This is a genomic window from Candidatus Didemnitutus sp. (assembly GCA_019634575.1).
In the GTDB taxonomy this organism is placed as follows: domain Bacteria; phylum Verrucomicrobiota; class Verrucomicrobiia; order Opitutales; family Opitutaceae; genus Didemnitutus.
In genome coordinates this window covers 1,892,451-2,815,196 of the sequence record JAHCAY010000001.1, presented here as the reverse complement: position 1 = coordinate 2,815,196, position 922,746 = coordinate 1,892,451, and the positions used below count along the sequence as shown (strand labels likewise).

Annotated in this window: 756 protein-coding genes, 2 tRNA genes, 2 other RNA genes and 2 pseudogenes (2 of these 762 running past the window's edge); 405 read left to right on the top strand and 357 right to left on the bottom strand. The window is 66.7% G+C overall.

What is annotated here, in order from left to right; genetic code table 11:
* Nucleotides 1-1,053, bottom strand: the 5' portion of a protein-coding gene (locus KF715_11735; protein ID MBX3737356.1) for a glycosyl hydrolase family 2. It extends 246 nt beyond the left edge of the window; the window shows 1,053 of its 1,299 coding nt (coding positions 1-1,053); its start codon is at nucleotides 1,051-1,053; its stop codon lies off the left edge, out of view.
* Between the two features lie 160 nt (nucleotides 1,054-1,213).
* A complete protein-coding gene (locus KF715_11730; protein ID MBX3737355.1) occupies nucleotides 1,214-1,642 on the bottom strand; it encodes a PAAR domain-containing protein in 429 nt (142 codons plus the stop codon).
* Between KF715_11730 and KF715_11725 the strand changes: the two genes are divergently transcribed.
* Nucleotides 1,641-2,732: a galactose mutarotase gene (locus KF715_11725; protein MBX3737354.1), complete on the top strand. Its 1,092-nt coding sequence runs from the start codon at nucleotides 1,641-1,643 to the stop codon at nucleotides 2,730-2,732. The genes KF715_11730 and KF715_11725 overlap by 2 nt on opposite strands.
* A 20-nt stretch (nucleotides 2,733-2,752) precedes the next feature.
* Here KF715_11725 and KF715_11720 read toward each other — a convergent pair whose 3' ends face one another.
* From KF715_11720 to KF715_11690, 7 genes are all read right to left on the bottom strand, one after another.
* Nucleotides 2,753-3,142 carry a response regulator gene (locus tag KF715_11720; GenBank protein ID MBX3737353.1) on the bottom strand — a complete coding sequence of 130 codons (390 nt, stop codon included), beginning with the start codon at nucleotides 3,140-3,142 and terminating at the stop codon, nucleotides 2,753-2,755.
* A 143-nt stretch (nucleotides 3,143-3,285) separates the two neighbouring features.
* Complete coding sequence (locus KF715_11715) at nucleotides 3,286-4,638, bottom strand: sensor histidine kinase (protein ID MBX3737352.1); 1,353 nt, start codon at nucleotides 4,636-4,638, stop codon at nucleotides 3,286-3,288.
* Nucleotides 4,639-4,697: 59 nt separating this feature from the next.
* Nucleotides 4,698-6,350 (bottom strand): hypothetical protein, encoded by a 1,653-nt coding sequence (locus tag KF715_11710; GenBank protein ID MBX3737351.1) that lies wholly within the window; start codon nucleotides 6,348-6,350, stop codon nucleotides 4,698-4,700.
* Nucleotides 6,351-6,515: 165 nt separating this feature from the next.
* Nucleotides 6,516-7,928: a sigma-54-dependent Fis family transcriptional regulator gene (locus KF715_11705; GenBank protein ID MBX3737350.1), complete on the bottom strand. Its 1,413-nt coding sequence runs from the start codon at nucleotides 7,926-7,928 to the stop codon at nucleotides 6,516-6,518.
* Between the two features lie 33 nt (nucleotides 7,929-7,961).
* Nucleotides 7,962-10,280, bottom strand: coding sequence for a DEAD/DEAH box helicase (locus KF715_11700; protein MBX3737349.1), 2,319 nt, complete (start codon nucleotides 10,278-10,280; stop codon nucleotides 7,962-7,964).
* Nucleotides 10,281-10,283: 3 nt separating this feature from the next.
* Entirely contained in the window at nucleotides 10,284-11,627 is a 1,344-nt protein-coding gene (locus tag KF715_11695; protein MBX3737348.1) for an ATP-binding protein, read from the bottom strand.
* Nucleotides 11,596-13,719, bottom strand: coding sequence for a TerB N-terminal domain-containing protein (locus KF715_11690; protein MBX3737347.1), 2,124 nt, complete (start codon nucleotides 13,717-13,719; stop codon nucleotides 11,596-11,598). The genes KF715_11695 and KF715_11690 overlap by 32 nt, the downstream gene beginning before the upstream one ends.
* A 349-nt stretch (nucleotides 13,720-14,068) precedes the next feature.
* On the opposite strand from KF715_11690, the gene KF715_11685 reads away from it, so the two are divergent.
* The 5 genes from KF715_11685 (at nucleotide 14,069) to KF715_11665 (ending at nucleotide 19,258) form a co-directional block, all read left to right on the top strand.
* Nucleotides 14,069-14,314, top strand: a complete 246-nt coding sequence (locus tag KF715_11685; GenBank protein ID MBX3737346.1) for a hypothetical protein — start codon at nucleotides 14,069-14,071, stop codon at nucleotides 14,312-14,314.
* A 149-nt stretch (nucleotides 14,315-14,463) separates the two neighbouring features.
* Nucleotides 14,464-16,818 (top strand): hypothetical protein, encoded by a 2,355-nt coding sequence (locus KF715_11680; GenBank protein MBX3737345.1) that lies wholly within the window; start codon nucleotides 14,464-14,466, stop codon nucleotides 16,816-16,818.
* A complete protein-coding gene (locus tag KF715_11675; GenBank protein ID MBX3737344.1) occupies nucleotides 16,815-18,644 on the top strand; it encodes a carbamoyltransferase in 1,830 nt (609 codons plus the stop codon). Before KF715_11680 ends, KF715_11675 begins: the two co-directional genes overlap by 4 nt.
* Nucleotides 18,645-18,649: 5 nt before the next feature.
* A complete protein-coding gene (locus tag KF715_11670; protein ID MBX3737343.1) occupies nucleotides 18,650-19,063 on the top strand; it encodes a hypothetical protein in 414 nt (137 codons plus the stop codon).
* Between the two features lie 3 nt (nucleotides 19,064-19,066).
* The gene (locus KF715_11665) at nucleotides 19,067-19,258 is read left to right on the top strand and encodes a hypothetical protein (GenBank protein MBX3737342.1); all 192 of its coding nucleotides are present in this window, start codon (nucleotides 19,067-19,069) and stop codon (nucleotides 19,256-19,258) included.
* Between the two features lie 80 nt (nucleotides 19,259-19,338).
* Here KF715_11665 and KF715_11660 read toward each other — a convergent pair whose 3' ends face one another.
* Complete coding sequence (locus KF715_11660) at nucleotides 19,339-22,707, bottom strand: hypothetical protein (GenBank protein ID MBX3737341.1); 3,369 nt, start codon at nucleotides 22,705-22,707, stop codon at nucleotides 19,339-19,341.
* A gap of 379 nt (nucleotides 22,708-23,086) precedes the next feature.
* On the opposite strand from KF715_11660, the gene KF715_11655 reads away from it, so the two are divergent.
* The 5 genes from KF715_11655 (at nucleotide 23,087) to KF715_11635 (ending at nucleotide 32,876) form a co-directional block, all read left to right on the top strand.
* Nucleotides 23,087-25,861 (top strand): TonB-dependent receptor, encoded by a 2,775-nt coding sequence (locus tag KF715_11655; GenBank protein ID MBX3737340.1) that lies wholly within the window; start codon nucleotides 23,087-23,089, stop codon nucleotides 25,859-25,861.
* A 98-nt stretch (nucleotides 25,862-25,959) separates the two neighbouring features.
* The gene (locus tag KF715_11650; protein MBX3737339.1) at nucleotides 25,960-28,455 is read left to right on the top strand and encodes a glycoside hydrolase family 31 protein; all 2,496 of its coding nucleotides are present in this window, start codon (nucleotides 25,960-25,962) and stop codon (nucleotides 28,453-28,455) included.
* Nucleotides 28,456-28,458: 3 nt separating this feature from the next.
* Nucleotides 28,459-30,030, top strand: coding sequence for a 4-alpha-glucanotransferase (gene malQ / locus KF715_11645; protein ID MBX3737338.1), 1,572 nt, complete (start codon nucleotides 28,459-28,461; stop codon nucleotides 30,028-30,030).
* A gap of 55 nt (nucleotides 30,031-30,085) precedes the next feature.
* A complete protein-coding gene (locus tag KF715_11640; GenBank protein ID MBX3737337.1) occupies nucleotides 30,086-31,462 on the top strand; it encodes an MFS transporter in 1,377 nt (458 codons plus the stop codon).
* Between the two features lie 133 nt (nucleotides 31,463-31,595).
* Nucleotides 31,596-32,876 (top strand): alpha-amylase, encoded by a 1,281-nt coding sequence (locus KF715_11635; GenBank protein MBX3737336.1) that lies wholly within the window; start codon nucleotides 31,596-31,598, stop codon nucleotides 32,874-32,876.
* Nucleotides 32,877-32,978: 102 nt separating this feature from the next.
* Here KF715_11635 and KF715_11630 read toward each other — a convergent pair whose 3' ends face one another.
* A complete protein-coding gene (locus KF715_11630; protein MBX3737335.1) occupies nucleotides 32,979-34,043 on the bottom strand; it encodes an AraC family transcriptional regulator in 1,065 nt (354 codons plus the stop codon).
* Nucleotides 34,044-34,190: 147 nt separating this feature from the next.
* Here KF715_11630 and nadA point away from each other — a divergent pair, with 147 nt between their 5' ends.
* The 3 genes from nadA to KF715_11615 are packed head-to-tail and all read left to right on the top strand — an operon-like array spanning nucleotide 34,191 to nucleotide 37,652.
* Complete coding sequence (gene nadA / locus KF715_11625; GenBank protein ID MBX3737334.1) at nucleotides 34,191-35,231, top strand: quinolinate synthase NadA; 1,041 nt, start codon at nucleotides 34,191-34,193, stop codon at nucleotides 35,229-35,231.
* 4 nt (nucleotides 35,232-35,235) lie between these two features.
* Nucleotides 35,236-36,084 (top strand): carboxylating nicotinate-nucleotide diphosphorylase, encoded by an 849-nt coding sequence (gene nadC / locus KF715_11620; protein MBX3737333.1) that lies wholly within the window; start codon nucleotides 35,236-35,238, stop codon nucleotides 36,082-36,084.
* Complete coding sequence (locus KF715_11615; protein MBX3737332.1) at nucleotides 36,081-37,652, top strand: FAD-binding protein; 1,572 nt, start codon at nucleotides 36,081-36,083, stop codon at nucleotides 37,650-37,652. Before nadC ends, KF715_11615 begins: the two co-directional genes overlap by 4 nt.
* A gap of 190 nt (nucleotides 37,653-37,842) precedes the next feature.
* Here KF715_11615 and KF715_11610 read toward each other — a convergent pair whose 3' ends face one another.
* From KF715_11610 to KF715_11590, 5 genes are all read right to left on the bottom strand, one after another.
* A complete protein-coding gene (locus tag KF715_11610) occupies nucleotides 37,843-38,046 on the bottom strand; it encodes a hypothetical protein (GenBank protein MBX3737331.1) in 204 nt (67 codons plus the stop codon).
* Nucleotides 38,047-38,065: 19 nt separating this feature from the next.
* Nucleotides 38,066-39,847 carry a sodium:solute symporter family protein gene (locus KF715_11605; protein ID MBX3737330.1) on the bottom strand — a complete coding sequence of 594 codons (1,782 nt, stop codon included), beginning with the start codon at nucleotides 39,845-39,847 and terminating at the stop codon, nucleotides 38,066-38,068.
* Nucleotides 39,848-40,075: 228 nt separating this feature from the next.
* A complete protein-coding gene (locus tag KF715_11600; GenBank protein MBX3737329.1) occupies nucleotides 40,076-41,500 on the bottom strand; it encodes a glycoside hydrolase family 30 protein in 1,425 nt (474 codons plus the stop codon).
* Between the two features lie 19 nt (nucleotides 41,501-41,519).
* A complete protein-coding gene (locus tag KF715_11595) occupies nucleotides 41,520-42,956 on the bottom strand; it encodes a glycoside-pentoside-hexuronide (GPH):cation symporter (GenBank protein MBX3737328.1) in 1,437 nt (478 codons plus the stop codon).
* A gap of 197 nt (nucleotides 42,957-43,153) precedes the next feature.
* Nucleotides 43,154-46,117: a TonB-dependent receptor plug domain-containing protein gene (locus KF715_11590; GenBank protein MBX3737327.1), complete on the bottom strand. Its 2,964-nt coding sequence runs from the start codon at nucleotides 46,115-46,117 to the stop codon at nucleotides 43,154-43,156.
* A gap of 406 nt (nucleotides 46,118-46,523) precedes the next feature.
* Between KF715_11590 and KF715_11585 the strand changes: the two genes are divergently transcribed.
* The 8 genes from KF715_11585 (at nucleotide 46,524) to KF715_11550 (ending at nucleotide 60,550) form a co-directional block, all read left to right on the top strand.
* Nucleotides 46,524-47,579: a LacI family DNA-binding transcriptional regulator gene (locus tag KF715_11585; GenBank protein MBX3737326.1), complete on the top strand. Its 1,056-nt coding sequence runs from the start codon at nucleotides 46,524-46,526 to the stop codon at nucleotides 47,577-47,579.
* 60 nt (nucleotides 47,580-47,639) lie between these two features.
* Entirely contained in the window at nucleotides 47,640-51,110 is a 3,471-nt protein-coding gene (locus KF715_11580; protein ID MBX3737325.1) for a hypothetical protein, read from the top strand.
* Nucleotides 51,111-51,120: 10 nt separating this feature from the next.
* Nucleotides 51,121-52,155, top strand: coding sequence for a hypothetical protein (locus KF715_11575; GenBank protein ID MBX3737324.1), 1,035 nt, complete (start codon nucleotides 51,121-51,123; stop codon nucleotides 52,153-52,155).
* On the top strand, nucleotides 52,152-54,407 hold the full coding sequence (locus KF715_11570) for an alpha-N-acetylglucosaminidase (protein ID MBX3737323.1): 2,256 nt from the start codon (nucleotides 52,152-52,154) through the stop codon (nucleotides 54,405-54,407). The genes KF715_11575 and KF715_11570 overlap by 4 nt, the downstream gene beginning before the upstream one ends.
* Nucleotides 54,408-54,414: 7 nt before the next feature.
* Nucleotides 54,415-55,818 carry a sugar porter family MFS transporter gene (locus tag KF715_11565; GenBank protein MBX3737322.1) on the top strand — a complete coding sequence of 468 codons (1,404 nt, stop codon included), beginning with the start codon at nucleotides 54,415-54,417 and terminating at the stop codon, nucleotides 55,816-55,818.
* The gene (locus KF715_11560; protein ID MBX3737321.1) at nucleotides 55,815-57,836 is read left to right on the top strand and encodes a family 20 glycosylhydrolase; all 2,022 of its coding nucleotides are present in this window, start codon (nucleotides 55,815-55,817) and stop codon (nucleotides 57,834-57,836) included. The genes KF715_11565 and KF715_11560 overlap by 4 nt, the downstream gene beginning before the upstream one ends.
* On the top strand, nucleotides 57,833-58,945 hold the full coding sequence (locus KF715_11555) for a DUF5009 domain-containing protein (GenBank protein ID MBX3737320.1): 1,113 nt from the start codon (nucleotides 57,833-57,835) through the stop codon (nucleotides 58,943-58,945). Before KF715_11560 ends, KF715_11555 begins: the two co-directional genes overlap by 4 nt.
* Nucleotides 58,946-59,014: 69 nt before the next feature.
* A complete protein-coding gene (locus tag KF715_11550; protein MBX3737319.1) occupies nucleotides 59,015-60,550 on the top strand; it encodes a hypothetical protein in 1,536 nt (511 codons plus the stop codon).
* Here the strand turns inward: KF715_11550 and KF715_11545 are convergent.
* From KF715_11545 to KF715_11535, 3 genes are all read right to left on the bottom strand, one after another.
* Nucleotides 60,536-61,420: an RNA polymerase sigma-70 factor gene (locus KF715_11545; GenBank protein ID MBX3737318.1), complete on the bottom strand. Its 885-nt coding sequence runs from the start codon at nucleotides 61,418-61,420 to the stop codon at nucleotides 60,536-60,538. The genes KF715_11550 and KF715_11545 overlap by 15 nt on opposite strands.
* Nucleotides 61,421-61,435: 15 nt before the next feature.
* Nucleotides 61,436-61,918, bottom strand: coding sequence for a carboxymuconolactone decarboxylase family protein (locus tag KF715_11540; GenBank protein MBX3737317.1), 483 nt, complete (start codon nucleotides 61,916-61,918; stop codon nucleotides 61,436-61,438).
* A gap of 116 nt (nucleotides 61,919-62,034) precedes the next feature.
* Nucleotides 62,035-62,370, bottom strand: a complete 336-nt coding sequence (locus KF715_11535; protein MBX3737316.1) for a glutaredoxin — start codon at nucleotides 62,368-62,370, stop codon at nucleotides 62,035-62,037.
* Nucleotides 62,371-62,473: 103 nt separating this feature from the next.
* On the opposite strand from KF715_11535, the gene KF715_11530 reads away from it, so the two are divergent.
* The 20 genes from KF715_11530 to KF715_11435 all read left to right on the top strand — a co-directional run bounded on the left by KF715_11530 (nucleotide 62,474) and on the right by KF715_11435 (nucleotide 82,263).
* Nucleotides 62,474-63,487: a DUF2891 domain-containing protein gene (locus tag KF715_11530; GenBank protein ID MBX3737315.1), complete on the top strand. Its 1,014-nt coding sequence runs from the start codon at nucleotides 62,474-62,476 to the stop codon at nucleotides 63,485-63,487.
* A gap of 248 nt (nucleotides 63,488-63,735) precedes the next feature.
* Nucleotides 63,736-64,089, top strand: coding sequence for a DMT family protein (locus tag KF715_11525; protein MBX3737314.1), 354 nt, complete (start codon nucleotides 63,736-63,738; stop codon nucleotides 64,087-64,089).
* A 148-nt stretch (nucleotides 64,090-64,237) separates the two neighbouring features.
* Nucleotides 64,238-65,317 carry a recombinase RecA gene (recA, locus tag KF715_11520; GenBank protein MBX3737313.1) on the top strand — a complete coding sequence of 360 codons (1,080 nt, stop codon included), beginning with the start codon at nucleotides 64,238-64,240 and terminating at the stop codon, nucleotides 65,315-65,317.
* A 49-nt stretch (nucleotides 65,318-65,366) separates the two neighbouring features.
* Entirely contained in the window at nucleotides 65,367-65,858 is a 492-nt protein-coding gene (locus KF715_11515; protein MBX3737312.1) for a hypothetical protein, read from the top strand.
* A 37-nt stretch (nucleotides 65,859-65,895) separates the two neighbouring features.
* Nucleotides 65,896-66,663 carry a sel1 repeat family protein gene (locus tag KF715_11510; protein MBX3737311.1) on the top strand — a complete coding sequence of 256 codons (768 nt, stop codon included), beginning with the start codon at nucleotides 65,896-65,898 and terminating at the stop codon, nucleotides 66,661-66,663.
* Nucleotides 66,664-66,742: 79 nt separating this feature from the next.
* Entirely contained in the window at nucleotides 66,743-67,207 is a 465-nt protein-coding gene (locus KF715_11505) for an SRPBCC family protein (GenBank protein MBX3737310.1), read from the top strand.
* Between the two features lie 63 nt (nucleotides 67,208-67,270).
* Entirely contained in the window at nucleotides 67,271-68,635 is a 1,365-nt protein-coding gene (gene mnmE / locus KF715_11500) for a tRNA uridine-5-carboxymethylaminomethyl(34) synthesis GTPase MnmE (protein MBX3737309.1), read from the top strand.
* A gap of 17 nt (nucleotides 68,636-68,652) precedes the next feature.
* A complete protein-coding gene (mnmG, locus tag KF715_11495) occupies nucleotides 68,653-70,524 on the top strand; it encodes a tRNA uridine-5-carboxymethylaminomethyl(34) synthesis enzyme MnmG (GenBank protein ID MBX3737308.1) in 1,872 nt (623 codons plus the stop codon).
* 371 nt (nucleotides 70,525-70,895) lie between these two features.
* Nucleotides 70,896-71,594: a response regulator transcription factor gene (locus KF715_11490; protein ID MBX3737307.1), complete on the top strand. Its 699-nt coding sequence runs from the start codon at nucleotides 70,896-70,898 to the stop codon at nucleotides 71,592-71,594.
* Nucleotides 71,591-72,871, top strand: coding sequence for a GHKL domain-containing protein (locus tag KF715_11485; GenBank protein MBX3737306.1), 1,281 nt, complete (start codon nucleotides 71,591-71,593; stop codon nucleotides 72,869-72,871). The genes KF715_11490 and KF715_11485 overlap by 4 nt, the downstream gene beginning before the upstream one ends.
* Before the next feature lie 270 nt (nucleotides 72,872-73,141).
* The gene (locus KF715_11480) at nucleotides 73,142-73,801 is read left to right on the top strand and encodes an SAM-dependent methyltransferase (protein ID MBX3737305.1); all 660 of its coding nucleotides are present in this window, start codon (nucleotides 73,142-73,144) and stop codon (nucleotides 73,799-73,801) included.
* Between the two features lie 287 nt (nucleotides 73,802-74,088).
* Nucleotides 74,089-74,961 carry a F0F1 ATP synthase subunit A gene (locus KF715_11475; protein ID MBX3737304.1) on the top strand — a complete coding sequence of 291 codons (873 nt, stop codon included), beginning with the start codon at nucleotides 74,089-74,091 and terminating at the stop codon, nucleotides 74,959-74,961.
* Between the two features lie 71 nt (nucleotides 74,962-75,032).
* The gene (locus tag KF715_11470; GenBank protein MBX3737303.1) at nucleotides 75,033-75,242 is read left to right on the top strand and encodes an ATP synthase F0 subunit C; all 210 of its coding nucleotides are present in this window, start codon (nucleotides 75,033-75,035) and stop codon (nucleotides 75,240-75,242) included.
* Nucleotides 75,243-75,320: 78 nt separating this feature from the next.
* Nucleotides 75,321-75,875, top strand: a complete 555-nt coding sequence (atpF, locus tag KF715_11465) for a F0F1 ATP synthase subunit B (GenBank protein MBX3737302.1) — start codon at nucleotides 75,321-75,323, stop codon at nucleotides 75,873-75,875.
* Nucleotides 75,876-75,899: 24 nt separating this feature from the next.
* The gene (locus KF715_11460) at nucleotides 75,900-76,292 is read left to right on the top strand and encodes a F0F1 ATP synthase subunit delta (GenBank protein ID MBX3737301.1); all 393 of its coding nucleotides are present in this window, start codon (nucleotides 75,900-75,902) and stop codon (nucleotides 76,290-76,292) included.
* A 45-nt stretch (nucleotides 76,293-76,337) separates the two neighbouring features.
* The gene (atpA, locus tag KF715_11455) at nucleotides 76,338-77,867 is read left to right on the top strand and encodes a F0F1 ATP synthase subunit alpha (protein MBX3737300.1); all 1,530 of its coding nucleotides are present in this window, start codon (nucleotides 76,338-76,340) and stop codon (nucleotides 77,865-77,867) included.
* Nucleotides 77,868-77,893: 26 nt separating this feature from the next.
* Entirely contained in the window at nucleotides 77,894-78,769 is an 876-nt protein-coding gene (atpG, locus tag KF715_11450; protein ID MBX3737299.1) for an ATP synthase F1 subunit gamma, read from the top strand.
* A 35-nt stretch (nucleotides 78,770-78,804) separates the two neighbouring features.
* Entirely contained in the window at nucleotides 78,805-80,226 is a 1,422-nt protein-coding gene (atpD, locus tag KF715_11445) for a F0F1 ATP synthase subunit beta (GenBank protein ID MBX3737298.1), read from the top strand.
* A 97-nt stretch (nucleotides 80,227-80,323) separates the two neighbouring features.
* Entirely contained in the window at nucleotides 80,324-80,731 is a 408-nt protein-coding gene (gene atpC, locus KF715_11440; protein ID MBX3737297.1) for an ATP synthase F1 subunit epsilon, read from the top strand.
* A gap of 215 nt (nucleotides 80,732-80,946) precedes the next feature.
* Nucleotides 80,947-82,263, top strand: coding sequence for a hypothetical protein (locus KF715_11435; protein ID MBX3737296.1), 1,317 nt, complete (start codon nucleotides 80,947-80,949; stop codon nucleotides 82,261-82,263).
* Here KF715_11435 and KF715_11430 read toward each other — a convergent pair whose 3' ends face one another.
* A complete protein-coding gene (locus tag KF715_11430; protein ID MBX3737295.1) occupies nucleotides 82,264-83,847 on the bottom strand; it encodes a D-aminoacylase in 1,584 nt (527 codons plus the stop codon).
* 38 nt (nucleotides 83,848-83,885) lie between these two features.
* Entirely contained in the window at nucleotides 83,886-84,977 is a 1,092-nt protein-coding gene (locus KF715_11425) for a hypothetical protein (protein MBX3737294.1), read from the bottom strand.
* 118 nt (nucleotides 84,978-85,095) lie between these two features.
* Between KF715_11425 and dacB the strand changes: the two genes are divergently transcribed.
* The 3 genes from dacB to KF715_11410 all read left to right on the top strand — a co-directional run bounded on the left by dacB (nucleotide 85,096) and on the right by KF715_11410 (nucleotide 88,912).
* Nucleotides 85,096-86,580: a D-alanyl-D-alanine carboxypeptidase/D-alanyl-D-alanine-endopeptidase gene (dacB, locus tag KF715_11420; GenBank protein MBX3737293.1), complete on the top strand. Its 1,485-nt coding sequence runs from the start codon at nucleotides 85,096-85,098 to the stop codon at nucleotides 86,578-86,580.
* 64 nt (nucleotides 86,581-86,644) lie between these two features.
* The gene (locus KF715_11415) at nucleotides 86,645-87,607 is read left to right on the top strand and encodes a phosphodiester glycosidase family protein (protein MBX3737292.1); all 963 of its coding nucleotides are present in this window, start codon (nucleotides 86,645-86,647) and stop codon (nucleotides 87,605-87,607) included.
* Between the two features lie 159 nt (nucleotides 87,608-87,766).
* Complete coding sequence (locus KF715_11410; GenBank protein ID MBX3737291.1) at nucleotides 87,767-88,912, top strand: hypothetical protein; 1,146 nt, start codon at nucleotides 87,767-87,769, stop codon at nucleotides 88,910-88,912.
* Between the two features lie 238 nt (nucleotides 88,913-89,150).
* Here KF715_11410 and nagB read toward each other — a convergent pair whose 3' ends face one another.
* The gene (gene nagB / locus KF715_11405) at nucleotides 89,151-91,118 is read right to left on the bottom strand and encodes a glucosamine-6-phosphate deaminase (protein MBX3737290.1); all 1,968 of its coding nucleotides are present in this window, start codon (nucleotides 91,116-91,118) and stop codon (nucleotides 89,151-89,153) included.
* A gap of 69 nt (nucleotides 91,119-91,187) precedes the next feature.
* Here nagB and KF715_11400 point away from each other — a divergent pair, with 69 nt between their 5' ends.
* From KF715_11400 to KF715_11365, 8 genes are all read left to right on the top strand, one after another.
* Complete coding sequence (locus KF715_11400) at nucleotides 91,188-92,078, top strand: helix-turn-helix transcriptional regulator (GenBank protein MBX3737289.1); 891 nt, start codon at nucleotides 91,188-91,190, stop codon at nucleotides 92,076-92,078.
* A 209-nt stretch (nucleotides 92,079-92,287) separates the two neighbouring features.
* The gene (locus KF715_11395; protein ID MBX3737288.1) at nucleotides 92,288-95,302 is read left to right on the top strand and encodes a TonB-dependent receptor; all 3,015 of its coding nucleotides are present in this window, start codon (nucleotides 92,288-92,290) and stop codon (nucleotides 95,300-95,302) included.
* Between the two features lie 244 nt (nucleotides 95,303-95,546).
* The gene (locus tag KF715_11390; protein MBX3737287.1) at nucleotides 95,547-98,465 is read left to right on the top strand and encodes a TonB-dependent receptor; all 2,919 of its coding nucleotides are present in this window, start codon (nucleotides 95,547-95,549) and stop codon (nucleotides 98,463-98,465) included.
* An 88-nt stretch (nucleotides 98,466-98,553) separates the two neighbouring features.
* Nucleotides 98,554-99,666 carry a DUF1460 domain-containing protein gene (locus KF715_11385; GenBank protein ID MBX3737286.1) on the top strand — a complete coding sequence of 371 codons (1,113 nt, stop codon included), beginning with the start codon at nucleotides 98,554-98,556 and terminating at the stop codon, nucleotides 99,664-99,666.
* A gap of 22 nt (nucleotides 99,667-99,688) precedes the next feature.
* Entirely contained in the window at nucleotides 99,689-100,486 is a 798-nt protein-coding gene (locus tag KF715_11380; GenBank protein MBX3737285.1) for a hypothetical protein, read from the top strand.
* A gap of 62 nt (nucleotides 100,487-100,548) precedes the next feature.
* Complete coding sequence (locus tag KF715_11375) at nucleotides 100,549-101,751, top strand: hydrolase (GenBank protein MBX3737284.1); 1,203 nt, start codon at nucleotides 100,549-100,551, stop codon at nucleotides 101,749-101,751.
* 147 nt (nucleotides 101,752-101,898) lie between these two features.
* On the top strand, nucleotides 101,899-103,533 hold the full coding sequence (locus tag KF715_11370) for a sigma-70 family RNA polymerase sigma factor (GenBank protein MBX3737283.1): 1,635 nt from the start codon (nucleotides 101,899-101,901) through the stop codon (nucleotides 103,531-103,533).
* Nucleotides 103,534-103,609: 76 nt separating this feature from the next.
* The gene (locus KF715_11365; GenBank protein MBX3737282.1) at nucleotides 103,610-104,812 is read left to right on the top strand and encodes an acyltransferase; all 1,203 of its coding nucleotides are present in this window, start codon (nucleotides 103,610-103,612) and stop codon (nucleotides 104,810-104,812) included.
* A gap of 39 nt (nucleotides 104,813-104,851) precedes the next feature.
* On the opposite strand, the gene KF715_11360 is transcribed toward KF715_11365, so the two are convergent.
* Entirely contained in the window at nucleotides 104,852-105,970 is a 1,119-nt protein-coding gene (locus KF715_11360) for an anhydro-N-acetylmuramic acid kinase (protein ID MBX3737281.1), read from the bottom strand.
* 129 nt (nucleotides 105,971-106,099) lie between these two features.
* On the opposite strand from KF715_11360, the gene murQ reads away from it, so the two are divergent.
* From murQ to KF715_11340, 4 genes are all read left to right on the top strand, one after another.
* Entirely contained in the window at nucleotides 106,100-106,981 is an 882-nt protein-coding gene (gene murQ, locus KF715_11355; GenBank protein ID MBX3737280.1) for an N-acetylmuramic acid 6-phosphate etherase, read from the top strand.
* On the top strand, nucleotides 106,978-108,585 hold the full coding sequence (locus KF715_11350; protein MBX3737279.1) for a family 10 glycosylhydrolase: 1,608 nt from the start codon (nucleotides 106,978-106,980) through the stop codon (nucleotides 108,583-108,585). Before murQ ends, KF715_11350 begins: the two co-directional genes overlap by 4 nt.
* A gap of 117 nt (nucleotides 108,586-108,702) precedes the next feature.
* A complete protein-coding gene (locus KF715_11345) occupies nucleotides 108,703-109,992 on the top strand; it encodes an MFS transporter (protein ID MBX3737278.1) in 1,290 nt (429 codons plus the stop codon).
* 10 nt (nucleotides 109,993-110,002) lie between these two features.
* On the top strand, nucleotides 110,003-110,338 hold the full coding sequence (locus KF715_11340; protein MBX3737277.1) for a hypothetical protein: 336 nt from the start codon (nucleotides 110,003-110,005) through the stop codon (nucleotides 110,336-110,338).
* Between the two features lie 6 nt (nucleotides 110,339-110,344).
* Here the strand turns inward: KF715_11340 and KF715_11335 are convergent, their stop codons facing one another.
* The 4 genes from KF715_11335 to KF715_11320 form a co-directional block, all read right to left on the bottom strand.
* A complete protein-coding gene (locus tag KF715_11335) occupies nucleotides 110,345-111,340 on the bottom strand; it encodes an N-acetylmuramoyl-L-alanine amidase (protein ID MBX3737276.1) in 996 nt (331 codons plus the stop codon).
* Nucleotides 111,341-111,442: 102 nt separating this feature from the next.
* Nucleotides 111,443-112,519 (bottom strand): glycoside hydrolase family 3 protein, encoded by a 1,077-nt coding sequence (locus KF715_11330; protein MBX3737275.1) that lies wholly within the window; start codon nucleotides 112,517-112,519, stop codon nucleotides 111,443-111,445.
* A 57-nt stretch (nucleotides 112,520-112,576) separates the two neighbouring features.
* Nucleotides 112,577-114,247, bottom strand: coding sequence for a hypothetical protein (locus KF715_11325; protein MBX3737274.1), 1,671 nt, complete (start codon nucleotides 114,245-114,247; stop codon nucleotides 112,577-112,579).
* Between the two features lie 86 nt (nucleotides 114,248-114,333).
* Nucleotides 114,334-115,359, bottom strand: a complete 1,026-nt coding sequence (locus KF715_11320; GenBank protein MBX3737273.1) for a dipeptide epimerase — start codon at nucleotides 115,357-115,359, stop codon at nucleotides 114,334-114,336.
* Between the two features lie 519 nt (nucleotides 115,360-115,878).
* On the opposite strand from KF715_11320, the gene KF715_11315 reads away from it, so the two are divergent.
* The 4 genes from KF715_11315 to KF715_11300 all read left to right on the top strand — a co-directional run bounded on the left by KF715_11315 (nucleotide 115,879) and on the right by KF715_11300 (nucleotide 119,607).
* On the top strand, nucleotides 115,879-116,133 hold the full coding sequence (locus tag KF715_11315; GenBank protein MBX3737272.1) for a ferrous iron transport protein A: 255 nt from the start codon (nucleotides 115,879-115,881) through the stop codon (nucleotides 116,131-116,133).
* Between the two features lie 58 nt (nucleotides 116,134-116,191).
* A complete protein-coding gene (gene feoB, locus KF715_11310; GenBank protein ID MBX3737271.1) occupies nucleotides 116,192-118,333 on the top strand; it encodes a ferrous iron transport protein B in 2,142 nt (713 codons plus the stop codon).
* A gap of 92 nt (nucleotides 118,334-118,425) precedes the next feature.
* Nucleotides 118,426-118,596 carry a hypothetical protein gene (locus tag KF715_11305; protein ID MBX3737270.1) on the top strand — a complete coding sequence of 57 codons (171 nt, stop codon included), beginning with the start codon at nucleotides 118,426-118,428 and terminating at the stop codon, nucleotides 118,594-118,596.
* A gap of 114 nt (nucleotides 118,597-118,710) precedes the next feature.
* Nucleotides 118,711-119,607 (top strand): carbohydrate kinase, encoded by an 897-nt coding sequence (locus KF715_11300; protein MBX3737269.1) that lies wholly within the window; start codon nucleotides 118,711-118,713, stop codon nucleotides 119,605-119,607.
* A gap of 1 nt (nucleotide 119,608) precedes the next feature.
* On the opposite strand, the gene KF715_11295 is transcribed toward KF715_11300, so the two are convergent.
* Nucleotides 119,609-120,892, bottom strand: a complete 1,284-nt coding sequence (locus KF715_11295) for an MFS transporter (GenBank protein ID MBX3737268.1) — start codon at nucleotides 120,890-120,892, stop codon at nucleotides 119,609-119,611.
* Between the two features lie 98 nt (nucleotides 120,893-120,990).
* The gene (locus tag KF715_11290) at nucleotides 120,991-121,230 is read right to left on the bottom strand and encodes a hypothetical protein (GenBank protein ID MBX3737267.1); all 240 of its coding nucleotides are present in this window, start codon (nucleotides 121,228-121,230) and stop codon (nucleotides 120,991-120,993) included.
* A gap of 124 nt (nucleotides 121,231-121,354) precedes the next feature.
* On the opposite strand from KF715_11290, the gene KF715_11285 reads away from it, so the two are divergent.
* From KF715_11285 to KF715_11275, 3 genes are all read left to right on the top strand, one after another.
* Nucleotides 121,355-123,349 carry a DUF2075 domain-containing protein gene (locus KF715_11285; protein MBX3737266.1) on the top strand — a complete coding sequence of 665 codons (1,995 nt, stop codon included), beginning with the start codon at nucleotides 121,355-121,357 and terminating at the stop codon, nucleotides 123,347-123,349.
* 111 nt (nucleotides 123,350-123,460) lie between these two features.
* The gene (locus tag KF715_11280; GenBank protein MBX3737265.1) at nucleotides 123,461-124,813 is read left to right on the top strand and encodes an amidohydrolase family protein; all 1,353 of its coding nucleotides are present in this window, start codon (nucleotides 123,461-123,463) and stop codon (nucleotides 124,811-124,813) included.
* Nucleotides 124,810-126,096, top strand: a complete 1,287-nt coding sequence (locus KF715_11275) for an amidohydrolase family protein (protein ID MBX3737264.1) — start codon at nucleotides 124,810-124,812, stop codon at nucleotides 126,094-126,096. Before KF715_11280 ends, KF715_11275 begins: the two co-directional genes overlap by 4 nt.
* Before the next feature lie 121 nt (nucleotides 126,097-126,217).
* Here the strand turns inward: KF715_11275 and KF715_11270 are convergent, their stop codons facing one another.
* Nucleotides 126,218-127,129, bottom strand: a complete 912-nt coding sequence (locus tag KF715_11270) for a serine hydrolase (GenBank protein ID MBX3737263.1) — start codon at nucleotides 127,127-127,129, stop codon at nucleotides 126,218-126,220.
* Entirely contained in the window at nucleotides 127,129-127,713 is a 585-nt protein-coding gene (locus tag KF715_11265) for a MarC family protein (GenBank protein MBX3737262.1), read from the bottom strand. Before KF715_11265 ends, KF715_11270 begins: the two co-directional genes overlap by 1 nt.
* Nucleotides 127,714-127,836: 123 nt before the next feature.
* Here KF715_11265 and KF715_11260 point away from each other — a divergent pair, with 123 nt between their 5' ends.
* Complete coding sequence (locus tag KF715_11260) at nucleotides 127,837-128,109, top strand: hypothetical protein (protein ID MBX3737261.1); 273 nt, start codon at nucleotides 127,837-127,839, stop codon at nucleotides 128,107-128,109.
* A gap of 157 nt (nucleotides 128,110-128,266) precedes the next feature.
* Here the strand turns inward: KF715_11260 and KF715_11255 are convergent, their stop codons facing one another.
* Entirely contained in the window at nucleotides 128,267-129,181 is a 915-nt protein-coding gene (locus tag KF715_11255) for a TIGR01777 family oxidoreductase (GenBank protein ID MBX3737260.1), read from the bottom strand.
* Nucleotides 129,182-129,318: 137 nt separating this feature from the next.
* On the opposite strand from KF715_11255, the gene rlmN reads away from it, so the two are divergent.
* On the top strand, nucleotides 129,319-130,413 hold the full coding sequence (gene rlmN / locus KF715_11250; GenBank protein ID MBX3737259.1) for a 23S rRNA (adenine(2503)-C(2))-methyltransferase RlmN: 1,095 nt from the start codon (nucleotides 129,319-129,321) through the stop codon (nucleotides 130,411-130,413).
* Between the two features lie 254 nt (nucleotides 130,414-130,667).
* Here the strand turns inward: rlmN and KF715_11245 are convergent, their stop codons facing one another.
* A complete protein-coding gene (locus tag KF715_11245; GenBank protein ID MBX3737258.1) occupies nucleotides 130,668-132,041 on the bottom strand; it encodes a hypothetical protein in 1,374 nt (457 codons plus the stop codon).
* A 360-nt stretch (nucleotides 132,042-132,401) separates the two neighbouring features.
* On the opposite strand from KF715_11245, the gene KF715_11240 reads away from it, so the two are divergent.
* Nucleotides 132,402-133,046: a response regulator transcription factor gene (locus KF715_11240; GenBank protein ID MBX3737257.1), complete on the top strand. Its 645-nt coding sequence runs from the start codon at nucleotides 132,402-132,404 to the stop codon at nucleotides 133,044-133,046.
* A 61-nt stretch (nucleotides 133,047-133,107) separates the two neighbouring features.
* Here the strand turns inward: KF715_11240 and KF715_11235 are convergent, their stop codons facing one another.
* Both KF715_11235 and KF715_11230 read right to left on the bottom strand, forming a co-directional pair.
* Nucleotides 133,108-134,454 carry a metallophosphoesterase gene (locus tag KF715_11235; GenBank protein ID MBX3737256.1) on the bottom strand — a complete coding sequence of 449 codons (1,347 nt, stop codon included), beginning with the start codon at nucleotides 134,452-134,454 and terminating at the stop codon, nucleotides 133,108-133,110.
* Between the two features lie 131 nt (nucleotides 134,455-134,585).
* Nucleotides 134,586-135,572 (bottom strand): transglycosylase SLT domain-containing protein, encoded by a 987-nt coding sequence (locus KF715_11230; protein MBX3737255.1) that lies wholly within the window; start codon nucleotides 135,570-135,572, stop codon nucleotides 134,586-134,588.
* 145 nt (nucleotides 135,573-135,717) lie between these two features.
* Between KF715_11230 and miaB the strand changes: the two genes are divergently transcribed.
* From miaB to KF715_11190, 8 genes are all read left to right on the top strand, one after another.
* Nucleotides 135,718-137,073, top strand: a complete 1,356-nt coding sequence (miaB, locus tag KF715_11225) for a tRNA (N6-isopentenyl adenosine(37)-C2)-methylthiotransferase MiaB (protein MBX3737254.1) — start codon at nucleotides 135,718-135,720, stop codon at nucleotides 137,071-137,073.
* Between the two features lie 103 nt (nucleotides 137,074-137,176).
* Entirely contained in the window at nucleotides 137,177-137,722 is a 546-nt protein-coding gene (locus KF715_11220; protein MBX3737253.1) for a hypothetical protein, read from the top strand.
* A 3-nt stretch (nucleotides 137,723-137,725) separates the two neighbouring features.
* Complete coding sequence (locus tag KF715_11215; GenBank protein ID MBX3737252.1) at nucleotides 137,726-138,334, top strand: guanylate kinase; 609 nt, start codon at nucleotides 137,726-137,728, stop codon at nucleotides 138,332-138,334.
* 2 nt (nucleotides 138,335-138,336) lie between these two features.
* Nucleotides 138,337-139,326 (top strand): MBL fold metallo-hydrolase, encoded by a 990-nt coding sequence (locus tag KF715_11210; protein ID MBX3737251.1) that lies wholly within the window; start codon nucleotides 138,337-138,339, stop codon nucleotides 139,324-139,326.
* A 43-nt stretch (nucleotides 139,327-139,369) separates the two neighbouring features.
* Entirely contained in the window at nucleotides 139,370-140,581 is a 1,212-nt protein-coding gene (locus tag KF715_11205; GenBank protein ID MBX3737250.1) for a hypothetical protein, read from the top strand.
* 89 nt (nucleotides 140,582-140,670) lie between these two features.
* Entirely contained in the window at nucleotides 140,671-141,939 is a 1,269-nt protein-coding gene (locus KF715_11200) for a hypothetical protein (GenBank protein ID MBX3737249.1), read from the top strand.
* A 12-nt stretch (nucleotides 141,940-141,951) separates the two neighbouring features.
* Nucleotides 141,952-143,184 carry a hypothetical protein gene (locus KF715_11195; protein ID MBX3737248.1) on the top strand — a complete coding sequence of 411 codons (1,233 nt, stop codon included), beginning with the start codon at nucleotides 141,952-141,954 and terminating at the stop codon, nucleotides 143,182-143,184.
* Nucleotides 143,185-143,195: 11 nt separating this feature from the next.
* Nucleotides 143,196-144,440, top strand: coding sequence for a hypothetical protein (locus KF715_11190; protein ID MBX3737247.1), 1,245 nt, complete (start codon nucleotides 143,196-143,198; stop codon nucleotides 144,438-144,440).
* Here KF715_11190 and KF715_11185 read toward each other — a convergent pair whose 3' ends face one another.
* The 5 genes and pseudogenes from KF715_11185 to KF715_11165 all read right to left on the bottom strand — a co-directional run bounded on the left by KF715_11185 (nucleotide 144,441) and on the right by KF715_11165 (nucleotide 149,078).
* Complete coding sequence (locus KF715_11185; protein ID MBX3737246.1) at nucleotides 144,441-145,265, bottom strand: hypothetical protein; 825 nt, start codon at nucleotides 145,263-145,265, stop codon at nucleotides 144,441-144,443. It abuts the gene before it with no gap.
* Between the two features lie 250 nt (nucleotides 145,266-145,515).
* Nucleotides 145,516-146,751 carry a phosphoglycerate dehydrogenase gene (gene serA / locus KF715_11180; GenBank protein MBX3737245.1) on the bottom strand — a complete coding sequence of 412 codons (1,236 nt, stop codon included), beginning with the start codon at nucleotides 146,749-146,751 and terminating at the stop codon, nucleotides 145,516-145,518.
* A gap of 95 nt (nucleotides 146,752-146,846) precedes the next feature.
* Nucleotides 146,847-147,491 carry a DEAD/DEAH box helicase family protein gene (locus tag KF715_11175; protein ID MBX3737244.1) on the bottom strand — a complete coding sequence of 215 codons (645 nt, stop codon included), beginning with the start codon at nucleotides 147,489-147,491 and terminating at the stop codon, nucleotides 146,847-146,849.
* A gap of 49 nt (nucleotides 147,492-147,540) precedes the next feature.
* Nucleotides 147,541-147,921, bottom strand: a pseudogene (locus KF715_11170) (helicase).
* Nucleotides 147,922-147,998: 77 nt separating this feature from the next.
* Nucleotides 147,999-149,078 (bottom strand): hypothetical protein, encoded by a 1,080-nt coding sequence (locus KF715_11165; protein MBX3737243.1) that lies wholly within the window; start codon nucleotides 149,076-149,078, stop codon nucleotides 147,999-148,001.
* A 149-nt stretch (nucleotides 149,079-149,227) separates the two neighbouring features.
* On the opposite strand from KF715_11165, the gene KF715_11160 reads away from it, so the two are divergent.
* The 3 genes from KF715_11160 (at nucleotide 149,228) to KF715_11150 (ending at nucleotide 155,542) form a co-directional block, all read left to right on the top strand.
* The gene (locus KF715_11160; GenBank protein MBX3737242.1) at nucleotides 149,228-150,601 is read left to right on the top strand and encodes an acetylxylan esterase; all 1,374 of its coding nucleotides are present in this window, start codon (nucleotides 149,228-149,230) and stop codon (nucleotides 150,599-150,601) included.
* Between the two features lie 166 nt (nucleotides 150,602-150,767).
* Complete coding sequence (locus tag KF715_11155; protein ID MBX3737241.1) at nucleotides 150,768-151,886, top strand: DNA-binding transcriptional regulator; 1,119 nt, start codon at nucleotides 150,768-150,770, stop codon at nucleotides 151,884-151,886.
* 152 nt (nucleotides 151,887-152,038) lie between these two features.
* Nucleotides 152,039-155,542 carry a TonB-dependent receptor plug domain-containing protein gene (locus KF715_11150; protein MBX3737240.1) on the top strand — a complete coding sequence of 1,168 codons (3,504 nt, stop codon included), beginning with the start codon at nucleotides 152,039-152,041 and terminating at the stop codon, nucleotides 155,540-155,542.
* A gap of 301 nt (nucleotides 155,543-155,843) precedes the next feature.
* On the opposite strand, the gene KF715_11145 is transcribed toward KF715_11150, so the two are convergent.
* Both KF715_11145 and KF715_11140 read right to left on the bottom strand, forming a co-directional pair.
* Nucleotides 155,844-156,731, bottom strand: coding sequence for a 3-methyladenine DNA glycosylase (locus tag KF715_11145; GenBank protein ID MBX3737239.1), 888 nt, complete (start codon nucleotides 156,729-156,731; stop codon nucleotides 155,844-155,846).
* Nucleotides 156,728-157,147, bottom strand: coding sequence for an EamA family transporter (locus tag KF715_11140; GenBank protein ID MBX3737238.1), 420 nt, complete (start codon nucleotides 157,145-157,147; stop codon nucleotides 156,728-156,730). The genes KF715_11145 and KF715_11140 overlap by 4 nt, the downstream gene beginning before the upstream one ends.
* Before the next feature lie 175 nt (nucleotides 157,148-157,322).
* Here KF715_11140 and KF715_11135 point away from each other — a divergent pair, with 175 nt between their 5' ends.
* The 3 genes from KF715_11135 to KF715_11125 all read left to right on the top strand — a co-directional run bounded on the left by KF715_11135 (nucleotide 157,323) and on the right by KF715_11125 (nucleotide 164,401).
* Nucleotides 157,323-163,016 carry a hypothetical protein gene (locus tag KF715_11135; protein MBX3737237.1) on the top strand — a complete coding sequence of 1,898 codons (5,694 nt, stop codon included), beginning with the start codon at nucleotides 157,323-157,325 and terminating at the stop codon, nucleotides 163,014-163,016.
* A 75-nt stretch (nucleotides 163,017-163,091) separates the two neighbouring features.
* On the top strand, nucleotides 163,092-163,943 hold the full coding sequence (locus tag KF715_11130) for a hypothetical protein (protein MBX3737236.1): 852 nt from the start codon (nucleotides 163,092-163,094) through the stop codon (nucleotides 163,941-163,943).
* The gene (locus tag KF715_11125; GenBank protein MBX3737235.1) at nucleotides 163,913-164,401 is read left to right on the top strand and encodes a type II secretion system protein; all 489 of its coding nucleotides are present in this window, start codon (nucleotides 163,913-163,915) and stop codon (nucleotides 164,399-164,401) included. Before KF715_11130 ends, KF715_11125 begins: the two co-directional genes overlap by 31 nt.
* A gap of 9 nt (nucleotides 164,402-164,410) precedes the next feature.
* Here KF715_11125 and KF715_11120 read toward each other — a convergent pair whose 3' ends face one another.
* From KF715_11120 to KF715_11100, 5 genes are all read right to left on the bottom strand, one after another.
* Entirely contained in the window at nucleotides 164,411-166,987 is a 2,577-nt protein-coding gene (locus tag KF715_11120; GenBank protein MBX3737234.1) for a serine/threonine protein kinase, read from the bottom strand.
* 49 nt (nucleotides 166,988-167,036) lie between these two features.
* Nucleotides 167,037-167,795, bottom strand: a complete 759-nt coding sequence (locus KF715_11115; protein ID MBX3737233.1) for a sigma-70 family RNA polymerase sigma factor — start codon at nucleotides 167,793-167,795, stop codon at nucleotides 167,037-167,039.
* 126 nt (nucleotides 167,796-167,921) lie between these two features.
* The gene (locus KF715_11110) at nucleotides 167,922-168,833 is read right to left on the bottom strand and encodes an ATPase (GenBank protein ID MBX3737232.1); all 912 of its coding nucleotides are present in this window, start codon (nucleotides 168,831-168,833) and stop codon (nucleotides 167,922-167,924) included.
* A 253-nt stretch (nucleotides 168,834-169,086) separates the two neighbouring features.
* Nucleotides 169,087-170,118 (bottom strand): lipid A deacylase LpxR family protein, encoded by a 1,032-nt coding sequence (locus tag KF715_11105; GenBank protein MBX3737231.1) that lies wholly within the window; start codon nucleotides 170,116-170,118, stop codon nucleotides 169,087-169,089.
* Nucleotides 170,115-170,492 (bottom strand): Rid family detoxifying hydrolase, encoded by a 378-nt coding sequence (locus KF715_11100; GenBank protein ID MBX3737230.1) that lies wholly within the window; start codon nucleotides 170,490-170,492, stop codon nucleotides 170,115-170,117. The genes KF715_11105 and KF715_11100 overlap by 4 nt, the downstream gene beginning before the upstream one ends.
* A gap of 128 nt (nucleotides 170,493-170,620) precedes the next feature.
* Here KF715_11100 and KF715_11095 point away from each other — a divergent pair, with 128 nt between their 5' ends.
* The 3 genes from KF715_11095 (at nucleotide 170,621) to KF715_11085 (ending at nucleotide 176,856) form a co-directional block, all read left to right on the top strand.
* Complete coding sequence (locus tag KF715_11095) at nucleotides 170,621-172,606, top strand: S9 family peptidase (protein ID MBX3737229.1); 1,986 nt, start codon at nucleotides 170,621-170,623, stop codon at nucleotides 172,604-172,606.
* A gap of 211 nt (nucleotides 172,607-172,817) precedes the next feature.
* Nucleotides 172,818-174,740 (top strand): S9 family peptidase, encoded by a 1,923-nt coding sequence (locus KF715_11090; GenBank protein ID MBX3737228.1) that lies wholly within the window; start codon nucleotides 172,818-172,820, stop codon nucleotides 174,738-174,740.
* Between the two features lie 100 nt (nucleotides 174,741-174,840).
* A complete protein-coding gene (locus KF715_11085) occupies nucleotides 174,841-176,856 on the top strand; it encodes a S9 family peptidase (GenBank protein ID MBX3737227.1) in 2,016 nt (671 codons plus the stop codon).
* A 49-nt stretch (nucleotides 176,857-176,905) separates the two neighbouring features.
* Here the strand turns inward: KF715_11085 and KF715_11080 are convergent, their stop codons facing one another.
* Nucleotides 176,906-177,796, bottom strand: a complete 891-nt coding sequence (locus KF715_11080) for a class I SAM-dependent methyltransferase (GenBank protein MBX3737226.1) — start codon at nucleotides 177,794-177,796, stop codon at nucleotides 176,906-176,908.
* A 134-nt stretch (nucleotides 177,797-177,930) separates the two neighbouring features.
* Between KF715_11080 and KF715_11075 the strand changes: the two genes are divergently transcribed.
* Nucleotides 177,931-178,629 (top strand): DUF1223 domain-containing protein, encoded by a 699-nt coding sequence (locus KF715_11075; protein MBX3737225.1) that lies wholly within the window; start codon nucleotides 177,931-177,933, stop codon nucleotides 178,627-178,629.
* Here KF715_11075 and KF715_11070 read toward each other — a convergent pair.
* The 8 genes from KF715_11070 to KF715_11035 all read right to left on the bottom strand — a co-directional run bounded on the left by KF715_11070 (nucleotide 178,623) and on the right by KF715_11035 (nucleotide 185,113).
* Entirely contained in the window at nucleotides 178,623-178,958 is a 336-nt protein-coding gene (locus KF715_11070; protein MBX3737224.1) for a hypothetical protein, read from the bottom strand. The genes KF715_11075 and KF715_11070 overlap by 7 nt on opposite strands.
* Nucleotides 178,959-179,273: 315 nt before the next feature.
* The gene (locus tag KF715_11065) at nucleotides 179,274-179,759 is read right to left on the bottom strand and encodes a hypothetical protein (GenBank protein ID MBX3737223.1); all 486 of its coding nucleotides are present in this window, start codon (nucleotides 179,757-179,759) and stop codon (nucleotides 179,274-179,276) included.
* On the bottom strand, nucleotides 179,756-180,160 hold the full coding sequence (locus tag KF715_11060; GenBank protein MBX3737222.1) for a hypothetical protein: 405 nt from the start codon (nucleotides 180,158-180,160) through the stop codon (nucleotides 179,756-179,758). The genes KF715_11065 and KF715_11060 overlap by 4 nt, the downstream gene beginning before the upstream one ends.
* Nucleotides 180,157-180,774 (bottom strand): uracil phosphoribosyltransferase, encoded by a 618-nt coding sequence (gene upp, locus KF715_11055; protein ID MBX3737221.1) that lies wholly within the window; start codon nucleotides 180,772-180,774, stop codon nucleotides 180,157-180,159. The genes KF715_11060 and upp overlap by 4 nt, the downstream gene beginning before the upstream one ends.
* A 131-nt stretch (nucleotides 180,775-180,905) precedes the next feature.
* Nucleotides 180,906-181,364 carry a transposase gene (locus tag KF715_11050; GenBank protein MBX3737220.1) on the bottom strand — a complete coding sequence of 153 codons (459 nt, stop codon included), beginning with the start codon at nucleotides 181,362-181,364 and terminating at the stop codon, nucleotides 180,906-180,908.
* A 58-nt stretch (nucleotides 181,365-181,422) separates the two neighbouring features.
* A complete protein-coding gene (locus KF715_11045) occupies nucleotides 181,423-183,840 on the bottom strand; it encodes a penicillin acylase family protein (GenBank protein MBX3737219.1) in 2,418 nt (805 codons plus the stop codon).
* A 101-nt stretch (nucleotides 183,841-183,941) separates the two neighbouring features.
* Nucleotides 183,942-184,226 carry a hypothetical protein gene (locus tag KF715_11040; GenBank protein MBX3737218.1) on the bottom strand — a complete coding sequence of 95 codons (285 nt, stop codon included), beginning with the start codon at nucleotides 184,224-184,226 and terminating at the stop codon, nucleotides 183,942-183,944.
* A gap of 47 nt (nucleotides 184,227-184,273) precedes the next feature.
* Complete coding sequence (locus KF715_11035) at nucleotides 184,274-185,113, bottom strand: GNAT family N-acetyltransferase (GenBank protein ID MBX3737217.1); 840 nt, start codon at nucleotides 185,111-185,113, stop codon at nucleotides 184,274-184,276.
* A gap of 102 nt (nucleotides 185,114-185,215) precedes the next feature.
* Here KF715_11035 and KF715_11030 point away from each other — a divergent pair, with 102 nt between their 5' ends.
* Nucleotides 185,216-186,493 carry a M20/M25/M40 family metallo-hydrolase gene (locus KF715_11030; protein ID MBX3737216.1) on the top strand — a complete coding sequence of 426 codons (1,278 nt, stop codon included), beginning with the start codon at nucleotides 185,216-185,218 and terminating at the stop codon, nucleotides 186,491-186,493.
* A gap of 61 nt (nucleotides 186,494-186,554) precedes the next feature.
* Here the strand turns inward: KF715_11030 and KF715_11025 are convergent, their stop codons facing one another.
* Nucleotides 186,555-187,124 carry a DNA-3-methyladenine glycosylase I gene (locus KF715_11025; GenBank protein ID MBX3737215.1) on the bottom strand — a complete coding sequence of 190 codons (570 nt, stop codon included), beginning with the start codon at nucleotides 187,122-187,124 and terminating at the stop codon, nucleotides 186,555-186,557.
* A gap of 653 nt (nucleotides 187,125-187,777) precedes the next feature.
* Here KF715_11025 and KF715_11020 point away from each other — a divergent pair.
* Nucleotides 187,778-189,778 carry an OPT/YSL family transporter gene (locus KF715_11020; GenBank protein ID MBX3737214.1) on the top strand — a complete coding sequence of 667 codons (2,001 nt, stop codon included), beginning with the start codon at nucleotides 187,778-187,780 and terminating at the stop codon, nucleotides 189,776-189,778.
* 261 nt (nucleotides 189,779-190,039) lie between these two features.
* On the opposite strand, the gene KF715_11015 is transcribed toward KF715_11020, so the two are convergent.
* A complete protein-coding gene (locus KF715_11015) occupies nucleotides 190,040-190,468 on the bottom strand; it encodes a hypothetical protein (protein ID MBX3737213.1) in 429 nt (142 codons plus the stop codon).
* Between the two features lie 96 nt (nucleotides 190,469-190,564).
* On the opposite strand from KF715_11015, the gene KF715_11010 reads away from it, so the two are divergent.
* Entirely contained in the window at nucleotides 190,565-191,296 is a 732-nt protein-coding gene (locus KF715_11010; protein ID MBX3737212.1) for a YebC/PmpR family DNA-binding transcriptional regulator, read from the top strand.
* Between the two features lie 118 nt (nucleotides 191,297-191,414).
* A complete protein-coding gene (locus tag KF715_11005; GenBank protein ID MBX3737211.1) occupies nucleotides 191,415-192,323 on the top strand; it encodes an MBL fold metallo-hydrolase in 909 nt (302 codons plus the stop codon).
* A gap of 414 nt (nucleotides 192,324-192,737) precedes the next feature.
* Here KF715_11005 and malQ (KF715_11000) read toward each other — a convergent pair whose 3' ends face one another.
* From malQ (KF715_11000) to KF715_10985, 4 genes are all read right to left on the bottom strand, one after another.
* The gene (gene malQ, locus KF715_11000; GenBank protein ID MBX3737210.1) at nucleotides 192,738-194,330 is read right to left on the bottom strand and encodes a 4-alpha-glucanotransferase; all 1,593 of its coding nucleotides are present in this window, start codon (nucleotides 194,328-194,330) and stop codon (nucleotides 192,738-192,740) included.
* A gap of 150 nt (nucleotides 194,331-194,480) precedes the next feature.
* Nucleotides 194,481-195,515, bottom strand: coding sequence for a zinc-binding dehydrogenase (locus tag KF715_10995; GenBank protein ID MBX3737209.1), 1,035 nt, complete (start codon nucleotides 195,513-195,515; stop codon nucleotides 194,481-194,483).
* A 115-nt stretch (nucleotides 195,516-195,630) separates the two neighbouring features.
* Entirely contained in the window at nucleotides 195,631-196,758 is a 1,128-nt protein-coding gene (locus KF715_10990; protein MBX3737208.1) for a DUF3667 domain-containing protein, read from the bottom strand.
* Nucleotides 196,759-196,817: 59 nt separating this feature from the next.
* On the bottom strand, nucleotides 196,818-198,002 hold the full coding sequence (locus tag KF715_10985) for a response regulator transcription factor (GenBank protein ID MBX3737207.1): 1,185 nt from the start codon (nucleotides 198,000-198,002) through the stop codon (nucleotides 196,818-196,820).
* A gap of 141 nt (nucleotides 198,003-198,143) precedes the next feature.
* Here KF715_10985 and KF715_10980 point away from each other — a divergent pair, with 141 nt between their 5' ends.
* The 4 genes from KF715_10980 to KF715_10965 all read left to right on the top strand — a co-directional run bounded on the left by KF715_10980 (nucleotide 198,144) and on the right by KF715_10965 (nucleotide 202,884).
* Nucleotides 198,144-200,963, top strand: a complete 2,820-nt coding sequence (locus KF715_10980) for a TonB-dependent receptor plug domain-containing protein (protein ID MBX3737206.1) — start codon at nucleotides 198,144-198,146, stop codon at nucleotides 200,961-200,963.
* A 680-nt stretch (nucleotides 200,964-201,643) separates the two neighbouring features.
* Complete coding sequence (locus tag KF715_10975; protein MBX3737205.1) at nucleotides 201,644-202,267, top strand: TlpA family protein disulfide reductase; 624 nt, start codon at nucleotides 201,644-201,646, stop codon at nucleotides 202,265-202,267.
* 150 nt (nucleotides 202,268-202,417) lie between these two features.
* Nucleotides 202,418-202,669 (top strand): response regulator transcription factor, encoded by a 252-nt coding sequence (locus tag KF715_10970; GenBank protein MBX3737204.1) that lies wholly within the window; start codon nucleotides 202,418-202,420, stop codon nucleotides 202,667-202,669.
* 2 nt (nucleotides 202,670-202,671) lie between these two features.
* The gene (locus tag KF715_10965; GenBank protein ID MBX3737203.1) at nucleotides 202,672-202,884 is read left to right on the top strand and encodes a helix-turn-helix transcriptional regulator; all 213 of its coding nucleotides are present in this window, start codon (nucleotides 202,672-202,674) and stop codon (nucleotides 202,882-202,884) included.
* Between the two features lie 18 nt (nucleotides 202,885-202,902).
* Here KF715_10965 and KF715_10960 read toward each other — a convergent pair whose 3' ends face one another.
* The 6 genes from KF715_10960 to KF715_10935 all read right to left on the bottom strand — a co-directional run bounded on the left by KF715_10960 (nucleotide 202,903) and on the right by KF715_10935 (nucleotide 210,310).
* Nucleotides 202,903-203,271 carry a response regulator gene (locus KF715_10960; GenBank protein ID MBX3737202.1) on the bottom strand — a complete coding sequence of 123 codons (369 nt, stop codon included), beginning with the start codon at nucleotides 203,269-203,271 and terminating at the stop codon, nucleotides 202,903-202,905.
* 66 nt (nucleotides 203,272-203,337) lie between these two features.
* Nucleotides 203,338-205,242 carry a response regulator gene (locus tag KF715_10955; protein ID MBX3737201.1) on the bottom strand — a complete coding sequence of 635 codons (1,905 nt, stop codon included), beginning with the start codon at nucleotides 205,240-205,242 and terminating at the stop codon, nucleotides 203,338-203,340.
* Nucleotides 205,239-207,392 (bottom strand): PAS domain S-box protein, encoded by a 2,154-nt coding sequence (locus tag KF715_10950; GenBank protein MBX3737200.1) that lies wholly within the window; start codon nucleotides 207,390-207,392, stop codon nucleotides 205,239-205,241. The genes KF715_10955 and KF715_10950 overlap by 4 nt, the downstream gene beginning before the upstream one ends.
* Nucleotides 207,393-207,555: 163 nt before the next feature.
* Nucleotides 207,556-208,677 carry a DUF4097 family beta strand repeat protein gene (locus KF715_10945; GenBank protein MBX3737199.1) on the bottom strand — a complete coding sequence of 374 codons (1,122 nt, stop codon included), beginning with the start codon at nucleotides 208,675-208,677 and terminating at the stop codon, nucleotides 207,556-207,558.
* A gap of 28 nt (nucleotides 208,678-208,705) precedes the next feature.
* A complete protein-coding gene (locus tag KF715_10940; protein ID MBX3737198.1) occupies nucleotides 208,706-209,614 on the bottom strand; it encodes a zf-HC2 domain-containing protein in 909 nt (302 codons plus the stop codon).
* Between the two features lie 60 nt (nucleotides 209,615-209,674).
* Complete coding sequence (locus tag KF715_10935; protein ID MBX3737197.1) at nucleotides 209,675-210,310, bottom strand: RNA polymerase sigma factor; 636 nt, start codon at nucleotides 210,308-210,310, stop codon at nucleotides 209,675-209,677.
* A 379-nt stretch (nucleotides 210,311-210,689) separates the two neighbouring features.
* Between KF715_10935 and KF715_10930 the strand changes: the two genes are divergently transcribed.
* Together KF715_10930 and KF715_10925 are read left to right on the top strand one after the other, a co-directional pair.
* A complete protein-coding gene (locus KF715_10930) occupies nucleotides 210,690-211,646 on the top strand; it encodes an MBL fold metallo-hydrolase (protein MBX3737196.1) in 957 nt (318 codons plus the stop codon).
* A gap of 472 nt (nucleotides 211,647-212,118) precedes the next feature.
* Nucleotides 212,119-214,077 (top strand): VCBS repeat-containing protein, encoded by a 1,959-nt coding sequence (locus KF715_10925; protein ID MBX3737195.1) that lies wholly within the window; start codon nucleotides 212,119-212,121, stop codon nucleotides 214,075-214,077.
* Nucleotides 214,078-214,159: 82 nt separating this feature from the next.
* On the opposite strand, the gene KF715_10920 is transcribed toward KF715_10925, so the two are convergent.
* The 3 genes from KF715_10920 to KF715_10910 all read right to left on the bottom strand — a co-directional run bounded on the left by KF715_10920 (nucleotide 214,160) and on the right by KF715_10910 (nucleotide 218,333).
* A complete protein-coding gene (locus KF715_10920) occupies nucleotides 214,160-215,200 on the bottom strand; it encodes a LacI family DNA-binding transcriptional regulator (GenBank protein MBX3737194.1) in 1,041 nt (346 codons plus the stop codon).
* A 125-nt stretch (nucleotides 215,201-215,325) separates the two neighbouring features.
* A complete protein-coding gene (locus KF715_10915; protein MBX3737193.1) occupies nucleotides 215,326-216,921 on the bottom strand; it encodes a glycoside hydrolase 43 family protein in 1,596 nt (531 codons plus the stop codon).
* A 35-nt stretch (nucleotides 216,922-216,956) separates the two neighbouring features.
* On the bottom strand, nucleotides 216,957-218,333 hold the full coding sequence (locus tag KF715_10910) for an MFS transporter (protein MBX3737192.1): 1,377 nt from the start codon (nucleotides 218,331-218,333) through the stop codon (nucleotides 216,957-216,959).
* A 513-nt stretch (nucleotides 218,334-218,846) separates the two neighbouring features.
* Between KF715_10910 and KF715_10905 the strand changes: the two genes are divergently transcribed.
* Together KF715_10905 and KF715_10900 are read left to right on the top strand one after the other, a co-directional pair.
* The gene (locus tag KF715_10905; protein MBX3737191.1) at nucleotides 218,847-220,157 is read left to right on the top strand and encodes a glycoside hydrolase family 28 protein; all 1,311 of its coding nucleotides are present in this window, start codon (nucleotides 218,847-218,849) and stop codon (nucleotides 220,155-220,157) included.
* A gap of 41 nt (nucleotides 220,158-220,198) precedes the next feature.
* The gene (locus KF715_10900) at nucleotides 220,199-223,708 is read left to right on the top strand and encodes a TonB-dependent receptor plug domain-containing protein (protein MBX3737190.1); all 3,510 of its coding nucleotides are present in this window, start codon (nucleotides 220,199-220,201) and stop codon (nucleotides 223,706-223,708) included.
* Nucleotides 223,709-223,876: 168 nt separating this feature from the next.
* Here KF715_10900 and KF715_10895 read toward each other — a convergent pair whose 3' ends face one another.
* A complete protein-coding gene (locus KF715_10895; GenBank protein MBX3737189.1) occupies nucleotides 223,877-225,349 on the bottom strand; it encodes a tetratricopeptide repeat protein in 1,473 nt (490 codons plus the stop codon).
* A 108-nt stretch (nucleotides 225,350-225,457) separates the two neighbouring features.
* Between KF715_10895 and KF715_10890 the strand changes: the two genes are divergently transcribed.
* The 3 genes from KF715_10890 (at nucleotide 225,458) to KF715_10880 (ending at nucleotide 229,023) form a co-directional block, all read left to right on the top strand.
* Nucleotides 225,458-227,326 (top strand): tetratricopeptide repeat protein, encoded by a 1,869-nt coding sequence (locus tag KF715_10890; protein MBX3737188.1) that lies wholly within the window; start codon nucleotides 225,458-225,460, stop codon nucleotides 227,324-227,326.
* 10 nt (nucleotides 227,327-227,336) lie between these two features.
* Entirely contained in the window at nucleotides 227,337-228,203 is an 867-nt protein-coding gene (locus KF715_10885; GenBank protein ID MBX3737187.1) for an alpha/beta hydrolase, read from the top strand.
* A gap of 124 nt (nucleotides 228,204-228,327) precedes the next feature.
* Nucleotides 228,328-229,023, top strand: coding sequence for an EF-hand domain-containing protein (locus tag KF715_10880; GenBank protein ID MBX3737186.1), 696 nt, complete (start codon nucleotides 228,328-228,330; stop codon nucleotides 229,021-229,023).
* 12 nt (nucleotides 229,024-229,035) lie between these two features.
* On the opposite strand, the gene KF715_10875 is transcribed toward KF715_10880, so the two are convergent.
* Nucleotides 229,036-230,346 carry a histidine kinase gene (locus KF715_10875; GenBank protein ID MBX3737185.1) on the bottom strand — a complete coding sequence of 437 codons (1,311 nt, stop codon included), beginning with the start codon at nucleotides 230,344-230,346 and terminating at the stop codon, nucleotides 229,036-229,038.
* Complete coding sequence (locus tag KF715_10870; GenBank protein ID MBX3737184.1) at nucleotides 230,343-231,095, bottom strand: response regulator transcription factor; 753 nt, start codon at nucleotides 231,093-231,095, stop codon at nucleotides 230,343-230,345. The genes KF715_10875 and KF715_10870 overlap by 4 nt, the downstream gene beginning before the upstream one ends.
* A gap of 185 nt (nucleotides 231,096-231,280) precedes the next feature.
* Here KF715_10870 and KF715_10865 point away from each other — a divergent pair, with 185 nt between their 5' ends.
* Both KF715_10865 and KF715_10860 read left to right on the top strand, forming a co-directional pair.
* Nucleotides 231,281-232,507: a hypothetical protein gene (locus KF715_10865; GenBank protein MBX3737183.1), complete on the top strand. Its 1,227-nt coding sequence runs from the start codon at nucleotides 231,281-231,283 to the stop codon at nucleotides 232,505-232,507.
* A 4-nt stretch (nucleotides 232,508-232,511) separates the two neighbouring features.
* Complete coding sequence (locus KF715_10860) at nucleotides 232,512-238,550, top strand: delta-60 repeat domain-containing protein (GenBank protein ID MBX3737182.1); 6,039 nt, start codon at nucleotides 232,512-232,514, stop codon at nucleotides 238,548-238,550.
* On the opposite strand, the gene yjfF is transcribed toward KF715_10860, so the two are convergent.
* The 14 genes from yjfF to KF715_10790 form a co-directional block, all read right to left on the bottom strand.
* Complete coding sequence (gene yjfF, locus KF715_10855) at nucleotides 238,530-239,483, bottom strand: sugar ABC transporter permease YjfF (protein MBX3737181.1); 954 nt, start codon at nucleotides 239,481-239,483, stop codon at nucleotides 238,530-238,532. The genes KF715_10860 and yjfF overlap by 21 nt on opposite strands.
* Nucleotides 239,480-240,577, bottom strand: a complete 1,098-nt coding sequence (locus KF715_10850; GenBank protein MBX3737180.1) for an ABC transporter permease — start codon at nucleotides 240,575-240,577, stop codon at nucleotides 239,480-239,482. The genes yjfF and KF715_10850 overlap by 4 nt, the downstream gene beginning before the upstream one ends.
* Nucleotides 240,570-242,078 carry a sugar ABC transporter ATP-binding protein gene (locus KF715_10845; GenBank protein MBX3737179.1) on the bottom strand — a complete coding sequence of 503 codons (1,509 nt, stop codon included), beginning with the start codon at nucleotides 242,076-242,078 and terminating at the stop codon, nucleotides 240,570-240,572. Before KF715_10845 ends, KF715_10850 begins: the two co-directional genes overlap by 8 nt.
* 9 nt (nucleotides 242,079-242,087) lie before the next feature.
* Nucleotides 242,088-243,020, bottom strand: coding sequence for an ABC transporter substrate-binding protein (locus KF715_10840; GenBank protein MBX3737178.1), 933 nt, complete (start codon nucleotides 243,018-243,020; stop codon nucleotides 242,088-242,090).
* Between the two features lie 97 nt (nucleotides 243,021-243,117).
* On the bottom strand, nucleotides 243,118-244,485 hold the full coding sequence (locus KF715_10835; protein MBX3737177.1) for a HAMP domain-containing protein: 1,368 nt from the start codon (nucleotides 244,483-244,485) through the stop codon (nucleotides 243,118-243,120).
* On the bottom strand, nucleotides 244,482-245,150 hold the full coding sequence (locus KF715_10830; protein MBX3737176.1) for a response regulator transcription factor: 669 nt from the start codon (nucleotides 245,148-245,150) through the stop codon (nucleotides 244,482-244,484). Before KF715_10830 ends, KF715_10835 begins: the two co-directional genes overlap by 4 nt.
* A 1-nt stretch (nucleotide 245,151) precedes the next feature.
* A complete protein-coding gene (locus tag KF715_10825; protein ID MBX3737175.1) occupies nucleotides 245,152-245,949 on the bottom strand; it encodes a cytochrome c in 798 nt (265 codons plus the stop codon).
* Nucleotides 245,946-247,196 carry a hypothetical protein gene (locus KF715_10820; protein ID MBX3737174.1) on the bottom strand — a complete coding sequence of 417 codons (1,251 nt, stop codon included), beginning with the start codon at nucleotides 247,194-247,196 and terminating at the stop codon, nucleotides 245,946-245,948. The genes KF715_10825 and KF715_10820 overlap by 4 nt, the downstream gene beginning before the upstream one ends.
* A 20-nt stretch (nucleotides 247,197-247,216) precedes the next feature.
* A complete protein-coding gene (locus tag KF715_10815; protein ID MBX3737173.1) occupies nucleotides 247,217-248,149 on the bottom strand; it encodes a polyprenyl synthetase family protein in 933 nt (310 codons plus the stop codon).
* Entirely contained in the window at nucleotides 248,146-248,697 is a 552-nt protein-coding gene (locus KF715_10810) for a YceI family protein (GenBank protein ID MBX3737172.1), read from the bottom strand. Before KF715_10810 ends, KF715_10815 begins: the two co-directional genes overlap by 4 nt.
* 62 nt (nucleotides 248,698-248,759) lie before the next feature.
* A complete protein-coding gene (locus KF715_10805; protein MBX3737171.1) occupies nucleotides 248,760-250,838 on the bottom strand; it encodes a response regulator in 2,079 nt (692 codons plus the stop codon).
* A complete protein-coding gene (locus tag KF715_10800) occupies nucleotides 250,835-251,212 on the bottom strand; it encodes a response regulator (protein MBX3737170.1) in 378 nt (125 codons plus the stop codon). Before KF715_10800 ends, KF715_10805 begins: the two co-directional genes overlap by 4 nt.
* The gene (locus tag KF715_10795) at nucleotides 251,209-254,721 is read right to left on the bottom strand and encodes a GAF domain-containing protein (protein MBX3737169.1); all 3,513 of its coding nucleotides are present in this window, start codon (nucleotides 254,719-254,721) and stop codon (nucleotides 251,209-251,211) included. The genes KF715_10800 and KF715_10795 overlap by 4 nt, the downstream gene beginning before the upstream one ends.
* A gap of 612 nt (nucleotides 254,722-255,333) precedes the next feature.
* Entirely contained in the window at nucleotides 255,334-256,371 is a 1,038-nt protein-coding gene (locus KF715_10790) for a glycosyltransferase family 2 protein (GenBank protein ID MBX3737168.1), read from the bottom strand.
* A 1,024-nt stretch (nucleotides 256,372-257,395) separates the two neighbouring features.
* Between KF715_10790 and KF715_10785 the strand changes: the two genes are divergently transcribed.
* The 3 genes from KF715_10785 to KF715_10775 are packed head-to-tail and all read left to right on the top strand — an operon-like array spanning nucleotide 257,396 to nucleotide 274,466.
* Nucleotides 257,396-258,643, top strand: a complete 1,248-nt coding sequence (locus KF715_10785; protein MBX3737167.1) for a hypothetical protein — start codon at nucleotides 257,396-257,398, stop codon at nucleotides 258,641-258,643.
* A gap of 11 nt (nucleotides 258,644-258,654) precedes the next feature.
* A complete protein-coding gene (locus tag KF715_10780) occupies nucleotides 258,655-268,236 on the top strand; it encodes a fibronectin type III domain-containing protein (protein MBX3737166.1) in 9,582 nt (3,193 codons plus the stop codon).
* On the top strand, nucleotides 268,233-274,466 hold the full coding sequence (locus KF715_10775; protein MBX3737165.1) for an RHS repeat-associated core domain-containing protein: 6,234 nt from the start codon (nucleotides 268,233-268,235) through the stop codon (nucleotides 274,464-274,466). Before KF715_10780 ends, KF715_10775 begins: the two co-directional genes overlap by 4 nt.
* A gap of 1,040 nt (nucleotides 274,467-275,506) precedes the next feature.
* Here KF715_10775 and KF715_10770 read toward each other — a convergent pair.
* The gene (locus tag KF715_10770; GenBank protein MBX3737164.1) at nucleotides 275,507-275,812 is read right to left on the bottom strand and encodes a hypothetical protein; all 306 of its coding nucleotides are present in this window, start codon (nucleotides 275,810-275,812) and stop codon (nucleotides 275,507-275,509) included.
* Between the two features lie 228 nt (nucleotides 275,813-276,040).
* Here KF715_10770 and KF715_10765 point away from each other — a divergent pair, with 228 nt between their 5' ends.
* The 8 genes from KF715_10765 to KF715_10730 all read left to right on the top strand — a co-directional run bounded on the left by KF715_10765 (nucleotide 276,041) and on the right by KF715_10730 (nucleotide 283,198).
* Nucleotides 276,041-276,241 carry a hypothetical protein gene (locus KF715_10765; GenBank protein MBX3737163.1) on the top strand — a complete coding sequence of 67 codons (201 nt, stop codon included), beginning with the start codon at nucleotides 276,041-276,043 and terminating at the stop codon, nucleotides 276,239-276,241.
* Between the two features lie 3 nt (nucleotides 276,242-276,244).
* A complete protein-coding gene (locus KF715_10760) occupies nucleotides 276,245-276,661 on the top strand; it encodes a PIN domain-containing protein (protein ID MBX3737162.1) in 417 nt (138 codons plus the stop codon).
* A gap of 26 nt (nucleotides 276,662-276,687) precedes the next feature.
* Nucleotides 276,688-277,674 (top strand): DUF2235 domain-containing protein, encoded by a 987-nt coding sequence (locus KF715_10755; GenBank protein MBX3737161.1) that lies wholly within the window; start codon nucleotides 276,688-276,690, stop codon nucleotides 277,672-277,674.
* 6 nt (nucleotides 277,675-277,680) lie between these two features.
* On the top strand, nucleotides 277,681-278,094 hold the full coding sequence (locus KF715_10750) for a hypothetical protein (protein ID MBX3737160.1): 414 nt from the start codon (nucleotides 277,681-277,683) through the stop codon (nucleotides 278,092-278,094).
* A gap of 405 nt (nucleotides 278,095-278,499) precedes the next feature.
* Entirely contained in the window at nucleotides 278,500-278,682 is a 183-nt protein-coding gene (locus tag KF715_10745) for a hypothetical protein (GenBank protein ID MBX3737159.1), read from the top strand.
* Nucleotides 278,683-280,216: 1,534 nt separating this feature from the next.
* Complete coding sequence (locus tag KF715_10740) at nucleotides 280,217-280,561, top strand: hypothetical protein (GenBank protein MBX3737158.1); 345 nt, start codon at nucleotides 280,217-280,219, stop codon at nucleotides 280,559-280,561.
* Between the two features lie 1,251 nt (nucleotides 280,562-281,812).
* Entirely contained in the window at nucleotides 281,813-281,956 is a 144-nt protein-coding gene (locus KF715_10735; GenBank protein ID MBX3737157.1) for a hypothetical protein, read from the top strand.
* 1,047 nt (nucleotides 281,957-283,003) lie between these two features.
* Nucleotides 283,004-283,198, top strand: coding sequence for a hypothetical protein (locus tag KF715_10730; GenBank protein MBX3737156.1), 195 nt, complete (start codon nucleotides 283,004-283,006; stop codon nucleotides 283,196-283,198).
* Nucleotides 283,199-283,213: 15 nt separating this feature from the next.
* Here the strand turns inward: KF715_10730 and KF715_10725 are convergent, their stop codons facing one another.
* The 5 genes from KF715_10725 to KF715_10705 form a co-directional block, all read right to left on the bottom strand.
* Nucleotides 283,214-283,390: a hypothetical protein gene (locus KF715_10725; GenBank protein MBX3737155.1), complete on the bottom strand. Its 177-nt coding sequence runs from the start codon at nucleotides 283,388-283,390 to the stop codon at nucleotides 283,214-283,216.
* A gap of 250 nt (nucleotides 283,391-283,640) precedes the next feature.
* The gene (locus KF715_10720; protein ID MBX3737154.1) at nucleotides 283,641-283,934 is read right to left on the bottom strand and encodes a hypothetical protein; all 294 of its coding nucleotides are present in this window, start codon (nucleotides 283,932-283,934) and stop codon (nucleotides 283,641-283,643) included.
* A gap of 129 nt (nucleotides 283,935-284,063) precedes the next feature.
* Complete coding sequence (locus KF715_10715; GenBank protein MBX3737153.1) at nucleotides 284,064-284,477, bottom strand: hypothetical protein; 414 nt, start codon at nucleotides 284,475-284,477, stop codon at nucleotides 284,064-284,066.
* A complete protein-coding gene (locus KF715_10710) occupies nucleotides 284,474-284,887 on the bottom strand; it encodes a rhodanese-like domain-containing protein (GenBank protein MBX3737152.1) in 414 nt (137 codons plus the stop codon). Before KF715_10710 ends, KF715_10715 begins: the two co-directional genes overlap by 4 nt.
* A gap of 2 nt (nucleotides 284,888-284,889) precedes the next feature.
* The gene (locus KF715_10705; protein ID MBX3737151.1) at nucleotides 284,890-285,624 is read right to left on the bottom strand and encodes a DUF1573 domain-containing protein; all 735 of its coding nucleotides are present in this window, start codon (nucleotides 285,622-285,624) and stop codon (nucleotides 284,890-284,892) included.
* A 244-nt stretch (nucleotides 285,625-285,868) separates the two neighbouring features.
* Here KF715_10705 and KF715_10700 point away from each other — a divergent pair, with 244 nt between their 5' ends.
* Nucleotides 285,869-286,162 (top strand): hypothetical protein, encoded by a 294-nt coding sequence (locus KF715_10700; protein MBX3737150.1) that lies wholly within the window; start codon nucleotides 285,869-285,871, stop codon nucleotides 286,160-286,162.
* 284 nt (nucleotides 286,163-286,446) lie between these two features.
* Here KF715_10700 and KF715_10695 read toward each other — a convergent pair whose 3' ends face one another.
* Nucleotides 286,447-287,772 carry a hypothetical protein gene (locus tag KF715_10695; protein MBX3737149.1) on the bottom strand — a complete coding sequence of 442 codons (1,326 nt, stop codon included), beginning with the start codon at nucleotides 287,770-287,772 and terminating at the stop codon, nucleotides 286,447-286,449.
* A 77-nt stretch (nucleotides 287,773-287,849) separates the two neighbouring features.
* Nucleotides 287,850-288,204, bottom strand: a transfer-messenger RNA (tmRNA) gene (ssrA, locus tag KF715_10690).
* Nucleotides 288,205-288,475: 271 nt separating this feature from the next.
* On the opposite strand from ssrA, the gene KF715_10685 reads away from it, so the two are divergent.
* Entirely contained in the window at nucleotides 288,476-289,087 is a 612-nt protein-coding gene (locus KF715_10685; GenBank protein MBX3737148.1) for a hypothetical protein, read from the top strand.
* Here the strand turns inward: KF715_10685 and KF715_10680 are convergent.
* The gene (locus KF715_10680; GenBank protein MBX3737147.1) at nucleotides 289,084-292,071 is read right to left on the bottom strand and encodes a hypothetical protein; all 2,988 of its coding nucleotides are present in this window, start codon (nucleotides 292,069-292,071) and stop codon (nucleotides 289,084-289,086) included. The genes KF715_10685 and KF715_10680 overlap by 4 nt on opposite strands.
* A 71-nt stretch (nucleotides 292,072-292,142) precedes the next feature.
* A complete protein-coding gene (locus KF715_10675; GenBank protein ID MBX3737146.1) occupies nucleotides 292,143-292,775 on the bottom strand; it encodes a sigma-70 family RNA polymerase sigma factor in 633 nt (210 codons plus the stop codon).
* Nucleotides 292,776-292,884: 109 nt separating this feature from the next.
* Here KF715_10675 and KF715_10670 point away from each other — a divergent pair, with 109 nt between their 5' ends.
* A complete protein-coding gene (locus KF715_10670; protein ID MBX3737145.1) occupies nucleotides 292,885-293,676 on the top strand; it encodes a caspase family protein in 792 nt (263 codons plus the stop codon).
* A 109-nt stretch (nucleotides 293,677-293,785) separates the two neighbouring features.
* Nucleotides 293,786-294,559, top strand: a complete 774-nt coding sequence (locus tag KF715_10665; GenBank protein ID MBX3737144.1) for a hypothetical protein — start codon at nucleotides 293,786-293,788, stop codon at nucleotides 294,557-294,559.
* A gap of 49 nt (nucleotides 294,560-294,608) precedes the next feature.
* Here the strand turns inward: KF715_10665 and sixA are convergent, their stop codons facing one another.
* From sixA to KF715_10600, 13 genes are all read right to left on the bottom strand, one after another.
* Nucleotides 294,609-295,070, bottom strand: a complete 462-nt coding sequence (gene sixA, locus KF715_10660; protein MBX3737143.1) for a phosphohistidine phosphatase SixA — start codon at nucleotides 295,068-295,070, stop codon at nucleotides 294,609-294,611.
* A gap of 4 nt (nucleotides 295,071-295,074) precedes the next feature.
* A complete protein-coding gene (locus KF715_10655) occupies nucleotides 295,075-296,682 on the bottom strand; it encodes a GH3 auxin-responsive promoter family protein (protein ID MBX3737142.1) in 1,608 nt (535 codons plus the stop codon).
* Between the two features lie 2 nt (nucleotides 296,683-296,684).
* Nucleotides 296,685-297,779, bottom strand: coding sequence for a hypothetical protein (locus tag KF715_10650; protein ID MBX3737141.1), 1,095 nt, complete (start codon nucleotides 297,777-297,779; stop codon nucleotides 296,685-296,687).
* Nucleotides 297,780-297,906: 127 nt separating this feature from the next.
* Nucleotides 297,907-298,704 carry a tetratricopeptide repeat protein gene (locus KF715_10645; protein MBX3737140.1) on the bottom strand — a complete coding sequence of 266 codons (798 nt, stop codon included), beginning with the start codon at nucleotides 298,702-298,704 and terminating at the stop codon, nucleotides 297,907-297,909.
* A gap of 79 nt (nucleotides 298,705-298,783) precedes the next feature.
* Nucleotides 298,784-300,265, bottom strand: a complete 1,482-nt coding sequence (pap, locus tag KF715_10640) for a polyphosphate:AMP phosphotransferase (protein MBX3737139.1) — start codon at nucleotides 300,263-300,265, stop codon at nucleotides 298,784-298,786.
* A gap of 6 nt (nucleotides 300,266-300,271) precedes the next feature.
* Nucleotides 300,272-300,637 carry a hypothetical protein gene (locus KF715_10635; protein MBX3737138.1) on the bottom strand — a complete coding sequence of 122 codons (366 nt, stop codon included), beginning with the start codon at nucleotides 300,635-300,637 and terminating at the stop codon, nucleotides 300,272-300,274.
* An 85-nt stretch (nucleotides 300,638-300,722) separates the two neighbouring features.
* Nucleotides 300,723-301,862 carry an N-acetyl-alpha-D-glucosaminyl L-malate synthase BshA gene (bshA, locus tag KF715_10630; GenBank protein MBX3737137.1) on the bottom strand — a complete coding sequence of 380 codons (1,140 nt, stop codon included), beginning with the start codon at nucleotides 301,860-301,862 and terminating at the stop codon, nucleotides 300,723-300,725.
* A gap of 100 nt (nucleotides 301,863-301,962) precedes the next feature.
* A complete protein-coding gene (locus KF715_10625) occupies nucleotides 301,963-302,682 on the bottom strand; it encodes a PIG-L family deacetylase (protein ID MBX3737136.1) in 720 nt (239 codons plus the stop codon).
* Between the two features lie 45 nt (nucleotides 302,683-302,727).
* Nucleotides 302,728-303,501, bottom strand: a complete 774-nt coding sequence (locus tag KF715_10620; protein MBX3737135.1) for a hypothetical protein — start codon at nucleotides 303,499-303,501, stop codon at nucleotides 302,728-302,730.
* A 238-nt stretch (nucleotides 303,502-303,739) separates the two neighbouring features.
* Nucleotides 303,740-305,440, bottom strand: a complete 1,701-nt coding sequence (locus KF715_10615; GenBank protein ID MBX3737134.1) for a sodium:solute symporter — start codon at nucleotides 305,438-305,440, stop codon at nucleotides 303,740-303,742.
* 103 nt (nucleotides 305,441-305,543) lie between these two features.
* Nucleotides 305,544-305,705: a hypothetical protein gene (locus KF715_10610; protein ID MBX3737133.1), complete on the bottom strand. Its 162-nt coding sequence runs from the start codon at nucleotides 305,703-305,705 to the stop codon at nucleotides 305,544-305,546.
* Nucleotides 305,706-305,953: 248 nt separating this feature from the next.
* The gene (locus tag KF715_10605; GenBank protein MBX3737132.1) at nucleotides 305,954-308,521 is read right to left on the bottom strand and encodes a PIG-L family deacetylase; all 2,568 of its coding nucleotides are present in this window, start codon (nucleotides 308,519-308,521) and stop codon (nucleotides 305,954-305,956) included.
* 153 nt (nucleotides 308,522-308,674) lie between these two features.
* Entirely contained in the window at nucleotides 308,675-309,553 is an 879-nt protein-coding gene (locus KF715_10600) for a DUF2911 domain-containing protein (GenBank protein ID MBX3737131.1), read from the bottom strand.
* Nucleotides 309,554-309,788: 235 nt separating this feature from the next.
* Between KF715_10600 and KF715_10595 the strand changes: the two genes are divergently transcribed.
* A complete protein-coding gene (locus KF715_10595) occupies nucleotides 309,789-311,690 on the top strand; it encodes an acyl-CoA dehydrogenase family protein (GenBank protein ID MBX3737130.1) in 1,902 nt (633 codons plus the stop codon).
* 230 nt (nucleotides 311,691-311,920) lie between these two features.
* On the opposite strand, the gene KF715_10590 is transcribed toward KF715_10595, so the two are convergent.
* The 3 genes from KF715_10590 to KF715_10580 all read right to left on the bottom strand — a co-directional run bounded on the left by KF715_10590 (nucleotide 311,921) and on the right by KF715_10580 (nucleotide 313,615).
* A complete protein-coding gene (locus KF715_10590; protein MBX3737129.1) occupies nucleotides 311,921-312,277 on the bottom strand; it encodes a hypothetical protein in 357 nt (118 codons plus the stop codon).
* A gap of 106 nt (nucleotides 312,278-312,383) precedes the next feature.
* Entirely contained in the window at nucleotides 312,384-312,728 is a 345-nt protein-coding gene (locus KF715_10585; GenBank protein ID MBX3737128.1) for a hypothetical protein, read from the bottom strand.
* Nucleotides 312,729-312,748: 20 nt separating this feature from the next.
* The gene (locus KF715_10580; GenBank protein ID MBX3737127.1) at nucleotides 312,749-313,615 is read right to left on the bottom strand and encodes an EamA family transporter; all 867 of its coding nucleotides are present in this window, start codon (nucleotides 313,613-313,615) and stop codon (nucleotides 312,749-312,751) included.
* Nucleotides 313,616-313,873: 258 nt separating this feature from the next.
* On the opposite strand from KF715_10580, the gene KF715_10575 reads away from it, so the two are divergent.
* Nucleotides 313,874-315,205 carry an MATE family efflux transporter gene (locus tag KF715_10575; protein ID MBX3737126.1) on the top strand — a complete coding sequence of 444 codons (1,332 nt, stop codon included), beginning with the start codon at nucleotides 313,874-313,876 and terminating at the stop codon, nucleotides 315,203-315,205.
* Between the two features lie 142 nt (nucleotides 315,206-315,347).
* A complete protein-coding gene (locus KF715_10570) occupies nucleotides 315,348-316,421 on the top strand; it encodes an alkene reductase (GenBank protein MBX3737125.1) in 1,074 nt (357 codons plus the stop codon).
* A 254-nt stretch (nucleotides 316,422-316,675) separates the two neighbouring features.
* On the opposite strand, the gene KF715_10565 is transcribed toward KF715_10570, so the two are convergent.
* The gene (locus tag KF715_10565; GenBank protein ID MBX3737124.1) at nucleotides 316,676-316,969 is read right to left on the bottom strand and encodes a DUF167 domain-containing protein; all 294 of its coding nucleotides are present in this window, start codon (nucleotides 316,967-316,969) and stop codon (nucleotides 316,676-316,678) included.
* Nucleotides 316,970-317,414: 445 nt separating this feature from the next.
* Here KF715_10565 and KF715_10560 point away from each other — a divergent pair, with 445 nt between their 5' ends.
* Nucleotides 317,415-317,798: a hypothetical protein gene (locus tag KF715_10560; protein ID MBX3737123.1), complete on the top strand. Its 384-nt coding sequence runs from the start codon at nucleotides 317,415-317,417 to the stop codon at nucleotides 317,796-317,798.
* Between the two features lie 147 nt (nucleotides 317,799-317,945).
* Here KF715_10560 and KF715_10555 read toward each other — a convergent pair whose 3' ends face one another.
* Nucleotides 317,946-318,824, bottom strand: coding sequence for a hypothetical protein (locus KF715_10555; protein MBX3737122.1), 879 nt, complete (start codon nucleotides 318,822-318,824; stop codon nucleotides 317,946-317,948).
* A gap of 129 nt (nucleotides 318,825-318,953) precedes the next feature.
* Between KF715_10555 and xth the strand changes: the two genes are divergently transcribed.
* Nucleotides 318,954-319,709: an exodeoxyribonuclease III gene (gene xth, locus KF715_10550; protein MBX3737121.1), complete on the top strand. Its 756-nt coding sequence runs from the start codon at nucleotides 318,954-318,956 to the stop codon at nucleotides 319,707-319,709.
* The gene (locus tag KF715_10545) at nucleotides 319,706-320,227 is read left to right on the top strand and encodes an SET domain-containing protein-lysine N-methyltransferase (GenBank protein ID MBX3737120.1); all 522 of its coding nucleotides are present in this window, start codon (nucleotides 319,706-319,708) and stop codon (nucleotides 320,225-320,227) included. The genes xth and KF715_10545 overlap by 4 nt, the downstream gene beginning before the upstream one ends.
* Nucleotides 320,228-320,242: 15 nt before the next feature.
* Here the strand turns inward: KF715_10545 and KF715_10540 are convergent, their stop codons facing one another.
* Nucleotides 320,243-320,731 carry a hypothetical protein gene (locus KF715_10540; GenBank protein ID MBX3737119.1) on the bottom strand — a complete coding sequence of 163 codons (489 nt, stop codon included), beginning with the start codon at nucleotides 320,729-320,731 and terminating at the stop codon, nucleotides 320,243-320,245.
* A gap of 79 nt (nucleotides 320,732-320,810) precedes the next feature.
* Here KF715_10540 and KF715_10535 point away from each other — a divergent pair, with 79 nt between their 5' ends.
* The 6 genes from KF715_10535 (at nucleotide 320,811) to KF715_10510 (ending at nucleotide 341,468) form a co-directional block, all read left to right on the top strand.
* Entirely contained in the window at nucleotides 320,811-321,320 is a 510-nt protein-coding gene (locus KF715_10535) for a CinA family protein (GenBank protein ID MBX3737118.1), read from the top strand.
* 344 nt (nucleotides 321,321-321,664) lie between these two features.
* Nucleotides 321,665-322,141 carry a hypothetical protein gene (locus KF715_10530; protein MBX3737117.1) on the top strand — a complete coding sequence of 159 codons (477 nt, stop codon included), beginning with the start codon at nucleotides 321,665-321,667 and terminating at the stop codon, nucleotides 322,139-322,141.
* Nucleotides 322,138-337,929 (top strand): immunoglobulin domain-containing protein, encoded by a 15,792-nt coding sequence (locus KF715_10525; GenBank protein ID MBX3737116.1) that lies wholly within the window; start codon nucleotides 322,138-322,140, stop codon nucleotides 337,927-337,929. Before KF715_10530 ends, KF715_10525 begins: the two co-directional genes overlap by 4 nt.
* Before the next feature lie 47 nt (nucleotides 337,930-337,976).
* Entirely contained in the window at nucleotides 337,977-339,722 is a 1,746-nt protein-coding gene (locus KF715_10520; GenBank protein ID MBX3737115.1) for a putative Ig domain-containing protein, read from the top strand.
* Nucleotides 339,723-339,747: 25 nt separating this feature from the next.
* Nucleotides 339,748-340,857, top strand: a complete 1,110-nt coding sequence (locus KF715_10515) for a hypothetical protein (protein MBX3737114.1) — start codon at nucleotides 339,748-339,750, stop codon at nucleotides 340,855-340,857.
* A 2-nt stretch (nucleotides 340,858-340,859) separates the two neighbouring features.
* Nucleotides 340,860-341,468 carry a PEP-CTERM sorting domain-containing protein gene (locus tag KF715_10510; GenBank protein ID MBX3737113.1) on the top strand — a complete coding sequence of 203 codons (609 nt, stop codon included), beginning with the start codon at nucleotides 340,860-340,862 and terminating at the stop codon, nucleotides 341,466-341,468.
* Nucleotides 341,469-341,765: 297 nt separating this feature from the next.
* On the opposite strand, the gene KF715_10505 is transcribed toward KF715_10510, so the two are convergent.
* Entirely contained in the window at nucleotides 341,766-342,458 is a 693-nt protein-coding gene (locus KF715_10505) for a lipid-binding SYLF domain-containing protein (protein ID MBX3737112.1), read from the bottom strand.
* A gap of 103 nt (nucleotides 342,459-342,561) precedes the next feature.
* Entirely contained in the window at nucleotides 342,562-342,936 is a 375-nt protein-coding gene (locus tag KF715_10500) for a metallopeptidase family protein (GenBank protein ID MBX3737111.1), read from the bottom strand.
* A 182-nt stretch (nucleotides 342,937-343,118) separates the two neighbouring features.
* Here KF715_10500 and KF715_10495 point away from each other — a divergent pair, with 182 nt between their 5' ends.
* The 5 genes from KF715_10495 to KF715_10475 all read left to right on the top strand — a co-directional run bounded on the left by KF715_10495 (nucleotide 343,119) and on the right by KF715_10475 (nucleotide 347,493).
* Nucleotides 343,119-343,556: a hypothetical protein gene (locus tag KF715_10495; GenBank protein MBX3737110.1), complete on the top strand. Its 438-nt coding sequence runs from the start codon at nucleotides 343,119-343,121 to the stop codon at nucleotides 343,554-343,556.
* Nucleotides 343,557-343,700: 144 nt separating this feature from the next.
* A complete protein-coding gene (locus KF715_10490) occupies nucleotides 343,701-344,930 on the top strand; it encodes an NAD(P)/FAD-dependent oxidoreductase (GenBank protein ID MBX3737109.1) in 1,230 nt (409 codons plus the stop codon).
* A gap of 191 nt (nucleotides 344,931-345,121) precedes the next feature.
* Complete coding sequence (locus KF715_10485) at nucleotides 345,122-346,069, top strand: AEC family transporter (GenBank protein MBX3737108.1); 948 nt, start codon at nucleotides 345,122-345,124, stop codon at nucleotides 346,067-346,069.
* Nucleotides 346,070-346,139: 70 nt separating this feature from the next.
* Nucleotides 346,140-346,655 carry a hypothetical protein gene (locus tag KF715_10480; GenBank protein ID MBX3737107.1) on the top strand — a complete coding sequence of 172 codons (516 nt, stop codon included), beginning with the start codon at nucleotides 346,140-346,142 and terminating at the stop codon, nucleotides 346,653-346,655.
* 100 nt (nucleotides 346,656-346,755) lie between these two features.
* Complete coding sequence (locus tag KF715_10475) at nucleotides 346,756-347,493, top strand: TerC family protein (protein ID MBX3737106.1); 738 nt, start codon at nucleotides 346,756-346,758, stop codon at nucleotides 347,491-347,493.
* Between the two features lie 174 nt (nucleotides 347,494-347,667).
* On the opposite strand, the gene raiA is transcribed toward KF715_10475, so the two are convergent.
* On the bottom strand, nucleotides 347,668-348,024 hold the full coding sequence (gene raiA / locus KF715_10470; GenBank protein MBX3737105.1) for a ribosome-associated translation inhibitor RaiA: 357 nt from the start codon (nucleotides 348,022-348,024) through the stop codon (nucleotides 347,668-347,670).
* Between the two features lie 189 nt (nucleotides 348,025-348,213).
* On the opposite strand from raiA, the gene KF715_10465 reads away from it, so the two are divergent.
* From KF715_10465 to KF715_10445, 5 genes are all read left to right on the top strand, one after another.
* On the top strand, nucleotides 348,214-348,726 hold the full coding sequence (locus KF715_10465; GenBank protein MBX3737104.1) for a thioredoxin family protein: 513 nt from the start codon (nucleotides 348,214-348,216) through the stop codon (nucleotides 348,724-348,726).
* Nucleotides 348,727-348,800: 74 nt separating this feature from the next.
* Complete coding sequence (locus KF715_10460) at nucleotides 348,801-349,805, top strand: AAA family ATPase (protein MBX3737103.1); 1,005 nt, start codon at nucleotides 348,801-348,803, stop codon at nucleotides 349,803-349,805.
* Between the two features lie 8 nt (nucleotides 349,806-349,813).
* Nucleotides 349,814-350,422 carry a hypothetical protein gene (locus KF715_10455; GenBank protein MBX3737102.1) on the top strand — a complete coding sequence of 203 codons (609 nt, stop codon included), beginning with the start codon at nucleotides 349,814-349,816 and terminating at the stop codon, nucleotides 350,420-350,422.
* Nucleotides 350,419-351,465, top strand: coding sequence for a Gfo/Idh/MocA family oxidoreductase (locus KF715_10450; GenBank protein ID MBX3737101.1), 1,047 nt, complete (start codon nucleotides 350,419-350,421; stop codon nucleotides 351,463-351,465). Before KF715_10455 ends, KF715_10450 begins: the two co-directional genes overlap by 4 nt.
* Nucleotides 351,466-351,517: 52 nt before the next feature.
* A complete protein-coding gene (locus KF715_10445; GenBank protein ID MBX3737100.1) occupies nucleotides 351,518-353,323 on the top strand; it encodes a DUF885 domain-containing protein in 1,806 nt (601 codons plus the stop codon).
* Nucleotides 353,324-353,477: 154 nt separating this feature from the next.
* On the opposite strand, the gene KF715_10440 is transcribed toward KF715_10445, so the two are convergent.
* The 6 genes from KF715_10440 to KF715_10415 form a co-directional block, all read right to left on the bottom strand.
* The gene (locus KF715_10440; GenBank protein MBX3737099.1) at nucleotides 353,478-353,912 is read right to left on the bottom strand and encodes a hypothetical protein; all 435 of its coding nucleotides are present in this window, start codon (nucleotides 353,910-353,912) and stop codon (nucleotides 353,478-353,480) included.
* On the bottom strand, nucleotides 353,909-357,061 hold the full coding sequence (locus KF715_10435) for an efflux RND transporter permease subunit (protein ID MBX3737098.1): 3,153 nt from the start codon (nucleotides 357,059-357,061) through the stop codon (nucleotides 353,909-353,911). The genes KF715_10440 and KF715_10435 overlap by 4 nt, the downstream gene beginning before the upstream one ends.
* Before the next feature lie 21 nt (nucleotides 357,062-357,082).
* On the bottom strand, nucleotides 357,083-357,856 hold the full coding sequence (locus KF715_10430) for a hypothetical protein (protein ID MBX3737097.1): 774 nt from the start codon (nucleotides 357,854-357,856) through the stop codon (nucleotides 357,083-357,085).
* Nucleotides 357,853-359,130, bottom strand: coding sequence for a TolC family protein (locus tag KF715_10425; GenBank protein MBX3737096.1), 1,278 nt, complete (start codon nucleotides 359,128-359,130; stop codon nucleotides 357,853-357,855). Before KF715_10425 ends, KF715_10430 begins: the two co-directional genes overlap by 4 nt.
* A gap of 121 nt (nucleotides 359,131-359,251) precedes the next feature.
* Complete coding sequence (locus KF715_10420) at nucleotides 359,252-359,650, bottom strand: hypothetical protein (GenBank protein MBX3737095.1); 399 nt, start codon at nucleotides 359,648-359,650, stop codon at nucleotides 359,252-359,254.
* Nucleotides 359,651-359,710: 60 nt separating this feature from the next.
* Nucleotides 359,711-360,439 (bottom strand): RNA methyltransferase, encoded by a 729-nt coding sequence (locus KF715_10415; GenBank protein ID MBX3737094.1) that lies wholly within the window; start codon nucleotides 360,437-360,439, stop codon nucleotides 359,711-359,713.
* Nucleotides 360,440-360,604: 165 nt separating this feature from the next.
* Here KF715_10415 and KF715_10410 point away from each other — a divergent pair, with 165 nt between their 5' ends.
* The 4 genes from KF715_10410 to KF715_10395 all read left to right on the top strand — a co-directional run bounded on the left by KF715_10410 (nucleotide 360,605) and on the right by KF715_10395 (nucleotide 367,731).
* On the top strand, nucleotides 360,605-363,373 hold the full coding sequence (locus KF715_10410; protein MBX3737093.1) for a TonB-dependent receptor: 2,769 nt from the start codon (nucleotides 360,605-360,607) through the stop codon (nucleotides 363,371-363,373).
* 80 nt (nucleotides 363,374-363,453) lie between these two features.
* Nucleotides 363,454-365,136 (top strand): phytase, encoded by a 1,683-nt coding sequence (locus KF715_10405; protein MBX3737092.1) that lies wholly within the window; start codon nucleotides 363,454-363,456, stop codon nucleotides 365,134-365,136.
* Between the two features lie 49 nt (nucleotides 365,137-365,185).
* Nucleotides 365,186-366,427, top strand: coding sequence for a hypothetical protein (locus KF715_10400; GenBank protein MBX3737091.1), 1,242 nt, complete (start codon nucleotides 365,186-365,188; stop codon nucleotides 366,425-366,427).
* Entirely contained in the window at nucleotides 366,424-367,731 is a 1,308-nt protein-coding gene (locus tag KF715_10395) for a BCD family MFS transporter (GenBank protein MBX3737090.1), read from the top strand. Before KF715_10400 ends, KF715_10395 begins: the two co-directional genes overlap by 4 nt.
* Here the strand turns inward: KF715_10395 and KF715_10390 are convergent.
* On the bottom strand, nucleotides 367,697-368,983 hold the full coding sequence (locus KF715_10390; protein MBX3737089.1) for an amino acid permease: 1,287 nt from the start codon (nucleotides 368,981-368,983) through the stop codon (nucleotides 367,697-367,699). The genes KF715_10395 and KF715_10390 overlap by 35 nt on opposite strands.
* A 193-nt stretch (nucleotides 368,984-369,176) precedes the next feature.
* Nucleotides 369,177-369,926, bottom strand: a complete 750-nt coding sequence (locus KF715_10385; GenBank protein ID MBX3737088.1) for a cytidylate kinase-like family protein — start codon at nucleotides 369,924-369,926, stop codon at nucleotides 369,177-369,179.
* Between the two features lie 216 nt (nucleotides 369,927-370,142).
* Between KF715_10385 and KF715_10380 the strand changes: the two genes are divergently transcribed.
* Nucleotides 370,143-371,447, top strand: a complete 1,305-nt coding sequence (locus tag KF715_10380) for a TonB family protein (GenBank protein ID MBX3737087.1) — start codon at nucleotides 370,143-370,145, stop codon at nucleotides 371,445-371,447.
* A gap of 4 nt (nucleotides 371,448-371,451) precedes the next feature.
* Nucleotides 371,452-372,243, top strand: coding sequence for a hypothetical protein (locus KF715_10375; protein ID MBX3737086.1), 792 nt, complete (start codon nucleotides 371,452-371,454; stop codon nucleotides 372,241-372,243).
* A 6-nt stretch (nucleotides 372,244-372,249) separates the two neighbouring features.
* Here KF715_10375 and KF715_10370 read toward each other — a convergent pair whose 3' ends face one another.
* The 3 genes from KF715_10370 to KF715_10360 all read right to left on the bottom strand — a co-directional run bounded on the left by KF715_10370 (nucleotide 372,250) and on the right by KF715_10360 (nucleotide 373,928).
* Nucleotides 372,250-372,945 carry a hypothetical protein gene (locus KF715_10370; GenBank protein ID MBX3737085.1) on the bottom strand — a complete coding sequence of 232 codons (696 nt, stop codon included), beginning with the start codon at nucleotides 372,943-372,945 and terminating at the stop codon, nucleotides 372,250-372,252.
* An 88-nt stretch (nucleotides 372,946-373,033) separates the two neighbouring features.
* On the bottom strand, nucleotides 373,034-373,594 hold the full coding sequence (locus tag KF715_10365) for a hypothetical protein (GenBank protein MBX3737084.1): 561 nt from the start codon (nucleotides 373,592-373,594) through the stop codon (nucleotides 373,034-373,036).
* Nucleotides 373,575-373,928: a PH domain-containing protein gene (locus KF715_10360; protein ID MBX3737083.1), complete on the bottom strand. Its 354-nt coding sequence runs from the start codon at nucleotides 373,926-373,928 to the stop codon at nucleotides 373,575-373,577. Before KF715_10360 ends, KF715_10365 begins: the two co-directional genes overlap by 20 nt.
* Before the next feature lie 214 nt (nucleotides 373,929-374,142).
* On the opposite strand from KF715_10360, the gene KF715_10355 reads away from it, so the two are divergent.
* Both KF715_10355 and KF715_10350 read left to right on the top strand, forming a co-directional pair.
* Nucleotides 374,143-375,432, top strand: a complete 1,290-nt coding sequence (locus KF715_10355) for a hypothetical protein (GenBank protein MBX3737082.1) — start codon at nucleotides 374,143-374,145, stop codon at nucleotides 375,430-375,432.
* Nucleotides 375,433-375,736: 304 nt separating this feature from the next.
* Nucleotides 375,737-378,526, top strand: a complete 2,790-nt coding sequence (locus tag KF715_10350) for a TonB-dependent receptor (protein ID MBX3737081.1) — start codon at nucleotides 375,737-375,739, stop codon at nucleotides 378,524-378,526.
* A 99-nt stretch (nucleotides 378,527-378,625) separates the two neighbouring features.
* Here KF715_10350 and KF715_10345 read toward each other — a convergent pair whose 3' ends face one another.
* The 6 genes from KF715_10345 to KF715_10320 all read right to left on the bottom strand — a co-directional run bounded on the left by KF715_10345 (nucleotide 378,626) and on the right by KF715_10320 (nucleotide 384,913).
* The gene (locus KF715_10345) at nucleotides 378,626-379,300 is read right to left on the bottom strand and encodes a MarC family NAAT transporter (protein ID MBX3737080.1); all 675 of its coding nucleotides are present in this window, start codon (nucleotides 379,298-379,300) and stop codon (nucleotides 378,626-378,628) included.
* Nucleotides 379,301-379,359: 59 nt separating this feature from the next.
* Nucleotides 379,360-380,472 carry a tRNA dihydrouridine synthase DusB gene (dusB, locus tag KF715_10340; protein ID MBX3737079.1) on the bottom strand — a complete coding sequence of 371 codons (1,113 nt, stop codon included), beginning with the start codon at nucleotides 380,470-380,472 and terminating at the stop codon, nucleotides 379,360-379,362.
* Between the two features lie 76 nt (nucleotides 380,473-380,548).
* A complete protein-coding gene (locus KF715_10335) occupies nucleotides 380,549-380,905 on the bottom strand; it encodes a hypothetical protein (protein ID MBX3737078.1) in 357 nt (118 codons plus the stop codon).
* Between the two features lie 149 nt (nucleotides 380,906-381,054).
* Nucleotides 381,055-382,212, bottom strand: a complete 1,158-nt coding sequence (locus KF715_10330; GenBank protein ID MBX3737077.1) for a PatB family C-S lyase — start codon at nucleotides 382,210-382,212, stop codon at nucleotides 381,055-381,057.
* 233 nt (nucleotides 382,213-382,445) lie between these two features.
* Nucleotides 382,446-383,360: an ABC transporter permease gene (locus KF715_10325; GenBank protein MBX3737076.1), complete on the bottom strand. Its 915-nt coding sequence runs from the start codon at nucleotides 383,358-383,360 to the stop codon at nucleotides 382,446-382,448.
* A complete protein-coding gene (locus tag KF715_10320; protein MBX3737075.1) occupies nucleotides 383,360-384,913 on the bottom strand; it encodes an ABC transporter permease in 1,554 nt (517 codons plus the stop codon). The genes KF715_10325 and KF715_10320 overlap by 1 nt, the downstream gene beginning before the upstream one ends.
* Nucleotides 384,914-385,422: 509 nt before the next feature.
* Here KF715_10320 and KF715_10315 point away from each other — a divergent pair.
* The gene (locus KF715_10315; protein MBX3737074.1) at nucleotides 385,423-385,854 is read left to right on the top strand and encodes an Hsp20/alpha crystallin family protein; all 432 of its coding nucleotides are present in this window, start codon (nucleotides 385,423-385,425) and stop codon (nucleotides 385,852-385,854) included.
* A 30-nt stretch (nucleotides 385,855-385,884) separates the two neighbouring features.
* Complete coding sequence (locus KF715_10310) at nucleotides 385,885-386,295, top strand: Hsp20/alpha crystallin family protein (protein ID MBX3737073.1); 411 nt, start codon at nucleotides 385,885-385,887, stop codon at nucleotides 386,293-386,295.
* Nucleotides 386,296-386,392: 97 nt separating this feature from the next.
* On the opposite strand, the gene KF715_10305 is transcribed toward KF715_10310, so the two are convergent.
* A complete protein-coding gene (locus KF715_10305; GenBank protein ID MBX3737072.1) occupies nucleotides 386,393-387,328 on the bottom strand; it encodes a TerC family protein in 936 nt (311 codons plus the stop codon).
* A gap of 144 nt (nucleotides 387,329-387,472) precedes the next feature.
* Between KF715_10305 and KF715_10300 the strand changes: the two genes are divergently transcribed.
* Both KF715_10300 and mgtE read left to right on the top strand, forming a co-directional pair.
* Complete coding sequence (locus KF715_10300; GenBank protein ID MBX3737071.1) at nucleotides 387,473-388,738, top strand: mechanosensitive ion channel family protein; 1,266 nt, start codon at nucleotides 387,473-387,475, stop codon at nucleotides 388,736-388,738.
* A gap of 160 nt (nucleotides 388,739-388,898) precedes the next feature.
* Complete coding sequence (mgtE, locus tag KF715_10295; GenBank protein ID MBX3737070.1) at nucleotides 388,899-390,284, top strand: magnesium transporter; 1,386 nt, start codon at nucleotides 388,899-388,901, stop codon at nucleotides 390,282-390,284.
* Nucleotides 390,285-390,291: 7 nt separating this feature from the next.
* On the opposite strand, the gene KF715_10290 is transcribed toward mgtE, so the two are convergent.
* From KF715_10290 to KF715_10255, 8 genes are all read right to left on the bottom strand, one after another.
* The gene (locus tag KF715_10290; GenBank protein MBX3737069.1) at nucleotides 390,292-391,422 is read right to left on the bottom strand and encodes an ABC transporter permease; all 1,131 of its coding nucleotides are present in this window, start codon (nucleotides 391,420-391,422) and stop codon (nucleotides 390,292-390,294) included.
* Nucleotide 391,423: 1 nt separating this feature from the next.
* Nucleotides 391,424-392,557 carry an ABC transporter permease gene (locus tag KF715_10285; protein ID MBX3737068.1) on the bottom strand — a complete coding sequence of 378 codons (1,134 nt, stop codon included), beginning with the start codon at nucleotides 392,555-392,557 and terminating at the stop codon, nucleotides 391,424-391,426.
* Nucleotides 392,554-393,537 (bottom strand): ABC transporter ATP-binding protein, encoded by a 984-nt coding sequence (locus tag KF715_10280; GenBank protein MBX3737067.1) that lies wholly within the window; start codon nucleotides 393,535-393,537, stop codon nucleotides 392,554-392,556. The genes KF715_10285 and KF715_10280 overlap by 4 nt, the downstream gene beginning before the upstream one ends.
* A 70-nt stretch (nucleotides 393,538-393,607) precedes the next feature.
* The gene (locus KF715_10275) at nucleotides 393,608-394,552 is read right to left on the bottom strand and encodes an ABC transporter ATP-binding protein (GenBank protein MBX3737066.1); all 945 of its coding nucleotides are present in this window, start codon (nucleotides 394,550-394,552) and stop codon (nucleotides 393,608-393,610) included.
* Nucleotides 394,553-394,571: 19 nt separating this feature from the next.
* Nucleotides 394,572-395,558, bottom strand: a complete 987-nt coding sequence (locus tag KF715_10270) for an HlyD family efflux transporter periplasmic adaptor subunit (GenBank protein MBX3737065.1) — start codon at nucleotides 395,556-395,558, stop codon at nucleotides 394,572-394,574.
* A complete protein-coding gene (locus tag KF715_10265) occupies nucleotides 395,536-396,183 on the bottom strand; it encodes a TetR/AcrR family transcriptional regulator (protein MBX3737064.1) in 648 nt (215 codons plus the stop codon). The genes KF715_10270 and KF715_10265 overlap by 23 nt, the downstream gene beginning before the upstream one ends.
* Before the next feature lie 181 nt (nucleotides 396,184-396,364).
* Nucleotides 396,365-396,787, bottom strand: coding sequence for an RNA-binding protein (locus KF715_10260; GenBank protein MBX3737063.1), 423 nt, complete (start codon nucleotides 396,785-396,787; stop codon nucleotides 396,365-396,367).
* A 199-nt stretch (nucleotides 396,788-396,986) separates the two neighbouring features.
* The gene (locus KF715_10255; GenBank protein MBX3737062.1) at nucleotides 396,987-397,571 is read right to left on the bottom strand and encodes a GNAT family N-acetyltransferase; all 585 of its coding nucleotides are present in this window, start codon (nucleotides 397,569-397,571) and stop codon (nucleotides 396,987-396,989) included.
* Between the two features lie 171 nt (nucleotides 397,572-397,742).
* Between KF715_10255 and KF715_10250 the strand changes: the two genes are divergently transcribed.
* The 3 genes from KF715_10250 to KF715_10240 all read left to right on the top strand — a co-directional run bounded on the left by KF715_10250 (nucleotide 397,743) and on the right by KF715_10240 (nucleotide 401,260).
* Entirely contained in the window at nucleotides 397,743-397,976 is a 234-nt protein-coding gene (locus KF715_10250) for a hypothetical protein (protein ID MBX3737061.1), read from the top strand.
* Between the two features lie 101 nt (nucleotides 397,977-398,077).
* Entirely contained in the window at nucleotides 398,078-400,234 is a 2,157-nt protein-coding gene (locus tag KF715_10245; protein ID MBX3737060.1) for a PAS domain S-box protein, read from the top strand.
* A gap of 57 nt (nucleotides 400,235-400,291) precedes the next feature.
* On the top strand, nucleotides 400,292-401,260 hold the full coding sequence (locus KF715_10240) for a hypothetical protein (protein ID MBX3737059.1): 969 nt from the start codon (nucleotides 400,292-400,294) through the stop codon (nucleotides 401,258-401,260).
* A 63-nt stretch (nucleotides 401,261-401,323) separates the two neighbouring features.
* On the opposite strand, the gene KF715_10235 is transcribed toward KF715_10240, so the two are convergent.
* Together KF715_10235 and KF715_10230 are read right to left on the bottom strand one after the other, a co-directional pair.
* The gene (locus KF715_10235) at nucleotides 401,324-402,067 is read right to left on the bottom strand and encodes an alpha/beta fold hydrolase (GenBank protein MBX3737058.1); all 744 of its coding nucleotides are present in this window, start codon (nucleotides 402,065-402,067) and stop codon (nucleotides 401,324-401,326) included.
* A gap of 6 nt (nucleotides 402,068-402,073) precedes the next feature.
* Complete coding sequence (locus KF715_10230) at nucleotides 402,074-402,904, bottom strand: DMT family transporter (protein ID MBX3737057.1); 831 nt, start codon at nucleotides 402,902-402,904, stop codon at nucleotides 402,074-402,076.
* Nucleotides 402,905-403,066: 162 nt separating this feature from the next.
* Here KF715_10230 and KF715_10225 point away from each other — a divergent pair, with 162 nt between their 5' ends.
* Both KF715_10225 and KF715_10220 read left to right on the top strand, forming a co-directional pair.
* On the top strand, nucleotides 403,067-404,944 hold the full coding sequence (locus tag KF715_10225; GenBank protein ID MBX3737056.1) for an ABC transporter ATP-binding protein: 1,878 nt from the start codon (nucleotides 403,067-403,069) through the stop codon (nucleotides 404,942-404,944).
* Nucleotides 404,941-406,791, top strand: coding sequence for an ABC transporter ATP-binding protein (locus tag KF715_10220; protein ID MBX3737055.1), 1,851 nt, complete (start codon nucleotides 404,941-404,943; stop codon nucleotides 406,789-406,791). The genes KF715_10225 and KF715_10220 overlap by 4 nt, the downstream gene beginning before the upstream one ends.
* A gap of 112 nt (nucleotides 406,792-406,903) precedes the next feature.
* On the opposite strand, the gene KF715_10215 is transcribed toward KF715_10220, so the two are convergent.
* From KF715_10215 to KF715_10205, 3 genes are all read right to left on the bottom strand, one after another.
* Nucleotides 406,904-409,117 (bottom strand): thioredoxin family protein, encoded by a 2,214-nt coding sequence (locus KF715_10215; GenBank protein MBX3737054.1) that lies wholly within the window; start codon nucleotides 409,115-409,117, stop codon nucleotides 406,904-406,906.
* 47 nt (nucleotides 409,118-409,164) lie between these two features.
* The gene (locus tag KF715_10210; GenBank protein ID MBX3737053.1) at nucleotides 409,165-410,130 is read right to left on the bottom strand and encodes a cysteine synthase family protein; all 966 of its coding nucleotides are present in this window, start codon (nucleotides 410,128-410,130) and stop codon (nucleotides 409,165-409,167) included.
* A 67-nt stretch (nucleotides 410,131-410,197) separates the two neighbouring features.
* On the bottom strand, nucleotides 410,198-410,899 hold the full coding sequence (locus KF715_10205; GenBank protein ID MBX3737052.1) for a hypothetical protein: 702 nt from the start codon (nucleotides 410,897-410,899) through the stop codon (nucleotides 410,198-410,200).
* A 246-nt stretch (nucleotides 410,900-411,145) separates the two neighbouring features.
* Here KF715_10205 and KF715_10200 point away from each other — a divergent pair, with 246 nt between their 5' ends.
* From KF715_10200 to KF715_10165, 8 genes are all read left to right on the top strand, one after another.
* On the top strand, nucleotides 411,146-411,673 hold the full coding sequence (locus KF715_10200; GenBank protein MBX3737051.1) for an RNA polymerase sigma factor: 528 nt from the start codon (nucleotides 411,146-411,148) through the stop codon (nucleotides 411,671-411,673).
* A gap of 3 nt (nucleotides 411,674-411,676) precedes the next feature.
* Nucleotides 411,677-412,711, top strand: coding sequence for a FecR domain-containing protein (locus tag KF715_10195; protein ID MBX3737050.1), 1,035 nt, complete (start codon nucleotides 411,677-411,679; stop codon nucleotides 412,709-412,711).
* A gap of 123 nt (nucleotides 412,712-412,834) precedes the next feature.
* Nucleotides 412,835-415,963 (top strand): TonB-dependent receptor, encoded by a 3,129-nt coding sequence (locus tag KF715_10190; GenBank protein ID MBX3737049.1) that lies wholly within the window; start codon nucleotides 412,835-412,837, stop codon nucleotides 415,961-415,963.
* A gap of 51 nt (nucleotides 415,964-416,014) precedes the next feature.
* The gene (locus KF715_10185) at nucleotides 416,015-419,035 is read left to right on the top strand and encodes a redoxin domain-containing protein (GenBank protein ID MBX3737048.1); all 3,021 of its coding nucleotides are present in this window, start codon (nucleotides 416,015-416,017) and stop codon (nucleotides 419,033-419,035) included.
* 506 nt (nucleotides 419,036-419,541) lie between these two features.
* On the top strand, nucleotides 419,542-420,126 hold the full coding sequence (locus tag KF715_10180) for a sigma-70 family RNA polymerase sigma factor (protein ID MBX3737047.1): 585 nt from the start codon (nucleotides 419,542-419,544) through the stop codon (nucleotides 420,124-420,126).
* Entirely contained in the window at nucleotides 420,123-421,172 is a 1,050-nt protein-coding gene (locus KF715_10175; GenBank protein ID MBX3737046.1) for a FecR domain-containing protein, read from the top strand. The genes KF715_10180 and KF715_10175 overlap by 4 nt, the downstream gene beginning before the upstream one ends.
* A gap of 79 nt (nucleotides 421,173-421,251) precedes the next feature.
* The gene (locus KF715_10170; GenBank protein MBX3737045.1) at nucleotides 421,252-424,368 is read left to right on the top strand and encodes a TonB-dependent receptor; all 3,117 of its coding nucleotides are present in this window, start codon (nucleotides 421,252-421,254) and stop codon (nucleotides 424,366-424,368) included.
* A 2-nt stretch (nucleotides 424,369-424,370) separates the two neighbouring features.
* Nucleotides 424,371-425,429, top strand: coding sequence for a TlpA family protein disulfide reductase (locus tag KF715_10165; protein ID MBX3737044.1), 1,059 nt, complete (start codon nucleotides 424,371-424,373; stop codon nucleotides 425,427-425,429).
* Nucleotides 425,430-425,450: 21 nt separating this feature from the next.
* Here the strand turns inward: KF715_10165 and KF715_10160 are convergent, their stop codons facing one another.
* Entirely contained in the window at nucleotides 425,451-426,950 is a 1,500-nt protein-coding gene (locus KF715_10160; protein ID MBX3737043.1) for a PLP-dependent transferase, read from the bottom strand.
* Nucleotides 426,951-427,104: 154 nt separating this feature from the next.
* On the opposite strand from KF715_10160, the gene KF715_10155 reads away from it, so the two are divergent.
* From KF715_10155 to KF715_10135, 5 genes are all read left to right on the top strand, one after another.
* On the top strand, nucleotides 427,105-428,136 hold the full coding sequence (locus KF715_10155) for an alpha/beta fold hydrolase (GenBank protein ID MBX3737042.1): 1,032 nt from the start codon (nucleotides 427,105-427,107) through the stop codon (nucleotides 428,134-428,136).
* A 4-nt stretch (nucleotides 428,137-428,140) separates the two neighbouring features.
* Nucleotides 428,141-430,621, top strand: a complete 2,481-nt coding sequence (locus tag KF715_10150; GenBank protein MBX3737041.1) for an aspartate kinase — start codon at nucleotides 428,141-428,143, stop codon at nucleotides 430,619-430,621.
* Nucleotides 430,622-430,768: 147 nt separating this feature from the next.
* Nucleotides 430,769-431,206: a hypothetical protein gene (locus KF715_10145; GenBank protein ID MBX3737040.1), complete on the top strand. Its 438-nt coding sequence runs from the start codon at nucleotides 430,769-430,771 to the stop codon at nucleotides 431,204-431,206.
* A 71-nt stretch (nucleotides 431,207-431,277) separates the two neighbouring features.
* The gene (locus KF715_10140; protein ID MBX3737039.1) at nucleotides 431,278-431,580 is read left to right on the top strand and encodes a hypothetical protein; all 303 of its coding nucleotides are present in this window, start codon (nucleotides 431,278-431,280) and stop codon (nucleotides 431,578-431,580) included.
* 258 nt (nucleotides 431,581-431,838) lie between these two features.
* Nucleotides 431,839-434,325 carry a recombinase gene (locus KF715_10135; GenBank protein MBX3737038.1) on the top strand — a complete coding sequence of 829 codons (2,487 nt, stop codon included), beginning with the start codon at nucleotides 431,839-431,841 and terminating at the stop codon, nucleotides 434,323-434,325.
* A gap of 131 nt (nucleotides 434,326-434,456) precedes the next feature.
* On the opposite strand, the gene KF715_10130 is transcribed toward KF715_10135, so the two are convergent.
* Nucleotides 434,457-435,176: a Crp/Fnr family transcriptional regulator gene (locus KF715_10130; GenBank protein MBX3737037.1), complete on the bottom strand. Its 720-nt coding sequence runs from the start codon at nucleotides 435,174-435,176 to the stop codon at nucleotides 434,457-434,459.
* An 85-nt stretch (nucleotides 435,177-435,261) separates the two neighbouring features.
* On the opposite strand from KF715_10130, the gene KF715_10125 reads away from it, so the two are divergent.
* The gene (locus KF715_10125; GenBank protein ID MBX3737036.1) at nucleotides 435,262-435,897 is read left to right on the top strand and encodes a histidine phosphatase family protein; all 636 of its coding nucleotides are present in this window, start codon (nucleotides 435,262-435,264) and stop codon (nucleotides 435,895-435,897) included.
* A gap of 10 nt (nucleotides 435,898-435,907) precedes the next feature.
* Here the strand turns inward: KF715_10125 and KF715_10120 are convergent, their stop codons facing one another.
* From KF715_10120 to KF715_10095, 6 genes are all read right to left on the bottom strand, one after another.
* Nucleotides 435,908-436,252 carry a cupin domain-containing protein gene (locus KF715_10120; GenBank protein MBX3737035.1) on the bottom strand — a complete coding sequence of 115 codons (345 nt, stop codon included), beginning with the start codon at nucleotides 436,250-436,252 and terminating at the stop codon, nucleotides 435,908-435,910.
* A complete protein-coding gene (locus KF715_10115; protein ID MBX3737034.1) occupies nucleotides 436,249-436,488 on the bottom strand; it encodes a DUF2249 domain-containing protein in 240 nt (79 codons plus the stop codon). Before KF715_10115 ends, KF715_10120 begins: the two co-directional genes overlap by 4 nt.
* Nucleotides 436,489-436,617: 129 nt before the next feature.
* The gene (locus KF715_10110; GenBank protein ID MBX3737033.1) at nucleotides 436,618-438,870 is read right to left on the bottom strand and encodes an MMPL family transporter; all 2,253 of its coding nucleotides are present in this window, start codon (nucleotides 438,868-438,870) and stop codon (nucleotides 436,618-436,620) included.
* A 122-nt stretch (nucleotides 438,871-438,992) separates the two neighbouring features.
* Nucleotides 438,993-440,459, bottom strand: a complete 1,467-nt coding sequence (locus KF715_10105; protein ID MBX3737032.1) for an ammonia-forming cytochrome c nitrite reductase subunit c552 — start codon at nucleotides 440,457-440,459, stop codon at nucleotides 438,993-438,995.
* A gap of 58 nt (nucleotides 440,460-440,517) precedes the next feature.
* Nucleotides 440,518-440,994 carry a cytochrome c nitrite reductase small subunit gene (gene nrfH / locus KF715_10100; GenBank protein MBX3737031.1) on the bottom strand — a complete coding sequence of 159 codons (477 nt, stop codon included), beginning with the start codon at nucleotides 440,992-440,994 and terminating at the stop codon, nucleotides 440,518-440,520.
* A 58-nt stretch (nucleotides 440,995-441,052) separates the two neighbouring features.
* Nucleotides 441,053-442,255 carry an alginate export family protein gene (locus KF715_10095; protein ID MBX3737030.1) on the bottom strand — a complete coding sequence of 401 codons (1,203 nt, stop codon included), beginning with the start codon at nucleotides 442,253-442,255 and terminating at the stop codon, nucleotides 441,053-441,055.
* A gap of 282 nt (nucleotides 442,256-442,537) precedes the next feature.
* On the opposite strand from KF715_10095, the gene KF715_10090 reads away from it, so the two are divergent.
* Complete coding sequence (locus KF715_10090) at nucleotides 442,538-444,601, top strand: M13 family metallopeptidase (protein ID MBX3737029.1); 2,064 nt, start codon at nucleotides 442,538-442,540, stop codon at nucleotides 444,599-444,601.
* A gap of 24 nt (nucleotides 444,602-444,625) precedes the next feature.
* Here the strand turns inward: KF715_10090 and KF715_10085 are convergent, their stop codons facing one another.
* The 4 genes from KF715_10085 to KF715_10070 all read right to left on the bottom strand — a co-directional run bounded on the left by KF715_10085 (nucleotide 444,626) and on the right by KF715_10070 (nucleotide 449,137).
* Complete coding sequence (locus KF715_10085) at nucleotides 444,626-445,414, bottom strand: SCO family protein (GenBank protein ID MBX3737028.1); 789 nt, start codon at nucleotides 445,412-445,414, stop codon at nucleotides 444,626-444,628.
* 48 nt (nucleotides 445,415-445,462) lie between these two features.
* Nucleotides 445,463-446,401 carry a formylglycine-generating enzyme family protein gene (locus tag KF715_10080; protein MBX3737027.1) on the bottom strand — a complete coding sequence of 313 codons (939 nt, stop codon included), beginning with the start codon at nucleotides 446,399-446,401 and terminating at the stop codon, nucleotides 445,463-445,465.
* A gap of 212 nt (nucleotides 446,402-446,613) precedes the next feature.
* Entirely contained in the window at nucleotides 446,614-448,197 is a 1,584-nt protein-coding gene (nirK, locus tag KF715_10075; GenBank protein MBX3737026.1) for a nitrite reductase, copper-containing, read from the bottom strand.
* 109 nt (nucleotides 448,198-448,306) lie between these two features.
* Nucleotides 448,307-449,137, bottom strand: coding sequence for a YwiC-like family protein (locus tag KF715_10070; GenBank protein ID MBX3737025.1), 831 nt, complete (start codon nucleotides 449,135-449,137; stop codon nucleotides 448,307-448,309).
* Between the two features lie 248 nt (nucleotides 449,138-449,385).
* Between KF715_10070 and KF715_10065 the strand changes: the two genes are divergently transcribed.
* From KF715_10065 to KF715_10045, 5 genes are all read left to right on the top strand, one after another.
* A complete protein-coding gene (locus tag KF715_10065) occupies nucleotides 449,386-450,393 on the top strand; it encodes a helix-turn-helix domain-containing protein (protein MBX3737024.1) in 1,008 nt (335 codons plus the stop codon).
* Nucleotides 450,394-450,564: 171 nt separating this feature from the next.
* A complete protein-coding gene (locus KF715_10060; GenBank protein ID MBX3737023.1) occupies nucleotides 450,565-453,174 on the top strand; it encodes a TonB-dependent receptor in 2,610 nt (869 codons plus the stop codon).
* A gap of 147 nt (nucleotides 453,175-453,321) precedes the next feature.
* Entirely contained in the window at nucleotides 453,322-455,277 is a 1,956-nt protein-coding gene (locus KF715_10055; protein MBX3737022.1) for a hypothetical protein, read from the top strand.
* A complete protein-coding gene (locus tag KF715_10050) occupies nucleotides 455,274-456,500 on the top strand; it encodes an MFS transporter (GenBank protein MBX3737021.1) in 1,227 nt (408 codons plus the stop codon). Before KF715_10055 ends, KF715_10050 begins: the two co-directional genes overlap by 4 nt.
* A 4-nt stretch (nucleotides 456,501-456,504) precedes the next feature.
* Nucleotides 456,505-457,995, top strand: coding sequence for a hypothetical protein (locus KF715_10045; GenBank protein MBX3737020.1), 1,491 nt, complete (start codon nucleotides 456,505-456,507; stop codon nucleotides 457,993-457,995).
* A gap of 70 nt (nucleotides 457,996-458,065) precedes the next feature.
* Here KF715_10045 and KF715_10040 read toward each other — a convergent pair whose 3' ends face one another.
* From KF715_10040 to KF715_10030, 3 genes are all read right to left on the bottom strand, one after another.
* On the bottom strand, nucleotides 458,066-458,878 hold the full coding sequence (locus tag KF715_10040) for a phenylalanine 4-monooxygenase (protein MBX3737019.1): 813 nt from the start codon (nucleotides 458,876-458,878) through the stop codon (nucleotides 458,066-458,068).
* Between the two features lie 106 nt (nucleotides 458,879-458,984).
* Nucleotides 458,985-459,920 (bottom strand): hypothetical protein, encoded by a 936-nt coding sequence (locus KF715_10035; protein MBX3737018.1) that lies wholly within the window; start codon nucleotides 459,918-459,920, stop codon nucleotides 458,985-458,987.
* 121 nt (nucleotides 459,921-460,041) lie between these two features.
* Nucleotides 460,042-460,632, bottom strand: a complete 591-nt coding sequence (locus KF715_10030) for a helix-turn-helix transcriptional regulator (GenBank protein MBX3737017.1) — start codon at nucleotides 460,630-460,632, stop codon at nucleotides 460,042-460,044.
* Between the two features lie 240 nt (nucleotides 460,633-460,872).
* Between KF715_10030 and hppD the strand changes: the two genes are divergently transcribed.
* The 6 genes from hppD (at nucleotide 460,873) to KF715_10000 (ending at nucleotide 467,913) form a co-directional block, all read left to right on the top strand.
* Entirely contained in the window at nucleotides 460,873-461,988 is a 1,116-nt protein-coding gene (hppD, locus tag KF715_10025; GenBank protein MBX3737016.1) for a 4-hydroxyphenylpyruvate dioxygenase, read from the top strand.
* 241 nt (nucleotides 461,989-462,229) lie between these two features.
* Nucleotides 462,230-463,417, top strand: coding sequence for a homogentisate 1,2-dioxygenase (locus KF715_10020; GenBank protein MBX3737015.1), 1,188 nt, complete (start codon nucleotides 462,230-462,232; stop codon nucleotides 463,415-463,417).
* A gap of 150 nt (nucleotides 463,418-463,567) precedes the next feature.
* Complete coding sequence (locus tag KF715_10015) at nucleotides 463,568-464,197, top strand: flavin reductase family protein (GenBank protein MBX3737014.1); 630 nt, start codon at nucleotides 463,568-463,570, stop codon at nucleotides 464,195-464,197.
* A 243-nt stretch (nucleotides 464,198-464,440) separates the two neighbouring features.
* Complete coding sequence (locus KF715_10010) at nucleotides 464,441-465,619, top strand: thiolase family protein (protein ID MBX3737013.1); 1,179 nt, start codon at nucleotides 464,441-464,443, stop codon at nucleotides 465,617-465,619.
* 402 nt (nucleotides 465,620-466,021) lie between these two features.
* Complete coding sequence (locus tag KF715_10005) at nucleotides 466,022-466,486, top strand: GNAT family N-acetyltransferase (protein ID MBX3737012.1); 465 nt, start codon at nucleotides 466,022-466,024, stop codon at nucleotides 466,484-466,486.
* Nucleotides 466,487-466,560: 74 nt separating this feature from the next.
* Nucleotides 466,561-467,913 carry a 3-oxoacid CoA-transferase subunit B gene (locus KF715_10000; protein MBX3737011.1) on the top strand — a complete coding sequence of 451 codons (1,353 nt, stop codon included), beginning with the start codon at nucleotides 466,561-466,563 and terminating at the stop codon, nucleotides 467,911-467,913.
* Nucleotides 467,914-468,073: 160 nt separating this feature from the next.
* On the opposite strand, the gene KF715_09995 is transcribed toward KF715_10000, so the two are convergent.
* The 4 genes from KF715_09995 to ggt all read right to left on the bottom strand — a co-directional run bounded on the left by KF715_09995 (nucleotide 468,074) and on the right by ggt (nucleotide 472,149).
* Nucleotides 468,074-469,210 (bottom strand): aminotransferase class I/II-fold pyridoxal phosphate-dependent enzyme, encoded by a 1,137-nt coding sequence (locus tag KF715_09995; protein ID MBX3737010.1) that lies wholly within the window; start codon nucleotides 469,208-469,210, stop codon nucleotides 468,074-468,076.
* Nucleotides 469,204-469,692 (bottom strand): MarR family transcriptional regulator, encoded by a 489-nt coding sequence (locus KF715_09990; GenBank protein MBX3737009.1) that lies wholly within the window; start codon nucleotides 469,690-469,692, stop codon nucleotides 469,204-469,206. The genes KF715_09995 and KF715_09990 overlap by 7 nt, the downstream gene beginning before the upstream one ends.
* A gap of 59 nt (nucleotides 469,693-469,751) precedes the next feature.
* Nucleotides 469,752-470,282: a hypothetical protein gene (locus KF715_09985; GenBank protein ID MBX3737008.1), complete on the bottom strand. Its 531-nt coding sequence runs from the start codon at nucleotides 470,280-470,282 to the stop codon at nucleotides 469,752-469,754.
* A gap of 91 nt (nucleotides 470,283-470,373) precedes the next feature.
* The gene (ggt, locus tag KF715_09980) at nucleotides 470,374-472,149 is read right to left on the bottom strand and encodes a gamma-glutamyltransferase (GenBank protein MBX3737007.1); all 1,776 of its coding nucleotides are present in this window, start codon (nucleotides 472,147-472,149) and stop codon (nucleotides 470,374-470,376) included.
* 215 nt (nucleotides 472,150-472,364) lie between these two features.
* Here ggt and KF715_09975 point away from each other — a divergent pair, with 215 nt between their 5' ends.
* Nucleotides 472,365-475,052 carry a TonB-dependent receptor gene (locus KF715_09975; GenBank protein MBX3737006.1) on the top strand — a complete coding sequence of 896 codons (2,688 nt, stop codon included), beginning with the start codon at nucleotides 472,365-472,367 and terminating at the stop codon, nucleotides 475,050-475,052.
* Nucleotides 475,053-475,159: 107 nt separating this feature from the next.
* On the opposite strand, the gene KF715_09970 is transcribed toward KF715_09975, so the two are convergent.
* Nucleotides 475,160-475,762 carry a hypothetical protein gene (locus KF715_09970; protein ID MBX3737005.1) on the bottom strand — a complete coding sequence of 201 codons (603 nt, stop codon included), beginning with the start codon at nucleotides 475,760-475,762 and terminating at the stop codon, nucleotides 475,160-475,162.
* 153 nt (nucleotides 475,763-475,915) lie between these two features.
* Between KF715_09970 and KF715_09965 the strand changes: the two genes are divergently transcribed.
* Nucleotides 475,916-476,053 carry a hypothetical protein gene (locus KF715_09965; GenBank protein ID MBX3737004.1) on the top strand — a complete coding sequence of 46 codons (138 nt, stop codon included), beginning with the start codon at nucleotides 475,916-475,918 and terminating at the stop codon, nucleotides 476,051-476,053.
* A gap of 231 nt (nucleotides 476,054-476,284) precedes the next feature.
* Here KF715_09965 and KF715_09960 read toward each other — a convergent pair whose 3' ends face one another.
* Both KF715_09960 and KF715_09955 read right to left on the bottom strand, forming a co-directional pair.
* Nucleotides 476,285-477,106, bottom strand: coding sequence for an arylamine N-acetyltransferase (locus KF715_09960; protein MBX3737003.1), 822 nt, complete (start codon nucleotides 477,104-477,106; stop codon nucleotides 476,285-476,287).
* A gap of 210 nt (nucleotides 477,107-477,316) precedes the next feature.
* Nucleotides 477,317-479,509, bottom strand: coding sequence for an AMP-binding protein (locus KF715_09955; protein ID MBX3737002.1), 2,193 nt, complete (start codon nucleotides 479,507-479,509; stop codon nucleotides 477,317-477,319).
* Nucleotides 479,510-479,705: 196 nt separating this feature from the next.
* On the opposite strand from KF715_09955, the gene KF715_09950 reads away from it, so the two are divergent.
* Nucleotides 479,706-480,590 carry an NAD(P)-dependent oxidoreductase gene (locus tag KF715_09950; protein ID MBX3737001.1) on the top strand — a complete coding sequence of 295 codons (885 nt, stop codon included), beginning with the start codon at nucleotides 479,706-479,708 and terminating at the stop codon, nucleotides 480,588-480,590.
* Nucleotides 480,591-480,599: 9 nt separating this feature from the next.
* Here the strand turns inward: KF715_09950 and KF715_09945 are convergent, their stop codons facing one another.
* The gene (locus KF715_09945; protein ID MBX3737000.1) at nucleotides 480,600-481,016 is read right to left on the bottom strand and encodes a hypothetical protein; all 417 of its coding nucleotides are present in this window, start codon (nucleotides 481,014-481,016) and stop codon (nucleotides 480,600-480,602) included.
* Nucleotides 481,013-482,782 (bottom strand): DUF885 domain-containing protein, encoded by a 1,770-nt coding sequence (locus KF715_09940; protein ID MBX3736999.1) that lies wholly within the window; start codon nucleotides 482,780-482,782, stop codon nucleotides 481,013-481,015. The genes KF715_09945 and KF715_09940 overlap by 4 nt, the downstream gene beginning before the upstream one ends.
* Before the next feature lie 163 nt (nucleotides 482,783-482,945).
* Here KF715_09940 and KF715_09935 point away from each other — a divergent pair, with 163 nt between their 5' ends.
* Entirely contained in the window at nucleotides 482,946-484,130 is a 1,185-nt protein-coding gene (locus tag KF715_09935; GenBank protein ID MBX3736998.1) for a hypothetical protein, read from the top strand.
* A gap of 291 nt (nucleotides 484,131-484,421) precedes the next feature.
* On the opposite strand, the gene KF715_09930 is transcribed toward KF715_09935, so the two are convergent.
* Together KF715_09930 and KF715_09925 are read right to left on the bottom strand one after the other, a co-directional pair.
* Nucleotides 484,422-486,476 carry a hypothetical protein gene (locus tag KF715_09930; GenBank protein ID MBX3736997.1) on the bottom strand — a complete coding sequence of 685 codons (2,055 nt, stop codon included), beginning with the start codon at nucleotides 486,474-486,476 and terminating at the stop codon, nucleotides 484,422-484,424.
* A gap of 65 nt (nucleotides 486,477-486,541) precedes the next feature.
* Nucleotides 486,542-487,681: an SGNH/GDSL hydrolase family protein gene (locus KF715_09925; protein ID MBX3736996.1), complete on the bottom strand. Its 1,140-nt coding sequence runs from the start codon at nucleotides 487,679-487,681 to the stop codon at nucleotides 486,542-486,544.
* Nucleotides 487,682-487,689: 8 nt separating this feature from the next.
* Between KF715_09925 and KF715_09920 the strand changes: the two genes are divergently transcribed.
* Nucleotides 487,690-487,833, top strand: coding sequence for a hypothetical protein (locus KF715_09920; GenBank protein MBX3736995.1), 144 nt, complete (start codon nucleotides 487,690-487,692; stop codon nucleotides 487,831-487,833).
* A gap of 40 nt (nucleotides 487,834-487,873) precedes the next feature.
* Here the strand turns inward: KF715_09920 and KF715_09915 are convergent, their stop codons facing one another.
* From KF715_09915 to KF715_09885, 7 genes are all read right to left on the bottom strand, one after another.
* Nucleotides 487,874-490,621: a TonB-dependent receptor gene (locus KF715_09915; GenBank protein MBX3736994.1), complete on the bottom strand. Its 2,748-nt coding sequence runs from the start codon at nucleotides 490,619-490,621 to the stop codon at nucleotides 487,874-487,876.
* A 207-nt stretch (nucleotides 490,622-490,828) separates the two neighbouring features.
* Entirely contained in the window at nucleotides 490,829-491,890 is a 1,062-nt protein-coding gene (locus KF715_09910; GenBank protein MBX3736993.1) for a FecR domain-containing protein, read from the bottom strand.
* On the bottom strand, nucleotides 491,887-492,423 hold the full coding sequence (locus tag KF715_09905; protein ID MBX3736992.1) for a sigma-70 family RNA polymerase sigma factor: 537 nt from the start codon (nucleotides 492,421-492,423) through the stop codon (nucleotides 491,887-491,889). The genes KF715_09910 and KF715_09905 overlap by 4 nt, the downstream gene beginning before the upstream one ends.
* Before the next feature lie 99 nt (nucleotides 492,424-492,522).
* Nucleotides 492,523-493,173, bottom strand: coding sequence for a hypothetical protein (locus KF715_09900; GenBank protein ID MBX3736991.1), 651 nt, complete (start codon nucleotides 493,171-493,173; stop codon nucleotides 492,523-492,525).
* A gap of 60 nt (nucleotides 493,174-493,233) precedes the next feature.
* The gene (locus KF715_09895; GenBank protein ID MBX3736990.1) at nucleotides 493,234-494,001 is read right to left on the bottom strand and encodes a hypothetical protein; all 768 of its coding nucleotides are present in this window, start codon (nucleotides 493,999-494,001) and stop codon (nucleotides 493,234-493,236) included.
* A gap of 30 nt (nucleotides 494,002-494,031) precedes the next feature.
* Nucleotides 494,032-495,261 (bottom strand): site-specific DNA-methyltransferase, encoded by a 1,230-nt coding sequence (locus KF715_09890; protein MBX3736989.1) that lies wholly within the window; start codon nucleotides 495,259-495,261, stop codon nucleotides 494,032-494,034.
* A gap of 138 nt (nucleotides 495,262-495,399) precedes the next feature.
* The gene (locus KF715_09885) at nucleotides 495,400-497,838 is read right to left on the bottom strand and encodes a sodium-translocating pyrophosphatase (protein ID MBX3736988.1); all 2,439 of its coding nucleotides are present in this window, start codon (nucleotides 497,836-497,838) and stop codon (nucleotides 495,400-495,402) included.
* 137 nt (nucleotides 497,839-497,975) lie between these two features.
* Here KF715_09885 and KF715_09880 point away from each other — a divergent pair, with 137 nt between their 5' ends.
* The 6 genes from KF715_09880 (at nucleotide 497,976) to KF715_09855 (ending at nucleotide 502,502) form a co-directional block, all read left to right on the top strand.
* A complete protein-coding gene (locus tag KF715_09880) occupies nucleotides 497,976-498,671 on the top strand; it encodes an ABC transporter ATP-binding protein (GenBank protein ID MBX3736987.1) in 696 nt (231 codons plus the stop codon).
* A gap of 148 nt (nucleotides 498,672-498,819) precedes the next feature.
* Nucleotides 498,820-500,031, top strand: a complete 1,212-nt coding sequence (locus tag KF715_09875) for an ABC transporter permease (GenBank protein ID MBX3736986.1) — start codon at nucleotides 498,820-498,822, stop codon at nucleotides 500,029-500,031.
* 23 nt (nucleotides 500,032-500,054) lie between these two features.
* Nucleotides 500,055-500,504 carry a hypothetical protein gene (locus KF715_09870; protein ID MBX3736985.1) on the top strand — a complete coding sequence of 150 codons (450 nt, stop codon included), beginning with the start codon at nucleotides 500,055-500,057 and terminating at the stop codon, nucleotides 500,502-500,504.
* A gap of 199 nt (nucleotides 500,505-500,703) precedes the next feature.
* Nucleotides 500,704-501,234, top strand: coding sequence for a DUF3299 domain-containing protein (locus tag KF715_09865; GenBank protein ID MBX3736984.1), 531 nt, complete (start codon nucleotides 500,704-500,706; stop codon nucleotides 501,232-501,234).
* 22 nt (nucleotides 501,235-501,256) lie between these two features.
* On the top strand, nucleotides 501,257-502,015 hold the full coding sequence (locus tag KF715_09860; GenBank protein MBX3736983.1) for a helix-turn-helix domain-containing protein: 759 nt from the start codon (nucleotides 501,257-501,259) through the stop codon (nucleotides 502,013-502,015).
* Between the two features lie 61 nt (nucleotides 502,016-502,076).
* Nucleotides 502,077-502,502: a hypothetical protein gene (locus KF715_09855; protein MBX3736982.1), complete on the top strand. Its 426-nt coding sequence runs from the start codon at nucleotides 502,077-502,079 to the stop codon at nucleotides 502,500-502,502.
* 109 nt (nucleotides 502,503-502,611) lie between these two features.
* Here the strand turns inward: KF715_09855 and KF715_09850 are convergent, their stop codons facing one another.
* Entirely contained in the window at nucleotides 502,612-503,067 is a 456-nt protein-coding gene (locus KF715_09850; protein MBX3736981.1) for an acetolactate synthase, read from the bottom strand.
* A 253-nt stretch (nucleotides 503,068-503,320) separates the two neighbouring features.
* Between KF715_09850 and KF715_09845 the strand changes: the two genes are divergently transcribed.
* Entirely contained in the window at nucleotides 503,321-504,160 is an 840-nt protein-coding gene (locus KF715_09845) for a cation transporter (GenBank protein ID MBX3736980.1), read from the top strand.
* A 70-nt stretch (nucleotides 504,161-504,230) separates the two neighbouring features.
* On the opposite strand, the gene KF715_09840 is transcribed toward KF715_09845, so the two are convergent.
* Nucleotides 504,231-504,674, bottom strand: coding sequence for a hypothetical protein (locus tag KF715_09840; GenBank protein ID MBX3736979.1), 444 nt, complete (start codon nucleotides 504,672-504,674; stop codon nucleotides 504,231-504,233).
* Between the two features lie 387 nt (nucleotides 504,675-505,061).
* Between KF715_09840 and KF715_09835 the strand changes: the two genes are divergently transcribed.
* Both KF715_09835 and KF715_09830 read left to right on the top strand, forming a co-directional pair.
* The gene (locus KF715_09835; protein MBX3736978.1) at nucleotides 505,062-506,885 is read left to right on the top strand and encodes a phosphoenolpyruvate carboxykinase (GTP); all 1,824 of its coding nucleotides are present in this window, start codon (nucleotides 505,062-505,064) and stop codon (nucleotides 506,883-506,885) included.
* A gap of 225 nt (nucleotides 506,886-507,110) precedes the next feature.
* On the top strand, nucleotides 507,111-507,896 hold the full coding sequence (locus tag KF715_09830) for a hypothetical protein (GenBank protein MBX3736977.1): 786 nt from the start codon (nucleotides 507,111-507,113) through the stop codon (nucleotides 507,894-507,896).
* Between the two features lie 11 nt (nucleotides 507,897-507,907).
* Here KF715_09830 and KF715_09825 read toward each other — a convergent pair whose 3' ends face one another.
* Nucleotides 507,908-508,483 (bottom strand): DUF456 domain-containing protein, encoded by a 576-nt coding sequence (locus KF715_09825; GenBank protein MBX3736976.1) that lies wholly within the window; start codon nucleotides 508,481-508,483, stop codon nucleotides 507,908-507,910.
* Nucleotides 508,484-508,645: 162 nt separating this feature from the next.
* Here KF715_09825 and KF715_09820 point away from each other — a divergent pair, with 162 nt between their 5' ends.
* Genes KF715_09820 through KF715_09810 form a run of 3 tightly spaced genes read left to right on the top strand, consistent with a single transcriptional unit; the run spans nucleotide 508,646 to nucleotide 512,322 of the window.
* A complete protein-coding gene (locus KF715_09820; protein MBX3736975.1) occupies nucleotides 508,646-508,960 on the top strand; it encodes a DUF485 domain-containing protein in 315 nt (104 codons plus the stop codon).
* A complete protein-coding gene (locus tag KF715_09815; GenBank protein ID MBX3736974.1) occupies nucleotides 508,957-510,768 on the top strand; it encodes a cation acetate symporter in 1,812 nt (603 codons plus the stop codon). The genes KF715_09820 and KF715_09815 overlap by 4 nt, the downstream gene beginning before the upstream one ends.
* A gap of 48 nt (nucleotides 510,769-510,816) precedes the next feature.
* Nucleotides 510,817-512,322, top strand: coding sequence for a hypothetical protein (locus KF715_09810; protein ID MBX3736973.1), 1,506 nt, complete (start codon nucleotides 510,817-510,819; stop codon nucleotides 512,320-512,322).
* A 49-nt stretch (nucleotides 512,323-512,371) separates the two neighbouring features.
* On the opposite strand, the gene KF715_09805 is transcribed toward KF715_09810, so the two are convergent.
* Nucleotides 512,372-514,252, bottom strand: coding sequence for a hypothetical protein (locus KF715_09805; protein ID MBX3736972.1), 1,881 nt, complete (start codon nucleotides 514,250-514,252; stop codon nucleotides 512,372-512,374).
* Between the two features lie 298 nt (nucleotides 514,253-514,550).
* On the opposite strand from KF715_09805, the gene KF715_09800 reads away from it, so the two are divergent.
* From KF715_09800 to KF715_09785, 4 genes are all read left to right on the top strand, one after another.
* Nucleotides 514,551-518,567 (top strand): autotransporter-associated beta strand repeat-containing protein, encoded by a 4,017-nt coding sequence (locus tag KF715_09800; GenBank protein ID MBX3736971.1) that lies wholly within the window; start codon nucleotides 514,551-514,553, stop codon nucleotides 518,565-518,567.
* A 132-nt stretch (nucleotides 518,568-518,699) separates the two neighbouring features.
* Nucleotides 518,700-520,721 (top strand): heparinase II/III family protein, encoded by a 2,022-nt coding sequence (locus KF715_09795; protein ID MBX3736970.1) that lies wholly within the window; start codon nucleotides 518,700-518,702, stop codon nucleotides 520,719-520,721.
* Nucleotides 520,722-520,822: 101 nt separating this feature from the next.
* Nucleotides 520,823-522,250 (top strand): nitronate monooxygenase, encoded by a 1,428-nt coding sequence (locus KF715_09790; protein ID MBX3736969.1) that lies wholly within the window; start codon nucleotides 520,823-520,825, stop codon nucleotides 522,248-522,250.
* Nucleotides 522,251-522,423: 173 nt separating this feature from the next.
* Complete coding sequence (locus KF715_09785) at nucleotides 522,424-525,537, top strand: tetratricopeptide repeat protein (protein ID MBX3736968.1); 3,114 nt, start codon at nucleotides 522,424-522,426, stop codon at nucleotides 525,535-525,537.
* A gap of 142 nt (nucleotides 525,538-525,679) precedes the next feature.
* On the opposite strand, the gene KF715_09780 is transcribed toward KF715_09785, so the two are convergent.
* Entirely contained in the window at nucleotides 525,680-528,685 is a 3,006-nt protein-coding gene (locus KF715_09780) for a proline dehydrogenase family protein (protein MBX3736967.1), read from the bottom strand.
* A gap of 185 nt (nucleotides 528,686-528,870) precedes the next feature.
* On the opposite strand from KF715_09780, the gene KF715_09775 reads away from it, so the two are divergent.
* The 7 genes from KF715_09775 to KF715_09745 all read left to right on the top strand — a co-directional run bounded on the left by KF715_09775 (nucleotide 528,871) and on the right by KF715_09745 (nucleotide 534,990).
* Nucleotides 528,871-529,638 (top strand): amino acid racemase, encoded by a 768-nt coding sequence (locus KF715_09775; protein MBX3736966.1) that lies wholly within the window; start codon nucleotides 528,871-528,873, stop codon nucleotides 529,636-529,638.
* Nucleotides 529,639-529,815: 177 nt separating this feature from the next.
* Nucleotides 529,816-530,370, top strand: a complete 555-nt coding sequence (locus KF715_09770) for a sigma-70 family RNA polymerase sigma factor (GenBank protein ID MBX3736965.1) — start codon at nucleotides 529,816-529,818, stop codon at nucleotides 530,368-530,370.
* A 9-nt stretch (nucleotides 530,371-530,379) separates the two neighbouring features.
* Entirely contained in the window at nucleotides 530,380-530,997 is a 618-nt protein-coding gene (locus tag KF715_09765) for a hypothetical protein (GenBank protein MBX3736964.1), read from the top strand.
* Nucleotides 530,994-532,970 carry an RDD family protein gene (locus tag KF715_09760; GenBank protein MBX3736963.1) on the top strand — a complete coding sequence of 659 codons (1,977 nt, stop codon included), beginning with the start codon at nucleotides 530,994-530,996 and terminating at the stop codon, nucleotides 532,968-532,970. Before KF715_09765 ends, KF715_09760 begins: the two co-directional genes overlap by 4 nt.
* Before the next feature lie 21 nt (nucleotides 532,971-532,991).
* Nucleotides 532,992-533,198 carry a hypothetical protein gene (locus KF715_09755; protein MBX3736962.1) on the top strand — a complete coding sequence of 69 codons (207 nt, stop codon included), beginning with the start codon at nucleotides 532,992-532,994 and terminating at the stop codon, nucleotides 533,196-533,198.
* 52 nt (nucleotides 533,199-533,250) lie between these two features.
* On the top strand, nucleotides 533,251-533,736 hold the full coding sequence (gene purE / locus KF715_09750) for a 5-(carboxyamino)imidazole ribonucleotide mutase (GenBank protein ID MBX3736961.1): 486 nt from the start codon (nucleotides 533,251-533,253) through the stop codon (nucleotides 533,734-533,736).
* A gap of 93 nt (nucleotides 533,737-533,829) precedes the next feature.
* Nucleotides 533,830-534,990 (top strand): 5-(carboxyamino)imidazole ribonucleotide synthase, encoded by a 1,161-nt coding sequence (locus tag KF715_09745; GenBank protein MBX3736960.1) that lies wholly within the window; start codon nucleotides 533,830-533,832, stop codon nucleotides 534,988-534,990.
* Nucleotides 534,991-535,109: 119 nt separating this feature from the next.
* On the opposite strand, the gene KF715_09740 is transcribed toward KF715_09745, so the two are convergent.
* The 3 genes from KF715_09740 to KF715_09730 form a co-directional block, all read right to left on the bottom strand.
* The gene (locus KF715_09740; protein MBX3736959.1) at nucleotides 535,110-535,586 is read right to left on the bottom strand and encodes a nuclear transport factor 2 family protein; all 477 of its coding nucleotides are present in this window, start codon (nucleotides 535,584-535,586) and stop codon (nucleotides 535,110-535,112) included.
* Nucleotides 535,587-535,693: 107 nt separating this feature from the next.
* Nucleotides 535,694-537,004 carry a fumarylacetoacetase gene (gene fahA, locus KF715_09735; GenBank protein ID MBX3736958.1) on the bottom strand — a complete coding sequence of 437 codons (1,311 nt, stop codon included), beginning with the start codon at nucleotides 537,002-537,004 and terminating at the stop codon, nucleotides 535,694-535,696.
* Nucleotides 537,001-537,879, bottom strand: a complete 879-nt coding sequence (locus KF715_09730; GenBank protein MBX3736957.1) for a hypothetical protein — start codon at nucleotides 537,877-537,879, stop codon at nucleotides 537,001-537,003. Before KF715_09730 ends, fahA begins: the two co-directional genes overlap by 4 nt.
* A gap of 407 nt (nucleotides 537,880-538,286) precedes the next feature.
* Between KF715_09730 and KF715_09725 the strand changes: the two genes are divergently transcribed.
* Both KF715_09725 and KF715_09720 read left to right on the top strand, forming a co-directional pair.
* Nucleotides 538,287-540,911: a TonB-dependent receptor gene (locus KF715_09725; GenBank protein MBX3736956.1), complete on the top strand. Its 2,625-nt coding sequence runs from the start codon at nucleotides 538,287-538,289 to the stop codon at nucleotides 540,909-540,911.
* Between the two features lie 120 nt (nucleotides 540,912-541,031).
* Nucleotides 541,032-541,649, top strand: a complete 618-nt coding sequence (locus KF715_09720; GenBank protein MBX3736955.1) for a hypothetical protein — start codon at nucleotides 541,032-541,034, stop codon at nucleotides 541,647-541,649.
* A 132-nt stretch (nucleotides 541,650-541,781) separates the two neighbouring features.
* Here the strand turns inward: KF715_09720 and KF715_09715 are convergent, their stop codons facing one another.
* Nucleotides 541,782-543,626, bottom strand: a complete 1,845-nt coding sequence (locus tag KF715_09715; protein ID MBX3736954.1) for a S9 family peptidase — start codon at nucleotides 543,624-543,626, stop codon at nucleotides 541,782-541,784.
* Here KF715_09715 and KF715_09710 point away from each other — a divergent pair.
* The gene (locus KF715_09710; protein ID MBX3736953.1) at nucleotides 543,625-543,876 is read left to right on the top strand and encodes a hypothetical protein; all 252 of its coding nucleotides are present in this window, start codon (nucleotides 543,625-543,627) and stop codon (nucleotides 543,874-543,876) included. The two genes, KF715_09715 and KF715_09710, sit on opposite strands and share 2 nt — an antisense overlap.
* A gap of 280 nt (nucleotides 543,877-544,156) precedes the next feature.
* On the opposite strand, the gene tal is transcribed toward KF715_09710, so the two are convergent.
* From tal to KF715_09695, 3 genes are all read right to left on the bottom strand, one after another.
* On the bottom strand, nucleotides 544,157-545,107 hold the full coding sequence (gene tal / locus KF715_09705) for a transaldolase (protein ID MBX3736952.1): 951 nt from the start codon (nucleotides 545,105-545,107) through the stop codon (nucleotides 544,157-544,159).
* Nucleotides 545,108-545,114: 7 nt separating this feature from the next.
* Nucleotides 545,115-546,521, bottom strand: coding sequence for an HD domain-containing protein (locus KF715_09700; protein ID MBX3736951.1), 1,407 nt, complete (start codon nucleotides 546,519-546,521; stop codon nucleotides 545,115-545,117).
* Between the two features lie 63 nt (nucleotides 546,522-546,584).
* Entirely contained in the window at nucleotides 546,585-546,971 is a 387-nt protein-coding gene (locus KF715_09695) for a DUF423 domain-containing protein (protein ID MBX3736950.1), read from the bottom strand.
* A 49-nt stretch (nucleotides 546,972-547,020) separates the two neighbouring features.
* On the opposite strand from KF715_09695, the gene KF715_09690 reads away from it, so the two are divergent.
* The 10 genes from KF715_09690 (at nucleotide 547,021) to argF (ending at nucleotide 557,118) form a co-directional block, all read left to right on the top strand.
* Nucleotides 547,021-547,755, top strand: a complete 735-nt coding sequence (locus tag KF715_09690) for a hypothetical protein (GenBank protein ID MBX3736949.1) — start codon at nucleotides 547,021-547,023, stop codon at nucleotides 547,753-547,755.
* A gap of 105 nt (nucleotides 547,756-547,860) precedes the next feature.
* Nucleotides 547,861-548,283 carry a 50S ribosomal protein L13 gene (gene rplM, locus KF715_09685; GenBank protein ID MBX3736948.1) on the top strand — a complete coding sequence of 141 codons (423 nt, stop codon included), beginning with the start codon at nucleotides 547,861-547,863 and terminating at the stop codon, nucleotides 548,281-548,283.
* Between the two features lie 8 nt (nucleotides 548,284-548,291).
* Nucleotides 548,292-548,690, top strand: coding sequence for a 30S ribosomal protein S9 (gene rpsI, locus KF715_09680; protein ID MBX3736947.1), 399 nt, complete (start codon nucleotides 548,292-548,294; stop codon nucleotides 548,688-548,690).
* A 102-nt stretch (nucleotides 548,691-548,792) separates the two neighbouring features.
* Nucleotides 548,793-549,824, top strand: coding sequence for an N-acetyl-gamma-glutamyl-phosphate reductase (gene argC, locus KF715_09675; GenBank protein ID MBX3736946.1), 1,032 nt, complete (start codon nucleotides 548,793-548,795; stop codon nucleotides 549,822-549,824).
* A gap of 15 nt (nucleotides 549,825-549,839) precedes the next feature.
* Nucleotides 549,840-551,072 carry a bifunctional glutamate N-acetyltransferase/amino-acid acetyltransferase ArgJ gene (gene argJ, locus KF715_09670; GenBank protein MBX3736945.1) on the top strand — a complete coding sequence of 411 codons (1,233 nt, stop codon included), beginning with the start codon at nucleotides 549,840-549,842 and terminating at the stop codon, nucleotides 551,070-551,072.
* A 214-nt stretch (nucleotides 551,073-551,286) separates the two neighbouring features.
* The gene (locus KF715_09665) at nucleotides 551,287-552,738 is read left to right on the top strand and encodes a homospermidine synthase (protein ID MBX3736944.1); all 1,452 of its coding nucleotides are present in this window, start codon (nucleotides 551,287-551,289) and stop codon (nucleotides 552,736-552,738) included.
* 19 nt (nucleotides 552,739-552,757) lie between these two features.
* Entirely contained in the window at nucleotides 552,758-553,897 is a 1,140-nt protein-coding gene (locus tag KF715_09660; protein MBX3736943.1) for a type III PLP-dependent enzyme, read from the top strand.
* 29 nt (nucleotides 553,898-553,926) lie between these two features.
* Nucleotides 553,927-554,808 carry an acetylglutamate kinase gene (gene argB, locus KF715_09655; GenBank protein ID MBX3736942.1) on the top strand — a complete coding sequence of 294 codons (882 nt, stop codon included), beginning with the start codon at nucleotides 553,927-553,929 and terminating at the stop codon, nucleotides 554,806-554,808.
* Nucleotides 554,809-554,869: 61 nt separating this feature from the next.
* Nucleotides 554,870-556,090: an aspartate aminotransferase family protein gene (locus KF715_09650; GenBank protein ID MBX3736941.1), complete on the top strand. Its 1,221-nt coding sequence runs from the start codon at nucleotides 554,870-554,872 to the stop codon at nucleotides 556,088-556,090.
* A 92-nt stretch (nucleotides 556,091-556,182) separates the two neighbouring features.
* Nucleotides 556,183-557,118 carry an ornithine carbamoyltransferase gene (gene argF / locus KF715_09645; protein ID MBX3736940.1) on the top strand — a complete coding sequence of 312 codons (936 nt, stop codon included), beginning with the start codon at nucleotides 556,183-556,185 and terminating at the stop codon, nucleotides 557,116-557,118.
* Nucleotides 557,119-557,179: 61 nt separating this feature from the next.
* Here the strand turns inward: argF and KF715_09640 are convergent, their stop codons facing one another.
* Nucleotides 557,180-557,671, bottom strand: a complete 492-nt coding sequence (locus KF715_09640) for a prepilin-type N-terminal cleavage/methylation domain-containing protein (GenBank protein MBX3736939.1) — start codon at nucleotides 557,669-557,671, stop codon at nucleotides 557,180-557,182.
* A 149-nt stretch (nucleotides 557,672-557,820) separates the two neighbouring features.
* Here KF715_09640 and KF715_09635 point away from each other — a divergent pair, with 149 nt between their 5' ends.
* The 10 genes from KF715_09635 to KF715_09590 all read left to right on the top strand — a co-directional run bounded on the left by KF715_09635 (nucleotide 557,821) and on the right by KF715_09590 (nucleotide 574,659).
* Nucleotides 557,821-559,047, top strand: coding sequence for an argininosuccinate synthase (locus KF715_09635; protein ID MBX3736938.1), 1,227 nt, complete (start codon nucleotides 557,821-557,823; stop codon nucleotides 559,045-559,047).
* A 159-nt stretch (nucleotides 559,048-559,206) separates the two neighbouring features.
* Entirely contained in the window at nucleotides 559,207-560,304 is a 1,098-nt protein-coding gene (locus KF715_09630; GenBank protein ID MBX3736937.1) for a histidine kinase, read from the top strand.
* Nucleotides 560,301-561,080, top strand: coding sequence for a response regulator transcription factor (locus KF715_09625; protein ID MBX3736936.1), 780 nt, complete (start codon nucleotides 560,301-560,303; stop codon nucleotides 561,078-561,080). Before KF715_09630 ends, KF715_09625 begins: the two co-directional genes overlap by 4 nt.
* Nucleotides 561,081-561,224: 144 nt before the next feature.
* Nucleotides 561,225-564,167, top strand: coding sequence for a TonB-dependent receptor (locus tag KF715_09620; GenBank protein ID MBX3736935.1), 2,943 nt, complete (start codon nucleotides 561,225-561,227; stop codon nucleotides 564,165-564,167).
* A gap of 370 nt (nucleotides 564,168-564,537) precedes the next feature.
* Nucleotides 564,538-566,109 (top strand): hypothetical protein, encoded by a 1,572-nt coding sequence (locus KF715_09615; protein MBX3736934.1) that lies wholly within the window; start codon nucleotides 564,538-564,540, stop codon nucleotides 566,107-566,109.
* The gene (locus KF715_09610) at nucleotides 566,106-567,236 is read left to right on the top strand and encodes a histidine kinase (GenBank protein ID MBX3736933.1); all 1,131 of its coding nucleotides are present in this window, start codon (nucleotides 566,106-566,108) and stop codon (nucleotides 567,234-567,236) included. Before KF715_09615 ends, KF715_09610 begins: the two co-directional genes overlap by 4 nt.
* Entirely contained in the window at nucleotides 567,233-568,063 is an 831-nt protein-coding gene (locus tag KF715_09605) for a response regulator transcription factor (protein MBX3736932.1), read from the top strand. The genes KF715_09610 and KF715_09605 overlap by 4 nt, the downstream gene beginning before the upstream one ends.
* 179 nt (nucleotides 568,064-568,242) lie before the next feature.
* On the top strand, nucleotides 568,243-570,996 hold the full coding sequence (locus KF715_09600) for a TonB-dependent receptor (GenBank protein ID MBX3736931.1): 2,754 nt from the start codon (nucleotides 568,243-568,245) through the stop codon (nucleotides 570,994-570,996).
* A gap of 191 nt (nucleotides 570,997-571,187) precedes the next feature.
* A complete protein-coding gene (locus KF715_09595) occupies nucleotides 571,188-571,712 on the top strand; it encodes a hypothetical protein (protein ID MBX3736930.1) in 525 nt (174 codons plus the stop codon).
* A gap of 205 nt (nucleotides 571,713-571,917) precedes the next feature.
* On the top strand, nucleotides 571,918-574,659 hold the full coding sequence (locus KF715_09590; protein MBX3736929.1) for a TonB-dependent receptor: 2,742 nt from the start codon (nucleotides 571,918-571,920) through the stop codon (nucleotides 574,657-574,659).
* Nucleotides 574,660-574,900: 241 nt separating this feature from the next.
* On the opposite strand, the gene KF715_09585 is transcribed toward KF715_09590, so the two are convergent.
* Together KF715_09585 and KF715_09580 are read right to left on the bottom strand one after the other, a co-directional pair.
* Nucleotides 574,901-575,542 carry a response regulator transcription factor gene (locus KF715_09585; GenBank protein ID MBX3736928.1) on the bottom strand — a complete coding sequence of 214 codons (642 nt, stop codon included), beginning with the start codon at nucleotides 575,540-575,542 and terminating at the stop codon, nucleotides 574,901-574,903.
* Entirely contained in the window at nucleotides 575,539-577,068 is a 1,530-nt protein-coding gene (locus tag KF715_09580) for a response regulator (GenBank protein MBX3736927.1), read from the bottom strand. Before KF715_09580 ends, KF715_09585 begins: the two co-directional genes overlap by 4 nt.
* 250 nt (nucleotides 577,069-577,318) lie before the next feature.
* Here KF715_09580 and KF715_09575 point away from each other — a divergent pair, with 250 nt between their 5' ends.
* On the top strand, nucleotides 577,319-577,849 hold the full coding sequence (locus KF715_09575) for a hypothetical protein (GenBank protein ID MBX3736926.1): 531 nt from the start codon (nucleotides 577,319-577,321) through the stop codon (nucleotides 577,847-577,849).
* A gap of 324 nt (nucleotides 577,850-578,173) precedes the next feature.
* On the opposite strand, the gene KF715_09570 is transcribed toward KF715_09575, so the two are convergent.
* The 5 genes from KF715_09570 to KF715_09550 form a co-directional block, all read right to left on the bottom strand.
* Nucleotides 578,174-579,850, bottom strand: a complete 1,677-nt coding sequence (locus KF715_09570) for an acyl-CoA carboxylase subunit beta (protein ID MBX3736925.1) — start codon at nucleotides 579,848-579,850, stop codon at nucleotides 578,174-578,176.
* On the bottom strand, nucleotides 579,847-580,335 hold the full coding sequence (locus KF715_09565) for a hypothetical protein (GenBank protein MBX3736924.1): 489 nt from the start codon (nucleotides 580,333-580,335) through the stop codon (nucleotides 579,847-579,849). The genes KF715_09570 and KF715_09565 overlap by 4 nt, the downstream gene beginning before the upstream one ends.
* An 18-nt stretch (nucleotides 580,336-580,353) precedes the next feature.
* Complete coding sequence (locus KF715_09560; protein MBX3736923.1) at nucleotides 580,354-582,099, bottom strand: hypothetical protein; 1,746 nt, start codon at nucleotides 582,097-582,099, stop codon at nucleotides 580,354-580,356.
* A 16-nt stretch (nucleotides 582,100-582,115) separates the two neighbouring features.
* Nucleotides 582,116-583,345 carry a cobalamin-dependent protein gene (locus tag KF715_09555; protein ID MBX3736922.1) on the bottom strand — a complete coding sequence of 410 codons (1,230 nt, stop codon included), beginning with the start codon at nucleotides 583,343-583,345 and terminating at the stop codon, nucleotides 582,116-582,118.
* Nucleotides 583,346-583,560: 215 nt separating this feature from the next.
* Complete coding sequence (locus tag KF715_09550; GenBank protein MBX3736921.1) at nucleotides 583,561-587,043, bottom strand: autotransporter-associated beta strand repeat-containing protein; 3,483 nt, start codon at nucleotides 587,041-587,043, stop codon at nucleotides 583,561-583,563.
* A 251-nt stretch (nucleotides 587,044-587,294) separates the two neighbouring features.
* Here KF715_09550 and KF715_09545 point away from each other — a divergent pair, with 251 nt between their 5' ends.
* Nucleotides 587,295-588,476: a M23 family metallopeptidase gene (locus KF715_09545; GenBank protein MBX3736920.1), complete on the top strand. Its 1,182-nt coding sequence runs from the start codon at nucleotides 587,295-587,297 to the stop codon at nucleotides 588,474-588,476.
* Nucleotides 588,477-588,588: 112 nt separating this feature from the next.
* Complete coding sequence (locus KF715_09540) at nucleotides 588,589-590,988, top strand: ABC transporter permease (GenBank protein MBX3736919.1); 2,400 nt, start codon at nucleotides 588,589-588,591, stop codon at nucleotides 590,986-590,988.
* An 18-nt stretch (nucleotides 590,989-591,006) separates the two neighbouring features.
* Here KF715_09540 and asnS read toward each other — a convergent pair whose 3' ends face one another.
* A complete protein-coding gene (gene asnS / locus KF715_09535) occupies nucleotides 591,007-592,407 on the bottom strand; it encodes an asparagine--tRNA ligase (GenBank protein ID MBX3736918.1) in 1,401 nt (466 codons plus the stop codon).
* A 154-nt stretch (nucleotides 592,408-592,561) separates the two neighbouring features.
* On the opposite strand from asnS, the gene KF715_09530 reads away from it, so the two are divergent.
* Nucleotides 592,562-592,963 (top strand): hypothetical protein, encoded by a 402-nt coding sequence (locus tag KF715_09530; protein ID MBX3736917.1) that lies wholly within the window; start codon nucleotides 592,562-592,564, stop codon nucleotides 592,961-592,963.
* Nucleotides 592,964-593,105: 142 nt separating this feature from the next.
* Here KF715_09530 and KF715_09525 read toward each other — a convergent pair whose 3' ends face one another.
* The 4 genes from KF715_09525 to KF715_09510 form a co-directional block, all read right to left on the bottom strand.
* Complete coding sequence (locus KF715_09525; protein ID MBX3736916.1) at nucleotides 593,106-594,941, bottom strand: M14 family metallopeptidase; 1,836 nt, start codon at nucleotides 594,939-594,941, stop codon at nucleotides 593,106-593,108.
* A gap of 268 nt (nucleotides 594,942-595,209) precedes the next feature.
* Nucleotides 595,210-595,953 carry an SDR family oxidoreductase gene (locus KF715_09520; GenBank protein MBX3736915.1) on the bottom strand — a complete coding sequence of 248 codons (744 nt, stop codon included), beginning with the start codon at nucleotides 595,951-595,953 and terminating at the stop codon, nucleotides 595,210-595,212.
* Nucleotides 595,950-596,837, bottom strand: coding sequence for an alpha/beta hydrolase (locus KF715_09515; protein ID MBX3736914.1), 888 nt, complete (start codon nucleotides 596,835-596,837; stop codon nucleotides 595,950-595,952). Before KF715_09515 ends, KF715_09520 begins: the two co-directional genes overlap by 4 nt.
* Nucleotides 596,838-596,891: 54 nt before the next feature.
* Nucleotides 596,892-597,473 (bottom strand): TetR/AcrR family transcriptional regulator, encoded by a 582-nt coding sequence (locus KF715_09510; GenBank protein MBX3736913.1) that lies wholly within the window; start codon nucleotides 597,471-597,473, stop codon nucleotides 596,892-596,894.
* A 259-nt stretch (nucleotides 597,474-597,732) separates the two neighbouring features.
* Between KF715_09510 and KF715_09505 the strand changes: the two genes are divergently transcribed.
* The 3 genes from KF715_09505 (at nucleotide 597,733) to KF715_09495 (ending at nucleotide 601,065) form a co-directional block, all read left to right on the top strand.
* A complete protein-coding gene (locus tag KF715_09505) occupies nucleotides 597,733-598,209 on the top strand; it encodes a methylglyoxal synthase (protein MBX3736912.1) in 477 nt (158 codons plus the stop codon).
* Nucleotides 598,209-600,140, top strand: a complete 1,932-nt coding sequence (locus tag KF715_09500; protein MBX3736911.1) for a tetratricopeptide repeat protein — start codon at nucleotides 598,209-598,211, stop codon at nucleotides 600,138-600,140. Before KF715_09505 ends, KF715_09500 begins: the two co-directional genes overlap by 1 nt.
* 100 nt (nucleotides 600,141-600,240) lie before the next feature.
* Nucleotides 600,241-601,065 (top strand): alpha/beta hydrolase, encoded by an 825-nt coding sequence (locus KF715_09495; protein ID MBX3736910.1) that lies wholly within the window; start codon nucleotides 600,241-600,243, stop codon nucleotides 601,063-601,065.
* Nucleotides 601,066-601,577: 512 nt separating this feature from the next.
* On the opposite strand, the gene KF715_09490 is transcribed toward KF715_09495, so the two are convergent.
* Nucleotides 601,578-602,348 carry a helix-turn-helix transcriptional regulator gene (locus KF715_09490; protein MBX3736909.1) on the bottom strand — a complete coding sequence of 257 codons (771 nt, stop codon included), beginning with the start codon at nucleotides 602,346-602,348 and terminating at the stop codon, nucleotides 601,578-601,580.
* Nucleotides 602,349-602,491: 143 nt separating this feature from the next.
* Between KF715_09490 and KF715_09485 the strand changes: the two genes are divergently transcribed.
* Nucleotides 602,492-602,713 (top strand): 4-oxalocrotonate tautomerase family protein, encoded by a 222-nt coding sequence (locus tag KF715_09485; GenBank protein ID MBX3736908.1) that lies wholly within the window; start codon nucleotides 602,492-602,494, stop codon nucleotides 602,711-602,713.
* Between the two features lie 412 nt (nucleotides 602,714-603,125).
* On the opposite strand, the gene KF715_09480 is transcribed toward KF715_09485, so the two are convergent.
* The 6 genes from KF715_09480 to prpB all read right to left on the bottom strand — a co-directional run bounded on the left by KF715_09480 (nucleotide 603,126) and on the right by prpB (nucleotide 609,717).
* Nucleotides 603,126-603,950 carry an IS3 family transposase gene (locus KF715_09480; GenBank protein MBX3736907.1) on the bottom strand — a complete coding sequence of 275 codons (825 nt, stop codon included), beginning with the start codon at nucleotides 603,948-603,950 and terminating at the stop codon, nucleotides 603,126-603,128.
* Nucleotides 603,947-604,306 carry a transposase gene (locus KF715_09475; protein MBX3736906.1) on the bottom strand — a complete coding sequence of 120 codons (360 nt, stop codon included), beginning with the start codon at nucleotides 604,304-604,306 and terminating at the stop codon, nucleotides 603,947-603,949. The genes KF715_09480 and KF715_09475 overlap by 4 nt, the downstream gene beginning before the upstream one ends.
* Before the next feature lie 143 nt (nucleotides 604,307-604,449).
* A complete protein-coding gene (locus KF715_09470; protein ID MBX3736905.1) occupies nucleotides 604,450-605,904 on the bottom strand; it encodes a hypothetical protein in 1,455 nt (484 codons plus the stop codon).
* Between the two features lie 105 nt (nucleotides 605,905-606,009).
* The gene (locus KF715_09465; GenBank protein MBX3736904.1) at nucleotides 606,010-607,494 is read right to left on the bottom strand and encodes a bifunctional 2-methylcitrate dehydratase/aconitate hydratase; all 1,485 of its coding nucleotides are present in this window, start codon (nucleotides 607,492-607,494) and stop codon (nucleotides 606,010-606,012) included.
* A gap of 117 nt (nucleotides 607,495-607,611) precedes the next feature.
* On the bottom strand, nucleotides 607,612-608,796 hold the full coding sequence (gene prpC / locus KF715_09460) for a 2-methylcitrate synthase (protein MBX3736903.1): 1,185 nt from the start codon (nucleotides 608,794-608,796) through the stop codon (nucleotides 607,612-607,614).
* 78 nt (nucleotides 608,797-608,874) lie between these two features.
* Complete coding sequence (gene prpB, locus KF715_09455; GenBank protein ID MBX3736902.1) at nucleotides 608,875-609,717, bottom strand: methylisocitrate lyase; 843 nt, start codon at nucleotides 609,715-609,717, stop codon at nucleotides 608,875-608,877.
* Nucleotides 609,718-609,934: 217 nt separating this feature from the next.
* Here prpB and KF715_09450 point away from each other — a divergent pair, with 217 nt between their 5' ends.
* From KF715_09450 to KF715_09390, 13 genes are all read left to right on the top strand, one after another.
* Nucleotides 609,935-610,804 (top strand): AraC family transcriptional regulator, encoded by an 870-nt coding sequence (locus KF715_09450; GenBank protein ID MBX3736901.1) that lies wholly within the window; start codon nucleotides 609,935-609,937, stop codon nucleotides 610,802-610,804.
* Between the two features lie 105 nt (nucleotides 610,805-610,909).
* Nucleotides 610,910-611,956, top strand: a complete 1,047-nt coding sequence (locus KF715_09445; protein MBX3736900.1) for an aldo/keto reductase — start codon at nucleotides 610,910-610,912, stop codon at nucleotides 611,954-611,956.
* A gap of 6 nt (nucleotides 611,957-611,962) precedes the next feature.
* Nucleotides 611,963-612,982, top strand: a complete 1,020-nt coding sequence (locus tag KF715_09440; GenBank protein ID MBX3736899.1) for a zinc-binding alcohol dehydrogenase family protein — start codon at nucleotides 611,963-611,965, stop codon at nucleotides 612,980-612,982.
* A 44-nt stretch (nucleotides 612,983-613,026) separates the two neighbouring features.
* Complete coding sequence (rbsD, locus tag KF715_09435; protein MBX3736898.1) at nucleotides 613,027-613,416, top strand: D-ribose pyranase; 390 nt, start codon at nucleotides 613,027-613,029, stop codon at nucleotides 613,414-613,416.
* A 19-nt stretch (nucleotides 613,417-613,435) separates the two neighbouring features.
* A complete protein-coding gene (locus tag KF715_09430) occupies nucleotides 613,436-614,776 on the top strand; it encodes a sugar MFS transporter (protein MBX3736897.1) in 1,341 nt (446 codons plus the stop codon).
* 64 nt (nucleotides 614,777-614,840) lie between these two features.
* Nucleotides 614,841-614,923: transfer RNA gene (locus KF715_09425), tRNA-Leu, on the top strand.
* Nucleotides 614,924-614,988: 65 nt separating this feature from the next.
* Nucleotides 614,989-615,567 carry a nicotinate-nucleotide adenylyltransferase gene (gene nadD / locus KF715_09420; GenBank protein MBX3736896.1) on the top strand — a complete coding sequence of 193 codons (579 nt, stop codon included), beginning with the start codon at nucleotides 614,989-614,991 and terminating at the stop codon, nucleotides 615,565-615,567.
* Nucleotides 615,568-615,574: 7 nt separating this feature from the next.
* Nucleotides 615,575-616,042 (top strand): ribosome silencing factor, encoded by a 468-nt coding sequence (gene rsfS / locus KF715_09415; protein ID MBX3736895.1) that lies wholly within the window; start codon nucleotides 615,575-615,577, stop codon nucleotides 616,040-616,042.
* A 109-nt stretch (nucleotides 616,043-616,151) separates the two neighbouring features.
* Entirely contained in the window at nucleotides 616,152-616,511 is a 360-nt protein-coding gene (locus tag KF715_09410; GenBank protein ID MBX3736894.1) for a prepilin-type N-terminal cleavage/methylation domain-containing protein, read from the top strand.
* Nucleotides 616,512-616,575: 64 nt separating this feature from the next.
* Nucleotides 616,576-618,450, top strand: a complete 1,875-nt coding sequence (locus tag KF715_09405) for a hypothetical protein (GenBank protein MBX3736893.1) — start codon at nucleotides 616,576-616,578, stop codon at nucleotides 618,448-618,450.
* Entirely contained in the window at nucleotides 618,429-620,276 is a 1,848-nt protein-coding gene (locus KF715_09400) for a glycosyltransferase family 39 protein (protein MBX3736892.1), read from the top strand. Before KF715_09405 ends, KF715_09400 begins: the two co-directional genes overlap by 22 nt.
* Before the next feature lie 79 nt (nucleotides 620,277-620,355).
* A complete protein-coding gene (locus KF715_09395) occupies nucleotides 620,356-621,597 on the top strand; it encodes a hypothetical protein (protein MBX3736891.1) in 1,242 nt (413 codons plus the stop codon).
* On the top strand, nucleotides 621,590-623,878 hold the full coding sequence (locus KF715_09390) for a glycosyltransferase family 39 protein (protein ID MBX3736890.1): 2,289 nt from the start codon (nucleotides 621,590-621,592) through the stop codon (nucleotides 623,876-623,878). Before KF715_09395 ends, KF715_09390 begins: the two co-directional genes overlap by 8 nt.
* Here KF715_09390 and KF715_09385 read toward each other — a convergent pair whose 3' ends face one another.
* The 5 genes from KF715_09385 to KF715_09365 form a co-directional block, all read right to left on the bottom strand.
* A complete protein-coding gene (locus KF715_09385) occupies nucleotides 623,879-625,936 on the bottom strand; it encodes a hypothetical protein (GenBank protein ID MBX3736889.1) in 2,058 nt (685 codons plus the stop codon).
* A gap of 3 nt (nucleotides 625,937-625,939) precedes the next feature.
* Nucleotides 625,940-626,872 (bottom strand): glycosyltransferase, encoded by a 933-nt coding sequence (locus KF715_09380; protein ID MBX3736888.1) that lies wholly within the window; start codon nucleotides 626,870-626,872, stop codon nucleotides 625,940-625,942.
* Between the two features lie 7 nt (nucleotides 626,873-626,879).
* The gene (locus KF715_09375; GenBank protein MBX3736887.1) at nucleotides 626,880-628,547 is read right to left on the bottom strand and encodes a hypothetical protein; all 1,668 of its coding nucleotides are present in this window, start codon (nucleotides 628,545-628,547) and stop codon (nucleotides 626,880-626,882) included.
* Nucleotides 628,548-628,636: 89 nt separating this feature from the next.
* Nucleotides 628,637-630,676: a glycosyltransferase family 39 protein gene (locus KF715_09370; protein ID MBX3736886.1), complete on the bottom strand. Its 2,040-nt coding sequence runs from the start codon at nucleotides 630,674-630,676 to the stop codon at nucleotides 628,637-628,639.
* Entirely contained in the window at nucleotides 630,677-631,369 is a 693-nt protein-coding gene (locus KF715_09365; GenBank protein MBX3736885.1) for a glycosyltransferase family 2 protein, read from the bottom strand.
* Nucleotides 631,370-631,466: 97 nt separating this feature from the next.
* Here KF715_09365 and KF715_09360 point away from each other — a divergent pair, with 97 nt between their 5' ends.
* From KF715_09360 to msrB, 3 genes are all read left to right on the top strand, one after another.
* Nucleotides 631,467-632,150, top strand: a complete 684-nt coding sequence (locus KF715_09360) for a TVP38/TMEM64 family protein (protein ID MBX3736884.1) — start codon at nucleotides 631,467-631,469, stop codon at nucleotides 632,148-632,150.
* Nucleotides 632,147-633,430 carry an exodeoxyribonuclease VII large subunit gene (xseA, locus tag KF715_09355; GenBank protein ID MBX3736883.1) on the top strand — a complete coding sequence of 428 codons (1,284 nt, stop codon included), beginning with the start codon at nucleotides 632,147-632,149 and terminating at the stop codon, nucleotides 633,428-633,430. Before KF715_09360 ends, xseA begins: the two co-directional genes overlap by 4 nt.
* Nucleotides 633,431-633,510: 80 nt before the next feature.
* Nucleotides 633,511-634,146, top strand: a complete 636-nt coding sequence (gene msrB / locus KF715_09350) for a peptide-methionine (R)-S-oxide reductase MsrB (GenBank protein ID MBX3736882.1) — start codon at nucleotides 633,511-633,513, stop codon at nucleotides 634,144-634,146.
* 199 nt (nucleotides 634,147-634,345) lie between these two features.
* Here msrB and KF715_09345 read toward each other — a convergent pair whose 3' ends face one another.
* The 5 genes from KF715_09345 to KF715_09325 all read right to left on the bottom strand — a co-directional run bounded on the left by KF715_09345 (nucleotide 634,346) and on the right by KF715_09325 (nucleotide 639,951).
* Nucleotides 634,346-635,629, bottom strand: coding sequence for a M48 family metallopeptidase (locus KF715_09345; protein ID MBX3736881.1), 1,284 nt, complete (start codon nucleotides 635,627-635,629; stop codon nucleotides 634,346-634,348).
* A 48-nt stretch (nucleotides 635,630-635,677) separates the two neighbouring features.
* Nucleotides 635,678-636,631: a PEP-CTERM sorting domain-containing protein gene (locus tag KF715_09340; GenBank protein MBX3736880.1), complete on the bottom strand. Its 954-nt coding sequence runs from the start codon at nucleotides 636,629-636,631 to the stop codon at nucleotides 635,678-635,680.
* Nucleotides 636,632-636,708: 77 nt separating this feature from the next.
* Nucleotides 636,709-637,902: a DUF1343 domain-containing protein gene (locus KF715_09335; GenBank protein MBX3736879.1), complete on the bottom strand. Its 1,194-nt coding sequence runs from the start codon at nucleotides 637,900-637,902 to the stop codon at nucleotides 636,709-636,711.
* Nucleotides 637,903-638,149: 247 nt separating this feature from the next.
* The gene (locus KF715_09330; protein MBX3736878.1) at nucleotides 638,150-638,836 is read right to left on the bottom strand and encodes a DUF2062 domain-containing protein; all 687 of its coding nucleotides are present in this window, start codon (nucleotides 638,834-638,836) and stop codon (nucleotides 638,150-638,152) included.
* Between the two features lie 50 nt (nucleotides 638,837-638,886).
* Complete coding sequence (locus KF715_09325) at nucleotides 638,887-639,951, bottom strand: 3-deoxy-7-phosphoheptulonate synthase (protein MBX3736877.1); 1,065 nt, start codon at nucleotides 639,949-639,951, stop codon at nucleotides 638,887-638,889.
* A gap of 81 nt (nucleotides 639,952-640,032) precedes the next feature.
* Between KF715_09325 and KF715_09320 the strand changes: the two genes are divergently transcribed.
* Complete coding sequence (locus KF715_09320; protein MBX3736876.1) at nucleotides 640,033-641,058, top strand: rRNA methyltransferase; 1,026 nt, start codon at nucleotides 640,033-640,035, stop codon at nucleotides 641,056-641,058.
* A gap of 184 nt (nucleotides 641,059-641,242) precedes the next feature.
* A complete protein-coding gene (locus tag KF715_09315; protein ID MBX3736875.1) occupies nucleotides 641,243-642,208 on the top strand; it encodes a hypothetical protein in 966 nt (321 codons plus the stop codon).
* Between the two features lie 280 nt (nucleotides 642,209-642,488).
* Here the strand turns inward: KF715_09315 and KF715_09310 are convergent, their stop codons facing one another.
* The 10 genes from KF715_09310 to KF715_09265 all read right to left on the bottom strand — a co-directional run bounded on the left by KF715_09310 (nucleotide 642,489) and on the right by KF715_09265 (nucleotide 654,260).
* A complete protein-coding gene (locus KF715_09310; protein MBX3736874.1) occupies nucleotides 642,489-643,937 on the bottom strand; it encodes a hypothetical protein in 1,449 nt (482 codons plus the stop codon).
* A 31-nt stretch (nucleotides 643,938-643,968) separates the two neighbouring features.
* Nucleotides 643,969-645,837: a hypothetical protein gene (locus KF715_09305; GenBank protein ID MBX3736873.1), complete on the bottom strand. Its 1,869-nt coding sequence runs from the start codon at nucleotides 645,835-645,837 to the stop codon at nucleotides 643,969-643,971.
* A gap of 205 nt (nucleotides 645,838-646,042) precedes the next feature.
* Nucleotides 646,043-646,324, bottom strand: coding sequence for an immunity protein 31 (locus tag KF715_09300; protein MBX3736872.1), 282 nt, complete (start codon nucleotides 646,322-646,324; stop codon nucleotides 646,043-646,045).
* Entirely contained in the window at nucleotides 646,321-647,058 is a 738-nt protein-coding gene (locus KF715_09295) for a hypothetical protein (GenBank protein ID MBX3736871.1), read from the bottom strand. The genes KF715_09300 and KF715_09295 overlap by 4 nt, the downstream gene beginning before the upstream one ends.
* Before the next feature lie 8 nt (nucleotides 647,059-647,066).
* Entirely contained in the window at nucleotides 647,067-648,470 is a 1,404-nt protein-coding gene (locus tag KF715_09290) for a hypothetical protein (protein MBX3736870.1), read from the bottom strand.
* 35 nt (nucleotides 648,471-648,505) lie between these two features.
* Nucleotides 648,506-651,421: a hypothetical protein gene (locus tag KF715_09285; protein MBX3736869.1), complete on the bottom strand. Its 2,916-nt coding sequence runs from the start codon at nucleotides 651,419-651,421 to the stop codon at nucleotides 648,506-648,508.
* Nucleotides 651,418-652,044, bottom strand: a complete 627-nt coding sequence (locus KF715_09280; protein ID MBX3736868.1) for a hypothetical protein — start codon at nucleotides 652,042-652,044, stop codon at nucleotides 651,418-651,420. Before KF715_09280 ends, KF715_09285 begins: the two co-directional genes overlap by 4 nt.
* 28 nt (nucleotides 652,045-652,072) lie before the next feature.
* Nucleotides 652,073-652,423: a hypothetical protein gene (locus tag KF715_09275; protein ID MBX3736867.1), complete on the bottom strand. Its 351-nt coding sequence runs from the start codon at nucleotides 652,421-652,423 to the stop codon at nucleotides 652,073-652,075.
* A gap of 13 nt (nucleotides 652,424-652,436) precedes the next feature.
* Nucleotides 652,437-652,994 carry a hypothetical protein gene (locus KF715_09270; protein ID MBX3736866.1) on the bottom strand — a complete coding sequence of 186 codons (558 nt, stop codon included), beginning with the start codon at nucleotides 652,992-652,994 and terminating at the stop codon, nucleotides 652,437-652,439.
* Nucleotides 652,995-653,105: 111 nt separating this feature from the next.
* Nucleotides 653,106-654,260 (bottom strand): DUF3466 family protein, encoded by a 1,155-nt coding sequence (locus KF715_09265; protein ID MBX3736865.1) that lies wholly within the window; start codon nucleotides 654,258-654,260, stop codon nucleotides 653,106-653,108.
* 127 nt (nucleotides 654,261-654,387) lie between these two features.
* On the opposite strand from KF715_09265, the gene KF715_09260 reads away from it, so the two are divergent.
* The gene (locus KF715_09260) at nucleotides 654,388-655,173 is read left to right on the top strand and encodes an RNA methyltransferase (GenBank protein ID MBX3736864.1); all 786 of its coding nucleotides are present in this window, start codon (nucleotides 654,388-654,390) and stop codon (nucleotides 655,171-655,173) included.
* A gap of 33 nt (nucleotides 655,174-655,206) precedes the next feature.
* Here the strand turns inward: KF715_09260 and KF715_09255 are convergent, their stop codons facing one another.
* Nucleotides 655,207-655,827 (bottom strand): cyclase family protein, encoded by a 621-nt coding sequence (locus KF715_09255; protein ID MBX3736863.1) that lies wholly within the window; start codon nucleotides 655,825-655,827, stop codon nucleotides 655,207-655,209.
* Nucleotides 655,824-657,107: a kynureninase gene (gene kynU / locus KF715_09250; GenBank protein ID MBX3736862.1), complete on the bottom strand. Its 1,284-nt coding sequence runs from the start codon at nucleotides 657,105-657,107 to the stop codon at nucleotides 655,824-655,826. Before kynU ends, KF715_09255 begins: the two co-directional genes overlap by 4 nt.
* Nucleotides 657,108-657,224: 117 nt before the next feature.
* Here kynU and KF715_09245 point away from each other — a divergent pair, with 117 nt between their 5' ends.
* The 5 genes from KF715_09245 to pheA all read left to right on the top strand — a co-directional run bounded on the left by KF715_09245 (nucleotide 657,225) and on the right by pheA (nucleotide 662,819).
* The gene (locus KF715_09245; protein MBX3736861.1) at nucleotides 657,225-657,605 is read left to right on the top strand and encodes a hypothetical protein; all 381 of its coding nucleotides are present in this window, start codon (nucleotides 657,225-657,227) and stop codon (nucleotides 657,603-657,605) included.
* Between the two features lie 79 nt (nucleotides 657,606-657,684).
* Nucleotides 657,685-658,818, top strand: a complete 1,134-nt coding sequence (locus tag KF715_09240; GenBank protein ID MBX3736860.1) for an FAD-binding oxidoreductase — start codon at nucleotides 657,685-657,687, stop codon at nucleotides 658,816-658,818.
* 45 nt (nucleotides 658,819-658,863) lie between these two features.
* The gene (glgA, locus tag KF715_09235; GenBank protein MBX3736859.1) at nucleotides 658,864-660,336 is read left to right on the top strand and encodes a glycogen synthase GlgA; all 1,473 of its coding nucleotides are present in this window, start codon (nucleotides 658,864-658,866) and stop codon (nucleotides 660,334-660,336) included.
* A gap of 257 nt (nucleotides 660,337-660,593) precedes the next feature.
* The gene (locus tag KF715_09230; protein ID MBX3736858.1) at nucleotides 660,594-661,643 is read left to right on the top strand and encodes a 3-deoxy-D-arabino-heptulosonate 7-phosphate synthase; all 1,050 of its coding nucleotides are present in this window, start codon (nucleotides 660,594-660,596) and stop codon (nucleotides 661,641-661,643) included.
* A 93-nt stretch (nucleotides 661,644-661,736) separates the two neighbouring features.
* The gene (gene pheA / locus KF715_09225; GenBank protein ID MBX3736857.1) at nucleotides 661,737-662,819 is read left to right on the top strand and encodes a prephenate dehydratase; all 1,083 of its coding nucleotides are present in this window, start codon (nucleotides 661,737-661,739) and stop codon (nucleotides 662,817-662,819) included.
* Nucleotides 662,820-663,026: 207 nt separating this feature from the next.
* Here the strand turns inward: pheA and KF715_09220 are convergent, their stop codons facing one another.
* Entirely contained in the window at nucleotides 663,027-663,413 is a 387-nt protein-coding gene (locus tag KF715_09220) for a hypothetical protein (GenBank protein ID MBX3736856.1), read from the bottom strand.
* A 166-nt stretch (nucleotides 663,414-663,579) separates the two neighbouring features.
* Here KF715_09220 and gltB point away from each other — a divergent pair, with 166 nt between their 5' ends.
* The 13 genes from gltB (at nucleotide 663,580) to KF715_09155 (ending at nucleotide 677,989) form a co-directional block, all read left to right on the top strand.
* Nucleotides 663,580-668,187, top strand: a complete 4,608-nt coding sequence (gltB, locus tag KF715_09215; protein MBX3736855.1) for a glutamate synthase large subunit — start codon at nucleotides 663,580-663,582, stop codon at nucleotides 668,185-668,187.
* Nucleotides 668,188-668,403: 216 nt separating this feature from the next.
* Nucleotides 668,404-669,135, top strand: coding sequence for a TorF family putative porin (locus KF715_09210; GenBank protein MBX3736854.1), 732 nt, complete (start codon nucleotides 668,404-668,406; stop codon nucleotides 669,133-669,135).
* Nucleotides 669,136-669,354: 219 nt separating this feature from the next.
* Nucleotides 669,355-670,581 (top strand): pyrophosphate--fructose-6-phosphate 1-phosphotransferase, encoded by a 1,227-nt coding sequence (locus tag KF715_09205; protein MBX3736853.1) that lies wholly within the window; start codon nucleotides 669,355-669,357, stop codon nucleotides 670,579-670,581.
* Nucleotides 670,582-670,718: 137 nt separating this feature from the next.
* Nucleotides 670,719-671,708, top strand: a complete 990-nt coding sequence (locus tag KF715_09200) for a DUF481 domain-containing protein (GenBank protein ID MBX3736852.1) — start codon at nucleotides 670,719-670,721, stop codon at nucleotides 671,706-671,708.
* 192 nt (nucleotides 671,709-671,900) lie between these two features.
* Complete coding sequence (locus KF715_09195; GenBank protein MBX3736851.1) at nucleotides 671,901-672,467, top strand: hypothetical protein; 567 nt, start codon at nucleotides 671,901-671,903, stop codon at nucleotides 672,465-672,467.
* A gap of 6 nt (nucleotides 672,468-672,473) precedes the next feature.
* Nucleotides 672,474-672,902, top strand: a complete 429-nt coding sequence (gene gspG, locus KF715_09190; GenBank protein ID MBX3736850.1) for a type II secretion system major pseudopilin GspG — start codon at nucleotides 672,474-672,476, stop codon at nucleotides 672,900-672,902.
* Between the two features lie 32 nt (nucleotides 672,903-672,934).
* Nucleotides 672,935-673,456: a prepilin-type N-terminal cleavage/methylation domain-containing protein gene (locus KF715_09185; protein MBX3736849.1), complete on the top strand. Its 522-nt coding sequence runs from the start codon at nucleotides 672,935-672,937 to the stop codon at nucleotides 673,454-673,456.
* Nucleotides 673,453-673,959: a prepilin-type N-terminal cleavage/methylation domain-containing protein gene (locus KF715_09180; GenBank protein MBX3736848.1), complete on the top strand. Its 507-nt coding sequence runs from the start codon at nucleotides 673,453-673,455 to the stop codon at nucleotides 673,957-673,959. The genes KF715_09185 and KF715_09180 overlap by 4 nt, the downstream gene beginning before the upstream one ends.
* Nucleotides 673,956-674,723: a hypothetical protein gene (locus tag KF715_09175; GenBank protein ID MBX3736847.1), complete on the top strand. Its 768-nt coding sequence runs from the start codon at nucleotides 673,956-673,958 to the stop codon at nucleotides 674,721-674,723. The genes KF715_09180 and KF715_09175 overlap by 4 nt, the downstream gene beginning before the upstream one ends.
* 2 nt (nucleotides 674,724-674,725) lie before the next feature.
* The gene (locus KF715_09170) at nucleotides 674,726-675,892 is read left to right on the top strand and encodes a general secretion pathway protein GspK (GenBank protein ID MBX3736846.1); all 1,167 of its coding nucleotides are present in this window, start codon (nucleotides 674,726-674,728) and stop codon (nucleotides 675,890-675,892) included.
* A gap of 1 nt (nucleotide 675,893) precedes the next feature.
* A complete protein-coding gene (locus KF715_09165) occupies nucleotides 675,894-677,036 on the top strand; it encodes a hypothetical protein (protein MBX3736845.1) in 1,143 nt (380 codons plus the stop codon).
* On the top strand, nucleotides 677,033-677,554 hold the full coding sequence (locus KF715_09160) for a general secretion pathway protein GspM (GenBank protein ID MBX3736844.1): 522 nt from the start codon (nucleotides 677,033-677,035) through the stop codon (nucleotides 677,552-677,554). Before KF715_09165 ends, KF715_09160 begins: the two co-directional genes overlap by 4 nt.
* 168 nt (nucleotides 677,555-677,722) lie before the next feature.
* A complete protein-coding gene (locus tag KF715_09155; GenBank protein MBX3736843.1) occupies nucleotides 677,723-677,989 on the top strand; it encodes a PLDc N-terminal domain-containing protein in 267 nt (88 codons plus the stop codon).
* Between the two features lie 45 nt (nucleotides 677,990-678,034).
* Here the strand turns inward: KF715_09155 and KF715_09150 are convergent, their stop codons facing one another.
* The 6 genes from KF715_09150 to KF715_09125 all read right to left on the bottom strand — a co-directional run bounded on the left by KF715_09150 (nucleotide 678,035) and on the right by KF715_09125 (nucleotide 685,646).
* Nucleotides 678,035-678,466, bottom strand: a complete 432-nt coding sequence (locus KF715_09150; GenBank protein MBX3736842.1) for a hypothetical protein — start codon at nucleotides 678,464-678,466, stop codon at nucleotides 678,035-678,037.
* Nucleotides 678,467-678,713: 247 nt separating this feature from the next.
* Nucleotides 678,714-679,193 carry a VOC family protein gene (locus KF715_09145; GenBank protein ID MBX3736841.1) on the bottom strand — a complete coding sequence of 160 codons (480 nt, stop codon included), beginning with the start codon at nucleotides 679,191-679,193 and terminating at the stop codon, nucleotides 678,714-678,716.
* 194 nt (nucleotides 679,194-679,387) lie between these two features.
* The gene (locus KF715_09140) at nucleotides 679,388-680,425 is read right to left on the bottom strand and encodes a hypothetical protein (GenBank protein ID MBX3736840.1); all 1,038 of its coding nucleotides are present in this window, start codon (nucleotides 680,423-680,425) and stop codon (nucleotides 679,388-679,390) included.
* Between the two features lie 21 nt (nucleotides 680,426-680,446).
* Entirely contained in the window at nucleotides 680,447-681,706 is a 1,260-nt protein-coding gene (locus KF715_09135; GenBank protein ID MBX3736839.1) for a type II secretion system F family protein, read from the bottom strand.
* Nucleotides 681,707-681,812: 106 nt separating this feature from the next.
* Nucleotides 681,813-683,519 carry a type II/IV secretion system protein gene (locus tag KF715_09130; GenBank protein ID MBX3736838.1) on the bottom strand — a complete coding sequence of 569 codons (1,707 nt, stop codon included), beginning with the start codon at nucleotides 683,517-683,519 and terminating at the stop codon, nucleotides 681,813-681,815.
* A gap of 105 nt (nucleotides 683,520-683,624) precedes the next feature.
* Nucleotides 683,625-685,646 carry a type II secretory pathway, component PulD gene (locus KF715_09125; GenBank protein MBX3736837.1) on the bottom strand — a complete coding sequence of 674 codons (2,022 nt, stop codon included), beginning with the start codon at nucleotides 685,644-685,646 and terminating at the stop codon, nucleotides 683,625-683,627.
* 311 nt (nucleotides 685,647-685,957) lie between these two features.
* Here KF715_09125 and KF715_09120 point away from each other — a divergent pair, with 311 nt between their 5' ends.
* Genes KF715_09120 through KF715_09105 form a run of 4 tightly spaced genes read left to right on the top strand, consistent with a single transcriptional unit; the run spans nucleotide 685,958 to nucleotide 689,332 of the window.
* On the top strand, nucleotides 685,958-686,581 hold the full coding sequence (locus tag KF715_09120; GenBank protein MBX3736836.1) for a hypothetical protein: 624 nt from the start codon (nucleotides 685,958-685,960) through the stop codon (nucleotides 686,579-686,581).
* The gene (locus KF715_09115) at nucleotides 686,571-688,079 is read left to right on the top strand and encodes an immunoglobulin domain-containing protein (protein ID MBX3736835.1); all 1,509 of its coding nucleotides are present in this window, start codon (nucleotides 686,571-686,573) and stop codon (nucleotides 688,077-688,079) included. Before KF715_09120 ends, KF715_09115 begins: the two co-directional genes overlap by 11 nt.
* A gap of 7 nt (nucleotides 688,080-688,086) precedes the next feature.
* Nucleotides 688,087-688,692 (top strand): rhombosortase, encoded by a 606-nt coding sequence (gene rrtA / locus KF715_09110; GenBank protein MBX3736834.1) that lies wholly within the window; start codon nucleotides 688,087-688,089, stop codon nucleotides 688,690-688,692.
* 55 nt (nucleotides 688,693-688,747) lie between these two features.
* Nucleotides 688,748-689,332 (top strand): hypothetical protein, encoded by a 585-nt coding sequence (locus KF715_09105; GenBank protein MBX3736833.1) that lies wholly within the window; start codon nucleotides 688,748-688,750, stop codon nucleotides 689,330-689,332.
* A 67-nt stretch (nucleotides 689,333-689,399) separates the two neighbouring features.
* Here the strand turns inward: KF715_09105 and KF715_09100 are convergent, their stop codons facing one another.
* Together KF715_09100 and KF715_09095 are read right to left on the bottom strand one after the other, a co-directional pair.
* The gene (locus KF715_09100) at nucleotides 689,400-690,425 is read right to left on the bottom strand and encodes an alpha/beta hydrolase (GenBank protein MBX3736832.1); all 1,026 of its coding nucleotides are present in this window, start codon (nucleotides 690,423-690,425) and stop codon (nucleotides 689,400-689,402) included.
* Nucleotides 690,426-690,552: 127 nt separating this feature from the next.
* Nucleotides 690,553-691,458, bottom strand: a complete 906-nt coding sequence (locus KF715_09095) for a helix-turn-helix transcriptional regulator (protein MBX3736831.1) — start codon at nucleotides 691,456-691,458, stop codon at nucleotides 690,553-690,555.
* Between the two features lie 246 nt (nucleotides 691,459-691,704).
* Between KF715_09095 and KF715_09090 the strand changes: the two genes are divergently transcribed.
* From KF715_09090 to KF715_09070, 5 genes are read left to right on the top strand one after another with little or no spacing between them, the layout of a single operon-like run.
* Nucleotides 691,705-692,448: an SDR family oxidoreductase gene (locus KF715_09090; GenBank protein MBX3736830.1), complete on the top strand. Its 744-nt coding sequence runs from the start codon at nucleotides 691,705-691,707 to the stop codon at nucleotides 692,446-692,448.
* Between the two features lie 49 nt (nucleotides 692,449-692,497).
* Nucleotides 692,498-693,016 (top strand): cupin domain-containing protein, encoded by a 519-nt coding sequence (locus tag KF715_09085; GenBank protein ID MBX3736829.1) that lies wholly within the window; start codon nucleotides 692,498-692,500, stop codon nucleotides 693,014-693,016.
* Nucleotides 693,017-693,053: 37 nt separating this feature from the next.
* The gene (locus KF715_09080; GenBank protein MBX3736828.1) at nucleotides 693,054-693,740 is read left to right on the top strand and encodes an NAD(P)-binding domain-containing protein; all 687 of its coding nucleotides are present in this window, start codon (nucleotides 693,054-693,056) and stop codon (nucleotides 693,738-693,740) included.
* Nucleotides 693,741-693,772: 32 nt separating this feature from the next.
* The gene (locus tag KF715_09075) at nucleotides 693,773-694,159 is read left to right on the top strand and encodes a DUF2255 family protein (protein ID MBX3736827.1); all 387 of its coding nucleotides are present in this window, start codon (nucleotides 693,773-693,775) and stop codon (nucleotides 694,157-694,159) included.
* A gap of 20 nt (nucleotides 694,160-694,179) precedes the next feature.
* On the top strand, nucleotides 694,180-694,407 hold the full coding sequence (locus KF715_09070; protein ID MBX3736826.1) for a tautomerase family protein: 228 nt from the start codon (nucleotides 694,180-694,182) through the stop codon (nucleotides 694,405-694,407).
* Between the two features lie 188 nt (nucleotides 694,408-694,595).
* Here KF715_09070 and KF715_09065 read toward each other — a convergent pair whose 3' ends face one another.
* The 7 genes from KF715_09065 to KF715_09035 all read right to left on the bottom strand — a co-directional run bounded on the left by KF715_09065 (nucleotide 694,596) and on the right by KF715_09035 (nucleotide 703,313).
* Complete coding sequence (locus KF715_09065; protein ID MBX3736825.1) at nucleotides 694,596-696,350, bottom strand: Rne/Rng family ribonuclease; 1,755 nt, start codon at nucleotides 696,348-696,350, stop codon at nucleotides 694,596-694,598.
* 112 nt (nucleotides 696,351-696,462) lie between these two features.
* Complete coding sequence (gene rodA, locus KF715_09060) at nucleotides 696,463-697,614, bottom strand: rod shape-determining protein RodA (protein ID MBX3736824.1); 1,152 nt, start codon at nucleotides 697,612-697,614, stop codon at nucleotides 696,463-696,465.
* 134 nt (nucleotides 697,615-697,748) lie between these two features.
* Nucleotides 697,749-699,239 (bottom strand): O-antigen ligase family protein, encoded by a 1,491-nt coding sequence (locus KF715_09055; protein MBX3736823.1) that lies wholly within the window; start codon nucleotides 699,237-699,239, stop codon nucleotides 697,749-697,751.
* Entirely contained in the window at nucleotides 699,236-700,252 is a 1,017-nt protein-coding gene (locus tag KF715_09050; protein ID MBX3736822.1) for a glycosyltransferase family 9 protein, read from the bottom strand. Before KF715_09050 ends, KF715_09055 begins: the two co-directional genes overlap by 4 nt.
* 11 nt (nucleotides 700,253-700,263) lie before the next feature.
* Nucleotides 700,264-700,962 carry a class I SAM-dependent methyltransferase gene (locus KF715_09045; GenBank protein ID MBX3736821.1) on the bottom strand — a complete coding sequence of 233 codons (699 nt, stop codon included), beginning with the start codon at nucleotides 700,960-700,962 and terminating at the stop codon, nucleotides 700,264-700,266.
* A gap of 4 nt (nucleotides 700,963-700,966) precedes the next feature.
* The gene (locus KF715_09040) at nucleotides 700,967-702,346 is read right to left on the bottom strand and encodes a hypothetical protein (GenBank protein MBX3736820.1); all 1,380 of its coding nucleotides are present in this window, start codon (nucleotides 702,344-702,346) and stop codon (nucleotides 700,967-700,969) included.
* Nucleotides 702,347-702,365: 19 nt separating this feature from the next.
* Nucleotides 702,366-703,313, bottom strand: coding sequence for a glycosyltransferase family 9 protein (locus KF715_09035; GenBank protein ID MBX3736819.1), 948 nt, complete (start codon nucleotides 703,311-703,313; stop codon nucleotides 702,366-702,368).
* 41 nt (nucleotides 703,314-703,354) lie between these two features.
* Here KF715_09035 and KF715_09030 point away from each other — a divergent pair, with 41 nt between their 5' ends.
* On the top strand, nucleotides 703,355-704,992 hold the full coding sequence (locus tag KF715_09030; protein ID MBX3736818.1) for an exosortase/archaeosortase family protein: 1,638 nt from the start codon (nucleotides 703,355-703,357) through the stop codon (nucleotides 704,990-704,992).
* Nucleotides 704,993-705,035: 43 nt separating this feature from the next.
* Nucleotides 705,036-705,401, top strand: coding sequence for a preQ(1) synthase (queF, locus tag KF715_09025; GenBank protein MBX3736817.1), 366 nt, complete (start codon nucleotides 705,036-705,038; stop codon nucleotides 705,399-705,401).
* Between the two features lie 82 nt (nucleotides 705,402-705,483).
* Here the strand turns inward: queF and KF715_09020 are convergent, their stop codons facing one another.
* From KF715_09020 to KF715_09010, 3 genes are all read right to left on the bottom strand, one after another.
* Entirely contained in the window at nucleotides 705,484-708,030 is a 2,547-nt protein-coding gene (locus KF715_09020; GenBank protein MBX3736816.1) for a hypothetical protein, read from the bottom strand.
* A 212-nt stretch (nucleotides 708,031-708,242) separates the two neighbouring features.
* On the bottom strand, nucleotides 708,243-708,923 hold the full coding sequence (locus KF715_09015) for a response regulator transcription factor (protein MBX3736815.1): 681 nt from the start codon (nucleotides 708,921-708,923) through the stop codon (nucleotides 708,243-708,245).
* A gap of 13 nt (nucleotides 708,924-708,936) precedes the next feature.
* On the bottom strand, nucleotides 708,937-710,310 hold the full coding sequence (locus KF715_09010) for a HAMP domain-containing histidine kinase (GenBank protein ID MBX3736814.1): 1,374 nt from the start codon (nucleotides 710,308-710,310) through the stop codon (nucleotides 708,937-708,939).
* Nucleotides 710,311-710,428: 118 nt separating this feature from the next.
* Between KF715_09010 and KF715_09005 the strand changes: the two genes are divergently transcribed.
* Both KF715_09005 and KF715_09000 read left to right on the top strand, forming a co-directional pair.
* Nucleotides 710,429-711,088 (top strand): response regulator transcription factor, encoded by a 660-nt coding sequence (locus tag KF715_09005; GenBank protein MBX3736813.1) that lies wholly within the window; start codon nucleotides 710,429-710,431, stop codon nucleotides 711,086-711,088.
* A gap of 92 nt (nucleotides 711,089-711,180) precedes the next feature.
* A complete protein-coding gene (locus KF715_09000) occupies nucleotides 711,181-711,951 on the top strand; it encodes a LamG domain-containing protein (GenBank protein ID MBX3736812.1) in 771 nt (256 codons plus the stop codon).
* A gap of 57 nt (nucleotides 711,952-712,008) precedes the next feature.
* Here the strand turns inward: KF715_09000 and hisN are convergent, their stop codons facing one another.
* Nucleotides 712,009-712,776: a histidinol-phosphatase gene (gene hisN / locus KF715_08995; protein MBX3736811.1), complete on the bottom strand. Its 768-nt coding sequence runs from the start codon at nucleotides 712,774-712,776 to the stop codon at nucleotides 712,009-712,011.
* A 219-nt stretch (nucleotides 712,777-712,995) separates the two neighbouring features.
* Here hisN and KF715_08990 point away from each other — a divergent pair, with 219 nt between their 5' ends.
* Entirely contained in the window at nucleotides 712,996-713,664 is a 669-nt protein-coding gene (locus tag KF715_08990) for a 3'-5' exonuclease (protein MBX3736810.1), read from the top strand.
* Here KF715_08990 and KF715_08985 read toward each other — a convergent pair.
* From KF715_08985 to corA, 4 genes are all read right to left on the bottom strand, one after another.
* Nucleotides 713,656-714,855, bottom strand: coding sequence for a glycosyltransferase (locus KF715_08985; protein MBX3736809.1), 1,200 nt, complete (start codon nucleotides 714,853-714,855; stop codon nucleotides 713,656-713,658). The two genes, KF715_08990 and KF715_08985, sit on opposite strands and share 9 nt — an antisense overlap.
* A gap of 79 nt (nucleotides 714,856-714,934) precedes the next feature.
* Nucleotides 714,935-716,167 carry an MFS transporter gene (locus tag KF715_08980; GenBank protein MBX3736808.1) on the bottom strand — a complete coding sequence of 411 codons (1,233 nt, stop codon included), beginning with the start codon at nucleotides 716,165-716,167 and terminating at the stop codon, nucleotides 714,935-714,937.
* A 209-nt stretch (nucleotides 716,168-716,376) separates the two neighbouring features.
* Nucleotides 716,377-717,771, bottom strand: coding sequence for a M20/M25/M40 family metallo-hydrolase (locus tag KF715_08975; protein ID MBX3736807.1), 1,395 nt, complete (start codon nucleotides 717,769-717,771; stop codon nucleotides 716,377-716,379).
* Nucleotides 717,772-717,932: 161 nt separating this feature from the next.
* Nucleotides 717,933-718,904, bottom strand: a complete 972-nt coding sequence (gene corA, locus KF715_08970; protein MBX3736806.1) for a magnesium/cobalt transporter CorA — start codon at nucleotides 718,902-718,904, stop codon at nucleotides 717,933-717,935.
* A 230-nt stretch (nucleotides 718,905-719,134) separates the two neighbouring features.
* Here corA and KF715_08965 point away from each other — a divergent pair, with 230 nt between their 5' ends.
* From KF715_08965 to KF715_08955, 3 genes are all read left to right on the top strand, one after another.
* The gene (locus tag KF715_08965) at nucleotides 719,135-721,204 is read left to right on the top strand and encodes a S46 family peptidase (protein MBX3736805.1); all 2,070 of its coding nucleotides are present in this window, start codon (nucleotides 719,135-719,137) and stop codon (nucleotides 721,202-721,204) included.
* 178 nt (nucleotides 721,205-721,382) lie between these two features.
* The gene (locus KF715_08960; protein ID MBX3736804.1) at nucleotides 721,383-721,823 is read left to right on the top strand and encodes a DUF2846 domain-containing protein; all 441 of its coding nucleotides are present in this window, start codon (nucleotides 721,383-721,385) and stop codon (nucleotides 721,821-721,823) included.
* A 197-nt stretch (nucleotides 721,824-722,020) separates the two neighbouring features.
* On the top strand, nucleotides 722,021-722,557 hold the full coding sequence (locus KF715_08955; GenBank protein ID MBX3736803.1) for a PEGA domain-containing protein: 537 nt from the start codon (nucleotides 722,021-722,023) through the stop codon (nucleotides 722,555-722,557).
* Nucleotides 722,558-722,604: 47 nt separating this feature from the next.
* Here KF715_08955 and KF715_08950 read toward each other — a convergent pair whose 3' ends face one another.
* Nucleotides 722,605-723,084 (bottom strand): PTS sugar transporter subunit IIA, encoded by a 480-nt coding sequence (locus KF715_08950; GenBank protein ID MBX3736802.1) that lies wholly within the window; start codon nucleotides 723,082-723,084, stop codon nucleotides 722,605-722,607.
* A gap of 123 nt (nucleotides 723,085-723,207) precedes the next feature.
* On the opposite strand from KF715_08950, the gene KF715_08945 reads away from it, so the two are divergent.
* Both KF715_08945 and KF715_08940 read left to right on the top strand, forming a co-directional pair.
* Nucleotides 723,208-723,417, top strand: a complete 210-nt coding sequence (locus KF715_08945; protein ID MBX3736801.1) for a hypothetical protein — start codon at nucleotides 723,208-723,210, stop codon at nucleotides 723,415-723,417.
* Nucleotides 723,418-723,472: 55 nt separating this feature from the next.
* The gene (locus KF715_08940) at nucleotides 723,473-724,012 is read left to right on the top strand and encodes a hypothetical protein (protein MBX3736800.1); all 540 of its coding nucleotides are present in this window, start codon (nucleotides 723,473-723,475) and stop codon (nucleotides 724,010-724,012) included.
* A 207-nt stretch (nucleotides 724,013-724,219) separates the two neighbouring features.
* Here the strand turns inward: KF715_08940 and gyrA are convergent, their stop codons facing one another.
* Genes gyrA through gyrB form a run of 3 tightly spaced genes read right to left on the bottom strand, consistent with a single transcriptional unit; the run spans nucleotide 724,220 to nucleotide 729,795 of the window.
* The gene (gene gyrA, locus KF715_08935) at nucleotides 724,220-726,802 is read right to left on the bottom strand and encodes a DNA gyrase subunit A (protein MBX3736799.1); all 2,583 of its coding nucleotides are present in this window, start codon (nucleotides 726,800-726,802) and stop codon (nucleotides 724,220-724,222) included.
* A gap of 57 nt (nucleotides 726,803-726,859) precedes the next feature.
* Complete coding sequence (locus KF715_08930; protein MBX3736798.1) at nucleotides 726,860-727,294, bottom strand: GxxExxY protein; 435 nt, start codon at nucleotides 727,292-727,294, stop codon at nucleotides 726,860-726,862.
* Nucleotides 727,294-729,795 (bottom strand): DNA topoisomerase (ATP-hydrolyzing) subunit B, encoded by a 2,502-nt coding sequence (gyrB, locus tag KF715_08925; protein MBX3736797.1) that lies wholly within the window; start codon nucleotides 729,793-729,795, stop codon nucleotides 727,294-727,296. Before gyrB ends, KF715_08930 begins: the two co-directional genes overlap by 1 nt.
* A 268-nt stretch (nucleotides 729,796-730,063) precedes the next feature.
* Here gyrB and KF715_08920 point away from each other — a divergent pair, with 268 nt between their 5' ends.
* The 3 genes from KF715_08920 to KF715_08910 all read left to right on the top strand — a co-directional run bounded on the left by KF715_08920 (nucleotide 730,064) and on the right by KF715_08910 (nucleotide 732,159).
* Nucleotides 730,064-730,771 carry a hypothetical protein gene (locus KF715_08920; GenBank protein ID MBX3736796.1) on the top strand — a complete coding sequence of 236 codons (708 nt, stop codon included), beginning with the start codon at nucleotides 730,064-730,066 and terminating at the stop codon, nucleotides 730,769-730,771.
* Nucleotides 730,772-731,185: RNase P RNA component class A (gene rnpB / locus KF715_08915), an RNA gene on the top strand. It begins immediately after the preceding gene.
* A 374-nt stretch (nucleotides 731,186-731,559) separates the two neighbouring features.
* The gene (locus KF715_08910) at nucleotides 731,560-732,159 is read left to right on the top strand and encodes a hypothetical protein (GenBank protein ID MBX3736795.1); all 600 of its coding nucleotides are present in this window, start codon (nucleotides 731,560-731,562) and stop codon (nucleotides 732,157-732,159) included.
* Between the two features lie 131 nt (nucleotides 732,160-732,290).
* On the opposite strand, the gene KF715_08905 is transcribed toward KF715_08910, so the two are convergent.
* The 5 genes from KF715_08905 to KF715_08885 all read right to left on the bottom strand — a co-directional run bounded on the left by KF715_08905 (nucleotide 732,291) and on the right by KF715_08885 (nucleotide 737,279).
* Nucleotides 732,291-733,763: a hypothetical protein gene (locus KF715_08905; protein ID MBX3736794.1), complete on the bottom strand. Its 1,473-nt coding sequence runs from the start codon at nucleotides 733,761-733,763 to the stop codon at nucleotides 732,291-732,293.
* Between the two features lie 13 nt (nucleotides 733,764-733,776).
* Nucleotides 733,777-734,352, bottom strand: a complete 576-nt coding sequence (locus KF715_08900) for a prepilin-type N-terminal cleavage/methylation domain-containing protein (GenBank protein MBX3736793.1) — start codon at nucleotides 734,350-734,352, stop codon at nucleotides 733,777-733,779.
* On the bottom strand, nucleotides 734,321-734,770 hold the full coding sequence (locus KF715_08895) for a hypothetical protein (GenBank protein ID MBX3736792.1): 450 nt from the start codon (nucleotides 734,768-734,770) through the stop codon (nucleotides 734,321-734,323). The genes KF715_08900 and KF715_08895 overlap by 32 nt, the downstream gene beginning before the upstream one ends.
* A 185-nt stretch (nucleotides 734,771-734,955) precedes the next feature.
* Complete coding sequence (locus KF715_08890; GenBank protein ID MBX3736791.1) at nucleotides 734,956-735,642, bottom strand: response regulator transcription factor; 687 nt, start codon at nucleotides 735,640-735,642, stop codon at nucleotides 734,956-734,958.
* The gene (locus KF715_08885; GenBank protein MBX3736790.1) at nucleotides 735,639-737,279 is read right to left on the bottom strand and encodes a hypothetical protein; all 1,641 of its coding nucleotides are present in this window, start codon (nucleotides 737,277-737,279) and stop codon (nucleotides 735,639-735,641) included. Before KF715_08885 ends, KF715_08890 begins: the two co-directional genes overlap by 4 nt.
* 146 nt (nucleotides 737,280-737,425) lie before the next feature.
* Here KF715_08885 and rpsT point away from each other — a divergent pair, with 146 nt between their 5' ends.
* Nucleotides 737,426-737,683, top strand: a complete 258-nt coding sequence (gene rpsT / locus KF715_08880; GenBank protein MBX3736789.1) for a 30S ribosomal protein S20 — start codon at nucleotides 737,426-737,428, stop codon at nucleotides 737,681-737,683.
* A 210-nt stretch (nucleotides 737,684-737,893) separates the two neighbouring features.
* On the opposite strand, the gene KF715_08875 is transcribed toward rpsT, so the two are convergent.
* The 4 genes from KF715_08875 to KF715_08860 are packed head-to-tail and all read right to left on the bottom strand — an operon-like array spanning nucleotide 737,894 to nucleotide 741,921.
* Nucleotides 737,894-739,294 (bottom strand): hypothetical protein, encoded by a 1,401-nt coding sequence (locus KF715_08875; protein MBX3736788.1) that lies wholly within the window; start codon nucleotides 739,292-739,294, stop codon nucleotides 737,894-737,896.
* Nucleotides 739,294-739,890 (bottom strand): prepilin-type N-terminal cleavage/methylation domain-containing protein, encoded by a 597-nt coding sequence (locus KF715_08870; protein MBX3736787.1) that lies wholly within the window; start codon nucleotides 739,888-739,890, stop codon nucleotides 739,294-739,296. The genes KF715_08875 and KF715_08870 overlap by 1 nt, the downstream gene beginning before the upstream one ends.
* On the bottom strand, nucleotides 739,865-740,296 hold the full coding sequence (locus KF715_08865) for a hypothetical protein (GenBank protein MBX3736786.1): 432 nt from the start codon (nucleotides 740,294-740,296) through the stop codon (nucleotides 739,865-739,867). Before KF715_08865 ends, KF715_08870 begins: the two co-directional genes overlap by 26 nt.
* Complete coding sequence (locus KF715_08860; protein MBX3736785.1) at nucleotides 740,293-741,921, bottom strand: hypothetical protein; 1,629 nt, start codon at nucleotides 741,919-741,921, stop codon at nucleotides 740,293-740,295. The genes KF715_08865 and KF715_08860 overlap by 4 nt, the downstream gene beginning before the upstream one ends.
* Before the next feature lie 272 nt (nucleotides 741,922-742,193).
* Here KF715_08860 and KF715_08855 point away from each other — a divergent pair, with 272 nt between their 5' ends.
* The 8 genes from KF715_08855 to KF715_08820 all read left to right on the top strand — a co-directional run bounded on the left by KF715_08855 (nucleotide 742,194) and on the right by KF715_08820 (nucleotide 753,142).
* The gene (locus KF715_08855) at nucleotides 742,194-744,989 is read left to right on the top strand and encodes a PD-(D/E)XK nuclease family protein (GenBank protein ID MBX3736784.1); all 2,796 of its coding nucleotides are present in this window, start codon (nucleotides 742,194-742,196) and stop codon (nucleotides 744,987-744,989) included.
* On the top strand, nucleotides 744,986-748,165 hold the full coding sequence (locus KF715_08850) for a UvrD-helicase domain-containing protein (GenBank protein ID MBX3736783.1): 3,180 nt from the start codon (nucleotides 744,986-744,988) through the stop codon (nucleotides 748,163-748,165). The genes KF715_08855 and KF715_08850 overlap by 4 nt, the downstream gene beginning before the upstream one ends.
* Nucleotides 748,166-748,228: 63 nt before the next feature.
* On the top strand, nucleotides 748,229-748,330 hold the full coding sequence (locus KF715_08845; GenBank protein MBX3736782.1) for an AURKAIP1/COX24 domain-containing protein: 102 nt from the start codon (nucleotides 748,229-748,231) through the stop codon (nucleotides 748,328-748,330).
* Nucleotides 748,331-748,593: 263 nt separating this feature from the next.
* A complete protein-coding gene (locus KF715_08840; GenBank protein ID MBX3736781.1) occupies nucleotides 748,594-749,637 on the top strand; it encodes a hypothetical protein in 1,044 nt (347 codons plus the stop codon).
* Entirely contained in the window at nucleotides 749,606-750,253 is a 648-nt protein-coding gene (locus KF715_08835) for a hypothetical protein (GenBank protein ID MBX3736780.1), read from the top strand. The genes KF715_08840 and KF715_08835 overlap by 32 nt, the downstream gene beginning before the upstream one ends.
* Nucleotides 750,250-750,840, top strand: coding sequence for a hypothetical protein (locus KF715_08830; protein ID MBX3736779.1), 591 nt, complete (start codon nucleotides 750,250-750,252; stop codon nucleotides 750,838-750,840). Before KF715_08835 ends, KF715_08830 begins: the two co-directional genes overlap by 4 nt.
* Complete coding sequence (locus KF715_08825) at nucleotides 750,837-751,352, top strand: hypothetical protein (GenBank protein ID MBX3736778.1); 516 nt, start codon at nucleotides 750,837-750,839, stop codon at nucleotides 751,350-751,352. Before KF715_08830 ends, KF715_08825 begins: the two co-directional genes overlap by 4 nt.
* 11 nt (nucleotides 751,353-751,363) lie before the next feature.
* The gene (locus tag KF715_08820; GenBank protein ID MBX3736777.1) at nucleotides 751,364-753,142 is read left to right on the top strand and encodes a secretin and TonB N-terminal domain-containing protein; all 1,779 of its coding nucleotides are present in this window, start codon (nucleotides 751,364-751,366) and stop codon (nucleotides 753,140-753,142) included.
* A gap of 181 nt (nucleotides 753,143-753,323) precedes the next feature.
* On the opposite strand, the gene KF715_08815 is transcribed toward KF715_08820, so the two are convergent.
* Nucleotides 753,324-753,938: a CPBP family intramembrane metalloprotease gene (locus KF715_08815; protein MBX3736776.1), complete on the bottom strand. Its 615-nt coding sequence runs from the start codon at nucleotides 753,936-753,938 to the stop codon at nucleotides 753,324-753,326.
* Between the two features lie 91 nt (nucleotides 753,939-754,029).
* On the opposite strand from KF715_08815, the gene KF715_08810 reads away from it, so the two are divergent.
* The 6 genes from KF715_08810 (at nucleotide 754,030) to KF715_08785 (ending at nucleotide 759,201) form a co-directional block, all read left to right on the top strand.
* A complete protein-coding gene (locus KF715_08810; GenBank protein MBX3736775.1) occupies nucleotides 754,030-755,061 on the top strand; it encodes a polyprenyl synthetase family protein in 1,032 nt (343 codons plus the stop codon).
* 46 nt (nucleotides 755,062-755,107) lie between these two features.
* Complete coding sequence (locus KF715_08805) at nucleotides 755,108-755,737, top strand: sigma-70 family RNA polymerase sigma factor (protein MBX3736774.1); 630 nt, start codon at nucleotides 755,108-755,110, stop codon at nucleotides 755,735-755,737.
* A 5-nt stretch (nucleotides 755,738-755,742) separates the two neighbouring features.
* Nucleotides 755,743-756,561 (top strand): hypothetical protein, encoded by an 819-nt coding sequence (locus tag KF715_08800; GenBank protein ID MBX3736773.1) that lies wholly within the window; start codon nucleotides 755,743-755,745, stop codon nucleotides 756,559-756,561.
* 140 nt (nucleotides 756,562-756,701) lie between these two features.
* A complete protein-coding gene (locus KF715_08795; protein MBX3736772.1) occupies nucleotides 756,702-758,108 on the top strand; it encodes a class II fumarate hydratase in 1,407 nt (468 codons plus the stop codon).
* 88 nt (nucleotides 758,109-758,196) lie between these two features.
* The gene (locus tag KF715_08790) at nucleotides 758,197-758,616 is read left to right on the top strand and encodes a secondary thiamine-phosphate synthase enzyme YjbQ (GenBank protein ID MBX3736771.1); all 420 of its coding nucleotides are present in this window, start codon (nucleotides 758,197-758,199) and stop codon (nucleotides 758,614-758,616) included.
* Nucleotides 758,617-758,838: 222 nt separating this feature from the next.
* Nucleotides 758,839-759,201 carry an RNHCP domain-containing protein gene (locus KF715_08785; protein MBX3736770.1) on the top strand — a complete coding sequence of 121 codons (363 nt, stop codon included), beginning with the start codon at nucleotides 758,839-758,841 and terminating at the stop codon, nucleotides 759,199-759,201.
* 47 nt (nucleotides 759,202-759,248) lie between these two features.
* On the opposite strand, the gene KF715_08780 is transcribed toward KF715_08785, so the two are convergent.
* A complete protein-coding gene (locus KF715_08780) occupies nucleotides 759,249-760,886 on the bottom strand; it encodes a fumarate hydratase (protein MBX3736769.1) in 1,638 nt (545 codons plus the stop codon).
* A 229-nt stretch (nucleotides 760,887-761,115) separates the two neighbouring features.
* Nucleotides 761,116-762,108: a KpsF/GutQ family sugar-phosphate isomerase gene (locus KF715_08775; GenBank protein MBX3736768.1), complete on the bottom strand. Its 993-nt coding sequence runs from the start codon at nucleotides 762,106-762,108 to the stop codon at nucleotides 761,116-761,118.
* Nucleotides 762,109-762,176: 68 nt separating this feature from the next.
* Between KF715_08775 and KF715_08770 the strand changes: the two genes are divergently transcribed.
* Both KF715_08770 and KF715_08765 read left to right on the top strand, forming a co-directional pair.
* The gene (locus tag KF715_08770) at nucleotides 762,177-763,103 is read left to right on the top strand and encodes a LysM peptidoglycan-binding domain-containing protein (GenBank protein ID MBX3736767.1); all 927 of its coding nucleotides are present in this window, start codon (nucleotides 762,177-762,179) and stop codon (nucleotides 763,101-763,103) included.
* A complete protein-coding gene (locus tag KF715_08765; protein ID MBX3736766.1) occupies nucleotides 763,100-763,855 on the top strand; it encodes an MBL fold metallo-hydrolase in 756 nt (251 codons plus the stop codon). The genes KF715_08770 and KF715_08765 overlap by 4 nt, the downstream gene beginning before the upstream one ends.
* Nucleotides 763,856-763,895: 40 nt before the next feature.
* Here the strand turns inward: KF715_08765 and KF715_08760 are convergent, their stop codons facing one another.
* Together KF715_08760 and KF715_08755 are read right to left on the bottom strand one after the other, a co-directional pair.
* Nucleotides 763,896-764,813 carry a PH domain-containing protein gene (locus KF715_08760; GenBank protein MBX3736765.1) on the bottom strand — a complete coding sequence of 306 codons (918 nt, stop codon included), beginning with the start codon at nucleotides 764,811-764,813 and terminating at the stop codon, nucleotides 763,896-763,898.
* Between the two features lie 10 nt (nucleotides 764,814-764,823).
* The gene (locus KF715_08755) at nucleotides 764,824-765,357 is read right to left on the bottom strand and encodes a PH domain-containing protein (protein ID MBX3736764.1); all 534 of its coding nucleotides are present in this window, start codon (nucleotides 765,355-765,357) and stop codon (nucleotides 764,824-764,826) included.
* 228 nt (nucleotides 765,358-765,585) lie between these two features.
* Here KF715_08755 and KF715_08750 point away from each other — a divergent pair, with 228 nt between their 5' ends.
* Nucleotides 765,586-765,750: a DUF1328 domain-containing protein gene (locus KF715_08750; protein MBX3736763.1), complete on the top strand. Its 165-nt coding sequence runs from the start codon at nucleotides 765,586-765,588 to the stop codon at nucleotides 765,748-765,750.
* A 3-nt stretch (nucleotides 765,751-765,753) separates the two neighbouring features.
* On the opposite strand, the gene KF715_08745 is transcribed toward KF715_08750, so the two are convergent.
* Both KF715_08745 and hemN read right to left on the bottom strand, forming a co-directional pair.
* The gene (locus KF715_08745; GenBank protein ID MBX3736762.1) at nucleotides 765,754-766,203 is read right to left on the bottom strand and encodes a 6-carboxytetrahydropterin synthase; all 450 of its coding nucleotides are present in this window, start codon (nucleotides 766,201-766,203) and stop codon (nucleotides 765,754-765,756) included.
* A gap of 4 nt (nucleotides 766,204-766,207) precedes the next feature.
* Nucleotides 766,208-767,608 (bottom strand): oxygen-independent coproporphyrinogen III oxidase, encoded by a 1,401-nt coding sequence (hemN, locus tag KF715_08740; protein MBX3736761.1) that lies wholly within the window; start codon nucleotides 767,606-767,608, stop codon nucleotides 766,208-766,210.
* Nucleotides 767,609-767,729: 121 nt separating this feature from the next.
* Between hemN and KF715_08735 the strand changes: the two genes are divergently transcribed.
* Nucleotides 767,730-768,701, top strand: a complete 972-nt coding sequence (locus KF715_08735) for a metallophosphoesterase (protein ID MBX3736760.1) — start codon at nucleotides 767,730-767,732, stop codon at nucleotides 768,699-768,701.
* Between the two features lie 16 nt (nucleotides 768,702-768,717).
* Here KF715_08735 and KF715_08730 read toward each other — a convergent pair whose 3' ends face one another.
* The 4 genes from KF715_08730 to KF715_08715 all read right to left on the bottom strand — a co-directional run bounded on the left by KF715_08730 (nucleotide 768,718) and on the right by KF715_08715 (nucleotide 773,378).
* Entirely contained in the window at nucleotides 768,718-770,679 is a 1,962-nt protein-coding gene (locus KF715_08730) for a hypothetical protein (GenBank protein ID MBX3736759.1), read from the bottom strand.
* Nucleotides 770,680-770,817: 138 nt separating this feature from the next.
* Nucleotides 770,818-772,056, bottom strand: a complete 1,239-nt coding sequence (locus KF715_08725; protein MBX3736758.1) for a cysteine desulfurase — start codon at nucleotides 772,054-772,056, stop codon at nucleotides 770,818-770,820.
* Nucleotides 772,057-772,062: 6 nt separating this feature from the next.
* Entirely contained in the window at nucleotides 772,063-772,515 is a 453-nt protein-coding gene (locus KF715_08720) for an SUF system NifU family Fe-S cluster assembly protein (GenBank protein MBX3736757.1), read from the bottom strand.
* Between the two features lie 227 nt (nucleotides 772,516-772,742).
* Nucleotides 772,743-773,378: a DsbA family oxidoreductase gene (locus KF715_08715; protein MBX3736756.1), complete on the bottom strand. Its 636-nt coding sequence runs from the start codon at nucleotides 773,376-773,378 to the stop codon at nucleotides 772,743-772,745.
* 190 nt (nucleotides 773,379-773,568) lie between these two features.
* On the opposite strand from KF715_08715, the gene KF715_08710 reads away from it, so the two are divergent.
* The gene (locus KF715_08710; GenBank protein ID MBX3736755.1) at nucleotides 773,569-773,829 is read left to right on the top strand and encodes a hypothetical protein; all 261 of its coding nucleotides are present in this window, start codon (nucleotides 773,569-773,571) and stop codon (nucleotides 773,827-773,829) included.
* Between the two features lie 100 nt (nucleotides 773,830-773,929).
* Here the strand turns inward: KF715_08710 and KF715_08705 are convergent, their stop codons facing one another.
* From KF715_08705 to KF715_08695, 3 genes are all read right to left on the bottom strand, one after another.
* Nucleotides 773,930-774,916, bottom strand: a complete 987-nt coding sequence (locus KF715_08705; GenBank protein ID MBX3736754.1) for a hypothetical protein — start codon at nucleotides 774,914-774,916, stop codon at nucleotides 773,930-773,932.
* Nucleotides 774,917-775,018: 102 nt separating this feature from the next.
* Entirely contained in the window at nucleotides 775,019-777,049 is a 2,031-nt protein-coding gene (locus KF715_08700; GenBank protein ID MBX3736753.1) for an FAD-dependent oxidoreductase, read from the bottom strand.
* 61 nt (nucleotides 777,050-777,110) lie between these two features.
* The gene (locus tag KF715_08695; GenBank protein MBX3736752.1) at nucleotides 777,111-778,697 is read right to left on the bottom strand and encodes a DUF2235 domain-containing protein; all 1,587 of its coding nucleotides are present in this window, start codon (nucleotides 778,695-778,697) and stop codon (nucleotides 777,111-777,113) included.
* A gap of 249 nt (nucleotides 778,698-778,946) precedes the next feature.
* Here KF715_08695 and KF715_08690 point away from each other — a divergent pair.
* A tRNA-Ser gene (locus KF715_08690) sits at nucleotides 778,947-779,034 on the top strand.
* Between the two features lie 153 nt (nucleotides 779,035-779,187).
* On the opposite strand, the gene KF715_08685 is transcribed toward KF715_08690, so the two are convergent.
* The 31 genes from KF715_08685 to KF715_08535 all read right to left on the bottom strand — a co-directional run bounded on the left by KF715_08685 (nucleotide 779,188) and on the right by KF715_08535 (nucleotide 805,090).
* Nucleotides 779,188-782,751 (bottom strand): hypothetical protein, encoded by a 3,564-nt coding sequence (locus KF715_08685; protein ID MBX3736751.1) that lies wholly within the window; start codon nucleotides 782,749-782,751, stop codon nucleotides 779,188-779,190.
* Nucleotides 782,748-783,224 carry a hypothetical protein gene (locus KF715_08680; GenBank protein ID MBX3736750.1) on the bottom strand — a complete coding sequence of 159 codons (477 nt, stop codon included), beginning with the start codon at nucleotides 783,222-783,224 and terminating at the stop codon, nucleotides 782,748-782,750. The genes KF715_08685 and KF715_08680 overlap by 4 nt, the downstream gene beginning before the upstream one ends.
* Nucleotides 783,221-785,020, bottom strand: coding sequence for a phage BR0599 family protein (locus KF715_08675; GenBank protein MBX3736749.1), 1,800 nt, complete (start codon nucleotides 785,018-785,020; stop codon nucleotides 783,221-783,223). Before KF715_08675 ends, KF715_08680 begins: the two co-directional genes overlap by 4 nt.
* Complete coding sequence (locus KF715_08670; protein MBX3736748.1) at nucleotides 785,017-787,044, bottom strand: hypothetical protein; 2,028 nt, start codon at nucleotides 787,042-787,044, stop codon at nucleotides 785,017-785,019. The genes KF715_08675 and KF715_08670 overlap by 4 nt, the downstream gene beginning before the upstream one ends.
* Nucleotides 787,037-787,201: a hypothetical protein gene (locus tag KF715_08665; GenBank protein ID MBX3736747.1), complete on the bottom strand. Its 165-nt coding sequence runs from the start codon at nucleotides 787,199-787,201 to the stop codon at nucleotides 787,037-787,039. Before KF715_08665 ends, KF715_08670 begins: the two co-directional genes overlap by 8 nt.
* 29 nt (nucleotides 787,202-787,230) lie before the next feature.
* Nucleotides 787,231-787,749 (bottom strand): hypothetical protein, encoded by a 519-nt coding sequence (locus tag KF715_08660; GenBank protein MBX3736746.1) that lies wholly within the window; start codon nucleotides 787,747-787,749, stop codon nucleotides 787,231-787,233.
* A 7-nt stretch (nucleotides 787,750-787,756) separates the two neighbouring features.
* Nucleotides 787,757-790,000, bottom strand: coding sequence for a hypothetical protein (locus KF715_08655; GenBank protein MBX3736745.1), 2,244 nt, complete (start codon nucleotides 789,998-790,000; stop codon nucleotides 787,757-787,759).
* Nucleotides 789,994-790,212, bottom strand: coding sequence for a hypothetical protein (locus KF715_08650; protein MBX3736744.1), 219 nt, complete (start codon nucleotides 790,210-790,212; stop codon nucleotides 789,994-789,996). The genes KF715_08655 and KF715_08650 overlap by 7 nt, the downstream gene beginning before the upstream one ends.
* Nucleotides 790,212-790,730, bottom strand: coding sequence for a hypothetical protein (locus KF715_08645; GenBank protein MBX3736743.1), 519 nt, complete (start codon nucleotides 790,728-790,730; stop codon nucleotides 790,212-790,214). The genes KF715_08650 and KF715_08645 overlap by 1 nt, the downstream gene beginning before the upstream one ends.
* 69 nt (nucleotides 790,731-790,799) lie before the next feature.
* Nucleotides 790,800-791,342, bottom strand: a complete 543-nt coding sequence (locus KF715_08640; GenBank protein ID MBX3736742.1) for a hypothetical protein — start codon at nucleotides 791,340-791,342, stop codon at nucleotides 790,800-790,802.
* Between the two features lie 43 nt (nucleotides 791,343-791,385).
* Nucleotides 791,386-791,940, bottom strand: a complete 555-nt coding sequence (locus KF715_08635) for a hypothetical protein (protein ID MBX3736741.1) — start codon at nucleotides 791,938-791,940, stop codon at nucleotides 791,386-791,388.
* Entirely contained in the window at nucleotides 791,937-792,602 is a 666-nt protein-coding gene (locus KF715_08630) for a hypothetical protein (GenBank protein MBX3736740.1), read from the bottom strand. Before KF715_08630 ends, KF715_08635 begins: the two co-directional genes overlap by 4 nt.
* Nucleotides 792,599-793,426 (bottom strand): hypothetical protein, encoded by an 828-nt coding sequence (locus KF715_08625; protein MBX3736739.1) that lies wholly within the window; start codon nucleotides 793,424-793,426, stop codon nucleotides 792,599-792,601. Before KF715_08625 ends, KF715_08630 begins: the two co-directional genes overlap by 4 nt.
* Complete coding sequence (locus KF715_08620; GenBank protein MBX3736738.1) at nucleotides 793,423-793,641, bottom strand: hypothetical protein; 219 nt, start codon at nucleotides 793,639-793,641, stop codon at nucleotides 793,423-793,425. The genes KF715_08625 and KF715_08620 overlap by 4 nt, the downstream gene beginning before the upstream one ends.
* Nucleotides 793,638-794,468 (bottom strand): DNA adenine methylase, encoded by an 831-nt coding sequence (locus KF715_08615; GenBank protein MBX3736737.1) that lies wholly within the window; start codon nucleotides 794,466-794,468, stop codon nucleotides 793,638-793,640. Before KF715_08615 ends, KF715_08620 begins: the two co-directional genes overlap by 4 nt.
* On the bottom strand, nucleotides 794,468-794,923 hold the full coding sequence (locus KF715_08610; GenBank protein ID MBX3736736.1) for a hypothetical protein: 456 nt from the start codon (nucleotides 794,921-794,923) through the stop codon (nucleotides 794,468-794,470). The genes KF715_08615 and KF715_08610 overlap by 1 nt, the downstream gene beginning before the upstream one ends.
* Before the next feature lie 69 nt (nucleotides 794,924-794,992).
* The gene (locus KF715_08605) at nucleotides 794,993-795,916 is read right to left on the bottom strand and encodes a hypothetical protein (protein MBX3736735.1); all 924 of its coding nucleotides are present in this window, start codon (nucleotides 795,914-795,916) and stop codon (nucleotides 794,993-794,995) included.
* A 48-nt stretch (nucleotides 795,917-795,964) separates the two neighbouring features.
* Complete coding sequence (locus tag KF715_08600; GenBank protein MBX3736734.1) at nucleotides 795,965-796,483, bottom strand: hypothetical protein; 519 nt, start codon at nucleotides 796,481-796,483, stop codon at nucleotides 795,965-795,967.
* A 48-nt stretch (nucleotides 796,484-796,531) separates the two neighbouring features.
* Complete coding sequence (locus KF715_08595; protein ID MBX3736733.1) at nucleotides 796,532-797,590, bottom strand: hypothetical protein; 1,059 nt, start codon at nucleotides 797,588-797,590, stop codon at nucleotides 796,532-796,534.
* A 47-nt stretch (nucleotides 797,591-797,637) separates the two neighbouring features.
* Nucleotides 797,638-799,245 carry a DUF935 family protein gene (locus KF715_08590; protein ID MBX3736732.1) on the bottom strand — a complete coding sequence of 536 codons (1,608 nt, stop codon included), beginning with the start codon at nucleotides 799,243-799,245 and terminating at the stop codon, nucleotides 797,638-797,640.
* Nucleotides 799,242-800,780, bottom strand: a complete 1,539-nt coding sequence (locus KF715_08585) for a hypothetical protein (GenBank protein MBX3736731.1) — start codon at nucleotides 800,778-800,780, stop codon at nucleotides 799,242-799,244. Before KF715_08585 ends, KF715_08590 begins: the two co-directional genes overlap by 4 nt.
* Nucleotides 800,781-800,782: 2 nt before the next feature.
* Complete coding sequence (locus KF715_08580; GenBank protein ID MBX3736730.1) at nucleotides 800,783-801,325, bottom strand: hypothetical protein; 543 nt, start codon at nucleotides 801,323-801,325, stop codon at nucleotides 800,783-800,785.
* A gap of 463 nt (nucleotides 801,326-801,788) precedes the next feature.
* Nucleotides 801,789-802,037, bottom strand: coding sequence for a hypothetical protein (locus KF715_08575; GenBank protein MBX3736729.1), 249 nt, complete (start codon nucleotides 802,035-802,037; stop codon nucleotides 801,789-801,791).
* Nucleotides 802,034-802,414: a hypothetical protein gene (locus KF715_08570; protein MBX3736728.1), complete on the bottom strand. Its 381-nt coding sequence runs from the start codon at nucleotides 802,412-802,414 to the stop codon at nucleotides 802,034-802,036. The genes KF715_08575 and KF715_08570 overlap by 4 nt, the downstream gene beginning before the upstream one ends.
* Complete coding sequence (locus tag KF715_08565) at nucleotides 802,411-802,602, bottom strand: hypothetical protein (GenBank protein ID MBX3736727.1); 192 nt, start codon at nucleotides 802,600-802,602, stop codon at nucleotides 802,411-802,413. Before KF715_08565 ends, KF715_08570 begins: the two co-directional genes overlap by 4 nt.
* Nucleotides 802,599-802,778 (bottom strand): hypothetical protein, encoded by a 180-nt coding sequence (locus KF715_08560; GenBank protein MBX3736726.1) that lies wholly within the window; start codon nucleotides 802,776-802,778, stop codon nucleotides 802,599-802,601. The genes KF715_08565 and KF715_08560 overlap by 4 nt, the downstream gene beginning before the upstream one ends.
* Nucleotides 802,775-802,972, bottom strand: coding sequence for a hypothetical protein (locus tag KF715_08555; protein ID MBX3736725.1), 198 nt, complete (start codon nucleotides 802,970-802,972; stop codon nucleotides 802,775-802,777). Before KF715_08555 ends, KF715_08560 begins: the two co-directional genes overlap by 4 nt.
* The gene (locus KF715_08550; GenBank protein MBX3736724.1) at nucleotides 802,972-803,400 is read right to left on the bottom strand and encodes a hypothetical protein; all 429 of its coding nucleotides are present in this window, start codon (nucleotides 803,398-803,400) and stop codon (nucleotides 802,972-802,974) included. The genes KF715_08555 and KF715_08550 overlap by 1 nt, the downstream gene beginning before the upstream one ends.
* The gene (locus KF715_08545) at nucleotides 803,397-803,894 is read right to left on the bottom strand and encodes a hypothetical protein (protein ID MBX3736723.1); all 498 of its coding nucleotides are present in this window, start codon (nucleotides 803,892-803,894) and stop codon (nucleotides 803,397-803,399) included. The genes KF715_08550 and KF715_08545 overlap by 4 nt, the downstream gene beginning before the upstream one ends.
* 83 nt (nucleotides 803,895-803,977) lie before the next feature.
* On the bottom strand, nucleotides 803,978-804,406 hold the full coding sequence (locus KF715_08540) for a lipoprotein (GenBank protein MBX3736722.1): 429 nt from the start codon (nucleotides 804,404-804,406) through the stop codon (nucleotides 803,978-803,980).
* Between the two features lie 21 nt (nucleotides 804,407-804,427).
* Entirely contained in the window at nucleotides 804,428-805,090 is a 663-nt protein-coding gene (locus tag KF715_08535) for a LexA family transcriptional regulator (GenBank protein ID MBX3736721.1), read from the bottom strand.
* Between the two features lie 254 nt (nucleotides 805,091-805,344).
* Here KF715_08535 and KF715_08530 point away from each other — a divergent pair, with 254 nt between their 5' ends.
* Nucleotides 805,345-805,569, top strand: a complete 225-nt coding sequence (locus KF715_08530; GenBank protein MBX3736720.1) for a hypothetical protein — start codon at nucleotides 805,345-805,347, stop codon at nucleotides 805,567-805,569.
* Nucleotides 805,570-805,573: 4 nt separating this feature from the next.
* On the opposite strand, the gene KF715_08525 is transcribed toward KF715_08530, so the two are convergent.
* A complete protein-coding gene (locus KF715_08525; protein MBX3736719.1) occupies nucleotides 805,574-805,954 on the bottom strand; it encodes a hypothetical protein in 381 nt (126 codons plus the stop codon).
* Between the two features lie 60 nt (nucleotides 805,955-806,014).
* Here KF715_08525 and KF715_08520 point away from each other — a divergent pair, with 60 nt between their 5' ends.
* From KF715_08520 to KF715_08390, 27 genes are all read left to right on the top strand, one after another.
* Entirely contained in the window at nucleotides 806,015-806,338 is a 324-nt protein-coding gene (locus tag KF715_08520) for a hypothetical protein (protein ID MBX3736718.1), read from the top strand.
* Nucleotides 806,335-806,733 carry a hypothetical protein gene (locus KF715_08515; protein ID MBX3736717.1) on the top strand — a complete coding sequence of 133 codons (399 nt, stop codon included), beginning with the start codon at nucleotides 806,335-806,337 and terminating at the stop codon, nucleotides 806,731-806,733. The genes KF715_08520 and KF715_08515 overlap by 4 nt, the downstream gene beginning before the upstream one ends.
* A gap of 2 nt (nucleotides 806,734-806,735) precedes the next feature.
* Nucleotides 806,736-807,449, top strand: coding sequence for a DUF3102 domain-containing protein (locus KF715_08510; protein ID MBX3736716.1), 714 nt, complete (start codon nucleotides 806,736-806,738; stop codon nucleotides 807,447-807,449).
* 12 nt (nucleotides 807,450-807,461) lie between these two features.
* A complete protein-coding gene (locus KF715_08505) occupies nucleotides 807,462-809,609 on the top strand; it encodes a hypothetical protein (protein MBX3736715.1) in 2,148 nt (715 codons plus the stop codon).
* Between the two features lie 33 nt (nucleotides 809,610-809,642).
* Nucleotides 809,643-810,776, top strand: coding sequence for an ATP-binding protein (locus KF715_08500; GenBank protein ID MBX3736714.1), 1,134 nt, complete (start codon nucleotides 809,643-809,645; stop codon nucleotides 810,774-810,776).
* Between the two features lie 3 nt (nucleotides 810,777-810,779).
* Nucleotides 810,780-811,085, top strand: a complete 306-nt coding sequence (locus tag KF715_08495) for a hypothetical protein (GenBank protein MBX3736713.1) — start codon at nucleotides 810,780-810,782, stop codon at nucleotides 811,083-811,085.
* Nucleotides 811,082-811,297 carry a hypothetical protein gene (locus KF715_08490; GenBank protein ID MBX3736712.1) on the top strand — a complete coding sequence of 72 codons (216 nt, stop codon included), beginning with the start codon at nucleotides 811,082-811,084 and terminating at the stop codon, nucleotides 811,295-811,297. Before KF715_08495 ends, KF715_08490 begins: the two co-directional genes overlap by 4 nt.
* A complete protein-coding gene (locus tag KF715_08485; protein ID MBX3736711.1) occupies nucleotides 811,294-811,494 on the top strand; it encodes a hypothetical protein in 201 nt (66 codons plus the stop codon). The genes KF715_08490 and KF715_08485 overlap by 4 nt, the downstream gene beginning before the upstream one ends.
* Entirely contained in the window at nucleotides 811,491-811,697 is a 207-nt protein-coding gene (locus KF715_08480) for a hypothetical protein (protein MBX3736710.1), read from the top strand. The genes KF715_08485 and KF715_08480 overlap by 4 nt, the downstream gene beginning before the upstream one ends.
* Nucleotides 811,698-811,871: 174 nt before the next feature.
* Nucleotides 811,872-812,321 (top strand): hypothetical protein, encoded by a 450-nt coding sequence (locus KF715_08475; GenBank protein MBX3736709.1) that lies wholly within the window; start codon nucleotides 811,872-811,874, stop codon nucleotides 812,319-812,321.
* A complete protein-coding gene (locus tag KF715_08470; GenBank protein ID MBX3736708.1) occupies nucleotides 812,318-812,455 on the top strand; it encodes a hypothetical protein in 138 nt (45 codons plus the stop codon). Before KF715_08475 ends, KF715_08470 begins: the two co-directional genes overlap by 4 nt.
* Nucleotides 812,452-812,916 carry a hypothetical protein gene (locus KF715_08465; protein ID MBX3736707.1) on the top strand — a complete coding sequence of 155 codons (465 nt, stop codon included), beginning with the start codon at nucleotides 812,452-812,454 and terminating at the stop codon, nucleotides 812,914-812,916. Before KF715_08470 ends, KF715_08465 begins: the two co-directional genes overlap by 4 nt.
* Nucleotides 812,913-813,368 (top strand): hypothetical protein, encoded by a 456-nt coding sequence (locus tag KF715_08460; protein MBX3736706.1) that lies wholly within the window; start codon nucleotides 812,913-812,915, stop codon nucleotides 813,366-813,368. The genes KF715_08465 and KF715_08460 overlap by 4 nt, the downstream gene beginning before the upstream one ends.
* Complete coding sequence (locus KF715_08455) at nucleotides 813,365-813,784, top strand: hypothetical protein (GenBank protein MBX3736705.1); 420 nt, start codon at nucleotides 813,365-813,367, stop codon at nucleotides 813,782-813,784. The genes KF715_08460 and KF715_08455 overlap by 4 nt, the downstream gene beginning before the upstream one ends.
* The gene (locus KF715_08450; protein ID MBX3736704.1) at nucleotides 813,756-814,226 is read left to right on the top strand and encodes a hypothetical protein; all 471 of its coding nucleotides are present in this window, start codon (nucleotides 813,756-813,758) and stop codon (nucleotides 814,224-814,226) included. Before KF715_08455 ends, KF715_08450 begins: the two co-directional genes overlap by 29 nt.
* Complete coding sequence (locus KF715_08445; protein MBX3736703.1) at nucleotides 814,223-814,381, top strand: hypothetical protein; 159 nt, start codon at nucleotides 814,223-814,225, stop codon at nucleotides 814,379-814,381. Before KF715_08450 ends, KF715_08445 begins: the two co-directional genes overlap by 4 nt.
* 19 nt (nucleotides 814,382-814,400) lie before the next feature.
* Nucleotides 814,401-814,766, top strand: coding sequence for an ASCH domain-containing protein (locus KF715_08440; protein MBX3736702.1), 366 nt, complete (start codon nucleotides 814,401-814,403; stop codon nucleotides 814,764-814,766).
* A 2-nt stretch (nucleotides 814,767-814,768) separates the two neighbouring features.
* Nucleotides 814,769-815,299, top strand: coding sequence for an HNH endonuclease (locus KF715_08435; protein ID MBX3736701.1), 531 nt, complete (start codon nucleotides 814,769-814,771; stop codon nucleotides 815,297-815,299).
* Complete coding sequence (locus KF715_08430) at nucleotides 815,296-816,000, top strand: DUF2786 domain-containing protein (GenBank protein ID MBX3736700.1); 705 nt, start codon at nucleotides 815,296-815,298, stop codon at nucleotides 815,998-816,000. Before KF715_08435 ends, KF715_08430 begins: the two co-directional genes overlap by 4 nt.
* A complete protein-coding gene (locus KF715_08425) occupies nucleotides 815,997-816,215 on the top strand; it encodes a hypothetical protein (GenBank protein ID MBX3736699.1) in 219 nt (72 codons plus the stop codon). The genes KF715_08430 and KF715_08425 overlap by 4 nt, the downstream gene beginning before the upstream one ends.
* 14 nt (nucleotides 816,216-816,229) lie before the next feature.
* The gene (locus KF715_08420; GenBank protein MBX3736698.1) at nucleotides 816,230-816,478 is read left to right on the top strand and encodes a hypothetical protein; all 249 of its coding nucleotides are present in this window, start codon (nucleotides 816,230-816,232) and stop codon (nucleotides 816,476-816,478) included.
* On the top strand, nucleotides 816,478-816,960 hold the full coding sequence (locus tag KF715_08415; protein ID MBX3736697.1) for a hypothetical protein: 483 nt from the start codon (nucleotides 816,478-816,480) through the stop codon (nucleotides 816,958-816,960). The genes KF715_08420 and KF715_08415 overlap by 1 nt, the downstream gene beginning before the upstream one ends.
* Nucleotides 816,961-816,962: 2 nt before the next feature.
* Nucleotides 816,963-817,307 (top strand): hypothetical protein, encoded by a 345-nt coding sequence (locus tag KF715_08410; GenBank protein MBX3736696.1) that lies wholly within the window; start codon nucleotides 816,963-816,965, stop codon nucleotides 817,305-817,307.
* 188 nt (nucleotides 817,308-817,495) lie between these two features.
* Nucleotides 817,496-817,912 carry a hypothetical protein gene (locus KF715_08405; GenBank protein MBX3736695.1) on the top strand — a complete coding sequence of 139 codons (417 nt, stop codon included), beginning with the start codon at nucleotides 817,496-817,498 and terminating at the stop codon, nucleotides 817,910-817,912.
* 44 nt (nucleotides 817,913-817,956) lie between these two features.
* Nucleotides 817,957-818,115, top strand: coding sequence for a hypothetical protein (locus tag KF715_08400; protein MBX3736694.1), 159 nt, complete (start codon nucleotides 817,957-817,959; stop codon nucleotides 818,113-818,115).
* A 3-nt stretch (nucleotides 818,116-818,118) separates the two neighbouring features.
* Nucleotides 818,119-818,334, top strand: a complete 216-nt coding sequence (locus tag KF715_08395) for a hypothetical protein (GenBank protein MBX3736693.1) — start codon at nucleotides 818,119-818,121, stop codon at nucleotides 818,332-818,334.
* A gap of 3 nt (nucleotides 818,335-818,337) precedes the next feature.
* On the top strand, nucleotides 818,338-818,592 hold the full coding sequence (locus KF715_08390; protein ID MBX3736692.1) for a hypothetical protein: 255 nt from the start codon (nucleotides 818,338-818,340) through the stop codon (nucleotides 818,590-818,592).
* On the opposite strand, the gene KF715_08385 is transcribed toward KF715_08390, so the two are convergent.
* Nucleotides 818,486-819,103: a tyrosine-type recombinase/integrase gene (locus tag KF715_08385; protein ID MBX3736691.1), complete on the bottom strand. Its 618-nt coding sequence runs from the start codon at nucleotides 819,101-819,103 to the stop codon at nucleotides 818,486-818,488. The genes KF715_08390 and KF715_08385 overlap by 107 nt on opposite strands.
* A gap of 851 nt (nucleotides 819,104-819,954) precedes the next feature.
* Between KF715_08385 and KF715_08380 the strand changes: the two genes are divergently transcribed.
* From KF715_08380 to KF715_08290, 19 genes are all read left to right on the top strand, one after another.
* A complete protein-coding gene (locus KF715_08380; GenBank protein MBX3736690.1) occupies nucleotides 819,955-820,989 on the top strand; it encodes an ABC transporter substrate-binding protein in 1,035 nt (344 codons plus the stop codon).
* A gap of 5 nt (nucleotides 820,990-820,994) precedes the next feature.
* Entirely contained in the window at nucleotides 820,995-821,741 is a 747-nt protein-coding gene (locus KF715_08375; protein MBX3736689.1) for an ATP-binding cassette domain-containing protein, read from the top strand.
* Nucleotides 821,738-823,090: an ABC transporter permease subunit gene (locus KF715_08370; GenBank protein ID MBX3736688.1), complete on the top strand. Its 1,353-nt coding sequence runs from the start codon at nucleotides 821,738-821,740 to the stop codon at nucleotides 823,088-823,090. The genes KF715_08375 and KF715_08370 overlap by 4 nt, the downstream gene beginning before the upstream one ends.
* Complete coding sequence (locus KF715_08365) at nucleotides 823,087-824,658, top strand: pentapeptide repeat-containing protein (protein MBX3736687.1); 1,572 nt, start codon at nucleotides 823,087-823,089, stop codon at nucleotides 824,656-824,658. The genes KF715_08370 and KF715_08365 overlap by 4 nt, the downstream gene beginning before the upstream one ends.
* Nucleotides 824,659-824,967: 309 nt before the next feature.
* Entirely contained in the window at nucleotides 824,968-825,477 is a 510-nt protein-coding gene (gene nuoB, locus KF715_08360; GenBank protein MBX3736686.1) for an NADH-quinone oxidoreductase subunit NuoB, read from the top strand.
* A gap of 11 nt (nucleotides 825,478-825,488) precedes the next feature.
* Nucleotides 825,489-826,118 carry an NADH-quinone oxidoreductase subunit C gene (locus tag KF715_08355; GenBank protein MBX3736685.1) on the top strand — a complete coding sequence of 210 codons (630 nt, stop codon included), beginning with the start codon at nucleotides 825,489-825,491 and terminating at the stop codon, nucleotides 826,116-826,118.
* Nucleotides 826,119-826,122: 4 nt separating this feature from the next.
* Nucleotides 826,123-827,358, top strand: a complete 1,236-nt coding sequence (gene nuoD, locus KF715_08350; protein MBX3736684.1) for an NADH dehydrogenase (quinone) subunit D — start codon at nucleotides 826,123-826,125, stop codon at nucleotides 827,356-827,358.
* A gap of 11 nt (nucleotides 827,359-827,369) precedes the next feature.
* Entirely contained in the window at nucleotides 827,370-827,858 is a 489-nt protein-coding gene (locus tag KF715_08345) for an NAD(P)H-dependent oxidoreductase subunit E (protein ID MBX3736683.1), read from the top strand.
* Nucleotides 827,855-828,163, top strand: a complete 309-nt coding sequence (locus tag KF715_08340) for a hypothetical protein (protein MBX3736682.1) — start codon at nucleotides 827,855-827,857, stop codon at nucleotides 828,161-828,163. The genes KF715_08345 and KF715_08340 overlap by 4 nt, the downstream gene beginning before the upstream one ends.
* Entirely contained in the window at nucleotides 828,160-828,570 is a 411-nt protein-coding gene (locus KF715_08335; GenBank protein ID MBX3736681.1) for a gamma-glutamylcyclotransferase, read from the top strand. The genes KF715_08340 and KF715_08335 overlap by 4 nt, the downstream gene beginning before the upstream one ends.
* 19 nt (nucleotides 828,571-828,589) lie before the next feature.
* Nucleotides 828,590-829,939 carry an NADH-quinone oxidoreductase subunit NuoF gene (gene nuoF, locus KF715_08330; protein MBX3736680.1) on the top strand — a complete coding sequence of 450 codons (1,350 nt, stop codon included), beginning with the start codon at nucleotides 828,590-828,592 and terminating at the stop codon, nucleotides 829,937-829,939.
* A gap of 106 nt (nucleotides 829,940-830,045) precedes the next feature.
* The gene (locus tag KF715_08325) at nucleotides 830,046-831,776 is read left to right on the top strand and encodes a (2Fe-2S)-binding protein (GenBank protein MBX3736679.1); all 1,731 of its coding nucleotides are present in this window, start codon (nucleotides 830,046-830,048) and stop codon (nucleotides 831,774-831,776) included.
* 6 nt (nucleotides 831,777-831,782) lie between these two features.
* Nucleotides 831,783-833,021, top strand: a complete 1,239-nt coding sequence (locus tag KF715_08320) for an NADH-quinone oxidoreductase subunit H (GenBank protein MBX3736678.1) — start codon at nucleotides 831,783-831,785, stop codon at nucleotides 833,019-833,021.
* 12 nt (nucleotides 833,022-833,033) lie between these two features.
* On the top strand, nucleotides 833,034-833,573 hold the full coding sequence (locus tag KF715_08315) for an NADH-quinone oxidoreductase subunit I (protein MBX3736677.1): 540 nt from the start codon (nucleotides 833,034-833,036) through the stop codon (nucleotides 833,571-833,573).
* Between the two features lie 3 nt (nucleotides 833,574-833,576).
* On the top strand, nucleotides 833,577-834,083 hold the full coding sequence (locus KF715_08310; protein MBX3736676.1) for an NADH-quinone oxidoreductase subunit J: 507 nt from the start codon (nucleotides 833,577-833,579) through the stop codon (nucleotides 834,081-834,083).
* Nucleotides 834,084-834,103: 20 nt separating this feature from the next.
* Complete coding sequence (gene nuoK, locus KF715_08305; protein MBX3736675.1) at nucleotides 834,104-834,430, top strand: NADH-quinone oxidoreductase subunit NuoK; 327 nt, start codon at nucleotides 834,104-834,106, stop codon at nucleotides 834,428-834,430.
* 1 nt (nucleotide 834,431) lies between these two features.
* Nucleotides 834,432-836,321, top strand: coding sequence for an NADH-quinone oxidoreductase subunit L (locus KF715_08300; GenBank protein ID MBX3736674.1), 1,890 nt, complete (start codon nucleotides 834,432-834,434; stop codon nucleotides 836,319-836,321).
* Between the two features lie 114 nt (nucleotides 836,322-836,435).
* Nucleotides 836,436-837,956 (top strand): NADH-quinone oxidoreductase subunit M, encoded by a 1,521-nt coding sequence (locus KF715_08295; protein MBX3736673.1) that lies wholly within the window; start codon nucleotides 836,436-836,438, stop codon nucleotides 837,954-837,956.
* Between the two features lie 12 nt (nucleotides 837,957-837,968).
* Nucleotides 837,969-839,480 (top strand): NADH-quinone oxidoreductase subunit N, encoded by a 1,512-nt coding sequence (locus KF715_08290; protein ID MBX3736672.1) that lies wholly within the window; start codon nucleotides 837,969-837,971, stop codon nucleotides 839,478-839,480.
* 65 nt (nucleotides 839,481-839,545) lie between these two features.
* On the opposite strand, the gene KF715_08285 is transcribed toward KF715_08290, so the two are convergent.
* Nucleotides 839,546-840,415, bottom strand: a complete 870-nt coding sequence (locus KF715_08285; protein ID MBX3736671.1) for a serine hydrolase — start codon at nucleotides 840,413-840,415, stop codon at nucleotides 839,546-839,548.
* A gap of 113 nt (nucleotides 840,416-840,528) precedes the next feature.
* On the opposite strand from KF715_08285, the gene KF715_08280 reads away from it, so the two are divergent.
* Together KF715_08280 and KF715_08275 are read left to right on the top strand one after the other, a co-directional pair.
* A complete protein-coding gene (locus KF715_08280; protein MBX3736670.1) occupies nucleotides 840,529-841,875 on the top strand; it encodes an FAD-dependent thymidylate synthase in 1,347 nt (448 codons plus the stop codon).
* Nucleotides 841,876-842,019: 144 nt separating this feature from the next.
* Nucleotides 842,020-842,796, top strand: coding sequence for an endonuclease/exonuclease/phosphatase family protein (locus KF715_08275; protein ID MBX3736669.1), 777 nt, complete (start codon nucleotides 842,020-842,022; stop codon nucleotides 842,794-842,796).
* Between the two features lie 189 nt (nucleotides 842,797-842,985).
* Here KF715_08275 and KF715_08270 read toward each other — a convergent pair whose 3' ends face one another.
* The gene (locus KF715_08270) at nucleotides 842,986-843,267 is read right to left on the bottom strand and encodes a hypothetical protein (GenBank protein ID MBX3736668.1); all 282 of its coding nucleotides are present in this window, start codon (nucleotides 843,265-843,267) and stop codon (nucleotides 842,986-842,988) included.
* Nucleotides 843,268-843,287: 20 nt separating this feature from the next.
* On the bottom strand, nucleotides 843,288-844,949 hold the full coding sequence (locus KF715_08265; protein MBX3736667.1) for a ComEC/Rec2 family competence protein: 1,662 nt from the start codon (nucleotides 844,947-844,949) through the stop codon (nucleotides 843,288-843,290).
* Nucleotides 844,950-845,000: 51 nt separating this feature from the next.
* Between KF715_08265 and KF715_08260 the strand changes: the two genes are divergently transcribed.
* Nucleotides 845,001-846,404 carry a replication-associated recombination protein A gene (locus KF715_08260; GenBank protein ID MBX3736666.1) on the top strand — a complete coding sequence of 468 codons (1,404 nt, stop codon included), beginning with the start codon at nucleotides 845,001-845,003 and terminating at the stop codon, nucleotides 846,402-846,404.
* Here KF715_08260 and KF715_08255 read toward each other — a convergent pair.
* Nucleotides 846,389-847,939, bottom strand: a complete 1,551-nt coding sequence (locus tag KF715_08255; protein ID MBX3736665.1) for an ADP-ribosylglycohydrolase family protein — start codon at nucleotides 847,937-847,939, stop codon at nucleotides 846,389-846,391. The genes KF715_08260 and KF715_08255 overlap by 16 nt on opposite strands.
* A gap of 129 nt (nucleotides 847,940-848,068) precedes the next feature.
* On the opposite strand from KF715_08255, the gene KF715_08250 reads away from it, so the two are divergent.
* From KF715_08250 to KF715_08220, 7 genes are all read left to right on the top strand, one after another.
* On the top strand, nucleotides 848,069-848,533 hold the full coding sequence (locus tag KF715_08250; protein ID MBX3736664.1) for a hypothetical protein: 465 nt from the start codon (nucleotides 848,069-848,071) through the stop codon (nucleotides 848,531-848,533).
* A 9-nt stretch (nucleotides 848,534-848,542) separates the two neighbouring features.
* Nucleotides 848,543-850,180, top strand: a complete 1,638-nt coding sequence (locus KF715_08245) for a Na/Pi cotransporter family protein (GenBank protein ID MBX3736663.1) — start codon at nucleotides 848,543-848,545, stop codon at nucleotides 850,178-850,180.
* 93 nt (nucleotides 850,181-850,273) lie between these two features.
* Nucleotides 850,274-851,362 carry a 3,4-dihydroxy-2-butanone-4-phosphate synthase gene (gene ribB / locus KF715_08240; GenBank protein MBX3736662.1) on the top strand — a complete coding sequence of 363 codons (1,089 nt, stop codon included), beginning with the start codon at nucleotides 850,274-850,276 and terminating at the stop codon, nucleotides 851,360-851,362.
* A gap of 54 nt (nucleotides 851,363-851,416) precedes the next feature.
* A complete protein-coding gene (locus tag KF715_08235) occupies nucleotides 851,417-851,902 on the top strand; it encodes a 6,7-dimethyl-8-ribityllumazine synthase (GenBank protein ID MBX3736661.1) in 486 nt (161 codons plus the stop codon).
* A complete protein-coding gene (gene nusB / locus KF715_08230) occupies nucleotides 851,899-852,345 on the top strand; it encodes a transcription antitermination factor NusB (GenBank protein MBX3736660.1) in 447 nt (148 codons plus the stop codon). Before KF715_08235 ends, nusB begins: the two co-directional genes overlap by 4 nt.
* 101 nt (nucleotides 852,346-852,446) lie before the next feature.
* A complete protein-coding gene (ftsY, locus tag KF715_08225; GenBank protein MBX3736659.1) occupies nucleotides 852,447-853,364 on the top strand; it encodes a signal recognition particle-docking protein FtsY in 918 nt (305 codons plus the stop codon).
* A 14-nt stretch (nucleotides 853,365-853,378) separates the two neighbouring features.
* Nucleotides 853,379-853,804, top strand: coding sequence for a DUF4864 domain-containing protein (locus KF715_08220; GenBank protein MBX3736658.1), 426 nt, complete (start codon nucleotides 853,379-853,381; stop codon nucleotides 853,802-853,804).
* Between the two features lie 237 nt (nucleotides 853,805-854,041).
* Here KF715_08220 and KF715_08215 read toward each other — a convergent pair whose 3' ends face one another.
* The gene (locus KF715_08215; GenBank protein MBX3736657.1) at nucleotides 854,042-855,538 is read right to left on the bottom strand and encodes a peptide MFS transporter; all 1,497 of its coding nucleotides are present in this window, start codon (nucleotides 855,536-855,538) and stop codon (nucleotides 854,042-854,044) included.
* A gap of 116 nt (nucleotides 855,539-855,654) precedes the next feature.
* On the opposite strand from KF715_08215, the gene KF715_08210 reads away from it, so the two are divergent.
* Together KF715_08210 and KF715_08205 are read left to right on the top strand one after the other, a co-directional pair.
* Nucleotides 855,655-856,101 (top strand): flavodoxin domain-containing protein, encoded by a 447-nt coding sequence (locus KF715_08210; protein MBX3736656.1) that lies wholly within the window; start codon nucleotides 855,655-855,657, stop codon nucleotides 856,099-856,101.
* On the top strand, nucleotides 856,098-856,970 hold the full coding sequence (locus KF715_08205) for a hypothetical protein (GenBank protein ID MBX3736655.1): 873 nt from the start codon (nucleotides 856,098-856,100) through the stop codon (nucleotides 856,968-856,970). The genes KF715_08210 and KF715_08205 overlap by 4 nt, the downstream gene beginning before the upstream one ends.
* Here the strand turns inward: KF715_08205 and KF715_08200 are convergent.
* The 4 genes from KF715_08200 to KF715_08185 form a co-directional block, all read right to left on the bottom strand.
* Entirely contained in the window at nucleotides 856,945-858,045 is a 1,101-nt protein-coding gene (locus tag KF715_08200; protein ID MBX3736654.1) for a PepSY domain-containing protein, read from the bottom strand. The two genes, KF715_08205 and KF715_08200, sit on opposite strands and share 26 nt — an antisense overlap.
* A gap of 91 nt (nucleotides 858,046-858,136) precedes the next feature.
* Nucleotides 858,137-860,248 carry a TonB-dependent siderophore receptor gene (locus KF715_08195; GenBank protein MBX3736653.1) on the bottom strand — a complete coding sequence of 704 codons (2,112 nt, stop codon included), beginning with the start codon at nucleotides 860,246-860,248 and terminating at the stop codon, nucleotides 858,137-858,139.
* Between the two features lie 532 nt (nucleotides 860,249-860,780).
* Nucleotides 860,781-861,962 carry a PepSY domain-containing protein gene (locus KF715_08190; GenBank protein ID MBX3736652.1) on the bottom strand — a complete coding sequence of 394 codons (1,182 nt, stop codon included), beginning with the start codon at nucleotides 861,960-861,962 and terminating at the stop codon, nucleotides 860,781-860,783.
* A gap of 80 nt (nucleotides 861,963-862,042) precedes the next feature.
* Nucleotides 862,043-864,193, bottom strand: coding sequence for a TonB-dependent siderophore receptor (locus KF715_08185; GenBank protein ID MBX3736651.1), 2,151 nt, complete (start codon nucleotides 864,191-864,193; stop codon nucleotides 862,043-862,045).
* 166 nt (nucleotides 864,194-864,359) lie between these two features.
* Here KF715_08185 and aroB point away from each other — a divergent pair, with 166 nt between their 5' ends.
* From aroB to KF715_08165, 4 genes are all read left to right on the top strand, one after another.
* Nucleotides 864,360-865,448 carry a 3-dehydroquinate synthase gene (gene aroB, locus KF715_08180; GenBank protein ID MBX3736650.1) on the top strand — a complete coding sequence of 363 codons (1,089 nt, stop codon included), beginning with the start codon at nucleotides 864,360-864,362 and terminating at the stop codon, nucleotides 865,446-865,448.
* A 45-nt stretch (nucleotides 865,449-865,493) separates the two neighbouring features.
* On the top strand, nucleotides 865,494-866,126 hold the full coding sequence (locus KF715_08175; protein ID MBX3736649.1) for a hypothetical protein: 633 nt from the start codon (nucleotides 865,494-865,496) through the stop codon (nucleotides 866,124-866,126).
* A gap of 238 nt (nucleotides 866,127-866,364) precedes the next feature.
* Entirely contained in the window at nucleotides 866,365-867,108 is a 744-nt protein-coding gene (gene lpxA / locus KF715_08170; GenBank protein MBX3736648.1) for an acyl-ACP--UDP-N-acetylglucosamine O-acyltransferase, read from the top strand.
* A 133-nt stretch (nucleotides 867,109-867,241) separates the two neighbouring features.
* Nucleotides 867,242-868,294, top strand: a complete 1,053-nt coding sequence (locus KF715_08165) for a 4-hydroxythreonine-4-phosphate dehydrogenase PdxA (protein ID MBX3736647.1) — start codon at nucleotides 867,242-867,244, stop codon at nucleotides 868,292-868,294.
* A gap of 85 nt (nucleotides 868,295-868,379) precedes the next feature.
* Here the strand turns inward: KF715_08165 and KF715_08160 are convergent, their stop codons facing one another.
* Nucleotides 868,380-871,967: an SIR2 family protein gene (locus KF715_08160; protein MBX3736646.1), complete on the bottom strand. Its 3,588-nt coding sequence runs from the start codon at nucleotides 871,965-871,967 to the stop codon at nucleotides 868,380-868,382.
* 474 nt (nucleotides 871,968-872,441) lie between these two features.
* Between KF715_08160 and KF715_08155 the strand changes: the two genes are divergently transcribed.
* The 4 genes from KF715_08155 (at nucleotide 872,442) to KF715_08140 (ending at nucleotide 876,711) form a co-directional block, all read left to right on the top strand.
* Nucleotides 872,442-872,846 (top strand): iron-sulfur cluster assembly accessory protein, encoded by a 405-nt coding sequence (locus KF715_08155; protein ID MBX3736645.1) that lies wholly within the window; start codon nucleotides 872,442-872,444, stop codon nucleotides 872,844-872,846.
* A gap of 108 nt (nucleotides 872,847-872,954) precedes the next feature.
* Nucleotides 872,955-874,808 carry a response regulator gene (locus tag KF715_08150; GenBank protein MBX3736644.1) on the top strand — a complete coding sequence of 618 codons (1,854 nt, stop codon included), beginning with the start codon at nucleotides 872,955-872,957 and terminating at the stop codon, nucleotides 874,806-874,808.
* Between the two features lie 129 nt (nucleotides 874,809-874,937).
* Entirely contained in the window at nucleotides 874,938-875,603 is a 666-nt protein-coding gene (infC, locus tag KF715_08145) for a translation initiation factor IF-3 (protein MBX3736643.1), read from the top strand.
* A 28-nt stretch (nucleotides 875,604-875,631) separates the two neighbouring features.
* Entirely contained in the window at nucleotides 875,632-876,711 is a 1,080-nt protein-coding gene (locus KF715_08140; GenBank protein MBX3736642.1) for an N-acetylmuramoyl-L-alanine amidase, read from the top strand.
* Nucleotides 876,712-876,733: 22 nt separating this feature from the next.
* On the opposite strand, the gene KF715_08135 is transcribed toward KF715_08140, so the two are convergent.
* Nucleotides 876,734-877,222, bottom strand: coding sequence for a hypothetical protein (locus KF715_08135; protein MBX3736641.1), 489 nt, complete (start codon nucleotides 877,220-877,222; stop codon nucleotides 876,734-876,736).
* Nucleotides 877,223-877,251: 29 nt separating this feature from the next.
* Between KF715_08135 and KF715_08130 the strand changes: the two genes are divergently transcribed.
* The 3 genes and pseudogenes from KF715_08130 (at nucleotide 877,252) to KF715_08120 (ending at nucleotide 880,330) form a co-directional block, all read left to right on the top strand.
* Nucleotides 877,252-878,316 carry a hypothetical protein gene (locus KF715_08130; GenBank protein ID MBX3736640.1) on the top strand — a complete coding sequence of 355 codons (1,065 nt, stop codon included), beginning with the start codon at nucleotides 877,252-877,254 and terminating at the stop codon, nucleotides 878,314-878,316.
* Nucleotides 878,313-878,701: pseudogene (gene crcB, locus KF715_08125) on the top strand (fluoride efflux transporter CrcB). The gene KF715_08130 and the pseudogene crcB overlap by 4 nt, the downstream one beginning before the upstream one ends.
* Nucleotides 878,681-880,330, top strand: a complete 1,650-nt coding sequence (locus KF715_08120) for a TIGR03790 family protein (protein ID MBX3736639.1) — start codon at nucleotides 878,681-878,683, stop codon at nucleotides 880,328-880,330. Before crcB ends, KF715_08120 begins: the two are co-directional and overlap by 21 nt.
* Nucleotides 880,331-880,498: 168 nt before the next feature.
* Here the strand turns inward: KF715_08120 and KF715_08115 are convergent, their stop codons facing one another.
* Together KF715_08115 and KF715_08110 are read right to left on the bottom strand one after the other, a co-directional pair.
* On the bottom strand, nucleotides 880,499-881,149 hold the full coding sequence (locus tag KF715_08115; GenBank protein MBX3736638.1) for an ATP-dependent Clp protease proteolytic subunit: 651 nt from the start codon (nucleotides 881,147-881,149) through the stop codon (nucleotides 880,499-880,501).
* A 66-nt stretch (nucleotides 881,150-881,215) separates the two neighbouring features.
* Nucleotides 881,216-883,624, bottom strand: a complete 2,409-nt coding sequence (locus tag KF715_08110) for an ABC transporter permease (protein ID MBX3736637.1) — start codon at nucleotides 883,622-883,624, stop codon at nucleotides 881,216-881,218.
* 123 nt (nucleotides 883,625-883,747) lie between these two features.
* Between KF715_08110 and ade the strand changes: the two genes are divergently transcribed.
* A complete protein-coding gene (gene ade, locus KF715_08105) occupies nucleotides 883,748-885,394 on the top strand; it encodes an adenine deaminase (protein MBX3736636.1) in 1,647 nt (548 codons plus the stop codon).
* A gap of 195 nt (nucleotides 885,395-885,589) precedes the next feature.
* Here ade and KF715_08100 read toward each other — a convergent pair whose 3' ends face one another.
* The 3 genes from KF715_08100 to KF715_08090 form a co-directional block, all read right to left on the bottom strand.
* Nucleotides 885,590-888,130, bottom strand: a complete 2,541-nt coding sequence (locus KF715_08100) for a serine/threonine protein kinase (protein MBX3736635.1) — start codon at nucleotides 888,128-888,130, stop codon at nucleotides 885,590-885,592.
* Between the two features lie 4 nt (nucleotides 888,131-888,134).
* On the bottom strand, nucleotides 888,135-888,890 hold the full coding sequence (locus tag KF715_08095) for a sigma-70 family RNA polymerase sigma factor (protein ID MBX3736634.1): 756 nt from the start codon (nucleotides 888,888-888,890) through the stop codon (nucleotides 888,135-888,137).
* Nucleotides 888,891-889,136: 246 nt separating this feature from the next.
* Nucleotides 889,137-892,292, bottom strand: a complete 3,156-nt coding sequence (locus KF715_08090; GenBank protein ID MBX3736633.1) for a hypothetical protein — start codon at nucleotides 892,290-892,292, stop codon at nucleotides 889,137-889,139.
* A gap of 131 nt (nucleotides 892,293-892,423) precedes the next feature.
* On the opposite strand from KF715_08090, the gene KF715_08085 reads away from it, so the two are divergent.
* Entirely contained in the window at nucleotides 892,424-893,533 is a 1,110-nt protein-coding gene (locus KF715_08085) for a PEP-CTERM sorting domain-containing protein (protein ID MBX3736632.1), read from the top strand.
* Nucleotides 893,530-894,456, top strand: a complete 927-nt coding sequence (locus tag KF715_08080; GenBank protein ID MBX3736631.1) for a PQQ-binding-like beta-propeller repeat protein — start codon at nucleotides 893,530-893,532, stop codon at nucleotides 894,454-894,456. The genes KF715_08085 and KF715_08080 overlap by 4 nt, the downstream gene beginning before the upstream one ends.
* Here the strand turns inward: KF715_08080 and KF715_08075 are convergent.
* Both KF715_08075 and KF715_08070 read right to left on the bottom strand, forming a co-directional pair.
* Nucleotides 894,449-895,039 (bottom strand): methyltransferase domain-containing protein, encoded by a 591-nt coding sequence (locus tag KF715_08075; protein MBX3736630.1) that lies wholly within the window; start codon nucleotides 895,037-895,039, stop codon nucleotides 894,449-894,451. The two genes, KF715_08080 and KF715_08075, sit on opposite strands and share 8 nt — an antisense overlap.
* Nucleotides 895,040-895,173: 134 nt before the next feature.
* Nucleotides 895,174-895,929 carry an isoprenylcysteine carboxylmethyltransferase family protein gene (locus tag KF715_08070; GenBank protein ID MBX3736629.1) on the bottom strand — a complete coding sequence of 252 codons (756 nt, stop codon included), beginning with the start codon at nucleotides 895,927-895,929 and terminating at the stop codon, nucleotides 895,174-895,176.
* Nucleotides 895,930-896,132: 203 nt separating this feature from the next.
* Between KF715_08070 and KF715_08065 the strand changes: the two genes are divergently transcribed.
* From KF715_08065 to KF715_08050, 4 genes are all read left to right on the top strand, one after another.
* On the top strand, nucleotides 896,133-896,669 hold the full coding sequence (locus KF715_08065) for a hypothetical protein (protein ID MBX3736628.1): 537 nt from the start codon (nucleotides 896,133-896,135) through the stop codon (nucleotides 896,667-896,669).
* Nucleotides 896,670-896,726: 57 nt separating this feature from the next.
* Nucleotides 896,727-897,950: a sigma-54-dependent Fis family transcriptional regulator gene (locus tag KF715_08060; GenBank protein MBX3736627.1), complete on the top strand. Its 1,224-nt coding sequence runs from the start codon at nucleotides 896,727-896,729 to the stop codon at nucleotides 897,948-897,950.
* Between the two features lie 202 nt (nucleotides 897,951-898,152).
* The gene (locus KF715_08055) at nucleotides 898,153-898,365 is read left to right on the top strand and encodes a hypothetical protein (GenBank protein ID MBX3736626.1); all 213 of its coding nucleotides are present in this window, start codon (nucleotides 898,153-898,155) and stop codon (nucleotides 898,363-898,365) included.
* Nucleotides 898,366-898,419: 54 nt separating this feature from the next.
* Nucleotides 898,420-898,809 carry a hypothetical protein gene (locus tag KF715_08050; GenBank protein ID MBX3736625.1) on the top strand — a complete coding sequence of 130 codons (390 nt, stop codon included), beginning with the start codon at nucleotides 898,420-898,422 and terminating at the stop codon, nucleotides 898,807-898,809.
* A gap of 48 nt (nucleotides 898,810-898,857) precedes the next feature.
* On the opposite strand, the gene mtnA is transcribed toward KF715_08050, so the two are convergent.
* The 6 genes from mtnA to KF715_08020 all read right to left on the bottom strand — a co-directional run bounded on the left by mtnA (nucleotide 898,858) and on the right by KF715_08020 (nucleotide 904,981).
* Nucleotides 898,858-899,949: an S-methyl-5-thioribose-1-phosphate isomerase gene (gene mtnA, locus KF715_08045; GenBank protein MBX3736624.1), complete on the bottom strand. Its 1,092-nt coding sequence runs from the start codon at nucleotides 899,947-899,949 to the stop codon at nucleotides 898,858-898,860.
* Between the two features lie 126 nt (nucleotides 899,950-900,075).
* The gene (gene sufT / locus KF715_08040) at nucleotides 900,076-900,621 is read right to left on the bottom strand and encodes a putative Fe-S cluster assembly protein SufT (GenBank protein ID MBX3736623.1); all 546 of its coding nucleotides are present in this window, start codon (nucleotides 900,619-900,621) and stop codon (nucleotides 900,076-900,078) included.
* A gap of 117 nt (nucleotides 900,622-900,738) precedes the next feature.
* Nucleotides 900,739-902,067 (bottom strand): Fe-S cluster assembly protein SufD, encoded by a 1,329-nt coding sequence (gene sufD / locus KF715_08035; GenBank protein MBX3736622.1) that lies wholly within the window; start codon nucleotides 902,065-902,067, stop codon nucleotides 900,739-900,741.
* Nucleotides 902,068-902,160: 93 nt separating this feature from the next.
* Nucleotides 902,161-903,603, bottom strand: coding sequence for a Fe-S cluster assembly protein SufB (sufB, locus tag KF715_08030; protein MBX3736621.1), 1,443 nt, complete (start codon nucleotides 903,601-903,603; stop codon nucleotides 902,161-902,163).
* A gap of 99 nt (nucleotides 903,604-903,702) precedes the next feature.
* A complete protein-coding gene (sufC, locus tag KF715_08025) occupies nucleotides 903,703-904,458 on the bottom strand; it encodes a Fe-S cluster assembly ATPase SufC (protein MBX3736620.1) in 756 nt (251 codons plus the stop codon).
* A gap of 64 nt (nucleotides 904,459-904,522) precedes the next feature.
* A complete protein-coding gene (locus KF715_08020; GenBank protein ID MBX3736619.1) occupies nucleotides 904,523-904,981 on the bottom strand; it encodes a transcriptional repressor in 459 nt (152 codons plus the stop codon).
* Between the two features lie 287 nt (nucleotides 904,982-905,268).
* Between KF715_08020 and KF715_08015 the strand changes: the two genes are divergently transcribed.
* The 3 genes from KF715_08015 (at nucleotide 905,269) to mdoH (ending at nucleotide 909,664) form a co-directional block, all read left to right on the top strand.
* Nucleotides 905,269-906,792, top strand: coding sequence for a glucan biosynthesis protein (locus tag KF715_08015; GenBank protein ID MBX3736618.1), 1,524 nt, complete (start codon nucleotides 905,269-905,271; stop codon nucleotides 906,790-906,792).
* Nucleotides 906,789-907,355 (top strand): hypothetical protein, encoded by a 567-nt coding sequence (locus KF715_08010; protein ID MBX3736617.1) that lies wholly within the window; start codon nucleotides 906,789-906,791, stop codon nucleotides 907,353-907,355. The genes KF715_08015 and KF715_08010 overlap by 4 nt, the downstream gene beginning before the upstream one ends.
* A 167-nt stretch (nucleotides 907,356-907,522) precedes the next feature.
* A complete protein-coding gene (mdoH, locus tag KF715_08005) occupies nucleotides 907,523-909,664 on the top strand; it encodes a glucans biosynthesis glucosyltransferase MdoH (protein ID MBX3736616.1) in 2,142 nt (713 codons plus the stop codon).
* A gap of 181 nt (nucleotides 909,665-909,845) precedes the next feature.
* Here the strand turns inward: mdoH and KF715_08000 are convergent, their stop codons facing one another.
* On the bottom strand, nucleotides 909,846-910,373 hold the full coding sequence (locus KF715_08000; GenBank protein MBX3736615.1) for a D-alanyl-D-alanine carboxypeptidase family protein: 528 nt from the start codon (nucleotides 910,371-910,373) through the stop codon (nucleotides 909,846-909,848).
* A complete protein-coding gene (gene trxB, locus KF715_07995; GenBank protein MBX3736614.1) occupies nucleotides 910,366-911,313 on the bottom strand; it encodes a thioredoxin-disulfide reductase in 948 nt (315 codons plus the stop codon). The genes KF715_08000 and trxB overlap by 8 nt, the downstream gene beginning before the upstream one ends.
* A 120-nt stretch (nucleotides 911,314-911,433) precedes the next feature.
* On the opposite strand from trxB, the gene KF715_07990 reads away from it, so the two are divergent.
* The gene (locus KF715_07990) at nucleotides 911,434-912,576 is read left to right on the top strand and encodes a dipeptidase (GenBank protein MBX3736613.1); all 1,143 of its coding nucleotides are present in this window, start codon (nucleotides 911,434-911,436) and stop codon (nucleotides 912,574-912,576) included.
* Nucleotides 912,577-912,723: 147 nt separating this feature from the next.
* Here KF715_07990 and KF715_07985 read toward each other — a convergent pair whose 3' ends face one another.
* Nucleotides 912,724-912,954 (bottom strand): hypothetical protein, encoded by a 231-nt coding sequence (locus KF715_07985; GenBank protein MBX3736612.1) that lies wholly within the window; start codon nucleotides 912,952-912,954, stop codon nucleotides 912,724-912,726.
* A 296-nt stretch (nucleotides 912,955-913,250) separates the two neighbouring features.
* Here KF715_07985 and KF715_07980 point away from each other — a divergent pair, with 296 nt between their 5' ends.
* Nucleotides 913,251-913,913: an oxidoreductase gene (locus KF715_07980; protein ID MBX3736611.1), complete on the top strand. Its 663-nt coding sequence runs from the start codon at nucleotides 913,251-913,253 to the stop codon at nucleotides 913,911-913,913.
* On the opposite strand, the gene KF715_07975 is transcribed toward KF715_07980, so the two are convergent.
* Nucleotides 913,870-914,610, bottom strand: a complete 741-nt coding sequence (locus KF715_07975) for a hypothetical protein (protein MBX3736610.1) — start codon at nucleotides 914,608-914,610, stop codon at nucleotides 913,870-913,872. The genes KF715_07980 and KF715_07975 overlap by 44 nt on opposite strands.
* An 89-nt stretch (nucleotides 914,611-914,699) precedes the next feature.
* Nucleotides 914,700-915,317, bottom strand: coding sequence for a hypothetical protein (locus KF715_07970; GenBank protein ID MBX3736609.1), 618 nt, complete (start codon nucleotides 915,315-915,317; stop codon nucleotides 914,700-914,702).
* 123 nt (nucleotides 915,318-915,440) lie between these two features.
* Here KF715_07970 and KF715_07965 point away from each other — a divergent pair, with 123 nt between their 5' ends.
* Nucleotides 915,441-916,499 (top strand): DUF481 domain-containing protein, encoded by a 1,059-nt coding sequence (locus KF715_07965; protein MBX3736608.1) that lies wholly within the window; start codon nucleotides 915,441-915,443, stop codon nucleotides 916,497-916,499.
* Nucleotides 916,500-916,586: 87 nt separating this feature from the next.
* Here the strand turns inward: KF715_07965 and thpR are convergent, their stop codons facing one another.
* Nucleotides 916,587-917,144 carry an RNA 2',3'-cyclic phosphodiesterase gene (gene thpR, locus KF715_07960; GenBank protein ID MBX3736607.1) on the bottom strand — a complete coding sequence of 186 codons (558 nt, stop codon included), beginning with the start codon at nucleotides 917,142-917,144 and terminating at the stop codon, nucleotides 916,587-916,589.
* A 96-nt stretch (nucleotides 917,145-917,240) separates the two neighbouring features.
* Between thpR and KF715_07955 the strand changes: the two genes are divergently transcribed.
* A complete protein-coding gene (locus tag KF715_07955) occupies nucleotides 917,241-917,465 on the top strand; it encodes a hypothetical protein (GenBank protein ID MBX3736606.1) in 225 nt (74 codons plus the stop codon).
* A gap of 251 nt (nucleotides 917,466-917,716) precedes the next feature.
* On the opposite strand, the gene KF715_07950 is transcribed toward KF715_07955, so the two are convergent.
* The 5 genes from KF715_07950 to KF715_07930 all read right to left on the bottom strand — a co-directional run.
* Nucleotides 917,717-918,838: a toll/interleukin-1 receptor domain-containing protein gene (locus KF715_07950; GenBank protein ID MBX3736605.1), complete on the bottom strand. Its 1,122-nt coding sequence runs from the start codon at nucleotides 918,836-918,838 to the stop codon at nucleotides 917,717-917,719.
* Between the two features lie 478 nt (nucleotides 918,839-919,316).
* On the bottom strand, nucleotides 919,317-919,715 hold the full coding sequence (locus tag KF715_07945) for a copper-binding protein (protein ID MBX3736604.1): 399 nt from the start codon (nucleotides 919,713-919,715) through the stop codon (nucleotides 919,317-919,319).
* Complete coding sequence (locus KF715_07940; protein ID MBX3736603.1) at nucleotides 919,712-921,136, bottom strand: exo-alpha-sialidase; 1,425 nt, start codon at nucleotides 921,134-921,136, stop codon at nucleotides 919,712-919,714. Before KF715_07940 ends, KF715_07945 begins: the two co-directional genes overlap by 4 nt.
* A complete protein-coding gene (locus KF715_07935; GenBank protein ID MBX3736602.1) occupies nucleotides 921,133-921,948 on the bottom strand; it encodes a DUF4198 domain-containing protein in 816 nt (271 codons plus the stop codon). Before KF715_07935 ends, KF715_07940 begins: the two co-directional genes overlap by 4 nt.
* A 78-nt stretch (nucleotides 921,949-922,026) precedes the next feature.
* Nucleotides 922,027-922,746, bottom strand: partial view of a TonB-dependent receptor gene (locus KF715_07930; GenBank protein MBX3736601.1) — the end only. 1,533 nt of this gene lie beyond the right edge of the window; the window shows 720 of its 2,253 coding nt (coding positions 1,534-2,253); its start codon lies off the right edge, out of view; it ends in the stop codon at nucleotides 922,027-922,029.

Here is a 922,746-nt window from a genome sequence, read left to right as displayed (position 1 = left end):
CGCGGTGACGACGGCAGGGAATTCGCGGCCGGGCGGCACGCGGTCGAGGGCGAGCGGGGTCTTGAACGAGGTGAGGCGCGGGCTGCGGTTGGCGGGCCAGCGGCCGGAGAACTCCTTCGCCATGGCGTCGACGACGGGCGTCTTTTCTCCGCTGGGCAGGAACATGCCGAACCACGTGGCCGTCGCTTCCTGTTTTTGTCCCCAGACGAACGCGAACGTGCCGAGGCAGCGGCCTTTCGGGTCGGCGAGCGCGCCGCGGTGCGAGGAGACGTAGCTGACGACCTTATCGGCGCTGCTCTGCTCGATCGGCGCGCCCCACGCGGTGTGCGGCACTTCCCAGGGGCCTTTCGGGCCGTATTCGGAAAGGATGTAGGGGCCGGTCCAATCGCAGTCGTCGAGCAACGAGTCGAGGATCGCGGCGGGGCCGTAAAGGTTGATGCCGAGGATATCGAGGCTCGGGTAGTAGCGGCGCACGGCGTCGAGTTTCACCCGGCCCGTGGCGGCAAAGACGGTCATCACGGGATGGTGCGGGTCCTCCTCCTTGATGATGCGGGCGAGCACTTCGAGTTCGCGCCAGACTTTCGGGTCGGCGAGGTCGCGCCAGTATTCCATCTCGTTGCCGAGGCCCCAGAGCAGGAGGGCGGGATGGTCGCGGTATTTGCGGACGGCGGCGCGCACCTCGGCGCGCTGGCGTTCGAGGAGTTCGGGCGAGCTGTAGTCGCCCTGATAAAACGGGTGCGCGACCCAGAGGCCGGCGACGACAGCGAGGCCGAGTTCGTGCGCGCGGTCGATGAGCGGTTTGCCGTCGACGGGTTTTTCGAGGTCCTCGATGCCCCAGGTGCGGATGGCGGTGACGCCGCTGGCGGCAGCGAGTTCGAGCCGGTCGAAGCCGCCGACGCCACGCAGCGGGAACGCTTGGCCATCGCGCCGCAATTCCCAGCGGCCGGTGGCGGTGCGCTCGACGGTGACGTGGGCGGGTTGTGCCGTGGCGTCGAGGGACGGGAGCGAAGCGAGCGAGAGGAGGAGAAGGGCGGGAAGGAGGAGGCGTCGCATGATGTCAGGGGCAACGCACGCGGTGAGCGGCGCCTTTGTCGGCGCTGAATTCGCAGGTAAGCGTGCGCGTCGCGGCATCGTAGCGGCTCTCGAGCGGACGTCCATCCAGCAACACGGGACGTGGACCGGGCTGGCCGCGGAAGCGGGCCGGCAGCGCAGCCTACTCGATGATTTCCCCGGTCGCCGTCTCGAGCAGCGGCACGTTGCCGTGCACCGTGGTGTCGCCCTGGCGGAAGGCCGGCGGGTTCGGAATATCCGGGGCGGTCATTGCTTTCACGAGCCCATCCGGCGGCCCCACGCAGATGAGCGGGGCGCCGATCTGCGCGGTGGGCAGAACGCCGATCAGGACGCCGGGCTCGCCCGGACCGATGACGGGTCCGCCGCCGGTCGGCAGCGGCACGGGCGCGGGGTCTGGCGGCGGGGCTGCTTGCAAATCGGTCAGGCGGGCGGCGGGGGGCATGAGGTGGACGTTGTGCCGTGCGTGGTCGCGGTCAATCACCCAAACCACACCGGGCGCATGCCGGAGCCAGCGTTTGACCGCGGGAACACCGCGGTGAAAGTAGTGCGGGATCGCCACCCCATTCGCCATGTCCGCCAAGTCCTCCCCTGCCCTGATCACTTCCGTTCCGTTCGGCCAACTCGCCGACGGGCGTGCCGCCACACTCTACACGCTGACGAACGCCCGCGGCGCGCGCGCCGACATCACTGATTACGGCGCGATCATCGTGCGACTCTTCATGCCGGATCGCGCAGGCCAACTCGACGACATCGTGCTCGGCTACGGCTGCGTCGAGGATTACGTCAAAGGTTCGCCCTATTTCGGCGCCGTCGTCGGTCGCGTCGGCAATCGCATCGCGAACGGCAAGTTCACGCTCGACGGCAAAACCTACGCGTTGGCGACGAACAACACGCCCCACGGCGTCCCTTGCCACTTGCACGGCGGCAACGTCGGTTTCGACAAGGTGCTCTGGACCGCCACGGCCGCCCTCGTCGCAAAGGAGTCTGCGCTCACGCTCCGCTACCTCAGCCGCGATGGCGAGGAGGGCTACCCGGGCAATCTCGACGTCACCATCGTCTACACGCTGACGAACGACAACCGCCTCCGCGTCGAATACACCGCCGCGACCGACCGCGCGACGCCGGTCAATCTCGCGCAGCACACCTACTTCAACCTCAAGGGCGAAGGCCGCGGCGACATCCTCGATCACGAGCTCACGCTCAACGCCTCGCGCTACACGCCGGTCGACGCCGGCCTGATTCCGACCGGCCAACTCGCCTCGGTCGGCGGCACGCCGCTCGACTTCACGACGCCGCACGCCATCGGCGCGCGCGTGAACGCGCCGCACGAGCAGCTGAAATTCGCCGGCGGTTACGACCACAACTTCGTCCTCGATGGACCGGCGCGACAGCTCGCGTTCGCCGCCCGCGTGGTGGAGTCCACCACGGGCCGCGTGCTTGAGGTGCACACCGAGGAGCCGGGCTTGCAGTTCTACAGTGGCAATTTTCTCGACGGCACGCGCGTCGGCAAAAGCGGTGTCGCCTACCCGCACCGCAGCGGCTTCTGCCTCGAGACGCAGCACTTCCCCGATTCGCCCAACCAGCCGGCATTTCCGAACACGATCCTGCGGCCGGGGCAGACCTATCGCACGACGACCGTCTTCGCGTTCTCGACGCAGTGAGCCGTGGGTGCGCGCCGGCGTCAGGCCGTCGCAGCCGGCTGCAGGGCGGCGAACAGCTCGACGTCCGTGAAAGGCTTCCGCAACACGGCGTGCGCGCCGGCGCCGGCGGCGATGGACAGGCAATTGTCGGAATCGACGTAACGGCCGCCGCCTGAAATCGCGACAATCCGGGAGATATTTTTCCCGGCCCGGCGCATGCGGTTGAGCAGTTCAATGCCGTCGCCGTCGGGCATGAGGATGTCGGTGATCAGCACGTCGACCGCGACCGCGTCCAGAATGGCTTCCGCCTCCCGGCCCGAACGTGCGGTGACCACCGAGTGGCCCTGCCGCCGCAGCAGCTCCGAGATGAATTCCACGATGTGCACGGAGTCGTCGACGACGAGCACGGAGAGTCGCTTGTCGGTGCTCATGGTTCAGTCGATTGTGTTGCGTTGGCGCGGATCACTTCCCGCACTTACCGCCGGAAGATACCTGTTTGGCAAGCCAGCCCGCTCCTACGCGGCAAATTAGGGAAATATCCGGTGAAGGGCAGGATATAGACCCGCGAGAAAATTCAGGGTTTGATCGCCGCGCGCACGTCATCGCTCGGCATGCCCAAGGGCACCGTGAGATCGAAACGCGTCCCGTGCGCGCCGGTCTCGACCAGGGTGAGTTCGGCGCCGATCTGGCGGGCGATGAGGTGGCTGATCGCCAGCCCGAGTCCGGTGCCGCCGGTTTTGGTCGTTTGCCCCGGAGCGAACAGCCGGGCGCGCACGGCGGCGGGCAGGCCGCGGCCGGTGTCGGCCACTTGCACGCGCCACGCGTCGTGCTCCGCGCCGATCGACACCGCGACAGTGGCGCCGCGCGGGCTGGCTTCCATGGCGTTCTCGATGAGATTGCTGGTCGCGAGCGCGAGGAGATTGGCGCGATGGCTGGGCAGGACGCCGGAATGTTCCGCGGCGGAAAATGCGAGCGCCACGCCGCGCGTCGCCGCGTTGGCGCGGTGCCGCTCCTGGAGCAGCGCCGCGAATTCCGTCGCGCTGACGTCGTAGGAAACATGCGCGTCGCGCTCGCCGAGCATCGCGACGGTTTCCTGGATCATGTGTTGCAGGCGCGCCGTGTAGTCGGCCGCGGTCTGCCAGTCGTCGCTGCTTTCGTCGCGTCCGCGCGAGGCCATGACGGCGCGCAGGCCCGCGACCGGCGCCTGCAGGCCGTGCAGGAGGTGCGAGGTGATCTGACCGAGCACCGAGGCCTTGGCGGCGAGCGAGAGCTCGAGGTTGGTGCGGAGCAGGCGCTCGTTGCGCTCGGTGATTTCGCGCTGGGCGCGCGCGAGCCGCCAGTAGGACAAACCCACCACGAGGCCCACGAGCGCGAGACCGATCGCGAGCGTCGTGCGGGTTTGGCGGGCGATGCGGCGCTCGATGGCGTCGAGGTCCTGCGCGAGCGCGCGGGCATCGAGCCAGCATTGGACCACGCCCGCCAGCTGCGTCTCGCCGGCCCGGTGCAAGGGCAACAACACCTCGAGCACCGGTGTGCTCTCCAGCGGCGTGTCGTCGGGGCCGAAGGTCGTGTGCAGCATGAATTCCGGGTGGTAGCGGCTGATCGGCTCGAGTTTGGTCAGCTCGAGGTAATCGGCGGGCGGCAGGTCGACGAACGGCAGCGACGCCGGCACGGCCTGCACGAGCGTGCCGTCGCCGTCGAACACGGCCATCGCGAGCATGCCGGGTTGCTCGGCGCTCTGGAGCACGGAGCGGAGCGCGTCGGTGGGCGAGCCCGCCGGGGCGCCGGTGTCGAAGCGTTGGAGCGTGATCGGGTGCAGCATCGCGCCGGCGCGCTCGATCAGCGTGCGCTGCATCTCCTCGCGCAGTTCGCGGCGCGCCGGCAGCAGCAGCGCGGCGAACACGGCGGCCAACGCGAGCACCGCCACGACGGCAACGATGGCCGGCCGGGCGGTGATCGAGTGGAAGAGCTGGCGGGCGACGGTTTTCAGCGTTCCGTGAGCGGCAGGTCGAGTTTCTCCAGCGCGGCGCCGAAGAGCAGGCGGCGCTGCTCGGGCGAGAGTCCGGGTTGCAGGACGGCGGTCTCGTAGTCGGCGTAGCGCAGCCAGTTTTCCTGCTGGCCGAGCGAGTGGCCGAATTCGACGAGGAGCTGGTCGATGCTCTTGACCGGCGCGCGGCTGGCAAGGGTGCTGGCGATCTGGAGGATTTCCGTGCTGACGAGTTCCTTTTCCTTCACGAGGGCGTCGTAGGATTTGCGCTGGTTGGCGTTGAAGGTGGCGAGTTCCGCCTGCGCGGTTTCACGCTTGGCCTTGAGCTCGGGCTTCGAGCGGCGGCTGGCGACGATTTGCAGTGCGGGGCGGCCGTCGGCGCGGGAGAACTCGACGCGGTCGTCGGGGAATTGGGCGCGGAGCGCGGTTTGTTTCTCGACCATGGTTTTCTGCCACGCGGCTTTTTCGCCGATGTAGGCGGCGATGCGTTTCATCAGCGCGGGCGGCACGGGGAGCGCGGCGGGGCGGGCGGGATTCGGGAAGGCGGAGAGGCCGACGCGGATTTCCTCGGCGAGCTGTTCGACGGCGATGAATTCGGGCGCCTGTTTCGCGGCGAGGGCCTTGAGGGCGTTGATGCGGGTGGATTCCCAGAACGCGCGGTCGCCGCGGTAGAGCGCGTCGCGCAGCTCGTTTTTCAGGACGGTTTTCTTCGCGCGGTATTCGTCGATCTTGGCGTCGAGTTCCGGCGGGAGATTGGCCGGGAGGCGGATGCGCGCGGCGGCGGGCGAGAAGTAGAGATACGGGCCGGGCGCGTTGAGCGCGATCTCGGCGTCGGGCGAGCGCAGGCTGTCGGACAATTCCATCGCGAGCTCGCGCAGGAGCAGGCGCTGGGGCGTGGAAAGGCCTTCCTGGAAGAAGACCGAGCCGATGACGACCTTGATCTCGTCGGCCTGGGTTTCCCAGCGCGTGTCGTCGCCGAGGCGCCAGTCGCGGAGGTTGTTCCAGTCGACGCCGGATTGAAAGAGGGAGCCGTTGACGAGGTTGTCGCGGATGCTCTCGGCGGTGTTTTCGAGGGCGGCGATGGCCGCGGCCTGCGTGGGGGCGAAGGCGGCGAGTTCGCGGGCGCGGGTGTCGGGATCGGCGCCGGCGAGCGAATCGAGCTTGGCGCGGAGCGCGGTCACGGCCGCGGTGCGCGCGGCGAGGTAGGCGTCGAGCGTCTCGCGGCGTTTGCGCGAGAGGTCTTCGGAATACATCAGCGCGCTGAGCGGCGCGTAGAAGATTTCATAGACGTAACTGTTGAGCGTGGGCGACAGCGTGTAGGTGGAGAGCGCGTGGCCGGCCTTGTCGGTGCGCAACGGCTCGCCGAGCGCGGGCAGAGCGGGCGGCAGGAAGATGCGCCGGCGCTCCACGCGGATCGTGCCCGAGTAGCCGTTCATGAGCGGCGACCCGATGTGCGAACCGTAGTAGGGGTAGTTCGAGAAGTTCGTGTCGACGCGGTATTGGACGGTCGACGAATGGTCGGTGTAGTTGCGGGTCGGTTCCCGCACGGTGTCGTTGGACGACGACGGCGCCGGAGCGCTGGTTTGGTCGGCGGCGCCGGCGGTCAGCACGAACGCGGAGAGCAGAAGGGGCAGCGGGGAGAGCGATTTCATGCGGGGGAGAATTGCCGGAAACGTGCCGGCGGCGACGAAGCGCCGCGAGGCGGTTGCGGAAGATGAGCTTAGGAATTTTTTCGCGAAAAACGAGCCGCGCGACGCGGTTCCCTCGTCGGTTGCCTGCACCCAACCGCGCGGCGTCCGAGCGCGCGGCGCTGGTGGTCAGCCCCCACTCGCCGGCGGCGTTTGCCGGCGCGCGGCGAGGCGATAGCGGAGGAACTCGCGGGTGACGCCGAGGCGGCGCGCGGCGGCGGAGACGTTGTTGTCCGTCTCGCGCAGGGCGTCGGTCACGAGCGACTCGATCACATCGTCGAGCGCGAAGCCGTTCTCCGGAATGCGCCAGGCGGGGTTGCGCCAGGTTGCCGTCGCGGTGGAGGCGTTGTCGGCTGGCTCGGCGGGGGCGCTCAGGGTCGCGAGGTCGAGTGTGGGGCCGCTGCTGAAGATGAGCGCGCGTTCGATCTCGTGCGACAGCTCGCGGAGGTTGCCGGGCCAGCCATGAGCGACGAGTGCGCGTTCGGCGGCGGGCGAGAACGCGGTGCTGCCGCGGCGGTGGCGTTGGGCGAGGCGGGCGAGCAGGTGGCGCGCGAGTGGCACGATGTCGCTGCCGCGCTCGCGCAGCGGCGGAAGCGTCACGTGCAGGAGGTGGAGCCGGTGGTAGAGGTCTTCGCGGAATTGGCCGGCGCGCACCAGCGCGTCGAGCGGCTGGTTGTTGGCGACGATGAGGTGCGCGTCGACGGCGGTCTCGCGGGTCGCGCCGAGGCGGCGGATTTTCCCGTCGTCGATGGCAGTGAGAATCTTCGCCTGCGTCGCGAGCGAGAGGGAGCCGATCTCGTCGAGAAACAGCGTGCCGCCGTCCGCGGCCTCGAAGAGACCGAGGCGGCCCTTCTTCGCGTCGGTGAACGCGCCGCGTTCGTGGCCGAAGAGTTCCGACTCGGCGAGTTGCTCGGGGAGCGCCGCGCAGTTCACGCGCACGAAGGGCTGCGTGGCGCGCGGGCCGTGGGCGTGGAGCCAGCGGGCGAGCAGGCTCTTGCCGGTGCCGGTTTCGCCCTCGATGAGCACGGGCGGCAGGCGCTGTTCGAGGCGGGCGAGCGCGGCGAGAATCGAGTCGAGCTGCGTGCGGAGGCCGGCGAGTTTCTCGCCGAAGAAGAACTCCTCCGGCGCCTCGCGATGTTCCTCGCGGCGCGCGGCGATGTGTCCGCGGCGGCCACGCAGGAGCGCGAGCGGCAGCTGGTCGAACTCGAAGGGCTTGGCCAGATAATCGCTCGCGCCGAGCCGCATCGCCTCGACCGCCTCGCGCACGCCGCCGAAGGCGGTCATCACGACGACGGCGGTGTTTTCCGAGAACGCGCCGCGCCGGAAAAGTTCGAGCACATCGCCGTCGGGCAGGTGCAGGTCGACGAGCGCGAAATCGAAGCGCAGGTCCGCGAGCAGGCGGCGCGCGCTTGCGAGATCGGCGGCTTCGGCGATCTCGCAACCGAGCGAGCGGAGGTAGGCCGCGAGGCGTTTGCGCAGCGCGGCGTCGTCCTCGAGGAGGAGCACCTCGCTGCCGGCAGGGAGCGCAGTTTCGGAGCGCATCGCGGGCGATTGCCGGACGGATTGCGCGCGACTTCAACGCCAAAGCTCCGCGGACGTGCGCACAGCGTGGTTAATCGCAGCGAAGGCGCCGGGCAGATCAATGCGATCGGAGGCGTTCATCTCGTCGACGACGTCGGGAGGCAGGAGCTCGTCGTATTTGTCGAAGGATTTCACCTCCATCCGCGCGGCGAGTTCGACCGCGGAGAAATGAGCCTGGCTCAGTCCGACAATAATCTCCCGGAACGAACTCACGCTCGGAGCGGCGATGGCGAGACAAAGTTCATCGTAGTGATAATCGTGGCCGGCGCATTCGAGGAGGAGTCGTAGGGTGCGGAAAGTTTTTGTGCCAACCCAAGGATACCAAAGGACGACTTTGCCGGTCGGAACGATACCGGAATTCGACGCGCCGCTCGCTCGGGCCGCGCGGCGGGCGGCAGCGAGGAGTTGAAGCGCAGCGGTGTCGGCGAAGCGCGGCAGTTCGTCGGAGTTCAGCAGGCTGCGCATCTCGGCGAAGATGCGGCTGTCGATCTCGCCGCCTTCGCCGACGAATAGCGGCGGCACACGTTCGGTGGTCGGTGCGACCCACACCGTTTTTTCGGCTGGGCTGACTTGATCGACGCGCCAGCGGCGGCCGTTGAGGATGAAGCACTGTGTCTCCGGCGGGACGGTGTCGGCGGGCATTTCGCCGACGGTCTCGTCGCCATGCCGAACCGTGAACACTTCGTTCGATGCGAAGGCGGCGTAGAAGTCGTGCTCAGCGGTCAGGCGCTCGCCGTGGAGAGCGAGGATGATTTCACCGGAAGGAACTTGCTCGATGACGGCGTGCGCCGCTAGTCCGCGCAGAATGCGGACGAAGAGCGGCTGGTTCACACGGCGAAACGGTCCGCGCCGGCAAAGTTGATCGAAGAGCGCGTCGGCCGGCACGCCGCCGGTCTGGCGCAGCACGCTCATTATTTGATGAACGAGCGTGCTGAGGTGGAGGCGTTCCGTAGCTGGCGCTTCGACCCAGCGAGCCAGCATCAGACGAACGACCGCGAGCGTGCGCAGCAGGCGCGGGTAGAGCAGGTCAGTTAGACTCGAATCGACGCGGGGAGTCTCGTCGCGCACGTAGAAACGCATGCGGGCGGCGTCGCCGCGCCGGCCGGAGCGGCCGAGGCGTTGCATCGCGGCGGCGACGCTCCACGGTGGATCGATCTGGCCGACGGTGCGGACATCGCCGAGATCGATACCGAGTTCGAGCGTGCTCGTGCAGAGCGCGGTGGTGGGCACCGCGGTTTCGCGCAAGGTTGCCTCGACTTCTTCGCGCACACTGCGGGCGAGCGATCCATGATGAACGTGAAACGGATCGTGCCGCCATTGTCCGGCGCGCGCTTTCGCATGGAGGAGGTCCGCCAGCTCTTCGAGCGTGCGGCGGCTGTTGCCGAAAAGGAGGTTCTTGCCGTCCTGGAAATGTGCGGCGACGTCATCCGCAATGTCATCGATGGCGTCGCGCGGCAGTGTGTCTGCCTCGCGCGGGGGCAGGCCGAGGCTCGGGCCGAGATCGGCAATCGGAGTGGCGGATTGCCAAGCCTGGCCGATCACGTTCGGCGCAACGACGCCGGCTTCGGCGGGCGTGAGGCGGCGGACAAGTTTTGCCCCTTCCTGAAGACGCGGACGTTCGAGATAGGCGCGCAGGCCGAGGCGGATGTCGCGGCTCCGGCCTGCTTCGGCGATGAGGCGCACGCGCTCGGGGGCGTCGGGGCGGAGGAATTGTTGCGCGAGCGTGGGTTCGCCCAGAGTGGCGGAAAGACCGACGAGGCGCGGCGAGCATCCGGCTGAAGCGCAAAGTCGCGCGATAAGGCTGCGGAGGTGCATGCCGCGCACGCCATCGATGAACACGTGCAGTTCGTCGATCACAATAAAGGCGGTTTGCGCGTAGATGCGCGGCAGTGCTCGGCCGTAATTGACGAAGTTGGACTCAAGCGACTCGGGGGTGATGAGCACGACGCCGGACGGGTGTTCGCGGAACGCCTTTTTCTCCGTCACGGAGACGTCGCCGTGCCAGCGGCGAATGGGAATCTCTAGGTCCGCGCACAGCGCGTCGAGCCGGCGCCATTGGTCGTTGATCAGCGCCTTCAAGGGGCTGACGTAGATCGCGACGCGGCTGCGTTGTTCGTCGAGGCGGGAGAGAATCGGCAGGAACGCGGCCTCGGTTTTGCCGCCGGCGGTGGGCGCGGTGACGATCGCGTCGTCTTCGGATTCGAGCAGCGTGTGAATCGCGGTGGTCTGGATCGGGCGCAGTGACGTCCAGCGCAGGCGGTGAATCGCCTGCTGAACGCCGGGGCTCAGCAAATGGAAGGCCGGCTCGGCCACGGCTCAGAGCTTGAAGGCCGTGAGATCGTCGCTGTCGATTTCGGCGGCGACTTCCCCGGCGGCCACGGCTTCTTCGGCGGAGAGTGGCGCAGAGGGCTTGCGAATGAAATCGGCCTTCACGAGAGCGTGCCAGTCGGTGCCGGGGTTTTGTTCGAGCAGATTGATCAGGCCGACGAATGAGCGCACGACATCGCGCGGGGTTTTGAAGAATTCGGCGCCGAGCACTTCGTTGGCGCGGTGCAGGACGGCTTCGATCGCATCGTCACCGACGAGACGTCGGGCGGGATCACCGCTCGCGTGGACGTTCACGATGTTTGAAAGGAGCACGAACAGATCCTCGGCGGTCAGGCTCGGAAGACGGATGACGGGGCCGGCGAGATCGGTGACGCCGCCGGTCGCGAATTGGTTATCCGCCAAGCGCGAGCGCAGCGCTTCGTAACTGAACAGGCCGCGGCGCCGGTCTTCGAGAAACTCGTCCGTGCCTGCGAGGAGAAATCCGATGCCCTCAGCGCCGCCTTGGAAGCAATCGTTCAGGATGGTGAGCAACGTCTCGTAGTTGGTCTGCCGGGCGCGGGAGCTGGGCAGGCGATGAGAAAGCACGACCATTTCGTCGAGGCAGACGTAGAGGCCGGCGTAACCGGCTTTGCGGACGAATGCGGCGAGGAGTTTCAGCACCGCGTAGTAATTCTCGTCGTCGACGATCTCGCGGACGCCGAGATCCTGCCGGGCTTCGGTCTTCGTGGAGTATTCACCACGGAGCCAGCGCAGCGCGGCGGTCTGGAGGGCGTCGTTGCCGGCCGCGAAGCCTTCGTAGTATTTCGCGAGCACCTCGGCGAAAGCATAGCCGCCGACGAGGTCGTTGAGGTCGCGGAGATCGGCACGAATTTTTTGCGAGACTTGTTCGTCGGTGCCGCCGGCGGATTTGACCGCATGTTGGACGTTGACGATCCAGCCTTCGCAAACGGAGCGGAGCGCGCCGCCTTCCGGTTTGGCCTTGGTGGCGATATTGCGCACGAGTTCGGAATAGAGCGCGCGTGCCTGGCCGCCCGAGGCTTGAAGCCGTCGATCCATCGTGATGTCGGCGGAAGCGACGACGAGGCGCTTTTGCAGGGCGAGGTTGCGTGTGAGTGTGAGAAAGAAGCTTTTGCCCGCACCGAAGCGCCCCACGATCACGCGGAACGCGGCGCCGCCGCTTTCGATGCGCTCGAGGTCCTTGAGCATCGCGGAGACCTCCTGCTTGCGGCCGACTTGGATGAGATGCAGGCCGATCTTCGGCACGAGGCCGGCTTGGAGCGACTGGAGAACGGCGTCGCGTTCACGCGGTTTGATTTTGAGTGCGTGCGTCATGAGAAAGGAGTTCGCGTTGGAGTTCCACCGGGTCTTCGCCAACGAGGAGGAAGTCGCCGAGCGTGTCGTCGGCCCACTCGTTGATGGCGGAGTAGGCGGCGTCGGGCATCACATTCGCGGCGCGTGCGGCTGCGTCGAATTCGGCGCGGGGCCAAGGGTCGGATTGTGCCACGAGCCGGACGAGCAGCGGTGCATACATCGGCGGGAGCGTGGCGCACCACGCTGGGATCGCGGCCGCGACGAGCGCTGCGGGAGGAACGCGAGAAGGGTAATCAGGCGCGACCCCTGTGGGTGGGTTGGAGGGCTCTGCCGTGGCTGTCGGTTCGGCTTCGGCCATCGCGACGGAAAGAATGTGGATGACTTCGCGTGTCTCGGCCGTGAGCTGCCGGAGGCGTTCGCGGTCGATGGTGAAGGTCGATGTTGCCGGCGTCGCGCCGGGAATCGGTTCGCCGGGTTCTTCGGGTTCGGCGGTGGTAACCTGCGCCTCGCCAAATCCAGCAAGATAACGTTCGAATTCGTCCTGGAGCGCCGCGGAGAGCCCGAGAGCCTTGAAGATGCGTTGGAGCGCGCGGTCTTCGGTTTTGGTGACGATGCCGTCGGCGGAAGCGATGCGGCAAAGCATCTGCGCCACCGCTTGCGCTTTCTCTGCGGGCACGGCTTTGGCGATTTTCGTCACGCTGGCGGGGGCGCTATCCTGGTTGCGATTCAGGAGGGCGGTCCAGGCGCGCAGACGGCCACGCTCGTGAACGGAAACGGAGGAGTGGTCGACGAGGAGCGAGATGACCTCATTTTCGCGGAGATCGAAGGAGCCGTCGGCGCCCGCGATGAACACCGCGAGTTGCACGGCGCCGCAATGGCCGAGAAAGTCCGGCGAGAGCGACGCGTCGGCGCCACGGAAGAGCACGATTTCCTGTTCGGCCGCGAGCGAAGCGCTGTGATGCCGCGGGTCGGGCTCGATCTGCCATCCGAGAGTGTCGAGAGCGGCGGCGAGATTTCGGGACTGAGTGAGCGTGTAGGTGTCGCGCGCAGCCTCGCCAAAAAAGGCGAAGAGCGGCGCCGCCGTGCTGAAATGAAAATCGCCGTCCTTGGCGGCGGTGGTGAGAAATTCCGCGAGTTGAGCGGCGGGGCCGGCCGCCTCCGATCGACGCAATTCGGAGGGGAGCGCGGCGAGCGTGGCCAGATCGACGGATTTGCCGACGGCGCGTGCCTTTGCGCGCATGTAGCCTAGGAGGCTGCGGCAACATTCGTTCCAGAGCGCGACCAAGCGCGTGCGTTCGGCAGCGGGGATCTCAGCGAACTGCGTGATCGCGTCGAGTTCGCCGGAATCGGCAGGATCGCGCAACGCCGAGCTCGCCGGACGATAACGGATGCGGACGGGACGCGATCCGGGTTGGAGCGCCAGCCCGTGCGGAAACTCCGCGGCGAAACGCTCGCCGAACATCCGGCGGAAATCTTCGGGTGACCGCGTCGTGACGTTCGAGCGCACGGCGTCGGGATCGTGATAAGCGATTTCGCGCGCGACTTCGGCTGGCGCGCGCTCGCCGCGGGTAGCGAGATTGCCAAGGATCAGGTGCAGCTCGTCCTCGTCGACGACACCCTGTTCGAGTCCGAGAATCCAAGGCCAGAGTTCGGCGTAGCGCGACTCGCCTTGGCGATGAGCCCAGAAATGCAGAAGCTGACAGAAGTAGCTCGGCAACGATTTCGAGCGACCGTGTGGCGCGTAGAGCGTGACGAGATTGGCGATTTCATGGCCGATTTCCGGTGCGTAGTCCTTCTCGATCAGCACACGGCGTTCGAGACCGTAGAAGAACAGAAAGAGATAACCGAAGTTGCGGGTTGCGGGATTTGCATCGCGGCGGCCGTTGGCGAGCCATTCGAGATAAGCACCGCGTTGCGCTGGCGTGATGAAGGCGTAAGCCGGCCAATAGGGCAGCTCGAGGCCGAGCGCGGATTTGGGGGAGCTGACCTCCAAATCGACGTTGATCGCGGAGGGTTCGAAGATGTCGCAAGCGCCGCCTTGGACGTAGATCAGGCCCGACGGCAGCGTATGACTGTGGAGATCGATGGATGTGTTCGCCGGCAACCAGCGCATTTGTTCGCGCGCGCGACGCCGTTTGGGTGCCGCAGGCGCAGCGGGCGCGACAGGTGCAGGTTCCAGCGAGGTTTTCCTTCGAGACGAACTCGACGTTGGCGGGGGCGTTTCCTCGGACCGGTTCGCGCGAACGAACAAAACGATAACGCCAGCAATCAGAAGGCCCCAAAATGCTCCAGCCCCGCCGCCGATGGCAGCGCCGATCACGAGGGCGATAACGAACAACCAAAGCACAAGTTTGCGTCCGTGGCCCCGAACGTTGGTCGCATCAAATCAGCGAGGCAGCCCCGAGCAAGGTTTCTTGCAAGCGCGGCATCCGTCCGCAGGGTGCGCAGCGATGCCCGAAGCCATGGCCATTCTTTTCGTCGCGGGGTTGACCGCGACGCTGTTCGTCGTGCTGCGCCTGCGCACGAAAAAGCCGCACGGCCCGGCGGAGCTCCAACGGTTGCGCGATCACATCGCCTGGCTGGAAGACCGGCAGCGCCACGCGAACGAGAAGCACTGGGACGCGACGATGAAGGCGCGGATCGCGGCGCAGCTCGGGCAGGCGCGGCGAGAGCTCGCGGCGGGCGAGTCCGGGTCGCCCGCGTCGTAAGCGCGCGGCGGCGTGGCCGAATTTACGTAATGCGTAGTGAAGATTTTTCGCAGGCTTCGCGGTTTTGTGCGGCGAAGACGGCCGCGATGGGCCGGCGGCTCGGTTGACACGGTTGCGCGAGGCTGCGCATCCTGCGCGCCCTTTCCCCCATGAGTGTGCCCCGCTCCGATGCTCCGCCGCGGCCTGTGTCCGCAACCACGCGCGCGCGGCTGTGGGTGTTTCGCGCGCTGGCGGTGGTGGCGTTGCCGGCGTTGCTCGTCGCGGGATTGGAACTCGGGTTGCGTGTCGCGGGCTACGGGCGCGCGACGGGTTTTCTGATTCCGGATCGCGAGCCGGGCCTGTTTCGCACGAATCCGGATTACGTGCGGCTGTTCATGCCGGAGAGCTTCGACCTGCGGCCGCTGAACTTCCGCGTCGCGCAGGAAAAACCGGCGAACACATTGCGCGTCGTCGTCCTCGGCGAGTCGGCGGCGCAGGGCGTGCCGGCGCCGATGTTCGGCTTCGCGCCGCAGTTGCGCGCCCAGCTGCGCGCGCTGTATCCCGGCCGCCGCATCGAAGTGCTGAACGCCGGCGTCGTGGCGATCAACTCGCACGCTGTCTACCAGATCGCGCGGGACTTCACGGCGTTTTCGCCCGACCTCTTCGTCGTCTATCTCGGCAACAACGAGGTCGTCGGCCCCTACGGTCCGGGCTGCGCGTATCTGGCGAGCTCGCCGCCGCTGTGGGTCATCCGCGCGAGCGTGGCGGTGAAATCGACGCGCACCGGGCAACTGCTCGGCGCGCTGTTCGCGAAACTCGCGGCACGCTCCAAGGCCGTCGAATGGGGCGGCATGAGCATGTTCGTGAATCAGGCGGTCGCGGGCGACGACCCGCGACTCGAGACGGTCTATCGCAACTTTGAAAAGAACCTGCGCGACATCGTGCGTGTGGCGAACGATGCCGGTGCGCCGGTGTTGTTGGCCACGGTCGTCGCGAACCTGATGGATTGCCCGCCGCTGCTCTCGCTGCATCGCGCCGACCTCGTGGGTGACGAGCTGGCGCGCTGGCAACGCGAGTTCGACGCCGGCCGCGTGGCGTGGAAGCTCGGTGACGCCGCGTCGGCGCGCGCGCATCTCGAGGCGGCGCGGCAGCTCGATCCGCATCATGCGGAGACGCTGTTCCTTCTCGGTGCGTTGGAACAGCAGGGGGGACATGAGGGCGAGGCGCGGAGGCTTTTTATCGAGGCGCTGCATTGGGATGCGCTGCGTTTCCGGCCCGATCCGCGATTGAACGGCATCGTGCGCGCCGTCGCCGCAGAGGGCGGCAAGGTGCGGCTCGTGGACACGGCGCGCCTGCTCGGTTCCGATCCGGAATCCACGGCGCCCATCGCGGGTCGCGAGCTGCTCTTCGAGCACGTGCACTTCGATTGGGAGGGCAACTATCGCATCGCGCGCGCGATGGCGGAGGGCGCCGTGGCGCTGCTGCCGTCGCCGGAGAAAAAGGAATTTCTCGACGCGAACTCATGCGCCGCCGCGCTCGGCTATACGGCGCGCGAGCGCTTCAACGTGCTGCAACGCCTCGCGCCGATCGTGCAGAGTCCGCCGTTTCCCAATCAAGTCACCTATCCCGAGGACATGGCGCGGCTCGGGCGCGAGCTGGCGGTCGCGCAGGCGGCGAGCCGCAGTCCGGCGGCGCTGCAGGAGGCAAAGCGCGTGATCACGGCCGCGGTCGCGGCCGATCCGGAGAGCGCCGACCTCGCGAAACTGGAGCAGGAAATCGCGGACGATCTCGGCGATCTGCCCGGCGCGCTCGCGGCGTCGCAACGCGCGCAAAAACTCCAGCCCTACAACTACGCGCTCGCAGCGGACGAGGCCATCAAGCTGGCGCGACTTGGGCGCTACGACGTGGCGGAGAAACTGCTCCGCGCGACGGCGGCGCATTGCACGCCGCGCGAGCGGGTGGCGCTGGCGCCGGCATTCGGCGACTTGTTTGCGCGCACGAAGCGCCCCGATGCTTACCGGCAACACCTCGATGAGCTGCTCGCGCTCGCACCGAACGACGCCAACGCGCGGCTCTTCCGCGCGCGCGAACTGCACGGTCGCGACAACGCCGGCGCCGAGCGCGAATTGCGGGCGATCCTCGAGCGCGATCCGGGGCAGCAGGCTGCGGTGGAGGAACTCGTGGCGTTGCTGCTCGAGACCGGCCAGCGCGACACGGCCGAGCAAGCGACGCTCGCGGCCGTCGATCACCAGTCGCGCAACCAAGCGAACAATCTGCGGGCTGCGCTTTTCGCGGAAGCGCGCGGCGGCGCGGAGGCGCAGGTGCGTTTCCTGCGCGCCGCCGAGCGCAGCGGGCCGGTGAACTCGGGGTTGGAATTGCGGCTGGCGCGACGGCTGTTCGATTTGAAGCGTCCGCTCGAAGGGCTCGAACATCTCGCCGACGCGCGGCGGCTCGCGGTGATCGAGGGTGACACGGAGACGATCGCGTCGATCGACGAGTTGCTGAAACAGCTGCGCGGCGCATGACGGCGATCCTCGGCATTTCCGCGTTCTACCACGACTCGGCAGCGGCGCTGGTGATCGACGGCGAGATCGTCGCGGCGGCGCAGGAGGAGCGTTTCACGCGAAAGAAGCACGACGCCCGCTTCCCGCAGCACGCGGCGGATTTCTGCCTGCGACGCGCGGGGCTTACAGCCGCGCAGATCGATCACGTCGTTTACTACGAGAAGCCGCTGCTGAAGTTCGAGCGGTTGCTCGAGACCTACCTCGCGTTCGCACCGCGCGGCTTCAAATCGTTCTTCCAGGCGGCGCCAGTGTGGTTGCATGAAAAACTGCAGCTCACGCGCGCGATGAACGACGGACTCGGCGGCGCGTATCGGCGTCCCTATGTGTTCACGGAGCATCACGAGGCGCACGCGGCGAGCGCGTTCTTTCCCTCGCCGTTCGACGAGGCGGCGATTCTCACGGTCGATGGTGTCGGCGAGTGGGCGACCGCGAGTCTCGGCGTTGGGCGCGGAAACCGGGTGGAGCTGACGCACGAACTGCGTTTCCCCCACTCGCTCGGGCTGCTGTATTCGGCGTTCACGTATTTCTGCGGCTTCAAGGTGAACAGCGGCGAATACAAGCTCATGGGCCTCGCGCCCTACGGCACGCCGCGTTACGTGGATCTCATTCTCGAAAAACTCGTCGAGCTGCGGCCGGATGGATCGTTCCGGCTCGCGCTGGAGTATTTCGACTACTGCACCGGGCTGACGATGACGTCGCGGAAGTTCGACGCGCTCTTCGGCGGGCCGCCGCGTCGACCGGAAGCGCCGTTGACGGAGCGCGAGTTCGATCTCGCGGCGTCGGTGCAGAAGGTGACCGAGGAAATTTATCTGCGCATGGCGCGGCAGCTCCACGCGCAGACCGGGTTGAAAAACCTCTGTCTCGCAGGCGGCGTGGCGTTGAATTGCGTGGGCAACGGCCGGCTGCTGCGCGAGGGGCCGTTCGAGAATATCTGGATCCAGCCCGCGGCGGGCGACGCGGGCGGCGCGCTCGGTGCGGCGCTGTTCGTCTGGCATCAGCTGCTGGAGAAGCCGCGTGTGCCGGGTGTGCGTGACAGCCAACACGGGTCGTTGCTCGGGCCGGATTTCGCGGCGGCGGAGATCGAGGCGACGTTACGCGGTGCGGGCGCGGTGTATCGGCACGCAGCGGACGAGGCGGCGCTGTGCGAGGAGACGGCGCGGTTGATCGCGGACGGCAAGGTCGTCGGCTGGGTGCAAGGCCGCATGGAATACGGCCCGCGCGCACTCGGTGGGCGCAGTATTCTCGGCGATGCGCGGCGCGCGGAGATGCAGGCGACGATGAACCTGAAGATTAAATTCCGGGAGTCGTTCCGGCCGTTCGCCCCGGTGGTGCTGGCGGAGCACGCGGCGGATCACTTCGCGCTGCCGCGCGGCGTGGAGAGTCCCTACATGCTGCTCGTCGCGCCGGTGCGCGAGGAACGGCGGCGCGCGCCCGCGGGTGCGACGGCGGGCTTGGCCCGCGTGAACGAGGTGCGCTCGGACTTGCCCGCCATCACGCACGTCGACTACAGCGCGCGCATCCAGACGGTCGACACGGAGCGGCATCCGCGTTTCCGGAGGCTGCTCGAGGCGTTTCACCGCGCGACGGGTTGTCCGGCGATGATCAACACGAGCTTCAACGTGCGCAGCGAGCCGATCGTCTGCACGCCAGCGGATGCCTATCGGTGTTTCATGGCGACGGACATGGATGCGCTCGTCGTCGGGGATTTTATTCTGCGCAAGGAAGAGCAGCCGGCGGCGAACCGCGTGGATGTGCGCGCGCATTTGAGGAACTTCGAAATCGACTGAGCTCCATGTCTCTCGTCCGTATCAATCGTCAGCCCGCGCCGCGCCAGTTGCTGGTGTTCGCGGTGGCGTGGGTGGTGTTCGTCGGCGTGGCGGGCTGGCTGCAATGGCTCGAGGAGCGGCCGGGCGTGGCGCTCGCATGCTGGATCGCGGCGGCGCTGGTGCCGGCGGTAGGCGCGGTGTGGCGCGAGGGACTGCGGCGGTTCTACGTCCTGCTGATGGTGGTGACTTTTCCGGTTGGCTGGGTCGTGTCCACTGTCGTGCTGGCGGCGCTGTTTTTCGGCGTGTTGACTCCGATCGGATTTCTCCTTCGCCTGCGCCGGCACGACGCCATGCAGCAAACCGACGCATCGCGCGCTGATTCCTACTGGCACCGCCGGGACGGAGCGCCGCGCGCCGCGAGCTACTTCCGCCAATCCTGAACCGTGAAAGCCCCGAACGAATTCGAGCAACAAGCCGCGCAGGAACAGCGCGGGTTTTTCCGGGAGTTCTGGGATTTCGCGCGGAACAACAAGAAGTGGTGGCTCACACCGATCATCATCGTGCTGCTGCTGGCCGGCGTGCTCGTGGTGCTCGGCGGCAGCGGGCTGGCGCCGTTCATCTACACGATTTTCTGAGAAAGACGGCTGGATCGCCACGCCCGACGGTATCGGGTTCGCGATGACGGGCGGAGAAAAGAACCGGCGGGAAGCCGGCGCTAGGGCGTCGCGAGGAGGAACTCGAGCGGCTGGTCGACGCGGGCGGACCAGGACTTTTCGTTGTGCTCGGCACCGGAGAATTTCTTGGTGAGCCAGTCGCGACCTTCGATGTAGCCGAGCGTGAGCAGGGCGGCGTCCATGCGTTGCTGGAAGGGCTCGTAGGCGGCGTCGAGCGTCGCGGTGCCGTAGTCGAAGTAGAGGCGGTGCGCGCCGGCGCGCGGCAGGTGTTGCGCGAAGTAGTCGACCACGCAGCCGTCGCCGGCGGGCCAATGCGTGGAGACGCACGCGGCGGCGCCGAAGACGTTCGGGTATTCGGCGAGCGCGTAGCCGGAGATGAGGCCGCCCATGCTGGAGCCGGCGATGCTGGTGTGCGCGCGGTCTGGCAGCGTGCGATAGGTGCGGTCGATGAAGGGCTTCAGTTCCTCGACGATGAACTTCAGGTAATCGTCGGAGCGGATTGCCGTGGCGGGCAGGCGTTGGTTCCCGACGCCGAAACCGAGATCGGGCGTGGTGACGGCCTTGCGCGGCATGTATTCGGGGAAGCGGGTGAGGCCGTTGTTCCAGAGGCCGACGACGATGGCACCGCGCGTTTTGCCGGCGGCGATGAGGCGGTGCATGGCTTCGTCGATGCCCCACGTCGCGCCGCCGTAGGCGAGACGCGGGTCGAAGAGATTCTGGCCGTCGTGAAAATAAATCACCGGGTAACGCTCGGCGGCGTTCGCGTCGTAGCCGGGCGGCAGCCAGACGTCGATGGTGCGCGGGTCGGCGAAGCGGGACGGAAATGCGACGCGGCGTTCGAGGCGGGCGGTGCCGACGGTGACGCGCGTTTCGGCGCTGAGCGTGGTGCCGGCGAGGTTGTGCACGGCGACGCGGTAGCTGCCGCTGTGCGCGGTGACGGCGTGCGGGACGACGTAGGTCACGGCGGTGGCGCCGGGAATGAGTTCGCCGTTGCAGAACCACTGGTATTCGAGGTCGCCGGAGCCGGTGGCGGCGGCGGTGAGCTTCAACTCGGCGCCGAAATCGACGGCGAGTTGCGCGGGCGGTTGGGCGGTGAAGGTCGGGCACTGCGCGTGGGCGATGCCGAATTGGATCGGCTGGCCCTTGGCGGGCACGACGGTGAGGTCGGAGATTTTTGCGGCGGCGACGTGGCCGCGCAGGTCGTTCACGGTGGCGGTGAATTCGAGTTTCTCGTCCGGCGCGAGGTCGGCGGGCGGCGCCCAGAAGACGCGGTAGGGCGGCGCGTCGTCGGTGCCGAGCAACTCGACTTGGCCGGGGCGTGAGGCGCGGGTCATCGTGAACGTGACTTCGGCGACGCCGTCGGTGTTGGTGACTTCGGCGCGGATTTCGCGGCGGTTGGGGAAGACGAGGTCGTCGCTCTCGCGCGACGTGAAGGTGAGCGTGGCGCCGCTGGCGGGCGTGACGAGGGCGATGGTCGGCGCGGTGGCGGGTGCGGCCAGCGGGCGATCGGCGCGCCAGAGGGCGAAGCTGAGCGGCGCGAGCGTGAGGCGCACGGAGCCGGTGGCGTCGGCGGCGAGCGGTGTCGACGGGTAGCCCGCGATCTCCGAGCGCGGGTCGGTGACGGCGGGAGAACCCGCGCCCGGAGGTCGCGGGCTGCCTGGCGTCGAGGCGGAGTCGAACAGCGGGGCGAAGGTTGCGCCGGCGGGCTGGCTCGTGGGGACGGTGACGGTGAGCGGTGTGGTGCGCGAGGCGTTGAAGGCGGCGAGGTATTCGACGCGTTCGGCGCGGTCGAGGCGCGAGAAGGCGAAGACGGACGGTTCGGCCGTGGGGCGCACGATCATCGCGCCGGTGCGGAGCGCGGCGTGGTCTTTGCGGAGTTGGCCGAGTTGGGCGAAGAGGCGGTAGAAGGGGTGCGTGGGGTCGAACTTGTCGTCGGCGCCGGTGCGCTTCGTCGCGAGGAGTTTGGCATTCACGTAGGCGGGGACGTGAGAGGGGAACATCGTCTCGCGGGCCTGCTGGTCGTCGCCGCCGGCACCGATCATGCCTTGTTCGTCGCCATAGTGGAGGACGGGCATGCCGCGGACGAAATACATCAGGCCGTGGCCGAGGCGGGCGAGGTCGGCGAGTTGGTCGAGCGAGGCGCCGGGGTTGTCCTGCGAGATGAAATAGCCCCAGCGCGCGATGTCGTAGTTGCCGAGGAGCGTGACGGACGAGTGGACGTTGCTGTCGTGGTCGGTGTAGTAGTCGTCGCGGGCGAAGAAGTCGGCGAGGCCGGCGGCGGGGGCGCCTTGGGAGATGTATTTGCGGGCGGCGCCGGCGAAGGAGAAATCGGTCGTGGCGTCGGCGGCCATGGTGTTCGTCGAGAATTCGGCGAGGTGAGAGACGTCGATGGCGGCCTGCATGACTTCGCCGAATTGGATGAAGTCGGGGCGGCCGAGGGCGCGGGCTTTGGCGCGCATTGCGGGGTTAAAGGCTTGCCAGAAGGCGGCGTTGACGTGGCGCATGGTGTCGATGCGGAAGCCGTCGACGCCTTGCTCGAGCCAGTGGCCGAAGATGTCGATGAAGCCGCGAACGACGCGCGGGTGCTCGGTGAAGAGATCGTCGAGGCCGCCGAAGTCGCCGCGCGTGGCGCTCTCGCCGGCGAAGGTGGAGTTGCCGCGGTTGTGGTAGAGCGTGACGTCGTTGAGCCACTCGGGGTTTTTGAGGTGCTCCTTGCCGGGCGGGAGCACGGGCGGGCGGGCGAAGGAGGTTTTTGCGTCGAGAGCCGGAAACGTGGCGGGGTCGTTCAGGCCGTTGTAGGCGACGGCGCGCTCGTCGAAGGGGTGACCGGAGGCGTCGCGCGTGGGGAAGGTTTTCGTGTCGATGTAGGAGAATTTGTTTTCGGCGTTGGTGATGACGTCGCCGGTGTGGTTGACGACGATGTCGAGGTAGACGCGGAGGCCGCGGGCGTGGGCTTGCGAGACGAAGGTGCGGTAGTCGGCGTTGGTGCCGAGGTGAGGATCGACGTTGAGGAAGTCGTTGATCCAGTAACCGTGGTAGCCGGCGCTGCCGGATTGGACGGGGTTGTTCTTGAAGGGAGGGGTCGTCCAGACGGTGGTGACGTTGAGGCCGGCGATGTAGTCGAGTTTGCCGATGAGGCCGGGGAAGTCGCCGCCTTGGTAGTAGCCGGTGCGCGTCGGATCGAAGCCGTGCTCTTCAGGGCCGCCGGGGATGCCGCCGGTGTCGTTGGCGGTGGAACCGTTAGCGAAGCGGTCGGGCATCAGGATGTAGATGGTCTGGCCGGCGCCGGGATGGGTGAAGCGCGGCACGACGATCGGAGCGACGGTCTGGGCCGGGGCGACGACGGCGGCCAAAAACAACCACAGCGCAGCGCAGGCGCGCCACGGACGGAACGAGGGGTGGGACGTCATGGGGAGAGCGGCAAGGTCTCGCAGGGCAGCGGGCGGGTCAAACGGCGCGGGCGCGAGAAGACTTCCAAGGCCGGGAAAAATCTTAGGAAAACCGGACCGAGCTGATCGCGTCGGTGCGGAGTGGAGCGCGCTCTCTCGCGGGATCAAAACGGCGGTTTCAGAGGGAAAATAGCCGTTTTCTCTCCGGTGGAGCGGGCCGAGGACCGGGGCGGTCGTCATCTAAGAGTTGTCCGAACCATCTCGGTTTTCTGCGACGAAACCCAGTCGCGAGCGGCGGCGAATCGGAGTTTTGTCGCACGGTCAAGAAAGGCGGTTGCTGTCCGCCGCTCGCTGTTAACCCCTCCCCACCCTCTTTGCTGTTGGCTTTTATCCCCCCACCATGCACACCCACAACCATCAGAAATCGCGCCGGTTCCTCTATCGAGGACTGGTCGCCGGCCTGCTGCTTTCGCAGACGGCCATGTCAGCCTACGCGCAAGCGACGGCCGCTCCGGCAGACGAGAAGAAGAAAGACGACGATGTCGTCATTCTCGATGCCTACAAGGTTCGCGCCGGCTTCAGCGGATCGCTCGCGGCCGCTGCGGACAAGAAGCAGAGCGCCGTCAGCATCACGGAAGTGATCGCGCCGGAAGACCTCGGCAAACTGCCGGACGTCTCCATCGCCGACGCCCTCACTCGCCTGCCCGGTCTCGCCGCGCAGCGCACGAACGGCCGCAGCCAGCAGATCAGCCTCCGCGGTCTCGCCGCCGACTTCACCGTCGGCACGCTCGGCGGTCGCGAGCAGGTCTCGACCAATCTGAACCGCGCCCTCGAGTTCGACCAATACCCGGCCGAGCTCTTCGACGGCGTCACGGTTTACAAGACCCCCGAAGCGCGCCTCACCAGCGCCGGCATCGGCGGCACGATCGACATGCAGACCTACAACCCCCTCTCCAAGGGCAAGCGTCAGGTCAACGTGAACGGCTACTATCAATGGAATCAGCTCGGCCAGCTCACGCCCGGCATCAGCTCGAAGGGCGAGCGCTTCGGCATGACCTACATTGACCAGCTGGCCGACGGCAAGGTCGGCATCGGTCTCGGCGTCACCTACTCGAAGACGCCCTGGGCCGGTCAGCAATTCCAGGCGTGGGGCTACCCGACCGACGGCAGCGGCAACTTCGCCCTCGGCGGCACGAAGTCCTATGTCCGCAACTCGATCCTCGACCGCAAGAGCCTGATGCTCGTCGTCGAGCTCAAGCCCAACGAGCACATCCACGCGAAGATCGACCTCTTCAAATCCGACTTCCAGGAAAAGCAGCTCCTCCGCGGCATGGAAATTCCGCTGGCCTTCTGGAGCTCCGCTTCCCTCCAGCCCGGCTACACGGTGACCAACGGCCTCATCACGAACGCCACCCTCACCAACGTCATGCCGATCGTCCGCAACGACGTGTTCGTGCGCGACGCCTCCCCGCTCGCCATCGGTGCCAACCTCAAGATCAACGAGAAGTCCGACTGGCCGATCGAGATCGACGGCGGTTACTCCAAGATCTCGCGCACCGACCAGAACCTCGAGACCTACGCCGGCCTCAGCCAGCGCGGCACGCCGTTCACCACGGCCGACACCGTGACGGTCAAGCTCGTCCCCGGCGGCATCCCGACCATCACTCCCACCAAGAGCTACGCCGATGGCAGCATCCTCAAGCTCTCCGACCCGCAAGGCTGGGGCCCGGATTCGCTCCCCGGCGGCGGCATGTATGGCTACCTGAAATACTTCAAGTCGAAGGACGAACTCGGCCAGATCAAGGCCTCCACGCGCCACACCCTTCCCGCCGTCTTCAAGGACGTCGAGGTCGGCGCCTTCTACTCCGACCGCTACAAGCGCGAAGGTGAAGGCCCCTCCGGCTACATCAACAGCCCGAACAGCCAGGTCACCCTGCCGCTCCCCGCCAAGATCGGCACGACCGACCTCAGCTTCCTCGGCCTCGGTCAGGTCTACGCCTTCGACCCGCTCGCCGCGCTCAACAGCAACATCTACGGCTTCACCGCCAACAACGACACCGGCATCGTCGCCAACCGCTACGACGTCGACGAGAAGATCTCCCAAGCCTACGTCCAGTTCAACCTCGAGACGAACTGGGGCGGCATCCCGGTCACCGGCAACATCGGCGTCCGTGGCATCCACACCGACCAAAAGTCGAAGGGCTTCTCCGCCAGCGGCAACGACCTGAACCCGGTCTCCGCCGGCGCGACCTACAACCAGGCCGCCCCGAACGCGGCGCTCAACTTCAAGGTCGCCGAGAGCACCCTCGTCCGCTTCAGCGTCGCCCGCCAGTATGCCCGTCCGCGCATGTATGATATGCGCGCCTCCCGCACCTGGAGCTACGACCCGACCTTCGCTGCCTCCTCGACCAACAGCCCGTGGAGCGGCGGCGGCGGTAATCCCAACCTGAAGCCTTGGGCGGCCAACTCGATCGACCTCTCGATCGAGCGCTACTTCGCCGACAACAAGGGCTACATCGCCATCGCCGGCTTCAACAAGAAGCTGACGAATTACATCTACGAGCAGATGTCTATCGCCGACTTCACCGGTTATCCGGTGAAATCCGGTCCGGAACCCGTCCTCCGCAAGGGCATCGTCTCCCAGCCGGTCAACGGCACGGGCGGCTCGCTCCGCGGCGTCGAAGCCACGGTCTCGCTCCCCAGCGAATTGTTCTTCAAGGACATCAAGGGCTTCGGCATCTGGGCCAACGGCGCCTACACCGATTCGAAGGTCAAGCCCTTCGGCCCCACCGGTCCCGACATGCCGATCTCCGGCTACTCGCGCAAGGTCGCCACGTTCACGGTCTACTACGAGCGCCACGGCTTCTCCGCCCGCCTGAGCGAGAAATATCGCTCCTCGAACCGCCAATACATCACCACGTTCGGCCCCCCGAGCCGTGGCGGCGACGTCAACCCGAACGGCGGCTTCTCCGTCGCCCAGCCGGAAAAGACCATCGACGCGCAGATCAGCTACACGTTCCAGACCGGTCCGCTCAAGAACGTCACCCTGCTCGCCCAGGCCTACAACCTGAACAACGAGCCGCTGGTCACCTACGATAACAACGACCCGCGCAAGGTGATCAACTATCAGAAATACGGCGCTTCCTACTCGGTCGGCGCGTCCTACAAGTTCTGATCCCCGGGACCCTGAGTCCCCGTTTGTTTTCGCGCGGCCACCAGTTCTAAGCTGGTGGCCGCGTCATCTCCGCCGTCCCCCTTCAACCCCGTTTCGCCGTGCGTCTTCTCGTGTGCGCCCTCGCTAGCTCGCTCCTCCTCAGCCACACCGTCATCCTGGCGGCCGACTCCACCGCGCTGCAGCCCATCGCGGCTGTCGCCTCGACTACGCGCACCGCCCAAGGCGTCACGCTCACCGCCGCCGATGGCTCCACCGTCGCCGTGAGCGTCCTCGCGCCGGACCTCGTCCGCGTCCGCACCCTTTTCGCCGGACAAAAACCCGCACTCGACCACTCCTGGGCCGTCGCCAAGACCGACTGGCCCGCCGTCCCGTTTCAATTTTCCGAAGACAGCGCGAGCGTCACGCTCGCGACCGCCGAGCTGAAGGTCGTCATCCAACGCGACCCGCTCCTCATCGAATTCCGCGACGCCGCCACCGGCCGCGTCCTCAACGCCGACGCTCGCCCGATGGCGCGCGACCCGAAGACCGGCGCCGTCGGCACCGCCAAGAAACTCGGCTACGAGGAACACTTCTACGGCCTCGGCGAAAAAGCCGCCCGCCTCGACCGCCGCCGCGGCAAGTTCGTCATGTGGACCTCCGACACCCCGGGCTACGTCGAAGGCACCGACCCGATCTACCAAAGCATCCCGTTCTACGTCGGCCTCGAAGCCGGCGTCGCCTACGGCCTCTTCTACGACAACGCCTGGCGCTCCACCTTCGAGTTCGGCCACCTCACGCAGGAATCCGCCAACTACACCGCCGACGGCGGCGAGCTGAACTACTATTTCTTCGCCGGCCCCTCGCTGAAGAAAATCGTCAGCCGCTACACCGAGCTCACCGGCCGCATGCCGCTGCCGCCGCTCTGGTCGCTTGGCCACCAGCAAAGCCGTTACAGCTACTATCCGGACAAACTCGTTGAGCACATCGCCGACCAATACCGCGCGCACGACCTGCCGCTCGACGTGCTCTACTTGGACATCCATTACATGGACGGCTACCGCGTCTTCACGTGGGACAAGTCGCGCTTCCCCGACCCCGCCGCCATGACGCGCCGCCTCGCCGAGCAAGGCATCCGCGTCGTCACCATCATCGACCCCGGCGTGAAGTATCAGCCCGAGGGCGGCTACGCGCCCTACGATGAAGGCCTGAAAAACGACTTCTTCCTCAAGCAAACCGACGGCTCCGTCTACATCGGCGAAGTCTGGCCCGGCAAAGCCGTCTTCGTCGACTACACCAAGGAAGCCGCGCGCCGCTGGTGGGGCGAGCAACACCGCGCGCTCACCGACGTCGGCATCGCCGGCATCTGGACCGACATGAACGAGCCGGCCGACTTCCTCGATCCCTCCGGCAAGCGCCACGAAAACATCCGCTTCGACGACCTCGGCCAGCATACGCCCTACAACGGCATGAGAAACACCTTCGCGCTGAACATGACTCGCGCGACCTACGAAGGCCTCCAACGCCTCAAGCCCAACGAGCGCCCCTTCGTCATCACGCGCGCCGGCTACGCCGGCATCCAGCGCTACGCCGTGAAGTGGACCGGCGACAACAACGCCACCTTCGCCTCGCTCTCGCTCAACGTCCCGATGTTCGCCTCGCTCGGCCTCAGCGGCGAGCCCTTCATCGGCGCCGACATCCCCGGCTTCATCGGCCGCGGCGACGGCGAACTCCTCGCGCGTTCCTACCAAATCGCCGCCTTCTCGCCCTTCTTCCGCAACCACACCGCGATCGACGGCTACGACAAGGAGCCGTGGCGCTTCGGCCGCTACTACGAGGACATCGCCCGGAAGTTCATCAAGCTCCGCTACGCCCTCCTGCCCTTCATCTACACCACGATGGAGGAAGCCTCCCGCACCGGCGTGCCGCTCTTCCGTCCGCTCGTGCTGAATTTCCAAGCCGACGAAAACACCGCGACCATCGACGACCAGTTCATGGTCGGCGACGCCCTCCTCGCCGCGCCCGTCACGCGCGCGGCGCAACGCGAGCGCGAGATCTATTTCCCCGCCGGCATCTGGTTCGATTACTGGACCGGCAAACAGGTGGTCTCCGAAAATGTGGGAGCGAGCTTGCTTGCGACCGGTTCGGAGAAGTCGCGAGCTAGCTCGCTCCCACAGGGCGAGACCCGCGTCGTCGCCGTGCCGCTCGATCATCTCCCGCTCTACGTGCACGGCGGCTCGATCGTCCCGTCCACGGTCGCCATGAGCCACACCGGCGAAAAGCCGTGGAACCCGCTCCGCTTCGACGTCTATCCCGACGCCCAAGGCGGCGCCACCGGCTCGCTCTACGAGGACGACGGTCTTTCCCCCGCCTACCAAAAAGGCGCGCTGCGCCGCACCACGCTCATGTTTGCCAACCGCAAGCTCACGCTCAGCGCCGAAGGCGCGTTCCAGCCCGCCGCACGCGAGTTCGAAGTGGTCGTCCACGGCGTCACGGCCGGCGCCGTGTTCGTCGACGGTCAGGCCCTGTCCGCCGACGCGTGGTCGCGCGGCACGAACGACTCCGTCTCCCTCCGCCTCCCCGACACCGGCAAAACCCGGGTCGTAGAATTCCGCTGAATCATGGAAGCGCCTCCGAATTCCTGGCTCAACATCCGCGCCGCCGGCGTGCTCGCGCACGTTTCGTCGCTCCCGGGCGACTTCGGCATCGGCAACCTCGGCGCCGGTGCCCGCGGCTTCATTGATTTCCTCGCCGACGCCGGCGTGCGTTACTGGCAGATCTGCCCCATCGGGCCGACCGGCTTCGGCGACTCGCCCTACCAGCTCTTCTCCGGCCGCGCCGGCAATCCCTACTTCATCGACCTCGGCGAACTGAAGGAGGAAGGCCTCCTCACCGACACCGAACTCGTCCCGCTGCGCGCGCTCCCGTCGAGCCAGGTGTTCTACGGCGCGCTCTACGAACGCTTCTGGGTCGCGCTCGCCAAAGCCAGTGATCGCTTCCTCGCCAGCGGCAAGGACGAGATCGACGCGATGGGCTCGTTCAAGGAATTCCGCGCCGCCAACGCCGGCTGGCTCGAACCGTTCGCGGACTTCATGGCGCTGAAGTCGCACTTCCAGGGCCGCGCGTGGACCACGTGGCCGAGCGAGCTCCGCCGCTGGACGCCGCAGCTGCGCGCGCTCTTCCCCGACACCGTGAAGAAGGAAGTCGAGCGCCACGCGTTCTACCAATACGTCTTCTTCGGCCAGTGGGACCGCCTCCGCCGCTACGCCGCCCGCCGCGGCGTCGGCATCATCGGCGACGTGCCGATCTTCGTCGCCCTCGACAGCGCAGACACCTGGGCGCACCGCGAGGTGTTCCAACTCGACGCCGACGGCCAGCCGACGGTCGTCGCCGGCGTGCCGCCGGACTATTTCTCCGAACTCGGCCAACTCTGGGGCAACCCGCTCTACGATTGGGAATACCTGCGCGGCACCGGCTACGTCTGGTGGATCGACCGCCTGCGCGCCGCGTTCGAGCTCTACGACATCATCCGCCTCGATCACTTCCGCGGCTTCGATACTTACTGGGAAATCCCCGCCGACGCGCCCGACGCGCGCACCGGCCAGTGGCGCACCGGCCCAGGCGCGGCGTTCTTCGCCGCGATCCGCGTGGCGCTCCCCGACGCGAAGATCATCGCCGAGGACCTCGGCTACATCGGTCCCGGCGTCGTCGCGCTCCGTCGCGGCGCGGGCCTGCCCGGCATGAAGATCGTGCAGTTCGCCTACGGCCACGACGCCAACAACGCCAACCTCCCGCACTACTACCCGCCCGACAGCGTCGCTTACACCGGCACGCACGACAACGTCACCACGCGCGGCTGGCTCGAGTCCCTCGCCGAGCCCTACGCGGGCAAGATAGCCGAGTATTTCCAGCTGAACGGCAGCGCTAAGTCCGCCTGGCCGATCATCCGCCACACACTCTCGACCGTCTCGCGCCTCGCGGTGATCCCGATGCAGGACCTGCTCGATCTCGGCGCCGAGGCGACCTTCAACCGCCCCGGCACGATGGACGGCAACTGGGTCTGGCGCTTCACCGCCGACGATCTCGCAAAGTTGCGCACGGAGAAAGTCGCGACGTTGAAGAACTGGATCCAACTCTACGACCGCACCGGCGACCGGCCCGTGCGCGACTACAGCGAACCGCCCGCGCATTGAGCGCTGCGCGGCCCGCGCCGCGTGCCCCGTTTAGTCCCCCAACCCTGTTGTCCGAATGAAAGACCTCAAACCCCTCACCCTGCCCGCGATCTGGAACATGAGTTTCGGATTCTTCGGCATCCAGTTCGGCTGGGGCCTGCAGATGGCCAACATGAGCCCGATCTACAAGTATCTCGGCGCCGCCGACGAACAGATCGCGCGCCTGTGGATCGCCGCGCCGCTCACCGGTCTGCTCGTGCAGCCGATCATCGGCGCGATGAGCGACCGCACGTGGTGCTGGCTCGGCCGCCGGCGCCCTTACTTTCTGATCGGCGCGATTCTCAGCTCGCTCGCGCTCCTGCTCATGCCGAATTCCGGTTCGCTCGCGGAGTGGCTCATCCCGCATCTGCCGAAGTTCTACATGGCGGCCGGCCTGCTCTGGGTGCTCGACGCCTCGATCAACATCTCGATGGAGCCGTTCCGCGCGTTCGTGGCGGACAAGCTCCCCGAGCAGCAACGCGGCAAGGGCTTCGCGATGCAGAGCTTCTTCATCGGCGCCGGCGCGGTCATCGCCGGCATGCTGCCCTACATCCTGCGCAATTGGTTTCACGTCAGCAGCGACGCCGACGGCGCGAACGCGCTCCCGACCAACGTGAAGATCTCGTTCTACGTCGGCGGCGCGGCCTTCCTCGCCGCGGTGCTCTGGACCGTGTTCTCCACGCCCGAAGATCCGCCGGAGGACATGGAGGCGTTCCAGCGCGCAAAGTCCCAGAGTTCGGGCGTGAAGCACCTCGTGAGTGAAATTTTCGACGCGCTCCTGCACATGCCGCGCACGATGCAGCGGCTCGCGCTCGTGCAGTTCTTCACCTGGCTCGGTCTGTTCTGCATGTGGCTGCATTTCTCGAACGCGGTGCCCGTGCTCTTCGGCAGCAACGATCCGTCCGCCGACCTCTTCAAGCGCGGCGCCGAGTGGGCGGGCGTCTGCTACGCGCTGAAGGACGCGGTGACGTTCCTCACCGCCTTCGCGCTGATGGCGCTCGCGCAGCGCAGCGATCGCCGCCTCATCCACGGCGTCTGCCTCGTGCTCGGCGGCTTCGGCTTGCTCGCAGTCGGCTTCATTCACGGCGAGGAGAACAAGTATTGGCTGCTCGCCGCGCTCGCGCTCGGCGGCGTGGCGTGGGCCTCGATCCTCTCCATGCCCTACGCGATCCTCTCCGGCGCCCTGCCACGCGAACGCGTCGGCGTCTACATGGGCATCTTCAACTTCTTCATCGTGCTGCCCGAGATCCTCGCGGCGCTCTTCTTCGGTTCGCTCGTGAAGAATTACCTCGGCGGCAACCTCGTCCACGCCGTCATGGCCGGCGGCGTGTGCATGGCCATCGCGGCCGCCTTGCTGTTCCTGGTGCCGAAGGAAAATCCGTCCGCCTCCGCCACCGTCTCCGGCTCGCTCTAATTTCAACCACTCATCCGTCATGATCCGCCGCCTCACGATTCGTTCCCTGCTCCCCGCGCTCTGTTTTCCGGCACTCGCCGCGCTTGCCTTCGCCGTCGCCGCGCCGGAGCGCGAAAAACCCATCCCGAGCGCCATGCACACCGCCGTCGGCGTGCCCGCCTGGGCGCGCGGCAGCACGATCTACGAGATCAACGTCCGCCAGTATTCCGAGAGCGGCAAATTCGCCGCGGTCACCGCCGACCTCCCGCGCCTCAAGGCGCTCGGCGTCGACATCCTCTGGCTCATGCCGATCCACCCGATCGGCGAAGTGAACCGCAAAGGTCCGCTCGGCTCCTACTACGCCGCGAAGGATTACATGGCCGTGAATCCTGAGTTCGGCACCGAGCAGGACCTCCGCGAGCTCGTCGCCGCCGCCCACGCGCAAGGCCAGCGCGTCATCCTCGACTGGGTGCCGAACCACGTCTCGCCCGACAACGCGCTCACGAAGACCCACCCGGAATTCTTCTGGCGCGACGAGAAGGGCAACCTCACGCCGCCGCACGGCACCGACTGGACCGACGTCGTGCAGTTCGACTTCAACGCACCCGGCCTCCTCGATTACCAAGCCGGCGTCCTCATCCACTGGGTGAAAAACTTCGGCATCGACGGCTTCCGCTGCGACGTTGCCTGGGGCTTGCCGACACCCTTCTGGAACGAGGTGACGAAGCGCGTGCGCGCCGTGAAGCCCGACGCCTTCTTCCTCGCCGAGGCCGAGCTGCCGCAGCAGCAGGTCGCCGCCTTCAACCTCTCCTATGGCTTCGATCTGCACGGCGCGATGAACAGCGTCGCGCAGGGCAAAAAGTCGGCCAGCGGCGTCGACGAAGCCTACGCGAAAATCCGCGCGACGTTCCCGCGGGGCGGCGCGCTGATGGTGTTCACGAGCAGCCACGATGAAAACAGCTGGGCCGGCACCGAGTTCGACCGCATGGGCGCGGGCTACGCGCCGTTCGCCGTGCTGACCTTCCTCCTCGACGGCGTCCCGATGATCTACAACGGCCAGGAAATCGGCCTCGACCGCCGCCTCGAATTTTTCTCCCGCGACCCGATCGTCTGGCCGAAGGAAGTTCACCCGACGACGAAGCTCTACCAGGTGATGACGAAGCTGCGTCACGAGAACCCAGCGCTGCACACCGGCGCGCCGATGCGCCGCCTCGACACGACGGACAACGCGACGTTCTACGTCGTGGAGCGCTCCGCCGGCGCGCAGAAGGTCGTGGGCATCTTCAACCTCACCGCCAAGGATGCGAAAGCCGACCTCTACGACGCTGCGCTCACCGGCAAGTGGACCGACGCCTTCACCGGCGAAACCGTCGAACTCAACGGCCTCGTGCCGCTCGACATGAAGGGCTGGCGCTACCGCGTGCTGGTCCAGTGATTTTGCGCCGCGGCGCGGCCTGGCTGGCGGGGTAGCCGGTCGGACGCGCTCCGGTTCTGTGCATGCAACGGGCGTCGGCCAAGTGCCGGCGCCCTCTTGTTTTCAGCGTTCGAACGCCGTCGCCGGATCGCCCGTCGCCTCGCGGCCCTTGGCGGCCGATGTCGGTTCTTCCTTCTTGTGCGGCACGCCGTGCGTGAAGTCGACGTGGTCGTAGTAGACCGTCTTCGGCTGCTGCTCCTGTTCCTTGCGACGGGCATCGAGCTGGGCGCGAAATTCCTGCGGCGTCACGCCTTTGTGCTGCTTGAACACGCGGGCGAAATACGCCGGGTCCGCGAAGCCGCTCGCGTAGGCGATCTCGGAGATCGTGAGCTTCGTCGTCTCGAGCGCGAGGATCGCGCCATCGATGCGGATGCGCTGGATGTAGTGCGTAAGCCGCTCCTTCGTCTCGGTGTGGAAGAGGTGTGACAGATAATCCGCCGAGCAGCCGAGCACCTCGGCGACGTGCTGCACGCTGAGGTCGGGGTTCGCGAATTGTTCGCGCACGAGGCACTTCGCCTGGAAAACCTTGCCGATGTCGCTGTTCAGCTGGCCGCTGCCGGTCTCGACGATGTTGCGCAGCAGACCGAGCAGCGCGAGGACGAGGCCCTGAAGCACGGCATCGCGCGCGGGTCCGTGCATGTTGTGGGTCGAGGCGATGCTGTTCGCCAGCGTGAGAAACACGTCGAGGTTCGGCGCGTCGAAGAATTCGATCACCTCGATGTCCGGCTTGCCGGGCTTGGCCTCGTGCGCGAGGTGGATGCTCAGGGTGTTGTTGTAGAAACCGGCGACGAGATTGCGGAACGACTCGCCCGGAGCCGCGCCGACTCGCTCGCCGTGCGGCACGCCGGCAGGGATCACGCACACTTCGTCCGGCGCGACGCGGAAGCTCTCCTTCGGAAAGTTGAAATCCGTCCAGCCGCGCACGCCGATGAATATCTCCGGCCGGTAGTGGTAGTGCATGCCGCGCTTGTTCTGCACGGGGCGCACCTCGTGCGGCACGCGCAGCATGATGCGGTTGCGTTCGGCGAGGCGGATCGCGTGGTCGAAGATCTGCCGCATTTCGGCACGGTTGTGCTGGCTCATCGAACGAGCCGCGAACAGGGCGGACGGAGCCGTGCTTTCGGACATGACCAGGGGTGCCAGGGTTAGATGCCCGTCAGCCAACGCGCTCCGTCCCGAAACACAAACGGGAAACACGGCGTCGCGCCGGGTGTATTGCCTAGGACGGACGGCAGGCTTTGACGCGCGGGGCGAGTCGCCTACGGTGCGCCTTGAATGACCGCTACCGACCACGAACTCGAGGCCGAGGCCGAGCGCCTGTTTCGCGCGCTCATGCATGTGGATTGCGAGCCGGGCCGCGTCTGGAACTACGACGCCTGCCGCCGCCTCGCACCGCTCACGCTCGAGATCAACCGGCTGAAAAAGGAAAAGGACGCCGTCATCCTCACGCACTCCTACGTGGAGCCGGAAATCATCTACGGCGTCGGCGACTTCAAGGGCGACTCCTACTTCCTCAGCCTGAAGGCGAAGGAGTCGCGCGCGAAGGTGATCGTGTTCGCCGGCGTCGTCTTCATGGGCGAAACCGCGAAGATCCTCTCGCCCGACGCCACCGTCGTCGTGCCGGACCGCGGCTCCGGCTGCTCGCTGGCCGACTCCCTCACCGGCGACCAGCTGCGGCGGCTCAAGGCCGCCTACCCGGACGCGGCCGTCGTCTGCTACATCAACTCCACCGCCGACGTGAAGGCCGAGTCCGACGTCTGCGTCACCTCCGGCAACGTCTACGACATCGTCGCGGCGCTGCCGCAGCGCCGCATCCTGTTCGTGCCCGACCGGCTCATGGGCGAGAACATCCGCGCCGAGCTGAAACGCCGTGGCGTCGACAAGGAGATCATCACCTCCGACGGCACCTGCATCGTGCACGACGAGTTCACGCCGACCGACATCGCGGACGCGCGCGCGCGCTTTCCCGGCCTGAAGGTCGTCGCCCATCCCGAGTGCGAGCCGAGCGTCGCTGCGCTCGCCGATTTCGTCGGCAGCACCGGCGCGATGATGAAATACGTCAAGCACACGCCCGCGCCGTATTTCCTCATGCTCACCGAGTGCGGGCTCGTCGGCCGCCTGCAGGTCGAGGCGTCCGAGAAGCACTTCATCGGCGGCTGCCGCCTCTGTCCCTACATGAAGCTCAACACGCTCGAGAAGGTCCGCGACGCTCTCGCCGCTCCGCGGCCGGAGCAGATCGTCACGCTCGACGAAACCCTCCGCCAGCGCGCACTGCACAGCATCGAGCGGATGTTCGAACTCGCCCCAAAGGACTAATTCCATGCTCACGCCCCGCACCGACCACCTGATCGACCTCGCGCTCGAGGAAGACGCCGGCCTAGGCGACGTCACCAGCCGCGCCCTCTTTCCGGCGGCGCACCGCAGCCGCGGTGTGATCGACGCCAAGCAGGACCTCGTCGTCTGCGGCCTCGAGGTCGCGGCGCGCGTGTTCGCCCGGGTCGATCCCGCGCTGAAAACGAAGCTCCTCGCGCGCGACGGCGATCGCGTGAAGAAGGGGGCGCTCGTGCTCCGCGTCGAGGGACCGACCGCCGCGATGCTCACCGCCGAGCGCACCGCGCTGAATTTCCTCCAGCGCCTCTCCGGCATCGCCACGCAGGCGCGCCGCTACGCCGACGCCGTGGCCGGCACGGGCGTTCGCATCGTCGACACCCGCAAGACCACGCCCGCCTGGCGCGCGCTCGAGAAATACGCTGTGCGCACCGGCGGTTGCTCCAACCACCGCAGCTCCCTCGGCGAACACGTCCTCATCAAGGACAACCACATCGCGGCCGCCGGCTCGCTCGCGCGCGCGGTCGAGCTCTGCCGCGCTGCCGCGCCGCACGGCGCCAAGATCGAGGTCGAAGCCAAGACACTCGCCGAGGTGAAGGAAGCGCTCCGCGCCCGCGCCGAGATCATCCTGCTCGACAACATGACGCCCGAACAGGTCCGCGCCGCGGTGAAGGCGATCGCCGGCCGGGCGGTGGTGGAGATTTCCGGCGGCGTGAAGTTCGACACGCTGCGCGCCTACGCACAGCCCGGCGTCGACGTCATCAGCATCGGCGCCCTCACCCACTCCGCCGTCGCCGCCGACCTGAGCCTCGATGTGCAGCCGATGCGGCGCGCAAAATGAAAACCATCGAAACCGACTGCCTCGTTCTCGGTGCCGGCCTCGCCGGTTCGGCTTACGCGTTGCACGCGGCGCGCGCGGGGCTGCGCGTCGAGCTGCTCTCGCTGGCGGAACCGCTGGTGGCGAACAGCGACTGGGCGCAGGGCGGCATCATCTATGGCGCCGCGAGCGATCCGGCGCAGCTGGCGCGCGACATCCTCGAGGCCAGCGCCGGCACGGCGAACCCGGCGGCGATCGACCAGCTCGTGCGCGAGGGCCCGGCGGCGGTGAAGAGCCTGCTGCTCGACGAGCTGCACGTGGATTTCGATCGGCAGCCGGACGGCGGGCTGGATTTCACCCGCGAGGGCGGTCACCGCGAGCGGCGCATCATCCACACCCGCGACACGACCGGACACTCGATCCTCGCCGCCGTGGCGGCAAAGGTGGACGCCACGCCCGGCATCACGCGCCGCACCGGTCATGTGGCCGTCGACCTGCTGACGCTCTCGCACAACGCGGCCGATCCGGCGCACCGCTACGAGCCGCTGACCTGCTTCGGCTGCTACGCACTCGACACGGCGAGTGGGGAGGTGGTCGCGATCACAGCGCGGAAGACGATCCTCGCCACCGGCGGGCTCGGCGGGGTTTTCCTCCACTCGACCAACCAGCCCGGCAGCGTCGGCCACGGGGTGGCGATGGCGTATCGCGTGGGCGCGCGCCTGATCGACCTCGAATACGTCCAATTCCATCCCACGGTGTTCTTCCCGCGCGATGGCGCGCCGTTCCTCATCACCGAGGCCCTGCGGGGCGAGGGCGCGGTGATCGTCGATGCACGCGGGCGGCGCTTCATGGACAAGGTGCACCCGCTCGGCTCGCTCGCGCCGCGCGACATCGTCGCGCGCTCGATCAGCCAGCATCTCGCCGCGACGGGCGACGCGTGCGCGTTCCTTGATTTGTCGGCTTTGAAGCCCGACTTCATCCGCGAGCGCTTCCCCGCGATCCACGCGCGCTGCCTGGCGGCCGGCATCGACATCACCCGCGAGCGCATCCCGGTGGTGCCGGCGGCGCATTTCTCCTGCGGCGGCGTGCACACCGATCTGCAGGGACGCACGAATGTCCGCGATCTGAACGCCATCGGCGAGACGGCGTGCACGGGCCTGCACGGTGCCAACCGCCTCGCGAGCACCTCGCTGCTCGAGTGCCTCGTGAGCGCGCGAGCGGCAGCAGCGGCGGACGTCGCCGAGCTGACTGCGGCAAAGTTACTCATTAAGAACTTCGGCCGGCCGACGGCGCGCGAGTGGCGTAGTCCGGCGAAGGTGGCGGACCCGCTGCTGCTCCAGCAGGACCTGCATCAGATCCGGCAGACGATGTGGAACTATGCCGGAATCATCCGCTCGCCGCGCCGGCTGGCGCGCGCGCGGCGCATTTTGCTCGAACTGCGCGAGGATATCCAGGCGTTCTACCGCGACTGCCGGCCGAGTCGGGAGCTGATCGAGTTGCGCAACGCGGTGCAGACGGCGCTGCTGGTCGTGCATGCCGCGGCGCTCAACCCGGTGAGCAAGGGCTGCCACTACGTCGCGGACGAGAGCTGAGCCAGCCCGGCAAAGTAACCTATTAGGTTACTTTGCCGAAGGACGGATGGGACAACGGTGCGATGCGAGAAGGACGGTTGGGGCTCGCACGGCCCAAAGAAAGAGCCGGCCTTGGGCGGGCCGGCTCGGAAGAGACGCTCGGGGATGGCTGCGGTTGGCGCGGCGATCTCCGGGATGACGACGGGGAAACTCAGCTCTTTTTCGCGCGGCTGGTGAGCCAGAGCATGAGACCGCCGAAGAGGGCGAAGATCACGCCCCAGAACAGATTCACGTTCTTGCCGAGCGAGTGCGCGGCGTAGATCGCGGGATCGGACAGGAGGCCGTAGCCGACGAGGATGAGGCCGAGGGCGAGGAAGAGCAGCCCCATGGGCAGGCGAACGTCGAGTTGTTGCATGGTCGGATGGGGTTGGGCGTTACCAGAAGATGATGTTCAGGAGGACGGTGAGACCGAGGACGATGACGCCCAGCGTGGCGGGGCGGGCATACCACGGGGTTTCGTGGTGATCGACGACCTTCTCGGTGAGCGAGTAGACGAGGCCGCGGAGTTCGGCGTCGGTGCGGTTGGGCGTCGTCGCAAGCGAGATGATGATCGTGCCGAGGAAGCAGCCGCTGAAGGCGCAGATCGCCATCCAGAAGTTCTGCGCCATCGAGCTGGCGAAGGTGTGGTGGACGCCCATCCAGCCGCCCTTGAGCAGCGAGGCGGTCTCGCCGACGGGGAGCGTGTTGCCTTGGAAAATCGCGGCGGAAATCGTGCCGAGGAGCAGGCCGAAGAAGGCGCCGTGGCCGGTCGCGCGTTTCCAGAACATGCCGAGGAGGAAGATGGCGAAGAGCGGTGCGTTCACGAAGCCGAACACCAGCTGGAGCATGTCCATGATGTTATTGAACTTTGCCGCGGCGTAGGCGCAGACGGCGCTGATGAGCAGGCCGACAATCGTGGTGATGCGGCCGACCTTGATGAGGTGCGCGTCGGAGGCGTCGGGCTTGAACCAGCGTTGGTAGAGATCGTAGGTCCAGACGGTGTTGAAGGCGGTCACGTTGCCGGCCATGCCGGACATGAACGAGGCCATGAGTGCCGTGAGGCCGATGCCGAGCATGCCGTTGGGGAAGTATTTCGCGAGCATGGCGGGGACGACCATGTTGTAGTCGGGGTTGCCGTCGGCGCCGGTGGGCAGCGCGATTTGCGCGGTGCCGCCCTTGTGGTAGAGCGCGATGGCGAGCATGCCGGGGAGAATGACGAGCGCGGGGAACATCATCTTCGGAATCGCGGCGATGAGCGGCGTGCGGCGTGCGGAGTTCATGTCCTTGGCGGCCATGGCGCGCTGGATGACGAGGAAGTCGGTGCACCAGTAACCGAAGGAGAGGACGAAGCCGAGGCCTGCGATCATGCCGAACCACTCAATGCCGATCGGATTCGCGGACGGGCTGCCCATCGGGGCCCACGAGTGGCTCCAGGCGCCCGGCATGCCTTTCGTTTCGGAGTAGGCGCCGAGTTGCTTCATGAGGCCGTCCCAGCCGCCGATGTCCTGCAGGCCGAGGATGACGAGCGGGAGGAAGCCGAGGACGATGAGGAAGAACTGGAGCACCTCGTTGTAGATCGCGGAGGTGAGACCGCCGGTGTAGATGTAGACGAGGACGATCGCGCTCGAGATGAAGATGCACGCGTCAAAGTTCCAGCCGAGGATCGCGTTGAGGAGCTTCGCCAGCGCGAACATCGAGATGCCCGAGGAGAACACCGTCATCACCGCGAAGGAGAGCGCGTTGAACGTGCGGGTCTTTTCGTCGAAGCGGAGCTTCAGGTATTCGGGGACGGAGCGGGCCTTCGAGCCGTAGTAGAACGGCATCATGAAAATGCCGACGAAGACCATCGCGGGGATCGCGCCCACCCAGTAGAAGTGCGAGGTGGCGATGCCGTATTTGGCGCCCGAGGCGGCCATGCCCATGACTTCCTGCGCGCCGAGATTGGCGCCGATGAAGCCCAGCGCGCAGATCCACGCGGGCAGCGAGCGGCCGGACTCGAAGAAGTCGGTCGACGTTTTCAGGTGCTTGCGCAGCACCCAGCCGATGCCGAGCACGAAGGCGAAGTAGATGGCCAGGATCGCGTAATCGACGCCGGCGAGTTGGAGCACGACGCCGCCCGCGGAGGCCGAGGGAGCGCTGCCTCCAGTGGAGGCGAGGAACAAGGGCAACAGGGTCATGGGGAGATAATCGCTAACGGGACCGAATCAGGAGCGCCGGGGTCGAGCGCCACGATGCGTGCAACGTGGCAGGTGCGGCAGCGTGCGCCAACCGCAATCTGGAATCGTGACACTCGGAGCGGGCGCGGGGCGGACGGATGACATTCGGGGAGCGCGGGCTGGGAAGGTAGCAGCCCGCGCGTGGGTCACGAATCCCTCGTTCGAGGGAGAACGACAGCGAGTCGCGGCTCAGTTGGCGGAGCGGACGTAGGTTTGGATCGCGCGAGCCGGGATTTGGCAGGCGACCGTTTCGCCGGCGACGGTGAGTTGGAAGCTCGCGGCTTTGTCGGTCTTGTTCATCACGATCGTGGCGACGGAGCCGTCGGGATTCTGGAACGCGATCGTGTCGAGGCCGGCGGTGCCGCCGGCGGAGGCGACGCGGTGCGCGCCGGGCTTCACGAACTTCGAGAAGTGCCCGATGTAGTAGAACGCGGCGCTGTAGCGGACTTCCTTGGTGTTCACGTCGACAATGATCGGCGCGTCGCAGAAGTTGCCGACGTGGTTCGGGCCGCCGCGCTGGTCGAGGACGATGTTCCAGTCGATGTAGCCGCCGACCCAGTTCTTGAAGTCGCCCATCATCTGGGTGGCGTAGCCTTCGCCATGTTCCCAGACGCCGAGCTTGTCGCCACCTTCCCAGCAGCCCTCGGTGAAGAGGAGGGCTTTGTCGGGATAGCGGGCGTGGGCGCGGGAGGAGGCTTCGAAGTCGTTGGAAACATACCAGTGCAGGCCGAGGCCCCAGAGGTATTTCGCGCAATCCGGGTCGCCGAGCATGGCGTCGGCACGGGCTTCCATGCGGTCGCGGTTATGGTCCCAGCCGAGGAGCTTCACCTTGCCGAGGAGGCCGGCTTTTTCGAAGGCGGGCCCGAGGTGGTTCTTCACGAAGTCGCGTTCCTGCTCGGGCGTGAAGAGGCAGGATTCCCAGCGTTGCTTGGCTTCGGGTTCGTTTTGGACGGTGAAGGCCCAGATGGGGAAGTTTTCTTCCTTCTGCATCGCTTGGACGAACTTCACGTAGAAGTTGGCCCACGGCGCGGCGAAGTCCCAGCGGAGTTCGCCGCCGTCGTCGGCGCGGACGTTGTTCTTCATCCACGCGGGCGGGGCCCACGGGGAGACGAGGAGGCGGAAGTTGGCATCGCCGCCGGCGGCTTTGCGGGCGTCCTGTAGGAGCGGCATGAGCCATTTTCGCATCGGCTCGAGCGTGAAGGCGTGCAGATCGTAGTCGTGCGGGACGTCGTCGAGCGACCAGATGTTGAGGGAGAAGTCGCACGAGTTCATGTGCGTGCGGCCGAGCGTGTAGCCGATGCCGTCCTTCGGGTCGTAGTAACGGCGGATGACTTCGAGGCGTTTGTCGGCGGGAAGTTGGGCGAGAACCCAGGCGGAGGACTCGGTGAGCGCGCCGCCGAAGCCGATCATTTCCTGGTAGCGCTGCGCGGCGTCGATTTTGAGCGCGTCGGCGGACGCAGCGGCGGCCTTCGCCGGTGCGGCGATCGGTGCGAGGCGGTGGGAGTTGTCGCGGGCGGTCTCGACGACCGTCCAAGTGGCGGCGCGGGCTGAGGTGAGCATGAGGGCGGCGAGCGCGACGGCGCTCGCAGTGCGGGTGGCGGTTGAGGAACGCATGGGAATCAGGGACGGAAAATCAGGAAGTGGCGGCGGCGGGCGCAGCGGCCTTGCGGGCGGCGAGGTCGCGCTCGATCTGTTTCACGGTCGGTTCGTCGAGCTTGTAGAAGAAGATGGCGATACCGCTGAGCAGCGCGAAGGTGCCGGGGAGCACGGCGAAGACGAGGTAGATGCCGGTGATGGCGCGGGGCGTCTGCACGGCGTTGGCGACGTAGCCGTAGTAGCTGAGGAGCCAGCCGAGCATGGCGGTGCCGAGGGCGAGGCCGACTTTTTGCGCGAGCACGGCGGCGGAGAAGACGAGTCCGGTGCTGCGGCGGCCGAACTTCCATTCGCCGAAGTCGGCGGTGTCGGCGTAGAACGACCAGACGATGGCGGGCGTCGGGCCGGCGACGAAGGAGGCGAAGATGTTCAGCGCGGCGAGGACGGCGAGGTTGTGCGGATCGACGGCGAAGAAGGCGGCCATCGCGAGCGCGTTGAGGATCGTGAGCGTGATCATCAGCGGGCGGCGGGAGAAGAAGCGCAGGAAGAGCTTCGTGCAGAGCGAGCCGATGATGAACGCGAGGCCGCCGGCGAAGTTGTAGAGGCCGAGGCCGGACGAGGAAATTTTCAGGAAGGCGAGCACGCGCGCGAACGGCCCGAAGAATTCATCGAAGCCGCGCAGCGCGTCGTCGCCGACGATGTATTTGAAATAATAAACCGTCGCGCCGGAGCGGAGACCGACGTTGGCGAGGGTGAGGAAGCCGGCGAAGAACAGGATCAGCCACGGGACGTTGCGCGAGAGATCGCGGAGGTCGGTGGCGACGGATTGCTGGGCGCTGACCGGCGCGGCGACGCGTTCGCGGGTGTTCCAGAAGGTGTAGAGGAACATCGCGACGGAGATCACGGCGAACACGGCCATCAGGTTGCGGAAGCTTTCGGCTTCGGTGGCGCCGAAGTGGTCTTTGAAGAACGGCACGTAGGTGCCGATGATGAGGCTGCCGGTAAAGGCGCAGGCGAAGCGATAGGCGGAAAGATCGGTGCGCTCTTCGGAGGACGGCGACATGACGCCCATGAGCGCGGAGTAGGGCGTGTTGATCGTCAGGTAGGCGATGAGCGTGGCGGCGTAGGTGACGTAGGCGAAGCCGACCTTGGCGCCCGGGCTGAGCGCGGGATTGGAGAACATCACGTAGCCGGCGACACCGTAGGGAATCGCGGCCCAGAGGAGATACGGGCGGAACTGGCCCCAGCGTGTGTGGGTGCGATCGGCGAGCAGGCCGATGAGCGGGATGAGCCAGGAGACGAGCGAGGGCACGAGGCCGGCAACGCTGCCGGCGGCGCCGGGCGTCAGGCCGAAGACGTCGGTGTAGTAATAGACGAGAAATCCGTTGAAGAGCGCGAAGTAGAAATTCGACGCGGTATCGCCGAGGCCGTAGGCGAGTTTTTCACGGAAGGAGAGACGTTCGGGGACGGACGACACGGGGGAGCGAGGTTAGGGGTTGACGCTAACAGCGGAGCGCGCCGCGCGCTGTGCCGTGGTTGCAAATTCCCGCGCGTGCGTGGGTGGGATTTTGCGGAGCCGTCCTGGGCTCGCGATGTTTTTGCGCGAATGGTGCATAAAAAAGCGCGCACCGAAATCGAATCGGTGCGCGCGGGGAAACGATCAGCGGACGCGGCTCACAGTTTCTGCGAATAGGTGAGCGAGAAGCGCCGCGGAGCCTGAGCAATGAAGCCGTAGTAGTCGGTGTTGTTGGTCAGGTTGTCGATGTTGAGTTGGAGCGAGGCGTCGTGGCCGCGGATCTTGAACTCGTAACGCGCCATGCCGTTCCAGACGGTCTTGGCCTTCGAGTTCAGGAAGATCACGTTGCCGTTGGCGTCCTTCGGCTGGCTGAAGTAGGTCGGGTAGATGACGCCCGAACCGGTGTGGACGACGCCGGCGCCGAGGGAGAAGCCCTTGAACGCGCTGGCCTTCGGGAACTGGTAGTTCACCCAAGCGGAGCTCTGGCTCTTCGGGGTGTCGTCGAGCGTGAGGCCGTTGCCGAAGGAGATGTGCGTCGAGGTGTCGGTGGGATCGGTGAAGCGCTTCGAAGCGGCGGTGCCGCCGTCGGCCCAATCGATCGGAGCATACCAGATCGCCCAGCGGTCCTGCGGGTAGGGATACTTCGCCCACGCGGAGGCGTTGAGGACGGTCTTGTCGACGTGCGAATACGAGAGCGCGATCTGGAGGTTGTCGGTCGGCGAGAGGAGGACTTGCGCGTCCCAACCTTCGGAGCGATCGGAGCCGAGCGGGACGGAGCGGCCGCCAGTCGGTCCAGGGGGCGAGGCACCGTTGTAGTCGACGGTCGCGTTGTTGGTCAGGTTGTCGAAGTTGTAGATCCAGCCCCACCAGCCGGTGGAATTGGTGCTGATGGCGTTGGCGAACACGGCGTCCATGAGCGCGGCGCCGGTCGGCGCCGAAGCGTTGACATACCAGTTGGTGTTGCCGGCGGAGTTGGTGGCTTGATAGGCGGCGCCGGCGGCGACGGCGGCGTTCCACTGCGCGGTGGAGGCGACGACGGCGGCGTTCCAGCCATTGTTGGTCGGATTCAGGTCGTTGGCCTGGTAGACGATATTCTTGCTCGGGTTGAAGTAAGAGGTGCCCGAAGCCGTGGGCGCCCACCAGATGGCGCCGGGGTTGCCGATGCCGACGCGGGTGCGGGTGATCTGGAACTTCGAGATCGTGCCGGAGACGCGGCCGTTCCAGAGGTCGAATTTGAGGCCGACTTCCTTATCCTCGCCGAGGGCGGCTTTGATGACGTTGCCGTAGAAGTCCTTCGCGCCGTCGTAATTCGGGAGGCTGGACTCGGCCTTCATCGCGTAGAGCGAGAGGCTGCCGCTGCGGGTGAGGCGGACGTCGATGCCGTATTGGTAGGTCGTGTCCTTGCTGGGCTCGCCGTATTGTTCAACGGGTTTCTCGTCGTAGCCTTGGTTGTGGCCGACGTTGCCGGCGCCCCATTGCGGGTTGTAGTGCCAGAATTTATTCCAGCTGCGGTCCTTGCGGACACCGGCGATGAGCGTGACCCATTCGTCGAGGAGCTTGCCTTGGTAGACGGCGTAGAGGGCGGAGTCCTTGGTCTTCTGGATCTGATGGAAGAGGTCGACCATGGCGTAGTCGGCTGAGCCGTCGGCTTGCTTGCCGGCGCGGAACGGCCCGCTGTCGGCCGGGCTCTTGAACATGTTGCGGTCATACGGGGTGCCGCGGATGACGTTCTCGTAGCTTTCGCTGGTGTAGTTCAGGCCGGCGAGGAAGGTGTTTTCCAGCTTGAACCACTTGGAGGTCTCGAAGAGGTCGAGCTTGTAGGTGAGGTCGGCGCGGATCTGCTCGTGTTTGTCGTCTTCGGTGGAGGCGTTCCACTGATAGCCGATGGTGGCGGGTTGCGATCCGGTGGGGAAGCCGCTCTGGCCGGCGACGAGGGGAACGTAGACGATGTTGGCGATGGCCCACGCGGGCGTGGAGGTGCCGGGCGTCTGGAGCGAGGCGGAGACGTCGAGCTGGTCGTAGCTGAACTTCGAGTTGTTGTAGCCGAGGTTGAAGTAGAGGTTCTCGGCGAGCTTCTGCTCAAGTTTGAAGAGGAGATTCCAGGCCTTGCTGTCGTTGAAGGTGTCGGGGCCGCTCCAGCGGAATTCCTTCGGGTTGCGACCGGCGGGGGTGAGGAAGCCGCCGTTGTAGCCGTCGGAGCTGTTCACGAAGCCGGTCGGCACGGCGCGGATGTTCTGGAAGCCGATGCCGCTGCGGTTCTGTTTGCCGAACTCGGTGTCGAAGGTGATTTTCGTGTCCTTGAACGGCTGCCAGGTGACGATGGGCGCGACGAAGTAGTGGTTCTCCTTCTTGTAGTCGGTGTAGTCGTCGGTGCGCTGGTAGGCGGCGGTGAGGCGGTAGTCGACGGTGTCGGAAACGGGTCCGGTATAGTCGATGGTGCCGCGGATGAGGCCCCAGCTGCCGACTTCGAGCGAGACGTCGCCGCCGGATTTCTTGCTGGGTTGCTTGACGAGGTAGTTCACCACGCCGCCGAAGTTGCCGACGCCGTAGAGGAGCGAGGAGGGGCCGCGGATGACTTCGACGCGGGCGAGATTGACCGAGTCGGTGGAGTTCTGGCGGCGGAAGCCGTCGCGCAGCGAGGCTTCGGTGAGGAAGCCGCGGATCTTCACGCGCGATTGGTCGGCGGTGGCGGTGCTGCCCTCGGGATTATTGATGCGACCCGGCGTGGTGGCGGCCCAGCCTTGCGTGGTGCCCCAGTCGTTTTGCGACTGCAGCTGGATGCCGGCGCTGTAGCGGAGGGTTTCGCGCAGGTCCTTCGAGCCGGTGTCGCGGATGAATTGCTCCGTGATGACCTCGATGGGCATCGGGAGGTCCTTGATCGCGGTGTTGAGGCGCGTGCCGGAGGTGGTGTTGGTGGCGCGGTAGCCCTTGTCCTTGTCCGTGGTGACGGTGAAAGGAGAGAGCTGGATGGCCTCTTCCTCGTTCTTCGTGGCGGCGGGGGCCGCGGTGTTGTCCGTCGCCGCCGCTTGGGCCTGAGCAAAGCTCGGGGTCGAAGCGATCAGCAGTGCGGCCAAACACGATTTGAATCCGGCGTCGCGGATTGGGTTCAGCTTGGGGTGCATGATGGAGCAGAGTTGAGGTCGTGCCTGCTACCGCCGGAATCCGGCGTCGCGCAGGCCGCGCTCATGCGAGGCGGCCAGACGGAGTGGGGATGACGGCGGGGACAGCATCGGCTCGGGGAGGGTGAGCCGACGGTCGAATTGCAGGCATGTTGTGCGATTTGGTCAACAGTAATGTGCACAAAGTATTGCGCAAAACTTACTGATATTACGTCGGGCGCTTTTTGATTTTTCATCACTGAAAATCAATAGGTTAATATCGATCAAGCCGACCTTAGGGCTGCCTATTCGCGCTAAAATCTTCATTTATGTGCACTAAAAAATTCGTCCTTGAAACAGCCATACGCGTGCACAATAACATCCACTCGTCGCCCGCATTCACCCCGAAAAAGAGCGTGGCGCGCCCCCAATGGAGTCTCCGAATCAAGGTTTGATCGCCAAGCGGCTGAACGTCTCGCGCACCACGGTTTCGCGCAGCTTGGCCAATCATCCCGCGATCAGCGCCGACACTCGGGCCAAGGTCCTCGAAATGGCGGATGAGCTCGGCTATCGCCAGTCGCCCGGACGGCGCGCCCGCCGCGCGCAGGCGGCGATTCGCGACGTGACGCTCGGCGTGTTGATCGGCGTGCCCGCCGAAAACGTCGCGCTGGCCACCTTTCCGTATCTGCTCAAAGGCATTCGCGAATGCGCGGAGGTCGAACGCGTGAAGGTCGACATCCATTATCAACCGCCCGGCGAGTTCGATCCCGCCGCGACGCGGCAGCCGGTTTTCCGGCACATCCGCGGCGGCGACTGGCGCGGCGTGTTGCTCATTTATCCGTTCGCGGAGCCGGCCGTCGAAGCGATCGCGAAAAAAATCTCCACCGTCTCGCTCCTCGAAAACTACGCCAACCCGCTCGTCGACACGATCGACACCGACGAGGACACCGCGATGGTCACGCTCGTGCGCCAGCTCGCGGCCGCGGGGCACCAGCGTATCGGCTATCTCACCTGGCATTATCCCGTCGGCGGACACTGGGCGCTGCAACGCTTCGGCGGCTACGTCGAGGGCCTCTTCAGCCTCGGTCTCGAATTCAACCCGTCCTGGGTGCTCAACATCCACCGCGACTCCCCTCGCCTCTCCAACCCGCAACTCTGCGACGCCGTCATGCACCACGCGCGCGAGAGCGGCGTCACCGCGTGGGTCTGCGCCGCCGATCACCAGGCCTACCAACTGATGGCCGATCTCCAGGTGCGCGGCATCCGTGTGCCCGAGGATATTTCCATCACCGGCTTCGACGGCCTCGAGCCGCCGCCGCACCTCCGCCGCGTCACCTCGATGCAAGTCCCGCACGAGGACATCGGCATCGCCGGCATCTCCCGCCTCCTCAACCGCATCGTTCATCCCAATTCCCCGCGCCGGAAAATCCTCGTGGAAGCGAAACTGGTGGAAGGCCAGTCCATCGCCCCACCCCGACGCGCCTGATTTTTCGCCCGCCCAACCGCGCCGCTCCGCGCTCGGCAAAGGTTGACCGGCCCCCTCGCCATGTCGTCCGTCCTTCGAGACACCCGTAACGTCCCCGCCGCCGCCCGCGGCACTTTTGTCGACGCCTTCGGCGGTCGCTTCTACCGCATCGACGAGGCGCAGTCGCTCCCGACGTTCTTCATCAATCTCGTCAGCGCGTCCGATCTCTGGGCCTTCGTCGCCAGCAACGGCGCGCTGACCGCCGGCCGTGCCGACGCCGACCACGCGATCTTTCCCTACACGACCGTCGACAAGATCTACGACAGCGCCGGCCTCAGCGGACCGGCCACGATGCTCCGCGTCGGCACGGGCGAAGACGCCGTGCTCTGGGAACCCTTCGCCCCGCACACCGACGAACTGCACCCCGTCTCGCGCCGCCTCTACAAGAGCGTCGAAGGCGACCGCCTCTGGTTCGAGGAGACGCACCACGCGCTCGAGCTCGTCTTCCGCTACGGCTGGTCCACCGCCGAGCCGCACGGCTTCGTGCGCCAATGCCAGTTGCTGAACCTCGCGCGCACCGCCCGCGAGATCCGCGTCGTCGACAGCCTGCGCAACCTCCTCCCGCCCGGCGTCAACAGCCGCCTCCAAAGCGGCAGCTCCTGCCTCGCCGACGCCTACAAGACCGCCGAACTTCTCCCCGGCTCCACCTTCGCCGTCTACTCCCTCGCCGCCGGCATCGTCGATCGCGCCATCCCGCTCGAGTCGCTCCTCGCCACCGCCGTCTGGTCGCACGGGCTGCCGAACGCGCGCGTGTTGCTCTCCGACCGCGCCATCGCCGCGCACGAACACGGCGAACCGGCCGCGACCGAGACCCGCGCCCGCGGCGCCCGCGGCGTCCGCGGCGCCTACGGCCTCGCCGCCACGCTCACGCTCGCACCCGACGCGCAGCAGGACTGGACGATGGTCGTCGACACCGACCTCACGCAGGCCGAAGTCGTGCGCCGCCACGCCACGCTCGTTCGCGGCGAATTGCCCGCGCAAATCGCGCCCGCCATCGCCGCCGCCACGCAGCGCCTCCGCGCCATCGTCGGCGCCGCCGACGGCGCGCAACTCAGCGGCGAGGAAACCACCGCCGCGCATCACTTCGCCAACGTCCTCTTCAACGTCATGCGCGGCGGCGTCTTCGTCGACGACATGCGCGCGCCCGCGGCGGACTTCGCCGCGTTCGTGCACACGCACAGCACTGCCGTCGCCACGCGGCACGCTGCCTGGCTCGAGCAATTGCCCGCCACCATCGCGTGCGACGAGCTCGTCACCACGGCCTCCGCGCAAAACGATCCCGACCTCGCCCGCCTCGCCCGCGAATACCTTCCGCTCACCTTCAGCCGCCGCCACGGCGATCCGAGCCGCCCGTGGAACCGCTTCAGCATCCGCGTGCGCGACGCCCGCGGCGAACGCGTCCTCGCGCACGAAGGCAACTGGCGCGACATTTTCCAGAATTGGGAGGCGCTCTGCACGAGCTACCCGGGCTTCGTCGACGGCGCCATCGCCAAGTTCCTCAACGCCTCCACTGCCGACGGCTACAACCCCTACCGCATCTCGCACACCGGCATCGATTGGGAAGTCCCCGATCACGAAGACCCGTGGTCGTCGATCGGCTATTGGGGCGACCACCAAGTCATCTATCTCCAAAAACTCCTCGAGTGGTCCGCGCGCTTCCACCCCGGCCAGCTCCACGCCGCGCTCCGCGCCCCGCAATTCACCTACGCGAACGTCCCCTACCGCATCGCGCCCTACGCCGATCTGCGCCGCAATCCCCGCGAGACGATCCGTTTCGACACCGCGCTCCACCGCGAAATCCTCGCCCGCGCCAAGACCGAAGGCTCCGACGCCCGCCTGCTCGCCGACGCGTCCGGCCGCGTGCGCCACGTCAATCTCACGGAAAAACTCCTGCTGCTCACGCTCACGCGCCTGACCAACTACGTCGCCGGCGCCGGCATCTGGATGAACACGCAGCGCCCCGAGTGGAACGACGCCAACAACGCCCTCGTCGGCTACGGCGTCTCCTTCGTCACGCTCTGCTACCTGCGCCGCATGCTCGCCCAGCTCCGCGACGAGTGGGTCCCAGCGCTCGGCACCGAGCCGGTCGCGCTCTCGAGTCACGTGCGCGCGCTCCTCCAACACGTCCACGCCGCCCTCGCGCAACACCGCGACATCCTCGACCAACCCGCCGCGAGCGACGCCCAACGTCGCAGCCTCCTCGACGCTCTCGCGCAAGCCGGCTCCGATTACCGCGAAGCCGTCTATCGCGGCGGCCCCGGCGAGCCGCTTACCCTCGCGCCGAGCGAGATCGCTGCCGTCGTCACGCTCGCGCTCCAGCATGTCGACCACACGCTGCGCGGCGGACGCCGCGCCGACGGACTCTACGAAGCCTACCTGCGCCTCGAATTTTCCGACGAGCCGCGCACCCTCCGCATCAAGGAACTCTACCCGATGCTCGAAGGCCAGGTCGCGATCCTCAGCTCCGGCCTGCTCTCGCCGGCTGAAGTCGTCGACCTCCTCCGCACCCTGCGCGCCAGCGCGCTCTACCGCGCCGATCAACACAGCTACGTGCTCTACCCGGACCGGCAGCTCCCCACCTTCCTCGATCGCGCCGTGATCCCCGCCGATGCCGTCGCCGCTTTGCCGCTGTTGCAGGCGTTGCTCGCCGCCGGCGACACGCGCCTCGTGCTGCGCGACGCCGCGGGCGTGCATCGCTTCCAAGCCGATCTCACCAACGGCGACGGCCTGCGCGCTCGCCTCCGCGAGCTCGCCGCCGATGCGCGCTGGTCCGACTTGGTGCGCCTGCACGCCACCCGCGTCGAGGAGACCTACGAACGCGTCTTCAACCACCACGCCTTCACCGGCCGCAGCGGCAGCATGTTCGGCTATGAAGGCCTCGGCTGCATCTACTGGCACATGGTCGCGAAACTCCTCCTCGCGGTGCAGGAAAACCTGCTCGCCGCGCAGGCGCAGTCCGCGCCCGAATCCGCCGCGCTCACCGAGCACTATTACGACATCCGCGCCGGTCTCGGCTTCAACAAGACGCCCGCCGTCTACGGCGCGTTCCCGACCGATCCCTACTCGCACACGCCCGGCCACAGCGGCGCGCAACAACCCGGCATGACCGGCCAGGTGAAGGAGGAAATCCTCACCCGCGCCGGCGAGCTCGGCGTCCGCATCGCCAACGGCACGGTCGCGTTCCAGCCCACCTTCCTGCGCGCCGGCGAATTCACCGCCGCGCCCGCCACGCTCACGCTTGCCCAGCCCGACGGCCGCGAACTCACCGTCTACGTCCCGGCGCAGGCGCTCGCATTCACGCTCTGCGGCGTCCCGGTGATCTATCAATTCGGTCGCGGCCAGCCGCGCGTCCGCTGGACCCGCGCCGACGGCACGATGATGGAACAGGCCGGCGGCACGCTGGATGCCGAGGCGATCGCGCAACTCTTCGCGCGCCGCGGCGCGATCGCGCGCATCGATGTCGAACTCGGCGCCGCCTTCCGCCCGCTCTGAGGATCTCCGCATGAAACGCCTCCTGTCCTTCCTCGCCGCCGCCGCGGCGCTGTTTCTCCTCGGCACCGCTGCCGTCCGCGCCGGCGAATTGCCCGGCGGTCGCCGCACGCTGAACCTCCAGCTCGACGGCCGCTGGATCGGCAACGGCGTCTCGTTCAGCGCCTATCGCGACGGTCAGGCCCCCTACGGCAAGGAGCCGACCGACGCCGAAATCCTCGCCGACCTGCAACTCGTCGCGCGCTACTGGAATTTCATCCGCATGTATGAAGCCACCGGCGTCTCCGAGCGCACCGTGCGGCTCATCCACGAGCACCAGCTCCCCATCCGCGCCATCGTCGGCGCTTGGGTCGTGACGAACGACACGCCCGCACACCAGCAGCGCAACCGCGACGAACTCGCCGCCATGGTCCGCGTCGCCAATACCTACCCGGATGTCGTCATCGCCGTCGCCGTCGGCAACGAGCCGTGCGTCGAATGGTCCGACCATCGCGTCGACCCGGCCGACATCGCGCGCTGGGCCCGCGAAGTCCGCGCCGCCGTGAAACAGCCGGTCACCTCCGCCGACGACTACAACTTCTGGAACAAGCCCGCCTCGCAGGCCGTCGCCGCCGAGTTGGATTTCATCATCCTGCACGGCTACGCGCTCTGGAACGGCCGCCCGCTCACCGAGGGCATGTCGTGGCTCTCCGCACAATACGACAACACCGTCCGCCTGCATCCCGGCATCCCCGTCATCATCGGCGAGACCGGCTGGGCCACGAGCTACGATCCGTCGCGCAACAAACCCGGCGAGGAAGGCGCGCTGATGAAGGCCGAGGTCTCCGTCGCCGCGCAGGAAAATTACCTCCGCCAGCACTACCGCTGGGTGAACGAGCGCCGCGTGCCCACGATCCTCTTCGAGGCGTTCGACGAGAATTGGAAAGGCGGCGGCGATAAAACCCCGCCGCACGTCGTCGAGAAACACTGGGGCGTGTTCGATACCCAAAGAAAACCGAAAGCTTCGTTTGCCGCGATCATCCGCGAATTCTATCCTTCGCAACCATGACATCGGGGTCTGTGTTGCGTCTTCGTGCGGCCAAGAGCGTGTGCGCGCTCTTGGCCGCCTTCCTTTTCACTGCCGCCGCTCGCGCTGACGAGCTCGCCGCCGCCCGCGCTCTCGTGGCGCGCCTCGTGCCGCAGCACGCGAGCCAGATCGTGCTCGAGCCGCTCGCGCACGCGCCCGGCGCGCCGGACGCGTTCGAGGTCGAGACGCGCGACGGCCGCCTCGTTTTGCGCGGCCACAACGGCATCACCATCGGCTCCGCGCTGAACTGGTATTTCCGCAACGTCGCGCACGCGCAGGTCTCGTGGTGCGGCGACAATCTCGCGTTGCCGGAAAAATTGCCCGCCGTCCCGGAGAAGGTCCGCATCGAGTCGCCCTACGCGCACCGCGTTTACCTGAACTACTGCACCTTCAACTACACGTCGGCGTGGTGGGACCGCGCACGCTGGGAGCGCGAGATCGACTGGATGGCGCTGAACGGCGTTACCACGCCGCTCGCGATCACCGGCCAGGAAGCGGTGTGGCAGGCGACGCTGCGGCGTTTCGGCATGAACGACGACGAGATCCGCGCCTTCTTCGTCGGTCCGGCCTTCTTCGCCTGGCAATGGATGACCAACATCGAAGCGTGGGGCGGCCCCCTCCCGCAGTCGTGGATCGATTCCCACCTCGAGCTCGGCCAGTGGATCATCCGCCGCGAGCGCGAGCTCGGCATGACGCCGATCCTGCAAGGCTTCACCGGTTGCGTGCCCGTCGCACTCGCCGAGCGTTTCCCCGGCGCGCGCATTCTCCAGAAGAAAGTCTGGTGCGAAATCCCGCCGGGCCCCGCCCAACTCGATCCCGCCGACCCGCTCTTCGAGCGCATGGGCCGCGCGTTTCTCGAGGAGCAGCAAAAGCTCTTCGGCGGCGACCACCTCTACGCCGCCGATCCGTTCCACGAAGGCGAGCCACCGCAGGAAGGCGCGCAATACCTCCACGACGTCGGCGCGAAGATTTTCCACCTCACGACCGGCTTCGATCCGCAAGCGACGATCGTCATGCAAGGCTGGTCGATCCGCGAAGGCATCGTGCGCGGCATTCCGGAAGATCGCCTGCTCGTGCTCGATCTCACCGGCCAGAAATGGCGCGAGACCGACTCGTTCTGGGGCCGCGCGTGGGTCGCAGGAATCATCCAGAATTACGGCGGCCGCCACAGCCTCGGTGGCAATCTCCCGCAACTCGCCACCAACGCGCCGTCGCTCCTCGGCACGCCCGCGGGTCGCGGATTGGTCGGCGTCGGCATCTTCGCCGAGGCGATCGAGCACAACCCGCTGCTCTTTGATCTCGCCGCCGATCTCGCCTGGCACCGCACCGCGCCGGACCTCGACGCCTGGACGCAGCGCTACGTGCACGCGCGCTACGGCGCGGACAACGCCGCGGCGCAACGCGCCTGGTCCGCGCTGCGCACCAGCGTTTATGCGCAAAAGAGCCCCGAGCCGCCGATGGAGTCGCCGTTGCAGGCGCGTCCGGCGCTGGAGCTGAAACAGGCGTCGCCGTGGGGTTCGTTTGTGCGCGATTACGATGTCGAGGCGGTCTGGCGCGCGTGGGATGACCTGCTCGCCGCCGCGCCGCAGCTCGGCCGCGTCGATCCGTTCCGCTACGATCTCGTCGACGTCGCGCGCCAGGCGCTCGCCGATCTCTCGCTGCCGCTGCACCGCGAAGTCGTCGCCGCGTGGCGCTCGGGCGACCGGGCGAAATACACCGTGGCGCGCGATCGCTTCCTCGCGCTCGGCGCCGATCTCGACCGACTGCTCGCCACGCGTCGCGAGTTCCTGCTCGGTCCGTGGCTCGCCGGTGCGCGCGCGTGGGGCAAGACGTCCGCGGAGGCCGATCTCTACGAGCGCAACGCCCGCCAGCTCATCACCGTCTGGGGCGGCACGCCGGAAAACGACCTGCTCTTCGAATACTCCTGTCGGCAGTGGTCCGGCTTGATGGAGGGTTTTTATCTCGAGCGCTGGCGGAAATATTTCACGTGGCTCGAGCAGCAACCTGCCGGTTTCGACGACCACTCGCTGCCGCGCCGCGATGGCCGCGTGCTTCCCGCCGCGAACGATTTCTACCGCGACCTCGCGCGCTGGGAGTTCGCGTGGTGCGAGCGGCACGATCCGCATCCGACGACGACGCGCGGGGATTCGGTTGCGGTCGCGCGCGCCTTGTTCGAGAAATGGTCGCCGGTCCGCCGGGCGAGTTACGCCGGCTTCGATTGGCAGAACCCCTGAACCCCGCATGACTCCGCGTCTCTACACGGCCCTGCTGCTCTTCATCGCCGGCATGGGCGGCTTCCTCTACGGCTACGACATCGGCATCATCGGCGCCGCGCTGCTCTACCTCAACAAGACCATCGCGCTCACCGCCGCGCAGGAATCCGCCGTCGTCGCCGCGGTCCTTGCGGGGGGCACGGTGTCGTCGCTCGTCGCGGGCGCGTTGGCCGACGTGCTCGGGCGCAAGCGCCTCATGCTCGCCGCGGCGGTCATCTTTCTCGCCAGTGTCGCGCTCATCGTCGCGGCGCACGGTTTCGTGGCGCTCTTCGCCGGGCGAACGCTGCAAGGGCTCAGCGCCGGCATGATCGCCGTCGTGATTCCGCTCTATCTTGCCGAGTGCCTGCCGCCGGCGATTCGCGGACGCGGCACGGCGGCGTTCCAGTTGCTGCTGACGACGGGCATCCTGATCTCGCTCGCCGTCGGTGCGCACTACACGCGGCAGGTCGAGGCGGCGCACGCGGCGGGCGCGGAGCTCGTGCACGTGCAGGATGCGGCGTGGCGTGCGATGTTCTCGTCGGCGTTTTATCCGGCGGTGCTGTTCCTCGTCGGCGCGTTGCTGCTCGCGGAATCGCCGCGCTGGCTGCTGCAAAAGGGAAAAACGGAGGCCGCGCGCGCGGCGTTGCTGCGCGGACGCACGCCCGAGGCGGCCGTGGCGGAGTTCGCGGCGATGCAGGCGGCGGCGGCGCCCGCGACACCCGAGGCGATCGCGGCGAGTGGCTCGCTCTGGCAGCGCCGCTACATCGTGCCGTTCGTGCTCACGTGCGCCGTGCTCGGGCTCACGCAGACGACGGGCATCAATTCCATTCTCCAGTTCATCGTCGTGATGTTGCAAAAGGCCGGGCTTTCCGCCGCGGACGCCGCGACGCGCGGCACGTGGGTGACAGCGGTGAACGTCGTGTTCACGGTCGTCGGGCTCGTGCTCGTCGACAAACTCGGTCGCAAGGTGCTGCTGAAAATCGGCACTGCCGGCATCGCACTTGCGCTCATCGCCGCTGGCGCGACGTTCTGGCGGATCGAGCATGGCATGACGGCGAATGCGGATTCGGCGTCCGTCGTCAGCGCGGGGTTGATGCTGTTCATCGCGTCGTTCGCCATCGGTCCGGGTGTGTGCGTGTGGCTCGCGCTCTCGGAGCTGATGCCGACGCGCATTCGCTCGCTCGGCATGGGCATCGGTTTGCTGATCAACCAGGGCATTTCGACCGCGATCGCCGCGCTCTTCCTGCCGGTGACGACGCATTACGGCTACGGCGCGATGTTCGCGTTTTGGGCGGCGTGCACCGTCGCCTACTTCGCCGTCGTGGCGCGCTGGCTGCCGGAAACGAAGGGCCGCACGCTCGAGGAAATCGAGGAGATGTTCGCCCGCCGATGAAACGCCTCCTGACGGCGCTGTTTTTATCCGGCTGTTTGGCCATGACTTCGAATGCGGCACCGGCAGCGAACCTGATGCCGTGGCCCGCGCACGTGGAGTGGCGCGACGGCACGCTCGCGATCGACGCGACTTTTCGCGTGCGTATCGCGGGCCACGACGACGCGCGGTTGCGCGCCGGCATCGGGCGCGCGCTCGATCGGCTGGAGAAGCGCGTGGGGATTAATGTGGGACCGCGCGTCGTCGCCAGTGGTGGCGCGCTCGTGGTGACGTGCGACAGCGCGGGCTCGGCGCTGCCGAAGCTGGGCGACGATGAGTCTTATACGCTCGACGTGCGGGCGAGCGGAGCGGAGTTGCGCGCGCCGAACGTCGTGGGCGTGTTGCGTGGCTTGGAGACGTTTTTGCAGCTGGTGGAGAAACGCGCGGACGGCTCGTTCGCGGCGGCGAGCGTGAAGATCGACGACGCCCCGCGTTTCCCGTGGCGCGGGTTGATGATCGACGTCGCGCGGCATTTCCAGCCGCCGGAGGTCATCTTTCGCAATCTCGACGCGATGGCGGCGGTGAAGATGAACGTGCTGCACTTGCACCTGACCGACGACCAGGGCTTCCGCATCGAGAGCAAGCGGCACCCGGAATTGCACGCGGTGAGCGCGGACAGCGGCGTGCTCACGCAGGAGCAGATTCGCGCGATCATCGCGGCGGCGGCCGAGCGCGGCATCCGCGTGGTGCCGGAGTTCGATGTGCCGGGTCACGCGACGGCGTGGCTGGCGTCGCATCCGGAGATCGCGAGCGTGCCGAGGAATTACACGGTCGCGAAGAATTGGGGCGTGCTCAATCCGGTGATGGACCCGACGAAGCTGGAGACCGATGCGTTGCTCGGCTCGTTCTTCGCGGAGATGGCGGCGCTGTTTCCCGACGAATTTTTCCACATCGGCGGCGACGAGAACAACGGCAAGGACTGGAACGCGAGCGAGCGCATCGCGGCGTTCAAGAAGGGGCACGGCTTCGCGACGAACGAGGCGCTGCACGCGTGGTTCAACCAGAAGCTCGCCGCGATGATGACGCCTCTCGGCAAGCGGCTCGTCGGCTGGGACGAGGTGCTGCACCCGGATTTCCCGCGGAGTGCGGTGGTGCACTCATGGCGCGGGCCGGAGTCGCTCGCGCAGGCAGCGCAGCAGGGTTTCGCGGGGATTTTGTCGGCGGGGTATTATCTCGATCTGCATTATCCGGCGGCCGATGCCTACGCGGCGGACCCGTTGCCCGCCGACTCGAAGCTCACGCCGGAACAAGCAGCGCGCGTGCTCGGCGGCGAAGCGCCGATGTGGAGCGAGTGGGCGGACGCGCGGATCTACGATTTTCGGATTTGGCCGCGTGCAGCGGCCGTGGCGGAGCGGTTGTGGTCGCCGCGCGAGGTGCGCGACGTCGCGGACATGTATCGGCGGCTCGCTCGCGTCGATGAGTGGTTGGTCGAAACCGGCGTGCAACACCACGCGTGGCCGCGGTTCGAGGGATTTTCGCCGGAAGAGGCGGCGGCGTTGCGCGTGCTGGCGTCGGCCGTCGAGCCGGTGAAGCGCTATCGGCGCGGCCAGATTCAAAAGGGAGGTTTGGATTATCCGCTGAATGAGCTCGCGGACTGGGCGCACTCGGAGAGCCGGCTGGCGCGGGAATTCGCGGCGAAGCTCGACGACTGGCTGGCGCGGTCCGCGGACGCGCGTGTGCCGGGGGCGGAGTCAATCACCGACCAACTCGAAGCTTGGCACGGTGCGGCGCGACGCGCGGCAGCGATGCCGGCGAGCGGAGAGATTGCGCAAGGTCGGCTGGATACGGCGCGTCTGCTGGCCGAACTGACGGAGTCTGCGCAGTTGGCGATCGTGGCGCTGGTGCATCAGAAGCATCTGACACCCGAAGACGCGGCGCGCGCGAAGGGGTTGCTGGAGCGCGCGGCGAAACCGACGAAGGCCGCGGTGGAATTTCCCTTTTTGCCGGCGCTCCGCCGGTTGTTCGCTGCCGCTGCACCATGAAGGTATCATCCGCTGTTTCGCCAAACCGCCTGCTGGCGCTCGATGCGCTGCGCGGGTTCGACATGTTTTGGATCGTCGGTGCCGATGCGATCGGCGGCGCGCTGCACCATCTGCGCGGCGGGCCGGTGCTGCATGCGGTGGCCGAGCAGCTGGATCACGTGGCGTGGGAGGGTTTTCACGCCTACGATCTGATTTTTCCGCTGTTCGTCTTCATGGTCGGCGCGGCGATCCCGCTCTCGCTGGACAAACTCGTGGCCGCGGGTGGCCGCACGGAGGCGTTGCGACGCATCGCGCGGCGGACGGTGGTGCTTTTTCTCCTCGGACTTTTCTACTACGGCGGCATCGCGTCGGAGCCGCGACTGCTCGGCGTATTGCAACGCATCGCGCTCTGCTACGGCGCGACGAGCGTGCTCTATCTGTGGCTGCGGCCGCGTGGGCTGGCGGTCGTGGGCGCGGCGCTGTTGGTGGGCTATTGGGCGTTGCTGACGTTCGTGCCGGTGCCGGGGTTCGGCGCGGGGGATTTTCGCGAGGGACACAATCTGACCAACTGGATCGACGCGCACTGGCTGCCATTGCGGAAGTGGAACGGCGATCACGATCCCGAGGGATTGCTGAGCACGTTGCCGGCGATCGCGACGTGTCTGCTGGGCTTGTTCGCGAGCAAGTGGATCACTGACGCCTCGCGCAGCGCGCGGGTGCGCGTGGGCGGACTCGCGGGCGCGGGCGTGGTGCTCGTGGCGCTCGGGTGGCTGTGGGGCATGCAGTTCCCGGTGATCAAGAATCTGTGGACGTCGTCGTTCGTGCTCGTGGCGGGCGGCTGGAGCCTGTTGTTGCTGGCGGCGTTTTATCAGGTGGTCGACGTGTGGCGCGTGCAGGGGTGGGCGCGGCCGTTCATGTGGGTCGGTGCGAACTCGCTGCTGATCTATCTCGTGAGCAACGTCGTGGATTTCGCGGCGCTGTCGGCGCGGTTCGCGGGCGGTCCGATCGCGGCGTGGCTCGACGCACAGTGGGCCGGTTTGGGCGGACTCGTGCTGGCGCTGGTCGGCGCGGGGCTCGCGATCGGGTTCTGCGGCTGGCTGTATCGGCGCGAAATTTTCCTGCGGATTTGAGCTGGGGCGGCTGACCAAGGAGAACGGGCTCGCCAGCGCGCGGCGGATGGCGCTGCATCGGCGCGCCGCATGAACCCCTTTTTCAACATCGGCGATTGGGCCGTCATCCTGCTCTATCTCGGTGGCGTCGTGGCGCTCGGACTGTGGTTCGGCCGCGACCAGCAGAACACGCGCGACTACTTCCTCGGCAGCCGCAGCATTCCGTGGTGGGGCATAGGGATGTCGATCGTGGCGGCGGAAACGAGTGCGCTGACGATCATCGGCGTGCCGGCAATCGCGTTCGGTGGGAACCTGATGTTCCTGCAGATGATCATCGGCTACGTGATCGCGCGCGTAATTCTCGCGGCGGTGATGGTGCCGCATTATCTGAGCGGGGAAATCTATTCGCCTTACCAACTGCTCGAGCAACGTCTCGGTGTCGGGCCGCGGCGCGTGGCGGGCGGGTTGTTTTTGTTTCTCGAAACGTTGGCGGCGGGCGTGCGCGTGTATGTGGCGTGCATTCCGATTCGGCTGCTGCTTGGCGAGACGGTGTGCAGTTTCGGCGGGCTCGTGGATCCGATCCTCGGGGCGATCGTGCTCTTCGTGGGGTTGTCGCTGCTCTACACCTACGTCGGCGGCGTGAAGGCCGTGATTTGGACGGACGCGGTGCAGTTCGGGCTCTTTCTCGCGGGTGGGCTGTTCGCGCTGCTCTACATCCCGACGCTCGTGGGCGGCTGGGATGCGGCTTTCGCGGTGGCGCGGGCGGGCGGGAAACTGGAGTGGTTCAACGGCGCGTTCTCGTTCGGCGCGCCGTTCAACATCTGGATGGGCGTGCTCGGCGGGACGTTGATCGTGCTGTCGTCGCACGGTGCGGAGCAGCTGATCGTGCAGCGCGTGTTGGCGTGCAAGACCGTGGCGGACGGGCGAAAGGCGCTCGCGTTGAGCGCGGTGGTGATTTTTCCGCTGTTTCTGATTTTCCTGCTCGTGGGTGCGCTGCTGTGGGTTTTCTACCAGTCGCATCCGATGCAGATCCCGCTGCCGGAGACGCGGCCGGGCATCAAGGCGAACGACTTCATCTTCCCTGTGTTCATGCTCACGGAGGTGCCGCATGTGCTGAAGGGTTTTCTCATCGTGGCGATCTTGTCGGCGGCGATGTCGTCGATCAGCTCGGCGATGACGGCGCTGGCGTCGGTCTCGACGATGGACTTCGTGAAACCGCTCGCGCCGCGGCTGAGCGAGGCGGCGTTGCTGGCGTGGAGCAAGCGCTCGACGGTGGTTTGGGCGGCGGTGCTGATCGGCGTGGCGTGGCTGACGCGCGAGGTTCAGTTCGTGCTGAACGCGGCGTTTTCACTGCGCGGGCTGACGAGCGGCGCGCTGCTGGGCGGCTTGCTGCTGGCGCTGTTCGCGCGCGGCGTCGGGGCGCGCGCGGTGGTGGTCGGGATGCTGGCGTCGGTCGCGGTGATGAACGTGCTTTATTGGCCGCCGAACATTCCGGCGGTGCGCGGGTGGTGGCTGGCGACGTTCGGCGGCGAGGTGTTCTGGCCGTGGTTCACGCTGATCGGGACGCTCGTGACGCTCGGGGTGGCGGCGACGTTGCGCCAACGCGCGAACTCAGGCGTGCGCTGATCCGACGAGGTGGCGGAGTTTGTCGGGGTTGCGCACGAGGTAGATCGTGCGGATGCGGTCGCCGTCGAGGTCGAGCGAGTAAACGTTGAGCAGGCGGCCGGCGTTGAGCATGAGCGCGCCGGGTCGGCCGTTGATGGTGCGGAAGTCGAACTCGGCGCGCGCGTAGTCGGGGAAGCGCGCGCGCAGGCCGGCGAAGAGCCGGCTGATGCGGTCGGCGCTGCGGATCGGGCGGCCGGCGGAGCGGACGCGGCCGCCGCCGTCGGAGTAGAGCACGGCGTCGGCTTGGAGCAGCGCGAGGAGTTCGCCGGTTTGGCCGGTGGAGACGGCGGTGAAAAATTGGCGGACGATCCGCGCGGCGCGTTCGTCGGGCGCGGCGGGCGGCGGCGTGGCGCCGCGCAGGCTGGCGCGGGCGCGGCTGACGATCTGGCGGCAGGCGGACTCGGTTTTTGCGACGATGCCGGCGATCTCGGCGTAGTCGCGGTCGAAGACTTCGCGGAGGAGAAATACGGCGCGTTCGTCGGGCGAGAGGCGTTCGAGGAGGACCATGAAGGCCATCGTGAGCGAGTCGGCGAGCGCGGCGGAGTCGACCGGCGAGGGGGCGGAGCTTTCGACGAGCGGCTCGGGGAGCCACACGCCGTAGTATTCCTCGCGCGTGTGGCGGGCGGAGCGCAGCCGGTCGATCGCGAGGCGCGTGGCGGTGGCGACGAGCCAGGCTTTGGGCGAGGTGACGGCGGCGAGATCCTGTTTTTGCCAGCGTAGCCAGGTGTCTTGCACGACGTCTTCCGCCTCCACGACGCGGCCGAGCATCCGATACGCGAGATCAAAGAGCAGGCGGCGGCTGGCGGTGAAGGTGGCGAGATGGTCGGGCATCGGTCGGCGGCGGGCTCAGAACTCGGCGCGTGGCGGCACCTTGAAGCCGACGCTGAAGCGGTTCCAGCCGTTGATGACGACGATGGCGAGCGTGAGCTGCACGAGCTCGGGCTCGGTGAAGTGCGCGCGGGCGGCGGCGAAGGTCGCGTCGGAGACGTGGCCGGAGGAGAGGCGCGTGAGGGCCTCGGTCCAGCGCAACGCGGCGCGTTCGCGCTCGGTGTAGCCGGGAGATTCCTCCCAGGTGCCGAGCAGGTAGAGGCGCTCGTCGGTTTCACCGGCCTTCTTCGCGTCGCGCCAGTGCAGGTCGAGGCAGTAGGCGCAGCCGTTGATTTGCGAGGCGCGGAGCTTCACGAGTTCGAGGAGGCTGTGCTCGAGGCCGGATTCGTTCACGGCGCGTTGCACGACGAGCATGGCGGCGACGGCGGCGGGCGCGACCTGGCGGTAGTTCACGCGCGGCGCGGCGGCTGGCGACGTTGTCGAGGAGTCGGTGGATTTCATGGCATCCACGAGACGAAGCAGCCGGGTGGTTTGTGACACGCGGGCGGCGGAGGGCGAAAAAGACAAACGCCGGCGCGAGGGCCGGCGTTCGGTGGGTGGCGGGAGTTTCCCGGCGTTTAGAAGAAGCGCACGGGCTTGGCCTGCATGCGGGCGTGCTCTTCGTCGGAGCAGCCGGCGTTGGTGTTCACGTCGGTCGAGGCGTTGGTGGGCTTCACGAGCTCGTTGGCGAGCATGTAGTTTTCCACTTCCTCGCCGGAGATGTCGGCGAGCATGACGCCGTCGATCTCGACGCAAGGCGAGAGCGGCTGGCCGGACTTGCGGACCATCTCCTCGTAATTGGAGCGATGGTTGATGATGTCGATGTCCTCGAACGGCAGGTTGTATTTGCGCATGATGGCGCGGACGCCGTTGGACCAACCGCAATGCGGCTTCAGGTAGGCTTTGATCTTCATTCGTGGAGGGCTGGGCGAGTGTGTGTGAGTGGGACTGGAAACGGAATGTAGGTCGGGTGTTTTCTTCTTCAACTGAAAGTTTTGGCCGGTAGCGTCGCTTCCCGTGTCGGACGTCTTCCCCACCCTCACGCTCCCCCAAGCTTCCGCGTTCGCGCGGCTCGGTCTCGCGAACGTCCGGCGCGAATATCCGCACCTGCTCCAGCACATGCTGAATGGGCCGGAGGACGTGATGGAGGTGCGCGCGCTGCACCCGGCGTTTTACGGCAGCTACGATTGGCATTCGTGCGTGCACCAGCACTGGATGCTGGTGCGGCTGGCGCTCCTGTTCCCGCAACTGCCGGAGCGGCCGGCGATCGACCGCGTGCTGCGCGAGCATCTGACGCGGGAAAATCTGGAGCGGGAACTGGAGTATTTCCGCGCGCCGGGGCGGCAATTTTTCGAGCGACCCTACGGCTGGGCGTGGTTCCTGAAGCTGGCGCAGGAGATGAACGGCTACGATGCCGCGCTGGCGGAGAATCTCGATCCGCTCGTCGACTACGTGCGCGCCGGTTTCATGCGCTACCTGCGGAATCTCACGCATCCGGTGCGCAACGGCGTCCACGGCAACACCGCCGTCGCAGTCGCCCTCGCGCTCGGCCACGCTCGCGCGCACGACGATCAGGAGATGAAACTGCTGTGCACGGCGCGCTCGGCCTATTGGTTCGGGCACGATGTCGACTACCCGGCGCACTACGAGCCGTCGGGCGAGGATTTCTTTTCTCCGTGCCTGACGGAGGCCGGGTTGATGGCGCGTATCCTGCCGCGCGAGCAGTTTCTGGTGTGGTTCGGCAAGTTCCTGCCGCGGTTGGGGCATGGCGAGCCGGCGAACCTGTTGAAACCCGCCCCGGTGAGCGATCCGCGCGACCCGAAGATCGCGCACCTCGTCGGCTTGAACCTCAACAAGGCGTGGGTCTGGCGGCGGCTGGCGGCGATCTTCTCCGCGGACGATGCGCGGCGGACCTTCGCGACCGCGGCGGCGATCGCGCACTACGACGCGGCGCTGCCGCTGCTCAGCGACGAGGATTTCCACCGCTCGCATTGGCTGTCGTCGTTCGCGGTTTACACGCTGACGGAGTGAGGCGGCGCGAGTGTGGCGCGTCGACAGGCGCAGGCGGGTTCGTGTTCTTGGGAGAGCGCGGCTACTGCCGCGCCATTGAGGTGCGAAGCCGTCGAGCAGATCGCGGCGCGGCAGTAGCCGCGCCCTCCGACTCCCGTTGACGGACAAGGCGCACCGTGGAGCCGCCCGCGCGCTCTCCGACTCGGTATTCGCGAAGCGTGCAGCGTCCGCGTCCTTGCGCGGCGCCGCGCGCCGCGCATGCTGCGCGCATGACGACCGTCGTCCTCCTCACCGTTTCGAATATTTTCATGACTTTCGCGTGGTATGGCCACCTGAAGTTCCTCCACGACAAGCCGCTGTGGATGACCATCGCGATCTCGTGGGGCATCGCGTTCTTCGAGTATTGCCTGATGGTGCCGGCGAACCGCCTGGGCTACGGCAAGTTCACCGGCTACGAGCTGAAAATCATGCAGGAGGTCATCACGCTCGTGGTGTTTGTCGTCTTCGCGTGGCTGGTGCTCGGCGAGAAGCTCCGCTGGAACTACATGGTGAGCCTCGCGCTGATATTCGCGGCAGTGTATTTCGCGTTCGGCTTCAAATCCGCGACGCCTCCGACGGGTTGAGCGGCGCAGTCAACTTTTTCGAACACCTAAATTGAGGGAGTGATTTTTCGGACTCCGCGCTTGCGGCTCGCCGCACGGGTCGGAAAGTCTCCTGACATACGGCTGTCAACGTGACCTGATAGCCTCTCTCCCCTCACCCACTCCTTCCATGTCCAAAGCCGATAAGTCCCCCAAAGCCGAAACGAAATCCGCCCCGTCCGCCGCCCTCGTCGCGCGCGACAAGAATCTCGACCTCGCCGTCTCGTCCATCACGAAGCAATTCGGCGAAGGCTCCATCATGCGCCTCGGCGACAACGCCAAGATGAAGGTCGAGACGCTTTCGACCGGCTCGCTCGCCATCGACCTCATGCTCGGCGTCGGCGGCCTGCCGAAAGGGCGCATCATCGAGATCTACGGCCCGGAATCCTCCGGCAAAACCACCTTCTGTTTGAGCGTGATCGCCGAAGCCCAGCGCCGCGGCGGGCTGGCGGCCTTCATCGACGTCGAGCACGCGCTCGATCCGAAATACGCCAAGGTCGTCGGCGTGAGCCTCGACGACTTGCTCGTCTCGCAACCGGACTCCGGTGAAGACGCGCTGAACATCATGGAGACGCTCATCCGCTCGAACTCCATCGATGTGATCATCCTCGACTCCGTCGCCGCGCTCACGACCAAGGCCGAGCTCGACGGCCAGATGGGCGACGCCACCGTCGGCGCGCAGGCTCGCCTCATGTCGCAGGCGATGCGCCGTCTCACAGCGGTCGTCTCGAAGACGAACTGCGTGTGCATCTTCACGAATCAAATCCGCGAAAAGATCGGCGTGATGTTCGGCAACCCCGAGACGACCTCCGGCGGTCGCGCGCTGAAGTTCTTCGCCTCCGTGCGCCTCGACATCCGCCGCAAGGACCAGCTCAAGACGCCCGACGGCAAAGTCATCGGCAACCGCACGAAGATCAAGGTCGTGAAGAACAAGGTCGCCCCGCCGTTCACCGAGTGCGAGTTCGACATCATGTATGACGAGGGCATCTCCGCCACCGGCTCGCTCCTCGATCTCGGCATCGAGCACAAGGTGCTCGAGAAGAAGGGTGCGTGGATCGCCTTCAACGGCGAACTCGTCGGCCAGGGCCGCGAAGCCGCCAAGGAAGCGCTGAAACAAAATCCTGCGCTCGCCGAAAAGGTGAAGGCGACGATTCTCGAGAAGGCTCAGATCAAGCCCGGCGATCCGGTCGCCGGAGCCTCCGAGGAATAAGCCTCAGCCCGCGCTTGGAATTCCGGGGCGCCGCGCCGATGATGTTCGCATGAACCTCACGGTCCGAGCGCCCCTTCTGTTGGCGGGATTGATGGCGGCGGTCGCGTGGCTCGCCGGTTGCAGCGGGCTCATGGCGGAGAAGCAGATTCGCGAGCGCATCTTCTCGATTCGCGCGTCTATCCTCGCGAAGCGGGCGGAGGGCATCGTGGAATTCGGCACGCCGGATTGGCGCTTCGACGGCCCCGACGGCAAATCCTACGATCGCGCCGCTTATCTCGCCCGGACGGCCAGGCTCTTCGCCGGGATCGAAATCGAATCCCTCGACACGCACATCGACAGCTGCCGGATGCGCGATGCGCGCGCCGAAATCATGCTGACGCAGACGATGGTCCGGATCGAAACCGACGCCGCCGGCGTGCGCGCCCGCTGGAAAGTGCGCTATCGCGAAAAGCAGGAGTGGGTCGAAACCCGCACGCGCGGCTGGCTCGTGACGAGCGTGATGGTCTTTCATCCCGAGCGCGAGAAGCTGCCCCTGCCCTGAGCGGAACCGCTTTCGCCCGATCTCGTCCACTCTTCTCATGCGCGCCATCCTGAGTTTCTCCCTTTCGCTGTGTTTCGCGCTCTCTGCGCTCGGCGCGAAGCCGCCGCAAGCGTCCAACGCGGACGGCTTCACGCCACCGCAGTTGGTTTCGAAAGGCCCGAAATGGAAAACGGTCGAGCAACTCCGGCAGTTCGCCGCGCAAGGCGATCCGCAGGCGTGTTTCGAGCTGGGCGACCGTCTTCTCAACGGCGACGGCATGACAGCCGATCCGGCCGCGGCGCGCAGCTGGCTCGACCAGGCAGCGCGCGGCGGCGTGACCGAAGCGATGTTTCGCCTCGGCAAGATGAACTTCGACGGCGTGGGCGGACCGAAGAGCATCGACCTCGCGCTCGATTACTACGCGCAGGCCGCGGTGCACGGCGTGCCCGAAGCGCAGCACAATATCGGGGCGATCCTCGTGAGTGGTCGCGGCGTGAAGCGCGATTATCCCGAGGGGCTCGCCTGGCTCATCGTCGCGGAGCGGAGTGGCGCGGCTTCGAATGCGGTCGCGCGCACACGCGAGCACCTCGCGAAACGGCCGGCCGACATCGCCGCGGCAGAAAAGCGCGCCGCCGAAATCATCGCCGCGCTCGCCGATCCGGCGCAGCGGGCGAGCGCCGCGCCGCGTTTCAGCACGGCGGGGGCGCGGCCGACGACTCCGCCGCCGATCGCCGAGCCGAAGGTGGACGCGCCCGGCAGAGTGAAGGTCGATCTCGGTCCCGGCTTCACCCCGCCGAAGCCGGAGGTGACTTTGCCGAAGAGTTGAGCCGTGGCGCGGCGGGTCGGAGATCGCGATGGTGCGTGGGGTTTTGCGCGGAGGATTTTGTTGGCTATGCTCCGGAGCGATGTGCGCCCAACTGTTGCGTGAACAATTCATCCCGGCCGAGCCGGAGCGCGTGTGGGAGTTTTTCGCGACGCCGCGCAATCTCGACGCGCTGACGCCGCCGGATTTGCGCATCCGCATCGTGAGTGCCGTGCCGGAGAAGATGCATCCTGGTCTGTTGATTGAGTATCGCATCTCGCCGCTGCCCGGCGTGTGGCTGCGGTGGTTGACCGAAATCCGGCACATCCGTGCCGGCGGCTACTTCGTCGACGAGCAGCGCGTCGGGCCGTATCGGCTTTGGTATCACGAACACTATTTCGAGGTGGCGCCGGGCGGTGTGCGCATGACGGATCGCGTGACGTATGAGGTCGGTTGGGGTCCGCTCGGCTGGCTGGCCGAGCGGTTGTGGGTGCGCGGAGAACTGGAGCGCATCTTCGATTTCCGCGCGCGGAAGGTGGTGGAGATTTTCGGTCCGGCGCGCAGCTGAGTGGCGGCGGCGGAGTGCGTGTTTCCTTTTGCCTCGCGCGGCGGGCTGTCTTTGGGTGGCGCGATGGGTTCGCTCCACGATACGATTGCCGCTCTCGCGACGCCCGCCGGCACGGCGGCGATCGCGGTGTTGCGTGCGAGCGGACCGGAGGTGCCGGCGCTGGTGCGGGCGATTTTCGGCGCGTTGCCGGAGCCGCGGGTGGTGCGGCACGCGGACTATCGCGATGTGGGGGGCGAGTTGCTCGACGATGTGCTGTTCACGTTTTTCGCCGCCCCGAATTCCTATACGGGCGAGGACACGCTGGAAGTTTCGTGTCATGGCAATCCCTTCATCGCGCAGAAGATACTCGAGGATCTCCTGGCGCGCGGTTGTCGGGCGGCGGAGGCGGGGGAGTTTACGAAGCGGGCGTTCCTGGCCGGTCGCATGGACCTGAGTCAGGCAGAGGCGGTGATGGATTTGATCCACGCGCGCAGCGAACGGGCTTTGGCGGCGGCGAATCGGCAGCTGCGCGGGTCGCTCGGGCGGCGCATGGAGGAGTTGAACACGCTGTTATTGAGCATTTTGGCCGTTATCGAGGTCTATATTGATTTTCCTGAGGAAGATTTGCCCGACGAGAACCGGGCCGCATTGGTGAGCCAGTTGAAGGACTTGCGGGCCAAGACGCAGCGCCTCGCGGCCACGAACCATTACGGCCAGATCCTGCGCGACGGCATACGCACGGTGATTATCGGCGAGCCGAATGCGGGTAAGAGCAGCTTGCTGAACCGTTTGGTGGGCCGCGAGCGGGCGCTCGTGAGCCCGGAGCCGGGGACGACGCGCGACTACATCGAGGAAACCATTGCGCTGGGCCAGCATGCGCTGCGGTTGGTCGACACGGCCGGCCTAAACATGCAGCCGGGGGCGCTGGAACGGCGCGGGATTGAAAAGACGATCGAGCAAGCGGGCGAGGCGGACCTGTTTCTCTGGGTTGTCGACGCGTCTTCCACGACGCCCCCCAGTCTGCCCGTGCACTTGCGGGACCGGGTTTCGGCCGCGAATACCATCACGGTTCTCAATAAAATCGATCTCGCCCCCTACTCTGCTGCGGACGCGGTGGCGAAAACGTCTCTGCCGAATCCCGTGGCGGTCTCCGCGCTGCGCGGAGACGGAATGGAGTGCCTGGCGATAGCGCTGGAGGGGCGCGCGGAGTCGTTTCGCACGGAAGTCGGCGAAGATTGGGTGGCGATCAACGCGCGTCACGCGGATGCGCTGGGGCGCGCGGGGCAAGCAATCGAAGCGGCCTTGGCCAGTTTGACCGTCGGAGCAGGCAGTGAATTGGTATCGAGTCACTTACGAGATTCGCTCTCGGCGTTTGGCGAGATTTCGGGGCGGATCGACAATGAGCGAATGCTGGATGTTTTATTCTCCAGTTTCTGTATCGGTAAATAAATTAGACGTCGAAATATATGCCCCAACAGGTTTACGATGTCATTGTTTGCGGCGCGGGACATGCGGGGGTTGAGGCGTGCTTGATCGCGGCGCGGCGGGGGGCCTCCACCCTTCTGTTGACGGGCAATATCGACACCATTGCCCAGATGAGCTGCAATCCGGCCATCGGAGGCCAAGCGAAGGGACAGCTGGTTCGCGAGATTGACGCTTTGGGGGGCGAGATGGCGATCAATACCGATGTGACGGGCATTCAGTTCCGCTTGCTCAATGAATCGAAGGGTCCGGCCGTGCAGTCACCCCGGGCGCAATGCGATAAGAAGGCTTACCAATTCCGGATGAAGCATACGCTGGAGCTGCAGCCGAATTTGCGGATTTTCCAGGCGACCGTCACCGGTCTGATCTTCGAGGGCGGCAAAGTGGTTGGCTGCCGCACGAATCTTGATGTCGAGTTTCGCGGCCGCACGGTGATTGTGACCACGGGCACTTTCCTGCGCGGCTTGATGCATGTCGGCCAGAACAAGAATGAGGGCGGCCGCTTGGGCGATTTTAGTGCCAAGACGCTGTCCGCTAGCTTGCTTGAGGCTGGGATCGAGTTGCAGCGCTTGAAGACGGGCACGCCGCCGCGAATTTTGGGACGGAGCATCGATTTCTCGTCGCTCCAAGAGCAACAGGGCGACGAGAAGCCAACGTTCTTCGCCTTCCACGACACGCGCGGCGATGCCGAGTTGTTCCACGTGGAACACCGGGGGGAACGGCGGCTGGGCTGGAAGCCTGGTTTGGATCAAGTTTCCTGTTGGATAACTTACACGACACCGGAGTCGGCCGAGATCGTGCGAAGTAATCTGCACAAATCCGCGATGTATTCCGGCGAGATCGTCGGCACGGGGCCGCGCTATTGCCCGAGTATCGAAGATAAGTTCGTGCGCTTTGCCGACAAGCCGCGCCACATGCTTTACTTGGAGCCCGAGGGCCGCAACACGAACGAGTATTACATCAACGGACTATCCACGAGCCTGCCGTTCGAGGTGCAGCTCCAGCTCGTGCACAGTATTCCTGGGTTGGAACGTGCGGAGCTGTTGCGACCGGCCTATGCGGTGGAATACGACTTCGCCCCGCCACAGCAGCTGCTTCCGTCGCTGGAGTCGCGGAAGGTAGAGAATCTGTTTCTGGCCGGGCAGATCAACGGCACATCTGGCTACGAAGAGGCGGCGTGCCAAGGCCTTCTCGCCGGCATCAACGCCGTGCAAAAGGTGAGGGGAGAAGCTCCGCTCATTCTCGGCCGCCACGAAGCGTATATCGGCGTGCTGATCGACGATCTCGTGACCAAGGGCACCAGTGAGCCTTATCGAATGTTCACGAGTCGTGCGGAGTATAGGTTGCTGCTCAATCACGGCAGCGCCGAGCTTCGCTTGGGTGAGCACTCGTATAATTGTAAGACATTATCAAATAATCGTTTAGGAGAAATAGCGCGCAAGCGCAAGGCAGTGAATCACTGGGTTGAATGGCTTGAGCAGAACCGCACGGAAGGCGGTCGTTGGGGTGACGTGATTCGGCGCGCCGAAACGCCTCCCACCCTGCCCCTGGAGCTTGAGGCTGCCGGTGCGGCGGTGCGCGACGAGGTGCTTTATCGCGTGCGTTATCGCGGCTACCTCGAGCGCGAATTGCGACAAATCGAAAAGCTCCGCGATGTCGACCGTATCGCTTTGCCCGCTGAGCTCGATTACCTGTCGATTCCGGGCCTGCGTCGCGAGAGTGCGCAGAAGCTTCAGCAGCTCCGGCCGGTAAATCTTGGCCAGGCCAGCCGCATCAGCGGCGTAAATCCAGCAGACATCAGCATACTCATGGTTCGGCTCTCCGCAGCGAAGCGCGGGAGCGAGCGCCAGGCCTGATTTCGTCTCTTCGGAGTATTCGCATTTTGGCCGGTGCTGCCTTCTCCGTCGCACGTTGTCAGTCTTGCACAGTGCCGCGCCTTCCCGACTGCCCTGTTTCCACTTCTCGGCGCGCGACTGGCTTCCCGGATCGGTTCGGCGAACGTCAGTGTCGCGCGTGTTGTTCCACGTGGAATGCCCCAGCGAGCGCCAGTGCGCTTACCTGTTTCTGCATCGCACATCCATCCTTGGCGTGGCGCGCGTCCGCTTTGTTCCCCAGTGGTCGCTCGGAAATCCACCGCGCCGCGCCCTCGCGCTGGTTGCTGTAACAATCACGTGACGCCGCGGAATTGCTCTGGAGCGTTTCGCATCCGTCACAATACTCTGGCCGAATGGAGAAAAAGAAGATCCTCGTGGTCGACGATGAGCCGGATGTCACCGAGCTCGTCGCTTACAACCTCCGCGCGCGCGGCTTCCTCGTTGAAACCCTCAACGACGCCACCGCCAGCCTAGCCAAAGCCCGGCATTTCCACCCGGATTTAGCTATTCTGGACATAATGATGCCACACCTGACCGGCCTGCAAATCTGCCGGCTCTTCCGTAGCGACCCGAAGCTCGCGCGTGTCCCGATCATTTTTCTCACCGCCAAGACCGAGCCGCAGGACCGCATCGAAGGCTTCGAGAGCGGGGCGGACGACTACCTCGCCAAGCCGTTCAGTCCGAAGGAACTCGTCCTGCGTGTCGAAGCCATGTTCCGCCGCCTCGCGCAACCACCGCCGAGTTCCGCGCGCCTCCAAATCGGCAACATCCTGCTCGACGGCGAGACGCATCGCGTGACCGTTGGCGGTGAACACATCGAGCTCACCGCGACGGAATTCAAGCTCCTGCGCCTCATGATGGAGCGCCAGGGCCGCGTGCAAACCCGCGAACACTTGCTCGTGAACGTCTGGAATTACTCCGCCGAAATCGAGACCCGCACCGTCGACACGCACGTCCGTCGTCTCCGCGAGAAACTAGGCACCGAAGCCGACTGGATTGAAACCATCCGCGGAGTCGGCTACCGCATCGCCGAGAAAAAACCCTCGGCATGATCTATTTCGCCGCCGTCGCACTGCTCGTCGCGTTCCTGTTTACGCTGCGCCTCCTCGTGCGGCAGAACCGGCTGCTCGAGCAATTGCGCGGTGCGATCCGCTTCGAGCAACCGCATCTCAATTCCGAGGGCCGCGTCGACCACCTGCCCGAGTGGCCCGCGCTCGCCGAGGACGTGAACCGGCTGATCGCCGAGAAAATCACGCTCCAGCAGCAACGCACCGACCAGCTCACGCAACTCGAAGCCACCCTCGGTAATCTCCGCGAAGCCGTCCTCATCGTCGACGAGGCGAACTACATCCACCTCGCCAACCGCGCGCTGCGCGAGATTTTCCCCGCATCCCGCGACTTGGTGAATCTCCGCCTCGAACTCATCGTGCGCAGCGCGGCATTCCTCGACTACGTGCGAGCCACCCGTGCCGGCCAACCGCTGCCGCGCCAGGAATTCGAAATCAATCAAGGCGCCGGCTCCACGTGGATCGAGGCTTCCGGCGCGCCTATCCCGTCGCCCGACGGCAAGTCGCAATGGGCGCTCTTCGTCATCCACGACATGACGCAGCAACGCATCCTCGAGCGCATGCGCCGCGATTTCGTCGCCAACGCCTCGCACGAACTGCGCACCCCGCTCAGCGTCATCAAGGGCTACGTCGAGACGCTCGTCGACGGTCACGCCACGATGACCGACGACGAGCGCGCGAAATTCCTCGGCACCATCCAGCGCCACAGCGACCGCCTCAACGCCATCATCGCCGACCTGCTCACGCTCTCGCGCCTCGAATCCGCCACGCCCGGCGTGAACTTCGAAGCCATCGACCTGCGCGTCCTGCTCACGACGCTCGTCGACGATACCGCGGCACGCCCCAACGCCCGCCGTCACGCGCTCGCCTCACGCCTCGACGATGCACTCGGAGACGTTTCCGGCGACGCCGAGAAACTCACGCAGCTTTTCGGCAACCTGCTAGACAACGCCGTGAAGTATTGCCCCGCCGGCGCGCAGATCGTCGTCGAAGGCCGCGCGCTGCCCTCGACCGGCGAAGTCGAAATTGTGGTGCGCGATACGGGGCCGGGCATCCCGGCGGAGGATTTGCCGCACATCTTCGAACGCTTTTATCGCGTGGAAAAAGGCCGCTCGCGCGAGAGCGGCGGCACCGGCCTCGGCCTCAGCATCGTGAAACACATCGCGCAGCTCCACGGCGGCCGCGTCTGGGCCGAAAGCGAAGCGGGGCAGGGCACCGCAATCTTCGTGCGCCTCCCGTGCGCGACGCCAAAAGCGTCATAGCGCCGGCCTCCAGCCCGCAGCACTGCGTGACGGTGGGCGCCGGCGTCCCCGACGGCGCCAAGGACCTACGCGGCCACCGCGCGTTCGCACGTCATTTCTGCGTTCGCGCGCGTGTCGCCGCCGGGACGGCGGCGACCACCCCGCAGCGCTCAGGCTCGAAGGCAGAACGGCTACTCCGCTCGTCGCCGTAAATTTTCAGAGTGGAGCGGAGCCCGCGTCCGACCGCTCTTCGCGCTTGCCGCGTGTCCGCGCCCGCGCCGGACTGCGCGCGTGACGTTCAAACCCGAATTCCTCGCCCGCGTGACCGAGCGCCGCGCCGAGCTTCAGCGCACGCTGGCCACGCTGCTGCCCGCGCCGCGGGCGATCGTGTGGGAAGTCGGCTGTGGGCACGGTCACTTCCTCGTGCGCTACGCCGCGGAAAATCCCGGCAAGTTCTGCATCGGTGTGGACATCATCCTCGACCGGCTCGTGCGCAGCGGGAAAAAGCGCGACCGCGCGCAGCTGGCCAACTGCCACTTCGTGCGCGCGGAGGCGCGGGAGTTTTTCAACGCGCTGCCGCCGGGCGCGACTTTCGAGGAGGTCTGGGTGCTGTTCCCCGACCCGTGGCCGAAGGCGCGCCACAACAAGAACCGGCTGCTGAAGGCGGATTTCTTCAACGCCGTCGCCAGCCGGGCAGGGGAGGGCGCGCGTTTCTATTTCCGCACCGACCACGAGGAGTATTTTCGCGAGGTCGAAGCGACCGTCGCCACGCTCGAGACTTGGCGCCGCGATCCGGCCGCGCCATGGCCGCTGGAGCAGGAAACCGTTTTTCAGGCGCGCGCGCCGAGCTACCACTCGCTCGTGGCGATCAGGACATCACGTCCGGCGCCAGCAGTAGAATTAACTGGGCCAGGGCAGCCCCCGCCAGCAGCACCCACGTCGCCTGCATGAACAGGTCGCGCGCGAGCTTGCGTTCGCCGTTGGGGTAACGGGGTTGCGCCGTGCGCTCGAGCAAGTCGCGATTGGAAGCGTCCACGTTTTACAACTCGCCGAGGCGGTCGCGCGGCGCAAGCCCGCGTTGCGCGTCTTAATATCCCTCATTAGCGCGGCGGGACGAAAATCTCGGCGCCGCTAATTCCGGAATTCCCGGGCCGGGAAACTTATTTCAAGGGTTGACGGGCCTTCCCGGCGGCAACTTTCTCTTCTTTCCCTCCCGAAAGCACCCCATTCGGAACCGCATGCGCATCGTCTCTAAACTCCTCGCATTGTCCCTGTCGCTCGGCGCGGCCACGGCCGCGTTTGCCGAAGGCGTGGACCCCAAGGCCTCGGTGCTGTTCGATCTCGGCGGCGGCTGGCGCATCACGAACTCGATGGTGACGGGCTGGGTCGTGTCGCTCGTGATCATCGGCCTCATCCTCTACGCGGTGGGCAAGCCGCAGGTGCTGCCCGGTAAGGCGCAGTCGGTGTTCGAGTCGCTGCTGGAGGCTCTGCGCGACCTTTTCGAGCCGATCGTCGGCAAAAAGGCGTTCCCGGCGGTGTTTCCGCTGCTCGTCACGCTGTTCATCTTCATCCTCATCCAGAACTGGTCCGGCCTGCTGCCGGGCGTCGGCACCATCGGCTGGGAAAAGGAAACCGAGCACGGCATGCATTTCACGCCATGGGTCCGCCCATTCACCGCGGACTTCAACAGCACCATCGCGCTCGCGCTCATTTCGTTCGGCGCTTACCTGATCATCATCTTCAAATACGCCGGTCCGAAGCTCATCCTCTGGGATCTCTTCGGCAACAAGGCCGACAAGAACGAGACCCCCGGCTGGCTCTATCCGATCCTCTCGCTCGTGTTCCTCGTCGTCGGCTGCATCGAGGTCTTCTCGATCCTGATTCGCCCCTTCACGCTTTCCGTGCGTCTGTTCGGCAATGTCTTCGGTGGCGAAAATCTGCTGCACGGCACGAGCTTCTTCCCGGTGTTCTACTTCATGGAGCTGCTCGTCGGCCTGATTCAGGCCACGGTCTTCACGCTCCTCTCCGCGGTCTACGTCGGCCTGATCTGCAATCACGGCGACGACCACGATCACGCGCACGACGGCGCCCACGGCGAAGCCCACCACTAGAAATTTCCCGTCGGGAGCGTGCCAACGATGTGCGCACGGCGGTCCTCCAACCAACAAAACAATACACCACCATGAACCTCCTCCTCGCTGAAATCACCGGCAACATCGCCTCCGCTTTCGGTCTGCTCGGCGCCGCCATCGGCGTCGGCCTCATCGGCACCAAGGCCGCGGAGTCCGTCGGCCGCAATCCCGGCGCTTCCGGCAAGATCCTCGTCCAGGCCATCATCGGTATGGCGCTCGCCGAAGGTCTCGGCATCCTCGCGCTGTTCCTCGCCAAGTAAGCTCGTTTCTTTAACTGGCGGCGTGCGCCGCAAGCCGCGCCGCCAGTCCCTTTTCAGCTCTCCCGCTCCGCTCCCGCCATGCTCTCACTCTTCCTCGCCACCACCGAAGCTGCGCACGCCGCCGCCGGCGACGCGTCCATCGTCGAGAAGTTCGGCATCGAGTGGCACTACGTCGTCTGGCAGATCGCCAGCTTCCTCATCCTATTCGTCGTCCTCTACAAGTTCGGCATCAAGCCGACCGTCGCGACGATGGAAGAGCGCAACAAGAAGATCGAGAGCGGCCTCAAGCACGCCGAGGAGATGCAGGCCAAGCTCGCCGCCGCCGCGCAGGAGAGCGCCCAGATCGTCAAAAACGCCCAGCTCGACGCCCAGAAGATCGTCGACGAGGCGCGCAAGTCCGCGAAGGACTTCGTCGACAAGCAGCAGGCCGAGTCCATTCAGCGTTCCGCCGAGATGATTGCGAAGGCCCAGCAGTCGATCGAACTCGAGCACAAGAAAATGCTCAACGACGCCCGCGGCGAGATCGCCCGCCTCGTCGTCACCACCACCGAGCGCGTCCTCGCCAAGAAGCTCACCGACGCCGACCGCGCCGCCTACAACGACACCGCCGCGAAGGAACTCGCGTCGCTCTAATCCGTTTTTCCCGCCGCGCACGCCATGGCCGCCGCCAAGCAAACCAAGCTCCTCGCCAAGCAGCTCTTCAAGCTGAGCGTCGTTGACGGCGAGGTTTCCGCCGACCGCGTCGCCGGCGTCCTCGGCTGGATCGAGAAACACCAGCCGCGCCACCCGCTCGCGCTGCTCCAGCTTTATCACCGCCACATCGCCAACGAGGTCGCGAAGTCCCGCGCCGTCGTCGAGCACGCCGGCTCCGTCAACGCCGCCACGCTCGCCTCGATCGAGGCCGCGATGACGAAGAAGTATTCCCGCAAGGTCACCGCCGTTGCGAAGCCGAGCCCCGCGCTCCTCGCCGGTCTCCGTGTCCGCGTCGGCTCCGACATCTACGAATCGTCCGTCGCCGGCCAACTCGCCGCCCTCTCCGCCTCCGTCTGAGTCCCCTTCACCCCTCCTTCTCATTTTCCACTCGCGCCCGCGCCCATGAGCAACGTCATCGAACAAATCGAACAACAGATCGCCAAGCTGTCCTCCAAGGCGGTCAAGAAGAACACCGGCAACATTCGCACCGTCGCCGACGGCGTGGCCAAGATCGAAGGCCTCTCCGACGTGATGTATAACGAGATGGTGCAGTTTCCCGGTGGCGCCATCGGCATCGCGCTCAACCTCGAAGAAGACGAGGTCGGCTGCGTCGTCCTCGGCGACGTCTCCTCGCTCAAGGAAGGCGACGAAGTTTCCACGACCGGCAAGCTCCTCTCCGTCCCCGTCGGCAAGGCGCTCCTCGGCCGCGTGGTCGACGCGCTCGGCCGCCCCGTCGACGGCAAGGGCCCGATCGACGCCAAGGAATTTTATCCGGTCGAGAAGATCGCCCCCGGCATCATCGTCCGTAAGTCCGTTTCGCAGCCGCTCTTCACCGGCATCATGGCGATCGACTCGATGATCCCGATCGGCCGCGGCCAGCGCGAGCTCATCATCGGCGACCGCGGCACCGGCAAGACCACCATCTGCATCGACACGATCATCAACCAGGCCCGCATCAACAAGGTCGGCCTCGCGTCGGGCAACAAGGACTTCCGCCCCGTCTACTCGATCTACGTCGCCGTCGGCCAGAAGCAGTCGAACATCGCGCGCACCATCGCCGCCCTCGAGGCCGCCGACGCGCTGCAGTTCACCGTCATCGTCACCGCGCCCGCCGCCGACAACCCCGCCAACCAATACCTCGCTCCGTTCTCGGGCGCGGCCATCGGCGAGTGGTTCATGGAAAATGGCATGGATGCGCTGATCGTTTACGACGATCTCTCCAAGCACGCCGTCGCCTACCGCCAGATCTCGCTCATTCTGAAACGCCCCTCCGGCCGCGAAGCGTATCCGGGCGACGTGTTCTATCTCCACAGCCGCCTCCTCGAGCGCGCCGCGCGCCTCAGCGGCAAGGGCTCGCTCACCGCGCTCCCGATCATCGAGACCCAGGCGGGCGACGTCTCGGCCTACATCCCGACCAACGTCATCTCGATCACCGACGGCCAGATCTTCCTCGAAACCGACCTCTTCAACCAAGGCATCCGCCCCGCGGTGTCCGTCGGTCTCTCGGTTTCCCGCGTCGGCTCGTCCGCGCAGATCAAGGTCACCAAGCAAGTCGGCGGCAAACTCAAGGGCGAGCTCGCCCAGTTCCGCGAACTCGCGGCCTTCGCGCAGTTCGGCTCCGACCTCGACGCCAAGACCAAGGCCACCCTCGACCGTGGTTCCCGCATCGTCGAACTCTTCAAGCAACCGCAGCTCAACCCGCTCGCGATCGAAGTGCAGGCCTCCGTCCTCTGGGCGCTCCAGAAGAACTACTTCGATTCCATCGAGGTGAAGAACATCGTCGCCGCCGCGAACTCGCTCAAGGAGTTCCTCGTCACGCGCAAGGACGCTCTCCTCACCACCATCCGCACCAAGGCCGCCCTCGACGCCGAAATCGAATCCGGCCTCAAGGCCGCGTGCGACGAGTGGAAGTCCACCTTCGCTGCCAAGTAATCTAGCCGCAGCGCACTCCGCTTACCGTGGCCTCAACACGCGACATCCGCCGACGCATTAAGTCGGTCAAGAACACCCGCCAGATCACGAAGGCGATGGAGCTCGTCGCCGCGTCGAAGATGAAGAAGGCGCAGCAGGCCGCGATGGCCGGGCGCCCCTACGCGCAGCTCATGGCCGACATGCTGGCCGCGCTCGCGGGTCGCGTCGACGAGTCGCTCCATCCGTTCCTTGTGAAGCGCGAGGTGAAGACCCGCGGCATCCTCGTCGTCTCGACCGACAAGGGCCTCTGCGGTCCGCTCAACGCGAACCTCTTCAAGCTCATCCTCGACGTGAAGACGCCGGCCAAGTTCGTCGCGATCGGCCGCAAGGGCGCGCAGTTCCTCAGCCGCACCAAGCGCGACATCGTCGCCGACTTCACGGTCTCTGATCGCGTAGCCTTCTCCGAGGTGAAGCCCGTCATCGAGTTCATGATGCAGATGTATCTCGAGGGGACGATCGACACCATCGAGGTCATCTATCCGCGCTTCAAGAACACGCTCGTGCAGGAGCCCACGCTCCGTCCGCTGCTCCCGCTCACGAACGTCCGCGACTTCGTCGACCACCTCCGCAGCGAGACCGGCCACACCGCGAAGCACGACGACCGCGACATGTTGTTCGAGCCGAGCGCCCAAGCCGTCCTCGAGGCGCTGCTGCCGTTCTACGTGAACCGCTACGTCTATCAGCTCGCGCTCAGCGCCAAGGCCTCCGAGCACAGCGCGCGCATGGTCGCGATGAAGACCGCCAAGGACAACGCCACCAAGCTCCTCGGCGACCTCACCCTCGAATACAACAAGGCGCGCCAGGCCGGCATCACGCAGGAAATCCTCGAGATCGCCGCCGCGCAGTTCGCCTCCGCTTCCTGATCCTTTAAACCAACCACCCCGCCCACGTTCCCGTCATGAGCAACCAAGGCAAAATCGTCCAAGTCATCGGCGCCGTCGTCGACGTGCAGTTCGCCGAGAACACCGTGCCGCCCATCTATCAGGCGCTCACGGTCGACTTCACCGCCGCCGGCAAGAAGGAGCACCTCACGCTCGAGGTGCAGCAGCACTTGGGCGAAGGCCTCGTGCGCACGATCGCGATGTCTTCCTCCGAAGGCCTCGTGCGCGGCATGCCCGTCGTCGACACTGGCGCCCCGATCTCGGTGCCCGTCGGTGAAGGCGTGCTCGGCCGCATCTTCGACGTCACCGGCAAGGCCGTCGACGAGAAGGGCCCGGTGCCGTTCAGCAAGACCTACCCGATTCACCGCCCGGCTCCGCTGCTCGTCGACCAGGACGTCAAGGCATCGATCCTCGAGACCGGCATCAAGGTCATCGACCTCATCTGCCCCTTCATCAAGGGCGGCAAGGCCGGCGCGTTCGGCGGTGCGGGCGTCGGCAAGACGGTCGTCATTCTCGAACTCATCAACAACATCGCCAAGGCGCACGGCGGTTACTCCGTCTTCGCCGGCGTCGGTGAGCGTTCCCGCGAGGGCAACGACCTCTACCACGAAATGTCCGACGCGGGCGTCATCAATCAGAAGGACATCTCCAAGTCCAAGGTCGCACTCGTCTACGGTCAGATGAATGAGCCCCCGGGCGCCCGTATGCGCGTCGCCCTCTCGGCGCTCGCGATGGCGGAATACTTCCGCGACGAGAAGAACCAGGACGTGCTGCTCTTCATCGATAACATCTTCCGCTTCTCGCAAGCCGGCTCCGAAGTGTCCGCGCTCCTCGGCCGCTCGCCGTCCGCCGTCGGTTACCAGCCGACGCTCGCGAACGAGATGGGCATTCTCCAAGAGCGCATCGCCTCGACGAAGAAGGGCTCAATCACCTCCGTGCAAGCGGTCTACGTCCCCGCGGACGACCTGACCGACCCGGCGCCCGCGAACACCTTCGCGCACTTGGACTCCACCATCGTGCTCGAGCGTTCGATCGCCGAACTCGGCATCTATCCCGCGGTCGATCCGCTCGCCTCCGTCTCGAAGGCCCTCCAGGCCGACGTCGTCGGCGACGAGCACTACAAGGTCGCCCGCGAAGTTCAGCGCGTCCTCCAACGCTACAAGGACCTCCAGGACATCATCGCGATTCTCGGTCTCGATGAGCTCTCCCCCGAGGACAAGCTCACCGTCTATCGCGCCCGCAAGATCCAGCGCTTCCTCTCGCAACCGTTCGCGGTCGCCGAAGTCTTCACCGGCACGCCGGGCAAATACGTCCCCGTCAAGGAGACCGTCCGCGGCTTCAAGATGATCCTCGACGGCCAGCTCGACGACGTCGCCGAAACCGACTTCTACATGAAGGGTGGCATCGACGAGGTCCTCGCCGCCGCGGGCAAGAAGTAACTCCGTTTCTTTCTCTTTCTCTTAATCTTTCTCTTTCGTCAGGGCTCAGTCCCCGAGGGAGAAAGAGGAAAGAGAAAGAGGGAAGAGAAAGATTCCCATGTCTCTCACACTCGAAATCGTCACCCCGGAAGCGAAGGTCTACACCGACACCATCGACTCCGTCGTCATCCCGACGGTCGAGGGCGAGATCGGCATCCTCCCCGGCCACATCCCGCTGCTCACGCAAGTCGCCTCCGGCGAACTCCGCGTGGCCAAGGGCGCGGAGACGCACTTCCTCGCCATCAGCGGCGGCTTCGCCCAAATCGAAGGTGAATCCGTCCGTGTGCTCGCCGAGAACGCGATCACCGAGGAGAAGATCGACGAGAACGCCGTCGAAGCCGCGATGAAGCGTGCCGAGCAGCAACTCGCCGAAGCCAAGACGATCGACCCGCAGGAACTCGAACACCTGCAGAACCTCGTCCGCTACTCCGGCGTGCAACTCGCCCTCAAGCGCCGCAAGCGCTGAGTAAGTAGCGCAGGCTTCCAGCCTGCATCGTTCGACTCTCGAGCGCGGCCGCAACGCCGCGCTTTTTCTTTTCCCATCCAAGGTGGTCGCCGACGTCCCCGGCGGCGACACGCTCGCGGCATATACCTCGCCCCTGCCGTCGCAGCCTACGCGCACTCTGCGCTTCACCACGCGCTGGATTGCCAACGCGCCCACCGCTGCGTGAAATCGCCCGCGTGTCCCGCGCCCTGCTCATCGCCGCCATCGTCCTCGGCGCGCTGGCGTTGCTCTACCAAGGCTGGGACATGTTCGCCCGCACGCCACCGCGACTGATGCTCCAGGGCACGGACGACAGCTTCTACTATTTCTGGGTGCGCTCTCCCGTCGTCGACCACGACCTCGATTTCCGCAACGACCTCGCGCAAGCGCCCACGATCGAGGAATCCGCGCGCGTCCGCGCTCAAGCCGAGCCGCTCACCCCCATCGGCCGCGTGCGCAACAAATACCCGATCGGCTGGGCCGTCGCGTCGCTGCCGTTTTTCCTCGTCGCGCACGTCGTCGCCCTCGCCACCGGCGGCCCCGCCGACGGCTGGCAACCGCTCTACTTCGTCGTCATCTGGCTCGGCCAACTCGCCTACGTCGTGCTCGGGCTCTTCGCCGCACGTCGCGTGCTCGTGCGCTACATGGATACCGATGCGGCCACCGTCGGCGTGTTCGTCGGCTGGCTGGCGAGTCCGCTGCTCTATTACCAATCGGCGCGCCTGAGCATGCCGCACAGTCTGGCTTTCGCGCTCGTCGCGATCCTCTACGACCGCGTGCTCGTCGCTGTGGAGAAACCTGGCGCGCGCGCACCGTGGCTCGTCGCCGGCGCCACCGCCGGATTGCTGCTGATCACGCGCCCGATTGCCGCGCCCTATCTGCTTTTCCCCTGCGTCGTGTTGTTTCGCCTGCTCGCGAGCTCCGCGACGCGCGCCGCGACGGTGCGTCAGCTGCCGTGGGCGCTTGTCCCGGCGCTCGGCTTCGTCGCCCTGCAACTCCTCGCGCAACGCTCGCTCCACGGCACGTGGCGCATCGATACCTACGACAGCGAGCCGTTCTACTTCGCGCACCCACAACTCCTCGCGACGCTCTTCTCCCCGCAACACGGTTGGCTCTACTGGCATCCGCTCATGGCCATCGGTGTGGCCGCACTCGCCGTCGCGGTCGCACGCGGCCGCCTGCCGTGGCCGTGGCTCGTGACGCTCGCCGCGATCACCTACCTGAATGCCTCGTGGTGGTGCTGGTGGTGGGGCTCGTCCTTCGGCAATCGCTCCTTCGAGGGCGCGACGCTCTTCGTCATGGCCGGCTGGGGTCTGCTCTGGGCAAAAACCCGCGAGCACACGCTCCTGCACCGGGTCACCACCGCGCTTCTCGCCGCTGGCGTCGCGGCGAACGCCGTCCTGCTTGCGCTCTACCTGAGCGGTGCGATCAGCCGCGGCGACCCCGTCTCGTATCGGGAAATGCTGGCCGCGTTCGGGCGCCAACTCGCCGCGCTATTCGGAAAAATCAGCTGATCACTCGCTGGCGCTCGGCGACAGATGCCGCAGCGCCATGCCTGGCTTCGCGCCGGTGTGCGCGCCGTCGCGGATGACGACCACGCCATTCACGAGCACGAACGGCACGCCGACCGCGTAGTGATGCGGATCCTTGTAGGTCGACGGATCGCCGATCTTCGCCGGATCGAACACCGCCACGTCCGCCCAATTTCCCTCGCGCAACACGCCGCGCCCGCGGAGCTGAAAGTGTTTCGCCGGCAAACTCGTCATCTTGCGCACCGCGTCCTCGAGCGTGAGCACGTGCAGCTCGCGCACATAGCGGCCGAGCACGCGCGCGTTGTTGCCGTAGCCGCGCGGGTGGGGGACGCCCTCGCCGAACACGCGTTCGCCGCTGTCCGAGGCGATCATCGTCTCCGGATGCGCCATGAATTTCTTCAAGTCGTCCTCGCTCATCCCGTGGAACACCCCACTCGCGCCGCCGCGACGTTCGATCTCGAGAATGACTTCGATCTGATCCTCGAGCGAATCCGAGCCGCGCAACTTCCGCGCCGCCTCGACGATGTTCATGCCGTTCAGCGTCACGTCGCCGCGGAACGACGCCACGACCGCATACGCGTAATCCATCCGCCCGCGGCCCATGATGCTCGCCTTCATCTTCGCGACGATCCGTGCCTTCTCCTCGGGATTGTTCAGGCGCTCCAGAAATTTCTCATGCCCGCCATCGAACGCCTCGTCGGGGATCAATTGGCTGATGCCCGTGCTCGACGCCGTGTAGGCATACTGGTCCTGCTTCACGCGCACGCCGGCAGCGCGTGCCTCGTCGAGATGCGCGAGAATTTTGTCCGCCTGTCCCCAGGATTTCTCGCCGGAGAGCTTGATGTGCGACAGCTCCGCGCGCACGCCGGCCTCGCGCGCGATGCGCAGCAACTCATCGATCGCCTCGAGAATCTTGCCGCTCTCCGACCGCATGTGGCTCGCGTAGATGCCGTCGTAGGGGGCGATCGACTTCGCGAGCTCCACGATCTCTTCGGTCTTTGCGAACGTGCCCGGCAGATAAATCAATCCCGTCGAAAGCCCCACCGCGCCGTCCTTCATCGCTTGGTCGACCAGCCGTTTCATCTCGGCCAGTTCCGCCGCGGTCGGCGCGCGGTCGTAGATTCCGCCCATTGCCGCCTTGCGCACGGTATTGTGACCGATGAGCGTCGCGACATTCGGCGACACGCCGTTCTTCTCCAGCCGCGCAAAGAACTCCGCGACATTCGCGTTCGAGCCGCCGCAATTGCCGACGACGATGCTCGTCACGCCCATCTTCAGGAAGTGTTCCGAGAGCGGCAGCCGCTCGACGAGATCGTCCGAGTGCGTGTGCACGTCGATGAAGCCCGGCGCGACCACCAGACCGTGCGCGTCGATGCGTGTCGCGGCCGAGCCGGTGATCTCTCCGATCTTCGCAATCTTGCCGTCCTTGATCGCCACATCCACCGCGCGCGCCGGCGCACCCGTGCCGTCGACCACGCTTCCGCCGGCGATAATCACGTCGTAGTCGGCACCGCGCGCCGCCACGAAAGTCAACGCCGCCGCGAGCCAGAGACCGAGTCGATTCATGCCGGGCAAGATTCCGGAAATCGCGCCGCGCGCGAGCCTCATTTCTTAAGCGGAACTACGCCATGGCCCGCCGCAATGTGCGCGACGGATAACAGGCCGCCGTTCGCGACGTAGCCACCCTCGAACGGGTTTGCCGAGAGGAACCAAGGCGTGTCGAGATCCGCGAACTGGAATCCGCCGTGGCCGCACGCGAAGCAGGCCGAGAAAGTCATCGCGAGGATCGATTCCACGTTGCCGCCGATCATCAGGCCGATGTCGCGCTCGCGCGCCACGCGCACGATTTCCAGCGCGGCGGCCACGCCCGCTTTCATCAACTTGATGTTCACGACGTCCGCCGCCCGGGCGTCGGCAATGCGGGCGACGTCGTCGCCGGAGCACGCGGCCTCGTCGGCCGCGACCAGCCAGCCGCTGTCTTCGCGCAAGGCGCGCATGCCGTTCAAATCGTCCTTCGGCAGCCACTGTTCGAGCAGCGCCGGCGTGATTTTCGCGGCGCGCAAGCCCTTCACGAGTTCGCGGGCGTGCTCGCGCGAGACGCCGGCATTGCCGTCGAGGATCAGTGGCGCATCCGGCGCGGCGGCGGCGATGGCACCGATGCGCTCGAGGTCGTGCATCGCGCCCTTCGCGCCGCCCACCTTCACCTTGATCTGCCGGATGCCGCGCGCGCGGATCGCCCGCGCGTCCTCGGCCGCTTGGGCCGCGGTGCCGGTCGTGACGGTCATGTCGGTCTCGAGCGTGGTGCTCGCGCCGCCGAAAAATTGGGTGAGCGACTGCCCGCGCTGGCGCGTCAGCGCATCGAGCAACGCCATCTCGAACGCGCATTGCGCGGACCCGCATTGCGCGCCGCCGGAGTCGCGCGCCCAGCTGGCAACCGCCTGCCAGTCCGTCGCGTCGCGGCCGAGCACGAGCGGACGCATCGCGGCGAGTGCGCGGAGGGCGTCGGCCTGCGTTTCGCCGTTGTAGGGCGGGAGAGGGGCCGCCTCACCGTAGCCCTTCGTGCCGTCGGCGAGTTCGACGCACGCCAGGACGTTGTTGGCGGCCGGTTGCGCGCCGCCGGAAATGCCGAACGGAACGAACAACGGAATATCGAGCGCAAAAAAGGAAAGCTCGCGAACGAGCGCTGGGGAACTCACGGCGCTCCGAGCAGAATCTCGCGCCGCAACGCAGGCAAGCCGCGCGCGCCTAGCCGAAAGCCCCAAGCCGCGCTCCGGCGTTGCCTCGCGCGCGACCGTGTGGCTGAGTGCGCGCGCGATGACGCTCTTGCCCCGGCTCCTTCTCGTGTTGGTCGCGTTCACCGGCTCCGCGCTGCTCCGCGCCGCCTCGCTGCAGGATGAAATCACCGCCTTCGTGACGCAGCCGCGTTTCGAGGGTGCGATTTGGGGCGTGAAAATCGTGTCGCTCGACAGCGGCGCCACGCTCGCGGAATTCCAGCCGCGCGTGCGTCAGAGTCCGGCGTCGAACTCGAAGCTCTACACCGGCGCGCTGGCGCTCGCGCATCTCGGCGGCAACTACCGCATCCGCACACCGCTGCTCGCGACCACGGCGGTGCAACCCGACGGCACGCTGCCCGGTGACCTCGTGATCGCGGGCCGCGGCGACCCCAGCTGGGGCGCGCGAGAGAAGCCGCAGGAATTCTGGTCGGTGTTCCAGCCGTTCGTCGACGCGCTGCGTCGCGCCGGCGTGAAACACATTCGCGGCGACGTCGTGGCCGACGGCACCTGGCTGCGCTGTGCGCCCGACGCCGAGAGCTGGACGGTCGACGACATGCGCAACGATTTCGGCGCGGAGGTTTCCGGCGTCACGCTCTGCGATAACTTTGTCGAGCTGCGCGTCGCGCCCGGAGCCAAGCCGGGCGAACCGTGCACGTTCGAGGTGCTGGAGCCGCTTTCGGGACTCACCTTTGTCAACCGCACCCAGACGCTCGAGGCTGACGCGAAATCGCCGCGCGGCGTGGACACGCGCCGCATCTTCGGCACGCAAACCGTCGAGATCGTCGGTGCGTTGCCGGTCGGTGCGAAGCCCGTGAAGACCGAGGCTCCTGTTTTTCGTCCTGCGCAATGGTTCGCCGCCGCACTCAAGGAAGCGCTCGGCCGCGCCGGCATCACCGTCGATGGCCAGGCGCGGAGTGCGATCTGGCCCGAGGCGCCGGTCCGCGCCGACGTCACGCTCGCCGTGCTCGAGTCGCCGCCGCTGCGCGAGCTCGTCGCGGGCTTCATGAAGCCGTCGCAGAATCTCGAAACCGACCTGATCTTCTCGCACCTCGGCGAACTGCGGCGCACCTCGACTACGCCCGCGACGCAACGCAGCGACGAGCTGGCGGTCGAGGCGCTCGAAGGTTTCATGCACGAGTGCGGCGTGCCGGCGAAACAGGTGATCTTCGACGAAGGCTCCGGCCTCTCGCGCAACAACCTCACCACAGCCGAAGCGACGGTCAGCCTGCTCCGCTACATGGCGCGGCACGGCGAGGCGGAGGCGTTCGCCGCTTCGCTGCCGATCGCGGGCCGCGACGGATCTTTGCGGAACCGCATGCGCGGCACCGCGGCCGAGAATAATGTCCACGCCAAGACCGGCGGCCTGCGCTGGTCCGCGACGCTTTCCGGCTATGCTACGACCGCCGCCGGCGAGCGCGTGGCGTTCAGTTTCATGCTCAACCGCCACGTCGGCACGCCGGAGCGCCCCGCGCGCGCCGAGCTCGATGAACTCGCCGTGATGCTCGCGAATTATGCTGCGCGTTAGCCCCAAGATCGACCGTTCGTTGGCTGGAGCTGTAGGGGCGCAGTCTTGCTGCGCCCTTCTGTTGATGCCGCGCTCAAGTGGAGGGCGCAGCAAGACTGCGCCCCTACGGATACGAGTCGGTTGCGCGCTCGCGTTCGCGTTCTTCTTTGCCGGTGCGCTCGCCGCGAGCGAGCCGATCGTTTATGGCACGATCGAGACGCAGACAGCCGCCGGGCCGCTGCGCGGTTTTTGGGCCAAGGTCCATCTCGACGCGCCCGGCATCCACGTCGGCGCCACCGAGCCGCTCACGCCCGCGGCCGGCGACCCGGCGGGCACCGAGGTGAAGCTCCTACCCGTGAACCAATGGGCGCAGGCTAACGGCGCGACGCTCGCGATCAACGCCAGCTTCTTTGCCATGATCAACCCGAAGCCCGGCCCCGGCGAAGACAAGGTCCGCTACACGACCGGTGCAGCGTCGGACATTCGCGGTTTGAGCAAGGGCGAGCACGGCCTCGTCTCACCTGCGCGCGTCATGGGCGGGCGCGGCGATCCGGCGTTGCTCGTGTATGCCGATCACGCGCGCGCAGCCTACGCCACCGACGCCGATCTCGCCGACGTGCGCTGTGCCGTCGCCGGCATCGGCCCGAGCGACGACGGCAAACAACCCGGCACGCTGCTCGTCGAAGCCGGCCGCAATCTCGGCGCCACGGCGCGCGTCGCGCCGAAAGTCCGGCACCCGCGCACGGCGGCTGGCGTCAGCGCGGATGGCAAGACGCTCATCCTCCTCACGGTCGAGGGCCGTCAACCCGGCTACAGCGTCGGCGCCACGCTGCCCGAGATGGCAGACCTCATTATCGAACTCGGCGCGCGCGATGCGGTGGCGTTGGACGGCGGCGGATCGACGTCGTTCTTTTTCAAGCGCGCCGACGGTTCGCTCATCACCAACAAGCCGAGCGACGGCGAGTGGCGTCCCGTCGGCAATCACCTCGGCGTGTGGGTGCGGTGGCCGGAGGCCGCGGCGACACTGACGCAGAAGAAACAACCATGAGCGGTCGCGCCGAAACAAGCTTTTCGAGGTGGGCGTCGGCGTCCCCGACGACGCCAGTTGCGGCCGGGATTCACACACTCGTCGCCGCCGAGGCTTGCGCACTCGTCGCCGCCGGGACGTCGGCGATCACCTACCCGGTGCGGACACGCACAGTTTCCCATGAAACCCTCTGAGCGTCTCGTTTCCCTCGACGCCTTTCGCGGCGCGACGATCGCGGGCATGCTGCTCGTGAACAATCCGGGCACGTGGAGCGCGATTTACCCGCCGCTCGAGCACGCGAAGTGGCACGGCTGGACGTTCACCGACACGATTTTTCCGAGCTTCCTCTGGATCGTCGGCGTGTCGCTCACGCTCTCTACGGCGCGTCGCGTCGAGAGCGGCGCGGACCGCGCGCAGTTGTTCCGCCACGTGCTGCAACGCGCCGCGATCATCTTCGGGCTCGGGCTGCTGCTGGCGGCGTTTCCGTTCGGGCTGTTGCCGACGCACCATTTCGCGCCGTTGTCGTTGCGCATTCCCGGCGTGTTGCAGCGCATTGCGGTCTGCTATCTGGTCGCGAGCGCGATTTTTCTCCGCACCGGCTGGCGCGGACAACTCGCGTGGGCGGCGGCGCTGTTGTTGGGTTATTGGGCGTTGCTCACGCTCGTGCCAGTGCCGGGCTACGGGGCGGGCCTGATCGACCAACCGAAGGGCAATCTCGCGTGGTGGATCGATTCGCACGTGCTCGCGGGACACACGTGGTCCGGCGCGCCGGCGCCGGGTTTCGACCCGGAGGGCATTCTCTCGACGTTGCCCGCGATCGCGACGGTGCTGTGCGGCACGCTCGCGGGCTACTGGCTGCGCGGCGCACGCGCGCCGGCGAAGACGTCGCTCGGTCTCGTGGCGGGCGGCGTGGTGTTGCTCGCGCTCGGCACGGCGTGGGGCACGGTCTTCCCGATCAACAAGAACCTCTGGACGAGTTCCTACGTGGTGACGATGGCCGGCTGGGCGGCGGTGTGGTTCGGCGTGTTCCACTGGACGATCGATGTGCGCGGGTGGCGGCGTTGGGCGCTGCCGTTCACGGTTTACGGCATGAACGCGCTCGCGATGTTCGTGCTCGCGGGACTGATCGGCCGGCTGATCACGCTGATCCAGTGGACAGGCGCGGGCGGCGCGCGCGTCACGCTGAAGGGTGCCATCTACGACAACTTGTTCGCATCGTGGCTGAGCCCGCTGAACGCCTCGCTGGCGTTCGCCGTGGCTTTCGTGCTGGTCTTCCTCGCGTTCGCGGCGGCGATGTGGCGACGCGGCTGGTTCATCAAGGTATGAGCCGCGCGTGACATTGGTGCGAAGGAGTGGGATACGTGAGCCGCACGCGCCGGTTGACGCGGGGCGGGGGAGATTTTAAGCGGAAGGCTCCATGAAACGCCTCCTCACGCTCTTCGCTCTCGCGCTGCTGCTCGCCGGTTGCAGCAACATGCCCGCGCCGGACGGCAAGCTCGCGGCGGCGTCCGCCAGCGCGAGTCACGGACCGCGCTGACGCGCCGCGTCGCGGCGCGCGACGGCGTCAGAACGCGTCTTGCGCAATGAAGTCCGCGGGCGCGTGCCGGCGGAACGCCTCGATGGCTTCGTATTCGGCGAGGCCGAGGGCATTGTAGGCCTGGGCGAGGCGGCGGCTGCGATCCTCGGTGCGTTGCCAGAATTCGCGGCGATCTTCGCCGAGGAAGAGCGCCTGGTCCTTCTGCGTCTCGTGGCGGAAGATCGCGCGGCGGCGGCGGAGCACTTCTTGCGGACTGAGCGGCACGGCGAGGTCGATCTCGTCGAGCGGCCACTCGGCCCACGCGCCGCGATAGAGCCAGAGTTCGCTCTGGTCGAGCCACGCGGCTTTTTCCTGCGCGGCTTGCGCGAGGGCGTCGCGGAGGACGTGCAGACAGAGGCGGTGCGTGCCGTGCGGGTCGTCGAGATCGCCGGCGGCGTAGATCAGGTGCGGTTGCACTTCGTCGAGCACGCGGCGGAGGCGGGCGACGTCCTCGGCACTGTAGCGGCGCGTGCGCGGGGCGGCGCCGTAGAAAGGCAGGTCGAGGAAATGCAGGCGCGCTTCCGGCACGCCGCAGACGCGGGCGGCGGAGATGGCTTCGTGGCGGCGGATGAGACCTTTCCAGCGCGCAAGTTCCGCGGTCGGGGCGACGGTGCCGGCGGTGAGTTCGCCGCAGATGGCTTCGAGGCGCGCGCGGTTGGTGACGTCCACCAGTCCGCTGTCGCGCATGAAGGCGAGGACGCGCCATGCGGCCTCGTCGGAGACGGCGTTGGCGCCGGAAACCTCGTAGGCGATGTGCACCTCGTGACCGTGATCGACGAGCCGGCAGAGCGTGCCGCCCATTGAGATGACGTCGTCGTCGGGATGCGGCGAGAGCACGAGCACGCGTTTCGGGAAGACGTTGGCGGATTTCGCGCGGAGTGGGCGGACGGGGGCGTCGCCGGGTTTGGCGCGGCGCGGATCGCGGCCGCCAGGCCAGCCGGTGATCGTGTGCTGCATCTCGTAGAATCCGGCAAGGTTGGCTTCGTAAGCGGAGCCTTGGGCGCGGAGCAGATCCTGGAGGCCGGCTTCGTTGTAGTCGTCGTCAGTGAGTTTGAGGATGGGCTTTCGGCGCAGTTGCGAGAGCCAGAGGATGGCGCGGCGCGTCATGCGTTCGTCCCACGCGAGGCCTTGCTCCTCCAGCGGGCCGATCTGCCATGGGGTGCGGAAGCGCGTGAGCGAGCCGGCGGCGGCGGCATCGAGCACGAAGGTCGCGTGGGCGTGCTCCTGGAGAAACGACGCGGTGACGTGCGAACTCACCTCGTCCTCGATGGCGGTGCGGACGATATCGGCCTTGTGCTGGCCCCACGCCATGAGGATGAGGCGGCGGGCATTGAGAATGGAGCGCACGCCCATCGTGATGGCGTAGCGCGGCGTGTGGGCATCGCCGCCGAAGTCGCCGGCCGCGTCGCGGCGGGTGAGGGGATCGAGCGAAACCAGGCGTGTGAGCGAATGGCGCGGGCTGCCCGGCTCGTTGAAACCGATGTGACCGGTGCGACCGATGCCGAGGATCTGGATGTCGATGCCGCCGGCGGCTTGGATCGCGGCTTCGTAGGCGGCGCAATGCGCATCGACCTCGCTCTTCGCGATCGTGCCCGACGGCACGTGCGTGCGTGCGGGGTCGATGTCGATGTGATCGAAGAGATGGTGCTGCATGAACCGCCGGTAGCTCTGGGGGTGCGTTGGCGGCAGCGCGAAATACTCGTCGAGGTTGAAGGTCGTCACCCCCTTGAAGCTCAAGCCCTCTTCGCGGTGCAGGCGCACCAACTCGGCGTAGACGCTCACTGGCGTGGAACCGGTCGCCAGGCCGAGCACGCAAGGCCGACCGGAGGCCGCCCGCGTGCGGATGAGCGCGGCGATTTCCGCGGCGACGGCGCGCGACGCCTCCCGACTGTGCGCGAAGACGGAGATGGGCGCGTGTTCGAATCGGCAGCGTTCGAGCAGAGGGAGCGAGTTCATGGGGGACGGCCAGAATAGGGCTCGCGCTCGCCACGACAACTAGCAGAAACGACGAAGTTTTTGACAAAAATGCCACAACCCGCCGCCCCCGACCTGAGGAAACTCGTCTCGAAACTGCCGCAGCCGAACTTCCAGCTGCTCGGCCGCCGACCGGCCCCGCTCCCGTTACCGGCGAACATCGTGTGCTTCCAACGCCAAAGCGCCAACGAGCTCAACAAGCCCCGCCGCGGCCGCGCGCTGCACCACCGCTTCGTGCTCATGTGCGCGCTGCGCACGGCCGTCACCGTGTGCGTCGACGACCGGAATCTCCGGCTCGATCCCGGCGAGGCGCTGTTGGTGTTTCCCTTCCAGTTCCACCACTACACGCAGGCGCAGCGCCCGGATATTTCGTGGCTTTTCGTGACTTTCGAGCTGAACGACGCCGAGCCGCTGGCGGCGCTGCGCTACCGGCCGTTCGCGCTGACGCGCATGCTCCGCGCCCTCGTGGCCGAACTCGTCGAAGCTTACGAGACCGAGCGCACGGAGGAGCTGCCGGTGCTGCTGCTGGCCCTGCTTCTCGCACGCATGCGCCGCCTGAAACACCCGACGTCGCACCCGGTCCCGCCGCCCGCGCCGGAGCCCGACCAGGGGCTGATGATCCGAATCAATCAAATCGCGCAACGCACCGGCGCGACGCCGAGCATCAAGGAGCTGGCCCGCTCGCTCGGCATCAGCTCGAGCCACCTGCGTGCCCGCTTCCGCGCCTCCTGCGGCGTGAGCATCGGGCGGCATCTGCGCCGGCTGCGCCTGGAGCAGGCCTGCGGGTTGTTGCGGCTGGGTCCGCAGCGCGTGTCCGAGATCGCGGAACAATGCGGCTTCGGCTCGATCTACAGTTTCTCGCGCGCGTTCCGCCTGGCCTACGGCATCTCGCCGCTGGCCTTCCGCCACAGCGGCAAGGCCGCACCCGGTCGCCGGACCTGATTTCGCCGGTGAATCAGCATTGTCAGAAATGATGAACTTTTTGACGAAAATGTCAGAGGGTTTTCCGGCTTCGCTCTGAGCGCGCGACACCGGTCGGAACGACGAGAGAATTCGACTTGGACGACGGCACGGTTGGGCGTAACCGAGAAGTTCTAACACCTCGGCTGCGTTTCCCCCTTCGTTTCTGACGCGGCCAAAACCTGCATACCATGAGCATCCAGATCGTGAGTCGCACTCCGTTCGTCCGGCTGTTGCGCGACGCAACCAGCCTTTTCGTCCTCCTCGCCACGGGCCTCGTCGCCCTCGCCGCCGACACCGGCCGCGTCGCCGGCACCGTCGTCAGTAAAAGCACAGGCAACGTCCTCCAGGGCGCACAAGTTACCGTGCAGGGCCGCACCGGTTACTCCGATGAGAGCGGTCATTTCGTCATTTACGATGTGCCGACGGGCAACGCGCAAGTCGTCGCGAGCTACTCGGGCTTCAAGGACCTGACCCAAGACATCATCGTCGCCTCCGGCAATCAATCCGACCTCACCCTCACGCTGGAAACCGCGGATATCGTGCAGCTCGAACCTTTCACGGTGCAAACCGTCAAGGAAGGCCAGGCGCTCTCCGTCACGCAGCAGCGCAACGCCTCGAACGTGAAAAACGTCGTCGCGCTCGACGAGTGGGGCGTTCTGCCGACGCAGAACATCGGCGAACTTTTCTCCCGCCTGCCCGGTATCTCGTTCACCATCGACGAGGATAACCTGATCAACAACGTCAGTGTGCGCGGCATGCCCTCGAGCTATACCCGCCTCAATGTCGACGGCCTGCCGACCACCGGCGTCGGCGGCGACGGCCGCAGCGCCACGCTGCACTCCTTCTCCGCGGCGAACTACGAGCAGATCGAAGTCATCGCCGGCCAGACGCCCGACAAACGCGCCGATTCGCTCGGCGGCCAGCTCAACCTCAAGACCCGTTCGCCACTCGCGATGACGGAAAAGCGTCGCGTCACCTACAGCGCCAGCGCCCGCCTCTCGGCGCCGTGGGCCGATCGCAGCGAGCAGCGCAAAAAACACCCGATCCAGCCTGTCACCAGCTTCTCTTATCAGGAGCGGTTCGATGTCTTTGGCGGCACCAACAACCTCGGCATCTCGATCAACGCTTCCTACTCCGAGATCGTGAACATGATCGTTTACGACAGCTTCTTCTACCAAGCCACGACTGACCCGACGGTCACGCCGGCGTTCAACGACTACACGACGCAAGCCGGTCAAAACACACGCTTCATTACCGGCATGAACATTCGTGCCGACTACCGCGTCTCACCGCGCACGACGTTCTCGCTGCGCTTCCTCTACAACGCCGGCTCCGAGCCCTACTACGACCGCGTGAAGATCGATCCGCTCGGCAATACGACCGTCGGCACCACTGGCACCGCTTCGGTCCTGCCCGGCTTCACGGAAAATCGCACCGAACTCCGCCAGACCGGCACCGCGGGCGCCACCCGCATGGACCTCGATATGTGGCGCTTCGGTTTCTACAGCAAGAACCCCACCGGCACCTTCGTCGGCGAGCACGATCTCGGCGCGCTGAAGGTCGACTACGCGCTGCGTTGGAGCAACACGCGCTGGCACTCCGCCGCCGGTCGCGATCGTCTCGGCGGCCAGCTCACAATGCGCGCCGACAATATCGGATTCATCCTCGATAAATCCGACCTCAACGGCCAAGTCTTCACCCAGACCGCCGGCAAGAGCGTGTTCGATCCCGCCAGCTACACCTCGAACATCGTCTTCACCAAGCGCGACACTGTCACCCGCACCAACGAGGTCACCGGTTCAGTCAACGCCTCCTACACCCTGCCGACCGCGCTGCCGATCGTGATCAAAACCGGCGCCGACAGCGTCAACCGCCGCGTCAACAACTTCCAAGTCAACCCGCGCCGCTGGAATCGCAATGTCGACCCCACCCCGGCCCCCGGCTCCCTCACTGGCGCGCAGATCCCGCTCTCGGGTTATCCCCTGATGGAACTGACGCCCTTTGAAATCAAAAACGGCAACGGCCTGCGCATCCCGGTCTTCGATCCCGTCGCAGTCAGCAAGGATCTCGGCGACACCACCAAGTGGACCGAGGACCTCGTCTACGCGGCCCAGCAACCCTACGTCAACCGCCGCATCATGGAGGAAGGCGTCGATTCCGGATATATCCAAGGCACGATGAAATGGGGCAAGCTCACCGTCCTCGGCGGCACCCGCTACGAAGCCGCGCAGGTGAACACGTTCAACTACATCAAGCGCTTTTCGACCTCCACGGCGGTCGAACCCGATCCGGTCAAGCGCGCGGCCATCGACTATCAGGGTCACTACACGAAGGGCACCTACAACAACCTCTTCCCGAGCATCCACTTCGCCTACGATATCACGCCGAACCTGAAGGCCCGCGCCAGCTGGTCCACCAGCTACGGCCGCCCGACGCTCGCGCAACTGGTGCCGTCCATCAGCTTCAGCGACGCGAACCAGACCGTCACCGCCGGCAATCCCGCCCTGAAGCCCCAATACGCGAAGAACATCGACCTGAAGCTCGAGTATTACCCGAAGACCGGCGGCGTCATCTCCTTCGGCGTCTTCCAAAAGAAGATCACCGACTACATCATCAACCGCACCCTCGCGGACAAGATCGGCTCCGGCCCGGACAACGGCTTCGAAGGCAACTTCGAGGGCTACACGCTCACCGCTCCGGTGAACGCCGGCAATGCCGACCTGCAAGGTTGGGAATTCGACTATCGCCAGCGCTTCACGTTCCTGCCCGGCCTGCTCAAGGGTCTCGGCTTCTCGGCCAACTACACCTGGCTGCGCACCACTGGCAACTTCGGCGCCGCCACCGAAATCGCACCGAACGACGTCCCCGGTTTCATTCCCGAGACCGGCAACGTGCGCCTCACCTACAACTACAAGAACCTCGGTCTGTCCGCCGGCGCGAGCTACACGGGCGAGCACATCAGCGGCGCCGGCACCGAACCGGTCTCGCCGCTCACTCCGTCTCCTGCGCGCCTCTACCGCACCAGCCTTACCACCTACAATGTGGGTGCGACCTATCGGCTGAATCCCAACATGACCTTGTTCATCGATCTCAACAACATCACGCAGGACGGCCCGGTCGCCTACCGCTCCATCCCGTCGCGCATGCGCTTGGTCTACCTGTCCGACGTCACAGTGAACTTCGGCATCAGCGGCCAGTTCTGAGCGATCCGCTCGGCATGCCTCTTTCGAGCCCTCCCTCGGGAGGGCTCTTTTTTTCGGAACCTATCCTTTTGGCCCAGCCCGCTGGCGAGGATTCTGCTTGGACCCGCAAGCACTTCTACTAGACACCTCTCAAGCTCCGCCGAACCCGGAGCGCTAACACACATCCCTGCGGGCCAGCAGCGTGCACACCCACGCGTTCGCCGGTCTCGCTGCGAGCTTAGTCCCAACCCTACACACGAACCGTATGAACGCACGTTACTCCTGGAGTCGTCGTCTCCTGTTGGCGGCCTTGGCCGCGACATCGACGGCCTCCCTCGCGGTGGCCCAATCCGCTCCCGCTCCGCTCGAAGACAAGAAAGCCGACGAAGCCGTTAAGCTCGAGAAATTCATCGTCACCGGCTCCTCCATCAAGCGCCCCGCCGACGAAGGCGCGCTGCCCATCTCCGTGTTCTCCAAGCTCGACCTCGAGCAGGAAGGCATCGCGAGCGCCGAGCAGCTGATCATGAACCTCAACATCAACGGCAACGGCCTCGACAACCTCGCGTCGAACGCCGACGTCGTCGCCGGCGCCGCCCGCGGCAACAACGGCGCCACCTCCGCCAACCTTCGCGGCCAAGGCTCGAACGCCACCCTCATCCTCCTCAACGGCCGCCGCGTCGCTTCGCACGGCCTCAACGGCGGCGTGGTCGACCTGAACTCCATCCCCTTCGCCGCCATCGAGCGCGTCGAAGTCCTCAAGGACGGTGCCTCCGCCGTCTACGGCACCGATGCCATCGGCGGCGTCATCAACTTCATCACGAAGTCCGACTTCCGTGGCCTCGTCGCCAACGCCTCCTCCGACATCACCGAGGCCGGCGGCGGCAACATCTTCCGCTACTCCCTCGTCGGCGGCTGGGGCAGCCTGAACAAGGACGGTTGGAACATCATGGCCTCCCTCTCGCTCGCCGACCACAAGATGCTCCGCGGCGACCAGCGCGACTTCGTCAACACCTTCCAGCCCGCGCGCGGCATCTCGCCCGACACCCGCGGCGCTCCGATCGCGACGATCTTCCCGATCTCCACCCTCTACACCATCATCAGCCGCGACAATCTGAACAACACCGGTCGCAGCACCGGCCCCATCGATCCCGCCGGCACCATCGCCCTCAGCGGCGGCATCAACATCCTCGACCTCCCGACGAATACCGCCGGTTACGCCGGTTACGATGGCATGGGACCCTACGAGGAACTCCTCTGGAACGTCCCCTCCGCCAAATACGCCTCCGCCTGGGACACCGGCCGCGCCGCCGCCCTCCAGCAGCCGGTCAAGAACACCAACTTCGTCAGCCGCGGCTCCTACAAGATCGGTGAGCACACCCTCACCGCCGAAGCCGTCATCGGCCGCTCCGACTCCACCAAGAGCTTCTCGCCGAACCAAATCACCTCCGGCACCTCGAGCAGCGCGACCTCCATCAGCCTGCCGTTCCTCAACCTCGCTTACCCGAGCACCGGCGCCGACTACAACCGCGTCTACCAGGCCCTCACCGCCTTCTTCCCCACCAGCGTGATCAACTACGGCCAGCCGATCGCCTTCCGCTGGCGCGCCATGCCGCTCGGCAACCGCGAGATTCGCACCATCAGCGACACCCGCCGCTTCCTCGTCGGCATGGAAGGCCCGCTGCCGTTCTTCCACGACTGGGAATACCGCACCGGTCTCGCCCAGGCCCAGAGCCAGAGCAAATCCAAGCTCATCAGCGGCTACTTCTACGCCTATCCGTTCGCGGCCCTCATCAACACCGGCGTCGTCAGCCCCTTCAGCTTGACGCAGACCCCCGAAGCCCAGGCCGCGCTCGATAAGACGCGCGCCGACGGCGTCCAGCTCTACGGCGGCAAGTTCACCAACACCACGTGGGACCTCACCACCTCCGGCCCGCTCTGGAAACTCCCCGCCGGCGAGATCCAGGCCGCTGTCGGCTTGGACTACCGCAAGGAAGAATACAAATTCAACGGCGCCAGCACCGCGTATGCGACCCCGACCGACGTCCAAAACTACGTCTTCAACGCCCCGTTCGACAACGCCCTCGCCACCGCCGGCACGCTCAGCCGCACCGTGAAGGCCGTCTTCGCCGAACTCCAAGTCCCGATCATCAAGGGCGTCGACCTCAACGTCGCCGGCCGCCGCGACGACTACACCGGCTTCGGCTCCACCACCAACCCGAAGGTCACGCTGCGCATCTCCCCGACTGACAAGATCCTCATCCGCGGCTCCTACAGCACCGGCTTCCGCGTCCCGACCTTCAAGCAGCAGTTCGACCCGTCGTTCGAGTCCGCCTACTCCGGCGCCGACCTCGTCGACCCGACGAACGGCCAGCCGATTCCCGCCAACAGCGTGAACATCATCAGCGGCGGCAAGCCCGACCTCCAACCCGAGGAAGCCGACATGGTCTCCTACGGCGTCGTGATCTCGCCGCTCAAAAACATCACGATCGGCGCCGACTGGTGGTCCGTGAATCGCGACGGCACCATCCAGACCCTCGCGAGCGCCGCGACCCTGCTGGCCAACTACCAGCTCTTCCCCGACCGCATCACCCGCGTCAACGGCACGATCACCAAGCTCGACATGCGCCCGCTCAACGCCGGCTCCACCGAGACCAGCGGCATCGAATACACTGGTCGCGGCGAGTTCGACCTCTTCGGCGGCAAGATCGTCGGCGACGTCAACGTCTCCCAGCTCCTCAAGAAACGCTCCAAGCTCATCGCCTCCGCGCCGTGGGGCAACAGCGAGGTTGGCCGCTTCACCCGCTCCTCCGACATCGGCCTGAAGTGGAAATACACCGCCGCCGTCTCCTATCGTAAAGGCAAGTGGACCGCCCGCCTCAGCCAGCTCTACCGCGCCGGCTACATGGACTACGTGCCGCCCGGCATCGCCAACGGCGCATACCTCGCCAAGGCCACGGAATACAACCCGAAGGTCGGCGAATACATCACCTACAATGCGTCGCTGACCTACCGTTGGAGCAAGGACATCACCATCATCGCCGGCATCAAGAACCTGCTGAACGAAGATCCTCCGTTCTCGATCGCCTACGACACCAACACCGGCGCCGGCAGCTCGTGGGAACCCCGCGTCGCCGATCCGCGCGGCCGCTCCTTCACGCTCTCGGTCGAATACAAGCTGTTCTAACCGGACAGAAAACGCGTGCCCCGCGCGCGCGTTCCGACACACTCAACGGGGCGATCCACACCGGGTCGCCCCTTTTTCTTCCCCTCTCATGTCTTTCTCTCCCACTCGCCGTTTCGCCTTTGCAACACTGCGCTCATTCGCCGCTGGGTGGCCCGCGACCTCCGGGCGCGGGTTGATCGATGCGCGAACTCTCCTCCCGCGCCCGGAGATCGCGGGCTACCTCGCCGGCGCCTTGCTCGCCTTTACGGCAGCCCTTATGTTCCCAGCGCCGGCGTGCGCCGCCGATTCTGCGCCCCGCCCCGCCGAGCAACTCGCCGCCGTTCCCCTCTACCAATTCACCGAGCCCGAAGTCGGCGCCTACCTCGCGCACCTGCACACCACCGAGCCCGACCTGCGCCAGCGCATCGTCCACCTCGCGCGCAAAAACCTCGGCCAGCCCTACGAGCTCTACCTCCTCGGCGAAATGCCGTTCGAGACCTACGATCCGCAGCCGCTCTACTGCATCGCCAAGAGCGACTGCCTCGTCTTCACCGAGCACACGCTCGCCATGGCGCTCACGGCCGACTGGACGAGCTTCATGCGCCTGCTCCAACGCATCCGCTACCGCGACGGCCAGATCGGCGTCGTCACCCGCAACCATTTCACCGAGACCGACTGGAATCCCTCCAACCGCTGGCTCGCCACCGACATTACCGCCGAACTCGCCGGCCCGCGCGCCGTGAAGTTCTACGAGAAGATCGACCGCTCCCGCTTCCTTAAAAACCGCTACAAGCTCGACGTCTCCATCCCGGTCGAGGACCACCGCGACACCTTCTTCCCCTACGCCGAGGCGCCCACGCTCGCCGCGCAGCTCCAGGACGGCGACATCATCGAAGTCGTCCGTGGCGTCGTGAAAAAAGGCGCGCCCGCCAACGATATCTTCGGCGGCAGCGCCTGGATCGGCCACGTCGGTCTCGCTGCGCACGGCCCCGAGGGCACGCTGCACATCATCCACTCCTCCGATCCGAAGGTCCGCGAAGAAACGCTCGCCGCCTTCATCGCCCGCGAAACCGCGCACAACGCCGAGCGCGATGCCGCCGGCAAGCCGCGCCTCCTCGGCTTCAAGTTCCTCCGCCTCGCCGCCGACCCACTCGCCAATCTCAAAAAACTCGACGGCCCCGACGCCCCGCATGTCACTCTCCCGGGTGGCGGCCGGCTCTGACGCCGCTACGCTGGCGCGCGGCATGAAACTCCTCTTCTCCGAAGCCAAGCCCGACTACGCGCACTACGTCTTTCCCTACGCCGTCTGGGCCTTTCCCGAGTCGCACGAGACGCCGGCCGACCTGTTCGCCGCCGGCTTCCTCGCCTCCACGCCGGAGATGAAACGCTTCTACCTCTGCCGCCACACCCGCGTGAACCTCGCGCAATTCGCGCCCTCCTCGGAAAACCGCCGCATCCTCCGCCGCGGCGAAAACCTCCGTGTCGCGCTCGTCCCGCGCGCCGAATTCGAACTCACGCCCGCGCGTCGCGACTTCGCCCACGCCTACTCCACCGCGAAATATCCGCCCGGCATGTCCGACGAGCGCCTCACGCGCCTCTTCAACTCGCCGCTCACCACGCACGTCCTCGTCGCCGCCGATCCCGCGCAACCCGGCGTCGAGATTGGTTTCGCTGCGCTCTACCTCGAGCCGAACCGCGCCGCCTTCTACTCCTACTCGTTCTACGACCTCGCGCACCCCAACCGCAGCCTCGGCCTCTTCATCATGACGAGCACCGTCGCCGAGCTCGCCCGCCAAGGCTACGCGCACCTCTATCTCGGCACCTGTTACGCCGAAAACGCCCTCTACAAATCGCAGTTCGCCGGTTTTGAGTTCTTCAACGGCGCCCGCTGGTCCGCCAACGTCGGCGAACTGAAAGCCATCCTCCACCGCCAAGCCGCACCCGAAACCGAAGGCCACCTCCTCGAAGACGCCGCCTTCACCGCCGCCCACGGCCTCACCGATCTCCCCGCTCTCGCTGCGGCCAGCCCGTTCCGCACCTGATCCACCTGTCTTGTCATCGCGAGGCGCGTCGCGCGCCGTGGCGATCCATCTGACTTCCTGCCATGTCCATTCCTGCTGCGATCTCCTCGCTCCCGTCGCGCCGCGCCGAACTCGTCGCGCTCCTCGAACGCTGGGCCGCCATCAACTCCGGTTCGAGCCACGCCATCGGCCTCGCTCGCATGGCCGCCGAACTCCGCGCAACCTTTGCCGCCGCGTTCCCCGCCGCGCAATTCGAGGAACTCTCCGCCGACGCCGAAGGCTACAACCCGCCGGGCGTGAAAGCGCTCCGCTTCCGCCTCCGCCCGAGCGCGCCGCTCCAAGTTTTCCTCTGCGGTCACTACGACACCGTCTACGGCGCCGACGACCCGTTCCAGACCTGCCGCTGGCTCGATGCCGACACGCTCAACGGCCCCGGCGTCACCGACATGAAAGGCGGCCTCGTCGTCCTGCTCGCCGCGCTCCAAGCCTTCGAGCAAACCCCGCACGCCGCGCAAATCGGCTGGGAAATCCTGCTCACGCCCGACGAGGAAACCGGCACGCACGGCACGCGCCACCTTTTCGAGGAAGCCGCGAAGCGCCACCACTTCGGCTTCGTCTTCGAGCCCGCGCGCCCGAGCGGTGACATCATCCACTCGCGCAAAGGCACCGGCGGCGCCATCGTCACCTGCCACGGTCGCGCGTCGCACGCCGCGAAAATTCCCAACGACGGCCGCAGCGCCATCCTCGGCCTCGCCGCCTTCGCCCTCGCCGCCTCGAAGATTCCCGCCGAGCTGCCCGGCACGCTCGTCAACGTCGGCAACATCAAGGGCGGCTCGCCCGCCACGAACGTTGTCCCCGATTTCGCCCAAGCCGAGCTCGACCTCCGCGTCACGCAGATGAGCGACGAGCCGCAACTTTTCGCCCGCCTTCGCGCCGTCGCCGCCGAAGTCGCCGCCACTTACGAGGTGAAATTCGACCTCAACCTCTGGCTCAACCGTCCGCCCAAGGAAAACCACGCGACCGAGGCGAAACTCTTCCCCGAGTTCCAACGCGCCGCGTTCGACGTCGGCCTGAAGCCCTTCAACTGGGTCCATGGCGGCGGCGCGTCCGATGGCAACTTCCTCGGCGCGGCCGGCCTCCCGTGCTTCGACGGCATCGGCCCCGAAGGCGACCACCTCCACAGCGCCCGCGAATACTGCCGCGTCGCCACGATCGCGCCGCGCGCGCAAAACGTTGCCCTCTTCCTGCACCGCCTCGCGAGCGGCGAGACCCCGTTCCCCAGGTAGCCTGCGACCTCCGGGCGCAGGTTGTTGAAACACCGGAACCGGTGGGGGCGGTTGCCCTCAACCGCCCTTTTCGCGCCCTGCGGCGAAAAAATCCGCCGAAACTTTGTCACCGCTTCGGTCTTTCCGGGCACTACTAGGTGCGACACGATGAAAGCGCCCGAAGTCATGGCCCTGCTCAACACTGCCAGCGATGCCGATCTGGTCGCCGCCTGCCTCGGCGGCAATCGCTCCGCGTTCGAACAGATCGTCGAGCGCTACCAACGCCTGCTCTGCTCGCTGGCCTACTCGTCGCTCGGCGATGTCGCCGCGAGCGAGGACGTCGCGCAGGAAACCTTCATCACCGCGTGGCTGAAACTCGGCGAATTGCGCGAACCGGAAAAACTCCGCGCGTGGCTCTGCTCCATTCTCCGTTTCAAGATCAGCCACGCGCGCCGGCGCGACGGACGCGAGCCCGCCCGCCGCGCCGCGCCGCTCGACCACGCGCTCGAACTCCCGAGTGACGAACCCTCGGCCGACATCGCCGCCGCCGACCGCGACGATCAGGCGCTCGTCTGGCAGGCCCTGCGCAACCTGCCGGAAACCTACCGTGAGCCGCTCGTGCTGTTCTACCGCGAGCATCGCTCGATCGAGCATGTCGCCGCCGAGCTCGATCTCACCGAGGATAACGTGAAACAGCGCCTCGCGCGCGGCCGCAACATGCTCAAGGAGCAGGTGCTCGCGCTCGTCGAAGGCGCGCTCGCGCGCAGCACGCCGGGCCGCGTGTTCACGGTGGGCGTGCTCGCCGCGCTCCCCGCGCTGTCGCCGCCCGCCAAGGCCGCCGTCGCCGGCACCGCCGCCGCGGCGGCGACGAAAGGCGCGGGCGGCCTCGCGAAGTTCGCCCTCTTCGCGACCATTCTCGCCTCGGTCAGCGGCTTCATCACGACGGTGATGACGCTGCGCATGAACCTCGACCAAGCCCGCACCGCGCGCGAGCGGCGCGTCGTGGTCGTGACCACCGCCGTGCTCTTCGGCAGCTTCATCGGTTTTCTGCTGTTCATCTTCGGACTGCGGATCGCCGCCATGCGCTGGCCGGGGCAATTGCCCGCGATCGCCGTGGTTCATCACGTCGCGCTCGTGCTGTTCTCCTTCGCCTGGTCGTTCGCGCTGATCCGTTCGCTGCGCATCGGCCGCGAGTTGCGTTCGGCGGAGCGGCTGCGCGAACCGGAAAAATTCTCGCACCCGTCCGACCGCGCCGACTCGCGCCTCGCCGAATATCGCAGCCGCGCGACGCTGCTGGGCCTGCCGCTGGTGCACCTCCGTTTTTCCACGCCTGATGCCGATCGGGGTCCCGCGGTTGGCTGGATCGCCGGCGGCGATCGCGCGATCGGCGTGCTGTTCGCCTTCGGCGGTTGGGCCGTCGGCCTCGTCAGCGTGGGAGGTGTCGCGCTCGGTGCGCTCACGCTCGGCGGAGTGAGCCTCGGCCTGCTGAGCCTCGGCGCGATTTGCTTCGGCGGCGTGGCGGTCGGGTCCGTGTCGGTCGGCTGGCACGCGTCCGGTTCGCTGTCAGCCACCGCGTGGGAAACCGCGCGCAGCGCCAATCTCGCGTTCTCGCAGCACATCGCCGCCGCGCCGTTCGCCCTCGCGCCGCACGCCAACGACGGCGTCGCGCAGCGCATGATGGCCGATCCCAACGCCGGCCGCGACTGGCTGATTTTCTGCGCGCTCATCGTCGTGCTGAGCCTCGTGCCGACGACGCTCTACGCGCGCGCCGTGCGCCGGCGCATCGCACGTCCGCCCGACTAACCCGGCGCTCCTTCCTCGTCCTTCCCCTGACACCGCTGCCGCGGTGCGAGGCGTGAGCTTTGCCCGCCCCTTTCCCATGATCCATCCCACTCCCGAATCATCCGTTGCGCGCACCGCGGCACTCGACCGCTTGCGCTCGCTGCTCACCTTGCTCGTGATCGCCCACCACGCGGTGCTGGCGTATTTCCTCTACGCGCCGCCGCCCGGCGCGTTCGACGGCTCCCTGATCTGGGGCGCCTTTCCCATCATCGATGCCGCGCGCGCCCAGGGCGTCGATCTATTGGTGCTGTGGAACGACTCGTTTTTCATGGCGCTGATGTTCCTGCTCGCGGGCCTGTTCACGGGGCCGAGCCTCGCGCGCAAGGGCACGGGCGGCTTCCTGCTCGATCGCTTCGCGCGCCTCGGCTTGCCGTTCATCGTCAGCGCCGGCGTGCTCGCGCCGCTGGCCTATTACCCGGCCTATCTGCAACGCGCGTCCGCGACGGCCGCGACCGGTTTCTTCGACGCTTGGGCGAAACTCCCGAACTGGCCCGCCGGCCCGGCGTGGTTCCTGTGGGTGTTGCTCGCGTTCAGTGCTCTCGCCGCGCTGTTGCACGTCACACTGCCGCGGGTGTTCGAGGCGTTGACGAGTGCGGGCGAATGGCTCCGCGCGCGACCGTCCTGTCTGGTGGGCGCGTGGATCGTCGCCGCGCTGCTGGCCTACATGCCGATCGTGATGAAGGTGGACTACATGCACTGGGCGAGCTGGGGCCCGTTCTTCGTGCAGAGTTCGCGCGTGCTCCTCTATGCGATGTATTTCTTCTACGGCGTCGCCCTCGGCGGACGCGGCGACGGCGCGCGCGAGCTCGTCGCGCCGACCGGCCCGTTGGCGCGGCGTTGGGTGCTCTGGCAAGTCGCGGCAGGCGTCGTGTTCGTGGTGTTCGTCGTCGCCGTGGTCGTGAATGGCATCAAGGCCTCGCGCGGCGAGTTCTCCCTCGCGTGGGGTGTGACCGCCGGCGTGCTGATGACCGTGAGCGGCGTGGTCACGAGCACGGGACTGCTCGCGTGGGCCGCCCGGAAAGGCGGCACCGAAAACGCGATTTGGGCGAGCCTGCGCCGCAACGCCTACGGCATGTATCTCGTGCACTACGTGATCGTCATCTGGCTCCAATACGCGCTCCTCGCCTTCGCGCTGCCCGGATTGGTGAAGGCGATCCTCGTCACCGCGGTCGGCATCGGCCTGAGCTGGGCCGCGACTGCCGCCCTGCGCCGCCTGCCCGGTCTGCGTGCAATCCTCTGAGGGAGTAGGCGAGGGCGGCGGTCTGCCACCGCCCTGGCCTCAACCCGGCAGCCACAATCCGCCCAACACCGCCGGCCGCGCCGCTCCCGTCACGGCCGGGCAGTTGCCCGGCGCGCCGTGCACGCGCTGTCGCGCCAGCCACGCGAACGCCATCGCTTCCACCCAGCCCGGCTCGATGCCGAGCGCCGCGGTGGTTTGCACTTTGCAGCGGGGCAGCCGCTCCGCGATCGCGCGCATCAGCACCGGATTGTGCGCGCCGCCGCCGCACACGAACACGCCGGCGTGCTCGAACCCAATGCGCGTGCGGATCGCATCGCTGATGCTTTGCGCCGTCAGCGCGACCAGCGTCGCCTGCACGTCCGCCGGCGCGGCGTCGCCCACGCGCGCTTCGAGCCAGGCCGGGGAAAAATACTCCGGGCCCGTGCTCTTCGGCGCCGGGCGGGCGAAAAAATCGTCGGCCAGCCACGCGCGCAGCAAATCCTCGCGCACCTTCCCGCGCGCCGCGAATGCTCCGTCGCGATCCATCGGCTCGCCGAGCTGCCTGCGGCACCACGCGTCGAGCAGCGTGTTGCCCGGGCCGGTGTCGTAGCCGAGCACGAGCGCGTTCGGATCGGCCGGCAGCAGCGTGACGTTGGCGATGCCGCCGATGTTCACCACCGCGCGCGCCTCGCGCCGGCTGCGAAACACCGCGTTGTGAAACGCCGGCACGAGCGGCGCACCCTGGCCGCCGAGCGCCATGTCTTTTCTACGAAAATCCGCCACGACCGGCACGCCCGTCTCCGTCGCGATCGTGTTCGGATCGCCCACTTGCAGCGTGAACGGCGTTTTCTCGCGCGGCCGGTGCCGCACCGTCTGCCCGTGGCTGCCGATGGCCCGGATGTCCTCGCGCTCGCGCCCCGCGAACGCGATCAGCTCGTGCACTGCGCGCGCGAAATGCCGGCCGACCGCGACGTCCGCCGCGCCGAGCCGGTCGATTTCATTCGCGCCCGGCACCGCGAGTGCGATGAGCTCCGCGCGCAATTCCGGCGGGTAGGGCAGCGTGTGCGTCGCGATCAATTCGATGCGCGCTCCGAACTTCACCAACGCCGCGTCGACGGCATCCACGCTCGTGCCCGAAAGCACACCCACGCACAGTTCGTCTTTCGGCCCAGAACTCATGCCGGAACGAAATGAACGGTTGAACCAGCCGCAGCAACGCAGGATTGTCAGCGCGAGACGTCACCTTGTCGCCGCTTGTCCTCCGCCGCCTCGGCAAAGGAGGACGGCGACCCATCTGAAAATCCCCTCATGCTGAACACCGAGCAGCCGGACCGCCGCCACCCCGAACTCGATCTTTATCCGACGGAGCAACTCGTCGCCGCCTTCACCGAGGATCAGGTCTTCGCCGCTCGTGTCGTCGACGCCGCTCGCGCCACCCTGGCCCGCGCGGTCGATGCCGCGGCACCGCGCCTCGCGCGCGGCGGCCGTCTCATCTACGTCGGCGCCGGCACCTCCGGCCGCCTCGGCCTGCTCGACGGCGTCGAACTCTGGCCGACTTTCTCCTGGCCGAACGAGCGCGCCGTCGCGCTCCTCGCCGGCGGACGCAACGCGCTCTTCGTCGCCGTCGAAGGCGCCGAGGACAACCACGCGCAAGGCGCGGCCGACGTGCGCGGCGTCGCGCCGACCGCGAACGACGTCGTCATCGGTCTCGCGGCCTCCGGCCGCACGCCCTACGTGATCGGCGGACTCGAAGCCGCGCGCGCCGCCGGCGCGCTCACGATCGGCCTCGCTAACAATCCCGACTCGCCCGTCGCCGCCGCCGCCGAGATCGGCATCACGCTCGACACCGGCAGCGAAGTCATCTCCGGCAGCACGCGTCTCAAGGCCGGCACCGCGCAGAAGATCGCGCTCAATACGCTTTCGAGCGCGATCATGGTCCGTCTGCACAAGGTCTACGGCAACCTCATGGTCGACGTCTTGCCGACCAACGAAAAACTCTACCGCCGCGCCATCGCGCTGACCGCGCGCGCCACCGGCGCGACCGACGCCGACGCGAAAGCCGCCCTCGAATCCTGCCGCTACCGCGTGAAAGTCGCCATCGTGATGCTGCGCCGCGGCCTCGATGCCGCCGCCGCCGAAGCCGCCCTCGCCGCGGTGCAAGGCAATGTCCGCGCCGCGCTGCAATCATGAGCGAACCATCCTTCCTTCGGCGGGTGGCCCGCGACCTCCGGGCGCGGGTGCTCGATTCCCGCTGCTACCTCCCGCGCTCGGAGATCGCGGGCTACCTCGCTGCCACGCTGACCGTTCTTCTCCTCGCCGGCTGCGCCACGAAGCCCACGCCTCCCGCAAAACCCACCGCGCCCATCGCCGAAGAACTCCCTCCGCCCGCTCCGCGCGAATTTCGCGGCGTGTGGGTCGCGACGGTCAACAACATCGACTGGCCGAGCAAGAAGGGCCTGACCGCCGCGCAACAGCGCGCCGAAATCGTTGCGATCCTCGATCGCGCCAAGGCGCTCCATCTCAACGCCGTCATTTTCCAAGTCCGTCCGTCCGCCGACGCGTTCTACAAGTCCGACCTCGAGCCGTGGTCCGAGTATCTCACCGGCAAACAGGGCAAGTCGCCCGGCTACGATCCGCTCGCCGTCTGGGTCGAGGAGGCGCACCGGCGCGGCCTCGAACTGCACGCTTGGTTCAACCCGTATCGCGCGCGCCATCCCGAGGCGAAATCCCCGTTGGTGAAGTCGCACATCTTCTACGGCTATCCGCGCGCCGTGAAAAAATACGGCGACTACCTCTGGATGGACCCGGGCGAGCCGTTCGCCGCCGAGCGCACGCTCGCCGTCATCCGCGATGTCGTGCGCCGCTACGACATCGATGGCGTGCACATCGACGATTATTTCTATCCGTATCCGATCGCGAAGCCGCTCCCGGCCAACGCGCCGAAGGACGCGAAGGCGGAGGAGGTCGATTTCCCCGACGAGCCGTCCTGGCAGGCCTATCGCAAGGCCGGCGGCAAACTGGCCCGCGCCGACTGGCGCCGCGAGAACGTCGACCGCCTCGTGGAAAAAATCCACGCCGCCGTCCACGCCGAGAAACCGTGGGTGCAGTTCGGCGTCAGCCCGTTCGGACTCGGCCGGCCCGACCGTCGCCCGGCCGGCATCAAGGGTTTCAGCCAATACGACAAGCTCTACGCCGACGTGGAGCTCTGGCTCGAGCGCGGCTGGCTCGATTACTTCGTGCCGCAGCTTTACTGGCCGCTCGCGAGCAAGGAACAGTCGTTCCCCGCGTTGCTCGATTACTGGATTGGCCAAAATCGCGTCGGCCGCGCGATCTACGCCGGCCTGTTCACCAGCGCCATCAGCGACGAGAAAAAATGGTCACCGAACGACATCACGCAACAGATCGCGCTCACCCGCGCGCGGCCCGGCGCGGGTGGCCAGGTGCATTTCAGCGCCATCGCGTTCATGGATGGCCGCAAGGGCATCAACGAAAAGCTCGCGCCGCTCTACGCCACGCCGGCGCTCGTGCCCGCGGCCACGTGGCTCGGCACAAAAGCGCCCGCCGCGCCGGCGCTCGCGCGTGCCGCGGACGGCAAGCTGCGGATCACCGTGACACCCGACGCCACGCTCTTCGCCATGTGGACGCGGCGCGGCGCGCAATGGAGTTTCACGGTCCAATCTGCGCGCCAAACCGAGCTCGCGCTCGCACCCGACGTCGACGCGGTCGTCGTCAGCACCGTCAACCGTCTCGGCAACGAAAGCCCGCGGGCGACGCTAGTGATAGCCCGTAAATAAGCGCTGCGTGAATCGTTCTCGTTCTCACCCTCTTTCTCGTTCTCTCGGCTCCGTTTCGCCGGATGCGAACGACGCGAGGCGAGAGAACGAGTAAGAGAACGAGAACGACCGGTCCCCATGTCCGACCCCTTCCCCTCAAACTCCGCCCGCAATCCTTGGTCGTGGATTCCCACGCTCTATTTTGCGGAGGGCGTGCCCTACGTCGTGGTGATGACGCTCTCGACGGTGCTCTACAAGAACCTGGGCATCTCGAACACCGACATCGCGCTCTACACGAGCTGGCTTTACCTGCCGTGGGTCATCAAGCCGCTGTGGTCGCCGCTGGTGGACCTTTTCCGCACGAAACGCTTTTGGATTTGGACGCTGCAGTTCGTCATCGGCGTGGCCTTCGCGCTCGTCGCGCTGACGCTGCCGGCGGCGAAGTTCTTTCAGCTGTCGCTCGCGGTGTTCTGGCTGATGGCGTTCAGCTCCGCGACACACGACATCGCGGCGGACGGATTTTATCTGCTGGCGATGCCGACCGGTGAGCAGGCGGCGTTCGTCGGCGTGCGCACGACGTTCTACCGGCTCGCGACGCTTTCGGCGCAGGGCGGGCTCGTTTACCTCGCCGGTAAACTCATCGCGTCGACGGGCAGCGTGGTCACCGCGTGGTCGCTCGTCTTCGGTCTGCTCGCGGCGGTGTTCTGCGTGCTGGGCGCGCTGCATTGCTTCGTGCTGCCGCGCCCGGAAGCCGATCGCGCGACGGCGCAGGGTTCGGACACGCTGCGGGAATTCTTCGCGGTGTTTCGCTCGTTCTTCGATCGGCCCGGCATCGGGCTGATCCTGTTCTTCCTGCTCGTTTATCGCCTCGCCGAGTCGCAGGCGTTGAAACTGCTTTCGCCGTTCCTGCTCGATAAACGCGAGACCGGCGGTCTCGCGCTCACGAACGAGCAGCTCGGCATCGCCTACGGCACGATCGGCATCATCGCGCTGACCCTCGGCGGGCTCACGGGCGGCTGGGCCATCTCGCGCGCCGGCCTGCGTCGGCTGCTGTGGCCGATGATTTTCTCGATGCACACGCCGATCGTGGCGTTCCTGCTGCTCGCGCTTTATCAGCCGTCGAGCCTGTGGGTCGTGTCGACGGCGATCGCGGTGGAGCAATTCGGCTACGGCTTCGGATTCACCGCCTACATGCTCTACATGATCAAGGTCGCCGAGGGCGCCCACAAGACGGCGCACTACGCGATCTGCACGGGTTTCATGGCGCTCGGCATGATGGTGCCCGGCATGGCGGCCGGCTGGATCGAGGATCACGTCGGCTACGTGAAGTTCTTCGTCTGGGTCCTCACGGCGACGCTGCCGTCCTTCTTCGCCGTCTCCCTCGTGGCCAAGACAATCGACCCGGCCTTCGGAAAGAAGAGCTCCTGAGCTCCCCGCGATGAACGCGCTGCCTCCGCTGCTGCCGAAGCCTCGCGGCTACCGCGTGATGCAGGCACTGTTCGTCGTGCTGGCGCTCGGGCTGCTTGTGTGGCCGGTGGCCGCGTTCGTCGCGATCTTCGTCTTCGACGCCCCGATCCGCGGCCCGCTCGACGAGATGGTGCGCTACGCGATGGCGTTCTCCGTCTGGGGCTATCCGGGATTTTGGGGCGCGGGTTGGGCGCTGTTTCGCACCGCTGCAAAGCGAGGGCGCAGCGGGATGGCACTGGCGTGGCCGCTGGTGCTGCCGCTCGCGCCCGTTTTGATCCTGACGACTGCGTTCGCGTTCGGCGGCTGACGCGGGTTACGGCACGAGCCGGCGGGCGCCGAGGATGACTTTGTCCCAGTCGAAGGCCGGCCCCGGGTCGACCTTGTTGGTCTGCACGTGGTAGTGGCCGAGGACGCCTTCGTATTTCGCGAGTTCGTCGTCGGGCAGTTTCTTCGGGAGCAACTTGCCGTCGGGGCCGCGCGGGTAGTCGAGTTTGATCTTGGGAAACACGCGGTGGAGCGCGGCGGTGAGCTTGATCAGCGCCTTGTATTGCTCGGGCGTGAGGTCGTATTGCACGAGGTCCTGGCCTTGGATGTTGCCGTGCACGGGCTCGACGCGCGCGGGGCGGGCGGCGAAATTGGGCGTGCGAATCATCGGGTCGCCGAGTTTTTCGGGAATCTTAATGCGCGTGCGGCCGTCGGGGGCGCGTTCATACCACGCGTCGAGCGTCTTGGTGTCGCCGGGACCGTAGGCGCCCATGTTGGCGATCTCGATGCCGACGCTGCGGTGGTTCGAGGTCGTGGCGTGATACGCGCGCTCCTTGAGGTCGAGCGTCTGGTAGATCGTGCCGTCGAGATCCAACATGAAGTGCACGCTGAGGCCGCGGTGGTCGTGCAGGACGTTGAAGCACTGCTTGGAAATGCCACAGACGTCGAAGTGGATGACGAACTGGTCGACGGTGCGCTGTAGCAGCGGCAGATCCCAGCCGCCGCCGCGCACGCGCTCGATTTCCTCGGGCGTGAGTTTCTGGAAGCGCAGGCCGTAGCGGTTCGGGTCCTTGAAATCCACCTTGGCCTCGACCGTCTTCGCCCAGCTGCTCTGTGCGTAGGGGACGAAGCGGCGCTCGACGCGGTAGGCGTCGTAACCACCCGGGTCCATCCACGTCACGACCTTCGTGCCGGTGTGGAAGAGCTGGCCGGCGACGACGATTTCGTCGCCCGCGCGCTTGTTGAGCGTGCCGGGACGATGCGCGCAACCGGCGAGAGCGAGCAAGGCGAGGAGCGGGAGTGCCGCGTGACGGAGGGACTTCATGAAGGGGGAACCACAGATGGACACAGATTCACACAGATGGAGGAAACGTGGAGTCGGGTGCTCGGTATCTGTGTCTATCTGCGTTCATCTGTGGTTAAAAAATCACGGAATCAGTCCCGCGCTGCGTTTCAGCGCGAGGACGCGCTCGCACGATTCGTCGATGCGCGCTTCAGGGAGGCGGCCGTCGGCCACGGCGCGCTCAATCAGAGCGATGACCTTCGGCGCGATGTCGGGGTCGTAGCTCATGTTGTTGCCGAAGCAGAGCAGATCGACGCCGGCGTTGACGGCCGAGACGACGGCGCGCTCGAGGCCGTAGTGCGCAGAGATGGCTTTCATTTCCATGTCGTCGCTCAACACGACGCCGCGGAAACCGAGTTTGTTACGCAGCAGCTCCGTAATGACCGGGCGCGAGAGCGTGGCCGGCAGGGCGGGATCGAGCCGGGCGTTGAACACGTGCGCGCTCATGAACGCGTCGCCGAGTCCGGCTTCGATGAGTCGCGCGAACGGCGTGAGCTCGCGCTCGTGCCACGTCGCGGTGACGTCGACGAGACCGAGGTGCGTGTCGCCGGCAGCGCTGCCGTGGCCCGGGAAATGTTTCGCGCAACTCAGCACGCCGTGCGCGCGATGGCCGCGCACCCACTCGGCGGCGTGACGCGCGACCTTTTCTGGATCGGCGGCGAAGCTGCGGCGCTTGCCCTTGATGATCGGGTTGTCCGGGTTGGCGTCGAGGTCGACGACGGGCGCGAGGTTGAAGTTGATGCCGGCCGCCGCGAGTGTGCACGCCGTGGCCTCGGATTGCGCGCGGGTGAAAGCGAGGTCGTCACGTTGGCCGAGCTCTTCGGCGGAAATCGTCTCGGGAAAACCGTAGGCGGGCTTCAACCGGTTGACGCGGCCGCCTTCCTGATCGATCGCGACGAGCAAGGGCAGGCGCGCGTGTGATTGCAGGTGGGCGACGAGCGCGCGCAGCTGTTCGGGCGACTTCACGTTGCGACCGCCGGGCTGGCCGGTGTCGATCGTGCCGGTCATGTCGATGTCGAAGAGGATCACGCTGCCGACGGCGTGCTCGCGCAGGTCGCGGACGATCAACGCGGTGTCGGCGGGCGTGCCGCCCTTGAAGCCGAGCAGCAGCAGCTGGCCGATTTTTTCGCGCAACGAGGAGGGGAAAGCCGGGGCGGACATGCGGGCGATTTGCCCGCACGTTGAACCCGCTGCGTGCGCGAGGCGAGCCCGCGTCGACTACTTGGCGGTGGCCGTTGGGCCCAGACGGGCGCGGGCGGCGTGAAGAGCCGCGTCGTCGGGGAAGAGTTTTGCGCCTTCGTCGATCAGTGCGAGGTGTTGCGGCGGCGGTGTTGCGGCGGTGTTTGCCCACGCGTCGGCGAAAAGCGTGTAGATTTCCGGCGTGCGCGGCGCCTGGGTGCGCGCGAGCACGAGCGGCTCGAGCACGCCGAGGAGTTGCTCGTAGCTGAGTTTGCCGTCCTTGCCCTGCGGTTTGGCGAGGCGGTCTTCGAGGCGCATCCGCGCGAGCGTGGTGTAGGCGTGGGTGCGGGTGGTCTTCGCTTTGGTGGCGGCGGTGAGATAATTGAGCGCGCGGTTGCGCTGGCCGATTTTCAGGGCGGAGACGCCGAGCTCCGCCACTAGATCGGGTGTCCGTTCGCCGCGTCGATAGGCGAGCACGAGCTCGTTGTGCGCGCGGTCGGGCATTTCCGCGAGCGAGTAGGTGATGAACTTGAGCCGCGCGACCTCGAGCGGCGTGGCGTCGCGCACCTCGATCGGGGCGGCGGCGGGCAGGCGCTCGCCCTTTTCGGCTTCGACGCCGATGACTTTGGCGCGGACAAATTCGATGTGCGTCTTCAAGGCCGACAATCCTTGGACGTAGCTCAGGTCGAAGCACTCACGGAACAGTGTCTCCGAAACGGGTTCCTTTTCGAGGCGCTGGGTGAACGCGAGGAACTGCTTCCGGTGCTTGCCGGTGTCGCCGAATAGCCCCCAGTGCACGAAGGCATGGCTTTGCCGGAACCAGCGGAGCGCCGTGAGTTTTTTGCCGATGTAAGTGTCGCGCTGCCACGAGAACATTTCGTCCAGGGGCATGAGCGCGGTGCTGGCGAGCGCAGCGTTGAAGTCGAGGTCCTCGGCCAGCGAATCGCGGGACTGCGGTTTCGGGCGAGTGAGCATTGTGTCCGTCGAGGCGTGACCGGTGGAGCGTTCGTCGGCGCCGCCGAGAACTTTGTTCGGATTGTCCACGACGCCCCACGTCACGGATCGTTCGTCGATGCGGACATTCACGAGTGACCGGGCCAGTCCCTCGGCGAGCCACGCTGGCTGATTGGGCTGCTGCTGATACAGCAGGAATTTCACGAACGCGGTTTGCAGGCGGCGCGTGTAGTTCTTGGCACGTTGCTCGGCAAGGGTGACGTCGGTGGACTCCTCGTCCGATTGGTCGTCGAGGAGGCTGAAGGTGTTGGCGGTCTGATCGAGCACGAGGACCGCGCCCTCGCGACCGCGAAACTCGTAATGCCACGTCCGCATGTCCTCGTCGGTGCTCTCGTCGTGGAATTTCTCCATGAAGGGCCGGAAGTCCGACTCGCGGCCGCAGATGACGATTTTGGCGGAGAGATCCTCCGAAGGAAGGAAGGGTGTTTCCAGCAGATGGAGCGCGTGGATGAGCCGATTGAGATCCTTGAGCATGCGCTCGGTCGGACCGCGGCCCGCGCTCGAGAGGATTTCATGGTTGCCGAGCCGGCTGTAGAGCCAGGGTTCGGGCGGCGGCAGCTCGCGCTGACCTTCGACGACGAAATCGGGCAGGTCGACCGGCGTGGTATTCACCGGTTTATCCTGCCCAGCGAGGCGCATTGCTGCGCCGACGATCAGCGCGGTGGCCCAAACCGCGCGGAGAAGAGGCTGTGGCATGGTGGGAAAAAGTGTGGACGCGCAGAGCGGACTGACAAACGGGAACTGAGCGTCCGGCGCGCGACGCGGGTGACGTTTCGTTCAGCTCAGCGTCGCACCGCGCCGATGCCGGGGCGGTCGTTGAGCGTCACGCGGCCGTCGACGATGCGTGCGCCGTCGAACGGGTCGTCCTTGATCAGCAGCGCGCCGTCGAGGTCGGCCCAGTCGACGAGCGGCGAGAGTTGCGCGGCAGCGGAGATGGCGCACGAGGTCTCAGTCATACAGCCGAGCATGACTTTCATGCCGAGCGCGCGGGCGAGGACGATCGACTTGTGCGCTTCACGCAGGCCGGTCGATTTCATGAGCTTGATGTTGATGCCGTCGAACACGCCGCGCAGGCGCGGCACGTCGTCGAGACGCTGCAGACTCTCGTCGGCGATCAGCGGCAGCGGACTGCGCTCGCGGAGCCACGCGATGTCGTCGAGCGCGGCTTTCCGCATCGGCTGCTCGATGAAAAGGACGTTCTGCGGCGCGAGCCATTCGATCATGCGCAGCGCGTCGTCGCGGTTGGTCCAGCCCTGGTTGGCGTCGACGGTGAGAGCGACGTTCGTGACCTCTCGGATCGTCGTGACGAGTTGGCGATCCGTTGCGGCATCGCGGCCGAGTTTGATTTTGAGAATCTTGTAGGGCGCGGCCTCGCGCGTCTTCTCGCGGACGACTTCGGGCGTATCGATGCCGATGGTGAACGACGTCACGGGCGCCTTGGCGGCGTCGAGGCCCCACAGGCGGTGCCACGGCGCGCCGAGTTTCTTGCCGATCCAGTCGTGCAGCGCGATGTCGATTGCGGCTTTTGCGGCGGTGTTGCCGGGCGCCAGCGCGTCGACGGCGGGAAGGATTTCTTCGAGCTGAAACGGGTCCGCCACGCGAGCGAGCAGCGGCTGGGCGAGGGTGAAGAACTTCGCCGCGCTCTCCTGCGTCTCGCCGAGATACGGCGGCATCGAGGCCTCGCCGTAGCCTGTCACGCCGTCGCGCTCGACTTCGACGAGCATGGCGGGCGTGGACGTGCGGGTGTTGGACGCGATGCCGAAGGCGTGGCGCAGGGCCAGCGTGTGCGGAACGAAGCGGAGCTGCATGCGGCGTGCATCGGACGGCGTTTCGGCGCGCGGCGCAAAGGCGAAAGCTCCGCGCACCGGTGGGCTTTCGGCGGAGGACGGAGCGAGCCGAGATGCAGGAGGGCAGGGGGCCGCAAAGAGGCGCGGAGCGACGCAAAAGAACGGGCGCTGCGGCGGTGCGCAGTAGGCAAGGAAGGGGCGCGATCACGCGTCCGCGCACGTCGCTCTGTTCGTGTGGCTGCGTGCCTTTTCGTGGCCGAATTCCTGACTCTCGTGCGCGCGCGGGTGCTCATCGCGCGCATGCATTTGTCGCCGCCGGCATGGCGGCGGCCATCTCAAGGCGCGGCCCCAAGCGAGGCATTTCGACGTGCATCGCTTGCCGAATTTATCGCGGGATTTGCGCGGATGGCGCGGCCATTTTATTCTTAAGTGCATGCCAATTAGATTTATCCGCATTCTGGTAACTTGTGGCTTCTCAAGGCGTTTCCCAAACCTTGGCTTGCAACTCAGTCTCAATCGCGTTTTCTGGCCCTCGTTCGAATGTCCACGCCATTCCAAGAACTCGCTCCGCTCTGCCAGCTGCCGGCCGGCTCGACAGGACGCGTGTGCCGGCTGACGGGCGACGAAGGTTTCTGCCAGCGCGTGCGCGAGATGGGCTTCGGCGAAGCGGCGTTGGTCACCAAGATTTCGGGCAGCGTCACCAGCCTCTGCCTCGTCAACGGAACCCGCCTGGCGCTCAACCACAGCGCGGCGATGAGCATCCTGGTCGAGCGTTTGCCGGCCGGCGCGAAGTAAGCGCCATGCGTCCCCCGCGCGCCGACTCGCGCCGCGCCTCCGTCGCCGCCTCCCGCGCGTGAAGCTCCCGTCGCACATCTCGCTCCCTGCGTCCGCCGCGAAGCGCCCGGCGACTGCGGCCGCTTACCGCACTCCCGTCTACGCGGTCGTGGGCAACCCGAATTGCGGCAAGACCACGCTCTTCAACGCCCTCACCGGCCTGCGCCAGAAGGTCGGCAACTATCCGGGCGTCACCGTCGAAAAGAAAACCGGCACCACCTACTCGCAGCACGGCCGCCCGATCCAGATCATCGACCTGCCCGGCGCCTACTCGCTCGCCGCGCGCTCGCCCGACGAGGCGGTGATGCGCGACGTGTTGCTCGGCCGGCGCGAGGACACCCCGCAGCCGGACCGCATCGTGTGCGTCGTCGACGCCTCGAACCTCGAGCGCAATCTCTACCTCGTCCACCAAGTCCTCGATCTCGGCCGCCCCGTCATCGTCGCGATGAACATGATGGACGTCGCCGCCGAGGCCGGGATCAAGGTCGACCCCGCCGCGCTCGAGCGCGAGCTCGGCGTGCCCGTCATCCCGTGCGAAGCCGTGCGCGGCAAGGGCCTCGTCGAACTCCGCCTCGCGATGAGCCGCATCGAGCTGCCGCTCGCGAAACACCGCTGGGACATCCCCGGCCCGATCGCGCCCGCCGTCGCGGAGATCCAAGCTTCGCTCGTGCAAAACGACGAGCGTCCGCCGCTCGTCGCGCGCGCGGAGGCGTTGCTGCTGCTGACGGATTTCGACTCCGTGCGCGTCGCCGGTTCGAAGCAGCATTCGCCGCGCACGCTTGAGATCCTCGCCGGCTGGCGCGCGCGCTGGACGAAGGAGGGCACCGATTGGTCCGGCGTGTTGATCCGCAGCCGCTACGACGCGATCGCGGTGCTGTGCGAGGACGTGATCCTGCGCGACCGCAATTCCGGCCCGTCGCTCTCCGACCGCATCGACGCCGTGCTCTGCCACCCGGTCTGGGGCCTGGGCGTGTTCGCGGTGCTGATGAGCCTGATGCTGTTCTCGGTTTTCTCGCTCGCGGAATATCCGATGAACTGGATCGACGAGCATGTCGCCGCCTTCGGCACGTGGGTGAAGGACGCGATGGCGCCGGGCGATCTCCGTGACTTGCTGACCGATGGCGTGGTCGCCGGCGTCGGCGCGGTGGTCGTTTTTCTGCCGCAGATTCTCATCCTGTTTTTCTTCGTCGGCCTGCTGGAGAGCACCGGCTACATGGCGCGCGCGGCGTTTCTCATGGACCGCGTCATGAGCAAGGTCGGCCTCACCGGCCGCGCGTTCGTGCCGTTGCTCAGCTCCTACGCGTGCGCGATTCCCGGCATCATGGCCACGCGCACGATCGAGAACGCGCGCGACCGTCTCGTCACGATCCTCGTCGCGCCGTTGATGAGTTGTTCGGCGCGCATCCCGGTCTACTCGCTGCTCATCGCGGCGCTGTTGCCTGCCGGCACCTCGGCGTGGACGAAAACCGGCCTCGCCGCGCTCATGTATCTGATCGGGACGGGCGGCGCCGTGGGCTACGCGTGGCTCTTCAAGCGCTTCCTCGTGAAGGGCGGCTCGCCGCACATGATCATGGAGCTGCCCGCCTACCAGCCGCCGCGCTTCGTCGACATCACGCGCCACATGGTCGAGCGCGGCTGGTTGTTCCTCAAGAACGCCGGCACGATCATCCTCGCGATCTCCATCGTGCTGTGGGTGCTCACGACTTATCCGAAGCACCCGGACCCCGCCGCCACGCCCACGCAGCAGATCGCGCACAGCTTCGCCGGCCAGGCCGGCCACCTCATCGAGCCCGTGATCAAACCGCTCGGCTTCGACTGGCGCGTGGGCATCGGCCTCATCACGTCGTTCGCGGCGCGGGAGGTCTTCGTGAATTCGATGGGCGTCATCTTCGGCGTGGAAAACACCGACGACACGACGCCGCTCCGCGACGCGCTGCGCAACGCGCATTGGCCCGACGGCGCGCCGCTCTTCACGCCGCTCGTGTGCTTGACGCTGATGGTTTACTACGTCTTCGCGATGCAGTGCATGAGCACGATCGCCGTCGTGAAGCGCGAGACGAACTCCTGGCGCTGGCCGCTCTTCCAAACCGCCTACATGACCGGCACGGCGTGGCTCGTGTGCTGTCTGATTTACCAAGTCGGCCGCGCACTGGGGTTCTGAGAATTTGCCCACGGAACACACCGAACACACGGAAACCCGCGCCATGAATTTCCTTTCCGTGTCTTCCGTGTGTTCCGTGGGCCACTTCTGAAATGTCCTCTTCGCTCCAAACCCTGATTGTCGCCGCCCTCGCGCTCCTCGCCGTGGCGTATCTGCTTTGGACGTGGTTTGGCCCGAAGAAAAAATCCGGCTGCGGCAGCACCGGTGCGTGCGGCGCCGTCTCGCCCGAGGTGAAAAAACTTCGGGCGCGCCTGAAACACTGAGGCCGGCTGCGCGCGCCGCCGCTCGCTGGGGGATTCCCCGTTTCATCGCGCCAGCGAGACTTTGCTCTGTCGCTCCGTCCGGTCGGGGCGCATGCTGACCGCGTTTTCCTCCCCATGCGATTTCGCTGCGTCGGCCTCGGTGAAGTGCTCTGGGACGTCCTGCCTGCCGGACGCCAGCTCGGCGGCGCGCCGGCCAATTTCGCCTGCCATGCCGCGGCGCTCGGCGCGGCGGCGGCGATCGTCTCCCGGATCGGCCGCGATCCCGACGGTCGCGCCCTCGACGCGCAATTGCGCGCGCTCGGCGTCTCGACGCTCGCCCTCGAACTCGATCCGCGGGCGCCGACGGGCACCGTCACCGTGGAAATCGTCGCCGGCGGCCAGCCCCGCTACGCCATCCACGAGGATGTCGCCTGGGATCATCTCGCCGGTGAGCGCGCCGGCCGCGAGGCCGTCGCCCAGGCGGACGCCGTCTGCTTCGGCACGCTGGCCCAGCGCCATCCCGTCGCGCGGGCCACGATCCGCGCGCTGCTCGTCGGCGTCGCTCCGGCCGCGCTGCGGATCTTCGACGTCAATCTCCGCCAGCATTACCACTCGCGCGAAGTGATCGAGGCGTCGCTCGCGCTCGCGAACGTGCTCAAGGTCAACGAGGACGAGCTGCCCGTGTTGCGCGACCTGTTCCGGCTCCCGGCCGAGCCCCGCGCCGCGCTCGCCGCCCTGGCCGAGCGGCACCGGCTTCGTGCCGTGGTCTACACCCGCGGCGCGCACGGTTGCCTCGTCTGGTGCGACGGACAATTCGCCGATCACCCCGGCCGGCCGGTCACGCTGGTCGACGCTGTCGGCGCGGGCGACTCGTTCACCGCTGCGTTCGCGATGGGATTGCTCCACCGCTGGCCGCTCGCGGAGGTCGTCGAGCGCGCCAGCGCGATCGCGGCCTTCGTCTGCACGCAGCGCGGCGCGACGCCCGCGTTGCCGGACGAATTGACCGCGCCGTTCCGCGCGAACCCCGCCTGACTCACGCCGCCGCTGGCGCCGGCACGAGCGGTTTCCTTTTTCCGATCGGCAACACGATCAGCGCGGCGATGACGCACAGCACTCCGGCGCCGATGAACGCCGGCGCGTAGCTGCCGAAACTCGTGCGCGTCGCACCGGCCGTGTAGGCCGCGAACGCCGCGCCGACCTGATGGCTCGCCACCACCCAGCCGAATACGATCGGCCCCTTCTCGCGTCCGAACACCTCGCTCGTGAGCCGCACCGTCGGCGGCACCGTCGCGATCCAGTCGAGCCCGTAGAACACCGCAAACACGCCCAGCCCCGCCGTCGGTCCGAGCAGCGCTTGCGGCAGGAAAATCAGCGAGAGCCCGCGCAGCCCGTAATAGGTGAAGAGCAGCGTCCGGCAGTTGAAACGATCGCTCAGCCAGCCCGACGCCGTCGTGCCGAACAGATCGAAAATCCCCATCACCGCCAGCAACCCCGCCGCGCGCACCTCGGGGATGCCGCAGTCGAACGCCGCCGGGATCAGGTGCGTGCCCACGAGCCCGTTCGTGCTCGCTCCGCACACGAAAAACGAGCCCGCCAGCAGCCAGAAATCCCGCACCCGCACCGCCTCGAGCAGCACGTCCACCGCGCGCTTGGCCGGGTTGCCCTTCGCGGACGCGTGGTCCTCGACCGGCCCTGTCTCGCCGAACGGTCGCAGCCCCACGTCACGTGGATCGTCGCGCATCAGCCACGCGATCAGCGGCACGACCGCGAGCGCCGCCGCCGCGACCACGAGCGGCGCACCGCGCCAGCCCTTGTCCGTCACGATCGTCGCCAGGCTGGGCAGGAAAATCAGCTGCCCCGTCGCCGTGCTCGCCGTGAGCAACCCCATGACGAGTCCGCGCCGCTGAGTGAACCACCGCGTCGCCACCGCCGCCCCGAGCACAGCCGCCGCCATGCCCGAGCCGATGCCGACGACGCAGCCCCACAGCACCACGAATTGCCAGTAGTGCGTCGCGAGCGTCGAGAGCCCGTAACCCGCCGCGAGCAACGTCATGGCCGTCATCATCGTCCACCGCAGCCCGAAGCGCTGATACAGCGCCGCCGCGAACGGCCCCATCAGGCCGTAGAGGAAGATGTTGATCGAGACGATCGACGACACCGTGGCGCGGCTCCATTGAAACTCGTTGCCCAGCGGCAGCAGGATGACCCCCGGCGTCGCGCGCGCCCCCGCCGCTGCCAGCAACGTGACAAACGTCACGCCGGCCGCCACCCACGCGTAGTGGAATTTCGTGAAAGGGACCTTGGCCGGAGCGCTCATGAAGGCGCGCAAGGTCGCCGATTCCCCGCGTCCGTCAAACGGCGTTCCGGTGTTACCCGCGTTTTGCCGCCGACTGTGCGAGGGCCGCGCGTGGCGAATTAACCGCGCTGCGCTTCGCGCTGATGTTCGAGGTCGCGGATGATGGCGGTGTAGAAATCCGCGATGCGTGTGGCCTCCACTTCGTCGCGACAGGCCTCGATCGCGACCGAATCGTCCGCGAGATGCCCGCAAGCGTGATATTCCGCAGTCGCCCGCCATGTCGTTTCCCGAACCCGCAAGCCGTCGAGAATCTGTCCGAGCTCATTTTCTCCGAGGCGAATCAGGTAGGTCTGGCTCATGATGCCCAGTCCACCTGGCCAGGAGCGCGAAAGGCGACAAGAGGTTTCTTGGCGGAGGCCTATCGTCTGCGGTCGTTCGCACGCTTTGCTTGATCGCTTAGGGCTGGAGCGCCAATAGTGCGGCGTGGCGCACACTCCCGAAAAATCAGTCTCCTCTCGGGCGTGGTATTCGGCGTCGATCGCAGACTTTCTCGCCGTCACGGATAACGAGATCCTCGGTGCACTCACACGCCATTCGGAGTTCAGTGTCGACGAAACTCAGGCTCAGGCGTGGCTGGAAGAGATCAGATTTCTGAAGGCCCACCTGCGCGGTCTGGCAGGCACGATCTATTTTGAGTTCCACGTGCCGCGGATGGGGAACCGCATTGATGTCGTGCTGGTGATCGGCGCGGTCGTTTTCGTGATCGAGTTTAAGGTCGGAGAAAAGATGTTCGCGCGCAGTGCCGTGGAACAGGTTTGGGACTACGCCCTCGATTTAAAGAATTTCCATGAGGGCAGTCATCAGGTTGCGATCGTGCCCATACTCATTGCCACGGCGGCGAACGATTCAGGGACCAGTGTTCCGTCGTGCGATCAGGACCGAGTCTATCGACCCATAAAAGTAAACCCGCTGGAGTTTCGGAAAACGCTGGATGCGGTTGTCGGGCAAATCTCCGGACCCGCACTTGCTGCAACTACGTGGGAGAATGCACCCTACAAGCCGACCCCGACCATCGTGGAAGCGGCTCGTGCCCTCTATGCACACCACCAAGTCGAGGCGCTCAACTGTTTTGATGCGGGTCGGCAAAACCTTGGGCGGACGGCAAAGCGCATTGAGGCAATCATCGACGAAGCGAGAACCAAGAAAAAGAAAGCCATCTGCTTCGTCACTGGCGTGCCCGGAGCAGGCAAAACGTTGGTTGGCCTTAACACCGCAACGCAACACCGACGAGAAGGGGAGCCAACGCACGCAGTGTTACTGTCTGGCAACGCCCCGCTCGTCGCCGTGCTCCGAGCCGCACTGACGCGAGATGAGAAAGCGCGGTTAAAAGCGGCGGGCAAGAAGCGTCCAAAGGGCAGCGATCCGGTGAAGCAATTTATCCAGAACGTGCACCATTTCCGTGACGAAGCGGGAAAACATGATGGGCCGCCCGCGGATCATGTGGTGGTATTCGATGAGGCGCAGCGCGCGTGGAATCAGGCCAAGACCGCAGACTTCATGAAGCGGAAGAAAGGCCGGCCTGACTTTCAGCATTCGGAATCCGAGTATCTACTTTCCTACGTTGACCGACATCAGGACTGGGCAGTTGTCGTTTGTCTCGTAGGTGGTGGACAAGAAATCCACACAGGCGAAGCCGGTATCGGAGCGTGGCTGGATGCGGTGAATCGCTCGTTTTCTCACTGGGAAATGCACATTTCATCCAAGCTCACCGACAGCGAGTATTCCGCTACTGGAATCATTGATGCGGTGCGGGAGAGCGCGAGGGTGCATTTTTCCGATGAACTCCATCTCGCGGTGTCGATGCGCTCTTTCCGGGCCGAACATGTTTCCGCATTCGTCAAAGCCTTGCTGGATTGTGAGCAGGATATCGCGCGTTTGGCGCTGGCGAGATTGAAGCGCTATCCCATTGCGGTGACTCGCAATCTCGCTTTGGCAAAAAGCTGGGTGCGTCAACGCGCGCGCGGGAGTGAGCGCTACGGGCTCATCGCGTCGTCACGTGCTCAGCGCCTCAAGCCTCACGCGATCGATGTTCGCGTGAAGACCGATCCAGTCCATTGGTTTCTCGATGGCAAAGATGACACGCGTTCCAGTTACTATTTGGAGGACGCTGCTACGGAATTCCAAGTGCAGGGACTTGAAGTGGACTGGGCGATTGTGTCGTGGGATGGAGACTTTCGTTTCAAAATACCCGATTGGAGCTATCACGACTTTCGCGGCGCTAAATGGCAGAACGTGAAAAAGCCTGACAACCGGAACTACTTGAAGAACGCGTATCGGGTGCTTCTCACACGTGCTCGTCAAGGGATGGTTATCTTTGTTCCAGAGGGCGACAGCGCCGATCCGACATGTGCGCCCGAATACTACGACGCGACATTTCAATACCTGCGTGATGTTGGTGTGCCGGTTCTGGACTCGTAGTGGACCGCGGCGGACATCCTCTGCGTTAGGTTGAATCGTCCACAACGAAGCAAGTGCCTTCGTCGATTTCCCGTTGCCGCGCCCATGCGGCTGCGCATCTTCCCGGGCTTTATGTCCCTCCGAACCGTGTTACCCTTGGCGGTCCTTCTGGGATTGGCCGCCAGCGCCTGCGCGCAGGACAAGCCGCTCGTGCTTCAAGGCGCGCAAATCATCCCCATCGTCGGCGAACCCATCATGCATGGCGTGCTCGTCGTCTCCGGCGGCAAGATCGTCGCGGTCGGCACCGCCGGCTCGATCGCCCTCCCGCCGAACGCCGAAATCCGCGACGTCACCGGCAAGATCATCATGCCCGGCCTCGTCGATTCGCACAGCCACATCGGCGGTCCGGCCGGCGCGGATGCGTCGAGCCCGATCCAGCCTGATGTCCGCGCGCTCGACTCCATCGACGCGCAAAGCCCCTCGATTCAAAAGGCCCAAGCCGGCGGCATCACCACCGCCAACATCATGCCCGGCTCCGGCCACCTCATCAGCGGCCAGACCGTCTACGCCAAGCTCCGCGACGGTCGCACCGTCGACGACCTGTTGATCAAGAACGACGACGGCACGATGGCCGGCGGACTCAAGATGGCCAACGGCACCAACTCCATGCGCGGCGTGGGCGGCTTCCCCGGCACGCGCGGCAAGTCCGCCGCGCTCGTCCGCGAGCAGTTCATCAAGGCGCAGGAATATCGCGACAAGATCGCCCGCGCCAAAGGCGACCCCGACAAGCTCCCGCCGCGCGACCTCGCCTTGGAGGAACTCGTCGAAGTCCTCGACGGCAAGCGCGTCGTCCAGCACCACACCCACCGCCACGACGACATCCTCACCGTGCTTCGGCTCGCGAAGGAATTCGGCTTCAAGGTCGTGCTCCACCACGTTTCCGAAGGCTGGAAAGTCGCCGACGAAATCGCCAAAGCCGGCGTCGCTTGCTCGGTCATCATGATCGATTCGCCCGGCGGCAAACTCGAGACCAAGGAAATGTCCTTCACCACGCCCGCCGTGCTCGAGAAAGCCGGCGTGCTCGTCGGCCTGCACACCGACGACGGCGTCACCGATTCGCGCCACTTCCTCCGCGCGGCCGGTCTGGCGGTGCGCGGCGGCATGACGCGCGACGGCGCCCTGCGCGCCGTGACGATCGCCAACGCCAGGATCCTCGGTCTCGAAAAGCACATCGGCTCGCTCGAGCCGGGCAAGGACGCCGACTTCATCATCCTCGATGGCGATCCGCTCAGCGTCTACACGCACGTCGAGCAGACGTGGGTCGAAGGCCGCAAGGTCTTCGATCTCTCCGATCCGCAGGACAAACTCTACGCCCTCGGCGGCGCGGGAGCCGGCGACCCGCGCCGCGTGCAGCTCTGCTGCTTCGGCAACGCCTGGGACATCATCGCCGCCGCCAACGACCAACTCTTCGGAGGTGCCCAATGATCTCTCATCTTTCTCGTTCTCTTAATCTTTCTCTATCTCTCGGTCTCGCGCTGGCGGCGACGGGCTTCGTCCGTGCCGAGGCCGAAGCCTCGATGCCGCTCGCGATCTTCGCCGAGACGCTGCACACCGCCGCCGGCGCCCCGATCCACGACGGCCTCGTGCTCGTCGGCCGCGACGGCAAGATCGCCTACGTCGGCCCCGCGAAGGACATCGCCTACACCGCCGATCACCGCGTCATCCGCGCCAAGGTTGCCACGCCCGGCCTGATCGACGCCCGCGCCACCGTCGGCCTCTCCGGCTTGCTGAATCAGCCGCACGACCAGGACATGCTCGAGCGCTCCGCCGCCGTGCAGCCCGAACTCCGCGCGCTCGACGCCTACAACGCCCAGGACCCGCTCGTCGCTTGGGTGCGTGGCTTCGGCGTGACGACCGTCAACACCGGTCACGCCCCCGGCACGCTCGTGTCCGGCCAGACGATGATCGTGAAGACGCTCGGCCGCGAATCCGACGAGGATGTGATCAATCCCGCCGCGATGACCGCCGTCTCGCTCGGCAACGCCGCGTTGAATCGCGCCGAAGGTCCCACCGGCGGCGCGGCGGCCGGCGGGCCCAAATCCCCCGGCACGCGCGCCAAGGCCGTCGCCATGCTCCGCGCCGAACTGATCAAGGCCCAGGAATACGCAAGGAAGCGCGACGCCAAGGACGAGACGAAGCGACCGCCGCGCGACTTGAAGGCGGAGACCTTCCTCCGCGCGCTCGACGGCTCGCAGCCGCTCCTTATCCACGCCGACAAGCAACTCGACATCCTCGCCGCGCTCCGGCTCGCGAAGGAGTTCAACCTGAAGATCGTGCTCGATGGCGCCGCCGACGCGCACCTCGTGCTCGACCAGATCAAGGCGAGCGGTTTCCCCGTGATCCTGCATCCCACGATGGCCCGCGCCAACGAGGACGCGGAAAATCTCGCCATGGACACCGCCGCAAAACTCCACGCCGCCGGCATCCCGTTCGCGATCCAGAGCGGTTACGAGAGCTACGTGCCGAAGACGCGCGTCGTCCTCTTCGAAGCCGCCGTCGCGGCCGGCAAAGGCCTCGGCTTCGATGCCGCGCTCGCCAGCGTGACGATCGATGCCGCGAAAATCCTCGGTATCGCCCAGCGCACCGGTTCGCTCGAGCGGGGCAAGGATGCCGACCTCGCGCTCTACGACGGCGACCCCTTCGAATACACCAGCCACTGCGTCGGCACGGTGATCGACGGCCAGCTCTTCGAGCACGGCGCGAACTGAGCGCACGATGGCTCAGCGCCGCGAATCTTTTCAAGCCGGGTAGCCTATTAGGTTACCCGGCTTTTTCGCACGGCACTGCAGGTGCCTTCCGCGGCCGCCGCATCGCGACCGGGTCGCCCCGTCACGGCAAATTCCCCAGCACCCGCCGCGCGACGGCGGCGATGATTTTGCGGTTGTTCGCGTGCTCGCGCCCGTCGGTGAACGTCACGATCACGACGCGGCCGCCGTCGGGCAGCTCGATCAGCGCGGCGTCGTGGCGCGCCCAGCTGACCCAGCCGGCCTTGGCCCAGAGTTTCATGCCAGGCGAGAGCGCCGGTCCGGTGAAGCCCACGTCCTGCGAGTCGAGATCATCGCTGTGCTTGAACGGATCGCGCCGCATCAGCTCGAGAATTTGCGCCGAGCGCGCGGGCGAGACGCAGCGGCCTTGGGCGAGCTCCACGAGCAGGCGCGCGGTGTCGTCGGTCGAAAGGTAGTTTCGCGCCGGCGGGTGCGCCTCCATGTCCTGTTTTTCGCGGCCGTAGGGACCTTCGCCCCAGGGCTTTCGTTGCGCGTAAACATTGGCGTAGCCGTGGTCGGCGAAATAGCGCGTCACGATGCCGCGTCGCGCATTCCACTCCGCCAACTCATCCGGCGGCAGCTCGGGACCGCTCGTCGTGCCGGTGATGGCGTCGACGACGTAGCTCGTCGCCTCGTTGTAGGAATCGACGATCATGTCGCGCATGCCGCGGCGCAGTTCGGGCGTGTCGGCGAGTTGGCCGTCCTCCATCCGGCGGTGCGCGTAGGCGGCGAAGAAGAGTTTGATCACGCTCGCCGGGTAGATGCGCGCGTCGCCGCGGTAGCTGGCGTGCACGGGCGTCGCGCCGCGGAGGTCGACGACGGTCACGGCGAGCTGGTCGGCCTTGAGCTCGGGGGCGGTGAATTCCGCGCGGGTGTCGGCGACCGCGCGATCGACGACGGCCTGCAACGCGGCGGGTTCGGTGGCCATGGCGGGGACGAGGAGCGCGGCCGCGAGGCCGAGGGCGGGGAGTTTCATCAGGTGCGCCACCCTTGCCGGATCATCGCGACGGCGATGGCGGCGAGGAGCATGGAAATGATCTTCGAGATGGCGCGCATGCCGGTGGGACCGATCTTGCGGCCGAGCCACTCGCTGTAGTGCAGCGCGAAGACGACGAGCACGAGATTCACGACCAGCGCCGCGAGCGTGGCCGCGACGCCGACTGTCGCGTTCTGCGCGAGCACGAGCAGCGTGGTGATCGACGCCGGGCCGGCGATGAGCGGCATGCCGAGCGGCACGACGCCGAAATCCTCGGGGAGTTTCTCGCCTTCGCTGGCCGACGAGAGCAGGTCCTTCGCAGCGATGACGAACAGGATGAGTCCGCCCGCGATCTGGAAATCGCTCACCGAGATGCCGAGCGCGGCGAAAATCGACGTGCCGAGAAACAGGAACCCGAGCGCCACCAACCCACCCGTCCAGATCGCCTGATCCGCGATCTTGTGGCGGCGTTCGCGCGGGAGATTTTGCCCGAGGCCGAGAAAGATCGCCGCGAGGCCGATCGGGTCGATCGCCACGAAGAGCGGGATGAAGGCCTGCAGAAACCGGTTCGCCCAATCCATCATGCCGCCAAGCTGCGACCCGCCTCGCAAAAGGCAACGCGACAGCATCAGGTTTGCGCAATCCCTGCGCAGCGGCGCTGGACCGGCGGGAGTAGACTCCGATTCCAACCCCGAAAGGAGGACGCCATGTCCGCCATCAAAATCCATCTCGAAGACGCCGAGATGCATCCCGTGCTGCGGCTCGCGAAGCTGTTGCACGTCGAGCCCGAAGACATCGCCTACGCGGCGCTCAACCGCCTCATGCTGCAAGGCCGCGACCCGGAAGTGCAGAACGAGATCTGCCACGCCAAGAAAATCCGCGACACGCAGCTGCCGCTCTGGGCCGACAGCGCCGGCTCGGTGCACGCCTACGAAGGCATGCCCGATTGCGACCCGGCGCGGAGCAAATACTCGGTTTGAAACCCCGGCGTCCGCTCGCGGCATTTGTCACCTATCAGGTGACAAAGGGCGGAGGCCGTGCGCGGGTTTCGGGGCCGATCGGTAGGCAGTGCGCTTGCGCGCGCCATGCAGGAGCGCGCGCCAACGCGCGCGGCCCGCGGTCACGGTGCCCGCCCGACTAATCCGCCAGGGCCGTCAGCGCCGACCTGAGCCGCGGCGCCTTGAACCGGAAGCCTTCTGCCTCGAGACGTGCGGGCACGGCGAATTGCCCTTCGAGCACCAGACTCGGGTCGGTCTTCATCACGAGCGGCGCGACGAGCCGGATCGCGAACGCCGGCGCCGGCAGCGCCCACGGCCGCCCGAGCACCTCGCGCAGGGTGCGCATGAAATCCGCGTTGCTCGCCGGCTCGGGTGCGCAGGCGTTGTAGGCGCCGCGCATCGCGTCGTCATTCACCGCGCGGAGAAAAATCTCCTCCAAATCGTCGAGCAGGATCCAGCTGATGCCCTGGCGTCCGCTGCCCGCCGTCCCGCCGAGGAACGCCCGCGTCACCCGCGCGAGCGGCGGATAGGCGCCGGCCTTGCGCCCGAGCGCGACGCCGACGCGCAGCACCACGCCGCGCACGGTCGCCGGACATTCGGCGGCGAAGGCCGCTTCCCATTGCGCGCAGACATCGGCCTTGAAACCCGAGCCGGCCGGCGCGTTCTCCGGGCAGCGCGCCCCGGTGTTGCCGTAGATGCCGACCGCGCTCGTCTGCACCCACACCGCTGGCGGCGTGGCGCACGCGCGCACCGCCGCGCCGAGTGCGCGCACGGAATCAAGGCGGGATTCGAGGATGCGCCGCTTGTTCTCCGGCGTGTGCACGCAGTCGATCGTGGAGCCGGCGAGATTGATCACCGCCCGCGCGCCCTCGAGTTCGCGCGCCCAGTCGCCCGTGGTTTGCCCGCTCCAGCGCACCTCGCGCACGCCGTCGCCGCGGCGACGCGGCGCGGAGCGGGTGAGCACGACGACCTCGCTGCCGCGCTCGCGGAAGCGGCGGGCGAGCGCGGCGCCGATGAAGCCGGTGCCCCCGGCCAGAACGATGCGTGGAGCCATGCGGGCAGGCTAGGCGAGTTGCCCGGCTTGGCAAACCGCCGCTGCCAGCAAATCCCAATGCTCGTATTGCGAGCTTTCAGCGCCGGGGTGAGACGGGTCTTGTCGCGGGCGCGGCGAGCGCGCAGAAGTCAGCGCGGATGCCCACGCTGCCGGCCAATTTCTACGACTTCACGCGCGACGAGCTGCTCGCGCTGGCGTCACGCGGAGGTTTTCCCTCGGTGCATGCGGCGCGGCTGTGGGCCTACGTTTACCTCGAAGGAGTGGAGAACTGGAGCGCGATGACGGAGCTGCCGGCACGCTTCCGCGCGAAGGCGGAGGGCGAGCTGGTCTTCGGCCGCCATGCCACGGCGGCGGAGACGCACAGCAGCGACGGTTTCACGCGCAAATACCTGCTCGAGCTCGGCGATGGCCGGCGCATCGAGACCGTGCTGATGCGCTACACGGGCCGCGTGACGGCGTGCATCAGCTCGCAGGTCGGCTGCGCGATGGGCTGCGTCTTTTGCGCGACCGGGCAAATGGGTTTCGTGCGCCACCTCACGGCCGGCGAGATCGTGGCGCAGGCGATGCATGTCGACGCGGTGTTGCGCGGCATCGGCCCGGACGCCGCGCTCGCGCAGGCCGGGAGCGCTTCGCCGCACGAGCGCCACGAGCGCCTGCGCAACATCGTGCTCATGGGCATGGGCGAGCCGCTGCACAATTACGACGCGGTGATGAAGGCGATCGACATCCTGCGCGATCCCAACGGTCTCGCGCTCGGCGCGAAGAAAATCACGCTCAGCACGGTCGGCGTCGTGCCCGGCATCCTGCGCCTCGCCGAGGAGAAGCGGCCGTTTCACCTCGCGGTGTCACTCCACGGTGCGACGCAGGAAGAGCGCGCGGCGCTGGTGCCGGCGGCGAAGCGCTGGCCGCTCGACGAGTTGATGGACGCGTGCCGCGCCTACATCGCGAAGCAACAGCGGCGCATCTTCTACGAGTGGACCCTGATCGAGGGTAAGAACGACACCGCGGAATCCGCGCACGCTGTCGGGCGGTTGCTGCAAGGTCAGCTCGCGCAGGTGAACCTGATCCCGCTCAACCCGACGACCGGCTACGACGGCGCGCCGACGGGGCGCGAGGCGGCGAAGCGCTTTCAGGAGATCCTCGCAAGCTACGGCCTGCCGAGCACAGTGCGCCAGCGTCGCGGCATCGACATCGCCGCCGGTTGCGGGCAGCTCGCGGTGGCGAAGAAGTAGGTCGTGGGCGGCATGTCGCAGCAGGACGTGACCCGGTCCAAATCCCGAGGTTACCCCACGGCTGGCTGTGGAGACGTCGGACGTGCGCCGACTGCGCGCGTGAGCGTGCGTCAAAAACCGGCGCAAACCCGAACCTTCGCGGACGGGAGTTCGAGGTGGTTGTCGCCGTCCCGGCGGCGATGCGAGCACGGCAGGCGCGGGGGGGAGTTCTGGTCGCCGCGAGGGATCGCGGCGACCACCGGGCTGAAGCTCCGTCAGAGGGCGATGCCACCGACTCCGGCGCGGGTGGCGGCTTCGCTCGCGAGCCAGGCGCGGGCGTGGGCGAGGGCGGCTGCGTCGGGCGAGGCGCCGCGGGCGGCGAGGCGTTGGAGCGCGGTGACGAGAGCGATTTGGGCGCGGGGGTCGGCGGGGTTGCTCTGCGCGGCTTTGAGGAAGAGTGCGGCGGGCACAGCGATTTGTTCGGCAGAGAGCATCTGCTTTTCGCCGAGGAAGAGCGTGAGCGAACCGCCGAGCGCCTGCACGTAGTCGAGCGGCGCGGCGGGCGCGGCGTAGGCGAGGCCGCCGGCCGCGGGCTGCCATTCCATGTAGGTTTGGAGCTGGGCGTGGAATTGCGCGAGGACGGCGTTGGCGTCGGCGGGCGTCCAGCGGGTGGTGAGTTTCTTGAGCTCGCGGAATTTCTTCACCTCCCAGATGCGCGCGACGAGTTCGTAGTCGGCGTTGCGGGCCTTGAGGCCAAAGGTGACGACGTAATCGAGGCCGCCGTGCGCGGATTCGTCGAGCTGGCGGATGTTGTCGGCGGTCCACTCGGCGGGGAAGAGCGCGTAGTGTTGCGGGGCGAAGAGGCCGATGCCGGCGATGGGATCGTAGCCGGCGCTGGCGGCAAAGGTCTCCGCGAGCCACAGCGGCAGGCCGCGCGTGAAGCGGCCGAGGGCGTCCTCGGGTTGTGCGGCGCGGGCCATGAGATCGGTCTCGCCGAGGAGCGCGCATTGGGCGAAGGCGACGCGGCGCGCGCGGCCTTCCTTCGTCGGGAGGAGCGTGGCGGCGTGGGCCTCGAGGCCGTAGAACCAGATGGGTTTGCTGATGCTGACGAGGCTGATCTTCGTGCCGGCTTCAACGTCGGGCGCGGGGGCGGATTCCTCGAGCGAGAGTTCGGCGAGGGCGCGGGAGAAACCGATGAGGCGCGCTTCGAGTTCGGGTTTGTTGAGCGAGAAGAGCAGGTCGAGGAGGTGCTGGGCGGCTTCGGGGGAGCGGACCGCGAGGTAGGCTTGGAGGAGATTGAGGCCGGGGCCCGGGCCGTGGCGGTCGGCGTCGTAGCGCGGGGCGACGAGCTCGATCAGCTCGCGGATGTGGCCGTGGACGCCGAGATCGGCGGAAATGGTGAGGAGCACGTCGGCGCGATCGCCGGCGGCGGCGAGGACGGCTTCGTAGATCGCCATCGCGCCCGGCAGATCGCGGTCGGCGAGGCGGGCCTTGGCGGCGGCGAGTTGCGGGAGGACGCCGCCGGCGAGCGCGGCGGGCGTGGGAGCGGCGGCGGGAGTTTCTCCGGGGGCGCGCGATGCGCTGGCGGGGCCCGGTGCGGGCGCGGATGCGGCGGGCTTTTTGGCGGCGAAGCGGTCGAAGAATCCCATGCGCGCAGCCAAGCGCACGCAGCGACGGTGCGCCAATAAAATTCCCCGGGCAACGGAGGCGCGGGGAGCTTCCGGCCCGTCCGCAGCGCGCTGGGGCGACGTGGAACAATGTCGGAGGCAAAAGCCGCTGTGGCGCGCGGATTCCGGCGCCGAGGATAAAAGCTGCTTCGCGTGGCGGACGAGTGCATGGCGTGCGATTCGCCGGAGCAAGCATCGGGAAATCCTCCTGCCTTAAGTTCCGGAAATTCCCACCGAAATCAGGCGATTCGGGCTCGGAAATCTCAGGTCGGTATTTTTTGTTTCCTGCCCTTTAATGAGACGGCGCCGTGCGGGAGAGCCGTTTCTCCTCCCATCTTGTTCATGTCAGATCATCGGATCGCTTTGGTCACCGAGCACGGAATTATCCGCCAATTGCTCGCACAAATGCTGACGACGGAATTAGGCCTGACGATCGTCGCGCAGGCCGGATCCGTCGCCCAAGCAGAGCAATTATTGACGGCGGAGGAGGCGTTGCCGGACCTCGTCATCGTCGGCTCGACGCTTTCCGACGGCCGTGGCGGCGATGTCGTCCGTCGGCTTTCGCCGCGGTTGCCGCAGGCGCGCTGGTTCATGCTTTCCGCGCGTGAGCAGGCGCCGATCGTGCGCGAGGCGGCGAATCTCGGCGTGCAGGGTTTCGTGATGACGCGATCGGATCTGGGCGTGTTCCGCGATGGCCTGCGGCGCGTGCTGGCCGGGGAGACGTATTACTGCCCGGCCGCGGCCCGGCTGCTCGCCGAGCATGTGGTGAACGAGAGCGCCGCGACGAGCCCGCTCACGCCGCGCGAGCGCGAGGTCTTGCGCGGCTACGCCCGCGGCGAGAACACGAAGGTGATCGCGCAGCGGCTCGGCATGAACGTGAAGACGGTCCAAAACCATCTCACCTCGCTGAAGGACAAGCTCGGCATGCGCGAACCCGCGGAGCTCGTCCGCTACGCGATGAAGCACGGCTACGTGGACGAGATTTGAGCAGGGCGCGGGGAGCGCGGGGCCCGACTGGAAGGTCGGGGTGTGGCGCGGACGTTGCCGCTCAACGCGCGTGCTCCGGCAGGGCCGCGATGACGAGCGGCTTCAGTTTGAGGTCCGGGATCTCCTGCCACTTCAGCGCGGCGCCGAAATACGCGACGGAGTTGCGTGCGCCCCAATCCGTCGTGGCGATGCGATAACGGCGGTCGGGGGCGATGCCATCCGGCGCGACCGCGACGAGAAAGCCGCTCTGCCGCTCCGCGAAGGGCGTGTTGATCGTCTGGTTGGCGCGCGCGACGATTTCGCGCAGCTGCACGCCGTCGATCTCGGTGGCGAAGATCGTGCCGTCGAAGCGGACGCAGGCATCGAGGGCGAGGTGCGATACCGGCCCGGCGGGCAGGCCGGCGCCGAAAGTCGTGTTGCCGATGAACGCGGCGTCCACATGCGCGGCGTCGCGCAGCGCCGTGACGACGAAGCGCGCGGCGTCGGCGGGCGGGAGCGCTTGCGGGAGTTTGCCCACGGCGGCGAGGTCGTCGGGTTCGACGTGGCGTTTGCGCGTCGCGGCGATGAACGCCGCCAGCGGCGTGTCGGCGGGCGAGTTGGCGCCGATCTCGACCTGATCGACCTTCCAGAGGAGCGCGCCGCCGAGGCCGCGGCGGAGCCACACGAGCGAGGCATGGCTGTTCCAGCAGCCGCTGTGGAAGTAGACGGAGCGACCCTGTTGGTGCACGAAGCGGAGATGGTCGTGCGCGCCGGCGAAGAGCGTGCCGTCGGGCACGATCTTGAGCAGCTCGCGGTCGGCATCGAGTCCGGCGTGGCTCATCACGATCAGCGGTCCCTGCTTGGCGAGGGCGGGGAGGTTGGCGCGGCCCCAGACGACCGGGTCGTAGGGATCGAGTTGCGGGCGAACGGCGATGCGGAAGGTGCCGAGGCGGTCCGTGGTGAGGCCGACGAGCACGGTGTCCACGCGGCCGAGTTTCAGGCGCACGGCGAAATCGGTGAAGTAGCGGCCGGTGCCGCGCTCGCGGAGATTGCTGAGCGGCACGACGCCGGTGGCGCGCACGCGTTTGACCGTCTCGGCGACGTCGTAGAACTCCGGCTCGTGGTTGCCGAGGTTGAGGAAGGTCGGCACGCGGCTCGCCAGCTCGTGCATCATCTCGAAATCGATCGCGCCGTGCGAGCGGCGGGCGATGACGTTGCCCCATTCCATCGTGTCGCCGTCGAGCAGGACGGCGACGGGGAGGTCGGGGTTTTTCAGGCGCAAGCGGTCCACGAGTCCGACGACCTGTGCTGTGCGGTCGTAGGCGGAGTGCTGATCGCCCAGGACGATGAGCAAGGCCTCGGCCTCGGCGGCGCGGGAAACGATGCCGCTGGCGAGAACGATCAGCAGCGCGATGATGCGGAGACGCATGTGAGCGGATGATTTGGGCGCGGTTCGAGCGGTGACAACCCCGAATCAGCCGGGCGGCCGGCGGCGGTCGCGTGCGCGGCGACAGGGGAAATTTTCAAACGCACCGACGCGCAACCGGCGGCCGCGCGCGCTCAACCGGCGTGTGGTGCGGCGAGTTGCGCGGGTGCGACGCCCGCGCGCACCTGGAGCGTCGCGAGGACCTTCGGCACATACATGCGCGTCTCCGACGGCAGGCTCGGGGCGATGGCGGCGAAGGAGTTCGCCTTCTTCGCCGCGAGCAGGCGGCGGACGCGGCCTTCGCCGGCGTTGTAGGCGGCGAGGGCGAGCGGCCAGTCGCCGAACTTGCCGTGCAGCGTGCGCAGGTAGCGCGCGGCGGCGCGGGCGGACTTGGCCGGATCGGTGCGCTCGTCGGGCAGCCACGTGCTCAGGCCGAGGCTCTTCGCGGTGGCGGGCACGAATTGATAAAGCCCGCGCGCGCCGGCCGGGCTGCGCGCGGAGGGGTTGAAGGTCGATTCGACCTCCGCGAGCCACGCGAGGTCGGCCGGCACGCCCTCGGCGGCGAAGGCCGCGCGCACGACGGGCAGCAACTGCGCCGCGCGTGCCGGCGCAGGGCGCGTGCGCAGGCGCGAGAGCCAGAGATTGAAATAGGGGACGTCGGGCGTCGCGAGCGGCGGGCGCTGGCCGGGTTTCAACACCGGAGGCTTGGGCGGCAGCGTGTAACCCGGTTGCCGGGCCGCGAGGCTGGCGGCCTGGATGTAGTCGAGACGCTCCTCCAGCCACTCGGCGTAGTCCGCGTAGTCGGGGAAAAGTTGCAGCGCCTTCAGCGCGGCGCGCGCCTCGGGTTCGTAGGCGGCGAGGGCGGAGAGGTCGTCTTGATCGAGCGCGGCCTGGAGGCGCGTGGCGAAGGCGTCCCATTCCTGCGGCGAAGGGAAATAGAACTCCCGCTTGATCTCGGGCGGCGCGTAGTCGTCGAAGAGCTGCTTGCCCTGCTGATAAAGCGCGTCGAGGTCGATCTCCGGGTCCGCCGGCGCGGCAGGTTTCGCCGGTGCGGGCTGGGCCGGTTGCGCGCCGGCCATGACGGCGACGAAAAGCAGCGGCAGGACGCGGAGGATTTTCATGGCGGAGCGAGCGGGCGCCATTTGAAGCGCCACCTGGTGCAGGACAACCGCGAATGCGTTTCGTTTCCCGCGTTGACCGCGCCACCGTTCCGGGTAGCTAGGCCCCTCCACGGGTCCGCCTTCGCCAAGGCTCCGGCGTGATTAAATGAACCGCGTTTTCATCAAAACCTACGGCTGCCAGATGAACGAGCGCGACAGCGAGGCTGTCGCGGCGATGCTGCGCGCGCGCGGCTATCGGATCGTGGCGGACGAGGACAGCGCGGACGTCATGCTGCTCAACACCTGCAGCGTGCGCGACATGGCCGAGCAGAAGGCCATCGGCAAAGCCGGCTACCTCGCGCAGCGCAAGAAGCGCAACCCGCGCTTCGTGATCGGCATCCTCGGCTGCATGGCGCAGAACCGCGGCGCCGCGCTGCTCGACGCATTGCCGGACGTCGACCTCATCGTCGGCACGCAGAAGTTCCACCAAGTCCCCGACCACCTCGACAACCTCCGCGCCGCGCAGGCCGCCGGCGCCGTGCTGCCCACGCGCATCGTCGACATCGCCGAAGAGGCCGGTTCGCAGAACACCATCCGCGAGCACGTCCTCGAGGACCGACAGGTCACCGCCTTCGTCTCGATCCAGCAGGGCTGCAACATGGATTGCGCGTTCTGCATCGTGCCGAAAACGCGCGGCGACGAGCGCTCGCGTCCGATGGACGAGATCGTGCGCGAGTGCGAGGAACTCGCCGATCGCGGCGTGCGCGAGATCACGCTCCTCGGCCAGATCGTCACGAGTTACGGCCGGCGCGACTACGAGCACACCGGCGGCGTGAGCCCCTTCGTGCAACTCCTCGAGCGCGTGAACGCCATTCCCGGCATCCGCCGCATCCGCTTCACCTCCCCGCACCCGCGCGGCTTCAAGGACGACCTCGTCGCCGCCTACGGCCGCCTCGAGAAACTCTGCGAATACGTCCACCTCCCGATGCAGTCCGGCAGCGATCGCATCCTGAAGCTGATGAACCGGCCCTACTCGCGCGATCGCTACCGGCAGATCGTCGACGACCTGCGCCGCGTGCGGCCGGACATGTATTTCTCGACGGACATCATCGTCGGTTTTCCCGGCGAGACGGCGGAGGACTTCGAGCAGACGCGCGCGCTCTTCGAGGCCTGCAACTACGACATGGCCTACGTCTTCAAATACTCGATCCGCACCGGCACGCCCGCCGCCGAGCTGGCCGACCAGGTGCCCGACGAGGTGAAGGAGGAGCGAAACCAAGTCCTGTTGCGCCTGCTCGAGCAGAATTCCGACCGCCGCAACGCCACGCTGCTCGGCACGACACAGGAAGTGCTGGTCGAAGGTCCGGACAAGAAGGGCGTGCAATTCATGGGCCGCACGCGCGGCAACCGCATCGTGCACTTCCCGGCGCACGAACGCCTGATCGGCGAGCTGGTCCCGGTGAAGATCAACCGCGTCTCCACCGCCGTGCTCTACGGCGAGCTGGCGCTCGCCGGGGTTTAAGTTGAAAGTTGAAGTTTAAGTCCACGCGCCTGTTTCCTGACTTTCCGCTCGTCGCCCCGGCCAACTTAAACTTCAACTTTCCCTTCAACTGCGCTTCGCGCCTATGAGTCTCTTCCTCGCCACGCTCCTGCCCGGTCTCTTTCTCGCGCTCTGCGGCGCGTTGCTGGCGTGGGGCGATCCGCGCGTCAGTTCGACGCTCAAGGCCCTGCCGCGCTCGCAGCGCGGCGCGTGGCTGTTTTTCGGCGGCGGCTCGCTCTGGTTCATCTGGCGCGTGTCGCAGCTCGGCGAGGCGGACCTGATCTTCTTTCAAAATCCCTGGCCGGTGATGATGGCGTTTGGCGTGCTCGCGGTGCTGGCCTTCATCTACGCGCCGGACTTCCTCGCCGTGCGCGGGCTTTCGATCCTGACGCTGCTCGCCGCCGAGCCGCTGCTCTATTCGGCCTACATGGAGTGGCAGCATCCGCAGCGCCTGCTGATGGTCACGGCGGTCTACGTGGCGCTCGCCGCGGCGCTTTACCTCGCGGCCGCACCGTTCCGCCTGCGCGATTTCTTCGACTGGCTCTTCAAGCGACCCGGCCGACCGCGCGTGCTCGGTGCGGTTCTGCTGGTTTACGGGCTCGCCACGGCCGCCGCCGCTTTCACTTACTGAGCCATGGCCCAAAGTGCGACCGTGTTGCTCATCCTTGCCGGACCCGCCGGTGTGGGCAAAAGCACGCTCTGTGACCGCCTCGTGGCAGAGGTGCCCAAATTCGAACGCGTCATCACCGCCACCACGCGCGCGCCGCGCCCCAACGAGGTAAATGGGCGCGACTACCATTTCCTCACCCCGGAACAGTTCGATGCGAAACTCGCCGCCGGAGAGTTCCTGGAGTGGGCCTACATTCACCAGCGCCAGCAGCGCTCCGGCACGCCGAAATCATCGGTTATCGACCGGCTTCCGCACACCAATTTGGTGCTCAACATCGATGTGCAAGGCGTGCGCAGCGTCCGCGCCGCTGCCGCGAAGGATCCGCGTCTCTCCGGTCGAATCGTCACCATCTTCGTCGCCCCGGATTCGATTGAGGTGTTGAAACAACGGATGCTGGGGCGCGGTGCCATCACCGAAGACGAACTCGCGCGCCGCCTGCAAAGCGCCGAACTGGAGATGAGCGAGCGCTTCACTTACGATTACATCATCCACAGCGGCACCAAGGAGCAGGATTTCCGTGCGCTGTTGGATTTCTGGGAACAGGCCAGGGCAAAGCTCGGCCACGGTTGCTGAACATGCCGCGCGCGCCGCGCTTCCCGGTCAGCGATCACTGCGACGGCGAGCGCTTTTTCAACCCGCCGCCGCAACCTCGTCCGCTCACGTTTACCTCGCTCCCCAAGTGGTGGTGGCAACAGCTCACGGGCGACGAGTTTCACCGCTGGCCGAAGAACGTGCCGCCGCCGCGGCACCCCGCGTTGCCCGCGCGTGTCGCGTCCGGCGAGGTGGCGGTGACGTTCATCGGCCACTCGACCTTCCTGCTCCAGTTCGACGGGCTCACGGTGCTGACCGATCCGGTCTTCGCGACCCACGCCGGACCGTTCGGCCGGCTCGGTCCGAAGCGCGCGCGTCCGCCGGCGCTGCGCCTCGAAGAGCTGCCCGCGATCGACGTCGTGCTCGTCTCGCACAACCACTACGACCACCTCGACCTCGCCACGCTGCGCTGGCTCGCGCGCGAGCGGCGGCCGCGCTTTGTCACGTCGCTCGGCAACCGCGCCTGGCTCGAGGCGCGCGGCGTCGCGCCGGCGGCCGAGTTCGACTGGTGGCAAAACGCCGAGGTCACGTCCGTCTTGCGCGTCACCGCCACGCCGGCGCAGCACTTCGCTGCGCGTGCGCCGTGGGACGCCGGCCGCTCTCTCTGGTGCAGCTTCCTGCTGCACACGCATGCGGGCGACGTGTTTTTCGGCGGCGACTCCGGCTGGTGCCCGCACTTCGCCGCGATCCGCGAAAAATTAGGCGCACCCGCGCTGGCGCTGATGCCCATCGGGGCCTACGAACCGCGCTGGTTCATGGCGTCCGTGCACATGAACCCCGACGAATCCGTCCGCGCGCACCTCGCGCTCGGCGCGCGCCGCAGCCTCGGGATGCACTTCGGCACTTTCCAGCTTACCAACGAAGCCATCGACGAACCTCTCCGCGCCCTCGCCGCCGCGCGCGCCGCGCATGGTGTGGGCGAGGAAGATTTCACCGCACTCGACTTCGGCGAGACGCGGACGCTAGCGTTGTGAGTCAGGCAATGATCGCGCTCCGGGCCTCGCGCGTCGCGCTGCGATGAAAACCAAACTGCTCGCCCTCGTTCTCGCCCTGAGCGTGATCGCTAACATCGCGCTGTTGCTCCAATGGCAGTTGAAGCGACCGCCGATCGACGCCGCGGAGACGCGCCCGTCAGCGGGCGATCAGGCGACCCTCGCGAACCGGGCGCGTCGCACCGGCGCCGGCTCTGCGAGCGACGCGGAGGCAGCCAAGCCGGGCGTCGTCTGGCGGCGACCGCGCACGAATGCTGAGTGGCGGGCGTTGGTGGAGGAATTGCGAGCCGCCGGTTTTCCGGAGCGCGGCATCCGCATGATGGTCCTTTCGTCGATTTATGAGTCGAAGCGCATCGCGAGCGACCTCGGCAAGCTGCCTTTCTGGCATCAGTTCAGCGATGGCTTGGCATCGAAGACGGCGCGCGAAAAGCTCGAGCGCGAGATCCACGAAATGGAGGCGCAGGTTTTCAAAGGGCGCGACGACGATCACGAACTCGATCCGATCTATCGCGCCGCGCGTTTCGGCCAGTTGCCCGATGAGAAAATCGTCGCGCTCGAGAAAATCGAACGCGACTACGGCGAGGTCTACTGGCAGCAGCGGCGCAACGCCGACGGCGACGACGCGCTGGAGACTTTCGAAGGCCGCGCGCGCATCCGGCTGCTCGAGGAGGAAAAGGAGCGCGACATCGCCGCGATGCTTACGCCGGAGGAGTTCGAGGATTTCGAGCGCCGCCAATCGCGCGCCGCGCGCAAGGTGATCGAGGGCCTCGGCGACATCGAGATTTCCGAGGAGGAATACAACGCGCTCTACGCGCTCCAACGCCGGACGCTCGCCGATCTCCCGCGCACCGAGGGGGCGGAGGAATTCATCGCCTATGTTCGCGACATGGCAGCGCCGGCGGAGGAAGTCCGCGCCATCCTGCACGACGACCGTTTCTACAGCTACCTGGAGAAGACGGATCCGCTGTTCGGCCAGACCGCGAAATTCGCCCGCGCCAATCCGTCCGTTTCGCCCGCACAATCCTACGAACTCTACCGGCTGCAACTCGACGCGATGACCGCGGTGGCGGCGACCGCCGCGCCGGGACGGAATTCCGACCTCGCCAATACGCCCGAGGGCCGCGCCGCGCTCGCGCCGTTCGCAGCGAAGCTCGACGCCCTGCTCGGTCCGCAACTCGCCGCGGCCTATCGCCAGACCCGGACCGGGAGGATTTTCAACTCCGCTGCCAAACCCTGACGCGCCCCGCGCTCGACAAGCAGCGCGTCACTCGCGAATCTCTCGACGACGCGGAAGCTTGGGCCGGCTCGCTGCGTTTTCACCCCGCCATGAAACGTCTCGTGCTTGTTGTCCTCCTCGGCCTGTCGCTCGCCGCGAACGCCTGGTTCCTTCGCGCCGGGCGCGCTTCCAGCCCCGGAAATTCGCCGGCCGCGCCAGCCGCCGTTGCGACGACAACCACCTCCCGCGCCGCCGCCCCGATCAAGGACGCCGAAACGGTCGCGGCCGCCGCGTCGGAGAAGGGTAAGTCCGCCGCCGCCCTGTCGAAGGGCTTCGTCTGGCGCGCGCCGAAGAGCGATGACGATTTCCGCCGACTCGCCGACGAGCTCCGCGCGGCGGGCGTGCCGTCGCGGTTGATCTACGCCGTCGTGCAGGAACTCTATTCCGCCCGCGAGCTCGCCACGAGTCCGCTGGCGTCGGCGCCGTATTGGCAGCGCCGCGTCGTAGAACAAAGCAAGGAGATGCAGGAAATCTACCGTCGCATCGAGGCGAAGGCCGCGGAGTTCGCGGGCCCCGACGGCCGACTCTCCGCGCGGCTCGACCCCGTCGCCCGCGCGCGCCGCTACGGCGATTTGCCGGACGCGAAGATCGACGCCATCGCGGCGCTCGAGCGCGATTACTCCGAGATGGTGACCGACAGCTACCGCGCCACGGGCAACGGCGCGTTCACCGCGGAGGAGTGGGCCGCCAAGCAGAAGGAGCAGAAGCTGCTCACCGACGAGAAGCGCGCGGACCTCGCGAAAATCCTCACGCCCGACGAACTCGCCGCCTACGACCTCCGCAACTCCGACACCGCGCGTCAGGTCGCCTCGTCCGTGCGCAACATCGACCTCCGCCCCGACGAGTTCGCCACGCTCTACGCCGCCCGGCAGGCCTTCGATGCCGCCAATCCGCAACTCACGGGACTCGTCACTTCCGAGATGATGCAGCAGCGCCGCGCCGCCCAAACCGCCTACAACGAAGCGGTGAAAGGCGTCCTGAACGACGACCGCTTCTACCAATACCTCGCCGCCACCGACGCCGACTACCGCACTGCCCTGAACCTCAGCGCCAAATACCCGCAGGTCACGGCCCCCGTCGCCTATCAGGTGAGCTCGCTCAAGGCGGAGCTGGAGGCGACCCGCACGACGCTGTTCCGCTCCACGCCGCCCCCCGACGCCATCACGGCAGCATATGCGGGTTGGAACAACCGGCTCGATGCCCTGCTCGGCTCCGCTGCCGCCGCGGAATTCCGGCAGACGCAGACCGGCCGCGTTTTCAACCCACCGACCATCCGCCGCACCACGTCGCCCGCCGCGGCCGTGCCGCCGCGCCCCTGAGGAACCCACGCCATGAATCGCCTCCTCCTCACCTTGCTCGCCGCGTCGGTCGGACTGAACGTCTGGTTCGCCTTCGCGCCCTCCCGCGCCGCGCTAACCGCTCCGTCGCCGCTCGACCGTCAGGCCATCTCGGCCGCGGGGAATAAAACCGTCGCGTCCGCCGGCACCGCCGAAAAACCCTTGCTCGCGCCCGGCACCGAGCGGCCCTTTGTCTGGACCAATCCGGGCAACTCGCCGGAGGCCCTGCGCGCTCTCGCCACCAACCTGCGCGCCGCCGGCGTGCCGCCCGCGATCGTCGCGCGCATGATCGGCGAAACGCTGCGCACCCAACTCTTCGCCGACATCGCCCGCTTGCCTCACTGGCAGCTGCTGGCACCGAGCAAGGAGACACGCCGCCGTCAGAGCGACGCCGCGCGCGAGCTGTTGCGCTTGCAGGAGGAAATCGTCGGCCCCGGCGGCGCGGCGGTCCAAACCCTCGACCCGACCCAGCGCCGGCTCGACTACGGCGATTTGCCCGACGACAAGGTGACCGCGTTGCTGCGCATCCAGCGCGACTACGACGACCTGCGCGGCGACCTCTTCGCGAACGGCGGCATCATCACGCGCGAGGAATCCGAGACACGGCGCAAGGAACAGGAAAACCTCGAGAAGGAGCGCCTCGCCGACATCGCCGCCGCGCTCACGCCGGAGGAATTCGCCGAATACGAGCGCCGCCAGTCGCCGACCGCGCAGCGCATTCAGCGTTCGCTGCGCGACTTGAACCTTACCGAGGATGCTTACCTCGCGCTCTTCGCCCTCGAGAAAGCGCGCGATCCCTACAACAACAACTTCGTCGGATTTATCGGCACCGTGACACCGGAGCAGCTTGCCTACGTGGACCAAGTTCGCACCACGCTCGGCGACGCGCAGGCCAACACCTACCTGAAATCGGCGGACTTCTACTACGGCATGGTGGCGCGCTTCGCGGAGAAATACCCGACCATCACGCCCGCGCAGACCTACGAACTCTACAAGCTCCAGGGCGAGGCGCAGGCGTGGCAGTCCGATCTCAGCAAGCGCGCGAGTTCCGGCGGCGGGGTGACTCTCGAGGAAGCCACCAAAGCCGGAGCCGATTTGAATGCGCGGCTTGAAGCCTTGATCGGTTCCGCCGCCGCGGACGCGTATCGAAAGCAAGGCCTGGGATTTGCCTTCGGCAACTTTCCGCGCTCACGTCCGACTCCCGCCGCCACCCCGCCGAAAGGCTGAACACCTCTCCCATGAATCGCTCCGCCCTCCTCGTCCTGCTCGCTCTCTCCGTCGTCGCCAACGCGACCCTCGGCTTCGTCGCATTGCGTCGCGCATCGGTGACGGTCAGCGCGACCGCGTCCACCTCGACGCCGGTGGTGTCCGGAGCCACGAAGGAGTCGCCCGCCGCAGCCGGCTTGGCGGCCACGGCGGCCAGGCTCGGCGAGAAAATCGCCGCGCCGCGCACGGGCGCGAATCTCCGCGAGATCGCCGCCGAGCTGCGCGCGGCGGGTTTTTCGGACCAGCTCGTGAAGACGATCATGCAGTCTCTGGTGACCGAGGAGCTGATGCGTCGCCAGCAGGCGATCTTCGATTGGTCGGCCACGCCGTATTGGAAGAACGCCCGGCCGACGCCGGAGCAACAACGCGCGATGCGCGACCTGCAGAAGGAGCGCCGCGCGCTGCTCGCGGAAGCCGGCCTGCCGCTCTCGCCGATGGAGGAGGGATTCCGTCGCCGGCAATTCGGCGGCCTGCCGGAGGCGAAGATTTCGGCGCTGGAGAAAATCCAGCAGGACTACAACGACCTGCGGCAGGAAATGTTCGAGCAGACGCAGCGCGGCGGCGCCACGGGCGCGCGCGATATGGCCGCGCAGCAGAAGCTGCTGCAGGATGAGCAGGAGCGCGACATCGCCGCGCTGCTCACGCCAGAGGAGAAACTCGAATACGAGCTCCGCAATTCCAGCGCGGCCAGCCAGGTGCGCTCCCAACTCAACGGCGTCGACGTGAGCGAGCAGGAATTTCGCGACCTGTTCGCCGCCCAGAAAGCCTACGAGGCCGCCAACCCGCGGCAGGCGGGCGGACCGCAGACGGTGGCGCAGCTGCAGGCGGGATTGGCGGCGTGGGACGACTACCAGCGGACGGCGCAGACGGTGCTCGGGGCGGACCGCTACCGGGAATACCTCGTGAGCTCGCAGCTCGGCAATTCGGCAGCGAAGTCATTTTTTGCCGAGCGTCCGGGAATCACCACGAGTCAGATTCAGGAACTCGCGCGAGTGGCGCGCACGGTTCCGATCGAGATGCAGCAGGCCAGTGCTCCGGGGTTGAGCAACGACGAACGTCGGGCGCAGATGGCTGCGGCGACTGACAAGTTGCGTGCGCGGGTCGTGCAGATCCTCGGCGCGCAATACGCCCAGGAAGCGGAAAACGCCCGCGTGCTCCAGCTGCCGCGCACCGGCGGCACCCCGACGCCGGCCCTGCGGCTGCCGGGCGGCGGCTGATTATTTCTGCGCCTCGGTCGCGGCCGCCGTCGGTTCCGGTTGAGGCTGCGGTTGCGGCGGTGCGGGCTGGATGCGCGGGCGGTTGCGGTATTCGGCGCTGTTGCGGAGGTCGCGGCGGATGTCGTCGTCGTTCCAGCCGTGCTCGATGATCTTGTTGCGGTAATTCTCGAAACCGCGCGGATCGACGTCGCGCCCGAGGATCTCGCGGTAGACGCGGTTGAGGCGCATGGTCATGTAGGGCCCGCGGTATTCGTCGCTGCGGCGGAGTTCCTCGCGGACGCGTTTCTCGTCGTAGCCGCGCTCGATGATGAGGCTGCGGTAGCGGCGCATGTCGGCCTCGGTCGGCTCGCGTTCGAGGACGTCCTGAAACGAGCGGCGCACGATCTTTTCCGGATCGAGGCCGGGCGCCGGGAGCGGGCGCGGTCCGCCGCCGGGCGGGCGCTCGGGGCCGCGGCGGAAGTCGACACGGACGGAGGAAATCTGGTCGTTGAAGCGGACGATGGCGTTGTCGCCGCGGGAGAGATCGCGGATGTCGCCGGTGACGCGCAGGGCTTCGCCGCGGAAATTCGCGTCGATGTAGACCATGGCTTCGGCGCCGCCTTCGACGCGGATGGAGGTGACGCGGTCGTTGGCGCGGCGGCCGTTGTCGAAACTCCATCGCGCGAAGTTCTCCACGCTTTGCCCGGGATAAAGGACGATGGCGCCGCCTTGGAAATTCGGGTGCTCAAACAGCACGACGCGCGGGCCGCCGCGAGTGTCGTGTGGTTGCGCAAGCATGAGAGTGGGGAGCGCGGCGAGAAGGGGCAGGGCGCGGCGGAAGTTCATGCTGCTAGGACGGCCGAACGCGGCGCGTTATTCAATCCTCGGTGCGAAGTAGCGCGGCACGTTTGTCAGAGCCGACTGGAAGCCGGTCTACATCGCTCGCGGCAGGACAGGGTGGTCGACGACGTCCCGGCGGCGACTAGGCGCGGTGCCGCGTTCGTGGCGCCGTCGGGGACGTCGACGCCCACCTCCGAGCGGCGCGTCGGCGCGCGCGAGCGCGCTGCCCACAGGTTTGCCGGGCGTGCGCTCCGGCTCAGTAGAGCAGGCGGGCGCGGATGGTGCCGGGGACGGTCGAAAGCTCGTCGATGGCGATCTCGCTGGCGCCGGCGTCGACGTCCATGACGAGGTAGCCGATGTGCTCGTTGGTCTGCAGGTATTGGGCGGAGATGTTCACGCCGCGCTTGGAAAACTTCTCGTTCACGTGCGCGAGAACGCCGGGGATGTTCTTGTGCACGTGGAGGAGGCGCGACTTGCCGGTGCCGGCGTGCTCGGGAAGCGTGACCTCGGGGAAGTTCACCGCGGTGACGCTCGAGCCGTTGTCGGAGTAGCGGACGAGTTTTTCCGCGACCTCGGTGCCGATGCCGGCCTGCGCCTCGATGGTGCTGCCGCCGATGTGCGGCGTGAGGATGACGTTGTCGAATTGGCGGAGCGGCGAGAGGAATTCCTCGTCGTTGCCCTTCGGTTCGACGGGGAAAACGTCGATGGCGGCGCCGCCGAGATGTTTCTTCTCGAGCGCTTCGGCGAGGGCGTCGATGTCGACGACGGTGCCGCGGGCGGCGTTGATGAGGTGCGCGCCTTTTTTCATCTGCGCGAGCTGGGCGCGGCCGATGAGGTTTTTCGTCGAGGCGTTTTCGGGAACGTGGAGCGAGACGACGTCGGACTCGGCGAGGAGCGAGGAGAGTTTCTGGACGGGCTTGGCGTTGCCGAGCGGGAGCTTGCCCTCGATGTCGTAGAAGAGCACGCGCATGCCGAGGTGTTCCGCGAGGATGCTGACCTGCGTGCCGATGTGGCCGTAGCCGACGACGCCGAGCGTCTTGCCGCGGACTTCGACGCTGCCTTCGGCGCTCTTGGACCAGCCGCCGCGGTGGACGAGGGCGTTTTTGTCGGGGATGCCGCGCAGGAGCATGATCGCCTCGCCGATGACGAGCTCGGCGACGCTGCGGGTGTTGGAATACGGGGCGTTGAAGACCGGGATGCCGCGCTTCGCGGCGGCGGCGAGATCGACCTGGTTGGTGCCGATGCAGAAGCAGCCGATCGCGGCAAGCTTCGGCGCGGCCTCGAGCATCTCGGCGGTCAGGTCGGTGCGGGAGCGGATGCCGAGGAAGTGCACGTCCTTGAGCGCGGCCTTCAGCGCGTCGCCCGCGAGGGATTTCGGCAGGGACTTCACCGACGAGTAGCCGCTGGCGGAGAGGACATCCACGGCGTTCGGGTGGATGCCTTCGAGGAGCAGGATCTTGATGCGGCGTTTGTCGAAGGAGTGCTTTTGCATGGGGGAGCGCAGGGTCGCTGCGAAGCACGGCGCGGGCAAGGCCGTCTTGTGTCACGCGCGGTGGCGGCGGGAAAACTCCCGGGCGGCGGGCCGCGCTAGGGCACTGACTTACCCAGCGAGGCGGCGACGGTGCGGAAGTTGGCGAGGCCGGCCTCGATGTTTTCGATGATCTCCTCCGCGAGGTCGGCGGGCTCGGGGAGGTTGTCGAGGTCGGCGAGGCTGTCGTCCTTCAGCCAGAAGAGGTCGAGGCTCGTCTTGTCGCGCGCGGCGAGTTCGGCGTGGGTGAACTTCCGCCAGCGGCCGGTCGGGTTCTTTTCGGCGTGCCACGTTTCCTTGCGCTTGTGGCGGTTGTCCGGATTGCAGCAGGCGATGAAGACCTCGGCGTCGGTGGGCAGGTGCGACGAGGCGAGACGCGTGACGGTGTAGAGCTCGGTGAATTTGCGGTTGTCGTCGCTCGGCGTGTAGGCGAGGAACTCCTGCTCGGCCTGCTCGCCGAGGTTGCGCGTATCGACGAGGAAGAGCACGCGGCGGACGCGGGCGTGTTTGAGCAGGCGATAGATCGACGTGATCGCGGTGAAGGTCTTGCCCGAGCCGGTGGCCATCTGGACGAGGATGCGCGGTTTGGCGGCTTTGAGCGAGGCGTCGAGATTCGTGATGGCGTCGATCTGGCAGGCGCGGAGGCCGGTGGGATCGAGCGCGGGAAGGTCCTGCAGGCGGTCGCGAAGGGAGCGCGCGAAGATTTTCGCGGAGCGTCTCGGGGCGGTGGAAAGAGAAGACTTCGCGCGAGCGAGGTTTGGGGTCGCGCTGGTCCGTGAAGCGAGTGACGACGCCGGTGGCTTGGTAGAGGAACGGGAGCGGAACGCCGGACGAACGGACCCATTTCAACTTCGCGGCGGCGTAGTCGGCGGTTTGTTCCTCCACGGTCGTGATCGTTTGGCCGAGCGTTTCCTTTTTCGCCTCGATCACGCCGACGGGTTTGCCGTCCACGAAGAGGACGTAATCGGCCGGGCCGGCGTCGGTGGTGTATTCGCGGACGGCCTGGCCCTCGCCGGCGTGGAAATCAATCGCGCCCTTGGCCTGCACGGCCCAGCCGGAGGCGCGGAGCTGGGCGTCGATCGCGTCGCGGGCGACCTGCTCGGGAGTCTGATTGGGCGACGAGGCGGGGGACATGGCGCGGTGCGCTGTGATTCATGCCAGCGCCGGAAGGGCGCGCGAGCCGGTTTTCGCCTCTCGCAGCCAACACGGCTTCACAGCTTCGGCAGGTGGCCGGTGGCGTCGTGTTCGATGCGGGCGCGGGTCTTGGCGAGGCTTTCGCGGACGAGCTGGCCCATCGTCGTGCAGGCGAGGAAATCCTTCGACTCGTAGTGGTCGGCGAGGCCGTCGCGGAGCTGGTGCACGTTGTCGTCGGGCGCGATCGGGTCGACGGACATGGCGTCGAGCAGGGCGTCGAGGCGCGCCTTGGCGAGCTCGGCGCGCTGGAGCATCAGCGTCTGCTCCTCGCGCTGGTATTGGTAGGCGGTCTTGGCGTGCAGGTGCTTCGTGCAGAATTGCACGAGCGGGGCGTTGTCCTTGAAGAACTGCGGCAGGTAGAAGTTTTTCCGCCCGTGGTGGCTCTGCTGGTCGAAGTCCATCGCGCGGATGCGGATTTGCGCGCTCTCGAAGTCGGGCGTGACGACGAACACGAAGTTGTAGCTGCGCATGTCGCCGAGCAGGCGGATGAAGCAGCGCTCGTTGAACTTCACCAACTCCTTCGCGATGCGGATGGGGCGCAGCGTGGGGTCGCCGAGCCAGCGTTCGATGAAGACGTCGCCGGGCACGCCGGCGATGTGTTCCTCGATGAGCGTGTTGCCGTGGGTGAGGAAATTCAGGCGGTTGGGCGAGAGCAGGTGCTCGAGCTCGAGGCCGTAGACGCGCGACGAGTCGGCCTTCTTCACGTAGAAGTAGTCCGGGTTTTCGTTGTAGGCGTTCACGATGCGGACGCGGAACGGCATCGAGTTGCCGAACGAGCAGAAGTCCACGCGGTCGATGTAGAGGTGCTGCATGACCGAGAAGTCGCCGTCGACCTTCAGCAGCGCGTAGATGCGTTTGAGGGCGTCGTTGATCGCGGGCATGTCCTCGGCGCGGTAGACGACGGTGTCCCAGAGGGTGTTCTTGCCGTCGTTGTCGACCAGCGGCATCGCCTCGTGGAAGTCGCGCAGGCGCTCGTAGGTGACGGGCAGGTCGCGCTCGCGGCGGTAGCGGCGCAGGTAGCCGCGCAACTCGTCGCGGATCGGATAGGCGGGCTTCTTCGGCGTGCGGTCCTGGATGATGTAGCCCGGGGCGGACATGCGGTGGTCAACGTAGGCGCGGGCGCGCGCGGCGCAACTCCGCAGGGCGTGTCAGGCGCGGGCGGCGCGACAGCGCATTCGCAGGGTTCTCAGCGGCGCGGACAAAGGTTCTCATGTCACGGGCGGACGGGGTGTGGCATCGTCGCGCCATGCGTGCCTCATTCGCGTCGCCTCGCCCCGGGTGGTTTTGGTTCGCTTCGCTCTGCGGCCTGCTCGCCGCGATCGGCGAAGCCCCGGCGCTCGAAATTTCCCCGGTGCCGCCGGCGGCGCAGCGCCGCCTCGCCACGGTGCGCGTGGAAGTCGTGCCCGATCACGCCGACTGGACGTATGCGTTGGGCGAGCCGGTGCGTTTCCGCGTGGCGGTGCGCGCGGACGGCCATCCGGTGCCCGGCGCCGTGGTCACCTACACCGTCGCGCCGGAGCACACGCGCGCCCCGCGCGTGCGTGCGGAGGTGCCGGCGGAGGGCTTGACGATCGACGGCGGCACGCGGAGCGAGCCGGGTTTCCTGCGCTGCATCGCGGAGACGGAGATCGGCGGTCACAAATACCGCGGGCTGGCCACCGTGGCGTTCGCACCCGAGCGCATCCAGTCGGCGCAGGTGAATCCGGCGGATTTCGACGCGTTTTGGGAAAAGAGCCGCCGCGAACTCGCGGCGGTGCCGATGCAACCCGAGGTGACGCTCCTCCCGGAGGCGTGCACGGACGAGTTGAACGTCTACCACGTCAGCTTCCGCACGGTCGGCGTCGAGTGGCTCGGGCCGTCGCGCATCTACGGCATCCTGTGCGAGCCGAAGGCGCCGGGGAAATACCCCGCGTTGCTCCGGCTGCCCGGCGCGGGCGTGCGGCCGTATGCGGGCGACAAGTCCACCGCGGCGCGCGGCTTCATCACGCTCGAGATCGGCATCCACGGCCTGCCGGTGAATTTGCCCAAGGAGATCTACGACCGCCTCTACGCGGGGGCGTTGTCCGACTACGCGACGTTCAATCTCGATAATCGCGAGACGTTCTATTTCCGCCGCGTCTATCTCGGCTGCGTGCGGGCGAACGATTTTCTCGCGACGCGCCCCGCGTGGGACGGACGCAATCTCATCGCCGCCGGTTCGAGCCAGGGCGGGCGGCTCGCCATCGTCACCGCCGCACTCGATCCGCGCGTGACCGGCGTCGTTGCCGTGCATCCCGGTTTTTGCGACGTGACGCCGGCCGCACTCCATCGGCGTGGCACGGGCCGGCTGCAACCGTTCAGCGCCGAGGAACTCGCGACCTCGGTGCACGCCACGCCCGCGAAGCTCGCGACCGCCGCCTACTACGACACCGTCAACTTCGCGCGCCGCCTGCGCGTGCCGGGTTACTACACTTGGGGCTACAACGACGAAGTCGTCACGCCCACCTCGCTGCACGCCGCCTACAACGCCATCACCGCGCCCAAGACGCTCGAGCTCACGCTGGAGCTCGGCCACGCCTACACCAGCGAGCAGTGGGAGGCGATGCAGGCGTGGATCGCGCGGCAAACCGCGCCGCGCTGAATTTTCCCGCCGCGGCGCCGCCGCCTTGACCTGCGGCGCCCGGCCCGCCACGACTGACCGCCCTTGGCGCCGCCCGCGCCGCTCCCGCCCCGGAGAATTCTCCCGCGCTCCCGTGAAACCCCAGGTCCTGCTCGTCTTTCTCACCCGCTTCGAGGAGTGCAACGCCATGCTCCAGGGCGTCGCGCACTACGAGCGCTCGCACCGGCCGTGGGCGGCGTTCCTCGACGACGAGGCGCGCGCCGAGATCGATCCGCAGTGGTTGCGCAGCAAGCGCTGGGACGGCGTCATCAGCCGCCACACGACGCCCGCGCTCGTCGAGTCGTGCCGGCAATTGCGCCTCCCGCTCGTCGATCTCAACGACGTGCCGCCGTTTCCCGGCGTGCCGAAAATCCGCCCCGACAACGTCGCCCTCGGCCACTACGGCGCCGAGCACTTCCTCGAGCGCGGCTACCGCCACTTCGCCTTCTGCGGCTTCGGCAACGACGGCTGGGCCTGCGAGCGGCGCGACGGCTTCCTCGAGGCGCTCGCGCTCGCCGGCCGCAGCTGCCACGTGTTCGACGTCGATTATCCCGGCAACCTCACGCCGTTCTGGGACGAGCGGCAGACCGACACCCTCGCCGCCTGGCTCAAGAGCATGCCGAAGCCCGTCGCCGTCATGTGTTGCAATGACCTGCGCGCGCTCCAGGTCGTCAGCGCCGCGCAGAACGCCGGCCTGCTCGTGCCCGAGGAAGTCGCCGTGCTCGGCGTGAACAACGAGATCATCCGCTGCGAGCTCGCCTACCCGCCGCTCTCGAGCGTCGCCACCAATTCCTTCCAGTCCGGCTACCTCGCGGCCGAATGTCTCGCCCAGCTCATGCGCGGCGAGACGCCTCCCGCCGCCGACGTCCGCGTCGAGCCGATCGCCGTCGTGCCGCGCTACTCGACCGACGTCCTCGCGATCGAGGATCGCATCGTCGCCGCCGCGCTCGGCTACATTCGCGAGCACGCCTGCCACGGCGTCACCGTGACGCAGCTGCAGAAATACACCGGCGCCTCGCGCAGCCTGCTGGAGCGCAAATTCCGCAGCCTCCTCGGCCGCTCGCCGCAGGCGGAGATCCGGCGCGTGCAGATTTCCAAGATCAAGCAGCTGCTCTTCGAGACGGATTTCCCCATGAAGAAAATCGCCGAGCTCACCGGCTTCGAGCACGACGAATACATGTGCGTCGTCTTCAAGCGCCTCACCGGCGTTTCGCCCGGGGCATATCGCCGCCGCGTGCAGACGCAGCGCCCGGCGCACGCGCGCTGAGGCAAAGATTCTAAGTCGCGGGGCCAACCGAACTCATTTCCGCGGAGCCCCCGGCGCGCTACCTTCGCGGCGCTCACCCCGGTTCGTTGTCACCCCGCTCCATCGCCTCCGGCCGCTTCCGGCGCCCGGCGCGACCGCAACCCCTCCCCAACATGATCACCCCTCGCACGCCCTCGCCATCCGCCTGGTGGCTCGCCGCCGTTGCCGGCCTCCTCGGACTGACGCTCAGCGCGACCGCCCAGTCGGTCGCCCCGCAAACCTCGTCGACCGAACCGGAGCCGAAAAAAATCACGCTCCCGCGCGCGAGTGAGTCCGCGCCAGCCGCGGACGAGAAGGAGAGCGACGACGAGGTCGTGCAACTCGCGCCCTTCGTCGTCGCCGCCGAGACCGACCGCGGTTACCAGGCCACGTCGACGCTCGCCGGCACGCGCCTGCGCACGGAATTGCGCGACGTCGGCGCCGCCATCTCGGTCATCAACGCCCAGTTCCTCGCCGACACCGCCTCGAACAACGCGAAGGACGTGCTCGTCTACACCACCGGCACCGAAGCCGCCGGCCTCGGCGGCAACTACTCCGGCCTCTCCACCGGCCAGGGTTTCTCCAACGCCGAGGACGGCCTCAACAGCCCCAATTCCATGACGCGCGTCCGCGGCCTCAGCGGCGCCGACCTCACGCGCGACTTCTTCTCCACCGACATCGGCCTCGACTCCTACAACACCGAGCGCATCGACATTTCCCGCGGCGCGAACGCCATCCTCTTCGGCCTCGGCAGCCCCGCCGGCATCATCAACAACCAGCTCAAGATGCCGAACCTGCGGAAAAACGGCATCACGTTCACCCAGACCGTCGGCCGCTACGAATCGCACCGCGAGGTGCTCGACGTGAACCAGATGATCGAGAAGGACCGCCTCGGCGTCCGCATCATCGGCCTGAACGACGAGGAAAAATTCCGCCAGGAGCCCGCCTTCGAGGACGACCGCCGCCTCTACGCCGCCGTCCGCTGGGAGCCGCGCCTCGTCAAGAACGGCACCACGCAGATTCAGGTCAGCTACGAGGACGGCACCATCAAGTCCAACCGCCCGCGCCTCAACCCGCCCGCCGACGGCCTCACCGTCTGGTTCGATGTGCTCAACAAGGTCGCGCTCGATCCGACCAACACCAGCACCGTCCTCAACAACCCCACGCTCGCCGCGCACCTCGGCTCCGCCGGCCGCTGGTTCGGCCAGGTCGGCGCCGTGTTCACCGATCCCACCTCCAACGCGCAAGGCGGCAACGGCGTCCCCGCCTACATGATGAGCCGCGGCGGCACGCCCACCTACACCCAGTGGTATGGCGTCTACAACTACACCTCCGCCGGCAACAACCCGAACTTCTTCCTCAACAAACTCTACGCCCCCGCCGGCCAGGCCTACGCCGGCCTCTGGCGCGCCCAGGAGATCAGCGACCCATCCATCTTCAACTTCTACGATCATCTCCTCGACGGCCCGAACAAATCCGAGCGCGCCGACTTCAACGCCCTCAACGCCGTCGTCCGTCAGACCTTCTTCCGCGACGCCGTCGGCGTCGAGCTCGCCTACGACAAGCAGGAACACTCGCGCCGCAACCGCAGCCTCATCGGCTTCGACGCCGCGATGATCCACGTCGACATGCAGTCCAAGCTCGTCGACGGCACGCCCAACCCGAACTTCGGCCGCCCCTACTTCGCCTCCGACTCCATCGGCAACTACATGGTCGACACCGACCGCGAAGCCTGGCGCGCCACCGCCTACGGCACCGCCGACTTCACCACGAAAACCTCCTGGCTGCGCCACCTCGGCCGCCACGTCTTCACCGGCGTCTACAGCAAGCAGAAGAGCGAACGCCTCTCCCGCACCTACCAAGGCTACGCCTACACGCTCGACCAAAACGTCTACGCCGACAGCGCCACCGCGCTGTCTTATCCGGGCTACGCCGCCATCCACTACCTCGGCGACTCGATCGCCAACCGCACCTCCGCCGCCGGCGCCAACATCCAGGGCCTCACCGCGCTGCACGAACCGGCCGCCACCGGCACCGCCCTGCTCTTCGACAACCGCATCGACAAGTGGGTCTACGCGCCCGTCTCCGTCATCACTCCCGAGAAGGATCTCGATAAACTCTACTCCAACGCCTCGCGCTCCTTCAACCGCACCGAGAGCTACTCCGCCATCTGGCAAAGCTACCTCCTGAATCGCAAACTCGTCGGCCTCGTCGGCTGGCGCCAGGACGACTACGAACTCTTCGACGCCGGCACGCCGCCGACCGTCAGCCCCACCGGCCAGGTCGATCCCTTCGCCTCCTCGTGGGTTTATCCGAACGACGCCACCATCCACGCCAAGGACTCGACCGTCAGCTGGAGCGTCGTCGGCCACACGCCCGACTTCATCAAGCGCCGCCTCCCGCACGGCATGGACGTCAGCCTCTCCTACAACCGCTCGGAAAACTTCCGCCCGTCCTCCACCGTCGCCGACGTCTACGGCCGCCCGTTCTCGCCGCCCCGCGGCTCCACGCGCGACTACGGCGTCACGCTCTCGTTCGCCGACAACAAACTCGTCCTCCGCGCCATCCGCTACGAGACGCTTCAGGCGAACGACGTCAGCACGTTCTACAACACCTTCTGGCCTGGCAACGACGTCGTCCGCGCCATGAACGGCCTCCGCGGCACCAACACCTCCGAAGTGCTCATCAACCGCTGGTTCGGCTTCAAGCCCGGCGACGTCGATTACCTCCCGCTCCGCGCCGGCCTCACCAGCGGCACCAGCGCCAACCCCGGCCTCACCACCGCCGAGCGCACCGCACGCGACGCCTGGTTCGCCCGTCGCACCGCCGCCGAGTGGCTGCGCCCCGTCGATCCGCTGCTCGCGCAGACCTGGGCCTTCACCCAAAACGCCAGCGGCACCTGGTCCGCCACGCGCCCGCCCAACGTCGGCAACATCGCCGACACCGAGTCGCGCGGCACCGAAATCGAACTCACCTACAACCCGCTCCCGAACTGGCGCATGACCCTCAACGCCGTCCGCCAGGAGGCCGTGCGCACGAACTACGGCAAGGACTTCGAGGAATTCATCGCGCGTAACCTCCCGCTCTGGACCGACGGCGACGGCGTCATCGCCGCCAGCATCCGCGACCAGAACGGCTTCGAGGACATCCCGTATTTCAACAGCGTCACCGGCTCCCGCCTCGGCGTGATGGCGATCAACAACATGTATGTGCCCTACCTGAACGCCCTCGCCGCCAACAACGCCGCCGTCCAGGAGCTGCGCAAATGGCGCTTCAACTTCGTCAGCAACTACGAGTTCGTCAGCGGCCCGTTCAAGGGCTTCTCCATCGGCGGCGCCACGCGCTGGCAGGACCGCGTCGCCATCGGCTACGGCGTGAAGAAGAACGAAGCCGGCCAGTGGGTCTCCGACGTCAACCAGCCCTACTACGGCAGCGACGAACTCGACGTGGACCTCTGGCTGAAATACACCCGCCGCCTCGCCCGCGACAAAGTCCGCTGGACCATCCAGCTCAACGTGCGCGACCTCTTCGGCAGCGACGACCTCATCGCCGTCACTGCGCAACCGAACGGCACCACCGCCTCGTTCCGCATTCCTCAACCGCAGCAGTGGACGATCACCAACACCTTCGCGTTCTAGCGCTACTCCGTTGATTGAGCGCGCTTGCCGGGTAGCCCGCGACCTCCGGGCGCGGGTGCCCGGGACCCGTCCTCGGAGAGGCCGGGCTACCTCGAGTTTCCCGGGTGAAACCCTGCCGCCTAACGGAGCTGCGCTGAACCGCAGTCACGCGATGCGAGCGAAAGCTCTGCACGAGACATTCAACGCCGTTCGGTGAACGGGTCAGCTGCCGGCCCGGCCCTTGCGGCCGGGCCGCATCGTCCCCGCAGTCACGCGTCGGCGTTCGCTTTGGGAATCACGCCCCGCACGCTCGACCGATATTTCAGCCGCCCAGCAGCCGCTCGCACAACGCAATCAACCGCGCCCGCAGCGGTTGGCTGCGCTCGGCGAAACCGCGTTGGAGACGCTCGTAATCGGCGCGCCCCTCCGGCGTCTCGATCGCGATCGGCGCGAGGCCGAGCACGCGGCAGTCGTAGGGGCTCGCGCGCATGTCGACCTCGCGGATCTCGCGCGCCAGCGCGAAGCAGTCGGCCATCAGCTCGCTCGGTGTGAACGGCGCGAGTTTGAACGCCCACTTGTAGAGATCCATGTTCGCGTGCAGGCAGCCGCGCTGCTCGAGCTGCGTCGTCGTCGCGCGCTCGGGCTGCAGGCGGTTGAGCGGCCGCGCGGCGGCGGTGAAGAAACGGAACGCGTCGAAATGCGAGCAGCGGATCGGGAGCGACTCGGTGATGCGCGCGATCTCCTCGGGCGGGTAGCGCAGCGGCAGTTGCGCGTGGCGGATTTCCTCCGGCGTGAGCCGGTAGACCATCGCCCACTCGTGCAGCCCGAAGCAGGCGAACGCCGGCGGGCGCTCCGCGGTCGCGCGCAGGAGTCCGAGGAGCCACGCGAGCGACTCGCGCCGCTTCGGCTCGAACGCGCCGCAGTTCACGCGCACGCCGCCGTCGACCGCGATGTATTCCGGCCAGCGCAGGTATTCGCGCGCGGCGTCGCCGAGCAGGACGACATCCGGACCTGGATGCCAGCGGCGCAGCCAGCTCGGGCGATAGGCGTAGTATTCCCAGAGAAAATCTTCGACCGGATGCTTCTCGCCGCGCGCCTGCCGCGCCTGATGCGGATCGGTCCACCCGCGCACGCGCGCCTCGTGCGCGCGACGCCGCTCGAGCCAGTCGGACTCGGCGAGTTGCAGCGGCGCGGATGCGAGGGAGTTCACTTCGGCCACACGACAAGCGCGGTGCCCGCGAGAATCAACCCGCAACCGAGCGCCGTGCGCAGCGTGAGCGTTTCGCCGAGAAACAGCGCCGCGAGCACGAGCGTCAGCGCCAGGCTGGATTTATCGACCGCGCTCACGAGCGAGGCCGGTCCGAGTTGCAGCGCCTTGAAATAGAACAGCCACGACACGCCCGTCGCCACGCCGGAGAACGCGAGGAACATCAGCGTGTGCCGCGAAAGCACGGCGACGGCTCCGAGATTGCCCTGTAGCGCAACGAGGCCCCACGCGAACACGAGCACGACGACGGTGCGCACGGCGGTGGCGACGTTGGAGTCGACGCCGCGCACGCCGACTTTGGCGAGGATCGCCGTGAGCGCGGCGAACACCGCGGAGAGGAGAGCGTAGATCCACCACATGCCGGCGATTGTGCGCGCGATGCGGGGCGACGCGAGCCTCCGGCCAAGCCCCGCGGGTCGGGCCGCAGGGAAGGGCGCCCCGGCGATGCGGCCCGGGGCCCCTTAGCCGTTCGGCCCGGACGAAAGAGGGCCGAAACGGAAATCCGCGACCGGAAATCCGCAAATTGAGAGCACCATGCCTACGAACATCCGCACCCTCTGGCTCCGGCTGTGCCTTGCGCTCACCGCCCTCGCCAGCTTCTGCGCCGCGGCGACCGCGGCCCCGGTCACCACGCACCCGCGCATCCTTTTCCGCGCGGAGGATCTGCCCGCCCTGCGCCAGCGGATGGACCCCGACAAGAATCCCGTCTGGGCCGCCTTCAACAAGGAGATCGTCGAGAAGGCCGTCATCGCCTTCAACTCCAGCAGCACCACCGTGTATCGCCTCGTTGACCACGACGGCATCCCGAACTCCGGCGACGAATACATGGACTGGGTCCGCACCTCCTTCACCGATCACAACGGCGTGCTCCACAAGGAGGGCGACGCCGACTGGATGACCGTCCCGCAAGGCGCCGCCGACGGCAACTGGGGCAACAACGACGCGCACCCCGCCGTGCCCGAAGACGACGTCGGCCAGGACAGCGGCAACGTCCGCCTCATGACCGAGCAATACGCGATGATCTACGCCCTCATGGCCCGCCTCCTCGACGACGGCAAAATCGAGCACCAAGCCGACCGCGCGATGTTCCTCAACATGGCCAAGGTCTCGCTCTTCACCGTCATCGATCCCGCCTCCCAAGGCACCGATCCGAGCAACACCCTCCCGTGGCGCCAGACCGGTTTCGCCACCAACGACCGCAGTTTCTCGCAGGAAGCCTTCCCCATCACCGTGGACCTCATCTACGAGGACCTCACACCGCTCGAAAAAGCGAAGATCCGCAAAGCCTTCCTCGAATGGACCGAGCAGGCCAACGCCCACTACTACTTCGCGCCCTACCGCGTGAACGGCCAGCACCTGCCCTTCAACTCGCCCGAGCTGCTCCGCCTCAATGAACCCGAGCAGGCCGAGCGCCACAACGAAATCCGCCTCGCCCTGAACAACCACTGGGGCAACCACCTTCGCCAGATGGGCCTCTACGGCCTCGCGCTCGACCCGCAGGACGACGTGCCCTCCGCCTTCGCTGCCGTCTCCGACACCGCGGTCCCCGGCTCCATCACGTCGCAACAGTTTAATCCCGCCGACGGCTCCTGGACGCCGCTCAATTACGGAGCGCTCCGCGACGCGACGGGCGTCTGGCTTTACCTCACCGACTACGCCTACCGCCACGACGGCGCGGGCGGCCTCTCCGTCGAAGGCATCGAATACGCCTCGAACGGCCTCGGTCCCGTCGGCGTGTTCATGAGCGCGCTGCACACCGCCGGTCAGGACGACACCGCCGTGTGGGGTCCGCAGGTCTCGTTGAAAAACCACCCGCAGTGGTCGCGCGCCGTGTCCGCCTACCTCTCGATGCTCACGCCCGCGCCGCGCACGCCCAACGGCGCCTACAACTACCTCGGCTCGATCTACCAGCCGCCGATGTATGGCGACCTGGAGACGTTCACGCTGGTCAACGACCAGTTCATCAAGTTCCTCGCGCCGCTCGCGCTCACCGACGCGCGCATCAACGGCACCGCTTCCGACACCGTGCAAGCCGTCCGCTACATCCAGCAAAACCTCGCGAAGGGCGGCCCCACCAAACTCGCCGAGCGCATCGCCGGCACCCGCTCGGAAAAACGCCTGCGCGACTCGATCTACTATTTCCTCCTCTTCGATCCGTCGCCCGACACGCCGGCCGCCGCCGATCCGCGTCCCGCGATGCAGCCGCTCGATTTCTACGCCGCGCACACCGTCGCCGGCAAAGAGATGGGCACCTACTTCGGCCGCACCGGCCAGACCGCGAGCGACACCTACTTCCACTTCCGCACGGACTGGAACCAGATCAATCACCAGCGCGGCGACTCGCTCTCTTTCGGTCTCTGGAAAAACGGCCTCTGGCTCACCAAGGTCATGACCGGCTACGGCGGTCTCCAGGGCGCCTCCGACTACCGCAACGCCCTCAGTCTCCAGAACGGCGTGCCCGACCCGAGCACGCAAAACCAGACCAACGAAGTCGTCGCCGCCGAGCACGGCAGCCAGTGGTTCTACAGCCCGCACGGCGACCCCGCCATCACCGCGCGCAGCCTCCGCAGTGAGCTCGCCTACTTCACCGCCGACGCCACCGAACTCTACAACCACTACCACTACGCGAATCTCCAGGAGATCACGCACGCCTCGCGCTCCATCGTCTGGCTCAAGCCCAACCACGTCGTCGTTTACGACCGCGCCAGCTCGAAATCCGCCGGCTACTACAAACGCTTTTTCCTGAACCTCCCGGAAAACACCGCGAAATACGGCGGCGCGCCCAGCGTCGTCGGCAATCTCGTGCACGCCACCGCCAAGGACGGCGGCGTCGCCAAGGCCGAGCTCTTCGTCTCCGCGCTCCTGCCTGTCGGCGCCACGCCGCAAATCACCGATCAGGAAAGCGGTGACCCCGGCGACGGCGAAGACAAGGAGAAGGCCCGCATGTTCACCGAGGCGCCAGGCGCTCCGCAGGACGCGCGATTCCTCCACGTGCTCCAAGGCACCGACGCCGGCGTCGCCACGCCCGAGTCCACGCAACTGCTCCAAAGCACCGCCGGCACCGCCTTCGAAGGCGCCGCCGTCGGCGCGCGCGTCGTGCTCTTCAAGAAGAACCTCGGCGACACCGTCGCCACGCTCACCTACGTCACGCCGGTCGGCGTCACCGAGCACTACATCACCGGCCTCGCGCCGCTCGCCGGCTACAGCGTCACGCAACTCGCCGTCGCCGGCGGCACGAGCGTCACGCTCACCGCCGACGCCGCTGCCACGCTCCACGCCGACAACGGCGGCGTGCTCACGCTCGGCGTCGCCGCGCTCCCGACCGTCGCGCTGAAAGCTTCCGCCGCCTCCGTCGCGGAAGCCGCCGGCACGCCGGTCACGTTCACCGTCTCGCGCTCCGGCGACGTGAGCGCGCCGCTCACCGTTTCGCTCGGTCTCGATCCGGTCATCTCGGCCGCGAGTGCCGCCGACGTCACCGGCCTGCCGTCGCAGATCACCATCCCCGCCGGCAGCGGCAGCGCCTCCTTCGACGTCACGCCGGTCAACGACGGCGTCACCGAAGGCAGCGAAGCTCTCGTCGTCAAACTCGCGCCCGGCGCCGGCTATCATGTGGACGCCGCCGCCGAGACCGCCACCGTCGCGCTCCTCGAAACCTTGCCCGCCTCCGGCCACGTCCAGTTCTCCGCGACGAATTTCAACGTCGCCGAAAACACCGCCTCCGGTCACGGCACGCTCACGGTCACGCGCACCGGCGGCTTCGAGACCGCGCTCACCGTCCACTACTCGATCACCGGCGGCACCGCCGTCGCCGGCACCGATTACACCACCGTCAGCGGCGACCTCGTCTGGACCGAGAACGAGAGCGCCGCGAAGACGATCGACATTCCGATCATCGACAACGCCGTGCCGAACGGCGCGCGCAACATCGCCGTCACGCTCACCGCGCCTTCCATCGCCGGCGCCATCGGCGCGCCCGCCCTCGCCACGCTCACCATCGGCGACGACGAGACGCCCGGCGGCACCGACTTCGGCGGCGGCAACAATAACAACAACGGCGGCGGCACTCCCGTCGTCCCGCTCACGCCGGGCGAAGGCACGCTGCAATTCGCCGCAGCCGACTACACCGTCAGCGAAGCCGCCGGCACCGCGCAGCTCCACGTCTCCCGCACTTTGAGCAGCGTCGGCGTCGTGAGCGTCAGCTACTACACGCTCGCCTACTCCGCCATCGGCGGCACCGACTACCAGGCGGGTGGCGGCACCGTGACGTTCGCCGACGGCGAGACCGACAAAATCATCTCGATCCCGGTTTACGACAACGCCACGCCGCAGGCCTCGCGCTACTTCAAGGTCGCGCTTCAAGGCGCCGGCAACGGCGGCGTGCTCGGCGCGCTCGTCGAGTCCACCGTCACCATCACCGACGACGACGGCGGCACGCCCCCGCCCGACGGTGGCGGCAATAACAACAACGGCGGCGGCGTGATCGTCGTCCCGCCCGCCAATCCCGCCAACCCCGGCTCGTTCTCCTTCGCCTCGACCGCGCTCTCCGTCAACGAAGGCGCCGGCTTCGCCACGCTCACCGTCAATCGCGTCGGCGGCACCGACGGCGCCGTCAGCGTGAACTACTACACGCTCGCCGGCTCCGCGCACTCCGGCACCGAATACGGCTACACCTTCGGCACGCTCCACTGGGCCGCCGGTGAGAGCCAGGCGCAGACCATCGACATCCCGCTCGTGGACGACGCCGAGGAGGAGCCGACCAAGAGTTTCCAGCTCACGCTCGATTCGCCCGCCGGCGGCGCGACGCTCGGCGCCGGCTCCACCGCCACCATCACGATCCTCGACGACGAGGTCGTTTACCACGTCGGCCCGAACCAGCAGTTCGCCAGCCTCGCCGAGGTGCCGTGGACGACGCTCGCGCCTGGCAACATCGTGCGCATCCACTGGCGCGCCGAAGCCTACAAGGAAAAGCTCCTTCTCTCCGCGCGCGGCACCGCCGAAAAGCCGATCAAGATCGAAGGCGTTGCCGGTCCTGCCGGCGAACTCCCCGTGATCGACGGCACCGGCGCCACCGCCGCCGCCAACATCGGCTACGCGCCGTGGTTCGGCGACGTCATGGAGCGCTCGATCATCGCCGTCGCGCGCAACGCCACGCAGCCGTCCGCCTACAAGCCCGGCTACCTGGTCATCTCGAACCTCGAACTCACGATGAGCGGCGCGCAAAACCCGATGCCGACCTACGTGAAACCCGACGGCTCCGCGGGCACTTACTACACGAGCGCCGGCGCGATCTTCCTCTACGGCGCCGAGCACGTCACCGTCCGCGATTGCGACATCCATGACACGCCCAACGGCATCGTCGCTGCCTCCGGCTCCTCCGAAGCCGCGCTCACGCGCGACCTCACCGTCGAGCACTGCTGGCTCTACCACGCCGGCAAGGGCGGCAGCTACAACGGCTCCAACCTCGTCACCGAGGCGATCCGCGTCACCGTGCAATTCTCGCGCCTCGACCGCGGCCTCAACGGCAGCAACACGCCCAACGTCCTCGACCGCTCCGCCGGCGTCGTCGTCCGCTACAACCGCATCGAAGGCGGCGCGAATCTGCTCTCGTTCATCGAGCCGGTCAGCGCGCCCGCGCTCATCGTCGCCGATCCGTCGTTCGCCACCACGCACGTTTACGGCAACATCCTCCGCAACGGCGGCGGCGACTACGGCACCGACGGCAGCACGCTCATCCGCTACGGCGGCGACTGGAGCAGCGCCGCCAACTTCCGCGCGGGCACGCTGCACTTCCACCACAACACCGTGGTCATGGATTCGCAGCGCTGGTCCACGTCGCTGTTCAACCTCACGCTCGCCGCCGCGCAAGTGGTCGCGAACAACAACGTCGTCCATCGCGTGAAGTCCGGCGCCGGTCCGTTCGATCTCATCAACTCCGGTCGCAACATCGTCCTCGGCCGCAACTGGACGACGAGCAACGTCACCGTCGGCGGCAACGCCGTGGGTGGCACCGCGCTCGTCCTCAAGGGCGCGAGTCCCGGCTTCGTGAATCTCGCCACCGGCGACCTCCACCCCGCCGCCGGCTCGCCGCTCCTCGACGCCGCGCAACCGCTCCCCGCGGGCGCACTGCCGGTCGAGTTCGAATACCTCCCCGAGGCCGACGGCCAGCCACGCACCACGCAAGGCGCCGCGCCCGATCTCGGCGCCCTCGAAGTCGCGCCTGGCTCCTGAGTTTTTTCAACGTCGCCCGCGATCCGCTCCCGGATCGCGGGCTTCTTTCTTCACCACACCACCTTTCGCATCGCCATGCTCGCCCGCCACCTCCTCGCCACCGCCACGCTCGCTCTCGCGACCGCCACCGCGCTCGCGCAACCGCTCCACTACACCAAGGCCGTCCAACTCGTGGACGAAATCACCGCCGCGCAGGACGCCGGCGTGTTCAACGACGAACTCGGCCGACCGCTCAACCGCTACGGCGGCAACTGGACCAGCGCCGAGCAATCCTACATCCGCTTCGCCGATCTCGAGCACGGCCACTGGCCCGGCAATCTCACCAAGTGCTCCCCGCTCGTCTCGCGCCTGCTGCAGGCGTGCTACAACTGGAATTGGAAAAACTACTCCTTCCTCGATCCGCTCACGCTCACGACGCAGTCCGTCGCCAGCCCCGCGCCCTACCAATACATCGCGCTCCTCAAGCAGGGCAAAGGCTTCGCCGCGCGCCTCACGCGCCTCGACCAGTGGCAGGCCGGCGACCTGCTCTTCTGGTGGAAACCCGGCTCCGATCTCAACGACCACGCGATGATCATTTCGGCCGTGAACTGGGCCAGCGCGAAGAACTACCCGACGAACCTCGCCGCCTCCGACCCCACACTCGCCAACACGACCTACTACGAAGTCGAGATCATCGACAGCACCGAGAACATCCACACCGCCGACTCGCGTCTCGTGAACGTGAACGGCACGCCGACCTTCATCGCCGGTGTCGGCACCGCCACGATCGGCGTGCTCGTGGACCGCACGACGCTCGAGATCGTCGCCACGACGTGGAGCCTCCCGACTTCGAATTACCAGACGCAACCCAACGGCTGGCTCCAGGGCCTCACGAGCCGCCTCAAGCGAGTTCCCCAATGGGAAATCGCCGTCGGCCGTATGCCGTGAGCGCGGGCCGGCCGCGGCGACGTGGGTTCACCCTCGTCGAGATCATGCTCGTGGTGGTCCTCATCGGGCTGCTCGCGGCGATCGCGTTGCCGGGATTCCAGCGAGTGAAACGCGCGGCGGTCGCGCGCCGCTACTTCAACGACGCGCGCCAGATCCGCGACGGCGCGGAGCGCTACGCGCTCGAGCACGGCGACTTTCCGCCGAACGGCATCGCCGCGCTCCACCCCGCGTTGCACGGCTACGTGCCGGAAAAACTCTTCAATGTCACGACCCCCATCGGCGGCGTCTGGGATTGGGACTACGGCGAGAACGGCTTCACTGCGTCGATCTCCGTCTTCCAATACACGGCCACCGACGCGGAGCTCCGCGCGATCGATCGCACCTTCGACGACGGCGACCTCACCACCGGCGCGCTGCGGCGCATCAGCGACAAGTTCGTCTACGTGATCCAGCCTTGAGCGCGCCGCTCATCGTGCGGGCGCGAGTTGCTTGAGCCGGCGTTCCGCGGCCTCGGCTTGGTCCGGCCGGTCGGTTGCGCGATACAGTGCAGCGAGTCGTGTGAGGGTCAGCTGTCGCACGCGCGTCTGTCGCGGCGTGAGCTGCCCGGCGAGCGATTCAAACCCTCGGTCGGCGGCGAGCAGGTTTTCCTCGGCTTCGGTTCTGCGACCGAGACCGACCAACGCGGCGCCGAGGTGGGATTGCGCGATGAAAGGCAGCGGCTGCCGTTCGTCCACCGCGCGATGTGCGGCGAGCGAGGTGCGCAGCTCGATCTCGGCCTCCGCGAATTTCTCTTCCGCCACGAGAATGCCGCCGAGCTGCGTGCGCAACGCGAGCACTTCCGGGTGCATCGCGCCGAGGCGGCGCGCCGATGGCTCGATGACTTCGCGGCACATCGCTTCGGCTTTCTCCAGATGGCCCTCCTCGGAGTAGACAGCGGCGAGTGCCCCGCCCATGCGGAGCACGTTCTGATGCCCTTCGCCGTGGACGGCCCGGGTTTGCGCGTAGACTTCCTCGAAGACGCCGGCTGCCTCGTCCCACCGCGCCTGCGCGCTCAAGACATGGCCGAGATTGCCGAGAGTGAGCAAGGTGTCCGGGTGATCCGGCCCGAGCACGCGGCGAGCGATCGGGACGACTTCGCGGAAACGTGCCTCGGCTTCGGCCAGCCGGCCGAGCGCCCAGTTCGCGCCGGCGAGATCGTTGAGCGACTCGATCGTGTCGGGCGCTTCGGGACCGAGCACGCGTTTGCGCGTCTCGGCCGTGCGCGTGAGGATTTCACGCGCTTCGATGAATTGCCCTTGGTCGAGCAGCGCCGTGGCCACCTCGTTGGCGGCGGTGAGCGTGTCGGCGTGCTCCGGTCCTTGCAGGCGGGTGCGGCGCGCCAGCAGGTCGCGACGGAGTTGGAGGGCTTGGGCGAGCTTGTCCTCGCCGATCCAGATTCGGGCGAGCGTTTGCTCCGCGGCGAGTGTGGCCCCGCTGTCCGCGCCCAGCGTGCGCCGCAGCGCGGCGATGTTGGGCGGCAGCAGGCGCTCAGCCTCGGAGAATTGCGCGGAAGCCGCGAGCGAAGCACATTGAGCAGTGACGAGCCGCCACGTGGCGGCATCGTCGAGTCCCTGCTGCCGGCGGAGCCGGACGGCGGCGGCGAATTGTTCGGCGGCTTTGGCGTATTCTCCGAGTGAGTGCAGCGCTTCGCCGAGCGTCGCGCGCAGGGCGGATTCGACGGCCGGTTCCTTGGCGAAACGTCCGCCGATGCGGGCCGCGGCGGCGTCGAGCGCGGTGCGGAGCTTCATGTCGCGGTCGGCCTGCGCGCCGGGTTTCGATGGGAGCAGGATGTCCTTCTGGAAAAACTCCACCAGCGCGCGGGCGGTGGCGGCCTCGGTGGCCGCCTGGCGCTCGGCCCGGCGGGCACGCACCGCAAGCACCGTGCTGGCGACGATGCCGATGGTCAGCGCCGCGCCGGTGCCGGCCGCGACGGCGAGCATCGTGCGATGGCGGCGGGCGAAGCGCCGGAACTGCGTGCCCGCACCGGGTGCGCGGGCGAGGATCGGTTCGCCGGCGAGAAAACGCCGCAAATCCTCCGCCAGTGCCGCCGCGTCGGCGTAGCGGCGGGCGGGATCGCGCTCGAGGCACTTCAGACAGATGACGACGAGGTCGCGCGGCGTCGCGGGTGCGAGCAGGCGCAGTGGCGGGATCTCGCTCTGATCGAGCAGCGCGGGCAACTCCGCGGCCGTGGCGCCGGCAAACGGAGTGCGGCCGGCCAGCATCTCGTAGAGGACGACGCCGAGGGCGTAGACATCGCTGGGGATGCCGAGCGCGGTGCTGCCGCGCTGCACCGCCTCGGGGGCGAGGTAGTGCGGCGTGCCGAGCACGAGAGAGGCGGCGGTCAGGTCGCCGCCGGGCTCGAGTTGCGCCGCGAGGCCGAAATCCGCGAGGAGCGGCTCCTCGCCGTCGAGGAGGATGTTCGAGGGCTTGATGTCGCGGTGCAGCACGTCCGCGCCGTGCGCATAGGTAAGGGCCGAGGCGATCTTTTGTGCGAGGGCGGCGGCGGCGCGAGGGGCGAGCGGGCCGCGGCGCAGGCGCTGGCCGAGATCGCCGCCCTCGAGGTAGTCCATCGCGAAGTAGGCGAAGCCGTCCGCGCGGCCGGAATCGTGGAGCGTGACGATGTGCGGGTGGCGGAGGCGCGCGACGGTTTGCGCCTCGCGCAGGAAACGTTGCGCGAGGTCGAGCGTGCCGGCGGTCTCGGCGAGGACCTTCAACGCGACGACCCGGTCGAGGCGCGGTTGACGCGCGGCGTAGACGCGGCCCATGCCGCCGCGTCCGATCTCGTCGATGATGTCGTAGGGTCCGATGCGTTCCGGCAGTTGCCCGCCGAACGGCGAGCGCGAGGTGGCGGTGGCGGCCGGCGACGGGAGCGGGTCGCCCTCCGCGAGATCGAGAGCGAGCGCGCGCTGTCCGGCGCACAGCAGGCAGAGCCCGCCGATCCCGAACGGCGTGGCCGTGGAGCGGTGGCAATGCGGGCAGAGTTGAATGGGCGCGGGCGAAGACATCTTCAGCAGCGGATTGCCGGATTTGGCCGCGGAAATTTCATGCCGTGAATCAGCCGCGCAGGATCGCGAGCAAGTGTCGCATTTCCTGTTCGATCTCGCCCGGATCGCGGACGCTGGCGGCGATCTCCAGGCGCACGATTTCGGCGTAGCGGCGATTCAGGCGAAAGATCCGCACCGCGACCGTGGCGCGGGCGACACCGAGTTTTTCCGCGATGATGGCGTATTCGTTTTGCGACGGGCTGGAACTGAGGAACGGGCGCAACGCGGCGAATTCGGCGGCGTGGCCCGCCTCGGTCTGCTCGGCCTCGAGGCGGCGGAGCGCCTGCGCGAAGAGCGCCAGCGCCCAGCCGCGTTCGTAGGTGGCACCGGGATCGAGCTGGGGCTGGTCGATGACGGCGAACTCGCGCTCGGCGTCGAGCGCGGTCCAGTCGAGCACGCGGGCGCCGCCGCCGCGCTTCTGGGTGTTCTCGCGTTCGTGGTGGCGGGCGACGAAGTGTTTCAGCGCGCCGATGAGGTAGCCGCGGAAGCGACCCTTCTCGGGATCGGGCCGGTCGAGGAAATCGCCTTCGATGATGTAGGCGAAGAAGCCCTGGGTGAGGTCCTCGGCATCGGCCGCGGCGTAGCCGCGCCGGCGGAGGTAGCCGTAGATCGGGAGCCAGTAGGTGCGGCAAAGCTGCTCGAGCGCTTCGCGGCGGCGCGCGGAGTCGCGACGCGAATCGAGGACGACGGTCCACTGCGTGGAGCCGAACGCGCCCTCGCCGGCGGCGGCGGAGGGCGCGGGATCGGAACGTGAGGCGGTCTCGGGCATCGGGGGTCAGGCGAAGCGGAGCAATTTAACCACAGATGAACACAGATGGACACAGATAGGAAACGGCCGACGAACCGGTTCGGTATCTGTGTCCATCTGTGGTTTTCTGCGGGGATCGAAATAGGTTCAGTCGCGGAGTAGGAGGCGGCGGACGCCTGCGCTCGGCGGGTCGGTGATGAAATGCAGCTTCACCGGCCAGGCGTTCGATGCGACGAAGGCTTGGAGCGCGGCGTGCGCGGCGGGATTGTTGAGCACGGCGCCGCTGACGCCGCAGGTGATTTCCTGGCCGCCGGGGAAAAGCTTTTCGGTGACGAGGCGGCCTTGCGCAACGAGTTCGCCGACCGAGCTGGCGAGGGCGATTTGCGCGGGGCGGCAGCCGTTTTGCGCGAGCTCGATCACGCGCGGGGCGAAGGCGGCGGTCCGGGCGTTCACCTCGGGATCGGCGTAGAGCGCGCCCTTGATCGCGGTGGCATCGGCGAGGCCGAGGTGCGTTTGGAGCGCAGCGCCGAGGCCGGTGGCGGGCGACCAGCCGGAGAGTTCCATCAGCGCGGCGGCGATGGCGCGGCGGCCGAGTTCGTAGCCGCTGCCGGGATCGCCGAAACGCCAGCCGAGCCCGCCCGCGAAGTGCACGGAGCCGTCGGGCGCGCGCGCGGCGACGAACGAGCCGGTGCCGGCGTGCAACACGAGGCCGGGCGCGCCGCCGGTGGCGAGTTCGAGCACGGGGAGCGAGTCGGGCCCGTGCGTCACGGTGCCGTAGTCGTGGAGCTGCGCGACGATCTCACGCCAGGTGACGGCACTGCCGGCGACGTAGAGGCGGGTGGCGGAAATTTTCGATTTCGGATTTTCGATCTTCGATTCGGTGAGCAGGGCTTCGAGCGCGGCGAGGAGGACCGTGCGCGCCTGGTCGGCGCCGAGGTGGCTGGGGTTGCAGCCGGGACCGACGTGCCGCGCGACGATGTTGCCCGCGGAGTCCACGAGGAGGAGTTCGGTCTTGGTGCCGCCGCCGTCGACGCCGATGCGGTAAGAGGGGTTCGCCACGCGGAAACGAAAGCCGGGAAAGGGAAGCGCGACGAACCAAAATCCGCGGCGTGACGTGGGCCGATGGGCGAGGGCGCGGCGGCCACTCGGCTGTAGGAGCCGGCTTGCAGGGGATTTCTCCGGAATCGGAAACGACTCACGCGGGCGAGTGTCTTTGGTCGCCTGCGAGCAGGCTCCTACATGAGTGGATTCGTGGCGGCAGGGAGCGAGCGGTCGTGCGGTCGGCTCGCTGGTGCTCGCCGCTACGGATTGCTCAGTAGAACCAGGTCAGCGCGATGGAGCCGAAGACGTCGTTGCGCGGCTGGCCGCGGAATTCCTTCGTGCGCATGTTCTGCGTGTAGGTGACCTGGAAGCGCGGGAGCGCGACGACGAGGCCGCCGGCGAAGTCGCCCATGAACGGGCGTTTGTCGACCGAGTGGCTGTCGCGCCAGGTGTTGCCGTCGAGGAAGATGTTGCGGGCGACGGCGCGGGCTTCGGCGCTGAGGAAGAGGTGGGTGGAGAAACCGGCCTTGGCGCGGGCGTTGGCCATGCTGCCGCCGGCGGGGCGGATGAGGTCGGCGCCGAAATCGGGCGGGAGATTCCAGCCGAGGCGCACGCGCGCGCCGGCGGCGAGGTGCGTGTAGACGTTGCCGAGGGTGATGCGGGCGCGGCTGATGAAGTCGAAGAGCCGGTGGCCGTCGGCGATGAAGGTGTAGTTCCGGTAGCGGCGTTCCCACGAGAGCATGAGCGCGGGTTCGTCGTGGAGCTGGTTGGCCCAGCCTTGGGCGTGCGGGACGTGGATGACGTCGTGCCAGCCGTTCTGCGCTTCCTGTCCGAGGGCGGAGGGGCCGACGACGCCGAGGGAGAGCTCGACGATACGGAGCATGCTGCCGTCCTTCTCCTGCGCCTGCGCGAGCATCGAGGCGTAGAGCCAGCCGGCGTAGGGGCGGTCGTCGGGGATGCGGGTGGTGGTCGCGGTGTCGGTGGGCGTGTAGATGTCCTGCCCGAGGGCGAGGCCGACCTTGTAGCGTTGCTGGGCCTCGATACCGCGCAGCGTGGGGATGAATTCCGAGACCTTCTTCAGGAGCTGTTGCGACCGGTCGAGGGTCGTCTCGCCGAGCCAAAGGAACTTGAAGCCGTTGGTGTAGTGCCGGTCGGTGCCGGCGAAGTATTTGTCGTTCTCCGTGAGGACCGTGAACGAGCCGCGCCGCACCGAGAGGTCGTGCCAGATCGGGTCGTCGTTGCCGCGGGCCGTGGCGCCGAGCGCGAGGCTCAGCGCCGCGAGAAGCGTGAGGCGAGGGCTCAACCGCGGAACGCGATGACCTCGATCTCGACGCGCGAGTCGAGCGGGAGCTTGGCGACCTGGACGGTGGAGCGTGCGGGCTTGTGCGGGGCGAAGGCGGCTTCGTAGAGCGGATTCAGTTTCGGGAAGTCCGCCATGTCCTTGAGGAATACGGTGGATTTCACGACGTGCTGTGTGGTGAGGCCGGCGGCGGCGAGGACGGCGGCGACGTTGGCGAGGACCTGCTTGGTCTGCGCCTCGAAGTCGTCGGAGCAGAGCTTGCCGGTGGCGGGGTCGATCGGAATCTGGCCGGAGCAGAAGACGTAGGCGCCGGTGTCGATCGCTTGGGAATAGGGCCCGATGGCCGCGGGGGCGTGGGGGGTGGAGACGATTTTCATGAGGATGCCGGAAGGAGAACGCGGAACGGGAAGGAGAACGAGAAAGATTTCGAACCACGGTCGCGGCGGCGGCCGCGCGGGCGCAAATGCGGTTGCGGCGTCGCGGGGCGGCCGGCAGAAGAGGCGGCATGAATCGGCACTTCGGGAGGGCCACCCTGTGCGGGCTGGCAGCGCTCGCGGCGATCGCGTGCGCCGACGAGAAGAAGCCCGCCGGCGGCAGCGTGCCGCGGCTCATACCGGTGGAGGATTTCGCGCGCGCGCCGCAGTTTTTCTCGCCTGCGCTTTCGCCGGATGGGGCCTACGTCGGCTACATCGTGCAGAAGGAAGAGAATTCGGGCGTCGGTTTCCTCGATGTCGCGACGGGGAAGGCCGAGTTTCTCTGGGCGAGGCGGGACAAGGCCTTCCAATTCAAGAACGACGTCTACGGCTTCGAGTGGGTCGGCGATCGCCGCATCGTGATGATGACCTCGATGGGCTGGGTGGCCGTGGATGCGAATCGCGAGCACCTGCGTTATCTGACGGGTTTCGGTCGCTGGGCCGATGAGCATCCGGGCCAGTATTCGCTCGGCGCGCCGGAGCTTTTTCTCCCGGACGCGATCATTCACGAGAAACTGTATGATGCCAAGCGGCTGCTGGTGAGCGTGGCACCCACCGAGGTCGGCGCGGACCGCGTGCACCCCGACGTTTTCCGGCTCAACACCGAGAATGGCGCGTTCAATTCCGTGATGAAAAACCCGGGCAACGTCAGCGCGTGGCTCGCGGACTGGAATGGCGCGGTGCGTTTCGGCCTCGTGAGCGACGGCGTGAACGCGAGCCTGATCTTCCGCCGCAAACCCGACGACGCGTGGAGCCAGCCGATCCCGTTCGGCCAGGACACGATCGGCCACGGCTTCGCGGGCATCGCCGGCGACGGCGAGACACTGTATGTCTTCAAACCCAACGCGAAGGGCCGCAAGGCGCTCTACGCGCACAACCTCGCGACCGGCGAGGTGAGCGGACCGCTCTTCCAACACGACAAATACGACGTGCAGTCGGCGATATTCTCCCCGAAACACCAGCGATTGCTCGGCGTGCGCTACGTCACGGAAGGCCCGCGCCAATTCTGGTTCGAGCCCGCGCTCGCCACGTTGCAGAAGCAGATCGATGCGGCGCATCCGGGACTCGTGAACCTGATCGTCAATATGGATCGCGAGTTGCACCGGATGCTCGTCTACTCGTTCTCGGCGCGCGAGGCGGGGTATTTCACGCTCCTCGATCTCGAAAGCGGCCAAAGCAAGCCGCTCGCCGCCGTGCGGCCCTGGATCAAGGCTTCGGAAATGGCGGACATGTTCCCCGTCGCCTGCAAGGCGCGCGATGGACTGGAGATCAATGGCTACCTCACGATCCCCGTCGGGCGCGGCCAAAAGAATCACCCCATGGTCGTCTTCGTGCACGGCGGTCCCTACGGCGTGCGCGACGAATGGGGTTTCGATCCGCTCGTGCAGTTCCTCGCCAATCGCGGCTACGCCGTGCTGCAGGTGAACTACCGCGGCTCGGGCGGCTACGGCGACGAATTCTACCTGAAGGGGCGCCACGAAATCGGCGCCAAGATCGAGGACGACATCGAGGACATGACGCGTTGGGCGGTGAAGCAGGACTTCGCCGATCCGCGCCGCGTCGCGATCATGGGCGCGAGTTACGGCGGCTACAGCACCCTGATGGCGCTCGCCCGCACGCCGGACTTGTTCCGTTGCGGTGTCGCCTGCATGGCGGTGACGAATTGGGTCAGCCTTTCCGACGATTTGATCGAGGAGCACCTGATTGAAGCCATCAACTGGTGGCGCACGCAGATCGGCGGCATCGACAATCCCGAGGAGAAGCATCGACTCGCCGACGTGTCACCGGTGAATCTCGCTGCGAAGATCACCGCTCCGCTCTTCATCATGCACGGCGAGGATGACAGTCGCGTGCCGATCCGCCAGGCCCGCGCGATGGTGTCGGCGCTGAAAAAGGCCGGCCATCCGCCGGAGACGATGTTCCTCGATCAGGTGGGTCATTGGTGGCCGTCCGACAAGAAAGGCGCCGAATTCCTGACGAAGCTCGAAGCCTTCCTCGCGAAGAACCTCGCGCCGTGAGACGCGAGCGCGGCGCGCGAAGGACCGCGCGTCGGGCGCGGCTTTTCGTTTGCGAGGGCGTCAGCGCGGCGGCAAAACATCGGGCATGAATCGGCACTTCGGGAGGGCCACCCTGTGCGGGCTGGCAGCGCTCGCGGCGGTCGCGTGCGCCGAGGAAAAAGCCGCCGGCGGCAGCGTGCCGCGGCTCATACCGGTGAAGGATTTCGCGCGCATGGACGAGGTGCTCGGCGCCAAACTGTCTCCGGACGGCGAGATGCTGGGGATGGTGACTTTTGGCGAGGATCGGCGCATGGTGACGCTGCTCGAGCTGGCATCCGGCAAGGCGCAGTCCGTGCGCCTGGGCAATGTCGCGAGCTCGAAACTGGATTATTGGTATTTCAAGCAGGTCGACGACTTCGACTGGGCAGGGGACGAGCGGGTGATCATCTATTCGGGCGTGCCGGCCACCGACAGCACCGGAGGAGTGAGCTCGGCGGACAAGCGTGCGGAAAACTGGATCGGTCTCTCCGGCGACAGCCGCAGGCGCCAGCAGTTTTCCGGATCGGCCGACAACCTGATCCAGGATGTGGTGCTGCACGTCTTCGACTCGCGGACCGCGCTGATGCAACAAGCGCCGTCCGACAAGGAGTGGCTGCATCCCAACGTGGTGGAAATGGACATTCGCACGGGCGAATACCGGCAGGTGGAAAAGAATCCCGGCGACGTGAACTTCTGGTTGGCCGACGAAAAAGGCATGCTGCGCGTCGCGTTGGTGGCGGAGAATGGTTTGCTGCAAGTGCGAGATCGCGAGCTCCAGGGCGGCGCGTGGCGCGAGCGGCCTGACGTGAAGTTGCGGCCTGGAGAGACGCAGGTGCTGGCGGTGCGGGCGCAGCAGCTTTATTTCTCGCAGCTGGGCGAGGACGGGCGTTGGGCGCTCTACGCTTACGATTTGAGCGCGCAGCCGACGCAAGCCCGCTTGGTTTTCGCCGACCCGGAATACGACGTGGCGTCCGCCGCGACGCTGAGAATCGGCGGACAGCGGCTCCCTGCGCTGTTCTTCGAGCACGGCACCGGTCGGTTGCTCGGGGTCCGCTACGTCGCCGACGGCCCGAAGCAGCACTGGTTCGATGCGGGCATGGCGGAGATTCAGCAGAAACTGGATGCCGTATTCCCCGACCAGGTGAGCATCGTGGTCGACACCGACGCGGCCGGGCGGAACCTGCTCGTTTTTTCCAGTTCGGCGAAAAGTCCCGGCGCATTCTTCCTTCTCAACCAGGAGACGTGGAAAATGAAACCGGTCGCGTCGGTGCGGCGTTGGGTGAATCCGCAGGAGGCGGCGGAAATGTTTCCCATCGCCCTGAAAGCGCGCGACGGACTGCCGCTGCACGGTTACCTGACATTGCCGCCGGGCGCGGGCCAGACGAGGCTTCCGCTGGTGGTGATGGTTCACGACGGCCCGGGTGTCCGTGATGTGTGGGGTTACGACGCCACCGTGCAATTCATCGCGAATCGCGGTTACGCCGTGTTGCAGGTGAACTACCGGGGCTCGCCCGGCTACGGGGAGCGTTTCCGGCGATCCGGGCGCGATGGAAATTTCGGCGCGATCGTCGACGACGTGGTGGACGCGACGCGCTGGGTGGTGCAGCGGCGGATCGCCGATCCGCAGCGCATCGCGATCATGGGGCTCGGTCTGGGCGGCTATGCGGCGTTGAGCGCAATGGGTCGGAGCCCGGAACTCTATCGTTGCGGGGTGGGCGTCGGTGCGTTGTGCGACTGGCAGGATCTGGCCCGGCGCAAGGATTCGCCGGAGTATGCCCGGATGTATGCTTTCTGGATGCAGGCGCTCGACCTCGCGGAAGGCTCGGCGTCGGCGCGGTCCCTCATCGACAATTCGCCCGTCGCCCGGGCGAAGGAAATCCAGGGACCGATACTGCTCATGCACAGCGAGACCGATCAGGTGGTCCCCGTGGCGCAGGCGCAGGCGATGAAAGCCGCCCTGAAGCGCGAGCGAAAGGCAGTTGAACTGAAAACCTTCGACTTGGTGGGGCACGGCTATCTTCGCGGCGATCCCGGCGAGGAGTTCCTCACGGATATCGCGCGATTCCTCGCCTCGAACCTCCGTCCGCGTCCGCCCGCCGCGGCGGCGGCGAAATGATCGGCGTGCCTCCGTGTGCTCGCTTGTGAGGGAACACGCGCGCTCGCGCGGCGCGGCTTTTCGTTTGCGAGGGCGTCAGCGCGGCGGCAGAACATCGGGCATGAATCGGCACTTCGGGAGGGCCACCCTGTGCGGGCTGGCGGGGCTCGCGTTGCTGGCGTGCGCGGAAGCGCGGACGGACGCGGAGAAATCAACCGGTGCGTCGGCGGTGCCGCCGCTCCTGCCCGTCGAGGACTTCGCGCGGCCGCCCGACATCACGGCCGCCAAACTCTCGCCTGACGGCAAGCAGCTCGGTTACCGCTTCGCGCGCGAGAAGCGGTTCGAGTTGGGCGTGATGCCGCTGGAGACGGAGCGCGCGCGGTCGTTCAGCTACGGCTACTGGCCGGTGGCCGGCTTCGATTGGCTGACCTCCGAGCGCTTGTTGATCTGGGAAGGCGGACTGGCGGCGATCAACCGCAACTTCAGCATGATGACCGGCCTCACCGGCTGGATTCGCCACGAGACCCAGCGCGGCGATGCCAATTATCTCTGGACCGACGAGGTGCTCGGCCACCGCGGGCCCGACAAGCAGCGGATTCTGCTCAACGATTTCGACCACAAGGGCTGGGGCAAGAAAGCCGAGTGGTTCCCGAACGTGCTGGAGATGGACGCGGCGAGCGCGATGTTCCGCACCTACATCCTGAATCCCGGCCGTGTCGCGCAGTGGCTGCAAGGGTGGGACGGCGAAGTGCGGTTCGGCGTCGTGAAGGGCGAGAAAGTCGAAGACCCCTACCAACTGATCCAGCGCGACGACCCCGGCCAACCGTGGCGCCAACGCGAGCTGGGCGAACGCGCGCGGCATTTCTGGCTCTCCGGCATCAGCGCCGACGGCGGCACGCTTTACCTCTCGCGCGAGGGACCGACGCGGCGCTGGGAACTGGCCGAACTCGACTTGAAAACGGGGACGGTGGCCGAGGCGCCGCTGTTCCGCGCGGGCGATTACGATCTCACGCCGCCGGAGTGGACGCCGGAGTTCGCGGGCGAGGAACTGGCCAAGCCGATTTTTTCGGAAGGTTACCAGCGCCTCCTCGGCGTGCGCTACGTCACCGATGGGCCGCACGAATACTGGTTCAATCCCGATCTGGAAAATATCCAGAAGCAGATCCAGCAGATGCACCCGGACCATGTGAACCTGATCGTCAGCATGGACGACGCGGTGAAGCGCCTGCTCGTGCTGTCCTACTCCGCACGCGAGCCCGGCTTCTACACCCTCGTGGATCTCGAGACCGGCAAGGTCCGCGTGCTCGCGCGCCGCTGTCCGTGGATCAAGCCCGAGAACATGGCCGACACCTACCCGATCGCCTGCGCCGCGCGCGACGGGCTGGCGCTGCACGGCTACCTCACTGTGCCCACCGGCCGGCCGCAGCGCGATCTGCCGATGGTGACGCTGGTGCATGGCGGCCCGTGGGTGCGCGACGTCTGGGGTTTCGATCCGATCGTGCAATTCCTCGCCAACCGCGGCTACGCCGTGTTGCAGGTCAACTATCGCGGCTCCTCCGGCTACGGCGCGGATTTCCTCGACCAAGGCGCGAAGGAAATCGGCGGCAAGATTCAGGACGACATCACCGACATGACCGAATGGGTCGTGAAGCAGGGCATCGCCGATCCGCGCCGCCTCGCGATCATGGGCGGCAGCTACGGCGGCTACAGCACGCTCTTCGCGCTCGCGCACACGCCCGCGATGTATCGTTGCGGCATTTCCTACGCCGGCGTTGCGGACTGGCCGCTCCTGTGGAGGGGCCGCGCCGACGATGCGGCCAAGGAATCCTATTATTACTGGAGCAAGCGCATCGGCGACATGGACGACCCCGCCGTCCAGCAACGACTCGCCGCCGTCTCACCGGTAAACATGGCCGACCGGATGACGGCGCCGCTCCTGCTCATCCACGGCAAGGCCGACAGCACCGTGCCGTTCGAACATTCGGAGGCGATGGCCGCGGCGCTGACCAAAGTCGGCCGGCCGCCGCAGACGCTCTACCTGAACGAAGTCGGCCACTGGATTCCCAGCCACGACAAGGGCGTGAAATTCTACCAGACCATCGAGCGCTTCCTCGCGCAGCACTTGAAGGCGCCGTGAGTGCGCGCGGCGGGTTTTGTCACCCAACAGGTGACAACCGCGCCGCCGCTCACGCGCACTCCCACCGGCCGTAGATGCCGCAGGGGAGGATTTTGCCGTCGCGCTGGATCGGCAGGCCGACTTCGCCGCCGTGGATGCGGCCGCCGGCGTCGTGCAGCAGGCCGTCGAGGAGATTGATGACGACCGAGGGCGAGAGGCGCGCGGTGTAGGCGTTGATGAGGAAGAACACGGGCCGATCGCTCAGCACCTGTTTGCACTCGCTGAGCAATTCCCAGAGGTGGTCCTCGAGCCGCCACATCTCGCCGGTGCTGCCGCGGCCGTAGGTCGGCGGGTCCATGATGATCGCGTCGTATTTGCGGCCGCGCTTGATCTCGCGGCGCACGAATTTCAGGCAGTCGTCGACGATGTAGCGCACGGGCGCGTCGGCCAGGCCGGAGAGGGCGGCGTTTTCGCGGCACCATTTCACCATGCCCTCGGCGGCGTCGACGTGGCAGACACTCGCGCCCGCCGCGGCCGCGGCGACGGAGGCGGCGCCGGTGTAGCCGAAGAGATTCAACACGCTCACCTCGCGGCCGGTGGCGCGCGCGTCGCGGATCTTTTTCGAAAACCAATCCCAGTTGACCGCCTGCTCGGGGAAGAGGCCGGTGTGCTTGAAGCTCGTCGGGTGGATGCGGAAGGTGAGCGCGCCGTAATTGATCGTCCACTGGTCGGGCAGCTTGGTGCGGAACTCCCACTTGCCGCCGCCGCTCTCGCTGCGGTGATAAAAACCGTCCCAGCCCTTCCACGCGCGGTCGCCGGTCTTCGGCCAGATGATCTGCGGGTCGGGGCGGACGAGCGTGTAGGCGCCCCAGCGCTCTTGCTTCATGCCGTCGCCACAGTCGAGGAGCTGGTAGTCCTTCCACTGGTCGGCGACGATGAGGCCCGGGCGGTCGATTTGCATCGCGGGGAGAATGGGCGGCGAACGCACCGGTTGAACACGAAAAAATCCCGCGTGCCGGCGGGGAATAAGCCGGCGGGGGCCGGCCTCCGACCAACATGCGGTCAATCTGGCTGGGTTTACTCATCGCTTCCACGGTGCACGCGGCACCGCAGACCTTCACGAGCGGTTCGCACCGCACCCACCTGCTCGAGCTGTTTTCGTCCGAGGGTTGCAGCAGCTGCCCGCCGGCGGAGGCGGCGGTCGGGGGATTGCGCGACGCGCCGGGGCTCTGGCGGGATTTCGTGCCGGTTTCCTGGCACGTCACGTATTGGGACAAGCTCGGCTGGCGCGACCGCTTCGCGAGCCGCGTCTACACCGAGCGCCAATATCGCTACGCGTCCGACTGGGGCAGCGGAAACGTCTACACGCCGTGCTTCGTGTTCGACGGGCAGGACGCCGGCGCCCGGCTGGGGGCCGAGATGTCGCGCGTCACCGCCGAATCGGCCGGAATCCTGGCCGCCACGCTGCGCGACGACGGGAAAGTGGAGGTGAGCTTCACGTCCGCCGCGGCGCGCGACTGCGTCGTGACGGTGGCGGTGCTCGGCGGCGGGATCGTCTCGCCGGTCCGCGCCGGCGAAAACGGCGGTCGCACGCTGCGGCACGAGTTCGTCGTGCTGGGAGCGACCGAGGCGCCGCTGCGCGAGGGACGCGCGACCGTGCCGCTTGCCAAGGTCGATGCCAGCGGCGTCACACGGCGGGCGCTCGCGGTGTGGGTCGCGCCGCGTGGCGCGCAGACGCCGTTGCAGGCGACGGGCGGCTGGCTGGCGGAGGCCGGGGCGAGCGCCGCTCAGTAATCCTGCTCGGACTTCGCGGCGGTGCCGCGCTCGAGCTCGTCCATCGTCCGCATGAACTCCTTTTCCAAGTCGCAACCGTAGAGCTTCGCCAGCACGAGCACGCTCCAGAGGCAGTCGCTCAACTCGTGCGCGAGCTTGGCGTCGACGTCGCCCTCGACGCGACGCGCACCCGCCTTGGCCATGACGAGCTTCATCAAATCGCCGACGTCGCCGACGAAGCCCTGCGCGATCTCCTCGCGCGACCACGTGCGGCCGACGCGGCGCTGTTCATAGCGGGCGAAACATTCGCGGATCTGCATGGCGCGGTCGGAGAGCTGGGCGAATTCCATGCACGCACTCCACGCGGGCGGCGCGCGCGACGCAACCCTCAGCCGGACTCAGGCACTTGATCCTAAATTACGCCGAACCACCCCACCACGGATTACACCGATCACCCGGATGAATGAGATTACGCGAAGCTCGTTCCGCCTGATTCGTTCACCTGCTGGGCGAACGGCAAGGCCTGGCCGACGAATGGAGTATCCGTGCCATCCGTGAAATCCGTGGCTCCAACGGCGTTTTCTAGGTTCAGTTTAGCCCTCAAAGGGAGGTGGCGACTGGCGTCGGTGTGGAAACCGACGCCCACCCAACGGCGCGACTCCGGCTCAAGCCAGCTCGACCGGCAGCTCCATCGTCCCGCCGGGCGACAGCTCCCGCCAACGGCGCGTGAGGGCGGTCAGTTGCGCGACCATTTCGCCCAAGATGGCTTCGTCGACCGTCGGCGCGGTGCCGTGCGGCCGGACGCCGCGCAGTGCCTCGGTCACGAGCCAGTTGAATTCCGCGGCGGTGGGCTCCGTGCCGTTGAAGGCGCAGTTGGTGAGCTGGCCCACGACGCATTCGATCGCGATGGCGTCGTCGGGGATTTGCCGCGCGGCGCCCCGGCGTTCGAAATCGGCGATGTCCCAGCCGCCCGCGAGCAACCCGAAGAAACCCGCGCGCGTGCGCAGCATGGTCTCGACGACGTAGTGCGTGAGGTCGTGCACCGCGCCGAAACCGGCCTGCCCGAGCTGTCCGCTGGTGCTGGTGCCGTCGTCGCGCACGAAGGTGACGATCGCCTCGCCGCTGCCGCGTTTTTTCAGGAGGAACTTCACGGTGTGCGCTGCCACGAGCGCAGCCGCGCGCCGAGGCGGCCGGCGATGAGCAGCGGGGCGGACATCACGAGCATCACCAGCACGCCGAGCGGCAGGAGCGTGCCGCCGGGATTTTTCGCGAACATCGCGAGCGCCTGGCCGACGGCGATAGCGATCCAAGTGAACCAACCCGAGCGCGGCCAAATGAAAGCGAGCACCAGCGCGGCGAGACCAAACGCCGGATAGGCGACGCTCCAATAGCTCGCCGAATCCCAGGCCTCGCGCCGACCGCTGAGGCGGCACGCGATTTCCCAGCCAACGGCGCCGATCGCGAACCCCACGAGCAACGCGACCCATGCGAACCGCGGGCGCGCCTCGGGCAGCGGCGGCGGAATTTGCGGCGGCTCGGCGGGTGAGTTCACGTCCCGTAGAGCCGGTCGCCGAAGTCGCCGAGGCCGGGCAGGATGTATTTGCGGGAGTTCAGCTGGCGGTCGAGCGCGCCGGCGTGGATCGGGATTTCCGGGTGCGCCTTCTGCACGGTTTCCACGCCCTCGGGCGCGGCGACGATGCACACGAAGCCGATGTCGGTCGCGCCCTGCGCCTTCACGAGCGAGAGCGCCTGCGCGGCGCTGCCGCCGGTGGCGAGCATCGGGTCGACCACGAGCACGCGCGCGCTGGCGAGCGGCGGGAGTTTGCAGTAATAGCTGCGCGCGATCGCGGTCTCGTGGTCGCGCTCGAGGCCGACGTAGCCGACGGACACGTCGGGGAAGATGTCATGGAACGGCTGCAGCATGCCGAGACCGGCGCGCAGGATCGGCACGACGACGAGCGGCTTGGCGAGGACCTTGGCGGTCATCTTCTCGAGCGGCGTCTCGATTTCCTTGTCGGTCGTGGCGAGATCGCGCGTGGCTTCGAGCGCAAGCAGGAGCGAAATCTGGTAGCTCAGCGTGCGGAAGAGCACGGGCTTGGTGGTCTTGTCGCGCAGGTGCGTCAGGACGTGTTGCGCGAGCGGATGGGCGAGGACGTGGAGCGGCATCGGGATTTTCGATTTTGGAGTCTCGATTTTCGATTGGCGGACGAACGAGGCGGAGAATTCGAGAAACCCGCGCGGGTGGCCAGTCGGAAGGTGGGCATCGGGGTAGCCCGTGACCTCCGGGCACGGGTCGATTAAGTTATCGGTCGCGCGGTCGGACTCGGTTCCCACTGCCACGGCCAACTGATGTTTGCCGCGGCGAGCCCGGCTCGCACCGGATTGGCGCGCACATACGCGAGTTTCTCGTCGAGCGACTCATGGCTCCGAATCCGGTGGTCGAAGAAATTCGGCTGCCATGCCGCGCCGGTTCGGCGGTGAGTGAAACGTTTCCAGTCGCCGACCACCTTTGCGAGCGATTCGCTGGAGGACAGAGCAATGAGACCGTGAACGTGGTCCGGCATCACCAACCAGAGGTGGCACCACCAGCGTTGCGGGTGGTAGGTTTGGGCAGCGTCCAGCAACACAGACGTGATCTCGGCGCGAGTTAGACGAGCGTCGATTCGGTCGGTCGCGCAGAGGGTGAGAAAGTAGGTTGCGCCGCTCGCGACCCACGGCGGGCTTCGATGATGAAGTTTGGGGCGGAGGCTGGACATGGAGTCCGGAGAACCCACGCCCGGAGGTCGCGGGCTACCTTGCGGCGGTCGTGGTCGATTACGGCGTGAGCGTGAGGGTGTGCGCGGCTTTGCCGGGCAGGAGTGGCGCGGCGCGACCTTGCGCCCAGTCGTCGTGGCCGGCGCGGAAGAACGGCGAGAGCGGATGGCCGCTCTCGCCGCCGGGCATTTCGAAGATCGCCTCGTCCTCGTGGCCGGGCGAGACGACGAGGCGCTCGGACGCGCCGAAGCTGATGCCTTGGACGCGCGGCATGTTGCTGTCGCCGGGCAGTGGCTCGGCGGGCATGCTCACGAAACGCGCGAGCCACGCGGGCATCACGCGGGCGAGCGGATGCTGCATCTTGAGCGTGTTGCGCGCGCCCCAAGTGTATTTCGCGAGCGTGCCGCCGGCTTGGTCGGCGTCGGCGAGGACGTCGTCCGCCGCGGCGAGGAGCAGCGATTCCCACGAGCGGTGCTCGGGGTTGAGCAGGCGCGCGGGTTTCTCGCTGATGAGGCGCCACACGGCATCCTCGGTCATGGTGCCCCAGCGGAAGGCCTCGTAGCTGCGCTGCGGCTTGTCGAGGAAGGGCGCGAGGGTGCGCTCGCTGACCTTGGCGCGGAAGGTGCGCAGGATGCGGTAGGCGGCGGAGTCGGTGGAGGCGCGGCCGTTCCACGCGCGCACGAGGTCGCGCATCTCGCCGCGGGCCTTTTTCTGCGCGACGGCTTCGTCGGTGACGACATCGAGGAAAAGTTTCTGCCAGCGCTCGAGGTAACGGCCGCGGTCGTCGAGTTGGATGGCGAGGAGGTCGAGCGGCGCGGCCTTCTTCTTGGCCACGAGTTCGCGCAGGTCGTCGCGAATCGCCGCGGCGCGGTGGCCGTTGTCGTAGCCGCCGTCGCCGATTTTCGCGAGGGCGCCGCCGCCGACGATGCGGTTGTTCGCAGTCCAGAGCGCGCCTTCGTGGACGACGATCTCGCCGGGCAGGCCGAGCGGCGCGGTGGAAACGACGGGCACCTCGTTCTCGGGCAGCCAGCCGTCCCAGCGGCGGTCGCCGTAGCCCCAATTCACGGGCACACGGCCGTCGAAGCCGGCGCGTTTCGGGATTTTTCCGGTGAGCGTCCAGGCGATGCGGCCGACGCGGTCGGCGAGGAGAATGTTTTGATTCGGCATGCCGACGTGGTGGGCGATCGCGATGCCTTCCTCGACGGTGGCGGCGGTCTCGAGGTGCGTGAGGTCGAGGTTCATCGCTTCGGGCGAGTGCGCCGTCCAATGCACGACGTAGTAGCGGCCTTCGTCGGCGGGGCCGATGATCGGGCCCCACTCGGTCCAGCGCACGGTGAGCGACACGTCGGGCTCGCCCTTGACCTTGATGATCTCGGTGCGGTCCTCGATGTCCTTCCAGCCGCCGGGCGCGCGGTATTGCAGGTCGGCGTAGGGGTCGATCACGACGACGTCGGTGGTGTCGATGTAGGAATTGGTGAAGCCCCACGCGATGGCGCCGTTGCTGCCCGCGGCCATCGTGGGCGTGCCGGGGAACGTGACGCCGACCACGCGGCGCGCGGTGCCGGCGGCGTCGGTCCAGTTCAGCTCGGCGCGATACCACACATGCGGGACGTTGAGGCCGAGATGCATGTCGTTCGCGAGCAGCGCGGCACCGGTGGTCGTGTGCGCGCCGTCGACGGCGAAGCTGTTGCTGCCGGGCAGAAGCGCGGGCTCGTAGAAATCCGGCGCGAGCGCCGCGGTGGGTTTTTCCTCGGGCGCCTTGAGGCGCAGGGCCGGCAAATCGGGCGCAGGAAACGTCGTGCCGTCGAGCGCGGCGTCGGCCGAGCTGCCGCGTGGATCGAAGAACGCCAGCCCGCTCGCGCCGTAGGCGGTTTGCAGCGCGCGGCGGGTCAGGTCCTCGTGGCCCGTGCTGTCCTGCAAGTCGAACCACATGACGTAGACGGCGAGGATGGAGTCCTCCGCGGTCCACGCGCGCGGCGCGACGCGGAGCACCTGGTATTCCCACGGTGTCTTGCCGAGCGCGGCGAGGCCGGCGTTGGCGCCCGCGACGTAGGCATCGAGTATCGCGCGGTCTTCCGCCGGCAAGGCGGCGACGACCTTGGCTGCGGTGGCGCGGAAGCCATGCAGGCGCGCGCGCCGGTCGATCGGCAGAGCGGCCGGCCCGAAAATCTCCGCGAGCTCTCCCGCGGCGCGGCGGCGCAGCAGATCCATTTGGAAGAAGCGATCCTGCGCGTGCAGGAAGCCGAGCGCGCGCGAGACATCGGCGCGTGTCGCTCCCGTGATTCGCGGCACGCCCTGTGCATCGCGCTCGATCTTCACTGGCGCCGCGAGGCCCGCGAGGCGTTGCGCGCCGTCGAGCTGCGGCAAGCTGCCGCGCAACTGATAGTAGCCCCAGCCGAATGCCGCGAGCGCGAGGACGACCAGCACGCTGAGCACCGACAGGAGAATCTGGAGCCGCTTGACGAGAGGGGAAGTCATGGCCGTGAAGCGGCGCGAGGATTCCGCACGCCGCTCGGCGACGCCAGCCGGAAACTCACCGGCGCGCGCTCACGCGTGAGCGCCACGACCGGCGGCCGGATTCAGCGCGTGCGCTGCAGGTAGAGCGTCGTCGCCACGGTGCCGATGAGCCACGTCGGAAAATTCACGATGAGCTGGTGGAACGGCATGTGGTAGTGGTGCACCGCCCAGATGATGGCGACGTGCTTCACGGCGATCAGCAGCCAGCAAATCAGAATGAAGCGCATGAGCCGCGGATCGCGCGCCGCGCGAGGCTCCTCGACCGCGACGCCTTGCACGAAGGCATCCGCATACGCGCCGCTCGTGGCGGGGCGGCGGGCGAGCCATTGCGCAAGGCCGGTCAACATGCGGCTCCAAGCTACTCAGCGCGCCCGGATTGCAACCGCGAAACCGTTCAGGCGAGCGGTCGCGTCATCTGCCACTGCGAGAGCGGCGTGCGCGTCAGCCCGGCGGCGGTGAAGGTTTCGCCCATTTCCTCGGGGAAAATCGCGGAGGCGCGCCACTCCTTGCCGGGGAATTTGGTCATTACTGCACGCAACAGCGCGAGCGAATGACCGCGACCACGGTGCGCGCGCTCGGTGACGATGGCGCGGAGGGCGACGGTTTCGGCGGCGGGCGACGAGAGTAACAACGCCGACGGTCCGAGGCGGAACGCGAGCGCGGGCGACGTGGCTTGCGCGATGGTCTCGGCGGAGATTTGCCAGGGCAGGTCGGGCAAACCGTGTTCGGCGACGAGCGACGCAAGGGCGCGGGGATCGATTTCCTCGAGCGCAGCCGTGGCTGCCGCGTCGGTTTGCGGCGTTTCGGGCCGGCCGGCGTGGCCGGTGAGGCGGCGGATTTTTTTGAAACTGCACGCCTCGTAGAGCTGCACGGCGGGCGCGTTCTGCTCGATGACTTCGAGGACCATCGCGCGCTCACCGCGGGCGCGAGCTTCGGCGAGCAATTGGTCCATGAGAGCGCGGCCGACGCCGGTGCGTCGCGCTTCCGGCACGATGGCCATGCCGGCGAGCCGGGACGTCCAACCGCGCCGCGCGATGAGGGCCGCGCCGACCGGTTGCCCGTCGCGCACGGCGACGCGGCTGACGGTGAGATCGACGCTGTCGCCGCGCACCATGCCGAGCAGCATCGCCGGCGTGGCGGGGATCGGGACGAAGTAGTCGGAAAAGCCGCGCGCGAGGACTTGCGCCGCGGGTTCGAGGCCGAAGTCGAAGAGGCTCGGGAAGGTGAACGCCATGGCGCGAGAGAATCTCCCGTCCCGCCTGGCCGCAACCGCGCAGCGACGAACGCGGCGTGTGCCGCGACTGGACCCGCGCGCGGGAATGTGTAGCAACGCGGCATGTCTTCGCGTTTCCGTCTGGGATCGGCCGTCGTCGTCGGGTTGGTTGCGTCGCTCGTGTTGCGGGCGGAGCTCTCGCCGGAGGAGGCGAAGATCGCCGCCTACGTCGACGGGCAACGGGAGAATTTCGTGCGCGACCTCGCGACGGCGGTGCAGATCGACAGTGCGACGGAGAATATCGCCGGCGTGCGCGCGATGAGCGATTTCTTCGGCGCGCAGCTGAGCGAGCTCGGTTTCGCCGCGCAGTTCGTGCCATTGCCCGCCGAGACGAAGCGCGCCGGGCATCTCGTCGCCGAGCGCAAGGGCTCGCAGGGCAAGCGGGTGCTGCTCATCGGCCATCTCGACAGCGTGTTGCCGGGCGGGGCATTCCGCCTCGAGGGCGACAAGGCCTACGGCGCCGGATCGAGCGACATCAAGGGCGGCGACCTCGTGATGATTTATGCGTTGAAGGCGCTGCATGCCGCCGGCGCGCTCGAGCACACGCAGCTCGTCGTGGTGATGACCGGCGACGAGGAGGCGCCCGGGCAGCCGTTGGCGCTCAGTCGCAAGGATCTGTGGGACGCCGCCGCGCGCAGCGACGTGGCGCTGGCGTTCGAGGGCGCCGTCGGCCACACGGCGACGATCGCGCGCCGCGGCATCGTCAGCTGGGAGCTCGAGGTGCAGGGCGCGACCGGGCACTCGTCGGGGATCTTCGCGGACCACGTGGGCAGCGGTGCGGTGTTCGAGATGGCGCGCATCCTGGCGGAGTTCCACACGGAGTTGCGGAAGATGGACGGCATCGCTTGCAACCCGGCGCTCGTCGTCGGCGGCACGGATGTAGCGCTCGAGCGCACTGGCGGTCGGGCGGCGGGCAAGGGCAACATCATCGCGCAGCGCGCGCTGGTGAACGGCGACCTGCGTTTCCTGAGCCGTGCGCAGAAGGAGGAGGCGCAGGCGAAGATGCGCGCGATCGTGGCGAAGCATTTGCCGCGCACCTCGGCGGAGTTGCGTTTTCTGGGCGACAGTTACCCGGCGATGGAGGCGACGCCAGCCAACCGCGCTTTGCTCGCACGGCTCGACGCCGTGAGTCGCGACCTCGGCTACGGTGAAGTGCAGGCCTACGATCCGAAGTCGCGCGGCGCGGGTGACGCGTCGTTCGTGTCGCCGCCGCTGCCGACGCTCGACGGCATGGGCGCGAGCGGCCGCGGCGCGCACGCGCCGGGCGAATACATGGACCTCGCGAGCATGCCCGAGATGGTGAAGCGCACGGCAGTGCTGATCTACCGGCTGACGCGGTGAGAAGGCGGAACGGCGAAGGCGTGGTCCGTGGCTCGTCTTCGCGGTGGCGCGCCGTGTGCGATCACGCCAACCGCGCGCACTCGCGGTGGCAGGGGCAGGTGACGAGATGGTCGTTGGTCATCCCGGTGGCCTGCATGAAGGCGTAGCAGATGGTCGAGCCGACGAACTTGAAGCCGCGTTTGAGCAGGTCGCGACTCATGGCGTCGGAGACGGGCGTGGTGGCCGGGATTTGGTCGCGGGTTTTCAGTTTCGGCTGCAGCGGCGCGCCACCGACGAAGGTCCAGATGTAGCGGTCGAAGGTGCCGAACTCCTCCTGCACGGCGAGAAAGGCGCGGGCGTTGAGCGGGGCGGATTGGACCTTGAGGCGATTGCGGACGATGCCGGGGTCGGCGAGGAGCGCGGCTTGTTTCCTGGCGTCGAAGCGCGCGACTTTCTCCGGGTCGAAGCCGGCGAAGGCGCGCCGGTAGTTTTCGCGTTTCTGGAGAATGGTCGTCCAACTCAGGCCGGCCTGCGCGCCTTCGAGGATGAGCATTTCGAACAGGTGGCGGTCGTCGTGCGCGGGCACGCCCCACTCGGTGTCGTGGTAATGGTGGTGGACCTCGGCTTCGGCCCAGGGGCAGCGGTTTTTCATCGGCGCGACGATAGCGCAGCGGCGCGACAGCGTTATGTCAGCAGCGAAGCGCGGCCTTTGGATCGTGTTCCGTGTCGCACCAAGGCAATTTGCCGTAATACGGCAAATTGGCTCGGAGCGACCGGGCGCGCTCACTGACCTTTTTCGCGACCACTCTGCTTCTCGGCGAGCCAGAGCAGGAGAAACAACGCGCGCTCGGCATCCGGCATGGCGGAATTGGCGTTAAAGAACTCGTGCATGCGGCCGGGGCTCAATCCGAGAACGCGAGCGAGTTTCGACTTCTCACCCCGCGGTCGCAGATGAGGCTGAATTGCGGCGGCCAACGCGGACCACAACGGTGTTTCGGGACCAGGCCGCAGCGTGCCGCCGCGCCGGCGCGCAGGGTGCCGAATGCGCCGGCGCAATTCTTGAACGAGCGCGGTAGCGGGCAGTTCCAACAGCTCCGCCAACCGAAGAAGGTTGTTGAGGCGAGCACCTCCGGCGTAGTTCATATTTGCCGTAATACGGCAAATTCGCGGAGGGGCAATTATCGACTGGCGTTGGGCGGGCCGTGGGGAAGCGGCTGGTGTGTCCGTCTCAGTCCGAACGTTGAGGGCAACTGTGCTCTCGCCATCGCGGCGGGGGTGTGCAGGTTTCGCCGGCGTTACCTCACTATGGCCCTCCAGCAATTGACGGACGAGCAGACGCGGACGTGGACCCGCGCGCAGAAGGATCGGTGGTGGTTCGAGAATATCTATCGCGGCGAGATGCCCCAGCTGACGCTGCGTTCCGGCATCACGGGCTTCGTGCTCGGCTTCGTGCTCGCGGCGACGGCGCTCTACATCGCAGCGAAGACCGGCATCTCGATCGGCGTGAACCTCACGTCCGTGATCGTGGCCTTCGCGATGTTCCGGATGATGGCGAAGGCGGGCATCGCGCAGGATTTCACCATCCTCGAGAACAACGCCACGCAATCGATCGCCTCGGCGGCGGGTTACATGGTGACGCCGCTGACGACGAGCCTCGCGGCCTACATGGTGATCACCGGCCACATCCTCGAGTGGTGGCAGATGATCGTGTGGATGGCGGTCGTGGCCACGCTCGGCGTGCTGGTGGCGTTTCCGATGAAGCGGCGTTTCGTGAACGAGGATCAGCTGCCGTTCCCCGAAGGGCGCGCGGCGGGCGTCGTGCTCGATGCGCTCTACACGGGGCAGGAGGCGGCGGGCTTGTTCAAGGCGAAGCTGCTCGCGGTGACGACGCTCGTGACGGGCGTCTGGCAATTTCTCATCAGCGACGGCTGGATGCGCTTCCTGCAATTCACGGTGCTGCGGATGCACCAGTGGGCGGGGATGAAGGAGCCGTGGTATTTCGAGGAGACGATCGACAACTACTACTACGCGGCGGCGGCGAAGTATTCCTGGTGGGTCCCGAAGATCCTCGGCACCGATTTCAAGCACCTTGGCCTGCGGCTGACGCTCGATGCGGCGATGCTCGGTGTCGGCGGTCTCATGGGCATCCGCGTGGCGACGAGCTGCCTGCTCGGCGCGGTCCTCAGCTACGCGGTGCTGGCGCCGATCATGATCCAGCGTGGCGAGATCAAGAGCTACCTCGCGCCGAGCGGGGTATTGGTGAACATCTCGCGCGGCGAGATCGTGAACCAGTGGGCCCTCTGGTGGGGCGTGGTGATGATGGTGGTCGGCGCGATGGTCGGCCTGTTCAGCAAGCCGGAACTGTTCACGCGCGCGTTCGCGACGCTCTTCCGCAAGAAGGCCGCGCCTGCGGCCGGCACGGCGCCGGAACAGGATGTGTTGCGCGACATCGAGCTGCCGCTGTGGCTGTCGTTCGTGGGCGTGCCGATTCTCGGTGTGCTCGGCGCGTGGGTGAATCACGCGTTCTTCGGCGTGCCGTGGCTGCTGTCGTTCCTGTCGCTGCCGCTGATCGTCGTGCTGGCGGTGATTTGCACGAACTCCATGGCGCTCACGTCGTGGATGCCGACCGGCTCGCTGGCGAAGATCACGCAGTTCACCATGGGCGCGATCGACCGCTCGAATCCCGCGAGCAACATCCTGCCCGCCGGCATGACCGCGGAAATCTCCTCCAACGCCGCGAGTCTGCTCTCCGACATCAAGCCGGGCTACATGCTCGGCGCGAAGCCGCGGCAGCAGGCGATCGGGCACATGATCGGCATTTTTTCGGGCGCGCTGGCGGTGACGCCGCTGTTCTTCCTGCTCTTTGCGCCGGCCAACAAGGAGGGCGTGCGCTCGACGACGACGATCATTTCCGAACAGTTTCCGATGCCGGCCGCGATGCAGTGGAAAGGCGTCGCGGACATCATCGCGAAAGGCGTGCACAGCCTGCCGCCCTCCGCGATCATCTCGATGATCGTCGCGGCGGTGGCGGCGGCGACGTTCGAGATTCTGCGCATCAAAACCAAGGGACGTTTCCCGATCTCGGCCGTTTCCGTCGGCCTCGGCGTGGTGCTGCCGCCGGCGTCGTGCTTCATGATGTGGATCGGCGCGATGATCTTCTGGTGGAAAGGACGCCAGAACCCGACGCCGGGCACGAAGGGCCACGATTTCTGGGTCGAGGGCTACGAATCGATCTGCGCGGGCCTGATTTCGGGCTCCGCGCTGGTCGGCATCGGCAACGCGATCATGAACGTGTTGCTGGGGTGAGCGCGCATCGCTGAGGGAGAACCCGCGCCCGGAAGTCGCGGGCTACCGGGCGGGGAGGCTAGAGCGAGGTGGGCGGCGAAATTCTCACAAATTCCGCTACATGGGAATTTCTTCAAATTGGCGTCGCGAGAGTCCCGCCGAGCGAGCCGACGAAGCAATCCAGCTGGATCGCCATGGCCCGCTCTGTGGGCCTCGCGATGACAAGGTATTTTGAAGACGCGCCCTTGAAGGATGCGCGGGCGCGCGGCAGCGCTCGACCGCTCACGCCGCGTGGCAGCGCGGGAAGAGCTTCGTCATCAGCTCGTGGATCATCTTGTCCGACGATTTCTTTGTCACGCCGGGGTGAAAGTAGCGTGCGGTGGAGAGGATGACGTTGTAGTCCTTGATCGGGCGGACCGCGACGTTCAGCTCGATGAGATAGGCGCGAAAATCCCATTCCTCGCGCGCATCGTAGGTGACGATCAGGTCGGTGGCGTCCGGCATCATCGTGAGCGGACCGACCTCGGCCGCGTAACCGAGCGCCTGCAGCTCGCCCACGATCATGCGGCCAACCCCGAGGTTGTCGTTCAGCCGTTGCTCGACCCAGATGTGGCGTCGCTTGCCGAGATCGACCCGCCCCTCGGTGGTGAGCGAGCTGCAACCGGCGGCGAGTGCCGCGAAACCGAGGAGAAGCCAGGCCAGAATCTTCATGGACGCCCGCAGACAGGCACTTCCGCCGGAGGTTCGCAACTCCCGAGGTTTCGGCACTTGCGGCGGGCGCGGCGGACCGCCTACTTTGTCCGCCTTATGGGACGTCAATGGCTGCACGCGAAACGCGCGATCGTTAACCTCAAGAAGGGACAGGTCGTCGGCAAACTGGTGAAGGAAATCACCGTCGCCGCGAAACTCGGTGGTGGCGACCTCACCGCCAACGCCCGGCTCTTCGCCGCGGTGGAAAAGGCCAAGAAGGCGAGCGTGACGCGCGACGTGATCGAGCGCGCCATCGCCAAGGGCGCCGGCACGGGCGGCGAGAAGGCCAGCCTCGACCACGTCGCCTTCGAGGGCTACGCGCCGCACAAGGTGCCGGTGATCGTCGAGTGCATGACCGACAACGTCCAGCGCACCGCGCCGGAAATCCGCGTGCTCTTCAAGAAGGGCGTGCTCGGCTTGGCCGGCTCGAACAAATTTCTCTTCGACCACACCGGCATCGTCGAGGCGCACACCGCCGCGGCGGGCGCGGACCTCGAGGCCGCCGGCATCGAGGCGGGCGCGAACGACTTCGCGCCGCTCACGCATGCGGAGAACGACGACATTCCCGAAGGCACCTCGGGCGCGCGTTTCCTCTGCGACCGCACCGCGGTGCACACCGTCGCGACTTGGTTGAAGAGCAATGGCTGGAGCGTGATCACCGCCGAAATCGGCTACGTCGCGAAACAGTTTCCCGAGTTGAACGACGCGCAGCGCGCCGAGGTCGGCGAGTTTCTCCAGGAACTCGAGGACCACGACGACGTGCAGCGCGTGTGGGCGGCGGTGAAGTGACGGCCGCGCCGCATCGGGTGGCCCGCGACTTCCGGGCGCGGGTTGGCAATGCGAGTGCGCAACACCGGCGCCCGGAGGCCGCCGGCTACCTTGCAGGCGCGAAGCCTGCGCCACTCGGATGAGCGCGATCCGTTTCATCGACGGCCTGCATCTCGGGCGGCCGAAAGTCATCGGCACCGGCGTGGTGGGCGATGAGAAGCTCGCACTCGTCGACTGCGGGCCGGAGTCGATTTTCGACAACACGGTCGCGGGCCTGCTGCACACGGGGTTGCGGCCGGAGAACGTCACGCATGTGTTCGTGACGCACATCCATTTCGACCACGCCGGCGCGGCGTGGCGCTGGGCGGAGGAATACGGCGCGACCGTCTGCGTGCACCCGAAGGGCGCACCGCATCTCGCCGATCCGGCGAAGCTGCTGGCGAGCGCCACGAAGATTTTCGGCGACCAGATGAGCTACCTCTGGGGCGACATGCGCCCCGTGCGCGGCGACAGGCTCCGCGTCGTCCAGGACAACGAGATCGTCGAAGCGGGCGGCACAGTGTTCACGGCGCTCGACACGCCAGGGCACGCGCAGCACCACCACGCGTGGTGGCTCGAGCGCGAGCGCACACTGTTCTCCGGCGACGTCATGGGCGTGGTGATCGACGGCGGCCCGTGCCTGCCGCCGTGTCCGCCGCCGGACATCAACATCGAACAATGGCTCGGCTCGTTGCAGCGCATCATGAAGCTGCAGCCGGCGCGCGTGTTCTTCACCCACTTCGGCGAGATCGACGATCCCGCGAAGCGTCTCAACGAGCTCGTCGAGCGTCTGCTCGACTGGGCGGAGTGGATCGCCGAGGAGTTGAAGATCGGGATGCCGGAGGAGAAAATCATTCCGCTGTTCGAGCAGCGCGTGCGCGCCGAGTTGAAGATGGCGGGGTTGAGCGACGAGATGCTCGACACCTACGAGCAGGCGGATCCCGCCGCGATGAGCGTCGGCGGCCTCGCCCGCTACTGGCGGAAATTCCGGCCGGAGCAGATCAAGTAAGCGTGAGCCAGCACGCCAATGGACGATGCGCTGCTGCGCGCGATTGAGCGTGTGGCCGAAAAAAATCGGGGCGGTGCGAATGCGCGACCCGCGGTGCGGACTCGGAATGAAAAACGAGATGCCGCGAATTCTCCTCTGAGAAAAACAAAACGCCGGCTCCGAAGAGCCGGCGGCTTGGGGTAGCAAGAGGCAACGACGGGCGTTACTTCTTCTTCTTGCCGGCTTTCTTGGTGGCCTTTTTGGCCGCTTTTTTCTTTGCCATGAAAAATTCCTAACGAGCGTCCGCGCAAGATGCACGGAAAATATTTCGTGTGACGCGCGATACTATGGGTGCGAAAAATTCCCGCCTGCGGAAAAATTTCCTCCGCGCGAATGCGTGCGCGGCGCGCGACGGCGCGAAGCGGAGTCCGCGCGCTACCGTCCGTAGAGTTGCGCGAGATCGCGGAGATAGTTCGCGGTGCTGCCGAAAAGTTTTTCGAGTTCGCTCGCGCGGTAGCGCCACTGCCAGTTGCCCTCGGGCTGGCCGGGCGTGTTGAAGCGCGCCGCGCTGTCGAGCGAGAGCACGTCCGGCAGCGGGATCACGGCGAGGCGCGAGGCGCTCGCGTAGGCGGCGCGGAGAAAATCCCACGCGACTTCCTGACCGGAGACGCGGAAGTAGCGGCGCACGTAGTCGCGCTCGTGTTCGGTCGCGGTGCGATACCAGCCGAGCGTGGTGTCGTTGTCGTGCGTGCCGGGGTAGATGACGCTGTTGGGCGTCGCGTTGTGCGGCAGGTAGCTGTTGGTCGCGTCGCCGCCGAAGGCGAACTGGAGCACGAGCATGCCAGGCAGGCCGGTCTGCGCGAGGAGCTCGCGCACGCTCGGCGTGAGGTCGCCGAGATCCTCGGCGATGATGCGCGCGTCGGGAAATTCCTGCTGGAACGCGCGGAAGAGTTCGAGGCCGGGGCCCTGGCGCCACTCGCCGACGCGGGCGTTCGCCGCCGGCAGCGGGATGCGCCAGTAGGTGTCGAAGCCGCGGAAGTGATCGATGCGCACGATGTCGTAGAGCTCGAACGCGGCGCGCATGCGTTCGATCCACCAGCGATAGTTCTCGGCGCGGTGCGCTTCCCAGCGGTAGAGCGGATTGCCCCAGAGTTGTCCGTCGGCGGAAAAATAATCCGGCGGCACGCCGGCGACGGCGATCGGGCGTTTGGTGGACGGATCGAGTTCAAAGAGCCCGGGATTCGACCACGCGTCGGAAGAGTCGAGCGCGACAAAAATCGGCAGGTCGCCGACGATCTCGATGCCGCGCGCGCGCGCCTCGGTGTGGATGAGATGCCATTGGCCGAAGAAGAGGTATTGGGCAAAGCAGCAGCGCTCGATCGGCTCCTCGAGCAGTGCGCGGAGATCGGATTTTTGCGCCGAGGCGTAGTCGCGCAATTCAACCGGCCACTCGGTCCACGACGCGCCGTTGAAGTGGTCCTTCAGCGCGGTGAAGTAGGCGAAGGGCATGAGCCAGGCGGCGTGGCGGTGTTTGAAGGCTTCGAATTCGCCGTAGGGTGCGGCGACCTCGCGCTCCATGAAATTCCGGTAGGCGCGCGCGAGCAGCGGGCGCTTCTTCTCGTGCAGCGCGCCGAAGTCGACGCGGTCGGTCGGCAGCGCGCGCAGCGGTGCGAGGTCGGATTCGTCGAGCAGGTCGTGCGGAATGAGCGCGGCGAGGTCGATGAGGTGCGGGTTGCCGGCGAAGGCGGAGAAGCAGGCGTAGGGCGAGTCGCCGTAGCCGGTCGGGCCGAGCGGGCAGAGCTGCCAGTATTTCACGCCGGCCTGCTGGAGAAAATCGAGAAAGCGCAGCGCGTGGGCGTCGAACACGCCGACGCCTTGGTTGCCGGGGAGCGCGGTCGGGTGCAGGAGCACACCGGCGCCGCGCGAGCGCAGCCAGTGGAAGAGGGGGAGCGGCGCGGTGGCGTTGCCGGCGGGGGTCGCGGCGGGCGGAGCGGATTTCGTGGCGGTGCGGGCGGAGGATTTTTTCACGCGGAGGAAAGTGAAGGGAGTGCGACGGTAATACGTCGCGCGCGGTGGTCAAACTGTGCGTCGGTGCAGGCAGCACGCGTCGCGGGCGCACTCCGCGACAGCGGACGCGACTCACGCCCGAGGGCCGGGCACAAACACGATGCCTACGAGTCAGGTGATCTCGATGACGGTGCGGGCGGCGCTGCCGAAGCGGTCGAGGTCGTCGAGAACGGTGTTAATGGCGGCGGCTTCGAGCGGGACGCGGCGCGTGACAATCGGGTCGAGTTGCAGGCGGCCGTCGGCGGCGAAGCGGAGCAGTTCGGGGAGCTCGCTCGCGAGGTGATCGGAGACGCCGATGATCTCGGCTTCCTGGTTGATGACTTCGTGGTAGGGATCGACCGCGAGCGGCGAGCGCGTGAGGCCGGCGAGGGCGGCGCGGCCCAGCTTGTTCAGCACGCGGACGGACTGCTGCATGGTTTGCGGCAGGCCGACGAGTTCGAGGGCGACGTCGACGCCGCGACCGGCGGTGGCGCGGCGGATTTCCGCGACGGGATCGGACGTGCGGGCGTTGACGGGGGTGGCGCCGAAGCGTTCGGCGAGGGTGAGTTTGTCGGCGTTGAGGTCGACGGCGAAGACGCGGCTGGCGCCGAGCGCGCGGGCGAGTTGCACGGCGGAGGCGCCGAGTCCGCCGATGCCGAAGACGGCCACGGTCTCGCCAGGGGCGAGCCGGGCCTTGCGCAGCGCGTGGAGCGCGGTGGCGGACGAGCACATCATCACGGCGCCGTGCGCGAAGGAGATTTCGTCGGGCAGCGGAAACACGCTCGCGGCGGGCATGACGATGAACTCGGCCATGCCGCCGTCGCGGTGGCGGCCGATCATTTGGCCGGTGCCGCAGAATTGCTCGTGTCCGCCCGCGCACCACGCGCAGGTGCCGCAGGTGGCGAGGTAGTGCACGCAGACGCGCTGGCCGCGCGCGAGTGTGCGGACGCGGGCGCCGAGTGCGGCGACCGTGCCGGCGACTTCGTGGCCGAGGGTGAGTGGGAGCAGGCCGTCGAAGTTGGCGATGCCGTTCCGGTAGTGCGCGTCGGAATGGCAGATGCCGGAGGCGTGGACGCGGATGAGCACGTCGTCGGGGCCGGGTGTCGGCGTGGGGACGTCGTGGAGTTCGACCGGGCGGTGCGGAGCGACGAGACGGAGGGCTTTCATGGCGGCGGGCGGAGCATCGCGCGCGGTCGGCGCGGGGCAAGGGAACAGGATGGTGCAGCGAGCGCCGTCGGGAACGCCGTGGTGCGCGACGCGAAGCTGACGCATGGCCGGGCGATCACAGCAACAGGAACAGCAGGATGGCGGTGGCGAAGAAGCCGGCGGCGAGCGTGAGCGAGTAAATTGCGGAGAGCACGCCGGTCTTGAAGATGGTGAGCAGCCACGAATTGCCGTAGAGACGCCGCAGCATGAAGAACGGGTAGAGAAAGAGCCAGAGGTTCGCGGCGAAGGCGATGAGGCCGCCGAGGTGGGCGAAGCGGCCGAGGAAGGTCCAGCCGTCGCGGAACATCACCCAGAGGTAGATGAAGGTGTGGAAGTGGATCGCGACGACGAGGTGCTGGAGGTAGACTTGCCCGGATTTGCGGAACAGCAGGCGCGTGTAGAGTGCGAACAGCGGCAGGCAGACGAGGAGCAGTTTCGGCAGCGCGGCGAGGAAGGCGTGGCCCAGCTCCCGGCGGAATTCCGGGTCGAGCGAGCGCTCGCCCTGGTGCTCGATGAAGCGATCGAAGTCCGACTTGTCCTTCGCGGGCTTGTCGCTCTTCGCAACGCTGACGTGCGGGCGGTTGGGTTGTCTGGCCTCCTTTTCCCTGCGAGCACGGGCGTCGCGTTCGACGCCTTGCGCGAGGTCGCGGAGCTTGTCGACGTTGCGCTTTTCGGGCGCGGGTGCGGCTTGGGCGGTGGCGACGGCGTCGAGCGCCTGCTCGATCGTCGCCGGCTGGCCGTTGACGAGGACCGCGGCGGGGTGTCCGTTGTCCGGGACGATGTTGATGCCGTCGAATTCCTTGCCCGTGGTGGCGAAGAGCAGGAGGAAAAAGACGAAGGCGGTGAACACGTAGAGCCGGAACGGCGGCATTTGCGACGCGCGCTTGCCGGCGTTGAAGTCGGCGGTGAGCTGGCCGGGGCGGAAGAGCAACGTGACGATGTTGCGGAAGAATTTCGCGTCGAAGTGGAAGAAATTCTCCAGCGCCTCGAGGAACACATGCCAGAACGAGCGGTGAAATTCGAAGTCGTGCTGGCCGCAGGCGTGGCAGAACGGGCCTTTCAGCTCGGTGCCGCAGTTCTCGCAATGCGTGTGGATCGGCCCGTGGGCGTGGCCGTGCGGCGCGGTGGCATGCGCGGCGAGTTGGTCGGCAGTCACGGCGTCGGCGAGTGGAGCGTCGTCCGGCAGGGTCGGGTCGAGGGGCACGGCCGGAGTGGAGCAAACGGTCCGTGGCGGCGCAACTCCGCAGCGGGTGCGTGTGGCGCTCAGCTGCGCAGCGCGATGATGAGCTTGGCGCGGCTGTTGACGCGCAGCTTTTGGAACACGCCGCTGAGCTGCACCTTCACGCTGCCCTCGGTCTTCCGGAGCTGCGCGGCGATCTCCTTGTTGGTCAGGCCGGCGCAGACGAGCTGGGCGAGTTCGCGTTCGCTGGGGGAAAGCTGGTGGAGCAATCGAGCGGAGGACGTCGTCGGCAGGACCGCGGTGGCGGCGACCGCTTCGCTCATCCGCAGGCGCACGACGAAAACGGGTTTGGTGAGCGTGCCGTTTTTCTCCGGGCGCAGGGCGATCAGCGCCTCGTGGCCGGGCTGATGCGAGAGGACGTGGCGGCTCGGAGCGTTGCCTTCGACGGGCAGCGATTCGCCCGGGCGCGTCTGCCATTCGCGTCGCAGCTCGTCACAGGCGGCGGAGATTTCCTCGGGGATCGCGAACACGGCTTGCGGCGTGTAGTTGCGTGCGCGCTCGTGGCCGAGATTCCAGACGGCGCAGAGGGCGAGGGCGTCCTGCGACACGTAGATCGGCTCGAGATTCCAATCGAGGAAGAGCACGGCGTCGGGCTTGGCGCGGTAGAAGCCCTCGAGCAGGCGGCGGCGCTGGCGCTCCTGCTCGAACGTCTTCATGCGATCGAACGCCACTTTGATGTGCGGGTGGATCGCTTGCAGCGTCGCCATCTCGCCCGGCGTGAAATCGCCCTGCGCGGCGCGCCGGCGCAGCGCGAACGAGGTCTCGACGCCGCGGCCGTGCCAGAAGAGCAGGTGCGCCGAGTAGCGCCAGTCGTAGTGCGACATGTAGCGCCGGTAGTAAGGCGTGCGATCGATCTTCCGCGGATCGGCGACGAGCTGGCTGTGCTGGTAGGCCGCGATGCCGTGGTTGAGATCGAGAAACGGCTGGAAGAAGGCGCGTCCCTCCGCGGCGACGAGCTGGTTGGCGTGTTCGTCGTGCGGGAAGCGCGAGCGCGCGGAGGAGAAGCGCTTGGTCGAGGTCTCCTTCTTCCAGTCGAGGTAGTTGACCGACATCACGAGCGTGTCGTGCGGGACGAGCTCCTCGAGCAGTCCCTGCAGGGCGCTCCACAACTCGTCGAATTCGAGCGCGCGGTGCAGATTCAGCAGCGCGCCCTGGCCGGCGCCGGCAGGAAGCAGCCCGAGATTCTGACTGGAGGAGGCGTGACTCAACGCGCGCAGCGGAGCACGCGGCGGGCCAGCGCGGCGAGTCTCAATCCCGCCGTATGACGAGCGGCGGGCGTTTATTAACCTAAGTTAGTTTGTGCGCGCCCGCGCGCGGCTGAAAGGTCCGCGCACCCCGCCGAACACACTATGAACCTACACACCTCTCGTATCATCCGGGCGCTGCTTTGGCTCGCGCTGCCCGTGTTTGCTTTCGCCCAAGCGGCGCCCACCACGAACGCGGATCCGAAAGACGCGAAAAAAATTCCCATCGAAGAGGCCAAGCCATCCGACGCTGCGCCCGATGCCGTGAAACTCGACCAATTTGAAGTCACCGGCACGCGCCTCCGCACGCTCGGTGATGAGGCGGCCGCAGTCCCGGTGTTTTCGATTCCGCAAGTCGAGCTCGAACGCCGCGGCGTCAGTCGTCTCGCGGATGTCCGCTGGGCCATCCCGCAGCTCGGCGGCACGGTCGGTTTCAACGACAACCTCACCAACGGCGGCACTTCGCGCGCGCAGCAGGTCGGCACGTCCTTCAACATGCGCGGGCTCGGCGGCAATTCGACGCTGGTGCTCGTGGACGGTCGCCGCATCCCGCACACCGGCCAGGAAGCCCCGGGCGGCGCGGGCGGGCGCGAGGATTTTTCCGTCGACGGCATTCCGGTCTCCGCGATCGAACGCATCGACATCCTCCCGCAGGGCGCGGGCGCGATCTACGGCTCCGAGGCGATCGCCGGCGTCGTGAACATCGTGCTGAAGAAAAACTACACGGGCACCGAACTGCGGGTGACCTACGACAACACCTTCAAAACCGACGTCGGGCAGACGACCGTCACCCTCACGAGCGGTTATCGCTCCGGCAAGCTCAGCGCTTTCCTCTCCGCCTCGTGGGAAAACCAGAACGGCCTGGCGTCTCGCGACCGCTGGTGGACGGCCACTGGTGACGCTCGCGCCTTCGGCAGCACGAGCAACAGCTTCACGTTCAACGCGACCGCCGGCGCCGGCTCATTCTCGACCGCGTTTTATCCGGCCAATGCCGCCGGGGCAAACCTGCCCGGCCTGAGCACGCACGTGGTGCTCATTCCGACCGGCTCGAACGGCACCACCGCGACCAACGCCGGCTCGGCTCCGGTGGCGATGGCGAATATCCCGCTCTACGACAGCGCCGCCTACGCGATGAGCGTCGATCCGGCGAAGCGACAGAGCTATCTCTTCCGTGCGGCCTACCAGATCGCGCCCAAGATCGAACTCTACGGCGATGCGCGTTGGAGTGAGTTCGAAAACGACTACACCGGTGCCCCCGTCTCGCTGATCACGCAGCTGCCCGCCAGCGCGCCCGGCAATCCATTCGGCGTTCCCGTCTACCTGAGCAAGGTCTTTTACGACCTGCCGCGTCCGCACTCGATCTCGACGCAGCAGAACATGGGCGCGACCCTCGGCGCGCGCGGCGACCTGCTCGCCGACTGGCGCTACGACGTCAGCGCCGCGTGGACCCGCAACATCGTCGCCGACGACGCGCTCACCGGTTCCGGTTTCAACTTCGGGTTGCTCAGCGCCGCACTCGCCGGTCCCAATGCGCCGCTCCTCGCCTACGATAGCTTGAACGGTAAAAACCCGAACGGCGCCGGCGTCCTCGAAGCGCTCATGCCCGCCGCGGATCACAAGGACACGACCGACGTCACCCAATACCTCGTGACGGCCGACGGCACGATCTGGTCCGGCTGGGCCGGCGACATCCGCACGGCGGTCGGCGCGGAGGCGGGCGAGGAGAAGGTGAAGTTCTGGCGCGAGCCTTCGCCGGCGACACCGACCTACGTGCTGACGAAGCCCTTCGCGCGCAAACACACCGCCGCGTTCGCGGAAATCGGCATCCCGCTCCTGTCCGAGCGTCAGAAAATTCCCCTCGTGTATCGCGTCGAAATCGGCGGCGCCGTCCGGGCGACCGACTATTCGGACGTCGGCTCCGTCACGACGCCGACTTATCGCGCCCTTTTCCAGCCCGTGAAGTGGCTGACCTTCCGCGCGTCGCGCGCCGAAGGCTACAAGCCCGTGCGTCTCTACGATCTGCAGGCGCCGATCACCCAGTTCACCTCGAACATCAGCGCCACGACGACCACCACCGATCCGTTGCGCGGCGGGCAGCGTGTGCCTGCGGGCGCGTATCTCTATCGTTCCGGCGGCAACCCCGCGCTCAATCCCGAGGAATCCGTCTCGCGCAACGCCGGCGTCGTCCTCGACGTCCCCGGCAAATTGCTCAAGGGTCTTTCGTTCTCGGCGGACTACTACGAGATCGACTACAACAACCGCTCCGGTTCGACCGGCCTGCAGGTGCTGCTGAATTACTTTCCCGAACGCGTGTTCCGCCTGCCCCTCACTCCCGCCGACCAGGCGCTCGGCTACACCGGCGGCGCGCTGCCGATGTCCAACACGGGCCAGCTCGCGTGGGACGCGAGCAACATCAACCTCTCCACCGTGACGACGAAGGGCTGGGACTACCGTGCCTCGTATTCGCACGCGTTCGATTTCGGCGAAATCCTCGTCACTGCCGCCTACACGCGTCCCGAACTGATCGTCACGCAATCCACGCCCGCGGCCGCGCCGGATTCGCGATTCGGCCACCAGCCCAACAAGTTCAGCGGCTCGGTTTTCTGGGCGCGGGGCCCGTGGGATGCCGGCGTTTCGGTGAACTACCAGTCACGTTATTTCATCGGCGGCGTCACCAACTTCGCCTCGTCGTATCCGTCCTACCTCGAGTGGAACCCGCAGGTTTCCTACAATTTCGGCCGCGATGCGCGCTTCGGCGCCGATGCGCCGACGTGGTGGGGCCGCTGGCTCGCCGGCAGCAAGCTCACCGTCACCGTGATCAACGCGTTGAACGAGGAGCCCACGCTCAGCGATGCCGCGAACTTCCGCTTCGCCGGCGATCCCCGCCTGCGCCGCTACATCCTGAGTTTCGCCAAAAAATTCTGACCGAGAGCCGGGCAATTTGCCGTATTACGGCAAATTGCCCGGAGACGTTTTCCCTTTTCCGCTCTGCTCCCATGAAACTGCGTTCCCTTGGCTTTGGTGTTGTTCTTGGTTGTGCCTCGCTCGCGCCGCTGGCGCGGGCGCAGGCGGCCGAGGTTGCGGCGACCGCGCCGGAAAAATCTCCCGCCGACCGCGACTACGAAGCGGCGTGGGCTTCCTATCGCGCCGAGGCGCCCGCCGGTGTCGAACATCCGTCGCAGGAGTTCTTCCGCTGGCAGGACAAAAAATTCCAGGAATTCGCCGCCGCCGTGCGTGCGTTCGGCGAGAAACACCCGGCCGACCCGCGCCGCTACGAAGGCTGGGTGCAGTCGAGCTACACGGGTCCGTCGTTCATCGTGGATTTCAAGCCGGAGTTCGCGGAGAAGCCGAATTGGTCCAACCTGATCGTCGATGAGGCCAAGGTGCTCGCGTTTCGGAGCGAGCAGGTCCGTCTGCTCCAACAGGTCGTCGAGGCCGAGGACGCCACGCCGCGACAACGCGCCGGAGCGTTCAACGCGCTCCTGACGGACGCCGGCACCGTCGCACGCCTGAAGGGCGAGAAGTTCGACGTCACCTCGTTCCGCCCGCTCGTGGAACGCTTGGTGGCGAAGTTTCCCGACGAGCGCGTCGTCCCGATCATCGAGATGTATACCGGCCGGCTCCGCTACAACTTCCCCGCCGTCGCCGCTGAATTCGAAGCGAGTCTGGCGGGCAATCCCGTGATCGCCGCCGCGCTCGCGAAGGCGGACGCCGCGCGCAAAGCCGAAGCCGCAAAGGCCGACGCCGCCTTGAAGGTCGCGGCGGCGGAGATCGGCTCCATCAAGTTCACCGCGGCCGACGGTCGCGAAGTCGACATTGCGAAACTCAAGGGCAAGGTCGTGCTGGTGGACTTCTGGGCGACGTGGTGCGGTCCGTGCATCGCCGAGCTGCCGAACGTGAAGAAGGTTTACGCGGCGTATCACGACAAGGGTTTCGAAGTCGTCGGCATCACGCTCGAAAATCCCAACGCACGTCCGAGCGACACGCCGGCGCAGACCGACGCCAAGCTCGCGGCCGCGAAGAAGAAGATGCTCGATTTCACCGCGAAGAACGAGATGCCGTGGCCGCAGTATTTCGACGGCAAGTGGTGGAAGAACGACTACGCCGAAAAGTTCGGCATTCGCGCGATCCCGGCGATGTTCCTCCTCGATAAGAACGGCAAGATCGCGGCGACCGAGGCGCGCGGCGAAAAACTCGAAGCCGAGGTCAAGCGCCTGCTCGGGCTCTGAGCGGTAACGACCGAAACAAAAGCGCGAATGGACACGAATGAACACGAATATCCGAACAAGACGCTGCGCGGTTCCGTGCGCCGGCTTTTCACTCGTGCGCATCCGTGTCCATTCGCGGTTCTGCTCAAGATGTTTTTTGCCTCCTGAACCATGGTTGCCGAACGCTATTGCCTGCTGCCGGAACCGGTGACGAACCGCCGGCACCTCTTTCCGGCGGAGCCGGCGCTGTTGCTCACGGAGGCCGAAGGTCGCGTGCTGGAGTTGCTCGGCGCCGGTTACAGCAACAAGGAGATCGCGGCCCGGCTCGGCAAGGCGGAGCCGACGGTGAAAAACCAGGTCGCGTCCATTCTGCACAAACTCGGCCAGCCGACGCGTGCGCGGCTGATCGCGGCGCTGCGGTGACCATGCGCCATCCGCATCATGACAGCGAGGGCGTGGTCAAACTCACGCCGGCCGAGGCGGCGGTGGTGTCGCACGTGGTGCGCGGGTTGACGAACAAGGAAATCGCGCGCGTGCTGCGGAAATCCGACCTGACGGTGAAGAACCAGCTGACCGCGGTCTATCGCAAGCTCGGCCTGAAGCGCCGCCTGCAACTCATCGCGATGTTCCGCGCCTGAGGCGGCGCGTTGGTGGACTCAGCGGGCGAGCGCGGTGTCGACGACCTTCTTGAGGTCGGCGAGGGCGAACGGCTTGGCGAGGACGGCGGTGGCGCCGAACTTCTCCGCCATGTGCAGGTAGAGTTTCGGATCGTGCGCGAGGCCGCCGGACATGGCGATGATGCGCGCCTTCGGGAATTCGCGGCGGAGATCGCGGATGGTGTCGAGGCCTTCCTTCTCGGGCATCACGATGTCGGTGATGACGAGTTCCGCGGGTTGCGCGTGGAATTTTTGCAGGCCTTCCACGCCGTTGGTCGCCTGACGGACGACGTGGCCCGAGTGTTCGAGCGCACTGGCGAGGACGTCGCGGAAGACGTCGTCGTCGTCGATTATCAGGATGTCGGCCATGGAATCGGAGGAAGAGTTAGGCGGCGGGTTGCGTTTAAGCAAGGCCGACGCGACGAAAGTGCACGCTCAGCGCGGCGCGCGCGTCAACAGGGCGTGCACTTCCAGCAACAACGTCTCGGGTCGAAACGGCTTGAGCAGAAACGCGTCGCCGGACTCGGCGCCGGTGGGGTCGCCGCTGGCGAGTCCGCTCATGACCAGCACGCGCACGTGGGGATGGGCGCGCCGGATGAATTCCACGAGTTCACGGCCGCCGAGGCGCGGCATCATCAGGTCGGTGACGACCAGGCGCAGGTTGGCGGGCGCGGCGTTTCCGGAGAGGAGGGCCACGGCTTCGGCGCCATCGGTCGCGACCGTGACGCGATAGCCGTATTGCGTGAGCACCGCCGCAACGACTTGCCGCACGTCGCCCTCGTCCTCGATGACGAGGATGGCTTCACCGTGGCCGCGCGGGATGCTCGCGGGATCGATCTCGCGCTCGTCGTTCGCGGGGGCGATTTCCGCGGGGATGAAGATGCGGAACGTGGTGCCGCGGCCGGGTGTGCTGTCCACGGTGCAGAAGCCCTGGTGCGTCGCGATGATGCCGCGCACGGTGGAGAGGCCGAGGCCGGTGCCGCGGCCGGGATCCTTGGTGGTGAAGAACGGTTCCCAGATGCGCGGGAGGATCGCGGGCGAGATGCCGGTGCCGGTGTCGCCGACCTCGATGACGAGGAAGGCGCCGGGGCGCGCTCCGGGCAGGGCTTGGGCGGCGTCGGCATCGAGCTGGCGGTTCGCGAGACGGAGCGAGAGCGTGCCGCCGTTGGGCATGGCGTCGCGCGCGTTGACGCACAGGTTGAGAATGATCTGGTGCATCTGCGACGGGTGGGCGCGCACCGGCCAGAGATCGCTGGGGATGGAGTGCTCGAAGCGCAGGTGGCGGGGGAAGGTCTCCTCGATCATCGCGGCGACGTCGCGTGCGACGTGTTTGAGCTGCACGACGCGCAACTCGTCGCTGCCGCCTTGGACGAAGGAGAGGATTTGCTTCACGAGTCCGGCGCCGCGGGCGGCACTTTGCTCGAGAGTGTCGAGCAGGCGCCGGTTCTGGGGCGACGATTGGACGCGGAGGAGCTGCGAGACCATCAGCATCGGGGTGAGAATGTTGTTGAGGTCGTGCGCGATGCCGGCGGCGAGCAGGCCGAGGTTTTCCATGCGCTGGGCGCGGAGGAACTGCTCCTGCAGGCGGTTTTTCTCGGTGACGTCGCGGCCGATGCCCATGAGTTCGAAGCCGCCGTCGGGCGTGGCGACGCGATTGACGGTGAACTCGACGCTGGCGATGCCTTCGGGTTTGCGCAGGCGGAGCTCGAACAGGCCGGGTTGATCGCCGGCCATCAGCTCGGAGAAGCGCAGCCGCGCGCGCTCGTTGTCGAGCGGGTCGATCAGGCGGATGAAGTGCTGGCCGATCCACTCGCGGCGCTTCCAGCCGGTGATGGTTTCGAAGGCGGGGTTGAGCGAGGTGATCACGCCGTCGGCGGAGAGGGAGAAGATGGCGTCGCGCGCGTCCTCGATGAAGCGTTGGTGTCGCTCCCGCGCCGTGTGCAGCGAGCGCTCCGTCTCGCGGAGGTGGCGTCGCTCGCGGCTGTCGAGGACGGCGCGGCGCAGCGCCGTGGGCAGGCGTTGGTAGCGGTCCTTGATCACGTAGTCGACGGCGCCGGCGCGGACGGCGGCGATGGCCTGGTCTTCGCCGATGCTGCCGGAGAAAAAGACGAAGGGCGTGTCCGGGATGTGTTCCTGGGCGAGCGCGAGCGCCTCGAGTCCGTCGAAGCCCGGCAGCGTGTAGTCGGCGAGGATGACGTCGAATTTCTCCGGCGCGAGCAGGGCGAGGAATTCGGCGCGGTTGGCCGCCGTGACGATCTCGCACTCGGGACACTCGGTTTGGAGCAGCACTTTCACGAGCTCGTGATCGAGAGGGTCGTCGTCGAGGTGCAGGATTTTCATGGGGTGGAGGCGGTCGGCAGGGTGAAGAAAAACGCGGCGCCGGCCCCGGGCGTGCCTTCGGCCCAGACGCGGCCGCCGTGGCGGGCGACGATGCGTTGGACGAGGGCGAGTCCGATGCCGGTGCCGCTGAACTCGCGGTCGCTGTGCAGGCGGCTGAAGACCTTGAAGAGCTTGTCGGCGTAGCGCGGGTCGAAGCCGACGCCGTTGTCGCGCACGGTGAACGTGACCTCGCGGCCGTCGGGTGTGAGTGCCGCGGAGACGTGGATGCGGGGCGGGCGGCGGCCGGCGGAGTATTTCGCGGCGTTGCCGAGGAGGTTGATCCACACTTGGCGCAGGAGCGCGGGATCGGCGTCGACCGCGGGGAGCGGATCGAGGTGCCAATCGGTGTCGGGGGCGGACTCGAAGTTTTTCTCGGCGAGCACTTCGCCGACGAGGGCGTGGGAGTCGACGCGCAGGCGGCGCACGGGCAGGCGGACGAGGCGGGCGAAGTCGAGCAGGGCGTCGATCAGCTCGCCCATGCGCCGGGCCGAGGCGACGATGGTTTCGAGGTAGCGGCGGCTTTCGGGGTCGAGCCGGCTGCTCTCGCGCTCCAGCAGGAGCGTGGAGAAGCCGGAGAGGTGCCGCAGTGGCGCGCGCAGGTCGTGCGAGACGGAATAGGAGAACGCTTCGAGCTCGCGATTGGCGTCCTCCACGCGGGCGCTGTGTTCCCGGAGCTCGCGGTGGAGCGCGGCGAGGCGTTGTTCGGCGGCGCGGCGGGCGTCGATGTTGTGGACGATGCTGCGGCTGGAGCGGTAGTTGCCTTCGGGGTCGTAGAGGGCGGTGGCGCTGATGGAGACATGGAAGTCGGAGCCGTCCTTGCGGCGGAGCCTGAGCTCGTTGTCCTGGGCGGTGCCGGTGGATTTGAAGCGGGGAAAATATTCCGCGAACTTCGCGACGTCGTCGGGGACGAGGAGATCGGCGAAGCGTTTCCGGCCGATGATTTCGTCGCGGGTGTAGCCAAGCCACTCGAGTTCGGTGTCGTTGATTTCGACGACGATGCCGTCGGGATCGAGCGAGTGGTAGCCGCAGGGGGCGCGGTTGTAGAGGTCGCGGATGCGCTCGGTGGAGCGGGCGAGTGCGGCGGCGGCGGCCTTGCGCTCGGTGATGTCGCGGATGGCGGCGAGGACCACGCGGCCGTCGTCGGTCTCGAGCGGGCTGAGCATGATGTCGACGGGGAACTCGGTGCCGTCCTTGCGGCGGGCAAAGAGTTCGAGGCCGGCGCCCATCGCGCGGAATTTGGGCGCGGCGTGGAAGCCTTGCACGTGCGTGTGGTGGCGCTCCTGGAAACGGTCGGGCATGAGCACCTCGAGCGGTTGGCCAATGAGCTCGGCGCGCGGGTAGCCGAAGAGGGCTTCGCTGCGGCGGTTGATGCGGCGGATGACGCCGGTGGCGCCGACGACGACGATGGCGTCCGTCGACTGTTCGAAAAACGTCTCGAACAGCGTGCGCGAGCGGCGGAGCGCATCGTCGGTGTGTTTGCGGTCGGCGAAGTCCCGCTGGATGCGCGCACCGGCGGCGGCGGCGGACACGAAGAGCAGGGCGACCGCGAGGAGCAGGGTCGTGCGGGTGTGCGCGGCGCTGTCGCGCGCCGCGAGGGCGCGGTCGGCGAGGAGCGCGTTCTCGGTTTCCTCCATCTCGCGGATGAGCGCGCGCAACTCGTCCATGACGAGCTTGCCTTCGCGCAGCGCGGCGGGGTCGAGCGCGGCGACGGGGCCTTGCGTGCGGCGCGCCTCGTCGCGTCGCGACATCACGGCGATCTCGCGATCGACGAGCGCCCGGAGACGTTCGACGCGGCCTTGTTGGGCGGGGTTGTCGCGGGTGAGCGTGCGGATGGCGGCGAGGTTTTCGCTGATTTTGGCCACCGCCTCGTCGATCGGGGCGAGGAAGGTGGGCTCGCCGCTCAGGGCGAAGCCGCGGGAGCCGGTCTGCACCTCGAGGGCTTGAGCCTGGATTTGTTCGAGCCGGTTGAGCACGACGTGCGTATGCTCCACCATGCCGAAGGCGCGTTCGAAGCGGACCAGGCTGCGCCACGTCGCGATCCCGACGGCCGACAACAATGCCAGCGCGACGACAAAGGCGGCCGCGATCTTGCGTTCGAGAGTCAGGTGCATCGGGGTATTGCTCCCGGATTCTCGTGGATGGGAGCTGGCGTCGGTGGCCCGTCTGACGCGTGGCGAGGATGCGAGGCGACGCGCGGTGCGACCAACCAAAACAAAAAACCGGGGACGCGGACGTCCCCGGTTTTTATGTAGGTAAAAGCCCTATGTCAGTCGCTCACTTGGTCTGCCGGAGCGTGATGGTGCCGTTCATGGTGGAGAGTTGGATGTCGACGCCGCCGCCGTTGAGGGTGCCGACGATGGATTTGCCGACCGGGCCGCCGGGGAGCGGGGGGAGGGGAGCGCGCGGGGCTGCCGTGAGCTTGCCGACGGATACGTTGGTGGTGTCCGGGGTGGAGGCGGTGACGGCCGTGGTGACGGTGGCGGGAGCTTCGGGGGCGGCGGCCGGCTCGGGCGGTTCGGGAGTCTGGTCGTCGTCCTTGTCGTCGTTGGCGTCCTTGTCGCCGCGGATCATGGCGGCGTGGGCGCGGGCTTGGCGGGCGGCGTCGCGGGCCATGCGTTCGGCATGGCGGGCGAGTTCGCGGGCTTGGTCGTGCGTCATGCCGTAGCCGTAGGAAAATCCTTTGCCGCTGACCTTTTCGGTTTTGGTCTGGAGAATGTTGTCGGCGAAATTCGTCCGGATGGTGCCGTTGTGCGTGCGCATCCGGAGATTGGCCTTGGTGTCGCTGGGCAGGCGGACGTCGACTTCGCCGTTCATCGAGGTGATGGAAACGGGTTTGGCGGGGGCCTTCTTAAAGGTGGCGGTGACTTCGCCGTTCATGGTGTTGACGACGGCGGAGGCGCCGATGTCGAGGAGGGCGACTTCGCCGTTCATCGAGTTGATGTCGATGTCGCCGTCGATGTTCTCGACCTTGATGTCGCCGCCGGCCTCGGTGCGGAGGACGAGGTTGGTGTTGTGCGGGACTTGGACGTTAAACTCGGCGCCTTGGGCGGCCCAAGGGTTGTCGCCGGTCATGACGATGGTCGCGACGTTGTTCTTCTCGGTGATCTCGAAGGTGACGTCTTCGTCGAGGCGGCGGAAGCCGTCCTGGTCGACCTCTTTCTTGCCCTTTTGCTCGAGCGAGGAGGTGACGACGATCTCGTTGCCGTCGGTGCCGGAGACGCGGACCTCGGCCCAGGGCAGGGCGACCTTGAGGGTGCCGGGTTTGGATGCGTCGCTGAATTTGGAGCGGACGGTGTTCTGGTCGGTGCTATCCTCGGCGGCGTGCAGTGCGGCGGCCGAGAGGGCCAGCGCGGCGCAGGCGGCGCCGAAGCGGAGGAGGTGGAGTGGGTTCTTCATTTTGTGAGGGTTGGCTGAGGCGCGCCGTTCAGACGGTTTTCTGGGCGGGCGAGGAGGTTTGAGCGTTGGGTTTATTGTCAGCGGGAGTGGCGGGCGTGCGCAGGGTGGCGAGGGCGCGCTTGGCGGCGTCGCGCACGTTCTTGTCGGTGGTTTCGTCGCGCGAGAGGCGGTCGAAGAGCGGTGCGGCCTCGGGTTCGCGGACGTTGGCGAGGAGTTCGATCATCGCGAGCTGGACGAGCGGGGCGTTCTCGCGCGGGAGGGCGGCGAGGAGGCCGGCGCGGACGACGTCTTCCTCGGCGTGCGGCGCGAGGGCCTCGACGGCGGAGAGACGGACGTTGACGGAGGGGTCGAACGCGAGCGCGCCGACGAGGTCGGTGAGGACTTTGCGGTCGGGCGATTTCAGGTCCATCGTCGCGAGGACAGTCTGGAGGCGGTCGCTGGTGGATTTTTGCTGGAGGAGCGAGGCGGCGACGAGCTTGCCCATGCCGTCGACCTGCTTGCGGAGATCGGCGATTTCGCGTTTCGCAGCTTCGTCGGTGGCGGGGGCGACGACGGCGGGTTTTTGCAGGAAGCGGGCGCCGGCGAAGATGCCGGTGGCGAGGAGTGCGAGGGCGAAGGCGAATTGGAGCGCGGGTTGCGCGGGGAGGATGGCTTCGAAGAAGCGGTCGAGGCGGCTCTTCGCGAGGGCGAACGGGCTGGGTGCGTCGGCGTCGCGCTGGTGCGTCTCGAGCATCGCGTAGAAGTTTTCGCGGAGGCGGGTGGAGGGCTCGGGTGGCGGGAGCGAGTCGAGCTTGCGGGTGATTTCCTGAAGGGCGGACCATTCGCGCTGGCAAGTCGGGCAGGAGGCGAGGTGGGCGCGCATCTGCGCCGCTTCATCGGGCGGCAGGGTGCCGTCCTGGTAATCGATGAAGAGTTCGGTGACGCGGGAGCAGTTCATGGCGGGCGGAAAGTTGAGAGCGGAGAGTCTGGAGCCGGGAGGGCGGCCGGTTGGACGAGGTCAGGCGGCTTGGTCGCGGCGAAGCTTGAAGTAGACGTCGCGCAGTTCCTTGAGCGCGCGGTGGACGCGGACCTTCACGGCGCCGACGGAGCAGTCGCAGAGGCGGGCGATTTCCTTGTGCTCGACGTTTTGGAGGCGGGAGAGGACGAGGACTTCGCGGTGTTCGAGCGGCAGGCGGGCGAGGGCGGTGCGGAGGATGGCGAGGTCGTCGCTCGTGGTGGCGGAGTGGTCGGGCGAGACGGTGGCGTCGTCGGGATGCTCGTGGAGATCGACGGGGTCGGTCGCGGTGGCGGCTTTGGCGTGTTTGCGGAAATGATCGGCGGCGACCTTGCGCGCGAGGTGGTAGATCCAGGCGGTGAATTTGCCTTCGTCGCGGTAGGTGTGGCGGTATTTCAGGATGCGGTAGAAGACGACCTGCACGAGGTCCTCGCTGACGGCCGGCTGGTTCGTCATGCGCAGGAAGAAGGCGTAGAGCCGCTGTTGGTAGCGTTCAAAGAGCTGGCCGAGCTGCGCGACGTCGCCGGCGCGAACGGCAATCATGAGTTCGTGATCGGTAGCTTCCACGTGGGCGGCGAAACTAACGACTGTCGCGGTGGAGGGAACCTGGATTTCGGCGGCTGTGGCGGGAGCGAGCATCGGGTGGCGTAGGCATGGCGGGTGTGCAGCGGGGAATACCGCGCCGGCGGCGGGAGGTTACAGGAAAGTTCTGGAGCGGGGTGCTGGGAGCGCGGCGCAAGGAACTTGGAGCGGTGAACCGCGCATCCCCGCGGAATCGGCAGTATTGCGTATTACGGAAAAATTATCGGTGGACGGTCGGCGCGGGAAGGGCTGCCGCTCCTGCGGCGAATTTTTGGGCGCAGGGGGGCTTTCCGCCGCTCGCGAACATTACGTAATACGTAACGAACTCAGCGACTGGCGGCGGGGAGAAGCGGCACCGGCGGGCGGGGAAATTCCGCGATGGGCCGGGGGGAGAACGAACTGGCGCGCGCGCAAAGGACGCCTAAGTTCCCGCCCCATGAATCGCCGCGACTTCCTCGTCACGACCTCCGCGGCCTTCTCGCTCAGCTTTCTCGCGAGAGGCTCGCTGTTTGGACAGAATGCCACCCCGGCGGCTTCGGCGCCCGCGCCGGCTCCCGCCGCCCCCACGCCGCCGCCGGTGAAGGTGGAATTCAAGGATCTGCGGCGCGGCGTCGGCCTCTTCACCGGTCGCGGCGGCACGATCGGCTGGCTCTCCAATAAAGACGCGCTCGTCGCGGTCGACACGCAGTTCGCGGACACCGCGGCCCAATTCCTCGCCGGCTTGCCCGGCCGCGACGGCCGCATGCTCGACGCCGTCATCGATACGCATCACCACTGGGATCACACCGGCGGCAACGCCACGCTGCGCCCGGCCGCGAAGAAACTCGTCGCGCACGAGGCCGTGCCGGCGCTGCAAAAAGCCGCCGCGGCGCGCAGCCCGCAGCTGGGCGAGCCGACGATTCCCGACACGCTTTTCAGCGACACCTGGCGCATGGACGTGGGCGACGAGGTCGTCAGCGCGAAGTTCTTCGGTCCGTCGCACACGGGCGGCGACATCGCGGTGCATTTCGAGAAGGCCAACGTCGTGCACACCGGCGACCTCGTCTTCAACCGCCTCTACCCCGTCACGCCGAAGGTCGACGGATGCAAGATGCAGCATTGGCGCGACGTGTTGCCGCAGCTCGCCGCGCACTATCCGGCCGACGCGATCTACATCTTCGGGCACGGCAACCCGAAGTTCGGCGTCACCGGCACGAAGGCCGACGTGCTCGCGATGGCCGGCTTCCTCGACGCGCTGATCGCGCACGTCGCCGCCGGAATCAAAGCCGGCAAATCGAAGGCCGAGATCGTCACGCAGCAAAACCTCGACGCCTTCCCCGACTACCACGCCGCGCAAAACAGCCGCCTCCCCGGCAATCTCGGCACGATCTACGACGAGCTGACCGGCGCGTGAAGCTTTCGCCAATGAGGGCGCGTGTCTGGTTGTTTATACTCCTGAGTCTCGCATACAGCGCGATGCTCGGAGCCTGCGACTACAACTACTGGGGCGCATGGATTCTAGGCGTAAAGGAAGTGCTCGAGTTGCCCTTCCTGTCTGCGGTGCGGCACATGCCTTGGGCGACAGGGAGCCCCCTCGCCGGAGCTGCTTACTACACGGCTTTTATCTCGAATGCTCTTCTGTGGGCGTGGCTGGCGACATCGCTCGCCACAAAAACGGCGCGGGCGATCCGATCGTCTTCGCCAGCTTCGAAAACTGATGTTCCCCGGCGCGGCTGATCGCAATTCATCGCAAGGCAAGTTCGCCTTCGCTGCGCACTGACCCTGAGGTCCACGGCGTAATGGCGGCATTGGTCCCGGGTAAAAACAGGGGTTTCACCTCAGTTTTTCGTCGCCCCGCGCTGGGCCAGACCACAAAGTCCGCCGCGATGATTTCCCGCGCCCCCACGTCGCGCCTGCTTCTCGCCGCGGTTTCCGCTCTTCTCGCCCCCTCCGTCGTCGTCGCCGCTGAGGCGCTCTGGCAGGCCGGGGCGCGCGTCATCGTCGACAAGGCCGGCGCCGGGCACCGCGCCGTCGTGTTGCGCGCCGAGCCGTCGCGGGCGTTCGTGGCCTACGAGGGCGCCGACGAGGCGTTCGACGAGTGGGTGGAAAACGATCGCATCCGCAGCGCCCGCCCGCGCGTCGAGCCGCCGAAAAACGAGGCGGAGAAAAACGCGCCGGAAACGGCCGAGTCCGCCGCGACGCCTGTGCCGGAGCCGTTGCCGCGCGCGCTCGAGCTGCCGCGGCCGGCGCGCGACGCCGTCGTCGCCACGGCGTGGCTCGAGCAAATGCCCCGCACCGCGCCGGACGCGCCCGTGCGTTTCAACACCGCGACGCTGCCCGTGCCGCAATTCGCCTTCGGCCCCACGGCGGGCATCGCCACCGCGCAACCGCCCGTGCACGCGGTGCTGCTGTATTCCGGCAATCGCATCCGCGGTTTCGCCGCGATCGAGAACGGCATCGTGCTCTACGGCCGCGACAACGTGAAGGGCTTCAAATCCACCGGCACGCTCGACCTCTCCAGCCTCGGCGGCTTCACGCCCGAAGTGCTCGTCGCCGGCGATCTTAATCACGATGGCGAGACCGACCTCGTCGTCGCCGCCGGCCCGCTTCTCCAGGTGTTCTTCGGTTCGGCGGACGGCGTTTTCGTGCCGACCCTCAAACCCTATCGCTCGACGGAGCCGCTGCGCGCCGCCGCGACCGGCCGCTTCTTCACCGGCGCGCTCGGCTGGGGCGTCGCCGTCGTCGAGGGCTACGATCGCTTCCGCCTCCTGCAAGTCGCGCAAAGCGGCGTCACGCCGATGGGCGATCCTTACACGGTGAAATTCGATCGCATCACGCGGCTCGCTGCGGGCGATTTCGACGGCGACGGCTTCGCCGACATCGCGGTGACGACCGAGGACAAGGGCCGCTGCACCGGTGCGTGGATGTTCTTCAACCAACACGGCGCGACCAAGCCGTTCCTCTGGCCCGTCGGCGGACGCGACGACTTCGCGCGCGACGTCGTCGTCGCCGACCTCGATCGCGACGGCCGCGATGACCTGATCCTGACCGACAACGACGTCGAGCGCGGCGAACGCATCCGCGTGGTCTTCGGCGCCTCGGGCCGCGCGGGCTGGGAAGACCCGTGGGAGCTCGTCGCGAGTGAATTCGGCCTCGGGCTCGGCACGGCGTCGGTTGTCGTGGCGGATTTCAACCACGACGGACGCCTCGACATCGGCATCGGCGGCCGCAACGGCCTGCGCGTGTATCTCGGCGCGGATTACCGCCGCTTCAGCCGCAATCCCGTCTGGCCGCGCCTCGCCACGGGCAACGATTTCCCCGAGCAACGCGTGTTCCTCGCCGGCGATTTCGACGGCGACGGCGCCGCCGATTTGCTCGGCTACACGCCGGTCTTCGCCACCGGCTACAACCTCGTCTACAACGCCACGCCGCTGCGCCCCGACGGCGTGCACGTGCCCGCGCCGCTGAAGGAGCGCGCGGTCGCGCAGGCGAGCACGACGGTGACGAAGATCGAAGGACCGCGCTCGGACCTGCCCGAGGGTGCGCCGGTGCTGCGCCACCTCGCGAGCCGCGCCGAGCCTTACGGCCAATGGCGCTATCGCATCGTCCTCGAAGTCGCCGCGCTCGCCGACAACGCCGTCATCGAATCGCTCGAGGCGATCTGCCGCTACGACTCGCCCGACGCGCCGACGCAGGAAATCGCCGCGCTGGTCCATCGCGACACCGAGCAGCAGTGGTCGATCGAGGTCACGCTGCCGCGCGGCCGCACCTACGAATTCCGCATCAACGCGAAGGACGACAAGGGCCGCGCCGCCGCCCCGCTGCGCGTCACGGTCAATCCCTGAGAATACCGGGCGCGGTCCACGCTACGCCGCGAACGCGATGCGGCGGTCAAATCGGTTCGCCGTTTCCGGATGCGGCTCGCGCTCACTTCACCGGCGCGCGCAGTGTGCCGGCGTCGAGCCAGCGGCCGGGCGCCAGCACGAAGTGGGGCTCGGCGGGCAGACCGGTTTCACCGCGGTGCAGCATGCCGACCACCATCTCGGTCGCGAGCGCGCCGAGGCTGCGCGGGTCGTTGTAGATGCCGGAAATGCCGTGCTCGGGATGGTTGTTGATCATCGTTGCGAGGCCGACGTCGCGCGGCACGGAGTAGCCGGCCTCGCGCAGCCAGTTGAACGTCGGCTGGCCGCGCGTGCTCACGATGGCGTCGGGTTTCCATTTTCTCACCCATGCGAGGAATTTCTCGCGAAATGCCGGGCCCGGATCGAAGTCGCACGGTGGAATGTGATTCGCGCGCGGCAGCCGGGATTGGGCGCGCAGGAACGCGCCGACGAGACGGTCGCCCCAGCTCGGGCTGTCGTCGACATCGACCACGGCGAAGCCGAGCCGCTGGTAACCGCGGGCGAGGCATTGCTCGACGATCTGCGTGATGCCGGAAAACGGGTCCTCGGCCACGTGGTGCAGCTCCGGCGCGCGCAGCGTGTAGCCGAGCGCCACGGCGGAGAAACGGTCCCAACACAGCTCGAGCGCCGACTGACCGGGCGGCAGGCGGCCGAGCAGCACGCCGGTGATGGCGCGGCGGCTGAGGATGTCGCTCATGCGCGCGGGCGTCATGCCGGGTTCGGCGAGCCAGAAGTGCTCGAGCTTGTAGCCGAGTTCCTCGGCGCGCTGTTGGGCGCCGGGAAAAAAATCCGGGCGATCGTGATGCTCCGGACGCCAGCCGTAGCGCGTGGGATAATTCGTCACGTAGGCGAGGCAGACGTGCTTGATCGCGTGGCCGGAGCGGCGCGAGCGCATGAGCGTCGCGACGAGCGGGTTCACGCGGTAGCCGATTTCCTTCGCGATGGCCTGGATGCGTTCGCGGACCTCGGGTCGGATGCGCGGGCTGTTGCGCAGCGCGAGCGAGACCGTCGAGCGGTGGACTCCCGCGCGTTGGGCGACGTCTTCCAAGGTGGCTTCCGGAGGCATGGGGAACGCAGGTGTTTTCCGCTGGTGCGAAAACGCGGCGAAACTTCGCGCTGCGCCCGCGTGCACTCAAGCCCGCAAATCCGGCGCCGCGGCGCGGTCGAGAGGGGGACGGAAGGGCGCCGGGCTCAGCGACGAACGACGAATGACGCGAAATGCGCGCGTCCGGCGCTCGTTGCCTCCGGGCGTGCGGCGGCGAACACGCCGAGCTTCGCGCCGACCCATTGGCTGGAGGAGGCCTGAAACTCGCCGCCGATCGGCGTGAAGTCCCGGCCGTCGGTGCTGTAGGCGAAGCGGCAGAGGCCGCCCGCGCTGACCGTGACGCGCAGATGCAGCGGCCCCGGCGGGGCGTCGAGCGCGATGAGATCGTGTTCGCGGCCGCCCTTTTGGGCACTGCGGCAGCTGCGCAGCACGAGGAGGTCGCGTCCATCGCGCTTCGTCCAGCCGAGCCAGGCGTAGTCGTAGCCGAAAACCATCAGGCCTGTGCGGTCGCCTTCCGCGCCGCCGTCGACCGTGAGCGTGGTTGTCGCGGTGAAATCGGGCGCGGGGAATTTCTGGAGCAGCAGCTGCGGTGTCGACCAATGCGAGTCGGCGGATGGCGTGGCGACGAAGCGCAGCGAGAGCGCGCCGGTTTTTTTCGTGAGCGAGAACCATTCGGCGCGCGGGTTCGCCTGCCATTGCCATTGGAGGCTGAGCGTGGGCGCGTCGAATTCGTCCGAGGTCGCGGGCACGGCGCGCGGTTGCGGTGGGAGCGCGGGTTTGGCGTGGCGGAGCACGGGTTGGCTTTTCGCACCATCGCGGTCGGCCGCTTCGCCCATCACGGGCCAGCCGTCGCTCCGCCAGCGCATCGGCTGGAGATGCACGACGCGGCCGTAGGCGGGCAGCTCCTGGAAATGGAAAAACCAGTGCTCGCCCTGTGGCGTGTCGACCCACGCGCCTTGGTGCGGGCCGTTGACGGGCGTCGCGCCCTGCTCGAGCACAATGCGGTTTTCGTAGGGACCCCAGATGTTCTTCGCGCGGAAGACGGCTTGGTATCCCTCGGTCACGCCGCCCGCGGGCGCGAAGACGTAGTAGTAGCCGTCGCGCTTGTAGAGTTTCGGGCCTTCGAGCGTGCGCCAGCCGGGGAGTTGGTTGGCGTCGATGATGACCTGGCCGTCGTCGAGCACGCGCGTGCCGTCGGGCGCGAGGCGGTGGAGCGTGAGCTGGTTGTTGATGCCGGCGCGGCTCTTCGCCCAGCCGTGGATCAGGTAGGCCTGGCCATCGTCGTCCCAGAGCGGGCACGGATCGATGAGGCCTTGGCCGGCTTTGACGAGGAGCGGTTCGGACCACGCGCCGCGCGGATCTTTGGCCGTGATGACGTAGAGGCCGAAATCCGGATCGGGATAAAAGATCCAGAATTTCCCGTCGTGATAGCGCAGCGAAGGCGCCCACACGCCGGCGCCGTGGCGCGGTGAGGCGAAGTGTTCGCGCGGCACGAGCGCGGGCAACGCGTGGTTCACGAGTGTCCAGTTGACCAGATCGCGCGAGTGCAGGATCGGCAGGCCGGGCACGTGGCCGAAGCTCGACGACGTCATCCAATAATCGTCGCCCACGCGAATGGCGTCCGGGTCCGAGTAATCCGCGTAGAGCACGGGATTCTGGTAAGTGCCGTCGCCGCGGTCGGCGGACCACGGTGCGGGTGCGGCGGCCGGAGCGGACGAGGAAGGGGCCGGAGTGAGCGTCATGAGGAGCGGGACGACGAGCGCGTAGAGCACGGCCGTCACTTTTGTCCGATGCGCGGCACGAGCAAGTGCATCACGAGCAGCGCGGACACATACATCACCGAGGCGACGGCGAAGATCGACGCGTAGCTGCCGGTGTGTTTCAGCACGACGCCGATGATCTCGGCGGTGAAGCCGCCGGTGAAATACGCGATGAACCCGCCGAGGCCGACAAGCGAGCTGACGGCCGCCTTGGGCATCGTGTCGGACGCGAAACTGAATTGGTTGGCCGACCAGCCTTGATGCGCCGAGCCGGCGAGCCCGACGATCAGCACGGTCAGCCACACGCTCGACACATACGGCGCGAGATAGATGGGCAACACAGCCACGGCACAGAGCAGCATCGCGACCTTGCGCGCGGCGTTCACGGTCCAGCCGCGGCCGAGGAAATGGCCCGCCAGCCAGCCGCCGGCGATGCCGCCGAACGAAGCCACGAAGTAGAACACGGCCGTCCAGTTGCCGACCGAGACCAGCGACAGCTGATAGCGCTTTTGCAGGAAGTCCGGCAGGAAGAACATGTAGATGGTCCACACCGGCCCGGCGAGGATGCTCATCGCGATGTAGGCCCAGGTGGCGCGATGGCCGAGCAAGGCGATCCAGCCGACCTTCGCAGGCGTGCTGGCGGCCGGGGCCGGATCGGCCGGCTGGCCTTCGCGGATGTAGGCGCGCTCCGACTCGGAGAGGCGCGGGTGCGTCTCGGGGTTTTCGTAGAGCCACCACCAAGCCAGGAGCCAGAAGAGGCCCAGCGCGCCGGTGACGTAGAACGTGATCGGCCAGCCCCACGCCGCATACATGCGCGGCACGGCGAACGGGCAGATGATCGCGCCGACGTTCGAGCCGGCGTTGAAGAGCCCCGTGGCCAGCGCCCGCTCGCGTTGCGGGAACCACTCGGCGACGGTCTTGATGGCGCCAGGGAAGTTGCCGCCCTCTGCGAGGCCGAGCACGACGCGCGCGCTCATGAAGCCCAGCACCGTGAACGGCAGCACGAGCGAGGCCGCGACGCCCGCGCTCTTCCACGGCAGGCTGAGCGTGAACGATTCACCGAGCGGCAACAGCGCGCAGAGACCGTGCGCCGCGGCCGCGACGCTCCAGACCGCCACCGCCAGCGGCAAGCCGCGGCGGATGCCGATCTTGTCCATGAGACGTCCGCCGAGCAGGTAGCCGAACGCGTAGGCGAACTGGAAGGCGGACGCGATGTGCGCGTAGTCGGTCTCGCTCCAGCCGAGCTCCTTGCTCAAGGGCCCTTTCAGGATGCCGATGATGTTGCGGTCGACGTAATTGATCGCGACCGAGCAGAAGAGCAGGCCGCAGATCGCCCAGCGAAACTGGCCGACTTGGCCGCGGGACGGCGCCGGGGAAAGGGAAGCGGTGCTCATGGCGAGACGCGCGAGATGGGGTGGGAGAGGGGCGGCGGCGCGCACGAGTCGCGTCGAGCAATCTTCCGGGAGCGAACCACGCCGCGCGCGTCGTCCGCAATCCGACACAAGTGCGCATCGTTGATTCGCGGCGGGCGCGGACGCGTGCGGTGTTCAACGATGCGAACGGGCCGCCCGTTGCTCGCGGAATTCGTGCGGCGCAAAATTTCCGCACGTCGGAAAAGCGCTGCGACAGCACGCGACCCCGACGGGCTTCGTCTACCAACCACCACCCCGCTACTTCCCCTCCCGATCGGCGTTCCGGTCGATGCTCCGCAGCGATCACGCCGAGCCGGTTGTTCGAACCGTATGCAACCCTCCGGGTTGTTCCCCGCTTTCCGCCCCATCGGACGCACTGCGCCGCGCGCCTTCCGCCGATTTTTTCTGGCGAGCGTGATCGCGTGCGCCGCCGGTGCCGCGCGGGCCGCTGACGATTCGGCGGAGCCGATCGCGCCGATCCGCGCGCCGTTTCCGATGCCGCAGCTGCAGCGGCCGATTTTCCCCGTGCGCAGCGTGAGCATCGTCGAGCACGGCGCAGTTGAGGGCGGCACGACGAAGAACACCGCCGCGATCGCGCGTGCCATCGAGGCCGTCGCGCAGGCCGGCGGCGGTCGCGTCGTGATTCCCGCCGGGCGCTGGCTGACCGGACCGATCCATCTGCGCAGCAATATCGACCTGCATCTCGCCGAGGGAGCGGTGGTGGTGTTCAGCGACGTGTTCGAGGATTACCTGCCGCCGGTCTTCGTGCGCGTCGGCGGCATCGAGTGTTTCAACTACTCGCCGCTCATCTACGCGCGCGGTTGCGAAAACATCGCGATCACCGGTCCCGGCCGCCTCGACGGCAACGGCGCCGCGTGGTGGCCGTGGAAAAAATCCGAGCAGAGCGGCCTGCCCGCGCTCGCCGCGAAAGGCGTGCCGGTCGAGCAGCGCGTCTTCGGCACGCGCGCCGCCGCGATCCGGCCGAGCTTCGTGTCGTTCGTTGAGTGCCGCAACGTGCTCCTCGAGGGCTTCACCATCGGCAGCGGCCCGAATTGGACGCTGCACCCGGTTTATTGCGAGAACGTCATCGTCCGCCGCGTGAACGTCGACACCGACGGCCCGAACAACGACGGCCTCGACCCCGATTCCTGCCGCAACGTCCTCGTCGAATACTGCACCTTTTCCACCGGCGACGACTGCGTCGTGCTGAAGTCCGGCTACAACGAGGACGGCTGGCGCGTCGCGCGCCCGACGGAGAACGTCGTCATGCGCCATTGCACCAGCCGGCGCGGCCACGGCGGCATCGTCATCGGCAGCGAGATGTCAGGCGACGTGCGCAACGTCTACGCGCACGATTGCGACTTCGTCGGCACCGATCGCGTGCTGCGCATCAAGTCCCGCCCCGACCGCGGCGGCATCGTGGAGAACGTCTGGGTCGAGAACATCACCGCGCGCGACCTGAAATACGAAGTCGCGATTCTGAACCTGGATTACTCGGCCGACCCGAGCGCCGTCGCGCAGCAGCGCCCGCCGCTGTTCCGCAACGTCACCGTGCGCAAGGTCGCCGCGAGTGGCGTGCCCGTCGCCGTGCGCATCACCGGCCTGCCCGACTCGCCGGTGCAGAACGTCCTTTTCGAGGACTGCGCGATCGTCTCCGCGCGCGGCGTCCTCGCCACCCACGCGCGCGACCTCGTGTTTCGCCGTTGCGCGCTTTCCCCCGCGACCGGCGGACCGTTCGTCCTCGACGCCGTCAGCGGCGCGACCGTCGACGGCCAGCCGATCGCCGCCGCGCCGCGCCAGCCGTGAGCGCATTTTTTCTCAACCCGAAAGCAAACCCAACCACCCCCATGAACATCCGCCATCGACTGCCCACGTCGCCCCGCCTCTGCCTGGCGTTGGTGACTCTCGCCGCCTGCGCCGGCTCGGCGCTCGCACAATCGGCCCCCACTGCCGCCGGCACGACGCCCGCGCCCGCCGATGAACCGCGCTCCAAACTCACCGCGGCGAACACCGCCGTCGCCGCCGCGCCCACCGCGGCGCCCGAGGAGGTCGTCACGCTTTCGCCGTTCGAGGTGAAGTCCGACACCAAGGGCTACTATTCCTCGAACACGATGTCCGGCACGCGCTTCAACACGAAGCTCGAGGACCTCGGCTCCTCCATCACCGTCATGACGAAGGAGCAGATGTCCGACTTCGCGATGCTCGATATCAACGACGTGTTCCTCTACACCGCCGGCGCCGAAGGCACGGGCACGTTCACCGACTTCACCGTCGACCGCAACGGCCAGCTCGCCGACAACGTCCAGCTGAACCCCACGCAAGCCAACCGCCTGCGCGGCATCAGCTCGGCCAACATCTCCTACAACAACTACGAGATGTCCGGCCGCATGCCCATCGATCCGCTCCTCATCGAAGGCATCGAGATCACCCGTGGCCCCAACGCCAGCGTCTTCGGCCTCGGCAACGCCTCCGGCACCGTCAATCAGGTCGCGACCACCGCCAACCTCACGCGTCAGATTTCGCGCGTCGAACTCCGCGCCGACGACTGGGACGGCTTCCGCACGACCCTCGACCTCAACCGCGTCCTCATCAAGGACAAGCTCGCCATCCGCGTGAACGGCGGCTTCCAGCACGACGGCTTCGTCCGCAAGCCCTCCGGCGTGAACACCCGCCGCTACGACGCATTCATCAAATACAAGCCCTTCCGGAACACGACCATCACGGCCGCGTATCTCGACTACCGCATGAACGGCAACCGCCCGAACTACACCCCGCCGCGCGACTACGTCAGCGACTGGATTGCCGGCGGCAAGGCCACCTGGGATCCCGTGCTCCAGCAGATTCACCTCAATGGCCAGACGGTCGGCACCTACACCTCCGACAACGTCATCTTCAACACCCTCGGCCTCTCCCGCGCCGGCACGATGCAGACCCGCGCCAACCTCTACGTCGACCAGAACGGCATCGCCTACTGGACCGCGCCGAACACCAACAACCTCGCGGTCGCGATCCCCACGCCCACGGCGAACAACCAGACGATCCGCCTTCTCCAGACCAGCGTGAACCTCGGCACCGCCACCGCCTCGCCCGGCCGCTACACCAACCAGCCGCTCTGGACCACCACGCCCACCGTTTCCAACAAGGACATCTACGACTGGTCCGACATCAACGTCTCCTCCGTCAACCGCCTGATGGACCGCACCCAGGTCTACAACGCCCAGCTCGACCAGATCATCCTCGACACCCCGCGCCAGATGCTCGCCGTCCAGCTCGGCGCCCTCCGCGAGGACAACGAGCGCTACGCCCGCACCCCGCTCGGCAACTCCGGCACTTCCGGCCAGAGCGGCCAGCTCTTCGTCGACATCAACGAGAAGAACCTCGACGGCACGCCGAATCCCTTCTTCGGCAAAACCTACCTCGCCGCCACCGAGCCGCTCACCAAGTGGATGCCCTCCAAGTGGGACACCTACCGCGCGCAGATGGCCTACCGCCTCGACCTCCGCAACGAGAGCGGCCTGCTCAAGTGGCTCGGCGTCCAACAATTCTCCGCCTACGACGAATACAAATACCGCGTCAGCCGCGTCTTCTCCTACCGGGAGGCCCTCACCTCCAGCCCCTCCTGGCTCGGCGCCGTCACCACCGCCAACTACGGCCGCGCCAACCAAGCCTCCGTCTCCGGCGGCCCCGCGGCCGGCCCGAACATCCTCCGCCAATACATCCGCTATTACGTCGGCGGTAACATGAACGGCGTCGTCGACCGCGCTCCGAGCGACTTCGCCTTCGGCACCTATCCGTTCACCTGGGGCGGCTACACCGTTTCGGGCAACCTTCCCACGAACAGCGGCACGTTCTTCCGCGACCCGCAGACCCTCGACCTCATCGCCACGACCGACAGCACCGGCGGCGCCAACAACCTCAAGCAGATCATCAAGACCCCCGGCGCCGTCCTCCAGAGCCAGTTCCTCGACAACAAACTCGTCACCGTCGTCGGCTACCGCGAAGACTCCGTCTACTCGAAAGCCGGCACCGCCCCCGGCTTGGTGAACAACAACACCGAGCACGACTTCACCCGCGACAACAGCTGGGTCTCCGGCGACTACCGCACCAATAAGGGCCGCACCAAGACCCTCTCCGTCGTCGCCCGCCCGCTGCGCGACCTCGCCTCGCTCAACCGCACCGCCGACACCGACACCGGCATCCTCGGCTACGTCGCCAACGTCGCCCGCAGCCTCTCGCTCACCTACAACAAGTCCGACAACTTCATCCCGCAGCCCCCCGCGATCGACCTGTTCCTCCGCCCGCTCCCGAACGTCACCGGCAAGGGCACCGACTATGGCTTCTGGCTCCCGTTGAACGACAAGTTCGTCCTCCGCTTCAACAAGTGGAAGACCAACCAATACAACGCCCGCGACGGCGACGCCAACACCATCGCCCAGCGCGTCCTCCGCAAGGACATCCTCTACGGCGGCGGCACGCTCGACGCGTGGAACCTCCCGACGCTCATCCGCGACACCTGGTATCCCGGCCTCACCGGCGCCGCCCTCGACGCGCAGACCGAGGCGATCACCAAGATCCCGACCGCCACCGCGCAGGCCCTCGCCGCCGCCTTCCAGGCCGGCACGCTCGCCGCGACGAACGACATCGAGGCCAAGGGCACCGAGATCGAGTTGAACTACAACCCGACCAAGTTCTGGACCGTCGCCGGCTCCGCCACCGAGACCGAATCGGTCAGCACGAACATCTCCAGCGCCATCCAGGAATACATCGACCTCCGCACGCCAGTGTGGACCACCATCGTCGATCCCCTCAAAACCGCCGCGGCCGGCTCCAACGTGCTCTGGTGGACCTCCACCTACGGCTCCAACACGCCGCAGGCGAACCACGCCGTCTTCGTCACTGCGCCCTACTCGGTCATCAAGCAGCAGGAAGGCAAATCCAAGCCCAGCGTCCGCAAATACGCGTTCAAGCTCAGCTCCAGCTTCCAGCTCGCCGCCCTTACCGACAATAAGATCCTCAAGAACTTCAAGGTCGGCGGCGCGATCCGCTGGGAGGACAAGGGCGCCATCGGCTACTACGGCAAGAACTACCAAGCCCTCCTCGCCGCCAATCAGCCCATCACCGAGCTCGACGCCAACAACCCCGTCTACGACAAGGCGCACGCCTACTTCGACGCCTTCGTCTCCTACCGCACCAAGCTCTGGGGCGGCAAAGTCGGCGCCACCTTCCAGCTCAACGTCCGCAACATCCAGGAAGACGGACGCCTCCAACCCATCGGCGCCTTCCCCGACGGCACACCCAATGCCTTCCGCATTGTCGATCCACGGCAATTCTTCCTCAGCGCGACGTTCGACCTCTAGCGCCTGATTTCTTCAGAGCCCCCGCTCCTCATCGCCGCCGGGCAACCGGCGGCGATTTTTTTGTTCCGGCTCAGGTGGCCGCCGACGTCCCGGCGGCGACTGGACGGAGGCCGCGAGCGTGGCGCCGCGGACAACGCCGCCGCCCACCTGAGCCGCCGCCGCTTCCCCTCACATCCCCAGCCGCGCCCGAAACCGCGCCACGTCCGGCCGCGCCGCCCATTCCTTCGATGCCAGCCCGAGCGCGCGCTGCAACTCCACCCGCGCCTCCGCCGTGTTGCCGAGCGCCGCCTCCGCCTGCGCGACCAGCAGCCACGCATCCGGATCGCGCTCGTCGTTCTCCGCCCAAGTCCGGAAATCCTGCCGCGCCTCGCTCCACCGCTGCGCGCTGGCATAGAGCAGGCCGCGGTGCTTGCACGCGCTCGTCGGTCGCTCGTCCAGTTTGATCGCGATCGTCAGCGCGATCTCCGCCTTCTGCGGATTGCCGCGCTCCATCTCCACGACGCCGCTCAACTCATAGGCCGCCGGCGACAGCCGCGGCGGCGGCTCGCGCCGCGCGCCGAGTTCGTGGTTCAACGTCATCACCGGCATCGCCGCATCGCTCATCACCTGATGCGCCGGCAACACCAGCGCCGCGCCCGCGAGGCCGACCAGCGCGCGCCTCTTGCCCGGCCACGTCACGCCGCCCCACGCTCCCGCACCCAGCCCCACGAGCGGCGCGAGCAGCATCATCGAGCGTCCGAAGTCCTGCGCCGTCAGCAAACCGACGAGCAGCACCGCCGCGCTCGCGGCACCGAGCGTCAGGGCGATGGTCGTGCCGCGCCGCTGCGCCACCGCCCACACGGCAACCGCGATTAGCACCCAGCCGCCGCGCCAGCCTTCCCACACGCCCCAGACGAACTGCGTCCACGGCGTCTTCGAAAAATCCAGCCACGCGAGGTAGCCGCTGACGGTTGCGTTCGCCACGCTCCCCGGCAACACCGCCAGCCGCACGACGGCGAACGCCGCGCACAGCGCCAGCGGCATGCCACATTCGCTTTTCCAATTTCCGCGGCGCCCATCGTCGCCATCGAGCTGCCGGCACAGCAGCGCCAGCGGCACCGCCAGCACGAAGCGCTCATCGATCCACGGCACCGCGAGGCACGCCAGCCAGCCCCACTCGCGCCGCGCCGCGAACGCCACCGCGAGCAATCCGAGCACGACCCACGAATCGTAGTAACCGAGCCAGCCTGTCGCCGCAAAAAACCACGCGCCCGCTCCAGCCAGCAGCGCGACGAACGCCGCCTCGCCCCACGTCGCGCCGCGCGCCTTCGCATGTTCGATCAAAAACCACAGCGCCAGCAGCGCTCCCACATGCGCGAACCCGAACAGCGCCCACGCCGGCAAACCCAGCCCGCGCGCCACCGCGGGGAACAGCAGCCGCCACTGAATCGCGCTGTGCAGCGGATCGACGACCGGCGCGCCCAGCGCCTTCGCCTGCTCGAGCACCGCGACCCCGCGCCGCGTCTCCGGCAGAAAACCGATTTCGGGCGCCCGCGCCCACGCCCGCCACGCGGCAAACGGCGGACTGAAAAAAACGAACAGCACCGCAAGACAGCCGAGCGCCAGCAGGCCCGAGCGAACTTTCTGGGGTAAACGTTCCACGCTGCGCCGAAAATTGCCGGGCACCGTCGCCACCGGCAACAGCAATGCTCGTCCCGGGTGTGTTTGCTATCGCGCCGCGCGCCGCGCGTCCTACGTTTTTCGCGCGCCGTGTCTCGTCCTTCACGAACAACCTTCGCGCCCGCCGCCGCGCCGCTTGGCTCGCCCACGTTCTGGTGGTGCGCTCTGATTGCGCTCGCGGTCTTCGCCGCTTATCTGCCGGCGTTGCGCGGCGCGTTTCTCTGGGACGACGACGGCCACGTCACGCGCACCGACCTCCGCTCGCTCGGCGGCTTGCTCCGCATCTGGTTCGAGATCGGTGCGACGCAGCAATACTACCCGGTGCTCCACTCGGCGTTCTGGTTCGAGCACCGGCTCTGGGGCGACGCCCCGCTCGGCTATCATCTCGTCAATATTCTCCAACACGCCGCGAACGCCTGCCTCTTCGCGCTCGTGCTGCGCCGCCTCGCCGTGCCGGGCGCGTGGTTCGCCGCGCTGCTCTTCGCGCTGCATCCGGCGTGCGTCGAGTCCGTCGCTTGGATTTCCGAACAGAAGAACACGCTCTCCGCGCTGTTCTATCTCTCCGCCGCGCTGGCGTGGCTGCGTTTCGACGACGAACGCCGTCCGCGTTCCTACGTCCTCGCGAGTGCGCTCTTCGTCCTCGCGTTGCTCACGAAAACCGTCACCGCCTCGCTCCCCGCCGCGCTGCTCGTTGTGACTTGGTGGCGTCGCGGCCGTCTCGACTGGCGGCACGATGTCCTCCCGCTGCTGCCATGGTTCGCCGCCGGCGCGGCGATGGGACTGCTGACAGCGCACTTCGAAAGCGAACTGATCGGCGCGAAAGGCAGCGCCTTTGAACTCGGTGCCGGCGCGCGCCTGTTGCTCGCCGCCCGCGTGCCGTGGCACTACCTCGCCTCGCTCGTCTGGCCGCTCGACCTGACCTTCATCTATCCGCGCTGGATCGTCGACGCTTTCGTGTGGTGGCAATGGCTCTTCCCGCTCGCGACGCTCGGCGCCCTCGGCCTCGCGACATGGCGGGCGCGCCGCGGCGAACGCGCGTGGCTCGCGGCGGCGCTGCTCTGCGGCGGCACGCTGTTCCCGGTGCTCGGGTTCGTGAACGTCTATCCGTTTCTGTTTTCGTTCGTCGCCGATCATTTCGCCTACCTCGCCAACCTCGCGCTCTTCGCTCTCGCCGGCGCGGGCGCGGCACTCGCGTTCGCTCGCTTTGGGCGCGGCGCGACGCTCGGCACCTTCCTCGCCGTGCTCGGCGGACTCTTCGCGCTGACGTGGAGTCAGGCGGGCATCTATCGCGACGAGGCCGCGCTCTGGCGCGCCACGCTGGCGCGGAATCCCGACTGCTGGCTCGCGCACAACAACCTCGCGCTCGTCCTCGCCGCCGAAGGCGAACGCGCGGACGCCGTGGCGCACCTCGAAACCGCGTTGCGCCTGCGCCCGGATTTTCCCGAAGGATTGAACAATCTCGCCGGCCAGCTCGTCGACGCGGGCCGCGCCGCCGAGGCGAAACCGCTCGCCGATCGCGCGCTGGCGCTGCTGCCGAAATTCCCCGCCGCGCTCAACACCCGCGGCCGCGCCGCCCTCGCTCTCGGCGATGTCGCCGGCGCCGAGCGCGATTTTGCGACGGCGGTGCAACTCGATCCGCGCTTCGTGAACGCGTGGTGCAATCGCGGCGTGGCCGCCATGACGCGCGGTCGTCCGGCCGAGGCGCTGACGCATTTCACCCGCGCGGCGGAGCTCGATCCGGCGGATGCGCAGGCGGCGTTCCTCGTCGGCGCAACCCTCGTCGAGCTGCGCCGGCCCGCCGAGGCCGTGCCGCACCTCTCTCGCGCGCTCGAACTCAACCCGGAGCACGCGCCCGCGCACTTGCAACTCGCGCGCGCCCTGCGGCAACTCGGCCGCGTGGCCGAGGCCGCGGAGCACGAGCGCGCCGCCGCGGAACTCGATCCGTCGCTGCGCCGTTGAGAGTTTTCCCATGAAATCGTTCTTCGCCTGCGCCGCTTTTCTCCTCGTTGCCGCCGCGTCGTCCGCGACGGAGGCGCGCGTCGTGCGCGATGTCGTCTACGGCGAGGCGGCGGGCGTCGCGCTGAAACTCGATGTCGGCGTGCCGGTGGGCGCGGGGCCGTTTCCGGTCGCGATCCTCGTGCACGGCGGCGGCTGGAGCGGCGGGAGCAAATCCGGCAGCGACAAACCCGGCAACGGCGCCGACATCACGCCGTGGTTCGACGCGTTCACCGCGGCGGGTTGCGTGTGGTTCTCGATCGATTACCGGCTCGCGCCTGCGCATCGCTGGCCGGCGGGCTACGAGGACACGCTCACGGCGATTCGCTGGGTGAAAGCGCATGCGGCGGAGTTCGGCGGCGACCCGCGGCGCATCGTGCTGGTCGGCCACTCGGCGGGCGGCCACCTCGCCTGTCTCGCGGGCGTGCTCGGCGACGCGTCGACGCGCGTGCAGGCGGTGATCGGTTTCGCGCCGGTCACGGATCTCGTCACCGACACCGTCAACCGCGGCGGCGCGAGCACGTCGTTGCAGGCGCTGTTCGACATTGCGAAGGAGCTCACGCCCGGGACCCGCGCGCGCCTCGCGGATGTTTCGCCGAGCGAGCACGTGCGCGCCGGCTTGCCGGCGTTTCTGCTCCTACACGGCGATGCGGACAAGACGGTGCCGATCGCGATGTCGCGTGCGTTTCAGGAAAAACTGCACGCGGCCGGCAACACCTGCGATCTGCTCGTGCTGCCCGGCGCAGGACACGGCTTGTTGAAATGGAAGGAGTCGTTGCCGGACTGGGACGCGCGCCTGGCCGCGTGGCTGCGCGCGCATTTGCCGGCGGGGCCGCGCTGAAAAACGCCGGCTGGGCCGGACGGCGGCGCAAACGGGATGGGCGCGCGGGATTACGCGACGAGGCGGCTCCACCGGACGGGGCGCGGTGACGATGTTCACGGGTGCGAATCAAACCACCCAACGAATGAGCATCTCCTCTGTCAGTTCCTCCTCCTCGCTCGCGGGCGCCACCCGGCCCGATCCGAGCGAGTTTCTCCAAAAAATGTTCGCACGTCTCGACGGCGATGGCGACGGCAAGGTCACGCAGGACGAGTTCGTCACCGCGATGGAAAAGCGCCTCGGCGCGAACGCCTCCGCGGCGAGCGACACCCCGGACGCTGCGTCGGTGTTCCAGAAAATGGATTCCGACGGCGACGGCGGCATCGACCTCGGCGAGTTCAAGACCGCGATGGAGACCCTGCGCACCGCGCGCCACGGTGGCGGCGGTCCCCAAGGCGCGGGCGGCCCGCCGCCTCCGCCGCCGCCGGGCGAAAGCGAGGAGTCCTCCGCGAGCGAGGACGCGCAGCAGGTGTTCGATGCGATGGACACGAACAAGGACGGCAAGGTCTCGGCCGACGAATTGCTCGCCGCCTTGAAGAAGAAGGCGGAGGAGCGCGCCGAAGCCGTCGGCTCGTCCGGTGCGACGCCGACCGAGGCGGATTTTCAAAAGGTTTTCGCGGCGATCGACGGCGATGGCGACGGCAGCATCACGCAGGCGGAGCTGACCACGCTTTTTCAACAGCTGCGCGGTCCGCGTCACGGTGAACGCACGGGCTATGGCGCCGATGGCGAGCCAAGTTACGAAGGCGCCGTGGGCGAAAATCTCTCGACCTCGGTCTGAGGCGCGCGCCGCTCAACCCTCGGGCAGCTCGCGGAAGGGCACCTCCATCCGCGCGGTGGCGCCGATGGGATTGCGGATCAGGTCCAGCGACGCATGCGTGCCATGCAGCGTGGCGAGGCGCGCGCGGATGTTCGCGAGGCCGACGCCGCTCGAGGGCTTTGGTGTGCCGCCGGGGGCCTGCGGATCGGCGACCTCGTCCGTGACCTCGACCACCAGCCGCTCGCCGCTGCGCCAGGCGTGCAGGTGGATGACGCCGGCGCGGCCGTTGAGGCCGTGGATCACGGCGTTTTCGAGCAGCGGTTGGATCGACAGCGTGGGAATGGCGGCGAGCGCGGCGGCCGGGTCGACGCGGGTCTCGACCCGCAGCGCCGCGCCGAAACGCACCTGTTGGATGCGCAGGTAGTGGCGCGCCATCTCGATCTCCTCGGTGAGCCGGACCTCGGCGTGGCCGCTTTTGTCCAGCGTCGTGTGCAGCAGCGCTCCGAGCGAGCAGATCATCTCGTCGGCGACCTCGACGTCGCTGCGCACGAGCGACGAGATGGCGTTGAGCGAGTTGAAGAGGAAGTGCGGCTGCAGTTGCAGCTGGAGCGCGGCGAGCCGGGCGGCGGAGAGTTGCGCCTGCATTTGCGCGGCGCGGCGCGCGGTGCGCTGGAAATAGAGCACGTGGGCGATCGCGACGAGGCACCAGTAGAGCGGCAGCGATTGCCGGCCGCGCAGGAACCACGGCGGCGGCGTGATGCCGAAGTGCGTGACGTCGCCGTTCTCGCGGCGGACCCAGCCCTTGCCGGTGCCGCGCTCGAAAAAGATGTCGCGCGTCCCTTCGCGTCGCTCGTGGGGCGGAGGTGCGTCGAAATGCTCGCCGGCTTCGGTGGATTTGCCGTTCGGCGCCGGCGGGCTGGGCTTGAATTCCGGAAACGGCGGCGTGCGCTCGGATTCCTCTCCCGGCCCCATGCGGTGAAAGGAGAAATGCATCGTCGTCGGCCGCCCTGGGCCGGCCATGAATCCGCTGGGGGATTCGAGGCAGATCACGGAGATCGCGGTGGCGAAGGCGTGGATCACGAGCGCGCGCGGCCAGTGCGGTCCGGCGATGGGGAAGCGCAGGCAGAGCCACACCGCCGCCGGCGCGACCAGCGCCCACGGGGCGAGCCGCATGGCGGCGAAGCGCACGTTGTCGCCGAAGGGCATGAAGCCGCTCAGCCAGGGTTGGATGGAGAACAGGAACCCGAGCGCGATCCAGCCGGTGGGGAGCCACCACCATTGGCGGAAGGGGAGGAGCGGCGGCGCCTCGGTGGCCGTTTCCGGGGCGAACGGCGACTGCGTCACGCGGCGGTCCCTTCGCGCCGCGCGTGGGCGGCGGTGCGTTTCTCGAGGCGTTCCTGGAGTTCGCGGAAATTGCGTTGCAGCCGCACGCGGGCGCCGCTGCGGAGCAGCAGCACGTGTTCGCCGGGCTCGTCGAACAGCACTTCGTTCACCCGGTCGAGATTCACCGCGGCGGAGCGGCCGGTGCGGAAAAAGAGATCCTCGCCGACCTCCGCGAGCGTGTCGGTCATCGTGCCGCGCAGCACGTGGTTGCCGCTCGAGGAGTGGAGCACGACGTAGTTCGCCGCCGCCTCGATCCACTCGATGTCGTTCACGTGCACGACGACGTAGCGATCGCGCGATTTCACCAGCAGCCGGTCGCTGCGGCCGGTGCGCGTCGCGTCGGCCGTGGCGGCGAGACGGGATCGCGCGCGGCCGAGCGCCCGGGCGAACTGCTCCTTGCTGTAGGGCTTGAGAAGATAGTCGACCGCGTTGGCCGCGAACGCGTCGACGGCGTGCTGCGGGAAAGCGGTGGTGAAGATCACCGCGCGCGCGCCTTCGTCGAGCGTGTGGGCCACCTCGAGTCCGTCGAGCGGCGGCATCTGGATGTCGAGGACCAGGATGTCGGGTTGCAGCTCCCGGGCGAGGCGGAGCGCGTCGGCGCCGTTCGTGGCCGCGCCCGCGATTTCGAGATCGTTTTCCGTGGCGAGCAGGCGCCGGAGCTTGTCGAGGGCGAGCGGTTCGTCGTCGGCAATCAGGACTTTCAATTTCATCGCGAGGTAAGTGTGCGGAGTGGGACCGCAACGGAAGGCGTTGGAGCCAAAAATGACACAACGGCGCGCGACGGCACGCCCGCTGCGGCCGCTCCGCATCGTTTCGCCGCGGTTTCGTCCCTGTCGGCGGCCGGTTGGTCCCGAAGTGGTCGCGGGAATTTTTTTCGGCTGTCTAAACCCGCCAAATGGTTTTCCGCCCAGTTCTCCTGGCGGGCGCTCTGGTGTTGTCCGCCGCGTCCGTTCTCGCCCAATCGCTGCCGCCGGCCCCGGCCAAGGAACAATCCGAGGACGAGATAATCCGCGACCTCAACGCCATCGACGAGCTCGCCGTGCCGCGCAACCAGATGACCTTCGCCCTGCGCTTCGGCGGCCAGCTCAAGGCGACCTTCCGCAACGTCGGCACCATCTCCTCCTCGCTCGATCTCAAGGACACGGCCACCGAGGCGAACCGCACCTACAACGACGGCTTCGTCAACCTGCGGAGCACGACCGACTCCGACGGCACGCCCACCGCGAGTGACGGACGCACCAATTTCTGGAGCTACGCCGCCTCCTCGCAGGTCAGCAGCGATCTCTCGGGCATCAACTTCCACCGCTACGAGACGGAGGGACAGGGCACGTCGATGAGCGCGAAGAGCAGTCCGTCTATCGGCATCGACGTCGAGGGCTCGCGCGAACTCTGGCGCTTCGGCCGCATCCTCGGGCCGGGCCGCCGCGTGTGGACCGTCGGCGCCGAGGTCGGCGCCGGCCTCAACACGCTCAACGCCAAGACCACCGGCTCCATCGCCGTCACGCTGCGCACCATCACCGACACCTACTCGCTGCTCGGCGCCGCCCCGCCCGGTGGCGACCCCGCCGACTCGAGCAGCACCGGCTACACCGCGCCGTCGACCACCACCCAGACCGTCACCAACGCCGACGGCACGACCTCCAGCCAGACGATCAACACCACCACCCACCTCGCCAGCACGCCGGAGAGCCGCGTCGAGACCGTCACGCCCGACGGCGCGACCGTGAACGGCCTTTGGCAGATCAAGGGCGCGTATTTCGGCCTGCGCGCCGGCCCGTGGCTCCGCTGGCAGCCGAACGAGCGCTTTTCCATGCGCTTCGCCCTCGGCGGCACGGTGAGCGTCGTCGGCCTCCGCCTGCGCTACGCCGAGACCCTCGATATCCCCAATCTCACCACGCCCGTCGAGGCGGGCGACGAGTCCAATTCCTCCACGCAGGCGCAGGTCGGCGTGTTCGGCGGCATCGACGCCGAGTGGTGGATGAGCGAGCGCACCGGTTTCTTCGGCAGCGCCTCCTACGAAATTTCCCATCGCGAAGGCGACCTCGCGCTCGGCGGCCGCAGCGCGCTCGTGAAGTTGTCCACGGGCCTCGGGATCCGCTCCGGTCTCAGCTTCAAATTCTAAAGGCATGAAACTCCTCCGCATTTTCGCGCTCCTCGGGAGCCTCGTGCCCGCGCTGCTCCACGCGTTCGACCCGAACGCCAACGGCAACATCTACGCCACCGCGGTCCAGGCGGACGGCAAGGTCATCCTCGGCGGCGGCTTCACCGCCGTGCAACCGCCCAGCGAAGCCGCGCCCGTGACGCGGCAGCACCTCGCGCGCTTCAACGCCGACGGCACGCTCGACGCCTCGTTCGATCCGGTGTTCGACGGCGACGTCGTCGCGGTCGTCGTGCAGTCCGACGGCGGCATTGTCGTTGCCGGCAAGTTCACCACCGCGCAAGGCGCCGGCGGCGGCGCGGCCGTCGCCCGCTCCGGTCTCGCCCGGCTCAACGCCGACGGCACGCTCGATGGCGGCTTCGACCCGCGGCCCACCGGCGGCAGCGCGTCCACCGCGCAGGTCGCCGCGCTCGCGCTCGATGCGAACGGAAACATCCTGATCGGCGGCAGCTTCACCACGCTCCAACCCGGCGGCACCGGCGCCACCGTCGCTCGCGGCCGCCTCGCGCGCCTGTCCGGCAGCGGCGCGATCGACGCCGATTTCGCCCCCAGCTTCAACAGCCTCGTCTTCGCCCTCGCGGTGCAACCCGACGGCCGGATTCTCGTCGGCGGCGGCTTCACGACCGTGCAATACGGCAGCGCTGTCGCCACGACGGCGACGCGCCTCGCCCGGCTCAACGCCGACGGCTCGCTCGACACCGGTTTCGCCGTCCTCGCCAACAACCGCGTGCTCACCCTCGCACTCGAATCCGACGGCGCGATCCTCGCCGGCGGCGATTTCACCGCGGTGCGCGGCTCAGCCGACAGCAGCGACCAGACCCGCAGCTTCCTCGCGCGTTTCAAGTCCGACGGCACGCTCGACAGCTTCGAACCGCGACCCGATGCGAGCGTCTCAGCCGTCCTCGTCCAGCGGGATGGAAAGATCCTCGTCGGCGGCGACTTCGCCTCCTTCCTGCCGGCCAACTCCGGCACCAGCACCTCACGCACCTATCTGGCGCGGCTCGCCACGGACGGCTCGGTCGACGCTTCCTTCGCGCCGACGCCGAACGCCGCCGTGCGCTCCCTCGCGCTCCAATCCGACGGCCGCATCCTCGCCGGCGGCCTGTTCACGCGCTTCTTCCCGGCCGGCGTCACCGACGGCGTCCTGCGCAACCACGCCGCGCGCCTCCTCGCCAGCGGCGACCTCGACGGCACGCTCGCGAGCGCCGAGGACGGCAGCATCTCCGCCGCCGCCGTCGAAGCCTCGGGCAGTGTCATCGTGGGCGGCACTTTCAACACGCTCGGCGGCCTCACGCGCCAGAACCTCGCCCGCATCCTCGCCGACGGCACGATCGATCCGGCCTTCAACCCCGTGCTCGATGGCAGCGTTTCCGCCGTCGTGATCCAGTCCGACGGCAAGATCGTCATCGGTGGCGCGTTCACCAAGATCGGCAGCACCAAGCGCACCTACCTCGCGCGCCTCAACGTCGACGGCTCGCTCGACACCTCCTACGCGCCCGGCCCGAACGGCGCCGTGTTCGCCCTCTATCTCAAGAGCGACGGCAGCGTCCTCGCCGGCGGCAACTTCTCCGCGTGGTATACCGAGAACGACAGCGACACGACGACCGACAACACCACCGACAACGTCAGCCGCGCCTACCTCGCCGAGATCGACGCGGCGGGCAAAGTCACGAGCTTGAACTGGAGCCTCAACAGCTCCGTCTACGCGATCGCGCGCCAGACCGACGGGAAATTCCTCCTTGGCGGCGCGTTCAGCGCCATCCGGGGCACGACCCGCACGGCCTTCGCGCGCGTGAGCGCCGACGGCACGGTCGACTCCGGCGTCAATCCCGCCCCCGACGGCAGCGTCCGCGCCATCGCCGTCCAGTCCGACGGCAAAATCCTTTTCGGCGGCACCTTCACCACCCTCCAGCTCGACGACGGCCAAGGCGACGACGACGACAAGGACGGCCTCACCAACGACGACGCCGACCGCCGCAACCTCGCGCGCCTCAACGCCGACGGCTCGCTCGACAAGACCTACAATCCCGGCGCCGACTCCACCGTCACCGCCATCGCCACGCTCGCCGACGGCCGCGTCGTGATCGGCGGCTCCTTCACCCATGTCGGACCGAGCGACGCGCTCGCCCGCAAATACCTCGCCGCCATCGGCACCACCGGCACGCCCGACAGCAGCTTCACCACCCAGACCAACGACCGCGTCTATTCCAGCGCGAAAGCCGCGGACGGCACCCTCTATTTCGTCGGCCGATTCACCACCGCAAGCAGCGGCACCAGCGACACGCTGGCCGCGAGCAACCACATCCTGCGCCTCGCGAGCGACGGCACGTTCCAGGCGTCGTGGACCGTCACCGCGTCCAATCCCACCGGTGCGCGCGTCGCCGCCATCGCGCCGCAATCCGACGGCCGCGTCCTCGTCGGCGGTTCGTTCTCCAATCTCGGCGGCCAGACCACGACCAACCTCGCCCGCTTCTCCGCCGCGGGCGTGCGCGACACGTCGTTCACCACCAGCGCCGACGGCACGGTCAACGCCCTGCTCGTCCAGTCCGTCACCGCCTCCTCCGCCACCAAGACCAACACGCTCGCGTGGTTCGAATCCAGCGGCAGCGTGCGCGCCTCGTTCGGCCGCGGCGATCTGTCCAACGTCACCGGCCGCATCAACGCCGTGCTGGTGCTCGGCGACGGCTCGCTGCTCGTCGGCGGCGCGTTCACCATCACCGGCAGCAGCATCAAGCACCTCGCGCACTTCCGCGCCGACGGCACGCTCGACTCCGCGTTCAACCTGTCGCTCGACGCCAGCGTCGCCGCGCTCGCCCTCCAATCCGACGGCAAGATCGCCGTCGGCGGCGCCTTCACCTCGATGGGCGGCTACACCCGCAACTACCTCGCGCGCCTGAACTCCGATCTCAGCGTCGACACGACCTTCGCCCCACCCGCGCTCAACAGCAGCGTCGCCGCGCTCGTCGTCCAATCGGACAACGCCATCGTGGTCGGCGGCTCGTTCACCAGCGTCGACGTCGACGACGGCCAAAACGACGACGACGACGGCGACGGCGCCACAAACGACGACACCGGCCGCGCCTACCTTGCGCGCTTCAAGTCCGACGGCACGCTCGACACCAGCTACGACCCGCACGCCAACGCCGTCGTGGCGGCGCTGCTGCTGATGCCGGACGGCAAGATCCTCGCCGGCGGCTCGTTCACGACCTTCACGCCGAACGGCTCCTCCTCCGCAACCGCGGCCGCCTATATCGCGCTGCTCAAGACCGACGGCACACCCGACACCAGCCTCGCTCCCACGCCCAACGGCCCGGTCATGGCCCTCGCGCGCCAGGCCGACGGCAAGATTATCTTCGGCGGCAACTTCACCACGCTGCAGCTCGACGACGGCGAGGGCGACGACGACGACGGCGACGGCACGAAGAACGACGACGCCGACCGCCACAATCTCGCGCGCCTCAACGCCGACTTCACCCTCGACAAGACCTTCAAGCCGGAACCCGACGCCTACGTGCAGGCGATCGCGGTGCACGCCGACGGTCGCATCTTCATCGGCGGCGCTTTCTCAAAGCTCGGCTACGTGCCCACGAACGCCGACGCCGGCGTCGGCCGCAGCTTCGTGGCCGCGCTCACCAGCAGCGGCGCGATCGACACGACCTTCAATCCCGTCGCGGACAACTACGTCTACACGATCGCTCTGCCCGCCGACGGTTCACTCATCATCGCCGGCGCGTTCGGCGACCTCCGTTCCGAGGCCTTGCTCTATCTCGGCGGCGAATTTTCCAGCGTCGGCGGGCTCGAACTCCCGCGCCTGGCCCGCCTGACCATCGACGGCAGCGCCGACAGCGGTTTCAACCCGGCACCCAACGACACCGTCTACGCGCTCGGTGCGCAGGCCGACGGCAGCGTGCTCGTCGCGGGCAAATTCACGTCGATCGCCGGCGCGACCCGCAATCGCCTCGCGCGCTTCACCGCGAGCGGCACGCTCGACGGCAGCTTCGCGCCGTCGGTGGACGGCGCCGTGCGCGCCCTGGCCGTGACGCCGTCCGGCGCCATCGTGATCGGCGGCGAGTTCGCCAACGTCGCTGGCTCGGCCCGTTCCCGTCTCGCGCGCCTGACCGCTTCCGGTGCGCTGGACGCTTCCTTTTCGCCGTCGGTCAATGGGCCGGTTCGGGCCGTCGCAGCTCTGCCCGACGGTCGGATCCTGATCGGCGGCGAATTCACTTCGGTCGCCGGCCAGTCGCGTAACAACCTCGCGCGCCTCAACGCCGACGGCTCGCTCGATGCGAGCTTCAACCCCGCGCCCGACGGCGGCGTCTACGCGCTCTCCGCCCGCGTCGACGGCACCGTCCTCGTCGGCGGCGCGTTCACCAACCTCGCGGGCCAAAGCCACGCCAAACTCGCGCTGTTGAAGGCCGACGGCTCGCTCGACACGACGTTTACCGCGACGGCCAACGCCTCGGTGCACGCGCTCACCGGCCTGCTCGACGGCCGCGCGTTCGTGGGCGGCGAGTTCACGACGCTCGGCGGCGCCGCGGACTTCCTGCTCAGTCGCGTGAGCGGCGCCACGAGCGGCGCCTACAGCTTCGCGGTCGGCTCCGATCTGCGCTCCGCCTCGTGGACGCTCTCCGGTTCGGCGGCGGATTTCGTCGCGGTGACGCTGTCGTATTCGACCAACAGCAATCTGTGGACGACTTTGGGGAGCGCCACGCCCTCGTCGGACGGCAAGACGTGGGCGTGGTCGGGTTCGACGGCGCTGCCCTCGGGCACCAACTACCTGCTCCGCGCCCGCGCCATCACGGCCGGCTCCGGCGGCGGCGCGGCCGGCGTCACCGAGGCCTATTGGCAATTCTTCAACACGACTGCGGCCGGCACGGTCACGGTCGGCGTCTACTCGGGCGGCAACTCCGGCTCGTCCGGCGGCAGCGGCTCCAACGGCGGCAACTCCGGCTCGGGCAGCGGCACGGTCTCGCTCACAGGCACGCGCTACGCCTCCACCACCAACGCCGGCGCGACCGGCTACTTCGCGGACTTCAGCGCGCTGCTGCGCCTGAAGGGCAGCGAGGTGCAGTTCGTGAATTTCGTGATCACCGGGGCGAACTCGCGCCGCGTGTTCCTCCGCGCCGCCGGGCCGAGCCTTGCGCGCATGAACATCTCCGACTTCGCGGCGCAGCCGAAATTCGAGGTCTACACCGGCACCGGCGCCTTCTGGGCCGCGGGCGCCACGCCCGTGACCGACGCCACCACGCTCGCGCTCGGCAACTCCCTCGGCGCACTGACGCTCGCCTCGGGCGACGCCGACAGCGCGCTCGTCACCACCCTCGCGCCGGGCTCCTACGTCATCGCGGTGTGGGACGCCGCCGGCACGGGCGGCGCGGTGATGACCGAGCTGTTCGAAGCCGACGGCAACGTGCCGTCGCGCTTCGTCGCGTATTCCAGCCGCGGCGGCGCCAGCACGAACACCGGCACGCAAACCGTCGAGTTCACCATCAAGGGCAGCTCGAATCAGGGCGTGCTCGTGCGCGCGCTCGGCCCCGCCCTCGCTGCCCAAAGCCTCAGCGGCGGCAACGCCGACCCGACGCTCCAGATTCAAAACAGCTCCGGCGCCACCGTCGCGACGAACGACAACTGGGAAACGCCCACGACCACCAACGGCACCTCCGGTGTCACCGCCGCGCAGCTGAGCACCATCGCGACCAACGTCGGTGCCGCGGCGCTCGCGAGCGGCAGCAAGGACGCCGCACTCTACGTCTCGCTCGCGCCGGGCAGCTACACCGCGAGCGTCTCGGGCGTGAACTCCGCCGCCGGCTTCACGGAACTCGAAATCTACGAAGTCCCCGCCACCACCGGCACCTCCGGCGACGGCACCGGCGGCACGACGACGAACAACTCCAACAGCTCGTCGAACAGCTCGGGCGGCGGTGGCGGCGCTCCCGCCCCGTGGGCCGCCGGCTTGCTCGCGCTGGCGCTGCTCGGCCGGGCGTGGTCAGCGCGCCGCGCGCGGTAAGCGCACGCGTTGCAGCAGGACGAACGTCAGCAGCAAAAGCCCGACCACAATTCGCATCCACCATGAACTCAGGCGACCGTCGAAGAGGATGGCCGCCTGGATTGTTCCGTAGATCAACACGCCGAGCACCGTGCCCGCGATGTGGCCGCGGCCGCCGCGCAGCAGCGTGCCGCCGATCACGACCACCGCGATCGCGTCGAGCTCGAGGCCGGTGCCCATGCTGGAGTTGCCGGAGCCGGTGTAGAGCGAGGCGACGATGCCGGCGAGCGCGGCGCAACCGCCGTTTACCGCGTAAACCGCCACGCGCGCCGCTCCGACCGGCAACCCCATGAGCAGCGCCGACTGCTCGCTCCCGCCGACCGCGAAGAGCGTGCGGCCGAACCGCGTGTGATGCGCCACGACGTAGCCGAGCAGCACGACGCCGAGCGCGATCAATACCGTCGTGGGCAACGCTACCGGGCCGAGCGCCAGCTCGAACGAGGCGAGTTGCTCATACCACGGGTGCGTGATGCCGACCGACTCCGTGTTGATCCAGAACGCCGCGCCGCGCATGAAAAACATCCCCGCGAGCGTCACGAGAAACGCCGGCAACCGGAATAGCTGGATCAACATTCCCATGCCGCCACCGAACACCACGCCGAGCGCGAGCGTCACGCTCCACGCCGCGAGCGGCGACCAGCCGCGACCGAGCAGCGTGGCGGTGAGAATCGACGAAAACCCCACAACCGAGCCGACGGACAAATCGATGCCGCCGGTGAGGATCACGAGCGTCATCCCGATTGCCGTGATCGTGAGAAACGCGTTGTCCGCGATCAGGTTCACCGCGAGACGCGTCGAGAAAAAACCCTCGTAGAGGCACGACGCCGTGACGAACAGGGCGATGAAGATCGCGGCCGTGAGCGCGAGCGGGGAGATTTGGCGCGGCAGCTTCACGCGACTCCTTTCGCGCCCGGCAGGAAGCGCCGCAGCCGTGCGCGCAGTTCCTCGGATTGGATGAGGCAGACCGCAACGATCACGATCGCCTTCGGCACCGGCGCGATCGCCGGCGGCACGCCGCGGTAATACATCGTCGTCGTCAGCGTCTGGATCAGGACCGCGCCGAGAAACGTGCCGAGCAGCGTGAAACGCCCGCCGGTCAGCGCCGTGCCGCCGACGACGACGGCGAAGATCGCATCGAGCTCGGCGTTCTCGCCCGCGCGATTGGCATCCGCGGCGCGGATGTTCGCGGCAGTGAGCACGCCGGTGAGCCCGGCGCACAGGCCGGAGAAGACGTAAGTCAGCGCCTTGATGCGCGCTGCGGCGATGCCGACGAAGTGGCTCGCGGTCTCGTTGTCGCCGACGGCCTCGATGAACAAGCCGGCCGCGGTTTTCCGGAGCAACATGTGCGTGCCGACGAACGCCGCCGCGACGAGCAACGGCGCGACCGGCAAACCGAGCAGGTAACCGTTGGCAAGATACTCGAAGCCGGCGTGCGAAAAGATGATGACCTGTCCGCCCGAGATCAGCTGCGCCACGCCGCGGCCGGCGACCATCAGGATGAGCGTCGCGACGATCGGCTGCAGCCCGATGCGCGCGACGAGCGCGCCGTTGATCGCGCCGCCGACCACGCCGACGCCGAGCGCGGCGGCGAGCGTGAGAAACAGTCCGGCGCCTTGATTGAGCAGCAAGGCCGACACCGCGCCGGCGATGGCGACGAGCGAACCGACGGACAGATCCACGCCGCCGGTGGCAATCACGAGCGTCATGCCGAGCGCGAGCAGCGTCGTGCGCGAACCTTGGAGGAGAATATCCACCGGCACGCCAAAGACGTGGCCGTCGCGCCAGCCCAGTTTCAGAAACGCGGGATCGGCGAAGAGGTTGACCGCGAGCAGCGCCGCGATGCCGCCGAGCAGCCACGCGTGCTGGCGCACGAAGGCGAACGAGGTGGTCGCCGACGTCCTCGGCGGCGACGAGGCATGTGACGCGTTCGTGGCGCCGCCGGGGACGTCGGCGCCCACCTGTGGGCGATTCTTCGGCGCGTCACTCATGGCCGGACATCACGCGCATCAGTTTCGCGGTGGTCAGCTCGGCGCCGGCGGGCACTTCGCCGGCGAGGCGCCGCTCGCGCATCACGAGCACGCGGGTGCACGTGCGCACGATGGACTCGATTTCCGAAGAAATGAGGAGAACGGCGAGGCCTTGCGCGCGGAGCTGCTCGATCAGCGCCTCGATCTCGGCCTTGGCGCCGACGTCGATGCCGCGCGTCGGCTCGTCGAGGATGATGAGCTGCGGCCGCGTCGCGAGCCAGCGGGCGAGGAGCACTTTCTGCTGATTGCCGCCGGAGAGATTCTTGATCGGTGTCTCGGCGTCGGCGGTCTTGATGCGCAGGGCACGGATGTAGTGCGCGCACAACTCGTCCTGCTGCGCGCGCGACAGCGTGCGCCAGATTCCCTGCTTCGCCTGGAGCGCGACGACGAGATTCTCGCGCACCGAGAGATTCGGCAAAATGCCCTCGGTCTTCCGGTCCTCGGAGCAGAACGCGAAACCGAGGCGCGCGGCATCGCGCGGATTGGCGACGCGCACGGGCACGGCGCCGGCTTTCAGCGTGCCGGCGTCGGCGCGGTCGATGCCGAAGAGCAGGCGCGCCGTCTCGGTGCGGCCGGAGCCGAGCAAGCCGGCGAGGCCGACGATCTCGCCCTGGCGCAGCGCGAAGGAGCACGCATGCACGGCGCCGCGGCGCGCGAGGCCGTCGGCGGCGAGCACGCTCGCGCCGGTCGCGGCACCCGCGACCTGTTCACCGGTGCGGCCAGACTCGTCTTTTACCGCGTGGCCGAGCATGTGGCTGACGAGTTGCAAGCGCGGCAGTTCGGCGGCGGAAAATTCGCCGACGAGCTGGCCATTGCGCAGGACGGTGATGCGGTCGCTGACGGCGTAGACCTGGTCGAGGAAGTGCGTGACGAAGACGATGCCGAGGCCTTGCGTGCGGAGCTGGCGCATGAGCTTGAACAGCTCGGCGACCTCGCGCTCGTCGAGGCTCGCGGTCGGCTCGTCGAGCACGAGCAGGCGCGCGCGCAGATCGAGCGCGCGCGCGATGGCGACCATTTGCTGCGTGGCGACGGAGAGCGTGCCGAGTTCGGCGTCGACGTCGCACTCGATCGCGAGGCGCGCGAGCGCTTCGCGCGCGTGACGGCGCAGCGCGCGCCAGTGGATGAATCCCGCGCGACCCGGCTGGCGGCCGAGCGCGATGTTTTCCGCGACGGAGAGCGACGGGATGAGATTCACCTCCTGGTAAACCGTGCTGATGCCGGCCGCTTCGGCGTCCTTCGGCGACGCGGGGCGGATCGAGGTGCCCGCGAGCGTGAGTGTGCCTTCGTCGGGCGTATGCACGCCCGTGAGGACTTTGATCAGCGTCGATTTGCCCGCACCGTTTTCGCCCATCAGCGCGTGGATTTCTCCGGCGCGCACGGTGAAGTCGACGCCCTGCAACGCCGTCACCCCGCGGAAGCGCTTGGTGATGCCGCGCAGCTGAAGCAGGGGCGCGTCGGGCACGGCCAACGATCAGTATTGCCGCGCGGGCAGGGCGGCGGCGGCGTTCTTGGCGTCGAAGAGCTCGTCCTTGTTGTAGGCCTTCTTCGGGACCGTCTCGCCCGCGAGAAGCTTCGCGACGGTGTCGTAGACTTTCGGGCCGAAGAGCGGGTTGCACTCGACGGTGCAATTCAGCCGGCCGTCGGCGACGGCTTTCACGGCTTCGCGGATGGCGTCGATGCTCACGAGCACGATGTCTTGGCCGGGCTTGAGGCCGGCTTCCTCGATGGCCTGCGCGGCACCGAGTGCCATGTCGTCGTTGTGCGCGTAGACGATCTGGATGGCTTTGCCGTGCTTCTTGAGGAAGGCCTCCATGACCTGCTTGCCGCCGCTGCGCTCGAAGTTGCCGCTCTGGGAATCGATGATCTTCAGCTCCGGGTGATTCTTGAGCGCGTCGGCGAAGGCCTTGCGGCGCTCATTGGCCGGCGCGGAGCCGGGGGTGCCTTGCAGCTCGACGATGGCGCCCTTGCCGCCGGTGTGCGTGGCGAGCCATTCGGCGGCCAGGCGGCCTTCCTCGTAGAAATCGGAGCCGATGAAGCAGGCGAACAGCGACTCATCCGCGGTCTGGATGCTGCGGTCGGTGAGGATGACGGGGATCTTCGCGCGCTTCGCCTCGCGGAGCACGGGGTCCCAGCCGGTCTCGACGATCGGCGCGATCACGATCGCGTCGACGCCCTGCGTGATGAATGAGCGGACGGCGCGGATCTGATTCTCCTGTTTGCCCTGCGCGTCGGAGAACTTCAGCTCGATGCCGCGTTTGGCGGCTTCGGCTTTCATCGACTCGGAATTGGCGGTGCGCCACGCGCTCTCGGCGCCGGTCTGCGCAAAGCCGACGCGGAGCGGCTTGGCGAGGAGGAAGGCGGGCAGCAGCAACGAGACGAGCAGGGCGAAGCGCAGGGTTTTCATCGGGGAACAGCGGGTTGGGCGGGGCGGAGAGCACTAAACTTTCGCCCGGGAGCGTTTGCACGCGCCGATTCGCTTGACCGTCAAGCTTCGCTTCCGACTACGTGCGCGGCAGCGTCACGATCACGCGTAGGCCGTGCGCGTCGCGCCGGTTTTCCGCGCGGATGCTGCCGCCGTGCAGCTCCGCGATCGCGCGGCAGATTGCGAGCCCGAGCCCGTGACCACGCGGCGCCGTCGCGGCGCTGTCGCGACTGAAACGCACGAACCGCTCGAACACACGCGCGAGCTGCTCTTCCGGCAGGCCGGGACCTTCGTCCGCGATCGCGAGAGTCCAATTCGCGCCGTCGGGCCGAGACTCGAGTGTCACGGCGCCGCCCGCGGGCGAGACCGCCACGGCATTCGCGACGAGATTCAGCAGCAGCTGCCGCAGCAGATCCGGATCGAGCGTCAGTTCGCCGGAGGCATTTTCACCGCTCCGGAATTTTGCGCCGCGATCTTCCGCCAATGCCTGCGCGTCCTCGGCGAAGCCTGTCACCCACGCCGCGATGTCGATGCGGCGCTTTTGCAGCGGCACGGCACCCGCTTCCGAGCGGGCGAGAAAAAGCAGGCGATCGATGATGTGATTGAGCGAGCCGATTTCCTCGAGGATGTCGTCGACCGCGGCGCGCAACTCCTCCTGTCCGCCGACGCGCTGCCGAATTTTCTCCGCGTTCAGGCGCACGAGCGCGAGCGGCGTCTTCAGTTCGTGCGAGGCGTCGGCGGAAAACTGCCGCACCTGCTCGAACGAAGCCTGCAGCCGGTCGAAAGTTTCGTTCAGCAAATGCGACAACGATGCGAGCTCGTCGCTCCCGGCCACCGGAATGCGCTGGCCGAGGTTGTCCGCGCTGATCTTGCGCGCCGTCGCTTCGATCGCCCGCAGCGGCCGCAGCGCCTGCCGGCTGAACGCATAGCCGAGACCGACGCTGAGCAGTGCCACGCCGCCGACGAGGCCGAGGCTGATGCGGATGTAGTCGCGCAGCATGCGCTCGCCGCTGACCAGGGAGCTGCCGACCATGATGCGCCACGGGCCGACGCGATACGACGAGAGGCGCACGCGCCCGAGGAAAGGCAGGCGCGTCGTCCAATGCGGAGTCGCGTCGCCGTTGGCGGGCAGGATGGTGTCGCCGAGATTGTCGGAGCGGAAGACGATCTTCTCGCCCGGCGCGATCACTTGGATGAGGAACAGCGCCGCGTCGCTGTCGGCGTCGTGCTGGATGCGTTGCTCGACCTCGTCCTCGGTCAGCCGCGTGTCGGTGCCGAGCAGTTTCCCAATCTCGGCCGCCTCGACGTCATGCAGGAGCTCCAGGCCGTGCTCGATCTGGTGGTTGAGCAACAGTCCGCCGGTCAACAGCACTGCGCTCGTCGTGAGCGTGACGAGGATCGCGAAGCGGGCCGTGAGGCGCGCGGTGAACGTGCCGAGGAATTTCATGCGAGCTGGTAGCCCGTGCCGCGGATCGTCTTGATGAACGGTCCGCTGCCGGGGCGCTCGAATTTCTGCCGCAGGCGCCGCACGTAGACGTCGATCAGGTTCGTCTCGAGGTCGTAGGACGCGTCCCAGACTTTTTCCGCGATGAGCGTGCGCGTGAGGACGCGGCGCGGGTTGTGCAGGAACAGTTCCAACAGCGCGAATTCGCGTGTCGTCAGCTCGACGGCGCGACCGTCGCACTCGGCGACGCGCGACAGCAGGTCGAGCCGCACGCCCTTGTGCTCCAGCACGGTGGTGCGCTGGCCGGTGCTCGGGCGGCGCAGCAGCGAGCGCACGCGGGCCACGAGCTCGTCGACGCTGAAGGGCTTCGGCAGGTAATCGTCCGCGCCGAGATTCAGGCCGCGGATGCGATCCTCGACGGCGTTGCGCGCGCTGAGGATGAGCACCGGCTGGTCGAAGCCGCGCGCGCGCCATTCGCGCAACAGATCGAGCCCGTCGCCGTCGGGCAGCCCGAGGTCGAGCACGACGGCGTCGTAGGGCGACTCCACGATCGCGTCCCATGCGGCGGCGCACGTCGCGACTTTCCGCACCGTGTAGGCCTGCTCGGTGAGCGCGTTTTCCAGAAAGCGGGCCACCTTGGGCTCGTCCTCGACGATCAGGATTTTCATCTCAGCGTCGGGTTTCCTGCCACGAACGGACGACGCGGGCGAGCCCGAGAATTTCCCCATCGCGCAGATACTCGTGTCCCGCCATCGGCGAACCGGGCAGGCCGAACTTGATGATGCGCGCCAGCTCGAGCTCCACGTCCGCTCCGGGGGCGAGATGCCGCCAGGCGCCGGCGCCCCAATCCGGCGGACGCACGCTCAGCCGCGCCGCGAGCGGCCCGTCGCCGCGTCCGGTGTCGCCGTGGCAGTGCGCGCACAGTTCCGCGAACAGCGCGGCGGCCTTCGGACGCTCGAGCGCGGTGGTGCTGGACGGGAGCCGCCACGCTGCGCGCTGTGCCAGGCGTTCGGGAATGGTGTCGGCGCCGAGAGAGGAAAGATACGCGACCAGCGCCTCGCCGTCGGAATCCTCGCCGGCGAACAGATGCGCGTAGGACGGCATGCGCGAGCCGGGCGAGATCGTGCGCGGCGCCTGCAGGTGCAGGCGGTTCCACTCGGCGGTGCGGCGATTGCCGACGTTGGCGAGATCGGGGCCCTGGCGGCGATTGCCGGGCAGAGGCGGGCGCTGTTGCAGGAGCTGCGCGAGCGGCGTGGCCGGCCCCCAGCGCTCGATGTCGAGCGGCGCGTGCGGTCGGACGTATTGCGAGTGGCAATGGATGCAGCCTTCGCGGATGTAGACCTCGCGGCCTCGCTCGGTCCACGCGTCGGCGGCGCGACCGCGGGCGGCCAGCAGCGCCGCGCCTCCCAGCGCGAACGCGAGGCGAATTCGCCAACGGCGGGAAAGGCCGGCCGTGAGCGCGCTCATGGTTTCCAGGCGTCGCGCAGCCATCGCCCGGACGCGTCGAGCATCGACAGGCCGCCGATCAGGCGCAGCCCGAGCAGCGCCTGGGTCCAATTCGCGCTGCGGAAAAGTTCGCCGCTGCGCTCCGTCTCCAGCGCGCCGAGCACGAGCGTCGCGACCACGTAGACGCCGCAACCGGCGTGCCAGCGCCAGAACGAGCCCCGGTCGACCGCCTGCCGTGTGAGCGCGGCGAGAATCATCCCGTTCACGCTGGTCACGACGCCCGCCATCGCCAGGTGCGCGTGGCCGACGAGGCCGTGGGTGAACTTCAGCGCCTCGGAGACGCCGGGCAGGAACGTCACCCAACCGCTCACGATCAGCAGCGCCCACCACGCGAGTGCCGCCGCCATCCACGCGCGCGCCGCCGGCGGCCAGTCGAAGCCGCGCCAGTAGACGCCGAGCAACGGAATCCAGAGTCCCAGCAAACCCAGCGCGACGATCTGCGCGAAAGCGTGATGCGACGTGTTGCCGTGGTCGATGGCGGCGAACGCCAATCCGCTCGCGCCGAGCATGCCGATGACCGCTCCGCGCCAAACCGCCGCGCCGCGCGGCGCGAGTCGGAGCAGATGCGGCAGCAGCAGGAAGATCGCCACGATGCCCAGCGTCGACCCGAGCAACGCCGCGCCGGTCGCGCCGCCGCTGTCGGGATTCACGGCCGGATAGACTTCGCGACCCGTCGACCAAAACAGCACCGCGGGAACCGGCAGAAGCGCTGCCAGCACGAGCGCGCGGAGCGCGCGACCGGCGGGGGAGAACCCGTTCCACGCGCCCGCCGTCAGGCGCGCCAGCACGCCCCACAGCACGAGCATCGCTGCGGGCAGCAACGGCCGGGCGCTGCCCGCCCAGTCGAGAAACAATTTCCCGCTCACGCCGCCGCCGAGCCACGTCAGCCCGCCCAGCGCGAGAACGAGCGACCAGCCCGTGAGCGCGAGGCGCGCGGGCGCGAGCGCGCGCCCGTCGGCCGGCGCGGAACACCACGCCAGCAGCGCGCCGACGATCGGCAGCGAGCACCAGCCGTAGAGCTGCCAGTCGAGATGCAGCGGCACCCAGCGCCCATACGTCAGCGGCACGAGCGCGTCGCCCGCGGCGGGCCAGACCAGTGCGATGGCCAGCCAGACGCCGACGAGATTGGCCGCGACGAGCCAGCCGTAGCTGTGCCGCGCCACGAGGCGCGCCAGAGCAGGGGACGGAGCTTCGTCCCGGGCGGGCATCGCACCGTTCGCGCCGTGAATCACGCCGCGCAGTGCTGGAGGTCCACGCCGCAGCGGTGCCGCCGCAGGAGTGCCGCGTTCAGGTTTGCCAAATAACTCCACCGCGCCGGGCCGAGCGTTTGCAGCGTGCGCAAGGCCTGTTCCGCCTGACCGCGCAGCCGCGCGAGGCGGGCGACGGCGCGTGCGCCGCCGAGGGCGAGGCCGAGATTCGGCCGCGCGAGCTGACGGTCGCGCCCGCGGGTCTTCTCGGGCGCCGCCTGCTCCACGGCGAGATCGGCGAGGTCGTCGGCGATTTGATAGGCCTGGCCCCAATACACGCACAGCGCATTCAGCGCCCGGCGTTCGCGGCGCGTGGGCCGCGCCAGCTCGGCCGGCAGCAGCACGGCGAGCGAGAACAGCGCCCCGGTTTTCCGGGCGGCGATGCGGCTCACCAGCGCGGCGGAGCGCGTCGAGCCGGCGAAGGCGAGATCGAGCGCCTGGCCGCCGACAAGTCCGTGCGGCCCGAGCGCGCGGTCGAGCAGGGCGGTCGCGCGCCGGCGCACCGCAGCGGGCGCGGCGGCCAGCGCGGCGTGCGTCAGCGCGTAGGCGCGGTTGATCAGCGCCAGTGCGGCGAGGATGGCGGTGGCTTCGCCGTGGAGGCGGTGCACGCAGGTGCGGCCGCGGCGGACCGTCGCGTCGTCCATGCAGGGGAGGTCGTCGAGCAGCAGCGAGGCGGTGTGGAAATATTCGATCGCGACGGCGAGCTGCGCGGCGCGCCGGAGCGGCCAGCCGTGATGGCGCGCGGCGACGAGCACGGCGCAGCCGCGCACGAGTTTGCCCGGATGCTCCGCCCCCTGCCGCAACGCCGCGCGCAGCCCGCGCTCATCGCCGGCCGACGTCGGCAGATGCCGGTGCAGCGCCGCCCGCAGGGCGCGCTCCGGGCTGCGGGAGGACGCGGGAGTCCGGCGCGTCATGCGAGTTTGCCTTGGAAGTGGAAGCGCACGCGCACCACCGGGTCGACTTTGAGCAGTCCCATCATGCGGATGATTGGCAGGCCGAATTCACGGGTGTCGATCGGCGCCTCGCCGTCGATCGCGTAGGTCGCGCCCGCGTGGGCGACGGTGACCGGGAAGTCCAGCTCGCGGGTCACGCCGTGGAAGGTGAGCTTGCCGCTGGCGTGCGACGATCCGTCGGCCGCCGTGGTGACGGCGGTGAGCTCGAAGCTCGCGTCGGGAAATTGGTCGGTGTGTTGCCATTCGTGCATGGCGGCGTCGCGTTTCGGTTTTCCCGTAAGGACGTCGCGGAAGTGAAACGACAGCCGCGCGGCGACAATGTGCCCGCTGTCGTCGGCGGCGCCCGTGAGCTCGTAGGCGGCGAGCTTGCCGGTGAACGAGTCGATGGTGGCCTTGACGGTGACGTCGACGGTGGATTGGGCGGGGTCGAATTGGACGGCGTGGTTGGCGGCGATCAGTCCGTTCGCACCGAGGGCGAAGGCGAGGAGGAGAAGGAGACGCGATTTCATCCCGGAAAGCCTAGCGGGGTGAAATGAACGTCGTTTGAACGCGGAATGAATTCCCGTTCATCCTACGGCGCGACCTGCAATGCGCGGGCCAGCGCGACGCTGAGCGATTGCGGCGAGCAGGGCTTCATCAGCAGTTCGAAATCCTTGTCGGGCTGCTCCTCGTCGAACTCCTCGAACGACAGGTAGCCGGTCATGAGCACGATGGGCAGGCGCGGGCGCTGCTGGCGCACTTTGCGCGCGAGCGCGATGCCGCTCATGCCGCCCATCGAGAGATCCGTCAGCAGCGCGGCGAAGCTCCCGGGAGCGGTCGAGAATTTCAGCAGCGCCTCCTCGGCCGACGAGCACACCACGGGATGATAACCGATTCTCACCAGCACGGCTTCGACCAGGTCGCGCACCTGGCGATCGTCTTCGGCGACGAGGATCGTCTGCCCCGCGCCGAGCAGCAATGCGCCGGCGGGCGCCGGCTTGAGTTCCTGCGCGTGGCAATCCGCCGCCGGCAGGTAGAGGAGAAATTCCGCGCCCGTGCCCGGCGTGCTGCGCACTTCGACGTGACCGCCGTAGCTCGTGATGATGCCGTGGACCACGGCGAGGCCGAGACCGGTGCCCTGGCCGGCGGGCTTGGTGGTGAAAAACGGCTCGAAGATCCGGCGTTGCAGGCGTGGTTCGATGCCCGGGCCGGTGTCGCCGATGGACAGGACGGCGTAGCGGCCGGGCCGGATGTCCACCACGTCGTCCTCCGTCATCGTCGCGCTCCGGGCGGTGACGCGGATCTGGCCCTGGCCCTTCATGGCGTGGTTGGCGTTCGTGATGAGGTTCATCAGCACCTGATGCATCTGCGTGGCATCCACGCGCACATCGGGGATGTCGGGCGCGAGGTCGACCGAGAGTTGGATGCCGGCGGGGAGCGTGGGGCCGGCGAGTTTCAGCGCGTCGGTGACGACGTCGCTGACCGCGAAAACCTGCCGGACGGGCTCCTGCCGGCGCGAGAAGGCGAGGATCTGGCGCACGAGATCGGTGGCGCGTTCGCTGGCCTTCAGGACGGCGGTGAGCGCCGGCTGGGCCTGCTGCGGCTGGTCGAGTTGCGAGAGGGCGAGCGAGGTCTGGCCGATGATCGCGGTCAGGATGTTGTTGAAATCGTGGGCGACACCGCCGGCGAGCACGCCGAGCGCCTCCATTTTCTGGAGTTCGAACAACTGCGATTGGAGCGCGCGCTCGTGCGCCTCGGCCCGATGCCGCTCGGTGACGTCGCGGAACGTCCAGACGCGCCCCGGGCCGGTGTCGTCGCCGGCGAGCGGGCGGCAGAGGCGTTCGAAGACGCGGCCGTCGGCGAGCCAGATCGTTTCCGGACCGACGGCATCGCCGCCGACGGCGTGCTCGCGCCAAGCCAGGGCGCACGCGCCGGGATCGGCCGCCTGCGCGCACAGGTTTGCCACCAGCGTGGAGAACGACGTGGTCGGAAGCTCCGTCGCGGGCAGGCCCCACAGTTCGGCGAAGCTCCGGTTCCACGCGATAATGCGGCCGCGCGCGTCGACGGCGAGGATGCCGTCCGCGGTGCTTTCGAGCGTGGCGAGTTGGAGCGCGGAGGCGGCGCGGGCGCTGCGCTCGGCGGCGCGGCGGCGGCCGACTTCCTCGCTGAGGGCGAGGTTGGTGCGGAGCAGCTCGGCGTTGGCGCGCTCGAGTTCATGCATCTTGCTCTCGAGCTTCTGCACGAGGCGGGCGTTGTATTGCGCGAGATAGTCGGCCGGATCGGCGGGCGGCGGCGTGGCGGCGGCGGCCGGTGCGGCGAGGTTGTTCAACGCGGCGAGGATCGCCTCGGGCTCGGCGGGCTTGAGCAGGTAGGCGGCGGCGCCGAGTTGCAGGCCGAACTCGATGTCGGCCGACCCGGTGTAGGTGGCGGTGTAGAAGAGGAACGGCACCGCGCGCAACGCGGCATCGGACTTCACCTCGCGGCAGAATTGGAAGCCGTCCATCACCGGCATGAGGATGTCGGAGACGATGACGTCGAAGCTCTCCGCGCGCAGGCGGTCCAGTCCCTCGCGGCCGTGCGCGACGGACACGCAGCGGTGTCCCGAGGCCGTGAGCAGCTGCTCGAGCATGTAGCGATTCTGGGCGAGATCGTCGGCGATGAGGATTTTCATGCGGGGGAGGGCAGGTGCGCCGCGACGCGCGACGCGAAGGTGAGCGGATCGAAGGGTTTCTCGATGTAATCGCGGAAGCCGATCGCGAGGGCCTTCTCGCGGTCGCCGGCCATGGCGTAGGCGGTCACGGCGACGAGCGGCAGGACGGCGGTCTCCGGATCGGCGAGCAGTTCGCGCGCCGTCTCGTAGCCGTCCATGATCGGCATCTGCAAATCCATGAGCACGACGGCGGGTGGCGGGCCGGCGCGCACGCGGGCGAGGCACTCGACGCCGTTGCGGGCGAGGTCGACGTGGAAGCCGTGCTGCTCGAGCAGGAACGTCGCGAGGTAGACGTTGGCCGGGTTGTCTTCGACGAGGAGCACGCGGGGTTTCATGACCACGGGGGAATGCTGTTGTCGGTGCGGCCGGCGAAGGGTGCCACCAGCGGCAGCCGCACCCAGAACGATGAGCCGCGGCCGACTTCGCTCTCCACGCCGATTTCGCCGCCGAGCAGATGCGCGAGCTTGCGGCAGAGGTAGAGGCCAAGGCCGGTGCCCTCGTGGTGGCGGCGCGCGGAGCCGTCGAGCTGGCTGAATGCGCGGAACAGCCGCGCCTGCGCCTCGGCGTCGATGCCGGGGCCGGTGTCGGTGACGCGCAACAGCGCGCCGTCGTCCGCGCGCTCGAGCGTGATGACCACGCTGCCGCGCTCGGTGAACTTCACGGCATTGTTGGCGAGGTTCATCACGATCTGGAGGAAACGCTTCCGGTCGCTGCGCAGCACGAGTCCGGGCGCGCGATCGTCGACGCGGCACTCGAGCGCCTTCAGGCGCACCATCGGGGCGAGCGATTCGACGCACTCGCGCAGCACGGCGCCGGCGGGGAACTCCTTCGCCTCGAGTTGCAGGCGGCCGGCCTCGATGCGCGAGAGGTCGAGCAGGTCGTTGATGAGCGAGAGCAGGTGGCGCGCGGAGCCGTAGACGAGCGCGAGCTGCTTGCGCTGCTCGTCGTTCACCGGACCGGCCATGCCTTCCTTCAGGATGCCGGTGAAGCCGATGATCGAGTTCAGCGGCGTGCGCAGCTCGTGGCTCATGGTGGCGAGGAACTCGGATTTGAGCCGGTCGAGTTCCTTGAGCTTGTCGTTGGCCGCGGCGAGCTCGGCGGTGCGGGCGGTGACGCGGGCCTCGAGGTTCGCGTTCAGCTGGCGGATCTGCTCCTCCGCGCGGACACGGTCGGTGACGTCCTCGACGAGCGAGGTGACGCCCATGATCTCGCCGTCGACGTCGCGCAGGAGCGTGTTGTGCCAATCGCAGATCACGGTCGCGCCGTCGGCGCGGCAGTTCTCGAAACGGGTCACGAAGTAGGCGCGGCCCGCGAGCAATTCCCGCCACGCGCCGCTGAGGCGCGCGCGGTCGTGCTCGGCCACCATCCAGAAACCGTCCAAGCCGAGGACTTCGTCGCGCGGGCGGCCGAACAGGCGTTCGGCGGCCGGGTTCCAGCCGATGATGCGCAGCTGGCGGTTCCAGTCGATGGCGGCGAGCGGCGTGCCGTCGATCAGCAGTTGGAGGCGGCGGCGGGAGCGCTCCATCTCGTCCTCGGCGAGCTGGCGCGCGGAGGCTTCGAGCGCCAGGGCGGCGAGATCGGCGATCGCGGAGGCGAAGATTTCCTCCTCGGGTTCCCAGGTGCGCGTGCCGGAGGCGTGTTCGAAGCAGACGACGCCGACCAGCTCGCCGCGCGAGAAGATGCCGGCGTCGAGCAACGCCGCCACGCCGCGCGGCTGGAGGCGGCCGGCGACGAGCTCCACGGTGCGCGGATCGTGCAGCGCGTCCGCCGCGGCGACGCGCCGCCCGGTGGCGAGCGCGGACCAGTAGCCGGCGATCTGGGCGAGTTCGATTTGCGCGCCCTGCGTGTGCCCGCCGCGGACGAGGTCGTGTTCGTTCATCAGCCAGAGGCGGTTTTCGCCCGGGCGCACCAGCCACACGCTCGCCCGCACGACATCCAGCGCCTCGGTGCTGACGAGGCACAGCTCGCGAAACGCGCCGGCGAGCTGGCCGCCGCGCAGCTCCGGACTGAAGGCGGCGCGGGAGAGCGCGCGGTGCTGGCGCGCGAGGCGTTGCGCGCGCGCGGCCTCGCTCGCCTCGAGGGCGCGCCGGCCGGAGCGCTCCAGTTCGAGCGCGACGAGATCGGCGGCGCCGAGCACGAGGATTTCATCCTCGTGGGTCCAGGACCGTCCGGGTTGCAGGTGGTGGAATGAGAACACGCCGGCGATCTCGCCTTGCACGCGGATCGCCGAATCGAACAGCGCGACGTGCGGCAGGTGGGCGAGCCACTCGCGGTGCAGCCGGGCCGTGCGCGCGTCGCACGCGGCGTCGTGGGTGGCGATCCGGCCGTCGCGCTGGAGGGCGAGCCAGTATTCCGGGTGCGCCTCGGTATCGATGACGACGTTGTCGATGAACTTCTGTGTCGCTGAATCCCACATGGCGAGCAGCCGCAGTTCCGGGCTGCCGGGCTCGCGGAACCAGATGGCGGCGCGCGAGACGTCGAGCGCCTCGGCGCAGGCGCGCACGCTCTCACGCCAGAACTCGGTGTGATCGCGGCCAGCGATCGCCTGGGCGATCTGGCGGAGGGCGCGGTTGGAGCGGCGGAGCCGCGTGGCGTTCTCCTCGGCGGTCTCGCGCGCCGCGGCCAGTTCCGCCTGCCGTGTGCGCACGCGCGCCGCGAGATCGTTGAAGGCGCGGGCGAGCCGCACGATTTCCTCGGGGCCCTGTTCGCTGGCCGGACGATCGCGCGCCAGGCTGGGCTCGAGGCTGGCGACTTCGCCGGTCAGGCGCGCGAGCGGGGAGGCGAGCGAGCGGGTGATGAGGCGCACGCCGAAGACGGCCGCCACGGCGAGCAGGCCCAGCGTGATCCACGAGAGTTTGAGCTGAAACTCGAGGTCGGCAGCCACTGCGGCGCGAGGCATCACGATCGCGACGGTCCAGGGCGGGGCACCCTCGCCGCGCAGCCGGTCGACGCCGGCGACGTAGTCTTCGTCCTTCAATTGGAAGTGGAGCAATTCGTCGAGCTGATGCGGCGTGGTGGCGGTGCGGCGCAGCCACTCGGCGACGATGGGCACGGCGGGTTCGCGTTGGAAATCCTCGGCGCGCAGGTCGCCGCGGGAAACGTAGTCGGAGTGGGCGACCGCGCGGAATGTGCCGTCGCGCCGACTCTCCATGACGAAGATGCGGCCGGGCAGGTCGCGTTGCAGCTCCTGCATGAAGACCGACAGCGAGTGCGTGTCGAAATCCACATCCGTCACGCCGACGAGGCGGCCGCTCGCGTCGCGCCACGGTGCGGCCAGGGTTGCGCCGAGCGTGGCGGGTTGGTTTTCGTTGTCGCGGAAAAGATAGCTGTCCGTCCACACCGGCCGGTTGGCGGCGAGGGCGTCGGTGTAGAACGGGCGGGTCCGCGGGTCGTAGCCGTTCCACGGCAGCGTGCGGCGGAAGTGCATGCGGCCGGCGGCGTCGGGTTCGTAGACGTGGATCTCGCGATGGCCGTCGGGGCGGACGATGTAATGCCGGAGGGTGGCGCCGGCGGTGCGGCGTTCGAGCATCGCGTATTCGCCGTTCTCCGCGCGGGCGATGCCGACGTAGGCCAAGGTGGGACGCGCGACGAAGGAGGGGGCGAGCGCGTTGAGCACTTCGGGCAAGGGCGTCTTCCCATCGTTGGCCTGGAGGGCCCGCATCAGCACCTCGTGTTGCGCGGCTGCGACGCTGGTGATGCCGGTGAGCCGCGCCGAGGCGCGCACGAGCGCCTGACGCGCGACGGTGGAGACGTGTGCCTCCTCGGCGCGGCGTCCGAAGTAGTAGGTGACGGCGCCCGCGGCCACGAAGCTCGCCATCAGCAACAGCTGCACGGCGAAGGTCATCCGGGAACGGAAACCGTGCCCAAGGAGCCGGGGAATTATCTGCATTCGACGAGGGGCCCGTCCATACCATGGAGGACAAGTTCCCCGGATGAAACATCGATTTCATCCCCACTTCCGCTCTCCGCAGTGCGGGTGTCGTTTTGACCGACTTTCCGCCGGCGGTTGAATCAAAATTCCGGATGCCAAAAAAGTCGGCGCCTGTGCGTCCGACCTCCCGAGAGAGGGGCAGGGATCAATTTTCCACACATAGCGGAAACGTGGAACCAGTTTGGCAGCCGAAGCGGACGACCTCTGTGCCGGCAGTTGGGTGGAACCATTTCCCCGAACGAAACAGAGCCGGCTAATGCGAATCACGTGCGTGATGAGCCGCTAAACGGGAGTCCCAATTCGGTGACGCTAAGGTCCATCTGCTGATTTGGGGCTTTCCCGTGCGCTTCATTAATCAGCAGCGGCAGACGCGACAGCACTGCCACGCTCATGCTGCGTGCCGCGCGGCATCGGCGCTGGCACCGAAGTGCTGACAGATCAAGGTCATGACGAGATTGGTGCTAGTGCGCCTCGAACTCGCCGCGGCATCAGCCTATGATTCTTGGCCGGCTCAATCGCGCGAACTCACCACAGCGACTCGTGCGAATCCAATCTCGTCAAAAGTTTCTTGAGCGCAGTGGGGTCAATAGTCCGGCAACTGGAATAGCTGTGATTTCGCAGTTTCATAATTTTCGCCGCCATTTCAGGGCCCACCAACGCGGCGAGGAAGCTGAACCATTTGCCGCCGAGGCATTTTATTGGTCCCCGAGGGGAGTGCCTCCATACAGACAATAGACGGTCGGCAAAGACCGGGGGGAAATCTCTTGGCAGACGGCGCCAGCTATCAAACGCGGTTTCGCCGACGGCGATCCTGGCCTCAATTGTGCTCGGTTCAATTGGACAGCGTTGAACAAATGCTTCCACCAATAGTAACGCCTCGACGGCGAGGCGTTCCCAGTTTCTGCTAAACCGAAAATCGGTGTGCGGACCTACTGCGGTGAGTGGCCGGTGAATCTTTGCGAAACGAGGGGGGGCTATGAGCATGTTATAGTAGTTCCATACATCACCCACCCAATCGAATTTTCGGAAAGGCGGAATTAGCGGTTCTTCAAGCGTCTTGAGTAGATAAGATCTCTTAAAAGAGATGCCGTGCGGCAGTGGTTGGATCTTCAGCAATAGGTCTATACCGTTCTTTGCCAACGGAAGCGTCCATCCGCCTGTGAACTCCGCCTCGTAGTTCTCCAGAAGGCGTACCTCTGAGATATCGTCGTACACAGCATCTACATCCTCCCTTGAATGGGCGGCGTAATGTGCATCCAGTTTTGCTGGATGAATAAGATCGTCGGAATCTAAAAAGAGTACGACGTCGCCTCGCGCTTCCTTCAGGCCGGCAAGTCTCGCGGAAATAGAGCCTCCGTTTTCCTTTCTCAGGATCCGAATCTGGTTATCCGATTTCTTAAGTAAATCCTCCCGAGCGAGCGGCTCCTCCGATCCATCGTCCACCAACACAACTTCGCCGCAATTCCCGAAGCTATACAGTGACCGCCGAACACTATTAAGGGTGAATTTTAGGGGTCCGATCCTGCCGCATGCTGGAATTATTACACTGAAACGCATATCCATATTTTATGGAGAAGGAATGTTGCCCGCCAGTCGAAGATTATCTAGTTTTGAAAGTTAAATTTAACGAGCACGCGCCAGCTAGAAAAGGTGAATTGCTTGGGGCGAAGTCGCGCGAAATTCTCTGATCCGAACTGTCTCAGTATCGGGATCGTTGATAAATAGATGGTAGGCCATATGTCCTCTCTTTCGCTATTCATAGAGACTCCACGGATCAATTCTCGGCCCTGAATATCTCCCGATAGATCGTTTAGTTGAATACCTTGCCCTGTCGAGTGCAATTGCGAACTCAGAGTTATTGAGTCACCGTTTCTCGTGGTGGTTGAGTTATTGGCCAAAGGCAGCGACGTGCGTAACGGAATGCCCACCGAAAGCGGATATCTCGAAAGCTTCGGCGGTCACTGCGCGATGAATGTTTCAGCGACCATCTGTCCTTTGCGATCACTGATGCGCGACCGAAGCTTAAAGTGGCGAAAAGATGATAATCTCCGGTCGCATACGATCTGGGTTCGCGGTCACCGGCAGACTGCGCCAGAGCACGCGCGAATCACCCCAAAGCCGACAATCCAAGCCGAGGAAATTGGAGCCTCCACTGTCCAGACGGCGGGATCGGCGCGCAGGGTGGATAATGTTCGCGCTTGCTCGCGCCATAGAATGGTGCGCTGGGCGCGGGCCGTGCATCTTGGACACGCAAGGGCGGTGTTGCGACTGCCGGAGAATCTGATGATGTGCACCGGAACCACAATCGTCTTCGAATGCGAAGCGACGTGGAAGCCCGCGGCTCCCCGACATGGATCTGGGAGGATAGCCTCATGCGCGGGCTGAAACTTCCTTATTTTCGCTTAAGCGTACTATAGCCAGCTTGACTGAGGCCTGTTTTAGTTGTCTTTTTTGGCGCGGCAGAGGCACAGGTTTGTTCTGTGCGCTTATCGCTGTTCTTATATACGGTCACCTCCGAAGTACGCATAGCCAATAATAAACCACAGGGCCAAACGTGGTTGGTAGCGAGCGTCGGAATTGTTTTCTCATGAAATCCAACGGATATCACGGTGATCGTATCTTCAATTTCTACCAAATCGGATCACTGATTTGGCTAATTGCGCTTTTTCTGACGAATGCGGATGCTCAGGACCTCTCGGTCAACGGGAAGCTCGATGTCGCCGGGAACGTGGATATCGCCGGCAATCGGCTTACGCTGGGGGCGCAATCTGGCTCATATGGTGCCGGGTTCTTCTACTTTGATCAGGATACGGACACATTCAGCCTCCGACTCAATCGCCCCGTGTCGTCGTGGCTTTGGGAATACGAGTTAGTGGGGTCGACGCGACCCTCCATGCGACTGGATGCCGCCCATAAGCTCATCGTGTATGACGCGAATGGCAGCGCCGCCATATCGCTCGACTCCGGCGCAAAGAAGCTCGTGCTCGGCGACGCTTTCCTTCAGCGCGACACAGCTGGCGTCCTGCGTACGCCGGGCGGTCTGGTGGTGGACGGAGCATTCAGCTCCTCCTCGCTCACCGCGACCACAGGCACTATCACGGGGGCGGCCGGCGACGGGCTGACGCTCAACGCCGGGGGCAGCGACAACTCGATTATCCTTGTGCCGACCGGGATCGGCGTGGTTCGCGTTGGCGGTAGCTTGGTGCCTAACATAGACGACGCCGCGGACTTGGGAAGTTCATTGCTGCGGTGGCGGACCGTCCACGTGAAGGGCCAGGCGCAGGTTGGGAGTCTTTTGCTCGAATCCGGATCAATCATCGGCGACACGTCTTTGATCTTGGCCGCCGGTGGCGCGGGAGAGAACGTCGACATCGCGGCGAACGGCTCCGGGCGCGTGCGTGTGCATTCGCGATTGGACATCAGTACGCCGGAGGCGACCATCGCGCGTTTCACGCGCACGGGTACAACGCCGGACGAAGCCGGCATGCAGTTCGATGCCGAAGGCGCACTGGCTTCATTGCACGCCACGAACGTCGCCGCGCTCCGGATCTCAATCAACTCGAATGAGGCGGTGAGAATCGATGAAAACGGGAACATCTTAGTCGGGCGCACGGCTCCCGCTCCAGCCGGGCGCATTCATTTGCCGGATCACACCACAGCCGCCGGGGGAATTGCGTTAGGTGATGACGTGGTCCTGCACCGCGCTGGACCGCAAGAGCTGAAGACTAACGCCCAGTTCACCGCGACCCGTGGAGCGCGATTCGACGGCCCGGTCCGAATCGCGCCTCAAGGCGACATACCGATGGGTGAATTCACGGCTGAGCCGCAACCGTAACCTCGCCAGTCATGAAACGCGCGGGGTTGGCGTCGGCTGTAGCCGCTTTATTGGGCACGTTGTTGTCGGCGAGCTCGCCGGTGTGGTGGCAACAGCGAGGGGTGACCGTACCGAACGCGAGCCCAGATGATTACGCCGTGGCGAACGTCGGTCAGTTGAAGCACATCGCTCAACAGGCCGCCGCGGAGATGGACGCGCTGCTGCCTGATGGGGCGGGGCCGGAAATCTCACAGCTCGTTCATTCATGGACAGCGCCGGCGGCGGAAAATGTAGTGCGCAACGACTACGCGGCGCTCACGCAAGGCCAGTTGAAAGCCGTCGCAAAGCTTTTCTACGACCGCCTCGCCGCGGTCGGCGCTCACGGGCCGCCCCTGGCTCACGGAGCAGCTTATCCTTGGACGGTGACCACTAGCGATGACGCCAGTTATGCTCCTGCGAACCTTGGCCAGTTGAAGTTTCTCTTCAGCTTCGATGTTTTCGACAATGATCAGGACGGCCTGCCCGATAATTGGGAGCGTCTTTACTTCGGCCATCTAAACAACACCGGCGGGGAAGATCCGGGTGGGGTGGGGCGGACGCTGCTGCAGTCGTACCAGCAAGGGCTGAGTCCGTGGCCAGCGCCGACGGTCAGCGCAGGCCTGCGAGCGTGGTATCGTGCGGACAAAGGCGTGATCAAGGACGAGAATAACCGGATCAGCCAGTGGACGGATCTGTCGGGGCAGGGCTTGCACGTGCTGCAGATGGCAGATCCAGGGCGGCAGCCGCTGTTGACGAACAACGCGCTAAACGGACAGCCGGCGGTGAGCTTCGATTCGGCGCAGTTGCTTTTGCAGACCCCGCGGGCAGTGGACGTGCAGGGCAGCGGGGACGATCGGACGCTGATCGTGGTGTTGCGCCCGGCGGCGCAGCAGACCGGGGAAATGACGATCCTTGATGAGCAATGGGGCGAGCCATCGTATAACCCGGCGCTGCGCACGGTGGGGGGCAACAACCAGGTGTCCTTACTCTGGATGGGCAACGAGATCGCCGGGGTGCGCAGTGTGCCGCAGTTCAACCTGACGGCCGGGGAGGTGCAAATCCTCAGTGCGGTGAAGAATGGCGCGACGGCGAGCAGCTACCTCAACGGAGTAGGGCTGGGGAGCAACCTGCAGGATGATGCGACGCTCAGCCATGCGCCCGGATACTGGGCGATCGGCAATCGGCCGAACGCTCCGTACTACGGCTTCCAAGGTGAGATCGCGGAAGTGCTCATCTACAACCGGGCACTCACCGAGACGGAGCGCCAGCAGGTCGAGACCGCGTTGACCACCAAGTATGTGAACCCTGATGCCGATGGAGACGGGTTACTCGATACCTGGGAAGATCAGCATCTGGGGACGCGGACGTACACCGGCGGGGAAGATCCGGGTGGGGTGGGGCGGACGCTGCTGCAGTCGTACCAGCAAGGGCTGAGTCCGTGGCCAGCGCCGACGGTCAGCGCAGGCCTGCGAGCGTGGTATCGTGCGGACAAAGGCGTGATCAAGGACGAGAATAACCGGATCAGCCAGTGGACGGATCTGTCGGGGCAGGGCTTGCACGTGCTGCAGATGGCAGATCCAGGGCGGCAGCCGCTGTTGACGAACAACGCGCTAAACGGACAGCCGGCGGTGAGCTTCGATTCGGCGCAGTTGCTTTTGCAGACCCCGCGGGCAGTGGACGTGCAGGGCAGCGGGGACGATCGGACGCTGATCGTGGTGTTGCGCCCGGCGGCGCAGCAGACCGGGGAAATGACGATCCTTGATGAGCAATGGGGCGAGCCATCGTATAACCCGGCGCTGCGCACGGTGGGGGGCAACAACCAGGTGTCCTTACTCTGGATGGGCAACGAGATCGCCGGGGTGCGCAGTGTGCCGCAGTTCAACCTGACGGCCGGGGAGGTGCAAATCCTCAGTGCGGTGAAGAATGGCGCGACGGCGAGCAGCTACCTCAACGGAGTAGGGCTGGGGAGCAACCTGCAGGATGATGCGACGCTCAGCCATGCGCCCGGATACTGGGCGATCGGCAATCGGCCGAACGCTCCGTACTACGGCTTCCAAGGTGAGATCGCGGAAGTGCTCATCTACAACCGGGCACTCACCGAGACGGAGCGCCAGCAGGTCGAGACCGCGTTGACCACCAAGTATGTGAACCCTGATGCCGATGGAGACGGGTTACTCGATACCTGGGAAGATCAGCATCTGGGGACGCGGACGTACACCGGCGGGGAAGATCCGGGTGGGGTGGGGCGGACGCTGCTGCAGTCGTACCAGCAAGGGCTGAGTCCGTGGCCAGCGCCGACGGTCAGCGCAGGCCTGCGAGCGTGGTATCGTGCGGACAAAGGCGTGATCAAGGACGAGAATAACCGGATCAGCCAGTGGACGGATCTGTCGGGGCAGGGCTTGCACGTGCTGCAGATGGCAGATCCAGGGCGGCAGCCGCTGTTGACGAACAACGCGCTAAACGGACAGCCGGCGGTGAGCTTCGATTCGGCGCAGTTGCTTTTGCAGACCCCGCGGGCAGTGGACGTGCAGGGCAGCGGGGACGATCGGACGCTGATCGTGGTGTTGCGCCCGGCGGCGCAGCAGACCGGGGAAATGACGATCCTTGATGAGCAATGGGGCGAGCCATCGTATAACCCGGCGCTGCGCACGGTGGGGGGCAACAACCAGGTGTCCTTACTCTGGATGGGCAACGAGATCGCCGGGGTGCGCAGTGTGCCGCAGTTCAACCTGACGGCCGGGGAGGTGCAAATCCTCAGTGCGGTGAAGAATGGCGCGACGGCGAGCAGCTACCTCAACGGAGTAGGGCTGGGGAGCAACCTGCAGGATGATGCGACGCTCAGCCATGCGCCCGGATACTGGGCGATCGGCAATCGGCCGAACGCTCCGTACTACGGCTTCCAAGGTGAGATCGCGGAAGTGCTCATCTACAACCGGGCACTCACCGAGACGGAGCGCCAGCAGGTCGAGACCGCGTTGACCACCAAGTATGTGAACCCTGATGCCGATGGAGACGGGTTACTCGATACCTGGGAAGATCAGCATCTGGGGACGCGGACGTACACCGGCGGGGAAGATCCGGGTGGGGTGGGGCGGACGCTGCTGCAGTCGTACCAGCAAGGGCTGAGTCCGTGGCCAGCGCCGACGGTCAGCGCAGGCCTGCGAGCGTGGTATCGTGCGGACAAAGGCGTGATCAAGGACGAGAATAACCGGATCAGCCAGTGGACGGATCTGTCGGGGCAGGCATTCCATGTTCGGCAGACGATCGACAATGCGCGCAGGCCGCTGCTGGTGGCCGATGCGATCAACCATAAAGCCGCGCTCGAATTCGACAGTACGCAGGTACTGCAGTCCTCAGGATTCGCCGACGTGTGCGCCGGCAGCGATGACGAGACGCTGTTCGTTGTCGCCGTCCCGAGCGCAGTCCAGGGCGACAGAGCCAACGTCGTATACCTGGGCCATGGCGAGCAGGGCTACTTTGCCGACGGCCTGCAGGGCGATTCCAATAACAATTACATGATGGCGTGGCCGGGCGACTACGCGCCCGCGGTCACTGCGACCCCGAACGCCGTGCAGATCTTCAGTGCGGTGAAGGAGGCGGCGCAGGCCGCGTCGTTCCTGAATGGTACGGCCGTTGCGAGCCGCGCGGTTCAACCGGAGATCGTCGCCCCACCCGCGGTCATGGCCATCGGCAACGGCACGCATCCCTACTATGGCTTCAACGGACGCATCGCCGAGGTGCTCATCTATAATCGCGCTCTCACCGCTGCGGAGCGCCAGCAGGTTGAAACCGCGCTGAAATTCCGCTACGGAATCGTCGACCCCAACGGCGATGCGGACGGGGATGGCTTATCCAACGCGGATGAGCTTGCCCGCGGGACCGATCCGTACGCCGCCGACACCGATGGCGACGGATTGGATGACGGCTTGGAGGTTGCCATCGGCACCAATCCGCTGGTGTCGGACCTCGACTCCGTCCCCTCCCGCTTCCAAGGACGGCGGCTGCATTTGCGGGCCGATGCCGGGCTGACCCTCAACGGGCAATTCGTTTCCCAGTGGAACGATCTCTCGGGCAACAATAATCACGCGGTGAACACCCAAGGCGGTCGTCAGCCGGTGAAAGATGTCGACGCAGTGAGTGGCGCGATCGCCGTGAAATTCGACGGCCTGGACGACTACCTCCAGCTGCCGAATGTCACCGCCGGCATGACCCAGGGCGAAATTTTCGCCGTGGTGCGCCGGCAGGCCAGCACGGGTGGAGGCACGATCTGGTCGTTTGGATCGGGCTCCAACGTATATCCGCAAAGCAACAATACGATCCAAGAGGCTTTCGGGACCAGCAGTGCCAGAATAGGGCCCCCGGTGTCAGCCGACTTGACTAAATGGCAATTGTACAACGTGCGCGCCAGCGCGAGCGGGTGGGAAAGCCGGATCACCGGAAAGACTTACCTCCAGGCCGCCGGCAACACCGTTAGCTTCTCTCAGACCAGCCCGATCCTGGGTTGGAGCATCAACACCGCTTACGGTTCGGCTTTGAACGGCGCGGTGGCCGAATTGATCGTCTACGACCACGTCTTGACCGAGCAGGAGCGCGCCGCGTTGGGTGTTTATTTCAATCTGCGGCACCATCTCGTGACGGTGGCCTCTGCGCCGGCCGGACTCGCGGCCGCAGGAATTTCGGCGAGCCAGATCGTGCTGAGCTGGCAGGAGGCGACGACCACGAACGGCGGCCTGACGTACGAGATCGAACGCAGAAGCTCAACCGGAGATTTCGCCGTGGTCGCGGAGGTGCGCGACGGAACCATGTATTTCGATTCCGCCGTGGTCGCCGGCGAAACTTATACCTACCGCGTGAAAGCGCGGAACTACGCGGGCGACTCGCCCTACAGTAATGAAGCCTCAGCTTCGCCCGGAGACGGGGCGGCAATGCCGCTGACCGGCATGAGGCTGTGGCTGAGGGGAGAGACTTTGACGAGCGGCGCCGTAGAGGCATGGGAAGATATGTCCGGCAGCGGCAACACCGCGACCAATACGAATGCAATCCGCCAGCCGTCCGTACAGATCGATCCCGTCACCGACAGGAAAACCGTGCGCTTCGACGGCGTGGACGACTATCTCCAATTGCCGAACGTGACGGCGGGAATGACGCAAGGTGAAGTGTTCGTGGTGGTGAAGGCGGCGACAGTGACGAACGGCAACGGGCAAGCGTTGTGGTCGTTCGGTTCTGGGACCGCGCTCTATGTGCCGGGAAACGCCATCTACGAGACGTTCGGCACCAACGTCCGTCGCGACGCGCCGGGAGCCAACGTGGATTTGACCAAGTGGACCTTGTACAACGTCAGTGCCGAATCGAACGGTAATTGGTCGAGCCGCTTGAACGGGCAGAACTATTATTCAGTCAGCGGCAACACAGTGAGCTTCTCGAACGCCACTCCGACCTTGGGCGGAGGTGTGCCGATCACCGGAGCGATCGCGGAGATTATCGTGTACGATCATGCGCTCACGGAGGGAGAACGGACGGCGGTCGGGTTTTATCTGAACCTGCGTCACGGTTTCGTCAGCCCGCCTCCCGTTCCTGGCGGCCTGACCGCGAAAGCGATCTCGGCCTCCCAGATCAGCCTGAGCTGGGCCGAAACGCCCAACGGAGCCGGCACGACGTTCGCGGTGGAACGCAAAACCGGCAGCGGGGATTTCGTGTCGGTGGCCGAAGTCAAAGACGTGTTCAGCTATATCGATTCTGCGCTGAATCCGACCGCTACTTACACCTATCGAGTAAAGGCGAGGACGTACGGCGGGAGTTCGGGCTACAGCAACGAGGCTTCCGCGACGACGTTCGACACCGGCGCCCCGATGCCCAACGCTGGCATGCGGCTGTGGTTGAAAGGCGAAACGCAGGCCGCGGGGCCGGTCCTCACTTGGCGAGACCAGTCCGGTAACAACAATCACGCATTCAACAATAACGCGAATCGGCGGCCGGTAGCGGAACTCGAACCGCAGACCGGCCGGATGGTGGTGCGCTTCGACGGCGTGGACGACTATCTCCAATTGCCGAACGTGACCGGGGGCATGACGCAAGGCGAAGTGTTCGTAGTGGTGAAGTCGGCGACGGTGACGAATGGCAACGGACAGGCGCTGTGGACGTTCGGCTCAGGCACCGCACTCTATGTGCCCGGGAACGCGATCTACGAGACGTTCGGCACCAATGTCCGTCGCGACGCACCGGGGGCCAACGTGGATTTGACCAAGTGGACCTTGTACAACGTGAGCGCTGAACCAAACGGCAACTGGTCGAGTCGCTTGAACGGTCAGGACTACTACTCGGTCAGTGGCAACACAGTGAGCTTCTCGAACGCCACCCCGACATTGGGCGGAGGCGTGCCGATCACCGGTGCGATTGCGGAGCTAATCGTCTACGACCATGTGCTCACGAATGCGGAGCGCAGCGCCGTCGGAACCTATCTCGCGCAAAGACACGCCTTCGTCGCGTCCCCCCAGGCTCCGACTCCCCTCACGGCCCAGGCAGTATCAGGGTCGCAGATCAGTCTGGGCTGGGCGGGCGCACCTAACGGATCCGGCACGACGTTCGTGGTCGAGCGCAAGACCGGCGCGGGTGATTTCGCTCCCGTGACGGAGGTGAAGGACGTGTTCAGTTATATTGATTCTGCGCTGACGGCCTCCACCGCATACACCTATCGGGTGAAGGCGAAGACGTATGCCGGAAGCTCGGGCTACAGCAACGAGGCTTCGGCGACGACGTTCGACACCGGTTCGGCCATGCCGACCACCGGCATCCGCCTGTGGCTGAAGGGTGAGACACAGCCGCCCGGCCGGGTCCTGACTTGGCTCGACCAGTCGGGGAACAACAACCACGCCTTCAACACCAACACCGCGCGGCAGCCCCAGGCGGAAGTGGACGCGCAGACCGGTCGGATCGTGGTGCGTTTCGACGGCGTGGACGACATGCTCCAGCTGCCGAATGTCACGGCGGGCATGACGCAGGGCGAAGCTTTCGTCGTGGTGAAGACCGCACCGGCCCCTGACAACAACGGGCGACGGTTGTGGTCCTTGGGCTCGGCCGACGCCTACTTCATTCCTGATAATAGACTATTCGACGGTTTCGGAACGAGCACTCGCCGGGACGGCCTGGGGTTTGGCGCCGACTTTTCCCAATGGACGTTGTACAACGTAAGCGCCGAAGCCGGTGGAAAGTGGTCGAATCGGCTGAACGGGAAAAAATATCTCACGATCACCGGCAATACCGTCAGCTTCACCTCCACCGCGCCGCAGCTGGGAGGCGGAAGGCCCTTGGATGGTCCGATCGCCGAGCTGATCGTCTATGATCATGCACTGACCGAGGCCGAGCGGACGGCGGTGGCGATCTATTTGAACCAGCGCCACGGCTTCGCCACACCGCCGGGCACGCCGACGGCTCTCACCGCCGGAGGAATCTCTCCGACGCAAATCAGCTTGAGCTGGTCGGGCTTAGTGAGGCGCGCGACCACCGCTTACGTCATCGAGCGAAAGAGCGGGGCCGCAGACTATGCTCCGTTGGCCGAAGTGCAGGATGTGTGCAGCTTCATTGACGCGACCGTCGCCGCGGGCACAAACTATACGTATCGGGTCAAGGCTCGCACCTACGCCGGCAGCAGTTCCGGCTACAGCAACGAGGCCGGCGCGACCTCGCTCGTTGAAGGCAGCGCGATGCCGCTCAGCGGCGTGCGACTCTGGTTCAAGGGTGAAAGTTTGGGTCAGGGAGCGGTTCCTCGCTGGCCGGACTTGTCCGGGAACTCGAACGATGCGGGTACGACATTTTTGAACCGTCAGCCCGTCGCCGAGGTCGACTTGCAGACAAACCGGACGGTCGTGCGCTTCGACGGTTTGGACGACGCGCTTCAATTGCCGGATGTGACCGCCGGCATGACGCAGGGTGAGGCGTTTGTCCTCGTGAAGGCAGCGCCGGTGCCAGACGGTAATGGCCGCTGGCTTTGGTCTTTGGGACGAGATGCGACAGGGTTCGGGATCGGCAACACGATAGCGGAGGGCTTCGGCACCTCGGTTCGTCGCGACGGGCCCACCGCGGGCCCCGACTTGACGCAATGGCAGCTCTACAACGTTTCTGCTTCGGCTACCGGATGGGAAAGCCGCATCAGCGGGCAGATCTACCAATCCTTCGCCACGAACACCGTCAGCTTCTCGTCGACTGCTCCTGTGATCGGCGGTTCCAGGTCCATTGATGGAGCAATCGCGGAGGTGATTGTCTACGATCACCCGCTCACCGAGCAGGAGCGGCTGGCGGTGGGCTTCTACTTCAGCCAGCGATACGGCTTCCTCGCGGCGCTCGCGGTGCCGACGAATTTGGCTGCCAGCGCCGTGTCGCCAACCGAGGTGTGCCTGACCTGGACCATGCCGGCCGCGACGCGAGGGACGACCTACCAGGTCGACCGCCGGGCCGGCAGTGGCAATTACCAGCGGATCGGCACAGCGACCGGACCGTCCTTCTTCGACCGTACCGCGCCAGCCGGGACGACGTGTGCCTACCGGGTGAGGGCCGTCAATTACGCGGGGTATTCCGCTTTCTCCGCGGACGCATCGGTCGTGACCGCGGCGACAGGCGCAGCGGCCGCATTTCCGACCACCGGCCTCAAATTGTGGCTGGATGCATCGACGCTCGGCAATGCCGACACCGTCAGCACATGGCGCGAGCTTTCCGGTGCCAGCAACCATGCCACCCAAGCTGCGGCGCCGGCTCGTCCGCTCGTGATCCAGAATCAGCTGGCCGGACTGCCGGTCGTCCGCTTCGACGGGACGGACGATGTTCTGCAATTGCCCGGTTTTCTCTCCGGTGCCACCGCCGCAGAGGTCTTCGTGGTTGTCCGAGCGGGCACTTTCACGCCGGCGCGCAACCTGGGGCTCTGGCAGTTCGGCCCGGGCGACTCGCTCTACTCCGCCTCTAACGGCACCACGCTCGAATCGTTCGGCAGCAGCGTGACCCGTTCCGGCCCCGTGCCGCTTCAGGCGCTGACGCAGTATCACACGTACAATATTTCCGCCCAGGCCGGGGAATGGATCAGCCGCGTCAACGACATTCCCTATGTGCTCGCGGCCGCCAACACCGTTCAATTCCGCGCCTCCTTCCAACTCGGCGTTGCCGACACGGGACGCTTCGGCGGCGACATCGCCGAGATCCTGGTCTTCGATCGCGTTCTTGCCCCGGAGGAGCGCGAATCGGTCAACCGATATTTAAATGTGAAGTATCGGCTGGTGCCGGAAGGGTACGCGAACGTGAACGCGTTCAATTTCGACTCGGATGGCGATGGCCTGAGCAATGCAGCCGAAGCCGCCGCCGGCTCCAATCCCTATGCGACCGACACGGACGGGGATGGCATGCCGGACGGCTGGGAAGTCGCCCACGGCCTCAATCCCTTGGTGGCCGACGCGCTGGCCGACGCCGACGGAGACGGCCGCACAAACCTCGAGGAATACCTCGCGGGCACCGATCCTACGGTCGCGGACGCTGCCGATCCGGCCGCGCCCGTCCAACTGAAGATTTATCACCCGGTCCAACGTCAACCATGAGTGCGGTCGTCCCTTTCCGAATCCCTCTTCTCATCTCGCTTGCGGCGCTCCCGGCGGCCGCAGCGTTCGGACAGAGCTGCAATCAGCGGGAACTTGAGGCCACGAAAATCGAATTCGAAGGCGACCACCTACCGATCGAGCAAAGCGGTTTCTTTCCCTATCTGATGAGCGGCGGCGGCCCCGCAGAAAAGTATACGGTCGAGTCTTGGTCGGGCAACAGCGACAAGGCGGTATACCCGGCCTGCGGTTGCGAGACGACGTTCACCAATATCATGTGGGGCGGCAGCTGGACCTTCAGCAAGAGCACGTTTGCCGATACGTCGAGTAAGGCACTCAATTACACGTCGGGTGGATGCGGGGCGTCCGGTCCGCAACAAGCGACGCAGATGAAGGTCGGGATCGCTCCGGCAAGCAGTTCCGCGCTGAGTTCCCCCGGTGCCACCACCGTTGCGGCGCTGTCGCGCCAATACCAGCACGGCGAGTTTCAGGGACCTTCCTCGTGTACTCCCGGACTGTTTTGGGGGCCGACAAATGTCACGGAAAGCCTGTCGGAACAATTCTCGTTCAAGGACGCCGTGGACCGGGCCGAAAATTTCAAAACCCCGCTCCCCGTCCCCACCAACCGGCAGTACTGGAACTACAGCTACCCGCGCACGGCGGCCGAGGCCGCGACTTTGCTGGCGAACGGCACGATCGGCCGCACGACTCCGATCGTGGCACACGCCGAGCGGATCCGCTTCCGCGCCACGTTTGCCCAGACTTGTCTGGGGCCTGGCCGCTACTTGATCACGTTCTATTATAAGCGTTGGCCGCTCGACGCCGCCGAGCCGGCGGAATTCGAAACGAAGACCGAAACGATCGATTTTCGCGACGAGCCCGTTCACACGTTTCCCGTCACCGGCGACTTTCACGAGTATCATTTTCCCATCAAACAGGGCGAACAATGCAAGCTGGTGAAAGTCACGGCCGTTCCGCTCGAACAATGTGCCAACACGACGCCGGGCGATGCCAAATCGCAGGTCGGCAGCGTCGATCAGAAGTATTTTCTCGGACGGCTGCCGGACGGAGGCGGTGCCGGCATGTTGCTGATTGCGGCCGACCGGGTGAGCCCGGCGCTCTATCAACCCTCCACCCTGCAGCTTCGTGCTCCGGCGTCGATCACCGCCGTTCACGTCGACGGTGCGCTGCGACAGGTCGCGGCGCCCGAAGTCTTCGTCGATGTGGTCACGACCTCCGTCTCGAGCTACGAACTGCGCTTCTATTACTCCTCTCAGGTCGGCGCGCTCGACACCGGCACCGGCTTGTACGCGGTGAGCGGTCAACCGTTCGTTACGCACGTGGTTGAGAACCCGGACGCCGGTTCCGCCGCCAATCGCGTTCGGTTCACGGAAACCCGGGGCGCGACCGCCAAGCAGACGGTATTCGCTTACACCGCAGCGACCGGCACGCTCAGCATGGATGCGGGCGGCGGACTGCGCAAGGAGAGCCTCGCGCGAACGGTGAACGGATCGACGATCACGGAGACGCGCACCATCACGAACGCGGCGGACCAGCCGGTATCGGTCGTGCGGGAGACCAGGCAGGCGTACCTGTTTGGCGAGCAGGTGACGCAGCAGGTGCTTGATCCCGACGGCGCGGCGCGGATCACCACCTACACGTATTACACCGATCCCGCCACTGACGGTGGCGCGTACGGCCAAGTGAAATTGATGGTGGAGCCCACGGGCCGCTGGACGCGCTACACCTACGACACTCAAAACCGCCGGTTAAGCGTCGTTACCCAGTTCCTGGACACCGTGTCGACCAGCGCCGACAATCTCAATCGCGCGACCCGCTATACCTATACGACGGTGCCCGATCAGGACGGCGACGGGATTGCAGAAAATCTGACCACGCAGGTCGAGCAACTGCTGGGGGTGGAAATCGCCCGGCAGTACCGACTGACCTTCTCGAAACTTGAGCCCGTTCTCGGAACTCAGGCGGAGATGCAATGGACCATCGTTTGCACGGCTGCGGGAGCCGCGTGGGACGCGACGGGCAATCTTGTCACGAAGACGCGGCGGCTGACTGGCGGGGACTGGAGCGGACGGACCGTGAGCGAGTTGCGGCCGGATGGCACGCTCACGACCGCCTCCTACTCCGTCAGCGGAAGCACGCGGACTGTCACAACCGAGACGGGTGCGGCCAACCCGGCGGCCGCGACCGTTGTGGCGGGGACCCGCACGGTGGTAGGGGAAAACCTGTTCGGTCGCATGCAAACGCGCGGCGTTACCGACATTGCCTCGGGCTTGACCCTCTCGTCGGAGGCCGTGTCCGCCACCGACGCGTTTGGCCGGCCCACGCGCATCGACTTTGCCGACGGCACCTTCGAACTTCGCTCCTACGCCTGCTGCGGCCTGGACATGCAGACGGATCGCCAAGGCGTCGCCACCCATTTCGAATTCGACGCGCTCGGCCGGGTGCAAAGCGAGTCGCGCGCCGGCATTACTCAGCACAACACTCTGGACCCCGTCGGACGAATCGTCGCGCGCGAGCGCATCGGCTCCGATAATTCCACGATGCCGCTGGAGTCGCACCAATACGACCTCGCGGGCCGCCTGCAGTGGTCCAAGGACGCTCTCAACCGTCAGACGTCGATGGCGTACTCCACCGACGCGAGCGGTCATCCGGTCGAGACGACGACCACTCCCGCCGGCACGATCGTCCGCACGTTGGCGAGGGACGGTTCGGTGCTCAGCGTGACAGGCACGGCTGCAGCGCAGCGGCTGGCGTACGAATACGGGGTCGACGCCGACGGTACCTTCACGAAGGAAATCCGCGTGGGCTCGGGTGGTGAAACGACCGAGTGGGTGAAGACCTATACGGATTTCGCCGGCCGTCCGTTCAAGAAAGTGTATGCCGATGGGGCCACCGAAACGTCTTACTACAACGCCGCGGGACAACTCGCGCGGCAGGTCGATGCCGATGGCGTCACGACCCTCTTCGCGTACGACGCGGAGGGAAATCTTGAGCTTACCGCGATCGATCTCAACGCCAACGGCGTCATCGACGCCGCCGTCGATCGCCTGACGCGGACGCGCCAGAGCGTGGCGACGCGCGGCGGCACCACCGTGCGCCGGGTGACGACGGAATCATGGGAGACGGCCGGCGCGGACTCGCCCGTCACGATCGCCGTGTCGGAGCAATCCTTCGACGGCTTCCACGCTTGGCAGGCGGTCCGGGGCGTGGAGACGCAGGTGTCGACGGTGTTCGACGGCGCCGGCGGCCGCACGGTGACCGAAACTCGGCCCGACGGCTCGAAGCAGATCAGCGTCTTCAGTCAGGACCGGCTGGTTTCCGCGACGGTGCAGACCTCCGGCAACGTCACCGTGAGCGCGATGACTTACGGCTACGATCCGCACGGGCGCCTCCAAACCGTCACGGACGCGCGGACGGGCACGACGACTTACACTTACTTCGGCGACGATCAGATGCAGACGATCACGACGCCGGACCCTGACCCGAATCGCAGCGGAACGGGCTACGACCCGCAGACGACGACGTTCGGCTACGACAGCGCCGGTCAGCAAAGCACCGTCACCGCGCCGGACGGCGGCGTGGTGACGACAACGTACTGGCCGACGGGGCAAGTGAAACGAACGTCAGGCAGCCGCACTTACCCGGTTGAGTACGCTTACGATAGTCAGGGACGGCTCAAGACACTGACGACTTGGCGCAACTATGCCGGCAACAGCGGGACGGCCGTGACGACGTGGAACTATTCACCGACGCGCGGGCTGCTGGCCAACAAACGGCACGCCGACAACACGGGGCCGAATTACACCTACACTCCCGCCGGGCGCCTGCAGACCCGCACCTGGGCGCGCGGCGTGAGCACGACCTACGCCTACAATGCAGCCGGCAACATGACGGGCTGGGATTATTCGGATGCCACGCCCGACGTGACTCTCACGCCCGATCGCACCGGGCGGACGGTCGCGATCACAGACGCCTCCGGCACGCGCAGCCTGACCTATGGCGGCTACGGCCTGCTCGAAGACGAAGATTACACGGGTGGGCCGCTGGTGAACCAGGGCGTGCATCGGCACTTCGATGCACTGGGAAGACTCGACCAACTCGACACATGGACCAATGGAGCGGCGTCCCAGTCGGTCGCGTACGAGTACGACGCGCTCTCGCGACTCCACACGGTGACCGCCGGCACACGCATCGCCACGTATGCTTACGTGCCCAACGCAAATCTGCTCGGCTCAGTGATGCTGGAGCAGGGCGGCGTCAATCGGCTGGTGCGGACTGCGACCTATGACCAGCTCAACCGCTTGGAATCCATGGCCAACACCCCCGCAGTCGGCGTGCCCCAATCGTTCACTTACACGTACGATCCTGCGAACAAGCGCACGCAGGCCGTGCGGCAGAACGCGCAGTACTGGGATTACGGTTACGACAACCTCGGGCAGGTGACTTCTGCGGTGAAGCGGGTGAGTGGCGGCACGGCTTTGCCGGGCTTCAGCCAGGCATTCGCCTTCGACGACATCGGCAACCGGCAGACCGCGACTCGCAACGGGCAGGCCGCGACGTACACGCCCAATAACCTGAACCAATACACGCAACGCACGGTGCCGGGCGTGGTGGAGGCGCTCGGTTCGGCCGACCCCCAGGCGAACGTCACCGTGAACGGCCAGCCCACACAGCGCCTCGACGATGCGTTCTACTATGCGGCGACCCTCGACAACGTGCCTGCCGGCATTTGGGCGGAACTGAGGGTGGCTGGCCTCAAGTCGGGCGCCGGGCCGGCCGGTGCAGATGCCACCCTTGCGACCAACCGTTACTCGTGGCTGCCGCAGACGCCGGAGGTCTTCCAGTACGATGCGGACGGCAATCTGACCGCCGATGGACGCTGGAGCTACACGTGGGATGGCGAGAATCGCCTGATCCGCATCGAAACCAAGCCAGCTCTGGTGCCGCCCTCGGGGCATTTTCCGCTCAGCCAGCGGAGGAGAATCGATTTCAGCTATGACGGCCAGGGCCGGCGGATCCAGAAGGACGTGTCGAACTGGACCGGCACCGGCTGGACGCTCACGCGCTCGACGCGTTTCCTCTACGACGGCTGGAACCTGATCGCGGAATGCAACGCCTTGGCCGCGAACAGCGTCGTCCGGACCTATGAGTGGGGATTGGACCTGAGCGGCTCAATGCAGGGCGCGGGCGGGGTCGGGGGCTTGCTGTTTGCGACCGCCACGACTGCGGGCAGTGCAGCGACCTTGGCCGCGGAGTACGACGGCAACGGCAACGTCGCCGGCTACGTGGATCTCGCCAGCGGCGTCCGCGCCGCGAGCTTCGACTACGGCCCCTTCGGCGAGATCCTGCTGAGCGACGGCTGGGCCAAGGAGCTGCTCCCGTTCGGCTTCTCGACGAAGTATTCCGATGTGGAGGCGGGGTTGGTTTATTACGGCCTAAGATATTACAGTCCGTCGCTGGGGCGGTGGATCAATCGCGATCCGCTCGAGGAGAGCGGTGGAACCGGCTTGTATTTATTAGTCGGCAATTCTCCGACCACCACATTCGATCCGCTCGGACTCGCCAGTTTCGAGGATCTGGTAAAAGATCGGCTGCTTGGAACACCGTTGGGTAAATTCCAGAAGGGACTAACCGCAGGACCATTTCCCGTTCCCTCTCCGGCTGGGCCGATACCTCTTTACGTCTCAGGAAGTGTCGAGGGGAACTTATTCTTGTGCACCTCAAAGCGAACCGGGAAAGTAGAGATTTGGTTCGAGGGCGCGATCAATCTTGAAGGATACGCACGTTGGGGCCGCGATTTTGACGATCGCCCACGCTACCCAGAGCCTAAGGGGCGCGATCGCAATCGGCGTAGCTACGATCGGGACTACACAATGGAGCAGATGAAGAACAAGAACCGAACGGGCCGCTTGAAGGATCCGTTCTTCCGCGACCAAGGACTTCAGTTTGATTTGCTGAACAATAGATGCCGAATTTGCCCGGATGGTTCTACCAAATTCGCCGTGAAGGCATTTGCGCGAACTGCGGTAGGCGCGGGATTCGGGTTTTATGCAAACTTCGAGAAAGAGCTCTATTCCACCGAGGAGTTAGCCGGATTTCAGTGGAATGCGGGACTCGGTCGTGGGATACATGGAGCCGTTGCCGAGATTGGACTGAACGCCCAGCTAGCGAACATCACATTCCAAGTCGGAGACGGAGGACCAAATGAATGAAACGACAATTCCTAACACTAACCTATGTCTCGGCATTACTCTGTGCGACTGGCGTTTTCGCCTACGCCTTGATCCGCGTTCACGGTCGGCTGCCACGACTTGCGGACCCTGTCGTAATCATTACCTGTAACGCCGCGTTTTGGGCATTTATCTGGCACGTTATTACTGTGGGTCATTTCAAGTCAGGCGGAAAAAATATTTCTTTGTCCGGTGAACCGAAGCGATTTATTGTTTATGTATTCGTTCTTCTGTTTGCGGGTGTCGTAGCATCTGTTATTGGTGCCCTAATTCTGATTTCTAAAGTGAAACCCGATTAAGGGTTCATCAATGTGGCAACCTGTTCCGGGCCAATTTCGCGTTGTAGGACGAGACGTGATTAGCGTCGTAGGATTTTCGGGCTTTTAACCACGATATCGTTCTAAAAGTGCCCCCCAAGCCAACGAAAGCACGGTCAGGAGCAGCGTGCCAAAGAATGAGGAATCGTCACTGAGCAGTTTCTCGGCACACGAACCCTCCACGATTGCAGGTGCGAAGCTCGCCTGCGCATTTACCAGTCGTTGAACTCAGCTCTCAAAATACCGTCTGATCTCTGGGCTTTGCTGCATCAGCATGTCCTGCTCGATGATTGGAACGGCTTGCGGGAGACATGGATTAAAGAACTGCCGCAGCTAGAGCACCTGGCGGGAATTTTCTGCTGCCCGATTGAGGTCACCGGGAGTACGGTGCTGCCATCGCCAGTCGCTTTTGGCGAACGAGGCATGCTGATCGCCCCGTTGCAGACACAGGCGGTGCTGATTCTGTCGAAAGAGTCTATCGTGGATGCTCTGCATGGGCGTGACCACCGCTATGCCTTCGATTACACGGTCATGTTAGACACCTGCACCGTCTCTCATCTTGAAGCATGGTTTCGGGGAGTGCGGTTGCCGCCGCTTCAAAGTGAGGTTGCTACGTCCGTCCCGATCTGGAGGACATCAAGAAGATGCACGCCAAGTTCCACCCGCGTGATCGCGGTATGGATGATGACGTGCGACTCTAGGCGATCACGGGTGCGGTGTAATCGCGATAATCGTCAGCACGGGGACGCGCTTTTTGCCGTCCAGCTCATCAGGGCCGTAATGAAAGAACACGCGGTAGGCACCGGGTGTGTTGTTCTGCGCGTATGCCTCCCACACTCGCTCGCCGTTGGCTCCACTCAACGATTGGTATTCGTGGGTGTTGAGGCCCGGATGCTTGAGATTGGTTTCAAGAAGCCCCAGTGTTTTTCGGACCTGCTTAAGCAATCCTTTCTTCGCTGGGGTTTTCTCCAGCTCGGATACCTCGAGGGTGAGTTTGGAGGCCTTCCCCAAATTACTGGCCTACCAGCTCCGCACGGCAAAAAACCTTAAGCTTCCGACCAGGATGTGCCCGCTCTACGGTAACGGGCAGCACCGCAGAAGTGATCGTCGGTCATATTCCGTTTGGTTGAATTCTCTTGTGCCACCGCAGATGGGATATACGGTGTAGATACGATGAAATCCTCCTCGACGACGCCAAAATCCCCGCGCTCCCGCTCCGTAGCGGTGAGCCGTCCGCCAATGGGCAAGGTGTTCAAGTCCGGCAATTCTGCCGCGCTGCGCTTGCCTGCGGGGTTGCAGGTGCCCGTCGGAAAGACTTTCACGCTCACGCCAACGGCCTCCGGCTTTGTCGCGAGCGACCCGGTCGATTTGGCGAAGCGCCGGAAGGCGCTGGCAGCGCTCTTCGGGTCCGCTTCGGATTTTCCCCTTCGCGAATCCTGAGCGCTGGTCCTCGTGATCTATCTTCCCGACACCAACGTTTTCTCCCGTTTTCTGCGGGGCGGAGAAGCAGATCTGGCGCTGCGAGACCGATTGCTCACAGAGCTGCCATTCTGCCGAGTCTCCGCGATTGTGCTGAGCGAACTCGAGTATGGGGCGGCCAAATCGGGAAACCCGAAGCATCGACAGCGCGTGGCCCAACTGCGCGCGATCTTTCCCGATGTCGCCTCTTTTGACGCGGACGCCGCGGCGTTCGCCGGCAACGTTCGCGCCTACTTGGCGACCCTCAAGCCCAATGCTCAGCCAATCGGTCCCTACGATGGGCTGCTTGCCGGCCAGGCGCTCGCCCTCGGCGCTTGTGTGGTTACCGGTAATCTCGGCGAGTTCGGCCGCGTGCCCGGCCTGATCGTGGAGAATTGGTAGCGGTCCGACAGCACTGACGCGCGGCGATGCAAATCGAAGCCAAGTATGCGTTGCCGGCGTTCGGGCCTGAACCCGAAAACTCGCAGTTCCCGGGTTCCCGCACTGCAATATCTGGCCTAAGATATTTCAGCCCGAACACAGGACGCTGGCTAAATAGAGACCCGATCGAGGAGGAAGGTAGTTCGAATCTTTACGGTGTTGTGGCCAACGATTCGATCAGCAATGTCGATGTGCTCGGGCTGGCAGGTTACTTTTTCGATGGCACTGGCAACAGTCGCAAGAGCGGCACCAATGTGCTCATACTGCACGATGCTTATTCTGGTTTAGCGTATTATTATCGCGGAGTCGGCAGCAGTTTTGGCACACGCGCTGTTGGTGGTTTGACCGGCGCCGGCGGGCACAACCGTTTGGAGGCGGCCTACCGCGACTTCATCCAAGCAGTCGATTCGGGAGACCGCTACGTTGACATTGTTGGCTTCAGTCGGGGCGCAGCACTGGCGCGTGAGTTCGCCAATCTGCTCAACGAGCGCGGTTATGATCCCGCTTACGGCGGCAACTTGAAGCATAAGCTGCGGGCCGGCACGAACAAGCCGCCGGGGGAATGCGAATTCGTCATCCGTTTCGTCGGGTTGTTCGACACCGTCGGTTCGTTCGGCGTGCCCGGTAACGACATCAACATCGGGATCCGCATGAATCTGCCCGGCACCGTGGGCAACGCCGCCCAAGCTACCGCCCAAAATGAGCGGCGCTTCCTTTTTCCGCTGACTCGACTTGGCGACCGGAATGGTTTTGATGAGCAGAGATTCCCCGGGGACCATTCGGATATTGGACGCGGTCACGGCAAGGATACCAATGATCTCAGCCGCGCACCGCTGGAATATATCTGGAATCAGGGCCGGGCTGCAGGAGTGCCGTTCGGGCCGCTGCCGGACTATACGCCGACCGGCAACACCACACCGCACGATCTCAGTCGTAAGTTCCCACACAACCTCTTCCCCAAGCGTCCTCGCTAACCTCCCATGAAAATCGCCACGCTTGCCACCTTGGTGCTCGGTCTGGGATTGTCCGGCTGCCAGATGATCGCTCGCGAATACTATTATCGGATACTTGTCGTAAATCTCAGTGAAGAGCGAATCACCGAGACTAAAGTTCTCGACAGCACCGATGAGTATAACTACGGCGGGGGCATTGTTATTCCGTCGAGCGCAAAGATCAACGGAGGTCCGGTGTCCTCGCGTCCGAACGACGTGTTCACAGTGCGCTGGAAGGACGCGCAAGAACAGGCGCACGAGCAGAAGTTTGATCTTCGTCAGCGGGTGAAGCGCAACTTCAAGGGTGAAATCGTCTTCGTCTATGGAGCGGACAAGGCCTTCAAAGTCGAAGTGGTGAACCCGCCCGAGCGCTACCCGATTCCGCCGCAACGGCCGCAATGACCAGGCGGCAAACGTCGCGCCAGCGCCGAGTCGCTGTCACCCGTCTGCATCCTCCCCCCACTTGCGCTCCGTCCGGTGGAGTCGGTTAAGAGCGGCAACCAATAGCGGGTGAGATGCCAGGCTATGATTAGCGCCGTAGGATTTCGGGCATTTTCCCACGCTTTGATCGGCCCGCTGGTGTCGTAGCCTGTCGACTCGCTGCGACGATTCCGGCCGTGCGTGCGCGAGGCGGCCAGATGGACCGCGGGTCCGAGGCCGCAAGATTCCCTGAGGGAAACAAGCCAGTGGAGTCCTCGACCACCAAATCGAACATCATCTGTAATGCGGCAACCAGTCGCGGGCAGCGGTAAGCGTCCGGTCGGCGTCCTCCTAGGCGTGGATGATTGAGCGCGGTAAAGTGGCGGGATGGGAACGATTGTGGCGGAGGTGATAGATGCGGAACGCGATTCGCGCGGGCGGCGTCGGATGTCGGTGGCGCAGCGCGCCGACTACGTGCGGGCGTATCGCGAGAGCGGCTTGAACCAGATGGCGTTCGCGAAGCGCGAGGGGCTGCTGCTCGACGTTTGCGCACTGGGCGGCTGTCGATGAGAGCGGCAACGCAAACGCCCAGCTGCGCAGTGGGTGCGCGCGATGTAATGGCGCAGGTGCAGCGTTGTCGGCAACAGAAACCGGCGCCGCCAGCCCTTAGCGGCGGCTTGTCCACGGCGTGGTCAGTGCGGCGACGATGCGGAAGCCCGCCGTGCTGGTGCGGGCGTTGCGGAGCCACCGCGATGCTCGCCTTCCCTGCGGCGTGACCGCGCAGGTGCTCAGGACATGCGCAAGCAGTTTAACGGTCTGCGGACGCGCAGCGTCGGGTGGGAGCAACTCGAGGAGATCCGCGGCAGCGGCGCGGTCTTCGCTTCATCAACCAGTCGCGCACTCGACTGAAGATGCTCATGGGAAGCACCGGCGCAGGCGTTGGCGAAGCGATCAGATAAAACAGGACGCCGTGGCTGACGCAGCGGAAGTGCGCTGAGGAGTCCCCTGAAGCCGCACTGAGTGCTGTTGCTGGAATGAGTGTGGAGCTTACAGGTTCGCCAGCAGCGTATGAGCGCTGAGCGAAAATAATATACCGCGCGCGGAACTTGGTGCGCCCTGCTCTTATCGCGCCGACGTGAGTGTGTCAGCGATCAACCCCGAAGAAATCCAGTTCCTGCGCGAGGAGAACCGGTGTTGAAAAGCAGATCGAGGGCCAGGCGCGCCGCTTCTGGTGCGGGCAAGACAGCAGCTCGATCTGGCGCGCTGCCGGTGCCGGTCGAGTTGAAAAGCTCACGGTCAGTGTAGCGAGGCGCCTGACCAGACGATCACCTGCGAGCGCCAGTGCGCTCGTGGAAAAGCGCCTCGTCGCGGAAACCTTCGCGAAGGTGCTGGTGAAGGAGACGATCGAGATCGTGCCGGAGCCGGTGCGCGCGGAGCCCGAGACATGATACTGAGCGCATTGGATGAGAGCGGACCTTCAGGCCGATGGGAAAGCTGCCGCAGTTTTCAAACGTGGATCAGCCGAAGGTTTAGCGCAAACGCGACGACCGCGGAGAAACTCCCGGTGATCGCGCCCGCTCCCCGGCGTCCTGCAGGGCGGCTAGCGTCGCGGGGCTAAGAGCGCCCTGATCTGCGCCCAGCAAATACGTCGATCACGCACCGCTGTATCGCTTGGAGCAGATGTCGCGCGCCAAAGCGCGTCGATTCGCGACAGACGATGGCCGATTGGACGCGATCACCGCAGTGGCTGGAGCCGAGCTCATCGGCGGATAAAACCAGTTGTCGCGGTGGTTTACGTCCAGCCGACGAGACCCCGGTGCGATGCAACGACCCGGATGAAAACGCGGAGGGACAACCTGCGTTGGCTGTGGGTGATCAGCGCCCCGGCGGTAGATGTCGTCTTCGATTGGCGGCTGTCGCGCCGGACACGGCGAACTCACGTCCCTACTCGGCGACCAACAGCGACTGCCGAAGTCCGATGCGTCAGGCATCCGTTTGCTGAATGGCAGCGCGAATATGTCGTGGCTGGGTTGTTAGAGCACGCGCAAAAACAAATCAGATGTTGCCGAATCGCCGAAGGCGGCAGAACCCTGGAGCGTTACGCTTGATCGGCGAACTTTACCTGCGTGAACGCGAATGGGACGCCGCGAATGTTGGCACGGCGCGGCCGCGCGCGCCAGCGAGCACCTTCGCTCTTCGACTCCCTGCGCGTTGGCTGCGTTGGACCGCGATCGGCCTGCGTCGCCATCTGCCGCGCTCGCTCACCGGCAAGGCCTGCACGTATCTGCTCGATAACTGGGAACTGCTCACCGCGCATCTGCGCCACAGCGAGAGTCGCTTTCCGCCAATAACCTTCAATGAAACGCCATCCGCCCTCGGCCATCGGAAAGAAGAACTGGCCTTCTCATCGGCCATCCCTGGGACGCCGGTCGCGCCTGCCATCTACTGATCGTCGGGCCCCGCAGCGCCACGGAAAGATCCGCTCGCTTGCACCCCGCGACGTGCTCACGCGCCTGTGGTCGCAGATGACCAACCAAGACGATATCGCAGCTCTCACTCCCGCTCGTTGGTCTGCCTCGTAATGGTGGCTACTACGAGAACGACTCGTAGGCAGTAGTCATCATCCTCAATGAGCCCCCAGTCGACGGCGCTACGATGAGTCGTCAATGAAGAAGCCCGCTGACTGGATGATGCGGGCAGCGTGCCGGGCGATCACCGAAAAGGCATTCCGTCGAGCTTCTCGCGGCAGAGGTGACGCATTGCACGTGCTGCTTACCGTCCGAACGCGGCAACAAGAACTCCCACCCCTAAACCTGCTGTCCTTGGCAACCTGAATTCCTCCGCATCAGCCAAGGAGCAGAGTTCACCTCGAAGCAAGTAAAGCCACGCGACTCAAACCGGCTATAGTGCGAAGTGTCACGGCCGGGGCGAATGCCACCAGGCGCGCCGGAGTGAAATGCCACCACCTTTGAGCGGGGTAGTTTACGCCGAAGGCGAAGTTGTGCTTCGCCGGAGGGGTAATGAACCGCATCAAAGTGAACCTCCAACAGTCGATAATAGTGCTGGCCGAGCGCGGCTGGTCGAAGCGTCGGATCGCCCGAGAGCTGAAGGTGGACCGTCGACCAGATCGCGGCGGGCGGCAAGCGTTGCGCCATCGAATCCCGCTTCCCAGCCTGTACCGGCGGGGCCGCTGGCTGGAGACGACGCTGGGGGGTGAGCCAATGCCGCCACGAACCCGCGGCCGGCTCCGAGTCAAACAATGCCGCCGCAACCCGGCGTCGGCTCGCAAGCCAGCCGGCGAGTTCGGTGTTGCAGGAGGCGTCCAACCGGAGGCAGGTGAGGGCGGCTGACGGCGAAGTAATTCATCAGGACCCCAGGAGCAGTTCCGCTTCGCCGCCAGCGCGCGTCTTCGGGTTGTCTGTCCGGCGGCTGCGGCCGACGGTCGAGCCGCCGCAACTGGCGGATGGAGTGCGAGCCGGGCGCGGAGAATGCAGTCGACGCCTGGCGGGCGCGGCGCGGTAAGTCCGGGCGTCGCTCGCTGACCGCATCTGTTCCGGAGCGGTGCTCTCGCACTCGCTAAAGGCTACAGCGTTGGTTCATACAGGACACCGAGACGGTGATCCGTTGGGTTTGAAAACGCCTTCCGCGCCATCGGCGGCGTCAAGGGACGATCGTGCCGGATAATGATGAAAATGGTCGCATGATCGAGTCGACCTGGTTTGATCCGGAACCCAACCGGAAGCAGTGGAGTTTTTGCGCGCATTACGGCACGGCGTTGCTGCGACGGGCGGCCGGCAGCCTGGCGCCGGGCGGGCGCGGTCGCGCCGGCGTCAAACATGTCTGAACAGCGCGCTCAAGGGTCGTGGAGTTTGAGAGTCTCGCCGCGCAGTAACGCCGCCTCACTGACTGGGAGCGGCAATGAGAATGCCTGACACGCTGGCATCCGTCAATTGATCCGCCAACAGGTCGATCGCCACCCCGGCTGAGCGCTGGCGCGGCGCTGGAAAAGCTCGGCAAGCTGGCGAGCCCGTTCCGTGTTTCTCGAGGAGGCGAAGCGCATGGCCGCATCGCGACGGCGACGTGGCGGTTCCCGCCGGAACTGCATTGCCCGCGCCGCCGGAGGCGGTTTGGCCGCGAGGCGTGGGCGCATGGGAGGCGCGTTCGAAGAGTAACGTGTGCATGGAGCTACCGATTCACCGCAGGCAGCGAGCGGCGTTTGGATCGTTATGACGGCGGCGGCGGGGTGTCCGCGCAGCTGTAAACGTCGCCGTCGAGCGGCGCTGGCATCTGTTGGAACGTTGTCGGTTGATCGGCCCGCAACACCGCGCGTGGGCCGAGGGCACCGTAATCGCGGTCCACCGGACGCATTATGCAGGGATTGCTGGCGCTGGCGCCCCGTGGCGGGTTTGAACCTACCGGTCGCGCCGCCGCATTCCCGGCGCTGGCGTTTGCGCGCGAGGTGCGTGAACTCGCACCAACCTGACGAGCACGTCGTGCAGATCGACTTCCTGCAATCCTGACCGCCATCCGCGACCTGCGGCATTACCACAGACGAACCATGAACCAGTTCCACCGGTCCAGATGACCTCCGGCCGCGCGAGACGCTGTCCGTGTGGCCGCGCGCAGAAGCCGCCGCCAATCGATTCCTAAACCGAAGAGTTTTTTGACCCTCGTGCTCGCGGACGAAGTCAACGCGCCAGCAGCGCAACCAGCGTCGGGTGAAGCTCGCCGACTTCAACCGGCTCAAGCCGCTTCCGATTAAGTTTGATTGAGGTCAACCGATTCCCGCAGCAAGCAGACACCACGAATCCCGGCAGCCGGGCACTTTATCCGCGCTGAAACCACGTTGGCTCATCGACCGCCCGGGCGTCGGCAAAAGTCACTTGGCCCAGTGATCGGCTACGAGGCGATCCGCCAGCGTTTAGGTTTCGCGCGTCGGTGTTATCGCTCGATCTTTCAAACCAGCGATCCTCGCCGACGCTCGGGCAGCGCGATCGCGTCCTGCGGCTACATCAAACCTGATCTGCTCATCATCGACGACATGGGCCTGCGCGCGAGCCAGCGTCCGGCGAGTATCTGCGCCTGAAGTCATCATGCGCCGCTATGAAACGCGCTCCACGATCATGACCAGCAACCGACCGCTCGAAGACTGGGGCAGTTGCTCCAGACGCCCACCGCCGATGCCGTCCTCGACCGCTTCCTGCATCACGCCGTCATCGCCATCACCGGCGAGAGTTACCGCTTTTCGACGGTTCGCCGCCGGCAAAGTGAAGTCCAAGTGACAACCCAACCCCTCTCACCCCGCGCTCTCCCCAAGGAGAGCGAGCCCCTCCCGCGAACCGTCCCGGTTCGCTCCGCCAGCTCGCGTGCGAGCGCTTTAACCTTGTCCCACCTCACCGATCCTTCATGAGCAATCCACTCGCTTAGGGGTGGTGGCGTTTAACCCCGGCGCGCGTGGCGGCATTTAACCCCGGCGGTGACAGCGAAGCTTCGCTTTGCACCGTTGTGGGTCAAGATGAACTGTTCGATCATGCCTGTCTGTCGCGAAAATCGTGCCACGCGGATTTGATCTTTAGATATGTCTCAAGCAGGACGGCCACGGCAACTAAGTAGGCCAAGGCCAACTTGGTGCGGTATCTTGTCCTAAAGATGTATTCGCCCAGGATAATAGAGTATCGCTTCTCCTGTCGCCGAGAAACTCGAAGTTGATACAGAGCGACGCCGAAATCGCGTTTCGCTGGCTTTTGGCGTGCATCGCCTCCAACTTGAGCGACATCATCAGCAAGCAGCAGAGGAATGCGCGGGTCATTGTTGATCTGCACGTGCTGTGCTGGTGGATTCCTTGTATGCGCATTGCCAAGAAACCGAACCAAGCGGCACGATGCGTCCTAACGGACCGTCATGCATCCTGCTCCCTCCCTTCAGTCGCGCCTTCTGGTCTGGCATCTTGCCTAGGTCAACAGCTTCAATTCTCTCCTCACGAGGGCGCCGATGAGTGCCAGGAGCACGCAGTCGCGCAGCAACGAAACGCCGAGCGAGGCAGGCGTCTCGCTCCCGAAGCAGCCGCACGAAATGTCGACCCCACGCGCGAGCGCGATAGCTAGAGCGGCCGTGAATACGAGAAGCATAGCTCCCATCAGGCAAAGCGCGCTCAATCGCGTCCGCGAGAACAGAACCGCTACGCCGCACACGAATTCTAGCGCAGGGAGGTAGAGTGCCAATACCGTGGCGAGTGGATAGGATACGATACGGTACCCGGTGATCGCCTTCGCGAATGCTGCCGGACTTCCTAGCTTGGTCGCCGCGGCAGAAACGAATAGAAGCCCCAAACTGACGCTCAGCCCCCGCCAGAGCAGATTCTTCACGAGCGCTCCTTCCAGGCTTTCCAGCCGTTGCGCAGCACGAAGACGTCTTTCAGTTGCAGCTCGCGCCGTAACCGCGCCGTAACCTCCGCACTGTTGCCACACTCCGCGGAGTCGCAATAGATTACGACTTTCGTGCCGGGCGACCACGCCGCGAGAAACGCGGGCAGGCCCCGGCTCCAGTCCGCTTCGTTGAGCGAAATGGCCCCTGGGATATGATCGGCTTGAAACGCCGTTTCAGCCCTCGCATCCACCCAAAGGACCTTCGGCCACTTCGACACCTCCGGCAAATCGACCAGCGCGTTCGCTTGCGCCGCCCAGACCAGCTCGCTGCGGTGAAAATACAGCGACCCCAAGCTGATCAATGCTGCGACGGCGGCCGCCCAGAGCCATTGCCGAAGGATCCGCTTCATGGCTAGCGAACCAGGACGAACGTGCCGAAGCGGTACTTGATCCCGTCGCTCAGCAGCACCACCCACTTCACCTGCGCGGTCATTTCCCGCTCGGTCGTTTTGGGCCGAAGGCTGAGGCGGAAGGTACCGTCCTCCTTCTTGTCCGCAGGATCGATGGCGATCTCGGGAGGTGCGGATTCGACTTCCACTCGCATAACCGCGCGTTTGCCCGCGGGAGAAATATCGAGCAGCTGCGGGGTATTCGGCGTCTCCTTCGCCCACTGGAAGAGACGCTTTGACGTTTTGACGGGTTCCTGGATTTCGACCCGCAGCGTCAGGAAAATGGGGCCTGTGTGATTAGGCTCGGGCGTGACGATCACCTGCTTTTCGTGGACTCCGAGGCGATCACCCAAGGTGAATTTGAGCCGAATCGCGCCGCTTTCGTCCGGTGCATACACGCGCTTGTCCACCGTCGCCACGGTGCAGTCGCACGTCGCGCTTACCTGCGCCAACCGGACCGTTTCCGGTCCCGTGTTTGTGAACTTGAAGAGACCCTCCGCTTCCGGAGTGCCGGCTGCCACCGAGACCTCAATGCGGCTGGCTTCCCACTTCAATTCTCCATGCGCGATGGAAAATGCGCCCCCCAGGACGCACCCCGCCGCGAGACAAATTTGCCACCTGCGCATGCCGAAGACAGTTGCGTTTTGCGGGAGGAATTCAAGCCGGCGCACCGGGCTTTCCGCCGAATGGCAGGTCAACGGTCGAGTCCGTCACCGTGAAACGCCACGTCCCAAAGTAGAGGTGGCGCATTGCACATGCTGCTTTACATTTCCCGCGCTTACTTTTTGCGCTTCTGCACGAGCCCGAGCTCTTTCTTGATGTTCTGCACGCTGGGCAGAGAAATATTCAGCGCCTGGGCGATTTCCGCGCCGGTTTTCTCCTGACCGACCATCGCCTTCACCTTGGCCTTGGTTTCCGGCGTGAGCTTACAAGCGCGGCGAAATGCCGCATTTGCCGGCTCGGCCGGCCAATGTTCCGGCCTGCCCCGAAGTTTGCTATCGAAAGCGGGGCTGGGCGGGTTGGGGAGATTTCCTGGGCACTGGAAACAAAGCGGTATTTGACCGTGAGTTTTTGCCCTTTGCTGAGGCGCGACAATTCGCGCGGGCACTAAGGCTGCCCAATCTCCTCGCTTGGCGGGCATGGGCCAGGTCGGCAGCTCGGCCCCGAAACATTCCGTCGAATCCGGAGAAAGCTTATCCGAAGCAGTGGCGTAACTGGAGGGACTGGCTCGGCTGACAGTTTCCCGGTGCTCCCATCTTGGGACGTGCCCGCTACCGCTCGCGCTCCTCCGTCACACGGTCGTCCCGGCGGACGACGGTCTCGCCGCATTGCGCTCGCTCGAGAAGCGCCACAAGGAACAACAGCAGCTGCCGGCTGCGTGACACGGATTGCCCGCAATATCCCAATCTGTGCGCCCGGCGCTTGCGACTCCGCAGTCGTTTTCCTGCGAAACCGGGGCGTTGGGGGCGGTTCCGTGGACGACCCCGGGGGGGCCGGCTCCAAGCGACCCGCAGTCGCCGCTAGGCCGGGTTTCGTTCGGCTTCAGGCGTGATAAGCCAAAAACGCTTGGCGTCTTCCTCCCGAACAAGATCCAGGTAATTAGACCACATAACCATTTCACTATTGCCGGCTTGCAAGGCTGCGTCTGCGACCGACCGTGTCTTGCCAACTAGCATTGAGGCATACGTGTGCCGAAGGACGTCGTAGCCGAGCGCATGGCGGCGGCGGAAGGCTATGATGGTCTTTCGGAAGTTGCGCGGGATGATTGGCCACTTCTCGAGTGGGTATTTCTGCAACCACGCGGTGACGTTGGGCTGCAGTTTCACCACCCGCGGCTTCTTGGTTTTCGTTTTCGGGCCGTGTAGCCGGATCTCCCCGCGCGAAACATCCACTTGCTCTGGATTGAGCCGGGTTATCTCGCTGTCGCGGTAACTCGGTCGGATTCCGCAGAAAAGCGTTAACACCAAATACGGGACCAAGCGGCCGTCCGCGAAATTCTCCGCGTCGAGCATCACCTCGCGCGCCTTTTCGGGCGTCAAAATCATCGGCGTAGCGCGGCGGTGTTCTCGCTTGGAGTATTTCCGAATGGCGACAGCCGGGTTGGTGTCGATCCATCCTTCTTGCACGCAAAAATTGAAAAACCGAGTCAGGTAACCCCGACGGTTGCTCCAGGTCTTGTTACTGTAGTTGGATGAGCCGTCCTTGGCGCGCGACGTCTCGATCAAGTATTCATGCAGCTGGGAGGTCGTGATTCGCGTGAGCCGAGTCGCGGAAGCGAAGTGACGCTCGAATTTTTGCATCGCGATGCGAACCGAGGTCGCCTGCCACTCACTAAGTGTTCCCGTTTCCCGGCGGCGCTCCACGTCCGCGGCGTAGCTATCCAGCGCGTCTCCCAAGGTGAAGCCGTTCGCATCCGGTTTGTAAGTGTCCAGAAAGCGGTCGCAGACATCGGCCAAATTCGCGTCGGCATACTTCTCCTTCAGGCGAGTGAACGTGCTCGCGAACCGACGCACGTCCTGGACCGGAAGTTCGGGTGCTGCGGCTCGGTAATAATCGACCACCTCGTGCAGGCTGACCCCCGGGAATTCGCGCTCGAGTTGCGCAAGCACGACCTCGGCCTGCCGAACAAGATCTGCGGAAAGTCGAGTGAGGACCGTTGCCTGCACAACGGCAGCGCCGCCGAACAGCTCGCTGTTTTTCTGCTCCTGAAAACTGAGCGCTTCGGTGCGGTCGGAGAACTCCTTCCTGATCTGCTTCCCTCCGACCGATCCGCGAACAATCCAGTAAGGAACACCGGACGGACGACGTTTTGCGACGACGACGAAACCTTTGCTTTTGTTGGCCATTTTAGCGGGTATCTAGCGGGTGAGAGACATCGCTAAACGGCAACTTTTATAATTACTTTAGAGCAAAGATTTAAAAATGGTGGAGGTGAGGGGAGTTGAACCCCTGTGCCCCGGGCCTTCGCGCGCCGCATCTACCGGTGTAGGCTCAGATTTGAATCTCGCCTCGGGCGCGCGTTGAGCCGCGCTCGTCCCTCAGCCAGCCGTGGGTCGAAGATACGGCGGGTCCGTCACGACGGCCAAACCCGCTATTCCTGCTGTCGACGTTCCTATCCCTTAGCAGGAGTCAGAGTAGGAACGAGGCGGCCATTAGGCCGCCAGGGGCATTTCTTCGTAGGTGCCGTTTGTTTTTTTCGAGAGGAGATTTGCGAGCGACCCTCGACGCTCGACCGGCAGCTGCGCACTCCAACCAAGGGTCGAATCCGGAACACCCCCAAAAAGGAAAGTGAAGAGTCGCAAGTGCCAGCAGCCCGGAGGGGCCTGGGACGAGTGACGGGACGACCGGCGTTTTGGTGCGCCGTCAAAGAACAGGACCGACTACCCAATCGAACGCCAGGCGAAACGCAAGCGGCAGCTCGAGCCGGCCCGCCAAAGGCGTCGCCGGTGCCTCCTTTTTCTGAAAGATGCGTGGCACTGCCTCCGTTTCGCGCCTTGGCCGGGAATGCATCGTGCAACAATTCCCCCGGCCCAACCCTCCCAACCCACCATGAAAAAGAACCCACGCCCCGCGAAAAAATCCGCCGGCCCGGCCGCCGCCGCGCCGGTCGTCGCCACTGCGACCGCCGACCCCGATTTCCCGAACGAAGCCCAGTATAAGGAATGCGGCGAACCGCCGCACGGCTACAGCCTGTGCTCCACCCACACCCTGCATGTCACCATGGCCGGCTGGGAAAACATCGTGTGGCAATGCTTCGCGCCGCAACAGAACCTCCGCCCCGTCTCGCGCCGCCATGTCTGGCAGGTCGGCACCGTCCCCAATGCCGGCAAATACGATCTGCACGACCTCGGCGCCCAGCACCGCGTGAAATTCCTCTGGTTGCGCGTCTGCTGCGCCGACGCCAACGCGCGCATCGTCGAGACGAGCGCCGCCGGTCCGGCCACGCCGAAGCAGGCCAACGGATTCTATCTCATCCGCCCGTCCAATCCGCATCCGAATCCGCGGACCGGCCTGATCGAGTTCGATCACCTCTACCAACTGGAGTTCGCCGCCGCCGAGTGCCGCCTGGAGCTGTTCTACGATCTCTACCCACCGGGCCTCAAAGCCCAGCTCGAGGACGGCGGCCCGCCGCCGAATCCGCCGGTCAGCATGGAGAACTAATCTCCGCGCGGCGCGTGCCAGAGCCGGATCGAGCCGTCCTCGAGATAACCGGCGAGATGCTGCCCGTCGCGACTGATCGCGATGCGCACGAGCGTGCCGGCCGGTTCCTGATTCGAGCCGGCCCGCAATTCCACGAGCTCCTGCGCGCGCTCCAAGTCGACCACATGGAGCGCGCCGTCGCGCCCGCCGAGCAACAGACGCAGCTCGCGCGGGTGAAACACGACGCCCTGCAACACGCCGCTGCTCGTGAGCAACGCCCGCGCCGGCGCCTGCCCGCGCACATCCTGCCACTCGGCCACGCCGGATTCCTCCACCAGAGCCAGCAGCTTCCCATCCGGTGAAAACGCGCCGTTCACCGCGGCGTTCGCCGGACGCCATTCGCGCACCAGTTCGCCGCTCTCCGCCGACCACAACCGCGTGACGCCGTCGCGTCCGCCGGTGGCGACGAGCTCGCCCGCCGGCGAAATCGCCACCCACCACGGGTAACCGTGCCGGGCGGAGAAAGTGCGCGCGGCCATCGGGTTGTCGAGCGAGCCGAGCGCGAGCCGCGCTTCCTTGTCCACCGCCGCGAAGCGCCGGCCGTCGGTGGAAATCGCCGCAGCGATCGGCACGAACGGCAACGCCACGCTCCGTCGCGGCGTGCTGCCGTCCGCGGCCACCGGTTCCAATTCCAGCGTGCCGCGCCGCGTAACCATCCAACAGAATTTCCCGTCGGCGGAGAAAGCCAGCGGCACGACCACCTCGTCGATCGCGCGATCGCCTCCGCTGCCGTCCAGGGCGATCAAGCGCGCGCGCCCGCCCGGCGCGGTCGCGGCCAGCCAGCGACCGTCGGGCGAGAGACAGAGTGCGCGACCGCCGCCGGCCGGTGCCGCGAAGCCCGCCAACACGCGGCCCGGTCGGCCGGGTTGATCCGACCACCAACGGACGTCCCCGCCGCTGCCCGTGGTGAGCAGCGTGTGGCTCGTCGGATGGAACGCCGCGCTGCGCACGTCGCTCTCGTGCCCGCGCCGGGTTGCGATGATTTCGCCCGTGCGGGCATCGATCAGGCACACGCTCGAGCGGCGCCCGCCGACCGCCAGCCGGCCCGCGCCGTCGAGTGCCAGCGCCTCCGGTTGCGCGAAGGGCATGCGAAACTCCCACTCGGGGGCGCTCCCCTCCGGCGCGTCGACCGCGAACGCGGAGACCGTCCGGCTGTTGCCCAGCGCCAGAAACAACTGTGCGCCGTCCGGCGAGAGCGCCAGGGCCAGCGGCCGATCCGCGAGCGGCCGTTTCCATCGCACGTGCAAATCCGGCAACGACAGCACCAGCACATGCCAGCGCGCCTCGCTCGCGCGACCGCTCAGCAGCGCCAAAGCGCAATGCCGGCCGTCCGCCGTCAGCGTCGCGCCGTAGAAATCCCCGCCGTTGGCTTCGTCCGTGAGCGGCACCGCGCCCTCCCACGCGACTTTGCCCGTTGCGAAGTCCCAACAGCGCAGGACGTGCGGCCGCTGTTGCGGACGCTGGACCAGCGCGAGCGCGCAGGCGCCGTCGATCCAACCGATCGGCCAATGCGTCCCCGTGCTCGGGGCGGATTCCATCCGTCCATCGCTCACGCGCCAGCGGCTCAGTCGCGAATGGTCGTCGATGCCGAGCGCCCACTGTTCGTCGGCGGAGAAGCCGCTGAACAGCTGGACTCCGGCGATCTTCTTCTGCTCCTCGCCGGTGCGGCCGTCCCACAGCAGCAGGCTCGGTTCCCGCGTGCTCACGCCCCACCACCGACCGCGGGGCGAGCTGCGCGCCGTCAGGCCCGCCGCGCCGCTGCGGCGGAGCAACCGCGCCTCGTCGCCGAGCGCGTCGTGGTCGAGCGCGTGCCATTCGAAGCCGCGCAGATCCGGTTCGGCGTTTTGCGGGCGGCTCGTGGCAAGGAAACGCCGCGCCTGGCCGTAGTAATCCTGCTCCAACGCGCGCTGGGCGCGGGCGAGCGTGGCGGCGTAGACCGTGCGACGGGCGAGCGCATCGCGCTCGGCCTCGGCCGCGGCGCGGCGCATCGTCTCCACGTTGGCGCGCCGCCGCTCGACCCACGCGCCGGTGCCGGCGAAGACCGCGATGACGGCCAGCGCGGCGGCGACGCGCAGCGCACGGGAGAGGCGACGCTCGGCGCGCCGGAGGCGGCGCACGGATTTGCCGGCCTGCAACAGGAGCAGCTCGTCGAGCAGCGCGCCCGCATCGGCGAAACGGCGGCGCACGTCGCCTTCGCAGGCGCGGAGCAGCACTTCGTTGAGTTCGAGAAATTCGCGGCGGTCCGGCCATTCGCCGAGCTCGGCCGGCAGGCGCGGAAAATCGTTCCGGTCGAGGCCGGTCGCGAGTTCGTAGAGGAGTTTGCCGAGGCTGTAGACATCGGCCGCCGGCGCGCCGGGACCCTCGGGCGGCACGAAGCCTTCCGTGCCGACGAAGGTGATCTGCTCCGTGCTCGCGGCGGTGACGAGTCCGACGTCGGCCAGTTTCGGCACGCCGCCGACGAAGATCACGTTCGACGGTTTCACGTCGCGGTGCACGAGGCCGGCGGCGTGCAGGCTCGCGAGGGCGCGGGCGAGCGCGACGCCGAGACCGACGACCTCGGCGGCGGGCAGGCGGCCGCGTTGGGCGAAGACTTCGCGCAGCGTCAGCGGACGGTAGCGGGCGGGGTCGACGGCGCGGCCCTGCTCCGTGTCGTCCGCGAGTTCCATGACGTAGTAGAACATCCCGGCGGCGTCATCGCGCCCGGCGTGGAGCAGCGCGAGTTGCGACGGCTCGCGCAGCGACACGGCGGCGAAGCGCGTGATGCCCTCGAACTCGCGCGCGAACGGCCGGAGGTCGGGAAAGCGGTCGCGCCACACGATCTTCACCGCCCGAAACGCGCCGGTGATGCCGCGCGCCAGCCAGACGTCGCCGTAGCTCCCGCCGCCGATGAGCCGGATCAGCTCGTAGTCGGGAATGCGCGGCGTGGGCGGGGCAGCGGGGGACATTGCCGGATGCGCTTCTGTCGGGTTGCGCGAGCGGAGTCCATCCCGGGCTGCGTCAGCGGAGGATGCCGCGCTCAGGCGAGGCGCGCCTTCAGGGTCTCGACCTCGCTTTTCAGCTGCTTGGTGAGGCGGTGGCTGATGAGGTAGACGGCTGCGACGTTCACGCTGAGTTCGCGCGCGACTTTCAGCACGGGCCAGTCCTGCCGCTTGTAGAGATCGAAAATCTGGAAGTGCTTCGCCGGCACGCGGCGCGCGAGCCGCGCCAGCGCGGCGTCGAAGACGTGGCGTTGCCATTCCTCGTCCCACGCGCGCTGCACGTCGGCGCCGTCGGGCACGCGCTCGATGGTGGCGGTGCGGTCGGACTCGTCGAAGAGCGCTGGGCCGGACTGACGTTCGTGCGGCTTGCGGGCGCGGAATTTGTCCGTGATGCGCCAGCGAGTGAGGTTGAGCAGCCAGCCGCGGAACGAGCCGCGCGAGGGATCGGCCTCGAATTCGTGCACGGTCTCGGCGACGCGCTTGAAGACGTCCTGCGCGACCTCCTCGGCGTCGGCGTGCGAGAGGCCGGCGCGCCGGGCGAAGCCGAAGACGAACTGGTAGTAGAGGCGGTAGAATTCGGTCCAACTCGCCTCGTCGTGCCAGTCGCGCAGGCGGAACAGCAGGGTCGGGCGCGTGCGCAGCGTGGACGGCGGATTCGATTCGGGCTCCATGGGACGGTGGCGGAAGTTAGTCATAGTAACGCTTCCGCTCACGTCTTTCTTTCGCATAAAGAATGGCACGGCACTGAAAGATCGACCCGTGCGGCGCCGTTTCCGTCCCATGAGCCGAACCACAACCTCTTCCTCTCGTCGGCCGCCGTTGCGGCGCGCCTTGTTGATCGGTGTCGCGAAGTATTCCAACGCGACAATCGGCGACCTGCCTGGCGCCGACCTCAATTACACGCTCTTGGCGCCTGAGCTGGCGCGCCGCGGATTCACCACCACGCCTTTGTTGAACGAGGCGGCCACACGCTGTGCCATCACGGCCGCCATCGCCGACCTGATCAAAAGCGCGGAGCCCGGCGACGTCTGTCTCATCGCCTACAGCGGGCACGGCAATTCGGTCGCGGATCCGGATACGGACGAGCCAGACGGCGCCAACGAATTCATCTACCCCTACGACGCCGGACCGTTTGCGGCGGCGATTCGCGACGACGAGCTCGCCGCCTGGCTCAAGGAAGCCCGTCCGGGCGTGTCGATCTACTGCCTCTTCGACGCCTGCCACTCGGGCACGATGCCCGACGGCTTCCTGCCGTTCGTGCGGCGTTGGTGGTGGCGGACGCGGCGGTTTTTCCGGCGCGTCCCGTTTTGGTTCCGCCGGCGGGTCGCGGGCGGGCGCGCGATGGTTTTCAGCGCCTGTCGGGACAACGAGGAGGCTGACTATTCGCAGCTGGATCGCGGCCGGTTCACCGACGTGCTGGTCGATGCGCTCGCCCACGGTGCGCTCGCCAGCAATCAGGCGCTCGGCCAGCACCTCGTGCAGTCCTTCGAGGCGCGCGGCTACCGGGACCAACACCCCGAGTTCCGCGGGTCGCCGCAGGCCCTGAGCGCGGGGATTTTCGAGCGCTACTGACGGAGGGCCGCGCGGTGCCGATTTTTCGCCGGCCGCGCGGGATTGCTGAAAGAAACGTCGGGGCGGGGTCGTTTCGGCCTTCGACCCGAAACGTCAATCCCACCGTCCCATGAAAAAATCATCCCTGCAATTTGCCGCCGTCGCCGCTGGCGTCGTGCTGTGCCTCGTCTCGCGTTCCGTCGCGGCCCAACCGAGTCCCGAGGAATACCGCCAATTGATCAGAAATTACTACGGAGCGAAGGAGGAAGCAGCGAAGACCGTCAAACTCTCGGTGTTGAACGAAGGCGGCAACAAGGCGACCGACCAGCAGGCCGCGGAACAGAAGGTCGCCGAGGCCGAGAAAAAACTCCCCCTGATCGACAACGAGGAGATCACCACGATGCTGCGCGCGCGCGGCTTCGGCATCACGGGCGGCTACGGCCAGCTCACCCGGTCCTCGAATCGCCTCACGACGTTCCAGCTGCGCTACAACATTTTTGGCGACGCGACTCGCAAGGCCAACAACCGTCGTTTCCCCTACGAGCTCGACAAGCAGGTCGCGCCGGCGGGTGGAGCGAAAATTCTCGAGGCGCTCAAGGGCGAACCGGAGGACGGGGCTGAGCCCGACATGTCCGATCTCCCCGTCGTGGCGCGCGGCGCCATCAGCGGCATCTACCTGTGGGCCGGCTGGACCGACAAGGAAGTAACGATTGGCACGGAGACCGCCCGCCCGGTCCTCGCCGGCGTGAGCGTCGGCTTCGGCCCGTTGGAAAAAGCGGCGTCCGCCGTGCACCTCGATGTCGGCCTCGCCTTCTACGGCAACAGCAAGATGCCCAAGGACGACATCTACGTCGGCGTCAGCGTCGATCTGGAACTCTTCAAGAAGCTCCTCAAGTCCTTCTGACGCCCGAAGGCTGCACCGCAGGGAAGGGCTCCCCGGTGCTGCGTGCCGCTCACAGCAGCTCCGGCGAGATCAGCCAGCGCGCCGTCCAGCCGCCGCTGCTGCGTTCCAGGCGCAGCACGGCGGCTTTCTTCAAGCGGAAGCGCGCCGGCTCGGCCTTGCCGACCACCAGCAACGACGCGAGCGCGCTGAGATGCGGATCGTGGCCGACGACCGCCACCGGCTTGCGCGCGTCGCCGAGCTTGCGCGCCACGAGCGTCGGGTCGTCGTCGGGTTTCAGTCCGCTGACCTCCCGGTGGGGCGCATCGTCGCCGAGTTGCTTGGCGAGCAGTGCGGCCGTGTCGCGCGCGCGGACGAGCGGGCTGTGCCACCACTCCGCCGTCTCGATCGCGCCGGCGGCGCGCAACAGGCGCGCGATCTGGCGGATCTGCTTCCGCCCCTTGGCGCTCAACGGGCGCGCGGCGTCGAGTTTGCCGTCCTCGGCGTGCGCATGGCGAATCAGGTAGACGTGCATGAATTCATTTCTCGGGGGAATTCCCGGCCAGCGCCAGCGCATCGGCGACCTGGCGGTCGGAGCGGCAGCGCGGGGTCTTGTGCTGGCCGCCCCATTTCCCGGCGTGCTTGAGCCAGCGCTCGAAGCCGCCGGCAGGGACGGCGCACACGCGCGGCGTATCGAGTCCGCCGCCTTGGCGCTTGCCGGCGTAGTCGTCGTTGCGCGCGATGAGTTCGCGATCGAGCGCGGCGGCGAAATTCTCGCGCTCCGGTGCGCTGAGCGCCGCGCCGCGGAACTCGATCCACCATTCGTGGCGGCCGATGGCGCGCGTGCCCGCGGCGGGGAAGAGCGGCGCGACGTGGAAATTTTCCACTGAAACGCCGTGCGCGCGACAGACGGCGGTCAGTGCGTCGGTGATTTCCTTCTCGATGACGTGCTCGCCGAACGCGCTGAGCTGGAGCCGCGTCCGGCCGACGTAGACGAGGCGCGGCGGCTCGAGACTGACGAAGCGCACGAGGTCGCCGATCGCGTAGCGCACGAGGCCGGCCGGCGTGGTCATGAGCAGCACGTAGTCCACGCCCGGCCGCGCGCCGGCCAGCGGGACCGCGCGCGCCGCGGTGCGCACCGGATCGCTCTCGTCGTAATCGGCGAAGGGCACGAATTCGTAGAAAATCCCGTGATCCGCCAGCAGCCGCAGGCCGCTGCTCTCCGTGTCCTGCGCGGCGATGAAGCCTTCGGACGCCGGGTAGACTTCGTGCCGGCGCACGCGGTCGCCGAAGGCCCGGCGCAACTCGTCCGCGAACGGCTCCACCGGCACGCCGCCGTGGATGAGGCATTCGAGGTTGGGCCAGAGATCCGCGAGCGAATCCACGCGGCGGCCACCGCGCCGCGCCGCAGTCTCGCGCAACGCGCCGGCGAGCACGAGCAGCCAGCTCGGGATGCCGGCGACGAGGGTGATGTCGCGATTCCAGGTGCGCTCGGCGATGGCGCGGACTTTTTCCGGCCAGTTTTCCAGGCGCGCGATCTCGCGGCCCGGTTCGTAGAGCTGGCGCTCGGCCCACCACGGGAGATTCAGCGCGGTGATGCCGCTGAGGTCGCCCGAGTAGACCGGCGGCGTGACGCCCGGCACGGGCACGAGCCCCGTGCTGCCGCCGAGGAAAAGATGCCGGCCGCGGAAGACGCTGCCGCGCCCGGTGCGCAGTGCGTAGAAGAACAGCGAATCGAGTCCGGTGTCGCGGAAGTGGGCGAGCATCGCGGCGTTCACCGGGAGCCATTTCGACGGGCCGGCGGTCGTGCCGGACGACACGGCGAAGTGCGCGCAACGGCCTGCGTGCAGGATGTCGGCTTCGCCGCGTTTCATCCGCTCGATGTAGGGCGCAAATCCTTCGTAGCCGCGCGGCTCGACGCGGGCGCGGAAATGTTCGTAGGGCAGGCCGGCTTCGAGGCCGTGGTCGCGGCCGAACGCCGTCGGCGCGAGTGCGCGCACGAGCCGGGCGAACACGGCTTCCTGCGCGGCGGTGCCGTCGCCCTGCATCGCGAGCCGGTGCGCGGTGCGGGCGGCGAGGCGGCGGCCGATGACGCCGGCGAGCTTGCCGGAAAGGGAGGCGATGGGGCGGGCGGGCGCGGTGGTCATGGTCACGCGGCGTGGGCGGGGCGTTGGCGGATGCTCCGGTAGAGTTGCGCGAGGTGCGGCTCGAAGTTGCGCGAGTGGAAGATGAGCGAAGCGTGTTGCACGGGATGATCGGCGTGGTTGGTGACCACGATGCAACGGCCCTGCGGCAGCCAGGCGGTGGTGCGCTGGCTGAGCTCGAGCCAGGTCGGGGCGTTTTCCTGGAGCACGGCGCTTTCCTTTTCCGCGTAGAGAACGAGCGCGGGGCCGGAAAACAGGACGCGCGGCGCGGCGGGCGCGGGCAGGTGATTAAGCGCGCGCACGCGCTCGAACGCGCCGGCGGCGTCGATCGCGTTGATGGTGCCGATGACCGCATCGCGCAGGCGCTGCGTCTCGTCGCGCGTGAGCAGGAAGCGCAGCGCGGAACGGTTTTGCGCGCCGGATTCGAACATGCGCAGGAAGACGGTGCGGGATTTTTCCACCAGCGCGCCGTCGGGCGCGCCGGTCCCGCGCAGGTAGGGCAACAGCACGCGGCCGAGCAGCGTCGTGGGCTTCGGCGCGCCGAGGTCGATCAGGTCGGCGGTGCAGGCGACGGGGCTCACGAGGGTGAGACCCGCGAGCGGCGCCGGCTCGCCCCGCTCGGCGGCGCGGCGCAACAGCTCGAGGACGAGGCCGGCGCCGAAGCTGACGGCGATCAGGGCCGGGCGGACGCCGCGCGTGGCGACGATTTCCCCGATCAGGTCCTCGAGTTGCGCGAGGAAGAGATCGGTCGAGAAACTGCGGCGCGGGTAGTTGAGATAGAACACGCTGCCGAATTTCAGCAGGCCGCCGCGCAACAGGTAGAACGCTTCGGTCGCATCCGGGACGAAGCCGCCGACGACGATGGTGGGCAGCGAGCCGCTCCGCTCCTCGACGCGGATTTGCGCGCAGGCCTGCGGGCCGACGACGCCCGAGGCGAGAAGGCGCGCCTGGCGCGTGGTGACGCGCGGTGTGTGCTCCACGGCGCGGGGCGGGCGGAGCCGATAGCCGGTCGTGCGCACGAGGGCTTGGAGCGGAGCGGTGGTTTGTTGCGAGAGGCGCGCGAGGGTGGGAAACGGCGGGAGAAAAAGGGAGGCGTTCATGGGCCGCGAGCAGCCTACGGCCGGCGTCGGCGCGCCGGGCAAAGCCAAAGCGTGCGCGTCACCGCGGTTTCACGCGGCTGTCACCGGATTGCCGCAATTCCCGCGAAAATGCGGCTCGCGCGCGCGATCAGCGTGTCGCGGTGACGGCGGCGGGGGCGAGCGTGGGGCGCTCGAGTTGCGCGAGGAGGGCGCGTGCCTCCGCGTGGGATTCGTCGTTCTCGGTGGGCGGGAGCTGGAGGCAGCGTTCGAGCGCCGCGCGGCCGGCTTCGCGATACTGGCCCGAGGCGACGGCGATGCGGCCGAGGAGGAAATTCGCCGCGTAGTGGGCGGGGTGCTGCGCGAGGAGCGGCTGGAGCGTCGCATGCGCGGCGGCGAAATCCTGCTGGTGAAACGCGAGCAGCGCACGGGCGTGCGCGCCGGCGACGGGATCGAGGCGGTCGATCTCCGCGGCCTGGGCGCGGGCGCGATCGATGCCGCCGCCCAGCAGCGCGGGCACGTGGCGGTAGAAATTCATCAGGCTGAAACGCGCGGGCACGCTGGTGGGATCGAGCTCGACCGCGCGGCGGTAGTGCGCGAGCGCCTTGCGCCCGTGGCTCACGCGCGCCCCCAGGCCTTCGGCGACGGAGGCGGACCACGCGTGGGCGTTGCCGAGCCAGAGCGCGATGGCGGCGTCCGTGGGCGACGCCTGCGCGGCGCGCTCCAAGAGCTCCACGGCGCACGGATAATCGCGGCGATGGACCGCGAGTTTTCCGAGATAGTAGAGCGCCGCCGGCGCGTCGGGCTCGTCGCGCGCGATCTCCGCGAACGATGCGGTCGCCTCGGCATAGCGGCCGGCGGCGTAGAGCGCGGTGGCGCGCGCGAGGGCGGCGGGTTCGGCGGCGTGCACGGCGGTGGCGAGGAGAAAGGGGAGCGCGAGTCGCTTCATCGGCGGCTCCAGCCGAATGGGCGCGCCGGCGCCGAGTCGAGCGCGGCGGGGTGACGTTTGCGTGACGTGCGGCGGAAACTCAGTCCGCCAGCGCGACCTCGAGCTGCCGGGCGGCGGTGCTGAGCACCTCGATGCGCGCGAAGCGCTTGTCGTCGGCGGGAATGAGGTGCCACGGCGCGCGGCCGCGATCGGTGAGTGCGAGCATGTCGCCGACGGCGATCTCGTAGGCGGCGCGCTGGCGGCGGTTGCGCCAGTCCTCGGCGTTCATCTTGTGGCGCTTGTGCGGCGTGGATTCGCGTTCGCGGAAGCGGCGGAGCTGCTCGGCGTGGGAGATGTGCAGCCAGAATTTGATCACGATCACGCCGTGGTCGGTCAGTTCCTTTTCGAAGGCGTTGATCTCGGCGAAGGCGCGGCGCCACTCGTCCTCGCGGCAAAAGCCCTCGATGCGTTCGACGAGCACGCGGCCATACCACGAGCGGTCGAACACGGCGCAGCGGCCGTCGCGCGGGATGTCGCGCCAGAAGCGCCAGAGGTAATGCGCGTGCTTCTCCTCGGCAGTGGGTTTCGCGACCGGGATGACGCGGTAGTCGCGCGGGTCGGCGGCGCTGGTGAGGCGGCGGATCGCGCCGCCCTTGCCGGCGGCGTCCCAGCCCTCGAAGACGAAAACGACGGCGCGGCGAGCCGCGAAGGCCGAACGGAGCGCGAGGCCGAGGCGCGCGAGCCACTTGTCGCGCAAGCCGTCGTAGCCCGATTCGGACAATTCCTGGTCGAGTTGGAGCCGGTGCAGGCGGCGGAGGCCGGCGGGACGGAGCGGGAGGAGTTTTTTCGGCGCGGTGGCGGGCGGCAGGGCCGCGATCGCGCGCTGGTGGGCGGCGACGCGTTCGAGCAACAACTGGCCGACGTCGAGGTCGCGCTGGCGCTCGTCCTCGGCGTCGATCGTCGTCCAGCGGGCGCCGGGTTGGTTGGTTTTGCGGCGGATGAGCGCGGCGGTTTTTTCCAGCCGGCGGTAGATGCGGTGATGGTGCCAGTCCTCGTCCGTCACGCGCCACGCGGTGAGGGGATCGGCGCGCAGGGTGCGGAGGCGGCGGCCCTGGGCGTCCTCGGAGAGATGGAGCCAGACCTTGACGATGAGGGTGCCGCCGTCGACGAGGAGTTTTTCGAAATCGCGGATGCGCTCGGCCTCGGCGGCGACATGGGCGAGCGCGCGCTTGTTGCGCGCCTCCTCGCGCAGCGTCTCCGTATACCAGGAGCCGGCGTAGAGTCCGATGCGGCCCATCGCAGGGAGGTCGCGCCAGAGGCGCCATTGGTGCGGATGGGCTTCCTCGTTGGCGGTCGGCGGGTGCCACGAGAACGTTTCGACGCCGCGCGGGTCGAGCCACTCGGCGAGGGTTTGCAGGAGCGTGCCGCGGCCGGCGCCTTCGGGGCCGGCGACGATGAGGAGGACCTTGAACGGGACGTGTTTGATCGTCAGCTGGAGCTGCACGAGCTGCTCACGCAGGGCGGAGGCGCGAGCCTTGTATTGGCTGCGGTTGAGTTTCTGCTTCCGGCCCGATGACGCCATGCGTCCTTAATTGGCCGGGGGGACGGAGGGGGCAATGCCGGAGTCGGGATTCGCCGGCGGCTCACCCGTCGGAGGCGGCGGCACGGTGGGCGGGATTGCGGGCGGAGCCGCGGGTTTCGGGGCGGCGGCTTTGGCGGGTTTGCGCTTGGCGGGGCGGCGGGTGCGCAGCGCCTGCAATTCGAGACGGAGGCTCTTGAGCGATTTCTTCGCGCCCTTGGCGATTTTCTTGGCCTGCTTGTATTGCTTGCGGGCGGCCTTGGCGGCGGCCTTCGCCTTGGCGGCGGCTTGCTTGGCGGCCGCGGCTTGTTTCTCGGCCGCGGCGATTTTGGCCGCGAGTTTGGCGTCGGCGGGTCGGGGAGATGGGGCGCGCATGGTGACGGAGGACGCCACGGAAAGTAGCCGGCGACGGGCGGGCTGCAACGGCGCCAATGTTACATCTGCGGGCGCGCGGGACGCGTCAGTCGGTCCGGGCCGCCACGCGGCGGTAAAGCTCTTCGTAGCGCGGCACGATGGCGGCGGCGGAGAACTTCTCCCGCGCGCGAATGCGGCCGGCGGCGCCGAGCGCGGCGCGGCGCGCGGAGTCGCGCAGCAGCGTCGCGATGCCGGCGGCGAGGGCGGCCGTGTCGCCGAACGGCGCGAGCACGCCGGTCTCGCCGTCGCGTGTCACCTCCGGGATGCCGCCGACGGCGAACGCGGCGCTGGGCACGCCGACGGTCATGAGTTCGAGGATGCTCAGGCAGAAGCTTTCCACCTCGGAGGTGAACAGGCCGAGGTCGGCGGCTTGCAGATAATCCTCGATGGCGTTGACGCGTTCGCGGATCACGACGCGGTCGCGCAGGCCGCGGCGGCGCACTTCTTCGGCGAGGCGCGAGCTGTCGGCGCCGGCGAGGATCACGAGCTTGCAGGGCAGGAGCGGGGCGAGTCGCGCGAGGGTATCGAGCAGCAGGTCGATGCGCTTGAGCGGGCGGAGATTCGAGAGGTGCAGGAGCATCGCCTCGTCGGGCGCGAGGCCGAGTTCGCGGCGGACTTCGTCGCGGCGGTGCGAGCAGGCGTGCGGCTCGAAGAAATTGTGGATGACCTCGATCGGGCGCTGCACGCCGAGGAGGCGCACGGTCTCGGTGCGCATGAACTCGGAGACGGTGGTGATCGCGTCCGAGTTTTCGAGGGCGTGCTTGATCGCGGGGCCGTAGCCGGGGTCGCGCCCGAGCAGCGTCGTGTCGGTGCCGTGGAGCGTGGTGATGATGCGCAGGCGGTGCTCCTCGTGCAGCATGGCGCGCGCGAGGAAGGCGGCGGTCGCGTGCGGCACCGCGTAGTGCACATGCAGGACGTCGAGGGCGTGGGCGCGGGCGACCTCGGCCATCTTCACCGACAGCGGGAGCGTGTAGTCCGGATATTTGAAGAGGTCGTAGCTGTTGACGACGACCGGGTGAAAAAACACCCGCGGGCCCGTCGGCAGGCGGAACGGCTGCTCGTAGCTGATGAAATGGACTTCGTGACCGCGTGCCGCGAGTTCCTCGCCGAGTTCGGAGGCGAGGATACCGCTGCCCCCGACGGACGGGTAGCAGGTGATCGCGAGTTTCAGGGGGCGATGGGACATGCGAGCAAGTTTCGGCTAAACGCAAAGACGCAAAGGCGCAAAGAAGCGATTCACCGTGCTTTGCGTCTTCGCCGCTTTGCGTTTCATGAAAAGGCTCGATTCAAAAACGCCGCGCGCCGCGCGAGATGTCGGTGAGCGAGTGGAAGACGAGCGGATCGTTCGGCCAGAGGAGCTGGGCGTGGGCGACGCCGGCATTGAGGCCGTGGACGCGGGCGCGGGCGAGCTGCAGTTCGACGTAGTTGCGCGTCTTCATCTGCGAGGCGTGCGCTTCCATGGCTTTGGTCCAGGCGGTCATGATCGGTTTATCGGAGATATCGATCACGACCGGTGAAATGTCGCGCGGTTCAGCGCTGGGGCCGAGGGCGTAGAAAAACAGCTGGCCGACGGCGTGCGGCGTCTGGCTCTTCAACTCGGTGACGCCGCCATAGCGGGCGATGCGCGTGGCGTCGCGCACGAGCTGGCCGAGACGCCAGTGGTCCGGGTGCTGGTTCGGCTCGGGCGTGGGCGCGAGCACAATGGCGGGACGGACCGCTCGGATGGTCGCGGCGAGTTTCAGCGCATGGGCGTTGCGCACGTCGAGGTGCGAGTCGCCGTCGAGATCGATGAATTCAACCTTCGCGCCGAGGAGCTTCGCGGCTTTTTCCGCTTCTTTCGTGCGCTCGGCGGGCGTGCCGTTCGTGCCCGCCTCGCCGCGCGAGCAGACGACGAAGTGCGCCGGCCGCCCGGCTTGCGTCTCACGCGCGACGATGCCGCCGGCGCCGAACTCGATGTCGTCCGGGTGCGCGCCGAAGGCGAGGAGAGGAGCGGTGGTGAGGTTCATGCGTTGCGGAGTTTGTCACTTAATAGGTGACAAGTTCGAGCCGGTTCAGGAGGGAAAATCGGGCCAGGCTTCGTCGGAGCGTTCGATGGAGTCGCGGGGGACGAAGGTGATGTCTGGGGCGTCGGCGACGTTGAGGTAGGCCTGTTCGCCGGCGCCGCAGACGTAGTGCGTGCAGTGAATGATGCTTTGCATCCAGCGGAGGCGCGAGTCGCGGGTCGGGCTGATTTGGGCCTTCGCGAAGGACTGAGCGGGGAGCGTGACGTAGCTGTTGCCGCCTTCGTGGAGTTTCAGCGCGCCGTCGAGCAGGCGGGCGCGGACGGTTTCGCCCTGATGGGGCACGTCGACAAAGCATTCCGTGATGTCGCAACCGGCTTCGCGCACGGCGCGGTCGCCGGAGCGGACGACGCGCACGCCGTCGAGCAGGCCCATGGCGCGATACATCTCGAGGCAGAAATCGGCGACGTTGTCGGCGCGCACGGCGCGGAACGCCTCGAGCGCGCGCGGCGAGACGTAGGCGCCGAGTTCGCGCGCGGTGTTGGCCTGCCAGTTTTCGGGGATGCGCTTGAGGAAGAGCGGGGAAAACTTGCGCTGGAGTTTGTTCGCGAAGGCGAAGTTCACCGTGTGCGGCGCGTCGGTCTTGAGGTGGCGCAGGGTGGTCTGAGTCTCGCGCGGGTCGTGGTCGCTGTCGTGGTAGAAAAACACGATCTCGCCGCCGATCTCCTGCTGGAGGCGGCGCGCGGTGACGAACTTTGCGTGGAGGAAGCGGCGCGGGAAAATGCCGCAGGGTTGCTGGCCGAAGCAGATGATCGGAGCGCTCATGCGGAAGCCTCGGAAGGTTTAACCACGACGGAGGCTTGGCGGAGATGGCGAAGCAATGGACACGAATGGACACGAATGAAACCAAACCCAAGCAGGCGGAGGGAAACCACAGATGGACACAGATGGGCACAGATGAGGAGGAGACGCGGCGAGGCGGCGATTCGGTATCTGTGTGAATCTGTGTCCATCTGTGGTTGGGCAGGTTTTCTATTCGTGTGAATTCGTGTCCATTCGTGGTTCAAGTCGTCTGGGGCTTGGGCAGGACGAGCTGGAGGATCACGGCGAAGGTCATACAGGCGACGCAGCCGATGACGTTATACCAGAGATAGGAGATGCTGAGCGTGGCGTAGAGCACGAAGACGAGGACCTGCGCGGCGAGCGCGCCCCAGAACACGGCGGTGCCGCGCACCCATTTGACGAAGAACGCGACGAGGAACAGCCCGAGCACGACGCCGTAGAAGATCGACGCGACGATGTTGGCGAACTGGATCAGGTTCTCCGCGAGCGTGATGCTCATCGCGAAGATGATCGCCGCTACGCCCCAGAACGCGGTGGCCCATTTGCCGGCGGCGACGTAGTGCGCGTCGGGCCGGCTCGTGCCGCGCAGCTGGTGCACGTGGCGGTAGAAATCGACGACGGTGGTCGAGCCGAGGGCGTTGAGTTCGCCGGATTTCGAGGAGAAGGTCGCGGCGAAAAACACGGCGACGAGCAGGCCGATGAGGCCGTGTGGCAGATGATCGACGATGAAGGTGATGAAGACGTAGTCGGCGTCGGTGGTCGGCGTCTTCGGGTCGGCTTCGCGCAGCGCGGCCTTCGTGGCGGTGCGGGCGGCCTCGGTGCGCTCGTGCGCGGTGAGCGCGGCGGTTTGGGCGGCATGGGCGGCGAGACTGTCGCCGGCGCGTTCGGCCGCGACCCACTCACGGAGATGCTGCTGCTTCTCGGCGTGGGCGGAGTTGAAGTCGGCTTCGAGGGCGCGGAGTTTTTCGCCCTGTGCGCCGGCGATCTGCTGGTGCCACGCGGTCTGGTTGAAGAAAACGGGTGGCTGTTCGAACTGGTAGAACACGAACACCAGCGCGCCGAGGAGCAGGATGCAGAACTGCATCGGGATCTTGAAGAGCGCGTTGAACATCAGGCCGAGCCGGCTCTCGCGCAGCGAGCTGCCGGCGAGGTAGCGCTGCACCTGCGACTGGTCGGTGCCGAAATACGACAGCGCGAGAAACATGCCGCCGAAGACGCCCGTCCAGATGGTGTAGCGCTTATCGAGATCGAGCGAGTAGTCGACCGCGTCGAGTTTGTGGAAGCCGCCGGCGACGGTCAGCGCCTCGTGCAGCGTGAGGCCGGCGGGAAGCTTCGAGAGCAGGATGAAGAACGCCGCGGCCATGCCCGCGAAGATGACGCCGATCTGGTATTTTTGGGTGAGGTTCACGGCGGGCGTGCCGCCGGTCACGGTGTAGGCGACAACGAGGATGCCGCTGCAGAGGATCGTGAGATCGAGCCGCCAGCCCATCACGGTCGAGAGCACGATGGCGGGCGCGTAGATGGTGATGCCGGCGCCGATGCCCCGCTGGACGAGGAAGAGAGCGGCGCCGAGCAGGCGCGTCTTCGCGTCGAAGCGCTGCCCGAGGTATTCGTAGGCGGTGTAGACGTTCAGCCGGCGGAAAATCGGCAGGAAGACGATCGAGATGACGATCAACGCGAGCGGTGCGCCGAAGTAGTTTTGCACGAAGCCGAGGCCGCTTTCGTAGCCTTGGCCCGGCGTGGAGAGGAACGTCACCGCGCTCGCCTGCGTCGCCATCACGGACAGGCCGATGGTGAGCCAGTGGGTTTCGCCGCCTTTGACGTAGGTCTTGAGGTCGTGTTGTCCGCGCGTGCGCCACATGCCGTAGGCCGCGATGGCGACGAGCACGCCGAACATGACGAGGTAGTCGGCGGCGTTCATGCGCGCGGGGAGAAATTGAACACAGAGGACGCAGAGCTCACAGAGGAGGCAGGGATCGAAATGCGACCGCGCGGAGACATGGAGAGGCGGCAGGTGCGGTGCTTCATGCGAAGTGGCGCGTCAGCCACGTGAGCAGCGCAACCCAGAGCGCGAACACGCCGAGCACGAACCAATACATCGCGCGCCACGTGCGCAGCGCGGGCAGGCCGGTGCGGCGATCGTCGTCGCGTGGCGGAGTGGGAGTTTCTTCAGGAGCGGGCGGCACGGGTGATCCGGAGAGGAGATTTAACCACGGATTGCACGGATGACACGGATGGGAAACGGGGAAGGATGCTCGACGCGTGATCAGTGTGATCCGTGCAATCCGTGGTTAAATGAAGCGGAGCGCGAGGGGTGGCGTTCAATCGCCGCGTGTCGGTGCGAGGTAGCCCGACCTCTCCGAGGGCGGGTGAGGCAGCGACGATCCTGAACCCGCGCCCGGAGGTCGCGGGCCACCTTGAGGCGCGGCGCGGTTTATTCATCGTGCAACGAAACGAGGTTGGCGAAGAGCCGCCACGCGCCGGGGACGCCCGCGGGGAGCTGGCGGAAGAACGCGAGGCCGGTGTAGACGTAGTAGCCCTTGCCGTGGCGCGCGACGAGCAGGCTGCTCTTCAACGGCGTTTCGCCCGGATCGCTCATCGCGAGCAGCGGCGTGAAGTGCGCCTCGTCCCACTTCGAGGGGAAATACGCGCCGCGCTCCTGCACCCAGCCGTCCCAATCGGCGGCGGTGATCAGGTTCGGGCGCGTGAGTGCCGGGTGCTCCGCGAGCGCGGTGACGGGGGCGCGCTCGTCGGTGACGCGGAGCGCCGGTGCGGGGCCTTCGATGGAGAGCGCGTAAGGCGCGAGCGTCGGTGCGGCGAGGCCGTTGGGGCGGTTGTATTGCGCGATGACGGTGCCGCCTTGCTCGACCCACGCGAAGAGGCCGACGAGGTGGTCCTTGAGGTCGGCGCGCTCGTTGAATGCGCGGACGCCGATCACGACGGCGTCGAGACCGGCGAGTTTTTCGGGCGTGAGATCGGAGCCGGCGAGGCGGCGCACGGTGCAGCCCATCTGTTCGAGGCACTCGGCGACGTAATCGCCGGCGCCCGGCAGGTAGCCGATGTTTTTCCCACGGAGCGCGAGGTCGAAGCTCGCCACGCGCACGCTCGCAGGCGGCTGGAGGAGGATGAGCGGCAGGTGCGCGTAGTGGAGCTCCACGCGCTTGTTCGAGTAAACATGTCCGCCGATCTCGGCCTCGGCCGCGAGACGCCCGGCGCCGCCGGTGGCGGGCGCGGTGAGGGTGAAGGTGAACGTCGCCTTCGCGTCGGGTTGGTCGAACGCGAACGGCTGCTCGGCGGGCGCGACGGTCCAGCCTGCGGGCGCGCGGAGGCGCAGCGTGCCGCGGCCGGCGCGCGCGGCGGTGATAGTGACGGCGACCGGCTTCGCCGCGCCGGGCGCGACGAAGAAAATCTCCGAGGCGAACGCGAGCGAGACGGGCGGGATGATTTCGACGCCGCGGCGATGTTCGCCCTGGCCATCGCGCGTGACGAACTGAGGTTCATCAGCGACCGAAATCGTTTGGTCATCGATGCGAAATTCGTGCACGAGCTCCACGACGGGAGGGTTGTCAGGCAGACTGATTAAAGACGGGTCGGAGACTTGGGCGATGCCGGCCGCGCCGGGTTCGCGTAACCAGTAAGGTTGAGAGACAGATGTCGCAGTTGGGATCGTCACAGTAGCGTCCGCATGCGTGATCGTTGAGTGGCTAACGGCGGCTGGGGACCGGACGAACGTGTCGGAGACTCCGATTCGGACGTGGGTGCCCTCAAAAAACATCACCGGCCGGGTGAGAATGGATAACTGAAACGAAATACTGCTTTCGATGGTGAGTTTCTCGCCGGCGACGAACTCGGGCTGCGTAACGGTCGAGTTCACCTGGAGTTTGACGACCGACAGGAGCACACGGTCGAGTTGGGCGCGCTTGTCTGCGACGACGGCGTCCGACGGGAGCACAGCGAGCTGTTTCCGCACGGCGAGCAAGCCCGGCAGCGAGGCCGCGGGTGCGTCGGGTTTGAAGTCGGCGATGATCTTTTCGAGCGCGGCGTCGATGGCTGCGCCGCCGGGGTAGCGTTTCCAGGTCGTGTCGACGCCGTCCATGAGGTCGCTCGTGGCGGGTTCGCCGGCGAGGAGGAGAAAGGTCTGGCCGTTCGGGCCGGTGCGCGGACGGAGCGCGAAGCCGCCGAGGCCTTGCGTCTTGTGCTGCGAGCGGGAGAGCGCGGCGATCTGGCCGAATTCCTGGCCGCTGGCGGCGTCGGTGCCGGCGATGTCTTCGGAGAACGGCGTGCCGGGGAGCGGGAGCGGGGCGTTGGCGGGGCCGCCGAAGCGGAAGACGTTCCAGAGCACGCGGCGCGGTTGCCAGGGCGTGAGGCCTTGGGCGAGTTGCTCGGGGTAGGCGGTCGGGTCACCGGCGAGTTTGAAGGCTTCCACGGCGAGTATCGCCGAGGCGGTGTGGTGGCCGTGGCCGCCGGAGCCGGGCGGCACGGGGAAGCGCGTGACGATCACGTCCGGGCGGAATTGCCGGATGATGCGGACGACATCGCCGAGGACTTCTTTTTTGTCCCAGAAGGCGAGGGTTTCCTCGGGCGTCTTGGAAAAGCCGAAGTCGATGGCGCGGGTGAAAAATTGCCGACCGGTGTCGATGCGGCGGGCGGCGAGGAGTTCCTGGGTGCGAAGGACGCCGAGTTTCTCGTCGAAGTCGCGGCCGAGCTCGTTTTGCCCGCCGTCGCCGCGCGTGAGGGAGAGATACGCGGTGCGGAAACCGCGCCCGCGCGCGAGGTAGGTGATGAGCTCGGTGTTCTCGTCGTCGGGGTGCGCGCCGATGTGCAGCACGGTGCCGACGGTGCGCAGCGAGCGGAGTTCCTGCGCGATCGCGGCGGGGGCGAGCGGCGCGGGAGCGGGATCGGCGAGGGCGAGGGGAGTCGCGAGCAAGCTCGCTCCCACCAGCAGAACGGGACGAATTCGGTTGAGGGTGTGGAGGGCGAGCGGGAGGCGACGGGAGAGCATTACGGCGGCGGAAACAGAAACGGGCGGCGGAAGGAGGGCGGCAGGGGCGCTTGCACTCAAGCGCCCTCGCGTGCGAAGGGCCGTTGAGGACGACGGCCCCGACCGGAAGCGCCGCGTTCGATGAAGGGGAACGCGGCGTGTGGGCGAGGCGGTTTACTTGACGCGAGCGATCAGCGCCTGGTTGAGGCGCGTGTATTCCTCGCGGAGCTCGCCCGGCTTTTCCTTCTCGGTGAGGGCGAGGGATTCCTCGGCGGCGGCCTTGGCGGCGGCCTTGTCGCCCATTTTTTCGAGGATGAGGCCCTTGCGGTAGATCATCCACATCTGGCCGGGGCGGGCGGCGGTGGCGGCGTTCATCCACGCGAGGGCTTGCGGCAGGTTGTGGTCGTTCTCGTAGAAGAACATCGCGGCCGAGAAGAGCAGCATGGCGTTAGGCTTTTCCTGGGCTTTGATGGCGGCTTCGAGCTGCGGGGCGAGGAGGCCGACGGTGTCGACCACGAGCGGGACGGTGACGCGGGTCTTTTCCCAGGTGAGGTTGAGTGTCGCAGAGGTGTCGCGGATGTCGTTGAGGCCGATCCAGAACGTCTCGCTCGCGGTGGGCAGCGTGGTGGCTTGCGCGGTCACGCGCACGATGTCGTTCTTCTGGTCGTAGGCGTAGGAGCCCCATTGGGACATGTTCTTGTGGACGATGACGGTCCACTCGTGTTCGCCGGGAATGGTGAAGAGCTCGTAGGTGCCGGCCGGGACGTCGGCGCCGCCGAACTTCACGGGCGTGCTGAAGGTGATCTTGGTCGCGGTGTTGGCGCCGGTGCGCCAGACCTCGCCGTAGGGGACGAGGCCGCCGAAGATTTTCCGGCCCTTCATGCCGGGGCGGCTGTAGCTGATCTCGATGTCGGTGATGCCGACCTGCTGCTTGAGCGTGGCGGGCGGGCTGGCCTGCGGGAGGACGAGCTTCGGCGCGGCGGGCGTCTGGGCGTGGAGACAGCCGACGAGCGCAAGACCGACGGCGAGGAGCGGGAGCATTTTGGATTTCATGGGGTGAAAATTCTACGGACGGGCACGCTATGCATGGTGGAAAAAAGAACAAGCGCCCGGCACGGGGTTGAGGCGCGAAGCGGCCCCGGTATTCCCGCGATTAAGAATGCTCACACCGCCCCTCGGCCAAGTGTTACCCGGTCAAGCGGACACCCGGCCGGTTGACTGGCGGGTTTTCCGGGTCGTAGTTGGACCCAAACGCAATCCCCACCGCCGCCTCGCGCGGCGCCGTCCGATGTCCACTCCCACCCCGGAAGCTGTTCCCAAAACCGAAGACCCGCGCTCCGTCATCGACATGTCGAAGATGAACGAGGGCCAGCGCGCCGCGCTCCAAGTCACCGAGGCTGCGCGCGAATCGCACGACGACCTGAGCTTCGTCGCGCACCTGTTCATGGGCCGCTGGCGGCCGGGGAAGATTTTCCCGGTCACCGAAGTGGACGCCGACGAGAAGGCGCGCGCGGACAAATTTCTCGCGGAACTCGCGGCCTTCCTCCGCGCGCACGTCGACCCCGATGCCATCGACCGCACCGGCGAGATTCCCGACGACGTCCTCGCCGGCCTCGCGCGCCTCGGCGCCTACGGCATCAAGGTCCCGCAGCGTTACGGCGGCCTCGGCTTCTCGCAGACGACCTACTGTCGCGCCTGCCAGCTGATCGCGAGCCATTGCGTGAACACCTTCGCGCACCTCTCGATTCACCAGAGCGTCGGCGTCGCGCAACCCGTGGTGCTCTTCGGCACAGAGGAACAGAAACAACGCTTTCTCCCGCGCGTCGCGCGTGGCGAGATCTCGGCCTTCGCGCTGACCGAGGGCGGCGTCGGCTCCGATCCGGCGCGCATGACGACCAAGGCCACGCCCACCGACGACGGCGAGGCCTTCCTCCTCAACGGCGAAAAACTCTGGTGCTCGAACGGCACGCGCGCCGGCCTGCTCATCGTCGCCGCGCAAACGCCGCCGAAGCTCGTCGACGGCAAGCCGCGCACGCAGATCACGACCTTCGTCGTCGAGGCGAACACCCCTGGCGTCGAGATCGTGCACCGCTGCCAGTTCATGGGCCACCGCGCGATCTACAACGGCGTGTTGCGCTTCACCGATGTCCGCGTGCCGCGCGCCAACATCGTCGGCGGCGAAGGCCGCGGTCTGAAGGTCGCGCTTTCCACGCTGAACGCCGGCCGTCTGTCCATTCCCGCAGCGAGTATCGGCACCGCGAAGCGCTGCCTGCAGATCGCACGCGAGTGGGGCAAGACGCGCATCCAATGGGGCGTGCCGATCGGGCAACACGCCGCCGTGGCGGAAAAGATCCGCCGCATCGCCGCCCACGCGTTCGCGATGGAGGCGATGCTCGTGACGACCTCGCGCATCGTCGATCGCGACAAGAAAGCCGATATCCGCCTCGAAGCCGCGATGTGCAAGATGTGGGGCACGGAAAAAGCCTGGGCCTGCGTCGACGATCTCATGCAGGTCCGCGGCGGCCGCGGCTACGAGACGGTCGAGTCGCTCCTCGCGCGCGGCGAGACGCCGTATCCGGTCGAGCGCATGATGCGCGACACGCGCGTCACGACGATCTTCGAGGGATCTTCGGAGATTCTCCGCCTCTTCATCATGCGCGAGGCGCTCGATCCGCACCTGAAGATCGCCGGCGTCGCGCTCAACTCCGAGCGTCCGTGGGGCGAGCGTCTCGCCAGCGCGGCACAGGCGGCTGGCTTCTACGCGTGGTGGTATCCGCGGCAATGGCTGCCCATCGGCGGCGGTGCGCCGGACGGCATGCATCCGCACCTCGCGGCGCATTTCGGCGAAGTCGCCGGCATCTCGCGCCGGCTGGCGCGCACGTTGTTTCACCAGATGGTGAAGTTCGGCGCGAAACTGGAAAAGCGACAGGTGTTGCTCGGGCGGCTGGCCGACATCGGCGCGGACGCGTTCGCCATCGCGGCGACGTGCACCTACGCGCAGAAGCTGCTCGGCGACGGCGAGCCGGCGGAGAAGATCCTGCCGCTCGTCGACGATTTCGTTGCCCAGGCGCGAGTCCGCATTCGGCAGAATTTCGACGGCATCGCGCACAACGCCGACCAGCACGGCTACAAGCTCACGCAACAGATCCTCGCCGGCGAACACGTCTGGGCCGAGCGCGGCATCCTGTGAGGCACGGCCGCCGGGCACGCGGGGAGCGGGAATGCAGCGAGTTCAGCGATCCCGCGCCCGTCGCGTCACCTTGGGGCGGCTCTCTCGCCAAGCGCCACGGTGGGCAGCGTGGTTGCACGCGCCTGCCGTTCTCCGCCGCGCACCCAAGGTCGCTCCCACCGTTTCCGGCCCATAGGGGTTTCGGGTCACCGCTGCTAAGACTAGCGGACGGCAAAACCGGTGGACGGCGCTCACTCCTGGTCGTCGATGAAATCCGAGTAGCGCGAGGCGTGGTCGTGATAGGCGCGGTTCCAGAACTGGCAGGCGGCGAGGTAGGTCTCGCGCCCCTGCGTGGCGCGGACGAAGTAGGCGAGGCGGTTGAGAAACATCCGCTCCTCGCGCGCGTTCGTCGGCGAGGTCACGAGTGCGCGATTCTCCCAGGCGTCCTGCAAGGCCGCGAGCGACTCGCGCCGGTCCTCCACGCTGCGCGTGCGCACGGTCGGCAACTCGATGGCGCGTCCCGCGGGGCGAAACGCGAGGGAACTGCCGACCAACGCGAGCACAAGGACGCCGCTCAAAAACACCTTGGACTTCAACGTCGCATACACGCCGGAGTTTTTTGCCGTCCGCTCGCGGATTTCCAGCGGCGCGCGGCGAACGGCGGCAATTTTACGGACAGCTTACGACTCGACGCCGCGCAGTGGGGGACCGACCTCAGGGTTTCTTGGGCGCTTCCTGCTTGGGTGGGTCGAAGGTGACGCCGCGCGTGGCGTCCTCGATGTCCTTCAGCCCCTGCTGCAAGGCGGCGCGGTCGGCCGCCGTGTCCTTCACGACCGGCTTGCCGCTGGAGAAATCGATCGTCTGCGCGTCGTGCTTCTCGAGATCGACGGGCGGATTCGCCGCCGGGGTGGCGGCGGGAGCGGCGACCGGGCCGACGAATTTCTCCGCCGCCGGTTTGTTCCGCAGCTCGGCCCGCCGCGCGCGGACGAACCACAGCACGAACGCCATCACGCCCACGAGCAGGAGGAGCAGCACGACGATTTCCTTGGAGCGACGCACGGCGGCAAGTTACGCCCGGGTCACCCGAGCGCCAGAGCAATCACGCCCGCGACCATGCCGCCGGCGGCGAGAAGGCGGCGACGGGTGTCACCTTCCTTCAGCACATGCACGCCGAGGAATGCGCCGATGACGATGCTGATTTCCCGTGCGGGCGCGACGTAGCTGACCGGCGTGAACGTCATCGCGAAAAGGACGAGGATGTAGGCGGCGGGCGCGAGGAATGCGACGGTCAGCGCCTCGCGCCGGTGTTCGCGCCAGCCCGCGGCGACCTCGGGCAATCGTCGCAACGCGAACGGCGCGAGCACCGCGCACATCACGAGCTGCGTGCCGGCGTCGTAGAGCGGCGGGGCGAGATGCAGGTGCGCGACGGCGCGCTGATCCCAGACCGTGTAGCCGGCGATGCAGCAGCCGCAGACGAAGCCGTAGAGCAACCCTTGCCGCAGGTGCGCGCGGTCGGAGTGCAGGAGCCGCGCGCCGCCGGTCAGGTAGAAAACGCTGGCGACGATCGCCGCGCCGCCGGCGAGCGCGAGCGCGCTGGGGCGTTCGCCGAAAAGAAAGATGGCGGCAACCGTGGAGAACAGCGGCCCGGTGCCGCGCGCGAGCGGATACACGAGCGAGAAATCGCCGTGCCGGTAGGCGTGTTGCAGCATCAGCGCGTAGAGCGTCTTGATCAGTCCGCTGCCGAGGATGACGAGCCACGCGCCGGCCGGCAGCGCGAGCGGTCGCCATTGCGCGTAGGCGACGATGGCGGGTGCGTAGAACGCGAACGACAGCAGGCCGGTCCCCCACACGAACGGCAGCCCGCCACCGGAGCGCTTCGCGGCCAGGTTCCACGTCGCGTGTGCGGTGGCGGCGGCGAGGATGAGGACGAGGGCGAGCGCGGACATCGGAGTGAACTCATACCGATGACGCGCCGCTTTTCGACTCTTGTCGTCGTGCAGTCCGCCGCGCGGAACGCGGAGACCGAGTCGCGCGGGACCTTGGGTCGGGCGGATGATGGACTGGCTTCGGCGCTCCCTTCCGCGGCTCGCCATGACCGCGCAACGTCTGGCAACAATGACCGCGTTTCGGTTCCGGCACAGAGCGCGGTCGATCGCGAAACGCCTTGCGACGCGGCGCGGGCGGCCAACTCTCCGCGGTTCGCCATGACGACGCCGGCCGACATTTTCCGCGAGTTGCGCGCGACGCTCGCGCTGGCGTTCCCGATCGTGGTGGGGCAGGTGAGCCAGATGCTGATCGGCGTCACGGACAATGCGTTCATCGGGCGCGTGGGCCGGGCGGAGCTGGCGGCGGCGGCGTTCACGCACGGAGTGTTCACCACCTTTTATGTCGTGGGCATCGGCCTGCTGCTCGGCGCCGGCGTATTCGCGGCGCGCGATCACGGCGCGGGGCGCGAGGCGGGTTGCGCGGCGTGGCTGCGGCACGGGCGGGCACTGGCTTTGGCGGTCGGCGGGGTTGCGTTTGTCCTGCTGCTCGGTCTTTCGACGCAGCTTCACCGTTTCGGCCAGCCGGCCGAGGTGGTCGCGATCGTGCGGCCGTATTTTCTGCTCATCGGGGCGTCGTTCCTGCCGGCGCTGTTTTTCCAGGTGCAGCGGCAATTCTGCGAGTCGCTCAATCAGCCGTGGGTGCCGATGGCGATCATGCTCGCCGATGTGGGACTGAACGCGCTGCTGAACTGGCTGCTCGTGTTCGGGCACTGCGGGTTTCCCGCGATGGGGTTGGTCGGATCGGGCGTGGCGACGTTGTTCGCGCGCACGGTGGCGGCGTTGGCGATCTACGGATGGGTGCAGCGGGCCGCGGCGTTCGCGAGCGTGCGCGCGGCGGCGGAGAGCCGCTGGGAACGGGCGCGCTTCGTGGAACTGCTGAAACTCGGCGTGCCGGCGGGCGGGATGCTGTTGTTCGAAGGCAGCGCGTTCGCGACGGCCGCGTTGATGATGGGCTGGCTCGGCACGGTGCCGCTGGCGGCGCATCAGGTGGCGCTCGGCTGCGCGTCGCTGACGTTCATGTTCCCGCTCGGACTGTCGACGGCGACCAGCCTGCGCATCAGCCAGGCGCGCGGTGAAGGGCGGCACGGCGCGGTGCGCGCGATCGGCTTCGGCTCGCTCGCGACCGGGGCGGCGGTGATGGGGGCTTTCGCGATGGTTTTCGCGCTGGCCGGGCCGTGGATCACGGTGGCCTTCACCACCGCGACCGACGTGGCGGCGCTCGCGGCGCGGTTGCTCGTGGTCGCGGCGATTTTCCAGCTGTTCGATGGCGTGCAGGTCATCGGCGCCGGCGCGTTGCGCGGACTCACGGACGTGCGCGTGCCGACGTTGCTGACGTTCGTGGCGTATTGGGTCGTGGCGCTGCCGCTCGGCTACGGGCTGGCTTTCCACGCGACGCTCGGGCCGGTCGGCGTGTGGACGGGACTGGCGTTCGGATTGGCCTGCGCGGCGGTGGCGCTCGGCGGACGCTTCCACCGGCTCACGGCGCACTGACCTTCGGCGCGAACGACTCGGCGAGCGTGGCGCACGCGGAGAATGACCGGTCGGCGCGCGCATACGGTGCGAGTGACCGGAAAAATGTCATAACGGCGCGCCGCGATTTGTTTTTTCGGCGAAGCTGAGCATTTAGTTCGCCATGCAACTATTTTCCCCTCTCCGCCTCGGTGACGTCACCGTGCCGAATCGCATTTTCATGGCGCCGCTCACGCGCGTGCGCGCCGACGAGAACCACGTCGCGTCCGACCTCATCGTCGAGCACTACCGCCAGCGCGCTGCTGGCGGTCTGCTCATTGCGGAGGCCACGATGGTCGATCCGAACGCGCGCGCGTTCGGGCTCGAGCCGGGCATCTACAGCGACGCGCATGCGGCGGGTTGGAAAAAAGTCACCGACGCAGTGCACGCGGCCGGCGGCCGCATGGCGTTGCAGCTCTGGCATCCGGGCCGTGCGACGCACCAGGACCTGAACCACGGACAGCAGCCGGTCTCGTCCTCGAACAAGCCGATCCGTGACGACGTGATCCACACGCCCAGCGGCAAGCAGGCGTATCCCGCGCCGCGCGCGCTGCGCACCGACGAGATTGCGCACTACGTGGAGCTGTTCCGCCAAGGCGCGGTGCGGGCGAAGGCGGCCGGGTTCGACTTCGTGGAAGTCCACGGCGCGCACGGCTACCTGATCGACCAATTCCTGCGCGACGGCGTGAACGACCGCACGGATCGCTACGGCGGCTCGCTGGAGAACCGCGCGCGGTTTCTCTTCGAGGTCGTCGACGCGGTCATCGGCGTGCTCGGCGCGGCGCGGGTCGGCGTGCGCATCTCGCCGCTCGTCGGCTACAACGACATGGCGGACAGCAACGCCCCGGCGCTCGTCGAATACGTCGCGCGCGGCTTGCAGCAGCGCGGCGTCGCGTTCCTGCACTTGCGCGCCGCGAAGCACGATGCGCCCGCCGAGGTCGAGCTCGCGCACATCGCGCGGAAAAATTTCTCGGGCGTGCTCATCCGCAATGGCGGCTACACGCGCGATGCCGCGGAGGCGGATTTGCAGGCCGGGCTCGCGGACGCGGTGGCGTTCGGGATGCCGTTCATCGCCAATCCGGATCTGCCGGCGCGTTTCGCGGCGAACGCGCCGCTCAACTCCGTCGACATGGCGACGCTCTACGCGCCGGGTCCGAAGGGTTACACCGATTATCCCACGCTGGCGTCCGTGCGCTGAAATCGCGCGTGCGAAATCGGCGGGTGGCGCTCCGGTGCCGCTTTCCCGATATCAAGGTAGCCCGGCCTCTCCGAGGACGGGTGTTGCGTTCGCGATTTCCCGCGCCCGGAGGTCGCGGGCTACCTCGCGGGGAAGCGGTGGTCTGAACTCGATGCGCCCGGCGGTCGCAGACCGCCACTACCGGTGGGAGGCGCGGGTCGTCGCGCGGGCGCATCGCGTTGCGCGCGGGTTGCTGCCGGAGCGTGCGCCTCGGTTCAGATCTTGAGGCGGCGCTTCGTTTCGGCGAGGTCGAGACCGTCGATGCGCACGATCTTCTGGCGCGACTTGTCGCCACGCAGGAGTGTCACGGCGCGCCGCGGCACGCCGAGGGTGTCGGCGAGGAATTCGCAGAGCTCCTCGTTGGCGCGGCCTTCGAGGGCGGGCGCGTGGACTTTCACCTTGAGCGCGTCGCCGAGCCAGCCGACGACGGCGCTGCGCGGCGCGTTGGGCACGGCTTTGATTTCGAGCGTGCAGCTCGGCGGTGCAGCGGAGGGAAGGGGAGCGGCCATCGCGCTCTGAGTCGTGGAGGGCGTGCGCACGGTCGGCAAGCCTGCCCGTGTTTTCCCGCGCGAGTCGGGTCGCCGCAAATTTACGCAATACGTAATGAATGTGGGGACGCCACGCGGTGAACCACGCGCGTAGAAACCGGAGCTAAGTGCGGGGCGCGTCGGGAGTTTCCCCGTATTGAGGCGAATAAATGTCATAGCGGGCGGGCGAAATTTCGCGACGACCTGACACCTTTTCGTCACCCGGGGTTGGCACGGCGGCTGCATTTAGGCGGGCAGTTCTTTGGCAGTCAGTCGAGGAGTCAGAGTCATGGTGTTATCACTACCCCGCGTCCCCAAAACGCGGCTTTCGCGCACGAGCGGCCGGAGCGGCCGGCGTGGCGCAAACACCCGGAGAAGCCGGGTGCAGTTGAACAGAGAAAAACCAAACAACGAAAGACACCCTACCATGAAAAACGTGATCAAACTGATCCTCGTTAGCAGCCTGCTCGCCGGTTTCGCTTGGGCGAAGTCGAACGAACAGGCTTACGTCGAGTCCTACGCGGGACGCGCCGATGTGCCCGTGCCGATCTCGGTTGTGAAACCGGTGATCGACCCGAGCTTCGAAGGCGCGGCCGTGCGTTTGAGCTTCATCATCGAAGCGGACGGCACGCCGAAGGAGATTTATGCTCCGGCGGATGCCGATCGCGATTTGGTGAAGCAGCTCGCGAGCGCCGTGGCGCAGTGGAAGTTCAAGCCGCTGACGCGTGACGGTGCCGTGGTGCGCACTCGCGTGATCCTGCCGATCCGCGTCGAAAGCGCGGACGCTGCGTCGTCGGTTGCGCAGCGCTGATACCCCTTCCCCCAGGCCGCCTCCTTCACCGGAGGCGGCCTGTTTGCTTTCGGACGTTGCGAACGTCGCGATCACGCGACCGAGCGAACGAAAAACCCGCGCCCGGAGGTCGCGGGCTACCCAAAGCACAGCGCGGCAACGCGCGCGTTATTTTTTCGGCGTCTGCGCCGTCGGTGCGGCGGGTGCGGGGACGTTTTCCTCGACGACGCGGAGTTCGCCGGGAGTGACCTTGGCGTCGCGGTCGAGGAAGTGCGCCTTGCCGGGCAGCGTCTCGCCGAAATACGGCGCGGCTTTCGCGATCATCTGCGCGGCGATGGCGGAGAACTTCGCGTGGCCGCGCTGCGGCACGGCGATGAAGGTCGTCCATGCGCGCGGGGCGCTGTTGCCTTTCGCCTTCAGGGTCGCGACTTCGAAGGCGTCGACGACGACGAGAAAATAGTCGTCCGTCGGCATCCCGCCGATGAGGCGGTCGGCCATGCCCTCGGCGTCACTGTCGGGATACAGCTCGGTGAGCGTCTGCTCGGTCTGGCGCAGGGCGCCTTCGTCGCCGCCGGCGCGGTCGTCCCACGCCGTCGCCGCGGCGAGCGAGCTGCCGCGTTTGCGCGGGACGAGGCCGTGTTTCCATTCGAGATTTTCCTCGCGCACGAACGGGTCGCGCCAGCGGCGGCCGCCGAAGCTGATGCGGAGCACGAGGTCGACTTTCGTCAGGTCGAAGGTGTTGCGGAGGTTCTTGGTCGCGAGGGCGGGGACGAGGAGCTTGCAGACTTCCTCGTAGCTGAGGTCGGCTTCGTAGATCTCGCCGCGGAGAAATTGATAGAGCTGCAACGGGCGCGCGTCGGCGGGCGGGGGCGGCGCCTCGGTGAGGTCGGCGGGGCGGCGGAACATTTTTTCCAGCACGTCGGGCGGGGTGTGCGCGTAGTTGGCGGCGGAGACGGTGATCTCGTTGGGCGGCGGTTTGGCGGCGAAAAGGGTGGGCGCGGCGAGGGCGCACGCGGCGAGGGCGGGAAGAAAGCGGCGGAGGAGCATCGGGGGTGAATCCGGAAACACGCCGGACGGCGGCACAGTTACGGGATTTCCCCTCGAGCGCAGCCGAAAAACTGTGCGGCGCGGAGGGAAACGGTTTGCGCGGCGCGCGGCGCTCGCGAGCCTACGGGCATGAAATTGCTTTCCTGGAACGTGAACGGCGTGCGCGCCGCGCTCGGCAAGGGCCTGCTCGACTGGATGGGCGCGGCGAAGGCCGACGTCATCTGCCTGCAGGAAGTGAAGGCCACCGCCGGCGACGTGCAGGGCGTCGCGTGGCCGAAGGGCTACGAGCTGGTCTGGAACGCCGCGCAGAAAAAGGGCTACAGCGGCACGGCGCTCTTCGCGAAGACGAAGCCGCTCTCCGTGACGCTCGGTCTCGGCTCCGCGGAGCACGACGCGGAAGGCCGCGCCATCACGGCGGAATTCGCCGACTGCTACGTCGTGGGCGTCTACGTGCCCAACGCGCAGCCGGAGCTCGCGCGCCTCGATTTCCGCCAGGCCTGGGACCGCGCGCTGCTGGCGCACGCGAAGAAACTGGAGAAGAAAAAGCCCGTGCTCTTCTGCGGCGACCTGAACGTCGCGCACGAGGAGATCGACCTCGCGCGGCCGAAGGAGAACGTGGGCAACCCGGGCTTTTCCGACGAGGAGCGCGCGGGCTTCCGCGACTATCTCGCGGCGGGCTTCGTCGACACGTTCCGGCAATTTGAAAAAGGCTCCGGCCACTACTCGTGGTGGACCTACCGGGCTAACGCGCGCGCGAACAACGTGGGCTGGCGCATCGACTACGTGATGGCGTCGGCCGCGCTCTCGCCGCGCCTGAAGCGCGCGTGGATCGAGGCCGACGTGCACGGCAGCGACCACTGTCCAGTGGGTGTGGAGCTGAAATGAGGCCGCGCGGCCTGCCGCGCGCGCCGCGGGCGAAATTGCCGGTCTCGCTCCGGCTGGGCCGCTCGCGGCTGCATGGCGTCGGGGTGTTTGCGCGCGATTTTCTTCCCGCGGGCGAGAGGTTGCTCGAATACGTGGGCGAGCGCATCTCAAAGGCCGAGGCGGCGCGCCGCGAGAAGCGGCGGCAGGCTCGGGCGGCGACCGGCGCCGCGGACGTGTGCGTTTATATTTTCGAACTCAACCATGCCTTCGACCTCGATGGCGACGTGCCCGGCAACCCCGCGCGCCGCATCAACCATTCGTGCGCGCCGAATTGCGAGGCGCAGTCGGATGGCCGGCGCATCTGGATCGTGGCGCGCCGCGACATCGCGCCAGGCGAGGAGCTGACTTACGACTACGGCTTCGCCCTCGCTGACGCGCGCCGGCACCCGTGCCGCTGCGGCGCGGCGGAATGCGCGGGTTTCATCGTCGCGCGAGCGCAGCGGTGGCGGCTGCGCGCCGAAGCGAAAAAATGCCGCTGACGACGGCCAGCGCGCTCACGGTGCCACGAAGAGCGCGGGGAGATCCTTCTTCGGATCGACGAAGCGGATCGCGGTGATCGCGCCGGAATCGTCGAGCGTCAGCACGGTGAGGCGGTCGTCCTGTTGCGGGTAACGGACCAGGAAGTCCTCGGCGTCGGCGAGGAGGATGCGATGCGGGTATTTGCGCATCTTCGGCAGGGCGAAGGCGCGCGCGATGCCGGGCATGCCGTGGATGTTGGCGATGAAGAGGGCGTGGTGTTGCGCGAGGAAGTCGGCCGGTTGCCGTTCGAAAAAGGCGTTGGCGGCCTTGCCCGTGCCCATCACAAAGGAGACGATGACGAGCCGCGCGCCGCCCTCGTAGTTGAAGGGCTTGTCGTGCTGGTCGCGCGTGGAGAACGCGGCCAGTTTTTCCCCGACGGCGTAGGGCGCCGGAGCCGCGCCAGCGTGGGTGAGCACCGGCGCAAGCAGGCACAGAGCGACGAGCAGACGGAACGTGGAGCGCATGGGCGGCACGATGCCCGTCCGCGCGCTGCGGACAACCGGAAAGCTTGCGGGGCGGGATGACGAGGCGCACGGTGCTCGCATGAACATCGCCCGCGCGGAACAGCTGAAGAAATTGCTCGCGAAGAAACCCCGCCTGAAGCTCGCCGCGGCGGAGAGTCTCACCGGCGGCAACGTGCAGGCGCTGATCACGAGCGTGAGCGGGGCGTCGGACTATTTCGTGGGCGGCGTCACGGCCTACACGCTCGATGAAAAAGTGCGCCAGCTCGGCGTGACGCGGCGGCACGCGAAGGCGGTGAATTGCGTCTCGCAGCAGGTCGCCGTGGAGATGGCGATGGGCGCGTGTCAGATGTTCGGCGCCGACCTCGCGGTGGCGACGACCGGCTACGCGGAGCCGTCGGCCAAGCACCGCATCAAGCACCCGATGGCGTGGTGGGCGCTGGTGCACATGCAGCGCGGCGGCAAGGTGGCGGCGGTGTCCGGCACGGTGGAACTGCTCGGTGCGTCGCGACTCGAAGCGCAGCAGAAAATTGCCGAGTCGGTCGTCGGGATGCTGGTGGCGTATCTGGAGTCGCTCGGCGCGGCGAAGTGAGCGAGGGCAGAGCAGGGAAGGGACCACGAGAAATCGGCGGCGCTGAGCGCGTGTGGCGCAGTGTGCGCTCACACTCAGGTTTTCCCTGATGCGCGCGGGGAATTCTCCGGCATTACGGGGTTTTGGACTCGATAGTCGTCAAAAATAGGTAAACATCCTGCTCTGAGTTTAGGTGGGTGCCCCGTTACCTCTTGCACACAGCCCGCCCCGTTTCGCCTTGGCCACCGCGAACACTGTTCTTCGTTCGTATCGCTACGGCGTTGCTCGTTTTGATCGGCTTGGCTCGCGCTGGTGCGACGGATGCAGCGCGCGACCCGGCGGCGGAGGCGAGGACTGCTCCGGCATTGCAGATCACGCGCACGGAAGGGCCAAGTCACATCGTCTGGGGCTTTTTCGAGCCGACCGCCGGACATCGCGTCGCGCGCCTGCAGGTGGCGACGCTCCTGAAGGAATACGGCAAGCAGGGTGTTTTCCGCGTCGCGTGGAAACCGCGCGTCGCCCTCACGGGTGTCGAGCTGCGGGTGACGGACACGTCCGCGTGGCCCGTGGTGGCGCCGCAATTGGCGGACATCCTCGAATCGCTGCGCGCGGGCCGGGAAGGGGCGCGACTCGCCGACGTCGTGGTGATATTCGAGGACACCGGCGCGCGCTTTGCGGCGGCCCGCGCGGAGATCGCGAGCGCCGGAGACCTCTATCTCCGGCAGGTGGAAATGGCGGGCGGCGGGCGCAAGGACGTGTGGCTGCACCTGCGCGGTGCCCACGCCGGCCAGATCGAATTTTTCAGCAATATTCCTGTTTCAACCCCCGTTCCTGAATCATGAACGCTCGTTTCGCGCGCTGGCTTTGCGTTTTTCTCCTTTCCGCCGTCATGGCACGGCCCGCCGTGGTCGACGACCGCATCGCCGAGGGGCGCGCGGCTCTCGCCGCCCACAACCTCAGCCTCGCGCGCTCGAAGTTCACCGAGGCACGCGCCGCGGACGCGACGAACCCGACCGCCGCCGCCCTGCTCGGCCTCACGCGGTGGTTCGCCCTCGTCGGCGATGCGCCGGCGAACAACGTGCTCACCGGCGCCGGTTTCAGCGCCAGCGGGCGCGATCTCTATAATTGGAGCGCGACGCTCGGCAAAAACGCCGCGGGCGACGCGGCGTTGCCGGCCGGCTACAACCTCGAATCGCAGCGCTCGTTCTGGCGCGACACCATCATCCCCACTTCCGCGGCGGCGCGGGCGGATTTCGCGGCGGTGACCGACGATGCCTTCGTGCTCACGTTGACGGCGGCGGAGCTGAACTCCGGCAACCCGGCCGACACCCTCACGCTCGACCGCGCGGACTTGCTCACCTTGCAGGCGGGCCTGCGCGCCTTCGAGATGCTGGCCCAGTCAGCCCTCGGCCAAAACATGAGCGCGGACTACGCGCGGCTGCTGCGCATCGCCCAGGCCGACACGCTGACGTTCCGGCAGGCGATGGATGAGAACCCCGATCTCCTCAAGGCCGGCCCGCTCGAAAACCGCCTCGCGGCCAAGGAGGCGTTACTCGACTTCGTCAACCTCTACCGCCGCGCCTCCTCCGCAGTGCGCGCGCGCCCGGTGGGACTGGATCGCCTGTTCATGCTGGATACGCCGCAGGACCTGTCCAACGAAGCGGACTTCCGCCGCTACCTCGCCCAGCTCGAAAAATCCGCCACCGACTACGTCGAGGTCGACAACGGCGCCGAGCACGTTTCCCTCGCTCCGATGGCGACCGCCGGCTGGTCGATCCGCGGTTCGCTGCCGCCGATGACCAACGGCCGCTTCGATCCGACCGCGATCGGTGACGCTTCGCTCGGCGGTGTGGTGCTCGGGTTGCGCCGCGAGTTCTTCGCGCAGCGACTCGTCGAGGCCGGCTATACGGCGGACCTCGGCTGGAATCTCGTCACGCCCACGCCGTTCAACTCCGGCCTGCAGAAATACGTCTACACCGGCACGCATCATCTCGTCACCGGCTCGAACGGCACCATCGGCCGCTCGGCCGACGGCACGAACTGGACGTTCCAGCAATTTTCCACCGCGGCGGACCTCTTCTCCATCGCCACCAACGGCGGCGGCGTGGTCGTCGCGGTTTCCAACACCCAAGTCTGGCGCTCCGCCGACCACGGCGCGACCTGGAGCCTCGTCCACCGCACTTGGCGCAAGACCGCACCCGACAACGAGGGCGGCATGTTCGGCCTCGTGTGGAACGGCAGCCGCTTCACCGCCATCACCGCCAACGGCTACATTTGGAGCTCGCCCGACGGTCTCGCCTGGACGCGCGGCAACCGCATCCAGCCGGCCACGGTCGGCCTGTCGATCAGCGGCCTCGACTACGACGCCGGCCGGTTTGTGGCCACGGGCACCGTCACCCAGAACAACCTGATTCGCGGCGCGATTTTCACCTCCACCGACGGCACGAACTGGACGCTGGTCTTCAGCGGCGCCTCCAACACCCCCTACCGCACCGCCGCCTACGGCAACGGCCGCTGGGTGGCCGCCGCCAACGCCGGCCGCATCGCCTACTCCACCAACGGCGGCACCAACTGGGCCGAAATCACCTCCGGCAACACCACCGACACCTTCGTCGGCTCCACCTTCGCCAACGGCCAATTCTACCTCGGCGGCTCCCGCTTCGGCACGTCCGCGGACGGCATCAACTGGACCTTCACCAACAACCCCGAACCGGTCACGTTCGCCGACGCCGTGGCCGGCCCCGCCGGTGCCGTCTACCTCCCCGGCAGCGGCGGCGCGCTCTACCGCTACGCGAGCGGCACCTTCACGCGCCTCGACTCCGTCACGACCGGCATCGCGCGCAACGCCGTCTACAACGAGTCCGTCGCCTTCAACGGCAAGATCTACACCACCGGCAGCAACGGCACCATCACCGAGACCTCCGGCAACACCGTCGTCAACCGCACCACGCCGGTCTCGACCGCCCTGACCTGCATCACCGTGCACAACGGCCAGCTCTTCGCCGCCGGCAACGCCGGCACCATCGTCTCCTCCGCCGACGGCGTGACCTGGCAGGTGCGCATCGCCAACGACTCCACCCTCACCACCGCGCCGATCAACGACCTCCTCAGCGCCAACGGCCAGCTCCTCGCCGCCACCTCATCCTTCGTGCTCGTCTCCAGCGACGACGGCGCCACCTGGGCCCGCCGCTCACTGGGCACCAACGCCGGCAGCACGCTCTCCGTCGCCTACGGCGCCGGCTACTACGTCTTCGGCCAGGCCGCCGCCAGCATCAGCGGCGTCAGCGAATGCGCCGTCGTCTACTCGAGCGACTTGGTGAACTTCAACCGCACCGTCCTCGTCACGGAACCCATCGGTGGTTTCGTTTCCAGCGTTCGCCAAGTGCTGTTCCGCGACGGCCAATTCCATCTCCTGCTCACCACCGGACGCGTCCTCCACTCCGCCACTTCCAATCCGAACGACGGCTTCGGCGGCGACTGGGGCACTCTCGGCACGATGATCGGCGGCGGCATCCAATCCGGCACCTTCTACGCCACCACGCAACGCACCGGCGACGAGTCGCGCTCCGGCCTCAACTATTCCTACGACGGCGAAACTTGGGTCCGCACCGAGTTGCCCACCTCGGAATTCATCGCCGGCACGCTCGCCGATCTCGGCGGCCGCCTCTACACCTCCGGCGGCACCTCGATCTATCGCGCCACCAAATCCCTCGCGCGCCCCGGCCCGACCGCCGGCTCCCAAGTGATCATCCCCGCCCGCGTCGGCCAGAGCATCACGCTCGCCGCGCCGATCACCTCCTCCGAGGACCTCACCTACCAGTGGAGCTTCAACGGCAGCGCGATCGTCGGCGCCACCGGCGCCAGCCTCAACCTCTCGCAAGTCGCCGCCGATCAGGCCGGCACCTACACCGTCACCGCCACCGGCCGCGCCACCGGCGCCACCGCGACCAACACCGTCACCGTCCTCGTCGTGGCCGGCAAGCCGACGATCACCCAGCAACCCGCCGGCGGCCTCGCCAAGGCCGGCGGCTCGTTCACCTTCACCGTTGGTGCGGCCGGCACCGCGCCGCTCAGTTACCAGTGGTTCCGCAACAACCAGCCGCTCGCCGCCGCCACTGCGGCGACGTTGACGCTCTCCAGCGTGACCACCGACGACGCCGGCGACTACCGCGTCGAAGTCGCCAACGCCTCCGGCACCGTCATCAGCTCCGACGCGCGCCTCGCCGTCTCGTCGATCGGCACCGCGCCCGCCTTCTGGGAGGACAGCGAGTCGTTCTTCGCCCCCAGCCGACTCATCTCCGACGGCCAGGGCCGCTTCTACGCGATGTGGAACGTCTATGGCCGCGCCCAGGACGTCGTTGGCGGTGTGCACGTCGGCAGCCTCGCTCGCTTCAATGAGGCCACCGGCGCCGTCGACCCGACGTTCGTGTGGGACGAGAAACTCGGCTCGCCGCTCTACCTCTGCGTGCAGCCCGATGGCAAACTCGTCATCGCCACCAACCAAGCCTCCGGCGAAGGCGCCACCGTCATCCGCCTCAACACCGACGGCTCGCTCGACAACACCTTCTCCGCCCCGCGCTTCAGCCGCTCGATCCGCTTCATGCACCTGCAGTCCGACGGCAAGCTCCTCCTCGCCGCCACCGACGGCGTCAGCGACGGCTCGGTCCCGGGCATGGTCATCGCCACCAACCTCACCGTCTACCGCATCGCTGCCAACGGCGCCCTCGACAACACCTTCGCCCCCGTCGACCTCGGCGCCACCGGCAGCGTGTTCTCCCCGCCCAAGACCGACGCGCAGGGCCGCATCTACCTCCTCGGCAGTTTCCAATCGGTGAATGGCACCGTCCGCCGCGGCGTCGCCCGCGTCAGCTCGACCGGCGTCCTCGATTCCTTCGCCGACCCTGCCACGATGCCCGCCGGCTGGAGCCCCAGCACCGTGGGCCGCGCCATCGCGTTCCAGAGCGACGGTCGCCCCGTGATCGTCGGCCGCTTCGCCTACACCATCCGCGGCAACATCAGCTCCAACCCGATCCTCGCGATCCGCTTCAACCTCGACGACACCTTCGACACCACCTTCGCCCAACCTCTCCGCGGCGAGACGCCGGTCAATACCGCCGTCGGCGTCTACGCCCGCTGGATCGAGCTGACCGCCGGCGACAAGTTCTACCTCACCGTCGACCGCGTGATGCGCTTCAACGCCAACGGCACCCTCGACAACACCTGGGCCGCGAACAACACCGGCTATTCCAAGGAGCTCTTCTGGCTCATGGTCAGCCCGACCACCGGCAACCTCTACGTCCCCGACCTAAACGACGTTGCCGGTAACATCCTCGCCCTCACTTCCACCGGCGCGCCCCTCTCCGGCTTCAACGCCGGCGGCTTCGGCACCACCCGCACGCCGGACGACGCCATCCTCCTCGCCGACGGACGCCTCCTCACCGCCGGCAACTTCGATCACTTCGGCGGCACCGTGCAGCCCGGCACCGCGCTCTTCGGCACCAACGGCGTGCTCGCCGGCGATGCCACCGCCTTCCACGACCCCGGCGTCATCTTCACCAACCCGTGGGCCACGGTCTTCCGCTGGCCCGATCGCAGCTTCGGCGTCGTTCGCGCCGAGCTCGGCGACCCCCTCACCGGCGCCGGCAGCAGCGCCCCGCAAGTCAAGCGCTTCAACCCCGACGGCACCACCCGCGCCGGCTGGGAACTCGCCGAGCCGAATCCCTCCACATGGAACTACGCGCCGGCCCCCGATGGCGGCCTCCTGCTCTGGCGCGCCGGCCCCACCGTCACCGACATCATCAACCAGGGCAACAGCGCCTGGATCCGCCGCTACAACCCCGACGGCTCCGCCACCCCGACCAGCTTCGGCGACTTCAGCGCCTTCACGCTCATCACGCGCAACGGCAGCAACGCCATCACCAACATCGAATACGGCCAGATCAACGATCTCCAGGTCGCCGGTGACGGCTCGTTCTTCACCCTCGTCGCCGGCCGCGACGGCAACGTCTCGCTCCGCCGCTACCTGCCCAACGGCAATCCGGACACCAACTACACCCCCGTCGCCCTCGGCACCGCGACCGTCAGCGCCGGCTTCACCTCGTTCCTCTACGATCCGGTGACGAACACGTCCGCCCAATACCCCGTCACCAACTACTCCGCCACCGGCTACCGCCTCCGCGTGCTCCCCGACGGCTCCGCCTACGTCGCCGGCCGCCTCACCGTCGGCGGCGTCTCCCGCTCGCTCGTCAAGTTGACCGCGACCGGTGCCGTCGACGCCACCGTCGCCGACCTCACCCTCGGCTACACCAACTCCACCGGCCTGCCGGCGCGCATCTCCGGCCTCGGCCTCGACGACAGCGCCCGCCTCTACCTCGCCGGCCGCTTCGACTCCGTCAACGGCACCGCCGCCGCCGGCCTCGCCCGCCTCGATGCCACCGGCGCCTTCGACGCCGCCTGGGCGCCCGGCGTGCAAATCGTCGATCCGCTCGGCACCGGCGTCCTCTTCGCCTCGGGCAACGGCTGGCTCCACATCCTCGGCCCCGTCATGGGCGCCGGCGATCTCCGCCCCACCGGCTACAAGCGCGTGCCGCTCACCGCCACCGCTCCCGCCATCATCGGCCAATCCGCCAGCCGCACCGTGAACGAAGGCCAGACCGTGCAACTCTTCGCCGGCGTCTTCGGCGGCGGCGACATGACCTACTCCTGGACCCGCAACGGCACCGCCCTCACCGGCGGCAACCAGCCGTTCCTCGACCTCGGCAAAGTCACCTCCGCGACCGCCGGCACCTACGTGCTCACCGCCACCAACTCCGCCGGCACCACGCAGACCACCGCCATCGTCCTCACCGTTTCCAACCTCCCCGCCATCGACGTCGCGCCCAAGTCCGTCACCGTCCTCGAAGGCGGCGCCACGACCCTGACCGTGCAGGCCAGCAGCAGCCTGCCGCTCACCTACCAATGGCAGCGCAACGGCACCCCGATCGACAGCGCCACCTCCGCCGCGCTCGTGCTGACCAACGTCACCGCCGGCCAGGCCGGCAACTACGCCGTCGTCGTCACCAACGCCAACGGCAGCGCCACCAGCGCCGTCGCCGTCGTCACCGTCACCCCGCTCGCCCCCGCGCCCACGATCACGGCCCAGCCGCTCAGCCAGACCGTTTACAACGGCTACTTCGTCGCGCTCACCGTGGCCGCCACGCCGCCCTCCGGCAGCACGATCACCAGCTACAAGTGGTATCAAAACGGCAACCTGTTCTCGACCTCCAATACCTCCGCCACCAGCCACACCCTCACGGTCAGCGCTCCCGCCAGCGGTGCCAGTGCGGCCTACACCGTCGTCGTCACCTCCACGAACGGCGGCTCCGTCACCAGCGCCACCGCCACCCTCACCGGCGGCAACCCCGCTTACGCCACGTCGACCTTCGCCGGCCTCAGCACCCGCGGCTCCGCCGACGGCACCGGCTCCGCCGCCCGCTTCGCCTTCCCGCAAGGCGCCGCCTCCGACGCGGCGGGCAACGTCTACGTCGCCGATTCGAGCAATCACACCATCCGCAAGGTCACGCCCGCCGGCGTCGTCACCACCTTCGCCGGACTCGCCGGGGCCAACACCATCACCGACGGCACCCTCGCCGTCGCCCGCTTCAGCAACCCGACCGGCGTCATCGTCGCGGCCAACGGCGACATCTACGTGCTCCAGCCCAGCCTGATTCGAAAAATCTCCGGCGGCAACGTCTCCACCTTCGCCGGCTCCACCACGTTCGGCGCCGCCGACGGCACCGGCACCTCCGCCCGCTTCAACAACCTGGCGCGCGGCGTCATCGACAGCTCCGGCAACCTCTACGTCTCGGACACCGGCAACCACGCCATCCGCAAGATCACTCCCGCCGGCGTCGTCACCACCTACGCCGGCACACTCGGCGTCTTCGGCTACGCCGACGGCGCCGTCGGCACCGGTCGCCTCAACAACCCGCGCGGCCTCGCGCTCAAGTCCGACGGCACGCTGCTCATCTTGGACGGCACCAACTCCGCCCTCCGCCTCGCCGACGCCTCCGGCAACCTCACCACGCTCGTCGGCTCGCCGCCGCCCAATAATTTCAGTGGCACGACCGACGCCGTTGGCACCGCCGCGCGCCTCAGTTCGCCTTGGGACATCGCCCTCGATCCTGGCACCGGCGTCGCCTACGTCGTTGACGGACCCTACACCATCCGTCGCATCGCCACGGACCTGACTGTCACCACCGTCGCCGGCTCGCCCTTCCAAATCGGCTTCGCCGACAGCGGCGCGGGCACGAACGCCCGTTTCAATTTCCCGCGCGGCATCGCCTGGATGGGCAACGCCCATTTCGCGATCACCGACATGAGCTCGAACACCATCCGCTCCTTCGGCACCGCCGGCGACGTCTCGACCCTGGCCGGCCTGCCGCCCGGCAGCGCCGATGGCACCGGCACCGCCGCGCGCTTCTTCCTGCCCATCGGCGTCGTCGGCGACGGCAGCGGCAACTTCATCGTCAGCGACTACAGCAACCGCGTCCTGCGCAAAGTGACGCCCGCCGGCGTCGTCACCACGTTCTCGGGCATCGTCTCCACCTCCACCTTTGCGATGGTCGACGGCTCCGCCGCCACCGCCCGCTACGGCGGTCCGCGCGGCCTCGCCCGCCACCCGAGCACCGGCGACATCTACGTCTTCGACTCCGGCAGCATCCGCAAAGTCGCCCCCGACGGCACCGTCGCGGCGTTTGTCGGCTCGAACGCCGGCTCCACCGGCTCCACCGACGGTGTCGGCACCGTCGCCCGCTTCGGCTCGTTCGGCGCGCTCGCCTTCGCCGCCAACGGCGACCTCTACGTCGCCGACGACTTCAATCACATCATCCGCAAAGTGACGTCCGACGGCACCGTCACCACCATTGCCGGCGTGGCCAATTCCTCCGGCAACGTCGACGGCAGTCTCGCCGGCGGCGCCGCCTCCAGCCCGGTGCGCTTCGCCAACCCGCGCGGCATCGCGGTCGATGCCTCCGGCAACATCTTTGTCGCCCAAAATTCCGGCAACATCCGCAAGATCGATTCCGCCGGCAACGTCACGACCCTCACCGGCACCTACAGCTCGCTCAGCAATATCGACGGCGGCCCGCTCGGCGCCCGCCTCGGTTCGCTGCAATCGCTCACGCTCGGCGGCGACGGCAACCTCTACGTCGGCAGCGGCGGATGCATCTACCGCATCGATCCCACGACCGGCGTCGTCACCACGTTGCTCGGCTCGGTGTTCACCTCCGGATTCCTCGACGCCTCGGGCGGCGCCGCCCGCGTCGACTCGGTCACCGGCCTCAGCGTCGCCGCCGACGGCACGATCACCTTCGTCGACTCCAACAACGGCATCATCCGCCGCGCCGTCACCGCGCCCGTGATCAGCTTCACGACGCAACCCGCGAACCAGACCGCCGCCACCGGCGCGAACGTGACCTTCACCGCCGCCGCCACCGGCCTCAGCGGCATCACGTATCAGTGGACGCGGAACGGCGTCGACCTCGTCAACGGCGGCAACATCTCCGGCGCCACCGCCGCGACGCTCACCCTCTCCAGCGTCACGCTCGGCGACGCCGGCAGCTACGCCGTCCGCGCCAGCTCCGGCAGTTCGGTCGCCGTCTCCAACTCCGTCACCCTCACCATCGGCGCCGCCGAGGCGAACGACAACTTCGCCAACGCCACCGCGCTCACCGGCACCAGCGGCACCGTCTCCGGCAACAACTCCACCGCCACCGGCGAGACCGGCGAACCCACGCACTTCAGCAGCACCTTCAACGCCGCCTCCTCGCTCTGGTATGCGTATCGCCCCGTCGCCAACGGCGTCGTCACCTTCGACACCATCGGCAGCTCGTTCGACACCGTCCTCGCCGCCTACACCGGCAGCGCCGTGAACAACCTGGCCTTCCTCGTCCAGAACAACGACACCGCCGGCAGCACCGCCAGCCAGATCACGTTCCCGGTCACCGTCGGCACCACCTACTACGTCGCCGTGGCCAGCAACACCAGCACGCGCGGCGCCTTCGTGCTCAACTACTCGCTCAGCGTCGCGCCGCAGCCCAGCGCCGCCGTGGTCGGCTCCGGCCAGAGCGTCTCGCTCAGCGTCGTGCCGAACGGCGCGCTCAACCCCGCCGTCACGCAACAATGGCGCCGCGATGGCGTCGACCTCGCCGGCGCCACCGCCGCGACGCTCGCCAATCAAACCCTCGCCGGCGTCTACACCGTCGGCTTCGCCCAAGGCGGCGCCCTCGACTACTCACGCACCGAAGCCGTCGCGCTGCTCACCGTCCCCGCCGGCGGCGCCAGCGCCACCGACACGTTCACTGGCACCGGCCTCTCCGCCGCGTGGAATTCGACGCCGCTCACCAGCATCCCCGACACCGACACGGCGTTCAACATCAACGACCGCCTCGAGTTCGCCACGCCCAACAGCTTGCCTCCGGTGGTTTATCGCCAAGCCGATCGCGCCGACACGCTTCCCCTCGACCGCAACTGGTCCGTCGCCGTCCGCACCGCGATGAACCCCAGCGCGCTCGCCAACATGCTCGGCGCCGGCTCCGTCCGCGAAACCGGTTTCTCGCTCGTCGCCACCAACACGGTCGACGCCAACGACTATCACCGCGTCGTCTTCCGTTACCGCAACGACGCCGGCACGCCGCGCTTCGAACGCTACATGCAGACGACGACCAACGGCGCCGCCGCCGCCGCGGCCGGCGTGACCACGCTCGCCAACAAGAGCGCGCTGCTCCGCTTCGATTACGATGCCGGCACCGGCGTGCTCACCTCCTCCGTCTCTTCGGGCGGCAGCAGCTTCGCCACCGTCGGCACGTTCAACGTCCTCAGCACCTGGGCCCTCAATCGCGCCGGCGCGATCCGCATTGGCCTCCGCGGCGGAGCCGAACTCGTCAGCATCCCCGCCGCCGCCGTCTGGGCCGACGACTATGTCCAGGTGATCTCGCCCGCCCCCGGCCCGGTCATCGCCACGCAGCCCGTCAGCGTCACCGCCGCCGAAGGCTCCGGCATCACGCTCTCCGTCGGCCTCTCCGGCACGACCGCCGGCACGCCGACCTACCAGTGGTTCAAGGACGGTGTCGCCATCGACGGCGCGACCAGCAGCAGCTATTCCGACGTCGCCGCGGCCGGTTCCTACACCGTCGCCGTCACCCTCAACGGCCAGACCGTCACCTCCGCCGCCGCCGTGGTCACCACCACGCCCTCGGCTCCGGTCTTCGGCACGATCGGCAACATCTCCTCCATCTTCGGCGCCGGCGGCTACGTGCTCCCCGCCGGCAGCAGTTCCTACCTGCAGACCGGCGTCATCGCCGGCAGCAGCCCGGTGAGTTACCAGTGGAACTTCAACGGCACCCCCATCCCCGGCGCCACCGGCCCGACCTACTACCTGCCCAACTGGCAATCCGCCCACGCCGGCGCCTATTCGGTCACCGCTTCGAATTCCGTCGGCACCGTCACCAGCCCGGAGGAAACCTTCTGGATCACGCCCGAAGGCGGCTGGCGCTGGCGCAACCCCACGCCCACCGGCAACGGCGCCACGCGCGTCGCCTACCTCAACGGCCAGTTCCTCCTCGGCGGCATTCGCGGCACCTTCATGGTCTCGCCCGACGGCCTGAACTGGACCACCCGCCAAGTCCCCGCGCAGAACAACCTGTTCAACTTCCAATACACCGCCGGCCGCTACGTCGCCATGGCCAGCCTCAACGCCATCTTCACCTCCCTCGATGCCGTCGTCTGGACTCCGCGCACCACCGGCATCAACGGCGGACAGACATCCTTGCAGGACATGGTCGCCGGCAACGGCCGCATCGTCGCTCTCGGCGTCGGCGGCGTCACCGCGGTCTCCACCGACGGCGGCCTCAACTGGACCATCGGCAACCTCGGCAACGGCGCCACCGATACCGTCTTCGGCGCCACGTTCACCCTGAATAAATTCTGGGCGGTCAGCGGGGCCAGCGGTCGCGTCTTCTCCAGCACCGACGGCGCCACCTGGACCTCCGTCGCCACGCCCGCCGCCAGCCTCCAGGGCCTCGCCTACGGAGCCAGCCGCCTCGTCGCGGTTGGCGCCGACGGTGCCATCGTCACCTCGCCCGACGGCACCAATTGGACCCTCGCCCAATCCGGCACCACCAACCAGCTCCTCGGCGTCAACTTCGTCAACGGCCGCTTCGTCGCCGTCGGCTCCTTCGGCACCATCCTCACCTCGCCCGACGGCCTCGTCTGGACCCCGCGCAGCGCCGCCGGCAACCAGAGCAACCTGCAAAACACCGCCTACGGCAACGGCCGCTACGTCATCGCCGGCCAGAGCGGTAACAGCGGCCGCGTCATCCTCACGTCCCCCGACTCCGAGAACTGGTCGATCCTCACCGGCGGCCCCACGCAGAACAACCACCTCCTGGGCGTTAGCGCTTCTTCCAACACCGTCGTCACCGTCGGCGCGTTCGGCACGATCCTCAGCTCGACCGACAAGGCCACGTGGACGAACCGCACCACCGCGAACACGAACCAGCTGAACGACGTTCACTACACACTCGGCAAGTTCATGGCCGTCGGCAACAGCGGCTCCATCATGACCTCGACCGACGAGGGCGCCACCTGGACCTGGCACAGCCTCAGCGCCGTCCTCGGCACCACCGGCCTCAACGGCGTGCGCTACTCGCCGCTCGTCTCCCGCTGGATCGTCGCCGGCGGCGGCGGCGGCATCTTCACCGCGGCGGACGGCGCCACCTTCACCTGGACCCGCCAGACCACCGGCACCTCGCAAAACCTCCGCAAGGTCGCCGTCTCGGGCAGCCTCCACGTCGTCGTCGGCAGCGGCGGCACGATTCTCAGCTCCGCCGATGCCACCACCTGGACGCTCCGCACCTCCGGCACCACCTCCCAGCTCAACGACGTCGCCTTCGGCAACGGCACCTGGGTCGCCGTCGGCAACACCGGCACGGTCGTCACCTCGAGCGACGCCACCACCTGGACCGCCAAGCAGCTCGGCGTCTTCAACCTCACCAGCGTCAACTACCTCAACGGCGCCTTCATCGCCACCGGCGGCTCCAACGCCTACTTCACCTCCACCGACGGCGTTACCTGGACCGGCCGCACCACCGGCGCCGCCGATCAGCTGAACGATAACGTCATCTTCGCCGGCGAAGTCGTCGGCGTCGGCAACTTCGGCACCATCCTCACCGCCGGCACGCCCGAGATCGCCGGTGGCGGCACGATCAACGCCCCCGCGAATTCGCCCGTCACCCTCAAGTTCGCCGTCGGCAACTCGCCTCTCCCCGTCACCTACACCTGGACGAAGGACAACGGCGCCTACGCCGGCCCCAACTCGCCGGTGCTCACCTTCGCCTCCGCCACCGGCGCCGACGCCGGCGTCTACCGCGTCACCGCGACCAACGCCTTCGGCTCCGCCACCAGCTCGCCCTACACGCTCTCGCTCAACGTCGCCGTCGCCATCACCGGCCAGCCCACCCCGCAAACCGCCCTCGTCGGCGGCAGCGCCGCGTTCAGCGTCACCGCCACCGGCACGCCCACGCCGACCTACCAGTGGCGCCGCAACGGCCTCGATCTCCCCGGCGCGACCAGCTCGACGCTCTCGTTCACCAACCTGCACCCGAACGACGCCGGCCAGATCTCCGTCGCCGTCACCAACGCCTCCGGCACCATCGTCAGCAACGTCGTCGCACTGACCGTCAACCCGCTCGCGCCCGTCATCCAAGGCCCGCTCTCCGCCTTCGCCGTCGCCGGCGCTCCGTTCCTCTACCAGATCAACACGAACGCCACCGCCGCGACCTTCGGCGCCACCGGCCTGCCCGCCGGCCTCACGCTCGCCACCGCCAGCGGCGTCATCTCCGGCACGCCGACGCAAACCGGGCCGTTCAACGTCTCGCTCACCGCGACCAACGTCACCGGCTCCGACACGCAGACGCTCGCGCTCACCGTCCAGCCGCCCGCGCCGGTCATCACCAGCCCGGCCTCGGCCTCGGCGCGCGTCGGCCAGGCGTTCAGCTACACGATCACCGCCGCCAACTCGCCGACGTCGTTCCTCGCCTTCAACCTGCCCGCCGGCCTCTCCCTCACCGGCGCCACGATCTCGGGCACGCCCACGACCGCCGGCTTCTACGCCGCGCAAGTCAGCGCCGCCAACGCCACCGGCATCGCCTCGCAAGGTCTCTCGATCCAAGTCCAACCGCCGCTCGATGCCCCGGTCTACTCCGGCCCCGCCAACGTCAGCGGCACCGCCGGCGCCAGCTTCACCTTCACGCCGAACTTCGGCGCCGGCGTCGCTTCGTGGGCGCTCGTGAATCTCCCCGATAGCACGCCCTCCGCGCTGCCCACCGGCATCACGCTGAATCCGACCACCGGCGTCATCTCCGGCACCACGACGCAAAGCGGCACCTTCCGCATCGCGCTTCAAGCCACCGCCGGCTCCGGCGCGACCACCACGCAGGTGCTGACCTTCACGTTCAACCCGCCCGCCAGCGCGCCGCTCGTCACCAGCAGCGGCTCCGCCGTCGGCACGGTCGGCAGCCTGTTCAGCTACACCATCACGACGAACCCCGCTGCGACGACCTTCGGCGCCACCGGCTTGCCGGATGGCCTCACGCTGAACACCGGCACGGGCGTCATCACCGGTTTCCCGACCGCTCCCGGCATCACCACGGCGACGCTCACCGTCGGCAACTTGACCGGCTCGTCCACGACGCCGTTGACCATCACCGTCAACTCCTCGTCCAACGCCCCGATCATCACCAGCGCGCCCGTCGCCACCGGCACGGTCGACGTCGACTTCGCCTTCAGCCTTACCGGCAGCAACTCGCCGACCAATTTCGCGGTCACGAGCGGCTCGCTCCCGGCCGGCCTGCTCCTCAACGCCGCCACCGGCGCCATCACCGGCAAGCCCACCGCGCCCGGCCAAGTCAAAGTCTGGGTCGCCGCCTCGAACGTCGCCGGCGGACGCGGCCCCGCGGTCGAAATGCTCTTCGACATCGCCCGCGCGCTGAACGTCCCGGTCATCACCTCCAACGGCACCGCCGCCGGCCAGGTCGGCCAACCGTTCCGCTACCAGATCACCGCGACCAACACACCCACCGGCTACGCCCTCACCGGCACGCTGCCGGGCGGACTCTCGTTCGATTCCGCCACCGGCGTCATCTCCGGCGTCCCGAGCGCTGAAACCGCCACGCCCGTCAGCGTCACGCTCGGCGCCTCGAACGCCGACGGCGCCAGCGCGCCGAAGACGCTCTCGATCACCATCGCGCCCGCCCCGGCCACGCCGCGCATCACCAGCGCGCTCGCCGCCAGCGGCCGCGTCGGCGTCGCGTTCACGTATCAAATCACCGCCTCCGACACGCCGACCTCGTATTCGAGCGACGCGCTGCCGGCCGGTCTCGCGCTGAACGCCACCACCGGCGCCATCACCGGCACGCCGACCGCCGCCGGCGCGTTCCCCGTGCAAATCCGCGCCGCCAACGCCGCCGGTCTCGGCCAAGCCTCGACGCTCACGATCAACATCGCCTCGCCGCTCCTCGCGCCCGCCATCACCAGCGACGCGACCGCGAGCGCGAAGGTCGGCGTGTTGTTCAGTTATCAAATCACCGCCACTGGCGAACCCACGAGCTACAACGTCACCGGCACGCTGCCCGCCGGCCTCGTGTTGAACACCACCACAGGTCTCCTCAGCGGCAACCCCGCCGACAACCCCGGCCTCTACACCGTCACGCTCACCGCGACGAATGCCACCGGCACCAGCCAGCCGCAGTCGCTGCTGATCAACATCGCCCCCGCCGACGCCACGCCGGTCATCACCAGCTCCGCCACCGCCGTCGGCCAGGTCAACGTGCCGTTCAACTACCAGATCACCGCGACCAACGTCCCGGCCACGACGCCGTTCCCGCCGTCGGTGTTCCTCGACGCCGTCAACCTGCCGCCGGGCCTCGCCGTGAATCCGTCCACCGGCGTCATCCAAGGCACGCCGAGCGCCGCCGGCACCTACACCGTGTCGCTCGTCGGCATCAACGCCAACGGCACCGGCGCCCCGCGTTCGCTCACCATCACGATCTCGCCCGCCGCCACTGCGCCCGTCATCGGCGGCTCGCTCGCCGTCAACGCGCAGGCCGGCACGGCGTTCTCGTATCAGATCGTCGCGACGAACAACCCGACCTCCTTCGGCGCCCTCGACGCGCCGGTCTGGCTCAGCGTCAACACCGGCACCGGCCTGCTCTCCGGCACGCCCACCGGCCCCGGCACCTACACGATCCGCCTCACCGCCAGCAATTCCGGCGGCACCAGCAACGAGGCCGCGCTCTCTCTCACCGTCTACGCTGCGCCGAACACTCCCGTCATCACCAGTGGCAACAGCGCCGCCGGACGTGTCGGCCAGGTCTTCAGTTACCAGATCACCGCCAGCAACTCGCCGACGAGCTACGTCGCGACCGGCCTCCCCGCCGGTCTCACGTTCGACGGCGCGCTCGGCACGATCTCCGGCACACCGACGACGTCGGGCACGTTCACCGTCACGATCTCCGCCGTGAACGCCAACGGCGAAGGCAACCGCGTGACCCTCACGATCACCATCAGCCCGAGCCTCAACATCGTCGGCTGATCCCTCCCTCTCCTCCGCGTTTCTTACCGCTCACCTCTTTTCCTCACATGATTTCGCTCTCCGCCCGTTTCGGTGCCTTGAGATTGCTCGGGCTCGCCCTCCTGTGTGTGGGCTTCGCGACCGCCGCTCGCGCCGTGGACCTCGTCCTCGCCGCGGGCCAGGCCGGCGTCGCCTACACGCCTTACACCATCGTGACGGATCCCCCGGCCGCCAACGGCACGGTCTACTCCGCCACCGGTCTGCCCAGCGGCATGTCGATCAACGCCTCCACCGGCACCATCTCGGGCACGCCGCTCGTCGACGGCGTGTTCACCGGCACGATCTCGCTCGATGACGCCGGCACGATCAACAACTTCACGTATTCGCTCACGATCGACGCCGCCCTCGGCGTCTCGCAGGTCTCGAGCGAACTCACCGCTCTCGGTGCCGTCGGACAGGATTTTTCGTATCTGATCACGGCCACCAACTCCCCGCAGAGCTACAACGTCGGCACGCTGCCCGCCGGCCTCACTTACAGCGCGGGTGCCATCTCCGGCCAACCCACCACCGCCGGCACCTACAACGTCAGCCTCAGCGCCAACAACGCCACCGGCACCGGCCCCTCCGTCACCCTCGTTATCACCGTCGAGCCCTCCGGCCCCGTGCCGACCATCAGCGGCCAATCCTCCGTCACCGCGGATCTCAACATTGCCCTCAATTACCAGATCACCGCCTCGAATTCCCCCACGAGCTACGGTGCCAGCGGCCTCCCCGTCGGCCTCTCGGTCGACACCTCGACCGGCGCCATCACCGGCACGCCCACCGTCGGCGGTATCTTCACCGCCACGCTCACCGCCAGCAACGGCAACGGCGCCAGCGCGGCCTTCCCGCTCACCTTCGTCCTTGGCCCGGTCGCCGTCGTCAACAGCGCCACGACCCTCACCGGCTACTCCAGCATCGCCATCACGCCCTACCAGCTCACCGCGACCAATTCGCCGACGGCCTTCAACGTCGGCACGCTCCCCGCCGGCCTCAGCTACAACTCCACCACGAAACAAATCACCGGCACGCCCGCCGCCGCCGGCACGACCAGCGTGACCATCTACGCCAACAACGCCATCGGCCGCGGCCCCGACTTCACCCTGTCGGTTCAGATCACCGCGTCCGCCACGCCGCAGATTACCGCCCAACCCGTCGGCGCCACGAAGAACTACGGCGAAAGCGTGACCTTCTCCGTCACCGCCACCGGCACCCCGACGCCCACTTACCAGTGGAAGAAGGGCGCCTCCGACATCCCGTTGGCCACGAGCGCGAGCTACACCATTCCCAGCGTCACGCTCAACGACGCCGCCGACTACACCGTCGTCGTCACCAACGGCGCCGGCTCCGTCACCTCCGATGTCGCCACGCTCACCGTCAACTCCGGCTACGCCGCGTGGCGCGCCGCCAAGTTCACCGGCGGCGAAGTCGCCGACGACGCCATCAGCGGCACCGCCGCCGACCCCGACGGCGATGGCCTCACCAACCTGCTCGAATACGCGCTCGATCTCGCCCCGAAGGCCGTCTCCAGCAGCGGCCTCCCCGCCGTCGCCAAGACCGCGACGGATTGGACGTTCACCTATTCGCGCCCGGCGGACCGCCCCGACATCAGCTACACCGTGCAATATTCGACGAACCTCTCCACGTGGTCCTCCGCCGGCACGCACACGCGCACCGCCACCGGTGCGACCGAAACCTGGCAAGCCTCGGTGCCGCTCGGCACCGGCTCCGCCGTCTTCTTCCGCCTCAAGATCGATTACCCGGCCGCACCGTAACGCCTCAGGTATTTTCCTACTCAGCATGAAAACCTTTCGTTTCATCCGCAGGAATTCGTTGCACTTGCGCGAGTATTTCGACTTGGATGAGTCCGTGCGTAAGCTAGCCGCCCTTCTAGCCCTCTCGGCCACTGCCGCCTTCGCGGCCGACGTCGCCTACACGCCTCCCGTGGGTGGGATGCAGGTCTCCATCAGCCCCGGCACCCGCTTTTCCGGAATGAGCTTGGTGAACGCTGCCGTGTATCGCGGCGTGGTGGCCAGTGTCTCTGGCAACACCGTTACGCTCACCGGCAGCGGCGCGAACGTCGGGGCGGCGTTGACGACCGGCACGGCTTATTACGTCGAATTCACTGCCGGCCCGACCAGCACCTACGTTGGCGATCGCTTCGATGTCGATGTCGCGGCAACACAGACTTCGGCGAACGGCTCGATTACGGTGACCCTCGCTCAGCGCGGCACCTTGGCCTCCGTGCCCGACACCGCGAGCCTCGCCGGTTACTCGTTGGTCATCCGTCCGCACGTGACCATCGGCCAGCTCTTCGGAACGAAGGATAATCAGCTGATGCAGGGGACAACTAGCGTATCTACTGCTGATCAAGTCCGCTTCCTGAATCCTCAAACCCAAGCTTGGGAGATCTATTACTTTCTCAAGAACCCCCAAGGCACCATTGCACAGTGGACCAAGTCCGGTGGCGGCAATACGAATCGCGATGGTGAAGTCATTGCGCCCGGAACAGGTTTCGTCGTTGCGCGAAACGCAGCGACCCCGGTTACACTCACATGGCTTGGAGAGATTCGAACCAATAGTTTCTCGCAGCCACTGGCTGCTGGGAAAAATCTTGTCGCGCAGCCGTGGCCTACTGACCAATCCCCCCTACAGCGTTTGATGAGCGTCGCGAATGGAATGCAGGGTGCTACCTCGGTCAGTTCGGCCGACAAGATTCTGCTCAACGAGAACGAAATCTATAAAATCTATTACCTGTTGCGAAACGCGAACGGCAGCATTGAGCAGTGGACTCTCTCCGGCGGTGGCAACACCAACCGCAGCGCTGAATCGCTTTTCGGTGCCACTGCCGGTGTGATTATCCAGAAGATTTCCCAAGATTTGAATTACAGCGTCCCTTACATCTATTGAAAATGAGCACAAAAAAAATAGGCCTCGTATTCCTTCTTCTTGGTCTCTCCCGCCTTTCGGCTGTTGAGATATCCTTTTCGTCGAGCGCATTTGAGGTCGGCAAGACGAGCACCGGAGCGGACCTTACGAACGGCTTCACCTTCAGCATCGGATCATTTGGCGCTTTTTCGCCTACCGCTCTGAACACGGCTAGTTGGGCAGCAAATTTCACGACAATCGCCACCAACGGGTCCACGCCTTGGGATGATCTTTTCACGCACTTCGATGGAACGGCCACGTTGTCTTCCAACGCAGGTGCGTTCGCGACATCTAGTCAGGCCTACATTTGGGGTTACAACACGACCACGATCACCAACGGGGTTACGGAATGGGTGCTCTTCACCAATAACACGTGGCTGTTCCCGGCGAGTTCCTCTCCCGACCCGACGATCTGGACAGTGGATGATGTTGGGACGACCGCGGTGGTTGGAACTTTGAACCCTTCAGGAAGCAATATCTACATTCAGACTGCGGCGATCACCAGCGCCGTCCCGGAGCCCGCGACCTATGCGGCGGTTCTCGGTCTGCTCGCGGTTGGCTTGGTCGCTTACCGTCGTCGCGTCGCCGCCTGAGCGGAGCACCACGTTCTTTCTCCGAATCCCGCACCGCTTGGTGCGGGATTTTTTTGTGCCCGCCCGGCGCGCCCGAACACAGCACCTTTGTCAATTCCGCGGCCAGAGCGTCGTGCGCCCGCAGCTCGCGGTTGCTGTAGTCGTGTCGACTCGCGTCATTCGCGGGAGGCTTCTGCGTGGCGCCGGGCACAGCTGGCCGCCCCTCAATGGCGCGGCACGCTTCCGGATTGCCCAACAAAAAAACCCGCCGATCATCGGCGGGTTCGTGAGTGGGTGAAGGGATACTGCGGCGGCGGTTCAGCGGCTCGTGAGGCGCGCCACGTAATCCATGATGAAGCGCGTCTCGGCCGGCGGCGTGGTCCAGTCGGAGAACAGCAGCTCGGGCAGGCGATTGTTCGTGTTGTAGAAAACACGGTTCGCCTCGTCGTTGGGCTGCATGAAGCCGGTCTTCACGGCGGCACCGAGGTAGTAGCCTTCCTGGAGCGAATAGACGAGGACGTTGGCCCCTTCGACCAGTTGCTTGTTCACCGCCTCGCGCTCGCCGCCGCGGACGCCGGCCATGGCCTTCGCTTCGGCGCCGAAGTTGAAGCGGCTCTTGAGGAGCAGGCGCGCGGTGGAGTCGTCGAGGAGCACCATGACGGTGTTGACGGCCTTCACGCCGGCCTGGAGACCGAAGGAGGCTTCACCGGCGCGGAGGAAAACCGGAATCGACCACTTGCCGTTCGGGCGGCGCACCAGGGCGACGGCGTAGCCGTCCTTGATGCCGAGGAACAGGCCGGCCTGCACTTGGTTGACGATGACGATGCCTTGCGCGCGATGAAGGATATCGGCCGGGATGGCGGTCTTCGTGCTCGATTGCAGGTCTTGCAGGATGGCCTCGCACGTATCGAGGCGCTCGACGAGCGTCTCGCGTTTGATCGTGACGGCGTGCGCGCCGACGGCGGCGGCGAGCGTGGCCAGGAGGACAAAGGCGTTGAGGAGCTTCTTCATGTTGCTTGGTCGGGGGCGGCCTATGCGGCCGGACGACGGAGGGTTAAACACAATCGCAGAAGGAATGAAAGCGAAGATTGGGTGAGGTTCCCGAGTGAAAGCACTATTCTAACCCGCGTTGCGCGACCTCATCCTCGTCCCAGCCCAGATAGTGCCCCAGTTCGTGCAGATAGGTAAGGCGCACCTCGTCGCGGAAGATGCCCGTGTCGCCCTCCGCGTAGTCCCAGAGATTGTCGAGGAACAACAGGATTTGCGGCGGCAGCGGCGCGTGGTCGTCGCGCAATTCGCCGCCGTGCTCGTGGCCGACGAAGAGGCCGAGGATGTCCGGCTCCCAACCCTCAGCGAGGATGGCGTCGTTCGGCGCGGTCTCGTAGCACACGGGCACCGCCGCCGCCACGTTGCGCACTTCGGCCGGCAGCCGGCGTTGCGCCGCGGCCACGGTCTCCTGGGCGATACGGACAAGAGCGGGGAATTGCACGCGGCACACAGAAGCCCCGAACGATCGCCGGCGCAATGGCGGAGGCCGGCTACGCTGGGCAAACCGCTGCGGTTACGCCGCCGGGCCAGTTTTTCGCCAAGAAAAAGATGCCCGTGGCTGAAACGATCGCGCGCCGCACGCGTCTTTGCCCCCTGTAGCCCGAATTCAACGAACCCAAAATCATGAAACGTTCCACCGAAGTTCTGCTGTTCGCCGCCGCCCTCGCGGTCGCCACTGTCGTCCCCAACCTCAACGCGCAAGACGGTCCGAAGGGCCCGCGCGGAGATCGTCCGCCGCGCGGCGAAATGCTCGGCGCCCGGATGGCCAAGGAGCTTGGCCTCTCGGAAGACCAGGAGAAGCAGATCAAAGCCATCAACGAGTCGTATCGCCCGCAGCTTGAGGCGATCCGCGAAGACAAAAGTCTCTCCCGCGACCAAAAGCGCGAGAAGTCGCAGGCGCTGAACAAGGAGCGCGAAGCCAAGGTCGATGCCGTCCTGACGCCCGAGCAGCGCACCAAGGCCCAGGCCATGCGTGAGAAAATGAAGGAGCGCATGAAGGATCGCAAAGGCCACGGCGGCCCCGATCACGACGGCCCGCCGCCGCCGCCCGAGGGCAAGTAAGTTTTTTCCGCTTCCTACCAACACGCGAAACATGCGGTAGGTTTGCTAGTGTGTGCAGTTGGCGCCGCGATCCAGGGGTGGGTCGCGGCGCCCCTTTTTTTCGCCTTGGACAACCCCGCGCGCGCGACGCACGCTGCGCCCTCCATGAATGAGCGGCAGGTCAGCGTGGTCGGCGGCGGTGCAGCGGGATTCTTCGGCGCCATCGCGTGCGCCGAGGCGAATCCCGCCTGCCGCGTCACGCTCTACGAAGCGACGGCGCACACGCTCGCGAAGGTGAAAATCTCCGGCGGCGGACGCTGCAACGTCACGCACCACTGCTTCGAGCCGCGCGACCTCGCGAAGCGCTACCCGCGCGGCGGCCGCGAGCTCACCGGTGCGTTCAGCCGCTTCCAGCCGCGCGACACCGTCGAGTGGTTCGCCGCGCGCGGCGTGACGCTGAAAGCCGAGGCGGACGGACGCATGTTTCCCGTCACCGACAATTCGCAGACGATCGTCGACGCGCTGCTCGGCGCCGCGCGGAAGGCCGGTGTCGTCGTGCGCCCGCAATGCGGCGTGAAGAGCGCGCTGCGCGTGCCGACCAGCGGCGGCTTCCATCTCGAGCTGACCACGGGCGAGGAAGTGACGACCGATCGCCTGCTGCTCGCCACCGGCGGCAACAAGTCGAACGCCGGCTTCGCGATCGCGCAGTCGTTCGGCCACCACCTCGAGACGCCGGTGCCGTCGCTGTTCACGTTTCACATCGACGATCCGCGACTGAAGGATCTCGCCGGCGTTTCCGTCGAGGACGCCGCGACGGCTGTCGCGGGCACCTCACTCAAGGAACACGGGCCGATGCTCGTGACGCATTGGGGACTGAGCGGCCCGGCGGTGCTGAAAATTTCCGCGTGGGGCGCGCGCTTGCTCGCGGAGCGCAATTACCAATTCGCTTTGCGGGTGAACTGGGCGCCGAAATTCAACGCCGAGACCGCACGCGCCGAGCTCGAGCGCGCCCGCGGCGCGGAGCCGCGCAAGCAGGTCACGACGTGGAGTCCGCTCGGCGTGCCGCTGCGTCTGTGGGAGCGGCTCGTCGTCGCCGCCGGCATCGCGGCCAACGCGCCGTGGACGAGCGTGGGCAACCCGGCGTTGCGCGCGCTGGCGGCGCAGGTGACCGAGGCGGAGTTCGCCGTGAAGGGAAAGAGTTTGTTCAAGGACGAGTTCGTGACTTGCGGCGGCGTGCGGCTGAGCGAGGTGGATTTCAAGCGCATGGAAAGCCGCCTAGTGCCCGGACTGCATTTCGCGGGCGAGATGCTCGACATCGACGGCGTGACCGGCGGTTTCAATTTTCAAGCGGCGTGGACGACCGGCTGGCTCGCCGGCCGCGCGATGGCGGAGTAGTTCGGAGGACGGAGCGGCGTTGCGTGAGGTAGGGCGGGACCGCTGGGCCTGCCGAGAACGCGATGCCGCGCCAGCGGCGGCTTCAGCGTCTCGCCCTACCGACGAACCGCTTTCGGCTACTGCACGCACAGCGCGATTGAATTTCCATCCCTCGTTCTCTGTTCTCCGTCTTCCACTTTCCATCCAACTTGATGACCAGCTACGCTCAACTTTTCGCGACCGTGCTGCCGGTGTTTCTGGTTGTCTTGCTCGGCATCGGCCTTCGTCGGATGGGGTGGGTGAAGGCGGAGGCGGAGGAGAGTTTGTTCAACGTCGTGATCAAGGTCGCGACACCGTGCCTGATCTTCGACTCGGTGGTGGGCAACGCCGCGCTGCGCCAGCCGGGTAACCTCCTGCTCGCGCCGCTCGCCGGTTTCGCACTGACGCTGGCGAGCTTCGGTCTCGCGCTGTTCGCGGCGCGGGCGATCGGACTGCACGTTGGCACCGGGTTGCGGACGTTCGGCCTCGCGGCTGGGCTCGCGAACTACGGCTACCTGCCGCTGCCGATCGTCGACGCGATGTGGGGCGGGGAGGCGCGCGGCTTGCTCCTGACACACAACATGGGCGTCGAGGCCGCGATCTGGACCGGCGGCGTGCTCATCGTGAGCGGCCTCGGTTTGCGCGAAGGTTGGCGGCGGATTCTCAACGTGCCGCTGTTCGCGCTGCTGGCGGCGCTGACGGTGAATCTGACCGGTCTCGGGCCGCTGATTCCCGGGCCGGTGATGAGTGCGGTGCACGCGGTCGGGCTGATCATGATTCCGCTCGGGCTGATCATGACCGGCGTGAGCATCCAGCCGCATGTCGGCGAGTGGGGGAAACTCATCGCGCCGCGCGTGCTGCTCGGCGCGGCGGCGGTGCGGCTGCTGGTGTTGCCCTTGTTGTTTCTCGTGGTGGCGAAGTTCGGGCCGTTTTCCCCGGAGCTGAAACGCATCCTCGTCATTCAGGCGGCGATGCCTTCGGCGGTGATTCCGATCATCATCGCCCGCGTCTACGGCGGACAGCCGCTCGTCGCCGTGCAGATCGTGCTCGGCACGACGGCGGTGGGATTGTTCACGATTCCGTTTTGGATTCAGACCGGACTCGCTTGGGTGGCGCCGTGACCGGCGCATGACGTCCGGCATGACTTTCGACACTGGGCGCGAACCGTGCCGTCGTGTAGGCTGAGGCACCATGAACGAGAGCGCTTCGACTTCCTCTTCCGGTGAAATCCGCCGCGGTCGCCTGGTGGCTGGTGGCGTGTTGCTCGCGGTGGCGCTGGCCGCACTCGCGGCGCCGTATTTGCCGCCGGGTTTCGCCGGGCGTGCGTTTCTGCCGTTTCTCGGCGTGGCCTTCATCATCTGGGCCGCGCTCACGCGCAATTGCGGTCTGCTCGTTCCGGGCGGCGTGTTGCTGGGCGTCGGCATCGGCGCCTGGCTGCAGGCGAGCTACGGCCCGGCGGCTTTCCTGTTCTCCCTCGCCGGCGGGTTCCTGCTGATTTCGTTGCTGTCGGTGCTGATCTTCGGGCCAAAAACCCGCAGTGGCTGGACCGTGTTTCCGGCCGGCGGTCTGGCCTTCGCCGGCGTGGTCGTGAGCGGCGGTCCCGAGGTGCGCGATTTCCTGCGGACGATGCAGCACTACTGGCCCTACGCGCTCCTCGTGGTCGCGCTGGCGCTGATCGGGTCGGCGCTCCGCAACCCGAAAACCTGACGCACACGCACCGCCGGAGACGCGGGGAGAGTTTTCGCCGATTTTTCCAACGCGCGACACGTTGACGCGCACGGCGGCGTGCGGCTGACTCGCCGGCATTATGTTCGAATGGCTCAGCGACCCGCAGGCGTGGATCAGCCTGCTCACCTTGACCGGGCTCGAGATCGTGCTCGGCATCGACAACGTCATTTTCATTTCCATCCTCGCGGGCAAATTGCCGGCCGCGCAGCAGCCGAAGGCGCGGCAGACGGGCCTCAGCCTCGCGCTGATCACGCGCATCGCGCTGCTCGCGAGCATCGCGTGGATGGCGAAGCTCACGAGTCCGCTCTTCAGCGTGCTCGGCCACGGCATTTCCGGTCGTGATTTGATCCTGCTCCTCGGCGGCCTGTTCCTGCTTTTCAAAAGCACGCACGAAATCCACGAGAAACTCGAGGGCGAGGAGGGTCACGCGTCCACGAAAGTCGCGGCGTCGTTCGCCAAGGTCATCGTGCAAATCATGCTGCTCGACGTCGTGTTCTCGCTCGATTCCGTCATCACGGCCGTGGGCATGGCGCAGCACCTCGCGATCATGATCGCCGCGGTGATCCTCGCGATGGGCGTCATGTTGCTCGCGGCCGGCGCGATCAGCGACTTCGTGAACAAACATCCGACGCTGAAGATCCTCGCGCTGTCGTTCCTGCTCCTGATCGGCACGACGCTGATCGCCGAGGGCATGGGCTTCCACATCCCGAAAGGCTACGTCTACTTCGCCATGGCGTTCTCGTTCGGCGTCGAGATGTTGAACCTGAAATTGCGCAAGAAGACGCAGCCGGTCGCGCTGCATCAGCCGTATCGGTGAGGAACTGAGGTTGGTGGCCAGCGCCCTTGGGCGCGCGCCAGCGCGCTGCCTACATGAGGCGCGCGGTGAGGCGCGTTGAGATTCAATGCGCTTCACTTGCGCCAATAAAAAAGCGCGACCCGCAGGCCGCGCTTCGAATTTCATGCGACGTCTTTCCGTGGCGTCGCGGCGCGCTCAGACTTTGCCGTGCAGCACGTCGGGCGCCTGGCGATCGGAGTCGTTTCGGACGTGGACGCGCTTGGCGTGACGCTCGCGGATGAGTTTGTCGAGTTTGTCGACGACGAGGTCGACCGACTTGTAGCCGTCCTCGCTCGTGGCGGAGGCGACCAGGTCCGGGCCGTCGATTTCCACCTGCGCCTTCGCGATGAAGCGCTGCTCGGGGGCCTTGGTGTCGTGGAACTCGAGGTCGAGCCGGATGCGGATGATGTGCGAATTATGGCGGAGCAGGCGCTCGGCCTTTTCATGCATTGCCTGGGTGAGGGCGGGAGTGAGGGTGAGGTGGATTCCGCGAACGTGGATTTTGTCGTTCATGATTTTGGGTTGGGGAAGTGAGGGAAGTAGACACTAGCTGGGTTGCGACGGGCATGAAATTACAACGTCTTCCGGTGATTCAAGGCTCGCTGATGCCGGAAATCGGCGAACCTGTTAATGGGGGTTCCCGGCGAATTGGTGATTCACTCGGCGCTGGCGAAAACGCCTCGACCGCGCATCTTCGCCCGCATGATCCGTCCCCTGATCGCTTGCCTGTTCCTTTCCGTGGCTGCGCTGCTGCGCGCCGAGGCCCCGACCGCACCGTCACTGCCGCCGCTCGAGCAGGAGGTCGGCGAGATCGTCGCTGGTCCGCACGTCACGATCGTGCATTTCTGGGCGCCGTGGTGTCCGAATTGCCGCGCGGAGATGACGCCGGATGGTTGGACGAAATTCATCGGCGCGAACCCCGACGTGAAGTTCGTCTTCCTCAATATCTGGCATCGCGGTCTGGACCCGGCGCCCAAGCTCGCCGCGGCCGGCCTCGGCACGCAGCCGAACCTCAAACTGCTCACCCATCCCAATCCGACTTCCAAGGCCGGTCCGGAGCGCATGAACGCGTTTCTTGGCCTGCCCGTCACGTGGCTGCCCACGACGTGGGTCTTCCGCGCCGGCCGGCTCCGCTACGCGCTCAACTACGGCGAAGTCCGTTTCGACCTGCTGCAGACGCTCGTGAACGACACGAACGAGAAGTGGAACCACTGAGTCGCACATGAGCGCGGTGGCGCGGATGGTTTCTGCCATTTACTTCGCCCAGTCTATCGTGACAATTCCGCGCTATGCTCCGGTCGTTGCACATTGAGAACTTCAAGCGCTTCCGCTCGCTTGATGTCCCGCAATTCAAGCGGGTGAATCTCATTTCCGGCCGCAACAACACTGGCAAAACCGCGCTGCTCGAGGCGATCATGCTGCTGCTGGATCACAGCGGGAAATTCGGCAATCTACCCGCTATTTTCCGGAACGCAGCTAATCTAGGCGACCAAGATCAAAATTTCTGGAAATGGCTTTTGCCCAATGGTGATGAGTCAGCTCGAGCCCTGCTTTTGGGTAAAACGGAACGCCACAGCAGTCCGTTCGCAGTGCAGATGTTCAATTTCAATTCAACAGGTCGTAATTGGCCGAGAATACCTGGTTTTTCCAATGCGCAGCAAATCGGGTCAATAGGCTCTATGGTTGCGCACCAAGTGAACGAGGCCGGGCACATGGTGGTAAACCCACTGTCCGGATACCGGGTCTCCGCCCTCTCCACCCGCCCGAGTGACCCGCAGCAGGACGCCGCGAATTATGACCGTGTCGTCCTGAAGAAAGGCGCCGAGGCACGCTTGGAAAAGCTCCTCCGCAAACTCGAGCCACGCCTGCTCTCCGTCCGTTCGATCAAGCCCCACGGGGCTTCGCTCATCTACGTCGATCTCGGCCTCGACGAGAAAATCCCCGCCGTCCACCTCGGCCAGGGTTTTAACCGGCTGCTCGCGATCTACTCCGAAATTCTCGCCTCCGGCAGCAACGTGCTGCTGATTGACGAGATCGAGAACGGCATTCACCACGAGATTCTTCCGGATGTCTGGAAGGGTATCCGCGAGCTCGCCGAGTCCGAGAACATCCAGGTCTTTGCCACGACGCACAGCTGGGAATGCGTGGTCGCGGCGCACGAGACCTACGCCGAGACGCTCGACTACGATTTCGCGCTGCACCGCATGGTCGAGGTCGAGGGCGAGGTGTCCGTCCAGACCTTGGGCAAAGAAGCCCTGGAAGCGTCCATCAAGGGGCTCATCGACGTCCGTTGATCCCGCGCATGGCCGGTCTGCTCAAATCCATCGACCGGCCTTCCGTTTTGCTTGTGGAGGGCAAGACTGGCGAATGGTTCTTCCGCAACCTGCTCGGGCATCTCGGGCGCGATGGCACGCAAATCGTGGACTTCGGCGGTGTTTCCCAGCTCGCGGGCATGATCGCTCGCGTGGGCACCGATCCGCGTTTCCGTCAAACCGGCCGTCGGCTCGCCATCGTTCGCGATGCGGAGAAAGATGCAGCGGGCGCCTTTCAGAGCGTTGCCCACGCGTTGGAGAAATCGGGGCTCACTGCACCGGCCGCGCCGGGCGCGTGGACGGAGGGCGCGCTGTCCATCGGCGTCTTCATACTGCCCGACAATCTCTCTCCCGGTATGATCGAAACTCTGTGCCTGTCTGCGGAAACCGCCGCCCACCGTGGATGCGTCGGGCAATTCGCCGCCTGCATGGCCGCCCAAGGTGCACCGGTAGCGGGCGACAAGGAAACGATGCAGGCGCTGCTCGCCATCGCCGGGGTAGGCAACCCGCAAGTCGGTGCTGCCGCCCGCCAGAGCTACTTTGACTGGAATTCCCCTGCCTTCGCGAGCTTGTGGACGTTTGCCTCCGCACTGGAATGAACGCGGCACCGTCTACCTCGGGCGAGCCGAAGAAACTCCGCTGGGGACTCATCGCCACCGGGCGTATCGCACGAAAGTTCGCGGAGGAGCTTCCCTCCTCGCACACCGGTGAACTCGTCGCGGTCGGCAGCCGCTCGCCCGAGGCGGCGGAGAAATTCGCCGCGGACTTCGGCGGCGTGCGCGCGCATGGCAGCTACGCGGCGCTGCTCGCCGATCCGGATGTGCAGGCCGTCTACATCAGCCCGCCGCACCCGGCGCACCTCGAGTGGGTCGAGCGCGCCGCCGCCGCCGGCAAACACATCCTGTGCGAGAAGCCGCTCACGTTGCGCCTGGCCGATACGCAGCGCGCGATTGCCGCGGCGCGCGCCGGCGGCGTGTGCCTGATGGAAGCGTTCATGTATCGCTGTCACCCGCAGACCGACCGGATCGCGACCTTGCTCGCTGACGGGGCCATCGGGCGGTTGCTGCTCATCCGGGCGGCCTTCTGTTTCGACCGTGCCTTCGATCCCGCCCACCGGCTGTTCAACCGCGCGCTCGGTGGCGGCGGCATCCTCGACATCGGTTGCTACCCGGTTTCCTACTCGCGCCGCATGGCGGGTGCGGCGCTCGGCCGGCCTTTCGCCGAACCGGAACAGTTCAAGGCCGTCGGCCATCGCCTCGCCGCCACCGGCGTGGACGACTACGCGGCCGCGGTCGCGACCTTCCCGGGCGACGTCGTGGCGGAACTCTGCTGCGGCACCACGCTGCGTCGCGAGGTTGCCGTGCGCCTTCACGGCGAAGCCGGCTGGATCGACGTGCCGGCGCCATATCATCCCGGCGGCTGGGACGGCGCGGATACTTTCACCCTGCATCGCGCCGGGCGCGACCCGGAGATCGTCCGCTCGGAGACGACGCAGAAACTCTACGCACTCGAAGCCGACGCGCTGGCGCATGCCGTCGCCGCCGGTGCGCGCGAAGTGCCCGCCATGACGTTCGCCGACTCGCTCGGCAATGCCGCCGTGCTCGACGACTGGCTCGCGCAGGTCGGCGTCAGCTACGATTGACGTTGGTCGACGCACGCTTGCCGAGCGCGGTCCCGCACGACACGGTCGCGGAATGCGAATCCCCACGTTCCTCCTGGCCGCCGCGCTGACCGCCGCGAGCGCGAGCGCCGCCTACACGCCTGACCAGATCAAGGCCGAATCCGCCAAGGCCAACGCGCTGTTCGAGCGCTTCTTCGACGAAGGTGTCGCGCGCAGCCCGATGCTGGCCACGCAGCTCGGCCTCAAGACCAACTACGATCAGTGGGACGACCTCTCGGAGCAGAAGGCGCTGGAGGATCTGTTGCTCGGCGTGCAGCAGCTCGCGGAGCTGAAACGCTCGGTCGATTTCGAGTCGCTCGACGACCAGACCAAGACCAGCTACCGCCTCTACGTGCGGCAGGCGGAGGATGCGCTCGAGGGCTGGCGCTGGCGTTATCACAGCTACCCGCTCAACCAGATGTCCGGCCTGCACTCGGGCGCGCCGGCGTTTCTGATCAATTTCCATCGGGTCGACACCGTCGCCGATGCGCGCGCCTACATCGCGCGCCTGCGCGGCATGACGACGCTCCTCGATCAACTCTCCGCCAACGTCGAGGTGCGTGCGGCCAAGGGCATCATGCCGCCGAAATTCGTCTACGGCCTCGTCATCGAGTCCTGCCGCGAGGTGATCCACGGCGCGCCCTTCGATGGTTCGGCGCAGGCCAGCGCGCTCTGGGAGGACGCGCAGGCGAAAATCGGCGCGCTCAAGGACGCCGACGCCGCGACCAAGGAGAAACTCGTCGCCGACGCGCGCGCCGCGTTGCTCGAAAACGTTCAACCCGCCTACACCAAGCTCATCGCACTGCTCGAGCGGCACGAAAAAATCGCCACGACCGACGACGGCGTGTGGAAGCTGCCCGACGGTGGCGAATACTACGCCTTCATGCTGCGGCAATCGACGACCACGCACATGACGCCCGAGCAAGTGCACGAGCTCGGCCTCCGCGAAGTGGCGCGCATCCACGGCGAGATGCGCGCGATCATGCAGCGCGTCGGCTTCAAGGGAGATTTGACCGCCTTCTTCGCGCATCTCCGCAGTGACGACCGGTATTACTATCCGACCACGCCCGAGGGCAAAGCCGCCTACATGAAGCGCGCCAACGAGATCATCGACGCGATGCGCGCGCGCCTCGACGAGTTCTTCGGCGTGAAACCCAAGGCGCCGCTGCTCGTGAAAGTCGTCGAGCCGTTCCGCGAAAAGGGTTCGGCCGGCGCATTCTACGAGGAGCCCGCGCCCGACGGTTCGCGCCCCGGCGTCTATTACGTCAACACGATCGACATGCGCGGCGTGCCGATCTTCGAGATGGAAACGCTCGCGCACCACGAGGCGATTCCCGGCCACCACATGCAGATCGCCATCGCGCAGGAACTCGATGGCATCCCGCGTTTCCGCCGCTTCGGCGGCAACACCGCCTACGCCGAGGGCTGGGCGCTCTACGCGGAGTATTTCCCCAAGGAATTCGGTTTCTACCAGGACCCGATGATGGACTTCGGCCGCCTCTACGACGAGCTGCTGCGCGCCGTGCGCCTCGTGGTCGACACCGGCCTGCACGCGAAGCACTGGACGCGCGAGCAAGTGATGGACTACTTCCGCCAGAACACGCCGAATCCCGAGCGCGACATCTTCACCGAGACCAACCGCTACATCGTCTGGCCCGGCCAGGCGACCGCCTACAAGGTCGGCATGTTGAAGATCCTCGAGCTGCGCGAACTCGCGAAAAAGGAACTCGGGCCGAAATTCAGCCTGCGCGACTACCACGACCTCGTGCTGAAAGACGGTGCGCTGCCGATGGATCTGCTCGAGGAAAACGTCCGCGCCTGGATCGCACGCCAGAAGTAGGGCAGGTCTCCGACCGGCCCCAAAACGCCACACGCAGCGCACCGTCATGCGCTGAGATCGCTGGGTAGCCCGGCCTCTCCGAGGACGGGTTCAAAGCACCCGCGCCCGGAAGTTGCGGGCTACCTGAAGCGACGCGTCGGAATGTGGCGCATGGCTACGAGGCCGCGCGCTGCGCCCAATGCGCGCACGCGCCGTCGTGCGCACGGACTTCGACCTGCGCCGTGGTCGGCGGCAGCGGATCGAGCGGCACGCGGTAACTCGCGGCTGCCGGCGGCCGGTTGTGCAGCGAAATCTCACCGGGCGTGAAGCTCGCGGCTTGTGTCCGCAGGATGCGCCCCGCGCTGTCGCGCAGGGTCACGTCGAGATGCGTCGTGGCGGTGGTGGTGGCATCGAGTTTGCGGTGCACATAGCCACGCACGACGAGCGTGCCGTTGTCGCGTTCGAGCCAGATCTTGTCGATCAGCACGGACGCGGAGTCGACGCGAGCGAGTTTCAGGTGGGCGACGTCGGACGGCGCGCGGAACGGCGTGGCGCAGCCGGCCAGCAGCGCGAGTCCGAGCGAGAGAAGGGAGAGTCGATGCGTTCTCATGCGGAGGGTTCTTGGTCTTGGTTGCGCTCGAGCCGCTCGTAGAGGGCGGGCAGGAGCACGAGAGTGAGGAACGTGGCGCTGACGATTCCGCCGATGACGACGGTCGCCAGTGGTCGCTGCACTTCGGCGCCCGCGCCGCTCGCCAGCGCCATGGGCAGGAAGCCGAGCGAGGCGACGAGCGCGGTCATCAGCACCGGGCGCAGCCGCGTGAGCGCGCCTTCAACGACGGCGTCGCGCACGCTGCGGCCGGCCTCGCGCAGCTGGTTGAAGGTGCTCACGAGCATCAGGCCGTTGAGCACCGCCACGCCGCTGAGCGCGATGAAACCGATGCCGGCCGAGATCGAAAACGGCAGGTCGCGCGCCCAGAGCGCGAAGACGCCGCCGGTCACGGCGAGCGGGATGCCGGTGAAAATCAGCAGCGCCTGCCGCAGGCTGCCGAACGCGGCGAAGATCAGCAGGAAGATCACCGCGAGCGCCGCCGGCACGATGACGCCGAGGCGCGCGCGGGCTTCCTGCAGATTCTTGAACTGCCCGCCGAACTCGATCGTGTAGCCCGGCGGCAGCTTTATCTCGGCGGCGACTTTGGCTTTCGCCTCGGTGACGAAGCTCTCCACGTCGCGCCCACGCAGGTTGACCATGATCGCGGCGCGGCGCTGGCCCGACTCGCGCGCGATGGTGTTCACCTTCTCGTTCACGACGAAATCCGCGACCTGACCGAGCGTGATGACGCCTTCCTCGTGCAGCGAGCGCAGCGGCAGGTGCTTCAACTCGTCGAAGGCCGCGCGCAGGTGCTCGGGCAAGCGCACGACGATCGGGTAACGACGATTGCCGTCGACGATCACGCCGGACTCGTGCCCGGCGAGCGCGGCGGAGACCGTCGCGTTCACCTCGCTGGCGTGGACGTTGTAGCGGGTCATGGCGTCGCGCCGGAGTTTGATCTCCAGCATCGGCGCCTTGCCGAGCGCGTCGAACTCGACGTCGGCGGCGCCGGGCACACGCTCGAGGATTTCGCGCGCTTCGGACGCGATGCGTTCGATCTCGGCGTAGTCTTCGCCGAAGACCTTCACTGCGATGTCGGCGCGCGTGCCTTCGAGGATTTCGTTGAAGCGCATCTCGATCGGTTGAGAGAACAGATACGCCTGCGCCGGGAAGCGCTTGCCCAGCTCGAGCGCCATGCGGGTGGCGATTTCGTCCTTCGTCGGCGTGTGGCCGTGTTCGTCCTTCGGCCATTCGCTGAGCGGGCGGTAGAAAATGTAGGTGTCGGCGACGTTCACGCCCATCGGGTCGGTCGCGACTTCCGCCGTGCCGATGCGCGAGAATGTGTGCGTGATCTGCGGAAATTTTACGCGCAGCACCTGCTCGGTCTGTTCCTGCATCGTCACGGCGGCGTCGAGTCCGATGCTGGTTGTGCGGATCATGTGCGCGGCGAACGAGCCTTCGTCGAGCTGCGGCACGAACTCCGCGCCGAGTCGGGTGAACACGACGACCGCGAGCGCGAAGAGCGCCAGGGCGCCGCCGGCGACGAACCAACGGGCGCGCAACGCGAACGTCAGCACGGGCCGATAAACGGCCTTGGCACCGCGAATCGCGAAGTTGTCGTGCTCGGCGATGCGGCCGCGCAGCAGGTAGGCGCAGAGCACGGGCATGAGCGTGAGCGCCAGCACGAGCGCGCCGACGAGCGCGAAGATCACTGTGAGCGCCATCGGCTGGAACATTTTCCCCTCGATGCCGGTGAGCGTGAGGATCGGCACATAGACAATCGTGATGATGAACACGCCGAAGAAGGTCGGTCGGCCGACTTCTTTCGCGGCGGCGAGCACCGTCTCGAGTCGCTCGCTGAAGTTCAGGAGCCGGCCAGCGTTGTGCTGTCGCTCGCCGAGACGGCGGACGATGTTCTCCACCATGACGACAGCGCCGTCGATGATCAGGCCGAAGTCCACGGCGCCGAGGCTCATCAAGTTGCCCGAGACGCCGAAGCGCACCATGCCGGTGATCGCGAAGAGGAACGACAGCGGAATCGCGAGCGACACAATCAGCGCCGCGCGCCAGTTGCCGAGCAGAGCGAGCAAGACCACGACGACGAAAATCGCACCCTCGAAGAGATTCTTCTCCACGGTCGCAATGGTGCGGTCGACGAGATCGGTGCGGTCATAGACGGTCTCGAGCGTCACGCCGGCGGGGAGGCGCGGCTTGATTTCCGCCAACTTCTCCGCGACGCGCCGGGCGACGATGCGGGAATTCTCGCCGGAGAGCATGAGCGCGGCGCCGAGCACGGCTTCGCGGCCGTTGTGCGTGGCGGAGCCGGTGCGCAGGCTGGAGCCGATGCCGACTTCGGCGACGTCGCGCACGAGCAACGGCGCGGCGGCGGCGCCGCGGAATTTCAGCGGGAGATTCGCGATCTCGGCCGCGGTTTGCACGCGGCTGTCGGCGCGGATCGCGATCTGTTCGCCGCCAATCTGCACGGCACCGCCGCCGGCGTTCTCAACGTTCTCAGCGATCACGTCGGCGAGATCGTTGAACGTGATGCCGGTGGCGAGCAGCGCGTCGGGACGCGGCAACACGACGATCTGCTTCTCATAGCCGCCGGAGGCGTTGACCTCGGCGATGCCGGGCACGGTGCGAAGCGCGGGCTTCACCACGAAATCGTGGAGGAGTTTCAGCTCTATCAATTGCTCGGCGCGCGTGGCGGGTTTGTTCGCGGCGTCGGGCGCGTAGTCGACGACGTAGTAGAAAATCTCGCCGAGGCCGGTCGTGATGGGCGCGAGCTTGGGCGAGAGACCGGCGGGCAGTTCCTCGGCGGCGCTTTGCAGGCGCTCGCTGACGAGTTGGCGCGCGCGGTAGATGTCGGCGCCGTCGGCGAAGACAAGCGTGAGCTGCGAGAGGCCGGTCTTCGAGAGCGAGCGGAGCTCCGTCATGCCGGGCACGCCGCTCATCTCCATCTCGAGCGGGAAGGTGACGAGTTTTTCGATTTCCTCGGGCGCGAGGCCTTTGACCTCGGTGTTCACCTGAACCTGGACGTTGGTGATGTCGGGCGTGGCGTCCACTGGCAGGTGGAATGCGGCCCAGATGCCCGCGCCGAGCAGCGCGAGCGCCCCGAGCAGCACGAACACGCGCTGCCGCAGGGAAAAATTCAAGATGCGGTCGATCATGGAAGAATTGAAGAGAAGGTTTTAGTGGCTGTGGCCGCCGCCCTTGGTCAGGCGCAGCTCGGTGAGCCAGAGATGTTCGACGGCGGACGTCGCGACGGTGTCGCTGGCGCCTAGGCCGTCGGCGATCGCGGTGAAACCGTCCGCGTTGGCGGCCGGAGTCACGGCGGTGCGCGACCAGTGTTCGCCGCGCTGCACATAGACGAAGACGCCGGTAGCGGTGCGCAGCACGGCGGCGTCGGGCACGCAAAGCACCTCGCGCGGAGGCGCGCGAAGCTCGAGCGCATGAGTCGAGCCGACCGGTGGATTGCCGGAAACGGTCACGACGAGTTCGATCTGGCCCAGCGCATTCAAGGTGTCGCGATGCGCCGCGAGGATGCGCGGATCGCTGGCAAAGGTTTCAGCGATGGCGACGGGCACGAACGCGCTCGCGCGCGCGGGCGGACCGGCGTCGAAGACCGTGGCGGTGATTTCGCTCCGTGCCGCCATCGCGCGCGTTTGCACGCGGGCGGAAGTCAGGCCGATGGCGGCCGCGGTTTCGGGGGCGAGTTCGAGGCCATGGTCGGCCTCGAAGCGCGCCGCGGTGCCGGCTTCCTCCTCGTGGTCATGATCGTGGTCGCGTTCCTTTTCGTGATCGTCGCCGCCCTTCGCTTCGGCGGCGTGATCGTGCGCGGGTTCGCTCTTGGACTCTTTGCCGTGGTCGTGCCCGTCGTCGTGGGAGTGCGGCTGGCCGCAGCCCGCGAGCGCCAGCGCGACGCCGAGGGCGAGCGCGAGCGGGAATCGGAAGACTGCGTTCATGGACGCACCTCCGCGTCGACCAGCGTGACGCCGGTCAGCAATTCGAGCGCGCCGGCGGCGTCGAGGGCGTCGAGGCGCGTTTGGCAAAGCGAGTCAATCGCCTCGAGGTAGGAATTCTGCAGTTCGACGTAGGTCGCGATCGGCACGGCGCCGAGACGGTAGTGCCGGTCGGCGAGGTCGGCGGCTTCGCGGAATTTTTTGGCGGCGTCGGGCGTCCAGTCGGCCGCTTCGGCGGTCTTGGCGGCGTAGCGTTGGGCGGCAATGAGGACCTCGCGCTCGAGGTTGCGTTGCGCGACGAGCACCGCGGTTTCGGCCTGGCGTCGGCGCGCCTCGGCGGCGACGACGGTGGCTCCGGCGCGGCGGCTCACCGGCAGCGGCAGCGAGAGGCCGACGCCGACGGTGCGCTCGCGGTCGCCGGCGCTTTCCTGCGTAACGTAGGGGCTGACGGTGAAGCTCGGCCGGCGTTCGTGGTGCGCGAGCGAGACGGCGAAGCCCTGCTGTTCGAGCTCGAGCTTGGCGGAGCGGAACTCGAAGTTGTTTTCGCGCGCCGTGACGAGCAGCGCTTCGCGCTCCGGCGCGGCGGCGAACCGCTCGGCGTGATCCGCGATCGCGAGCGGGGCGTCCGCGGATTGTCCGCGCAGCTGGTTCAGCTCGGCGAGCGCGGCGTGCAGGGAGAGTTGCGCGTCGGTGGCGCGGCGCTGGAGGGCGAGTTCCTGCGCCTCGAGGACGCGCGTCTCCAGCAGCGGCGTGATGCCGCCGGGATCGCGGGCGAGGAAGAGGTCGCGCAGCGCGCGGTAGCGCGCGGCGACTTCGGCCGTGGCGGCGGCGCGCTCCTGCGCGGCGTGGAGGGAAAACGCCAGCACGCGCGCGCGTTGCGCGAGTGCGGCGCGGAAGCGCGCGAGGCCGAGTTCGGCCAGGGCGACGTCGCGGTTGGCGACGGCCTTGCGGAGCGCGAGGCGGCCGGGCCAGTCGAAGGTTTGCGCGATGGACGCGGACCACACCGCGCCTTCGCCCGCGAGCACGCCGGCAGAGTCGTGCACGCGCTTGCGGCCGGTTTCGACGGTGAGCACGGGATTGTCGCGCGAGCTGGCGGCGGTGAGGCCGGCTTGAGCGGCGTCGATCTCGGCGGTGTAGTGCGCGAGTTCGGGGTTGTGGTCGAGGATTTCGGCGACGAGGTCGCCGGTGCTCCGCGATGACGCGGCGGGCGGAGTGGATTGCGCGTGCGCCGAGGCGGACGCGAGCAGGAGAGCGAGCAGAAGAGACGAAGTTTTCATGAAAGAAGGAAACGGACGTGAGGGGAAATCGCGGCGTGCGGACATGGCACGGCCATGCGGGTGACGGAGAAGCCCGCAGTGCGGGCGCGAGGTTCAGCCTATCCGTTCGCGACGGAACGAATCAGGCGCGGAGCAGGGAAGGGGCGCGCGATGGCGGAGCCATCCGGCGCTCAAAATGCCACACAGGCACCCAGCTCAAATCGGACAGGACGGGCTGGGCCGTCGCAAAACAGACGGGCTCCTCGGCGAGCGGCGCGAGCAGCGCGAGGCAGAGGCAGCAGTCCGGGCAGACCGCCTCGGGCGCGGGGACGTGGACGGCGTCGTCGGTGACGCGATAGGCGCCGTTCTCGAGCGTGTCGCACCCGTCGGCCACGCAGTGGCCGCTGTCATCGGAATCGCAGGCGGCGGCAATGCCGACGTGGTCCAGCACGCCCGCCGCTTCCAGCGTGCAATGCTGCGTGCCCCACAGCCAGAGGGCGAGGGCGAGGCAGGCGAGCGGAAGCGGACGGAGGCGCGGCACTGCCGCGGAAGATTCCCGGACGAGCGGCGAAGTCAAGACGCGCGGCTTGGCGCTTTCGGCTCAGCCGCGAGCGATGCGGCGCAAGTTGTCGCACACGATCGCGGCGGCGACGCCGGCGTTGAGCGACTCGGCGCCGCCGAACTTCGGAATCGTCACGCGCCGGGTCACGCGCGCGGCCACGGCGGGAGAGAGCCCGCGGCCTTCGCTGCCGATGACCACGACGGCTTCGCGCAGCGGCGGCAATGCGTGGACGTCGTCGCCGACGAGATCGCAGCCAAGCACCGGAGCGCCACAGCCGGCGAGCGCGTCGGCGAGCAGCGCGGTGTGCGCAGCGACGCGGGCGAACGAGCCCATGCTGGCGTTGATGACCTTCTGCGAGAAAAGGTCGGCACAGTCGGGCGAGAGCACGACGCGGTCGAAGGCGAACCAGTCGGCGATGCGCAGGAGCGTGCCGACGTTGCCGGGGTCCTGGATGCCGTCGAGCGCGAGCGTCAGGCCCCGGTCGAGCGCGCCGGGCGCGAGCGGCTGACGGACGATCTTTCCGACGGCGAGCACGGTCGAAGGCGTCGGATAATGGCTGAGGCGCTCCATCTCGGTGGGCGAGATGGGCGTGAAGTCCACCGGAGCGCGCCACGCGTCGGTAGCGTAGACTTCCACGAAGGGAAATTTCGCCGCGAGCAGCTCGCCGATGACCTTCTCTCCCTCGACGACGAACAGCCCGAGCGACTCGCGGTGCTTCTTGTCCTGCAGCGAGCGGAGGCGGGCGATCTCGGCCTTGGTGAGCGGCATGAAGCGAGGAGAACGGCTGCGCGGGCGCGGCGCAAATCCGACTTTGCGGGGCGTTTTGTGACGGACGCGTGGCGCGCCGGTAACATCTCGGCGACGCGACCGGTCGCGCGTTGACCGGGCCGTTCGGCCCCGCTCGGGTGCGCGCGACTCTTGATCCTGCACACCATGACCTCACGCCACCTCCTCCGTCTCCTTTGCACCGTGCTCCTGGCCGGCGCCGCTCTCGCCGGCCTGCACGCCGGCACCATCAGCGGCCGCGTCACCGACGGTTACACCAAGCTCGCCCTCGGTGGCGCGCGTGTGACCGCCGGCGGCGTCGAAACCTACTCGGAAACGACCGGCGAGTTCACGCTGACTGGCGTGCCGGCCGGCCGGCAACTGGTTGAGGTGAACTACGTCGGCTACGCGCCGCTCCAGCTCTCGCTCGAGGTCGACGCCGCCGGCGTCACGCGCCTCGACCCGGTCTTCAACCGCGACGTGGTGAAGCTCGCGCAGTTCGTCATCACCGGCGCCAACGTCGGCACCGCCCGCTCGCTCAACGAGCAGCGTGCGGCCGAGACGCTGACCAACGTCGTCGCCGCCGACGACATCGGCCGCTTCCCCGACCAGAACGCCGCCGAGTCCGCGCAGCGCATCCCGGGCGTCGCGCTCTACCGCGACCAGGGCGAGGGCCGCTTCCTTGTCGTGCGCGGCATCCGGCCCGACCTGAACGGCATGCAGCTCAACGGCGTCGCCATGACCTCGCCCGACCGCGGCGCGCGCACCGTGCCGCTCGACGTCATCCCGTCCGACGCCCTCGGCGCGCTCGAGGTCACGAAGGTGCCGCGCCCCGACCTCGACATCGACGGCCTCGGCGGCCGCGTGAACCTGAAGACGCGCAGCCCCTTCGACGCCGACGGCCGCCAGCTCCAGCTCGCCGCCCAGGGCCAGTGGAACAACCTCCGCGAGCGCCTGAGCAGCAAGTTCAACGGCACCTACTCCGACATCCTCAACGACGGGAAGCTCGGCTTCATCTTCTCGCCGACCTGGCAGGAGCGCCGCTTCGGTTCCGACAACATCGAGACCTCGGGCAGCTGGGCCGCGCCGGCCGGCAACACCGTCCTCGCGCTGCCCGACATCAACTACCGCGAATACGAGATCACCCGCACGCGCTACGGCGCCAACGCCGGCCTCGAGTTCCGCCCCGATCCGTCGACGCTCTTCTACGTCCGCGGCCTCTACTCTTATTTCACCGACCGCGAGAACCGCTACGTCACCACCATCCCGTTCTCCGAGGCCTCGAGCGCCGTCGTGACGAGCGAGACGTCCGCGACGTTCACCAGCGTGCGCCGCGAGAACAAGCAGCTCCGCAACCGCGAAAAGCAGCAGGACCTCACGTCCTACTCCGCCGGCTTCGAGAAGACGGTCGCCGACTGGCGCCTCGACGGCCGCGTCGCCTTCAGCCGCGGCAACGAAAACCGCCGCGAGGACACCGTCATCTTCCGCAAGAGCGCGCGCGGCACGAACTGGACCTACGCGTTCCCCGGCCTCTACTCGCCGGTCGTCACGCAGACTGCCGGCACCGATATCAGCGACCCGGCGTCGTTCAACGAGCTCAACCGCCTCCGCTCCGCGCCCGCCTGGGGCTCGGACCGCGAGCAGAACTACGCCTTCAACGCCCGCCGCGACTTCGCCACTGCCGCCGGCAATCGCGCCTTCGCGAAATTCGGCGCGCAGCTCCGCCAGAAGACCAAGGCGCAGAACCGCGAGCAGTCCAACTTCACCGCGCCCGCCACCTTCACGTTTGCCTCGCTCGCCGAGATGCAGGGCGACTACGCTTTCTTCCGCGGCCCGCGCGTCAACGCCGAGGCCTTCACGAAGCAATTCGTCGAGAACAAGGCCGCCTTCACCGAGACGCGCGACGTGGTGTCGAGCGAGCAGGAGGACTGGAGCTCGGACGAGGACGTGCTCGCCGGCTACGCCATGGGCGGCGTGACCTTCGGCGACCTCAACGTCTCCGGCGGCGCCCGCTACGAGCGCACGGAATTCTCCGCCAGCGGCAACGAGCAGCGCATCGTCGGCGGCGTCACCACCTTCACCCGCGCCAACCGCGACCGCAGCTACAACAACTTCCTCCCCGGCGTCTACCTGCGCTACGACCTCGACAAGCAGACCGTCCTCCGTGCCTCGTGGACCAACAGCGTCGCGCGCCCCGCGTTCTCGGAGAGCGCGCTCATCCGCTCGGTCAACGACGACGCCAAGACCGTCACCGAGAGCAACCCCGGCTTGAAGGCCCTCGAGTCCGTCAACTGGGATGCGTCGGCCGAACACTACTTCCACGGCCTCGGCGTCGTCTCGCTCGCCGGCTTCTACAAGAAGATCACGAACTTCACCTACCGCACTTCCGTGCCGAACGGCGACGCCGCAAATCCCACTTACCTGCTCACCACCTACGTCAACGGCCCGGAGGGCGACATCAGCGGCCTCGAGGCCGCGTTCACCCGCCGCCTCGACTTCCTCCCCGGCGAACTGGGCAACGTGACGTTCATGACGAACTACACGCTCACGCACAGCAGCGCGACCTACCTGCGCACCGCGACGAACACCTTCGAGAAGGCACCGTTCATCGGCCAGTCGCCGCGCAACGCCAACGCCGCGCTCAGCTACGAGGCGCACGGCCTCTTCGTGCGTCTCTCGTTCAACTACCGCAGCTCGCATCTGCGCGAAGACGAGGCCATCGGCGACGTCGCGGCGAACGACATCTACATCGACAACTTCAAACAATGGGACCTCAACGCCAGCTACCGCCTCAGCCGCGGCTGGGAGCTGTTCGGCGAGATCCTCAACCTCACCAACGAGCCCTTCCGCGTCGCCTTCACGCCCGCCCGCACCCGTTTCCGCCAGTTCGAGGAATACGGCTGGACCGCCAACTTCGGCGTCCGCTGGAAACTCTGAGCCCCTCCGCCGCCATTTGTGTCTGTGTTGTGTGCCACGTCCGGGCTGTCTCGAGTGAGGCAGCCCGGTAATTTTCCCCCATGAAACGCCTCCTGTCCGCCTTCCTGCTGTGCGCGCTCGGCTGCATCGACACCCGCGCCGCCGCGCCCGGTTACGTGCCGTTCCGCGCCGACCTGACCGCCGGCGCCGCCTGCACGATCGACGCCCGCGCGCTGCACCCGACGCAGGCCGCGCTCGGCTGGCGCGAGGTGCTCTTCAAGCGCGCCAAGCTCGACGCCAAGGACGCCGCGGCGCTCGCCGCCTACCTGCAGGACAAGGACGTCCCGATCGTCATCGGCCCCGGCGGCGTGCCGTTCATGGCCGACGGACACCACACGATCCGCGCCCTCCTCGAGTCGCAGCACGCCGACAAGACCGTCTACGCCCACGTCTTCGCCAACTGGTCCGCGCTCGCGCCCGCCGCGTTCTGGGCGCGCATGCAGGCGAGCAACTACACCTATCTCAAGGACGCCGCCGGCCGGCCCGTCGCGCCGGACAAATTGCCGGCGACGCTGCTCGAGATGCAGCGCGATCCGTGGCGCGGCCTCGCCTGGGCGCTGATGGACGCCGGTGCCTTCACCGAGTTGAAGGGCGTGTTCTTCCAGGAATTCCTCTGGGCCGACTTCCTGCGCGAACGGGTGCAATGGAACGACGCGGACGAGGTCGACTTCCAGCGCGCGCTCGCCGAGGCCAGACGCCTCGCCGCCACGCCAGCCGCCGCCGCGCTGCCCGGTTGGAAGGCCGGCGTGCTCTCGCCGCGCGTCGTCACCGAGCCGGTGCAGCACGACACCGACGACCCGGCGATCTGGATCAATCCCGCCGATCCCGCGCAAAGCCTCATCGTCGGCACCGACAAGGACACCGACGGCGCGCTCTACGTTTTCGACCTGCACGGCAAGATCGTGCGCCGAGTCCCCGGCCTCAAGCGGCCCAACAACGTCGACATCGCCGACGGCTTCCGCCTCGGCGGCCGCGACGTCGCGATCGCGGTGACGACCGAGCGCGAGGAGAAGCGCCTGCGTATCTTCACGCTGCCCGAGATGACCTGTGTCGATAAAGGCGACCTCGTGGTGTTCGATGGCGATCCGCGCCGCGCGCCGATGGGCATCGCGCTCTACCGCCGCCCGCGCGATGGCGCGATGTTCGCGTTCGTCGGCGGCAAGTCCGGACCGGCGCAGGGCTACATCGGGCAATACCGCCTCGAGGACGACGGTTCCGGCCACGTGAAAATGACGCTCGTCCGCCAGTTCGGCGCCTACAGCGGCAAGAAGGAGATCGAGGCCATCGCCGTCGATGCCGAGCTCGGCTACGTCTACTATTCCGACGAGCAATTCGGCGTCCGCAAATACGCCGCCGATCCCGACGCGCCCGACGCCGGTCGCGAACTCGCGTGTTTCGCGAAGAGCGGTTTCGCCGGCGATCACGAAGGCATCTCGATCTGGAAGCGCCCCGACGGCACCGGCTATGTGATCGTGTCCGACCAGCAGGCGAACAAGTTCTGGCTTTTCCCGCGGGAAGGCGCGCCCGGCCACCCGCACGAGCATCGCGCGGTGAAGATCGTCGACGTCGCCGCGATCGAAAGCGACGGCAGCGACGTGACCGCGCAGCCGCTCGGCGAGTTGTTCCCGCACGGCCTGTTCGTCGCGATGTCCAACGGCCGCGTGTTCCACTACTACGGCTGGGAGCAGATTGCCGGGGCGGATTTGCCGGCACCGGCGAAATAGGGGCATCTGCGGACTTTTCAAGCGGGCGGGGCGGACTATGTTGCCCGCCATGAAACGACTCGCCCCTCTCGTCGCGTTGCTTTGCGTCGTGTGTGTTTTCGCCGTGCCGCTGTGGGCGGCGTCGAATCCGGCCCCGAAGGGCAAGGACGGCGACGTGCCGAGCGCCGGCCTCGAGCTGGCCAAGACCGCCACGCAGATCACGGGTGTCGCCATCTCGCCGCTGCTCGGCGTCAGCACGATCGGCGCCTACCAATGGTGGGGTGCTCATACCGACGCCGAGAAGGCCGCATTGCCCTGGTTCGCCAACCCGCTGGTCTGGGGCTGCGGCTTTCTGCTCGTGGGTGGCTGCGCGGCCAAGGACGCTTTCGGCGCCGCCGTGCCGCCGGGCATGAAGAAGCCGCTCGATGTGCTCGAGACGGTGGAAAACAAGGTCAGCGGCCTCGTCGCCACCGGTGCGGTCGTGCCGGTTCTGGTCGCAGCGGCATCGAAAGTCATGGCCGCGCGCGGCACGCCGACCGCCGGACTCGATCTGCACCTCGGCAATCTCGCGATGGTGCACCTTGGCGCGATGGATTTCTCCTGGCTGCTCACGATCCTGATGGTGCCGCTCGCCATCGCGGTGCACGCCGTCGTCTGGATCGCGTCGCACGCGATCAATGTCCTCATCCTCCTCAGCCCGTGGGGCGCGGTCGATGCGGCGCTCAAGGCCACGCGCACGGCTCTGCTCGGCCTCGTGACCGGGCTGGCGTTCATCGACCCGGTGGTCGGCGCGACGCTGTCGGTCGCGATCATCATCTTCGCCTATTTCGTCTCGGGCTGGGCTTTCCGCCTGACGACGTTCGGCACGATCTTCTGCTGGGACTTTTTCACCAGTCGCCGCAAACGCTTCGCGCTGCTCGCGGATGGCAACAAGCTCTTCCTCGGTCGCAAGCTCGAAGGCGTGCCGCTGCGCACCTACGGCCGGCTCTGGCAGGCGAAGGACGGCGCGCTGACCTTCAAGTTCCGCCCGTGGCTCGTGCTCGCCGAGCGTGAGATTGCAGTGCCGCGCGACGGCATGGTGGTCGGTCGCGGCGTGTTCTACTCCGAGGTTCTCGGCCACAACCCGGCGACGGACCGGAATGAGACGCTGCTGCTGCTCCCGCCGCGTTACCTCGGCCACGAGGAACTCTTCGCCCGCACGTATCACATCAACGGCACCTGCGAAGTCGGCCTGCGCAAGGCGTGGAGCTGGCTGAAGGAGGCGCTGGGCTTCGGCAAGCCTGCTGCGTCCACTACGGTTTCGCCGGCGTGAGCGGCGCGGCGCGCATCGCGAACCACGTCCGCCTCGGCGCGTTCCCGGTCGCCTACGGGCTGAGCGGCGTGCTCATCGGCGGGACGTTGAACCGTGTGATGATCGCGGAGCTGAAGCTCCCCGCGACACTCGTGGCGCTGCTATTCGCGCTCCCGTTGCTCGTCTCGCCGCTGCGGTTGTGGTTCGGCTACCGCTCGGACGGATTTCCGATCTTCGGGCGCCGGCGCGAACCATACCTGATCCTCGGTGCGCTGCTGATCGGCGGGGGAGTGGCGGCGATAGCGAATTGGACGGTGCGCACCGCGGCGACGCCGGCGTCGTTCGTGCCGGGCGCGGTGCTGGCGTTTTTGCTCTACGGCGTCGGGCGCAACCTCGCGCACAACACCTACCAGGCGCTGCTGGCGGAAAAATTCAGCGGCTCGGTTCGCGCGCGCGCAGTGACGCTCTACGAGGTCGTAACGTTGCTCGGCTCGGTCATAGGCGCAGGCGCGCTGGGCAAGGCGCTGGAGCATTACGATCCGGCGCGACTTGTCTTGGTGGCGAACATCGTCGGCCTCGTGGTGGTCGCGCTCGCCGTCGTGGCTGTGCCCGGCCAGGAAGCGTGCGCGACCGGCGCCGCGAACGCGGAGACGGCGCGCGGCAAGCCGTTCGGTGAAGTGGTGCGCGACTACGTGTGGGCCGATCCGCAAGTGCGGCGGCTGTTCGTCGTGGTGATTTGCACGTTCATCGGGACGCTCGCGCAGGATGTGTTGCTCGAGCCTTACGGCGCGCTCGTGCTCGGGATGAGCGTCGGCGCGACGACGCGGCTGACGATGTTCTGGGGACTCGGTGTGCTCGCGGCGATGTTGCTGTCGGGGTTGTGGCTGTTGCGCGTGCTCGGGGCGTTGCGGCTGATGCGCATCGGGCTCGGCGTGAGCATCGTGGTGTTCAGCGCGGTGGCGGCGGTCGGATTGGCCGGCACGCCGGAGGCGTTTCGCTGGCTCGTGCTCGTGATGGGTTTCGGCACGGGACTCGCGGGCGCGGGCATGCTCGGCAGCGTGGTGGAATTCACAACGCCGGTGCGCGCGGGGCTGCTCATGGGCGTGTGGGGCGTGGCCAACATGCTCGGCCATGCGGCGGGCAGCTTGATGGGCGGCATCGTGGTCGACGCGATGCGCCTCGCCACGGGCAGCGCGCTGGCGGCGTATTCGGCGTTGTTCGCCTTCGAGGTCGCGATGCTGTCGGCGGCGTTCGGGCTCACGCTTCGCCTGCAACCGTCCGCGACGCGCGCTACCGGGGAACTCTCCGCGCCAGCGTCCAGTTGAGCGCGGCGATCGCGGCCACGAGCGCGATGGCCCAGACGTGGCCGAGCTCCATGCCGCTCGCCATCACCACGCAGAGCAGCAGGCCGAGGCCGGCGATGAGATCGCCGGCGGGCAGGCGCAGGGCGGAGACCTCGGGGCGCAGGCGGCGGAGCTTGATCAGCGCGGCGCAAGAGAGGCCGTAGGTTAGCAGGCGCGCGGCGCCGGACAGGCCGACGTTCCAGGCGAAGTTGCCGTAGAGCGCCAGGGCGAACGTCAGCACGCCCCACGCGAGAATCGAGAAATGCGGCGTGCGGAAACGCGGGTGCACGGCGCCGAAGGCCGCGGGAAAATCGCCGCGCTGGGCGAGGGCGAAGGTCAGGCGCGGCACGCCGATGAGTTGCGCGCTGAGGTAGCCGGAGGTCGATACCATCGCGCCGACGGCGATGAGCGAGGCGCCGATCGGTCCGACGAGCGAGCGCGCGGCGTCGGCGAGCGGACGCGCGCTGTCGGGCAGGTTGGGCACGGTGCGCATCGCCACGAGTTGCAGCAGCACGTAGATCGTCGTGATGACCGCGAGGCCGGTGAAGAGCGCAAACGGCAGGTCGCGGCGCGTGTCGCGGCATTCGCCGGCCGGGATCAGCGCCATGTCGAAGCCACCGTAGGTGAAGAGCAGGATGATAAACGCGCTCATCCATTTCGTCTCCGCCGGCGGCGGCAGCGGTGCGGGTGCGGGGACGAGGCGCGAGAAGGCGAAGCCGATGAGGATGAGCAGCGCGAGTGGCAAGAGCTTCGCGGCGGTGAATAGATTGGAGAGCCGCGCGGCGCCGGTGACGCCGAGGTAGTTGATGAGCGTGAGCGCGCCGATCAGGCCGGCGAGCATGAGCGTGCGCGGGAGCGGTTGCGTGGCCTCGGGCCAGAATTCGCCGAGATAAATGACGAAGAGGTTGGCGTTGGCCGCGGCGGCGGTGAGGCGCACGAGCCAGGTGAACCAGCCCATCTCCACGCCCCAGAAGCGCCCGAACGCCTCGCGCGCGTAGAGGTAGGGGCCGCCGGGCTCGGTGAATTGCGAGCTGAGTTCGGCGAATACCGCGATGAACACCAGCATCGCGGCCGCGGCGAGCAGGTAGGCGAGCGGCGCGGCGTTGCCGACGAGGCGCACGATGTCGTCGGGCAGGCCGAAGATGGCGGAGCCGATCACACCGTTGACGACGAGCGCCGTCATGGTCCAGCGGCCGAGCGCGCGGACGAGCGGGGGCGACGCGGGGTTCGTCATGCGGCCGCGAAGTTGGGCACCGTGTGCCGGCGAGTCAACGCGTGCGAGGGCAGCCGATTTCAGATCTAATGCGGTGAGAGCTTCCAGCCCTCGTAGGACGAGTTTCGGCTATGCGGGAGCTGGAGGCTCCCGCCACTCTTTGCGTGACGCGATGCGCACTCCGAGGACGAGCTTGGTCTCGCCCACACTCGCGCTACGTCGTGAGAGGGAAAGGGGCGTCCGTCGCGGTCTTCGCGTGCAGGTGTTGTTTGAGCGCGAACGCCACCAATTCGGCGGTGGCATTCGCATCGAGGTGATCGGTGTTGATCACCAAGTCGTAAGCGTGCGGGTCGTCGAGCTCGGCGTCGAAGTTGGCGCGGACGAAGCGCCGGCGAGCTTCGTCCTGCTGATCCACATGGCGCGCGGCGTCGGCGTGGTTGCAATGTAGGCTTTGGGCGGTGCGCGCGATCCGGACGTCACGCGACGCTACGAGGCGCACATGCAGGCCGCCGGGCAGGGCGCGGGTGATGAGATGCGCGGCGCGGCCGGCGAGGATGACGTGGCCGACGTGCGCGAGCTGGAGGACGGCCTCGGCGACTTTCTGCTCGAGTTGCCAGAGCGACGGGTGGAGGCCGACGAGTTCGCCGATGGTGGCGCGGATTTCCGAGACGCGATCCTCGGGGAGAAACTCCGCGAGCGTGGCGGGCAGGCTGTGGTGCTTGAGGGCTTGGTCGAGCAAATCGCGGTCGAGGAGCACCCAGCGGGCTTCGTCGCCGTGGAAGTCGCGGTCGAGGAGTGGAACCAGTTCCCGACCGAGCGTGGTGGCACCCGCGCCGGTCTCGCGGGAGAGGGTGATGAACGGGTGAATCTTGGCGGGCGAGGCGGGGCCGGCGGCAGTGCGCGGAGTGCGCAGGCGCGCGTGCAGGACGGAGAGGCCGTGTTCGAGGTAGGTGTGCGGCGTCATGGCACGAGGGGGAGAAACGGTTGACGTTGCGCGGCGGGCAGCGTGCTCCGCCGCAAGCGTAGTTTACGCGCGCGAGACCCCGCGGCCAGAGCGGGGATTGGAATGCGCGGGCGCGGAAAATGTAACCTAATAGGTTACATTTCCGGCGAAGCGGCTGGACGGGGGCGGGAAATTTTGTGCGCTTTGCGCGCGGGCGGGTGCTAAAGGAAAACCGCGATGGAAGATGCCGAACTGCTCCGCCGTTACGCCGAGGCCTCCGATCAAGGCGCGTTTGCCGAACTCGTCGGGCGGCGGCTGCCGCTGGTGTATTCGGCGGCGTTGCGACAGGTCGGCGGCGATGCCCACCTCGCGCGCGATGTCGCGCAGCAGGTTTTTGCCGATCTCGCGCGCAAGGCGGCGGCGCTCGCCGGGCGCGAGTCGCTTACCGGTTGGCTCTACACGAGTGCGGGCTATGCGGCGGCCAAGGCGGTGCGGACGGAACAGCGCCGACGGCGGCGCGAACGGGAGGCACACGCGATGGACGAGCTGACGCGGAATGGCGAACCGACGGCGGACTGGACGGTGTTGCGGCCGGTGATCGACGACGCGATGCGGGAGCTGAATGAGGGCGACCGCGAGGCGGTGCTGCTGCGGTATTTCGAGAATCGTGCCTTCGCCGAAATCGGTGTGCGCCTGCGCCTCGGCGAAAATGGGGCACGCATGCGGGTGGAGCGTGCGCTCGACAAATTGCACGGCGCGCTGGCGCGGCGCGGCATCGGGTCGAGCGCTTCCGCGCTCGCGTCGGCCTTGGCGGTGAACGCGATCGGCGCGGCACCGAGCGGACTCGCGGGCGCGATCGCGGCGGGAGCTCCGGCGTCGGCGATCGGCGTGAGCGGATTTCTTATGGCTGTGACGAAACTACAGTGGACGGTGGGTGCGGCGGTGTTGGCTGCGGGGGCATTGACCGGCGTGGTGCAATACCGTGCGAATGCGGCGCTGGCGCAGGATGTCGTGCGAATCCAGACGATGGCCGACGACGTCGCGGCCGAGCAGCGGCGGCGGCGCGCGCCGTCTGGCGGCAGCGATGAGCTGGAGCGGTTGCGCGTGGCGGCGGCGGAGCTGCCGGGGTTGCAGGCGCGCGTGCGCGAGCGGTTCGACGAGTGGCAAAAACGACAGGCGGCTCGCGTGGCGACAGCGCCCGCGCATCCACGCGCCACGGCTCCAGCCGGTCCGGTGTTGCCGCTGGCGGAGTTGGATCTGATGCCGCGGCCGTTGAAACAGGTGCCGCCGGCGTATCCGGCGGTGATGCGTGAGTTCGGCATCACGGGGCGTGCGGTGGTGAGTTTTGTCATCGGGTCCGATGGCGCGGTCGCGGATGCGAAGGTGCTGTCGTCGACGCACGGCGCGTTCGATGAGCCGGCACTCGCGGCGTTGGCGGAGTGGAAGTTCGCGCCGGGCCAGAAGGCGGGCATGGCGGTGAACACGCGCGCGGAGATGGCGCTGGTTTTCACGATGCAGCGCGACACCGATGACTGGTTTTAAGGCGATGCATCCGCGCACGCTCATTTGGCTTTGCCTGGTTGGCAGCATCGGCGCGTTCGGCGCGCTGGGGATGTGGCAGCACTCGCGTGCGGTCGCGCTGCGCGCCGAACGCGACCGGCTGATCGCGCGGCAACTCGGACGAGCGCGGGCGACCGCCGCGGAACCGTCGTCGGCGGAACAAAACGAACTGGCACGGCTGCGCCGGCAGCACGAAGAGCGGGCGCGAGCACTGGAGGATCTCGCAAAGCTCGAGCGCGCGCTCGCGAGCGAAAGCGGCGAGTTGATCGCATCCGCGTCCGATAAACCGCCCGCGAAGGAGAATCTGCCGTCGCTCCGCGGGCCGATGGTGAAGAGCGCGGAGTGGCGCGAGGCGGGTGCGGCTTCGCCGGAGGCGACGTTGGAGAGTTTCGTGTGGGCGGCGACGCGTGGGGAGACGGAGAAGCTCGCGACGCTGCTGGCGATCGACGAGGCGGGGCGAAAGGAACTGGCGACGGCGTTTGCGCAGCTGTCGGACGAGGCGCGCGCGAGCTACGGTTCGCCGGAGAACATGCTGGCGACGCTCATCGCGGTGCAGGTGCCGCAGGACCTGAGCGCGGTCGGGCCGGTGAATTCGCTGAGGTTGAGCAACGGCGACGTCGCGTTGCGCACGCGCACGGAGCGGGGCGGCGGGCTGGCGAGGGACGCGGTGCTGACGTTCCGGTTGGTCGACGGGGGCTGGCGGCTGGTCGTGCCGCGCGAGATCGCCGTCGGCGCGGTGGCGGCCGCGGTGAAAACGGCACCGCGCGGGTCGCCCTGAGCGCGCTCAGCGCTTCGCGGGAAACGCGCGGGCCTTGGAGGCGATCGGGCCGGGGAAGGGCACGCCCCAGAGCACGGCGCCATCGGGCGGGCGTGGCGTGGCGTCGGGTGCGAGGTGTTTGAAGACGTCGGCGAAGCGGATCGAGCACTGGAGGCGGCGTTGGCGGGCGTCGATCTTCGGATTCACTTGGATCACGGCGGTAGTGAAGGGAGGCGAAGCCTTGGCTTTCAGCGCGAGTTTGCGGATCTCTTCGATCGGGCGCGCGGGGTCTTTGATCAGGTCGTCGAGCTTGAGGAGGTCGGCGTAGGTGACGTCGCCCCAGAGCTCTTTCCATTTTTCCGGTGCGATGCGGGGGGCGACGATGCTGACGAAGCGTTTGTCGTCGCCGTCCTGTTCCCAGAAGCCGAGGACGAGCAGGAAAGGTTCGTTGATTTCGTATTGGCGGAGTGCGTCGCCGAGATCGACGGGCGTGCCGAACTTCACGGCTTTCGGGTTCACGGGGATGCCGCCGTGGTCCTTGTTGGCGTCGGCGGGGATGTCCCAGCGCTGCGTGTAGCTGGCGGGCTTGTAGCCGTCGAAAAACGTGTCGCGCACCCAGCGCTCGAAGGCGAGTCCGTGCGCCTGCACTTCCTGCGCGTGGACGCCGACGTGGAAGAGCAGCGCCGCGAGGGCGGCAGTGAGGATGCGGTGCCTGAGACGCATCCGCTCACTGCGCCGTCTCGGCGCGGGGCCAGCAAGCGGGAAAACACTGGCGGGCGCGGGCGATTTCCGCGCGGCGGGCGCGGGCGCGTCAGGCCTTGGGCTCGAGGAAGGCGCAGAGCGCGTCGAGTTGCACGGTCCAGTAGGTCTTCATGCGCTCGGCGGTGGCGGCGTCGGGGAGCTTGCTGTGCTCGGGGACAACCTGGCACTTGAGCGGGCCCTTCGGCCAGAAGTTCACGGAGAGCGTCGTCTCGTCGGGCCAGAGGATGCGGATGGATTTATGCGGTGTGGCCTTGCGGACGGAGAGGGGAGTGCGCGGGAGCCAACGCTCGCGGATGGCGGCGTCCTTCCACGCTTCGAAGGCGACGGCGACGGGTGCGGCGATGGTTTTGCTGACGCTGATCTCGAAGCCGTCGTTCTTCTGGTTCTTCACGCGGCGGCCGGTGGTCTGCTCGTAGCCGACCGTCACCATCTGCGACCACCAGTCGTTGACCTTGTGTTTCTTCTGCAACCACTGCGCGATCTCGGCGTGCGGCCAGGATTTCGCGCCCGCTTGGTCGAGCAACTCGACCCATCCCGCCCACGAACGTCCCGTCGCCTTCTCTACCGCGAGAGTGGTGATGCCGGCGATCTTAGCGGGCAGCTTTTTCATGAGGCAGGGGTAGTCTCTTCGCCAAACCGGCACCGCGTCGCATCAGATGCGGGCAGCGCTCGGCGAGCTCCGATATGAACACTTCCCGGGCGTCTGGCGAGACGAGGATGAAGCCATCTGCAAAATCCAGCCGCACGCGCTGGAGCGACCAAGCCGGCCCGGGCAACGGCACCCAGGTCGGCACCGCGCCCCGGATGGCCGCGTAAGGCACCGTCCATTTCAGCGGCCCGCTGCGCACCGCGATGCCGTCCGCGCCGAAAGTGTAGCCGCACGGAAAGCCCAGCCACGCCGTCAAAGCCACCATCGCCACGCCCCAGACGGCGAGCAGCATCACGCCCGGGGAGCGCCCCTGCGCCGTCAACCAACCCGCCGCGACGAGCGGAGTCGCCGCCGCGCTGAAAACGACCGCGACATACCACCGATCCACACGCGAAGGGAAATGCGGTCCGGTCGCCATGCGCCCAGCCAACGAAGTTCACGGGATTTTGTCACGCTCGCGGAAATCTTTTGTGTTTCGCCGTCCGGCAAAATCGTTAACCCAGCACCTGATGAGCGAAGAAAACGCCCCGAAGCTCCGCCTGAAGCCGCGTCTGGCCGGCGAAACCCCGGCGGCGAACCCACCGGCACCGGCGAATCCGCCATCTGAAACCGCGGAGCCGACGCCCCCGCCTGCGGCCCCGCAGGCCGCCGAGGGCGCTCCGATTCGACTCAAACCGCGGCTGACCGTCGCTCCGGGCGAAGCCACGCCGGCGAGCGCCGAGCCCTCCGCCGCCGCGTCCACTCCGCCGCCGACCGATCTTCCGCCCGCGCCCGCGCCGACGTCGACATCGGCCGAGCCGCCCGCACTCGTTGTTCCGCCGGTCGAGACCGCAGCGACACCCGAGCCCGCCGCCTCCGCCGCTGAATCGTCGCGCCCAAAGATCGCCCTGAAGCCGCGCGAGCCCGTCGCCGCCCCCGCAGCCGCCACCCCGCCGGAAGTCGTCGCGCCCGCCGCAGCGATGTCCGATACGCCGCCGCCCCTGCCGTCGACCGAGCCACCCGCCGCACCGCTCCCGACCGCGCCGGCGACGCCCGTGCCGCCGACCGCGGCGTTTCCGCCCCCGCCCATCGCCGCCAAATTTCCGCCGCCGCCCGGACTGAAAAAATCCGCGCCGCCCATCGAGCCGCCCAGCGATGCCGAAGCCAAGCAGCTGAAGGCCGCCGCCACCGCGTCCAACCCGCGCAAAAAAGTCTTCCTCCTCGCCGGCATCGGCGCGGGCGTGCTCGCGCTCGGCGCAGTCGCCGTGTTTTTCCTCACTCGGCCGGAGCCTCCGCCGCCGCTGAAACCACGCCCCGCCGTCGCACCCGCGAAATCCGCGGCGTCGACCCCGAAAGCCGACGCCCCGACGCAGGCGAAGCCCGCCGAGCCGACCACCGGTTTGGGCAAGGCCGTGGCCAAGGCGAAGGGCGTCTCCGCGGCTGTCACCGCCGGCCAGACCGCCGCGACGAACGAAGTCCTAGACGCCGACCAACCCGCCGCCGCGCCGAAAGATCCTGCGGGCGGCGCCACGGCTGCACCGGGCGCCTCCGCCGGAGTCACCACGACCGTCGAGGCGACACCCGCGGTGCCCAAGCCGGTTCCCGTGCCGAGTGCGATGTTCCGGTCCTGGGTGCAGAATCTCAAGATCAGCGGCGTGCGCGGTGGTGCGAATCCGCGCGTGTTCATCGATCGCACGGCCTACGCGCCGGGAGATCTCGTGAATCCGCAACTCGGCATCCGCTTCGAGAACTACAACGCCGACACGCGCATGCTCGTGTTCAAGGACGCGACCGGCGCGACCGTCGAGCGCCGCAACTGAGTCCGCATTCGAACGCGGACGCGGCGCCGAGCCCGCGCGAGGCGCGGCGGCCGGGTCCGGGCGGATTTTCGCGCGCGATGCGCCGGTGGGCGTCTTCCGTGTGCGTCGGCGTGCTGCGTCGCGACCGCCGGTTTCAGTTCGGCTGAGGTGGCTTTTTCGGCGTTCCGGCGCGACCTCGTGCGGCCCGGTCGCGCTCGTTTTGCGGCGGAGCGGCGGATCCGGCTTCGATGCGCGCAAGCCCGGGGCCTGAACCACCGCTGGGCGAACCAGGCGGCGTCTCGCCGCCGTATTCGACACGCAAACCATGAACTCCCCACACACGTCCTCGCGGCGGGCGCTGGCGCGCGCCTGCGCGCTGCTCGGCCTGCCCTGCCTGCTCGGTCTTCCGGCCGTCGCCCAATCCACCTCGTCGGCCAGCGCGACCGACGAAGCGGTCAAACTCGACAAATACGTCGTCACCGGCTCCTACATCCCCGCTGCGGCAGACGAGGCCAACGCCTCGCCCGTGGTCGTCGTCACCGCCAAGGACATCGAGGCGTCCGGCCTCAAGTCCAGCGTCCTCGACGTCCTCCGCAAATCCGTGCCGCAGATCGTCGGTGGCAACAACATCGGCATCGAGAACGGCAACATCAACGGCGGCGCCACCAACGGCGGCTCGCAGCTCGCGTTGCGCAACACCGCCACGCTCGTGCTGATCGACGGCATGCGCGTCGCGTTCTCGCCCGTGGCGAGTTCGGGCGGCTTTCAGTTTGTCGACCTCAACGTCGTGCCCGTCTCCGCCGTCGAGCGCATCGAAGTCCTCACCGACGGCGCGTCCGCCATCTACGGCTCCGACGCCGTGTCGGGCGTGATCAACATCATCCTGAAAAAGAACTACCAAGGCCTCGAGGTCGGCGGCTACTTCGGCTTCTCGAAGGCCGACAAGACCGGCGCCTACTACCGCGACCGTTCGCTGCGGCTCGTCGGTGGCGCTTCGATCGACAAGACCAGCCTCACGCTCTCGGCCGAGTGGACGAAGACCGATCCGCTCTACGAGCGCGACTACAACTACACCTCGCCGGTCTTCCTCACCGCGAGCTACGCCGGCATCGTCAACGACGCGGCGGGCAACTTCTACAAACTGAAGCCCGGCCTGAACGCCGCGCCGACCGGTCCCGCGCAGACGCTCGCGCAATGGGCCGCGCAAGGCGTCTACGTTCCCGTCGACGCCAACGACGTGCCGCTCGGCTTCGATCTCTCGTCGCGCCCGACGTTTTCCTCGGCGTTGAGCAAGCAGATCGCGACGCTCGCGCTCCAGCACAAGTTCTCCGACGCGCTCAATCTGCAGGCCACGCTCCTCTACGCGCGCACACGCAGCCAGTATAACCTCAACCCGCAGCCGATCGTCTTCCGCATCAACTCCACCGCGGGCAACACCGGCTTGCCCGGCATCCCGTTCACCGACGTCCGCGCGCAGGTGCGCAATCGTTTCGTCGACGCCGGCAACCGCGTCTACATCACCGACGGCCACTCGATCCGCGGCACGCTCGCCCTCAACGGCAAGTTCAACGCCGACTGGGGCTGGACCGTCGACGCGCTCTTCAACCGCGCGCAGCAGGACTCGATCGCGACGAACCAGATCCTCGATTCCGCGCTGCAAGCCGGCATCGCCTCCGGCCTCATCAACCTCACCGCGATCAAGCAGGATGCGGCAAAAATCACCGAGGCGAACATCTTCGGCGACTCGATCGGCCTCTTCGAGAGCAAGCTCATCTCCTACAACGCGCGCGTGAACGGCCGCCTCTTCGACTTGCCCGGTGGCAGCGTCTACACCGCCTTCGGCGTCGGCTACCGCCACGAGGCGCTCAACGCGCGCGCCGACAAGAACAGCATCATCGATCCCGCCACCGGCGGCTCGGCATGGAACAACGGCGTCACGCTGAATCCCTTCGACGCCACGCGCTCCGTGACGTCGCAGTTCGCCGAGGTGAAGATCCCGCTCACACAGTCGAGCAACAATCTCACCGGCCTGCACACCGCCGACCTCGACGTCGCGTTCCGCCACGAGATCTACAAATCGAGCGAGGAGAAGCCGACCGTCCCGAAAGTCTCGCTGCGCTGGCTGCCGTTCAACGACGAGTTCGTCATCCGCTCCACCTACTCGAAGTCCTTCGCCGCACCCACGCTCTACAGTCTCTACGGCCCGACCAACTCCGGCGCCACGCCGACGCTCGCCGGCCTCACCGCCTATAACTCCGCCGGCCAGCCCATCGGTCCGTTCGTGAACATCCAAGGCAGCCAGCAGGGCGGCTCGAACCCCAACCTCTCGCCCTCGCGCTCGAAAAACTACACCGTCGGCTTCGTCTATTCGCCCAAGGCCGTGAAGGGCTTCTCCCTCTCTATCGACTACGTGAACATCAAGGAAACCGACATCGTCGGCACGCTCGCGGCGACGACGGTGATGATCCAGGACGTCGAGCAGTTCGGCCCCGCGTCGATCTACTCGCCCTACGTGCACCTCGGCAATTTCGGCCAGCTCGGTGGCACGCAGGTCACCGCTCCCGGCCAGCTGCACCCGAATCCGTCGAACGTCTACGTCGACCAGTTCGCCGTGAACATCGGCAAACAAAATCAAAGCGGCATCGATGCGATGGTGCGCTACGATTGGACCAACTCACTCGGCGCATGGAGCGCGATCACCTCGTGGAATTACCTCAAGAGCTTCGTGATCGTCGCCTCGCCCGACATCGACCCGGTCGAATACTCCGCGACCAACGGCTTCGGCACGCTCCCGAAGTGGCACGGCCGCACCACGCTCACATGGCAAAAGGGCGCCTACAACGCCATGCTCGCCAACACCTACATTCGCGGCGTCACGAGTGCCGGCGATGGCTCGCACATTCCCGGCTACGTGTCCTTCGACGCGCAGCTCGGCGTCGACCTCGCCGCCGTGTGGCCGCGCCTTGCCGGACTCAAGGTCACGGTCGGCGTGAACAACATCCTCGATCGCTACCCGCCGACCGACCCGAACGTCTTCACCGATCCGCCCGCCGACACCGGCCTCTACGGCTCGTTCGGACGCCTCTTCTTCATCGACGCGAGCTACAAATTCTAAGCCGCGCTCCGACTCGGGGCGTGCACTTCCCATTTACCTCAGCGGCCGCGGCAACGCGGCCGCTTCTTTTCGAGACCGTGCGAGCGTTCCGCCAGCGACTCAGTGCGCCAGCGTCTGCTTGATGCCACGCAGCGTTTCCGGATCCGTCGCGATGCCGAGGATGCCGTTCACGACGAACTGCACGCCGATGCACATGATCAGGAAACCCATGATCTTCGTCATCGCGTTCACGCCGACCACGCCGATCAGCGTCACGATCTTGCCCGAGAGTCGCAGCGTCACCCAGGTGATGAAAGCCACCACGCCGATGCCGGCGATGATCGCCACGTAGTCGATCGGATGCGTGGCGAGCGAGGTGAACCCGAGCGTCACCGCGATCGAGCCCGGGCCGCTGAGCATCGGCATCGCGAGCGGCGAGAACGACACGTCGACTTTCCGCCGCGCCGCCTCGCGTTCCTCCCGCTCGTCGTCCGATGCGCGGTGCGTCGCCAGCATGTTCATGCCGATCCCGGTCAGCATGATCCCGCCCGCGATGCGCAGGCCGGGGATCGAGATGCCGAAGAAATTCATGATGAACGTGCCGCCGATCAGGAAGCTCACGAGGATCGCCACCATGTAGATGCAGCCCTTCAGCGCCTGCTCGCGGCGCCGCGCCTCGCTGTCGCCCTCGGTGATCGCGAGGAATGTCGGCGCAGCCGCCAGCGGATTGATCAGCGGCAGGAGGCCGACCACGGTGCCGAGGAAGATGCCCCAGAGATGGACGAGATTGAACATGCGGGAGAAAACGGAGGTTGCGGAGCGTGGACGCGCAAGGCGAGCCCGCATCCATTCCGTCACCAGACGTCGACCGGTCCCTTTGGCACGGGGATCGACTCGCGCTGCGTCACCGCCGGGTCGTCGTCCGCACGCATGAACGACGCCACCATCGGATCGGGCTGGAAACGCGGCAGCAGTTCGCCGCGCTCGTCGCAGAACTGCGCGCGCCATTTCTCGTAGCGCGCGAGAATCTCGTCGAACTCCGCGCGCGTGCGCAGGCCGACGACGGATTTCTTAAACTCCTTCGCCGGACCGAGCCGCTTCGCATACCACGCTGCGGGTTTGCGGAAGAGCCGGCAGCCCAGCTCCTCGCCGAAGACTTCGCACGCCAGCTCGAGGTGCCGTCGCATCACCTGCACGCGCTCGGCATAGCTCGCCTCCGCCGGCATCGCGCCGGTGCGAAGGAAATCGAGCGTGTGCCGGAAAATCCACGGATTGTAGAACGCGCCGCGCCCGATGCTCACGCCGGCGCAGCCGGTCTCCTCGAACATTTTTTTCGCGGCGTCGGGCGTGGTGACGTCGCCGTTGCCGATCACGGGAATCGTCTTCACCGCCTGCACGACGCTGCGGATGCCGGCGAGATTCACCGTGCCTGAAAATCCCTGCGCGCGCGTGCGCCCGTGCACGAAAATGGCCGCGACGCCGACGTCCTCCAACGCGCGCGCGAGGTCGGGCGCGGTGAGATTGTTCTCGTCCCAGCCGAGGCGCATCTTGGCCGTGATGGGAATCTTCACCGCCTCGACCATGCCGCGCACGAGCGCCTGCGTTTTCTTCAACTCGGTCATCATCGCCGAGCCGCCGCCCACGCCCACGACTTTGCGGACAGGGCAGCCCATGTTGATGTCGACCGCCGTGATGCCCATCGCTTCGACCATCGCCGCGGCGTCGCGCATTTCCTCCGGCACCGAGCCGAAGAGCTGCACCGAAAGGAGCTTCTCCGCCGGCGCGGTTTGCGCGAGCTGCAGGGCTTTGTGGTTTCGCTCGAGCAGCGAGCGGGCGTTGATCAGGTCGGTCGTGACCCAGTCGAGCCCGCCGACCTCGCGCACGACGAGCCGGAACGGCAGGTTGGTGTAACCCGCCAGCGGCGAGAGACACAGATTCGACGGAAATTCATACGGCCCGATGCGCACGCCGTTCACCGTGTTGCGTCACCTAAGCCGCGCAACCCGGAAAATGTAACCTAATAGGTTACATTTCCCGGGGGCGTCAGAGTGAAATGTCGCGACCGCCGCGCTTCTCGGCCAACCAATGCAGTATGCGCAAAGTGAGTTCGGCATCCGGCATCCGGTTCTTGCTGGAGAGAAAGTCCTGCAACCGCTGGCGCGGAATGCCGAGGTATCGGGCGAGCCGCGTCTTCGCTCCATGCGGAGCCAGCTCTGCGCGAACTTGGTCGGCCAAAATGTTCCAGAGCGGCGTAGCCGCACCCGGCCTGACGGTATGATAGGACTGCCACCGTCGCGGCTTTGCCTTGCGCCGCACTTCGTCGACCAGTCCTTCGCCGGCCGCAAACAGCGCACCACCGATTTCCAGCCACGTTGCCAATCTCGGATGTGGTTTCAGCATGTGTAACCTAATAGGTTACAAACTGCCCTTACTGCCAGAGTGAAAATCGAACAAATGTAACCTATTAGGTTACAATGCGAGCAGATGGGCGCTCGGTCGGCATTGTGCGATCGCGGGTGCGGCGGGAGGGATGCGTTGCGCCTGTCGGGCTAGTGCGCGGCGGCGGCGCAGGCGCGGGCGAGGCGGGCGAGGGCTTCGCGGAGGGTGGCACGGGTGCAGCCGAAATTCAGGCGGACGTGCGTGTTCGGGGCGGCGCCGAAGGGCGCGCCGTCGGAGAAGCCGAGGCCGTGTTGCTCGAAGAATGTGTGGGCGTGCGGCAGGCGCAACGCAGAGATGTCGAGCCACGCGAGGTAGGTCGCCTCCACGTGGGTCATCGCCACGCCGGGTAACTGGCCGCTGGCGACGGTCTGCTCGATCAGGTCGCGATTGCCGCGGAGATAGGCGAGGAGCTCCTGACGCCAAGGCTCGCCGTAGCGGAACGCGGCCTCGCACGCGACGAGGCCGAGGACGTTGGCGTCGGGCACGATGCCGCTGGCGGCGCGCGTGAAGGCGGTGCGGAGCGCCGGGTCGGGGATGATGGCGAGCGAAGTGCCGAGGCCGGGCACGTTGTAGGTCTTGCTCGGCGCCATCAACGTGATGCTGCGCGCGGCGATTTCAGGCGAAAGCATCGCCGTGGGAGTGTGGGCGACGTCGTCGAGGATCAGGTCGCAGTGGATCTCATCGGAGACGAGCGTGAGGTTGTGGCGCTCGCAGAAGGCGGCGAGCTGCGCCAGCTCTGCGCGCGAGAAGGCGCGGCCGACGGGATTGTGCGGGCTGCAGAGGAAGAAGGCGCGGCTGCGCGGCGTGATCGCGCGTTCGAGGGCGGCGAAATCCATCTCCCAGCGCGCGCCATGCTTCGCGAGCGGCACGGCGACGGTGCGGCGGCGTTGGTTGGCGGGCGAGCTCATGAACGGCGGGTAGACCGGCGTGGTGCAGAGGATTTCGTCACCTTCCTCGCCGAGGGCGCGGGCGGCGACGTTCAGGCCCGTGACGAGGCCGGGCAGCCAGACGAGCCAAGCCGGGTCGACCTGCCAGCCGTAGCGGCGCGCACAGTAGGCGACGGTCGCTTCCGCGAGCGCGGGTAGCGGCTTTGCGTAACCGAGCACGCCGTGCGCGACGCGGGCGTGCAGCGCATCGACGACCACCGGCGGCGCGGCGAAGTCCATGTCCGCGACCCAAAGCGGCAGGATGTCCTTGCCGGCGTATTTCTGCCATTTCTGGCTGTCGCTGCGGGCGCGGTCGATCGGGGTGTCGAAGTCGAAGCTCATCGAGATACGCAGGGTGAGCCCGGCGGTGCGGTGCTGGCCACGGGAAAATCGCGGTCTGGTCACAACAAGCGGGCGTTGTGCCGGTGCACCGGCTGGCATCAGCCTCGGCGATGCTCCGAATCCTGGATTCAGGTTTCCGACAGGAACCGGCCAACGCATCGCTCCCATAGACCATAGTGGTCGACGGAACCGCGCGACGATGGTTCTGAAACTGGCGGAGGCCAATGGCAGTGCTACTCGGCGCGCAGCGCGGTGATCGGGTCGACCCGGGCGGCGCGGCGGGCGGGGAGCCAGCAGGCGAGAAGGACGGCGAAGGCGAGGACGGTGGCGGCGGCGAGGTAGGGCACAGGTCCGGTTGCCGGCAGATTGGGCCAGCGGCTGGCCGCAAGTTGCAGGCCCGCCGACGCGGTGGCGGTGCCAAGGAGCAATCCCATTGCGAGCAAGCGAAGACCCTGACCGGTGACCAACTGTGCGAGACCGGCGGCGGTGGCGCCCAGCGCGGAACGGATGCCGAACTCTCGTGTCCGCCACGCGACCTGCAAGGACAGGAGCCCGTAGAGACCGATGGCCGAGAGGACGAGTCCCAGCACGCCAAACAGCGATACCAGCACGAGCGCAAAGCGCTCGGTGGTGCGCGTCGTGGCGGCGGCGTCCGCCATCGTGTTCAGCTCGTAGGCCGCCAAGCGAGGATCGGCGCGGGTGAGTGCGACGCGGATCGCGGATTCCTGTGCGCGAGGATCGCCCGCCGTTTCGACGATAAACGTGAAATCGTGATAGGCGGCGGAGAGTGCGAGCAGCTGATTCATCGGCAGGAAGATCGTGCCGTCCATCTCGCCGTCGTAGGGATAGGCGATGACCTTGTGGTCAGCGGCCATGCCCACGATCTTGAGCCAGGGGCGCGGCTCATCGAGCCGGCCCATTTTCACGCGCTTGCCGATGGCGCTCTGCCCGGGCCAGAAACGCCGGGCGTAGGAAGCATTGACGATGCAAACCGACTCCGTGTCGCCGCGATCGGCGTCAGTGAAGTCGCGGCCTTCCAGCAAGGCTTGTCCGGCCGTAGTAAAATATCCCGGCACGGTGGCGCGAAGGTAGGCCTGACGGAATCCCCGCGACACGGGAGGGATCGTGCCGTCGGGATTTTCATTCATCACCGATAGGAGGAGTTGAGGGGATGAGGCAGTGTAACCGTTGCGGAGGTTACACCCGGTGTGGCGCGGAGCTCGCCGAGGACGCGTTCGAGCACTGGCAGCCTCGCCGCCGGCGTGGCAAAAAGTCGATCGGGCAGCGTGACCTGGAAGGACAGGCGGCGCTCGGTGGCAAATCCCCAGGGCTCTTGCACGAGGTGAGTGAAATAACGCGTGAGGGTGACTGCGCCGACGAGCAGAACGGTCGCGACGCCGATTTCGCCGACCACGAGCGCCGCGAGCATCCGGCTGCTGTGGCGGTTGAGCGTGGCGGAGCGGCCACCGTTGTTCATGGCTGTCCGGAGATCGGTCCGGGTGCCGCGCCATGCCGGCAGGAGCCCAAAGGCGCCGGCGAGGAGCAGCGTGCCGGTGGCGAAGGCAAACACGGGCCAGTCCAGGCGAATGGTGTAGTCGAACTCGCGCATAACGCTGCCCGTGGCGTCGGAGCCCTCGGGACTGAGCGCGACGAGCGCGGGAGTGAACCATGCCGCGAGCAGCAGTCCGGCGGCCGTGCCGAGAGTGGCGAGCAGGAGTGCTTGCGCGAGCAAGCCGCGGGCCAGCCGGAGTCGGGAGGCGCCGAGCGCGGATCGGATCGCGAGCTCGCCCTCGCGGGCGATGGTGCGGGCCAGCAGGAGCCCGGAGAAATTGGCCGCAGCGATGAGCAAAGCACAGAAGGCGGCACCGCTGATGGCAAAGAGCTTGGGCCGCAAGACGGCGATTCGCGTGAAACCCTCCCGCAGCGGGCGGACGAAGGCGCGGCGCGGATTTTGCGGGTCGGGATTGCTGGCATTGATGGCGGTGCAGAGGCGGCGCAAGGCCGCCTCGGCATGATCTGCGGTGATGCCGGACCGTAGGCGGGCGACACCGTAGAGGTAGTGGCTGCGCGGCGCGCCCGGATCGAAAGCGGCCGCAAGGGGCACCCAGATTTCGGCGAGGTAGGGGTGGCGGAAATGCTCCGGCATGATGCCGACGACGGTGGCCGGGGCTTGGTCGAGCGTGATGGTCTGGCCGAGAGCGGACGCCCGGCCCCCGAGCTCTCGTTGCCAGAAATCGTAGCCGACGATCACGACGCGCGGGCCGCCAGGCCGGTCTTCCTCGACGGTGAACGAGCGGCCAAGAGCGGGGCGCAGGCCGAGCGTGGAAAAGAAATTGGCGCTGATGCGGGCGGCCGGAACCGTGCGCGCCGGCGCGCCATTGTCATGGCCGAGCGTGGCGGTGCTGATGTCTGCGGCGGCGAGGTCGGTGAAGATGTCGCGGCCCTGTTCGCGCCATTGCCGGATCGTCAGCTCGGAGAGGTTGAGGGTGCCAACGCGCGAATCGGTGTCATCGAACGATTCATACACGCGGACCAACTGCTCGGCGCGAGGAAAGGGCAGGGGGCGCAGCAACGTCGACTCCACGACGGAGAAAATGGCGGTGTTGGCACCTATGCCCAGGGCCAGCACCAAGACCGCGACGGCGGTGAATCCGGGCGACTTGGCCAGTGAGCGGAGCGCAAATTTCAGTTCTTGGATCACGTCGAGCGGTGAGCCGTCGGTTGTCAGCGTGGGATGATGGCGAATCTCTCGGCCCGAGGCTGCGGGATGAGAACCGGTGAACGCGGGATTGCCAGAGCATTTCTTCCGGTCGCGAGATCATATGCGATAGTGTTCCTGTAGGGAATGCGCCCGCGCCGAGGCGACACGCCCCTGAGCACCGGCCGCCAGCCGGATCAATCCGCCGGGCATAGCGCGGGTTGTTGGGCGCGGCGCAGTTGCCCCGGCTTAATCGTGGAGCGTGTGCATACATGGCGGGGCCTTCCTAGGGGAAGAGGCGTCAGCCGGAGCCGAGCAGGGTTTTTGATCTGACGGGCGCACCGGGTCGGATTTGCGCAGGTGCGCTGTCGCAGGGTGGGGCGGAATTTCCCAGAGAACTTCGCGCGCGGAAAACAAGTGGCGAGACGAACGCGATTTGCGCGCGGCCGGGGCCCGGCACGTGGGATGCACTGCGGTGGCACAACCCAGTTTCAAAAAGGAGAACCACCACCATGTATCGCATCGTTCGTTATACCCAACCCCGCGCGACCCTCTTTCGCGGGTCCGCGTTTCAGAATCCCTGGACCGGTCTGGAGTCGGAAATCGATCGTCTCTTCGCGACCGCTCTGGCGGACGCCGTGGCGCCGGCGACGCCGCGCTTCCCCGTCGATCTCTACGAGGACAAGGACAACACCTACGTCCGCGCGGAGCTCCCGGGCGTGAAGCGCGAGGACATCGCCGTCGAGATGATCGAGGACTACCTGACGATCAACGCCACCCGCAAGGAGGGCGAGCAGTCGTTCAGCTTCAGCCGCTCGATCGCGATTCCCGAGAGCGTGCAGGCCGACAAGGTCACTGCCGCGCTCGAGAACGGCGTGCTCACCGTCGCGCTCCCGAAACAGGAGCAGGCGAAGCCGCGCAAGATCGCCATCAACGTCAACTGATCACCTTTCCATCACGGAGGAAAATCCATCATGACTCTCTTCAATCAAATCGTTCCGCGTCTCTCCCGCGCGCTGTCGCGTCACGACGAAAGCGGCCAGACATCCACCGAGCCTGAGTTCACCCTGAAGCCCGTCTACGAGCTGAAGGAAAACGCCGAGGCATGGGGCCTGACGGTCCAGCTGCCCGGCGTCGCCAAGGACGGCCTCGAGCTGTCCGCCGAGGACGGCGTGCTCAGCATTCGCGGCCGCCGCGCCTGGCAGAAGCCGGATGGCTGGACGCAGCTCTACCGCGAGACCGTCGACGCGCCCTACGCGCTCGCGCTCGAACACGACAACTCGGTCGACGTGGACAAGATCCACGCCGAGCTGAAAGACGGCGTGCTCCGCGTGTCGCTGCCGAAGGCCGAGGCCGTGAAGCCGCGCAAGATCGCGGTGAACTGAACCACCTTTCAGGGGTAACGCTCGGCACGTGCGTGTGTGTGCGTCCGAGTTGCCGCCGGAGTCCGCTTAGCGGACCCGGCGGCTTTGTTTAGGCGGTTTAGTCGCCCTTCCGCGCCTGCGGGATCAGCACCGATGCGAGGATCGAGGCGGCGAGCACGGTGCCGATGATGCCGAGCGAGAGTTGGATCGAGACGTCGATGTAGTGCGACGCGAGCATCTTCAGGCCGACGAAGACCAGGATCACGGCGAGGCCGATGTTCAGGTAGCGGAAGAGCTGCATCACGCCCGACACGGCAAAGTAGAGCGAACGCAGGCCGAGGATCGCGAAGATGTTCGACGTGAAAACGATGAACTCGTTGCGCGTGATCGCGATCACGGCGGGGATCGAATCGAGCGCGAACATCACGTCGGTCGTCTCGACCACGAGGAGCACGAGGAACAGCGGCGTGGCCGAGATGCGTCCGTCCTCGTGCGCGAAGAAATGCCCCTCGCGGTAAGTCGGGGTGATGGGCAGGAAACGCCGTGCGAGTTTCACGGCGGGGTTTTTCTCCGGTTCGAGTCCGTCGTCGTGCTTCGGCATCGCCAGCTTGATGCCGGTGTAGACGAGGAACGCGCCGAAAAGGTAGATCACCCAGTGGAAGGCGTTGATGAGGCTGATGCCGGCGAAGATGAACAGCGCGCGCATCACCACCGCGCCGAGGATGCCCCAGAAAAGCACGCGGTGCTGGTAGCGCGCCTCGACCTTGAAGTATTGGAAAATGACGATGAAGACGAAGACGTTGTCGACGCTCAGGCACAGCTCGACGATGTAGCCGGTGAGGAACTCGAGGCCCTCCTTCCGCCCGAGGCCGTTGCCGAGCGTGCCGGTCGCGATCAGGGCGTAGAAGCCCATCGCCAGCGCGAACCACACCGCGCACCACGCGAAGGCTTCCTTCAGCGACACGACGTGGCTCTGCCGGTTGAACACGCCGAGATCCAGCGCCAGCATGGCCGCGACAAAACCGAGAAAGCCGGTCCAGGCCCACCAAGGCATCGAATCGAAAAGCGCGAGAGGCAGTGGCATTGGCGCAGAAAGTGTGGGGCGGACACCCGACTCGGCAAGCGGCTAAACATGCCGCGGTCCGGCGGCCTATCGCTTTGACAAGCGCGGTCGCGGGGCTTTCTAGGAAACCCCAGCATGAATTTCTCCCGCCGACTCCTGACCGGTCTCGCCCCGCTCGCCGCGCCTGCGCTGGCGCTTGCCCAGGCGGCCGCCAACTCCGACGCCGCGTCGACCGCCGCGGGCGCCGCCACGACCACCGCAGTGGTGGTCGCTCCGGCGGAGCGCACGCCCGATCTGCTCGAGCATCTCGTCGACGTGATCCTGCACGCGCTCCATGTGCCGAGCGACGGCTCCAACACGCTCACGCACTACGTCATCGCGGCGGCGTTTCTCGTCGGCGGCGTGCTGCTCCGCCACGTCGTCACGAACATCATCTTCCATTACCTGAAGAAACTCGCCGCGAAGACCGAGACGACGCTCGACGACAAACTCTTTCCCGCGATGGAGCAGCCGACGGCCACGTTCGTCATGCTGCTCGGCATCTTCGCCGCCTTGAAGGTGCTGAAGCTCTCCGAGAGCACCGACCACTACATCTCGCTCGGCTCCACCGTGGCGTTTTCCGCGGCGATCTTCTGGGGCCTGTATCGCGCCTTCGACGCCGTGCTCGAACATGCGCACGAAATCGCCCTGGAAAAACAAATGGGCGTCGCGGCGTTCATGCCGTGGATCAAGAAATTCCTCATCACGATCTTCGTGCTGATCGGCATCCTCGTGACGATCCAGGGCCTCGGCTACGACGTGAAGGCCGCGCTCGGCGCCCTCGGCATCGGCGGCTTGGCCTTCGCCCTCGCCGCGCAGGACACCATCGCGAACATCTTCGGCTCCGTCGTGGTCGCGACCGACCAGCCGTTCCGCCTCGGCGAGACCGTGCGCATCGGAGGCGTCATCGGCATGGTGGAGGACATCGGCCTCCGTTCCACGAAGCTGCGCGCGCTCGACAAATCGCTGGTCACCATCCCCAACAAGACAGTCGCGGCCGAGACGATCACGAATCTCTCGCGCTTCACCCAGCGACGCGTCGAACAGGTGATCGGCCTGACCTACTCCACCTCGACCGAAGCGATGACCGGGATCGTGGCGGAGATTCGCCGCATCATCGAGAGCAAGCCCGAGATCAACGCGGCCGACACGCACGTCTATTTCCGCGACTTCAACGCCTCGTCCATGGACATCTGGGCGGTTTACGTTTTCAAGAGCGCCGACTTCGTGCGGCACATGCAGGTGCGCCAGCAGATCAACCTCGAGATCATGCGCGCCGTGGAGGCGCGCGGCCTGTCCTTCGCGTTCCCCACGCAGACCGTGCACGTCGCCTCGCTGCCCGCGCCGTCCGCCAAAGCCTGACGCGCGGGTCGGGTTTGGATATCGGCGGAGTGAAAAAATAGCGGAAGCTTCCAGCTCCCACCACCTCAGCGCGCCGCGCGGCTCTCTGTTCTCCAGCGTATCGGCGGCCTCCGTGCGCGTTGCGCATTGCCAGTCGCGGCACGGCGCGTAGGTTGCCGCCGTGTCGTCGCAACCGAGCCAGCTGCGTGCCGAACTTTCGGCGCTGATCGATAACAAGAACTTCGCCGGACTGAAGGCGAAGCTCGCGCCGTGGCTGCCGGCGGACCTCGCGCCCATCCTTTCGGAGCTGCCGGTCGAGCAGCTCGGCATCCTGTTCCGGCATGCCTCGCCGCAGCTCGCCGGCGCGACGTTCGCCTACCTCGAACACACCGCGAAATACAAGCTGCTGAAAACGCTCACGCAGCCGCAGGCCGCAGCGTTGCTCAACGAGCTGCCGCCCGACGACCGCACGGCCTTCCTCCACGAGCTGCCGCTCGATCTCGCCATGCAGATGATCTGCTGGCTCTCGCCCGGCGAGCGCAAGATCGCGCAGGACCTTCTCGCCTATCCCGAGCACAGCGTCGGCCGCATGATGACGCTCGACTTCGTCGCCGTGCGACCCGAGTGGACGGTGCGCGAAGCCCTCGAATACATCCGCGAGCACGGCTACGACCGCGAGACGCTCAACATGGTCTACGTGACCGACGAGGGCGGCATCCTGCTCGACGACATCCGCATCCGCCGCTTCCTGCTCGCCGCGCCCGAAACCAAGGTCAGCGCGCTGATGGACGGCAACTACGCCACGCTCCATCCCGAGGACGACCGCGAGAAGGCGTTGCAGGTTTTCCGCCAATACGACCGCGTCGCGCTCCCGGTGACGAACGCCGACGGCAAGCTCATCGGCATCGTCACCGCCGACGACATGCTCGACGTCGCCGCCGAGGAAGCCACCGAGGACATCCAGAAGCTCGGTGGTAGCGAAGCGCTCGACGAACCCTACACTACCATCGCGCTGACCAAGATGGTGAAGAAGCGCGCCGGCTGGCTCGTCGTGCTCTTCCTCGGCGAGATGCTCACCGCCACCGCGATGAGTTACTTCGAAGACGAGATCGCGAAGGCCGTCGTGCTCGCGCTCTTCGTGCCGCTGATCATCAGTTCGGGTGGCAACGCCGGCTCACAGGCCGCCACGCTCGTCATCCGCGCGCTCGCACTCGGCGAGTTTCGCCTGCGCGACTGGTGGCGCGTGATGCGGCGCGAACTGGCGGCGGGCCTGATGCTCGGCGTGATCCTCGGCGCGATCGGCTTCCTGCGCATCCTGATTTGGGCGCAGTTCAGCGATATCTACGGCCCGCACTACCTGCTGGTCGCGTCCACGGTCGGCGCATCGCTCATCGGCATCGTGCTGTGGGGCTCGCTCATGGGCTCGATGCTGCCGCTGTTGCTGAAGAAAATCGGCTTCGACCCCGCGACGTCGAGCGCTCCGTTCGTGGCGACGCTCGTCGACGTCACGGGCCTCGTGATCTACTTCACCGTCGCGTTCCTCATCCTGCGCGGGACGCTGCTGTAGCGCCCGCTTACGCCAGGTTCTTGTGGAACCGGCGCACGGCGAAGATCAGCACGACCACGCCGATGGCGAGCAGCGCCCCGAGCTGGGGCCACAGCACACCAAGACCCACGCCCTTGAGGAAAACGCCGCGAATGATCACGAGCATGTAACGGAGCGGATCGGCGAGGCTGAGCCATTGGAAGACCGTCGGCATGTTCGCGATCGGGAAGATGAAGCCCGAGAAGAGCATCGCCGGAAAAAAGAAGAAGAACGTCGTCATCATCGCCTGCTGTTGCGTGTGGCTGACGGTCGAGATGAACAGCCCGATGCCGAGCGTGCTCAACAGGAACAGCGCGACGCCAAGCAGCAGCAGCAGAAAACTCCCGCGAAAAGGGATGCCGAACCACAACAGCGCGATGGCGGTGACCATCGCGGTGTTGACGAAGCCCACGACGGCGAACGGCGCGCACTTGCCGAGGATGAACTCCACCGGGCGGATCGGCGTGACCATCACCTGCTCGATGGTGCCGACCTCCTTCTCGCGCACGATCGCCATGCTCGTGAGCATGAGGCCGACGAGCATGACGAGCATCGCGATGATCCCGGGCACGTAGAAATTGCGGCTCTCGAGATCGGCGTTGAACCACGCGCGCGGCTGCAGGTCGACCTGGCCGGTCGCGGGCGTGCGACCGCTGAGACGGCGCGCCTGCGCGAGGACGAACTCGGTGTTCGCGGTCGCGGCGATCTGGCTCGCGTAATTCACGACGAAACGCGCCGTATTCGAGTCCGCGCCGTCGACGATCAATTGCACGGGCGCCAGCCGGCCGCCGCGAATCTCTTCCTGGTAACCGGCGTTGATCTGCAGGATCGCGGAGGCATCGGCGGCGTCGATCAAGGCGCGGCCCTCGCCCTCGTCGAGCGTGCGCTCGATCGCGTCGAAATAGGCCGAGCCGGTGAACCGCGCCACGAGTTCCCGGCTGGCCGGGGTGGCGTCGCGGTCGATCACCACGAGTTTCACGTGCCGGACGTCGAGCGACACCGCGTAGCCGAAGATCAGCGTCTGGATCAGCGGCACGCCGATGATCACGAGCCGCATCCGCGGGTCGCGGAGCACGGAGCGGAACTCCTTGCGGAGAATGGTGAGGATGCGTTCCCACATATCAGCCGAGGACTTTGCGCGTCTTGCGGATCGAGACGCCGATGACGACGATGGTGAACGCGATCAGGAAGAGCGCGTCGGCCCAGAGGATTTCCAGTCCCACGCCGCGGAGGAAAATGCCCTTCACGAGCGCCACGAAGTAGCGGGCGGGCACGATGTAGGTGATGCCCTGCACCGGCAGCGGCATGTTCGCGATGGCGAAGGCGAAACCCGAAAGCAGGAACGCCGGCAGGAACGTCGAGATCATCGCCATCTGGCTGGCGAGCAGCTGCTGGCGCGCGATCGTGCTGATCAACACGCCTTGCGCGAGCGTGCCGACGACGAACACCATGCCGACGCTGAACAACAGCACCACGCTGCCGCGCAACGGGACGTGGAAGAGGAACACCGCCATCACGACGGATATGGCGAGGTTGGCCAGGCCGATGGCGGAGTAGGGCAGGAGCTTGCCGAGGATCAGTTCGGCGGGCTTCACCGGCGTGGAGATGAGCTGTTCCATCGTGCCGCGCTCCCACTCGCGCGCGATGGTGAGCGACGTGAGCAGCGCCGCGATCAGGCCCATGATCACGGCCATGATGCCGGGCACGATGAAGTTCCGGCTCTCGAGGTCGGCGTTGAACCAGACGCGCGGGCGCAGATCGAGCGCCGCCGTCGGCGCGAGGCCGGTGATCCGGCGAATCTGGTCGAGGGCTACCTGTTGGTTGAACGTCGTCGTGATCGCCGCCGTGTAGCCGAGCACGATGCCCGCGGTGTTCGAATCGGAGCCATCGACGATGGCCTGCACGCCGGCGGCGCGTCCGGCCGCGATTTTTTGGCCGAAGTCCGGCGGCAGCACGAGCGCGAGCATCGCCTCGCGCGTGTCGATTGCGTGTTCGACCTCGGCGTAGCTGCTGACCGTGCCGCGGAAATCGAAATAGCGCGTCGCGGTGAAATGCGCCGTGAATTCCCGGCTCTCCACGCTGCGGCCCTGGTCCCAGACGACGAACGGCACGCGGTCGACGTCGAGCGTGAGCGCGTAGCCGAACATGAGCAGCATCAGCATCGGGATGCCGACGGCGAGGATGAGGCTGCGCGGATCGCGGCGGATGTGCAGCGCTTCCTTGCGCGCGACGGCCCAGAGACGGCGCAGGTTCATCGGGCGACCTCCTGTTGGCGGCCGGCCTGCGCGTCGCGGGCCTCGATGAGCGAGACGAACACATCCTCCAGCGTCGGCACGATGCGTTCCAGCCGACCGAGGCGGAAACCATGTGTCGTCAGCGCCTCGCGGATGGCGGCCTCGGCGGCGACCGGGTCGGGTGCGACGGCGTGCAGGCCTTTGCCGAAGAGTGCGACCTCCTTCACCGCCGGCAGGCGCTCGAGCACGAGCATGGCGTCGTTCGGGCGGTCGCAATCGAGCTCGAGCACGGCCTCGGGCATGTGCCGCGTCTTCAGTTCGCGCGGCGTGCCGAGGGCGATGAGTTCGCCGCGGTAGATGACGCCGAGCCGGTCGCAATACTCGGATTCCTCCATGTAGTGCGTCGTCACAAACACGGTGACGCCTTGCTCCGACAGCGCGTAGATGAGGTCCCAGAACGCGCGGCGGCTGTTCGGATCGACGCCCGAAGTCGGCTCGTCGAGGAACAGGATCGGCGGCTCGTGCAACACGGCGCAGCCGAGCGCGAGGCGCTGTTTCCAACCGCCGGAAAGTTCCGCGGTGCGTGCGTGGCGGTGCTCGCGCAGGCCGGCCATCGCGAGCACCCAGTCCTTGCGCGCGGCCTTTTTCTCGCGTGGCAGGCGATAGATGCCGCTGTAGAAATCGATGTTCTCCTCGACGGTGAGCTCGTCGTAGAGGGAGAATTTCTGGCTCATGTAACCGATGCGCGTGCGGATTTTCTCCGTGTCGCGCACGATGTCGAAGCCCGCGACCGTGCCCGTGCCTTTCGTCGGCGTGAGCAGGCCGCAGAGCAGGCGGATGGTGGTGGACTTGCCGGCGCCGTTGGGTCCGAGGAAGCCGAAGATCTCGCCGCGGCGCACCGCGAAACTCACGCCGGCGACCGCCTTGAACGCGCCGAAGTGCTTCTCGAGGTTTTGGACCTCGACGATCGGCTCGGAAACAGCGGTGGGAGTGGTGCGCATGCGGATTACTCGGCGTCGGACTCGGTCGCGACGAGCAGGGTGAGCAGGAGAATGACGATGAGCGCGAGGGTCATGGCTTCGCGGTGGCGGCCGTGCGCTGGGCCAGGACGGCGACGAAAACGTCCTCGAGCGACGGATCGATTGGGCGGATGGATTCCACCGGGAAATCGGCGGCGGCGAGCAAGTCCCGGATGCGCGTCTCGATCGCGACGGAGTCGCGCGCGGCCACGTGCACGCGGTCGCCGAAAAGGCCGACGGAAGCGTCGGGCAGCTTCTCGCGCAGCAATGCGGCGGCGCGGCGCGGCGCGGCGGTGCGGATCTCCAGCAGCGCGCCGGGCATCATCGCCTTGATCTCGTCCGGCGTGCCGAGGCCGAGCAGGCGGCCTTCGTGGAGGAGCGCGAGCCGGTTGCACCGCTCCGCCTCGTCGAGGTAGGCGGTGGAGACGAAGATCGTCACGCCGTCGCGCACGAGCTGGTAGAGGATGCGCCAGAAGTCGCGGCGCGAGACCGGATCGACGCCGTTGGTCGGCTCGTCGAGGAACAGCACGCGCGGCGTGTGGATGAGCGCGCAGGCGAGCCCGAGTTTTTGCTTCATGCCGCCGGAAAGGTTGCCGGCGAGGCGGTGCTTGAAGGGCGTGAGATTGCTGAACGCCAGCAGGCGCTCCGTGCGCTCGGCGCGCTCGGCCTGCGGCACGGTGTAGATGTCGGCGTAGAAATCGATGTTCTCCGCCACCGTGAGATCCGGGTAGAGCCCGAAGCGCTGGCTCATGTAGCCGATGTGCTCCTTGAGCGGTTCGCGTTCGCGCACGACGTCGCAGCCGGCGACCGTCGCTCCGCCCGCGCTGGGCGCGAGGATGCCGGTGAGCATGCGCATCGTCGTGGTCTTGCCCGCGCCGTCCGGACCGACCAGGCCGAAGATCTCGCCTTCGGCCACGTCGAGGTCGAGGCCGTCGACGGCGACGAGCGCGCCGAAGGTGCGGCGGAGACCGCGGGCGTGGATGGCGGAGGCGGACATGCGGCGACGGGCCGGCGACTCAGTTGGCGGGCGGCAGGACGACGTCGGCCGGCATGCCGGGCTTCAGTTCGTCCTTCGGGTTGGCGACGTCGACCTTCAGGCGAAACACGAGCTTCACACGCTCCTTGGGCGTCTGCACGGTTTTCGGCGTGAACTCGGCTTCGGAGGCGATGAAGCCGACGACGCCCTCGAAATCGCGTCCGGGGAAACTGTCTGTGCGCACGACGACTTTCTGGCCGTGGCGGACGCGGCCGAGGTCGGGCTGGTTGACGTAGGCGCGGACCCAGAGGTGTGCGGTTTCGGCAACGGTGACGACCGGCGTGCCGGCGGAAACGAATTCGCCCGGCTCGATGTTGTGGGAGAGCACGACGCCGTCGAGCGGCGAGGCGAGGCGCGTGTTGTCGAGCTGCGTCTGGGCGAGCGCGACGGCGGCGCGTGCCTGATCGGTGCGGGCGCGTGCCTGGCGGATCGTCTCGGCGCGCGGGCCTTCCTGGATGAGTTTGAGTCGCTCGACGGCTTCGATGGCCTTGGCTTCCGCGACTTTCAACTGCGCCTGGGCGGCTTCGAAATCGCGCTCGGAGATCACCTGTTTTTTGCGCAATTCGTCCTGGCGCACGAAATCGAGCCGCACGCGATCGCGGTCGGCGTCGGCGCTGCGCACGGTCGCGGCGGCGGCGGCGATTTCCTGCGGGCGCGAGCCGGCTTCGAGCTCGGCCAGTTGCGCCTCGGCGGCGGCGAGCTCGGCGCGGCGGAGCGCGAGCTGGGATTGCTGCTCGGCGTCGTCGAGGCGCGCGATCGGTTGGCCGACGGTGACGCGGTCGCCCTCGCGCACGGCGCGCTCGATGACGCGGCCCGGCGTCTTGAAGCCGAGCTGGGCGTCGTCGACCTCGAAGTTGCCGGACAACACGAGTTCGCCCGAGCGGCTGGAGCCCGAGCGGGAGCAGGCGCCGAGCAGGAGCGTGCCGAGGGCGAGCGCGGCGAGTTTAGCGGGGAAACGATTTTTCATAGTCTTTGCGGCCGGCGGGCGTGAGGAGTCCGCCGAAGTAGAGGTTCATCGCTTTTTCGAAAGCTTGGTGGGGAGCGAGGTTGAGATGCTCGAGCGTGGCGGGCTGCATGATGCCCTGGATCGCGTGGAGGAGGAATTCGGCGGCGAACGGCGCGTCGAGCTCCGGGCGGACCTTGCCGGTGAGCTGACCCTGCTCGAGGAGGCGGCCGAAGATCGAGGGCAGGTTGCGGCGGCGGAGTTCGAAGGTGAGGTCGTGGAGCTTCGGCGCGAAGCGCTGAAGATCGCGCATGACGTGCGGGGTGAGCAGCGAGAGCCGCTGGTGCATGCCGCCGGTGAAGCCGCGGAGTTTTTCCGCGAAGGTCAGGTTGCGGTCGGCGATGATCGCGTCGGCCTCGGCGCGGACTTCGGACGCGAATTGTTCGAGCGCGGCGCGCACGAGCTCCTCCTTGCCGGGGAAATGCTGGTAGAGCGTCTTCTTGCTCATCCCGAGCTCGGTTGCGAGGTCGTCCATCGTCCAACTGCTGTAGCCGTGGGCGAAGAGGTGCGCGCGGGCCGCGCGCACGATGCGCGCGCGCGCTTCGGCGGCGGCGGGGACGGCGGGAGACTCGGATAAGCGAGAGGCCATTGGAATCGATGGAAACCCGAAACGTATCCAAAGTTTCCTTGCAAGCCTCGTTTTCGCTTTTTTGCGGTGGCCGATTGGCCCGGGTTGGAACGATGGCCGGCGGCCCGGACTCCGTCGGAGTGCGCGCAAAAAAGCCGAACCTCACTGAGATTCGGCTCGGAATCCTGGCGGTAGGCGGGGCTTACTCGCGGTCGCGAAAACCGCCGCGCTCCCCGCGGTCGCCCCCGCGTCCGCCGCGGAAGCCGCCGCCACCACCGCCGAAACGGCGCGGGCCGCCGCGCCCGCCCCCGAAGCCGCCGCGTCCGCCGCCCCCACCACCGCCGCCGAAGCCGCCTTCACGCGGGGCGCGCTCTTCGCGCGGCCGGGCGATGTTCACCGCGAGTTTGCGGCCGCCGAGGTCGTAGTTGTTGAACTGGTCGACCGCCTTCTGGGCCTCCTCCGCGCTGCCCATGGTGACGAAGGCGAAGCCGCGCGAACGACCGGTGAACTTGTCGAAGATGATCTCGACGACGCTGACCGTGCCGGCCTGGCCGAAGAGTCCCTCGAGGTCCTGTGCCGTGGTGGCGAACGGAACGTTCCCCACGTAGAGTTTGGTGTTTTCCATGTGTCTGCCGGGGCTGTGCTGCTGGCTGCCGCCCGTTCCCGACGGCCGGGATTCAAATCCTCACCGGGCCCGCTGCGGGCGCTCGCGTGATGATTCTGCGTGGCGGGGAAGTCTCACAAACAACTGACCCAACGGCGGCGAAAATGCCGCGCCCGCCGCCGCGCCGCAAGTGCGGAACTGACACGGATGGAGCGGCCGTTCAGCCCGGTCCGAACGGCGCCGCGCTGCCGAGGCCCGGCCAGTCGCGCCGGAGCACGCCGTAGAAAACCACATCCTCGTAGCGGCCGTTCTTCAGCATCATCTTCGGGCTCGTGCCCTCGCGGCGCATGCCGATCTTGAGCAGCACGCGTCCGGACGCGGGGTTGCTCGCGTAGTGATGCGCCTGCACGCGATTGAGGCCGAGCCCGCGGAAACCGAAATCCGTCAGCGCGCCCGCCGCCTCAGTGGCGAAGCCGTGGCGCCAGAACGGCAGTCCGATCCAGTAGCCGAGTTCGCCGCGGGTGTGCGCCTCCGCGAGCGTGAGACCGATTGCGCCGATGAGTGCGCCGGTCGGCTTCAGCGTGACGGCGAGCGAGAGTCCGCGATGCGCCGCCCACTCGGCAGGATGAGTGGCGATCCACTGCTCCGCCACGCCGTCCGGATAGGGATGCGGGATGAGTGCGGTGGCGTTCGCGACCTCCTTCGCACCGGCGAGCCGCTGCACGTCCGCCGCGTCGGTGAGGTCGAACGGACGCAGCACGAGACGCGGGGTTTCGATGAGCGGAAGCTCGGCGGTGAAGTGCATTGGCGCGCGAAACTGCCGGGCGGCCTGACGGGCCGCGAGTCGATTTTCAAGCGGGTTCTCCTCTGAAAAACTCGATTTTCCCTCTAGAAAATCGTTGCATCGCCCCGGACCCGTTCTAATACGGGAGGCACTATGGCAAAGAAATCTGCTCGCAAACCCAACGCTAAGTTCATGGCCCCGGTCACGCCGGACGCCACCCTCGCCGCGGTCGTCGGCTCGAAGCCGCTTCCCCGCACCGAAATGACCAAGAAGCTCTGGGCCTACATCAAGAAGAACGGCCTCCAGGACAAGAAGAACAAGCGCATGATCAACGCCGACGACGCCCTCAAGGCTGTGTTCGGTGGCAAGGCGCAGGTCTCGATGTTCGACATGACCAAGCTCGTGTCGAAGCACGTCTCGTCCTAACCTCGAGCGAAATTCGCTTTTCCCGACCGCCGCGGAGCAATCCGCGGCGGTTTTGTTTTGCGGGCGCGGAGGCCGCGAAGTTTGCTTGCTGTTAATCGCCCGTGTTCGCCCGTCCGTCCAATTTTCGCGTTCTCTCCGCGTGGTTGCTGATCGCGGCGCTCGGTGTCGGCGCGGCGTGGTGGGGCGCGGAGCGGCACCGCTCCACGCTGCTCCGGCAGATGGTCGATCGCGCGCAGCACTGCGCCGTGGCCTTCGTATCCGAGGACACGAAGGCGCTCACCGGCACGCCCGCGGATCTGAACCACCCGGAGTATCGCGCCGTGAAGGACCGACTCATCCGGTTGCGCGGAGTCAGCCCCGGCATCCGCTTCGTCTATCTCTTCCGCTCGACGGATCGGCCCGGTCGCGTGGTCTTCCTTGCCGACTCCGAGCCCGAGACTTCGGCCGACATGTCGAAGCCCGGCGACGATTATCCCGAGGCGCCGAATTCCCCGGGCTTGCAGGCGATCCTCCGCAACTTCGAGCCGGCGACCGAGGGGCCGTTGCGCGATTCGTTCGGCGAATGGGTTACGGCCTACGCGCCGGTGGGCGATCGCCCGCCGCCCGGCGCGCCGCGCACGATCCTCGGCATCGATGCCGACTCCTCGCATTGGCGGCGCGAGTTGTGGAGCGCGCGGCTCTCGGCCTTCGGCCTGGTGGTGCTCGTGCTCGGCGTGCCGTTCGCCGGCTGGCTGTTCCGGATGCGCGAGCGGAATTTCAACCGCGAGATCCGGCGCCTCTCGACCGCGATCCAGCAGAGCAGCTCGGCCGTCATCATCACCAGCCCCGCGCGCATCATCGAATACGCCAACGACGGCCTGCTCGCCATCACCGGCTACCAGCGCGAGGAATTGATCGGACAGCCCTCGCGTCTGCTCCTGCCCGGCGACGCCGACGAGCAGCAGCGCGGCGAATTGCTGCGCCGTCTCCTCGCCGGCGAACGCTGGCAGGGCGAGATGCTGATGCGCCGCCGCAACGGCGAGGTCTTCACCGTGCGCATCGTGTTCTCCCCCGTGCGCGACGGCGACGGGCGCGTGACGAACCTCGTCGCCGTCTTCGACGACATCAGCGATCGCAAGCGGGTGGAGGACGAACTGCGCGTCGCGCGCGACCAGGCCGAGGCGGCGGATCGCGCCAAGGGCGAGTTCCTCGCCATGATGAGTCACGAGCTGCGCACGCCGCTGAACGGCATCATCGGCTTCGCCACGCTCCTGCAGGACACTTCGCTCACCACCGAGCAGGGCGACTACGTCGAGACGGTCCGCAAGAGCGGCGAGGCGCTGCTCACCCTTACCAACGAACTGCTCGATTACTCGCGCATCGACGCCGGCCGCATGCAACTCGACCCGCAGGCGTGCGCGCCGCGCCAGATCGTCGAGGAGGCCGTGGAGTTGCTCTCGACCCGCGCGGCCGACAAACACCTCGAATTGCTCGTCACGGTCTCGCCGCAGGTGCCGACGCACGTGCTCGCCGATCCGGGCCGGCTGCGCCAGATCCTCGTCAACCTGATCGGCAACGCCATCAAGTTCACTCCCGCCGGCGAGGTGGAGGTGGAGGTCGGCGCCACGCTGTTGCCCGCCGCGGCCGGCGGCGACCAGCGGGTGCGCCTCGACTTCACGGTGCGCGACACCGGCATCGGCATCGCGGCGGAGAAGCAGGACCGGCTCTTCCAGCCGTTCAGCCAGGTCGACGCGTCGACCACGCGCAAACACGGCGGCGCGGGCCTCGGTCTCGCGATCAGCCGCAGCCTGGTGCGGTTGATGAATGGCGACATCGAGGTGTCGAGCGCCGCCGGTGCCGGCTCGGAGTTCCGCTTCCACATCGAGGTGCGCGTGCTCGAGAAGACCGAGGGCCTGTCCAAGTTGCCGCCGCGCCGCATTGCGGTGATCTCGGCCAACACCCGCGCCCGGGCGCATTACGCGGCGCTGCTGGAGAGCTGGGGGCTCAAGGTCACGACATTCGAGAATCTCACGAAACTGCCGGCCGAACGCACGCACGACGTGTTGTTGATCGACGTGCTGGCGCGCGATGCCTCGCTCTGGCCCGCGCTGCTTCAGGCGCACTCCGGCCTGGCCGACGCGCCGGTCATCGGGCTCATCGCGATCAGCGTGCCGGCGGCGTTGCGCGACGAGTTGCGGACGTGTTTTCGCGCGCTGCTGAAGAAACCGCTGCGCGATCCGCTTTTCCACGCCGTGCTTCAGAGTGTGTTGAAGAACTGAGCGCGGCTTTACGCTTGGAGTGCCCGCGACCGCGCCTACGCTGCGCCGCTCCGCTCGATGAACGCCCGCGCCACGCACACGACCGCGCTGCTGATGCTGCTCCTCACGAATTTCCTGTGGGGCTTCAGCTTTCCGTTGCTCAAGGCGATCGCCTTCCAGCACGAGCAGCTGCTGCCGGGCAGTGGCAACTGGTTCATCACCGGCATGTCGCTCGCGCCGCGCTTCCTGCTCGGCGCGGTGTTCATGGTGGCGATCTCGTGGCGCCAGCTCCGCACCCTGACTGCGGGCGAGCGCGCGCAGGGTCTCCGGCTCGGGGTCGCCGCGTCGCTCGGCATGCTGTTCCAGATCGACGGCCTGCAATTCATCAGCGCGTCCACCTCGGCGTTCCTCACGCAGTTCTACGCGATCATGATTCCCGTGTTGCTCGCCCTCCGTTCGTGGCGCTCGCCGGGCGCGCGTGTGTGGACGGCGTGCGTGCTCGTGCTCGCCGGCGTGGCGGTGCTGGCGCAGTTCAACCTGCGTGAATTCCATCTCGGCCGCGGCGAAGCCGAGACGCTCCTCTCGTCGGTCTTCTTCATGTGGCAGATCCTGTTGCTCGAGGACAAGCGCTACACCGGCAACCGCGTCCGGCCGGTCACAACGCTGATGTTTGCCACGCAAGCCGTCGCGCTCGGTCTTTTCGCCGCGACCACGGCGCCATCCGCCGGGGCGTTGCTCGTGCCGTGGACCTCGGGTGCGTGGCTGGCGTTCACCGTGATCCTCACCGCGCTGTGCACCATCGCGGCGTTTCTCCTGATGAACCGATTCCAACCCGCCATCACGGCGACGGAGGCGGGGCTGATCTACTGCACGGAGCCGATCTTCACGTCGGTGCTCGCGCTCTTTCTCCCCGCGCTGCTCGCGCGCTGGGGCGGCTTCGCCTATCCGAACGAGACGCTGACCTGGCGCCTCCTGCTCGGCGGCGGCCTGATCACCGTCGCGAATCTGCTGCTCCAATTCCGCCCGCCGCCGAAAGCGGAAATGTAACCTATTAGGTTACATTTTTCCGCGAACTACGCGTGCCATTCGCTCGGGAGCATGGAGAAACGGTCACTTACTAGGTGACAGATGCTCCGGCAGCGCGGGTTGGAACCGGCCGGTGCGGAGGAAAGCCAGGGCGGCGTCGATCACGGGGCGACGCCAGAGCATGCCGGTGTGCGAATACGGCACGGCGCGGAAGTCGCGCATGCCTTCGAGTTTCGCCGATTCGACCGTGACGACGCCGTCGTGCGGCCGCGGCATGACACCGCGGAACAGCGGATTGATCAGGCGCGTGCCGGCAATGACGCCGAGCTCGTAGTCGGCCGGCCCGAGCGTGCGCACCACGCCGTCCGGTCCCGTGCCGAGGCGGGGCATGTTCACGCCCATGATCGTGCGCATCCAGGGACTCCTGCCGGCGCGATCCGCCGCGGGGCTGCCGTGATTCGGCGGACCGAGCATGACGACGCGCCCGAGGTTGGCCGGTCGATGGTCGCGCAAATAGAGCCGCGTCACGATGCCGCCCATCGAGTGGGTGACGAAATGCAGCCGCGGCGCCGCGAGCGCGCCGCGCCGTTTCAACTCCGCGGGCAGGAACTCGTCCGCGACCTGCTCGAGTGGCGTCCGTCGCGACGGGTAGCTGAGATTGATGACGCGATAGCCGGCCCGGCTGAGCGCGCGCTCGAGCGGACGCATCACCCAGCCGGACATGGCGACGCCGTGGAGGAGCACGACGCATTCGGGTTCCGGTTCGACGGCGGAGGCGGGCGAGGCGGCCATGACGAGCAAGAGCAGGGCGAGGGTGGCGCGCCGCATGGAGGTTCAGCCCGGCAGCACCGCCGGCGGCGGTTGGCGGATCGAGTGCATGGCGCGCCAGGTCACGGCACCGATCACGATCGCACCGCCGAGCAGGGCGAGCGCACTGGGTTTTTCGCCGAGCACGAGCATCACCCAGATGGGGTTCAGGATCGGTTCGATCACGGGGATGAGGACAGCTTCGAGGGCGGTCACGTGCTTGATGGCTTTCGTGTAGACCAGATAGGCGATGCCGAGTTGCACGACGCCGAGCAACAGCAGCGCGACCCAGCTGCGGGCGTCGGGCAACGGTGCGCCGAGGATGCTCGGCAATCCGCACAGGAAGGCGAAGAAGTTGCCGAGGATGATCGAGCCGATCGGGGCGTCGTCCTTCTGCAGGCGCAGCAGCACGATCATCACCGAGAACGCGACGCCGCTCGCGATCGCGAGCAGGATGCCTGCGACGTCGTTCAGGCGCAGGCCATCGTAAAGGAAGACCGCGAGTCCGACGAACACCACGGCGATCGTCAGCCAGTCCGAGCGCGTCGGTCGCTCCTTGAGCAGCCACGCGCCGAGCAGCGCGACGTAGGCCGGCGCGGTGTATTGAAGCAGGATGGCATTCGCGGCGGTGGTGAGTTTCGTCGCGGCGGCGAACAGCAGCGTGCAACCGGTGTAGGCCACGGCGGTGGCGAGCGGCAGCCAGCCCCAGCGAAACGGCCTCTGCCGCCCCATCACGAGGAGCAGGAAAACCGCCGCCACGAGCCCGCGTCCGCCGCCGACGGCGAGCGGCGGCCAGTTGACGGATTTGAGCAGCACGCCGCCGAGGCTCCAGCAGAGCGCGGCGAGCAGCAGCAACATGACGGATCGGGTGTGCGCAGGGTCTCTCACGGACCATCAGCGATGGAGGATTCCGGCGAAGTTGTGAACTGCGAACCGGAGGAATGTCCTCGCGATGCGCGGACAGAACGCACTCCGCGTTTGCGCCCGGCGGCGGCGTGGCAAGGCTGACTGGCCCACGCCATGCCTCCGTCCGCCGAATCAACGCCGCCGACGCTCGGTCCCTCGCTGAGCAGCGGACGGATCGTGCGGCGGCTGTTCGGCCTCGCGTGGCGCTATCGGGCGCCGTGGCTGGGCGTGATCGCGATCCAGCTCGTGTTGCTCACGCTCGGCGTCTCAGGCCTCAGTCTCACCGGCGTCGGCATCGACTATATCCGCCATGTGCTCCAAGGCACGCCGGTGCCGCGTTTGCCGTTCGGGTTCGCGCTGCCGGCCTGGGAACCGATGGCGGTGCTCGCGCTCATCGCGGGCGCGATCCTCGCGCTCGCCGGTGTCCGCTCGTTGCTCAACTACACCTACGCGCTCCGCGTGAATCACCTCACGCAGCAGGAAATCGTCCCGTGGCTGCGCGGCCGCGTCTACGACAAACTCCAGCAGCTGAGCTTCCGTTTCTTCGACGAGAATTCCACCGGCTCGATCATCAACCGCGTGACCGGCGACGTGCAGGCCGTGCGCATGTTCCTCGACCAGGTGCTCGTGCAGAGCGTGATCATGCTCGTGTCGCTCGGCGTCTACATCGTCTACATGGCGAACCTCGCACCCGGGCTCACGCTCGCCTGCCTCGCGACCACGCCGCTGCTCTGGACACTCTCGGCCGTCTTCACGCGCCGCATGCTGCCGCTCTACGCGAAGAACCGCGACCTCGCCGACGACATGGTGCGCGCGCTCGCCGAGAGCGTGCAGGGCGCGCCGGTGGTGAAGGCCTTCGGCCGCGAGGCGGAGAACCGCGCGGATTTCCTGCGGCGCAACGACGCCGTGCTCAACCAGCAGCGCGCGATCTTCTGGCGTGTGAGCCTGTTTTCGCCGACGGTCGGCTTTCTCACCCGCGTGAACATCGCCGTGCTCCTCGGCTACGGCGGCTGGCTCGTCATCCGCGGCGACCTCGCCTTCGGCACCGGCCTCGTCGTGTTTGCCGGTTTGCTCGAACAGTTTTCCGGGCAGGTGAACAACGTCGCCGCCATCGTGAACTCGATGCAGACCTCCCTCATCGGCGCGCGCCGCGTGTTCGAGATCCTCGATGCGCCGGTGGAAATCAAATCGCCCGCCGATGCCGTGACGCCCGCGCGCGTGCGCGGTCATGTCCGCTTCGAAAGCGTCTACTTCGGCTACGAGCCCGGCCGCCTCGTGCTGCACGGCATCGACCTCGAGGTGCGGCCCGGCCAATGCGTCGCCATCCTCGGCGCGACCGGCGCGGGCAAGAGTGCGCTGATGAGCCTGCTCCCGCGTTTCTACGATCCGACCGCCGGACGCGTGACTATCGATGGCACCGACGTGCGCCGCTTCGAAGTGCAGGAACTGCGGCGCAACATCGGTCTCGTTTTCCAGGAGAGCTTTCTCTTCAGCCACACCGTGGCGGCGAACATCGCCTTCGGCCAGCCGCAGGCGACGCGCGAGCAAATCGAGCGCGCGGCGCGCATCGCCTCCGCGCACGACTTCATCAGCGCGCTGCCACACGGCTACGACACCGTGCTCGGCGAGAGCGGCAACACGCTCTCCGGCGGCCAGCGCCAGCGCCTCGCACTCGCGCGCGCCATCCTGCTCGAGCCGGCGATCCTGTTGCTCGACGACCCGACGGCCGCGATCGATCCCGAGACGGAGCACGAGATCTTCGCCGCGCTCGACCGCGCCATCGCGGGACGCACGACGTTCATCGTCGCGCACCGCTTGAGCACTCTGCGCCGTGCGGACTTCATCATCGTGCTCGAGAACGGCCGCATCGTGCAGCGTGGCACGCACGAGGAATTGATGCGCCAGCCCGGCCCGTATGTGCGCGTGGCCGACCTGCAACTCGTCGACTCGCGCGCGTTGCACGACGGCGACGCGAAGGGAGGCGGAAAATGAAACCGCTGAAACCCGCGCCGGCCGCCGATTTTCTCGTGTTGCGCCGCCGTGACGACGAGGACGAGAACGACGAGCAATTCAAGCCGCTCGAATGGGGGCTCATTCGCCGGTTGCTCGCCTATACCGGCACGCAGCGCGCCAAGCGGAACTGGCTGCTGTTCCTGACGGTCGCGCGCGCGATCCAGCTCTCGCTGTTGACGCGCCTCATGGCCTTCATCATCGCCGGCGTGATCGCGAAACACGAACTGCAGCGACTGCCCTGGGCCGTGGGTGGTTATCTGGCGCTGGCGGTGGTCACCGACATGATGTTCCACTTCCGGCAGCGGTTCGCGCTGGAACTGGGCGAAGGCGTGGTGAATCAGCTGCGGGCGGACATTTTTCGGCGCGTGATGTCGATGCCGTTGAGTTTCTTCACGCGGGTGAAGGCCGGGCGCATCATCGGCCGCGTGACCTCGGACGTCGAAGCGGTCCGCGTCGGCATCCAGGACGTGCTGTTCGTCAGCATGGTGCAGGGCGGGCAGATGCTGTTCGCCGCGGCGTTCATGGCGTGGACGGACTGGCGGTTGTTCCTCGTCGTGCTCGGCCTGGCGCCGGTGCTGTGGATCGTGAACCGCCATTTCCGCTCGAAGTTGAGCACGCTCAGCCGCGCGGCGTCCGAGAGCTTCAGCCGTGTGACGGCGACGCTGGCGGAGTCGGTCAACGGCATCCGCGTCACGCAGGGTTTCGCGCGACAGGAGACGAACGCCGGGCTGTTCCGCGGCCTGCTCGCCGACCACGCGCGCTACAACATCGCCCTGGCGCGCACCTCGGCGATCCTCACGCCGCTGCTCGAGCTGAATTCGCAGTTCTTCATCTCGGCGCTGCTGCTGCTCGGCGGCTGGCGTGCGCTGCACGGCACGGTCGACATGGACACGATCGTGACGTTCTTCTTCTTCGCGAACCAGTTCTTCTCTCCGATCCAGATCATCGGCAACCAATACAACCAGGCGCTCGTCTCGATGGCCGGCGCAGAGCGCGTGTTCCGGCTCATCGATGCGAAGCCCGACTGGGAGGACGCGCCGGAGGCCGTGGCGTTGCCGGATCCGCGTTCGAGCGGCGAGCGCGCAGGCTTGCGCGTGGAATTCCGCGACGTCGTCTTCGGCTACGATCCCGCACGGCCGGTCGTGCATGGGTTAACGTTCACCGCCGAGCCCGGGCAGGCGGTCGCGCTCGTCGGCCACACCGGCAGCGGCAAGAGCACGATCATCAACCTGGCCGCGAAGTTCTACCTGCCGACCGCCGGCGAAGTGCTCCTCGACGGGCGCGAGATCCGCACACTGACGAGCCACTCGTTGCATCAACAGATGGGCCTCGTGCAGCAGCAGAATTTCCTCTTCAGCGGCACGGTTGCCGAAAACATCCGGCTCGGTCAGCCCGAGGCGACGGACGCCGAAGTGACCGATGCGCTGCGCCGGCTCGATTGCCTCGACCTGATCGAGGCGCTGCCCGGCGGCATCCATGCGCAGGTCGGCGAGAAAGGCGCGTCGCTCTCGCTCGGGCAGCGGCAACTGGTGTGCTTTGCCCGCGCCTTGCTGGCCGACCCGCGCTTGCTGATCTTCGACGAGGCGACGAGCGCCATCGACACGCTGACGGAGGCGCGCCTGCAAAAGGCGCTCGTCACGCTCCTGCGCGGGCGCACGAGCTTCATCGTGGCGCACCGGCTCAGCACGATTCGGCAGGCCGATTTGATCCTCGTGCTCGATCGCGGCCGCATCGTGGAGCGCGGCACGCACGCGGAACTGCTCCAGCGCGGCGGCGTTTACGCGAACCTGCACGCGCAGTTCGTGCAGACGGACGACGCGGGGTGAAACTGATCCGATCAGATTAAACCGCGAATGAACACGAATGGGCCGAGCCGCTGGCCCGCGAAGATTCGTGTTTCTACGTGTCCATTCGTGGTTGTTCCTGCCTTGGTCCGACTCAGCGCGCGGCTTCGGCGAGTTTGCCGAGGACGATCGAGGGGGTGAGCAACTCCGGCAACACGACCGGCTCCGACTTGCCCGGCGCGTAGATCAGGTTGAACGGCACGGCGGAGCGGTTCCAGCGGGCGAGCTCGGCGGTGATGAGCGGGTCCTTGTTGGTCCAGTCGCCGCGGAGGAGAACGACGTTCTTCTTGCCGAATTCGGCGAGCACGTCGTCGTTGTGGAAAATAGTGGCCTTGTTCGTCTGGCAGGTGGCGCACCAGCGGGCGGTGAAGTCGACGTAGACGAACTTGCCGGCCTTCTGCGCGGCGGCGATCGCCTCGGGGCTCCATTTTTCCCAGGTGACGGCGTAGGCAGGCTTGCCGTCGGCGCCGGCGGCCGGAGCGGCGGAGGCGTCCTTCGGCCAGCCGAGCCACATGCCGCCGAGGAAGAGGACCACGGCGGCGAGCTTGCCGAGGAATTGGCGGGTCGGCTTGCCGTAGGTCTGGCCAAAGCGGCCGTAGGCCCACGCGGCCATGGCGACGAGCACGAAGCCGAAGGCGATGTTGAGCAGCGCGTAGTCGTCGCCCGCGGTCTGGCCGGCAAGCACCCAGAGCAGCCAGCCGACCGTCGCGTAGAGCGGGAAAGCCATGAACTGCTTGAAGGTCTCCATCCACGCGCCGGGCTTGGGGAGGATCTTGATCGCCTGCGGGAAAATCGAGAGCAGCAGATACGGCAGCGCGAGGCCGACGGCGATGGCGGTGAACACGGCGAGCGATTCGATCGCCGAGAGCGTGAGCGCGGCGCCGAGCGCGGGCGCGAGGAACGGCGCGCTGCACGGCGTGGCGACGAGCGTGGCGAGCGCGCCGGTGAAGAACGAGCCGGCGAGGCCGTCCTTCGCTTGCAGGTTGGCGCCGGCGCCGGTGGCGGAGAGGCCGACCTCGAAGAGGCCGCTCATGTTGAGCGCGAAGATCAGGAGGAACGCCGCCATGCCGAAAACGAACGCGGGCGATTGCAGCTGAAAGCCCCAGCCGAGCTGCGCGCCGCCCGAGCGGAGCGCAAGCAGCACGCCGGCGAGCGTCCAGAAGGACACGAGCACGCCGAGCGCGAACACGACGCCGTGTTGCACGACCTTGCGCTTGTCGCTGCCGGACTGGTTGACGAAGCCCATGATCTTGATGCCGAGCACCGGGAAGACGCAGGGCATGAGGTTCAGGATCAGGCCGCCGACGAAGGCGAGGAAGAGGGTGCCGGCGAGCGATGCGGGTGCGGAAGCGGCGCTGCCGGAACCCGCGGGCGGCGTGGAGCTGCCACCCGATTTCGGGCCGGTCGCGACGGCGGTGTCGGTCTTGGCCGCGGCTTTGATCGGCTCCTTCACCACGAACGGCTCGTCGATCAGCGCGCCGTGCGAGACGTAGGCGCCGCCGAAGCCGTTGGCGGCGGTGAGCACGCCCTTCAGGCCGGGCGCGTCGGCGGCGGCATCCGCGGCGGCGGCCATCTCGAGGACGAACGTGCGGCCGTCTTTCTTCACCGTCTGCGGGACGGCGTAGTCGACCACGCCGGCTTCATCGAAGTAGTGGAGTTCGGAAAATTCGTGTGTGTTGCCATCGGCGCGCGGAGTGATGCGCAAGGTGATCTTTGCGCCGTCGCGCTGGGCGGTGAACGCCCAGTCGGCGGCCTTGGCGGGCACTTCGGCGAGGGCGTTGTTGAAGGCGCGCGCGATCGTCATGTCCGGCTCGGGCTTCGCGGTCTTCACCGGGCGCGTGAGTTCGACTTGGGCGTCGCCGGGCATGCAGGAGTCCTTGCACATGAGCCATTCGGCGGCGGCCTTGAGCGAGACGGTGGTGTCCGGCGCGAGGTTTGCTGGCGGAGTGATTTGCGCGAACAGGAAGATCGTGCCCTCGTAACCGTTGCCGGTGATCTTGCCGGCGGTGTCCTTCACTGTGTGTGGCGTCGGCCAGACGATCGGGCCGGCGGTGAAGCCGGCGGGCAGCGTCCAGGTGATCGAGGTCGGGTAGCCGGTGCCGGCGTTGATCCAGTAGCTGTGCCAGTGCTCGTCGTGCGTGAGCTTCAGCGCGACCCAGAACGGCTGGCCGGGCTGGATCGAGGCGTCGGGCGACACGAGTTCGGCGACCACGGCGCCGTTGCGCACGGGCTTGGCGTCGGCGGTGGCGAAGGCGGCGAACGCGAGGCACACGGCGAGCGCGGTGGAAAGGAAGCGGCGGAGGGTCATCACGGTGAGAGTAGGCGAAGTGGAGTTTATTTCAACCGACGGGGACACTACGTTGAGACGGTCGGCGTGGATGTTTCCGCGAAGAGTTTCGTGGAATAATAGCGTTCGGCGCGGTCGCAGAGGATGGTGACCACCTGCGCGCCGGGGCCGAGTTTCTGGGCGGTGCGCAGCGCGGCGACGACGTTGGCGCCGGACGACGTGCCGACGAGGAAGCCGAAATCGCGCGCGAGCCGGCGCGTCATCGCCAGGGCGTCGGCGCTCGAGACTTTTTCCGGCCAGTCGACATGCACGTCCCGCAACAGCGGCGGCAGGTAGCCGCCGGCGACGCCCTCGATGCTGTGGCAGCAGGGCGACTCGCCGCTGAGCATGGCGGCCTCGGCCGGCTCCATCGCGACGACTTTGAGGTGCGGGTGCGCGGCGCGGAGGGCGCGGCTGCAGCCGTTGAGCGTGCCGCCGGTGCCGTAGCCGCTGACGAAGGCGTCGATGCGGCCGGGCAACTGCGCGAGGATTTCACGGCCGGTGTGGTCGACGTGGTCCTGCGCATTGAGCGGGTTGGCGAATTGGCGGGGCAGAAAGATGCGCGAGTCGCGCGCGGCCATTTCCTCGGAAAGCTCGATGCCGGTGATGTAGCCGCGGTCGGCCTTGAAGAGTTGCAACTCCGCGCCGAAATGCCGCATGAGATGGCGGCGTTCGACGGAGGCGGTTTCGCTCATGAGGATCTTCACGCGGTAGCCGAGCGCGGTGCCGACCATGGCGAGTGCGATGCCGGTGTTGCCGCTCGTGCATTCGAGGATGGTCGAGTCGGGTCGGAGCAGGCCGCGCGCGCGGGCGTCGAGGATGATGTGGGCGGCGAGGCGGTCCTTGATCGAGCCGCTCGGGTTGAGGAACTCGGCCTTGGCGTGGAGCGTCACGCCGGCTTCCGGGAAAGGCAGGGCCACGAGTGGCGTGCGGCCGATGAGGGCGAACAGTGGCGGCAGGGCCGCGGTCGGGGCGGAGAGAGCAGGGGAGTTCATCGCGCGAGAAGCCAAGCTAACACATTGGCCGGCGGCGAACCATAGGCCGTTGGGGCCACGCGTCGAGTCAAGCGGCGCGGTCGCGCGCGGTCATGAGCGAAAACAAAATCACCCAGAAGCAGTTCACCAGCGAATTGACCGGGATCTGCAACGGTAGCGGCAGCGCGTAGATGCAGCACACGCCCGGCACCCACACCGCCCACACGGCGATCATCACGGGCAGCACGCGACGATAATACCACCGCGGCGCGCCGAGGTCCGCGCGCGGCTCGGTCCAGCGGAACCCGGCATCCTTCCACGCGTAGATGAGCACGGCGAGCGGCGCGGCCCAGAGGCCGTTGTAGAGCAGCTGGTCGACCAGCATCTTCGGCAGCACGCAGCTCAGCGCCGGGCTGTCGCCGAACACCGCCGCTTGCAACCGGTAGAGCGCGTCGACTTCGATGCCCTTGTAGGCCCAGAACGCCACGAAGAACACGGCGTGCCGCGCCGGGTGAGCCGCGCGCGTCGCCGGGTGCAAGTGCAGGTAAAGAAACGGAATCAGTCCGCCGAAAGTCGCCTGCGCCGCGGCCGAGAACCACCAGCCGCATTCCAGGCGAAACGCCGCCACGCGTCCCAAGGCGGCGCGCACCGGCTCGACGTGATAGTAGCTCGTGACCAGTGCCGCTGCCGCCGAGACCAGCACCAAGCCGGGCAGGACGAGCCGGCGCGCGCTATCGAGACCGATCCGCCACGGCGGCTCCGGCGAGAGGTGGGTCGCGGAGACGGACATGAAACGCGCAGCGAATCGCCCGTCGCCCCGCGCCGCGAGCGCGAAACGCTCCGTCTTTCGGCCAATCGCTCGCTTGCCGGCGTTGCGCCACGGCGCAGGCCATCGCGTGGTGCCGACCCCGCGGCGCAACGACGAGCGGGCGGCGGGTTTCCATTAGCCGGGATGCGGAAAATTTTCCGGGTGCGTTTCGAGGCTCGACTCGCCCGCGGCGGCGGAGTGGGGTCCCCGCGCCACTTCGTCCGTCCGTTGAGCCACGATCCACAGGAGCTTTCGCGTTGGTTCGCCGCCGAGGTGCAGCCGCACGAGGCTGCGCTGCGGGCTTGGTTGCGCAGCCAATTCCCCGCGCTGACGGATGTCGACGATCTGGTGCAGGAATCCTTCGCGCGCGTCTTGCGCGCCCGCTCGCGCGGCGAGGTGCGCACGCCCCGCGCGTTGCTTTTCACCACCGCGCGGCACCTCGCGATCGATGGGGCGCGCCGCCGCCAGATCGTCTCCTTCGAGCCGATAACGGAACTTGGTGCGTCGCCCGTCTACGACGATGGGCCCGGTGTCGCCGAAAGCGCCGCCCACCGCCAGGAACTCGAAATTTTGACGCATGCCATCCAATCGCTGCCCGACCGCTGCCGCCAGGTGCTGACCTTGCGGAAGATCTACGGTTTGTCGCAAAAGGAGATCGCGGCACAGCTCGGCATCTCGGAACACACGGTCGAGGTGCAGGTGGCCAATGGCATGCGCCGCTGCACGGAATTTCTCGCCCGCCACGGTCTGCCCTGAGTCATGCGTTCGCCTGCTGAAAATCCCACCCCTTCGCCCCTGCCTGAAGCCGTCGTGGCCGCCGCCTCGACTTGGCTCGCGCAGCGCGATCGCGGCTTCACGCCGGCCGAGCAGGACGCCTATCTGCAATGGCTGTGCGAGGACGAGCAGCACGTCGCCGCCGTCGCCCGGCTCGAAAAAGCCTGGAGCGCCCTCGACGCGCTGGCCGAGTGGAAACCCGAGCACAGCCAGAAGCCGAATCCCGACCTGTTGGCCGTGCCGCGCCGCCGTTTCTGGCGCTGGGCCGGCGCCGCGCTCGCGGTGGCGGCGGCAGTCGCGTTCGCGTTCGTGCTCGTGCGGCCGTTCGACGCGGCGTCGAAGACCGTGAGCGTCGTCCGCTCGTCGGAGCTGCGCACGCTGGCCGACGGCTCGGTCGTCGAGCTGAACAAGGACGCCGAGATCGCCGTCGATTACACCGCGACCGAGCGCCGCATCAAACTCGTGCGCGGCGAAGCCTATTTCACCGTCGCGAAGAATCCCGACCGCCCGTTCATCGTCACCGCCGGCGGCGTGCGCGTGCGCGCGGTCGGCACCGTTTTCAACGTCCGCCTCAACGGCAGCGCGGTCGACGTCCTCGTCACCGAAGGCAAGGTCCGCATCGATCCGCCGAAGCCCGACGAGCCCGACCTGCAAGGCGCGCTCAACGCCGCCATGGTCGGCGCGCGCGAACGCACGAGCGTCGACGCCGCCGTGCCCACGCCGCTCGCGCCCGAAGTGGTCGAGGCCACCTCCGACGAGATCGAGTCGACGCTCTCATGGCAGGGCATGCGCCTGAAATTCAAGGACACGCCGCTCGACGAGGCCGTGCGCGAATTCAACCGCTACAACCAGGAGACGCGCATCGTGGTCGCCGACCGCCGCATCGCGAAGCTCCCGCTCGGCGGTAAATTTCGCGCGGACAACGCCGACGCCTTCGTGCGCCTGCTCGAGCTCACCTCGGGTGTTCACGCCGACTACGAGGACGGTCGCTACGTCCTGCGCGCGGCGCCGCCGCGCTGAGTCATAACGGGGTTGCGCCGTGCGGAATTCACGCGCGGCGATAATGGAAACGCCGCCGCGGGTCGTCGTCCTCCTTGTCCGGGTGCCCCTCTTTCCACCTCCCCCGGTCACCTCTCACACACCATGAACACACTGAGTTCGCTACTCCGGTCGCGCCGACTTCGCGGCGCCGCCGTTCTCGTCGCGTTGACGATGCTGACGCTGGGCGCCTCCGCCGAGCCGACCAAGAAAACCTATTCCATCTCCGCCGGTGCCGCGTCGGCGACGCTGGCGGCCTTCACCGAGCAATCCGGCGAGCAAATCGTCTACCCCGCGGAGGTGATTCGCGGGGTGCGCACCAACGCCGTGCAAGGCGAGCTCACCGCCCGCGCCGCGCTCGAGCAGCTCGTCGCTGGCACGGACCTCGTTGTGGTGCAGGACGCCAGCACCGGCGCGCTCGGCCTGCGTCGCGCCGGCGACAAAGCGCCGTCGCGCGTCACGCCGCAGGATTTGCAGCCGGCCGTGAAGCTTCAGGACTACCGCGTCCTCGGCTCCCGCATCCGCCAGACGGACGCCGAAGGGCCGACCCCGGTGAATGTCTACAATCTCGACTACATCCGCTCCAGCGGAGCGCTGACGCTCGCGGATTTCCTGAAGACGCTCCCGCAAAACTACACCGGCGTTCCGTCCGGCCGCGCGAGTGCGCCGAACGAACTCAATCCCGAGTCCGGTCTTTTCACCGAGAGTTCCAGTCCAAGCTGGAATTTCATCACGAACAACTTCGATACGCCGCTCGGTCAGACTGGTGTTTCCGGCATCAGCCTTCGCGGCCTTGGCTCCGGCTCCACCCTCGTGCTGGTCGACGGTCGCCGTGCACTGCAATCCGGCGCCGGCAATCGCGGCAGCGCGACGCAACAGGGCTTCGTCGATCTCAACACCATCCCGCTCGGGATGGTCGACCACATCGAACTGATCACGGACGGCGCTTCCTCCCTCTACGGCGCCGACGCCGTGGCCGGCGTGATCAACATCGTGTTGAAGAAGGATTGGCGCGGCAATGAACTCACCGGCACGGTAAAGGCGTCCGAGCACGGCGGCGGCCGCGAGCGCTCGGTCTCGCTCACCTCAGGTTTCACCGCCGGCAAGCTTCGCGGCACGGTGAACGTCAGCTACTACGATCGCGCCGCGCTCAAGGCCAGCCAGCGCAGTTTCTCCAAGAATCAGGACCATCGCGCCATCATCGCGGGCTACGATGCCACTGGCGCGCCCGTCTACGGCCGCGATCGCCGGCTCAACTGGGGCTACCCCGCTGCGATCATGGCGCGCATCGGCACGCTCGCCGGGATCACCGATCCCAGCGGCAACCCCACACGTTACGCGATCTTGCGCAGTGGCGTCACCGGCACGCCCACGCTGGCCGACTTCGTCGGCGTCACCGCGACGACCGCTTCCGGCCTGCAGAAGGGCAGCACGGCGGCGTTCGACGATCTCATTCCCGCGAGCGAGCGCTACAGCGTCGGAGGCAACTTCAACTACACCGTCAATGACCGGGTCGAACTCTACGCGCGTTATTCGTTCAGCGATACGCGCAGCAAGACCGACACGCAGCCTGGCGTGACGGGCGCCGCGACGTCGTCCGGCTTCGGCAATTTCTCCAGCGTCGTGCCCGCGGCCTACAATCCCTTCGGCCAGGACATCGCGGTCGGCCTGATGCATCCGGAATTCGGTTCCATCTGGCAGCGCGTGCACACGCAGGCGCACAACTTCCTCGTCGGCGCCACTGGCTCCATCGGCAAGACCTGGCGCTGGGACGCGGGCGTGAACTACCAGGAGCAGGACGTCTTCCAGCTCACACGCAATTTCAACGGCGCCGCCATCACGGCTGCACTCAACAATCCCGACCCGTCGCTGCGCCTGAATCCTTTCATCGATGCGCGCGTCGCCGGGGTGACTCAGGCCGCGATCTACGAGCGCATGGCGATCTACCCGAGCGTCGCGAGCGGCAGCAACGGCACCACTGCCGACTTCACGGCGGACGGCACGCTCTTCGACATCTGGGGCGGCCCCGTGCAGCTCGCGGTTGGCGGCACCTACAGCCGCTTCGAGAACGACAGCACCTCCACCGGCTACTCGATCGCCGTGACGCCGGTCGTCACCACCAACATGGTTGCCGGAGCGCGCGAGAGCTTCGCGGGCTTCTCCGAACTGAACATTCCTCTCTTCGGCAAACCCAACGCCGTGGCGCTGCTCCGCCGTCTCGATCTCAACGTCTCCGCTCGCTACGAGGATCAAGGCTCAGCGGGTCACACCACCGTGCCGAAATTCGGCGCGTCCTGGGCGCCCGTCCAATCCTTGCTGATTCGCGCCAGCTATTCGGAAGGCTTCCGCGCGCCGGCGCTCACCGAATACCAAACCGCGACTTCATCCGGCACGGCGAGCGGCATCATCGATCCGCGGCGCAACGAGACCTACAGCGTGACCGTCACCCGCGGCTCGAATGCCGGCGTCAAGCCGGAGTCCTCGAGCACCACGTTCTACGGCTTGGTCTACGAGCCGACCTTCGCCAAGGGCCTGAGTCTGCAAGTGAACTATTACCGCACCGTGCAACAGGACGTCATCCAAGTGCCGACGGCGCAGATGCTCGTCAGCAACGAGGCGCTCTTCCCCGGCCGCATCGTGCGCGCCGCGTCGACCGATGCGTTGCCCGGCCGCATCTCGACCGTCGACATCACCTACGCGAACTTCGGCGACGTGCGCAACGAGAGCCTCGACTTCGTCGTGGACTACACGCTCCCGTGGGAGCAGCTCGGCCGCTGGCGCGTGTCCGCCAACGCTTCGCACGTCCTCGCCGCCGAGCGCAATCTGCGCCCGGGCGTGCCGCTCGCCGACGACAACGGCGACACCTACAGTCCGCCGGACTGGAACTTCATCACTTCGCTCTTCTGGAATCGCGGTTCGTGGAGCGCCGCGGCGTTCGGCACCTACCTCAGCGGCTTCAATACGAACTCCGGCGGCAACATCTGGACGAACAACACCGCGATCGTCTCGAGCACCTATCCGTCCGTCTGGAAGCTCGACCTCCGCGGCGGCTATGAGTTCAAGAACGGCGTCTGGCGCGGCCGCGGCAAAAATCTCCGCGTGCAGGTCGGCGTCAGCAACGTCTTCGACAAGGAGCCGCCGTTCGCGGACAACATGTATGGCTACAACGGCTCGCTCCACAGCCAGTGGGTGCTCGGCCGCAGCTACGAGCTCTCTTTCGTCTATCCGTTCTAAATCATCCCCCTTCCGGCCCGCGGCCTCCCGCGCCGCGGGCCTCCTTTTCCCATGAAGAAACTCGTTCTGCTGTTCCTCGGTCTCGTCGCCGTCCCGCTCGCCCTCCTCGCCGAGGAGCCGGCGACGGACACCGGCACCGTCGCCTCCTCCGCTCCGTCCCTGCGCACCGGCCCGAAACCCGGCGAGCTCGCGCCCGACTTCACCGTCGTCGGCCCCGACGGCAAGGAGGTCAAACTCTCCGACTTCCGCGGCAAGCTCGTGCTCGTCGACATCTGGGCGACGTGGTGCGGCCCCTGCGTCGCCTCGATGCCGCACAACAGCGAGTTCGCCGAGAAATACGCCGCGAACGACCTCGTCGTCCTCGCCGTCTGCACCGACGACTCGCGCGCCAACTACGACGGCTGGGTCAAACGCAACGGCGACAAATACAAGTTCCGCACCGCGCACGATCCGGCGGGCAAGGACAACTGGGCGAATTCCGTCTTCAACACGCAGTATGGCGTCTCCGGTTTCCCGACGCTCTTCCTCATCGGCAAGGACGGCCGTCTCATCGGCACCACCGGCGGCGGCGGCCCGACCGTCAACCCGCACGTCCTGCGCCTCCTCGCCAAGGGCGGCCTCCCCGTCGACCTCAGCGGCCTGCCGCCCGAGGAGACCGGTCGCCCGAAGTCGATCCCGATGCTCGCCAAGACCGCCGCGATGCCCGTCGCCGCGAATCCCACGCTGCGCTTCGCCAACATGGCCGCCGGCGAGACCGTGCCGGATTTCTCCACCACCGACGTCAACGGCAAGACCGTGAAGCTCTCCGATTTTCGCGGGAAGACCGTGTTCATCAATTTCTGGACCGGAGCACGGACGCCGCCCGACGACGTCGCCAAGATCGCCGCGGCGTATCAGTCGCAAGGCCTCGCCGTCTGGGCGATCAGCACGACGACCGAACGCGCCGAGTTCGAAAAATGGGCGAAGGGAACCGCCGCGCCCGGCTTTACCGTGTCGTGGGACCCGGCCGGCAAGGCGATGATGGAAGCGATCTCCTACATGATCTTTGGCGCCGGCATGTATCCCGCGTATTGCGTGGTCGGCCCCGACGGCAAACTCGTCGGCGGCATCATCGGCATGGGTCCGCGCGTCAGCGGCTGGCTGCGCGAAATCCTCCAGCGCGCCGATGTGAAGCTCACCGATCCCGACAAGGCCCTCATCGAACAAGCCCTCGCCGCCGCGCGCGCCAATCCGCCCGCTGCCGCGCCGATGGCCGGTGGCATGCTGCTGCCCGCCGTCAAGAGCGCCGCGCCCGGCATGGTGGCTGCGGCCACGATCCAGGCTAAACCCTCCGAGCCCGCGCTCGCGATGAAACGCCCCGCGACGCTCGGTGCCGGCGCGCTCGCGCCGGATTTCCCGATGCAGGCCGTCGACGGACGCACCGTGAAATTGTCCGACTTCAAGGACAAGATCGTCGTCCTCGACTTCTGGGCCACGTGGTGCGGACCGTGCATCGGCTCGTTCCCGCACACGCAGAAACTCGCCGCGAAATACAAGGATCAGGGCGTCGTAGTCGTCGCCTCCGGCACCAGCGACAAGATCGCGAACTTCAAGACCTGGATTCCCAAGAACCAGCCGAAGTATCCCGACCTGCAGTTCTTCTTCGACCCAAACGAGCAGGGCAGCGCCACCTTCGAGGAGCGCGCGTCGAGCAAGCTCTACCACGTCGTCGGCATTCCCACGCAGTTCATCATCGGACGCGACGGCAAGATCGCCGTCACGATCCTCGGCAACGGCGGCGAGGACGACGCCCGCGCCGAAGCCACGCTCGCCACGCTCGGCGTGAAGGTCGACGACGCGATCGTCGCCAAAGGCAAGGAACAGCTCGCCAAGTCCGCCGAGGAGGAAAAAGCCCGCGCTGCCGCCGCCGCGGACGCGGAGAAGAATCCGCCGCCGCCGTTCCACGAAAATCTCGGTCAGCTCGCGATGGGTGCGGCCGCCCCCGACGTCGAGGTGCTCCGCCTCGACGGCACGCGCGCGCCGTTGACGGGATTGCTCCAAGGACACATGACGGTTGTCGGTGTCTGGAGCGGCGGGCATGGTCCGGGCGACCAGTTCCTCGCCGCCTGGAAAGCGTGGGGCGAGAAGTATCCCGCGGTGAAGTTCATCGGCGTCGGCGGTTACGCGGACCTCGATGCCGTGCGCCAATGGCAGACGGAAAACGCCGCGAAATTCTCCGGCGAACTCGTCGCCGATCCCGCCGGCGCCGCCCCGCGCCCCGCGAAGGACATGGGCGAACTCACCGACGACGAGCGCGCGGCTTTCCGCAAGGTGTCGTCCGAGCATTACGCGAAGATCTTCACGCACAAACTTGCCGGCGTCATGACACCCGTCCCGACGACCATCGTCTTCGACGCCTCCGGCAAACTCGCCGGCTGGAGCGCCGGCTTCGGCCCGCGCTACGCCGAGACCATCGGCAACCTCCTCCTCCGCGCCGGCGTGAAACTCGCCGCCGCCGACATGCCGTCGAAAGTCTGGACCGCCGCCGACGTCGCCGCCGCGACGCCCAAGCCCGAGCCGCGCGTCGAGATGCTCAAGATCGGCGCGACCGCGCCGGACTTCGTTTCGCAGACCGTGGATGGCAAAGACGTGAAGCTCTCGGACTACCGCGGCAAGGTCGTCGTCCTCGACTTCTGGGCCACCTGGTGCGGGCCGTGCATGGCCTCGATGCCGCACACCCAGGAAGTCGCCGCGCACTACAAGGACCAGGGCGTCGTCGTCCTCGCGAACTGCACGAGCGACACCCGCGCCAAGTTCGAACAATGGGTGAAGGCCAACCAGGCGAAATATCCCGACATGGTTTGGACGCACGACGCCGCCGAGCGGAAGCCCGAGCGCGTGTCGCGCGCCCGCTACGGCGTCGGCGGCATTCCCTGCCAGTTCGTCATCGGTCGCGACGGCAAGATCGTCGACATCGTGATCGGCTACCTGGCGGGCGAGGCCATCCTCGAGGCCGCGCTCTCGAAAGCCGGCGTCAACGTCGACCCCGCTCTCGTCGCCAAAGGCGCCGCCGATCTCAAGCGCCGCGGCTGATTCGCCGAACGGCTAAGGGCGATTCGAAAACGCGCTTAGCCGAAGCGGTAGGCCGCGTGCTGGCACGCGCGCGGCGCGCTCTGGGCGCGACCAAGGTCGCTGCCTACGGGGGCGCCTAGTTTTCGGATAGCCTTCCGCACGACGCCGTCAGGTCCTTGTTTTCACTCGGAGAACGCGAGGTAGCCCGGCCTCTCCGAGGACGGGTCCCAAGCACCCGCGCCCGGAGGTCGCGGGCTACCTTGCAAACACACTTGCGTGACGGAGCAGTGCCCGGCCCGCATGACACGTTATGGACCGAAAGGCCCATGGAGCGTGTCGCGCGGGCCTGCTATGGTGTCGCCGTTGTATGTGTGTGTTGAAGCCCGCCGTCTGCCTAGCAGCGGCGGGTTTCTGATTTTTCCGTGGTGACGTAGCCCGTTTCGGCGGGACGTTCGTCAAACCAAGTGACGGCACAACATCGCTGTTTGTCTCCGCCCCCGCCTTTCGCGCAGATTCCTTCCTCCCGCATGTCCGCCGAGTCCTTCAAGCCGCCGTCCTCGCCCGCGTCAGTCGACGCCGGCTGGTTTGCGCGCGATGTGCAGCCGCATGAGCCCTCGCTGCGGGCGTGGCTGCGCGGGAAGTTTCCCTTTTTGCCCGACGTGGACGACGTCGTGCAGGAGTCGTATCTGCGGCTCATTCGCGCGCGTCAGGCGGGCAAGGTCGGCTACGCCAAGGCCTATCTCTTCACCACCGCGCGCAACTTCGCGCTCGATCTCTTCCGGCGGCGCGAGGTCGTCACGATCGAATCGGTCGCCGACGTCGCGGCGCTGCCGGTGGTGGAAGACACGCCCGGCATCGTCGATGCCCTCGGTCGGCAACAGGAACTCGAATTGCTCGCCGAGGCGGTGCGGACGCTGCCGGACCGTTGCCGGCAGGCGATGACGTTGCGTCTGCTCTACGGCCTTTCGCACAAGGAAATCGCCGCCGAGCTCCGCGTCTCCGAGCACACCGTGAAGGCGCAGCTCGCCAAAGGCATGCGCCGCTGTGCCGACTATTTCGCCGCGCGCGGCATCGCGACCGCGCGCCTCGCGGCGGAGGAGAACAAATCGTGAGCGCCCCGTCCGACCCCACCGCTTTTCCTCGCGACGAGGCCGTCGAAGCCACCGCCGCCGCCTGGCTGGCTGAGCGCGACGGCGGTTTGTCCGCCGCCGATGCCGCTGCTTTCGCTGCGTGGCGCGCGGCCGATCCGCGGCATGAACAGGCCGTGCAGCGGCTCGAGCGCGCGTGGGCCTCGTTGCAGGGGTTGCGCGAATACCGGCCCGAGGCGCGGATGCATCCGGATCGCGATCTGCTCGCCCGCGCGGCGGGCGCCCGCGTCCTGCCTTTCCGTGCGCTCGCTGCCACTGCGGCGCTGGCGGCGTGCCTCACGCTCGGCGGAGCGTGGTTCTGGCTTCGCTCGGCCGCGCCCTCCGCCGCCGAGTCGCACGCGCACTACGCCACCACCGTCGGCGGCTACCAGCGCATGACGCTGCCCGACGGCTCCATCGTCGACCTCAACGCCAACACCGAGATCCGCGAGCAATTCACCGCCGGCGAGCGCCGCGTCGCGCTCGTGCGCGGCGAGGCCGCATTCCAGGTCACGAAGAATCCCGCCCGCCCCTTCATCGTCCAGGCCGACGGCGTGGCGGTGCGCGCCGTCGGCACGGCCTTCAACGTCCGCTTGAAGGCCGATTGCGTGCAGGTGCTCGTGACCGAGGGTCGCGTGCACGTCGATCCGCCCGCGACGCTGCCGCTCGCGCGCGAACCGCTTCCCGAAATCGGCATCGGACAACGCGTGAGCGTGCCGACCGTCGCCGCCGCCGCCGCGACCGCGCCGGCCGTGGAGAATGTCTCGCCGGCGGTCGTGCGCGCGGAGTTGTCTTGGCGCGAGCCCCGCCTGCGCTTTCTCGAGGCGCCGCTCGCCGAGGTGGTGCGCCAGTTCAACGCCCGCAACCGCGTCCAGATCGAGCTCGGCGACGCCGACCTCGCGGCGTTGCCGGTGGAGGCGACGTTCCGGGCGGAGGATGTCGAGGCGTTCGTGCGCTTGCTCACCAGCAGCGGCGAGATGGTCGCCGTGCGCGCCGGCCCCGATCGGATCGTGATTCGGCGTGCCCGCTGACACGGAAAATTTCAGCGGCGTCGTAGCCCGCTTTCGTTTTCGGTTCGTCACAACAAGTGGCCGGCCCTTCCGGCTCACCATGTCACCTCGTCATCTCTTCGCGTTGCGCCGGTTCGCCGGCTTCCTCCTCGTGCTCCTGTTCGCCGTCGGCCTGTCCGCCGCCGAGCCGGTCCGGAAGAACTTCGACGTCCCCGCCGGCGACGCCGCGGCCACGCTCCGGCAATTCGCCGAGCAATCCGGCGAGCAGGTCGTCTTCCTCGTCAACAAGGTGCGCGGCGTCGCGACCAAGCCCGTGCGCGGCGAGTTCACCGCGCGCGAAGCGCTCGCGCGGATGATCGCCGGCACCGACCTCGCGCTCGTGCAGGACGAGCAGACCGGCGCCCTCACCGTCAACCGCTCCGCCCCTGACGAAAAAAACGACGCAAGCCGTCCGGCTGACAGCGGGACGGCGCAGGTCAAGGACGGCGCCGTGGTGCTCGACCGCTACGAGGTCACCGGCATCCGCGAGACCGGCATCGTCAACCAAGGCGTCGTGCCCCGCCGCGAGAACGAGGGCGTGCGCTACACCGTGATCGATCGCGCCGAGATCGACCGCTCCGGCGTGACCAACCTGCCGGAGTTCTTCCGCAGCCTGCCGAGCAACACCAGCTTCGGCACCGGCTCGCAGAACCTCGCCGCCGTGCAACTCGGCCAGACGGGCGGTTTTCCGTTCTCCTCCGACGGCATCAACCTCCGCGGCTTCGGCGAGAGCCAGACGCTCGTGATGATCAACGGCCGCCGTCTCTTCGGCGGCGAGTTCGGCGGCGCCGACGTCAGCCGCATCCCGCTCAGTGCGGTCGATCGCATCGAGATCCTCGCCACCTCCGGCTCCGCCATCTACGGCGCCAACGCCGTCGGCGGCGTGATCAACATCATTCTCCGCAAAGGCTTCTCCGGCTCCGAGGCCAGCCTGTATCTCGGCGCCGCGCGCGGTGGCGCGGAGGAAGTCCGCGGCAGCGTCTTCCACGGCCGCCAGTTCAACGACGGCCGCACCTCGCTGAATCTCTCCTTCGAATACAACCGCAAGAACGCCCTCCATCTCAGCGACCGCCGCTATTGGGAAGTCGCGCTCGAACGCGTGCCGCCCGGCGCGCCGACCTACCTGCGCGACGTCCTCCGCAACGCCCAATCGCCGCTGCCGCTCGTCACCGTTTCCAGTCCCGCCCTGCCGCCGCTCGGCATCCCCGGCGCGCCCACCGCCGCGTGGGCCTACGTGCCCGCCGGCTCGAACGGCGTCGGGCTCACGCCCGCCTCGTTCGCCGCCAACGCCGGCCAGCCGATCCGCGACCTGCCCTCGATCGGCCGCGCCAAGCTCGTGGCGCCGAGCGAATCCTACGCCGCCTTCGCCTCGCTCGAGCACATGTTCAAGAACGGACTCTCGTCCTACAGCGAACTGAGCTGGCGCTGGGCCGACACCAGCGTCGGCGCTTATCGCACGCTCACGGTGATCAACCTCGGGGCCAACTCCCCCGTGAATCCCTTCCGCACGAACGTCACGCCGGGCTTCGTCGGCAAATCCATCTCCGTGCTCGTCGATCCCATCGACCTGCCCGACAGCTTCTCCGAGAGCGACAAACTCACCTTGCGCGCCGTCACCGGTCTCAAGGGCAAGTTCGAGCTCTTCGCGCGTCCGCTCAACTGGGCGGTGGACTTCTCGGGCGACCGCAACGACGCCCACTCGGACGCCACCACCTATCACCTGCTGCTCGCCCCGGCCGTCGCCGCAGGCTTCTACAACCCCTTCCGCGATCTGCGTGGCGCGCCGCCCGTCGCGGAATCCGAGCTGGCCAAGCTCCGCGGCCTCGACACGCGCAACGAGGTCACCGAGATCGCCGCCACCAACTGGCGCGTGAACGGCGAGCTGATGGAAATCGCCGGCGCGCCGACGAATTTCTCCCTCGGCTTCGAAGTGCGCTTCGAGCACCTGACGTCCGACACCCAGCTCCGCTACGGCGACTACGCGCTCCTGCCCGGCTCCGCCTACGCGGATGAGGACGTCAACGGCAACTCCTCCCGTCGCGCCATCGCCGCCTACGGCGAAGTCCAGGTCCCGCTCATCGCCGAGCGCAACCGCCGCCCCGGCCTGTGGGCGCTCGATTTCTCCGCCGCGATCCGCCTCGAGCGCTACGACGATTTCGGCGCCGCCGCGCCGCCGATGGTGGCGTTCAAATACGCGCCGCTGCCCGATGTCGCGCTGCGCGCCAGTTTCAGCGAGGGCTTCCAGCCGCCGCGCCAGTCCGACCTCTACGCTCCCGTGCAGGACATCGGCCCGATCACATTCGGCATCGCCACCGATCCGCTCCGCGGCGACGAACCGGTCGAACCCGAGGTCTACCTCGTCGGCGGCAATCCGAACCTGCGGCCGGAAACCAGCAAGACCTGGGACCTCGGCGTCGTGTTCACGCCGCGCCGAATCCCCGGCCTGACCCTCAACGTCGCCTACTACCGCTACGACAAGAGCGACGTCATCACCTACCCGAACGAGCAGGACCTCGTCACCTACGTGCCCGACCGCATCGTGCGCGGCCCGCGCCTGCCCGGCGATCCCGCCGGCATGCCCGGCCCGATCATCGAGATGGACGCGCGCCCGGTGAACCTCTCGCGCCTCATCACCTCCGGCTGGGACGTCAAGGCCGACTACCGCCGCGAGCTCTCCTCGACGCGCAGCTTCGGCGGATCGGTCGAAGGCACCTACGTGTTGGACTTCAAGCAACGTTCGGTCGACGAGCAGCCGTTCGAGGACCGCGCGGGCGACGTCGATCTGCTCGGCGACGGCCCGGTGAAGCTCCGCGGTCGCGGTCGCGTCTGGTTCAACACCGGCCGCTTCTCCGCCAGCTGGACCGCGCGCTACATCCATTCCTACGAGGGCGACACCAACACCCCGAAACCCTCGCGCCCGACCCGCACCGGCACCGACGGCGACAAAATCCCCAGCTCCACCGAGCACGACGTCCAGTTCAGCTACTCGTTCCCCGCGCGCGTCGGCGAGCGCACCGGCTGGCGCGACTGGCTCGCCGGCACGAAGCTCACCCTCGGCGCCTTGAACGTCTTCGATCGCACGCCGCCGCTCCGCACCGCGCGCATCAACCTGTGGCACAGCCTGCTCAACGACCCGCGCCAGCGCTTCGTGTATCTCGAGGCCACCAAATCCTTCTGACCATGCGCCGCCCGCTCCTGATCGCCCTGTTCGCGGCCGCCGCCGCTTGCCTCGCCGCTGAACCCGCGGCCGATCGTGCCTGGACCGAATTCGAACAGGTGCGCAACGTTCCCATGCCCGCCGGCGCCACCAAGGCGGAAAAGAACGCATGGTGGGAACGCAAAGTGGAAGGCTTGCAGCGCCTCGGCACCGCCTTCCTCGACACCTATCCGCAGGATGCCCGACGCTGGGCGGTGGCCGTTTATCTCCGCGAGTTTCGTCCCTGGCCCGATCCCGCCGCCGCCGCGCCGCCCTTCGACGCCCGCCTGCACCAATTGATCGTCGAGGCCGTCGAGCGAACCGACGTGCCGATGGACGTTCGCGAAAAGGCCTCGTTGCTCCTGCTCGATGAGGAAACGATCCGCAGCGGGGAGAGTCCCACGGCCGCGCAATTGCTCGCGATCCAGCGGCGGCTCGACGAGCACGTCAGCCGCTTCGGCGCGAATCAGGAGGCCCGCCTCATCCAGCTGCGCGCGCTCGAGCGACTCGAGAGCCTGGACCCCGCCGCCGCCGGCGCGATCGTGGAGCGTCTCGCGGTCAGTCCGCACGCCTTGCTGCGCGAGGTGGCGACGCGGCGGCAATTCCTGCGCCTGATCGGCCAGGCGCCGTTCGAGCTGCGCTTCATCGCCCTCGACGGCCGCGAGGTCGATTTCGCGCAGCTGCGCGGCAAGGTCGTGCTGCTCGATTTTTGGGCCACTTGGTGCCAGCCCTGCCTCGTCGAGTTGCCCCACCTCCGGCAACTGCGCGACACGCACGCGGCCGCCGGTCTCGAGATCGTCGGCGTCTCGCTCGACCGGGTCGGCACCCGCGCGAAACTGGAGGCCTTCGTCCGCCAGCACGGGTTGACCTGGCCGCAGCATTTTCTCCTCAACGCCGAGGGCCGGAACGAACTCGCCGAGCGTTTCGCGATCACATCCATCCCGTCCGTGTTCCTCTTCGACCGCACCGGGCGGCTCGCGGCCGCCAACGTCCCGCCCGAGCGGCTCGATGCCGAGATCGGGCGCCTGTTGCACGAAGGCTGAGCGCGCCGCGCGTCCGGCGTCTTACTCCAGCGCGGCGTCGAGCGCCGCGACGATGTCTCCCGCCGGCTCGGTGCCGACCGACAGCCGCAACAGTTCCGGCGGCAGTCCGGCGTCGCGCAGCGCCGTGCCGCCGCCGCGATGCGGCAGCAGATCGTAGTGCGCGAGGTAGACGTAAGGACAGATCAGGGTCGTCGCCATGCCGAAGCTCGGGCCCTTGGGTAGCGTCAGGCGGTCGTAGAATCCGGCCAGCGCACCGCGCAGCGTGAACGAGACAACCGCGCCGACGGCTTCCGGCGAGCGCGCGATGCGCGCGTAGTTGTCCCGCGTGGTCCGCTGCTGCGACCACCACACGCGTTCGACGCGCGGATGCCGTTCGAGGAACGAGGCGACGAGAGGCGTCGTGGCATTGATGCGCCGCACTACGTCGGGCGCGGTTTGGATTTCCGCGGCGAGGCGCGCCAGATCGCGGGCGTAGGGCGGATCGAGCTCGTCGCCGAGCACCGCGCGGAGCGCGTCGGCGTCCGGCCCGGCGGGATTGATCACCGCGGCGCCCGCCATCACGTCGCCTTCGTGCGAGGAGTATTTCGTCAGGCTGAACGCGGCGATGTCGGCGTGCGGCAGCACATCGACGTTGAACGGCGAGGCGATCGCCGGGTCGACGATCACGCGCGCGCCGTGGCGGTGCGTCAGCGCCTTGATCGCGGCGAGGTCGCCGGTCTGGAGCAGCGGATTCGTCGGCGCCTCGGTGACGACGCCCGCGATGCGTGAGCCGTGTTCCGCGAAGAGTTTTTCCAGCGCCGCGAGATCGGTGACGTCGTGCTGCACGAGGTGATCGCGCGCCGGCTCGGGCGTGAACTTCTTCAGCAGCGCGATCGTGTCGAGGTAGAGCCAGCCGAGCTGCACCCACGCCGTGCGTCCGCGCGCGCCCTGCACGCGCGAGATGGCGCGGAACGCCGCGTGCATCGCGCCCATGCCGCTGCCGGCCAGAAACAGATCGCGCGCCGTCGCGCCGCCGAAGAGCGGCAGCAGCGCGCCCTCGATCGCCGCGCGGGCGTCGCCGGCGAATAATAGCTCGCCGACCACCGCGCGTCGACCGAGCCGCGCAAGCGCATCCTCCGCGCCGCGCGAACTGAGCAAGCCGCCCGTGTGCTGGAGCCAGAGCTTGGCGCGCGTGGCGAGTTCCGGTTCGGCGGCGTGTAATACGACCGCGATGCCGCCATGCGCCGTGGCGCGCGCGCGATCCGCGCCGAGTTGCGCGACGAGCGCGGCGGCGGCGCGGGCGTTGAGCACGGGCCAGGCTTGTTCGCCGGGCTTCGCCAGATCCTCCGCGAGCAGGCGCGTGAGCTCCTGCACCAGCGGGTGCACTGCGAATCGCGGATAGCCCGCGCGCATCGCCTCGAGCACGCGCGCGTCGCGCTCCTCGTAGCCGATCACGTCCGCCATCGTCGGCAGGCTGCACGAGACGGAGTGCAGCGAGCCGGGAATGGGCGTGCCGAGCGGCAGGGAGCGGAAAACGGACATGCGGCGATTGGCGCGCAGCCCGCGCGGCGTCGCAACACGCGGACCGGTCACCGGCGCCTGATTCCATGTCATATCGCGAATGAGCCGAAAGGCGTAGAGCTATGACTTGGTGGGGCGTTGAGACGGTGTCGTGCGTTTGGTGCGCTCCACCGCCATGGCCACTCGATGTCCTGCCGCAGCGCCGCAGCACTTCATCCTCGCGCTGCCGGACCTCCGGCTGGCGCGCGGCGGAGTCGTGCGCCGGCATCGCATCGCAGCGTGGTGGTGGAGTCGCGAGGGCGATACGCCGGCCGAGCCGTTGCCCGATGTGCCGGCTGTGTTGCTCGTGCACGCGCTCACCGGCAGCGCGCAGGCCGGCGGCGAGGACGGCTGGTGGGAGCCGCTGATCGGTGCGGGCCGCGTGCTCGATCCGGCGAAGCATCGCATCCTCTGTTTCAACAATCTCGGTTCGTTCTACGGCAGCAGCGCCCCGGGCATGCCAGGTTGGCCGAAGTCGAAGAAGACGCAGCTCACGAGCGTCGATCTCGCCGGCGCGATTTTGCAGGGACTCGACGCGCTCGGCCTGAAGCGCGTCGAACTCGCCGCGGGCGGCTCGCTCGGCGGCATGGTCGTGCTCGCTCTCGGCGCGCGCGACCCGCAGCGCTTCGCGCGGCTCATGCCGATCGCGACCAGTGCGACCGTGACGCCGTGGACCGTCGGCTGGAATCACGTCGCGCGCGGCGCGCTCCGCCTCGATCCCGGTTATCCGCACCACGCCGCGCGCGGTCTCGAGGTGGCGCGCCAGATCGCGATGCTCACCTACCGCGCCGAGCCCGGCCTCGCGCAAAAACAGACCGCGCGCACCATCGGCAGCTATCTCGAGCATCACGGCAAGAAACTCCACGGTCGCTTCACCGCGCAATGCTACGAGTCGCAGCTCGACGCGATGGACTACCACGACCTCACCGCGCCGTTGCCCGGCACGCGCGGCCCCGCGCTCGCGCGCATCACGGCGCCCGCGCTGGTGGTCGACGTCGACACCGACCAGCTCTTCACGCCCGCGCAATCCGAGCTGCTCGCGCAGCAGTTGCGCGCAAACGGCACGAAAGTCGCCCGCGCCACGCTGCGCAGCCCGCACGGCCACGACGCGTTCCTGCTCGAGTGGGAACAGCTCGAGAAACACGTGCGCCGCGCGCTGACCCTTTGACCTCATGAGCTCCTGGCAGATCTACAAATTCGGCGGCTCGTCCGTCGGCACACCCGGCCGCCTGCCGCGCGTGCTGGATCTCATCGCCGCCGCGCCGAAACCGGTGGCGGTCGTCGTCTCCGCGCCCGGCGACACGACGGATTGGCTCATCCTCGCCGCCCGCTCCGCCGCCGACGGCGAGATCACGCAGGCCCGCAGCGAACTCGGTCGCGTGCGCGAACTCGCCGCGACCATCGCGCGCCCGGTGCTCACGCCGCATGGTCTCCGCGCGTTCAAGGCCGACCTCGACGAGGTGCTCACGCCCGTCGAGCGCACGCTCTCCGGCATCGAGCTCACGCGCGAATGCTCGCCGCGCTCGCTCGACGCCGTCATCAGCGCCGGCGAACGAATCTCCGTGGCCCTCGTCGCCCGCGCGCTCAGCGAACGGAATTGCCCCGCGAAAGCGATCGACGCGCGCGACTTCGTCGCGACCGACGCCACCTTTGGCAACGCCGCCGTCGACAAGGCCGTCACCGCGGAAAAGTTCAACGCGCTGCTGCCGTCGTTCACCGGCCTCACGCCGATCGTGACCGGCTTCATCGGCCGCACGCGCGACGGCCACACCACCACGCTCGGTCGCAACGGCTCCGACTACACCGCCACGCTGCTCGCCGCGCTGTTCAAGGCCGAAGCCGTCACCGTCTGGACCGACGTGCTCGGCGTGATGACCGCCGACCCGAATCTCGTGCGCGAAGCCTCTCCGGTCGACCGGCTCTCCTACGACGAGGCGCTCGAGCTGGCGTATTTCGGCACGCGCATGTTTCACTCGCGGACGATCATTCCGTTGCGCGAATGCGGCGCGGCGCTCGTCATCCGCAGCACGACGCATCCCGACGCGCCCGGCACGCGCATCGATGCCACGGGCAATCCCGACCCGGCGCGTCCGACGTGCGTCACGAGTCTCGAAAACCTCTCGCTCATCGGCGTGCAATCGCGCCGCACGGGCATCGGCCGGCCCGTCGTCAGCCGCGCCGTGGCCGCGCTCGACGCCGAGGGCGTGCGCGTGTGGCTCAGCACCGAGTCGACGCTCGGACAGACTTTCACCGTGGTCGTGCCCGTCGCGGACGAGGCGCGCGCGAAGGAAATCCTCCAGCAGGCGCTCGCCGCCGATCTCATGCGCGGCGATCTCACGCTCGGGCCGGTGCTTTCGCCGGTGTCGCTCGTCACGCTCGTCGCCGAGTCGATGGGTCGCCGCCCGAATGTCGCCGGCCGCATGCTGCATGCGATCGGCACCGTCGGCGTGTCCGTGCGCACGATGGCGCAGGGCGCCTCGGCGCGCAGCATTTCGGTCGTCGTCGACGCCAGCGAAACCGCGCTCGCCGTCCGCACCGTGCACGCGGCCTTCAATCTCGCGCACGCGGAGCTGAACGTGCTGCTGCTCGGCAAGGGCATCGTCGGCGGCAGCCTCTTGAAACAGCTCGCGGCGCACGGCGACGCGCTGCGCTCGCAGCACGACGTGAACGTCCGCCTCGTCGGCCTCGCCGGCAGCCAGGGCGGCATTTTCCATGCGCCCGGCTACGCGCCCGGCACGGCGGCAAAGACGCTCGCCGAGGCGAAGTCGCGCCGCGCGGTGGCGGAGCTGTTGCCCGAGCTCGCGCGGCTGCCGAATCCGGTGCTCGTCGACTGCTCCGCCTCGCCCGGCATGGAGCACATCTACATCGCGGCGTTCAATCTCGGCATCAACGTCGTCTCTGCCAACAAGCAGCCGCTCGCGCTCCCGCGCGGCGAGCGCGAGGCGATGTTCGCCGCGGCGCGCCGCCACTACCGCGCCTATCACTACGAAACGACCGTCGGCGCAGCGCTGCCCGTGATCGAGACGCTGAAAAACCTCGTGCGCACCGGCGACGTCGTCGTGCGCATCGAAGGCGCGTTCTCCGGCACGCTCGGCTTTCTCTGCGAACAGCTCACGCAAGGCGTCCCGCTCTCCGCCGCCGTGCGCAAGGCGAAGGACCTCGGCTACACCGAGCCGCATCCGCGCGACGACCTCTCCGGTCTCGACGTCGCCCGCAAGGCGCTGATCCTCGCGCGCGAACTCGGACTGCAACTCGATCTCGCCGATGTGAAGCTGGAGCCGTTCGTCCCCGCGGAACACCTGCGCGAGGACGACCCGGAAAAGTTCATCGACAAGCTCGCGGCCGCCGACGCGGCGTTCGTGGAGCGCGTCGCGAAGTTCAAGGCCGAGGGCAAGCTGTTGCGTTACCTCGCGCGTATCGAACCGGGTGCGAATGGCTCGTCAGTTACGGTCGCTCCCGTTGGCGTCGACGCGGCGCATCCGGCGTCGGGCCTGCGCGGCGCGGAGGCCTTCGTGGCATTCCACACGGAGCGCTACAGCCAGTTCCCGCTCGTCGTGCGCGGCGCAGGCGCTGGCGGCGACGTCACCGCGTCCGGCGTGCTCTCCGACATCCTCCGCCTCGCGCAAAACCTCCGCACCGGCCGGGCGAACTGACGTCCGAGGCACGGCCGCGGCGAATGGGACGCGAGACACCGCCACCTCGCTGGTTCCGTCTTGAGCCAGCGCTAGCTTCTGGCTCCTTTTGTCCGGGCCACGCGCGGCGAGTTTCGCCGCAGCGAATATTCACGACATCCTGAAAACATGCATCCCGTCATTGGAGGTATCTTCGGCTTGGGTGGTCCCGAACTGCTTTTGATCCTTATCATCCTTGGCTTCGCACTTGCGTTTGCCGCCATCCCCGCGGTGCTCGCCTACCTGGTGCTGAACCGTATTCCGCCGCAGTTCCGGCGGCAGAGCCCCGGCCTCGCTTTCCTTCTGCTGATCCCGTTCTTTTCGCTCATCTGGAATTTCTTCGTGCACCCCAAGGTCGCCGAATCGCTGAAAGCTTATTACGATGCACACGGTGCGCATTCGCACGGTGATTGCGGCGGCGGGCTCGCGCTGTGGATGTGCATCTGTTGCGTGGGCGCGTTCATCCCGTTTCTCGGATTTGTCGCCGGCATCGCCGGCTTGGTGCTCCTGATCATGTTTTACGTGAAAGCGTTTGAGCTGAGTTCGCGCATTCCGCCGCTCGTCTGACGCCGGCGGAGGAGCCGCCCTACGCAGCCCTGCGTATGGCTCCCGCGGCCCGAGCCCGCTAGACTGCGGCCATGGACGACGAGGTCACCGTAGCATCCGCGCCGCTCCGGCGCGTGGGGACGGCCGAGGGAGCGCTGCATGTTGCGGCGTTCGCGGCGGCGTTCGTGCTGCTCGGGCGCGCGTTCGAGTCGGACATCGCGTTCGCGGTTCCTCCGGCGGCGGGAGTCTTCTGGGCCGGCTGGTATGGCGCGCTGCGCGCGGCGCGGGTGCGCGACTGGTTCGGACGTTGGGACGCGGTGTCGTTCGGCTTTGTGGCGAGCTACGCGGTGGTGCTGGCGCTCACGACGCAAGCAGTGGCGTTGCGTTGGCTGTAGCTGAGAGCTGAGAGCTGAGAGCTGAGAGCTGAGAGCTGAGAGCTGAGAGCTGAGAGCTGAGAGCTGAGAGCTGAGAGCTGAGAGCTGAGAGCTCGCGCCAAGCGCGGCGAACAAACTCCGAAAAAATTGGCCAGAACTTTTTCCGGTTTTCCGCGGAAAAAGCTGCGCAGAAATTTGCGCGTCACCGACGCGATAAGCCAACCGATGATTAGCGGCGTCGCGTCCGCGTTCGTATGATGCGCGCTTCCCCGCACGAACATGACTGCCGCAACTTTACTCGCTCGCTTCTCTTCCCGCCACGCCACCACCGCCATCGCCGCCGCCGACCGCCGGGTCGTCAAGCGCGACGGCACCACGATGCCGTGGGACAACGCCAAGGTCACGCGCGCCGTCGCGCTCGCCTTCTTCGAGGTGAAGAACGGCGCCGCCGACAATCCCGCGCGCGCCAATCCCGACGCGCGCTACGGCCTCGATGCCGACACGTTCGCGCGTTGCCAGGCGATCGCCGCGCGCGTCGGTCGCATGATCGAACTCGTCTACCGCCAGGGCCGTCACCCGACGATCGAGGAGGTGCAGGATACCGTCGAGAAGGCCATCGCCGCCGACGGCGAGTGGGAGGTCGCGCGCAGCTACATCATCTACCGTGCGAAGAAAGATGCCAATCGCCTGAATCACTACACGGAGAACGGCCTCAGCGACTACATCGCGACCGCGAAATACGCGCGCTACCGCCGCGACCTCGGTCGCCGCGAGTCGTTCCCCGAGGCCGCGCGCCGCGTGATGGGCATGCACCTCGAGCACTTCAAGGACCGCCTCACGCAGAAACTCCCGCCGCCTGACGACCGCTCGCCGGTGCAGCCGGGCGACCGCCGTTTCCTCGCGGAGTGGCTCGCCGGCGGCACGCTGCAGGACGCGATCCACCGCGCGTTCGGCGCCGTGGCGATGAAGCGCGTGCTGCCGTCGATGCGCTCGCTGCAGTTCGGCGGCGACGCGATCCTCAAGAACCACGCGCGCCTCTTCAACTGCTCGTTCAGCCCGGTCGATCGCGTGGAGTTTTTCCGCGAATACTTCTTCCTGCTGCTCGCGGGCACGGGCTGCGGCTTCTCGGTGCAGCGCCACCACGTCGAACTGCTCCCGGCGCTGCCGGTGCGCGGCGAGGAAATGGAGCTGCGCGTCGAGCACTACACGATCGAGGACACCATCGAAGGCTGGTCCGACGCGCTGCACTTCCTCGTGCGCAGCCACTACGAACACTTCAAGGCCGAGTTCAATTTCTCCGCGATCCGCCCGCGCGGCGCGGCGCTCGTCACCGCCGGCGGCAAGGCGCCCGGCCACCTGCCGCTCAAGCAGGCGCTGATCGACGTCGAGGCGATCCTCGCGACCGCCTCGGGCCGCAAGCTCCGCCCGATCGAGGTCTACGACATCTGCATGTTCACCGCGCGCGCGGTGCTCAGCGGCGGCATCCGCCGCTCGGCGACGATCTGCCTCTTCTCGCCGGATGACGAGGAGATGATGTCCGCGAAGACCGGCAACTGGTTCGAGAAGAACCCCCAGCGCTCCGCCTCGAACAACTCCGCCGTGCTGCCGCGCGGCGCGCAGGACGACACGCTCTTCCGCCGCCTCTTCGCCGCGCAAAAGGAGTTCGGCGAGCCCGGCTTCTACTTCGCCGATCATCCCGACTACGGCTGCAACCCCTGCTGCGAAATCGGTCTGCATCCGGTCGTCGGCGGCGCGCTCGACGACGAGGCGGAGGTCGCGAAGCTCCGCGCGCTCGGCTACACCGGTTCGGTCGAGCCCGGCACGCGGCTCTCCGGCTGGCAGATGTGCAATCTTAGCACGATCAACGGCGCGGCGCTGCAGACCGTCGATGACTTCCTCGTCGCCTGCATCCAGGCCGCCGTGATCGGCACGCTCCAGGCGTCCTACACGCACATCCCGTATCTCGGGCCGGTGACGCGCTACCTCAACGAGCGCGACGCGCTGCTCGGCGTCTCGATCTGCGGGTTCATGGACAACCCGGAAATTCTCTTCAACCCCGACGTGCTCGAGCGCGGCGCGCGCCTCTGCCGCGCGGCCAACCAGATCGTCGCGTCCGTCATCGGCATCCGTCCGGCGGCGCGCGTCACCTGCGTGAAGCCCGAGGGCACCGCGTCGCTCCTGCTCGGCGCGGCGTCCGGCATCCATCCGCACCACGCGCGGCACTACTTCCGTCGCGTGCAGGCGAACCGCAAGGACCCGATCTACCGGCATTTCCACGCCAGCAATCCGCACATGACCGAGGCGTCAGTCTACCGCCCGGAGACGGACGACGTGATCACCTTCGCCGTCGAGGCGCCGGCGCACGCCATTCTGCGCGACGAGATCGGCGCGGTGGATTTCCTGCACTTTGTCCAACTCGTGCAACAACACTGGGTGCTCAACGGCGAGGCGCCCAACTCGCGCTCACCCGGTTTGCACCACAACGTCTCGAATACTTGCACGGTGAAGAACGAGGAGTGGAGCGCGGTCTCGGAGTTTATCTGGAAGCACCGCGAGCACTTCACTGGCGTGTCGCTGCTCGGCCACGACGGCGACAAGCGCTACCCGCAGGCGCCGCGCGAGTCGGTGACGACCGAGGACGATTTCGCGAAGTGGAACCGGCTGAAATACAATCCGGTGAACTACACCGAACTCGTCGAGCAGACCGACGAGACGAAGCTCAAGGAAGTCGCCGCCTGCGCCGGCGGCGCGTGCGAGCTGACGTAAGCGCGACCTTTGTCGCGTTCGGATCGAGGTAGCCCCCGACCTCCGGGCGGGGGCTGAGGATCCGCGCGCCGAGCACCCGCGCCCGGAGGTCGCGGGCCACCTTCGGAGCGAGCGGGACGCCGGCGCTATCTCTACGCCTCGCCGAGGTTGTGGCGCAGCATCGCGGCCAACTGCGCGCCGTCGTGCACCGCGATGCTCTTCGCGGCGACCGTGATGAGCTTCTGATCGCGCAGGCGCGCGAGCGTGCGCGAGAGCGTTTCGCTGCTCGTGCCGAGCTCGGCGGCGAGCACGCGCTTGGTGCCGCGCAGCGGGACGACGCCGTCCTTCGCGTCGCGCGCGTGTTTCACGAGCCAGTTGAGCAGGCGCGTTTCCACGTCCTTGAGCGTGAGATCGTCGAGCATGCCGACGAGCACGCGCAGGTGCGCACTCATCGAGCCGAGCATGCGCACGGCGAGATCCGGGCGTCGTCCGATCAACTCCAGCAGCGGCGCCTTCGGGATGAGCAACACCGTGCTCGGTTCCACGGCGCGCGCGTTCGCCGGATAACCGGTGGGCGAGGCGAGCGAGGCTTCCGCCATCGACTCGCCGGCGCGAAAGACGTGGATGACCTGCTCCTTGCCGGCGGCGTTGACCTTGTGGACGTTGATCGCGCCGCTCTGCACGAGGTAGCAGCCGCGCGAGCTTTCGCCCTCGTGGAAAAGGTAATCGTCCTTCGCGAGCGCCACGGTCTGCGTGAAGCCCGCGATCGTCGTCAGGTCCTCGCCGGAGAGTCCGCTGAACAGCTGCGCGCAGCGCAGCGTGCCGATGAGGCCGGTGAGTTTGAAGTCGGCGGAGCGGGGTGGCGTGGGCATGGCGTGGAGCGGACGCGGGCTTGACCTGGCGGGCGTGGGCCGCGCATCAATTTTCACGATGCGTGGCGAAGCTCTTCTGGCAACCTTGCGAAACGAGGCCCGATCCGGTCATCCGGTGGCGGCCGTGCTGCGGCATGCCGCGCGCCACGCCATCACCGATCCGGCGCATCCGGAGCTGGCCGTCTTGACCGAGGAAGGCCACGCCGCCGCGGAGGCATTCGGCGCGGCGCTCGGGGATTTCGCGCGGGTGCGCTTGTTTTTCAGTCCGGTGTTGCGCTGCCAGCAAACGGCCGAAGGCATCGCGCGCGGCGTGCGCCGGACCGGCGCCACGGTCGAGATCCACGGCGCGCACGAGTCGCTCGGCATCGGCTACACGCGCGATCGCGACGAGTTCGGCCGGCTCTTCGAGTTGCACGGCGAACATTTCGTGCGCCTCTGGTGTGGCGGCGAGTTGCCCGCAGCTGTCATCGATTCGGCCGATCGTTGCGCGAGCGATATCCTCGCGCACATCCGCGAGCGACTCGCCGAGGTGACGTCGACGCCGCGCGCGCTCGATCTGCACGTTTCGCACGACATCAACATCATGGCCGTGCGCGAGCAGCTCGTCGGGTTGCGGCATGAGGACGTGGGTTGGTTGAACTTTCTCGATGGCGTGGCGTTCGGCTGGCGCGAGGGCGGCCTGCGCGCGATCTACCGCGAGCGGCACCGCGAACTCGCCTGAACGCGGCGGCTCACGCGCGCGCGGGCGGCGTGGCTTGAATGACGAGCAGGGTGAGGTCGCTGACGGCTTTGACGGCGTGCGGCGCGGAGGGCGGCAAGTGCAGCAACTCGCCCGGCTTGATCAGGCGTGGCTCGCCGGCGACGGAAAATTCGCACTCGCCGGCGACAACTTGCACGAGCACGCGCGCGGGACTCGTGTGTTCCGAGAGCTCCTGTCCGGCGGCGAAGCGGAAGAGCGTCGCGCGCAGGCCGGGCGCGGTGAGGAGCGCCTGTGAGACGATGCCGTGATCAGGCGCGCGGTCGGGCAGGGCGAGCGCGGCGAGGCCGGCGGTGTCGTTGGCGAGAATAGCTTTCATGGGTTTTGCCTCCAAAAATTCACGGCCCATGCGCCGTCGGTGCGGCGCTCCATCGTCGACTCAAAGCCTTCGCTCTTGAGCAACTCGATCAACGGCGCGGGCAGGAATGGCGCGACGACGGTGAGGCCGTGCGTGGCATCGAGCGCATCGACGCGTGCGCGGATCAACGGAAAGGGTTCCTCGCCCTGAGCCAACAGCGGCCGGACGTCGAAGACTTTGAAGGATTTGGGTTTCATGCGGCGGGAGTCATGACGGAAAGAGTAGCGGAAACCCCGGCGCGGCGCCTTGACGCAAGTCATGCTGCGGGCGCATGGCACGGGCACCCGCGCCGCCGACGAATCCCGAGGCGCCGGTGACGAGGAGTTTCATTCCTCCTTGGACGCCGGCGCGCCGCGCAGGCCCGGCCACCAGTTCCAGCGGCCGGCGAGTTTCATCGCCGCCGGCACCATGAGCGCGCGGACGACGAGCGCGTCGACCGCCACGGCGACGGCGAGGCCGAAGCCGAACATTTTCACGACCACGACGCCCGCGAGCGCGAAGGCGCCGAACACCACTACCATGATCGCCGCCGCGCCGCTGATGATGCGTCCGGTCGCCACGAGCCCGCGTCGCACCGAGGCGTCGCCGTCAGGCATGCGGAGGAACTCTTCCCGCACGCGCGCGAGGATCATGACCTCGTAATCCATGCTCAGTCCGAACGTGAGGCAGAAAACCATGATGGGGATCACGAGCGGCACTGCGCCCGTCGGTCCGTCGAGGCCGAGCCACGCGCCGCCCCAACCCCATTGGAACACCGCCACCATCGCGCCGAAGGCCGCCGCGACGGACAGCGCGTTCAACACCAGCGCCTTCACCGGCACCAGCAGCGAGCGAAACGCGAAGGCCAGCACCGCGAAGGTCGCGGCGATCACCGCACCAAAGGCGACGGGATACGCCCGCAGCAGCATCGCGTCGAAATCGAGCGCGCCAGGCCAGTGTCCGCCGACCGCGAGCGTGAGTCCGGGCACATGCCGCGCGCGCAGCCAGCGCGAGTATTCCTGCGTGTCGCCGTAGGTCGCGTCGTCGTGCAGGACGATCTGCACGAGCGCGGAGCGCCGGTCGCGGCTGAGGATCATGGCGGCGAGTTCCGGCTTCTCGGCGAGGTGGCGTTCGAGGTCGCGGTGGAATTCCCGCACGAGGAACCGTGGCACCATCGGCGCGAGGTCCGCCGGACCGAAGATGCGCGTGGCCCGGGCGTCTTCCCATAGTTCATCCGACAGCGCGATGAAGCCGTCGAGATGGCGCGGGAACAATTCGCCGCCGTCCGTGGCGCGGACGACCACGAGAAACGGCATCGCCTCCTGCGCGACGCCCATTTTCTGGAGCACGGCGAAACCTTCGGTGCTTTCCATCGTCGTGGGCAGCCACGGGCGGTCGGGGAATCCCGGGTGCAGCTTCAGCAGCGGCGCGCTCAGCGCGAGCAACCCCGCGAGGCCGACCAGCAGCGCCGCGATGGGGCGCCGGAGGACGAACGCGGTCCATTTTTCCCAACGCGTTTGGCTTTGCGCGGGAGCGATGCGGAGCGCGAGCCAGCGCGGCGAACCGAGCCAGCGGTCGCACGTGACCAACAGCGCGGGCAACAACGTCAGCGACAGCGCGACGCTCAGCGCCACGACGACGAGGCCGCCGAGTCCGACCGAGCGGAGTTCGAAGAGCGGTGTGAGCAGCAAGCCGGCGAGTCCGATCAACACGGTCAACCCGGAACACGTGATGGCGAAACCCGTGGTGGCGAGCGTGGTCGCGAGCGCGCTCTCGCAATCGTCGCCGGCGGCGCGCTGTTCTTGGTAGCGGTTGACGAGGAAGAGCGAGTAATCGATGCCGAGCGCGAGACCGAGGAGTGTGACGACGTTTTGGTAGAGGATGTTGAGCGGCGTGAACAAGGCCAGCGCCGGCACGACCGCGAGCGCGGCCGTGGTCGAGGCCACGCCGAGGGCGAGCGGCAGCGCCGCGGCGCCGAGCGAGCCGAACACGAAGACGAGCACGATCAACGAGAGCGGCAGCGCGCGCAGCTCGGCGCGCTGCGAGTCGTGCGCGTTGAAGACGCCGAGGTCGTAGTTGATCGCGGAGCGACCGGTGACGCGAACGCTCCACTCCGGGAAGCGCGCGGCCGGCCACGCCGCGCGCACGGCGGCGCGGACGACGGGCACGGCGGCCTCGGCTTCGTCGAAGCGGCCGGCCTTCAACCCGAGCAGCACCGCGACGGAGTGTCCGTCGGCAGCGCGAAATTGGGCGGCGACCTGCTCGTCCGGCACCACGACGCGCGCCACGGCGGGACTCGCGCGCAGGGCGGAGGCGAAATCGGCGAGTGCGGCGCGAAATTCCGGCGCGTCGATGCGTGCGGTGGCGGAGTCGAACGTGATCGCGAGGCTGTGCGTGAACGGATGGTCGAAGTCGCGCGCGAGGGCGGTTTCCACTTCAGCCGAGTCGGTGCCGGGCAGTTGCCCGGAGCCGGCTTGCAGAAAATCCGGCGCGCGGCGGGCGGCGGGCAGGCACAGCAGCAGTGCGAGCGGCCACGCGATGACGACGGCGCGTCGGTGCCGGAACAGCCAGTGGGCGAGTCGCACATACGCAGGGCGCATCGGGGCAGATTGCGAAATGCGACCGGATGGCGCGAGCCAATGTTCCGGGGCGCGCGGCGGCGTGGAAAACGAAGAGGCGCGACTCGGTCGAGTCGCGCCTCTCGATCGGAACCAAACCAAATTTACGGTGTGCCGGCGGCGGTGCCGACGGCGGGAGCGGCCGCCTTCGCGTCGCGGGCGACGGCGAGTTCGCCCTGGCGGGCGTAGTCGATCGCTTCGGCTAGGATGCGCGCGGCCTCTTGCGGAGCGTGGAAGCCCATGGAGTTTTCCGCAGAGACGAAGTCGAGGCGCCACTGCGCCTGGCGCTGGAATTCGCGCGCGGCTTTGAGTTGCGCGTCCGTGGCGCCGGCTTTTTGCGCGGCGACGACGGCGTCGATCAGGCCGACGAGCGCCTTCTCGCCGCGGGTGAGGAGCGCGGCGTTGCGGTCCTGCACGGCGAGGGCGCGTGCCTTGATTTCCTGCTCGGGGACGCGGTGGCAGGTCTGGCAGGCCTGCGCGACGTTGAGGAGCGGCGAGCGGACGTGGTGATTGCTGACCTTGACGGCGCCTTCGCGGACGTAGGGCATGTGGCAATCGGCGCAGGAGACGCCGGCGCGGGCGTGGATGCCCTGGCTCCACATTTCAAACTCGGGGTGCTGGGCCTTGAGCACGTTGGCGCCGGTTTCCTTGTGCACCCAATCCTTGTGGCCGACCTCGTTGTAGTAGGTCTCGATCTGCTCGACCTTCAGGCCCTTGTCCCACGGGTAGGTGACGAGCTTGCCCTCGCCTTTGAAGTAATACTCGACGTGGCACTGGGCACAGACCATCGAGCGCATTTCCTGGCGCGTGGCGTCCTTGTTGGGTTCGTATTGGCCTTTGCGGCCTTCCTTGCGCCAGCGCTCGATGCTCGGCAGGTGCGGCGTCGGGTAGTCGGACTTGGCGAGCGCGCGGATGCCGTTGAGGAAGCCCGGGCGGTTGACGCGGAGCGCCATCGACTCGGCGTCGTGGCAATCGATGCACGAGACCGGGTGCTCGACGAGCTTGGTGGCTTCGGCGTAGGGCATCTTGCAGACGACTTCGAAGCCCTTCTGCATTTGCTCTTCCCAGTGCTCCTTGCCGGCGGGCGCGCCGGCCTTGAGGCCTTGCTCGAGATAAAGGTTCACCGTCGAGGCGTGGCACTGGAGGCAGGCGCCGGGTTGCGGGCGTTTGGTGACGCGCTCGGTCTCGCGCTGGTCCTGCAGCATGTAGGCGTGGCCGCGCTCCTCGCGGTAATCGATGCCGAAGGCGTAGCCGGCGAAGATGCGGCGCCACATGGGATCAGCGTCGAGGTGCTGGAACGCCTCGCTGCCGCCGAAGTTGGTGCGCTCGGTGTCGACGGTGCGCTTGTAGCTGTCGTATTGGCGCGGGTAGTTTTTGCCCCAGACGGCGGGGTCGATCGTCTTGTCGCTGACTTCGACGACGCGGAAGACGTCCTTGGTCGCCTCGGCTTTGCGGGCGACGATGTTCTGGTAGAGCATCAGCACACCGAACGTGGCGATGGCGAAGAGGGCGAGCAGGCCGAGATAGCCGGCGATGCTGAGGCCGCGTTGGCTGGAGAGGCGGGAGTTCATGGCGGGTGAGGGGCGGGGAAGGAGAAAGATTGAGAGAAAGAGGGAAGAGAAAGAGCGGTCAGCGGACGGGGCCGTGGCCGACGTCGCGGTGGCAGTGGAGGCAATCGAGCATCTTCTGCGGATCGCCCGGGTGGGTGTTGATGCCGTCGACGATCTGCTGGTGGCACGCGACGCAGTTTTCCTGGAGCACGGCCACGTTCTTCGGGCGAATCATGATGGGCTCATGAAAGTCCTGCAGCGTGAAACCCTTCGAGTGCCAGTAGCCGTTTTCCGCTTTCGTGAGGTATTTCCGGACGAAGTCGTGCGGCGTGTGGCAATCGTTGCAGGTGGCGACGGCGTGGTGCGGGGATTTCTGCCAGCCGTCGAACTGCTCGCGCATGATGTGGCAGTTCACGCACGCCTTCGGGTCGTTGGAAAAATACGAAAGGCCGTGGGCGAACGTGAACGTGTAGCTGCCGAGCCCGAGGAACAGGCCGATCACGCCGGTGAGCGTCAGTGCGAGGTAGAAACGGAGGCGGGGCGCCGGGGGTTTCATGGAAGGAGTTTAGCAGAAGCGCGACGAGGCGAAGTAGCGGGGAATCCCCGATGGAGGTTCACCACGCGTAGTCGAGTTGGAGCCAGACCTTGCGGACGTTGGCGAAGGCGAGGCTGTCGCGGCGGAAGTCGGCGGCCTTCGCCGTCGCGGTGACGTATTTGCCGAACTTGCGCGAGAGCATCACGTCGGTCTCGGTGCCGAAATCAGTGCTGCCCTTGGCGGCGTCGAACCAGTGGTAGAACGCGGTGAGCGTGACGGCTGCGGGGAGGTTGGCCGTGCCCTTGGCGTAGACGTCGCGCAGGCCGGCGGCGGGCGTGGCGAGGAAGAGATCGGCCCAGCCGTTGAAGGCGTGGAGCGTGGCGAGCGGAGTCTTGAAGCCGACGTTGTTGTCGGAACCGAGCAGCTCGTGACCGAGCGTGAAGCTGACGGACTTCGCCGCGAGGCCGGCCTCCACGCAGTGGTAGACGGTGGAGTAGCTCAGCGGGCTGGAGCCGTAGTCGGACTGCGTCGCGAGTTCGGCGCGGTAGGTGAACTTGAGGGCGTTGCTGATCTTTTGCGCGCCGACGAGGCTGACGCCGTAGGTGGCGCAGGAGTTGGCGGCGGAGTTGTCGAAATCGAGCAGGTAGGCGTAGCCGGTGACGGTGCCGAGCGGGTTGCCGGTGTAGGCGGCGTTCAGCACGTGCGACTCGGAATCCCAGCGGCCTTGCGCGTGGCGGCGCGAGAACACGCGATTGACTTGGTCGAGGTAGGCGTAGGTGAGCGTCGTGTCCTTGAGCGATTTGTCCTGCACGACGAGCGCGTCGAACGTCTGCTGGTTCTGCCGCCAGCCGACGTCGCCGACGAAGCGGGCGTTGTCGAGGATGAGCTTCTGGCGGCCGATCGTGGCGGTGGTTTTGTCGAAAGTGTAGCCGAGCCAGAGCTGGTTCAGTTCGGTCGTCTCGGGATCACCGACGACGGCGCGGCGGGCGGCGGCGGGATTGAGGCCGGACTGGCTGTAGGCGTCGCCGTCGTAGGCGGTGACGTTCTCGCCCTCAACGGAGAACTGCCAGCCGTGGAACTTCGCGGTCGTGAGGCCGAGGCGCGTGCGGAGCGTGAGCGCGTTGGCGTCGAGCAGATTGGTCTGCTGCACGCCTTCGTAGCGCAGGCGGGCGTTGAGCGAGACCTTGCCTTGCGCGACGGCGTCGGTGAGCGAGGCGGGTTCGGCAGCGTGGGCGGCGAGCGCGAGCGCGGCGGCGAGAGGGAAGACGGCGAGGGATTTCATGAATACGGGCAGGTTGTCGGAGCGGCCCGTGGTTGCCGTTGACCCGGGAACGATACCCGGCCGTCGCGGCGAAAACCTTGATCTGCGTCAAGACGCGCCGCCTATAATGGCGCGAACTGCGCGCGATAAGGAGCGACGCGGATGCGACGCGCGCGACCCACGCGGCGCAGTTTGGTCGTGCCAATTGCGCGTTACGTCGGGCGGGACTGCGAGTGGGCTCGCGGCGATTGTGCGGGAACCATCGGGCGCGACTCTGATCGCGTTCTCTACCCCCTGGAAAAAATGAACCACGAATCAGCCTCGCCTCGCGGGTCGCGCTTCCGCGCGGGCCGGATTTCCACGCGTCTCCTGTTCGGCGTCGGACTCGCGTTTCTCGCCGCTGTCCTCGAGGGCGCGACGGAACCCCGGCAGACTCAGCCCCGCGTCGATGACGGCGTGGACATCGCGGTGCATCCGGGCGACGACTTTTTCGCCTACGCCAATGGCGCGTGGCTCAAGGCCACCGCGCTGCCCACCGGGCGCAACCGCTGGACGGCGCGCGATGAAATCGCCGCGCAGACGAAGCGACAGATGGCCGAGCTGTTTGCCAGCGCGGAGCAGGCCGCGCCCGGTTCGACGGCGCGAAAGATCGGCGACTATCGCGCGGCGTTCCTCGACACGGCGGCCATCGAGGCTCGCGGAATCGCCCCGCTCCAGCCGCTGTTGCAGCGCATCGATGCGCTCGGGGACAAAGGTGCGCTGGCCGACTGGCTCGGCGCCGAACTGCGGGCCGATTGTGACCCGCTGAACACCGGCGTCTTTTCCTCGCCGCACGTCTTCGGGTTCGCGGTGCAATTTGGCATTCGCGGCGACGGCCGGCACCACGCCTATCTCCTGCAAGGCGGGCTCGGACTCGGAGCGGCGGAGGCCTACACCGCCGAGACGACGGAAGCCGTGGAAAGCCGCGCGCGCTACGCTTCCGGCATCGCCGCGACGCTGCGTCGCCTCGGCTGCGACCGCGCGGAGGAGAGAGCGCGCGCCGTGCTCGCGCTCGAAACGGAATTGGCGCGCACGCACGTCTCCGACGAGAAATCGGCCAACGAGCGCAACGCCGACCAAGTGTGGCTCCGCAGCGATTTTCCCGCCCGGGCGCCGGGGCTCGATTGGGAAAAGTTCTTCCGCGCCGCCGGACTCGAGGCCACGCCGGAGATCGCGGTCTGGCAGCCGGCCGCTGTGACCGGCATCGCGGCGCAGATCGACGCCCAGCCTTTGGCCGTGTGGCAGGACTATCTCCGTTTCCACCTCGTGCAGCGCCATGCGGACGTGTTGCCGGCGGAGTTTGCCGCCGCCCGCGCGGAACCCACCGCTGCGCGCCCACAGCTCGCGCTGGCCGAGCTCGAGCGTGCGCTGCCCGAGCTGCTGGGCCGGGCCTACGTGGAGAAATTTTTCCCGCCGGAGGTGAAGGCGCGCGTGCAGGCGGTCGCCGACGATATGCTCGCGCATTTCCAGCGCCGCGTGGCCACCGCTCGCTGGCTGAGCCCGGAGGGTCGCCGGCGCGCGCAGGAGATATTGCGGGTCGCGCATTTCAGCGCGGGTCACCCGGAGACCTGGGTGGACGACTCCGCCTTGACGGTCGCGCGCGACGACGCCTTTGGCAACCGCCGCCGCGTGGCGGAATGGCGCCACCGCGCTGCGCTCGCCCGACTCGACCGGCCCGTCGATCTCCGCGAGTGGACGATGTCGCCGCACCAATCCGGCGCGGTGATCAACCTCCTGCTCAACTCCTACAACTTCGCGGCCGCGCTGCTGCAGCCGCCCAAGTTCGACCCGGCGGCTTCGCGCGCGGCGCTCTATGGGTCGATCGGCGCGATCTTTGCCCACGAAATGTGCCACTTCGTGGACACGCTCGGCGCAGACTACGACGCGGGAGGCGCACTGCGTAACTGGTGGACCGACGCGGATCGCGCCGCTTACGCCGCCGCCACGCAGCCCCTCATCGCGCAGTTCGCCGCGCGCCGGGCCGCGGATCTGCCGCTCGACGGACAGCGGACGCTGGTGGAAAATTTCGCCGACCTCGCGGGCTTGGAACTCGCCTTCGAGGCGCACCGCCACGCGCTCGGCGCACGCGCCGCCGACGCGGAATACACGCGGGCGCAGAATCGCGAGTTCTTCATCGCTTTCGCCCGCGCGTGGCGGGCGAAGACCGACGAAGCGGGTCTGCGCCGACAAGTGCAGACCGACAACCATGCGCCGGAAGCGTTTCGCGCCGCTACGGCGCGCAATCTCGATGCGTGGTATGACGCCTTCGACATCCGTCCCGGCGATCGGCTCTACCTCGCCCCGGACGCACGTGTGCGCCTGTGGTAGCGCCGCGGCGCGCGAAGGTGGTTTTTAGAGGGCGGTGAGCGCGGCGACGGCGCCGTCGATGCCGCTTTGCAGGCCGATGCGCTGGTGGACGACTTCGCCTTCGCGGTTGAGGATCGTGAAGAGGTTCGAGTGGGCGAAGGAGCCGTCGGCTTCCTGTTTGTATTTCACGCCGAGGAGAGCGGCGAGTTCGCGGACGGACGCGTCGTCGCCGCGGAGAAGGATCCAGTTGTCGTCGAGCTGGCGGGCGGCGCGGTATTGCGCGAGCGCCTCGACGGTGTCGCGCTGGAGATCGAACGACACGAGGACGAACACGGTGTCCTTGCGCTGCGTGGGCGAGAGGCGCGCTTGCACGGCGAGCAGATCGGTGACGGCGAGCGGGCAGGCGTAGCCGCAGGTGGCGAAGAACAGGTTCACCACAACGGGACGACCGCGCAGGGAGGCGAGGCGAAAGGATTTCCCCGAATCGTCGGTGAAGGAGCCGTCGGCTTGGTAGAGCGAGGTGCGCGTGAAGGGTGCAGTGGTGGTGTCGGCGGCTTCCGTGGGCTTGCAGCAAGCGGCCTTCTCCGCGGAGGCGGGCTTTTCGGCCGCGGCGCAGCACGCGTCCTTGGGTTCCGGTTTCGGCTCGGGCTTGCAGCAAGAGCCGGCGCTGACCGCGATCGCGGCGGAAAGCGCGACCCCGACCGCGGCCAAACGGACGGAGTAACCTAATAGGTTACCGCCCCATAGTGAGAGCGAGCGGGATGAGTAACCTATTGGGTTACTCGGCGCGGGGGGGCGGGAAGACGTTGGGGTGGGGAAGGACGTGGTGTTCATGGCGTGGCGCGGAGAAAGATTAGGAGAAAGAAGAAAGAGAAAGATCGTTCAGAGGTCCTGCGCGCAGCGGAAGCCGAGGGAGGACGTGGTGTTGTTGGCGCGGAGCGAGGAGCGGAGCGCTTGCCGCATGAACGCGGCGTAATCGGTCGTGTCCTTGGCGCCGACCGAACCGGCACCGCAGAAGAGATCGCGTTCGAGGCCGGAGTCGGCGCGCGATTCGCCGGTGACCATGGCGGTGTTGAAATCGCTGACCCATTCCCAGACGAGGCCGTGCAGGCCGCACACGCCGTGGAAATTCGGACGCGCGGTCGCGGCGTCGGGGAGCACGGCCGGCACGGGGCGCGCGAGCCAGGCGTAGAGGTCGCGGTTGAGCTGCTCGTCGTTCTTGCCGTCGGCGCGCGTGTAGCCGGCGCTGGCGGCGAGCTCCCATTCGGCGGCGGTGGGCAGGCGCTTGCCGGCCCATGCAGCGTAGGCGCGCGCGGCGAACCACGAGACGCGCACGACCGGCGCGTTGGCGGGTGCGCGCGGGCCGGGCTCGAGGTCGCCGGCCCACGTTTCGAGATACGAGGCGTCGGCGAAGAGCGGGCTCACGCGCGAGCGTTGCCATTTCGGGTTGGCGCGGACGAAGGAGAGAAACTCGGCGTTGGTGACCGGCGTGACGTCCAAGCGGAACGCGGCGACGGGCACGCTCGCGAGGTCCTTCACGGAACGCTGGAGCGGGACATAGCTGCCGGCCGGGATGACGACGGTGGTGGCGTTTTCGACCGCCGCCGCGCGCGCCCCGGCTCCGCGGGTGACGGGCGCGGCCAGCAATGCGACGCTGGCGCACACGAGCGCCGCCGGGACGAGCCGGCGGAGTTTGTCACCTAATAGGTGACAAATTCCGTGGTGCCGCGGCCGCGGGAGCGGGCGGAAAAAGGTTCCGGCCGCGGCGATCGCTTGGATCGCGAGCAGCGTGCGATGCGCCGCGGCCGGAGTGCAGTTCACTGATACCCTGACGCTAACCTGGGACAAATTCGCCGCCGTGTCCGGGCCGCAACACGCCGCGCCTGCGCCGGTGCGGGCCGGGGCAGGAAGAGTGCGGCGGACGGTGACGAGAGTCGTGGACACGGCGGGAGGATTTTTCGGACGGCGTGGATCGAGGCGGGAGCGGGAGTTTGTCGCCGCTGGGACAGCGACGACCACCCTGGCCGCGCGGATCAGTTGCTGCGCGCTTCGTTGCGGATGGCTTTCACGTGGTCGGCCTTGAAGGCGTCGCCGGTGTTGCCCCACGAATTGAAGACGTAGGTGAGGACGTCCGCGATCTGCGCGTCAGTGAGCGCGGCTTCCTGCGGCGGCATGGCGCTGTTGATCGTCTGGCCGTTGACGGTGACGGGGCCGGTGAGGCCTTTCAGCACGATGCGGACGGCGCGATCGCGGTCGGCGAGCATGTAGTCGGACTGCGCGAGCGGCGGGAAGACCGCGGGCATGCCCTTGCCGTCGGGCTGGTGGCAGGCGAAGCAGAGGCCCATGTAGACCTGTTTTCCTTTTTCGATCTGCGCTTCCTTGGTGAGGCCGGCGATGGCGGGATTGTTGGCGATCTCGGCGGCGATCTTGGCTTTCAGTTCGGCGGCGCGCTTGGAGGCGTCGGAGTCGACCGCGGCGCCGAAGTAGACGGCGTCGATTTCCTTGCCGGAGTAAGTCACGCGATCCTCGGGGCCCGTGACCTTGAGCATGCCGAGCGCGCCTTTGTTGAACGCGCGGGTGAGCGAGTGATCGACGAGGACGAAGGTGCCGGGCACATCGACCTTGAACTCCACGGCGCACGCGCCACCGGAAGGGACGAGCGTGGTTTGGACGTTGGCGTTCGGGAGACTGAGGCCGGCTTCCGGGTAAACCTTGTCGAAGATTTCGCCGATGATGTGGAAGGAGGAGGTGACGTTCGGGCCGCCGACGCCGAAGTAGATGCGGACGTGCTCGCCGACCTTGGCGGTGATGGCCTTGTCGCCCGTGAGCGAGCCGACGGCGCCGTTGAACACGACGTAGGGCGGACGCTCGTCGATGGCCTTCTGCATGTCGAAGGACTGGAGACCTTCCTCGCCGTATTTGCCGGTGGTGTAGAACTCGCCCTGCATGACGTAGTATTCCTGGTCGACGGGCGGGAGTCCGTCCTTCGGCTCGACGAGGATGAGGCCATACATGCCGTTGCCGATGTGCATCGGGACGGGCGCGGTGGCGCAGTGGTAGACGAAGAGGCCGGGATTGAGCGCCTTGAAGGTGAACTGCGAGCTGTGGCCCGGGGCCGTGAAGGTCGACGCGGCGCCGCCGCCGGGGCCGGTGACGGCGTGGAGGTCGATGTTGTGCGGGAGTTTCGAGGACGGGTGGTTGTTCAGGTGAAACTCCACGACGTCGCCCTCGCGGATGCGGATGAACGATCCCGGGACGCTGCCGCCGTAGGTCCAGAAAGTGTATTCGACGCCGTCGGCGAGGCGGCCCACGACCTCGCGGACCTCGAGATTAACGACGACACGCGCGGCGTATTTGCGGGTGATCGGCGGCGGGACGTGCGGCGGCGCGGTGAGGATGGCCTGCTCGACGGGCATCGCTTGGACCTCGGGCGGAAGGATGACGAGGCCTTTGGCGTCGGTGGGGCCTTCGTTGGCGTGGACAAGGGTCGTGGTGAAAAGCGCGGCGGCCAAGGCAAGGCCAGCCGTCGCGAGGACGGTGATGCGTGGATGTTTCATCGTGGAGCGGGGACGGTAGCCGGGAGGCGTGATGGCGTCGTCGTGAGGGTTGCGGTTCATGGCGTGAGTTTTGTCTGGGACTTTCTCCCGAGAGCATAACGCCGGACGCTCGCGCGCGCCTTGATGCGGGTCAAGCGCCCGCGAGAAATTTCCGATCGCGCGCGGCGATTCAGTGCACGCCGTAGGCGAGCGTGAGGACGACGACGAAGACTGCGCCGAGGATTGCTTCGGTGATACCGGCGCGCCGCGCGCTCCAAAGCGGCGCGCGCGGCGAGAGCAGCCACGCGGTGCGCGCCGCGAGCAGCAGTGCAAGAGTGACCGCAGTGCTGGGGACGAGTCCGCGCACTGCCAACACGATCACGGCAAGCAACGCCCCGCCGGCGCCCGCGAGCGCCGGCAGCGCGGTGGCGGGCTTGCCTTTTGCGAGGCGCAGGTAGGTGCGCACGGTGAGCACGGTCGGCACGCTCCGCGCGAGCATCAGGCCCGCGAGGGCAAGCGCGGCCCCCGCGCTCCAGCCGGCGAGCGTGGCGAAGGTCGCGGGCACGAGCGCGAACGCCGCGCTGCCGGCGATCTCCGCCTCCGCTTCGCGCATCTCGCCGCGCAAGTCGAACCACAGGAACGCCGCGCCGAACGGCACCGCGAGGAGCAACGGCCAGAGCGCCCAAAGTGCCCCGACCGAGGAGAGTTGCTCATTAAGAACTTTCGCGCCGGCGCTGCCGGCCAGCGCGGCGACGGCGACAACGGCGAAGAGTGACGTCCAGCGCCAGGCGGCAGCGCGGCGCGGATCGGCGGGCGGAAGCGTGGCGGCGAGCTTCAGCGGACGGCGGGTGAAGAATCCCGCGACCACCGCCAGCGCGAGCCACGCGCCGCCCCACGACGGCGCGACGAGCAGGCCGAGCGCGACCGGCTCGAGCGCGAGCGACCAGCTGCCGTGCTCGCGCGGCACGACGAGCGAGCGGAAGGAAGTGTTCGCGGCGAGGGCGGGGGCGACGTTGCGCATGGCGATGAGTTTGCCCGAAGAGCGCGCCCCGGTCCTTGAGGAAAGTCAAAGCGCAGTGCGCAGCGTAGATTTTTCCTGTTCTGGACGGGTTTCTCTCCCGTATTGCGGTCGACTCCCCTGTGAAAACCGCAAGATTGGCGGCCGATAGATTTTTCTAACCCCACGCTACCTGTTCGACGCGAAGTCCCTTTCGGCCCGGAGATTTTCGCGACCGACGCCGCCCCGCTCATTCCACCCCAAGGCCCATCATGATTTCGTTCGCAGCCAGCCTCAAAGGCGGCGGCCACACCTCGAATGCCTTGTTCGCGCAAGTCTTCGGCCGACAGATCGACGCGCTGGAGCGCAACCAGCTGCGCTACCACATCCCGCGCCAGCGCCGACTCTACGAGCAGCACGGGCGGATGCCTTATCATTTCAAACCCGAGCTGTTCATCCAGCTCGCAGGCGTGACGGAGTTCGAGTTTCCCGAGCAACGCGTGACGTTGCGCGCGGGCGAGGTCTGCATCGTGCCGAAGGGCATGCCCCACGGCGAGACGGTGCGGGGTGACGGCGAGCCGTTCGAGAACGTCGTGGTTTCTTACTACAACAACACCGTCGACGTGCACGTCGCACACGAGGTGGCGCCCGGCGTGCCGCGCGCCGACGACGTGCATTTCTTCACCACCGACCTGTTTCAGGACCTCATCACGTATCTCGACCGCATCTGCGAATTCCACGACAGCAATCCCGTGGTGAACGCGCTCGCGATCAAGGGCCTCCTGCTCGCGGAGTTCTCGCTGCTGCGCACGCTCGTGGCCACGCCCGCCTCGCACCGGCCGGCGTCCACCGATCCGGTCGCGCTGTGCGAATGGCTGATCCAGCACAACATCCAGGTCGACACGCTGAGCGTGGAATCGCTCGCGCGCGAGGTCGGCTGCTCGTCGAACCACCTCTCCAAGATTTTCCACCGCGCCACGAGCGAGCGCATCGTCGAACGCATCAACCGCCTGCGCATCCAGAACGCGATCGATGCGCTCAGCCGCACGCGGCTCAGCGTGAAGACGATCGCGGCGAGCTGCGGCTTCGCCGATGCGAACTACTTCGCGCGCGTCTTCCGGCAGGCCACCGGGCGTTCGCCGCAGCAGTATCGCGTCGACGCGCGCCAGCTGGAAGAGACGCTGCGCCAGCCCGCGCGCGCCCCGCGCGTCGGCGAGCACATCGTCCACGAGGTGATGGAGTCGTGGTGCGATCGCGTGCCGCATTCTGCTGCGCTCTGAACGCCGCCGCGTCGCGCCGCTTTGAATTCTCCTAGCGATTTCCGGAATCTCCTAGGCTCGGCGGTGGGCAACGCCGCGCCGCTCCCTTTTGTGATGCACTGCCGCAGCGCGCGGACCAGCTCGTTCCAGTGCGCGTCTCCGGCCAACAGCAAACCCCATCAACCCTGCATCATGAACCGCTCCACCTGTTCAGTCGTGCGCCGAGACGCGTCCCGTTCGCTCCTCGGCCTTGCGATGTTCTTCGCCAGTGCCCCGGCACTGTTGCTCGCCCAGACGACCGCGCCCGCGCCGCAGCCGCCGGCCGGCGAGTCCGTCTTTCAGCTCGATGCCTTCGTCGTCACCGGTTCGATCAAGCCGCAGTCGCGCCTCGACAGCCCGCTCGCCATCTCGACGGTCGACCGCTCGAAGATCGACGCCATGTCCCCGCGCAGCGTCGCCGAGCTGATGAAGGCGATCCCGGGTTTCTACTTCGAGTCGAGCGGCGGTGAAGCCAACAACGTCCTCGCCGTCCGCGGCGTCGGCGCCGGCAACGGCTTCCGCTACTCCGTGATCCTCGAGGACGGTCTGCCCGTCATCTCCGAGGAGGACACGTCGTTCTCCACCGCCGACAACTACACGCGCGTCTCGACCTGGATCTCCAACGTCGAGGGCTTGCGCGGCGGCAGCTCCGGCGTCTTCACCACCAACGCTCCGCTCGGCGCGATCAACTTCCTCGGCCGCGAGGGCACGCAGACGCTCGCCGGCGAATACAAGGTCGAGTTCGGCGACTTCGGCCTGATCCGCAACGACGCCTGGGTCGGCGGCGCGATCTCGCCGCAGACTACCTACGCCCTCGGCGGCTTCTACCGCGCCGACGACGGCCAGCGCTCGCCCGGCTACAAGGCGAACAAGGGCGGCCAGCTCACGCTGGCGCTCAATCACAAGTTCAAGAACGACGCCGGCTACTTCAAGGTCACCGGCAAGGCGCTCGACGATCGCACGGCGTTCCTGCTCCCGATCCCGCTCACCGGCAGCACCTCCGATCCGCAGACGATTCCCGGCGGCCCCGACCTGCATACCGGCGCCACCGCGTCGCCCGACCTGCGCCACTTCGTGTTCCCCGGCTCGCCCGTCGGCCCGATCGATCACGACCTCGCGGACGGCATCCAGGTCGACCTGAAATACATCGGCAGCGAACTCCAGGTGAAGTTGAACGACAGCCTCACCCTCGAGAACCGCAACCGCTACGCGACCGTTCAGAAATCCTGGAACTCGAATCCCTTCAGCACCGCCACATCGCTCCAGACCATCGCCAACAATCTCGCCACCGGCGGCAACGTCCCCGCGTCCACCTGGGCCGCCGCGCTCGGCGGCGACGGCAACTATCGCTTCCGCCTCACCGCGCCCGGCCAGGGCGGCGCCGTCGTCGCGGCCAATGCCGCCGCTGCCGCCACGCTCAACGGCAACGGCCTCGGCGACCTCGTGAACCACTGGCGCTCCGACGCGAAGTTCACCGACTTCCAGGACGACCTCCGCCTCATCGGCACCTTCAACGACGGCAACACCACCGTCCTCGCCGGCCTCTACGCCAAGACCACCGAGGAGACCAAGCTCTGGCAGTGGGAGACGATGCTCATCGACATCAGCCCCGAATACCACCGCCTCGACCTCGCCTACGTCAACGCCACCACCGGCGCCGTCCTCGGCCAATACACCTACAACGGCCTCACGCAGATCGGCAGCTACTACCGCCACGGCACCGCGCAGATCGACGAAGTCACGCCCTACGTCGACTTCACGCACAAGGTCGGCGGCCTCGTCCTCGACGCCGGCGTGCGCTTCGTCAACCGCACCTACGACGGCAACTACGAGACCTTCCGCAAATACGACCTCAACTCCTACGCGCAGACCGGCGCGAACCCCGCGCCCGCCCTCGCGAACGCCACCTTCGGCAGCGGCAACTACCTCAACACGCACGCCAAGGAAAACAAGGCCGCCTACACGCTCGGCGCGAATTACGTGCTGAACAAGCGCCAGGCCTTCTTCGCCCGCTACTCCGCCGCGCCGCGCTTCTCCAACTCCGACGCCATCATCCTGGACGGCGGCGGCACCGCCAGCGGCGACGTTACGCCCGCCAAGATCGAAACCGTCAAGCAATTCGAGGCCGGCTACAAATACGGCGGCAACCACGTCGCCGCGTTCCTCACGCTCTTCTACGCCCGCCAGCGCGACGTCCTCTCCGGCGGCTTCCAACTCGTGAACGGCGTCGCCGTGCCCACGCAGTTCACCATCGGCCTCGACAGCCCCGGCGTCGAACTCGACGTGACCTGGAATCCCATCCGCGCGCTCTCCATCGACGTGCGCGGCACCGTCCAGCGCCCGAAGATCGTCACGCCCGGCCTCGTCAACATCGGCGGCACGTTCACCTCGCTCGACGGCCTCACGCCCACGCGCACGCCGAAAGTCTACGGCTCCATCAGCGGCACCTACACGCTGCCCGAGACAGGTCTCGGTCGCCCGGCCATCGACCTCTCGCTCTCCTACACCGGCCGCCGCGCGACCAATCAGGAAGCCAACCCGAACGCGATTCCGCTCAGCGCCTTCACCGAGGTGAACGCGGGCTTCAGCCTCGCCTTCAAGCGCGATTTCACGTTCCGCCTCCAGGTGTCCAACCTGCTCGACAGCGCCGGCCTCACCGAAGGCGATCCGCGCCAGGCGTCCGGCTCGGGCCAGGGCGCCTACTTCAACGCCCGTCCGATCCTCCCGCGGTCGATCGTCTCCTCGATCACCTACCGCTTCTAAACCATGTCGTCCCGCGCGCCCCGCCGTTCCTTCGAGCCGTCGATCTTCGGGGTTCGACTTCTCGGACGGCGCGGCGTGGCCGCGGCGACGTTTCTCTTGGCCGGCGCTGCGCTTTCCGGCGCAGCGCCGGCCTCTTCCGTTCCTCCGTTGCGTTTCGCCGTGGCGGACGGACTCACGCAAAACCATTTCCTGCGCGCCGGCCCCGTCTCCGCGCACCTCGTGCTCACGCCCGGCGAGACGCCGCGCGTGATTGTCGCTTTTCCCGCCGGCAACACCGGAGCCGGTCTCTGGTTCGACGCCGGCTCCGCCACGGCGTCGCTCGCGCTCACGCCCGGCACGGAACTCGAGCCCGCGCAACCAGCCGCCGCCGGCGCGCACGGCATCACCGCGCACCTGCGCAGCGACGCGCCGCGCCTCGTCGTGCGACACGTGCTGCTCGCGAACGTCCGCTCGCTCCGCGAATTCATCTGGCGCGGCGCGCGGGAAATTCCCGTCGAACTCGCCGCCCCGCGCGCGCCCGGCGACGAGCTGCGCTACCAACGCACGAGCATCGACGGCCGCACGCATCAAGAGCTCACGCTCGCCGGCGAGTTCGGCACGCGCGTCATCGCGACCGCGGACAGCGTCGTGCTCGAAGCCGGCCCGGACGGCCGCATCGACGTGCGTCTCACGACGCTCACAGACGAGCCGCCGCTCACGCCGTTCCGTCGCGATGAGCTTTTCCGCCCCGGCGTCGCACCGCGCCCGCGCGATCAAGACGTGTTCGAGTTTCTCGCCTTCCACGAAAAATTCGCCGCCGGCTCGTGGCGCTTCCTCACCTATTTCGGCCGCGACACGCTGATCACCACGCGCCTGCTGCTGCCCGTGCTCCAGCCCGCAGTCGTCGAGTCGGCTTTCGCCTCCGTGCTCGACCGGCTTGGTCCCGGTGGCGAGGTCGCGCACGAGGAAGGCATCGGCGAATACGCCGCGCTGCACAACCGCACGCTCGCCGCGCCGCCCGCCGACACCCGCACGCCCGAACTCGACTACAAGATGGTCGATGGCGACTTCCTCCTCGCGCCCACGCTCGCCGCCTACCTGCTCGACACGCCCGACGGCGCGCACCGCGCCCCGGCGTTCCTCGCCCGCCGTGCGCCCGACGGCACGACTTACGCCGCACTGCTCCGCCGCAACCTCGACGCCGTGCTGCGCCACGCCGCACCCTTCGCGGCCGATCCGCGTGCAACCAATCTCGTCGCGCTCAAGCCCGGCATCCCCGTCGGCAACTGGCGCGATTCTGACGACGGCCTCGGCGGCGGACGCTACGCCTACGACATCAACGCCGCGCTCGTGCCCGCCGCGCTCCGCGCCGCCGAGCGCTTCTATCGCAGCGGCTGGCTCGGCGAAGCCGCCGCCCCCGCCGCGCAAGCCGCCGCCTCTGCCGTCGTGTGGCGAAGCGCGGAGAAATTCTTCCGCTGCGTCGTGCCGCGCGACGCGGCCCGCGCCGCCGTGGCGGATTACGCCGCGGCCGAGGGACTCGATCCCGCTGCCGCGCTCGCGAGCGTTTCCGCGCCGGTGGAATACCACGCGCTCGCGCTCGACGCCGCCGGCGAGCCCGTGCCGGTGATGCACAGCGACGAGGGTTTCGCGTGGCTCTTCGGCGAGCCCGTTCCCGAGCAAGTCGCGCAGACGGCCGAGTTGCTGCTGCGTCCCTTTCCCGCCGGCCTCTTGACGGACGTCGGCGTCGTGGTCGCGAATCCCGTGTGGGCCGCCGCGCCGCTGCGCGCGAAGTTCACGCGCGACGCCTACCACGGCACCGTGGTGTGGTCGTGGCAGCAGGCGTTGCTCGCCGCCGGCCTGCGCCGCCAGCTCGCGCGCGACGATTTGCCTGCGGCCACACGCGCCACGCTGCTCGCCGCGGAAGCGCGGCTCTGGCGCGCGATCACGGCGATGCAGGCGCGCAGCACGGGCGAATTGTGGAGCTGGGAGCCGCGCGACGGCCGCGCGGCGTTCGTGCCCTACGGACTCGCGCACTCGCACGCCGACGAGTCCAACGCCGCGCAACTCTGGAGCACCGTTTACCTCGCCGTTCGCCCCTCGACCGACGCCACCCCGATCCCATGAAGCATTTCCCGCTCAAGCTCTCGCTGTTTCTCAACTATTTCCTCTTCGCCAGTCTGCTGAACAGCGTGGGCACGGTGATTTTCCAAGTGCAGCGCAACTTCGGGGTGAGCCCCGCAGGCGCGAGCGTGCTCGAGGCCTGCAAGGACCTGAGCATCGCGGTCACCTCGTTCTTCGTGGCGGCGTGGTTGCTGCGCATCGGCTACAAGCGCGCCATGCTGGGGGCGCTGGGGGTAATCGGGGTGGTGTGCGCCGCCATGCCGTTCCTGGCGAGCTTCTGGGCGACGAAGCTCCTGTTCGTCGCGACGGGCGTCTGCTTCGGCGTGATGAAAGTCTCGGTGTTCGCCACGCTTGGATTGGTGGCGCGCGAACCGCATGAGCACGCGAGCCTGATGAGCTTCCTCGAGTCGTGTTTCATGCTCGGCGTGTTGGCGGCGTATTTTCTCTTCAGTGCATTCGTCGACGATGCGGCGCCGGCGTCGACGGCGTGGTTCCGGGTGTATTTCGTGCTGGCCGGCGTGGCGTTCGTGGCGGCGGCGCTGTTGTGGAGCGTGCCAGTCGACGAATCCGCAGTGCACGGCAGCGCCGCTGCGTGCGGGGGCGGCCTTGCCGACATGCTGCGGCTCGCCCTCTCGCCGCTCGTGCTGGTGTTCACCGCCAGCGTTTTCATCTACGTGCTGACGGAACAGGCGATCATGAGCTGGCTGCCGACGTTCAACCACACGGTGCTGCACCTGCCGGCGGTGTTGAGCGTGCAGATGGCGAGCATCCTAGCCGGTTCGACCGCGGCGGGCCGTTTCGCCGCCGGCTGGCTGCTGCGGAAGTTGTCGTGGGCGACGGTCCTGACCGTCTGCCTCGCCGCCGCCGCCGCGCTCGTGCTCGTGGCGCTGCCGCTGGCGGGCGCGGCGCACGGTCCGATCACCGGCTGGCGCACGGCGCCGCTGGCGGCGTTCATCTTTCCGCTGATCGGCGTGTTCCTCGCGCCGATTTATCCGACGCTCAATTCGCTCGTGCTCAGCTCGCTCGATCCGTCGCGCCACGCGGCGATGGCGGGCTTGATCGTCATCGGATCGGCGCTCGGCGGCACTTGCGGCTCGCTGATCACGGGGCGCGTGTTCCAGGCCTACGGCGGACAAACCGCGTTCTACCTTTCGCTCGTGCCGATCGGCCTGCTCGGCGCGTGCGTGCTGGTCATCCGGTGGATGAAGCGCCCGGTCGCGCAATGATCCCATGCAGATTTTCGAGCTTCAGCCCCTGTTTCGCGACGTGCAACTCGCCGGCGTATTCGACGACGACAAGGTCTTCGTCGACTCCGTGCCCCGGCGTTCGCTGGAAGAGATCGGCGCGGACTACGCTGTGCTGGCGCGCACCGGACTGGATCGCGCGCGACTGAAGGAATTCGTCGCCGCGAATTTCCGTGTGCCGGCGCCCGCGCCCGCGGCCGCGCCGGCGTCCGGTGCGGAACGGGCGGACGTGTGCGCGCGGATCCGCGCGCTGTGGTCGCTGTTGCGGCGCGCGGGCGACGTGCCCGAGGCGGATTCGACGCTCCTGCCGTTGCCCGAGCCCTACGTCGTGCCGGGCGGGCGGTTCCGCGAAATCTATTACTGGGACAGCTACTTCACGATGCTCGGGTTGCGCGAGGACGCGCCGGGCGAGGCGCTGATCCGGCACATGGTGGCGAACTTCGTGCACCTCGTCGCGCGCCACGGCCACGTCCCGAACGGCAATCGCAGCTACTACCTCAGTCGCTCGCAGCCGCCGTTGCTGGCGATGATGGTGGAACTCGTGACCGCGGGACAGCCGCCCGCGGCGCTCGTGCCGTATCGCGCGGCGCTGGCGGCGGAGCACGACTACTGGATGGACCGCGCGGCGCCGACGCGCCACGTGGTGGAGCTGCCCGACGGGGCGGTGCTCAATCGTTATTGGGATCAGCTCGAGACGCCGCGTCCGGAGGCGTTTCGCCGCGACGAGGCCCTGGCCGCGCGGGCGAATCGTCCGCGCGGGGAGTTGTTCCGGGATCTCCGGTCGGCGGCGGAGAGCGGCTGGGATTTCAGCAGCCGCTGGCTGGCGACGGGCGGCGGACTGGAGACGATCCGCACGACGGAAATCGTGCCGGTGGATCTCAACTGCTTTCTCTGGCAACTCGAGTCGATGCTCGCGCGGGCGCATGCGGCGGCGGGCGATCGCGAGGGGCATCGGCGACTGGAGGGCGCGGCGCAGCAACGCCACCGGGCGATCCTGCGTCATTGCTGGTCGGCGGAGGCGGAGTTTTTCTGCGACTACGATTTGGCGACGGGCCGGCCTGGCGAGTGCCTGTCGCTGGCGGGCGTGCTGCCGCTGTTCTGCGGGCTGGCCAGCGTCGGCCAGGCGGAGGCTGCGGCGCGTCGCTTGCGCGCGGATTTTCTGCGGGCCGGCGGACTCGTCACGACGCTGCGCCATACGGGCGAGCAATGGGACTCGCCCAACGGCTGGGCGCCGCTCCAATGGCTCGCGGTGCGCGGGCTCGAGCGGCACGGCCATACGGAGCTCGCGGCGGAGGTCGCGCGCCGCTGGATCGATGTCAACGTGGCGACATTCCGCCGCACCGGCTTGTTGCTCGAGAAATACGACGTGGTCGAGCCAGAGCGTCCGCCGGCCGGCGGCGAATACGTGTCGCAGCACGGCTTCGGTTGGACGAACGGCGTGCTGCTTGATTTGTGGCGCGACTATCCGCCGGCATGAGGCCGAGCGCCCGCGCGGGTCGCGAGCGAAAGTTGCTTAATAGGAAAATTCGCGGCTCGCCGGTGCGACGTCAGAGCAGCCCACGCTCCTTCGACCAGCGGACGAATTCGTTTTCCAGTTGGTCGAAGGAATCGATGACGAAGAGCGGATTCTGAAAGTGCCAGATGTCGTAGGCTTGCTGCGCGAGTCGCTCGGGCGTGTAGGGGATTTTGGTGACCTTATCGGTGAGGCTGTGCTGCGTCTCGCCGGCGGAGGAGATGATGCCGTTGCCGTAGATGCGGAGGCCGTCGGCGTTTTTGATCAGGCCGAACTCGACGGTGAACCAGTAGATGCGCGTGAGGCCTTCCTCGGTGGCGGCGTCTTTGCAGGCGAGGGCGGCCTGGCCGATCTTCTGATAAAAATCGGCGAAGCGCGGGTGCACGATCATCGGCGTGTGGCCGAAGATGTCGTGGAAGCAATCCGGCGCGGGCGTGTAGTCGAGTTCGCTGCGGGCGCGGATGTAGTCGGTGGACGGGAAGACGCGGTTGGCGAGGTAGGTGAAGAAGTCGTGGGCGTCGAGGAGGCCGGGCGTGCGGGCGATGCGCCAGCCGGTGGTGCGCTCGAGTTTGCGCGAGACGTCGGCGAGCGCGGGGATGCGGTCGTGTTCGAGGTCGAGCGTGCGGAGGCCGGTGAGGTATTCGTCGGCGGCGCGGCCGGGCAGGAGCGTCGCCATGCGCGCGTAGAGCGTGCGCCAGACGTCCTGTTCCTCGGCGGAGTAGTTCGGGTATTTGCACTCGGCGCCGATGGGGAGCGGCTGGACGAGTTTGTGCGGGATGCAGCGCGGATCGCTGCCGTCCGGTGTGGGCGTTTCAGGGTGGTCGCTCGTGGAAGCGGTGGGGGTCATGGGGTGGTTTGGTTGACCACACCAGTTACCCACTATCGCTTATGACACCACCGGAAAGCAGTAGTCCGAAAGGAGGAAAGTAGCCTCGGTATTCCGTCCTCAGAAATCAGGCGACCGGCGCACGCGGGCCGCGGCGGCGTTCGACGCCGTCCCATGGCTTGGGCTTGAGCTGGAGTTGCTCGAGGAGGCGCAGCGGGATTTTCGCGGCGAAGTAGAGGAGCGGAATGCCGGCGAAAACGGCGAGGGCGGAGGTGTTCGGTGTGAAGCTGCCGAAGAGCGCGGCGCCGATCGACATGAACAGGATCACGCCCCACGCGAGCGTGCTGGCGAGGAACGGGCAGAGCAAGAGCTTCAGCCAGTGGCGTGCGGGACGGTGCGAGGTCCACAGCGCCGCGGCGGCGATGGCGAAGGTGAGGCAGAAAAGCAGAAAGCTGACGTTCCCCGCCTCGTGCGTGCGGCGGAAGAGGTGGATCGCGGCGTCGGGTGCGCCGAGGATTTTCGTGACGAGGCGGCCGAGGCGCACCGTGGCGTTGGGGACTTCGAAGGGCGAATCTTCGGGATAAAGTTGGGCGAAGCGGTGCGACTCGATGGCCGTGTAGCGTTCGCGGTAGGCGTCGGCGCGGGCCTGTTGCTGGGCGGCGTCGCTCTGATGCCGGGAGGAGCTGCGCACGGGGATGGCGAGACCCTGGGCGTCGAGGCCTGCGAAGTCCGGGAAATCGGTGCGCAGATGCAGGCGGGCCGCGGTGACGTTGAAGGGCTCGGTCCAGGAAAAGATCTTCCAGCCGTATTGGGTCTGCGAGAGCCGATCGGCGAACGCCTCGCGCAGCGCGGCGGGGTGCTGCTCGAGCGCGACGTTGGTGAGCTGGTAGTTGAGGCGGCTCCACGCGGGGCCGAAATCGGCGGAGAGCTTGTCCGCGGCGAACGCGATGCCGAGGCCGATCACGAGGAGAATGGCGCCGCGGCGGAGCTCGCGGAGGAACTCGTGGCGCAGCCACTGTCCGAAGGTCTGCGAAGGCGGCGGGGAGGACGCGGCGGAACTCATGCGCGGGAGAAAGGCAGAATCGCGGCGCGATGCAACGCTCGGCTGCTGCATGGGGCGCGAGGCGCGAGCGTCGGGTGCGGCGCTGGCGACGTGCGGCCCGCGGCTTCGGCTTTGCTGGTGTTCAGCGATTGAGCAGCGCGGCGACGCGGGTGCGGCCGCGCACGCCGAGCTTGGTGAAGATGGCGGCGAGCTGCGTCTTGATCGTGAGCGGGCTGCGGCGGAGCTCGGCAGCGATCTCGGCGGTGCGCAGGCCTTCGCGCACGCGCATGGCGACCTCGCGCTCGCGCTCGGAGAGGCGCGCCAGCAACGCGACGGCACCGGGCGAGAGCGGACGGTGGCGGTCGCCGCGCGGACGGCGGTAATCGAGTTGGATGTGGAAAGCGTGGCCGGCGTCCACGGCGCGCGCTTGCTGGAGCTTGATGCGCGCGTGGAGGCCGCGGGCGTTTTCCGAGACGACTTTCACCGGCTCGGCGGTCGGGTCGTCGCGCAATTGCACGCAGGCTTCGGCGAGAACGGGCGGGACTTGGAAGGACGAGCGGGCGCGCAGCGCGGCGGCGTGGCGCTCGCCGTGGTTCCACACGGCGCAGGCGCGCGCGGCCTCCTCGTTGAACCAGAGCGGCTGGCACTGCGCGTCGAGCAGGAGCAGGCCGACGGGCACGTCTTCGAGCATGGTGAGCACGTGGTCGAGCAGGGCGGGGGCGAGGGAGGACATCGGAGGGATCTTTCCTCTTTCTCTTCATCTTACTCTTTCCTCTCGGCCTGGTCTGCGACATGGAGATTCCAACCGAGAGAAAGAGAAAGATTGAGAGGGAAGAGAAAGAGGAGGTTGTCGCTCAACGTGAGACCCGCAAGGGCGATTACTCCGTTCGGGCTATGGACCGCGAAACGCTTCGCGGCTATGGTCTGCGCCTACCCCCACGCCTTCCACGCCTGCCCGGTTGCTGACTTTACCATGAGCAGAACTTTCTTCGATAAGCCCGTTGAGCGCAAAACCGCCGCGAATCCGCTCGGCCTGAAGCAATTCGATCACATCGAATTCTGGGTCGATAGCGCCGACCAATGGCGCGACTTCTTCGTCACGAAATACGGCATGGTGCCGCGCGCCTACGGCGACAACTCCACCGGCCTGCGCGGACGCCGCGCCCACCTCGTCGGTCAGGGGCGCGTCAATTTCGTCGTCACCGAGCCGCAGGGCACGGGTGCAGAGGCCGACGCCGTGCGCGCGCACCTCGAGAAGCATGGCTGTGGCGTGCGCGATGTGGCGTTCCGGGTGAAGGACGCGTCTCACGCGTTCACCGAGGCGCAACGCCGCGGGGCGAATCCCGCGAAGGAGTTCTTCAGCGACGACTTCGTGGCCGGCGCGGCCATCGCGGCCTACGGCGACACGATCCACAGCTTCATCGAGCGCAAGAAGCAGGGCGAGTTTCTCCCCGGGTTCCAGAATGTCGCCGGCGGCATCGACGATCGCGACATCAACTTCGCGATGATCGACCACATCGTGGCCAACGTGGAGCGCATGGACGAGTGGGTGACGTTCTACGAGCAGGTGTTCGGCCTCGACCTGTTCATGCACTTCGACATCAACACCGGCCGCTCCGCGCTGATGTCCAAGGTCGTCAGCTCGACCGACGGTTGGATCAAGATGCCGATCAACGAGCCGTCGTCCGCCAACTCGCAGATCCAGGAATTCCTCGACCAATACAACGGCCCCGGCGTCCAGCACATCGCGCTGCTCACGCCGAACATCATCACGACGATCGACGAGATGCGAAAGATGGGCCAGGAGTTCCTCGATGTGCCGGACAGCTACTACGACGACAAATTCGAGGAGCGCGTCGGCAAGATCGACGAGGACAAGGAGACGCTCCGTCCACTCCGCATCCTCGTCGATCGCGACAACGAGACCGGCTACCTCCTCCAGCTTTTCACCAAATGCGTCTTCACCCGCCCGACGCTGTTCTTCGAGGTCATCCAGCGCAAAGGCACCTCGATGGGTTTCGGCGAGGGTAATTTCCGCGCGCTCTTCGAGGCCATCGAGCGCGAGCAAGTGAAGCGCGGCACACTCTGATTTTCGTCGCAGGCGGGAGCTGCTTTCCGCGGCTGACTACCCCCGGCCGCCTAAAGCCAAGCAAACACAACACACACACCGCTCCCGCCTGCGACGAACCTCTGAATTTTCGATTTTGGATGGCTGAGGCCCTGCGGGCTGAACTCGATTTTCGATCGGATGGGAATCCGCAGATCAGGCTCCGATGAGTGAAAAGCGGCCCTGAAATCGAAAATCCCAAATCTCAAATCGACAATTCCCCATGCCCTTCTACCGCACCCTCGGGGCCATGCCCCGCAAGCACCACATCCGGTTCCCGCGCGACGTCGCCACGAGCTACAAGGGCGAGGGCCTGCACTACGAGCACATCATCACGACCGAGGGATTCGATCGCGCCTACTCGATCGTCTACCACCTGCGCCCGCCGACGATGGTGAAGAAAGTCGAACTCTTCCGCGAGCAACCGACCAAGATCGCCGCGCACCTCCCGCTGCGCCACCACCACCTGAAGTCCGCCGCGATGCCGCGCGCCGGCGATCCCTACACCGGCCGCGTGCCGCTGATGTTCAACGCCGACATCACTTGCTCACGCTGCCGTCCGGCGAAGGTGATGGAGGACGGCTACGAGTTCTACCGCAACGGCTCGAACGACGACGTGATCTTCGTCTTCTCCGGCGGCGGCTGGCTCGAGTCGAACTTCGGCCGACTCCGCTACAAGCAGGACGACTACATCGTCATCCCGCGCGGCACGATCTACCGCCTCGTGCCCGACGACATCGCGAAGGAGGACTACCTCATCCTCGAGTCGACTCACCCTGTCCGCATCCCCGAGCGTTACCGCCACCCCGAAGGCCAGATGCGCCTCGGCGCGCCTTACAGCGAGCGCGACATCCACGGTCCGACCGAAATCATCGCCGAGGACAAGGACGGCGACTACGCGATCCTCGTGAAGGACCGCGGCGCGCGTTTCACCCGCAACATCATGGCGTCGCACCCGTTCGACGTCGTGGGCTGGGACGGCGCGCTGTATCCATTCACGTTCAACGCGAACGATTTCGAGCCGATCACCGGCACGGTCCACCTGCCGCCGCCGATCCACCAGACCTTCGAGATCAAGGGCTACGTCATCTGCACCTTCGCGCCGCGCTGGCTCGACCACCACCCCGAGGCGATCAAAGTGCCGTGGGCGCACGATAACACCGAGGCCGACGAAGTGCTCTTCTACGTCCGCGGCCAGTTCGGCTCGCGCAAGGGCGTGGAGCCCGGTTCGTTCACGCTGCATCCACAAGGCATCCCGCACGGCCCGCATCCCGGCACGACCCTGAAGAGCTTCGACGCCACCCGCACCGAGGAACTCGCCGTGATGTTCGACACCGCCTTCCCGCTGGAGCTCACCGAGCAAGCGCTGGCGATGGACGACCCGAATTATCCGCTGTCCTGGCTCGGCTGAAGTGGCGCATGCTACCAGCCTGCTTGGGCATTCGTTGCCGGCTGGAAGCCTGCGCCACGGCACGCCTTGCGTATTACACGCTCAGCAAAACCCGGATTTCGCACACACACCGACTTTGCCTTCCGCCGCGAAACACCTTTCCTCGTCCGCATGATTCTGGACTTCGAAAAACTCGCCCCGCGCGACGGCTACGCGTGGATGACCCAAGCCATCATTCCGCGCCCCATCGCGTGGGTCTCGACCATCTCGCCCGACGGCAAACCCAATCTCGCGCCGTTCTCGTTCTTCCAAGCCATCTGCTCGAATCCGCCCACGTTGATGTTCGTGCCCACGAACAACCGCGACGGCGGCAAGAAAGACACGCTGCGCAACATCGAGGCCGTTCCCGAGTTCGTCGTGAACCTCGTGCCCTACTGGCTCGCCGAGCCGATGAACGCCACCGCCGCCCCGCTGCCCTACGGCGAGAGCGAGTTCGCGCACGCGAAGGTCACGTCGGTTGCGTCGACGAAAGTCCGTCCACCGCGCGTCGGCGAGTCGCCCATCGCGATCGAGTGCACGCTCGATCGCGTGGTGACGATCGGCAGCGGCGTCGGCGCGGGCAACGTCGTCTTCGGCCGCATCGTCGCGATGCACGTCGCGGACGCCGTGCTCGGTGCCGACGGCAAGTCCATCGATCCCACGAAGCTCGACCTGATCGCGCGCCTCTCCGGCGATTACTACATGCGCACCGGCGAACTGTTCACCGTCGCGCGTCCCGCCGGCGGCTCCGCGCTGCGCTGAAGCGCCGACGGCGTCACGAGCGGGGTAACGACTCCGCTCGCTGCGGTCGGGCGGGGCCTTTGGGCCCGCCGGGAAAATCTTTTGCTCTACCCCCGCGTGCATAAGGCGAAGCGGAACGGCATTTTTCCGTTCTCATTCTCGTCCCACATTCTCGTTCTCCCTTTGCCGCGAGAACGAGAATGAGTAAGAGAACGGGAGCGAATCATCGCTCGGAGTCCACAACCCCCGCTCCCCGTTTTCACCATGACCGATATCGTCATTCTTTCCGCCACCCGCACCCCCATTGGCGCCTTTCAGGGCGCGCTCGCGTCTGTCCCCGCCTCGCGTCTCGGCGCCGCCGCCATCAAGGCCGCGGTCGCACAGGCCGGCATCGCGCCGGCCGACGTCTCCGATTGTCTCATGGGCAACGTTCTCCAGGCCGGCCAGGGCCAGGCGCCGGCCCGTCAGGCCGTGATCCACGCCGGCCTCCCGACCTCGACGCGTTGCATCACGGTCCACAAGGTCTGCGGCTCGGGTATGCAGACTGTCATGGGTGCCGCGCACTTCCTCGCTGGTGGCATGGGCACGATCGCCGTCGCCGGCGGCATGGAGAACATGTCGCAGGCGCCGTATCTCCTCCCGAAGGCCCGCGACGGCTACCGCATGGGCCACGGCCAGATCATCGACTCGATGATCACCGACGGCCTTTGGGATCCCTACAACAACGTCCACATGGGCAACTGCGGCGAGAAGTGCGCCGCGAAATACGCTTTCACCCGCGAGCAACAGGACGCTTTCTCCATCGCCTCCTACCAGCGCGCCAACGCCGCGCAGAAATCCGGCGCGTTCGCCGCCGAGATCGCGCCCGTCGAGATCGCCGACGCCAAGGGCAACGTCACCAAGGTCGAGCACGACGAGGGTCCGGCCAAGGTGCGCTACGACAAGATTCCCCAGCTGAAGCCCGCCTTCCAGAAGGACGGCACCATCACCGCGGCCAACGCCTCCTCGATCAACGACGGCGCCGCCGCGCTCGTCGTCACCACCGCCGCGCACGCCGCCGCGAAGGGCCTGAAGCCCATCGCGCGCCTCGCCGGTTTCGGCGGCCACGCGCAGGACCCGGTCTGGTTCACCACCGCGCCCGTGCCAGCCACGCAGAACGCGCTCCAGCAAGCCGGCTGGTCTGTCGCCGACGTCGACCTCTGGGAAGTCAACGAGGCCTTCGCCGTCGTGCCGATGGCGTTCATGCACGAGCTCGGCGTCCCGCCCGACAAGCTCAACGTCAACGGCGGCGCCATCGCGCTCGGCCACCCCATCGGCGCCAGCGGCGCGCGCATCATCGTCACGCTGATCCACGCGCTCAAGCAGCGCGGTCTGAAGCGCGGCGTCGCCGCCATCTGCATCGGCGGCGGCGAAGGCCTGGCGGCGTGCGTGGAGCTGGTGTGATTCGCCAGTTGTGAAGAACGCGGACGAGAGCGTTTGTGTTAGATGCACTCGCGGCTTCGATGCGGGAAATTTGCTCTGTCCGCATTGCCGCACGCCGAATTTCTTTTCGCGACCGAAAGCCGCATTAGCTGTCACGGTCGGGCCTGCCATAGCTGTGGGTTTGTTTTTTGCCACGTTCTACCCGATGTGGAACGCAACACCCGACCTTGCCGCATTCGCGAAGCGAGGACTGATGCTCGCAGCAGGTTTCATTTTAGGTTCCGTCGTGTTTGGAGTTTGGACACTGCGATCCGCTGCTCGAATTCGAGCAGCGGCGAAAGACAACGCGATAATGGAGAGCAAGGGATGAGAGTAGCCGTCACGAGGATTAGCTCTGCCGACTACACGTGGGCTGCTGACATCATGGCCGCTTCCGAACCCTGGCTCACGCTTGGACGCGGGCGCGCCGATGCGTTGAAGCTCCTGCGAAATCGCCGCAAGCAGTGCTTCATCGTCCGCTCCGGCGGTGAGCGTGCGGGGTTTCTCGTGCTCGACCTCAATGGCCCGCTCGGCGGCTACATTCAGACGATCGGCGTTGCGCCGGAGATGCGCGGGCGCGGCATCGGCGGCGCAGCGCTCGCGTGGGCGGAGGCGCGCATTTTCAAAAAACATCGCAACGTCTTGCTCTGCGTCTCGTCGTTCAACCGCGGTGCGCAGCGCCTCTACCGTCGCGCCGGCTACGCAGTCGTCGGCCGCTTGCGCGACTACGTCGTCGCCGGTCACGACGAGATCCTGCTGCGCAAGACGCTCGGTCCGCTTTCCCAAGCCACGACACTGAGAACACGGAGACCCACAGAGAAAAACCAGAGACAGAAAAGACCTCTGTGATCTCTGTGCCACCTCCTGACTTTCCTCTGTGTCTCAACTGTTCTCGTCCACCCCAAGCGCTCGCTCCCCACGCCATGAGCAAAGTCCACCCCTCCGCCGAGTCCGCGCTCGCCGGGCTCCTCCACGATGACATGACGATCGCCGCCGGCGGCTTCGGCCTCTGCGGCATCCCGGAAAATCTCATCCTCGCGCTGCGCGACAGCGGCGTGAAGGGCATTACCATCGTCGGCAACAACGCCGGCGTGGACGACTTCGGCATGGGCCTGCTCCTCAAGACGCGCCAGATTCGCAAGGTCATGGCTTCCTACGTCGGCGAGAACAAGGAGTTCGAGCGGCAGGTCCTCGCCGGCGAACTCGAACTCGAGCTCATCCCGCAAGGCACGCTCGCCGAGCGCCTGCGCGCGGGCGGCGCGGGCATTCCCGGTTTCTACACGCGCACTGCCTTCGGCACCAAGCTCGCCGAGGGCAAGGAAACGAAAACCTTCGACGGCAAGGAATACGTCCTCGAACGCGGCATCCGCGCCGACGTCGCGCTCGTGAAAGCGTGGAAGGGCGACAAGTCCGGCAACCTCGTCTTCCGCAAGACCGCGCGGAACTTCAACCCGATGATCGCTACCTGCGCCGCCGTGTGCGTCGCCGAGGTGGAGGAACTTGTCGAGGTCGGCGAACTCGAGCCCGACCATATCCACACGCCCGGCATCTACGTCGACCGCATCATCCAAGGCCCGCGCTACGAGAAACGCATCGAGTTCCGCACCGTGCAGGGCGCCGCGGCTTCGAAAAAGGAGACGCCCATCCGCGAACTCATGGCGCGCCGCGCCGCGCGGGAGCTGCGCGACGGCTATTACGTCAACCTCGGCATCGGCATCCCCACGCTCGTCGCGAATTTCATCCCGCCCGGCATGAACGTCACGCTCCAGTCGGAAAACGGCCTGCTCGGCATCGGCCCGTTCCCGCCCGAGGACAAGGTCGATCCCGACCTGATCAACGCCGGCAAACAGACCATCTCCACGATTCCGGGCTCGGCGTTTTTCTCCAGCGCCGACTCGTTCGCGATGATCCGTGGCGGACACATCGACCTCTCGATCCTCGGCGCGCTCGAGGTCGCCGACAACGGCGACATCGCGAACTGGATGGTCCCGGGCAAAATGGTGAAAGGCCCTGGCGGCGCGATGGACCTCGTCGCTGGCGTGCGGCGCGTCGTCGCCGTGATGGAGCACACCGCGAAAGACGGCAGCCCGAAGATTTTAAAACAGTGCACGCTCCCGATTACCGGCAAGGGCGTCGTCAGCCTGATCATCACCGACCTCTGCGTCTTCGAGGTGAAACCGAACAGCGGCGGCCTGCGCCTGATCGAGCTGCACCCCGGGGTGACGCTCGACGAAGTCCGCGCGAAAACCGGCGCGCCGTTCGAAGTGGCGGTGTAGCGCGGGCGTCCCGCCTGCATTTACTTCGAGGCTCTGTCGGGCCTCACCTCGTGTGAGGCCTTGGCGGCGAGCGAGGCAACGGCTGCGTTCGCCTGTGAGGCTCGACGCAAGGTCGAGCCCTACACGGCAGCGAAGCAGGCGGGACGCCTGCGCTACTTGCTCAACCCAGCGCCTGCGCGAGGTCGGCGCGGAGGTCTTCGACGTGTTCGAGGCCGACGGAGAAACGCAGCAATCCCGGTGGCGTGATCGATGCCGGACCTTCGACCGGACGGCGGTGTTCGATGAGACTTTCCACGCCGCCGAGCGACGTCGCTTGTGTGATCAGCTTCACGCGGCAGGCGACGGCTTTGGCGGCGTCGTGGCCGCCGTGCACCTCGAACGAAAGCATGCCGCCGAATGCGCTCATCTGTTGCGCGGCGACGAGGTGGTGCGGGTGCGAGGCGAGGCCGGGATAATAGACGCGCTCGACTTTGGTATGGCCCGCCAGCCAAGCAGCGAGGTTGGCCGCGGTCGCGGATTGGGCGCGCACGCGGAGCGGCAGCGTGCTCACGCTGCGCAATAGCAGCCAACAATCGAACGGCGCGGGCACGGCGCCGCCGAGATTTTGCCACGACCGCAGGCGCGCGAGGAATTCCGGTGGCACGTCCGCACCGGCGACGAGCGCACCGCCGAGCAGGTCGCTGTGGCCGCCGAGGTATTTCGTGGTCGAGTGCAACACGACGTGCGCGCCGAGCGCGAGCGGCTGCGTGAGCACGGGCGTGGCCCAGGTGTTGTCCGTGACGACGAGTGCGCCGGCGGCGCGGGCGAGTTGGGCGACGGCGGCGATGTCGGAAATTTTCAGACGTGGATTCGACGGCGTTTCGAGCCAGACGAGGCGCGCGGGTTTTTGCAGCGCGGCGGTCACGGCGGCGAGGTCGCTGGTGTCGATGAATTCCGCGACGAGGCCCCAGCGGGCGAACTCGTTCGTCGCGAGGTAGCGCGTGCCGTGATAAAGATCGTCGGGCAACACGACGCGATCGCCGGGCGCGAGCGCGGCGAAGATCGCGGCGGAGGCGGCCTGGCCGGAGGCGAAGGCGAGACCGTGCGCGCCGCCTTCGAGGGCGGCGAGCGCGGCTTCGACGGCGGCGCGGTTCGGGTTGGAGGTGCGCGAGTAAACGTGTCCGCCGAGCAGTTGCCCCTGGTCGTCACGCGCGAACGTCGAGCTGAAGACGAGGTTGGGTGTCACGGCACCGGTGGCGGGATCGGGAGCGCGACCGGCGTGGACGGCGAGGGTTTCGGAATGAGAGGACTTCAGCATGGGGACTTTCGGGAGTTGGCGGGCGCGCAGTCGACGAGGCAGCGGGCGAGGGCGTCGCGCAGATGGACGAGCGCGCGCTCGACATTGGCGCGCTCGGATGCAGGAACGCAGCCAAGGAGGTTCACGGCGTGCTGGTTGAGCGAGTTTTCGAGGACACTGTGCTCCTTGCGGCCTTTCGCGGTGAGTTCGATCAGCCAGCTGCGGCCGTCGTCGGGATGATCGACCCGCGTGACGAGGCCGCGTTTTTCCAGGCGCGCGACGAGGCGGCTGGCCCAGGTTTTTTCGAGGCCCATTTTTTCGGCGAACTCCTGCACGGTGAGCGGCGATTCGGCGGCGCCGACGAGGAGGAGTGCCTGACACTCCTTGGCGGTGGCGTCGGAGCAGCACTCGGTCATCGTTCGCTGTGCCTGCTGGAAGAGACGGACCACGTCGCGGAGCAGGGCATCGGCGTTCTGGGCGGACTGGGCGGCTACGCGCGGCATGGTGGCGAAGGTGGAGCCGCGGTCACGGTTTGGCGAGCGCGGCGTGTGTCCGGCGGGAGTCAGGCGCAGCAGGCGGCGGCAGGTTGGGCGGCGGATTCGGACGCGCAACAGCCGTTGCCGTCGCCGTGGTCGCTGCCGCAACAGCCGCCGGTCAGGGTCGCGGTGCGGCGCTCGGCGGCCTTGCAGCGGGCGCGGTCGGCGGTGAGTTCGATGTGGAGGCGTCCGTCGACGGCGTGCACGGAGGCGATGTCGTAGAGGGCGGCGGGGGCGTCGCCGAGCGCCACGAAGATGCGGGCGGGCGTGTCGCCATCGAGCGGGAGTTCCTTTTCGACGCGGTCGATGATCGCGAGGAACTTGCCGGCGGGCATGTGATCGCGGCCGGGTTGATCGCCGGTGAGCGACGGCACCCAGAGCTCGAATTGGGTTTCGGACCAGCGGTGGGTTTGCGCGCCGCAGTCCATCGTCTCGTAGGCGACGCGCTTCACTTCGGTGAGGTGGTATTGCGGGGCGATCTCGACCGAGCCGGAGCGAAACACGACCGGGAGCGCGGCGTGGGCGCGGAGGGAGGAGAGGAAGGCGGAGGTTTTCATGGTGATTGTTACTAGCAACCATCAGAAGATAGTTGTCAATGACAACTTAATGGACACTCGCGACCGGCCGGAGGGGCTGGCGCCACCCAAGTCAGTAGCCGACGGCGGCGGCGTCGCCTTTGCGCGGGTCGGGGGCGGCGGCGCGGAGGCCGGTTTTCCAGTCGATGGCGATGGTCTCGCCGTCGCCTTGGTAGGCGCCTTCGTAGGAGACGCGTTCGCGGACGGTGTGGCCTTTGGCGCGGAGGAGGGCGGCGGTGTCGGCGTTGAGGCCGTAGCGCTCGAAGGTGACGACGTCGGGCATCCATTGGTTGTGGATGCGCGGGGCCTCGACGGCCTGCATCACGGGCATCTCGTGATCGATGACGTTCGTGATGATTTGGAAAACGGTGTTGATGATCGTGGGGCCGCCGGGGCTGCCGGTGACGAGGATGAGTTTGCCGTCCTTGGTGACGAGGGTGGGCGTCATGGACGAGAGCGGGCGCTTGCCGGGGACGATGGCGTTGGCCTCGCCTTGGATGAGGCCGTAGGCGTTGGGTGTGCCGACTTGCGAGGTGAAGTCGTCCATTTCGTTGTTCATGAGGATGCCGGTGCCGGGAATCGTGACGCCGGAGCCGTAGGCACCGTTGAGCGTGTAGGTGTTGGAGACGGCGTTGCCGGCGGCGTCGACGACGGAGAAGTGCGTGGTCTCCATCTTCTCGCGGCGGACGAGGGCGGTTTTCGGGTCGAACGCGCCGAGGCCCGGCTGGACGGCGCTGGCGGGGGTGGCCTTGTCGGGCGAAAAGTCCTTCATGCGGCCTTGCACGTAGGCGGGATCGAGGAGCGCGGCGACGGGGACTTTCACGAAGTCGGGATCGCCGAGGTATTCGGCGCGGTCGCGGAAGGCGCGTTTCATGACTTCGGCGAAGAGGTGGTATTTGGCCGCGGAGTTGTGGCCCATGGCACGGACGTCGAACGGCTCGAGCATGGCGAGCATCTGGAGGAGGGCGATGCCGCCCGAGCTGGGCGGCGGCATGGTGACGATGTCGTAACCGCGGTAGTGGCCGCGCAGGGGAGTGCGTTCGGCGGCGCGGTAGGATTTCAGGTCGCCGAGGGTGATGTTGCCGCCGTGCTGGGCCATGGCGGCGGCGATGCGCTTGGCGGTCTCGCCTTCGTAGAATTCGCGCGGGCCGAATTTCTGGAGGCGGGCGAAGGTCTCGCCGAGATCGGCTTGCACCCAGAGTTCGCCGGGCGACCAGAACTCGCCGTTCTTCAGGTAGATTTTTTTCGACTCCTCGAATTGCCCGAGGAGGCGCGGGCCCCACTCGCGCAGGCCGCGCGCGGTGGTTTGGGAAACGCGGTGGCCGTCGGCGGCGAGGCGGCGGGCGGGTTCGCAGACGTCGGCCCAGGTGACCTTGCCGGAGCCGTATTTTTCGAGGGCGAGAGCAAAGCCGGCGACGGAGCCGGGCACGCCGCTGGCTTTCCAGCCGGAAGTGGAGGAGCCATCGCCTTTGAGGACTTTGCCGTCGGGTCCGACATACATGTCGCGCGAGGCCGCGGCGGGAGCGGTCTCGCGGTAGTCGATCACGACGTCGCGCGCGGGCTGGCCGTTGGCCTCGGCGAGGTGGACGACCATGAAGCCGCCGCCGCCGATGTTGCCGGCGAACGGATACACGACGGTGAGCGCGAGGCCGGTGGCCACGGCGGCGTCGACGGCGTTGCCGCCTTTCTGGAGAATCTCGACGCCGGCGCGCGAGGCGAGTTCGTGGGCGGAGGTGACGATGCCGTGCGGTGCCTCGACTGCGGGGCGTTGGGCGAGCGCGGCGGGCGCGCTGAGCAGGACGAGGGATGCCGCGACCAAGCCGGCGACCAGGCGGGAAGGGGTAAGCATAGCGCACCATTTGCCAGCGGCGGGACGGTCTCAAGTCGCAACTTGCACTCGGCGGCTTTCGCCCGGAGCGAGCAAATCAGCGGGTCATATCCGCGCCGCTTGGCTGAGGTAGTGCTTGTGCAACGAGCTGTCATGATTAGGGTCCGCCGCGAACAACACACACCACGTCGGTCCCTTCCCCTGTTCTTTTCCGACGGATTTTGCCTAGCCAACCTATGAACCCAGAACTGACCCTCCGCGGGTCCAGCGTGCGCGCTGGCATCCGCCAACTGCGTGCTTTCGGCGCCGTTGCCCTCCTCGGTGGCCTTGCCTCGGCCGCCTTTGCCCAGACCACTCCCGCCGCTTCGGCGGACAACTCCGACCGCGTCGGTGTTGCCAAGGACAGCGTCGTGAAGCTCGACGCTTTCGTGGCCACCGGCTCGCGTTTCAACAACCGCACCGTCACCGAATCGCCCGTGCCGATCGATGTCATCAGCGGCTCGGAGCTGCAAAAGGGCGGTTACACCGAGCCCGCGCAGATGATCCAGGCGCAGGTGCCGTCGTTCAACTTCCCGCGCCCGTCACTCACGGACGGCACGGACCACATCCGCCCCGCCACGTTGCGCGGCCTCGCCCCCGATCAGGTGTTGCTCCTCGTGAACGGCAAGCGCCGCCACACCAGCTCGCTGGTCAACCTCAACGGCTCGATCGGCCGCGGCTCGGTCTCCACCGACTTCAACGCGCTGCCCGCCGCCGCCATCGGCCGCATCGAAGTGCTCCGTGACGGCGCCTCGGCCCAATACGGTTCCGACGCCATCGCCGGCGTCATCAACGTCATCCTTCGCCACGACACGGGTTGGGGCGGTGACGTTTCCTTCTCCCAGACGGGCGAGGGCGACGGTGAGGACTTCAAGATCAACGCCTACGCCGGCACCAAGCTCGGCGACAAGGGCTCGCTCTTCCTCACCGCTTGGGCGCGCGACAAGAATCCCACCAACCGCATCGAGGCCGACACACGCCAGCAGTATTTCGGCAACGGCGGCACCTCGTCCATCTCGGGCAACTACGGCTCCGGCACCGGCCTGTCCGCCTCGAACGGCACGCTCGATCCGCGTGAGCAGACCGTGAACCGCTACAACCACCGCTTCGGCGACCCGAAGGTCAAGGACAACGGCGCGTGGTTCAACGGCGAATACCCGCTGCGCGACGACCTCGAACTCTACTTCTTCGGCGGTTTCAGCAACCGCCACGCGAACGGCGCCGGCTTCTTCCGCCGCTCCGGCGACGATCGCACCATCCGTGCGATTTATCCCGATGGCTTCCTGCCCTACATCCAGACCGAAGTGATGGATGCTTCGTGGGCCGGTGGTGCCCAAGGCAAGGCCGGCAGCTTCGATTGGGACCTGAGCTCGGCCTACGGCTACAACACCCTCGACTACACCACCGCCAATTCGGCCAACGTCACTCTCGGCAACAGCAGCCCGAAGTCCTTCTACGACGGCCAGCTGAAGTTCAAGCAGTGGACGAACAACTTCGACGTCACCTCCCAGGCCAATCTCGGCCTGCCCACGCCGCTGAAGATCGCCGGCGGCCTCGAGTTCCGTCAGGAAGACTACTCCATCGCGGCCGGCGAGCCCGACTCCTACCGCGACGGCGGCGTCCGCATCATCGGCGGACCCAGCAACGGCAACCTCGGCGCGGTCGGCGCGCAGGTGTTCCCCGGCTTCAAGCCCTCCGATGCCGGCACGCACACGCGCGACTCCAAGGCCGTCTACGTCGACTTCGAGCAGGACGTGAACGAGCAGTGGCTTCTCTCCGCCGCCGCGCGCTTCGAGGACTACAGCGACTTCGGTTCCAACACCACCGCCAAGATCGCCACCCGCGTGAAGCTCCCGCACGGCTTCGCCCTCCGCGGCTCCGTCGCCTCCGGCTTCCGCGCCCCGCACCTCGCGCAGGAATGGTTCAGCTCCACCGCGACCAACTTCATCGGCGGCGTGCCGTTCGACATCCTGACCTTCCCGGTCAGCGCCCCGGCCGCCAAGGCCCTTGGCGCCACTCCGCTCACGCCCGAGAAGTCCACCAGCTACTCCTTCGGCGGCACGTGGAATCCGAGCGAGAACCTTTCCTTCACCGTCGACTCCTACCGCATCGAAATCAAGGACCGCATCGTCCTCTCGTCGAACTTCACCGGCACCGCCGTGATCAACCTCCTCGCCACGCAGGGTATCACCGGCATCGGCGGCGGCCGCTACTTCACCAACGCCGTCGACACCCGCACCACCGGCTTCGACGTCAGCGGTCGCTACACCTGGAAGACGGCCGACATGGGCAAGTTCACCTTCACCGGTGCCTACAACAACAACAAGACCAAGGCCACGAAGATCAAGCAGGCCAACTCGACGCTCGCCGCGATCACGACCACGCCGCTCTTCGATCTCACGGAAACCATCCGTCTCGAGCGCGGCCAGCCGCGCGATGCCTTCAACTTCACCGTCCTCTGGGACTATGAGAAGTGGTCCGTGCAGCTCCGCGAAGCCCGCTTCGGCAAAGTCTCGAGCGTGGCGTTCACGAGCGCTTCACAGGCGCAGATCAACGCCCTCACGCCCGGCTACGATGTCGAGTTCCGCCCGGCCGTCCCCGGCACCGTCGGCGGCACGACCACCAACCAGCAGATCATCCAGACCTTCGGCGCCAAGTGGCTCACCGACCTCGACGTCAGCTACAAGGTCACGAAGAACATCACCGTCTCCGTCGGCGCGAACAACCTGTTCGACGTCTATCCGGACCAGAACATCCGCTCGAAGATCGTGAACGGCACCCCGTTCAGCGGCTCCGACAATGTCGGCATCTTCCCCTACAGCGGCATCTCGCCCTTCGGCTTCAACGGCGTGACCTACTACGGCAAGGTCGCGTTCCGCTTCTGAGCCACGGCGCGAAAGAATTCAAAAACACCAAGGCGCGGACTTCGGTCCGCGCCTTTTTCTTTTCATCCGACCCGCGCGCCATGGGCGGCGGCCGGTTGGACGGCGGGTTACAGTTTTCCCGCCGCGTCCATTTCGCGCGCCTTGGCCAGAGGCAGCGGCGGCTGGGCGGCGATCTCCTGCATGGTTTGGCGCTGCTTCTCGTTCAGCACGCAGTCGCGCACCAGCAACTCGGTGACGTCGACGCGATCCGCGGCGGCGACCCCGCGCAACGCTTCCTCGTCCCACTTCGACACGAGGCGTGCGACTCCTGCTTCGCGTTCGACTTCCGCCACGCGCTCCGGCATCGCCGCCAGCGTCTCGGCGATCGGCGCCGTGCTGAAAACCTGCAGATGCATCGCCCGCTGATCGGCGACGATTTGCTTTTCCAGTTCGCGGAACCGCGCCATATCCCCGGCGGCTTTGGCCGCCTTGGCGTCCGCGATCAGCCGCTGTAGTGGCTCCTGGTGTGCGGGCTGGAAGAAGTGTGCATAGGCGACGACGCGCGAATCGTAGACGCCGACCTTGGCGGTCGGGGTGGTCGAGGCACGGGCGACGAGCGCCAGCGCGGGTGCGAGAAGGAGGGTGAGGAGCTTGCGAGGGTTCATGCCCGGCAGCATAGCGCCGGCGCGAAAGGAGCGTGATTCGATAAATTCAAAGCTCTGCATCGGCACGTTCGATGCCAGCGATCGCGCCGCGCTGCGCGCAGTCGCGGGATCTTCGCCTCGCGCGCGACTGCTCGCTTTTGCCGAGCACCTAAAGTTAGGCGGTTTTCCCTCCTGCCGCATGCCTGCTCGCCGCGTAGCCTAACGGATTAGATGATTCTCATGGAGCGGCACGAAAACATCCCCCAGTCCGAGGTCGGCGCCTTTGTGCAGCGCTGCGTCGATGCGGGCGCGACGCTGGTCGTGGTGACCAAGCACCCGGATGGCCGGACCTATACGGTGAGCGTGCAGCGCGACTAGAGCGAAGGCATCACGGTTCTCGCCTGGAGGGCGCGACTACCGCCGCGGCGTCGGGTCGCGAAGCCGGTGCGGCGGTAGTGGTGCGGACATGGCTAGGTCTTTCCGACGCACCGCGGGTCGCGCTTGTTTGTGCCTGTTCCGCAGGGGTGTTCGGGCGCGAGCAAGCTCGCTGCCTACTGCCGAGGGCGACGCCGCGTTTCGCTTGCACGAGCGAGTGTGAGGGATGCGCGACTAACGCGCCCATGGCGCGTCGGCGGGACCGAAGCGCGTTTCCGGCGGGAAAGGGAGCCCGAAGTGCTCGGCGAGCAGCGCGAGCAGATCGGCGGCGGACTCGATCGTGCGTTGGTGCAGGATTTCCGCGCCGCGCCGGTGGACGAACGTGTCGCCGCGGATGGCCTTGCGTGTGCCGTCGGGTCGCGCGAGGGCGACGAGCAGCTCCCGTTTGAATCGCGAGTTGGGATTCGCGCTCGTCCACCAGTTGGCCACTTCGCAGTCGATCGGGTTCATCTCGGCGAGGGAAAACTCGCAGACATCCGCCCACGTGTCCCCCAACAACGCCTGATGGAAAATCCGGCCGTCGTCCTCCCGCACCAGGCGTCGCGCCTCGTGCGGCGTCTCATGCGGACGGTCGAATTCGAGCGGAATGGCGCCGGTGAGCGAGGCCGAGCCGAGCCCGCAGTCGACCAGCCAGTCGCCGCCAGCCAGATGCACGCGCAGAACGAGGTGCGTGCGTGGCGGCACGAAGTCGCGCGGCATTTGCCAGCGCGCGCGCCCGCCGAGCGGCGTCACGCGGTAGCCGAGCGCGCGCAGGGCGAGCAACAGCAGGCCGTTTTGCTCGAAGCAGTAGCCGCCGCGCCGCGCCTGCACGAGTTTCGCCGTGAGGGCCTCGGCCGAGAGAACGACGGGACGCCCGAGCAGCACGTCGAGATTCTCGAACGGAATCGCAGTCGCGTGATGCAGCGCCAGCGCGTGCAGCGTTGCGAGGTTCGGCTCGCGCGGGCCGGAGTAGCCGATGCGTGCGCAATAGGCGTCGAGGGCGAAGGCGTCGGACATGGAGCGATCTTACCCGGACGGCGGCGGTGCGCCAGTGGCCGTTGCGCGAATTTTTCGCGGGCGACTGTGTCGGGTGGCCGGCGAGCGCCTCGCGGGAAACAGACGAACGGGTGGGCGCGGCTGCCGCGGCGCCGCGAACGTTCCAACGGGCGCACCCGAACGGCGCGGCGGTAGCCGCGCCCTCCAATCGAGCGCCCCGCGCCGGGGCACTCAGGCGACAGGAGCACTGACGCTCGTCGCGGCTGGGGCCGGAGTGGTTTCGCCGGCCTGCAGCAGGCGCAGCAGTTCGCGATGATCCGTCTTGCCGGAGCCGAGCTTGGGAATCGCGGGCACGAAGCGCAGTTCGCGCGGCGCGCAGAGATTGCTCAGGCCCTTGGCGCGCACGGCGGCGCGGACGTCCGTGAGTTGCAGGCGCGGCTCGTTGGCGAGCGCGACGAGTTTCTCGCCTTTCTCGGCGTCGGGCACGGCGACGATGGCGATCGTGCAGCGCGCGCCGAGCTGCGCGGCGAACGCGCCCGCGAGCGCGTCTTCGACGGCGGTGAGGGAGATCATTTCACCGCTGACCTTGGCGAAGCGCTTCATGCGGCCGAGCACGGTGACGTAGCCGTCGGCGTCGATCTTCGCGATGTCGCCGGTATCATACCAGCCGCCGAGCGCCTGGAACTTCGCGTTCGCGTCCGGGTTGAGGTAACCCTTCATCATCGCGGGCGTGCGCACGAAGAGCTGGCCGCCTTCCGGCACGCCGGCGACAGGTTCGAGGCGATACTCGACTCCCGGCAGCAGACGGCCGGCGGTCTCGGTGCGCGGGTCCATCTTGGTGTTGATGCACACGACGGGGCCGCACTCGGTGGCGCCGTAGCCTTCGTGGATGCGCACGCCGAACTTGCGCGCGTAGGTCTCGAAGGTCGCGGTCTGCACCTTCTCCGCGCCGGCGACGAGGTAGCGCACCGTCTGCAAGTCGTAGGGGTGCGCCTTGCGTGCGTAGCCGTTGAGAAACGTGTTCGTGCCGAGGAGAATCGTGCAGTTCTTCTCGTAGACGACCGTCGGCACGATGCGGTAGTGCAGCGGCGACGGATAGTTGAACACGTAGCAACCGCGCACGAGCGGCGCGGCAATGCCGCCGACGAGTCCGAAGCTGTGGAAGAACGGCAGGGCGTTGAAAAAGCGATCGTCGTCGCGCAGGTCGGCCGCGGCGAAGATTTGCCGCAGGTTCGCGAGCATGCCGCGGTGCGTGAGCTCGACGCCCTTCGGCACGCCTTCCGAGCCGCTGGTGAAGATCACCGCCGCCGTGTCGGTCGCGCTGACCGGTGCGTGCGTGAGCGCGTGCGCGAAGGAGAACGCGTTGCGCGTCGCGGCGGCGAACTTCGTGAGCCCGGAGATCTCCGTGCGCACCTCTTCGAGATATATGAACTGAATCCCCGCGTCGTGCAGCGGCTGCAGGTTGATCTTCGCCTTCTCAAGGAAGGCGCGCGAGGTGAGCACCTGCTTGAGCCCGGCGAGTTGCGCGCACGCGAGCATCACGGCGGGACCGGTCGAATAATTAAGGAAGGCCGGCGTCTTCCCCAGTGACCAGAGCGCGAGGACGGTCGTCACGGCACCGTTGACGGTGGGCAGCATGACGCCGATGCGTTCGCCGCGCGCGGGCGAGAGATGCCGGCCGAGGGTGCGCGCGAGGACATCGGTCGCGATCATCAGGCGCGAATAGGTGAACTCCGTGAACGAAATGTCCTCCAGCGCGATCTTGCCCGGCATCGCGCGGGCCGTCGCAGCGATCATCGCGGGCAGTGTCGCGGGGCCGCAGCGCATCTCGGCGTCGAACTGCTGCAACATGATCTGGTCGCGCAGCCATTGCGTGATCTTCTGGCGGGCGACGTTGTGCGCGAGCGACGAGGTGTCGGGCGCAGTGAGCGGCGCGCTGAAATGCACCGAGACGCGCGGGAACCACTGCGTCCAGCCTTTGTGGCGGACCCATTTCACGCGCACGGCGTTGCGCAGGTAACAGGTGATGACCTTCGCGCCCGTGCGGTGCACGAGGAACGCCGTGCCGTCGTAGACGCGCATCAGCGCGGTCGTGCTCGAGATGCGGCCCTCGGGAAAGAGCACGAGCTTGCCGCCTTTTTCGAGATGCTCGGCCATGCCGCGGACGGCGAACGACGAGGTGTTGTCGACGGGAAACGTGCGCGAATTGATCATCATCTTGCGATGAATCCACGTCGCTTGCGCGGTGGTGGACGACGCGACGAATTTCCAATCGTCGTCGAGGCACACGAGCACGAACGCCCAGTCGAGCCACGAGGTGTGGTTCGGACAGAGCAGCATCGGGCCGGGGCCGTGCAACGCCTCGGCGCCTTCCACGCGGAAACGAAACACGAGGCGAAGCAGGAGGCGGAGCAGGAAGATCATGCGCGTGGGCGGGCTGGGGCGACCGCCTCGACGCAACACGCGCCCTCGCGCCGCCGCAAAGCTAAAGACGGGACGAAGCGGGTCGGGAGCCGCGGCCCGCGCCGGAGGCGTTTTGCCGCCGCGCGCACGCCGGCGCACATCGGGCTGGCGCTTTGGCGGCGGATGGGGATGTTCACCGGCAACCCTTCGCTCACCTATGCCTGAACGCATCGCTTTCGTCGGAGTCGGCCGCATGGGCGGCAATATGGCGCGCCGCCTCATGGACTGCGGCTACGCGGTCACCGCGGTTTACGACGCTCACGCGCCGGCCGCCGCCGCGCTCGCGGCCGAGATTGGCGCGACCCACGCCGCGCGCCTTGCCGACGTGACCGCGGCCGCGGACGTGATCTTCACGGTCGTGACCGACGACGCGGCGCAGCTCGCGGTGTTCGCCGAAAGCGGCGACTCGCTCCTGTCCGGCGCGCGCGGGAAGGTTTTCGTCAATTGCGCCACGCTCACGCCGGGCGTGCACGTGGAGGTCGAGCGCCGCGCGAAGATCGTCGGCGCCTCCTCGCTCGAGGGCTGCATGGCGTCGTCGATCCCGCAGGCGCGCAACGGCACGCTCTATCTGATGTGCGGCGGCGAACGCGCGGTGTTCGAGCGCGTGGAGCCGATCCTGAAAAATCTCAGCACGGCGCTGCGCTACATCGGCACCGCCGGCCAGGCTGCGCAGGTGAAGGCGCTCGTGAACATGATCATGAACGTCAACACCGCCGCGCTCGCCGAAGGCCTCGGCCTCGGACAGGCGCTCGGGCTCGATCTGGATATGCTGCGCGAGGTGTTTGCGCAGACGGGCGCGAATTCGCAGGTGCTCAAGACGGACGGCGAGGACATGCAGAATCGCGCGCACGACTGCTATTTCTCCGCGGCGCACGCGGCGAAGGACTCGACCATCGCCTGGCAACTCGGGCGCGACGTCGGCTTGCAACTGCCGCTCGCCGCCGCGACGAAGGCGCAATTCGACCGGATGGTCGCGCTCGGTCTCGGCGGTCTCGACAAGAGCGGCGTGGCCGAGCTGACGTTCAAGGGTCGCCACGCCTGACGCGGCGCGTCACGCCGGTCGCAGCGCGAGCCAGCCGAAGACGAACGTAAAGCCGACACACTCGGCCACGAGGCAGGCGTAGCCGAGTTTCAGCCAAAGCGTCGTGAGCCACGGGCGCACGTCGAGCCACGGCAACAGCGCGGCGCGTCCGCCCCAGAAGAGCGCGATGCCGCCGCAGACGCCGCGCGCGAGCGGCGTGCTGGCGACGAGTTCGCGCGCGCAGCCGAGCGATAGCAGGCCGAGCGCCGCAATGGTGAGGCCGATGTAGGCGTTCTGCACAACCGCGAAACGCCGATGCACCGGCGGCAGCGCCGCGAGGTTACTTTCCCAGTCCGGCGGAATCGGCGTCCGCGTCGCGAGCGCGAGCGTGACGAGGTGCAGCGCACCCGCCACGCGCACGAGGACGATCCACGTTTCGTCGCTCACTTCTGCGCGGCGACCCACTCGTGCACGACCTGTTCGAGCACGGCGAGCGGGACGTTGCCGGTTTGGAGGACGAGGTTGTGGAATTTCTTGATCTCGAATTTCGGCCCGAGCGCCTGTTGCGCCTGGCCGCGCAGCTCGAGGATTTTCAGCATGCCGATCTTGTAGGCGCAGGCTTGGCCGGGGTTCATCACGTAGCGCTCCACTTCGGAGGCTTTGATGCCGTAGTCGATCGCTTGCTGGCGCGTCCACTTGAAGGCGTGCAGGCCTGTGTCGACGACGAGGCGGCGGGCGCGGAAGAGTTCATCGTCGAGCTGGCCGAGGCGGCCGACGAGATCGCCTTCATACCAGTTGTTCTCGGCGGCGAGTTGCTCGGCGTAGAGCGCCCAGCCCTCGGCGTAGGCGGAGCCGCCGCTGAATATGCCGTCGCGGCGGTAGCGCGGCAGGCTCTCGGTTTCGCGCTGCAGCGCGATCTGGAAGTGGTGGCCGGGGACGCCCTCGTGATAGACGAGCGTGCGCATCGTCGCGATTTCGAAGGTCGGGCCGGGCAGCGGCGCCCAGAAGATGCCGGGGCGCGAGCCGTCCTTCGCGGGACCGGTGTAGTGCGCGGCGGCGGTCTTCTCGGTGAACGGCGGCTCGCGTTTCACGATGACAGGCGCTTTCGGCGTGATATCGAAGACGAGTTTGGCGCGCTGCTCGGCGTCGCGGAGGATCGACTCGAATTTCGCGAGCATCATCGGGCGCGGGTCGGCTTCCGTTGGCTGGCGGTCGTGCTCCAGTTTTTCCATGCGCTCCTTGATCGAGCCGTCGGGGTAGCCAAGCTGACGGAAGTAGCCGTCCATTTCCTTTTCGATGCGCGCGACCTCGCGCAGGCCGAGTTGGTGGATTTGCTCGGCGGTCAGGTCGGTCGTCGTGAAGCGCTTCAGGGCGTTCGCGTAGGCCTGGTCGCCGCCCGGCAGGCGGCAGAGGCCGGCGTCGCTCGTGGTGTGCGGCAGCTGTTCCTGCAGCATGGCTTGGGCGCGGTGGAAGGCGGGAATGATTTGCTCCGTCGTGATCTTCTCGGCGGCGGCGACGAACTGGGCGCGTTCCTCGGCGGTGACGTCCTTCAGGTTCGCGGCGCGCTCGTCGAGCGAGGCGACGAAGCGGTTCTCGCGCGGCGGGCCGCTGAGGAAGCGCTCGAACTGCCCGAGCGTGGACCGCGTGATGAAGTCCGGCATGAGGAAGCCGCGGGCGGCGGCGTCCTTCGCCTGCGCGACGCCTTCGTCGATGCGGCCGGCGACGAGCGCGAGACGGGCGAGGTAGTTTTCGATGTCGCGCCGGTTGCGGATCGGGTGGGCCTGCGTGAGGAAATTGACAGCGTTCACGTGCAGGCCGCCGAATTGGTTGAACACGAAATTGAAGTCGGCGAACGGCTCGCTCTCCACGATGCCGCGCAACGACCATTCGATCGTGGCGGCCGAGGCGCGCTGGTCGGCGCTGAGCGTGGCGCGGTCGAACTTCGCCAGGTCGGCGAGCGCGGCCTTGGCGGCGCCGACGCGGCCGGCGCGGAATTCCTTCGTGTTCGGCGTGAGCTGGCGGTCGAGCGCGTCCTGTTCGGCGGCGGGCAGGTATTGTTGGAGAGTGGAGAAGGTCGGGTTGGCGCGCACCCAGTCGGTGGCGAACGACTCGGCCCAGCGGTCGAAGTCGGCATTGGCGCCGAGGGCGGTGCGCGGGGAGAGGAGGGCGGATGCGGCCAGCGCGACCGCAGCGAACAGGCGGGGTAATTTCATGGCGTGAAGCCGCGGAGCTTGCCTCGACCGTCGATGAAGTCGAGCGGGCTGCGACGAACCGGTCGCCGTCGTGCGCGGTGCACGATTCGTCGGCGTGGATGGACCGCTCGCCGGATTGGCATTGGCGCGCTGGGCGCGTTGCGCAAAGTGGCGGCTTACCCCCATGAACCGTCGCGACATGCTCAAACTCGGCGCGCTCGCCGGCGCCGCCACGCTCCTGAACCGCGCCACGGCGCAGACCGCCGCGCTCGCGGCGAAACCGAAGCCGGTGCACATCGACCCGCTCGGCGGCGTCGAGCGCGCGGCGAAGCCGTTGAACATCCTCATCCTCGGCGGCACCGGTTTCATCGGGCCGCATCAGGTGCGCTACGCGCTCGCGCGCGGGCACAAGCTCACGCTCTTCAATCGCGGCCGCCGCCCGAAGGAATGGCCGGCGGAGGTCGAGGAGCTGACCGGCGATCGCGAGACCGGCGACCTGAAGTCGCTCGAGGGCCGCGAGTGGGACGCGTGCATCGATAACCCGACGAGCGTGCCGTATTGGGTGCGCGACGCCGGCCGTGTCTTGCAGGGGAAGGTGAAGCACTACGTCTACGTCTCCTCGCTCTCCGCCTACGCCGACACCGCGAAGGCCGGCATGGACGAGACCGCGCCGCTCGCGAAATACACCGGCCCCGACCTCATGAAGGAGACGCGGGCCACGCTGCTCGCGAACATGAATCTCTACGGTCCGATGAAGGCCGGTTGCGAAGCCGAGGCGGAGAAATGGTTTCCGGGCATCACGACGATCGTGCGTCCCACGCTGATCGTGGGGCCGGGCGACGATACCGACCGTTTCACCTACTGGCCGGTGCGCATCGCGCAGGGCGGCGAGGTGCTCGCTCCGCCGGCCGACGATCCCGTGCAACTGATCGACGCGCGCGACCTCGCCGAATGGATGGTGCGCCTCGTGGAGCAACGGGCGTTCGGCGCTTTCAACGGCAACGGTCCCGACTACGAACTCTCGACCGCCGCGCTGCTGCACGGCGTGCGCGCGGCGGTGGGCGGCAATGCGCGCTTCACGCACGTAACAGCGGAATTTCTCGAGCAGCAGAAAGTGCAGGCGTGGGGCGAGCTCACCGTTTGGGTGCCCGGCCAGGGCGAGACGGTCGGCTTCCATCGCATGAGCTGGCAAAAGTCCGTGGCCGCCGGTCTGACATTCCGCTCGCTCGCCGTGACGGCGGCGGACACGCTCGCGTTCTGGAAATCGTTGCCGGAAGACCGGCGTGCGAAACCGAAGGCCGGTCTCAAGGCCGACAAGGAAGCCGCGGTGCTCGCGGCGTGGCACGGGGGCGCTGGCGCGCCAGTTTAAGATTAAGGGTTTAAGTTTAAGAGAGCTGAGAGCTGAGAGCTGAGAGCTGAGAGCTGAGAGCTGAGAGCTGAGAGCTGAGAGCTGAGAGCTGAGAGCCGGGCCGCGTGTGCGCTGCTAGCCGAAATGGCGGAGCGCGACGAGGCTCAGTTGGTTGTCTTGAGCGCGGGGCCGATCGCGGACGCATGTGGCAGAGACACTTGATGTAGTGCGCGGCCACGGGCGGGAAGGGTGCCCCGGCCCCCAGCCGGGGCACCCTCGCTCACGGTTGAGCCTCGGAGGCTCCCGGTTATGCTACCAAGCATCGCCCGAGCGCTTGATCGACACGTTGTCGTAGTGCGCCTGGCCGCCCGAGATCGTGTAGTCGCGGTGGCCGAGGAGAACGGAGACGACATCGGTGCCGTTCGCGGGGGCGGTGAAGCTGAAAGAATGCGTCGTCCACGCCGTGCTCGTGATGTTGTAGCTGGCGATGGTGGTGCCGGCGGTTTCGTTCACGATCCAGACGCGTCCGTCGGCACCGGAGCTGTCGACCTGCGCGTCGAGCGTGACCACATAGGTCGCGTCGCCCACGTAGTCGCTCCATGGCTGTTGCAGTTTTTGCCACTGGGTGCCGTTGGCGACGAGGGTCAGGCCGTAGGCGCCGCGGCGGGTGTTCGTGCTGTCGCGGTAGGCCGTGCTGGCAGTGGAGAGCACGCGGCTCCAGCGTGCGGGTAGTGTCACGTCCGCGGGGTCGGCGAGTTCGAAGCCTTGGTTCGTCAATTTGACCGGGTCCCACTTGATGAGCTCGGACAACGTGGCTGCTTCGCTCGGGTCCGAAGGCGCGGTGGCGGCATATTGGGCGGCGCCGATATACCAGGCCATCGGGTCGAACTGCGCCAGTGGCACCCAGCCCCACATCTCGCGGGAGAAATCGAAGTCCGTGCAATAGGAGCCTTTCGTGCCGTTGACGTGGTTGTGCAGCTGCGGCGCAGACGTGGAGCCGTCCCACACGTAATCGGTCAGCGTGGCGGTGAATTTCGTCAGGTCCGCGCCGGTGAAGACGTGTCCGCCGCGGTGGAGCGACGTGATGAACTCCAGATCGACGTTCGCGTGGGATGCGTCCTCGATTTTCGCGCCGGTGTGCGTGCCGTATTTCCATGAATAGGCGGCGCCCTGAGTGGTGAGCAGGTTGGCGAAGAAGGTCGCGCATTTGTCGGCCTTTTGCCGATACGCGGAATTGGCGTTCACCTCGTAGAGAATGCTCTGCACGCCGAGCAGCGCGAAGGACTGGTTGTGCGGGAGCGGGCTGAACGACGTGTTCGAGGAGAACGTGTCGTAGCCGGCCGGCTCTTCGTAGTAGCCTTCGGTGGCGGAGACGCTGACCCAGGTGTTGCCGTAGAAGCCGGCGGGGTCCTCCCACTTCGCGATGACGTGGTTCTCGAGGAAGGCCTGGTAGTCGTTCGCCTTGGTTTGAAACGACGAGAGTGCGGTCGCGTTCTGATTCACGAGGCGCACGAACGCGGCGATCGGCGTGCCGATCATGCCGTCGACGACGTGATAGGCGAAGAACGGCGAGACGCGGAGGTTGTCGAAGAACATCGTGTCGCCGCTCGTGGTGGTGGCGGCGTGACTCAGCCAGAGTTCGACGTCGTGGCCGGCGGCGGGCATGACGAATTCGAGCGAATAGCTTTTCCAGTTGGCGGAGCTGGCGAAGACGCTGCCAAGGACCGTGCTCGTGGTGCGATCGTAGACGAACGCGCGCGCGGCGACGCTGCCGCCGTTCTTCGCCGAGAAGGCGAGTTCGTAACGGTGATTCGGCAGATAGGTCGGAATATCCTGATAGAGCCGCTGCAAGGTCGCGCCGGCGGTGATCAGCTCCACGCCCCACGTCACGCTCGAGCAGGCGTCGCCGGGGATGAACGCGCCGGGGGCATTGGTGCGAAACGCGGTCGTGCTCGTCGAGCCGCTGCGGGTCCAGTTGGCCGGGAGCGTGGCGTCGCCGGAGTTGGCGGTCTCGAAGCCGGAGTTGAGCGCGAGGTTCGGCGAGTAGCGCGCGGTCGTCCAATCGCGATAGCCGTCGCCGTCGTAGTCGATGGCGTTGCCGATGACGGTGTCGGCGTGGTTGGTGAACTTGGTGAGCCACGCGGTGTCCTGAGAGACTTCGTAGAGGTTGAGGTAGCTGCGCAGCATGTAGCTCTCCTGCCAGGCGAGGTAGGCGGCGTCGGTGCGCGCGGTGTAGGTGGAGCCCTTGGCGTTGTCGTAGGTGACGAAGTCGTCGAACCACGGATTGCCGGTGGCGGCGAACAGGGCGGCGCCGCCGCCCAGCGTGCCGACGGTGAGAAGCGAACGGAGCAGAACGCGGAGGTTCATGGGGATCGGGGTTTGGGAGTTGCGGCCGGCGGCGGAGTGTCGTCGGCGAGTGGCGGGGCGTGGAACTACGGGCCGAGAATTTTGCGCAAGAGCGGCTCGAAGGCGTCGGCTTGGCGAACGAAGCCAAGATCGCTCGGGTGCGAGCCGTCGGTGGTGGCTTCGGCGTCGTCGCCGAGCAGATCGTCACCCGGCAGATAATAGAGATCGGTGATGCCTTCGCGCTGGAGCGCTTCGAAGCATTCGCGCAGCGCGGCGTGGTTTTCCGAGTGAAAGCGATCGCGCGCGGGGAGAATCCAGACGTTGGGTTTGCGGCGATCCTCGACGAGCACGATGGGCGTGTCCGGATGTGCGGTGCGGAGCTGGCGGACGAGCGGCAGGCACTTCTCGCGGACGGAGGCGGGGTTCATGTTCGGCAGGCAGTCGATGACGTAGATCGCGGCGTCGATTTGGGTGAGAACCTCGCCGACGGCGGCGTCCATGCGGCCGTTGCCGGAGAAACCGAAGTTCATCACGGGGCGGTCGAGGCGCCGGCCGAGGATGGCGACGTGCGTCATGCCCGGACGCGAGGCGCTGGCGCCGTGCGTGATGGAGGTGCCGTAGAAGACGATCGGCTTCGTCGCGCGCGGAGGCAGGCCTTCGAACTTCGCGTCGGGTGGGATGCCGATGGTGAGTTCTTCCACGCCGTTGCGGAGCGGCAGGTAGAGCGCGTATTCGCGCGCGCCGGTCGCGAGGCCGCTGACGAGTTCCTGGCGGATGTGTTGGCTGGTCGGGCGCGTGACGCTGACCCAGCGCCAGTGGCCGGTGTCGTCACGCGCGTAGAGGTCGAGACCGCTCGCGCCGATGGCGGTTTGGTTGGCGCCGGCGTTGGGACCGCGCAGCAGCGTGTAGTCGGCCCAGAGCGTGGACGCATCGGTGCGGAAGCGCACGAGCATGCCGGCGCTGTCGCGGCTGAGTTTCCAGACCTTATCGGTGACGCGGCTTTGCGCGGCGGCGGGCAGCCGATCGAACCAGCGGAGGCGCTTGGCGTCCGGGAGTGCGCGACCTTCGACGCCCCAATCGGCAGTGCGGTGCCAAACGAGACCGGGTGGTTCGGTGGGCGGAGTGGACTCGGAGGCATCGGGAGATTCGTGCGACTCAGCGCTGCGAAGAGCTGTCGTGGCGCAACCGAGCAGCAGGAGACGAAGAAAGAAGCGGAGGCGGTGCATGAGGTTTTATGGTCGAAAAAGTGGCGGCGAAGATGGGTGCCGCCGTCCTCGGCGGCATCGCGCGCGCGGCGCGATTTTGTCGCCACCGGGACGTCGGCGACCACCCTTGCGCGCTCGATTTTGCCGAGCGCGCGTTCCAGTGTGGCGCGTGAGACGTGCAAATCAGCCGCCTCCGGCGAGGCGGCTGGGGGTTCAGTATTCGAGCGTGTAGGAGCTGGTGAACTGGCGGCCGAGCGTGAAGTAGCCGCTGCCTTCGATGAAGATGTCGTCGAGGGCGTTCTTCACGGCGAAGCGGATCGTGTGCTTCAGGCGCGTGCCGGTTTTCCAGTTGTAGCCGGCGGCGAGATCCAGAATGCCGCCTTCCTCCGCGCGCAGGTTGATGCGTTGATCGACCGCGGACGGCGTCTGGTCCATGAGGCGATAGCCGCTCTGCGCGCGGTAGGCGGCGTTCAGGCTCAGGCCTTTCAGCGGACCGGTGCGCACGCGGTAGTTGGCGCCGACGGCGTAGTTCCACTCCGGCGTGCGGACGAGGTGCAGGCCCTGCTTCCACGCGTCGAGGCTCTTGATGTGCCGGGCGTCGACTGTGCCGGCGGAGACGCGGAGCGAAAACGCGTCGGTGACTTTGCCGTTGGCGTAGAACTCGTAGCCCTTCGAGCGGTCGAGGCCGCCGGCGATGAATTGCGGTTTCTGCGCGGGATTATCGACGGCACTGTCGAAGTCGGGGTTCGCGATGCGGACGTTCTGGCGTTCGATGTGGAAGTAGCTCGCGCCGACGTCGAACCGCTCCTTGAGCAGCTGGGTGCGGAAGCCGACTTCCCAGCCGTCGCCGCGTTCGTTGGGCATGGGCTTGCCGGTGTTCGAGTAGACGTCGCCCTTGGGGTTGAACGAGGTGGAGTGCGAGCCGTAGAGGACAGTGGTGGGTGTGGCGTAGTAGTTCAGGCCGACGTTATAGGTGAAGTCGTCGACGCGGGACTGCGTTTGGCCGGTGACGGTGGTTTTGTCGGGACTGAGGCGATCGGTGATGACGGTCTTCGCGGTGTCGTAGCGGCCGCCGGCCATGGCGAGGATCTTGTCGTTGAGGAAGCGCGCGCGGTGCATGAGGAACACGCCGGAGATGTCGTAGTCGAGGCTGCGGTTTTCCTGGAGCCAGGTGTAATACTGCGGCGTGGCCCAGCGGCTGATGGAGGTGTTGAACGCCGGGATCGGACTGGTGCGCGGGCCGTGGAGCGAGCCGGCGTCATTGGTGTAGTTGGGCACGGCGCCGGTGTAGGTGACGGTGTGGACGTCGGTGGCGACGCCGCGCGCGGCGCGCTCAGAAACGCGGCCGTCGATCTGGTTCGAATAGTCGAAGGTGAAGAGCGTCGAGTGTTTCACGGGGCCGGTGTCGAAGTTCACCGTGAGGTCGGCTTGGAGATTTTTCACGTCGGAGGGCAACTGGCGCCAGAAGGGAGCGGCGACGGTGTTCCAGCGGGTGAATTCGTGGGTCGTCGGGTTGACGAGAATCGTGGAGCCGCCGAAGGCCGTGTAGTCGTAGTCCTGCGTGGTCCGGGAGTCGTTGTAGGCGACGCGCAGGCTGACGTCGGAGGAGAACTGGTGGATGAGCGTGAGGTTGACGGTGTCGAGCTGGCGGTCGCTGTAGGTCGTGGGGCCGAGCGTGTTTACCCAGCCGTATTTGGCCATGAAGTCGTAGGCGAATTCGCCGGTGTATTTGTTGCGCGTGCCATCGGTGGGATCGACGCCGTCGATGCGAACGTCGATGACGGGGCGGCCGCGGTTGTTGCGGCGGAACATGTGCTCGTATTCGAGGAGCAGCTCGGTGCGATCGGTGAGGAGCGTGCGCAACACGGCGCCGAAGTTGCGCGTGCGCTCGTAGGTGAACATCTGGTCGAAATCGCGTTCGGCGTAGGAGCCGGCGAGCAGGAGCGCGGTGCGGCGGCCGAGCGCGAGGTTGTGCTCGAGCTGGACGCGGCCGGTGCGGTTCCCGCCGGCTTCAACGAGCGCCTTGCCGGAATTCTGGCCGAAGACGGGGCGCTTGGAGATGTAGTTGATCACGCCGCCGGGCTCGCCGCGGCCGTAGATGGCGGCGTAGGGGCCCTTGATGACTTCGACGCGGGAGACGAGCGTCTTGTCGATGACGCCGTTGCGATAAAAGCCGTTGCGCAGCTGGTAATATTGGGAAAAGCCGCGGATGGAGTTGCCCGAGCCGGCGCCGGTGTAGGACTCGAGGCCGGAGACGTTGCCGACCTGCGAGAGCACTTCGCCGAGATCGCTGACGATGAAATCGTCCATGAAGCGCGTCGTGAGCACATCGAGCGAGAAGGGCAGCTCCTTGATCGGCACGGCGACGCGCGTGCCGCCGGAGGATTGGTTGACGGTCCAGAGGTTGGATTCGCCGGGGGCGCGCACCTCGAACGGGTTGAGCGTGACGACGGTTTCCGTCGCTTTTTCCTGGGCGGTGAGCGGGGGTGGGGCGGCGAAAGCGAATGAGGCGACCGCGCTGAGCGCAGCTGAGAGCCAGGTTTTCCGCGGGGTGGCGGGTGAGGTGTCCATCGAAGAAAGGGGTTGGGTAGAGGAGCCGGATTGATTGGTGTCGCCGTCGCCTCGCGGGGCGGGTCGCGGCGATTTGCGGAGGATGCCGAACGCGTGGCCGCCGCTAACCGGGACGGCCGCGAACGGGGTGTCCTCGAGCATGCGGGTCAAAGCCTCCTCGGGCGTCAGGCGTCCGCGCACCGCGCGCGTCGTCGCGGACTGCGGCACGTCGGTCGAGATCAACACCTCGACGTTGCCTTGCTGCGCGGCGAGCTTGAGCCGCTCGTGCGCCGGGCCCGCCGGGATCGCAAAGTCCGCGGGCGGTGTCGTCGCGCCCAAGCTCGCGCCCGCCGCGTGCAGCAGCACGAGGAGCAGCAGCCAGACGGAGCGCGCGAGACGCCGGAACAGCATCAACTGTCGGGGAAGATAACGGAGGCAGGCGCACGAGGGCGGGGGTTCGCCCTGCAAGACACCTGGGAGATCATGGATGACTAAAAAGCAGCGTGGAAAGGGACGGGTCGGATGAAAGCGTGGAGGAGAAAATGAGGTTCACGCTGCGGGGAAGGCCAGGCGTCCGCTGCGCGGCGCGGGAGGGATCGACAGGCGCGCGGACCAGTCTCACGGCTCGTGGCGCAGCACGATCTTCGAGGCACCGTGGCGCTCGGCGTGGATGTGCTCCGTGACGCTGATCAACTCGAGGAAGCTTTCGACGTTCGATAACCGCAGCATCGCCGTGATCGGCCGCTGGGCGAGGCTCTCGTCGCCGATCACCAACTGCGTGTGGTTGCGGCGATTGAATTCGAGGATGACTTCGGAGAGCGGGACGGCGCGGAAGTCGACGAGGTCGTTTTTCCAGGCGAGTTTCTGTTCGATGACTTGCGGGGTGTAGGTTTCCACGACCCACGGGGATTCCGGCGCGTCGGTCGGCACGACGACGGCCTGGTGCGCATCGAGAGTCTGCTCGCTGATGGCCGGCGTCGGCACCGCGCCGGGCACGTGCGGAGCGCTGGGCGGCGGCTCGACGCGCACGCGACCTTTGGTGACGAGCACCTCGAGGCGCTCCGCGGTCATCGAAATGTTGAACTCCGTGCCCACCGCGGTGACGGCGACGCCGCCGACGCGCACGATGAACGGCCGTGCTTTGTCCTCGGCGACTTGGAAATAAGCTTCGCCGGAGATGAGATCGAGCACGCGGCGCTTGGGTTCGAAGCGCACGGCGACCTGCGCGCCGCGATTGAGCACGACGACGGAGCCGTCTTCGAGCGCGTGTCGTTCGGACGACTGGGCGGCATCGCCGGCGGCGAGGCGCGCGGGCACGGGGGAGAAAACGCCCGTTGGCCCGTGCCACAGCGCCAGACCGAGCGCGACCACCGCGGCCAGGCCGCCCAGCCAGGCGAGCGTGCGGCGGCGCGGCGATCGGGCGGCCGGGGCGGCGAGCAGATCGGGATTGGGTTCGAGCGCGTGCAGGGGCCGCCACTCGACCATGACGTCCATCCGCTGGAAGACGGCTTGGAGCGCAGTGTAGGCTTCGGCGTGTTGCGGGGACGCGGCCAGCCACTCGAAAAATGCGTCCTGCTCCGCCGCGGTGAAGCCGGCGTCGCGTTTCATGATCCACTCGGCGGCTGCTTCGCGAATGCGTTGGCGCCGCGTGGCGGCGGGGTCCGATTCGGCCGGGTTCATGCCGATCCTTTCTCGCAGAACTTGCCCACGAAGTCCGCGCATTTGTTGAGACCGATGGCCAGCTGGGCGTTCACGGTGCGCGGGGAGAGGTCGAGTTTCCGCGCGATGTCGGCCTGCGACAGGCCGTAGACTTTCCGGAGGGTGAAGATCTGCCGGCAGCGGTCCGGCAGCGACTGGATTGCCCGGGTCAGGATTTCGAGTTCCTCGTAGTGGGCGACGGACTCGCGCACGTTGGCGTCCTCGTCCAGCAGCTGCGTTTCATCGAGCGGGTCGAAGATGTGCTCGCCGCGGACTTTCGCGCTGCGCGCGGCGTTGAGGGCGAGATTGCGCGCGGTGGCGAAGAGGAAGGCCTTGGGCGCGTTGACCGCGTCGGTCTGCCGGGCCCGCAACACGCGCAGGTAGGATTCCTGGATGATGTCGCTCACCGGCACGTTCGAGCTGAAGCGGCTTTGCAGCCAGGCGCGCAACTGCGGCTCGTGCACGAGCAGGTGATCGGCGAACCAGCGGCCTTCTTCTGTGGTTTCAGGGGGCATTTTCCGAAAAGGATAAGTCCGGGGTGCCCTTGAGACACGCGAGGGCGGCGAAGTGACTAAAGGTCGCCGCAAAATAACTCGGAAAGGCGCGATAGCGGGCTACGGACTTTGCGTGCGGATGGCCTGGGCAACGGTTTGCGCGAGGATGGCGGCACCCTGGGCGTTGGGGTGCACATGGTCGGGCGTGAGCGGATGCTGGTCGCGCATGGGCGTGAAGAGGTCGATGACGGGGACTTTTTCCGCGGCGGCGATTTCGGCGAGCAGCGACGGCAGCTCGTGCGCGATGACGTCCGGGGAAATGCCCCAGCCGCTCGGCGGCCAGGCGGGCATGGGACGGCAGATGAGGATGCGCGGGTGCGACGGCAGTTCGCGCAGCTGGCGGATGAGCGAGACGTAGTTGGCGACGAAGCGGTCGGCGTAGCGCCAGTTCTGCGGCTTGGTGTCATTGGTGCCGAGGCCGATGACGATGATCTCGGGCTGGAACGCGCAGGCTTTCGCGAAGTGCGGGAGCGAGCGGTAGGGCTTGTCGCCGATGTCGAGCAGTGTGGCGCCGCCGCACCCGAAGTTGCGCACCTCGTAGTCGGAGCCGAGCAAGCCGGCGAGTTGCGCCGGGTAGGATTCGCGCGCGAAGTCCTTTGTTCCCGCGCCCTCGGTGATGCTGTCGCCGAGACAGGCGACGCGGAGCGGGGCGGCGGTGGCGCCGACCAAGAGGGTGGCACTTGCGAAGAGGCAGAGGACCAGGCGTTTCATGGCACGAAACTGCACGCCGCGAATGGTCCGCGCAACGAAAAGCCCGAGAACACCCCGGACTCAGACGCGCATCCAGCGACCGCGATCGACTTGGCGAAGCAGACCGCGGTCGCGGAGAACCTGTAGTTGTTGCCTTATCTTTTCGCGGATGTGTCGATTGGCGGGGTGCAACGCTGAGAGTTCCGGCACGAACTGATACGCTTCACTCGTGGTGAATTCGGCGCAATGCAACGACTCGAGACAGCGGAGAACGTCCAGGGACCAACCGCGTTGCTCGACACTGAGCGATGCTATGCGCGCGATTTTGCCGAACTGCGCTCGAACGCTGACGGGATCGATTATCTCTCCCTCGCGGATGAGTGCGATCTTCGCGGTCGATGGCACTAGGCGGAGGTCGAATAAATAACCCACCCAAGCGGCTCGTCGGGCGACCTCGCTCAGCGGATTGCGCGGCCGAATTGCGGAGGAGGATATTGCGAACCGTGGTATCACCACTAGATTTCTGACCATCGCCTCCGGCAGCACGTAGTGCAGCAGGTGAAAGTGAGGTGTGCGGTTTGCGCGCACGGCCTCCATCATCTTGTCGTAGTTCGCGCCGAGCACAGTGGTGCGGAAGCCACTCTTGCTGGATTTGAGCTGATAACGCTCGGCGCAATCCGGGCACTTAAAGTCAACGACGTGGGTATTGGCCGTTTGCGGCGCCAGTTGCGTGGCCGCACAGCTACAACAGTAGAGGTTTCGCGCCCCCCATGCTTCAGTGACGACGCGTGCACGTTGGGCAGCACTGGAGTAGTTTGCCGCGAGGTCGAACTGGAGCCGCAAGTCCACGTCCGACTAGATCAACCGTTGGACATGCGCTCAATTGGTTTTCAGAGAGAAAATCTCCGTCTCGCAGCGGACGATGTGGGTGGTCTGGCGTTTCTTCCCATCGGGGGCGTGGGCCCAAGCTTCCTGCAGTGAGGTGTCCACCGTCGTGTGCACGACACGCGCTGAGGCGACCGGTGCACACGAAAGGAAGACGAACTTCGATTCGTGAAACACGCGTTCCGTTGTTGGCGAGCCCTCCGTGGACATCGTTGGGATCGGATCGATCCGATCTGAAATCAGTTCAAGATCATTTGTGGCAAAGAGCGTGAGGTGGATTTCGACATCGAGTGTGAATCCGACCGCCTCAAGTCGCTGCAGGCTGAGCTGGATGTAGTGAGCGTCGCGCTCAATCCCGACGAAACGCCGGCAATGCACCACACATGCGACGCCCGCCGTGCCGCTGCCCAGGAACGGGTCCATCACAAGGTCGCCGGGTGCAGTGCTGGCGAGGAGGATGCGTTCGAGGAGGGCGAGCGGCTTTTGCGTTGGGTGCTTGCCCAAGGACTTCTCGGCGTTCTTCGGCGCGGTGAAGGTCCAGACGTCCTTCATCTGCTTGCCGCCGTTGGCGCGCTTCATGTCGGCGTAGTTGAAGCGGTGCCGGCTCTTCGCGTCCTTGGCGGCCCAGAGCAGGGTTTCGGTCGAGTGCGTGAAGTAGCGGCAGGCGAGGTTGGGAGGCGGGTTCGGCTTTTGCCACGTGACTTGGTTGAGCAGCTTCATGCCGAGTTGCTGCATCGCGTAGCCGACGGAGAAGATGACGTGGTGCGTGCCGCTGACCCAAATCGTGCCGTTGGGCTTGAGGAGCTTTTGGCAGCGCTTCAACCACTCGGTGTTGAACTCGTGGTTGAGTTCCGGACCGCGGGACTTGTCCCACTCGCCCTTGTCGACTTTCACCATCTTGCCGGCGTGGCAGGTGATGCCGCCGTTGGAGAGGAAGTAGGGCGGGTCGGCAAAGATGAGGTCGAAGACGCCTCCTGGGTGCTTAGCGGCGAGCCGCTCCATGACTTCGAGGCAATCACCGTGATAGAGGTAGAGGCCGCGAGTGTCGTCGCGCAGGAGAAGTTGGCTGGGCTGAACGACACCGGGCGCTTCGGCGACAATCGCGTCTTCGGGCCGAAAGGCGTCGTCGTAAGTCGGGTAATCGCCGGGCGGGCGGAGCCTTTTCGGGCGGTTGGGGGTGTCTGCTCCCACCTCGTTGACGTTGCGTGGCGACTTTTTCGGCACGCGTTGATCGGATCGATCCGACGGCGGAAAGGATCAACGCCAATTTGGCGGCATTGAATTCGACCCAACAAAAAGGCCGCGGCGGGAGCCGCGGCCGAAAGGATGGGCGGTTGAAGGCAACCGCCCGGGACGGGGCGCTCAGGCCTTCGCCGTGTCGTCGGGGATGCGCATGCTGTAGAAGCTGCGATAGACGAACACGAGGGCGATGAGGAAGAACACCGCGCCGATGGCGTGCTTGGCCTGGACGTTGGTCATCGTGACCGCGATCTCGACGGCGAGCAGGCCGAAGAGCGTCGTGAACTTGATGACCGGATTCATCGCGACGGACGAGGTGTCCTTGAACGGATCGCCCACGGTGTCGCCAACGACGGTGGCGGCGTGGAGGTCGGTGCCCTTTTGACGGAGTTCGACTTCGACGATCTTCTTGGCGTTGTCCCAGGCGCCGCCGGCGTTGGCCATGAAGATGGCTTGGAACAGGCCGAAGAACGCGATGCCGATCAGGTAGCCGATGAAGAAGTAGGCGTTGAAGAACGGCAGCGCCAACGCGAAGCAGAACACCACGATGAAGATGTTCCACATGCCCTTCTGCGCGTATTCGGTGCAGATGCGGACGACTTCCTTGCTGTCCTTGTCGGAGGCGGTCGTCGCATCGAGCTTCATGTTCTCCTTGATGTAGACGACGGCACGGTAGGCGCCGGTGACGACGGCCTGGCAGGACGCGCCGGTGAACCAGTAGATCACGGAGCCGCCCATGATGAGGCCGAGGATGATCTCGGGCTGCACGATGGAGAGCTTCTGCACGACGTCGCCGAAGAGATTTTCGAGCAGCATGATGATGCCGAACACCATCGTGGTCGCGCCGACGACCGCGGTGCCGATGAGCACGGGCTTGGCGGTGGCCTTGAAGGTGTTGCCGGCGCCGTCGCCCTTCTCGAGCTGGTATTTGGCGTTCTCGAAGTCGGGTTTGAAGCCGAAGTCCTTCTCGATTTCCGCGGCGATGCCGGGGCGCGCTTCGATCTGCGAGAGTTCGTAGACCGATTGGGCGTTGTCGGTGACGGGGCCGTAGCTATCGACCGCGATGGTGACCGGGCCCATACCGAGGAAGCCGAACGCCACGAGGCCGAACGCGAAGATCGGGGCGGCGAAGGCGAACTTGCCGGGCAACAGCGCGAGCAGCGCCGGGTTTTGCGAGAAGTGGTAGGAGGTCCACATCAGCAGCATGATGATGAGGCCCATCCAGAACGCGGAGAAGTTGCCCGCGACGAAGCCGGAGAGGATGTTCAGCGAGGCGCCGCCGTGCTTGGAGCAGTTGGTCACTTCCTTGACGTGGCGGCTGTTGGTGCTGACGAAGATCTTGGTAAACTCCGGGATGAGCGCGCCGGCGATCGTGCCGCAGCTGATGATGACGGAGAGGACCCACCAGAGGTCGCCCTGGACGCCGCCGCTCTGGTGCGCGAGCAGGAAGTAGGAGGCGAGGAACGTGATGCCGATCGAGACGGCGGACGTGATCCAGACGAGGTGCGTGAGCGGCGCCTCGAAATCGAAGTCCTTCTGCGCGCCGTATTTCGCCTTCGAGATGATTTCGTTGAGGAAATAAGAGACGAGCGACGTGACGATCATCAGCGCGCGCATGGCGAAGAGCCAGATGACGAGGATGGCGCAGAGCGACGAGCTGGCGGCGAGCGCGAGGGCGAGGAACGCGACGAGCGCGACGCCGGTGACGCCGTAGGTTTCGAAACCGTCGGCGGTCGGCCCGACGCTGTCGCCGGCGTTGTCACCGGTGCAGTCGGCGATGACGCCGGGGTTCTTGGGGTCGTCTTCGGGGAGCTTGAAGACGATCTTCATCAGGTCGGAGCCGATGTCGGCGATCTTGGTGAAGATGCCGCCGCAGATGCGCAGCACGGAGGCACCGAGCGACTCGCCGATGGCGAAGCCGATGAAGCACGGTCCGACCAGCTCGCGCGGCAGGAACACCAGAATGCAGATCATGAAGAACAGCTCCACGCAGACGAGGAGCAGGCCGACGCTCATGCCCGAGCGCAGCGGAATGAAGAGGGTGGCGAGCGGATTGCCTTGGAGGGCGGAGAAGGCGGCGCGGCTGTTCGCCACGGTGTTGATGCGGATGCCGAACCACGCGACGCCGTAGCTGCCGAGGATGCCGAGCACCGAGGCGAGCAGGATGACGACGACGTGGAAGGGCGTGTTGTGCGACAGGAAGCCGAAGTAGTAGACCATGCACGCTGCGATCAGAATCCAAAGGATCGCGAGGAACTTGCCCTGCGTGAAGAGGTAGGTCTTGCACGTCTCCCAGATGGTGTTCGACACGCTGCCCATCGAGGCGTGCACCGGCAGCGCTTTTGTCTGCGCGTATTGCACGAGGCCGAAGGCCGCGCCGATGACGCACAGCACGATGCCGAGATACATTAGCGTCAGGCCGCTCATGCCGCCAAGTCCGTCGAAGTGGACCTGCGTCAGGTCCGGAATCTTGATGTCAGCTTCACTGGCAAATGAAGAAACAGCGGACGCGAGCGTGGCGAGGGCCAGCACGGTCCGCTTGCGGAGGTGTGTGTTCAGCATAGCGATGGGGTGGGGTTGAAGTGGCCGGACGTTGCCAAAGCGATATGACGCAAGCCAGAGCAAACTCCGTCAACGCGGAGGAACCATTGACCTGTTAGCCGGTTTAATTTTCGTTTTTCCAAGGGTTAATCCGCAACATGCCGCTCCTCGCCATCCGCGATCTCGTGAAAAGCTACCCGCGCGGCGGCGCGCGCGGCGAAAATGGCGCGAGCGCCAGATCCACCGTCGTCGATGTGGCGGCGTTCGCGCTCGAGGCGGGCGAACAGCGCGCGCTGCGCGGCGAAAGTGGCACGGGCAAGACCACGTTTCTCAATCTCATCGCCGGCATCCTCGCGCCCGATTCCGGTCATCTCACGCTCGACGATCGCGACCTCGCGGAGCTCGGCGAGGCGGGCCGCGACCGGCTGCGCGCCGAGACGATCGGCTACATTTTCCAGACGTTCAACCTGCTCCAGGGCCACACCGTGCTCGAGAACGTGGAGCTCGGCATGGCGTTCGGGCGCGGCGTCGATCGCGCGCGCGCTGAGGCGCTGCTGCGGCGCGTGGGGCTCGGCGAGCGGCTGCATCATTTTCCCCGTCAACTTTCCACCGGCCAACAGCAGCGCGTGGCGGTCGCCCGCGCGCTGGCGAACCACCCGAAGCTCGTCCTCGCCGATGAGCCGACCGGCAACCTCGACGCGCGCAACAGCCGCGAGGCGCTGGCGATCATTCGCGAAGTCTGCCGCGAGAACGGCGCTGCGCTCCTCCTCGTCAGCCACGACGAGACCGTGCTCGCGCAATTCGACGACGTGCAGGATTTCCGCGCCCTGAACCGGGCGGCGCCCCAAACCTGATGGGCACAAGAAACACACCGTGGCCAAAGGTGGGCGTCGTCGTCCCTGACGACGCCAAGGATTCGCGCCCACTGAAACCCCTTCGCGTCGCCGCCGGGGACGTCGGCGACCACCTCAGCCAGCGCCAATCGAGAATCGAAAATCGGAAATCGAAAACCTCGTGATCTGGAACCTCATCTACCGCTCGCTCCGCCAGCACGCGCTCTCGACGCTCGTGACCGCCGGCAGCATCGCGCTCGCCGCGGGGCTGCTGCTGACCGTGTGGGTGGTGAAGACGCAGTCGCAGGCCACGTTCGCCAACACGAATTCCGGCTTCGATGCCGTGCTCGGCGCGCGCGGCTCGAAGCTCCAGCTCGTGCTCAACGCCATCTTCCACCTCGAGGCGTCGCCGGGCAACCTCTCGGCCGCCGACGTCGAGGCCGTGCGCCGTCACCCGGCGATCAAGACCGCCATCCCGCTCGCCGTCGGCGACAACTACTACGGCTGGCGCATCGTCGGCACGACGCCGCAGTTTTTCGACATCGAGTTCGCGCCGGGCAAGAAATACGCCGTGCTCCCCGGCGGCCGCCTCTTCGAGAACGGCAAACGCGAAGCCGTCGTCGGCGCGCTCGCCGCGCGCAAACTCGGCGTGAAGGTCGGCGACACCTTCCAGCCTTACCACGGCCTGTCCTTCGATGCGGCGGCGAAGCACGAGGAGGTCTACACCATCACCGGCCTGCTCGCGCCGACCGGCACGCCGGTCGATCGCGTGCTGTGGATTCCGCTCGCCGGCGTGCAGACGATGGCCGGCCACGATCCGCGCACGGCGAGCGACGTCAGCGCCGTGCTCATCCAGCTCCGCGCGCCCTCGGCCGGTGTCATGCTCGACATGATGATCAACAAACAGGGCAACAAGATGACCTTCGCTTATCCGATCGGCAGCATCGTCGCCGACCTCTTCAACAAGATCAGCTGGGTCGATCAGGTGCTCACGCTCGTGGCGTGGCTCGTCGCCGTCGTCGCGGCGGGCTCGGTGCTCGTGAGCATCTACAACTCCATGAGCGCGCGGCAGCGCGACATCGCGATCCTCCGCGCGCTCGGCGCGCGGCGCCGCACGGTGTTCGGCGCGGTGGTCGGCGAGGCGGCCGCGATCGGGTTGCTCGGCGCAGCGCTCGGCTTCGCGGCGTTCGCCGGGTTGGCTTACGGCGTGGCGTCGGTGATCCAGACGCAGACGGGCGTCGTGCTCGAGCCGTTCCGCTGGAATCCGGTTTTCTGGTGGGGACCCGCGACACTCGTCGCGCTCGCGATGCTCGGCGGCCTGCTGCCGGCGTGGAAGGCCTACCGTGTCCCCGTGGCGGAGACCATTGCGCCGGTCTCCTGAGGCACCGCTTTTCTTTTTCCGCCATGCAAAGACTCATCGTGTTCCTGACCCTTCTCGCGACGGTGGCCTTCGCCAAGGAGGCGCATCATCAGCACGTCGCGCCGCATGGCGGCACGCTGGTGGAAGTGGGCGAGCATCAGTTCGCGCTCGAGTTCGTGCGCGATGCCGCAGCCGGCACGCTCACGCTCTACATCCTCGATGCGCACGCGGAGAACTTCGTGCGCCTGCCGGCGAAATCGATCGAGGTGGCGATCGAGGTGAAGGGCCGCGCGGAGAAGCTCTCCCTCGCCGCCGTCGCCAACGAGCTTTCCGGCGAAACGGTCGGTGACACGTCGCAGTTCACCGCTTCGGCCGAGTGGCTGAAACGCGAGGGCGAGTTTGCGGGCAAGATTGCGGCGCTCGAGATCCGCGGCGCGGCGTTCAAGGACGTCGCGGTCACTTTCCCCGTGAACAAGGATCACGACGAGGACTGAGCGCGCGGATGTCGCTCAGGAGCAATACGGCGTCGTGGCCCGACGCGGCGGCGAGTGGGGGCTCGGCCGCTGGGACGAGGCGTGGATGTTTTGGTGCAAGGGCCGCTCATGCCGCCGGTAGCGCTGACGGATTTTGGAGTGCGCTGAGACGCCCCCAAACCTTTTGACGTGCCGTGGAAACGGCCTACTTTGCGCGGCGATGAAGGCTGCCACGAAACTTCTGTTGCTCACCTTGGCTTGCGGCGCGCTCACCTTGCGCGGCGCGGAGGCCGCCGCGAAATCCGCGGACGGCGAAAAAAAGGAGTTCGAGCGCGTGGAGTTTTCCCTGCTCGGCGCGTTCAACTACGTGCCGCCCGGCTACGAGACCGCGAGCACGCCCGACGGCAAGGCCGCGGCCGACGCGAAGCCGAAGGACCAGATCCCGGACTTCGTGCGCAAGCTCGACGCGAAGAAGGTCGCGATCACGGGCTTCATGCTGCCGACGAAATTCAAGGACGGCAAAGTGACGGAGTTTCTCCTGATGAAGGACCAGAGCTCGTGCTGCTTCGGCGTGATGCCGCGCATCAACGAGTGGGTGACGGTGAAGATGGCCAGTGGTGGCATCCCGCCGCTCATGGACACGCCGATCACGCTCGTGGGAAAACTGAAGGTCGGCGAGGTGTTCGAGGAAGGCTATCTCTCCGCGATCTACCAACTCGACGGCGAGCGCCTGCTCGAGGCGAAGAGCTGAGCCGCCTCTCCCGATCCGCGCCGTGCAGACGACCTCCCGACTGCCGTGCGTGGAACTGCGCGGGCACATCCGTCGCTACCTGATCGTCCGGCACGAGGCCGCTTGTGCGGATGCGCATTTGCCGGAAACCGGTGTGCTCAGCGCGTTCGTGTTGCGCGGGGAATGCCGGCTCGGCGGCCGCGAGCCGGTCGCGGCGGCGAGCGTGACCGGGATCACGCCGACGCTGCGCCGGCACACGCACCTGGCGGGCAACGCAGTCGCGATCGTGGCCTTCACCCCGGCCGGTGCTGCGGCGTGGGGTCGCACGCCGCTGGAGGAAATCGCCGGGCGCACGGTCCCGCTCGACGAGTGGGATGGCGCCCATCGCGATTGGCAGGCGGAAGTGGAGCGGCTCCGCGCAGAACCGAACGACGCCCGCCGGTTCGATCGGTTGGATGATATCTTCCGCGCCGTGCTGACTGCGCCGATCGATCCGCTGCTGGCGGCGGCGACCGCTTGGCTTGCCGCGCGGCCGGGTGAGGCACGCGTGGCGGAATTGGTGCGGCACATCGGCCTGAGCCAGAGCGCACTGGAGCGCCGCTTCCGCCGCGGTGTGGGCGCGACGCCGAAAACTTTTGCGCGCCTCGTGCGTTTCCGTGCGGCGGCAGCCTGCGCGGGTGCGGCGGCAGGCGAGCTCACCACGGTCGCGCACGCGGCCGGCTACGCCGATCAGGCGCACTTCACGCGGGAATGCCAGCGCATCACGGGCGCGCCGCCCTCGCGATTTTTCGCGGAGAACTGAGCGCGCGGAGCGGCGCCGAATTTCTTCAAGCGCCGGAGTCGCGCCGACGCTAGAGTGGGGCATGTCCGCGCCCTCGCGCCTCGCCTTGTTGGGACTGCTCCTGATCGGGACCTTCGTGCCGCTGTCGGGCGCTGACGCCATCGCTCCCATGAAAACCTTCGTCATCATCTTTCGCCAGTCGCCGCGCGAGTTCAGCGAGGCCGACCTCGCGCAACGCCAACGCGAAGTCTCCGCGTGGGCCGCGCGCGAGAACGCTGCCGGGCGTCAGCTCGAGCCGCGCATCCTCGAGCCGGAGGTCGCGCGGCCGCTGCCGGGAGCTTCCGGCGTGAGCGAGTCGGAGTGGCCGATCACGGCGCTGCTTTTTTTGCGCGCGACCGATCTCGAGGACGCCGCGCGGGTGGCGGCGGCGCATCCGGCGGTGCATTTCGGCGCGAGTGTGGAAGTGCGCGCGTGGCAGCCGCCGAAGCTCCCGCGTCCCGCGACATGACGGAACCGTTCGCGGCGCCGCACGGTCCGCGCCGACGCGCCCGTTGCAAGAACAAGGAAACGCGAGCGACCGCGCGGTCGACGCGACATGCCGCGCCGGCCGGTCCGGCTCAGCGCGCGATGTCGCGCTGGGTGAGAATCTTGAAGCCGCGGCGGTTGAGCGTCTGCGCGGCGAGCTCGAGGTCCTCGACGTTGAGGATGAGGCCGCACTTGGCGCGCGGGCGCGAGACGAACGAGTAGACGTAGTGGATGTTCATCTCCGCGTCGTGGAACGAGCGGAAGATTTCCTGCAGCTTCGATTCGTCGACGAATTCGACCGCGAGCACCTGGCACTCGGTGAAATAAAAATTGTTCACCGCGAGCAGCTCGCGCGCTCGCTCGGGATCGTCGACCACCATGCGGTCGATGGCGCAGTCGGTGGTGTCGAGCGTCGTCATCGCCATGATGTGGACGTTGTGCTTCGCGAGCATGGCCGTGAGCTCGTGGAGGCGGCCGACGCGGTTTTCGATGAAGACCGAAAATTGAATGACCGGGTCGAGGGCGACCGTGGTTTCCATTTCTTCCATGGCGAGGCGGACCGTAGCGCACGGGAGAAAGGGGTCAACTGGCTTAAAGCCGACGCGCGGCGGCGAGGATGCAGGTGCGGCGCTGCTGGCGGAAAAATTAGGCGCGTGAAAGATTCGCGGGCGCGGCTGGCAGGATTAGGCGCGCCGCGAGGCTTGAGTGCCGCGCGGATGCGCGCGTAGCGTGGGTGCGATGTCGCCGTCCGATCAACATGCCCGCACCGCGCGCCGCGCCGAGGATGGCGCGCGACTGGTGTTGCGCGGCATCGCGCTGAACGCCGCGCTCGCGGCGGTGAAATTAGCCGGCGGTGTCTTCGGACACACCTACGCGCTCATCGCCGATGCGGCGGAGTCGATGCTGGACATCCTGACCTCGGTGCTGGTGTGGGCGGGTTTTCGCGTGGCGGCACGGCCGCCGGATGCGAATCATCCCTACGGCCACGGCAAGGCCGAGGCACTGGCGGCGCTGGTGGTGGCGTTGTTCGTGTTCGCGATGGCCATCTTCGTCGGCTTGCAGGCGGTGCACGAGATCCGCACGCCGCACCAGGCGCCGGAATGGTGGACGCTCGTGGTGCTCGCCGGCGTGGTGGTGACGAAGGTCTGGTTTTCGCGCCGCATGGGCGCGGTGGGCGAGGAGGTGGGCAGCACGGCGCTCGGCGTCGAGGCGATGCACCACTACTCCGACGCACTGACTTCGGGCGCGGCGTTCGTCGGCATCGCGATCGCGCTGTGGGGCGGCAAGGGCTGGGAGACGGCGGACGATTGGGCGGCGCTGTTTGCGTGCGTCGTGATCGCGTTCAACGGTTTCAACATGAGCGGCAAGGCGCTCGGCGACATCATGGACACGGCGGTGTCGGCGCAGTTCGAGGGCGAGGTGCGCGAGATCGCCGCGGCAGTGCCCGGCGTGCTCGCGTTGCACAAGGTGCGCGTGCGCAAGAGCGGCCTCAGCCACCTCGTGGACATCCAGGTGCGCGTCGACGGCGAGATTCCCGTGCGCGAGGGTCACGATATTGCGCACGCGGTGAAAGACGCGCTCGTCGCCTCCGCGCCGCACGCGATCAGCGACGTGACCGTGCACGTCGAGCCGATGAAGTGAGCCCGCGGAGAATGTAACCTAATAGGTTACATTTCGACCGGGCCGCGGCTCGCGCGGCGCGTGGCGGCGCTCAGGGGGTCTGGGCGGCGGGCGCGGCGGGGAATTCCGGATCGCGGATGTTTCCCTTCATTGTGAGCCACGGACGGACGTCGGCGATGAGGCGCTGGTCCTGCACGAGCGGATCGGACGCGACGAGCTCCTTTGCTTCGTCGAGCGAGGCGCATTTGAAGATGAAAATGCCGCGCCAGTCGCCGCGGTCCATCATCGGGCCGGCGACGAGGAGTTTGCCGCTGTCGGCGAGGCGTTGGATGTTGGCCATGTGCGCGGCCTGGCCGGCGGCGAGTTCCTCTTTCGTGCCTTTGCCCGCGTTCGGGCCGCGGGTGAGCAGGCAGAAGTAATAGACCGTCATGTTCGGCGGCAGCTGCGGAGCCGGGGCGGGTGCAGATTTTTCCTGGGCGCGGACGAGCGGTGCGAAAGCGAGCGCCGCGACGAGAAACAGCGGGGTGAGTTTCATGGCGCGCGAGTGTGCGTGACGACGACCGCGAGGCGAGTCCTCAAAAGGAGACGCGCGAGCGGCGCCTGGGCGCGGCGATGACACGCCATGACACGCCGCCCACAACGCGCGCGCACTCCGCATCAACTCATGCGCGGCGGCGGACTCCTGCGTGGCGCATGCTGGGTGCGTGCAACGCACAGCGTGCAGACGCAGGGCGTGAACGGTCGCGGGCGAAACATACGCCCGCGCTGGGCGTAGCTTTGCACCTGAAAGGGACCTGAATTCCACGCGGAAATTCGCTCGGGAACGGGACAGCTTATGCGGGAAGAAGCGCGGGTTTAATGGCGCGATTGCACAGGCTTTCCCGTTGCTGGGGGAGGGTTGCCCCGTAGTGTCGCCGGCGCTATGAAGAACTCCCCGAAGCCGCTGAGCTCAAATCCGCACCTGATCACGTGGGTCGAAAAGATCGCCGCGCTGTGCAAGCCGGACGCAATCCACTGGGTCGATGGCTCGCAGGAAGAATACGACGCGTTGTGCGCCCAGATGGTCGCCAGCGGCACGTTCATCAAACTCAACCAGCAGAAATGGCCCGGCTGCTACCTCGCGCGTTCCGACGCCAGCGACGTCGCGCGCGTGGAAGACCGCACGTTCATCTGCTCGCTCTCGAAGGACGCGGCTGGCCCGACCAACAATTGGGTCAACCCGTTCGAGATGCGCAAGACGCTCAAGGGACTCTTCGACGGCTGCATGAAGGGGCGCACGATGTATGTGCTGCCTTACAGCATGGGCCCGATCGGCTCGCCGATGTCGCAGATCGGCGTCGAGCTCACCGACTCGCCCTACGTCGTCGTGAACATGCGCATCATGGCGCGCATCGGCGCGGAGGTGTTCAAGCTCATCGACAAGGATTTCAAGCGCGTCGTCCCCTGCGTGCACTCCGTCGGCGCCCCGCTCGCGCCCGGCCAGAAGGACGTCGTGTGGCCGTGCAACAAGGAGAAGTATATCGTCCACTTCCCCGAGACGCGCGAGATCTGGTCCTTCGGTTCCGGTTACGGCGGCAACGCGCTGCTCGGCAAAAAGTGTTTCGCGCTCCGCATCGCCTCGGCGATGGCGCGTGACGAAGGCTGGATGGCCGAACACATGCTCATCCTCGGCGTCGAGAACCCGAAGGGCGAGAAGACCTACGTCGCGGCCGCGTTCCCGTCGGCCTGCGGCAAGACGAACTTCGCGATGCTGATCCCGCCGCCGCACTTCCAGCAGCAAGGCTGGAAGGTGTGGACCGTCGGCGACGACATTGCGTGGATCAAACCCGACGCGCAGGGCCGCCTGCGCGCGATCAATCCGGAAGCCGGCTTCTTCGGCGTCGCGCCCGGCACGGGCAACCACACCAACCCGAACGCCATGAAGGCGCTCGCGAAGAACACCATCTTCACCAACGTCGCCCTCACCGACGACGGCGGCGTGTGGTGGGAAGGCATGACCAAGGAAGCGCCCGCGCACGCCATCGACTGGAAGGGCAACGACTGGACGCCCGCGCTCGCGAAGGAGAAGGGCGTCACCGCCGCGCACGCCAACGCGCGCTTCACCGCGCCGGCCAAGCAGTGCCCGACGATCGACCCGGCTTGGGAAGATCCCGAGGGCGTGCCGATCCACGCCATCATCTTCGGCGGCCGTCGCGCGACGACGATGCCGCTCGTGTTCCAGGCGTTCAACTGGTCTAGCGGCGTCTACATCGGCGCAACGATGGGCTCCGAGATGACCGCCGCCGCTGCCGGCACGATCGGCAAGGTCCGCCGCGACCCGATGGCGATGCTGCCGTTCTGCGGCTACAACATGGGCGACTACTTCCGCCACTGGATCAACATGCAGAAGGGCCTCAGCGAGACCCCGCGCGTGTTCCACGTGAACTGGTTCCGCAAGGACGCCGAGGGCAAATTCATGTGGCCCGGCTTCTCGGAAAACATGCGCGTCCTCAAGTGGATCGTCGACCGCGTGCGCGCGGGCGGCAAAGCCAAGGAGACGCCGATCGGCTGGGTGCCGCGCTACCGCGACATCGAGTGGGACGGCATGGACTTCCCGGAGGCGAAGTTCGACGAGCTGCAGAAGTTCGACAAGGAAGCGTGGAAGGCCGAAGTGCTCGGCCAGGGCGAGCTCTTCTTCGATCTGCACGCCACGCTGCCGAAGGAACTGATCTTCGAGCGCGAACTGCTCATGTGCCGCATGGGCTGAGCGACCCACACGCGTTTCCTCCCTCACGAAGCCGGGCACACCGCCCGGCTTTTTCTTTGTCCGCCGCGCTCCGCCGGGCGCGGATACGACTTGGCGTGTTCTCGCCGGCGTGCGCTCCCCGGGTGCCGAAGTGTTCGCCCGGGGAGCCGCCCGCGCACTGCGGTGGATGACCGTTCGCCAGGACGCGTTTGCCGAAACAATCCGTTTGGGCACGGTCTCAACCCGATGCGCTCTTCGATCCTGTTTTTCCTTGGTGCGATCTGGCTCGCGTTCGCGGCGCGGGCGGACGAGCCGATGGCAACGCCCCCGGCGGACGATCCATTCGCCGGCACGCCCGGTCCGCTGGCCGAGGCGGTGCGCGGGTTCGCGAAGGATGCGAACCGCTGGGCCTTCACCGAGGACTACATCGAGTTCGACAAGAAGGGCGCGGTGAAATCCCGCCGTCGTGCGCGTTTCGACCCGTCGCAGCACTATGATGTCCAGTGGACGATGCTCGAAAAGGACGGCCGCGCTGCGACGGAGGCGGAGCAGACGAAATTCCGCAAGGCGCGCGCGAAAGAGGCCCAGCGTGGTCGGAAGACGCTCGGCGAACTGCTCGATCTGGCGCGCGCGACGGAGCTGGCGGGCGCGGCCGACGCGACGGTGATCGTCTACGAAGTGCCGTTGCACAAGCTGGAGGACTCGAAGTTTCCGCCGGAGAAATTCCAGGCCTTCGTCCGCGTGACGCGCGCCGATCATCAGTTGAAGAGCGTCGAAGTGCGCCTGCGGGAGAAACTGCGCGTGGCGCTCGTGGTGGGATTGAAGGCCGCCGAGGGCCGGCTCGATTTCGAGCGCGTGTTGCCCGAGGCGGGACCGGCGGTGACGAAGGTCGTCGCGACCGGTTCGGCGTCGGTGTTCTTCGTGCCGCTCAACGCGCATGTCGAGATCACGCGGTCGGAACAGAAGCGCGTGACGCCCTACGATGATCGTTTCGTAGTGAAGCCGGGCCCGCTGCGGACGATCGATTTCTGAAGTCCGGCAGTTCAGCCGACCGCGCTGCGCGCGATCGTGATCGCCGAGAAGGCGAAGAGCGCCACCATCGCGAGCGCAAACGCCGCCCGCACGAACGTGCTGACGATGAATCCGAGCGCGGCGCCGAGGCCGGACTTGAGGGCGTCGCGGTCGGTGCGTTTGCCGAGCAGCTTTTCCGCGGCGACCGCGCCGAGGATCGTGGCGAGCAGCAGCGCCGGCAGGGAGAAGAACATGCCGACCATCGCGCCACCGCCGGCGCCGGTCATGCCCCATTTCGAGCCGCCGAAGAGTCGCGCGCCGAGGAGCGTGCAGGCGAAGTCCGCTGCGATGGAGAGCAGCCAGAACACGCCGATCCACACGACGGCGGCGGTGCTGACGCTCGCGGGCAGGAGGAATTTGTGCAGCAGCACGCCGCCGAAGATGAGCGTGGTGCCCGGCAGCATCGGCACGACGGAGCCGACGAGGCCGGCGAGCAGCAGCAGCACGGTGAGCGTCCAGATCGCGTAATCCACGACGAGGAAGGTGCGCGCGGGCGTGGCCAAAGCAAATGCCACGTGCGTGGACGGAAAGATCGTGCGCGATTCCATTGCGGGCCTGAGCAGGAAGTGGCGCGGGCTTCCCGCCGGCCTCGAAGTTCTTTGCCGGCTGGAAACCTGTGCTACGCCGGCCCGGTGCGGTTCTGCCGCATCCGACAGTAAGACGAACAACGTTGTTGTGTCGCGCGAGGCGGCCCGCACGCTCCCGGCCCGATGCCTGCCCCGATACCCCACCACGATGCGGTGCATAGCGAAGCGTTTCTCCATACGCTGATGCGCCGCCAACTAAAGTTGTCCATTGTCTGTGCCGCGGCCTTTCTGGTCGTGTTGTTCGGTCTCCCGCTCGCCAACTATTTCGCGCCGCAGCTGATGGCGACGCGCATTGCGGGTTTCACGCTGAGCTGGCTGCTGCTGGGCGTGCTGTTCTTCCCGGCGGTGTGGGGCATTTCCTGGTTCTTCATCCGGCGCTCGATCTGGCTCGAGCAGGATGAAGTGGAGCAGGTGAAAAAGGGGAGGGCCGAACAATGAGTGCGCTGCCTCTTTTCCTCGCCGCCGGTGGCGGCTCGTTCGGCGACGTGCTCGGTGGCGCCGATCCTTGGATCCTCGTGTTCTCGCTCAGCACGGTGGCGGTGACGATTTGGATGGGCTTCCGCTCGGCAAGGACATCGAAGACCGCGAGCGATTTCTTCGTGGCGGGACGGTCGGTGTCGGTCGGGTGGAACGCCTCGGCGATTTCCGGCGAGTATCTCTCGGCGGCGTCGTTCATGGGCATCGCGGGCATGGTGATGTCGAGCGGCTACGACGCGCTGTGGTATCCGGTGTGTTACGCCTGCGGCTATTTGTTTTTGCTGCTGTTCATCGCGGGCCCGTTGCGGCGCTTCGGCGCCTATACGATTCCGGATTTCGCGGAAGGCCGGTTCGACTCGCCGCTGTTCCGGAAAATCGCGGTGTGCTTCGTGCTGTTCATCGGATTTTTCTACACGATGCCGCAGATGAAGGGCGCGGGCACGACGCTGGCCTACATTTTCCCCGGTCTGCCTTACTGGGTCGGCGTCGTGGCGGTGGGCGCGGTGATCACGCTGAACGTCGCGCTCGGCGGCATGAAGGGCATCACGCTGGTGCAGGCGTTCCAGTATTGGATGAAGATGTTCGCGATCAGCGTGCCGGTGTTCGTGCTGATGTCGGTTTACGGCTTCTATGGTGCGCACGTCGGAGCGAATGACGGGCGCGCGCTCGCGGCAGCGAAGGATGCCGCGCCGATCGTGCAGACGGTCGAACGCAAGCCGCTCGTCGAAAAAGCTCCCGCCGACACGGCGTGGGTGTCGCCGTTCGGGCCGCTGACGACGAAGGCGGCGAAGGCGGCGGGGCTGAACGCCGAGCAGGCGCGGCCGTATTCGTTGCTCTACACTTACTCGCTCATCATCGCGCTCGTGTGCGGCACGGCGGGGCTGCCGCACATCCTGGTGCGGTTCTACACCAATCCCGACGGCGTGGCGGCGAAGCGCACGACGATGTGGGTGATGATTCTGATCGGCATTTTCTACGTGTTTCCGCCGGTGTTCGGCGTGATCGGGCGCAACTTGCTGCCGGAGCTCTACGCCGGCGCGGGTGCGAAGGGCACGGACAAGATCGTGCTCGAGTTGCCGCGCGCGGTCGGCGGCGTGTGGGGCAGCGTGCTGAGCGGCATCACGTGCGCGGGCGCGTTCGCGGCGTTCATGAGCACGTTCAGCGGGTTGCTCGTCTCGATGACCGGCGCGCTGGCGCACGATGTCTACGGGCGCATGCTGAAGCCGCAGGCGACGGCGGAGGAGCGGTTGCGGATGTTCAAGATCGCGGCGGTGGCGATCGGTGCGGTGGCGATCGGGCTCGGGTGTTTCGTGGAGCCGCTCGAGATCAACTTCATGGTCGGCCAGGCGTTCGCGATCGCGGCGGCGAGCTATTTTCCGCTGTTGTTCATGAGCGTGTGGTGGCGCGGCATGACGATGACGGGTGCGGCGACGGGCATGTTGACGGGCGGCTTGTGCGCGCTCGTGGCTGCGGCGGTCGTCAACGTCAGCAGCCTCGCGCTGGACAAGGGTCCGATGGGAAAAATCTTCGCGGGCTTCGCGCCGATGAATGCATTTTGGAAAGAGCATCCGCTGCTCCGCATCCTCTGCGAACAGCCGGCGATCTGGACGGTGCCGCTGGCGATCGGGCTGATGATTGTGGTGTCGAAACTCACGGCCGCCAAGGTGCCGGGCGACATCCGCATGAAGATGCTCGTGCTGCACGCGCCGGAGTCGCTGGGCCTGAAAAACGAATACATCCAGGAGCACACGGCCGGTGCGGGGCATTGAGCGGGATGCGGCTTGCGCCGCGGTGGCGCGGGCCGTTTTCTCGACCGGATGAAACGCTGGCTCGGCGACTGGTTCCGGACGGTCGGCGCGTGGTGGTGGTGGAACGCGCGCAAGACGGTCTTCGTCGCGCGCGGGCGCAAGGGGCATTGTCCGTGTCACAATCCGAGCGATTCCGGCTCGGGCGGCGACGTGCGGTGCGATGCGGTGATTTTCTGGGCGAAACCGGAGCGGTTTCAGCGGCGGGTGTGCCCGCTGCTGACGAAGAGCGCGAAGGGCGAGTGGGTGTGCAGCGTGCCGCCGGCGCAGGTGCGGCCGTATTGGGGGCGCGTGTTCGCGAGTCACGCGACGGCGGGCATCGCGGTCGTGCTCATCGCGGGCGGGCTCACGTGGGGAGGCATGCGCCTGGTGGGCTATCGGGTGACTTTGCGGCAAGTTTTCTGGCCGCGCGCTTGGAGCGAGTTGAAACAGGTGCGGTCGGACCTGTTTCGCGATAAGGCCGAGGCGGCGCTGGTGGCCGGGCAGCCGCGGGAGGCGATCGCGAATCTGCTGGTGGCGCGGCAACTGAATCCGGGCGACTACGCGAGCGGCATGATGCTCGCGCAGTTGCTGCAGTTGATCCAGCCGGAGACGGTCGACGGATTTTATCGGCAGATGTTCCGCCAGCACCCGGAGCACGCGAACGAGATCGCGCGGATCTGGTGCCGGAGCATGCTGGCGCGCGGACAGATGGCGGGAGTGGCGGCACTGGCGCAGCTGCAGTTGGTAATGGAGCCCGGCGCGTCGGCGGCGTGGGCGCACGCGTTGCTCACGGCGGCGCGATGGGAGCGAAATTGGGATCTGCTGACGAAGGTGGCGAACGACCCCAAGATGCCGGCGATGGCGCGCGAAGTGTGCGCGTTGGAGGCGCAGATACGGCGCGGCGACGCGGCCGCGGCGCGAGCGGCGCTGGCGGCGGCGGGGCGGCCGGGTTCGCCGTATGCGACGATGCAGCGGGTCGAGCGGCTGATCGAATTCGGCGACACGTTCGAGGCGCTGGATCTGTTGCGGCTGTCGCGGGCGAGTCTCTCCGGCCGGGATGTGGCGCGGCTGACCTTGGCGGCCCATGCGGTGGGGAGGAATCCGGCGTCGTTGCAGCGCGAAGTGTCGGCGTTGATCGGCGCGCGTGGTGACGATGGCGCGGCGGGCGTCGCGATCGTGGGGCAGCATCTCATCCGCTATCCGAATGCGGCGTTGCTGGAGCAGGTGCGGGCGGCGTGCCTGCGGCTGCCGGCGACGGCGGCGCGCGACGAGGCGGCGGCGGCGGTCTTTTGCGCGGCGGCGCTGGCAGGGCAGGCGGACGCGTTGCCGGAGTTGCGGAAGTTGTTTTCGGGGGAGAGTTCGACGAGTCTCGTCGCGCAGCAGAAAATCGAGGAGAGATTGCGCGGGAAAGGGTGGTCGCCGCTGTTCCTGCTGTCGGTGGTGCGGACGGTATCGGCGGATTTGAATTACGCGGTGTTGGAACGGATGATGGCGGATCGACCGGCGGTGCCGCCGCCCGCGGTGAAGAAAAAATAAAAAAGGCACGGCGCGGGCCGTGCCTTGGGAGAGAGGAAGCGGAGGCGAGTTACTTGGTGGTGAACTCGCGCTGGCCGAGGAGCTGGGTGCCGCCGCCCGATTTCGGACGGTAGATTTCGATCCGGTAGCGGTGTTTGCCGGAAGCGGTGGCGAAGTTCAGCGTGTAGTCGTTGCCGTTCTTGATGGTGTAGGTCGAGCTGCTCGCGGAGTCGCCGTAGGCGTAGAGGCGCGGCGTGCCCGAGGAGCCGTTCGAGTAGACTTCCGAAACGGAGACGACCACGGTGCGATCGACGGTGGTGTAGGAGGAGCGGTAACTGTAGCTGTCGCAGCCAGAGTAGTTGCGATCGCAGCCGTAGTAATTGCGGTCGCAGTCGTTGTCGCGCCAGTGGCAATCGTCGTCGTCGTCACGCGAACGGCATTCGCGGCAGGCGACTTCGAATTTGATGCCGACGCTGGCGCCGCCCTTGTAGGTGGTGCATCCGGAGGTGGGGGCGATCCAGTTGACGCTGCACGTGACCTGCGGGGGCTGGGTTTCCTTCACCTTGAAGGTCACGGAAGTCGAGGCGACGGAGTTGCCGCTCTTGGCCGTGGCGGACAGGGTATAGGTGCCAGCGGTGGTGATGGAGAACGTGCCGGTGCCAGTGGCGGTCTGGGTGCCGATGCCCGTGACCGTGGCGGTGATCGGCGAACCGTTCAGCGTGCCCGTGAGGGAGCTGATGGTGAATCCGGTGCCGGCCACGCCGGTATAGGAGAACGGAACGAGGGTGGGGCCGGAGCCGGCGACGCGGGTGTAGACGGCGCAGTTATCCGGCGAGTTGATCCGGATGCAGGGGCGCGGGGCGTTGACGGCCGAGGTGACGGTGAAGGTCGTGCGCGCGGTCGCCGTGCCGTAGTCGTCGGTGCCGGTGACGACGAGCTCGTAGGAGCCGGCGGTCGTGAGCGAGAAGTTACCGGTGCCGGTGGCGTCGAGGGTGCCGATGCCGGCGGGGGTGAACGTGACGGGTTGGCCGTTCAGGGTGGCGGTGAGCGTCCGAATGCCGCCATAGAAGCTGTGGCCGCTGAAGGAATAGGGCACGCTGAGCGGGCCGGAGGCGGGGAGCGCGTAAGTGCTGCCGTTGACGGGGGACGCGATGGCGACAGTCGGGGGCGGAACGGAAAGGACGACGGTGAAGTCGCTGACGTCGGTGGCGGTGCCTTCGTCGTTGGTGGCGCGCGCGGTGATCGTGTAGGTGCCGGGAGCGGTGATGTTGACCGAGCCGGTCGCGGTGACGGAGCCGTCGGCGTTCGTGACCTGCTGCAGCGGGGCGATGGAGATGCCGTTCACGTCGCCGACAACGGTGCGCAGGGGAGAGACGGCGGGTGCGTTCGCCACGAAGGTGATCGGGACCTGGAGGCCGACGACGGGATTGTAGGTAAACTGGGCGTTCGCGACCGGGGCGGTAATTTCAACGGTGGGAGGGCCGGGAGGCGGCGGGGCGGGGTAGATCGTGGCGTTGAGGAAGCCGCCCAAATCCTGCGTGCCGATGGGCCAGCCCGGGGTGAGGAATTTATAGGCGTAGAGGCCGCCGGGGACGCCGTCGGGGAAGGCGAGGTCGACGCGGGCGAGGATGGTTTGGCCCGGGCCGGTGAAGGTCAGTGTCGAGGGGTTGAACGAAACATAGCTCAAGGCGACCGTGTCAGGGATGCCTGCCGGCTGATTGAGCATGCTGAAAACCGGGGTGATCGAAGTCGACGAGCCTTCGGGGACGTTCGACGGCGATGTGATGGCGACGTAGACTGTGCGGGTGAGCGGTTGGTCACCTTCGACTCGGGTCAGGCCCGGGTTGTAGGTTACCTCGGGAGTGCCGGGCCCAACTTGGGCGTTGGCGCTCGCGAGTCCGGCCAGAAGCGCGAAGCAACTAAGTGCAAAACGGGGTAGATTCAGTTTCATGGGTGACCTCAGGTTTTGTCCGTGGAGGGTATGAGGTCATTTGCCCTAGCCCGGGGCAAGCTAATTTATAGGAGTTAGACCCTATCAAAATAGCTGTAAATACGGCCGTTCGACCCCAGATTGCATAATTCGGTAGGTGGTTTTCCCTATTTTCATGTGGACTCCAATGGCAGGATAGGTTTCCTTCCTGATCACACGCGACATGAGTCCAGTGCGCCCATCCCCTAGCTCCGTCGAATCGCGGTGGCGTTTGCCACGCGCCGGTCGCGTGCTTTCGGGATTCATCGCCGCGAGCGTGATGGCACTGTCGGCACTCGCGCAGACCAATGTCTATTGGGACACGAACGGCAACAGTTCCGGCGCGAGTAGCGGAACGACGGCTGCGGGCACTTGGTCGCAAAATTCCGGCAACATGTGGTCGACGAATGCGAACGGCGGCTCGACTGGCACTTGGCAAAACAGGTCGGGCAGCAACGGCATTGCTTGGTTCGCGGCGGGCACCAACGCCACGGGTTCCTACACCGTGACGGTCAACGGCACCATCAGCGGTGTGCGCGGCATCGTGTTTCAGGAAGGCACGGTCACTCTCGGCGGCAGCGGCACGCTGACGCTGAGCTCGGCACCTACGATCAATACCAACGCCAACAACGCGACCATCAGCGCAAGACTGGCGGGCTCCACCGGATTTACCAAGACCGGCAGCGGCACGCTGACGCTCAGTGGCAACAACACCTACACCGGCGGGACGACGCTCAGTGCCGGCGGCCTTGCCCTCGGCAGCGACACCGCTCTCGGCACCGGCGCGCTCACTATCGGAACCACCGGCACGATCTCGGCCACTGGTGGATCCCGTTCGCTTTCCAACAGCATTACCGCGAACTCCGACTTCACCATCGGCGGCTCGCAGGACCTCACGCTCTCCGGCGCCTTCAGCCTCGGTGGCGGCGACCGCACGATCACCGTCGATAACTCCGGCACGACCACGCTCTCCGGCGTCGTCAGCAACTCCTACTACGCGAACTTCACCAAAGCCGGTGCCGGCCGCCTCGTTCTCTCCAATTCGAACACCTACGTCGGCCCGACGCTCGTCAACGCCGGCACGCTCGCCATCACCAACGACAACGCCCTCGGCACGTCGACCTACGGCAACGTCGTGGCCAACGGCGCGACGCTCGAGCTCTCCAACAACATCTCCGTGTCCGAGGGCGATCTCACGATCACCGGCACCGGCGTCAGCGGAGCCGGCGCGATCAACAACCTTTCCGGCACGAACACGTTCACCGGCCAGATCGCCCTCGGCGGCGCCGCCACCATCAACTCCACCGCCGGCAGCCTCACGCTCGCCTCCTACACGGATCTCGGAGGCAACAATCTCACCGTCGCCGGCGCGGGCGACACGACCTTCTCCAGCCAGATCAACAGCAGCGGCGGCGCCCTCATCAAAAACGACGCCGGCACGCTCACCCTCTCGGGCGCCAACAGCTACACTGGCGGCACCACGCTCGCCGGCGGCACGATCGTCGCCAACAACGCCAACGCCCTCGCCTACAGCGGCAACATCGCCTTCACCGGCGGCACGCTCCAATACGGCAGCGGCATCACCACCGATTGGTCTTCCCGCATCGCCAACAGCTCCGGCGCCATCGCGGTCGATACCAACGGCAACAACGTCACCTTCGCCTCCTCGCTCGCCAACACCAACACCGGCGGCCTCACCAAGACCGGCTCCGGCACCCTGACCCTTTCCACCGGCAACAGCTACACCGGCAACACCACCGTCTCCGGCGGCACGATCAACATCCGCAACGCCACCTCGCTCGGCTCCGGCTCCGCCACCGTGAACAGCGGCGCCACCCTCGAGATCCAAGGCGGCGGCGTCACCGCCTCCAACGCCGTCACCCTCGCCGGCGGCACCCTGCGCAACGTCAGCGGCGACGTGAACTGGTTCAACGGCAACATCGCCCTCACCGCCGACAGCACCATCAACTCCGCCACCGCCGGCGACCGCCTCTACGTCGGCACCACCGGCACGACTATCAACCTCGGCACGAACACCCTCACCGTCGACGGCCCCGGCAAGACCGTCTTCATCGGCGCCATGGGCACCGGCACCGCCGGCAACCTCGTCGTCAACAGCACCGGCGAAGTCTGGCTCAATTCCCAGTGGCAGGTGAACAACTTCACCGGCACCACCACCGTCAACCGCGGCACCCTCGTCCTCGCCACCAATAACGCCGTCGGCTTCCGCAACACCACCATCCGCGGCGACATCACCATCGGCAACGGCACCGACTCCGCCACCCTCCTCTACGCCACCGGCTACGGCATCGAAAAACTCGCCGACAGCGTGAACGTCACCGTCAACCGCTACGGCACGTTCAACCTCAACAACACCTACGAGACCATCAACGGCCTCACCCTCAACGGCGGCACCATCGCCCTCGGCAACACCGGCACCCTCGTCCTCAACGGCGACGTCAACGTCGGCTCCTCCCCCGACACCGCCACCGTTACCGGCTACCAATTCTGGCTCACCCCCGCCGCCGGCAACCGCAACATCACCGTCGCCAACGGCGCCCAATACGACGACCTCCTCTTCACCGCCAGCGTCGTCTCCGGCGGCGTCACCAAACTCGGTGCCGGCCGCATGACCTTCGCCGGCAACGACACCTACTCCGAAGCCACCAACATCAACGCCGGCGTCCTCAACATCCGCACCGACACCGCCCTCGGCGGCCACAACTACAACGACGTCAACGCCGGCACCACCGTCGCCAACGGCGCCGCCCTCGAAATCCAGAAGGACGCCGCCTACAACAGCGGCAACGACATCACCGTCGGCCTCGAGCGCCTCACCCTCAACGGCACCGGCATCGCCAACGACGGCGCCCTCCGCAACGTCGTCGGCAACAATACCTGGAACGGCATCATCAACCTCGCCTCCAACAGCCGCATCAATTCCGACGCCGACCGCCTCACCCTCAACGGCAACATCACCGGCACCAACACCAGCCTCACCGTCGGCGGCTCCGGCGACACCTGGATCAACGGCGACATCGGCACCGGCACCGGCACCCTCACCAAAGACGGCACCGGCACCCTCACCCTCACCGGCAACAACTCCTACGACGGCGTCACCACGATCAACTCCGGCGTCGTCAACGTCCGCCACACCTACGGCCTCGGCACCACCGTCGCCGGCGTCACCGTCGCCAGCGGCGCCGCCCTCGAGCTGCAAAAAGACCCCGCCTACAACGGCGGCGCCAATCTCACCATCGGCAACGAGACCATGAGCCTCAGCGGCACCGGCGTCGGCAACACCGGCGCCCTCCGCAACATCGCCGGCGACAACTCCATCGGCGGCGCCATCACCGTCGCCTCCGCCAACGTCCGCATCAACACCGACGCCGGCTCCCTCGCCCTCAACAACACGGTCGCCGTCGGCAGCAACACCCTCACCGTCGGCGGCGCCGCCAACACCACCATCGCCGGCCAGCTCACCGGCTCCACCACCTCCCAGCTCACCAAGGACGGCGCCGGCACCCTCACGCTCTCCAACAGCACCAACACCTTCGCCGGCAACGTCACCGTCGCCGCCGGCACGCTCGCCATGGGCGCCAATAACGCCCTCAACAGCTCCACCATCGACCTCTCGATCTCCTCCGGCGCCACGCTCTCCCTCGTCGGCTTCGCCCAGAAGATCGGCACCCTCGCTGGCATCGGCAGCCTCGACTTCGGCACCGCCAGCACACTTACCCTCGACGGCGGCCTCTCCCTCCTCGAAGTCTCCCAGCTCCTCGGCACCGGCACCATCGTCGTCAACGCCGGCTCCACCCTCCGCCTCGGCGCCAACTTCAACGCCGCCGGCATCAACATCCAGCTCAACGGCGGCACCCTCGAGCTCAACGGCACCAACACCACCTTCGGCACCCTCAGCGTTACCGGCAACTCCATCATCGATTTCGCCAGCACCGACTCCGTCATCAACCTCACGACGCTCGCGCTCACTTCCTACACGCTCTCCGTCGCCAACTGGAACGACTACAACGACCTCTTCCTCGTCGCGAACGACCCCGGCAACAAAGCCACCACGCCGCTGAACAACGTCACCTTCGCTCCCTCCGGCTCCTGGGTCGGCGACGACACCATCTGGACCACCGATTATCCGGGCCAAGGCTTTGACCACGGCAACGAAGTCCGTCCGTGGAAACCGGTCCCCGAGCCCTCCACCTACGGCGCGATGCTCATGGGCGCTGGCCTCGCTATCCTCGGCCTCCGCCGCTGGCGCCAGCAGCGCGCTGTCGCGACGAAATAAACTCCGGATCGCGCTCGCTTTCTGACCGGAGCGGCGAGCGACCAGCGAGCTGGCCGTCTCCGCGCTCGACGGAAATTCTCCCGGCTCGCCGCCGTTGACGCTTTCGCCGCTCCGCGCGACGCTTCGTCCGCCATGCGCGCGCTGCCGCACTCGTTCCTCTTTCTCGCCACGCTCGTCGTCGCGGCCTCCGCCGCCCCGCGCTTCCCCAAGCCCGATCCCGCCGCGCAATTCCGCGAGTGGAAAATCTACGACCCCGCCGGCCACCCCTGGCGCGCCGCCCGCGAAGACTGGGACGGCGCCCGCGAGCGCGTCGCCCACGATCCCGCCTGGCAAAAATGGCTCGCCCGCGAACACGCCGAGCTCGACGCCTGGCTCGCCCGCCACCACGACCGCGTCGAGTGGATCGCCGGCTGGTCGCACGACGGCATCAGCCCCAAGGACGGCTCGCGCCTTACCTGGGTCGACCGCATCCCCGGCGAGGAAACCGATCATCTTTCCAGTCCCTCCGATCCGCACGTCGCCATCACCCCGAAACTCCACGCGTGGTGGGTCGTCGGCTTTCGCGACCGTCATCTCTCGATGATGGTCCGCGCCGCCAAATTATCCCGCCTCACCGGCGAGCCGCGCTACGCCGACTGGGCCGCCACCCAGCTCGATTTCTACGCCGACAACTACCTGAAATGGCCGTCGCCCGAAAACGCCCCGACCCGCAACGGCGCGCGCCTCTTCTGGCAGACGCTCAGCGAGGCGAACGGCCTGATCAAATTCGCCGACACCGCGCGGCTCCTCGGCGACACGGTCGCGCCCGAGCGTCGCGCCGCCTGGACCGAGAAACTCTTTCGCCCCGAAGTCGCCGTGCTCAACGCCAACTTCCAAGCTGTTCACAACATCGCCGTCTGGCAACGCGGCGCTGTCGCGCAGGTCGCGCTCCTCCTCGGCGACGAGGCGATGTGGCGCGAAGCGCTCGACGGCCGCTACGGCCTCCGCCGCCAGATGGCCGACGGTGTAACGAGCGATTATCTCTGGTGGGAACAGTCGCTCGGCTACAACGCCTACGTCGTGCAAGCCACGCTCTCGCTCTTCACCGCCGCGGGCCTCCACGGCCGCACCGCCGAGCTCTCCGACGAACTCAACATCGCAGAAAACCTCCTGCTCAGCCTGCTCACGCTGCGCTTCCCCGACGGCAAGCTCCCCAATCCCGCCGACAGCCAGGCGCCCGGCACCGCACCCGATTGCGGACTCTTCGCGGCGGCTTACCGTGTGTTCCCCACCGCACTCGGCCTCCAAGTCGCCGCCGAGCGCCGCGATTGGGACACTCTGCTCGACCCGCCCGCCGCCGCGCCGACCTTGCCCGCGCTGCCCACCGTGACGTCGCGCCATCTCGAATCCTCGCGCATGGCCGTGCTCCAGTCCGGCCCGTGGCAGGTCTTCGTCCATTATGGACAGCTCCAGCGCTCGCACGCGCAACCCGAGGCGCTCAACTGGTCCGCGAGCTTCGACGGCATCGACGTCAGCCACGACACCGGCACCACCGGCTACGGTTCGCCGATGCACCGCGGCTACTTCGCGCGCGGCGCCAACCACAACGTCCCGCTCATCGACGGCGAAGGCGAAGACCTTTCCGCGCTCAACGACGGGAAACAATGGCCGCGCGCCGACGGCATCCCGCAATCTCCCCAACTCGGCCGCGTGCTCGAGTTCTCCACCGCGCCCGCGCGCCTCGGTGTCGAGCAGCCGCGCTACACGCCCCACGCCCGCGCTCGCCGCACGATCGCGATCGACGGCGACGCGCTCGTCGATCGCGTCGACCTCGCGACCGACGACGGCGCGGAGCACGCGCTCGGCTTCACGCTCCAACTCGAAGGCGCCGCGCAACTCCCCGCCGCCTTCGCCGCCGCGCCCGACTTCGCCCGCGCCCGTCCCGAGCCGTTCGGCTACTGGCGCGACGTGCGCGGCGCGACGTTCCGCGATCGCGCCGTGATCCCTGTGCGTTTCGGCGCGCGAACGCTCGACGTCGTGATTGAGTGCGCCGGTGAATTCCGCCTCTGGCACGGCGACACGCCTGACGTGCCCCCGCGCCGGCGCGAGACGCTCTACCTCGAGACACGCGGCACTGCGGCGACCTTCACCACACGCATTTCGCCCGCCAAATAGCGCCGCGGCGCATCCACGCCCAGCATTCGCCAAGATATGCGGCAAGGTGACCGGTCGCGCCATTGACCGAGCACACCGAACGGCCTCGCAATGGAGGCGTCATGCATTGGACCAATCCTCCCACGCACTGGCCGCGCTTGATTCAAGGCGGCATGGGCATCGGCGTATCAAACTGGAATCTCGCTCGCGCGGTGTCGTTGCGCGGTCACCTCGGTGTCGTTTCCGGCACGGCGCTCAACACCGTCTTCGTCCGCCGCTTGCAGGACGGCGATCTCGACGGCGCGATGCGCCGCGCGCTCGCCGCCTGCCCGCTGCCGAACGTCTCGCAGATCCTTGAAAAATACTTCGTTTCCGGCGGCATCGCTCGCGGCCAGCCCTACAGGCTTGCACCGATGTTCTCGCTCGATTCTGCCGCCGAGCTGCTCGGTCTCACGGCGGCGGCGAACTTCGTCGAAGTCTACCTCGCGAAAGAAAAACACGACGGCATCGTCGGCCTCAATCTCCTCGAAAAAATCCAGCTCCCCACGCTCGCGTCGCTCTACGGCGCGATGCTCGCCAAGGTCGACTACGTGCTGATGGGCGCCGGCATTCCGAAATCCATCCCCGGCATTCTCGATCGCTTCGCCGTCGGCGAGAAAGCCGAGATGCGCGTAACTGTCGAAGGCACGAAGGACGAGCACGCCATCACGCTCGATCCCGCCACGCTGTTGCCAGGCGAAAAAATCGCGCTGCCGCGTCCGCGCTTCCTCGCGATCGTTTCCTCGTCGGTCCTCGCCCTTACGCTCGCCCGCAAGTCCAGCGGCAAGGTCGACGGCTTCGTCGTCGAAGGCGCGACCGCCGGCGGCCACAATGCTCCGCCGCGCGGCGGCACGACGCTCAACGAGCGCGGCGAACCGATCTACGGCCCGCGTGACACGCCGGACCTGAACGCCATCAAAGCCATCGGCCTGCCGTTCTACCTCGCCGGTTCGCAAGCGACGCCCGAAGCGCTCCGCGCCGCCGAAGCCGCCGGCGCCAGTGGCGTGCAAGTCGGCACACCGTTCGCCTTCTGCCGCGAGAGCGGACTCACGCCTGAGATCAAAGCCGCCGCGCTCGCGAAAGCACGCGAGGGCGCGCTCGATCTGCGCACCGATCCGCGCGCGTCGCCCACCGGCATGCCGTTCAAGGTCGTCGATCTGCCCGGCACTGTCGCCGATCCCGCCGTCTACGACGCCCGCGCGCGCAAGTGCGACCTCGGCTATCTACGCGACGCCTATGCGCAGCCGGACGGCGCGGTCGGCTTCCGCTGCCCTGCCGCGCCCGCCGATAAGTTTGCGGCCAAAGGCGGCGACATCGCCGAAACGACGGGTCGCAAATGCCTCTGCAACGGTCTGCTCGCCGCGATCGGCCTCGGTCAGCGCAGTGCCGATGGCGCCGTCGAGCCGCCCATCGTCACCGCCGGCGACGACGTGCGCGGCATCGCGCGCTATCTCAAACCCGGTGCGACCGACTACGGCGTCGACGACGTGCTGGCTTACGCCGGCGTGTAGACGCTCAGTCCCACCGGCCGGACCTTTGCTCCGTTTGCTCTGGGGGCCTACGCGAAACCGCGTAGGCCCGCGGCTGGGGATTGCGATGGCGGGAGAGGCGCGGCTGCATTTCGACTGCGCCGACAGGGCCGATTGCGGTTCCCGGCGCGTTGCGCATGCCGTCCATCGAGCCGATGAAAATCCCCCGGGAATTTGCCCGCCTTCTCCTTCCGCTGACGCTGGGCGCTCTGCTCTCCGGCGCGAGCGTCCTCCGCGCGCGTGAAACCGACGCCTGCCGCAGCGCCCGCGCGCGGATCGACCCCGCCATCGCGGCACCAGCCGAGCCGACGGACGGCGAAGCGCGGCTCGCGTTTTTGTGCGAACGCGGCGTGTGGCTGCTGCGACTCGAACAGTGGAAGCTCGCGGAACAGGACTTCTTCGCCGTGCTCCAAAAATCCCCGCGCGACGCCACCGCGCGCGCCGGACTCGCTTGGGCGGGCGTGAAGACCGGGCGCGTCGACGCGGCGCGGACGCGCCTCGACGAGCTGAGGAACGAATTCCCGGACGCCTTCGCCGTGTCCGCCGAGACCGCCGACATCCGCCCCGCGGCACTCGCACGGATCGCCGGACACGTTTTCTGGCGCCAGCAAAAAGGCGCGCTCGTGGCCGACGACCTCGCGGAGTCGCCCTACGATTTCGGGCCATTCCAGTTGGACGCACTGTTGGAGGACGCGACGACGGCGTTCGAAAACGGCCAGATCGAGACCACGGAGGAGCTCCTGCAGTCCGCCGTGGCGCTCGGTGCGGCGGAATTGCCGGCGGTGGCGCGTCTGCGCGCGCAACTCGAAGCGGCCCGTGTCGCCTGTGCGCGGCTGGAACCCGGCGCGCCCGAGCTGGCCGCAACGCGATTCCTGATCGAGACGCAAGTCGCGCAGGCGCGGCAGCGTCGGAACGAGCCGGAGTCGATGGCCGGCCGCAGCGCGAGATTCGCGCAGCTGCGCACGTCGGCGGAAAATCTCGCCACGACCGAGCTCGCGCGGCCGACGCTTGCCGCGCGCCGCCGGTTGTTCGCCACTTGGCTGGCGCTGCGCGTGGGAGCCGAGCCCGCGTCTGAGCTCACGACCTTTCGCGCGGAGCTTGAGAGAGCGGCGCAGCTTTTTGCCTCCACGCCCAACGAGGGCGACGCGGCCAGCGCGGTGCTCGCTGCCGAGAATCTCGCGCGGCTCCGCAGCGTCGCACCGAACTGGCCGCTCAGCACGGTGTCGGCGCTCCCGTCGGCCTGGCCCGATGGCGACCTGTTGAACGCCGTGGCCGAAATCACCGGCGGCGCGCCGCTCGTGCCCCGCGACGCGCGCCTGACGCGCGCGATCGCGCTCTGGCAGGCGCAGCTCGAACCGTTCTCGGTCGACAACGCCCTCGACACGCCGGCTGACGCGCTGCGCCTCGGCGATCATTACCGCATCGGCGCTGCGCTCGCGACCTTCGAGCGGTTGACCGTGCCGGAGACTGACGCCGCGCGCCGCGAAGAATGCACGGCGCGCATCGAGCAGTTGATTCGCATGAGCAACGTGTGCGCAAACTATCCGACGCTCGAAGCAGACCAGAATGCGGAAGCCGCACCGCACCGCCCGTTGCACGCGCATTTCGACGACTGGCTTCCGCCGCACCTCGGCGCACCGAAAGCCGCCGAGGCCGAGCCGATCTTCGCCCGCCTTGAAAGCCGCGCGTGGAAGCTGCGGCAGTTGCTCGCCGAGGAGAAAACGCTGCCGGGCCCGCTCCCGTGGCGACAGATCGCCCGGAGTTTCGAGGCGGATTACGCGACCTACGTCGGTGCGATCCAGATTCACGATCGGCCGTTTCTGCTCACGCTGGCGCAACTGCGGCGCAAGGCCGGTGACCTCGTCGGCACGCTTGATTTGCTGCCGTTGCTCGAGCAGCGCAATCAGCTCGGCTACGCGATCGAGAACCTCCAGCTGCCGACGACGAACAATGACGTTTTCCCGGCGGAGGTGAGCGCGTTCGTGCGCTCACTGCGCGGCGCGTCACCCGCCGCCACGGCCTACGCCGACCTCACGGCGTGGATCGAGGAAGTGAACCGCACGCGCCGCGCACCACCGCTGCCGGAGATCGCGGCGGAGTTGCGCGCCGTGCCCGCCGTCGGGCTGCAATGGACCTGGGCGCAGATCATTCCCGCTTGGATCACCGATGCGAGCGAAGCGCTGCGACCCGCCGAGGCCAACGCGAAGGACAGTGCGTCGTTCGCGCTCGTCGCGCCGGAGCTGCGACTGCGCGCGCTCGCGCCGCTGGTCGAGCCACTCTTCGACAAGGGCCGGAACGTGTGGAGTTTTCACTCGGAGGATCTCGACGCGGCTGCGTTGAAAAAATTGAACGCAGACTGCACCGCGCTGATGCGGCGCCTGCTCGAACTGAAGACGGAGTCGCGTTGGAAAAACCTGAAAGGCGCTGACCTGCTCGAATTCCGGCTGGCTTTCGCCGCAGGAGACTTCGACTACGCGGCCAAGACGGAGGCGGGCGTGAACAGTGAGCGCTACCTCCTGCGCAAGGCGCAATCCGAAGCGGCGGCGAGCGCGGGACTCGAAGCCTTGTTCGCCGGGAAATTCGACGTCGCCCGCGCGAAGCTCAAGGAGGCGGACGCGCTCGAGGTCGTGCGACATCCCACGGATCGCAGTCGCGACGACTCGAACGAGGACGGCGAAAATGTGCTCTTCCTGCGGGCGCTGCTCGGCTACGTCGATATGGACGGCCACTTCGTGAAGGGCAGCGAGGTGCTGGGCTTCTTCGAGAAGGCGCTCGCCGCCGCAAAACTCCCGAAGCACCGGGAAAACTTCAGGAAATTCGAGGAGGAGATCCGCTGGCGAGCCGCTTACCTGGACGATCGCCCCAAAGGTCGGACGGAAATCGCGCGCTACCTGCACGCCGTGATCTTCGAGAAGGCCGCACGCAATCTCGCGTTCGAGCGCGCATGCTACCTCGATCCCGAGGCGGTGAAGGGCGTGATCGAGACCGCGTGGATCGATCTGCACGAATTCAAGGACCAGCTCACTTGGAGGATGCCAGAGCCGCCGGAGAAAAAGGACAAACGCTTCGTGGTGACCGACTACGTCGAGAACCCGGAATATTTCGGCCATCACGGCAAGGTGCTCGCGGCGATTGCGCGCAAGGACTACGAAGAAGTGCAACGCCTCGGAGAGGTGCCGAAGACCCTCGCCGTGCAACGCGAGGTCGTCACCTCCGAGGATTCGTTCTGGGGTTACTACCGGACAATTTACCGCTCGCTGAAGTGGTGAATTTACCGGCGTCGTCGTGGCGATGCGGCGGAGAGGAACAAGAAAAAGGCGCGCCGGGTTTCGGCGCGCCAGTTTCTTGGGTGGGTAACAGCCAGCAATGGCGTGTGCTTGGTATTGTCGCCCTTTCGGGCTGGGGGTTTGCTTACTCGTTCTCCTCGGGCGGGGTGAAGCCACGGCGGAGAACGTTTTCCGCGATGAGACGCGGGAAGAGGAAGTTTTCCAAATACTCGCGGCCGCCGGCCTTGGTGCCGCCGCCGGACATCTTGAAGCCGCCGAACGGATGGCGCTCCACGATGGCTCCGGTGTTGCCGCGGTTGATGTAGAGATTGCCGACGAGGAACTCCTCGCGGGCGCGCTCGATCGCGCGCGGGCTGCGCGAGAAGAAGCCGCCGGTGAGTGCGTAGTCGTTGTCGTTCGCCATCGCGAAGGCCTCGTCGAGATCCTTCGCCTTCAGGATCGCGACGACCGGTCCGAAGATCTCCTCGCGGACGATCTTGTGGTCGGGCTTGCAGCCGGTGAACACCGTCGGCGGCACAAAGTAGCCGCCGCTCGCGATCTGCTCGGGCGTGAGTGTGGCTTGCCAGGCGAGCTTCGACTCCTTCTTGCCGGCCTCGATGTAGCCGAGGATCGATTTCTGCGCGGCTTCGTCGATGACCGGATTGACGATGGTGCCGGGGAGTGACGGATCGCCGACGGGGAAGGTCGGGCACGCGGAGAGGAAGCGCTCGACGAATTTGTCGTAGACGCCTTCGAGCACGATGAGGCGCGAGAGCGCGGAGCACTTCTGGCCGGCGAAGCCGAACGCGCTGTAGAGGCACGCGGGGATCGCCTCGTCGATGTCGGCGTCGTTGTCGATGATCATGGCGTTCTTGCCGCCCATCTCGCAGACGACCTTCTTGAGGTTGCGCTGGCCGGGGCGCGTCTTGCCCGCCTCCTCGTAAATGCCAAGGCCGACTTCGCGCGAGCCGGTGAAGGCGATGAAGTCGATCTTCGGGTGCGCGACGAGATGCGCGCCAGCGTCGGCGCCGGAGCAGGGGAGGTAGTGCAACGCGCCCGCGGGCACACCGGCCTGCGTGAGGATGTCCATCAGGAACGCGCCGATGATCGACGTCTGGCGCGCCGGTTTGATGATCATGCAATTGCCGGCGACGAGCGGAGCGACCGTGAGGCCGGTGAGGATCGCGAGCGGGAAATTCCACGGCGCGACGGACACGCCGACGCCGCGCGGCGTCCACTGCTGCACGCAGTGTTCACCGGGCACGCGCTGCGTGACGACGGGCTTGGCCATGCGGCGCATCTCGACGGCGTAGAAGCGCAGGAAGTCGATCGCCTCCGAGGTGTCGGCATCGGCTTCGACCCACGGCTTCGCGCCTTCGAGGATGAGGAGCGAATTAATCTCCATGCGGCGCGACTCCATGAGGTCGGCGGCGCGCTCAAGCATCTTGGCGCGATCGTCGACCGGCGTGGCGCGCCACTTCGGGAAGAACGCGACGGAGGCTGCGACGGCGTCCTCGGCGTCCTGCACCGTGCCCTTCGCCCAGTAACCGACGACTTGCGCGGGACGCGCGGGGTTGACGGACGGGAGGAATGGGCGGTCGGTGACCTTCTTGCCGTTGATGATCACGGGCCACTTCTTGCCGAGCTGGGTCGCTTCGAACTGTTTCAGCGCGGCGCGCTGCTTCTCGCGATTGGCGGCGATGGTGTAGTCGGTGTTGGCGGCGTTGACGAATGCGCCGGCCGGGCGCGGCTTGCGCGCGAGCGGTTCGGTGGCGGCGGCGAGGGCGTTGACCGGATTGCCGAGGAGCTGCTCCTTCGAGGCTTCGCCCATGTTCTTGATGCGGAGGAAGCCTTCGTTCGAGGTGTTTTCGAGGAGGCGGCGCACGAGATACGCCATGCCCGGGAGGAGCTCTCCGATGGCGCTGTATTCGCGGACGCGGTGGCCCATCTGGAGCAGCGCGGCCTTCAACTCGTCGGCCATGCCGTAGAGCGCTTGGAATTCGTAGTGCTTCGGGTGCACGCCGAGGCGCTCGGCTTGCACGATGGCGTGCGAGACGGTGCGGACGTTGTGCGAAGCGAAGTTCGGCGTGATGATGTCGGCGTTCTCGAGGAGGAAGACGGTCATCTTCTCGTAGTTCGCGTCGGACTCCGGCTTTTTTTGCCAGACGGGGATCGGCCACTCGCGCTGCTGGGCGAGGACGGTTTCGGCGTCCCAATACGCGCCTTTCACGAGACGGATGTTGAGCGGGCGGTTGTGTTTGCGCGCCCAGGCGACGATGTCGCGGATGTCCGGCTCGGCGTCGCGCAGGTAGACCTGCATCGCGATGCCAATGGCGGGTTTCTGGGAGAACTCGGGTTCCTCGAAGATGGATTTGAAGAGCGCGAGCGTGAGGTCCTTCAGCTTGTAGCTCTCCATGTCGAAGTTCACGAGCGCGCCGACTTCGATGGCGCGGCGGAGAATCGGGCGGAGGCGATGCTTGAGCGCTTTGATCGAGTTTTCCGGGTCGGCCGGGTGGACGTCGGGCGTAAGCGCGGAGATCTTGACCGAGAGATTGAGGCGCGGGAGCGGCTTGTTGTCGGGGCCGAGATCGGAGAAGCACGGCTCGGGCTCCTTCGCGTAGAATTTCGAAACGGAGTCGAGGATCTCGAGGTTGCGCTTCAGGAACACGTCGGCCTCTTCTTCGCTCACGACGGCTTCGCCGAGGAGGTCGATGGTCGTGGCGATGCCGAGCTTGATGTTCTTTTTGATCTGCTTGAGCAGGTCTTCGCCCGTCTCGCCGGCGACGAATTGCCCGGCCATGTCGACGATCTGCGCCTTCACTGGGCCGGCGACGAGCGCGGGGGCGAACGACGAAGCGGCGAGGCCGGCCTTCAGCGCGGGGTTCAGCTCGACGGCTTTGTCGCCGAGATATTCCTGGAGGTGGCGGACGATTTCGCCGGAGGAGTTGAGCGAAGGGAGGACGTCCACGAAGCGGAAGAGCTGCGTCTTGAACGCCGGGTCCTTCATCGACCAGTCCATGAGGCGGGCGTAGGCGCCCTTCTTCGAGAACAGCGCCGGCGGCGGCTGCTTGTCCATGAGGGCAAAGAGCTGTTCGCCCTTGGCGCGAACGGCGGCTTCGATTTTCGGATCGGGGGTCAGGAATTGAGCCATGGCGGGAAAGCGTTGCCGCCATAGTCCGCCTCGGCGCCGGTGTCGCAATCGGGCCGCGGCCTAAAAAGCGCGCGTTCACGGGTTCTAATTGCAGGAAAATCGATTTCTTCTCGCCGCTTGCCATCGCGGCGCGCGCGGCATCGGATGGGCGGATACTTGATGGCTACGCGTCCGCACGCACTCGCATGAACTGCCTCGGCCTCATCGGCGGGATCGGCTGGGAATCCACCGCCCTCTACTACCGGCTCATCAACGAGACGGTGCGCAGCCGCTTCGGCAGCCTCTACACCGCGCGGTTGCTGATCGACAGCCTCGAGTTTCAGGCGCTCGACACGCTGGTGAAGGAAAACCGTTGGAACGATGCCGGCGCGATCCTCGCGGAGGCGGCGCGCAGGCTCGAAGCAGGCGGCGCGGCCGGTGTGCTGATCTGCTCTAATCTCATGCACTACGTCGCGGAGCACGTGGAGGCGGCGGTCGACATCCCGTTGCTCCACCTCGGCGACGCCGTGCTGAAGGAGTTGCGCGGCGCGCGCGTCACCCGCGTGGGGTTGCTCGGCACACGCTTCACGCTGGAGCACGATTTCCTGCTCGAACGTCCGAAGGACAAACCCGAGCCCGGCCGCCCGCGGAAGCCGATCGCCGTGTTCCTGCCGCACGAGCGCGATTTCGCCGAGATCGACCGCATCATCTACGGCGAAGTCTGTCGCGGCATCGTCCGCGAGTCCTCGCGCGATACGCTCCTGCGGCTCGCCGGCGAGCTCCGCGCCCAAGGCGCGCAGGCCATCGTGCTCGGCTCGTCGGAGCTCGGCCTGTTGCTCAAGCCCGACGACTTCAGCGAACCGATTCTCGACAGCACAGAGGTGCACGCCATCGCCGCCGCGAAGTGGCTCATCGATAGCAAGCCGTCCGTCGCCCGACCGGCGGCTGCGACCCGGAGGACTGCCCGTGGGTGATTCCCGAGTCATTTCCACCGGCGGACGGCCGTGCCGCGGTCTAGCATCGGGTCGCTCGCTGCTGGCTCAAGTCGCTGATTTTCAGCCGATTTTGCCGGCCAAACTTTCTGCAACTTCGACGCTCGCGGAGGTGTTCTGATGCACGACGGAACTCCAGTGCAAACGAACTCAGACGGGATGACGGTCCCGACCGACTTCACCACCTTCATGCGAAACTACCAAGACATGGTTTATTCTACTGCCGTGCGCCTCATCGGAAATGAGACGCAAGCGGAGGATATCGCACAGGAGGTATTCATCAAAGCGCACGAGCATTGGGAAAAGCTCGCAGGCAGCCCCACAGCGGGCGGCTGGCTGAAGACGGTGGCGACGAACATGTCGATCAACCACATCCAGCGCTACAAGAAGCGCTGGAGCTTCTTCTCCGACCTCGTCCACCGCAACGACGAGGGCGACGAGAAGGAGGTCGAGTTTGCCGCGCCCGACACGTTCTTCGTCGGTGTCGATTCTGCCGAGCGTCGCGAATACATCGAGCAGGCCCTCGCCAAACTCCCCGATCACCAGCGCGTGCCGCTGATCCTTTTCCATTTCGAAGACATGCCTTACGAGGACATCGCCAAGAAACTCGGCGTCTCCCTCTCCAAGGTCAAAACCGACATCCTCCGCGCCCGCGAGGCGCTGGCGAAGATCCTCGTCCGCCGGGTCGCGGCCCACGAAACCTTCCAACCCTGAGCCCTCGTCATGAATCCCGAGAAAATGAATCCTGACGAACTCGAGCAGTTCATCCACCGCGAGCTCCGCGCCCTCCCGGCGCGCAAGGCGCCCGCCGACTTTGCCGCGCGCTTCGAAGCCAAACTCGCCGCGCGCCACGCGCAGACCGCCTCCGCGCCACAGGCGGCGTTCTCGTCTGCGCAACTCGAACAACTCGTCCACGCCGAACTCCGTGCGCTCCCGCCGCGCCGCGCCCCGCGCACCCTCGAGGCCCGCGTGATGGCCGCGATCGAGCAGCGCAGCCAGGTCGCCTGGTGGCACAAGAGCTGGAGCTACTGGCCGGCCGGCGTGAAGGCCGCCTTCGCCACCGCGTCGACCGGCCTCGTCGTCGCCGCCGTCTATGGGCTCACGCTCGTCGGCCGCGCGCCGCAAGCCGGCGTGATCACGCAGGAAGTCGGCGAGCGCGTGCAGTTCCTCTCCTCCATCGTGGCGCTCGGCACCTGGATGGTCGAATTCGCCGGCCGCGTGCTTGGCGGCATTCCTGCCCCGTGGCTCTATGGTGGCATCGCGGTGGTCGCGATGCTCTACGCGAGTTTCTTCGGCCTCGGCGCCGTCGCCTACCGAACCCTTTACCGGACTCATTCATGAAGATTGTGCGTTTCAAGACCCTCGCGTGGCTGCTGCCGCTGCTGGCGTTTTTCGCCGCGGGCGCGCTGCTCCGTGCGGACGACCCTCCGGCGTCACCGGACAAGCAAACCCCGTCGCCCGCACCCACTGAGCAGGCGCCGGCCGCTGAGCTATCTGCTGAGCCGACCCCGCCCCCAGCCGCCGCCGTCCCGAGCGAAACGACCGCTCCCGGCGAACAGCCCGCGGTGCCGATGGAAGAGGTCGCCGCGCCTTCCGACGAGGACAAGGCAGCTCAGGCCGCCCTCGAAGCCGCCGAGACAGCCCGTGCTCAGGCCGAACGCGCGCTCGCCGACGCCGACAAGGCCGTGAAGAAGGCGCGGGCCGGCTCGGAAAAGGCCCGTAACGAAGCCCGGGCCGCCGCCGAGCGCGCCCGCGAGGAAGCCCGCGCCGCGGTGCGCGAGGTGCAGAAGCAGGTTTCCGAAATCAAACGCGCGAAGCGCACCCGCACGTCGAACGCCGGCGACCGCGTCATGGTGGGTGACGACAATGTGGTCGCCGCCGCCACGGTCGTTCCCCACGACGCCGTGGCAGTGATGGGCAATCTCACCGTCGATGGTGAGGTCATGAACGACGCCGTCGCTGTCCTGGGCGATAACACGATCAACGGGCGCGTGCACGGCAACGCCGTCGCCGTCCTCGGCAACCTCACGCTCGGTCCGAAGGCCGTCGTCGATGGCAATCTCACCTGCGTGATGGGCGAGATCCAGCGCGACCCTGGCGCGATCGTGCGCGGCAGTGTCGAGGTGCAGTCGATCGGGCCGAACATTCGGCCGGCTTCGCTCATCAGTTGGTGGGACCGCGCGTTGCGCGTCGGCCGCCCGCTCGCCTTCGGCGCGCATCTCGGCTGGCTGTGGATCATCACCGCGTTCTCGCTGGCGTTCTATGCGCTGCTCGGCGTGCTTTTCCCGAACAAAATCGCCGCGTGCGGCGACAAGCTGATCGAGGAGCCGTTCTACGTCATCCTCGCCGCGATGCTGTCGATCCTGGCGCTGCCGGTGATGTTCGTGCTGTTGTGCATCACGATCATCGGCATCCCGGTTGCGCTGCTGGTGCTGCCGGTCGCGTGCCTGCTCACCGCGATGTTCGGCAAGGCGGCGATCTACGGCCTCGTCGGCCGCAAGCTCACGGGTGGTCGCTTTCATACGGCATTCACCGTGTTGCTCGGTGGCATCCTCTTTATCCTGCTCTACCTCGTGCCGGTGCTCGGTGGCATCCTCACGCTGCTCGTGTGGTTCCTCGGCTTCGGTTGCGCAGTGCTCGTGATGTTTGGCCGCGAGAAGAAGCCGGCGGCGCCGGTCGCGCCCGCGCCAGCCGCGGCGGCAGCCTTCACCGCGCCCGTGGCGGGCGAGACCACTTTCGGCGCGACGCCTGCGGCCATTGTCCCGCCTGCGCCTGCGATGCCGGCGCAGAGTGCGGGCTTCGGCGCGGCGAGCGCTCCGGTTTGGACTCCGCCGGCGACTCCGGTCGCCGGTCCGGCGCCCGAGGTCGTGCCGCCCGTTTATGGCGCGTCGACCGCGGCGAGCGCCGTGCCGCCGTTGATGGCAGCCACGCTGCCGCGCGCCGGTCTGTGGATACGCGCCGGCGCAGCGTTGATCGACTTCGTCATGCTCGTGATTCCGCTCGGCATCTTTGGTGCGCTGGAACATGGACCGGGCGCACTGTTCGTCGGCATCGCGGCGTATCACGCCGTGATGTGGAAGCTGCGCGGCACGACGGTCGGCGGCATCATCTGCCGACTGAAGGTCGTGCGTCTCGACGACCGCCCGATCGACTGGGCCGTCGCGATCGTGCGCGCGCTGACGGCGTTCCTGTCGTTCTTCCCCGCGTGCCTCGGCTTCATCTGGGTCTCCTTCGACGAGGAGAAGCAGAGCTGGCATGACCGCGTCGCGGGCACGACCATCGTGCGCGTGCCGAAGGGCACGTCGCTCCTTTGAAGCGATGAAACGGCGCGCACCATGACGACGATCCTCACTTTCTTTGTGTGGTGCGTGCTGTTGGTGCTCTGCTGGCCGCTGGCGTTGCTCGCACTGGTGCTGGCCCCGATCGTCTGGTTGATCGCGCTGCCGTTCCGCCTGGCGGGCGCGGCGATCGGCGGGGTGTTTTCGCTCGTGAAAGCGCTGTTCACCCTGCCGGCGCGGCTGCTCGGAGCGCGCGTGACTTAGGAAGATTTCTGGGCTGACAGCGGCGCGGCGACCGCCGATAGGTAGGCGCTTCATGGCAAAAGCACTTGTCGGCATCATCATGGGCAGCACCTCCGATTGGGAGACGATGCAGCATGCGGCCGCGCAACTCGAGGCGCTCGGCGTGCCGTTCGAGAAGCGCGTCGTCAGCGCGCACCGCACGCCGAAGCTCATGGTCAGCTACGCTGAATCCGCCGAGCGCCGCGGGCTGAAGCTCATCATCGCCGGTGCGGGCGGTGCGGCACATTTGCCCGGCATGACCGCCTCGCTCACCACGCTGCCGGTGCTGGGCGTGCCGGTGGAGTCGAAGACTTTGAAGGGCCTCGATTCACTCCTCTCCATCGCGCAGATGCCGGCCGGCGTGCCGGTGGCGACGTTCGCGGTCGGCAAGGCCGGCGCGATCAACGCCGCGCTCTTCGCCGCCTCCTTGCTCGCGCAGTCCGACGCGAAGACAAAGCGCGTGTGGCATGATTTCCGCACCGCGCAGACCAAGAAAGTGCTGAAGGCAAAGCTGCCCTGAGTTTTTGACACAGAGGCAGAAGGAGAAACACAGAGGGCGCGGAGGATTGGATTGAAAGGCTCTGTGTTCTCTGTGTCTCTCGGGTTTTCCTCTGTGACGAAAGCTCCTCTTCTTCCCGGAAAAACCATCGGCGTGCTCGGCGGCGGGCAGCTCGGCCGCATGCTTGCGCACGCGGCGACGCGGCTCGGTTACCGCATCCATGTTTTCGAGCCGCAGGCGAATTGCCCGGCGGGCGCGGTGGCGCACAAGGAAGTCAACGCGCCCTACGAGGATCTCGAGGCGCTCGCGGCTTTCGCGCGGGAGTGCGATGTCGTCACCTACGAATTCGAGAACGTCCCATCCGCGCCGCTGAAGCACATCGAGTCGCTCACGCAGCTGCGGCCGCATTGGAGCGTGCTCGCGACGACGCAGAACCGTTCGCGCGAGAAGCGCTGGCTGCGCGACCACGGTTTCCCGCACGCGCACTTCGCCGAAGTGGCGGCCGGAGGAGACCTGGCGGCCGGCATCCGCGAAGTCGGCGTGCCGTGCGTGGTGAAGACCGCGAATTTCGGCTACGACGGCAAGGGCCAGCTCAAGGTGATGAGCGACGCCGACGTGCCGGCGGCGCTGAAGAAATTCGCCGGATCGCCGGTCGTGATCGAGCAGTTCGTGGATTTCGCGTGCGAGGTGTCGGCGGTGGTCGCGCGCTCGGCGAGCGCGGCGGTGCGCGTGTTTCCGATTTCGGAAAACATCCACACGAATCACATTTTGGATTTTTCGATCGTGCCGGCGCGCGTGCCGGCCGAGGCGCTCGCGAAAGCCGAGAAATTGGCGCGGCTCGTCGCCGAGAAGATCGATCTCGTCGGCGTGCTCGGGGTGGAGTTTTTCGTCACAAAGTCCGGCGACGTGCTGATCAACGAGCTCGCGCCGCGCACGCACAACAGCGGCCACTACACGATCGATGCGTGCATGACTTCGCAGTTCGAGCAGCAGGTGCGCGCGATCTGCGGGTTGCCGCTCGGTGCGGTGACGCTGCTCTCACCGGTCGTGATGGTGAACGTCCTCGGCGACGCGTGGAAGTGGGACGCGGCCGGCAAGTGCGTCGGCGAGCCGAATTGGGATGCGCTGCTCGCGCAGCCGAACGTGCGCTTGCACCTTTACGGCAAGGAAGAGCCGCGCATCGGGCGCAAGATGGGGCATTTCACCGTCGTGGCGCGGGACGCGGAGATGGCGTTCGAGCTCGCGCAAAAATACAAGGCGCGCCTCGCGAGCTGAGGGTCGGTCCGGAGTCAAGTCACGCCGTGGGCAGCGTGCTCGCACGCGCATTTGGCTCTCCGGCGCGACCAAGGTCGCTGCCTACCACGCCGGCAAGGCGACGTGGTTCGGGTCGTTGCTCAGTTCTTTTTCGGTGCCGGGGCCGGGCGGTCCGGCGCGCCGTTATCCATCACGTAGCGCCACGTGCCGTCGGGCTGGCGTTTCCAGATAGTGAGGAACCAGCCGGTGTGCGCGACCTCCTTGCCGTCCGGGCCGGGAGCGCGAAATTCGTAGCGGCCGTAGTTGTAGCCGAGCGTGCCGTCGGCGGAGACGTCGGTGAACGAGGCCGACCAAGTCAGTGAGACGCCGGGCTTGTCCTGCCCCATGCGTTGGAGCACGGCGGCGGGGCCGCGGAACTGGCGCGGGTCGGTGTCGATGAAGGCGACGTCCGGCGCGGCGAAGTGCTGGAACGCGGCGAGGATGCCCTTTTCCTTCGCCATGGCGCAGAATTGGTCCTCCATCGCGGCGAGCTCCTCTTTCAGTTTCGCCTGGTCGACGGCGGCGGAGGCGAGAGTGGCGAGACTGAGGGCGGCGAGGAGGGCGCGGAAAAGTTTCATGCGCGCAGCGTGGCGGGCGTGTCGGATGAAGGCGACACCGTTGCGGCGCGGCACGACGCCGTGCCGTCCAGCGGGGCGAAACGCGCGACGAGTGCGCGAGTTTCCGCTCAGGCGGCGGGCATGATCATGCCGCGGCATTCACCGAGGCCGATGCGGCGGGCGCCGGGGCGCTCGGCGTAGCCGCGCATGATGATCTCGTCGCCGTCGGCGAGGAATTTGCGCTCCTCGCCGTTGGGCAGGCGCAGCGGGTCGGTGCCGCGCCAGGTGTATTCGAGGAGGCAGCCGCGGGCATCGCGGGTCGGTCCGGAGACGGTGCCGCTGCCGAGCAAGTCGCCGGGTGAGAGGTTGCAGCCGTTGCTCGTGTGGTGGGCGAGCATTTGGCCGAGCGTCCAATACATCTCGGTGAATTTGCCGCGCGAGATGCGATGGGGCGTTTCGCCGGCGAGGCGCATCTTGGCGGTGAGGAGCCAGACTTCGAGCGTGAGGTCGAGGCCGCCGAGCGCGGCGTCCTGGTGATCGACGAGGTAGGGCAGGGGCGCGGGGTCGCTGGCGGGGCGCGCCATCGCGGGCACGCGGAACGGCGCGAGGGCTTCGAAGGTGACGACCCAGGGCGAAAGACTGCTGGCGAAGTTTTTCGCGAGGAATGGCCCGAGCGGTTGGTATTCCCACGTCTGGATGTCGCGGGCGGACCAGTCGTTGAGGAGCGCGATGCCGAAGAGGTGTTGCGGTGCGGCGGAGAGCGGGATGCGTTCGCCGAGGATATTGCCGGGACCGATGAAGGCGCCGATCTCGAGTTCGTAGTCGAGATTCCGGCAAGGTCCGAAGACGGGCGCGGGCGCGTCGGCGGGTTTGAGTTGTCCGTGCGGGCGGCGGATGGCGGTGCCACTGGCGATGATCGAGGAGCCGCGGCCGTGGTAGCCGATGGGGACCCACTTGTAGTTTGGCAGGAGCGGATTGTCGGGCCGGAGCATCGATCCGACGTTGGTCGCGTGGTGGATCGAGGCGTAGAAATCGGTGTAGTCGCCGATTTGGGCGGGGAGCAGGAGCGTGGCACTGCGCAGCGGGACCAGGCAGGCTTCGACGCGCGTGCGCAGTTCGGCGACCGGGCTGGCGGCGTCGAGCAACTCGCTGAGGCGGGCGCGGAGGGCGGACCAAGCTGGCGCGCCGGCGGCCATGAGGGCGTTGAGCGTCGGCTGTTGGCAGGCGGCGGAGACGCTGTCGGGGAGCAATCCGGAGGAGGCGGCGGCGTGGAGGTCGACGATGCGGTCGCCGATGGCGGCGCCGAGGCGGCGTGTGGGGTTGCCGCTGGTGCGGAAAACGCCGTAGGGCAGGTTTTGCAGCGGGAAGTCCGCGTCGGGGAGGTTGGCCGAGTCCACCCAACTGCGGCGGGCGGGGTCGTGCGTGAAGTTGAGGCTCATAACCAGGAGAGTGCTTGCAGGCCGGCGATCGGTTCGGTGAAGGAGCACGATCCGAACGAGCGGCAGAGCGCCTGTCGGGTCGCGGCGAGTTGTGGCGCGGTGAAGCGGGATCCGCGCCACGTGATCGTCTCGGCGTCGAGGATGAAGGCGTGCGCGTCGCGCTCGTCGAGCAGGGCGAGGGTGTCGGAGTCGGAACCGCCGGCGCGAATCAGAGCGGCGGCGAGGAGGATGTTGAGGAAGCCGAACATCGCACCACGCGGGCTGCCGGGTTCGTAGGTGAGTGCGTAGTCGCCGCGCAGCGGATGGTGGAGTCCGGCGGTGGCTTTCATCACGACGCCGGCGCGATGGCATTCGCGGAGGAAGCGCGCGACGTCGGCGGGCGAGGGGAAGGCATTAGCGGTGACGCCGCCGGTGCGGAGCTTGGCGCCGCGGCCGGTGGTGCGCACGGCGTTGATCAGAGCGGGCAGGTCGGCGGCGGTGGCAGGAAGCTCGACCCAGACGTCGAGGGAGGAATCGAAGGGAGCGACGACGCGGGCGACTTCGGCGGGCGTGGCGGCTTTGGTTTCGACGGCGACGATGCGCGCGGCGTGGCGGGCGTTGAAGGCGGTGATGGTCGCGGCGTCGGCGGCGGGATCGGCGCTGGCGAGGACGTTGAGACGCCAACCGGTTTGAGCGGCGGGGGCCAGGGACGCATGGGCCGTTTCGAATTCAGCGAGTCGATCTAAGCTGAGGACAAAGGCGCCGAGCAGGGCGCGGTGCGGGCCGGTCAGGTAGTCGGCGTGGCGCTGGACGGTGTCGGGCATGCCGAGCTTCGCCGGCGGGAAAAGGCCGGCGTAATCGATGCCTGACGCGAGCAGCGACCAAACCGCGAACATACGGTGCCCACGGTCGGACGGAGCGTGCTCCAAGTCAACCGGTCGGTCATGGGGCGTGCTGCTCAAGGGAAGCGTGCGGCTGCCGGTGTCACGCCCGACGCGTAGGCTACGGGTGTGCAGGTGCGCGGAGAAAAAGCCGTAGCGCGCAAAGCAATAGTGTAGGCCAGTCTACCAATCCGCCCCCTGCAAATTCAGTTTGCGCAGTTGAGCCATAGTTGTTCTAACACGTCTCAGAGACAGTCGAGTCACTCGATTCTCCCTACCAACACAACACAACAACTGAACGAACTATGAACGCACGTTCCGTAAGGAATTTGCTGGCTGCGCTCGGCTTGATTTCGAGCGTCGGCTTTGCAACGACCGCGGTGGCGCAAGATGCCGCTGCTTCTGACCCTAAAGAACCCACGGTGAAGCTCGATAAATTTGTCGTCACCGGATCTTCGATCCCGGCGACGCTCGACGAGCAGAAGGCCATGCCGATCCAGATCATCGACGCCGCGGCGATCGAGGTTAGCGGTGTGAATACCAATGTCTTGGACGTGCTCCGCAAAACGGTGCCGCAGATCCAGGGCGCGAACAACCTCGGCGTGGAAAACGCCAACATCGCTGGTGGCAGCAATAACGGCGCTTCAAACGTGGCGCTGCGCAATGTTGACACTCTGGTGCTCTTCAACGGCAAACGCATGGCGGCCAACGCCGGTGCGGCCGGCGGCGGTGTCACAGGCGTGGACTTGAATCTTATCCCGCTGTCCGCAGTGGATCGGATCGAAGTCCTCACCGACGGCGCGTCCGCCATTTATGGTTCCGATGCCGTTTCGGGCGTCGTGAACATCATCCTCAAGAAGGATTACCGTGGCGCGGAAGTCAGTGCCCATTACTCGACCTCGAAGAAGGACAACGGCGGTCAATGGACCCAGAAGTCAGTCGGTATGGTTATCGGCACTGGCACGGACAAGACCAACATCCTCTTCACCGCGGAGTGGTCCCAGCAGGATCCGCTGTGGGCCAAGGACATGACCTATTCCAACCTTCCGATCAATACGGCCACGCTGCCTGGTATGATCGGACCGGTTTCCGGCCAATACTATCGCCTGAACACCTCGCTGAACACCATTCCTGATGCCAACAAGGGCCAGACGCTGGCGCAGATGGTCGCTGCTGGCGTGTATGTGGCGGTTCCCGGACCCTATGAGCAAGCTGATCGCTCCACGATTCTCAGCAAGGTCGACAAGCGCATCGCTTCGATGAGCGCGAATCACACGATCTCGGATAACCTCACCTTCTCGACCGACTTCATCTACGCTCAGACGCAGACACGGTATGAGCTGAATCCGCAGCCCGTCAGCATCTCGACCACCACCCTCATTAATCGAGGCGTCACGACGCTCAACACCACCGGCATCACCGTTCGCAATCGCTACATTGGCGGGTCGAACCGTATCTATAACCCGAAGAGCGACTCCTATCGTTGGACGGGCGGCTTCGACGGCAAGGTCAACGACTACTTCAACTGGAACGTCTCCGCGACCTACGCCATTTCGAAGCAGATCGCCATCGGCTACAACCAAGTGCTCGACTCTGCCCTGCAGAGCGCGATCACCAGTGGTCTCTTCGATATCTTTGCCTATAATCAGAATAAGACCAACGTTGCCAAAGCTGGTATCTTCGGCAACTCCATCGCCAACTACGAGAGCGGCTTCTATAGCTATAACGTCTTGGTGAATGGCAAAATCATCGATTTGCCCGCTGGTGTGCTGCAGTATGCTGCTGGTGCGGAGTTCCGCAAAGAGACGCTCTTCGCCACCGCCGACCTGAATTCCCTGATTCCTCCTGGCGCCACGACCAGCCTTTGGAACAACGGCACCTCACTCGCGCCGTTTGATGGTGGTCGCTCCGCTAAGAGCGAGTTCGTCGAACTCAAGGTCCCGGTCGTCAAGGACCTCCCGGGCCTGCATCTCGTTACGCTCGACGGCGCTCTCCGCCACGAGTCCTACAGCGATAACAACAGCACCACTGTGCCGAAGATTTCGATCGCTTGGCTTCCGATTGACGACCAACTGCGCCTCCGTGCGACTTACGGTAAGTCGTTCTCCGAAGCCTCGCTCTACAACCTCTACGGCCCGCAGAGCACCGGCTTCACGAGCTCTCTGAGCGCCATCCGCGCTTACGACACCAGCGGTAACGCCACCGGCGGCTTCATCGGCCTGCAAGGTCACCAGAGCGGTGGTTCGAATCCGAACCTCACGCCCTCGCACGCCAAGTCCTACACCGTCGGCCTCGTCTATTCGCCGAAGTGGGCCAAGGGCCTCGACATCACGGTCGACTACTTCAACATCAAGCAGACCGACCTCGTTGGCACGCTGGCTAGCGGTCTCACGATCATCCAGAGCGTCGAACAATACGGTCCGGCTTCTCCGTATGCCCAGTATGTCGCGCTCAACGCCTTCCCGGGCCAAGCTGGTGCCGTTGCGATCACCACCCCTGGTCAGCTCCACCCCGACCCGGATAAGATCTACGTGTTGACCGGTCTTGCTAACATCGGCAGCCAGTCGCAGCACGGCTTCGACGTGAATATCTCCTACCTGCTGCCCTGGAAACAATACGGCCGCTTCCGCGTTAACAGCAACTGGACGTTCCTCCAATCCTTCCTGAATAACGACGATGAATACGCCGGCAACGACTTGTATGGTTCGCTGCCGAAGTTCCGCGCCTACACCACCATCGACTGGTCCTACCAAGGCTATGGTGCGACGCTCGGCTACACGCGCATCAACGCCGTGGATGCTGACCCCGCGTCCTTCGGTGGCAGCGGCCTCGATGTCGGTCCCTACAACACGTTCGACATTCAATTCCGCTACGATCTCAGCAAGGTTTCCCCGTTGCTGAAGAACGTGACCTTCGACGTCGGTTGCAATAACTTCACCGACAAGACTCCCCCGCTGTCTCCGAACTACTCGAGCCCGCCGTTCGACAACAGCGCGTTCAGCTACTTCGGCCGCGTGTTCTACGCCGACCTGAAGATCAAGTTCTGATCCAAGCTTAGCACTCTCGCTCGCAAGCGCCCCTCCTCACCGAGGGGCGCTTTTTTATAGCCTCTATCCGATCCCCAAATTGGCATTGCTGGCCAAACGCGGGCCCGCACGATCCCTCGAATGAAGCGCAGCCTCTTCGCTCTCCTGTTTCTGGCCGTTGCCGTTCTTGTCCGTGCCGAAGAAGCGGATTTTTCTCGCTCGCTTTTGCCGGCCGACTTCAAAGCCGCCGGTCTTGATCGCCTGAGTCCGGAAGAACGTCGCAAGCTGGACCAACTGGTGCGGATCTTCATGGGCGCGGAGGTCACCTCCGCGCAAAAATCGGTGGCTGCCGCGCTCGAGGCCAAACGAACTGCAGAAGCCGAAGCGAAGGTCGCCCAACAGCAGGCGCGAGTGGCGAAGGAGGAAGCCCAAGCGGCCAAGATTCAGGCTACGGAGGCGAAGGCGAGTGACCGCGGCTTCCTCGCCAAAGCCAAGGTGCTCCTCGTGCCGGGCACCAAGATCGAATATGCGGAGATTCGCTCGACGATCCAGGGTGCCTTCGAGGGGTGGGATGGCAAAACGGTCTTCCCGCTCGCCAACGGACAACGCTGGCAGATCACTAATAGCGACGAGCGCTATTTTGTGCGACCCCAGGAGAACGTGGAGGTCCAGATCCGGCCTGCGGCACTGGGCGGCTTCTGGATGTATTTCCCTTCTCTCGACAAACAGGTCCGGGTGAAGTTGTTGACGGCGAAATAGGATCGCGTGGCTACAGGCAGCCCAAGCGAGAATCGGCTGCGCGGAAGCCCTCGCCGCTAAATGGGATGAGATCTCGGCGCTCGGGGTGGTTCTTCTCGATGTGCCGTCGGCCGTCGCCAGTCCGACGCCACGTCAACGCACCTGTCGCTGTGCGGGCGCGAGCCACTTCTGTAGGAATTCGCCTACTTTGCTATAGAAGGCGATGCGATTGCGCTCGTCGCGGAAGCCGTGCCCCTCGTTTTCTTGGATGATGATCTCGTAAGGCTTTTTGTGCGCGACGAGTTTCGCCTTGAGCACCTTCCACTGCCTGATGTCTACCCGCGGATCGTTTTCGCCATACGCATTGAGCAATGGCACGCGGATGTTCTGAATGAAATTCACCGGTGATCGGTCGTGCAGGTAGGTGCTGTCGGCTCCCATCCGCTCGGTGGCGAAAAGCTGGTCGAAGGGCGAAGGCGAGATTTTGTAGTCGGCGACCTGGATGCCCAGGTCGGAGACGCCGACGTAATTGATGCCGCAGCGGTAGAGCTCGGGCGTGAACGTCAGCCCGGCGAGTGTGGCGTAGCCTCCGTAGCTGGCACCGTAGATGGCGACCTGGTCGGCGGTGGTGATCCCCTGCGCGATCGCCCACTTCACCGCATCGGTCAGGTCGTCCTGCATCTTGCCGCCCCACTCGTGGTAGCCGGCTTGGAGGAACTTCACGCCATAGCCGCCTGAGCCGCGGTAGTTGACCTGCAACACTGCATAACCACGATTGGCGAGGAACTGCACCTCGGGATTGAAACCCCAACTGTCGCGGATGGTGAAGGGACCGCCGTGGGGATTGATGATGAGCGGCACCGGACCTTTTTCCGCGCCGGCGGGGCGGGTCAGGTAGCCGTGGATGGCGAGTCCGTCGCGGGCCTGGAACTGGATCGGCTCCATCGGGCGCATGGCTTTGGGATCGAGACCGCGCATCACACGTCCGATCAGCGCCATGCGACCACGCTTCAGGTCGAGCACGTAATACGTGCCGGCGTCGAGGTCGCTGTGCGAGGCGATGACGAGGGTTTTCTCGTCATCGGAGGAGCTGACGACGGTGTTCTCCATGCCGGGCGGCAGGCTGTTGTCGATCGTGCGCTGAAGCTTGGCGCGGTCGGCGTCGAAGAATTTATCGTGCGCCTTGTCGGTCTCGTAGGTGACGCCGTAGAGTTTGCTGCGGTCATGCGAGGTGTGCACCCGGATGATGTCGCCCTCATCGGAGTGAAACAGCGGCTCGCTCCATTGGCCGGTGCGGACGTTGTAGGTGTAGAGCGTGTTGGTGTCAGAGTGCTCGGTGCTGAGCACGTAGAGGGTCTCGTTGTCGGCGGCGAAGAAGAGGAACTCCCACGGCGCGTCGCCCCGGTTGGCAGGGAACTCGGCGATCTTGGCGTAGCGGCTGGTGGGCTCGGCTCGCACTTCATAAATCAATTTGTCGCCCAGAAACATCATGCGGGCGCGCAGCACGCCGTTGTTGTCGGCAACTTGACTCGAGGCGGCGCCGTTGGGCGTGGGCTCGTAGCTGGTGATGGGCGTGCGTCGGCCGGTGCGCACATTCAGTTTGAAGATACCCCAAGTGTGGGAACCCACCTCGCGGATGCCGCTGATCAGAAAGTGATCGGGATCGTAGGGCAGCTCGTCGTAGAGGCCGGCGGCATCCATGCCCCTGGTGTGGGCGTAGGATTCGGTCAGCGCGCGCACATCGCGCTTGCCTCCGTTTTTGGGCGGGGCGACGGCGATGGCGCGCAGGGCGTAGGATTCGTCGCCGCCGGTATCGCCGCCGTAGACGATGTAGTCGCTGCCCTTCCAGAAGAATAGCTTGATGTTCTCGTCCTTGGCCGAGACAAGGGCCTCGGGAGGCTTTCCGGGATTTTCAAGGTCCATCAGCGCAATGCCGACCTTGCCCCAGCCCAGCGTCGTCAGAAACGCGAGGTAGTGGCCGTCTGGAGACAACTGCATGGAGCTGACATCCGGTTCAGCAAAGAAAGTTTCAACCGGTATGGGTTTCACCGGCTCGATGGATTCCGCCGTCAAGGCGGCTGCGCATAGCAAAAAGGCGACGGCTCCTCTGCGAACGATTGCGTTCATCATAGGCTCAAGCGGAGCAGTAGTTCTTGGGGGCGGCAACTCGCTATTGGCCAAGCGGTGCGCGCTTTTTCCAAAGAACGCGCCTATGCCTCGTGTCGCTCATGCACAAAGCATGGAGTGACGGCGCGGACATTCGGCGGCCGCTTCGTCGGCTTGCTGGTGGCGATCGAGCGCGACGGCATTTCCCTGACGGGCGTCCAATGAATACCGATATCGGCGTGAAACGGTTGCGCGGTCGGCCAACATAGAATCATACCGGGCAAATAGCGGCCCCGAGCACTGCGTCTCACAGTCTTTAGTCCGCCCAGCGAGGAAGAGCGGGCGCTGATTTCGCGCCCAATGTCGTTCTTGCGGACCTTGAACGCCGTTCTGGTGATCGGCTAGGTTCTGCAATATCGCCCTCAGCTCTGTTTTTTCCGGATCAGCTCCTCGAGCTTCACGATGTCGGCGGAAAATTGGCGGATGCCTTCGGCGGTCTTCTCCGTCGCCATCGCGTCCTCGTTCAGCGCGAAGCGGAAACTTTTTTCGTCGAAGGTCACCTTCGCGAGTGTCGCCGCCTTCGCGGCGGCCGGGTCCAGCTTCCGCGAGATCGGGGTGTTGTTCTTCGCGAGTTCGCCGAGCAGTTGCGGGCTGATCGTCAGCAGGTCGCAGCCGGCGAGTTCGACGATCTCACCTGTGTTGCGGAACGACGCGCCCATAACCTCCGTCGCGTAGCCGAATTTCTTGTAGTAGCTGTAGATCTCTGTGACCGACTTCACGCCCGGGTCCTCGGCGGGCGCGTAGTCCTTGCCGGTGGATTTCTTATACCAGTCGAGGATGCGCCCGACAAACGGCGAGATGAGCTGCACCTTCGCCTCGGCGCACGCTACGGCCTGCGCGAACGAGAAGAGCAACGTGAGGTTGCAGTTGATTTTCTCCTTCTGCAGCTGCTCGGCGGCTTTGATGCCTTCCCACGTCGACGCGATCTTGATCAGCACGCGCTCGCGGCCGAGCCCCGCCTTCTCGTAGCGCGCGATGATCTCACGCGCCTTCGCGACCGTCGCGACCGTGTCGAACGACAAACGCGCGTCGACCTCCGTCGAGACACGTCCGGGAACGATCTTCAAAATTTCCGCGCCGAACAGCACCAGCAATCCATCGATCACTGCGCCGAGGTCGGCCCCGGCGGGCGCGTCCTTCACCGCCTTGTCGACGATCCAGGCGTAGTCCGGCATGGCGGCGGCCTTCAGGATCAGGCTCGGGTTCGTCGTCGCGTCGCGCGGCGCGAATTGCTTCATGCTGGCGAAGTCGCCGGTGTCGGCGACCACGACGGTGAACTGCTTTAGTTGGTCGAGCTGGCTCGGAGAAGACATGAGGCCGTCACTTTAGGAAGTGCGGATGGGCTCGCAAATAGTTCCTCATCCAAAATACCCCGCCGTCCTCGTCATAGAACGCCCCATCGAGCTGCGATTCGAACGCCGCGTCCAACGCCGACTTGAAGTGCGGGCCGGGCTTCATTCCGAGCGCAATCAGATGGCGACCCAGCATGACCGGCTGCGGTGCGCGGTCGGCCACCGCGAGGCGCTGCGCCGCGTCGCGCAATTCGTGGATGCGGCGCAAGGCCTCCTCCGACACCAGCGGCGGCCGGCCGAGGTGGTCCGCGGTCATCACGGCGATGAGCTCGTCCATCGTGGCCGGCGCGATCTTGCGCGCGAGCCGCCGCACCGTGGTGTCACGGAAATGCGTCTGCCCGTGATGATGGGCGAGGTGGTTCGCGACCAGCGGGCGCACGAACTCAATCAACTCGTGCGGCGCGCCGATGCGTTGCAGAAAACTTTCCGCCAGCGGCGCGCCGGCCGCTTCGTGGCCGGGGCTGACCCAGCGCAACTGCGCACGACGTTCGGCTTGGTGCGTCGTGGTTGCCTTGCCGAAATCGTGCGCGAGCACCGCCAGCGACAGCACGCGTCGCGTGTGCGCGTCACCGTTTTGCCAGGCCCCGATGGTCGGCAGCGCATCCAGGCAATGCGCCGTGTGCACGAACGCGTCGCCTTCCGGGTGCCATTCGGGTTCCTGCGGCAGACCGTCGAGCCCCGCGATTTCCGGGAAATGTTTCAGCCAGCCGCTTTCCTTCAACACGAACAGCCCGCGCGAGGGTTTGGCGGCTTTCAATGCCCACTTGTCCCACTCGCCCCAGACGCGCTCGATGGCGAGTTCGCGATAGGTGTCGGCGATGGAGCGGCACAACGCGGCGGTCTCCGGCGCGAGGGCGAGATCGAAACGGGCCGCGAACTGGAACGCCCGCAACACGCGCAACGGATCCTCGACGAAGGCCGCACTCGTGTGCCGCAGCACGCGCGCGCGCAGGTCGCGCTCGCCGCCGTGCGGATCGATCACGCGGTTCTCGAGCGGATCGAAGGCGATCGAGTTGATCGTGAAATCGCGTCGCGCCGCCGCTTCCGCTTCCGTGAGGTCCGGCTCGGGCTCGACCGCGAAGCCGCGGTGCCCCGCGCCGGTCTTTGACTCGCGACGGGGCAGCGAGAAATCGTATTCTGCGCCCGCGAGCCGCACTTTCAGCACGCCGAAGCTGCGTCCGACCAGATCCGTCGGGCCGAACGGCGTGAGCGCGCGCTGCAATTTTTCGTAGTCGAGGCCGAACACCTCCACGTCGAAGTCCTTCGGCTCGTGCCCGAGCAGCCAGTCGCGCACGCAGCCGCCGACCAGTCGCGGACGCCCGCCCGCGGAGCGGAGCGTCTGGAGCGCGGCGAGAAGTGGCGGAGGCAGTTGCATGGCGCGGCGGAGCCGGTGCGGCCCAGCGTGCGCCCTTTCAAGGCCAGTGCAAGGCGCGCGTCGTCACGCGGCCGGTCGCCTCCACGCCTGCCACGCGAGCAGCGCCCAGCCGGTGAGGAAAGCCACGCCGCCGAGCGGCGTGACCGGTCCGAGAAACCTCGGGCCGCCGAGCGCCAGCCAATAGAGCGAACCGGAGAAAAACACGACACCCGCCACCCACAGCGCCGCGACGCGTCCGCTGGCGCCCGCGTGGGCGTCGCGCCAGCCGGCGAGCGCGAGCAGCGCGACGGCGTGGACGAGCTGATATAGCACAGCGGTTTTCCACGTTTCGACCGAGCCGTGCGCTTCAAGCGTGGGTTTCAGGGCATGGGCGCCGAACGCGCCGAGCGCGACGCCGAGGAAGCCGAGGAACGCGGCGGTGAGCGTGATGAAGCGAGTGGAGCCGGTCATGGGAACGAGTGTGTCGACAAGGCGTCGAAAACCAACCTTCCTTTGCTCCATGCGCCGCCTGATCGCCTTGGTGTTGGCTCTGTTCGCCGCTCGCCTCGGCGCCGCGGACGGCGAGTGGACGCGCAGCGTGGACGGGACGATCGAGTCGAAGTTCGTGCGCCGCGGCATCGAACGCGCGGGCGCCTCGGTGCGGCAGGGGGCGTGGTTGGCGAACGAGGAGTGGAAGTTCGGCGCATGGGTAAATGTGCCTTTCACGGCGCGGCGTTGGAGTGAATTCGGCGTGCTGGCGGCATACACGCACACCTTCGGCGAATCCGGCCCGACGCTCGGTTTGCAGGTTACGCATTATCACCTCGCCGACGCCTACGAGGGACATCCGGCGCACGCGGGGGAGGTGGCGGCATCTTTTTCTTTCCCGGCGGGGCCCGGTCGCGTGACGGCCAGTGTGACGCGCGACGTGAGCCGCCGGGCGGACATGGGCGAGCTAGGCTACGGCGGCGAATATGCGCTGAAAGACTGGGGCGCCTTTCTGAATTACCGCCTCTATGTCGGAGCGGTCGAGGCGGACAACGTGCTGCCGGAGCTCGGAGGGCCGCGCATCGAGGACTCCTACAGCTATCATGGCATCGACTTGACGCTGCCGTATCGCATCGGCGGTCAGACCGTGGTCACGGCGGGTTTGCACTATGCCGGGACGGACGGCGCGCGGCCGTTTTGGTCGCCCGGCGAAGCGTCGCCCGGCGGCAAGATTTGGTTCAGCCTTGCCGCAAGCTACGAATTTTGAGCGATTAGGCCCCGAAACCCGCTCCGCGTCGTCTCGCGCCGAAAATGTGAAAGCTTGGGTGTTGACAGGGTAGGGCGGAGTCTTTCCCTTGGGCCTCTTTCCGCAATGAAAACCTATCTGGCCAAAAAAGAGACAGTCCAGCCCAAGTGGTATCTGATCGATGCCGAGGGGCAGGTTCTTGGCCGTCTCGCAGTTAAAGTCGCCAACATCATCCGTGGTCGCAACAAGGCCACTTACACCCCGCACGTCGATACCGGCGACTTCGTCATCGTCATCAACGCGAGCAAGGTCGTCCTCACCGGCAAGAAGGAAGAAGTGACCGAGTATATGTCGTTCTCCGGCTTCGTCGGCGGCGAGAAATACCGCAAACTCACCGACGTCCGCGCGAAGAAGCCCGATTTCATCATCATGCAGGCCGTCAAGGGCATGCTCCCGAAGAACCGCCTCGCCGCGAAGATGCTGACCAAGCTCCGCGTGTTCCCGGGCGCCGAGCACCCGCACGCCGCGCAGAACCCCATCAAGCTTTGATCTGATCCATGAGCGCTGACTCCACCGTTTTCATCGGCACCGGCCGTCGCAAGACCTCCACCGCCCGCGTGCGCCTCGTCGCCGGCTCCGGCAAGCTCTCGGCCAACGGCCGCGACTTCGACGCCTACTTCAAACACGACAACTTCGCCCGCCGCGCCGCTGGTCCGCTCGCGACCGCCGACGTGAAGGACAAGTTCGACGTCGTCGCCAACATCGCTGGCGGCGGCATCAGCGCCCAAGCCGGCGCGGTTGCCCACGGCATCGCCCGCGCGCTGCTGAAGTTCAACTCCGAGCTCCGCGTCACGCTCAAGAAGGCTGGTCACCTCACCCGTGACCCGCGCGAAAAAGAGCGCAAGAAGGCCGGCCAGCCGGGCGCCCGCAAGCGCTTCCAGTTCTCGAAGCGCTAATCGCTGGTCGAAGAGGTTTTCATTCACGAACGGGGTGCCGCAAAGCACCCCGTTTTTATTTGCGAACATCCCTCACGTTCCCATTTAGTCCCCCTCCATTAGATGAAAGTCGGCATTGTCGGCGCGTCGGGTTACTCCGGCGAAGTTCTCGTTAAACTCCTCCTGGGCCATCCGCACGTCACTCTGGCGGCGGTCACCTCACGCCAACACGCGGGCAAGCCGCTCTCGAGCGTGATCCCGGCGTTGCGCGGCACCGCGGCCGACACGCTGAAGTTCATCGGCTCCGACGCGGCCGAACTCGCCGCGCGCGACGACATCGGCCTGTGGTTCCTCGCGCTGCCGCACGGCGCCGCCGCGGACTTTGCCAAGGCGCTCGTTCCCGCCGGTCGCAAGGTCATCGATCTCTCCGCCGACTTCCGCGTCGCCGATCTCGCGACCTACGAGAAATACTACGGCCACCACCACGCGCCCGAGTTGCTCCCGCACGCGCGCTACATTCTTCCCGAGCTCACGGATCCGAAGTGGAAAACCGAGATCAAGCTCGCCGCCGCGCCCGGCTGCTATCCGACGAGCATCATCCTCCCGCTCGCTCCGCTGCTCGCGGCTGGACTCGTCTCGCGCCAGCACATCGTCGCGAATTCCCTCTCCGGTGTCTCCGGCGCCGGCAAGAAAGCCGAGGAAGCCTATCTCTACTGCGAACGCGCCGAGAGCGCGAAGGCTTACGGCCTCATCAAGCACCGCCATCTTTCCGAGATCGAGGAGCAGCTCGCGCTGCGCTCTGGCGCACCGGTGGTGCTCCAGTTCAACCCACACCTCGCACCGATGCGCCGCGGCATCCTCACCACGATCACTGTGCCCGCCGCGGCCGGCGCCACGATCGACGCCGTCTACGCCGCTTGGCGCGCCGCCTACGCGGGTCGGCCGTTCGTTTCCATTTTGCCGACAGGCGAGACGCCCGACTCGGCCTATGTCACCGGCACGAATCGCGTGGACCTCTCCGCCGTGCACGACACTCGCACGGGCAACTTCGTGATCACTTCCGCCGAGGACAACCTCGTGAAGGGCGCGAGCGGCCAAGCCGTGCAAATCATGAATCTCTGGCTCGGTTTCCCGGAAACCGCCGGACTGCTTTAAGCATACACAACAAAAATGACCCAACTCACCGTTACGCCGGATAGTGCAGGTATCACGGACGTTCCTGGATTTGAGGCGGCGGGCGTCGCTTGCGACATCCGCCAGAAAAACGACCTCAAGCGACTCGATCTCGCGCTCGTTTACTCGCTGCGCCCATGCACTGCCGCCGGCACGTTCACCAAGAACGCCGTCAAGGCCGCCCCGGTGCTGTTGTGCCAGAAGAATCTCGAGGAAGGCGGCCCGTTCCACGGCTTCATCGCCAACTCCGGCAACGCCAACGCGTGCACCGGTCCCGAGGGCCTGAAGGACGCGCAGACGATGGCGCAGCGCGCCGCCGCCTCGCTCAACCAGAAACCGCACGCGTTCTTCGTCTGCTCGACCGGCCGCATCGGCCAGCCGCTCCCGATGGATCGCGTGATCAAGGGCCTCGAGCGCTCCGTCACCGAAAAGGGCCGCACGCCCGCGCACGGCAAAAAAGCCGCCGACGCCATCCTCACCTCCGACACGAAGGCCAAGACCGTCACGGTCTCCTTCACCTACGACGGCAAGAAGCACACCGTCGCCGGCTTTGCCAAAGGCGCGGGCATGATCCAGCCGAACATGGCGACGATGCTCGCGTTCCTCGCGACCGATTTTTCCGTCCCACGCAGCTTCCTCCAGAAGACGCTCACCGAGGCGGTCAACGGCACGTTCAACTGTATCACGGTCGACGGCGACATGAGCACGAACGACACCGTCCTCATGCTCGCCAATGGCCACTCCGGCGTCTCCGTCGGCGACAAGAGCCCGCGCGAGCTGCGCGTCCTCTTCGCCGAGGCCGTGTGGAAAGCCTGCGATATCCTCGCCGACAAGATCGTCTCCGACGGCGAGAAGATCACCAAGGTGATCGAGGTTAAGGTGCAAGGCGCCGCGTCCGCCGAGGACGCCGAGAAGTGCGCCCGCGCCATCGGCAATTCCCTCCTCGTGAAGTCGTCGTGGTATGGCGAAGACCCGAACTGGGGCCGCCTCGCCGACGCCGCCGGCTACTCCGGCGCGAAGCTCGTCGAGGCCAAGCTCGACATCCGCTACAACGACACGCCCGCGATGACCGCCGGCAAGCCGCACCCCGAGCTGAAACCGAAGTGGAAGGAAATCGTGAAGCAGCGCCGCTTCACCATCACCATCGATCTGCATCTCGGCAAAGCCGGCTACCGTCTCCTCGCGACCGACCTCACGGAAGGTTACGTGAACTACAACAAGAGCGAGTGAGCGCGCCTCAGTTGTCGCTCGCGCGCGCGACCACGCGCGCGTGGCGATCCAGCTGACCTTCCGAGTCCGCGCGTCGCACAAGCGTGACGCAAATTCACTTGCACTCCCGGGCACGCAAAAAAAGAGTCGCCCTGATTTTCCTCCCGCGCGGCGTCGCGTGAATTCTCCGCTTCGCCACCGCTTCCGCCCCCTTTTTCAACCAACGCTCAGCACCATGATTCAATTCAACAACAAGATCCTCTTCGTCGGTTACGGCGCAGTCGCCGAGTGCACGCTGCCGATCCTCTTCAAGCACCTCAAGGTGCCCGCGAAAAACGTCACCGTGATGGATTTCGTGGACAAGAAGGAGAAGCTGGCGAAGTGGATCAAGAAGGGCGTCCGCTACGTCAACGATCGCGTGACCGAAGATAACATGGCCGCGATCCTCGCGAAATACGTCGGCCCCGGCGACATCATCGTCGACCTCGCCTGGAACATCGACGCGTGCGAGATCCTCCAGTGGTGCCACGACAACGGCGTGCGCTACATCAACACCTCGACCGAGCTCTGGGACCCCTACAAGTCCGGCAGCCACCCGACGGAGAAGACCCTTTACTGGCGCCACATGAATCTGCGCCGCATGACCAAGAAGTGGAAGGAGAAGGGCCCGACCGCCGTCATCGAACACGGCGCGAACCCCGGCCTCATCTCGCACTTCGTCAAACAAGGCCTCATCGACATCGGCAACAAGCTCATCGCCGACGGCAAAGCCAAGGGCAAGCGCGCGGAGAAAATCGCCGCGCTCATCGCGGCCGGCACATTCAATGAGCTCGCCCAGGAACTCGGCGTTAAGGTCATTCACTGCTCCGAGCGCGACACGCAGATCACCGACCAGCCGAAGCAGGTCGACGAATTCGTCAACACCTGGTCCATCGAAGGCTTCCGCGAGGAAGGCACCACCACCGCCGAAATGGGCTGGGGCACGCACGAGAAGACCCTCCCGAAGCACGCCTTCACCCACAAGGAAGGCCCGAAGAACCAAATCTGCCTCGCGCAGATGGGTATCAACGTCTGGGTCCGCTCCTTCGTCCCGAACTGGACCACGCTAGGCATGGTCGTCCGTCACGGCGAGGCCTTCACCATCTCCGACGCGCTCACCGTCTGGAAGAACGGCAAGGCCGTTTATCGCCCGACGATGCACTACGCCTACTGCCCGTGCGACGAGGCCATCTCGTCGCTCAATGAGATGCGCGGCTACAACTACAAACTGAACGAAAATCAGCGCATCATGAACGACGAGATCACGGACGGTGCGGACGTGCTCGGCGCGCTCATCATGGGCCACGAATACAACTCCTGGTGGGTCGGCTCCGACCTCAGCATCCAGGAGTCCCGCCGCCTGGTCCCGCACCAGAACGCCACCACGATGCAGGTCGCCATTTCCGTGGTCGCCGCGACGATGTGGATGATCGAGAACCCCAATGAAGGCGTCGTCGTTCCCGACCAGATGCCGCACGACTACGTCCTCAAGATCTCGAAGCCCTACCTCGGCAAGTGGATCTCCCAGGCCTACGACTGGACTCCGCTCAAGGGCCGCGACACCACGTTCGCGAAATACAACAAGCCCGACCTCGACACGAAGGATCCGTGGCAGTTCAAGAACTTCCTCGTCACCGACGCTGGGTAACGACGCGCTCCACGCCGCCATGATCACGAACTCCCGGCTGCAGAAACTGGCCAAGCAACACGGCACCCCGCTGTTCATCATCGACCACGATGCCCTCCGCAAAGCCTACCGGGAGTTCCGCAAACACCTGCCCCGCGTGCAGGCCTACTACGCGGTCAAGGCGAACCCCGATCCGCTGATCGTTCGCACCCTCTTCGAAGAGGGTGCGAGCTTCGACGTCGCCTCGATGCCGGAGTTCATGATCGTCTACCAGAACATCAAAAAAATGCCGGCGAAGCAGCGCCAGCAGTGGATCTGGGACAAGATCATCTACGCCAACCCGACGAAGCCGACCGACACGCTCGAGCAGCTCAACAAATACAAGCCGCTCGTCACCTTCGATAACCGCGAAGAGATCCACAAGATCAAGAAGCACGCGCCCAACGCCGGCCTCGCCCTGCGCCTGAAGGTCCCGAACACCGGCGCGATGGTCGAGCTCTCCTCGAAATTCGGCGCGCATCCCGGCGAAGCCGTCGACCTCATCCTCGAAGCCGACCGCGTCGGTCTCACCGTCGAAGGCATCAGCTTCCACGTCGGCAGCCAGACGACCAACTTCGAAAACTACGTCCAGGCGCTCCAACTCACCGCCAACATCTTCCAAGAAGCCCGCGACCGCGGCTACACGAAGATGAACCTCGTCGACATCGGCGGCGGTTTTCCCGCGCCCTACGACGAATCCGTGCGTCCGTTCCACGAGCTGGCGAAGGTCATCAACACCGAGCTCGAACGCCTTTTCCCGAAGGACATTCAGATCATCGCCGAGCCCGGCCGTTTCCTCGCCGCGGTTTCCGGCACCTCCGTTGCCTCCGTCATCGGCAAGGCCGTGCGCGACGGCAAGACGAGCTATTACATCAACGACGGCGTCTACCACACTTACTCGGGCGTCATTTTCGACCACTGCAAGTATCCCGTGAAGGCCTTCAAGAAAGGCCCGACCTCGCTCTGCGCCGTGTTCGGCCCGACCTGCGATGCGCTCGACGTCGTCTCGATGGCCGAGAATCTGCCCGACCTCGAACGCGGCGACTTGGTCTACAGCGTCAACATCGGCGCCTACAGCCACGCCAGCGCGACCTACTTCAACGGCATGCCGCCCGCGAAGGTTGCGCACGAGAATCGCTGACGCCCCGCGCTGCCGGCTCCCCGCTTCTGATGGACGTTCAAGAATACATCGCCAAGGCGCGCGTCCTCCTCGAGGCGCTGCCTTACATCCAGGATTTCCGCGGTTCGACCTTCGTCGTCAAATACGGCGGCAGCTTCATGGACGACCCGGACCCGACCGTCCGCCTCCGCGTCGCCGGTGACCTCGCCTTCCTCGCTGCGGTCGGCATCAACGTCGTCGTCGTCCACGGCGGCGGCAAAGCCATCTCGAAGGCGATGGACGCCTCTGGCCTGAAGGCGAATTTCATCAACGGACTCCGCGTCACCGACGAAGCGACGATCGCCATCGTCAAGAAGACCCTCGACGAGATCGTGAACAAGGATGTCTGCGACACGCTCGTCACGGTGAAGGCCCGTCCGAAGGGTCTGCCCGGCGACAGCGTCCTCGTTTGTCAGAAGCTCACCGTCGACGACGACGGCAACCCCTGCGACCTCGGCTACGTCGGCGACGTCACCGAAGTGAAGGTGAAGCTCGTGAAGAAGGAGATCGCCGACGGCTTCATGCCGATCATCTCCCCGGTCGCCGAAGGCCTCGACGGCAAACCTTACAACATCAACGCCGACACCGCCGCCGGCCGCGTCGCCTCCGCGCTCCGCGCCCGCCGCCTCGTCTACATGAGCGACGTGCCCGGCCTGCTCTCCGACCCGAAGAATCCCGCGGCGCTCATTTCCACGCTGAAAGTCAGCGACGTCGACGGCCTGAAAAAGAAGGGCGTCATCGACAAGGGCATGCGCCCGAAGGTCGCCAGCGCGGTCCGTGCGCTTCAGGAAGGCGTCCAACGCGTCCACTTCGTCGACGGTCGCATGCCGCACAGCCTCCTGCTCGAAATCTTCACCGACAAGGGCGTGGGCACGGAAATTGTGCACGGCTGATACGGTCGGCCCCGATTTTGGGAGTGCGCCGCGCGGCGCGATTGTCTGATTTCGTTTTCACATGAACCAGCCCTCCATTGTCCGCACCAACGCCGCTGAGCTCTACGACGCGTATGTGATGAAAAACTACGCGAAGTCCCCGCTCACGCTCGTGCGAGGAGAGGGCGTCTGGGCGTGGGACGACACCGGCAAGAAGTATCTCGATTTCGCCTCCGGCATCGCCGTCAATGCGCTCGGCCACTGTCACCCGGTTTGGGTCGAAGCCATCCGCCGCCAGGCCGGCGAGCTGATCCACTGTTCGAATCTCTACCGCAATCCGAATTACGGCGAACTCGCGCGGCGCATCGTGCAGCAAGCCGGCCCGGGCCGCGTCTACCTCTGCAACTCCGGCACCGAGGCCAACGAGGCGATGATCAAGCTCTCGCGCCTCCACGGCATCCGGAAGTCCGGCGAAGAGGGCAAGTGCTACAAGATCCTCGTCGCGAAAAACGCCTTCCACGGCCGCACCTACGGCGGCATGAGCGCGACACCGCAGGAGAAAATTCAGAAAGGCTTCCGCCCGTTGCTCCCCGGCTTCGCTGCCGGCGAGATCAACAACGTTCAGAGCTTCGCCGATCTGATCGACGATCAGACTGCCGCGATCATGATCGAGACGGTGCAGGGCGAGGGCGGCGTCACGATGTGCACGGACGAATTCCTCTGGGGCCTGCGCCAGCTCTGCGACAAGCACAACCTGCTCCTCATGCTTGATGAGGTGCAATGTGGCTTTGGCCGAACCGGCGCGTTCTACGCGTTCCAGCACTCCGGCGTCCGCGCCGACGTCATCGGCATGGCCAAGGGCATCGCCAACGGCTACCCGATGGGCGCGATCTGGGCCGCGGAGAAACACGCCGAGCTCTTCACGCCGGGTTCGCACGGCACGACCTTCGGCGGCTCGCCGCTCGCGTGCGCCGCGTCGCTGGCGGTGTTCGAGGTCCTTGAGCGCGACAACCTCATCGCCAAGGTCGCCGCCAACGGCGCGGCGTGGAAGGCCCAGCTCGAGCAACTCGCCGTCGAATTCCCGCAGCAAGTCCTCGGGGTCAGCGGTCGCGGCTACATGCTCGGTCTGCGCCTCACCGGCGATCCCGCGCCCTACCTGCCACTCCTGCGTGACGGCGGCCTGCTTTGCCCGATCGCGGGCCTGAACACGATCCGCCTCCTCCCGCCTCTCATCGCGACCCCGGAGCACCTCTCGCTCGCCACCGACATCATCCGCGGCGCGCTGGCGAAGAAGGCGAGCTGAGAACTGCGTCCAGTTGCCGGGAAAAGCGTGGATTTAGGTCAGAATTCGCTCTCGCCGGACGCGGCGGCGAATCCTAATTTCCCCGGTTTCCCATGAGGCACTTTCTCAAAGAGACCGACTTCACCCGCTCCGAAATCGCCCAGATTTTCGGTCTGGCGGCGCGTCTGAAGCGCGACCGGGGCTCGCACGAGAAGCCGCTCGCCGGCCAGACGTGGGCGATGATCTTCTCGAAGAGCAGCACGCGCACGCGCGTCTCCTTCGAAGTCGGCATCCACGAGCTCGGCGGCAATCCGCTCTTCCTTAATCGCAACGACATCCAGCTCGGTCGCGGCGAGACGGTCGCGGACACCGCGAAGGTCCTCTCGCGCTTCGTCCACGGCCTCGTCGTTCGCACCTTCGAGCAGGCCGAGGTGCAGGAACTCGCGAGCGAGGGTTCGATTCCGGTGATCAACGCGCTCACCGATTTGCTGCATCCCTGTCAGATTTTCGCGGATCTCTTCACCCTCAGCGAGCGCTGGAGCAAGGGCGGCGATCCGCTCGACGCGCTGCGCGGCCGGAAAATCGCCTTCGTCGGCGACCGCGGCTGTAACGTCGCCAACTCTTGGATCATGGGCGCGAACCTCGCCGGCATGAAAATCTCGCTCGCGGGTCCGGCGGGCTTCGATGCTGCGCCCGAGTTCAATCAGTTGCTCGCCAAGGAAGGTTTCGCCAACGGCTACGAGTTCACCACCGACGCCTACGCCGCCGTGAAGGATGCCGATGTCGTCTACACCGACGTGTGGGTGAGCATGGGCAAGGAGGAGGAAACCGCCGAGCGCATCCGCGTGATGACGCCGTTTGCCGTCACACCGGAATTGATGGCGGCGGCGAAACCGGGCGCGCTCTTCATGCACTGCCTGCCGGCGCACGCCGGTCAGGAGGTCACGCAGTCCGTGCTCGATAGCTCGGCTTCGATCATTTTCGACCAGGCGGAGAATCGCCTCCACATGCAGAAGGCCATCATGGCCACCCTGGCGCAAAGGAAGTAGCGCTGGCTCCCAGCTGGCGTGATGTTTCGCGGCGGTCGCAGCTCAAAGCCGCCTCCAGGCACTACTGCTCCAGAATCAACGTGACGCGGTTCGACTGCGTCTTCTGGAAGCGGCCCGTGTTCAGGTTGCCGTCGTCGAGCTTGGCGTCGATTTCCTCCAGCTGCGCATCGGTGCAGGTCAGGCCGGCGATGGAGATGCCCGCGCTCACGCCCGATATGTTGCGGTCCCAGTTCCAGCGTCCGCCGAGCGGTGTGACCGCCTGCCAGACGTCCGTCTTGAAATCGCCTACCATCGACACGGGTGCCGTCGGCACGACGCCGCTGCCGGCGTTGTTGGGCCAGAAGCCGTGTTGCAGCGCGTAGGTTTCGAAGGCCTGCGAGAACACGCGAAAATCGCTCGCGACCCGCGCGTTTTGCGCGGCGCGTTGCACGCGCTGCATCGCGGGGATGGCGAGCGCGGCGAGCAAGCCGATGATGACGACGACAATCATGATCTCGACGAGCGTGAAGCCGCGGATGGTGCGGCGAGAGCGGGCAGGGGAGAGCGGGCTCATGACAGGTCCTTGGGTTGACGCCAACATGGCCCGACACGCACGGCATCGCCAGCCGCCAAGGGTGAAAGCCGCGTGAAAAGCGCCGGGGTTTTTTGACCCATTTTTCTTTTGCGAGCGCGGTCGGCGCGGTCTCAACTGCCCCCTCTACCATGAAGATCGTGCTCGCCTACTCAGGAGGCCTCGACACCTCCGTCATCGTCAAGTGGCTCCGCGAAACCTACGACGCCGAAATCGTCACGTTCGCGGCCGACATCGGCCAAGAGGAGGAACTGCGAGGCTTGCCGGCGAAGGCGAAGAAGACCGGGGCGTCGAAGCACTACACCCTCGACCTCGTCGAGGAGTTCGCCCGCGACTTCATCTACCCGATGATCCGCGCCAACGCGATCTACGAGAGCCAGTATTACCTCGGCACCTCGATCGCGCGCCCGCTCATTGCCAAGGCCCAGATCGCCATCGCGAAGAAGGAAAAGGCCGACACCGTCGCCCACGGCGCCACCGGCAAGGGCAACGACCAGTGCCGCTTCGAGCTCACCTACATGGCGCTCGCGCCGCACCTCAACATCATCGCGCCGTGGAAGCTCGAGAGCTACCGCGAGAAGTTCCCCGGCCGCGCCGAGATGATCGCGTATTGCGCCGAGCACAACATCCCCGTCGAGGCCTCGCTCAAGAAGCCCTACTCGATGGATCGCAACCTTCTCCACATCTCCTACGAAGCCGGCATCCTTGAGGATCCATGGTTCGACCCGACGACCAAGGAGAACAAGGCGATGTTCAAGCTCTCCGTCGCCCCCGAGGACGCCCCCGACAAGGCCGAATACGTGGAACTCGATTTCGTGAAGGGCGACTGCGTCGCCGTGAATGGCAAGAAGCTCACGCCCGGCGGCGTGCTGAAGGCGCTGAACAAGCTCGGCGGCAAGCACGGCATCGGTCGCGTCGACCTCGTCGAGAACCGCTTCGTCGGCATGAAATCGCGCGGCGTCTACGAGACCCCGGGCGGCACGATCCTCATGCAGGCCCACCGCCAGGTGGAGTCGCTCACGCTCGACCGCGAGGTGCTCCACATCCGCGACAGCTTCATCCCGAAGTATGCCGAGCTGGTTTACAACGGCTTCTGGTTCGCGCCGGAGCGCGAGATGCTCCAGGCCATGGTCGACGAGAGCCAGAAGTTCGTCACCGGCACCGTTCGCCTGAAGCTCTACAAGGGCAACATCATCACCTGCGGCCGCAAATCGAAGTATTCCCTCTACGACGACAAGATCGCGTCGATGGAAGGCGTGAAGAGCTGGTATAACCAGAGCGACGCCACCGGCTTCATCCGCCTCAACGGCCTCCGCCTCCGCGCGCGCAACCTCGCGCAGGGCGGCCCGAAGATCTGAGTGCCACTCCGCAGTGATTTCATCGACGGCGCCCGATGACGGGCGCCGTTTTTGTTGGCCGACTCCTGCGCCAAAACGTTCTCTGCTGCGCCCAGACGTGCGCGAATCGCGGCCGATAAATCGTGGCTTGCACCCCGTCGCGAGTTGGAATTCTGCCGAGTGCGCGTGTCTAAGCCTTCAAGCATCGGATCCTGTATCAAGCAGCTGCTCGCCGTGTGGGCCAGCGCGTGCTTGCTGCTGATTATCCAGACGGCGGTGGATACCGATGCGCCGCCGTGGACGATATCGTGGATCTGGGCCATCGGCCCGCAGCTGCTGCGGGCCGCGTATTGGTGCGCGCTCACGCCGGGGATCCTGTGGCTGCTCATTCGGTTCCCGCTGCAGGGGCCGCGACGCTACTGGCACCTGGCGCTGCACGGTTTCTGTGCGATGTCGCTTTCGGGGCTGTTTCTGCTGCTGCGCGTGCCGCTCTTCTACTGGATTTACGACATTCCGGCGGCGCAGCGGAATCTGGACTTTCTCATCGCGCAAATCAGCGCGCGCAACGTGATCGATCCGCTGCTGTATTTCTTCGTCGTCTGTGCGCACCTCATGATCGAGGTCTATCGCAGCCTGCGCGAACGCGAGGTGAGCGAAGCCCTGCTCAAGCAACAACTGGCGGAGTCGGAACTCGGTGCCCTTAAACAGCAGGTCCGGCCGCACTTTCTATTCAATTCGCTCAACGCCGTCTCGACGCTCGTGCGCTGCGGCCGGAACACCGAAGCGGTGCGGATGCTTGGCCAGCTCGGCGATTTGCACCGGCGCTTGGTCGAGGGGGGCGCGCGCCTGGAGGGCCCGCTCGAAGCCGAATTCGATTTCGCGCGCGACTATCTCGGGATCGAGAGCGTGCGCTTCGGCACGCGGTTGACGACGGAGCTGATCCTGCCCGACGAATGCCGCCGCGCCACGGTGCCCTCGCTCATCCTGCAGCCGCTCATCGAGAATGCCGTCAAGCACGGCGCTGCGCAGCGCGCCGCCGGCGGCGCGGTGAGAGTCGCGGCGTGCCGGGAAGGGTCGCGGCTGCGATTGGAAGTCCAGAATCCGCTGCCCGACGTGGAGAGCGAGCGTCCGCCCGGCACCGGTGCGGGGTTGCAGTTGACCTGGCGCCGGCTGGAGCAGGGCTACGGCGCGGACGCGCGTTGCATCGTGGAGAAGCGCGACGGCATGTTTCTGGCCCGCGTCGAACTGCCATTTGCGATTCCAGGCAACCGAACATGAAGATCAGAACCTTGTTGGTGGACGATGAACCGCTCGCGCGCGAAGGCTTGGCCGGGCTCCTGCGCGCGGACGCGGAGTTCGCGGTGGTGGGCGAGGCGGAAAACGCGAAGGACGCGCGGCGGCGCATGCAGGAGCTGAAGCCGGAGCTCGTGTTTCTCGATGTGGAGATGCCCGGCATGAGCGGCATGCAGATGTTGCAAGCGATGCCGCCGGACGAGCGACCCGCGGTGGTGTTCGTCACCGCGTTCGAAAGCTACGCGCGGCCGGCGTTCGACGTCGCCGCGATCGACTACCTGATGAAGCCGTTCACCGACGAGCGTTTCGCGGAGATGGTCGTGCGGGTGAAGCGTCGGCTGCGCACCGGCCGGCTCGCGGCGTTGGATCAACACGTCGAGGCCTTGCTCGACCGGTTGCAGCAGCCTCCCGCGCCCGAGGCCGCGCCGGCGGCGGGGAAGCTCCTTTTTCGCTCCGGCGGAGAGATCCACGTGTTGCCCGCCGAGGAGATTCGCTGGGTCGAGGCGCAGGGCGACTACCTGAAGATCCATCTCGGCGACCATTCCGTGATCGTGCGGGAATCGATTCGGAAGTTCATCGCGCGCGTGCCCGGCGGACCGTTCGTGCGCGTGCACAAGTCGACCGTCGCCAACACCGCCTGGGTGCGCCGCGTGGAGCACCTCGTGGCGGGCGACTACGAAGTGGAGTTGCGCGACAGCACGCGTTTGCGCGTCAGTCGCGTCTATCGCACCGAGCTCTTCCGCCGCCTCGGTCACCTCTGAAGCCGAGCGGGGTGCGCCGGGCGCGGACGTCTTGGCGCAGGTCGGGACGCGTGGTCGCCGGCGCGTTGCGCGAGCGCGGGGTCGACGCGGGACTGGCGTGGCGCACGGCCCGTGCCGGGCGCGCAAACCTACACTACACACACGATGAAATCCCACCCATGCCATCCGCATGCGGCTCGCGCGCGCATTCTCGCGCTGCGCGTGCTCGCAATGCTGGCGAGCCCCGTGCTGGCGCTCGCTCAGTCGAACGCCGCCGATCCCGAAAAGAAAGACGACCAACCGCTGAAGCTCGATAAATTCGTCGTCACCGGTTCGTTCATTCCCCAAGCCAGCGCCGAGCCGGTCGGTCCGGTCGCCGTCTTCACGGAAAACGAAATCCGCGCGACCGGCGCGTTCACGCCCATCCAGGCGCTGCGCAGCCTCCCGTCGTTCATCGGCAATCCCGGTCCGACCGAGAACGACTCGAACGGCGGCTCCGGCGCGACCTCGGTCAGCCTGCGCGGTCTCGGTGCGGGTCAGACGCTCGTGCTCATCAACGGCCGCGTGACCCTGCAATTCGCCAACATCCAGTTGCTCCCCATCGAAGCGATCGAGCGCGTCGAAGTGCTCCGCGACGGCGCAGGCGTCATCTACGGCTCCTCCGCCATCGGCGGCGCCGTGAACGTGATCCTGAAGAAAAACTACAGCGGCTCCACGCTCGACGTGTCCGCCGGCGGCGCCACGCGCTCTCCGGGTGGTCGCGAGACCTATCAGGTCTCCTTCGCTACCGGCGTCTCGAACGACAAGACCTCGGTCGTCGTCACCGGTTCGATGTTCCACAACCGCACCATCTACGCCTCCGAGCGCCCGAACAGTGCGGCCTCCGACAACCGTCCGCTCGGCGGCACCAACGGTGGCTCGGTGACCTATCCCGGCGTCATCTCGCTCAGCGGCGCGCCGAAAATTCTGCGCCCGAATTTTCCGGCCAACGCGACGCCGACCGCCGCGGATTACGTCGACCTGGACACGAACGGCTTCAGCTCGAACCAGCTGTTCAACTTCCGCCAGTATTCACCCTCCGCGCCCGGCCAGGACCGCAATTCCTTCATGGTGAATTTCGAGCACGCCATCGCGGGCGACAAGCTCACGCTCTTCGGCAACTTCCTCTACTCGCGCCTCAAGACCCTCAACGGCCTCGCGCCCGCGCCCTTCGCGCTCGATGAGGATCCCGCCGGCCCCGCCGTCGGCAGCCTGACGTCGTTCGGTCCCTACAATCAGGGCATCCTCAACCCCGCCAACGGCGATTTCTTCCGCTATCGCTCGATTGAGCTCGGCAACCGCACCAACGAGCAGACCTACACCGACTACCGCTGGATCGCCGGCCTCCGCGGCCAGATCAACGAGAAGTGGCGTTGGGAAGCGGCCATGACGATCGAGCGCGAAGACTACGAGCAACTCGACGCCGGCGTGCCCTCGCTTCCGCTGCTGGACGCCGAAGTCTCGGCCGGCCGCTTCAATCCCTTCGCACCCGCCTTCTCCAAGGGCACCGCCACGATCGGCGGCACCACCTACACGTGGGACAACGCCAAGGCGCTCAAGGCCTCCGAGATCAAGGCGCGCATCGTGTCCCCGATCCGGAATCGCTTCTACGATTTCCGTGTCTCCGGCTCGGTCATCGAATTGCCCGCGGGCGACCTCGGCTTCGCTTCCGGCTACGAAACCTACAGCAACAAGAACTACAACGACCCCGACGACCTCTACGCTTCCGGCAGCGTGCTCGGCCTGAACTCGAACGAGGATTCCTTCACCCAATCGGACAACCGTTCGCTCTTCGCCGAGGTGAAGATCCCGGTCATCGGCGAGGCGCAGAACATCGCCTTCGTCAACAGTCTCACGATCGGCGCGACCGCGCGCAATGAGTCGCAGAAGATCGGCGACGGCGTGGAGAGCCGCACCTTCAAGAAGACCAACCCGAGCGTGAACGTGCATTGGGCCCCGACGAAGGACTACCTCGTGCGCGCCAGCTGGAGCAAAGGCTTCATCGCGCCCGCCTCCGGCGCCGTCTTCGGCGGCGCGGGCCAGAACAACCCGACCATCGTGGACCCGCTCGGCTTCCCCTACAACGCGCAGACGACCATCGTCATTCGCCCGAACTCGGATCTGAAGCCCACCGAATCCAAGGCCATTTCGCTCGGCCTCGTCGGCACGCCGAAGGGCCTCGTGAAGAACCTCAGCTTCTCCGTGGACTTCTACTCCATCGACGTCAGTGGCATCGTGGCCAACAACGCCAAGGCCATCCTCGCCGCCAACGCCGCCGGCCAGGGCTCCGGCTTCGTCCCCGGCAACGCCGCGACGATCAACCCGAACGCGCCCTTCGCCAGCCTCATCCGCCGCAGCGCCAACGGCCGCCTGAACAGCAGCGGCAGCTTCGCCGCCACGCCGGGCATTCGCGGCGCGGTCCTGTCGGACTACCTCAACATCGGCTCTCGCAAGGTGCAGGGCTTGGAATACACCGTCACCTACGCTTACAACACGCAGGACTGGGGCCGCTTCAAGGTCACCGCCGCCGCGAACCAGATGGTCAAGTTCGACCAGACCGCCGGCCCGGGCCTCCCGACCGAGAGCTACCTCGGCAAATTCGTCAGCACCGTCGGCGACCCGATTTCGCCCGGCTCGATCCCGAAGTGGAAGGGCAACCTCGGTGTGAACTGGCAGTGGAAGCAGTGGACCTCCAACGTCACGCTCAACTACATCGGTTCGTATCAGGACGACCCGCTGTTCGTGCTCTCGCCGAAGATGCTCGCGTTCTACAACGCCGGCACGCCGAAGTCCGATCCGGCCTTCGCCGCGTTCCTCGCCGACGTCACCCAGCCGAAGATTGGTGGCATCCGCAGCATCTCCGCGTGGGAAACCGTCGACCTCCAGACCAGCTACGCCTTCGACAGCGACAACCTGTTCCTGAAGGACCTGACTGTCACGCTCGGCGCCACGAACGTCTTCGACAAGCTCGCCCCGTTCGCCGCGGGCGCGTTCAACGACAGCTACGATACGCGCACGCACAACAACGTTGGGCGCTTCGTGTATCTGCAGCTCCGCAAGCAATTCTGATTCCCGGGGGAATTCCCCCGGTCCCCCCGACGGCTCCGCGTTCGCGCGGAGCCGTTTTTTTTCGCCACCGCGCCGGCCAGCGCGCCCGCGAACGACGTCATGTCTCGCGGTGTGCGTTCGATTCACACCGCGGCCCGCCGCAGCTGCGCCGTCGCCCCGTCGAGGTCTCGTCCATGCTCCGGCCGGCGCGGCGGTTTCGGACAGCGGGCGACCGGCGCGCGTCTGCGGTTCGTCGCACCTATCCGTTGTCCGTCGCGTTTTCGCAGTGCTCCGGGTGGCGCCCGGGCGCTTTGGTCGCGGTCCCGTTGCGCCCCGGAGTTCCGCTGGCAAACCAAGGGCCTTCCCGCATGCTGCCCACCGTCGCCACCCCATGAAAATCGCGCTCTCGACGCTTCTCGTCCTGTTGCTCGGCGTAGTGGCGGGTGGATTGGCGGCTTGGCACCGACCGCCGCCCGCCGCGCGACCCGGTGAGTTGCGGGTGGTGCACGCCGCGTCGCGCCTCTCGATCGACCCGCGCGTGGTGCGCGATGGCGCAGCGCTGGGGCAGCGAATCATCGATGCGCTGTGGGACCCGTTGCTGACTGTGGAGGACGACGGAGAGATCCGCGCGGCCGCCGCCGCATCGTGGGAAGTCTCCGCCGACCAGCGTCGCGTGACTCTGCACCTCCGTCCCGGTCTGGTCTGGAGCAATGGCGAAGCCGTCACCGCCGAGGATTATCGGCGCACTTTGCGCTGGATGGAGGAGACCGGATATCCGCACCCGCTGATGCAGCAGTTTCAACCGCTGCGCACCGACGACTCGCTGGCGAAGGTGGCGGACATCGTCAGCGCGCCGGATGCGCGCACGCTCGTGCTTTCGCTGCCCGAGCCGGTGCCGGGCATCGTCTTCGCGATCGCGTCGGGCGCGTGGATTCCGCTCCACCGCACGAGTCCGGAGCAGATCGCCTCCGGTCGATATCGTCGCGCGCCGGGCGAGTTGGTGACCAATGGCGCGTTTCGCCTCGCGGAGGTCGGCGCGGATGTCTGGCAACTCGAGCGCAATCTCCGTTACCGCGCGGCGGCGGACGTGCGTCTCTCCCGCGTGCATTTCGCGCGCGTCGACGGCCCAAGCTACTTCTCGCCGGCGGTCGCGTCCGGCGGAGCCGATCTCGGCGACGCAGTGCTGATGTCACGCACCGCCTTGCCGGCCGTCGTCACCGAAACAACCAGCGGGATCTCGCTTCTGCATTTCAACGTCGAGCGGCCGCCCCTGAACGACCCGCGCGTGCGCCGTGCCCTCTCGCTGGCGCTCGACCGCGAGACTCTGGCGCGCTCGTTCGCCGGCGCGAGCGGGGAGGCGCTATTCTCCTGCATGCCGCCTCGTCCGGGCGAGCCGCCGGAGCGCACAGTCACGGAGGATTTGGCCGAGGCGAAACGGTTGCTGGCCGCGGCCGGTTATCCGGAAGGTCGCGGCCTGCCGGTGTTGAAGTTGCCGCTGGTGCGCTCGCGGCAGCCGAATCCCATCGCGTATTCCTGCGCCGATCAGTGGCGCTCCCGTCTCGGCATCGCCGTCTACGTCATTCCGCTTTCCGTCGGCGAGATCAATGCGCGGCTCGCGCGCGGTGAGTTCGACATCATGCACTTCTACTGGACGCTCGGGCGGGGCGAAGCGTCGTTGTTCGCCGCGGCGCCCTTGGACGCCTTGCCGCGCGCTTATCAGCTGCACCTCACGGCGGAGCAGCAACGGCAGATCGAGCAGGCGCGTGCGCAGCAAGGCGAGGCGCGGCGGGTCGCACTGCGTGCGGTCGAGCGCGAGCTGCTTGCCGCGATGCCGTGCACGCCGGTTGTGGGTTATCGTCGCTCGTTCGTGATCGGCCCGCGGGTCGATGGCTGGCAGTCCGACGTTTCGGGCGCGCATCCGTTCGCCGCCCTCGCTCTGAAAACCTTCACGCCTGCACCATGAGCCCGGCGGCACTACGTCCTTCCACGTCGTGGGCGCGCCGCCTGCACGCCATGTGGTGGACTGTCGCTCTGCTTGGCGTGGGAGCGGTCGCGTTCGATGTCTGGCAAGTTCGCCTCGCGGCCGGCACCGAGGCAAGCTTCCGCGCGACGTGGCTGTATCGCTACGGGCCGTGGGGGCTGTGGTGGCTTTTTCTTCCCGGCATCGTCGCGCTGCGCCGCGTGCTCGCGTTCGACCGGATGGCTTGGTGGCGGATTCTTCCGGCGCATGTCGCGGCGGCGTTGCTGGCGGGTCTGGCGCAGTTCGCGCTGTCGGTCGCCCTCGGCTTGGTCGCAAACAGCCTGCCGTGGTCCTTCTTCGGCGAGGTGGCGGGGGATTTCTGGAGCCCATCCGAGTTGGTGCTCCCTGCACTGGTCTACTGCGCCATCGTTGTGCCGGCCTATGCCGTGGAATTCTACCTCGGCTGGCGCGCAGGCCAGCGCGAGGCGGCCGACCTGAAAGTCGCCAAGGCCGAACTCGAGTCGCGTCTTCTGCGCGCGAACCTCGACGCGCTGAAGATGCAGCTGCATCCGCATTTCCTCTTCAACGCCCTCAACTCGATCACCGCGCTCATCCGTCGCGGCGACACCGTGCTGGCCGAGGAGGCGCTCGCGCAGCTGGCCGAGTTGCTGCGCCGGGCGCTCGACCACAAGCAGGACCAACTGGTCACGCTCGAGCGCGAACTCGAGTTCCTCGAACACTACTTCGCCATCGAGCGAATCCGTTTTCAGGACCGACTCCAAGTCAGCTTCGAAATCCAGCCCGCGTGCCGCCATGCGCTGTTGCCCAGCCTGCTGCTGCAACCACTGGTGGAAAACGCGATGAAGCACGGTTTCTCCCGCCAGGTCAGCGCGCGCATCATGCGGCTCCGCGTTTGGCGCACCGGCGACCAACTGCGCCTCGAACTCTTCAACGAAGGCCCCGCGCTCCCGGCCGCTGCGCCGACGGAGAGCGCCGGCGGTATCGGCCTGCGCAACACCCGCGCGCGCCTCGCCATGCTGTTCGACGCCGACGCCCGGCTCACGCTCGCGAACGCGTCGGGCGGCGTCGTCGCCGACATCGTCCTGCCCTTCCACTCCACCCAACCATGAACCGAATCAAGACCGTCATCGTCGACGACGAGCCGCTCGCGCGCGACGACCTCGCCGGCCTGCTCCACGCGGATCCGGAGATCGAAGTCGTGGCCTGTTGCTCCGATGGCGATCAGGCGCTGCACGCCGTGCGCGCGCACGCGCCCGATCTGTTGTTTCTGGACGTGCAGATGCCCGGCCTCACGGGCTTCGATGTGCTGACGGAGCTCGGCGCCGGCGCGCGGCCGCACGTCGTGTTCGTGACCGCTTACAGCGAGTATGCGTTGCGCGCGTTCGATGTCGGCGCCGTCGACTACGTTTCCAAGCCATTCACGCGCAAACGTCTCGCGGACACCTTGCAGCGCGCCAAGGCGGTCGTGCGCGGCGGCGAGCAGCAGCGGATCTGGGAGCATATCGACGACATCGTGCAACAAATCCAAAAGCTCCGCGCAGCCACCGGCGTCGCAGCCGCTCCCGTCGGCGCGCCGCAGCCGCCGGCACCCGCCGCTGAAGACGAAACGGATCGCGATGGCCGTCTGCTGTTTCGCTCGGACGGCGAGATCCACGTGTGCGCGCCGGCCGACATCCGCTGGGTCGAGACCGTGGGCGACTACGTGAAAATCCACCTGGTCGAGAAATCCCGCCTCGTGCGCATGACGATGCTGCATCTTATGGAGAAACTCGGACCGCGAAACTTCGTGCGCATCCACCGCTCTACGGCGGTCAACCTCGCCCATGTGCGCAAAGTCACGCCCACCCAATACGGCGAATATCAGGTGGAGCTGAACGACGGCACGAAACTCAAGGTCAGCCGCACCTACATGCCGGCGTTGCGCGCGTCGCTCTGATGCGTCCCAACGTGCGATGGGTCGCAGCCGCCTGAGACTCAGGCGGCTTTTTGGGCGTCCGATGTTCCGCGCCTCGCGGCCCGACGCGGTCCCGTTGTGTCCCGCGCTCAGGTCCCATGTCGTGCGCGCCGCCGGATGCGTTTCCGCCCCCGATCCGGCGACAACCAAGCACACAACCCATGAAATCACACCGCATGTCCCTGCGGAGCGCACGCGTCATCGTCGTTGCCCTCCTGGCCATCGCTGCGCCGCGACTGGCGCTGGCCCAAAACTCCAAGCCGGCCGAAACGGAAAAGACCCTGCGCCTCGAGGAATTCTCGGTCGTCGGCTCCCGCATCAAACGCGTCGACGCCGAGACGCCCAGCCCCGTCGTGCGCATCACCCAGGCCGACCTCCAAAACACCGGATTCACGAACGTCGAGGACGCCATGCGCGCCATGCCGTTCAACACCGCGGGCACGATCTCGCCCGAAGGCTCCGGCACCGGCTTCGCCTCCGGCACGTCGACCGTCAACTTCCGCGGCCTCGGCAACAACAACACGCTCGTGCTGATCAACGGCCGCCGCGCCGTGCCGTCGGGCGCGGGCGCGTTCAACGGCTTTCAGTCCGTCGTCGACCTGCGCCAGATTCCAACCGCGGCGATCGAGAGCATCGAGATCCTCAAGGACGGCGCGTCCGCCATCTACGGTTCGGACGCCGTCGCCGGCGTGCTCAACATCGTGCTCAAGCGCTCGTTCACCGGTGTCGGCATGGACGTGTCGTTCGGCAACACCTTCGGCACCGATTCGCAGGAAGTCACCGCCTTCCTCATCGCCGGCGCCTCCACCGAGAAGACCAGCGTCGTCATGACCGTCGACTACGCCCGCCGAAACATGCTGATGAACCGCGACCTCGCCTTCTCCAGCAACGCCGATCTGCGCCACGACAAGACCGCGACCGGCCAAGTCGAGACGGACCCCGTCACCGGCCTCGTCATCGGCGGCGACTTGCGCAGCACGAGCACGTTCCCCGCTCGGTTCTTCATCCCCGGCACGGCGACGGTCCGCACGTTTCTCAACCCGACGACCGATCCGCGCGTGGCCGACGCCGTCGCCACGTCGCGCGCCACCGGGGCGGGTTACTACAACTTCCAGCAGGACTCCTCCTTGCTCCCGGAGAATCAGAGCCGCGGCTTCGGCGTCTACGTGAAACACGAGTTCACCGAGCGCCTCTACGGTTTCGCGGACATTTTCTTCAAGCGCATCGAGACCATCAATCTCTCCGCGCCGTCGCCGTTCACGACGACCGACAAGGGTGCCGGCACCAACAACCGCCTCGTCGTCCCCGCCGCCAATCCCTACAATCCCTATGGCACGCGCTACTTCGGCAGCGCCGGTCAGGCGATCGAGCTCAGCACGTTTCGCCTGGTGAACGCCGGCCCGCGCATAGTCGACACCACCTCGGATTATCCGCGCTACCTGCTCGGTCTCGGCGGCACCTTGCCGAACGAGTGGACGTGGGAAGCCGCCTACATGTTCGCCCAAGGCTCATTCGACAATTCCTCGCCGGGCACCGCCTTCGACAGCCGCGTCCAGGAGGCGCTCATGGGCCTGAACATCGGCGGCCAGCTGCTCTACGCCAACCCGTTCGGCCCCGAGGATCCGCGCGTCACCGATTACTACTCGGGCACGAACCCCACGAAGACGAAATTCACCTCGGGCCTCTACGATGTTTCCGTCAGCGGCAACATCGCGCAGCTCCCGGCGGGCGCGCTCGGCGCCGCTGCTGGCCTCGAATATCGCTCCGAGAGCCTGAGCGACGTGCGCACGCTCGAAAACGAAACCGGCAACATCGTCGGCGGTTCCGAAGGCTTCGGCTACGGCGGCAAACGCCAAGTCACCTCCGCCTACGCCGAACTCAAGGTCCCGCTCGCGAAGCAACTCGAACTCCAACTCGCCGGTCGCTGGGAGGAATACTCCGACTTCGGCACCACGACGAAGCCGAAGATCGCGCTCGGCTGGCGTCCGACCAAATGGCTGCTCCTGCGCGGCTCCTATTCCGGCTCCTTCAAGGCGCCCGACCTCGCATTCCTCTACCAGACCGGCAGCGTCTCCTTCACCGGCAACCAGCTCTTCGATCCGCGCCGTCCCGACCAGCCGTCCGGTCAGCTCAAGACCGTCGGCCGCGGCAACCCCGACTTGCAGCCCGAAGAGACCAAGACCACCTACGCCGGCCTCGTGCTCGAAGTGCCTTCCGGTTTTCTCAAGGGCCTTTCCTTCGACATCGGCTACTTCAAATTCGATCAGGACAACCTCATCACGCGCGACTCCGCCGCCTTCACGCTCGCCAACGAGACCGTGCTCCCCGCCGGCCGTGTCGTCCGCAAAGCCCTCACGCCCGCCGAAGCCGCCGCCGGCTTCTCCGTCGGCATCATCGATTACGTCGCCACCGATTGGTTCAACGCCAACAAGATCATCAACGAAGGTTGGGACTTCGGCGTGAACTACTCCCGCAGCGTCAAAGGCTGGGGCAACTTCCGCGCCGGTCTCAGCGCGACCTACACCGGCAACTTCGAGCGCGAGACCGTCTCCTCGCTCGGCGTCACCACCGTCATCGACATCGACGGCACCGACTCCGTCCCGCTCTGGCGCGGCAGCGCGACACTCGGTTGGTCCAAGGGCGATTGGGCCGCGTCCGTCTTCGTCAACTACATCGGCGGCTACCCGGCCCAGAACTTCACCGGCGCCGGCACCGAACCGGACACGAAGGCCCAGTGGCGCATCAACCCGCAGGTCAGCTACCAGACGCCATGGAAAACCAAGGTGACCGTCGGCGTCCGCAACGTGCTCAACGACGATCCACCCTTCTACATCTCCAGCCAGTTCGGTTACAACCCGACGATCAACACCGCGGAACCGGCCTTCTGGTATGTCCGCCTGAGTCGCGAGTTCTGAGCGCGGCGACTCCCGCGTCGCTCTCCTCCGCAGCCGGACTCGCTCGCGCGAGCCCGGCTTTTTTTGCGCGCATCGATCGCCGGAACGTCTCACCCACGCTAAGCCGGACGACCCTCGCGATTTCATCGCGATATTTCAGCGGCCCGACGCCCCCGCATCGACGCCGCGCTCCGCCCACGCAAGCTGCCACCATGAAAATCCCAGTCGTCGCTCTCATTGCCTGGCTCGCGGCGTGCGCGCTTTCTCCGGCTCAAACGCCCACCGCGAAACTCCCGCCACCGCCGGCATTGCCGCCCGAGTCCGCGCAGTTCGATTTCTGGATCGGCGAATGGGAAGTCACGGCGAAGAACGGCAAGGTCGTCGGTCACAGCCGCATCGAGAAGATCGCCAACGGCTGGGGCCTCCTTGAAAACTGGGAATCACCCGGCTCGCCCGGCAAGAGCATCAACGCGTGGAATCCGGCCAAGAAATGCTGGCAGCAATTCTGGGTCGGCAGCGGCGGCAGCGTCCTCGAGCTCACCGGCGGTCTCGCGGCCGACGGCAACATGGTGATCAGCGGCCCGAGTCCCGGCCCCGCCGGTCGCACCACGCTCAATCGCATCACTTACACCCCGAACTCCGACGGCACGGTGCGACAACATTGGGAAATTTCCACGGACGATGGCGCCTCGTGGAACACCGCGTTCGACGGGCTGTATCACCATAGGCGCTCGTAGCGCTGCGGCGCGCCTTGGCCGAGCGGCTGCACTCACGACGCCGCCAAAATCAGGAAAAAGTCAGGCGGGCTACTGGTAGATTTACCGTATCGGTTTCAGGTAATGCCCGACACAGTGGCATTTGAAGGTTTGTCATATGCTCGTTCGTTGACCGGCGGAACGCGCCCTGAACAACGCGCTCCGCAATCCAACTACAGCAAACATCATGACAACAAAACGCGCCGCCTTCGGGCGGCTGCCGTTCGGCGTTTGGACACGCCTCGCGGCTCTCCCCCTGCTCGCCGCCAATTTCGCCGTCGCCCAAACGACGACCGATGCGGCTTCCCCGACCGACGACAAGGTCCTTAAACTCGACAGCTACCAGGTCACCGGCTCCTACCTGCCGGCCGCGGCGAACTCCGTCGCCATCCCGGTGATCTCGATCGATCGCAACTCGATCGAGAATTCCGGCAACTCGAGCGACGTGCTCGAGATCCTTCGCAAAACCGCTCCGCAGTTCAACGGCAACGCCAACCTCGGCAGCGGCAACGCGAACATCGGCGGCGGCTCCACGAACGGCGGCTCGCAGCTCGCGCTTCGCAACACGAACACGCTCGTGCTCGTCAACGGTCGCCGTGTCGCCTACGCGCCCGTCGGCGCCTCGGGCGGCTTCCAGTTCGTCGACGTGAACCTCATTCCCGTCGCGGCCGTCGAGCGCATCGAGGTCCTCGCCGATGGCGCCTCCGCCATTTACGGCACCGACGCCGTCGCGGGTGTCGTGAACATCATCCTCCGCTCCGACTACAACGGCTTCGAGGCGGGCGGCCGCTACGGCTGGGCCACCAGTCAGGGCCACGCCGCCGAACGCTCCGCCTACATCGTCGGTGGCGTCAGCAACGGCAAGACGTCGTTCACGATGTCCGCCGAGTGGATCAAGGACGACCCGATCTTCGCCTACGAACGTCCGTATTCCGCGGTCACCTTCGGCTCCCCGACGTTCGCCGGCTCGGTCAACATCGGCTCGGACTTCTACTATCTCAACGATTCGCTCGGCGCGCCCGCGGTGGTCGGCGGCGGCCGGTCGCCCGCGGCACTCGTCGCGGCCGGCGTCTACTCCGGCCCGCGCAGTGCCGGCCAGCAGTTCGAATTGTTCAACTTGTCGCGCTACGTGACGCAGAAGCTCGGCAACCAGCGCCACGCCTTCACTGGAGCGTTCGAGCACAAGGTCACGGACACGTTCAGCATCTTCGGCGACTTGCTCTACTCTAACACGCGCACCGCCTCGCAGATCAACGGCCAGCCGCTGAACATCGGTTCGGTGCCCGCCGGCCAGTTCGGCAATCCGTTCGACGTCGCCGTCACTCCCCGCAATCGCCTCGTCGATCACCCGCGCCAGTTCTTCAACGACACCACCGGCATTCGCGGCGTCGTCGGCCTGCGCGGCCAGCTCACACCCGAGTGGAAGTGGGAAGCCGCCGCCAACTACAACCGCATCACGCAGGACTACAAGAACCCCGGCGTTATCAACAACACCAACCTGATCGCCGCGGTCGAGGCGGGCGCGTTCAACCTGTTCGCGCGCAATAACGACCCGGCCGCCTACGGTCCCTTCAACATCGTCGGCACCGCGTCGGGCGGCTTCGTCTCCACGCTCGTCAACTACGACGCCAAGGTCACCGGCACGCTCTTCCAAGTGCCCGCCGGCAACGTCGATGTGGCCGTCGGCGGCGAAATCCGCCGCGAGAAGCTGACCGGCGACGCCGATCCGCTCTCCATCCCGGACGCGCAGGGCAACATCGGCTGGAACGGCGCCGTGTCGCTCTCGCCCTTCACCGCCGACCGCGATGTGAAGTCGATCTTCACGGAAATCCGCGTGCCCGTCCTCGCCAACGCCCCGGGCGCGCACCTCCTCGAACTCTCCGGCGCCCTGCGCTACGAGAAATACAGCGACACGTCCGATCCGACCGTGCCGAAGATCACCGTCCGCTACCTGCCGTTCAACGACGAGTTCGCGCTGCGTGGCACCTACTCGAAGTCGTTCACCGCCCCGACGCTCTACAACCTGTTCGGTCCGGCCGGCATCGGCTTCACGTCGGCGTTCACGCTGGATCCGCACGACGGCAGCGATCCGATCGACAACTACCAGACCAACTACCAGTCCACGAGCAACCCGAACCTCGATCCCGCCAAGTCGCGCAACTACACCGCCGGCTTCGTCTACTCGCCGAAGAATCTCAAGGGCTTCGCGCTCTCCGTGGACTACTGGAACATCAAGCAGACCGGACTCATCGCGGCCTACGGCGGCGCCCGCATCCTGCAATCCGTCGAGGACCTCGGCACCGCTTCGCCCTACTACGATCGCGTCCGCATCGGCTCCTTCACCGGCGCGCACGTCACCGGTCCGGGCCAGATCAGCGCGGGCGTGCCCGACGACATCTACGTCACCGACTCGCTGGTGAATCTCGCCGCCGTCAAACTCGACGGCTTCGACGTCACCGCGAAGTATCGCTGGGACACCGGCACGTGGGGCGCGTTCAACTTCCAGTCGAACGTCGGCATCTACAACAGCTACAAAGTCTCCTTCTTCCCCGGCGAGGATCCCGAAGAGACCGCCGGTCACTCCAGCAACTTCAACGGCACCGTGCCGCGCTGGCAGACCTACACGTCCGCCGACTACAAGTGGAACAACTGGGGTGCCTTCCTCGGCGTGCGCTACCTCCCGTCGGTCACCGACAACGAGGACGGCGCGCATGTCGGCTCGTTCTACACGCTCGACGCGTCCGTTTCCTACGCGTTCGACCGCTCGTGGAAATACCTCGGCGGCGCCCGCGTCACGTTCGGCGTGAACAACGCCTTCAACCGCTTCGGCCCGCTCGATCCCACGGTCAACACCGACGCCAACGTCGATGTCGCCACCTACGGCTCCACCGGCCGCCTGCTCTACGTCGACCTGCGGTATCAGTTCTAACCTTTGTGTTGTGTTAGGGGAAAAATAGTTCGTTCACCCTAATCTCACTGCGGCCCGGAGTTGTGTCCGGGCCGCTTTTTTTCAGACCACGCCGCCTCCGCGCCGCGTGGGCTGCTCGCTTTGGAGTGTTTTCAAGACACTGCGCCCCGCTCGTCGTAGCGGCATTTGCGAGAACCTCGCGGACGCTTCGCGAGGCGGAGCGGCGGAAACTTCGCGACTTCCACAGCGCGGCACGGGTGCGTCAGGCTTGGATCAACCCGCGCCGGATCGCGTAGCGCACGAGGTCGGTCTGCGTCTGCAGGCTGAGCTTGCGCATCAGGTTCGCGCGGTGCGTCTCGGCGGTGCGCGCGCTGATGAAGAGCTTCTCTGCGATCTCGCCCGCGCCGAGGCCTTCGGCGGCGAGTTGCATTACCTCGCGCTCGCGCGGCGAGAGTGTGTTGTAGGGATCGCTCGAGTCGGGCGTCTTCACAGCGAGCGCGGTGATGGCCCACTCGGTGAGCGGTGCGCTGAGGAAGCGGCGACCGGCGAGCACTTCCTGTGTGGCCCTCACGATTTCCTCGGACTCCGAGCCTTTCAAAATGTAGGCGGACGCGCCGCTGCGCAGCGCTTCGATGACGTAGGGCTCGTCGTTGTGCATCGAGAGCACGAGCACCTTCGTGTTCGGGCTGCAGATGCGGATCTGCCGCAGCGCTTCGAGGCCGTGCAGGCGCGGCAGCGAGAGGTCGAGGAACAGGACGTTCGGCTTCAGCTTCTCCGTCTGCTGGACGGCGGAGAGGCCGTCGGCCACTTCGGCGACGATCTGGAAGCGTCCGTCCGCTTGCAGCACGCTGCGGACACCGCGGCGCACGATCTCATGGTCGTCGGCGAGGATGACGGTGGTCATGACGGCGAAGAAACGGGCAGAGGGAACTCCGCGGTGATGCGCGTGCCGGCGCCAACGGCCGAGTGCATTTCGATGCGGCCGCCGGCGAGGTTGACGCGCTCGCGCAGGCCGGCGAGGCCGAGCGAGTCGGTCTTGGCCAGCGCGGCGGTGAGGTCGAAGCCGCGGCCGCGGTCGGAGATTTCCACGATGAGCTGACGTTCGTCGTGCGTGATCGCGACGGCGGCCTGCTTCGCTTGGGCGTGCCGGGCGACGTTGGTGAGCGATTCCTGCACGATGCGGTAGACGACGGTTTCGAGTTCGCCGGGCAGACGCGCGGCGGGCAGATCGGCGGCGAAGTCAACTTCGATGCCGGTCTGTTTCGTGAATTGTTTCAGGTGCCACTCGATCGCGGGCTGGAGGCCGAGATCGTCGAGCACGCGCGGCCGGTATTGCTGCGTGAGCATGCGGACGTGTTCGAGCAGGCTGGTGGCGGTCGTCGTGGCTTCGGTGAAATGCGTGCGCAGCGGCGAGTCGCCGGCGGCCTTCAGGCCGGCTTCGAGCTGGAGTTTCAGGCCAGTGAGCAGCTGGCCGATTTCGTCGTGGAGCTCGCGCGCGATGGCGCGGCGCTCGTCTTCCTGGATGCGGAGGAGGCGGAGCGAGAGCGCCTGCAACTCACGCGTGCGGGCGATGACCTGCGCCTCGAGCGAGCGATTGAGGGTTGCGAGCTCCTTTTGCAGCTGCGCGTTTTGGCGTTCCGTTTCGGCGTGGCGCAGGATGCTGTTGAGCGAGAAGACGAGCTCGGTGAGGTAGTCGGCCTTCTGGAGGATGTAATCCTGCGCGCCGAGTTTGAACGCGGCGATCGCGGTCTCGCCGTCGCTGCGGGCGGAGACGATGAGCACCGGCAAATCCGTGGTGTGCGAATGCAGCTGCCGCAGGACTTCGAGCGGTTTGTTCTGATGGGGCGTCGGTCCGATGATGATCGCCTTCGCGGGCGCGCCGATGGAGATGAAGTGGTTCAGCTCGCTCGTGGTCGCGATGACCTGCAGGTCGAACTGCGGGGCGTGCCGCGCGAGGAATTCGCCGATACTGCCGGGCAACGCGGTGGAGCCTTCGATCAGGGCGATGTTGTGCCGCCCGGCGACGGCGGCGGTGGCGGGGCGTTTGCTGCCGGCCTCGGCGTGGCGCGCCTGCACGCGCTTCACGATGTCGACGAGCTGGAGAAATTGCGGGGAAGTTTTGTCGACGCAGTCGGCCGCGCCGGCGCGGAGCGCGCGGACGGCGAGTTCGGTTTGGCCGTGGCCGGTGACCATCACGACGGGCGTGGGGTCGTTGCGGCGCGCGAGTTCGCCGAGGATTTGCAGGCCGTCGGTGTCGGGCAGGACGAGGTCGAGCAGCAGGATATCCAGGCCGCCCTCGGCCATGCGTTCGAGGCAGCGGGTGCCGTTGGGCACGATCTCGAGCTGCCAGTCGGGGGCGAAGTGCTCCACGTAACTGCGCACGATGCCGGCGACATTGGGGTCATCCTCGGCGTAAAGGGCTCGGATCATGGGCGGCATCGTAGGCTCTGCAGAGTTCATCGGCAAGGAGCCGCCTTACTTCAGCGGTGTTTACAATTGGCCCGCGTTTATCGGCGCAAAAACGACGGACTTGAGGAAAATTCTCTGAGGAAGCGGGCCGTCCCGGATTTATGCGGTGTCTCCCGCATTAGGCGCGGGAAACCCCCTAGCGGAAAAAACGAGGCGGGGACGCGTAGGCACACGGATAATTGGAAATCGCGTTTTCGAGGATGCTGGTCGCATGACAACGACCCGCACCCTCCTCCGCTACGCCGCGCTCACCCTCGCGGTCGTCGCGACCACCTTTTCCGCCCATGCGGGCATCAAGAGCCCCCGACTCCTCGCCAAGATCGCGCAGAACACCCCGGCTCCCGTCATCGTCGCCAAGGGCAACGAGATGAAGCTCGCCGAGGAAGCCGCGAAGACCAACGGCGGCACCGCCCTCTGGGGCATCGGCCACTCGATGGAGCCGCTCTACGCGCCGGGCACCGCGGTCGTGGTCAAGGAAATCGCCTACGACGACATCAAGAAGGGCATGACCCTCGTCTACCGGAAGGCCAATGGCGGCCTCGTCGCCCACAGCGTGATCGATGAAGATCGCCGCGGCTACGTCGTGCAGGGCGTCAACAATGACGAAGCCGACGCGGTCTCCGTGAACGAGAAGAACATCGTCGGCGTGATCGTCGCCGCCTACAGCACGCAGGCCGGTGGCTTTCACCAGATGATGGCGATGTCCGGCAACACGAACGCGAAGACCGTCGCGATGCGCTGAACCGAACTGAGACGCACCGAACAGCACGCCGCGCGAGATTCAAACCAGACAAACCGAACCGAACTGAACCCACTTTCACTTTAGGACTGACAGGTCCGTTGTCACAGGAGGCCGCGCAGGGGTGCGCGGCCTCCGCCTTTTGTGGGCCGGAGGTTTGCCGCGAAGAGGCACGAGAAGGCGCAGAGGCCAAAGCGGAGCGTGGGCCACACGGCATCTTTCCTCTTTCTCTTGATCTTACTCTTTCTCTCGGGATCGGCGCTTGGGCCTTCGGCGGCTAGAGGAGGAAAGATTAAGAGAAAGAGGAAAGAGAAAGATTCAGAGGGCTCACACCTGCAACACGCCGGTGTGGAAATTCGCGCTCGGCGCCGGCCGGCAGGCGAGGGCGAAGGCGCGGATGAGCGTTTCGCGCGTCTGGTGCGGCTGGATGAGCGCGTCGACCCAGCCGCGGGCGGCGCCGTAGCGGATGTCGGTCTGCTCGATGTAGCCGGCTTTCACCTGCGCGCGGAGGGCGTCGAGTTCCTCCTTCGTGCGCTCGGTCTTGCCGGATTTCGCGAGGATGTTGAACACCACGTCGCTCGCCTGCGCGGCGCCCATGACCGCGTATTTGCCGTGCGGCCAGGAGAAGATGAAACGTGGGTCGAAGGCCTTGCCGCACATCGCGTAGTTGCCGGCGCCGAACGAGCCGCCGGTGATGACGGTGATCTTCGGCACGGTGGAATTGCTGAGCGCGTTCACCATCTTCGCGCCGCTGCGGATGATGCCGCTCTGCTCGGCGTCCTTGCCGACCATGAAGCCCGACACGTCCTGCAAAAACAGCAGCGGCACGCGCGTCTGGTTGCAGTCCATGATGAACCGCGCGCCCTTGTCGGCGCTGTCGGCGTAGATGACGCCCGGCATCTGCAGGCCCGCAGCGCCCGCGGCCTTCGACTGCACGCGCATGCGCTGGTTGGCGACGATGCCAATCGGCCGGCCGCCGAGCCGTGCGAAGGCGCAGACGATCGATTTGCCGTAGTCGGCCTTGTATTCGTCGAGCGAACCGGCGTCCACGAGGCAGCGGATGACGTCTCGCACGTCGTATTCCTTGCGGCCGTCCACGGAGACGAGTTCGTAGATTTTGCTCGCCGGAAATTCCGGCGAGAGTTGAGAGCTGAGGACTGATTGCTGAGAGCTGTCCGAGGTGGTCCGCGCCGTCCCTGGCGCGGACTGTTCGCGCGAACCACCTTCCGCCGGCAGGAGGCCGATCAACGAGCGCAGGCGCTTGAGCGCCGCGGGGTCGTCCTTCTCCTTGAAATCCACCGTGCCGGAAATCTCTGCATGCATCGCGGCGCCGCCGAGCGTCTCGGTGTCGGTTTCCTGGCCGATGGCGGCTTTCACGAGCTGCGGGCCGGCGAGGTAGAGGCCGCTGCCTTCCGTCATGAGGATCTTGTCGCAGAGGACGGGCAGGTAGGCGCCGCCCGCGACGCAGTTGCCCATGATGGCGGCGTATTGCGGGATGCCGGCGGCGGAGAGGACGGCGTTGTTGCGGAAGATGCGGCCGAAGTCGTCCTCGTCCGGAAAGATCTCGTCCTGCATCGGGAGGAACACGCCGGAAGAGTCGACGAGGTAGACGAGCGGCAGGTTGCACTCGAAGGCGATGCGCTGGGCGCGGAGGACCTTCTTGCACGTCATCGGGACGAACGCGCCGGCCTTCACGGTGGCGTCGTTGGCGACGATCATGCACGGGTGGCCGGCGATGTCGCCGATGCCGGTGACGACGCCCGCGCCGGGGAACGCGCCCCACTCGCGATACATGCCGTGCGCCGCCCAGAGGCCGACCTCGAGGAACGAGTCCGGCGAGTCGATGAGCGCCGCGATGCGCTCGCGCACGAAGAGCCGACCGAGCTTGTGCTGACGCTCCTGCCCCGCCGCGCCGCCACCCTCGCGCAACGCGGCTTCCTGCTGCGCGATTTCATTGCAGCGGTCGAGGAGCGCGGGAGTGGGGGAAGGTGTAGTGGGTTTCATTTGGGCGACGACTGATCGACGCTTCTTTTGCCGTTCTCGTAGGAGAGTTTGGCAGTGCCTCCTGCAGTAGATTGAACTCTTTTGGACCAATCAGCAGGCGGAGTGGGGCTCTGTGCGCGAAGTCTGAGATAGTCGCGGATCAACGCGTTCACCTGTTCGTAGTCCATGCACGGGAAATTGTGCTGTGGCACAAAGACCTGATCCCCTGGCTCCAAAGGCGGCTCTGCTTTGAATTCAGCGAGCGTTTCCCAAATGTTCCTTCGAACCGTCGTGGTGTGGCCCGAAGGATCTTTCCGGCTGATCGAGACGATCGCGCAACCTTCAATGGAGAAGCCTCCGGCCCGAACAACCAGTGCGATCACGCCGTCGGTTGGCTGGAGAGGATATTTCCCCGCATGTTGAATACCGCCGCCGATCTCGAAATCCTCGCCGGACGCGCACGCGTTAGAAACAAGGAAAAGCAGCAATAGCAGTGTAATTCTCACGAGAAGATTCGAGATTCATTAAACCATCGGCCGGAATTTTCCGACCACGCCGGTGAGACATGCCGTGATTTGGCCGAGGGAGCAAACTTCGACGGTGTTCACGAGTTCCCCAAAAACGTTGCCGCCGTTGCGGGTGACGTTCTCGAGTTTCTGCAGGGCGTCGGGAGCTTTCTTCGCGTGCTTCTTCTTGAAGGCTTTCAGGCGCTCGACTTGCAGGCGCTGTTTCTTCGGCGGCGTGCGGGCGAGGGGGACGTTCGGGTGCGCTTCCTCGGAGACGTATTTGTTGAGGCCGATGATCGGGCGTTGGTGCGCGTAGATCTGTTTCTCGTAGGCGTGGCCGGCTTCCTGGATTTTGCTGCGCTGGTAGCGCTGCTCCATCGCGGCGATGACGCCGCCGAGCGTGTCCATCTCGCGGAAGACATCGAGGATGCCTTTCTCGACTTGGCGCTCGAGCGCGAGCAGGCCGGGCGCGCCGCCGAACATGTTCATCATGTGCCTAAACACGCCGGACTCCTCGAGGATGATCGACTGGCCGTGCGAGGCGAGGAGCGCGTATTTCTCAGTCGGCGTCGTGAACGGCTCGTCGGCGGAGTTGGAGTGGCACGAATTAGTGTAGTTCATGTAGGCCAGCATCAACTCGACGGCGGTGCGCGTGAGGTTGTTCTGGAACTCCGCGGCGATGAGCGAGCGGCCGGAGGTTTGCGTGTGCAGCTTGAGGATCTGCGCTTTCGCGTCGGCGCCGAACACGTCGCGCATGGCGATGGCCCAGATGCGGCGGCAGACGCGACCGAGCACGAGGTATTCGACGTCGAGGCCGCAGTCCAAGAAGAACGAGAGGCGCGGGCCGAAGGCGTTCACGTCGGCGCCGCGCTGCTTGAGCAGCTCGACGTAGGTGAAGCCGTTCGAGAGCGTGAACGCGGCTTGCTGCACGGGCGTCGCGCCGGCCTCGGCGATGTGGTAACCGGAGATCGAGACGGGATACCAGCGCGGCATGTTGGGCACGCACCACTCCATCATGTCGCCGAGGAAGCGCAGCGACGCGTCGATGGGGAAGATGACTTCGTTCTGCGCCTGCACTTCCTTGAGCATGTCGGCCTGGATGGTGCCGCGGAGATTCGGGACGCAATCGGCGCCGAAGCGGCGCTTTGCGGCGGCGATGAACATCGCGAGGATGATCGGCGCGGGGGCGTTCATCGTCATGGAGACGGAGGCGTCTTTGCGCGTGAGGTCAAAGCCGGCGAAGAGCCGCTGCATGTCCTCCACCGTGTCGATCGCGACGCCGCCCTCGCCGACTTTGCCGAGCACGCCTTCGTGATCGGAGTCGAGGCCGTAGAGCGTCGGGCCGTCGAACGCGGTGGAGAGGCGGATGCTCTTTTGGTTTCGCGAAAGGTATTTGAAGCGCGCGTTGGTGTCCTCCGCGAGGCCGAGGCCGGCGAAGAGGCGCATCGGTTCCTCGCCGGTCGCGCTGTCGCGGTCGAGATACATCTCGCGGTAAGCGGCGTTGGCGTAGGGGAACGAGCCGGGCAGTCCTTGGCCGAGGAGATAGTCGGCGATGGCACCGGGCTCGTCGGTGTCGGGCAGCGCGAGGCGCGGGATTTTGGTGCCGGTGGGCGACGTCGTGTGATCGACGCTCGCGCGGATTTTTTCCCAGCGAGCGCGGAGGTCCGCGGCGTAGGCGGCGTCGGTGCGGGCGCGCTGCACTTCGGCCCGGACGAAGGCGTTGTAGGTATCGACGGAGTCGGAGATTTTTCCGAGCTGGCTCATGCGTGGGAGAGGGAGTTCAGAGTTTAAGCTGGCAGGCCGCTTCGCCGCCGGTGGAGAGGGTGAGGCCGCCGCGCTCGGCGAGGGCGCGGAAAAGTGTGTCGACGCCGGGATCGAAATGTTTCGCGGCGGTCGTGGTATGGAGCGTCTGGCCTTTGCCATTGTAGTCGAGGCGCGCCTGGATCTCGGCCTTGGCGGTGTGCGCCATCGGGTGGTCGCATTTGTTCAGCGCGACGAAGTCGGCGCCGTTGAGCAGCGCGATTTTCTGCAGCTGGATGCGGCCGCCGTAGTAGGGCGCGAGGACAAAGAGCGTGGCGTCGACGAGCTTCGTGCTGCCGAAGACGCCGAACGGATCGCTCTCCTGGCCGACGCCGACGGATTCGACGAGGATCAGGTCGAACTCGCCGGAGGCCTTGAGAATGTCGATCGCGGCCGGCGCGGCGGCGCTGAGGCCGGTGAGGCTGCCGCGCGTGGCCATCGAGCGGAAGAACACGCGGTCGTCCTGCGCGTAGATCGCGCTCACGCGGTCGCCGAGGATGGCGCCGTGCGAGTCGGGATGCGACGGGTCGTTAGCGAGGATGGCGATGCGGCCGTGCGGCACGTGGCGGAGGAAGCGCGAGGTGAGTTCGTCGATGAGCGTGGATTTGCCGGCACCACCGGGGCCGGCGATGCCGAGGACGAACCCGCCTTCGCGGCTGCGCCGCTTCGGCGAGGTTTTGGTGCGGGCGACTTTGCCGAGGAATGCTTCCGTCTCGGCGATCGTGATGGCGCGGGCGAGGGCTCGGTCGCCGCGGAATTTGGCGTTCGGTTTCGCGTCGCGGGCATACTCGCGCTTGATGAGCGTCATGATGTCGTCGAGCGGCGTGCCGGCGAAGAAGATGCGGTCGGTGCCATGGCGTTTCATGACGCGCTCGTCGGTGGGCGTGATGGTGCCGCCGCCGCCGCCGAAGACGGGGATGTCGCCGGAGCCGAGCGCCTTGAGGCGGTCGACGACTTCCTTGAAGAAGACGATGTGGCCGCCGTTGTAGGAGCTGAGGCCGACGACGTTGGCGTCCTCCTGGATGGCGGCGCGCGCGATGGCGGTGGCCGACTGGTGGTAGCCGAGGTAGATGACCTCGATGCCGTGGCGGGCGAGTTCGATGTTGATGGTCGTGACGGCGCTGTCGTGTCCGTCGCAGATCGGCACCGCGGTGAGGATGCGGAGGGGAGCGGCGGCAGCGGCAGCGCGGCGGGGTTTTGCGGCGGCCATAAGTTGGCTATGACATACGTCGGTGCGTGTCGTGCGCAACTGCCGGGCAACGGCGTGCGGGAAATCGCAGCGTCGCTAATAGGGGGGTATGAGCGGCGAATGCCACGCCGCAGCGACGAGCGGGCGGAGGGTTTGGCGGGAGCGAGGGGCGGGGCGGACAAAAAGAAACGGCGGTCGCGAGACCGCCGTTGCGAGGGAGAAAAGATGCGGAAGGTTCAGGAGCGTCTGGCGCGGCGGTGGGCGGCGTAGCCGACGACGAGCAAGCCGAGGCCGAGGAGCGCGTAGGTGGACGGCTCGGGGACGGGCGTGAAGTTGAGGAGGAGTTGCGTGTTGTTCGCACCGCCGACGGAGAGGGTGAACAGGCCGCCCTGATACGCGGTGAAATTATCGGTGTTGAGGACGAGGTTGCTGGTGCCGGCCTGGCCGTCGCCGATGAGACCGGTGATCGCGGTCGGCGCGGTGAGCAGGGCGAGGGACGCGGGCGAGCTGAAGTCGGTGGTGAGCGCGCCGAGCGTGTCGTTGGCGGCGGACCACGAGTTGATTTGGAAGGTGAACGGGTTGAGCGTCGTGGCGCTGATCGCGAAGGTGCCGGGGGTCGTGACGAGGATCTGGTCCCAGCCGTATCCGGCCGAGCCGGCGAAGTCGGAGATGTCGAAGCTGGCGGTGCCGCCGGAGGCGAAGGTCAGGTTGTTCGTGAAGGTGAGGGTGCCGGGCGAGTTGCCGGGCGAGAGCGTGAGCGCGCTGTCGACGGTGATGGGAGTGGAGAACGTGCCGGTGCCGCCGAGGACGTTGCCGGTGCCGGTGAATACGAGTTGGTTACCGATCGAGATGCCGGCCGCGAGGCCGAGGCGGCCGCCGTGGAGGGTGACGGTGCCGGTGCCGAGGGCGGTGGAGCTGCCGGCGACGAGGACGCCGCCGTTGATGGTGGTGCCGCCGGTGTAGGTGTTCTGGCCGTTGAGGGTGAGGGAGCCGGTGCCGTTCTTGACGAGGGCGGCGTTGACGGTGGCGACGGTGGCGGTGCTGGAGTTGCGGCTGCCGCTGAGGGCGCCACCGATGGTGGCGTCGAGCGAGGTGTCGGTGAATTGATTGATGGTGAGCGTGGAGCCGGCGGCGAGGGTGATGTAGGAGCGGTCGGTGCCGCCATCGCTGTAGATGGGACTGCCGCCCATGATGCTGCCGATGACGGGGGCGGAGGTGGTGAACTGGAGGTCGGCGCCGTTGGAGAGGCAGACCATCGAGTTCGCGGAGCCGAGGGCGGTGTCCGAGCCGGCGATGACGAGCGGGGTCGAGTAGAGGCTGCTGCCGATGGAGTTGTTATTGTTGTAGTTGACGTAGCCGATCTCGAGCTCGGAGGTGGTGAGGTTGCGGTTGTCACCGTTGAGGGTGAAGGTGCCGTTGCCGACGAAGCGGAGTTCGTCCGGCGTGCCGCTGAGGTTGCCGTTCAGGGTGAGGCCGTTGTTGTTGTAGGAGCGGACGCGATAGGCGGGATCGTTCTTATCGGTGGTGGAGTAGGCGCCGAATTGCAGCGCGCTGCCGCTGTTGAAGGTGATGTCGTTGTGGATGGTCAGGTCGCTCGAGGTGGCGATGCCGGTGAGGTATTCGCCGTAGTAGCCGGCGACATTGAGCGTGCCGGTGCCGAGCGGGCCGCTGATGATGCCGTCGCTGTTGGCGGTGGAGCTGGCGCCGAGGAGGAGGTAGCCGCTGTTGAGCTGGGTGCCGCCGGCGAAGGTGCTCGCGCCGCTGGTGAGTTCGACGACGCCGCGTTCGACGGGTGTGGTGCCCATGTCGCCGATTTCGAGGGAGGTGACGTTGCCGGATTGGAGGGCGCTGTCGATGGTGAGCCAGGATTTGCTGCCGACGCCGGTGAGGGAGAGGCGGCCGGAGTGGGCGTTGTCGGCGACGACGGGGGCCTTGATCGTGCCGGTGAGGTGCACGTGGGAGGTGGTGCCGAGGAACAGGAAATTCAGGCCGGACAAATCGATGGGATCGGAGATGGTGCGGCCGTCGGAGTTGGCGGAGTCGAGGCCGAGGATCGAGGTGGAGGCGTAGTTGCTGAGGCGGGCGATGAATTGCGTCGGGGAGAGGCCGGTGTTTTCGGTGACGCCGGTGTAGGCATGGTCGTCCATCTGGAACTGGCCGACGCCGTTGGCGCCGAGGGCCGGGAGGGCGTGCGCGGAATCGAGGACGACGATGGAGCGATCGTTGATGAGCGAGGAGGAGGCGGTGGCGGCGCCGACGGTGCTGTTGTTGCCGCGGAAGTAGACGACGAGCGGATCGTAGGAGTTGGTGCTCTGGACGCGGATGCCGACGGGTTGCGTGAGGTCGGACTGCACGAAGAGCGTGCCGTCGCTGCCGCCGAAGATGTAGGTGCCGCCGGAGGGCGGAGTGATCGTGCCGGTGAGCGTCGCGTAGGTGCGGGTGCCGAGGCCGATGAATTGGGTGTGGTCGGCGCTGAAGCCGGTGAGATCGATGTTGTCGGCGAAGGTGGTCGGTGTGGACGAAAGGTCGGGATTGGTGTCGAAGCCGAGCGAGCCGGAGAAGCTGGCCCGGTCGTTGGTGGTGATGTGCGTGAGGATCGTCTCCATGCCGCCGGAGAAGCCGGTGGAGAGGTAGCCGTTGTTGACGGCGGAGATGTTGCCGGTGGCCGGGATCGAGTCCGGCGTGTAGAAGATCACGCCGGCGCCGTCGGCGATCGTGCCTCCCGTGTAAGTGTTCACGCCGCTCAGGACGGCGAGCGGGGGATTCGAGGGCGTCTGGTAATAGGCGAACTGGGTATTGCCGGAATATTGTCCGGCAGGCTTGGTGAACCGCATCGAGGTCGCGCCCGCGGTGGCGTCGTGGATCGCGCCGCCGATGAAGAGGGCGCCTTCGACGCCGATCTTGACGGTGGTGTCCTTTTGCAGAGGCGTGATGTCGCCGAAGAGGGAAATGCCGTTGTCGTAGGTGTAGTTGCCGAGCGTCACGTCGTTGCCGAGCGAGATGGCGTTGTGGAGTGTGACTTCGGTGAAGGGCGCGGTGCGCAGTGCGGTGCCGTCGCGGAGGGTCAAAGTGCCGGTGCCGACCGGGCCGCGAATCACCGTGCTGCCCTCGGCGGTCGAGCTGCTGTTGAGGTAAATGGCGCCAGCTTGGACATCGAGGCCGCCGGAGAAGGTGTTTTCGGAGGAGTAGAGCGCGAGGTCGCCCGTGCCGGTCTTGGTCAGTTGCGCGGGGTTGTTATCGTCCTCGATCTGGCTGTGGACGTAGAGTGTCGCGTCCGTGATGTTCCACGTCTGATTCGCGAGGAGGACAATCTCCGAGCTCACGGTGGCGAGGGAGCCGTTGCTGCCGTTGATCGTCACGCCGCCGGTGCCGATCCCGATCCGGGCGTCGTAACTGGAGCCGAAATTGTAGGTCGGCGCGGGCGCGTTCAGCGTGATGCCGTGCACGGCGATGTCGGTCTGGAAATCCAAGTTAGCCACACCGTCCGCCGACGGGATGCCGTTGCTGGCGCCGAAGACGAGATCGGTCGCGGTCGGGCTCGACACGGGCGCGTTGGCGTCCGCCCAGTTGCTCGCGAGGTTCGCGTCAGCGATGGCGACTTTGTTGAAGACAAAGGCTCCGGCACCGGTCCACGTGTAGGTAACCGTCGTCTGGGCCAAAGCGGCGGCGGGGAGGAGTAGGGGCGCGAGGCGGCGCAGCAAGCGGATCACCGGTCTCATGCGCCGGTGATATGCCACGGACGGGCGTTGGTTCAACATTTTTGCAGGAGCGGAGCGCGACGAAGTCGGCGCGGTGCGCGCGGGGCAAAGTCGGGTGCGCGCGCGTCCTTGCCACGACGATTCCCGGGCGCGGGAAAAAAGCGGTTGGTCAACCGGAGAGGGCCGGAAGACGTAGCGCGCTTAAGCGCGATGGGGGAGCGGTTTAGGGGACGCGAGAAAACGAGGCACGCGCGTTGCATCGTGTGCGAGTCATGCATCAGCCCCGTCGGTTTCCCGTTTTTGCGCGCGCGATTTTCTTCCGTGCGATCCTCGCGCTCGCTGCGTTCCTGCCCGCCGCCGCGCACGCCAGCTACGAAGACATCGTGAGCGCGTTCACGGCGATCCGCTCGAACACGACGTTTCCCGTGCAGGGTAAAACGCTCGACGACATCGAGGAGACCTTCGGCCCGCGCCGGCAGCCCTCGCTCAGCGGCAGCTACGACTGGCACCGCGGCATCGATATCGATGGCACCGGCGGCGAGAACATCCTCGCGGCCTACGGCGGCACGTTCGAGAAGCTCGATTACTCGGCCAGCGCGGGAAACTACGTCGTCATCAAGCACACGCTGCCGTCGTCCGTCGCCTTCGGTCCGAATCCCGCCAAGCAGACGTGGACGACTTTCTACACGTATTACATGCACCTGAGCGACGACAGCGTCACGCTGATCGACAATCAGGGTTGGGCCAAAGGCTCCGCGATCACGGCCGGCACGACCATCGGCTATCTCGGCAACACCGGCGGCTCGGGCGGCGAGGCCTACGCGTATCACCTGCACTTCGAGCTGCGCTTCGGCACGTCGAACCCGCTCGAGAACCAGATCGCCGGCGACGGCCTCACGGCGACGGACGCGTGGTTCGATCCGCACATGCACCCGCTGCTGCTCTTCAATCCGAACGACGCCACGCTCCGCGGCGCGTCGAGCGGCGCGACCTACGCGCAATCGCTCTCGCTCCTCGCCGCCGGCACGCACGCGGACGGTCTGACCTTCCAATACACGTCCTCGCTCGACGAACTGCCGATGCTCAACCGCTTCGACGTCACCGTGCGCGAAATCGCCAGCGGCAACGTCGTGCTCAGCCACACGCTCGATTTCAACCAGCGACTCGGCTTCGACGCCACGACCAACGCCGCGCTCGACACGCGCGACCTGACGCAGCCCTACAGCGCGCCGCAATACTTCGAGGACGCCGATACGACCTTTAATTCGCAGCTCGTGGTGCCCACAAGCTGGCTCGGTGCCTACAACAGCGCGGCGTATTCGGTCGGCGTCACGGCGAGCGACATCTGGCTGAACGCGACTTCGCTCACTGTTTCCGCCGTGCCGGAGCCGACGACCTACGCCGCGCTCGCCGGGTTGCTCGCGCTCGGCGCGGTGACGTGGCGGCGGCGCTGAGTGGCGTGAGACTGGCGGGGAATTCGGTTTGAAACGCCCGGCACTTCGCCGGTAGGAAGACGGGTGCGGGCCATTTTCAATGCGGCGGCCGATGGGTGGCTGCAGTTTCGCCATGCTCTCCGAATTTAAAATCGCGGCGCGTTCCCTCTCGCGCAGCCCGGCGCACACGCTGGTGGTCGTGCTTACTCTCGCGCTCGGGCTCGGCACGGCGACGGGTTTCTTCACGGCGTTCGTGCCGACGCTGGTGCCGTCGCTGGGCTATCCGCAACCGGACCAACTCGTGCGCGTGGAGCTGCAGAACAAGCAGAGCGCCTGGCCGATGCCGATCGATGCGTTTCATCGCGAGGCCTATGCCGCCGCCCGCTCCTTCCAAGCGGTGGCGTTGATCAATACCGAGATGATGAACGTCGTCGTCGAGCGCGAGCCGCGCGGCGTTTTCGGAGTGGCGGTGGACGCCGGGTATTTCCCTTTGCTCGGCGTGCGTTTCGCGCTGGGGCGGGGCTTTTTGCCGGAGGAAACCCAGTCCGGCACGGATACCGTCGCGATCGTCACCTGGCAGTTTGCGCGCGGCATGGCCGGGTCCGGCGATGTCCTCGGTCGCGAGATCGTCATCAACGAGCGTCCGCGACGGATCGTGGGAGTGCTCCCGGAGAGCTGGCGGCCGATCGTCAATCTCCCGAACGGTGCCGTGTTCGTGCCGCTCGTGGTGCCGGATGCGGCGAAGGCGCCTTATTTCTGGACGCAGATGGTCGCGCGTCTTCGCCCCGGAGTGACCGGCGAGCAGGCGGAGGCGGAGTTGAAACAACTGCCGTTGCCGCCGGCCGCGGCGCAAATGAAATGGCTCGAAGATTACACGCCGGCGGTGCGGGGAGCGTTCGACATCGCGCATCTGGAGTGGGCCCGGCGTTACCAGACGATGCTGTGGTCGGGCGTGGCCGCCATCGGCTGCCTGCACCTGCTGGCCTGTGTCAATGCCGGGAGCCTGATGCTCATCCGCACGCTCGGCCGGCGGCGGGAGCTCGGAATCCGGTTGGCTCTGGGCGGCAGTCGCTGGCGGGTGGCGCGACCGTTCCTCGCCGAAGGGGCGTTGCTCACCGGGGCGTCGCTGGTCCTGGGTTGGGTGGTGGCGCGATGGTTGGTGCCGGCGTTGCTCGCGCTCGCGGCGGATGGCGAAATGGCGAAGGCGTTGGACGAACGCCTGCAGACCGATGCGGAGCTTTTTCTCGCTGCGCTGGCCGTCGCGACTGGTGCGCTGGTCACGTTGCTGCCGCTCTGGCGTGTCGGCCGGCTCGAAGTGAACGAAGTGGTGAAGGAAGGAGCCCAAACGGTCGGCGAACCGCCGCGCCTGCGCCGGCTGCGCGGCGCGTTGGTGGTGACGGAGACGGCGCTCGCGGTCCTGCTCCTGACCGGTGCGGGCCTGCTGATGCGAACCTTCCGGCAATTGCAGGATGTCCAACGCGGCTATGCGGCGACCGAGCGCCTTCTGGTGCGAGTCTATCCGACGGCAATGACAAACGTGAAATGGGCCGAGCGTCTGCCGCATTACGAGCGCATCGCCGAAGCGATCGGGCGTCTGCCGGGAGTCACTGGTGCGGCTCTCACGACGGCGGCGACTCCGCGGCCCACGACTTTCCCGCGCAAACTCAAACTCCGCGATTCGGCGGGGGAGCGCGAAACGGATCTCGATGTCGACGTCTCTGCTGTCGCGCCGGATTTTTTGGAGCTCGCCGGCGTGCCGACATTGCTTGGACGTTCGCTCCGGTCCCTAAAGCGCGGCGATCCGGCGGTGGTCGTGGTCAACGCCGCGTTCGCGCGGAAATATTTCCCTGGAGCGAGCCCGCTCGGCGCGACGCTCGAAGTCACGAACAAGGAACGCTGGGAAATCATCGGCGTCGTCGGAGACACCCTGGCCACGCGGGGCGGCGCGGTGCCGCGCTGCTACTATCCAGTCTGGCAAAACGGTCCGATGTTCGCGACGGAGCTGCTGGTGCGCAAAGAAGGCCTCGCCGGGGAGGACTTCCGCAAAACGCTGCGACGCGCCGTCTACGAGGCGGAGCCGGGCTTTGCGGTGATGAATATCGATACCATCGAGCGGGTGCTCGGCAACGAGACGAGCATGGAGCGTTACGCCGCGGCACTGCTCAAATTGCTTTCGGGTTTCGCGGTCGCGCTGACCGCGGTGGGTTTGTTCGCCACGATGACTTTCGCGGTGGCGGAGCGACGCAATGAGTTCGCCATCCGTCTGACGCTCGGGGCCACGCCGGGTGCGGTGGCGCGGATGGTGTTGACGCGTGGCGTCGCACTCGCGGCCGCAGGTGCGCTGCTCGGTCTCGCCGTCGCCGCCGCGCTGGCTCGATTCCTCGAAGCGTTGCTGTTCGGGGTGCGACCGATCGACGCGCTCACTTTCGGAGCGGTGGGTTTGCTGGCGCTGGTGGTCGCCGTGCCGGCCTGTCTTTTTCCGGCTTGGCGTGCAGCGCGGGTTGATCCCGCACGGGTATTGCGCGACGAGTGAGCTGAGAGTGGATGCAGCTCAGAAATCCGCCGTGCCCGGCGTGCGGGCGAAGGGGATCACGTCGCGGATGTTGCCGACGCCCGTGACGAACATGAGCATGCGCTCGAAGCCGAGGCCGAAACCCGCGTGCGGCACGCTGCCGTAGCGGCGCAGGTCGAGATACCACCAGTAACCCTTTTCGTCGAGGTGGTGCAGCGCCATGCCTTCGCGGAGTTTTTCCAGACGCTCCTCGCGCTGGCTGCCGCCGATGATCTCGCCGATGCCGGGGACGAGCAGGTCCATCGCGGCGACCGTCTCGCGGCCGGGCGCGCAACCGTCGTTGGCGCGCATGTAGAACGCTTTGATCGCGCGCGGATAATTGTAGACCGTCGTCGGACACTTGAAGTGCTCCTCGGTCAGGTAGCGCTCGTGCTCGGCCTGGAGGTTCGCGCCCCACGAAACCGGGTGCTCCCAGGTCTTGCCGCTCTTCTCGAGAATCTCGACCGCCTCGGTGTAGCTGCAGCGGACGAAGGGTTTTTCGAGGACGAAGTCGAGGCGCGCGAGCAGGTCCTTGTCGACGAACTTGGAGAAGAATTCGAGGTCCGCCGCGCAGTGCTCCTTCGCGTCACGGATGAGGTATTTCACGAACTCCTCCGCGAGATCCATGTTGCCGTGGATGTCGCAGAACGCGACTTCGGGCTCGATCATCCAGAACTCGGCGGCGTGGCGCGACGTGTTGCTGTTCTCGGCGCGGAACGTCGGGCCGAACGTGTAGATGCTGCTCAGCGCGTGCGCGAAGATCTCGCCCTCGAGCTGACCGGACACGGTGAGGAACGCCTTCTTGCCGAAGAAGTCCTTCGCGTCGTCGACGTGCTTGCCGTCCTCGGTGCGCGGCGGGTTGGCGACGTCGAAAGTCGTCACGCGGAACATGTCGCCTGCGCCCTCGGCGTCGCTCGCGGTGATGATCGGCGTGTGGACGTAATGGAACTGCTTGTTCTGGAAAAACTGGTGGACGGCGTAGGCGAGGCGGCTGCGCACGCGGAACACGGCGCCGAAGAGGTTCGAGCGCGGACGCAGGTGCGCGATCTCGCGGAGGAACTCGAGCGTGTGACCCTTCTTCTGGAGCGGGTAGGTCGCGTCGGCCTCACCGAGCACGGTGAACTTCGTTGCGACGACTTCCCACTTCTGGCCGGCGCCCTTCGATTCGACGAGCTTCCCGTGCACTTCGACCGACGCGCCGGTGTTGGCGCGCGCGACTTGGGCGTAGTCGGGCAGCGAGGCGTCGACGATCACCTGCATGCCCTTGAGGCACGAGCCGTCGTTGAGCTCGATGAACGAGAAAGCCTTGGCATCGCGGCGGGTGCGGACCCAGCCCTGGAGGAGGATGGCGTCGCTCGGAGCGGTGGCGTGGTGCGCGTCTTTGACGAGGGTGCGTTGCATGGCGAAAGAGGGAACGAAACCAAGCGGCGCGTGCGGCGGTTGGCAAACCCGATATGACGCGGCGGGCCGCACGTTCCTCGTGGGGAGAGGCAGGATGTCCGGGCACGGGAAATACCCGGGCAACCAATCGCTGCCCGCTTAGCTCTAACGCCGCATGAAACCGACAGCTCATGCTTCTGAAAATCACGCGGCGCGGTTGCTCGTCTCGGTGTTGGCGGGCGCGGCGCTTGGCTTGTTTGCCGGTTGTGGCTCGGAAACCGTGGCGCCCGTGCCGCCACCGGTCACTCCGCCGAGCACAGCGGTGGTCGGCGCGATGCCGGCGAGTCAGATCATCATCACGCAGGCACCGCCCGTTGCCATGCAGGAGCAGGTGATCGGCCCGCGCCCGTCGGTCAACCACCTGTGGGTCGACGGCTGGTGGGTGTGGCGTGACGGCCACTACGTGTGGCGCCAAGGCGAGTGGGTGATTCCACCGCGGAGCGGCGCCGTGTGGGTGCCGCCGCGGTGGGAACGCCGCGACGATGGCTACTTCTTCATCGAGGGCTACTGGCGGTGACACGCCGTGTCCGGCGCGCGCCAGGCCAACGGTGCGGTGCGCTGAAACAGCGCGAAGCCAAGGTGGGAGCCTGCTTGCCGGCGACACGCGCGCGTCCGTGGCGGCGCGGCGCTTGCAAGCGGGCTTCTGCGGCGGAAGAACTTTATCGAACGGCGCTCAACGGCGCCGCGTCGTCGCGCTCGAGGCCGACCGGATAGAGCAGGTGGCGCTCGTCGTAGAATTTCGAGCGGCGATAAAACCACTGCAGGCGCGCGGTCGGGTTCTTCGCGAAGGCCGGATCGGCGGCGAGCTTGGCCTCGAACTCGGCCTTCAGCTTCGGGTCGTCGGCGAGCATCTTTTCCGCGAGCGGCGCGATGACGTAGCCTTCGATGTATTCGGTGCGCTGGAGGATTTCCGGAAAAAAGCCCCACGCGAGGAACGACTCGTCGCTCAGCGGATCGAGCAGCATCATCGCCAGGTCGCCGAGCGGTTGATCGGTCGAGACGCGGACCGAGCCGGTGGGATAGAGCTCGTCGCGCGTCTCCCATTCGACGCGCTCGAACTTGAGGGTGTGGTGGCTCTCGAAGGGCAGCGCGCTGGGCTTCGGGCCGACGAGGCGCGCGAGCGTGACGCGCACCGTGGTGTCTTCGGCCAGTTCGTCGAGCGAGATGCCGTGCAGCCGCAGGCGCTCGATGAGTTCGGGTTTCGTGACGGGCACGTAGAACGCCTTCGGGCGGACGAGCGTCGCGCCGTTGATGTCGAGATGCACGGGGAGGCCGGGATAGGTTTTGGGCGTGCCGAGCCAGCGCACTTCCTGGGTGCCGGAGGCGGGCGATTCGTAGTTCTCGAAGGCGATGCCGGCGAAGTCGACTTTCGCGTCGGTCTCGCGCGGCACGCCGAAGTTGGCGGGCAGTTTCGCGGGGCGCGCGGCGCGGTCGGCTTCGATCGCGGTGCGGACACTGGCAGCGTTCTCGCCGAGCGTGCGGAGCGCCGAGGCGAGCAGCACGTAGGTGCCGAGCACGCGTTGGCGGTAGGGTTTCAGGGAATGGTTCTCCACGAGCACGCTCGGGATGTGGCGCAGGTCGCCGTAGCCGTGGGAGAAGCGCGGCGTGGCGGTGCCGGCGGCAATGCCTTCGGACAGGTCGCGATTGTTCTGCGCAAAAATGAGCGGGCCGGGGATGTGGCCGGCGGCGGTGAGGGCGCGGCTCACGGCGGGATCGAGCACGTCGTCGAGCCACTGGCCGATCTGCGGCGACCAGGCGAACTGCCCGCCGTAGCCGTTGTGGCCGAAGGTGACGTCGTATTGGTAGTCGATGCCGTCGGTCACGTGCAGATCGAAATAGAGTTCGGGTTCCCACGCGTTGAGCACGTCGAGCAAGGCGCGCATCTCGGGCGCGTCGGCCTTCATGTAGTCGCGATTGAGGTTCAGGTTTTGCGCGGTGGTGCGCCAACCCTGGTGAACCGGGCCACGTTGGTTCGGTCGGTTCCACTCGGAGGAGCGCTCATGGCCGTCGGCGTTGAAGACGGGGATGAGCAGGAAGTTGGCCTTTTTGAGCAGTGGCGCTTGGTCGCCGAACGCCAGGTCGCGCAGGAGCATGAGGCCGGCGTCCTTGCCGTCGATCTCGCCCGAGTGAATGCCCGCCTGCGCGAGCAAGGTCGGGCGGCCGTTCTGCGCGAGCGCGGCGGGGTCCTCCGCACCTTCCTCACTGGCGACGACGAGCACGAGCGGGCGGCCCTGCGCAGTCGCGCCGAACTCCACCAGCTTGATGTGCGGCGACGCGGCGGCGAGTTTCTCCAGCCACGCGAGCGTGTCGGCGTAGTTGGGCGAATCGGTGAGGCCGGTCTTCTCCGCGGGCGTGATCCACGGGTTGTCCGGTCGGGCGACGAGCGCCTCGCTCGCGCCATGCCACGCGGGGGCGGGCGGAAGGAAGTCTTGCGGCGAGGCGGCGTGCGCGACGAGCGCGAGGACAAACGGGACGAACAACAGGCGGGTTTTCATGCGCAGAATCGCGACGATGTCGCGGGCGAAGGAAAACAAAAGGCCGAATCGCGCGTCACGCAGTGACGTCATCGTTTCGGCCGGAATCCCCCGCCACCCGTCGGGCGGCGGAGAGAAAAGATTGTCCGGCCGCGAGCGCCGGACGTGCGTTGGTGGTTGCGCGGATCGCTGTCACTCCGGCCCGAGCGATGACTCGAGCGCGACGAGGACGGTGAGGGCGGCGATGACGATGACTCCGGCGAGCATGGCGTGGAGAAGTTACGGGCGATCAGACGTGGCGGACGCCGCCGTCGGCGACGATGTCTTCGCCGATGATGAAGCTGGAGTCTGCGGAGAGGAGGAAGCGCGCGAGCTTCGCGATTTCCTCGGGGCGGCCGGCGCGCTTGAGCAGCGTGCCTTGGCCGAGCGAGTCGATGAGTCCTTTCGCGGCGGCGGGATCGAGGCCGAGCTTGCCGAAGATGGGCGTCTCGATCGGGCCGGGGCTGAGGGTGTTCACGCGGATGCCGCGCGGCGCGAGTTCGGCGCCGAGCGAGCGGCCGAGCGAGACGACGGCGGCCTTGGTCGCCGAGTAGATGCTGGCGTGCTCGAAGTTCACGCTGGCGACGACGGAGGCGTTGATGACGATCGCGCTCGGATTCGCGAGGAGCGGGAGGAGCGACTGGATTTGGAAATACGGGCCGCGGACGTTGACGTTGAACTGGTCTTCGAAGTCCTGCGGCGCGGCGGCGTCGATCGGGCCGAACTTGCCGATGCCGGCGTTGAGGAACGCGCCGTCGAGGCGCGTGACGCCGTGCGAGCGCAGCGTGGCGCCGAGCGCCTGCGCGTCGGCGAGGCTGGCGGAGTCGGATTTGACGACGAGCGCGGTGGCCGGAAGGGAGTGGCGCGCGGCGGCGAGCGTCTCGGGATTGCGGCCCGTGACGATGACTCGCGCACCGTCGGCGGCGAGGAGTTGAGCGGTGGCCAGGCCGATGCCTGTGGTGCCGCCGGTGATGAGGATGGTTTTGTTTTTCATGAAAGGGAAAGGTGGCGGGTGAGAAATGCGCGCATGAGCGCGGCGATCGCGGGGGCATCCTCTTCGAGGGCGAAGTGCCCGGTCTCGAGGAGATGCAACTCGGCTTGCGGCAGGTCGCGCAGGTAGGCGCGCGCGCCGGCTTCGGTGAAGAACGGGTCGTGGCGGCCCCACGCGATCAGCGTCGGCGGTTGGTGCCGCCGGAAATAGGCCTGCCACTCGGCGTAGCGCGGCGGGTTGTTGCGGTAGTCGTGGAGCAGATCGAGCTGGATGCGGATGTTGCCCGGACGATCGAGGCCGGCTTGCGCGTGGACCCAGGCGTCGGGGCTGACGGTGGCGGCATCGCGGGTGCCGTGGACGAATTGGAAGCGCGTCATCTCCGGCGTCAGGAGGCCGCGCGCGGGAATCTCGGTCTCGGCGGTGCGTTCGCTCCAGAACGGGCGGAACGGCTCGAACGCCGCGCTGATGCCCTCGACGTAGGCGTTGGCGTTCTGGATCACCAGTGCCTGCACCCAGTCGGGATGGCGCGCGGCGATGCGCAGGCCCACGGGTGCGCCGTAGTCCTGCAAGTAGAGCGAGAACCGGGTGCAGCCGATCGCGAGCAGGAACTCCTCCATCACCTCGGCGAGCCGGTCGAAGGTGTAGCCGAATTCCTCGGCCGTGGGAGCGGAGCTGCGGCCGAAGCCCGGGTAGTCCGGCGCCACGACGTGGTAGTCTTGCGCGAGGAGCGGGATCAGATCGCGGAACATGTGCGATGACGTCGGGAAGCCGTGCAGCAAAACCAGCGTGGGCCGGTCGGCGGGGCCGGCTTCGCGATAGAAAATGTCGAGACCGGACACGGTCTGCGTGCGATAGCGGACGGAAGAGGAAGGGAGGTTTGATTTCATGCGGAGGATCGGAGGGCCTATCGGAACGAATATTCCAGAAACTCCGAAAACAATTCAGTCGAGCGCGTGCAAAGCCAGCTGGGCGCTCTGGCGCAGGCCGTCGCGATCGCCGAGCGCGCGGGAGGCGACGGCGAGGCCGAGCATCGTGTGATAGAAATAGCGGGCGAGCGCGACCGGGTCCTTGGCCTTGGCGATCTCGCCCCGCCGTTGCGCGGCGGCGAAGCGCGAGGCGAAGAGGCCTTCGGTGGAGCGGGCGTGTTCCTGCGCCAGGGCGCGCACATCGGCGTCGTGCGGCGAGAGCTCGACCATCGAGTTCACCATCAGGCAACCGGGTGAAGCCTTGGCGCATTGGCCAGCGATCATGTGCTCGAAGAGGGCGGCGAGGGACTCGCGCAACGGCCGGTCATCGCCCTCCAGCGCGCGGCGCATTTGATCGAGCGCGCGCGTGAGATAGCGCTTTAGCGCCTGATGGTAGAGCGCCTCCTTGTTGCCGTAGGTGTCGTAAAGGCTTTGGCGGCTGACCCCGAGCTCCTCGACGAGGTCGTTGAACGAGGTGTGCTTGAAGCCGCGCGCGCGGAAGAGCTCCAGTGCTTGGTCGAGCACTTCGGCTTCATCGAATTCTTTGACGCGCGGCATGGCAGTTAAAAGAACGTGCATTCCAGAAACGTCAAGCGGCGAAAATCGACGCCTCACGGCCCGGCAACGCTCCGATCCGTCCCGGCGCTCGGAGGGATGGATGGCGCAACCGAGGAAGAGGCGCGCGCGGGCTGCCGAGCCGCGAAGCTCCTCGCGTTCGCCGAGGCGAACGGGTGCCGCGCGACCTTGCTGCGCGGCCAGAAATGAATGCGCTGGCGCAGGCTTGCGGCGGCGCGCTCGTCGGACAGGCTCGGCGACGATGATCTACAAGACCGTGACGATGCCGCCGCAGAAGCGGATCGCGCTCGTGGCGCACGATGCGCAGAAGCCGAACCTGTCCGAATGGGCCAAAACCCATCGCGCCGCGCTCGCCGACCACGAACTCTGGGCCACCGGCACCACCGGCGCGCTGCTCGAGCCGGTGATCGGCCTGCCGATCAACAAACTCTACAGCGGCCCGCTCGGCGGCGACCAGCAGGTCGGCGCGATGATCGTCGAGGGGAAGATCGATTTTCTCGTCTTCTTCTGGGATCCGCTGGAAGCGCAGCCGCATGATCCGGACGTGAAGGCGCTGCTCCGCATGGCCTCGGTCTGGAACGTGCCGACGGCGTGCGATCGGGCGACGGCGGACTTTCTGATTTCCTCGCCGCTGATGCAGCGCAGCTACGAACGGCGCGTGCCGGACTACGAGGCGTATCGCCGCTCGCGGGTGGCGGTGGAGTCGCCCCGCGGGTGATGAACCGTTCCCGCGCGAACAGCGGAGCGTGGGCGTGGCTGGGATTGTGCGCGGCAGTCGCCCTGGCCTACGCGCCGGTGTGGCGGGCGGGTTTCATATGGAACGACTCCGACTACGTCACGGCCCCGGCGCTGCGCTCGCTGGACGGACTCGGGCGCATCTGGACGGAGATCGGCGCGACCGAGCAGTATTATCCGGCTCTGCACTCGTGGTTCTGGGTGCAGCAGTGGTTTTTCGGCGACGCGCCGGCGGGCTACCACGTCGTCAACGTCGCGCTGCATGCGCTGGCGGCGGGACTGTTTGCTCTCGTGCTGCGGCGGCTCGCCGTGCCCGGGGCCTGGTTCGCCGCGGCGGTGTTCGCGCTGCATCCGGTGGCGGTCGAGTCGGTGGCGTGGATTTCGGAGCAGAAAAACACGCTGTCGCTCGCGTGCTATCTCGCAGCCGCGCTGGCGTGGTGGCGCTTCGAGGAACGCCGCACGCCGCGCGACTACGCGGTGGCGAGCGTGCTTTTCGCGCTCGCGCTGCTGAGCAAATCCGTGACGGCCACGTTGCCGGCGGCGCTGCTGGTCGTCGCGTGGTGGCGTCGCGGGCGGATCGAGTGGACGCGTGACGTGCGTCCGCTGCTGCCCTGGCTCGCGGCCGGGGCGGCGTTCGGGCTTTTCACCGCGTGGGTCGAGCATCGTGTGGTCGGCGCGCGCGGCGCGGATTTCGAACTCGGGCTGATCGAACGCGCGCTGCTGGCGGGACGCGTGAGCTGGTTCTATCTCGGCAAGCTCGTGTGGCCGGCGGAGCTGATCTTCATCTATCCGCGCTGGATCGTGAGCGCGGCGGCGTGGGCGCAATGGCTGTTTCCGGCGGCGCTGCTCGGCGCTCTCGCACTGGCGTGGCGGGTGCGGACGTGGTCACGGGCGCCGCTGGCGGCGCTGTTGTTCTTCCTCGGTTCGCTCTTCCCGACGATGGGTTTCTTCAACGTCTATGCGTTCCAGTTCTCCTTCGTCGCGGATCACTGGCAATACCTGCCGATGCTCGGACCGATCGCGCTGCTCGCCGGCGGAGCGGCGGCGTTCGCAGAAAAACTCCCCGACGGAAAACGCCTGTTCACGGGTGCGGCCGGCGCGGCGCTGTGCGCATTGCTCGGCGGATTGTCGTGGGTGCAAAGCGGTTTGTATCGCGACATCGAGACGTTTTATCGCCGGACGCTCGCGGCGAATCCCGATGCTTGGATGGGCCAAAACAATCTCGGTCTGCTCCTGCTCGACGACGGGCGCGCCGACGAGGCGCTCCCGCACTTGCGTGAGGCCGCGCGCCTGAAACCGAGCCACGCCGAAGTGGCGAACAATCTCGGCGCGGCGCTGCGCGCGACCGGCCATGGCGCGGAGGCGCTGGCGGAGTTCCGGCGCGCCACAGTCTTGAAGGCGGATTACGTCGAGGCGGAGTTCAACCTCGCGCTCGCCTTGGCCGAGTCCGGCGCGAATCCCGAGGCGAAAACGCACTATCGCCGCGTGCTCGCGCTGCGTCCGGCGCACGCGAAAGCGGCGAATAATCTCGGCAATCTGCTCCTCGCCGAACGCGACACCGCGGATGCGATCGAGCTGTTTCGCGCCGCGCTCGCGGCCGCGCCGGATTTCGCCGACGCGCACCACAATCTCGGCGTGGCGCTCTTCACCCAGCACCGCGGGGCGGAGGCGACCGTGGAGTTGCGGCGCGCACTCGAACTCGATCCGACGCGCGACGTCAGTCGCTGGTTGCTGGCGATCATCCTCGCGGGAGACCACCCGGCGGAGGCTATCCCGGTGCTGGAGGAGTGCGTGCGACGTCAGCCGGCGCGCGCGGAAGCGTATCAGTTGCTCGCGCAATGCCTGTGGCGGACGGGTCGCCGGGACGAAGCGACGCGCGCGGCGGAGACGGCGCGGCGCCTGGGCCTGCGCTGAGTCGGGCGCGGTGGGTGAGGGAGCCGAGCGGAGCGAGCTGGACTGGAACCGGCGGCGCTTTGCGGTTGCGAGAGTGGCGAAGAGAGGAAACTTGGCCGGCATGCGTTTTTCTTCTTGGTGGGGATGGCTCGGTTTCGTGCTGGCGGTGGCTGGGAGTGTCGCGGCGGAGTCCCCGCCGGCGCCGCTGGTGATCGGTGAAACGTTCACGGTGGAATCGCGCGTGCTTGGCGAGACGCGCCGGATCAATGTCTACTTGCCGGCCGGTTACGCAGAGACGCCGGCGCTGCGCGTGCCGGTGCTCTACATGCCGGACGGCGGGCTGGCGGAGGACTTCATCCACGTGGCCGGGCTGGTGCAGATCGGCGCGGCCAACGGCACGATGCGTCCGATGCTGCTCGTCGGCATCGAGAACACGCAGCGCCGGCGCGATCTCACGCCGCCGACGGAGAGCGAGCGCGACCGAAAAATCGCACCCATCGTGGGCGGCGCGGCGGCATTCCGGAAGTTTTTGCGCGAGGAACTGATGCCGCTGATCCGCGAGCGCTACCGCACGACGGACGAGCGCGCGATCGTCGGCGAGTCGCTCGCGGGATTGTTCGTGGTCGATACCTTGCTGAGCGCGCCGGAGCTGTTCGACACCTACATCGCGATCGATCCGAGCCTGTGGTGGAACGAGGGCAAGTTTCTCGCGTCCGCGCCGGAGCGACTCGCGGCGGTCGCGGCAAAGGGGCGCACGCTTTGGCTCGCGGCGGCGGAGAAGGACGGCAACGCGCGCGAGGCGCACGATTTCGCGGCGCAATTGAAGCAGTCGGCGCCGGCCGCGCTGCGGTGGAGCTTCGTGCCTTTCGCGGAGGAGCGGCACCTGACGATCTATCATCCGGCGGCGCTGCGCGCGTTCCGCGAAGTGCTCGCGCCGCGCGAGTGAGCCCGGGCGCTCGGACGGATGATTTGTCACCTATTAGGTGACAAGTTGCGGGGCGGCTTTGTGGGTGTCGCGCTCGCGTTTTTGCGCGTCGAGTCGGTCCAAAGCGCGCCGGCCGAAGTCGGCGAGGCCGACGAGCGCAGGTAGAGGCCGAAGACGAAGACGTTGCGGGTGGAGGTCAGGTGCGGCGACGATTGATGCAGAGGGACAGAGGCCGCGGCGCAAAACGGCGAGTGTAGCGCGGGCCGCGATGCAGGGCGGAGTTGGAACCACGGATTGTCCGGAAAACACGGATGAATGCGCGAGACAGGTGTCGTTGGTCAGCGAAAGCGTGATCCGAGCGATCCGTGCACCCCGTGGTCGAATAGCAGCATCGAGCGCGGCGCACCGCGGATCTCCATCAAGAGTCGAGTCGCGACCCTGCTTGGGGACTAAGCCATGAACCCGTTCGGCGGCCTAAGCGTGGCCGCCGGCACTGACGGCGTAAGGCGTCTGGCTGGAGAGCGGCATGGGTTTCATCGTCTCGAGGCGTTCGGCTTGGCGCGCGTCGATGCGCTCGGGCGTTTGGTGCGCGGGCGGCTCGGGCTTTTTCTTTCGGCGGCGGAGCAGGGGCGGACGTCGGACAGGGCTCCCGGGCGCAGCCACGCGGTCAGCGAGCGTGCTAGCAGCGGTTGGCCGCTGACCTGCAGTCGGCCGGATTTCAGGGCGTCGGCGATCGTGATGTCGCCCGCCCAGATTTCCACCATGGTGCGCAGATTCGTGCGCAGGTGCAGATGCACGGTCCGTCCGGGATGGTTGGCGCACAGTTCGCGCGTGCCGCTGGACGCGATCAAGACCCACCAGTGGGCGAATTTGGGCAGCCCTGGAAAACTGAACTGGATCACCGTGTCGCCGCCCGGCAGCTGCGTCTCGTCGATGCGGCGCGCGAGGTCGGACATCAAATGCTGCACGTCGAGCTCGTCGTCGCTCATCTGGCCACGCGCCCATTTCATGCCCCAACGGCCGAGGCCGATCACGACTGGGTGCAGCTCCCTCCCGGCCGGCGTGAGACTATACTCCGCGCGCGCGGTGCCGGGCACGGCGCGACGCAGCACCAGCCCGCATTCCTGCAGTTGCCCCAGCCGTCGCGTGAGCAGCGTGGGCGAGATGGCTGACAGGCCGCGTTGCAGTTCCGCGAAGCGCGTCGCGCCCAGCAGCAGTTCGCGGATGATGAGGATGGTCCAACGTTCGCCCAGGATCTCGGAAGCCTTGGCGATGGGACAAAACTGGTAGTAGCGCGCGGTCATCGTGGGCGGGCGAAGCTACAGAATCGGAAGTGCCCCGCAACATTCTGTGTCGTGGAGGCCGGCGTCGCTCCGCGCTAGAGTGGCGGCGTCGCTCGGTGCGTTTGCCGGGCGACGCCCAAAACCAACCCAAGGAAAATCCCGCCATGCCGCTCGTCACCGTCCACGTCATTGAGAAAGTTTTCACGCCGGAACAGAAACAGGAGATCATTGCCAAGCTCACCGACGCCATGGTGTCGATCGAGGGAGAACCCTTCCGCAGCGTCACCTGGGTCAAGATCGAGGAAGTTCGCGAAGGCCATTGGGGCATCGGCGGCCACGGGCTGACGCTGCGCGACGTCGAGCGCATGAAGCAAGGGCGCGGCTGAGTGCCGCGCCCGGCCGCGCGCCGCGGAAAAGCGTGCGTCACGGATGGCGCGAATGACACACGGCCCCGCCCCGCGTGATCCGCGCGATCCGTGAAATGCGTGGTCAAATGGCGGCGTCGAGCGCAGCGCGGTGCCTTAGCGGGCGAGAGTCGAGCACGCTTTGTTTCGTCGCGTTTCTCAACACAGAGGGCGCGGAGGACACGGAGGAAAACGGCGAGTGGGGCGCGTGCCGCGGGTGGGAGCGAGGTTGGCCACGGATCGCATGGATGAAGACGGATGAGACGAATCCGGTTAGTCCGATTCTATCCGTGACTAAGAAGCGGCCTCGAGCGCGGCGCGCTGCCGAGGTCAGTCAAGATTCAAGCCATGGGCTTGCCCCGATATTTCGGACACCGGATCGGAGATGATTAGTTCAGTTGGGATTCGAAGTTGATTGGGCTGAGATAGCCAACGCGGAGTGGCGCCGGCGAGGGTTGTAGAAGCCTTCGATGTAGTCGAACACGGCACTGCGGGCTTCGGCGCGGGTGAGGAAGCGCCGGCCGAAGATGGCCTCGATCTTGAGGCTGCTCCAAAACGATTCGATGAAGGCGTTATCGTAGCAGTTGCCTTGGCGACTCATTGAGGCGAGCAGACCGAGGCGGAGGATTTCGGCTCGATAGGCGGCGCTGGCAAACTGAGCACCGCGATCGGAGTGCACGATCAGGCCTGAGGCAGGACGGCGTCGCGCCACGGCCATGCGCAAGGCCGCGAGCACCAGATCGGTGTCGAGCGTGGCGCCCATCGACCATCCGACCACACGACGCGTAAAGACATCGAGCATGGCGACGACATAGAGCCAGCCCTGCGCGGTGAGGATGCACGTCGCATCGGTCGCCCACACTTGGTCGGCGCGGACCACGTTTAGGTCGCGCAGCCGATTCGGAGCGATGGGATCGTCGTGGCGACTGTCCGTGGTCTGCGGTCGATACTTCGAGCGTTGCCGAGCGTAGATCATCTGTCGGCGCATGAGCCGGGCGACGCGATTGCGGCTGGCGACGCCGCCCAACTCGCGCGTAATGCGTGGGCTGCCGTAGGCGCGACGATTGGCTTCGAACACGGCGCGGATCCGCTCGGTGAGTGCGCGATTCTCGCGTTCGCGTCGGCCGGGATGGCGTTGTCGCCGCTGCCAGGCATAGTAGCCACTACGCGAGACCATCAGCGCCTCGCACAACCAAGCGATGTTGTAAGCGCCGCTCATCTGGGCGATCCGGGCATACCTCTGGGCGACGGTTCGGAGAGGATGCCCAGCGATTTTTTTAGGACTTCGCGCTGCTCCAGCAGTTTCGCATTTTCCGCACGCAGTCGCTCCACCTCGGCTTGAAGCGCGCCCACGCTTGGCTGCGCGGTCGCATTGCCGGACGCATTCTTCGTCACGATGGGCTCGCGCTCCGCGCGAGCCCATCGGTAGAGCAGCGGCGCTCGGATGCCGAGCTCCGCTGCCACCTTGGCCGCGCTGCGGCCGCTGCTGCGCCACAGCTTCAGCGCTTCGCGCTTATACTCGGCATCGTATCGAGCATGCCCGCCACTGGACCTGCTCACATGGGTGTTTTTCATTGGGGGACTCTTTCGTTTTTGTCCCCAACCCCGTGTCCGTCAAATCAGGGCAACCTCACCATGACCCCGTCGGCTTGGCCGGTTTATCTGTCACCTATCCTGCCGGATCGACCCCCCGTTTTTCTCGTTCCGGGTGGAGGTCATCACCTTGGGATCAAATTGTAGTGAATCGCATATGCGCGAAGCTTTTCCATGATGTAAGCAGCCATCCCGCTCGCGCTGCAGTTCGCTTCACTAATGTGATGGAATTCCAAGAATGTGGCCATCGAAGCGGAACCGGTCCTGTGGAGCACGACATCAGTGTAGAGGTTTTGATCGCCACCATCGACTTCGAATTGGGTTGCTGAAAAATCAACGTCTCCGAGTTGTTGTCCGAGTCCTTGGACTATCGCTTTGTTTATCAGTTGGTGGTTTTGCGCCGAGAGGCGCTGGATTGCTGCATATGCGCTAGCCGTTGTGTCCTTGGTCTTGCCTTTTCGCGACGACGTAAGCTCTGAAACCGTTTGGCCAACGAGAAGGCGATACAGGTCGGTCGCTCTCATCGTTGTTTCAGCGTTCGTCGAGTTTTTGCTCATCCCCGCAGAAGTGGCTGCCGTTTGGAGCATTGGATCACCGTGGTGTAGGCAAGCATACGCCACTGAACTTGCTGTCATGGTGGTGAGTCGTGAGTCGAACAGGGAAATTATGTATGCAAGATTGTGCTCGGGATTTGACTTCCGCGCATGCCACCATTTGCCCGACTCCGAGCGCGGCGAATATGCGAGCAATTCCTCGGCCTTCAGAATGAACGTTCCCGCTCTTCTGATGCGATTTGCCTCGCCGACAACTTCCGCGCCGGAGGTCACTGCAAACAAGACAGCTGGTAGCGCTTTCGTCTTACGGATATTTGTCGTTCGCTGAGCAATCACGTTACCGATTTCGCTCAAGAATTCACCAGCGGTAGGCCTGCGGTTTGCGGCGTCGGCGACGAGCTGAATGTCCAGCGCGACGTCTGCGGGAGACGTATCGATTTGAATGAGTATGCGTTCTAGTATCCTCGGCCAGTCAGCCCTTGAGGGGCCTTTAATCGCAATGTCACTTTCGTTTGGGGCGAAGTTACTTCCTCCGATCGTCACCGCGACGGCTTTGATCTCTTTGTGCCACATCGGATCAGTCGTCGGCCAAAGAAACAGAACGTCTCGCCGTTGACGAAGTAGTTGGTTAAGTCCCGCGAGTAGCTGTTTAAGTCCTACCGAGTCGTCGGTTATTTCGCGGCCGTCAAACAACACCATTTGGATTTTTGAGCTAACTGGAGGGAGCGTGCTGGCTAACCAGCCGACCACGTCGCGGAGTTTTATGCCCAGAGGAACACGGATTAACTGGGCAACCTTATCATTCAGGAATACGGATGCTGAATATGCGGCGGTTGATTTGCCAACTCCAGTCTGGCCGAGCAGGAATGCCAAAACTCCGCCGTTCTGCACGTTGGCTTTGTTGATTAAGAAATCGATCGCACGTAAGTCGTCCTCGACTGGAAACAGCGTGGGTTGCGCTTTGATGCGGTCCCCTTCGATCAGTAATTCGAAACGATTTGGTATGATGACTGGATTGTTGATCATGCGCGGCCCGCCACAGCTTTTGTCGCGACAGCTTCTATTGTTCGAGAGCAAAAGGGCCCGGGTGGAGAACCGCGCGTTGCCGGAAAGGAGAGGTGGCCATAGGCCTTACTTCACGAAGGCGCTCACGAAGTCGTGCACGGGCATCGTTTCGAGTTTCGTGCGGTCGGCGAAGAGGGACATGAGGTGCGCGGCGCGGTCGTCGCCGTAGTGGGTGGCGAAGGCGGCGCGGGCTTTTTGCTGGAGCACGGGAATGCCCTCGGCGCGGCGGCGGCGGTGGCCGATGGGGTAGTGGACTTCGATGCGCTCGGTCTTCGAGCCGTCTTTGAAGACGACTTGGATCGCGTTCGCGATGGAGCGCTTTTCCGGGCCGAGGTAGTCGCGGCTGTATTGCTTGTCTTCGGTGACGACCATCTTCGCGCGGAGCGCGTCGATGCGCGGGTCGGCGGCGATGTTGTCCTCGTAGTGGTCGGCGGTGAGTTCGCCGAAGATGAGGCCGATGGCGGCCATGTATTGGAGGCAGTGGTCGCGGTCGGCCGGGTTGTGGAGCGGACCGGTCTTGTCGATGATGCGGATGGCCGACTCGTGCGTCGTCATCTCGACGCGCTCGATCTGGTCGAGGCGGCCGCGCACGTGCGGGTGGAGTTGCATCGCGCACTCGACGGCGGTCTGCGCGTGGAACTCGGCGGGGAACGAGATCTTGAAGAGCACGTGCTCCATCACGTAGCTGCCGAGCGGACGCGCGAGTTTGACGGCGTTGCCCTTGAAAGAGACGTCCTGAAAGCCCCACGTCTTGGCGGTGAGCACGGACGGGTAACCCATCTCGCCGGTCAGGGCGACGAGCGCGAGGCGGACGGCGCGGCTGGTGGCGTCGCCAGCGGCCCAGGATTTGCGCGAGCCGGTGTTGGGCGCGTGGCGGTAGGTGCGGAGGGCGGAGCCGTCGAGCCAGGCGTGGGAGACGGCGTTGATGACCTGCTCGCGCGTGCCGCCGAGCATCGCGGCGGTGACGGCGGTGGAGGCGAGGCGGACGAGGAGCACGTGGTCGAGGCCGACGCGATTGAAGGAGTTTTCGAGCGCGAGGACGCCTTGGATCTCGTGGGCCTTGATCATCGCGGTGAGCACATCGCGGACGGTTGGCGCTGGTTGAGAGTTGAGGGTTGAGAGTTGAGAGCCGAAGGCGGCGAGCGGTTGTCCGGCGGCGCGGTTGCGGCTGATCCAGTCGGAGACGGCGAGGATCGCGCCGAGGTTGTCGGAGGGGTGGCCCCATTCGGCGGCGAGCCAGGTGTCGTTGAAGTCGAGCCAGCGGACGATGGCGCCGATGTTGAACGCGCCTTGCACGGGATCGAGTTCGTAGGACGTGCCGGGGACGCGCGCGCCGTTGACGATCGAGGTGCCGGGGACCACCGGGCCGAGGAGCTTCGTGCACGCCGGATAAGCGAGAGCCATGATGCCGCACGCGAGCGTGTCGGCGAGGCACCAGCGGGCGGTGTCGTAGGCTTCGTCGCTCGTGATGCGCGCGTTGAGCGCGTAGTCGGCGAGGTCGACGAGGAGTTGGTCGGGAGCGGGACGGTTATTCGAGATGGGAGCGGACATTGAGGAGGCGGTAAGCGGTAGGCTGGAAGCGAAAGGCAAAGTTAAACGCGAAGGCGCAAAGGCGCGAAGCGAGGAGGAGCGATTCTTCGCGCCTTCGCGACTTTGCGTTTAGAAGGACTAGCGCTGGTCAAGCGGTGGGAGCGGGCGGTCGGCGGGGCCGGTGTAGTTGGCGCTGGGGCGGATGATCTTGCCGTCGGCGCGTTGCTCGATGACGTGCGCGCTCCAGCCGGCGGTGCGGGCGATGACGAAGAGCGGCGTGAACATGGCGGTCGGCACGCCCATCTCGTGGTAGGCGACGGCGCTATACCAATCGAGATTGGGGAACATCTTCTTTTCGCTCCAGAGGAGCGTCTCGATGCGCTCGGCGATGTGAAAGACGTTCAGTTCGCCGCGCTCGGTGCAGAGTTCGCGGGCGATCTCCTTGATGATGGCGTTGCGTGGGTCGCTGACGGTGTAGACGGGATGGCCGAAACCGATGACGATTTCCTTGCGCGCCATGCGGGCGCGGATGTCGGACTCGGCTTCGTCGGGCGTGCGGTAGCGTTGCTGGATTTCGAAGGCGACCTCGTTGGCGCCGCCGTGTTTCGGGCCGCGCAGGGCGCCGATGGCGCCGGTGATGCAGCCGTAGAGGCCGGAGCCGGTGCCGGCGATGACGCGCGCGGTGAACGTCGAGGCGTTGAACTCGTGTTCGGCGTAGAGGATGAGCGAGCGGTCGAGCGCGCGGACGTGCGAGGGCTGAGGTTCGCGTTGGTGCAGGAGGCGGAGGAAATGCGCGGCGATGGTCTCGTCGGCGCTCTCGACATCGATGCGGCGGCCGGTCGTGGCGAAGTGGTGCCAGTAGAGCAGCATCGACGGGAACGACGCGATGAGCTGGTCGGCGATGCGGCGGGCGACGACGGGATCTTTCGGGCCGCTGCCGTCGGGTGCGGAAGGCTCGGTGTCCATCGCGCCCATGGCGGAGCAGCCGGTGCGGAGGACGCCCATCGGGTGCGAGCGGGCGGGCAGCTGCTCGAGGATGGCGCGGAGCGGGGCGGAGAGGCCGCGGAGCGAAGCGAGGCGTTTTTTGTAGGCGGCGAGCTCGGCGGCGTTGGGCAGGCGCTCGTGGATGAGGAGGTGGGCGATTTCCTCGTAGGTGGCGTGGCGCGCGAGGTCGGCGATGTCGTAGCCGCGGTAATGCAGGTCGTTGCCCGAGTGACCGACGGTGCAAATCGCGGTGTTGCCGGCGACGACGCCGGACAGTGCGACAGATTTTTTTGCCTTGGGCGCGGGCGGTGGAGTGGAGGCGGGGGTATCGGTGCTCATCGGGAGGGTTTTTCTTTAACCGCGGATTTCACAGATGGCACGGATGAGGTGATCCGTGGAATCCGAGTAATCCGTGCTCTATTTCGTTTCTCTGGGCGGGGTGTAGCCGAGCGTGGTGTAGAGGTCGGCGCGGGTTTGCATGCGCGGGACGACGGCTTGTTGCGTGCCGTCGCGGCGGAGCGTCGTGTAGAAATCCAGCGCGGCTGATGCCGCCATGCGCGAGGCGCCGAGCGGGTAGAGCGCCATGGCGAGGCCGGCGGAGCGGAGTTGCTCGACGGTGAAGTAGGGCGTCTTGCCGAACTCGGTGAGGTTTGCGAGGACCGGAACTTTGATCGCGGCCGTGAAGGCGCGATAATCGTCCAGCGTGTGCAGCGCTTCGGCGAAAATCATGTCGGCGCCGGCGTCGACGTAGGCGCGGGCGCGGGCGATGGCGCCATCGACGCCCTCGTTGGCGGCGGCATCGGTGCGGGCCATGACGACGAAGCTCGCGTCGGGCTTGCCGGCGACGGCGGCGCGGACGCGTTCGACCATTTCGCCGGTGGAGACGAGGTGTTTGCCGGGAAGGTGGCCGCAGACCTTGGCGGGAATCTGGTCCTCGATGTGGACGGCGGCGACGCCGGCGGCCGCCATTTTGCGCACGGCCTCGGTCGGGTCGTCCCAGCCAGTGTCGATGTCCACGAGCAGAGGCAGTTGCACGCGGCGGGTGATGCGGCGCGCGTCGATCAGGACGTCGGCGAGAGTAGTGAGGCCGGTGTCGGGCCAGCCGTAGGAGTGATTCGCGACGCCGGCGCCGGAGAGGTAGAGCGCGCGAAAACCGGCGCGTTCGGCGAGGAGGGCGGCGTAGGCGTTGAGGACGCCGGCGATTTGGAGGGGCGATTCGGCGGCAATGGCGGCGCGGAAATTTTGTCCGGACGTGTGCATGGCAGTGAAGGAGACGGCGCAGCGTTGGAAAGGCGGCGAGGGGGTGGCGCGAAAGTTGACCACGCCGCGCGTGCTGTCGAGGGCGCCAGACGGCCTGCCGGCGCGTTAGTCGGGACAATAATACCGGGTCGTGAACGGCTTAAGGGGCGCGAGCCGGTGCGCTGCGCCCCTGAGTTGGCGGCTTGCCGACGACGGGGTGCACAGGCAAATTATTGCCATGCCGACCAACGTGCCGGTGCGCCCGCCGGAGTTCATTTCGCAACAGGTTTCCGCGGCACGCCGCTTCTACCTGAACCTCAATCCGCGGCGCACGCGCGGGATGACGATCGTGTGTGGCGGTTGGGAGGAATGCGCGGCGGATTATCGGATCGAGCGCGCGGATTTTCCGTTCCTGTCGCTGGAGCTCGTGGCGGCGGGGCGGGGAGAGGTGCGGTTGGCGGGCGCGCGGCACGAGATCGGGCCGGGAAGCGTGTTCGTTTACGGGCCGGGCGTGCCGCACGAGATCCGGACTTCGGCGGACGCGCCGCTGGGGAAATATTTCGTCAACTTCGTGGGCGACCAAGCGCGGGCGTTGCTGCGCGCGCGGCAGCTCTCGCCGGGCGGCGTGGTGATGCTCGGGTCGCCGGCGGATGTGCGGGTGGCGTTCGACGCGCTGATCCGGCTCGGCGGGCGGCTCGATGCGCACACGGCGCGCGCGGCGGCGTTGCAGTTGGAGCTGTTGATCATCGCGATCGGGCGCGCGGCGCAGCCGGCCACGCCGGCGGAGCGGCTGGCGCGCGCGACGTTCGAACGGTGCCGCGCGCATCTCGACACGAACTTCCTGCGCTGCCGCACGATCGAGGACGCGGCGGCGGTTTGCCACGTGAACGCGTCCTATCTGTCGCGGCTGTTCCGGCGGTTTCAGGGCGACACGCCGTATCGTTACCTGCAACGACGGCAGATGCAGTGGGCGGCGGAACGGTTGCACGCGTCGGACCGGCTGGTGCAGGAGGTGGCGGACGAGCTGGGGATCGATCCGTTCCAGTTCTCGCGCGTGTTCAAGCGCGTGCACGGCGTATCGCCGTCGGCGTTCCTGAGCGCGCGATAGGCGGCGAAGGGGGGCGTCACGCGAAGGCAAGAATCGACAGGCGCCGGTCAGGCTGAGCCATGCGCGCCGGCGCGGTTTCCTGCTAGGGTGGGCGGCGCTGTTCCGATGAGTGCACCCCTGCATCGCCCGTTTGGCCGCACGACGCTGCGCGTGCCACCGATTATTTTCGGCACGAGCTGCCTGGGGAATCTCTACCAAGTCGTGTCCGACGCCACGAAGCGCGCGCTCGTCGCCGAGATGGTGAAGCACTGCCCGGCGCCGATCGTGTTGGATTCGGCGGGCAAATACGGCGCGGGGCTTGCGTTGGAGGAAATCGGCCGCGCGTTGCGCGCGCTGAACGTGCCGGCGGCGGACGTCGTGATCAGCAACAAGCTCGGCTGGCGGCGCGCGCCGCTGACGGGGCCGGAGCCGACGTTCGAGCGCGGCGTGTGGGCGGGCATCGCGCACGACGCGCAGCGCGACATCAGCTACGACGGCATTCTGCGCTGTTACGAGGAAGGCAACGCGCTGCTCGGTGCCGGTTGCGCGGCGCAATTGGTTTCGGTGCACGACCCGGACGAGTTTCTCGCGGCGGCGACGGACGCGGCCGATCGCGTGCGGCGGATGGACGACATCGTCGCGGCGTATCGCGCGCTGTTCGAGTTGAAGGCGGCGGGCCGCGTGCGCGCGGTCGGCATCGGTGCGAAGGACTGGCGCGTGATCCGCGAGGTGGCGGAGCGCGTCGATCTCGATTGGGCGATGTTCGCGTGCAGCCTCACGGTCTACACGCATCCGCGCGAACTGCTCGACCTGATCGCGCAGCTGCATGCGCGCGGCGTCGGCATGGTGAACTCGGCGGTGTTTCACGCGGGTTTCCTCACCGGCGGGCAATGGTTCGATTATCGGCGCGTCGATCCGCAGCGCGACGCGGAGCTGTTCGCGTGGCGCGCGAAGTTTCAGGCGATATGCCAGCGCTTCGGCGCGCGGCCGGCGGACGTGTGCGTGCAGTTCGGCCTCGTGGTGCCCGGCATCGCGGCGGTGGCGCTGAACACGGAGAAACCGGAGCGCATCGCGGCGAACGTCGCGAGCGGCACGGCGCCGATCCCGGCGGAACTGTGGCGGGCGTTGAAGGCGGAGCGGTTGATCGCGCCGCATTTTCCCCTCGGAGACTGACGAATTATGAAAGCCTGGGTGATCACGGAAGCGGGCCGCATGGCCGTCACGGAAAAGCCGATGCCGCGCCCGGCGCGCGGCGAAGTGCTGCTGCAGGTGAAGCGCGTCGGCTACTGCGGCAGCGACCTGAACACGTTCCGCGGCTACAATCCGCTCGTGACGTATCCGCGCGTGCCGGGACACGAGATCGCGGCCGTGATCGCCGAGATCGCGGCGGATGTGCCGGCGCAATTCAAGGTTGGGCTCGAGACGACCGTCGTGCCTTACACGACGTGCGGCGTGTGTCCGTCGTGCCGGCGCGGACGCGTGAACGCGTGCCGCAGCAACCAGACGCTCGGTGTGCAGCGCGACGGGGCGCTGACGGAGTTCATCGCGGTGTCGTGGCAGAAGCTGGTGCGCTCGGAAAAACTCTCGTTGCGCGACCACGCGCTGGTGGAGCCGCTCAGCGTGGGCTTTCATGCCGTGCGGCGCGGCGAAGTGGCGGCGGGCGACACGGTGCTGGTGTTCGGCTGCGGCATGATTGGGCTCGGCGCGATCAGCGGCGCGGCGCTTTTGCGCGGCGCGCGGGTGATCGCGGTCGACGTTGATGATGCGAAGCTCGCGCTCGCGCGGAAGGCCGGCGCGACGGATACGATCAATTCGCGGACGGAGAAACTGCACGAGCGCCTGCAGGCGCTCACCAACGGCGACGGTCCGGACGTGGCGATCGAGGCGGTCGGTTTGCCGGCGACGTTCCGCGCGGCGGTGGACGAAGTGGCTTTCGCCGGACGCGTGGTCTACATCGGTTACGCGAAGGAGGTGGTGAGCTACGAGACGAAGTTTTTCGTGATGAAAGAGCTCGATATTCGCGGCTCGCGCAACGCGACGGCGGAGGATTTCGCCGACGTGGTGCGCGTGCTGGAATCGGGGCGGTATCCGGTGGCGGAGACGATCACGCAGACGGTGCCGTTTGCACAGGCGGGCGACGCGCTCGCGGCGTGGTCGGTCGATCCGTCGCGCGTGACGAAGATTCACGTCGAACTCTGACGCGCGCGCCGCTTTTCTTCCGTCGCTTTCACCGCGTTCACCCCATGCTAAAAACCGGAATCCTCAACCCCGCGCTCAATTCGCTGCTGAGTCGCGTGCGGCACACGAACACGCTCGTCATCGCCGATCGCGGTTTTCCGTTCTGGCCGACGATTGAGACGGTCGATCTGGCGCTGGTCGACGATGTGCCGACGGTGTTGCAGGTGCTGGCGGCGCTGCGGCCGAATTTCCAAATCGGGCGGGCGTGGATGGCGCGCGAGTTTTTGAAACACAACGACGCGGCGACGCGTGCGGCGTTTGCGCAGGCGCTCGACGGCATCGCACTGCGGCACGAACCGCACGTGGCGTTCAAGCGTCGCGTGCCGCACGCGATCGGGCTGATCCGCACCGGCGACACGACGCAGTATGCGAACGTGATCCTCGAGAGCGCGTAGGCCGCGCCGATTTTCCCCAATGACAAACCCCGTCACCCCGCCCAGCCCGGAGAAGAAACCGGGCCTCTTCGTCATGCCGGACGGCCGCAATCGCGCCGTCACGTTCGCGTTGGTCAGCTCGCTGTTCCTGTTGTGGGGCTTCTGCAACGGGATGATCGACGTCATGGACAAGCATTTCCAGGAGGAGCTGCATCTCTCGCTCGCGCAGTCGGCTTGGGTGCAGTTCGCGCACTACCTCGGCTACTTTCTCATGGCGCTGCCGGCAGGTTGGATCGCGACGCGGCTCGGCTACAAGGGCGGCATCATCTTCGGCCTGCTGCTCGTGGCGCTCGGCGGGTTCTGGTTCATCCCGGCGACGAAGATTGCGATGTTCTGGGCGTTCCTGCTCGGCGTGTGCCTGATCGCGGCGGGACTGACCTTCCTCGAGACGGTGGCGAATCCATACACTACGGTGCTCGGGCCGCCGGAGTTCGCTGCGGCGCGCATCAACCTCGCGCAGTCGTGCAACGGCATCGGCTGGATTCTCGGGCCGATCGCGGGGGGCATGTTTTTCTATGGCACCGATGCGGCAGGGAAGAGCACGGGGTCGCAGACGCTGTGGATTCCTTACGTGGCGGTGGCGGTGCTCGTGCTGGTGCTGGTTGCGGTGTTCAAGGCGGCGGATTTGCCGGACGTGCAGTCGGAGGACGTGTATCACTTGGACGACGGTAGCGGAGCGGGGAAACAGTCGATCTGGACGCATCCGCACTTCGTTTTCGCGGTGGTGGCGCAGTTCGCCTACGTCGCGGCGCAGTCGGGCATTTTCAGCTTTTTCATCAACTACATGACGTCGCAGACGCCGGCGATTCCGGTGGCGTGGCAGACGGGCGCGATGGCGAAGTGGTTTCAGGCGGGCGCCGATGGGCGCACGATCCTGAGCAATCAGGGCGCGGCGTTCCTCGCTTCGCTGGGTTTCTTCTGCTTCCTCGCCGGGCGGTTCAGCGGCGCGGCGATCCTGAAGAAATTCTCCGCGCACACCGTGCTTGGGCTCTACGGCTTGTTCAATGTGGTGGCGTGCGGCTTGGTCGCGCTGAAGCTGGGCTGGCTGTCGGTGGTGTGCGTGTTCGCGAGCTACTTTTTCATGTCGATCATGTTCCCGACGATTTTCGCGCTCGGCATCCATGGGCTCGGTTCGCGCGCGAAGCAGGCCTCGGCGTTCATCGTCATGGCGATCATGGGCGGCGCAATCGTGCCGAAGCTCATGGGCGCGGTCGGCGATCACTACGGGATGTCGATCGCGTTTCTCGTGCCGCTGGCGTGCTTCGCGGTGGTGATGGCCTACGGCTTCGGCTGGAAACGCCTCAGCCGGCAAACGGCCTGAGCGCGCAGCGGGCCAGAAGAGGCTCGCCGCCGCCCCGGCGCTTTGCCACGAAAGCCGCTGCCGCGCCCAGGTGGCGGAATGGTAGACGCATCGGACTTAAAATCCGTTGATCGCAAGGTCGTGTGGGTTCGAGTCCCACCCTGGGCACTCGGTCCGCGCCGGGAAAGGCCTTGCGCCCCGGCGCGCGCGCCGGCACACGTGGCGTCCCACGAATGAAAATCGGCTTCCTCGGTGGCTCCTTCGACCCCGTCCATTTCGGCCACTTGATCGCCGCGCAGGACGTGCTGGAGCAATTCCATCTCGACCGCCTGCTGCTGGTGCCGGCGGCGCAGGCGCCGCTGAAGCCCAACGACGTGCAGTCGACCGCGGAGGATCGCCTGGCGATGCTGCGGTCCGCGACGGAGTGGGATCATCGCGTGGAGATTTCCGACTACGAGCTGCGCAAGGGCGGCATCAGCTACACCATCGACTCGGTGCGGCACTTCAAGGCGCTGTTCCCGAACGACCAGCTCTATTGGATCATCGGCGGCGACCAGCTGCCGCTGCTGCACAAGTGGAAGGACATCGGCGAGCTGGCCAAGCTGATCGAGTTCATCTTCCTCGAGCGTCCGAAGCACGCCGCGAAGCCGCACCCGGAGATTCCCGGCCTGGTGCTGCACCGCTGCGATGGTCACCTGATCGAGATCAGCTCGAGCGAGCTGCGCGCCCGGGTCTCGCGAGGCCTGTCGCTGCACTATTTTTGCCCGCAAAAAGTCATCGCCTACATCGAGGCGAACCGGCTTTATCGCTGACGCCGCAATGACCACCCGCAAGCCGACGAAGAAAAAAACGCCCGCCAAGAAACCGGCGGCCCCGCGCAAACCGAAGACGAAGAGTCCCGCGCCGCGCGCGCCCAAGGCCGCCGCGCCGAAGCCTGCTTCCTATCCGCGCCTCCTGTCGCTCGTGGTCCAGGCCCTCGACGCCAAGAAGACGGAGAACCTCCAGGTGCTGCACGTCGGCGAGCTCTCGAGCATCACCGATTATCTCGTGGTCGGCACCGCGACCTCCGATCCGCATCTGCGCGCCCTGCGTGTCGAGCTCGAGAAGGTGATCGACGGCGAGGGGGCGAAGATCCTCGGCATCGACACCGGCCGCAGCAGCGGCTGGACGGTCGTCGACGCGTTCGACGTCATGGTGCACCTGTTCACGTCCGACAACCGCGAGAAGTATCGCCTCGAGCTATTGTGGCGCGACGCGCAGCCGGTGCCCGTCGAGGCCCTGTTGTAACGCGGGAACTTTACAGTTCCTTTGCGGGGTTTGACCTTGTGGGTTCGCCTCGCGAGGGCTTTGCTGCGCCGGCTCGCAAGAGCAGTAAATCATAACCCCGTAGAGAAACATGAATACCCAGAATCGCACCACCAAGGGCTTCACGCTCGTCGAAATCATGATCGTCGTCGTCATCATCGGCCTCCTGGCCGCGATGGCGATTCCGGCGTTCCAGAAGGTCCGCGCTTCGTCCCAGGACAAGGCCGTGACGAACAATCTCCGCCAGCTCTCCGCGGCGGCCGATCAATACTTCCTGGAAAAGGGCTACAGCACCGTCCTCTCGGCCGACCTCGTCGGCACGAACAGCACGCAATACATCAAGGCGGTCGCCCCGGCCGCCAACGAAACCTACCCGACCGGTCTCTCGCAGGGCGTTCCGCTCACCGCGACGGGCGTCGCCGGCCAGCGCACGGTCACCTACAGCAACTAAACGGCTGTTTTAAGGTTCCTGCATTGCAAGCCGTCCATTTTTCGTGGACGGCTTTTTTATGCCCATGCTGAAGCTCGTGTTACGCGACAAGCTCGTCTGGCTGCTTCTCGGGTTGGGCGCCGCGATGCTGGGGATCGGGCGCTGGGTGCTGCCGATTGATCAGGCATTGTTGATCGTATCGCGCGGCGGCTACTGGCTGATGCTGGGCAACGTGGTGCTGTTCGGCTGGGCGCTGTGGCGCCTGAGCAAATCCCTGCTGCTCGACTGGAAGCCCGCGCGCGCAGATTTCGGCGCGGCGGCTTTGATCCTCGGATGTTGCGTGATGTGGGCGGCGCACGAGCGGCACGGTTTCAAGATTCTCGCGGACGAGGAGCTCCTGCTCGGGACTTCGATGGGCATCCATTACGACCGCGAGATCGGCTACCCGGCACGTGCCAGTGACGTGACGGGCCCGCTGCAGCTCAATCTCAAGGTCCTCGACAAGCGTCCGTATTTCTTCCCGTTCGTCGTGGCCACCGTGCACGACCTCACGGGCTATCGTCCGGGGAACGCTTTCTGGGTGAACACCGCGCTCGGCGCGGTTTTTCTCAGCTTGGTTTACGTGCTGGGCTGGCAACTCGCGCGTTCGCGTTGGGCGGGCGCGCTGCTGGTGTTGCTGTTCGCCGGCCTGCCGCTCGCGGCGCAACAGTCTGCGGGTGGTGGCTTCGAGTTGCTGAACCTCGTGATGATTTCCACGCTGCTGCTGCTCGCGCGGCGCTACGCGCGCGCACCCGACGAAGCCGCACTCGACGCGCTCTGTCTCGGCGCGGTGCTGCTGGCGTTCACGCGCTACGAATCGGTGCTCTTCATCGTGCCCGTCGGCACGCTGGTGCTGTGGGGCTGGTGGCGTGCCGGGCGCGTCGTGCTCACATGGCCGGTGGTTTTGACGCCGGTTTTCCTCTTCCCTTACGTGCTGCAAAATCGCGTGTTTGCCGCCAATCCGGCCACATGGGAACTCGGCAGCATCAAAGGAGCCGACCAAGTCTTCGCGCTGCACTACGTGCCCGACAACCTCGGTCACGCGCTCGCGTTCTTCTTCGACCGCTCGGGTTACCAGGCGAACTCGATCTACTTCGCCGCGCTCGGCCTCGCGGCGCTGCCGTTCCTGTTGCTGCTCGTCGTCCGCACGCTGCGCCAATCGCGCGACGCCACCACGGATTCAGCCGACGTCGGCAGCGCGTTCGTCGTGCTCGGCTTGTTTGGCCTCGCGGCGCTGCTCATGACTTACTTCTGGGGGCAGTTCGATCATCCCGTGATCCGCCGGTTGAGCCTGCCCGTTCACCTCCTGCTCGGCCTCGCGATCGTGGTGGTCGGGGCGAGTTTCCTCCGGACGGCGCGAGGCTGGCAGCTGGCGATAGCGGGTGCCGTCGCCGCGCTGGTGTTCCAAGGCCTGCCGATGATGGCGCAACGCGCCTACGAATGGGACTACACACCCGGTGTCGAGATGGCGTGGCGCGACGAGTTCCTGAAAAAATTCCCGGCGCGCGACTACCTCTTCATCGATCAGGACTCCACGTTCTGGATCACGCAGCGCATGCCCGCCACGCCGATCAAGCAGGCGGGCGAGCGCAAGGAGGGCCTCGCTTACCACCTGCGCAATCACAGTTTTTCGGCCATGTATGTCTTCCAGCGCTTCACGGTGAACGACCAGACGGGCGCGCTGACAATCGATCCGGCCGACGACATCGGACCGGACTTCGAACTCGAACCGGTGATGCAGAAACGCGTGGCGACGCTGCACCTCGCGCGCATCTCGCGCATCACGGCGATTCACGACAAAGGCGCGATCGTCGCGCGCGCGGGCCTGGCGCCCGCGGCGAACGGTCCGGCTCTGACCGGTGAAGAGCTGGAGAAAGCCAAAGCGCAGTATCTCGAAAAGTGGATCAGGCAACTGCCGTAACTCCTGCGCGCGCCGCCTGGCGTCGGCGCCTGCCGCCTCTCGACGGCGGCGGGCGTTTCCCAGCGCGTCTGCTGCTCTTCGGCGTCGTCGCCGTCGGGGCGGTCTACGTCGGTTTCGTGGCGCACTCGGTCGCCGAGGCCGGGCGACTTGTCCAGCACTATGGCTATTACGCGATGTTCGCCACGTTCGTCTGGGCCTTGCTCGCCGGAGCGCGCGTTGCGCCGTCGTGGTGGCGCCAGCGCCCGTCGCTCAGCCGCCGCGAGCTGATCGCGATCGTCGGCGTGATCGGCGCGCTGACGCTGATCGCCGTGCTCACGGCGCCCTACACCTACAAGGTGCTCTACGATGAGTTTGTCCTGCAATGCACCGCGCGCAATCTCCACGAAATCCGGGAGGTGGGCGCGGTGACCCGCGGCTTCGAGGTCGAGGGGGTTTTTCGCGGCGTCAGTTCCTATCTCGATAAGCGGCCGATTTTTTTCACCTTTCTCGTCTCGCTGCTGCACGACGTGACGGGCTATCGAGAGGCCAACGCTTTCGCGCTGAACACCGTTCTGATGCCGATCATCCTCGGGCTGCTTTATGTGCTGGCGCGGCGGCTCGTGGGGCACGCGCCCGCCTGTGTGGCCGTAGTGAGCTTGGGCGCGTTTTCGCTGCTCGCCTACAACGCCACCGGGGCGGGGATGGAGATGATCAATCTCGCGATGCTGCTGCTCACGATCCTGCTGGGCATTCACTATCTCGAGGCGCCCGACGAGCCTCGGCTCGCCGCACTCGTGCTCAGTGCGGTCCTGCTCGCGCAATCGCGCTACGAGTCCGCGCTCTACATTCTGCCGACGGCGCTCGTCGTCCTCGAGGGCTGGCGCCGTGCATCGCGTCCGATCCTTCCCGCGGCCGCGATTCTCGCGCCGGCGCTGCTCATACCCTACGCCCTCCACAACGTCTTTCTCTCCGGCACGCCGTCGCTTTGGGAATTGCGGGAAGGACAGGACCACCGTTTCGCGGCGCATTTCGCGGCGAACAACTTTCGGCACGCCTTCGGCTTTTTCTTCAATTTCGGCGAACTCATCCTGAACTCCTGGTGGCTCGGCCTGGCGGGATTGCCTGCGCTCGCGTGGGGCGTGTTCCGCCTGCTGCGCGGCTGGAGGCTCGCGCCCCGCGCCTCGGCCACGCTCGCCGGGTTGGTGATCTACGGCGCCGCCATTTGCGGCGGGCTCACGCTATTGATGTTTTATTACTGGGGCGAGTTGGACGACCCGATCGTCTCGCGCCTCAGCCTGCCGTTCTGCGCGCTGCTCGCGCTCTGCCTCGCCTGGGGCGCCGGCAACCTGCCGGGCCGCCTGCGGCGGTGGGGCGTCGCGCTGGGCGTCGGCGGCGCATTGGTGGCGTATTTTTCAACCGGACTTCGCGCCAGTGGCCGCCACTGGGAACTCAATCTCCTCATGCGCGAACTGGCCTGGGAGGCCGAGACCATCGATGCGCTCCCGCCGGCGCGCCGCCTCGTCATCACGAACAAATCCTCGCTCTTCTGGGTGGCGCGCGAAATGCCCTCAGTCCAGATCCCGCGGGCGCGCTGGCGCGCAGAACAGGTGAAATTCCATCTCGATCACCACACCTTCGACGAGGTGGTCGTCTGCCAAGGCTACCGCCCGACCGGTGCCGACAGCGGGTTCCAGCTCGATCCGCTCGACCGGCTCCCGGAAACCTTCGTGCTCGAGCCCATCGTGGAGCGCCGCTGGGGCGGTCGCATCGCGCGGCTCAGCCGGGTCGTGCAGATTCGGCTCGCGCCACCTGCGCCGCGCCTCGAGATGGGCCCCGTTTTGCCATGACGCCAGACAGTCAGCCGGCGACGTGCCTTACGCAGCGTTTCACATGGATCGCAATTTCCGGGATGAAGGCGGACTGCGCATGAAACTCGACCGTCAACGCTGGCGCTGGTCGGTGGCTTGTCTCTTGGCGATAGTAGCGGCTTTTTTCCTCCTCGCGCTGAACGAATCCTGGTGGGGACGCGTCGGCGTTTTTCACCTGCGGCCGTATTTTGCCGACACGGCGGCGATCCTCGCGGCCGGCGAGGCGCAGCAGGCGGGACGCGACGCTTACCTGCCGAACCCCTTCGATCCTTTTGGTCGGCCGCACGTCTATGGCCCGTGGTGGCTCGTGACGGGTAAACTGGGTCTGACGACGGCGGACACGTGGTGGGTGGGCGCGGCGCTTTCGCTGGCGACAGTTATCGCGATGCTGGTTCTGCTCGCGCCGCGCCACGCGGCCGATGCGGGCGGCGTTCTGCTCCTGCTGCTCTCGCCTCCCGTGCTGCTCGGTCTCGAGCGCGGCAACAACGACCTCATGATTTTCCTGCTGCTCGCGGCGGGAACCGCGTGGCTGGCGCGGTCGTCGCGTGCGGCGGGTGTTGCCGGCTCCGCCACGCTCGTGCTCGCCGCGGTGCTCAAATTCTACCCGCTCGCCGCGCTCGCTGCGGTGCTCGGGCGACGGGAGCGTTTTCCGCGAGTCGCCGCGCTCGGTCTCGGGGCCGTGGCGGTCTTTGCGGCGTTGTGGTGGGTGCAGCGGGACGGATTCTTCCGCGCGCTGGCGCTCGCGCCGCGGCCGGATTCGATTTACGCCTACGGCATCCGCATTTTTTCCCTCACCTGGACGCATGCCGGCGGTGCGCGCGGATGGTTGCTCGCGGGATTCGCGCTCGGCGCCGGCGCTGCGCTGGCCGTGTTGTGGCGCGGACGCGGGGCACTGACGCGCGCGATTCCCGACGAGGGGCCGCATGCACTGGCGGCGGTCGCGGGCGGCGCATGCTGGCTGTTCTGCTACCTGGCGAACAACAATTACTCCTACCGCGCGGTGCTGCTGCTGCTCGTTGCGCCGGTGTGGCTGGCGCTCGCGCGCCGCACCGAAGCGACGGAGCGCGCGCTGGGGCGCGGCTCGTGCCTGCTGCTGCTCGTGACGCTGTGGGTGTTCATGCCGAAGACGTTCGCGATCGAGCTCATGCGCGCCGGGGGCGGCGCGGCGGTCGAGCGGTGGCGCTGGGTGTTGTTCGTGTCCGGCGTCGAGCAGATGCTGATCCTCGGGCTGAGCGTGGCGCTCGCGATCTCGCTCGTGGGCTGGGCGGCGCGGCGTGCCGCGTTTTTCCGCAGTGAGTGAGACGGCACAGCTTTGGGCGGTGCTGCCGCTGGTCGTCGGCGTCGCGCTTTTCCGTTGGCGGGTGTCGCGGGGGCGCGATGCGCTTTCGGCGCTGCTCGAGGCGGCGGCGATTCTGGCTGCGACGATCTGGGTCGGCACGAATCTCCTGAGTGTGTGCGATGGATTTCGCCCGGCCGCGCTGCGGGTGGCGTGGACGTTCGCGGGAGCCGGCGCGCTCGTCGCGCTGTGGCGCACGCGCGCCGCGCGCACGCGCTGGCCGCGGATCGCCGGCGCGGGCGAATGGAGCATGGTGCTGCTCGGCGGCGTGCTGCTCGGCATCACGCTGGTGCGCGCGCTGGCGTCGCCGCCGAACACGGTCGATGTGCTGAATTATCACCTGCCGCGCCAGCTGATGTGGTTGCAGCACGGCAATCTGGCACCGTGGGCGACGGTGAACGACCGGCAGCTGATGATGCCGCCGCTGGCGGAGACGATCGGCGCGCAGTTCCTAGCGCTGACGGGCGACGACTATTGGGCGAACCTGCCGCAATGGGCGGCTTACGCGGGGCTGGCGGTGGCGCTCGCGGTCCTCGTGCGGCGGCTGGGCGGATCGCGTCTGGCGGCGGGCGTGGCGGCGTTGCTCGGATTGTTGCTGCCGATGGCGTATCACGAGGCGACGAATGCGAAGAACGACCTGCTCTCGACGTTTTGGATCGTCGCCGGCACGGCGGAGCTTGCGCGTTGGCGGAACGTGCAGTTTGCGGCGACGCGGTGCGCGGCGGCGTGGCTGGCGTTGCCGTTCGCGCTCGCGTGGCTGACCAAGAGCACGGCGATGCTTTTCGTGCCGCCGGTGGTGGTCGCGGGACTCTGGGCGTGGAGCCGGCGCACTTCCTGGCGCGAACAGGTCCGCGTGTTCGCGCCGGCGGCGCTGCTGGCGCTCGTGCTCGTGGCGCCGTTTCATGCACGGAATCTCGCTTGGTATGGCACGCCGCTCGGGCGGCACCGTGCGGAGGACGGTGGCGCGCTGGCGATGGAGACGTTCGCACCGGCGGCGATCGCATCGAATGCCCTGCGGCACGCTTCGCTGCATCTCGTCTCGCCGAGCGCGACTTGGAACGCGCGGTGGGAGTGGTTGGTCCGTCGCGCGCACGAAGGACTCGGTATCTCGCCGGCCGATCCACGCACGACGCTCTGGAAACTGCCCTTTCAGATCAGCTATGCGCCGGACAATGAGACGAGCGCCGGCGCGCCGGTGCATTTTCTTTTCGGTCTGCCGCTGCTGGTGTGGCTTGCGTTGGTGGGACGACGTTCGCCGGCGCGATGGCTGGCGGTCGCGACGCTGGCGGGCGCGGTGCTGTTTGGTGGTGCGCTGAAGTGGCAACCTTGGGCGGCGCGGTTGGAGTTGCCGTTGTTCGCGCTCGGTGGGGCAGCGGTCGTCACGATGGCCGCGGCGTGGAGCAACGGTGTAGCGCGGCGTTGGGGCGTGGCCGCTCTGGTGGGCGCGCTGGCGGCGTGGTGGCCGGGCGCGGACACGGGCGCGCGGCCGCTCTGGCATGTGCCATCGATCTTTTCGGCTTCGCGCGAGATCAACCAATACCGGTTCGCTCCGGCGAGGGCGCAGCGCGATGCGAAACTGGCGGACCTGCTCGTGCGCTGCGGAGCGCGACGTGTGTCGATCTACAGCGTGCATGACACGCCGTATGCGCTGATGCGGCGGTTGCAGCGTGCGATACCCGGAGTGGAGTTCAGCGGCGGGGTGACGCCGGTGGAGACACCGTGCGACGCACTGGCGATGCTGGCGATCGGCGCGCCGCTGCCGCTCTATGCCGAGTGGGATGGGCGGCAAGTTGCGCGCTTGGTGGGTGTCGGATTCGGCGACGGCATTTATTTGCCAGAGGTGCGGGTGCATGAACTCGGATGGTGGAATCAGTTGCCTGAGCTAGGGGGCTGGGCGCGCCAAGATGGCTTGCCGCGGAGCGACTGGGCGATGCCAGTTTGGGGGCCGGGCGTGGCGCGGTGGATGCCGAGTGGCCGAGGTCAAATCGACTACCTCAGCGCCGGCCGGCGACTCCAGTTGCGCGTCGCGCTGCGGCGCGTGACGGCCGAGCGGCCGCGTTTGGAGCTGGCTTTCGCGTCGGGCGGCAAGGAGTTCGTCGCGGTCGACGCCGGTGCGGAGGAGAGCGTGGAGTTCACGGTCAACGTGCCGTCGAACCTGGGCGTCAATCGCGTCGTGTTGCGCGACAACGAGGCGGCGCGCGGCGGCTACGTTTTCACCCGGCTGCAGTTCAACGACGCGCCGTGATCACGGGAGTTTCTCGTCCGTCGGGATCGGCGCGCCGAGGCAGTAGTTGAGTTCGCCGTCAGTGAGGTGGAAGGCAAAGAGCGAGGCGCCGATGCGCGCGTCGGGCCGGCGGTCGCGCAGGAAATAGCAGATGCGGCCGAAGCGCAGGTGTTCGAAATCGATGAGCAGTTCCGACAGCTCGGTCGTGGTCAGCACGCGTCCCTCGGGGTCGTGCGCGGGGGCGGTCAGGGTGGCGTTGAGCTGGCGGATCCACGGGCGCAGCTGCTGGTAGCGCGCCTCGTAGGCCGCGGTCCATGGCCCGCGGACGTGGGTGTAGACGCGTTGCCACATCGTCGCGCTGATGATGAACCAGCCGCCGCGCAACGAAGGCACGAGTTGGCGCTCGGCGCCGCTGAAATCGAAGTAGGTGTCGCCGATGCGCGTGGCGGCAATGCCGTAGTAACGCGGCGAGCCGGAGCCGAAGTAGGAGAGGAAGATCGGGTCGCGGTCGGCGCGCGCGTCGAGCCACACCTTGAGGCGCGGCAGGTCCTGGCCCCAGTCGAGCGAGCTGTCGACGAAGTAGCGGTAGCCGTTCTCGGTGCCGCCGGCGAGCGGGTTGAAATACGGCAGGTAGTCCGGCCGTGCGCGCAGCGATATGGCGACTTGTCCGAGCAGGGCGAAGGCCGCGACCGCGGCGAGGAGCCGGCCGTTGCGGCGCGACACGCCTCCGCCGCGGAGCGCGACGCCGCTCGCGAGCACGGCAGCGCAGGCATACATCGGCAGGATGTGGCGATGGCCGATGTTCAGCGAGCTGCGCACGGAGAACGCGCCGTAGACCAGCAGCACGACGAGCAACGGTGTGGCCTTGTAGAGCAGCGTGCGCCCGGCGCGCGAACGCCGCGCTGCCGCGAGCAGGCACGCGAGGCCCAGCACGTGAAGCAGCAATTCGGGCAGCGTGCTTTTCAACAGATAGGCGACGGGGAAGAAAGCCGGCCAGCCCAGCGCGCTCCATTCTCCGGCGAAAAACGCCGGACGGTAACGCGAGCTGCGATCGACGAACGCGAAGCCATAGAGCCATGCCTCGGGCAGCACGTGGTGTGCGGCGCCCCAGGCGGCGAAGGCCTGCACCGGGCCGGGCTTCAGATAGGCCGGGTCGCCCTGCGGCCGGCCATCCGCCATGAGCAGCGCGCTGCGTTTCGCCTCGGTGATCATCACGCTTTCCCACGGCATCGCGAAGTGCGCGCCCGTCGGCGCGCGCGGACCGTCGGCGCTGTAGCGGAAGCCGTAGCCGGCCCAGACGACGGTCCACGCGAGTGCGACGACACTTACGCCGGCCAGCGCGAGCGGCGCGAGGCGCGCGAGGCCGCGCCGGCCGTTCACCGGTGTGCGGCGCAGCAGACGCACGGCGAGCATGAGCAGCGCCATGGGCGCGAAGAGCACGGCGGAAAACTTGGCGAGCAACAGGTAGCCGAGCGCGAGACCGGCCCACGCGATGCGCCCGAGGGTGACGCGGTGCAGCAGGCGCCACCACGCAGCGCTGGCGAGCACGAAGCCGAGGGCCGCCGCCGTGTCGGACGTGACGAGTCCCGCGTGCGCGAGCAGCGTGGGGCTGAACGCCGCCAGCGTGCTGCTGACGAACGCGCCGAACGCGCCGGTGAGTTGCCAGGCCCACAAACCGACCGCGAAGACCAGCACGGCGCCGAGGAGCGAGATCATCGCGCGACCCGAGCGGAGCATCGCGGTGAGATCGTTGCCGGATTGGTGGAAAAAGTGTTCGCCGACGACCCAGACGTTCGCCTCGCCCCAGGCTTTGTGCGAGCGGTCGAGTTGTTTCAGGTCGTGACCGAGCAGCGGCAGCGCGGCCCAGCGTTGCGGGAAAAGGCCGTTCTCGGGTTGGAGGCGGTAGTCGTGGTCCTGCCAGTAGCTGTAGCCGGCAGTGAGGTGCGCGATCTCGTCGTTGGTGGTGGAGAACTCGTCCGACACGCTCGCCGCCTGCCAGGCGTGGACGGCGACCATCGCGGCGAGCCAACACCAGACGAGCCAGCGGGGCGGGCGCAGGCGAGGGACGGACGCGGCCATCGTTCAGCGCGCCGGCGGCCGGCGCACGAGGAAGAGCGGCCGCTGTTTCACCTCGTCGTAGACCCGCGCGAGGTATTCGCCGAGCACGCCGATGCCGACGAGCTGCACGCCGCCGAGGAAGAGCACCAGCGTGACGAGCGTGGTGAAGCCGGTCTGCGCGGACTCGATGCCGAGCAGGCGCTTGATCACGAAGTAGAGGCCGAGCGCGAAACCGCAGCCGCCGATCGCGAGGCCGGCGTAGGTCAGGAGGCGGAGCGGCAGGTAGGAGAAGCTGAACACGCCGTCGAAGGCGTAGTGCAGGAGGCGGCCGAACGTCTGCTGCGGCACGCCGGCGGCGCGCTCGTGGCGGTCGTAGAGGACCTCCGCCGTGCGGAAGCCGACCCACGCGCGCAGGCCAGGGAAGAAGCGGTGACGCTCGGGCAGCTGGTTGAGCGCGTCGACCGCGGCGCGGCTGAGCAGGCCGAACGTGCCGGAGTTTGGCTCGATCGGGAAGTCGCTGATGCGGTCGAAGAACGCGTGGAAGAGATTCATGCCCACGCGGCGCAGGCCGCGTTCCTGCCGGCTCCGGCGCGTGGCGCGCACGACATCGGCGCCGCCCTGCCAGGCCGCGACGAGCTCGGCGATCAGCTCAGGCGGGTCCTGTAGGTCGGCGTCCATCGTCACGATCGCATCGCCGCGCGCGTGGGCGAGCCCGGCGGCGAGGGCGGCCTGGAAGCCGAAGTTGCGCGATAACTCGAGCAGCTCGAAGCGCGCGTCGCGCGCGGCCTGGGCGCGGATGAGATCGGCGGAGGCGTCGCGGCTGCCGTCGTTCACCAGCACGGCGTGCCAGGCGCAGCCCGGGTTGGCGTCGAAGAGGGCGGCGAGGCGCGCGAAGAGCGCCGGGAGCACTTTCTCCTCGTTGAAGACGGGCATCACGAGCGTGACGGCGGGGAGCATGGCGGGATTAAGCAGTGGGGGACGGCGCGGGGAAAGTCATTTCCCGGCGCCAATGAAGGAGGGCGAGGGCCGCGGCGGCGGCGAGCAGAGCGGCGGCGAGCGGCGGCGCGCCGAGATCGGAGAGGAACGTGAGGTGCAGCGCCTGCTTGTCGTGCCAGCTCACCTGCGCGGCGCGGGTGTAGGCGCTCCAGAGCACCTCGGGCGCGAGCGGGCCGCGCAGCGCGCGGTCGAGCCAGCCGGACTGGACGCCGAAATGCAGCGCGATGCCGGCGGCAAAATCGAAAGCGAGCCCGGCGGCCCACAGCGTCCGCAGCCAGCGCGGGAGCGTCGCGACGGAGCCGGCGATCCACGCCAGGCCGAGGAGCGCAAGTGGCTGCAGGGCGATGTGCGCGAGGCCGAAGGCGTCGGGCTGCGTGTGCACGGCGGTGCCGAGCACGACCGCGACGGGGATGGCGATCCACGCGAAGCGTCGCGTGGGCGCCTCGCGGCGCCGCGAGGCGAGCCACGCCAGCACGACCGCGCCGCCGAGGCCGCACATCCCCACGGCTCGCGTCTGGTAGAGGATGAACCAGAAGTCGCGTGCGCGGCCGAGAGCGCTGGCCTGGGCGACGAGCCACGGCTCGACCGGGCCGAAGGAGAACGGTGCGACCGTGTGCGCGAGATTGGTGGCGGCGACGGCCAGCCGCTGCGCGGGCGGCAGCGCCGGGGCGAGCGCGAGCGTCGTGTTCTGGGTGAAGGTCGTGGCCGCACCGTAGGTGGCGAGCGACCAGCCGAGCCAGGAGAACAGGACGAGCGCGGCCCCGGCGAACGCGAGCGGAAGCTGGCGCGCCGGCGCGCCGGGCGGCCGCGTGCCGAGCCACGCCAGACCGAGCGCGACGATCCACGGGCTGGCCGAGTAGTGCGCGAGCATGCCGCCGGCGAGCGCGAGGGCAGCGGCGGTGAGCCGGCCGCCGGGGTCGTCGCGCGCGGTGAGTTGCAGCCAGGCGACGAGGACGAAGAACGCGGCGACGAGCTTGGTCCACGGGAAGGTGGCGTTCTGCACCAGCAGCGGCGATGCGAGCAGCGCCGGCACGAGCCAGCGCGGGCCGGTCGCGCCGAGGCGACGGGCGAGCGCCCAGAGCGGAAAGACGACCAGCGTGCTCAGCAGCGTGAGAAAAACCTGGTAGTTGAAATACGCGCCGCCGCTGCCGCCCAGCAGCGCGGCCGCCCAGAGGTTCACGAGCGGCGGTCGCGCCGGGAGCGGGTAGACCGTGGCGAACAGCGTGTCGCGCGGCCAGCGGGCGAGGAAGAACTGCGCGCGGTCGTAGTGTTCCCACCAGTCGACCTGCCAGGCCGCGCCGCTGTAGACCGAGACGGTCGCCTGCCAGCCGAGGCACGCCACGGCGACGGCGGCGTAGGCGAGGAGCGCGCGATGGATGGACGGGAGGTTCCAGTCGGTGCGGCGGGAGAAACCGAGAGCCGCGAGCGGCGCGAGCCAGAACCAGCGCCAGTCGACGCCGCTGAGGTAGACCGCGAAGGCTGCGCCGTAGCCGGTGAGCAGCGCCGCGGCGAGCGCGAGCGGGAGGCGCTCCGCCTCGGGCCAGCGGCGCACGGCGCGCAGCCAGGGGGCCGCCAGTCCGCCGACGGCGAAGAGGAACAGCGCGACATCGCGCAGCAGGGCCCAGGCGGCGGACATGCGCCGACTCAAGCGGGCGCGGCGCGGCGGGGGAAGTCCGATTTGGGCGGTCGCGCGGGCCCGGGACGGATTTACCGGCGGTTAGCAGCTCAGCGCGGCGGGCCGTAGAGCGCGGCCTGCACCTCGGCGTCGGAGAGCCGGAAGACGAGCAGCGAGCCGCCGACGACTTCGAGCGGCGCGCGGTCGCGCAGCGCGTGGCAGAGCCGGCCGAACTGCATCAACTCGAGATCCATGAGGTCCTGCACGACGCGCTCCTGCTCGGCGGGCGGGCGCGGCGATTTCTCCGCGGCGGCGCGGGCGGCGCGTTGGAGCAGGTCCTTGTAAACTTGTTCCTGCCGCTCGCCCCACGGTCCGCGCGTCGGCAGATAGGCGCGTTGGAAGTGCGTCGCACCGATGACGAACCAGCCGCCGCGCACCGGCGCGGGGAAGGTGCGCGGGCCGCGGTCGTTCCACTCGTCGCCGAAGCGGATGACGTCGAGCCGGCGGGCGCGGGGCGAATCGGCGCCGAAGTAGGTGAGGAAGACCGGCGACGTGTCGCCGCGGGCGCGCCGGCGGTCGAGCCAGGCGGCGAGGTCGGGCAGTCCCTGGCCCCAGTCGTAGGAGCTGTCGACGAGGTAGCGGTAGCCGCGGTCGACGCCGCCGGTGAGCGGCTGGAAATACGAGAGGTAGAACGGGCGCACGGCGACCGAGTCGGCGGCGTCCGCGGCGACGGCGAGCGCGAGCGCGGCGGCGATCAGGCGGCGCGGACCGGCGGCGAGCCAGCAGGCGGCGGCGGATGCGAGGACGTAGAAGACCGGATACGTCGGCAGAATGTGGCGGTGGCCGATGTTGAGGTTCATCCGGATCGCCATGGTCCAGTAGACGACGAAGAACACCGCCAGCGGGGCTGCGCGGTAGAGCCAGGCGCAGCGGACGCCCGGTGCGCGGTGCGCACGCGGCAGCAGCAGCGCAGCGAAGCCCGCGACGCCGAGCAGCAGGGCGGGCAGCGGGGTCTTCAGCACGAACGCCACGGGGAAGAACGTCCGCCAGCCCGTCGTGCGGTATTCGCCGAGGAAGAAGGCCGGGCGGTAGCGGGCGAACTTGTAGGTGTGGGCGAAGCCGAAAAGATACGCCTCGGGCAGCACGCGGTGTTCACGCATCCAGCCCAGCAGGTGGGTCATGCCGGTTTCCTCGACCGGCCGCTGCGAGTGCAGCAGGCGGTCGAGCGAGGTGTCGGCCGCGCGCGGCACCGGTGCCTTGTCCAGGATGACGTCCCAGGAAAAGTAATAGCTCTCCGCGGTCGAGCGCGCGCGGTTGAAGCCGTCGAAGCGGAAGCCGTAGCCCGCCCAGAGCACGACGAGGCTGCCGGCGCCGACGGCGGCCAGCACGGCGAGGGAGGCCGCGGCGATGCGCAGCCGGCCGCGCACCCAGCGCGCCGGTCCTAGCTGGAGGACGAAGGGCGCGCCGCGCCACACGCGGACGGCCCAGAGCGCGCCGAGCAGCGGCACGATGAGCACGCCGGACATTTTGGACAGGAACGTCAGCCCGCAGGCGAGCGTGGTGCCGGCGAGGCGCGCGGCGGTGACGCGGTGCAGCAACCGCCACGCGAGCGTGAGTGCGCCGAGCATGCAGGCGGTCGCGGCCATGTCGGACGTGATGAGGCCGCCGTGGGCGAGCAGCGCCGGGCAGAACACGGCGAGCGCGAGCGCGATCCAGCCAGCGGTGGCGCCGAAGAGGCCGCGCGCCCAGCGCCACGTCAGCCACACGGTGAACACGCCGAAGAAGGCGGTCATCGCCCGGCCCGCGAGCAGCATGCGGTCGAGCGGATTGCCCAGGCCGAAGAAGAATCGGTCGCCGAGGGTGTTGACCTGCGAGCGCAGCCAGTCGGGGTTGCCCTCGAGCGGCGGGAACTTCAGGTCCATCGCGAGCAGCGGCAGGGCGGAGACGCGCATGGGCAGCGTGCCGTTCTCCGGGTGGAGGCGGTAGTCGTTGAACTTCCAGTAGGTGTAGCCGCCGGTCAGGTGGACGACCTCGTCGGCGGTGACGCCGAGGCGCGGCGACGCGCTGACGGCCATCACGTAGTAGAGAGCGAGTGCGGCGGCGACGAGCAGCCAGGTGCGGGTCGACGGCACGGGCGCGACCGGGCGCATTCAGCGAAGGAGGTTGTATTTCGCGATGGCGTAGATCGCGCGGAAGCCGTCGCGCCAGCCGATCTTCTTTCCCTCGGCGTAGGTGCGGCCGTAGTAGCTGATGCCGACCTCGTAGATGCGGCAGCCTTCGAGGCCGGCGACCTTGGCGGTGATCTCGGGCTCGAAGCCGAAACGGTTTTCCTCGATCGTGATCTTCTGCAGCACCTCGCGGCGGAACACCTTGTAGCAGGTCTCCATGTCCGTGAGGTTGATGTTCGTGCACATGTTCGAGAGCAGGGTGAGGAAGCGGTTGCCCACCATGTGCCAGAAATAGACCACGCGGTGCGCCTCGGCGCCCATGAAGCGCGAGCCGAACACGACGTCGGCCTTGCCCTCGGCGATGGGCTTGAGCAGGCGCGGGTATTCCTGCGGGTCGTATTCGAGATCGGCGTCCTGCACTATGACGGCGTCGCCGGTCGCGGCGCCAAAGCCCGTGCGCAGCGCGGCACCCTTGCCGGCGTTGACGGGGTGGTAGATCACCTTGCTCACCAGCGGCTCGATCTCGGCGCGGAGGATCTCGCGCGTGCCGTCGGTCGAACAATCGTCGACGACGATGATCTCTTTGTCGCGCACCGGAGCGGCGCGCACGGCCTCGACGATCGAACGGATCGTGTGACGCTCGTTGTAGCAGGGGATCACGATGGACAACTTCATGGCGGCGCGCGGCAACCTAGAGGACGCGCGCGGCGAGGGAAGAGCAAAGAAGGCTCCGGCCTTGACGGCGCGGAAGCGGCCCGCGCATCGTGGAACGATGGCCGAACCGACCGCTCCCGCTCCGAAGAATCGCGCGTTGCTTTTCAAGCTCGGCGCCGGCGTCGCCGTGCTCGGCGTGGTGGCGCTGCTGGTTTTACGCGGCGTTGACGTGAAGGGCCTGATCGACCGCGGGCTCGAGTTGCTGCGCTCCGCGGGGCCGGTGGCGTTCTTCGTCGGCATGGCGCTGCTGCCGCTCGCGGGCGTGCCGATGCTGGCGTTTTCGCTGCCCGCCGTGCCGCTCTATGGATCGCAGTTCGGCACCGTCGGCACGGTGCTGCTGTCGTTGGCGGCGGTGACCGTGAACTTCTGCCTTTCCTACGCCCTCGCGCGCCGCGCGCTTCGGCCGGTGCTCGGCAAACTCGTCACGCGGCTCGGCTACAAGCTTCCCGAAGTCGAGGCCGGCGACGCGACCGATCTGGTGATCCTGCTGCGCGTGACGCCGGGCGTGCCGTTTTTCGTGCAGAACTACCTCGCGGGTCTGGCGGAGGTGCCGTTCGGAAAATACTTCGTCATCTCCGCGATCATTTCGTGGCCGTTGAACGTCGCGTTTCTGCTTTTCGGGGACGCCTTGTTGCACGGTCGGGGCAAGGTCGCGTTGATCTCGCTTTGCGCGCTGGTGGCGCTGCTGACCGCGACGCATCTCGTGCGCAAGCACTACGAGCGGCGCAAAAAGGCGGCGTGAAACCGGACGAACTGGCCCTGAACGACGAGGCCGGCCGCGTGCAATCGGTCGCGGAGTTCACGCGGCGCGTGCGCGAGCTGCTCAAGGGCGGCCTGCCGGCGGGTTGGGTGCGCGGCGAGATCTCGAATCTCCGCGCGCAGGCGAGCGGGCACGTGTATTTTTCGCTCAAAGATGCCACGGCGCAGCTGAGCTGCGTGCTGTTCCGCGGCGACGCTGCGCGGCAGTCGGTCGCGTTGCGCGACGGTTTGCAGGTGCTCGTCTACGGCGAAATCGACGTCTACGAGGCGCGCGGTCAATACCAGCTCATCGTGCGCGCCGTGGTCGACCACGGCGTCGGGCGGCTCCAGCAGGAGTTCGAAAAACTGAAACGCAAGCTGGCGGACGAGGGGCTTTTCGCTCCGGAAAAGAAACGTGCGCTGCCCACGGCGGCGGCGTGCGTGGGTTTCATCACGTCGCCGACGGGCGCGGCGGTGGCGGATTTCATCCGCATCCTGCGCCGGCGCGAATGGGTCGGGCGGCTCGTGATTTTGCCGGCAAAGGTGCAGGGCGCGGGCGCAGCGGCCGAGATGGCTGAGCAGTTGCGCGCGGCGGCGGAGCTGGGGATTTTCGACCTGCTCGTCATCGGACGCGGCGGCGGCAGCATCGAGGACCTCTGGGCCTTCAACGAGGAACCGCTCGTGCGCGCCGTGGCGGCGTCGCCGGTGCCGATCATCTCGGCGGTGGGCCACGAGATCGACTACACGCTCTGCGATTTCGCGGCCGACGTGCGCGCGGAGACGCCGAGCGCGGCGGCGGAACTGATCTCGAGCCGCCACCTGTCGTGCGTCGAACGCATGCTCAACGCCGGCGGTGCGATCGAGGACATCGCGGCGATGCGCCTGGAACGCGCGCGCCAGCACCTCGACCATGCGCGCAGCCGGTTGCGCCTGCTCTCCCCGACGACGGTGATCGAGCAGCGGCAGTTGCGGATCGACGACCTCGGCAACCGTCTCGGCGCGGCCCTGCGCCACGCGACGCAGGAGCGGCGCGAGCAGCTCACGCACGCGCGCGCGCGCCTTGCGGCGGCTTCGCCGGAGCGGCGCGTGCAGCTCGAATCGCACCGCTTGCTGGCGCTGTGGAAGCGGTTGGAATCGGCCAGCCCGCAGTCGGTGTTGAAACGTGGCTTCGCGCTCGTGCGCGACGAGGCCGGGCGGCCGATCTCGCGGGCGAAGGCGACGCAGGCGGGCCAGCCGATCGTGACGGAGTTCGCGGACGGGAAGATTCGCAGCCGCGTGGAATAAACGGCGGCGTGTCCGCTCCCACGAGAGCGGCCTCCGCCGCGTTTGCTTCCCACCCGTCCCTGACTAGCCTCCCTCCGCCGATGAAAAAATCCGTCCTCGCCGCTGTCGCCGCCGCCGCGCTCGCGGGCGCAGCCTCCCTGGTTTTCGCCGCCAAATCTCCGACCATGAAATCCACGAAACCCGACGCTCCCGCCTCCGAAGCCGCCTACTGCCCGCCGGGCGACGCGAAATCCGCGTGCGGCCTGCCGTCGAAGGTCGTCATCGACATGAGCAAGGCGAAGGTGCAACGCACGGACGCCGAGTGGCGCGCGCGCCTCACTTCCGAGCAGTATCGCGTCGCCCGCCAGCAGGGCACGGAGCAGCCGTTTCACAACGCGTATTGGGACAACCACGCCGACGGCGTCTATTTCTGCGTCGGCTGCGACACGCCGCTCTTCGACTCGCGCCACAAGTTCGACTCCGGCACCGGCTGGCCGAGTTATTGGCAGCCGTTGGAAAAGGCGTTCGTCGCCGAAGAGACCGATTCGAGCTGGGGCATGATCCGCACCGAGACGCATTGTGCCGTGTGCGGTTCGCATCTCGGACACGTGTTCGACGACGGCCCGAAGCCGACCGGCTTGCGCTACTGCATCAACAGCGCGTCGCTGAAATTCATGCCGCGCGCCGAGTATGACCAGTGGGCGGTGAAAAACAGCCCGGCCAAGCCGAAGGAGTGAGCGGCGACGCGCGCGAGTGGTCGCGGCTCCACCCTAAAAAATCTGGAGGGCGCGGCTACGGCCGCGCCGTTCGGAAGCGCAGCTAACGTGATGGTCGCGGCGCGGCGGTAGCCGTGCCCTCCAGCGAAGCGCCCGCGAGCGGAGAGCACGCCTATGTTCAACCCGCGCCCGGAGGTCGCGGGCTACCTTGCGACGCGGGTCACTTGGTGGTCGGCGCGGCGGACTCACCCAAGTGCTCGGCCTTCCAGCGCATCGACATGAGGATGCGATTGTAGCCGCTGGGGTGGTCGAAGAAGAGGATTTCTTCCCATTTGCCGGGGTGCAGCTTGCGGTATTCGGAAAGTTGCAGCGCAGTCTGGGCGAAGGCGTCGGGCTCGCGCGCGGTGTTGAGGCCGAAGATGTCGGCTTCGACTTCGTTCGAGCGGATGATGGAATTCTTCACCGGTTCGGCGAACAGCATGAACACCGAGAAACACGCCATGATGATCGGCAGGCCGGCGTAGTCGGTGATGTCGCGCACGCCCCATTTTTCGCCCCAGCGGCGCTGCACCCACCAGAACGCGGAGTTCACGAACCAGAAGCCGGCGCCGACGAGCAGGCTGAAATAGACGACGAGTTCGTAGACGTGGTTGAGCACGTAGTGGCCGAGCTCGTGGCCCATCACCGCCTGCACCTGCGCGGGCGTGCAGCGGTTGAGGAGGTTGTCGTTGAGCGAGACGCGGATGGTGTTGAGCGCGCCGCTGACGTTCGCGCTGATGCGCTTGGACTGCTTCGAGGCGTCGAACTGATAGACGTTGTCCACCGGCACGCCGTTGGCGCGGGCCATCGAGAGGATCGGGTCGCGGACCTTCGCGTCGGTGAGCGGCGTGTATTTGTTGAACAGCGGGCTGATGAAGACCGGTGCGAGCGCGAAGAGGAAGACCATGAAGAACGGCGTCGCGATCGCGGCGCGGATCCACCAGCGGCCGGGCGAACGCCGGATCGCGACGTAGAGCAGCGAGCCGAGGAACAGCGCGACGATCAGTCCGGGGATGAGCGCCGTCGCGCGCTCCTTGAGCCAGCCGCCGGCGCTGAGGTTCGAGAGCCCGTAGTGGTGTTCGCGGACGAAGCCCGTGTAGTAGTCCCACGGCAGATTCACGATCCAGCCGACGAGCACGAGCAGCACGAGGAATACGACACCGTGCACGACGCGGGATTTCGTGACGCCCTCGGCTATCGTGCGGAGTTTCGTGTAGACGCCGAGACGGTAGAGCAGGGCGGTGAGGCCGAGCGTGACGACCACGTCCCAGAGCAGAATCCAGTAGCCGCCTTCGAAATAGGCGTCGGATTTCGCCCGCGCCTCCGCGGGCAGCTGCGCCATGATTTTTTCGGTTTCAGCGACCGGATCGAAGACCGGAGCGGCGGCGCGCAGCGCGAGAACGGCACCGGCAAACGCGAGCGCCAGCGCGGCGCCGCGGAAGATCGAACGGGGTAAGCGGAGCATGCGGCGTAGAAATCGCAAACGCCCCGTCCGCGCAACCCGGAAGGCTGCTCAGGCCGTCGCGCGACGGCGGCGCCACGCGAGCAGCAAGGCCAGCGCGCCAGCCGCGATCGCGTAGGTGGCCGGCTCCGGGACGGCCGTGACGCTGTAGCCCAGATCGGTCAGGATGCCGAGTTCGATGGCCGAGAGCGTGCGCGTGGCCAAGCCGGACGACACGGCGTGTTCCATGAGGTAGGCGTAGGACGTGTAGTAATCCGTATCGAGGTGGCTAAGGCTGCTGCCCGCCAGGTAGGCGGCGGGTGAGTAGATGTGCACGCGCTGGCCGCCGTTCGCCGCCATGGCGTTGGCGCCGGAGAAATAGACGTCGCTGCCTGCGAGATCGGTGAGAATGGTGCCGCCGGCGTAGGCTTTGGTGGTTGGATTGATCAGCGCGTTGCCCGCGGCGTCGGTGAGAAACTGGTCGAACGTGGTCCAGGTGTTGTTGTCGAACTGGCTCGTGCCGGTCGCCGTGATGACCGACGCGAAACCGAGGGCGTGGGTCAGCTCGTGCATGGCGACGGCCTTGAAGTCGTAGGTGCCGCCGGCGACGGTGTCGCCGTAGCTCCAGTTGTAGCCGAAATCCCATTGCACGGTGCCGAGGTAGGGTTGGCCGAAGTTGGTGCCGTTTTGGATCATCGAGGCCACCAGGCCGGGCTGGAATGTGTTGGCGGTGGTGAAATACAGGCTGCCCGCGCTGGCGAGGAAACCGGTGCCGTCGGTCTGCGAGGCCTCGATGCGAATCGTCACGGTGCGCGCGGGGTAGCCGGTGAAGTAGCCGGCCAGCGTGCTCGCGGCGGACTCCAGTGCGGCCTTGCGTGTGGCGCCGAGCGTGGCGTCGTTGAAGCCGGTCGTCGCGCCTTCGCTCGTGGCGTAGTCGAAGGTGAACGTGATTTGCGCGCATGCGGCAGCGGGCAGGACGCACGCGAGCACGAGCGCGCGGAGGGAGGCGGGCAGGGGCAGTTTCATGGCGGGGCGCGGCGGAGCATGCGGCTGCACCGATGGCGCGCAATCCCGCAAACGCGCGCGCGGCCGACGGTGCGGCCTTACGGGTAGAGCCAGTATTTGCGGCTGGTCTGCTGGAAGATCGCGGCGCGCTCCGACCAGTTCTTGGTGAACAGGGAGACGTCGACGCGGCCGCCCTGGGTGCGGATCGCGTTATACCATGCGGCGGAGCCGACGTGGATGTTGAACGTCCGCGCCTCGCTCGCGGTGAGGCTGGAGTAGGGATTCAGCTTCGACCACAGCGCGGCCTGTTTCTGCATGTAGAACGAGACTTCGGTCGGGCGCCATTTCTCCCAGTCGACGACCTCGACGTAGACGCCGGGCACGACTTTGCCCTCGCGCGAGACGCCGTTCATTTTGAGGAATTTCACGCCGGGGATCTTGTAGGCGTCCATCGCGCGGATGATCTCGTCGGGCGTCTTCTTGGGAAAATGAATGCCGCGGAACGGGTAGTCCTTGCCGATGCCGGACGTCCAGCCGCTGTCCTGGGTGCCGAGTCCGATCATCGCGTAGCCGACGGCCGCCTCGTAGCTCGGCACCAACGGCGAAGTGGGAATCCAGCGCAGGCCGGTGTCGGGCCAGCGCATCGCGCGCGTCCAGCCGCGCATCGGGATGACCGTGAGCCGGCCCTTCTCGCGCGCGGCCTCGGGTGTGTCGATGATGTTCGGGATGTAGAGCAGGCGCGGCAAATCCTTCGCCATGCGCGCGAGTTCCCCGAGGGTGAGGCCGTGCACGTAGGGCGTGCGGAACGCGCCGACGTAGCTCTTGAATTCGGCGTCGAGCGGCGGGCCTTCGACCTTGAGGCCGCCGAGCGGATTCGGCCGGTCGAGCACGATGACCTCGACGTTGTTTTCGAAACACGCGGCCATCATCGTGAGCATCGCGCTGGCGAAGGTGTAGGAGCGCGAGCCGATGTCCTGCAGGTCGATCACGACGGCGTCGAGGCCCTTGAGCATGGCCTTGGTCGGCTTCCGCGTCTTGCCGTGGACCGAGTAGACCGGAAGGCCGGTGGGGGCGTGGACCGAGTCGGCGAAATTGACCGAGGCGCTGATCTTGCCGTCGAGGCCGTGCTCGGGGGCGAAGAGGGTGACGAGTTTCGCTTGCGGGGCGCGGCGCAGGACGCTCCAAGTCGGCTCGCCGCGGCGATTCACGCCGGCGGCGTGGGTGAGCAGGCCGATTTTCTTGCCGGCGATCGCCTTGAAGCCGTCCGCTTCGAGCACGTCGATGCCGAGCATGACGGGCGGCAGTTTTTCCAGCGGGGGAGTCGGGCGCGGGGCGGGCGGCGTAGGCGCGGTGGGCGGGGTGGGTTTCTTGTCGGACTTCGATGCGCAACCTGGCGCGACGACGAGCGCGGCGAACGCGAGGGCGAAGCCGAGAAGAAACAGCGCGGGTGACCGGCGGGACATGTGCCCGTTTTTGTGCGAAGCGCGCGGAAGTGTGGCGAGGAGAAACGCCCGCGGCGGGGAAATTCCCGCGCCGGGGTCAATGCCTCCGGCGTCGGGGCGGCGCGTGGTCGCGGTGCGCCGTGTGACTCTGCCAGTAATTGCGGTAGAGGATGTCGAGCACGAGGCCGAGCGCCGCGCCGCTCAGCACTCCGCCGATGATCATGGCGTTGATGGCAGTGCCGATACGACGGATGCGCGAAGGTCCCATCGCCGGTCGTGCTGGCGCAGCGGCTTTCGGCGCTGTGTCGACATGGGCGGGATCGAACGGCTCGTTCAGCGGCAGCACGATTTCCTGGGGATCGGCTGCGGCGGGCGATTCGCCGAATCCGGCGTGACGGATGACGTAGGCGCCGATTTGGTGCGTGGCGTAGTAGATCGGCGCGGCGGTAAACGGGTTGGTGAGAAACTGCAGTCCGCCGAGCACCATGAAGTTTGCCCGCAGCAGAACCGAGAGCAGCAAGGCGAGCGGCAACTGCACGCCCATCACCGGCAGCAGCGAGAGAATCGAGCCGGCGTAGAGTGCGGGGCGCATATGCTGCGGTTTCAGCGACCAGAGGTAGGCGCGTTGGCGGGCAAGCTCGGCGAAGCGGCCGACGAGCGGGTATTTGTGCATGACGGCCCGTCGCGGCATGAAGCGCAGCATCTGTTTCACGCGGCGAATGCGCGCGAAACGATCCGCGCGCTGCTGCGGATGCTCGGCGGAGGACTCGCGATGGTCGGCCACGGGCGCACTGTGCGTGCGCGACCGGTTCGCGCAATCGGAAAGGCGCCGGTTCAGCTGTGCGCTCGGCGTTGCCCGACCGCGGCGGCCAACTGCTCGAGCAGCGGCACCGTTTCGTCGAAACCGAGGCAGGCGTCGGTGATGCTCTGGCCGTAGGTGAGCGGCTTGCCGGCTTCGTGCTTCTGCGCGCCGGCGACGAGATTGCTCTCGATCATCACGCCGATGATCGCGCGGCTGCCGCCGGCGATCTGGCCGGCGACGTTGGCGGCGACGGCGACCTGGCGGTCGTGTTGTTTGCCACTGTTGCCGTGGCTGAGATCGACGAGCACGACCGGCAGTGCACTGGTCTTCTTCAACAGCGCGACGGACTGCGCGATGTGTTCGGCGGAGAAATTCGGGCCGGTGCGGCTGCCGCCGCGGAGGACGAGGTGGCCTTCGGGATTGCCCGCGGTGGCGAGCACGGCCGGGGCACCTTCGCGGGTGAGGGAGGGGAAGCAGTGCGGGTGACTGGCCGAGACGATCGCGTCGACCGCGACCTGAAGATCGCCGTCGGTGCGGTTCTTGAAGCCGACGGGCATCGAAAGGCCGGATGCGAGCTCGCGGTGGATCTGGCTCTCGGTCGTGCGCGCGCCGATCGCGGCCCACGAGACGAGGTCGGCGTAGTATTGGCCGAGCGTGGTGTCGAGGAACTCGGTGCCGATGGGCAGGCCCGCGGCGTTCACGTCGAGGAGGAGCTTGCGCGCGAGGCGCAGGCCTTTGTTGACCATGAAACTGCCGTCGAGGTCGGGGTCGTTGATCAGGCCTTTCCAGCCGACGACGGTGCGGGGTTTCTCAAAGTAGACGCGCATCACCACGAGCAGGTCGCGCGCGAAACGGTCGGCGAGGGGCTTGAGCTGCTTCGCGTAGTCGAGCGCCGCGGCGGGGTCGTGGATCGAGCACGGGCCGACGACGACGACGAGGCGGTCGTCGCGTCCGGCGAGGATGTCGCCGATCTCGCGGCGCGCGCGATGCACCAGCGCCGCGCCCGCCTCGCTCAACGGCAGATCCTCCTCGAGGATCGCGGGCGACAGCAGCGGTCGCGCCGTGCGGATGCGGAGATCGGAAGTTTGCGGGCGCATGGGAAGGACGAGTGAACGCGCGGCGGCGGCGAAGGCGAGATTTTCGTCGCCTCGTCCCGGGTATGACGGAAACTGCGCGCGATGCTTTTCCTCGGACAACACGGCTTCGAAGCGCTGCTCGCCCGCGAGTTGCAGGCGGACGGCCTGACCGTGGTGGAGACGGGTCCGGGCTGGGCCGGCGCGGAACCGCTGCCCGGCGACGCCGTGCCGCAGTCGATCGACGAGCTGTGCTTTCCGCACCTGACGCTGCTCGCGCCGCGCGAAATCCGCGGCGAGTCGGTCAACGCCCTCGCGCAACAGCTCGCGGATTACTTTCTCGAGAGCCTGCGCGGCGAGCGCATCGATGCGGCGTGGCCGTGCGTGTTCCGCGAGGCGGCGGAAATCCCCGGACTCGGCCGGCGCGCGGCGGGCGTGGAGAAGGCGTTTCACGAGGCGCTGGAGAAAAAACTGCGGCGCATCGCGAAGCTCGCTGCGCCCGACATGCCGCGTGGCAGCGGCAAGGTGCGCGGGTTGTTCGTGTTCTTTGCGGATTTCGGGCGCATCTTCGCCGGGCGCGAGGCGTGGCGCGGCGGGCAGCAGCGCATGGCCGACGATCCGCTCGCGCCGTCGCGCTCCTACTTGAAGGTCGAGGAAGCCTACGCGGTGCTCGGCCGCGAGCCGGCGGCGGGTGAGACGGTGTGCGACCTCGGTGCGGCGCCGGGGGGGTGGAGTTACAGCGCGGCCAAGCGCGGGGCGCGCGTCGTGGCGATCGACAACGGCCCGCTCAAGGGCGGTGCGCTGGACAATCCACTGATCGAGCATCGGCGCGAGGACGCGTTCAAGTATGCGCCGGCGGCGGGCGAGGTGTTCGACTGGATGTTTTGCGATCTCGTCGAGGAGCCGCACCACGTGCTGGAGAATCTCATCGCGCCGTGGCTGCAGCGCGGCTGGTGCCGGCGTTTCGTGATCATCTTCAAGTTCGGCCGCACGGATCCGCTGGCGCTGCTGCGCACGGTGCGCGCGCCCGGCGGCGTGTTGGCCGAGCACGCGACGGGTCTGAGGATTCGCCACCTGTATCACGACCGCGAGGAGTTCACCTTGGTGGGCGAGGTGGCGCGGCGCGGGTAGCGGCGAGCGCGGAGCGAGCTGGTTTGCGCGCTTCGGGGTTCCTGGCGCGAGCGAGCTCGCGGCCTACGCGGCGACGGCGAGGCGGGTGGCACATCGTCGCTTACGCAGGAATGCGTAGGCGACGGGAGGCTTCGGGGCTTCACGGCGCGGTGGCGTGGGACACGATTGCGGCATGCGGATTCGCGTGAGTTTCGAGTGTGGCGCAGGTGTCTGTCTGTGGGCGGACGATGCGGAGGCGCGGGCGAAATGGTGCGCGGCGGTGTCGTTTGACGGCGTCGCGCTGCCAGTGGAGCTCGCGGCGGAGGGCGCGGCGCTGATGGCGGAGTTCGACGCGGCGTGCGACGCGGCGTGCGAGGCGGCGGATCGCGCCGCGGGTCCACGGTGGGGCGATGCGGCGGCGGCGGAGTTTCATGGACGCGCAGCGATGTGGACGGAGCGCGTGATGGACGCGCTCGCGACGTGCGGCATCGAAGTGGCGCCCTACGGCGCGGAGCCGGGCGATGCGACGGATTCCGAGGCTGCGTTGGCCGGCGAGGAATTTGAGGGCTGCGTGGTGGCGGTGTTCGGCGACGTGGCGGCGCGCGCGGCGGTGGATCGGAAGGAGTTGGCCGGCACGGGCTGGGACGATGCGGCGGTGTGGAATGGCGACGCGCTCAAGCTGCGGGCCGCGGAGCGGACGCCGGCGGAGCTGCTCGCGAAGTTGGAACGCGAGCCGGGCTTCGTCTGCGGTTGGTGGCAGCGGCGCGAGGATCGCGGCGAGGAGGCGATGCTCGCGGGCGATCCGGTGGTGCACGCGGTCGAATGCGTGCGCACGCGCAACGTGACGGGGCTGGCGAATTTCCTTTCCTGGCTGCGCGTGGAACGCGTGCATCTCGGCGACGAGCTTGCCGCACTCGAATGGTCGCCGACGAAGGGACACCGAATCGCCGACGCGGGCGGCTCGTGGTGGGAGTGGTTCAGCTTCGCGCGCAACGCGTCGAAGGCGTTGCGCGGCGAAGCCCCGAGCGCGGGCTATTTGCGGGCGGAGCGTGAGCGACTGTTCTGGCGATGGACGCATGGCGGCAGCCGCGACGGCTGGCCGGCGAATTGCGGCGAAGCGCTCGAGCGCGGCGGGTGGCGCCGCGAGAGTTTTACGCGTTGGGCGAAATGAACCTAAAAGGCGCAGACCAAACCAGCCACGGATAGCACGGATGAATGAGTTCGCGCGAAGACCGTAACGGCGGAGGCGTTCACCGGCTGAGTGAGCGGTGGAAATTCACCCGCGCCTGGCTGATCCGTGGCCTCCGTGAAATCCGTGGCTCCAACGGCGTTTTCCAGGAGGAACGGGGCCCAGTGCGGTTCCAAAGAAAAAGGGATACGACGGTGGTCGCATCCCTTGGCGAAGTTGTCCGCGCGGTCGCCGGTCGGCTTCTGCTCGCGGGTGCGGCGGGTCAGTGTTTCGGCGCGGGGGCGGGGCTCGGATTGCGGCCGGCCGGCGAACCGGCATCGTCGAACAGGAACGAGTAGTCGGAGGCGAGGGAGGAGTTATCGGGCAGCGCGGTGGTGGCGCCGACGTGGCAGGTGAGGCAGGTGAGCTGTTGCTTGTAGGTCTCGAGCGTGGTGTTGGCGACCGGCTGCTGCGTGATCGGAGGATTCGGGTTGCCGGCGGTGAGCGGGACCTGTGCGCCGGGACCGCCGGTGGGCGAGTTGTTGGTCGGCCAGAGGACGTTCACGAGTTCGTAGTTGAGGAAGACCGACTGGGGATTCGCGGCGGCGATGGTCGACCAGACGCTTTGGTTGAGCGCGGCGATGTTGTTGGCGGTGGACGAGCTGATCGGGATCGAGCGCACGACTTGGACCGGCGTGGTGTAGTCGGGCGTCGGGGTCGAGGGCGGCGGCACGTTGGGGGGCGTCGTGACCTTGGGGTTGTAGAACGTATACCACGCCTTGAGCGTTTGCTGGCGGATGTCGGCGACGCTGGGGGCGTTGTTGACGTGTTCGAAGGTGGTCCAGACGAACTGCTGGGCGTTCGCGGTCTTGTGGATGATGTGGAGACCGACGAGGCCGACGGTCACGAGCTTGGGGCTGCCGGACCCTTTGGCGCCGGCGGGGTAACTGACCCAGGCTTTCGAGATTTTGAACAGCGGCCAGAGCTTCGGGTCGTCGAGCTGAATCCAGGCGGCCTTGATCTCGATCGCGCCGATCGTGCCGCAGGTGGCGAAGGCCGACGTGCCGTCGGGGAGATTGATGCCGGTGGTTTGGGCGAAGGTTTCCTGGATGGTCGCGTCGTAGAGTTTGTTTTGGACGATGTAGTTGAACTCGTCCTCGTTGAGCCGCTTCTCGTAGAGCGCGAGGTAGCCGGATTGGGAGACGAGCCAGTGGCCGTCGGCTTGGTGGATGCCGTCGAGGCCGACGATGCGCTGGACGTGCGCGCCATCGAACTTGGAGAGGGCGAAGAGACCTTTGACGCCGAGCGGGGACGTCGCGCTCAGGGCGTGGGCTGTCGCGGGGAATTTCGCGGGCAGCATGCGCTTCGCATCCCAAGGGGCGGGCGCGCGACCGTCGGGCCGGAAGACTTCGGAGGATTCCTTGAACGATTCCCACACGGTGGGCGACGTGTCACCCTGTGCGCCGAACTTCGAGGGCGGGACGGCGAGGTTGGGTTGTCCCGGGTGGTGCGGGTCGGCGGTCCAGTTGAGGGCGATGAATTGCTGCCAGGCGAGGTTGTTGAAATTTGCCTGGCTGACGGGCAACTGCACGTCGGCGGGCAGGATCGGCTCGACGACGGGAGTGCCGTCCCACGTGGGTGCGGCGGCGCGGAGCGTGACGAGGGAGGCGGTGACGAGTGCGAGCGCGATGGCGAGGCGGTGCGCGCGGGAAAGAAGGGAAATAGAGTGCATGGACGAGAGGAGCTGAGCAGGACGAGGAAGATCAGGAGATGTGGGCGACGACGTTGAGGAGACCGGGCATGGCGGGTTGCGTGGGGTCGCCGGAATTGGTGAGCGTGCAGCCGCGCAGGCCGGGGGCGGCGTCGGCGGCGACGGAGACGGTGACGAGCAGGGCCTGATTGGAGCTGGGATAGGAGTTGCCCGGGATGGCGTAGCTCACGTCGCCGAGCGATTGCACGGCTTGCACGGTCACGCCGGTGCCGAACGAAACCTGCGGCAGCGGGTTGAGCGTGGCGGCGCAGACGAGCACCAAGGGGACGTTCTGCGCGCCGCGCGCGACGAGCGGCGCGATGAGCGTGGAGTTGCTGGCGAGCGAGATCGGGCTGTTCATCGGGTTGGGGACCGACGTGTGATAGAGCGCCTGCCAGACGGCTTGGTGGAAGAGTTGGAGCGGTTGCGCGTAGTTCGGTGCGGACGGGGCGTCGGGCGTCGTGCTCACGCCGGCGGGTGGTGGGATCACGCAGGGGTTCGGCAAGGGTGCGACTTGGGCCGGGATGGCGCGGGCCCAGAGGCCCATGTCCATTTGTTGGGCGATCTGGCCGCCCCATTGGATCGGGTTGCCGAAGGGATCGCGGATGTCGCCGACGGTGAATTTCACGCCGGCGGCGATCCACGCGGAGGGAATCTGAAACACGGCGTGCAGGACGAAGTTGCCGCCTTGGCCGACGAGCTGGCCGTTGGCGTTTTTGGTCAGGCCGTAGGGCAGGCCGGTGATCGGATCGATGAGGGTCTGGGCGCCGCGGACGATCTGCCAGCAGTCCTGCGCCGAGGCGCCTTTGGGCAAGTTGGGATCGGGCGGCAGACTGAAGCCGGAGAGGTCGGGGACCTGGATGTAGAGCCCGGACGGGTTGGCGAGGGCGGCGACGGCGGAGGTGCTGACGGCTTGGTTGACGACCTGGCCGATGTGCGGGTCGCTGTTGCGGTAGGCTTGGCCGTATTGGGCGCAGCAGATGAGTTGCTGGGTGTTGCTGTTGCCGCACTGGCGCAGGACGGTGGCGCCGCCGGCGAGCTGCATCTCGGTTTGCAGGGTGTTGGGCGTCGAGGTGAGATGCATCGCGCCGCCGGAGTAGGAGAGCGGGTTGGTGGCGGGATAAACGGGGCGCGTGGCGACCGGGCCCGAGTTGTATTTGTTCAGCGGGTTGTAGACGGGGCGACCGGTGGAGGGATCGATGACGGTCCGGCCGGTGACGGGGTCCTTGAGGGAGAGGTCGTCGAGGGTGATCGTGATCTCGTAGCCGCGCGGGACGTCCCAGTTCAGCGTGGAGTTGTAGAGCTCCACGACGCGGTTCGGGTCGATCATCCAGAGCGTGTTCCAATACTCGGGATTCTCGCAGGTGAAATCGATGCGGCGGATCTTGCCGGTGGCGGGGTCGCGCGCGACGCTCCACTCGCAATACTCGTCGAGCCAGCCGCGCGGGCCGTAGGGACCGTAGGTGTGCTGCGGGCCGGACCAGTCGGCCTGCGGGCAGAGATTCGTGGGAATCGGCTGGAACGCGGGCACGGGCACGGCGGCGGAGCCGACTTGATCGGCGAGCGCGAGGAGTTGCGGCTCGGAGTAGTTGTAGGGATTGGCGGGCGAGGACTCGGTGCCGAGGTATTGGGCGAGGCGGTTGGGGAAGACGTTCCAGTTGATGATGACCGCGGGCGTGCCGGACGGAATGGATACGGCGGCGGTGTCGAAGTAGGAATTCTGGTTGGCGGAGTAGAGCAGGTTCCACGGATCGCCGAGGATGGCTTGGGCGGTGAAGCCGGTGAGGTTGGTGTTCCACTGCGCGCGGAGCGCGAGATCCTGGGGCGACCCGACGGGGAAGTCATGGATGTCCGCGGGCGTGGAGTAGGTGAACTGGGACATGGGGGGGTAATCGCGCGGTCGCCGGAATTGGCTGAGGCGCTCCCACCAATGCGCGAAACAGGGAGTCAACCATGCCATCGCGGGGAAATTTCTCCGCGATGGCGTCGATGCGGCCGGTAGGCGGGAAACGCCGGCGTTGGCGTGGGCGCGCTGCGCTGCGGACCGTCGAGGATGACGGGTGCTTCGTCGCACCCACGGGTGAAACTCAACCGAGCGGGTGTCCGCGCCCGCGTTCGTCCACGCGGATGCGAATGCGCCGCGAGTCGTCGTAGAAATCCTCACGGCGGAACTGGCGGCCCGTGGGTTCGAGTTCGGACTCGAGGCACAGGAGCACCTGATCGTGACCGGGCAGCGCCAGCGCGTAGCCGATCGGAGCGTCGTCGCCCGCGGTGGCGCCGATGATCGCACCGATGTGGTCGGCGAAAGCGGCGTTCTCGGCCGAAGGCCGCGCGACGCGGACTTCCTGATAGAAAGCGAAGCGGCTCATGGGGTGAAAGGATGCCGGCCTCGACGCGCGATCAAATAGGCGGTGACGTAGACGAAGGCCAAGACGAGCGGACCGGCGATCCACGGTCCTGCGACATCCAGCGAAGTCTCAGCGCGAGAGGTCGGATCGAGCAGTTGCATGCCCAAGAACAGGAGCGACGCGAGTGACAGGCCGGCCAGCGAGGTCAGGAAGAGGGTGTCCTTCAGAGCCAGCCGGGAGCGTCGCGGCGGAGCGGAAGTCGTAGTGATGACCGAGGTGGGCGCCAAGTCCGCGCGACGAAGTCCGTCGAACAACAGTCCGCTCAGGTCGGTGGCGCTGTAGAAGGAGTAGGTGAGGGAATCGTGATACGGCGCCGGGCCGCCGACATTGCACCATGTTTCGGTGTGCAACAGCGCGACCAGACGGCCGCCGCGGCGCCATTCGCCGGCGGTGAGCGGGTCGTGGTTCTCCGGCGCCGTGTCGCGGTAATAGGCGGCGAGGGCGTCGAGCTCGACGCGTTGCCGGCGGCGGCCCGGTCGGTCCCAGAAGAGCGAGCCGGGGGTCGCGCAATGTGCGTCGAGCACGCGGATGAGTGCGAGCAATGCGACGGAGTCGATCACCATGTCGGCCACGGCGGAAGCGTGCGTCGATTGCACGAGGGCGAAGCGCTGCGTGAAGCCGTGGGCGCGGGCGGCGGCGGGCACGGGTGTGGTGTCGTGCGTGCCGAGGACGATCTGGAACGGAGTGCGCAGCATCGGGCGGATCACTTCGCGGCCGCGGACAGCGTCGCGAGATGTTGGCGGGCGAGCGGCAGCCAATCCGCCTGCGGAGCAATGGCGGTGGCGATCTCGATCGCGGCGGCGGCGGCGACCGGTTGTTGCAGGCGCAGGAACAAATCGACGTGCGCGCGCCAGAAGGGTTCGGCCGTGGCGAAGAGCGGCGCGAAGCGATCGTGGACGGCGAGGACGGCGGAAACGTTCTGGCCGGCGGCTTGCAGTTCCGGTCCGAAGGCCGCGCCGATCTCCGGCGACAGCACGGGGAACATCGCGGAGTTCAGGACGTGGTGGGTTTGCACCCATTGGAGGGAGGCGGTGCGCGGGGCGGCGTCGCCGATGAAGCTGCACGCGTAGAGGCGGCGGGCGCGGTTGCGCAGTGCAGCGCGGGCGTGGCGTTCGAAGGGCTCGGCGAGCGGGCCGGGCGTCTGGCGGCCCAGTTTTTCCAGCGTGTGGACCGCGATGATGCGTTTCCCGGCCTCGAGACCGACGTATTCCTGCCAGATGGAAGCGGGGTATTCGGGCGCGGCTTGGATGGCCGTGCGGAGCGCGGCGAGGCCGTCGTCCTGCGGCGCAAGGGCGGCGGCGACGAGGAAGTCGGCCACGGCACCGCGACGCCAGCCGCGGGCGAGGCGGACGTGGGCGCGCTGGATCCAATACGCGGCGCGGGCGGGATCGGAGACGATCAGTTCGGAGCAAACGGCATCGAGTGCGAGAGTGTCGGCGGTGAGCGAGGTGAGATGTTCGCGCGCTTGGGCGAGGCCGGCGGCGAACTTGGCCACTGCATCGGCAGGAGGCGGCAGGGCGCGGGCGGTGGCGATGGCGGATGCGAGGGGCTTTTCGGCGAGTGTGTCGGCGCGAAGTGCCAGCGCGACGGCGCGACGGGCGCGGTAGTCCGCGGGCTGGGCCAGGGCGACGAGGTTGAGCGCGGTCTGGATGTTGCGCAGGAATTCGTAGCCGCTGGTGCGCGCGGCGACTTCGTCGGAGGGAGTCTTGCCGAGTTTTTCGATCAACGAGGACTGGAGGGAATATTGCGTGCCGAGGCGCAGGGAGAGCGAGTGAAGCTCGGGGATCGAGTTTTCGATTTCGAGCTGGGCCTGATGGCGCGCCGGTTCGGGCAACCAGGGGTTGATGGTGGCGAGGCTGAGGTCGGCGTTGTGCGCGAGTCGCGCGGCCATCTCGGCGGCGAGTCGCTCGCGGAAGTCGTCGTAGGCTTTGACGGACTCGGCGACTTTGCCGGCGTCTTCAAGGTTCTTGGCGCGGAGGGCGAGGGCGAGTTCCTCCGCGGCGAACTTGGTGCCGTCGGCGTAGGCGGGATCGGGTTGGTCCGGGAAGGTGACGGCGTGCGCCGTGAGTGAGGTGGCGGCGAGAAAGGCGAGGGAGGCGAGACGCATGGGCGGGGAGAGAGACGGTGGGACGGAGCGGACACTCATAGCGCCATGAGGCGACGCAGGCGGGCGTAGTTTTTTTCGCGGATGGTGTCGTCGTGGCGGCGGTCCGCGTCTTGTTTGGCGCGGTTGCGGGCTTCGATGGTGGAGATTTGCGCGTTGAGGGCGTCGATGTCCCGGCAGAGATCCTCGAGGTGGCGGCGCTGGGGTGTGTAGAGGTTGTTTTGGTAGGCGTCGGCGAGGGCGGCGTAGTTCGAGCTGCTGTAGTTGGAAGCTTGGAGCTGGATCTGGTCGCGGCGTGAGACGAGGGACGTGGTGCTCTCGGAGAAATCGATGGTGAATTCCTCGCCGGTGGTGACGAGGAGGTCGTCGATGACGGCGAGTTGCGCGGCGAACGATTGGACGACGCCGTAGGTGCGCTGGAGCTTGGCGAAATTCTCGCGGGCGCGCCGGAAGTCGCGGGCGCGGTAGGGCACGAGGACGGCGGAAAGCTCGGCGGTGAGCGAGCCGGCGTCGGCGTATTTGGCCATCTGGGCGAGGGTGCCCTTGAGTTGATCGACGGACATCGGCGTGTTGCCGAGCAAGGCGCGGAATGAGGCGCGCGCGGCCTCGTCGGGGAGGTCGTTGGTCAAGGCGTAGCCCGCGAGGGAAGGGCGGACGAAGTCGAGAGCCTCGGCGTGATGGAGCAGTTCGAGAACGCGGAAGATGCCGATGGCCTCACGCAGTTGCTGCTGGGCCAGGCGCGCATGGACGAAGGCGGCGAGGCTGAAAGCGTAGATGCGCTGGGCGGGGGCGGTGAGTTTCGCGAATGCGATCGGCTGATCGGCGCAGTAGGCGTGCGAGAGGCCCGTGACGACGACGTTCGCGGACTTGATGACCTCGGCGGCCTTGGCGGCGCGATCGGCCGCGGGAGCTTTCTGAAGCTCGGAGACGATGCGGCGGAGATAGAGAACGGTGTCGTTGTTGTTGACCAGGGTGTCGAGGACCGCGAGCGAGGCTTTGTTGACGCGAACGCGCTGGCGGGTCTCGGCGATGGATTCGAGGGCGAGGTCGTCGCGGTCGATGCGCCAGTAGGCCACCGGGAGCAGCATGTGGGGCGTCCAGCGATCGGGATCATCGCGCATGAGCTGGCGGAGGCGTTCGGGGTAGGCGGGGTCGCCCTTGCCGGTGACGAGGAGGTCCCACATCTTTTTCTCCTCGGGCTTGAAGGACTCGTCCTGCGCGGGCAGGTCGGCGACGGCCGCGATCGCGCGCGGCAACGGTTCGAAGGCGGGATGCTTCTGCGGGTCGCACCAGCGGCGCAGGTCGGCGAGCGCGCGCTCGGCGGCGAAGATGCTGCTACCCGTGCTGAGGGCGACGATGAGGTGGAGGTGGTGCAGGCGCTGGACGAGGGCGATGTCGGCGGCGGGAAGATCGGGCTTGGATAGATAACCGTCGCCGTGACGCGCCGTGAGCAGGGCCTCGATGTCGCGTGCGGTGGCGAGCGCCGCCTCGAGGTGCTTCTCGGGCACGTCGGTTGCCGGATAACGCAGGAGCTGCGCGTAGGCGGTGAGGAAAGGACCTTGCTCGAGCGTCGTGATGCGGGCGCGATAGGCGTCGAGCGAGAGGGACGGGTCGGCGTCGGCGAATTGCTCGAGCTTCGCGAGCTGTTCGCGCGCGGCGTCGAAATCGCGGTCGAGCAGTGCGCGGCGGTAGCGGAGCTTGGCGGCGGCGGCGACGAACTCGGCCTCACGCGGCACGGCGGGAGCACCTGTGGGAAGCGATTTGAAGAGCTGTTCGAGCACCGATTCCTCGGTGTCGAGGAGCGCGGAGTAGGATCGCAGCGTGGCGAGTTGCTCGGCGGTGAATTCGGTTTCCAGCGGCTCGGCGAGGAGTGTGGCACCGGGGTGAGCCTCGAGCCGTGCGAGCGTCTGGTGCAGGCGCGAGGCGAGGCGCAGGCGCGGATCGGTGAGGAGTGGCTTCAGCTTCTCGCGCCATGACAGGTCGAGGCCGGCCTCTTTTTCGGCGCGGGCGAGGTCGCCGTGGAGATCGTGGAAGGCGAAATCGAAACTCGGTTGCGTGGCGCGAATCTCGTGCACGAGCGCGAGATAGATTTCCCAATCGGCGCGCGGGGCCGGCGTGGCGCAGACTTCGCGTGCGGTGGCGAGGAGCATGCTCGCGAGGCGGCCGGCGCCGGGCTCGCGGGCGGCGTCGCCGAGAATGGCACGGACAAGATCGCGGAAGCCGCGGCGGGCGCGCTGGAGTTGGGCGGGCGGGAAATCCTTCTCGGCGGCGAGCTGCTGCTGGAGGTTGCTGACGGCGCGAAAATAGAGGCCGTCGGCGCGGTAGTAGGCGTGGGCGGTGGCGGCGAGTTCGGCGTAGGCGAGGAAATCGGTGGAGCAGGGGTCTTCCGGCTCCTTTGCGGCGAGGAATTTCGCGAGTGCCGGTGCGAATTTCGTGCGATGCGACTGCCACTCGGCGAGCGCCCAAGCGGGCGCGCCGGTGGCGTGCGCCGCCTCTTGGTCCGCGGCTTCGAGGTTGCCGGCGTGCCAGAGCATCCACGCGCGGGCGAGGGCGACTTCGCCACGCACGGCGGCGTGGGGCAGGGCGTCGTTGGCGAGCTCGGCGGCGAAGTTCACCGCGCCGAAGCGCGCGAGGATGAGCGCGCGCCGGGCCTGCGATTGAGCGGCGAGGTCGGCGTCGGTCGAATCTTCGGTGCGGACCGCCTCGGCGTAGGCGCGGACGAGCTGGCCTTGGCGGAGGGCGGAGGCCTCGGCATCGGGCGGGCGGATGGACTTGTCGGTGGCGAGCAGTTCGACCGCATCGCTGGCGATGCCTTGGGCGAGCGGATACTCGGAGCCGATCGGCTCGCCGCTGAAATGCAGCGCGCGCAGCTCATCCTCGCCGTGGGCAATGGCGAGGAGCGAAGTGGCGGTGAGGAAGACGGCGAGCGCGCGGCGCATCGGAACGGCGATCAAAGGTGCAGCGAGAGGCGGACACGGAAGCTGCCGGTATCCATGTCGACGATGATGGGCGCGTCGGCGTCGTTCTTCACGCGGATGGATTTTTCGCCGTCCTCGGATTTGAGCAGGATGGTCTCGACCGCGCCGCCGAGATCGGGCGTGCGTTCGTGATCGAAGGACAGCGGGAAAAATCCCGCGCCCTCCGGATCGATCTTGAAGACGACCTTGCCGTCCTCGCCGAGGTCGAGCTCGACGGGTTGGCCGGCTTTGGCGGCGGCGAAGATTTTTTGCGAGAGCCAGACGGAAGTCTTGTCGGTGAGCGTGAAATCGCCGCGATCGAAGTTATTGTGGAGCGCGGTGGCGGATTCGAGGGCCTCCTTCGTCATCGTGATGGTGCCGAGGGGGCCGAGATCGGAGAACAGATAGCGGAACTTCACCGGGCCGGTGCGCGCGGGGAAGGCGTCGATGGCCACGAGCATCGTGCCGCCGTTGCTCAACTTGTAGATGAGCTTGGTGCCGGCGCTGAAAGCCGGTGGACTGGCGGGTGCTGCGGTGGCGGCGGGTTCGTCGGCCCGCAGGCCGGCGAGCAGACCGAGGGAAGCGAGCGCGAGGGTGAGGAAGCGGCGGCGGAGCTTCATGGGGGAAAGCGGTGACGGCTGAGTGGCGTCAGTCGGCATAGCCGAGGGATTGGAGCCAGGCGTGGAGCGCGACAAACACGCCGCCGAGGACCACGGCGGCGGCGACTCCGAACCAACGCAGCGCGCGGCGGTTTTTTTGCAGGGTGCGGACAGCGGTGTAGCCGGCGAGACCGCGCACCATCCAGAACACGCCGAGCACGAGGCCGAGAACGCCGAGCGCGATGGCGGCGTGGAAGTAGGAAACATCGCGTCTCTCGGCGACGGCGGAGAGGATGCCGCTTGCCTGTTGCCAGAGCAGGCCGGCGCCACCGGCGAAGAAGCCTAACCCGAGAAGCCGCGCAGCGCGATCGCTGCGCGGTTGCCAGAGCGGTTCGCTCATCGGGAGAGTGCGCTCAGCGGGCGTAGAGTCCGCACGGGGCGTGCACCGCGGCGGGACCGCCGGTGATGCCGACCGGCGGGACGAGGAGCGGCACCTCTCGGCCGTCGACCCAAAGTTGCGCGGACGCGGCGGCGCACTCGACGCCTTGTTGCCAGAATGGCGTCATCGGCTCCGGGGCGCGATGCACGAGTGTGGGCGCGGAGAGGCGCGTGAGGCGCGTGCGAAGCTCGTGGCCGCCGACTCGCACCAAGGCGCCGACCGCGTCGGCGGTGACGTCGATGGCGATCTCGGCGGCGAGCACCGGCGCGGCTTCGAAGGGCGTGCCCGCGAAAATCCTCGGGCCGAAATAGGCTCCGACCTGCGCGTCGGTGGAGACGAAGCCCAGCACCGCGGGCGCGGCGGCTGGGTCGGGTTGGAACAAAACCATGCCCGAGGCGGCGCTGCCGCGGGGCGTGTGGACGAGGCGCGCGACGTGGACGATGACGTTGGGCATCGCGAGCGCGGGAGCAGTGCAGGCGACGAGGTCGACGCCGCCTTCCCAGCTCATCCAATCGGAGAGGGTGGTGTGCATGTGGGATCGGGGACTGAAAATTACCCGATTTTTCCCGAGGCGGACATACGCTGTCTTGCGTAGGTGACGACGGTGCGCCGCGGCGCGGAAACATCGGCCGGCTCGACCGTCTCAGGCCAGGCGCCGGCGCCACGCGGCCGCGCCGAGGGCGAGCACGCCGGCGAGTGCGGCGCAGGTCGAGGGCTCCGGCACGGAGGTGAGCGGCGTGGGAGCGACGAGAGGCGTGAGCAGGAACGCTTCGTAGGTGAATTGGGTGGTGATACCCCAGCCGATGATCTGGCCCGCCTCGTTGATGTCCCAGGCTTGGCCGAGGCCGTAGGCGAGGTTGAAGCCCGCGCTGGCGAAGTCGGCCACGGCCGTGAGGTCGATCATCGCGCTCGCGGCGTAGTCGTAGAAGAACGGATGCATGGTGTAGCCGTTGGCGAGGTAACTGTAGCCGACGACTTGGCCGGCGTTGTTCACGTCGGTCGCCCAGCTGTTGCCGCCGAGCGAGCCGAGATCGGTCATGGTGCCGTTGGCGTAGAGGAAGGCATGACGCTGGGCGACGTTACCGGCGCCGAATGTGCTGTTGCCGGCCACCCAGCCGAGGTCGTTGATGCCTTGGGCCTCGCTCAGACCGCTGGCTCCCGACAGCGACCCGAGGTCGAGCATGGTGCCACTGGACCAGATGACGGCGTGGTCGGCGGTGTGGCTGGCGTTGGAGCGGCCGGCGATGAGGCCGGAGGAGTTGATGGCATTCGCGTAGCTGACGCCGGTGGGGCCGAGCAACGTGCCGAGATCGGTCATGGTGCCGTTGGCGTAGCGAAATCCGTGGGTGGTGGTGCCGGTGCCGGACGTGCCGACGATGATGCCGGACGAGTTGATGTCGTTGGCCTGGCTGAGGGTGCCGCCGAGGGTGCCGAGGTCGGTCATGGTGCCGCCGGCGAAGGCGAAGGCGTGGTAGTCGGTGGAGCCGGTGAGGTGGGACCAACCGACGACGGTGCCGGCGCTGTTCACGCCGAGGGCGCGGCTCTGCGTGCCGCCGAGGGTGCCGAGGTCGGCAAAGCTGCCGTTGTAGGAGAAGGCGTGAACGCTGGTCTGGGCCGAGCTGTTGCCGTAGCCGACGATCAATCCGGAGTCGTTGAGCGCGTAGGGCTGCAACGTCGTCGAGCCGCCGAGATTGCCGAGGCGCGTGACAGTGAACATCGGAGCGCTCTGCGCATGCGCCGCGGTGGCGACGATCGCAGTGGCCAGGCAGAGTCGGAAAAACGAACGGAAGCGGTCCATGCCGGCTTTCTGCGCGAGTTCTCCGCCAGCCGGCAAAGATCAAACGGCCGTCTACGCGGAACTGCGTAGAAGCGGCGAGGACGCGAAAGCCCTTTCCAAGCCGCCGCGCCCCTCCATGCTGCGCCGCATGAGTCATCCTCGTCCGCAGCGCGCCCCGGGCGCCGTCGCGAAAAATCCCGAGCTGAACGTCTGCGGTTGGCAGGCGGTCTCGACGCTGTTCGCGCGGCACCCGGCCGACGTGTTGCGGCTTTTCTTCGATGCGCAGACCGGCAAGCGCGCGGGTGAGATGTGTTCCTACCTCGCGCAGAACAAACGCGTCTACCGCCAGGTGTCGCCCGAGGAGCTCGAGAAGGTCGCCGGCACCGTCCACCACGGCGGCATCGTGGCGGTGATCGCCGCGCGACCGCTGTGCCGCGTGACGCCCGACGTGCTCGCGGCGTGGGCGCAGGCGAAGGCGCCGCTGCTGCTCCTCGACCGCGTGAGCAACGCCAACAATCTCGGCGCCATCGTGCGCAGTGCGGCGTATTTCGGCGTGCGCGCGATCGTGATCCCCGATGCGCCCGGCCAGGCTCTGCCCAGCGAGGCCGCCTATCGCGTGGCCGAGGGCGGCATGGAGTTCGTGGAGTTCTTCCGCGTGCCGTCGCTGCCGGACTTTTGCGCGACCTTGAAGCGCTCCCACTACCTCGTCGGCACCAGCCTGCGCGGCACGCAGCTCTCGCCGCGCGAAGTGCGCGATCGCGGTCTGCCGCGGCCGCCGGCGATCGTGCTGGGCAACGAGGAAAAGGGCATCGCGCCCACCGTCGCGGCGGCGTGCGACCGGTTGGTGAAGATTCCCGGCGCCGAGACGGTCGAGTCGCTCAACGTCTCCGCGGCCGCGGCCGTGCTTTGCTGGGAGTTTTTCGGCGCGCGCTGAAGCGGCGGCCCGCGCGCAGGCGGGTGCGCCGCGTCAATCGCACCGCAGCACCGCGCGCACGGGCGAGCCATCGCCGCCACGCACCTTCAGCGGCAGCGCGATGAGCTCGTAGACGCCGGGATCGACGGCGTGCAGGTCGAGGTTTTCCAGGATGAGCACGCGTGCGGCTTCGAGCGCGTGGTGCGTGGGCAGGTCCTTGCTCGTCGGCTGGTCGACGGAGGGAAAATCCATGCCGATGAGCCGCACGCCGTGTGCGCCGAGCCAGGCGGGCAGCCCCGGCGCGTAGCGCGGCCAGCCGGCCGGAAACGCGGCGGGATTTTTCCAGCAATCGGTGCGAATGAGCGCGCGCGGCGTCGCGGCCCAGTCGAACGGCGCGAAGAGCTCGGGCGTGAGCTCGTCGCGTCCGCGCGCGTCGATCACGCGCGCCGGCCCGACGTAGGCGTCGAGGGGAACCTCGTCGATCTTCGCGCCGGCATCGGCGAAGTGATACGGCGCATCGACGTGCGTGCCCGCGTGCATGCTCGTGACGAGGCGGCCGACGTTGGCCGAGTAGCCGCCGGCCTTGGTGGCGGCGAAAGAAAACTCGGTCGCGGTGTCGCCTGGCCAGACGACCATGCCGTTTTGCAGGGGACGGGAAATGTCGATCAGTTTCATGTGACGCTGCCGCGTTGCGCGGGGAAGGTTTCGTAGCTGCGGGTGTGGGCGATGTGGTGGAGCCGCTCGATGGCCGCAACGCAATCGCTGTAGGAATTGTAGAGCGCGGTCGGCGCAAGCCGCACCACGTCGGGCGGGCGGAAGTCCGGCACGATGCCCGCGGCCTTCAGCGCCTGGCAAAGGCGCCACGCCTCGGGGTGCGCGAGCGACACGTGGCCGCCGCGGCGCGCGGGCTCGCGGGGCGTCACGACGGAGAATCCGAGCGGCGCGAGGTGCGTGTCGGCGAGTTCGATGAGCCAGGCGGTGAGGGCGAGGGATTTTTCCCGCAGCGGAGCGATGCCGCCCGCCGCCGTGAAAAGCTCCAACGCGCCTTGCAACGGTGCCACGCTCAGGATGTGCGGTGTGCCGACGTGCAACGCCGCTGCGCCGGTCTCGGCCTCGTGCGTGTGTGACATGGCGAAGCGTCGGCCGGGTGCCACGCCCCACCAGCCGGCCAGGCCGGGCGCGCGGGTGTGGTGGCGGCGGTTCAGGTAAAGCCCGCCCACCGCGCCGGGGCCGGCGTTGAGATATTTGTAGGAACACCAGAACGCGAAATCGACGTCGTCCGCGTCGAGGTTGTGCGGCACCGCGCCGACGGAGTGCGAGCAGTCGAACCCGATCAGGATGCCGCGCGCGTGCACCTCACGCGTGAGGCGGGCGAGATCGAGCAGTTGCCCGCTCGTGAAGAGCACGGACGGCAGCACGGCGACCTGCACGTCCGGCGCGAACGCGGCGATGATGTCGTCTTCGCGTAGCGTGCGCCCGTCGCGACTGCGCACCTCGCGGTAGTGCGTCGCGGGGTCGAGGCCGCGCAGGCGAAGATGGCTCGCGATCGCGTGGGCGTCGGAGGGGAAATTCAGCTCATCACCGAGGATGACGCGCCGTGATGCGTGGGCAGGATCGAACAGCGTTGCGAGCAACTGGTGGAGGTTGCTTGTCGTGGAGCCGGTCACGCCGACCTCGTCAGGCGCAGCGCCGAGGAGTGGGGCGAGTTGCGCGGCGATTGTTTCGCTGAATGAAACCCACGGCGTCGCGGCGTCGGTCCAGCCGCCGATGCCGAGCGTGCGCCACTCGTCGAGCACGCGACGCGCGGCGGCTTCTGCGGGCCGCGAGAGCAGCCCGAGCGAGTTGCCGTCGAGGTAGATCTGTCCTGCCGGCAGGTGGAACTCCGCTCGAAAACGCGCCAGCGGATCGGTGCGATCCAGTGCGGCGGCGCGGGCATGGTTTTCTGAAAACGACACGCGCCGAGCGTTTGTGATTCTCCGTCTGCCGCAAACGCGAAAGCATACCCCGCCTCCCCGGGCCTCCGTGTTTCCCCCGGCTTGTCAGCCGGAGCAAATCTAGCGTAATACGCTAGAATGCAAAACTACCGACCGGCGAAGCTAAGGGGAGTGGACGTATTGGCATCATCGTTGGAGACGGCGGCGGTCGCACTGGCGCGCCATTTGCGCCAGCGGCTGCAACCGGCACCGCGGTCGCGCGGCGCGACGTTGCGTCCGGGAGTCGAGACGCCGCTTTGGCTTGCGCTGCGAGAAGCGGTGCGAGGGCACCTGAGATCGCGCGGTGCGAAGGCGCTCTTGGCGCGCGAACTGTCCCTCGATCCAGCCCGCATGACCGAGTTTTTCGTGAATGCGCAGGCCATGCCCGACGCGGAGCGAACCCTTGAATTGCTGGCCTGGCTGGGCCGCCAGCGGCGACCGGAGACCAAGCGCTCCAGGCAAGCTAGCGTATTACGCTAGATTCCTTCGGGGCGGGCGGCGATGAGGTGTTTGTTGCGGCGGGCTTGCGTGGGGGCGGGCGGGCGGCAGGATGCGGCGCGTGAACAAGCCGATCTGGGACGATGCGCCGTGGGAGCCGCTGCCGCAGTTGGAGGGCGTCGTGCGGGCGGATGTGTGCGTTGTGGGCTTGGGCGGATCGGGGCTGGCGGCGCTGGAGGAGTTGCGCGCGCGCGGCGTGGAGGCGGTCGGCATCGACGCGCGCGGCGCGGGTGCGGGCGCGGCGGGGCGCAACGGCGGGTTCGTGCTGGCCGGGTTGGCGAAGTTTTATCACGACACCGTGGCGCAGTTCGGAAGCGAAGTGGCGGCGGGGATCTATCGCGCGACGGCGGAGGAAATCCAGCGGCAGGCGGCGGCGTTGCCAGGCGTGTTCAAACTGAACGGCTCGCTGCGCATCGCGGCGACGCCGGCGGAGATGGAGGATTGTCGCGCGCATCTGGCGGCGTTGCAGGCCGACGGTTTTCCGGTCGAGTGGTATCGCGGGCCGGAGGGCGAGGGGTTGTTGCTGCCGACGGATGGCGTGTTTCAGCCGCTCGCGCGGGTGCGCGCCGTGGCGCGGCGGTTGCGCGAGCAGGGCGTGCGGTTGTTCGAGCGCTCGCCGTTGAAAAAACTCGTGCCTGGGCAGGTCGTGTCCGATGCGGGCGTGGTCGTGGCGGACACGGTGATCGTGGCGGTGGACGGGCGGTTGGAGCGGATTTTTCCGGAGCTGGCGGGGCGCGTGCGCACGGCGCGGTTGCAGATGCTCGCGACGGCGCCGACGCGCGAAGTGAGTCTGCCGCGTGCGGTCTACTGGCGCTACGGCTACGAGTATTGGCAGCAGCTCGCGGACGGCTCGATCGCGCTCGGCGGGTTCCGCGATCACGCGCTGGAGGACGAGTGGACGCAATCAGCGGAGCCCACGGATTATATTCAGGAGAAAATCGAACGGTTCCTGCGCGGGCATCTGGGCGTGAACGCCCCGGTGACGCACCGCTGGGCGGCGTCGGTGGGTTACACGAGCGATGGATTGCCGCTGCTCGAGGAAGTGCGGCCGAAGGTCTGGGCGCTGGGCGGCTACTGTGGGACGGGCAACATCGTGGGCTCGCTTTGCGGGCGTGCGGCGGCGGCGCGGGCGTGCGGCGAGCGTTCGCCGTGGGCGGAATTGCTGGGACAGGCGCGTTCGCGCGGCGCGGTCTAATTTTGACTCGGCACGGGCCGGGCGTTGGGGCTGAGTGGCGTTCCTATGCGCCGGCTGAAAGTCCTGTTCGTCACCCCCGAAGTTGAGCCTTTCGTCAAAGTGGGCGGGCTCGCCGACATGGTCGGCGCCCTGCCGAAGGATATCGCGGCGCTCGGCCACGATGCGCGCGTGGTGTGCCCGCTGTATGCCACGACGAAGCGCGTGGGCGAATGGAAGACGCGCGAGGAGCCGCTCGGCGTGGACGTCGGGCCGGAGGCGCGCTGGGCGCGCACGTGGGAGACGACGCTCCCGGGCACGGCGGTGCCGGCGTATTTCATCGAGCACGACTGGTATTTCGGTCGCCCGGAGGTCTACAGCGAGTCGAGCGACAATCCGTTTCGCTTCGCCTTCTTCTGTCGCGCGGTGCTCGCGCTATGCGAGCAGCTCGACTGGATCCCGGACGTGATCCACGCGCACGATTGGACGACGGGGCTGCTGCCCGTGATGCTGAACACGACGTTGCGCGACGGACCACTCGGGAAGATCGCGACGGTTTTCACGGTGCACAATCTCGAGCACCAAGGCCTCGCGCCGCGCAGTCTCGTGGAGTTTTCGCGGCTGCCGATGGGCGAATATCGCTCCGACTCGCTCGAGAGCCACGGCCAGGTGAACATGATGAAGGGCGGGCTCTATCACTCGTCGAAGATCACGACGGTGAGTCCGACCTACGCGCAGGAAATCCGCACACGCGAGGGAGGTTTCGGGCTCGATGCCGTGCTGCGTTTCCGCTCGGCCGACGTGATCGGCATCCTGAACGGCATCGACGCCGCCGCGTGGGACCCGGCGACCGACAAGGCGCTGCCCGCGAATTTTTCCGCCGCCGATCTCTCTGGCAAGGCGGCGTGCAAAGCGGCGTTGCAGGAACGGCTCGGGCTCAATCCCGACGCGCATGTCGCGGTCTACGGCGTCGTCGCGCGCCTCGCGCACCAGAAGGGTCTCGATCTGCTCGCCGAGTCGATCGGGCACATCGTCGAGCGCATGCACGTGCAGTTCGCCATCGTGGGCAGCGGCGACGAGCGGACCGAGGCGATGTTCCGCACGGCCGCGGCGCGCCATCCGGGCAAGATCGGGGCGTTCATCGGCTTCGACCCGAAACTCGCGCGTCTCGTGCAGGCGGGCAGCGATCTGTTCGTGATGCCGAGTCGTTCGGAGCCGTGCGGCCTCACGCAGATGTATGCGATGCGCTACGGCACGCTGCCGATTGTCCGCGCGACCGGCGGCCTTGTCGACACGGTGGTGAACTACGACGAGGGCTCGAATCGCGGCACGGGTTTCCTCTTCCGCGAAGCGAACTCGGCCGCGCTCTATCAGGCGATCGGCCGGGCGTGCGCGACGTATTACGACCGCCGCGAAGAGTTCCGCGCCATGCAGCTGCGCGCGATGGCGCAGGATTTCTCGTGGGCCGCGAGCGCGCCGAAATACGTCGAATGCTACCGCTGGGCGATCGAGGCGCGGACGGGGACGACGCTGGAAGCCTGAGCGGGTCGGGGCGTCCCGTATGACATCGCCCTCTCAACCTCGCCGTTGACACGCCGCGCGCTGGCCGGCACTCCTCTGCGCACATGCTTCAGTCGTTCGCCTATTTCTTTTTTGCGTTCGCCGGCTTTTTTGCCCCGCGAACCATGGGCGGCTGACTCCGAAGCATAAACTGACTCACCAGATTTAAGCACCAGAGCCGCCCAATCCCGGGCGGCTCTTTTGTTTTCCGACCCACCGATTTCCTCACGCTTGCTCCCATGATCCTCCCTAAAGCCACTCGCCTCACGCCCGAACAGCTCAACGAAGTCACGACCATCGTCGTCGAGTTCGGCTGCAAGATCCAACCCATCATCGGTGCCGTCCGTTCGATCTACGCCATCGTCGGCGACGAGCGCGACGAGCTGATGATCGCGCGCCTCGAAGGCCTCGACTACATCGAGCGCATCGATCGCATCCAGTCGCCGTTCAAGCTCATGGACCGGCGCTCGGACCTCGCCAACCACCACCTCAAGATCGGCAACGTCACGCTGGGCGAGGAACTCTTGGTCATCGCCGGCCAGTGCACGATCGATCCGAAAAATCCCAATTATTACCTCGAGACTTCGCAGGCCGTGAAAGAGGCGGGCGCCGATGCGCTCCGCGGCGGCGTGTGGAAGCCGCGCACCAATCCCTACAGCTTCCAAGGCGACGCGCGCTCGCTCGAAATCCTCATGGACGCCTCGCGCCGCACCGGCCTGCCGGTCGTCACCGAAGTCATGGAGCTCGAGCACATCAACCTCGCCCTCGATGCCGGTGTGCACGTGCTCCAGATCGGCGCACGCAACGCGCTGAACTACTCGCTCCTCCGCCAGGTCGGCCGCGCCATCGCCGGTCGCTCCACCGCGGTGATGCTCAAGCGCAGCATCCACAGCGGCCCGCTTGCGGAGTTCATCTCCGCTGCCGAATACATCGCGGCCTTCGGCAATCCGAACGTCATTCTCTGCCCGCGCGGCACCCAGCCGCAGCTCGAGGGTTACCGCAACCAGCCCGACGAATCGATCACGCCGCTGCTCAAGGAAAAGACCTGGGCGCCGGTCGTCGTCGATCCGTCGCATTCCGTCGGTAAAGCCAGCTACGTCCCTGCCGCCGCGCTCGCCGCCGTGGCCTACGGCTGCGACGGCCTGTGCATCGAGGCGCACGTCAGCCCGTCGCACGGCATCGGCGACGACCCGAAGCAGGCCGTGACGCCCTCGGCGCTTGCCGAGCTGGTCAAACGCTGCCGCGCTCTCCACGCTACGCTTCGTCCCCAACCCGCCGCCCGCGCCTAATCGCTTCGCTTCTTGTAGGTCAGCCCGCTGGCGGGCGCCCCGAGAGGCGCGCGCAAGCTCGCTGACCACACCTTCCCCTTCCACCGCCCGCGCATGAAAAAAGAACTCTCCGCCATCCGCACGCGCATCGACGCCATCGACGAACGCGTCGTGAAGCTCCTCAACGATCGCCTCCGTCTCGCCCAGCGCATCGGCGAAGTGAAACGCGGCGCACGCGGGCGCATCTACGTCGCCGAGCGCGAGGCCGACGTGCTCCGTCGCGTCGCCACCACCAACAAGGGCGGCGTGCTCAAACCCGCGGCGCTCCAGGCCATTTATCGCGAGATCATGTCCGCTGCGCTCGCGTTGGAGAAACCGCTCGTCATCGCCTACCTCGGACCCGAGGCGACCTACACGCACGCCGCGGCATTGAAGAAGTTCGGCCGTAGCGTCGATTACCGCCCGATGCCGTCGCTCGCCGACGTGTTCACCGCGGTGGAGAAGGGGGAGGCCGACTACGGCGTCGTGCCGATCGAGAACTCCACCGAAGGCACCGTGCGCGATTCGCTGGATCTCTTCGTCGAGACGCCGCTGAAGATCGTCGCCGAGCTCCAGCTCGAGATCGAGCACACGCTGCTCTCGCGCGAGCCGCTGGAAAAAATCACCCGCGTCTACTCGAAGGACCAGGCGCTCGCCCAGTGCCGCCGCTGGCTCCAGCGCCACCTGCCGCACGCGCAGCTGATCGACGTCGACAGCACCGCGCTCGGCGTGCAGCGCGCCGCGAAAGAGAAGGGCGCCGCCGCCGTCGGTCCGCGCCTCGCCGGCGAGCGTTACGGTGTGCCTGCCGTAGCGCAGCGCATCCAGGACCAGAAGAACAACACCTCGCGCTTCGGCATCCTCGGCCGCGAGCCGTCCGGCGTGGTTGGCAAGGGCCACGACAAGACGAGCCTGCTCGTCTCGCTGCATCACGAGCCCGGCGCGTTGCTGCGCGCGCTCACGCCTTTCCACAAGCGCAAGCTCAACCTCACGCGCATCGAGTCGCGTCCGAGCCGCCTGCGTCCGTGGGACTACATCTTCTTCCTCGATGTCTCCGGCCACTACGACGAGCCCGCGATGCAGCAGGCGCTCGCCGACCTGCGCCGCCAGTGTCCGCTCGTGAAGTGGCTCGGCAGCTATCCGGCGGCGAAGGCGGTGTGAGGCGGCGCGTTTCGCCGAAGCCGGCGTGCGGCGCATGTGTTGGGGCGGGCTGCGAAACGGGATTTCCGTGTAGGCAGCGTGCTGGCACGCGCTCTGTGCCGTGGTGGAGCGCGACCAAGGTCGCTGCCTACCGCGGCCCGCGCCGAAATTCGCTCGCGGCACGCCGGCGGCCGCGCCTTACCGGTCCGATTTGTTCGCGCGCCGCGCTCAGTAATCGTCCAGCAGCACCCACATGATCCACGTCAGCGCTAGGTCCGCGATCACGAGACCGGCGAGGCAGTAGACGAAGAGCACCGCGTTCTGCGTGCGGTAACCCCAGATCGCGAGCGGCAGTCCGACGCCATTCAGCAGGATCATCGTCACCCAGTAGTCGCGTTTGCGGCGCCGCCAGTTCGGCCGATGCGACGGCGCGAGCTCGTCCAAGCCCGCCGCGATCTCGCGTTCGCGCAGCTCGCGCTGGATCGCGAACACGTCGTTGGCCGGTGGCGGCGTGTCGTGCGGTTCACCGGCCTCCGAGCGCGGCGCGTTCACGCGCTCGAATTCCTTCGGTTTGAAACCGTAATTTTTCCGCGGTGGGTCCGGTTGGTCGGGCACGTGCGCGACGTTGATCGGGGATTCGCTTATGCACAACCCGCGTTCTCCTCGGGAGCGGCAGTGCGCGCCTCCGCGCTCGCCGCTGAAATCCTTCGCTCCTAATAGTCCCGATATGCCACAACGTAGCGTTTGCAGGGGCATAAGAGGTGCTACCACCGAGAGTGCTATGCACTCCTGCGGTATCCCTTCGCCCCTCTATGATCCGGCGTTCGAACACGACGCCTGCGGTGTCGGCTTCATTGCGCGCACCGACGGTCACCGGACTCACGATGTTCTGAAGCACGGACTCACCGCACTCAAAGCCCTCGCACATCGCGGCGCGATCGACGCCGACTCGTCCACGGGCGACGGCGCCGGCATCATGACGCAGCTGCCTTACGAACTGATCAGCGCGCACCTCGTCGCGCAGAAGGTCAGCGTGCTGCCGAAGGACAAGGACCTCGCCGTCGCCCAGCTGTTTCTCCCGCGCGAAAACGACCTCGCGCAGGCGCAGATCAAAAAGATTTTCATCGAGGCGGTGAAGGAAGAGGGCCTCGGCTTCGTGGCGTGGCGCGACGTGCCGACCGACTATTCGATCCTCGGCCGCAAGGCCGCCGACACGCGTCCGATGGTGCTGCAGGCGATTATCGCGCGCCTCGACGATTCGAGCGACGACGACTTCGAGCGCCACCTCTACCTCGCGCAGAAGATGGCCGAGCGCCGCTGCAACGAGGCGCGCCTCGACGGCTTCTACGTCTGCTCCTGCTCGTCGCGCACCATCGTCTACAAGGGCCTGCTCAACGCGCCCGAGGTCCGCCGCTTTTTCCCGGACCTGCGCGACACGCGCTACACGACGGCGTTCACGATTTTCCATCAGCGCTACTCGACGAACACGTTCCCGACGTGGCACCTCGCGCAGCCGTTCCGCCTCATGGCGCACAACGGCGAGATCAACACCATCCGCGGCAACCGCGTGCGCATGCAGGCGCGCGAGAAGGCGATGGCGGGCGGCGTGTGGGGCGGGCGCTTCGCCGATCTGCACCCGATCGTGCAGCCGGGCATGTCCGACTCCGCGAGCTTCGACAACGTCCTCCAAGTCCTCGCGCTCGGCGGCCGCTCCGCGCTCCACTCGATGATGATGATGGCGCCGCTCGCGTGGGAACAGAACCCGCGCCTCAGCGAGGACGCCCGCGGCTTCTTCCAATACCACTCGCTCTTCATGGAACCGTGGGACGGCCCCGCGGCGCTCGTGTTCTCCGACGGCAAGATCGTCGGCGCCACGCTCGACCGCAACGGCCTGCGCCCCGCGCGTTTCAAGCTCTACGACGACGGCCACATCCTCCTCGCCTCGGAAACCGGCCTCGTGCCGAATCTCCCCGGCCAGGTCGTCATGTCCGGCCGCCTCGGGCCCGGCCGCATGATCGCGGTCGACCTCGAGCGACAGCGCCTGCTGATGGACGAAGACATCAAGAAGGAAGTCGCCGAGAAACCGGTCTTCCGCGACTGGTGCTCGCGCCACCTGATCAATCTGGGAAAATTCGCCGCGACCTCGCCGGAGAACGAAGTCATCACGCCGCCCGCCGCCTACACCGCCTCGGTGCTCCAGCAGCAACTTGCGTTCGGCTACGACACCGAGGAGCTCGAACTCGTGCTCGGCTCGCTCGCCGTCGGCGTCGAGCCCACCGGCTCGATGGGCGACGACACGCCGCTCGCCGTCCTCTCGCGCCGCCCGAAGCTCCTCTACAGCTACTTCAAGCAACTCTTCGCGCAGGTCACGAATCCGCCGATCGACTCGATCCGCGAAAAGTCCGTGATGTCGCTCGGCGCCGCGCTCGGCCCGCGCCTCAGCCTGTTCGACACCGGCCTCTCGCCGACCGGCGTGCTCACGCTGGATTCGCCGCTGATCTTCGACCACGAACTCGAAGCGCTCCACGCGGTGCCGCTGTTCCGCAATGCCGTTGTGCGTCTCTCCGTCCTCTTCGACGCCAACGCCGGCCCCGACGCGCTGGCCAACGCCGTGCACGACCTCGCGCACCGCGCCTTCAACGCCGTCGAAAACCAGGGCGCGAAGATTCTCATCCTCTCCGACAAGGGCCTCGCGCCTGACAAGGCCGCGATCCCGATGCTCCTCGCCGTCGGTGCCGTGCAACACCGCCTCATCCGCGCCGGCCTGCGCCTGAAGTGCGACATCGTCGCCGAGACCGGTGAAGCGCGCGACGTCCACCACATCGCCTGCCTCAGCGGCTACGGCGCCAACGCCATCAATCCCTACCTCGCGCTTGCGACCGTTCGCGAACTCGCGACGCAAGGAAAGCTCGCCACGCCCGCGAAGCCCGCGGACGCCGAGAAGAATTACAAGAAGGCCCTCGAAGCCGGCCTGTTGAAGGTGCTCGCCCGCATGGGCATCTCGACGCTCGCCAGCTACCGCGGCGCGCAGATCTTCGAAGCCATCGGCATCGGCGGCAAAGTCATCGAAGAGTGCTTCGGCGGCACGCCGTCACCCATCGGCGGCATCGGTTACCGCCAGATCGCCGATGAAGTGCTGCGCCGCCACGAGCGCGCCTTCCCGCGCATGAACAACGCCGCCTCCGAGGCCGAGGCGACGCCCGCGCCCGCGACCGAGTTGCCCAACGACGGCTACTACAAGGTCAACAAGAAGGGCGACGGCGAGTTCCACGGCTGGAACCCGAAGGTCGTCGCCGGCATGCACAAGTTCCTCAAGGGTGCCGCGCCCGAGGACTACAAGGTCTTCTCGCAAACCTCCGACGAGCATCCGCCGGTCACGATCAAGGACCTGCTGAAAATCCGTTTCCCGTCGGGCGGCCTGCCGCTCGAGGAAGTCGAGCCGATCGAGGACATCCGCCGCCGCTTCACCACCGCCGGCATGTCGCTCGGCGCGCTCTCCCCCGAGGCGCACGAGACGCTCGCCATCGCGATGAACCGCATCGGCGGCAAGTCGAACTCGGGCGAGGGTGGCGAAGATCCCGAGCGCTTCGGGCTCCGCGAAAACGGCGACAGCGCCAACAGCGCGATCAAGCAGGTCGCGTCCGGCCGCTTCGGCGTCACCGCCGAATACCTCGCCAACGCGCGCGAGATCGAAATCAAGATGGCCCAGGGCGCGAAGCCCGGCGAAGGCGGCCAGTTGCCCGGCCACAAGGTCTCGCCGCTCATCGCGAAGCTCCGCTTCTCCGTCCCCGGCGTCACGCTCATCTCGCCGCCGCCGCACCACGACATCTACTCGATCGAGGATCTCGCGCAGCTGATTCTCGACCTCAAGGAAGTCAACCCGCGCGCCAAGGTCTGCGTGAAGCTCGTCTCCTCCTCCGGCGTCGGCACGATCGCCGCCGGCGTCGCGAAGGCCTACGCGGACGTCGTCCTCATCTCCGGCCACGAAGGTGGCACGGGTGCCTCGCCGCTCGGCTCGATCAAGAACGCCGGTTCCGACTGGGTGCTCGGCCTCGCCGAGGCGCATCAGGTTCTGATGATGAATGGCCTCCGCAACCGCGTCACGCTCCGCACCGACGGTGGCATGAAAACCGGTCGCGACATCGTCATCGCCGCCATCCTCGGCGCCGAGGAGTTCAACTTCGGCACCGCCGCGCTCATCGCGGCCGGTTGCGCGATGTTCCGCGTCTGCCATCTCAACACGTGCCCGGTCGGCGTCGCCACGCAGCGCGACGACCTGCGCGCGAAGTTCCGCGGCAAGCCCGAGAACGTCATCGCCTACTTCAACGCCGTCGCCGAGGAAGTCCGCCATTACCTCGCGCGCCTCGGCGCGCACACGCTCAACGACGTCATCGGCCGCCCCGAACTGCTCGAGCAGATCGACGACCCGGCGAACCCGAAGACGCGTTTCATCAATCTCTCCGGCGTCCTCCACAACGTCGATCCGACCGGCCAGCTCGACCGCTTCCACACGCGCGAGCGCAACGAGCGCTTCGGCTCCGAGGGCTCGCTCGACGAGTTCATCATCCAGGAAGCACGCCACGTCGTCGCCGGCCGCGCCGGCCGTTTCACCGGCACCTACAAGGTGACGAACGAATCGCGCTGCCTCGGCACGCACCTCTCCGGCCAGATCGCGTATTTGCGCGGCAGCCAGAGCCCGCTCGCGCCGCGCACGATCGACCTGAAGTTCAACGGCACCGCCGGCCAGAGCTTCGGCACGTTCCTCGTCCCCGGCGTGCGCCTCACGCTCACCGGCGAGGGCAACGACTACGTCGGCAAGGGTATGAGCGGCGGCGAAATCGTCATCCGCCCGCGCAGCGACGAGATCTTCGCCTGGGAAACCAACGTCCTCATCGGCAACACCTGCCTCTACGGCGCGACGGGCGGCCTGCTCTTCGCGGCCGGCTGGGCGGGCGAGCGCTTCGCGGTCCGCAATTCCGGCGCGATCGCCGTCGTCGAGGGCGTGGGCGACCACGGTTGCGAATACATGACGCGCGGCACCGTCGTCGTGCTCGGCCGCACCGGCCTGAACTTCGGCGCCGGCATGAGCGGCGGCCTCGCCTTCGTCTACGACAAGCTCGATACGCTGCCCAAGCGCTACAACAGCCAGATGGTCACGCTCGAGCGCCTGTCGAACGACGACGAGGCCGAGTCGCTCCGCAAGCTCATCAGCGACCACGCCGCTTCGACCGGTTCGCCGCACGCGCAGCGCATCCTCGCGGAGTGGCGCGAGAGCGTGAAACTGTTCTGGAAAGTCGTGCCCAACGCGCCTACGCCCGACGCGCCCAAGCAGTTCTACCGCTATGAGCCGGTGCAGGTCTTCGCCGAACACGAAGCCGCCCTCGGCTGAGTGCGGCGGATAGTTCTTTCCTTCCCGAACCCGCGGCTCGTGCCGCGGGTTTCGTTTTTGGTGCGTGGCAAAGCTGCGGCGAACCGTGCCTCGCCTCCGTGTCATGTTTTTGTCATAGATGAAAGTTGGCCGGGACGATGCTTAGAGCCGGGCGAGACGTCGCATCCCCTAGGCGTCGTCGACCACGCCAAACCTAAACACACTGCAAACACCACCATGAGAAAAACCCTGCTCGCCGCGCTCGCGCTCATTGCCGCTGCCGGCCTTTCCGCCGAGGAAGCCAAGTCCTCCTACTCGATCACGTCCGACGTGACCTACACCACACGCTACTTCTTCCGTGGCGTGAAAAACCAGGACTCGGCCCTCCAGCCTTCCGTCACCTACACGCAAGGCGCCTTCTCCGGCGGCATCTGGACCAGCCAGGCGCTCGGCAACAAGGACACTTCATGGGCGCAGGGCAAGGAATACGATTTCTTCGGTGGCTACACGTTCTCCCTCGAGAACAACGCCTCCGTCACGCTCGGCGGCACCTATTATTACTATCCGTCGGCTCGTCCGAGCCTGAGCGAAGCGAAGAAATCTTACGAGGGCTCCATCGCCTTCGCCGCGCCGGTCGGCCCGCTCAGCGGCAAGTTCACGGTCTTCCATGACTTCAAGTTCGACTCCAACACGCTCCAGGCCGATCTCGGCTACAGCGTGCCGATGAGCAACGGCTCGTTCGATGTCGGCGCCTACTTCGGCTACAACGACATCGGCGACGGCGACGCCGACCTCCCGGGCACCGCCGGTTACACTTACAAATACTACGGCCTCGACGCATCGGTCAGCATCAAGCTCTCCGACAAGGCCACCGCCAAGCTCGGCGGCCACTGGACCGACACCCGGGGCGACCTCGCCTCGCCGGACAAAAACCTTTGGGTCACGCTCGGCGTCACCGTCGTGTTCTGATCCAGAAACAGGAACGCATAGCAGAATGGGAACCGGCCGCACGCGAGTGCGGCCGGTTTTGCATTTGGCCGCTATGACACTCTGCGGACCGCGCCGCCTCGACGCTGCATTGCCGGGCGGGCGGGGAACCTCGAAATTATTCCCCCGCCACGTCCAAAAATTCCACGAAATCTTTCTGGCGCCGCCGCGCCCGAATGCGTTTGGGTAAACCTTTTCTCCATGAAGAAGCCACGCAAAGTCGCCATCCTCACTGCCGGTGGTCTCGCTCCCTGCCTGAGCGCCGCCGTCGGTGAACTCATTCTCCAATACACCGCCGCCGCGCCCGAGATTGAGATCATCTGCTATCGCTCCGGCTACAAGGGCCTCCTCCTCGGCGACTCCATCCAGGTCACCGACGACATGCGCGCGCAGGCCGGCATCCTCCGCCGCTACGGCGGCAGCCCCATCGGCAATTCCCGCGTCCGCCTCACCAACGTCGACGACTGCGTGAAGCGCGGCCTCGTCAAACCCGGCCAGGACCCGCGCGCCGTCGCCGCCAAGCAGCTCAAGAAGGACAAGGTCGACATCCTCCACACCATCGGCGGAGACGACACCAACACCGCCGCCGCCGACCTCGCCGCCTACCTCAAGAAGAACAACTACAAGCTCACCGTCGTCGGCCTCCCCAAGACCATCGACAACGACATCGTCCCCATCCGCCAATCCCTCGGCGCACTCACCGCGGCGGAGCAGGGCGCCCGCTTCTTCCAGAACGTCGTCAGCGAGCACGGCGCCAGCTCGCGCATGCTCATTGTCCACGAAATCATGGGCCGCCACTCCGGCTGGCTCACCGCCGCGACCACGCGCGAATACCTCCGCTTCGTCGAAGGCGGCCGCTTCCTCCCCGGCCTCGGCCTCCACGAGGAGCGTTGGAGCGTCCACGGCGTCTACCTGCCCGAGATGGAATTCGACCTCCATGCCGAGTCCGACCGCCTCCGCGCTGTCATGGACCGCCTCGGCAACGTGAACCTCTTCGTCTCCGAAGGCGCCTGCGTCGAAACCGTCATCGCCGAGATGACCGCGCGCGGCGAATCGATCGAGCGCGACCCCTTCGGCCACGTGAAACTCGACAAGATCGGCGTCGGCTCCTGGTTCGGCAAACGCTTCGCCACCATGATCGGTGCCGAGAAGGTGCTCGTGCAGAAGTCCGGCTATTTCGCCCGCTCCGCCGCCGCCAACGACGCCGATCTCGTGCTCATCGCCCGCTGTGTCGAGCACGCCGTCGAGTGCGCGCTCCGCGGCGAGTCCGGCCTCATCGGCGAGGACGAGGAATCCAACGGCCACCTCCGCCCGATCGAGTTCAACCGCGTCAAGGGCGGCAAACACTTCGACCTGCGCACGCGCTGGTTCCAGGAACTGCTCGTCACGACCGGCCAAAAGTCCGGCCGCCGCCGGAAGATCGCCTGAATTTCCGGACCGGGCGCGACGTCGTAGAAAACGTCGCGCTCGTCCTGCCGCGCCGCATCGTCGGCGATGAGCCCCAGAAAATATCGAACGCCTTGGCCCGTGCGGGGTCCAACGCGCAGCCTGTCTTTTTTTGCTGCATGACCGCCCGGGAAAATCTCCAACACCTCCTCTCGCTCCTCCTCGTCACTTTCGTCCTCACGCTGCCCGCCCGCGCCGCCAGCTGGGTGCTGGCCAATGGCGACCGCCTCACCGGCACGCTCGTGCGCGAATCGGCCGACGAGCTCGAAATCCAGCACGCGCAACTCGGCACGTTGAAGATTCCGCGCTCGGCTCTCGCGCCGACTCCGAGCCCCGCCACGGCGGCCGCCATTGCCAAAGTCCCCACGGTGCCGGACGGCGCGCCCGCCGCGCGCACCGACAAAGTCATCCCGAAATGGACGCGCCAGATCGAGCTCGGCTACGCCACGCAGGATGGCGCCAAGACGAAGCGCGACCTCACCGCGCGTTTCCAGATCGAGGGCCGGGACAAACACTCCAACAGCTATCGCGCCACCGCCACCGCGCAGCGCTCCGAGGCGAACAACGTCGTCACCGCCGACCGCCAGCTCGCCGATTTCCGCTGGCGCCACGACTTCAGCAAGCGCCTCTTCACCCAGTCGCTCACGACGTATTCCTCCGACGACCTCAAGCAGATCAACTACAGCGTCGAGCAACAGCTCGGCGGCGGCTACAAAATCCTCGATGCGCCCAAGCAGCAGGTGAACGTCGGCCTCGGCGCCGTCCTCCAGCGCCTCTCGCGCGACGACTACGATGACTACACCGCGCTCCTCGGCTCCGCGTTCCAGGACTACACGCTCCAATGGGACAAACGTTTCAAATTCACGCAGGAAGCCACCGTCTTCCTCGCCGACTCGCCCAACATGTCCGCGCGCGGCGGCCGCTCCACCGTGACCGGCGCGCCTGCCGACGGGAATTTCCGGATCAAATTCAACGCCGCGCTCCAATCCCGCGTCACGGACAGCCTGTCGCTCAACCTGCGCTACGAGGTCGACTACGACCACTCCGTCCCCGATCCGAACTACCGCTCCGACTCGCGCCTGACCTCCTCGCTCGGTTACGCGTGGTAGCGGCGCTCCCCGCCGCCAGTTTAAGTTGAAGGTTTGAGTTTAAGAAACCGCCGGCGCGGCCGGCGCGTCGCCCGCTAGCTGTGGTCCCACTTGAACTTAAAGCCTTAAACTTAATCTGGCGCGAAGCGCCCGGGGCGCTTCGCGCCTTGCCCCGGCACAAAAGCCGCCCAACGTAGTCGAACGATTCCCCGCATGCGACCGCTCCTCCTCCTCGCGTTACTCGCTGTGCCCGCGCTGGCGCAGACACCGGCCGCGCCCTCGCTGCAGAATCTGGTGCAAAGTTCCCCCTTCGGCACCGCCATCGCCGCCGGTCAGGCCGCCGCCGGCGCCGGTCCGCTGGAATTTCGCGGCACCTTCGTCGATCGCGGCGAGCGTTTCTTCAGCATCGCCGACACCGCCTCGCACCGCGCCGAATGGGTCTCGCTCAACGAGACCGGCCGGCCGTTCCAGGTGAAGAACTACGATGCGGACAGCGAGACCGTCACGCTCAACTATCAGGGCCGCAGCATGAGCCTGAAGCTCCGCACCGCCCGGGTCACCGCCATGGCCATGCCGCCGCCCCAAGCGGTGGTCCCACCGCCACCCGGCCAGTCGCCGCAACCCAGCACGCTGCCCGCCGCCGCTCCGACCGCACCCGGCGCCACCGAGGCCCAGCGCCTTGCCCAGGTCGCCGAGGAAATCCGCCGCCGCCGCGCTTTGCGCCAGCAAGCCCAGCAACAGCCCGCGCCGACGCCTCCGCCCAACCAACCGCCCCGCTAATCTCCCATGAACCCGCGAAAAACCCGCGCTGCCTTCACGCTCGTCGAAATCCTTCTCGCCCTCGCCATCGTCGGCCTACTCGTCGGCCTCGCGGTGACGAACGCCGACAAAATCCTCGGCGGCAGCCAGGAATCCGTGGCCAAGATCTTCGTCCGCGACGCCCTCAAGACCTCGCTCACCCGCTACAAGATCGACGTCGGCGACTACCCGTCGACCACCGAAGGCCTCGCCGCGCTCCTCGCCGCTCCGGCCAACAAGGCCGACCGCTGGCACGGCCCCTACGCCGATGCGCCGAGCGGCAAGCTTCCGCTCGACCCCTGGGGCGAGCAATACCGCTACCGTTACCCGGGCACGAAGAACAAGGGCAGCTTCGACCTCTACTCCGTCGGACCGGACCACGCCGACGGCACCGAAGACGACATCGGCAATTGGTGACCGCCTGCGCCTCAGGGCCGGGAGGCGCACCGATGCCAGTCCAACGCATGCTCCGCGGTAACGCCCACGTTCGCGCCTTCACGCTCGTCGAGGTTTTGCTCGTTCTCGCGCTTCTCGCGCTGTTCGCCGCGATCTTCATCCCCGGCGTCAACTCGATGCTCGCGCAAATGGACGAGCGCGGCCCCGACCAGATCGCCAGCGAGGCCGTCCTCGCCGCACGGACCGTCGCGCTCGAGTCCGGCCACGCCACCGAGCTCGCCTACGATGTCGAGAAACGCCAGCTCCTCTGGGGCGACCGCGGCGCGCGCAGCGACGCCCTGCCGGCCGGCGTCGTGCTCGACCTGTTGCCGATGGAAGCCGGCGGCAACATCCTCCTCGGCGGTGAACTCTCCGAGAATCAGGAGCCGCTCAAGCGCGTCCGCTTCTTCCCCGACGGCACCTGCCAGCCCTTCCGCCTGCGCCTCCGCGTCGGCACCGAGGGCAAGCCGCGCGTCCTCGTCGTCGACCCATGGACCTGCGCGCTCAGCCCGGCCCCGACGAAAGGAGGGGCGTGAACTCTGCCGACAATCTCGCGGTTGTAGGGCGGGGTCTCCCGACCCCGCCGCGTGCGCTCCACGCCTTCACGCTCGTCGAAGTGCTCGTCGGCCTCGCGATCCTCGCCATCGCCGCGATCGTGCTCGGCGCCGCCTACGCCAATACGCTCGGCGCGCACGCCGCCATCGCCCAGCGCGCGTCCGGTGGCTCCGCCATGGATTTCCTCCGCGACACCGTGCTGAACGAACCCGAGCGCGAGAAAGTCGAGAAGGGCGGGGACATGTCGCTGCCGGACGACCGCCGCCTGCACTGGGAAGCCAAGGTCGAGGAAGCCGCCGTGCCTGATCTTTTCAAGGTCACGCTCACGACCCGCACGAGTGGCGGCACGCTGAAAGGCGAGGAAGAGGCCACGGAAACGCTCATGGTTCTCCGCCCGACCTGGAGCGATCCCCAGCGTCGCGAACAGCTCCGCTCCGACTGGCGCGCTGCGCACGAGAAGGCGAAGGAGGCGGCCGCGCGATGAACGGCAACGGCAGCCAGCCTTCGTGTGGGTCAGCGCGCTTGCGCGCGCTTTGGGGTGGGCGCCGTCGTCCCGACGGTGCCAAGGATTGCCGCGGCGCTCGGCGTCGCCGGGACGTCGACGCCCACCTTGGCCGCTCGCGCGCCTTCACGCTGATCGAGACGCTCCTCGCCGCCGCGTTGCTTGGCGGCCTGTTGCTCGCGCTGAATTTCTTTGTGTTCTCGATGGCGGAAATCTGGGGCGCCGGCTCCGAGCGCCGACTCTTCGACCAACACGTGCGCGCTGTCACGCGCGAGGTCGAGACGATGCTCCGCACCGCCGCGCTCCCGCCGCTTCAGACCGACACGCCGATCTTCGGTCGCGAAGTCCGGATCGACGACGGCCGGCGCATGACGCTCGTCTCCTACGAACTGGCCGAGGGCAGCCCGCGGCTGCCGTGGAAAACCACGCCGTTGCCCGACGTCGTGTGCGGACTCGTGCAGCAACCCGACAAGGGTCTCGTGCTCTACTGGCAATCGCGCCTCGAGAAGGACTTCGACGACGCCGCGCCGCGCGCGTTCGTCCTCTCGCCCTTCGGCGCCGAGCTGAAATACGAATACCTCGAGGGCGATGGCAACTTCTGGCGCGTCTACGACCAGTTGCAGCGCGACAACCAGGGCCGCTGGCGCATGCCTCAACGCCTGCGCCTCGGCTTCGCGCACGGCACGATGAAGACCGAAACCACCGTCACCCTGCCGCCCGCGCCGGGAGCGTTGCCGCACTATTGAACATGCGCGCGCACTCTCATCGCCACCGGGTAGCCCGCGACCTCCGGGCGCGGGTCGATGCGTTTCCCGCGCCCGGAGGTCGCGGGCTACCGATTCACCGCGCGGATCACCGCCCGAATCGCGGCGCGGTCATCGTCCTCGTGCTCGTCACCGTGCTGCTGGCGGCGTTTCTCCTCACCGCCTTCATCCGCCGCAGCGGCACCGAGCTGCTGGCCGACGCGCGTTCGGCGAACATGAAGAGTCTGCGCGCCGAGGCCTACTCCGCCCTCGAGACGACGCTCGCCGTGCTGGCGGATTTTCGCGCGGTCGACGGCGCTTTGCGCAGTCCCGCCGAAGGCTGGGAAGACCCGCTCGTCGACACCGGCTTCACGCCCGCCGCCGGCCGCGACGTCACGGTGTCGTTCGAGGACGAGTCGGCCAAACTCTCGCTGCCCAACGCGAGCGAGACCGAAGTCCAGACGATGCTCGAGTTCGCCGGCGTGGAGCGCAATCAGGCGGAGCGGCTCAGTCATGTGCTGCAAGCCTGGGCGCACGACGCCCCGAAGGACGCCGCGGTCGATCTGGATGTGCCCGACTACGGCACCGCGACGCCGGCTTACCAAGCCGCGCATCGCGCGCTCCGTTCGTGGAGCGAACTCGCCGCCGTCGAGCTCGACGAACATGTGTTTTTCGACGAAACCGGCCGGCCGACGCCGGTCTTCGACGCGTTCCGCCAGGAGGTGTCGTTGCTCTCGTTCCGTCGCGTGAACCTCAACGCGGCACGCGCCGGTGTGCTCACCGCGCTCGGCCTCGGCAGCGGCGAAGTGCAGGCGTTGCAGGATTACCGCGCCCGCCCGAAGCCGAAGGGCGAGACCGGCGTCTTCCGCTCCATCACCGAGGCCAACACCGTCATCGGCGCGAGCGTCACGGGCGACCGTTACGGCACCAATATCGAAGCGCTGCGCATCAACGTCGATGTCCGGCAAGGTCAGGTGGTCTACCGGTTGAGCGCGGTGGTCTCCGCCGGCGCCAACGCCTCCGCGCCGCAGCGCCGCACCGAGGCGCCCAAGCCCGGCAGCGTCGAAACGGCCCCGTCGCCCGAGCGTAAAGCCTTGAACTACCCCTTCACCGTGCTCGAAATCAAAGAGAACAGCGAACCAACCGCGCCCGAAGCCAGTCCCACGAGCTGACATGCCGACTCCCACCGAAACATCCGCGCCCGCCGCCGCGCTCGACGAGATCGTCGTGCTGCCGCCGGAGGCGTTCTTCGTGCGGCGCGTGGCGCTCGATGCCGCCGCGCCGGCGGCGGAACAGGTCGAGCTCGCACTCGAGACCCACGCGCCCTTCGCCGTCGGCCAGCTTTACTACGGCTTCCTGCCCGCACCCGATGGCGCCAGCGCGCTCGCGTTCGCGACCCATCGCCGGCTTTTCGCGGCCGAGGGTTGGGACGGCGCCGCCGCGGTCCTGCCCGCGTTCGTGGCGCTGCTCGGCGACGCGTCGTCCGGCAAGGCCGTCCGCACCTGGAGCGATGGCAACTCCCTGATCGTGGCGGCGTGGGACGGCGCCGGCTCGCTGCCCGCGCTCGTGCTCGCCCGCAAAGTCGAGCCCGCCACCGAAGCGGCCGAGCGCGACCGCTTGCTCGACGAGGCGAAGGCCCGGCTCGGCGAACTCGGCGCGGTCGAGGAGTTCGTCGGCCCGATCTCGGTCGTGCCGCGCAAGGAGGCTTCCGAATTCACCGTGGCGCGCCGCAGCGGCGGCACGCTGGCCACCCGTTTCGAGGAGGCCGCCGTGCAGGCGATGGATGTGCGCGACAAGGCGGTGCTCGCCGACCGCCGTGCCACACAGCAGCGCGACCGACTTCTCTGGCGGGTGCTGCAAGTGACCGTCGGATGCATCGCGTTCGCGGCGGTGCTCGAGCTCGCGGCTTTTCTCGGAGGCATGTTGCTCGACCAGCAGCGCGAGGCCCAACGCATCCTCGCGCCGAACGTGGAGAAGATTCAGACCGCGCAGACGCTCGGCACGCGCATCGAGGAGATGGCGCAGCGTCGCCTGCGCGCGATGGAGATGCTCGCCGTGGTCAACAGTGTCCGCCCCGGCGGCGTCGTGTTCTCGCGCTCCGTCACCAGCGGCCGCGACACGATCGAAATCATGGGTCAATCCGCCAATGCCGACAACGTCGGTGCCTTCGAATCCGCCGCGCGCGCCCTGCCGCAGGTTGCAACACTGGAAATGTCCAACGTCGAATTGCGCGAAGGCCTCGCGACCTTCCGTTTCGTCGCGACATTCAAGGATGGTTCGCTCGCCGGCGTCGCCGGCACAGGAGGTGCGAAGTGAAACGCTTTTTCTACACCCGCAATCTGCGCGAGAAGGCGCTGCTCGTGACCTTCGTCTCGCTCGTCGCCATCGCCTGGCTGCTCAGCGCGACCGGTCGCGCCCACACGCGGCTGGCGGACTGGCGCTCACTTCGCGCCTCCGGTGAGGAGCAGCAGCTCTGGCTCAAGAACCGCGCCGACATCGAGGCGCGTGCCGCCAAGGCCACGGCGCAGCTCGATCCCGCCAAGACCCTCAACGGCACCCGCTTGGTCGCCGAGATCAGCGCGCTCGCCTCGCAGGCGGGCCTGACCGCGGAAGTGTCCGGGCAGCGCAGCGAGCGCACGACGCAGTTTGCCTTCCACTCCGCGCAGGTGACCTTCCGCCGGGCCGAGATGGGCGCGCTGGTGAAATTCTACGAGACGCTTTCCGCGCGCTCGCCTTACGTCGGTCTCGAGCAGGTTTCGCTGCAAGCCGACCGCGCCGCGCCCGGCACGCTCAACGCGACCTTCCGCGTCACCGCGGCCGAATTGCAACGCTGAGGTCGGCCGCCCAGCCGACCGCGCTGCAACCGGCGACGAAGACCAGCGCGCCCGCGAAAGTGCGGCGGGCGCTGTGCGCGGTGTGCGCTTGCGCGGGCGAATTCGCCGTTGCGTGGATTCGCCGGCCCGGTTGTCTGGAGGTGCGGGCCACGCTAACCTTCGCATTCCATGAATGTTCTCGGCGGCATCTTCCTCTTCGGCGTGGCGGTCGCGTTTTTCGCGCTCTGGCTCTACGCGTTGATTTCGGCGATCAAGAACGAGCGGCTCGATCCGACGATGCGCATCGTGTGGGTGCTCGTGGTGATTCTCGTCAATGGACTCGGCGCCGTGATCTATCTGTTGGTGGCGCCGAATCGTCCGTCCCAGGAAGAAATTAACCTGCAGGCGACTTTGCGCCGGCGCGACGAGATCCAGCGCGCGGCCCGGCGCGCGTGAGCCGAACACGCTGATCGCGCGCGCCGCGCCTTCACGATCGCCCGGTCAGGCGGCCGGCGATTTGGCGGTCACCTTCTCGCCGACCTTGATCGCAAGCCACGCCAGCGGCAGGTAGGCGACGAGCAGATCGAGTGCGACGAACCACTTGGGCGCGGGAATCATGAACGCGGCCGCGATGCCGCCGCAGAGGGACACGATGCCCATCGCCCAGGCGAACACGGCGTGGCGGCTGGCGGAGACGGTGTAGGCCGCGAGTGCGCCGACGAACGCGTTGGCCGCGTGGGCGAGGAACGGAAACACGAAGTGCTGCGGCTGGAGCAGATGCGCGTGGGCGCGGATGCTCTCGACGTCGTTCATGTCCATGCCGGCGGGCGGAGGGAAAACGCGCGGGCCGAGGGAGATCAGAATCATGTTCGCGAAGCCGCCGGCGATGAGTCCGGCGACAACGGCAAGGATGTTGCGCAGCGTGGAGTTCATGGGATGGGTGGGACGCTGTTGCGCGGCACGCAGGGTGGCGTGGGTGGAATGGCGCAAAAGCGGGCGGCGGACACGTAGGCGGATGGGCGGGCGGCGTCAACGGGCCGCGTTTGGAAGGCTCGGTGGCCGGAGCGCGGAATGCGGGAAAATTTCGCCATGCCCGGACGAGCGAAAGCCTTGCGCTTTCCGCGACGACGGATCGGCACGATCCGTGATTCCGGCAGCGGCGCACCGCTGCCGACCGGGACTATTCCGCGACGACGGCGCGTTCGAGCGTGGCGATGTCGATCTTCACCATGTCCATCATCGCGGCCATGGCGCGGCGGGCGCGCGCGGGGTCACGGTCCTGCATGAGCTCGGTGAGGCGGCGCGGCACGATTTGCCAGGCGAGGCCCCACCGATCCTGAATCCAGCTGCAGGCCATCTCGGTGCCGCCGTGACCGAGGATCGCGGCCCAAAGGCGGTCGGTTTCGGCTTGGTCCGCGGTGTGGATTTGGAACGAGACGGCGGGGTTGAACTTGAAATTATCGCCGCCGTTCAGCGCGAGATAGGGCTGGCCGCCGAGGGTGAACTCGACGGTGAGCACGTCGCCGGCCTTGCCGCTCGGCCAATCGAGCGGCGAGCGAAACACGCGGTCGATGCGCGAGTCGGACAGGAGCGAGACGTAGAAATTGGCGGCCGCTTCGGCGTCGCCGTTGAACCAGAGGCAGGGAGTGATTTTCGACATGGGCGTGGATGTTGCTGAAACTAAGACGGACGAACCAGCTGGTTCCGGACACTCGGATGGGCGGATGCGTTTTTCGGACAATTGAAGCCCGAGCAGCTCGACAAGACCATGGGCGCGGCGGAAATGCCGCGAAATAACAGGGTAGTGGCGATGGTTGAAGTTCCTGGCGGCAAGCGGGAGACAGGTTCGCGCCACTACGGATTGGCGTTTTCCGCGGGGGCTTTCGAGGGATCGAAGGGGATCGGTTGACCGGCTTCGATCCGGTAGGAGCGGAAGCCGCGAACGGACTCATCGGGGAACCGATAGTCGTGCACGAAAACAGCCGGCGGATCACGGTCAGCGAGGAAAGTGGCGCGGCGCAGAGCCTCAGGGCGATCGAGCGGAACGGTGTCGGCGCGGAACGCGAGGCGGCGCACCACTTCTGTGCGTAGCCGAGTGGCGTGTTCGCCGCGCGGACGCAACGCGTGGACAACCAGCGAGGCTTCGCGCGGCCGTCCGGCGGAGTCGACCGTGAACGAAAGCTCCGCCGCGAGATACATCATGCCCGATGGTTCGAGGCGCGCGGGTTTGGTCTCCCCGAGATTGGCCCAAAGTCGCACCCCCGTGACGCGTTCGTTGCGGTCGCGCACGATCTCCGGCACGAGGGTCGCGCGCTGACGTTCGGGGCGCTGCGTCGCGATCGTCGGAGGCGCCAGATCGAGGAACTGCCGGTCGTATTCTCCCGATGCGGGCAGGCGGCTGGCCAGCCACATCCAGACGAGGAAGCCCATCCGGGGCGAGATGCTCTTGAGCGGAATGCCATAGCGCAGCGTGGCCATGGCCGATTTCTCATCGGGTGCACCGTCTTTCACCCAGAGCGTGGATAGATAACTGCTGCGATAGTCGGAGGCAAATAATTGGGCCAGTGGCGGCTTGGTCTCGGGATCGAGCGACCGGATACGGAATTCGCCCGCACTCGCGACCAGTTCGAACGGCGCCTCGTAACGCCGCTCCTCCTTGACGAGATATTGATCGCTCAAGGTGCCGCGCAGCACGACCGGGGATTCCCGCTCGGTGGCCGCCGCGAGCGAAACGAGCAGCAAGGGCAGACAACCTAGCGTCAGCAGGATTGTCCGCCGTTTGCCCCGGGCTTGTGGCAAGGGGGTGGGTCGCATCAGGGGAGACAGGAATTGAACGCGAAAACCTCGCGCGGTAGCCCGTTCGAAAGCTGGAGATATGGTGGGGACGCTCAACCCCGAAGCACGCGGATCGCTTCAGAACTTGAAACTCGCGCTGACGGAGAAGACGGCGGAGACGATTGCGTAGGCGATGAAGGCGACGAAGGTGAACGCGACGAGCAGCACGCCGGTCGAGATGACTTGCGTGAGCACGTTCACCTGGCGCGAGAGGTCGTCCTGATACGAGGCGGCGATGTTGCGCAGGCTCGGGGCGAGCTGGCCGGTGCTCTCGCCGACGGCGAGGCGGTCGATGACGAGCGGTGGGAAGCACTTCGTCTTCGCGAGCGATTGCGAGAGGCTTTCGCCTTCGAGCACGCGGCTGGTGGCGTCGCGGAAGGCGGATTGCAGCGAGCGGTTGGCGATGGTGCGCTCGGTCATGCGCAGCGCCTCGGCGGTGGTGACGCCGTTTTCGAGCAGCACGGCGAGCGTGGAGGCGAAGTTGTGGATCGTCGCCGCGGAGACGAAGCGGCCGGCGAAGGGCGCGCGCAGGACCCAGGCGTCGGTGGCGGTGCGGCCTTTGGTGGTTTTGCGCCAGCGCCAGAAGAACACGATGGTGAGCACGGCGCCGACGAGCGCGATGAGGCCGTAGTGCAGCAGAAAATCCGAGAGGCCGATGAGCAGGCGCGTGGCCCAGGGCATCTTGCCGCCGAGCGAATTGAGGAGCGTCTGCAGGCGCGGCAGCAGGAAGAAGATGAAGAAGATGATGACGCCGACCGCGATCGTGCAGATGAAAACCGGGTAGGCGAGGGCGGCGGCCAGCGTGCGGCGCATCTCGCGTTGCGCCGTGTAGTGCTGGACGAGGCGCTGGAGAACTTCGCGGAGATTGCCGGTCGCCTCGCCGGCGGCGATGAGGTTGACGGCGTGCGTGGTGAAGGTGCCGGGGAGCGACTCCATCGCTTGCGAGAGCGGGAGGCCTTCGCTGAGGCGTTCCCAGAGCGCGGCACAGAGTCCGCGGAGCTGCGGTTCCTGCAGGCGCTGGCTGAGCAGGCGGACGGCTTCGCCGGCCGGCAGGCCGCTGCCGATGAGGTCGGAGAGCGCCTGGAAAAACGGGAGCTGGAGATCCTCGCTGAACTGGCGTTGCGCACTGCGGTCGGCGAAGAGCTGCGGAAGCGCGTCCGTGACGGCCGGAGATTTTTTCGCCGCCGCCGTGGGAGCGCCGCCGAGTTCGTTCAGGCTGATCGGGCGCAGGCCGCGGGCCGCGAGCAGGCGCGCCGCGTCCTTGCGGCTGGGGGCGTCGAGCGTGGCTTCGACGGTCTGGCCGGTGCCGGAGCGGGCGGTGTAAGAAAAACGGGGCATCGCTAGAAAGCGGATTGCGGATATGGGAGACCGGAAAGCGATTCGATGTTGCGACTGCGGGTGGCGAGCGGACGGCTATCCGGTTTCCGGTTTCGGCGATCTCAGATCATTTTTCCGCCACCGTGATGACGCGGAGGACTTCCTCGAGCGTCGTGTGGCCGGCGAGGACCTTGGCCCAGCCGGATTGCTGGAGGGTGCGCATGCCGTGGTCGCGGGCGACCTTGGCGAGGGCGCGCGTCGATTCGCGGTGGACGATGAGGTCGTGCAGCGATTCGTCGGGGCGGAGAATCTCGAAGAGGCCGATGCGGCCGCGGTAGCCGGTGTTGCGGCAGCGCTCGCAGCCGCAGGGTTTCGGGACGTGCGTGACGCCTTCCGCGAGCGAGGCGTCGAGGCCGAGGACGGCGAGCGTGTCGCGGAGTTTCATCTGGCTGATCGGCTCGGTGCCGGCGCAATCCGGGCAGAGGCGGCGGACGAGGCGCTGGGCGATGACGAGCTCGATCGACGACGCTACGAGGAAGGGCTCGATGCCCATGTCGATGAGGCGCGTGATGGCGCCGGGGGCGTCGTTGGTGTGCAGCGTGGAGAAAACCAAGTGACCAGTGAGCGAGGCGCGGATGGCGATGTCGGCGGTTTCGCGGTCGCGGATTTCGCCGACCATGATGACGTCCGGGTCCTGGCGGAGGACGTGGCGCAGCGCGCTGGCGAAGGTGAGGCCAATCTCGGGACGGACCTGCATCTGGTTCGAGCCGGGGACTTCGTATTCGATCGGGTCCTCGACGGTGACGATGCGGAGATCGGTCGAGTTGATCTTGCGCAGAAACGCGTTGAGCGAGGTCGATTTGCCGGAGCCGGTCGGGCCGGTGACGAGGATGATGCCGTGCGGGTAATCGAGGACCTTGGTGATGATGGCCTGCTCGGACTCGTCCATGCCGAGGCGATCCATCGTGTAGGCTTCCTTCTTCTGATTCAGGAGACGGAGCGAGACGGATTCGGCGTAGATGGTCGGGATTGTGGAGACGCGGATATCGAGGACGTTGTCGCCGGCTTTGAAGTTGATGCGGCCGTCCTGCGGGAGGCGTTTCTCGGAGATGTTGAGGCGCGCCATGATTTTGAGGCGCGAGATGATGGCGTCCTGGTAACGCAGCAGGTTTTCCGGGACGGGGACGGGAACGAGCAGGCCGTCGACGCGGTAGCGGATGCGGAGCTGGCCTTCCTGCGGTTCGAAATGGATGTCGGTCGCGCCGTCCTCGATGGCTTGCGCGATGATGTCGCGGACGAAGCGGACGACGGCGGCATCGGCGTCGGCTTCGATGTTGAGTGCCTGGCCGCTGGCGAAAGTGTCGGGTTCGTCGGAGTCCTCGATGGAGCCAGCGCCGACGCCGTAGTTCTCGATGATGAGCTGGCGGAGGCGGTCGGCGGCGGCGAGGTGCCATTGCACGCGACGCGGCGTGAAGACGGCGACCCAGTCGCGGACGTCGTCGTCGGGCGGCCAGGAGGTGGCGAGGTGGAGCGGGGCGTCGGTGGAACTGGCGTCGTCGTTCTTTCTGTCGCCGACGGCGACGGGGAGGACCTGATAGTCGTGGACGAGACGCGCGGGCAGCGTGGCGATCGCGTCGGCGTCGGCGGCGAGCGTGGCGACGACGGGCAAACTTGTTTGCTCGGCGAGGAAGGGGAGGACGGCGCCGGGCGAGAGGTTGCGAAACACCGCGAGGAGTTCCTGGCGCTCGGCGCGGGGAGCTTCGCGGAGCTGGCGCAGCTGGTCCGCATCGGGCCAGTCGTGCAGGAAATCGGGCGTGGCGGCTGGCGTTTGCATCAGGCGCGAGAAAGGAGATTGAGACGAGGGCAAACCCGCGCCCGGAGGTCGCGGGCTACCGTGTCGCGGGCTACCGATTGAAGCAGCGGCATGGCGGGCATGGTCTCAGCGCTTTTTCTTTGAATTAGGGAGCGGCTGGCCGATGGCTTCGCGGATGGGGTCGCGCTCCTTGGCGGGCAGTTTGTCGATCTGCTGGAGCGCGGTGGCGTTGTCGGTGGGAGTATTGGTGAGGACGGTCGGGCGGAGGAAGAACACGAGGTCGGTGCGGGTGTCCTCGCGTTTGCGGGTGCCGAGGAGGTCGCCGAGGAAAGGAATGGGCCCGAGGCGAGAGGTGCTCTTGGATTTCGAGGTGCGCTGGAGGCCGCCGAGGACGACGATTTCGCCGCTGCGGACGGAGACGAAGTTCTTGGTGGAGCGGCGGCCGATACGAGGCTGCGGGTTGCCGTCGATCTGGATGTCGCCGAGGATGTCGTTCACTTCCTGCGTGATCTCGAGTTGGACGGAGCCGTCGTTGCCGATGAGCGGCTTCACCTTGAGGGAGATACCGATGTCCTTGGAGGAGACGGTGGAGCGATAGCCGGTGCCGACGTTGCCGGTGCTGCCCGTGGTGCCGTCGTTGAGGTAGCTGCTGATGGTGGGGCGCTGCTCGCCGACGAACATCTCACCTTCCTTGTTGTGGGTGGTCATGATGTTCGGGACGGAGAGGATGGTGGCGTTGGTCTTGCGGGGGGTGGTGGTGAGACCGATCTCGGCGGCGAGGTCGACGTCGCCGGTCGGCTGGCGCGTGCCCGTGACGGCGCTGCTGGACGCGCCGGCCATGGCGAAGGAGCCGCCGACGAGCTTGTCCTTGTCGATCTTCAGGCCGAGGGCGCTGATGCCGGAGGTGGCTTCGTCGCCGAGCGTGACTTCGGCGATGACGACCTCGATGCGGACTTGGGCGAGAAGGACGTCGATCTTGGTCACGAGGTCGTTGATGAGGCGGATGTCGTCGACGGTGCCGGAGACGACGAGGGAGTTGGAGCGCTCTTCGGCGAGGATGGTGAGGAGCGCGCTGAACTGGTTGGACGGTTCGGCGAGGTTGGATGCGCCGGAGACGTTGACGAGGGTCGCAGCGGGCGTGGGAGCGGCGCCGGGGGCGGGGGTGGGCGTCGCGGTGACGATGTTGGGGCGGCCGGATTCCTGGCCGCGCGCGGCGTTGTTCTGGCCGGCGACGAGTTGCGAGAGGATGGTGGCGACGTCCTTGGCGGTGGCGTGCTTGAGGTAGATGACTTCGTTGCGGGTGTTGGGGTCGGATTTGACGTCGAGTTTGGCGATGAGGTCGTCGAAGAACGCGACTTGGCGCGGATCGGAGATGACGATGACCTGGTTGGTGCGGTCGTCGGCGTTGTAGCTGGTGGCGGTGCCGATCTGCGACTGGAGCGCGCCGGAGAGGATGGTGCGCATCTTGTTCACGACGTCGGAGGCCTTGGCGTATTGCAACGTGTAGAATTTCGGCGTGAGGCCGGAGAGGGCGGGCTGGTCGAGTCGGTTGAGGAGCGTCTCGATGCGTTGGAGGTTGCTGACGGAGTCGGTGATGAGCGCGGCGTTGGCCTTTTCGAAGATGACGGGCGGGCTGCCGGTGTTGGGCGAGAGCAGGCCGGCGATCTGGGGCATGAATTCGGCGACACGGAGGAACGAGAGTTGGAAGATCTTCGTGGCGATGCGGCCGCTGGTGGGGAGCGAGAGCGTGGAGCCGTCGATCAGCTCGGGCGCCTCGGATTTGGCCATGTTGAGCGCGGTGACCTTGATGAAGTGTTCGTCCATCGGCGTGAGCGCGACGCCGTTGAGGGCGAGCAAGGTCTCGAGTGCGCGGACGGTTTCCTCGCGCGTGTAGCTCTCCTTGATGCGCACCGTGATGGTGGCGGCGGGGAGCGCTTGCGGGCGCAGGACGGTCTTGCCGGTGAGCCGCTCGAGGAGCACGAGGACCTGGTCGATGCTCTCCTCGCGGAGGTCGATCGGTCCGACGGCGCCGGTGGCCGGGAGGTTCGCGGGCGCCGCGACGGTCGGGGCGGGTTGTGCCGGGAGCGACGAGAGGGCAACGCTCAAGGCGAGCGCGCCGGCGGCGAGGCGGGAGAGAAGATGCTTCATGCAGGGTGCCGCGGGCGCGGCGGAGATTAGTCGTGTGACGTGGCCCACGTCGAAATGTTGCAGGAGGCGAGTTGAAACGGCGACCGCTCCGAAAGCAAGGCCCGCGTCCATCCCGGATAGGCTGCGGTTTATCCCGCTGGCTCTTTGGCATGCGGAACAACCTGCGCTTGCGACGGACGAAAACCTGCAACACCCTCTTCCCCGGGCCGGCTACTCGCCAACGAGTCAACGACAGGTTAATAACATCCTTGTATCCGATGCATCTGACGCGGGCGCGCGAAAGCGCTCCCTTGTCGCCCTTCCTCCTCCTCATGCGCCCCCTCCGCCTCTGTCTTCTTTGCGCGGCGGTGCTGACCTCCGTCAGCGCCACTCACGCCACCACGGTCGTGCCACCGGAATTTCCGGATCTCGTCTCGAGTTCCGACTACGTCATTCGCGGAAAGGTGGTGAGCCTCACCAATGAAATCCGCCAGCGCGACGGTCGCGAAGTGCCCTTCACTCTCGCGGAGATCGCCGTGTCGGAAGTCATCGCCGGCACGCCGCCCCAGAAGGTCGTGCTGACGATGCTCGGCGGGAAGACCTCCGATGGCGGCGAGCTCGTCGTCGAGGGCGTGCCGCGCTTCGTGGTCGGTGACGACAGCATCTTTTTCGTGAAGAACAACGGCACGAATTTCTACCCACTCAGGGGCGTGATGCACGGCCTCTATCCGGTGAGACGCGACAAGGCGACCGGCCGCGAATACGTCGCGCGCGCCAACGGTCTGCCGCTCTCCGCCACCGCCGAAGTCGGCCTGCCCATGGCCGAGGGCGCGATGGCGCAGGAGTTGCGGAAACACATCAAGGTTTCCGACGCGCTCAGCGTCGCCGAATTCAAGCAGAGCATACGCGAGACCCGCGCCGCCGCCGTGAAAGGAGAGAAGAACAATGCGAACTAATCTCCTCCTCCGCACGCTGGCCCTCGCCGCGGCCCTCGCCACCGTCGTTTCGGCTCCCGCCTACGAAACGATCCGTTCCGGTTCGGCCCTCATCAAGTGGCCAAACGGCACGATCCCGATGCAGATCAAGCTCGGCACCGCCAAGACCCTGCTGGACCAAACCAACTACAGCACGAGCGCGCAGGCCGCGATGGAGAGCTGGAACACCGTGCTGCGCAACGTGCAGTTTGCCCCGACCATCGCCAGCGAAGGCCTCGGCCACGATCGCGACGGCATCAACGAGCTCTTTTTCGACTCGAAGATCTACAGCAACGCCACCGGAGGCGGCGATGCCTTCGACGACAGCACGCTCGCCGTCACCATTTCCTACCGGTCGTCGGCGCTCTCCACTGACGGCACCTACCGGCGAACCACCTCCGACATCATCTTCAACACGGCTTGGAAGTGGGAATCCTATCGCGGCGCACGCCAGAGCAGCACCAGCGTGGGCATTGATATTCGTCGCGTCGCCGTCCACGAGCTCGGTCACGTGCTCGGTCTCGACCACCCCGACGAGTGGGGCCAGACCAGCATCGTCCCCGTCCCGGTGATGAACTCGCACGTGAGCGACACCGATGCGATCACGCGCGACGATATCGATGGCGCGCAATACATCTATGGCGTCCCGGGCAATCCCACCGCGCCGGCCAACGACAACTTCGCCAACGCCACCGCCGTCACGATTCCCGCCAGCAACACCGTCACGCTCACCGGCTCGAGCCTCAGCGCCACCAAGGAAGCTGGCGAACCCAACCACGCTTCGGAAGCCGGCGGCGCCTCCGTCTGGTGGAAATGGACCGCGCCGTTCAACGGTCCACTCGAAGTGAAAACAGCCGGCACGCCCTTCGACACCCTCCTCGGCGTCTACACGGGCACGGCGGTCAACTCGCTTACGCTCGTCGCCTCCAACGACGACGCCGAGCCGCCCCCGACCAGCGGGCAGGATTCGCAGACGCGCAATCGCACCAGCATCGTCTCGTTCACGGCCACCCAAGGCACGACGTATTACTTCGCCGTCGACGGCTGGAGCGGCGAGTGGGGCAGCAACATCAGCCTGACCTTCACGTTCGCGCCTGTCATCCCGGACTCGGCCCCGACCATCACGACCCAGCCCCAGAGCCAGTCGGTGCTGGCCGGCACGGGCGTCGTGTTCAGCGTCGTCGCCACCGGTAAGCCCAATCCCACCTACCAGTGGAACAAGGGCGGCGCCGCGATCGCCGGAGCCACCGGCACGACGCTCACCTTCGCCAATGCGCAAGTCTCCGATTCGGGCACCTACACCGTCACGGTCACCAACAGCGTCGGCTCGGTCACGAGCAACAGCGCCACGCTGACGGTGAGCGCCCCGCCGACGCCCAGTGGCGGCGGAGGCGGTGGCGGTGGCGGCGCGCCGAGCCATTGGTTCTGCGCGGCACTCGCGCTCGCCGCGCTTGCGCGCTGGCGGCAACGCCGCCAGTAACGGCGGCATGGAGCCGCTGAAACTCTCGCGCATCGGAACGCCGCCGTGGTTCTACACGGCGGCTTTTCTTTGCGCGCTCGTCGTGCAACTCGTGCCGGCGTGGCGCGACGCCTTGATCTACGACCGCGCCGCCGTCGCGCACGGCGAGCTGTGGCGGGTCTGGACCGCGCAGATCGTGCACTTCGGCTGGCCGCACTTCGTGGCCGATGGCGGCCTGTTGCTCATCATCGGCTGGACGCTCGGTCGGGAGTTTCCCCGCGACAGCTGGATCGGCCTGCTGGCGATGCCGCCGGTGATCTGCGCCGTGCTCTACTGGTGCGACCCGACGATGGTGCGCTACGCCGGCCTGAGCGCGGTGAACCTCGGCCTGCTGCTCCTGCTCGCGGCGCGCGGCTGGAAAGGCGACCTCCGCGATTGGTTCTGGCCGGCGATCGTGGCGATCTACGTCGTGGAGCTCGGCTACGAAATCTGGAAAGGCGGCCGCGGCGGCGGCTTCATCGAGTTCGACGACGCGAACGTGAAAGTCGCCACCAGCGCGCACCTCGCCGCAGTCGGGTATGCGTTGGCGGCCTGGTGCGTGGCGGTGGGACGCGCTCGCCGGCGCTCTGCCTGAGACGGCGCCGAGGCTTGCGGCGCGCGCCATCCGCGTGTTGGCTTTGCGTGTTCGGATGATGAATGCCGCGCGAAAAGACCTTCGTCGGTGGGCCATCCTGCTGCTTGCCACCGCAGAGGTGTTGCGCGCGGAGTTCTCGCCCGCGGAATTGCGCGCCTTCCGCGCCGGGCCGGCACGCGATGTCGCGGCGAATGTGCGCGAGCCGAACGAGCCGGCAAACTGGTCGGCGTCGGTCCGCATTCCCGATGGCTACGCGGCGTGGGCGGCGGCGTTTTTTTTCGCGGCGGAACTCGCCGACCGGCGCGTGAGCGGTCCAGATGCGGTGTGTGCGGCGGATGGACTCACGAATCTGGAAAAATATGCCCTCGGCCTCGATCCGCACGCGGTGGCGCGAGCGGAAGATTTACCCGAGAACGGGCAGCTCGATGAGCACTTCTTCCTCTGGTATCGCCGCCCGAGCGACACGAACGACGTGGAGTATCGCGTCGAAGTCTCGATCGACTACGGCGCGACGTGGACGAGCGCTGGCGTGACGCAGGAACCGATCCTCGCCAACGAACTCGCGGAGTCGTGGCAGGCGCACTACCACGCGGCGGCGGGTGAGAGTGCGCGATTGAGGCTCGTGGTGATGCTGCGGTGAGCAGTCCCGGAGTGGCGGCGAAATTCTCAGGAATCCCGCCGTCCAGCGACCCTGGCAGAAAAAAGCGCTATTTCAGGTGCGCGGTGAAGAACGCGGCGATTTTCTCGAGAGGGATCTTGTCCAACTGATCATACAGATCGACGTGGCTGGTGCCTGGGACGATCAGCAGTTCCTTCGGTTCCGCGGCGGCGGCGTAGGCCGTTTCGCTGAAGTAGCGCGAGTGGGCCTTTTCGCCGTGGATGAACAGGATCGGGCGCGGAGAGATTTCCTTAATGTAGGTCAGGAGCTGAAAGTTCATGAACGAAAGCGGCGTCGTGGCCGACCATGAGCCGCTGGAGTTCACGGCTCGCGGATGGAATCCGCGCGGTGTCCGGTAGTAGTCGTGGTAGTCCACGAGGAATTGCGCCTCGCCGCCTTTCAGTTCGTTCATGCGAGGTCCGTAGGCGGGCGTGCCTTTTTCGACGTCGGTCCAGCGTTGCTGACTCAGCCGCTCCAGCGTTTGGGTGCGTTGTTCGAGCGTGACGCTGTCGTTGTAGCCCTTGGACATCACGCGGCTCATATCATACATGGTGCTTGTGACGACGGCCTTGATGCGCTTGTCCACCGCCGCGGCGTTCAAGGCCATGCCGCCGAAGCCGCAAATGCCGATGACGCCGATGCGATTCCGATCCACGAGCGGGTTCAGCCCGAGGTAATCCACTGCCGCACTGAAATCCTCGGTGTTGATGTCGGGTGAAGCGATGTTGCGCGGCTCGCCGCCGCTCTCACCGGTGTAGGAAGGATCGAAGGCCAGCGTTGCGAAGCCGCGCGCGGCCATCGTGTTCGCGTAGAGACCGGAGGACTGCTCCTTGACCGCGCCGAAGGGGCCGCTGATGGCCAGCGCTGGCAGCGGTTTATCGCCGTGATTTTTCGGAAGGTAGAGATCGCCGGTGAGCCGGATGCCGTAGCGATTGACGAAGGTCACTTTCTGTCGCGTGACCGTGTCACTCAGAGTGAAAGTGTAGTGATCGGAGTTGGCATCTTGGGCGCAGGCCAGGGCGACGAAGAGAGTCGTGCCGGCGGCGAGGGAGGTGAGGAGTTTCGGGAGGTTCATGGTAGAACTGCGACAATACCCGAAACGATAGTCCCTTGCTCCGGCGTCCTTGCGTCACCTTTAGTCTTGTTGCTCAAACCCGCACGCGAGTGGCGGGCGAGCCTCTCGCGCTAACGCAGTGATGGCCTCACCGCTGCCGCCGAAACTCGCTGGGAGTCATGCCCGCCTCGCGCCGGAAGACTTGGGCAAAATGACTCGGGCTGGAAAAACCCGTATCCAGAGCGATGGCGACCACGCTTTGCTTGGTTTCCCGCAGGCGGCGGCGTGCCTCTTTCATACGCGCGTCCAGCTGGAACTTTGCCGGCGATGTGCCGGTGGCCTCCTTGAACAGCCGATGGAAGTGAAATTTGCTTAGGCCCGCTTTGGCGGCGAGTGCGTCCAGATCGAACTCCTCGTCGAGATGCGCTTCGATCCAGTCGGTGACCTGCTTCAGCTTGAATCCCGGCAGCGCTGCGCTGGTGCCGTGAGTGTGCTCGGGGATTTCGGCGTAGTTCCGCGCCAGGTGAGTCGCGATGAGATGCGCCAAGCCTTGCACACGCAGCACGCTCGCGCGACGCGCCATCAACTCCTGTCGAACACCCTCCATCATCCAGTTCAGGTCGGGGTCGGTGAAGGCCGACAGATCGCGGAGGCGCACTCTCGGCGCATCGTTCCCATAGACTTCCTCCAGCGCGCGTGTGAGCAACGGCAACTCGACAAAAACCATCATCGCGAGGAACGGCTCCGCCGAGAGCGTCTTCCACCGGCACTCGTAGGGACCGCCGCCGGTGGTCAGGAAAAACGAGCCGGCTTTGATCCGGTGCGTGATCCACGGGCCGTTGCCCTCGCGCTCTTGGAATTCCGCTTCCCCACTGAACGTCCAGGCGAGGTAAGCCTCGCTCACGCCCGGCATGGCGAGTGCCTCTGTCTCGCGCAGCGGCTGGTGGATCCAAGCCTTCAAATCATGCCAAGCCTTGCCCCGGCTCGGACGCAGGCATGTCGACCGTGTGTAGGGAAGGTAGGCTTCAGCGGACGTTTTGTCGGGAATCGGCATCGCGCGTGTCGGAACATACGGAACTGAGCCGAACCAGCCAGCTGGAACCTGAGTCGCCAAACCCAACCATTTCTCGAGCCGCGATCGTGGCGAAGCGCTTTATCGCAACCGCAATAAACCCGGAGCAAGGGTCGGAAAGACGGTCGAGCACGGTGGTGCTACAGTGGCGCGACTCGAAGAAAGACACTTTAACACGGCAGCGTCCGCGGCCCTTTCTCGGGCAGCAATAACTCCACTCATCCTACCATGATCAAAGACAAAGTCGTAATCATCACCGGTGCATCCTCCGGGATCGGCGAGGCCACCGCTAAGTTGCTCGCGCGCAGGGGCGCCAAAGTCGTGCTCGGCGCGCGGCGCACAGATAAACTGAAGCAGATTGCCGACGCGATCGGGATGGCTGGCGGTCAGGCGGCCTTCCGCGAGTTGGATGTGACCAAAGCCTCAGACAACGCCGCGATTGTCGAACTGGCCAAGCGGTCGTTCGGTCGTGTGGATGCCATTTTCCTCAATGCCGGAATCATGCCGACGGCGCCCGTGTCGGCGCTGAAAGTCGACGAGTGGAACGAGGCGGTCGACGTAAACATCAAGGGTGTTCTGAACGGCGTCGCTGCGGTGCTGCCGACCTTTCTTCAGCAGAAGTCCGGGCATATCCTCGCGACTTCATCGGTCGCCGGCATCAAAGCCTACCCGGGGGCGGCCATTTATGGCGGCACCAAGTGGTTCGTGCGCGATTTCATGGAAGTCTTGCGCATGGAGTCCGCGATGGAAGGGACGAACATTCGCACCGCGACGCTCTATCCCGCGGCCATCAACACGGAGTTGCTGGGCGGCATCAGCCATCAAGCGAGCGCCGATGCCATGCAGAAGCTCTACGAGCGCTACGGAATCTCGCCAGAGCGGATCGCGCGTGTCGTAGAATTCGCACTGGACCTCCCGGAGGACACCACGGTCAACGAGCTCACCGTCGGACCGGCCAACCAGCCTTGGTAAAGGGCTGTCCAACTCACATCGGCCATACCTTCCGCCCGCTCCGTCACAGGTGATTCCCCGTCGCCATTTCCTGAAGACTGTCGTGGCCGCACTTGCGACGCTACCAACGCTCGCCCGAGCGCAAAACGATCATCTGACCCTCGAAACCCAAACCAACATGGACATCGAAATTATTCGCAACGGCTCCCAGCCCTCCAGCAAGGGACCTTCTGATTGGTTCACCGGCACGACGCGTATTGATCCGTTGTTTGCCGCCAAGGAATCCGCCCGAGCGGCGGCCGCGCTGGTCACGTTCGAGCCCGGCGCGCGCACTGCCTGGCACACGCACCCGTTGGGTCAGACGTTGATTGTCACCTCGGGCTTGGGCCGGGTGCAGCGCGAGGGCGGCCGAGTGCAGGAGATTCGGCCGGGCGATGTGGTGTGGTTTCCGCCGGGTTTGAAACACTGGCATGGCGCCTCGCCGACCGTGGCGATGTCGCACGTCGCGATCCAAGAGCACGTCAACGGCAAGGTCGTCGACTGGATGGAGAAGGTCAGCGACGAAGATTACCGGGGCGCGGTAAGCTAACCGGCAGCGATCCGCTCGAGTCCGACGAAGGAAATCCATGAAAATCGCTTTAATCGGGACAGGAATGGTCGGCCGCGCACTGGCGAACCGACTCGCCGGCGTAGGCCATGATGTCGTCATCGGAACGCGTGACGTGAAGCAGACGCTCGCGCGCACTGACACGGATCTGATGGGGTCGCCGCCTTATGCCGAGTGGCAGAAAGCCAACCGAAGTGTCCGCTTGCTGCCGTTTCCAGAGGCGGGTGCGCACGGCGAGGTCATCGTCAACGCCACTGCCGGCGCAGTTTCGCTGGAGGCACTCGAAGCGGTTGGCGCGTCCAATTTGGACGGCAAGGTCGTGGTCGATCTGGCCATCCCGCTCGATTTGTCGCGGGGCTTGCCGCCGCAGATCCTTTACGCGAACACCGACAGCCTCGGCGAACGGGTTCAGCGCGCGTTTCCCGGCGCCCGTGTGGTCAAGACGCTCAACACCGTCTTCTTTCAAGTGATGATCGAACCCTCGCGTGTGCCCGGGCGGCATAACATCTTCGTTGCCGGCGAGGATGCCGGCGCGAAGGAGACCACTCGCGGTCTGCTGGTCCAGTTTGGTTGGCCTGCGGAGTCGATCATCGACCTCGGCGGCATCGAGGCGGCTCGCGCCACCGAAATGTATATGCAGCTCTACTTCCTGCTCCACCGCTCGCTCGGCACGTTCGATTTTAACATCGCCGTCGTCCGCGCCTAGCGCCCGTCAACCACCACGGAGCGTTTCTGAACATGGCTACCTGGGGAAAACTCGAATTTGGTCGCCTCGCCGAGGCGGACGATCTGCATGTCGCTCCGTTGCGGGACGACGGCGTGACCTATGGCACGCCGACTTGGATTTGGTCCGTCGTGGTCGGCGAGCACCTTTACGTGAGGGCCTACAACGGAAAGAATTCGCGCTGGTATCAGGCCGCACTGCGGCAGAAAGCCGGCCGCGTCACCGTCGCAGAAATTACACAGGAAGTTTCATTCGAGCCAGTTACTGACGCAGTCAACGACCGCATCGACGACGCCTACCGGACGAAGTATAGCGACAGCCCGTATCTCGCACCGATGGTCGGCGATCGCGCTCGCAACGCCACCATGCGGATCGTTCCGGCGCGGGGCGCCAGCCAATGAGAGCGAGGGGAGACTAAATCATGCCGCACATCGTCGTTAAACTTTGGCCCGGAAAATCCGAGCAACAGAAACAAGAGCTCGCCGCGCGAATCACCTCCGATGCCATGGAGGTTCTGGATCTTGGCGCAGAGACGGTCTCCGTCGCGATGGAGGAGATACCGTCACACGAGTGGGCCGAAAAAGTCTACCGCCCCGAAATCGCCAAGCAGTCCAACAAGCTCTACAAAAAACCGGGCTATTCGATGTGATGGGTTGGACGTGCCATTCTTGCCGAGCGGCCCCTAGAGGAACTCTCGCCTCCGTTGCGTAACCCGGCGATCTGCGGAGCGCTCAAAACAAAGACCCGGCCGCATGAGGCCGGGTCTCGAAAACAGAATTAAACCACCCGGGAGACGGAATTAATCCCGAAAAACGGAATCAACCCCTTGGACCAAGCTCAACGATACTCCTCGTTCGTGAGCGCGTTGATGATTTTGAAGTTCTCGACGTGGTAGTTCGGGTCGGCGCGGAAGGCCAGCTTCACGCCGAAGAGTTTCTCCATGCGCACGAGCAGGTCGGCGTCTTCGGCGCGGAGGCGCTCGAGGATCGACGGGTGCACGTGCACGCGGAGCGAATACTCCTTGTTGTCTTTCCGATTCTGCAGGCGGCGCGCGACGGAGCTGAGGCGGCGCTGGAGTTCGACGGACATCGTCGTCGCGCTCTTCACGATGCCGCGGCCGTGGCAATACGGGCAGCTCGTGTAGATGTTGGCCGAGAGGGACTCCTGCTGGCGCTGGCGCGTCATCTGCATGATGCCGAGCTGCGAGATGGGCAGGATGTGGGTCTTGGCTTTGTCCTCCGACATGAGCTCCACCATCTTGTCGTAGACCGACTGGCGGTGGCGGCGCTCCTTCATGTCGATGAAGTCCATGATGATCAGGCCGCCGATGTTGCGGAGCCGGATCTGGCGCGCCATTTCGGCGGCCGCTTCCATGTTCACCTGGAAGATCGTGTTCTTCTCGTCACCGCTGCGGCTCTTGTGGGAGCCGGTGTTGACGTCGATGGCGATGAGCGCCTCGGTCTCGTCGATGACGATCTCGCCGCCGGATGGCAGCGTGACGCGGCGCTGGAAGGTCTGCTCGATCTGGCGCTCGATGTTGTAGCGCTCGAAGACGGGGATGCTGTCCTTGTAGTAGGCGATCTTGCCGCGCGAGCGGGACGAGATGAGCGAGACGAGGTCCTGCGTGCGCTTGAAGTCGGCCTCGTTGTCGATGAGCACGCGGTCGATGTCTTCGGTGAGGAAGTCGCGGACGGTGCGCTCGACGATGTCGGGTTCCTGATAAAGGCAGGAGGGCGCGCGGTCCTTTTCCATCTTCTGCTGGATCTCTTCCCACTTCTTGAGGAGCAGGTGGAGGTCGCGGACGAAGTATCGGGCTTTCTTGCCTTCGCCGGCGGTGCGGACGATGACGCCCATGCCTTCGGGGATCGTGAGCTCGTTGATGAGCGTCTTGAGGCGCTTGCGCTCGGCCGGGTCCTCGATTTTGCGGGAGATGCCGCAGCCGTCGGAGAACGGCGTGAGGATCAGGTAGCGGCCGGGAATCGAGAGATTGGTGGTCGTGCGCGGGCCCTTGGTGCCGATGGGGCCTTTGGTGACTTGGATGACGATCTCGGAGCCCGGGGGATACATGCCCGGGATGTCTTTGACGGTCGGCTCGGCTTTGCGCGGCTCGGCGTTCTTCTTCTTGTTCACGCGGACGACTTCGACGGACGAGTCGGCGGCGGCGGGGAGCATGTCCCAGTAATGGAGGAAGGCGTTCTTGGAGTAACCGATGTCGACGAAGGCGGCCTTGAGGCCGGGGTCGAGGTTCTTGATGCGGCCCTTGTAGATGCCGCCGACCATGCGGTTGTCGGACTCGCGCTCGATCTCGAAGCGATCGAGGACGCCGTTCACGAGGAGCGCGACGCGCTTCTCGAGCGGTTCGGAGTTGATGACGAGTTCGCGGAAGGTCGCTTTTTCCTTTTGGAAGATGCTGAGGATCTTTTGGAGGAGCGGGCGCTGGGTGGAGCGTTCCTTGGCTTCGGCGTTAAGTTGTGAGGCGGTGACCGGCTCGCTGTTTTTCAGAGGAGGAGGCTGCTGGAGCTCCTCTTCATGGCGAGCGGCGGCGTCCCGGGCAGACTCCGGGGCGCCAGATTGGGCGGGTTGATCGTTCATGGTGTGGCGTGTGCCGTGGGGCTGGGTTGACGTCGGCGGACGCCTCGGTGGGGGACGGCTGCGCGCAGGAGATTCCGGCAAAGCGGTCAGTATCGCGGGAGGCGGGCATCATTTAGAAGTCCCTCCGGAAACGATAGACGCTTTGGACCAGTCCTTGCAGCAAGCAGCAGCTGAGCACGAAGGTGCCGCCGTAGCTGATGAAGGGAAGCGGGATGCCTTTCACCGGCACGAGGCCGACGGTCATGGCGATGTTCACGAAGATGTGCACGCACAGCAGCGCGGTGACGCCGATGACGAGCAGCATCCCGAAGCGGTCGCGGGCGAGGCCGGCAATGCGGACCCCGTTCCACAACAACACTCCGAACAAGCCGATGACGGCAATGCTTCCCAGGAAACCTTTCTCCTCCGCGATGACGGAGAAGATGAAATCGTTATGCGCGACCGCGCGCGGCAGGTAGCCGAGCTTCGCCTGCGTGCCCTCGGTCCAGCCCTTGCCGACGAGGCCGCCGGAGCCGACCGAGATGCGTGACTGCACCTGGTTCCAGCCGATGCCGGTGCGGTCGAATTGGTCGGGATTCCAGAACGCCAGCACGCGGTTGCGCTGGTAATCCTTCAGCGGCAGGCGGGCCCAGGTGGATTTTTCGTAGGCGCCGCGGTCGTTGTTAAAATCCAACCCATTTTCGTCCATGTAGTTCGCGTATTTCGCCACATCCAGCGCGACAGCGCCGATGAGCAACGCGAACACGGCCAACGCCCCGGCAAAAAAACGCAGCGAGAGGTTGGAGACGAAAAGCATGGCGAAGACCATGGGCGCGATCGCAAGAGCGCTGCCGAGGTCGGGTTCCGCGACTATGAACAACATGGGTATACCCACCGCAAGGGCTAACTTGATCAGCACTTGCAGCGAGTCGCGCACCGTGCCGAGCCGGTTGCCGGTCAGGATCGAAGCCGTCACGAACAGCACCGCGATCTTGCCCACTTCCGAGGGTTGAAAGGACCAGCCAGGCAACTCTATCCACCGTCGCGCGCCCATCCCATGCGTCGTGCCGATGCCCGGGATTAGCACCACCACCAGTGCCGCCACCGCCGCGAAATAGACCCAATGCGCGTATTTCAGCCACAGCCGGTAATCCAGCAACGACGTGCCGACATAGATGATCGTGCCGAGCAGCAGGTAGAACAGCTGCTTCATCCACTGATCGCCGTCGTTGGCGACCTGCGCGCTGTAGATGAAGAACACGCCGAACGTCGACAGCAGCCCCATGCAAGTGGGGTTGATCCAGTCCGACCGCTCACGCGTGGTGAGCTTGAAGAACTGGGCGAGGTCGATGCCGCGGGTGATTCTCACGAGGAAGAGCCGCGATTAAACGCGCTGTCCCCGCGCGTGCAATGGCGCAGTCATTCGTGGCGCGTTTCCACGCGCTCCGGTGCCGGCCGCTCGTCGCTGGCCGCCGATGTCTCCTCGGCCGCCGCCGCGGTGCGCGCGGCATATGCCAGCCCCAGCAAAATCCAAAACGGCACCGCGCCCATCGGCCCCTCCAGCACGACGCCGAAACACGCACTCACCATCACGACCCAAGTCATGGCGAACAAAGTCGGCGTCCGCTCGCTCGTTCGGCCCGCCGCGCGCCATACGCGCACCGTTGCCGTCGCATGGGCCGCATAGAACGCCGTCCACGCCGCGACGCCGAGCAATCCCATGCGCCCGAGCACCGTTACGAAAACATTGTGGGGGCTGCGAGTGACGAACTCGCTGGCCGTGTCCGGCATGTATTCGCTGACGAAGCCCTTCGCCAGATCCGCGCCGAATCCCCGACCGAGCCACGGTCCATCGCGTAGCGTTTCCTCCGCGACGTTGCGCCACCACACGAGCCGGAAACGGTTGTTGTCGCCCTTGTCGTTGCTGAAGCCGCTGCGATACGCCCGCGTGCCGCTGAAATCCGTTACTGACATCACCGCCTCGTAGACTGCGTAGCCTCGGGTCTCGCGAAACGATCCTCCGGGCAGCAAAGCCAGCGCCGTCAGCAGCAAGGCCCCGGCCAGTCCCACCGCCGCGATCGTTGCCAGGGCGCGCCGCTGTCCCGCCACCGCCAAGCCGATCGCTGCCACCAACACGCCCGCAAGGCTCGCACGCGACAGCCCGAGCAATCCGTTCACGAGCAGCGTCAGCGCCAGCGGCCAGCGCCACCAGGCGCGCTCGCCCGGACGATCCACGAGCAGCCAGAGAAACCCCGCGTAGCCATACGTCGCCGCAAGATCCTCCTTGTAGAGAATCAGCGGCACGCCCTTGATCAGCAGATTCGTCTGAAAGAAGCGCGGAAACAGATCCGCCAGCAGCGTCGTGAACGGCAGCACCACGAACGTCGCCGTGATTGCTCCATGCAACACCCGCCGTGACGCCTCCTGCCGGCACAGCGCGACCGCGACAAAAAAGAATCCCGCGTAGTAGACGGTGGCGAAATCCCGCAACGCCGCAATGCCCCACGTCCGCACATCGATTCCGATGCGCCCCGCGCCGAGCGCGATCCAGAACGCCAGCACGGTGCTGATCTCCGTCGAGGTCCACAGCGACGCGCGGGTCAGCGCGCTGCGAAACACGAACAGCGTCCCCGCGAACCCGAGCCCAAGCTCGGCGAAAAACAGCGGCAGACCGGGCACGGGCGTCACCTGCGCGAACCCGCGATTGCCCACGATGTAGGCGAATATGAGGAATCCCAGCAGCCACGCCTCCGTGCGCGGTCCGTCGACCCACGACAGCAATGCCCACGTGCAACCGGTCGCGATCAGCGCGGCCAGAAAAAATTCCTCCTGGGCGATCTGCACGCCCACTACTACGGCCAGCACCGCCGCGACCGCCCCGATCAGAAAGGTGCGCCAGCGCGGACTCATGCGCCTTCCGCCCGCCGCACCCGGCAAGCGGCCTCAATCGCGTCCACGCTCCAACGCCGCAAACACGCCAGCGGCTCTGTCGCCCGGGCACAGCGCCCCGGCGCATATTGCACACGGTCGCATGGCTGACATTCAAGCGCGGGCCACCGCAGCACGGTCGCCCGTTCGCGATGCCAGCTCGGATCCCACGGAAAATCCGTCGGTCCCGTGATCGCGACGAGCGGCGTGCCGAGCGCGCTGGCGACGTGCATTGGTCCGGAATTGTTGCCGACAAACAACGCTGCCGACGCGAGCGTTCGCACCAGCGCATCCAGTCCCGCTGGCGCGATCTCGCGCACCCCGTCGGGCAACGGCACCGCGGCCACTTCAGGCGCGCGAATCCACAGCACCTCGTGATCGCGCGCCAGCCGGCCCGCGAGTTCGGCGTAGCGCTCGACCGGCCATTGCGTGTAGTGCCACTTCGATCCCGGATGGATTATTACGCGCCGCGGCTCCCGTGTCACTCCGCCGCCCAAGTGCCTGAGATCCGGCACCGGTGGCGTTGCGGGCCAGTCCTTGCAACCGAGATCCCCGAGACCGGCGCGGGCGATCTCCCAATTCCATTGCGCGATGCTCCAGCCGGGCTGGTGCGTGACGCCCCGCGTGAGCGTGCCCTGCAACCGGATGCGCAGACCGGCCCCGCCTACGCGCACGCGTCCCCCGGCCACCCAGGCGAGCGCATGCGCGGAACTGCTTTGATCGTAGCCGACGAGGCTCGCGTCGAATTTCCGCGCGCGCAGGTCGGCCGCCCACCGGGCGAAACGCCACGGCGTGCGCCACAGGCGTCGCATCGCTTCCGGCTCGATTGCGCGGCGATCCGCCTCCGCCACATCGGCGGCGAAGAGCTCAGCCACACGCGGCGCCGTCACCAGCGTGAGCCGCCAGTCGGGATACCGGCGCCGCAATTCCTGCACGACGGGCAGGAAGACGACGTTGTCGCCCAGGTAGTTTGTTTTGAACAGGCCGAGATGCATCCGCGTTTCGCTCAGGCCTTCGTCACCACGGCCTGCGTGAACCAGAGCGGCACGACGGTCTCCGGCTTGTCGGTGAAGAACGCGTCGAACGCCGATTTCGTGCCGGGCACCGTCACGTCATTGTAGTCGTGCGTCAGGATCACCCCGCCAGGGACCATGCGCGGGTAGAACCATTCGAGCGCGGCGAGCGTGGAGGCGCGGATATCCACATCGAGATGCACGAACTTGAACGACATGGGCTCCGCTTCGAGCGGCCGGGCTGATTCCGGGAAAAACCCGGGATGAAAATGCACGCCCGCGTAACCCGCGAGGTAGCGCTGCACGAACGCGAGGCTGGTCCGGTCGAACTGGCCGGCGTAGAACGCGCCGTCCGTCGCCGGGTTCACGGCGGGCATGCCGCCGAAGGTGTCGAACAAGTGCAGCGGCGCGTCGCCTTTCGCCGCCGCGATGAACTTGGCGCTGCCGCCGCGATAGACGCCGACTTCTGCGCAGGCACCGGGCAGCCGCGTCACGGCGCGGGTCAGGGCCCACAAGTTGTAGCGCTCCTCGAGCACCTGCAGCGCCTCGCCCGCGCGCAGGGCCGCGGCGTGTTGCGCGAGAAACTCCCGGTCCTCGCACAGCCGGTGCTTCCCGATCCGCTTCCAACGGAAATAGGCGCGGGGGTGGCGCTCAATCAGCCACGAAATGAAGCGCAGGCGAACGCTCGACATGGACTCAGAGGTTGGTTGGGCGGTTGCCGGGCGTCGAATCCTTTGGCGCGAGCGCTGGGATCGCGCGTGCGCAACCGCGCGCGAGGACGGCCACCGGACCGAGCCAGGCCCCGACCGCCAACGCGACCGCGATGCCCGACGCACCGAGCGCAAACCCGCCGGCCCACGCGAGCGCCACCGTCGCCGCGTGACCCAGCGCCACGGCGGGACCAAAGGCCGCCAGCCGGTCGAGCCCGAGCAGAAGATAACTGCACGCCTGGAGAGCGAGTGTTGCGGCGGTCCATAACGTGACGCCCCACACGACGATGGCGGCGCCAGCCTGATTCATCTCCACCCCCAGCCAACGCGTGCCGAACCACGGCCAAAGCAGGGCCAGTGCGACCGCGCCGGCCGCGGCCGCGCCGGTCGAGAGCAGGGACAGGCGCCAGGAGCGCCGCAACCACGCGCGGTCGCCGGCGGCGAGCGCCTCGGCGTAGGCGGGAGCAAATGGAGTCAGCAGCAGCGCGTGCGTCTGGGCGGCGAGATTGAACAGCCGTTGCAGCGCGGCGAAGAGTGCGCTCGCGCCGTAGCCGCCGTAGTGCGCGAAGAAAAATGGCACGCCCGCGGCGAGCGCGCCGCCGGCGAGGTTGGCACTGGCGAGGCGGAAGCCCTCGCGTTGCAGCTCGCGGGCGAGGTCGGCGTCGGCGGTGCCGCCGCGCCAGCCGCGCTGCCGCGCCAGCTGTGCGCGAGTCGCCCAGCCGGGCAGGATCTGTCCGGCGCAGATGATGATGACGGCGGCCCCGACGGTGTCCGGACCCAGGCAGAACGCCCACACCGCGCCGAGAGCCGCGACCGCTGCGAGCGTGGTCCACCACGCATTCACCCAGCTTTGCTGGGTGGCTGCGGCGAGGCGCTGACCGGCGCTGGCGGAAACGCCGGCGCCGATCGCGAGCGCGACTGCCGCCCACGCGAGACGCGCTGAGGATTCAGACACGCCCGCGGGCGTGTGGAGCAGGTGCGGACCACCAAGGACCGCGAGCGGCAGCGCGATCGCCGCCCAGGCCAGCGCCAGCCGCCGTAGCACCCGTTCACCGCTGCGGAAGCAGTTTTCCAGCGCGCCTTCGTCGTGCCGCGCCGCGAGCGTCGCGAGCCGGCTTTGCAACGCGAGCGCGACGCCGAGATCGGCGAATTGAGCCAACCCGGCGAAGCCCAACAACGCGCTCAACCAGCCGAACGTTTCGACGCCGAGCCGTCCGATCAGCAGCGGCACGAGCGCGAGCGTGCAGAGGCCCGTGGCGATTTTCGCGGCGACATTCGCGCCGGCATTTTGCCCGACCCGCCACCACCGCGCGCGGTGCGCGTGCGTATGATCGGCGTCAGGCGGAGGCGGCGAAGAGGAGTTCATCCGGTGGGCGGCTGCGATCTCAACGGCGCGAGGTCGGGGCTTCGATCCATTGGGAGAGAGAAGCCCAGACGGTTTCCGGTGTCAGCTCGCGGATGCAATGCGGCGAGCCGAAGCGGCAGGAGTCGAAGCACGGTTTGAAGACGCAGGCGGCTCCGTCGATCCAGGCGGCTTGCGGATGTTGCGGGGCGAAAAGCTCCGGCAATTGCGGCCCGAAGATCGTGAACGTCGGCACGCCGAGCAGCGCGGCGAGGTGGCCGGGGCCGGAATCGTTGCCGATGAAGCGGTCGGCGGTCGCGAGGGTGTCGAGCAGGGTGTCGAGATCGCGCAGCGTGTCGTCGAGCAGCGTCACGCGCCAGCCCTGGGCCACGAGACGCGCGGCGAGCGCCTCGAAGCGTTCGCGCGGCCATTGCCGGACAGGTTGGCCCGCCCCGGAGTGGATGACCGCGTGGCGGCCGTCGCGAGAGCGCGACGGCGTGGCCGGGATTTCCCAGCCGAAGCGGGCCGCGAGCGCGGCCCAGTGGCGCGCGCGGTGAGGTGGAGCGGGTGCGTCGACCGGATCGGTGAGCAACGCGCGCGAAGCCCGCCAGGGAAATCCCGCGCGCAAGGCGGCACCGCTGAGGGCCAGCAGCGCGTGGTCGCGCGGATCGCGGCGGGCGGATACGGCCGCGTCGAAGCGGCGGGTGCGCAACGCCGCGACGGTGTCGGCGAGATTCTGCCACGGCCAGCGTGGCAGATCGTATTTGTTGCGGAACGCGGTCCACGGCGCGTGGAGCGGCATGAGCTCCACCTCTGGCGCGAAGCGGCGCAGCAGCGGGGCGGCGTGTGGTTTAGCGAGCAAGGTCACGCGACAGCGCTCGGTCGCGGCGCGCAGAAAAGGCATGGCGAGGGCGAGGTCGCCGAGGCCCCACAGCTCGACGACGAGCAACCGCGGGCGGCGGTCGCAGGCAGGCGTCGAGATGCTTTGCATGGGCGGGTTATCCTGTTTTTCTGGCGCGCATGGCAAGCCCCGTGGCCACGGAATCCCGCTCGGTGCCGGCCCGCTGGCTCGCGGCGGGCGCGTGCGCGTTGGCGGGCGCTGCCGTGTTCCATTTCTTCGGCAACAGCACGCGCGGCTACATCGACACGCCCTCGCTTTTCGTTTGGTGGGGCAAGCAGCTGGCCGATCCGCGCTCCGAAATGGAGCACGGCTGGCTCATCGGGGCGGTGAGCGGGTGGCTGTTGTGGCGGAATCTTAGGCAGCGGTCAGCGGTCAGCGATCGGCTGTCAGCTATTGTTGCTCCGGCCGTGGCGGCGCTGCTCGGCGGGTTTGCGTTGCACCTGCTCGGCTACGCGATGCAGCAGGCGCGGTTGTCGATCGCGGGACTGCTGCTTTTCACGTGGGGTGTGCTGGCGCTGGGCGGCGGGCGACGCTGGCGGGCGGCGGCGGCGTTTCCGCTCGCGTTCATGCTTTTTGCCCTGCCGTTGAACGTGCTCGATACGGTCGGCTTTTTCCTGCGCGTGGGCGTGACGGACGTGTCGTATCACATCTCGCGCGTGTTCGGTTGCGAAGTGATCCGCAACGGCACGCAGCTGCTCTCGCCGGACGGGAGCTATTCCTACGACGTGGCGGCGGCGTGCTCGGGCATCCGCTCGCTCACGGCACTGACGGCGCTCTCGCTGCTGCTCGGATATCTGAGTTTCGTCTCGTGGTGGCGGCGCGCGCTGATCGGCGCGCTGGCGCTGCCGTATGCGTTCGTCGGCAATGTCGTGCGGATCCTCGCGATCATCGTCGCGGCGGAGTGGAAAGGACAGCAGGCGGGCGCGATCGTGCACGAGTGGTTCGGGTTTCTGGTGTTCGTGATCGTGCTCGGGCTCGTGCAGGCGACCGTGTGGCTGCTGGAGCGGTGCGCGCCGGAGCGGACGCACATCCCGTCCGTTGGCGCGGCACCGGCCGAACCGGGTAACCTAATAGGTCACCGCAACGCATGGGGTGCCGTGGTCGTGGTGATGTTCGCGGCGATCGGCGTCTCGCTGGCGGCGCGTGCGCTGGATCGCGTGCAGGTCGACCTGCGCACGGGCGTGAAGCTCGCGGCGGACGGCGTGAATCCCGTGGCGCTGCCGAATTTCATCGGGCTCGATTGGGCAGGGCAAAACGCGCCGGTGAGCGCGGTCGAGCGCGAGGTGTTGCCGCCGGACACGGGTTACTCGCGGAAAAATTACGTGTCGCTCCGCGACACGCGCGACCAGGTGTTCCTCTCGATCGTGCTGAGCGGGCGCGATCGCACGTCCATTCACCGGCCGGAAATCTGCCTCGTGGGCCAAGGGTGGACGATCCGCGGGCGGGAGACGCACGAATTCCTCGTCGGCGGGCGGAAGGTGCCGGCGACGCTGTTGCACATCGAGCGCGAGGTGACGAACGCGCGCGGCGAAAAGCGGCGCGTGCCGGCGCTGCTCGCCTACTGGTTCGTCGGCGCGGATCGTGTCGTGGCGTCGCATTGGGAGCGCATGCTCTACACTTCGCTCGACCGTGTGCGACACCTGCAGGCGCATCGCTGGGCCTACGTGCTCATGCAGACGCACGCGATCGACGGCGAAGCGGCGGCGCTGAAGCGCATGGACGAGGTGCTCGTCGGGACGCTGCCGGAATTTCAGGAGCCGATGGGATAGCTTTAGGCTTTAAGCCTACCGCTTTACGCCTACTGCTTCCGCCATGGCCGACCCGAAAATTCTCGAGACCTTTCCGAATCCCGCGCCGCATCGCGATTTTCTCATCGAGCACACACATCATGAGTTCACGTCGGTGTGCCCGATGACCGGCCATCCCGACTTCGCCAACATCACGGTGCGCTACGTGGCGGACAAAGCCTGTGTCGAGCTGAAGTCGCTCAAACTCTACTTCCACGCGTATCGCAACGAGGGCATCTTCTTCGAGGCGGCGACGAACAAGATTTGCGACGAGCTCGGCGCGGCGCTCAAGCCGCGCAGCCTGACTATCATCGCCGACTGGAAGGCGCGCGGCGGCTTCAGCTCGCGCATCACGGCGGAGTGGAAGCCGGCGCGGAAGAAAAAGCGTTGAGCGCGCCGGCCTGGCAATTCACGGCGCCCCGCGGGGCGCCGTTCTTGTTTTGGGGCGCCGGAAGGACGGCGCGGCTTGGCCGTCACTTCTTCGCCGGCAGCGCCACGGGCGCGTAGCCCTTGCGGACGGTCGGCGCGAAGTCGATGCCGAGGACGAGCGGGCTGCTGGGGCCGTTGGCGTTTTGGGTGATCGTGTAGGGCCCGGTGGGCGCGACGGTGATCTGGCCGCTGGAGCCGTAGACGACAGGCGTGTCGGTGAGCGAGAACGACGTCGGGCTCGGGCCGCTGGCGGCGGTGATGTCGACCTGCACGACGGCGGAGTAGACGGTGGCGTTGCTGGCGGAGGTGTCCTGGATCTGGAGCACGAAGAGATTGGTGCCCGGTGCGGCGGTGACGTTGAGGTTGCTGGTGGAAACGCCGTTGGTGAGCGGGACGGGCGTGCCGTTGAGCACGACTTGGTAGTTCGACGGCAACGGGGACGTGCCGGCCCAGGTGAAGGAGAAGCCGAACGGCACGGTGCCGGTGACGGGAACGACGGTGCCTGCGGTGGTGAACAGCGCGGGCAGCACGAGGGAACTCTGGCCGCCCTTCGTGCCTTGCACGGAGACGAGGTAGGGCGTGGCCGCGTTGAGGCCGGTGAGCTTGGCTTTGGCACCGCGGAGGGAAATCTGCGCGGGCGCGATCGCGGGCTGCGTCGTGACGGCGTAGGTGACGCCGGGCAGTGCGGCCCAGGCGAGATCGATCTCGGAACTCGTGATGCTGGTTGCGGTGACGAGCGGGGCGTCGATCTGCGAGGCCGGCAGGAGCGTGATGCGGAACGCCTCGGTGGCGGGGTTCGTGCTCATGAGCGGGCTCGGCGCGACGCGGTCGCTGAAGGCGAAGGCATAGGCGTCGGACGCGTTGTAGAGGAACGCCGCCCAAGGGTTGTAGAAGCCGTCGTTGGTCGAGCCGCGGGCGGAGCCGTAGGGGAACTGTTGCGGAAACGAGCCATACCACGAGCGGCTGGAGTTGCCGGCGACGGGGCTGCCGGCGAAGCCGAAGTCGAGTCCGGCGAGGAGGTCGGCGACGGCCCAGCTGAAGACGCTGTTGGTGTAGAGTTGGGTGAAGAGGTCGGCCGGCGGCACGACGACGGTGAAGGCGTCGTTGGCGTTGGGGGTGTTCGCGAGTGCGGGCGACACGGTGACGTTGCCCGCACTGTCGAGGGCGACGGCGGTGACGGTGGTGCCGTTGTTGGCGCCGCTGGTGAAGGTGACGGAGAACGGCGCGACGAAGTTCAGCGTGGCGAGGTTGGTGGCGAGGAACGACGAGGTGCTGGTGCCGGTGGTGACGACGAAACCGGAGGGTGGCGTGGGGAGTAGCGAGGGCGAGCCGGGCTTGAGCTTGAGGGCGAACGACGAGGCGTTGAGCACGGCGCCGTAGATGGTCTGGTCGTAGCCGCCGCCCGTCTTGGCGTTCGGCGCGGAGAGGTTCACAGTGATGCGCTCGAGGTTGGCGATGCTGGGGTAGAACGACGGCGCGCCGGTGAGGCTGTTGCCGGTCTGGCCGGGGGTGAGCGTGGCGACGAAGTTGCCCGGCGTGGGCTCGTGGATGACGGTGTCGTAGTTGTAGGTGGATTGGTAGCCGCCGCCGAGGCCGATGCCGTAGACCATGGCGGGATTGGGTGCGCCGAAGTTTTGCGTGCCGGCAATTTTGAACTTCGTGCCGGCCTGGGCGAGGGCGTGGAGGTAGCCCTTGAAGCTGGGGAAGGGGCTCGGGTTGCCGAGGTTGGCGGCGGCGACCTGGCCGGGCCCGAGGTAGAGGCCGCCGGCGCTGTTCTTCTGCGCGCCGACCTTCTTGAGGCCGGCGACGATCGAGGCGCGGCTGAAGTAGAACGTCCGGCGGTGCGTGGTGGCGCTGCTGGTCAGGTTGATCGACTCGATCTGGAGCGGCAGGGCGAAGTAATCGATCGCGGTGAGGTCCGAGGTCGTGGCGCCGCCGCCGGTGCCGGTGGTCAGCTCGACGGTCTGGTAGGCGACGGCGCTGGTGGCGATGGCGGGCGCGGCGTCGAGGTAGGTCAGCGGTGCGGTCGAAACGTAGACGACAGCGGAGGCGAGGTTGTTGGCGGTGACGGTGTAGATTTTCTGCGTCGCGCCGGAGAGCGGCGAGACGACAGTGCTCGTGGACGGCAGCGAGCTGAGCTGCTGCGAGTAGGCGCCGACGATGAACTGGTCGCCCGCCGCCTGGGCGTTGGGCACGGCGGCGGTGGTGAGCGTGCCGGTGCCCGGGGCGTAGGCCGTCACCTTCACGGTGGTGCCGGCGTTGGCGCCGCTGATGAATTTGATCGGGAACGGCGCCGCGGGCACGGTGAACGTCGGGCTCGTGAGCAGCGCCGCCTGCACTGTCGTCGCGCCGGCGGCTTGGACGGTGGAGACGGCGCAGGTCGGAATGGCGAGGTTGCGCAGGCCCGAGATGGCTCCGCCGCTGGTGCTGACGTTGGCGGGGCTGCCGGCGAACAGCACCCAGACGCCGGAGTCCGGCGTGGTCGGGGCGTCGTCGTTGACGATCTGAACGGTCTGCTGGGCGCGGCTGATGAGCGGCGAGAGCGCGGTGGCAAGGGCGCAGAGGGCGAGCGTGGCGAAGCGGGATTTCATAGGGCGTGGGGATGGGGGCATTGCGAGGGAGGCGTGGAACCGCAGTGCGTCCGGACACATCAAGGCGTGAAAATGCGCTCGTTTGGGCCATGGCTCGCGCCGACGGCGGTTCGCGCGCGCGTTCGGCTATTTTACGTAATACGTAATTTTGCCGGAGACGGGCATCGGCGCCTTCGGGGGCGGGGAAATCGCGCTTCTCGCGCGATGCAGGATCACCGGCCGGCTTGCGTGAACTTGATCGCGGCCTCGGTGCGGGAACGCACGCGCCACTTCGCGTAGATGTTGGCGAGGTGCTGCTTCACGGCGGAGACGGAAATGCCGAGGCGCGCCGCGGCCTCCTTGTCCGAGGCTCCGGTGGCGACGAGCGAGAGCACGTCGTGTTCGCGCGGCGTGAGCGGTTGCAGCGGGCTGCCGCCGGCGCGTTGCGCGCTCATCTGGGCTGCGGGCGACGGCGTGTCGCGCATCAACGCGAGGACGCGCCGGGCGATCGCGGGCGACATGGGCGCGCCGCCGGCACCGGCGTCGTCGAGCGCGGCCACGAGTTCGGCGGAGTGCGTGCCCTTGACGATGTAGCCGACGGCGCCGGCCTTGATGGCGTCGAGGATGGAATCGTCGTCGGTGCGCGCGGTGAGCATGACGATCGTGAGGGCGGGAAATTTTTCCAACAGTTGCCGGACCGCGATCGTGCCCGATGCGCCGGGCAGTGCGATGTCCACGAGCGCGAGATCGGGCCGGAGTTGCGCCGACCACGTCGCGGCGGCCTCGGCGGAATCGGCTTGGGCGACGGTTTCGTAGCGCGAGGATTCGTTCAGCAGCCCGGCCACGAAACTCCGGAACGGGACGTCGTCCTCGATCAAGGCGACGCGGACGCGGGAAGGCGGGGCGGGAGGCATGAGCGGAAAATTTTTAGGCGGAGCGGGGCAGTTCAACCCAGAACGTCGCGCCGCGGCCAGTTTCACTGTCACAGCCCACATTGCCGCCGCTGGCTTCGGCGAGGCGTTTGGCGACGGCGAGGCCGAGGCCGTGGGAGGATTCGCCGCCGGTGGGTCGGGTGCTGGCGCGGCCGAATTTGCGGAAGAGTTTCGCCTGCTCGTCGGCGGCGATGCCGGGGCCTTGGTCGATGACGGCGAGGCGCGCGCGCGGGTGGCCGTCGGCGGTCTGGATCTCGAGGCGAATGGTAGCGCCGGCGGGACTGAATTTGAGGGCGTTGGTGACGAAATTGTCGACGACTTGGGCGAGCAGCGTGGCGTCGGCTGCGATGCGCACGCCGGCGTCCGCGCCGCCGAGTTCGAGGCGCTGGCGCTTGGCGGCGGCGGTGGCGGCGTGGCGTTGCGCGGCGTCGCGGGCGATCTGGCCGAGCTCCAGCGGGGCGAGGCGCACAGGCAGCTGGCCGCTCTCGGCGGCGTGCGCGCCGAGGTAGTCGTTGACGAGGGCGAGCATGCGCCGCGTTTGGTCGGCGATGAGCGCGAGGCCGCGAGCGAGGGCGGGGTCGGAGGCGCGGGGCGCGAGTTGCTCGGCGGCGCCGCCGACGCTGGCGAGCGGGGCGCGCAAGTCATGGGCGGCGATGGCCATGAATTCGTTTTTCTCGGCGTTGAGGCGCGCGAGCTCGGCGTTCATCGCGGCGAGTTGTTCCTGCTGGGCGAAGGAGAGGCGCTGCAAGCGCTCGCGTGCCCAGGTGACGGCGATGAGGACGAGCGAGATCAGGCCGACGGTCGCGACTTGCTGCAGGATCGTCTGGTGGAGGAGAAAATCGCGCGCGGCGGCGGGATAGGCGGCGCGAATGAACACATAGCTGAGGGCGGTCGTGGCGAACAAGGTGACCGCCACCGCGCGCGTGATCAGCGGCACCGCGACGGCGACGGCGACGAGAAACTGGCTGTTGAGCGAGAACAGGCTGACGGTGAGCGAGTAGGTCAGACGCATCTGCGTCGCGACCGCGAAGCACTGCGTCAGAAAATAGAACGAGACGGCACCGGTGCAGCAGAGCGCGCCGACGAGTTGCAAGTGCGGGCGCTGGCGGTGCCAGAAGGTAAACGCGAACATCAGTGCGAACCACGGCAGCACGAGGCCGAAGCGGCCGAAGCTCTCCACGCGGGCCGAGCTGGCGCTGTTGATGTCGTAGAAGATCCCGATCGCGATCACGGCCGCGGCGCCGAGGCCGGCGGCGATGCGCCATTGGCGGAGCGAGCGTTCGTCGTGGTCCGCGCGGAAACGGGTTTCGAGGGCAGGATCGTCGAAGCGCAGGCGGCTCGCCTGCCGGGAGAGAGCGGCGTCGGTCATTGCTGGGGCAACCGGGGCAGCGAAATGAAACGGGGGCCGAGTGCAACACCTGGTCGTCCGACCATGGTCACTCGCAGTTTTGACCGTGCTAGCACGGCGCGACTCGCTGGCGGGCATCGTGATCAGCGTCTCGTTCGTTCTCCATCAACCGGCGGCCCGCATGGCGGCGGCGGCGGCGTTTGCGGCGAGCGATGACATGCTGGTGCTGGATTGCGGCGGCACGGTGTGGGAGGCGCAGGCTTTTCTCCGGGCGCGGCCGCCGCGCGTCGCCTTCGTGGAACTGGCGCTGGGCGACGAGGACGGCGCGGCATTGCTGGCCGAAGTGGCGGAGGCGTTGCCGGCGACGTCGGTGATCGCGGTGGGGACGGGCGCGGTGGAGGCGATCCGTGCGCTGCGTGGCGGGGCGATCGGTTTTCTCGAAGGTGCGAGCGCGACTCCCGCGGAGTGGCTCGCGGCGGCACGCGAGGCGCATCTCGGCGGCGCGCCGCTGTCGCGCGGCGTGGCGCGCTTTGTGGTGACAGCACTCGCCCGCGAACGCGGGGCGGGCGCAGCGCGGCCGGTGCTCACGCCCCGCGAGCGCGACGTGCTCGCGCAACTCGCGACCGGCGCGACCTATCGCCGCATCGGCGGGCAGCTCGGGATTTCCGAGGATACGGTGCGGGCGCACATCCGCGGAATCTACCGCAAGCTGCGCGTGCGGACGCGCGACGAGGCGATCTCGCGCCGGGCCGAGCTGGAAGCCGCCGCTCCCGAGGTCTGGCGCGAGGTCGCATGCTAGCATGCGAGGCACATTTCCGCGCGCGCCGCTTGCCGCCGATTTTCTCCGAAATATCAACCCACCACCCACCTCCTGATCTGTCCTCGCTGACCATGAAACTCGTCTTCCGTCTCGCTCTCCTTGGCTCGTGTCTCGCCGCGACACTCTCCGCCCAAACCATTCTCGCGCAGTGGCGCTTCGGCGAAGGCGATGCCGGTGCGACGAATGGCGGCGCCGTCGGCGCGACGACGACCGCGACCGTCGGCAGCGATCTCTCGCTCGTCTCCGGCGCAGCGACCTACGCGAACTCCACGCCCGGTGGCGGTTCGACGCTGTCCGTCGACATGAACGCTGCGGCGCAATTCAGCACGGCGGCCTACACGGCGCTGACGAACGGTTCCTCGTTCATCATGGAAATGTGGTTCAAGCCGACGAGCGTCACGGGCGACCAGTATTTGCTCTACAACGGCGACACGAGCAACAACGGCATCGGCCTCTATCTGCACAACTCCGGCGTGCAACTGCTGCAGGGCGGTCACGTCGACGAAACCGCGAACGCCACCGTGTCGGCCGGACAGTGGAACTACGCGGCGCTCGTGTGGGACGCCGGCACGGCGCGCGTCTACGTGAACGACATCAGCGCGCCGACGTTCACGGCGGGGCGCTCGATCAACGATCCGACAGGCACGTTCGTGCTGGGCATCAACTACGCGGGCGGCGTGGACGAGGCGCGCATCTCCACGTTCACCTCGGGCACGTTCAACACCTCGATGTTGAACTACGCTTCGGTCAGCGCCGTGCCTGAGCCGTCGACTTATGCGGCACTCGCGGGTGTCGCGGCGCTCGGCCTGGTCGCGTGGCGACGCCGGCAGGCCCGAGCCTGACGCGCGGCAAAGCAGCGGTTGAGATTCGAGCGGCGCCCAGCGGCGCCGCTTTTGCTTTCATCCCTTCAATGCCGCGAGCGTCGCGGCATGCAGCTCCGGCGTCGCGGCGGCGATCGTCGAGGTCGCGGGGTAAGCCGCGCCGCCTTGCCAATCGGTGATGACGCCACCGGCGCCGCGGATGACGGGCACGAGCGCGGCGATGTCCCAGGGATTCATGATCGGATCGACGACCACGTCGGCCCAGCCGGTCGCGAGCAACAGATAGCCGTAGGCGTCGCCCCAGGTGCGCGCGAGTTTCACGGCGCGCGAGAGGCGGTCGAAGGCCGGGCCGTTTTGGTGGACGGACGGGTTCACCCAATCGCAGGTGAGCAGGGTCGAGTCCGCGAGCGTGCGCGTCGCACGGCAGCGCACGGGCGAGCCGTTTAGCGTGGTGCTCGTGCCGTCGCCGACGACGAGTTGACGCAGGATCGGCTGGTGAATGCAGCCGAGCACGGGTTGGCCGTGGTGCAGCAAGGCGATGAGCGTGCCGAACAGCGGGACGCCGGTGACAAAGGACTTCGTGCCGTCGACCGGATCGAGCACCCAGACGAACTCGGCATCGACGTTTTCCGGGCCGAACTCTTCACCGAGAATCCCGTGCGCCGGGAAGCGCGCCTTGATCATCCGGCGGAGCAATTCCTCTGCGCCGCGGTCGGCGGCGGTGACCGGCGTGAGGTCGCCCTTCAACTCGACCGCGATGTCATGCCGGCCGAAGAGCGGGCGGATGAAGTCGCCGCTGGCGCGGGCGAGTTCGAGGAGGAAAGCGCGTTCGGCGGCGAGGTGCATCGGGGAAGATTGGCCCACGGAATACACGGAACACACGGAAAAATCGGCGCCAATCTACGTCACGAGCACGGAGCGATTGCCCGCGAAACACACGAATAGACGCGAAAATTTCGTGTGTTTCATGGGCGCTCCGGTTCGAGAGGAGAAGCGAAGGGACTGAGGCGAGCCTTCACGAAAAAAGTCTGGGGTTTGGCTCCTTCCGTGTATTCCGTGTGTTCCGTGGGCACATGGTCGGACACGCCGATTCACTTCATCGACTTCGAGGGCAACCGCACGTCGGGCATCCTCGAATTCGGCGTGGTCACGCTGCGCGGCGGCACGATTGCCGAGACCCGCATGCGGAGTTGCGCGGCGACGGGGCGCGTCGCGCCGGAGGACACCGCGGTGCACGGGCTGCGCGCCGAAAGCGTGCAGGGCGAGCTGCCGTTCGTGCATGAGTGGGAGTTTTTCGCGGCGTTGCGCGAGAGCGGGCCCCTGGCGGCGCACTTTGCCACGGCGGAGAACTCGCTCCTGAAATCGGTCTGGCCGTATCCGCGCACCGCGCCGGATTTCGCGCGCCCGGGGCGCGACGCGCACGAATGGGGGCCGTGGATCGACACGGGACGGCTGTATCCGCAGGCGTTCCCGCAGTTCGGCGAGGCGAAGCTCGAGCGGCTCGTCGCGGCCGCGGGGTTGCAGGCCGAGCTCGACCTGCTGGCGGCGGCGCATTGTCCGCCGCACCGCCGCCGGTATCACGCCGCGCTTTACGATGCGCTGGCGGGGGCGGTGCTGCTGCGGGATTTGTTGCGTCGGCCGGAGTTCGCGCGCGCGACGATTCCGTGGTTGCTGCAGACCAGCACGCTCGATTCCGAGCGTCGCGGCGCGATGCAACAGGGCGACCTATTTTGAGGCGACGCGGCGACGCTCGGCGCACGCGTATGCGGCTTCGAGCGTGGCAGAGAGCTCGGGCCAGCTCAGCCGGGTTTCGGCGAGATGGCGCGCGTGCCGGCCGAGCGCGGCGCGGCGCAGGGGATCGCAGGCGAGCGTTGTGAGCGCTGCGGCGACGGCGGAGGGCGTATCGTCGGCGAGCAGGCCGATAGGCTCCTCGCGCAGGAGCGTTTCCATTTCACCGAACGGCTGCGTCACGATCGGGCGGCCGGTGGAGAGATAGTCGTTGATGCGACCGGGCCAGCGACCGCGGTTCGCAGGGCGATCGGTGAACGGGAGCAGGAAAACGTCGGCGCAGGTCAATGCGCAGGTGTAGGCGTCGGTTGCGACGAAACCGAGCGCGTGGACGCGGTCTGCGTGCGGCGTTCGTGCCAGCAGCGCGCGGGCGTCGGTGGGAAGATTGCCCGTGAGGAGCAGATGCGCCTGCGGCAGAGCTGCGGCGGCTTGGGCGAAGGCCGCGAGCACGAGCGAGAAGCCGATCGTCACATCCGCGGCATTGAACCCGACGACGAACGCGTCGGCCGGAAGACCGAACTCGGCGCGGTGCGTCGCTGGCGGAACGACGGGGATGCGTTGCGGCGCGCAACCGTTGGGCAGCCAAAAAATGGAGTCGCGCGGCACGCCGAGGCCGACGGCGCGTTCGGCGAGTCCGCGCGCGATGACGGTGGTGGCGTCGGCGTGGCGACGGTAGCGCTCCTCGTAGTGGGTTTCGAGACGCTCGAACGCGAAGCGATACCACGCGGGACGGTTTTCCTCGATGAGTCCGCCGCGGCCCCACCAATCGGCCCAATCGATCACGAGCGGGCTCGGCGCGCGGCGGAGGTGCGCGAGCGTCGGATGGATGACGGCGGGCCGCGTGTCGAGGCAGTGGATGAGGTCGAAGTGCTGGCGGCGCAGCCAGGTGTGGCGGTGCCAGGCGCTCCACAGATCCCAGCCGGAGCGCTGGCGGCCGCGGAGCAGGTCGGGCACTTCGACGAAGCGCACGCCGTCGTGCGCGGACTCGCGACGGCGCCAGCGAGCGGTGTCGGCGGTGCAAAGGATCGTCACTTCGCTTCCCGCTGCCGCCAGCGCCTGTGCGATGCCCTCGGTGCGCCACGGGTAGCGCACCTTGAAGGTGCGATGATGGCTGTGGAGGAGGACGCGCCGGGGCATGTTGCGACAATGGGAGCCGCGTCGTGTGTGGCAACCTGCACGTGAGCGCCGCAGACCGGCGCCGGTGGGAAGCCGGGCTCTAGTGCGCCGGCGCGGCTTGGGCGGCTTCGGCGGCGGGGCGGGAGCGGAGCATGCCGACAAAGGCGGCGGCGGCGACGAGCAGCAGCAGTGCGAAGCACAGCGGCGCGCCGTGGACGTCGACGAGGGCGGTCATGAGCAGGATGAGCACGGTGCGGAGCGAGCGCTCGGCGACGAGGAAGAAAACGTGGATGCGGCCCATGAGGGCATTGGGCACGGCTTCGAGCACGATGACGTTGCGGGCGACGCGCACGCCGGCGTTGCCGAGGCCGAGGAAAACCATCGCGGCGTAAAAGGGCAGCGTGCGCGGCCAGACGGCGAGGAGAGCCAGGCCGACGAGGAAAACGGCGGCGAGGGCGACGGTGGTGCGCGCGTGGTTGAAGCGGGCGGTGAGGAAGGGCACGCACACGCCGGCGGCGATGGCGCCGAGGGCGAAGATCATTTCGCCGCGGCCGTAGACGCCGGGTGTCTCGTGGAGCGTCGAGGCGACGTAGATCGGAAACAGGTAGTTGCTCACCATGATGCCGAGGAACGGCACGAAGGAGCAGAGCAGGAAGGCCGAGAGCGCGGGGCGTTCGCGCAGCCACGACCATGCCTCGCCGACGGCGCGCCAGGCGTTCGGGGCGGGTGAGTTTTTCGTTTCGGCGGTTTGGTGCGTGGCTTCGTAGGGGATCGTGGATTGGAGCACGAAGCTCACGAGGTAGGTCGACGCGTCGAGCAGGAGGATGGTGGTCAGGCTGACGTGATCGATGAGCAGCGAGGCGAGGCCGCCGGCGAGCATGGAGGCGGTCTGGCCCTGGATTTCCATCACGCTGGTGAGCGACTGGTAGTGGGCGCGGCCGAAGATCTGTTGGATGAACGCGAATTTCGCCGGGAAATGCAGCGTGTAGTAGAACATGCCGCAGAAGTAGACGGTGACGAGTTGCCACGTGGCGAACTCGCCGCGGATGAAGCCCGTGAGCGCCATGGCGAGCGTGGCGGTGGCGCCGAAGATCTCGCTCAACAGCAGCATCGTCTTGCGCGAGTGGCGGTCGACCCACGCGCCGTAGTAGGGGGCGAAGGCGAAGATCGCGAGCGTGGTGAGCGCGGTGGCCCAGCCGTAGATTTGCGAGCCGCCGGGGCGGTTCACGAGCAGCCACGGCACAGCGATGATCGTGACGCCGGAGCCGATCGAGGAAGTGACGTTGGCCGCGATGAGGCGCTGGGCGCGTGGGTCGCGCAGGAGGGCGTTCATTGCCGGACTAGGAGTTGGTCACCACGAAAGACACGAAGCGCACGAAAAGAAGATGGGGAGAAACCACGAATGGACACGAATGAACACGAATTTCCGAACGGTTTGCGCCCAGCGCGGGTGAGGCATGGGGGCGGAGGATCGTCGCGGTGGGCGGCGGCTTGTTGTTTTTCCGTGGAGAGTGGTTTCTCCAGGCGGGAAGCCTGCGCTACTCACAAACCGTGCTGGTCGACGAGGTAGATGAGGGCGGCCATGGCGGCGGTGCCGAGTTCGAGTTCGCGCTTGTTCACCTTGTCGATGGTGTCCTCGCGGGTGTGGTGGATGTCGAAGTAGCGCTGCGCCTCGGGGATGAGGCCGGCGACGGTGTTGCCCTTGGCCATGAGCGGGCCGACGTCGGCGCCGCCGCGGCCGGCCTGGAAGATGAAGACGCCGTAGGGTTCGAAGAGGGGCTTGAAGCGCGCGGCTTTGAGGTGGGCGTCGCCGGCGGCGTTGCCGATGTTGAAGCCGCGGGCGGAGAAGCCGCCGCCGTCGGTCTCGAGGGCGAGGAGGTGAACTTCCTTTTTCTCGCCCGCGATCTCGGCGTATTTGATGGCGCCGCGGAGGCTGTTTTCTTCGCCGGCGAAGAGGACGGCGCGGATGGTGTGCTTGGGCGTGTAGCCGATGGTCTTGAGGATGCGGAGGACGTCGATGGATTGGACGATGCCGGCGCCGTCGTCGTGCGCGCCGGGGGCGATGTCCCAGCTGTCGAGGTGGCCGCCGACGAGGATGATCTTCTCGGGCGACTCGGAGCCGCGGATTTCGCCGATGACGTTGGCGGCGGGCCAGTCGTCGTGCCACGAGGAGTTGATCTGCATGGCGACTTGGAGCGTGGAGTCGGCTTTGAGTGCGGTGCTGAGTTCGTTGGCGGCGACGGTGCTGAGGGCGGCGGCGGGAATGCGAGGGACGTCGGGCAGGTAGGTGGTGTTGCCGGTGTGCGGGACGTCGTCGAGGCGATGGGTGAGCGAGCGGACGAGGACGCCGACGGCACCGTGCTTGGCGGCTTCGGCGGGGCCTTGGTTGCGCTGGCGACCGGATTCGCCGTAGGCTTGACCGGGGTTGACGTAGCGCGGGTTCATCGCGCCGTTGAAGAAAACGATTTTGCCCTTCACGTCGGCGGTCGCGAGTTCGTCGAGCGAGTGGAGTTCGACGACCGGTGCGGTGAGGCCGCCGGCGGGAGTCGGCACGGAGCCGCCGAGGGCGACGGCGGAGAGGGCGGCGGATTGGCCGTTGGCGCGAACGACGCGGACGGACTCGGCGGCACCGCGTTCCCAGTGCGGCACCATGGTCGGTTGGAGTTCGGTGCGGTCGCAGCCGATTTTTTTGAGGACTTCTTCACCCCATTGCTCGGCGCCGTGGTAGGCGGGCGAACCGGCGAGGCGGCCGGGGAAGCGCGTGGTGAGTTCGCGGAGGTTTTCGTAGGCGGGGCTGTCGACGAGCGCGGCGTCGTAGATGCGGCGGAGCATCTGGGCGTCGGGGTCGACCGGGGCCGCGGTGGTCGCGGCGGGTTTTTCCTGGGCGCAAAGCGCGGTGGCGAGCGCGGCGGCGGCGAACAGCGGGAGTAGGCGCATCGGGGCAGATTTGCGCGGACGCGCGGGCGTGCAAGCGGGGAGTGCGGCGCGGAGCGGGACAGTGGGGCGCGCCGGCGGGCAGCGCAGCGTGGAAAAGCGGAACGGCGGCGTTGGCGACCCGCGCCCGGAGGTCGCGGGCTACCTTGGCGGCGGAGGCGTGGTCACATCCAGCGCTTTTTCTTGAGGTAGGCCCACATCAGCAGGGTGGAGACGATCGTCAGTCCCGCTGCCCAGACGTAGCCGTGGGGCGATTTGAGCTCGGGCATGTGCTCGAAGTTCATGCCATACCAGCCGCCAACGAGGACGGCGGGGAGGGTGATGGCCGTGAGCGCGGTGAGGAACTTGATGCCTTCGTTGGCCTCGAACTGGGCTTTGTTGAGGTAGATGTCGAAGGCCATCATCAGGCGCTCGTGGTAGCTGTTGGCGGCGTCTTCGAAGCGTGCGAGGTTGTCGCGCAGGTCGCGGAAGTAGGGCAGCAGCGTGTTGCGGATCATCTTGGTGTCGCCGCGGGCGAGACGTTCGATGACGTCGCGTTGCGGGCGGACGATCTGGCGGAGTTTCGCGAAGTCCTTCCGCGCGTGGAGCATCTCCTGCATGAACGACTCGGACGTGTCCTTGTGCAGCATGATCTCCTCGATCTCGTCGAGTTCGTTGCGCAACTCGTCGAGGACGGGCGCGAAGTTGTCGATCATGAGGTCGAGGCAGCTGTGCGCGAGGCGGTCGGGGCCGCGCGGGGCGAGCGCGGTGTTTTTCGCGGCGCGCTCGCGCAGCATCGTGATGGAGCGCAGCGGCTGGCGGTGAAAGGTCACGAGGTAGTCCTTGCCGAGGAACATATCGAGTTCGGTGGTGGCGAACTTGTCCTTGCGGTTGAAGTCGACCGCGTGCGTGACCATGAATAGGTAGTCCTCGTAGTCCTCGATCTTCGGCAGGTCGCTCGGCGCGACGCAGTCCTCGATGGCGAGCGGGTGGAACTGGAAGACGCCTTCGAGGATGGCTTTGATCTCGTCTTCGGTCGGGTTGTCGAGGTCGACCCAGAGGATGAGGCCTTTGTCGGCGCGGACGAGGCGGAGCGCCTCGAGTTCGAGGTCGCGGCCGACCAGTTTGCCGTCGCTGAAGATGAACGAGTGAATCATGCGCTCGCCCGCATCGTGCGCGGCGGGCCCGGAGTGGCAAGCCCCGGGGCGCGCGATGCGCGCGCCAGTTGAAGTTGGAAGTTGAAGTTCAAGAGCGGGCGGAGGCGGAGTGGCAGGCGCGCCGGGAGGGCGGCGGAGTCGTCGTGCCGGGAGCGACGTTGGTCGCGGATATTGCCCGTTGGACAAATCGAGGTTGAGGCGGACGCGCGGGAGGGTTTGTTGGTCGACTCATGCGAATTCGTTTCCCCTGGCTGATCGTTCCCTCGTTTCTTCTCACGGTTGCGGCGTTGGTGCGCGCCGATGACGGCATGTGGCTGCTCAACGCGCCCCCGGCGGAGCAACTGAAGCAGCGCTACGGCTTCGAGCCCACGCCGGCGTGGCTGGAGCACGTGCAGCGCTCGGCGGTGCGTTTCAACAACGGCGGCTCGGGTTCCTTCGCTTCGGCGGACGGCCTGATCATCACGAACCACCACGTGGGCTTCGATGCGATCTTCAAGCTGAGCACGAAGGAGCATGATCTCCTCAAGGAAGGCTTCTACGCCAAGACGCGCGCCGACGAGCGCAAGTGCGTCGATCTCGAGCTCAACGTCCTCCAGTCGATCGAGGACGTCACCGCGAAGGTGAACGCGGGCGTGCGCCCGGGGATGTCGGCTGAGGAAGTGCTCGCCGCGCGCAACGCCGCGCGCGCCGCGATCGAGAAGGAGTCGTTCGAGAAGACCGGCCTGCGTAGCGACATCGTCACGCTCTTCCAAGGCGCGCAATACCACCTCTACCGTTACAAGGTCTACACGGACGTCCGCCTCGTCTTCGCGCCCGAGGAGCAGGCGGCGTTCTTCGGCGGCGACCCGGATAACTTCGAGTATCCCCGCTTCAACCTCGATATCTCGATCTTCCGCGCCTACGAAAATGGCCAGCCGGCCAAGGTGGAGCACTTCCTCAAATGGAATCCCGCCGGCACGAAGGAGGGCGATCTGGTGTTCCTCGCCGGCCATCCCGGCACGACGCAGCGCCTCATCACCATGGCGGAGCTCGAATACGCCCGCGACGTCCAGCTGCCCGGCGTGCTCCGCTGGATGAAGAGCCGCGAGGTGCTGCTCAACGCCTACGCCAAACGCGGTCAGGAAAACGCCCGCGAGGTGCAGGACGAGATCCGCACCATCGAGAACAGCCGCAAGGTCTACGACGGCCGCATCGGCGGCCTGCTCGATCCGCAACTCGTCGCCGCCAAGCAGGTCGAGGAGGAGGCGCTGAGGAAATTCGCCCAGGACAAGCCCGAGCTCGGCGCTGGCGACGCGTGGGAGAAGATCGCCGAAGCCCAGCGCACCATCGCCGCCAACATCACGCGCTACAACTACACCGAGTTCTACTATTTCAACTCGAGCCTCTACAAGATCGCGCGCGACCTCGTCCGCTCCGCCACCGAGCGCACCAAGCCGAACGGCGACCGCCTCCCCGAGTATCGCGACTCCGCCAAGACGACCTTCGAGCTCGCGCTCTTCTCCGCCAAGCCGATCCACCCCGAAGTCGAGCAGGTGAAGATTGAGCATTACCTCACGCTCATGGCGATGGAGCTCGGCGCCAACGACCCCGCCGTGCAAGCCGCCCTCGGCGGCAAATCGCCCGCGGTGCGCGCCGCCGAGCTCGTGCACGGCACGCAGGTGCTCGACCTCGCCGCGCGCAAGGCGCTCTACGCACAATCGCCTGCTGAACTCGCGAAGTCCGGCGACGCGATGGTGCAGCTCGTGCTCGCGATGGAGCCGTTCGCTCGCGGCGTGCGCAAGACGATCGACGCGCAGAACGAGGCCAAGCAGCAGGCGCACGCGCGCATCGCCAAGGTCCGTTACGCCAAGGACGGCGACAAGGTCTCGCCCGACGCCACATTCACGCTGCGCCTTTCCTACGGCGCGGTGAAAGGCATCGACGCCGGCGGCGCGAAGGTCGCGCCCTACACGACGCTCGGCGGGATGTTCGAACGCGCGGCCGATCGCGGCAACGTGCCCCCCTACGATCTGCCCCCGAGCTGGGTGGCGGCGAAGGACAAGCTCGATGCCGCGGTGCCGTTCAACTTCATCGCGACGTGCTACAGCATCGGCGGCAATTCCGGCAGCCCGACGATCAACCGCGCGGGCGAGTTCATCGGCATCATCTTCGACGGCAACATCGACACGCTCGTCTGGAACTACGCCTTCAGCGACACGCGCGCCCGCTCGGTGAGCGTGGACGTGCGCGGCATCCTCGAGGCGATGCGCAAAGTCTACGGCGCCGACGCGCTCGCGCGCGAACTGCTCGGCGGAAAATGACCCCGCTCATTCTCCGAAGGAATCCTTGATTTGCACGGCGCGGCTCAGTCCGCGCCGTTTTGTTTTGTCCGCCGCGCGCGCCGTTCTGCTTCCGGGCGCCTTCGCACTTGCCACTCGGAATCGCCGGCCGATACAGCTCAGGGGCGGATGTTTCCGCATCACGGGCCAGCCAGCAGAAATGAAATACTCCAAAATGATCCTGTTTGCAGTCGCCGCCGCGGTGGCGCTGCTCGAAGTGGGCTGTGCCTCGGTGAATCGGCAAGCCACCAATGCCTACGCCGAACCCAAGGCGGACCAGGGCGTCGTCTATTTCTTCCGACCGAAGAAATTCATGGGCGCCGCGGTTTCCTACGATGTGCGTGATCGGGCGAACAACACCGTGATCGGTGCCATCGCGAACGGCACGTATTTCTTCCACTACGCGACGCCGGGCCAACACGTCTACGCGGCCGCGACTGAAACCGACACGCTACAGAACGTCGAGGTCGAGGCGGGCAAGACCTATTACATCGAGTGCGGGGTGCAGATGGGCGTGCTGGCTGGCCGGCCGTCGATGAAGGTCGTTCCGGAGGCTGACGCGAAGCCGGTGTTATTGACGCTCCAATACGCCACCAAGTGATCGCGGTTTTGATTGCGCGAGGCGCGGCTCCTGAGCCGCGCCTTTTTTGCGTGAGTCTGCCGGTTAATTGCCTCGCGGGGTAAATGTCCTTGCGGGATGGCGGGTGCGACGGGTTGCGTTGTCATGCGAGTATTCGCCTCACGGGCCAGTCTACCTCCATGAAGTTCCCCAGAACCCTACTCCTCGGGGCTGCCGCAGTGGCATCCCTGTTCCAGATCGGCTGCGCTACGATCACGCGCGGCACGACGGAACAATTCAAAGTCGAGTCCAGTCCGTCGGCCGCCTCGGTGCGGCTCGATACCGGTGAAACCGGCCTCACGCCGGTGACGTTCACGGTGCCGCGGAAACGCGACCTCATCGTGACCGTGTCGAAGGAGGGCTACGAAACCGTCACGCGCACAATCGGCACGAAGATTGCCGGCAAGGGTGCCGCTGGTCTCGCAGGAAATGCATTGATCGGCGGCGTCATCGGCATCGGCGTGGACGCCGTTTCGGGCGCGTCGTTGAATCACGAACCCAATCCACTGATCGTGAATCTCCAGCCTGTGACCAAACCGGCGGTGGCGGAAGCGCCGCAGCCCGCCGCGCCGGCCGCTCCCACCGAGGCAGCTGCGCCGGTCACCCCAGCGACGGCATCAGCACCGGTCGCCGCACCTGCTCCGACGTCTGCGACCGAGGAGAAAGCGGCTCCGACCTCAGCGCCGGCCGCCGTGCCGAGCGACCCAGGCAAGTAGGCTCGACGCTGCGTGTTTTTTCTAGGCGCGGCTCCGGCCGCGCCTTTTTATTTCTCTGGACCGAGGATCTTGTTTTCCAGGTCCTGCACCGTGGCGATGAACGCCTCGGGGGTCGGCGCGGCCATCAGGGCGTCGCGTGAGGCGGCGTCCTTGATCAGGCGGCAGAGTGCGCCGACGAGGATGAGATAGTCGGTGGGATTATTCTTCGGCGTGCCGAGCACGAACATCAGCTTCACCGTCTGGTTGCTGTTCTCGAAGAGCACGCCGTCGGTGCTGCGGCCGACGGCGAGGACGATCTTCTTCACGTGCTCGGTGCGCGCGTGCGGAAGCGCGATCTCGTTGCCGAGGCAGGTGGTGTCGAGGCGCTCGCGCGCGAGCAGCTCGTTGTAGAAGCCTTGGAAATTGGCGACGTCGGGGTGCGCCTCGAGGAGTTTGGCGACCTCGTTGATGGCGTTCGTGCGCTTGGTGCTTTGCAGGGCGAGCGTGATGCGCGCGGGGTCGAGGAGCTTGGACAGACGGGTCGCCATGAGCGTCGGGAAACCCAACAGACTCGCGTGGGCGCGCCTTGGCAAGGCGAGAGTGCGCGCGTTGCGCGCGGGGCGGGATTTTCCGACATTGCGGCGGAGCGCACGCCGCGCAGAACGAGGCGCATGCGCGAACTGACTTGGCCCGGCGTGCGGGTGCCGGCGGTGGCGATGGCGCAGGGTCTCGCTCGGATGATGACGGCGTCGAACGCGCAGGCCGGCCGGACTGGCGATCGTGCGGTGGGGCGGGACCGGCCGGGCGGACTCGGAAGTTTCCGACCGCCGATCCTCGAGGCGGCGATCCGCGTGAAGATTGAGCCGATTAAACTCGGATAGCGCACCTTTCGTCGCGCCGCCGTTGCGCGGCAGCGATCGTGTGCTAGTTTCCGGAATGATGAAACTGATCGCCTGCCTGCTCGTTGGGATGATCGCGGTGTCTGCGACTGCGGCCGACGCATTCCTCAAGAATCTGCCGCCGGAGAAATTCGCCGCGGCCGGATTGAACAAACTCACGCCGGAGGAGCTGGCGCAATTGGAGCAGCTGTTTGCCGAGCGCGAGCAGGGGGCGGTGAAGACCGCCGTGGCGACCGTGCGCGCGGAAGCGCCGAAGGCCGCGGCCAAGGTGGAGACGAAGGCGAGCGGGCCGAGCTGGCTGCGCGCGCTGGTGACGCTCCAGGAGACGGCGGACAAGCCCGAGGCGGCGGAGGCGGTCGAGAGCCGGTTGGCGGGCGATTACGAGGGCTGGACCGGCAAGACGGTTTTCAAACTGGAGAACGGTCAGATCTGGCAACAGGCGGGGGGCAGCGCGCGCTACGACGACAAGCGCCATGCGCCGGCGGTGAAGATCTATCCTGGCATGCTCGGCGCCTACTGGCTCGAGATCGAAGGCGTGCGCGAGCGGGTGAAGGTGAAGCCGATGAAGCTGCAGTGAGCGCGCGCCGCGACTGGAACGCCACGGTCCGCGGAGCGGGCCTCGCGCTGACAAGATCGGTTGGGGACTTGCTTTTGAGGTGGGGAAGGCGGCGTGGGTTATTCGGCTCGCGGGCGCTCGCCGCTACGGGGAACAGCGGAAAGAAAAAGGCGCGTCGGGGAGACGCGCCTTGAGGGGAGAGGTTGGCCGGCTGGAAGCCGGCGCGGCTCACGCGGATGGAGTTGCGCCGGTGGCGGGAGCTTCGGGGGCTTCGTTCGCGGCTTCTTCGTCGGGGGAGGAGATGACTTTCGCGATGGCGAGGAGTTTGTCGCCTTCCTCGAGGTTGACGAGACGGACGCCTTTCGCGCCGCGGCCGGTCTCGCGGATTTCCTTCACGCGGGTGCGGATGCTCTGGCCCTTGGCGGTGAGGAGCATGACTTCGTCGGTGTCGCGGACGCTGAGCGCGCCGGCGACGGCGACGGAGCCGTCGTCGGGCAAGTCGATCGCGATGACGCCCGTGCCGCCGCGGCGGGTTTTGCGGTAGTCCTCGAAGGGCGTGCGTTTGCCGACGCCGTCTTCGCGGGCCACGAGCAGGCGCGCTTCGTGGTCGCAGACTTCGAGGGCTTGCAGGTAGTCGCCGGCTTTCTTGAAGCGCATGCCGGTGACGCCGCCGGTGAAGCGGCCCTGCGAGCGGAGGCCGAGTTTCGGGCCTTCGGCTTCCTCGCCTTCGACGGCGGGCGCGGTGGTGGCGGTGGCATCGGCTCCTTCGACATCGTCGGTCTCGGCGGCGCCTTCGTAGAAGCGCACGGCCTGGCCTTGGTGCGAGACGAGGACGATCTCGTTCGAGCCGTTGGTGAGCACGGCGCCGACGATGGCGTCGCCTTCGGCGAGTTTCATGCCGCGGATGCCGCCTTCGCGGGTGGCACCTTCGTATTCGGCGAGGGCGGTCTTCTTGATCGCGCCGCTTTTGGTGGCCATGACGACGAAGTGCTCGGGCGTGAACTCCTTCACGCAGAGGAGCGCGGCGAGTTTTTCGCCGTTGGTGAGACGGAGGAAGGAGGCGACGGATTTGCCCTTGGCGGTGCGGGTGCCTTCGGGGATTTCGTAAACCTTCTTCGCGTGGCACTGGCCGGTGCTGGTGAGGAAGAGAACGTAGTCGTGCGTCGAGGCGGTGAAGAGGTTTTCGACGAAGTCGTCTTCGTAGGTCTCGGCGCCGATGACACCCTTGCCGCCGCGTTTCTGCGAGCGGTATTCGGCGACGGGCGTGCGCTTGATGAAGCCGAGGTGCGAGACGGTGATGACGGCGCCTTCGTTCGGGATGACGTCCTCCATGCGGAGGTCGCCGGCGTCGTCGATGATCTGCGTGCGGCGCGGCGAGGCGTATTTGTCGCGGAGGGCGAGGAGCTCGCTCTTGATGAGGGCGAGGAGCTTGTGCTCGTCGTCGAGGATGCTTTGGAGTTCCTCGATCAGGGCCATGAGCTCGCGATATTCGGCTTCGATCTTGTCGCGTTCGAGGCCGGTGAGCTGGTAGAGGCGGAGTTCGAGGATGGCGTTGGTCTGCGCTTCGGAGAGCGGATACTTGAGCATCAACCGCTGCTTGGCTTCCTCCTTGTCCTTCGACGCGCGGATGATCTTCACGAAGTCGTCGAGGTTATCGAGGGCGATGATGTAGCCTTCGAGGATGTGGGCGCGTTCCTTGGCGCGGTTGAGGCGGAACTGCGTGCGGCGGGTGACGACGTCGCGGCGGTGGTCGATGTAGCACTCGATGAGTTCCTTGATGTTCATCTGCTTCGGCCGCTTCTTGTCGAGGGCCAGCAGGATGACGCCGAAGGAGGATTCGAGGGCGGTCTTCTGGTAGAGCTGGTTGATGATGACCTGCGACTGCTCGCCGCGTTTCAGCTCGATGACGATGCGCGTGTTCTCGTCGGATTCGTCGCGGAGGTCGCGGATGCCGTCGATCTGTTTCTCGCGCACGAGCTCGGCGATGCGGAGCACGAGCGAGGCGCGGTTCACGTTGTAGGGGATCTCGGTGATGACGATCTGCTCGCCGCCGCCCTTGAGTTCCTCGGTGTGGGCCTTGCCGCGCATGCGGACGATGCCCTTGCCGGTGGTGAGGTAAGAGCGAATGCCCGCGCGGCCGTTGATGTAGCCGCCAGTCGGGAAGTCCGGGCCGGGGATGTAGGTGACGAGTTCGTCGACGGAGACGTTCGGGCGATCGATGACGACGCACGTCGCGTCTATGATTTCGCTGAGGTTGTGCGGCGGGATGTTGGTCGTCATGCCGACCGCGATGCCGGTCGAGCCGTTCATCAGGAGGTTCGGCAGCGCGGCGGGAAGGACGGTGGGTTCGGTGGTCGACTCCTTGTAGTTGGGCGCGAAGTCGACGGTCTCCTCCTCGATGTCCTTGAGCAGTTCTTCGGAAATGTCGCGGAGGCGGCACTCGGTGTAGCGGTAGGCGGCGGGCGGATCGCCGTCGACGGAGCCGAAGTTGCCCTGCGGGTCGATGAGCTGGTAGCGCATGACCCAATTTTGGGCGAGGCGGACGAGGGTGTCGTAGACGGAGGAGTCGCCGTGCGGGTGGTAATTTTTGAGGACTTCACCGACGACGCCGGCGCACTTGTCGAAGGCGCGGTTGTGGAGGAGGCCTTCGCGGAGCATCGCGTAGAGGATGCGGCGCTGGACCGGCTTCAGGCCGTCACGGGCGTCGGGGAGCGCGCGACTGATGATGACGGACATCGAGTAGTCGATGTAGGCCGTCTGCATGATGTCGGTGATGTTGGCGGTGGAGAGTTTTTCGTTGGCGGTATACACGGGCGGAGCAGGAAAGGTGTGGCGTGGTGGTGGATTAAACGCGAAGGCGCGAAGGCGCTAAGATTGGAAGTCGAGGTTCAGGACGCGGTGGAGACCGTCCTTCAGGAGCGGGACATTGAAGTTGATCAGCAGGCCAAGCGGGAGATGGAGGAGACGCAGGTAGGTCGCGACCTGAACGCGGTGAACCGGCGCGAGCGATTCGACGGCTTTGGCTTCGATCAGGAGCTGACCGTTCACGATCAGATCGAGGCGGTAGGCGGCATCGATGGTGCGGCCACGATACACGAGCGGAATGGATTTTTGACGTTCGACGGAAAGACCGAGGGACATCAGCTCAATCGCGAGACATTCCTCGTAAGCGCTTTCGAGCAAGCCCGGACCGAGGGCGCGGTGAACGGCCAAGGCGGCATTCACCGACTGAGTGGCGAGCGATTCGATCTCGGCAGGCACCGTGGCCTTTGCGCCTTCGCGGCTTTGCGTTTCGCGAAACATCAAACGTCGAGGTATTGGACGTTGAGGGCGTTGTCTTCGATGAACTGGCGGCGGGGGGCGACTTCTTCGCCCATGAGGAGGGTGAAGAGGGCGTCGGCTTTGGCGGCGTCGTTGATGTTCACCTTGAGGAGGCGGCGCTTGTCGGGGTCCATCGTCGTCTCGTAGAGCTGCTTCGGGTTCATTTCACCGAGACCCTTGTAGCGCTGGATGGAGAGGCCCTTGCGGCCGTTGGCGCGGATTTGGCCGATGATCTCGAGCGGCGAGTGCAGCTCGGTTTTCATCTCGTTCTTCGTGCCGGGGTTTTCGGTGAAGACGTAGCGCGCGGCCTCGGTGGGCGCGAAATTCGTCTCGATGCCGGCGTGCGCGAGCGCCTTGAGGAGCTTGGTCATCTCGGTCGCCTCGAAGATTTCGTGGATCGTGACGCGGCGGACGGGGCCGGTCGGGGCGGCGCTGGCGCCGTTGGTCTCGGGCTCGTGCTTGGCGTCGTAGTCGGCGCGTTCCTTGTCGTTGCGGAGGAAGACGTGGGACTCCTTGTTGCCTTCGCGGATGCGGACGATGTAGCGCGGAAGGTCGTGCGTCTTCGGGTCGTGCTGGTCGAGATACTCGGCCAGTTGCGCGCCGTGGCGGGTGATGCCGCTGCCGAGTTTCTCGAGCGCGGCGAGCATTTCGACGATCGGGTCGATCTGCGTCGGTGCGAAGACGTGTTGGTCGGACGCGCGAGCGAGCACGATGTCTTCGGAGCCGAGTTCGAGGAGGATGCGGTTGAGCTGTTCGTCGTTGTCGACGTATTGCTCGCGCTTCTTGCGCTTGATTTTGTAGAGCGGCGGCTGGGCGATGTAGACGTAGCCGCGCTCGATCACGCCCTTCATCTGGCGGTAGAGGAAGGTGAGGAGCAGCGTGCGGATGTGCGAGCCGTCGACGTCCGCGTCCGTCATGATGATGATGCGGTGGTAGCGGGCCTTGTCGGCGTTAAAGGAGGCGTCGTCCTCGCCGGTGCCGATGCCGGTGCCGATGGCGGTGATGAGGGTGCGGATTTCCTCGTTCGAGAGCACCTTGTCGAGCTGGGCTTTCTCGGAGTTGATCAACTTGCCGCGGAGCGGAAGGATCGCCTGATAGCGGCGGTCGCGGCCCTGTTTGGCGGAGCCGCCGGCCGAGTCGCCTTCGACGATGTAGAGTTCGCAGACGGACGGATCTTTTTCCGAGCAATCGGCGAGTTTGCCCGGCAGGCCGCCGCCGGAGAGGGCGCCTTTGCGGATGGTCTCGCGGGCCTTACGCGCGGCTTCGCGCGCGCGGGCGGCCATGAGCGACTTTTCGATGATGCGCTTGGCGATGCTCGGCGTGGTCTCGAAAGCGAACATCAGTCCCTCATAGGTCGCGGAGCCGACGATCGATTCCACTTCGGGCGAGAGCAGCTTCACCTTGGTCTGCGACTCGAACTTCGGGTCGCTGTGCTTGATCGCAATGACGGCGGCGAGTCCTTCGCGGACGTCGTCACCGGTGATCTGAGGGTCCTTGTCCTTGAGAAGATTGTTGGCTTTCGCGAATTGGTTGATCGCGCGGGTCATCGCCGAGCGGAAGCCGGAGAGGTGCGTGCCGCCGTCGGGATTGTGGATCGTGTTCGTGTAGCAGAGAACGAGGTCGTTGTAGGAGTCGTTGTATTGGAGGACGACCTCGAGGTGCACCTCGGCCTTCTTGCCGTCGATTTCGGTGTGCGTCTCCTTGGCGATGCGGACCGGCTGCGGGTGGAGCGCGGTTTTGCCCTGGTTGAGCTGCTTCACGAACTCGACGACGCCGTCCTTGTAGAAATAGCGCTCGGGCTTCGGCTCGGACGGGCGCTCGTCGGTGAAGATGATTTCGAGACCGGAGTTGAGGAACGCCAGCTCGCGAAGTCGCTGCGAGATTTTGTCGGCCTTGAAGACCGTGGTCTCCTTGAAGATTTCCGGGTCGGGCTTGAAGGTGATGAGCGTGCCCGTGCCCTTGGCCTTGCCGATGACCTCGAGCTTCTTGGTCGTCTTGCCGCGCTCGAAGGTCATGTGGTGGACCTGGCCGCCGCGCGAGACCTCGACCTCGAACCACTCGGAGACGGCGTTCACGCACTTGGCGCCGACGCCGTGCGTGCCGCCGGAGAACTTGTAGCCGCCCTGGCCGTATTTGCCGCCGGAGTGGAGTGTGGTGAGCACCATCTCGACGCCGGGGATCTTGTATTGCGGGTGGATGTCGACCGGGATGCCGCGACCGTCGTCGCGCACGGAGATGGAGCCGTCGAGGTGGATCGTGACGTCGATGCGTTTGCAGTGGCCGGCAAGATGTTCGTCGACGGAGTTGTCCAACACCTCGGAAACGCAGTGGTGGAGCGCGCGTTCGTCGGTGCCGCCGATATACATGCCGGGCTTTTTGCGGACGGCTTCGAGGCCCTCGAGTTTGCCCAGTTTGGAGGCGTCGTAGGTGTCGCCGGCGGGAGGATTTTTCGGTGCGTGGGAGGCGTCGTCAGGAGCGGACATTCAGGTGAAAATGGGTATGAAAAAACGTCGCGGAAAAGGACGGGCGGCACAAGGGATTTTTCAGGTTTTTTAGGCCATTTTTAAAAACTGAAAATCAATGACTTATAGCGTAAAACGGCCGTTGATTTTTGTGGCGTGCCGGGTGGTGCGGCGGAGAGCCGTTCGGCCCGGTCGGAGCGGGGTGGGATTGGGCGCAGGTTTTGGCAGAAATTCCGCGTGCCGGAGGTTTCGTTTGACGGTGTCGCGGCGCGGCGGGCAGTGTCGCCGCATGGCTGCGATCAAATTGGATAACCTGCTCGCGTTGCAGGAGGCGGACATGAAGCGCTTGGCGCTGGAGCAGCAACTCGCCGCCGTGCCGCGCGACGTCGCCGCGGTGGAGGCCAAGATCGCCGCCGAGAAGCAGGCGATCGAAACCGCGAAGTCCGAGTGGCACGGGCTCGAGACGAAGAAGAAGTCGCTCGAGAACGACATCAAGTCCGCGCAGGAAAAGGCCGCCAAGTATCGCACGCAGCAGCTCGAGGTGCGCAAGAACGACGAGTATCGCGCGCTCACTCACGAGATCGAGACGATGGAGGCGACGATCGGCGGCTTCGAGGAGGAGGAGCTGAAGGTGATGTATGCGATCGACGAGGCGAAGAAGCGCTTCGCCGCCGCCGAGCGCGTGCTGAAGGAGAACATTTCCGGTCACGAGGCGAAGATCGCGTCGCTGCGTGCGCACGAGAAGGAGCTGAAAGCCGAGCACGAGCAGGCGGTGGCGACCACCAACGCGGCGCGCGGCGCCGTGCCGGAACCGCAAGCGCGGCTCTACGATCGTCTCGCGAAGAAGCCGGGCCTGCCGGTGTGCGTGCCGGTGCAGGGCGGCCGCTGCGGCGGTTGCCACATGAAGGTGTCGTCGAACATCGAATTCGAGGCGCGCAAGGCGGAGAATATTGTCACTTGCGATCAGTGCGGACGCATCGTTCTCTGGCGGCTCTAGTTTCGGAGCCAGACCTTCGCTCCGAGTTCTTTGAACCAGGAGAGGAAAGTCCGGACACCATCGGGCAGGATTCCGCGTGAAAGCGCGGGCGTGGCGCGTCAAGGCGCCGCGATGGACAGTGTCACAGAGAACAAACCGCCGGGCGGGTAACCGTCCGGTAAGGGTGAAAAGGTGGGGTAAGAGCCCACCGCGCCGTGCAGCAATGCCGGCGGCACGAAAAACCCAATCCGGTGCAAGGCAACATAGGCGGCTGGGCGGCCCGTCCGATAGCCGCGGGTATGCCGCATCCGCCTACGCTCCGACTTCGTCGGAGACTACGGCGGACGGGTCCGCTCTCGGGCGGATTTGAGAGAAATGAAGGTCAGGCGCGCTTCGGCGCGCTGCACAGAATCCGGCTTACGGCGCCGAAACTAGTTCATCACCATGCGGGGCGTGCTGCGACGAGCGGCACGCCCCGCTCCATTTTTGCGGTGTGAGCGGACAAGGTGGTGCCGGCGTCCCTGCCGGCGCGAAGGGCGTGCGTTCTGCGCGGACGGTGCGCGCATGTCGCCGCCGGGGACGGCGGCGCCCACCCATTTGACGTCGATCTGGTCGGGGACCGGTTTCTCCGACGTAGCTACAGGCGCCAGCGAGTGAAGATCGTCGGCTCGCGTTGCGTTCGCCGCTGCGATCTGCGCTTCCCCTCGCGAAGACGCGATTTCGGGGCGGACAAGGCGGCGGGCGACGGCTTGGATCGCGGCGTGCGGAACCGCGGACTATTGCCGAGGCAGTTTACGAGCACCTGCTGGATGCCGGCCGACACGCATCTGGTGCTGGCTGCGTGCTGCGTGCTGCTGTTCACGGCGCAACGGCTGACGGGTTACATGGGACTGTGGCTCTACCATCATCTCGCCTACGAGCATCTCGTGCTCGCGGCGCATGTGGTGGGCGGGGCGGGCTTGGTGGTGACGCTGACGCTCGGTGCGCGGGAGGTGGCGATGCAATCGCGCGTGATGCCGGTGTGGCGCGTGGTGGCGAATCACGGTTGGAGCGTGGGGGCGTTCCTCGTCGTGTTGTTGTGGTGGATGTGTTGGCCGGGTTGGCGGCCAGCGACGAATGGCGGGCGCGCGCTCGCGGCGAGCGTTTATCTCGTGGCGATGCTGGCGGCGTTGCGGCCGTTCGAGGCGTGGGTGGCAACGCGGGCGCGTGCGAGGGCGTGGCGGGTGTGGCTGCCGGTGGTGCTGTGGCAGGCTTACAGCCTGCATTGGGAGCTGGCGTTGAATTTTCTGAAGGACGACGTGACGGCGCGCCGCGGTGTGGTGCAATGGGAGCAGATCGCGGCGGATTTTGCCGGAACGGCGTTGGGACTGGCGTGGGCGCGGTGGGCGGCGCGTGGGGCGAGGGAGTGAGCGGAGGCGAGTTTTCGGCTCGCTGGTGCTCGCCGCTACGACGGCGGGGTCGGGAGACCCCGCCCTGCATGGGCGGCGGTGATTCCGCCCGACGAGAGGGCGCGCGAGCGCGCTGACCCACGTAGACTGCGTCAGAAGGTGAGGACGGTGGCGTAGACGGAACGGTCGGCGGCGGTGTTGAGTTCGTCCCAGCGAGTGACGCGGAAGGGATTGGATCCGCCGAAATTGCCGAGGGACTCGTCGTAGTGGAACTGCGCGCTGGAGCCGTTGAGCGTGATGTCGTTGGCGACGACGGAGCCGAAGGTCTCGACGGAGCCGTCGAGGGTCACGGAGCCGAAGGGGGCGTAGAGCACACCGGAGAAGACGCCGTTGCCTTTCACGCTGATGGCTTGGGTGCCGCTGGTCTTGGTGCCGTAGATTTGGAAGTTTACGGGCTGGCCCATGGTGGCGGCGGAGGTGCCGCCGTTCATCGCGCCTTGGCCGCTGATGTTGATGTCGCCGGCGGCGTAGACCTCGAGGGAGGCGCCGGAGCTGATGCTGATGCCACCGCTGCCGCCTTTGATGTCGATGCAGTTGCCGGTGGTGTCGGTGACCTTGAGGACAACTTTTTTGCCGGCGGCGATGGTGTAGACTTTGTTCGAGCCGCCGATGCTGGAGCAGGTGATGTAGTATTTGCCGTCGGCGGCCATGGTGGCGCCGGGGATGTCGGTCGGGATCACGGTGCTGGTGCTGAGGGCACCGGCGTTGGCGTAGGTGTAGGTGGAGGGCACGGTGACGTTGTCGAAGCTCGCGGAGAAATCCGTGGTGACGTGCGAGGTGACGGTGGTGCCGGTGGGCGTGCCGAAGGGGCCGATGGTGCCGGTGGAGCCGACTTGCGGGGCGGAGCCGCCGGTGCCGACGTAGCCCCAGATATCGGCGTTGTCGACGAGGACGGCGTTCACGCCGACGGAGATGGAGCCGACGGAGCCGGCGTCGTTCTTGGTGGCGGCGCTGTAGACGACGGGAGCGGTGGCGGGGTTGTTGTCGGGGTCGGAGTTCCAGCTGTCGACTTGGGGGCTGCCGTTGAAGTTGATGGTCTGTTTGGCGACGAGGCCGTTGGCGAATTTGGAGGTTTTGCGGAGTTGCACGCGGACCCATTTCTCGACTGGGGCGGAAGTGGTGTCGCCGCGCACGGTGACGAGGGCGCGGGCCACGATGTTGGGCGCGGCGGCGCCGTCGTAGTTGTAGACGTAGACGCGGATCTCGCCGGTGGCGTTCTGGTCGAACTGGAGCGTGCTGTCGGTGGACGAGGTCCATTTGCGGCGCATGTCGTTCGAGCCGACGGCGCTCCAGCCGTCGGAGGTGAAGGAGTAGGTCGAGTCGGCGACGAGCTTGTTGATGGAATACATGGCTTCCTCGAGGCCGTTTTCCGCGAGGTTCATCGCGGCGTTGTTGTAGAGGGAGCGGTTGGAGGTGCGCAGCGCGGAGCGGCCGACGTTGATGTAGGTGACGAGGGAGATGCCGATGATCGCGCAAAGCAGCATCGCGACGATGAGGAGGGAGCCGCGTTCGGTGGCGGCGCGAGAGCGGCGCGGCGTGCGGGAGGAGAGAGGCGGGTGGATCATCGGGGGCGGCGGGTCAGGCAGTGACGCGCTTGTTGCGCAGGATGTAACGGGCGGAGAGCACGAGGTTGGTGGCGCGGGCGGCGGTGGTGGTGGTGCGCGCGGCTTCGAGGGAAATTTGGAGCTGCTTGGTCGTCTGGCCGGCGGTGGTGAGGGCGGAGGCGCTGGCGAAATCGGTGATTTCGACGCCGTTGATCGTGTAGGCCTTGTAGGTGAAGGCGGTGATGCCGCTGAGCATGGTGCGGGCGGTGGCGGTGCCGGATTGGCGGGTGAGGGCGCCGGAGGCGTAGGCCCAGGTGACGTTGGTGGAGTCGACGACGAGCGTGACGGACTGGTTGCTGTTCCAGGTAATGGAGCTGGCTTGCCGGACGTCCTGGGCGAATTGCTCGAGGCCGCGGCGGGCCTGGCCTTCCATGTCGCTGTAATTTTGGATGTTCGCGCCGCTGCGGCCGAGGAAGAGGAAACAGGTCAGCACGCCGGTGAGGATGAACGCGGCCAGACTCGAGCTGATGAGGACTTCGACGAGCGTGAAGCCGCGGCGGCGCGCGCGCGGACCGGCGTCAGGGACGCGCGAGAGTGTAGTAGTAGTCATAGAGGCCGTTTTTCATGTAGCGCATCTGGAAGCGGCGGTCCTGCGTGCGGCCGTCGTAGGTGCGCCATTGCACGGAGATGGTGATCAGGGCGACGTCCGAGGGACGGGCGGAGTCGAGCGTCGTGGTGCGCGTGATGGTGTAGTCGCCCTGGATGGCGGTCGCGCTGGAGAAATAGGTGGCGCCGTCGAACATCTCGACGCCGGCGGGGCTGCCGCTGGGGAAGGGCGCGGTGGTGTCGGTCGCGGTCGCCAGCGCGGTGACCGTGCTCCAACTCATCATGCGAATGCGCTCGATCTCGCTCTGGATGATTTGCGAGGCGAGCGTGGTGCCGCGCGCGACGTCGAGGAACTTGTAGCCTTGCTGCATCGCGATGATCGAGGTCGAGATGCCGAGCGCCATGACGAATGTCGCCATCATGACTTCGAGAATGGTGAAGCCGCGGGGGCCGGACCGCGACAGCAGGGCCGGGCGCGGGCGGGCGCGCCGATCTGCGGTGCGAGGGGGAAGCGCGGCGGGAGTGCGGACGGGATTCACGTCCCGAGCTTAGCGCTCGCGGACGCGGTCCGACACAGACGGAGGCCTCGTTAAAGCGGCCCTAAGAGTCAGGGCCGAACGGGCGGCTTCGGGCTGCGACTTTCGGCGTAGAGCACCGCGGCTTGGGAGCGGCGGCTGATCTGGAGCTTCTCGAAGATGTTGCTGAGGTAGTTCTTCACTGTCTTGTCGCTGAGGCCCATCTGCTCGGCGATTTCCTTGTTGGTCTTGCCGTCGGCGACGAGGGCGAGGACGCGGCGTTCCTGCGCGGAGAGTTGGGCGAGTTTGTCCTGTTCGCTCTGCGGTGCGCCGTGGCGCACGAGGTTGAGGACGCGGGTGGTGACGGCGGGATCGAGGATGAATTTGCCGGAGGCGACGTCGATGATCGCCTGCCAGAGCGCCTGCGCGTTGATCTCCTTGAGGAGGTAGCCGTGGGCGCCGCTGCTCATGGCTTCGTAGACGAGGTTGTCGTCGATGACGGAGGTGAGGATGAGCACGCGCGTGTCGGGGAGCTGGGCGAGGATCTGGCGGCACGCTTCGAAGCCGGTGCCGTCGGGGAGGCGGATGTCGAGCAGCACCACGTCGGGTTGGAGGCGCGTCGTCTCGGTGACGGCGGTGGCGACGGACGAGGCCTCGCCGAGCACCTGCAAGTGGTAGCCGTCGGCGCGGGTGGCGAGGAGGGTCTTGAGTCCGGTGCGGACGAGTTCGCTGTCGTCGACGAGGAGCAGGGTGATGATTTTGGTGGCGGTGCTGGTCATGGGGTCGAGGGTCTCGGGGAAAAGCGAAGGGTGATGTCCGTTCCTTTTCCGAGGGTTGAGGCGATTGTGAAAGTGGCGCCGATCTCCGTGGCGCGGGAGGCGAGGTTGGCGAGGCCGCTGCCGCGGCGGACGTTGGCGGCGTCGAAGCCGACGCCGTCGTCGCGGAGGTGGAGGACGGGGTGATCGTCTTCGCGGGCGAGTTGGATGGCGATGTGGCGCGCGCCGCCGTGGCGGAGGGCGTTGCTGACGCACTCGCGGACGATCTGGAGCGTGTGCACTTCTTCGCGGGCGGAGAGGGTGGCGGGGGGCAGGTCGATCTGGAGTGCGAATGCGACCGGGTGCAGCGATTGGAGCGTCGTGATGAGCGAGCGGAGGACTTGGCCGAACTCGGGGCGGTCGGCGAATTCGGGTTCGAGGCCTTGGATGAAGGAGCGGACTTCGCGGATGGTTTGGTTCAGCGCGTCGCGCGCGGCATCGAGCTTGCGCTCGGCGGCGGTCGGATCGCGTGTGAGGGAGGCGCGCACGCCTTCGAGGCCGAGGCCGGCGGCGTAGATGGATTGGATGACGCCGTCGTGCAGATCGCGGGCGAGGCGGGCTTTGAGCTCGCTGGATTGGCGGAGCTCCTCGCGGCTTTGGCGGAGCGCGGCTTCGGCGCGGCGGCGCTCGTCGATCTCGCGCTCGAGTTCCTGGCGGTGCTCGAAGGAGCCGGCGACGAGCGTGGCGAGGCGGCCGAAAATGTCGGGCTGCAGCGCGAGCGTGCGGAGGGGGGCGGGGGAGTTTTCCGCGAGGCTCTGCTCGAGGCGGCGCAACGGACGCACGACCCAGCGCGTGACGCCGATGACGGTGGCGGCAATGACGATGCCGCCGAAGACGAGGAAGAGGAGGATCTCGTAGTCGTTGCCGATATCGACCGGCTCGGCGGTGCGCACGCGATGCGCGGAGCGGAAGAGCGCGACGGTCTTGCCGGTCCAGTCGGTGAGTTTGCGCTCCGTGACGATTTCGTTCGGCGTGTCAGGGGGCGCGGCGGTGCCCGGGGCGACGAGCTGGACTTCGCTCTCGAGGACCTGTTGCAGGCTGCGTTGGTAGTCGGCGTCCCAAAGGCGAGCGACGATGAACCAGCCGTGGGGGGCGGTGGTGCGCGCGGTGTCCTCCGACGGCTGGATGGGGCCGGCGCGGATTTCCAGAACGCCCGCGGGGCTGGAGACGAAGAAGTGCGCGAACTTGTTTTGCCGCAGGTAAGGGAGCAGGTCCGCGATGGCGAACGGCGGCGTGCGCAAGGCGGCGTCGACGCCGCGGACGGCGCCATGGATCTGTTTGCCATTGGCGCAGACGACCCAGGCCGCGTGGGCGTTGAAATTCGGCAGGCTGGCGTCGATGTTTACGCTGGCCCAGGCCGGATCGGGCCGGTCGATGAACTGGAACATCTCGCCCCAGTTCGAGTAGTCGTTGGCGAAATTGCGCAGCGTCTGGCCGGTGAGGTCGAGCAGGCGTTCCGTGAGCGCGGCGCGCTCCTGCGCGATCTGGCCGAACATCTGGCGGCTTTCGCGTTTTTGCGATTCACGCAACAGGCCGACACTCAGCGCGAAAACTCCGAGCACGAGGCAGAGCAGTGCGATGAGCCGGGTTTGAGTTTTCATCCAAAATTCCAAACTGCGAAGTAGGGGTTTTTACCCGGCCCGGCAATCAAACACGAACCAGAGGGCCATTTGGCCCCATGGGAGAAAGCTCTTGACTCACCCCGGCGATTTTGGGTCCTTCCACGTTTCCTAAAATTTAAACCGTCATGGCCAACACCAAGTCCGCTATCAAAGCCGCGCGCAAGTCCGCCCGCAACGCCGCGCGCAACAAGACCGTCAAGACCCGCCTGAAGACCCTCGCCAAGGCCGTGGCTGCCGCCGCCAACGATCCCGAGAAGGCGCGCGCCACCGCGATCGCCTACAGCTCCGCGCTCGACAAGGCCGTGAAGAGCAACGTCATTCACCGCAACACCGCCTCGCACCACAAGTCGCAGGTCGCGAAATACATCTTCGCCAAGAAGTGAGCGGTCGCTGACGCGACAGATTTTAAAGCCCCGCGCGCCGACCGGCCGCGGGGTTTTTCTTTGGGATCGGGAACGCGAAGGCAGCGCGGGAGGCGCGCGGTCCGGGCGACGGTCTGCGGGCGCGGCGGACGGCAGTTGTGTTTTTTCGCTACGTTTCGGAGCGGGTGCTCCGGTTGCCGCGGCCGGGCGTGTCGTCATACCGGTGCCCGGCTACCAGCCGGCGAATTTGCCCATCTGCGCCGCGCGGGCGTCGCCGCCGGTGATCTCGCGCCATTGGTCGACGCCGAAGGGCATGCCGGCGTCGAGGTTTTCGAGCGACTCGTCGTAGTGGAACTCGGCCTGGCCGGTGAGCGTGATGGTGTTGCCGACGGCACCGCCGTAGATGTCGCCATTGCCGTTGATCGTGATGTCGGCGTTGGGCGCGTAGAGCGCGGCCTTGAGCGCGCCGTTGCCGGCGATCTGGATGCGCTGGCCGCCGGCGCGGGTGTTGGTGCCGTAGATCAGGCACGTGGCGGGGCGGGTGTTGGGATTGGTGAGGCCGTTGCCGGCGATGAGCATGTCGCCCTCGGAATACACGGTCAGCGTCGAGTTCGTCGCGAGGATGATGCCGGCCTGGCCGGTGACGTCGATGGTGCGCGTGCCCGTGCCGCCGGTGAGCACGAGCGTGACGTCACCGTAGATCGTGAGCGTCTGCCGGCCGCTGAGCGAGAGGTTCGGGCAGCGCCATTTCGTCGCCTGGCCGGCGGTGCCGAGCGTGGCGGGCAGCGCAGCCAGCCAGGTGCCGTCGGTCGGCGCGGTCACGTCGGGGAAGGTGGCCGAGAAATCCGTCGCGACGCGCGCCGGATCGACCGGCACGTCGGCCGGCGTGTCGCGGCCGCGGATCGAGCCGTTGTCGCCGACGACGGGGTCAGGGCCGCCGGTGTAGACGTAGCCGTAGACGTCGGCCTGGTTGACGAGCACCTTGCGCGTCTCGACCGACACGCTGGCGACGCTGCCGCGGTCGTTGCGCGTGGTGGCGCTGTAAGCGACCGGGGCGGTGGCCGGGTCGTTGTCGGGGTCGGAGTTCCAGCTGTCGACCGAGGCGCGGTTGCCGGCGAAGGTCACGCTGTCCTTCGCCATCAGGCCGGCGCTGAAGCGGGAACGCCGGCGCAGCGTGACCTCGACCATTTTCGTCACCGCGGCGCCGCCCGTCGCCTCGACGGTCGAGAGGGCCACGACGCTCGGGCGCGCGCTGCCGCTGGGCGCATAGTTGTCGACGTAGACCTGCACGCGCCCGGAGGCGCTGCCGAGATCGAAGCCGGTGAATTGCCGCTTCGCCGCGCCGCTCGCGAGGGTCCAGTCGCTCCACGCGCCGCCCGCGCCGGTGTTGGCCTGGTTGAACGACCACAGCGCCTCCTCCGCGCCGGCCTCGGCGAGGTTGAACGCCGCGGCCTGCTGGAAACCGCGCTGCGCCATCCGCGCGGAATTGAGGTTTAGGTTCACGTAGCTGGTGAGGGCGAGGGCGAGCACCGCCATGATCAGCAGGGTCACGATCAGCACGGCGCCGCGATCGCGCGCCGCGGCGCGCGGGCGGCGGGAAGGCGGGGCGGAGGACGGAAGGTGCGGGGACATCAGTTGCTGACGCGCTTGTTGCGCAGGATGTAGCGGGCGGAGCTGATCGCCTGGTCCGTCGCGGCGATGGCGCCGCTCGTGCGCTGGGCGCGCAGGACGATCTGGAGCTGTTTCGTCTCGGTGTCGTTGGCGGCAACGTTGCTCATGCCGGAAGCGGTCTCGAGCTTGTAGCGCCGGAAGGCGAAATCCGCGGCGAGTTTCCGGATCAGCGGCCTGCGCGTCGCGGTGGAGCCCGCGTCGCCGACCACGCGATAGAACGCCTGGTAGGTCGCGCTGCCTGAGTCGGCGTCGTAGGCGTAGGTCACGGTTGTGGCCGTCGAGCCGGTGGGCAGCGTGAGCGTGACGCTCTGCGCGCTGTTCCAGTGCACGTCGCGGGCGAGGCGGACCTCCTCGGCGAACGTCTCGAGCCCGCGGCGCACCTCGGCCTCGAGTTCGCTCAGTCCGCTGGTGCGGAAACCGGTGCGGCCGATGAAGACGAACGAGCTCAGCACCGCCGCGAGCACGAACGCGCTCAACGTCGCCGCGATGAGCACCTCGGCGAGGGTGAAGCCGGTGCGCGCGCGGCGCGGTTCAATGCGTCGTGCTGATGTAGTCATTGAGTCCGTTCCGGCCGTAGCGGGTGATGAGTTTCGCCGCCTGCGGGCGGCCGTCGCTGCCGCGCCACTCGGCGGTCAGCGTGATTTCCTTCATGTCGGTCTTGGGCGCCGTGATGCGGCGCGTGCAGGTGAACGCCCCGGCGCCGGCGGCGGCGGAGTCCGGCGTGAACGCCGACGTGCCGGTCAGCGCGTCGAGCTGCGTCCAGCTCTTCAGCCGCAGCTGCTCCATCTCCGTCTGCAAAACCTGGGTGGCGAGCGCGAGCTTCCGGGTGCGGTCCATGGCGCGCACGCCGCTCTGCATGGCGCTGATCGCGGTGACGATCCCGAACACGAGCACGAGCGAGGCGATCATCACCTCGGCCAGGGTGAACGCGCGCACGGCGCGCCGGAGGACGGGCGGCTTCATGCCGCGCCCCCCGGTGGCGGCAGGTGCAGGCGGACGGTCGTGCCGCCGCCTTCCTCGGATTCGATCCGCAGCGTGGCGCCCATCTCGCGGGCGCGGGTGGTAAGGTTGACCAGCCCGCGGCCCGTGCCCATGCGCTGCACCGGGTCGAAGCCCCGGCCGTTGTCCATGACCTCGAGCGTGGCGCCGCCCGCGGCGGCGGCCTGCAGGCGGATGAGGATGCGCGAGGCGCGGCCGTGTCGCAGCGCGTTGCTCAGGCTTTCCCGCACGATCTGGAGGGCGTGAATCTCGACGACGTTCGTGAGCTGCGTCGCGACGGCGTCGTCGAGCTCGAGGGTGAACTCGACCGGCCACAGCTCGTGCATCGTCGCGGTGAGCGCGCGCACGGCGTCGGTGAAGCGCTGGCGCTTTTCGGGCGGCTCCGGCTCGAGGTCGCTGATGTAGCTGCGGACGGTGCGGATCGTCTCGTTGAGATTCGTCATGCAGTGCTTGATGCGGCCCTCGGCCCCGAAGGGGTCGGCGCTCAGCTGCCCGCGCACCGCCTCGAGCCCGAGACCCGCGGCGTAGATCGACTGGATGACGTGGTCGTGCAGGTCGCGGGCGAGCCGGCCGCGCAGTTCAATCGAGTGGCGCAGGTTCTCCTGGCTCTCGCGCAACGCCACCTCGGTGCGCTGGCGCTCCGCGATCTCGACCTGCAGGGCGTTGCGGTCGGCGTGCGCAGTCTCGACCAGCTGCGCGACCGGGGCGAACTCGTCCGCGCGGCCGAGCAGCGGCGCGATCGCGGCGGGGTCGCGGCGCCGCAGGCTGTCGCCGATCAGGGCGAGCGGATCGAGGACCCAGCGCCGCACGGCGAGGCCGACGGCGGCGAGCAACGCCGCGCCGAACGCCACGAAAAGCAGCGCGGCCGGCCACGGACTCGCGCCGCCCTCCGCGTCCGCCGGCCAGGGACGCTCGAGCACGAGCTGGCGGACGGCGCGGCCGTCGAGGTCAGCGAGCATTCGCCGCGCCTGGAGCGGACCAGCCCCGCCGGCGTCGTCGAACGCCACCGACGGCGCCTCGAGCCGCGCCTGGGCTTCCGCCAGTCCGCCGAGGTGCTGCAGCCAGTCGTCGGTCCAGCGGCGGCCGACGACGATCCAGCCGGCGCTTTCGCCCGCCGTGCCGACTGGCGCGACGCGGAATTGCCAGAGGGCGTCGCGGTCGGTGGTGAAGAAATTCAGCCGGCGCCCCGCGTGTTCGGCGGCGGCCAGGCGCTCGGGGCCGGGGAGCTCCGGCGGCGCGGCGGCGCCGTCGCGCTGGGCGAGATGCGCGAGCCGGCCGTCGGCGCGCACGAGCCACACCGCGTCGAAACTCCGGTCGGCGAGCGCGGCGTTCACGTTGGCGCGCAGCCACTCGGGGTCGGGACGGGCGAACGTTGCGCGGATTTCCGGGGCCGCGGCGAGGTCGAGCAGCAGCTCCTGCATCGGCCGGTCGGCGATCTCCAACCAGCGGCCGAGCTGGCGCGCGTCCTCGTTCCGGAGTTGCTGGCGCTGGGATTCCAGCTGGCGGCGCTCGGCGACATGGAGCGCCCACAGGACGGCGACAAACGCCAGCCCGAGCCCGCCGAGCACGAGCACGAAACGCCAGCGCACGCTCCGGGGAAATTTGGCGCTGGGATTCGGATGAGGCGAAGAGTGCATTCGGGTCTAAAGCAGGAGCTGATTCCGCCCTGCCGCTTGATCGGTTCAACCGCGATACGGAGCACGGTGCGGCATTTCCAACAGATTTACCCACTAGGGCCGTTAGGACATTAACCAAGGTCTGGACGTGGGCCGAACGGTCCCGCGACCACGGCGGTGCATCGCGGGTTGCGCTGGCGCAGCGCTCTCGCTCAAGTGCTCGCGTGGTCGAGGCTCCTGAAAACGTGCGGCGTCATTTCCTGACGTGGCAGTCGCCGCTGCTGCCGCAGGCAGTGGCGTGGCTCGCGCGCGAATGGAGAGGCGATGGGCCGCTCGATCTGTCGCACGCGGCGGTCGTGGTGCCGACGCGGCAAGCCGGCCGCCGTCTCCGCGCTGGTCTCGCGGAACACGTCGCGACGCACAGGCAGGCTGTGTTCCCGCCGCGCGTGCTCACGCCGGAGGCGCTGCTCGCGCCGGCGGAAAATTCCGCGGTCGCCGCCGCGCTCCCGGCCACGCTCGCCTGGACGCGCGTGCTGCAGGAAATCGATCTCGGAGAGTTCCGCGCGGTTTTCCCGGTGGACCCGCCGTCGCGCAATTTCGCGTGGGCGTTCCGGCTCGCGCGCGAGTTGCTCCGCCTCCAAGCCGCACTCGCCGAAGAGGCGCTGACGCTCGCCGACGTCGTCGCGCGCATGCCGGTCGATTTTGGCGAACGCGAGCGCTGGCGCCAACTCGCCGAGCTCGGCCGCCTCCACGCCGGCGCGCTCGCCGCGCGCGGCTTGCGCGAGCCGCAAGCCGCGCGCATTGTCGCGGCCACCGCGCCCGCGCCGCTCGACGGCGTTGATCGCATCGTCGTCCTTGCCACGCCCGATCCGCTGCCGCTCGCGCTTACGGCGTTGGCGGAGCACGCGCGCCGCGTGCCGGTCGAGATCGCGATTTTCGCGCCGGAGTCAGAGGCGGAAAATTTCGACGCGTGGGGCCGGCCGCGCGCCGAGGCGTGGGCGCGGCGCACGCCGCCGTTCGCGGATTTCGCGCGCGAGGTGCACCTGCTCGCCGATGCCGCCGCGCAAGCCGAGGAGGTCGCGCGCGTCGCCCGCCTCTACCCGCAACCCGACGGGCAACTCGCCATCGGCCTCGCCGACGCCGCGCTCGTCGCGCTGACCGAGAACGCGCTCGAACGCGTCGGCGTCGCGGCCTTCAACCCCGCCGGCGAATTGCACAGCGCGGAGGGTTTTCACCACTTCCTCGTCGCGCTCGCGGCTTTCGCCGCCGAGCCGACCTTCGCGCGCACGCTCGCGTTCGCGCGCGCGCCCGAGACGCTGGCGTGGCTCGCGGAGGAGCTCGGCGAGGGTTTCAGCGCAGCTGCGTGGCTGGAGGAGCTCGACGCACTGCACGCCGCGCATCTGCCCGCGACGCTCGCCGACGCGCGCCGCCACGCGCGCAGCGGTGTCGCGGCGCGCGGGCTCACGCGGTTGGCGGAGGCGCGCGACGAGTCGCGACGCGGCGGTTTCGCCGCCGGTGTGGAGGCGGTGCTCGGGCGGATGTTCGCCGCGCGCCGGCTCGACCTCGCGCGGGCGGAGGATCGGCGTTTCGCGGCGGCGGCGCAGACGTGGAGCGAGGTCGTGCGCGAGTGCGCGGAGGCCGAGGAGAAATTTCCGCACGTCGCGCGCGAGGATTGGTGGGAGATCGCGTTGCAACGCTTCGGCGAGCAGCCGCGCGACGCCGAGAAACCCACCGGTGCGGTCGAGTTGCAGGGCTGGCTCGAATTGCCGTTCGAGGACGCGCCGCACGTCCTCGTCGCCGGCATGAACGACGGCGCCGTGCCCAAGGCGGTGGTCGGCGACGTGTTCCTGCCCGAGACGCTGCGCGCGCTGCTCGGCCTGAAGACCAACGCCGAGCGTTTTGCGTGCGACGCGTATCTGGTGCACGCGCTCGTGGCGTCGCGCCGTGAGGGCGGGCGTGTCGATGTGTTGCTCGGCAAGGTTTCCGCTGCCGGCGACCCGCTGAAGCCGTCGCGGTTGTTGCTCCGATGCGAGGACGCGGAGCTGCCGCGTCGCGTCGCGCACCTGTTCCGCGAACTCGGCGCCGAGGCGACGCTGCCCGCGTGGGAGCGCGCGTGGCGGCTCACGCCGCGTCGCGTGCCGCCGCCGCGCAAGCTCTCGCCCACGGCGTTCCGCAGCTACCTCGCGTGTCCGTTCCGCTTCTACCTGAAGCACGCGCTGAAAATGGAGGCCTTCGACGCGGCGAAGCGCGAACTCGACGTGTTCGACTTCGGCCGCCTCTGCCACACGCCACTGGAAAAATTCGCCGCGGCGCCGTGGCGCGATTGCACCGACGAACGCGCACTGGCCGCGATGCTCGTCGAGGAATTCGACCGCGCGGCCACGGCGCGCTATGGCGAGGCGCCGACGCTGCCGATCGTCGCGCAGCTGGAATCGGCGCGGCAGCGCTTGCGCTGGGCGGCGAAGGTGCAGGCGCGCGAGCGCGCGGACGGCTGGGTGATCCACGCCATCGAGCGCGATTTCGCGGTGGAGTTCGGCGGACTCGAGTTGCGCGGACGCATCGATCGTATCGACCGGCACGAGTCGAGCGGCGCGTGGCGCGTGCTCGACTACAAGACCAGCGACACCGCGAAAACGCCCGTCGAGGCGCACCTCGACACGCCGTGGGCGCACGCGCCGGAGTGGGCGCGGCTCAGCGTCGAGGGACGCGAGCGGCAATGGACCGACCTGCAGCTGCCGCTCTACCTGCACGCGCTGCCGGCGATTTTGCCCGAGGCGACGGCGCGCGCGGCGTGCGGCTATTTCAATCTGCCCAAGGCCGCCAGCGCCACGGCGCTCGCGCTGTGGGGCGGCTATTCGATCGAACTGCACGAGTCCGCGCTGCGCTGCGCGGAAGGCGTGGTGGCGGCGGTGCGCGCGGGAAATTTCTGGCCGCCCAACGAGGAACTGCGTGCGGAGTCGGACGATTTCGCGTCGCTCTTCCATCGCGGCGTGGCGGCGAGCGTGGCGGGTTTCGAACCGAACGCGGAGGGCGCGCCATGATTTCGCCGCGTTTGGTGATGATCCACGCTTCGGCCGGCACCGGAAAAACCTTCCGGCTGACGAACCGCTTCATCGCGCTGCTCGCGGCCGGCGCGGCGCCGGAGCGGATCGTGGCGCTGACGTTCACGCGCAAGGCGGCGGGCGAGTTTTTCGACGGCATCCTTGGCAAACTCGCGCAGGCGGCGGCAAGTGAGGAGCGCGCCGCAGCGCTCGCGCGCGACGTGGGCCGGCCGGAGTTGCGCGCGGCGGATTTTCTGCGGCTGCTCCGCGCGATGGTGGACGCGCTGCACCGGCTGCGGCTCGGCACGCTCGACAGTTTCTTCGCGAAGATCGCGCAGGCGTTCCCGTTCGAGCTCGGGCTCGCGGGCGATTTCGAGGTAATCGAGGGTCACGCGGCGGCGCGCGAGCGCGAGCGCGTGCTGCGGCAACTCTTCGCCAGCGGCGGCGCGCTCGACGACGCGCAGCGCGACTTCCTCGAGGCGTTCAAGCTCGCGACCTTCGGCACGGAAGAAAAGCAGCTCGCGCGGCGGATGGACAAATTCCTCGACGAGAAATACGAGCGTTTCCTCGAAGTGCCCGCGCCCGTGCATTGGGGCGTGGCGGGCGTCATCTGGAAAACAGGCCAGCCGTGGCTCGACGAAGTGGCGCCGGCGGTCGCGTCGGCCGCGCTTCGGCGCTGGCTCGGCGGCGGAGCGGAGATGACCGACGAGCAACGCGCGCGCTGGACGCGTTTCGCGACGGAACTCGGCGAATGGTCGGTCGGTGCACCGTGGGGCGACGAGATGGCGTATTTCCTGCCGAAGCTCCTCGCCGTGGCCGGCGCGCTCGACGGCATCGGTGCGGTGCTGACCATCGAGCGCAAGAAGCAGACGCTCGACGTGGCCGGCGGCGCGGCGCTGCGGGAAGTCGTGCGCGCGGTGGCCGGCGGCGAATTGCGGAAACAGCTCGCGATGACGCGCGGCCTGCACGCGGTGCTCGCGCGCTACGACGCGGTTTACTCGGCGCTCGTCCGGCGCGCGGGCAAGCTCACGTTCGGCGACGTCACGCGGCTGTTGCGGCCCGACGCGGGCGCGCGCGCGTTGTCGTTCGGCGCGGCGGACGAGGAAGGGCGGCTGATGCTCGACTACCGGCTCGACGCCGGCATCGACCACTGGCTGCTCGACGAATTCCAGGACACCAGTCGCGGACAGTGGAGCGTGTTGCAGAACCTGATCGACGAAGTCGTGCAGGACCCGGAGGAGCGGCGAACATTTTTCTGCGTCGGTGATGTGAAGCAGTCGATCTACGGCTGGCGCGAGGGCGACCCGACGCTGATGGGCGACATCCGCCGGCACTACAACGGCGGCGACGACGCGACGGCGCCGATCGCGACCGAGCCGCTCGATGCGTCGTGGCGCTCGGGGCCGGAGGTGATCGCGATGGTCAACGCGGTGTTCGGCGCGAGCGAGGTCATCGCGGAGCTGTTTCCCGAGGAGACGAGCCGGCGCTGGACGCGCGCGTGGCGCGAGCATCGCACGGAGCGCGGCGACCGCGCCGGGCAGGCGGCGTGGCTGTTCGCAGAGGACGACGCGGAGCGTCACGCCACCACGCTGCGGCTCATCCGCGAGATCGATCCGCTCGCGCGCGGGCTCACTTGCGCCGTGCTCACGCGCTCGAACCGGCAAGCGGCGGAAATCGCCGACTACCTGCGCCGCGAGGGCGGCGTGCCGGCGGTGGCGGAATCGGATTTGCAGGTGGCGACGGACAACCCGCTCGGCGCGGCGCTGCTCGCGCTCGTGCAGGCCGCGACGCATCCCGGCGACACGCTCGCGTGGGAGCATGTGCGCATGACGCCGTTGCACGCCGCGCTGACGGCCGAGGGCGCGGGCGACCGCGAGGCGGCCACGGCGCGCGTGCTCGCGCAGATCGCGGCGGACGGATTCGAGCGGTTCGCGGAGCATTGGAGCGCGCGCGTGGCGCCGGCGGGGGATTTCACGCGTGAGCGCGCGCGGCAATTCGCGGGAGCGGCGGCGCTGTTCGACGTGCAGGGCCGGCGCGACCCGGACGAGTTCGTGCGGTTCATGCAGGAATACACGGCGCGCGAGCCGGAGAGCGCGGAGGTGGTGCGCGTGATGACGATTCACAAGTCCAAGGGGCTCGGCTTCGACGTGGTGATTATACCCGAGCTCGAAGGCACGAAGCTCGCCGCGTCGCCGCGTGGATTGGTGGTCGCGCGGGACGACGCGCACGAGCCGGAGTGGGTGCTGGAATTGCCGAAAAGCGAACTCGTTGAGGCCGATCCGGTGCTGAGTCGGCACGCGGAGCGCGCGGCCGGCGCGACGTGCTACGAGGCGTTGTCGCTGCTCTACGTCGCGATGACGCGGGCGAAGCGCGCGATGTATGCGATCACGGCGCCGGTGGCGGCGAAGTCGCGCTCGCACAATTACCCGAAGCTCCTCGCCGAGACGCTCGGCGGCGACGCGGGTGCGGTGCGCGTGGGCGGCGCGGAGTTGAGCGGCGCGTGGGTGGTGGGCGCGGCGGACTGGTTTAGCGGAATCGGGCGCGAGGCGGACGAGGCGTCGGCACCGGCGATCACGGCTCTCGCGGCGCCGGCGGTGCCGCGGCGCGTGGCGCGGCGGCCGTCGGGCGAGCGGGCAGGAGAGCGTAGCGCGGCGCGGTTGTTCGCGCGGGACGAGCGCGAAGCGGTGACGTTCGGCGCGGAAGTGCACGCGTTGCTGGCCGGCGTGGTGTGGTGCGCGAGCGATGAAATCGAGGCGCGCGCGGCGGCTTGGCAGGCGGGTGGGGCGAGCGACGCGGCGATCAGTGAGGTCGTCGGCTGCTTGCGGGCACCGGCGTTGCGGGAGTTGTGGACGCGGACGGCGGGTGCGGAGGTCTGGCGCGAGCGGTCGTTCGAGGTGGTTTTGGACGGGGCGTGGGTGTCGGGTGTGTTCGATCGCGTCGTGGTGGTGCGCGGGCCCGACGGGCGCGTGGCGGCGGCGACGGTGTTCGATTTCAAGACCGACCGGATCAGCGGCGAGGCCGCGGAGGTGGAGCGCGCGGTCGCGCGGCATGTGGTGCAGCTGAATCTCTACCGGCGCGTGGTGGCGCGGCTGGCCGGTTTGCCGGAGTCGGTGGTGGGCGCGGAGGTGGTTTTTACGGCTTTGGCGCGGCGGATTTCGGTGCCGGCAGCGAGCTAACTTCGGGCTTTACAGGGGAGGGCGCGCGCCGCACGTTCGACCCTCTAACACCACCTTTTCACCATGGGAAATCTCAAGAAGAAGCGCCGTCTGAAGATGTCGAAGCACAAGCGCCGCAAGCGCCTGAAGGCAAATCGCCACAAGAAGCGCACCTGGCAGAAGTGAGCGCGCGCATCGCGCCGCCACGCTCATCGCCTTTCAAAACCCGCCGTGTTCGCGGCGGGTTTTTTCGTGTCCGCGGGGTGGGGTAAATATCTAGTAATCCTTGGCCCTGATGGGTCTATCGGGGGTTTTGGTCTTGTGTAGAAAGGAGGCCGAACCTATCCGGTTAGCTCCGTCACACCAGAAACCGCCAGCCGTTCGCGCGTGCGTTATCCCCTGTTTGGCCGCGCTGTCGACCTGTCACCTCTCCTCATTTTTTCACGCATATGTTCGGCAAGAAGACCAAGGGCTTTTGCGTCGATTTCGGCGATCAGGCCGTGCTGCTCGCGCGGTTGTCCCAGGAAGACGCGCCGTTGGTCGTTGAAGAGGTGAAGGAGTTCGCTGCAGCCGACACCGAGGGGCTCCAGAACTACCTGAAAACCGCCGACGGCAAGGGGCCGACCGGTTACGCGCATGCGAAGGTCTCACTCTATCCGGCGCGCCGCATCGTTCGGCGCCACACGATGGACCTGAAGCGCGTGAAGGAGCCCGGCTATGTGCCCGAGGTGCTGACGCAGACTTTCCGCGTCGAGGCGGACAAATTCACCACGTTGCTCCTCAATCCCGCCGACGGCTCGGAATACGACTTGGCCAAGGGCAATCAAAAGGAAGCGCTCTTTTGCGGCATGCCGTCCGACGACGTCATCCAGTGGCAGGAAAAGCTGTTGGAGTGCGGGATCTATCCCGAGCAACTCGAGCTGGGCACGGTTGCCACGCTCGGCGCATTGGTGAGCTACCAGAAATTCAAGCAGTCGAAGGCACCGCTGCTCCTCCTCGAGATGGGTGAGGAAGCCACCCAGTGCTTCATCCTCACGGCGGACGGCGTCGACATTTCGCGGCCGATCGCCTCCGGCATTTCGGCGATGATCCCGGTCGTGCAAAAGGAGCTCGGTCTCAAGGACGAGGAGTCCGCCAAGAAACTTTTCTATTCGAACACCTTCGATTTCACGAGCATGGGCGGCACGCTGATCAAGAAGCTCCTCAAGGAGCTCCAGTCCTCCATCGGCTTCTACGAAGTGCAGACCGGCCAGTCGATCGGCGCGGTGCTCTGCACGCAGCTCCCCTCCAGCCTCGCCTGGCTCAGCCCGACGATCGCGAGCTCGCTCGGCGTCCAGCCCTTCAAGGCTGAGCTGCTCCCTTGGGCGCAGTCGCTCGGCATTTCGCTGGCTCCGGGCGTCACCCTTGCGCCCCCCGACGAACGTTGGCTCGGCCTTTTCGGCCTGATGGCTTCCTACAACAATGGCCCTGTCGCTGCTGAACAAAAAGGCTGACGCGGCGCCGGCCGCGGCGCCGCATTGGCACCCGAATTTCCGCAACTTCGAACGGTTGCCGGATACGAAGGTCGTGCGCACGACCTTCTTCATCAATGTCGGTGGCATCGCCACGGCCGTGCTGTTGCTCGCCTTCGTGGGCTGGCGCGAATACCAGGCTCACGTCTTCAACGGCCAGCGCGTCACCGCCGAGGCCGAGATCGCGAAAAACCAGAAACAGCACCAAGAAGGGCTGCGCCTCACCAAGCTGTTCACCGACGAAGACAAGAAGTTCGCCGAGGCCGCCGCGTTCGTGAAGATGCCCGTCGAGCCCACCGCACTCCTCTCGTTGCTCGGCACCTGCCTGCCCAAGGAAATCCAGCTCGAATACATCGACCTCCGCCCGAGCGACCCCGCCGGCGCGCGCTGCACACTCCGCGGCCTCGCCGCTGGCGCGAAGGACCAGGCCAGCGGCTTCGCCTCCGCCTACGTCGAGACGCTCCGCACCCAGCCGCGCCTCGCGGAAATCTTCGACGGCGTGAAACTCATCGCCATCAACCCCGACCCGAAGTCCGGGGCGCTGCTCTTCGAGATCGAGTTGAAATTCAAAGGCGCGAAGGAGGCGAAAAAATCATGACCGGCGCCGATCTCCTCGCCCTCATCAAGAAACAGCCCGTCGCCTTCGCGTGCGGCCTGCTCGCGCTGCTTTGCGGCGTGGCGCTCTATTTCCGCAGCGACGCCGTCGACGAGGCCCAGCGCCTCTTCGAGGAAAAGGACAAGGAATCGCAGAAGATCGCGCTCAACGCCCGTCACACCACCGGCCTCGCCGAGCAAGTGCAGGAAATCCAGGCCGAGGCCAAGCAGCTCGAGTCCCGCCTCGTCCGCGCCGGCAGCCTCGCGAATAACCTCCAGTTCTTCTACCGCCTCGAGAACGAGACCGGCGTGAAACTCGTCGACGTCCGACAGAACGCCCAGCCCGCCACGAAGCAGAACGCGCCCAAGACGCTCTTCATTCCCGTGTCGTTCAGCCTCACGCTCCAAGGCACCTACCCGCAGATCTGGGCTTTCCTGCGCCACATCGAAACCGGCCCGCACTTCGCCCGCTTCGACCGCCTGACCGTCTCGAAACTCGAAGCCGGCGGCCGCACCGAAAGCGGTGGCGGCACCGCCGCTCCGGACCAGATGAACGCCGTGTTCACCGTCGACCTGCTCGGCACGCCATGAAGACCCTCCGCCTCGTCGCCCCGCTTCCGCTGCTCGCCGCGCTCGCCCTCGCCGCCGACGTGCCGCCGGTCGTCGCGCCGACTGCGCGCACCGCCGGTCTCGGCAACGCCAAGCAACTCCTCGCCGCCAAAGACGGTTCCACGCCGACCAATCTCCCCGACCCGTTCCACTCCGAGGCATTCATCGAGTTCGCCGCGACTGTCGGCACCGCGGCCGTCGGCAACGCCGGGGCCTCCGCGCTCGTCGCCCCGGGTGGCGCCGCCCGTCCCGGCGCGCCGCGCAACGCTCGCGATCTCCTCGCCTCCATCGGCGACGCACTCAGGCCCAGCGGCTACATCGTCATGGGCGGCCAGCCCTCGCTCTCCTTCGGTCAAAAGCGGGTCAAACCCGGCGGCACGCTCACAATCACCTTTGAAGGCGCGGAATACACCGTAGAAGTCACCGCCATCGACCGTGCCAATTTCACTCTCCGGTTGAACAACGAAGAATACACCCGGCCCATCAAGAAATGAGGACACCCCCCATGAGCACCCGCACCCTCGCCACCGCCGCCCTGGCGCTTTCGCTGCTCGGCTCTGTCACCGCGCAGACCCCGGCCGCCGCGCCCTCCGGAGAGAAGCCCGCCGCCACGGTCGCCGGCGCGCAGCCCACCGAGCACACCGTCTCTCGCGACAAGGACACGCTCTCCGTCGATTTCCCCGACGAGGACATCAAGACCATCCTCCGCAACGTCGCCGACCTCTTCGAGCTCAACATCGTCGTCCCCGACACCCTCGTCGGCAAAACCTCGATCAAGCTCCGCGACGTCACCTGGCGCCAGATCTTCGACACCGTCCTCTCGCCCGCCGGCTACACCTACATCGAGGAAGGCAACATCATCAAGATCGTCAGCCGCGAGTCCCTCACCCAGGAGCCCGCCGCCACCGAAGTCTTCATCCTCAACAACGCCAAGGCCGCGGACATCAAGCCCACAGTCGACGGCCTCGTCGACGCCGCGCAAGGCGGCAAGATCCTCATCGACGCCCGCTCCAACGCGCTCGTCGTCACCACGCAGCCCTCGCGCATGACCCGCATCCGCGCGATCATCGAGAAGCTCGATAAGGCCACCGACCAGGTGATGATCGAGTCGAAGTTCGTCGAGGTCAGCGACAGCGACATCCGCAACATCGGCGTCAACTGGGCCTCGCTGGGATCAGGCGTGAATCTCGGTGCGAGCAAGATGTCGCAGGCGGTTAGCCGCGATCGTGGCCAGAGCTACACGCAAGGCGTCAATCGCAGCGACGGCGGCTCCGGAACCGCCACGAACTCGAACAGCGCTTCGAATTCCAACACCGCCAACAACGGCTCGACCGGCACCACCACGAACGATTTCTCCAACACGGTGGTTTATGGCACGGTGTTCAATCCGGTGAACTCGACCACCAATCTCCCGAGTGGCACGGTCACGATGCCGACCACGTCCACGAGCGTTACCCGTCCGGTGGGCAGTGGCACCGATGTCACCGCGACGAACACCGCGAACGGACTCTATGGCTCCACTGCCGGCACCACTTCCGACAGCACTACTTCAACGTCGGGTTCCTCGAGTTCGAGCTCCTCGTCGACTACAGACAGCGCGTTCAGCAATCTGCTCAACCTGGCAAACACCGGCAGCAGTTCGCGCCTCGCGTCCGCGGTGTTCTCCGCTTCCGATTTCAACATCATTGTCTCCGCGCTGAAAACGCAGAGCAACACGAAGGTCGTTTCCAACCCGACGATCGTCACGCTCAACAACACCGAGGCCTTCATCAATATCGGCTCCGAATACCCGATCCCGAGTTACACCTACAACTCGGAGCGCGGCACCTTCGAAGTCTCCGGTTTCCAATACAAGCCGATCGGCGTGATCCTGAAAGTTACGCCGCAGGTCAACGCGCAGGGCATCATTCGCATGACCCTCGAGCCCGAGATCAGCAGCTCCAACCGCGAGACCACCTTCGGTGGCGCCGGCGGCGCTTCAATCCCGATCATCGACACCCGCAAGGTGAAGACCCAGGTCTCGTTGAAGGATGGCTATACCGCCGGCATCGGCGGCCTCATGTCGTCCAGTAAAGCGCACGGCGGCACCAAGGTCCCGGTCCTCGGCAGCATTCCGGTGCTCGGCCGCCTCTTCTCCTCGAAGAGCGTGAACGACGTCACGACCAACCTCCTCATCTTCATCACCGCCAAAACGGTTGCCGCCGACGGCGCCGATCCGGCGCAGGTGTTCAACGCCGCCGCCCTCGAGGCCGCCGGCGAACCGTCCGACACGAAGGCGAAGTAAGGCGTCGCGCCTTTCCGCTTCCCGGCCGTCCCGCTCCCGCGTGACGGCCGTTTTGTTTCCAATAAGCGCATGCTTGCCCGCGCCGTCCTGCAAATCGGCGAAGCGGGGTAGGTGGCGATCTTGGTCGCGCCAAATAAGCAGACACGAGCAAGCTCGCGGCCTGCGTGACACGTGCGTCGCCTCACCACCACCCGCTCACGAAACCCTGCGCGTATTTGATCGCGAACACGCCGAGATTCTTCGCTGCGTGCGCGGCGATGCACGGCAGCAGCGAGTGCGACGGATTCAGTTTCCAAAACCGCACCGCGTAGAACCACAGCGAGCCGGCGAAGACCGCCGCGGTGCTGAACCACGCCTTCGTTCCGAGCTGCGCGTGCAGCGCGCCGTCGCGCCATTGCCACAGGAACGGGTGCAGCAGCGCAAACAGCAGCGACGCGCCCACGATGCCGCCGACGAGCGTCGCGCGGCCGCGGTTTTCCACCACCACGAAGCCGCGGAAGATCAGCTCCTCGCCGAACGCCGCCGCCAGCGTGTAGAGTCCGAACAGCGCGGTGACGCGGCTCTGTTCACCGGCGACACCGAGCGCGATTTCACCCCACGTTTCCAGCGCCAGCAAGCCGAGCGCGCCGAGCGCCGCGACCGCGATCGCGGCCATTGTCGTCGGTGTCGCGCCCGGCAGCGCCCGCGGCACGGGAGTGCCCGCACGCGCGGCGCGCAGATCGTCGAGCCACAGCTTGGCGACGTAGCCGGTGGCGCCGAGCAGCACGAGCAACAGCAGGGGATTTTCCTGGCCCATGTTTTAACGAAACGTGATTCGCGCCATCACTGGCAAGACTGGCGGAGCTTTTTGTTAGCCTTTCGGGCCTTCGTTCCTAGCCTCACGCGCGATGTCCGGACCCGCGCCTCACACCGTCTTTGCCGAAAACGACCCCGCCGCCGTCTTCGCCCGTCTCGCCCCGCAGATGGCGGCGCTCGATGCGTTCATGCAAGAGCAGGTCGCGCAATTCGAGCCCGAGATCCGTGACATGGCGGCGTATTGCGTCGAGACCTCCGGCAAGCGTCTGCGACCCACGCTGGTGTTTATTTCCGGCTGGCAGGGCGATGGCGTGATCGATCGGGATCTGGTGCGCGCCGCTGGCGTCGTCGAGATGGTGCACATGGCGACGCTCGTCCACGACGACATCATGGACCAGGCCGAGCTGCGCCGCAGCCGCCCCACGGCATCGCGCAAATTCGGCCCCGATGCCGCCGTGCTCCTCGGCGACGCCCTGTTCGCCCAGGCGCTGCACGTCGCTTCGCAGTTTCCCACCACCGACGTCTGCCTCGCTGTCTCCGAGTCCACGCGCAAGGTCTGCTCCGGCGAGATCATGCAGACACTGCATCGCCGCGATATGGGTGTGACGATGGAGGCCTACTACCGCGTGATCGATCTGAAGACCGCGGAGCTTTTCCGCGTCTCGTGCCAGCTCGGCGCGAAGCTCTCCGGTGCGCCCGCCGCTTTCGTCGCGGCCGCCAACGACTATGGCCGGCATCTCGGCATCGCCTACCAGATCTACGACGACCTCGTGGATTTCCTCGGCGAGGAGAAGCGCATCGGCAAAACCCTCGGCACCGATCTCGCGAGCGGCAAGCTCACGCTCCCGCTCATGCTGCTGCTCGAGAAGCTCCCCGCCGCGGAGCGCGCCGAAGTCGTCGCCGCGATGCAGCAAGGCAAGCCGCTGCCGCTCCACGCCAGTGTCGGGCGCATGCGCGAGCTCGGCATCGCGGCCGGCGTGATCCGCGCGGTCGAGGAGGAACTGGCACGTGCCCTCTCGGTCCTTATGCCTCACGAGGGGCTCGCCCCCGTGCCTTTGCTGCGTCAGCTCAGTGGCTTGCTACAGGGCCAGATCGCTGCATTGCAGGCTCCGACCAAGCCGTAATTCGCCGTTGCCTCCGGACGGCGCCAATCCGACCTTACACCTCCCGATGAACCTCTCGAAGGTCTTCACCAAGACCCTCGTCACCTCGCCTGAACGTCAGGCGGAGGCCGATTCGGATATTGAGGTCGTAAAACGCGTGCAGGCGGGCGATGTGGCCGCATTCGACGTGTTGATCCGCAAATATCGCGAGCGCGTCTTCGGCGTCGTTTACAACCTGACCTCCAATCGCGAGGACACCGCCGATCTCGTGCAGGACGCCTTCATCAAGGCCTTCCAGTCGATCAATCGCTTCCAGGGTCAGTCGTCGTTCTTTACCTGGCTCTACAAGATCGCCGTTAACACCACGCTCAGTCATCTCCGCAAGAACAGGTTGCGCACTTTCTTTAGTCTCGAAAAAGTCCAGGAGGACGGCACGTCGAGCGAGATTCTCAACCAGCTCACCGATACGACCGGAGCCGACCGGGATGCCTATCTGCGTGAGCTTCAGGAAAAATTGAACGAGGCGCTGCAAAAACTGTCTATCAAGCATCGCACCGTCATTACCTTGTTCGAAATCGATGGACTCAGCCACGCCGAGATTGCCGAAGTCATGGACTGCTCCGAAGGCACCGTGCGCTCCCGGCTGCACTACGCGAAACAGTTTCTCCAAGGCGAATTGAGCAAATACCTCCGCTGAACCGCATGTCGCAACGCCCGCAAAACTCCAAGATCACCGTCGAAGACTTGCTGCGCCTCAAACGCGCCGAGCGCCCCGACGCCGAGTTTTGGAACAAGTTCGAAGTCGAGCTGCGCCAGAAGCAGCTCGCCGCACTCGTCGAGCGCCGCCCGTGGTGGCAGCAGATTCCGCTGCTGCTGAACCGCCGCGTCTATCTGCCCGTCGGCGCCACCGCCGTCCTCACTTTCACGCTCGTCTCGCTCCGCTACTACGCGCCGATCCAAGTCGCCAGCGTCGCCCCCGTCGAAGCCGCTGCCCCCGCGCCCGTGGCCTCGCAAGTCGTCGAGCCGCGCCACGACATCGTCGCTTCCGTTGCGGCCAGTCAGCCGCGCATCGAGCAAGTCGCAGTCGAGGAACAACCCCGCGCCACCGCGCAAGTGCAGCTCTCCGACGAGCTGCCGGCCAAGAGCGACGAGTTGATTCCCTGGACCGCGCCGCGCGCCGAGCAAAGCCCGTCCGCCCGTTCCATCGCCGCCAATCTCGCCAGCCTCGCCGAAACCGATCCCGATCTGGCCAACGCGCTCCTCGCAGGCAACCGCGTCGGTGCTTCGGGCAACGCGGTGTCGGATGTCGCGAGCCATGGCGCGGAACTCGCCGGCGTCGCCGCCGTTTCCTCGCGCCGCAGCCGCCTGCTCGCGGCGATGACCGACCGCCAATTCACGCCGGATCCCGCGGCCCCGGAAGTCGTCCGCGAACGCCTCGCGCGCCGCCTCGGCGACACCGAGCTCACCGGCGGCTGGACTCGCGTCGGCCTGAAAGCCGACCGCGTCTCGCTCAAATTCTGAGCGACCTTCGCGGCAGCGAAAATTGAGGCCGGTCTCCGACCGGCCTTTTGTTTTTCCAGTATCGTTCTCGCGAGGAGCACACCGCTCGCCGCTCGAACTTCCCTTTTGCGAACGCCGCCCTCGCATCTAGTTTCCCTCCGATGAGAACCGAACGCGACTCGATGGGCGAAATGGCAGTGCCGGACGATGCGCTCTACGGCGCTTCCACGCAGCGCGCCGTGCTCAACTTCCCCATCAGCGGCCGACCGCTGCCCGCCGCCTTCATTCGCACGCTCGGCCTCGTGAAGTGGGCCTGCGCTCGGGCCAACGCCGAACTCGGCCTGCTCACGCCGGAAAAAGCCCGCCTCATCGAGCAAGCCGCGCTCGAGATCGCCGACGGTCGCCACACCGCGCATTTTCCCATCGACGTTTTCCAAACCGGCTCCGCCACCTCGACGAATATGAACGCCAACGAGGTGATTGCGAACCGCGCCCGGCAGCTGGCCGATTTGCCGGCTGACGCGCCACGACCGCTGCATCCGAACGACGACGTCAACCTCGGCCAGTCCTCCAACGACGTCATTCCCACGACGCTCCACGTCAGCGTCGCGCTTGCCCTGCACCGCGACCTCGCGCCGGCGCTCGATGCGCTCGCGACGGAACTCGATCGCAAGGCCGCGGCCTGGCAGGGCGTCGTGAAAATCGGCCGAACACACCTGATGGATGCCACGCCGCTCACCCTCGGCCAGGAATTCTCCGGCTACGCGACGCAGGCGCACAAAGCCGCCGAACGTGCCCGCCGCGCCGTGTGCGTGCTGGGCGAACTCGCGATTGGCGGCACCGCTGTCGGCACCGGCATCAACACGCACGTCGAGTTCGGCGCCCGCGTCGCGCGGCTTCTCAACGAGCGCACCGGCCTGAGCTTTCGCGAGGCGCAAAACCATTTCGAGGCGCAGGCCGCACGGGACGATTGCGTCGAGGCCGCCGGCCAACTCGCTGCCATCGCCGCCGCTCTGACAAAAATCGCCAACGATCTCCGCCTGCTCGGCTCCGGTCCGCGGGCCGGTCTGGCCGAGATCAAATTGCCCGCGACTCAGCCAGGCTCCTCGATCATGCCGGGCAAGGTGAACCCCGTGATGAGTGAAATGCTGGTTCAGGTTTGCCTCTACACGCAGGGCCTCACGCAAACGATGCAGCTCGCCGGTCGCGACGGACACTTCGAGCTGAACGTCGCGCTGCCGCTCATGGCGCACTGTTTCCACGAGGCGATCACATGCCTCTCGAACGCGACGCGGGTTTTCACCGAAAAATGCGTCGCCGGTCTCGAGGCCGATCCCGCCCGCTGCCGCGAGCTGGTTGATCGTTCGCTCATGCTCGTCACCGCGCTCAATCCCCACCTCGGCTACGACGCGGCTGCGATGATCGCGAAGGAGGCTTACCTGAGCGGCCGCACGCTGCGCGAGCTCGTGCTCGAGAAAAAGCTGATGGACGCCGCAACCCTCGATCGCGCCCTCGATCCGCTCGCGATGACGCAACCTGGTGCGAGTTCGCCCGGTGCCAACGGCTGAGCCAAAGTAGCGGGAGCTCCCAGCTCCCGTCTCTCCGCGCGCTCCCAAAACGCGGAGTCGGGAAGCTCCAGCACATCATCAAGCAACCATGCCACTTTACCAAGCCACTCTCACAATCCGCACGCACGGGCAGGGCGCGCACGAGATTACCGACGAGCTCGCCCGCGAACTCGCCCGCAGCGGCCTGCAGCGCGGCGTGGCGACGATCTTCTGCCAGCACACGAGTGCCAGCCTGGTCATCATGGAGAACGCCGATCCTTCCGCGCGGCGCGATCTCGAGGCGTGGCTCAACCGCCTCGTGCCGGAAAACGACCGACACTTCACACACACGCTCGAAGGGGCGGACGACATGCCGAGTCACATCAAGATGGCGCTCACGCGCACGAGCGAACAGGTGCCGTTCGCCGACGGCCGGCTGTTGCTCGGCACGTGGCAAGGCGTCTTCCTTTGGGAACACCGTCGCGCGCCGCATTCGCGACGCGTGATTGTGACGTTCATGGGCGAGTGAGCAGGCGCTTGACCCTTGCGCCTCGCTCGGCTGACCTAGCGACGGATGCCATTACCTGAGATTGTCTGACCAGCCACTGGCTGAGCACCGGCCGCGCTTCGCGGCGGACTTTTTATTTATCCCGGCGGTCATTGCCCAGTGACGCAGCGCCGGTCCAGCCAGGGCGATGCGGCCCGCTACCAGTGCGGGATGACTCTCTCCTTCGCCGGGATATCGCATCCCATGTCAGACCATTTTCGCTATTCACCGCCCGCATCCAGCGGTGCGAAACTCTCCTATCTCAAATGCCGTCACTGCGGCGGCGAGTTCTCCTTCGACGCCCCGGGCACGCGCCATCGCAACCATTGTCCGTGGTGCCTGTGGAGCGTGCATCTCGACAACAAACCCGGTGACCGTGCCGCCGATTGCGGCGGCGGCATGGAGCCGATCGCCATCCACGCCACGACCGACGGCGAGTGGCTGCTCGTGCACCAGTGCAAGACGTGCTTTACGGTCCACGTGAATCGCATCGCGGGCGACGACAGCGAGCGCGAGCTACTCGGGCTCGCAGTGCGGCCGTTGCGGCGCGCGCCGTTTCCAATCTGAACCCGGCTGGCGTCAGCTTAGTTGGCGCCAGCCTCTATCCCAACCGCTCAATGCGGCGCGCAGATGCCGCAGTTCTGGACGAAGAAGTCGTTGCCCTTGTCGTCGACGAGGATGAACGCCGGGAAGTCCTGCACCTCGATCTTCCACACGGCCTCCATGCCGAGCTCGGGATATTCGTGCACTTCGACCTTCTTGATCGAATCCTGCGCGAGGATCGCCGCCGGACCGCCGATGCTGCCGAGGTAGAATCCGCCGTGCTTCTTGCAGGCGTCGGTAACCTGCTTCGAGCGGTTGCCCTTGGCGAGCATCACCATCGAGCCGCCGAGCGACTGGAAGAGGTCGACGTAGCTGTCCATGCGGCCGGCCGTCGTCGGCCCGAACGAACCGGAGGCGTAACCGGCGGGCGTCTTCGCCGGACCGGCGTAGTAGACCGGGTGGTCTTTGAAATACTGCGGCAAGCCCTGGCCGGCGTCGACGCGCTCCTTGAGCTTCGCGTGGGCGATGTCGCGCGCGACGATCATGGGGCCATTGAGCAGCACGCGGGTTTTCACCGGGAGTTTCGAGAGCTCGGCGCGGATTTTCTCCATCGGCTGGTTCAGGTCGATGCGCACGGCGCTGTCGTCCTTGAACGTCCGCATCTCGGCCGGAATGTAGCGGCCGGGATTCGTCTCCATCTGCTCGAGAAAGACGCCGTCCTTCGTGATCTTGGCCTTGATGTTGCGGTCGGCGCTGCACGAGACGCCCATGCCGACCGGACAACTCGCACCGTGGCGCGGCAGGCGGACGATGCGAACGTCGAGGGCGAAATACTTGCCGCCGAACTGGGCGCCGACGCCGCTTGCCTGCGCGAGCTTGAGCACCTTCGCCTCCATCTCGATGTCGCGGAACGCCCGGCCATGCGCGTCGCCGGTGGTCGGAAGAGTGTCGTAGTATTTCGTCGAGGCGAGCTTCACGGTCTTGAGACACGTTTCTGCGCTGGTGCCGCCGATAACGAAGACGAGGTGATACGGCGGGCACGCGGCGGTGCCGAGCAGCTGCATCTTTTCCGTGATGAACTTCTCGAGGCTCTTCGGATTGAGCAGCGCCTTGGTTTCCTGGAAGAGAAACGTCTTGTTTGCCGAGCCGCCGCCCTTGGCGACGAAGAGCAGTTCGTATTTCGCGCCCTCGGTGGCGTAGAGATCGATCTGCGCCGGCAGATTCGTGCCGGTGTTCGTCTCCTTGAACATGTCGAGCGCGGCGGTCTGCGAGTAGCGGAGGTTCTCCTTCGTGTAGCAGTCGTAGATGCCGCGCGAGAGCCACTCGGCGTCGTTGGCGCCGGTCCAGACCTGCTGGCCCTTCTTCCCGAAGACGATCGCGGTGCCCGTGTCCTGGCACATCGGCAGGATGCCGCCGGCGGCGATCTCGGCGTTCTTGAGCAGCGTCAGCGCGACGTAACGGTCGTTGTTCGACGCCTCGGGATCGGCGAGGATCGCGGCGACTTGCTCGACGTGCTTCGGGCGGAGAAAAAAGTTGGCGTCGTGCAACGCCTCGCGCGCGACGTAGGCCAGCGTCTCCGGCGTGACTTTGAGAATCTCTTTGCCCTCAAAGGTGGTGGTCGAGACGCCTTCCTTGGTCAGCAGGCGATAGGTTGTGTCGTCGGGGCCGTGGGCGAACGTGTCGGAGTAGGTGAACGCGGGCGTAGCCATGCCGGCGAAGCTACGCGCCGCCCGTTCGAGCACAAGCCGTCGCCGCGTGAAACCGCGTAGCTATTACCGGCAACGCGCGGAGCGACAGAGAAACTTTAGCGCCGACAGTCCAGCGCGACGGTCGATCGGCGTCGTGGAGGGCGCGGCTACGGCCGCGCCGCGGAAGTCACAGCGGCTGCGCAGCTCAACGGCGCGGCAGTAGCCGCGCCCTCCACGACGTTTCTACGTCTCACAAAATCTTCAGCTTCGGCAGGTCCTGCACGTCGATGTAGCCAACGGGCCGACCATCCGCATCCAGCGCGAACAGATCCGAAATCTTGAACTGCTGGAAGAGCTTCAACGCCTCGACCGCCAGCGCGTCGGCGCCGATCGTCTTGCCACCGCGCGTCATGAATTGCGCGACGGGAGCGCGCAGAAAATCCGCGCCGCCATTCAGCGCGGTGCGACGGAAGTCGCCGTCGGTGAAGATGCCGGCCAGTTTGCCGTCTGCCGTCGTGAGCGCGACCGCGCCGGCTTTGGCGCCGGTCATCGCGAGGATCGCTTCCTGCACGGTGGTTTTCGCCTCCGGCAGAAGCGGGCAACCCTCGCCGGTGCGCATGATGTCCTTCACGCGCAGCAGCAGTGTCATGCCGAGCGTGCCCGAGGGATGATACTTCGCGAAGTCCTCGCGCGTCACACCGCGCGTCTCCAACAACACCATGGCGAGCGCGTCGCCGAGACCGAGCGCGGCGGTCGTGCTGGCGGTCGGCGCGAGCGCCAGCGGACAGGCTTCGCGCGGGGCGCGGTAGATGAGCTTCAGGTCGGCGCCACGCGCCAGTTCGCTCTCGGGCGCGCCGGTGAGCGCGACCGTTTTCAAACCGAACCGCTCGAACAGCGGCAGCAGGCGCAGCATCTCGTGCGTCGAACCGCTGTTGCTGAGGAGAAACGCCAGATCACCCGCCGCGCACAGGCCGAGGTCGCCGTGCAGGGCGTTGGTCGGATCGAGAAACGCCGACGGCACTCCGGTGCTGTTGAAGGTGCCGGTGAGTTTCTGCGCGATGTGCGCGGATTTGCCGATGCCGGTGAAGATCAACTTTCGGCCGGCGGCGATCGTCGTTTCGACGGCGCGCACGACGTCGACGAAGTCGCCGTTGAGGATTTCCGCGGTGGCCTCGAGCGCTTCGCGTTCGATGGCGAGACATTGGCGGGCCTTGGCGAGGATCGTGGGGGCGTCGAGTGGCATCTGGACTTGTAGTGGGGGAGACCGGGCGCAAACCTACGGACCGCTTCCGCTCGTTCAATTCCTTTCCCGTGTCGCGCGTCCCTGTCCTGCTCCGTCGCCATGTGCTGCCGCTCGTCGCGGCGGCCGTTTTGGCGTTGGGCTTGGCCGGATGCGGTGGCGATAGCCGGCAGTCCTACGCGACGGAGGCCGACGAGCCGTATTATCGCCAAGCCGAGCAGATGAAGCGCTCCGGCCGGCAGCAGGAAGCGCTGTCGGCTTACCTGCGAGTCATCGAGAAACGCGGCGACGACGCGCCGGAATCCCACCTCGAAGCGGGCCTCGTCTACGCGCAGCACATCCGCGATCCGATCGCCGCGATCTACCACTTCCGGAAATATCTCTCGCTCCGCCCCAACAGTGCGCAGGCTCCCCTGGTGAAGCAGCGCATCGACGCGGCGATCCGGGATTTCGCGCGCACGCTGCCCGCTCAGCCGCTCGACACGCAGGTGCAGCGCGTCGATCTCATCGCGGCGCTGGACAAACTGAAACTCGAGAACGACATCCTGAAACAACAGGTCGCCGACCTCCAGGCCGGTCGCGAAACGACAGTGGGCACGGCGCCGGCCGAGTCGCCGGTGGAACGCCCGGCACCGACGCCGGCGAACCGCGCCCCCGCCGGCACCGGCGGCAGCGCGAACAATTTTTCGGTCAACCTCGACACCATGCCGACCGTGCGCACGCGTCCGGCTGCGACGCGACCCGAGCCGGTTTCGCCCCCGCCCACGGCCCGCTCCTCCGCGGCCACCGCGCCAAAGCAAACGCCCGCCGCGCAAACCCCGCAGCCCGCGCGCGGCGCACGCACCCACACGGTGCGTCCCGGCGACACGCTTTCGAGTCTCTCGCAGCGCTACTACGGCAATCGCTCGCGCTGGCGCGACATCTACCAGGCGAACCGCGCCACGATGCGCAACGAGGGCGACCTCAAGGTCGGCGCGCAGATCATGATTCCGCAGTGAGCGCAGCGTCGCGCCCGACGAAGCCCTGGTTCGCGCGCCATGTGCCGCCCGGCGTGTTCACGATCCGCGGACTCATGGGCGTGTGCCATCTCCTCGTCGATGCGCAGGGTGAGGCGGTGCTGATCGACACCGGTCTGATCGGCGAGCGCACGCAGATCCGCTGGATGCTCCGCCGCCTCGGGCTCACGCCGGAATCCATCAAGGCCATCCTGCTCACGCACGGGCATCTCGACCACGGGGCGAATGCCGAGTGGGCCAAGCGCCTCACGGGCGCGCCGCTCTACGCGCATTCGGCCGAGCAGGCGCATCTCGACGGCACCTATCCGTTTCAAGGTGCGGCGCGTTGGTGCGGGCGGTTGGAGCGCGTGGGCTACAATGTGCTCAACTATCGTCCGGCGCGCATCGATCGCTTCATCGCCGACGGCGACGAGCTGCCATTTTGGGGCGGACTGCGCGTGGTGCATCTGCCGGGCCACACCGAGGGGCATTGCGGGTTCTATAGCGCGCGGCACGACCTGCTGTTCAGCGGCGACCTGTTCGCGAGTTACTTCTTCAACGTTCACTTTCCGCCGCCGTTCCTGAACGCGCGACCGGATTTGCTTGCGGGCAGCGTCTACAAAACGCTCGCGCTGAACCCGCGCTGGATCGTGCCGCAACATTACGACGTGCTCGATGGCGAGCTGCATGCGCGGCGGTTCCGCGCTCTGTGCGAGCGGGCGGTGCAACGCGGCGCACGGACGGCGCGACTGTAGCGCGGTGCGGTTCCGCGGTGCGCGAACGCGGCTGCGAATCTCAGCTCACCGTGGCGCGCAGGGCCCGGGCTTCGGCCAGCAACTCGCGGGCGGCGGCGAGCGTATCGCCGGCGACCGTGCTCGCTTCCGCCACCGGCGCGGCCGGAGCGACGGACGCGTGCGCATCGTCCGGGTCGCCGAGGCCGGCTTGGCGGAAGAGCCGGAGCCGATCGAGGACGAGGTCGCGGATCTCCTGTGCGTTGTCTACGCCGTGAAACACGCCGGCGTGCAGCGACTCGCCGGCGTCCTTGCCGTGCTCCGAGACGCGGCCGCCGCCGGCGGATTGGACGCGGACGTCGGCGATGCCGAGGAGGCGTTGCACGGGACCTTGCGAGACCTCGACCTGCTGGAGATTGGCGAAGCTCATGGTCGATTCCTGGAGCGACCAGATGCCGGCGCGGATGCGCAGACTGCGATCGGTGACGATATACCAGCGCAGTTCCCAATCGAGACGCACGGCGGCGAACGTGATCGGCAGTTGGAGCAGGAAGACGGCGATACCCGCGAGCTCGGCGATTTCCACCAAGGTGAGAACCCAATACGGGGTGCGGGCGAAAAACACCTGTCGCGGGAGGCCGCGATCGCGCTTTGCCTTGGCGCCCTTGGGTGCGACGGAAGGAGCCGGTGCCTCGGGCGTGGAAGCGGTGGCGGACGGTGGCACGGCGGCGAGGTGCGCGCGTTGTTCGCGGGCGGCTTGCGCGGCTTCGAAGTCGTCGCGGAAGTTGGCGATGAAGCCGATCGAGAACGCGATGCCGATCACCGCGCCGATTTGGGTCAGGAGCCAGCGGGCGAGGCGGACGTAATAGAAATTCTTCGCGGCGCGGAAGATTTTCGTCGAGCCGGGCGCGCCGAGGGGCGGCTCGGGGTCGTGCGGGACGCGGAGGATGCGCAGGAGGCGGGAGCGAACGGCGGCGAGCATCGGAGCATCCTCAGTGGCGGCGTTGCGTTTCGAGCGCGGCGCGGGTGGCGCGGAGCTCGGCGGCGACTTCGCGCAGCGCGGCGGCGAGCTCGGCGTCCTGGGCGGCGGTGGCGGTCGGAGGCGCGGCGGCGGGCTTCGTTGCCGGTTCCTTCACGCCGCGCATCTGGTGATAGAGAAAGTCGCGCACGGCCTCGAACTCGCGCAGGCCTTCGATGGTCATCTCCGCGCCGGAACTGCCGCTCGCGGTTTGCACGAGGATGCGCGCGAGGCCGAGCCAGCGCTCGACGAGATTGGAGCGCAGATGGATGTCCTGGATGCGCGCGTATTGGACGATGATTTCGCGGCGGAACAGGATGCCCCAGCTCATCGAGATGCCGTCCGCGGTGAACTTGTAGCGCATCGTGTGGTAGCGGAAATACAAGTAGGGCCCGAGGAACAAGAGTGCGGGCGGAAACACGAGCGACGACAGGAAGTAATACGTGAGCAGGTTGCGATGCGGTCGCTCGATCGCATGAATGGCGGCGTCGGAGGGGGCGAGGGGCACGCGGGAGAGATGGCGGATTTAGCGGGCGAGCACAATGGCGGACGCGCCGACCGGTCGGGCGGCGGCCCCGAACGGTTCCGGGGTGGCGCGGGCTGTTCGCCGGGTCCGCCGGACCGGGATTTTCCCGACCGGTCGCGGTGGCGAGAGCGGCCACCTTCACCGGGTTCGCCGGTCAGAGCCTCTTTCCCGAGCGATTCGCTCCAAGGTCCACCTCAACTCGTCCCACACATGCTCAGCTACACCGTCCTCTTCCTGATCATTGCCATCGTCGCGGGCGCGCTGGGTTTCGGAGTCGTCGCCGGCACCGCGGCCGCGATCGCCAAGGTCTGCTTCGTGATCTTTCTCGTGCTGTTTCTCTTCTCGCTCTTTCGCGGCACGGCGCGGCGTCCGTGAAAATCAGGCCGAGTATTCGGCCCAGCTCGAACTGGTCTCGGTGACGCGGATACGTTCCACGCGGACGTTCGGGCCGATGGCGTAGTGGCCGCTCGCGGTCGGCTCGGGGAGGCGGCGGGCAAGCTCGTCGAAGATGGCCTTCGCCATCACTTCGGTGGTCGGGTCGCGGTCGGTGAAGGGAACGATCCGCTCGCCGTAGGCTTTCTGGAAATAGGCGAACTGTGGGTCCGAGGTGTTGATCGCGAGCGCGTGATCCCAGCGGCCGAGAAACTCGCCGAGGATCAGCTTCACCGCCTTGAAGTCGCAGACCATGTCGTTCGCGTCGAGAGTGTCGGCGACGAGCACGACCTCGATCTTGCGGCTGTGCCCGTGCGGGAAGCGGCACTTTTCGGGGTGTTTCGAGAGCAGGTGGCCGCTCTCGATTTCGAAAATTTTGGCGATGCGGTAAGGCATCCGGTCAGACGACTTTCGAGAAACCGGTGCGCTTCTTCTCGAGGTGCGCGTCGAAGCGCATGCCGAAGATGCGGAGGAAGAGCTGGCCGAGTTGCGTGATGGTCACGCGGCCGGGCGCGCGCTCGATCAAGCCGTCCGCCTCGAGATCGCCGAGCGTGGCCAGTTCGGCGGCGTAGGTTTGCTCGAAGTCGAGGCCGAGCTTTTTCGACAGTGCGGCAAAATCGAGGCCGCGCGCGCACATGATGTCGGAGATGATGGTGCGCCGACGCTTGTCGTCCTCGGAGAGGAGGTAGCCGCGCTCGATGGGCAGGCGGCCTTCCTTGATCGCGGTCTCGTAGTCGGGGAGTTCCTTGTAGTTTTGCCGGAACGAGCCGTCGGTCTGCGAAATCGAGGACATGCCGAAGCCGTAGAGCGAGGCGCCGGCGCGCGTCGTGTAGCCTTGGAAATTGCGGTGCAGCGTGCCCTCGGCGAAGGCGATCGCGAGCTCGTCCTGCGGACGCGCGAAGTGATCCATGCCGATGGTGGCGTAGCCGGCGGCGACGAGCTTGTGCGACGCGGTCATGAGCATCGTCAGCTTCTCCTCGGTGGACGGGAGCTGCTGGCGCTGGTCGAAGATTTTTTGCGCCGGCTTCACCCACGGCACATGGGCGTAGCTGAAGACGGCGAGGCGGTCGGGATTGAGGCCGATGACCTCGTCGACGGTTTTGCTGAACGACTCGGGCGTTTGCAGCGGCAGGCCGTAGATCAGGTCGACGCTGACGGATTGGTAGCCGGCCTCGCGGAGCCAGTCGATCGCCTGCTTCGTCATCGCGAGCGGCTGCCAGCGGTGGATGGCGACCTGGACCTGCGGATTCGTGTCCTGCACGCCGAGCGAGGCACGGTTGCAGCCGAGGCGGCGGAAGGCGTCGACGTGCTCCTTGGTCAGGCGGCGCGGGTCGATCTCGACGGAGATCTCGGCGTCGGCGGAGAATTTGAAATACTTGTGGATCGTCGCGGCGAGGCGGTCGATGTCGGCCGGCGGGAGGAAGGTCGGCGTGCCGCCGCCGAAGTGCAGCTGCGTGACGGGGCGGCTGAGGTCGAGCAGCGGCGCGGTCATCTCGACCTCCTTGATCAGGAGATCGACGTATTCCGTGGCCGAGGCGCGGCGCATCGTGATGACCGTGTTGCAGCCGCAATACCAGCAAAGCGACTCGCAGAACGGCAGGTGGAAATAGAGCGAGAGCGGCGTGCTGGCGTCGGCGTTGTCGCGGCGGATCTCCTGGAGCAGAGCGTAGCGGTCGATCTGGTCCGAGAATTGCGGCGCGGTCGGATACGACGTGTAGCGCGGGCCGGGAATGTTGTATTTCCGGACCAGCTCAAGCGCGGGTTCGATGGAGGCGGGGACGGTGTAGCGTGGAGACACCATAGTGGGGAAAGGGTAGACCAGCGCCCGGCGAGTGGCTGCGCATCCGTTGTCGTTTTTTGGTCGGGGTCGGTCGGGCTTGGGGATTGCGACCGGTGTGAGGAGGCGCTTGCGTGTCTTTTCGATGAATCGCCGCGATTTCCTCCAACGCAGCGGGGCGCTCGCCCTCGGGGCCACGACCGGCCTTCTTTCCCCCGCCACGGCGCTGGCGACACCGCCGAATTCCCAGCGCCAACGCGTGCTCCGCGCGGCGCACTTGACCGACATCCATGTCCGGCCTGATCAGCCGGATCTACAGCATCCGGCCGCGGGGATGGCGGAGGCGATCCGCCACGCCCAAGCGCAGACGGACCGGCCGGAGTTGCTGCTCTTCGGGGGCGATTGCATCGGCGACGCGCTCTACACGCCGAAGGACGAAGTGCTCGCGCAATGGGATGCGTGGGACCGCGTGTTTTCGGCCGAGGTGAAGACGTCCGCCAAGCTGTGTCTGGGCAACCACGACATCTACGGCTGGGCGCACCAGGATCGCGCGGCGGCCGAGCGCGATCCGGCGTATGGCAAGACGCTCGCGCTGGAGCGAATGGGACTGAAGGACCGCTATTACTCGTTCGATCAAGCCGGCTGGCATTTCGTGGTGCTCGACAGCATGGAGCCGGATTATCCGACCGACCACCACTACATCGCACGCCTCGATGAGGCGCAATTTGCCTGGCTGGCGCGCGATCTCGCCGCGACTCCCGTCGCCACGCCGATCTGCGTGCTCTCGCACATCCCGATTTTCAGTGCGGCGGCGTATTTCGATGGGCCGCGCGAAAGCGGCGCGGATTGGGTGGTGCCCGGCGCGTGGATGCACATCGACGCGCGGCGCATCAAGGATCTGTTTCACCAGCACCCGAACGTGAAGGTCTGCCTCAGCGGCCACCTCCACATGGAGGACGATGTCACCTACCTCGGCGTGCGCTATCTCTGCAACGGCGCCGTGTGCGGCGGCTGGTGGAAGGGCAAGCACCAGGAATTCAGCCCGTCCTACGCGCTGCTCGATTTCTACGATGACGGCAGCGTGGAGAACACGCTGGTGAACTACCGCGGCGCCTGAGCGGCGCGGCGGAGACTCAGCGTTCCGCGAGAACTGCGACGGATTCCGCCGACGCCGGTGCGTGGGCTAGCTCCGACTGGGACGCCGGACGGCGCAGTCGGGCGGCCTCGGCATCGGTGATCGCCCCCGGGGCCCAATTAGGCAGGCGGGGACGTGCGCGGCGCTCCACGATGTTCACGAGGGCGTCGACCGCCTCTCCGAGCGCGCGGGAGTTGGCTTCGAGTTGGGCGGCGTTCGCGGCGGCTTCCTCGGCGTGTGCAGCCTCGGCTTGGGTGACCTTGTCGAGTTCGCTGACGGCCTTGTTCACCTGGGCGATGCCCTGGTCCTGCTCCTGCGCGGCCTCGGTGATCTGCGCGACGAGCTCGTTGACTTCGCGGGCTTTGCCGGTGATCGCGGTGAAACCTTCGGTGACTTTTTTGGTGATCGCGACGCCGTCGCGGCTCTTGGCGATGGAGTCGTCGATGCGCTCGGTCGTCTCGCGGGCGGCGGCGGCGGCGCGCTGGGCAAGGGTGCGGACTTCGTCGGCGACGACGGCGAAGCCCGCGCCGGCCTCGCCGGCGCGGGCGGCTTCGACGGCGGCGTTCAGCGCGAGGATGTTCGTTTGAAACGCGATCTCGTCGATGGTCTTGATGATTTTCGCAATGTTGTCGGAAGAGGATTGGATGGCGTCCATGGCGCGTGCCATGTCGCCGATGTCCTGCGAGCCGGACTCGGCGGCGGTGCGCATGCCGTCGGCGAGTTCCTTGGTGCGGAGGACGCTCTCGCTGTTGTGGCGCGAGGTGCCGGAGATTTCCTCGATGGTGGCGCCGATTTCCTCAAGTGCGGCGGCCTGTTGCGAGGCGCCGCGGGCGAGGGTGTCGGAGGTGCTGTTCACGGCGCGGGCAAGTTCGCCGAGTTCGGTGGAGCGCGTGGTCAGGCCGGCGCAGAGCGAGCGCAACTGGATGTTGATGCCGCGGGCGATCCACCACGTCGTGCCGGAGGCGACGAGCACGAGGAGCGCCAGCGCGCCGAGGCCGCGGTATTGCTCGCTTTGTTTTGCGGCGATGCGGCGTTGCAGCAGGCGATCGAGTTCGGTGGCGCTTTTCGCCCAGAAGGCGAAACTGGCTTCGTGCGCTTCGCGGCCGGCGGCGGCGAGAGTGGCGGCGGTCACGGTGGAGTTGCCTGCTGCGAGGCCGTCCACTTGTGCGATGAAGGCGTCGAGGGCGTGGTGCCAGGTGGCGGCGGCGGCGTTGAGTTCGGTGGCGAGGGACGGGCTGACGCCGTAGAAGTTCGCATCCTCGTTCAAGGTGGTCGCGAGGTCGCTGTCGATGCGGGCGGTGTTCACGTCGCGCAGCATGGCGGCTTGCACGAGGGCGTCGCGTTGGGTGCCGGCGTCGGGTGTGCCGGTGCGGAGCGCCGGGACGAATTTCGCGGTGACGGTGGCGATGCGTTCCTGGAGTTCCGGGAGAACGCAGAGCGTGACGTCCATCAGGTAGTAGCTGTCGAGATCGGGATCGAGGATGAGGTTCGAGGTGTCGCCGCCGTGGGCGATCAGGCCGCGCACATCGGTCATCAAGGCGGCTGTCGCGGCGACGTTGACCTGGCCGGTGGTGGCGGATCGCCAGCGCTGGCGGATCGCGGAGGGTTCGAGGGCTTCGCGATGGCGTTGGGCGAGCCCGGCTGGGGTGAATTGGAGTGCGTCGCCGTGTTCGCCGAGGGCGGCGTCGAGGTCGGCAAAGGCTTGGTCGATCGCGGATGACTCGCTCGGGGCGACTTCGCCGGCGGCGGTCCCGATCTGAGCGCGCCCGGCGAGGCGCAGCAGGGTTTCGAGCGGGCGCTGGACGGCGTTGCCGCGGAGTTCCTGTTGCGCGAATTCGATGTGGCCGTGGATGCCCTTGGCGAGCAGCCACACGGTGAGTGCGGTGAACGGCACGGCGAAGACCAAACCGATGAGGCCCAGGCGCCGATTGATTCGTTGGTTTTGTATCGAGAATTCCACGATGGGAGGGGGAGTAAATCCCCTATCGGCCGGCGGCATACCCAAGTTAAACACAAAACCCATCGTGGCTTGCGCAAGATATGCGCAGGTGTTTCTCCAGAGGAGGCTTTGCTGGCGGCGCAGCCGGCCCAACGTGCTTTAGCCGGCGAAAAACTTCAGGATGCGCTGCAGCGACGCGGCGAGGCGGTCGATCTCGGCCTCGGTATTATAGAGGTAGAAGCTGGCCCGCGTGGTGGAGGCGAGGCCGAGCTTGCGCATGAGCGGCTGGTTGCAGTGGTGGCCGCCGCGAAGGGCGATGCCATCCTCGTCGGCGAAGGTCACCACGTCGTGCGCGTGCACGTGCTCGAAGGCGAAGCTCACCAAACCGCTGCGCGGCGCGCCGACGCGCGGGCCGATGATACGGATGCCGGGCAGCGCGGAGAGTTTTCCCATCGCGTAGCGCGCGAGCTGGTCGTCGTGCGCGGCGATGTTGTCGCGGCCGATGCCGTCGAGGTAATCGCACGCTGCGCCGAGCGCGATGGCGTCGGCGACGTTGGGCGTGCCGGCTTCGAAGCGCTCGGGCGCGGGCTTCCAGGTGGCGCCTTCGTAGTTCACCTGCACGACCATGCCGCCGCCGGTTTCATCCGGGGCGAGTTTATCGAGCAGCGCGCGGCGGCCGTAGAGGACGCCGATGCCGGTGGGGCCGCACATCTTGTGGCCGGAGAACGCGAGGAAATCGCAGCCGATCTCCTGCACGTCGAGCGGCATGTGTCCGATGGATTGCGCGGCGTCGATCACCGTGACGGCGCCGACGGCGCGCGCGCGGCGGCAGAATTCCGCGGCGGGATTGATCGTGCCGAGCGTGTTGGAAATGTGGGTGAACGCGAAGAGCTTCACCTGCGGCGTGAGCAGCGTGTCGAGTGCGGCGAGGTCCGGGCCGCCTTCGCCGTCGACGCCGAGGAGCGGCACGTATTTCAGCGTGGCGCCGGCGGCCTTGGCGGCTTGTTGCCAAGGGACGAGGTTGGAGTGGTGCTCGAACTCGGTGGTGAGCACGACGTCGCCGGGTTTCAGGTGCGCGTGGCTCCAGCTGCGGGCGACGAGGTTGATGCTCTCCGTGGTGCCGCGGGTGAAGATGATCTCGGCGGGATCGGCGGCGTGGATGAACTTCGCCACACGCGCGCGGGCGCCTTCGTAGGCGTCGGTGGCGCGCATGGAGAGCGCGTGGAGGCCGCGGTGGACGTTCGAGTTGTCGCGCTCGTAGTAGCGGACGAGGGCGTCGATGACTGCGCGCGGTTTCTGCGAGGTGGCGCCGTTGTCGAGATAGACGAGTGGCTTGCCGTTCACCTGTTGGTGCAGGATGGGGAAGTCGGCGCGGATTTTGGCGAGGTCGAGGGACATCAGCGCTCAGTCCTTGTGCGTTTCGGTGGTCGCGTCGGCGGGGTCGTTTTTCAGCGCGTTCAGCGCGGCGTGCCAGCCGAGGGTGGCGCACTTGATGCGCGCGGGGAAGGAGTGCACGCCGGCGAAGGCGGCGAGGTCGTTGATTTCCTCGGGTGGTTCGCCGGTGGTGACGATGTGATGGAACTGGTCGTAGAGTTGCTGGGCCTCGGCGGCGGTCTTGCCCTTCAGCTGCGTCGTCATGAGCGAGGCGCTGGCCTGCGAGATGGCGCAGCCGGCGCCGTCGAAGCTGATGTCGGCGATGCGGTCGCCGTCGAGCCGGAGGAACACGCTGCACTGGTCGCCGCACGTCGGGTTGTCGCCGTGCGCGACGCGGTTGGCCGTGGGCAATTTGCCGCGGTTCCGCGGGCGGCGGTTGTGGTCGAGGATGACGGACTGGTAGAGATCGGTGAGATCGTTCATCGGCCGGCGAGTGGAGGGCCGAAGCTAGTCCGGGTGTCCCGGTTGGCAAACAGAGTTTCCGGTGTATGACCGGTCGCCGGAATTGGTGGGCGTCGACGTCCCCGGCGACGCTGTGCGAGTGGGCTGGCAATCGTCGCCGCCGGGACGTCGGCGACCACCTCTCTCTGTGACGGACGGAGACGCGCACCGCTGTGCGCGCGAGAGCGGCGGCCGGTCGCGGCGGCCGCTTACTCGGCGGACTTCTCCGCCTCGGCGAGCGCGCGCTGGAAAACCTCGGGCGGCTGCGCGCCGGAGAGCGCGAGCTTCTGGTTGAAGATGAAGAAGGGCACGCCGGTGATGCCTTGCGAGGTCATTGACTCGGCGAGGCCGCGCACACGCTGGCGCAGGCCGTCGTTGGCGAGCAGCGCGGCGACTTGCTCGGCGCGCAAGCCGTGCGGCGCGGCGAGTTCGGCGAGCACGGCGGCATCGCCGATGTCGCGGCCTTCGAGAAAATACGCGGAGAAAATCGCATCGGCCAACGCCCGCTGCGCCGCGGAATCCTGAATGGCGGCGACGAGGATGTGTGCCGAGAGCGTGTTGGGCATCGTGCGCACCTTCGCGAAATCCAGCGCGATGCCGGCGTCGCGGGCGGCAGCCTCGACGCGGCCGAACATCTCTTCCGGCTCGGCACCGTAGCGTTCGCGCAAGTAGTCGCGCAGATCCGCTCCCGCCGCGGGCGTGTCGGCATTCAGTTGAAAGGGATGATAGCGCACCTGCGCGTCGCCGCCGCTCTCGGCCCGCGCGCCGAGCACCGCCGCGAGGCGGCGGCTGCCAATGAAGCACCACGGACAGGCGAAGTCCGAAACGACGTCGACGGAGAGCATCGGGCGAAGCAATCCGGACGCATCGGATTCGCAAGTGTCGGCGGCGCGGTTTCGCGGCCGGACTGGAACGCGCCGTTCGGACTGATGCACCGAGTGGGGCACGATTCGCTGCAAGAAATCCGCAAGGCGGTCCGTTCCATGGAGGTCGGACCCGAACCGAGTCCGGATTCAAACTCCCACCTGTATCCCCATGAAAAAACTGACCATCGCATTCGCTCTGTCCCTGCTCACCACCGTGCTCGCCCTCGCGGGTCCGGTCGCCAAAGACGCCAAGGAAACGCCGGCGCGTGACAAGCCGGCGGCGAAGGAAAAAGGCCCCTGCGAAAAGGAACGCGAGGCAAAGGAAAAGGAGTGCAAAGAGAAGCTCGGCACCGGCATGGCCGCCGATGCCTGCAAGAAAGCCGCCGAACACAACGAGAAGAACTGCAAGGCAGCCGAGGAACCGAAGTAATTGTCGCCGCTTTCCGCCCGGTCGCGGTGCACGGCCGGGCGGGAAAGCGCAACCGTCCGACCGTGCGGAGATCGACCGCACGCGCCATGCGGGCTCCTCGTTACGGCTTCGTGGCGGCTCGCGAACCGCCGTGGACTTGGAGGCGAAAGCCGGTCAGCCAGCGCGCGTCGTCGCTCGCCAGGTAACGAGTCGCGAGCTGCTCGCCGAGACGGATGCGGAGTCGCTCCTCGGCGCGCGCGGCCAGCACGCGGTTCGACAGGCCGATCTCGCGTGGTTTCTCCTGATCGATCCAGAACTGCTCGCGAATCCACCACGCGTCGAGCGCCGTGGTGTTGTCCACGTCCTCGCCGAGTGCGTCGTGCATGCGCGCGAACTTCGGCTCGGCGGACGCAAAGTAGATGGCGAAACGGTCGTCGCCGATCAGGTCGCGGATGCGGCGGCGATGATCGAGGACCACGTCGCGCTGGCCGGGACGCAGACGCGCGCCGTTTTCGCCCGCCGTCGCCTCGAACTCGCGCTGCCAGTCGTAGATTGTGCGGCGTTCGTCGTCCGTGAGCGGCACGTTCTCGAAGTGGCGCGCGGTCCTTTGCGCGGAGAGCGAGTTCATCAGGCGGAACTCGCCGAGCTGGTCGTAGTCGAGCGTGCGCAGGACGGCGCGCTGCCAGCGCGCGTTGACGGCGAGCAGTGTTTCGCCGCGGTGCTCAGGATCGATCTCGATGCCCGTGGCCGCACGCAGACGCGCGGCGCGGATGCGTGGGATGAAGGCACGATCGACGTCCTTGATCGCGTCGATCTGCTCCGGTCGCAACCAACCCCAGGCGCGCGAGACGTCGACCTCCCAGATGGTGGCGAGTTTCGGGGCAAACCAACTGAGTTCGTCGGCGGTTGCTCCGCGTCGGCGCAGGCGCGCGAGGCTCGCGTCGGTGTCGTCATCCGCGCGGAGCGCGCGCCAGAATTCGTTTTCGCGATCGAGCCGGCGTATTTCCTCGGGCGTGAGGAGTTTTTCTTGTGCGATGCCAATGGTGAGCAGCAGCAGCACCGCGGTGGAAAACGAGACGCAGCGGCGGGCGATGATTTTCGGGAGCATATCACGGACGTGGCCCGCGTCCGCCCGGGTTGATGGCAAGGCGTGGCTTTGTTGTCTACGTCCGACTCGCCGGAAACCTGGGCGCTGTCTCGCGAAAGCCGCTCAGCGCTCGGGGACGGGCGTGGCGTGGAGGAGGCGGGCGATGAGTTTGCGGGCGCGGACGAGGCCGACGATGCGGCGGCTGGCGGGGTCGGCGAGGACGGGCATGGACTTGTAGCCGTGTTCGCGGAACGCCGAGGCGGCGAGCAGAGCGGTGTCGGTCGCGAGGATCGCCGCGGGCGCGGCGACCATGAATTGCGCAACGGGCGTGTCGGCCGCAGCACCGTTGCCTTGGACGTGCAGCAGGTCGGTGAGCGTGACGATGCCTTCGAGGCGGTCGCCCGGTCCGGCGACGAAGAAAAGGTCGTTCGTCGATTCCGCGAAGTGACGCGTGACGTCGCGCAGCGGCGTCGTGGGCGCGAGGAACGGCTGCGGCGCGGGCTCGATGAAATCGGCCAGCGCGAGCGCGCGCAGCGTGGCGACGGCGCGCGGGCGTTCCTGCCAGAAGGCGCCCGAGCGGCGTGTGATGGCGGCGGTGAGCGCGGCACGGAGCGGTGTGAGGGATTTCGAGATCGTGCTGAAGACGTGTCGGCCCATGACGACGACTTCGACGACGCTGCGCGCGCGGACGGAGGCGGTGCGCGGCTGGTTGTTGATGAGCGCCTGTTCGCCGAAGAAGCTGCCGGCGCCGAGCACGGCGATGATTTCGCCGGCGGGATTTTCCTGGGTGGCGCGAACAACTTCGACTTCGCCGCTCTCGATCACGTAGAAGGCGGATGCGGGTTCGCCTTGGCGGATGATAAAATCGCCCGGTTCGTAGTGTGCGTGCGTGACGCGCTCGGTGGTGTCGGTGCGGATGTAAGCGAGGTCGCGCGGGAAGAGCAGCAGCCACGCCCAGTCGGCGCCGACCTGGATGCGGCGGCCCCACGACGGCATTTTGAAAAGATAAACGCCGCGCCACGCGAACCATGCCCAGAAGCCGCTGAGGCGGAGGCCGAACAGCTCGGCCACGGCGCTGTGGCCGCCGATCGAGCAGAGCTGGCCGAGGACGCGGAAGGCGAACGGGCGCGTGGGTGTGCCGAGGAGGACGCGGGCGACGTTTTGCGCGCATTGGCGGCCCTGGCGTTCGGCGAATTGGCCGGTGGGCGGGGAGAGTTGGCGGTCGAGCGCGTTGACGATCAGCGCGCAGTCGCCGACGGCCCAGGCGTTCGTGCGGCCGCGCAGGCGGAGCTCGGGCTCGGTGAGCAGGCGGCCTTTTTCCTTCGGCGCATCCATGCGCTCGATGAATGGCGCAGCGCTGCTGCCGATGGTGCAGACGATGGTGCCGCCGCGGACGAAGCCGTCGCCGGTGCCCACGCCTTCGCCGGTCGCGAGCGTCACGCGGCAGTTCAGACGGATCGTCACGCCGGCGGCGGCCATTTTTTCGCGGGCGAATTCGCGCAGCGAGGGGCTGATTTCCGGGAGCAACTGGTCGCGCGAGTGGATGAGCGTGATGCTGACGTCCTCGGGCCGGATACGGTGGAAGAAGCGCAGCGAACCGCGCACGAGGTCGTTGATCTCGCCGGCGGCCTCGACGCCGCTGTAGCCGCCGCCGACGACGATGAACGAGAGATACCAGCGGCGTTTTTCCGAATCGTCGCAGACTTCGGCGCGTTCGAGCTGCTGGAGGACGTGGGTGCGGAGGACGGCGGCGTCGCCGACGGTTTTGAGCGGAAACGCATGGTCGGCCATGCCAGGCACGACATTGAGATTGGAGACGGCGCCGGCGGCGACGACGACGTGGTCGTAGCCGAGACGCGCGGGCGAGCCGTCGTGCGCGATGAATTCGATCTCGTTGCGCGCGAGGTCGAGGTGGGCGACCTCTTCAGTGCGGCAAATGACGTCGGGCAGGAGTTGGCGCAGCGGCACGATGACGTCCTGCAAGCTGAGCGAGGAGCCGACGGCGTCGGCGAGCAGCGGGCTGAAGACGAGGTGGTTCTCGCGGTTGAAGAGGATGACGTCGGCGTCGTTGCGGCGGAGTTCGCGGCGCAGGGTCTGCGCGCACTTCACCCCGCCGAAGCCGCCGCCGATGATGACGATGCGAGTGCGAGGCATGCGCGTGGAGAACGCGATGGTGCGCACGGCGCGCGATTTGGCAAACGCGGGCTGCGGGGCATCAGTTCACGCGCGTGATACGGAGCGAGACGCTGCCGCGGTTGTTTTCGTAGAAGCCCCAGGCGTCGTTCGCGTAGGCGAAGAGGTAGCCGTCCTCGGTGGGTTTGATCACGAGCGGCGCGGGCGTGCTTTCGCCGATGAGGAAGGTTTGGTGCGGGAACGGAGAGCCGTCGGGCGTGGGGTTGACGCCGTTTTGTGGGCCGTCGTTGGCGATGGCGCCGATGAGGGAGAACCACGGCCAGGCTTCGTGGCGTTTGGTGCCGACGAAGTTCACGCCCGGGTTTTCCTTCAGTTTGTTGACGGCGTTCTCGATCTTGCCGAGGAAGCTGCTGGCGAGGTGGGCAACTTCGCCGAGGTGGAATTTCCGATCGGCGGTGCCGCCGGGGCCGCAGGGAACGTCCTTGTCGAGCCACTCGCCCGTGGCGGTGAACGTGTAACTGGCGCCGGCTTCGATATAGAGGCCGGTTTCGTTCCAGGCGTTGCGGGCGTAGATGTTGATCGGCTCGCTCGTCTCGCCGATAGCGAGGGCGACGGTCGGGTGATGGTAGGGCGATTGGGTGATCGGCGGCGAGGCTTCGCGGGCGATGGCGCTGGCGTGATAATGAGGTGAGGTAGGCGTGAGCTGCGGACGGTTGCGCGGGCGGGATTGGAGATGCTCGAAGCCGCCGGAGTAGGAGTCGTGGAGGACGCCGCGATGCGTGGGCTTGATTTGCTCGAGCATGTCGGCGCGGAAGGCGAGGCCGGCGACTTGCGCTTCGTCGATCATCCATTGGAGCGCGCCGTCGGAGAGGCCGCAATCGGCGTAGCCGCCGCCGACGTCGCAGTGCGCGCCGGGGAACCAGAGCTGTTTCACGCGGGCGGGGCCGGCGGCGGTGTCGGGTTCGTTGAGAACGTTGTCGGCCGCGTCAGTCCAGAAGGTCGGCGTGAAGCTCGCGCGGACCTCGTCGATCGCGACGGCGTGGCGGGCGAAGCGGACGTGCGCGCCGAGCGTGGTGTCGTGGAATTGCCACTTCTGCGGGTTATCGAAGAGATTGAGCACGGCGAGGTCGTCGGGGATGCCGAGTGCGCCGACGGTGTCCCACACGCCGACAAGTTGGATCGGCACGCGGCCGGTCACGGGATCGACGGCATGAAAGGCCCAATCGGCGGGGACGTGGTCGGTTTTCTCGTAGGATTTTTCGTAGACTTGCTCGACGCGCTCCCAGGCTTCGGCGTGGGAGAGACCGGTGAGGTCGAGAAGACCGCAACGGCCGATGAAGCCGCCGAGGCTGCGGGCGGTGAAGGCGCCGCGGCTGAAGCCGAAGAGGTAGATCAGGTCGCCGTCGGCGTAGTTGTTCGCGAGCCACGCGTAGGCGCTCATGATGTTCTGGCTGATGCCGGAGCCGTAGGCGCCGCCGGCGACGCGTTCGAGCTTGGAGCCTTCGGTGCCGACGCCGGTGTGGTAATACTTGCGCTGCTCGAGGCCGGCGGAGTCGGTTCTCGCGAGCGCGTTGTGGAGACGGACGACGTTGGTGGGGGCGGGGATATCGTTTTGGCGCTGGTCGGGGGTGTTCCAAGTGCCGTCGCAGCAGACGATGAGCTTTTTCATAGGCGAGCAGTGGGTTGACGTGGGGACGAAATGAGACCGCGCGCGGAGATTCAGGGCGCGGCGTCGGTTTCGCAGGGGTATCGTGGAGTGGCGCGTGGCCCGAAACGCCGGGCCGATCATCCGGGTAACGCTCGGTCACGCGAGAAACTTTCGGGAATCGGCGTGTGAGATACGCGTAAAACAGCTTCGTAGGAATTTCCGTTGACCGAGGCGCGGGCAGTCCGCTTAGTCCACGTTCCCTTGGTCACTGGAGAGGTGGCAGAGTGGTCGAATGCGCGCGCTTGGAAAGCGCGTATACCGCAAGGTATCGGGGGTTCGAATCCCCCCCTCTCCGCCATCTGGCAAGTCGTGCCTGTAATTTCCAGCCCGGTTTAAGAAGAATTCCAACGGGTTTGAGAAACAAGGCCCTTTGGAGAGGGGGGTCCGGGGGAGATTTGGCCGCCGTGCCTGGCTGATGCAAAGAACGCGCAGGGGCTTTCAGCCGCCCTGCCTAGCCATTGAAACAGATCACCGTCAGCACGCCTCGAAGGTTACGAGCACCGCTGTTCAGGAACCCGCCCCCGGAATCCGTCCCGCGCACGCCAAACTGGATATTGTCGTCGCCGTTCAGCTCGCCGAGGTCCGACCCGGCAACGAGGATACCGTGCGTGCCTACTGACCCGTAGCCGCCCGCCGGCTCGATCTGCAGGCTGTTCGGGACGTAAACCCAAGCCCCGAATGAGCCGTCCGAAAACGCATGGCGCCACCACAGAGACACGTAGTGGTCAACCGAACCCGTGAAGAGCAAAAGAAACATCGCGTCTGGACGGCCATAGCGATCACGAGCGTAACCGCTGCCCGTCTTCCAGCCGAAGTAGGTCACAATGCAAACCGGGTTGGTAGAATCGACGTAGTTCGACTCAGAGGCGCTCTGCGCGGTGACCGCCGGAAACGTGCTGTCCTCGTGGCCGTCGCCGTCGCGATAGTAGGCGGCGCCGGTGTTGATCTTCGCCGCGAACAGTGAGACGAGCGCCGAAATCTTACCCGCTGTGATCTTGTCGGCGGAGAGGTTGGCGACCTTCTCGTTCGTGACAATCAGGTCGGCAATGTTTGCGGTGTTGGTGATGATCTCGTTTGCGCCGACTGCATAGGCGGTGATGCACGCGGCGGCGAAGAGACCGGCGACCAAAGAGTTCGCCGCCACCTGATAGGTGCCATCGATCTGGCCCAACAAATCGCCGGTCGGGACGGCCGCCGTCCACACGCCGCCGGAGTAGCGGTAGAGTTTACCGTCCGTCGTGTTGAAAAACATCTTCGAGCCCGTGTAGCCGACCGGGTTGGGCAGCGCCGCTCCAAGGCCCGGAATTTCCAAGCCGGGCACGATGTCCGACAAGTCTACGCCCGCTCGAGTCGTCGCCGCAAACGGTCCGGTGACCGCGCCGTATCGGTTGTTTTTTCCGACCGGACGCAGCCAATAGTAGCGGGTCGTGTTCGCGGCGAGGTTGCCATCGGAAAGGAACGCGGCGGTCGGCGCGCCGCTCGCACGACCAATGGGAAACGGCACCGCGTAGCTCGGCAGCGCCGGCTGCACGTTGACGTTCGCGGCGAACACGTCGACGCGCGCCATCGGCGTGTTGGTCGGCCAGGCAAACTCGAGAAAGATCACCCCGAGGCCAGGCGTGCGCGTGAGCGTGACGATCGAGTCAGGCGTGACGCCGTCGTCCGTGCCCATGCCGGTCGCATCGCCGACGACGAAATCGGCCGTCGCGACCTCCTTAAAGCCCGAGCGCTCGTCCCAGGCGCGCACGACGATGCGCCACGTGCCGGCGTGCGGCCAGACGAACGGCGCCTTGAAGTTGTAGAGCGCCTTGTCGTCGGGTGCGACGTCGCCTCCCTGGATCGTGAACTCCGAATCGATCACGCCACCGACGATCTTCGCGGCGTTGATTTGGTAGCGCATCAGGTCGCCGTTCACGTCCGAGATCGAGCCAGAAACCAAGTAGGACGCCGACGCCACCATGCCAGCAGGCAGCGCATTGATGACGATGACGGGCAACTCGTCCGCGCGATCGCGGAAGTGATACACGAGCGGCTCGACGTCGGCGAGGTCCAGCGTCTTCGCCAGCGTGTAGGGCTGCAGCTTGAAGTAGCGGTCCTGGTCTTCGATGAAACGGCGATGCGTGAGCGCGACCAGCTCGTCGCGATAGACGATCCAGACCGGCGTGCCGTTCGCGGCGGCCTGCGCGAGCGTGCCCTGGCGAGCGCGCAACACCGTGAGGTCGCGATTAAAACCCGCGACGGCGATCGCGCCGATCGACATGACTTCCTCGCCCATCACGAGCAGCAGCTTGTCATTCGCGCGGTCCTCGTTGCTCATCGCCGCGATGCGGTCGGCGTCGAGGTTGTCGTTGTCGAGCGTGATGTAGATCGTCGCGTCGTTGTTCGCGGCCGCCGCGCGCAGCACGCCACGCACTGCCCACGTCGTCTGCGTGCCGAGCGGGTCGAAGCTGCCGCCGTCCGCCGAATACCACGCGTTGTAGCCGATCACGCTCTTCGCCGTCACGGCCGTGTTGTTCTCGTGAACCGACTTCGGCCGCTTTGCGAGCAGCGCGATGTAGATGCCGAGCGGCGTGCCGGCGAGGTCCGTGCTCAGCTCGAGCACGCGCGCCTGCAAAATGTCAGTCGGGATCGTCGAGCCGAGGCCGGGCTGCAGGTCCGCGGGCGGCACGTAGGGCGCGGGGAAAAGGCCGCGCTCGGCGACGTAGCTGATCGTGACGCGCGTCGAACGATAGGCCTCCGAAATCTTCGCGATGCGCGACACCTGGTCGAGTTGGTAAGGAAACCAATCCAGGTTGAAATTGTCGCCCGCCTGCAGCGGCGTGCCATCGGCCCAAACGGCGCGCGGCCGACGCGCGTCGAACCGTCCGCTGCTCGGCCCCTTCGCGGCCGTGCGTGCGCGTTCCGCGGCGTAGGCGCGCGCCTGGTCACGATCGACGATCGCGAGCGCCTGCACGTTTTCCGGCTGCACGCGCGCGCGCGAACGCGTGCTCGCGCGCGAGACGCCCTTCTCCACGTCGCGCCGATACTTCTGCGTCCGGTCGCAAAACGTAACCGTGACCTTGTTGACCGTCTTCGACGGCGTGGGCGCGCCGATCTCAGGATCACCGACGATGTCGTGATGCGACAGCTCGGTGATTCCTGCAGGAACGACGCCGTCGTGCGGAAAATAACCGGGCACGATCTTGCCGCCCTCGATGCGCGCCCAACCGTCGAACAGCTCGAAGAACTCCTTGAGCACCTCGCGCAACGGACGGTCACGATCGAGATACGGCGCGTGACGACCAGCGGAAGCGATCACGAGATCGGAGAGCGCTTCCCACTGCGCGGCCGTGACGACGCTGTTCGCGGCCTTCGCACCGTAGATCGGATGCAGCAGCAGCTCGAGCGCGCCACCGACGAGGCTTTCGCCCTGGTCGCTGTTCTCGAATGAAAAATTTCCCACTGGCGGCTTCGGCGCGCGACGCAGCCACAGGCGCGGACTCGGCGCCGACGTGCTCTGACCGAACGCGACTCGCTTGCCGATGAAGACGCCCTGATGGCGAAACGCCGGAATCTTCCGAGTCGGGTCGATCGCGCGCAGCGGCCCGAGCACGATGTCGTCGACGGGCTGGTCCGCGCGTCCCCAATAAAAATAGAACGTGCCGACGCCGGTCGCGATCGTCGCGCGCCAGTAGTCCGGATGCAGAGGGTTCGTCGGCCGCGTGATCATCCCCTCCCACACGATTTCCTTGTTCAGCTCGAGCTTCGTGATCGCGTCGACGAGGCCGACATTCGTCACGCCGGCGAGGTCCGCGTAAACTTCGTGGCCGGTCGTCTGCGTTTTCTTTCCGACCTTCTCGCGGATTTCTTTGTATTCGACGTTGAGCGGTTCCTTGATGACCCAGCGCACTGGACACGGCCGCTCACCGATGAACCACGGCAACACGACCGCCTTCTCGTTCGATGCGAGATCGCTCGAATCGATGCCCGCGACCTTCGGTGTCGGGCTCGGCTTGCTGGAACCGCCAAAGCTCATGCGGCGTCCACCTCCATCAGGCGCATCACGTAGAGCACGCGCGCCGCGAACTTCGCGTCGTTCAACTTCGTGCGCACGACGCCGACTTCCTCGATTGCGTGCACGGCCTCGTCCCAGGGATTGACGCTCGCGAGGTGATGGTCGACGCGGCCGCTGCGCAGGCCGATCAAATCGCCGGGCGCGAGCTTGCCGCTCGGAGCGACCATCACGAAGCGGCCGGCGAGCTGCGGGTGCGTGAGCAGGAAGAGCAGCAGTTGCGGCCGCGTCGAGTGCTTCGCGTAGTCGAGCGAATACGCAGGCAGCTCGAGGCGCGGGATTGCGCCGACATTGGCAAAAATCTCGTGCTGCAGATTAACGCAGTCCACGCCGTGGCCGTGGCTCGCCGCGTGCGCGATGAAGGGCGTCCCGAACCAGCGTTGCTGTTCGGTCCAGAGAGCGGCGATGCGTTCGTCGGTGTTAAACCACGGTTTCATTTCTTTCCTCCGGTCATGTTCGATTCGCGCTGCGGCACAGAAATGTTCTCGTCGCCGACTTCGGGATGGCCGCCGTAGTTGTCGGTGTTGCCGAACGCGTCGCACTCCGTCCATGTGCCGCTGCAGGAGCGGCGAAACGTGACGACGGTTCCGACCACGGCGCCGCGAAAAGCGCGATCGAGGGTGAGGCGCTGCGTGCCGCCGCCGAGGTCTTCGCTGCGGATGATGTCACGGCCTTGCCACGTGAGGCCCGCGCCCATCTCCGCGTCGCCGCCGGCGAACAGATCGTCGGGCAAAGCGCCGATCGGATTGCTCGTGACGGCGATCGTCACCACGGCGTCGGCAATCGCGGTGATCGTGCCCTCGCACGTGTAGTCCGCGATATTCAGCATGCATCCAGGGTTGCTGCAGAACTCGTGCTGGCAGCTTTCCTGCACGAAGAACGACGGCACTTTGATATCGAGCTGGCCGCCCATCACGGACGTCGGCGCGGTGAGCTTGCGCCCTTTGCCGGTGGGCTTGTCCGCGATCTCTCCGCTGTAGCGCAGGCGCGGGATCGCGCCAGTGACCTCGGGCCGATGCTCAAAAATATCGATCGCGAGCGGCGCCTCGAGGCGGCTCTGCAGAATCAGCATCCACGGGTGAGAGTCGGTCACGAACGACGCGAGCTTCACCGGGTCATCATCGAGCATGTAGCCCTGGCTCAGCTTATCGTGCTCGATCTTGAACGGGTAATAGGTGACCGGCACGCCGTCCTCAGTCACCGTGATCGGCCGTGCGTAGTCGGTGTGACGCCACACGACCGGACCCACAGGCACGCGCAACGTGTGGCGGTAGAGATACGCGCGCGCGGCCTGCGCCGGCTCCTCGCCCGCGATCTCGTCGACTTCCCACGGCACTTGCCAGAGCGCGATCGACACGCTCGCGACGGCGCCGGTGATGTAGGTCAGCTCGAGCTTGTCGCTTGCGAAGCGCACCTTCGTCTCGTGCGGCGTCGCTGGGTCGTCCGCGCCTGGCTTGAACCACCACGGCATCGAGAGGGACTGCGTGCGACCTTGCGCCTTCTCGAACAAACCGAGAAGCGTGCGAATCTGATCGCGAGACGAGAGAAGGAAACGCGCCTCCTGTCCCCACTTGAACGCGACCTCCTGGTTCTCGACGCCGCGCTCGCGACCCGCGCCGAGCTGCACGTATTCGCGGCCGGTCTCCGAACGATCGATGACGTCGGTCCACTCCGGCTCGAGCGTCGCCGGCCAGGTGTCGATTGCGACGTCGGCGTTGATGCGGATGCGGTAGTCCCACGGACCGTCTTCCTCGATCGCGATGCTCGCGTCGGCGCCGGCGTCCTCGCTGAACGGCTTCAGCTCCGGCTGCTCGACGAAGCGGCCGACGAGAAACGGCGCATACTCGAGCACGGGATCGAGCACCGCGTCCGCCGCGAGGATCGTGTTGTCGGACAGGCGCAGCAGATAGTTGCCGGTATGGATGCGGTCGGCCCACTGCGCGCCGGTGAGGACGTCCGTCCAGATCGGCACGAGGATGAGCGTGTCGCCGAGATCGGCGAGCGCGGCACGAATGGCGGCCGCTTCCGCGCCCGTCGCGAAGAGATAGGCGCACGACTGGCGCAGACGCATGTCCGGCGCGTGAGGCTCGCGATTTTCGCGGCCGCTGCCGCCGCTCACCAGCGTCGTCGAAAACGCGTAGGTGATCGCGAACGAGCCATCCTCGCGCACGTTCGGCACGTTCAAGAAGAGCGCGAGATCGCGCCCCAGGTGATTGACGATCGGGAAGCTCATGACGGGAGCCCGAAAAAGCCCGGATCGCCCGCGATCATGTCGCGCACGACCACCTTGAAGTTCGCGTCGTCACGGAGGCGATCGACGATCGAGCGATCATCGACGAAGAAGTTCTGCGACGGCTTTTCGCGGCGCATTGCTTGCGTGAGACCGCCGCTCGAGCTGAGAAGCGGAGCAACCGCGGAGACGCGCGTCGCCGGCGTGGCGCTCGGGACGTTGAGCGCGGCGACCTGCTCGAGCGACATGCCGGCGTTCATCGCGTTCAGTCGATCCACACCGAGCTGAGCCATTGCAGGGGCATTCAGCACGCCTTCACGGCCGTGCACGACACCCGCAATTTGATGCGTGGGATAGTCGCCGGTGTAGCCGCCCGCCGAGAAGCCGCCGAACATCGCCATGACCGCGAGCAGCGCAGCGATACCGAGCACCGCAGCCGCACCGAACGATGCGACGCTCGAGGTAGCAGCGGCCGGTGCCATCGCCGCCGTTGTCGCAGTGCCTTCCGCCGTGGCGGCCGCTACGCGTTGCGCACGCAACCCTTCGCCGACGACGTGCGTGCTGATCATGCCCGTTTTGATCAGCGTCTGTGTGATGAGCCACTGCACGCCCATTTGAATGATCGTTTCGAGGACCGCCTTCAGGATCGTCCCGCCGAGCTGCAGCATGACGTCGCTGAACGACTGCGTGCCGGTGATCCATCCGTAGATACCCTCGGTGATTCCGGACACCGCCGAACCGAGCGTGCTGCGAATCATTCCGGCGGCCTGTTCGCCCTTCGACCCGAGATCGGTCACCCAATCCATCGCGCCGGCCTTCAAACCTCCCGCCACCGACATTTGATTCGGGAAGAGGTCGCGCTTCTGCATGTCGCCGTCCGGCGCGGTGAACGCCTCGAAGCGATCGCGGCTGCGCTCGTAAGCGGTGCGACCCGGAGCGATCGAGTTCTGGACGGACTTGATCTGCGCATCGTAGGACGCGAGTTCGTTCGCCTTCTTCTCCGGCGTCTCGCCCGCAGAGGTATCGAGCGGCATTGCCTCGCGCAGCTTTTTGATCTGCGCGATCAACTTGATCACCGTCGCCGCCGCGTAGTTACCCCAGAACTTTTTCTGTGCGTCGCTGAATTGCGGGTTGTTCACCAGCGCCTCGTTTTGCACCGCGACCAGCTTTAGCTGGTCCTTGAGCTGGATGAGCGCCTCCTTCTGATCGCGCACACGGCGCAACGATTCGGCTGAGCCGGTGATCGCCTTCTTCTCGTCGAGGTCGTCGCCATATCCCATCGCGGCGAGCAACCCGCCACCTTCGGTCACGATCTTCGACTTGAGAATGTTCTGCCCGGTCTGGATAGAATCGAGCAGGCCGTGAATCGCCGAGGTGCCGCGAGCTTCCGCGCGCGACGACGCGTCAGACACGGAATCGAAACCATCCGTCGCCAGTTGGTTCAACGCCTCACGCATGCGCGGCAGCGTTTTCGTGCCGACGATTTCGCCCAATTCCTTCCAGGCGGTCGCGCGATCGTCCGCACGATCGACGGCGCGCGCGAGCGCGAGGAAACGATCCTCGACGGTCATCACCTGCAGGTTGATCGGATCGAGGCGCAGCGAGCGAAAGAGCGCCGCCGCCTGGCTGTCTGGCTTGTCGATCGCTTCCGTGATAGCACGGCCGCTGTTCTCGATCGCCATATTGAGCGCACCGACATCGCCGCCAGCGAGACGAACGAGGTCACGCAGTTTCTGATAACCCTCGAGCGACACCTCGAGATTGCGGCTCGTCTCGAAGGTTTCGTTCGCCTCGCGAATCGATGCGGTGACCGTGCCGATCGCCATGCTGATCGCGCGGCTCGTCGCGTTCACGGCGAGGCCCGCGCCGAACAGATTCGAGAATAGATTCCCGAAACCGCTCTTCACCTCACGGCCGGTCAACTCGGTCTCCTGGCGCAAACGACGCATCTCCGTCTGCGCTTTGACGAGATCGTCGAGGCGCGAACGGATATCGATCAGGAGGTCGAGTTTGTTGTCGTCAGCCATTGTCGGTGTCGGCGTTGAGCAGCTTCAGCAGATCGCTTTCGCGGCTCTTGAAGTCGGTGTTGGCTTTCGGGTCTAGCGACGCGGGGATCGCGAGGCGCAGGGCTTGCAGGAACTGCAGCTCGCGGCGGGCGTGTTCACGTTCGGCGTCGGCGCGCAACTCGCAAAGCTGGTGCAGCGTGAACGCATCTAGGACTTCGTCGAAGGTGTGGCCGGTGAGGCGGACGGCGTTTCTAATGAGCGCAGCAATTTCTGCATCTGCTCGAAGACCGGCGCGAGCAGCGGCTGCATGATCTCTTCGCCTTTGAGCGTGATTTCTCCCACGAACTTTTTCGCGGCGATTTGGCGCTCCGCCCACTTCGCCGCGCGGGAAAAATTTTGGCGTTCGGCGGCTTTGTAGAGCAGCTCGTGCGTTTCGTCGTGGAGGTTGTCGGACCAGCCTTCCTCGACGGTTTTCCAGGACGGCGCTTGCTCGCCCTCGTCCTTCGTGAAGATCGAGCAGACGAAATCGAGCAGCTCGGGTTCGTGATCGGCGAGGCGCAGCACGCGGCCAAGGTGACGCGTCGGCATCGCACGCACGCGCACGGGCGGAAGCGTGTTGCCGGCTGCATCGCGCGGGAGCGGGTGCTGCTCGTCCGTGCCGTCGAAAACTTCGCCGGCAAAAACGATCTGCAATTTGGTGGGAGCGGTGAGTTGTTGTGTGCTCATGGTGACCCTAGATGACGGTGTCGTTGTCGCTGACCACGACCGTGGCTTCGGCGCCGGAGGAATTGCTAACGCTCCCGACGAAGTGATTTCGCTTCACGAGAATGCGGTAGGAGCCGCCGTAGATATGGACAGGCGTGCCCGTGCCCCAAACCGTGTTCTCCGTTATCACCTGCGTCGCATTGCCTGTGCCAGTGCCTCCCTCGCAGGTGATCGCTCGGCCGCCAGCGATCCGAATGCGGTTGCGCGTGCAGACGATTCCGCGACCAAGTGTGATCGCCTGGTCAGCCCCGAGCATCGTAATGCGATTGCCGGAAAATTCCGTGTCGGTGTGCGGCGAATACCCAGAGCTCACGAGGATCGCATTCACGCCGGACGGCCCAGTCGCCATCTCGATTTTGTTGTCGTTGACCGTCGTCGCGGTGAGGGCCGTCTCCGCGAAAATCGCATTCGAGTTAGAGCCGGTGGTCGCCGTGTGCTTGATTCGGTTGCGCGAGATATCGAGCTTCGTCGCACCATTGTTGATGTAGATCGACGTGCGCGCTGTGGACTGCAGAAAGTCGTTGTTCGTTACCGCGACGCCGGCGACGCCGCGACCGAGGCTCATGCCGGTATCGACGAAAATGTTCGAGTCGATGATCGTCTCGGTGATTTTGCCCGTGGCGCCGCCCGAGGTTAGATTGAGCGTGAACGTTCCGGAGCCGTAGCAGTGATTCCGCGAGAAGATCACTTTCGACGGAGAGCCGTCCGATGTAACCATAAACATCGGTCCGTTGGTGCACGCAAAGAACCAGTTATCGAACACGTCGACGTAGCTAGAAGTCGTCGCGAGCACGCCGCCGATACCGCAGCGCGTGCCATCGAACCAGCTATTCTTGATCGTGATGCGGCCGTAGTTGGTCGCGCCGCTCATGTCTGAGAGCGTGACTGCGCCGTCATTGTGCGTGGGCCACGTCGCCGAGAGCTGGTTCGTGTTCTCGAAGCGGCAAGCGTCGACGATCGTGTGTTGCCAGGCGGACACGTGAATCCCGTTGCCGCCTGTATTGGAAAAACGGCAGCGCGTGATTCGTAGATCGGCGTTTCCGCCAAAGATACCCTCGGAAGGACTGTTCTGCACCAGAAGGTCGGTCGCCTTTCCGCGGGCTCCCCAGAGCACGACGTCCTGGCCGTGATACCAGGATGCGAGCGTTGTGTTGTTCGCTCGATTGCCGTCGATCGTTCCATTTCGCACGTGCACGTCGTTCGCGTGAGTGCTTCCGGTGAACGTGTAGCTCGTGACGATGCCGACGATCACGCGAGTCACCGCCACGCCGGACGAAAACGTCTGCGAGAAATTCGACGTGCAGGTGATCGTGTTGCCGACAACGGATGAAATTTTGTAGGAAACGAGTGCGTAGGAACTCGAGTTGCCAAACGAAACGAACTGGCCGGCGGCGAAGCCCGAGGCATCAGTCACTGTGAAGGAGTTCGTCCCCGAGGTGACGTTTGAGGTCGCCGTAGTCGAGTATTGGTCGGCGCGTTTGATGGTCGATCCGTTGAGGTCGAGCGTCTGTCCATCCTTCAGCTCAATCGGTTGCTTTGTGGTGTAGGTCTGTCCGGCGCGCAGAACGATCGTCGCGTTCGCGCCAGCGGCAGTGATAAACGCATTCAGCGCCGGACCGTCGTCGCTTGTGCCCGTCGCAGAGTAGTAGAAGGCCGTTGTCGGGTAGCCGTTCGCGGCAACAGTCGTCAAATCGGTGTCGAGTGGCTGCTTCGCATCGAGCGCAGTTTGGGTCGCCGTGCTGATCGGTTTGTTCGCGTCACTCGTGTTGTCGACGTTACCGAGTCCGACCTGCGATTTAGTGACGCTGTGCGGATTGCTCGTGTTACTCGTGTGAGCCGTCAACGCGCTGCTGTCCGCTTTCGCGTTCAGCGCCGTCTGAGTCGCGGTGCTCACGGGTTTGTTCACGTCGCTCGTGTTGTCGACGTTGCCGAGGCCGATCTGCGCCTTCGTGACCGAGTGCGGATTATCCGTGCGCGCGATGTGCGTCTGCGCGTCCGCGCTGGTGGTCGCGGTGCCTTCGCTCGCGATCACTTTGCCCGTGCCGCTCGCCTGGATTGTCGTCCCGTTGCCGGCAGTAAGGCTCTCGGTAAGCTGGCCTTTCTGCGAGCCAGAGGTGTATTTCGTCACCGGCCCGGTGCCGGCGTTCTGCGCGTGGAGCGGCACGCTCAGCGTGAGCGCGGCCGCGAAGAGAAGAGAGAATTTCTTTAGCATTGGATGAAGAGAATCGGGTTGAGCAGTGGATGCCGGTTGCACGGCGCGACGGTGCCAGGGCGTGACTCCTCGGCGGTGTCGATCGCGACGCGGTAGAACTTCAGCTCGTTATTCACGAGGCCCGGCAGGATTTTGTTCACGTCGGCCACGCTTGCGGATTTCGACGCGAGCTGGTCGAGCGACGTGAACAGCGGTGTAAAAGCGCCGTGCATCAGAGCTGCACGAACACGACAGGGTTAGTGTCGGGGTCGAAGTTGAGCGGACGCACGATGCCAGGGAGGTCAGCCTCGTCCGTGCCGGCGCGCACCTGGTAGCTCTTCAGCTCACCATTCACGGTGCCTTGAAGAACCTTGCCGATATCGCCGGCGTTGGCGTTGAGAGAGTCGAGGCAGTTGCCTCCACCCGTGAGATTGACGAAAGCGGGCTGGAATGATGCGGGCATGGTGATGCTGGAGAGCGCGCTGCCTGCGATTGCGACTGCGCCGACAGCGGTCGGCGTATAGCTGCCGATCTCAGCGGCCTCCGGTTCCGTCGCGTCCGGCATGTAGCCGGGCAGCGCTTTGGCCGTGGGCGCAGTGTTCGACATCGACTGATCGCGCGCGATGGATTCGGGCTCGGTGTTATCCGGCGTGACGCCTGCAATCGCCTTCGCCGTGGGTGCAGTGTTGCTGGGCGTGTAGGTCGCGCTCAGATCGCGCGCGACGGGCGGAGTGTTGTCGAAGTCGGGCATGGTTCGCAGTTACGCGGCGGTGAGTGCGCGACTGCGGCCGCACGCGCGGCCGCAGTGCGGCGCGGTGAATCAGGCGAGCGTGCCCGTGTTGAGGGTGCTGAAGAGCACGTCCCACTCGATGTCGACGTCGACGGGCTTGTCGCCGAACCCGACGTCGCCGGAGATTTTGCCGGAAACGTAGACGTCGAGCGTGTTGAGGATTTGGTTGTCCTCGCCGTATTGCTGCAGCTTCAGCCAGCCCTTCACGCGGTGATTGCCCTCAAGCGGATTGTATTGGCCGCCCGCGGTCGGCGAGGTCGGCAGCTCCGCGGTGCCGAGCAGCATTTGATAGCTGAGGTTCTGCATCTCCATCAGCTTGCTCTTAATCTTCAGGCCGCGCGCCGTGGTGATGATGTCTTTGAGCACGCGCATGCCAGGCGAAGGCGCCATGAACTCCTCTTCTTTGGAGTTCGGCGCGATGGCGTGATCGCCTTCGCCGAGATCGATCCACTTCGGATCGGCGGCGCCAGGCTTGTGCGTGCGATCGGCAGTGCCGTTGTCCGGCACGGTGTAGGCGGCACCGTCGAGGAAGAAATACGCGTGCGCGCCGATGACTTTACGTTGGAGGTTCATGTTCGGTTTTGGTTTTGAGTGGCCGCAGGCGCGGCGGGTGAAATCAGTTCGTCCAGGCGAGGTGCAGCGGGGATTCGATGCGGCCGCTGGGCGTTTCGTAGTTCTGCACCCAGGCCTCGCGGCCGCTGGCGGCCTTCGCGTCGGCAGCAGCCATCTCGATCTTCGCGCCTTCGGTGGGCTGCAGCGCGCACCAGCGCAGGCCGCCGAGCTGCGGGTCTTTCGCGATCACCTCGAGCGTGATTTCGTTCATCGCGATCACGCCGACATTGTTCGGGCCGCCGAAGACGGCAGCGTTGCCGCCCTTCGTGTAGGCCGTGTCGGCGTAGAGCAGATCGATGCTCGTGAACCGATCGCTGACCTGTGAGCGGCCTTCCTTTTTGCTCTCGAAGCGGTCGCCCTGCGGCACGATGAAGCACACGCGCTTCTTCACGACGACCAGGTCCTGCAGCGCTTCGCCGAGATTCTTGTTTTCGTGAAACGCGACGACCTCGAAGAGCTTCTCGCCCTCGAGTGTCGGATGATCGATCGCCTCGAGCTTCGCTTTGAGCCCCGCGCAGAGCACGCTGGTTTTCAGCAGATCCACTTTGGGAGTGTTCATGAGCTGCTGTCCTCCTGGGCGCGGCCGGCGAGACGCTCGAGGCGGCGACGGCCAGCCTGGAGCGCCGTGTCGATCATCTCGGTGCGCGTCGGCAGCACGCTCGGGTCGGGCTTCTGCCGCACACGCTTCACGAGCCAGAACATCACCTGGCCGCCGTTGCGAAAATCTCCGCGCTGCACCTGGTAGCGAACGACGCCGTCCTTGCCGCGACGCCGCGTGAACGAGATTGCCGTGCTCGCGCGCCGCACAAGCGCCGGCCGCAGCTCGCCCGTCTTCGGGTCGGGCATCAGCGCGAACTTTAGATCGGCGAACTCACGCGCGCGCATGCCGTAGGCTTCGGGCGCCACGGGGATCGTGAGATACTTCGCCGTCTTCGGCGTGATCTCGCCGCCGTAGTAACGCTGGCGGATGCCGACGTAGGCGATGCTGATGAGCGCGAAGCCAGCAGCCGCGCGCACCGACACGCTACGCGCGGCGCGCGCGTAGTAGTTGTTGCCGTAGCGATGACGCTCGGCGTTCAACGCGACGAGATGATCCTTCACCTGGTTCGCCACGGCGCGGCCCATGACGAGCGTGAGACCGCGCGACTGCGCCGCGTCGCGCAGGCGAGCGAGGAGCGGCGAAATATCGTCGCGCTGAATGAGGATGCCGACACCGCTCACGGTCCGCCCTCCCCGTCGTTGAAGACGAACGCGCCGTCGCTGTTGAACGTGCCGAGGCCGCTCGACTCGAGCATCGCGCGCAGGCGCGCATCGCGCACGTCCGGCGTCGCCTCGAGTTCCTGGTTGAAACTCAGATCGCGCGGAAAGACTTCCTGGTTCGGATCGATCAGACCGAGCTGCTCGGCTTCGTCGCGAGCGATGTCGCGCACGCCCATGCCGGAGTTGTAGGCGAACGGCGGATAGGGATTGCCGAGGCCGTCGTCGAAAAGTTCGGGGTCGCCGAGCTTCGACCAGATCGGATCGTTCTTCAGCGCGATCATGCGGCCGTTGAAAAATTCGCCGCCGCACTTCGCCCAGCGCGCGGCCCAATCGCGCTCCGCACCCTTCGGCGCGAAATCGCGAATCAACTCCTGCGCGGGAAACTCATCCAGGACGTCCGGGTCTTGCCCTTGCAAGTCCCAGCCGTAGCCGCGCGCGGTGTCGGTGAGCGTCTCAAGCTGCAGGTTGATGCGCTTCGTCGAAGAGAGGTCCTGCAGGCCGCCGATCTTTTCCGGGTCCGGCTGGTAGCCCATCTGCTCGAGGAGCTGCTTGATGCCGAGACGCATCGTCGCCTGGTCCGTCGTGCCGGTGAGAAGATTTTGTGTGCTGTCCTGCAGCTTCTGCAGCAGTTCGGCCGACGTGACGGTAGCGGAGAACAGCGCGCGACGCTTCACGGCGCCGGAGAGCTGCTGCAGGTCACGCGTGCGGCCGGTGGTCGGCAGAAGCGCGCGCACCTCGTTTGCGTCGAGCGCTTCCTTGAAGGGCATGGGCGCAGTGAGGATCATGCGGAGCCTTTCTCGTGCCGCGCCTTCGCGCGCAGACGGTAAACCAGCTCACGATTCAAATGCTCAATGGCTTCATCGAGTCCCGCTGCCTGAGCATGGAACCCATAGCGGCGCAGCCACCCCTGCGCCTCGAGCAACCGAAGAATCGCGACGCGCAGATTGCGTCGCTCGCCGGCTTCGCGAATGTGATCGATGATGCCGATAAGCCAGCTCATGCGGTCTTCCCTTTCCGTAGCTCGCGACGCGGGGCTTTCTCGCTCGTGATGACGATCTCGAGATAGCGCGCGGCCTTCTTTGCGCCGGTGTTGTTCGCGATGCCGCGCGCGCGGTCGATCGTGTGGAACGTGTAGCCCGCCATCAGATCGCGCACCTGGTCGCAGTCCTTGAAGGTGAAGAGCCACTGACCGTGCAGCGCCTTCACCTCGGTGCAGAAGCGCTCGACCGTCACCTCGTCCCAGCCGCCGTAGCATTTGCCGCCCGCCTCGGGATACGGCGGATCAAGGAAGAAGAACGACTCGCTCGAGTCGTAGGCCTTCAGCATCAGCTCCCACGTGCGGTTCTCGATCGACGTGCGATCGAGGCGACGGTTCAGCGCGCGAATCGCGATGAGACGCTGCGCGCGGGAAGTGTGCGGCGTCGTGCGCGTGATCGTGAAATGTTCGCCGTGACCGGCAAACGAGAGCTTGTTGCGGATGAACCAGCGCGCCGCGCGTTGGATCTCCGTCAATCCTGGCTGCGCGCAGTAATCCTCGAACTCGCGACGCGAGTTGAGCACTAGATCCAATTCATCCAGGAGCGCGTCGAGGTGGAACTTGCAGCAGCGATAGAACGAGACCAGCTCGCCATTGATGTCGTTCACGACCTCGATGTCGCTCGGCTGCTTCGAGAGGAACACCGCGAGCGATCCACCGAAGACTTCGACGTAGCACGTATGCTTCGGAATCAGCGGCAGGATGTGCTGCAGCAGCTTCCCTTTGCCACCCGCCCAGGAGACGACCGGGCGCGGCTTCGGCAGCTCGAAGTCTGGAGGAAAGTCGGCCATCAGAATCCGTCCATGCTGGCGCGCGTTGCCTGACGATCTTTCGGCGTGATCGCGGGCGTGCTCGCTGGATTGACGACAGGCGCGATCGCGATCGGCGTGTCGGGTTTGTCCACCGGCCATTCGCAGACGGTGAGTTTTTCGAGCCGCTTTTGATAGAGCGACTCGTCGCTCGATTCATCGTCCGTGAGCGCCATCAGTAGGCGCTTCTTCATCGTGCGAACGATTTTCTGCACGACCATGTCTTTGAGTCCGGCGGGAACTTTTGCGGCGTCGGCATCGAGCGGCGTGTTCGGACAAAACGCGATGCAGCGGCGCACCTCATCGACGACTGTCTGAATGATGCGCGGCGCCGGATCGGTCTGGCCGACGCCGAGCGCTTCCTCGCGCAAGGCAGTGACCAGATCGGCGACGCGTGCGTCGTTGAGATCGTCGGTAGTGATGATGATCCAGGGCATCGGGTGTGAGGTTTCTCTAAAAAGCCCCGCCCGCGCTGGGCGGGGCTCGAAGAGAATCCGGAGCGCGGATTACTGGACGTTGATCAACTTCGCGGCGGCCGCGTTGGTGATCTGGATTTCCTCGGACCAGTCCATCTTCAGGACTTCGCCGCGACCGTCTTCGGCGACGTAGCTGCCGGGGACCATCCACTGACCGTCCAGGCGGAAGGTCTTCATGAACGACGGGTCCATCGTGTTCGGCGTGTCGTTGCTCGCGAAAACGATGACCTTGAGGTCGAGCACGAAGGCCATGTTCTCGGCGAGGCCTTCGGCCGCGATGTCCTTCACGACGGTCGTGAGCTGGACCTGCGGATTGCCGAAGAGCAGCGAGGCGAACTCCTCGAGCGAGACATTCACGAGGCCACCCTGCTTGCCGGCGACGACACGCGCCTTGACCTTCGCGTTGTTCTTGATCGCGAGCCAGGCACCCGCGCCGATGAGCACCTTGACGGGCGCACCGTTCTTCGCGGCGAGGATCACGGCCTTGATGATGGCGTCGATCTCCTTCACCGGATCGACGGCGTCGTCGGCGAAGTTGATGTTCACGCCGCCACCGGTGAGCGCCGCGACGGCGGCGTCGATGACCTCAACCTCGTGCGCGAGCGACGCGGCGTCGGCCAGGAGCGTGGCGCCGTAGCGCGCCATGTTCATGAGCTGCGCGTCAGTGAGCGACTCGAGGTTGTCGATCGGGAAGTCGAGCGCGTTGGGCGCGCAGTTGTAGAGCGCGTCCGTCGCGTCGAAGCCGATGCGCGTGGCACGGCCGTTGAGCGTGCGGCGCGTGTTCGGCACCCGGTAGCGATTCTTGTCGGTGTATTTCTTGAAACGGCCGGTCGCGACCGGGACAGGCGCGGTGGGGGCGAGGAAGCCCGCCACCATTTTGACCGAGGACTGCGCGGCGCCCTGGGCGAACGTCTGCAGCGTCGGATTCGAGCTGATGTTGGAGAGACGAGACATGGTAATCTGGATTTGAGTTTCGGTTGAGGGGACGGGCTAGGAGGCGCGTCAGACGACGAGCCCCTGCGCCTGGAGGATGGCGAGCACGGCGGCCTTGGTGGCCGCGAGATCGGCGGCGGCGGTGATCGTGTCCGCGCTCTTCACGCGGGCGATGTGGAGGTGCGGCCGCACGAGCAGGAGCTGCTCGTCGACGCCGATCTCCTCGGCCTTGCCGATGCCGACGTAGGCGCCGGCACCCGCCGGCACCGCGCGAACCTTGCCGGCGTTGGCGCCGGCGTTCGCGACCGGGTCTTCGTTCACGAGAACGTCGCCGGGATTGCACGCGCCGTTTAGGCGGATGCGCACTTGCTCGTCGGAGCACAGCGGGCGCAACGAAACGAGCGTGCCGGCCGCGCCGCCGTCCAGGAGGACGTGCGTGGGGACGTCGGTGATGGCGGTCGGCAGATTCGCGACCAGCTTGCCGGCGGAATTACCGACGACGATGAGACGGCCTTCGAGGCCGGTGAGATCGACACCGGCTTTGACCTGGATGTCGCCCTCGAGGGTGTTGGATTGAGACGGGAACATGACGATGGTGAGTTGAGTTTCGGTGGGTGGTTGACGAAACGAGGCGGATCAAACCGCCGGCTCGGCGCGCTCGGCGTCGGCGAAGGCCTGCGAGTAGGGATACGCGCGGCCGTTGGCGCTCTTCTCGCGCTGGATTTCGGTGGCGCGATTCGCGATGCGTTGGGCGCGAGCTTCCTCCGCCTGGCGCTTCACTTCGTCGCCGGCACTCGCTTCCTTGCCGCCCGGCGGCTTCGCGTTGCCACGATTCGTGATCGTCGTGGTGGTCGTCGTGGCGGGCTTCTTGAGCGCGGCCAAAACCTTCAGCGTGCCTTCGCGGTTCGCGAGCAGCTGGGCCTTCACGTCGTCACGGTTCGTGATGACTTCCTTGTAGACTTCGAGATCGCTCTCGACTTGCGCGGCCAAGAGCGTGTCACGCTGCTTGGTCAGGGACGTCACGGAGCCTTCGGCTTGCGTGGCGCGATTGAGGATCACCTGGATCGCAGCGACGGCCGAACCTTCGGACGCGTCCTCCGCCAAGCCCAGGAGCTTATTCACTTCTTTCATGGTGGTTTTGTTTTGTTCGGTCGCTCCAGCGGGATTGCCGTCGCGATTGGAAAGGGGCACGCCGCCCTTGATGCGCGGATCGTTTGTCAGACCGGCGCTGTGCAGGCCGATCGGCCGAACACGTTCGCCGGTCCGATACGCGCGGCGCGGGAACTCGAAAACGGGAGAGATGAAGCGGTAGTCGCCGCCTTCGAGAAGCGGACGACCGCTGTTCGTGATGCGGCCCTTGAACCAGACGCCGTCGTCGCGCGGCTGCAGCTCTTCGATCCAGGCGGCTGCCTTACTCTCCTTGGACGGGTCGAGCGAGAAATGATCGACATCGACCAGGACGCCGCCGAAGTTCGGTTTCGCAGCCTGGGCGCGGAATGCGGAAAGGACCACGTCGGCCGCCTGCCGATCGATCACCTGGGTGACCGGAACTTCGGTGCCGTCTGGGTTCTCGATCGGGCTGTTCGGGATGTCGCGATAAGCGAAGAGCTGCATCCAGCCGTCTTCGGGCAGTTTGAAGTCGCGGTTTGAGATCAGGGAAACCGGCGCGGAGGTGAGAAGGACGGGTTTAGTCATTGGCGGGAAGGCCTTGCATGGCCCTTGCATGGGCTTTTGGGCGCGTTTTAGGGGGTCGGTGCGGCTCCTGATGGCTGTTGGGGCGTTTTTAGGGGGGTCTGGACCCCCTTGGCGGACCGGGTGGCGGCGGCCTCGGCAAAGCCGTCGATGGCAGCGGTTCCGATGATGTCGGCCAGGACGGCGGCCAGCTCCGGCGCCTTCGCGAGCACCTGCGCCTGAAGCGCCGGCAGGTCCGCCCAGAACTGCTCGATGCCGGCTTTCATTTGTGCCGGGTCGGTGAGGGCGTAGATTGCCAGGAGGCGATCGAGCACCGGCGCGAGCTGCTCGCGTTGCTTGTCGGTCGTCTGCTTGAGCGCGGCGGCCTTGAAGAGCAGCTCGCGCCCGACACCGGTCGCGCGATTCATGATGCGTGCCGGGTCCATGCCTGGCTGCGGCAGCGCTGGCGCAGATGCTTTCAGCGTGACGGTGTAGCTGGTCCGCTCGCTGACTTCGTCCGGGTCGACCTGATAGCCGGCATCCGAAAGCGTTTTGATGTCCTGGACGGTCTTGCTGACGTCCGGCTCTTCGTTCGCGGCCAGCTCGAAATAGGCGACCTGCTTCTGGCCAGGGAATCCCGCGTCGAGCCACTCCTTCACCAGCTGCTTGTTGATGATCTCGCTCACGCGACGCGCCTCGGCGGCTGCGATCGTGTCGAAGACTTCCTGGTGCGCCTTGCTCTGTCCGCCGCCGAGTCCGGTCGGCCCGTTGAGCATCGTCAGCTTTCCCGCGGTGCCGGCGAGAACGAGTTTCTCGGACAAAAAGTCGAGCCGCTCCTTGAAGGGCTGATTGCCGCGCGCGGCCGTGTTCGGCTTCCAGTCCGAACCGTAAGGCGCATAACCGCTACCGCCTTCGGCAATGTCCTTCGCGGCCGACTCGAACTCTGCCTTCTTGTCATCGGCGAGATCAGGAGGACCGATCAGCACGCCGCCTGGGATGCCGTAGATTTCGACGAACGCGTCCCAATCCTTCTCGGCCAAGCTGGCGCGGATGAATTTGAAAAGCGCAATCCGGTTGATCGGGCGCCGCACCTCGCGATAGAGGAACCGTTCGGGCTCCATGATGCTTTCGCCAGGCAAACCGGCAAACGACGTCGAGCGCGCTTCGGGATTGTATTTCCAGGGACCAGTGAGCCCGTCACGGACGCAGTTCCACTGGTCGACGATCTCGAGATGATAGAGATCGCCGTCGGCGTTCACCCACTTCTCGCAGTGCGAGAAGCCGCGAAATGCCGCCATGCCGAGATGCTCGATCGCCTCGTAGAGATTATCGATCGCGTCGAATTTTTCCGCGAGGAATGCCGATTGCGCTTCCCCGAGTTTCTCGTCCGCGTCTTTCGCGACCTTGAAGTTGTAGGGCATCTCGAGCAGCCGGCTGAACCGCAGCTCGAGGAGCGCAAGCAGGTCGGCATCGGTCTGCTCGATGTAGAAGTAGGTCCACTGCAGATCGGCCATCTCACCGCGGAAGTAGGACTCCGCCAGGGCAACGGCGCGCTGAATGGTGAGGCCGCGCAGCGGATTGAGCGTGTCCCGCCAGCGATTGAGCGCGCGGACCTTTTGCACCAGGTTCGCTCCACCCGCGGGCTGAGCAGGAGTCGGTTTGGTTTTCTTCGTGCTCATGTCGTGATGCTCCGATTGCGATCGCTGCGTGCGCCCTCGCGCTTGATCGCCTTGATGCCGATCGAGGCGGCCGAACCATGACTCGCCGCGCGAATTGCGAGCGCGAGTGCGGTGCAGCGGTCGGCGTGGCCGTCCGAATTGTGCGGCGCGCGGTAGGTGACATTGCCGGCGGATGTCACGATGCGCTGCATCGAGTGCAGGTCCTCGCGCACCGCGCGATTGATCGGCACGCGCACGCGACGCTGCTCAAAGGCAACCTTCAGCGCGGGGAAAAGTTCGAGCTTCAGATTCTGCGTGAACGTGCAGAGTTGAATCTTGCCGAACTTGTCGTTCGTCGGGTCCCACTCGCCGAAGCGCTGCACGAGGAGATCGCCGAGACCGATGCCTGGACCAGTGTAGTCGACGCACACACGGCGCGCGGCCGCGATCTTGTGCTCCATCGCGGCGAACTGCGCGGGCGTGCTCATGCGGCGAAACTCCTCGATCTCGCGCGTCTGCAGCACGTCGCCGACGCGCTCGACCGTCCACGGCACAGACAGGTCTTGCTTGCGCGCGAAGTCCCAGCCGATGAACACCGGCTTGCTCGCGGCGCTCTGCCAAAAATCCGGCGTGATCGTCGTCGTCGCCTCGTTGCTCTCGCACGTCCCGATCAGCTCGTAGGGCAGAAGCACCGATGCGACGTCGAGGAACTGACACTCGAACTCTTGTGCCCAACCGTCCGCGTCGTCGAGCGCTTCGCGAATCTGCGCGATGTCGACAGGCAGACCCATCAACACGGCGTGGTAGATCGTGACGAGGCGGCGCGCCCAGCGCATGCGCTTGTCCTCCTTCGTCCAGATGCGATGCATCGCGCCGCCGAAGCCGTTCGGCGTGGACTTGAGGCGCACCTTCTTCTCGCCGCCGCGCAACGGATTCGTGATCGACGGAAGGATCGCACGCCATGTCGCCTCGGCGTTCTCGAAGAAATCGAACTCGGTGAGGTAGACGTTCGCGCTGCGGCCGCGCACGGTGTCCGGCTTGCCAGGCACGGCGCGCACGCGACTGCCATTCGAGTAGATGATCTCGGCGCTCTTCAGCAGGCTCTCGCCGCTCAAGCCCTCGCGCTTGATGTCGTAGCTCTCGATCGCGAGGCCGAACGCTTCCGCCCAAATCTTGCCCTGGTCGAGCGAGTCGAGCGACTGACGCTCGGACGGCGCGGCCACCATCCAGTCCGTGCCAGCGCGGCGCAGGCAGTCTTCAGCGATCTCGCCCTGCCCCGTGAAATCCTTGCCGGTCTGGCGCGCCTGCAGATCGATCTTGAAGCGGCTATCGTCGTGGAAGCCGGCGAACTGATACTCGAGCAGCAGCGAGCGCGGGTCTTTCTTCGGATACGGATTGACCCAACCACTGCGCGTGACGCCGAGCGTGTGCCGGTCCGCGAGTTCACGCAGATCGGACAGATCCATTTTCCACAGCGGATTCGACTGCGCAGCGGTGATCGCGTCCTGCACTTGGACGCGGAGCTGCTCGAGCGCATCTTTGCGGCGGTCGGCCATGCTTACATCCGGAACAGCGCACGCATGCGCGCGCCTTGCTCCTCCTCCGAGAGCTGCTTGTCGTTCGCGATCGCCGTCGCCTGATCGGCCAGCGAGGCCTTCGCCTCGAGGAGCTTCACCTTGCGCTTGTCCAACTCGAGACGGCTCTGCGCCAGCGTGAGCTTGTGCGAGTCGCCGAGAATCTTCGCGAAGGTCTTGAGCGATTTCAGGTCCGCGCCTGGCGCCGATGCCGTCTCGAAGAAAAGCTGCTTCATGCGCTTCAGCGCAGCCTCCTCGAATTTCCCCTCGGCCAATTTCTCGAACTCGTCCGCCACGCCCTTCGAGCGCGCATACTTCCACGGCAGCGCAAACGAGTGATAGAATTCCGAGACCGTAGAATCGGACTTCACGAAGACACCGAAGCGCTCCGCGATGCGCTCGCGCGCTTCCTTGTAGCCGAGATTCTCGTCGATCAGCCACGCCGCGACCTCCGCCTTCTGCGAGTCGGTGAGCTGCTTGCCTTTGATGCCGGCGTCCGAGCGCGCCTTCTTGCTGGGCTGCTTCATGCACGTGCGCGCTCCTTGTTGTTCGCAGCGCTCACGGCCATCGCTGCGGCGGGTGACGTCACTCCGGGCCGCCCGTGTTCATGGGTTGTATCCAAAATGCCGCGCGCCGCCTGCGCGGTGAGGCCGGCGCATGCCTGGACCTCGCAGGCTACGCCGTTGCACGTCGGGCCACTGAGGAGATCGGCCCACGAGGGAAGATGGTTGCCGGCGCCGCTACCCCTAACGGCGCCGGCTGCTGTAGTTACCCCAAAACTCCCATTGAGCTGGGAGAAAGTGCTGGCCTTCTTATTCTCGGAGACACAACGGCACCGAGCTGCACCGTCCATGCAGTGTGGCTGCACGTCCGGGGCCAGGGCTTTCGCGGAGGTCACGACCGCGAAATACAAAAGCGCCCACAGCGCGAGCCACACTAGGCGGAAGCCTGCCGGCTGCGACGCGGTCAACCAGGGCGGAAGCACGAAGCTCACAAGCCCTCCTGTTGCAGCGCGCGCTCGCCGATCGCGGCGATCGCCCAGCGCTTGTTGCAGAGCGCCGAAGTGAACGGCGCAGCAAAATTCTTGTCGGCGAGATCGCGCAGCGCGCGCTCGAGATCGGGCAGCGTGAGGTCGCGATGGCGACCGCGGCGCATGTCGGTCAACAGATCCTCGGCGGCGACGCCGAAAACGCCGGACGCGCGGAGCGCGAGGAGAATATCGATGTGGAGCTTGCTCACCCGATCAGCCCTTTCGTGGCGCGCAGCAGCTCGATGGTGCGCTCAGGGACCGCGTCGATGCGGTCGTTCATGTCCTTGATCTCCGTCTCGAGCTTCAAGGTGATGCGGATATCGGCCTCTTTCAGTTCGCGGATCGCCGCATCGACTTCGAGGCGCTCGCGCTTGATGCGGCCGTGCAGCTCGTCGATCTCCTTGCGTGACGCGGTCGCGTGATTTTCGCGCACCTCGAGCGGCTGCGGCGAAATCTTCGCGGGGAAGATTTGGCGATACAGCATCACGACGGCGGTGATCAGGCCGACGACGTAGAAGGCGTTGGCGATCCAGCCCGAGAAATCAGGCGGCGGCGTGGTGTTCTGGATTTCGGCGAGGAGTGTCATCGGCTTTCGATTTCGTGTTCGAGGCGGTTGATTGTCTTCAGCGCCTCGCTCACGAACTCGGGAGCGGCTTGCGCGGCCTTCTTGAACTGCGGGTGTTGGATCAGGCGGTCGGAGTTGTTGAGTTGCACCGGCGCGCTCGCGCAGCCGGCGAGCAACGCGCAGGCAATGATGATGCACGCGCGCTTCATGACGTGACGGGGCGGCGGAACTCGAAGCCGTCCTTGATGTGGCGGAGCGTGATCGGACGCCCAACGTTCGCCGGCATGATGGGACGCCAGCGCTTGTTGCGCTTCAGCTTGGACTCGTCGCCCGCCTGGCGAATATCGCCGAGGGCGAGCGGCCGGTATTGTTTGGCGTCGCTCATGACTTCGGGGCGTCGGAGGCGTCGTGATTTTCCTGCGCTTCGCGGATCGCGCGATCGACGGCATCGTCCTTCGCCTGGAGACGTGCGGCCGCATTCGCGTCGCGCTCGCGGCGCTGCCGCTCCTGCACGGCCGCCAGCACAGCGGGCGACGCGCGCAGCAGCGCAAGGATGATGCCGAGGATCGTCGAGAGCATCAGGTCGTGCTCTCCGTTTTCTTCGGCTGCGCAGTGAACTGCGGGCCGACCTTCACCGAGGCGAAGAAGTCGAGCGCCCAGGCGATGATCTTAAACGCGGCCGAATGCTCGACCTTGTCGAAATACTCGTCGTCGGTTTTCTGCGGCGTCGAGCGGACGTAGGCCTCGACCAGGGAGACGACCGGCTTGAAGAAGAAGCGCAGGCCGCCCATCACCGCGAGGAGCGTGAGCACCCACGGATATTTCGCCGCGAACGTCACGATGAACGGCGCAGCGATCGCGGCGGCGGTGTCGGGTTGCACGAGCGCCGAGGCGACCGAGCCGGACGAGTCGCTCGAGGTCTGCGCGACGGCGGACGGAGCGAAGAAGACGAGAGCAAACGCGAACGCGCAAACGAGCGCGGCGATGATGGGGAGTTTGGTTTTCATGAGGAAAGCGGCGGCGCACCGAACTCGGAGCGCCAGCTGTAGAAGGCGGCCGTGGTGATGTTGTGGCGGCGCAGCACGCGGCTGACGGCGCCGTGCGCACCGTGGAAAGTGGCGATCTCCGCGCAGAGCTTTGCGTAGAGCGCGCGCCGCTCCTCGAGCGGACGCATGACGCGTGGCGCCTTCAGTTTCTGCGGCGCGGGTGGCGGCGGGGCGACAGGAGCTGCGACCGACGCAACGACTGCCGGCGTCGACACGGCGACCGGAGTCGGACGCGCGTCGGGGACCTGCGGATTCGTGACGACGAAGAGCTGCTTCGCCAACGACGGCGAGAAGAGCAGCACACCAGGGCCGGCCTCGGTGCGCACGAAGAGCACGACGTCGCCGTTGCCTCGCCGCGTCGTGCTCGCGGCGGTGACGCGGATCGGTCCGCACGCTGCGCCGGAATTGACGGCGGCGGGCGAATTTGAGATAGTCTCTGGAGTCGAGGCGCTCAATGCGCCGCGACTTTAGCGGGAAACAAAAAACCGGGCCAATGCCCGGTTCGCTCCGTTCGCTCTATTGGACTTTTTTTGTGCGCTTACTGTCGCTGCGCCGTAGCGCGATCGAAGAACCAAGCGCGCATCTCGCGAAGATTCGGGCCGAACGCGGTGACCTCTGTGGTGGTGTCACTCGTCACAAGTTTTCCCTCGGAGTTCATTTGCGTTGAGGCATGGTTCTCGAGCAGCGAGACGCGCGTGCCGTTCTCAGCCGCAGCGAACATGTAAGCCAGATCGATCTGCGCCTTCTCTCCCTCGAGCATCACCTCCCACCGAAAGTGCAAGCGCTCGTTCGTGTCCTGCACAATCGTCGGTCGAGTGATCGAATTCTTCGCGACCGCTTCTTTGATCTTCGCCTTCACCTCCGGAACAGTTGCGGGAAGGATTTGAGATTCCAACTGCGGGACTGAACTGCAGCCAGCGAGCGCCAGCACAGCCAGCGCGAAGGAGATGAGGGTTAGCTTCTTCATTTTGATTGGTGCCGTGAAAGATCAGACGCTGCGCACCAGCTCGCGCACCGGATAAATCCAATGGAACGCAGTTGGGCTGTATTCGAGAGTGGGGTAAATGTCCGGCTTGAGGCTCGCCAGGCGGATCGCGCCGGATGGCATCTTGGTGTAGACGCGAAGTTGAACCGCATCGTCGGCGAGCTTCGCGACGACGGGCTTGCCGTTGCGCAGCTCGCCGCTCGGCTCGAGCACCACGCGATCGCCCGCGAAGAACTTCGGCTCCATGCAGTCCCCCTCGATCGTCACGGCGAACGCTTTTCGATCGCGGCTCGTGGTAGCGACTTTGCCCTGCCAGTGCTTCGGCATCTCATCGTAGGTGGCGGCTGCGCCCGCGTGGCTCCACGAGATCACGGGAATCTCGCGGACCGCGTAGCCTGCTTGAGATTCTTCCACAACGCCGCCTGCAGTTTTCTCGATGTCTCCTTCGCCTCGAAGTAGCCATTCAAGATTCACTTCGAGGAGGTCGGCCAACCGGAGGCGCTCGGCCGCTTTGGGAAAGTTTCTGCCTCTGAACCAGTGGTTAACGCGCGTGACGCTTACCCCTAGTTTTTCGGCGATCTCGGATTGAGAAAGGCCCTTGCGTTCGGTTCGGGCATTAAGCCGCCACGCAAAGTCTCTCAATAATTCTGCATTTTCGTCTTGCACGTTTCTGTAGTTTTGTAGAAAGATTTCTACAGAAAACACAACACAGCCCGTGTCTCGGTCAACAACCAATATCTCTCAGGCCGCCCGTAAGGCGCACTCCCTACTCCGGAAAATCAGCGTCCGTCAGATCGCTGCGCGCCACGGCGCGAACGAGAAAACGGTTTACGCCGCGCTCACCGGAGCGCGCCCCGGACGCGACCCGAAAGTGCAGTCGGCACTGCGTGAGATCGAGCAACTGGCGCGGAGGGTTCGCCATGCCTGACGCTTCTTCGATCATTACCGCCTTCGTTCTCGAGAACCTGCCCGCTCAGACCGTGGCACGGCGCATCGAGATCACGCGCGCGGCCGCAGCCATCGTTCCTGACGATGCCGACCGCCGGACGCTCCTCCAAATCGCATCGGAGCTGGAACGCACTGAGCGCAAGCAACGCAAGCTGATGCTGCGAATCAAGCAGCGCCGCCGCGGAGGTGCGTCATGAGCGATTATCTCCCCGAGCGGGCCACTGCGCCGATGCAGAGGATCACGATCAGCGAATACAAGGCGAGCGCACCCTCGGTGACCGGCGCCTTCGATCCCTTTGCCAAGAACAGCAGCGCGAATCCGAGCACGATCGTGAGCGCATCGAAAAGCGCCAACCACGTGGAGAATTTCCGCCACGGGCTGCGCACCGTCTGGCGCGATACCGCCGCTGGTGCGGCCGAATCTTCGTTGGCGTTTTGGGCGCTCGTCCTTGCCGCCGCCGGTTCTGCTTTCGAGGTCGCGCGTCTTGCCTTCGTGAGTTGCGCGAATGCCGCGATGACTGCCGCGATGCCGAGCAGCCACGAGCCAAGTTGGGGAACGATCGCTTCGATGATCTTCGTCATTTGGGGATGCTGGGGCGTCGGCCAAACTGCGCGGCGCGCGCCGGAGGAGCAAGTCTGACGATGGCCGCGCCCCAACAGCTCGCGTTTCCGTTTGCGTCTCTGGACTTCCCAGGCCGCACGACGCTGACCGCCGCGGAGATCGCGACGAAGCTGGGCTGCACCGAGAAGCACATCATGGACCTCGCCGAAGAGTGCGAGTTTCCGGGGCTCGATCTCGCGGGCAAGGACTCGTCTCGCCGTTTCGTGAAGTTCCCGATCGAGGCTTACCGCAAGTTCGTTCTCACGCGGATGACGGGACCGTTCCGCGCCGATTTCCTGCGCGATCTTCCGCGCGCCGTGCTCGAGCAGCTTGAGCGCGAAATCAAGGAGGCGCTCGCGTCATGAAGTTCTCCGGCAAACTCACGTTCATCACGTCGGACGGCCAGAAGATCGAGGGCGACATCGTCGGCGGCGTGCTCAAGTGCGACGCGCCGCGCAAGAGCGTGCGGCAACTCCGCTGTCTGCTCGAGAACGACCTCGCCCTGGTGCGGCACTACGCCGACCAGCTAATCGGCGAAGACGGCGTGATCGACGCCACGCAGGAAGACACGCCCGAGCGCGATGCGCTCAAAGCGAAGTTCACGGCCGCCGTGCGCAAGGCGCAGGCGCGTCGCGACGAACTCAACACCCTTTCCGCCCCTGACGTCGGGGCGGCACGCAACACACCGGCTGCGCCGCAAATGGGCCACACCGCGAGTCAGGTCACCCGCGGCGCGGCGCAGCCGGACACTCTCGTCTGATCATGCCGAATCCCTCCTCAGCTCTCGCTCTCGTCCAGGACCGCCAAATTTCCCCGCGCGGGGAAATTTCAAAACTGCAGGCGATCGCCGTGCAGCAGCTCGCGGTGATCCGGCAGCTTCACACCAGCGCCGCGATCCGCGCGCTCCTCGTCGGCCTCACGCTGCATCGCATCAAGGCCGCGAGCACGCACGGCGAGTGGATGCCCTGGCTGAAAAAGAACTTCGACGGCGGCAAGAACACCGCGAACCGCTACATGCGCCTCGCGCTCGTGTTCGTCGAGCGCACGAAGGTGCAGCGGCCCGATCTCCTCGCGTTGCCCGGCGACCAGATCGAGCTGGCACTCGAGAAGCCGGGCTCGGCCGAGAAGAAGCTGATGGACAAGGCCGTCAAGTTTGTCGGCGAGAAGACGCTGCAGGAGCTGCTCGAGGAGCACGGCATCCGCGACGACGCGAAGCACGGCAAGCGCACTAGCTCGCGCGGCGATGATGCCGGCGACCAGGACGACGACGGCAGCGCGGATGCACAGACCGTGCAGGAGAAATTCAACGAGATCGCCGGCCTCTTCGAGAGCGCGCGCAAGGCGACCGCCGACAAGGCGAACTGGATGAGCTTCTCGAAGCAGCAGCACCTGCAGCTCAAGGCGCTCGCCGAAGACGCCGCCGAACACCTGGCCACGCTTTGCGCGAAGACGCACGGCCGCGCCGCGAAAAACTAACCCTCTTCCGCCATGAGTGAAACATCCGCCGCCATCGTTCCCGCGCAGCCCGCGCCACTCTCCGCCGCCGTCGCCGAATACATCCCGCTTGAGCACCACAACGAGTGGCTCGGCCTTAAGATCGGCGAGCAGGAGCGCGTGAAGGAGCTGCTCAACGTGTTCGACGCGGTGCGCAAGGACACGCGCGGCGTGGTGAAGGCGCTCCGCATCGTCTCGCTCGAGAACACCTCGCGCGACGGTTGGAGCTACGGCAACCTCAAGACGCTTTACTACGCGTGGGTCGAGGCGGGCTTCGACTGGCGCGTCCTCGCTCGCGGCTACAGCAACGAGCAGAAGCTGCGGCCCGAGCTGGTCGAGTGGCTGCGCACGGCCGCGCTGCGCGAGCACCGCTCGAAGCGCCAGGCGATCTTCAAGCTCTACGCCCTCTGGCGCGAGGGAAAGCCCGTCGCCGGCTACGGCACCTGGCGCGAGTGGTATGCGACCACGTATCCCGAGCGCGACGTTCCGAAGACGTTCCCTGGCATCACGCCGCCGGGATGGAAGCCGTCGAACCTCTACCGCTATTTCCCGTCGAAGGTTCAGCACACGCTCGCGACAAAGGGCCGCACGGCGATCTCCGGCATGATCCCGAAACTGCAGCGCGATCCGAGCGAGCTGCGCTTCCTCGAGCTGATCACGATCGACGACTTCGAGACGGACGTCCTGGTGAAGGTTGGTCGCGACGTCGTGCCGGTGCGCGGTCTGCTCGCGATCGACGTCGCGACGCGCACGCACCTCGCGGTCGGCTTCAAGCCGCGCCTGCGCAAGGAAGACGGCAAGCGGATGTCGATCACGCACGAGGACATGCAGACGCTGCTGCCCGGTCTCTTCGCGTGGGGCGTGCCGGCGAACTACCCGATGACGATCCTCGTCGAGAACGCGGCGGCCGCGATCTCCTCGGAACTCGAGGCGGCGCTCGATCTTCATTTCGGCGGCCAGGTGCGCATCGAGCGCACGGGCATGCTCAACTACAAGACGATCGCGAACGGCTTCGTCGAGCGCAGCGGCAAGCCGCAGGAGAAGGGCTGGATCGAGTCTTTCTTCAACGCCTGGTGGAACGTGCTCGGCTCGCTGCCTGGCCAGAAGGGCAGCCGCTACGACAACGCGCCCGGCGACCTCGAGGCCAAGGTGAAGTATTTCAAGCAGATCGCCGCCTACGAGTGCAGCGACGAGCGCTTCGCACAGTTCCGCGTGCCGTTCATGTCCTTCGACGAAGCGGTGACCGCGTTCACCGCCGGCCTGCAGATGCTCGAGCAACGCACGCAGCACAAGATGCTCGGCTTCGAGGAAGTGACCGAGTGGCGCCTGCCCGGCGAAGCGCTCCAGCCCGTCGAGCAGCTCGCGACGCTTTCGCCCGCGCAGCAGCTCACGGTGCAATTCGAGACGCGCATGCAGAGTCCGGTCGAGCGCCGCGCGAAGCTGCTCGCTGGCGCGAAGTTCCTCCGCGTGCCGGAGCCGGTCCTCGCGCTCCTCTCGTTCTCCGCGAAGCGCGTCACGGTGAAGAACCACAAGGTCACCTTCACGATCCGCGGCCAGGGCTACACGTTCGCCCAGGCGGGCAGCGACATCGGCCGCACGCAGAACGGCAAGGAGATCGTCGCCTACTACGACGAGCGCACGATGGCGGCGATCTACTGCTTCGGCCTCGAGGGCAACTATCTCGGCACGCTCGCGCAGCTCGGCGGCGCCGCCGGCATCAAGGACACGGAAGCGCTCAGCGCGGCCGCCGAGCGCATCCGCGAGTTCGTCTCTGAGGAGATCGAGCGCCCGACGCGGCACCTCATGGCCGCCGATCGCGCGCAGGCCGACGCCGACAAGGCGCACAACCACCAGCTCGCCGTGCGCCTCGGCCTCAAGAACGCCGACGACGACCAGGACAAGCCGAAGGGCCTCTCGCGCACGCTCGCGCAGGACAACTACGTCGAGCCGAAGGAGGGACGCTTCGCCGCCGCGCTGCAGTCCGCCGCAGGCATCGCGGCCGGCGCGACCGAGCAGGCCGACAACGCGCGCCGCGCGAAGGTGCGCCGCAGCACCAGCAAGGACCTCTCCGCGCTCTCTGACGCGCCGGCCGATACCCCGGCCACCGCTCGCCCCGAGCGCGATCTCTCCGCGCTCCTCTGACCCTTTCCCCATCACTCACCCAAAACCCAACCCATGAGCACGACTACCGATACCCAACCCGCCGCGACCGAACAATGGTCCGGCACGAATCTCGCCGGCGACATCGTCGAAATCGGCATCAAGAAGCACAAGCCGGAGTTCCAGGGCGATCTCCGCTGGTGGTTCCGCTACAGCCTCGAGAAGAAAATGTCGCAGGCCGAGTGCGCCGCCGAACTCGGCGTCGACGGCAGCACCTATTCCCGCGTGATGCGCGGCGAATACAAGAACGAGAACAACGGCTACCTGCCGCCGCCCGCGAAGATGCTCTCCCGCATCCGCGTGCTTCGTAACCAGCTCCGCATCGTCACCGAGGAGCAGCGCAAGAGCCGCGTCGTCACGCTCACGACGAAGGAGATTCACCAGGTCTGCCGGAAGGCCTGGGACGATAAACAGATCGCGTTCATCTTCGGCAACAGCCACGTCGGCAAGACCGAGAACCTCCTCTGGTTCCGCGACGAGAACAACCACGGCGCCACGATCTACGTCGACCTGCAGGCCGTGAGCGGTGTGCAGGACATTTACCGCGAGTTCGCTCGCGCGCTCGGCCTCGGTGCGGACGGCGCGATCAACAAGCTGATGCCGCGCGTGCACAACGCGATCGACAAGAGCAATCTCGTCATCGTCGACGAGTTCCACTCGATCACGCACGCTTACCAGAAGGGCAGCGCGATCCGCATGATCAACGCGCTGAAGTCGATCAAGGACCGCACCGGCTGCGCGATGGTGATCTGCTCGACCGACGTCGGCCGCGACGAGATCGAGAAGGGCAAGGACGCGAAGCTCCTGCAGCAGCTCAACCGACGCGGCGTGATCAAGCTGCACCTCCCGAGCGCGCTGCGTGTCGCGGACGTGCGCGCGGTCGTGCGCGCGAGCAAGCTCGACTTCCCGGACGCGCCGAAGGGCACGCGCAAGGACCTCTGGAAGCATCTCCGCGAGGACAATCCGAACTTCGTCGGCCTCGATCTCTGCGAGCGCATCGCCTACAACCACGGCATCAAGCACCTCTTCTCCGTCATCGCGGACGGCAAGAAGATGGCCGACCGCGCCGAGCGCGCGCTCGAGTGGGATGACGTGCTCGAGGCGCAGGCGATCTACGACGCGCTCAGCAACCCGAAGAAGGAGGTCTGAGCCATGAGCGCTTCAAAAATGGGGGCGACCGTCCTCTACTGCGGTCACGATGCGAGCTTTCCCGCCGACGTCTTCAAGGTCGGGAGCTGCAACATCGTCGTTGCGAACGGCGATCTCGACAAGCCAGGCATCCTGACGCGGCCGGCTTCTGCCGACTGCACGCATCACGTGAGCGATGCTCTCGGCGGTGTTTGGAAGCCGAACCGTGGATTCTTCGCGGTTCCAGAAGCCGCATGCCAAGAGCTGAAACCCGGTGTTGTCGAGGCGTGGTATGGCCCGCGCGAGGCCAAGAAGGGCGGCCGGAAATGAATGACGTCGTCGTCCACGTCACCAAGCAGGGCGCGGCGTTCCACGCGGCGGCCGTTGCGCACACGCTCGCCTCGTCGCCCGAGCTGGCCGCGAAGATCGCGGCCGCCCGCGCGCTCGATTGCTCGCTCGACCAGGTCGTGCTGTCCGAGCCCACGAGGTTCGGCGTCTACGCGGCCTCGAAGAAGCCCGCCGAGGAACGGAGGTCCGCGTGAGCACTACTTCCCGCCGTCCTCTCAAAACGCCGCGCGTGGTCACGCGCTGCCCGTTCTGCACGAAGCTGCACTACGTCTCCGCCAGCGAGCTGGCGCCAATCAACGCCGACCGCGATGCGTTCCTCGGCATGGCCGCGCTGCGCGCCACACCGAATCCGCTGCGAAAGCAGAGCATCAAGAGCGGAGGTGTCCATTGATCGCCGTCGCTGCCTTTCTCGTCGGTGTCCTGGTCGCCACCGCGATCGCGACCGGCGCAATGCGCCACTACGAGCGCGCGCACCGTGCGGCGTGCGATCGCTTCGAGGCAGAAACCACGATGCTCCGCCAGGAGAACGCCACGCTGCGCAAGCAGCTCCGCCTCGCGTTGCAACCGCACGCGCTCGGAAGGAGCCAACCGTGAGCCCCGTCGAACTCGCGGTCGCCCGCACGCTCGCCGGCTTTGGCTTCAGCCTCGGCCTGACCGGCATCGCGCTCTGCGTCGTGCTCGTCTGGCGCGAGTGGCGCGCCGCGCATCCGCGCCGGCTGCGCTGAATTTCCAAACCCACAACCCAAAAACATCAGACCCAAAACTAACATGGTCGCTATCATCAATCCCGTCGCTCCCGCTCCCACCGCTCAGAAGGACGATTTCGCGTCGCTCGTGAATCTCCTCGATCGTCTCACGCACGCCGAAGTCCAGCTCGCCAAGCTGCAGCAGGTCCTCGACGCCCAGCACCTCGAAACCGTGCGCGGGCACATGCCCGCATACAAAGAGTTCCAGACCATCATCGGCGAGTGCCAGGCCGCGATCTCCGTCATCGCGCAGCGCAACCCGCAGTGGTTCGAGGAAAAGAAAACCGTCGTCACGCCCTACGGCGAGCTGAAGCAGACCAGCTCCAAGTCGCTCGAGGTCGCCGACCCCGCGATTACGATCACGCTCATCAAGGGCGCGAAGCGCGAGGCCGACTTCATCAAGGTCACCGAGACGTCAGCCTCGAAGCGCTCGAAACCCTCAGCGACGAGGAGCTGGCGAAGTTCGGCGTGAAGCGCGTCGTCACGAACAACTACAAGGCGGCGCCGGCCGGCGTCGATCTCGGCAAGGCGGTGAAGGCCGCCGAGAAATCCGAAAAGGCCGCCGCCAAAGCCGCCAAGAAGGCGGAGAAAGGACGTGCGTCGTGATCACCAAAGACCACTCCTCGACGTTTTTCGACGAGAACATCCGCGTCGAAATGATCATCTGGCTTGCGGCGAACCTCGATAGCGCGTGCGACGCGTTGGAGGATTTCTTCGACGACCACAGCGCGATGGACATGGAACGAATCTTCGGCGTGCGGGCGGCCGAATTCGAGCCGCTGCTCGCTGCCTCTCAGTCCGAGGAGTTCCTCAGCTTTCTCGCACGACGGAAGCTGACGGGATTCCTCATCAAAGCATCGACACCAGTGCCGACCGAGTTCGGAAAGGGCTACGTGCAGCACCACGGATGGGGCTTCTACACGAGCCAGTGGTTCTACGCCGAGCAGATCGACGACGCGTTAGTTGAACGCCTTCTCAAGTGGAAGGAGTCTTATCACGCCGAGCAGAAGAAAAGCCTCGCCGCCGAAAAGAAGAAGGGCGCGAAAAAGAAAGGCGGTGCGAAGTGAAACGCATCCTCACTCCCGTGCGGATGCGCCGCATCTACGTCGCCAGCTCGTGGCGGAATCTGCTGCAGCCCGAAGTCGTGCAGGAACTCTATCGCGACGGGCACCTGGTTTACGACTTCCGTAATCCCGCGCCGACGACGCGCGGCTTCGCGTGGTCAGAAATCGACCCGAACTGGATGAATTGGACTGCGAAGGAATACGTCGCCGCCCTCGATCATCCGATCGCGAAGCGTGGTTTCGCCTCTGACTTCAACGCGATGAAGTGGGCCGACACGTTCCTCCTGGTCCTTCCGTGCGGACGCTCGGCGCACCTCGAACTCGGTTGGGCCGCTGGCCAGGGCAAGCAGACGATCGTCCTCACGCGTGACGGCGAAGAGCCCGAGCTGATGGTCAAAATGTGCGATCACGTCTGCACGTCGCTCGACGAGGTTCGCGAAATCCTCGCCTCATGATCCGCGCCGCCGTCATCTTCGTTCTGCTCGTGGTTTCCGCTCACGCGGCCGTCGACGTCGATCGTCTCGTCGACGCGCTGCGTGAGCGCGAGGAGTGGAACGGCCGCGACGGCGCGCACGGTGAGCGCGGGCCGTGGCAGATCACGCCCGCTGTTTGGCGCCTGCACATGCCAGGTATTTCGTTTGCAGAGGCACGCTGCGTCGCCGTGGCGCGTGCCTGTGCGGTCAAGCATGTCAACTACCTCGCCGCGCAGCTCGAAGCGCGCGGCGTGGCTCCGTTGCTCTTCAACATCGCCCTGGCGTGGAACGCCGGGATCAACGGCAGCACGCGCGGGACCGCGCCCGAGCGTGCCTATCACTTCGCGGTCGCCGTGGAGAATATCTACCATGCCCGTTCTCGTTCTCAGCTCCGCTAACCTCATCCAGGCTGCGCGCGCGCAGTTTCCTTCCTGGGCTGTGCAAGGCCCGTGCGTCATGAATGGCGTTTACGTCGCCACGTCCCGCTCGTGGGTCGAGAAGCAGTTTGCCGACTACCTTTGGGATTTTCAGCAGGCGCGCGGACAGCAGACCTGGCAGAAGCGCGGCAACCAGTGCGAGCACTTCGCGCTGCGCGCCGCGCTCGAGGTCGTGAACCTGCTCGCGCAGATGCCGGACGGCAGCGTGCCTCCGGAAGTCGAGAGCATCGCGATCGCCGCGTGCAAATACTACAAGGGCGCCGGCACGCCGGCCGCCGTGTGGCACGAGGTCAACCTGTGGTTTCACGACGGCGCGTGGCACGCCTGGGAGCCGCAGACGCGCCGCTATTTCGAGTTCACACCCGCCGAACTCAACACCGTTCAGCAAATCATCATCCCGTGAAAACGATCACCTTCCGCACCGGCTTTCTCGCTCTCGCGCTCACCGCGCTCCTCACGCTCGCGGCGTGCGCGCACAAGGGCCCGACGCTGCCCGCTCCGATCCCCGTCGAGTTCGAGCAGGCGCCGGGAACCGCTCCGGTTCCGTCCGGCAAATAAGAACCAGACCAGTTCCCCCATGCCCGCCTACAACTTCAAAGGTCAATTCGCGGACGCTGTTGAGAGCGGCCGCAAGCCGCACACGATCCGACCGCGGCGCAAGCGACCGACGCGCGTCGGCGACACGCTCTATCTCTACACCGGAATGCGGACGAAGAAGTGCCGCCTCCTGCGCACGGCTACTTGCCGCAAGGTCACGCCGATTGCCATCTACACGTCGGGCTGTAGCGGCCTGGTGAAACTCAACGGCCGCGAGATGCCGCACCGCGAACTGCACCGCCTTGCGATCGCGGACGGTTTCTTCGGTATCCCCGAATTTCTCGACTTCTTCGCCGATAACTACGGCCCGAATTTCGAGGGCGAGCTGATCGAGTGGAGGAACTAACAATGCCACGCGTCCTCGACATCACCGGCGAATATCCGGCCGACTGGAAGCAGATCAGCGACGCGACCTGGGCCGCTGCCGGTCACCGCTGCATTCGCTGCCACCATCCTTACCGCAAAGGCGAGCACGGAAAGGGTGAATGGACCGCGTGCTCGTGCGACTGCACGCACGGCGGGCCGCTCGCATTCCTCGTCGGCGAAAGTATCGTTCCGATTACCGCAAGCGCTACGGCCGCCGGATTGATCCACGCGGGCAAAAACGTGTTGGCGCAGTGGCGCATCGGAACGGTGCACCATCTCGACGGCGACAAATCGAACTGCCGCTGGTGGAACCTACTCGCCCTCTGTCAGCGCTGCCATCTCACGATCCAGAGCCGCGTGAATCCGCACCAGCCCTACATGTTGGAGCACTCGGAATGGTTCAAACCCTACGTCGCCGCCTTCTATGCGTTCAAATACGAAGGCCGCGACATCACCCGCGAAGAAGCCGTCGCCGATCTGGAACGCCTTCTCGCTTACGAGCGCGTCGCATGAGCACCGGCACGGAAATCATCGAGAAGATCAAGAAGCTGCTGCGGTTGTCGCGCAGCTCGAACCCGCATGAGGCTCAGCTCGCCCTTACGCGCGCGCTCGAGCTGGCCCGCGAACACGGCATCGCCGTTGAAAAGCTGAACCCGGACGAGCAGGCGAAGGAGAACGTCGTGACGCACCGCGACACAGAGAACTGCCAGCGGTTGAGCTACGATAAGGAATACGCGATCCGCATTTGCGCGGCGTTCTTCCGGATCACGCCGGTTCTAAGCAACAAAATCGGCACCGATCGCTTCGGCTTCCCGTGTGTGGTGAAGTTCACCCGGTTCGTCGGCACAGCGTCAGACGTGCAGATCGCGCTCTACGTCTATTCGTTCCTCGTGCATCACTTCGCCTATTGCTGGCGCAAGCACCGCGGGCGGCTGCGGAACCGTCACGCCTTCGTCGACGGGATGTTTCATGGCATCTACAACAAGCTCGCCGAGGCTCAACCGGAGTTCATCTCGAGCGAGCACGCGCTCGTCGAGCGTTCGCACCAGGACTACATCGAGGCAACGATCGGCAAGACGACAAAGCACGATTGCCGCACGCCAGACGGCGATGCGAAGGCTGCGCGCTGGGCCGGCTATCTGCACGGCCGCGAAACCAATATCGCTGCACCGCTGAAGGAGGGCGAGCGCACCGCGCCGCTCGCGCTCAAGTGATCTCCCGCTTTGACCGTGCCGTCATTCGCTACCTCACCGCGCTCAGCACTCGTCCCGATTCACGGAACGACGCGGCGGTCTGCGCCTGGCTCGATCGCGCCGACCGGCTCCGATTTACGGTGCTCGAGTTGCTGCTGCGCCGACCGCGCTATCGCCGCCTGAAATCCCGCCGCGCCTGGAAGCGTAAAGACAACCCCCACCGTCCTATCTCATGAGCCAACCCCTCACCATGAAAGTTTCTCCCGCGCGCCTCGCGGATTTCACGCCGTCTTGGTTGCAGGAGCGCCGCGCGATCATCCTGCGCGACGGTCACGCTGTCCGCGCCGCCGAGCGCCGCAACCAGATCGAAGTGCAGGCGATCAACACCGGCACCTGGCATCCGCTCACACTGCCCGGCAACGTTACGCTCTTCGCCACCGTCGACGATCGCGACGCCGTGCTGCGCATGCTCACCGGCGAGTCGCCGATTCCCGCCTGATGAATCCCGCTCAGATCAGAAAATACCGCCTGGTCTGGGGCAAGGTGCGCCGCCTACTGCGCGAGCGCGGGCTTTCCGCGAAAGACGCCGACGCTCGTCGCCATCAAATCCACGTGAAGGCGCTCGGCTCCGATAAGTCGTCGCTGGATTTCACGAACCGGGATTTCGACAAGGTGCTGAGCCACTTCATCGCCATCCTGGAACCGGACAACCTGGAGGCGCAGATTCGCATCATCGAGCAACCGGAACTGCGGCGCGCGCGAATGATCGAGCTGTGCCGGGAACTCGTCGGCGGGCTGCCGCAGATCGCGGATGCGGTGAACCCGGAATTCTACGCGTCGAACTATCTCGACGCCCTTGCGAAGCGCGTTCGCGGCAGGCCGTTTGAATCTCTCGACGAGGCCGGTCTCGGCGTAATCCACGGCATTCTGGTCAACCGGCTGGGACCGAAGGGGCCGGCCGAACGCGACGACCCGTTCTGACTATGGAGCAGCTCGGCCTCATGTTCCGCCAGGTGCGCACTCGCCGCGATCCGCGCGCGGACGAACGCCTTCTGATCGAGCAACTGCGCGACAAGACTGGCTGGGTCGCCAGCTCGACGCTCGAGGCCGCGTTGCAATGGGACGACCGCAAGGTGCGCCGCGTAGCCAGCGCGAGCGATTTCGTGATCGGGCGGATCGGGACGATCGGATACAAATACATCCGGAACGCGACGCCGGACGAGATCGAGCATTTCAAGAACGCCCGGCTCAGCTCGGCGAAGGCACAAATCCGGGACGCTCTCCGCAAGGTCCGCGTCTGGCACTCTGGAAAGGTTTTCGAGGGATGAGCCAGGACGGAACCTTTCTCGACGAGCGTCTCGACCGCCGGAAGGAACTCGACGACCGGGCCGACCGCGACGCGGCCTAGCGCGCCTGGTTCGGCCGCGACCAAGACCCGGCCGAGCGCCTGGTGAAGTTCGACACCTGGCTGCGGAAGGAGCTGGCCGCTCGTCTCGATTGGGCATGGGCCGGCGCCATGAAGGAGCGCCGCATCGAGCAATGCCGGATGCAGATCGAGCCGATGATCGTCGATCTCTGGAAGCGCGGCTGGATGCTCGACGGCAAGCGGTTGTCCGACCGGATCAAGGGGATGCTCGACGCGATCGGGAAAGCGCAGCGGGACGGGAAGGTCCGCGATTTCTGGCCCTACTTCAAAGCCTCCGTCGAGCGCTACGTCGGGCTGAACGCCGAAGAGATCAGGGAAGACGCGATGGATGCCGGCGCCGCCGTGTCCGACGTCTTCAACCAGCTACTGCGCCGCGTGCCGCAAGGCCCGTCCTTGCCCGAATTGGTAGCCCAGCGGCGCTCCGAGACGCTCCGCGAGAAGGCGAACCGCCTGGCGCGCCAGAAGGGCCGGAAAATGGCCGAGAAAGCGCAAATGCGGCTGCTCTGAATGTCCCTTGCAAGACTCCTGTAACCGGCGAGAATATCCACATCATGAAGCCTCCGCAAACCGAGCGTTCCCTGGAAGAGATCGCCCGACTTAAAAGTCGAGCCGATTGGCTTCGTGACCTGCCGGTCGAACAATTGCCGAAGATCGAGGCCACCCCCATTGAGGCAAATGCGATCACCTCAGACGTGTCGAAAAAAGATTGAGCCATGCCCCAAATGCCGCCCCCAGCCACGCCTCCTTCCTACTACCGGCACAACCACGATCTCGGCCGCTGGCAGCTGATGCGCGGCGATGCAGAACCGGGCTACGCGTGGTTCGAGCCGATCGATGATCAGGAGCCGCCCAGCGCTATCCGCGTTTTGACGCCAGAGGCTCGGCAGCGGCGTTACCCGATGGCTTCGATGTTTGCTTACTTCGATTGAGTCATGCCCGCATCGAAGAAGATCACTCCGCGTGCGTCCGATCTGAAGTTCACGAGACACGAACTCGCGGAGCTGCGGCGGCAGATTAAAGCGGCGCCATCCGAGAAGGCCGCGATGGAAATCGTTCTTCGGGCTACCGCCAAGAAAACGATCAAGGTCGTGGTGGACCAGGCCGCGATGTTTGTCGTTCGCGAGGTCGTGAAGAAGCTCGATGCGGAGGGAAAGCTGCCCGCGCCGAAGGCCGCGGATTGTTCCTAAACTGACTGGAAATCGGGCTAGCGGCCTGATTTTTTTCCAACTCACCGCCTCCCGAGGGTTTCGGGATATTTCGCCCTGATCCGCCCTGATTCGTGATTTTCTCAAACCCCGTTGGAAATCTCATGCCAGATGGTGACAACGGAAGACAAGTTGCTTGGCTAGCAACTGGTTCGCTCGGAGAAATCGTCGCCCGATTTGCGACAGACCGTGACAGGTTTTGACCGCCCAAGTCTGGGCTTTGTGAGTCCAGTTGTGAGGGCTGTGTGAGAGGTGCCGCCGGCACATTCTCGCTCTTGTCGTGCCACGAAAGGCCCGCCACCGCCGCGAAGGTCGGGAGTCTGGCGAAATCCGTGTAGACGTTGGCCGTCAGGCGCGGATCGCTGTGGCGCATGAGTTCCTGGGCCAGACGTTGCGAGACGCCGCCACAAGCGAGCTTCGTTGCGAAGGTGTATCGCAGCGAGTGAAAGCAGAGCTTTCGCCCCATCCCGTCGACGCGGTCAATTTCGGCCACGCGTATGTCGCGCCGGATACGTCTGTCCGCATTAGCGCACCGATGGAATACTGCCGTAGCGTCAGCCGTTGCGGCAGGCCTCGCAGCCTTGAATTCGGCCAAAAGCTGCGGATGGAGCGGCAAAATGGCTTCCTTGCGGTTCCCCGCGGGCCCTGTTGCTGAGTCGGACCTAGAGGTCTTTCTGGCACACTTGGAGGTTAGGACGCGTCACCTGCGGCAATCGTTTTTGCTTTCCGCGTCGAATCTCATTGACCGCTTTTTCGACCATAGGGAAATCGAAGAGATTGCCGCCGGGTGCTTCCTAGAGTCGCTTCAACTCAAGAGACCGAATGAAGGGGCTTGAGTAACGATAGGATGGCCTGTTTTTGGACTTCAGAGAGCTTCGGCCACACAGCCACCACGTGCGACAGCTCGGGACAGACCACGCCAAAGGATTGTGAGGCTAGGTGTGAGGAAGCCTGAGTAGGGGACCCAGAACGTGCTTCCTCACCCGGTGTTTGCGAATTTTGGCCGGAGTGTTCGAATCCCCCCCTCTCCGCCAGTGGCCTCGGACGCGGTGGGAGCTGAGCGGTCAGCGCATGCGAACCGGGAACCGGCAGCGGCTCGCGGCACGGCGCCGCGCAGCGCAGCGAGCGCACAATTAGTTTATTGCAGCGAACTGGCTCCGTCGACCGAGGTGATGGCGTTCAATATCCATTATTGGAGTTGAGCTTGGTCGTGCAGGAGTTCTTCGTGGGGCTCTCTCGAGCCGGGGCCACGGCCGATTTTCCAATACCCCCCTAGGCCCGTGCCGCATCGCTTACGCGCGGCAAACTGTCACGTGGTGACTGATCAGCACGAGTCGTCTCGCCATGAAAACTACCCATGCTCGGGCAGCCGGAATTTCCGTTCGGCTTCTTGTCGGACTCGGCTGCGCTCTCATCGCCATCGCGATTTTGTTCGCGGTGCTTAAACGAACTGAACCGAAGGACGCTTATAGCGACATTTCCAAGCCCGTCGTTCTTACGAAGGTCCGGGTCGGCTACATCCCGATTGCGGAATGCGCTCATCTGTATGTCGGCATTACCAAGAAATATTTCGAACAGGAAGGCTTGGAAGTCGTGTTGGAACCAATGAGTGGTGGCGCGGTGATCCTGCCGGCAGTGCAGTCGGGCAGCTTGGAGATCGGCTTCGCCAACGTCGCCTCCCTAGTCATCCTGAATTCCAAGCGTCCTCGGCGGCACCCTGATTCCCTCGTCAGTCTTGCCGGAGCGAGTTACGAGCGCTCCGGCTTCACGAATCATGCGCTGCTTTCCCGTCGTGGCGCGGCGGTGTCGCTCGAGAAAATCGCCAAGGGCGAGGCCAAGGTCGCGCTAAATACCACGCGCAATATTGAGGAGATCATGCTCCGCCGGTTCTTGGAGAAGAAGGGCATGCCCAGCAATCGACTGACGATCATGCCGATGGCTTTTCCGGATATGGTCTCGGCGTTGGAGCGCGGGGACGTGGAGGTTATTTCCGAAGTGGAGCCCTTCATTGAGCCGACTCTGCGCGCCGGCCGCACACAGCTCATCGCGCGGCAATATCTCGAGGTCTCCAAGGAGACACCGGTGGCCACCTATGCAGTCACCCGCGCTTGGTTGGCGCGCAACCATGAGGTGTCGCAACGCTTCCAACGTGCCTTCGCACGAGCCGACGAATTCATCCGCAAGAACGACGCTGAAACCAGGCAGATAATCGGTTCCTATACGCGAATCCTGAAGAGCGATCTGCCGGTCATCGGCATGCCGGCATTCGAGCCGTCGCTTTCGGAGCATTCGCTGCGCGAACTGATCCGCGAGATGGCGCATCTCGGCTTCATAGAGCAGGAGTCCAGCCCCGCCGACATTCTCGACCGCGACTCCTAGCCGCCATGCTCAAGGTCGATCAGCTTTCTTTCTGGTATACGGCGGCGGAGCCTCCGGTGGTGCATCAGTGCAGTCTGGAAGTCCGCGATCGCGAGTTCGTCGCCGTGGTGGGGGAGTCCGGCGGGGGCAAAACCACGATCTTGCGACTCTGCTGCGGGCTGCTGCAAGCGGAACTCGCGGAGGACATACGGCTCGGGCACCAGATCCGGGGTCGCGTGACATTTGACGGTGCTGAGGTGGAGGAGCCTCGGAGGAATTTTTCCTACGTCCCGCAACATTTCAGGGAAGGACTCCATCCGGCCAAATCAACGAAGGAAAACATCCTGCTTGCAGTGCAGGAGTCCGGCGTGTCGGCCGAAGAGGAAGCGCATGCCGACCGCCTGATGCAGCGGTGCGGTATCAGCGAGGCCGCGGACATGAATGTGCTCCGCCTGAGCGGTGGCCAGCAGCAGCGAGTCGCCATTTGCCGCGCGTTGATCAAGCGCCCGGCCATTCTTTTCATGGATGAGCCGTTCGCCAATCTCGACCCGACGCTTCGCCCCGGGATCGGCGACCTGCTCCAAGCTTTGCGCGATGAGCATGGCCTTTCGCTTCTCTTTGTCACCCACGACATCGAGGGCGCCGTGAGACTCGCGAATCGTGTCGTCGGCGTCAAAAACAGCTACGGGCCGCCCCAATACCGCTCGTGGAATCCGGCCGATTGCAACCCGATCGTCTTGCGCAAAGCGATCGAAGACTGGATCGCGCTATGAAAATATCTCGTTACATTCAGCGTCACCCGTATACGGTCCTCGCGTTCGCCGTGCTGTTGCTGCTGGCGATGTGGGAGCTGGCGGCGTCAAGAGGGGTAGTGGATGTTTACTCGTGGTCGCGACCGACTGACGTCGGTTTCGCCCTGATTCATGATTTCCAGTTTCCGGCAAATGCCGAAGGTGATCAAAACGCCCGCTTGACGCTGCTGCCGCATCTGGGCCGCACCCTGCTGCGGTTCGCGTGCGGATTTGCGGTGGCCAGCGTGTTTGGAGTAGCAATAGGTTTTCTCCTCAGCATTTCTCGTCCGCTGCGCGCCGTCGGCCAGCCGATCGTGAACGTGCTGCGCAGCCTGCCGAGTGCCGCGGTATGGCCGGTGATCGCGCCGTTGCTCGGATACGGCTTGGGCTCGCAGATGTTTGTCGTGGTGTTCGGCACCACGTGGCCGATTCTTGTGTATACCTTGAAAGGCGTCGGCGCGCTTCGGCACGAGGTTCACGATAGCCTGCGCTTCATGTGGCTCGAATGGTATCGCCGGTGGTGGGTGCTTTTCCTTTGGGCTCTGCCGAGCATCTTGACGGGGCTCGAGGTCGGCTGCGCTATCGGCTTCCTGCTCACGGTCACGGTCGAGGTGTTTTATCCGGGATCGGGCGGCATTGGCTGGTATCTGCGCTACTACGGAGAGTCGGGCAAGGAGCCTGAGCGCCTTTTCGCCGGTCTTTTTCTCATCGCGGTGATCGGTTGGGCGTCGAATACGGCGATGCACCTTCTTCGTCGGCGTTTCGTGTTCTGGGACGGTGATCTGAAGGAAATCATCCGCCAGAAATCTCCGCGGCGGATGAAGGGTATCGTGATTCTCGTTCGCGACGAACGCCGCCGCGCGGTGCTCGCGTCCGATTACGTCACCGAGGCGATCGCGAAAAATTACTCCAGCGATGTCCGTCCGGAGGTTCTTTATCAGGGCGAGCCGTATATGTTTCCTGATGAACTGTGGCAGGAACTCGGGTTGAAACCCTCGAGCGCTCCGCTGCTCCAGCGGGACATCACGATTTCCGTGTCCGAGGACGGGCGGCCGCGGACGATCCTCTTCGCGCGTTCGTGGATCGCTACCTCATTGCTCAGCCCATCTTCAAACGAAGCGCTCATGGCCCGGGAGCGAACGATCGGAAGAATCGTGCGAGATCACGAGCACGACGTTGGCAATCGCCACCTGTGGTATCGCGAGCGCATTAGCGACCGCTTGGGCCGGATTTTTGGCGCCGGCGGCACGGTGCACGTCATCCAGCGTGCACGTGTCATCACGTTGGGTGGACGGCCGGTGATCTTCATCGAGGAGTTTGTGCCCGTATGAAATCGACGGGCGCAGTCTTCCTGTTTTTTCTCGCGGTAAAGGTTTCAGCTGCCAGTCCGGACACGTTCCCCACGGATGCTTTTCTCGTAGGACCGGTATATTCCGTCGACGGGCTTCCCGTCTTGGACGAGGCCCGGCGGCTGGCCGTCGTCGACGCACTTCGCCAAGCGGATCGTGATCGCCGACTGGAAAGCCTCGTGCCGAGCCGGCTGATCGGAGGCGAGCGGTGGTTCGACGTGCGGGGTTTGGAGATCAAACGTGGCGAATTGACTGGCCCAGTGAATTTTTCGCGGCTGTGTGCGGATTACGCCCGTTTTTCCGACCTCGATCTCGCCGGGTCGAACTTCGGTCGCACCCTTTTGCGCCACGCCCGTTTCTCCAAGGTAGTCTTGCAGTCCGCCATCTTTGACGACGCCCATCTCCTGGGGGCGGATTTTTCGGAGTGCAACATCGCCCACGCGTTCCTGCTCCGCGTCAGTTGCTCGGCGGGGACGCTTTTCCGCCAGTGCACTATGGAATCAGCACGATTTGATTCCTCGATGAATTTGTCTGGAGTCAAATTTCACGGCACGGTGCTCACCGGCGCGGTGTTCAGCCAATGCCAGCTCTCGGATGCCAGCTTCATCGACTCCGATCTCACCGCAGCGGATTTCACGAGCGCGAATCTCAGCGGAGTCGAATGGCGTGGCTCCACGCTCACAGACGTCACTTTCACCGACGCGGTTCTGGTGAGGGCGAAGCTGCAATCAGCCCGCTTTAAGGGCCGCCTCAGGTTCATTCGCACCGTTTTTGGGGCGACGACGTTCGGCGACCTCGACGTCGCGAATACCGACATGACCTACGTTTCGTGGCGGGACAATGGATTCCACATCGGCGAAGAGTTGGAGGCCGACCAAACGCTGATCCAAAACGGACGGGAGGGGGTCCGGTCAGAAGTCGCCGGCAAGTATGCCCAAGCCGAGAGCATCTATCGCGCGCTGGCGCGAAGGTATCGGGAGGAAGGTTACCTTCGGGAATACCTCGCGTTCCGGGAGCGATCCCAAGAAGCCCGCCGCAAACTCCTGTCGCTGCCGGGAAGCGATGTCACGCTCGAGCGACTCAGGCTCAACCTGCACCGCGCGCTTTCTCGATACGACACGAGCCCGCTTCAACTCTTGGGGGTGTCGGCGCTGACGGTGTTCGGGTTCGGCGGAATTTTCGCCCTGCTGCTCTGGCGTCGTCCGGATTGGTTCGGCTGGTATCGGTTGCGGCCGGACGGTCGCGAGTTTTTGCTCTCCGCGGATGGAGACTTCCTGCGTATGTCGGCCGCGGAGATTCGCAAAAATCGAAGTGACGGTTTCTCGCTCAGTGTCGGTGCGCTCGAGCTCAGCCTCGAGGCGCTGTTTCGATTCGTGGAGAATCTAATCAACGTTTCCGCCCTCGGTCGGCTTTTTTTCCGGCGCATCGACCAAAGGCCCCTCCCGTTGGCGTGGATGCCGAGGCTCCTGTTCGGTTTCGAAGCCAGCTGCGGCGTTGTATTTCTCTACTTTGCCAGCCGAGTGGTGGTCATCATGGTCGGAGGCGATTAACCGAGCGGGGCAAGAAGCGGGCGGATGATTCTGGGGCATTTTGCCGGAACCGAGCCTCGTTAACGGCGAATTCCGTGGCTTCGGCACGTTGCGATCGCTCCGTTTGGCGGTCGCAGGACGACTGTCCCCGGTGGTCGCCGCCATTTCCGTCCGACCCCATTCGGCTGACGGCCGAATTCCGCGAAGCAGAACGGGAATTCCTTCTTACAGCATGACACGCTAATGCACGGGCAGTTTTACCAAAACGGCCTTGCCCGTCGAAGGTCGGTTGGTAGGGTGCGGTGCATTTTTTTCTACGCGCTTACCGTCATGGTTTCTCCCAACACAGACCTGAGTTACGACAGCAAGATCGAGGGCAACGTCGTGCCCACGACGCTGGACTCGGCGATCAACTGGATCCGCAACAATTCCATGTGGCCGATGCCCATGGGGCTCGCCTGCTGCGCCATCGAACTCATGGCGTCGGGCGGCAGCCGGTTCGACATCGCGCGCTTCGGCGCGGAGGTCATGCGCTTTTCTCCCCGACAGGCCGACTGCATGATCGTGGCCGGCACGGTCACCTACAAGATGGCCCCGCAGGTCCGCCGCATTTACGACCAGATGGCCGCGCCGAAATGGGTGATCGCCATGGGCGCCTGCGCTTCGACCGGCGGCATGTATCGCAGTTACGCGACGCTGCAGGGTGTGGACCGCATCATCCCGGTCGACGTCTACGTCAGCGGTTGCCCGCCGCGTCCGGAGGCGCTGCTCGACGCGCTCCTGAAACTCCAGAAAAAGGTCGGACAAGAGCGTTCGGCTTCCCGCTTGCTTACCGCCTGAGCGCCGCGCCCATGACCGCTCCCAACGCCGACGTCATTTCCGCCGCCCAAGCCCAATTCCCGGCCGCCACGCCGCGCCCGAGCGCCGACCATCCCGCGATCAATGTCCCCGCGGGCGACGCGATCGCCGTGCTGCGTTTCCTCCGTGACACACAGGGCTACGATTACCTGACCGACCTCACAGCCATCGACTGGACCGCCGAAAAATCCCCGCGGTTCACCGTGGTCTGGCACCTCTATTCGAGCACCAAGCACGTCTGGGTGCGTGTCGCGGCCGATTGCCTCGACGACGCCAATCCGTCCATGCCGACGACGTCCGTCCTCTGGGCTGGCGCCAACTGGCACGAGCGCGAGTGCTTCGATCTGATGGGTATCAAGTTCGAAGGTCACCCGGACCTTCGCCGCATCCTCATGTGGGACGGCTATCCGTATCACCCGCTCCGCAAGGAATTCCCGCTTGCCGGCATCCCGACGGATCTCCCCGACGCCGAGATCGCCGCCGAGGTCAAAGTCGGCACGATCGCCGCGCCGATGGCCGGCGGTCCGTTCGTCGCCACGCCCGGCGAGCCGATGAGCGATGCCGAGCCGCGCGCCAAGGACGAGTCCTGGAACGAGCGCCGCGAGAAGCCCGAAAACGCCTAACCCGATGGCCACCGAGCATACTTTCCCCGACGCCTACGCGAAGACCGCCGCGAATCTCCCCAAGGAATTCGATCCGGAGAAGATGTCCCTCTCGATGGGACCGTCGCACCCGTCCACCCACGGCGTGCTGCGCGTGCAGTTCGAACTCGACGGCGAGACCGTCACGAAGGCCGACCCGGTCATCGGTTACCTCCACCGCGGCGACGAGAAGCTGGCGGAGAACATGACTTACAACCAGTTCGTGCCCTACACGGACCGGTTGGACTACATCGCCCCGCTGGCGAACAACCACACGTTCGCGCACACGATCGAGCAGCTCGCCGGCCTGAAGATGCCCGACCGCGTGAACGCCATCCGCGTGCTCACGTCGGAAATGGCGCGCCTTTCCTCGCACCTCCTCGGCCTCGGCGCCTTCGGCATCGATGTCGGCGCATGGACGGTGTTCATGTATACCTTCAACGAACGCGAGAAGCTCTACAACCTGTTCGAGAAGCTCACCGGCGCGCGTTTCACCACGAGCTACACGCGTATCGGCGGCGTTTCGCGCGACATTCCGCCAGGTTGGCTCGAGGAAGTCGACGCGTTCTGCGATCAGTTCCTCCCGATCCTCGACGAGGTGTTGGCACTGCTCTCGCGCAACAAGATATTCCTCGATCGCACCGTCGGCATCGGCGTCATCTCGAAGGAGGACGCGATTTCCTACGGTCTCAGCGGCCCGAATCTCCGCGGCTGCGGCGTGGCGATGGACCTCCGCAAGGATCGTCCGTATTGGGGCTACGACCAATACGAATTCGACGTCCCGATCGGCTCGAAGGGCGATTGCTACGACCGTTACCTCGTCCGCGGCGAGGAGATGAAGCAGTCCGTCCGCATCATCAAGCAGGTGATCAAAAAATTCCCCGCCGGCGACTACTACGCACCCGAGGCGCGCCGCATCTTTGCCCCGCGCAAGGACAAGGTGCTCACCTCGATGGAGGAGCTGATCAACAACTTCATGATCGTGACCGAAGGCCCGCAGATGCCGGCCGGCGAAGCGTATTTCGAGCACGAGAATCCGAAGGGCATCCTTGGCTTCTACGTCGTCTCGAAAGGCGGCGGCGTGCCGTATCGCCTGCGCATCCACGGCCCGTCGTTCTCCACGCTCTCCATCCTTCCGAAAATTTGCGTCGGCTGCCTGATCTCCGACGTCGTCTCCATCCTCGGCTCGCTCGACTTCGTCATGGGCGAGTGCGATCGCTGATTTCCGCGCTGATGAATCTGAAGCCCGAAACTTTCGCCAAGATCGACGAGGTCATCACCCATTACCCGGTGAAGCGCAGCGCCACGCTGCCGCTGTTGCATCTCATCCAGGAGGACGCCGGCTACATCTCCGACGCGGCCATCGAATGGGTCGCCGCCAAGCTGGAGCTGCAGCCGATCAACGTCTACGAAGTGGTCACGTTCTACCCGATGTTCCGCCGCAAGCCGATCGGCCGTCGCCACATCAAGGTCTGCCGCACGCTCTCCTGCGCCATCATGGGCGGCTACAAGGTGTGCGAACGCTTCGAGAAGGAATTCGACACGCATCGCGGCGAGATCTCGCCCGACGGCGAAGTCACGATCGAGTTCGTCGAGTGCCTTGCCTCGTGCGGCACGGCGCCGGTCGTGATGATCGACGACCATCTCCACGAGAAGGTCGACGACGCCAAAGTGAAACAACTTGCGGACCAGATCCGCACGGAGGCCAAGCAGGGCAAATGAAGAAAATTCGCCTCATGCAAGTGCCGCCGATCCGCTTCGGGATCGTTCTCGGACTCATCAATGGAGTCATCGGGATGATCACCGCGCCGATCCTGCTGCTCTCGCTGGGGGCGGCTGCGACGTGGGACACGAACCTGCTCCCGCGCTTCATGGGCATTCCGTGGCTCTTCGCCGGCGGCGCGGCGCTGTTCATGCCTTTCATCCACTTGGTCGGCGGCTTCCTCGTCGGCGTGCTGCTCGCGATGATCTACAACCTGGCCGCGCGCTGGACCGGCGGCATCGAGATCGTGATCGACGACAAATGAGCACTGCACGCCCGAAGCTCTTCGTCTACGGCACGCTCCGCTCCGGCGGCGCGCACGAAATGGCGCGCTTCCTCCGCGCGAATTCCGAGTTCCTCGGCGCGGCCGAACTCCCCGGCGCCGCGCTCTACCTCGTCGGTCAGCATCCCGGCGTCGTGCGCACCGCGAAGGCGAAGGGCACGGTGAAGGGCGAGCTCTTCGAATTGAAAGACGAGTCGGTCCTCGCGCGCCTCGACCGCTACGAAGACTGCGACCTCGAGTCGCCCGACGACTCCGAATATCTCCGCCGCCAACGTCTCGTGCGCCTCGGCAAGTCCCGCAAAGTCCGCGCCTGGGTTTACGAATACAACCGCTCCGTCGACGGCCTCACGCCGCTCGCCAACGGCGTCTATCGCCCGCACCGCGACTGATTTTTCCGCCACTTTCCACATGCCCGCTCCGCAACAACGCCGCCTGATTTTCGCTCACATCGACGAGCCCGGCTACACCAACGACCTCGCCTGCTACGTGAAGCACGGCGGCTACGAGGTGCTGAAGCGCGCCGTGACGCGCCCGGCGGCCGAGCTGATCGACGAGGTCAAAAAGTCCGGTCTGCGCGGCCGCGGCGGCGCCGGCTTCCCCGCCGGCGTGAAGTGGTCGCTCGTCGACCGCAAGAGCGGCAAGCCCATCTACCTGGTCGTCAATGCGGACGAGTCCGAGCCCGGCACGTTCAAGGACCGCTACATCATGCACCAGGATCCGCACCAGCTGATCGAGGGCATCATGATCACGTGCTTCGCGAACAACGTGAAGCAGGCCTACATCTACATTCGAGGCGAGATGCCGATCGGCGCGCGGATCCTCGAAAAGGCCATCGCCGAGGCCCGCGCGGCGAATTTCGTCGGCCCCAACATCCTCGGCACCGGCTATTCCTGCGAGATCTACGTCCACCGCGGCGCCGGCGCCTACATCTGCGGCGAGGAGACCGGCCTGATCGAGTCGCTCGAGGGCAAGCGCCCGTATCCGCGCATCAAGCCCCCGTATTTCCCCGCCGTCCTCGGCCTCTACCAGTGCCCGACGATCGTGAACAACGTCGAGACGCTCTGCCACGTGAAGCACATCGTGGACATGGGCGGCGACAACTACGCCAAGATCGGCACGCCCAACAACACCGGCACGCGCATCTTCTGCGTCTCCGGCCACGTGCAGAAACCGGGTTACTACGAATTCGAGACCGGCAAGATCACGATGGGCCAGCTCCTCAACGAGGTCTGCGGCGGCCCGCTCCCCGGGCGGAAATTCAAGGCCGTCATCCCCGGCGGTTCCTCCGCCAAGGTGCTCCGCTTCGGCGAGAAATTTAAGCTGAAGCAGAAGGACGGCTCGATGCTCGAGCTGAGCGTCGAGGATCTCCCGCTCGACTTCGACACGCTCGCCGCCGCCGGCACGATGGGCGGCTCGGGCGGCGTGATCGTGATGGACGACTCCGTCAACATGGTCGAAGCGCTCGGCAACCTGAATGCCTTCTACGCCCACGAGAGCTGCGGCCAGTGCACGCCCTGCCGCGAAGGCTCGCTCTGGATGAAGAAGATCACCGCGCGCATGGTCGACGGCCACGGCCGCACCAACGACGGCGAGTTGCTCAAGAACGTCGCCGACCAGATCGCCGGCCGCACCATCTGCGCGATGGGCGAAGCCTGCTCGTGGCCGACGCAGAGCTTCGTCCAGAAGTTCAGCGACGAATTCAAAGCCTATCCCGAAGCGCGCAAAACCAAGCCCGCCGACGCGCTCCCGATCGTCTGATTTTTCTCAACGCCAAGTCGCCAAGACGCCAAGCACCGAACCAAGAAATCCAACGCCGCCCAACCTTCGCGACTTTGCGCCTTCGCGTTTAAAAAGAACTCCCGAGATGTCTTCCGTTCCCGCCAAACCCGCCGACCTCGTCACCGTCAACATCGACGGCAAGGACATCGCCGTGCCGAAGGGCACGAACGTCATCGAGGCTGCCAAGCTCCTCGGCATCGAGATCCCGCACTACTGCTACCACCCGAAGTTGAGCGTCGTCGGCAACTGCCGCATGTGCCTCATCGAAATGGGCCTGCCGGCCGTCGATCCCGCCACCAAGGCGCCGATCATGGATCCGGCCAGCGGCAAGCAGAAGGTCAACTGGATGCCGCGCGCCCAGATCGGTTGCGCCACCAACGCGATGCCGGGCCTCCACATCCGCACGAACTCCCCGATGGTGAAGGAGTGCCGCGAGGGCGTGACCGAGTTCCTGCTCATCAATCACCCGCTCGACTGCCCGATCTGCGACCAGGCCGGCGAGTGCAAACTCCAGGAACATTCCACCGCCTACGGCCGCGGCTACTCGCGCTTCGTCGAGAACAAGAACGTGAAGCCCAAGCGCACCCAGCTCGGGCCGCGCGTCACGCTCGACGACGAGCGCTGCATCCTCTGCTCGCGCTGCATCCGCTTCTCGAAGGAGGTCGCGAAGGACGACGTCCTCGGCTTCATCGATCGCGGCAGCTACAGCACGCTCACGTGCTACCCGGGCAAGAAGCTCGAGAACAACTACTCGCTCAACACCGTCGACATCTGCCCCGTCGGCGCGCTCACCTCGACCGACTTCCGCTTCAAGATGCGCGTGTGGTTCCTCAAGGAAACCCCGAGCATCGACACCGAGTCCTCTGTCGGCGCCAACACCGTCGTCTGGTCCCGCGAAGGCGTCATCTACCGTATCACGCCGCGCCAGAACGACGCCGTGAACGACACGTGGATGACCGACTCCGGCCGTCTCCTCTACAAGCAGGTGCGCAGCGAAGACCGTCTCCTCGTCGCCGCGATTAACGGCGGCACCTCGGCCTACGACATGGCGATGAAGGCCGCGTCGGACCTCCTGCGTGCCAGCCTGTCCGCCGGAGCCTCTGGCGAAGTGCGGATCGTCGGCTCCGGCCGCAGCTCGGTTGAAGAGCAATTCCTCACCAAGAAACTCGCCGCCGCGCTCAAGGCGCCGGTCGCGCTCGTCAGCCGGGTGGGGAAGGGCGACGGCATCCTGCTCTCCGCCGACCGCAACCCGAACGTCCGCGGCGCGCTCGTCACCGGCCTCATCTCCGCGCTCCCGTCGCAGCAGCTCACGTCGCTCGCTGCCGACATCGATGCCGGCAAGGTGAAGACCGTCGTCGCGATCAACGAGGACCTCGCCGCCGCCGACCTCACCGCCGCGCAGCTCGCGAAGGTCTCCGTTATCTACCTCGGCACGCACAAGAACGCCACGAGCGCGGCCGCGAAGGTCGTCCTCCCGACGCTCACCGTTTTCGAGAAGTCCGGCACCTTCGTGAACCAGCAGTTCCGTCTGCAGAAGTTCACCAAGGCCGTCCCTGGCCCCGAAGGTCTCGCCGACGATCTCGTCACGCTGGCCAATCTCGCCGCGTCTGCCGGCGCCGGCGCGCTGCCGTCCGATCTCACCGGCCTCTGGTCCACGCTCGCCGCCGAGGCTCCCGTGCTTGCCGGCCTCAGCTACGCCAAGCTTCCAGCGACCGGCGCCGTGCTCGACAGCGCCGCCTGGGCCGGCCTGCCCTTCGTCGAGGGTGAGACGCTCCACTTCAAACCCGCCGCCGTCCCCGCGGCCGCCAACGCCTGATGCGCCATGGTTGAATTCTGGCAAAACCTCCACCCGGCCGTGCAGCTCTTTCTCAAGGGCATCGCGGTGGTGCTCGTGATTTTCCCGCTTGGCGGCATCGGCTCGCTCGCGGAGCGCAAGATCTCCGCCGCGATGCAGGGCCGCCCCGGCCCGAACCGCGCGATCCCGATCTGGTTCCGCTGGGTGCCCGTGCTCGGACCGTTCCTCCAGCGCCTCGGCGTGTTCCACCTCATGGCCGACGGCCTGAAGATGCTCTTCAAGGAAGACGCGCTGCCCGGCCACGTGAACAAGTTCTATTTCGTCGCCGCGCCGATCCTCGCGATGATCCCGGCGCTGACGACGGTCACCGCCGTGCCGTTCGGCGCCTACCTGAACGGCCAGGGCGAACTCGTCCCGCTCGTGCTCGCCAATCTCGACGTCGGTATCCTCGCGGTGTTCGCCGTCTCCTCGCTCGGTGTCTACTCGCTCATCATCGCCGGCTGGGCCTCGAACTCGAAGTATCCTTTCCTCGGCGGCATCCGCGCCTCGGCGCAGCTCATCTCCTACGAGCTCTCGATGACGCTCTCCGTGCTGCCGGTTTTCCTCTGGATCAACGCGCCCGGCACGAACGGTTCGCTCAGCCTCTTCAACGTCGTCCAGTTCCAGAGCGGCACGAGCTTCCTCGGCGGCATGTGGTTCTTCTTCCTGATGCCGGTCTCGGCGGTCGTGTTCCTCGTCTCGCTCTTCGCGGAGACGAACCGCCTGCCGTTTGACATGGCCGAAGGCGAAGCCGACCTCGTCGGCGGTTTCCACACCGAATACGGCGCGTTCAAGTGGGGTCTGTTCTTCGTCGCCGAATACGCGCACATGATCGTCGGCTCCGGCGTGTTCGTGCTGCTGTTCCTCGGTGGCTGGAATCCGCTGCCGTGGCTGCCGCTCGAGAAGGTGCTGGGCTGGATGGGCGTTGCCTCGAACCCGTTCATTTTCGGCATCGCCTCGATCGTCGTCTTCCTGACGAAGGTGCTGTTCTTCATCTTCGTGTTCATGTGGGTCCGCTGGACTGTGCCGCGCTTCCGTTACGATCAGGTGATGAGGCTCGGCTGGCAAAAGCTGCTCCCGCTCGCGATCGGCAACCTGCTGTTCTACGCGGCCGCCATCGCCATCATCGAACTCCAACTCGCCGTCTGGGCGTGGGTCGCGCTCGCCGCCGCGACGATCGTGGCGCTCTTCGCCATCCTCCGTCCGCAATCCCGGACCGCCCTCTGACCCTTTCCGCGCATGGCTTACGTCGTCGAACGCAAACCTCTCTCGCTCTCCGAGCGCCTCTACATCCCGCAGGTCCTCGCGGGCATGAAGACCACGCTCAAGCACTTCTTCGCGCCGAACGTGACGATGGAGTATCCGGAGCAGCGTCCCGCCATCCCGCCCGGCTACCGTGGCGTGCCCACGCTGGTGAAGGACCCGCACGGCCGCGAGAAGTGCGTCTCGTGCCAGCTCTGCGAATTCGTCTGCCCGCCCAAGGCCATCCGCATCACGCCGGGTGAGATTCCGGCCGACGCCGCGAACGCGCACGTCGAGAAGGGCCCCAAGGCCTTCGACATCGACATGCTCCGCTGCATCTATTGCGGCCTGTGTCAGGAAGTCTGCCCCGAGGAGGCGATCTGGCTGCAGAACCAATACTCGATGTCCGGCTACACGCGCGAGGAGATGGTCAACAACAAGGAACGTCTCTACGAACTCGGCGGCACGTTGCCCGACCAACATTTCAAGTGGGACAAGAAGAAGGCCGCCGAACAGCGCGGCAACGCCCACCACTAAGCCATGGCCAACCTGCTCTTCTACATCTTCGCCTTCCTGACCGTCGTGTGCGCGGCGCTCGTGGTGGTGAACAAGAACCCGGTGAACGGCGCGATGTTCCTGCTGCTCTCGCTCGTCGGCATGGCCGGGCTCTTCGTCATGCTCGACGCCGCGCTGCTGGCCTTCGTGCTCCTGCTCGTCTATGCGGGCGCGGTCGTGGCGCTGTTCCTCTTCATCATCATGCTGCTCGATACGCGACCGGAGAGCCTGAAGCCCTTCAAGAAGCTCAGCATCCTCGCCTCGACCGTCGGCGGTGCGCTGCTGCTCCTCGGCGTCTATTCGCTCTCGCACCGCGTGATGCTCTCGTCCGCTGCGCCGGTCGGGCCGGCGCCGACGCTGAAGAACTACGCCGAACAACTTTTCACCACCTACCTCCTGCCGGTGCAGGTCGTCGGCTTCATGCTCCTGATCGCCATGCTCGGCGTCATCGTGCTCTCGAAGAAATTCGCTCCCGTGGAGGACGCCAAATGAATCCGTTGCTTGGATACCTCATGCTCGACGGTGAAGCTCCCGCCGCTATCGGTCTCAACGCCTACATCCTGATCAGCCTGCTGCTGTTCGTCATCGGCTTCATCGGCGTGCTGCTCCGCAAGAACACGCTCGTGATCTACATGTGCCTCGAGCTCATGCTGCTCGCCTCGACCCTCGCGCTCGTCGCGTTCTCGCGCTTCAACGGCACGCTCGACGGTTCGGTCTTCGTTTTCTTCATCCTCACGATCGCGGCGGCCGAGGTCGCCGTCGGCCTCGCCATCATCGTCGCCCTCTTCCGCAAGCGCCACACGGTGCAGGTGGAGGAACTGTCCGCGCTCAAGAACTGACATGTCACCCGTTCAGTCCGCTCTCCTTCTGCTCCTCACGCCGCTCGCGTCCGCGACGCTGATCGCGCTGTTCCTGCGGCGTCAGGGCGCGCTCGCCCAATGGGTCTCCGTCGCCGCCGCCGCCATCATCTGCGCGCTGTCGCTCCAGTTCGTGTTCAACGGCACCGACGTGAACGCCTCGCTCGAGTGGCTGCGCTTCGGCAATTTCTCGATCTCGCTCGGCTTCAAGATCGATGCGCTCGCGCGGCTGATGCTCTTCGTCGTCGGGTTCGTCGGCTTCCTCATCCACGTCTTCTCGATGGGCTACATGCACGACGACGCGGCGCGCGCCCGCTTCTTCGGCGGCCTGTCGGTCTTCATGTTCTCGATGCTCGGCATCGTCGTCGCCGACTCGCTGTTCATGATCTTCATCTTCTGGGAGCTCGTCGGTTTCAGCTCCTGGCTGCTCATCAACCATTACCACGAGAAGCAGTCCGCGGCCGACGCCTCGAAGAAGGCCTTCATCGTCAACCGCGTCGGCGACTTCGGCTTCCTGCTCGGCATCGTCGCGACCTACTGGCTCTTCGGCACGACCAACCTCAACGACCTCGCCTTCAAGGCCGGCTCGCACGGCTACGCGATCTCGGCTGCCATTCCGCTGCTCCTCTTCTGCGGCGCGATGGGCAAGTCCGCGCAGATGCCGCTGCACGTCTGGCTCCCGGACGCGATGGAAGGCCCGACGCCGGTCTCCGCGCTCATCCACGCCGCGACGATGGTCGCCGCCGGTATCTACATGCTGTGCCGGATCAATTTCCTGATGGTGCCCGAGGCGCTGAACGTCATCGCGGCCATCGGCACGGTCACGGCGGTCTACGCCGCGCTCTGCGCCGTCGTGCAGCGCGACATCAAGAAGGTCCTCGCTTACTCCACGCTCTCGCAACTCGGCTACATGGTCGCGGCCTTCGGCCTCGGCTCGCTCGTGACGTCGCACGAGATGGGCGGCAAGGTCCACGAGGTCGTCATCGCCGCCGGCGTCGGCGCCGCGATGTTCCACCTCACGACTCACGCCTTCTTCAAGGCGCTGCTCTTCCTCGGTTCCGGCTCCGTCATCCACGGCTGCCACCACGAGCAGGACATCTTCCAGATGGGCGGACTGCGGAAGAGCATGCCGATCACCTTCCTGACCTTCACGCTCGGCGTGCTCGCGATCATCGGTTTCCCGTTCTTTGCGGGCTTCTTCTCCAAGGACGCGATCCTCTACCTCGCCTTCTCACAAAACACCGTGATCTTCGTCGCCCTCGCGTTCACCGCGATCCTGACGTCGTTCTATATGATCCGCATGTGGAAGATCGTGTTCTTCGGCGAAGCGCGTTCCGACCACGCCAAGCACGCGCACGAGAGCAGTCTCGTCATGACGCTCCCGCTCATGCTGCTCGCCGGCCTCTCGATCTCGGGCGGTTATCCGCAGATTTTCGGCAAGATCGCCGGCCCGATCATGGGTCTCGTCCCCGATGCGCATCATGATCACTCCGCGCACGTGATCATCCTCGGCACCTCGCTCGCCGTCATGATCCTCGGCGCCGGCGCGGCCTGGCTCTTCTACCCGACGGCCAAGACCGACGCGCTCGAGTCGAAGGTCGGCGGCCTGTTCCGCGCGCTCACGGCGCTCAAGGAATCCTTCGACAAGGTCTACGACTACTACGTGGCGAAGGTGCAGCAGCGCTTCGCGATGCTGATCAACTTCCTCGAGCAGATCTTCCTCGCCGGCCTGATCATCCGCGGTTGCGCGGGCCTGGTCGGCCTCGTCGGCCTCGGCGTGCGCGCGCTGCACGTCGGCAGCATCCACGCCTACGTCTACTGGTTCCTGCTCGGCACCGTGCTCCTGTGGGGCTTCGCCGCCGGCGTGTTTTAACCACGAATGGACACGAATTCACACGAATGAAATCACTGGACCACACGCACGTTCTGCTCGGGCAGATTCGTGTTCATTCGTGTCCATTCGTGGTTTCTCCCTGCCTTTCACTTCATGTCTGACAACGCCCTTCTCCTGCAGCTCGCGATCGCCACGCCGCTCCTCGTCGCGCTGGCCATCGGCCTCGGTCTGCCGAAGCGCTTCGCGACCAAACTGGCGGCGATCGCCTTCATCTGGCCCGCGATCATCGCCGTCTGGCTCTGGAAACAATTCCCGACCGACGCCGGCAACGCCTACCAGTTCCTGAGCAAGGTCGACACCGGCCTCGGCGGCTTCGGCATCGCGCTGAAGCTCGGTCTCAACGGCGTCTCGCTGCCAATGTTCATGCTCGCGGCCATCGTCGGCCTCGCCGCCGGCATCTACGCGCTGCGCTCCAACGCCGAACGTCTGAAGATTTACCTGATGCTCCTGCTCATCATGCAGGGCGGCCTCCTCGGCACGTTCGCGTCGGTCGACATCTTCTTCTTCTATTTCTTCCACGAACTCGCGCTCATTCCGACCTTCATCATGGTCGGCATCTGGGGCGGCCGGGACCGCAATTACGCGGCGATGAAGATGACGATCTACCTCACCGTCGGCGCCATGCTCTCACTCGCCGGCCTGATTGCCATCTACACCAAGAGCGGCGCGGAATCTTTCGACCTCGTGACGCTCCGCGCCGAGCTCGCCGCCAATCCACTCTCCGTCACGGCGCAGAAATATATTTTCGGCCTGCTGATGTTCGGCTTCGGCACGCTGGTCTCCCTCTGGCCGCTGCACACCTGGGCCCCGCTCGGCTACGGCGCCGCGCCGTCGTCCGCCGCCATGCTCCACGCCGGCGTGCTCAAGAAGTTCGGCCTCTACGGCCTCATCCAGATCGCGCTGCCCCTGCTGCCCGCCGGCGCACAGGCCTGGGCCTGGCCGCTCGCCGTGCTCGCCGCCGTCGGCAACGTGCTCGTCATCGGCTTCGTCACCATCGCCCAGCGCGACCTCAAGCAAATGCTCGGTTACAGCTCGGTCATGCACATGGGCTACTGCTTCCTCGGCATCGCGACGCTCTCCGTCATTGGCACGGGCGGCGTGGTGCTCCTGATGGTTGCGCACGGCCTGTCCGTCGCGCTGCTGTTCCTCCTCGCCACGAGCGTTCACCACCGCACGCACACCTTCGACATGGCGGAGATGGGCGGCCTCGCGCAAAAGACCCCCGTGCTCGCCGCGTTCTTCGTCGCCGGCACCATGGCCAGCATCGGCCTGCCGGGTTTCGCCAACTTTTGGGGCGAACTCACGGTCTTCGTCTCGCTCTGGCAGTTCTCGCCCGCGCTCACCGCCGTTGCCATCGCCGGCGTCGTCATCTCCGCCATCTATGGTTTGCGCGCCGCGGCCCGCGTGTTCTTCGGGCCGTCGACCGAGCAACTGAACACGGTCCTCGCCAAGCATCCCGCCGTCGACCTCGCTTGGAGCGAGCGTCTGCCGGCGCTGGTTCTCCTCGTCGCGCTCCTCGTCATCGGCTTCTGGCCGAAGACGATCTCGACCGCCGCCAACGCCGCACTGACCGCCCCGACGCCGGCCGTCGTGCGCAACGTTTCCTCCCGCTGATTTTCCGCCGCCATGTCGACCGAACTTCTCCAAGCTGCCGCCGATTCGAACCAGTGGGCTGCGATCTTTCCTGAGCTAATCCTCGCGTGCGCGGCGCTCGGCCTCCTCGCCTCGGAGATTGTGCTCCCCAAGAGCCAGCACCGTTACATCCCGTGGGTGGCGACGATCACGCTGCTGTTCGTCCTGGGCGGTATCGTCATCAATTTCGACACCGCGTGGATGAATCAGGACACCTTCGCCGGCCTGCTCCGCCACAACATGCCGGGGCAGATCGCTCGCGTGTTCTTCACGATCTCGAGCCTGCTCGTTTGCGCGATCGCCAGCGTAGTGCTGCCGCGCAGCAAGATGCCGCGCGTCGAGTTCTACGCGATCGTTCTGGTTATCACCGCCGCGATGATGCTGCTCGTGCAGAGCAACCACTTCGTGATGTTCTTCGTCGCGCTTGAGACGATCACGATCGGCTTCTACATCCTCGTCTCCTACTTCCGCGACAACGCCCTCACGCTCGAGGCTGGCCTGAAGTATCTCGTCACCGGCGCGCTCAGCTCCGCGATCATGCTCTTCGGCATCGTCATGCTCTACGGCGCGGTGGGCCGCGTGGAGATGGGCGGCGTCGCGCACACGGGCTTCGAGTTTGACGTCGTGGCCGATTTCCTCGCGAAGAACCCCGACAACTTTCTCGGCATTCTCGGGGCGCTGCTCGTGCTCAGCGGCGTCGGCTTCAAGATCGGTGCGTTTCCGTTCCAGATCTGGATTCCCGACGTCTATCAGGGTGCGCCGACGCCCGTCACCGCGTTCCTCGCGGTTGGTTCCAAGGCCGCCGGGTTCGCCGTGCTGCTCACGCTCGTGCACAACGTCTTCGCGCCGCTCAGCGGGATTCTCGTGCCCGTGCTCTCGACCCTCGCGGCCGCGACGCTCCTCTTCGGCAACCTCTCCGCCCTCACGCAGCGCAACGCCAAGCGCCTCATGGGCCTCTCCGGCATCTCGCACGCCGGCTTCCTGCTGCTCGGCGTGACGGCGTCGATGACCGTGTCATGGGCCAGCGGTGCGGTCTGGTTCTACCTTTTCACCTACATGTTTGCCTCGATGGCGGTGTTCGGCGTCATGGCGCATCTCGCCGGCGACGACGACACGCAGCAGGACCTCGACGGCTACGATCGCCTCGCCAAGGACCGCCCGTTCCTCGCCGCGGTGCTCGCGATCGGTGTCGGCTCGCTCGCCGGCATCCCGCCGCTCGCCGGCTTCATGGGCAAGCTGCTCGTGTTCATGGCCGCGTTCGAAGCCAAGCTCTACACGCTCCTCGCCATCGCGATCGTGTGCGTCGTCGTCTCGATCTATTACTACTTCGGCTGGATCAAGGCCGCTTGGTTCGAGACCTGGCGCCCCGAGGGCGAGACGCCCGCGCCGGTGTCCGCCGCCGAACCGTCGCTGATCAACACTGCCATCCTCGCGAGCCTCGCGCTCGTGACCGTGCTGCTCGGCTTCTTCCAACAGCCGCTGTCGGCTTGGCTGCTGAACCGCTAAGCGGATAAGTCTGTTTCGTTGCCAAGGCCGGTCCTCACGACCGGCCTTTTGCGTTTCATCGACGACTATTTGACTGGCGCAAGCAAGTCGTCCGCCGCTGCCGCGAACGCCCGCAGATACTCCTCGCCATGCGCGTGGTGCACCATCGCGACGATGACGTAGTGACGTCCGGGGCCGGTGACAACTGCGGTGTCGAGGTTCCAGTCCTCCCACCAACCCGCCTTGCGGCGAATCTCGAGCCCCGCGCGTCCCGCCAGTCCGGCGACGAACTTGTCCTCCTTGTGCGGGATGTCCGGTGATCGAAAGATATCCCGCATCGCTGCCGACGCCTCGGCCGAGACGAGCTGGTCCTGCTCGAGCAGCAGGTAAAACCGCAACAGCTGCCGCACCGTCGCAGCGTGCGAATGCCCGCCGACGGGATCGGCCACACGCTCGCCGCCCTTGCCGTAATGCTTGCCGAGCCAAATGCCGCCGCCGGTCTGCGCGTCGTAGAGGGCGTAGCGGTCGAGCACGCCGCGGATGAAGCCCAGCCCGAGTTGCTGCGAGAATTTCGCCGCGAGCTCGTTGTCCGACTGCTTGATCATCAATCCGAGTTCGTGCCGTGTCGTCGCGTCGAGCGCAGCCGGTTCCGGATGGGCGGCGAACCAGCCGAGCAGGATCGCGACCTTCGGCACGCTCGCCGCGTAGTCGATGCGGTCGGGGCGCACCCACGCGAGGCGTAGCGTGCGCAGGTCGAGCACGCCGACGGAGGTCTGCCCATCGGGAATCTCCCAGCGCGCACGCAGCGAGGCATCGATCGCCTCGACGTGCTGCTGGAGGGTGGAATCGAGGACCGGGGATCCATCCAGGCTGTAGGAGCGGAAGTCGGGCATGGCGGAGAAGGCTGACGCCACGCCAAGGAAAACCGACAGGGCAGCGAAAGCGACCGGCTTCATGGGATGGGCGGACGCTAGCGCCGCGTCTTTCGTTGCCAAGCCTCGGGGCGTCCAAAGTTTTCCGCTAATTTCCTTCGCCACCGCGCGCGAAACTCTTTCGTGTTTTCGCGCGCATGAAGGTCACTGGCATCGCCGTCGTCCCGCCGCCCTCCGCGGCCGATCTCCCGAAAGTCACGCCCGAGCTCCTGGCGTCCGTGCTCGCCCGTTATTCGCGCAGCAACGACGGCCTCGCCAACATCCTCTCGAAGGTCGACCTCGCGCATCCCGACGAGTCGATCGATCGCATCCTGAAATTCGTCGACTACGGCCACGCCTCGATCGGCGGTCTCACCGGCGGTCTCGCCCTCGCGCTCGACGGCGTCTCGATGTGGCTCGCATATAAAATTTTCGAGATCGCGCAGATGGCCGACGGCCAGGAATCGAGCACGCGCTACATCACGATGGATGCGGCCAACCTGCCGACACCGGCCGAACTCGGCGTGCCCGACGATCTCGCCGGCCAGTGGACGAGCGTGATGGCACAGGCCTTCGCCGCCTATAACGCCGAATACGCGCGCCTCGACCAGCTCGGTCAGGAGAAACCCGAGCTCATCCGGCTCCCGCCGAACGCCAAGCCCGCCGTCGTCACGCGTATCCGCAAAAACTACGCCCTCGACCGCGCCCGCTATTTCATCCCGCTCGCCACGCGCACGAATCTCGGCCTCGTCCAAAGCTCGCGCATGTGGGCCGCGACGGTGAAGCACCTCGACTCGCTCGGTCAACCCGAGGCCAAGGCCGCCGCCGCCGCGATCCGCGACGTGCTGCTCAAGATGTCGCCGCGCCTCATGCGCCACAGCTCGGCGGAAAAGTCCTACGAGGCGCAGGCCGCGCAGGAGCTCGCGACTTCGTGCCGCCTCGGCCTCGAACGCCTCTCGGCTGCGCCGCTCGCCGATCAGGTTTGGGTGAAAGTCGATCGCGACACACCGCCGTGGCTGCGCGAGGAGCAACCCGTGCCCGAGGCGTTGCGCCATCGCGCCAACCGCTACGGCTACCAAGGCACCGCGACGCGCCGCACGCGCGTGACCTTTGCCTGGAACAACATGGCGGTTGCCGAGCTGCGCGACCTCAACCGCCACCGCACCGGCCACCGCTACACGCCGCTCATTCAAGCCGGCTTCTATCTGCCCCCCGAGATCGCGCACGCCGCGCACCAGCCGCTGCTCGACGCGCAGGCGGCGCTCACGCGTGAACTCATGCAGCGCGGCTCGCCGGCCTACGTCTATTCGCTGCTCCTCGGCGCGCAGACGCCGTTCGAGCACAGCACGCATGCCGACAAATTCATCTACGAAGCCGAGCTGCGCACCGGCATGGGCGCGCATTTCCGCTATGCCGAGCACCTCAGTGCCGCGCTCCGGGAATTTTTCTGCCACGTCCCCGAAGCCAAAACATGGGTCGTGGAAGGCACAGCCGAGCCCGAGTAGTCGCATGGGTAAATAATCTTGCCGCGTCTTCACCGCGGGCGAACATGCCAGCGACTTGCTGCAGCGCATGAGCCCACGTCTTTTCCCCGGCTTTCGCAGTTTCTCGGCTCGCTGGAGCGGGACCCGCGCGACTCCCCTCCGCTGATGCCGCCGCACTTCAAAATTCTGCAGTTCAACATGCAGTTTGGTCAGATGTGGAACGACACTGACCCGGACCGTGCACCGATTCGCCTCAGCCACACCATCGAAGAGATCAAGAGTCATGACGCCGACCTCATCCTGTTGCAGGAAGTCGAACTGGCCGAGCCCGGCGGCACGCAGCCGCCGATCCCCCCGAACTACAGCCGCCTGAAGGGTGCCCTCGCCGGCTACGACAGCTATTTCTCGTTTCCCCGTGAGGATCCCCGCGAGCTGCCCTTCGGCATCGGCTTGGCGATTTTCTCGCGCACGCCGCTCCGCGACCACTTCCGTCTCGACCTGCCGTCGCCCGCCGTGGAATTCGACTTCTTCGGCGAAAAAAAGACGCCGACCGATCGCCTGCTGATCGGTGCGACGACCACGATCGCCGGCCGCGAGGTGCGCGTGATGAACACGCACCTCCTCGCGCTCTTCATGCTCCGCTCGAGCAGCGAGGTGCACAACGAGCAACGCCGGCTCGTAGCGGCCCAGCTGGCAAAATCGACCGGTCCGACCGTGCTGGGCGGCGACTTCAACGTCAGCAAACACCAGTCGCTCGTGGAGCAGTTTGCCCAAGTCGGCTTCCGCACCGTGCAGGATCGCGAGGTGACTTGGCGGCGCCGGCCTTTCGTGCTCGATCACCTGTTCTACAACGCGCCCCTGAGACCGGTCCGCCACGTCGTGAAGCCGACCATCGCGTCCGATCACCACGCGCTGTGCGCGGAGTTCGAGTTCACCGACTAATCCCGGCCGAACGCGCTGCGCCGCGCCCGGTGGGCCTTTTTGAACCACGGATTGCACGGACGAGCACGGATGGAGGCACCGTCTTCGCTGCGTGATCCGTGCTCATCCGTGCAATCCGTGGGCAAGAACCGCTCGCTCGCGATGTGAGCTGCACTCGCGACAACAACCTGAGTCGGTCTGAGACCGGCTCTACTTCGCGCGCCGCACGCGTTCCTTCTCGTCCTCGCGCTCTTCCTCGAGTCGCGCCTTTTCGCTGGCGATCTGCTTGCGCAGTTTGTCGGCCTCGTCGAATTCCTGCTTGGCCAGAGCCGCGTCGAGCTGCTGCTTCAGGAAAATCTCGCGCTCCGCGATCTTGCCTTGGAACACGCGATCGATCTCCGCGAGCCGCTGCTTCTGCTCCGCGGTGAGTTTTCCGCTCGACGGGTCGGACTTCGCGAGGCGTTCCATGGCGAGTTCGTAGGCGCTTTTCATGGACGGAACGATTGCCGCGTTCAGGGAAACTTCACGCCGAAAATCAACACGAGCGCCACGGCCGCCACCGGCAGCCAGAATCCGCCGGCCGCTTTTCGCCAGTGCGCGGTTGCCCCGACGAACATCGTGCCGAGCACGAACACCGTCGCGCCCGGCGCCATCCACGGGGCGTGAAATTCCGCCGCGAAATATACGCCGGGCAACGGCGTGCCCTTCTGCACCAGCCAATCCATCGCGATGATCAGCAGCGCCGCCGCGTGATTGAACACCAGCACGAGCGCCCCGGCGTGCGCCAGCCCGCCCACCATCGCGAGAAACCCCGCGACGATCGCGAGCGACGAGATCGGGATGATCACGAGATTCGCCGCCAGCGCGCCCGGCGACAGCAAACCGAAATAACCGACGCTGCTCGGCATGCTCGCCAGCGTGGCCGCGCAAGTGATCGCGAGCGCACCGAGGACCTCGCGCCCACCGTCGCGCACCCACCGTTGCCAGCGGCTCCAGCCCGCCTCCGGCAGGTCGCGCCACGGCTGCCACATCGCCTGCCAGCGCTCCGCGAGCGGCAGTCCCATCACGATCAGCGCGACCACGACCGCGTAGGACATCTGAAAGCCGGTGGAGAACAACTGCCGCGGATCGAGCAACAGCGTCGACCACGCCGCGGCCGCGAGCGCCGCCAGCGGATTGCCCGGCAGCCGGAAAATCCGTGAACCCAGCAGAAACGCGATCATCAGGAACGAGCGCACCGCCGGGACACTCGCCCCCGTCACCTCGACATAAAGCCAGAGCACCGCCAGCCCGGCCACGATGGCCGCGCGGCGCGGCACCCGCAGAAGCTGCAGCGCGCTTTGGATCGCCACCGCGATCACCCCGACGTGCAGCCCGCTGATGGAAAAAATATGAAAGACGCCGCTGCGCATGAATGCGCTTTGCTGCTCCGCCGACAGCACCGCCTTTTCCCCGAGCAGCATGGCGAGGTAAAGCGAGACGACGTTCGGATGCGCCTCGAGGCCGCGCCGCAGGACCGCGGCCAGCCGATCCTGCATGCGGTCGCAAAATACCCGGAACGCCGCCGGTGCGCGCGTTTCCATGAGCAAATGGCCGCGCGCGATGCGCGTGCGAATGCCGAGCGTGGCCAGATACGCGTCGAAATCGCGACCGCCGCTTTCGTCCTCCGGCAACGCCTCCACCACGCCGGCGAAACGGTATTCGCCCGAGACCGTCGGCGGCACGCTGATGCGCCGGATGGCGGAGAAATAAACGCGCTGTCCCGCCAGCCGCACCGCCGAACCATCGCCACCGATCACGCACGCGATGCCGTTGAGCGTTTTGCGCTGTGGAGCGGGCGGGAAGACCTGCTCGATGCGCAGGACGACCCTCACTTCGCGTGCCGGCCCGGCCCATTCCAGCGGCACTGGGGCGCGCCACTTCATCCAGCCCGCGCCAGCCACAATCCCCGCCACCACCAAGCCGGTGCCCCACACCGTCTGAGCGAGGACTGAGCGCCCGCGACCGCCGACGAGCGCGAGCGCCGTGCCGAGCAGCGCGAGGCCAGTGAGCGAGCGAATGGAAATGTCCGGTGCGTGGTCCATCCACGCGATGCCCGCGCAGAAAGGCAGCAGCAGCCAGAGCAGGGGAGCGCGCAGGGCGTTGGTCATCGTCCGACCCGGGCCCTCGGGCAAGACGGCCAGCAAAGCGATCGGGCGCGCGCCTTCAAACTTGTTTCGCGCCCCATGCGGACCACTGTGTGGACAATCATGGCACGCGGCGCAGACACCGGCTCACTTTTCGGCGAGGAATCCGCCGCGCCTGCGCCCTTCGGCGAAGCCCCTGCGCCAGCGCCGAAGGACAGCTCGCACCAGCCGCTCGCCGCGCGCATGCGCCCGCGCTCGCTCGTCGAGGTCGTCGGGCAGGATCACATCACGCGCGCCGGCAGTTTGCTCCCGCAACTGATCGCGACGAACCGCTTCGGGAGCCTGCTCTTCTACGGGCCGCCCGGCTGTGGCAAGACCAGCATCGCCGAGGCGATCGCGCGCGAAACCGGCAGTCGCTTCGTGCGCGTGAACGCGGTGATGAGCAACGTCGCCGAGCTCCGCGAAATCCTCGCGCTCGCCCGCCGCCGGCCCGAGGCGCGCACGATCCTCTTCATCGACGAACTCCACCGGTTCAACAAATCCCAACAGGACCTGCTGCTGCCCGACGTCGAGGAAGGCAGCGTGCGTCTCATTGGCGCGACGACGCACAATCCCGGGTTCTACGTCAATCCGCCGCTGCTCAGCCGCAGCCACCTCTTCCGGCTCGAGCCGCTGTCGCCCGTGGCGGTCGCGGGCGTGCTCCGCAAGGCACTCGCCGATACCGAGCGTGGGCTCGGCGCGCGCGAGCACGCGGCCGACGACAAGGTGCTCACCGATCTCGCCGTGCTCTGCGACGGCGACCTACGCCGGGCGTTGAACTCACTCGAAGTCCTCGCGCTCTCTTTGCCGGAGAAGGCTGCGATCTCGGAAAAGGAGCTCGAGGTTTTCGCGCGCGAGCGCCGCATTCGCTACGACGCGGATGAGGACGAGCACTACGACACGATCTCAGCGTTCATCAAAAGCTGCCGGGGCAGCGATCCGGACGCGGCGATGTATTGGCTCGCGAAGATGCTCGCCGGCGGCGAGGACCCACGCTTCATCGCGCGGCGCCTCGTCATCCTCGCCAGCGAGGACGTTGGCCTGGCGGACCCGCAGGCGCTGCCGCTGACCGTCGCGGCGCATCACGCGTGCGATTTCATCGGTTTGCCGGAGGCGGAGCTGACGCTCGCGCACGCGACGCTCTACATCGCCACCGCGCCGAAGAGCAACTCGGCCACGCTCGCGCTCGGCGCGGCGCATCGCGCACTCAAGGAGCAGTCGGTGCAGCCCGTGCCGGTCCACCTGCGCGACAAGGGTGGTCAGGCGAGCAAGCGCGCCGGTCACGGCAAGGGTTACCTCTACTCGCACGACTTCCCCGAGAACGTCTCGGGGCAGACCTACCTCGAGAAACCGCTCGCGCTCTACACCCCGAAGACGGCGGGTTGGGAAACGAAGATCGCCGACCGTCTCGCGCGCTGGCAGGGATTGCGCGAGCAGATTCGGCGCGATCAGGGCGCGCGATAGATCACGGCGCGAATGATGCCGAAGCGCCGGCCGGAGGAGTGCGGGTCGGCGTCGCTCCGCGTGACGATCCGCAACGTGTGCTCGCCGTCGCTCAGTCCCGGCAGGCGCCAGAGGTCGTTGTCGTGCGTGCGCGTGTCGTCCACGTAGGCGTCGGCCACGAGATCGCATTTCACGCCGTCGATGAAGACATCGGCCCGGCCGCCGTCGTGGATGAGGCTGCCGATGAGCACGACGCCAGTGCCGCGGAATTTCAACTCGGCCTCCGCGCCGGCGCCGTTCGCTTCGCGGGCCATGTATTTGTCGGACCAGAACTGGCCGGGTTTCGATTCCCACGCGCCGCGCCAAGTCCACGCCGCTTCATCGCTGTTGATGAGCTGCACCGGCCGGCCGTAGCCCGATGACTCGAGCGGCGGGGGCGTGACCGTCTGTCGCGGGATGATGACCTCTTGGTCGTCCACCCGCCCGCCGGCGCGCTGGATGACTGCGAGGGCGAGACGTTCGGACGATGCGACGATGTCGCGGAAGGAGTAGTCGGTGTAGTCGAACTTGCGTTCGGCGATGGAGAGCACGGCGGTGCGGTGTTCGGCGGGGATGCGCTCGAAGCCGATCATCGCGCCGAGCACGCCACAGGCGCTGGAGGGATTGCAGTCGGAGTCCTGGCCGCAACGCGTGGCGATTTCCATCGTGCGCTGCCAGTCACCGTTGCCAGCGAGCAGGCCGAGCGCGACGTAGGCGCCGTTGAGTTTGGCGTCGATGTTGAAGGGGCGATGCGCGCCCTCCGGACAGATGTCGTCATGGTCCCATTTGTCGGCGAGCAACTGCCAGATTTTCCGCCAGTCGCCGGGATACGCGGCGTGCCAGTCGAGCAGGTCGCGGATGATGCGACCGTAGCCGCTGTTTGCCGGGATGCTCGCGAGGCCGGCCTCGACCACGCGTCGTGGATCACTCTCGAAGAACGCGGCGGAATACATGCCGGCGATGAACAGGCCGCCATAGAGGCCGTCGCCGTGGTTCATCACCCGGCCGACGCGCTCACCGAGGCGGTTGGCCTCGGCGGGCAGGCCGGGACAGAGGATGCCGATGAAGTCCGACTCGATCTGGAAATCGATGTCGTCGCAGTGCGCGTTGTAGCGCGGGTCGCCGCTGAGCGCGGCGGGCAGGCCGCGTTGGAGGTTGCGTCGCGCTGCGGCGTTGGCGTGCCAGAGTTTGTAGCGGGATTGCGCGAATGCCGCGCCGTAGTCGTCGCTCGTCGCGTCGAGGCCGACGGTGTCGAGGACCTTGGAGAACGTCATCTCGACGTAGAGGTCGTCCTGCACGATGGCGTTGGTGATGGGCTCGGGTTTGATGGGATCGTCGAACGTGCGGCCGAGGGCGTGAAACTCCGTGGGGGCGCCGTAGACGACGCCGATCATCTGCCCGGCCCACGCGCCGCGAATCTTGTCGCGCAGCTCGGCGCGCGAGAGGGAACGAGTGGCGGCGGCGAAAGTCGTCGTCGCACAGACTGCGAGGCAAAGCAGACGGAGAGCGAGTTTCATAGACTGGACGGTCATGATGCCGCCCCGCGCATGACGTCGCGAGCGTGAATCGAAAGCTAAACGGCGAGCGGTCGCGGCGGGAGCGAGCGCGGGCTTGCGGCGCGGTTGCTCCAAGCTAACGTGCCGAACATGAAGACGCGGTTCGTTCTCTTGGTTGTCCTCGCTCTCGGCTTCGGCCAACTTTCGGCGCAAACCCCGAAGCCCGGCAGCACGACCAAGACCACGACGAAGACCGACGATAAAAAAACGGAAGCGAAGATCGCCGGCATTGTGATTGTGCGACCCAACGGCACGTTTCTCGGACTCACACTCGAGGGCGGCACGTTCAAGCTGTCGTTTTACGACAAGGACAAGAAGTCCGCACCGGCCGACGTCACCCGCGCGGCGGCGCGGTGGAATCCGAACTACAAGCTGGGAAGCGAGCGGATCATTCTGAATCTTTCCGGCGACGGGAAGGCGCTGGTCGGCAGCAAGCCCGTGCGTCCGCCGTATGCGTTCAAGCTGTTCCTGACGCTGCTCAAGGGCGCGGTATCGGCTGACGGCTCCGAGGCGGAGCAGGCGGTCGAGAACTACACGATCGATTTCCACGCCTGAGGCGACGCGATGTCCGGCTCACTTGCCCTGCTCAATATCGCGGGCGGCGTCGCGCTGATGCTGTTTGCCATCCGCTTTCTCCGCAAAGGACTCGAGCGCATGATCGGTCACGCGCTGCACGCGTGGATCGAGCGCATGGGTGCCAACCGCTGGACCGCGACGGTGGCGGGCCTGGCGTTCGGCACGGTCGCGCCGTCCTCCACGGCGCAGACGCTGCTGACGATGCAACTGCTCAACGCCGGCAAGATGCCGGCGGAGCGCATGCTCGTGTTCCTGCTCGGCGCGAACGTCGGCATTACGGTCATGGTGCAGCTGCTGGCGTTTCGGTTCTTCGACTACAACGGCCTGTTCCTGATCTGCGGCGTGATCGGCTACCTCTGGGCGCGCAGCGAAACGGGTCGCGGCGCGGGACAGGTGCTGCTCGCGCTCGGTTTCATCTTCCTCGGCATGGATGTCATCAGTGCGGGCGCGCACGTGCTCGCGGGCAATGCCGAGTTCGAGACGCTGATGGTGATGTTCAGCAGCCATCGCGCGCTGATGATCGTGTTCGCGGCGGGGCTGACGTTCCTCACGCAGAGTTCGACGGCAGTCATCGGCCTGGTGATCGCGATGGCGGGTGTGGGGGCGTTCTCGCTCGCGACGGTGCTGCCGGTCGTGCTCGGGGCTAATCTCGGTCTCGGGCTCACCTCGCTTGCGGCCGGTTGGGCGACGCTCGCTGGCAAACGCCTCGCCGTCGCCAACCTCGTGCTGAAATGCGCGGCGATCGGCGCGGCGCTGCTGGCGTTTCCGTGGGTGGAGCGGACGATGGAAGCGATGCCGGGCGGCGTCGCGCGGCAGGCGGCGAATTTTCACACGGGGTTCAACGTGGTGGTGGCCTTCGCCGGCGCGTTGCTCGCCGGCTATGTTGGACGACTCGTCATGCGCGCGGTGCGCGACGATCCGACGCGCCCGCCGATCGGCTCGGTCGCGACGCACCTCGACCCCACGGCGCTGAGCAGTCCGGTGTTCGCGTTGGCCAACGCCTCGCGCGAGACGCTGCGGCTGACCGAGGACATCAAGTCGATGCTCACGACTGCGTGGCGCGGATTGCAGACCCAGGACGCCGCGCTCGTGCGCGAAGTGCAGGAGCACGACAACCGCGTCGACGAGATGCACGCCGCGATCAAGCACTACCTCAGTCAAATTCCCGTCGACCAGATGACGCCGCGTGACAGCCAGGTGCAGTTCGGGCTCATCCATTTCGCGAGCCAGCTCGAGACGGTGGGCGACGTGATCGACAAGAATTTCTGCCATCAAATCCTGAAACAGATCGCCAATCCGTTGCCGCTTTCCGCCGAGGACGAGGCGGATCTCGCGGAAATGCACCGGCGCACGCTGCACCGGCTCGACACGGCGATCCTCGTGCTCACGACGCGCGACCGCGTGACGGCGCAAGAATTTCTCCGTGAGGGCGACGCGCTCAAGAAGTGGTGCATCGACGTGCAGAAGGCGCATTACCAGCGTTTGATCGGCTGCGACGACCGCATGCTCGGCGCGAGCACGCGTTACCTGGAACTGGTCAACGCCCTCCGCCGCATCAGCGGCCAGCTGAACACGATCGGGCACACCTTCGCCGGCGAGAAAATGCCGGCCGAAGAGCAGGATTGAGCCGCGCGGCGGCGGACGAAAGCGCGACTGCTGAGCGCGCGGGATTTGACAGGTTGAGCGAGCGTGCGGATGCTGCCGCCCCTTCTTTTCTCCATGTCCGCCGTCGCCAGCTCTCCCTTCGATTCGGTCGAAACCGCGATTCAGACGATCGCCGCCGGCGGCGTCGTGATCGTGACGGATGACGAGGGCCGCGAGAACGAAGGCGATCTGGTCTTCGCCGCCGAAAAGGTCACGCCCGAGCTGGTCAACCTGATGATTCGGCACGCGCGCGGGCTGATCTGCGTGCCGATGACGGAGCCCGCGTTGAAGCGACTCGGAATCAATCCGATGGTGCAGCAGAACCGCGAGGCGATGCGCACGGCTTTCACCGTGTCGGTCGATGCGACCGAAGGCATCACGACCGGCATCAGCGCCTTCGACCGGGCGCGCACGGTGCAACTGCTGGCGAATCCGGCCACGCGCCCCGACGAACTGGTGCAGCCCGGTCACATTTTCCCGCTTTGCGCGCGTCCGGGCGGCGTGCTCGAGCGCGCCGGGCACACGGAGGCGGCGGTCGATCTCGCCGCGCTGGCCGGGCTCGGGCCGGTCGCGGTGATCTGCGAGGTGTTGAACGAGGACGGCACCATGGCCCGCGTGCCGGAGTTGGTGGAGTTCAAGCAGCGCCACCGGCTGCCGTTGATCTCGATTTCGTCGCTGATCGAATACCGTCATCGCCGCGAAAAGCTCGTCGAGTGCATCAGCACGCGGCCGTTCTCGTCGGAATACGGCGAATTCATGCTGCACGTCTTCCGCAGCCAGATCGACGGTCGTCACCATCTCGCGTTCACGATGGGGCGGCTCGACGGCTCACCGACGCTCGTGCGCGTGCACACGGAGAACCTCCTCAGCGATGTCTTCCACGGTCGCGACATGGGCAGCCATCGCTCGCTGCTTTCCTCCTTGGAGCGGGTGGCGAAAAACGGCCACGGCGCGATCGTCTACATGGAACAGAACGGCCGCATGCAGGAGGCGTTGGCGGCGCTAGATCAGCCGCGCCGGCCGAGCCTGCGCGATTACGGCACCGGCGCGCAGATCCTCACGGCGCTCGGACTGCAAAAAATCCGGTTGATGACGCACTCGAACCGCCGCGTCGTCGGCCTGGACGGCTACGGCTTGGAGATCGTCGAGGTCGTGCCGGTGTGAGGCGCGGATTTCGGGTTGCGCCGCGCCGGCCTGCCCCCGCCAATTACCCGTTCCATGAGTTTCGACGCTCCCAGTGACTTGAACATCCGCGGTGCCGGCCTGCGTTTCGGCATCGTGGCGGCGCGGTTCAACACCGGGCTCGTCGACGGCTTGCGCTCTCGCGCCGTGGCAGTGCTCGCCGCCGCCGGTGTGCGTGCGAAGGACATCGTGGAAATTCGCGTGCCGGGTTCGCACGAGGTGCCGTGGGCCGCGCAGCAACTGGCCGCGACCGGACGTTTCGACTGCGTGATCGCGCTCGGCGTGCTGATCGGCGGCGACACGAACCATCACGAGATGGTGGGCGAGAGCGTTTCCCACGCGTTGCAACAGGTCGCGCTCGGCACCGGAGTGCCGGTGATCAACGGCGTGATCGTAACCGATACGCTCGCGCAGGCGCGCGCGCGTTGCGTCGGCAAGCTCGATCGCGGCGCGGAGTTCGCGCGCGCCGGGCTTGAAATGGCGGCGCTCCGCCGCACCCTGCGAAAAGGCAAACACTCATGAGCAGTCAATTTTCCCAACGCCGCGAAAGCCGCGCCGCCGCACTCCAGTTTCTCTACGCCTGGAGCATCAACAAACCCGCGAACTTCACCGAGGACTTGCGGTTGTTCTTCGACGGTCTCGAAAAGCCGCGCGATCACTACGCCTTCGCGGAGGAATTGATCGATGGGGTGATGAAGCACATCGACGAGATCGACGGCCACATCCGCACGCTCGCGCACAACTGGGAGTTCGAGCGCATCGCGCGCATCGACCTCGCGATCCTGCGGCTGGCGATCTTCGAGATGCTTTACCGCAAGGACATCCCGCCGGTCGTCTCGATCAACGAGGCCATCGACCTCTCGAAAAATTTCTCCACCGCCGACTCGAAGCGTTTCATCAACGGCATCCTCGACCGCATGAAGGACAAGGCCGGCCGCGACGCGCGGAAGGCCAGTAGCGAGTAGCGGGTAGTGAGTAGCGAGCATGACCGACAAACTTGTGGTGGCGGAATCGAGGGCGTGATGCTCGCTACCCGCTAGTCACTCCGCGCTACTTCCATCCACCCATGTTTTCCCTCTTCAAGAAATTCAAAGACGGTCTGACAAAGACCGTCGCGGCGATCGCGGCGAAGACGCATGGGCTCTTCGGCGGGCGGAAGATCGATGCCGCGTCGCTCGATGAACTCGAGGAGGCGCTCTACACGGCGGACTTCGGTGTCGAAACGACGACCGAGATTCTCGAGGAGATCAAAGCCGCCTACCGGAAGGACCCGACCCTGCAAGGCAAGCAGGCGGCGGAAATCGGCGCCGCGATTCTGAAACGCGTCCTGACCGGTGCCGAGGGCACGCTGGCGGCGCCGGCGGTGAAGCCGACCGTCATTGCGATGATCGGCGTGAACGGCTCCGGCAAAACCACCACGACGGCCAAGCTCGCGCACAAAATGAAAGGCGACGGGCAATCCGTCGTCGTGGCCGCGTGCGACACGTTCCGCGCGGCGGCAGTCGAGCAGCTGAAGAGTTGGGCGACGCGTCTGAACATCGACATCGTCGCCAGCCACACGGGTGCGGACGCGGCGGCGGTGGCGTTCGACGCCTGGCAAGCCGCGAAGTCGCGCGGGGCCGATTGGCTGATCGTCGATACGGCGGGACGGTTGCACACGAAGAGCAACCTGATGGACGAGCTCGCGAAGATCCGGCGCGTCCTGCAGAAGAACGACGCGACGGCGCCGCAGCACCGCTGGCTCGTGGTCGACGGCTCGCTCGGCAGCAACTCCATCGAGCAGGCCAAGGTGTTTCACCAGAGCTTCGGGCTCACGGGCCTGATTGTGACGAAGCTCGACGGCACGAGTCGCGGCGGCGCCATCGTGGGCATCTACCGACAGCTGAAAATTCCGATCTACTTCATCGGACTCGGCGAGCAGCCGGATGACTTGCAGCCCTTCTCGATCGAAAATTACAGCCGCGCGGTGTTCGGCTTGGAGTGATGCGCGGGAGCGGGATGATCCTCCTGCTGTTCGTCGCGGCGTTCGCGATTGCGCAGGCGGATGATGCGCCGGCCTGGCGCCTCAGTTCCAAGCCGGTCCGCGACGCGGTGCGCGCGACAGTCGAAGGCCAGCTGGACGCGATCCGAGCCGGGAAGTTCGACGAGGCTTATCGGTTCGCGGCGAGCGGCATTCAGCGGCAATTCTCGCCGGCGGTTTTCGCCGCGATGCTGCGGCGCGGTTATCCTGCGGTGGTGGCGCATCGGCGTTTCGAGCTGGGAGTGGTGCGCGATGATCGCGGCGGTCGGGCACAGGTTGTCTGCGTGGTTTTCGATGCGAAGAATGCGGGCAAGGCGTTTCGCTACTCGCTCGTCGCGGAAGAGGGACGCTGGCGAATTGCCGGCGTCGTGGCGGATTCGGCCGAGCCGGATCGGCCGCTTTGAGCGGCTTTTTTAGGTCACCACCTAAATTTAGGTGGTTTTCTCCGTCCGATATTTTGCGCGTCCGCGCTATCCTCTGCCCATCTGTTTCGTGCCCGGCAACGGGTGCGAGAGGTGACCAACAGGGCTCGCACGTGTTCACTGGCCCGTGACGCGTGCGAGCCCTAACTCTTTTCGGGGAGGGCAACAAAAAGGCGCGGCTCGAGAGCCGCGCCGGAAAAGACGGAGGAATGGGGCGGGTTATTTCACCTCGCCCATCAGCTTCTTCACCCAAGGGGTGAGGGCGACGAGGATGACGAAGGCGAGGGCCACCCAGCCGGCTTGGTGGAGGAAAAAATTCGAGAGCGCCTTCGGGTCGGTGGCGGTGAAGTCGCCTGCGACCGTGCCGGCGAGCTTGTTGCCGAGCGCGGCGGCGAGGAACCACACGCCCATGACGAGACCGACGAGGTTGCCGGGCGCGAGTTTGGTCATCGTGCTCAGGCCGACCGGGCTGAGGCAGAGCTCGCCGACGGTTTGGAGGAAGAACAGGCCGACGATCCAGAACGGACCGACCTTGCCCTCGGCGGTGAGCTGCGCGGCGGGCACCATCAACACGAACGACAGCGCGAGGAAGAACAGGCCGACCGCGAACTTCGCCGGACTCGACGGCTGCTTGTCGCCGAGCTTGATCCAGAGCCAGGCGAAGATCGGCGAGAGCAGAATGACGAACACGGAGTTCACCGACTGGAACCAAGCCGACGGGAACTTATAGCCGAGCACTTCGGTGTTGGTCAGCTGGTCGGCGAAGAGCGAGATGGTCGAGCCAGCCTGCTCAAAGACGGCGCAGAAGATGAGGTAGGCCAGCGAGAACACGAACACGGCCGCGAAGCGCTTCAGCGTCATGTCCGGTCGCGTGCCGAACCAGATGATCGCGAGCACGGGCAGCACGACGTAGCCGTAGCTGATCCAAGCGAAGGCCGGGTTTGAATCGGACAGGCGCACGAGCCCGAAGACGATGGCGGAAATCGCGAGCACGCTGAAGAGCTTACCCCACGGGCGCGGCACGTTGGCGGCGGGCGGATGGCCGACGTCGGCGAGGCGGTGCTTTTGGAGCACGTAGATGATCAAGCCGATCACCATGCCGACGCCGGAGGCGGCGAAGGCGAAATGCCAGCTCCGGCTCGGATCGAAGCCGAAGCTCGCGATCAGTTCCTTCGCCCGGTCATCCTGCGCGATCCAGCCGGTGATCAGCGGGGCGAGGAAGGCACCCATGTTGATGCCCATGTAGAAAATCGAGAAACCCGAGTCGCGGCGCGGATCGTCCTTCGAGTAAAGCGAGCCGACCATCGAACTGATGTTGGGCTTGAGCAGGCCGGTGCCGCAGGCGACGAGCGCGAGGCCGAGGTAGAAGAACGTCGTCGAATGCACCGCGAGCGAGAAGTAGCCGAGGGCGATGATCACGCCGCCCCAGAACACCGTGGCGCGCGCGCCGAGGAAGTTGTCCGCGATGTAGCCGCCGGGGATCGAGAGCATGTAGACGCTCATCGTGTAGGTGCCGTAGATGATGCCGGCGGTGCGGTTGTCGAAGTTGAGTCCGCCCTTCGCGAGCGGCGCGACCATGAACAACGTGAGCAGGGCGCGCATGCCGTAGTAGCCGAAGCGCTCCCAGAGTTCCGTGAAGAACAAGTTCGTGAGGCCGCGCGGATGACCGAAGAGACCGCTTTCGTCGCGCGCCGGGGAAGAGGCGGGGTGCTGCATAAGGGGCGATGAGGGCGATTTCACTCGGGGAGCGCAAGCGCGCAGCTCCCGGGAAGCTCCGATATTTCGGCCCATCCCGGAGTGGACAACCGACGCCTCGCCGCCTCAATGGCGCGATGTCCGCGTCCGTCGCCGTGCTCTACGCCACCGTTTCCGGCAATGCCGAGGAACTCGCGCACGCCACCGGGCAGGCGCTCGGCGAGCGCGGCCGCGCTTGCGTCGTCGCGAACGTCGCGGATTTTCCCGCGGCGCGGCTGCGCGAGTTCGATGCGGCGCTGCTGGTGGTGAGCACATGGGGCGAGGGCGAGGTGCCGCCGGATGCGGCGGTTTTCTTCGCCGCTCTTGCGCTGCCGGCGTTGCGGCTGGATGGCTTGCGTTACGCGGTGCTGGCGCTCGGCTCGTCGTCCTATCGCGATTTTTGCGCGGCGGGGCGGAAAATCGACGAACTCCTGGCCGCGCGCGGGGCACGGCGGCTGCTCTCGCGCCGCGACTGTGACACGAAATTCAAAGCTGACTTTCAGGAATGGCTCACGCAGGTCGATGAAGCCTTGAACCACGCATGAAGCGCGAACGACATCTCGCCGCCAAACTCGGACGCATCCTCGTCGGCCTCGGCCTGACCGAGGCCAGCGCAGCCGTCGTGCTCGCGCGCGAGGAAACGCTCGCCGTGCAGGCGCCGGACGATCTCGTCGCGGGCGACGTGCGGATTTTTCTCCCGCCCGGTGGAGTGACGGCCGACACGCCGCTGCTCGTCGCGCTCGATGGCCAGAACATGGCGGCCTGGAAGCTCGCCGAGACGATCGAGCGGCTCGCCGCTGCCGGAGAAATCACACCGCCGCTCGTCGTGGCGATTTCCGCGACAGCGGAGCGGATCGAGGAATACGGCCTCGCGCGCACGCTCGACTACGCGGGACGGGGAAAAAAAGCCGCGGCGTTTCAGCGCCGCGTGCTGGAGTTCGTCCTCCCGGAAGTGCGCTGCCGTTACGGCGTCGGCGCGACGCCAGCGCGGACCGCGATCATGGGCGCGTCGCTCGGTGGATTGAGTGCGTTCGACCTCGCGTGGGCGCATCCGGACGTGTTCGGCGCGGTCGGTGTATTTTCCGGTTCGCTCTGGTGGCGCGGCGAGGATGGCGACTGGCGCGCCGCGCAGCGCTCGCGACTGGCCCACAAGATCGTGCGCGAAACCGCCACGAAGCCCGCGTTGCGCCTCTGGTTCGAAGCCGGCACGGCGGACGAGACCGACGACCGCGATGGCAACGGCGTGATCGACGCCATTCAGGACACGACCGAGCTGATCGACGAACTGGCCGCGAAAGGTTTCCGCCGCGACGTCGATGTGACTTATCACGAGATCGCCGGCGGCAAACACCACGAGTCCACCTGGGCCGAGGCGCTGCCCGTATTCCTCAAGTGGGCGTTCCCGCGGCGCTGATTCGTATTGGTTTCCGACGCCGCTGCCACCAGATCGCGAAGCCGGTGATCGCGAGCGTGCCGGGGGCGAGGCCGGCCAGGGCCCAGAGGATTTTCACCGGCGGGCCGCCGAAATCGCCGAAGTGCAGCGGACGGAAACTGTCGACCGCGCGCGTCCATGCGCTGGCGGCGCGCAGGTCGTTGGTCATGCGGTGGGCGCTGGTCTGGGCATCGTAGACGATCGTGCTGCCGTAGGGGCTCGTGAACCAGGCGCGCGGCTCGACCGTGCCCCAGAGCGTGACATTCGCGGCGACGGGGTCGCTCGGGAGCGAGACGAAGTTGGCGCGGAAGCCCGGGAGCCGCTGCGCGGCGTCGCGCGCGAGCGCGTCGAACGAGAGCGTGGGCGCGTAGAGGCGCTGCTCGATTCTCTTCTGCCCGTGTTCGCCGGCGACCCATTCGCCGATGACGTGGGTGAAGTTCCAGTAGGCGCCGGTGAAGCCGAACACGAGGTTGAAGGCGACGGAGGCGATGCCGACGAACTTGTGTAGGTCGGAAAACAGAATGCGCGCGCCGCGGCGCCAGCGGAGCGTGAGGAAGTTCTTCCAGAAGTCGCGGTAGAGCCACACGCCGGTGAAGCCGAGGGCGAGGAGCAGCAGGCCGAACACACCGGCGGCAAGCAGGCCGGCGTGGTCGGCGAAGAATGCGTAGTGCAGCTCGAGCAGCCAGCCGGTGAGCGTCGTCGTGCCGAGGCGCGGCGACGCCAGCAGGCGGCCGGTGTAGGGGTCGAGCGTGGCGACGAGCCACTCCTTGTCGCCGCGCCGGATGACGTAGAGGACGTCGGCGCGGTCCGCCGCGTCCCATTGCGGCAGCCAGCCGGTGATCTCGTGCTCCGGCAGCTGGCGCTGGGCGTGGGCGAGCAGGGTGTCGAGCGGCAGGCGCCCGGCGGGCGCCGGTGTGACGCGCGCGAGTTCGCGGTTGAACAACGCCTCCAGTTCCTCGTGGAAGATGAGCAGGCTGCCGCTCAGGCCGACGACGAGCAGGCCGAGTCCGGCGAGGAGGCCGAGCCAGGAGTGAAGTTGCCAGAGACGTTTGCGCATGGAGACGAAGGAGGACGGGTGATCTTTGGACCGAACGAGCCGGTCCCTCCGGAAAAACCTGGAGGAGGGACCGGCTCGGTGTGCTGCGGCCTCAGAGCTTGTATTCAAGGCTGACCGAGAACTGACGCGGCGCGCCGTAGATCGCGCCGTATTGCACGGTGCGCAGGTATTTCTCGTCGGTGAGATTATCGATGTTGAGGCGCAGGGTAGCGCGCTTGGTCAATTCGTAGGCGGCGAAGCTGTTGACGAGCAGGTAGGAATTCTGCCGCACCGCGCCGGTCTTGAAGACGTCGGATTGCCAGCGCAGGCCCGCGCCGAATTTGAACTGAGGCAGTCCCGGCAGGCGCGTGTCGGCGCGCAGGCTGACGATGGTGCGCGGAACCCATTCGTAGATGTCGGCGCCGTCGGGACCGGTTAGCTCCATGCGCGTGAAGCCGGCGGTCAGATTGGTGTTGGAGGTGACGCGGCCGGTGGCCTCCAGTTCGACGCCGCGCGAGTGCACGTCCTTCGGCGCGTAGTAGGATTGTTGGGCGACCGGGTCGAAGCCGGCTTCGGTGGCGAGGCCCTTTTGCTTGGCGTCGAAAACGGCGACGGTCGTCAGCAGGCGGCGTTTCAGCCACTCGGCTTTGAGGCCGATCTCGGCGTTGACGCCTTTCATCGGGGCGAGGAAGCGGCCGTTCACGTCGCGCTGATCCTGGGCCTGGAAGATGTCGGAGTAGGAGGCGTAGGCGAGGACGGTGGGAGTCAGGTCGTAGGTGAGGCCGGCGTAGGGGCTGATCTTTTCGGTGGTCTCGTTGTCGAGGTTGACGCCGCCGCCGTAGATCGAGGTGCCGTCGCGGTTGAGGCGGATGGCGTTCAGGCCGGCGATGGCCTTGAGCCGGTCCGTGAGGGAAAGACGAGTGGCGGCGTAGACGCGGGCGAGCTCCTGGTTGCCGTCGTTGCCGACGCTGGTCGCGCCCCAGACGGGTTCGGCATAGACGTCGCCGGCGTAGGGGAAGGCCGGGAGCACGGTGCTGTGCGAGCTGACGATCGAGTAATATTCGGAGTAGGTTTTCTGCCGCGAAACACTGAGGCCGGCGATTGCCTCGTGCCGGCGGCCGAAGGCGCTGAAGCGGCCGTTGAGATTGGCGTCGACGATGTCGCTGCGGGATTCGGAATCGCTGCGGTAGGGCCAGCCGTAGAGGCCGGTGCCATCGGCGTTGAGGGCGCCGGTGAGCGAGTAGGCGTAGAAGAGTTTCACGGCCTCGTTGCCGGTGCGGTGATTGTAGGTGAGCTTGGCTTCCCAGTCGGGCGAAAGGGTGTGCGCATACTCGACGAAGGCGTTGGCGGAACGCAGCGCCCAGCGGGTCCAGTCCTGCGAGGGCGAGGCAGAGGTATCGAACTCGGCTTGGCTGCCGTCGGCGCGCATGAGCGTCAGCGAGCCCCAGAAGGGCGAGCGCTGCAGGGAGTCCGCGTAGCTGAATCCCGCGGTGAGCGCGCCGGCGGTGCCGATCTGGCCTTCGATCACGCCGTAGAGGGTGGTGCGGCGATCGTGCAGCGCGCGCAGCGAGGAATCCTTGTCCTCGTGGGCGACGACGAGGCGCGCGGCCCAGGAGCCGGAGGCGGTGAGGACCTGGTTGTAGTCGAGGGCGGCGCGCCGGAGGTCGTGCGAGCCGGTGCGGACGACGAGCTCGCCGCCGTCGTGGTTGGTCGGGCGCTTGCGCACGTAGTTGATGGTGCCGGAGGCGTTGCCGACGCCGGTAAGGAGGCCGTTGGCGCCGCGGATCAGCTCGATGCGGTCGAACAGGTAGGTGTCCTGCTGGCCGACCACGAGACCCCAGTCGTTGGTCATGCCCAGGCCGTCGACCTGGGTCAGCATGATGTCGAAGCCGCGGGAGCTGTAGGAGGTGCGGTTGGTTTCCCACGCATCGACCGTAAGGCCGGTGCCCAGGCGCAGCGCTTCGTTGCTGTCGGTGGTGGCGAAGTCGCTCATGGTTTCCTGGTCGATCGTGCTGATCGACTGGGGCGTGTCCTTGATGGTCAGTGGCAGATTGGTCGCGCCCTTGGAGGTGCGGTGCTCGCGCTTCGCCGTGACGGTGAAGCTGTCGAGCGCGACCGGGGCATCGCTGGGCGCGGTCTGCGCGGGCAGCGAGGTCGCGACGCCGAGCGCGAGTGTGGCGAGGGTGAGACGAAAGCCGGAAAGACGGCAGGTATGGTTTCTCATGACGAAAAGACGGACGGGTTGAAAGAGGACCCGTCCGCACCGGGCGCCGGCGTGGTCGTGATTTTCCGAGTCACGACATGCGCAGGCGGCGGCCCGGCACGGACGGGCAAGGGTCAGCACTCGACCACAAGGGGAAGGCCATCGCGCCCGGTCGAGTGCGCGGCATCGGTCGCGGACGCGCGGCGCGCGTGGCGAATCAGTTCAGACGAAGAAAAACGGAGGAGACGTTCAGACGATGGATCTTCGCGGAAGGAGGACATGGCGTGCAGCGGTCTGCACAGGTCGTGACTCGGAAAGGGTTCCATCCGCGGGCCCGGCGGCAGCCTCGCAACACAGCGAACCGTGCGGCTTACGAACCGGCGAGGCGCCCGGAGAACGACGAGGAGCGGATGGAGAGGGCGCGTTCATGTGGCGAGATGGATGCCACCGATGAACAGGACGAGCAGCGCGACAGCAGCCAGCAGGCCGACGACGAAGAGGAGGTCGGTGCGACGTTGCGGAGTCATGGCGTCGGGTTGCATGAGAACGAAAATCAGATGGCGGCCGTCGCCGTCGTGGCGCGTTTGCCGGGGAAAAAGCGGCGCCACGCCAGCGCGAAACCGGTGTAGACGAGGATGACGCCGCCGAGGCACGCGAGGCCGGCGACGAGCTGGCCGGCGAGGCCGAGCGCTTCGCCGGTGTGGAGGAAGCGCGTCCAGGTGCGGGCGCGGCGGCCGGCGGTGAGATCGGCGAAACTCTCGCGGCGCACGACGGCGCCGGTCTGGGCGTCGAGCGTGAGCGTCGTGTTGGCGGTGCGCGGCCAGGCGCTCGGTTCGCGCACGACGACCGTGGCGGTCGCGGCGCGTGGCGGGGTGTTGAGGCGCAGGGTGTAGGATTCGGCGTGCGGGATTTCGGTGCGGGCGGAGGCGAGCAGCCGATCGAGATCGAGCGCGTGCGCGCTGCGTTCGGCGGGCGCGCGGCCCTCGCGCGGCGTGCCGGTTTCGGCGCGGGTCGGGCCTTCGGTGTTGGCGGCGGGCGGAGTGTCGCCGAAGAGGCGGAAGACGCCGTTCGAGGCCCAGCGGTAGGAAATCGGGAGCGCGGTGAGCGTGAGCACGATGAGCACGGGCGCGCACCAGAGACCGACGGCGTTGTGCCAGTTGAAGTCGCGGGCCTTGCCGGTGAGGCGCCCGTTGAAAAGCGCGACGGCGCGCACGCTGCGCCAGGTGAGGTTGCGCGGCCACCAGAGATAGAGGCCGGAGACGGCGAGGAAGCAGAACGCGAGGTTGCAGGCGCCGTTGATGGCTTTGCCGATCGGGCGCCGGTCGCCGCTGAGCGCGAGCACGCGGTGGAGTTGTTCGAGAAATTTCAGGGTGTCGCGCACGCGCGTGGAGGCGGGCGCGCGGACTTCGCCGGTGAAAGGATTGGCGTAGACGACGTCGCCGCGGCCGCGCGTGATGGCGAGGGCGACGGTCGGGTCGGCGGAGGCGATGAGCGTCGTGGGTTTGCTCTCAGGAGCGACGGTGCGGGCGCATTGCACGAGGTCGGCCAAGGGCACGCGAGGGGCGTCGTCGGCGGCGGGAATGGCGATTTGGCGCGCGTCGCGCTCGGCCCACGCGACGAGTTGTTTTTCGAAGGCGAGGGCGGCGCCGGTGAGGCACATGATGCCGATCGCCAGGCCGGCGATGAGGCCGGCGGCGAGATGGAGCCAGAAGAGGACGGCGCGGAGGAGTTTCATGGGGCGACGGAGGCGCGCGGTCGGCGCGGCGCGGGGAAAAAGGAGCGCGCCGACAAAATCGTCTGCGCGCTCCGGAGCACTCAGAAATTCGTCGTGACGCTCAAGCGGATCGCGCGCGGGGAGCCGGGCGTGATGTTCGTGTTGCTGTTCGCGGTGGAAATGTAGTCGCGGTCGAGGAGGTTCTCGACGTTGAGCTGGGCGCGGATGCGGTCGTTGATGCGATAGAAAGCGGCGGCGTCGAAGCGGACGAAGCTCGGGATGCGGACGGTGTTGTCGGTGGAGGCATAGATCTCGTCGCGGTAGATCGCGCCGAGGCCGAAGCCCCAGTCCTTGTTCAGGTCGTAGCGATTCCAGAGGGAGAGCGTGTGGCGCGGGAGTTGGGCGAGGCGCGCGCCGGCCTTCACGGTGGCGGACTGGGTGGAGAGGATTTCGCCGTTTTGGTAGGCGTAGCCGCCGGCGATGCTCCAGTTGCGGGAGATGCGGCCGGTGACGCCGAGTTCGAGACCTTTGGCGCGCTGGCCGTCGACGAGGAGCATCTTGGTGGAGTCGGCCGGGTCGGTGATGGCGACGTTGGTGCGGTCGAGGCGATAGAGGGCGGCGGTGACGGAGAGCTCGGGGCGGATGTCCCACTTCGCGCCGACTTCGTAGTTCTTGAATTCCTCGGGATCGAGGTTGCGGTTGGTGAGGCTGAGGGAGGAAAGCTGCTCACCGGCGCGCGGGACGAAGGACATGCTGTAGCTGGTGTAGAGCGAGACGTTGGCGGCGGGCTTGAAGACGAGGCCGACGCGCGGCGAGAGCATCTCGTCGGAGGAGGCGAGCGAGGTGGCGGTGCGGTGGTTGTCGAAATCGACCTCGAAGCGGTCGTATCGGAGGCCGACGATGCCGAGGAGGTGCGGCGTGAGCTCGAGTTGATCCTGCACGTAGAGGCCAACGGTGCGGGCGACGCCGTGGTTGTCGGCGTCGGTGGCGCTCTGACGGAAGACGGCGGGGATCGTCGTGCGCGGGTTGGAGAGCGGAACCTGGATCGACGTGGTGCCGACGGCGACGGAGTCGAAGTAGGCGGTGTTGCGGAAATTGTCGGTGACCTGACGGGCGAGTTCGAGGCCGGTGAGGATCTGGTGCTTGAGGCTGCCGGCGTCGACGTCCCAGACGAGGTCGGTCTGGTTGAAGAGATTATCGCGCTGCGTGGCGTTGTTGTAGCCTTGGATCGCGACGGTGGTGCCGGTGGCGTTCACGGCGCCGGGGAAGACGTTTTGGTAGAATTTGTCGTAGGTGGAGAAGCGCGTGTGGTTGCGCAGGGTGAGGGCGGCGTTGAAGCGGTGGTCGACGGTGACAAACGCGGTGTGGACGGAGGCGTCGACGTGGCTCTGCGCGGGGTTGCCGAAGAAGGTCGACGGATCGACGGCGAGCGGGCGGCCTTGGAAGGACGAGATGCCGCGGTCGGCGGTGCGCTCGTCGTGGAAATATTCGTAGCCGAAGCGCAGCGTCGTGGCGTTCGAGAGCGTGTAGCGGAAGGTCGGGTTGACGCCGTAGCGCTTGACTGTGACGTCGTCGCGGTAGCTGCCGCTGTCCTCGTAGAGGCCGGTGACGCGGTAGGAGAGCGCGTCGGAGAGCTTGTCGCCGAAATCGAGCGTGCCGCGATATTGGTCCCAGGAGCCGATCTGGAGCGTGGCTTCGCGGTGATTGCGGCTGTTGGCGAGTTTGGTGGCGCGGTTGATGAGGCCGCCGGAACCGCCGCGGCCGAAGATCATGGCGTTGGGGCCTTTCAGGACCTCGATGCGGTCGACGTTGTAGAGGTCGCGGAAATATTGGACGTCGTCGCGGACGCCATCGATGAAGAAGTCGGCCGTCGTGCTGTTGCCGCGGAGGACGGGCGTGTCGCGGTTGCCCTCACCCTGCGCGATGCCGACGCCGGGCACGTAGCGCGTGACGTCTCCGATGTTCTGCATCGCCTGGTCGTCGATCAGCTCGCGCGTGATGACGGAGATGGCTTGGGGGACATCGATGAGCGCGGTGTCGGTCTTCGTCGAGGTCACGCTGCGCTGGACGGTGTAGACGTTTTTCTCCTTTTGGCCGGTCACCTCAAACTGGGCGAGGCGGTGAATCTCGTTGGCGGGCGGGAGATAGCTCGGTGTGTCACCGGCATCGTCGGCGCGGAGCGTGGCGGCCAGAAGCGCAACGATGGCGCAGGCGGCCGGGCGGCGGGAGAGGGCAATGGCGTGGGTGTGCATGAGAAAGTTTTGGCGAAAACTGAGATTGAGTCGCACTGCACATGCGACCCAATCTCATGTCAATAGGGATATGAGATTTTGTCTCAAAATGAGGCAAAGACCGCAGCAGATGCGCATGACCGAAACGCGGTTTGACCCGCACAAGTAATTGCTTTCTAACGGTCGCGTGGCTCAACCCCTTGAAGTTCAGCTTTCTGGGCACACGTATCCGATTCACCTTCGGGAAGGTGCGGTTGCGAATCAACTCGCCGCCGCGATGGCGGAGCCGGCTTGGGCGGGGCGCTCCGGGGCCATCGTGACCGATGCGTCCGTGGCGCGCGTTCTTGGAATCTCAAGCGGTGCGTTTGCCGGCCGGCCGACGCTGGTTTTGCCGGCGGGCGAGGGGACGAAGAACGTCGCGCGGCTGGCGGAGATTTGGGAGTTCCTCGCGCAACATCGCATCGATCGTCGCGGAGTGCTGTGGGCGATCGGTGGCGGCGTGGTGGGCGATCTCGCGGGGTTCGCGGCGGCGAGTTACCTGCGCGGGATCGATTACGTGCAGGTGCCGACGACGCTGCTGGCGATGGTCGACAGCTCCGTCGGCGGCAAAACCGGGCTCAACCTCCAAGCCGGCAAGAATCTCGCGGGTGCGTTTCATCATCCGTGCGCGGTTTATGGCTTCGCCGACTTTCTGCCCACGTTGCCGGCGCGCGAGTTCGCGGCGGGTGCGGCCGAAGTCGTGAAATACGGCCTGCTCGCCGATGCCGCGTTGTTCGACCGACTCGAAGCGCGGCCGCTCTCGCTCACGCATCCGGACCTGCTCGCGATCGTGCGGCGCTGTTGCGAAATCAAGGCGCAGGTCGTGCAGGCCGATCCGCGCGAGACGGCCGCCGAGGGCGGGCGGGCGTTGCTGAATCTCGGTCACACCTTCGGTCACGCCATCGAGAACGTCGCGGGCTACGGCGCTTATTTGCACGGCGAGGCGGTCGCGATCGGCCTCGCGGCGGCCGCGCGGCTCTCGTGCGAGCTGGGACTCATCGACGCGGCGGCGGTCGCGCGTGTGGAGCGCGTCGTGGCTGCGCACGATTTGCCCGTGCGTTTGCGTGAGTCGCTGCCGATGGCGGCGCTCTTTGGCGCGATGGCGCGCGACAAGAAGAACCGCGACGGCCGTCTGCGCTTCGTCGTTCTCGAAGCGCTCGGCCGCGCCGTCACGCGCGGCGACGTGCCCGTGGCGCCAGTCGAAAAGGTCTGGCGCGAGGTCGGAGCGGCGGGGTGATTTTTTGACTGCGTTCGCCTCGCCCGGCGCTACGTTGACATTCCCATGTCAGCCATCGACGAGGGCATCGTTCGCGAATACTTCGAGCAAGCCGGCTTCTTCGTGCGCCAGGCGCGCAAATACGCGCTGACCGCCCGCAAAGGCGCTGCCGAGGAGGTGATCGATCTCGTGGTGTTCAACCCGTCGTGGGAACGCGGCTCGCGCAAGCCCGACTTCTTCCTTTTCGCCAACGAGCTGCCGTTCGTCCATCGCGCCGTCGTCAGCATCAAGGGCTGGCATGCCGCCGGCCGCTTCACGCCGAGCACGCTGCGCAATCAGCCGGAGATTTTCCGCTTCCTCGAACAGAGCGTGCTGAAGGAGGCGTCGCGGTTCTTCCCGACCGAGACCGAGGACCCGGACGGCGCCGGCCTGATGAAAATTCTCGTGCTACCCGGCCTGCCCACCGCCGAGCCGTTCCGCTCGCAGGCGGTGGCGATGCTGAAGGAGAAGGGCGTCGACGCCGTGATCTCGTTCCGCGCCATGCTGCTCGACCTAATCGACAAGGTGGAACTCAACCGCAACTACGGCAAAAGCGACACCCTGCAGCTCATCCGCGTGTTGAAAAACTACGACCTGCTGCAGGACCCGCAACTCGACCTCCTCAGCGATCGCGTCGCCAGCCGCCGCGGCAAGGAGTGACGGCGCTCACGACGGAAAAGATGGCCACGAAACGCGCAAGAAACGCAAAGCCGACGGGCGCTCGCGTAAGGTGGTCACCGGCGTCCCCGACGGCGCCGAAGGATTCTCGCAAGCATGGAGTGCTTCCGGTGTCGTTACTGGTGTCGTGGCCGTTGCGTCGCCGCCGGGACGTCGGCGACCACCTCGTGGCAGCCGGTTTTCCGGAATCCAAAATCGAAAATCCAAAATCGAAAATTTCGTGATCCATCCCACCGCGATCGTCGAACCGGGCGCACAACTCGGCGCCAACTGCACTCTCCACGCTCACGCGATCGTGACGAAGCACGCTGTGCTCGGCGACGGTGTCGTCGTGCACCCCTTCGCCGTCGTCGGCGGCGACCCGCAATACCTCAAGTTCGACCCTGCCACCGCAAGCGGCGTCGTGGTCGGCGCGGGCACGGTCATCCGCGAGCATTGCACGCTCAACCGCTCGATCTACGCCGGCAAAAACACCGTCATCGGCGCGCGCTGCTTCCTCATGGCCAACGCGCACGTCGGCCACGATTGCGAGGTCGCGGACGACGTCGTGCTCGCGAACAACGTCATGCTCGCCGGTCACGTCAGCGTGGGCAGCTTCACGTTCGTTGGCGGCGGCGCGGGCATCCACCAATTCGTCCGCATCGGCGAAGGCGTGATGATCGGCGGGCTCACGCGCCTGACGAAGGACGTCGCGCCGTTCCTCATGGTCGCCGAGCGCGACGAGGTCCCGGGCTTCAATCTCGTCGGGCTCAAGCGCCGCGGTTTCCCGCGCGCCGCCATCATGGAAATCAAGGCCTGTTACGCGCACGTGTTCGCGGGTGGCGATCCGCGTCCGCTCGCGGCGGCCAAACTCGCGGCCGGCGTGCAGAGCGCGGAAGCGAAGCGCTTCCTCGAGTTCTTCGCCAGCGGTAAACGCGGCTTCGCTCGTCCCCACACCGTGAAGGACGACGTCGCGGAGACCTGAAATCTCCGACTGCCGGAGCGGAGGTCGGTCTCGCTTCGCTATCTCCCAAGTTCGATGGCCACAGTGCGCAAAACGTCCCACGCCTTTTGAGCTCTGCGTGCTTTTGGTGGCCAATCGGGATTGAACGGCTTAGTTGATCGTTCCGCGCCACTCAGTGTTCTCCGTGCCCTCCGTGTTGAAAAAATCTTCCCCTCTTCTCGCCTTCACTTGCGGCGACCCGGCGGGCGTTGGCCCGGAAATCATCGCGACGTGGCTCGCCGCGCATCCCGCCGAAGCTGCGGACGTTGCCGTGATCGGTCCCGCGCGCTGGCTCGAAACGCTGCCGGCGTGCGGCGCGAAGATCGCGGTCGGGCTCGAGGATTTCGTCGCCACGCCCGGCCAGCCCGATGGCGCCGGCGCGCTCGTGGCGTGGGCTGCGATGGAACGCGCCGCCGCGGGCACGAAGTCCGGCGAATTTTCCGGCGTCGTCACCGGCCCGGTCAGCAAGGAGCGGCTCGCCGCCGTCGGCTACGAATTTCCCGGCCAGACAGAATTCTTCGCCGCACGCTGGGGCGGCGAGCCGGTGATGTGTTTCTGCGGCGGCAAGCTTCGCGTGGCGCTCGCGACGTGGCACGTGCCGCTGTGCGAGGTGCCGCAACTCCTCGGCCCGCAACTCCTGCACCGCACCATCGCCGCCGCCGACCGCCTCGCGCGCGCTTTCGGATCAGGGCCATGTAGGGCGGGGTCTCCCGACCCCGCCACGAACGTTGTTGCGACCCTTGAAGAACGGCGGGGTTCGGAGACCCCGCCCTACATTTCGCGCATCGGTGTGTGCGGCCTGAATCCCCACGCCGGAGAAAACGGCCTGCTCGGCGAGGAAGAGCGCGACCTGCTCAATCCGACGCTGACCAAACTGCGCGGCGAATTTCCCGGTCTCTCGCTCTGCCAACCCGCCGACACGCTCTTCGCGCGCGCGCTACGCGGCGAATTCGACGTCATCGTGGCGCTCTACCACGACCAAGGCCTCGCCCCGCTCAAGGTGATCGATTTCGACGACTCCGTGAACGTCACCCTCGGCCTGCCCTTCGTGCGCACGAGCCCAGATCACGGCACGGCCTTCGGCATTGCGGGAAAAGGCACCGCGAACGCCACAAGTTTCACGAACGCCGTGACAGTCGCGCGGCGGTTGATTGCGCGGAAGCCGTAACGTCGTTCAGCACGCTGGGCGCGAGAGAGGCCGGTGCAGCGTCTTCACCTTGTGCCGCCTCATGGGGGCATGAGTTTCTCGCGAATCAGGGACTCGCAGGTTTATCCGGTGGGCTCTTACGACGATTCTTCGATTTCTCTTGCTTCACTTTCTTTTCAGCACGCAGTTTTTCGATGGCGGTGCGGACGTCGGCTTCCCACGGGAAGGGCTCATCCTTGGTGGAGTCGTAGGGAGGGAGGTTGGGGATGGGAACGCCCAGCTCGTGCAGCAGTTCGGTGGTCTTGGTGAGTTCGTAGCGGTTCACAAACGGCTCCCCGTCGGCCCAAGCCCAGGTGTAGGCTTTCAGGGCGTGGTGCTTGGCTTGGTCGTGATCGCCCAGCGCTGTCCAGAGCAGAGCGAGGGTGCGATGCGCTGGACGACGCAATTGGGCGAGGCGCTGGACCTCGCTGCGGACTTCCTCGGGGGTGAGCTGGCCGAGATGGACCTTGGCTAGGGCGAGCCCGGTCTCGGACTCCTCATCCACAAGGCTGACCTCGCGGGACATTGTCACGGCTTGGGTGAAGCTCGCGGCGGCCAACGCCCATTCGCTCTGCTCCAGTCGCCAAGTTCCGCGCAATCGGTGGATGTCGCGGAGAGTGATACGTTCCTGATCTTTGTTCGCGAGTATTTCGGCAGCGGCGAGAAATTCTTCGCGCAAGCAACCCTGCCAAAATTGAAATTCCGCAAAACGAAACTCAGCCCGTCCCTCCCGATAGGTTGCCCGAGACCACTGTCGCCCCATGGGATCAAGCAAATGCCACGTCGCCATCGCCTCCGGCCACTGACCGAGGCGGGACTGGTGGACGAAAAGGACGAGCCGATTCCAGAAAATGTCCTGTGCATTGTCGTTCACGCTAGGGAGATCGAGGATAAGGGCATGCACGCGCACGCTTGCGGCGAGTCGGTTCTGAGCCCACAGGTGCACCGACATGTTGCAGAGGCCCGTTCGCACCCGCACCAAGCGCAAGTTCTCAATCCTCAAGTCCCCACGAATCTTGGCCCCGTAGGCCAAGATCGCTTGCTCGTCTTCGCCGCAGTGGTGCAGGGCGCTCGCGGCCTCATTCGCGAGGCGGCTGGCGGTGACGTCGTCCACCTCCTGCGGCAATTGGTCCCAGCCTGCTGGAAAGAAAGGACGCAGCAGCGACAGGGTTTCCACGTAGGCTTCGAGATTGATTCGAAGCGCCTGAGCCAGGTCTCCCGTGTAGGCATCCGCTGCTTGTTGGTAGTGGCCGAGCTTGAGCAGGGTGCGGACGACGTGCAGGCCGCTGCCCACGTCCTCCAGTGTCTCGGCTTCGTCGTAGGGGCGGTGGGGTTGGGCGGTGAAGTGGTCCACCACGCGCTGACCGTGGCGTTCGCGGTCCGCTGCCGCCATCGCGCTCGAGGCGACGCCACGGACGACGGGGTGGAGGTCATACCTCCGCGTGCGGCGATCCCATTGCAGCAGACTGCGCTGCTCCAGATCGTTGACGGTCGCTTCCAGCTTCTTCGGCGCAGCGCGGAATTCCGCCGACCCCCCCCACGCCTTTACGGCTTTCTGATATTCTTCCCACTGGGCAGACACAGATTTGTAGTGTGTCTGCATTCTGCGTCTCTCCTCTTCGGACCGCCGTTCCCAACGCCAATGTTCCTCCGGCGGCGTCGGCTTCTCCACCTCCTCTGGCTCCGGTGGCAGGTGGGGATTGAAGGCTTTGAGCGTCTCGTAGTCCACGGAGTCGGTGAGCAAAGCGAGGGTGGAGAGGAGCTGGCGGCTGGCGTCGGGCAGCGTTTTGATCGCTGCCTCAAGGATGTGGTTGCGGCGCTGGATCAGGTCGAGGCGGGCGAGGTCGAGTGCGGCTCCGCCGTCGAGTGCGGCGGACCAGGCGTCGAAGTTGCCGCGCGCGGGCAGGTAGTTCGCGATGAGGCCGCCGAGGATGCCGATGACGAGCGGGTGGTTGTCGCAGTTGGCGGTGAGGTAGCCCTGGATGGCGGCACTTCTCCCCTCGATGCCGCAGGAGCGCAGGAGCGCCTCGGCATCCGGCGGGCGCAGGCCGGGGAGGGTGATGCGCTTCGCGCCGGGGATGGGCTGGCCGGAGGGATTCAGCAGGACACGCGGAGTGAGGCGGGAGCTGACGAGGAGCTTCGAAGGGGCGGCGGCGGCAAGGGCGCGGAGGAGGTCGTTGTCTTCGTCGCGGATGGCGTCGCAGGGGTTGCGGTTGACGATTTTGTCGGTGGGACTGTTCGCCTCCTCGTCGGGGACTTCCGCGGCATCAATGCGGTGATAGGCGACGAGGATGCGCTCGAGTCCATCGAGGATGAGCAGCCAAGGCCGGGCATGGAGCTGGGCGAGGAGGTCGTCCTTTAGGTCGGCGGTTTTCTTTTTCGCGAAGTCCTCGAGCGGGCGACCCGTCATGTAGGCGAGGGCGCGCTGGCAGAAGTCGGCCATGATGGCGCCGCGCTCGTAGAACGAATACCAGAAGCGTCCGGCCCACGGCCGGTCCGCCGGACGCGCGGCGAGGGCGTGGTTTTTCGTCCACTCCCAAGTGAGCATGCTCTTGCCATTGCCGCCGATGGCTTCGAAGAGGAGGAGGTTCGTGGGGTCGGCGGGCTTGGCCCAGTCGGAGAGGACTTGGAGTTCGGCGGCGCGTCCGACGAACTTGTGCGAGCCGATGTAGTCGGGTTCGGCGTAGAAGGCGGGGGGCTGGGGGAGAAGCTTTGCACCAGCCGCGGCGACGGAGGCTAGGGGTGTCGCCGTGTTGACAGGTGCAACAGGGGCCGGAAGCAAGGACCGGAGAAATTTTGGTAGGTCCGTATGTTCGGCTCCGATTGGAACCGCGCAGATATTGAGTTTGTTGTCGTCGAATTGCTTTTGAAAAAGCTTCTGATCCTTTTTCCGGACGAGGCAGAAGTCCCAATGGCCGGCGTTGCGCGCTCGTTCGCCGTGCCGCTCCAACAGCAGTCCGAAATCCGGGTCACTCAAACCGTTCACGCCACAGCCGATGTAGACCCACGTGGTCATTTTCCAGAAGGCGACCAGATCGGTGCGGTAGTTCTCATCTCTCGAGATTTCCTCGTAGGATTTCCAGTCGAGGACGACAGACGCCGGGCTCTCCCAGTGGCCGTGAAGAAAAATAACCGAATTCGGCCGCTCACCGCGCGCGGCGCAAAGAAAAGCATCGCGGTCTGTCCAGTTGATGGGGACGAGATCCGCTCGGGCACCGAGGAGGAGGCTGTCGTAGTTGGTCGTCGCGAGGAGATTTCCGTGCTGGCGGAGTGCGTCCAAAGCGTCCAAGGCGCTGCGATCGTGTGCAGTGATCTTCCCGACGGTGCCGGCGAGCCAGTCCCTGAAAATAGTTGATCGACTGCCCCCGAGAGCCGAGGTGACCGCTGCCGCGACGGAAATGAAGTTCTGGGTGGTGGGGGCGACTTGGAGAAGGTTGCGATAGGCGTCCACCTCTTGCTGCGTGAGGCGGGTCATCTTCAAGCCGTGTTGAAGCCCGTGTTCCAGCAGGCCCACCCACGACGCCTGTGGGTTAGGTTTCCCAGTTGCAGGATCGATGCTGGCGGCAATCGAAACACCTGTGCCCGCAACGAGCACGGCTTTGCGGTCAAGGATGCGCTGACGTAATTCCGCTTCGGGATTGGCGGGGGCGTTCATGGGGCTGAGGCCTCGGTGAAGAAAGGCTGGGTGTTCTGGGGTCGCAGAAAAGTGGAGCGTTGCTCCTGGCCGGACGAGTCACCCAAGGGCAAGGGGCCCGTCCTACACGTGCCCGATTTCAAACTCGCCCAATCGACGCCGAAGGAACTGGCCGACGCGTTGAACACACTCACGCGCATGTGTTCGCACTCTTCTTCGGTTCTCGACATCCTTCCGTCGGCGCACCTGCTCCCCCGCTCATCGAGCCAAGCGCGGAACCCGTCCTTGTGCCGGCGCTTCGCATGCGGACGGACGGATGACTTCTCTTTGGGACTGTGGCTCGGGAATACGTCGAATCGGAAACTCTCCATAGTCGGCCCGCAGTCTTGGTATTGCGTCGCTTCGGGGCTGACAAGCTCGGGATGCCGAATGCGGCCGACTTGGCGCAGCTCGCAGTTGCCACGGCGCGAATTCGCGACTCTGTGGGGAGCGTCGATGGCTGAAACTGCTCCAGAACAACTCGCTTCACTCGCCGCGTCGCGCGCGTTGCCGGAAGGCGTGCGCGAGGGTAACGAAAACCTCGTTCGCCTCACCGCCGACGCGGGCGCGAAGGTCGCGGCGCTGATCGCGCGCGAGCGGCAGGGGGACTTTCTCCGCATCGCCATCACCGGTGGCGGGTGCAACGGGCTCAGCTACAAGTTGCGGTTCACGGCGGACGCGAAGCGCGGCGACATTCTCGTCCGCACCGCCGGCGCGTCGGTGCTCGTCGATCCGAAGACCGCACTCTATCTCAAGGGCACGGTGCTTGACTATTCGCACAAGATGGTCGGCGGCGGCTTCAAGTTCGCGAATCCGAACGCCAAGGCGTCGTGCTCCTGCGGCGAGAGTTTCAGTGTCTAGCGTGCGGTCGCCTTCGCGCCGGCGCGCGGGCCGGTGCGGTGCCCGGACTTGGTCGACAAGCGGGGCGATTTCCCCTGTGTTAACGGTGCCGCCGTGCGCGGCGTAAGCGTGGAAACCCATTCCCTTCCTCCTGCTGCTGCGGATCGCCGCGAGTCCTTGGTGCGTCAGGTCAGCGATGAGCTGGTGCGCGTCGCTTTTCGCGACTCGATCGTCGGTTCGGTGGTCGGCTCGCTGATCGCGGCGTTGCTGGCGGGCATCCTCACGACAGCGTTGCCGACGCTCGCGGTGGGCGTGTGGCTCGGTGTGGCGCTGGCGGTGAATTTCGCGCGGGTGGGTTTGTGGATCTGGTTTCGCCGGGAGCCGATGCGGGCGGTGACGCCGTGGAACTGGAGCGCCTTCGTCGTCACGAGTGCGCTGGCGGGGCTGTTGTGGGGCGCGTCGGCGTGGTTTTTCTATCCGGTCGTGCCGCCGGAATATCAGACGGCGATCGTGCTCGTGCTGGCGGGTCTCACGACGGGCGCGGCGCGGTTGCTCGTGCCGGTGCCGGCGGCGAATCTCGGCTATCTTTACCTGTCGGTTGTGCCTTTGATGATGCGGTTCCTCACCGCGAACGCTCCCGCGCCGGTGAATCTCGGTCTCGGGTTCATGTCGGTGCTTTATCTCGTCTACATGACGATCGCGGCGATCCAGCAGTATCGGACGCTCGCGGGGACGTTGCGCCTCGGCTACGAAAACGCCGCGCTGGTCCGCTCGCTCGGCGACGAGGTGGCGCGCCGTCAGCTGGTCGAGGTCGATCTGCGCGCCGCGAGCGAGAACGCCCAGGCCGCCAACCGCGCCAAGAGCGAGTTCCTCGCCACGATGAGCCACGAGATCCGCACGCCGATGAACGGCTTCATCGGCATGCTCCAGCTGCTCCACGATTCGGCGGACATGACGCCACGCCAGCTCGAGATGGTCCGCGTGGCCTCGGCCTCGGCCAACGCGCTCCACGATCTCCTGAACGACGTGCTGGATTTCTCGCGCATCGAGGCGGGGCGGCTCGAGCTCGAGCATGTGCCGTTCGAATTGCGCGGGCTCGTGGATGCGGTGGCGACGGCGATGCGGCCGCGGGCCGAGGCGGCGGGTTTGGTGTTGCGGGTGGATTTGCCGACGGACGCTCCGGTGCTGTGGCTGGGCGATCCCACGCGCGTGCGGCAGGTGCTGCTCAATCTGTTGAGCAACGCGATCAAGTTCACGCCCGAGGGTGAGGTGCGGCTGGCCGTGCGCGTGCTCGGGGACGCGGCGGCGGCGCGGCCGGGCGAATCCTGCATGCTCGAGTTTGCCGTCAGCGACACCGGCATCGGCATGGATGCGGCGACGCAGGCGCGGCTGTTCCGGCCGTTCACGCAGGCCGATAGCTCGATGAGCCGGCGCTACGGCGGCACCGGACTCGGGCTCGCTATCTCCCGCAAACTCGCCGGGGCGATGCGCGGCGACATTGTGGTCGAAAGCGCCCCGAACCACGGCTCGATCTTCCGTTTCACCGTGCAACTGGTGGTGGCTGCGGCTCCCGCGCCCAAGGACGAAGCGGACGGCCCGCTCCCGCGCCTGTCCGGCCGGGTTCTCCTCGTGGAGGACGACGCGACCAATCGCCAGGTGATGGGCCTTTACCTGCAGCGCCTGGGCCTGCGCTTCGAAGTCGCTGAAAACGGCGCGAGCGCCGTCGCCCAAGCGGGGGTGGGAGAGTGGGACGTGATTCTGATGGATTGTCAGTTGCCCGACCTCGACGGGATCGAGGCCACGCGGCTGATCCGCACCCGGCGTCCCGGCGACCGGCCGCCCATCATCGCGGTCACGGCCAACGTCCGGGCGAGCAACCGCGAGGCCTGCCTCGCCGCCGGCATGAGCCACTTTCTGACCAAGCCGGTGCGGTTGCGCGACCTGGCGGCGGCCTTGCAGGCCTGTTTGCCGGCGCCGCGTTGAGCGTCCGCCGGGCGCGGCCGGACGCGCAGCTCTGGCGTTCCCCGATGCAACTGGCTCAAAAAGGGGTTGTCATCACCCTCCTTCACGGCAAAAAGACGGCCCACCTACTCGGTTCAGCAAACCTAATTAATGGCACTTCCTTCCTCCTCCGGCGGCACCCGCCAGCCCTATAATCGCGGCGCTCCCCGCAACAACGACCCCTACGCTCACATCAAGCGTAACGCGCGCATCAAATCCCCCCAGGTGCGCGTCATCTCCCCCGAAGGCCGCCAGCTCGGCATCCTCGATACGCCGAAGGCCCTCGCTCTCGCGCAGCAGTTCAACCTCGACCTCGTCGAAGTCGCATCCGCCGCCGTCCCGCCGGTGTGCCGCATCATGGACTTCGGCAAATACATTTACGAGGAGCAGAAAAAGCACGCCCACTCGAAGCCCGCCGGCACGAAGCTCAAGGAGATCGAGTTCACCGTCCGCATCGAGAAGCACGACTTCGAAACCAAGGTGCGCCACGCCGAGGAATTCCTCGACGAGGGCAGCAAGGTGAAGCTCCGCCTGAAATTCCGCGGCCGCGAAATGGCGCACACCGAGATGGGCTTCGACGTCATGAACCGCGCCCTCAAGGAACTCGAGACCATGGGCCACCCGGACTCCGTGCCGAAGCTCACCGGCAAGCAGATCAACGTCATGCTGACGCCGAACCCGGTGAACAAGCGCAAGCCGAAGTATCACGTTCGCGAGTCCGCGCCGGCTCAGCCGGCCAGCTCCGACGGCGATCACGCCGCCGCGCCTCAATCCTGACGCGCGCCGCTCCGCGGCGTCGCCGAGCATGATCCGGGTCCTCGCCGCCGCGTTCGCGCTGCTCGCTGCGAGCGCCGGAGTTTTCGCGCGCCAGACCCCGGCGCCCGTTCGCGCCGCGCCCACGCGCCCCGGCGCCGTGCTCGGCGTCACCGAATGGCCCAGCGCCCGGCTTTACGGCGACGACTACGTCGACCTCACGGTCATCGCGAAAAAACTCGGCCTGAAGCTCACCTTCACCGGCAAGAAAGCCACGCTCGCCGACGCCGGAGGGGTGCGCTGCGTGTTCGAGGACGTCGAGCGCGACTTCTATCTCGATGGCGTCCGCATCCACATGGGTCGCCCGGTCGTCGCCTCGGCCGACAGCCTGTGGATCACCAAGCTGGACGCCGAGAAAACCGTCCTGCCGCTCTTCCGTCCCGGCGATCTCGCCAGCCAGCTCCCAGCTGTCGCGCCGCGCCTCATCGTCCTCGACCCCGGCCACGGCGGCACCGATCCCGGCACCGACAACCGCAAAGTCGGCATTGCCGAGAAAACCGCCGCGCTCGACGTCGCCAAGCGCGTCGAAAAACTCCTCACGGCGCGCGGCTACCGCGTGAAGCTCACGCGCACCGGCGACACGCGCTTCTCCTCCAATCCCCGCGTTGATCTGCCACTCCGCGCCGATTTCGCGAACAAGGCGCTCGCCGACCTCTTCGTCAGCATCCACTTCAACCACGCGCCCGAATCCATCCGTGGCGTCGAGACCTACAGCTTCACGCCGCGCGGCATGCTCTCGACCGCGTCGACCGAGCCCGACGACGACACCTCGCGTGCGTTTCCCGGCAACCGCTACGACCACGCGAACCTCCTGCTCGGTTTCGCCATGCATCGCGCGATGGTGAACGGCGTCGAGACGCCCGATCGCGGCTACAAGCGCGCACGCTGGGCTGTGTTGCGCACGCTCAATTGCCCCGGCGTGCTCGTCGAGTGCGCTTATCTCTCGAACGACGACGAGGCGCGCCGCGTCGCGAAGCCCGAGTTCCGCCAGCAGATTGCCGAGTCGATCGCCGCCGGCATCGCGGCCTACGCGGCGCAGGTCGAAAAGCTCCGGCCTGAACCGAAAAAATAGCGCCCGCGCGGACGGCGAACGACTACCTTTTCGCCAACGCGGAAATTGCCGCGAACGCGAGGCCGACGCAGAGACCGCGTGTGAAGATCCACCGGGCCAGCTCGCGGCGAAATCGAAACGTCTCATGTCGTTGTTCTAGCGCGGTGAGCTGGTTGCGCTCGCCCGGCAGCATTTGGGGCGGCACCATTGACACGACATAGGCTGTCGGGGACACCGGGATCAGCTGGCGCTTTCCCATCTCGGCCTGCACGTGGTCACGGAATGCGCCGAGCTCGCTCTCGGCCGTCCATGCCGATCGATCAGCGGTCAACCACTCGAAGAGGGCGGCTCCCACGACGCCCGTGATCAGCCACAGGCAGACCAACGCTAAAGTTCTCATATCAGAACGACGACGGATCGCCGGAACGATTCTTAGGCCGCGCGGCGCAAATCGGACAGCGCAAGGGCCGCGAAGTGGGTCGTGGCGACCCGCGCCGCGGTGCACCGCGGCCAGGAAATAGAGGCTGGCCAAGCGCGGTGGGGCGTCCTGAAACTCACCGCATGTTGTCACCTGTCCGTCTCGTCCTTGTGGCTGGCGCGCTGTGCGCAGCCTCCCTCGCGCAGGCGTGGGATTACGAAGGTCACCGTATCGTTGCTCAGCTCGCGCTCGATTCCCTGCCGGCGGATTTTCCGGCCTTCGCCCGCGATGCCGCCGCGACCGACCGCATCCTGCACATGGCGAACGTCCCCGACCGTTGGCGCAACGTCGACCCCGCGCTCAAGCAGGTCGGCGGCAGCTGGACCGATCACTTCTTCGACCTTGAGCAGGTGCCCGATGCCGGCCTCGACCTGAAGGAACTGCCTTCCTACCGGCTCGACTTCGCGGTGGCGTTTGCGGCCGGCCGCGCGGCGCACGCGGACAAGTTTCCGGTCATCGATCCGGAGAAGAACAGCGGCCACACCAACGAGTGGCCCGGCTTCGCGCCGTGGGCGATCGCCGAGAATTTCCACAAGCTCCGCTCCGCCTTCGGCTATCTGAAGGCCTATCAGGAAGTCGGCGGCACGCCGTCCGAGATCGCGAATGCGCAGGCCGACGTGCTCTATGCGATGGGCTTGCTCGCGCACGGCACGGCGGACTGCGCGCAGCCGCTGCACACGACGGTGCATCACAACGGCTGGGTCGGTGCCAACCCGCACGGCTACACCACTTCTCCGCGCATCCACTCGTGGTGCGACGGCGGTTTCATCGCCAAGGCCGGCCTCAAGGCCGCGGCGCTCAAGGCGCGCGTGGCCGTTGCCGAGCCGATGCCGCTGCCGGCGCGCGCGGACGGACGCGATCCGGTGTTCGTTGCCGCGGTGGACTACGTCGTTGCGCAACACGCCAAGGTCGAACCGCTCTACCAACTCGAGAAAGCCAAGCTGCTCGGCAACGGTCCCGAGCTGCCCGTGACGCCTGAGGGGCGCGCCTTTTTCGAAGGCCAGCTGCTGACCGGCGCCGACATGCTCGCCCGCCTCTGGGTTACGGCATGGAAATCCGCGCCGCTCGACAGTTACCTCCGCGAGCAACTGGTTCGTCGCCAGGTCGCGGCGGCCAACGCTGCGGCTCCGACCCCGAAGACTCCATGAACGCCGGCGCGCTGCTCTGGATTGGCCTCGGCGGCGCGCTCGGTTCGGTGCTCCGCGCTCTGGCCGGACATGCGTTCTCCGGCGCGCGTTTTCCTTGGGGCACGCTCCTGATCAACGCTGCCGGCTCGCTGCTGATTGGCTGGCTGATGGCCCGGCTCGGCTCGCTCGAGCCCGACGCCGCGGCGCGCGTGCAGAGCGCGCTGGTGATCGGATTTTGCGGCGGGTTCACGACCTTCTCGACGTTCAGCTGGCAGACGCTCGACCAGATGCTCCGCGGCCAATGGGCGGCGGCGGTGCTGAATGTCACGCTGTCGCTCGCGCTCTGCCTGCTCGCGGTGTGGCTCGGGTTTCGATTCGGCCGGGCATGAATTCCCTGCTGCGCACGCTGGGCCTGCTCGTTTTGCTCGCTACGGTGGCGCATGCGGCGGCCGACGATCTCGCCGCGCGCACCGTAGTGCTCGTGAATGCGCGCCAGCCGGAGTCGGTCGCGCTCGGCGAATTCTATGCGGCGAAGCGCGGCATTCCCGCCGCCAACCTCATCGCCCTGCCGATGCCGGCGGAAGAGACGATCACGTGGCGGACGTTCGTGGATTTCATCTGGCAGCCGTTGCAGGACGAATTGCTGCGCCGCAACTGGCTCGAGGGTTACTTGTCGGAAAAACTCGACGCGCTCGGACGCCGCCGCGCGGCCCTCACCGGACACAAGCTCGCCTATCTCGTCCTCTGTCGCGGCACGCCGCTGCGCATCGACAACGACCCGACGACGTTCGACGAACGCATGGCCTCGCGCCTGCAGAAGGAATTCCGCACCACCGGCGCCGCCGTCGATTCCGAGCTCGCGCTGATCGCGCAGAACAATCCACCGAACCTCGGCCCGTTGCAGAACCCGCTTTTCGGTGCGCAGCGCGCCTCGGAAATCAGTGCCGAACTCGTGGTGAAGACCGCGCGCCTCGACGGCCCGAGCGACAGCGCGGCGCGCAACCTCGTGACCTCCGCGCTCGAGGCGGAGCAGCAGGGCTTGCTCGGCCGCTACTACGTGGATCTCGGCGGGCCGCACGCCAATGGCGACCGCTGGCTCGAGGCGACACGCGACCAGTTGGTGAATCTCGGTTTCCCTGGCGACGTGCAGAGCGGGAGCGGCATGTTCGACGTGACGGACCGCTTCGACGCGCCCGTGCTGTATTTCGGCTGGTATGCGATGACGGTGAACGGGCCGTTCGCGCGGCCGGACTTCCGGTTCCCGCCCGGTGCGATCGCGCTGCACATCCACAGCGTGTCCGCGGCGTCGCTGCGCACGACGACCGACTATTGGTGCGGCCCGCTGCTGGCGCACGGCGTCACGGCGACATTCGGCAACGTGTTCGAGCCCTACCTCGAGTTCACCATCCGGCCGCAGCTGTTGCTGGCCGAACTCGCGCGGGGCAAGACGCTGGGCGACGCGGCGTGGTTCGCCACGCCGGCCCTGAGCTGGCAGACGATCATCCTCGGAGATCCGCTTTATCGCCCGTTCAAGGTCGGGCTCGACGAGCAGGTGCGGAATCTCGCGAACGTGCCGCACACGCTCGCCGGCTACGCCATCGCCCGGAAAGTCATCGTGCTCGACCGGCTCGGGCTCGACGACGAGGCGCGCGAGCTGCTCGCACGCGGCATGCGCGAGCAGCCGAGCGTGCCGCTGGCGCTGGCGGCGGCGCGCTACGAGATCGCGCACAACCGCCCGGCGGCGGCGGTCGCGGTGCTCGCCTTCATGCCGAATTTGCCGCCCGCTTCCTCCGGCGAGTGGCCGCTGGTGAAACTGGCGGCCGAACTCGTCGCGGCGCACGGCACGGCCCGCGAAGCGCTGCCGTTTTTCGAGCTGCTGGTGCGCTCAAACGCCCCGACGCCCGATGCCCAGCTGCGCGCATTGCAGGAGGCGCGGCGCGTGGCGGATGCGGCGGGGGACATGACGCGCTCGCTGGAATTCGCCCGGCGCGCCGCCGGCTTGCTGCCGGCCGCGGCACCCACTGCGCCGAAGTGAATCGGCTCCAGCTGTCGCGGCGGTTGTGGACCGTCTGACCGGAAGCGAGGGTCTCCTCTGTCGGGGCCGACGCCGGAATTCGCGCGCCTCCCGCCACGAAAAAGCCCGCCATCGCTGGCGGGCTGAAATTTTTCCGGCGCGGGCCGGCTGGTTTCCAATGCGGGGTGCTCAGACCTTGTCGACGATCTTGTCGGCGAGGCCGTAGGCGATGGCTTCCTCGGCGTTGAGGTAGAAATCGCGGTCGGAGTCCTTGTTGATCTTCTCGATCGGCTGGCCGGATGCGGCCGCGAGGATGTGGTTCAGCTCCACGCGGACTTTTTCCATTTCCTTCGCCTGGATGTTGATGTCCGTCGCCGGGCCGATGAAGCGGCCGGAGATCAACGGCTGGTGGATGAGCACGCGGGCGTGGGGATAGAGGTAGCGGCGGCCCTTCTTGGCGGCGCTGAGCAGGATCGAGCCCATCGAAGCGGCCATGCCGGTGACGATGATGTTCACGGGCGAGGTGATGAGTTGCATGGTGTCGTAGACGGCCATGCCGGCGGTGATGGAGCCGCCCGGGCTGTTGATGTAGAAATTGATCTCTTTGCCCGGAGCCACGGCCTCGAGGTAGAGAAGCTTCTCGGTGAGGTCCTTGGCCGACTCGTCGGTGACGGCGCCCCAGAGGAAGATCTTCCGCTGTTCGAGGAACTTCCGCTGGATTTGCGCGCCCACCGGCGACGGCGACTTGCTGGCGGCGCCGCACTCGTGGTCATCGTCCTCGTCATCCAAGCGAGGCGTGACGGGATGCTGGTATTCGCGGGTGAGGTTGTGAACGGACATGGCGCCAAACCAAACGCGGAACGGCGATTTTGCGAGGGGAATTTCTCGCGCCGCTCCGGCGCGGCATCAGTCGATGCGCAACGCCTCCATCGGGTCGAGCCGCGAGGCGCGCCAGGCGGGAAGCAGAATGGCGCCCACGCCGGCCGCGAGCACGAGGCCGGAGGCGAGCAGCAGAGGCGTCACGCTGATGCCGGTCATGCCGTAGACGAGGCCCTTCAGCACGCTTGTCAGCGCGAGCGTGCCGGCGAGGCCGAGCGCGAGCCCGAGCGCGACCCAGCGCAAGCCTTGCACGAGCACGAGGCGGAGGATGCCGCCGCCGAGCGACCCGAGCGCGAGCCGCACGCCGATCTCGCGCGTGCGTTGCGCCACCATGTAGCTGAGCGTGCCGTAGAGTCCGACGGCGACGAGCCCGAGCGCGACGGCCATGAAGAAATCCACCAAGCCCGCCACAGAACGCTCGCCCGCGGTGGCCTCGCGCACGACCTGGTCGAGCGTGCGGACGTCCTCGACCGGCAGCTCGGGATCGATCTCGGCCACGGTTTTCCGCAGCAGCGGCGCGAGCAACGACGCCGGCTGCGACGAGCGCAGGTTCACGTAAACGGTGTCGCCCCAGTGCCGCGGCGGAGTCGTATACATTTCCGGCTGCACCTCGGCGGTCGCGCCCCATTGGCGGACGTTTTCCACCACGCCGACGACGGTGGCGGTATACCACGGGTCCTTGGCTTGGTTGGCGCGGAAGACTTGCCCGATCGGGTCCTTGTCCGGCCAGGCCTTGTCGACGAAGGCCCGGTTCACCACGACGCCGAGATGACCGTCCTTCGTCATGTCGTCGGCGGAGGTGAGGTTGCGGCCGCGCACGAAGGCGAGCCCCATGGCCTCGAAGTAACCCGGCGTGATGGACGAGCGCTCGACGTTGCGGCGGCGCACGGTCGGGTCGTAGACCTCGTCGTTGACGAGTGCGCTGGTGTTGCTGCCACCCTCGAGCGGGAGCTTCGAGGTGAGGCCGACGGCGGTCACGCCCGGCAGGGCGCCGAGGCGCTCGGCGAGTTTCTCCCACGCGCGCACCTGGGCGGCGTCTTCCTCGTAGGCTTTGCCGCGGAAACTGAGCCGCGCGGACAGCACGCGATCGGTCGAGAGCAGTTTGTTCTGTTCGAGGATTTTGAAATATGAGGCGGAGAACAACGCGGCGCCGTTCGCGAGCACGAAGGCCACGGCGATCTGCCCGACGAGCAATCCGCGCAACATGAGGTGGCGCGACCCCGGGCCGCCCGCGCCGCGCGCGTCCTGCCGCAGGATGGAGCTGATCGAGGTGCGCGCCGCGGCGAGCGCCGGCGGCAGACCTGCGCCCAGCGCCGTGAACAAGGCGGTGCCGACCGCGAACGCGATCGTGAGCCAATCGAGCGAGATGGCAGCTTTGCGCGCCGCCGTGGCCGGCGCGATGGCGCGGAGCACCTCGACGCCGCCCCAAGCGAGGGCGAGCCCGAGGGCGATGCCGAAGAGCGCGAGCAGTCCGCTCTCCGCCAGCGTCAGCCGCACGAGCCGGCTGCGCGGAGCGCCGAGCGCCACGCGCACGGCGAATTCGCCCTGCCGCTGCGTGCTGCGGGCGAGCAGCATCGAAGCGACGTTGGCGCAGGCCACGAGCAACACGAGGCCGACGGAGGCGAAGAGCAGCCAGACGCGGCCGCCGAGTTCGCGGGTCATTTCCTCGCGCAGGGAGCGCACGAGGAATTTCTTGTGGGTGTTGCTGTCGGGATAAAGCGCCGAGAGCTGCTTGCCGATGGCCTTGATCTCGGCGTCGGCGCTGCCGACGGTGGCACCGGGTTTCAGGCGCGCGACCGAGCAGAGATAGTGGCTGTCGCGCTGCTTGCGCTCGTCGTCGCCGAGGCGCATCGGCAGCCAGACCTGGCAGTCCTCGGTGCGCATCCACGGCGAGGCGAATTCGAACGAGGCCGGCATGACGCCGATCACGGTCACGTCCGTGGAATTCAGGCGGATGGTGCGGCCGACCTTGGTCGCATCGCCGCCGAGCATCTGTTGCCACAGGGCATGGCTGATGATCGCCACCGGAGCGGAGCCGGGGCGGCAGTCTTCCTCCGTGATGCCGCGGCCGAGGGCGGGCGCGACACCGAAGGCCGGCAGCACGCCGGGCGAGAGCCGCACACCGGGGACGCCCTGCGCGGTCTCGCCGCCGAGATTGACGCTTTCCTTTTGGTAGATGCCGAACTGCTCGAAGCAGCGGTTTTGTTTCTCGAGATCGAGGTAGTCCGCCGGCGAAAGCGGCCAGCCGTTGCCGGACCACACTTGCACGATGCGGTCTGCCGCCGGGTAATCGAACGGCTGCACCACGAGCGCGCGCAAGGCGCTGAACATCGCGGTGGAGGCGCCTATGCCGACGGCGAGCGTAAGGATCGCGATGCAGGCGAAACCGCGTGACTTGGCGAGTTGACGAAGGGCGAGACGCAGGTCGGTGAGCATGGTGGTCAGGCGGCGGGTAGAGTCGCCTCGTCAAGAGAACCCGCCACCGGCCCCGCGGTTACAGCAAATCGCGCCCGGAGGCCGGCATTGCGCCGCCGACCGATGGTTGCCTGACTGTCCCGCATGAAGCCGCGTCCTCAACGCCTCGCCGGGCAAATCGTCGACCTGCATGCCCGCCGGATTTTTTCCGGCGTCGTCGAATGGAGCGAAGGTCGCGTGGTCGCCGTGCGCGAGGACGCGCGTGTGCGCGAGACGCGGTTGATCATGCCGGGCTTCGTCGATGCGCACATCCACATCGAGAGTTCGCTGCTGCCGCCGTCGGAATTCGCGCGGCTCGCCGTCGCCCACGGCACGGTGGCGACGATTTCCGACCCGCACGAAATTGCCAACGTCCTCGGCGAACGCGGGGTCGATTACATGATCCGCGACGGTGCGCGCACGCCGCTCAAGTTTCATTTCGGCGCGCCGTCGTGCGTGCCGGCGACGACGTTCGAGACCGCCGGTGCCACGCTCGATGCGAAGGCGGTCGCGCGCCTGCTCAAGCGGCGCGATGTGCACTATCTCGCCGAAGTGATGAATTTTCCCGGCGTGCTCGGCGGCGATCCGTCGTTGCGCGCGATGATCGCGGCGGCGCAGAAGCTCGACAAACCGGTCGACGGCCACGCGCCCGGCCTGCGCGGCGAGCCGGCCCGCGCCTACGCGGCGGCCGGTCCGTCGACAGACCACGAGTGTTTCACGCTCGAGGAGGCGCAGGACAAGCTCGCGGCGGGCATGAAGATTCTCATCCGCGAGGGCTCGGCGGCGCGTAACTTCGCCGCACTCGCGCCGCTGCTGAAATCCGCACCAGAGCGGGTGATGCTGTGCTGTGACGACCTGCATCCTGACCTGCTCGTGCAACACCACCTCGATGCGCACGTGCGCCGCGCGCTGGCGACGGGTGCAGATCGTTTCGATGTGCTCCGCGCGGCGAGTGTGAATCCGGTGGAGCATTACCGGATGCGTGTCGGCCTGCTGCGCGCGGGCGATCCGGCGGATTTCGTCGTCGTGGATGGCTGGAAGAACTTTCGCGTGGAGCGCACCTACATCGACGGCGAACTCGTCGCCGCGAACGGGCGTTCGCGTCTGAAGCGCTTGCGCGCCAGGACGCCGAACCAGTTCCACGCCCAACCGCGCGCGGCGGCGGATTTCGGCGCGCGCCCGACGGGCGGCGCGAGATTGAACGTGATCGAGGCGCTCAACGGCCAGCTCATCACGCGCCAGTTGCGCGAGGAGCCGGCGGTGCGCGGACGGGAGTTCGTGGCGGACGTGAAGCGCGATCTGTTGAAGATCGTCGTCGTGAACCGCTACGCGCCGCGCGCACCGGTGGCGGTGGGCTTCATTCGCGGTTTCGGTCTGAAGACGGGCGCGCTGGCCTCGTCCGTCGCGCACGATTCGCATAACATCGTGGCGGTCGGCGCGGACGACGCGGCGCTCGCGCGGGCGGTCAATGCCGTGATCAAGCACCGCGGTGGCCTGAGTGTGGTCGACCGCGCGGGGCGCGGGCGCGTGCTGCCGTTGCCGATCGCGGGGCTGATGTCGGACCGCGACGGTCGCTGGGTCGCGCGGCGTTACACGGAGCTCGATCGCGCGGCGAAGATGCTCGGCTCGAAGCTCGACGCGCCGTTCATGACGCTGTCGTTCATGGCGCTGCTGGTGATCCCCGACTTGAAGCTGAGCGATCGCGGATTGTTTTCCGCGACGCAGTGGGGCTTCGTGCCGTTGAACCAGTAGCGCGGACTTCAGGTCGTCCGCGCCGGGGTGCGCGGCCGGTCGCAAGCCGAGGCTATTTTTCGCGCCATCGCTCGGAAAGACGGCGTGCGGGCAATTTTGCGTATTACGCAAAATTGCGACGCCCGGGAGCCGTCTTGGGTCGAAGCGAGGGCCGGGCAATTTGCCGTATTACGGCAAATTGCCCCGATGCGATCGTCACTTGAACTCGGCGGCGCGGTCGGGTTTGGCCCATGCAGTGTAGAGTTCGGCGAGGTGCTCGCGCGTTTCCTGGACGATGTTGCGGCGGAGCGCGGGGATGCGCTCGAGATTGGCGGCGAGGACGCGGTGGCCTTCGAGCAGCAACGGCTCGGCTTCGGCGAAACGGCCGAGGCGGGCGAGGGCGGTGCCGAGGTTTGCGCGGGCGGCGGCGGCCATCCAGCCGCTTGCGTCGGCCTGCAGTTGCGCGGCGAGCGATTCGCGGAGGACGGGTTCGGCCTCGGTCGGTTTGCCTTGGCGGAGAAGTAGATCACCGAGTTGGAAGAGCGCCATGAGCGTGTGCGGGTGCGCGGGGCCGAGCACGGTGCGGCGAAGGTCGAGCGTTTCGCGGGTGAGCGCGACGGCCTCGGCGAGTTTGCCTTCGCGGCGATAGGTGTCGGCGAGGTTGCCCATGAACACGAGCGTCTCCATGTGGCGGTCGCCGAGCGTGCGGCGGGCGACTTCGACGCTCGCGCGCTGGAGGGTTTCGGCCTCGGCGAGCCGCCCGAGGGCCTTGTAGACGCCGGCGAGATTGTTGGTGGTGACAAGCGTGTCGTGGTGGTCGGGGCCGAGGACGCGGCGGCGGTAGGCGAGGATGCGTTCGTTGATGGCGGCGGCTTCGGCGAATTTGCCCTGATCGCGGCAGGCGAATGCGACGTTGTTCCACGCGGTGATGGTGTCGGGATGCTCGGGACCATGGGCGGCGGTCTCGATTTCAGCGGCTTCGCGGAAGGTCGCCTCGGCCTCGGAAAAGCGCGACTGCTGACTGCGGATGCTGCCGAGAATGCTCAGGCCGAAGAGGCGGTCGGGACTCGCGGCGCCGAAGACGCGCCGGGCGAGGGCGACGTTCTCGACGATGAGCGTCTCCGCTTCGGTGGTGCGACCGAGGTCGCGGAGATTGGCGGCGAGTCCGTCGGCGGCGGCGAGCGTATCGGGGTGTGCGCGGCCGAGCAGGAGGCGTTGGCGTTCGAAGGTGGCGCGGTGGATGCGTTCGGCGTCGGCGGTGCGGCCGAGACTGGTCAAGGCACCCGCGACTTCGCGGGTGGCGGCGAGCGTCGCCGGGGCGTCGGGGCCGAGCACGCGGGAGCGGATTTTCCACGCCTGCTCGATGTGCGGCAGGGATTGCGTGTATTCGCCGAGCGAGTCGTAGACGTGGCCGATCATGCTGTGCACGTCGGCTTTCACGAGCGGGTCGTCATCGAAGCGGTTTTCCAAGCGGGCGGCGGCGCGGTCGAGGACGGTGCGGAGCTTGAGGTCGCGGTCCGGTTGCTCGGTCGGGGACGCTTGGGCGAGGAGATCGTTTTGCAGGAAATCGGAAAACGCCTTGCTGGTCTTCGCCTCGGCCAGCGCCCGCTGCTCGGCGTGGCGGGCGCGGATCGCGAGGGAGGAGCTGACGATCGTCGCGGCGAGGAGCACGGTGACGAAGGCGGCGCCGATGCCGAAGGCGACGCGGTGGCGGCGCGCGTAGCGGGTGAAGCGCGTCCAGGCACCGGGCGGCTGGGCGAGAATCGGCTGGCCGGCGAGGAAGCGCCGCAGGTCCTCGGCGAGCGCGGCGGCGCTGGCGTAGCGGCGCTCGGGTTCGCGTTCGAGGAGTTTGAGAGTGATCGTCTCGAGATCGGGCGGCGTCGCGGGCGCGAGATAGCGCAGGGAGGGCGGCGGACGCTCGGCGACCAGTTGCGGCAGCGTGACGGCGCTGGCACCGGCGAATGGCGTGCGGCCGGCGAGCATTTCGTAGGCAATGACGCCGAGAGCGTAGAGATCGCTCGCGGCGGTGACGGCGGCGCTGCCGCCGAGGATGGCTTCGGGCGCGAGGTAGTGCGGCGTGCCGAGGACGCCGGTGACGGCGGTGAGGTCGCCGCCCGGCTCGAGTTCGGCGGCGAGACCGAAGTCGGCGAGGCGCGGCTCGTCACCGTCGAGGAGGATGTTGGAGGGCTTGAGGTCGCGGTGGAGGACGCCTTCGCCGTGCGTGTAGGCGAGAGCCTGGGCGATCTTGTGGAGCAGCGCGGCGGCTGCGGATGGAGCGAGCGGACCGCGACGCAGGCGTTGCGCGAGATCGCCGCCTTCGACGTAGTCCATCGTGAAAAACACGTGGCCGTCGGCGCGGCCGGAATCGTGCACGGCGACGATGTGCGGATGACGGAGGCGGGCGGCGGTTTGCGCTTCGCGGAGAAAACGGAGTTCAGGCCCGGCGGCGTTGCCGGTGTCGGGAAGGGCTTTCAGCGCGACGATGCGGCCGAGGGCGCTCTGGCGGGCGGCGTAGACGTGGCCCATGCCGCCACGGCCGATGTCGTCGATGATTTCGTAGGCGCCGATGCGCCGGAGCTCGCCGGAGCGGTTGTCCGGCACGGCGTCGGTCGGAGGCGTGAGTGCGAAATCCTCACCCGCGAGCGCGCGCAGGCCGGCGCAACGCAGGCAAACGCCGCCGACGGCGAACGGATGCGCCGTGGAGCCGCCGCAGGAGGGACAGATGTTGAAAAACGGTTGGGCGGAAACGCTGGGCATGGCGTCAGGCGCGGAGCGCTTGGAGGAGGTGCTGCATCTCGGCGCGGACCTCGGTGGGGTCGCTGACGGTGGCGGCGACTTCGAGTTTCACGAGTTCGGCGTAGCGCTGGTTGAGGCGATGGACCCACACGGCGACGTTGGTGCGCGTGGTGCCGAGGGCGGCGGCGGCGCGATCGTAGTCGCCGGCACCAGGGGCGGAGCTGAGGAAGGCCTTGAGCACGGCGAACTGCTCGCGGCGCGCGGGCGTGGACTGCTCGTCCTCGAGCTTGTGCAGCGCGCGGGCGAGGAGCGTGAGTGCCCAGCTGCGTTCGAAGACGCTGCTGGGATCGGCGGCGGGTTGGTCGACGGTGGCGAGTTCGCGTTCGGCGTCGAGGGATGACCAGTCGATGAACTGGGCGCGGCCGCCGCGCTTTTGGGCGGAAGCGCGCTCGAAGTGTTCGCTGAGAAAATGGCGCAGCGCGCCGACGAGGTAGCCGCGGAAGCGACCTTTGGCGGGATCGGGGCGGTCGAGAAAATCGCCGTCGAGCAGGTAGACGAAGAAGTTTTGGGTGAGATCCTCGGCGTCGGCGGGCGAGTGGCCGCGGCGGCGCAGGTAGCCGTAGATGGGCAGCCAGTAGCTGGCGCAGAGTTGCTCGAGGGCGGCGCGGCGGTTGGTCGAGTCGCGACGCGCCTGGAGGATCACGCTCCATTGGGTGGGCGCGAAGGGAGCGCCGGCTTCGGTGTCCGGTGGCGGCGTGGGGCGGGGCGCGTTGTCGGTCATGACTGCCGATCGGGGCGGATCGGGAGCGAGCGACTGTCTTGCCGGGCCGTTTGGCGAGTCAAGGGTGGTTCGGCGCAGCAGTGGCATCTTGGGGCGAAAGACGAAAGCGAATGAGATGGATTGGGGGAAACGCGGGAGCCGATTACGCGAAAAGAAAAGCAAAAGGCCGCCGACGCTGGTGGCGTCGGCGGCCTGTGCACAGGTGGGCAGCGGTGGTCCGCGCCCGGCCCGGAACCATGGGTGGCGTTACGGCAGCGCGGCGCTGAGGTCGAAGGTGAGCAGGCCGGCGCTGTCGGCGGTGAACGTGCCGGTGGCGCTCGGTTGGATCGCGATGTCGGCATTGGCGCCGTTTTGCACGGCGACGACGCTGTAGTGTGCGCCAGGGACGGCGCCGCTGACGTAGTGTTTCACGGTGGTGAGCGGGGCGCTGTAGGCGGTGCCGTTGAACGTGGCGCTGTAGTTCACCGCGAAGAGCACGACGTCCGTGCCGACGACGGCGCCGGTGAAGGCATCGCCGGCAGTGCTGTCGACCTGGGTCGGTGTGAGGCGGGCGGAGGCGCTGCTGGCCGTCTGGATGACGTGGAGGAAGCGCGTGCTCGTGGGCAGCGTGGGGTCCTCGACGACGAGGCGGCCTTGCGTGATCTCGAGTTCGGCGACGGGCGACATCGAGTTGTTCACGGGCACGTAGGTGATCGAGGCGTTGGCCGGTTGGAGCGTGTTGACGAACAGGTATTGGCCGCCGGGCGTAACGGCGGTCGCGGTGCGATTCGTGGCGTCGATCGTGGGCGTCGTGGTGACGTTCAGGTTGAAACGCTTGAACAAACCGCTGTGCACTGAGGCGGCGCGATCGTAGACGACGGTGACGTCGGGCGAGAGCCAGACGATGGCGCGGCTGGCGTGCGCGATGTCCATGAGGGCATTGCTGGGCGTCCACGTGCTGGGGCGGTTGTAGCACTTGGTCATGTCGGTCGAGGCGTAGGCATAGCCGGCGCCGTTGCTCATGACGGTAACGGGGTCGCCGGCGCTGAGGCCGTTGTTATATTGCGAGCCGTTGATGAAGTAGGACGACTCGAAGTGCTGGAGCGTCGGCGTGCCCTGGCTGCACCAGTTCTGGAGCGCGAGGGTGTTGTGCCAGATGGAGGACTGGCCGTTGGTGCTGTTGTCGTAGTTGGAGAATTCCTTGGTGAGCCACTCGCCGCGGCAGTAGAGTTGGAATTGGCCGGCGTCGCAGTTCTGGTGGTTGATCGAGGTCCAGCTGCTGTGGAAGTCGAAGAGCGTGCCGTTCGGCGTCCAGTCGTTGCGGGCGAGGAGGCGGCCGAAGCTCGGATCGATGAACGTGGTGGCACGGGCCGGCCGCGGATCGGCGGGGTTGAGCGCGGTGGGGTCGGTCGGATCGAAGAGCATGAAGTAGAGGATCGTCTCGGTGACGTTCCAGGGGCGCTGCATGCGGTTGATCAGGCCGGCGGCACCGCCTTCGACGGCGTGGAGCGCGATCCAGCGCGCGTCGTTCAGGTGGGTGGCGAGGCCGCGTTTCTGCTCGGTGAAGGCCATGAGCGTGAACGTCGTCATGTTGTCGGGCGTGACCCAGATGCGGAGCACGTCGCCGAAGTTCATAATCTGGTAGATCGGGCCGAGGTAGCTTTGCTGCCAGGGAACTTGCTGCTTCGGCACCATCATCGAGTAGAAGTGGTGCACGTAGCGGTCCCAGGTGGACGAGTTGATCAAGTTGATCTGCGGGCCGGAGACCGCGGGGTCGGTGATGCCGGCGGTCTGGAGTGCGAGGAGCTGGCCTTGCACGTAGCCGACAGAATGACCGTAGAGGCCGCCTTCGACCGCGACGCCGCCGGAGGCGAGGCCGACGCTGGCGGTGGCGGGCAGGTTGAACGTCGCGCGCACCGTCGCGGGCGCTTCGAACATCGCATACTGCTGGTAGAGCCACGCGCCGGTGGCGTTGAGAAGGTAGGAGCGCAGGGTGTTGCCGCGGACGGAGTCGGGCAGCGTCGGGTCGGAGGCGGCGTCATCGGCCGCGTCGAGCGTGAGCGGCATCATGGTGATGAGGCGCGCGTGATTGAGGTAGTAATTGTTCGCCGCGATGCGCGGGGCGTTGCCGCCGGGGAGCAGCGCGGTGCTGTTCAGCACGCCGATCGGATTCGGATGGTCGCCACCGGTGGTGTAGGCGTTGAGGCAGTCCTCGGACCACGTCATGAAGACGCGGCGAATGGCGGCTTTGTCCTGCGCGGTGAGAATTGGCACCGGCTGGCCGTTGGCGTCGGTGACGCCTTGCAACCAGTCCGCGAGGAGCGGCCAGCACTCTCCGGCGGCGTTGGAGCGGCAGTAGATCGCGAAGATCGGATCACGGAACGGCGCGCCGGCGGCGTGGCCCTTGTCGGCTTCGTTGATCACATACATGAACATCTGGCGGGCCTTCTGGGCGTAGGCGGCGCGAGCGACGGGATCGGGATCGACGAGGCCGAAGAACGCGAGCAGCAGCGCGTGCTGTTCGCTCACCATGTCGCTCGTGACGCTGGCGCCGGAGTAGCCGTAGATGTCGCCCGAGTCGGGATAGGGCGACGCGGGATGCACGCCGTCGGGGAAACAGAGTTTGTAGGCGCTCAGGGAGACTTGGAGCATCGAGCGCAGGCCTTGTTGATAGACCATGTTGCCCGAGTAGGCCCAGGTGCGCAGGCGCGGCAGGTCGCTGGGGTTGAGCCAGAGTCGCGGGTGGCCGGCGACGGGCGTCGGCAGCGGCGGCGGCGTGTAGTAGCTGCCGACGATGTTCACGTTGGCGCTCGGCATTTGGAAGGTGGTCGTCGTCGCGAGGGCGTCGGTGAACGAGGCGCCGCTCCATTGCTTGAAGGCCTGGCCGGCGGGCGGCGGGTTGGCCTTGATCGTGACGGTCGAGTAGGGGGCGAAGCTGGCGGAGGTCGCGCCGTTCACGGTGCCGTTGGTCACGGTGACGGTGTAGGTGGACGGTTGCTGCGTGCTGCCGCCAGAGGAACTGCCGCCGGACGATGAGCTGGCGATCGTCTTGACGGTGGTGATGGCGGAGTTGGCGGTCGCGCCGGTGGAATCGGTGCCGGTGACGCGCACGAAGTTGTTGCCGAGCAAGGGCGGCGTCCACGTGACCGAGTAGGGCGCGCTCGTGGCGGTGCCGATGAGCTTGCCCGACAGCATTTCGTAGAAATCGATCTTCACGATCGGATTCGCGTTGCCGCTCGCCACGGCGGTGACCGTGACGGAGCTGCCGAGCGTCACCGAGGTGTTGTTGACGGGAGCGGTGATCGTAAGGGCGAACGGCTGCGTGGCCGCGAGGGCCGGGCGCGCGAGGGCGCCGAAGAAGGTCAGGGCGGCGAGGAGCGCGAGCCAGACCGACGAGCGGAAAAACAGATCAGTGTGTTTCATCGCGACGAATTCCCGAGGCGGACGGGAGCGCATTTCAGTTTTTACGCGCTGGCTTAGCCGACCGGTCAGGACGTGCGAAATCCTGTGCGAATTCGCGTAATCGGCGCCGGCCGACTCCCCAAACCGGGCCGATGAAACTGACGCCCCTGTTCTCGCTTCGCTCGTGGTTCCGGGTGGCGGGGTGGGGCATTTGCGCGGCGGCTCACGCGCAGGTGTCGGTTGTCGATCTGGGCAGTCCGACCGCCAACAGCGTGGCCTACGCGGTGAGCAACGGCCAGCAGGCGGGCTTCGACGGCACGGTCGCGACGGTGTGGAGCGGGAGCGCGGGCAGCGTCGTGAATCTCAATCCCGCGGGGGCGTTCGACTCGCACGCGCTCGCCACGAACGGTTCACAGCAGGGCGGCTTCGCGGACTTTGTCGGGGTGAACGGCAACGATCATGCGGCGTTGTGGAGCGGGACGGCGGCGAGCTTCGTCGATTTGCATCCCGCGGGCGCGTCGTCCTCGATCGTCACCGCGTTGTCCGTGACGCAGCAGGGCGGATCGGCACGCTATGCGGGCGTGGCGCATGCGACGCTGTGGAGCGGCACGGCGGCGAGTGCGGTGGATTTGAACCCGGCGGGCGCGGCCGGTTCGGAAGTGCTCGCTCTCACGGCGGCGCAACAAGGCGGCTATGCGGCGATCGGCGGTGTGACCCATGCGGCGCTGTGGAGTGGGAGCGCGGCGAGCTTCGTCGATCTGCATCCGGCGGGCGCGAGTTACTCGCTCGTTTACTCGATGACCGGCGCGGCGCAGGCGGGGCAAATGGGCGTGGGTGCGAACTCGCACGCCGCGCTGTGGTTCGGCGATGCGGCGAGCGTCGTCGATTTGAATCCGGTCGGCGCGACGAGCTCGGTCGTCTATGCGACAGCGGGTTCGTTGCAGGCGGGCGCGGCGCAGTTTGGCGGTTACGATCACGCTGGATGGTGGGCGGGCGATGCGGCGACATTCTACGATTTGCAGCCGGCGATCACGGCGGCGATCGGGCCGAGTTTCATGTCGTCGATCATTCACGGCGCGGAGCTCGTGGGCAGCACGCTTTATCTCGTGGGGCAGGCTTACGATGCGGGCATGGCTGACCAGCGGGCGATCCTCATCACCGTGTCCGCGGTGCCGGAGCCGGCGGCGAGCGCGTTGATGATCGCGCTCGTGGTGCTCGGAGCGATGTGGCTGCTGCGGCGAAAGAGAAAGGCCGTGACATGAGCCGGTTCATTCGCCGGGCGATGTTGTTTTGCCTGCTCGCGGGCGGGCTGGCGGCGCAGACGACGCTCTACGTGACGGTGGGGCCGTATTTCTATTCGTTCAATGCGCTCACGGGCGCGCCGATCGCGGCCCCGCTGGGCAACACGAATTCCTACACGTGGGAATCCGCGCTCGACGGCAAGGGCCAGCTCTACGTCGCGCTGTATGGACAGGCGCAGGTCGGCGTCTACAACGCGACGACTGGTGCGACGATCAACCAGACCTTCCTGCAGGCGGGTGCGAACACGCCGACTGGCTTGGCGCTGTGGGGCAATAATCTCTACGTCGCCTCGCAGTCGCAGCAGCGCGTCAGCCTTTACGACGCGACGACCGGCGCGCTCACGAGCGCGAATTTTCTGACCGGTTTCGCCTCGCCCGAATACCTGCTCTCCGACGGCGCCGGCCGGCTCTACGTCAGCGATTACTCGGGGACGGTGAGCGTCTTCGACGCGACCACCGGCGCGGCCATCAATCGCAACCTCGTCACCGGCATCGCCGGCGTGCCGATGGGCATGGCCGTGAACACGGCGAGCAACCGTCTCTACGTCGCGTCGGTGCAGGGCAACAGCGTGGCGGTTTACGACGCGACGACCGGTGCGGTCATCAGCTCCAATCTCATCAGCGGGCTTTCGAGCCCGCGCGCGCTCGCGCTCGATCCGACCGGGGCGCTCTACGTCAGCTCCTACAACAGCGTCGGAGGTTACTACCAAGTGGGCAGCTTCGACAGCCTGACCGGCGCGGCCATCAACCCCGCGTTGCTGATCAACGGCGGCAGCATCACTTCGCTGAACGTTCTCGCGGTGCCCGAGCCGGCGACCTGGGTGTGTCTGGTCTTGGGCGTCGTCTGGCTCGGGTGCCGCGGCTGGTGGCGGCGCGCTACCTGACGCGGCGGTATTCGCGCCAGCGCTCGTTGTTGCCGAAGAGCGGGAACGGTTCCGCCGCCGGCTGATCCTGCGCCAGCACGAAGCGCGGCGAGAAGAGCTTCGCCTCATCGCCGGCGTGGAGCTGGTAGGGCGGGCCGCCCTGCTCCTCGCCGAGATAGAACAGCCCCACGAGCACGCCGCCCGGTTTCAGCAGTTGCGCCATCCGGGCGATGTATTTCGGGCGCAACTCGGGCGGCAGCGCGCACAGGAAAGTGCGTTCGTAGATCACGTCGAACGGCGCCGCGGCGAAGTCGAAGGTGAAGTAATCGCCGAGGAACACGCGGTCGGCGAGCACCGGCCCGAGGTTGGCGCGGGCGCGCTCGACGGCGGCGGGCGCGAAGTCCACTGCGGTGACGTCGTAGCCCGCCTCGTAGAACGCCGCGATTTCGTGGCCGGAGCCGCAGCCGGGGATGAGCGCACGCCCGCCGCTTGGCCGAGCCTCGAGGTAACGCCGGAGTTGCGGCGGCACGCCGCCGTAGTCCCACGGCGTCGTGCCGGCGGCGTAGCGCTCGTCCCAAAATTCCGGGCGCGACGGGTGGCTCATGACAAAGAAAGAACCGCACCACGAGGGTGCGGTTCCAAGAAAATATTCGGCGCACTGCCCCCAGCGCGCCCGGCGGGAAGAATCCCGCCGCACCTGCCGGGCAGCCATTGGCGGCTCGCCCGGCGGGCGGAAAGTCAATCGGCCTCCTCGCGCCGCAGACGCGGCAGCAACATCGGCGTGCGACGGCGATAGTCGTGGTATTCCGGATGCGCGTCGGTGAGATCGCGTTCCTCGAACCGGATCGCGATGAGGATGTAGGCGGTCGTCATGACCGCGAAAAACAGATGCGTCACCGTCATGTGCGGGGTGAGCCAGAAGACCATCAGCCAGCCGACGTAGAGCGGGTGGCGGACGATTTGATAGAGCCCGGGCGTGACGAAACGCAGGCCGGTGTATTCGCGGCTGTGGAAGAAGAACCACACCTGGCGCAGCCCGAACAGGTCGAAGTGGTGGATCAGAAAAGTCGTCGCCAGCACCACGATCCAGCCGATGCCGAAGCCCACTTGCAGCAGCAGGCGCACGGCGGGTTGCTCGACGGTCCACACGCCGCCGCCCAGCGGTTCCCAGTAACGGAAGAGAACCAGCAGCGCGACCGACGAGGCCAGCACGTAGGTGGAGCGTTCGGCGGCGGCGGGGATGAAACGCGTGAGCCGGCGTTTGAAGAACGGGCGCGCCATCACGCTGTGTTGCAGCGCGAACAGCACGAGCAGCGCGGCGTCGACCACTGCCGCCAAGCCGGGCGAGACTGTCGGCGTGCCGTCGATCGTCTTGGGCACGAGAAAATCGCCGATGAAACCGACGGCATAGAGGAGTGTGGAGAACGAGACCGCGTAAGCAAAAAAGCCGTAGGCGAGCACGGTGGCGCGGGAGAGAAGCGTGGCGTTTCTCATGTCGGCCGGGAGTCAGTGCGCGTCGCGCGCGAACTCAAGGGCGCGCGTCCTAGCCGGAGGTGGGAGGGAATGAACCTCACGAATTCGGTGGCCCTTTCGCGCTGAAAATCACCGCGCCGGACGGCCACGCGCGGCGGCGCTCAAGCGCGGCGCGATTGTGCCGATGTGCACCGTCGCAGTCTTAGTTTTAACCCCCGTTGTCTATGTCCACGAAGCACCTTGCCGGCTTGCTGGCCTTGGCGTGCGCCGTCACGGCGTTCGCGGCCGATAAAAATCAATTGCGCGTCGAATCCAGCCGCGCGCTGCGTCTGGTCATCGTCGATGCGGAGCGCAAGGCCGCCGGCCACGACGCGCTCCACACCGCGTTCGCGGAGGCGCTGGCGTTCGAGCTCGGCCAGCGCTGCAAGGAGCCGGTCCCGGTGAAGCCGCAGGCGCTGGACTCTGATCGCGCCGCGTTCGGCCTCGCCACCGGCAGCTGCGATGTGGGCCTGATCGTCGGCAACGGCGTCCCGCGCGCGATGGTCTCGTCGGATTTCGAAATCATCAAAGCGACGCAGACCGGCGCGAAGGCCAAATTCGCGCTCTACTTCGTCGTCCGCAAGGAGGACGCCGGACTGGCCCAGATGCTGACGGCGGCGTTCCCCGAGACGTTGAAGGGCCAGTTTTTCCTCCGCGCGGTGGCGAAAGCCAACGGCCAGGAAGTGCCCGACGATTGGCAAATCGTGGTCGCGGCGAAGTAATTCTCGCGGCGCCGGGCGGCGCGGTCGCGGCGGGAATAAGCCGCGCTCGCCGACCGGATGAGGTTTGGTGCAATTCTTGCCGGGCCGGGATTCTCGCGGCGCGGCCTGCGAAGTTCCGGCGTTAGTGTCCGGCGGAGGCGGCTTTGGAGCGTTGCTCATGCCGGCGATGAGTGCGGCTCACCGGGCAAAAAAGGGCGCCGCGCGCATGGCGCGCGATCGGCGCCGCGCTGGACACGCGGCGGGCTTGCGGAAATTCCTGCGCGCGCGCATTCGCGAGTCATGGCCGAGGAAATCGATGGGGCGAGCGTGACGGCGCCGGAGACGGGCGCCGCGGGCGGGCAGCTCATCGGCGAGAGCGAAGTGATGCGCCGCTTGCGGCGCGCGGCGGAGGAGATCGCGCGGAGCGACGTGACGGTGCTGATCGAGGGCGAGAGCGGCACGGGCAAGGAGCTCGTGGCGCGGCTCATTCACGAACGCAGTGTGCGCGCGGCGCGGCCCTTCATCTTCGTCAACTGCGCGGCGTTGCCCGAGCAGCTGGTCGAGGCGGAGTTGTTCGGTTATCGCAAAGGCGCGTTCACCGACGCGCGGGCGGACAAGCTCGGGCGCTTCCAGCTCGCGGACGGCGGCACGCTTTTCCTCGACGAGATCGGCGACCTGTCGCCGAAAGGGCAGGGCGACCTGCTGCGCGTGCTCGAGGACGGAGCGTTTCGCATGGTCGGCGGCACGGAGCTGGTGCGTGTCGACGTGCGCGTGGTGGCGGCGACGAACAAGAGTCTGCTCGAGGCGGTGGCGGCGGGAAAATTTCGCGAGGATCTCTATTATCGGCTGCACGTGATTCCGATCGCGGTGCCGGCGCTGCGCGAGCGTGCGGAGGACATTCCGCTGTTGATCGAGGCGTTCGTGGTGCGCTTCTGCGCGAAACACCGGCGGCGTGCGAAGCGGCTCGCGCCGGAGGCGATGCGGCTGTGCCAGCGTTTCCCGTGGCCGGGCAACATCCGACAGCTGCGCAACGTCGCCGAGCGCATCGTGGTGACCTCGAGCGGTCCGGTGATCGGCGTCGACGAGTTGCCCGACGAAATCCGCGCGCAGGAGAACGCGGGTGCCAGCGTGGAAATCCGCGCCGGCATGACGATCGAGGAGGCGGAAAAACTGCTCATCGCGCAGACGATCAAGCACGCCACGGCGAACCGCGCAGAGGCGGCGCGGTTGCTCGGCATCAGTCGGCGCGCGCTGCAATACAAGTTGAAGCGCTACGGACTGCTCGGGCCGAAGGCGGTCTGAAATTTGCACCGCGCGCGGCGGCGAGGTGCAAGGATTGCGCCGCGCGGCGGCGGGGAAAACGCCCAGGCGCGGCGGGAGCGGCGGGCGATTCGCGCGGCAAGTGGTTCGCGTGCGCCCGCTAACGCGCGGCCGCAACGAGGCGGCACGGGCATTGCGAAGGAGGAGTCGTGCCCGCGTCGGGCACGCCAACCGAAAGCTTCCCATGAATTCCGAACTCACTCCCACCGCGGGTGCCAATGCGCCCGTCGTTGCTCAGCCGACCAACGCGCCAGTCGTCGTCGCCGTGACGCCGATCGCGGCGGCCGCTCCGGTTCCCGCTCCTGCGCCGGCCGCTCCGGTCGCCTTTTCCGCGCCGAAACCGGTGCAGCGTCCCGCCAAGAAACAACGCGCCACCAAACGCACGCCCGTCCTCTGAACCGATCCCGCGCCGGCGGCCCGCATGCCGGGCCGCCTTTTCTTTTTCCCTCCCATGAATGCTTCCCTCCCTCTTCTCCAGGAGCTTCGCTCCCTCGAAACCGCGGCCGGCGATCTGTCGCCGGAACGCGAGGCTCGCGCGGCCGAATTGCGCGCGGCGCTGCCGCCGCCGGTGCTGGCGCACTACAACCGGCTCGTCGTGAACGGCACGAAGCCGTTCGCCGAAGTCCGTCGCGGCATCTGCGGCGGATGCCACTTGAAACTCGCCGCCTGGATCCGCCAGGCCGCGACGAGCGACGAGCTCCACCTTTGCGAACACTGCGGGGCGTTCCTCGTGTTTGTCGCCGAGGAGCCGGTGCGGCCCGTCGTCGCGCCACGCGTCGCGCGACGCAAGGTCGAGCGCATCGCTCTCATCCGCGCGGCGGCGGTGGCGGCCGTGCACTGATGGTCCTCTCCGGGCGGCGCGCCGTGCGCCGTCCGGGAGTTGAGTCGCTCAGCGGTCGGGAAACAGACCGCGTAAGCCGGCTGCGCTGGCCGCGCAGACGCCGCGCTCGGTGATGAGGCCGGTGACGAGGCGGGCGGGCGTGACGTCGAAGGCGGGATTGGCGGCGGGACTGCCGTCGGGCGTGAGCGCGACGGTGGCGACGGAGCCATCGGGCAGGCGGCCGGCGAGGTGTGTGACCTCGCGCGCGGAGCGTTCCTCGATGGGAATTTCGCGGAGACCGTCGCGGAGCGTCCAGTCGATGCTCGGCGAGGGCGCGGCGACGTAGAACGGCACGCCGTTGTCGTGCGCGGCGAGGGCTTTCAGGTAGGTGCCGATCTTGTTGCAGACGTCGCCGGTGGCGGTGGTGCGGTCGGTGCCGACGATGACGAGGTCGACATGGCCATGTTGCATAAGATGTCCGCCGGCGTTGTCGGGGATGACGGTGTGCGGCACGCCGTGGTGGAGGAGTTCCCACGCAGTGAGGCTCGCGCCCTGGTTGCGCGGACGCGTTTCGTCGACCCAGACGTGAACGGGGATGGCGGCGTCGTGCGCGGCGTAGATCGGCGCAGTGGCGAGACCGACGTCGACGGCGGCGAGCCAGCCGGCGTTGCAGTGCGTGAGGATGTTGACCGGTTGACCGGCGGATTTGCGCGCGGCGACGGTGCGGATGAGCGGGAGGCCGGCGGTGGCGATGCCGCGGTTGAGCGCGACGTCCTCGTCGCAGATTTCGATCGCGAGACGGCGGGCGGCGTCGGCGCGGGCGGAGGCCGACAGCGGAGCGAGGTGCGCGCGTCCGCGGTCGAGGGCCCAGCGGAGATTCACGGCGGTGGGACGCGTGGCGAGCAGCGTGGCGTGGGCGTGGGCGAGCGCGGCATCGGAGGCGTCGGCGCGGAGCGCGAGCCACAGACCCCACGCGGCGGTGGCGCCGATGAGCGGCGCGCCGCGCACGAGCATGGCGCGGATGGCGTGCGCGGTGTCTTCGAGGGAGGCGAGGCGGGCGATCGCGAACGCGTGCGGCAGTTGCGTCTGGTCGATGATCTCGACGCTCACGCCATCAGCGGCGGGCCAGATGGTGCGGAAGGGACGTCCGGCGACGTTCATGCCGCGACGGTGCGACGCGCGGTTAGGTTGAGCAACGCGGGATTCGCGGAGAAAATAAAAGGCCGGTCTTAGACCGGCCTGACTTTCGGCGGGCACACCGCCGCTACAGGAGCGAAGAACCGAACCTCAGATGAGGCCGAGCTTCATCTTTCCCTCTTCGGAGATCATGGACTGATTCCAGGGTGGCTCCCAAGTGATGCGGACGTCGGCGGCGCTGACGCCGGGGACGAGGAGGATTTTGCTCTTCGCGTCTTCCGCGATGACGGGGCCCATGCCGCAGCCAGGCGCGGTGAGCGTCATCTGGACGTCGACGCGGTGGCCGCCGTCGTCCTGCTTCGAAACTTCCATCGAGTAAATGAGGCCGAGGTCGACGATGTTGACCGGGATCTCGGGGTCGTAGACCTGACGAAGTTGCTGCCAGATGGCCTCGGATTCGGGCGCACCGTCCGCGGTGGCGGCGGCGGCGATGTTGGAGGCTTTTACCTCTTCACCGAGCGCATCGGCGTCGGAGCCGTTGATGCGGAAGAGGCCGAAGCCGGTCTGCACGGTGTAGCTGCCACCGAGAACTTGGTGGATGAGGACGGTCTCGCCGGCGGCGAGCGTCTGCTTATCGCCGGACGGGATCTGGTGCGCGACGACGTCGCGGGAGAGGGTGCGTTCGCGGTTGGTCATTTGGCTTATTTAGTCACAGAGATGGAAAGAGGAGACACAGAGGTCACAGAGTAGGGAAAGAGGAGTTTGGGTGCTCCGTGTCCTCTGTAGTTCTCTGGTCTTTCTCTGTGTCGAAACTCATTCCTTGAATTTGGCGCGGATGATTTCGCTGAGGCGGTCGTGGAGTTCCTGGTTTTCGAGTTTGCCGAGGACTTCCTCGAAGAAACCGAACACGAGCAATTCGTCGGCCTGCGCCTTCCGGATGCCGCGCGATTGGAGGTAGAACTCCTGCTCGGCGGGGATGCGGGCGGACGTGGCGCCGTGCGTGCAGCGGACGTCGTTGGCCTGGATCTCGAGACCGGGGAGCGAGTGAGCTTCGGCGTCGTCGGAGAGCATCAGGTTGCGGTTCGACTGGTAGGCGTCGGTCTTCTGGGCGTCGGGATCGACGACGATCAGGCCGGAGAAGATGGTCTTCGCGCGGTCGAGGAGGGCGTTTTTGTAGAGCAGATTCGAGGAGGTGTTGGGTGCCTGATGAATCTGCAGCGTGCGCTGGTCGAACTCCTGGGTGTCGTGTGCGATGGTGAGCGCGAGCATTTCCGAGTGCGCGCCGGGCGCTTGCAACTGAGAGAAACTCTCGTGCCGCGCCTGACGCGCACCGGCGTGGAGATTGAGGGAGAGGACGCGGGCGTCGCGCCGGGCGATGGTGGCGTTGAACTGGAGGGCGAGGGTTTCGCGGCTCCAGTCCTGCATGGCGACGTAGGTGATCTGCGCGCCGTGGCTGGCGAAGAGGTCGTTGCCGCCGCAGATGAACTGGCGCTCGCCCGCGTTCGCCGAGCGGAAAAAGTCGGCGACCGTGACCTTCGCGTTCTCCTCGGCGACGACGAGCGTGTGCGGGAACAGCGCGGTGCCGGCGTTGGCGGCGTAGTGGAAGACGCCGAACGGGACGGCAACCTCGGTGTGCTTCGGCACGTAGACGAAAGCGCCGTCTTCGAGGAAGGCTTCGTGCAACGCGGCGAATTTCTCGGAGCCGAGCTTCGAGGGCTGCGTGAGCAGGTGGGCGCGGACGAGTTCGCCGTGCTTCAGGAGCGCATCCTGCAGCGAGGCGAAGATCACGCCTTTCTGCGCGAACTCGGCGGCGATGGGCTCGCTGACGACGACGCGGTGGTTGGCGAGGGCGAGCGTGCCGGCGCCGGTGATGCCCATCGCGGTGTGATGGACGTCGGCAAGCTTGACGGGCTCGGGCAGCGAAAAGCCGTCGAGGGTGAGCGCGGCGAAGTTGGAGAAGCGCCAGCCCTCGTCAGTGCGCTTGGGCATCGGCAGCGCGGCGAAGCGCGCATAGGCGGCCTTCTTGCGGTCGAGCCACCACGCGGGCAGGTGGGCGACGCGCGCGAGGTGCGCGGCGAAGGCGGCTTCAGTGAACGAGCCGACGACAGCGGCGGAAGCGGAAGTGGGAACGGGAAAGGACATTTTATTTTAACGCGAAGAGGCGAAGGTGCGAAGAGACGCGAAGAAGTTTTTGAGCTGGGTTCTTAGCGGCTTAGCGCCTTTGCGTTTAATTGCTCAGCCGACGCTTCCTTCCATTTCGAGGTCGATGAGGCGCTTCAGTTCGACGGAGTATTCCATCGGGAACTGGCGGGCGAGGTCGTTGATGAAGCCGTTCACGGCGAGGCTCATGGCCTGCGCCTCGGTGAGACCGCGCTGTTGCATGTAGAAGATCATGTCCTCGGAAACCTTGGAGACGCTCGCCTCGTGCTGCGTGGCGTTCTTGTCGCCGCGGACGGTGATGGCGGGATAGGTGTCGGTGCGGCTGTTCGTGTTGATGAGCAGCGCGTCGCACTCGGTGTTGTTTTTGCAGCCCTTGAGGTTTTTCGGGATGTGCACCTGGCCGCGGTAGGTCGCGCGGCCTTGGCCGACGGAGATGGATTTGGAGATGACGTTAGAGGTCGTGTTGTTGGCGGCGTGGATCATCTTCGCGCCGGTGTCCTGGTGCTGGCCGTCGTTGGCGAGGGCGATAGAGATGACTTCGCCGCGGGCGCGCTCGCCCTTCAGGACGACGCCGGGGTATTTCATCGTGAGGCGGCTGCCGATGTTGCAGTCGATCCACTTGATCTCGGCGTCTTCCATCGCGAGGCCGCGCTTGGTGACGAGGTTGTAGACGTTGGGCGCCCAGTTCTGGACGGTGATGTATTGGATCTTGGCGCCCTTGAGCGCGACGAGCTCGACGACCGCGCTGTGCAGCGTGGAGGTGGAGAACTTCGGCGCGGTGCAGCCTTCCATGTAGACGACTTCGGAACCCTCGTCGCAGATGATGAGCGTGCGCTCGAATTGGCCGAAGTTCTCCGCGTTGATGCGGAAGTAGGCTTGGAGCGGGTGCGAGACCTTCACGCCCGGCGGCACGTAGATGAACGAGCCGCCGGAGAACACGGCGCTGTTGAGCGCGGAGAATTTGTTGTCGCCGGTCGGGATGACCTTGCCGAACCACTTGCGGAAGAGCTCGGGGTGCTCGCGGAGGCCTTCGGTGGAGTTGACGAAGATGACGCCCTGCTTCGCGACGGCTTCCTTGATATTCGAGTAGGCCGCCTCGGAGTCGAATTGCGCTTCGACGCCGGCGAGGAACTTGCGCTCCTGCTCGGGAATGCCGAGGCGCTCGAAGGTCTTCTTGATGTCGTCGGGGACTTCATCCCACGTGCGCTTCGGCTTCTGGCCTTGCGCGAGGTAATAGCGGATCTTGTCGAAATTGATGTTCTCGAGATCCTTCGTCGCCCAGTGGGTCGGAAGCGGTTTTTCGAGGAAGGTCTTGAGGGCCTTGAGACGGAATTCGAGGAGCCAGTCGGCTTCCTTCTTCACCGAGCTGATGTAGCGGACGGTGTTTTCCGTGAGGCCGGTGCCGGCGTCGAACTCGTAGTTGACGTCGTAGCTGAAGTTGCCGGCGGATTGGTCGATGCCGGCGACGGGATTCTCGACGGTGGCGTCGACGGCATCGGTTTCACTCGGAGGTTTCATGCGAAAAAGTTTAGGTGGAAAGTTTAAGTTTAAGTGAGGTGAACGGTTGGGCGGTTGTGGGCTTCAACTTCTCACTTCAACGAGCGCCGCGCAGCGGCGTCAGGCTTTGACGAGTTCCTTCTTCACCCAGTCGTAGCCCTTGGCTTCGAGCTCGAGCGCGAGTGACTTGTCGCCGCTCTTCACGATGCGGCCGTCATACATGACGTGGACGAAGTCGGGGACGATGTAGTTCAGGAGGCGCTGGTAGTGCGTGATGAGCAGCACGCCGAGCGTGGCACCGCGGAGGGCGTTGACGCCTTCGGCGACGATGCGGAGAGCGTCGATGTCGAGGCCGGAGTCGGTCTCGTCCATGACGGAGAACTTGGGCTCGAGCATCGCCATCTGGAGGATTTCGCAGCGCTTTTTCTCGCCGCCGGAGAAGCCCTCGTTGACCGAGCGGGAGGTGAACTTCCGGTCGATCTTGAGCATGTCCATCTTCGAGTAGAGGCGCTTGTAGTAGGCGGTGGCGTCGAGCTCCTCGCCCTCGGCCATGCGGGCCTGGACGGCGGCGCGGAGGAAGTTGGCGATCGAGACGCCGGGGATTTCGCTTGGGTATTGGAAGGCGAGGAAGAGGCCGGCGCGGGCGCGTTCGTCGACTTCCATGGAGAGAATCGACTGACCGTTCATCAGCACGTCACCGCTCGTGATTGTGTAGTCGGGGTGGCCGGCGATGGCTTTGGAGAGCGTGCTTTTGCCGGTGCCGTTGGGGCCCATGATGGCGTGCACTTCGCCCTGGTTGATCGTCAGGCTGAGGCCTTTGACGATGGGCTTGTCGCCGATGCTGATATGGAGGTCTTTGATTTCGAGTTGGCTCATTGCGGAAGGCGGAAAGTTGAGAGTGGAGGGATGAGAGTTGAGAGTCGCGGTGCGGGCGGTGGCGTCAGTTGGCGCCGTGGGAGAGAGCGGCAGCGCCCGGAGCGGCCTTGCCGCGGAAGCTCAGTTCGATGTCCGTCGCGTTGAAACCGGTCGGCAGCAGTTCGTGCAGGCGGGCGATGACGTCGGCGGGCAGGTCGATGTCGTGCAGTTCGCCCGTCGCCTCGTCGCGGAAATGCGCGTGCTGGCAGAGATTCGGGCAATAGCGCGTGGGCGCGCGTTCGAAGTTCACTTGGCGCACGAGGCCGCATTGCACGAGCGTCTCGAGGCAGTTGTAGACCGTGGCGAGCGAGATGGTCGGCATCTGCGACTTCACGCGGGCGAAGATTTCGTCGGCGGTCGGGTGGTCGCGTTTTTCGACGATGACCTTGAAAACGACTTCGCGCTGCGGAGTGGGGCGCAGGCCGGAGTCGGTGAGGCGCTTCACGAGCGCGTCGGGGGTGAAAGGCGTGGTTTCGGTATCCATCGAAGGGAACGGCGAAGGCAATGCAGTTGGGACTGAGTTTCAAGTGAGAATTAGAATAGTTCTAATTCCAGCGTGTCATCTTGGGTGGCACCGAAGTGCTCAAATGGCGGTCTGGCAGTGGCATCGTTGGCATTCGGGGTTCTTTTATCGTTCGCCGGCGGGCAGGTGCCCAAGGCGTTCTTCGCTGGTCCGACGGCTGCGAGCGCTTGGCTTTTGGGCGGCGCGGTCCGGCATCTGCTTAAATTGAGTGGTCCTTCACGTCACCCCCGGTTAACACGCTGACTGGAATGAATTTTCATCGTCCCATCCCGACGCTCGCCGCTTTCGCGTGCCTCACCTCTGCCGTGTCGCTCCGCGCCGGCGTGGAGCGAGTCACGGTCGATCACGAATACGTGAAGCAGCTCGCGGCCGAGATCGCCACCGAGCCCTATGAGCCGCCGCGCGAGCAGGTGAGTCCGTTTTTCCGCAAGCTCGGCTACGACCAATATCGCCGCATCCGCTTCATCCCGGAGAACTCGTTGTGGCGCGCGGAGAATCTGCCGTTCCAGGTCCAATTCTTCCATCCCGGCTACCTCTTCAACCAGACCGTCGAGGTGCACGAATTCACCGCGACGCACACGCAGCCGCTGCCGTTCACCCAGAAATTCTTCGATTACCAGGAGCTGAAACCGTCCTTCTGGGCCAAGCGCGGGCTGAACTACGCGGGCTTCCGCGTGATCAACGAAATCAACCAACCCGGCAAGTGGGACGAGATCGTCTCGTTCCTCGGCGCGAGTTACTTCCGTGCCCTCGCGAAGGAGCAGCGCTACGGTCTCTCCGCGCGCGGTCTCGCGCTCAACTCCGGCGGACCCGCCCCGGAGGAATTCCCGTCGTTCATCGAGTTCTGGCTCGGCAAACCCGACGCCGGCGCGAAATCCCTCGTCGTTCATGCGCTGCTCGACAGCAAATCCGTCTGCGGCGCCTACAGCTTCGTCATCACGCCCGGCGACGAGACCGTCGTGGACGTGAAGGCCACACTCTACTTCCGCACCGCCGTCGACCTGCCGGGCTTCGCGCCGCTCACGAGCATGTTCTGGTATGGCGAGATGTCGCCGCATCACTTCGGTGATTTCCGTCCCGAGGTGCACGACTCCGACGGCCTGCTCGTGGCACCGAGCAAGGACGAGCGCGTCTGGCGCCCGCTCACGAACCCGCCCGGCCTGCTCCGCACCGACATCCCCGCGTCCGCGCTCGCCGGCTTCGGCCTGCTCCAGCGCGACCGTAACTTCTCCAGCTACGAGGATCTCGAGGCGTTCTACCACATGCGCCCCAGCGTCTGGGTCGAAGCCATCGGCCCATGGCCCGCCGGCAAAGTCCGCCTCGTCGAACTGCCCGCCGGCAACGAATTCAACGACAACATCGTCGCCTTCTTCACGCCCGATGCGCCGGTCACGCTCAACAAACCGATGGAGCTGAACTGGCGCCTGCACTGGACCAACGCCTCGACCTTCGGCGGCGCGCCGGGCTGGGTGCGCTCCACGCGCCAGACGCAGCACGACGGCGCGGAAAACCGCACACGCTACGTCGTCGACTTCAACGGCCTCAAACCCGACGTCGTCCCCGTCGACGCCGAGCTTTTCCCCGAGATCGTGACCGCCGGCCCCGCCAAGCTCGAGCACACGCACGTCGTCCGCAACGAACAGGACGGCTCGTGGCGCCTCGTCATGGCATTCTCCGCGCCCGCCGGCTCGCCGCTCACCGAACTGCGCGCCCGCCTGAAACTCGGCGACAAAGTCGTCACCGAGACCTGGGCGATGTCCTGGAAACCGTGAACGCCGCCGGCAAAGTCGCCGACGCCGCCGAGTGGGCGGAGGCGCGCGAACGCGTCCGCGCCTATCTGAGCGCGCACGGCGTGCCGTCCGCCCGGCTCGAGGAGCTGACGGAGCAGGTGCTCGCCTTCGCGCGCGAGCGCCGCGCCTCGCAGCTGGAGCAGCATCCCGTCGAGATCGCCGCGGATGCCGCGATGCTTCTAATCGACGGCTGGATCCAGACCCACGTCGGCACCGATCCCACGGAAAACGACGGCCGCCGCTACGCGCACGAACGCGCCGCCGTGCACCTCGCCGACCTCCCGCAGCGCTGGCCGCAGCATTTCCTGCGCGAAGACGATCTGCCGCCGGAGATGCTCCGCGAGCTGCGCACGACCTACGTCGAAGCCGGCCCCGATCTCGAGTTCTCCAACATGACGCCGCGCGCCATCGACCTCGGTGTGGTCTCCGAAGTCGCCGACAACACCTGGCGCACTTTCGACAAGTGGCCGTTCCTGCGCGGCGTAGCCACTTGGCTGATCTACCTCGGCGCGCTCGCCGCCGCATTCTACGCCGTGCGCTATTGAGCGGGGCGGAGAACCACAGATGGACACAGACGAATACAGATTGACCGGAAAAGTTTCTGCGCGTCTCCACGCTTGGAAACGCGATGAGAGGTTCGCGCTGTCGCTGCCGTTTTTCATCTGTGTGTGTCTGTGTTCATCTGTGGTTCGCTTGAACTGCTTTTGCTGAGATGGCCTTCCGCATCAAAGTCCCGCTGCTGCCCTTCGAGCTGCACTCGCCGTCGCGCATCACGCGCCGGCGCACCGCCGTCGTGACCTTCGTCGTCGTCGTGACCGCCACCGGCTCGTTCCTCATGGGCGATCTGCTTTGGGGCATGCCGCTGAAGGGCTCCGCGGGCGTTATCTGGGCGCTGTTCACGCTGCTGTTCGGTCTCCTTTCGTTTGGCGCCTCGCAGGCGGCGTTCGGTTTCCTCGCGCGCCGCGGTCGTGGGGACCGTGCGACGATCTTCCGCACGCTGCCCGACGATCCCGCGACCGTGCCGCTCGCGCCGACCGCGATCGTGCTGCCGGTCTACAACGAGGAAGTGACGCGCGTCTTCGCCGGCCTGCGCGCGATCTACAAATCCATCGAGCGCACCGGGCAGCTCGAGCACTTCGACTTTTTCATTCTTAGCGACTCGACCGAGCCGGACCAGTGGATCAAGGAGGAGCTCGCCTGGGTTGAACTCTGCCGCGAACTCGGCGCGCGTGGTCGCATCTTCTACCGCAAGCGCCGCATCAACTCGAACAAGAAGGCCGGCAACATCGGCGACTTCCTCCGTCGCTGGGGCCGCCGCTTCCGCTATATGGTCGTGCTCGACGCCGACAGCGTGATGGCGGGCGAGTCGATCGTCACGATGGTGCGCCTGATGGAGCGCAACCCGCGCACCGGCCTCATCCAGTCCGCGCCCGCGCTCATGGGCGCCGAGACGCTGTTCGCGCGCGTGCTGCAATTCTCCTCGCGGCTCTACGGCCCGATCTTTCTCGCCGGCCTGAATTATTGGCAACAGAGCGAGGGCAACTACTGGGGCCACAACGCGATCATCCGCGTGAAAGCCTTCATCGATCACTGCGCGCTGCCGCAACTGCCCGGCCGCGAACCGTTCGGCGGTCGCATCCTCTCGCACGATTTCGTCGAAGCCGCGCTGCTGCGCCGCGCCGGCTACGAGGTGTGGCTCACGCCGGGACTCGAGGGCAGTTACGAGGAACTGCCGCCGACGCTGATCGACTACGCGAAGCGCGACCGCCGCTGGGCGCAGGGCAACATGCAGCACGTGTGGCTCGTGTTCGCGCGCGGCCTGCACAGCGTCAGTCGCGTGCACTTTGCGATGGGCATTCTCGCCTACAGCTCGTCGCTCTTCTGGTTCGTGTCGCTCGTCATCGGCACGCTCTTCATGGTCGGCTTCAATCGCACCGGCCTCACCTGGATGCCCGAGCCGGGCGTGGCCAATCTCCTGGGCCTGCCAGCCGGCGCGCAGGCGGGCGTGCTCGCGCTCGCGACGTTCGTGTTGCTGTTCCTCTCGAAGATTCTCGCGGTGATCGATCTGGCGTTGCAACCCGGTGGCACGGCGCGCTTCGGCGGCTTCGGCAAGGTCTGCGCTGGCGTGCTCGGCGAAGTGCTTTTCTCCATCCTGCTCGCGCCGGTGCTGATGCTCTTCCATGCGAAGTTCGTCGTCTCGATCATCCTCGGCAGCGGCGTGAAATGGGTTACGCAACGCCGTGACAGCGACGACACGATCGACTGGCGCGAAGCCTATGAGACGCACAAGGGCCACCTCGCGCTCGGACTCGTTTGGGCGCTCGCGCTGATCTTCTTCGCGCCGGGGTTGCTGCCTTGGATGTCGCCCGTGTTGCTCGGCATGATCCTCGCGGTCCCGTTCTCCGCGCTCACCGCGCTGCGTCGCTACGGGCAGGCTGCGCAACGAGCGGGCATCTTCGTCACGCCGGACGAGCTCGACCCGCCGACCGAGCTGCGCGAATTGCAGGCCAAGCTCGAGGAGCCGGCGACCGCGGCGTTCAGCGCGGAAATGGGCGGACGCGACGTGGCGTTCACCCGCGCGGTGGTCGACCCCTACGTGAACGCCGTCCACCGCTGCCAGCTGCGCGACCGTCGCGCGCGCGCCGAGACGATCACGGAATATTTTCGCATGATGCAGGAGCACCTGCTCCGCGAAGGACCGGCGGCGCTGAAGGCGCACGAGAAGCTCGCGCTGCTCGCCGATGCCGACTCGATGGACCGCCTCCATCGCGAAGTATGGACGCGTCCGCTCGCCGAACTCGCCCCGTGGTGGCGCGACGCACTCGCCGGTTACGCGCCCAAAGCCGCCGCGTGAGACCGGCCGGTTTCAGCTGGCCGAAGCAAGATTGCCCCCTTCGCGGCCCCACGACCTCCCAGCCGCCCCGCTCCATCGTTTGTCCGACCCGGCACAATTGTAACCTAATAGGTTACAATTGCGCCGACGTCGCTCTCTGAAAATGTAACCTATTAGGTTACACGGTCGCGCGCGGACTGCGTCACGGCGTCCGCCAGCACCAGTGCCAAGGCTCGTAGCCGATCTGGTGCGGATTGTTTTTCGGATAGGAGAGCGTGAAGCCGAAGCGCGCCGCGTTTTTCTTCAACCAGCGGAACTCCTTCGTGCGATCGAACGCCTCCGCGAAATGTTCGCTCTCGTCCGGTGAGCCGATGTCGAGTGCGCGGCCGGTGTGGTGCTCGCTGCAGCCCGGTGCGGCGACGTAGCGGAGGATGTCCGCCAGCGGCCGGCCTTTCGCGAGGTGGCCGCGGATGATTTTCGTCTGCCGCGCGACACTACGGAAGCCCGAGAGTGGCAGCAGCGTCAGTCCGTTCGCCGCGGCGGCATCACGCATGCGACGCCACGCGGCGTCGGCGCGCGGCGTCAGGCGGATCGCCTTCCCGTCGTCGTGCGCCCGGGCGGAGAGCACGAGTTGCGTCGCTTCGCGCTGCAACGGCAGCCCGCGCGTGCGCGGGTAGTCGGCCGGAATGCCGAGCTGCGCCCAGAGGCGCGCGTAGCGGTGTTTAGCCACCGTGTTCGGCGAGCCAGCGTTCGGCTTCGATGGCGGCCTGGCAGCCCATGCCGGCGGCGGTGATCGCTTGGCGGAAAACATGGTCGGCGCAATCGCCCGCGACGTAGACGCCCGGAGTCTTGGTGCGCACTTGCGAACCGGTGACGGGCACGAAGTAGCCTTGCTCGTCGGTGTCCACCGCGCCCTTGAACGGCTCGGTGTTCGGCACGTGGCCGATGGCGACGAAGACGCCTTTCACCGGGAGGACGCTCTCGGCGTTAGTCTTCACGTTCATGATCTTCAGGCCGGAGACGGCGCCCTCGGCGACGCCTTCGACGGCGACCGGCACGCTGTCCCACACGCACTCGATCTTCGGGTGCGACGTCGCGCGATCGGCCATGATCTTCGAGGCGCGCAGCGTGTCGCGGCGGTGGACGAGATAAACTTTCTTGGCGAAACGCGTGAGGAACAACGCTTCTTCCGCCGCGCTGTCGCCGCCGCCGACGACGGCGACGTCCATGTTGCGGTAGAAAGCGCCGTCACACGTCGCGCAAGTCGTCACGCCCTTGCCGCCGTAGAGTTCCTTCTCGCCCGGGATGCCGGTCATGCGCGGCGAGGCGCCGGTGGCGACGATGACGACCTTGGCCTTGATCTCGCGATCGGCGAGCTTGAGCGTGTGCGGCCAGCTCGAGGTATCGAGGCCCACGACAGTGCCGCTCTCGTAACGCGTGCCGAATTTTTCCGCCTGCTTGCGCAGGTTCTGCATCAGCATGAAGCCGTCGACGCCCTCGGGAAAGCCGGGGAAATTCTCCACCTCGGACGTCGTCGTGAGCTGGCCGCCCGGCAACGAGCCCTCGATGACGAGCGGCTGCAGATTGGCGCGACCGGTGTAGATGGCCGCGGTGAGGCCGGCGCACCCGGTGCCGACGATGACGACGTTTTCGATGGGGGAGTCAGACATGGGAAAGTCCATCAGAGAAGTCACGCTCCCGCGCAGCGCAACTCCGCAGATGGGCTTGTGTCGAAAGGACCAATCGCGTGGCGGCTTGCGCCCGCCGCGGTGCGCGCGCAACTTGCCCCAATGTCCGCGTCCGGCCCGCACGATGGTTTCTTCACTTTCGACACGCATATCGACACGCCCACGGCTTCGCTGATGCGCGAGGGCTGGGATTTCGGCGTGCGACACGAGCGCGCGGGCGACCGCACGCAATGCGACCTGCCGCGCATGGCCGACGGCGGCATCGATGCGCTCGGCTTCGCGGTGTTCCTCACGCAAGCGGCGCGCACGCCGGCGGGCTTCGCGCTGGCGCACGAGAAAGCGATGCAGGTCTTCGATCGCATCCACGCCGTCGTCGCGCAGCAGGCGGACCGCTGCGGCATCGCGCTCTGCGCCGACGACGGCCCGCGGCTCAAGGCCGAGGGCCGGCGCGCGCTCTACCTCGCGATCGAAAACAGCTACTCGCTCGGACTCGATGCGGGCAATGTGGCGAAATTCCACGCGCGCGGCGTGCGGATGCTCGGCCTGAATCACATGGTGCACAACGATGTCGCGGACTCGTCCACCGATCCGCGCCCGCCGGAGTGGGGCGGGCTGAGTCCGTTCGGCAAGGAAGTGATGGCCGAGTGCAACCGTCTCGGCATCGCGCTCGACGCCTCGCACGCGAGCGACGATGCGCTGTGGGATCTGATCGAACTCTCCGCCACGCCGCCATTGCTCACGCACAGCGGCTGCCGCGCGGTGTGCGACCACCCGCGCAACATCGGCGACGAACTCCTTCGCGCGCTCGCGGCCAAGGGCGGCGTCATCCAGATCAACGCGCTGCCGATCGCCGTGAAAAATTCCCCGGGCAACCGCCAGACCGAGGAAGGCGCGAAGCTCCTGCTCCAATTGAAGGACCTCGTGCTCACTCCCGAAATCCGTGCGCAATTCGCCGGCGAGTGGGCGCGGATCGATCGCGAACATCCCGCGCCGAAGTGCCATCTCGACGACTACATCGCGCACGTGGAACACGCGGTCGCGGTCGCCGGCATCGACCACGTCGGCGTCGGGTGCGACTTCGACGGCGGCGGCGGAGTCGAGCAACTTGACCAAGTCAGCGACTATCCGAACCTCACCCGCGCCCTGCGCGCGCGCGGCTGGAGCGAGGAAGCGCTGGCGAAATTGTGGGGCCAAAACACGCTGCGCGTCCTGCGCGCGTGCGAGGCGCACGCAGCGAAGCGGTAGCCGGACGATTGGAAAGAGGACGGATGCGTGGGAGGGCGCGGCTACTGCCGCGCCGCGAATGTTCGCAATACCTCGCGCCTCAACGGCGCGGCAGTAGCCGCGCCCTCCATGTTTATATTCGATTGGGTGGTGGCTCGCGTGGGGGCTTCAGCGTTTTCTCGGCCTAAGCGCAGGGCGCGGGCTCACTGGAGAATCGCGGCCGATCTGGAACTCGGTGAAATCGTTCCACACGCCTTCGTAGGCCTTGTCCTGTTTGTAGATTTGCAGGATGCGCGCGTGCTCCTGGTCGCTCGTCGGGAACACGCGCGGTTCCTCGCCCGGCAAAAACATCGCCGTGTAGGAGCGCTTCCCATCGTCCATGCGTCGGATGACGAGCATGGGGCACAGCTACGCAGTCAGCGCGCGCGTGCAACAGGGTAAATCGTGTGCGCCGCTGCGCCGCGTGCCTCTGAAGTTCTTGATGAGTAACATTGCGTCTCACGCTGGGGTGTGTGGCCTTGGCAGTAGCAGCGGTGAAACGCGGCAGCCATGTGCCGGGCGCAAAGTTCTTAATGGATAACGAATGCGGCTCGCGCGGGAGCGACGCCGACGCCGCGACGGAGGGGCGTCGATGACGACGCGAGGCTGCGCCAGTGCGCGGTTGCATCGGGGCCGCGCGGAGGCAGCTTCGCGGCATGGCCACAGCGCTCATTGCCGGCGGGTCGGGGCTCGTCGGCGGCTATCTCCTGCAGGAACTGCTTGCCGCGGCGGAATACGACCGCGTGGTGGCGGTCGCGCGCCGCCCGCTCGGGGTGGATCATCCGAAGCTCACGCAGGTCACCACGGACTTCGCGGCGCTGCGGCAACTCGCCACGCCGCTGCGCGGGGACGATGCGTTCTGTTGTCTCGGGACGACGATCAAGAAGGCAGGTTCACGCGAGGCGTTCCGCGCCGTCGATCAGGGGGCGGTGCTGGCGTTCGCGTGGGCGGCGCAACAGGGTGGCGCGAAACGATTTTTCCACGTCTCGTCGATGGGCGCTGATGCGGCGTCGCGTTTTTTCTACACGCGCGTGAAGGGCGAAACGGAGCACGCGTTGGAAGTGATGAACTTCGAGACGCTCGGCCTCTTTCGCCCGAGCTTGTTGCTCGGGCCGCGGACGGAATATCGGCTGGGCGAGCGGCTGAGCGCGATGGGGCTGGCGATTTCTGAGCCGTTTCTCGTCGGAGGCTGGCGCAAGTTCCGCGCGATCCACGCTGAAGTGGTCGCGCGGGCGATGGTGCGCGCGGCGCTCGGAAGCGGGCCGCGCGGAACGCTTATTTTTGAATCGGACGAGATTCAGGATCTCGGTCGGCGCTAGACGGCGCGGTGCTTTTCGGGACCGGGCGCAGGGTCACGATCTGCTTTTCGGATTTGCCGGCGACCTTCAGCGCGAGTGTCACGGGGAGTTCGTCGGGCAGATCGCCGCGCACGAACGATGTCATCGGTGCGAACTCGGCCGTCTCGCCGGGCGGCACGGTGAGCGTCGCCGGGAGCACGACGAAATTGCCGAGCGGCGAATCGAAATCCGGCGCCGCGACTTCGAGCGGCGTGCTGCCGGTGTTGTGCAGGCGCAGGTGAATCATGAGCGGCAGGCCGCCGGCCGGCGCGATGCGCGGGCCGCCAGCGCTGAAATCTCCGCGCGGTTCGTCGCCGCCCGAACCACCCGGTCCACCACCGCCGCGTGGGCCGCCGCGACCACCGCCACCGCCGCCGAATTGCATCGGCCCGGCACCGCCACCGAAATTCATGCCGCCGCCTCCGCCGCCCCGGCGACCGCCGCCTTCGCGACCGCCGCGCGCGCCGCTCTCACCGCCGCCTTCGGGGCGTTGGAATTCCATCCCGACGCGGATCGAGGCGACCAGTTGTCCGCCGAAAAACGTTCCTTCGCCTGCGACCGGTGTGGGTGGCTTCGGCGGAGTGCCGCGATGCGGGCGGTCGTCGGACGCGCACGAGGCGAGCAGGCTGGCGAGCAGGGCGGCCATCAACGATGGCCAGAAGCGGGGGCGGGAGCGCATCCGGCTTGAGACGCGTGGGCCGCGCGGAGGTTTCGCGCGACTGGACGGTTTGGGACGGGACGCGGGAGGCGCGGGATAAAGGTGCGCCGTCAGCTCCAGTGGTAGTTGAAACTGACGCTGATCCGCTCCTCGGCCACGCGGTTGGCGGCGACTTCGTGGCGCAGCCAGCTCTCGAAGAGCAGCAGCCAGCCGGCCTTCGCGGGGTAGGTGATGTGCGACTGATTTTCGCGGCGCGCGTCGGCGATCTTCGGTGGCGCGGCCATGAACTTGCTCAGGCGCGGGTCCTCGAACTTCAGGCCGGGACAACCGCGCGGCGTGACGACGTAATAGGTGCCGCTGATGAAGCTGTTCGGGTGCAGGTGCAGGCTGTGTGCGGCGTGCTCGGGCATGATGTTCACCCAAAAATCGCTCATCGCGATCTCGCGGCCGCGCAGATCCATGTCGAGCTCGCGGGCGAATTTCCTCACGTGCGCGGTGATCTTCCGCTCGAGGGCGCCGAACGTGGACGAGAATTCATGCAGGCGGTTGATCGAGGCGTAGGAGGTGTAGCCGCCGGGGTAATTTTTCTCCGACCACTTGCGGCCGGCTTCGTCGTAGTCGCGGATGCGGCGGCACTCGTCGGCGAGCTCGGCGTTGAAGCGCGCGAGGCCGCTCCGGAGCAGCGGTTCGTGGTAAAGGTAGGTGGGAAACCAAGCGCGCGTCGGCATGTCAGGACTGTGAGCCGCCGGTCCCGCTGCTCGCAAGGGACGAAAAATCCCTGAAAGTCGCGCGGTGCGAGTTTTGAGATTGAGCTAGGGGTTTCCCCCTGTTTCACAGGCCAGCTTGGATTTATGAAACACACACTTCACCGCATCCTCGCGAGCTCCTTGGTGGTGCTCGCCTTCGCCAGCGCCGCTCGGGCCGACCGCATCGAGCTGACCGACGGCTCGGTCGTGAACGGCAAACTCCTCGCCGCCGACAACGGCCAGTTCAAGGTCGAGACGAAGTTCGCCGGCGTGATCACCATCGCGCAGGACCAGATCAAGACCTTCGCGACCGACGAGGCCGTGAACGTCGGCCTCAAGGCCGGCACGCAGGTCCTCGGCACCGTCGCCTCCACCGGCGGCGGCATCGCCGTCACCGCCGCGGACGGGCAGATGTCCGCCAGCGCCGCCAACGTCGTCGCCGTCTGGCGCCCGGGCGAGGACAGCCCCGCCATCCGCGAGGCCAAGGCCGCCGCCGAGAAGCTCAAGCGTCGTTGGGCCTACGAGGCCTCCGCCGCGATCAATGGCCGCACCGGCGGCTCGGAGAAGTTCGCCGGCGCCGTCGGCTTCAAAGCCACGCTCGAGAGCAGCGAGGACAAGCTGATGTTCAACGCCGCCATCAACCGCGCCCAGGAGAACGGCAACAAGACTGCCGACGACTGGAAGGCCGGCGTCGACTACTCGTCGTTCTTCACCGGCGCCAACGTGTGGTATGCCCGCACCGAGCTCTCGAAGGACAAGATCAAGAACATCACCCTCCGCTCCAACTCCGCCTTCGGTATCGGCCGCAAGCTCGCCCACTCCGACACGCGCGACACGGAAGTCCGCCTCGGTCTCGGCTACCTCTATGAAACCTACACCGGCACGACGCCGGACTTCGCCTCGGCCGGTCTCGATATCGCGCTGCTCAACAAGCAGAGCTTCGGCTGGACGACGATGAACAACACGCTCACCTACACGCCCGCGTTCAAGGATTTCGCCAACTACCGCATCCTCCACGAGACGACTTTCGACCTCCCGATCAAGGGTGCCGACTTCTGGAAGCTCCGCATGGGTGTGAACAACGACTACCAGAGCCAGCCCGCCGGCAACGCCCCGAAGCTGGACACGACCTACTTCTCCGCGCTCATCCTGAATTGGAAATAAGCGCGCCTGACGCGCAGGCGGAAATTTCAAGGCGGAGCCGCGAGGCTCCGCTTTTTGTTTTCCGCTCTGGCCTCGGGAAGGGGCGGGTCACGCGCCGAGCGCGAAGCTCCGCACCACGCGATACGCGGGTGGCGAGCCGGCGCGCAGCTCGCTCGCGTAGAGCTCGAACGACGCCACGCGGAAAGGCGGCGCCTCGAATGCACGGTGGCGATGCAGGAACTTGGCGAGGCGCTTCGCGTCGGTGTGCTCACCGAGTCGCGCGACCGTGAAGTGCGGCGCGAACGTCCGCACATCGATCGTCATGTCCACCGCGAGCAACGCCTCGTCGACCTGCTTGCGCAGCTGGAACAGCCGCGTGTGTCCGCTGCCCACGCCGGCCCAGAGCACCTTGGCCGGGCCGCGCGGAGGAAACACGCCGAGGTCGCCGACCGGCAGGACGAACGGCTCCACACGCACGCGCGCGAGCGCAGCTTCGAGTTGCTCTTGTTTTTCCGGCGTCGTGTCCCCGATGAAGCGCAGCGTGAGATGCAGATTGTCTGCCGGCACCCAGCGCGTGTCGGTGAGGAAATCATCCGCCAGCGCCGCGAGTTCGCGGCGCACGATCGCGGGCGGCGTGAGGGCGACGAAGAGGCGCTGCGGGCTCATGCGTTCGAGCGAAGCCGTGCGCGCCGCTGTCGCCAGTGCAAAGTGCGGTGTGAAAAGAGGCGGAGTCCGCTGTTCCCCGTTGCTTGCTTTCGCGCCGTGAAGAAAGCCGTCCTGCGGTTCTGCGTTCTGGCCCTGAGCGTGAGTGCGAGCGAGGGCTTCTGGGCACGTCTGCCGCCGGAGCAGCGGGCGAAGGCCGGCTTGGAAAACCTCTCGCCCGAGCAACGCGCCGCGTTCGATTTGCTTGCGGCCGAATTGGCGACGAGCGAACCGGGTCACGTCATCGCGGTCGCGCGCGAAGGCGATCGCGGAGGCGAAGCCTGAGATCGAGTGCCAGAGAAAGGCGCGCGTCGGTTTGGAGGCGAAGCGTGCGCCGGCGACCGGCACGATTCCTCCAAGCTCGTCGACACATTCCGGGCGTGGGGGCTGGGCGCGGTTTTCCGGCTCGAGAACGGGCGGACCTGGGTGGTCGAGAAGAGCGCGGGGAACGCTTCTTCGGCAGACCAAGCGACGGGAGCCGGCCATGATCTCTCCCGGTTCGCCGGTCGGATCGCGCCAACCGCTTTTGCGCGGCGTCAGTCCTTCTTGAGCAGCAACGCCGCGATCTGCGGGTAGGTCTCGCGGGCGATGACACCGGCGTTCTCGGTCGCAGGAAAATCGGCCGACCACACCGTGCTGCCGTCGGCCGTGCGCTCGATTTTCACCCGAGTGACCAGCTTTGCGTCGACCGTGTCGGGCGCGCAGGACAGCACGAGGCGCGCGCCGAGCGTGGCGCCGCGGGCGGCGGGTGTCTCGCCGTCCTTCAGCGGCATGGTGCTCAGGCTTGTCCGGACGCCGCTCAGGACGACCAGCTTGCCGAACAGTTCGCCGGTGATGCCGGTGCCGTTGGCCGCCGCCGAGTGGGTGACGATGATAAGGTCGGCCGGGCGTTTCGTGATCGGGGAGTTGGACTCCAGGCGGCGCAGCGAGTCGTTGACCTTCGCGGCGATCTCGTCCGGGCGGCCGGGGACCGGCGGCGGTGCGCTGCCCACGCTGAAGGAGCAGTGCGTGCACGCGTTCAACGCGACAATGATGAAAACGATCCAGCCGATGACGCGGACCCAGAGCGGCAGCCGGAGCCAGGCGCGCCAGGTTTTTTTCCACCGGCCGACAGGCGCGGGGGAAGACAGCGGCGGGAGATATTGCGGGGCGCGGGCGAGATTGTCCGGTCGCGGCGCGACCGTCGGCGCGTGGTGCAAGCGGTGCGGTCCGCCTGCGGCGAGCCGCCGTGCGAGCTCGCGGAACGCGGGAGTGGCGTCGCCCTCGGGCACGCGCAGCCACTGCACCGTCACGAATTTCTCGGGGACGCGTGCAGTCGTCTCCGTCGATTCGTCGATCGTGACGGGCAGGAGGAAAACGATGTCGTCGGCCATATCGAGCATGCGCTCGAGCGCGAAACGCCACTCGCGCCGGAAATAGCCTTCGAGCCGCGCGCTCGCCCGGGTCGAGATCACGGGCATGAAGTAGGTGCACTCGCGGATTTGGCGGCGGATTTTCGCGTCCCACGCGTCGCCGCCGGTGAGCTCGTTCTCGTCATACCACGCGTCGATTCCGGCCTCGTTCAACGCATCGCGTAGCTTGCGAATGGCGGGCCGATCCTCGGAGGCGTAGCTCAGGAAAACGGACGGTCGGCCGGCGGGGGCGGGATCTTGGGACATGACGAAGGGTGAGATTTTGTGCCGGGGTTGGTGCGGTCAATGGACCTGAGACAAAGGGGCGGAACTAGCGCCGAGCTGCGGTTGGGTTGCGGCGTAGGCGGATGGTCGTGCGATGGACGAGGCGGTGTTTCGCGCCTCGGAACCGGGCTCCGCTTTAGGCAGCGTGCTTGCGCGCGCTCGTTGTTCGCCGGGCCGAGTGGCACCGTGCCGCCGATAGGGATAGCCGCTTCGCGCGCCGGCGATGCCGGGTTCGCGTCCTTCGCGGTTTCGCTGCTGCGTCGGCCGCGGGTCGCGATCGAGCGACACGCGAAGACCCGGGCGGGAATAAGGACAGGTGCGGGGCCGCGAAAAAAGGCGCCGCCGTGCGGCGGGGACGATAGGTGGCGGAGATCGACGTGCGTCCGAGCCTGTGCGGCGCGCGGAAACTTGCCTGCGAGTCCGGCCCTTCAGGGAACGCGTGAAGGGAGAGGCGGACGCCTCAGGGCGCGACGACCTTCACGTCGCGCAGGATCCACTTTTTCTCTGCATCGCGGCCCATCTGCGCGGTGATGGCGTCGCCCTTTTTCACGCGGGCGAGTGTCTCGGCTTCGACGCGGAACATCATCGTCATCGCGTGCATCACGCCGGGGACTTCCTCGTGTTTCACGACGAGCGCGGACTTGTCGGCGAGGACTTCGACGACGAGGCCCTTGAGCGGATGCAGCTGCGGGGCCGGCGCTGCGTCGGCGACGGGGGCGGACTTTTCTTCGTCGGCGTGGCAGCAGCAGACTTCCTTGCCTTTGCAGCAAGCGCAGCCGCAGTTCTTCGCTGAATCGGCGGCGAAGAGCGCGGCGGGCAGGAATGAGAAGAGGGCGAGCAGGAGCGAGCGGAGTTTCATGGTGAATCGTTGAGGGAAGAATGAGTGGGCGCGGTGGGTTCGCAAAGCTCAAGGAGCGCGAGTTCGTCGCCGCGCACGATGGCGCGCGGGCGGGCGGCGCTCGTGGTTGCGGCGGGAGCGGGCTTCAGCGCGGCGGCGTCGATCAGCGCGGTGTGGACTTGCGTGGCGGCGGGGGATTTCGGATTCGCGGCGTCCTTCGGCACGGCGTCGGTCCAGCTGATGACAGCGGTGAGGCCGTCGCCGTCGCGGCGCGCGGCGAGGCGGGCGAAACCGCTGGCGCGGACCGAGGACGTCGCGGCGACGAGTTGCGGGGCGGAGAGCGAGCCGTCGGGGAAAATGCGGCGGACGTAGAGGCCGGCGTCGTTGCCCTTCGACGCGGCTTCGAGCCACGAGACGAGCGAGGAGTTGTCGGCGAGTTTCACGAGGTCGATGCGGCCGATGGGGCGGCCGAGATCAATCGCGAGCGCGGGGCCGAAGGTGACGCCGCCGTCGCAGGAGACCTTGGCTTGCACGCGGGCGACGCCGTCGGCGGCAGTGAACCACGCGATGGCGAGCGACTCGCCGCGCGCGTCGGCGGCGGGGCCGTTGACGGGGCAGGCGGGGATTTTCCAGCCGTCGGTATGGAGCGGGCGCGGCGGGCCCCAGATGTTTTGGTTGAAGAAGACGATTTGGTTGTCGCGGATCTCGTCGGGCGTGTGCCCGCGATAGGCGAGGATGAGGCGGTCGCCGCCGAGGTGGGCGAGCGAGGTCTGGCAGCAGGTGCAGGTGTCGGGATCGACGACCCAATCCTGCAGCGTCGAGCCGTCGGGCGCGAGCAGGCGGGCTTTGAGGCGCATCGCGGGGGCGTAAGGCGCGTTGGGGTCCTTGGCGGGGCGAGCAGCGTTCGGATCGCGTTTCACCCGCGGTGCGTTTGGATCGCGGACGCGGGCGCTTTCGAGCCAGACGGCCATGACGCGGCCTTCGCTGAGCGGGGCGAGGCTGACGAATTCGTGTCCGAGTGCGGCGGGCTTGGTCCAGGTGGCGCCGCCGTCGGTGGAGCGGGCACACCAGCCATCGTAACCGTGGGCGTCTTCGTCCGCGGGTTTTTGAAACCACTGGGCCCAGAGCTGGCCGTCGGTGCCGACGGTGAGAGAGGCGAAGTCGGCCCAGTTTTCCATGAGCAGCTTCGTGCTGACGATCGGGCGCGGGGCGCTCCATGTCGCGGCGCCGGGCGCGAGCGTCGCGAGCCACAAGGCGCGCTCGCCGGCGGCGGTGCCGGGGCCGGCGTAGGTGAGGTAGGTCGTGCCGTCGGTGCCGGTGTAGAGCGAGGACTCCTGGGTGTCGGCGGGCGCGGGCGAGGGAAATTCGCGCACGGCGGCGGCGGTGTGCGCGCAGAGCGCGAGGCTGAGGCTGAGCAGGGCGGCGTGGAGGTTCCGTTTCATGGCGTGGGAATGGCGAAGGTGAGATTGCCCCAGTAACTTTGCCAGTCGTATCCCGGGGCGTCGGCGAGTGGGACCATGTGCACGACGCTGATCATCCAGTCGCCGGCGAATGGGAGCGTGAACGCGACTGTGCCGTCGGCGGCGGTGCGGGCGGGAAGCTCGGTGAGTTTGTCACCTTGGCGATGCCACGCGCGGACGAGGGCGCCGGCGAGCGGCTGGTCGTCGAAGAACACGGTGAAGCCGAGCGAGCCGCCCGGGCGCGTGGCGAACGGATCGGCGCGCGGGACGATTTCGAGGCGCTGGCCGGTGCGGGTGGCATAAGTGGTGTCGGACGACTCGCCGACGCGCACGAGAGTTTTGACGCAGCGGCGGTAGAGTTCGCGGCCGGGGGATTTTTCCTGGCCGCGCTCGGCGCGGAGGCGGAGGACGCGATCGAGACCGTCTTCGCGCAGGTAGTCGTTGAACTTTTCCGCTTCGAGCGTGATGGACTTGGCGATGGTATCGACGGCGAGCAGGTGCGTGCCGGAGCCGGCAAGGGGAAGGGACAGTGTGCTCGGCTCGACGGCGGTGGCGGGCACGCGCGAGTATTCGTCGCTGCGGCCCGAGGCGGTGAAGTGGTTGAATGCGGTGACGAGCTCGCAGGTGAAGGGGCGTGGTTCGCCTTGGAAATCCATGCCGACGCGCAAGGCGAATTCGACGGTGTCGTCCGGCGCGGCAAAGTGCGTCGCGGGGCGCAGCCAGAATTCGTGGGCGGAGAGCGGAGCCGCGAGGAGCGTCAGGACGGGGAGGGAGCGGAGGGCGGTCGTGATCATGGAAGGCGAAGGACGGACGGCGGAGGGACGAGGCGGACGCGAGGACGGCACACGTCGTCCCTCCTGTCCTGCAATGGGCTAGAAGGTCACGCGGGTCGAGAATTCGGCGCTGATCGGGTCGGCGAGGCGGCGCATCGTGGTGCCGGCAACGGGTTCGTATTCGGCGTCGGTGAGGTTGCGGCCGCGCAGGTTGAAGACGAAGCGGCGCCAGGTGTAACTCACGCCGGCGTCGACCGTGGTATAGCCGGCGGCGACGACGGAGTTGTTGTTGTTGGCGAAGCGATCGCTGACGTGGCGGACGGCGGCGTTGAGCGCGAAGCCGTTCGCGAAGCGCTTCGTGGCGAAGAAGCCGAGGACCCACTTCGGGATGTTCGACGGCGTGTTGCCGGTGCGGTCGATGACGCCGGTGCCGAGATTTTCGGCGAAGGAGCCATACCAGGCGTCGGTCCACGCGGCGTTGCCTTCGAGGCGCCAGCCGGGCGCGGGCGACCATGCGAGCGCGGCTTCGACGCCGCGGGATTTTTGTGCGCCGATCTGTTGCGAGATGCGCACGCCGGTGACGGGGTCGAGCGTGGAGGCGAGGAGGTTGTTCTTCTCGATGTCGAAGAGCGCGAGCGTGGCGTCGAGCTGTTTGGTCAGGGAACCTTTGGCACCGATCTCGAACTGGCGGCCGGTCTGGAGGGAGAAGTCGTTCGAGCTCGCGGTGAACGACACGAGTTGTGTCGTGGGCTCGGCGGCGCGGGAGTAGCTGGCGTAGAGGTTCACGTCCTTCGTGACGGACCAGACGAGGCCGCCGCG

Coding starts and splice junctions, on each gene's coding strand:
- KF715_10695 (MBX3737149.1), bottom strand. CDS start 287,772: ATGGCCAACAAAAGCAAAGGTTTCGTCGTCGTCGCAAAACGTCGTCCG.
- KF715_08060 (MBX3736627.1), top strand. CDS start 896,727: ATGAGGTTTGGTGCAATTCTTGCCGGGCCGGGATTCTCGCGGCGCGGC.
- KF715_09765 (MBX3736964.1), top strand. CDS start 530,380: ATGAATCCCGAGAAAATGAATCCTGACGAACTCGAGCAGTTCATCCAC.
- KF715_09275 (MBX3736867.1), bottom strand. CDS start 652,423: ATGAGCGAACCGCTCTGGCAACCGCGCAGCGATCGCGCTGCGCGGCTT.
- KF715_09100 (MBX3736832.1), bottom strand. CDS start 690,425: ATGAACCTCCCGAAACTCCTCACCTCCCTCGCCGCCGGCACGACTCTC.
- KF715_08540 (MBX3736722.1), bottom strand. CDS start 804,406: ATGAAGAAGCTAACCCTCATCTCCTTCGCGCTGGCTGTGCTGGCGCTC.
- KF715_08070 (MBX3736629.1), bottom strand. CDS start 895,929: ATGAGAAACGCCACGCTTCTCTCCCGCGCCACCGTGCTCGCCTACGGC.
- KF715_10755 (MBX3737161.1), top strand. CDS start 276,688: ATGCAAATCGAAGCCAAGTATGCGTTGCCGGCGTTCGGGCCTGAACCC.
- KF715_09830 (MBX3736977.1), top strand. CDS start 507,111: ATGCGCTCTTCGATCCTGTTTTTCCTTGGTGCGATCTGGCTCGCGTTC.
- KF715_11705 (MBX3737350.1), bottom strand. CDS start 7,928: ATGCGCTCCGAAACTGCGCTCCCTGCCGGCAGCGAGGTGCTCCTCCTC.
- KF715_08155 (MBX3736645.1), top strand. CDS start 872,442: ATGGCTGAAACTGCTCCAGAACAACTCGCTTCACTCGCCGCGTCGCGC.
- KF715_09855 (MBX3736982.1), top strand. CDS start 502,077: ATGTCCGCGCCCTCGCGCCTCGCCTTGTTGGGACTGCTCCTGATCGGG.
- KF715_10700 (MBX3737150.1), top strand. CDS start 285,869: ATGCCGCATTTGCCGGCTCGGCCGGCCAATGTTCCGGCCTGCCCCGAA.
- argJ (MBX3736945.1), top strand. CDS start 549,840: ATGACCCAACTCACCGTTACGCCGGATAGTGCAGGTATCACGGACGTT.
- recA (MBX3737313.1), top strand. CDS start 64,238: ATGTCCAAAGCCGATAAGTCCCCCAAAGCCGAAACGAAATCCGCCCCG.
- KF715_10935 (MBX3737197.1), bottom strand. CDS start 210,310: ATGCTCGCTCCCGCCACAGCCGCCGAAATCCAGGTTCCCTCCACCGCG.
- KF715_11080 (MBX3737226.1), bottom strand. CDS start 177,796: ATGCAAATCGACCGCCCGGGCCTCATCGTCGCCGACCAGTGGAAGGAC.
- nagB (MBX3737290.1), bottom strand. CDS start 91,118: ATGAACTCGCTCCCTCTGCTCGAACGCTGCCGATTCGAACACGCGCCC.
- KF715_10515 (MBX3737114.1), top strand. CDS start 339,748: ATGAAAACCTTTCGTTTCATCCGCAGGAATTCGTTGCACTTGCGCGAG.
- KF715_10310 (MBX3737073.1), top strand. CDS start 385,885: ATGACTCTCTTCAATCAAATCGTTCCGCGTCTCTCCCGCGCGCTGTCG.
- KF715_09585 (MBX3736928.1), bottom strand. CDS start 575,542: ATGACCACCGTCATCCTCGCCGACGACCATGAGATCGTGCGCCGCGGT.
- KF715_10060 (MBX3737023.1), top strand. CDS start 450,565: ATGAACCGCTCCACCTGTTCAGTCGTGCGCCGAGACGCGTCCCGTTCG.
- KF715_10970 (MBX3737204.1), top strand. CDS start 202,418: ATGGTTGCCGAACGCTATTGCCTGCTGCCGGAACCGGTGACGAACCGC.
- KF715_10860 (MBX3737182.1), top strand. CDS start 232,512: ATGAAACTCCTCCGCATTTTCGCGCTCCTCGGGAGCCTCGTGCCCGCG.
- KF715_10140 (MBX3737039.1), top strand. CDS start 431,278: ATGGACGACGAGGTCACCGTAGCATCCGCGCCGCTCCGGCGCGTGGGG.
- KF715_08220 (MBX3736658.1), top strand. CDS start 853,379: ATGATCCTCCTGCTGTTCGTCGCGGCGTTCGCGATTGCGCAGGCGGAT.
- KF715_10390 (MBX3737089.1), bottom strand. CDS start 368,983: ATGACGAACCCCGCGTCGCCCCCGCTCGTCCGCGCGCTCGGCCGCTGG.
- KF715_09880 (MBX3736987.1), top strand. CDS start 497,976: ATGCCGCTCCTCGCCATCCGCGATCTCGTGAAAAGCTACCCGCGCGGC.
- KF715_09130 (MBX3736838.1), bottom strand. CDS start 683,519: ATGCAAACGCCAGCCGCCACGCCCGATTTCCTGCACGACTGGCCCGAT.
- KF715_09445 (MBX3736900.1), top strand. CDS start 610,910: ATGAGTGCACCCCTGCATCGCCCGTTTGGCCGCACGACGCTGCGCGTG.
- KF715_08890 (MBX3736791.1), bottom strand. CDS start 735,642: ATGACCAGCACCGCCACCAAAATCATCACCCTGCTCCTCGTCGACGAC.
- hisN (MBX3736811.1), bottom strand. CDS start 712,776: ATGCACCTCGCCGCCGAACGCGCTTTCCTCCTCGAACTCGCCCGCGCC.
- KF715_08515 (MBX3736717.1), top strand. CDS start 806,335: ATGAAGTTCTCCGGCAAACTCACGTTCATCACGTCGGACGGCCAGAAG.
- KF715_08825 (MBX3736778.1), top strand. CDS start 750,837: ATGAAGACCCTCCGCCTCGTCGCCCCGCTTCCGCTGCTCGCCGCGCTC.
- prpC (MBX3736903.1), bottom strand. CDS start 608,796: ATGAGCACCGATACCCCCGCCTCCACTCCACCGCCCGCGCCCAAGGCA.
- gltB (MBX3736855.1), top strand. CDS start 663,580: ATGCACTCCTGCGGTATCCCTTCGCCCCTCTATGATCCGGCGTTCGAA.
- KF715_09370 (MBX3736886.1), bottom strand. CDS start 630,676: ATGCGCCCGGTCGCGCCCGTGCCGTCGACCCGCACCTGGCTGCTCGTC.
- KF715_09135 (MBX3736839.1), bottom strand. CDS start 681,706: ATGCCCCGTTTTTCTTACACCGCCCGCTCCGGCACCGGCCAGACCGTC.
- KF715_08640 (MBX3736742.1), bottom strand. CDS start 791,342: ATGAACCTCCAACGTAAAGTCATCGGCGCGCACGCGTATTTCTTCCTC.
- KF715_11115 (MBX3737233.1), bottom strand. CDS start 167,795: ATGCCCGAGACCGCCTCACGTTCCGATCCCGCGCCCTCCGCCGCCGCC.
- KF715_08560 (MBX3736726.1), bottom strand. CDS start 802,778: ATGAGCGACGCCAAACAATACCGGCCGCTCGCCCTCGGCGATATTCGC.
- KF715_10120 (MBX3737035.1), bottom strand. CDS start 436,252: ATGAAAGCTATTCTCGCCAACGACACCGCCGGCCTCGCCGCGCTCGCC.
- KF715_10255 (MBX3737062.1), bottom strand. CDS start 397,571: ATGCACTTCACCGCCGAGCTTCCGCTCATCGAAACCCCGCGTCTCGTG.
- KF715_11370 (MBX3737283.1), top strand. CDS start 101,899: ATGAAAGCGCCCGAAGTCATGGCCCTGCTCAACACTGCCAGCGATGCC.
- KF715_09940 (MBX3736999.1), bottom strand. CDS start 482,782: ATGAAATTACCCCGCCTGTTCGCTGCGGTCGCGCTGGCCGCATCCGCC.
- rsfS (MBX3736895.1), top strand. CDS start 615,575: ATGACCACCCGCAAGCCGACGAAGAAAAAAACGCCCGCCAAGAAACCG.
- KF715_10780 (MBX3737166.1), top strand. CDS start 258,655: ATGAAACGCGCGGGGTTGGCGTCGGCTGTAGCCGCTTTATTGGGCACG.
- KF715_09935 (MBX3736998.1), top strand. CDS start 482,946: ATGAACCGTCGCGACATGCTCAAACTCGGCGCGCTCGCCGGCGCCGCC.
- dacB (MBX3737293.1), top strand. CDS start 85,096: ATGACGCTCTTGCCCCGGCTCCTTCTCGTGTTGGTCGCGTTCACCGGC.
- KF715_10625 (MBX3737136.1), bottom strand. CDS start 302,682: ATGAACCTCACCACCGCTCCTCTCCTCGCCTTCGGCGCGCACCCGGAC.
- KF715_08760 (MBX3736765.1), bottom strand. CDS start 764,813: ATGCTCGCCGCCGTTCGCTCCCGCCTCCTGCGCATCCTCCGCGTCCCG.
- KF715_09430 (MBX3736897.1), top strand. CDS start 613,436: ATGACAAACCCCGTCACCCCGCCCAGCCCGGAGAAGAAACCGGGCCTC.
- KF715_09405 (MBX3736893.1), top strand. CDS start 616,576: ATGCTGAAGCTCGTGTTACGCGACAAGCTCGTCTGGCTGCTTCTCGGG.
- serA (MBX3737245.1), bottom strand. CDS start 146,751: ATGCAAAAGCACTCCTTCGACAAACGCCGCATCAAGATCCTGCTCCTC.
- KF715_10960 (MBX3737202.1), bottom strand. CDS start 203,271: ATGGCCGACATCCTGATAATCGACGACGACGACGTCTTCCGCGACGTC.
- KF715_10595 (MBX3737130.1), top strand. CDS start 309,789: ATGTCCACTCCCACCCCGGAAGCTGTTCCCAAAACCGAAGACCCGCGC.
- KF715_08475 (MBX3736709.1), top strand. CDS start 811,872: ATGGTCGCTATCATCAATCCCGTCGCTCCCGCTCCCACCGCTCAGAAG.
- KF715_10350 (MBX3737081.1), top strand. CDS start 375,737: ATGAACTCCCCACACACGTCCTCGCGGCGGGCGCTGGCGCGCGCCTGC.
- KF715_11585 (MBX3737326.1), top strand. CDS start 46,524: ATGGAGTCTCCGAATCAAGGTTTGATCGCCAAGCGGCTGAACGTCTCG.
- KF715_11610 (MBX3737331.1), bottom strand. CDS start 38,046: ATGCAACAACTCGACGTTCGCCTGCCCATGGGGCTGCTCTTCCTCGCC.
- KF715_11605 (MBX3737330.1), bottom strand. CDS start 39,847: ATGACCCTGTTGCCCTTGTTCCTCGCCTCCACTGGAGGCAGCGCTCCC.
- KF715_10560 (MBX3737123.1), top strand. CDS start 317,415: ATGAAAAACGTGATCAAACTGATCCTCGTTAGCAGCCTGCTCGCCGGT.
- KF715_11550 (MBX3737319.1), top strand. CDS start 59,015: ATGAACCCCTTTTTCAACATCGGCGATTGGGCCGTCATCCTGCTCTAT.
- KF715_08075 (MBX3736630.1), bottom strand. CDS start 895,039: ATGAGCCACCCGTCGCGCCCGGAATTTTGGGACGAGCGCTACGCCGCC.
- KF715_10795 (MBX3737169.1), bottom strand. CDS start 254,721: ATGACCTTCGCCGTGCAGCTGTTGCTGATGGCGAGCTTCGTGGCCGCG.
- KF715_09360 (MBX3736884.1), top strand. CDS start 631,467: ATGGCCGAACCGACCGCTCCCGCTCCGAAGAATCGCGCGTTGCTTTTC.
- KF715_09335 (MBX3736879.1), bottom strand. CDS start 637,902: ATGCTCGGCATCGACGTGCTCGAAGCGGACGGCTTCAAGGCGATCGCC.
- KF715_11005 (MBX3737211.1), top strand. CDS start 191,415: ATGAGCGCGATCCGTTTCATCGACGGCCTGCATCTCGGGCGGCCGAAA.
- KF715_09470 (MBX3736905.1), bottom strand. CDS start 605,904: ATGATCAACAATCCAGTCATCATACCAAATCGTTTCGAATTACTGATC.
- KF715_09780 (MBX3736967.1), bottom strand. CDS start 528,685: ATGGCTCAATTCCTGACCCCCGATCCGAAAATCGAAGCCGCCGTTCGC.
- KF715_11360 (MBX3737281.1), bottom strand. CDS start 105,970: ATGAGTTCTGGGCCGAAAGACGAACTGTGCGTGGGTGTGCTTTCGGGC.
- KF715_09835 (MBX3736978.1), top strand. CDS start 505,062: ATGAAGAACTCCCCGAAGCCGCTGAGCTCAAATCCGCACCTGATCACG.
- KF715_10905 (MBX3737191.1), top strand. CDS start 218,847: ATGCCGCAGCTGCAGCGGCCGATTTTCCCCGTGCGCAGCGTGAGCATC.
- KF715_09825 (MBX3736976.1), bottom strand. CDS start 508,483: ATGGAATCGCGCACGATCTTTCCGTCCACGCACGTGGCATTTGCTTTG.
- KF715_10305 (MBX3737072.1), bottom strand. CDS start 387,328: ATGCCTTGGTGGGCCTGGACCGGCTTTCTCGGTTTTGTCGCGGCCATG.
- KF715_07980 (MBX3736611.1), top strand. CDS start 913,251: ATGGCCACAGCGCTCATTGCCGGCGGGTCGGGGCTCGTCGGCGGCTAT.
- KF715_10315 (MBX3737074.1), top strand. CDS start 385,423: ATGTATCGCATCGTTCGTTATACCCAACCCCGCGCGACCCTCTTTCGC.
- argB (MBX3736942.1), top strand. CDS start 553,927: ATGGACGTTCAAGAATACATCGCCAAGGCGCGCGTCCTCCTCGAGGCG.
- KF715_08870 (MBX3736787.1), bottom strand. CDS start 739,890: ATGACTACATCAGCACGACGCATTGAACCGCGCCGCGCGCGCACCGGC.
- KF715_09840 (MBX3736979.1), bottom strand. CDS start 504,674: ATGAAACTCACCCCGCTGTTTCTCGTCGCGGCGCTCGCTTTCGCACCG.
- KF715_10775 (MBX3737165.1), top strand. CDS start 268,233: ATGAGTGCGGTCGTCCCTTTCCGAATCCCTCTTCTCATCTCGCTTGCG.
- KF715_08660 (MBX3736746.1), bottom strand. CDS start 787,749: ATGAGCACACAACAACTCACCGCTCCCACCAAATTGCAGATCGTTTTT.
- KF715_09905 (MBX3736992.1), bottom strand. CDS start 492,423: ATGCCCCCTGAAACCACAGAAGAAGGCCGCTGGTTCGCCGATCACCTG.
- prpB (MBX3736902.1), bottom strand. CDS start 609,717: ATGCACACGTCCGGACAAAATTTCCGCGCCGCCATTGCCGCCGAATCG.
- KF715_08390 (MBX3736692.1), top strand. CDS start 818,338: ATGCCCGCATCGAAGAAGATCACTCCGCGTGCGTCCGATCTGAAGTTC.
- KF715_11730 (MBX3737355.1), bottom strand. CDS start 1,642: ATGGCGAATGGGGTGGCGATCCCGCACTACTTTCACCGCGGTGTTCCC.
- KF715_11230 (MBX3737255.1), bottom strand. CDS start 135,572: ATGAAAATCCTCCGCGTCCTGCCGCTGCTTTTCGTCGCCGTCATGGCC.
- KF715_11330 (MBX3737275.1), bottom strand. CDS start 112,519: ATGTCCGCCCCGGCTTTCCCCTCCTCGTTGCGCGAAAAAATCGGCCAG.
- rodA (MBX3736824.1), bottom strand. CDS start 697,614: ATGGGGCTGCTGTCGACGTTCGGCGTGTTCTTCATCTACAGCGCGCAG.
- KF715_07945 (MBX3736604.1), bottom strand. CDS start 919,715: ATGAAACTCCGCTCGCTCCTGCTCGCCCTCTTCTCATTCCTGCCCGCC.
- KF715_10210 (MBX3737053.1), bottom strand. CDS start 410,130: ATGAACTCCCCTGCTCTCTCCGCCCCGACCGCGGCCCTGCCGCCACTG.
- KF715_08455 (MBX3736705.1), top strand. CDS start 813,365: ATGATCCGCGCCGCCGTCATCTTCGTTCTGCTCGTGGTTTCCGCTCAC.
- KF715_08830 (MBX3736779.1), top strand. CDS start 750,250: ATGACCGGCGCCGATCTCCTCGCCCTCATCAAGAAACAGCCCGTCGCC.
- KF715_11195 (MBX3737248.1), top strand. CDS start 141,952: ATGAATCGCCTCCTCCTCACCTTGCTCGCCGCGTCGGTCGGACTGAAC.
- KF715_11555 (MBX3737320.1), top strand. CDS start 57,833: ATGAAGGTATCATCCGCTGTTTCGCCAAACCGCCTGCTGGCGCTCGAT.
- KF715_09720 (MBX3736955.1), top strand. CDS start 541,032: ATGAAGCGCAGCCTCTTCGCTCTCCTGTTTCTGGCCGTTGCCGTTCTT.
- mnmG (MBX3737308.1), top strand. CDS start 68,653: ATGCCCCAACAGGTTTACGATGTCATTGTTTGCGGCGCGGGACATGCG.
- KF715_10995 (MBX3737209.1), bottom strand. CDS start 195,515: ATGAAAGCCCTCCGTCTCGTCGCTCCGCACCGCCCGGTCGAACTCCAC.
- raiA (MBX3737105.1), bottom strand. CDS start 348,024: ATGAACGACAAAATCCACGTTCGCGGAATCCACCTCACCCTCACTCCC.
- rlmN (MBX3737259.1), top strand. CDS start 129,319: ATGCCCACGCTGCCGGCCAATTTCTACGACTTCACGCGCGACGAGCTG.
- KF715_09105 (MBX3736833.1), top strand. CDS start 688,748: ATGATGAATGCCGCGCGAAAAGACCTTCGTCGGTGGGCCATCCTGCTG.
- KF715_08375 (MBX3736689.1), top strand. CDS start 820,995: ATGCTCAAGGTCGATCAGCTTTCTTTCTGGTATACGGCGGCGGAGCCT.
- KF715_09495 (MBX3736910.1), top strand. CDS start 600,241: ATGCGTTTTTCTTCTTGGTGGGGATGGCTCGGTTTCGTGCTGGCGGTG.
- KF715_08905 (MBX3736794.1), bottom strand. CDS start 733,763: ATGATCCACCCGCCTCTCTCCTCCCGCACGCCGCGCCGCTCTCGCGCC.
- KF715_11505 (MBX3737310.1), top strand. CDS start 66,743: ATGTGCGCCCAACTGTTGCGTGAACAATTCATCCCGGCCGAGCCGGAG.
- KF715_11240 (MBX3737257.1), top strand. CDS start 132,402: ATGTCAGATCATCGGATCGCTTTGGTCACCGAGCACGGAATTATCCGC.
- atpA (MBX3737300.1), top strand. CDS start 76,338: ATGAGCAACGTCATCGAACAAATCGAACAACAGATCGCCAAGCTGTCC.
- argF (MBX3736940.1), top strand. CDS start 556,183: ATGAGGCACTTTCTCAAAGAGACCGACTTCACCCGCTCCGAAATCGCC.
- KF715_10570 (MBX3737125.1), top strand. CDS start 315,348: ATGCAACTATTTTCCCCTCTCCGCCTCGGTGACGTCACCGTGCCGAAT.
- KF715_10865 (MBX3737183.1), top strand. CDS start 231,281: ATGGTTTTCCGCCCAGTTCTCCTGGCGGGCGCTCTGGTGTTGTCCGCC.
- KF715_09230 (MBX3736858.1), top strand. CDS start 660,594: ATGATCCTCCCTAAAGCCACTCGCCTCACGCCCGAACAGCTCAACGAA.
- KF715_10050 (MBX3737021.1), top strand. CDS start 455,274: ATGAAGCATTTCCCGCTCAAGCTCTCGCTGTTTCTCAACTATTTCCTC.
- KF715_10495 (MBX3737110.1), top strand. CDS start 343,119: ATGAAACGTTCCACCGAAGTTCTGCTGTTCGCCGCCGCCCTCGCGGTC.
- KF715_08110 (MBX3736637.1), bottom strand. CDS start 883,624: ATGCTCACCGACCTGCGTCTCGCCCTTCGTCAACTCGCCAAGTCACGC.
- KF715_07985 (MBX3736612.1), bottom strand. CDS start 912,954: ATGCTCGTCATCCGACGCATGGACGATGGGAAGCGCTCCTACACGGCG.
- malQ (MBX3737338.1), top strand. CDS start 28,459: ATGGAAGCGCCTCCGAATTCCTGGCTCAACATCCGCGCCGCCGGCGTG.
- KF715_08675 (MBX3736749.1), bottom strand. CDS start 785,020: ATGAGCTTCCCGATCGTCAATCACCTGGGGCGCGATCTCGCGCTCTTC.
- KF715_10480 (MBX3737107.1), top strand. CDS start 346,140: ATGAACGAGAGCGCTTCGACTTCCTCTTCCGGTGAAATCCGCCGCGGT.
- KF715_11215 (MBX3737252.1), top strand. CDS start 137,726: ATGGCCCAAAGTGCGACCGTGTTGCTCATCCTTGCCGGACCCGCCGGT.
- KF715_10545 (MBX3737120.1), top strand. CDS start 319,706: ATGAGGCCGCGCGGCCTGCCGCGCGCGCCGCGGGCGAAATTGCCGGTC.
- KF715_08785 (MBX3736770.1), top strand. CDS start 758,839: ATGTCAGACCATTTTCGCTATTCACCGCCCGCATCCAGCGGTGCGAAA.
- KF715_10880 (MBX3737186.1), top strand. CDS start 228,328: ATGAGCATCTCCTCTGTCAGTTCCTCCTCCTCGCTCGCGGGCGCCACC.
- KF715_11340 (MBX3737277.1), top strand. CDS start 110,003: ATGAACGCGCTGCCTCCGCTGCTGCCGAAGCCTCGCGGCTACCGCGTG.
- KF715_11510 (MBX3737311.1), top strand. CDS start 65,896: ATGCGCGCCATCCTGAGTTTCTCCCTTTCGCTGTGTTTCGCGCTCTCT.
- KF715_10155 (MBX3737042.1), top strand. CDS start 427,105: ATGGCCACTCGATGTCCTGCCGCAGCGCCGCAGCACTTCATCCTCGCG.
- KF715_10510 (MBX3737113.1), top strand. CDS start 340,860: ATGAGCACAAAAAAAATAGGCCTCGTATTCCTTCTTCTTGGTCTCTCC.
- KF715_09820 (MBX3736975.1), top strand. CDS start 508,646: ATGCCTGCCCCGATACCCCACCACGATGCGGTGCATAGCGAAGCGTTT.
- mdoH (MBX3736616.1), top strand. CDS start 907,523: ATGGCCTTCCGCATCAAAGTCCCGCTGCTGCCCTTCGAGCTGCACTCG.
- rpsI (MBX3736947.1), top strand. CDS start 548,292: ATGAGCGCTGACTCCACCGTTTTCATCGGCACCGGCCGTCGCAAGACC.
- KF715_09770 (MBX3736965.1), top strand. CDS start 529,816: ATGACGGTCCCGACCGACTTCACCACCTTCATGCGAAACTACCAAGAC.
- KF715_08605 (MBX3736735.1), bottom strand. CDS start 795,916: ATGTCTCGTCTCTCCAACATCAGCTCGAATCCGACGCTGCAGACGTTC.
- KF715_07950 (MBX3736605.1), bottom strand. CDS start 918,838: ATGTCCCAAGATCCCGCCCCCGCCGGCCGACCGTCCGTTTTCCTGAGC.
- KF715_10045 (MBX3737020.1), top strand. CDS start 456,505: ATGCAGATTTTCGAGCTTCAGCCCCTGTTTCGCGACGTGCAACTCGCC.
- KF715_11575 (MBX3737324.1), top strand. CDS start 51,121: ATGAAACGCCTCCTGTCCTTCCTCGCCGCCGCCGCGGCGCTGTTTCTC.
- KF715_10415 (MBX3737094.1), bottom strand. CDS start 360,439: ATGCCGCTCACCAAGGCCGAGATCGCCCGCCTCCGCTCGCTGCAGGAC.
- KF715_10285 (MBX3737068.1), bottom strand. CDS start 392,557: ATGAACCTGCGCCGTCTCTGGGCCGTCGCGCGCAAGGAAGCGCTGCAC.
- KF715_11430 (MBX3737295.1), bottom strand. CDS start 83,847: ATGAATCGACTCGGTCTCTGGCTCGCGGCGGCGTTGACTTTCGTGGCG.
- KF715_10205 (MBX3737052.1), bottom strand. CDS start 410,899: ATGTCCGTCTCCGCGACCCACCTCTCGCCGGAGCCGCCGTGGCGGATC.
- KF715_11100 (MBX3737230.1), bottom strand. CDS start 170,492: ATGAAAATCGTCTCCACCCCCCACGCCCCCGCGGCCATCGGGCCCTAT.
- KF715_10580 (MBX3737127.1), bottom strand. CDS start 313,615: ATGTCCGCGCTCGCCCTCGTCCTCATCCTCGCCGCCGCCACCGCACAC.
- KF715_09450 (MBX3736901.1), top strand. CDS start 609,935: ATGCCGACCAACGTGCCGGTGCGCCCGCCGGAGTTCATTTCGCAACAG.
- purE (MBX3736961.1), top strand. CDS start 533,251: ATGGCAAAAGCACTTGTCGGCATCATCATGGGCAGCACCTCCGATTGG.
- KF715_09340 (MBX3736880.1), bottom strand. CDS start 636,631: ATGAAACTGCCCCTGCCCGCCTCCCTCCGCGCGCTCGTGCTCGCGTGC.
- KF715_09255 (MBX3736863.1), bottom strand. CDS start 655,827: ATGAAACTGATCGACATTTCCCGTCCCCTGCAAAACGGCATGGTCGTC.
- KF715_08335 (MBX3736681.1), top strand. CDS start 828,160: ATGAGCACTGCACGCCCGAAGCTCTTCGTCTACGGCACGCTCCGCTCC.
- KF715_09090 (MBX3736830.1), top strand. CDS start 691,705: ATGATCAAAGACAAAGTCGTAATCATCACCGGTGCATCCTCCGGGATC.
- KF715_11560 (MBX3737321.1), top strand. CDS start 55,815: ATGAAACGCCTCCTGACGGCGCTGTTTTTATCCGGCTGTTTGGCCATG.
- KF715_10665 (MBX3737144.1), top strand. CDS start 293,786: ATGAAAAAATCATCCCTGCAATTTGCCGCCGTCGCCGCTGGCGTCGTG.
- tal (MBX3736952.1), bottom strand. CDS start 545,107: ATGTCTTCTCCGAGCCAGCTCGACCAACTAAAGCAGTTCACCGTCGTG.
- KF715_08310 (MBX3736676.1), top strand. CDS start 833,577: ATGGCCAACCTGCTCTTCTACATCTTCGCCTTCCTGACCGTCGTGTGC.
- KF715_09545 (MBX3736920.1), top strand. CDS start 587,295: ATGCATCAGCCCCGTCGGTTTCCCGTTTTTGCGCGCGCGATTTTCTTC.
- KF715_09310 (MBX3736874.1), bottom strand. CDS start 643,937: ATGCACTCTATTTCCCTTCTTTCCCGCGCGCACCGCCTCGCCATCGCG.
- KF715_08715 (MBX3736756.1), bottom strand. CDS start 773,378: ATGCTCTCCGTCGACGTCGTTTCGGACTTCGCCTGTCCGTGGTGCTTC.
- KF715_10800 (MBX3737170.1), bottom strand. CDS start 251,212: ATGAAACCCCGCGTGCTCCTCGTCGAAGACAACCCGGCCAACGTCTAC.
- KF715_08670 (MBX3736748.1), bottom strand. CDS start 787,044: ATGGCTGACGACAACAAACTCGACCTCCTGATCGATATCCGTTCGCGC.
- KF715_08810 (MBX3736775.1), top strand. CDS start 754,030: ATGTCCGGACCCGCGCCTCACACCGTCTTTGCCGAAAACGACCCCGCC.
- KF715_08835 (MBX3736780.1), top strand. CDS start 749,606: ATGGCCCTGTCGCTGCTGAACAAAAAGGCTGACGCGGCGCCGGCCGCG.
- KF715_09755 (MBX3736962.1), top strand. CDS start 532,992: ATGACGACGATCCTCACTTTCTTTGTGTGGTGCGTGCTGTTGGTGCTC.
- KF715_11135 (MBX3737237.1), top strand. CDS start 157,323: ATGCCTACGAACATCCGCACCCTCTGGCTCCGGCTGTGCCTTGCGCTC.
- murQ (MBX3737280.1), top strand. CDS start 106,100: ATGCTGAACACCGAGCAGCCGGACCGCCGCCACCCCGAACTCGATCTT.
- KF715_10980 (MBX3737206.1), top strand. CDS start 198,144: ATGAACCTACACACCTCTCGTATCATCCGGGCGCTGCTTTGGCTCGCG.
- KF715_11265 (MBX3737262.1), bottom strand. CDS start 127,713: ATGATGGATTGGGCGAACCGGTTTCTGCAGGCCTTCATCCCGCTCTTC.
- KF715_09345 (MBX3736881.1), bottom strand. CDS start 635,629: ATGCTCCGCTTACCCCGTTCGATCTTCCGCGGCGCCGCGCTGGCGCTC.
- KF715_11725 (MBX3737354.1), top strand. CDS start 1,641: ATGTCCGCCAAGTCCTCCCCTGCCCTGATCACTTCCGTTCCGTTCGGC.
- KF715_08245 (MBX3736663.1), top strand. CDS start 848,543: ATGTCCGGCTCACTTGCCCTGCTCAATATCGCGGGCGGCGTCGCGCTG.
- KF715_09790 (MBX3736969.1), top strand. CDS start 520,823: ATGCATTGGACCAATCCTCCCACGCACTGGCCGCGCTTGATTCAAGGC.
- KF715_10810 (MBX3737172.1), bottom strand. CDS start 248,697: ATGAAATCGCGTCTCCTTCTCCTCCTCGCCTTCGCCCTCGGTGCGAAC.
- KF715_10885 (MBX3737187.1), top strand. CDS start 227,337: ATGAAATCGTTCTTCGCCTGCGCCGCTTTTCTCCTCGTTGCCGCCGCG.
- KF715_08975 (MBX3736807.1), bottom strand. CDS start 717,771: ATGCGCCTACTCCCGCTGTTCGCCGCCGCCGCGCTCGCCACCGCGCTT.
- KF715_10170 (MBX3737045.1), top strand. CDS start 421,252: ATGTCACCTCGTCATCTCTTCGCGTTGCGCCGGTTCGCCGGCTTCCTC.
- KF715_11580 (MBX3737325.1), top strand. CDS start 47,640: ATGTCGTCCGTCCTTCGAGACACCCGTAACGTCCCCGCCGCCGCCCGC.
- KF715_08600 (MBX3736734.1), bottom strand. CDS start 796,483: ATGTTCCCGTCTCAATCCAACACCCTCGAGGGCGACATCCAGGTCAAA.
- KF715_08655 (MBX3736745.1), bottom strand. CDS start 790,000: ATGCTAAAGAAATTCTCTCTTCTCTTCGCGGCCGCGCTCACGCTGAGC.
- KF715_11685 (MBX3737346.1), top strand. CDS start 14,069: ATGGCCATTCTTTTCGTCGCGGGGTTGACCGCGACGCTGTTCGTCGTG.
- sufT (MBX3736623.1), bottom strand. CDS start 900,621: ATGACCAACCGCGAACGCACCCTCTCCCGCGACGTCGTCGCGCACCAG.
- KF715_10135 (MBX3737038.1), top strand. CDS start 431,839: ATGACTGCCGCAACTTTACTCGCTCGCTTCTCTTCCCGCCACGCCACC.
- KF715_09245 (MBX3736861.1), top strand. CDS start 657,225: ATGCAAAACTACCGACCGGCGAAGCTAAGGGGAGTGGACGTATTGGCA.
- nadD (MBX3736896.1), top strand. CDS start 614,989: ATGAAAATCGGCTTCCTCGGTGGCTCCTTCGACCCCGTCCATTTCGGC.
- KF715_11155 (MBX3737241.1), top strand. CDS start 150,768: ATGCTCCAGGGCGTCGCGCACTACGAGCGCTCGCACCGGCCGTGGGCG.
- KF715_11570 (MBX3737323.1), top strand. CDS start 52,152: ATGACATCGGGGTCTGTGTTGCGTCTTCGTGCGGCCAAGAGCGTGTGC.
- KF715_08190 (MBX3736652.1), bottom strand. CDS start 861,962: ATGAAACTCCTCCGCGCCGTCCTCTTCTGGCTCCATCTCGCCGCCGGC.
- KF715_08095 (MBX3736634.1), bottom strand. CDS start 888,890: ATGACCGACAACGCGCCCCGCCCCACGCCGCCACCGGACACCGAAGCC.
- KF715_10870 (MBX3737184.1), bottom strand. CDS start 231,095: ATGAAATTGAAAGTCCTGATTGCCGACGACGAACCGCTCGCCCTCGAC.
- KF715_10650 (MBX3737141.1), bottom strand. CDS start 297,779: ATGAACGCCTCCCTTTTTCTCCCGCCGTTTCCCACCCTCGCGCGCCTC.
- KF715_08895 (MBX3736792.1), bottom strand. CDS start 734,770: ATGATGGCGACATTCGTCATGGCGCTCGGCATCTCGACCTCGATCATC.
- KF715_10485 (MBX3737108.1), top strand. CDS start 345,122: ATGACCAGCTACGCTCAACTTTTCGCGACCGTGCTGCCGGTGTTTCTG.
- KF715_11380 (MBX3737285.1), top strand. CDS start 99,689: ATGAAACTCCTCTTCTCCGAAGCCAAGCCCGACTACGCGCACTACGTC.
- KF715_11050 (MBX3737220.1), bottom strand. CDS start 181,364: ATGTCCAGCCTCCGCCCCAAACTTCATCATCGAAGCCCGCCGTGGGTC.
- KF715_08795 (MBX3736772.1), top strand. CDS start 756,702: ATGAGAACCGAACGCGACTCGATGGGCGAAATGGCAGTGCCGGACGAT.
- KF715_09520 (MBX3736915.1), bottom strand. CDS start 595,953: ATGAAAAACAAAACCATCCTCATCACCGGCGGCACCACAGGCATCGGC.
- argC (MBX3736946.1), top strand. CDS start 548,793: ATGAAAGTCGGCATTGTCGGCGCGTCGGGTTACTCCGGCGAAGTTCTC.
- KF715_09925 (MBX3736996.1), bottom strand. CDS start 487,681: ATGCACCGCCTCCGCTTCTTTCTTCGTCTCCTGCTGCTCGGTTGCGCC.
- KF715_10620 (MBX3737135.1), bottom strand. CDS start 303,501: ATGAGCGCTCCGATCATCTGCTTCGGCCAGCAACCCTGCGGCATTTTC.
- KF715_09785 (MBX3736968.1), top strand. CDS start 522,424: ATGAAAATCCCCCGGGAATTTGCCCGCCTTCTCCTTCCGCTGACGCTG.
- pheA (MBX3736857.1), top strand. CDS start 661,737: ATGAAAAAAGAACTCTCCGCCATCCGCACGCGCATCGACGCCATCGAC.
- KF715_10475 (MBX3737106.1), top strand. CDS start 346,756: ATGTTCGAATGGCTCAGCGACCCGCAGGCGTGGATCAGCCTGCTCACC.
- KF715_11090 (MBX3737228.1), top strand. CDS start 172,818: ATGGACGAGGTGCTCGGCGCCAAACTGTCTCCGGACGGCGAGATGCTG.
- KF715_08745 (MBX3736762.1), bottom strand. CDS start 766,203: ATGCCTTACCGCATCGCCAAAATTTTCGAAATCGAGAGCGGCCACCTG.
- KF715_10955 (MBX3737201.1), bottom strand. CDS start 205,242: ATGAAAATCCTGCACCTCGACGACGACCCTCTCGATCACGAGCTCGTG.
- KF715_10300 (MBX3737071.1), top strand. CDS start 387,473: ATGAATTTCTCCCGCCGACTCCTGACCGGTCTCGCCCCGCTCGCCGCG.
- xth (MBX3737121.1), top strand. CDS start 318,954: ATGAAATTGCTTTCCTGGAACGTGAACGGCGTGCGCGCCGCGCTCGGC.
- KF715_11565 (MBX3737322.1), top strand. CDS start 54,415: ATGACTCCGCGTCTCTACACGGCCCTGCTGCTCTTCATCGCCGGCATG.
- upp (MBX3737221.1), bottom strand. CDS start 180,774: ATGCCGCTCCACGTCCTCGCCCATCCGCTCGCGCAACACGTCCTGACG.
- KF715_10145 (MBX3737040.1), top strand. CDS start 430,769: ATGCATCCCGTCATTGGAGGTATCTTCGGCTTGGGTGGTCCCGAACTG.
- KF715_09410 (MBX3736894.1), top strand. CDS start 616,152: ATGAATACCCAGAATCGCACCACCAAGGGCTTCACGCTCGTCGAAATC.
- KF715_10805 (MBX3737171.1), bottom strand. CDS start 250,838: ATGAAAATCCTCATCGCCGACGATCTCGCCCAGAATCGCTACATGCTC.
- KF715_09035 (MBX3736819.1), bottom strand. CDS start 703,313: ATGCAAAGCATCTCGACGCCTGCCTGCGACCGCCGCCCGCGGTTGCTC.
- KF715_10765 (MBX3737163.1), top strand. CDS start 276,041: ATGGGCAAGGTGTTCAAGTCCGGCAATTCTGCCGCGCTGCGCTTGCCT.
- KF715_10835 (MBX3737177.1), bottom strand. CDS start 244,485: ATGAAATTCCTCGGCACGTTCACCGCGCGCCTCACGGCCCGCTTCGCG.
- KF715_09990 (MBX3737009.1), bottom strand. CDS start 469,692: ATGCCGCGCGTAGCCGCCCAGTCCGCCCAGAACGCCGATGCCCTGCTC.
- KF715_09600 (MBX3736931.1), top strand. CDS start 568,243: ATGAAATCACACCGCATGTCCCTGCGGAGCGCACGCGTCATCGTCGTT.
- KF715_10975 (MBX3737205.1), top strand. CDS start 201,644: ATGTATACCGGCCGGCTCCGCTACAACTTCCCCGCCGTCGCCGCTGAA.
- KF715_11545 (MBX3737318.1), bottom strand. CDS start 61,420: ATGCCCGACCATCTCGCCACCTTCACCGCCAGCCGCCGCCTGCTCTTT.
- KF715_10115 (MBX3737034.1), bottom strand. CDS start 436,488: ATGAAACCCAAATCCTTCAAAGTCTTCGACGTCCGGCCGCTGTTGGCT.
- KF715_08940 (MBX3736800.1), top strand. CDS start 723,473: ATGATGAAACTGATCGCCTGCCTGCTCGTTGGGATGATCGCGGTGTCT.
- KF715_11485 (MBX3737306.1), top strand. CDS start 71,591: ATGATCTATTTCGCCGCCGTCGCACTGCTCGTCGCGTTCCTGTTTACG.
- KF715_09915 (MBX3736994.1), bottom strand. CDS start 490,621: ATGCTGTTCCGGCGTCTCGCGCGCTCCGTCTGGCTGCTGCTCCTCGTG.
- KF715_08735 (MBX3736760.1), top strand. CDS start 767,730: ATGAATCGCCGCGATTTCCTCCAACGCAGCGGGGCGCTCGCCCTCGGG.
- KF715_08705 (MBX3736754.1), bottom strand. CDS start 774,916: ATGCTCCCGAAAATCATCGCCCGCCGCTGCGTCTCGTTTTCCACCGCG.
- KF715_09865 (MBX3736984.1), top strand. CDS start 500,704: ATGAAGGCTGCCACGAAACTTCTGTTGCTCACCTTGGCTTGCGGCGCG.
- KF715_09325 (MBX3736877.1), bottom strand. CDS start 639,951: ATGCGCCCGCAAACTTCCGATCTCCGCATCCGCACGGCGCGACCGCTG.
- KF715_09540 (MBX3736919.1), top strand. CDS start 588,589: ATGCTCTCCGAATTTAAAATCGCGGCGCGTTCCCTCTCGCGCAGCCCG.
- KF715_10365 (MBX3737084.1), bottom strand. CDS start 373,594: ATGAAAAAGCTGCCCGCTAAGATCGCCGGCATCACCACTCTCGCGGTA.
- KF715_10335 (MBX3737078.1), bottom strand. CDS start 380,905: ATGCTGAAACCACATCCGAGATTGGCAACGTGGCTGGAAATCGGTGGT.
- KF715_09620 (MBX3736935.1), top strand. CDS start 561,225: ATGAAATCCCACCCATGCCATCCGCATGCGGCTCGCGCGCGCATTCTC.
- KF715_08185 (MBX3736651.1), bottom strand. CDS start 864,193: ATGCACACCCACGCCATTGCCCTCTCCCGCCGCCCGGCCGCCTGCGCC.
- KF715_11220 (MBX3737253.1), top strand. CDS start 137,177: ATGAGTCTCTTCCTCGCCACGCTCCTGCCCGGTCTCTTTCTCGCGCTC.
- KF715_10400 (MBX3737091.1), top strand. CDS start 365,186: ATGAAACGACTCGCCCCTCTCGTCGCGTTGCTTTGCGTCGTGTGTGTT.
- hemN (MBX3736761.1), bottom strand. CDS start 767,608: ATGGTGTCTCCACGCTACACCGTCCCCGCCTCCATCGAACCCGCGCTT.
- KF715_11525 (MBX3737314.1), top strand. CDS start 63,736: ATGACGACCGTCGTCCTCCTCACCGTTTCGAATATTTTCATGACTTTC.
- KF715_08140 (MBX3736642.1), top strand. CDS start 875,632: ATGATCCGGGTCCTCGCCGCCGCGTTCGCGCTGCTCGCTGCGAGCGCC.
- KF715_09640 (MBX3736939.1), bottom strand. CDS start 557,671: ATGAGCCCGCTCTCCCCTGCCCGCTCTCGCCGCACCATCCGCGGCTTC.
- KF715_10605 (MBX3737132.1), bottom strand. CDS start 308,521: ATGCTCTCCCGTCGCCTCCCGCTCGCCCTCCACACCCTCAACCGAATT.
- KF715_10325 (MBX3737076.1), bottom strand. CDS start 383,360: ATGAATGAAAATCCCGACGGCACGATCCCTCCCGTGTCGCGGGGATTC.
- nuoK (MBX3736675.1), top strand. CDS start 834,104: ATGCTCGACGGTGAAGCTCCCGCCGCTATCGGTCTCAACGCCTACATC.
- KF715_11690 (MBX3737347.1), bottom strand. CDS start 13,719: ATGCGCTGGTTGCCGGCGAACACATCCATCGATCTCCACAGTCATACG.
- KF715_08295 (MBX3736673.1), top strand. CDS start 836,436: ATGTCTGACAACGCCCTTCTCCTGCAGCTCGCGATCGCCACGCCGCTC.
- KF715_09815 (MBX3736974.1), top strand. CDS start 508,957: ATGAGTGCGCTGCCTCTTTTCCTCGCCGCCGGTGGCGGCTCGTTCGGC.
- KF715_08920 (MBX3736796.1), top strand. CDS start 730,064: ATGGCTGCGATCAAATTGGATAACCTGCTCGCGTTGCAGGAGGCGGAC.
- KF715_09185 (MBX3736849.1), top strand. CDS start 672,935: ATGCCAGTCCAACGCATGCTCCGCGGTAACGCCCACGTTCGCGCCTTC.
- KF715_10920 (MBX3737194.1), bottom strand. CDS start 215,200: ATGCCTCCGGAAGCCACCTTGGAAGACGTCGCCCAACGCGCGGGAGTC.
- KF715_08115 (MBX3736638.1), bottom strand. CDS start 881,149: ATGTCCGTTCACAACCTCACCCGCGAATACCAGCATCCCGTCACGCCT.
- KF715_09320 (MBX3736876.1), top strand. CDS start 640,033: ATGCTTTTCCTCGGACAACACGGCTTCGAAGCGCTGCTCGCCCGCGAG.
- KF715_08420 (MBX3736698.1), top strand. CDS start 816,230: ATGAAAGTTTCTCCCGCGCGCCTCGCGGATTTCACGCCGTCTTGGTTG.
- gspG (MBX3736850.1), top strand. CDS start 672,474: ATGAACCCGCGAAAAACCCGCGCTGCCTTCACGCTCGTCGAAATCCTT.
- KF715_10710 (MBX3737152.1), bottom strand. CDS start 284,887: ATGAAGCGGATCCTTCGGCAATGGCTCTGGGCGGCCGCCGTCGCAGCA.
- KF715_10105 (MBX3737032.1), bottom strand. CDS start 440,459: ATGAACTCCCGCCTCTCCAGCCAACGCGGCCTCAGCATCGCCGGCTAT.
- KF715_10275 (MBX3737066.1), bottom strand. CDS start 394,552: ATGTCCGCCTCCGCCATCCACGCCCGCGGTCTCCGCCGCACCTTCGGC.
- KF715_08710 (MBX3736755.1), top strand. CDS start 773,569: ATGAAAAAACTGACCATCGCATTCGCTCTGTCCCTGCTCACCACCGTG.
- KF715_08505 (MBX3736715.1), top strand. CDS start 807,462: ATGAGTGAAACATCCGCCGCCATCGTTCCCGCGCAGCCCGCGCCACTC.
- KF715_10180 (MBX3737047.1), top strand. CDS start 419,542: ATGTCCGCCGAGTCCTTCAAGCCGCCGTCCTCGCCCGCGTCAGTCGAC.
- KF715_09580 (MBX3736927.1), bottom strand. CDS start 577,068: ATGATCCGAGCCCTTTACGCCGAGGATGACCCCAATGTCGCCGGCATC.
- KF715_08885 (MBX3736790.1), bottom strand. CDS start 737,279: ATGAAAACTCAAACCCGGCTCATCGCACTGCTCTGCCTCGTGCTCGGA.
- KF715_08500 (MBX3736714.1), top strand. CDS start 809,643: ATGAGCACGACTACCGATACCCAACCCGCCGCGACCGAACAATGGTCC.
- nadA (MBX3737334.1), top strand. CDS start 34,191: ATGACCGCTACCGACCACGAACTCGAGGCCGAGGCCGAGCGCCTGTTT.
- KF715_08200 (MBX3736654.1), bottom strand. CDS start 858,045: ATGCGCAAACGTCTCTGGCAACTTCACTCCTGGCTCGGCCTCCTCGCC.
- KF715_08695 (MBX3736752.1), bottom strand. CDS start 778,697: ATGAAAAAGCTCATCGTCTGCTGCGACGGCACTTGGAACACCCCCGAC.
- KF715_10680 (MBX3737147.1), bottom strand. CDS start 292,071: ATGTCCCCCGCTGCCCCGCCCACGCCGCGCATTCCCGACTACGAGCTG.
- KF715_09485 (MBX3736908.1), top strand. CDS start 602,492: ATGCCGCTCGTCACCGTCCACGTCATTGAGAAAGTTTTCACGCCGGAA.
- KF715_11015 (MBX3737213.1), bottom strand. CDS start 190,468: ATGAAGATTCTGGCCTGGCTTCTCCTCGGTTTCGCGGCACTCGCCGCC.
- sufD (MBX3736622.1), bottom strand. CDS start 902,067: ATGTCCTTTCCCGTTCCCACTTCCGCTTCCGCCGCTGTCGTCGGCTCG.
- KF715_08700 (MBX3736753.1), bottom strand. CDS start 777,049: ATGCCTCGCACTCGCATCGTCATCATCGGCGGCGGCTTCGGCGGGGTG.
- KF715_08405 (MBX3736695.1), top strand. CDS start 817,496: ATGAAGGAGCGCCGCATCGAGCAATGCCGGATGCAGATCGAGCCGATG.
- glgA (MBX3736859.1), top strand. CDS start 658,864: ATGCGCCGGCTGAAAGTCCTGTTCGTCACCCCCGAAGTTGAGCCTTTC.
- KF715_08950 (MBX3736802.1), bottom strand. CDS start 723,084: ATGGCGACCCGTCTGTCCAAGCTCCTCGACCCCGCGCGCATCACGCTC.
- KF715_08945 (MBX3736801.1), top strand. CDS start 723,208: ATGCGCGAACTGACTTGGCCCGGCGTGCGGGTGCCGGCGGTGGCGATG.
- KF715_11375 (MBX3737284.1), top strand. CDS start 100,549: ATGTCCATTCCTGCTGCGATCTCCTCGCTCCCGTCGCGCCGCGCCGAA.
- KF715_09560 (MBX3736923.1), bottom strand. CDS start 582,099: ATGAGCCAGCTCGGAAAAATCTCCGACTCCGTCGATACCTACAACGCC.
- KF715_11300 (MBX3737269.1), top strand. CDS start 118,711: ATGCGATTTCGCTGCGTCGGCCTCGGTGAAGTGCTCTGGGACGTCCTG.
- KF715_10330 (MBX3737077.1), bottom strand. CDS start 382,212: ATGAGCTTCGACTTCGACACCCCGATCGACCGCGCCCGCAGCGACAGC.
- KF715_10385 (MBX3737088.1), bottom strand. CDS start 369,926: ATGACGCCGCACACCTACCTCGAACACGGCCTCTCCGTCCTGCACGCG.
- KF715_11315 (MBX3737272.1), top strand. CDS start 115,879: ATGTCCACGCCATTCCAAGAACTCGCTCCGCTCTGCCAGCTGCCGGCC.
- KF715_08775 (MBX3736768.1), bottom strand. CDS start 762,108: ATGCCACTCGACGCCCCCACGATCCTCGCCAAGGCCCGCCAATGTCTC.
- KF715_10215 (MBX3737054.1), bottom strand. CDS start 409,117: ATGACCCTCCGCCGCTTCCTTTCCACCGCGCTCGCCGTGTGCCTCGCG.
- KF715_10265 (MBX3737064.1), bottom strand. CDS start 396,183: ATGGCCTCTCGCTTATCCGAGTCTCCCGCCGTCCCCGCCGCCGCCGAA.
- KF715_11320 (MBX3737273.1), bottom strand. CDS start 115,359: ATGCAGCTCCGCTTCGTTCCGCACACGCTGGCCCTGCGCCACGCCTTC.
- KF715_08555 (MBX3736725.1), bottom strand. CDS start 802,972: ATGCTCTCGACGATCCTCGGCATCATCCTTGCGCTGCTGCGCGCGTCG.
- KF715_10165 (MBX3737044.1), top strand. CDS start 424,371: ATGCGCCGCCCGCTCCTGATCGCCCTGTTCGCGGCCGCCGCCGCTTGC.
- KF715_11655 (MBX3737340.1), top strand. CDS start 23,087: ATGCACACCCACAACCATCAGAAATCGCGCCGGTTCCTCTATCGAGGA.
- KF715_11305 (MBX3737270.1), top strand. CDS start 118,426: ATGTCCTCTTCGCTCCAAACCCTGATTGTCGCCGCCCTCGCGCTCCTC.
- KF715_10230 (MBX3737057.1), bottom strand. CDS start 402,904: ATGTTGCTGCTGCTCGCCGCGCTCTGCTGGAGCCTCGGCGGCGTGCTG.
- KF715_09280 (MBX3736868.1), bottom strand. CDS start 652,044: ATGAAGCTCCGCCGCCGCTTCCTCACCCTCGCGCTCGCTTCCCTCGGT.
- KF715_08250 (MBX3736664.1), top strand. CDS start 848,069: ATGAAGACGCGGTTCGTTCTCTTGGTTGTCCTCGCTCTCGGCTTCGGC.
- KF715_08685 (MBX3736751.1), bottom strand. CDS start 782,751: ATGAGCTTTGGCGGTTCCAGCAAGCCGAGCCCGACACCGAAGGTCGCG.
- KF715_09635 (MBX3736938.1), top strand. CDS start 557,821: ATGAAGATCGTGCTCGCCTACTCAGGAGGCCTCGACACCTCCGTCATC.
- KF715_11280 (MBX3737265.1), top strand. CDS start 123,461: ATGTCCCTCCGAACCGTGTTACCCTTGGCGGTCCTTCTGGGATTGGCC.
- KF715_08120 (MBX3736639.1), top strand. CDS start 878,681: ATGAATTCCCTGCTGCGCACGCTGGGCCTGCTCGTTTTGCTCGCTACG.
- KF715_09605 (MBX3736932.1), top strand. CDS start 567,233: ATGAACCGAATCAAGACCGTCATCGTCGACGACGAGCCGCTCGCGCGC.
- KF715_09365 (MBX3736885.1), bottom strand. CDS start 631,369: ATGAAGTTGTCCATCGTGATCCCCTGCTACAACGAGCGTCACACGATC.
- KF715_10615 (MBX3737134.1), bottom strand. CDS start 305,440: ATGAACGCCGCCGACTACCTCGTCATGTTCGGCGTGCTCGTCGCCATC.
- KF715_09710 (MBX3736953.1), top strand. CDS start 543,625: ATGGAGCTGACATCCGGTTCAGCAAAGAAAGTTTCAACCGGTATGGGT.
- KF715_09385 (MBX3736889.1), bottom strand. CDS start 625,936: ATGGCCGCGTCCGTCCCTCGCCTGCGCCCGCCCCGCTGGCTCGTCTGG.
- KF715_09775 (MBX3736966.1), top strand. CDS start 528,871: ATGAACTGCCTCGGCCTCATCGGCGGGATCGGCTGGGAATCCACCGCC.
- hppD (MBX3737016.1), top strand. CDS start 460,873: ATGAGCAGAACTTTCTTCGATAAGCCCGTTGAGCGCAAAACCGCCGCG.
- KF715_10465 (MBX3737104.1), top strand. CDS start 348,214: ATGATCCGTCCCCTGATCGCTTGCCTGTTCCTTTCCGTGGCTGCGCTG.
- KF715_08100 (MBX3736635.1), bottom strand. CDS start 888,130: ATGCCCAGCGTTTCCGCCCAACCGTTTTTCAACATCTGTCCCTCCTGC.
- KF715_08960 (MBX3736804.1), top strand. CDS start 721,383: ATGAAATACTCCAAAATGATCCTGTTTGCAGTCGCCGCCGCGGTGGCG.
- KF715_09440 (MBX3736899.1), top strand. CDS start 611,963: ATGAAAGCCTGGGTGATCACGGAAGCGGGCCGCATGGCCGTCACGGAA.
- KF715_09505 (MBX3736912.1), top strand. CDS start 597,733: ATGATCTACAAGACCGTGACGATGCCGCCGCAGAAGCGGATCGCGCTC.
- KF715_09690 (MBX3736949.1), top strand. CDS start 547,021: ATGCGCCGCCTGATCGCCTTGGTGTTGGCTCTGTTCGCCGCTCGCCTC.
- KF715_11390 (MBX3737287.1), top strand. CDS start 95,547: ATGAACGCACGTTACTCCTGGAGTCGTCGTCTCCTGTTGGCGGCCTTG.
- KF715_10490 (MBX3737109.1), top strand. CDS start 343,701: ATGAATGAGCGGCAGGTCAGCGTGGTCGGCGGCGGTGCAGCGGGATTC.
- KF715_08610 (MBX3736736.1), bottom strand. CDS start 794,923: ATGCCCTGGATCATCATCACTACCGACGATCTCAACGACGCACGCGTC.
- KF715_10070 (MBX3737025.1), bottom strand. CDS start 449,137: ATGCGCAACGTCGCCCCCGCCCTCGCCGCGAACACTTCCTTCCGCTCG.
- KF715_07990 (MBX3736613.1), top strand. CDS start 911,434: ATGTCCGCGTCCGGCCCGCACGATGGTTTCTTCACTTTCGACACGCAT.
- KF715_09145 (MBX3736841.1), bottom strand. CDS start 679,193: ATGTCGAAAATCACTCCCTGCCTCTGGTTCAACGGCGACGCCGAAGCG.
- KF715_08510 (MBX3736716.1), top strand. CDS start 806,736: ATGCCGAATCCCTCCTCAGCTCTCGCTCTCGTCCAGGACCGCCAAATT.
- rplM (MBX3736948.1), top strand. CDS start 547,861: ATGAAAACCTATCTGGCCAAAAAAGAGACAGTCCAGCCCAAGTGGTAT.
- KF715_10785 (MBX3737167.1), top strand. CDS start 257,396: ATGAAATCCAACGGATATCACGGTGATCGTATCTTCAATTTCTACCAA.
- KF715_09170 (MBX3736846.1), top strand. CDS start 674,726: ATGCGCGCGCACTCTCATCGCCACCGGGTAGCCCGCGACCTCCGGGCG.
- KF715_10035 (MBX3737018.1), bottom strand. CDS start 459,920: ATGAGTTCCGCCGCGTCCTCCCCGCCGCCTTCGCAGACCTTCGGACAG.
- KF715_08285 (MBX3736671.1), bottom strand. CDS start 840,415: ATGAAGCCGGTCGCTTTCGCTGCCCTGTCGGTTTTCCTTGGCGTGGCG.
- KF715_10065 (MBX3737024.1), top strand. CDS start 449,386: ATGATTTCGTTCGCAGCCAGCCTCAAAGGCGGCGGCCACACCTCGAAT.
- KF715_11025 (MBX3737215.1), bottom strand. CDS start 187,124: ATGAAAAACCGCTGCCCCTGGGCCGAAGCCGAGGTCCACCACCATTAC.
- KF715_08965 (MBX3736805.1), top strand. CDS start 719,135: ATGCGAATTCGTTTCCCCTGGCTGATCGTTCCCTCGTTTCTTCTCACG.
- miaB (MBX3737254.1), top strand. CDS start 135,718: ATGAACCGCGTTTTCATCAAAACCTACGGCTGCCAGATGAACGAGCGC.
- ade (MBX3736636.1), top strand. CDS start 883,748: ATGAAGCCGCGTCCTCAACGCCTCGCCGGGCAAATCGTCGACCTGCAT.
- KF715_11490 (MBX3737307.1), top strand. CDS start 70,896: ATGGAGAAAAAGAAGATCCTCGTGGTCGACGATGAGCCGGATGTCACC.
- KF715_08415 (MBX3736697.1), top strand. CDS start 816,478: ATGAATCCCGCTCAGATCAGAAAATACCGCCTGGTCTGGGGCAAGGTG.
- KF715_09265 (MBX3736865.1), bottom strand. CDS start 654,260: ATGGACCGCTTCCGTTCGTTTTTCCGACTCTGCCTGGCCACTGCGATC.
- KF715_09610 (MBX3736933.1), top strand. CDS start 566,106: ATGAGCCCGGCGGCACTACGTCCTTCCACGTCGTGGGCGCGCCGCCTG.
- ftsY (MBX3736659.1), top strand. CDS start 852,447: ATGTTTTCCCTCTTCAAGAAATTCAAAGACGGTCTGACAAAGACCGTC.
- nrfH (MBX3737031.1), bottom strand. CDS start 440,994: ATGAAACCCCCGGCGCCCCGCCTCCGTTTCTACCTCGCACTGACGCTC.
- KF715_09615 (MBX3736934.1), top strand. CDS start 564,538: ATGAAAATCGCGCTCTCGACGCTTCTCGTCCTGTTGCTCGGCGTAGTG.
- KF715_09850 (MBX3736981.1), bottom strand. CDS start 503,067: ATGGAAGAAATGGAAACCACGGTCGCCCTCGACCCGGTCATTCAATTT.
- KF715_11600 (MBX3737329.1), bottom strand. CDS start 41,500: ATGCGTTCCTCAACCGCCACCCGCACTGCGAGCGCCGTCGCGCTCGCC.
- KF715_10750 (MBX3737160.1), top strand. CDS start 277,681: ATGAAAATCGCCACGCTTGCCACCTTGGTGCTCGGTCTGGGATTGTCC.
- KF715_11335 (MBX3737276.1), bottom strand. CDS start 111,340: ATGAAGTCCCTCCGTCACGCGGCACTCCCGCTCCTCGCCTTGCTCGCT.
- KF715_08550 (MBX3736724.1), bottom strand. CDS start 803,400: ATGAAAACCAAACTCCCCATCATCGCCGCGCTCGTTTGCGCGTTCGCG.
- nuoB (MBX3736686.1), top strand. CDS start 824,968: ATGGTTTCTCCCAACACAGACCTGAGTTACGACAGCAAGATCGAGGGC.
- KF715_11130 (MBX3737236.1), top strand. CDS start 163,092: ATGCTCGCCCGCCACCTCCTCGCCACCGCCACGCTCGCTCTCGCGACC.
- KF715_09295 (MBX3736871.1), bottom strand. CDS start 647,058: ATGCTGCGCACTCCGTTCCAGATCGTCCTCGGCACGCACGACACCACA.
- KF715_09950 (MBX3737001.1), top strand. CDS start 479,706: ATGCCTGAACGCATCGCTTTCGTCGGAGTCGGCCGCATGGGCGGCAAT.
- KF715_09480 (MBX3736907.1), bottom strand. CDS start 603,950: ATGAGCGGCGCTTACAACATCGCTTGGTTGTGCGAGGCGCTGATGGTC.
- KF715_08875 (MBX3736788.1), bottom strand. CDS start 739,294: ATGTCCCCGCACCTTCCGTCCTCCGCCCCGCCTTCCCGCCGCCCGCGC.
- msrB (MBX3736882.1), top strand. CDS start 633,511: ATGAAAAAATCCGTCCTCGCCGCTGTCGCCGCCGCCGCGCTCGCGGGC.
- KF715_09065 (MBX3736825.1), bottom strand. CDS start 696,350: ATGAACGATCAACCCGCCCAATCTGGCGCCCCGGAGTCTGCCCGGGAC.
- KF715_08650 (MBX3736744.1), bottom strand. CDS start 790,212: ATGCACGGCGCTTTTACACCGCTGTTCACGTCGCTCGACCAGCTCGCG.
- KF715_09975 (MBX3737006.1), top strand. CDS start 472,365: ATGAACCCAGAACTGACCCTCCGCGGGTCCAGCGTGCGCGCTGGCATC.
- KF715_09960 (MBX3737003.1), bottom strand. CDS start 477,106: ATGTCCGACGCCTTCGCCCTCGACGCCTATTGCGCACGCATCGGCTAC.
- KF715_08275 (MBX3736669.1), top strand. CDS start 842,020: ATGCCGCCGCACTTCAAAATTCTGCAGTTCAACATGCAGTTTGGTCAG.
- KF715_09660 (MBX3736943.1), top strand. CDS start 552,758: ATGATCACGAACTCCCGGCTGCAGAAACTGGCCAAGCAACACGGCACC.
- KF715_08635 (MBX3736741.1), bottom strand. CDS start 791,940: ATGAACACTCCCAAAGTGGATCTGCTGAAAACCAGCGTGCTCTGCGCG.
- KF715_09625 (MBX3736936.1), top strand. CDS start 560,301: ATGAAGATCAGAACCTTGTTGGTGGACGATGAACCGCTCGCGCGCGAA.
- KF715_11710 (MBX3737351.1), bottom strand. CDS start 6,350: ATGAAATCGCTCTCCCCGCTGCCCCTTCTGCTCTCCGCGTTCGTGCTG.
- KF715_09555 (MBX3736922.1), bottom strand. CDS start 583,345: ATGGCCGCCGCAAAACCCCGCCGCGCTGCCGCTGCCGCCGCTCCCCTC.
- KF715_10430 (MBX3737097.1), bottom strand. CDS start 357,856: ATGAACGCAGTCTTCCGATTCCCGCTCGCGCTCGCCCTCGGCGTCGCG.
- KF715_10555 (MBX3737122.1), bottom strand. CDS start 318,824: ATGCTCCTCCGCCGCTTTCTTCCCGCCCTCGCCGCGTGCGCCCTCGCC.
- KF715_09210 (MBX3736854.1), top strand. CDS start 668,404: ATGAGAAAAACCCTGCTCGCCGCGCTCGCGCTCATTGCCGCTGCCGGC.
- KF715_11045 (MBX3737219.1), bottom strand. CDS start 183,840: ATGACTTCCCCTCTCGTCAAGCGGCTCCAGATTCTCCTGTCGGTGCTC.
- sufC (MBX3736620.1), bottom strand. CDS start 904,458: ATGAGCCAACTCGAAATCAAAGACCTCCATATCAGCATCGGCGACAAG.
- KF715_10735 (MBX3737157.1), top strand. CDS start 281,813: ATGATCGAGTCGACCTGGTTTGATCCGGAACCCAACCGGAAGCAGTGG.
- KF715_09570 (MBX3736925.1), bottom strand. CDS start 579,850: ATGAAACCCACTACACCTTCCCCCACTCCCGCGCTCCTCGACCGCTGC.
- KF715_09050 (MBX3736822.1), bottom strand. CDS start 700,252: ATGCATCTCGGCCTGTTCAAAACAAACTACCTGGGCGACAACGTCGTC.
- KF715_11640 (MBX3737337.1), top strand. CDS start 30,086: ATGAAAGACCTCAAACCCCTCACCCTGCCCGCGATCTGGAACATGAGT.
- KF715_10370 (MBX3737085.1), bottom strand. CDS start 372,945: ATGCGTCTCAGGCACCGCATCCTCACTGCCGCCCTCGCGGCGCTGCTC.
- KF715_09290 (MBX3736870.1), bottom strand. CDS start 648,470: ATGCGTCTCGCCTCCCTCGCCTTTCTCGCCGCCACCTCACTCACGGCG.
- KF715_11365 (MBX3737282.1), top strand. CDS start 103,610: ATGATCCATCCCACTCCCGAATCATCCGTTGCGCGCACCGCGGCACTC.
- KF715_11190 (MBX3737247.1), top strand. CDS start 143,196: ATGAATCGCTCCGCCCTCCTCGTCCTGCTCGCTCTCTCCGTCGTCGCC.
- KF715_08325 (MBX3736679.1), top strand. CDS start 830,046: ATGTCTTCCGTTCCCGCCAAACCCGCCGACCTCGTCACCGTCAACATC.
- KF715_08530 (MBX3736720.1), top strand. CDS start 805,345: ATGCCTGACGCTTCTTCGATCATTACCGCCTTCGTTCTCGAGAACCTG.
- atpC (MBX3737297.1), top strand. CDS start 80,324: ATGTCTCTCACACTCGAAATCGTCACCCCGGAAGCGAAGGTCTACACC.
- KF715_11070 (MBX3737224.1), bottom strand. CDS start 178,958: ATGGAATTCGCCCAGCTCTCCGACCGCGCCATGCAGATCCGCGAATGT.
- KF715_08910 (MBX3736795.1), top strand. CDS start 731,560: ATGCCGGCCGACACGCATCTGGTGCTGGCTGCGTGCTGCGTGCTGCTG.
- KF715_11515 (MBX3737312.1), top strand. CDS start 65,367: ATGAACCTCACGGTCCGAGCGCCCCTTCTGTTGGCGGGATTGATGGCG.
- fahA (MBX3736958.1), bottom strand. CDS start 537,004: ATGAGCCTCAACTTCACGCACGACCCCGCCCGCCGCAGTTGGGTGGAC.
- KF715_09530 (MBX3736917.1), top strand. CDS start 592,562: ATGAAACCGACAGCTCATGCTTCTGAAAATCACGCGGCGCGGTTGCTC.
- KF715_09955 (MBX3737002.1), bottom strand. CDS start 479,509: ATGATCTTCCTGCTCCGCCTCCTGCTTCGCCTCGTGTTTCGTTTCCGC.
- KF715_08400 (MBX3736694.1), top strand. CDS start 817,957: ATGAAGCCTCCGCAAACCGAGCGTTCCCTGGAAGAGATCGCCCGACTT.
- KF715_11125 (MBX3737235.1), top strand. CDS start 163,913: ATGGGAAATCGCCGTCGGCCGTATGCCGTGAGCGCGGGCCGGCCGCGG.
- KF715_08270 (MBX3736668.1), bottom strand. CDS start 843,267: ATGAAAAGCGCCTACGAACTCGCCATGGAACGCCTCGCGAAGTCCGAC.
- KF715_11470 (MBX3737303.1), top strand. CDS start 75,033: ATGAACCTCCTCCTCGCTGAAATCACCGGCAACATCGCCTCCGCTTTC.
- KF715_11475 (MBX3737304.1), top strand. CDS start 74,089: ATGCGCATCGTCTCTAAACTCCTCGCATTGTCCCTGTCGCTCGGCGCG.
- KF715_08520 (MBX3736718.1), top strand. CDS start 806,015: ATGGCCGCGCCCCAACAGCTCGCGTTTCCGTTTGCGTCTCTGGACTTC.
- KF715_11205 (MBX3737250.1), top strand. CDS start 139,370: ATGAAAACCAAACTGCTCGCCCTCGTTCTCGCCCTGAGCGTGATCGCT.
- KF715_10940 (MBX3737198.1), bottom strand. CDS start 209,614: ATGAACTGCTCCCGCGTCACCGAACTCTTCATCGATTACCAGGACGGC.
- KF715_10455 (MBX3737102.1), top strand. CDS start 349,814: ATGGCCGGTCTGCTCAAATCCATCGACCGGCCTTCCGTTTTGCTTGTG.
- KF715_08300 (MBX3736674.1), top strand. CDS start 834,432: ATGTCACCCGTTCAGTCCGCTCTCCTTCTGCTCCTCACGCCGCTCGCG.
- KF715_07940 (MBX3736603.1), bottom strand. CDS start 921,136: ATGAAACGGAACCTCCACGCCGCCCTGCTCAGCCTCAGCCTCGCGCTC.
- KF715_08625 (MBX3736739.1), bottom strand. CDS start 793,426: ATGATCCTCACTGCGCCCATGCCCTTCAAGGAAGCGCTCGACGCAAAC.
- KF715_11010 (MBX3737212.1), top strand. CDS start 190,565: ATGGGACGTCAATGGCTGCACGCGAAACGCGCGATCGTTAACCTCAAG.
- KF715_09055 (MBX3736823.1), bottom strand. CDS start 699,239: ATGAGTCCGCGCTGGCGCACCTTTCTGATCGGGGCGGTCGCGGCGGTG.
- KF715_08720 (MBX3736757.1), bottom strand. CDS start 772,515: ATGAACGATCTCACCGATCTCTACCAGTCCGTCATCCTCGACCACAAC.
- KF715_09795 (MBX3736970.1), top strand. CDS start 518,700: ATGCGCGCGCTGCCGCACTCGTTCCTCTTTCTCGCCACGCTCGTCGTC.
- KF715_10030 (MBX3737017.1), bottom strand. CDS start 460,632: ATGTCCTCCCTCGCCCCCGCCCTGCTCGACCACGTGCTCACCATGCTC.
- KF715_10645 (MBX3737140.1), bottom strand. CDS start 298,704: ATGAAGCGACTCGCGCTCCCCTTTCTCCTCGCCACCGCCGTGCACGCC.
- nadC (MBX3737333.1), top strand. CDS start 35,236: ATGCTCACGCCCCGCACCGACCACCTGATCGACCTCGCGCTCGAGGAA.
- KF715_10345 (MBX3737080.1), bottom strand. CDS start 379,300: ATGTTCAATCTCGTCCATCTCTGGGGCATCTTCCTCGGCACCGTGGTC.
- KF715_08590 (MBX3736732.1), bottom strand. CDS start 799,245: ATGAGCACGAAGAAAACCAAACCGACTCCTGCTCAGCCCGCGGGTGGA.
- KF715_11120 (MBX3737234.1), bottom strand. CDS start 166,987: ATGTCTTCGCCCGCGCCCATTCAACTCTGCCCGCATTGCCACCGCTCC.
- queF (MBX3736817.1), top strand. CDS start 705,036: ATGGCCGACCCGAAAATTCTCGAGACCTTTCCGAATCCCGCGCCGCAT.
- KF715_11035 (MBX3737217.1), bottom strand. CDS start 185,113: ATGGCGTTCACCTTCCCGAGCCTCTTCGACTTCGGCCTCGAACCCGCG.
- KF715_08050 (MBX3736625.1), top strand. CDS start 898,420: ATGAATGCTTCCCTCCCTCTTCTCCAGGAGCTTCGCTCCCTCGAAACC.
- KF715_09155 (MBX3736843.1), top strand. CDS start 677,723: ATGAATGTTCTCGGCGGCATCTTCCTCTTCGGCGTGGCGGTCGCGTTT.
- KF715_11680 (MBX3737345.1), top strand. CDS start 14,464: ATGAGTGTGCCCCGCTCCGATGCTCCGCCGCGGCCTGTGTCCGCAACC.
- KF715_10190 (MBX3737049.1), top strand. CDS start 412,835: ATGAACACACTGAGTTCGCTACTCCGGTCGCGCCGACTTCGCGGCGCC.
- KF715_08435 (MBX3736701.1), top strand. CDS start 814,769: ATGCCACGCGTCCTCGACATCACCGGCGAATATCCGGCCGACTGGAAG.
- KF715_10850 (MBX3737180.1), bottom strand. CDS start 240,577: ATGAGTGACGCGCCGAAGAATCGCCCACAGGTGGGCGCCGACGTCCCC.
- KF715_09080 (MBX3736828.1), top strand. CDS start 693,054: ATGAAAATCGCTTTAATCGGGACAGGAATGGTCGGCCGCGCACTGGCG.
- KF715_08410 (MBX3736696.1), top strand. CDS start 816,963: ATGGAGCAGCTCGGCCTCATGTTCCGCCAGGTGCGCACTCGCCGCGAT.
- KF715_09015 (MBX3736815.1), bottom strand. CDS start 708,923: ATGCCTCCCGCCCCGCCTTCCCGCGTCCGCGTCGCCTTGATCGAGGAC.
- KF715_09150 (MBX3736842.1), bottom strand. CDS start 678,466: ATGAACTCCACGCTGCGCAACATCCTTGCCGTTGTCGCCGGACTCATC.
- KF715_08160 (MBX3736646.1), bottom strand. CDS start 871,967: ATGAACGCCCCCGCCAATCCCGAAGCGGAATTACGTCAGCGCATCCTT.
- ribB (MBX3736662.1), top strand. CDS start 850,274: ATGTCCGCCGTCGCCAGCTCTCCCTTCGATTCGGTCGAAACCGCGATT.
- KF715_09590 (MBX3736929.1), top strand. CDS start 571,918: ATGACAACAAAACGCGCCGCCTTCGGGCGGCTGCCGTTCGGCGTTTGG.
- KF715_09045 (MBX3736821.1), bottom strand. CDS start 700,962: ATGTCGAGCGTTCGCCTGCGCTTCATTTCGTGGCTGATTGAGCGCCAC.
- KF715_09910 (MBX3736993.1), bottom strand. CDS start 491,890: ATGAACCCGGCCGAATCGGACCCCGCCGCCACGCGGCGCCAACGCATT.
- KF715_11460 (MBX3737301.1), top strand. CDS start 75,900: ATGGCCGCCGCCAAGCAAACCAAGCTCCTCGCCAAGCAGCTCTTCAAG.
- KF715_11030 (MBX3737216.1), top strand. CDS start 185,216: ATGTCTTCGCGTTTCCGTCTGGGATCGGCCGTCGTCGTCGGGTTGGTT.
- KF715_08490 (MBX3736712.1), top strand. CDS start 811,082: ATGAATGACGTCGTCGTCCACGTCACCAAGCAGGGCGCGGCGTTCCAC.
- KF715_08175 (MBX3736649.1), top strand. CDS start 865,494: ATGTCAGCCATCGACGAGGGCATCGTTCGCGAATACTTCGAGCAAGCC.
- KF715_08210 (MBX3736656.1), top strand. CDS start 855,655: ATGTCCGCGTCCGTCGCCGTGCTCTACGCCACCGTTTCCGGCAATGCC.
- KF715_08820 (MBX3736777.1), top strand. CDS start 751,364: ATGAGCACCCGCACCCTCGCCACCGCCGCCCTGGCGCTTTCGCTGCTC.
- pap (MBX3737139.1), bottom strand. CDS start 300,265: ATGGCGTCATCGGGCCGGAAGCAGAAACTCAACCGCAGCCAATACAAG.
- KF715_08495 (MBX3736713.1), top strand. CDS start 810,780: ATGAGCGCTTCAAAAATGGGGGCGACCGTCCTCTACTGCGGTCACGAT.
- KF715_10790 (MBX3737168.1), bottom strand. CDS start 256,371: ATGGATATGCGTTTCAGTGTAATAATTCCAGCATGCGGCAGGATCGGA.
- thpR (MBX3736607.1), bottom strand. CDS start 917,144: ATGAGCCCGCAGCGCCTCTTCGTCGCCCTCACGCCGCCCGCGATCGTG.
- KF715_09700 (MBX3736951.1), bottom strand. CDS start 546,521: ATGCAACTGCCTCCGCCACTTCTCGCCGCGCTCCAGACGCTCCGCTCC.
- KF715_10450 (MBX3737101.1), top strand. CDS start 350,419: ATGAACGCGGCACCGTCTACCTCGGGCGAGCCGAAGAAACTCCGCTGG.
- KF715_10235 (MBX3737058.1), bottom strand. CDS start 402,067: ATGCGGCGCGCCACCCTCGCCCTGCTCTTGCTCGTCATGGCCGCCTCG.
- KF715_08680 (MBX3736750.1), bottom strand. CDS start 783,224: ATGAAACCGTGGTTTAACACCGACGAACGCATCGCCGCTCTCTGGACC.
- KF715_09575 (MBX3736926.1), top strand. CDS start 577,319: ATGACAACGACCCGCACCCTCCTCCGCTACGCCGCGCTCACCCTCGCG.
- KF715_08780 (MBX3736769.1), bottom strand. CDS start 760,886: ATGGCTACGCCCGCGTTCACCTACTCCGACACGTTCGCCCACGGCCCC.
- KF715_10250 (MBX3737061.1), top strand. CDS start 397,743: ATGGCCCCGGTCACGCCGGACGCCACCCTCGCCGCGGTCGTCGGCTCG.
- KF715_08985 (MBX3736809.1), bottom strand. CDS start 714,855: ATGCCCCGGCGCGTCCTCCTCCACAGCCATCATCGCACCTTCAAGGTG.
- KF715_10260 (MBX3737063.1), bottom strand. CDS start 396,787: ATGGAAAACACCAAACTCTACGTGGGGAACGTTCCGTTCGCCACCACG.
- KF715_08750 (MBX3736763.1), top strand. CDS start 765,586: ATGCTCAGCTACACCGTCCTCTTCCTGATCATTGCCATCGTCGCGGGC.
- KF715_08340 (MBX3736682.1), top strand. CDS start 827,855: ATGAAGAAAATTCGCCTCATGCAAGTGCCGCCGATCCGCTTCGGGATC.
- KF715_09075 (MBX3736827.1), top strand. CDS start 693,773: ATGGCTACCTGGGGAAAACTCGAATTTGGTCGCCTCGCCGAGGCGGAC.
- KF715_09305 (MBX3736873.1), bottom strand. CDS start 645,837: ATGTCCCAGTTCACCTACTCCACGCCCGCGGACATCCATGACTTCCCC.
- KF715_08260 (MBX3736666.1), top strand. CDS start 845,001: ATGCGGACCACTGTGTGGACAATCATGGCACGCGGCGCAGACACCGGC.
- KF715_09870 (MBX3736985.1), top strand. CDS start 500,055: ATGCAAAGACTCATCGTGTTCCTGACCCTTCTCGCGACGGTGGCCTTC.
- KF715_10505 (MBX3737112.1), bottom strand. CDS start 342,458: ATGAAGAAGCTCCTCAACGCCTTTGTCCTCCTGGCCACGCTCGCCGCC.
- KF715_10745 (MBX3737159.1), top strand. CDS start 278,500: ATGGGAACGATTGTGGCGGAGGTGATAGATGCGGAACGCGATTCGCGC.
- KF715_09810 (MBX3736973.1), top strand. CDS start 510,817: ATGAAACGCTGGCTCGGCGACTGGTTCCGGACGGTCGGCGCGTGGTGG.
- KF715_09375 (MBX3736887.1), bottom strand. CDS start 628,547: ATGTCCGCCGCCTGGGCCCTGCTGCGCGATGTCGCGCTGTTCCTCTTC.
- KF715_11345 (MBX3737278.1), top strand. CDS start 108,703: ATGTCCGACCCCTTCCCCTCAAACTCCGCCCGCAATCCTTGGTCGTGG.
- KF715_10220 (MBX3737055.1), top strand. CDS start 404,941: ATGAAACCGCTGAAACCCGCGCCGGCCGCCGATTTTCTCGTGTTGCGC.
- KF715_11540 (MBX3737317.1), bottom strand. CDS start 61,918: ATGAAATCCACCGACTCCTCGACAACGTCGCCAGCCGCCGCGCCGCGC.
- KF715_09095 (MBX3736831.1), bottom strand. CDS start 691,458: ATGCCGATTCCCGACAAAACGTCCGCTGAAGCCTACCTTCCCTACACA.
- infC (MBX3736643.1), top strand. CDS start 874,938: ATGGCACTTCCTTCCTCCTCCGGCGGCACCCGCCAGCCCTATAATCGC.
- KF715_11085 (MBX3737227.1), top strand. CDS start 174,841: ATGAATCGGCACTTCGGGAGGGCCACCCTGTGCGGGCTGGCGGGGCTC.
- KF715_08345 (MBX3736683.1), top strand. CDS start 827,370: ATGAATCTGAAGCCCGAAACTTTCGCCAAGATCGACGAGGTCATCACC.
- KF715_10130 (MBX3737037.1), bottom strand. CDS start 435,176: ATGCCCACGCCACCCCGCTCCGCCGACTTCAAACTCACCGGCCTCATC.
- KF715_11395 (MBX3737288.1), top strand. CDS start 92,288: ATGAGCATCCAGATCGTGAGTCGCACTCCGTTCGTCCGGCTGTTGCGC.
- KF715_09040 (MBX3736820.1), bottom strand. CDS start 702,346: ATGAACTCCTCTTCGCCGCCTCCGCCTGACGCCGATCATACGCACGCG.
- KF715_09730 (MBX3736957.1), bottom strand. CDS start 537,879: ATGTTCGCGGTTTGGTCGCTGCTCGCGTCAGGCATCGATTACGCCGGC.
- KF715_09490 (MBX3736909.1), bottom strand. CDS start 602,348: ATGACCGCGCGCTACTACCAGTTTTGTCCCATCGCCAAGGCTTCCGAG.
- rrtA (MBX3736834.1), top strand. CDS start 688,087: ATGGAGCCGCTGAAACTCTCGCGCATCGGAACGCCGCCGTGGTTCTAC.
- KF715_08130 (MBX3736640.1), top strand. CDS start 877,252: ATGTTGTCACCTGTCCGTCTCGTCCTTGTGGCTGGCGCGCTGTGCGCA.
- nuoF (MBX3736680.1), top strand. CDS start 828,590: ATGCCCGCTCCGCAACAACGCCGCCTGATTTTCGCTCACATCGACGAG.
- KF715_08805 (MBX3736774.1), top strand. CDS start 755,108: ATGAACCTCTCGAAGGTCTTCACCAAGACCCTCGTCACCTCGCCTGAA.
- KF715_10410 (MBX3737093.1), top strand. CDS start 360,605: ATGACCTCACGCCACCTCCTCCGTCTCCTTTGCACCGTGCTCCTGGCC.
- KF715_09805 (MBX3736972.1), bottom strand. CDS start 514,252: ATGAAACTGAATCTACCCCGTTTTGCACTTAGTTGCTTCGCGCTTCTG.
- KF715_08215 (MBX3736657.1), bottom strand. CDS start 855,538: ATGCAGCACCCCGCCTCTTCCCCGGCGCGCGACGAAAGCGGTCTCTTC.
- asnS (MBX3736918.1), bottom strand. CDS start 592,407: ATGCAACGCACCCTCGTCAAAGACGCGCACCACGCCACCGCTCCGAGC.
- KF715_11260 (MBX3737261.1), top strand. CDS start 127,837: ATGTCCGCCATCAAAATCCATCTCGAAGACGCCGAGATGCATCCCGTG.
- KF715_08085 (MBX3736632.1), top strand. CDS start 892,424: ATGAAACTGACGCCCCTGTTCTCGCTTCGCTCGTGGTTCCGGGTGGCG.
- KF715_08355 (MBX3736685.1), top strand. CDS start 825,489: ATGACCGCTCCCAACGCCGACGTCATTTCCGCCGCCCAAGCCCAATTC.
- nusB (MBX3736660.1), top strand. CDS start 851,899: ATGAGCAGTCAATTTTCCCAACGCCGCGAAAGCCGCGCCGCCGCACTC.
- KF715_11400 (MBX3737289.1), top strand. CDS start 91,188: ATGCCACAACCCGCCGCCCCCGACCTGAGGAAACTCGTCTCGAAACTG.
- KF715_10925 (MBX3737195.1), top strand. CDS start 212,119: ATGATTTCCCGCGCCCCCACGTCGCGCCTGCTTCTCGCCGCGGTTTCC.
- KF715_09695 (MBX3736950.1), bottom strand. CDS start 546,971: ATGACCGGCTCCACTCGCTTCATCACGCTCACCGCCGCGTTCCTCGGC.
- KF715_08980 (MBX3736808.1), bottom strand. CDS start 716,167: ATGAACGCCCTCCTGCGCGACCCACGCGCCCAGCGCCTCATCGCGGCC.
- KF715_10150 (MBX3737041.1), top strand. CDS start 428,141: ATGAGCTCCTGGCAGATCTACAAATTCGGCGGCTCGTCCGTCGGCACA.
- KF715_11210 (MBX3737251.1), top strand. CDS start 138,337: ATGCCGCGCGCGCCGCGCTTCCCGGTCAGCGATCACTGCGACGGCGAG.
- KF715_08065 (MBX3736628.1), top strand. CDS start 896,133: ATGTCCACGAAGCACCTTGCCGGCTTGCTGGCCTTGGCGTGCGCCGTC.
- KF715_10655 (MBX3737142.1), bottom strand. CDS start 296,682: ATGACCACCGCGCCCGCCCGCCCCATCGCCTCCCTTTCCGGCAAGCTC.
- KF715_09760 (MBX3736963.1), top strand. CDS start 530,994: ATGAAGATTGTGCGTTTCAAGACCCTCGCGTGGCTGCTGCCGCTGCTG.
- KF715_10280 (MBX3737067.1), bottom strand. CDS start 393,537: ATGCGCACCACTCCCACCGCTGTTTCCGAGCCGATCGTCGAGGTCCAA.
- KF715_09510 (MBX3736913.1), bottom strand. CDS start 597,473: ATGCCGCGCGTCAAAGAATTCGATGAAGCCGAAGTGCTCGACCAAGCA.
- KF715_10965 (MBX3737203.1), top strand. CDS start 202,672: ATGCGCCATCCGCATCATGACAGCGAGGGCGTGGTCAAACTCACGCCG.
- KF715_09965 (MBX3737004.1), top strand. CDS start 475,916: ATGGAGCGGCACGAAAACATCCCCCAGTCCGAGGTCGGCGCCTTTGTG.
- KF715_10900 (MBX3737190.1), top strand. CDS start 220,199: ATGAACATCCGCCATCGACTGCCCACGTCGCCCCGCCTCTGCCTGGCG.
- KF715_09465 (MBX3736904.1), bottom strand. CDS start 607,494: ATGTCCGCTCCCATCTCGAATAACCGTCCCGCTCCCGACCAACTCCTC.
- KF715_08380 (MBX3736690.1), top strand. CDS start 819,955: ATGAAAACTACCCATGCTCGGGCAGCCGGAATTTCCGTTCGGCTTCTT.
- KF715_11615 (MBX3737332.1), top strand. CDS start 36,081: ATGAAAACCATCGAAACCGACTGCCTCGTTCTCGGTGCCGGCCTCGCC.
- KF715_09115 (MBX3736835.1), top strand. CDS start 686,571: ATGCGAACTAATCTCCTCCTCCGCACGCTGGCCCTCGCCGCGGCCCTC.
- KF715_07970 (MBX3736609.1), bottom strand. CDS start 915,317: ATGCCGACGCGCGCTTGGTTTCCCACCTACCTTTACCACGAACCGCTG.
- KF715_11150 (MBX3737240.1), top strand. CDS start 152,039: ATGATCACCCCTCGCACGCCCTCGCCATCCGCCTGGTGGCTCGCCGCC.
- KF715_08080 (MBX3736631.1), top strand. CDS start 893,530: ATGAGCCGGTTCATTCGCCGGGCGATGTTGTTTTGCCTGCTCGCGGGC.
- KF715_08845 (MBX3736782.1), top strand. CDS start 748,229: ATGGGAAATCTCAAGAAGAAGCGCCGTCTGAAGATGTCGAAGCACAAG.
- KF715_10000 (MBX3737011.1), top strand. CDS start 466,561: ATGAGCAAAGTCCACCCCTCCGCCGAGTCCGCGCTCGCCGGGCTCCTC.
- KF715_10830 (MBX3737176.1), bottom strand. CDS start 245,150: ATGAAAATCCTGATCGTCGAGGACGAGCCCAAGGTGGCCCGCTTTCTG.
- sixA (MBX3737143.1), bottom strand. CDS start 295,070: ATGCACGTCTACCTGATTCGCCATGCGCACGCCGAGGACGGCAAACTC.
- KF715_08280 (MBX3736670.1), top strand. CDS start 840,529: ATGAAGGTCACTGGCATCGCCGTCGTCCCGCCGCCCTCCGCGGCCGAT.
- KF715_09930 (MBX3736997.1), bottom strand. CDS start 486,476: ATGAACCTCCGCGTTCTGCTCCGTTCGCTTCTCACCGTCGGCACGCTG.
- KF715_11660 (MBX3737341.1), bottom strand. CDS start 22,707: ATGACGTCCCACCCCTCGTTCCGTCCGTGGCGCGCCTGCGCTGCGCTG.
- KF715_10435 (MBX3737098.1), bottom strand. CDS start 357,061: ATGATCGACCGCATCTTGAATTTTTCCCTGCGGCAGCGCGTGTTCGTG.
- KF715_09200 (MBX3736852.1), top strand. CDS start 670,719: ATGACCGCCCGGGAAAATCTCCAACACCTCCTCTCGCTCCTCCTCGTC.
- KF715_08725 (MBX3736758.1), bottom strand. CDS start 772,056: ATGTCCCTCGACCTCGCCAAAATCCGCGCCGACTTCCCCATCCTGCAC.
- KF715_09900 (MBX3736991.1), bottom strand. CDS start 493,173: ATGAAACGCCTGGTCCTCTGCCTCTTCGCAAGTGCCACCCTCTTGGTC.
- KF715_11140 (MBX3737238.1), bottom strand. CDS start 157,147: ATGTGGTGGATCTACGCTCTCCTCTCCGCGGTGTTCGCCGCGCTCACG.
- KF715_10460 (MBX3737103.1), top strand. CDS start 348,801: ATGCTCCGGTCGTTGCACATTGAGAACTTCAAGCGCTTCCGCTCGCTT.
- KF715_09740 (MBX3736959.1), bottom strand. CDS start 535,586: ATGAAACTTTTCCGCGCCCTCCTCGCCGCCCTCAGTCTCGCCACTCTC.
- KF715_09195 (MBX3736851.1), top strand. CDS start 671,901: ATGCGACCGCTCCTCCTCCTCGCGTTACTCGCTGTGCCCGCGCTGGCG.
- KF715_10380 (MBX3737087.1), top strand. CDS start 370,143: ATGGAAGATGCCGAACTGCTCCGCCGTTACGCCGAGGCCTCCGATCAA.
- KF715_11415 (MBX3737292.1), top strand. CDS start 86,645: ATGCCGCGCTCAAGTGGAGGGCGCAGCAAGACTGCGCCCCTACGGATA.
- rpsT (MBX3736789.1), top strand. CDS start 737,426: ATGGCCAACACCAAGTCCGCTATCAAAGCCGCGCGCAAGTCCGCCCGC.
- KF715_10840 (MBX3737178.1), bottom strand. CDS start 243,020: ATGAAAACCCTGCGCTTCGCCCTGCTCGTCTCGTTGCTGCTGCCCGCC.
- KF715_09715 (MBX3736954.1), bottom strand. CDS start 543,626: ATGCAGTTGTCTCCAGACGGCCACTACCTCGCGTTTCTGACGACGCTG.
- KF715_07975 (MBX3736610.1), bottom strand. CDS start 914,610: ATGCGCTCCCGCCCCCGCTTCTGGCCATCGTTGATGGCCGCCCTGCTC.
- KF715_08365 (MBX3736687.1), top strand. CDS start 823,087: ATGAAATCGACGGGCGCAGTCTTCCTGTTTTTTCTCGCGGTAAAGGTT.
- KF715_09665 (MBX3736944.1), top strand. CDS start 551,287: ATGATTCAATTCAACAACAAGATCCTCTTCGTCGGTTACGGCGCAGTC.
- KF715_10160 (MBX3737043.1), bottom strand. CDS start 426,950: ATGTCCGTTTTCCGCTCCCTGCCGCTCGGCACGCCCATTCCCGGCTCG.
- KF715_10535 (MBX3737118.1), top strand. CDS start 320,811: ATGAACATCGCCCGCGCGGAACAGCTGAAGAAATTGCTCGCGAAGAAA.
- KF715_10815 (MBX3737173.1), bottom strand. CDS start 248,149: ATGACGCGCCGGACTCCCGCGTCCTCCCGCAGCCCGGAGCGCGCCCTG.
- KF715_11270 (MBX3737263.1), bottom strand. CDS start 127,129: ATGAAACTCCCCGCCCTCGGCCTCGCGGCCGCGCTCCTCGTCCCCGCC.
- KF715_10085 (MBX3737028.1), bottom strand. CDS start 445,414: ATGAACACCACGTCCTTCCCCACCCCAACGTCTTCCCGCCCCCCCGCG.
- KF715_08320 (MBX3736678.1), top strand. CDS start 831,783: ATGGTTGAATTCTGGCAAAACCTCCACCCGGCCGTGCAGCTCTTTCTC.
- KF715_10910 (MBX3737192.1), bottom strand. CDS start 218,333: ATGAGCACCGCTTCCCTTTCCCCGGCGCCGTCCCGCGGCCAAGTCGGC.
- nuoD (MBX3736684.1), top strand. CDS start 826,123: ATGGCCACCGAGCATACTTTCCCCGACGCCTACGCGAAGACCGCCGCG.
- KF715_10090 (MBX3737029.1), top strand. CDS start 442,538: ATGAACCACGAATCAGCCTCGCCTCGCGGGTCGCGCTTCCGCGCGGGC.
- KF715_08620 (MBX3736738.1), bottom strand. CDS start 793,641: ATGAGCTGGCTTATCGGCATCATCGATCACATTCGCGAAGCCGGCGAG.
- KF715_10945 (MBX3737199.1), bottom strand. CDS start 208,677: ATGAAGAACCCACTCCACCTCCTCCGCTTCGGCGCCGCCTGCGCCGCG.
- KF715_09515 (MBX3736914.1), bottom strand. CDS start 596,837: ATGAAATCAAACCTCCCTTCCTCTTCCGTCCGCTATCGCACGCAGACC.
- KF715_09020 (MBX3736816.1), bottom strand. CDS start 708,030: ATGAAATCCCGCTTCGCCACGCTCGCCCTCTGCGCCCTTGCCACCGCG.
- KF715_07935 (MBX3736602.1), bottom strand. CDS start 921,948: ATGATCACGACCGCCCTCCGCTCCCTCCCCGTCCTGACGCTCCTCGCG.
- KF715_11720 (MBX3737353.1), bottom strand. CDS start 3,142: ATGAGCACCGACAAGCGACTCTCCGTGCTCGTCGTCGACGACTCCGTG.
- KF715_09270 (MBX3736866.1), bottom strand. CDS start 652,994: ATGCACACCACCCTCTCCGATTGGATGAGCTGGGAAGGCGGCGTCGAC.
- KF715_10635 (MBX3737138.1), bottom strand. CDS start 300,637: ATGCGCGCCCCATCTCCCCGACCCGCCGACGCCAAACTCGCGGCCAAA.
- KF715_08565 (MBX3736727.1), bottom strand. CDS start 802,602: ATGAAGCGCGCGTGCATCATCATTGCCTGCGCGTTGCTCGCCGGCTGC.
- KF715_08255 (MBX3736665.1), bottom strand. CDS start 847,939: ATGAAACTCGCTCTCCGTCTGCTTTGCCTCGCAGTCTGTGCGACGACG.
- KF715_08595 (MBX3736733.1), bottom strand. CDS start 797,590: ATGACTAAACCCGTCCTTCTCACCTCCGCGCCGGTTTCCCTGATCTCA.
- bshA (MBX3737137.1), bottom strand. CDS start 301,862: ATGTCCCATCGCCCCCTGAAACTCGCGATCACCTGCTACCCGTCCGTC.
- KF715_10670 (MBX3737145.1), top strand. CDS start 292,885: ATGAGCCGAACCACAACCTCTTCCTCTCGTCGGCCGCCGTTGCGGCGC.
- nirK (MBX3737026.1), bottom strand. CDS start 448,197: ATGAACCGCAACCCTCACGACGACGCCATCACGCCTCCCGGCTACCGT.
- KF715_11275 (MBX3737264.1), top strand. CDS start 124,810: ATGATCTCTCATCTTTCTCGTTCTCTTAATCTTTCTCTATCTCTCGGT.
- KF715_09525 (MBX3736916.1), bottom strand. CDS start 594,941: ATGAAAACCCGCCTGTTGTTCGTCCCGTTTGTCCTCGCGCTCGTCGCG.
- KF715_10185 (MBX3737048.1), top strand. CDS start 416,015: ATGAAGAAACTCGTTCTGCTGTTCCTCGGTCTCGTCGCCGTCCCGCTC.
- KF715_08315 (MBX3736677.1), top strand. CDS start 833,034: ATGGCTTACGTCGTCGAACGCAAACCTCTCTCGCTCTCCGAGCGCCTC.
- KF715_09920 (MBX3736995.1), top strand. CDS start 487,690: ATGGTCGAAAAAGTGGCGGCGAAGATGGGTGCCGCCGTCCTCGGCGGC.
- KF715_10685 (MBX3737148.1), top strand. CDS start 288,476: ATGAAAAAGAACCCACGCCCCGCGAAAAAATCCGCCGGCCCGGCCGCC.
- KF715_08450 (MBX3736704.1), top strand. CDS start 813,756: ATGCCCGTTCTCGTTCTCAGCTCCGCTAACCTCATCCAGGCTGCGCGC.
- KF715_08585 (MBX3736731.1), bottom strand. CDS start 800,780: ATGGCCGACCGCCGCAAAGATGCGCTCGAGCAGCTCCGCGTCCAAGTG.
- KF715_09380 (MBX3736888.1), bottom strand. CDS start 626,872: ATGCTCCCCGCCGTCACGCTCGTGATGCCCGTCTTCAACGAGGAGAAA.
- KF715_09395 (MBX3736891.1), top strand. CDS start 620,356: ATGAAACTCGACCGTCAACGCTGGCGCTGGTCGGTGGCTTGTCTCTTG.
- KF715_08235 (MBX3736661.1), top strand. CDS start 851,417: ATGAGTTTCGACGCTCCCAGTGACTTGAACATCCGCGGTGCCGGCCTG.
- ggt (MBX3737007.1), bottom strand. CDS start 472,149: ATGCTTACCCCTTCCCGCCTGGTCGCCGGCTTGGTCGCGGCATCCCTC.
- KF715_10565 (MBX3737124.1), bottom strand. CDS start 316,969: ATGGCCGCTCCCCTTCCCTCCGCTGCACCGCCGAGCTGCACGCTCGAA.
- KF715_07965 (MBX3736608.1), top strand. CDS start 915,441: ATGAAACACACACTTCACCGCATCCTCGCGAGCTCCTTGGTGGTGCTC.
- KF715_11590 (MBX3737327.1), bottom strand. CDS start 46,117: ATGCACCCCAAGCTGAACCCAATCCGCGACGCCGGATTCAAATCGTGT.
- KF715_10405 (MBX3737092.1), top strand. CDS start 363,454: ATGAAACGCCTCCTGTCCGCCTTCCTGCTGTGCGCGCTCGGCTGCATC.
- KF715_11630 (MBX3737335.1), bottom strand. CDS start 34,043: ATGTCCGAAAGCACGGCTCCGTCCGCCCTGTTCGCGGCTCGTTCGATG.
- KF715_08815 (MBX3736776.1), bottom strand. CDS start 753,938: ATGGGCCAGGAAAATCCCCTGCTGTTGCTCGTGCTGCTCGGCGCCACC.
- KF715_08930 (MBX3736798.1), bottom strand. CDS start 727,294: ATGTTTCGCGAAACGCAAAGCCGCGAAGGCGCAAAGGCCACGGTGCCT.
- KF715_09995 (MBX3737010.1), bottom strand. CDS start 469,210: ATGCTGAAGTCCTCTCATTCCGAAACCCTCGCCGTCCACGCCGGTCGC.
- KF715_08440 (MBX3736702.1), top strand. CDS start 814,401: ATGCCCGCCTACAACTTCAAAGGTCAATTCGCGGACGCTGTTGAGAGC.
- KF715_10005 (MBX3737012.1), top strand. CDS start 466,022: ATGGCCGCTTCCGAACCCTGGCTCACGCTTGGACGCGGGCGCGCCGAT.
- KF715_09165 (MBX3736845.1), top strand. CDS start 675,894: ATGCCGACTCCCACCGAAACATCCGCGCCCGCCGCCGCGCTCGACGAG.
- KF715_08580 (MBX3736730.1), bottom strand. CDS start 801,325: ATGAAGCAGCCCAGCAAGAAGGCGCGCTCGGACGCCGGCATCAAAGGC.
- KF715_08790 (MBX3736771.1), top strand. CDS start 758,197: ATGCCACTTTACCAAGCCACTCTCACAATCCGCACGCACGGGCAGGGC.
- KF715_11535 (MBX3737316.1), bottom strand. CDS start 62,370: ATGAAGATCAAAGCCTACCTGAAGCCGCATTGCGGTTGGTCCAACGGC.
- KF715_11200 (MBX3737249.1), top strand. CDS start 140,671: ATGAAACGTCTCGTGCTTGTTGTCCTCCTCGGCCTGTCGCTCGCCGCG.
- KF715_08850 (MBX3736783.1), top strand. CDS start 744,986: ATGATTTCGCCGCGTTTGGTGATGATCCACGCTTCGGCCGGCACCGGA.
- atpF (MBX3737302.1), top strand. CDS start 75,321: ATGCTCTCACTCTTCCTCGCCACCACCGAAGCTGCGCACGCCGCCGCC.
- rbsD (MBX3736898.1), top strand. CDS start 613,027: ATGCTAAAAACCGGAATCCTCAACCCCGCGCTCAATTCGCTGCTGAGT.
- KF715_11675 (MBX3737344.1), top strand. CDS start 16,815: ATGACGGCGATCCTCGGCATTTCCGCGTTCTACCACGACTCGGCAGCG.
- KF715_11635 (MBX3737336.1), top strand. CDS start 31,596: ATGCACACCGCCGTCGGCGTGCCCGCCTGGGCGCGCGGCAGCACGATC.
- KF715_11670 (MBX3737343.1), top strand. CDS start 18,650: ATGTCTCTCGTCCGTATCAATCGTCAGCCCGCGCCGCGCCAGTTGCTG.
- KF715_11040 (MBX3737218.1), bottom strand. CDS start 184,226: ATGTTGACCGGCCTTGCGCAATGGCTCGCCCGCCGCCCCGCCACGAGC.
- mnmE (MBX3737309.1), top strand. CDS start 67,271: ATGGGTTCGCTCCACGATACGATTGCCGCTCTCGCGACGCCCGCCGGC.
- KF715_09300 (MBX3736872.1), bottom strand. CDS start 646,324: ATGAGCCGCTTCGCTTTCTATCAGGAAGTCCGCGTCGCGCGGCCTTCG.
- KF715_10425 (MBX3737096.1), bottom strand. CDS start 359,130: ATGAAAACTTCGTCTCTTCTGCTCGCTCTCCTGCTCGCGTCCGCCTCG.
- KF715_10270 (MBX3737065.1), bottom strand. CDS start 395,558: ATGAAAAATCGTTTCCCCGCTAAACTCGCCGCGCTCGCCCTCGGCACG.
- KF715_11020 (MBX3737214.1), top strand. CDS start 187,778: ATGGCCCTCCAGCAATTGACGGACGAGCAGACGCGGACGTGGACCCGC.
- KF715_10290 (MBX3737069.1), bottom strand. CDS start 391,422: ATGTGGGAACGCATCCTCACCATTCTCCGCAAGGAGTTCCGCTCCGTG.
- KF715_10915 (MBX3737193.1), bottom strand. CDS start 216,921: ATGACGCTCACTCCGGCCCCTTCCTCGTCCGCTCCGGCCGCCGCACCC.
- KF715_11695 (MBX3737348.1), bottom strand. CDS start 11,627: ATGACGCACGCACTCAAAATCAAACCGCGTGAACGCGACGCCGTTCTC.
- KF715_11290 (MBX3737267.1), bottom strand. CDS start 121,230: ATGAGCCAGACCTACCTGATTCGCCTCGGAGAAAATGAGCTCGGACAG.
- mtnA (MBX3736624.1), bottom strand. CDS start 899,949: ATGAACGTCGCCGGACGTCCCTTCCGCACCATCTGGCCCGCCGCTGAT.
- KF715_11160 (MBX3737242.1), top strand. CDS start 149,228: ATGCGTGCCTCATTCGCGTCGCCTCGCCCCGGGTGGTTTTGGTTCGCT.
- KF715_09125 (MBX3736837.1), bottom strand. CDS start 685,646: ATGAAGCATCTTCTCTCCCGCCTCGCCGCCGGCGCGCTCGCCTTGAGC.
- KF715_10240 (MBX3737059.1), top strand. CDS start 400,292: ATGAACGCCCGCGCCACGCACACGACCGCGCTGCTGATGCTGCTCCTC.
- KF715_08290 (MBX3736672.1), top strand. CDS start 837,969: ATGTCGACCGAACTTCTCCAAGCTGCCGCCGATTCGAACCAGTGGGCT.
- KF715_10355 (MBX3737082.1), top strand. CDS start 374,143: ATGAGCGAAGAAAACGCCCCGAAGCTCCGCCTGAAGCCGCGTCTGGCC.
- KF715_09595 (MBX3736930.1), top strand. CDS start 571,188: ATGAAAATCCCAGTCGTCGCTCTCATTGCCTGGCTCGCGGCGTGCGCG.
- KF715_10825 (MBX3737175.1), bottom strand. CDS start 245,949: ATGAGCGCGCTCACGGCCGGCCTTTCCCGCCGTTGGCGAATTCGCCTC.
- KF715_10015 (MBX3737014.1), top strand. CDS start 463,568: ATGATTCTGGACTTCGAAAAACTCGCCCCGCGCGACGGCTACGCGTGG.
- atpD (MBX3737298.1), top strand. CDS start 78,805: ATGAGCAACCAAGGCAAAATCGTCCAAGTCATCGGCGCCGTCGTCGAC.
- sufB (MBX3736621.1), bottom strand. CDS start 903,603: ATGAAACCTCCGAGTGAAACCGATGCCGTCGACGCCACCGTCGAGAAT.
- KF715_09650 (MBX3736941.1), top strand. CDS start 554,870: ATGAACCAGCCCTCCATTGTCCGCACCAACGCCGCTGAGCTCTACGAC.
- KF715_11165 (MBX3737243.1), bottom strand. CDS start 149,078: ATGTCCGCCCCGGGCTACATCATCCAGGACCGCACGCCGAAGAAGCCC.
- KF715_09000 (MBX3736812.1), top strand. CDS start 711,181: ATGAAACTCGTCTTCCGTCTCGCTCTCCTTGGCTCGTGTCTCGCCGCG.
- gyrB (MBX3736797.1), bottom strand. CDS start 729,795: ATGTCCGCTCCTGACGACGCCTCCCACGCACCGAAAAATCCTCCCGCC.
- KF715_08395 (MBX3736693.1), top strand. CDS start 818,119: ATGCCCCAAATGCCGCCCCCAGCCACGCCTCCTTCCTACTACCGGCAC.
- KF715_08865 (MBX3736786.1), bottom strand. CDS start 740,296: ATGAAGCCGCCCGTCCTCCGGCGCGCCGTGCGCGCGTTCACCCTGGCC.
- KF715_09475 (MBX3736906.1), bottom strand. CDS start 604,306: ATGAAAAACACCCATGTGAGCAGGTCCAGTGGCGGGCATGCTCGATAC.
- KF715_08645 (MBX3736743.1), bottom strand. CDS start 790,730: ATGCCCGACTTCGACAACACTCCGCCCGTCGCGCGCGATCTGAGCGCG.
- KF715_08570 (MBX3736728.1), bottom strand. CDS start 802,414: ATGACACTCCTCGCCGAAATCCAGAACACCACGCCGCCGCCTGATTTC.
- KF715_10930 (MBX3737196.1), top strand. CDS start 210,690: ATGAATCGCCGCGACTTCCTCGTCACGACCTCCGCGGCCTTCTCGCTC.
- KF715_11410 (MBX3737291.1), top strand. CDS start 87,767: ATGAAACCCTCTGAGCGTCTCGTTTCCCTCGACGCCTTTCGCGGCGCG.
- KF715_08900 (MBX3736793.1), bottom strand. CDS start 734,352: ATGACTACTACTACACTCTCGCGCGTCCCTGACGCCGGTCCGCGCGCG.
- KF715_10195 (MBX3737050.1), top strand. CDS start 411,677: ATGCGTTCGCCTGCTGAAAATCCCACCCCTTCGCCCCTGCCTGAAGCC.
- KF715_10040 (MBX3737019.1), bottom strand. CDS start 458,878: ATGACCCCCACCGCTTCCACGAGCGACCACCCTGAAACGCCCACACCG.
- KF715_10375 (MBX3737086.1), top strand. CDS start 371,452: ATGCATCCGCGCACGCTCATTTGGCTTTGCCTGGTTGGCAGCATCGGC.
- KF715_11255 (MBX3737260.1), bottom strand. CDS start 129,181: ATGGCTCCACGCATCGTTCTGGCCGGGGGCACCGGCTTCATCGGCGCC.
- KF715_08370 (MBX3736688.1), top strand. CDS start 821,738: ATGAAAATATCTCGTTACATTCAGCGTCACCCGTATACGGTCCTCGCG.
- KF715_10225 (MBX3737056.1), top strand. CDS start 403,067: ATGCCTCCGTCCGCCGAATCAACGCCGCCGACGCTCGGTCCCTCGCTG.
- KF715_09260 (MBX3736864.1), top strand. CDS start 654,388: ATGAGTCATCCTCGTCCGCAGCGCGCCCCGGGCGCCGTCGCGAAAAAT.
- KF715_08430 (MBX3736700.1), top strand. CDS start 815,296: ATGAGCACCGGCACGGAAATCATCGAGAAGATCAAGAAGCTGCTGCGG.
- KF715_08020 (MBX3736619.1), bottom strand. CDS start 904,981: ATGGATACCGAAACCACGCCTTTCACCCCCGACGCGCTCGTGAAGCGC.
- KF715_10095 (MBX3737030.1), bottom strand. CDS start 442,255: ATGAAATCCCTCGCCGTCTTCCCTCTCGCCGCCGCGCTCGCGCTCGCC.
- KF715_10020 (MBX3737015.1), top strand. CDS start 462,230: ATGCCCTTCTACCGCACCCTCGGGGCCATGCCCCGCAAGCACCACATC.
- KF715_09120 (MBX3736836.1), top strand. CDS start 685,958: ATGCGCCCCCTCCGCCTCTGTCTTCTTTGCGCGGCGGTGCTGACCTCC.
- KF715_08090 (MBX3736633.1), bottom strand. CDS start 892,292: ATGAAACACACTGATCTGTTTTTCCGCTCGTCGGTCTGGCTCGCGCTC.
- KF715_09175 (MBX3736847.1), top strand. CDS start 673,956: ATGAACGGCAACGGCAGCCAGCCTTCGTGTGGGTCAGCGCGCTTGCGC.
- KF715_08055 (MBX3736626.1), top strand. CDS start 898,153: ATGAATTCCGAACTCACTCCCACCGCGGGTGCCAATGCGCCCGTCGTT.
- KF715_08800 (MBX3736773.1), top strand. CDS start 755,743: ATGTCGCAACGCCCGCAAAACTCCAAGATCACCGTCGAAGACTTGCTG.
- KF715_10820 (MBX3737174.1), bottom strand. CDS start 247,196: ATGCCCGCCCGGGACGAAGCTCCGTCCCCTGCTCTGGCGCGCCTCGTG.
- KF715_10010 (MBX3737013.1), top strand. CDS start 464,441: ATGACCGATATCGTCATTCTTTCCGCCACCCGCACCCCCATTGGCGCC.
- trxB (MBX3736614.1), bottom strand. CDS start 911,313: ATGTCTGACTCCCCCATCGAAAACGTCGTCATCGTCGGCACCGGGTGC.
- KF715_10675 (MBX3737146.1), bottom strand. CDS start 292,775: ATGGAGCCCGAATCGAATCCGCCGTCCACGCTGCGCACGCGCCCGACC.
- KF715_08840 (MBX3736781.1), top strand. CDS start 748,594: ATGTTCGGCAAGAAGACCAAGGGCTTTTGCGTCGATTTCGGCGATCAG.
- KF715_08205 (MBX3736655.1), top strand. CDS start 856,098: ATGAAGCGCGAACGACATCTCGCCGCCAAACTCGGACGCATCCTCGTC.
- KF715_08195 (MBX3736653.1), bottom strand. CDS start 860,248: ATGAGAAACCATACCTGCCGTCTTTCCGGCTTTCGTCTCACCCTCGCC.
- KF715_10445 (MBX3737100.1), top strand. CDS start 351,518: ATGCGAATCCCCACGTTCCTCCTGGCCGCCGCGCTGACCGCCGCGAGC.
- KF715_11185 (MBX3737246.1), bottom strand. CDS start 145,265: ATGAACTTCCGCCGCGCCCTGCCCCTTCTCGCCGCGCTCCCCACTCTC.
- KF715_09500 (MBX3736911.1), top strand. CDS start 598,209: ATGAACCGTTCCCGCGCGAACAGCGGAGCGTGGGCGTGGCTGGGATTG.
- KF715_09010 (MBX3736814.1), bottom strand. CDS start 710,310: ATGACCGACGCCGCTCTCTCCCGGCAGGCGAGCCGCCTGCGCTTCGAC.
- KF715_10520 (MBX3737115.1), top strand. CDS start 337,977: ATGATTTCGCTCTCCGCCCGTTTCGGTGCCTTGAGATTGCTCGGGCTC.
- KF715_11385 (MBX3737286.1), top strand. CDS start 98,554: ATGTCTTTCTCTCCCACTCGCCGTTTCGCCTTTGCAACACTGCGCTCA.
- KF715_09205 (MBX3736853.1), top strand. CDS start 669,355: ATGAAGAAGCCACGCAAAGTCGCCATCCTCACTGCCGGTGGTCTCGCT.
- KF715_11245 (MBX3737258.1), bottom strand. CDS start 132,041: ATGGGATTCTTCGACCGCTTCGCCGCCAAAAAGCCCGCCGCATCCGCG.
- KF715_08015 (MBX3736618.1), top strand. CDS start 905,269: ATGAATTTTCATCGTCCCATCCCGACGCTCGCCGCTTTCGCGTGCCTC.
- KF715_10950 (MBX3737200.1), bottom strand. CDS start 207,392: ATGCACCTGACTCTCGAACGCAAGATCGCGGCCGCCTTTGTCGTCGCG.
- KF715_09985 (MBX3737008.1), bottom strand. CDS start 470,282: ATGAAAACCTCCGCCTTCCTCTCCTCCCTCCGCGCCCACGCCGCGCTC.
- KF715_08525 (MBX3736719.1), bottom strand. CDS start 805,954: ATGACGAAGATCATCGAAGCGATCGTTCCCCAACTTGGCTCGTGGCTG.
- KF715_11350 (MBX3737279.1), top strand. CDS start 106,978: ATGAGCGAACCATCCTTCCTTCGGCGGGTGGCCCGCGACCTCCGGGCG.
- KF715_10525 (MBX3737116.1), top strand. CDS start 322,138: ATGAACGCTCGTTTCGCGCGCTGGCTTTGCGTTTTTCTCCTTTCCGCC.
- KF715_11295 (MBX3737268.1), bottom strand. CDS start 120,892: ATGAGCGCTCCGGCCAAGGTCCCTTTCACGAAATTCCACTACGCGTGG.
- KF715_08615 (MBX3736737.1), bottom strand. CDS start 794,468: ATGGCCGACTTTCCTCCAGACTTCGAGCTGCCGAAGCCGCGCCCGGTC.
- KF715_09885 (MBX3736988.1), bottom strand. CDS start 497,838: ATGCTGAACACACACCTCCGCAAGCGGACCGTGCTGGCCCTCGCCACG.
- KF715_10110 (MBX3737033.1), bottom strand. CDS start 438,870: ATGCGCCCTGCGTATGTGCGACTCGCCCACTGGCTGTTCCGGCACCGA.
- KF715_09070 (MBX3736826.1), top strand. CDS start 694,180: ATGCCGCACATCGTCGTTAAACTTTGGCCCGGAAAATCCGAGCAACAG.
- KF715_10600 (MBX3737131.1), bottom strand. CDS start 309,553: ATGAAATCCAAAATGCTCCCGCTCCTCGCCGTCGGTCTTGCGCTCGTC.
- KF715_10440 (MBX3737099.1), bottom strand. CDS start 353,912: ATGAGAACGCATCGACTCTCCCTTCTCTCGCTCGGACTCGCGCTGCTG.
- KF715_11095 (MBX3737229.1), top strand. CDS start 170,621: ATGAATCGGCACTTCGGGAGGGCCACCCTGTGCGGGCTGGCAGCGCTC.
- KF715_10575 (MBX3737126.1), top strand. CDS start 313,874: ATGACGACGCCGGCCGACATTTTCCGCGAGTTGCGCGCGACGCTCGCG.
- KF715_09550 (MBX3736921.1), bottom strand. CDS start 587,043: ATGAGACCGGTGATCCGCTTGCTGCGCCGCCTCGCGCCCCTACTCCTC.
- corA (MBX3736806.1), bottom strand. CDS start 718,904: ATGATTCACTCGTTCATCTTCAGCGACGGCAAACTGGTCGGCCGCGAC.
- KF715_09800 (MBX3736971.1), top strand. CDS start 514,551: ATGGCACTGTCGGCACTCGCGCAGACCAATGTCTATTGGGACACGAAC.
- KF715_11235 (MBX3737256.1), bottom strand. CDS start 134,454: ATGCGTCTCCGCATCATCGCGCTGCTGATCGTTCTCGCCAGCGGCATC.
- KF715_11325 (MBX3737274.1), bottom strand. CDS start 114,247: ATGCCACAGCCTCTTCTCCGCGCGGTTTGGGCCACCGCGCTGATCGTC.
- KF715_10540 (MBX3737119.1), bottom strand. CDS start 320,731: ATGCGCTCCACGTTCCGTCTGCTCGTCGCTCTGTGCCTGCTTGCGCCG.